Annotated in this window: 694 protein-coding genes, 10 tRNA genes, 1 other RNA gene and 2 pseudogenes (1 of these 707 running past the window's edge); 339 read left to right on the top strand and 368 right to left on the bottom strand. The window is 69.1% G+C overall.

The genetic code is table 11. From position 1 onward, the window contains the following. From AC3WRV_RS09610 to AC3WRV_RS09625, 4 genes are all read left to right on the top strand, one after another. Positions 1-194: the 3' end of a D-amino-acid transaminase gene (locus AC3WRV_RS09610; protein WP_492313061.1), read on the top strand. The gene continues 670 nt to the left of window position 1, outside the view; the window shows 194 of its 864 coding nt (coding positions 671-864); the start codon falls outside the window, past its left edge; its stop codon occupies positions 192-194. A 104-nt stretch (positions 195-298) separates the two neighbouring features. Next, positions 299-544, top strand: coding sequence for an RNA chaperone Hfq (hfq, locus tag AC3WRV_RS09615; RefSeq protein ID WP_013269198.1), 246 nt, complete (start codon positions 299-301; stop codon positions 542-544). A 266-nt stretch (positions 545-810) separates the two neighbouring features. Further along, positions 811-2,127, top strand: a complete 1,317-nt coding sequence (gene hflX / locus AC3WRV_RS09620; protein WP_492313599.1) for a GTPase HflX — start codon at positions 811-813, stop codon at positions 2,125-2,127. Between the two features lie 166 nt (positions 2,128-2,293). After that, positions 2,294-3,931 (top strand): Na+/H+ antiporter, encoded by a 1,638-nt coding sequence (locus AC3WRV_RS09625; RefSeq protein ID WP_492313062.1) that lies wholly within the window; start codon positions 2,294-2,296, stop codon positions 3,929-3,931. Here the strand turns inward: AC3WRV_RS09625 and AC3WRV_RS09630 are convergent. The 3 genes from AC3WRV_RS09630 to AC3WRV_RS09640 are packed head-to-tail and all read right to left on the bottom strand — an operon-like array spanning position 3,928 to position 6,616. Further along, the gene (locus AC3WRV_RS09630) at positions 3,928-4,479 is read right to left on the bottom strand and encodes a DUF1643 domain-containing protein (RefSeq protein ID WP_492313063.1); all 552 of its coding nucleotides are present in this window, start codon (positions 4,477-4,479) and stop codon (positions 3,928-3,930) included. The two genes, AC3WRV_RS09625 and AC3WRV_RS09630, sit on opposite strands and share 4 nt — an antisense overlap. Beyond that, complete coding sequence (gene mazG, locus AC3WRV_RS09635; protein WP_492313064.1) at positions 4,476-5,261, bottom strand: nucleoside triphosphate pyrophosphohydrolase; 786 nt, start codon at positions 5,259-5,261, stop codon at positions 4,476-4,478. The genes AC3WRV_RS09630 and mazG overlap by 4 nt, the downstream gene beginning before the upstream one ends. Beyond that, entirely contained in the window at positions 5,258-6,616 is a 1,359-nt protein-coding gene (locus tag AC3WRV_RS09640; RefSeq protein ID WP_291834737.1) for an MFS transporter, read from the bottom strand. Before AC3WRV_RS09640 ends, mazG begins: the two co-directional genes overlap by 4 nt. A gap of 121 nt (positions 6,617-6,737) precedes the next feature. On the opposite strand from AC3WRV_RS09640, the gene AC3WRV_RS09645 reads away from it, so the two are divergent. Next, positions 6,738-7,643, top strand: coding sequence for a D-alanyl-D-alanine carboxypeptidase family protein (locus AC3WRV_RS09645; RefSeq protein WP_492313065.1), 906 nt, complete (start codon positions 6,738-6,740; stop codon positions 7,641-7,643). Then, positions 7,643-8,098, top strand: coding sequence for a hypothetical protein (locus AC3WRV_RS09650; RefSeq protein ID WP_492313066.1), 456 nt, complete (start codon positions 7,643-7,645; stop codon positions 8,096-8,098). Before AC3WRV_RS09645 ends, AC3WRV_RS09650 begins: the two co-directional genes overlap by 1 nt. Here the strand turns inward: AC3WRV_RS09650 and AC3WRV_RS09655 are convergent. Further along, positions 8,095-8,472, bottom strand: a complete 378-nt coding sequence (locus tag AC3WRV_RS09655) for a VOC family protein (protein WP_492313067.1) — start codon at positions 8,470-8,472, stop codon at positions 8,095-8,097. The two genes, AC3WRV_RS09650 and AC3WRV_RS09655, sit on opposite strands and share 4 nt — an antisense overlap. Before the next feature lie 147 nt (positions 8,473-8,619). On the opposite strand from AC3WRV_RS09655, the gene wrbA reads away from it, so the two are divergent. After that, positions 8,620-9,222, top strand: coding sequence for an NAD(P)H:quinone oxidoreductase (wrbA, locus tag AC3WRV_RS09660; RefSeq protein ID WP_291834726.1), 603 nt, complete (start codon positions 8,620-8,622; stop codon positions 9,220-9,222). Between the two features lie 2 nt (positions 9,223-9,224). After that, on the top strand, positions 9,225-9,980 hold the full coding sequence (gene ygiD / locus AC3WRV_RS09665) for a 4,5-DOPA-extradiol-dioxygenase (protein WP_492313068.1): 756 nt from the start codon (positions 9,225-9,227) through the stop codon (positions 9,978-9,980). Here the strand turns inward: ygiD and AC3WRV_RS09670 are convergent, their stop codons facing one another. Then, entirely contained in the window at positions 9,981-10,376 is a 396-nt protein-coding gene (locus AC3WRV_RS09670; RefSeq protein ID WP_492313069.1) for a DoxX family protein, read from the bottom strand. Positions 10,377-10,463: 87 nt separating this feature from the next. After that, the gene (locus AC3WRV_RS09675) at positions 10,464-12,017 is read right to left on the bottom strand and encodes an AMP-binding protein (RefSeq protein ID WP_291834718.1); all 1,554 of its coding nucleotides are present in this window, start codon (positions 12,015-12,017) and stop codon (positions 10,464-10,466) included. A 173-nt stretch (positions 12,018-12,190) separates the two neighbouring features. Here AC3WRV_RS09675 and lipA point away from each other — a divergent pair, with 173 nt between their 5' ends. From lipA to AC3WRV_RS09705, 6 genes are all read left to right on the top strand, one after another. Next, positions 12,191-13,153, top strand: coding sequence for a lipoyl synthase (lipA, locus tag AC3WRV_RS09680; protein WP_291834715.1), 963 nt, complete (start codon positions 12,191-12,193; stop codon positions 13,151-13,153). 7 nt (positions 13,154-13,160) lie between these two features. Then, positions 13,161-13,616 carry a type II toxin-antitoxin system RatA family toxin gene (locus AC3WRV_RS09685; RefSeq protein ID WP_492313070.1) on the top strand — a complete coding sequence of 152 codons (456 nt, stop codon included), beginning with the start codon at positions 13,161-13,163 and terminating at the stop codon, positions 13,614-13,616. After that, positions 13,613-14,737, top strand: coding sequence for an NAD(P)/FAD-dependent oxidoreductase (locus AC3WRV_RS09690; protein ID WP_492313071.1), 1,125 nt, complete (start codon positions 13,613-13,615; stop codon positions 14,735-14,737). Before AC3WRV_RS09685 ends, AC3WRV_RS09690 begins: the two co-directional genes overlap by 4 nt. Further along, positions 14,730-15,260 carry a GNAT family N-acetyltransferase gene (locus AC3WRV_RS09695; protein ID WP_492313072.1) on the top strand — a complete coding sequence of 177 codons (531 nt, stop codon included), beginning with the start codon at positions 14,730-14,732 and terminating at the stop codon, positions 15,258-15,260. The genes AC3WRV_RS09690 and AC3WRV_RS09695 overlap by 8 nt, the downstream gene beginning before the upstream one ends. Before the next feature lie 131 nt (positions 15,261-15,391). Further along, positions 15,392-15,574, top strand: a complete 183-nt coding sequence (gene rpmF / locus AC3WRV_RS09700) for a 50S ribosomal protein L32 (protein ID WP_332653200.1) — start codon at positions 15,392-15,394, stop codon at positions 15,572-15,574. A 109-nt stretch (positions 15,575-15,683) separates the two neighbouring features. Next, positions 15,684-16,286, top strand: coding sequence for a hypothetical protein (locus AC3WRV_RS09705; RefSeq protein ID WP_492313073.1), 603 nt, complete (start codon positions 15,684-15,686; stop codon positions 16,284-16,286). Here AC3WRV_RS09705 and AC3WRV_RS09710 read toward each other — a convergent pair. Then, on the bottom strand, positions 16,283-16,696 hold the full coding sequence (locus AC3WRV_RS09710; RefSeq protein WP_492313074.1) for a VOC family protein: 414 nt from the start codon (positions 16,694-16,696) through the stop codon (positions 16,283-16,285). The two genes, AC3WRV_RS09705 and AC3WRV_RS09710, sit on opposite strands and share 4 nt — an antisense overlap. A 114-nt stretch (positions 16,697-16,810) precedes the next feature. Between AC3WRV_RS09710 and eno the strand changes: the two genes are divergently transcribed. The 9 genes from eno (at position 16,811) to AC3WRV_RS09755 (ending at position 25,149) form a co-directional block, all read left to right on the top strand. Beyond that, positions 16,811-18,088: a phosphopyruvate hydratase gene (eno, locus tag AC3WRV_RS09715; RefSeq protein ID WP_492313075.1), complete on the top strand. Its 1,278-nt coding sequence runs from the start codon at positions 16,811-16,813 to the stop codon at positions 18,086-18,088. A 268-nt stretch (positions 18,089-18,356) separates the two neighbouring features. Then, positions 18,357-18,674, top strand: coding sequence for an FtsB family cell division protein (locus tag AC3WRV_RS09720; protein ID WP_492313600.1), 318 nt, complete (start codon positions 18,357-18,359; stop codon positions 18,672-18,674). 114 nt (positions 18,675-18,788) lie between these two features. After that, entirely contained in the window at positions 18,789-19,808 is a 1,020-nt protein-coding gene (gene pdhA / locus AC3WRV_RS09725; RefSeq protein ID WP_291840412.1) for a pyruvate dehydrogenase (acetyl-transferring) E1 component subunit alpha, read from the top strand. A 2-nt stretch (positions 19,809-19,810) separates the two neighbouring features. Then, positions 19,811-21,187 (top strand): pyruvate dehydrogenase complex E1 component subunit beta, encoded by a 1,377-nt coding sequence (locus AC3WRV_RS09730; RefSeq protein ID WP_492313076.1) that lies wholly within the window; start codon positions 19,811-19,813, stop codon positions 21,185-21,187. Then, positions 21,184-21,501 (top strand): DUF5076 domain-containing protein, encoded by a 318-nt coding sequence (locus AC3WRV_RS09735; RefSeq protein ID WP_492313077.1) that lies wholly within the window; start codon positions 21,184-21,186, stop codon positions 21,499-21,501. Before AC3WRV_RS09730 ends, AC3WRV_RS09735 begins: the two co-directional genes overlap by 4 nt. Continuing rightward, complete coding sequence (locus AC3WRV_RS09740; RefSeq protein ID WP_492313078.1) at positions 21,498-22,784, top strand: pyruvate dehydrogenase complex dihydrolipoamide acetyltransferase; 1,287 nt, start codon at positions 21,498-21,500, stop codon at positions 22,782-22,784. The genes AC3WRV_RS09735 and AC3WRV_RS09740 overlap by 4 nt, the downstream gene beginning before the upstream one ends. A gap of 15 nt (positions 22,785-22,799) precedes the next feature. Continuing rightward, positions 22,800-23,279 carry a glutathione peroxidase gene (locus tag AC3WRV_RS09745; RefSeq protein ID WP_291840837.1) on the top strand — a complete coding sequence of 160 codons (480 nt, stop codon included), beginning with the start codon at positions 22,800-22,802 and terminating at the stop codon, positions 23,277-23,279. Between the two features lie 2 nt (positions 23,280-23,281). Beyond that, positions 23,282-24,688 (top strand): dihydrolipoyl dehydrogenase, encoded by a 1,407-nt coding sequence (gene lpdA / locus AC3WRV_RS09750; RefSeq protein ID WP_492313079.1) that lies wholly within the window; start codon positions 23,282-23,284, stop codon positions 24,686-24,688. Beyond that, the gene (locus AC3WRV_RS09755) at positions 24,688-25,149 is read left to right on the top strand and encodes a YcxB family protein (RefSeq protein WP_291840831.1); all 462 of its coding nucleotides are present in this window, start codon (positions 24,688-24,690) and stop codon (positions 25,147-25,149) included. Before lpdA ends, AC3WRV_RS09755 begins: the two co-directional genes overlap by 1 nt. Here the strand turns inward: AC3WRV_RS09755 and AC3WRV_RS09760 are convergent. The 10 genes from AC3WRV_RS09760 to AC3WRV_RS09805 form a co-directional block, all read right to left on the bottom strand. Beyond that, entirely contained in the window at positions 25,146-25,328 is a 183-nt protein-coding gene (locus tag AC3WRV_RS09760) for a DUF3606 domain-containing protein (RefSeq protein ID WP_047413801.1), read from the bottom strand. The two genes, AC3WRV_RS09755 and AC3WRV_RS09760, sit on opposite strands and share 4 nt — an antisense overlap. Positions 25,329-25,373: 45 nt before the next feature. Continuing rightward, positions 25,374-26,261, bottom strand: a complete 888-nt coding sequence (locus AC3WRV_RS09765) for a sigma-70 family RNA polymerase sigma factor (RefSeq protein ID WP_492313080.1) — start codon at positions 26,259-26,261, stop codon at positions 25,374-25,376. A 26-nt stretch (positions 26,262-26,287) separates the two neighbouring features. Further along, complete coding sequence (locus tag AC3WRV_RS09770; protein WP_492313081.1) at positions 26,288-26,872, bottom strand: glutathione S-transferase C-terminal domain-containing protein; 585 nt, start codon at positions 26,870-26,872, stop codon at positions 26,288-26,290. Positions 26,873-26,883: 11 nt separating this feature from the next. Beyond that, a complete protein-coding gene (locus tag AC3WRV_RS09775) occupies positions 26,884-27,639 on the bottom strand; it encodes an SDR family oxidoreductase (RefSeq protein ID WP_492313082.1) in 756 nt (251 codons plus the stop codon). A gap of 105 nt (positions 27,640-27,744) precedes the next feature. Then, positions 27,745-28,158 carry a DUF1801 domain-containing protein gene (locus tag AC3WRV_RS09780; RefSeq protein ID WP_492313083.1) on the bottom strand — a complete coding sequence of 138 codons (414 nt, stop codon included), beginning with the start codon at positions 28,156-28,158 and terminating at the stop codon, positions 27,745-27,747. 14 nt (positions 28,159-28,172) lie between these two features. Next, entirely contained in the window at positions 28,173-28,583 is a 411-nt protein-coding gene (locus AC3WRV_RS09785) for a DUF1801 domain-containing protein (RefSeq protein ID WP_492313084.1), read from the bottom strand. After that, positions 28,580-29,008, bottom strand: coding sequence for an SRPBCC family protein (locus AC3WRV_RS09790; RefSeq protein WP_492313085.1), 429 nt, complete (start codon positions 29,006-29,008; stop codon positions 28,580-28,582). The genes AC3WRV_RS09785 and AC3WRV_RS09790 overlap by 4 nt, the downstream gene beginning before the upstream one ends. Beyond that, complete coding sequence (locus AC3WRV_RS09795; protein ID WP_492313086.1) at positions 29,005-29,328, bottom strand: ArsR/SmtB family transcription factor; 324 nt, start codon at positions 29,326-29,328, stop codon at positions 29,005-29,007. The genes AC3WRV_RS09790 and AC3WRV_RS09795 overlap by 4 nt, the downstream gene beginning before the upstream one ends. Before the next feature lie 98 nt (positions 29,329-29,426). Further along, a complete protein-coding gene (locus AC3WRV_RS09800) occupies positions 29,427-30,539 on the bottom strand; it encodes a glycoside hydrolase family 5 protein (RefSeq protein ID WP_492313087.1) in 1,113 nt (370 codons plus the stop codon). A gap of 89 nt (positions 30,540-30,628) precedes the next feature. Further along, positions 30,629-31,864 carry an MFS transporter gene (locus tag AC3WRV_RS09805; RefSeq protein ID WP_492313088.1) on the bottom strand — a complete coding sequence of 412 codons (1,236 nt, stop codon included), beginning with the start codon at positions 31,862-31,864 and terminating at the stop codon, positions 30,629-30,631. 127 nt (positions 31,865-31,991) lie between these two features. On the opposite strand from AC3WRV_RS09805, the gene AC3WRV_RS09810 reads away from it, so the two are divergent. From AC3WRV_RS09810 to AC3WRV_RS09860, 11 genes are all read left to right on the top strand, one after another. Then, positions 31,992-33,026: a LacI family DNA-binding transcriptional regulator gene (locus AC3WRV_RS09810; protein WP_492313089.1), complete on the top strand. Its 1,035-nt coding sequence runs from the start codon at positions 31,992-31,994 to the stop codon at positions 33,024-33,026. A 142-nt stretch (positions 33,027-33,168) separates the two neighbouring features. Continuing rightward, complete coding sequence (locus tag AC3WRV_RS09815) at positions 33,169-35,886, top strand: TonB-dependent receptor (protein ID WP_492313090.1); 2,718 nt, start codon at positions 33,169-33,171, stop codon at positions 35,884-35,886. A gap of 76 nt (positions 35,887-35,962) precedes the next feature. Continuing rightward, entirely contained in the window at positions 35,963-38,467 is a 2,505-nt protein-coding gene (locus AC3WRV_RS09820) for a glycoside hydrolase family 3 protein (RefSeq protein ID WP_492313091.1), read from the top strand. A 731-nt stretch (positions 38,468-39,198) separates the two neighbouring features. Next, positions 39,199-42,009, top strand: a complete 2,811-nt coding sequence (locus AC3WRV_RS09825; protein ID WP_492313092.1) for a TonB-dependent receptor — start codon at positions 39,199-39,201, stop codon at positions 42,007-42,009. 58 nt (positions 42,010-42,067) lie between these two features. Then, complete coding sequence (locus AC3WRV_RS09830; RefSeq protein WP_291832401.1) at positions 42,068-42,805, top strand: FadR/GntR family transcriptional regulator; 738 nt, start codon at positions 42,068-42,070, stop codon at positions 42,803-42,805. 150 nt (positions 42,806-42,955) lie between these two features. Further along, on the top strand, positions 42,956-45,163 hold the full coding sequence (locus AC3WRV_RS09835) for a polysaccharide lyase 6 family protein (RefSeq protein WP_492313093.1): 2,208 nt from the start codon (positions 42,956-42,958) through the stop codon (positions 45,161-45,163). Continuing rightward, a complete protein-coding gene (locus AC3WRV_RS09840; protein ID WP_492313094.1) occupies positions 45,163-47,379 on the top strand; it encodes an alginate lyase family protein in 2,217 nt (738 codons plus the stop codon). The genes AC3WRV_RS09835 and AC3WRV_RS09840 overlap by 1 nt, the downstream gene beginning before the upstream one ends. A 47-nt stretch (positions 47,380-47,426) precedes the next feature. Continuing rightward, positions 47,427-48,737, top strand: a complete 1,311-nt coding sequence (locus AC3WRV_RS09845; protein ID WP_492313095.1) for an MFS transporter — start codon at positions 47,427-47,429, stop codon at positions 48,735-48,737. A gap of 41 nt (positions 48,738-48,778) precedes the next feature. Continuing rightward, positions 48,779-49,531: an SDR family NAD(P)-dependent oxidoreductase gene (locus AC3WRV_RS09850; protein WP_291832393.1), complete on the top strand. Its 753-nt coding sequence runs from the start codon at positions 48,779-48,781 to the stop codon at positions 49,529-49,531. Between the two features lie 25 nt (positions 49,532-49,556). After that, positions 49,557-50,750 (top strand): SGNH/GDSL hydrolase family protein, encoded by a 1,194-nt coding sequence (locus tag AC3WRV_RS09855; protein WP_492313096.1) that lies wholly within the window; start codon positions 49,557-49,559, stop codon positions 50,748-50,750. 8 nt (positions 50,751-50,758) lie between these two features. Next, positions 50,759-51,859 carry a sugar kinase gene (locus AC3WRV_RS09860; protein WP_492313097.1) on the top strand — a complete coding sequence of 367 codons (1,101 nt, stop codon included), beginning with the start codon at positions 50,759-50,761 and terminating at the stop codon, positions 51,857-51,859. Positions 51,860-52,043: 184 nt separating this feature from the next. Here AC3WRV_RS09860 and AC3WRV_RS09865 read toward each other — a convergent pair whose 3' ends face one another. Beyond that, a complete protein-coding gene (locus AC3WRV_RS09865) occupies positions 52,044-52,274 on the bottom strand; it encodes a hypothetical protein (protein WP_492313601.1) in 231 nt (76 codons plus the stop codon). 368 nt (positions 52,275-52,642) lie between these two features. Between AC3WRV_RS09865 and AC3WRV_RS09870 the strand changes: the two genes are divergently transcribed. From AC3WRV_RS09870 to AC3WRV_RS09905, 8 genes are all read left to right on the top strand, one after another. Next, entirely contained in the window at positions 52,643-53,320 is a 678-nt protein-coding gene (locus AC3WRV_RS09870) for an MvdC/MvdD family ATP grasp protein (protein ID WP_492313098.1), read from the top strand. Between the two features lie 2 nt (positions 53,321-53,322). Continuing rightward, complete coding sequence (locus AC3WRV_RS09875) at positions 53,323-53,961, top strand: hypothetical protein (RefSeq protein ID WP_492313099.1); 639 nt, start codon at positions 53,323-53,325, stop codon at positions 53,959-53,961. Positions 53,962-54,905: 944 nt separating this feature from the next. Then, positions 54,906-56,774 (top strand): ATP-binding cassette domain-containing protein, encoded by a 1,869-nt coding sequence (locus AC3WRV_RS09880; protein WP_492313100.1) that lies wholly within the window; start codon positions 54,906-54,908, stop codon positions 56,772-56,774. Next, positions 56,764-58,161: an ATP-binding protein gene (locus tag AC3WRV_RS09885; protein ID WP_492313101.1), complete on the top strand. Its 1,398-nt coding sequence runs from the start codon at positions 56,764-56,766 to the stop codon at positions 58,159-58,161. The genes AC3WRV_RS09880 and AC3WRV_RS09885 overlap by 11 nt, the downstream gene beginning before the upstream one ends. Continuing rightward, a complete protein-coding gene (locus AC3WRV_RS09890) occupies positions 58,139-59,308 on the top strand; it encodes a hypothetical protein (RefSeq protein WP_492313102.1) in 1,170 nt (389 codons plus the stop codon). The genes AC3WRV_RS09885 and AC3WRV_RS09890 overlap by 23 nt, the downstream gene beginning before the upstream one ends. A gap of 3 nt (positions 59,309-59,311) precedes the next feature. Then, a complete protein-coding gene (locus tag AC3WRV_RS09895; RefSeq protein WP_492313103.1) occupies positions 59,312-60,184 on the top strand; it encodes a hypothetical protein in 873 nt (290 codons plus the stop codon). A 12-nt stretch (positions 60,185-60,196) separates the two neighbouring features. After that, positions 60,197-61,357 carry a hypothetical protein gene (locus AC3WRV_RS09900; protein ID WP_492313104.1) on the top strand — a complete coding sequence of 387 codons (1,161 nt, stop codon included), beginning with the start codon at positions 60,197-60,199 and terminating at the stop codon, positions 61,355-61,357. A 36-nt stretch (positions 61,358-61,393) separates the two neighbouring features. Continuing rightward, a complete protein-coding gene (locus AC3WRV_RS09905; RefSeq protein WP_492313105.1) occupies positions 61,394-62,170 on the top strand; it encodes a DUF2971 domain-containing protein in 777 nt (258 codons plus the stop codon). 93 nt (positions 62,171-62,263) lie between these two features. On the opposite strand, the pseudogene AC3WRV_RS09910 reads toward AC3WRV_RS09905, so the two are convergent. The 3 genes and pseudogenes from AC3WRV_RS09910 to AC3WRV_RS09920 form a co-directional block, all read right to left on the bottom strand. Further along, a pseudogene (locus AC3WRV_RS09910) lies at positions 62,264-62,488 on the bottom strand (nucleotidyltransferase family protein); the annotation flags it as partial. Between the two features lie 360 nt (positions 62,489-62,848). Beyond that, positions 62,849-63,712 (bottom strand): NAD(P)-dependent oxidoreductase, encoded by an 864-nt coding sequence (locus AC3WRV_RS09915; RefSeq protein ID WP_492313106.1) that lies wholly within the window; start codon positions 63,710-63,712, stop codon positions 62,849-62,851. After that, positions 63,709-64,212, bottom strand: a complete 504-nt coding sequence (locus tag AC3WRV_RS09920; RefSeq protein WP_492313107.1) for a flavin reductase family protein — start codon at positions 64,210-64,212, stop codon at positions 63,709-63,711. The genes AC3WRV_RS09915 and AC3WRV_RS09920 overlap by 4 nt, the downstream gene beginning before the upstream one ends. 127 nt (positions 64,213-64,339) lie before the next feature. Between AC3WRV_RS09920 and AC3WRV_RS09925 the strand changes: the two genes are divergently transcribed. After that, positions 64,340-65,242: a flagellar motor protein MotB gene (locus AC3WRV_RS09925; RefSeq protein ID WP_492313108.1), complete on the top strand. Its 903-nt coding sequence runs from the start codon at positions 64,340-64,342 to the stop codon at positions 65,240-65,242. Between the two features lie 127 nt (positions 65,243-65,369). Further along, positions 65,370-66,155 (top strand): arginyltransferase, encoded by a 786-nt coding sequence (locus tag AC3WRV_RS09930; protein WP_492313109.1) that lies wholly within the window; start codon positions 65,370-65,372, stop codon positions 66,153-66,155. Here AC3WRV_RS09930 and AC3WRV_RS09935 read toward each other — a convergent pair. From AC3WRV_RS09935 to recO, 7 genes are all read right to left on the bottom strand, one after another. Beyond that, positions 66,112-66,405, bottom strand: coding sequence for a DUF6958 family protein (locus AC3WRV_RS09935; protein WP_492313110.1), 294 nt, complete (start codon positions 66,403-66,405; stop codon positions 66,112-66,114). The two genes, AC3WRV_RS09930 and AC3WRV_RS09935, sit on opposite strands and share 44 nt — an antisense overlap. A 13-nt stretch (positions 66,406-66,418) precedes the next feature. Continuing rightward, positions 66,419-67,453, bottom strand: coding sequence for a M48 family metallopeptidase (locus AC3WRV_RS09940; RefSeq protein ID WP_492313111.1), 1,035 nt, complete (start codon positions 67,451-67,453; stop codon positions 66,419-66,421). Between the two features lie 9 nt (positions 67,454-67,462). Continuing rightward, positions 67,463-68,032 (bottom strand): LemA family protein, encoded by a 570-nt coding sequence (locus tag AC3WRV_RS09945; RefSeq protein WP_492313112.1) that lies wholly within the window; start codon positions 68,030-68,032, stop codon positions 67,463-67,465. 90 nt (positions 68,033-68,122) lie between these two features. After that, on the bottom strand, positions 68,123-68,491 hold the full coding sequence (locus AC3WRV_RS09950) for a putative immunity protein (protein ID WP_492313113.1): 369 nt from the start codon (positions 68,489-68,491) through the stop codon (positions 68,123-68,125). Beyond that, a complete protein-coding gene (gene parC / locus AC3WRV_RS09955) occupies positions 68,488-70,689 on the bottom strand; it encodes a DNA topoisomerase IV subunit A (RefSeq protein ID WP_492313114.1) in 2,202 nt (733 codons plus the stop codon). Before parC ends, AC3WRV_RS09950 begins: the two co-directional genes overlap by 4 nt. Before the next feature lie 136 nt (positions 70,690-70,825). Beyond that, complete coding sequence (locus tag AC3WRV_RS09960) at positions 70,826-73,171, bottom strand: TonB-dependent receptor (RefSeq protein ID WP_492313115.1); 2,346 nt, start codon at positions 73,169-73,171, stop codon at positions 70,826-70,828. 182 nt (positions 73,172-73,353) lie between these two features. Continuing rightward, positions 73,354-74,085 carry a DNA repair protein RecO gene (gene recO, locus AC3WRV_RS09965; RefSeq protein WP_492313116.1) on the bottom strand — a complete coding sequence of 244 codons (732 nt, stop codon included), beginning with the start codon at positions 74,083-74,085 and terminating at the stop codon, positions 73,354-73,356. Between the two features lie 124 nt (positions 74,086-74,209). On the opposite strand from recO, the gene AC3WRV_RS09970 reads away from it, so the two are divergent. Further along, entirely contained in the window at positions 74,210-75,118 is a 909-nt protein-coding gene (locus AC3WRV_RS09970) for a hypothetical protein (RefSeq protein WP_492313117.1), read from the top strand. Here the strand turns inward: AC3WRV_RS09970 and AC3WRV_RS09975 are convergent. Beyond that, complete coding sequence (locus tag AC3WRV_RS09975; protein ID WP_492313118.1) at positions 75,115-75,594, bottom strand: nuclear transport factor 2 family protein; 480 nt, start codon at positions 75,592-75,594, stop codon at positions 75,115-75,117. The two genes, AC3WRV_RS09970 and AC3WRV_RS09975, sit on opposite strands and share 4 nt — an antisense overlap. Before the next feature lie 113 nt (positions 75,595-75,707). Here AC3WRV_RS09975 and AC3WRV_RS09980 point away from each other — a divergent pair, with 113 nt between their 5' ends. Genes AC3WRV_RS09980 through AC3WRV_RS10010 form a run of 7 tightly spaced genes read left to right on the top strand, consistent with a single transcriptional unit; the run spans position 75,708 to position 78,846 of the window. Then, positions 75,708-76,058: an ArsR/SmtB family transcription factor gene (locus AC3WRV_RS09980; protein ID WP_492313119.1), complete on the top strand. Its 351-nt coding sequence runs from the start codon at positions 75,708-75,710 to the stop codon at positions 76,056-76,058. After that, complete coding sequence (locus tag AC3WRV_RS09985; RefSeq protein ID WP_291833748.1) at positions 76,042-76,545, top strand: SRPBCC family protein; 504 nt, start codon at positions 76,042-76,044, stop codon at positions 76,543-76,545. The genes AC3WRV_RS09980 and AC3WRV_RS09985 overlap by 17 nt, the downstream gene beginning before the upstream one ends. Before the next feature lie 22 nt (positions 76,546-76,567). Then, positions 76,568-77,041 (top strand): SRPBCC family protein, encoded by a 474-nt coding sequence (locus AC3WRV_RS09990; protein ID WP_492313120.1) that lies wholly within the window; start codon positions 76,568-76,570, stop codon positions 77,039-77,041. A 16-nt stretch (positions 77,042-77,057) separates the two neighbouring features. Next, positions 77,058-77,501, top strand: a complete 444-nt coding sequence (locus AC3WRV_RS09995; protein WP_492313121.1) for a VOC family protein — start codon at positions 77,058-77,060, stop codon at positions 77,499-77,501. A gap of 57 nt (positions 77,502-77,558) precedes the next feature. Beyond that, the gene (locus tag AC3WRV_RS10000) at positions 77,559-77,951 is read left to right on the top strand and encodes a DoxX family protein (protein ID WP_492313122.1); all 393 of its coding nucleotides are present in this window, start codon (positions 77,559-77,561) and stop codon (positions 77,949-77,951) included. A gap of 10 nt (positions 77,952-77,961) precedes the next feature. Further along, a complete protein-coding gene (locus AC3WRV_RS10005; protein WP_492313123.1) occupies positions 77,962-78,447 on the top strand; it encodes an SRPBCC family protein in 486 nt (161 codons plus the stop codon). Between the two features lie 3 nt (positions 78,448-78,450). After that, positions 78,451-78,846, top strand: coding sequence for a DUF1801 domain-containing protein (locus AC3WRV_RS10010; RefSeq protein ID WP_291833734.1), 396 nt, complete (start codon positions 78,451-78,453; stop codon positions 78,844-78,846). Between the two features lies 1 nt (position 78,847). Here AC3WRV_RS10010 and AC3WRV_RS10015 read toward each other — a convergent pair whose 3' ends face one another. From AC3WRV_RS10015 to folK, 12 genes are all read right to left on the bottom strand, one after another. Then, positions 78,848-80,074, bottom strand: a complete 1,227-nt coding sequence (locus AC3WRV_RS10015; protein ID WP_492313124.1) for a serine hydrolase domain-containing protein — start codon at positions 80,072-80,074, stop codon at positions 78,848-78,850. Positions 80,075-80,087: 13 nt separating this feature from the next. Further along, on the bottom strand, positions 80,088-81,035 hold the full coding sequence (gene era / locus AC3WRV_RS10020; protein WP_291833728.1) for a GTPase Era: 948 nt from the start codon (positions 81,033-81,035) through the stop codon (positions 80,088-80,090). Next, positions 81,032-81,748, bottom strand: coding sequence for a ribonuclease III (gene rnc / locus AC3WRV_RS10025; RefSeq protein WP_492313125.1), 717 nt, complete (start codon positions 81,746-81,748; stop codon positions 81,032-81,034). Before rnc ends, era begins: the two co-directional genes overlap by 4 nt. Beyond that, positions 81,748-82,656 (bottom strand): signal peptidase I, encoded by a 909-nt coding sequence (lepB, locus tag AC3WRV_RS10030; RefSeq protein WP_492313602.1) that lies wholly within the window; start codon positions 82,654-82,656, stop codon positions 81,748-81,750. Before lepB ends, rnc begins: the two co-directional genes overlap by 1 nt. A gap of 433 nt (positions 82,657-83,089) precedes the next feature. Continuing rightward, on the bottom strand, positions 83,090-83,491 hold the full coding sequence (gene acpS, locus AC3WRV_RS10035; protein WP_291833722.1) for a holo-ACP synthase: 402 nt from the start codon (positions 83,489-83,491) through the stop codon (positions 83,090-83,092). Further along, positions 83,488-84,225 carry a pyridoxine 5'-phosphate synthase gene (locus AC3WRV_RS10040; RefSeq protein WP_492313126.1) on the bottom strand — a complete coding sequence of 246 codons (738 nt, stop codon included), beginning with the start codon at positions 84,223-84,225 and terminating at the stop codon, positions 83,488-83,490. The genes acpS and AC3WRV_RS10040 overlap by 4 nt, the downstream gene beginning before the upstream one ends. A gap of 10 nt (positions 84,226-84,235) precedes the next feature. Next, complete coding sequence (gene pyrE / locus AC3WRV_RS10045; RefSeq protein WP_492313127.1) at positions 84,236-84,820, bottom strand: orotate phosphoribosyltransferase; 585 nt, start codon at positions 84,818-84,820, stop codon at positions 84,236-84,238. 10 nt (positions 84,821-84,830) lie between these two features. Beyond that, a complete protein-coding gene (locus AC3WRV_RS10050; protein WP_492313603.1) occupies positions 84,831-85,616 on the bottom strand; it encodes an LOG family protein in 786 nt (261 codons plus the stop codon). A 29-nt stretch (positions 85,617-85,645) separates the two neighbouring features. Further along, entirely contained in the window at positions 85,646-87,712 is a 2,067-nt protein-coding gene (locus tag AC3WRV_RS10055; RefSeq protein WP_492313604.1) for a RelA/SpoT family protein, read from the bottom strand. 221 nt (positions 87,713-87,933) lie between these two features. Then, entirely contained in the window at positions 87,934-88,293 is a 360-nt protein-coding gene (gene rpoZ, locus AC3WRV_RS10060; protein ID WP_291833710.1) for a DNA-directed RNA polymerase subunit omega, read from the bottom strand. Between the two features lie 86 nt (positions 88,294-88,379). Then, positions 88,380-88,721 (bottom strand): hypothetical protein, encoded by a 342-nt coding sequence (locus AC3WRV_RS10065; RefSeq protein ID WP_492313128.1) that lies wholly within the window; start codon positions 88,719-88,721, stop codon positions 88,380-88,382. A 66-nt stretch (positions 88,722-88,787) separates the two neighbouring features. Next, entirely contained in the window at positions 88,788-89,345 is a 558-nt protein-coding gene (gene folK, locus AC3WRV_RS10070) for a 2-amino-4-hydroxy-6-hydroxymethyldihydropteridine diphosphokinase (RefSeq protein WP_492313129.1), read from the bottom strand. Between folK and AC3WRV_RS10075 the strand changes: the two genes are divergently transcribed. Together AC3WRV_RS10075 and AC3WRV_RS10080 are read left to right on the top strand one after the other, a co-directional pair. Further along, the gene (locus AC3WRV_RS10075) at positions 89,344-89,910 is read left to right on the top strand and encodes a LabA-like NYN domain-containing protein (RefSeq protein WP_492313130.1); all 567 of its coding nucleotides are present in this window, start codon (positions 89,344-89,346) and stop codon (positions 89,908-89,910) included. The genes folK and AC3WRV_RS10075 overlap by 2 nt on opposite strands. A gap of 122 nt (positions 89,911-90,032) precedes the next feature. Continuing rightward, positions 90,033-90,230 (top strand): hypothetical protein, encoded by a 198-nt coding sequence (locus AC3WRV_RS10080; RefSeq protein WP_291833696.1) that lies wholly within the window; start codon positions 90,033-90,035, stop codon positions 90,228-90,230. A 7-nt stretch (positions 90,231-90,237) separates the two neighbouring features. Here the strand turns inward: AC3WRV_RS10080 and smpB are convergent, their stop codons facing one another. Both smpB and dapA read right to left on the bottom strand, forming a co-directional pair. After that, positions 90,238-90,708 (bottom strand): SsrA-binding protein SmpB, encoded by a 471-nt coding sequence (smpB, locus tag AC3WRV_RS10085; RefSeq protein WP_291833694.1) that lies wholly within the window; start codon positions 90,706-90,708, stop codon positions 90,238-90,240. 12 nt (positions 90,709-90,720) lie between these two features. Next, on the bottom strand, positions 90,721-91,605 hold the full coding sequence (gene dapA / locus AC3WRV_RS10090; protein WP_291833691.1) for a 4-hydroxy-tetrahydrodipicolinate synthase: 885 nt from the start codon (positions 91,603-91,605) through the stop codon (positions 90,721-90,723). Between the two features lie 112 nt (positions 91,606-91,717). On the opposite strand from dapA, the gene AC3WRV_RS10095 reads away from it, so the two are divergent. Further along, a complete protein-coding gene (locus tag AC3WRV_RS10095) occupies positions 91,718-93,811 on the top strand; it encodes a lytic transglycosylase domain-containing protein (RefSeq protein WP_492313131.1) in 2,094 nt (697 codons plus the stop codon). On the opposite strand, the gene AC3WRV_RS10100 is transcribed toward AC3WRV_RS10095, so the two are convergent. Genes AC3WRV_RS10100 through AC3WRV_RS10115 form a run of 4 tightly spaced genes read right to left on the bottom strand, consistent with a single transcriptional unit; the run spans position 93,751 to position 96,963 of the window. Further along, positions 93,751-94,560, bottom strand: coding sequence for an ABC transporter ATP-binding protein (locus AC3WRV_RS10100; protein WP_492313132.1), 810 nt, complete (start codon positions 94,558-94,560; stop codon positions 93,751-93,753). The two genes, AC3WRV_RS10095 and AC3WRV_RS10100, sit on opposite strands and share 61 nt — an antisense overlap. After that, the gene (locus AC3WRV_RS10105) at positions 94,557-95,540 is read right to left on the bottom strand and encodes a FecCD family ABC transporter permease (protein WP_492313133.1); all 984 of its coding nucleotides are present in this window, start codon (positions 95,538-95,540) and stop codon (positions 94,557-94,559) included. The genes AC3WRV_RS10100 and AC3WRV_RS10105 overlap by 4 nt, the downstream gene beginning before the upstream one ends. After that, positions 95,537-96,337 (bottom strand): ABC transporter substrate-binding protein, encoded by an 801-nt coding sequence (locus tag AC3WRV_RS10110; protein ID WP_492313134.1) that lies wholly within the window; start codon positions 96,335-96,337, stop codon positions 95,537-95,539. The genes AC3WRV_RS10105 and AC3WRV_RS10110 overlap by 4 nt, the downstream gene beginning before the upstream one ends. Continuing rightward, complete coding sequence (locus AC3WRV_RS10115; RefSeq protein WP_492313135.1) at positions 96,334-96,963, bottom strand: TetR/AcrR family transcriptional regulator; 630 nt, start codon at positions 96,961-96,963, stop codon at positions 96,334-96,336. Before AC3WRV_RS10115 ends, AC3WRV_RS10110 begins: the two co-directional genes overlap by 4 nt. Before the next feature lie 207 nt (positions 96,964-97,170). Between AC3WRV_RS10115 and AC3WRV_RS10120 the strand changes: the two genes are divergently transcribed. Genes AC3WRV_RS10120 through AC3WRV_RS10140 form a run of 5 tightly spaced genes read left to right on the top strand, consistent with a single transcriptional unit; the run spans position 97,171 to position 101,844 of the window. Next, a complete protein-coding gene (locus AC3WRV_RS10120) occupies positions 97,171-98,532 on the top strand; it encodes a glycosyltransferase family 2 protein (RefSeq protein ID WP_492313136.1) in 1,362 nt (453 codons plus the stop codon). After that, on the top strand, positions 98,504-99,442 hold the full coding sequence (locus AC3WRV_RS10125; protein WP_492313137.1) for an RsmD family RNA methyltransferase: 939 nt from the start codon (positions 98,504-98,506) through the stop codon (positions 99,440-99,442). Before AC3WRV_RS10120 ends, AC3WRV_RS10125 begins: the two co-directional genes overlap by 29 nt. Continuing rightward, on the top strand, positions 99,439-100,236 hold the full coding sequence (locus tag AC3WRV_RS10130) for a TrmH family RNA methyltransferase (protein ID WP_492313138.1): 798 nt from the start codon (positions 99,439-99,441) through the stop codon (positions 100,234-100,236). The genes AC3WRV_RS10125 and AC3WRV_RS10130 overlap by 4 nt, the downstream gene beginning before the upstream one ends. Before the next feature lie 25 nt (positions 100,237-100,261). Next, positions 100,262-101,452, top strand: coding sequence for a PDZ domain-containing protein (locus AC3WRV_RS10135; RefSeq protein ID WP_492313139.1), 1,191 nt, complete (start codon positions 100,262-100,264; stop codon positions 101,450-101,452). Positions 101,453-101,472: 20 nt separating this feature from the next. Further along, positions 101,473-101,844: a hypothetical protein gene (locus AC3WRV_RS10140; RefSeq protein WP_492313140.1), complete on the top strand. Its 372-nt coding sequence runs from the start codon at positions 101,473-101,475 to the stop codon at positions 101,842-101,844. Position 101,845: 1 nt separating this feature from the next. Here AC3WRV_RS10140 and AC3WRV_RS10145 read toward each other — a convergent pair whose 3' ends face one another. The 3 genes from AC3WRV_RS10145 to AC3WRV_RS10155 form a co-directional block, all read right to left on the bottom strand. Then, a complete protein-coding gene (locus tag AC3WRV_RS10145; protein WP_291838262.1) occupies positions 101,846-102,205 on the bottom strand; it encodes a GFA family protein in 360 nt (119 codons plus the stop codon). Then, positions 102,205-105,678: a DNA polymerase III subunit alpha gene (gene dnaE, locus AC3WRV_RS10150; protein WP_492313141.1), complete on the bottom strand. Its 3,474-nt coding sequence runs from the start codon at positions 105,676-105,678 to the stop codon at positions 102,205-102,207. Before dnaE ends, AC3WRV_RS10145 begins: the two co-directional genes overlap by 1 nt. A 413-nt stretch (positions 105,679-106,091) precedes the next feature. Continuing rightward, positions 106,092-106,754, bottom strand: coding sequence for a response regulator transcription factor (locus tag AC3WRV_RS10155; protein ID WP_492313142.1), 663 nt, complete (start codon positions 106,752-106,754; stop codon positions 106,092-106,094). Between the two features lie 220 nt (positions 106,755-106,974). On the opposite strand from AC3WRV_RS10155, the gene AC3WRV_RS10160 reads away from it, so the two are divergent. Together AC3WRV_RS10160 and AC3WRV_RS10165 are read left to right on the top strand one after the other, a co-directional pair. Then, positions 106,975-107,418, top strand: a complete 444-nt coding sequence (locus tag AC3WRV_RS10160) for a hypothetical protein (RefSeq protein ID WP_492313143.1) — start codon at positions 106,975-106,977, stop codon at positions 107,416-107,418. A gap of 106 nt (positions 107,419-107,524) precedes the next feature. Beyond that, a complete protein-coding gene (locus tag AC3WRV_RS10165; protein WP_291837049.1) occupies positions 107,525-107,641 on the top strand; it encodes a hypothetical protein in 117 nt (38 codons plus the stop codon). Positions 107,642-107,711: 70 nt separating this feature from the next. Here AC3WRV_RS10165 and AC3WRV_RS10170 read toward each other — a convergent pair whose 3' ends face one another. The 11 genes from AC3WRV_RS10170 to rpsB form a co-directional block, all read right to left on the bottom strand. After that, positions 107,712-108,422, bottom strand: coding sequence for an ABC transporter ATP-binding protein (locus AC3WRV_RS10170; protein WP_492313144.1), 711 nt, complete (start codon positions 108,420-108,422; stop codon positions 107,712-107,714). Next, positions 108,415-109,719 carry a lipoprotein-releasing ABC transporter permease subunit gene (locus tag AC3WRV_RS10175; protein ID WP_291837053.1) on the bottom strand — a complete coding sequence of 435 codons (1,305 nt, stop codon included), beginning with the start codon at positions 109,717-109,719 and terminating at the stop codon, positions 108,415-108,417. The genes AC3WRV_RS10170 and AC3WRV_RS10175 overlap by 8 nt, the downstream gene beginning before the upstream one ends. Beyond that, positions 109,716-111,032 (bottom strand): proline--tRNA ligase, encoded by a 1,317-nt coding sequence (gene proS / locus AC3WRV_RS10180; RefSeq protein WP_291837055.1) that lies wholly within the window; start codon positions 111,030-111,032, stop codon positions 109,716-109,718. The genes AC3WRV_RS10175 and proS overlap by 4 nt, the downstream gene beginning before the upstream one ends. Before the next feature lie 61 nt (positions 111,033-111,093). Beyond that, entirely contained in the window at positions 111,094-112,104 is a 1,011-nt protein-coding gene (locus AC3WRV_RS10185) for an acyltransferase family protein (protein WP_492313145.1), read from the bottom strand. A gap of 95 nt (positions 112,105-112,199) precedes the next feature. After that, positions 112,200-112,538, bottom strand: a complete 339-nt coding sequence (locus AC3WRV_RS10190; RefSeq protein WP_291837059.1) for a DUF3088 family protein — start codon at positions 112,536-112,538, stop codon at positions 112,200-112,202. 9 nt (positions 112,539-112,547) lie between these two features. After that, entirely contained in the window at positions 112,548-112,808 is a 261-nt protein-coding gene (locus tag AC3WRV_RS10195) for a DUF1467 family protein (RefSeq protein WP_492313146.1), read from the bottom strand. Beyond that, a complete protein-coding gene (gene mce, locus AC3WRV_RS10200; protein WP_492313147.1) occupies positions 112,808-113,233 on the bottom strand; it encodes a methylmalonyl-CoA epimerase in 426 nt (141 codons plus the stop codon). The genes AC3WRV_RS10195 and mce overlap by 1 nt, the downstream gene beginning before the upstream one ends. A gap of 92 nt (positions 113,234-113,325) precedes the next feature. Then, entirely contained in the window at positions 113,326-114,942 is a 1,617-nt protein-coding gene (locus tag AC3WRV_RS10205; RefSeq protein WP_492313148.1) for a M20/M25/M40 family metallo-hydrolase, read from the bottom strand. Positions 114,943-115,023: 81 nt separating this feature from the next. Beyond that, positions 115,024-115,428, bottom strand: a complete 405-nt coding sequence (locus AC3WRV_RS10210) for a hypothetical protein (RefSeq protein ID WP_291840885.1) — start codon at positions 115,426-115,428, stop codon at positions 115,024-115,026. 97 nt (positions 115,429-115,525) lie between these two features. Further along, on the bottom strand, positions 115,526-116,467 hold the full coding sequence (tsf, locus tag AC3WRV_RS10215) for a translation elongation factor Ts (RefSeq protein WP_492313149.1): 942 nt from the start codon (positions 116,465-116,467) through the stop codon (positions 115,526-115,528). 101 nt (positions 116,468-116,568) lie between these two features. Further along, a complete protein-coding gene (gene rpsB / locus AC3WRV_RS10220) occupies positions 116,569-117,480 on the bottom strand; it encodes a 30S ribosomal protein S2 (RefSeq protein ID WP_492313150.1) in 912 nt (303 codons plus the stop codon). A 216-nt stretch (positions 117,481-117,696) separates the two neighbouring features. Between rpsB and AC3WRV_RS10225 the strand changes: the two genes are divergently transcribed. After that, a complete protein-coding gene (locus tag AC3WRV_RS10225; RefSeq protein ID WP_492313151.1) occupies positions 117,697-118,188 on the top strand; it encodes a hypothetical protein in 492 nt (163 codons plus the stop codon). On the opposite strand, the gene AC3WRV_RS10230 is transcribed toward AC3WRV_RS10225, so the two are convergent. The 3 genes from AC3WRV_RS10230 to hrpB all read right to left on the bottom strand — a co-directional run bounded on the left by AC3WRV_RS10230 (position 118,185) and on the right by hrpB (position 122,275). After that, positions 118,185-118,844 carry a dioxygenase family protein gene (locus AC3WRV_RS10230; RefSeq protein ID WP_492313152.1) on the bottom strand — a complete coding sequence of 220 codons (660 nt, stop codon included), beginning with the start codon at positions 118,842-118,844 and terminating at the stop codon, positions 118,185-118,187. The genes AC3WRV_RS10225 and AC3WRV_RS10230 overlap by 4 nt on opposite strands. A 112-nt stretch (positions 118,845-118,956) precedes the next feature. Beyond that, positions 118,957-119,793, bottom strand: a complete 837-nt coding sequence (locus tag AC3WRV_RS10235) for a hypothetical protein (RefSeq protein WP_492313153.1) — start codon at positions 119,791-119,793, stop codon at positions 118,957-118,959. 43 nt (positions 119,794-119,836) lie between these two features. Next, a complete protein-coding gene (gene hrpB, locus AC3WRV_RS10240; protein WP_492313154.1) occupies positions 119,837-122,275 on the bottom strand; it encodes an ATP-dependent helicase HrpB in 2,439 nt (812 codons plus the stop codon). A gap of 187 nt (positions 122,276-122,462) precedes the next feature. Between hrpB and AC3WRV_RS10245 the strand changes: the two genes are divergently transcribed. Beyond that, positions 122,463-124,037 (top strand): amino acid permease, encoded by a 1,575-nt coding sequence (locus tag AC3WRV_RS10245; protein WP_492313155.1) that lies wholly within the window; start codon positions 122,463-122,465, stop codon positions 124,035-124,037. A gap of 92 nt (positions 124,038-124,129) precedes the next feature. Continuing rightward, a tRNA-Leu gene (locus AC3WRV_RS10250) sits at positions 124,130-124,214 on the top strand. Positions 124,215-124,314: 100 nt separating this feature from the next. Here AC3WRV_RS10250 and AC3WRV_RS10255 read toward each other — a convergent pair. After that, the gene (locus tag AC3WRV_RS10255; RefSeq protein WP_492313156.1) at positions 124,315-124,773 is read right to left on the bottom strand and encodes a hypothetical protein; all 459 of its coding nucleotides are present in this window, start codon (positions 124,771-124,773) and stop codon (positions 124,315-124,317) included. 252 nt (positions 124,774-125,025) lie between these two features. Here AC3WRV_RS10255 and AC3WRV_RS10260 point away from each other — a divergent pair, with 252 nt between their 5' ends. Then, positions 125,026-126,099 (top strand): PA0069 family radical SAM protein, encoded by a 1,074-nt coding sequence (locus AC3WRV_RS10260; protein ID WP_492313157.1) that lies wholly within the window; start codon positions 125,026-125,028, stop codon positions 126,097-126,099. 30 nt (positions 126,100-126,129) lie between these two features. On the opposite strand, the gene AC3WRV_RS10265 is transcribed toward AC3WRV_RS10260, so the two are convergent. Then, positions 126,130-126,933, bottom strand: coding sequence for a LytTR family DNA-binding domain-containing protein (locus tag AC3WRV_RS10265; RefSeq protein ID WP_492313158.1), 804 nt, complete (start codon positions 126,931-126,933; stop codon positions 126,130-126,132). Positions 126,934-127,187: 254 nt separating this feature from the next. Between AC3WRV_RS10265 and AC3WRV_RS10270 the strand changes: the two genes are divergently transcribed. Together AC3WRV_RS10270 and AC3WRV_RS10275 are read left to right on the top strand one after the other, a co-directional pair. Further along, on the top strand, positions 127,188-127,955 hold the full coding sequence (locus AC3WRV_RS10270) for a MipA/OmpV family protein (protein ID WP_492313159.1): 768 nt from the start codon (positions 127,188-127,190) through the stop codon (positions 127,953-127,955). Then, entirely contained in the window at positions 127,955-128,638 is a 684-nt protein-coding gene (locus tag AC3WRV_RS10275) for a DUF2306 domain-containing protein (protein WP_492313160.1), read from the top strand. The genes AC3WRV_RS10270 and AC3WRV_RS10275 overlap by 1 nt, the downstream gene beginning before the upstream one ends. On the opposite strand, the gene AC3WRV_RS10280 is transcribed toward AC3WRV_RS10275, so the two are convergent. Then, a complete protein-coding gene (locus AC3WRV_RS10280; protein ID WP_492313161.1) occupies positions 128,574-129,818 on the bottom strand; it encodes a class I SAM-dependent RNA methyltransferase in 1,245 nt (414 codons plus the stop codon). The genes AC3WRV_RS10275 and AC3WRV_RS10280 overlap by 65 nt on opposite strands. A gap of 158 nt (positions 129,819-129,976) precedes the next feature. On the opposite strand from AC3WRV_RS10280, the gene AC3WRV_RS10285 reads away from it, so the two are divergent. Beyond that, the gene (locus AC3WRV_RS10285; RefSeq protein ID WP_492313162.1) at positions 129,977-130,630 is read left to right on the top strand and encodes a glycine zipper 2TM domain-containing protein; all 654 of its coding nucleotides are present in this window, start codon (positions 129,977-129,979) and stop codon (positions 130,628-130,630) included. Between the two features lie 214 nt (positions 130,631-130,844). Here AC3WRV_RS10285 and AC3WRV_RS10290 read toward each other — a convergent pair whose 3' ends face one another. The 5 genes from AC3WRV_RS10290 to AC3WRV_RS10310 all read right to left on the bottom strand — a co-directional run bounded on the left by AC3WRV_RS10290 (position 130,845) and on the right by AC3WRV_RS10310 (position 137,591). Continuing rightward, positions 130,845-131,579, bottom strand: a complete 735-nt coding sequence (locus tag AC3WRV_RS10290) for a TlyA family RNA methyltransferase (RefSeq protein ID WP_492313163.1) — start codon at positions 131,577-131,579, stop codon at positions 130,845-130,847. After that, a complete protein-coding gene (locus AC3WRV_RS10295) occupies positions 131,576-134,305 on the bottom strand; it encodes a valine--tRNA ligase (protein ID WP_492313605.1) in 2,730 nt (909 codons plus the stop codon). Before AC3WRV_RS10295 ends, AC3WRV_RS10290 begins: the two co-directional genes overlap by 4 nt. Positions 134,306-134,440: 135 nt before the next feature. Further along, positions 134,441-135,088, bottom strand: a complete 648-nt coding sequence (locus AC3WRV_RS10300; RefSeq protein WP_291838347.1) for a DUF2497 domain-containing protein — start codon at positions 135,086-135,088, stop codon at positions 134,441-134,443. Positions 135,089-135,347: 259 nt separating this feature from the next. Further along, the gene (locus AC3WRV_RS10305; protein ID WP_492313164.1) at positions 135,348-136,832 is read right to left on the bottom strand and encodes a TolC family outer membrane protein; all 1,485 of its coding nucleotides are present in this window, start codon (positions 136,830-136,832) and stop codon (positions 135,348-135,350) included. 129 nt (positions 136,833-136,961) lie between these two features. Further along, a complete protein-coding gene (locus AC3WRV_RS10310) occupies positions 136,962-137,591 on the bottom strand; it encodes a protein-L-isoaspartate O-methyltransferase family protein (RefSeq protein ID WP_291838353.1) in 630 nt (209 codons plus the stop codon). A gap of 115 nt (positions 137,592-137,706) precedes the next feature. Between AC3WRV_RS10310 and AC3WRV_RS10315 the strand changes: the two genes are divergently transcribed. Then, a tRNA-Cys gene (locus tag AC3WRV_RS10315) sits at positions 137,707-137,780 on the top strand. Between the two features lie 11 nt (positions 137,781-137,791). Here AC3WRV_RS10315 and AC3WRV_RS10320 read toward each other — a convergent pair. Both AC3WRV_RS10320 and AC3WRV_RS10325 read right to left on the bottom strand, forming a co-directional pair. Next, the gene (locus AC3WRV_RS10320) at positions 137,792-138,442 is read right to left on the bottom strand and encodes a hypothetical protein (RefSeq protein WP_492313165.1); all 651 of its coding nucleotides are present in this window, start codon (positions 138,440-138,442) and stop codon (positions 137,792-137,794) included. Between the two features lie 282 nt (positions 138,443-138,724). After that, positions 138,725-139,528, bottom strand: coding sequence for a TrmH family RNA methyltransferase (locus tag AC3WRV_RS10325; protein ID WP_492313166.1), 804 nt, complete (start codon positions 139,526-139,528; stop codon positions 138,725-138,727). Positions 139,529-139,599: 71 nt separating this feature from the next. On the opposite strand from AC3WRV_RS10325, the gene AC3WRV_RS10330 reads away from it, so the two are divergent. Next, a tRNA-Asn gene (locus AC3WRV_RS10330) sits at positions 139,600-139,674 on the top strand. Between the two features lie 151 nt (positions 139,675-139,825). Continuing rightward, entirely contained in the window at positions 139,826-140,989 is a 1,164-nt protein-coding gene (locus AC3WRV_RS10335; protein WP_492313167.1) for a glycosyltransferase family 4 protein, read from the top strand. 110 nt (positions 140,990-141,099) lie between these two features. Here AC3WRV_RS10335 and AC3WRV_RS10340 read toward each other — a convergent pair whose 3' ends face one another. Then, positions 141,100-141,852 carry a hypothetical protein gene (locus AC3WRV_RS10340; protein ID WP_492313168.1) on the bottom strand — a complete coding sequence of 251 codons (753 nt, stop codon included), beginning with the start codon at positions 141,850-141,852 and terminating at the stop codon, positions 141,100-141,102. 77 nt (positions 141,853-141,929) lie between these two features. Here AC3WRV_RS10340 and AC3WRV_RS10345 point away from each other — a divergent pair, with 77 nt between their 5' ends. Further along, positions 141,930-142,526, top strand: a complete 597-nt coding sequence (locus AC3WRV_RS10345; RefSeq protein ID WP_492313169.1) for an LOG family protein — start codon at positions 141,930-141,932, stop codon at positions 142,524-142,526. Positions 142,527-142,654: 128 nt separating this feature from the next. Then, positions 142,655-142,945, top strand: coding sequence for a DUF8200 family protein (locus AC3WRV_RS10350; RefSeq protein WP_492313170.1), 291 nt, complete (start codon positions 142,655-142,657; stop codon positions 142,943-142,945). A 78-nt stretch (positions 142,946-143,023) separates the two neighbouring features. On the opposite strand, the gene gltX is transcribed toward AC3WRV_RS10350, so the two are convergent. The 3 genes from gltX to AC3WRV_RS10365 form a co-directional block, all read right to left on the bottom strand. Next, positions 143,024-144,358, bottom strand: coding sequence for a glutamate--tRNA ligase (gltX, locus tag AC3WRV_RS10355; protein WP_492313171.1), 1,335 nt, complete (start codon positions 144,356-144,358; stop codon positions 143,024-143,026). 84 nt (positions 144,359-144,442) lie between these two features. After that, positions 144,443-144,871 (bottom strand): RNA polymerase-binding protein DksA, encoded by a 429-nt coding sequence (gene dksA / locus AC3WRV_RS10360; protein ID WP_291841099.1) that lies wholly within the window; start codon positions 144,869-144,871, stop codon positions 144,443-144,445. Positions 144,872-145,053: 182 nt separating this feature from the next. Further along, on the bottom strand, positions 145,054-145,479 hold the full coding sequence (locus AC3WRV_RS10365) for a flagellar assembly protein FliX (RefSeq protein WP_291841101.1): 426 nt from the start codon (positions 145,477-145,479) through the stop codon (positions 145,054-145,056). A gap of 183 nt (positions 145,480-145,662) precedes the next feature. On the opposite strand from AC3WRV_RS10365, the gene AC3WRV_RS10370 reads away from it, so the two are divergent. Genes AC3WRV_RS10370 through AC3WRV_RS10385 form a run of 4 tightly spaced genes read left to right on the top strand, consistent with a single transcriptional unit; the run spans position 145,663 to position 149,139 of the window. Beyond that, a complete protein-coding gene (locus AC3WRV_RS10370) occupies positions 145,663-146,769 on the top strand; it encodes a flagellar basal body P-ring protein FlgI (protein WP_492313172.1) in 1,107 nt (368 codons plus the stop codon). 2 nt (positions 146,770-146,771) lie between these two features. Next, positions 146,772-147,068, top strand: a complete 297-nt coding sequence (locus AC3WRV_RS10375; protein WP_492313173.1) for a rod-binding protein — start codon at positions 146,772-146,774, stop codon at positions 147,066-147,068. Beyond that, positions 147,065-147,508 carry a flagellar basal-body protein FlbY gene (locus tag AC3WRV_RS10380; RefSeq protein ID WP_291838922.1) on the top strand — a complete coding sequence of 148 codons (444 nt, stop codon included), beginning with the start codon at positions 147,065-147,067 and terminating at the stop codon, positions 147,506-147,508. The genes AC3WRV_RS10375 and AC3WRV_RS10380 overlap by 4 nt, the downstream gene beginning before the upstream one ends. 53 nt (positions 147,509-147,561) lie before the next feature. Further along, a complete protein-coding gene (locus AC3WRV_RS10385; RefSeq protein ID WP_492313174.1) occupies positions 147,562-149,139 on the top strand; it encodes an EAL domain-containing protein in 1,578 nt (525 codons plus the stop codon). On the opposite strand, the gene AC3WRV_RS10390 is transcribed toward AC3WRV_RS10385, so the two are convergent. Together AC3WRV_RS10390 and AC3WRV_RS10395 are read right to left on the bottom strand one after the other, a co-directional pair. Further along, complete coding sequence (locus AC3WRV_RS10390) at positions 149,136-150,704, bottom strand: ATP-binding cassette domain-containing protein (RefSeq protein WP_492313175.1); 1,569 nt, start codon at positions 150,702-150,704, stop codon at positions 149,136-149,138. The genes AC3WRV_RS10385 and AC3WRV_RS10390 overlap by 4 nt on opposite strands. Next, complete coding sequence (locus tag AC3WRV_RS10395; RefSeq protein WP_492313176.1) at positions 150,670-150,807, bottom strand: hypothetical protein; 138 nt, start codon at positions 150,805-150,807, stop codon at positions 150,670-150,672. The genes AC3WRV_RS10390 and AC3WRV_RS10395 overlap by 35 nt, the downstream gene beginning before the upstream one ends. A 128-nt stretch (positions 150,808-150,935) precedes the next feature. Here AC3WRV_RS10395 and AC3WRV_RS10400 point away from each other — a divergent pair, with 128 nt between their 5' ends. The 3 genes from AC3WRV_RS10400 to uvrA all read left to right on the top strand — a co-directional run bounded on the left by AC3WRV_RS10400 (position 150,936) and on the right by uvrA (position 154,995). Then, entirely contained in the window at positions 150,936-151,379 is a 444-nt protein-coding gene (locus tag AC3WRV_RS10400; RefSeq protein ID WP_492313177.1) for a hypothetical protein, read from the top strand. Positions 151,380-151,423: 44 nt separating this feature from the next. Next, a complete protein-coding gene (locus AC3WRV_RS10405; protein WP_492313178.1) occupies positions 151,424-151,912 on the top strand; it encodes a group III truncated hemoglobin in 489 nt (162 codons plus the stop codon). Positions 151,913-152,055: 143 nt separating this feature from the next. Beyond that, positions 152,056-154,995: an excinuclease ABC subunit UvrA gene (gene uvrA / locus AC3WRV_RS10410; RefSeq protein WP_492313179.1), complete on the top strand. Its 2,940-nt coding sequence runs from the start codon at positions 152,056-152,058 to the stop codon at positions 154,993-154,995. A 7-nt stretch (positions 154,996-155,002) separates the two neighbouring features. On the opposite strand, the gene AC3WRV_RS10415 is transcribed toward uvrA, so the two are convergent. Continuing rightward, on the bottom strand, positions 155,003-155,827 hold the full coding sequence (locus tag AC3WRV_RS10415; RefSeq protein WP_291836786.1) for a hypothetical protein: 825 nt from the start codon (positions 155,825-155,827) through the stop codon (positions 155,003-155,005). A 132-nt stretch (positions 155,828-155,959) separates the two neighbouring features. On the opposite strand from AC3WRV_RS10415, the gene trmFO reads away from it, so the two are divergent. Together trmFO and AC3WRV_RS10425 are read left to right on the top strand one after the other, a co-directional pair. Next, positions 155,960-157,357, top strand: a complete 1,398-nt coding sequence (gene trmFO, locus AC3WRV_RS10420) for a methylenetetrahydrofolate--tRNA-(uracil(54)-C(5))-methyltransferase (FADH(2)-oxidizing) TrmFO (protein WP_492313180.1) — start codon at positions 155,960-155,962, stop codon at positions 157,355-157,357. Next, entirely contained in the window at positions 157,357-157,563 is a 207-nt protein-coding gene (locus AC3WRV_RS10425) for a hypothetical protein (protein WP_291836782.1), read from the top strand. The genes trmFO and AC3WRV_RS10425 overlap by 1 nt, the downstream gene beginning before the upstream one ends. 14 nt (positions 157,564-157,577) lie before the next feature. On the opposite strand, the gene AC3WRV_RS10430 is transcribed toward AC3WRV_RS10425, so the two are convergent. Further along, positions 157,578-158,309 carry a hypothetical protein gene (locus tag AC3WRV_RS10430; RefSeq protein ID WP_492313181.1) on the bottom strand — a complete coding sequence of 244 codons (732 nt, stop codon included), beginning with the start codon at positions 158,307-158,309 and terminating at the stop codon, positions 157,578-157,580. Positions 158,310-158,413: 104 nt separating this feature from the next. Between AC3WRV_RS10430 and AC3WRV_RS10435 the strand changes: the two genes are divergently transcribed. Both AC3WRV_RS10435 and AC3WRV_RS10440 read left to right on the top strand, forming a co-directional pair. After that, positions 158,414-159,304: an oxygenase MpaB family protein gene (locus AC3WRV_RS10435; RefSeq protein ID WP_492313182.1), complete on the top strand. Its 891-nt coding sequence runs from the start codon at positions 158,414-158,416 to the stop codon at positions 159,302-159,304. Positions 159,305-159,412: 108 nt separating this feature from the next. After that, positions 159,413-159,868, top strand: coding sequence for a carboxymuconolactone decarboxylase family protein (locus AC3WRV_RS10440; RefSeq protein ID WP_291836776.1), 456 nt, complete (start codon positions 159,413-159,415; stop codon positions 159,866-159,868). Between the two features lie 31 nt (positions 159,869-159,899). On the opposite strand, the gene AC3WRV_RS10445 is transcribed toward AC3WRV_RS10440, so the two are convergent. From AC3WRV_RS10445 to AC3WRV_RS10505, 13 genes are all read right to left on the bottom strand, one after another. After that, a complete protein-coding gene (locus AC3WRV_RS10445; protein ID WP_492313183.1) occupies positions 159,900-160,523 on the bottom strand; it encodes a squalene/phytoene synthase family protein in 624 nt (207 codons plus the stop codon). Positions 160,524-160,593: 70 nt separating this feature from the next. Beyond that, positions 160,594-161,214, bottom strand: a complete 621-nt coding sequence (locus tag AC3WRV_RS10450) for a hypothetical protein (RefSeq protein ID WP_291836773.1) — start codon at positions 161,212-161,214, stop codon at positions 160,594-160,596. A 182-nt stretch (positions 161,215-161,396) separates the two neighbouring features. Beyond that, positions 161,397-162,386 (bottom strand): protein translocase subunit SecF, encoded by a 990-nt coding sequence (gene secF, locus AC3WRV_RS10455; RefSeq protein WP_492313184.1) that lies wholly within the window; start codon positions 162,384-162,386, stop codon positions 161,397-161,399. After that, positions 162,386-163,981 (bottom strand): protein translocase subunit SecD, encoded by a 1,596-nt coding sequence (secD, locus tag AC3WRV_RS10460; protein WP_291836769.1) that lies wholly within the window; start codon positions 163,979-163,981, stop codon positions 162,386-162,388. Before secD ends, secF begins: the two co-directional genes overlap by 1 nt. A gap of 31 nt (positions 163,982-164,012) precedes the next feature. Continuing rightward, positions 164,013-164,318: a preprotein translocase subunit YajC gene (gene yajC / locus AC3WRV_RS10465; protein ID WP_492313185.1), complete on the bottom strand. Its 306-nt coding sequence runs from the start codon at positions 164,316-164,318 to the stop codon at positions 164,013-164,015. A 119-nt stretch (positions 164,319-164,437) separates the two neighbouring features. Beyond that, positions 164,438-165,571: a peptidoglycan DD-metalloendopeptidase family protein gene (locus AC3WRV_RS10470; RefSeq protein WP_492313186.1), complete on the bottom strand. Its 1,134-nt coding sequence runs from the start codon at positions 165,569-165,571 to the stop codon at positions 164,438-164,440. A 101-nt stretch (positions 165,572-165,672) separates the two neighbouring features. Next, positions 165,673-166,317 (bottom strand): protein-L-isoaspartate(D-aspartate) O-methyltransferase, encoded by a 645-nt coding sequence (locus AC3WRV_RS10475; protein ID WP_291838529.1) that lies wholly within the window; start codon positions 166,315-166,317, stop codon positions 165,673-165,675. After that, the gene (gene surE / locus AC3WRV_RS10480; protein ID WP_492313187.1) at positions 166,314-167,108 is read right to left on the bottom strand and encodes a 5'/3'-nucleotidase SurE; all 795 of its coding nucleotides are present in this window, start codon (positions 167,106-167,108) and stop codon (positions 166,314-166,316) included. The genes AC3WRV_RS10475 and surE overlap by 4 nt, the downstream gene beginning before the upstream one ends. 210 nt (positions 167,109-167,318) lie before the next feature. Then, the gene (locus tag AC3WRV_RS10485; protein ID WP_492313188.1) at positions 167,319-167,570 is read right to left on the bottom strand and encodes a hypothetical protein; all 252 of its coding nucleotides are present in this window, start codon (positions 167,568-167,570) and stop codon (positions 167,319-167,321) included. A 146-nt stretch (positions 167,571-167,716) separates the two neighbouring features. After that, positions 167,717-169,222, bottom strand: a complete 1,506-nt coding sequence (gene serS, locus AC3WRV_RS10490; RefSeq protein WP_492313189.1) for a serine--tRNA ligase — start codon at positions 169,220-169,222, stop codon at positions 167,717-167,719. A 161-nt stretch (positions 169,223-169,383) separates the two neighbouring features. Continuing rightward, positions 169,384-169,638 (bottom strand): hypothetical protein, encoded by a 255-nt coding sequence (locus AC3WRV_RS10495; protein WP_492313190.1) that lies wholly within the window; start codon positions 169,636-169,638, stop codon positions 169,384-169,386. 327 nt (positions 169,639-169,965) lie between these two features. After that, complete coding sequence (locus AC3WRV_RS10500) at positions 169,966-170,769, bottom strand: thiazole synthase (protein WP_492313191.1); 804 nt, start codon at positions 170,767-170,769, stop codon at positions 169,966-169,968. 38 nt (positions 170,770-170,807) lie between these two features. After that, positions 170,808-173,225 (bottom strand): membrane-bound PQQ-dependent dehydrogenase, glucose/quinate/shikimate family, encoded by a 2,418-nt coding sequence (locus tag AC3WRV_RS10505; protein ID WP_492313192.1) that lies wholly within the window; start codon positions 173,223-173,225, stop codon positions 170,808-170,810. Between the two features lie 199 nt (positions 173,226-173,424). Between AC3WRV_RS10505 and AC3WRV_RS10510 the strand changes: the two genes are divergently transcribed. Next, positions 173,425-174,822, top strand: coding sequence for a vWA domain-containing protein (locus AC3WRV_RS10510; RefSeq protein WP_492313193.1), 1,398 nt, complete (start codon positions 173,425-173,427; stop codon positions 174,820-174,822). 6 nt (positions 174,823-174,828) lie between these two features. Here AC3WRV_RS10510 and thiS read toward each other — a convergent pair whose 3' ends face one another. Continuing rightward, complete coding sequence (gene thiS, locus AC3WRV_RS10515) at positions 174,829-175,026, bottom strand: sulfur carrier protein ThiS (RefSeq protein ID WP_492313194.1); 198 nt, start codon at positions 175,024-175,026, stop codon at positions 174,829-174,831. A 99-nt stretch (positions 175,027-175,125) separates the two neighbouring features. Between thiS and AC3WRV_RS10520 the strand changes: the two genes are divergently transcribed. The 4 genes from AC3WRV_RS10520 to aat are packed head-to-tail and all read left to right on the top strand — an operon-like array spanning position 175,126 to position 178,180. Further along, a complete protein-coding gene (locus tag AC3WRV_RS10520) occupies positions 175,126-175,593 on the top strand; it encodes a type II 3-dehydroquinate dehydratase (protein ID WP_492313195.1) in 468 nt (155 codons plus the stop codon). Positions 175,594-175,612: 19 nt separating this feature from the next. Further along, complete coding sequence (accB, locus tag AC3WRV_RS10525; protein WP_492313196.1) at positions 175,613-176,122, top strand: acetyl-CoA carboxylase biotin carboxyl carrier protein; 510 nt, start codon at positions 175,613-175,615, stop codon at positions 176,120-176,122. A 3-nt stretch (positions 176,123-176,125) separates the two neighbouring features. Beyond that, on the top strand, positions 176,126-177,478 hold the full coding sequence (gene accC, locus AC3WRV_RS10530; protein WP_492313197.1) for an acetyl-CoA carboxylase biotin carboxylase subunit: 1,353 nt from the start codon (positions 176,126-176,128) through the stop codon (positions 177,476-177,478). Positions 177,479-177,484: 6 nt separating this feature from the next. Next, positions 177,485-178,180, top strand: coding sequence for a leucyl/phenylalanyl-tRNA--protein transferase (gene aat, locus AC3WRV_RS10535; RefSeq protein WP_492313198.1), 696 nt, complete (start codon positions 177,485-177,487; stop codon positions 178,178-178,180). Here the strand turns inward: aat and AC3WRV_RS10540 are convergent. Together AC3WRV_RS10540 and AC3WRV_RS10545 are read right to left on the bottom strand one after the other, a co-directional pair. Continuing rightward, positions 178,147-178,806: a DUF2155 domain-containing protein gene (locus AC3WRV_RS10540; RefSeq protein ID WP_492313199.1), complete on the bottom strand. Its 660-nt coding sequence runs from the start codon at positions 178,804-178,806 to the stop codon at positions 178,147-178,149. The genes aat and AC3WRV_RS10540 overlap by 34 nt on opposite strands. Then, positions 178,803-179,195, bottom strand: coding sequence for an NADH:ubiquinone oxidoreductase subunit NDUFA12 (locus tag AC3WRV_RS10545; protein WP_492313200.1), 393 nt, complete (start codon positions 179,193-179,195; stop codon positions 178,803-178,805). The genes AC3WRV_RS10540 and AC3WRV_RS10545 overlap by 4 nt, the downstream gene beginning before the upstream one ends. 205 nt (positions 179,196-179,400) lie before the next feature. On the opposite strand from AC3WRV_RS10545, the gene AC3WRV_RS10550 reads away from it, so the two are divergent. The 3 genes from AC3WRV_RS10550 (at position 179,401) to AC3WRV_RS10560 (ending at position 183,332) form a co-directional block, all read left to right on the top strand. Continuing rightward, positions 179,401-181,812 (top strand): TSCPD domain-containing protein, encoded by a 2,412-nt coding sequence (locus tag AC3WRV_RS10550; RefSeq protein ID WP_492313201.1) that lies wholly within the window; start codon positions 179,401-179,403, stop codon positions 181,810-181,812. Between the two features lie 53 nt (positions 181,813-181,865). Then, the gene (locus AC3WRV_RS10555) at positions 181,866-182,351 is read left to right on the top strand and encodes a pentapeptide repeat-containing protein (RefSeq protein WP_492313202.1); all 486 of its coding nucleotides are present in this window, start codon (positions 181,866-181,868) and stop codon (positions 182,349-182,351) included. A gap of 63 nt (positions 182,352-182,414) precedes the next feature. Continuing rightward, on the top strand, positions 182,415-183,332 hold the full coding sequence (locus tag AC3WRV_RS10560; protein WP_492313203.1) for a pentapeptide repeat-containing protein: 918 nt from the start codon (positions 182,415-182,417) through the stop codon (positions 183,330-183,332). Positions 183,333-183,383: 51 nt separating this feature from the next. Here the strand turns inward: AC3WRV_RS10560 and aspS are convergent, their stop codons facing one another. Beyond that, positions 183,384-185,216: an aspartate--tRNA ligase gene (aspS, locus tag AC3WRV_RS10565; protein WP_492313204.1), complete on the bottom strand. Its 1,833-nt coding sequence runs from the start codon at positions 185,214-185,216 to the stop codon at positions 183,384-183,386. 361 nt (positions 185,217-185,577) lie between these two features. Between aspS and AC3WRV_RS10570 the strand changes: the two genes are divergently transcribed. Next, positions 185,578-186,261 carry a P-loop NTPase family protein gene (locus AC3WRV_RS10570; RefSeq protein ID WP_291836278.1) on the top strand — a complete coding sequence of 228 codons (684 nt, stop codon included), beginning with the start codon at positions 185,578-185,580 and terminating at the stop codon, positions 186,259-186,261. Between the two features lie 49 nt (positions 186,262-186,310). On the opposite strand, the gene AC3WRV_RS10575 is transcribed toward AC3WRV_RS10570, so the two are convergent. Then, positions 186,311-187,594, bottom strand: coding sequence for a hypothetical protein (locus AC3WRV_RS10575; protein ID WP_492313205.1), 1,284 nt, complete (start codon positions 187,592-187,594; stop codon positions 186,311-186,313). Positions 187,595-187,786: 192 nt separating this feature from the next. Between AC3WRV_RS10575 and AC3WRV_RS10580 the strand changes: the two genes are divergently transcribed. Continuing rightward, positions 187,787-188,197: an RcnB family protein gene (locus tag AC3WRV_RS10580; RefSeq protein WP_291836284.1), complete on the top strand. Its 411-nt coding sequence runs from the start codon at positions 187,787-187,789 to the stop codon at positions 188,195-188,197. 61 nt (positions 188,198-188,258) lie between these two features. Here AC3WRV_RS10580 and AC3WRV_RS10585 read toward each other — a convergent pair whose 3' ends face one another. Both AC3WRV_RS10585 and AC3WRV_RS10590 read right to left on the bottom strand, forming a co-directional pair. Next, the gene (locus tag AC3WRV_RS10585; protein WP_291836287.1) at positions 188,259-188,951 is read right to left on the bottom strand and encodes a TetR/AcrR family transcriptional regulator; all 693 of its coding nucleotides are present in this window, start codon (positions 188,949-188,951) and stop codon (positions 188,259-188,261) included. Beyond that, positions 188,951-190,471, bottom strand: coding sequence for a carboxylesterase/lipase family protein (locus tag AC3WRV_RS10590; RefSeq protein WP_492313206.1), 1,521 nt, complete (start codon positions 190,469-190,471; stop codon positions 188,951-188,953). The genes AC3WRV_RS10585 and AC3WRV_RS10590 overlap by 1 nt, the downstream gene beginning before the upstream one ends. A gap of 200 nt (positions 190,472-190,671) precedes the next feature. Between AC3WRV_RS10590 and AC3WRV_RS10595 the strand changes: the two genes are divergently transcribed. Beyond that, positions 190,672-192,909, top strand: a complete 2,238-nt coding sequence (locus AC3WRV_RS10595) for a TonB-dependent receptor (RefSeq protein WP_492313207.1) — start codon at positions 190,672-190,674, stop codon at positions 192,907-192,909. A gap of 55 nt (positions 192,910-192,964) precedes the next feature. Here the strand turns inward: AC3WRV_RS10595 and gatB are convergent, their stop codons facing one another. Then, positions 192,965-194,467 carry an Asp-tRNA(Asn)/Glu-tRNA(Gln) amidotransferase subunit GatB gene (gatB, locus tag AC3WRV_RS10600; protein WP_492313208.1) on the bottom strand — a complete coding sequence of 501 codons (1,503 nt, stop codon included), beginning with the start codon at positions 194,465-194,467 and terminating at the stop codon, positions 192,965-192,967. A 131-nt stretch (positions 194,468-194,598) separates the two neighbouring features. Between gatB and AC3WRV_RS10605 the strand changes: the two genes are divergently transcribed. Together AC3WRV_RS10605 and AC3WRV_RS10610 are read left to right on the top strand one after the other, a co-directional pair. After that, complete coding sequence (locus AC3WRV_RS10605) at positions 194,599-196,074, top strand: DUF1800 domain-containing protein (protein WP_492313209.1); 1,476 nt, start codon at positions 194,599-194,601, stop codon at positions 196,072-196,074. Next, positions 196,071-197,234: a DUF1501 domain-containing protein gene (locus AC3WRV_RS10610; protein ID WP_492313210.1), complete on the top strand. Its 1,164-nt coding sequence runs from the start codon at positions 196,071-196,073 to the stop codon at positions 197,232-197,234. The genes AC3WRV_RS10605 and AC3WRV_RS10610 overlap by 4 nt, the downstream gene beginning before the upstream one ends. Here the strand turns inward: AC3WRV_RS10610 and AC3WRV_RS10615 are convergent. Then, positions 197,231-197,404 carry a hypothetical protein gene (locus AC3WRV_RS10615; RefSeq protein ID WP_492313211.1) on the bottom strand — a complete coding sequence of 58 codons (174 nt, stop codon included), beginning with the start codon at positions 197,402-197,404 and terminating at the stop codon, positions 197,231-197,233. The genes AC3WRV_RS10610 and AC3WRV_RS10615 overlap by 4 nt on opposite strands. On the opposite strand from AC3WRV_RS10615, the gene AC3WRV_RS10620 reads away from it, so the two are divergent. Then, on the top strand, positions 197,403-198,140 hold the full coding sequence (locus AC3WRV_RS10620; protein ID WP_291840315.1) for a LytTR family DNA-binding domain-containing protein: 738 nt from the start codon (positions 197,403-197,405) through the stop codon (positions 198,138-198,140). The two genes, AC3WRV_RS10615 and AC3WRV_RS10620, sit on opposite strands and share 2 nt — an antisense overlap. A 76-nt stretch (positions 198,141-198,216) precedes the next feature. Beyond that, complete coding sequence (locus tag AC3WRV_RS10625; RefSeq protein WP_291840306.1) at positions 198,217-198,969, top strand: hypothetical protein; 753 nt, start codon at positions 198,217-198,219, stop codon at positions 198,967-198,969. 4 nt (positions 198,970-198,973) lie between these two features. On the opposite strand, the gene gatA is transcribed toward AC3WRV_RS10625, so the two are convergent. From gatA to AC3WRV_RS10650, 5 genes are all read right to left on the bottom strand, one after another. Further along, positions 198,974-200,452, bottom strand: a complete 1,479-nt coding sequence (gatA, locus tag AC3WRV_RS10630; RefSeq protein WP_492313212.1) for an Asp-tRNA(Asn)/Glu-tRNA(Gln) amidotransferase subunit GatA — start codon at positions 200,450-200,452, stop codon at positions 198,974-198,976. A 3-nt stretch (positions 200,453-200,455) separates the two neighbouring features. Beyond that, complete coding sequence (gene gatC, locus AC3WRV_RS10635) at positions 200,456-200,743, bottom strand: Asp-tRNA(Asn)/Glu-tRNA(Gln) amidotransferase subunit GatC (protein ID WP_492313213.1); 288 nt, start codon at positions 200,741-200,743, stop codon at positions 200,456-200,458. 79 nt (positions 200,744-200,822) lie between these two features. Further along, positions 200,823-201,656, bottom strand: a complete 834-nt coding sequence (locus AC3WRV_RS10640) for a flagellin (RefSeq protein ID WP_492313214.1) — start codon at positions 201,654-201,656, stop codon at positions 200,823-200,825. A 94-nt stretch (positions 201,657-201,750) separates the two neighbouring features. Beyond that, complete coding sequence (locus tag AC3WRV_RS10645; protein WP_492313215.1) at positions 201,751-202,392, bottom strand: class I SAM-dependent methyltransferase; 642 nt, start codon at positions 202,390-202,392, stop codon at positions 201,751-201,753. Beyond that, complete coding sequence (locus tag AC3WRV_RS10650) at positions 202,389-202,925, bottom strand: hypothetical protein (RefSeq protein ID WP_492313216.1); 537 nt, start codon at positions 202,923-202,925, stop codon at positions 202,389-202,391. The genes AC3WRV_RS10645 and AC3WRV_RS10650 overlap by 4 nt, the downstream gene beginning before the upstream one ends. A 74-nt stretch (positions 202,926-202,999) precedes the next feature. Between AC3WRV_RS10650 and ruvX the strand changes: the two genes are divergently transcribed. From ruvX to topA, 7 genes are all read left to right on the top strand, one after another. Continuing rightward, a complete protein-coding gene (gene ruvX / locus AC3WRV_RS10655; protein WP_492313606.1) occupies positions 203,000-203,464 on the top strand; it encodes a Holliday junction resolvase RuvX in 465 nt (154 codons plus the stop codon). Next, positions 203,464-204,387 carry an AEC family transporter gene (locus AC3WRV_RS10660; protein ID WP_492313217.1) on the top strand — a complete coding sequence of 308 codons (924 nt, stop codon included), beginning with the start codon at positions 203,464-203,466 and terminating at the stop codon, positions 204,385-204,387. The genes ruvX and AC3WRV_RS10660 overlap by 1 nt, the downstream gene beginning before the upstream one ends. Positions 204,388-204,410: 23 nt before the next feature. Beyond that, positions 204,411-205,391 carry an aspartate carbamoyltransferase catalytic subunit gene (locus AC3WRV_RS10665; protein ID WP_492313218.1) on the top strand — a complete coding sequence of 327 codons (981 nt, stop codon included), beginning with the start codon at positions 204,411-204,413 and terminating at the stop codon, positions 205,389-205,391. Then, positions 205,388-206,671 (top strand): dihydroorotase, encoded by a 1,284-nt coding sequence (gene pyrC, locus AC3WRV_RS10670; RefSeq protein ID WP_492313219.1) that lies wholly within the window; start codon positions 205,388-205,390, stop codon positions 206,669-206,671. Before AC3WRV_RS10665 ends, pyrC begins: the two co-directional genes overlap by 4 nt. A gap of 108 nt (positions 206,672-206,779) precedes the next feature. Beyond that, entirely contained in the window at positions 206,780-207,418 is a 639-nt protein-coding gene (gene plsY / locus AC3WRV_RS10675) for a glycerol-3-phosphate 1-O-acyltransferase PlsY (protein ID WP_492313220.1), read from the top strand. After that, a complete protein-coding gene (gene dprA / locus AC3WRV_RS10680; protein ID WP_492313221.1) occupies positions 207,415-208,494 on the top strand; it encodes a DNA-processing protein DprA in 1,080 nt (359 codons plus the stop codon). The genes plsY and dprA overlap by 4 nt, the downstream gene beginning before the upstream one ends. Before the next feature lie 78 nt (positions 208,495-208,572). Next, positions 208,573-211,197, top strand: a complete 2,625-nt coding sequence (topA, locus tag AC3WRV_RS10685) for a type I DNA topoisomerase (protein WP_492313222.1) — start codon at positions 208,573-208,575, stop codon at positions 211,195-211,197. 13 nt (positions 211,198-211,210) lie between these two features. Here the strand turns inward: topA and AC3WRV_RS10690 are convergent, their stop codons facing one another. The 4 genes from AC3WRV_RS10690 to AC3WRV_RS10705 all read right to left on the bottom strand — a co-directional run bounded on the left by AC3WRV_RS10690 (position 211,211) and on the right by AC3WRV_RS10705 (position 213,584). Beyond that, on the bottom strand, positions 211,211-211,630 hold the full coding sequence (locus AC3WRV_RS10690; RefSeq protein WP_492313223.1) for a J domain-containing protein: 420 nt from the start codon (positions 211,628-211,630) through the stop codon (positions 211,211-211,213). After that, the gene (locus tag AC3WRV_RS10695; protein WP_291840336.1) at positions 211,627-212,466 is read right to left on the bottom strand and encodes a division plane positioning ATPase MipZ; all 840 of its coding nucleotides are present in this window, start codon (positions 212,464-212,466) and stop codon (positions 211,627-211,629) included. The genes AC3WRV_RS10690 and AC3WRV_RS10695 overlap by 4 nt, the downstream gene beginning before the upstream one ends. Positions 212,467-212,556: 90 nt before the next feature. Next, positions 212,557-212,925 (bottom strand): hypothetical protein, encoded by a 369-nt coding sequence (locus AC3WRV_RS10700; protein WP_291840333.1) that lies wholly within the window; start codon positions 212,923-212,925, stop codon positions 212,557-212,559. Then, positions 212,907-213,584: an SPOR domain-containing protein gene (locus tag AC3WRV_RS10705; protein WP_492313224.1), complete on the bottom strand. Its 678-nt coding sequence runs from the start codon at positions 213,582-213,584 to the stop codon at positions 212,907-212,909. The genes AC3WRV_RS10700 and AC3WRV_RS10705 overlap by 19 nt, the downstream gene beginning before the upstream one ends. Positions 213,585-213,659: 75 nt before the next feature. Here AC3WRV_RS10705 and panC point away from each other — a divergent pair, with 75 nt between their 5' ends. Next, positions 213,660-214,526, top strand: a complete 867-nt coding sequence (panC, locus tag AC3WRV_RS10710; RefSeq protein ID WP_492313225.1) for a pantoate--beta-alanine ligase — start codon at positions 213,660-213,662, stop codon at positions 214,524-214,526. A 2-nt stretch (positions 214,527-214,528) separates the two neighbouring features. Beyond that, positions 214,529-215,362, top strand: a complete 834-nt coding sequence (locus AC3WRV_RS10715; protein ID WP_492313226.1) for an aminoglycoside phosphotransferase family protein — start codon at positions 214,529-214,531, stop codon at positions 215,360-215,362. 6 nt (positions 215,363-215,368) lie between these two features. Here AC3WRV_RS10715 and AC3WRV_RS10720 read toward each other — a convergent pair whose 3' ends face one another. The 6 genes from AC3WRV_RS10720 to glmU form a co-directional block, all read right to left on the bottom strand. Continuing rightward, positions 215,369-216,145 (bottom strand): chorismate mutase, encoded by a 777-nt coding sequence (locus tag AC3WRV_RS10720; protein ID WP_492313227.1) that lies wholly within the window; start codon positions 216,143-216,145, stop codon positions 215,369-215,371. A gap of 227 nt (positions 216,146-216,372) precedes the next feature. Further along, positions 216,373-216,954 (bottom strand): prephenate dehydratase domain-containing protein, encoded by a 582-nt coding sequence (locus tag AC3WRV_RS10725; RefSeq protein WP_291839251.1) that lies wholly within the window; start codon positions 216,952-216,954, stop codon positions 216,373-216,375. Then, positions 216,955-218,328 (bottom strand): class II 3-deoxy-7-phosphoheptulonate synthase, encoded by a 1,374-nt coding sequence (locus AC3WRV_RS10730; protein WP_492313228.1) that lies wholly within the window; start codon positions 218,326-218,328, stop codon positions 216,955-216,957. It lies immediately after the preceding gene. A 58-nt stretch (positions 218,329-218,386) separates the two neighbouring features. Then, positions 218,387-219,784, bottom strand: a complete 1,398-nt coding sequence (gene gor, locus AC3WRV_RS10735; protein ID WP_492313229.1) for a glutathione-disulfide reductase — start codon at positions 219,782-219,784, stop codon at positions 218,387-218,389. Positions 219,785-219,934: 150 nt separating this feature from the next. Then, positions 219,935-220,618 (bottom strand): ribose-5-phosphate isomerase RpiA, encoded by a 684-nt coding sequence (gene rpiA / locus AC3WRV_RS10740; RefSeq protein WP_492313230.1) that lies wholly within the window; start codon positions 220,616-220,618, stop codon positions 219,935-219,937. A gap of 78 nt (positions 220,619-220,696) precedes the next feature. Continuing rightward, on the bottom strand, positions 220,697-222,061 hold the full coding sequence (glmU, locus tag AC3WRV_RS10745) for a bifunctional UDP-N-acetylglucosamine diphosphorylase/glucosamine-1-phosphate N-acetyltransferase GlmU (RefSeq protein WP_492313231.1): 1,365 nt from the start codon (positions 222,059-222,061) through the stop codon (positions 220,697-220,699). 65 nt (positions 222,062-222,126) lie between these two features. Here glmU and AC3WRV_RS10750 point away from each other — a divergent pair, with 65 nt between their 5' ends. The 3 genes from AC3WRV_RS10750 (at position 222,127) to AC3WRV_RS10760 (ending at position 224,323) form a co-directional block, all read left to right on the top strand. Beyond that, positions 222,127-222,810 carry an HAD-IA family hydrolase gene (locus tag AC3WRV_RS10750; protein WP_492313232.1) on the top strand — a complete coding sequence of 228 codons (684 nt, stop codon included), beginning with the start codon at positions 222,127-222,129 and terminating at the stop codon, positions 222,808-222,810. 76 nt (positions 222,811-222,886) lie between these two features. Next, on the top strand, positions 222,887-224,176 hold the full coding sequence (locus AC3WRV_RS10755) for a dicarboxylate/amino acid:cation symporter (protein ID WP_291838731.1): 1,290 nt from the start codon (positions 222,887-222,889) through the stop codon (positions 224,174-224,176). A 72-nt stretch (positions 224,177-224,248) separates the two neighbouring features. Next, positions 224,249-224,323: transfer RNA gene (locus AC3WRV_RS10760), tRNA-Val, on the top strand. A 16-nt stretch (positions 224,324-224,339) separates the two neighbouring features. On the opposite strand, the gene AC3WRV_RS10765 is transcribed toward AC3WRV_RS10760, so the two are convergent. Both AC3WRV_RS10765 and AC3WRV_RS10770 read right to left on the bottom strand, forming a co-directional pair. Continuing rightward, the gene (locus tag AC3WRV_RS10765; RefSeq protein ID WP_492313233.1) at positions 224,340-224,882 is read right to left on the bottom strand and encodes a hypothetical protein; all 543 of its coding nucleotides are present in this window, start codon (positions 224,880-224,882) and stop codon (positions 224,340-224,342) included. A gap of 15 nt (positions 224,883-224,897) precedes the next feature. Further along, positions 224,898-226,916, bottom strand: coding sequence for a pre-peptidase C-terminal domain-containing protein (locus tag AC3WRV_RS10770; RefSeq protein ID WP_492313234.1), 2,019 nt, complete (start codon positions 226,914-226,916; stop codon positions 224,898-224,900). Positions 226,917-227,106: 190 nt separating this feature from the next. On the opposite strand from AC3WRV_RS10770, the gene AC3WRV_RS10775 reads away from it, so the two are divergent. The 4 genes from AC3WRV_RS10775 to alr all read left to right on the top strand — a co-directional run bounded on the left by AC3WRV_RS10775 (position 227,107) and on the right by alr (position 231,950). Continuing rightward, a complete protein-coding gene (locus AC3WRV_RS10775; protein WP_492313235.1) occupies positions 227,107-229,248 on the top strand; it encodes a DEAD/DEAH box helicase in 2,142 nt (713 codons plus the stop codon). A gap of 123 nt (positions 229,249-229,371) precedes the next feature. Next, positions 229,372-230,454, top strand: coding sequence for an ABC transporter ATP-binding protein (locus AC3WRV_RS10780; RefSeq protein ID WP_492313236.1), 1,083 nt, complete (start codon positions 229,372-229,374; stop codon positions 230,452-230,454). Positions 230,455-230,557: 103 nt separating this feature from the next. Beyond that, positions 230,558-230,797 carry a hypothetical protein gene (locus AC3WRV_RS10785; protein WP_492313237.1) on the top strand — a complete coding sequence of 80 codons (240 nt, stop codon included), beginning with the start codon at positions 230,558-230,560 and terminating at the stop codon, positions 230,795-230,797. A gap of 115 nt (positions 230,798-230,912) precedes the next feature. Beyond that, entirely contained in the window at positions 230,913-231,950 is a 1,038-nt protein-coding gene (gene alr, locus AC3WRV_RS10790; RefSeq protein ID WP_492313238.1) for an alanine racemase, read from the top strand. Here alr and AC3WRV_RS10795 read toward each other — a convergent pair. Next, the gene (locus tag AC3WRV_RS10795; protein ID WP_492313239.1) at positions 231,947-232,468 is read right to left on the bottom strand and encodes an RICIN domain-containing protein; all 522 of its coding nucleotides are present in this window, start codon (positions 232,466-232,468) and stop codon (positions 231,947-231,949) included. The genes alr and AC3WRV_RS10795 overlap by 4 nt on opposite strands. A gap of 10 nt (positions 232,469-232,478) precedes the next feature. Continuing rightward, on the bottom strand, positions 232,479-233,069 hold the full coding sequence (locus AC3WRV_RS10800) for an RICIN domain-containing protein (protein WP_492313240.1): 591 nt from the start codon (positions 233,067-233,069) through the stop codon (positions 232,479-232,481). 155 nt (positions 233,070-233,224) lie between these two features. Here AC3WRV_RS10800 and radA point away from each other — a divergent pair, with 155 nt between their 5' ends. From radA to AC3WRV_RS10840, 8 genes are all read left to right on the top strand, one after another. After that, positions 233,225-234,601: a DNA repair protein RadA gene (gene radA, locus AC3WRV_RS10805; RefSeq protein WP_492313241.1), complete on the top strand. Its 1,377-nt coding sequence runs from the start codon at positions 233,225-233,227 to the stop codon at positions 234,599-234,601. A 65-nt stretch (positions 234,602-234,666) separates the two neighbouring features. Continuing rightward, positions 234,667-235,308: a hypothetical protein gene (locus AC3WRV_RS10810; protein WP_291836722.1), complete on the top strand. Its 642-nt coding sequence runs from the start codon at positions 234,667-234,669 to the stop codon at positions 235,306-235,308. A 100-nt stretch (positions 235,309-235,408) separates the two neighbouring features. Continuing rightward, positions 235,409-236,005, top strand: a complete 597-nt coding sequence (locus tag AC3WRV_RS10815; RefSeq protein ID WP_291836721.1) for a CvpA family protein — start codon at positions 235,409-235,411, stop codon at positions 236,003-236,005. Positions 236,006-236,033: 28 nt separating this feature from the next. Further along, positions 236,034-237,548, top strand: a complete 1,515-nt coding sequence (gene purF, locus AC3WRV_RS10820) for an amidophosphoribosyltransferase (protein ID WP_291836720.1) — start codon at positions 236,034-236,036, stop codon at positions 237,546-237,548. Between the two features lie 6 nt (positions 237,549-237,554). Beyond that, positions 237,555-237,899, top strand: a complete 345-nt coding sequence (locus AC3WRV_RS10825; RefSeq protein WP_492313242.1) for a VOC family protein — start codon at positions 237,555-237,557, stop codon at positions 237,897-237,899. Between the two features lie 48 nt (positions 237,900-237,947). After that, complete coding sequence (locus tag AC3WRV_RS10830; protein WP_492313243.1) at positions 237,948-238,700, top strand: SDR family NAD(P)-dependent oxidoreductase; 753 nt, start codon at positions 237,948-237,950, stop codon at positions 238,698-238,700. A gap of 7 nt (positions 238,701-238,707) precedes the next feature. After that, on the top strand, positions 238,708-239,514 hold the full coding sequence (locus AC3WRV_RS10835) for an AraC family transcriptional regulator (protein ID WP_492313244.1): 807 nt from the start codon (positions 238,708-238,710) through the stop codon (positions 239,512-239,514). A 31-nt stretch (positions 239,515-239,545) separates the two neighbouring features. Continuing rightward, positions 239,546-240,667 (top strand): serine hydrolase domain-containing protein, encoded by a 1,122-nt coding sequence (locus AC3WRV_RS10840; RefSeq protein WP_492313245.1) that lies wholly within the window; start codon positions 239,546-239,548, stop codon positions 240,665-240,667. A gap of 6 nt (positions 240,668-240,673) precedes the next feature. Here the strand turns inward: AC3WRV_RS10840 and AC3WRV_RS10845 are convergent, their stop codons facing one another. Next, positions 240,674-241,033 (bottom strand): hypothetical protein, encoded by a 360-nt coding sequence (locus tag AC3WRV_RS10845; protein ID WP_492313246.1) that lies wholly within the window; start codon positions 241,031-241,033, stop codon positions 240,674-240,676. A gap of 132 nt (positions 241,034-241,165) precedes the next feature. Between AC3WRV_RS10845 and AC3WRV_RS10850 the strand changes: the two genes are divergently transcribed. Beyond that, entirely contained in the window at positions 241,166-241,837 is a 672-nt protein-coding gene (locus AC3WRV_RS10850; protein ID WP_492313247.1) for a DUF2306 domain-containing protein, read from the top strand. Then, entirely contained in the window at positions 241,816-242,772 is a 957-nt protein-coding gene (locus AC3WRV_RS10855; RefSeq protein WP_492313248.1) for a LytR/AlgR family response regulator transcription factor, read from the top strand. The genes AC3WRV_RS10850 and AC3WRV_RS10855 overlap by 22 nt, the downstream gene beginning before the upstream one ends. 32 nt (positions 242,773-242,804) lie before the next feature. Here the strand turns inward: AC3WRV_RS10855 and AC3WRV_RS10860 are convergent. The 8 genes and pseudogenes from AC3WRV_RS10860 to AC3WRV_RS10895 all read right to left on the bottom strand — a co-directional run. Beyond that, positions 242,805-243,197, bottom strand: a pseudogene (locus AC3WRV_RS10860) (lysozyme inhibitor LprI family protein); the annotation flags it as partial. Between the two features lie 55 nt (positions 243,198-243,252). Further along, entirely contained in the window at positions 243,253-244,875 is a 1,623-nt protein-coding gene (gene der / locus AC3WRV_RS10865) for a ribosome biogenesis GTPase Der (protein WP_492313249.1), read from the bottom strand. A gap of 32 nt (positions 244,876-244,907) precedes the next feature. Then, positions 244,908-246,323: a PQQ-like beta-propeller repeat protein gene (locus tag AC3WRV_RS10870; RefSeq protein WP_492313250.1), complete on the bottom strand. Its 1,416-nt coding sequence runs from the start codon at positions 246,321-246,323 to the stop codon at positions 244,908-244,910. Positions 246,324-246,346: 23 nt separating this feature from the next. Beyond that, complete coding sequence (locus tag AC3WRV_RS10875; protein ID WP_492313251.1) at positions 246,347-247,129, bottom strand: tetratricopeptide repeat protein; 783 nt, start codon at positions 247,127-247,129, stop codon at positions 246,347-246,349. A gap of 93 nt (positions 247,130-247,222) precedes the next feature. Further along, on the bottom strand, positions 247,223-248,059 hold the full coding sequence (gene panB, locus AC3WRV_RS10880; protein WP_291838154.1) for a 3-methyl-2-oxobutanoate hydroxymethyltransferase: 837 nt from the start codon (positions 248,057-248,059) through the stop codon (positions 247,223-247,225). A 57-nt stretch (positions 248,060-248,116) separates the two neighbouring features. Continuing rightward, on the bottom strand, positions 248,117-248,530 hold the full coding sequence (locus tag AC3WRV_RS10885) for a hypothetical protein (RefSeq protein WP_291838152.1): 414 nt from the start codon (positions 248,528-248,530) through the stop codon (positions 248,117-248,119). Beyond that, positions 248,520-249,074: an RNA polymerase sigma factor gene (locus AC3WRV_RS10890; protein WP_291838149.1), complete on the bottom strand. Its 555-nt coding sequence runs from the start codon at positions 249,072-249,074 to the stop codon at positions 248,520-248,522. Before AC3WRV_RS10890 ends, AC3WRV_RS10885 begins: the two co-directional genes overlap by 11 nt. Positions 249,075-249,099: 25 nt before the next feature. Next, positions 249,100-249,504, bottom strand: coding sequence for a DUF6249 domain-containing protein (locus AC3WRV_RS10895; RefSeq protein WP_492313252.1), 405 nt, complete (start codon positions 249,502-249,504; stop codon positions 249,100-249,102). Positions 249,505-249,661: 157 nt separating this feature from the next. On the opposite strand from AC3WRV_RS10895, the gene AC3WRV_RS10900 reads away from it, so the two are divergent. Then, positions 249,662-250,483, top strand: a complete 822-nt coding sequence (locus AC3WRV_RS10900) for an endonuclease/exonuclease/phosphatase family protein (RefSeq protein WP_492313253.1) — start codon at positions 249,662-249,664, stop codon at positions 250,481-250,483. On the opposite strand, the gene AC3WRV_RS10905 is transcribed toward AC3WRV_RS10900, so the two are convergent. From AC3WRV_RS10905 to AC3WRV_RS10915, 3 genes are read right to left on the bottom strand one after another with little or no spacing between them, the layout of a single operon-like run. Beyond that, positions 250,447-250,770, bottom strand: a complete 324-nt coding sequence (locus AC3WRV_RS10905; RefSeq protein WP_291838142.1) for a hypothetical protein — start codon at positions 250,768-250,770, stop codon at positions 250,447-250,449. The two genes, AC3WRV_RS10900 and AC3WRV_RS10905, sit on opposite strands and share 37 nt — an antisense overlap. Then, positions 250,760-251,287 (bottom strand): RNA polymerase sigma factor, encoded by a 528-nt coding sequence (locus AC3WRV_RS10910; protein WP_291838158.1) that lies wholly within the window; start codon positions 251,285-251,287, stop codon positions 250,760-250,762. The genes AC3WRV_RS10905 and AC3WRV_RS10910 overlap by 11 nt, the downstream gene beginning before the upstream one ends. Before the next feature lie 39 nt (positions 251,288-251,326). Then, positions 251,327-251,731, bottom strand: a complete 405-nt coding sequence (locus AC3WRV_RS10915) for a hypothetical protein (RefSeq protein WP_291838139.1) — start codon at positions 251,729-251,731, stop codon at positions 251,327-251,329. Between the two features lie 243 nt (positions 251,732-251,974). Here AC3WRV_RS10915 and AC3WRV_RS10920 point away from each other — a divergent pair, with 243 nt between their 5' ends. Then, entirely contained in the window at positions 251,975-252,214 is a 240-nt protein-coding gene (locus AC3WRV_RS10920) for a DUF2188 domain-containing protein (RefSeq protein WP_291838136.1), read from the top strand. 232 nt (positions 252,215-252,446) lie between these two features. After that, positions 252,447-254,582, top strand: a complete 2,136-nt coding sequence (locus AC3WRV_RS10925; RefSeq protein ID WP_492313254.1) for a glycoside hydrolase family 3 N-terminal domain-containing protein — start codon at positions 252,447-252,449, stop codon at positions 254,580-254,582. Here AC3WRV_RS10925 and AC3WRV_RS10930 read toward each other — a convergent pair. From AC3WRV_RS10930 to AC3WRV_RS10940, 3 genes are all read right to left on the bottom strand, one after another. Further along, entirely contained in the window at positions 254,579-254,926 is a 348-nt protein-coding gene (locus AC3WRV_RS10930; protein ID WP_492313255.1) for an arsenate reductase, read from the bottom strand. The genes AC3WRV_RS10925 and AC3WRV_RS10930 overlap by 4 nt on opposite strands. Positions 254,927-255,012: 86 nt before the next feature. After that, positions 255,013-255,936: a patatin-like phospholipase family protein gene (locus AC3WRV_RS10935; protein ID WP_492313256.1), complete on the bottom strand. Its 924-nt coding sequence runs from the start codon at positions 255,934-255,936 to the stop codon at positions 255,013-255,015. A gap of 584 nt (positions 255,937-256,520) precedes the next feature. Further along, the gene (locus tag AC3WRV_RS10940) at positions 256,521-257,441 is read right to left on the bottom strand and encodes a LysR substrate-binding domain-containing protein (protein WP_492313257.1); all 921 of its coding nucleotides are present in this window, start codon (positions 257,439-257,441) and stop codon (positions 256,521-256,523) included. A gap of 116 nt (positions 257,442-257,557) precedes the next feature. Between AC3WRV_RS10940 and AC3WRV_RS10945 the strand changes: the two genes are divergently transcribed. The 3 genes from AC3WRV_RS10945 to AC3WRV_RS10955 are packed head-to-tail and all read left to right on the top strand — an operon-like array spanning position 257,558 to position 259,801. Further along, positions 257,558-258,430, top strand: coding sequence for a pirin family protein (locus AC3WRV_RS10945; RefSeq protein ID WP_492313258.1), 873 nt, complete (start codon positions 257,558-257,560; stop codon positions 258,428-258,430). 59 nt (positions 258,431-258,489) lie between these two features. Beyond that, positions 258,490-259,386, top strand: coding sequence for a pirin family protein (locus AC3WRV_RS10950; protein ID WP_492313259.1), 897 nt, complete (start codon positions 258,490-258,492; stop codon positions 259,384-259,386). A gap of 13 nt (positions 259,387-259,399) precedes the next feature. Next, the gene (locus AC3WRV_RS10955) at positions 259,400-259,801 is read left to right on the top strand and encodes an OsmC family protein (protein ID WP_492313260.1); all 402 of its coding nucleotides are present in this window, start codon (positions 259,400-259,402) and stop codon (positions 259,799-259,801) included. A gap of 13 nt (positions 259,802-259,814) precedes the next feature. On the opposite strand, the gene cysC is transcribed toward AC3WRV_RS10955, so the two are convergent. From cysC to gcvA, 4 genes are all read right to left on the bottom strand, one after another. After that, on the bottom strand, positions 259,815-261,689 hold the full coding sequence (gene cysC, locus AC3WRV_RS10960) for an adenylyl-sulfate kinase (protein WP_492313261.1): 1,875 nt from the start codon (positions 261,687-261,689) through the stop codon (positions 259,815-259,817). Next, entirely contained in the window at positions 261,689-262,654 is a 966-nt protein-coding gene (gene cysD, locus AC3WRV_RS10965) for a sulfate adenylyltransferase subunit CysD (protein WP_492313262.1), read from the bottom strand. Before cysD ends, cysC begins: the two co-directional genes overlap by 1 nt. Positions 262,655-262,745: 91 nt before the next feature. Then, complete coding sequence (locus AC3WRV_RS10970; protein ID WP_492313263.1) at positions 262,746-263,567, bottom strand: ferredoxin--NADP reductase; 822 nt, start codon at positions 263,565-263,567, stop codon at positions 262,746-262,748. A 97-nt stretch (positions 263,568-263,664) separates the two neighbouring features. Next, positions 263,665-264,594, bottom strand: coding sequence for a transcriptional regulator GcvA (gene gcvA, locus AC3WRV_RS10975; RefSeq protein ID WP_291836575.1), 930 nt, complete (start codon positions 264,592-264,594; stop codon positions 263,665-263,667). Positions 264,595-264,706: 112 nt separating this feature from the next. Between gcvA and cysG the strand changes: the two genes are divergently transcribed. Genes cysG through AC3WRV_RS11005 form a run of 6 tightly spaced genes read left to right on the top strand, consistent with a single transcriptional unit; the run spans position 264,707 to position 270,892 of the window. After that, on the top strand, positions 264,707-266,068 hold the full coding sequence (gene cysG / locus AC3WRV_RS10980; RefSeq protein WP_492313264.1) for a siroheme synthase CysG: 1,362 nt from the start codon (positions 264,707-264,709) through the stop codon (positions 266,066-266,068). After that, entirely contained in the window at positions 266,065-266,334 is a 270-nt protein-coding gene (locus AC3WRV_RS10985) for a DUF2849 domain-containing protein (protein ID WP_492313265.1), read from the top strand. Before cysG ends, AC3WRV_RS10985 begins: the two co-directional genes overlap by 4 nt. After that, positions 266,334-268,001: a nitrite/sulfite reductase gene (locus AC3WRV_RS10990; protein WP_492313266.1), complete on the top strand. Its 1,668-nt coding sequence runs from the start codon at positions 266,334-266,336 to the stop codon at positions 267,999-268,001. The genes AC3WRV_RS10985 and AC3WRV_RS10990 overlap by 1 nt, the downstream gene beginning before the upstream one ends. Next, positions 267,988-269,061 carry a phosphoadenylyl-sulfate reductase gene (locus AC3WRV_RS10995; protein WP_492313267.1) on the top strand — a complete coding sequence of 358 codons (1,074 nt, stop codon included), beginning with the start codon at positions 267,988-267,990 and terminating at the stop codon, positions 269,059-269,061. The genes AC3WRV_RS10990 and AC3WRV_RS10995 overlap by 14 nt, the downstream gene beginning before the upstream one ends. A gap of 35 nt (positions 269,062-269,096) precedes the next feature. Beyond that, positions 269,097-270,116: a cysteine synthase A gene (locus AC3WRV_RS11000; protein WP_492313268.1), complete on the top strand. Its 1,020-nt coding sequence runs from the start codon at positions 269,097-269,099 to the stop codon at positions 270,114-270,116. Continuing rightward, positions 270,116-270,892 carry a sulfite exporter TauE/SafE family protein gene (locus AC3WRV_RS11005; protein WP_492313269.1) on the top strand — a complete coding sequence of 259 codons (777 nt, stop codon included), beginning with the start codon at positions 270,116-270,118 and terminating at the stop codon, positions 270,890-270,892. The genes AC3WRV_RS11000 and AC3WRV_RS11005 overlap by 1 nt, the downstream gene beginning before the upstream one ends. 11 nt (positions 270,893-270,903) lie before the next feature. On the opposite strand, the gene nagE is transcribed toward AC3WRV_RS11005, so the two are convergent. From nagE to AC3WRV_RS11025, 4 genes are all read right to left on the bottom strand, one after another. After that, positions 270,904-272,589: an N-acetylglucosamine-specific PTS transporter subunit IIBC gene (gene nagE / locus AC3WRV_RS11010; protein ID WP_492313270.1), complete on the bottom strand. Its 1,686-nt coding sequence runs from the start codon at positions 272,587-272,589 to the stop codon at positions 270,904-270,906. Then, positions 272,586-275,126 carry a phosphoenolpyruvate--protein phosphotransferase gene (gene ptsP, locus AC3WRV_RS11015; RefSeq protein WP_492313271.1) on the bottom strand — a complete coding sequence of 847 codons (2,541 nt, stop codon included), beginning with the start codon at positions 275,124-275,126 and terminating at the stop codon, positions 272,586-272,588. Before ptsP ends, nagE begins: the two co-directional genes overlap by 4 nt. Next, a complete protein-coding gene (locus AC3WRV_RS11020) occupies positions 275,126-277,252 on the bottom strand; it encodes a family 20 glycosylhydrolase (RefSeq protein ID WP_492313272.1) in 2,127 nt (708 codons plus the stop codon). The genes ptsP and AC3WRV_RS11020 overlap by 1 nt, the downstream gene beginning before the upstream one ends. 128 nt (positions 277,253-277,380) lie before the next feature. Beyond that, positions 277,381-280,134, bottom strand: a complete 2,754-nt coding sequence (locus AC3WRV_RS11025) for a TonB-dependent receptor (protein WP_492313273.1) — start codon at positions 280,132-280,134, stop codon at positions 277,381-277,383. Positions 280,135-280,389: 255 nt separating this feature from the next. Here AC3WRV_RS11025 and AC3WRV_RS11030 point away from each other — a divergent pair, with 255 nt between their 5' ends. From AC3WRV_RS11030 to nagA, 3 genes are read left to right on the top strand one after another with little or no spacing between them, the layout of a single operon-like run. Continuing rightward, complete coding sequence (locus tag AC3WRV_RS11030; protein ID WP_492313274.1) at positions 280,390-281,130, top strand: GntR family transcriptional regulator; 741 nt, start codon at positions 280,390-280,392, stop codon at positions 281,128-281,130. Continuing rightward, a complete protein-coding gene (locus AC3WRV_RS11035) occupies positions 281,130-282,161 on the top strand; it encodes an SIS domain-containing protein (RefSeq protein ID WP_492313275.1) in 1,032 nt (343 codons plus the stop codon). Before AC3WRV_RS11030 ends, AC3WRV_RS11035 begins: the two co-directional genes overlap by 1 nt. Further along, positions 282,161-283,315, top strand: coding sequence for an N-acetylglucosamine-6-phosphate deacetylase (gene nagA, locus AC3WRV_RS11040; RefSeq protein ID WP_492313276.1), 1,155 nt, complete (start codon positions 282,161-282,163; stop codon positions 283,313-283,315). The genes AC3WRV_RS11035 and nagA overlap by 1 nt, the downstream gene beginning before the upstream one ends. Positions 283,316-283,342: 27 nt before the next feature. Here nagA and lldD read toward each other — a convergent pair whose 3' ends face one another. The 3 genes from lldD to AC3WRV_RS11055 are packed head-to-tail and all read right to left on the bottom strand — an operon-like array spanning position 283,343 to position 286,085. Beyond that, on the bottom strand, positions 283,343-284,485 hold the full coding sequence (gene lldD, locus AC3WRV_RS11045) for an FMN-dependent L-lactate dehydrogenase LldD (protein ID WP_291835843.1): 1,143 nt from the start codon (positions 284,483-284,485) through the stop codon (positions 283,343-283,345). A gap of 10 nt (positions 284,486-284,495) precedes the next feature. Further along, positions 284,496-285,272 (bottom strand): L-rhamnose 1-dehydrogenase Lra1, encoded by a 777-nt coding sequence (gene lra1, locus AC3WRV_RS11050; RefSeq protein ID WP_492313277.1) that lies wholly within the window; start codon positions 285,270-285,272, stop codon positions 284,496-284,498. Positions 285,273-285,290: 18 nt separating this feature from the next. After that, a complete protein-coding gene (locus AC3WRV_RS11055; RefSeq protein WP_492313607.1) occupies positions 285,291-286,085 on the bottom strand; it encodes an IclR family transcriptional regulator in 795 nt (264 codons plus the stop codon). 133 nt (positions 286,086-286,218) lie between these two features. Here AC3WRV_RS11055 and rhmD point away from each other — a divergent pair, with 133 nt between their 5' ends. The 5 genes from rhmD to AC3WRV_RS11080 are packed head-to-tail and all read left to right on the top strand — an operon-like array spanning position 286,219 to position 291,258. Then, a complete protein-coding gene (gene rhmD / locus AC3WRV_RS11060) occupies positions 286,219-287,409 on the top strand; it encodes an L-rhamnonate dehydratase (RefSeq protein WP_492313278.1) in 1,191 nt (396 codons plus the stop codon). Then, positions 287,409-288,278 carry a 2,4-didehydro-3-deoxy-L-rhamnonate hydrolase gene (locus AC3WRV_RS11065; RefSeq protein ID WP_492313279.1) on the top strand — a complete coding sequence of 290 codons (870 nt, stop codon included), beginning with the start codon at positions 287,409-287,411 and terminating at the stop codon, positions 288,276-288,278. Before rhmD ends, AC3WRV_RS11065 begins: the two co-directional genes overlap by 1 nt. Beyond that, positions 288,279-289,028, top strand: a complete 750-nt coding sequence (locus AC3WRV_RS11070; protein ID WP_492313280.1) for an SDR family NAD(P)-dependent oxidoreductase — start codon at positions 288,279-288,281, stop codon at positions 289,026-289,028. Positions 289,029-289,032: 4 nt separating this feature from the next. After that, positions 289,033-289,944 carry an amidohydrolase family protein gene (locus AC3WRV_RS11075; protein ID WP_492313281.1) on the top strand — a complete coding sequence of 304 codons (912 nt, stop codon included), beginning with the start codon at positions 289,033-289,035 and terminating at the stop codon, positions 289,942-289,944. Between the two features lie 48 nt (positions 289,945-289,992). Further along, complete coding sequence (locus tag AC3WRV_RS11080) at positions 289,993-291,258, top strand: MFS transporter (protein ID WP_492313282.1); 1,266 nt, start codon at positions 289,993-289,995, stop codon at positions 291,256-291,258. A gap of 28 nt (positions 291,259-291,286) precedes the next feature. On the opposite strand, the gene bglX is transcribed toward AC3WRV_RS11080, so the two are convergent. Together bglX and AC3WRV_RS11090 are read right to left on the bottom strand one after the other, a co-directional pair. Beyond that, entirely contained in the window at positions 291,287-293,551 is a 2,265-nt protein-coding gene (gene bglX / locus AC3WRV_RS11085) for a beta-glucosidase BglX (protein WP_492313283.1), read from the bottom strand. Positions 293,552-293,688: 137 nt separating this feature from the next. Then, on the bottom strand, positions 293,689-296,355 hold the full coding sequence (locus AC3WRV_RS11090) for a TonB-dependent receptor (protein WP_492313608.1): 2,667 nt from the start codon (positions 296,353-296,355) through the stop codon (positions 293,689-293,691). Positions 296,356-296,623: 268 nt separating this feature from the next. Between AC3WRV_RS11090 and AC3WRV_RS11095 the strand changes: the two genes are divergently transcribed. Beyond that, positions 296,624-297,559 (top strand): alpha/beta hydrolase, encoded by a 936-nt coding sequence (locus AC3WRV_RS11095; RefSeq protein ID WP_492313284.1) that lies wholly within the window; start codon positions 296,624-296,626, stop codon positions 297,557-297,559. Between the two features lie 6 nt (positions 297,560-297,565). Here the strand turns inward: AC3WRV_RS11095 and AC3WRV_RS11100 are convergent, their stop codons facing one another. The 4 genes from AC3WRV_RS11100 to AC3WRV_RS11115 all read right to left on the bottom strand — a co-directional run bounded on the left by AC3WRV_RS11100 (position 297,566) and on the right by AC3WRV_RS11115 (position 303,457). Then, on the bottom strand, positions 297,566-299,080 hold the full coding sequence (locus AC3WRV_RS11100; protein WP_492313285.1) for a class I adenylate-forming enzyme family protein: 1,515 nt from the start codon (positions 299,078-299,080) through the stop codon (positions 297,566-297,568). Positions 299,081-299,092: 12 nt separating this feature from the next. Continuing rightward, entirely contained in the window at positions 299,093-302,365 is a 3,273-nt protein-coding gene (locus tag AC3WRV_RS11105; RefSeq protein WP_492313286.1) for a family 78 glycoside hydrolase catalytic domain, read from the bottom strand. A gap of 74 nt (positions 302,366-302,439) precedes the next feature. Further along, positions 302,440-302,808 (bottom strand): hypothetical protein, encoded by a 369-nt coding sequence (locus tag AC3WRV_RS11110; RefSeq protein WP_492313287.1) that lies wholly within the window; start codon positions 302,806-302,808, stop codon positions 302,440-302,442. A gap of 37 nt (positions 302,809-302,845) precedes the next feature. Next, entirely contained in the window at positions 302,846-303,457 is a 612-nt protein-coding gene (locus tag AC3WRV_RS11115) for a TetR/AcrR family transcriptional regulator (RefSeq protein ID WP_291833561.1), read from the bottom strand. A 201-nt stretch (positions 303,458-303,658) separates the two neighbouring features. Between AC3WRV_RS11115 and AC3WRV_RS11120 the strand changes: the two genes are divergently transcribed. Next, positions 303,659-305,263, top strand: a complete 1,605-nt coding sequence (locus AC3WRV_RS11120) for a carboxylesterase/lipase family protein (protein ID WP_492313288.1) — start codon at positions 303,659-303,661, stop codon at positions 305,261-305,263. 11 nt (positions 305,264-305,274) lie between these two features. Here AC3WRV_RS11120 and AC3WRV_RS11125 read toward each other — a convergent pair whose 3' ends face one another. Further along, positions 305,275-307,212 carry a cellulase family glycosylhydrolase gene (locus tag AC3WRV_RS11125; RefSeq protein WP_492313289.1) on the bottom strand — a complete coding sequence of 646 codons (1,938 nt, stop codon included), beginning with the start codon at positions 307,210-307,212 and terminating at the stop codon, positions 305,275-305,277. Positions 307,213-307,339: 127 nt separating this feature from the next. Here AC3WRV_RS11125 and AC3WRV_RS11130 point away from each other — a divergent pair, with 127 nt between their 5' ends. The 3 genes from AC3WRV_RS11130 to AC3WRV_RS11140 are packed head-to-tail and all read left to right on the top strand — an operon-like array spanning position 307,340 to position 312,023. Beyond that, on the top strand, positions 307,340-308,722 hold the full coding sequence (locus AC3WRV_RS11130; protein WP_492313290.1) for an MFS transporter: 1,383 nt from the start codon (positions 307,340-307,342) through the stop codon (positions 308,720-308,722). Between the two features lie 8 nt (positions 308,723-308,730). Next, positions 308,731-310,344 carry a tannase/feruloyl esterase family alpha/beta hydrolase gene (locus tag AC3WRV_RS11135; RefSeq protein WP_492313291.1) on the top strand — a complete coding sequence of 538 codons (1,614 nt, stop codon included), beginning with the start codon at positions 308,731-308,733 and terminating at the stop codon, positions 310,342-310,344. Positions 310,345-310,352: 8 nt separating this feature from the next. Further along, positions 310,353-312,023 carry an AMP-binding protein gene (locus AC3WRV_RS11140; protein WP_492313292.1) on the top strand — a complete coding sequence of 557 codons (1,671 nt, stop codon included), beginning with the start codon at positions 310,353-310,355 and terminating at the stop codon, positions 312,021-312,023. A gap of 68 nt (positions 312,024-312,091) precedes the next feature. Here AC3WRV_RS11140 and AC3WRV_RS11145 read toward each other — a convergent pair whose 3' ends face one another. The 5 genes from AC3WRV_RS11145 to AC3WRV_RS11165 are packed head-to-tail and all read right to left on the bottom strand — an operon-like array spanning position 312,092 to position 316,881. Then, positions 312,092-314,059 carry an alpha/beta hydrolase family protein gene (locus AC3WRV_RS11145; RefSeq protein ID WP_492313293.1) on the bottom strand — a complete coding sequence of 656 codons (1,968 nt, stop codon included), beginning with the start codon at positions 314,057-314,059 and terminating at the stop codon, positions 312,092-312,094. Positions 314,060-314,109: 50 nt separating this feature from the next. Further along, the gene (locus tag AC3WRV_RS11150) at positions 314,110-314,751 is read right to left on the bottom strand and encodes a DedA family protein (RefSeq protein WP_492313294.1); all 642 of its coding nucleotides are present in this window, start codon (positions 314,749-314,751) and stop codon (positions 314,110-314,112) included. Beyond that, positions 314,751-315,542, bottom strand: a complete 792-nt coding sequence (locus tag AC3WRV_RS11155) for a hypothetical protein (protein WP_492313295.1) — start codon at positions 315,540-315,542, stop codon at positions 314,751-314,753. The genes AC3WRV_RS11150 and AC3WRV_RS11155 overlap by 1 nt, the downstream gene beginning before the upstream one ends. Then, positions 315,539-316,492, bottom strand: a complete 954-nt coding sequence (locus AC3WRV_RS11160; protein WP_492313296.1) for an ABC transporter ATP-binding protein — start codon at positions 316,490-316,492, stop codon at positions 315,539-315,541. Before AC3WRV_RS11160 ends, AC3WRV_RS11155 begins: the two co-directional genes overlap by 4 nt. Continuing rightward, positions 316,489-316,881, bottom strand: a complete 393-nt coding sequence (locus AC3WRV_RS11165) for a GntR family transcriptional regulator (RefSeq protein ID WP_492313297.1) — start codon at positions 316,879-316,881, stop codon at positions 316,489-316,491. The genes AC3WRV_RS11160 and AC3WRV_RS11165 overlap by 4 nt, the downstream gene beginning before the upstream one ends. A gap of 150 nt (positions 316,882-317,031) precedes the next feature. On the opposite strand from AC3WRV_RS11165, the gene AC3WRV_RS11170 reads away from it, so the two are divergent. Next, complete coding sequence (locus tag AC3WRV_RS11170) at positions 317,032-318,531, top strand: S41 family peptidase (protein WP_492313298.1); 1,500 nt, start codon at positions 317,032-317,034, stop codon at positions 318,529-318,531. On the opposite strand, the gene AC3WRV_RS11175 is transcribed toward AC3WRV_RS11170, so the two are convergent. The 5 genes from AC3WRV_RS11175 to AC3WRV_RS11195 all read right to left on the bottom strand — a co-directional run bounded on the left by AC3WRV_RS11175 (position 318,528) and on the right by AC3WRV_RS11195 (position 337,294). Beyond that, on the bottom strand, positions 318,528-319,292 hold the full coding sequence (locus tag AC3WRV_RS11175; RefSeq protein WP_492313299.1) for an NRDE family protein: 765 nt from the start codon (positions 319,290-319,292) through the stop codon (positions 318,528-318,530). The two genes, AC3WRV_RS11170 and AC3WRV_RS11175, sit on opposite strands and share 4 nt — an antisense overlap. A 97-nt stretch (positions 319,293-319,389) precedes the next feature. After that, positions 319,390-319,593 carry a hypothetical protein gene (locus AC3WRV_RS11180; protein WP_492313300.1) on the bottom strand — a complete coding sequence of 68 codons (204 nt, stop codon included), beginning with the start codon at positions 319,591-319,593 and terminating at the stop codon, positions 319,390-319,392. Positions 319,594-319,733: 140 nt separating this feature from the next. Next, positions 319,734-320,561 carry a SapC family protein gene (locus tag AC3WRV_RS11185; protein WP_492313301.1) on the bottom strand — a complete coding sequence of 276 codons (828 nt, stop codon included), beginning with the start codon at positions 320,559-320,561 and terminating at the stop codon, positions 319,734-319,736. Between the two features lie 181 nt (positions 320,562-320,742). Next, positions 320,743-335,448, bottom strand: coding sequence for a beta strand repeat-containing protein (locus AC3WRV_RS11190; protein ID WP_492313302.1), 14,706 nt, complete (start codon positions 335,446-335,448; stop codon positions 320,743-320,745). Between the two features lie 31 nt (positions 335,449-335,479). Further along, complete coding sequence (locus tag AC3WRV_RS11195) at positions 335,480-337,294, bottom strand: ShlB/FhaC/HecB family hemolysin secretion/activation protein (RefSeq protein WP_492313303.1); 1,815 nt, start codon at positions 337,292-337,294, stop codon at positions 335,480-335,482. Positions 337,295-337,499: 205 nt separating this feature from the next. Here AC3WRV_RS11195 and AC3WRV_RS11200 point away from each other — a divergent pair, with 205 nt between their 5' ends. Continuing rightward, positions 337,500-339,194: a winged helix-turn-helix domain-containing tetratricopeptide repeat protein gene (locus tag AC3WRV_RS11200; RefSeq protein ID WP_492313304.1), complete on the top strand. Its 1,695-nt coding sequence runs from the start codon at positions 337,500-337,502 to the stop codon at positions 339,192-339,194. Positions 339,195-339,293: 99 nt separating this feature from the next. Here the strand turns inward: AC3WRV_RS11200 and AC3WRV_RS11205 are convergent, their stop codons facing one another. The 6 genes from AC3WRV_RS11205 to AC3WRV_RS11230 all read right to left on the bottom strand — a co-directional run bounded on the left by AC3WRV_RS11205 (position 339,294) and on the right by AC3WRV_RS11230 (position 354,241). Continuing rightward, positions 339,294-348,278 carry a calcium-binding protein gene (locus tag AC3WRV_RS11205; protein ID WP_492313305.1) on the bottom strand — a complete coding sequence of 2,995 codons (8,985 nt, stop codon included), beginning with the start codon at positions 348,276-348,278 and terminating at the stop codon, positions 339,294-339,296. A 641-nt stretch (positions 348,279-348,919) separates the two neighbouring features. Continuing rightward, positions 348,920-349,345 carry a hypothetical protein gene (locus AC3WRV_RS11210; RefSeq protein WP_492313306.1) on the bottom strand — a complete coding sequence of 142 codons (426 nt, stop codon included), beginning with the start codon at positions 349,343-349,345 and terminating at the stop codon, positions 348,920-348,922. Positions 349,346-350,360: 1,015 nt separating this feature from the next. Beyond that, positions 350,361-350,993 carry a methyltransferase family protein gene (locus AC3WRV_RS11215; protein WP_492313307.1) on the bottom strand — a complete coding sequence of 211 codons (633 nt, stop codon included), beginning with the start codon at positions 350,991-350,993 and terminating at the stop codon, positions 350,361-350,363. Positions 350,994-351,072: 79 nt separating this feature from the next. Next, entirely contained in the window at positions 351,073-351,774 is a 702-nt protein-coding gene (locus AC3WRV_RS11220) for a VIT1/CCC1 transporter family protein (RefSeq protein WP_492313308.1), read from the bottom strand. Positions 351,775-351,892: 118 nt separating this feature from the next. Next, the gene (locus tag AC3WRV_RS11225; protein ID WP_492313309.1) at positions 351,893-352,927 is read right to left on the bottom strand and encodes a zinc-dependent alcohol dehydrogenase; all 1,035 of its coding nucleotides are present in this window, start codon (positions 352,925-352,927) and stop codon (positions 351,893-351,895) included. Between the two features lie 72 nt (positions 352,928-352,999). Continuing rightward, entirely contained in the window at positions 353,000-354,241 is a 1,242-nt protein-coding gene (locus AC3WRV_RS11230) for a patatin-like phospholipase family protein (RefSeq protein WP_492313310.1), read from the bottom strand. Positions 354,242-354,655: 414 nt separating this feature from the next. On the opposite strand from AC3WRV_RS11230, the gene AC3WRV_RS11235 reads away from it, so the two are divergent. From AC3WRV_RS11235 to AC3WRV_RS11250, 4 genes are all read left to right on the top strand, one after another. After that, positions 354,656-355,300 (top strand): helix-turn-helix domain-containing protein, encoded by a 645-nt coding sequence (locus AC3WRV_RS11235; RefSeq protein WP_492313311.1) that lies wholly within the window; start codon positions 354,656-354,658, stop codon positions 355,298-355,300. Positions 355,301-355,375: 75 nt separating this feature from the next. Continuing rightward, positions 355,376-356,833, top strand: a complete 1,458-nt coding sequence (locus tag AC3WRV_RS11240) for a PAS domain S-box protein (protein ID WP_492313312.1) — start codon at positions 355,376-355,378, stop codon at positions 356,831-356,833. After that, positions 356,826-357,425 carry a response regulator FixJ gene (fixJ, locus tag AC3WRV_RS11245; RefSeq protein ID WP_492313313.1) on the top strand — a complete coding sequence of 200 codons (600 nt, stop codon included), beginning with the start codon at positions 356,826-356,828 and terminating at the stop codon, positions 357,423-357,425. The genes AC3WRV_RS11240 and fixJ overlap by 8 nt, the downstream gene beginning before the upstream one ends. A gap of 82 nt (positions 357,426-357,507) precedes the next feature. Then, on the top strand, positions 357,508-357,894 hold the full coding sequence (locus tag AC3WRV_RS11250) for a response regulator (protein ID WP_492313314.1): 387 nt from the start codon (positions 357,508-357,510) through the stop codon (positions 357,892-357,894). A 22-nt stretch (positions 357,895-357,916) separates the two neighbouring features. Here the strand turns inward: AC3WRV_RS11250 and AC3WRV_RS11255 are convergent, their stop codons facing one another. Then, positions 357,917-358,540 (bottom strand): NAD(P)H-dependent oxidoreductase, encoded by a 624-nt coding sequence (locus AC3WRV_RS11255; RefSeq protein WP_492313315.1) that lies wholly within the window; start codon positions 358,538-358,540, stop codon positions 357,917-357,919. Between the two features lie 98 nt (positions 358,541-358,638). On the opposite strand from AC3WRV_RS11255, the gene AC3WRV_RS11260 reads away from it, so the two are divergent. Genes AC3WRV_RS11260 through AC3WRV_RS11270 form a run of 3 tightly spaced genes read left to right on the top strand, consistent with a single transcriptional unit; the run spans position 358,639 to position 359,864 of the window. Then, positions 358,639-358,857, top strand: a complete 219-nt coding sequence (locus AC3WRV_RS11260; RefSeq protein WP_492313316.1) for a histidine kinase dimerization/phosphoacceptor domain -containing protein — start codon at positions 358,639-358,641, stop codon at positions 358,855-358,857. 30 nt (positions 358,858-358,887) lie between these two features. Next, positions 358,888-359,274 (top strand): ATP-binding protein, encoded by a 387-nt coding sequence (locus AC3WRV_RS11265; RefSeq protein WP_492313317.1) that lies wholly within the window; start codon positions 358,888-358,890, stop codon positions 359,272-359,274. After that, complete coding sequence (locus tag AC3WRV_RS11270) at positions 359,265-359,864, top strand: hypothetical protein (protein ID WP_492313318.1); 600 nt, start codon at positions 359,265-359,267, stop codon at positions 359,862-359,864. The genes AC3WRV_RS11265 and AC3WRV_RS11270 overlap by 10 nt, the downstream gene beginning before the upstream one ends. A gap of 67 nt (positions 359,865-359,931) precedes the next feature. Here the strand turns inward: AC3WRV_RS11270 and AC3WRV_RS11275 are convergent, their stop codons facing one another. The 6 genes from AC3WRV_RS11275 to AC3WRV_RS11300 all read right to left on the bottom strand — a co-directional run bounded on the left by AC3WRV_RS11275 (position 359,932) and on the right by AC3WRV_RS11300 (position 364,757). Next, positions 359,932-361,506, bottom strand: coding sequence for an MBL fold metallo-hydrolase (locus tag AC3WRV_RS11275; protein WP_492313319.1), 1,575 nt, complete (start codon positions 361,504-361,506; stop codon positions 359,932-359,934). Continuing rightward, positions 361,503-362,138 (bottom strand): LysE family translocator, encoded by a 636-nt coding sequence (locus tag AC3WRV_RS11280; RefSeq protein ID WP_492313320.1) that lies wholly within the window; start codon positions 362,136-362,138, stop codon positions 361,503-361,505. Before AC3WRV_RS11280 ends, AC3WRV_RS11275 begins: the two co-directional genes overlap by 4 nt. Further along, positions 362,138-362,950, bottom strand: a complete 813-nt coding sequence (locus AC3WRV_RS11285) for a universal stress protein (RefSeq protein WP_492313321.1) — start codon at positions 362,948-362,950, stop codon at positions 362,138-362,140. The genes AC3WRV_RS11280 and AC3WRV_RS11285 overlap by 1 nt, the downstream gene beginning before the upstream one ends. 1 nt (position 362,951) lies before the next feature. Beyond that, the gene (locus AC3WRV_RS11290; RefSeq protein WP_492313322.1) at positions 362,952-363,812 is read right to left on the bottom strand and encodes a hypothetical protein; all 861 of its coding nucleotides are present in this window, start codon (positions 363,810-363,812) and stop codon (positions 362,952-362,954) included. 67 nt (positions 363,813-363,879) lie between these two features. Continuing rightward, positions 363,880-364,383 carry a pyridoxamine 5'-phosphate oxidase family protein gene (locus AC3WRV_RS11295; protein WP_492313323.1) on the bottom strand — a complete coding sequence of 168 codons (504 nt, stop codon included), beginning with the start codon at positions 364,381-364,383 and terminating at the stop codon, positions 363,880-363,882. Beyond that, a complete protein-coding gene (locus AC3WRV_RS11300) occupies positions 364,380-364,757 on the bottom strand; it encodes a c-type cytochrome (protein ID WP_492313324.1) in 378 nt (125 codons plus the stop codon). The genes AC3WRV_RS11295 and AC3WRV_RS11300 overlap by 4 nt, the downstream gene beginning before the upstream one ends. Positions 364,758-364,871: 114 nt before the next feature. On the opposite strand from AC3WRV_RS11300, the gene AC3WRV_RS11305 reads away from it, so the two are divergent. The 3 genes from AC3WRV_RS11305 to AC3WRV_RS11315 are packed head-to-tail and all read left to right on the top strand — an operon-like array spanning position 364,872 to position 366,667. Next, complete coding sequence (locus tag AC3WRV_RS11305; protein WP_492313325.1) at positions 364,872-365,702, top strand: universal stress protein; 831 nt, start codon at positions 364,872-364,874, stop codon at positions 365,700-365,702. An 8-nt stretch (positions 365,703-365,710) separates the two neighbouring features. Then, positions 365,711-366,082, top strand: a complete 372-nt coding sequence (locus AC3WRV_RS11310) for a hypothetical protein (protein WP_492313326.1) — start codon at positions 365,711-365,713, stop codon at positions 366,080-366,082. A 3-nt stretch (positions 366,083-366,085) separates the two neighbouring features. Next, positions 366,086-366,667, top strand: coding sequence for an NAD(P)H-dependent oxidoreductase (locus AC3WRV_RS11315; RefSeq protein ID WP_492313327.1), 582 nt, complete (start codon positions 366,086-366,088; stop codon positions 366,665-366,667). Here the strand turns inward: AC3WRV_RS11315 and AC3WRV_RS11320 are convergent. The 5 genes from AC3WRV_RS11320 to cydD form a co-directional block, all read right to left on the bottom strand. Beyond that, positions 366,664-367,035, bottom strand: coding sequence for a hypothetical protein (locus tag AC3WRV_RS11320; protein ID WP_492313328.1), 372 nt, complete (start codon positions 367,033-367,035; stop codon positions 366,664-366,666). The two genes, AC3WRV_RS11315 and AC3WRV_RS11320, sit on opposite strands and share 4 nt — an antisense overlap. Before the next feature lie 16 nt (positions 367,036-367,051). Then, complete coding sequence (locus AC3WRV_RS11325; RefSeq protein ID WP_492313329.1) at positions 367,052-367,480, bottom strand: DUF1003 domain-containing protein; 429 nt, start codon at positions 367,478-367,480, stop codon at positions 367,052-367,054. A gap of 128 nt (positions 367,481-367,608) precedes the next feature. Then, a complete protein-coding gene (locus tag AC3WRV_RS11330; protein WP_492313330.1) occupies positions 367,609-367,743 on the bottom strand; it encodes a hypothetical protein in 135 nt (44 codons plus the stop codon). Positions 367,744-367,805: 62 nt separating this feature from the next. Next, positions 367,806-369,470 carry an ATP-binding cassette domain-containing protein gene (locus AC3WRV_RS11335; protein ID WP_492313331.1) on the bottom strand — a complete coding sequence of 555 codons (1,665 nt, stop codon included), beginning with the start codon at positions 369,468-369,470 and terminating at the stop codon, positions 367,806-367,808. Next, entirely contained in the window at positions 369,467-371,083 is a 1,617-nt protein-coding gene (gene cydD, locus AC3WRV_RS11340; RefSeq protein WP_492313332.1) for a thiol reductant ABC exporter subunit CydD, read from the bottom strand. The genes AC3WRV_RS11335 and cydD overlap by 4 nt, the downstream gene beginning before the upstream one ends. A 122-nt stretch (positions 371,084-371,205) precedes the next feature. On the opposite strand from cydD, the gene AC3WRV_RS11345 reads away from it, so the two are divergent. The 5 genes from AC3WRV_RS11345 to AC3WRV_RS11365 all read left to right on the top strand — a co-directional run bounded on the left by AC3WRV_RS11345 (position 371,206) and on the right by AC3WRV_RS11365 (position 376,249). Beyond that, positions 371,206-372,783, top strand: a complete 1,578-nt coding sequence (locus tag AC3WRV_RS11345; RefSeq protein WP_492313609.1) for a cytochrome ubiquinol oxidase subunit I — start codon at positions 371,206-371,208, stop codon at positions 372,781-372,783. A gap of 19 nt (positions 372,784-372,802) precedes the next feature. After that, positions 372,803-373,951 (top strand): cytochrome d ubiquinol oxidase subunit II, encoded by a 1,149-nt coding sequence (cydB, locus tag AC3WRV_RS11350; RefSeq protein WP_492313333.1) that lies wholly within the window; start codon positions 372,803-372,805, stop codon positions 373,949-373,951. Between the two features lie 21 nt (positions 373,952-373,972). Next, complete coding sequence (gene cydX, locus AC3WRV_RS11355) at positions 373,973-374,110, top strand: cytochrome bd-I oxidase subunit CydX (RefSeq protein WP_492313334.1); 138 nt, start codon at positions 373,973-373,975, stop codon at positions 374,108-374,110. After that, positions 374,100-375,476, top strand: coding sequence for an oxygen-independent coproporphyrinogen III oxidase (gene hemN, locus AC3WRV_RS11360; RefSeq protein WP_492313335.1), 1,377 nt, complete (start codon positions 374,100-374,102; stop codon positions 375,474-375,476). The genes cydX and hemN overlap by 11 nt, the downstream gene beginning before the upstream one ends. 122 nt (positions 375,477-375,598) lie before the next feature. Continuing rightward, positions 375,599-376,249 (top strand): OmpW/AlkL family protein, encoded by a 651-nt coding sequence (locus tag AC3WRV_RS11365; RefSeq protein ID WP_492313336.1) that lies wholly within the window; start codon positions 375,599-375,601, stop codon positions 376,247-376,249. 48 nt (positions 376,250-376,297) lie between these two features. On the opposite strand, the gene AC3WRV_RS11370 is transcribed toward AC3WRV_RS11365, so the two are convergent. The 7 genes from AC3WRV_RS11370 to guaB form a co-directional block, all read right to left on the bottom strand. After that, the gene (locus tag AC3WRV_RS11370; protein ID WP_492313337.1) at positions 376,298-376,939 is read right to left on the bottom strand and encodes a YoaK family protein; all 642 of its coding nucleotides are present in this window, start codon (positions 376,937-376,939) and stop codon (positions 376,298-376,300) included. Between the two features lie 28 nt (positions 376,940-376,967). Beyond that, positions 376,968-378,506 (bottom strand): succinyl-CoA:acetate CoA-transferase ScpC, encoded by a 1,539-nt coding sequence (gene scpC / locus AC3WRV_RS11375; RefSeq protein ID WP_492313338.1) that lies wholly within the window; start codon positions 378,504-378,506, stop codon positions 376,968-376,970. A gap of 110 nt (positions 378,507-378,616) precedes the next feature. Further along, a complete protein-coding gene (gene guaA, locus AC3WRV_RS11380; protein WP_492313339.1) occupies positions 378,617-380,179 on the bottom strand; it encodes a glutamine-hydrolyzing GMP synthase in 1,563 nt (520 codons plus the stop codon). After that, positions 380,176-380,889 carry a 5'-methylthioadenosine/S-adenosylhomocysteine nucleosidase gene (locus tag AC3WRV_RS11385; protein WP_492313340.1) on the bottom strand — a complete coding sequence of 238 codons (714 nt, stop codon included), beginning with the start codon at positions 380,887-380,889 and terminating at the stop codon, positions 380,176-380,178. Before AC3WRV_RS11385 ends, guaA begins: the two co-directional genes overlap by 4 nt. Next, a complete protein-coding gene (locus AC3WRV_RS11390; protein ID WP_492313341.1) occupies positions 380,886-382,190 on the bottom strand; it encodes an RsmB/NOP family class I SAM-dependent RNA methyltransferase in 1,305 nt (434 codons plus the stop codon). The genes AC3WRV_RS11385 and AC3WRV_RS11390 overlap by 4 nt, the downstream gene beginning before the upstream one ends. A gap of 10 nt (positions 382,191-382,200) precedes the next feature. Beyond that, positions 382,201-382,602: an MAPEG family protein gene (locus AC3WRV_RS11395; protein WP_492313342.1), complete on the bottom strand. Its 402-nt coding sequence runs from the start codon at positions 382,600-382,602 to the stop codon at positions 382,201-382,203. A 17-nt stretch (positions 382,603-382,619) separates the two neighbouring features. Beyond that, entirely contained in the window at positions 382,620-384,077 is a 1,458-nt protein-coding gene (gene guaB / locus AC3WRV_RS11400; protein ID WP_492313343.1) for an IMP dehydrogenase, read from the bottom strand. 130 nt (positions 384,078-384,207) lie between these two features. On the opposite strand from guaB, the gene AC3WRV_RS11405 reads away from it, so the two are divergent. Together AC3WRV_RS11405 and AC3WRV_RS11410 are read left to right on the top strand one after the other, a co-directional pair. Beyond that, on the top strand, positions 384,208-384,771 hold the full coding sequence (locus tag AC3WRV_RS11405; RefSeq protein WP_291840895.1) for a DUF2061 domain-containing protein: 564 nt from the start codon (positions 384,208-384,210) through the stop codon (positions 384,769-384,771). A gap of 46 nt (positions 384,772-384,817) precedes the next feature. Further along, a complete protein-coding gene (locus tag AC3WRV_RS11410; protein ID WP_492313344.1) occupies positions 384,818-386,365 on the top strand; it encodes a cation:proton antiporter in 1,548 nt (515 codons plus the stop codon). Between the two features lie 4 nt (positions 386,366-386,369). On the opposite strand, the gene AC3WRV_RS11415 is transcribed toward AC3WRV_RS11410, so the two are convergent. The 3 genes from AC3WRV_RS11415 to AC3WRV_RS11425 all read right to left on the bottom strand — a co-directional run bounded on the left by AC3WRV_RS11415 (position 386,370) and on the right by AC3WRV_RS11425 (position 388,910). Then, positions 386,370-387,095, bottom strand: coding sequence for a hypothetical protein (locus tag AC3WRV_RS11415; protein ID WP_492313345.1), 726 nt, complete (start codon positions 387,093-387,095; stop codon positions 386,370-386,372). Between the two features lie 109 nt (positions 387,096-387,204). Next, positions 387,205-388,203 (bottom strand): hypothetical protein, encoded by a 999-nt coding sequence (locus tag AC3WRV_RS11420; protein ID WP_492313346.1) that lies wholly within the window; start codon positions 388,201-388,203, stop codon positions 387,205-387,207. Further along, positions 388,200-388,910 (bottom strand): RlmE family RNA methyltransferase, encoded by a 711-nt coding sequence (locus AC3WRV_RS11425; protein WP_291840597.1) that lies wholly within the window; start codon positions 388,908-388,910, stop codon positions 388,200-388,202. Before AC3WRV_RS11425 ends, AC3WRV_RS11420 begins: the two co-directional genes overlap by 4 nt. Positions 388,911-388,989: 79 nt before the next feature. Between AC3WRV_RS11425 and AC3WRV_RS11430 the strand changes: the two genes are divergently transcribed. The 3 genes from AC3WRV_RS11430 to AC3WRV_RS11440 all read left to right on the top strand — a co-directional run bounded on the left by AC3WRV_RS11430 (position 388,990) and on the right by AC3WRV_RS11440 (position 390,746). Continuing rightward, entirely contained in the window at positions 388,990-389,244 is a 255-nt protein-coding gene (locus tag AC3WRV_RS11430; protein ID WP_291840599.1) for a type II toxin-antitoxin system Phd/YefM family antitoxin, read from the top strand. Next, positions 389,241-390,221, top strand: a complete 981-nt coding sequence (locus AC3WRV_RS11435) for a PIN domain-containing protein (RefSeq protein ID WP_492313347.1) — start codon at positions 389,241-389,243, stop codon at positions 390,219-390,221. The genes AC3WRV_RS11430 and AC3WRV_RS11435 overlap by 4 nt, the downstream gene beginning before the upstream one ends. Before the next feature lie 63 nt (positions 390,222-390,284). Continuing rightward, the gene (locus AC3WRV_RS11440) at positions 390,285-390,746 is read left to right on the top strand and encodes a peptidylprolyl isomerase (protein ID WP_291840604.1); all 462 of its coding nucleotides are present in this window, start codon (positions 390,285-390,287) and stop codon (positions 390,744-390,746) included. Positions 390,747-390,783: 37 nt separating this feature from the next. Here AC3WRV_RS11440 and rnd read toward each other — a convergent pair whose 3' ends face one another. Next, positions 390,784-391,932 (bottom strand): ribonuclease D, encoded by a 1,149-nt coding sequence (gene rnd, locus AC3WRV_RS11445; RefSeq protein ID WP_492313348.1) that lies wholly within the window; start codon positions 391,930-391,932, stop codon positions 390,784-390,786. 80 nt (positions 391,933-392,012) lie between these two features. Between rnd and purM the strand changes: the two genes are divergently transcribed. After that, positions 392,013-393,050, top strand: a complete 1,038-nt coding sequence (gene purM / locus AC3WRV_RS11450; RefSeq protein ID WP_492313349.1) for a phosphoribosylformylglycinamidine cyclo-ligase — start codon at positions 392,013-392,015, stop codon at positions 393,048-393,050. On the opposite strand, the gene AC3WRV_RS11455 is transcribed toward purM, so the two are convergent. Next, positions 393,047-393,514 (bottom strand): hypothetical protein, encoded by a 468-nt coding sequence (locus tag AC3WRV_RS11455; RefSeq protein ID WP_492313350.1) that lies wholly within the window; start codon positions 393,512-393,514, stop codon positions 393,047-393,049. The two genes, purM and AC3WRV_RS11455, sit on opposite strands and share 4 nt — an antisense overlap. Before the next feature lie 137 nt (positions 393,515-393,651). Here AC3WRV_RS11455 and purN point away from each other — a divergent pair, with 137 nt between their 5' ends. Both purN and AC3WRV_RS11465 read left to right on the top strand, forming a co-directional pair. Continuing rightward, on the top strand, positions 393,652-394,248 hold the full coding sequence (gene purN, locus AC3WRV_RS11460; RefSeq protein ID WP_291840294.1) for a phosphoribosylglycinamide formyltransferase: 597 nt from the start codon (positions 393,652-393,654) through the stop codon (positions 394,246-394,248). 82 nt (positions 394,249-394,330) lie between these two features. Beyond that, entirely contained in the window at positions 394,331-396,391 is a 2,061-nt protein-coding gene (locus tag AC3WRV_RS11465; protein ID WP_291840288.1) for a M13 family metallopeptidase, read from the top strand. Between the two features lie 72 nt (positions 396,392-396,463). On the opposite strand, the gene AC3WRV_RS11470 is transcribed toward AC3WRV_RS11465, so the two are convergent. Both AC3WRV_RS11470 and ndk read right to left on the bottom strand, forming a co-directional pair. Beyond that, positions 396,464-396,673 (bottom strand): YMGG-like glycine zipper-containing protein, encoded by a 210-nt coding sequence (locus AC3WRV_RS11470; protein WP_291840218.1) that lies wholly within the window; start codon positions 396,671-396,673, stop codon positions 396,464-396,466. A 106-nt stretch (positions 396,674-396,779) separates the two neighbouring features. Next, positions 396,780-397,199 carry a nucleoside-diphosphate kinase gene (gene ndk, locus AC3WRV_RS11475; protein ID WP_291840215.1) on the bottom strand — a complete coding sequence of 140 codons (420 nt, stop codon included), beginning with the start codon at positions 397,197-397,199 and terminating at the stop codon, positions 396,780-396,782. Between the two features lie 147 nt (positions 397,200-397,346). Between ndk and AC3WRV_RS11480 the strand changes: the two genes are divergently transcribed. Together AC3WRV_RS11480 and AC3WRV_RS11485 are read left to right on the top strand one after the other, a co-directional pair. Continuing rightward, positions 397,347-399,233, top strand: coding sequence for an ABC-F family ATP-binding cassette domain-containing protein (locus AC3WRV_RS11480; RefSeq protein ID WP_492313351.1), 1,887 nt, complete (start codon positions 397,347-397,349; stop codon positions 399,231-399,233). Further along, a complete protein-coding gene (locus AC3WRV_RS11485) occupies positions 399,230-399,472 on the top strand; it encodes a DUF2164 domain-containing protein (RefSeq protein WP_492313352.1) in 243 nt (80 codons plus the stop codon). The genes AC3WRV_RS11480 and AC3WRV_RS11485 overlap by 4 nt, the downstream gene beginning before the upstream one ends. Positions 399,473-399,526: 54 nt before the next feature. Here AC3WRV_RS11485 and AC3WRV_RS11490 read toward each other — a convergent pair whose 3' ends face one another. Then, positions 399,527-400,225 (bottom strand): AIM24 family protein, encoded by a 699-nt coding sequence (locus tag AC3WRV_RS11490; RefSeq protein ID WP_291840207.1) that lies wholly within the window; start codon positions 400,223-400,225, stop codon positions 399,527-399,529. 128 nt (positions 400,226-400,353) lie between these two features. Here AC3WRV_RS11490 and AC3WRV_RS11495 point away from each other — a divergent pair, with 128 nt between their 5' ends. The 3 genes from AC3WRV_RS11495 to AC3WRV_RS11505 all read left to right on the top strand — a co-directional run bounded on the left by AC3WRV_RS11495 (position 400,354) and on the right by AC3WRV_RS11505 (position 403,848). Beyond that, on the top strand, positions 400,354-401,160 hold the full coding sequence (locus tag AC3WRV_RS11495) for a DUF4198 domain-containing protein (protein WP_291840204.1): 807 nt from the start codon (positions 400,354-400,356) through the stop codon (positions 401,158-401,160). A 193-nt stretch (positions 401,161-401,353) separates the two neighbouring features. Continuing rightward, the gene (gene mutL / locus AC3WRV_RS11500) at positions 401,354-403,207 is read left to right on the top strand and encodes a DNA mismatch repair endonuclease MutL (protein ID WP_492313353.1); all 1,854 of its coding nucleotides are present in this window, start codon (positions 401,354-401,356) and stop codon (positions 403,205-403,207) included. A 122-nt stretch (positions 403,208-403,329) separates the two neighbouring features. Further along, positions 403,330-403,848: a thioredoxin family protein gene (locus AC3WRV_RS11505; protein WP_492313354.1), complete on the top strand. Its 519-nt coding sequence runs from the start codon at positions 403,330-403,332 to the stop codon at positions 403,846-403,848. Between the two features lie 16 nt (positions 403,849-403,864). Here AC3WRV_RS11505 and AC3WRV_RS11510 read toward each other — a convergent pair whose 3' ends face one another. After that, positions 403,865-405,037, bottom strand: a complete 1,173-nt coding sequence (locus AC3WRV_RS11510; RefSeq protein ID WP_492313355.1) for an MFS transporter — start codon at positions 405,035-405,037, stop codon at positions 403,865-403,867. A gap of 102 nt (positions 405,038-405,139) precedes the next feature. Here AC3WRV_RS11510 and AC3WRV_RS11515 point away from each other — a divergent pair, with 102 nt between their 5' ends. After that, entirely contained in the window at positions 405,140-405,967 is an 828-nt protein-coding gene (locus AC3WRV_RS11515) for an AraC family transcriptional regulator (RefSeq protein ID WP_492313356.1), read from the top strand. A 256-nt stretch (positions 405,968-406,223) separates the two neighbouring features. On the opposite strand, the gene AC3WRV_RS11520 is transcribed toward AC3WRV_RS11515, so the two are convergent. From AC3WRV_RS11520 to AC3WRV_RS11530, 3 genes are read right to left on the bottom strand one after another with little or no spacing between them, the layout of a single operon-like run. After that, positions 406,224-407,390, bottom strand: a complete 1,167-nt coding sequence (locus AC3WRV_RS11520) for a hypothetical protein (protein ID WP_492313357.1) — start codon at positions 407,388-407,390, stop codon at positions 406,224-406,226. Positions 407,391-407,446: 56 nt separating this feature from the next. After that, positions 407,447-408,487, bottom strand: coding sequence for a hypothetical protein (locus AC3WRV_RS11525; RefSeq protein WP_291832142.1), 1,041 nt, complete (start codon positions 408,485-408,487; stop codon positions 407,447-407,449). A 4-nt stretch (positions 408,488-408,491) separates the two neighbouring features. Next, the gene (locus tag AC3WRV_RS11530; protein WP_492313358.1) at positions 408,492-409,694 is read right to left on the bottom strand and encodes a hypothetical protein; all 1,203 of its coding nucleotides are present in this window, start codon (positions 409,692-409,694) and stop codon (positions 408,492-408,494) included. 246 nt (positions 409,695-409,940) lie between these two features. Here AC3WRV_RS11530 and AC3WRV_RS11535 point away from each other — a divergent pair, with 246 nt between their 5' ends. Continuing rightward, positions 409,941-412,775, top strand: coding sequence for a M16 family metallopeptidase (locus AC3WRV_RS11535; RefSeq protein WP_492313359.1), 2,835 nt, complete (start codon positions 409,941-409,943; stop codon positions 412,773-412,775). 61 nt (positions 412,776-412,836) lie between these two features. Here the strand turns inward: AC3WRV_RS11535 and AC3WRV_RS11540 are convergent, their stop codons facing one another. Then, complete coding sequence (locus tag AC3WRV_RS11540) at positions 412,837-413,598, bottom strand: AraC family transcriptional regulator (protein ID WP_492313360.1); 762 nt, start codon at positions 413,596-413,598, stop codon at positions 412,837-412,839. 328 nt (positions 413,599-413,926) lie between these two features. On the opposite strand from AC3WRV_RS11540, the gene AC3WRV_RS11545 reads away from it, so the two are divergent. Together AC3WRV_RS11545 and AC3WRV_RS11550 are read left to right on the top strand one after the other, a co-directional pair. Further along, positions 413,927-414,613 (top strand): siderophore-interacting protein, encoded by a 687-nt coding sequence (locus AC3WRV_RS11545; protein ID WP_492313361.1) that lies wholly within the window; start codon positions 413,927-413,929, stop codon positions 414,611-414,613. 31 nt (positions 414,614-414,644) lie between these two features. Further along, entirely contained in the window at positions 414,645-415,109 is a 465-nt protein-coding gene (locus AC3WRV_RS11550; RefSeq protein ID WP_492313362.1) for a low molecular weight protein-tyrosine-phosphatase, read from the top strand. Here AC3WRV_RS11550 and AC3WRV_RS11555 read toward each other — a convergent pair. Beyond that, positions 415,093-415,383: a hypothetical protein gene (locus AC3WRV_RS11555; RefSeq protein WP_492313363.1), complete on the bottom strand. Its 291-nt coding sequence runs from the start codon at positions 415,381-415,383 to the stop codon at positions 415,093-415,095. The two genes, AC3WRV_RS11550 and AC3WRV_RS11555, sit on opposite strands and share 17 nt — an antisense overlap. 111 nt (positions 415,384-415,494) lie before the next feature. On the opposite strand from AC3WRV_RS11555, the gene AC3WRV_RS11560 reads away from it, so the two are divergent. Together AC3WRV_RS11560 and AC3WRV_RS11565 are read left to right on the top strand one after the other, a co-directional pair. Beyond that, positions 415,495-415,998, top strand: a complete 504-nt coding sequence (locus AC3WRV_RS11560; RefSeq protein ID WP_492313364.1) for an RNA polymerase sigma factor — start codon at positions 415,495-415,497, stop codon at positions 415,996-415,998. After that, entirely contained in the window at positions 415,995-416,567 is a 573-nt protein-coding gene (locus tag AC3WRV_RS11565) for a hypothetical protein (protein WP_492313365.1), read from the top strand. The genes AC3WRV_RS11560 and AC3WRV_RS11565 overlap by 4 nt, the downstream gene beginning before the upstream one ends. A gap of 145 nt (positions 416,568-416,712) precedes the next feature. On the opposite strand, the gene AC3WRV_RS11570 is transcribed toward AC3WRV_RS11565, so the two are convergent. Then, positions 416,713-417,759 (bottom strand): Kelch repeat-containing protein, encoded by a 1,047-nt coding sequence (locus AC3WRV_RS11570; protein ID WP_492313366.1) that lies wholly within the window; start codon positions 417,757-417,759, stop codon positions 416,713-416,715. A gap of 186 nt (positions 417,760-417,945) precedes the next feature. Between AC3WRV_RS11570 and AC3WRV_RS11575 the strand changes: the two genes are divergently transcribed. Together AC3WRV_RS11575 and AC3WRV_RS11580 are read left to right on the top strand one after the other, a co-directional pair. Beyond that, complete coding sequence (locus AC3WRV_RS11575) at positions 417,946-418,218, top strand: YjhX family toxin (protein ID WP_492313367.1); 273 nt, start codon at positions 417,946-417,948, stop codon at positions 418,216-418,218. A gap of 93 nt (positions 418,219-418,311) precedes the next feature. Then, a complete protein-coding gene (locus AC3WRV_RS11580; protein ID WP_492313368.1) occupies positions 418,312-418,887 on the top strand; it encodes a hypothetical protein in 576 nt (191 codons plus the stop codon). Here AC3WRV_RS11580 and rsmD read toward each other — a convergent pair. The 3 genes from rsmD to AC3WRV_RS11595 are packed head-to-tail and all read right to left on the bottom strand — an operon-like array spanning position 418,862 to position 421,399. After that, positions 418,862-419,437, bottom strand: a complete 576-nt coding sequence (gene rsmD, locus AC3WRV_RS11585; RefSeq protein ID WP_492313369.1) for a 16S rRNA (guanine(966)-N(2))-methyltransferase RsmD — start codon at positions 419,435-419,437, stop codon at positions 418,862-418,864. The two genes, AC3WRV_RS11580 and rsmD, sit on opposite strands and share 26 nt — an antisense overlap. Further along, the gene (locus AC3WRV_RS11590; protein ID WP_492313370.1) at positions 419,438-419,851 is read right to left on the bottom strand and encodes a GFA family protein; all 414 of its coding nucleotides are present in this window, start codon (positions 419,849-419,851) and stop codon (positions 419,438-419,440) included. It lies immediately after the preceding gene. An 18-nt stretch (positions 419,852-419,869) separates the two neighbouring features. Further along, positions 419,870-421,399, bottom strand: a complete 1,530-nt coding sequence (locus AC3WRV_RS11595) for a pseudouridine synthase (RefSeq protein ID WP_492313371.1) — start codon at positions 421,397-421,399, stop codon at positions 419,870-419,872. Between AC3WRV_RS11595 and tadA the strand changes: the two genes are divergently transcribed. Together tadA and AC3WRV_RS11605 are read left to right on the top strand one after the other, a co-directional pair. Then, complete coding sequence (tadA, locus tag AC3WRV_RS11600) at positions 421,388-421,873, top strand: tRNA adenosine(34) deaminase TadA (RefSeq protein ID WP_291839590.1); 486 nt, start codon at positions 421,388-421,390, stop codon at positions 421,871-421,873. The genes AC3WRV_RS11595 and tadA overlap by 12 nt on opposite strands. Before the next feature lie 34 nt (positions 421,874-421,907). Continuing rightward, positions 421,908-422,315: an MliC family protein gene (locus AC3WRV_RS11605; RefSeq protein ID WP_291839588.1), complete on the top strand. Its 408-nt coding sequence runs from the start codon at positions 421,908-421,910 to the stop codon at positions 422,313-422,315. Here the strand turns inward: AC3WRV_RS11605 and AC3WRV_RS11610 are convergent. Genes AC3WRV_RS11610 through AC3WRV_RS11620 form a run of 3 tightly spaced genes read right to left on the bottom strand, consistent with a single transcriptional unit; the run spans position 422,312 to position 424,565 of the window. Next, a complete protein-coding gene (locus AC3WRV_RS11610; protein WP_492313610.1) occupies positions 422,312-422,899 on the bottom strand; it encodes a GNAT family N-acetyltransferase in 588 nt (195 codons plus the stop codon). The genes AC3WRV_RS11605 and AC3WRV_RS11610 overlap by 4 nt on opposite strands. Before the next feature lie 5 nt (positions 422,900-422,904). Next, entirely contained in the window at positions 422,905-424,011 is a 1,107-nt protein-coding gene (gene aroB, locus AC3WRV_RS11615) for a 3-dehydroquinate synthase (protein WP_492313372.1), read from the bottom strand. Continuing rightward, positions 424,008-424,565, bottom strand: coding sequence for a shikimate kinase (locus tag AC3WRV_RS11620; protein ID WP_291839584.1), 558 nt, complete (start codon positions 424,563-424,565; stop codon positions 424,008-424,010). The genes aroB and AC3WRV_RS11620 overlap by 4 nt, the downstream gene beginning before the upstream one ends. 110 nt (positions 424,566-424,675) lie before the next feature. Between AC3WRV_RS11620 and AC3WRV_RS11625 the strand changes: the two genes are divergently transcribed. The 4 genes from AC3WRV_RS11625 to AC3WRV_RS11640 all read left to right on the top strand — a co-directional run bounded on the left by AC3WRV_RS11625 (position 424,676) and on the right by AC3WRV_RS11640 (position 427,747). Beyond that, positions 424,676-425,575 carry a tyrosine recombinase gene (locus tag AC3WRV_RS11625; protein ID WP_492313373.1) on the top strand — a complete coding sequence of 300 codons (900 nt, stop codon included), beginning with the start codon at positions 424,676-424,678 and terminating at the stop codon, positions 425,573-425,575. A gap of 85 nt (positions 425,576-425,660) precedes the next feature. Beyond that, a complete protein-coding gene (locus AC3WRV_RS11630; RefSeq protein ID WP_492313374.1) occupies positions 425,661-426,611 on the top strand; it encodes an acetyl-CoA carboxylase carboxyltransferase subunit alpha in 951 nt (316 codons plus the stop codon). A 90-nt stretch (positions 426,612-426,701) separates the two neighbouring features. Continuing rightward, the gene (locus AC3WRV_RS11635) at positions 426,702-427,280 is read left to right on the top strand and encodes a response regulator (protein ID WP_291837640.1); all 579 of its coding nucleotides are present in this window, start codon (positions 426,702-426,704) and stop codon (positions 427,278-427,280) included. After that, positions 427,277-427,747 carry a chemotaxis protein CheE gene (locus AC3WRV_RS11640; protein ID WP_492313375.1) on the top strand — a complete coding sequence of 157 codons (471 nt, stop codon included), beginning with the start codon at positions 427,277-427,279 and terminating at the stop codon, positions 427,745-427,747. The genes AC3WRV_RS11635 and AC3WRV_RS11640 overlap by 4 nt, the downstream gene beginning before the upstream one ends. Here AC3WRV_RS11640 and AC3WRV_RS11645 read toward each other — a convergent pair. The 5 genes from AC3WRV_RS11645 to bla form a co-directional block, all read right to left on the bottom strand. Continuing rightward, positions 427,744-429,627 carry an ABCB family ABC transporter ATP-binding protein/permease gene (locus AC3WRV_RS11645; protein ID WP_492313611.1) on the bottom strand — a complete coding sequence of 628 codons (1,884 nt, stop codon included), beginning with the start codon at positions 429,625-429,627 and terminating at the stop codon, positions 427,744-427,746. The two genes, AC3WRV_RS11640 and AC3WRV_RS11645, sit on opposite strands and share 4 nt — an antisense overlap. 55 nt (positions 429,628-429,682) lie before the next feature. Next, positions 429,683-430,891 carry an acyl-CoA dehydrogenase family protein gene (locus AC3WRV_RS11650; RefSeq protein ID WP_291837633.1) on the bottom strand — a complete coding sequence of 403 codons (1,209 nt, stop codon included), beginning with the start codon at positions 430,889-430,891 and terminating at the stop codon, positions 429,683-429,685. A gap of 77 nt (positions 430,892-430,968) precedes the next feature. Further along, entirely contained in the window at positions 430,969-431,274 is a 306-nt protein-coding gene (locus tag AC3WRV_RS11655) for an SCP2 sterol-binding domain-containing protein (RefSeq protein WP_291837630.1), read from the bottom strand. Positions 431,275-431,376: 102 nt separating this feature from the next. After that, positions 431,377-431,937 (bottom strand): hypothetical protein, encoded by a 561-nt coding sequence (locus tag AC3WRV_RS11660; RefSeq protein ID WP_492313376.1) that lies wholly within the window; start codon positions 431,935-431,937, stop codon positions 431,377-431,379. 59 nt (positions 431,938-431,996) lie between these two features. Then, entirely contained in the window at positions 431,997-432,950 is a 954-nt protein-coding gene (bla, locus tag AC3WRV_RS11665; protein WP_492313377.1) for a subclass B3 metallo-beta-lactamase, read from the bottom strand. Between the two features lie 104 nt (positions 432,951-433,054). On the opposite strand from bla, the gene AC3WRV_RS11670 reads away from it, so the two are divergent. Both AC3WRV_RS11670 and AC3WRV_RS11675 read left to right on the top strand, forming a co-directional pair. After that, positions 433,055-433,969, top strand: a complete 915-nt coding sequence (locus tag AC3WRV_RS11670) for a LysR family transcriptional regulator (protein ID WP_492313378.1) — start codon at positions 433,055-433,057, stop codon at positions 433,967-433,969. A gap of 105 nt (positions 433,970-434,074) precedes the next feature. Next, on the top strand, positions 434,075-434,302 hold the full coding sequence (locus tag AC3WRV_RS11675) for a hypothetical protein (protein WP_291837617.1): 228 nt from the start codon (positions 434,075-434,077) through the stop codon (positions 434,300-434,302). A 53-nt stretch (positions 434,303-434,355) separates the two neighbouring features. Here AC3WRV_RS11675 and AC3WRV_RS11680 read toward each other — a convergent pair whose 3' ends face one another. The 3 genes from AC3WRV_RS11680 to AC3WRV_RS11690 all read right to left on the bottom strand — a co-directional run bounded on the left by AC3WRV_RS11680 (position 434,356) and on the right by AC3WRV_RS11690 (position 436,627). Further along, complete coding sequence (locus AC3WRV_RS11680) at positions 434,356-435,108, bottom strand: hypothetical protein (RefSeq protein WP_492313379.1); 753 nt, start codon at positions 435,106-435,108, stop codon at positions 434,356-434,358. Between the two features lie 45 nt (positions 435,109-435,153). Continuing rightward, entirely contained in the window at positions 435,154-436,020 is an 867-nt protein-coding gene (locus tag AC3WRV_RS11685; RefSeq protein WP_492313380.1) for a DUF2306 domain-containing protein, read from the bottom strand. Positions 436,021-436,162: 142 nt separating this feature from the next. Then, the gene (locus tag AC3WRV_RS11690) at positions 436,163-436,627 is read right to left on the bottom strand and encodes a DUF6640 family protein (protein ID WP_492313381.1); all 465 of its coding nucleotides are present in this window, start codon (positions 436,625-436,627) and stop codon (positions 436,163-436,165) included. Between the two features lie 72 nt (positions 436,628-436,699). Here AC3WRV_RS11690 and AC3WRV_RS11695 point away from each other — a divergent pair, with 72 nt between their 5' ends. After that, positions 436,700-437,632 (top strand): LysR family transcriptional regulator, encoded by a 933-nt coding sequence (locus tag AC3WRV_RS11695; protein WP_291836357.1) that lies wholly within the window; start codon positions 436,700-436,702, stop codon positions 437,630-437,632. A gap of 44 nt (positions 437,633-437,676) precedes the next feature. On the opposite strand, the gene AC3WRV_RS11700 is transcribed toward AC3WRV_RS11695, so the two are convergent. After that, a tRNA-Ser gene (locus AC3WRV_RS11700) sits at positions 437,677-437,768 on the bottom strand. A gap of 119 nt (positions 437,769-437,887) precedes the next feature. On the opposite strand from AC3WRV_RS11700, the gene AC3WRV_RS11705 reads away from it, so the two are divergent. The 4 genes from AC3WRV_RS11705 to AC3WRV_RS11720 are packed head-to-tail and all read left to right on the top strand — an operon-like array spanning position 437,888 to position 442,822. Continuing rightward, positions 437,888-439,453 (top strand): exopolysaccharide biosynthesis polyprenyl glycosylphosphotransferase, encoded by a 1,566-nt coding sequence (locus AC3WRV_RS11705; protein ID WP_492313382.1) that lies wholly within the window; start codon positions 437,888-437,890, stop codon positions 439,451-439,453. Positions 439,454-439,461: 8 nt separating this feature from the next. Continuing rightward, positions 439,462-440,910 (top strand): lipopolysaccharide biosynthesis protein, encoded by a 1,449-nt coding sequence (locus tag AC3WRV_RS11710; RefSeq protein ID WP_492313383.1) that lies wholly within the window; start codon positions 439,462-439,464, stop codon positions 440,908-440,910. Then, positions 440,907-441,884 carry a glycosyltransferase family 2 protein gene (locus AC3WRV_RS11715; RefSeq protein WP_492313384.1) on the top strand — a complete coding sequence of 326 codons (978 nt, stop codon included), beginning with the start codon at positions 440,907-440,909 and terminating at the stop codon, positions 441,882-441,884. The genes AC3WRV_RS11710 and AC3WRV_RS11715 overlap by 4 nt, the downstream gene beginning before the upstream one ends. Further along, positions 441,884-442,822: a glycosyltransferase family 2 protein gene (locus AC3WRV_RS11720; RefSeq protein WP_492313385.1), complete on the top strand. Its 939-nt coding sequence runs from the start codon at positions 441,884-441,886 to the stop codon at positions 442,820-442,822. Before AC3WRV_RS11715 ends, AC3WRV_RS11720 begins: the two co-directional genes overlap by 1 nt. On the opposite strand, the gene AC3WRV_RS11725 is transcribed toward AC3WRV_RS11720, so the two are convergent. The 3 genes from AC3WRV_RS11725 to AC3WRV_RS11735 all read right to left on the bottom strand — a co-directional run bounded on the left by AC3WRV_RS11725 (position 442,819) and on the right by AC3WRV_RS11735 (position 445,852). Next, positions 442,819-443,520 carry a P-loop NTPase family protein gene (locus tag AC3WRV_RS11725; protein WP_492313386.1) on the bottom strand — a complete coding sequence of 234 codons (702 nt, stop codon included), beginning with the start codon at positions 443,518-443,520 and terminating at the stop codon, positions 442,819-442,821. The two genes, AC3WRV_RS11720 and AC3WRV_RS11725, sit on opposite strands and share 4 nt — an antisense overlap. Before the next feature lie 54 nt (positions 443,521-443,574). Then, complete coding sequence (locus AC3WRV_RS11730) at positions 443,575-445,020, bottom strand: GumC family protein (protein WP_492313387.1); 1,446 nt, start codon at positions 445,018-445,020, stop codon at positions 443,575-443,577. Between the two features lie 118 nt (positions 445,021-445,138). Further along, positions 445,139-445,852 carry a hypothetical protein gene (locus tag AC3WRV_RS11735; protein WP_492313388.1) on the bottom strand — a complete coding sequence of 238 codons (714 nt, stop codon included), beginning with the start codon at positions 445,850-445,852 and terminating at the stop codon, positions 445,139-445,141. 97 nt (positions 445,853-445,949) lie between these two features. Here AC3WRV_RS11735 and AC3WRV_RS11740 point away from each other — a divergent pair, with 97 nt between their 5' ends. Continuing rightward, positions 445,950-446,717, top strand: a complete 768-nt coding sequence (locus AC3WRV_RS11740; RefSeq protein ID WP_492313389.1) for a polysaccharide biosynthesis/export family protein — start codon at positions 445,950-445,952, stop codon at positions 446,715-446,717. Positions 446,718-446,874: 157 nt separating this feature from the next. Here AC3WRV_RS11740 and AC3WRV_RS11745 read toward each other — a convergent pair whose 3' ends face one another. Both AC3WRV_RS11745 and AC3WRV_RS11750 read right to left on the bottom strand, forming a co-directional pair. Next, the gene (locus tag AC3WRV_RS11745; RefSeq protein WP_492313390.1) at positions 446,875-447,174 is read right to left on the bottom strand and encodes a sel1 repeat family protein; all 300 of its coding nucleotides are present in this window, start codon (positions 447,172-447,174) and stop codon (positions 446,875-446,877) included. Between the two features lie 212 nt (positions 447,175-447,386). After that, entirely contained in the window at positions 447,387-448,106 is a 720-nt protein-coding gene (locus AC3WRV_RS11750) for a glutathione S-transferase family protein (RefSeq protein ID WP_291836384.1), read from the bottom strand. A 160-nt stretch (positions 448,107-448,266) separates the two neighbouring features. Between AC3WRV_RS11750 and AC3WRV_RS11755 the strand changes: the two genes are divergently transcribed. From AC3WRV_RS11755 to AC3WRV_RS11770, 4 genes are all read left to right on the top strand, one after another. After that, positions 448,267-448,878, top strand: a complete 612-nt coding sequence (locus AC3WRV_RS11755; RefSeq protein WP_492313391.1) for an RcnB family protein — start codon at positions 448,267-448,269, stop codon at positions 448,876-448,878. Between the two features lie 168 nt (positions 448,879-449,046). Then, positions 449,047-450,102 carry an RcnB family protein gene (locus tag AC3WRV_RS11760; RefSeq protein WP_492313392.1) on the top strand — a complete coding sequence of 352 codons (1,056 nt, stop codon included), beginning with the start codon at positions 449,047-449,049 and terminating at the stop codon, positions 450,100-450,102. A gap of 232 nt (positions 450,103-450,334) precedes the next feature. Continuing rightward, entirely contained in the window at positions 450,335-452,560 is a 2,226-nt protein-coding gene (locus AC3WRV_RS11765) for an RNA degradosome polyphosphate kinase (protein ID WP_492313393.1), read from the top strand. Continuing rightward, positions 452,560-454,068: a Ppx/GppA phosphatase family protein gene (locus AC3WRV_RS11770; RefSeq protein ID WP_492313394.1), complete on the top strand. Its 1,509-nt coding sequence runs from the start codon at positions 452,560-452,562 to the stop codon at positions 454,066-454,068. The genes AC3WRV_RS11765 and AC3WRV_RS11770 overlap by 1 nt, the downstream gene beginning before the upstream one ends. A gap of 1 nt (position 454,069) precedes the next feature. On the opposite strand, the gene AC3WRV_RS11775 is transcribed toward AC3WRV_RS11770, so the two are convergent. The 3 genes from AC3WRV_RS11775 to AC3WRV_RS11785 form a co-directional block, all read right to left on the bottom strand. Further along, positions 454,070-454,618 carry a hypothetical protein gene (locus AC3WRV_RS11775; protein WP_492313395.1) on the bottom strand — a complete coding sequence of 183 codons (549 nt, stop codon included), beginning with the start codon at positions 454,616-454,618 and terminating at the stop codon, positions 454,070-454,072. 10 nt (positions 454,619-454,628) lie between these two features. Beyond that, entirely contained in the window at positions 454,629-455,249 is a 621-nt protein-coding gene (locus AC3WRV_RS11780) for a methyltransferase family protein (protein WP_492313396.1), read from the bottom strand. 79 nt (positions 455,250-455,328) lie between these two features. After that, positions 455,329-456,291 carry a M28 family peptidase gene (locus tag AC3WRV_RS11785; protein ID WP_492313397.1) on the bottom strand — a complete coding sequence of 321 codons (963 nt, stop codon included), beginning with the start codon at positions 456,289-456,291 and terminating at the stop codon, positions 455,329-455,331. 126 nt (positions 456,292-456,417) lie between these two features. Here AC3WRV_RS11785 and ligA point away from each other — a divergent pair, with 126 nt between their 5' ends. Both ligA and AC3WRV_RS11795 read left to right on the top strand, forming a co-directional pair. Continuing rightward, the gene (gene ligA, locus AC3WRV_RS11790; RefSeq protein WP_492313398.1) at positions 456,418-458,739 is read left to right on the top strand and encodes an NAD-dependent DNA ligase LigA; all 2,322 of its coding nucleotides are present in this window, start codon (positions 456,418-456,420) and stop codon (positions 458,737-458,739) included. A 20-nt stretch (positions 458,740-458,759) separates the two neighbouring features. After that, a complete protein-coding gene (locus AC3WRV_RS11795) occupies positions 458,760-459,182 on the top strand; it encodes a DUF2147 domain-containing protein (RefSeq protein ID WP_492313399.1) in 423 nt (140 codons plus the stop codon). Here the strand turns inward: AC3WRV_RS11795 and AC3WRV_RS11800 are convergent. From AC3WRV_RS11800 to AC3WRV_RS11825, 6 genes are all read right to left on the bottom strand, one after another. Beyond that, complete coding sequence (locus tag AC3WRV_RS11800; RefSeq protein WP_492313400.1) at positions 459,176-459,490, bottom strand: NIPSNAP family protein; 315 nt, start codon at positions 459,488-459,490, stop codon at positions 459,176-459,178. The genes AC3WRV_RS11795 and AC3WRV_RS11800 overlap by 7 nt on opposite strands. Positions 459,491-459,503: 13 nt before the next feature. Next, positions 459,504-460,493, bottom strand: a complete 990-nt coding sequence (locus AC3WRV_RS11805; protein ID WP_492313401.1) for an aldo/keto reductase — start codon at positions 460,491-460,493, stop codon at positions 459,504-459,506. Between the two features lie 73 nt (positions 460,494-460,566). After that, on the bottom strand, positions 460,567-460,983 hold the full coding sequence (locus AC3WRV_RS11810) for a hypothetical protein (protein WP_492313402.1): 417 nt from the start codon (positions 460,981-460,983) through the stop codon (positions 460,567-460,569). Positions 460,984-460,991: 8 nt separating this feature from the next. After that, a complete protein-coding gene (locus AC3WRV_RS11815; protein ID WP_492313403.1) occupies positions 460,992-462,803 on the bottom strand; it encodes an aminopeptidase P family protein in 1,812 nt (603 codons plus the stop codon). A gap of 186 nt (positions 462,804-462,989) precedes the next feature. After that, positions 462,990-463,436, bottom strand: a complete 447-nt coding sequence (locus tag AC3WRV_RS11820; protein ID WP_492313404.1) for a hypothetical protein — start codon at positions 463,434-463,436, stop codon at positions 462,990-462,992. Positions 463,437-463,492: 56 nt separating this feature from the next. Then, the gene (locus AC3WRV_RS11825; RefSeq protein WP_492313405.1) at positions 463,493-464,362 is read right to left on the bottom strand and encodes a 50S ribosomal protein L11 methyltransferase; all 870 of its coding nucleotides are present in this window, start codon (positions 464,360-464,362) and stop codon (positions 463,493-463,495) included. A 91-nt stretch (positions 464,363-464,453) separates the two neighbouring features. Here AC3WRV_RS11825 and AC3WRV_RS11830 point away from each other — a divergent pair, with 91 nt between their 5' ends. Then, the gene (locus tag AC3WRV_RS11830) at positions 464,454-465,035 is read left to right on the top strand and encodes a hypothetical protein (RefSeq protein ID WP_492313406.1); all 582 of its coding nucleotides are present in this window, start codon (positions 464,454-464,456) and stop codon (positions 465,033-465,035) included. 69 nt (positions 465,036-465,104) lie between these two features. Here the strand turns inward: AC3WRV_RS11830 and AC3WRV_RS11835 are convergent, their stop codons facing one another. The 3 genes from AC3WRV_RS11835 to AC3WRV_RS11845 form a co-directional block, all read right to left on the bottom strand. Next, positions 465,105-465,314 (bottom strand): DUF3126 family protein, encoded by a 210-nt coding sequence (locus AC3WRV_RS11835; protein WP_439471403.1) that lies wholly within the window; start codon positions 465,312-465,314, stop codon positions 465,105-465,107. Between the two features lie 65 nt (positions 465,315-465,379). After that, positions 465,380-466,201, bottom strand: coding sequence for a serine O-acetyltransferase (gene cysE, locus AC3WRV_RS11840; RefSeq protein WP_492313407.1), 822 nt, complete (start codon positions 466,199-466,201; stop codon positions 465,380-465,382). 22 nt (positions 466,202-466,223) lie between these two features. After that, complete coding sequence (locus tag AC3WRV_RS11845; RefSeq protein WP_492313408.1) at positions 466,224-466,874, bottom strand: NUDIX domain-containing protein; 651 nt, start codon at positions 466,872-466,874, stop codon at positions 466,224-466,226. 45 nt (positions 466,875-466,919) lie between these two features. On the opposite strand from AC3WRV_RS11845, the gene AC3WRV_RS11850 reads away from it, so the two are divergent. Then, positions 466,920-467,522, top strand: a complete 603-nt coding sequence (locus AC3WRV_RS11850) for a nitroreductase family protein (protein ID WP_492313409.1) — start codon at positions 466,920-466,922, stop codon at positions 467,520-467,522. 136 nt (positions 467,523-467,658) lie between these two features. On the opposite strand, the gene hutI is transcribed toward AC3WRV_RS11850, so the two are convergent. From hutI to AC3WRV_RS11865, 3 genes are read right to left on the bottom strand one after another with little or no spacing between them, the layout of a single operon-like run. Further along, positions 467,659-468,852 (bottom strand): imidazolonepropionase, encoded by a 1,194-nt coding sequence (gene hutI / locus AC3WRV_RS11855; protein ID WP_492313410.1) that lies wholly within the window; start codon positions 468,850-468,852, stop codon positions 467,659-467,661. Beyond that, the gene (gene hutC / locus AC3WRV_RS11860) at positions 468,849-469,550 is read right to left on the bottom strand and encodes a histidine utilization transcriptional repressor HutC (RefSeq protein WP_492313411.1); all 702 of its coding nucleotides are present in this window, start codon (positions 469,548-469,550) and stop codon (positions 468,849-468,851) included. The genes hutI and hutC overlap by 4 nt, the downstream gene beginning before the upstream one ends. Beyond that, positions 469,547-470,935 (bottom strand): formimidoylglutamate deiminase, encoded by a 1,389-nt coding sequence (locus AC3WRV_RS11865; RefSeq protein ID WP_492313412.1) that lies wholly within the window; start codon positions 470,933-470,935, stop codon positions 469,547-469,549. Before AC3WRV_RS11865 ends, hutC begins: the two co-directional genes overlap by 4 nt. Before the next feature lie 49 nt (positions 470,936-470,984). On the opposite strand from AC3WRV_RS11865, the gene hutG reads away from it, so the two are divergent. Genes hutG through hutH form a run of 3 tightly spaced genes read left to right on the top strand, consistent with a single transcriptional unit; the run spans position 470,985 to position 475,003 of the window. After that, complete coding sequence (hutG, locus tag AC3WRV_RS11870; RefSeq protein WP_492313413.1) at positions 470,985-471,803, top strand: N-formylglutamate deformylase; 819 nt, start codon at positions 470,985-470,987, stop codon at positions 471,801-471,803. A 3-nt stretch (positions 471,804-471,806) separates the two neighbouring features. Further along, positions 471,807-473,471 (top strand): urocanate hydratase, encoded by a 1,665-nt coding sequence (hutU, locus tag AC3WRV_RS11875; protein ID WP_492313414.1) that lies wholly within the window; start codon positions 471,807-471,809, stop codon positions 473,469-473,471. Positions 473,472-473,473: 2 nt separating this feature from the next. Beyond that, positions 473,474-475,003, top strand: coding sequence for a histidine ammonia-lyase (hutH, locus tag AC3WRV_RS11880; protein WP_492313415.1), 1,530 nt, complete (start codon positions 473,474-473,476; stop codon positions 475,001-475,003). Positions 475,004-475,335: 332 nt separating this feature from the next. Here the strand turns inward: hutH and fni are convergent, their stop codons facing one another. Together fni and AC3WRV_RS11890 are read right to left on the bottom strand one after the other, a co-directional pair. Continuing rightward, complete coding sequence (gene fni / locus AC3WRV_RS11885; protein WP_492313416.1) at positions 475,336-476,355, bottom strand: type 2 isopentenyl-diphosphate Delta-isomerase; 1,020 nt, start codon at positions 476,353-476,355, stop codon at positions 475,336-475,338. Between the two features lie 24 nt (positions 476,356-476,379). Then, entirely contained in the window at positions 476,380-478,221 is a 1,842-nt protein-coding gene (locus tag AC3WRV_RS11890) for a PPC domain-containing protein (protein WP_492313417.1), read from the bottom strand. A 98-nt stretch (positions 478,222-478,319) separates the two neighbouring features. Between AC3WRV_RS11890 and folD the strand changes: the two genes are divergently transcribed. The 5 genes from folD (at position 478,320) to AC3WRV_RS11915 (ending at position 482,383) form a co-directional block, all read left to right on the top strand. Continuing rightward, on the top strand, positions 478,320-479,243 hold the full coding sequence (folD, locus tag AC3WRV_RS11895) for a bifunctional methylenetetrahydrofolate dehydrogenase/methenyltetrahydrofolate cyclohydrolase FolD (protein ID WP_492313418.1): 924 nt from the start codon (positions 478,320-478,322) through the stop codon (positions 479,241-479,243). 54 nt (positions 479,244-479,297) lie between these two features. Further along, complete coding sequence (locus AC3WRV_RS11900; RefSeq protein ID WP_492313419.1) at positions 479,298-479,969, top strand: LemA family protein; 672 nt, start codon at positions 479,298-479,300, stop codon at positions 479,967-479,969. After that, positions 479,966-480,772: a TPM domain-containing protein gene (locus tag AC3WRV_RS11905; RefSeq protein WP_492313420.1), complete on the top strand. Its 807-nt coding sequence runs from the start codon at positions 479,966-479,968 to the stop codon at positions 480,770-480,772. Before AC3WRV_RS11900 ends, AC3WRV_RS11905 begins: the two co-directional genes overlap by 4 nt. Then, on the top strand, positions 480,772-481,458 hold the full coding sequence (locus AC3WRV_RS11910) for a TPM domain-containing protein (RefSeq protein ID WP_291833994.1): 687 nt from the start codon (positions 480,772-480,774) through the stop codon (positions 481,456-481,458). The genes AC3WRV_RS11905 and AC3WRV_RS11910 overlap by 1 nt, the downstream gene beginning before the upstream one ends. A 187-nt stretch (positions 481,459-481,645) precedes the next feature. Next, positions 481,646-482,383 carry an endonuclease/exonuclease/phosphatase family protein gene (locus tag AC3WRV_RS11915; RefSeq protein WP_492313421.1) on the top strand — a complete coding sequence of 246 codons (738 nt, stop codon included), beginning with the start codon at positions 481,646-481,648 and terminating at the stop codon, positions 482,381-482,383. Here the strand turns inward: AC3WRV_RS11915 and AC3WRV_RS11920 are convergent. Then, positions 482,370-483,818, bottom strand: coding sequence for a phospholipase D-like domain-containing protein (locus AC3WRV_RS11920; RefSeq protein ID WP_291833989.1), 1,449 nt, complete (start codon positions 483,816-483,818; stop codon positions 482,370-482,372). The two genes, AC3WRV_RS11915 and AC3WRV_RS11920, sit on opposite strands and share 14 nt — an antisense overlap. Positions 483,819-484,009: 191 nt before the next feature. Between AC3WRV_RS11920 and AC3WRV_RS11925 the strand changes: the two genes are divergently transcribed. From AC3WRV_RS11925 to AC3WRV_RS11935, 3 genes are all read left to right on the top strand, one after another. Next, positions 484,010-484,201: a hypothetical protein gene (locus AC3WRV_RS11925; RefSeq protein WP_291833986.1), complete on the top strand. Its 192-nt coding sequence runs from the start codon at positions 484,010-484,012 to the stop codon at positions 484,199-484,201. A gap of 113 nt (positions 484,202-484,314) precedes the next feature. Continuing rightward, on the top strand, positions 484,315-486,861 hold the full coding sequence (locus AC3WRV_RS11930; protein WP_492313422.1) for a tipN: 2,547 nt from the start codon (positions 484,315-484,317) through the stop codon (positions 486,859-486,861). Positions 486,862-486,993: 132 nt separating this feature from the next. Further along, positions 486,994-487,590: a C15 family peptidase gene (locus AC3WRV_RS11935; protein WP_492313423.1), complete on the top strand. Its 597-nt coding sequence runs from the start codon at positions 486,994-486,996 to the stop codon at positions 487,588-487,590. An 18-nt stretch (positions 487,591-487,608) separates the two neighbouring features. Here the strand turns inward: AC3WRV_RS11935 and AC3WRV_RS11940 are convergent, their stop codons facing one another. After that, the gene (locus AC3WRV_RS11940; RefSeq protein ID WP_492313424.1) at positions 487,609-488,763 is read right to left on the bottom strand and encodes an MFS transporter; all 1,155 of its coding nucleotides are present in this window, start codon (positions 488,761-488,763) and stop codon (positions 487,609-487,611) included. A 48-nt stretch (positions 488,764-488,811) separates the two neighbouring features. On the opposite strand from AC3WRV_RS11940, the gene AC3WRV_RS11945 reads away from it, so the two are divergent. After that, the gene (locus AC3WRV_RS11945; RefSeq protein ID WP_492313425.1) at positions 488,812-489,183 is read left to right on the top strand and encodes a DUF423 domain-containing protein; all 372 of its coding nucleotides are present in this window, start codon (positions 488,812-488,814) and stop codon (positions 489,181-489,183) included. A gap of 30 nt (positions 489,184-489,213) precedes the next feature. Further along, on the top strand, positions 489,214-490,188 hold the full coding sequence (gene pip, locus AC3WRV_RS11950; protein WP_492313426.1) for a prolyl aminopeptidase: 975 nt from the start codon (positions 489,214-489,216) through the stop codon (positions 490,186-490,188). 85 nt (positions 490,189-490,273) lie between these two features. Here pip and AC3WRV_RS11955 read toward each other — a convergent pair whose 3' ends face one another. From AC3WRV_RS11955 to AC3WRV_RS12005, 11 genes are all read right to left on the bottom strand, one after another. Further along, on the bottom strand, positions 490,274-490,759 hold the full coding sequence (locus tag AC3WRV_RS11955) for a DUF6173 family protein (RefSeq protein ID WP_291840201.1): 486 nt from the start codon (positions 490,757-490,759) through the stop codon (positions 490,274-490,276). 27 nt (positions 490,760-490,786) lie between these two features. Continuing rightward, positions 490,787-491,944, bottom strand: a complete 1,158-nt coding sequence (gene rodA, locus AC3WRV_RS11960; protein WP_291840198.1) for a rod shape-determining protein RodA — start codon at positions 491,942-491,944, stop codon at positions 490,787-490,789. Beyond that, a complete protein-coding gene (mrdA, locus tag AC3WRV_RS11965; protein ID WP_492313427.1) occupies positions 491,941-493,980 on the bottom strand; it encodes a penicillin-binding protein 2 in 2,040 nt (679 codons plus the stop codon). Before mrdA ends, rodA begins: the two co-directional genes overlap by 4 nt. After that, positions 493,977-494,501 (bottom strand): hypothetical protein, encoded by a 525-nt coding sequence (locus AC3WRV_RS11970; RefSeq protein WP_291840191.1) that lies wholly within the window; start codon positions 494,499-494,501, stop codon positions 493,977-493,979. The genes mrdA and AC3WRV_RS11970 overlap by 4 nt, the downstream gene beginning before the upstream one ends. Beyond that, positions 494,498-495,616 carry a rod shape-determining protein MreC gene (gene mreC / locus AC3WRV_RS11975; protein WP_492313428.1) on the bottom strand — a complete coding sequence of 373 codons (1,119 nt, stop codon included), beginning with the start codon at positions 495,614-495,616 and terminating at the stop codon, positions 494,498-494,500. The genes AC3WRV_RS11970 and mreC overlap by 4 nt, the downstream gene beginning before the upstream one ends. 138 nt (positions 495,617-495,754) lie before the next feature. Beyond that, positions 495,755-496,795 (bottom strand): rod shape-determining protein, encoded by a 1,041-nt coding sequence (locus AC3WRV_RS11980; protein ID WP_291841037.1) that lies wholly within the window; start codon positions 496,793-496,795, stop codon positions 495,755-495,757. A 238-nt stretch (positions 496,796-497,033) separates the two neighbouring features. Continuing rightward, complete coding sequence (locus AC3WRV_RS11985; RefSeq protein WP_492313429.1) at positions 497,034-497,651, bottom strand: glutathione S-transferase family protein; 618 nt, start codon at positions 497,649-497,651, stop codon at positions 497,034-497,036. A gap of 66 nt (positions 497,652-497,717) precedes the next feature. Then, on the bottom strand, positions 497,718-498,440 hold the full coding sequence (locus AC3WRV_RS11990) for a TVP38/TMEM64 family protein (RefSeq protein WP_492313430.1): 723 nt from the start codon (positions 498,438-498,440) through the stop codon (positions 497,718-497,720). A gap of 75 nt (positions 498,441-498,515) precedes the next feature. Then, positions 498,516-500,126 carry a cisplatin damage response ATP-dependent DNA ligase gene (locus AC3WRV_RS11995; protein WP_492313431.1) on the bottom strand — a complete coding sequence of 537 codons (1,611 nt, stop codon included), beginning with the start codon at positions 500,124-500,126 and terminating at the stop codon, positions 498,516-498,518. Next, complete coding sequence (locus AC3WRV_RS12000; protein ID WP_492313432.1) at positions 500,126-501,160, bottom strand: ligase-associated DNA damage response exonuclease; 1,035 nt, start codon at positions 501,158-501,160, stop codon at positions 500,126-500,128. The genes AC3WRV_RS11995 and AC3WRV_RS12000 overlap by 1 nt, the downstream gene beginning before the upstream one ends. A gap of 73 nt (positions 501,161-501,233) precedes the next feature. Beyond that, the gene (locus tag AC3WRV_RS12005; protein ID WP_492313433.1) at positions 501,234-503,678 is read right to left on the bottom strand and encodes a GH92 family glycosyl hydrolase; all 2,445 of its coding nucleotides are present in this window, start codon (positions 503,676-503,678) and stop codon (positions 501,234-501,236) included. 144 nt (positions 503,679-503,822) lie between these two features. Between AC3WRV_RS12005 and AC3WRV_RS12010 the strand changes: the two genes are divergently transcribed. Next, the gene (locus AC3WRV_RS12010; RefSeq protein WP_492313434.1) at positions 503,823-505,028 is read left to right on the top strand and encodes a pyridoxal phosphate-dependent aminotransferase; all 1,206 of its coding nucleotides are present in this window, start codon (positions 503,823-503,825) and stop codon (positions 505,026-505,028) included. 159 nt (positions 505,029-505,187) lie between these two features. Here the strand turns inward: AC3WRV_RS12010 and fabG are convergent, their stop codons facing one another. Continuing rightward, entirely contained in the window at positions 505,188-505,928 is a 741-nt protein-coding gene (fabG, locus tag AC3WRV_RS12015; RefSeq protein WP_291838631.1) for a 3-oxoacyl-[acyl-carrier-protein] reductase, read from the bottom strand. Positions 505,929-505,997: 69 nt separating this feature from the next. Between fabG and AC3WRV_RS12020 the strand changes: the two genes are divergently transcribed. After that, positions 505,998-507,278 (top strand): serine hydrolase domain-containing protein, encoded by a 1,281-nt coding sequence (locus AC3WRV_RS12020; protein WP_492313435.1) that lies wholly within the window; start codon positions 505,998-506,000, stop codon positions 507,276-507,278. Here AC3WRV_RS12020 and AC3WRV_RS12025 read toward each other — a convergent pair. The 5 genes from AC3WRV_RS12025 to AC3WRV_RS12045 form a co-directional block, all read right to left on the bottom strand. Continuing rightward, a complete protein-coding gene (locus AC3WRV_RS12025) occupies positions 507,275-507,553 on the bottom strand; it encodes a hypothetical protein (protein WP_492313436.1) in 279 nt (92 codons plus the stop codon). The genes AC3WRV_RS12020 and AC3WRV_RS12025 overlap by 4 nt on opposite strands. A 370-nt stretch (positions 507,554-507,923) precedes the next feature. Then, positions 507,924-508,871 carry an ACP S-malonyltransferase gene (gene fabD, locus AC3WRV_RS12030; protein WP_492313437.1) on the bottom strand — a complete coding sequence of 316 codons (948 nt, stop codon included), beginning with the start codon at positions 508,869-508,871 and terminating at the stop codon, positions 507,924-507,926. Between the two features lie 78 nt (positions 508,872-508,949). Next, complete coding sequence (locus AC3WRV_RS12035; RefSeq protein ID WP_492313438.1) at positions 508,950-509,198, bottom strand: hypothetical protein; 249 nt, start codon at positions 509,196-509,198, stop codon at positions 508,950-508,952. 118 nt (positions 509,199-509,316) lie between these two features. Next, positions 509,317-510,723, bottom strand: a complete 1,407-nt coding sequence (locus AC3WRV_RS12040; RefSeq protein WP_492313439.1) for an FAD-binding oxidoreductase — start codon at positions 510,721-510,723, stop codon at positions 509,317-509,319. A 56-nt stretch (positions 510,724-510,779) separates the two neighbouring features. Next, positions 510,780-511,556, bottom strand: a complete 777-nt coding sequence (locus AC3WRV_RS12045) for a LytTR family DNA-binding domain-containing protein (protein WP_492313440.1) — start codon at positions 511,554-511,556, stop codon at positions 510,780-510,782. A gap of 111 nt (positions 511,557-511,667) precedes the next feature. Here AC3WRV_RS12045 and AC3WRV_RS12050 point away from each other — a divergent pair, with 111 nt between their 5' ends. Beyond that, positions 511,668-513,032, top strand: coding sequence for an alpha/beta hydrolase family protein (locus AC3WRV_RS12050; RefSeq protein ID WP_492313441.1), 1,365 nt, complete (start codon positions 511,668-511,670; stop codon positions 513,030-513,032). A gap of 34 nt (positions 513,033-513,066) precedes the next feature. Here AC3WRV_RS12050 and AC3WRV_RS12055 read toward each other — a convergent pair whose 3' ends face one another. Further along, the gene (locus AC3WRV_RS12055; protein WP_492313442.1) at positions 513,067-514,926 is read right to left on the bottom strand and encodes an SEC-C metal-binding domain-containing protein; all 1,860 of its coding nucleotides are present in this window, start codon (positions 514,924-514,926) and stop codon (positions 513,067-513,069) included. A 55-nt stretch (positions 514,927-514,981) separates the two neighbouring features. Here AC3WRV_RS12055 and AC3WRV_RS12060 point away from each other — a divergent pair, with 55 nt between their 5' ends. From AC3WRV_RS12060 to AC3WRV_RS12070, 3 genes are all read left to right on the top strand, one after another. Beyond that, on the top strand, positions 514,982-515,386 hold the full coding sequence (locus AC3WRV_RS12060) for an NUDIX hydrolase (protein WP_492313443.1): 405 nt from the start codon (positions 514,982-514,984) through the stop codon (positions 515,384-515,386). 94 nt (positions 515,387-515,480) lie between these two features. After that, positions 515,481-516,485: an SPFH domain-containing protein gene (locus tag AC3WRV_RS12065; protein ID WP_291835950.1), complete on the top strand. Its 1,005-nt coding sequence runs from the start codon at positions 515,481-515,483 to the stop codon at positions 516,483-516,485. A 3-nt stretch (positions 516,486-516,488) separates the two neighbouring features. Next, a complete protein-coding gene (locus AC3WRV_RS12070) occupies positions 516,489-516,947 on the top strand; it encodes an NfeD family protein (RefSeq protein ID WP_291835947.1) in 459 nt (152 codons plus the stop codon). Between the two features lie 50 nt (positions 516,948-516,997). Here AC3WRV_RS12070 and rnhA read toward each other — a convergent pair whose 3' ends face one another. After that, positions 516,998-517,441, bottom strand: coding sequence for a ribonuclease HI (gene rnhA, locus AC3WRV_RS12075; RefSeq protein WP_492313444.1), 444 nt, complete (start codon positions 517,439-517,441; stop codon positions 516,998-517,000). A gap of 105 nt (positions 517,442-517,546) precedes the next feature. On the opposite strand from rnhA, the gene AC3WRV_RS12080 reads away from it, so the two are divergent. The 5 genes from AC3WRV_RS12080 to AC3WRV_RS12100 all read left to right on the top strand — a co-directional run bounded on the left by AC3WRV_RS12080 (position 517,547) and on the right by AC3WRV_RS12100 (position 520,895). Beyond that, entirely contained in the window at positions 517,547-517,765 is a 219-nt protein-coding gene (locus AC3WRV_RS12080; RefSeq protein ID WP_291835935.1) for a twin-arginine translocase TatA/TatE family subunit, read from the top strand. Positions 517,766-517,794: 29 nt separating this feature from the next. Further along, entirely contained in the window at positions 517,795-518,343 is a 549-nt protein-coding gene (gene tatB, locus AC3WRV_RS12085) for a Sec-independent protein translocase protein TatB (protein ID WP_492313445.1), read from the top strand. Then, positions 518,340-519,233, top strand: a complete 894-nt coding sequence (tatC, locus tag AC3WRV_RS12090) for a twin-arginine translocase subunit TatC (RefSeq protein ID WP_492313446.1) — start codon at positions 518,340-518,342, stop codon at positions 519,231-519,233. Before tatB ends, tatC begins: the two co-directional genes overlap by 4 nt. Positions 519,234-519,296: 63 nt before the next feature. Further along, on the top strand, positions 519,297-520,286 hold the full coding sequence (locus AC3WRV_RS12095; RefSeq protein ID WP_492313447.1) for a hypothetical protein: 990 nt from the start codon (positions 519,297-519,299) through the stop codon (positions 520,284-520,286). Between the two features lie 33 nt (positions 520,287-520,319). Then, positions 520,320-520,895 carry a hypothetical protein gene (locus tag AC3WRV_RS12100; protein ID WP_492313448.1) on the top strand — a complete coding sequence of 192 codons (576 nt, stop codon included), beginning with the start codon at positions 520,320-520,322 and terminating at the stop codon, positions 520,893-520,895. Positions 520,896-520,950: 55 nt separating this feature from the next. Here AC3WRV_RS12100 and glnA read toward each other — a convergent pair whose 3' ends face one another. Both glnA and AC3WRV_RS12110 read right to left on the bottom strand, forming a co-directional pair. Then, positions 520,951-522,360: a type I glutamate--ammonia ligase gene (glnA, locus tag AC3WRV_RS12105; RefSeq protein ID WP_291835918.1), complete on the bottom strand. Its 1,410-nt coding sequence runs from the start codon at positions 522,358-522,360 to the stop codon at positions 520,951-520,953. A gap of 75 nt (positions 522,361-522,435) precedes the next feature. After that, positions 522,436-522,774: a P-II family nitrogen regulator gene (locus tag AC3WRV_RS12110; protein WP_291835915.1), complete on the bottom strand. Its 339-nt coding sequence runs from the start codon at positions 522,772-522,774 to the stop codon at positions 522,436-522,438. A 134-nt stretch (positions 522,775-522,908) separates the two neighbouring features. On the opposite strand from AC3WRV_RS12110, the gene AC3WRV_RS12115 reads away from it, so the two are divergent. The 5 genes from AC3WRV_RS12115 to AC3WRV_RS12135 all read left to right on the top strand — a co-directional run bounded on the left by AC3WRV_RS12115 (position 522,909) and on the right by AC3WRV_RS12135 (position 527,048). Then, positions 522,909-523,427 carry a hypothetical protein gene (locus tag AC3WRV_RS12115; RefSeq protein WP_492313449.1) on the top strand — a complete coding sequence of 173 codons (519 nt, stop codon included), beginning with the start codon at positions 522,909-522,911 and terminating at the stop codon, positions 523,425-523,427. Between the two features lie 4 nt (positions 523,428-523,431). Continuing rightward, positions 523,432-524,250 (top strand): NAD(P)H-hydrate dehydratase, encoded by an 819-nt coding sequence (locus AC3WRV_RS12120; protein WP_492313450.1) that lies wholly within the window; start codon positions 523,432-523,434, stop codon positions 524,248-524,250. A 54-nt stretch (positions 524,251-524,304) separates the two neighbouring features. Beyond that, positions 524,305-525,075, top strand: coding sequence for a peroxide stress protein YaaA (yaaA, locus tag AC3WRV_RS12125; protein WP_291835903.1), 771 nt, complete (start codon positions 524,305-524,307; stop codon positions 525,073-525,075). Positions 525,076-525,156: 81 nt separating this feature from the next. Next, positions 525,157-526,005, top strand: a complete 849-nt coding sequence (locus AC3WRV_RS12130) for a 3-hydroxybutyrate dehydrogenase (RefSeq protein ID WP_291835900.1) — start codon at positions 525,157-525,159, stop codon at positions 526,003-526,005. A gap of 2 nt (positions 526,006-526,007) precedes the next feature. Further along, positions 526,008-527,048: a patatin-like phospholipase family protein gene (locus AC3WRV_RS12135; RefSeq protein ID WP_492313451.1), complete on the top strand. Its 1,041-nt coding sequence runs from the start codon at positions 526,008-526,010 to the stop codon at positions 527,046-527,048. Between the two features lie 42 nt (positions 527,049-527,090). Here AC3WRV_RS12135 and AC3WRV_RS12140 read toward each other — a convergent pair whose 3' ends face one another. The 5 genes from AC3WRV_RS12140 to AC3WRV_RS12160 all read right to left on the bottom strand — a co-directional run bounded on the left by AC3WRV_RS12140 (position 527,091) and on the right by AC3WRV_RS12160 (position 531,670). Next, a complete protein-coding gene (locus AC3WRV_RS12140; RefSeq protein ID WP_492313452.1) occupies positions 527,091-528,323 on the bottom strand; it encodes a HEPN-associated N-terminal domain-containing protein in 1,233 nt (410 codons plus the stop codon). Between the two features lie 377 nt (positions 528,324-528,700). Continuing rightward, entirely contained in the window at positions 528,701-529,000 is a 300-nt protein-coding gene (locus AC3WRV_RS12145) for a hypothetical protein (RefSeq protein WP_492313453.1), read from the bottom strand. Between the two features lie 53 nt (positions 529,001-529,053). Further along, entirely contained in the window at positions 529,054-530,013 is a 960-nt protein-coding gene (locus tag AC3WRV_RS12150; protein WP_492313454.1) for an L-threonylcarbamoyladenylate synthase, read from the bottom strand. A gap of 77 nt (positions 530,014-530,090) precedes the next feature. Continuing rightward, positions 530,091-530,642 (bottom strand): cytochrome b, encoded by a 552-nt coding sequence (locus AC3WRV_RS12155; RefSeq protein WP_492313455.1) that lies wholly within the window; start codon positions 530,640-530,642, stop codon positions 530,091-530,093. Positions 530,643-530,656: 14 nt separating this feature from the next. Further along, a complete protein-coding gene (locus AC3WRV_RS12160) occupies positions 530,657-531,670 on the bottom strand; it encodes a serine hydrolase domain-containing protein (RefSeq protein WP_492313456.1) in 1,014 nt (337 codons plus the stop codon). A 133-nt stretch (positions 531,671-531,803) separates the two neighbouring features. Here AC3WRV_RS12160 and AC3WRV_RS12165 point away from each other — a divergent pair, with 133 nt between their 5' ends. Further along, complete coding sequence (locus AC3WRV_RS12165; protein ID WP_492313457.1) at positions 531,804-533,588, top strand: acyl-CoA dehydrogenase; 1,785 nt, start codon at positions 531,804-531,806, stop codon at positions 533,586-533,588. A gap of 8 nt (positions 533,589-533,596) precedes the next feature. Further along, positions 533,597-533,965 (top strand): hypothetical protein, encoded by a 369-nt coding sequence (locus tag AC3WRV_RS12170; protein WP_492313458.1) that lies wholly within the window; start codon positions 533,597-533,599, stop codon positions 533,963-533,965. A 12-nt stretch (positions 533,966-533,977) separates the two neighbouring features. On the opposite strand, the gene AC3WRV_RS12175 is transcribed toward AC3WRV_RS12170, so the two are convergent. The 4 genes from AC3WRV_RS12175 to AC3WRV_RS12190 all read right to left on the bottom strand — a co-directional run bounded on the left by AC3WRV_RS12175 (position 533,978) and on the right by AC3WRV_RS12190 (position 537,522). Next, positions 533,978-534,859: an AraC family transcriptional regulator gene (locus AC3WRV_RS12175; protein ID WP_492313459.1), complete on the bottom strand. Its 882-nt coding sequence runs from the start codon at positions 534,857-534,859 to the stop codon at positions 533,978-533,980. An 82-nt stretch (positions 534,860-534,941) separates the two neighbouring features. After that, positions 534,942-536,036 (bottom strand): dipeptidase, encoded by a 1,095-nt coding sequence (locus AC3WRV_RS12180; RefSeq protein WP_492313460.1) that lies wholly within the window; start codon positions 536,034-536,036, stop codon positions 534,942-534,944. Positions 536,037-536,133: 97 nt separating this feature from the next. Beyond that, a complete protein-coding gene (locus tag AC3WRV_RS12185) occupies positions 536,134-536,370 on the bottom strand; it encodes a hypothetical protein (RefSeq protein WP_492313461.1) in 237 nt (78 codons plus the stop codon). Positions 536,371-536,697: 327 nt separating this feature from the next. Continuing rightward, a complete protein-coding gene (locus tag AC3WRV_RS12190; protein WP_492313462.1) occupies positions 536,698-537,522 on the bottom strand; it encodes a trypsin-like serine peptidase in 825 nt (274 codons plus the stop codon). An 88-nt stretch (positions 537,523-537,610) separates the two neighbouring features. Between AC3WRV_RS12190 and AC3WRV_RS12195 the strand changes: the two genes are divergently transcribed. Next, positions 537,611-539,797, top strand: coding sequence for a S9 family peptidase (locus AC3WRV_RS12195; RefSeq protein WP_492313463.1), 2,187 nt, complete (start codon positions 537,611-537,613; stop codon positions 539,795-539,797). 17 nt (positions 539,798-539,814) lie between these two features. Beyond that, positions 539,815-540,354 carry a GNAT family N-acetyltransferase gene (locus AC3WRV_RS12200; protein ID WP_492313464.1) on the top strand — a complete coding sequence of 180 codons (540 nt, stop codon included), beginning with the start codon at positions 539,815-539,817 and terminating at the stop codon, positions 540,352-540,354. Between the two features lie 10 nt (positions 540,355-540,364). Here the strand turns inward: AC3WRV_RS12200 and AC3WRV_RS12205 are convergent, their stop codons facing one another. Next, positions 540,365-540,793 (bottom strand): response regulator, encoded by a 429-nt coding sequence (locus tag AC3WRV_RS12205; RefSeq protein ID WP_291833608.1) that lies wholly within the window; start codon positions 540,791-540,793, stop codon positions 540,365-540,367. Positions 540,794-541,029: 236 nt separating this feature from the next. On the opposite strand from AC3WRV_RS12205, the gene AC3WRV_RS12210 reads away from it, so the two are divergent. Next, entirely contained in the window at positions 541,030-541,554 is a 525-nt protein-coding gene (locus AC3WRV_RS12210) for a sensor histidine kinase (protein ID WP_492313465.1), read from the top strand. On the opposite strand, the gene AC3WRV_RS12215 is transcribed toward AC3WRV_RS12210, so the two are convergent. Both AC3WRV_RS12215 and AC3WRV_RS12220 read right to left on the bottom strand, forming a co-directional pair. Beyond that, positions 541,551-541,739, bottom strand: a complete 189-nt coding sequence (locus AC3WRV_RS12215) for a hypothetical protein (protein WP_291833602.1) — start codon at positions 541,737-541,739, stop codon at positions 541,551-541,553. The genes AC3WRV_RS12210 and AC3WRV_RS12215 overlap by 4 nt on opposite strands. A 226-nt stretch (positions 541,740-541,965) precedes the next feature. After that, positions 541,966-542,039: transfer RNA gene (locus AC3WRV_RS12220), tRNA-Gln, on the bottom strand. Positions 542,040-542,226: 187 nt separating this feature from the next. Between AC3WRV_RS12220 and AC3WRV_RS12225 the strand changes: the two genes are divergently transcribed. Next, positions 542,227-542,303: transfer RNA gene (locus AC3WRV_RS12225), tRNA-Pro, on the top strand. Between the two features lie 69 nt (positions 542,304-542,372). On the opposite strand, the gene ilvC is transcribed toward AC3WRV_RS12225, so the two are convergent. Next, positions 542,373-543,389: a ketol-acid reductoisomerase gene (gene ilvC, locus AC3WRV_RS12230; protein ID WP_492313466.1), complete on the bottom strand. Its 1,017-nt coding sequence runs from the start codon at positions 543,387-543,389 to the stop codon at positions 542,373-542,375. Between ilvC and AC3WRV_RS12235 the strand changes: the two genes are divergently transcribed. Next, positions 543,388-543,930: a DUF924 family protein gene (locus AC3WRV_RS12235; protein ID WP_492313467.1), complete on the top strand. Its 543-nt coding sequence runs from the start codon at positions 543,388-543,390 to the stop codon at positions 543,928-543,930. The two genes, ilvC and AC3WRV_RS12235, sit on opposite strands and share 2 nt — an antisense overlap. 5 nt (positions 543,931-543,935) lie before the next feature. On the opposite strand, the gene AC3WRV_RS12240 is transcribed toward AC3WRV_RS12235, so the two are convergent. Further along, a complete protein-coding gene (locus AC3WRV_RS12240; protein WP_291833594.1) occupies positions 543,936-544,268 on the bottom strand; it encodes a ribosomal L7/L12 family protein in 333 nt (110 codons plus the stop codon). 87 nt (positions 544,269-544,355) lie between these two features. On the opposite strand from AC3WRV_RS12240, the gene AC3WRV_RS12245 reads away from it, so the two are divergent. Together AC3WRV_RS12245 and AC3WRV_RS12250 are read left to right on the top strand one after the other, a co-directional pair. Continuing rightward, the gene (locus tag AC3WRV_RS12245; RefSeq protein WP_492313468.1) at positions 544,356-545,213 is read left to right on the top strand and encodes a thymidylate synthase; all 858 of its coding nucleotides are present in this window, start codon (positions 544,356-544,358) and stop codon (positions 545,211-545,213) included. After that, positions 545,213-545,539 carry a phosphoribosyl-ATP pyrophosphohydrolase gene (locus AC3WRV_RS12250; protein WP_492313469.1) on the top strand — a complete coding sequence of 109 codons (327 nt, stop codon included), beginning with the start codon at positions 545,213-545,215 and terminating at the stop codon, positions 545,537-545,539. Before AC3WRV_RS12245 ends, AC3WRV_RS12250 begins: the two co-directional genes overlap by 1 nt. A gap of 4 nt (positions 545,540-545,543) precedes the next feature. Here the strand turns inward: AC3WRV_RS12250 and AC3WRV_RS12255 are convergent, their stop codons facing one another. Further along, on the bottom strand, positions 545,544-546,116 hold the full coding sequence (locus AC3WRV_RS12255; RefSeq protein ID WP_492313470.1) for a hypothetical protein: 573 nt from the start codon (positions 546,114-546,116) through the stop codon (positions 545,544-545,546). Positions 546,117-546,318: 202 nt separating this feature from the next. On the opposite strand from AC3WRV_RS12255, the gene AC3WRV_RS12260 reads away from it, so the two are divergent. The 3 genes from AC3WRV_RS12260 to AC3WRV_RS12270 are packed head-to-tail and all read left to right on the top strand — an operon-like array spanning position 546,319 to position 547,898. Continuing rightward, the gene (locus AC3WRV_RS12260; protein WP_492313471.1) at positions 546,319-546,990 is read left to right on the top strand and encodes an aquaporin; all 672 of its coding nucleotides are present in this window, start codon (positions 546,319-546,321) and stop codon (positions 546,988-546,990) included. A gap of 57 nt (positions 546,991-547,047) precedes the next feature. Next, the gene (locus AC3WRV_RS12265) at positions 547,048-547,575 is read left to right on the top strand and encodes a dihydrofolate reductase (RefSeq protein ID WP_291833583.1); all 528 of its coding nucleotides are present in this window, start codon (positions 547,048-547,050) and stop codon (positions 547,573-547,575) included. 2 nt (positions 547,576-547,577) lie between these two features. Then, positions 547,578-547,898: a YbjQ family protein gene (locus tag AC3WRV_RS12270; protein WP_291833581.1), complete on the top strand. Its 321-nt coding sequence runs from the start codon at positions 547,578-547,580 to the stop codon at positions 547,896-547,898. A gap of 6 nt (positions 547,899-547,904) precedes the next feature. Here AC3WRV_RS12270 and AC3WRV_RS12275 read toward each other — a convergent pair whose 3' ends face one another. Beyond that, the gene (locus tag AC3WRV_RS12275) at positions 547,905-549,002 is read right to left on the bottom strand and encodes an NADH:flavin oxidoreductase (RefSeq protein WP_492313472.1); all 1,098 of its coding nucleotides are present in this window, start codon (positions 549,000-549,002) and stop codon (positions 547,905-547,907) included. Between the two features lie 63 nt (positions 549,003-549,065). Continuing rightward, positions 549,066-550,136 carry an Mrp/NBP35 family ATP-binding protein gene (locus AC3WRV_RS12280; protein WP_492313473.1) on the bottom strand — a complete coding sequence of 357 codons (1,071 nt, stop codon included), beginning with the start codon at positions 550,134-550,136 and terminating at the stop codon, positions 549,066-549,068. Positions 550,137-550,210: 74 nt separating this feature from the next. On the opposite strand from AC3WRV_RS12280, the gene miaA reads away from it, so the two are divergent. Next, positions 550,211-551,080: a tRNA (adenosine(37)-N6)-dimethylallyltransferase MiaA gene (gene miaA / locus AC3WRV_RS12285; protein ID WP_492313474.1), complete on the top strand. Its 870-nt coding sequence runs from the start codon at positions 550,211-550,213 to the stop codon at positions 551,078-551,080. Here miaA and AC3WRV_RS12290 read toward each other — a convergent pair. Continuing rightward, positions 551,046-551,888 (bottom strand): hypothetical protein, encoded by an 843-nt coding sequence (locus tag AC3WRV_RS12290; protein ID WP_492313475.1) that lies wholly within the window; start codon positions 551,886-551,888, stop codon positions 551,046-551,048. The two genes, miaA and AC3WRV_RS12290, sit on opposite strands and share 35 nt — an antisense overlap. A gap of 79 nt (positions 551,889-551,967) precedes the next feature. On the opposite strand from AC3WRV_RS12290, the gene ssrA reads away from it, so the two are divergent. The 3 genes from ssrA (at position 551,968) to AC3WRV_RS12305 (ending at position 554,074) form a co-directional block, all read left to right on the top strand. Then, positions 551,968-552,329: a transfer-messenger RNA gene (ssrA, locus tag AC3WRV_RS12295) on the top strand. 336 nt (positions 552,330-552,665) lie between these two features. Beyond that, positions 552,666-553,160: an SspB family protein gene (locus AC3WRV_RS12300; RefSeq protein ID WP_291833572.1), complete on the top strand. Its 495-nt coding sequence runs from the start codon at positions 552,666-552,668 to the stop codon at positions 553,158-553,160. 173 nt (positions 553,161-553,333) lie between these two features. Continuing rightward, positions 553,334-554,074 carry a C13 family peptidase gene (locus AC3WRV_RS12305; protein ID WP_291837878.1) on the top strand — a complete coding sequence of 247 codons (741 nt, stop codon included), beginning with the start codon at positions 553,334-553,336 and terminating at the stop codon, positions 554,072-554,074. A gap of 195 nt (positions 554,075-554,269) precedes the next feature. On the opposite strand, the gene AC3WRV_RS12310 is transcribed toward AC3WRV_RS12305, so the two are convergent. Together AC3WRV_RS12310 and AC3WRV_RS12315 are read right to left on the bottom strand one after the other, a co-directional pair. Next, positions 554,270-554,623: a RusA family crossover junction endodeoxyribonuclease gene (locus AC3WRV_RS12310; protein WP_291837881.1), complete on the bottom strand. Its 354-nt coding sequence runs from the start codon at positions 554,621-554,623 to the stop codon at positions 554,270-554,272. Further along, complete coding sequence (locus AC3WRV_RS12315; RefSeq protein WP_492313476.1) at positions 554,620-555,234, bottom strand: peptidylprolyl isomerase; 615 nt, start codon at positions 555,232-555,234, stop codon at positions 554,620-554,622. Before AC3WRV_RS12315 ends, AC3WRV_RS12310 begins: the two co-directional genes overlap by 4 nt. A gap of 85 nt (positions 555,235-555,319) precedes the next feature. Between AC3WRV_RS12315 and fumC the strand changes: the two genes are divergently transcribed. Next, positions 555,320-556,708 carry a class II fumarate hydratase gene (gene fumC / locus AC3WRV_RS12320; protein WP_291837872.1) on the top strand — a complete coding sequence of 463 codons (1,389 nt, stop codon included), beginning with the start codon at positions 555,320-555,322 and terminating at the stop codon, positions 556,706-556,708. Between the two features lie 28 nt (positions 556,709-556,736). Here fumC and AC3WRV_RS12325 read toward each other — a convergent pair whose 3' ends face one another. From AC3WRV_RS12325 to AC3WRV_RS12335, 3 genes are all read right to left on the bottom strand, one after another. Beyond that, positions 556,737-557,750 (bottom strand): trypsin-like serine peptidase, encoded by a 1,014-nt coding sequence (locus AC3WRV_RS12325; protein ID WP_492313477.1) that lies wholly within the window; start codon positions 557,748-557,750, stop codon positions 556,737-556,739. A gap of 93 nt (positions 557,751-557,843) precedes the next feature. Then, complete coding sequence (locus AC3WRV_RS12330; RefSeq protein WP_492313478.1) at positions 557,844-558,233, bottom strand: YccF domain-containing protein; 390 nt, start codon at positions 558,231-558,233, stop codon at positions 557,844-557,846. A 71-nt stretch (positions 558,234-558,304) separates the two neighbouring features. Then, positions 558,305-558,541, bottom strand: coding sequence for a DUF2171 domain-containing protein (locus tag AC3WRV_RS12335; RefSeq protein WP_291837863.1), 237 nt, complete (start codon positions 558,539-558,541; stop codon positions 558,305-558,307). A gap of 71 nt (positions 558,542-558,612) precedes the next feature. Here AC3WRV_RS12335 and AC3WRV_RS12340 point away from each other — a divergent pair, with 71 nt between their 5' ends. Both AC3WRV_RS12340 and AC3WRV_RS12345 read left to right on the top strand, forming a co-directional pair. Next, on the top strand, positions 558,613-558,789 hold the full coding sequence (locus AC3WRV_RS12340) for a DUF4169 family protein (RefSeq protein WP_291837860.1): 177 nt from the start codon (positions 558,613-558,615) through the stop codon (positions 558,787-558,789). Position 558,790: 1 nt separating this feature from the next. Then, positions 558,791-558,967, top strand: coding sequence for a hypothetical protein (locus AC3WRV_RS12345; protein ID WP_492313479.1), 177 nt, complete (start codon positions 558,791-558,793; stop codon positions 558,965-558,967). On the opposite strand, the gene AC3WRV_RS12350 is transcribed toward AC3WRV_RS12345, so the two are convergent. Together AC3WRV_RS12350 and AC3WRV_RS12355 are read right to left on the bottom strand one after the other, a co-directional pair. After that, positions 558,964-559,896 (bottom strand): DMT family transporter, encoded by a 933-nt coding sequence (locus AC3WRV_RS12350; protein ID WP_492313480.1) that lies wholly within the window; start codon positions 559,894-559,896, stop codon positions 558,964-558,966. The genes AC3WRV_RS12345 and AC3WRV_RS12350 overlap by 4 nt on opposite strands. 89 nt (positions 559,897-559,985) lie before the next feature. Further along, a complete protein-coding gene (locus tag AC3WRV_RS12355) occupies positions 559,986-560,732 on the bottom strand; it encodes a Coq4 family protein (RefSeq protein WP_492313481.1) in 747 nt (248 codons plus the stop codon). 123 nt (positions 560,733-560,855) lie between these two features. On the opposite strand from AC3WRV_RS12355, the gene AC3WRV_RS12360 reads away from it, so the two are divergent. Genes AC3WRV_RS12360 through AC3WRV_RS12370 form a run of 3 tightly spaced genes read left to right on the top strand, consistent with a single transcriptional unit; the run spans position 560,856 to position 562,305 of the window. Continuing rightward, positions 560,856-561,278, top strand: coding sequence for a YbaY family lipoprotein (locus tag AC3WRV_RS12360; protein WP_492313482.1), 423 nt, complete (start codon positions 560,856-560,858; stop codon positions 561,276-561,278). 18 nt (positions 561,279-561,296) lie between these two features. Next, the gene (locus AC3WRV_RS12365; protein ID WP_291837846.1) at positions 561,297-561,533 is read left to right on the top strand and encodes a ribbon-helix-helix domain-containing protein; all 237 of its coding nucleotides are present in this window, start codon (positions 561,297-561,299) and stop codon (positions 561,531-561,533) included. Positions 561,534-561,582: 49 nt separating this feature from the next. Beyond that, on the top strand, positions 561,583-562,305 hold the full coding sequence (locus tag AC3WRV_RS12370; RefSeq protein ID WP_492313483.1) for an SIMPL domain-containing protein: 723 nt from the start codon (positions 561,583-561,585) through the stop codon (positions 562,303-562,305). Here the strand turns inward: AC3WRV_RS12370 and AC3WRV_RS12375 are convergent, their stop codons facing one another. Further along, the gene (locus tag AC3WRV_RS12375; protein ID WP_492313484.1) at positions 562,306-562,629 is read right to left on the bottom strand and encodes a hypothetical protein; all 324 of its coding nucleotides are present in this window, start codon (positions 562,627-562,629) and stop codon (positions 562,306-562,308) included. 2 nt (positions 562,630-562,631) lie between these two features. Continuing rightward, positions 562,632-562,832 (bottom strand): hypothetical protein, encoded by a 201-nt coding sequence (locus AC3WRV_RS12380; RefSeq protein ID WP_492313485.1) that lies wholly within the window; start codon positions 562,830-562,832, stop codon positions 562,632-562,634. A gap of 128 nt (positions 562,833-562,960) precedes the next feature. Here AC3WRV_RS12380 and AC3WRV_RS12385 point away from each other — a divergent pair, with 128 nt between their 5' ends. After that, the gene (locus tag AC3WRV_RS12385) at positions 562,961-565,294 is read left to right on the top strand and encodes an ATP-dependent helicase (protein WP_492313486.1); all 2,334 of its coding nucleotides are present in this window, start codon (positions 562,961-562,963) and stop codon (positions 565,292-565,294) included. A 10-nt stretch (positions 565,295-565,304) separates the two neighbouring features. Further along, on the top strand, positions 565,305-566,615 hold the full coding sequence (locus AC3WRV_RS12390) for a glycoside hydrolase 5 family protein (RefSeq protein ID WP_492313487.1): 1,311 nt from the start codon (positions 565,305-565,307) through the stop codon (positions 566,613-566,615). On the opposite strand, the gene AC3WRV_RS12395 is transcribed toward AC3WRV_RS12390, so the two are convergent. Together AC3WRV_RS12395 and AC3WRV_RS12400 are read right to left on the bottom strand one after the other, a co-directional pair. Beyond that, a complete protein-coding gene (locus AC3WRV_RS12395) occupies positions 566,612-567,166 on the bottom strand; it encodes a DUF2059 domain-containing protein (protein ID WP_492313488.1) in 555 nt (184 codons plus the stop codon). The two genes, AC3WRV_RS12390 and AC3WRV_RS12395, sit on opposite strands and share 4 nt — an antisense overlap. Positions 567,167-567,193: 27 nt before the next feature. Next, a complete protein-coding gene (locus tag AC3WRV_RS12400; RefSeq protein ID WP_492313489.1) occupies positions 567,194-568,354 on the bottom strand; it encodes a low temperature requirement protein A in 1,161 nt (386 codons plus the stop codon). A gap of 98 nt (positions 568,355-568,452) precedes the next feature. Between AC3WRV_RS12400 and AC3WRV_RS12405 the strand changes: the two genes are divergently transcribed. Together AC3WRV_RS12405 and AC3WRV_RS12410 are read left to right on the top strand one after the other, a co-directional pair. After that, positions 568,453-569,751 (top strand): O-antigen ligase family protein, encoded by a 1,299-nt coding sequence (locus AC3WRV_RS12405; protein ID WP_492313490.1) that lies wholly within the window; start codon positions 568,453-568,455, stop codon positions 569,749-569,751. Further along, positions 569,714-571,831, top strand: a complete 2,118-nt coding sequence (locus tag AC3WRV_RS12410; protein WP_291835609.1) for a DNA topoisomerase IV subunit B — start codon at positions 569,714-569,716, stop codon at positions 571,829-571,831. The genes AC3WRV_RS12405 and AC3WRV_RS12410 overlap by 38 nt, the downstream gene beginning before the upstream one ends. Here the strand turns inward: AC3WRV_RS12410 and AC3WRV_RS12415 are convergent, their stop codons facing one another. The 5 genes from AC3WRV_RS12415 to AC3WRV_RS12435 all read right to left on the bottom strand — a co-directional run bounded on the left by AC3WRV_RS12415 (position 571,832) and on the right by AC3WRV_RS12435 (position 576,443). Next, positions 571,832-573,226: an MATE family efflux transporter gene (locus AC3WRV_RS12415; protein ID WP_492313491.1), complete on the bottom strand. Its 1,395-nt coding sequence runs from the start codon at positions 573,224-573,226 to the stop codon at positions 571,832-571,834. Positions 573,227-573,302: 76 nt separating this feature from the next. After that, on the bottom strand, positions 573,303-573,815 hold the full coding sequence (locus AC3WRV_RS12420; protein WP_492313492.1) for a histidine phosphatase family protein: 513 nt from the start codon (positions 573,813-573,815) through the stop codon (positions 573,303-573,305). Between the two features lie 165 nt (positions 573,816-573,980). Beyond that, complete coding sequence (locus AC3WRV_RS12425; protein ID WP_291835599.1) at positions 573,981-575,318, bottom strand: glycosyltransferase; 1,338 nt, start codon at positions 575,316-575,318, stop codon at positions 573,981-573,983. Between the two features lie 46 nt (positions 575,319-575,364). Further along, positions 575,365-575,550: a type II toxin-antitoxin system antitoxin gene (locus tag AC3WRV_RS12430; RefSeq protein WP_492313493.1), complete on the bottom strand. Its 186-nt coding sequence runs from the start codon at positions 575,548-575,550 to the stop codon at positions 575,365-575,367. 2 nt (positions 575,551-575,552) lie between these two features. After that, the gene (locus AC3WRV_RS12435; protein WP_492313494.1) at positions 575,553-576,443 is read right to left on the bottom strand and encodes an SPFH domain-containing protein; all 891 of its coding nucleotides are present in this window, start codon (positions 576,441-576,443) and stop codon (positions 575,553-575,555) included. A gap of 200 nt (positions 576,444-576,643) precedes the next feature. Here AC3WRV_RS12435 and AC3WRV_RS12440 point away from each other — a divergent pair, with 200 nt between their 5' ends. The 3 genes from AC3WRV_RS12440 to AC3WRV_RS12450 all read left to right on the top strand — a co-directional run bounded on the left by AC3WRV_RS12440 (position 576,644) and on the right by AC3WRV_RS12450 (position 580,340). Next, complete coding sequence (locus tag AC3WRV_RS12440; protein ID WP_492313495.1) at positions 576,644-579,820, top strand: autotransporter outer membrane beta-barrel domain-containing protein; 3,177 nt, start codon at positions 576,644-576,646, stop codon at positions 579,818-579,820. A 101-nt stretch (positions 579,821-579,921) separates the two neighbouring features. Continuing rightward, positions 579,922-579,998, top strand: a tRNA-Val gene (locus tag AC3WRV_RS12445). 84 nt (positions 579,999-580,082) lie between these two features. Next, on the top strand, positions 580,083-580,340 hold the full coding sequence (locus AC3WRV_RS12450) for a hypothetical protein (RefSeq protein ID WP_291840855.1): 258 nt from the start codon (positions 580,083-580,085) through the stop codon (positions 580,338-580,340). A gap of 11 nt (positions 580,341-580,351) precedes the next feature. On the opposite strand, the gene AC3WRV_RS12455 is transcribed toward AC3WRV_RS12450, so the two are convergent. The 3 genes from AC3WRV_RS12455 to queC are packed head-to-tail and all read right to left on the bottom strand — an operon-like array spanning position 580,352 to position 582,080. Beyond that, positions 580,352-580,720 carry a 6-pyruvoyl trahydropterin synthase family protein gene (locus AC3WRV_RS12455; protein ID WP_291840853.1) on the bottom strand — a complete coding sequence of 123 codons (369 nt, stop codon included), beginning with the start codon at positions 580,718-580,720 and terminating at the stop codon, positions 580,352-580,354. Beyond that, a complete protein-coding gene (queE, locus tag AC3WRV_RS12460; RefSeq protein WP_291840850.1) occupies positions 580,720-581,355 on the bottom strand; it encodes a 7-carboxy-7-deazaguanine synthase in 636 nt (211 codons plus the stop codon). The genes AC3WRV_RS12455 and queE overlap by 1 nt, the downstream gene beginning before the upstream one ends. Beyond that, positions 581,352-582,080 (bottom strand): 7-cyano-7-deazaguanine synthase QueC, encoded by a 729-nt coding sequence (gene queC, locus AC3WRV_RS12465; RefSeq protein ID WP_492313496.1) that lies wholly within the window; start codon positions 582,078-582,080, stop codon positions 581,352-581,354. The genes queE and queC overlap by 4 nt, the downstream gene beginning before the upstream one ends. Before the next feature lie 190 nt (positions 582,081-582,270). Here queC and AC3WRV_RS12470 point away from each other — a divergent pair, with 190 nt between their 5' ends. From AC3WRV_RS12470 to AC3WRV_RS12505, 8 genes are all read left to right on the top strand, one after another. Beyond that, positions 582,271-583,902: a response regulator gene (locus AC3WRV_RS12470; RefSeq protein ID WP_492313497.1), complete on the top strand. Its 1,632-nt coding sequence runs from the start codon at positions 582,271-582,273 to the stop codon at positions 583,900-583,902. A 73-nt stretch (positions 583,903-583,975) separates the two neighbouring features. Further along, positions 583,976-584,452 (top strand): PaaI family thioesterase, encoded by a 477-nt coding sequence (locus AC3WRV_RS12475; RefSeq protein ID WP_291832309.1) that lies wholly within the window; start codon positions 583,976-583,978, stop codon positions 584,450-584,452. After that, positions 584,449-584,847 (top strand): PaaI family thioesterase, encoded by a 399-nt coding sequence (locus AC3WRV_RS12480; protein WP_492313498.1) that lies wholly within the window; start codon positions 584,449-584,451, stop codon positions 584,845-584,847. The genes AC3WRV_RS12475 and AC3WRV_RS12480 overlap by 4 nt, the downstream gene beginning before the upstream one ends. 65 nt (positions 584,848-584,912) lie before the next feature. Beyond that, positions 584,913-585,341, top strand: coding sequence for a hypothetical protein (locus AC3WRV_RS12485; RefSeq protein ID WP_291832306.1), 429 nt, complete (start codon positions 584,913-584,915; stop codon positions 585,339-585,341). Between the two features lie 37 nt (positions 585,342-585,378). Continuing rightward, on the top strand, positions 585,379-585,720 hold the full coding sequence (locus AC3WRV_RS12490; RefSeq protein ID WP_291832304.1) for a hypothetical protein: 342 nt from the start codon (positions 585,379-585,381) through the stop codon (positions 585,718-585,720). Between the two features lie 88 nt (positions 585,721-585,808). After that, the gene (locus AC3WRV_RS12495) at positions 585,809-586,237 is read left to right on the top strand and encodes a hypothetical protein (RefSeq protein WP_291832303.1); all 429 of its coding nucleotides are present in this window, start codon (positions 585,809-585,811) and stop codon (positions 586,235-586,237) included. 19 nt (positions 586,238-586,256) lie between these two features. Continuing rightward, positions 586,257-586,523, top strand: coding sequence for a hypothetical protein (locus AC3WRV_RS12500; RefSeq protein ID WP_291832302.1), 267 nt, complete (start codon positions 586,257-586,259; stop codon positions 586,521-586,523). Positions 586,524-586,645: 122 nt separating this feature from the next. Then, entirely contained in the window at positions 586,646-587,281 is a 636-nt protein-coding gene (locus AC3WRV_RS12505) for a S24 family peptidase (protein WP_291832314.1), read from the top strand. Positions 587,282-587,384: 103 nt separating this feature from the next. Here AC3WRV_RS12505 and AC3WRV_RS12510 read toward each other — a convergent pair whose 3' ends face one another. From AC3WRV_RS12510 to AC3WRV_RS12530, 5 genes are all read right to left on the bottom strand, one after another. Beyond that, entirely contained in the window at positions 587,385-587,867 is a 483-nt protein-coding gene (locus AC3WRV_RS12510) for an SH3 domain-containing protein (protein ID WP_291832301.1), read from the bottom strand. A 78-nt stretch (positions 587,868-587,945) separates the two neighbouring features. Then, positions 587,946-588,323, bottom strand: a complete 378-nt coding sequence (locus AC3WRV_RS12515) for a hypothetical protein (protein ID WP_492313499.1) — start codon at positions 588,321-588,323, stop codon at positions 587,946-587,948. Between the two features lie 71 nt (positions 588,324-588,394). After that, positions 588,395-590,068, bottom strand: a complete 1,674-nt coding sequence (locus AC3WRV_RS12520; RefSeq protein ID WP_492313500.1) for a lysine--tRNA ligase — start codon at positions 590,066-590,068, stop codon at positions 588,395-588,397. A gap of 50 nt (positions 590,069-590,118) precedes the next feature. Further along, positions 590,119-590,565: a hypothetical protein gene (locus AC3WRV_RS12525; protein ID WP_492313501.1), complete on the bottom strand. Its 447-nt coding sequence runs from the start codon at positions 590,563-590,565 to the stop codon at positions 590,119-590,121. Between the two features lie 96 nt (positions 590,566-590,661). Then, complete coding sequence (locus AC3WRV_RS12530) at positions 590,662-591,063, bottom strand: hypothetical protein (RefSeq protein ID WP_291832297.1); 402 nt, start codon at positions 591,061-591,063, stop codon at positions 590,662-590,664. Here AC3WRV_RS12530 and AC3WRV_RS12535 point away from each other — a divergent pair. Both AC3WRV_RS12535 and AC3WRV_RS12540 read left to right on the top strand, forming a co-directional pair. After that, positions 591,062-591,259 carry a hypothetical protein gene (locus AC3WRV_RS12535; RefSeq protein ID WP_492313502.1) on the top strand — a complete coding sequence of 66 codons (198 nt, stop codon included), beginning with the start codon at positions 591,062-591,064 and terminating at the stop codon, positions 591,257-591,259. The two genes, AC3WRV_RS12530 and AC3WRV_RS12535, sit on opposite strands and share 2 nt — an antisense overlap. Before the next feature lie 67 nt (positions 591,260-591,326). Further along, positions 591,327-592,121 (top strand): phytanoyl-CoA dioxygenase family protein, encoded by a 795-nt coding sequence (locus AC3WRV_RS12540; RefSeq protein WP_492313503.1) that lies wholly within the window; start codon positions 591,327-591,329, stop codon positions 592,119-592,121. A gap of 6 nt (positions 592,122-592,127) precedes the next feature. Here AC3WRV_RS12540 and AC3WRV_RS12545 read toward each other — a convergent pair whose 3' ends face one another. Beyond that, on the bottom strand, positions 592,128-592,547 hold the full coding sequence (locus AC3WRV_RS12545; RefSeq protein WP_492313504.1) for a hypothetical protein: 420 nt from the start codon (positions 592,545-592,547) through the stop codon (positions 592,128-592,130). Between the two features lie 123 nt (positions 592,548-592,670). On the opposite strand from AC3WRV_RS12545, the gene queA reads away from it, so the two are divergent. Genes queA through AC3WRV_RS12565 form a run of 4 tightly spaced genes read left to right on the top strand, consistent with a single transcriptional unit; the run spans position 592,671 to position 595,672 of the window. Then, positions 592,671-593,780: a tRNA preQ1(34) S-adenosylmethionine ribosyltransferase-isomerase QueA gene (gene queA / locus AC3WRV_RS12550; protein WP_492313505.1), complete on the top strand. Its 1,110-nt coding sequence runs from the start codon at positions 592,671-592,673 to the stop codon at positions 593,778-593,780. Continuing rightward, positions 593,777-594,250: a nucleotidyltransferase family protein gene (locus AC3WRV_RS12555; protein ID WP_492313506.1), complete on the top strand. Its 474-nt coding sequence runs from the start codon at positions 593,777-593,779 to the stop codon at positions 594,248-594,250. The genes queA and AC3WRV_RS12555 overlap by 4 nt, the downstream gene beginning before the upstream one ends. Then, on the top strand, positions 594,247-595,362 hold the full coding sequence (tgt, locus tag AC3WRV_RS12560; RefSeq protein WP_492313612.1) for a tRNA guanosine(34) transglycosylase Tgt: 1,116 nt from the start codon (positions 594,247-594,249) through the stop codon (positions 595,360-595,362). The genes AC3WRV_RS12555 and tgt overlap by 4 nt, the downstream gene beginning before the upstream one ends. A gap of 13 nt (positions 595,363-595,375) precedes the next feature. Beyond that, on the top strand, positions 595,376-595,672 hold the full coding sequence (locus tag AC3WRV_RS12565) for a hypothetical protein (protein WP_291832290.1): 297 nt from the start codon (positions 595,376-595,378) through the stop codon (positions 595,670-595,672). 3 nt (positions 595,673-595,675) lie between these two features. On the opposite strand, the gene AC3WRV_RS12570 is transcribed toward AC3WRV_RS12565, so the two are convergent. Both AC3WRV_RS12570 and AC3WRV_RS12575 read right to left on the bottom strand, forming a co-directional pair. Then, on the bottom strand, positions 595,676-596,227 hold the full coding sequence (locus AC3WRV_RS12570; protein WP_492313507.1) for a hypothetical protein: 552 nt from the start codon (positions 596,225-596,227) through the stop codon (positions 595,676-595,678). A gap of 59 nt (positions 596,228-596,286) precedes the next feature. Continuing rightward, positions 596,287-596,363: transfer RNA gene (locus AC3WRV_RS12575), tRNA-Lys, on the bottom strand. 111 nt (positions 596,364-596,474) lie between these two features. On the opposite strand from AC3WRV_RS12575, the gene AC3WRV_RS12580 reads away from it, so the two are divergent. Next, complete coding sequence (locus AC3WRV_RS12580; protein WP_492313508.1) at positions 596,475-597,566, top strand: CaiB/BaiF CoA transferase family protein; 1,092 nt, start codon at positions 596,475-596,477, stop codon at positions 597,564-597,566. Positions 597,567-597,569: 3 nt separating this feature from the next. Here the strand turns inward: AC3WRV_RS12580 and AC3WRV_RS12585 are convergent, their stop codons facing one another. After that, the gene (locus AC3WRV_RS12585) at positions 597,570-599,303 is read right to left on the bottom strand and encodes an ATP-binding protein (RefSeq protein ID WP_492313509.1); all 1,734 of its coding nucleotides are present in this window, start codon (positions 599,301-599,303) and stop codon (positions 597,570-597,572) included. A 201-nt stretch (positions 599,304-599,504) separates the two neighbouring features. Here AC3WRV_RS12585 and AC3WRV_RS12590 point away from each other — a divergent pair, with 201 nt between their 5' ends. From AC3WRV_RS12590 to AC3WRV_RS12600, 3 genes are all read left to right on the top strand, one after another. Further along, entirely contained in the window at positions 599,505-599,765 is a 261-nt protein-coding gene (locus AC3WRV_RS12590; RefSeq protein ID WP_291832286.1) for a hypothetical protein, read from the top strand. Positions 599,766-599,856: 91 nt separating this feature from the next. Then, positions 599,857-601,644: an autotransporter assembly complex protein TamA gene (locus AC3WRV_RS12595; protein WP_492313510.1), complete on the top strand. Its 1,788-nt coding sequence runs from the start codon at positions 599,857-599,859 to the stop codon at positions 601,642-601,644. Then, positions 601,641-605,876, top strand: coding sequence for a translocation/assembly module TamB domain-containing protein (locus tag AC3WRV_RS12600; RefSeq protein WP_492313511.1), 4,236 nt, complete (start codon positions 601,641-601,643; stop codon positions 605,874-605,876). The genes AC3WRV_RS12595 and AC3WRV_RS12600 overlap by 4 nt, the downstream gene beginning before the upstream one ends. 2 nt (positions 605,877-605,878) lie before the next feature. Here AC3WRV_RS12600 and AC3WRV_RS12605 read toward each other — a convergent pair whose 3' ends face one another. Further along, on the bottom strand, positions 605,879-606,397 hold the full coding sequence (locus tag AC3WRV_RS12605; protein ID WP_291832283.1) for a hypothetical protein: 519 nt from the start codon (positions 606,395-606,397) through the stop codon (positions 605,879-605,881). Between the two features lie 105 nt (positions 606,398-606,502). On the opposite strand from AC3WRV_RS12605, the gene AC3WRV_RS12610 reads away from it, so the two are divergent. The 8 genes from AC3WRV_RS12610 to copD all read left to right on the top strand — a co-directional run bounded on the left by AC3WRV_RS12610 (position 606,503) and on the right by copD (position 614,667). Next, entirely contained in the window at positions 606,503-607,753 is a 1,251-nt protein-coding gene (locus AC3WRV_RS12610) for a hydrolase (RefSeq protein ID WP_492313512.1), read from the top strand. Positions 607,754-607,758: 5 nt separating this feature from the next. After that, a complete protein-coding gene (locus AC3WRV_RS12615; RefSeq protein WP_291832281.1) occupies positions 607,759-608,766 on the top strand; it encodes an arginine N-succinyltransferase in 1,008 nt (335 codons plus the stop codon). Between the two features lie 8 nt (positions 608,767-608,774). Then, on the top strand, positions 608,775-610,193 hold the full coding sequence (astD, locus tag AC3WRV_RS12620; protein ID WP_492313513.1) for a succinylglutamate-semialdehyde dehydrogenase: 1,419 nt from the start codon (positions 608,775-608,777) through the stop codon (positions 610,191-610,193). Further along, on the top strand, positions 610,190-611,527 hold the full coding sequence (gene astB, locus AC3WRV_RS12625) for an N-succinylarginine dihydrolase (RefSeq protein WP_492313514.1): 1,338 nt from the start codon (positions 610,190-610,192) through the stop codon (positions 611,525-611,527). Before astD ends, astB begins: the two co-directional genes overlap by 4 nt. A 5-nt stretch (positions 611,528-611,532) precedes the next feature. Next, positions 611,533-611,970, top strand: coding sequence for a hypothetical protein (locus tag AC3WRV_RS12630; RefSeq protein ID WP_492313515.1), 438 nt, complete (start codon positions 611,533-611,535; stop codon positions 611,968-611,970). Positions 611,971-611,998: 28 nt separating this feature from the next. Continuing rightward, positions 611,999-613,303 carry an MFS transporter gene (locus tag AC3WRV_RS12635; RefSeq protein WP_492313516.1) on the top strand — a complete coding sequence of 435 codons (1,305 nt, stop codon included), beginning with the start codon at positions 611,999-612,001 and terminating at the stop codon, positions 613,301-613,303. Positions 613,304-613,386: 83 nt separating this feature from the next. Beyond that, positions 613,387-613,749: a copper homeostasis periplasmic binding protein CopC gene (copC, locus tag AC3WRV_RS12640; RefSeq protein ID WP_492313517.1), complete on the top strand. Its 363-nt coding sequence runs from the start codon at positions 613,387-613,389 to the stop codon at positions 613,747-613,749. Between the two features lie 3 nt (positions 613,750-613,752). Next, the gene (gene copD, locus AC3WRV_RS12645) at positions 613,753-614,667 is read left to right on the top strand and encodes a copper homeostasis membrane protein CopD (RefSeq protein ID WP_492313518.1); all 915 of its coding nucleotides are present in this window, start codon (positions 613,753-613,755) and stop codon (positions 614,665-614,667) included. 140 nt (positions 614,668-614,807) lie between these two features. On the opposite strand, the gene AC3WRV_RS12650 is transcribed toward copD, so the two are convergent. Both AC3WRV_RS12650 and AC3WRV_RS12655 read right to left on the bottom strand, forming a co-directional pair. After that, positions 614,808-615,299 (bottom strand): nuclear transport factor 2 family protein, encoded by a 492-nt coding sequence (locus AC3WRV_RS12650; RefSeq protein WP_492313519.1) that lies wholly within the window; start codon positions 615,297-615,299, stop codon positions 614,808-614,810. A gap of 34 nt (positions 615,300-615,333) precedes the next feature. Further along, a complete protein-coding gene (locus AC3WRV_RS12655; protein ID WP_492313520.1) occupies positions 615,334-615,810 on the bottom strand; it encodes a DUF411 domain-containing protein in 477 nt (158 codons plus the stop codon). A gap of 135 nt (positions 615,811-615,945) precedes the next feature. On the opposite strand from AC3WRV_RS12655, the gene AC3WRV_RS12660 reads away from it, so the two are divergent. The 5 genes from AC3WRV_RS12660 (at position 615,946) to AC3WRV_RS12680 (ending at position 620,255) form a co-directional block, all read left to right on the top strand. After that, on the top strand, positions 615,946-616,203 hold the full coding sequence (locus tag AC3WRV_RS12660) for a hypothetical protein (RefSeq protein WP_492313521.1): 258 nt from the start codon (positions 615,946-615,948) through the stop codon (positions 616,201-616,203). Further along, entirely contained in the window at positions 616,200-616,640 is a 441-nt protein-coding gene (locus AC3WRV_RS12665; RefSeq protein WP_492313522.1) for a Spy/CpxP family protein refolding chaperone, read from the top strand. The genes AC3WRV_RS12660 and AC3WRV_RS12665 overlap by 4 nt, the downstream gene beginning before the upstream one ends. 8 nt (positions 616,641-616,648) lie before the next feature. Continuing rightward, a complete protein-coding gene (locus AC3WRV_RS12670) occupies positions 616,649-617,218 on the top strand; it encodes an RNA polymerase sigma factor (RefSeq protein ID WP_492313523.1) in 570 nt (189 codons plus the stop codon). Positions 617,219-617,313: 95 nt separating this feature from the next. Continuing rightward, the gene (locus tag AC3WRV_RS12675) at positions 617,314-619,083 is read left to right on the top strand and encodes a copper resistance system multicopper oxidase (protein WP_492313524.1); all 1,770 of its coding nucleotides are present in this window, start codon (positions 617,314-617,316) and stop codon (positions 619,081-619,083) included. After that, complete coding sequence (locus tag AC3WRV_RS12680; RefSeq protein ID WP_492313525.1) at positions 619,080-620,255, top strand: copper resistance protein B; 1,176 nt, start codon at positions 619,080-619,082, stop codon at positions 620,253-620,255. The genes AC3WRV_RS12675 and AC3WRV_RS12680 overlap by 4 nt, the downstream gene beginning before the upstream one ends. Here the strand turns inward: AC3WRV_RS12680 and phhA are convergent, their stop codons facing one another. Further along, on the bottom strand, positions 620,256-621,131 hold the full coding sequence (gene phhA / locus AC3WRV_RS12685; protein ID WP_492313526.1) for a phenylalanine 4-monooxygenase: 876 nt from the start codon (positions 621,129-621,131) through the stop codon (positions 620,256-620,258). It abuts the gene before it with no gap. Positions 621,132-621,208: 77 nt separating this feature from the next. Further along, positions 621,209-621,523 (bottom strand): heat shock protein HspQ, encoded by a 315-nt coding sequence (gene hspQ, locus AC3WRV_RS12690; protein WP_291833041.1) that lies wholly within the window; start codon positions 621,521-621,523, stop codon positions 621,209-621,211. 148 nt (positions 621,524-621,671) lie between these two features. On the opposite strand from hspQ, the gene AC3WRV_RS12695 reads away from it, so the two are divergent. Further along, the gene (locus AC3WRV_RS12695; protein ID WP_492313527.1) at positions 621,672-622,802 is read left to right on the top strand and encodes a Ppx/GppA phosphatase family protein; all 1,131 of its coding nucleotides are present in this window, start codon (positions 621,672-621,674) and stop codon (positions 622,800-622,802) included. Here AC3WRV_RS12695 and AC3WRV_RS12700 read toward each other — a convergent pair. The 5 genes from AC3WRV_RS12700 to gyrA form a co-directional block, all read right to left on the bottom strand. Continuing rightward, the gene (locus AC3WRV_RS12700; protein ID WP_492313528.1) at positions 622,784-623,692 is read right to left on the bottom strand and encodes a peptidylprolyl isomerase; all 909 of its coding nucleotides are present in this window, start codon (positions 623,690-623,692) and stop codon (positions 622,784-622,786) included. The two genes, AC3WRV_RS12695 and AC3WRV_RS12700, sit on opposite strands and share 19 nt — an antisense overlap. 23 nt (positions 623,693-623,715) lie before the next feature. Continuing rightward, positions 623,716-624,588 carry a peptidylprolyl isomerase gene (locus tag AC3WRV_RS12705; RefSeq protein ID WP_492313529.1) on the bottom strand — a complete coding sequence of 291 codons (873 nt, stop codon included), beginning with the start codon at positions 624,586-624,588 and terminating at the stop codon, positions 623,716-623,718. Position 624,589: 1 nt separating this feature from the next. Next, positions 624,590-625,072, bottom strand: coding sequence for a pantetheine-phosphate adenylyltransferase (gene coaD, locus AC3WRV_RS12710; RefSeq protein ID WP_291833027.1), 483 nt, complete (start codon positions 625,070-625,072; stop codon positions 624,590-624,592). Between the two features lie 50 nt (positions 625,073-625,122). Continuing rightward, positions 625,123-625,920, bottom strand: a complete 798-nt coding sequence (locus AC3WRV_RS12715) for an aminotransferase class IV (RefSeq protein WP_492313530.1) — start codon at positions 625,918-625,920, stop codon at positions 625,123-625,125. Between the two features lie 147 nt (positions 625,921-626,067). Beyond that, positions 626,068-628,845, bottom strand: coding sequence for a DNA gyrase subunit A (gyrA, locus tag AC3WRV_RS12720; RefSeq protein ID WP_492313531.1), 2,778 nt, complete (start codon positions 628,843-628,845; stop codon positions 626,068-626,070). A gap of 123 nt (positions 628,846-628,968) precedes the next feature. Here gyrA and AC3WRV_RS12725 point away from each other — a divergent pair, with 123 nt between their 5' ends. Both AC3WRV_RS12725 and AC3WRV_RS12730 read left to right on the top strand, forming a co-directional pair. Continuing rightward, a complete protein-coding gene (locus AC3WRV_RS12725; RefSeq protein WP_492313532.1) occupies positions 628,969-629,547 on the top strand; it encodes a superoxide dismutase family protein in 579 nt (192 codons plus the stop codon). A 46-nt stretch (positions 629,548-629,593) separates the two neighbouring features. Next, on the top strand, positions 629,594-630,637 hold the full coding sequence (locus AC3WRV_RS12730) for a 2OG-Fe(II) oxygenase family protein (RefSeq protein WP_492313533.1): 1,044 nt from the start codon (positions 629,594-629,596) through the stop codon (positions 630,635-630,637). Between the two features lie 21 nt (positions 630,638-630,658). Here AC3WRV_RS12730 and AC3WRV_RS12735 read toward each other — a convergent pair whose 3' ends face one another. Next, on the bottom strand, positions 630,659-631,729 hold the full coding sequence (locus AC3WRV_RS12735; protein WP_492313534.1) for a sensor histidine kinase: 1,071 nt from the start codon (positions 631,727-631,729) through the stop codon (positions 630,659-630,661). 259 nt (positions 631,730-631,988) lie between these two features. Here AC3WRV_RS12735 and AC3WRV_RS12740 point away from each other — a divergent pair, with 259 nt between their 5' ends. Beyond that, entirely contained in the window at positions 631,989-633,266 is a 1,278-nt protein-coding gene (locus AC3WRV_RS12740) for a S41 family peptidase (protein WP_492313535.1), read from the top strand. A 15-nt stretch (positions 633,267-633,281) separates the two neighbouring features. After that, on the top strand, positions 633,282-633,737 hold the full coding sequence (locus tag AC3WRV_RS12745) for a MarR family transcriptional regulator (RefSeq protein ID WP_492313536.1): 456 nt from the start codon (positions 633,282-633,284) through the stop codon (positions 633,735-633,737). 214 nt (positions 633,738-633,951) lie between these two features. On the opposite strand, the gene AC3WRV_RS12750 is transcribed toward AC3WRV_RS12745, so the two are convergent. Further along, entirely contained in the window at positions 633,952-635,802 is a 1,851-nt protein-coding gene (locus AC3WRV_RS12750) for an ABC transporter transmembrane domain-containing protein (protein WP_492313537.1), read from the bottom strand. A gap of 134 nt (positions 635,803-635,936) precedes the next feature. Here AC3WRV_RS12750 and rpmE point away from each other — a divergent pair, with 134 nt between their 5' ends. After that, positions 635,937-636,161, top strand: a complete 225-nt coding sequence (rpmE, locus tag AC3WRV_RS12755; RefSeq protein WP_291833002.1) for a 50S ribosomal protein L31 — start codon at positions 635,937-635,939, stop codon at positions 636,159-636,161. A gap of 172 nt (positions 636,162-636,333) precedes the next feature. Beyond that, positions 636,334-637,896 carry a L,D-transpeptidase family protein gene (locus tag AC3WRV_RS12760; protein WP_492313538.1) on the top strand — a complete coding sequence of 521 codons (1,563 nt, stop codon included), beginning with the start codon at positions 636,334-636,336 and terminating at the stop codon, positions 637,894-637,896. A gap of 4 nt (positions 637,897-637,900) precedes the next feature. Here AC3WRV_RS12760 and AC3WRV_RS12765 read toward each other — a convergent pair whose 3' ends face one another. From AC3WRV_RS12765 to AC3WRV_RS12775, 3 genes are all read right to left on the bottom strand, one after another. Then, on the bottom strand, positions 637,901-638,269 hold the full coding sequence (locus tag AC3WRV_RS12765) for a hypothetical protein (protein ID WP_492313539.1): 369 nt from the start codon (positions 638,267-638,269) through the stop codon (positions 637,901-637,903). Beyond that, a complete protein-coding gene (gene rcdA / locus AC3WRV_RS12770) occupies positions 638,266-638,784 on the bottom strand; it encodes a protease adaptor protein RcdA (RefSeq protein WP_291833047.1) in 519 nt (172 codons plus the stop codon). Before rcdA ends, AC3WRV_RS12765 begins: the two co-directional genes overlap by 4 nt. Before the next feature lie 112 nt (positions 638,785-638,896). Further along, complete coding sequence (locus AC3WRV_RS12775; protein WP_492313540.1) at positions 638,897-639,100, bottom strand: DUF1192 domain-containing protein; 204 nt, start codon at positions 639,098-639,100, stop codon at positions 638,897-638,899. Positions 639,101-639,183: 83 nt separating this feature from the next. Between AC3WRV_RS12775 and AC3WRV_RS12780 the strand changes: the two genes are divergently transcribed. Then, on the top strand, positions 639,184-640,155 hold the full coding sequence (locus AC3WRV_RS12780; protein WP_492313541.1) for an NAD(P)H-quinone oxidoreductase: 972 nt from the start codon (positions 639,184-639,186) through the stop codon (positions 640,153-640,155). A 26-nt stretch (positions 640,156-640,181) separates the two neighbouring features. Here AC3WRV_RS12780 and AC3WRV_RS12785 read toward each other — a convergent pair whose 3' ends face one another. Beyond that, complete coding sequence (locus AC3WRV_RS12785; protein ID WP_492313542.1) at positions 640,182-641,219, bottom strand: CVNH domain-containing protein; 1,038 nt, start codon at positions 641,217-641,219, stop codon at positions 640,182-640,184. Between the two features lie 222 nt (positions 641,220-641,441). On the opposite strand from AC3WRV_RS12785, the gene AC3WRV_RS12790 reads away from it, so the two are divergent. Next, complete coding sequence (locus AC3WRV_RS12790) at positions 641,442-642,113, top strand: DUF1013 domain-containing protein (RefSeq protein ID WP_492313543.1); 672 nt, start codon at positions 641,442-641,444, stop codon at positions 642,111-642,113. 81 nt (positions 642,114-642,194) lie between these two features. On the opposite strand, the gene AC3WRV_RS12795 is transcribed toward AC3WRV_RS12790, so the two are convergent. Beyond that, positions 642,195-642,368, bottom strand: a complete 174-nt coding sequence (locus tag AC3WRV_RS12795; RefSeq protein ID WP_291832982.1) for a YdcH family protein — start codon at positions 642,366-642,368, stop codon at positions 642,195-642,197. 128 nt (positions 642,369-642,496) lie between these two features. Here AC3WRV_RS12795 and AC3WRV_RS12800 point away from each other — a divergent pair, with 128 nt between their 5' ends. From AC3WRV_RS12800 to AC3WRV_RS12810, 3 genes are read left to right on the top strand one after another with little or no spacing between them, the layout of a single operon-like run. Further along, positions 642,497-643,099 carry a UbiX family flavin prenyltransferase gene (locus tag AC3WRV_RS12800; protein ID WP_492313613.1) on the top strand — a complete coding sequence of 201 codons (603 nt, stop codon included), beginning with the start codon at positions 642,497-642,499 and terminating at the stop codon, positions 643,097-643,099. Beyond that, on the top strand, positions 643,096-643,560 hold the full coding sequence (locus tag AC3WRV_RS12805; protein ID WP_492313544.1) for a TIGR02444 family protein: 465 nt from the start codon (positions 643,096-643,098) through the stop codon (positions 643,558-643,560). The genes AC3WRV_RS12800 and AC3WRV_RS12805 overlap by 4 nt, the downstream gene beginning before the upstream one ends. A gap of 39 nt (positions 643,561-643,599) precedes the next feature. After that, positions 643,600-643,824, top strand: coding sequence for a YdcH family protein (locus AC3WRV_RS12810; protein ID WP_291841054.1), 225 nt, complete (start codon positions 643,600-643,602; stop codon positions 643,822-643,824). A 7-nt stretch (positions 643,825-643,831) separates the two neighbouring features. On the opposite strand, the gene AC3WRV_RS12815 is transcribed toward AC3WRV_RS12810, so the two are convergent. Then, a complete protein-coding gene (locus AC3WRV_RS12815) occupies positions 643,832-644,395 on the bottom strand; it encodes a GGDEF domain-containing protein (protein ID WP_492313545.1) in 564 nt (187 codons plus the stop codon). A 238-nt stretch (positions 644,396-644,633) separates the two neighbouring features. On the opposite strand from AC3WRV_RS12815, the gene purE reads away from it, so the two are divergent. Beyond that, positions 644,634-645,125 carry a 5-(carboxyamino)imidazole ribonucleotide mutase gene (purE, locus tag AC3WRV_RS12820; protein WP_291841058.1) on the top strand — a complete coding sequence of 164 codons (492 nt, stop codon included), beginning with the start codon at positions 644,634-644,636 and terminating at the stop codon, positions 645,123-645,125. Next, a complete protein-coding gene (locus AC3WRV_RS12825) occupies positions 645,126-646,205 on the top strand; it encodes a 5-(carboxyamino)imidazole ribonucleotide synthase (RefSeq protein ID WP_492313546.1) in 1,080 nt (359 codons plus the stop codon). A gap of 28 nt (positions 646,206-646,233) precedes the next feature. Here the strand turns inward: AC3WRV_RS12825 and AC3WRV_RS12830 are convergent, their stop codons facing one another. Further along, the gene (locus tag AC3WRV_RS12830) at positions 646,234-646,926 is read right to left on the bottom strand and encodes a COQ9 family protein (RefSeq protein ID WP_492313547.1); all 693 of its coding nucleotides are present in this window, start codon (positions 646,924-646,926) and stop codon (positions 646,234-646,236) included. A 187-nt stretch (positions 646,927-647,113) separates the two neighbouring features. Here AC3WRV_RS12830 and rpsU point away from each other — a divergent pair, with 187 nt between their 5' ends. Next, the gene (rpsU, locus tag AC3WRV_RS12835; protein WP_291840936.1) at positions 647,114-647,365 is read left to right on the top strand and encodes a 30S ribosomal protein S21; all 252 of its coding nucleotides are present in this window, start codon (positions 647,114-647,116) and stop codon (positions 647,363-647,365) included. Positions 647,366-647,482: 117 nt separating this feature from the next. Here the strand turns inward: rpsU and AC3WRV_RS12840 are convergent, their stop codons facing one another. Beyond that, positions 647,483-648,946 (bottom strand): ABC transporter permease, encoded by a 1,464-nt coding sequence (locus AC3WRV_RS12840; RefSeq protein WP_492313548.1) that lies wholly within the window; start codon positions 648,944-648,946, stop codon positions 647,483-647,485. Next, a complete protein-coding gene (locus AC3WRV_RS12845) occupies positions 648,943-649,905 on the bottom strand; it encodes an ABC transporter ATP-binding protein (protein WP_291840932.1) in 963 nt (320 codons plus the stop codon). The genes AC3WRV_RS12840 and AC3WRV_RS12845 overlap by 4 nt, the downstream gene beginning before the upstream one ends. Before the next feature lie 151 nt (positions 649,906-650,056). Here AC3WRV_RS12845 and AC3WRV_RS12850 point away from each other — a divergent pair, with 151 nt between their 5' ends. The 6 genes from AC3WRV_RS12850 to phoB all read left to right on the top strand — a co-directional run bounded on the left by AC3WRV_RS12850 (position 650,057) and on the right by phoB (position 656,642). After that, positions 650,057-651,472 carry a sensor histidine kinase gene (locus tag AC3WRV_RS12850; RefSeq protein WP_492313549.1) on the top strand — a complete coding sequence of 472 codons (1,416 nt, stop codon included), beginning with the start codon at positions 650,057-650,059 and terminating at the stop codon, positions 651,470-651,472. Between the two features lie 138 nt (positions 651,473-651,610). Next, positions 651,611-653,041, top strand: a complete 1,431-nt coding sequence (pstC, locus tag AC3WRV_RS12855) for a phosphate ABC transporter permease subunit PstC (protein ID WP_492313550.1) — start codon at positions 651,611-651,613, stop codon at positions 653,039-653,041. Continuing rightward, positions 653,034-654,350, top strand: coding sequence for a phosphate ABC transporter permease PstA (gene pstA, locus AC3WRV_RS12860; RefSeq protein ID WP_492313551.1), 1,317 nt, complete (start codon positions 653,034-653,036; stop codon positions 654,348-654,350). Before pstC ends, pstA begins: the two co-directional genes overlap by 8 nt. A 5-nt stretch (positions 654,351-654,355) precedes the next feature. After that, complete coding sequence (gene pstB / locus AC3WRV_RS12865; RefSeq protein WP_492313552.1) at positions 654,356-655,219, top strand: phosphate ABC transporter ATP-binding protein PstB; 864 nt, start codon at positions 654,356-654,358, stop codon at positions 655,217-655,219. Beyond that, positions 655,219-655,929 carry a phosphate signaling complex protein PhoU gene (gene phoU / locus AC3WRV_RS12870; protein WP_291835803.1) on the top strand — a complete coding sequence of 237 codons (711 nt, stop codon included), beginning with the start codon at positions 655,219-655,221 and terminating at the stop codon, positions 655,927-655,929. Before pstB ends, phoU begins: the two co-directional genes overlap by 1 nt. A 23-nt stretch (positions 655,930-655,952) precedes the next feature. Beyond that, positions 655,953-656,642 carry a phosphate regulon transcriptional regulator PhoB gene (gene phoB, locus AC3WRV_RS12875; RefSeq protein ID WP_291835800.1) on the top strand — a complete coding sequence of 230 codons (690 nt, stop codon included), beginning with the start codon at positions 655,953-655,955 and terminating at the stop codon, positions 656,640-656,642. Positions 656,643-656,649: 7 nt separating this feature from the next. On the opposite strand, the gene AC3WRV_RS12880 is transcribed toward phoB, so the two are convergent. The 3 genes from AC3WRV_RS12880 to AC3WRV_RS12890 all read right to left on the bottom strand — a co-directional run bounded on the left by AC3WRV_RS12880 (position 656,650) and on the right by AC3WRV_RS12890 (position 659,848). Next, a complete protein-coding gene (locus tag AC3WRV_RS12880) occupies positions 656,650-658,092 on the bottom strand; it encodes a hypothetical protein (RefSeq protein WP_492313553.1) in 1,443 nt (480 codons plus the stop codon). Positions 658,093-658,187: 95 nt separating this feature from the next. Then, positions 658,188-659,288 (bottom strand): dipeptidase, encoded by a 1,101-nt coding sequence (locus tag AC3WRV_RS12885; protein ID WP_492313554.1) that lies wholly within the window; start codon positions 659,286-659,288, stop codon positions 658,188-658,190. 53 nt (positions 659,289-659,341) lie between these two features. Further along, positions 659,342-659,848, bottom strand: a complete 507-nt coding sequence (locus tag AC3WRV_RS12890) for a MarR family winged helix-turn-helix transcriptional regulator (RefSeq protein WP_291835794.1) — start codon at positions 659,846-659,848, stop codon at positions 659,342-659,344. A gap of 155 nt (positions 659,849-660,003) precedes the next feature. Between AC3WRV_RS12890 and AC3WRV_RS12895 the strand changes: the two genes are divergently transcribed. The 4 genes from AC3WRV_RS12895 to AC3WRV_RS12910 all read left to right on the top strand — a co-directional run bounded on the left by AC3WRV_RS12895 (position 660,004) and on the right by AC3WRV_RS12910 (position 663,960). Then, on the top strand, positions 660,004-661,833 hold the full coding sequence (locus AC3WRV_RS12895) for a gamma-glutamyltransferase family protein (RefSeq protein ID WP_492313555.1): 1,830 nt from the start codon (positions 660,004-660,006) through the stop codon (positions 661,831-661,833). Continuing rightward, complete coding sequence (locus AC3WRV_RS12900) at positions 661,833-662,249, top strand: hypothetical protein (protein WP_492313556.1); 417 nt, start codon at positions 661,833-661,835, stop codon at positions 662,247-662,249. Before AC3WRV_RS12895 ends, AC3WRV_RS12900 begins: the two co-directional genes overlap by 1 nt. An 86-nt stretch (positions 662,250-662,335) precedes the next feature. After that, positions 662,336-663,049 (top strand): CPBP family intramembrane glutamic endopeptidase, BDIM_20840 family, encoded by a 714-nt coding sequence (locus AC3WRV_RS12905; protein ID WP_291835788.1) that lies wholly within the window; start codon positions 662,336-662,338, stop codon positions 663,047-663,049. Between the two features lie 83 nt (positions 663,050-663,132). Next, positions 663,133-663,960, top strand: coding sequence for a hypothetical protein (locus AC3WRV_RS12910; protein WP_492313557.1), 828 nt, complete (start codon positions 663,133-663,135; stop codon positions 663,958-663,960). Here AC3WRV_RS12910 and AC3WRV_RS12915 read toward each other — a convergent pair. Beyond that, on the bottom strand, positions 663,921-664,844 hold the full coding sequence (locus tag AC3WRV_RS12915) for an Hsp33 family molecular chaperone (protein WP_492313558.1): 924 nt from the start codon (positions 664,842-664,844) through the stop codon (positions 663,921-663,923). The genes AC3WRV_RS12910 and AC3WRV_RS12915 overlap by 40 nt on opposite strands. Positions 664,845-664,967: 123 nt before the next feature. Between AC3WRV_RS12915 and AC3WRV_RS12920 the strand changes: the two genes are divergently transcribed. Continuing rightward, positions 664,968-666,374 carry an SDR family oxidoreductase gene (locus AC3WRV_RS12920; protein WP_492313559.1) on the top strand — a complete coding sequence of 469 codons (1,407 nt, stop codon included), beginning with the start codon at positions 664,968-664,970 and terminating at the stop codon, positions 666,372-666,374. A 191-nt stretch (positions 666,375-666,565) separates the two neighbouring features. Here the strand turns inward: AC3WRV_RS12920 and AC3WRV_RS12925 are convergent, their stop codons facing one another. Continuing rightward, positions 666,566-666,895: a hypothetical protein gene (locus AC3WRV_RS12925; RefSeq protein WP_492313560.1), complete on the bottom strand. Its 330-nt coding sequence runs from the start codon at positions 666,893-666,895 to the stop codon at positions 666,566-666,568. A gap of 159 nt (positions 666,896-667,054) precedes the next feature. Between AC3WRV_RS12925 and serA the strand changes: the two genes are divergently transcribed. From serA to AC3WRV_RS12945, 4 genes are all read left to right on the top strand, one after another. Beyond that, the gene (gene serA / locus AC3WRV_RS12930) at positions 667,055-668,944 is read left to right on the top strand and encodes a phosphoglycerate dehydrogenase (RefSeq protein WP_492313561.1); all 1,890 of its coding nucleotides are present in this window, start codon (positions 667,055-667,057) and stop codon (positions 668,942-668,944) included. A gap of 89 nt (positions 668,945-669,033) precedes the next feature. Continuing rightward, on the top strand, positions 669,034-670,854 hold the full coding sequence (locus tag AC3WRV_RS12935; RefSeq protein ID WP_492313562.1) for an SGNH/GDSL hydrolase family protein: 1,821 nt from the start codon (positions 669,034-669,036) through the stop codon (positions 670,852-670,854). 222 nt (positions 670,855-671,076) lie between these two features. After that, on the top strand, positions 671,077-671,691 hold the full coding sequence (locus AC3WRV_RS12940; RefSeq protein ID WP_492313563.1) for a M23 family metallopeptidase: 615 nt from the start codon (positions 671,077-671,079) through the stop codon (positions 671,689-671,691). Positions 671,692-671,765: 74 nt separating this feature from the next. After that, on the top strand, positions 671,766-674,051 hold the full coding sequence (locus AC3WRV_RS12945; RefSeq protein WP_291837269.1) for an ATP-binding protein: 2,286 nt from the start codon (positions 671,766-671,768) through the stop codon (positions 674,049-674,051). A gap of 27 nt (positions 674,052-674,078) precedes the next feature. Here the strand turns inward: AC3WRV_RS12945 and AC3WRV_RS12950 are convergent, their stop codons facing one another. Together AC3WRV_RS12950 and aceA are read right to left on the bottom strand one after the other, a co-directional pair. Then, positions 674,079-674,288 (bottom strand): hypothetical protein, encoded by a 210-nt coding sequence (locus AC3WRV_RS12950; RefSeq protein WP_291837271.1) that lies wholly within the window; start codon positions 674,286-674,288, stop codon positions 674,079-674,081. Positions 674,289-674,302: 14 nt separating this feature from the next. Further along, complete coding sequence (gene aceA / locus AC3WRV_RS12955; protein ID WP_492313564.1) at positions 674,303-675,583, bottom strand: isocitrate lyase; 1,281 nt, start codon at positions 675,581-675,583, stop codon at positions 674,303-674,305. A 155-nt stretch (positions 675,584-675,738) separates the two neighbouring features. On the opposite strand from aceA, the gene AC3WRV_RS12960 reads away from it, so the two are divergent. Then, positions 675,739-677,163 carry a helix-turn-helix domain-containing protein gene (locus AC3WRV_RS12960; protein ID WP_492313565.1) on the top strand — a complete coding sequence of 475 codons (1,425 nt, stop codon included), beginning with the start codon at positions 675,739-675,741 and terminating at the stop codon, positions 677,161-677,163. A 104-nt stretch (positions 677,164-677,267) separates the two neighbouring features. Then, positions 677,268-679,625, top strand: a complete 2,358-nt coding sequence (locus AC3WRV_RS12965; RefSeq protein WP_492313566.1) for a TonB-dependent receptor — start codon at positions 677,268-677,270, stop codon at positions 679,623-679,625. Here the strand turns inward: AC3WRV_RS12965 and AC3WRV_RS12970 are convergent. Together AC3WRV_RS12970 and AC3WRV_RS12975 are read right to left on the bottom strand one after the other, a co-directional pair. Beyond that, positions 679,619-681,052, bottom strand: a complete 1,434-nt coding sequence (locus AC3WRV_RS12970; protein WP_492313567.1) for a hypothetical protein — start codon at positions 681,050-681,052, stop codon at positions 679,619-679,621. The genes AC3WRV_RS12965 and AC3WRV_RS12970 overlap by 7 nt on opposite strands. A 65-nt stretch (positions 681,053-681,117) precedes the next feature. Then, positions 681,118-682,107 (bottom strand): helix-turn-helix transcriptional regulator, encoded by a 990-nt coding sequence (locus AC3WRV_RS12975; protein WP_492313568.1) that lies wholly within the window; start codon positions 682,105-682,107, stop codon positions 681,118-681,120. A gap of 88 nt (positions 682,108-682,195) precedes the next feature. On the opposite strand from AC3WRV_RS12975, the gene AC3WRV_RS12980 reads away from it, so the two are divergent. After that, complete coding sequence (locus tag AC3WRV_RS12980; protein WP_291840617.1) at positions 682,196-682,420, top strand: hypothetical protein; 225 nt, start codon at positions 682,196-682,198, stop codon at positions 682,418-682,420. A gap of 7 nt (positions 682,421-682,427) precedes the next feature. Here AC3WRV_RS12980 and AC3WRV_RS12985 read toward each other — a convergent pair whose 3' ends face one another. From AC3WRV_RS12985 to AC3WRV_RS12995, 3 genes are read right to left on the bottom strand one after another with little or no spacing between them, the layout of a single operon-like run. Beyond that, on the bottom strand, positions 682,428-683,537 hold the full coding sequence (locus AC3WRV_RS12985; protein ID WP_492313569.1) for an acyltransferase family protein: 1,110 nt from the start codon (positions 683,535-683,537) through the stop codon (positions 682,428-682,430). Positions 683,538-683,580: 43 nt separating this feature from the next. Then, positions 683,581-684,000, bottom strand: coding sequence for a DUF1801 domain-containing protein (locus AC3WRV_RS12990; RefSeq protein WP_492313570.1), 420 nt, complete (start codon positions 683,998-684,000; stop codon positions 683,581-683,583). 23 nt (positions 684,001-684,023) lie between these two features. Further along, positions 684,024-684,452 carry a hypothetical protein gene (locus AC3WRV_RS12995; protein ID WP_492313571.1) on the bottom strand — a complete coding sequence of 143 codons (429 nt, stop codon included), beginning with the start codon at positions 684,450-684,452 and terminating at the stop codon, positions 684,024-684,026. Between the two features lie 72 nt (positions 684,453-684,524). On the opposite strand from AC3WRV_RS12995, the gene AC3WRV_RS13000 reads away from it, so the two are divergent. Beyond that, positions 684,525-685,103, top strand: a complete 579-nt coding sequence (locus AC3WRV_RS13000; protein ID WP_492313572.1) for a TetR/AcrR family transcriptional regulator — start codon at positions 684,525-684,527, stop codon at positions 685,101-685,103. A 7-nt stretch (positions 685,104-685,110) separates the two neighbouring features. On the opposite strand, the gene AC3WRV_RS13005 is transcribed toward AC3WRV_RS13000, so the two are convergent. Genes AC3WRV_RS13005 through AC3WRV_RS13030 form a run of 6 tightly spaced genes read right to left on the bottom strand, consistent with a single transcriptional unit; the run spans position 685,111 to position 688,905 of the window. Continuing rightward, positions 685,111-686,529, bottom strand: coding sequence for an NAD(P)(+) transhydrogenase (Re/Si-specific) subunit beta (locus AC3WRV_RS13005; RefSeq protein ID WP_291840900.1), 1,419 nt, complete (start codon positions 686,527-686,529; stop codon positions 685,111-685,113). A 19-nt stretch (positions 686,530-686,548) separates the two neighbouring features. Then, positions 686,549-686,929: a hypothetical protein gene (locus tag AC3WRV_RS13010; RefSeq protein WP_492313573.1), complete on the bottom strand. Its 381-nt coding sequence runs from the start codon at positions 686,927-686,929 to the stop codon at positions 686,549-686,551. Beyond that, positions 686,926-687,216, bottom strand: a complete 291-nt coding sequence (locus AC3WRV_RS13015) for a hypothetical protein (protein ID WP_492313574.1) — start codon at positions 687,214-687,216, stop codon at positions 686,926-686,928. Before AC3WRV_RS13015 ends, AC3WRV_RS13010 begins: the two co-directional genes overlap by 4 nt. Continuing rightward, on the bottom strand, positions 687,213-687,542 hold the full coding sequence (locus AC3WRV_RS13020) for an NAD(P) transhydrogenase subunit alpha part 2 (RefSeq protein ID WP_492313575.1): 330 nt from the start codon (positions 687,540-687,542) through the stop codon (positions 687,213-687,215). Before AC3WRV_RS13020 ends, AC3WRV_RS13015 begins: the two co-directional genes overlap by 4 nt. Beyond that, entirely contained in the window at positions 687,542-687,775 is a 234-nt protein-coding gene (locus AC3WRV_RS13025; RefSeq protein ID WP_492313576.1) for a hypothetical protein, read from the bottom strand. The genes AC3WRV_RS13020 and AC3WRV_RS13025 overlap by 1 nt, the downstream gene beginning before the upstream one ends. Further along, positions 687,772-688,905: a Re/Si-specific NAD(P)(+) transhydrogenase subunit alpha gene (locus tag AC3WRV_RS13030; protein ID WP_492313577.1), complete on the bottom strand. Its 1,134-nt coding sequence runs from the start codon at positions 688,903-688,905 to the stop codon at positions 687,772-687,774. Before AC3WRV_RS13030 ends, AC3WRV_RS13025 begins: the two co-directional genes overlap by 4 nt. A 135-nt stretch (positions 688,906-689,040) precedes the next feature. Between AC3WRV_RS13030 and AC3WRV_RS13035 the strand changes: the two genes are divergently transcribed. Both AC3WRV_RS13035 and mdoH read left to right on the top strand, forming a co-directional pair. Continuing rightward, entirely contained in the window at positions 689,041-690,783 is a 1,743-nt protein-coding gene (locus AC3WRV_RS13035; RefSeq protein ID WP_492313578.1) for an acyltransferase family protein, read from the top strand. Positions 690,784-690,960: 177 nt separating this feature from the next. Further along, positions 690,961-692,865: a glucans biosynthesis glucosyltransferase MdoH gene (gene mdoH / locus AC3WRV_RS13040; RefSeq protein ID WP_291834941.1), complete on the top strand. Its 1,905-nt coding sequence runs from the start codon at positions 690,961-690,963 to the stop codon at positions 692,863-692,865. A 314-nt stretch (positions 692,866-693,179) separates the two neighbouring features. Here mdoH and AC3WRV_RS13045 read toward each other — a convergent pair whose 3' ends face one another. The 3 genes from AC3WRV_RS13045 to AC3WRV_RS13055 all read right to left on the bottom strand — a co-directional run bounded on the left by AC3WRV_RS13045 (position 693,180) and on the right by AC3WRV_RS13055 (position 696,695). Beyond that, the gene (locus AC3WRV_RS13045; RefSeq protein WP_291834945.1) at positions 693,180-693,419 is read right to left on the bottom strand and encodes an aa3-type cytochrome c oxidase subunit IV; all 240 of its coding nucleotides are present in this window, start codon (positions 693,417-693,419) and stop codon (positions 693,180-693,182) included. 86 nt (positions 693,420-693,505) lie between these two features. After that, complete coding sequence (locus AC3WRV_RS13050) at positions 693,506-694,855, bottom strand: serine hydrolase domain-containing protein (RefSeq protein WP_492313579.1); 1,350 nt, start codon at positions 694,853-694,855, stop codon at positions 693,506-693,508. A 37-nt stretch (positions 694,856-694,892) separates the two neighbouring features. Then, positions 694,893-696,695: a M3 family oligoendopeptidase gene (locus AC3WRV_RS13055; RefSeq protein ID WP_492313580.1), complete on the bottom strand. Its 1,803-nt coding sequence runs from the start codon at positions 696,693-696,695 to the stop codon at positions 694,893-694,895. 86 nt (positions 696,696-696,781) lie between these two features. On the opposite strand from AC3WRV_RS13055, the gene AC3WRV_RS13060 reads away from it, so the two are divergent. Continuing rightward, a complete protein-coding gene (locus AC3WRV_RS13060; RefSeq protein WP_291834953.1) occupies positions 696,782-697,252 on the top strand; it encodes a DUF1203 domain-containing protein in 471 nt (156 codons plus the stop codon). Between the two features lie 6 nt (positions 697,253-697,258). Here the strand turns inward: AC3WRV_RS13060 and AC3WRV_RS13065 are convergent, their stop codons facing one another. From AC3WRV_RS13065 to AC3WRV_RS13085, 5 genes are all read right to left on the bottom strand, one after another. Further along, the gene (locus AC3WRV_RS13065; RefSeq protein WP_492313581.1) at positions 697,259-697,834 is read right to left on the bottom strand and encodes a DUF2059 domain-containing protein; all 576 of its coding nucleotides are present in this window, start codon (positions 697,832-697,834) and stop codon (positions 697,259-697,261) included. 57 nt (positions 697,835-697,891) lie between these two features. Continuing rightward, on the bottom strand, positions 697,892-698,323 hold the full coding sequence (locus AC3WRV_RS13070; RefSeq protein ID WP_291834960.1) for an NUDIX hydrolase: 432 nt from the start codon (positions 698,321-698,323) through the stop codon (positions 697,892-697,894). Continuing rightward, the gene (locus AC3WRV_RS13075; protein ID WP_291834963.1) at positions 698,323-699,324 is read right to left on the bottom strand and encodes an inorganic phosphate transporter; all 1,002 of its coding nucleotides are present in this window, start codon (positions 699,322-699,324) and stop codon (positions 698,323-698,325) included. Before AC3WRV_RS13075 ends, AC3WRV_RS13070 begins: the two co-directional genes overlap by 1 nt. A gap of 11 nt (positions 699,325-699,335) precedes the next feature. Then, positions 699,336-699,980, bottom strand: coding sequence for a DUF47 domain-containing protein (locus AC3WRV_RS13080; RefSeq protein WP_492313582.1), 645 nt, complete (start codon positions 699,978-699,980; stop codon positions 699,336-699,338). Between the two features lie 140 nt (positions 699,981-700,120). Further along, positions 700,121-700,525, bottom strand: a complete 405-nt coding sequence (locus AC3WRV_RS13085) for a winged helix-turn-helix transcriptional regulator (protein WP_492313583.1) — start codon at positions 700,523-700,525, stop codon at positions 700,121-700,123. 56 nt (positions 700,526-700,581) lie between these two features. On the opposite strand from AC3WRV_RS13085, the gene AC3WRV_RS13090 reads away from it, so the two are divergent. Both AC3WRV_RS13090 and AC3WRV_RS13095 read left to right on the top strand, forming a co-directional pair. After that, positions 700,582-701,190: an NAD(P)-dependent oxidoreductase gene (locus AC3WRV_RS13090; RefSeq protein WP_492313584.1), complete on the top strand. Its 609-nt coding sequence runs from the start codon at positions 700,582-700,584 to the stop codon at positions 701,188-701,190. A 12-nt stretch (positions 701,191-701,202) separates the two neighbouring features. Next, on the top strand, positions 701,203-701,709 hold the full coding sequence (locus AC3WRV_RS13095) for a nuclear transport factor 2 family protein (protein ID WP_492313585.1): 507 nt from the start codon (positions 701,203-701,205) through the stop codon (positions 701,707-701,709). Between the two features lie 143 nt (positions 701,710-701,852). On the opposite strand, the gene rplA is transcribed toward AC3WRV_RS13095, so the two are convergent. The 9 genes from rplA to AC3WRV_RS13140 all read right to left on the bottom strand — a co-directional run bounded on the left by rplA (position 701,853) and on the right by AC3WRV_RS13140 (position 707,973). Further along, the gene (gene rplA / locus AC3WRV_RS13100; protein ID WP_492313586.1) at positions 701,853-702,542 is read right to left on the bottom strand and encodes a 50S ribosomal protein L1; all 690 of its coding nucleotides are present in this window, start codon (positions 702,540-702,542) and stop codon (positions 701,853-701,855) included. 4 nt (positions 702,543-702,546) lie between these two features. Then, a complete protein-coding gene (gene rplK / locus AC3WRV_RS13105; RefSeq protein WP_492313587.1) occupies positions 702,547-702,978 on the bottom strand; it encodes a 50S ribosomal protein L11 in 432 nt (143 codons plus the stop codon). Between the two features lie 169 nt (positions 702,979-703,147). Next, complete coding sequence (locus AC3WRV_RS13110) at positions 703,148-704,047, bottom strand: hypothetical protein (protein WP_492313588.1); 900 nt, start codon at positions 704,045-704,047, stop codon at positions 703,148-703,150. A gap of 134 nt (positions 704,048-704,181) precedes the next feature. After that, positions 704,182-704,889 carry a CmcI family methyltransferase gene (locus AC3WRV_RS13115; RefSeq protein WP_492313589.1) on the bottom strand — a complete coding sequence of 236 codons (708 nt, stop codon included), beginning with the start codon at positions 704,887-704,889 and terminating at the stop codon, positions 704,182-704,184. A 360-nt stretch (positions 704,890-705,249) separates the two neighbouring features. Beyond that, entirely contained in the window at positions 705,250-705,819 is a 570-nt protein-coding gene (gene nusG / locus AC3WRV_RS13120) for a transcription termination/antitermination protein NusG (RefSeq protein WP_291840182.1), read from the bottom strand. A 17-nt stretch (positions 705,820-705,836) separates the two neighbouring features. Beyond that, entirely contained in the window at positions 705,837-706,127 is a 291-nt protein-coding gene (secE, locus tag AC3WRV_RS13125; RefSeq protein WP_291840179.1) for a preprotein translocase subunit SecE, read from the bottom strand. 73 nt (positions 706,128-706,200) lie between these two features. Further along, a tRNA-Trp gene (locus AC3WRV_RS13130) sits at positions 706,201-706,276 on the bottom strand. Positions 706,277-706,412: 136 nt separating this feature from the next. Beyond that, a complete protein-coding gene (locus tag AC3WRV_RS13135) occupies positions 706,413-707,747 on the bottom strand; it encodes a hemolysin family protein (protein WP_492313590.1) in 1,335 nt (444 codons plus the stop codon). Between the two features lie 94 nt (positions 707,748-707,841). Continuing rightward, positions 707,842-707,973: a hypothetical protein gene (locus AC3WRV_RS13140; RefSeq protein WP_291840175.1), complete on the bottom strand. Its 132-nt coding sequence runs from the start codon at positions 707,971-707,973 to the stop codon at positions 707,842-707,844. Positions 707,974-708,222: the final 249 nt, after the last annotated feature.

Raw genomic sequence — 708,222 nt, forward strand, 5'->3', positions numbered from 1 at the left:
TCGAGCTGGAGGAACGCGGCTTCACCGTGGAAGAGGCCCAGCGCGCCAAGGAGGCCTTCTTCACCGCCGCCGGCGCCTTCGTCATGCCCGCCGTCTCCATCGACGGGGTGAAGATCGGCAACGGCAAACCCGGGCCGGTCGCGACCCGTCTGCGCGAACTTTATATCGAACGCGGGACCCGCGACGCCATCTAGGGCGTTGCGGGAGGCGCGGGGGCGGGTAAGGTGGCGGTCGCCGGCATCGACCGGTCCCGCGCCGCTCCCCGGCCGGAGAACAACAAGACCAGGGATAACCTGCCATGTCTCAAGACAAGCGTCAGAACCTTCAGGACACCTTCCTCAACTCGGTCCGCAAGACCAAGACGCCGCTGACCATCTTCCTGGTCAACGGGGTCAAGCTGCAGGGCATCGTGACCTGGTTCGACAACTTCTGTGTGCTGCTGCGTCGCGACGGCCAGTCCCAGCTCGTCTACAAGCACGCCATCTCGACCATCATGCCCTCGGCGCCCGTGCAGCTGTACGAGCCGGAAGCCGACGAGGACTAGGTTCCTTCATTGCTATCGTCATCCCGGCGAAAGCCGGGACCCAGCGCCGCCGCGACGGCGGCGAAATGCCGGTGCTCCCGACAGGGTCACGCTCACGCGCGCCGCTGGGTCCCGGGGTTCGCTTCGCGCCCCCGGGATGACGATAGCAAGGAGGTACGGCGCGGGATGGTCCAATGGCCCGTGAGTTCCTATCTAGGAGCCTTGCACCACAACATCCGCACCTCGGGTCCAGCCCGAGGACGACGCCCATCAGAAAGCCCCCAGACCTGACCACCAAGCATATCGACCATTCCGTCCCTCTGATCCGGGCGGTCGTCATCCACCCCGACGGACGTTCGGAAAGCTCCCGCCTCGCCGAGGAACGCCTCGAGGAAGCCGTGGGCCTGGCCCGCGCGCTGGACCTCGACGTGCGCGCCGAAGAGATCGTGCGCGTGCGCAAGGTCACGCCCGCCACCCTGTTCGGTTCCGGCAAGGTCGATGAGCTGGCCGCCCTGGTCCGCGCCGCCGAGGCCGAAGCCGTGGTCGTCGACGACGACCTGTCCCCGGTGCAGCAGCGCAATCTGGAGAAGGCCTGGGAGTGCAAGGTCATCGACCGCACCGGCCTGATCCTCGAGATCTTCGGTCGCCGCGCCCGCACCAAGGAAGGCCGGCTGCAGGTGGAACTGGCCCGGCTGGACTATGAGCGCTCGCGCCTGGTCCGCACCTGGACCCACCTGGAACGCCAGCGGGGCGGCACCGGCTCTACCGGCGGTCCCGGCGAAACCCAGATCGAGCTCGACCGCCGCCTGATCGCCGACCGCATCGTCAAGCTGAAGGCCGAGCTGGAAGAGGTGCGCCGCACCCGCGGCCTGCACCGCAAGGCCCGCCAGAAGGTCCCGTTCCCGACCGTGGCCCTGGTCGGCTACACAAACGCCGGCAAGTCGACCCTGTTCAACCGGCTGACGGGATCGGAGGTCTTCGCCAAGGACCTGCTGTTCGCCACCCTGGACACCACCCAGCGCACCATCCGCTTGCCGCAGGGCCGTCCGGCCATCGTGGCGGACACTGTCGGCTTCATCTCGGACCTGCCGCACGAACTCGTCGAAAGCTTCCGCGCCACCCTGGAAGAGGTCGGCGAGGCCGACCTGATCCTGCACGTCCGCGACATCGCCTCCGCCGACAGCGAAGCCCAGGCCAAGGACGTCGAGGCGGTGCTGAAACAGATCCCCATGGTCGAGGGCGCCAACGGCGAACCCAAGCCACGCCGCATCCTTGAGGTCTGGAACAAGATCGACCTGCTCGACGCCGAGGCCCGCGAGGCCGTGCTCGGCCAGGCCGAACGCCTGCGCGCCCAGGGTCAGGCCGTGGCCGTCTCCGCCTGGACCGGGGAGGGGATCGATCCCCTGCGCGAGACCATCGCGGGCCTGATCGACGACGATCCCGAGAGCGCGCTGGTGCTGGCCCCCCATCAGGGCGAGGCCCTGGCCTGGCTCTATGAGAACGGCCGGGTCACCGGCCGCGAGACCGACGACGAAGGCCGCACCCACGTCACCGTGCGCCTGCACCCCGCGGCGCTGGGCCGGTTCGAGCGGCAGTTCGGCTGACAGGCGTCCGTTTTCGCCGCATCGCCGTGCCATACTGCGGCGCAGGATGATTCAGGCGCGGAACACGACGAACAGTGCGATTCTCGACTCGTGACATAACAGGGACTTACGGGCAGGTTTCGCACTGTTCGCACCCCGTTTTTTCCGTCGTGCGAAAGAGCGCGCGATGCACCTGATCGAGACCACCCTCCTGCTGCTCCTGGCCGTGGTGGTGTCGGGCTCGGTCGCCCGCATCACCCGCATCGCCCTGCCGCTGGTCCAGATCGCCCTGGGGGCGGGGGTGGTGCTGGTCACCGGCGAGGCGGTGGATCTGGAGCCGGATATCTTCTTCCTGCTCTTCCTGCCGCCCCTGCTGTTCCTCGACGGCTGGCGCATTCCCAATGAGGCCCTGTTCCGCGACCGGGCGGTGATCCTCGAGCTGGCGCTGGGGCTGGTGGTCTTCACCGTCGTCGGTCTCGGCTTCCTCCTCTGGTGGATGATCCCGGAGATGCCGCTGGCCGTGGCCTTCGCCCTGGCCGCCATCCTGTCGCCGACCGATCCCATCGCGGTCCAGGCCATCGCCGCCCGCGCCCCGATCCCCAAGCGGCTGATGCATATTCTCGAAGGGGAGTCGCTGCTCAACGACGCCACCGGCCTGACCTGCATGCGGCTGGCCATCGTGGCGGCCTCCACCGGGACCTTCGTCCTGAGCCATGCGGTGGCCAGCTTCGCTTGGCTGGCGCTGGCCGGTGTCGCCGCGGGGGTCGGCGTGACTCTGCTCATCAGCCTGGCCAAGGCCTGGGTCAGCCGCCGGTGGGGCGAGGATGTCGGCGCCCAGATCCTGATCAGCCTGCTGATCCCCTTCGCCGCCTATCTGGTCGCCGAGAAGGTGCACGCCTCCGGCATCCTGGCCGCCGTCGCGGCCGGCGTGACCATGAGCTTCACCGAGCGGGGCGGGGCCAAGGGCCAGGCGCTGGCCGTCACCCGCGTCCGTCGCGGCGCCGTCTGGGACACGGTCCAGTTCGCCGCCAACGGCATCATCTTCGTCATCCTGGGCGAGCAGATGCCCTCGATCCTGTCGCGCGCCGCCGAGGTGGTCGCGGGCACCAGCCGGCCCGAGGTCTGGTGGCTGGCGATCTATGTCTTCGTCACCTTCGCCGCGCTCGCGGCCCTGCGCTTCATCTGGGTGTGGACTTCCCTGCGCCTGACCCTGTTCCGCAAGCGGCAGAAGGGTCCGCCGCCCAAGGTCGGCCTGCGCCTGACCGCGGTCATGTCGCTGGCGGGGGTGCGCGGGGCCATCACCCTGGCGGGCATCCTGACCGTGCCCTTCACCCTCGACGACGGCTCGCCCATGCCGTCGCGGACCATGGCCATCTTCCTGGCCGCCGCGGTGATCATCGTCTCGCTGATCGTGGCGACCATCGCCCTGCCCAGGCTGCTGAAGGGCGTCGAACTGCCGCCCGAGCCCTCGCACCAGCGTGAGGAGGACCACGGTCGGGTCGCCGCGGCGATGGCGGCCCTGCGCGCCATCGAGGACGCCTCCCACACCATGGCCGAGGGGCGACCCAATCCGGACCTCTATTCCGACATCGCCAGCCGGCTCATGGAGATCTACCGCCGCCGCATCGAAAACCGCACCCGCACCGACGAGGACGATCTCGAGGCCGCCCGCCAGGCCGATGTCGTCGAACGCGAACTGCGTCTGGTGGGGCTCGCCGCCGAACGCATCGAACTCAGCAAACTGGCGCGCTCGAAATTGATCGACGAGACCACGGCGAAACGGCTGATGCGCGAGATCGACCTGCAGGAGCTGCGGTACAGCTAGCTGGCGTCGAACGGCCTCAGCGGCGTGTCTCCGCGCAGGTAGAGCGGATGCTTCGGACTCCCGTCTGCGTTGGTCCCGAAGCACCATAGGGGCACCCCGTCCCGCCGCAGCGCCTCGACCAGGGCCTTGCCCGCTGGGGCCAGCGCCTTGTTCAGCTTGCCGTGGCACAGGACCACCAGCCCGGCTCCGGCGGCGGCCTTGCGGATGGCCGGCAGGTTCGCGGGCGACGAGGCCTCGACCCCGGGCTCCAGCAGCATCTTCGGATGGGTCGCCCGATAGTCCCCGACATTGGCCTTGACCATGGCGTCGAACCCCTCGCGCTGGCTGAAGGTCCACTCCCGCGCGCAGGTCGGGTCGTTGACGCTGGCGTCCGCCGTCGAAGGGTTCATGCCGATGAACAGGACGTAGCGCTCGGGGAACTCGGGTCCCAGCCAGCGCCGCATCAGTTGGCGATAGCGTCCGTCCGGGCTGAAGGTCGCGTCGCCGTTCACGCCCGGCATCAGGGCCAGGCGGACCTTGCCGCCGGGATCGTGCTGATCAGCGCTCATGCCCGCTCCGCCGCCTTGGCCGCGTCCCACAGACCGTCCATCTCCGCCAGGTCCGACTGCTCCGGCGTCTTGCCCGCCTTGGCCAGCTCCGCCTCGATGAAGCCGAAGCGGCGCACGAACTTGGCGTTGGACCCGCGCAGCGCGTCCTCCGGCTCGACCCCCAGCTTGCGCGCCAGGTTGGCCACCACGAACAGCAGGTCGCCGACCTCGCCCTTGGCCTTGTCGAGGTCCCCGGCGGCGATCTCGGCGCGGAGCTCGGCGACCTCCTCGTGCAGCTTGTCGAAGACCTCGTCGGTCGAGGGCCAGTCGAAGCCGACGCGGGCGGCGCGCTTGGTCAGCTTGGCGGCGCGGGCCAGGGCGGGCAGGCCTACCGGCACGTCATCCAGCACCCCGTCCTGGGCCTTGGCCTTGCGCTCGGCGGCCTTGATGTCCTCCCAGCGGGCCTTCTGCGCCACGCCGTCGGCCTTGGCCGCCTCGTCGCCGAAGACGTGGGGGTGGCGGCGCTCCAGCTTGTCGGCGATGGCGTCGGCCACGTCGTCGAACACGAACAGGCCCTGCTCCTCGGCCATGCGGGCGTGGAAGACGACCTGGAACAGCAGGTCGCCCAGCTCGGACTTCAGGTCGTCCATGTCGCCGCGCTCGATGGCGTCGGCGACCTCATAGGCCTCCTCCAGCGTGTAGGGGGCGATGGTCTCGAAGGTCTGCTCCACGTCCCAGGGGCAGCCGCCCACGGGCGCGCGTAGCCGGGCCATGATGGCGTTCAGGCGGTCGATAGGCGTCATGCGGCGTCGCGTGCTTCAAGCGCCAGGCGGATCTCGTCGTGCCGGGCGGGCGTCAGCGGATAGTTCTTCAGCACCAGCGCCGCCGCCGCCAGCAGCAGGCCGGGCAGCAGGATGAAGAGGACCTGCAGGGTCAGCAGCGACATCTCGCTGTTGCCCCCCGCCGGCGCGATGGCCTTAAAGCCCACCCACTGCAGGATCAGGTAGGGGATCAGGGCGACCACGTGGCCGATCTTGGTCGTGGCCGACAGGATGGAGAACATCAGGCCGGTGCGGTCCACGCCGGTCTCCAGCCGGACCTCATCGCCCACATCGGCCATCATGGCCCGCAGCAGGAACAGGCCCGCCGCATAGGGCAGGCCGGCCAGGAACATGACCGCCGCCGTCAGGGTGAAGTTGCCGCCCGGGACCAGGGTCGCGCCGATGTAGAGGCCGGCGAAGCTCAGGCTGGCGATGGCCAGGGCCTTGTCCTTGCCCACCCGCGTGGCCAGCCAGGCCCAGAAGGGCGCGCCCACCAGGCCGGCGACGAAGTACAGCAGCATGAACAGCGAGGCCTCGGTATGCCCATAGCCCTTGATCTGGCCGAAGAAGAAGAACAGCAGCGAGCCGGTGATGCCCGGCGCCACGCCCAGAAGTACGTCCGCGAACAGCAGCTTCCGGACCGCCTTGCGCTTGAACAGGGCGAGATAGGCCTTGGGCCCGCCGTGCGGCGCGGCGCCGGCGTTGACCGGCTCGGGCACCACGAACAGCGTCAGGCCGATGGTGACGGGCAGGGCGATCAGGATGGCCCAGCCCATGATGCGCACGCCGTCGGCGTAGGTGCCGATGCCCAGCTGGATGACCACGGTCGGCAGGATCAGGATCAGGATCACGCCGATGATGTTGAACACCTGCCACCAGCCGTAGACCCGGCTGCGCTGGTCGTATTCCGGCGCCAGCACCGAGGCCCAGCCCAGCTGGCCCAGGGTGGCGATCGAGAAGCCGAGGTAGAGCACCAGCAGCCAGGCGAAGAGATAGGCCGCCCCGGCGCCCGGCTGAACCAGCACGAACATCATCAGGGCCGAAAGCATCAGGACCGGGGTCGAGGCCACCATCCACGGGCGGTAGCGGCCGAACCGGGTCTTGGTCCGGTCCATGGCCCAACCGATGAAGGGGTCGAAGGTGATGTCGATCAGGCGCACGGCCATGAACACCGTCGCCACCACGCCCAACTCCAGGCCGACGAAGGTGGCGTAGAACTCCGGCAGGGTGACCGGCAGGGCCACGCCGAAGGCCGCCAGCGGCAGGCAGACGGTCGAGAAGGCGGCGAGCACGGCGTTGGAGCGGCGAGCCGGGGCGGGCGGTGCGGCGTCGGTCATGGACAGGTCCGGTGCGACGGTCCCGAGTCGCCGTCCGCGCCACCATGCCGCCTTTGCCGTCCGCGCGCGAGGGTCGCGAAGGGCCTTGCCGCCGACATGATCTCCGGGCCACCATCCCTCCATGATCCGGGGCGTCCTCCTGTCGAAACTCGCGGCCAGCGCGGCCCTGCTGGCGGGCCTGTGCCTGGCCGGCGCCGCCTCGGCCCAGGAACGTGGGGAGGGGCGCGGCGGCTGCGAGGCCGATCCGGTCGAATGGGGCGGCCCGGCCTTCGCCAACGCCGTCTCCTTCCAGCGCATGGAATGGGCGCCCTTCAGCGCGACCGAGTTCGGCTGGGAGACCTATCTGCCGCTGATCCAGAAGGAGATCGGCACGGACTGCGCGCCCGCGTCGCCGCGCTTCTCCCGGGCGCTGGCCGAGTTCCAGTACAGCCACGGCCTGCCGCCGACCGGCTGGTTCGACGCGGCGACATTCCAGGTGTTCCGCGGCGTCTGGCAGGAGCGGCGGCCCTTCATCATGGCCCGAGTGCGCGAGCAGCCCTGTCCCGACCCGCCGCCGCTGTACCAGCTCGGCTATCTGGTCGAGTCCGAGGAGCACGCCGACCGCCTGACCCGGCTGCTGCGCCGCGACGTGCTGGACGCCTATCGCGAGCTGGTCGCCGCCGCCCGCGCCGAGGTGCCCGAGGTGGCCAACGATCCCGAGCTGCTGCAGATCTTCTCCGGCTTCCGGGATCCCGAGGCGGACGCCGCCCGCTGCGCCCAGCAGGGCAATTGCGACGGCCTGCGCCGCGCCGCCTGTTCGCCGCACCGGACCGGAACGGCCGTGGACCTCTACGTCGGCCAGATCGCCGGGCTGGGGGTGGACAACACCTCGGCGTTGAGCCGCCTGCACATGACGCGCGGCCCGACCTATCGCTGGCTGGTCCGGAACGCGGGGCGGTTCGGCTTCGTCCCCTATGTCTATGAACCCTGGCACTGGGAGTGGGTCAGCCCGACCGGCGGCTACGTCGGCGCGCCCCCGGCGCCCTGATGCGTCCGCTGACGCCGGGCGAGACCGAGCTGGCCCGCGAGGCCTTCGGGGACAGCCTGGAGTGCGAGACCATCCGATTCCTGCCGGCCCCATGGCCGTTCGACCGGGCCTTCGTGCCCGGCCGCTGGTTCTGGCGGGACTGGATCGTCTGGCCCAAGAGGTCGCTGCCGGCCGATCTGTCGACCGCGCCGCTGGGCCGCCAGTCGACCTTCATCCATGAGCTGACCCACGTCTGGCAGGCGCAGCACGGCGTGAACCTGCTGACCGCCAAGCTGGGGGCAGGGGACAGCCTGGCCAGCTACGCCTATCCCCTGGCCGCCGATTGCGACTGGGACCATCTGAACATCGAGCAGCAAGCGATGGTGGTGGAGCACCGCTTCCGGCTGTCGCGCGGAATGACCGTCCCCGCGGACCAGGCCTTCTACGACCGGGTGTGTCCGATCAACCGGGCCTAGTGCATGGGACCGGCTACGATCTCCAGCTTGTTGCCGTCCGGATCCAGCAGCACGGCGCCGTAGTAATCCGAGGCGATGTCCGGGTGGGCTCCGGCCGGGCGGACGATGGTCGCGCCCAGGGCCACGGCGGCGTCGAAGGCCTCGTGCACGGCGGCGCGGCCGGGGGCCGAGAAGGCGATGTGGCTGCCTAGGCCGGCGACGCGTTCGCCTGACACCGGATAGACGAAGAACTGACGCACCAGACCGCCGGGGCCGAAGGCGAGCTCCGAGTCCGAGGCCGCAGCCTCGCCGTGGCCCAAGGGCGAGAAGAAGGCGGCGTAGAAGCGCCGGGCCGCGTCGAGATCGCGAACGCCGACGGAAAGATGATCGAACATGAGGGCTGCTCCCGGCCTATTTGGATGGACGTGGGAAACCGGAACGGTCTTCGCAACATTCCTGCGGCGGGCTCTTGCGCCTGACCGGCCGACCGCTCAAATGGGCACTGATACTGTTGCTGTATCTAAACCCTCAGGAGATGCCCTATGGCCCGCGTTCTGGTTCTCTATCACTCCACCTACGGCCACATCGAAACCATGGCCGAGGCGGTCGCGGAGGGCGCGCGCTCGATCGAGGGCGTGACGGTCGATATCAAGCGCGTGCCGGAACTGGTGCCGGAAGAGCTGGCCAGGGAGAGCGGCTACAAGCTGGATCAGAGCGCGCCGATCGCGACCGCGGCCGATCTGGAGAATTATGACGCCGTCATCGTGGGCGCGGGCACCCGCTACGGCACCGCCGCCTCGCAGATGCGCAACTTCTGGGACCAGACCGGCGGCGTCTGGATGAAGGGCGCGCTGGTCGGCAAGGTCGGCGCGGCCTTCACCTCGACCGCGACCCAGCACGGCGGTCAGGAAACCACCCTGATCGGCCTGATCCAGACCCTGCTGCACCACGGTATGCTGATCGCGGGCCTGCCCTACGCCTGGAGCGGCCAGCAGACGATGGACGAGATCACCGGCGGCTCGCCCTACGGCGCCTCGACGATCACGGGCGGGACCGGCGCCCGCATGCCCAGTGACAACGAGCTGGACGGCGCCCGTTTCCAGGGCCGCTACGTCGCCGAGACGGCGAAGAAGCTGTTCGGCTGATCATGCGGCAACCGGCGATCTTCTTCGGTCACGGTTCCCCGATGAACGCGCTGGGCGGTCCGTTCGCGGACGCCTGGCGCGCGCTGGGCGAGGCCGTGGGCAAGCCGAAGGGCGTGGTCATGGTCTCGGCCCACTGGGAAACCGGCGGGCTGGGTGTGACGGCGCAGACGCATCCTGAAACTATCCACGATTTCGGTGGTTTCCCCGCGGAACTGCATGCGATGCAATATCCCGCGCCGGGGTCGCCGGAGCTGGCCGCGCGGGTGTCCGAGCTGACCGGCGCCGTCCAGACGGAACAGTGGGGTCTGGACCATGGGACCTGGTCGGTGCTGGCCCACGTCTGGCCCGAGGCCGATGTGCCGATCGTCCAGCTGTCGCTAAACCGCCAGTTGGACGCGCGCGGTCACTATGAACTGGCTCGACGCCTGGCGCCGCTGCGGAACGAGGGGATCATCATCGCCGGTTCGGGCGACTTCGTGCACAACCTGCGCGCCTGGAAGCGCGCGGGCGGCGAGCCGTATGACTGGGCGGTGCATTTCAACGAGGCGGTGAAATCCGCCTTCGTGCGCGGCGACGACGACGCCCTGGTCGACTGGGTCGGCCTGGCCGAGGACGCCCAGCTGAGCGTGCCGACCGACGAACACTATCTGCCGCTGCTCTACGTCGCCGCCCAGCGGATGCCGGGCGACGACGTGAGCTTCTTCAACGACGTCATCGAGGGTGGATCGATCTCGATGACGGGCGTCAGGATCGGCTGATCAGCCGCCCTTCTTCATGGCGCTGTCGACCGACCACGGGCCAGGGCCCGCGGCGACGAAATACAGGAAGACGAAACAGTACAGGGCGATGGTCTCGCCGCCGTTGACGATCGGGAACGCGCCCATCTTGGCGTGGACCATCCAGTAGCCGACGGCGCAGAAGCCGGAGGCCAAGAAGGCGACCGGACGGGTGAACAGGCCGATCAGGAACAGGGCGCCCAGCACCAGCTCCAGCGGACCCGACAGGCCGGCCAGGCTGAGGCCCGGGGGCGGCACGCCGTCGACGGCCGGGAAGCCCAGCACCTTGGCCGTGCCGTGGCTGATGAACAGAAGACCCGTGACAATCCGCAGGACGCTGAGCAGCTGCGGCTGATAGGCGGAGAACTTGTTGAACATGGAACCCTCCCTCTCGTTTCAGAGAACGGCACTCTGAGCCGAGTCGGGCGGGGGACAAGTCAGACCGGCCTGATCAGGCGGCCCAGGTCACGCGGCCTTGTCGACCTCGGCCATCTGCTGGATGGCGACGTAGTCCGTCTTACCCGTGCCCAGGACGGGCACCTCGCCGACGCGCATGATCTTCTTGGGCACCGCTAGCTCGGGTGCACCGTGCTCGCGGGCCCATTCGGCCAGGCGGGCGACATCGGCGTCCTTGCGGTCTGTGACCAGCACCAGCTTCTCGCCCTTGCGGCTGTCGGGGATGGAGACCACGGCGTGGCGCGATTCCGGCCAGACGGCGCTGGCCAGGCCCTCGACGGCGGTCAGGGAGACCATCTCGCCGCCGATCTTGGCGAAGCGCTTCACCCGACCGAGGATCTCGATATAGCCCTCGTCGTCGATGGCGACGATGTCGCCGGTGTCATGCCAGCCGTCCTTGAGCGGCTCGATGGCGCGGGGGTCGTCGGCGGACAGATAGCCTTCCATGACGTTGGGGCCGCGCAGGTACAGCCGGCCGCCCTCGGCGATGCCGGGCACCTCTTCCAGCTTCCAGTCCATGCCGGGCAGGATCTGGCCGACCGAGCCGGGGCGGTTGCGGTCCGGATGGTTCACGGCCACGACCGGCGCCGCTTCGGTGGCGCCGTAGCCTTCCAGCAGCTTCAGGCCGTGGAAGCGGGTGTTGAACAAGTGGTGGGTCTCGTCGCGCACCCGTTCGGCGCCGGCGACCACGAACTGGAGCGTGGAGAAGTCGTCCGGCCCGGCGACGCGGGCGTACTGGTTCAGGAAGGTGTCGGTCGCGAACAGGATCGAGGCCTTCACCTGCGGCAACAGCTCGACGATCTGCTTGGCGTGCAGCGGTGAGGGGTACTGGAAGGCTTTCATGCCCTGCAGCAGGGGCAGCAGCACGCCGCCGGTCAGGCCAAAGCAGTGGAAAGTCGGCAGCGGGTTGAACATCACCCACTCCGGCTTCAGATGGATGTGCTGGGCGACCTGGCGGCAGTTGGCGACCAGGTTCCACTGGCTCAGCACCACGCCCTTGGGCGCGCCGAAGCTGCCGGAGGTGAACAGCACCACGCCGGGCGACGACGGGTCGGCCTTCACGGCGAAGCGCTTGGGCATCATGCCGGCCATCAGGCCGTACAGCTTGTCCTGCAGGCCGATGGAGGCGCGCACGTCGTCCAGCCAGACGATCTCGGCCACGGTCTCAATGTCGGCGATCAGCTCGTCCAGCTTGGCCTGCTGGATGAAGCGGCGGGCGGTCAGGACCTTCTTCACGCCCGCGGCGGCCAGCGCCGCCTTGATGTTCCGCTCGCCTGCCGTGAAGTTGATCATCACCGGCACGCGGCCGTGCGCGTGCAGACCGTAGAAGGTCACCACCACGCCCATGCTGGACGGCAGCAGGATGCCGACGCGTTCTTCCAGTTCGGTTACCGCGGCGATCTTGCGACCCAGGACGAAGGCGGCGCGGATCAGGCCGGTATAGGTCAGGGGCTTGCGATCCTGGTCCTCCAGGATCTCCTTGTCGCCATAGGTCTCACGCGCGGCGATCAGGGCGTCGAATATGGTTTCTTCGCCGACCTTGGCTTCCAGCGGTACGCGCAAAACTCATCCTCCGTCGGCGCGTTGTCCCGCGCCCGTGCTTTAGAGCGGGGAAACTAGTGCGCGGCGTTCACCTTGAAAAGATGCGTTACCTTGCGTGAGGTTCCGCCGCGCCTTGCCTTCGCCGCAGGGAAAGACGACATACCGCCTTCAAGCCTTCGGAGCCCGAGCCCGCCTTGGTCACCCTGATCGACACGTTGAAGAAGACGCCGTCCGAACTGCGTCACCCGGAAAAGCAGAACCGCCCGGAGACAGCGGTGCTGAAAAAGCCGGACTGGCTGCGCGTCAAGGCGCCCGGATCGGGCCAGTACAACGCCACCAAGGAGATCGTCCGCTCCAAGGGGCTGGTGACCGTCTGCGAAGAAGCGGCCTGCCCGAACATCGGCGAGTGCTGGAGCCAGAAGCACGCCACCCTGATGATCATGGGCGACACCTGCACGCGGGCCTGCGCCTTCTGCAACGTCAAGACAGGCCTGCCCCAGCCGCTGGATCCGGAAGAGCCGGCCAAGGTCGGGCTGGCCGTCGCCCAGATGGGCCTGAACCACGTCGTGATCACCTCGGTGGACCGCGATGACGTGTCCGACGGCGGCGCGGCCCACTTCGCCGAGGTGGTGCGCCAGATACGCCTGCAGGCGCCCAACACCACCATCGAAATCCTGACGCCCGACTTCCTGCGCAAGGACGGGGCGGCCGAGGTGATGATCGACGCCACGCCCGACGTCTTCAACCACAACCTCGAGACGGTTCCGCGCCTCTATTTGAAGATCCGGCCCGGCGCCCGCTACTTCCACTCGTTGCGCCTGCTGCAGATGGTCAAGGAGCGTGACCCGAACCAGTTCACCAAGTCCGGCATCATGGTCGGCCTGGGCGAGACCAAGGAAGAGGTCATGCAGGTGATGGACGATATGCGCTCCGCCGGCGTCGACTTCATCACCATCGGCCAGTACCTGCAGCCGACCCGCAAGCACGCGGCGATCGAGCGCTTCGTCACGCCGGAAGAGTTCAAGGCCTATGAGGCGATCGCCCGCGCCAAGGGCTTCCTGATGGTGTCGGCCAGCCCGCTGACCCGCAGCTCGCACCACGCCGGCGACGACTTCGCCCGGCTGAAGGCGGCGCGCCTGGCCCAGACCGGTCGCTGAGCCGCGCTTGGCCGTTCATCGCGTCACGAAAATCCTGCCCTATCAACCGGATCAGCTGGCCGAGCTGGTGGCGGACGTGAAGGCCTATCCCCACTTCGTGAAGTGGGTGACGGGCATGCGGACCTGGAACCGGCGCGAGGAGCGCCCGGGCGTCTGCGTCGAGGACGCCGAGGCCTCGGTAGGCTTCTCCTTCCTGACCGAGAAATTCTCGACCTGGGTGCGGCATGACCAAAACCGGCCGATGGTCGAGGTCGGCCTGCTGCGCGGGCCGTTCCGGCACCTGAAGAACCGCTGGGAGTTCTTCCCCGATCCCAAGGGAACCCGGGTGGAATTCATGATCGACTTCGCCTTCCGCTCGCCGCTTCTGAACGGGATGCTGCAGGCCAATTTCGACCGGGCGGTCTCGGCCCTGATGTCCAGCTTCGAGGCCGAGGCGGCGCGGCGCTACGGGCCGAAGGCATGAGCTTCGATTTCGACGCGACGGTGGTGGGCGCCGGCGCGGTCGGGCTGGCCTGTGGCCGGGCGCTGTCCAGGCGCGGACTGACGGTGCTGGTGCTGGAGGCGGCGCCGCACATCGGCCAGGGCGTGTCCTCTCGCAACAGCGAGGTCATCCATGGCGGCCTCTACTATCCGACCGGTTCGCTGAAGGCCCGATTCTGTGTCGAGGGGCGGCGGCTGCTCTACGGTTTCCTGGACAGCCACAAGGTCGACTACCGCAAATGCGGCAAGCTGGTCGTGGCGACCGAGGAAACCGAGGTCGAACGCATCGAGGCCATCTTCGACCAGGCCGCGGCCAACGGCGTCGAGGGGCTGGAGCACCTGACCGGAGCCCAGGCGCGGACCCTGGAGCCGGGTCTGAACGCCCACGCGGCCATCCTGTCGCCCGAGAGCGGCCTGTTCGCCAGCCACGACTACATGCTGGCTCTGCAGGGCGAGATCGAGGACGCGGGCGGCTCCGTGGTCGTATCCACCCCCTTCGAACGCGCCGCTCCCCGGCCGGGCGGCGGCTTCACGATCACGGCGGGCGGGCCAGATTCGGGGGAGGGCGGCGCGACGCTGACGACCGGCCTGCTGGTCACCGCGCCGGGTCTGCAGGCGCAGGATGTCGCCGCGCGGATCGAGGGCTATCCGGCCGACCGCATCCCCAAGGGGCGTCTGGGCAAGGGCGTCTACTTCCGTCTGACCGGCAAGGCGCCGTTCGAGCGGCTGGTCTATCCGCCGCCCATCCCCGGCGCGCTGGGCACCCATTACCGGAAGGATCTGGGCGGGCAGGGGGTGTTCGGGCCGGACCTCGCCTATGTCGAGACCGAGGACTATTCGGTCGATCCCGCCAAGGCGGCGGAGTTCGAGCACTACATCCGCCGCTTCTGGCCCGGCCTGCCGGACGGCGCGCTGACGCCCGACTACGCCGGCATCCGGCCCAAGCTGCATGGCCCGAGCGAGCCGCAGCCGGACTTCCAGCTCAGGGACCGGTCCGAGCACGGGCTGGACGGGCTGGTGGCCCTGTTCGGCATCGAGAGCCCTGGCCTGACCAGCTCCCTTGCCATCGGCGAACGGGTCGCCGACATGTTGGCGCATGACTGACCTGACGATCCGGGACGCGACCCCGGCTGATATTCCCGCCCTGCACGCCCTGGTCGAAAGCGCCTATCGCGGCGAGGCGTCGCGCGCGGGCTGGACGACCGAAGCCGACCTGCTCGATGGTCAGAGGACGGATGCCGAGGACCTGGCTTCGATCCTGGCCGATCCGGAGCAGGGTCTTCTGACGGCGTGGCGTGACGACGTCCTGGTCGGCTGCATCCTGATCGCGCGGCGCGGCGAGGGGATCGGCTATTTCGGTATGCTGTCGGTCAGCCCGACGCTTCAGGGCGGTGGGCTGGGCCGGAGGCTGGTCGGCGCCGCCGAGGCGGCCATGGCCGACCGATTCGCCGCGCACCGCGTGCGCATCTCGGTCATTCCCCAGCGCGAGACCCTGATCGGCTGGTACGAGCGGTTGGGTTACGCGGCGACCGGCGAAACCCTGCCATTCCCTTATGGGGACGAGCGTTTCGGCCAGCCGCTGCGCGACGATCTGAGCTTCATCGTCATGGAAAAGGCGATCGGCTAGGTCTGTCGCCGCAACTGCCTTGAAATCGCCGGCGGGTTCATGCATAAGCCCGCGCTCGCTGGCGGCTCGTTCGGGCCGCCGCTGTTGTTTTCGCGCCCTTACCGGCGCCCGACCAGAAGATTGAGACGGAAATGGCCGTTCCGAAGCGCAAAGTATCGCCCTCGCGTCGCAACATGCGCCGCGCTCACGACTCGCTGGGCGCCAACGCCTACGTCGAGGACAAGGACACGGGCGAGCTGAAGCGCCCGCACCACATCGACCTGAAGACCGGCACCTATCGCGGTCGCCAGGTTCTGACCCCGAAGGAAGACTAGTCTTCTGAAGGACCCGGCTTCGGCCGGACGAAAGATTTTAACGGCGCGCGATGACCTCGCGCGCCGTTTTCGTGCGTTTATGACTCCAGACAATCTTCTGGAGCGCCCCATGATCCGTCGTATCCTGCTGACCACCGCCGTCATCGGCTCCATCGGGGCCCTGGCCGCCTGCAACTCGCCCGAGCCCGCCGCGCCAGCCGAGCCCGCGCCGGCCCCGGCGCCCGAGACCCCGGCCCCAGCGCCGTCCAACGTTCTGACCGCCAACGGCTTCGGTCCGCTGCGAATCGGCATGACGACCGCCGAAATCGAGGCGGCGCTGGGAGCGGACTCCAATCCGAACGCCGTCGGCGGCGCCGATCCGGCCAGTTGCGACATGTTCCATCCGGCCCGCGCGCCCGAGGGCCTGCTGGTCATGACCAACGGCGGCGCCCTGGCCAGCATCTGGCTGACCCGCGCCTCGACCGTGCCCACGGATCGCGGCTTCAAGATCGGCGACGAGGCCGCGGCGGTGAAGGCCGCCTACGGCGCGTCCGCCGTGGTGGTTCCGCACAAGTACGAGGCCGCGCCCGCCGAATACATCACCGTCTGGGCCACCGCCGACCACGCCGGACCTGCCGCGCGCGGCGTCAAGTACGAGATCGGTCAGGACGGCAAGGTGAAGTCGATCGCCGGCGGCGGGCCGTCCATCGAATACGTCGAGGGTTGTTCCTAACCCTTCGGCATCTCGAAGGTGAGCGTCACGGCGTCGGCGGAGCGATCCGCCGGCCCGTGATAGACCGCCTCGATGTTGTTGCCGTCGGGATCGAACAGGAAGGCGGCGTAGTAGCCGGGGTGGTAGATCGTCCGCTCGCCGGGCGGTCCGTTGTCCCGGCCTCCAGCCTTCAGGCCCGCGTCGTGGAAGCGGCGCACCGTCTCCTGATCCGCCGCCTGGAAGGCGAGATGGACGTGGGTGGGCTGATCGCCCGCGTCGATCCAGAACTCGTCCGCCCAGAGGTGGGTGTCCTCCTCGGTGAAGGGGATGCCGAGCGCGTCGAACACCGCCTTGTAGAAGGTCTTCGCGGCCTTCAGGTTGAGCGAGCGGAGGTGCACATGGTCGATCAGCCGGCCGCGTTTCAGTTCCATGAGAGGGCTCCTTTGAAGAGCTAACGCATGACGGGTTGAGCCGGGTTCCTTGCCGTGCCGGGGCAGGGCGGGCTAAACGCGGCGTCTGATCGCCTCGCACAGCAGAGTCCTCCCATGACCGACATCGCCGAAATCGTTGCCCGCCAGATCCTCGACAGCCGGGGCAATCCGACGGTGGAAGTGGATGTGATCCTGGACGACGGCTCGTTCGGCCGCGCCGCCGTGCCCTCGGGCGCCTCGACCGGCGCGCACGAAGCCGTCGAACTTCGCGACGGCGACAAGGACCTGTGGGGCGGCAAGGGCGTCCAGAAGGCCGTCGACGCCGTCAACGGCGAGATCTTCGACGCCCTGTCCGGCATGGATGCGGAAGACCAGCGGCGCATCGACGAGTCGCTGATCGGCCTGGACGGCACGGCCAACAAGGGCCGCCTGGGCGCCAACGCCATCCTGGGCGTTTCGCTGGCCTGCGCCAAGGCCAGCGCCGTCAGCTCGAACCTGCCGCTGTATCGCTATCTGGGCGGCGTCTCGGCCCGCGTGCTGCCGACCCCGATGATGAACATCATCAACGGCGGCGCCCACGCCGACAATCCGATCGACATCCAGGAGTTCATGATCCTGCCGACCGGCGCGGAGACCTTCTCGGAAGGCCTGCGCATGGGCGCCGAGATCTTCCACTCTCTGAAGAAGGCCCTGAAGGACGCGGGTCACAACACCAACGTCGGCGACGAGGGCGGCTTCGCCCCCAACCTGCTGTCGGCGGAAGCGGCGCTGGAGTTCATCACCAAGGCCGGTCAGGCCGCCGGCTACCTGGCGGGCGAGGACTTCCACCTGGGCCTGGACGTGGCCGCCACCGAGTTCTTCAAGGACGGCAAGTACGTCATGGCCGGCGAGGGCAAGACCTTCGACGCCGACGGCATGGTCGGCTACCTGGCCGACCTGTGCGAACGCTTCCCGATCGTCTCGATCGAGGACGGCTGCGCCGAGGACGATTTCGACGGCTGGCGTCTGCTGACCGAACGCCTGGGCGACCGCGTCCAGATCGTCGGCGACGACCTGTTCGTGACCAACCCGGCCCGTCTGGCCGCCGGCATCGGCGAAGGCTTGGCCAACTCGATCCTGATCAAGGTCAACCAGATCGGCACCCTGTCGGAGACGCTGGATGCGGTCGATATGGCCCACCGCGCCGGCTACACCGCCGTGATGAGCCACCGTTCGGGCGAGACCGAGGACTCGACCATCGCCGACCTGGCGGTCGCCACCAACTGCGGTCAGATCAAGACGGGCTCGCTGGCCCGCTCGGACCGGACGGCCAAGTACAACCAGCTGCTGCGCATCGAGGAACTGCTCGGCGACCAGGGCATGTACTACGGCGACGGCATGCTGCTGAAATAGGCGGAGCGCCGGAACTCATTCTTCCGGGCCGAGAATTCAGAAGACTGCAGCCTCAACATGAACCGGCGCCCCGGGTGGGGCGTCGGGGGATGCGGCTGTCAAAGACCGGAGCGCCGTCTGGCGCGCTGGTGCGCCAAAAATGGATGAGTCAGCGGGGCTGGCGCCGACGCCAGATTCTACGGCCAAGCTACGGTTCGTTAGGGCTTTTCGGTCATCACTCGTCAATCACGAGTCCACGCTCAGAAGGAGCGTCCGAGTGCCCGATCGTATGAAGCCTTACGTCCCCTCCTGCGTCCTCCTGCTGCTGATCGCCTATCTGGGCGTCCAGGCCCTGACGGGCGAACGGGGATTGCTGAGCGGCGGAGAGCGTGACGCGCTTCTGCAAAGGCGTGAAAGCCAACTGGCGGATATTCTTGAACAAAAACAGGATCTGGAAGTGCGCGTGCGCTACCTCCGGACCGACAGCCTGTCGCGTGATCTGCTTGAAGAGCGGGCCCGCGCCGTGTTGGGCTTCGCCGACCCTCGCGACTATGTGATCCGGGTCGCGCACCCCGTCGAACAGGGCGCCGCGCCGCGCCGTTCGTGAACTTTAGTTACAGCTTGGCCGGGGCGCTTTGCGTTTCGGGAACGAAGGCTGCTAAAGCCCCTTTCCGTAACGACAAGAGACCCTGCAGAGTGGGGTCCAACCGGGAGATGACGGATGGCGAAAGCCCCCGCCGCCAAGACTGATTCAAAGAAGATTCCCAATACGCCGACGGCCTCCAAGGAGGACCTGCTGCGATTCTACCGTGAGATGGTGCTGATCCGCCGTTTCGAGGAGCGCGCGGGCCAGCTGTACGGCATGGGCCTGATCGGCGGCTTCTGCCACCTGTACATCGGCCAGGAGGCCGTGGCGGTGGGCGTTCAGGAGAGCGTCAAGCAGGGCCACGACAAGATCATCACGGGCTATCGTGACCACGGTCACATGCTGGCCGCGGGCATGGACCCGAAAGAGGTGATGGCCGAGCTGACGGGCCGCATCGGCGGCTCGTCCAAGGGCAAGGGCGGCTCGATGCACATGTTCGACGTGCCGACCGGCTTCTACGGCGGTCACGGCATCGTCGGCGCCCAGGTGGCGCTGGGCACCGGCCTGGCCTTCGCCGGCAAGTACCGCGGCGATGACTCGGTGGCCTTCGTCTACTTCGGCGACGGCGCGTCGAACCAGGGTCAGGTCTACGAGAGCTTCAACATGGCCCAGCTGTGGAAGCTGCCGGCCATCTACATCATCGAGAACAACCAGTACGCCATGGGCACGAGCATCGAGCGCTCGTCGTCCACGACCGAACTCTACATGCGCGGCGCCAGCTTCGGCATCCCGGGCGAGCAGGTCGACGGCATGGACGTGCTGGCGGTCCGCGACGCCACGGCCCGCGCCGTGAAGCGCGCCCGTGAAGGCGGCGGCCCCTACATTCTGGAAGTGAAGACCTACCGCTATCGCGGTCACTCCATGTCGGATCCGGCCAAATACCGGTCCAAGGAAGAGGTCGACGAGGTCAAGAAGACCCGTGACCCGATCGATCACGTGAAGATGCTGCTCGAACAGGCCAAGGCCACCGAGGACGAGCTGAAAGTCATCGACAACGAGATCAAGGCCATCGTCGCCGAGGCCGTTCAGTTCGCTCAAGAGAGCCCGGAGCCCGATCCGTCCGAGCTCTATACCGACGTCTACGTGGAGGCCTGATCGTGACGGACATTTTGATGCCGGCGCTGTCCCCCACGATGGAAGAGGGCACGCTGACCAAATGGCACATCAAGGCCGGGGACGTCGTGTCCGCGGGCCAGGTGATCGCCGAGATCGAAACCGACAAGGCGACGATGGAAGTCGAGGCAGTGGATGAGGGCGAAGTGCTCGAAATCCTGGTTCCCGAAGGTTCGGAGAACGTGAAGGTCAACACGCCCATCGCCCGTCTGGCGGGCGAGAACGGCGCCGCCGCGCCGGCGCCCAAGGCTGACGCGCCCAAGGCCGAGGCTGCTCCGGCGGTCGCGACCTCCGGTTCCGGCGAGAAGGAAGAGAAGACCGACGACACCGCCGCCGGTCCGAAGGTCGAACTGCGCGACCCGGAAGTCCCGGCCGACGCCAAGCTGGTCAAGACGACCATCCGCGACGCCCTGCGCGACGCCATGGCCGAGGAAATGCGCCGCGATGACCGGGTCTTCCTGATCGGCGAGGAAGTCGCCCAGTACCAGGGCGCCTACAAGGTCAGCCGCGAGCTGCTGCAGGAGTTCGGCGACCAGCGCGTCGTTGACACCCCGATCACCGAGCACGGCTTCGCCGGCCTGGGCGTCGGCGCCGCCATGGCGGGCCTGAAGCCGATCGTCGAGTTCATGACGTTCAACTTCGCCATGCAGGCGATCGACCACATCATCAACTCCGCCGCCAAGACGCTGTACATGTCGGGCGGTCAGATCCGCGCGCCGATCGTGTTCCGCGGCCCCAACGGCGCGGCCAGCCGCGTTGGAGCCCAGCACAGCCAGGACTATTCGGCCTGGTACGCCCAGATCCCGGGCCTGAAGGTCGTCGCGCCCTATGATGCGGCCGACGCCAAGGGCCTGATGAAGGCGGCGATCCGCGATCCCAACCCCGTCGTCTTCCTCGAGCACGAGATGATGTACGGGCTGGAGTTCGACGTGCCGGAGATCGAGGACTGGGTCGTGCCGATCGGCAAGGCCAAGGTCCGCCGCGAAGGCACGGACGTCACCATCACCGCGCACAGCCGCATGGTCGGCTTCGCCCTGCAGGCCGCCGAACAGCTGGCCGGCGAAGGCATCAGCGTCGAGGTCGTAGACCTGCGCACCCTGCGTCCGCTGGACACCGAGACCATCGTCGAGAGCGTCAAGAAGACCAGCCGTCTGGTCTCGGCCGAAGAAGGCTGGGGTCCGATGGGTGTCGGCGCCGAGGTCGTGGCCCGGGTGATCGAGCATGCCTTCGACTACCTGGACGCTCCGCCGCTGCGGGTGCACCAGGAAGACGTGCCGCTGCCCTACGCCGCCAACCTGGAAGCCCTGTCGCTGCCGGGCGTGGACAAGATCATCAAGGCCGTGAAGCAGGTGATGGCATGAGCGAGCCCAGCGATTTCCAGCTGACGACGCCCGAGAGCATCGCCGCCGATCCGGAAGCCATCGAGATCATCCGCATGTGGTGGTCGAAGAATCAGCCGGTGATGTCGGTGAAGCCCGCCTTCAACAACCCGGCCCAGTTCGGCGAGCTGCTGGCCATCGCCGCGCGCCACATGGCCTACGGCTACGCCGTGCGTCACGGCCACAATGAGAAGGAGGCGTACAACCGCATCCTTCAGGGGCTGAGCGAGGCGATCAAGGCCGACAACGTCCAGACGGTCGCGGAGCCGACCGCGCCCTCCGGGAGCGTGCAATGACCGACATCCTGATGCCCGCCCTGTCTCCGACCATGGAGGAGGGCGTCCTGAGCAAGTGGCACGTCAAGGCGGGCGACGTGGTCAAGGCCGGCGACGTGATCGCCGAGATCGAAACCGACAAGGCCACGATGGAAGTCGAGGCCGTCGACGAAGGCGAGATCACCGAGATCCTCGTGGCCGAAGGGACCGAGGGCGTGAAGGTGAACACCCCCATCGCGCGTCTGAAGGATGAAGGCGGCGCGACCGCTCCGGCGCCGAAGGCCGACGCGCCCAAGGCCGCTGAAGCGGCGAAGGCGGAAACCGCGGCGCCGGTCGCCGCCGAGGCCCCCAAGGCGGCTCCGGCTCCGGCCGTCGCTCCCGCCTCGGTGAAGACCGCCGACGGCGGACGCCTGTTCGCCTCGCCCCTGGCGCGCCGTCTGGCCGCCCAGGCCGGCGTCGACCTGGCCTCGATCAAGGGCACCGGTCCGCACGGCCGCATCGTCAAGCGCGACATCGAGGCCGCGGGCAAGGGCGGCGCCAAGCCAGCTTCGGCCGCTGCTTCGGGCATCGCCTCGCGTCCGGTGCAGTCGCTGGCCCAGATGGGCATCCCGGACGGCAGCTACGACCTGATCCCGCTGGACGGCATGAAGAAGGCCATCGCCCGGCGCATGGTCGAGGCGGTCCAGCAGGTGCCGCACTTCCCGCTGTTCATCGACGTCGAGATCGACGCGCTGCTGGCCGCGCGCGCCAAGGTCAACGCCCTGCTTGAGAAGAGCGGTGTGAAGGTCTCGGTCAACGACTTCGTCATCAAGGCCGCCGCCATGGCCCTGAAGGCCGTGCCGGAAGCCAACGCCAGCTACACGCCGGAAGGCATCGCCATGCACCACAACGCCGACGTGGCGATGGCGGTGGCGATCGACGGCGGCCTGATCACCCCGATCATCCGCAAGGCCGAGCTGAAGTCGCTCTCGCAGATCGCCACCGAGTCCAAGGACCTGGCCAAGCGCGCCCGCGACCGCAAGCTGAAGCCGGAAGAGTTCCAGGGCGGCACCTTCTCTGTGTCCAACCTGGGCATGTTCGGCATCAAGTCGTTCTCGTCGATCATCAACGAGCCGCAGGGCGCGATCATGAGCGTCGGCGCGGGCGAACAGCGCCCTGTCGTCAAGAACGGCCAACTGGCCGTCGCCACGGTGATGACGGTCACGATGACCTGCGATCACCGCGTCGTCGACGGCGCGACCGGCGCCCGCTTCCTGCAGGCGTTCAAGCCGCTGATCGAAGATCCCGTGACGATGCTGGCGTAAGACGAAAGGCAGGGCATGACCTCGGTCTATGACTTCACCGCCACCGGCATCGACGGGACCGAGGTCCCGCTGTCCCGGTTCGAGGGGAAGGCCCTGCTGATCGTCAATGTCGCCTCGCGCTGTGGCTTCACGCCCCAGTACGAGGGGCTGGAGACCCTGCATCGAGAGCTGGCGGACCAGCCGTTCGAGGTGCTGGGCTTCCCCTGCAACCAGTTCGGGGCGCAGGAGCCGGGCAAGGCGGACGAGATCGCCAGCTTCTGCTCCACGACCTACGGCGTCGACTTTCCCATGTTCGACAAGATCGAGGTCAACGGCCCGAAACGGCATCCGCTCTACGACTGGCTGACCAGCCAGAAGAAGGGCTTTCTGGGCAGCCGTGACGTGAAGTGGAACTTCACCAAATTCCTGACCGACCGGGAGGGCAGGGTGATCGCCCGCTACGCGCCCCAGGTCGAACCCCGGGCCATCAAGGCCGACATTGAGAAGTTGATCTGACCATGGCTGCTGAATTCGATCTCGTCATCATCGGTTCGGGCCCGGGCGGCTATGTCGCCGCCATTCGCGCCTCGCAGCTGGGCCAGAAGGTCGCCATTGTGGAGCGCGAGGCGCTGGGCGGCATCTGCCTGAACTGGGGCTGTATCCCGACCAAGGCCCTGCTGAAGTCGGGCGAGAAGTACGAGAGTCTGAGCCATCTGAAGGACTACGGCCTGTCGGCGACCGGCGCGTCGTTCGACTTCGACGCCATCATCCAGCGGTCGCGCGGCGTCGCGTCCACGATGAACAAGGGCGTCACCTTCCTGATGAAGAAGCACAAGGTCGAGGTGATCGAGGGCGAGGCGAAGCTGGAGAAAGGCTCCACGGCTCCCAAGGTCGTCGTCGCCCTGAAGGCCGGCGGCAGCCGCTCGGTCGAGGCCAAGGCGGTCATGCTGGCCGTCGGCGCCCGCGCCCGCGCCCTGCCGCAGATCGGCCTGGAAGCCGACGGCGACAAGATCTGGGCTTACCGCGACGCCCTGGCCCCCAAAAAGCTGCCCAAGACCTTCGTGGTCATCGGCTCCGGCGCCATCGGCCTGGAATTCGCTAGTTTCTACCGGGCCTTGGGTGCGGAAATTACCGTGGTGGAAGCGGTTGATCGCATCATGCCGGTCGAGGACGAAGAGGTCTCCAAGGCCGCTCAGAAGGCCTTCGAGAAGCGCGGCATCAAGTTCCGCGTCGGCGCCAAGGTGACCAAGGTGTCCAAGACCGCCGCGGGCGTGAAGGTCGACGTCGAGATCGGCGGCAAGGCCGAGGCGCTGGAGGCCGAGGTCTGTATCTCGGCCGTGGGCATCACCGCCAACACCGACGGCATCGGCCTGGAGGCGCTGGGCGTCGAACTGGACCGCGGCCACATCAAGATCGACAGCCACTGCCAGACCAATGTGAAGGGGCTGTTCGCCATCGGCGATTGCGCCGGCGCCCCGTGGCTGGCCCACAAGGCCTCGCACGAAGGCATTCACGCCGCCGAGTTCATCGCCGGCTTCAAGACCCCGAACGTCAACTCGCCCATCGCCGGCTGCACCTACACCCAGCCGCAGGTCGCCTCGGTCGGGATCACCGAACAGGCCGCCCGCGAGGCCAAGCGCGAGGTCAAGGTCGGCCGCTTCCCCTTCAAGGTGAACGGCAAGGCCGTCGCCGCCGGCGAGACCGAGGGCTTCGTGAAGACCATCTTCGACGCGAAGACCGGCGCCCTGATCGGCGCCCACATGATCGGCCACGAGGTCACCGAGATGATCCAGGGCTACGTCACCGCCATGACCATGGAAGCGACGGAAGAAGACATGTTCGGCATCGTCTATCCGCACCCGACCATGTCGGAGGCGATGCACGAGGCCCAGCTCGACGCCTATGGCCGCGTGCTGCACATTTGATGCTGACGGTCCGCTACGCCCTGACCCGCGAGGAGCTGCGGGCCTGGTACAAGGTCACATGGCTGCGCAAGCTGTGGATGTTCCACCTGGCCATCGTCGTCCTGCTGTGCGGGAGCTTCGCGCTCGGTCAGGTCGGCGGATCGACCCTGTCCGGGCTTCAGCTCGGCGTGGCGGCCAGCGTGCTGATGATCCTCTTCATGGTCGTCTGGCCGCAACTGCGCTACCGACCGGAAGAACGCGCCCTGACCTTCGACGCCGAGGGGTTGTCGTACGTGCGTGGCCCGCAGACCGGACGCATGCCGTGGGCCCAGATCGGCTCGGTCGCCGACGCCGAGGGCGGCATCATCGTGACCGGTCGAAATCATAACGCCTTCATCGTTCCGACGCGGGCGTTCGGCGGCGAGGCGGAAAAGATCGAGGCGTTCGCCATGATCAGCGGCCTGTATCGGCAGGCGCTCTAGCGCTTCTTGCCCAGCTCGGCGGCGATGTCCTTGGTCATCCGGCCGACCTTGCGGTGGGCGGCGGTGATCTGGTCGCGGGTCACGCCCCAGCGCTTCATCCAGTACTCGACGGCCTGACGTTCCGACAAATCCAGCCGGTCCTTGTCGATGAAGCCGCGCTTGTCCTTCAGACCCGCCATGTTCGCACCTTTCGTGAACGGACAGGCCTACGCCGATGCGGGCGTTCAGTGAAGCTCCGTGCTGGATCCCGGCAGGCCCAGCCGGGCCAGCTTGTCGGGATTGCGGGTGATATAGACGGCGACGATCCGGCCGTTCTCGACCTCCAGGGCCGTGGTCTGCAGCGTGCCGTCGCGTTCGTAGCTGATGTAGCCGGGCAGGCCGTCGATGCGGGTCCAGCGCACCAGGATCGCCGGCAGGGTCAGCTTGCGGTGCAGACCGCTGAACAGGCGCACGAGACGGTCCATGCCGACGATGGGGTGCAGCCAGGCGTTGGCCTTGCCGCCGCCGTCGGAGGTCAGGATGACGCTGTCGGCCAACAGCGCGCGCAGGCTCGTCACGTCGCCGTTGTTGGTGGCGTGGAAGAAGGCCTTGGCGATCCGCTCGCCTTCCTCCGGCGCCACCGGGTAGCGAGGGCGGGCGTCCTGAATGTGTTTCCGGGCGCGGACGGCGAGCTGGCGCACGGCCGCGGGGTCACGACCCAGGGCGGCGGCGATCTCGTCCATGGGCGCCGAGAAGACGTCATGCAGCAGGAAGGCCGCGCGCTCGAGCGGCGACAACCGCTCCAGCGCCATCATCAGCGTCAGGGTCAGTTCATCCTCGGCCGGGGTTTCCTCATCCGGCTCGAACACCGGCTCGGGCAGCCAGTTGCCGACATAGGCCTCGCGGCGGGCGCGGGCGGACTTCATGACGTCGAGGGACAGGCGTGTGACGGTGCGGACCAGAAAGGCCGCCGGCTGGCGGACCTCGTTCAGGTCCACGCCCTGCCAGCGGATCCACGCCTCCTGCACCACATCCTCGGCCTCCGCGAAGGAGCCGAGCATGCGGTAGGCGATGCGGACCAGACGGGTCCGGTTCGCCTCGAAGAGGTCGGTGGCGCTCTGATCCCCGGTCATGCGTCCATTCGCACCCGCCGCGGATTTCAAAGCAAGCCCTCGGCGGTCATGGACGCGCGCACCGCCGGTCGGGCGCGAAGCCGGTCGCGCAGCGCGGTGAGCCGGTCGGGCGTCTCCACCCCGAACCGCTCGGCCCAGAGCAGCATCACGAACAGATAGAAGTCCGCCACCGACGGCGTGGCCCCGAACAGGAAGTCGTCCGTCAGGGACGCCTCCAGCGGCGCCATCAGCGTCTGGATCGTGGCGGCGGCCGCGGCCTTGTCGGCGGCCGTGCCGGCGTGCCACATCGGCTTGAAGGCCCGGTGGATCTCGGTCGTGATGTAAGTCAGGGCCTCCAGCACCCGGGTCCGGCCCAGCGGACCGGGGTGCGTCAGGGTGGGGGACTGGCCGGCGATCCAATCCAGCAGGGCGACGTTCTCGGTGATCATCTGGCCGTCGTCGAGGATCAGCGCCGGGACGTAGCCCTTGGCGCTGACGGTGTGGAAATCCACGCCGGTCTCCGTGCGGTGGGTGCGCAGGTCGACCCGTTCCAGATCGAACGTGAACCCGGCTTCGCGCAGGGCGATGTGGTCCGCGAGGCTGCAGGCGAGGGGAGAGTAGTAGAGCTTCATGGTGCTTTCCCTCAGTCCGCGCTGATCGACTGGCGCAGCCAGTCTTCGAGCGTATCCTTGCCCAGCAGCGGGTTCGGTCCCGGCGTCAGGGTGTCGTCCCGCAGGGCCGCGCCGAAATACAGGGTGGTCGGGTCGGCGATCACCGGGCGGCGATCCTCCACCGTGCTCAGATATTCCTCGGCGAAGTCGGTCAGGCGAATGGCTTCGGGGCCGGCGATCTCCACCGTGCCGTTGATCGGCGCGCCCAGGGCCAGGTCGACGAGCGCCGCCGCCACGTCGTCGGCCGAGACCGGCTGGATCAGGGCGGCGGGCAGACGCACTTCGTCGCCCACGGCGCCGGACTGGATGATGCCGGTGATGAAGGGGAAGAACTGGGTCGAGCGCAGGATGGTCCAGGGCGTCGGCGACGTCCTGATCAGCTCTTCCTGCACCAGCTTGGCGCGGAAATAGCCGCTGGCCTGCAGCCGCTCGGTCCCGACGACGGATAGGGCGATGTGGTGGCCAACTCCCGCGGTGGCCTCGGCGGCCAGCAGGTTGGTCCCGGCGGTGCGGAAGAAGTCCATCGCCGCCTCATCCGTGAACGACGGCGAGTTGGCCACGTCGATCACGACCTGGGCGCCCTGCAGCGCCTCGGCCAGGCCTTCGCCGGTGAGGGTGTTGACGCCGGTGTTGGGCGATGCGGCCAGCACCTCATGGCCTTGCCGGCGCAGCCCTTCCACGACGCGCGAGCCGATCAGGCCGGTGCCTCCGATGACGACGATCTTCATCCTGCTTCTCCCTGCGTGCGCCAGCCGTTTGGCCGGGCTCATGCCAGCAAGGACGAAGCGCGGACGCGGAAGGTGACATGGCCGACGCAGAATTCGCTGCGGCGGTCAGCGGGTCTTTGTTTTCTTTCGGCTATTCAGTTCGATCGCGGCCCGGATCAGGGCCTTGAAGGCGGTCGGGTCAAGCGCCGCGCCCTCTGGAAGGTCGATGGCGCGGCGGGTTCCGCCGTCCAGGCCGGCGTTGAACAGGCCGGTCGGGTCCGGCAGGGCGGCGCCCTTGGCGAAGGTCAGCTTGACCGCGGCCTTGTAGGTCTCACCAGTGCACAGGATGCCCGCGTGCTCCCACACGGGCACGCCGCGCCATTTCCAGGTCTCGACCACCTCGGGATCAGCCTCGTGGATCAGGGCGCGGACGCGGGCCAGGGTCTCGCCGCGCCAGTCGTCCAGCGTTGCGATGCGGTCATCGATCAGGGCAGAGGCGGATGGGCCGACGTCGTCGGACACGGTGGAGGTCATTGTCATGGTCGTCGCGCCTTTCACATCTTTTCGCCGGGCAACCGGCCGGCCTGTTTCACCCAATCGACGAACCGGGCCTCGTCGAGCGTGTCCGCCTCGTGAATGTCGAGGTAACGCACCAGCTTCTGTTTGGACGGTCCGGGCGGCGGCGGTTCCAACTCGGCGCCTCTGAAGAAGCTGACCTTCACGTAGCCGGTGAAGCCGTGCATCCCGAGGAACCAGCAGCCGTCCTCGACGCCATAGAGCGGCGAGTTCCACTTCACGGCCTTGCGGACGCCGGGGACCGCCTCGACGATCAGGGCGTCGAGGCGGCGGGCGAGAGGGCTCTTCCAGCCGGGAATGGCGTCGATCCACGCCTGCACCGGGGCGTCGCCATAGCCCTTGGCGATCTGCGGGTTGTCGCCGGACAGCAGGACGGGCTTCCCGGTCACTCGGCGCCCCGCACCAGCAGTTGATCCAGATTGTCGAGGAACTGCCGCCAGCCGTGGGTGGCGCCGCCGAGCGCCTGTTTCTGGTCGGGTCGGAAGCCGGCCTGCTCCATGCGAAGGTGCGTGCCGTCCGCTGTCGGGGTCAGGGTGAAGGTCACCACGCTGGACAGGTTGTAGGCCGGGTCGTCGTGGGCGAAGTCCCAGGTGTAGGCCAGGGTCCGGTTGGGCTCGACGGTCAGGACCTCGCCGTTCAGCACGCCGCCCCATTCGCCGCGAAGGTTGAATTTGCGGCCCACGACGGGTTCGAAATCGGTCTTCATCAGCCATTCCTCCATCAGATGGGGCTGTGTCAGGGCGCGCCACAGCTTTTCGGGCGGGAAGGCGAACTCCCGCTCGATGATGACGGAGCGGGTTTCGGTCGAGGTCATTGGTCCATCCTTGTGAGCAGGTTTTCGAGGTGGTCGAAGCGGTTTTCCCAGAAGCCGTTCATTCGGCCGGTCCAGTCCGCCAACGGCGCCAGGGCCTCCAGCTGCGCGCTGTAGTGGGTCTGACGGCCCTCAGGCCGGTCGCGCACCAGTCCGGCCTGTTTCAGCACCCCCAGGTGTTTGGACACCGCAGGCTGGGACACGCCAGCGCGCGCCGTCAGGGCCGCGACCGTCTGCTCCCCGTCGCGGCACAGCCGCTCGAAGATGGCGCGCCGCGTCGGATCGGCGAGCGTGCGGAACAGGATGTCATGGGCTTCGGTCAAAACGTATAACTCTGTGGCTATGAGTTGTCTCATAACTCGAGAGATATGAATGTGTCAAATGCCCGATGGGTGTTTCCGGGCGCCGTCCAGCGGCCTGCCTAGAGGCAGTCTTCGTTGAACCGGCTGACGCCGGCCCACCTGCAGGCGCCGTCGATGCAGTCGATGAGATTGCTGGAGAAGGCGTTGGCGTCGTGGTCGAAAATCTGGAACCAGCCGCCGTCGTCCCAGACGGCGGTGGGCATGCCCATCGCCTTGGCGTGGACCGCGTCGAAACGCGCGTACCAAAGCCGGATGTTGTTGCAGTTCATGGTCGCGTGGCGGCTTTTCCAGCCGACGCCCCATTCGCCGATGAAGACCGGCATGCCTCCGCCGGTCGTCGCGGCCCAGTTCGCCATCACCCGCATCGGGCCGGCCATGTCCTCTTCGGTCCAGGGGTCGGCGTAGTCGCCCTGGTTGTCGCCGGCGAAGGTCCAGGGATTGTAGTGGTGGAAGGTCGCCATGACGTAGGGGTCGGCGCCGCCGCCCACCGCGTCGAGGTTCGGCCATGTCGTGGCCATTTCGTGCGCGCCGAACCACTGGTTGCCGCCTATGACCACGATGCGCTCAGGATCGGTCCGCCGGATGCGCGCATAGGCCTGTCCGGTCATGGCCCGCAGGGTTTCGGGCGGCATGGGGTCGTGATTGCTCAAGTGGGGCTCATTGAGGATCTCGAAGATCAGCCGTCCGTCCCGGTTGTGGAAGGTCGTGCTGATATCGGCCCACAACTGCGCCAGGACATCGCCGCGCCCGTGATCCTTCAGTCTGCTCTCATGGTGGGCGTTGATCACCACGTGGAGGCCGGGGCGGGAGAGGGCGTAATCGATCACCGCCTCCAGCTGGGCGAGGCGGGGCGAGGCTCGGTCCAGGCGACCGGTATCGGGATCGGCCAGGGTCGCGCCATCGACAGCCTCGGTCCAGGTGACCGGAATCCGGACCACGCGAAAGCCGCGCGCGTAGTAGGCGTCGATCTTCGGTCGCGCGGTTTCAAGCGTGGCCGGATGCTGACTGTTGTCGAACATCTGGCCCAGGTTGAAGCCCTTGCCCATCGCCTCCGCCGCCTGATGGGCGGTCGGCCGATCCGCGGCGGACGCTGGGAACGACGCAGCGATGCACAGCAGCAGGACCGTCGACAGGAGCAGCAGGGCGCGTGGCCGAATGGAACGGTGAAACATCGCGGCTCCCGAGAGATGACGGGGGAGGGCAACAGGGCGATCCCGCCGCCGTCAAGGCTGCTCGGTCCCACCGGCGGACAACTCTCGTATCAGCGCACCCGCCGAACCCCCAGCACGGCGGCTCCGCCGAGAAGGGCTATCACGGCGATCAGGCTCATCAGTTGCGGCCAGGACTGACGGTCCGCACCGAGGGCGACGAGGACCAGCCCGGGCGCCAGCACGGTAGGCAGGGTGTTGGTCAGGTTCATGATCCCGAGGTCGCGGGCCGCGTCCCGGCGGGACGGCAGAACCTGCGCCACCAGGGCGGCGTCGACCGTCGTATAGAGGCCGAACCCGACGCCATAGAGGCCGTAGCCGATGAGCGGGCCTGGCCATCCGGGCCAGCCGGCGAACACCATCAGGCCCGCGGCCATCAGGCCGGCGGCGAGCAGGATGAAGCCCTTGCGCCGGTTGCATCGGTCCGAAGCCAGACCGCCCAGGAAGCCGGAGACCACGACAAGGACCGTGGACAGGGCGATCAGTCTGGCCAGGCCGCTCTCGACGGTCGATCCCGGAAACTGCTCGGCGTAGCGGGCGTGATCGGCGAGATAGAACAGCATGTAGGCGTTCACGACGCTGGCTGCGATCTGAAGGCAGAAACGCGAGGTCCAGGCGAAGCCGAAATCACGCGAAAGCCGGGGAATGGACCAGGACCGCCGTTCCGGAACCCCCGCCGCCGGCGCTTCGCGATAGGTCAGCAGGAAGGGTAGGAGGCAGCCGACGACCAGTAGGCCGAGCAGGGTCATCCGTGGCCCGGTGTCGGCGAAGAGCGGCGCGGTGATCAGCACGCCGCTGGCGGCCCCCAGCGGCGCACCGAGGCCCAGGAAGGCGGCGACGCGGCCCTTCTGTCCATCGGGAACACGGTCCGCCAGGACGGCGGTCAACGGCGCGAACATCATGTTGAAGGCCAGCTGGAACAGCATCACGCCGGCGACGAGGACGAGCGGGCTCCGCGCCACCGCGATGAGCGCATAGGCGAGGAGCACGCCCGCCAGGCCGACCATGATCCACGGGCGGCGCCGCCCCAGCCGGTGCCGGGTCCGGTCGCTGGCCCAGCCCACGGCCATGTTGGCGACGCTGGCGACCAGCGCGCCCCAAAGGGTGACGAGACTGAGGAGGCCGATCTTGTCGGCCGGGGCCAGGCTCTGGGCCTGCAGCGGAACCAGCAGGGAGAGCAGGGGGACAAAGGCGATGAACGCCCCGACATAGGCCAGGGTCAGGACGGCGATGAAGCCTGCTCGGACGGGGGTCGCGGGACCGCCCTCAAGGTCTTGGACAGCCTTCATGGTGCGCGGACAGTGGCCAATGTCGATTTATGGAGCGAGCGAAATCTTGCGTGATGCGCGGCGAAGACCGCATATCAGTCCCGCTGACGGACCACTGGACACCGTCACCGGGGAGACTGCCGCCACGATGACCGCGACGATCTACGATGTCGCCGCCCTTGCGGGCGTCTCCATAAAATCCGTGTCTCGCGTGCTGAACCGTGGACCGAATGTCAGCGCCAAGCTCGAGGCCAAGGTGCTGGCCGCCGTCGAGAGCCTCGACTACCGGCCCAATCTGTCGGCCCGCGCCCTGGCGGGCGCGTCGTCCTATCTGATCGCCGCCTTCGTGGACGCCGAGTTGACGCTGGAGCACTGGCGCAGCGGACGCGGCAACGACTACCTCAGTCGTCTCGAATACGGCGCGCTCGTCGAATGCCGCAAGGCCGGCTACCACCTGATGGTCGAACTGGTGGACTACGGATCGCCGAGCCTGGAGTCCTGGCTCCTGGCCCTGCTGCGGTCGCTGAAACCCGACGGCGTGCTGCTGACGCCGCCGAACTCGGACGATCCCCGTGTGCTCGAGATTCTTGAGCGCAACGGCACGCCCTTCGTGCGGCTGGGCGCGGAGGTCGACCTCGACCGCGGCATGCGGGTGTTCATGGACGACCGGCAGGCCGCGGAGGACATGACCGCCCACCTGATCGCGCTGGGACACCGCCGTATCGGTTTCATCACCGGACCGGGCAGTTATGCGGCGAGCCGCAAGCGCCGCGAAGGCTTTGAGGCGGCGATGGAGCGGCATGGTCTGGAGATCGACCGCAGCCTGATCGTTGAAGGCGACTTCACCTTCGATTCGGGACGGCGGGCGGGAACCGCCATCCTGAGCCAGGCGGAGCGCCCGACCGCCATCTTCGCCAGCAATGACGACATGGCTCTCGGCGTGCTCAACGCCGCGGCCGCGCTCGGCGTGGCGACGCCGGCCGCCCTGGCGGTCTGCGGTTTCGACGACACTCCCAGCGCCATGCTGAGCACGCCGCCCCTGACCACTATTCGCCAGCCGGTGGCCGAGATGGCGGCGGCGGCCACCCGGCTGCTGCTTCCCTCGTCCGCCGGGCGACCGGGCCATGCGGAACGGGTGGACTATACTTTGGTCGACCGGTTCTCGACCCATCCGGCAGGTTGATGGGAGGTTCCGTGACAGCGCTGTCAAATTGGATTGACAGCGCTGTCAAATCTGAACAGTGTAACCTGAGGAAACGGACGGGCCTGTGAGCGCGTCGGTATGATGGAATCCTGGTGAACAGGGTCCACGGGGAGGGAAGACCATGACCACGTTCAAGCGTTCGCTTCTGCTCGGCTGCGCGTCTCTGGCCATAACCGCCGGTGCAGCCCAGGCGCAGACGGCTCCGGCTGCCGCTGCGGCGGAAAGGCAGGACGAAGCCACTGACATCGGAGAGGTGGTCGTCACCGCCGAACGGCGCGAGCAGACGCTCCAGAACTACGCCGGGGTGGCCCAGGTCATCACCGGCGAAGACCTCCGGGCCGTTGGCATCGATCAGATCGAGGACCTCCAGTCCGCCATCCCGGGCCTGTCCATCTCGAACCAGGAAGGCAACGTCCAGATCTACATCCGCGGCGTGGGCACGGCCAACAACACCGAGCTGGGCGATCCTTCGGCGGCGACCCACCTGAACGGCGTCTATCTTCCGCGTCCCCGAGGTCTCGGCGGACTGTTCTTCGACCTCGCGCGGGTGGAGGTGGCCAAGGGGCCGCAAGGCACCCTGCGCGGTCGCAACGCCGTGGCCGGCACGCTGAACATCATTCCGAACATGCCGCGTCTGGGTGTGTTCGAAGGATTCGCCCAAGGGGAAGTCGGCACGCTGGAGACGGCCGGATACGAAGCCGCCGCCAACATGCCGATCGGCGAGAACCAGGCCCTGCGCCTGGCCGTGTACGGCGTGGATCGCGGCACCGCCTATGAGAACGTGGGCAACGACCAGAGCCTGGATCCGACCGGCGAGCAGCAGCTGTTCTCGGCGCGCGCGACCTACCTCTACCAGCCCAACGAGCGCTTCCGCCTGACCTTCATGGGCGACTTCGAATCCGAGCGCGGCACCGGCTATCCCGCAACCAACATCCGCAACGGCCTGGTCAACGGCGGCACGCCCGATCAGCTGGAGCTGCGCGAGGTCCTGTATCGCGGCCCGCAGGGCCTGGTCGAGAACGACAACTGGGGCCTGGCGCTGAATGCGTCCTACGACTTCGGTCCCGCGGTGCTGGAATACACCGGCAGCCGCCGCAACGTGGACTACTACCAGGTCAACGCGTCCAACGAGGGCGTGGTGCGTCCGGGCTATGGAGCGGCCAACGTCGACTACGACAATTTCGGCACGCAGTACTGGCTGACCCTGTCGGAATCCGACGTCCATGAGCTGCGGCTGTCGTCCGCGCCCGGCGCCGAGACGGTCTGGTCGACCGGGCTGTTCTACTTCAAGGAAAGCCAGCAGGTCGGCTTCCTGTCCGTGGTCGACAAGGGCCAGTTCTACTCGGGTACGGAATTCACCTTCCCGGACGTCCAGTCCGATTCCTTCGCGGCTTATTTCGACGTCACCTATCCGGTCACCGACCAGCTGCGCCTGAAGGCCGGCTATCGCTACACCGAGGAGAACAAGTCCCGGCGCGGCATCGGCGGCAACTGGGTGCTGGGTCTCGGCTCGGACGGCTTCGGCTGCTGCTTCACCACGCGCCTCGGCACCGAGGGTTTCCGGCCTAACTTCACCGGTCGAGCGAGCTATGCTCCGCCGACGCCGGGCAACAATCAGGAGGCCGCGCGCTACTTCCTGGGCGCCTTCACCCCTGGCGCGCGCGACACCTTCCTGGACCAGATCGCCGGCGTGGCCGACGGCTCCCGGCCGAACGGAACCTGCGTCAATCGCCCCGACACCCAGCCGGGCGGCGGCGGACAGGTCTGCCCTCCCAACGGCCAGCACAGCTTCTTCCAGATCTCGGCCCCGGGAGAGCAGGTTGGATCGTATGAGGACTCGTTCAGCGATTACCGCGTCGGCTTCGAGTACGACCTGACGACCGACAACCTGTTCTACGGAGCCATTTCGACGGGCCACAAGTCCGGCGGCTTCAACGACACCATCGTCATCAACGGCGTGTCGACGGCGCCGACCTTCGCGCCGGAATCCGTGACCCTGTTCGAACTGGGGACGAAGAACACCTTCCGCCCCGCCAGCGGCCGGATCGACGTCAACGCCAACATCTTCCTGTACGACTATGCCGACCAGGTGTTCCAGACGCTGGTGTCTCTCGGCAGCGGTCCCGGCGGCGCCAGCGCCGGCTTCTCGCAGCAGAACATCAACGTCGCCCAGTCGACCATCCAGGGCTTCGAAATCGAAACCCGTTTCGACCTGCCGTTCGGCATGCGTCTGGACCTCATCGGCTCCTATATCGACGCCCAGGCGGACGAGGGCGCGCTGACCGACACCCGCGGTACGGACTACGGGGACGGCACGCCGAACTTCAACGTCGATATCGGCGGCAACGACCTGCCGAACGTGTCCAAGGTGAACCTGAACGCCCATCTGCAGCAGACCATCGACCTGTTCGGGGGGAGGGCGGACTTCCACCTGCTGGCCAACTATCGCTCGTCCTACTACCTCAACATCTACAACGAGCTGCCGGTGATCCAATTCACCGCGCGGCCGGCGGATCCGGCGGGGCAGGCGGCCTATGACGCCTTCAAGGCGTCGGTCGCCGGGACCACCATCAACCCGAACGCCCCCCTCTCGAGCCCGTACCTGCGTAGCACCGACGCGCGCGCGGGCGGTTTCTGGGCGCGCCAGGAGGGCTATGTCACCGTCAACATCGGCGCCGGCTGGGAGCCGTCGAGCGGCCGCTACCGGATCGAGGGCTATGTGAACAACCTGTTCGATGAGACCGTCGTCGAAAAGCAGCTGGTCTCCGATCAGGTCGTCAACGTCCTGTTCCTGAACCAGCCGCGGACCGCCGGCCTGCGCCTGCGCGCCAACTTCTAATCTCCTGAACTGGGGCGACGCGGTCCTTTGGACGCGTCGCCGCTTTTTTCAGTATCGCGTCGTCTCGAGGTTCAGCATGTCCGTGTCCCGCCGAACGCTTCTGTGCGCTGCCGCCCTGGCGGCCGTTCTTTCGGGTTGCGCGCCTCTGACAGCCCAGGCTCAGAAGATCGGGAGTGCCACGGCCGATCCCGCCGTATGGCCCGCGGCGGCCAGCCCGGCGGCGATCACGGACGCGCGCACGGAGGCCATGATCGACGGCCTGCTGGCCCGCATGACGATCGAGGAGAAGGTCGGCCAGCTGATCCAGGCCGACATCGGCTCCGTGACGCCGGCCGATCTGGCGACCTATCCGATCGGATCGATCCTCGCGGGCGGAAACTCGGCCCCGGGCGGCAACGAACGGGCGCCGCTGGCGGACTGGGTCGCCCTGTCCCGCGCCTTCCGCGCGGCGGCGGCGAACCGTCCCGGCGCGGCCATTCCGCTGATGTTCGGCATCGACGCCGTCCACGGCCATAACAACATCGTCGGCGCGACCCTGTTTCCCCACAATATCGGCCTGGGCGCGGCGCGTGACCCGGGCCTGATCGAGCGGATCGGCGCGGCCACCGCCCAGGAAGTCGCCGCCTCGGGGGCGGACTGGACGTTCGGCCCGACCCTCGCGGTGCCGCGCAACGACCGCTGGGGCCGCTCGTACGAGGGCTACGGAGAGAACCCGGAGATCGTCTCCAGCTACGCGGGACCGATGACGCGCGGCCTGCAGGGCGAACTGGTGGCGGGCCGGTCTCTCTCGCGCGATCACATCGCCGGATCGGCCAAGCATTTCCTCGCGGACGGCGGCACGACGGACGGCGTCGACCAGGGCGATGCGGTGATCCCGGAGGCCGAACTCATCGCCCTCCACGCCCAGGGCTATGTGCCGGCCATCGACACCGGCGTCCTGACGGTCATGGCCTCTTTCTCGAGCTGGAACGGCGTGAAGATCACGGGCAACCACTCGCTGCTGACGGATGTCCTGAAGGGGCGGATGGGCTTCGAGGGCTTTGTCGTGGGGGACTGGAACGCCCACGGCCAGATTCCCGGCTGCAGCAACGAAAGCTGCCCCGAAGCCATCAACGCCGGGCTGGACATGTTCATGGCGCCGGACAGCTGGCGCAACCTCTACGTAAACACCTTGGCGCAGGCACGGGCAGGGGAGATCCCGGCCGCTCGCCTCGATGACGCCGTGCGGCGCATCCTCAGGGTCAAGATCAAGCTCGGGGTCTTCGATCGCGATCGGTCGCTTGAAGGGCGCACCGACATCCTCGGTTCAGCGGAGCACCGCGCCCTGGCGCGCGAGGCGGTCCGGAAATCCCTGGTCCTGCTCAAGAACGAAGGCGTGCTGCCGATCCGGCCCGGCGCGCGCGTCCTCGTCGCGGGCGACGCCGCGGATTCCATCGGACAGGCGTCCGGCGGCTGGACGGTGACTTGGCAGGGCGCCGACACGACCAACGCCGACTTCCCCGGCGGCGTCTCGATCTGGGCGGGGCTCGAGGCCGCGGTGAAGGCGAGCGGCGGCGCCGCCGAACTGAGTGCGGACGGATCATGGGCCGCCCGGCCGGATGTCGCCATCGTCGTGTTCGGCGAAACGCCCTACGCGGAATTCCAGGGCGATATCGAAACCCTCGACTTCGAACCCGAGGGGCCGCTGGCCTTGCTGCGCCGCTACAAGGCGGCCGGCATTCCGACGGTCTCGATCTTCCTTAGCGGACGCCCGCTGTGGACGAACCCGGAGATCAACGCCTCGGACGCCTTCGTCGCGGCCTGGCTGCCCGGCACGGAAGGAGCCGGCGTGGCCGATGTGCTGGTCGCGGGTCCCGACGGCCGGGCGCCGTTCGACTTCACGGGCCGTCTGTCCTTCTCCTGGCCGCGAGACGCGGGCCAGGACGTCCTGAACGTGGGCGAGCCGGGCTATGCGCCGCAGTTCGCCTATGGCTACGGCCTCAGCTATGCGGCGCCGGCCCGCACCGGCGCGCTGTCCGAGGATCCCGGCGTGACCGTCAGCCGAAGCAATGTCGATCGCTACTTCACCGACGGCCGCGTCCAGTCGCCCTGGTCGTTGATGCTGCGGGACGAGGGCGGCGACAGCCGGGCGGGCGCCATTCTGGCCGCGACCAGCCCGCGCGGCGCCTTGCAGGTTCGATCGACGGACGGCGCGGCGCAGGAAAGCGCGATGAGCCTGACGTTCAGCGGGCCGGCCGAAGCCCTGATCACGGGACCGCCCGTCGATCTGTCCCGACAACGTAACGGCGACATGGTGCTGGGATTCTCGATCCGTCTCGACGGGCCGCTTTCCGGACCGTTGGAGCTCGGTTTCGGGCGGGCGCGCACCGACATCGCGCCGCTATTGCGCGACGCCCGTCCGGGCGTCTGGCGCTCGATCCGGATTCCGCTGGCCTGTTTCGACGGGGACGGTTCGGGCGTGGCGGCTCTGGAAACGCCGTTCCTGCTTCGATCAGGGCAAAACCAGCGCGTGTCGGTCGCGGAGATCGGCCTGATCAGCAACGAAGGCGGGCTGGGTTGCCCGGCGGTGGGGCCGCGCTAGCGGCCGGCATGGGCTGAGGCGGAGATCTGGAGCCGGAAAAGCCGACACGCGGTTGTCGGTTTCTCCGGCTTTCGCGATTCCGGTCCATTGAAATCAATGTCAAATCGACAGGCCGCCGTTTCCTCGTGAGCTGAGCTTGCTGCGGGCGGCCGAGACATGGTCGAAGGGCATGGGCTTCAGCCGTGTCGCGCTGGGTGTTTTCGCGAGCAACGATTGCGGGCGGCGCTTCTGCGAGACCGCTGGATTTCGGCCCGAAACTTCCGCGTGGTGAAGCGACGCTAGCAAGGCGACTTGAGTAGAAGCGGCCCGTTGGGGGCTGCGGCGCCGAGGTCCGCTCCATGGCGCAATCGCGCCGTCATTTTACGCTCTAGGTCACGGCGTTGCTTTGGTGGGGGGATGGCCGCCGGCGTGTTGGGAGGGTGAGGGGCGTCGCCAGCCGTCCCCCGGCATCGACCTTGCGCCATGAGCGGCGCCCGACGGACGCGCCTACCGTGGCTGTCCTGCAACGCTCGCTTGAACCGGTCCCCGCAAAGCGCCTTTCGGCGTATCGATGCGCAGAAAGCGAACCAATTGGTATATTATAAATTCTGAAAGACCGGTCCAACTGGCTTGACTTAGTGGTCCGCCCAAGGAAGCTTCGGGCCAACAAAACAAAAGGCTCAAGGGAGGGCCGCATGCAGGTTTGCTTTGGCGCGCGGAGGCCGCGCGCAGTCGCGCGTGGTCGGTCGATCTTGCTGGCGGGTGCGTCGGCGATCTGTTGGGCGGCCGCCGCGCCGACTTTCGCCCAGGACGCCCCGGTCGTCACCGAGGACGCCACCCTCGACGAGGTCGTCGTCACCGGCACCCGCCGCACGATGCAGACCTCCATAGAAACCAAGCGCCAGGAAGCCACCATTGTGGACGCCCTGACGGCCGATGAAATCGGTGATCTGCCGGCCCTGTCGGTGGGGGAGGCGATCGAGACCATCACCGGCGCGGCGTCCCACCGCGAGAAGGGCGGCGCATCTGAAATCGCCATTCGCGGCATGGGGCCGTTCCTGGGCGCCTCCACCTTCAACGGTCGCGAGGCCTCCAACGGCAGCGGCGACCGATCGGTCAACTTCAACCAGTTCCCCTCCGAACTGATCAACCAGATCAAGGTCTACAAGACCCAGCAGGCCAATCTGATCGAGGGCGGCGTGTCCGGCCTGGTGGAACTCGGCACCCTGCGGCCGCTGGATTTCAACCGACGTCGCATCCAGATCGAGGGAAAGATCAACTACAATCCTTATGAGGATCGGCTGCTGAACGAGCCCTCCCCGGGCTATCGGGGGACCCTCAGCTTCGTGGACCAGTTCGATCTGGGCGGTCTGGGCAAGCTCGGCCTGTCGCTGGGCTTCCAGCGCAACGACGTCACCAATCCGGAAGAGGTCTACAACGCCAGCTCGACCTGGGTGGCCTGTAACGCCAGCACCACCCAGACCGGCAACTGCGCCGAGGTGTCACGCGCCCAGGCCGCGGCCGGCACGCCCTTCTATCTGGTTCCGAACAGCTACATCTTCCGTCAGATCGAGGAAGACGACACCCGCGACGCCTGGTTCGGCGCGATCCAGTGGCGGCCGAACGACCGCCTGAACATCAACCTCGATTATCAGTACTCCGATCGCTCCTACAATGAGCGGCGCAACGAGCTGGGCATTTCGGAAGGCCGCTATGGCCTGACCAATCGGGTCGTTGACGAGAACCACGTGCTGCTGGCCGTGACCGGCAACAGCTCCATCGAGACCAACTCGACCTTCAAGAACCGTTCCGAGACCTATGAGGGCGCGGGTCTGAACGTCGAGTATTTCGTGAACGAGTCCCTGACCCTGAGGGGCGACGTGTCCTGGTCGCACACCTTGCGCAACGAGACCGACCGCAATGTTCGCCTGCGCTCGGATCCGCTGGACATCTACGGCGTCCGCACCCCGATGAACAATCAGCGGGTGCCCTACACCATGGATCTGCGCAACGGTCCGGTCCCGACCTTCACCATCGATCCACGTTTCGACATCACCAACCACGATCTGTTCAGCGACGACGCCCGCATCCGCCGCGACCAGAGCCAGCGCGATCACGAGATCTTCGCAAGCCGGTTTGACGCCACCTATGAGCCTTCGGACGGGTTCTTCACCGCCTTTGACGCCGGCGTCCGCTACTCGACGATGACGTTCAAGGACTTCGACAATCGGGTCGAGTTCACCCAGGACGATCGCGCGGTGGACCGCGCCGCCAACCTGTTGTGTCGTACGGCCTTCCCGCAGACCGACTTCCTGGACAGCTCGTCGTCGAACAGCATCAAACGATGGGCGACCTTCGACGCCGTCTGTCTGTTCGAAGCCTATTCGGGGGTGCCGGACACCGGCCTGCCGCTCGACATCCGCGCCGTTGAGAACCGCGACGTCTCGGAAGACGTCTGGGCCGGCTACGGCATGGCCAGCTTCGCCGGCATGGCCGGCGACCTGCCGTTCCGCGGCAATGTCGGTCTGCGTGTCGTGGACACGCAGGTCGCCTCCAAGGGCCTGCGCGCCGATCTGAACGTGGTGGACAACGGCGACGGCACGATCAGCCTGGTCCCGACCGGCGAGTTCGATGAAACGGTCATCGAGCACGGCACCACGCGCTGGCTGCCCAGTCTGAACCTGACCTTCGAGCTGAAGGACGACCTGCTGCTGCGTGGCGGTCTCTTCCGCGCCATGTCGCGTCCGGCGCCGAGCGCCCTGGGCGCGGGGCGGATCATCACCGTCGACAGCGGCGCGGACTATTCGAACGTGGCCGAGGCCCTGCGCAACATCACCGCCAACGGCAGCCCGCGCCTCGAGCCGCTGATGTCGTGGAACGCGGACCTGTCGCTGGAATACTACGCCAACCGCGACTCGATGTTCGCCTTGGCGGTATACGCCAAGCAGTTCACCGGGGGCTTCCGGCCCGTCGCCTATGACGAGACCTTCGTCATCGATGGCCAATCGGTCACCGTGCCGGTCGTCCAGACCGAGAACAGCGACGACGAAAGCACCCTGCTGGGTTTCGAGGTCACGGGAGCCTACCGCTTCTCCAGCCTGCCGGCGCCGTTCGACGGCTTGGGGATCAAGGTCAGCTACAGCTACGCCGACCTGGACTTCGAGAATGAGGATGTCCGCCTGGGCGATGTCATCGACGCCGCGACGGGGGCGGTGACCGAGGGCATGATCCCGCCCGCCGGTCTTTCGGGTCTGTCCAAGGACGTTCTGTCGGCCCAGATCTACTACCAGATCGGCGACCTGGATCTGCAGGCGATCTATAAGTACCGCTCCGACTATTATCAGGACTTCGTCGGCGGCAATTCGCAGCTGCGCTACGTCCATGGGGCGGGGACGGTGGACTTGCGGGCCAGCTACCAGTTCGGCCGCGACACCCGACTGCAGTTCGAGGCGATCAACATCACCGATGAACCGCGCATCGAGGATATGCCGGTGTGGGGATCGACCCGCGGCTACTACGCCTACGGGAGCAAATATTACGTCTCGATGCGGCGCAGGTTCTGATCGAGTGAGGGGTGTCGGACCGATTGGCCCGACGCCCCGGTTCGGCTAGGCTGCACGTATGAGTCAGAAGCGCCTTTTCCATACCGTATCCGAACAGATCCTGCAGTTGATCGCGGATGAGGGCTACGGCCCTGGCGCGAAGCTGCCGGGCGAGCGCGAGTTGGCGGAGCAGTTCGGCGTCAGCCGCGTCACGGTGCGTGAAGCCGAGGTGGCGCTGCAGGCCCAGGGCAAGCTGGTCATCAAGACGGGTTCCGGCGTCTTCGTTTGCGGCGTCGCGGCCCCCCACGCCCTGCCGACCGTCAGTCCCTTTGAGGTGACGGAGGCCCGCTCCCTATTCGAATCCGAAGCGGCCGCTTTGGCCGCCTCGGTGATCACGCCGGAGGCGCTGGAGCGTCTTGAGTATCTTGTCCGGTCGATGGACGGGAGCAATCCCGACCTGGACGCCGACGCCGCCGACCGGGAGTTTCACCGGGTCATCGCGGCGTCCGCCAACAATGTCGCCGTTTTGCACACCATTGAAACCCTGTGGCGCATGCGGACCGAGCAGCCGCAGGTGATGGCCGCTCATAAGGCGATCTGCGAGATCGACGACTCCTCCCGGGTCGAGGAGCACATGGCCATTCTCCATGCTCTTCAGGCGCGCGATCCGTCGGGCGCCCGGCGCGCCATGCGCGCCCACTTCAACCGCCTTCTATCGGCCATGCTAGACGCCAGCGCGGCCCAGGCGCAGCAGGAGCTGGAACGCCAGACGGCGGCCAGCCGCGAACGGTTCCTGATCAGCACCCGAGCAGTCTAGCGACAATCGACCGGACCAATTGGTCTGTAATCTATACCGGTTTTTCAGAACCAAGTGGTTGGCGCGGCCGGTTCTTACTGTTAGCGTCCCCCTGTCGGCCGCAGAGCCGTCAGCGAGTCCGCGTCAAGCCGGACCGAATGGGAGGCGAGAATGTTTGCCAGATGGGCGGCCGCCGCGGCCGTATTGCTTTGGGCGGGAGCCGCCACAGCCCAGACCTCTACCGTGGTCAACGATCCGCAGGCGTATCAGCGGGCCGTTCGCGCCGCGAAACCGGGCGACACCATCGTCCTGGCGGACGGCGTATGGACCGACTTCCAGATCTTGTTCGACGCCGAGGGGCAGCCGGGCCGCCCCATCACCCTGACGGCCCAGACCCCGGGGCGGGTCATTCTGTCGGGGCAATCCAATTTGCGCATGGCCGGTCGGCAGCTGGTGGTGTCGAACCTGGTCTTTCGTGACGGCTACTCACCGACCGGCGAGGTGATCTCGTTCCGCCGTTCGCGGGATCGTCGCGCGGTGGAGAGCCGCGTCACCGGCGTGGTCATCGACGGCTTCAACAAGCCGGATCGCGGGACCTCGGACAACTGGGTGGCCCTGTACGGCTCGCACAATCGCTTCGACCACAACCATCTGACGGGCAAAACCAATCTGGGCACCACCCTGGTCATCGTCCGCGACGAGCAGCAGGGGCTCGATAACCGGCACCGCATCGACCACAACTATTTCGGCCCGCGCCCGAACCTGGGCTCGAATGGCGGCGAGACGATCCGCGTCGGCTCCAGCGCCGACTCCCTGTCGGCATCGAACACCGTGGTCGAGAACAACTGGTTCGAGGGCTGCGACGGCGAGGTGGAGATCGTCTCCAACAAGTCGGGCGGCAACACCTACCGCGGCAATGTCTTCTTCCAGTCGCGCGGGGCCCTGGTGCTGCGTCACGGCGCCGGAAATCTGGTCGAGTCCAACGTCTTCATCGGCGGAAACAAGCCGCACACCGGCGGCATACGCATCATCAACGGAAACCAGACCGTCCGGAACAACTACATGGAAGGCCTGGCGGGCGACGGCTTCGGCTCGGCCTTCAGCATCATGTACGGCGTGCCGGACTCGCCGATCAACCGCTACCATCAGGTGGACAATGCGGTGATCGAGAACAACACCATCATCGGCGCGCGCAGCATCTTCCTGGGCGCCGGCATGGATGAGGAGCGGTCGGCCGCGCCGATCAACAGCCGCTTCGCCAACAACCTGATCGTCGCCGCGGACGGCCGCCGCGATCCAGTACGTGTTCTGGGCGATCTGTCCGGCATCGCCTTCGCGGGAAACATCCAGAGCCCGGCGGTATCGGACAGCCTGACCCGGGGCTTCGAGGGCCGCGCGGTCACCCTGACCCGCGGACCCGGCGGGCTTCTGGTCCCGAACGGGCTTGACGGCGTCGGCGCCTCGCGGGACCTGCGCATCGTGGCCCGAGGCGGCACGGGGGTGGACTGGTATCCCAAGCACGGCCAGCAACCCCGTCTGGACACCGGCGGGGAGGTGGCGGTGCCGCCCGGCGAGGGCGCTCTGGCCGATGCGGCCGAAGCCGCCGCGCCCGGCGCTGTACTGACCCTGGCCGCGGGACGCTATTCGGTCGATCGCACCATCCTCGTCGACGCCCCGCTGACGGTGCGAGGACCCGCCGAGGGTGAGGCCGAGATCTCCTTCTCCCGTCCGGCGCTGTTCCAACTCCAACGGGGCGGCTCGCTGAAGCTGTCGCGCGTGGCCGTCACCGGGCGCGACGCGCCCGACGAGGTCGGCAATGCGGTGATCAGAGTCGCGGCCGGTTCGAACGCCGCCAATTTCGAGATCATCGTCGAGGACAGCCGGGTCTCGGATCTGATCGTCAATCGAGGGTTCGATGTCATCGCCCTGGGCAAGGGCAGCATGGCGGATCGGGTGCTGCTCAAGGGCGTCACGGTGGACAACGTCAGCGGCGCGGTCGTTTCAGCCGCCGCCGAAACCGACGACCGTGGGACCTACAACGTCGAGACGATCCGGATAGAAGGCGGGACCTTTCGCCGGGTCGGCGGGCCGGTTGTCGACCTGTATCGCGGCGGTACGGACGAGAGCACCTTTGGGCCGCGCCTGTCGGTGACCGACGCGGTCTTCGACAAGGCGGGGTCCGTCACCACCCCCGCCTTGTTGATGCGCGGGGTCCAGTTCGCCGAGGTTACGGGCAACCGGCTGACCGACAGCGGCGCCATTCGCTTCAGCCATCGTGTCGGTGAACCCGTACTGGTCGTTCGCGACAACCAGTTGGTGCGCACGCCGCCGCTTGAGTCCGACGTCGCCTCGGTGGCGGTCCTGCCGGAGACTTTGTGATGATCCTCAGGCTTTCCCTGTCGGCCCTGCTGCTGGCCGGAGCGGTGACAGGCGCGACGCCTGCCGCAGCCGCTGCGGTCCCGTCCGCCGTGGTCCAGGCCCGGACGGCGACGACGCCCGTATTGACCAGTCCCGACGACTGGCGGCGCATGGCCGAGGCCGGCGGTCAGTATCCCATGTTCGCCGCCGAGCAGGCGCGGGTCGAACGGATGGTGCGCGCCGCCATGGGTCGCGAGATCGACGTGCCGGTCCCGCGCGATCCGGGCGGCGGCTATACCCATGAACAGCACAAGCGGAACTATCAGGCGATCTATAACGCCGGGGCCTTGTACCGCCTGACCGGCGATCGCGCCTACGCCGACTTCGCGCGCGACCTGCTGCTGAAGTACGCCGATCTGTATCCGACCCTGGGCGCCCACCCGGCCGGACGCGGCCAGATTCCGGGCCGCATCTTCTGGCAGACGCTGAACGACTCCGTCTGGCTGGTCTATTCGATCCAGGGCTATGACGCGATCCGCGAGACGCTGAGCGCCGAGGACCGTGAGAAGATCGACGGCCAGGTCTTCCGCCGCATGGCGCGTTTCCTGTCGGACGAGACGCCGAACAATTTCGAGCGCATCCACAACCACGCCACCTGGGCCGTCGCCGCCGTCGGCATGACCGGCTACGTCCTGCGCGACGCCGAGATGTCCGAGAAGGCCTTGATGGGTCTAAAAAGGGATGGCTCGGCCGGCTTCATCGCCCAGATCAATCAACTGTTCTCGCCGGACGGCTACTACGAGGAAGGGCCGTACTATCAGCGCTATGCGTTGGCGCCCTTTATCATTTTCGCGCGGACGATCGAACAGAACGACCCGGAACGCGGCATCTTCAACCACCGTGACGGCGTGCTGTTGAAGGCCGTCGACGCGGTGATCCAGTCCAGCTACGGCGGCTACTTCATCCCCATCAACGACGCGATCCTGGACAAGGGGCTGGACACCGAGGAACTGGTGACCGGCGTGGCCGTCGCCTATGCGCGATCGCAGGACTCCGGCCTGCTGTCCATCGCTGAGCGGCAAGGGCGCACCCTGCTGTCGCCGGACGGCCTGCGCGTGGCCCAGGGCGTGGCGGAAGGCCGGGCGCGTCCGTTCGACTTCCGCTCGATTCTGTTGCGCGACGGCGCCGACGGCGCGCACGGCGGCCTGGGCATCCTGCGCGAGAACGGCGAGGACGGTCAGGCCCTCGTGTTCAAGGCCACGGCCATGGGCATGGGCCACGGCCATTTCGACAAGCTGAACTGGCTCTTCTACGACAACGGCCAGCGGGTGGTGACCGACTACGGCGCCGCGCGATTCCTGAACATCGAGGCCAAGGCGGGCGGCATCTATCTGCCGGAGAACAACAGCTGGGCCAAGGCGACCGTCGCGCACAACACCCTGGTGGTGAACGAACGCAACCAGTTCGGCGGCGACTGGCGCATCGGCGAGGATCGGGCGCCTGAAGTGCTGTTCTTCGAAACGGGGGAGGGGACCCAGATCGTTTCCGCCCGCCAGACAGGGGCCTATGACGGCGTGGTCTTCACCCGCACCCAGGCGCTGGTCGAGCATCCGGATCTGGGCCTGCCGATCGTCATCGACCTGTTGCGGGCCACCAGTTCGACGGCGGCGCGGTTCGACCTGCCGCTGCACTACAACGGCCACATCATGAACGTCGGCTTCGAAGCTCAACGGGCCGTGGCCGAGCGGCCGGTGCTCGGCCGCGCCGACGGCTATCAGCACCTGTGGGTCGACGCCTCCACGGCGGCGGCGGAGCAGACCCGAAGCCTGACTTGGTTACTGGACGGCCGCTTCTACACCTGGCGCTTCGGAGCCAGCGCGCCGTCGCGCGCCATCCTCGCCGAAAGCGGCGCCAACGACCCCAGCTTCAACCTGCGTCGCGAGCCGCTGTTGATCCAGCGTGTCGACGGCCAGTCCGAGGTGTCCTTCTTCGGCGTGCTCGAGCCGCACGGTCGCTACGACGGCACGGCCGAGACGGTGACCGGCGCCGACAGCCGCATTCAGGACGTCAAACGGGTGCGCGGCGACGGGGCGGAGGTGATCGTCCTGACACTGGCCTCGGGCAAGACCCTGGCCCTGGGCATAGCCGACGATGTGACGGCGGGCGTGGCCCATTCGGTCTCGGCCGACGGGCAGACCTGGCGCTGGAGCGGCCCCTGGGCCCGACTGGATCGATAGAGAGGCCGGCGCGCAGGCGACCGACCCGTGACGGGAGTGCGAGAGTGATGCAGAAACGATCCGCAGTGCGGTGGCTGATCATCGGCCTCATCGCCGTGGCCACGGTGATCAACTACATCGACCGCAACGCCCTGGCGGTGATGTGGCCGGAGATCGCCGACGACATCGGCGCGACCAAGGAGGACTACGCCCTTCTGGTCACCGTGTTCATGCTGTTCTACGCGGCCGGCCAGTTCGTCTTCGGCCGGTTGTTCGACAAGATCGGCACCCGGATGGGCTTCGCCCTGTCGATCGGGGTCTGGTCGATCTCGATCGCCCTGCACGCCGTCGCCAACTCGATCACCTCTTTTGGCGTCTTCCGCGCCGTGCTGGGCGTCAGCGAGGCCGGCGCCTGGCCGGGCGCGGTCAAGGCGAACGCAGAGTGGTTCCCCCCCAGGGAACGCGCCTTCGCCCAAGGCATCTTTAACGCCGGCGCCTCGATCGGCGCCATCATCTCGGCGCCGCTGATCGCCTTGCTGTTCATGTGGTTGGGCTGGAAGGGCACCTTCATCCTTGTCGGCGCCCTGGGCTTCATCTGGTTGCTGCCCTGGCTGGTTATCTACCGCGCGGGTCCGGACAAGCATCCTTGGGTCAGCGAGGCCGAACGGGTCCTGATCCTGGACGCCCCGGCCGACGCCGGCGGCCCGGTCGGTCCGATCTACACCCCGACGCTGAAGCAGATGATGTCCCATCGCCAGAGCTGGGGCCTAGTCCTCTCGCGCTTCTTCCTGGACCCGATCTGGTGGCTCTTCGTGTCCTGGCTGCCGATCTATCTGGCCGAGACCTTCAACTTCGACATCAAGCAGATCGGCATCTTCGCCTGGGTGCCCTTTGTCGGCGCGATGATCGGCAGCCTGTCCGGCGGCTGGCTGTCGGGCAAGCTGATCGCGTCGGGCTGGAGCGCCGACCGCGCCCGCAAGTGGGTCATCACCCTGGGCTGCGTCATCATGGCGCCGGCGCTGCTGGGGGCCGTCCTGGCGACCGACCCGACCCTGGCGGTGCTGACCATCGCGGTGGTTCTGTTCGGCTTCCAGGTCGCCATCGGCAACATCCAGACCATTCCGGGCGACCTGTTCCACGGCAAGTCCGTGGGGTCGCTGGCCGGCGTCGGCGGCATGGCGGCCGTGGCCGGGACCCTGATCACCACCTGGCTGGTGCCGACGATGACCAAGGTCTCCTACGCCCCGATCTTCATCCTGGTGGCGTCGCTCATCCCGCTGAGCCTGATCGCGATCTGGTGGATCACCGGACCGGTCCGGAAGCTGGACGCTCCAGACAGCGAGACGTCCGGCGCCCGGGCTCCGGGCGACCAGGCCTGACAGCGTTTCCAATCCCTTCTTCCCTTAGGACCACGACAGACATGACGTTCAAGAACAAGGTGGCCATCGTCACCGGTGGCGGCCGCGACATCGGCCGGGCCGTTTCACTTCAACTGGCGGCTGAGGGGGCGAAGGTCTGCATCAACTTCGCCAATGACGAAGCCAGCGCGCAGGAAACTCTGCGCCTGATTCAGGAGGCCGGCGGCGAAGCGATCCTGCACCGCGCCGACGTCACGGACGCCGCGGCCGTGGACGGGCTGGTCGCCGCGACCCAGGCGGCTTTCGGCCGCAAGATCGACGTGCTGGTCAACACGGCCGGCGGCATGGTGGCGCGCAAGCCGCTGGCCGAGATCGACGAAGGCTTCTTCCACACGGTCATGGACCTGAACCTGAAGTCGGTCTTCCTGACCACAAAGGCCGTGGTTCCGCACATGGAGGCGGGCGCCGCCATCGTGAACTTCGCCTCGCTGGCCGGCCGTGACGGCGGCGGTCCCGGCGCGGCGATCTACGCCACGTCGAAGGCCGCTGTGATGACCTTCACCCGCTCGATGGCCAAGGAACTGGGCCCCAGGGGCATTCGTGTGAACGCCCTGTGCTGCGGCATGATCTCGACCCGTTTCCATGACGACTTCACCAAGCCCGAAGTCCGCCAGGCCGTGGCGAACGGCACGCCGCTGCGTCGCGAAGGGCGTCCTGAGGAAGCCGCCGCGACGGCGGTGTTCCTGGCGTCCGACGCGGCCGGCTTCATGACCGGCGCCAACGTCGACGTGAACGGCGGAACCTTCTTCTCTTGATCCTGAACGCCGAGGGGTGCTGACGATGCGTGGTATGATGACGGCCGTGGCGTGCGCCGCCGCCCTGGTCCTTGCGGCCGGCCCGGTCCGAGCCCAGGCCGCTTCCGGCGAGCCGGTCTGGGTCGCGGCCTGGACCGCTTCGGCGGCCCCGGACCGCAAGGATGGAACGCCCGAGGCGCCGGTGCTGTTCAACGCACAGACCGTGCGTCAGGATATGCGGATGGGGACTTCGGCGACCGCCCTTCGGTTCCGTGTCACCAACGAATTGGGCGTCGCCCCCCTGCACCTCGATGACCTGTCCGCGCGCCTGACGAACGGGCAAGGCGCCGTCGTGCCCGTCACCTTCGGCGGCCGAAGCGAGGTGGTCATCCCGGTCGGGGCGGCCTGGATCAGCGATCCGGTCGCGCTGACGGTGCCGGCGTTCGGCGACGTATCACTGAGCATCCACTTCCCGGAGGCGACCCAGCCGGCCGTGCGTCGCACGCCGGTGCGGATCGTCGAGGGGCGTGGCGACGTGCCGGACGGCGCCCGCGTCGTCCGCCGTCAGAACGTCATCTCAGCCGTCTACGCCCAGCGTGACAGCGCCCCGACCGTGGTGGTCGCCTTGGGCGATTCCATCACCGAGGGGGCGACGGCGACGCTGGACGCGCACCGGGAGTGGACCAGCCTTCTGGCGCGCCGCTTCGAGGCGACCTGCCCGGGCCAAATCGTCGTGCTGAACCAGGGCATCAGCGGCAACCGGCTGATGGACCACGGCCGCAGCCATTCCGCCCTCGCGCGGTTGGACCGTGACATCATGGCCCTGCCGCAGGTCGACTATGTGATCCTGCTCGAGGGCATCAACGATATCCGTCACAACGGCGATCCGGCCCGCCCGGGACGAAACGCGGCGGACATGATCCTCGGCTACCGTCAGGTGGTCAGTCGGTTGCATGACCGGAATATCCGCGTCATGGGCGGCACCTTGACGCCCTTCGAGGGCTCCGAGCGCTATGAGCCGGTGTCCGAGGGCACGCGGCAGGCGCTGAACCGCTTCATCCGCGAGGACGGGGTGTTCGACGGGGTGATCGACTTCGACGCCGCTGTCCGCGACCCGGCCAAACCGGAGGGCTTCCGCGAGGGGACCAGCCGCGACGACCGCCTTCATCCGAGCGATGAAGGTTATCGTCTGATGGCCGAGAGCATCGATCTGGCCCTGTTCGGCTGCCGCCCGGCATGAAGGATCCGATGACCGGCTGGGCGGTCCCGGCCGCCGAAGGCCGGGCCTGGGACTGTGTCGCTCTGGGCGAAGTCATGCTGCGCCTCGATCCAGGCGAGGACCGGGTGCGTAGCGCCCGTGCCTTCAACGTCTGGGAAGGCGGCGGCGAGTACAATGTCGCGCGCGGCCTGAGCCGCACCTTCCGCCGTCCGACCGCGGTGCTGACAGCCCTGCCGCGCAATGAACTGGGCGTGTTGACCGAGTCCCTGATCGCCTCGGCGCGGGTCGATGTCCGTCATGTCCTGTGGCGCGAGTGGGACGGCATCGGACGGAACACCCGCGTGGGGCTGAACTTCACCGAGCGGGGGTTTGGCGTCCGGGCGCCCCTGGGCGTGTCGGACCGGGCCAACTCCGCCGCCTCGGCCCTGACGCCCGAGGATTTCGACTGGGATGCCCTGTTCGGCTCCGGCGGCGCGCGTTGGCTGCACACCGGCGGCATCTTCGCGGCTCTGTCGGAGAGCACGGCGCGCACCGCCGTCGCGGCGGTGAAGGCGGCGCGTCGGCATGGGGTGCCGGTCTCCTACGACCTGAACCATCGCGCCAGCCTGTGGAACAGCCATCCCGATCCATCGGCGGCGCGCGAGGTGAACCGCTGCATCATCGCCGAGGCCGACCTGCTGTTCGGCGATGACCATGGACTGCGCGCCTGTCTGGGGCTGGCCGACGATTGGGCCGGTCGCCGCGGCTGGCCGACGGATCCCGCGCCCCCGGCTAGGGCGGCCACTCTGGCTTTCGGCATGTTCCCGAACCTGAAGGGCGTCGCCTATACGCTGCGCGATCCGCGCAGCGCTTCGGCGAACAGCTGGCAGGGCGTCTTCCATGACCGGATCGATCGGCACGTCTCGGTGCTGCGATCCGATCTGGAAATCCTAGATCGGGTGGGCGGCGGCGACGCCTTCGCCTCGGGCGTCATCCACGCCCTGCTGAACGGCGAGGACGGACGGCGCGCCGCCGAACTCGGTGCAGCCCACGGCGCCCTGGCCATGACCACGCCCGGCGACAACGCCAATGTCGGTGAGGACGAGGTCGAGGCCCTGGTCCGCGGCGACAAGGCCGCCGCCCGGCGCTGAGTGGAGGCGGAGAGGTTCGGAGCAAGAGGCCCGAAGCCATCCGGCGCGCCCGAACGGCCGGCGTTGGTCACGGGCCGGCCGAGCCCTTCCAGCTCCGCCTGGAGCCGGACCGGAAGGGCCGCCCCCGGGGCGCAGGCCGTAGCCGGCGGTCAGGGAGTCGCCGAGCAGGGTCAGCCGGGACGGCTCAAGCGGCCAAGGTTCGCAGCTCGAGCGGCTCCGAGCAGAAGCCAAAGGCGGGATTGGCCAACACCGAGACCGCGCGTTCGCCGTCATAAAGGGCGATGGTCTCGAACGCCGGCCAGAGCTCGGCCAGCCGGGCGAGTTCCGCGCGCGCCGCCTCGTCGTCCGCCGCGCCGAGAGCCGCGATCTCGCGGACCGGCGCGCCTGGCAGGTTGACGATGCAATAGTAGGACATCACGCCACTCTCTTTCACGACGGCGCCGGAAACGGCGGACCCCGTCCAAGGTTCCCTGCCGAGTGAAAGCGGGCAGGGCGACAACGGGCGCGGGTCGCACGCCGCCGACAGCGCTAAGGGCTCCGCCCCCTCGCGCCAGCCAGGGCGAAGCGGCTGCGCCGTCGGACCGGCGGGTCCGACGGGCCCTAGCTATCCTGGTCTCGCCGACGGGCAGGGTTTCAGGCGCGGTTCGTGTGCCTGAAACCATGTAGTCATAGAGAGCCGACGGCCGTAAGCGGCTCAGGTCGCCCGCTCACGGGGCAGGCGGTCAGCATGTTGAAGGCGTCGATCGAGATGGTCATCTCCCGGCGGAGCCAGGTGGTGAAAGCGTGCTCCGCGGCGCTCTGAACCTGGCGGCGTACCTCCGGCTCGACCCGCTATGGCTGAACTCGCCCAACGCCATCGGCCTTGCTGAAGACAAGCCGCGACAGCTGCGCGCGGCGCAGCGGCTCGGGTTCCAGATTCCCCACGGCATGGTCACCAATGATCCCAATCGGCTCGCCGCCTTCGTGGAGAGCGGTGCCAGCATCGCCAAGCCCCTACGTGAAGCGCTTCTCGACGGTGCCGAGGAAGCGGTGATGTTTACCTCGCGGCTGGATCGGGCGGAAGCGCGTGACGCAGGCAGCATTCGCGCTGCGCCGTTGATCCTGCAGCGTGAGATTACCAAGACGACGGACCTTCGCGTGACCGTGGTGGGCGAGCGCGTCTTCGCCGCCGCCATCGACTCTCAAGACCAGCCCGAGGCCGTCGTAGATTGGCGTCGCGGGGCCTCACGCGATCTGCCGCACAAAGCGATCAGCTTGCCGCCAGACGTGGTCGCCAAATGCATTGAGCTCGTCGCCGAGCTTGGCCTGACCTATGGCGCGATCGATCTCGTTGAAGACCGAAGTGGTGACTACTGGTTTCTCGAGTGCAATCCCAACGGACAGTGGGCCTGGATCGAGACCCGTACCGGCCTTCCGATCGCATCCGCGATCGTCGATCATCTAGCGAGCCGCGTAGCATGAACTTGCGCGAGTTCTTCTGGCCCATCCTCGAAGCGGACGGTGAAGCCGAGGACGCTGAGCGGCTTCGGATTGATCTCGATCGAATCGAGACCGATCCCATTGAGGACGACCTCGACACCCTTATCGAAGAGGCGCGCCTTCTGGCGGCCTCAGAATTAGAGCGACGGCGCACAGTGGAAGCCCGCGCCAACACCTATCTAGCGATCGCGGGGGTACTGACACCTGTTCTCGCAGCGGTCACGCCGGCGACTTTAGGCCGGGACGGCGACCTCGTTCGAACATTGGTCACGCTAATACTGTTCGTCGCGGCTGGGGCCTATCTGTTCCAGAGCGGGCGATGGGCATTTCGATGCCTTGAGGTCGGCATCGCATCGCGACTGGATGCGGTGGATCTCCTGTCCCGGTGGGCGGGTCCCGACCGCAAGGCCGCCCTCATCCGCGGCAAGTTCACCAGCGTCCGCCGGGATCGTGCCCGCATCAACTTCAAGGTCACGTGTGTGAAGATGGCCCATGTGTTCGCGGTGCGCGCCTTCGCCGTCTTCTTGATCGCCATCGGCTGCCGCTATGCTTGGGAACCGATGATGGCCATCGTTTCTGAGCGACCTGTCCCGACTGTGACGGCGGACAAGACTAGCTTCTGACCGGGTTAGTGCAGCCGTGCTGCGGACATGGTGGATCTGCCAAACGAATGTCCGCCTTTCGGCGGCGGTCCGATGTCTGAAACTGACTCATAGCGGCCGTCGCGCAGGTCCGCTTATGGCGACACCGAGAGCCCTCCAACGATTTTGGCTCTTGTCGCGGTCGAAATCATCAACTGAAGTGTAGCGCTTTGAGGACGGCCCGCGCCCATCGCGCGTCCGGACGTGACTCTGGCCTCCTTGCAGACCGTCCTTTGCAACGCGCTCACGGCCCGGGTCCAGTCAAGGTTCAATCTGGAGCAATTGACCCGGCACCGGTTCCGCCAATCCGAGGCTTCGAGCAGTGCCTGTTCGCCGACCGATTGGCCCTTGTCACCTCTCACGTCGCGGTCTTCGATCCCGACCGCTATTGGCCCGACAGCGCCCGGCGATACGTGGGCCGGACGGTCTTCACCAAACATCTGCATTCGGGGCGGATCGGAGCCTTCGACAGCAGTGCGCGGTCGCGATCGACATTCATCCGAAGGTCAAACGATGGGTTCGCAACCTCGTGCGTCGGTCTTATGCGTTCCGACTGGCGACATCGAAAGACTGATTCTATCCGGACTTCGTCGCTGGGCTGACGGACAGGGTCCTCGTCGTCGAATACAAGGACGCCATGCTGGCCGACGCGGGCGACACCCACTAGACGCGGTTGATCGGTGAGCGTTGGGCGCGCGCTTCGGGAGATCAGTGTCTCTTCGTCATGGTCGAGGATCGCGAGTACGGCGCGATCGACCGAACAATGCGGCGACGATCACAGGTCGTGGGTGACCTCGCTCGCCCTTTCTCCTACGGTCGTATCCACGGGCGTGGTCCGGCAGGCGCGGAGGTCGACGAGTTGGCTTTTCGGTCGCCCGCCCGCTGTTCCCGGCGGTGCGGTGTTTTCTAATGACGGTGTGTAAGACGTGGCGGACGGCCAGCTGACCAATCCAGTGATGTCGGAGGAGAAGACGCCGGGCTTCGTGGTCCGGTCGACGACGCCGCGAGGCGCAATCAAGCGCGTGTCGCTTACAGCGCGTGATGGCTCGACCTTTCAGATCGACCTGCATCGGTTCGCCATGGTCGGCCCCGGCGACGTCATTGAGGTGAGGCAGGGCGTTGAGCGGCTGATCGCCTGTCGGGCCGAGAGCGGCGCGAAAAGCATCGTGCTGACGCCCGTCTTCGAGGCCACCGAGACGATCGATTTCGCCGGCGACAAGGTTGAGGCGCGCGTCTCTGAAATCACGACCGCCGCGGAGATGGCTGATTTCGCCTATCTTGAGGGCTTCCATTACCGCGGCACAAACCTCTCCGGCGGTCCTGGAGCGCCGAAGAAGAAGGGGCTCGGCGGGCGGCGCGCGGTTCTAATGCTGCAATTGAAGCTCGGATCAGACTGGCGAACCGTCGGCTACATCGAGCTGCAGATGCCGTTGATGATGGCCAAGCCGCGGCACCGCGCCTTCTCGAGCCAGTTCGATCACCCGACCTTGGATGTTTCCTGGGAGACCTGGAAAAAAGGCGGGCAGTCGCTCGTCAACCGCATCGCGAGAATCGCGCGCGTCGTAGTGCACCCCGAGTATCGAGGCGCCGCTCTCGCCGGTCCGCTCGTTCGGAACGCGATCCGATTCGCGCGAGACCGCTGGCACATCGCCGGTCAGAAATGTCTGTTCCTCGAGATCTCCGCGGAGATGTTGAAGCACATCGATTTCGTGTCCTCTTCAGGGTTCACCTACCTCGGCGAGACTGAGGGCAATCGCGCGCGGCTGGCCAAAGATCTGACCAGCATGGAAAACGGAGCGTCGGGTGTTTCAGGGATTATGAGCCTACAGCGGAAGTACCACAGCCTCTTCAATAAATATCGCGCGGGTTCGGGTGAGGATCCAGTCTCCCTCATCGCCAAGATCGGCTATGTGGTGAAGTCGGACGATTCATGGGCCAGCATGGATGTGTCGGAATGGCTGGCGCTCAGGCCGATCGTGCGGTCCCCGATCCCCTATTACATGATCGGCCTCGATGAATATTCCAACGCCTATGTGAAGAAGGCCCGCATCGACCTCCCGAACCGTGCTCAGTCCAAGCCCAATGTTGCTCGCGTCGATCTGCAGGTACGGGCTCTGGAGGTCTGGTCGAACTATCAGGTCCCCATCACTCCCCAGACCCGGATGATCATGGACGGCTTCGGCATCGTCGATGACACCGTGTCCCTAAAGCTCATCGGTCCAATCGATTTCAGCGCCGCGCCCGGCTCTGTCACCTTCGTCGCCGGCGCCAGCGGCTGCGGCAAGAGCATGCTGCTAAGCGCGCTCGACCCAGCCTGGCGGCAGGACACCGCCAAGGTGACGGGAGAGGTTACGCCGAAGGATTACCGCGCGGGATGGTTGCGCCCTCTCCCCGAAGATCGGCCGATCTTCGAGGTCTTGGCCGAGCCTTTCGGGCCGGAGCGTACCTTCCACGCCCTTGCGCGAGTGGGGTTGAGCGAAGCCCTATTGTTCTTGAAACCCTATTGGATGCTGAGCCGAGGTCAGCGATACCGCGCCATGTTGGCGAACCTCATGCTGCAGGACGATCCGGTCTGGCTGATCGACGAGTTCTGCTCTGACCTTGATCCCATTTCGGCGCGGATCGTCGCCCAGCGCCTGCGTGAAATCGTCAAGAAGGAAGGCCGGATCGCCATTGTGGCGGCCGCAAACCATGGTCATTTTCTCAAGGCGTTGAAGCCGTCCCAAGTGATCCATCTGTCGACCAGCGGCAGTGGAACCCGCAGGACATGGCGGGAGCAGCTGGATGCCATTTAGCACTAAGATTTCAGAGGCGTTCGGGCTGACGATTGATACGAGCCCCTATGTCACGCTCGATCCGCTGGTAAAGCAGACCTATGTCTCCAAGGGGCGAAACATCATCTTCGGACGCCAGAGCGTCAACGCTGAGGCGAGCGATCTCCTATACCTCGGCAAGGTGCTCGAGTCCGGGACGGGAACCAGCTATCTCGGATCCGACGCCTGGCTCGACACCAGCTTTCCGCACGTGGTCTACATCACCGGCACGCGGGGAAGCGGCAAGAGCGTCGACCTAGGCATCCTGATCGAGGGCCTGTCCAAGCTGAAGGCCGCCTCGCCCGTGCAGCGAGACGTCACGCCGATCGCGTCTTTTCTGATCGATACCCAAAGCCAGTTCTGGACCCTGCGCTTTTCGCCGAAAGACGACCTGCCCATCCATGCCGCCCAAAAGGCGGCCTTGGATGAGTGGAACCTTTCGCCATCTGAACTCGCAGACGTGAAGTTCTACGTCCCGCCCGGAGCCACCCGGTTTCTCGGTGATGAAGAGCCGCTGCAGATCCGCCCGAAGGATGTTCTCCACGAAGAGTGGTGCAGCCTCTTGGGCCAAGAGATCTATGGCCCGCAGGGGCATGTCCTCGCCAAGACCCTCGAGAGGTTCGCCGGCTCAAACTATTCCGTTGAGGAGATGATCACCTACATCGCTTCGGCCGCCAACTGGCCGGGGGTCGCAGAGGCGTCCAGGAACGTCCTTCAATATCGGCTCGAGGATTACCAGCGGACCGGCCTGTTTTCGAAAGACGGGCTCGACATTTCAGAGCTTCTCGTCGGAGGGCGCTGCAATGTCTTCATGCTCAGGGAACTGAGGGATGAGGACAAGGCGCTGGTGACCGCCATCCTGGCGCGCCAGTTGTTCACGACCATGGGGCGCTTCCATCAACGGCGCCGGGTCGATGAGTTCTTCTCGACCGGCGAGCAGGCTGAGAACTTCCCGAGCCGCGTGTGGCTGTTGATCGACGAAGCCCATGTCGTCTGCCCAAGCCAGGGCTCGTCTCCCGGGCGCGCGGCGCTTGTCGAATATGTGAAGCGCGGGCGAGATGCTGGTCTGTCGTTGGTCTTGGCCACTCAGCAACCCTCGGCCGTGGACGATCGTGTCCTTAGCCAAGTCAACATCTCGCTTGCGCACAGACTGAGTTTCTCCAGCGACATCGCGGCCTCCATCAGTCGCATCCCGACCAAGACACTCTCAGCCATGCGGGTCAGCGCCACCAAGCTCACAGATTTCGGGGACATGGTGCGGTTGCTCGACGCCGGTCAGTGCTTCATCGGCGATCAAGGCACGAGCCGCGTGGTGTTGCTTCAAATGCGTCCGAGGATCACGGCCCATGCTGGCTACAGCCCCCTCTAGCGACTTCACGCCCTTCATACGCAAGATCGGTTATTCGGTCGGGCTGGAGTTTTTACTCGATCGCGTGAGAGCCTTCGGCGTCGCCTATGGCGACGCCGAGGTCTTCGGCTACGGGGATGTCGTGCGTCTGGTCCAACAGGACTGGCGTCTGAAGACCCTCAATGTGCTCGACGTCCTTCGAAGCCTCGGCGTCGTCTCGGTGAAGAATGGAGAGGTCGCCGTTCTTGAAATGGGCGATGCGCTTGGGGTGACCTGGCGCGATAGGGACAATATTGATTACGAAAGCGCTTCGGCCTTCTACCTCACCCACGCGATCGTCTCGGCCGATGGCGACATCTTCCTGAACGCCTTGGCGTCCGGTTTCGATGAAGAGGGATTCCGTCAAAGCATTGAACGGATGATCGAGCACAAGTGGAGCATCCTCGAGGAGCGCTTCTCTACGGCGGATCTTCGCAGGAGGTTTTACAAAGCTGTGAACATCGAGCTTCAGTCCAACAACAGCGGCAGCCGCGGCGGTCAGGGCCGCGGTCTTGGGTTGCCGCCCGTGGGCTCACCACTCGGTCAGGGGCTACTGTCTGGCACCGTCTCCCGTCCGGCCATTCACCTCAGCGCCGACTATCTCAGGAAGACGCTCGTCACTCGTCGCGCCTGGGCGCTCGCCCTAGGCCTCGCGGACGCGACGGGCAGTCCGACGGCCCGGGGCCGCCAGTTGTTGGATGTGGTGAGCGACGCCGGCTTCGGCGGACCCTCTTGCATCGCAATGTGGCCTCTAGACCATGAGGTCGATCCGACCGGGATCGGCTCAGGAAACTACTATCCAAGGTTGGATTCCTGGTCATTCATGGTAGTGATTGCGCGGGGCCTGGACCTGATCGGCGAACCCGTGCCGTGGGGGGCAGGCGTGCATGAGCGGGCGATCAATGACGTCGAGCGTTGGTTCTCCCTCTACTGGTCGATTAATCAATCCAAACGGATGATTCGCAATCAGATGCTGGGGCGGGTATTGTACCGACTTGAGATCGCCAAAAGCCTAGGCCAAGCGCCCCTGCCTTTACCGGCGGTGTTTGACAAAGAGATGCAATCCGACAGCCCTCGGTTAACCGCGCGTCGGTCCAGAGAAGCTGAACTCGCGATCGCACTTCGCTAATCAATGACGCTGTTCATCTGCCGCGAATTCCTGGCTGATCTGATCTCTCATCCTGAGCCGTCTTTCGCCAAGCGTGCGCTGAAGAAGTTGGTCGACCGAAAGGGCGATTTCCTGCCCATCATGGATGACGATCATCGGCATGATGGCGTGGACGACGCGTGGATTCGATACATCAGCACAGGCAATAGCGCCTATCGGCTGATCTTCTTACGCAAGGATGACGACATCTACGCCTACCGCGCGGGCGAACATAAGATCTCCGATCACCTCAAGACGCCGAAAAATCTCTCCGAGGCGACGAAGGTCGTTGCGGCGCCGGACACCGAGATCGATCTCGGCGATCCTCGCCTCGGAGATACGCGCTTCTTAGGCTCGCTTCACCCGCGAAAGCTGGCTCAGGTCTATGCCGAAAGGGCCCTGGTCCCGCATCGCAGTCTGATCCTCGTCTCGCCCTCGATATCGAGCACTCTGTTGAGCCCCACGGGCCTCGTGGGCGAGTTGATCGACCGGGTGTTGTGGCGAGACGGGGCGGTCACCCTGCTGACGCGGCCGCCAGAGAAGAACCAGCTCTGGGAGTTCGAAGAACTGGCTCGCCGGAAGATCGATGTGCGGTTCCATTCGTCCATCAATGCGCGCCTGAGTTTGATGGAGGTCGATCCCGACCTCGTCCTGGAGGAGGGGAGTTCCGCCGCTAACGCCGCGATCATAGGATCGGCTGAACTGTTGGAACCCGCATTTGCGCTCGGTAGTCACGGGACCACGGACGAATTGTGCTACGAGGTGCCGAGTTCAGACTACGATGACGCCTTTGAGTATTGTCTACGGCTCGTGGACGAGGCCACCGATATCGTCACCTACCGCCGTTTGCATTCTTAGATGGAGCCTTCGATGATCGACCACGCGACCTTCTATGCGAAGTGCAATCTATTGGACAATCCGTTCCGGTCGAACGCCACCTTCGATGACGATCCCCGTCTGTCCATTTGGGCCGGCTATGAGAAGGAGCGCGGCCTGCTCGAGCGGTTCCTCGCGCGGTCTCGGGCGGAGCAGGTCGGCAATACCAATTTCCTGCTTTTGTACGGCGACTTCGGTACCGGGAAATCCCATGCCCTTCTGTGGGCCGCGCAGTGGCTGAGGAACTATAGCCAGGACCTGAAGTCCGCTGCCTACCTCATTCCCACGCTGAAAAAAGATCGCGGGCGTCTGACCTTCGCGGGGGCCTTCAAAGACGACCTGTTGGCTAAGACGACGCTCGCAGACGACGTCATCGCCTACCAGCAGTTTCTGATGCGATGCATTTCCCAATACATCGACGAGCACGCTCTCGGCGCTGACGCTAACAATGAAGACGTTATCGAGAAGCTCCTACCGTCTGTAGAGCTGTATAATTTTGCCAAGAAACTATACGCGTGCAAAGGCAAGTCCGAAGTGCTTGCGCTCTTGGCACCCAAGGATCTTTCAGACTACCAAGCCATGACGGCGTTCACGCGCATCGTGAATCTGTTTGTTCACGAGATGCGCTTCAAGAATGAGACGAAGCGGTTCCGGCAATCGGTTCATCTGCTGATCGACGAAGTCGATGTCCTGAGAGCGGCACCGTCCAAGGAGGTCTTGGACGTCAACGATCTCCTGCGCCACATCTACGATGGCTGCCCAAACTGCTTCGGTCTGGTGGTCGCCATGTCTGTGGTGCAAGAGGTCGTGCCGATGATCCTGACGGAATACGTCCTCGGCCGGGTCAATCGTCAGATCGAGTTCGCGGTGCTCGACAAGGCCGCCGCAACCAGTTTTGCGATCAAGATCATGGACGAATGGCGTGTCGATTCCACCCTCATGGATCAGACCGGCGCATTCCCGTTCACGCCCGAAGCGATCGACGGCTTGGTGGGGCAGATCTCCTTCCGCACGCCTCGGAAGGTCGTGAACTCGATGCAGCAGGCCATCGAAGAAGCGCGGCTCGTCGATCTCGATCCGAGTGTGAAGCCGATCACCATTCAGGATCTGGACGATAACGGGATCGTCGACAGCATCTTCGGCGACAACCGCTGACAAGAACGGTTCTGCCCGCAAGCGCGGCCTCCATCCTTGCGGGCTATCAGCGGCAATGATTTGGACATTTTTTCCCAGATCGGATCATCATCAAGCATGGCTTCAATCCGAATCTACAGTCAGCCCAGTCGGCTGTACCGATACCGCCCGCTCAATGATCAGAAGATTGAACGCGAGATTCGTTCAATCATTGACGGGTACATCTACTGTCCGCTGCACAAGCAGCTCAACGACCCGATGGAAGGAGCGCATTCCGAAAGCGCGCTCCTGCAGAAGGCCGAGTCCTATCAGGTCTCTAAAGCTGAAGTCGAAGGCGCGTTGAACCAGCTAGGGATTGCCTCATTCTCTGAGACTAATATCAGCGAGCCGATGTGGGCCCATTATGCCGACGAGTTTCGCGGAATCTGCATCGCGTACAATTTTCGGAAATTGTTAGCGGAGCTCAGTGATGACCATCAGTTTGTTAAGATGGCATACAATGAAAAGCCTCCGGTTTTGCTGAAGGATAGGAAGACGGCGGACGAGCGAGCTCGGATGGTGCTTTCAACGAAAGCGCTTCGATGGGCACCGGAGCGAGAATGGCGGCTTATCCGCTCAGCGTCTGGACGGGCCGGCTATCGCAGCCAAAATTGCATCTCCGCGATTTATATGGGCTCCCGCATCGACAAGGCGCATGTGCAAGCCATCCGCGGAGCAATCAGCAGGACGAAAATCCCACTCTACTCGATGAAAATCGACCAGTACGAAATCGCCTACACGACGAACTTAGTCATCCGCCGAATGACCAAAGATGCCAGGGACAAACACGCTTGAGCCGCAAGCGCACGCCCCGGCAGCATGTCCGCTCTCCGGCCTCCTTTGAGTGTCCGCTCCTGGCGCGTTGCGGACATTGGGCGGGGAGGGGGCTTAGAATATCAGGATCATGTCTCGTTCTGCACGATGAGAAACCTGTGGGCGAATATATGCTCTCTCGATCAAATCGACTTTGGTGCCAAGCGCTTCGACGAGTTGGCGTTGAATGCGCGACTGATCGATCAGAGAGAAATGCTCAATAGCGCTTGGCGCAAGGTCAAACGCCAAGTCGACGTCCGAGAAGTCGTCCTGGGTCTCCCGTGCGACGGATCCAAAAAAGACAGATCGCTGAGACGCCTTGCCCTCTAAGCGAAAGCTCCAGCTGCTTCACTATGACGATGACGTCGGCTCTGCGCATTCGTCAGCATCCCACGAAGCAAACAGCAGCGACACCACCCATACGGGCGCGCTAATTGTGAGCCATCTGAGACAGAAACAACGGGCAGAACGGGGACAAGAATGGGTTTGCCCAACAATTATGGCTCGGCACAGGAGAAGCCGACACGCGGTCGCGCATATCTTTTATCGCCTAAGATATATTATGCGAAATAAGGGTTGGAATTTGAGATCGATTTGAGGCATTCCGTGGATTTCACAAGGCTCTAGCTGAAAATTTGCAGAAACCGTCTCAGCGGATTCTTACCGCGCGCGAGCCTGCAGGCGGGCTGCGAGGCTCGAGGTGTCCCAGCGGGCGCCGCCCAGGGCCTGAACTTCGGAATAGAATTGATCGACCAGCGCGGTCAGCGCCAGGTGGCTGCCGTTGGCGCGGGCTTCGTCCAGGACCAGGCCCAGATCCTTGCGCATCCAGTCGACGGCGAAGCCGAACTCGAACTCGCCCCTGGCCATGGTCTTCCAGCGGTTGTCCATCTGCCAGGACTGCGCTGCGCCCTTGGATACGGCGTCATAGACGGCGTCGGTGTCGAGGCCCGCGCGCTCGGCGAAATGCACCGCCTCGGCCAGGCCCTGGACGACGCCGGCGATGCAGATCTGGTTGACCATCTTGGTTAATTGGCCCGCGCCGGACGGCCCCATGTGCTTGACCGCCTTCGAATAGGCCATCAGCGCCGGCTCGACCCGCGACAGGGCCCCGGCGTCGCCGCCCGCCATGACGCTGAGCTGGCCGTTCTCGGCGCCCGCCTGGCCGCCGGATACCGGGGCGTCGATGAAGAAGGCCCCCTGCCCCGCCGCCAGGTCCGACATCTCGCGCGCCACCTTCGCCGAGGTCGTGGTGTGGTCGACGATCACCGCGCCCCTGGCCAGATGCGGCAGGGCTTCCGTCACGACCTGGCGCACGTCGTCGTCGTTGCCGACACACAGCACGAACAGTTCAGCGCCGACCGCGGCCTCCGCCACCGTGGCGGCGAAGGCGCCGCCATGGGCGTCCGCCCAGGTCCGGGCCTTGTCCGGGGAACGGTTGTAGCCCGCCACCGCATGGCCCGCGGCGACCAGATGGCGCGCCATCGGTCCGCCCATGACGCCCAGGCCTGCGAAACCGGTCTTCATTCGTCCACTCCAAGGGATCCGTAGCGACCGCGCCAGAAGGTCAGGGCGTCGCCGTCCGAGGCGGAAAAGGCCTCGACCCGGCCGATGACGACCATGTGGTCGCCCATCTGGATGCGGTCATGCACGGTGCATTCGAACCGGGCCAGCGCCTCGGGCAGGCACGGCGGGCCGTCCAGGCGGCGTTCGAACTCGCCGGGCTCCAGCAGGGCCACGCCCCGGGCGAAGCGCGCGGCCGTCTCGCGGTCCGTGGCGGGCAGGATGTGAACGGCGAATCGCTCGGCGGCGGCGAATACCGGCCAGCGTTCCGACCGCTCGTCGATGCACCACAGCAGCAGGCGCGGCTCCAGCGACACCGAGGTGAAGGAATTGATGGTCAGGCCCAGCGGCCCTTGGGGGCTGTCGGCGGTGACCACGCAGACGCCGGTGGCGAACGCGCCCAGCGCCCGGCGATAGGCCAGGGTCTCGTCGGTCGGGTGTTCCGGAGGCGGTTCAAGCGTCACGTCCCCGACCTAGGGGGCCGCGCCCGGCAAAACAAGCGCCGTCTGAGCAAGGCGCCGTATGGGAAACGTCGCCTTAACCCTGTTGCTTCAAACCTCGATCAGTTTCGCCGGTTGAGGCCCGTATTCCATGTCCATGAGCGATCGTCCGATCCTCATCAAGAAGATCAAGAAGGGTGGCCACGGCGGCCACCACGGCGGCGCGTGGAAAGTCGCCTACGCCGACTTCGTGACCGCGATGATGGCCTTCTTCCTGCTGATGTGGCTGATCAATACGACCGATCCGGAGCAGAAGCGCGGCATCGCCGAATACTTCGCCCCCGCCAGCGTGTCGGCGACGACCTCGGGCTCGGGCGGCATCCTGGGAGGAACCTCGCTGGGCGACGACGGCGCCAAGTCGTCGGGGTCCAACTCGGTCATCACCCAGCTGGCGCCGGAAGCGCCGCAGGATCCGGCCGAACAGGCGGGGCAAAGCTCGGATCTGACGGGCGCCAGCGAGGCGCAGCTGCGCGAGGAGATCGCCCGCCGAGAGGCCGCCGACTTCGCCTCGGCCGCCGAATCCCTGCGTCAGGCCATGCAGTCGATGCCGGAGCTGGCCGAGCTGTCGAAACAGCTGATCATCGACCAGACGCCGGAGGGCCTGCGCATCCAGCTGGTCGATCAGGAAGGCCGCTCAATGTTCGAGCAGAACTCCTCGCGCCCGAACGCCCGCGCCCAGGTCTTGCTGCGCGCCATCGCCCGGGTCATCAACCAGCTGCCCAACCGGATCTCCATCACCGGCCACACCTCGGCGGCGCCGGGGTCGAACCGGGCGACCGGCCCGAACGACTGGACCCTGTCGGCCGAGCGGGCCAACGCCTCGCGGCTGGTGCTGCAGGCGGCGGGCGTCGATCCGGACCGCGTCTACCAGGTCTCGGGCAAGGCGGGTTCGGACCCCCTCTATCCCGACGATCCGACCCTGGCGGGCAACCGCCGGATCGCCATCGTGCTGCTGCGCGAGGCGCCGGTCCTGCCCACGGACACCAGCCTGTGACCGCCCGCCCGTCACGACCGGTTCGGGTGACGGGCGAACGGGCTTGCGCTGCGCTGCAACACGGGGCCAAATCCCGTCATGGACAGGTCGCCCGAATTCGGACCGGATTGGATGCGGACCTAGACGCGTGACCCGGTTCGTTCCCCAGCGCCAGCTTCGCTTCTACATGACCTCGGTCGCGCCGTGCCCCTATCTGCCGGGCCAGACCGAGCGGAAGGTGTTCGCCAACCTGCCGTTCAGCGAGGGCGCCCACGTCAATGACGAGCTGACCCAGGCCGGTTTCCGCCGCAGCCAGAACATCGCCTACCGCCCCGCCTGTGAGACCTGCGACGCCTGTGTCTCCGTGCGCGTGCCGGTCGCCGAGTTCGCCTTCTCCCGCTCGCAGCGGCGGGTGCTGAAACGCAACGAGAGCCTGTCGCGCGATCTCGTCGAGGCCGAGGCCACGGCCGAACAGTTCGATCTGCTGCGCCGCTACCTCGCCGCCCGCCATTCCGAGGGCGGCATGAACGGCATGGGCTGGGCCGACTATGTGGCCATGGTCGAGGATACGGCCGTGCGCACCCATGTGATCGAATACCGGGCGCCCTCCTCCGACGGCGGGCCGGGCGATCTGGTCGGCGTCTGCCTGACCGACCTGCTCTCCGACGGCTTGTCGATGGTCTACAGCTTCTTCGATCCGATGCTGGAGGACCGTAGTCCGGGCCGGTTCGCCATCCTGGATCACATCCGGCAGGCGGCGTCCGTGGGCCTGCCGTACGTCTATCTCGGCTACTGGGTCCGCGGGTCGCAGAAGATGGACTACAAGGCCGGCTTCCGGCCGATGGAACAGCTGACCCGGCTGGGTTGGGAACGGCTGACCGACGAAGCGGTCAGGCCTTCCGAAGGCGGACCGGGGAACGATCACCCCGCCTGATGACGCCCTTGGCTTCCAGGTCCAGCTGAACGCATTTCGCCCACCAGCCCGCCGTGGCCCCGCCGGGGAACAAATCCTGCGGCAGGTCGCCCTTCAGCGCGGAAAGGATCTCCGCCGGCGTCGCCCCGGGTTCGCTGGGCGGCACGGCTTTCAGATAGGCGGCCCGCATCGCCTCGTACTTGTCGGCGTCCACGGACTGGACCGAGCCGGGGCTGGTGAAATTCTCGACCTCGATCTTCCGCTTCGCCATCGGCGGTTCCAGTTCAGGTTATGGGGACCGAGGTGCTTGCGGAGAAGGATGAGCCATAGGCCTCCTCGCCCGTCCAAGGACCGGGGTCGCGCCCTCCTCCGAACCGGATCAGGGCGTCTATACGCTTCTGGATCGGCGGATGGCTGGCGAACATGCCTTCCAGCCCGACGCCGTCCGGCTGGTTGTCCAGGAACAGCTGCTGCAGCTCGTCCGGCCCCTTCAGGCTGGAGCGGCCCTCGACCTTGCGCAGTGCCGAGATCATGGCGTCGGGGTTTTTGGTCAATTCGACCGCGCCGGCGTCGGCCACATACTCGCGGGTCCTCGACAGCATCATGCGGATGACGATGGCCAGGACGAAGCCGACCACGGCGAACGCGATGCCGATCAGGATCAACGGCATGGCGTTCTTGTTGTCCTCGCGCCGCCGTCCGCCGCCGGAATAGAGCAAGGCCCGGAACACCAGCTCGGCCAGCACGCTGATAATCCCCGCGAAGATCGAGGCGATCACCATGGTCCGCACGTCCTTGTTGATGACGTGGGTCAGTTCGTGAGCCAGCACGGCCTCCAGCTCGTCGCGGGTCAGGCTCTGCACCAGTCCGCGCGTGACGGTGATGCTGTACTGCCCCTCGTGCAGACCGGTGGCGAAGGCGTTCAGGCTGTCGTTGTCGATGACCCGCAGCGTCGGCGTGCGCAGGCCGCGCGAAATCGAAAGATTCTCAAGCAGATTATAGAGTTCCGGCTCGGTCCTGCGTTCGACTTTCCGCGCGCCGGTCAGCATGTCGACCATGGTCTGGCTGCCGAAATAGGCGATGGCGAACCAGACGGCGGCGACGACGAGGGCGAGCGGAATGGTCGCCCCCAGCCAGGAGGCGGCCAGGGCCATGTCGTCGCCCAACGCCTTGCCGGAGCCCGGCAGGACACCCAGCCCCATGAGAATGAGCTGGATGCCGTAGATGATGCCGATCAGCAGGATGGGGAAGGTCACCAGCAGGATGACCGACCGCGTGTTGTTCGCCCAGATGTGGGTCTGGAGCCCGACGGCGCCCATGATCGGTTCTTAGAACTTCACCTGCGGCGGGGCGGCGTTCATGGCGGCGCGGTCGCCCTCGCCCACGTCGAAGAAGGGCTTGTCCGAAGCGAAGCCGAACAGGCCGGCGAACAGGACGGTCGGGAACTGGCGGCGCACGGCGTTGAACTCGCCGACCGCATTGTTGAAGAAGCGGCGGGCCGCGGCCAGCTTGTTCTCGATGTCCGACAGTTCAGCCGACAGCTGCTGGAAATTGGTGTTGGCCTTCAGGTCCGGATAGGCCTCCGACACGGCGAACAGGCGGCCCAGGGCGCCGGTCAGCATGTTTTCGGCCTGCACCTTGTCGTTGACCGAAGTGGCCCCGGCGGCGGCGGCGCGCGCCTGGGTCACGGCGTCCAGGGTGCCGCGCTCGTGGGTGGCGTAGCCCTTCACCGTCTCGACCAGGTTCGGGATCAGGTCCTGACGCTGCTTCAGCTGCACGTCGATGTCGGCGAACGACTGGTCCGCGCGCTGGTCCAGGGCGACGAGCTTGTTGTAGCCGCCGACGACGACAAACAGCAGCACCAGAACGACGACGCCGATGATGATCCAGGTGATCATTGCATTCTCCAACCGGGCCAGATCTCCGGCCCCTTCCGGACAGTATGAGGCCGAGGCCTTGGGCCGAATAGTGAAATCGGCGTCATCGGCTTACGCCTTCGTTGCGTCCGCCGCGGCGAGGGCCTTGGCGACATAGCCGGGCACGGCCTCCGCATGGGCGGGGACGTGCCAGGTCGCGACCGCCTGCCCCGCCGCACGGGCCGCGAACCGGGCGACGTCGGTCGCGGCGGAGCGGGCGGCGGCGTGCGAGGCCAGCGATAGACGTCGAACCTCGGCCAGGTCGAGCGCCCGACGGCCTTCGGCCCAGGCGCGGATCGCTTCGACGGCCGCCCGAGGGCGCCCGTCATCGGGATGTTCGCGCTCGAACAGGGCGAGCACGGACTCGGCCTGGCGGGCGGCCTCAAGGGCCAGGGCGCGATGGGCGGCGGTTTCCCGCTGGACCCGCGCCCCGGTCGTCACCGGAACTTCCGCATGCCCCGCGGCCCCTGACGGCCCGCCTGGGCGCGCTTGCCCAGCCAGTCCTTCCAGTCGGGCCAGTTGCGGCGGCGGCCGCCGCCGTCGGCCCACTCCGGCCCCTGTTCGGCGTTGAAGGTGGCGACGTCCACAAGGCCGCCCTGCTTGAAGCTTTGCAGCTTCACGCCCTTGCCGCGGCCCATCTCGGGCAGTTCGGCGACGGGGAAGATCAGCGCCTTGATGTTCTCGCCGATGGTGGCGACGTGGTCGCCGGTGACGCGCAGCGCCGCCAGCAGCTCGCCGTTCAGCACCTGCTTGCCGCCGCGCTTCTGGGCCAGAAGTTCATCTTCGGGGGCCACGAAGCCGTAGCCGGCCTTGGACGCGATCAGCAGCTTGCCGCCCGGCTGATGGGCCAGCAGGTTGATGATCTCGGCCTTCTCGTCCAGTTCGATCATCAGGCGCAGCGGCTCGCCGTGGCCGCGGCCCGAGGCCAGCTTGTCGGCGCCGACGGTGAAGATACGCCCATCCGAGGCGGCGACCAGCAGCTTGTCGGTCGTATAGGTCGGAACCAGGAAGGCGAGGCTGTCGCCCTCCTTGAACTTCAGCTCCGAGGGATCGTCCACCTTGCCCTTGGCGGCGCGGATCCAGCCCCGTTCGGACAGGATGACGGTGATCGCCTCGCGCGGAATGAAGGCCTCGACCGGCGCGAAGGCCGAGCTGTCGACGGCTTCGGCGATGGTGGTGCGTCGCGGCGAGATCAGCGCCTTGCGCACAGCCTCCAGATCCTTGCCGACCTGTTTCCACTGCTTCGCCGGCGAGGACGAAAGCGATTGCAGGTTGGCAAGTTCGTTCGACAATTCCTTGTATTCGTTCTCGATCGCCATTTCCTCGATCCGCGCCAGCTGACGCAGGCGGGTGTCAAGGATGTAGTCGGCCTGCATTTCGGACAGGCCGAAGCGCGCGATCAGGACCGCCTTGGGCTGCTCCTCCTCGCGGACGATGCGGATGACTTCGTCGAGGTTGAGGAAGACGATCCGCAGGCCTTCCAACAGGTGCAGCCGCTTCTCGACGCGTTCGATGCGCCACTGGGCGCGGCGGACCAGCACCTCGCGGCGGTGATCCAGGAAGGCCTGCAGGCAGGCCTTCAGGCCCATGACGCGCGGCGTGTTGGTGGCGTCCAGCACGTTCATGTTGATCGGGAAGCGGACTTCCAGATCGGAAAGCTTGAACAGGCTTTCCATAAGAACTTCAGGTTCTACCGTCCGGGACTTCGGCTCAATGATGAGGCGAATGTCCTCTGCCGACTCGTCGCGCACGTCGGCCAGCAGCGGGGCCTTCTTGTTCTCGATCAGGTCGGCGAGGTCAGCGATCAGCTTCGACTTCTGCACCTGATAGGGCATCTCGGTGACGACGATGCGCCAGACGCCGCGGCCCAGGTCCTCGGTCTCCCAGCGGGCGCGCAGGCGAACGCCTCCTCGCCCGGTCTCATAGGCGTCCAGGATGGAGGCGTGACCTTCCACGGCCACGCCGCCGGTCGGGAAGTCCGGCCCGGGCACGATCTGCACCAGTTCTTCGGTCGTCGCGTCCGGCCGTTCCAGCAGCAGGTGGCAGGCGTCGATCAGTTCGCCGACGTTGTGCGGCGGGATCGAGGTGGCCATGCCGACGGCGATGCCCGACGAGCCGTTGGCCAGCAGGTTGGGGAAGCCGGCGGGCAGGACGACCGGCTCCTCGTCCTGGTCGTCGTAGGTGGGGCGGAAATCGACCGAGTTCTGGTCGATGCCGTCCATCAGCAGCACGGCGGCGGCGGTCAGCTTGCACTCGGTGTAGCGCATGGCCGCGGCGTTATCGCCGTCGATGTTGCCGAAATTGCCCTGTCCGTCGACCAGAGGATAGCGCTGGGCGAAATCCTGGGCCAGGCGCACCAGGGCGTCATAGATCGAGGCGTCGCCGTGCGGGTGATAGGTGCCCATCACCTCCCCGACGACCTTGGCGCACTTCCGCGCCGCGGCCTGCGGGTTCAGGCGCATTTGGTGCATGGCGTACATGATGCGCCGGTGCACCGGCTTGAAGCCGTCGCGAACGTCCGGGAGGGCCCGGTTGGTGATGGTCGACAGGGCGTAGGCCAGATAGCGCTTGGACAGCGCCTCGCTCATCGGCTCATCGACGATGCGACCGCCTTCCGGCGGGGGGGTATGAACGGTCATGGGTTCCGAATCGGACGATTTGAACCGCCAGTCTAGCCCCTGAACCGCCCGCTCTGTGGATGGAAGATCGGGCCGTCAGATCGGCGGTCCGGATAGCGGATGGGGCGCGACTTCACGCCCCATCCGCTGGACCCGATCAGAAGTGGCGGCGCAGCGAGATGAACGCCTGACGCGGTGCGCCCGGCAGGAAGGTCTGGCGACCCGCGCCGTTCTGGAACCCGCCCGAACCAACCGTCGAAATATAGTCCTCGTCGAGCAGGTTGGTCACGTTCAGCTGGATCTCCGTGCCGTTCAACCAGGAGGCGCCGTCGGTGAAGCGGTAGCCGGCGGTCAGTTCGACCAGGGTGAAGGCGTCCGCCGACTCGTCGTTGAGGTAGCTGGAGTACCGTTCGCCGGTGAAGGCGCCGGCCAACGTGCCGAACAGGTTGCCGTCGTCATAGGCGACTTCGGCCCGGGCCAGGGTCTCGGGGGTGTTGACCACGGTCTTGCCGGCGGTGGCCGCGACCAGCGCGCCCACGCCGTCACGGACGTCGTCCTCGTAGGTCGAGTCGTTGTAGCTGAACGAACCGAACGCCGACCAGTTGTCCGCGAACGACCAGACCGCCGCCGCCTCGAAGCCGCGGCTGCGGACCGACCCGACGTTCTGGATGCCGTTGCCGAGACCCAGGATCGGCGCGCCCAGGGCGACGCTCAGCAGACGGTCTTCGAACTCGACATGATAGGCTGCGACCGATCCCTGGATCTGGTCGAAGCGGAAGCGCCAGCCGGCCTCCAGCGTCTTGGAGCTTTCCGGGCGCAGATTGTCGCGAAGCGCGGCGAACCCGGCCGCCGTCGCCGAGAACGGGCCGCCGGTGTTCGAAGACTCGAACGCCCGGATGTTCTCGGCGTACGAGGCGAACAGCTGGTGATCCCCGTTGAGGTCATAGGCCACGCCGATCTGGGGCAGGAAGTTGTCTTCGGCCTTGATCGTGCCGGTCTTGTTCTCGCCGACCAGAGTGGTGGCCGAGTTCTCGACGCTGAGGGATTTGAAGCCGGCGTTGACGGTCAGGCCGTCCATCACGGTCCAGGTGTCCTGCACGTAGAACTGCCGGGTCTCTGTATCGAAGTCATAGGCCCACTGGGTGGAGAACGGGTTCTCCAGGAAGTCCAGGGAGTTGCGCGTGTTGGCCGCGCGGGTGAGGCCGTAGAACCGCCGGGCGTGGTTGAAGTCGTTGTTCTCCAGCCAGAAGCCGCCTTCGATCTCGTGAGCGCCAAGGCGAAGGTTGGCCGAGCCGATCACGCCGCGGCGTTCGATATCGTACTCGGTCGTGCGGACCGAGATCGGGCTGGGGGCGGTGATCGCTGCCCCGGACTGGTCCGGAGCGCCGACCGGCGTCGCCAGATAGGGGGTCCACCACAGGCCCTGCCCCTTGTTGTCATGGCCGTAGCCGGTCAGCGACACGTCCAGGGCGTCGGTGATCGGATACGAGAAGGTCAGGGCCGCCAGGGTGTCATCGCGCAGGCCCGCCGCGTTGAAATAGGCGTCATCGACGCATCCCACGCCGCCCGGGTAGTTGTTGGCGCCCGTTCCGCCGCCCAACTGCGGGCAGTCGCCACCTGGGTTGGCCTGGTAGATGTCGGCGATACGCACCGCCAGGGCGTAGTCGCCCGAGATGTTGTCCCAGTCGCGTCCCAGGCGACCGATCTGCTCCAGCGACATGTCCTGATAGTCGTTTTCGCGACGCTCGGAGTGATTGACGAACCCGTACAGCTGGCCGCGGCCGATCGGCAGCACGGCGTTGAAATTGATCTGCTGCTGCTTCTGCTCGCCGACGCCCTTCCACTTGTCGCCCTGCTGGTTGACGTAGGAAAGCGAGGCCCGCAGCGAGTCGGGGCCGAACAGCTCACCTGTGTCCAGGCGGATCAAGCCGCGCATGGTGCTTTCGTCGCCGTAGGTCCCGGCGACGTCGACGCCGAACGCTTCGGCCGGCCGACGGCTGAGGAATTGGATCGTGCCGCCCAGATTGCTGCTGGAGGCCGTGCCCAGCGCGCCCGAACCCTGGGCCACGTCAACGCGGCTGACGTTCTCGGAAATGATGGCGCGCGAGATGTGCAGGCCGTTGTGATTGCCGTAGCTCATGTCGCCCAACGGCACGCCGTCCAGTGTGAAGCCCAGTTGGTTCTGGTTGAAGCTGCGCAGGGTGACGCGCGCCGACCATTCGTAGTTCCCGAAGGCGTCGGCCGACTGGAAGCTGACGCCCGGCAGGCGTTCGATGGCCTTCAGCGGGCTGGTGCCCGGCGCTTCGACGGCGATGGCGGCCTCGGTGATCGACGCTTGCTGGCGGGTTTGGCCGCGTCCGAAGACAACGACCTCATCAAGCGCAGTCGCCGGATCGGGGTTCGCGACGACGGTCTGGGCCAGGGCCTGCCCCGGCGACAAAAGCGCTCCGCCGAAAACGAGCGCGAGCGTGGAAGCGCCTGCCAGAAGGCGATGAATGGTCATGGTTGTCCCCGAGAAACGTTGTCGTGCGAATGCACGTCTCGCGGCCTTAGGCGTGGCCGGCGACGGCTCGGCGAAGTCTCGGCGGCGGTTCCATGACGGAGGTCTGTTCAGTTGGGTTTGCCCGCCGCCGTGGCCGAACGGCTACCCTTGGTCCGTGGGCGTCCTATCCATGGGCGGCGGGTTCACAGCCGCCCGGCTTCCCGCAGCTTGTCGATCATCCAGACCCGCGCGGGCGGTAGGGGACGGTCCATGGGATGGAAGACGAACTGCTCGAGGAAGTGCCCGGTCAGGTCAAAGCCGGCGCCGATATCGCCTTCGCCCAGCCCGGCCTGCGCGCCCAGCATGAAGGGCGGCAGGCGCAGCAGCTTGTCGGCATACGGCGCGCCCGCCTCGCGGCTGACGGCGCGGCCGGTGCGGGGGCTGACCCAGATCAGGTCGTCCATGGCGCCGGTGACGGCGCAGCGGCTCAGGTCCAGGCCGAACCCCAGATCCTCCAGCAGCCCCGCCTCGAAGCGCACGAAGACGGCGGGCCAGACGTCCGGCATCATGAAGGCCGACATCAGGGCCTCGAAGGCCAGGAAGGCGCCGGGGTGCGGCTCCCGTTCCGGCAGCGCGCCTTGCGCCACCGCGGCGGCGGCGGCCAGCCCCGTCAGCGCCAGCGGATCGTCGAACAGGGCGCTGGGCCCCTCCCCCACCGGCTCCAGTCGGGCCGAGCCGAGATGATCCGAGGTCCGCGCCCGCACCTCGGCGACCACCCGGGCGCCCGGCTGCAGGAAGGGCTTCATCCGCCGCGAGGCCCCGCCGGCGACATAGGCCGCGCGGCGTCCCTGCCCTTCGGTCAGCAGGTCGACCACCACTCCGGTGTCGCCGTGGGCGCGGGCGGAAAGGACGAAGGCGTCTTCGGTGAAGTCCATGGCTTCAACTAGCCCGGAGAACGTCCCGGGAACAACCGTGTGATTTCCTGGACGACGCCGGCTTGTGGCGGGGCGATGCGGCGGGCTAGCGTGACGCTTGCAGAAGTTCGCGGGGGCGCGTGCGATGACCGATTTTCCAACCTCGAATTCCCGCCGGGCGAAGCCGCGAAAGCCGGGCGCCGCCGGGCCGGTGATCGGCTCCATCCTGGTTTTCCTGTGGGCCTTCGTCTTTTCCGTCTCCCAGAGCTTCACGACGGTCAACGGCACGGCGAACATGCCGCTGGACCTGGCCGCGGGTATCGGCGTCGGCCTGCTGGGCGGTCTGGCGGGCGCGATCGTCGTCTGGCTGATCCTCTACTTCATCCTGGGCGGCCGCCGCTCGCCCAAGGGCGCGATGGTGCTGGCCCTGTTGGCCGGGGTGGCGATCGTCGGCGCCGTGCCCGCCTCCGGCCTTCGCACGCTCGGCGCCGGAATGAACGCGGAGGACGAGGCGGCCGCGGCGGTGCGCGCGCGGGTCGACGCCCGTCGCGACGCCGAGGCTGAGCGGATCGTCGCCGAGCGCGACGCCATCGTCAGTCAAGACTTCTTCGAGCCTCGGGCGTTGGGCGCGCCCGGCGGATTGGCCCGCGCCCGCAACAAGCTGAAGGCCCTGCGCGAGCTGTCGGCCCGAGCCGAGGCCGGCGATGACCGGCTTCGGGATCAGGCGCGCGCGGAACTGGCCCGGGTGCCGGTCTCCGCCGCTCGTCGCCAGGCGATTTTGCGCGACTTCGACGCCGCGGTCGCCCGCGAATACGAACAGGCCGGGATCGGCGCCGAGCTCAGTCAAATGCTGTTCACCGAGATGGACGCCCAGCTCGACATCCTGTCCCGCACTCGCTGGAGCGTGGAGAGCGGCCAGATCATGTTCACGACGGACCGGGACATGAACGCCTTCAACGTCCGGGCTGGCCGGGTCGACGAGATCCAGCGGGAGCTGCAGAAGATGGAGCAGGCGCGGCAAACGCGCCTGAACGCCGCCCGCCAGGTTCGCTAGTTCGCGGCCTTGATCGCCTCGACCACGGCCCGGGCGCGGTCGTTCGGCACGGTGAAGCTGAGCACATACTGCTCGATCTTCCAGCCGTCTTCGGTGAGGCGCAGCACGCCCGAGCCGCGCGTCACGCCATAGCTGTCGTTATCCAGCACCTCGTCGAACCAGGCGAGGCAGCGGCAGTCGATAGGTGCGATGGTGATGACCCGGTTCCGCGGCGTGTAGGTCCAGCCCTGCCCCCGGGCGAAGTAGGGTTCCACATAGGCGCGGAACTCCGGCAGGGACCAGCGTTCGGTCGCATCGGTGCCGATGAAGCGGGCGTCCGGCGTGAACAGGTCGAAATAGACGGTCGTGTCCGCCGCGGTCGAGGCGACGTTCAACTGATCCAGCACGTGGCTGATCTCGACTTCGGCGGACGGCGCCGGCGAGGGGGCGGCTTGCGGCGCGGCGGTCAGCATCAGGGCGGCGATCAAGGGCGTCATGGCGGGCTCCGTCTGGGTCTGCATTGGTAGGTCGGATTTTTAATTTAACCGAATGGTTGACAACGCCTCGGCCGGGGCGCATTTAACCTATCAGTTAGATACGAAGCGCCCCGATGGAAACCGATCCCCTCTCCGCCAAGTTCGCCGCCCTGGCCGACCCGACCCGTCGGGCCATCCTGGCGCGGCTGACCGAGGGCGAAGCCAGCGTCAACCAACTGGCCGAACCGTTCGACATGAGCCTTCCGGCGGTGTCGAAACACCTGAAGGTGCTGGAGAAGGCCGGGCTGATCAGCCGGGGCAAGGAGGCGCAATGGCGCCCTGCCCGCCTCGAACCCATGGCGCTGAAGAGCGTCGCCGACTGGCTGGAACACTACCGCCGGTACTGGGACGCCAGCTTCAACCGCCTCGATGCCTACCTGAAGAAAATCCAGAAAGGAGACCCTGACAATGGCCCAAGAAACTGACACCAATCCTTGCAACACCGACGGCGTGGCGCACGAACATTCGCTGACCCTGCGCCGGACCATCGATGCGACGCCCGAGCAAATCTGGAAGGCGTGGATGACCCCGGAGATCCTGCAGCAATGGTTCGTGCCGCGCCCGTGGACCCTGTCGGACGTCCGGATCGATCCGCGTCCCGGCGGCGTGTTCAACTTCGTCATGCACGGCCCCGACGGCGAGACCATGCCCAACAGCGGCATCTTCCTGCATGTCGAGCCGGGCAAGCGCTGGATCACCACCGACGCCCTGACGCCGGACTGGAAACCGGCCGGTCAGCCGTTCATGGTGGCCACCGTCGAGCTGACGCCGACGGCGGACGGCAAGACGGAATACGTGGCCACGGCCCGTCACTGGAACGCCGAGACCATGAAACAGCATGAGGCCATGGGCTTCCATGAAGGTTGGGGGACCTGCGCCGACCAGCTGGCCGAACTGCTGAAGACCCACTGATCCGTCCCGCCGAGCGCCCCGCATGACCCTCGCTGAAGACCTAACCCCACGCCCGACCCTGAACATGCAGCGCGTCTTCGATGCGCCGCGGCCCCTGGTCTGGCGGGCGTGGACCAATCCCGAGGCGATGGTCATGTGGCTGGGGCCGGTCGAATGGCCCGCGGTCAGCGTCAAACAGGACCTGCGGGTCGGCGGCGAATGGCGGGCTTGTCTGCGGTCGCCCGAGACCGGCCAGGACCTTTGGCAGGGCGGCGTCTATCGCGAGATCGTCCCGCCCGAGCGACTCGTCTTCACCTTCAAGTGGGACGAGTCCCACGAGGACGGCCCGCCGGTGGAGACGCTGGTGACCCTGGTCCTGACAGAAACCGAAGACGGGCAGACGCGTATGGATTTCACCCATGAGGGCCTGAAGTCCGAACAGAGCCTGACCGGCCACAAGTACGGCTGGAACAGCACCGCGGACCGGCTGGAGACCTGGCTGGCCGCCAACAAATAGAACCCGAGGAAACGCCATGCAGATCGTGACCAGCCTCAGCTTCCGGGGCCAGTGCAAGGAAGCGTTCGAATTCTACGCCAAGGTCTTGGGCGGCGAGATCACCGCCGCCTTCCCCTACGGCGAAGGCCCGCCCGACATGCCCGTCGGCCCGCAATACAAGGACTGGCTGATGCACGCCTGGCTGCAGGTGGGCGATCAGGCGATCATGGGCGCCGACATGGACGTCGACTGGGCGCCCAATATCAACAAGCCCAAGAACGGCTTCGACGTCACCCTGCACACCCAGGACGGGGCTGAGGCCCGTCGTTGGTTCGACGCCCTGTCCGAAGGCGGCAAGGTGATCATGGACTTTTCCGAGACTTTCTGGTCGCCGGGCTACGGCAACTTCATCGACAAGTTCGGCGTGCCGTGGATGGTCAACACCATTCCGTCGGCCGACTGGAAGCCCGCTCAGGGCTGACGGCTTTCCGGGGCGGCCGTATCGCGCCGCCCCCTTCCCCCATTTCCGGAGATTCCCATGAAGGCCACCCCCATGGTCTGGACCGGTCGCGTGCTGACCGGACTGTTCGCCTTGTTCATCCTCGGCGCCTCGGTCTTCCCCAAACTCAGCGGCATGCCGGTGGCCGAGGAAACCATGGCCCAGCTCGGCTGGCCGCACGGCTACGCCTTCGCCATCGGCCTGATCGAGCTGGGCTGCCTGATCCTGTATCTGATCCCGCGCACCAGCGTGCTGGGGGCGGTGCTGTTCATGGGACTGCTCGGCGGGGCCATGGCGACCCAGATCCGCGCTGGCGCCCCACTGTTCAGCCACCAGCTGTTCAGCCTCTATCTGGGCCTGGTCATGTGGGGCGGATTGTGGCTGCGTGACGCCTCCCTGCGCGCCCTCTTCCCCTTCCGCCACGTCGCCTGAGGAGAGCCGCATGTCCGTCGCCGCGACCATTCCCGAGGCCCTGACCCGTCTCAACATCGTGCGCACCTTCGACGCGCCTCGCGCCCTGGTGTGGAAGATGTGGACCGACCCGGCCCACGTGGCCGTCTGGTGGGCGCCTGAACATTTCACCACGCCCGTGGTGAAGATGGACGTCCGGCCCGGCGGCGCGATCCACATGGTCATGCGCGGCCCTGACGGGAGCGACTATCCGTTCGACGGCCGCTTCATCATCTTGGACGAGCCTGAGCGTCTGGTGATGCGGACCTGGGTGAATGCCGCCGACGGGGATATCTGGTTCGAGGTCGAGCAGACCATCCGCTTCGACGAGGAGGGGGATCAAACCATCATGCGCTTCGAGGCCGTCGTGCAGCAGGCCAAGGCCGACGCGGTCGGCCCACTTAGCGGCATGGAGGCCGGCTGGACCGGCAGCCTAAACAAACTGGAGCGTCACATCCGAACGCTTTGGGAGGCCTGAGCCGTGCAAAAGGTCCCGCCTCCCGCCTCTCCCGACGCCTATGTCGCCGGCATGGCCGGCTGGCAGGCCGACCTCGTCACGCGACTGCGCACGGCGGCCCTGTCGGTCGGCGGCCTGGACGAGGTGATCAAGTGGGGCCACCTCGTCTATCTTTCGAACGGTCCAGCCTTGCTGATCCGGGCCGAGGGCCAGCGCGTTCTGCTGGGCTACTGGCGCGGTCAGCGGCTGCAGGACATCGAGCCTCGCCTGAAGTCCGGCGGACAGTTCGAGATGGCCAGCATCGGCTTCGCTGAAGGCGAGACCATCGATGCGGAGGTTGTCGTTCGCCTGACCCGGGCGGCGATCACCCTCAATACCGAACTCGGCGACCCCACCAAGGCGGCGAAGAAGATCGTCTGATTCAACGCGCCACGCTGGTGGGGAAGCTGCGGCCCAGCGCCTCGGCCATGCCCTGCTGGGACAACAGGAAGACCGCATCGCGCTGGTGATAGTTGTTCGAGAGCACGATCACCGTCACGTCCGCGTCCGGCTGGTAGGTGACCAGGTTACGGAAGCCGGACCAGCTTCCGGTGTGGAAGATCTGGTTGTCGGTGAAGTCCGGCCGGACCTGGCGGCCCAGTTCCTTGTCGTAGACGCCATAGCCCCATAGCCGGCGCGGGTTGCCCCTTTCGTCCGGCGTGCCGTCCGGCGCGTGGTCGGTGATCATCTGGGCGTAGCTGTGCGGCGACAGGATGTGGCCTCGGTGCAGGGCGCGCTGCCAGACCAGCAGGTCGTCCAGCGTTGAATACAGCGCGCCTGCGCCGAAGATGATGCTGACGTTGGCGTCCGGCTGGGGCGTCGGGCCGCCGGCCAGGTTGGCGTAGCCCATGACCACGTCGGAGGCGCCGTCGTCATAGCCGGTGTCGGCCATGCCCAGCGGCTTGAAGAAGGCGGTCCGCAGATAGGCGTGCAGGCCCATGCCGCTGACCTTTTCGACCACGGCGCCCAGCAGGTTATAGCCGGCGTTGTCGTAACGGACCTTTGTCCCGGGTGGGAATTGAAGTCCATAACGCATGGAATCAGCAGTCAATTCTTCCGGCGTTGCTGGCGTGACGCGGCGCAGCCCCCAGCCCGGACGGGCCATCAGGTCGGGAATGCCCGAGGTGTGCGACAGGAGGTGATGCAGCCGGATCGGCTCCCAGGCGGCGGGGCAAGGCTGGATGTATTTGCAGACCGGGTCCCAGACCGACAGCTTGCCCTCGTCCTGCAGGCGCAGGATGGCGGCGGCGGTGAACTGCTTGCTGACGGAGGCCAGGCGGAAGCGGGAGTTGAGCTCCAGCGGCTTCATCAGGCTGCGGTCGGCCCAGCCGTGGACCTGACGGTACAGGACCTGATCGCCCTTGGCGACCAGCACCCCGCCCGTAAACTGGCCCGAGGCGCTCCAGCGGTCCATCTGCGCCTTGAGATCCGGCAGGCGCTCGACCACCTCGAGCGGCGGGCGCGGCGGCAGGGGATCGGGCGTCACGCGCACGGTCGGCCTGTGGACCGTGGCCCAGGCGATCAGGCCGGCGGCGACGATGACGAGAACGACCAGAAAGCCGAAGGTCAGCCGGGGATGGTTTCCGGCGCGACGGGGAACATGAAACACGGAACGCGGGCTCTTAGACGTCGTAGTCCAGCCCGAACTGGGCATAGAGGGCGCGGCTGTCCTGCCACTTCGGATCGACCTTGACCGTCAGGAACAGGTGAACCTGGCGGTCCAGCAGCTCGGTCAGCTCCTCACGCGACTTCTGGCCGATCCATTTGAGGGTCTGCCCCCCCTTGCCCAGCACGATCGGGCGCTGGCTCTCGCGCTCGACATAGATGGTCTGCTCGATGCGGACCGAGCCGTCGGCGCGGTCCTCGAACGCGGTGGTCTCCACCGCCGCCGAATAGGGGAGTTCCTCGTGGACGCGCAGATAGACCTTCTCGCGGGTGATCTCGGCGGCCAGCACGCGCATGGGCACGTCGGCGGACTGATCTTCCGGATAGAGCCAGGGACCGGCGGGCATGGCGGCGGCCAGCCGCTGGCCCAGATCGTCCACGCCGTCGCCGCTGAGGGCCGAGATCATGAAGACCTCGCTGTAGACGCCCGTCTCGAACAGGGCGTGCGACAGCGCCAGCAGGGTGTCGCGGCGCATGCCGTCGATCTTGTTCAGCGCCAGAATGACCTGTTTGCCGGCGGCCTTCAGCGCGGCGATGATCGTCTCGGTGTCTTCGGCCGAGCGGCGGTCGGCGGCCTGACCTTCCTTGCCCTCGGCGGCGATGTGCGAGGCGGCGTCGATCAGGTGCACGACGATGTCGGCGTCATCGGCTCCGCCCCAGGCCGAGGCGACCATGGCGCGGTCCAGACGGCGGCGCGGGCTGAAGATGCCGGGGGTGTCGACCAGCACGATCTGGGCGTCGCCGTAGATGGCGATGCCGCGCACGGGGAAGCGGGTGGTCTGCACCTTCTGGGTGACGATCGAGACCTTGGTCCCGGTCAGCCGGTTGACCAGCGTGGACTTGCCCGCGTTGGGAGCGCCGATGATGGCGGCGAAGCCGGCACGCTGGTTTTGAGGTTCGGTCAAATCACGCCTTCACGTTGAAGAAGGGCCGTTGCGGCCGCTTTCTCCGCGTCCTGACGTGATCGCCCCTGCGCGGTCAAGGGCGGATATCCGGCTACGCTTGCTTCAACGGTGAATGTCGGGGCGTGATCCGAGCCCGTTCGCTCCACGATCCGGTAGGTCGGAAGCGCCCTGCCCTGTCCCAGCGCCCATTCCTGAAGCGCCGATTTGGGGTTGGTCAGCGCCTTCTTTGGATTGGCCGCGAACTCCGCCCGCCACGCCTTGTCGAAGACCTTGCGGGCCGCCTCGATGCCGCCGTCCAGCCAGACCGCGGCGAGGATGGCTTCCATGGCGTCGCCCAGAACGCCTTCCCGGCGTCGCCCGCCCTGCTTGGCCTCGCCGGGCGATAGTCGCATGGCCGGTCCGACCTGCAACCGGTCGGCGACCCGGGCGCAGGCGGCCTTGTCGACCAGGGCGTGAAGGCGCGCGGACATGTCGCCCTCGTCGGCCTCGGGGAAGTCGCGCATCAGGGTGTCGGCGACCAGCAGGCCCAGCACGCGGTCACCGAGGAACTCAAGCCGCTGGTTGTCCAGAAAGGGCCGTCCGCGCGCATCGCGCTCGGCGCCCTCGCCCACGCTGGCGTGGGTCAGGGCCTGCTCGAGCAGGCCCGCATCCCGGAAATCGTGGCCGAGGTTGCGCGTCAGCGCATGGATGGCCTCGGCCCGACGATCCGCCATCAGTCGAGAACGTTGAACCAGCGGCTCAGGCGGACCTTGGTGAACCAGCTGACCGGATTCCACAGCGAGGCGCCCTCGTTCCACGAGAACAGAATGATCTCGGCCTTGCCGATCAGGTTCTCGGCCGGGACCAGGCCGACGCCGTTCTGCGACTGGTCGACACGGCTGTCGATCGAGTTGTCGCGGTTGTCACCCATCATGAAGTAGTGGCCCGACGGAACCTCGAACACAGGGGTGTTGTCCAGATCGTTGCCCGGCCCGAAGTCCTGGATGCGGAAGGTCTTGGAGCCGTCCGGGAAGGTCTCTTCGGCCTGGATGATCGGCATGCCGTACATGTTGGTGACATCGGCGTCCGACACGACCACGTCGCGGACGGGCGCGTTGTTGATGTGCAGCACGTTGTTGATCATCTGGATCCGGTCGCCCGGCAGGCCGATCAGGCGCTTGATGTAGTCGGTCTTGTTGTCGCGCGGCAGCTTGAAGACGACGATGTCGCCCCGCTGGGGTGCATGGCTGACCACCGGCAGGGAGACCCGGCCGTTGAAGACCGGCGGGCTGAACGGGATCGAGTGCTTGGAATAGCCGTACGACCACTTGGACACGACGATGTAGTCGCCCTGGTAGAGGTTGGGCTCCATCGAGGCCGACGGGATGGTGAAGGGCTGGAACAGCAGGACGCGCAGGACCAGCGCGATCAGCAGGGCGAAGAAGATCGTCTTGAGGACTTCCCAGCCCTCGTTGGCGCTTCCGCCCGAGGTCTTCTTGCTCTTCTTGGTGCGGGCGTAGACCGGGGTGGCGTCGACATCCTCGAACGGGGCGTCGCCGGCGTCGCTCCAGACGGGGCGCTTCTCCGGTTGAGGGGCGGCGACCGCCACACCGGCCGCGGCGGCGACCGCGGCGGCCTCCACGGGCGTCGGGTGGGTTTCGGCGGCGGGTTCGTCGTGCGCGGCCTCTACGGGCGCGGCGTGATCGTCATGAACTGCGGGGCCGTGATCGTCATGGACTGCCTCGGCCGGCGCGTGGTGTTCGGCCTCCGCGGCAGGGGCGTGATCGTCGTGAACGGGCGCGGGGTGGGCGTCATGATCGGCCTCGACGGCGGCGGGCGCATGGTCGTCGTGCGCGGCGGCCGGCTCTTCGTGCCCATGCGCCTCGACTTCGGTCTCGTCATGAGCGGCAGTCGCATGATCGTCATGGCCATGCGCGGGCGCGGCGGGTTCGTCGTGGCCGTGACCGGCGTCCGGCCCATGGCCGTGGTCGTCGTGCGGCTTGTTCTCGTCGCTCATGACTCTATCCCCCAGCCGCTGTGCGCGGTCTTTCAGCGGCGAAATCGGTATAACGTGATTAAGCGACGGGCAAGGCTTCGATCACCACGAAGGCGAGTGCGTACGGATGCTCGTCGCTGAGGGTGAGATGTATACGGACTTCATGTCCCGCGGGCGTCATGCGGGCCAGACGTTCCGCCGCCGGACCGGTCAGCGCCATGGTCGGCTGACCCGACCTTAGGTTCACCACCCCCATGTCCCGCCAGTAGACATCGGCGCGCATGCCCGTGCCGAGGGCCTTTGCGCAGGCCTCCTTGGCCGCGAACCGCTTGGCGTAGCTCCAGGCGGGGTCCGGCTTGCGGTCCGAACGGGTGCGCTCGAGCTCGGTGAAACAGCGTGTCTTGAAGCGTTCGCCGAAGCGATCCAGCGACGTCTGGATGCGCCGGATGTCCGACAGGTCCGCGCCGACGCCGAGGATCATAATTTTGCGTCCATGGCGGCGCGCATGCGCTGGATCGCCGTCGCCAGCCCGACGAAGACGGCCTCGCCGATCAGGAAATGGCCGATGTTCAGCTCGCGCACCTCGGGGATGGCCAGCATGTCGGCGGCGGTGTCGTAGTCCAGGCCATGGCCCGCATGGACTTCCAGCCCGAGGTCGGCGGCGCGGGTCGCGGCGGCCTGCAGCCGTTCGAACTCGATCGCCCGGTCGTCGCCCGACAGGTGGCAGTAGCGGCCGGTGTGAAACTCCACGACCTGGGCGCCGACGGCGGCGGCGGCCTCGACCTGGGCGATCGATGGCTCGATGAACAGGGAGACGCGGACGCCCGCGTCGGCCAGGGCCTTCACCACGGGCGCGATGCGGGCCTCGTGGCCGGCCACGGCCAGGCCGCCCTCAGTCGTCACCTCCTCGCGCCGCTCGGGCACCAGGCAGGCGGCGTAGGGCCGGTGACGCAGGGCGATGGCCAGCATCTCCTCCGTCACCGCCATTTCGAGGTTCAGCGGCTTGCCCGCCGTAGCGCACAGATCACTGAGCGCCGCGATGTCGGCGTCGGTGATGTGGCGGCGATCCTCTCGCAGGTGGGCGGTGATGCCGTCGGCGCCGACCGCCAGGGCCTCCCGGGCCGCGCGGACCGGATCGGGGTGCACGCCGCCGCGAGCGTTACGCACGGTGGCGACGTGGTCGATATTGACGCCCAGACGGACAAGACCGGCCATTGGCGCGTCCCTATTTCGACAGCCGGCGGCTGCCCGGATCCTCGACCGGGATGGCGGCCAGTTCCGGCGGCAGGGCGTCGGCGGGGTATGCGGGCACGTCCAGGGTCGCCAGGGCGATCAGGGGCACGCCCACGTCGGCGCGGCCGCCCGAGCGGTCCACGATGCAGGCCGCGGCGATCACCTCGCCTCCGGCGGCGTTGATGGCGGCGATGCACTCGCGCGAGCTCAGGCCCGTGGTGACGATGTCCTCGACCATCACGACCTTCTGGCCGGGATCGACGTGGAAGCCCCGGCGCAGCTTGAACTCACCGTCCACGCGCTCGACGTACATCGAAGGAACCTTGAGCCAGCGGGCGGTCTCATAGCCGGGGATGATGCCTCCCACGGCTGGGGAGATGGCCACGTCGACCGGGCCGACGGCGGCCACGATCTTCTCGGCCAGCGCCTTGCACAGCCGCCCGCAGCGCTCGGCGTCCATGAAAACCAGGTTCTTCTGCAGGAAGGTCGGGCTGTGCAGGCCCGACGACAGGACGAAATGGCCTTCGCGCAGGGCGCCGGCGTCGCGGAATTCGTTGAGTACGTCTTCGGAGGTCATGACCCCTCCCCTAACCCGTGACGGGCTCGCTTTGAAGGGCCGGTTGCGCCGGATCGGTGCTGTTTTCAGCGCCCGGGTTCAGGCCGCGCGCCAGAAGTTCGGCCCAGGCGGTCTCGGCGTCCTCGGCGAAGCTGATCAGATCCAGGTCCGCCGCCTTGACCATGCCGTGCTCGACCAGGGCGTCGAAGCCGACGACCGAGGTCCAGTAGGCCTTGTCGACGAGTACGATGGGGATGGCCCGCTCCTTGCCGGTCTGGCGCAGGGTGAGGATCTCGAACAGTTCGTCGAAGGTGCCGAAGCCGCCGGGAAAGACGACCAGCGCATTGGCGCGCATGGCGAAATGCATCTTGCGCATGGCGAAGTAGTGAAAGCGGAAGGTCAGCTCCGGCGTCGACCAGGGGTTCGGCTCCTGCTCGTGCGGCAGGGTGATGTTGAAACCGATTGACGGGGCCCCGACGTCGTGCGCGCCCCGGTTGGCCGCGCCCATGATGCCCGGTCCGCCGCCCGTGGCGATGACGTTGTCGCGCGGTTGGCCGATCTCGCCCCGCATGGCCCCGCCCCGTTCGGAGGCGATACGGCCGAACTCGCGGGCCTGAGCGTACCAGCGGGCGTGATTGGGGCTGGTCTCCTCCCCCACCCGCGCGCTGCCGAAGACGACGATGGTGGAGCGCACGCCCCAGGCCCGCAGCGCCTCCTCGGCCTTCTCGTACTCCATCAGGAAGCGCACGCCGCGCATGCCCTCGCTGAGCAGGAAGTCCTGGTCGAGGGCCGCCAGCCGATAGGACGGCGACGCCATCTGGGCGGCGTTCAGGGGGCGATCGTCGCTCACCCGCGCGCGCGCTCGACCGTGTCGACCGACGGATTGGCGCGCAGAGCGGCCATGATCATGGTGGCGTGGCGCGCGTCCTCGACCTCGACGTCGATGTCCACGTCGAAGAAGTCCTGCTGCCGGTGGCTCATGGACAGGTTGATGATGTTGCCGCCCGCCTCGCCGATGATGGTGGTGACCTGACCCAGCACGCCGGGGGCGTTCTTGATCGTGGCGCGCAGACGGGCGGCGGCGACCGCGCCCTGCTCGGCCTGCGGCGTCCACTGCAGGTCCTGCCAGACCGAATCGTCATCGGCGAACTCGGCCAGCTTCTGGCAGTCGATGGTGTGGACGGTCAGGCCGGCCTCGGGCTCTAGAATGCCGACGATGCGGTCGCCGGGCACGGGCGAGCAGCAGTGGCCGAAGTGGACGCTGACGCCGGGGGTCAGGCCCCCGCCGCGCACGAACAGGCGGGCCTGATCGTCGGCGATGCGCTTGCGGTCCGGCCCGGCCTTGAGGCGGCCCTTGAGCGCGGGGAACAGGGTCTCGCCGACCTTGGCGGCCGACAGTCGGCCCCGGCCGATGGCTTCGAACAGGTCCTCGTCGGTCTCGACGGCCAGGGTTTCCAGCGCCGGCTTCAGCGACACCTCTTCCAGCGCCTTGCCGGCGCGGGCCAGGGTCTGTTCCAGGGTGGCGCGGCCCAGCTTCTGGAACTCGCCGCGCTCGGAGGTGCGGATGTGGCGGCGAATCGCCGACCGCGCCCGTCCGGTGACGGTCAGGGATCGCCAGTCGGCGGGGATTTCGCGTTTGGCCCCGCGGATGATCTCGACCACGTCGCCGTTCTGCAGCTGGGTGCGCATCGGCTTCAGCTCGCCGTTGACCTTCACCCCGACGGCGGAGTCGCCCACCCCGGTGTGGACCGCGTAGGCGAAGTCCAGCGGCATGCCGCCGCGCGGCAGGGTGATCAGGGCGCCCTTTGGCGTGAAGACAAAGACCTGGTCCAGGTACATCTCGAGCTTGGCGTGCTCGACCCAGTCCTCACCGCCCTCTCCGTGCTCGATGACCTGCACGAGGTGGCGCAGGTTCTGCAGCGGATCGCGCCCGCCGTCCTTCTCCATGGCCTCCTTGTCGAAGCCATAGGACTTGTTCTTGTAGGACCAGTGCGCGGCCACCCCGTCCTCGGCCACCCGGTCCATGGCCTCGGTACGGATCTGCATCTCGATGCGCAGGCCCGAGGGACCGACGACCGTGGTGTGCAGCGAGCGGTAGTTGTTCGACTTGGGCGTCGAGATGAAGTCCTTGAACCGCTCCGGCACCATCGGCCAGGCGCGATGGATCACGCCCAGTGCGCGATAGCAGTCGTCCTCGGCCTCGACGATGACCCGGAAGCCATAGATGTCGGACAGGGACGAGAAGCCGACCGACTTCCTCTGGAGTTTTCGCCAGATGGAGTACGGGGTCTTCTGGCGGCCGGCGACGCGGGCGCGGACCCCGGCCTCCTGCAGCACCCGTTCGACCTCGCTGGACACCCCGCCGATGGCGCGGCCGTGTTCCAGCTTCAGCGCTTCCAGGCGGCGCTCGATGGCGGTCTTGGCGGTCGGGTTCAGATAGGTGAAGGCCAGCTCTTCCAGCTCGGACGCGATCGAGTGGATGCCGATCGACCGGCCCAGCGGGGCATAGACTTCCAGCGTCTCGCGGCTGATGCGCTCGCGCTTCTCGGGCTTCACATACTGGAGCGTCCGCATGTTGTGCAGGCGGTCGGCCAGCTTGACCAGCAGGACGCGGACGTCGCGGCTGATAGCCAGGATGAATTTGCGCAGGTTCTCGGCCTGGCGCGTGTGCTCGGCCTGCAGCTCCAGCCGCGACAGCTTGGTCACGCCCTCGACCAGGACGGCGATCTCCTCGCCGAACATGCGGGCGATGTCGTCGCGGGTGGCCGAGGTGTCCTCGACCACGTCATGCAGCAGGGCGGTGACGATGGTGGCCGTGTCGAGCCGGTAGTCGGTCAGGATGCCGGCGACCTGGATCGGATGGGCGAAATAGGGATCGCCCGAGGCCCGCAGCTGCGAGCCGTGCATCTTCATCGCATAGACGTAGGCGCGATTGAGCAGGTTCTCGTCGGCGGTCGGGTCATAGGCCCGGACCGCCTCGACCAGCTCGAACTGACGCAGCACCTTGCTGCGCTGCGGCTCCAGGTCCTTGACCGGAGCCGCGCTGTCGGCGGGATCGTTCAGATTGGCAGCTTCAGGGGTCGGCGCGGACTGCCGCGCCGGCAGGATGGTGATACCGTTGGCGGGTTCGGCCGTCAGTACCGCTCCTCCTGGCCGCCGTCGCGGTCGCTTTGCAGCGCGCGGATCAGCTCGGCCTCGGCCATGTTCATGTGCTGCGGTTCGGCCAGCAGGGCGACGACTTCGGCTTCGTCCTCGGCTTCGGTGCGCTCATCGACGCGTTGCAGCGTCACGATGATGTTCTCCAGCAGTTCGGCCGGCACGACGGTGTCGTCGGCCAGTTCGCGCAGGGCGACGACCGGGTTCTTGTCGTTGTCGCGGTCGATCGTCAGGGCGGCGCCGTTGGCGATGTTGCGGGCGCGGTGACCGGCCAGCAGAACCAGACCAAAGCGGTTCGGCACCTTCTCGATGCAGTCTTCGACAGTGACGCGGGCCATGAATTTCCTCGGACGCGGGAGAGAACCGCGCAAAATATAGATGTGGACCGCTTTGTGCAACGCCACATGGGCGTATTTTGGGCGTTCTAGCCGCCCGTCGTCGCCATCAACCCGCCCAGGACGAGTCCGACCACCGGGACGATAAAGGCCCAGTAGCGTGTCGGGACGAAGAAGAAACTGCCCGCCGTGGGCTTGAGCAGGACCCGCTCTCCCGTCTTCTCATCCAGCAGCACCCGGCCCTCGCGGCCGTCCAGGGCGCGGGCCGTGAAGAAGATGGCCGCGCCCGCCAGCAGGCCTGTCAGGGTGAAACCGATCGCGGGACCCCACGGATCCGGAGCGCCTGTCGCCGTGACGCCGACGATGCTCACGCCGAAGGCGACGATGACATACAGCGGGACCAGCAGGCCCCAGCCCGACCAGATGATCATGGCGTCCCTTTCGGATGTCCGCGGCCACAGTCTTCCGGTCCAGGCGTCCGGGTCAACCTGTGCCGACTACGCGATCGGCGCTGCGTCCAGCCCGACGGACGCCGTCTGCGCCAGCCGGGCGGCCGTTTCGCCGCCCGGATGCCGCCAATCCGGGGCGATCTCGGCCAGCGGCCCCATGACGAACAGGCGCTCGGCCGCGCGGGGGTGCGGCAGGATCAGACCGTCGAAATTTCCGGTGATGCGGCCATAGGCGATCAGGTCCAGGTCCAGGGTTCGGGGGGCGTTGCGGACGTCGCGCTGGCGCCCGAAGGCCTCCTCGATCCGTCCCAGGGCCGCCATCAGGGCATGCGGATCATGGGCGGTGCGGACCAGGACGACCCCGTTCAGGAACGGCGGGTCCTCGCGGTTCGGCCAGGCGTCCGAACGCCACCAGGACGACCGGGCCAGCACGTCGATCCCTTCGCAACGGAACCGCGCCAGCGCCGCCTCCAGCGCCTCGCGGCAATCGGCCCAGACCCCCTTGTCATTGCAGCCCAGCGCGACGATGACGGCGGAGTCCGGATCGGGCTCGCCGTCTATTTCGACGGAGGGTGGGACGCCCATTTCTGCGGAGACCTTTTCCATGACGCCCAATCCGGCCGATCGCACGGCCCTGTTCATCGACGGGGCCAATCTTTACGCCGCCGCGAAGGCGCTGAACACCGATCTCGATTTCCGCAAGCTGGTGGAGATGTATCGCACTCGGGGCGATCTGGTTCGCGCCCTCTATTACACCGCCGTGGTCGAGGGCGAGGAATTCTCTCCCATCAAGCCGCTGGTGGACTGGCTGGACTACAACGGCTTCACCGTGGTGACCAAGCCGGTCAAGCGCTTCACCGACGCCCAGGGTCACACCCGCACCAAGGGCAATATGGACATCGAGATCGCCGTCGACATGCTCGAACTGGCGCCTCGGCTGGACCACGTCGTGCTGTTCTCCGGCGACGGCGACTTCCGTCGGCTGCTGCAGGCGGTTCAGGCCAAGGGGGTGAAGGTCACCGTGGTCTCGACCGTGAAGACCCAGCCGCCTCACATCGCTGACGACCTGCGTCGGCAGGCGGACCTGTTTGTCGACCTCAACGACCTGCTGGCCGAGATCGGGCGCCCCCGCGTCAACGGCGCCCCCCCGCTGCGGGACGACCGAGCCTAGCCGTGCCCCGCCGGCCGGGTGTGGCTCTCGCGCAACGCGAATCACACCACGAAGAACCGTGATCCGCAGCCTGGGAACAGCGCCCTCTTCGCAACGTTTCACGGACAGCTTTGGAGGCTGTCATGGGCAGGAGAAACGGGGTGTTCACCCCGCGCGAACGTAGAACGGCGCTGATCGCGCTACTGGCCGCCGTCGCGGTCGCGGCCGGGGGAATGGCGATCCAGCCGCTGATCAAGCCGTCGCTGGGGCCGGGCGGAGCCGACGCCTATCTTTCGGCGCCGACGCCGGGCGTCCTGGACGCAACGCCCCTGGTCGGCTGATCGCCGCCTAGCCGCGTTCCTTCATCAGCCGCGCCTTGTCGCGCTGCCAGTCGCGGTCGGCGCTGGCCTGGCGCTTGTCGTGCAGCTTCTTGCCCTTGGCGAGCGCGATCTCGATCTTCGCCTTGCCCGCCTCGTTCAGATACAGCCGCACCGGGATGATGGTCTGGCCGTCGCGCTGGACCGCGCCGATGAATTTGTCGATCTGCTTGCGATGCAGCAGCAGCTTCCGGTGCCGCCGCGGCTCGTGGTTGAAGCGGTTGGCCTGTTTGTAGGGCGGGATGTCGGCGTTCACGAGCACGATCTCGCGCCCCTCCACCGCCGCGTAGGATTCGGCGATGTTGGCCCGGCCGTCCCGCAGCGCCTTGATCTCGGTTCCGAGCAGGGCGATGCCCGCCTCGGTGTAGTCCTCGAGGAAATAGTCGAACTTGGCCCGGCGGTTCTCGGCCAGCACCTTCATCTTCGGTTTGTCGGAGGCCATGCGCCCTTGATCCTATCCCAACCCGGCGTCGGCCATCGCACGGTCGATCGCGGGCTTCACGGCGTCGGCGGTCGGGGCGAGCGGGAGGCGGACCTCCTCGGTGCAGAACTGCAGACGCGACAGGGCGTATTTGGTGGGCGACGGCGAATTGTCGAGGAACAGACCCTTGTGCAGGCCGATCAGGCGGTCCTGCCACTCGCGCGCGGCGGCGTAGTCCCCGGCCTGCGCCGCCTCGTGCAGGGCGACCATGCCCTCGGGCGCGACGTTCGAGGTGACCGAGATTACTCCCACCCCGCCGTGGGCATGGTAGCCGAGATAGCTGGGATCGTCGCCCGAGATCAGGTCGAACTGGCCGCCGATGTTGGCGCGCATCCAGCTGACGCGGGCCAGGTCGCCGGTGGCGTCCTTGATGCCGACGATGTTCGGATGCGCCGCCAGCCGGGCGACCGTCTCATTGGCCAGGTCCACGCCCGTCCGGCCCGGGACGTTGTAGAGCACGATGGGCAGCTGGACGGCCTCGGCGATGGCCTCGAAGTGGGCGGCCAGGCCGGTCTGCGACGGACGATTGTAGTAGGGCGTGACCACCAGCGCCCCGTCAGCGCCGACGGCCTTGGCGTGGCGAACCAGGTCGATGGCCTTGTCCGTCGAGGACGAGCCGGCGCCGGCGATGACGCGGACGCGTCCGGCGGCGACCTGCACGCACAATTCGACGACCCGCTGATGCTCTTCCGGATGCAGGGAAGCGCTCTCTCCGGTCGTGCCCATCGGCACGACGCCGTGAACTCCGGCGGCGATCTGGCGTTCGAGCAACCGCGTGAAGGCGGCTTCGTCCACCTTTCCGTCACGAAGTGGTGTGATCAGGGCGGTGATCACGCCCTTGAACAAGGGGGCGGTCATTGAAACGATGGTCCTGCGTGGAATTGGGCGACACTCGCCCGGAAGCGAAGCGCCGGAGGGTAGGTTGCCGGTTCACGGACCGCAACCACGACGAATGGGGATAGGACACGGAATGATCGGAACTAGCCTCGCGGCCGCCCTGGCCCTTCTCGCCCCCGCGCCCGAGAGCGTCCTGCCGCAGGAAGTCCCCTACTACGCCTCCGCCCCCGCCGGTCCGGTCAGCAACCAGCCGCGCACCCTGAGCGATCAGGACACCGCCCTCTTCCGCCAGGGGCTGGCCGCCGCCCGCGCCCGCGATGTGACCGGCGCCCGCTCCGCCATGGCCCAGATCAGCGATCCGGCCGCCCGCAAGCTGGTCGAATGGGCCCTGCTGGACACCGCCGCCGACCAGATGTCGTGGGGCGAGTTGGCTGACGCGCCGACCCGTTTCGCCGGCTGGCCGCGGGCCGACAGCCGCCGTCAGGCGGTCGAGCGCGCGCTGGACCGTTCCTACGCCGGTCCCGACGCGGCCCTGGCCCTGTTCGAGCGCGACGCCCCGACGACGGTGCAGGGCGCTATCGCCCTGGCCGACGCCCTGGAGCAGCGCGGCCGCCGCGACGAGGCGCGCCGCCTGATCAAGGACTGGTGGCGGACCCGCAGCTTCGAGGCCGACCAGCAGTCGCGCATCCTGACCCGCTGGGATTCGGCCCTGACGCGGGATGACCACGAGACGCGGCTGAACATGCTGCTGCTGGGGCCGCACGGCCCGGCCACGCGCGCCATGATTCCGCTGGTCTCGCCCGAACGGCAGGCCGTGGCCAACGCCGTGGTCGCGCTGCGCACCGCCTACAGCCCCGACGCCATCGTGGCCGGCCTGTCGCCGTCGCAGGCCATCGAGCCCGCCGTGGTGCTGGAGCGGGTGCGGATCCTGCGTTCGCAGAACCGCCAGTCAGAAGCCTTCCCGATCCTGCGCTACCTGCCGGCCGCGCCGTCCTCGACCGACGCCCAGAGCACGCTGTGGAGCGAGCGCCGCAACTACTTCCTGGACGCCCTGCAGGCCCGCAACTGGCAGGCCGCCTACGACGCCTTCGCCGGCCACGGCTTCCCGTCCGGCGACCGCAAGGTGGACGCCGAGTTCTTCGCCGGCTGGGTCGCGCTGGTGAAGCTGAACGATGCAGCGCTCGCGACGCGGCATTTCGAGACCCTGCGCCAGTCCTCGACCACCCCGATCACCCAGGGCCGCGCCCTCTACTGGCTGGGGCGCGCCGCCGAGGCGCAGGGCAGCGTTCCGGCCGCCGTGAACTACTACCAGGCCGGGTCGCGCCACTTCCAGACCTTCTACGGCCAGCTGGCCGCCGAGAAGGCCGGACAAACTTCGATCACCCTGCCCGCCGACCCCGAGCCGTCCAACGCCGACCGCGCCGCCTTCGAGCGGAACGAGGTCGTGCGCGCCTGGCGCGTCCTGGGCGAGACCGGCGAGGCCAGCCTGTTCCGCGTCTTCGCCTATCAGCTGGACGACGATGTCCCGACGGTCGAGCAACTGGCCCTGATGATGGATACGTCGCGCGGCTACGGCGAGGGCTTCACCGCCATGATGATCGGTCGCGCCGCCAGCCAGCGCGGCTATCTGCTGCCCGAGCGTCAGTACCCCATCCGCATGCCGCCGAGCGTGCCGGGCGCCGCGCCGCTGGAGTTCACCCTGGCCATCACGCGGCAGGAATCCAGCTTCGACCCGCGCGCCCGTTCGCACGCCAACGCCCGGGGCATGATGCAATTCCTGCCCGCCACCGGCCGCGGCGTGGCGCGACAGCTGGGCCTGCCGTTCTCGGACGAGCGTCTCTACGATCCCGACTTCAACATGACGCTGGGCAGCTTCCACCTCGGCGACCTGATGAACAATTTCGGCGGCTCGATGCTGCTGACGACGGTGGCCTACAACGCCGGTCCGGCCCGTCCGCCGCAGTGGGTGGCGCGCTGCGGCGATCCGCGCGCGGGGACCGTGGACCCGATCGACTTCATCGAGTGCGCGCCCTTCACCGAGACGCGCAACTACATGATGCGGGTCATGGAGAACATGTCGATCTACAAGGCCCGGCTGAACGGCGGGACCGCGCCGCTGAGCCTGTCGCAGGACATCCGCCGCGGCGTGCCGCGTGGACCCCAGCCCTATGCGACGGTGTCGGGTGAGGAGCCGCTGCGCACCCCGGACCCCGAACCGGGCGAGTAGCGCAGACCGGACAGCAGCGGGCCGTCCGGGGTCTCGACCCAGCGGGCGGACAGGCCGAAGACGCGCGCCATGATGTCGGGTGTCAGGGCGTCCAATGGCGCGCCGTCGGCGACGGCCCATCCCTCGTGCAGCACCGCCACCCGGTCCGCATAGCGGGCGGCCAGTGTCAGGTCGTGCAGGCTGACCAGCACCGCCTGCCCGGCCCTCGCCCGCGCCTTCAGCCGTTCCAGCACCAACAGCTGGGCGTCGGGGTCCAGGCCGGCGATCGGCTCATCGACTAGCAGGGCCTTCGCCGGAGCCGCCAAGGCTCGTGCCAGCAGCACCCGTGCCCGTTCTCCGCCCGACATCTCGGCCACGCCCCGGTCCGCCAGATGTTCAGCCTCGACCTCGTCCAGCGCGGCTTGAGCGGCCTCTCGCGCCGCGCCGCCGGACAGGAAGGGCGCGCCCAGGGCGGCGATCTCGATGGCGGGCAGGTTCCAGGCGATGCGCCGTTCCTGCGGCAGGTAGGCGACTCGCTCGGCGCGCTGCCGGGCGGACAGGGTCCGGACGTCGTCCCCCTGCAGGCGGGCGACCCCGCCGGTCAGGGGCAGAAGGCCCGCGAAGGCCCGGATCAGGCTGGACTTGCCGGCCCCGTTCGGACCGACGACGGCCACCAGCTCGCCCGCGTGAACCTGCAGGTCGGCGCCGTCCAGCACCTGACGCCCGCCGAGCCAGGCGTCGGCGTCCCACATCGTCAGCGATGCGATCATAGCCGCCACTCCTTCGCGGCCCGCCAGGCGATCATGGCGAACAGGGGCGCGCCGACCAGGGCGGTGAACACGCCCAGCTTCAGTTCCTGGTCCGTTGGCGTGATCCGCGCCAGCAGGTCCGCGCCGACCAGCATCAGCCCGCCCGCCAGCGCCGCCGGCGCCAGCAGCCGGGCCGGATCGCCCCGCACCGCCGCCCGCACCAGATGCGGCGCCGCCAGACCGACGAAACCGATGACGCCGGACACGGCCACCGCCGCGCCCGTCGCCAGCGCCGCCGCCAGCAGGGCCAGCAGGCGCAGGCGGGCCATCGGCAGGCCCGAGGTCCTCGCCGTCTCCTCGCCCAGGCTCAGCATCTTCAGGCCGGGAGCGGCCAGGGCGGCCAGACCGGCGGACAGCGCGACGGCGGGGGTGACCCACAGCACGTCGATCCAGCTGCGGTTCTGCACCGAACCCAGCAGCCAGCTCATCACCTCGGCCGAGGCGATGGGCGACGGCGACAGGTTGAAGATCAGGGCGGTCAGGGCGCCGGCGAAGCTGGAGATCGCCACCCCGAACAGGATCAGGGCCTCCGGCGCCCGCACCCGGGCCGAGAACAGGACCAGCAGGCCGCCGGCGAGGCCCGCGCCCGCCAGGGCCGAGACCTCGACCGCCCCAGGCACGCTCGCCGCGCCCAGCACGATGGCGCTCGCCGCGCCCAGCGCAGCCACGGCGGACACGCCCAGCACGCCGGGATCGGCCAGCGGATTGCGCAGCAGTCCCTGCATGACCGCTCCGGCCAGACCGAGGGCGGCGCCGACCATCAGGGCGGTCATGGCGCGGGGCGCCCGCACGGCCCACAGCACCTCGCCGGGACCCGAGGTCGGGTCGCGCAAGGCCTCGCCGAACTGGGCCAGGGTCAACGGGCTCTCGCCGAACAGCACGGCCAGGGCCAGCGCGGCGGCGATGGCCAGCGACAGAATGAGGATCAGGCGTCCGCTCACGATCCGCCCTCCGCCAGCATCGCGGCGGCGTCGGCGGCGAACCAGGCCGGACAGGTCAGGGCGGCGGCGGGCAGCCGCGCGGCCACCCTGCCCTGCGCCGCCTTGCGCACGACCGGATGTCGTCCCGGACCGCGCCAGTCGCCGCGCGCCTGGTCGAAGAAGCCGAGCACGAAGCGGACGGGCGGAAACAGGGCGACGCGCTCGACGCTGACCGGGTTGAAATAGGGCTTGTCGGCGGCGTTGCGGAAGCCGGCGGCGCTGAAGATGGCGTCCACCAACGTCTCCTTGCCCGCCGTGAAGCCGCCGGGCGTCAGATACAGGGCCGTGGGCCGCGCGGCGGTCTTGGGCGCCGCCTGCAACAGCCGCGCGTCCATCCGCTCGATCAGGGCCTCGCCGCGGTCATGCGCGTCCAGCGCCTGCGCCACGCTGCGAATATTGGCGCGTATGCCATTGAAATCCGTGGCGTCGCTGATGATCGCCGTCGGCGTGCCCCGCGCGTCCAGTCGCGCCAGAAGCCGGGGCTCGCCGCCCCAGTAGCGAACGACCACATCGGGCCGGAAGGTCACCGCGGCCTCCAGTGTCGGGCGGATGCGCGCCCTGCCCCGGGCCGCCTCGCGCAGCCAGGCGTCGGGATCGTCGGCGCGCGGCGACAGGGCCAGCTCTGCATCGGGTCTCAGGGCCAACACATACTGGTCGGCGCACTGATCCAGCGACAGAATCCTCGTCGGTCGGGCCTGCGCGGTCCCGGCCCCAAGGATCAGCAGCCCCCCGGCGGCGACGGCCGCCAGCCGTCTCAAGGTTTAAGCAGGCCTGTGAACAGCCCCTCCAGCAGGGTCGTCACCAACTGGTCGCGGTCGACCCAGTCGAAATAGGGCTTGGAGATCATCAGCGAGACCGCGCCGTGCCCCCCCGCCCAGACGGCCTGAGCCGTGGTCTTGGCGTCGTAGCGCAGCCGCCCGGCGGCCTCCAGCTCATCGATCACGTCCTCGAAGGTGCGGAACAGCTCCACTCCCATCTCGCGCGCCGCGGACTGGGCGCCCTCCCGCAATTCGATCGGGCGGGTCATGTAGACCAGCCGGTAGGCGTTGGGGTTGGCGAAGCCGAACTCGACATAGGCGCGCATCATCTCGCGCATCCGCTGTTCGGGCGAACGGGTCTCGGCGATGATGACCTGGTTGGCCTCCATCAGGGCTTCGAAGGCTTGCCGGCAGATCTCCTGCAGGATTTCGCCCTTCTCGGAAAAATGCATGTAGAGGGCGGTCGAGGACAGCCCGACCTCGTCGGCGATCTTGCGGATCGTGGCGCCCTCGTAGCCGTGCTCGACGAAGATCCGTTCCGCCGCGGCCAGGATTTCGGCGCGCCGCTCGTGGCCCTCGCCCTTGGGCTTGCGCGCGGATCGGGAACTGACGGGGATGGCGGTCACACGCGGCTCCGAATACGTCTGTCCCCTGAATAGCGGTAATCGGGCGGCAGCGCCAAGCGGTTGCGAGGGGCGATGTTTCTGCGTTAACCATTACGTGTGAGGGCGAATACAGACAGCGAAAACGGGAATTCGGACCTGGTTCGGTCCGCCGCGTTGCCGCCTGCGCTGAGCGCGGCGCGCCGAGGCCTGTCGCCGGGACAGTGGATCATGGTCCTCGTCCTGATCGCGGGCGCGGCCTGGCTGATCGGGCGCGATCCGGCCGGAGCCCTCGTGGCGCTGGAGGTGTCGGCGGGCGCCGCCTTCCTGTTCGTGGCGGTCTGGCGGTGCCTGCTGATCCTGGTTCGCCCTGCGCCCGCGGTGGAGACGCCGCCGCCGGACCTGTGGCCCCGTTACACCGTCCTGGCCGCCCTGCATGACGAGGCCGAGGTGGTGGATCAGTTGATCACCCGTCTGGCGGCCATCGACTATCCGCCGGATCGGCTGCAGGGCATGCTGGTGCTGGAGGCGCATGACGTGGCGACCCTGGCCGCCGCCCTGGCGGCGCCTCGTCCCGACTGGCTGGAGATCTTCATCGCGCCGCCGGGGCGGCCAGGCACCAAGCCGCGCGCCCTCAACTGCGCCCTGCCCTACGCCACCGGCGACCTGCTGACGGTCTACGACGCCGAGGACCGGCCCGATCCCGGCCAGCTGAAGGAGGCGGCGGGCCGGTTCCTGGCGGACGCCGGCGGGCGGCTGGCCTGCCTGCAGGCGCCGCTGCGCATTCGCCCCGTGCCGGGGTCGCGCTCGTCCTTTCTCGATCGGCAGTTCGCGGCGGAATACGCCAACCTGTTTGAGGTCGTCCTGCCCGGCCTGACCCGGCTGGGCCTGCCGTTCCCGCTGGGCGGGACCAGCAATCATTTCCGGATCGATGTGCTGCGCGGCCTCGGCGGCTGGGACTCGTGGAATGTGACCGAGGATGCGGACCTGGGCTTTCGCCTGTGGCGCGGCGGCTGGCGGATCGGGGTGATCACCCGGCCCACCTGGGAGACGCCGCCCGGCCCCCTGCACGATTGGCTGCCCCAGCGCACCCGTTGGCTGAAGGGCTATCTGCAGACCTGGGGCGTGCACACCCGCAATCCCGGCGCTCTGGGCCCGCGCGGACTGTTCGCTCTGATCATGACGCTGGGGGTCGGTCTCGCCTCGGCGGCGCTCTATGGGCCGACCCTGTGCTGGGTGCTGGCCTCGGTGCTGGTGTCGACGGTGTCGGGCCTGTCGCCCGAGACGCCGCGCCTGGCCTTGAGCGTGCTGGTCCTGGGCGCGGCGTCGGCCTGGCTCTCGTGCGCGCTGGGCGCACGGCGTGCGGGCGTTCCCTACGGACCGCGGGACATGATCGCCGCGCCCGCCTACTGGAGCCTGCTCAGCCTGGCCTTCACCCAGGCCCTGTGGCGCCTGGTGTTCGAGCCCTTCGCCTGGGACAAGACGCGGCATCGGCGCGACATCCCGGCGGTCCGCGCTGACGCCGCGCTGGACGAGGCGGGGTCGCACCGCCTATCAGCGACCCATGCCGCCACGCCTGAACCCGTCGCCTGAAACGCTCTTCACCCGAGGCTGGGAAGACTACGCCCTGCTGGACAGCGGTCACGGCCGCAAGCTGGAGCGCTATGGGCGCTTCACCGTCGTGCGGCCCGAGCCCCAGTGCTTCTGGGCGCCGCGCGATCCCGCCGCCTTCGACAAGGCCGACGCCGTGTTCGATCCGCAGGCGCAGGATGACGATGACGACGGCCGCTGGCGTTTCTCCGGCCGCCCGGTCGAGACCTTCCCGCTCGCCTGGCGCGACGTGCGCTTCACCGGCCGCTTCACCCCCTTCCGCCACCTGGCCTTCTTCCCGGAGCAGGCTGCGAACTGGGAATGGCTGGATGCGCGGGTGCGCACTCTCTCGCGCTCAAGTCGCCCGAAGGGCGATGGCGCAGCGAAGAACGCGCCCAAGGTCCTCAACCTGTTCGGCTATACCGGTGTCGCCAGCCTGGCCTGTTCGGCGGCGGGTGCCGAGGTGACCCACGTCGACGCCTCCAAGAAGTCCGTCGCCTACGCCCGCGAGAACGCCGAGCAGTCGGGCCTGGCCGACCGGCCGATCCGCTGGATCGTCGAGGACTGCCGCAAGTATGTCGCCCGAGAGGTCCGGCGCGGCGTGAAGTACGACGGCATCATCTTGGATCCGCCGAAGTACGGGCGCGGGCCGACGGGCGAGGTCTGGCGGCTGTTCGAGGATCTGCCCGGCCTGCTGAAGGACTGCGCCGCCCTGCTGTCGGACGACGCCTCCTTCCTGCTGCTCAACGCCTATGCCGCGCGCATCTCGGGCCTGTCGCTGGCCCATCTGATGGCGGAAGCCACGGCGGACCGCGGCGGCGTCATCGACTGGGGCGAGCTGGCGCTGGCCGAGCATGGGCCGGACGGTCGAGCCATCGGCCTGAGCTTCTTCGCCAGGTGGAGCGGGCAATGACCGATCGCCTGATCACCTCCCTGACCAACGACACGGTCAAGAATGTCCGCGCGCTCAACATGCGCAAGGAGCGCGAGAGCACGGGCCGCTTCCTGGCCGAGGGACTGAAGTTCATCGGCGAGGCGCTGGATCAGGGCCGCACGCCCAAGCTGCTGCTGGTCGGCATGGAGGCGCGCGAGCATCCGCTGTTGGACCGCGCCAAGGCCGAGACCCGCGCCGCCGGCGGCGAGGTCGTCATCGTCACCCATCCGATTCTCGAGAAGATCAGCCGCCGCGACAATCCGCAGACGGTCCTGGGCGTGTTCGAGCAGGTCTATACGCCCCTGTCGGCCATCCAGCCGAACAGCGCCCCCTGCTGGGTGGCGCTGGAGCAGGTGCGCGACCCGGGCAACCTGGGCACCATAATCCGCACTGCCGATGCGGCGGGCTGTGGCGGGGTGATCCTGATCGACGACTGCGTCGACCCCTATTCCACCGAAGCCGTGCGGGCGACCATGGGTTCGGTCTTCGCCGTAGCCATCGCAAGGGCCACCTCGGCGGAGTTCATCGCCTGGCGCCAGTCGTGGCCAGGCAGCGTCATCGGCACCCGACTGGACGCGACCCACGGCTATCGCGACGCGGCCGTCCAGCATCCGGCCCTGGTCCTGATGGGCAATGAGCAGGCCGGGCTGACTGACACGCTTGCCGCCGCCTGTGACGTCAACGTCAAGATCCCGATGCGCGGCCGTGCCGACAGCCTGAACCTGGCCATCGCCACGGGCGTGATGGTCTATGCGGTGACCGACGCGGCCTGACGCCTGCGCCTGTCCGTAGTTTAACTTGCCGGACGGAGGCCTGCGGCACAGCTTCACCGCCATGCGTATCCTGCTGATCCTCGCCGCCCTGCTTCCCTTCGCCGGACCCGTCCACGCCCAGACGCCTGACCTGCCGCCCGCGGCCTTTCGCGCCGACGCCCTGTCGATCGAGGGGCTGATCAACGGTCAGTACGCCTATCTGGACCGCTTCCCCGGCGGCGTCATGCCGATGAGCGACGTCCTGCGGGCCGAGGCGTCGGCGGTGCATGACCGGTCGTCGCTTCTGCTCTACGCCGAGCACGCGATCACGGCGCTGGCGGACCACCACGCCATCACCGGCAGCTCCTTCAGCGACAGCCGGGCGCTCGTCCCCAGCTATGCCGATCTGTGGATCGAGAAGCAGGGGCGGGCCTGGCGCATCACGGCCGTACGCGAAGGCTCTCCGGCCGAGACGGCGGGGGTGCGTCCGGGGCAGGCGCTGGAGGCCGTGGGCGGCGTGGCGACCGGCGACGCGGTGCGCGCCTTCTGGAGCGAGTTGGGGCTGGAGCCCGGCGGTGACCGGGACGGCTACGCGGCCCGGGTGCTGGTGGCGGGCCGACGGGACCGGGAACGGGACCTGACGATCTCGGGACGTCGACTGACCCTGCCGAACCTCTATGCGACCGGCGGCGCGGATCGGCCGCCCCTCGCCGTCAATGAGATCGGCGGTCGGCGGGTCATCCGGTTCAACGACTCGCTGGGCGACAACGACACCGTCGCGGCCTTCGACGCCGCCATGGCCGGCGCCCGGCCCGGGCAGCCGATCCTGATCGACCTCACCGACACCGCCAGCGGCGGCAACACGGTCGTGGCCCGTGCGGTGATGGGCTGGTTCGTGACCGAGGCCCGCCCCTACCAGATCCACAACCTGCCCTCGGAAGAACGCGAGACCGGCGTGCCGCGCCAGTGGATCGAGCAGGTCCTGCCCCGCCCCGGCAAGCATCACGACGGCCCGGTCACGGTCCGCGTCGGGCGCTGGACCGGCAGCATGGGCGAAGGCCTGGCCATCGGCTTCGACGCCCTGGGCGCGCGGGTCGAGGGCGGCCGCATGGCGGGCCTGCTGGGCGCCGTCTACGACCTGCGGCTGGAGAACTCCGGCCTGACGATCAAGATCCCGGCCGAGCGGCTCTACGCCGTCGACGGGACGCCGCGCGAAGCCTTTGAGCCGCGCCGATGACGGCGACCGGGGATGAGCGCTTGAGGCGGACGCTGCTGGTGATCCTGCTGGCCGTTCTGGCCCTGCCGGTGATCGCCTTCGCGGCGCTGTGGATCTGGGTCGCGTCAACCCAGGGGAAGCCGCCGGCGATGTTTGCGGATGTCCCGCAGGACTTCACAGACGACCAGCTGTGGGTCGCGCGGATGAACGTGACCTTCCCGACCGGGACGCCGGAAGCCGTGCTCGTGCAGCGGCTTCGCAGCGAGGGCTTCGAGGTCGATCCCCTATCCCGCGAGGGCAGATACGAGTGGGGCAACGGAATCCCCTGCAACCATACGGTGGAGGTGGGGTGGTCCGCCGACTCCGGCCGGATCACGGCCGGCCGCGCCCGCTACATGAACGCCTGCTGGTAGCCTAGAAGCTGCGGCCGTCCACCCGTTGGGCGGTCCAGCTGAAGGGCTCGAGGTCGGTCAGGGTGCGGATGTTGATCGCCACCATGGGATCGCCCTTGGGCGTCTTGCCCTCGGCGAACGGCTGGACCCCGCACGTGTCGCAGAAGCGGTGCTGGATGTTGTGGGTGTTGAAGGTGTGGGTGCTCATCGCCCCCTCGCCCGCCTTCAGGCGGAAGGCGTCGGGGCTGACGAAGGTCAGGACCAGCCCCTTGGGGTAGCAGTGCGAGCAGTTGCACTCGATCAGGCCCTGCAGGTCGGTGTCGACCTCATAGGCCACGGCGCCGCAGTGGCAGGAACCCTGGTGAGTTTTCGGTTCGCTCATCACGCATCCTCCAGATAGCTGACGCCCGGGGCCGACTTCAGGGCGCCGCGCAGGGCGCCGTCGAGGCGGTAGCGGCCGGGCAATTTCATCTCGACCTCGCGGCGGCCGTCCAGGGCTGCGACGAGGAAGACCTCTCCGCCCTTGCCGCCCTCGGCGGCGGCGCGCTCCAGCCGGGTGCGCAGGGCCGCGGCGTCGGTGGCGCGGGCCGAGACGTGGATCCGCAGGCCCATGCGCCCGTCGTCGATCAGCGTGTCCAGCCGGCTGGCGTCGTCGCCGAAGAAGCGCACCTCGCCGTCGGCGCTCTTGGCCCGCACCTTGACCATGACCGAGGCGCCGGTCTCCAGCACCTCGCGGCATTTGCGCAGCTGTTCGGGCGGGAACAGGCATTCGAACTCGCCGGTCGGGTCCGAGAAGGTGACGAAGGCGAACTTCTCGCCGGTCCGGGCGCTGGCCCGCTCCTGGCGGCGGCGGACGACGCCGGCCATCATGAAGGCCTCGTGGCCGCTCTCGGCCAGGGCCGTGGCCTCGGCGACGAAGGTGACGCGCTTGCGCTTGAGGGCCGGCGCCATGTCCTCCAGCGGGTGGCCGGACAGGTAGAAGCCGACGGCGGCCAGTTCCTGGTCCAGCTTTTCGGGTCCGACCCAGGGCTCGACGGGCGTGAGGCGCGGGCGGCCCGCGGCGACCTGATCGCCGCCGAACAGCGAGACCTGCGACGAGGCGCGCTCGGCGGCCACGCTCTGGCAATAGGCGATCAGCTTGTCGGCCTGTTCGACCAGCTGGCGGCGGTTGGTGTGGAAGCCGTCGAAGGCGCCGGCGCGGGCGAGGTTCTCCAGCGCCCGCTTGTTGACGAATTTCGGATCGACCCGCTCCAGGAAGTCGAAGATGTCGGTGAAGCGGCCGCCGGTCTCGCGCACCTCGACCAGGTGCTTCATGGCCTCCAGCCCGACGTTGCGGATGGCGCCCAGGGCGTAGAGGACGCTGCCGGTCTTCTCGCCCTCGGCCCCCTCCTCCCAGGCGACATCGAAGTCGGCCGAGGAACGGTTCACGTCCGGGGCCTTGACCGGCACCTCGAAGCGACGGCAATCCTGATAGAAAACAGCCAGTTTATCGGTGTTGCTGAGATCGAGAGACATGGACGCGGCCATGAATTCGACCGGGTGGTTGGCCTTCAGCCAGCCCGTCTGGAAGGAGATCAGCGCATAGGCGGCGGCGTGCGACTTGTTGAAGCCGTAGCCCGCGAACTTGGCCACCAGATCGAAGATGCCGCCCGACTGCTGCTCCGAGACGCCCTTCTCGGACGCGCCCTTGATGAAGCGGGCGCGCTGGAAGTCCATCTCCTCCTTCTTCTTCTTGCCCATGGCGCGGCGCAGAAGGTCGGCTTCGCCGAGGGAATAGCCGGCCAGGATCTGGGCGATCTTCATCACCTGTTCCTGGTAGATGATGACGCCGTAGGTCTCCGACAGGGTCTCCTGCAGCGAGGCGTGCAGGTAATCGACTTCCTGGCGGCCGAACTTCCGGTCGATGTAGGTGTCGATCATCTCCATCGGGCCCGGCCGATAGAGGGAGATCAGGGCGGTGATCTCCTCGATGGAGCCGCAGCGCATCTTGCGCAGCGTGTCGCGCATGCCCTGGGATTCCAGCTGGAACACCCCGACGGTCTGGCCCGAGGCCATCAGCTCATAGGTCGGCTTGTCGTCCAGCGGCAGCTGGTTCCATTCGGGCGCGGCGCCGCGGCGCTTCAGATAGCCGTGGGCGCGATCCAGCACCGTCAGGGTCTTCAGGCCCAGGAAGTCGAACTTCACCAGGCCCGCCGGCTCGACCCACTTCATGTTGAACTGGGTGGCCGGGATGTCCGAGCGCGGGTCCTGATACAGGGGCACCAGCTCGGTCAGCGGGCGGTCGCCGATGACGATGCCGGCGGCGTGGGTCGAGGCGTTGCGGTACAGCCCCTCCAGCTCCAGCGCCGTATCCAGCAGGGTGCGCACCGAGGCCTCGCTGTCGCGGGCCTCCTTCAGGCGCGGCTCCAGCTCGATGGCCTGGGCCAGGGTGACCGGGTTGGCCGGGTTGGCCGGCACCATCTTGGCGAGGCGGTCGACCTGGCCCAGCGGCATCTGCAGCACCCGGCCGACGTCGCGCAGCACGGCGCGGGCCTGAAGGGTGCCGAAGGTGATGATCTGGGCGACCCGGTCCTTGCCATAGTGCTCCTGCACATAGGTGATGACCTCCTCGCGCCGCTCCTGACAGAAGTCGATGTCGAAGTCGGGCATGGAGACGCGTTCCGGATTGAGGAAGCGCTCGAACAGCAGGCCGAACCGCAGGGGGTCCAGATCCGTGATGGTCAGGGACCAGGCGACCAGCGAGCCGGCGCCGGAACCCCGGCCCGGCCCCACGGGAATGCCGTGGGTCTTGGCCCATTTGATGAAGTCCGCCACGATCAGGAAGTAGCCGGGGAAGCCCATCTGGGTGATGATCCCGACCTCCCACTCCAGCCGGGTCCAGTACTCCTCCTCGGGGAAGGCGGGCGTGACCTCGGTCAGGCGCTGCTTCAGCCCCTCGCGGGCCTGGTGCAGCAGTTCGTCCGGCTCGGAGCGGCCCGCGCCGGTGTCGAAGCGGGGCAGGATCGGCGCCCGGGTGGTGACCAGGAAGGCGCAGCGGCGGGCGATATCGAGCGTGGTGTCGCAGGCCTCGGGCAGGTCGGCGAACAGCTCGCGCATGGCGGCGGCGGTCTTGAACCAGTGCTCGCCGGTGATGCGGCGGCGGTCTTCCTGGCCGGTGAAGGCGCCGTCGGCGATGCACAGCAGGGCGTCGTGGCTCTTGGCCTGGGAGGCCTTGGCGTAGTGGACGTCGTTGGTGGCGACCAGCGGCACGTCGTTCTCATAGGCCCAGGCGACCAGGCCCCGCTCGCCCTGGGCCTCGCTGGCCAGGCCGTGGCGCTGCAGCTCGACGTACATGCGGTCGCCGAAGGTGGCGAACATCTCGTTGAGGGCGGCGTTCCCCTCCCCCGCCTTGCCCTGGACGAACAGGGGATCGACGGGGCCGTCGGGGCCGCCGGTCAGCAGGAGCAGGCCGTCGGAATGCTCAACCACCTTGTTCCACGGCACGCCCGGGTCATCCATCGACCCGGCGTCGAGGAAGGCCGAGGATGACAGCTGGCACAGGTTCAGCCAGCCGGTCTCGTTCTGGACGATCAGGACCACGGTCGGGACCTTGGCCCAGCGTTCGGCGACCTGGCCGCCGATGCCGGTGACCGGCAGGGCGCAGGCCACGATGGGCTGGACGCCCGCGTCCTTGGCCGCCTGGCTGAACTCCAGCGCGCCGAACAGATTGACCCGGTCGGCCACGGCCACGGCCGGCATGCCCGCGTCGGCGGCCATCTTGGGAACCTTGCCCGCCTTGATCGCGCCTTCCAGCAGCGAATAGGCCGAGCGGACCCGCAGGTGGACGAAGCCCTGACTGTTCAACGCTTCGCTCACCGCGTCTTCGCTCCGCTCTTCAGACTGTCCGTCATCCTGAACCGAGTCTCACATCCGACCCGCCGGAAACACCGGAAAGCGACCTGAGCCGAAGCCTCGCCGGGGAGCATTTGTGGACAGGTCCGACCCGGCGTCGGAGACCTGCGTTTCGCGCCCAAAAAAATACAGTGCGAAGAGTGCGAAACCTGAGCTCAAACCATTGAAAATGCTGAACCGGAGAATCGCACTGTTCGCACTCCGGCTCAGGCGGCCGGCACCATCAGCGCGACCTGCCAGACGATCCAGACGAAGCCGGCGCACGAGGCCAGCGACAACGATTCCCTCACCCAACGCGCCATGACAGTCTCCGGATTGATGTTCCGGGTGTGTTCTATGTTCTCGTTGCGTTCACGTCAACCCGGTCGCCCAAGCTCTCACCCCGGAGGGTGGAAGCCGAGCAGGGTCAGCGTCGAGGCCAGGGCGGCGGAGTTGGTGGACTGGGTCTTGCGCAGCAGGCTGCCGCGGAAGAACTCGACCGTCCGGGGGCTGAGGGACAGGGTCTGGGCGATCTGTTTGGTGGTGCGGCCGGCGACGATCAGTTCCGCCACCTGGCGCTCGCGCCGGGTCAGCGTCATCAGCTCCTGCCGGGGCGCCGTCTTCAGCACCTCCAGGCCGCGCTTCACCGCCGCGATGAGGACGTCGGGATTGGTCGGCTTCTGGATGACGTTGTCGACCCCCAGGCGCATGGCGTCGACCGTGGTCGTCACGTCCACGAAGGCGCTGATCAGCACCACGGCGTGGCGGCCCAGCGCGCAGAAGGCGGCGACCAGATCCAGGCCCTCGACGCCCGGCAGCTTCAGGTCGACCACGATACAGGTCGGGTCGGCGTCCGACGCCCACATCAGGGCGTCCAGGGGATCGGAGAAACCGACCGGGTCGTAGCCCGACTCCCGGAACAGGAGCAGCAGGGTCTGCAGGATCGCGGGGTCGTCATCGATGACCAGGATTTCCCTGGTGACCGCCGCGTCCGTCTGGCGCGACCGGTTGGCGGCGGGGGGAACGGGCTCGCCGCGATCAGGTTTGCCGCCGGGGAACAAAGTATCGGGAATCCTGTCGCACCTTCTACTGGCTGCCCGAAAAGGGAGGCTTGGGTCGCTGCTCATCGACCGCCGCCCAGACTAGAGGGCCGTGTCCGCTGCCGTAACCTCGTAGTCTCACGCAATTGCTCGCTGTGGGGGCGGTCTGTATCGCCCGATCGTTCGGAATCGGACTGGAAGGCGTCGGAAATCCCGCTCAATGTCTGCCCTTGAACGACTGATGTACAGGTGGCGGATCCGCCGGGACGCCGAGGGCGAACGCCTGCTGGACCTCAAGATCGAAGCGACGCGGCTGTTCAGCCTGACGGGGACGACCGCCGCGTCCGAGACCTGGGGCCTGCATCTGGTCGAGGGGGCCACGCCCTGCATCGACGCCATGCTGCTGGTGCTGGATTGCTGCCACAGACCCGGCGAGCATTGGGTGATCGAGCGCCGCGCGATCGTCGCCCGGGAGTTCGCGGGCCCGACCGCCTCGCGCGTGCGGCTGATGCCCGTGGAGGGCCAGTGGCTCGACCGGGAGCTGGCGCGCACGAGCCCCGATCAGGTGCGGTTGCGGGGCCTGCTCAGCTGGTCCGCCTTTCGGCAGGCCGAAACGGCCGCCTCCTGCCAGGGGGAGCTGGCGTGGCGCTCGGAGACCGAATTCCCCGACCTGCGCCTGAACTGAGGCCTGGCCCGATTGTACGGGTGGTCGGCGCCGAACGGCTGTAGACTCGGTCGAGACGCCGCCAGTCATCCGCCTTTTCGGCGGCAGGCGTCCCGGGAACGCCGCCATGGCCAAAGGTCAAGCACGCAGCAACAAGGAAGTTCGCAAACCGAAGGCCGAGAAGCCGAAGCCGCCGATCTCGGTGGGCAGCTCGCCGTTCACCCAGCCGCCAGGGAAGAAGTGAGAGCAGGCAGTAGGCAGTAGGCAGTAGGCAGTAGGGGCAGAGCGCCCGAAGGCTGCCTACCCCCTCGACCCTAGTACTCGTGGCTCTCGGCCGGGCGCTCTTCCAGGTGCCCGTCCTTGATGGCGAAGACGCGGTCCATATGGCCGGCCAGCTCCATGTTGTGGGTGGCGATCAGGGCGGCGACGCCGGTCTGCTTGACCACGTCGTGCAGAGCCTCGAACACCGTCTGGCTGGTGGCCGGGTCCAGGTTGCCGGTCGGCTCGTCGGCCAGCAGCAGGCGCGGACGGTTGGCCAGGGCGCGGGCCACGGCGACGCGCTGACGCTCGCCGCCCGACAGCTGGGACGGCTGGTGCGTCAGGCGCTCGGACAGGCCCAGGGCGACCAGAAGCTCCTCGGCGCGGGCGCGGGCGACGGCCAGCTTGTGCCCGGCGATACGCAGCGGCAGGGCCACGTTGTCCCGGGCGTCGAACTCGGGCAGCAGGTGGTGGAACTGGTAGACGAAGCCGATGCGGTCCAGCCGGATGCGGGTGCGGTCGTGGTCGCTGAGGTCGGCGACGGCCTCCCCGTCGATGCGGACCTCGCCCTCGGTCGGATGCTCCAGCAGGCCGGCGGCGTGCAGCAGCGACGACTTGCCCGAGCCCGAGGGCCCGATCAGGCCGACAATCTCGCCCGGCATGATGTCCAGATCCACGCCGCGCAGCACGGTCAGGCCGCCGGTGGCGGTGTCATAGGTGCGGGTCAGGCCGCGGACAGAAAGGACGGGAGCCGCAACCTTACTCATAGCGAAGCGCCTCGACCGGATCGAGCTTGGCGGCCTGCCAGGACGGGATCAGGCCCGCCACGCAGCTCATGAAGAAGGACCAGACGGTGACCCAGAAGACATCGACCGGGTCGACGAGGGCGGGCACGGCGTCCAGCATGTAGACGTCGGCGTTGAACAGCTGGGTCTGGAACACCCATTCCAGGAAATGCTGGATGGCGCCGATGTTCAGGCAGAACAGCAGGCCCAGCAGAAGGCCGGTCAGGGTGCCCGCCACGCCGATCATGGCGCCGGCGACGAAGAAGATCCGCAGCATGGACGACTGGCTGGCGCCCACGGTGCGCAGGATGGCGATGTCGCGCGTCTTGTTCTTCACCAGCATGACGATGCCGGAGATGATGTTCAGCGCGGCGATGGCGACGACGAGGCCCAGGATGATGCTCATCGCCACCCGTTCGACCTTCAGCGCGCCCCAGAAAGCGGCCAGGCGGTCGCGCCAGTCGGTGACCATGGCGCGGGGGCCGGCGGCGCGTTGCACAGGGATGCGCATGGCCTCGACCCGGTCGGGCTTGTCGATCTTGAGCTCGATCACGTCCCAGCGGCCTTCCTTGCCGTAGAAGATCTGAGCCTGTTCGAGCGGCATGAAGATGAAGGCCTGGTCGAAATCGGCGGTGCCCGAGCTGAACACGCCGCCGACGCGATAGGTCTTCTCCAGTCCGCCCAGGCTGCCGAAGGCGCTCGAGGCGCCGGTCGGGGAATAAAGGGTGATGGGGTCGCCGACGCGCAGGCCCAGCCCTTCGGCCAGGGCCTTGCCGATCAGGACGTTGTCGCCGCCGTAGGCGCCGACGCCGAAGGTCTGTTTCGCGCGGTCGTCAAGGCTGGAGTTGACGTACTCCATCGACGCCAGATCGCCCTTGGAGATGCCGCGGACGATGGCGCCCGTGGTCGCCCCGCCGGCGCGGACGATGCTCTGGTCGTTGGTCATGGGGGTGACGTAGGTCACGCCAGGCACGGTCTTCAGCCGCGTCACGGCGGCGTCGCGGTCGGGCGACTGCAGGATGTCGCCGGTGACGTACATATGGCCGTTGAAGGACAGCATCCGGTCCAGCAACTCGGCGCGGAAGCCGGCCATGATGCTCATCACCACGATCAGGGCCATGACCGCCAGGGCGATGGCGACGTAGGAGATGATCGCGATCAGGGCGATGCCGCCCTCCTTGCGCTTGGCCCGCAGGTAGCGCGCCGCCAGCCCCAGCTCCCAGGCGGAGAAGGGACCGGCGGGCTTCGTCGGCTTCACTGCCGGCGCGGCGTTCGTCATCCGACAAGCCTCGCGATCGCTTCGTCCAGCGGCACGGAGATCTTCTCGCCGGTCGCGCGGCGCTTCAGCTCGACCACGCCATCGGCCAGGCCCTTGGGCCCGATGGTCAGCTGCCACGGCACGCCGATCAGGTCCGCGGTGGCGAACTTGCCGCCCGGGCGCTCGTCGGTGTCGTCGTAGAGGACGTCCTTGCCCAGGCCTTCCAGCCTGGCCACGGCCTCTTCGCAGGCGGCCGAGACGGCTTCATCGCCGGCGCGCAGGTTGATCACCATCACGTCGAACGGCGCGACCGAGTCCGGCCAGATGATGCCGCCGGCGTCGTGGCTGGCCTCGATGATGGCGCCCAGCAGACGCGACACGCCGACGCCGTAGCTGCCCATGTGGACCTCGGTGTCCTGGCCGTCCGGGCCGGCGACCTTGGCCTTCATCGGGGCCGAGTATTTGGTGCCGAAGTAGAAGATGTGGCCGACCTCGATACCCCGCGCCGACAGGCGGTCGCCCTCGGCGGTCTGGGCCTCGAACGCGGCGGCGTCGTGCATTTCCTCGGTCGCGGCGTACAGGGCCGTGCGGGCGTCGAAGACGCCTTCCAGCTGCTCGACGCTGAGGTTGTGGCCCGGCGCATCCATCTCGACCAGCTTGCGGTCGCAGAAGACCTCGCTCTCGCCGGTGTCGGCCAGGACGATGAACTCGTGGCTCAGGTCGCCGCCGATGGGGCCGGTGTCGGCGCGCATCGGCACCGCCTTCAGGCCCAGACGCGAGAAGGTGTTCAGATAGGCGGCGAACATCCGCTTGTAGGCGATGCGGGCCGAGGCCTCGTCCAGGTCGAAGGAATAGGCGTCCTTCATCAGGAACTCGCGGCCGCGCATCACGCCGAAGCGCGGACGGCGCTCGTCGCGGAACTTCCACTGGATGTGGAAGAGGTTCAGCGGCAGCGCCTTGTAGCTCTTCACGAAGCTGCGGAAGATGTCGGTGACCATCTCCTCGTTGGTCGGTCCGTACAGCAGCTCGCGCTCATGACGGTCGGTGATGCGCAGCATCTCCGGACCGTAGGCGTCGTACCGCCCCGATTCGCGCCACAGGTCAGCCAGTTGCAGCGTCGGCATCAGCAGTTCGACGGCCCCTGCCCGCTCCTGCTCCTCGCGGACGATCTGCTCGATCTTGCGCAGCACCCGCAGGCCGAGCGGCAGCCAGGCGTAGATGCCCGCCGCTTCCTGTTTGATCAGGCCGGCGCGCAGCATCAGCTGGTGGGAGACGATCTGGGCGTCCGAAGGCGCCTCTTTCAGCGTGGGCAGGAAGTAGCGCGACAGGCGCATGGGGAGAATCCGGCAAGACGGGCGTGGGACAGGAGCTTTAGCCGGGTCAGAGGGGCGAAAGCTAGGCGGTCGTGGTCGCGGCCTGTCTTTGCGTCAACACCCGCGCCAACAACCGGCGCGCCGGTCCGTCGAACCAGCGCGCCGCGACAAATGCGGCGACCAGGCTGACGGTTCCCCCGAGCGCCGAGGCCAGCGGCCTCTCACCCAGCATCTGGCCGAAGCCCATCACGATCGGCCCGTGCAGGATGTAGAGCGGATAGGACATCAGGGCGAGGACGGCGGCGGCCCGGCTCGCGCGCGGCGACAGGCGGGCGGTGATCGCCGCAACGGTGACCAGGGGCAGGACCAGCAGGACGGCGGCGGCGTCGATCAGGCCGTTCCAGCCGGCCACGTCCGGCAGCAGCATGACCGCCACGAACAGGCCGAACGCCGCGGCGGCGGGCCAGTGCAGCGTCAGCCGCCCGGCCGCCCACATCCGGTGCAGCAGGACCCCCAGCGGGAAGGCGAACAGGATGCGCGCCGCGCCTCCGGCCATGGACGCGCCATGATGACCCAGCGAGCCGCTGTCGGCGGACAGGAAGGTCGTGGCCACGGCGATGGCGCCCAGAGCGACCAGCATGGTCAGGATGCGGTCGCTGAGCCGCCGGGCGAAGATCGCATAGAGGATGTTGGCGACCATCTCGAAGAACAGCGACCAGGCGGGCCGGTTCAGGTTGAAGATCTGCACGTCGGCGCCCAGCGGCAACGGGATCATCAGGATCGCGGCGGCGAGGAGCACGGCCAGGGCGGCGAAGCCGTCGAGGCCGGTGGCGACGCTGGCGAACACCGCCGCGCCGATCGCCGTGCCCAGCAGGTACAGCGGCCAGAGCCGGACGATCCGCGTGCGAATGAAGGCGCCGACGCTCCAGCCGTCCAGCAGCCGACGCTCATAGGCGTGGGCCACGACGAAGCCGGACATGATGAAGAACAGATCGACCGCCAGATAGGCGTGAGGGACCAGCCGGTCGAGCGGCGGCAGGTGCAGGGCCAGGACGGCGAAGGCCGCGACGCCGCGCAGGCCGTCCAGGGCCATGAAATGGCTCTTGGGCGCCTCCGCCCGTGTGATCTGATCCGCCCCCATCGGCGACGGATGTAACCCGCAAGGGTTAAAGCGCGGTGCAGGGCAATCTAGGGGTGCGGCAGGCCGATGCCGTAACGCGCCGCCAGATAGGGGATGATGGCCTCGTCCTGCAGGAAGCGGCGGCCGGTGGCCGCGCTGGTGTTCGCCTCGGGCCAGTCGAAGGTCTGGTCCAGCACCAGCAGCGGACAGGACTGGTGGTCCTCCCCGACCTCGGCGATCACGGCCGGACGCGGGCGCGGGTGGTCCAGGTATCTGATTTCCAGCTGCTCGCGCAGGGCCGGATAGAAGGACAGCACGCCCTCGACGATCGCGCCCGCCGGGCAGTACCAGGGGCCGCCGGCGTCGTCATGCCAGCCGGGATTCAATAGGTAGAGGCGGTCGGTCATTCCCGGCCTCTAGACCGGCGGCGCCAGGTTTGGCAGGGGCATCCAGCCGATGAAGACCAGCAGCAGGATGACCAGCCAGACGATGGCCGCGACCCAGGTGGTGGTGATGAATTTCTTCTTCAGGTGCGGATTGGCCGGCGCGCCCCACTGGCTGCCGTCGGTCGGCTTCTCCTGGGCCTGCTGGTTCATGCCGATCGGCAGGACGGCGAACAGCACGGTCCACCAGCAGACGAAGTAGATGGCGACGATGGTGAAGGGTCCGATAGGCATCAGTGATCTCCGTCCTTCGAAGTTTCCATCAGTTCGACCAGCACGCCGCCCATGTCTTTCGGGTGGACGAAGATGATCGGAGTGCCGTGCGCGCCGATGCGCGGTTCGCCGGTGCCGAGGATGGTCGCGCCCTTGGCCCTGAGGGCGTCGCGGGCGGCGAGGATGTCCTCGACCTCGAAACAGACATGGTGCTGGCCGCCCTTGGGGTTCTTGGCCAGAAAGCCGTGGATGGGGCTGTCCTCGCCGAGCGGCTCGATCAGCTCGATCTGGCTGTTGGGCAGGTCGACGAAACAGACACGGACGCCCTGCGCCGGCAGGTCGAACGGCTCATGGGCCTTCGAGGCGCCGAGCAGGTCGCGATACAGGGCGACGCTGGCCTCGATGGAGGGCGTGGCGACGCCGACGTGGTTCAGTCTACCGATCATCCGGCTGCTTTAGCGGGTGTCCTCGCCCGCTCAAAGAGAAAGGGCGTCGCAGCCGTCGCCGCGACGCCCTCCTTTTCACTCTCCGACCGTCCCTACTGCTGCAGCGGGAACGGGTCCGTCGGCGTGGGCCGGGTCGGGACCGGCATGCGCGGCAGGGGCTCGTCGCTGTTGGCGGCGTTCAGCAGGAAGGTCGCCAGGATGACGGCGGCCTGGCGCAGGTCGTCGGCCCGCATGTGGTCATAGCTGTCGATCGAGGTGTGGTGCAGGCGCGCGCCGTAGTCGAGCGGGTCCTGGATGAACTGGAAGCCCGGGACGCCGACGGTTTGCATGTAGACGTGGTCAGTGCTGCCCGAGGTGCGCATCGACACCGTCGTGGCGCCCATGGCGTTGAACGGCCGCAGCCATTCCTGGAAGATCGGCGCGGCGGCGACATTGCCCTCGGCGTTGATGCCGCGGATCTTGCCCGAGCCGTTGTCCAGGTTGAAGTAGGCGACAAGGTCGCCGTGGCCGGCGCGCGGCTGGATCGGCCAGCGCTGGCGCCAGGTGCGGTTGTTGGGCAGGGCGTCCAGCTGGGCGTCGCCCAGCGGAGCGCGGGTGGCGACGTATTTGTCGACATAGGCCAGCGAGCCGAGAATGCCCTGCTCTTCCCCGCTCCACAGGGCGAAGCGGATGGTGCGCTTGGGCCGCACGTTCATGGCCCGCAGGATACGCGCGGCCTCCATGACGACAGCGCTGCCGGCGGCGTTATCGACGGCCCCGTCCGAGGCGGCCCAGCTGTCCAGGTGGGCGCCGGCCATGACGTATTCGCCCGAACGGCCCGTGCCCGGAATGTCGGCCAGGATGTTGTAGGCGTTGGTGTCTTCCTCGTGGAAGCGGACCTCGCTCATCAGTTCGAGGCGCGGCTTGGCGTCCTCGGTCAGGGCCAGGCGGGCCAGACGGCGATAGTCCTCGGCCGCCAGTTCCATGCCCGGCGTCTTGCGCTGGTCGTCCATGCGGTAGCCCGAGCCGTTGCCGTGCAGCAGACCGCCGTCGCGGGCGGACATACGGACCCAGGCCATGGCACCCTCTTCCTGCAGGAAGGCGTCCATCTGCCGGGCGAACTCCAGCTCGCGCAGCGCGCCGGTCGACGGCGCCGAATGGTTGGGCAGGTTGTAGGTGTTGGCGTTGCGCAGGTCGTCTTCGGTCAGGCGACGGAAGGCCGGATCGGTCGGCTCGGACCCGGCGGTGGGGCGCGAGACCAGCACGATCTTGCCCGCAAGCTTGCCGCGCCACTTCGCGAAGTCGCCGGCGGAGGTCATCGGGGCGACGACCACGTCGCCGCTGATCACGCCGTTGGTGCCGGGCGTCCAGGCGATCGGGATAGCGCGCAGGTCGAGCGGGCGCGGCGCAGTCATGCGCGCGCTGGAGCGGACGACCGACCAGCCGCGGCCGAAGTCGAACGGATCGGCGCGGACGTTGGACAGGCCCCAGTCGCGGAACTGCTGCTGGGTCCAGGTCTCGGCCTGGCGCATCTGCGGCGAGTTGGTCATCCGCCCGCCGATCCGGTCGGTCAGCCAGGCGGCGGTCTGCATGACTTGGCTGTGGTTCAGCCCCTGGTCGATGATGCCGTTGACGGCGACGAGATCCGGCGACTGGGCGGCGGCGGACGTGGCGAACGGAACGGCCGTCAACGCCAGGGCGGTGGCGGACAACAAGGCGGCAAGACGCATGGAAACTCCCCTGAATCACTGAACGGCGGCGATAGGACCCCAAGCCTGACCGTTGTGCAAAGGAAGAACGTCGCTGACGTGTCAGTCCGTCGCGTCGTCCACGTCGATCGCCTCGGCCACCAGCCGGCGCCAGACCGGATCGGCAGCATCGACCAGATCGCAGTCCTCCAGCAGGGCCACCGCCGCGCCGCCGTCGGGCAGGATCAGGCCCAGCACGTCCATCTCGTCGCCGTCGGGTCCGATATGGCTTTCAGCCTGGACGGCGACCGCCGCCTGCTCGCCGTCGGCCTCCCACCAGATCAGCGGCTGGGGCAGGTCCATGTCGATGACGCGAGGGTCCTCGGTGTCGCCCAGGGCGAAGACGGCCTTCTTGGCCTGCACGTCGTCCAGGGTCGCGACCCGGCCCGTGAAGGGGATCAGGCGGGTCCAGTCGTCGGCGTCGTAGCCGCCGCCATCCTCGCCGAAGTCGATCTGGTCGTCGCTCATCGTTCGCTCCCGCTGCTCGCGTACGAAAAAGGCCGACGGTCGAAACCGTCGGCCTTCGTCATTTTATCAGCTCCGTCCGAAGACGGAACGGACGGGCTTAGTTACCGCCCATCATGGAGGCGACTTCGGCGGCGAAGTCCGGGCCTTCGACCTTCTCGACGCCTTCACCCAGAGCCAGGCGGACGAAGCCGGCCAGGTGCAGGCCGGGGGCGCCCAGTTCCTTGCCCGCGTCGGCGACCAGCTGTTCGATGGTCACGTCGGGGTTCATGACGAACGGTTGCTTGGTCAGCACCACGTCCTTCTGGAACTTGTTGATCTGGCCTTCCACGATCTTGGCGATCATGGCTTCCGGACGGCCTTCTTCCTTGGCCTTCTCGGTCAGGACCTGACGTTCCTTCTCGATCGCGGCCGGGTCCAGATCGTCGGTGTTCAGCGACAGCGGGGCGGTCGCGGCCACGTGCATGGCGATCTTGCGGCCCAGTTCGCGCAGGGCGGTCTTGTCGCCGCCGCCGTGCAGGGCGACGAGCACGCCGATGCGGCCCAGGTTCGGAGCCACGGCGTTGTGGACGTAGGAGGCGACGACGCCTTCATCGACCGACAGGCGAGCGGCGCGACGCAGCTGCATGTTCTCGCCGATGGTCGCGATCATGTTGGTGACCTCGGCCTCGACGGTGTTGCCGTTTTCCAGCTCGGCGCCGTGCAGGGCTTCGACGCTGTGGTGCTCCAGGCCCTTCAGGGCGAAGGCCTTAGCGGCGTTCTGGAACAGCTCGTTGCGGGCGACGAAGTCCGTTTCCGAGTTGAACTCGATCGCGGCGCCGATTTCGCCCTTGCCGTCTTCCTTCGACGCGACAGCCACCAGGCCCTCGGCGGCGACGCGGTCGGCCTTCTTGGCGGCCTTGGACAGGCCCTTGGCGCGCAGCCAGTCGATCGCGGCGTTGATGTCGCCGTCGGTCTCTTGCAGCGCCTTCTTGCAGTCCATCATGCCGACGCCGGACTTGGCGCGCAGTTCCATGACGAGGGCGGCGGTGATCTCGGCCATTGTATAGCTCCTTGGGGTATTCGAATGCGGTAACGGCCGGGAGTTACCCCGGCCGTATGTCAGTTAGACGTACGGCCTTCATACGAAGGCCGGTGCGATCCTCAGACCGCGGCCTTGTCGGTTTCGACGGCGTCGAGCGCTTCGGTCGTCGCTTCCTGGGCGGCTTCGTCAGCGACGGCCGGTTCGGCAGCGGCGGCTTCCAGCTCGGCGGCGACGGCTTCCGTGCCGGCCGGAGCGGCGTCAGCGGCGACCGGGGCCGAGGCCTCGCGCAGCATCGGCTCTTCCGGGTTCACGGCGGCGCCCAGGTCCACGCCCGAGGCCGACTGGCCGGCGGCCAGGCCGTCCAGGACGGCGTCGGCGACCAGGTCGCAGTAGGTCTGGATGGCGCGGGCGGCGTCGTCGTTGCCCGGGACCGGATAGGTGATGCCGTCCGGATCCGAGTTGGTGTCCAGGATGGCGACGATCGGGATGTTCAGCTTGCGGGCTTCCTGGATCGCGATCGCTTCCTTGTTGGTGTCGATCACGAACATGATGTCGGGGATGCCGCCCATGTCCTTGATGCCGCCCAGCGAGGCGTCCAGCTTGTCACGCTCGCGCTGCAGGCTCAGCAGCTCGCGCTTGACGCGGCCTTCGCCGCCGGATTCCAGCAGGCTGTCCAGCTCGCGCAGGCGGGCGATCGAACCCGAAACGGTCTTCCAGTTGGTCAGCGTGCCGCCGAGCCAACGGTTGTTCATGTAGTACTGGGCGCAACGCTTGGCGGCTTCGGCCACCGGGTCCGACGCCTGGCGCTTGGTGCCGACGAACAGGACGCGACCGCCCTTGGCGGCGACGTTGCGGATCTCGACCAGCGCCTGGTGCAGCAGCGGCATGGTCTGCGACAGGTCGATGATGTGGATGTTCGAGCGGGCGCCGAAGATGTAGCGGTCCATCTTCGGGTTCCAGCGGTGCGTCTGGTGACCGAAGTGAGCGCCGGCTTCGAGCAGCGAACGCATGGAGAATTCAGGCAGAGCCATGATCGGGTGTTCCTTTTTCCGATAGACGTTGCGTGGGCGTTTTAAAGATCCGGACGGACCCTCGGAATGGAGCGGTCGGGGATGTCTCCCCCGGCTGCGCCACGCCCACGTGCGAAGTGCGCGGGCCAAATAGGCGGGATGGGCCGAAATAGCAAGCATGGACGGCGTCCGGAGGTTCGATCATCCTGCCCATTCGCTTTCCGAGGGGCCTGTAGAATGCGAAATCCGATCATCGCGGCGGTCGCCGCCGTCCTGCTGTTCGCGTCGCCGGCCGTCGCGCAGAGCGACCTGGAGGCGCGCCGCGCCGCCGCCCATGCGCTGATCGACGCCTCGCTTGCGAGCTTCCTCAATGACAGTGCTCCGAACCAGCGGGCCCAGCTGGCGGCGCTGCCCGGAATCAAACCGAGCGAGCGGGCGGCCCTGAACAAGGCGTTCGACGAGGGTTTCCCCGCCATGGTCCGCGAAGCCCAGGATTTCGCCGCCAACGCCGTGGCGGACGAATGGCCGCTGGAGCAGTTGCAGGATCCGTCCAATGTGGACGGGGCGCGGCTTGACGCCCTGATCGCGCGCATGGAGCCGACGATGACGGCCGTGGGAGAGCGTTTCGCCTTCAAGGTCGTCCAGACCGGCTGCTCGGCCGACGCCGAACCCTCGGTCGCCTGCAGCCGGATACTGACGGCAATTCGCGGGAGGGAAGCTGCGCGCTAGCCCGGGTGGCGCTCCAGCCGGATGTCGCGGACCGCGGTCCAGGTTCCGTCCGGCGTCCGGTCCAGCCGCACGATCCCCGATCCGCCCCGCCCCTCCTGCCGGGCGCGATAGGCGGCGTCGACGCCGAACTCGCCGTCGAAGACCACGTCATCGATGTAATAGGGCCGCCGCCCCGGTTCCCGCAGGAACAGGTGCACATGGGCAGGCATGGTCATGTCCGGATAGGGCGCGGGCTTGATGGTGTCGAAGGCGTACCGTCCCTGGGCGTCGGAGCGCACCCAGCCGCGCAGGCGGCCGTGACGCCGGCTCCAGGTCGTTTCCGTCGTCCCGTTCGCATAGAGGCCGGCGGCGTTGGTGTGGTGGGCGTAGATGACCACGCCTTCGACGGGGGCAGCACCGTCGGCGGCCAGGACCCGGCCGGTCAGCCGCATCCGTTCGCCCGGCTCGTTAGGGCCGGCCAGGCGGAGGCTTGGCGGCAGGCCGGAAGGCTCGCGCTCCGACACCGCCTCGCAGCCTTCGCAGGCGTAGAGGTTGGGGCGGACCTGGGCATTCCCGGACGGCGGTTCTTCGGCCCGGGTCTCGGCCGAGCGACTGCCGCAGGCGCAGACGACGAGCGCCCCGCCGAACAGGCTGAGACCGAACGCGCGTCTGTCCATGGCTCTGTCTCCACCGCTCCGGCGGCGACGATACGCCCGAAGCGCGATCCGGGAAAACGGCGTTTCGCCGCATGGACGGCTGCTGAAAGGCCGCCCAGGCCGGTTCCTTCGCCTAGCCGTCATCCTCTACGGGATAGTACTCGAGGCCGTTTCCGACCTGTTCGATGGTCAGGAGCGGGCCGGCCGGCAGGGTGGACCAGACCGCCGGCGGATCCTTGTCCACGTCGATGGTCGACCGCACCGTGCTGACACGCCGCGTCAGGAAGTTGACGCTGCGGTCCAGGGTGGCGCCGGTGTTGCGGCTGACCTCGGCGTAGTCGTGTCCGATCAGGCGCAGGGCGCCGTCTCGCCAGCGGAAGCGCGAGACCGAATTCCACATGGTCCAGCCGCCGGCCGACGCGAAGTCGTGCAGCGGGATCGACAGCGTCCCGTTGCGGATCTCCGGAGCGCTTTCCAGCACGTCGTCCAGCGCCGGTTCGAGGGGACGCGGGATGAAGGTGTGGTTCCGCACCACGAGGTCATAGCCGCCGTCCCGGGCCAGGGCCACGATCAGGAGGCGGGGGTTGGTATCCAGCGTATCCGCTCCGAAGCCGTCATTCCGGACCCGGTTGGCCGGGTCGTGCTGCTTCAGGACAAGGACCACGTCCGCGGCGCCGTCGCCGTTCAGGTCGCCCGCGACGCGATGTTCGATCCGCCAGCCCTCCGGCGCCAGGGCGGCCGGATCGCTGAAGCGGGACGGCAGGGGCGGATAGACGGCGGGCGGGACGCCGAGGGGGTTGTCGTCACCGACGGGCACGACCGCGCCCGCCAAGACTTGCGGCGGCGTCGGCGAGGCGGGAGCCTGGGGGGCGGACGGCGGAACCGGCGCGCGCGGAGCATCGGGCGCATCGGTCGGCTGTCCGCAGGCCGCGAGGAGCAGGCAGGCGGCTGTCGCAAGACTCGGTTTCATGAGGGGCCCCTTTCGGCCACCCTGCAGCACTTCCGGGCCGCCGTCACGTCCCGCGCGGCTTGACCCGGTTGGTCGGCGCGGCGACGGACGGGTCTTCCGGCCAGGGGTGGCGCGGATAGCGGCCGCGCATGTCGGCGCGCACGTCCTTCCATGAGCCGGCCCAGAAGCCCGGCAGGTCCTTGGTCATCTGGATCGGCCGTCGCGCGGGCGACAGCAGAGCCAGGGTCAGCGGCGTGCCGCGCCCCACGGTCGGGTGGACCTTGACCCCGAACAGCTCCTGCACCCGGATATCGACGCGCGGACCGCCTTCGGCGGCGTAGTCGATGGACGCCGAGCCCAGCGGCGTCTCCAGCCGTTCGGGCGCGAGATCGTTCAGGGCGCGCTGGCGATCCCACGGGATGAGGGTGCGCAGGCCGTCGGCCAGGGCGCCGTCCGGGATGGCCGCCAGCGACTGGACACTGTCCAGCAGGGGCCAGAGCCAGGTCTCGCGCTGATCATGCAGCCCTTCGTCCGACACGTCCGGCCAGCCGTCGTCGAAGGTGCGCAGGAAGGCGAGGCGCGCGCGCAGGGCCAAGGCGCGCTCGCCCCAGCGGATCGCCTTGAGCCCGTCGGTCTCGGCCTCGGTCTTCAGGGCGGCGGTGACGGCCTTGCGGTCGGGCGCGCCCATCAGCTTCTCATCGACCACGATGGCCCCGATCCGGCGGATGCGCTTCAGCACCATCCGGCCGGAGGGTTCGCGGGTCAGCCGGTCCTCGACCTCAAGGCGATGATCCAGCGCGGCGGGATCGACCGGGGCGGCCAGGCGGATGCGGTCGCGGGCGTCCCCTCCCCCGAGTTCGGCCACCGCCAGCCAGGCTTCGCGGGCCATGACGTCGGTGGGGTCTAGGAACGCGCCGCGGCCGGAGGCCAACAGGAATTCGCCGGGCTTGCCCCGCGCCTTGGCCACCCGCTCGGGGAAGGCCTCGGCCAGCAGGGCCCCGGGATCGGCGTCGCCGCCCTTCCCGCCTCCCGCCGCCTTCGCCCAGCGCTCGACCAGCTTCATGGCGTCGCGGGCGCGCGGCGAGCGATCGCGTTCCAGCCCCTTCAGCCGCTCGGACAGGTCGACGCCATTTCCGCCCAGACCCGGTTCGCTGAGCACGGCGGCGATGCGGGCGCCCAGGTCGGCGTCTTCCTGATCGCTGGCTACGGCGACCATGTGCGCCAGCCGGGGCGACAGGGGGATGCGGGTCAGGCGCCGCCCGTGCGCGGTCAGGCCGCCGTCGGGGTCCAGCGCGTCCAGCCGCTGCAGCACCTTGCGCGCCTCGGCGAAGGCGCCGGCGGGGGGCGGGTCCAGCAAGGCCAGCCCCTCCGGCGAGCGCGCGCCCCAGCGGGCCAGATCCAGCGCGAACGCGGTCAGGTCAGCCTCGAGGATTTCCGGCCGCTGGTGCGCCACCAGTGCCCGCGTCTGTTCCTCGTCCCAAAGGCGGTAGCAGACGCCCGGCTCGACCCGGCCCGCGCGGCCCCTGCGCTGTTCGGCGGAAGACCGGCTGACCTTGACGGTCGCCAGCCGGGTCAGGCCGCTGGAGGGTTCGAAGCGGGGCACGCGGGACAGGCCGCCGTCGATGACCACGCGCACGCCCTCGATGGTCAGGCTGGTCTCGGCGACCGAGGTGGCCAGCACGATCTTGCGGCGTCCGGCGACGGCCGGTTCGATGGCGCGGTCCTGCTCGCCCTTGTCCAGCGCGCCGTACAGGGGGACGACGTCGGCGTTGGCGGGCAGGCGCTCGCCCAGCGCTCGGGCGACCCGATGGATCTCACCCTGTCCCGGCAGGAAGACCAGGATGGAGCCGGTCTCCTCTGCCAGCGCCTGGCGCACGGCGCGGGCGACGGCGTCCTCGAACCGTTCAGCGGCGCTGCGGCCCAGATAGCGGGTCTCGACCGGGAACACCCGGCCCTCGGCCTCGATCACCGGCGCCCATTCCCCCAAAGAATTGGCCAGAAGCTTCGACACCCCGGCGATGTCCAGCGTCGCCGACATGACCAGCAGCCGCAGGTCCTCGCGCAGCAGGCCCTGCGCCTCCCGCGCCAGCGCCAGGCCGAGGTCGGCGTCCAGGCTGCGTTCGTGGAATTCGTCGAACAGCACCGCGCCGACCCCGTCCAGCGCCGGGTCGTCCAGAATCATGCGGGTGAAGACGCCCTCGGTGATGACCTCGATGCGGGTCTTCGGCCCGATGCGACTCTGCAGACGGGTGCGGTAGCCGACGATTCCGCCCGCCTGTTCGCCCAGCGAGGCGGCCATGCGGTCGGCGGCGGCGCGTGCGGCGAGGCGTCGCGGTTCCAAGACCAGCACCCGCCCCTCGCCCAGCCACGGCTGATCCAGCAGGGTCAGAGGCACGACCGTGGTCTTGCCCGCGCCCGGCGGGGCGGCCAGCACGGCGGCGTTGCTCTGCGCCAGCGCGGCCTTCAGCGGCTCAAGAACGGCGTGGATGGGAAGCGTCGTCATGCGGCTCAGTAGCGCAATGCGCGAGGAGCGCGCCAAGAAAGCTGCGGTCTAGCGGCAACGAGGCAGGTCATCAAAGCGTCGCGACAGGTTCACGCTTCGGAAACCGCGTTGCCACTGGCCCTTCACCCCGCTAGCGTCCGCGCCAAAGCAGCGAGAGGGCTGCTAAATAAGTCGGAGGGGTAATCTTATGTGGCGCGTTAAATCGCTCGACGCGATTCTGGCCACGGCCGAGAAGAAGTCGCTTCATCGGTCGCTCGGCCCGGTTCAACTGACCCTGTTGGGGGTCGGCGCGATCATCGGCACCGGGATCTTCGTACTCACCGCGGCCGCCTCGCAGAAGGCCGGCCCGGGCATGATGTACAGCTTCATCATCGCCGGCGCCGTCTGCGCCGTCGCCGCGCTCTGTTACTCGGAACTGGCCGCCATGGCCCCGGTTTCGGGCTCGGCCTACACCTATACCTACGCCGTGATGGGCGAACTGCTGGCCTGGACGGTCGGCTGGGCGCTGATCCTGGAGTATGCGGTGGCCGCATCCGCCGTGTCGGTCGGGTGGTCCGGCTATGTGCTGGGGTTGATCGAGAACGCGCTCCACTTCGACTGGCCTGACAAACTTCAGGCCGGTCCCGTCTGGACGATGAACGGCTTCATCCCGACGCCGGACTTCTCGGCGGGGCTCATCAACGTGCCGGCGATCGTCGTCGCCCTGGCCGTGACCCTGCTGCTGATGATCGGCACCACGGAAAGCGCCCGCGTCAACGCCATCCTGGTGGCCATCAAGGTCGCCGCCCTGACCGCCTTCATCGTGCTGACCCTGCCGGTCATCAAATCCGGCAACTTCCAGCCCTTCGCGCCGAACGGCTGGTTCGGACCGGCAGGCACCACGGGCATGGGCATCGTCGGCGCCGCGGCGTCGATCTTCTTCGCCTACGTCGGCTTCGACGCGGTCTCGACCGCCGCCGAAGAGACCAAGAACCCGCAGCGCAACGTGCCCATCGGCCTGATCGGCTCGCTGGCCATCTGCACCATCTTCTATCTGCTGGTCGCGGCCGGCGCGGTCGGCGCCATCGGCGCCCAACCGGTGCTCGGCGCCGACGGTCATGCCGTCCAGCCGGGCTCGCCCGCCTTCACCGCCGCCTGCGCCCTGGCCCAGAACTCCAGCCAGCTGGTCTGCTCGAACGAGGCCCTGGCCCACGTCCTGCGCGAGATCAACTTCCCGGCCGTCGGCAACGCCCTGGGCATCGCCGCCATGCTGGCCCTGCCTTCGGTCATCCTGATGATGATCTACGGCCAGACCCGCATCTTCTTCGTGATGGCGCGCGACGGCCTGCTGCCGGAGAGCTTCGCCAAGGTTCACCCGAAGTGGAAGACGCCCTACATCGTCACCCTGTTCACCGGTATCGCGGTCGCCATCGCCGGCGCCCTGTTCCCGGTCGGCCAGCTGGCGGACATCTCGAACTCGGGCACCCTGTTCGCCTTCTTCATGGTGTCGCTGGCGGTGCTGATCCTGCGCGTGAAGGAGCCGAACCGTCACCGTCCGTTCAAAACGCCGCTGGTGTGGATCATCGCGCCGATCTCGGCCGCCGGCTGCGCCTTCCTGTTCTGGAACCTGCCGCACGACGCCAAGATGGTGCTGCCGATCTGGGGCGGCATCGGCCTGGTGATCTACTTCCTGTACGGCATCCGCAAGAGCCACATGCGCAAGGGCCATACCGAGGTCCACGAGCAGGACGCCGATATCCCGCCGCCGCCGGGCACGACCTGATCGCCGGCGGAAGACCACAAGACGAAGGCCCGGGAGCGATCCCGGGCCTTTTCCTTTGCGGCGGTCTCGCCTAGAGGCTTCAGCCTACCTATGCGGATGTGGCGGAACTGGTAGACGCACCAGATTTAGGTTCTGGCGCCGAGAGGCGTGGAGGTTCGAGTCCTCTCATCCGCACCATCCTTGTCGGCCTAACGCTCGGGACGCGGTCCCTCGCTGCTTGAGGCCGATATTCCTGGCCTATCGCTCGGCACGCGGTCCCTCGCTGCTTCAGGCCGGCTCAGTCCCAGTTCGGCCAGGTGCTCTCGCCCGTGGGCGCGGGCTGGACGCTGCCGTTGCCGAAGATCAGGTTGATCAGGGTTCCGATCTCCGTCCGCTGCGAGAGCCGCCAGCGCGCGTTGGACACCACCACCAGATCCCAATGGTCCGAGAGCCATCGGCTGTTGCCGAACTGATGCCAGTTCTCATGCTTGCCGGCGTCCAGTTCGCCGTTCTGGACGAGCGCGAAGGTCAGGTTGTCGGGGCTGGCCTGGGTGAGGCTGACCGACAGGCTGTAGACGTCGCCCAGGAGGGTCCCGCTGTCGTCGGCCCGGCCGTCCCAGACGTATTCTCCATTGCTGTGAACCGTCAGGGTCGAGGAGATCGCGACGTCGTTCAGGTCCATGTCGCTGCGGAAGGTCAGGGTCTCCGGACTGAGGACGTCCATCAGGGCCCGGAGCGACTTCGGATAGGTGGTCATTCCCGCCGTCTGGAAACGCTCTTCCACGCTCCCCGCCGACGTCCCGAACCGCAAGGCTGTGCGCACGCTGTCTTCCATAGCCGCGTCTCTCCTGCCGGCGTCGCCGACCGTGATCCGGTCGCCCTCAATGCGGGCTCGCCAACCGGCGAGCGGCATCATCACCCAAGGTTGCGATACGCACAACATTGTTAGGCCAGTCGGCTGATTTCATATTGTTCTTGATTTGTTCTTATTCTGCGGTACCGTCCGTCCATGGTCGAGATTGCGAAGGGGCGAGGTGCGAGGTCGAACGCGACCGGGCGCTACGAACCGGAAACGGTCGAGGCCTTCGATGACGGATGGACCGATCAGGACGCGGAGGCGGCGCCGCTGCGCACCACCCTGACGCCCGAGACGGCCCGGACGATCATCGCGCGCAACACCAGTCCGGACGTCGGTTTCGACCGGTCCATCAACCCCTACAAGGGCTGCGAACATGGCTGTATCTACTGCTACGCCCGTCCGTCCCATGCCTGGATGGGCCTATCCCCGGGCCTGGATTTCGAGAGCCGGCTCTTCTTCAAGCCCGGCGCAGCGGACCTGCTGGAACAGGAGCTCTGCAAGCCGCGATACGTCTGCAGGCGCATCCACATAGGCGGTAACACCGACCCCTATCAGCCCGTCGAGCGCGAGCTGAAGTCGACGCGGTCGATTCTCGAGGTCCTGCAGAGGTTCAGGCATCCGTTCAGCATTATCACCAAGTCGGTGCTGATCACGCGCGACGTGGACATCCTGGGGCCGATGGGGCGCGACGGGCTGGCTTCGGCCTTCGTCTCCATCACCACGCTTGACCGCAAGCTGGCGCGCGCGATGGAGCCGCGCGCCTCAACCCCTGCCAAACGGCTGGAGGCCGTCTCGCGGCTCGCCGAGGCGGGCGTGCCGGTGGGCGTCGGCTTCGCCCCGGTGATCCCGGGGCTCAACGACCACGAGCTTGAATCCATCCTGGAAGCGGCGGCCAAGGCCGGGGCGACCAGCGCCATGTATGTGACCCTGCGCCTGCCGCTGGAGATCAAGGATCTGTTCCGCGAATGGCTGGCGGACGCCCGGCCGGACCGGGCGGCGCGGGTCATGTCTCTGGTCCGCCAGACCCGGGGCGGCAGGGACTATGACCCCGACTGGTCGCAGCGCATGAAGGGCTCGGGTCCGGTGGCCGAACTGATCGGGACCCGCTTCCGCGCGGCTGTCAAACGCTACGGCCTGGACGGCCCGCGTCCGCTGCTGGACGAAAGCCGTTTCCGTGTTCCCGCCAGCGCCCGCAAGCAGGGCGACCTGTTCGACGCGGCCTGATCCAGCACGCTCACAGAGCGGTGGCCCGCCTCAGCCGAACACGAATCCTTCCACCTGCCCGCGATGGGTGGACGAGACCGGCGCCCGCGTTCCGTTCTTCAGAACCACCTCCAGCCGGCGCCCGCTGCGCGCCAGGCGGACGACCGCATCGGCGGCGACCCACCAGGAGCGGTGCACCTGGAGGCCCGGATAGTCCTTCAGTTCGCCGAGCGCGTCGCGCATCCGCATCAGGATCAGGGCCTCGCCGTTGCGCGTGGTGACGCGCAGATAGTGGTCCTCCATGCGGATGCAGACCAACTCGCCCGCGACGCCGGCCGGCAGACGCGAGAGGAAGCGCACGCCCGGTTCGGCCACGGCCTTCACCGGTTCCGCCCGGCGGCTGGCGGCCAGCTGCAGCAGGCTGATCCCGCCGACGATCAGGGCCGTCACCAGGCAGACGGAGACATAGGTCGCCGTCAGGGTGAGAAACCCGCCGACGAAGGGCGCCTCGGCCACGTCGGAGCGTCCGAACAGCGGGGCGATGACGGCGGCCAGGACCCAGTCCAGTCCTTCGACCAGCGCCCATAGCGGAAGGGCCGCCACGGCGCAGGCGGCGCCGAGGATGACGAGCGCCGAAACCGCGTGGGCCCGCGCCAGCCGCCGGACCAGCCGGACCGCCAGCGGAAAGGCCAGACCGAGCGCGCCGAGCAGGACGGTCCAGTAGGCCAACCGCAGGGCGAACGGCAGGCCGCCGCTGTCGAACGGCTCCAGCAGCGTCAGGATGAGGATGGGGGCGGCCAGGAAGGCGAGACTCCGCACCAGCGTCCGCCGGTCGTCGGCCGCCCAGAAGGTCACGATATCCAGATCCCGTCCCCGCAATCCGCCCTCCCCTCCGCAGCCCGCCGCTCCGGGTTAGCGCCGGTCCGGGCGACGGACAAGGCGAAGGGGCGGCGGTTTCACGAAGCGCGAATGCGTCGGCGGCGGTTTCACGACACGGCGGGCCGTCTTCACGAAACCGCTGTTGTCCCGTGGCGAGGCCTGGACCCAAAGGCCGGACCCGGAGCCGAGACGCCCGACGCGATGGTCGGGGCGGGCTCCTGGAGATCGCCATGCCTTCCGTACACCGCCTTGCCGCCGCCGCCCTGGTCGCGGCGTTCAGCCTGTCCCCCGCCCTCGCCCTCGCCCACGCCTCTGACGAAGATCGGCTGGTGCTCGGCGCCGGCGCCCTGGCCTACCGCTCCCCATTCGAGGGGGAAGGCGTCTCGGTCTTCCCGATCCCGATCCTCGTGGCCCGGCGCGGCGCCTTCTATGTCGATGGGCTGGAGGCGGGCGCGACCTGGAGGCCTGGGTCTGACGGCGATCACGGGTTCTCGGTCGACGCCTTCGTCGCCGCGCGCGCCCTGCCGGGCGAGAATCGCGAGCAGGTCACAGCCGACGTCGGCGTCCGCGCCTCGTTCGCCGGCGCCGCCGGAACCGTCTCCATCGACTACCGCCGGGACATCACCGGCGAGTTCGAGGGCGGCGAGGCGACGGCGCGCTACGAGGTCACCATTCCTGTCGGCGGGGTGACGCTGACGCCGGGGATTCAGTTCGCCTGGCAGGACCGGGCCACCGCCAACCACATGTACGGCGTCAGCGCCGAGCAGCGCCGCGAGATGATCGAGGACGGCGTCACGACGCCGCTGCCGGTGTTCGAGGTTCGGGAGGGCGGCGTGAATGTCGGCGCCGACCTGACGATCCTGTGGCCGGTGACGGACCGCATCGTCGTCATCGCCCAGGTCAGCGGCGCCTATCTGGGCGAGTCCGCGCGCGAGAACCCCGGCCTGCGTGACGACTTCGAGGTCCAGACGCTGATCGGCTTCGGCTACAGCTTCTGATGACCGGGATCGTTCGAGGTGCGTTGAAATGGAGCGTCCGCGCTCTGGCAGGCGGCCTGCTTCTGCTGACGGCGAGCGCCTCCGTGGTCTACTTCCTTGGCCCGGACGCCTATGACGGCTTCTTCGGCGAGCGGGATCCGGAACGGCGCCGGCTGACGGCGACCCTGCTGCACGCCGGCGCGGCGGCGGTCGCCCTGCTGGCCGGCGCGCTGCAGTTCAGCCTGGTCGGCCGTGTTCGCTCGCTGTTGCACCGGCTGCTGGGCGGCGTCTATGTCGTCGCCGTGGTCCTGTCCGCGACCGGCGCCGCCCTGATCCTGCCCTTCGCCCTGGGCGGGCCCGTCGGCATCGCCGGGTTCCTGCTGCTGACCCTGTTCTGGCTGTCGTGCACGACGATGGGGGGGCTGGCCGCGATCAGCGGGAACAGGGCCGAGCACCGGACCTGGATGATGCGCAGCTACGCCCTGACCCTGGCGGGCGTCAGCCTGCGCCTTCAATTGCTGGTCCTGACCGGCCTGGCCGACATCCCGTTCGACGTCGCCTATGTCGTCACGGCCTGGAGTTCGTGGGCGCCCAATCTGGTGGTCTGCGAAATCCTGATCCTGGCGGCGGCGATGCGCGTTAGCGCCGGAACACCGCCACCAGCTCCACATGCGCCGACCACAGGAACTGGTCCACCGGGGTGACCGTCTCCAGCCGGAACCCGGCGTCGATCAGGACACGGGCGTCGCGGGCGAAGGTGACCGGATTGCATGAGACGTAGACGACGGTCGCCGCCTTGGTCTGGGCGATCTGCTGGGTCTGCTCCAGCGCCCCGGCGCGCGGCGGATCCAGCACGATGGCGTCGCAGCCGCGCAGATCATAGGGGGCCATGGGGCGGCGGAACAGGTCGCGGGCCTGCGCCTCGATCGGCTTGATGCCCTTGGCGGTCTTGAAACCGGCCTTGAGCGCGGCGATGCCGGGCGCGGAGCCGTCGGCGGCCAGCACCGGGGCGACCTTGGCCAGGGGGAAGGTGAAGGTCCCGGCCCCGCAGAAAAGGTCGGCGATCTTCTTGGCGCCCTTCACGGCGGCGACGGCGCGCTCGACCATGGCGACCTCGGCGGGCGGTGCAGCCTGCAGGAAGCCGCCCGCCGGCACGGGCACGGTGGCCGGGCCGAACTGGACATGGGGCTGGCGCGCCATGACCAGGGTTTCGCCCGCGAGGCTGAGACGGGCAAGGTCGGCGGCGTTCGACGCCGCGATGGCTCGCATCTGGGCGTCGCGTGACAGTCCGCCCGAACGGCGCTCGACCCCCGTCACGTCTACGTCCAGCCCGTCCAGCGTCAGGGTGACGTGCAGGGTCGGCGCGGACTTGGGATGTTCCAGGAAGGCGTCGGCGACCCGCGCCAGCGCCGGCAGGGCCGCGACCAGCCGGGGATCGGCCACCGGGCAGGCGGCGATCTCGACCAGCCGCCAGCTCTTGCGCGCCTTGAAACCGAGTATGGCCTGTCCGTCCGGTCCGCGCCGGGCGTGCAGGGCCAGTCTGCGGCGCGTGCCGGGGGCGATGGCCACCGTCGGCTCAACCGCGATCTCGATCCGCTCGCGGGCCAAGGCCAGCCGGACCTGCTCGCGTTTCCAGTCCAGATAGGGTTCCGCCGCCCAGTGCTGCAGCGAACAGCCGCCGCAGTCGCCGTACTGCGGCGAGACCGGGGCGATCCGGTCGGGGCTCGGGGCGACGATCTCGACCTCTTCCAGCCGCCCCTCGCGGACCACGCCGCGCACGGTCTCGCCCGGCAGGGTCAGAGGGGCGAAAACGGGCCCGGCCGCCGTCTCGGCGATCCCGTCCCCCTGCCCGCCCACGCGCGCGATAGTCAGTGTTTCCGTCATCGGACGCTTCTAGAGGGAACGCCCCCCGAGCGAAACATGAACGAAGATGAACGCCGCGATCAAAGGCCGTTCAGCTTCGAAGCTTCATAACCGATGCAACAGACAGGGAGCCGATCCGTTCGGCATTCAGGTTTGAACCGTCATTCAGGATGAAGCCGATGTTCGCATCTTTCACCAGCAAGGCCGCCAGCGCCGCCGTTATCGCCGCGACCGCCGGTCTGCTGCTGGCCCCCGCCACGGCGTCGGCCCAGGCCTACAGCTATCAGGGCGCCGACCGTTACGGCTCGTACGGCGGCTACGGCCAGCAGTACGACCGTTACAACGACAGCTATTACGGCCAGCCGGACCGCTATTCGTCGCGCTACGACAGCGCCGAATACTGCCGCAGCGACCGCAACCAGCGCCGCGGCGCGGGCGCCACCATCGGCGCGGGCGTCGGCGCGGTGGCCGGTTCGCAACTGGCCGCGCGGGGCCGCCGCACCGAGGGCAGCATCCTGGGCGGCGTGCTTGGGGCGGTCGTCGGCGGCGCGATCGGCAACGACTCCGCGCGTGACTGCGACCGATACCAGGACAGCCGCGGATACTCGTACGGCGACGACGGCTACGGCCGTTACGACAGCCGGTACGACAACCGCTATCAGGACCGGTACGACGACCGCCGCTATGATGACCGGTACGACGACCGCTACCGCTATGACGACCGGTCGGACTACCGCAGCGACCGTTACGGCTGCCGCACCGTGTCGACCCAGAGCCGCGACTGGAATGGTCGCCTGGTGACCCGGTACGAAGAGGTCTGCAACGGCTACTGACGAGATCGCGTCGCCGGTTACTTATCAGCCCCCCTGTCGATCGGCGATGTGACGGAGGCCCCCGGTGGAGAAATCCACCGGGGGCTTTTCCATTTCTGGAGGGCCGCGGACCGTCGGCCCTGCGGGACCCGACCCGACGCGGCCTGGCTTCGCGCAGACTTGCGCTCAAGCAGCGAGCGACCGCGTCGCGAGCGATAGCGCTCGAAACGCTTCGCTAGATGCGTTTCGCCCAAAGAAGATATTCCACGTTGCCGTCGCCGCCTGTGATGGGGCTTTCGGCGGTGGCTTGAACCGTCCAGCCGCGGGTTTCCACCCAACCGGAGACGCGTTCCAGAGCGGCCTGACGGGCCTCCGCGTCCTTGACGACGCCGCCCCGGCCGATGTCGGCGCGGCTGTCCATTTCGAACTGGGGCTTCACCAGGGTGACCAGGTCGGCGCCCGGCGCGGCGAGAGCCAGGGCGACGGGCAGAACCTTGGCCAGGCCGATGAAGCTGGCGTCGCAGACGATCAGGCCGGGCGCATGGGGGATCAGATCCGGCGTCAGGTCGCGCGCGTCGGTCTTCTCCAGATCGATCACGCGCGGGTCGGCGGCGAGGCGTGGGTGCAACTGCCCCTGCCCCACATCGACGGCGTAGACCCGCGTCGCGCCGCGTTCGAGGCAGACTTCGGTGAAGCCGCCGGTCGAGGCGCCCACGTCCAGCACCGTCCGCCCTTCGACGGTCACCGGCCACAGGGTCAGGGCGTGATCCAGCTTCAGCGCGGCCCGGCCGACGAAACGATGGGCCTCCATGAAGGTGAGCTCAGCGTCGTCCGACACCGTCTGCGAGGCGGCCCGGGCGGGCCGACCGTCGATCGTGACGCCGCCGGCTTCGATGGCCGCCTTCGCCCGCGCCCGGCTTTCGGCCAGGCCGCGGGCGACGAGGAGCTGATCGAGCCTGACCTTGCTCACCCCACCCCGTCCAGACGCGCCAGGGCGGCGGCCTGCTTGGCCCGACCGGCCTCGGCCTCGGCCAGCTTCTCGCGCTGTTCCTCGACGACTTCCGGCGCGGCGCGGGCGATGAAGTTGGGGTTGCCCAGCTTCTTGTTCACATGCCCGATGTCGCTCTCGAAGGCGGCGATCTCCTTGGTCAGGCGCGCGCGCTCGGCGTCCAGGTCCACCAATCCCTTGAGGGGCATGAAGGCGGAGGCGCCGCCGACCAGCAGGGTGATGGAGCCAGGCGGCTGTTCGCCGACCTGCTCGATGGCCTCCAGGCGGGCCAGCGACTGGATCAGTTCGCCGTGCTTGTCGAACAGCGCCTTGATGTCGGCGGTCGGGTTGTAGAGCGCCAGCGTCAGCCTGGCCCCCGGCGGCACGCCGATCTCGGCGCGGCTGGAGCGGATCTCCGAGACCGTGCGGATGAGCCAGCTGATGTCGGCGCTGGCCTCCATGTCGAGATAGCTGTCGGGCAACGCCGGCCAGGCGGCGCCGATCAGGGTCGGTTCGCTACGGGGCGCGCCTTCCTCAGCCAGCTTGTCCCACAGTTCTTCGGTGATGAAGGGCGTGACCGGGTGCATGAGCTTGAGGGTCTGGTCCAGGGTCCAGGCCGTCATGGCGCGGGTCTCGGCCTTGGCCGCGTCGTCGGAGCCCTGGAAGACCGGCTTGGCCAGCTCCAGATACCAGTCGCAGAAGACGTTCCAGACGAAGCGGTACAGGGCCGAGGCGGCGTCGTCGAAACGGCCCGCCTCGATGGCGCTGGAGATTTGGCGCTCGGCCTTGGTCAACTCGTCCCGGACCCAGAGGTTTATGGTCTGCTCGACGCTCGCCGGGTCGAAGCCCGCGACGCGACGCGCCTCGTTCATCTGGGCGAAGCGGGCGGCGTTCCACAGTTTGGTGCCGAAGTTCCGATAGCCTTCAATGCGTTGCTTCGACAACTTGATGTCGCGTGTGCCCGACAGAATGGCCATGGTGAAGCGCAGCGGGTCGGCGCCCAGCTCGTCGATGATGCCGAGGGGGTCGATGACGTTCCCCTTCGACTTGCTCATCTTCTGGCCCTTCTCGTCGCGGACCAGGCCATTGATGATGACCCGCTTGAACGGAACTTCATCCATGAAGTGAAGTCCCATCATCATCATCCTGGCGACCCAGAAGAAAATGATGTCGGCGGCGGTGACGAGGTCGCTGGTCGGATAGAAGCGCTCGAGGTCCTCGGTCTTCTCGGGCCAGCCCATGGTCGAGAAGGGCCACAGGGCCGAGGAGAACCAGGTGTCCAGAACGTCCTCGTCCTGGGTCAGCGGCTTGCCGCCGGCCTGGGCGATGGCGTCTTCCTCGGTCTCGGCGACATAGATATTGCCGTCGGCGTCGTACCAGGCCGGGATGCGGTGGCCCCACCAGAGCTGGCGCGAGATGCACCACGGCTCGATGTTGCGCAGCCATTCAAAGTAGATTTTCTCGTAGCTCTTTGGCTCGAACACCGTCGCACCGGTCTCGACGGCCTTGATGGCCGGCTGGGCCAGGGTGTGGGCGTCGACGTACCACTGGTCCGTCAGCCAAGGCTCGATGACGACGCCGGACCGGTCCCCGTGCGGGACCATGTGCCTGGTCTTCTCGATCTCCTTGAGCCAGCCCTCTTCCTCGGCGCGGGCGACGATGGCCTTGCGCGCGGCGAAGCGGTCCATGCCATCGTATTCGGCGGGGACGTCCGGTGTGTCGGCGGCGGTGACGCGGGCGTAGGCGTCCAGGATGTTCAGCGACGGCAGGCCCGCCCGCTTGCCGACCTGGAAGTCGTTGAAGTCGTGCGCCGGGGTGATCTTCACCGCGCCCGAGCCCTTGGTCGGGTCGGCATACTCATCAGCGACGATGGGAATGCGGCGGCCGACGATGGGCAGGGTCACGACCTTGCCGACCAGACCGGCGTAGCGCTCGTCCTTTGGGTGCACGGCGACGCCGGTGTCGCCCAGCATGGTCTCCGGCCGGGTCGTGGCGACGACGATGTAGTCGCGGGTCTCGTACTCCGTCGCCTTGCCGTCCTCGTCGAAGGCGATCGGATGCTCGTAGGTGACACCGTCCGCCAGCGGATAGGCGAAATGCCAGTAGGCGCCGTCGACCTCCTTCTGCTCGACCTCGAGGTCGGAGATGGCGGTCTGGAAATGCGGATCCCAGTTCACCAGCCGCTTGTCGCGATAGATCAGGCCGTCCTTGTGCAGCTGGACGAAGACCTTGCGGACGGCGGCGTTCAGGCCCTCATCCAGGGTGAAGCGCTCGCGCGACCAGTCGCAGCTGGCGCCCAGACGGCGTAGCTGGCCGACGATGGTCCCGCCCGACTCGGCCTTCCATTCCCAGACCTTGTCGACGAAGGCCTCGCGGCCCATCTCGCGGCGCCCGACGTTGCCGGCTGCGGCCAGCTGGCGCTCGACCACCATCTGGGTGGCGATGCCCGCGTGGTCGGTGCCGGGCAGCCACAGGACGGCCTTGCCCTGCATCCGGTGATAGCGGGCCAGGATGTCCTGCAGGGTGTTGTTCAGCGCGTGGCCGATGTGCAGCGACCCCGTCACGTTCGGCGGCGGAATGACGATCGAATAGGCGTCGGCCGCGCCGTCGGTGGCGGTGGCGGCGCGGGGCGCGAACAGGCCGCTGTCCTCCCACATCGCATACAGGCGGGGTTCGGCGGATTTCGGGTCGAAGGTCTTGTCGAGCATGGGGGAGGTCATTCTTTTGCCCTACCGCGACACGCGCGGCGTGTCGCTATTCAAGGGCGGAGCGGAAACGGAAAAGGGCGGCTCCGCCGGGAGCCGCCCTGTCGTGATCTAGTGAAGATCGGTGCGCAGGTGAAGCTAGCCGGCCGAGCGGGCGATGCGTTCGACTTCCTTGCGTACCTGTTCCTCCACGATGCCCGGCAGGTTGGCGTCGAGCCAGTCCTTGAGCAGCGGGCGCAGCATCTCGGCGACCATGGCCTCGACGGTCGAGCCGCTGGCGAAGGTCAGGTCCGGGCCCGAGGCGGCCGGAGCGGCGGCCGGCTTCTGGAAGCTGGCGGCCAGGCCGGCGAAGGCCGAGGCGGCGCTGGCGGCGGCGCTGTCGCCGACGAGGGAGTCGTAGTTGTTGGTCGGCACGGAAGGTTGCTCCGGCGTGTGAACTTCGGCGGGCGGGGCGAAGACCGACTCGCTGACCGGCTCGGCCGGGAAGGGTTCGGGCTCGGCGGGCGACAGGTCCAGGTCGCCGATGCTCTCGGCGGCCGGGGCTTCGTAGGTGTCGGTCAGCTCCAGCACGTCTTCTTCCGACGCCTCGGGCTCCTGCACCGACGGGGTCTCATCCATCAGGGCGGGCGACGGCGCGGGTTCCGGTTCGGGCTCGGGAGCCGGTTCAGGCTCCGGCGCGGCGGCGACCGGCGCGGTTTCAGCCGGCGCGTCGTCCTCGGAGATGATCCGGCGGATCGACGCCAGGATTTCCTCCATCGTCGGTTCCTGGGCGGTCTGGTCGGTCATGGCGAAATCCCGGACGCCCACTCAGGCGGGCGGACTGATCGAAATGGCTGGGCCTGCGGAGCGGTTTCCCCCTCCGCAGGGCTGTCGTCGCATCTACGCCCGTCGGAATCAACGGGCGTTTTTCCCCTGCGGCGCGAGCTCCGGAGCGAAATCGGCCGAGCTGGACGCCCTAGGGCTCAGCTCAGATTTCGCGCCAGTCGATGCGGGACCATTTTTTGGCTTCGGGTCGGGACGACCTGAAACAAAAATGGTCTGAGGATCAGTTGCGCGGCGCGGTCCGAACGACCTCGGACTTCAGCTGGGTGTCAATCGGCGCGTCCTCGGCGTCCGTGGCCGGAACGATCGCCGGGGCGGCCAGGCGGTCGAAGCTTTCGATCGCCGCATCCCACGGCAGGGCGCCGCGGTTGCGCACGCGCTGATAGTTGGCGGCCGGGTCGTAGACCGTGATTGTCGGATCCAGGTCCTGGCCCTCCAGGCGGCCCATGGCGGCCAGCAGATTGGCCTGGGCCACGTATTCATTGCGGCGCGAGCTGGCCAGAGTCACCTCGGCGTTGCGCAGCTCCAGCTCCTGGTTCAGCACGTCCAGGGTGGTGCGCAGGCCGACCTGGGCCTCTTGGCGCACGCCCTCGGCGGCCACCGTGGCGGCGCGGACGGCTTCCTGACCGGCCTGCAGGGTGGCGCGGGCAGAGATCGACTGGGCGTAGGCCGAGCTGACCGATTGCAGGGTGCTGCGGCCCTCGCCCTCGACGGCGATCTGGGCGGCGTTGGCGCGTTCCAGCGCCTGGGCGACGCGCGACGAGTTCAGGCCGCCGGTGAACAGCGGCACCGACAGGGTCGCGCCGGCGGTCAGGCGGGTGTTGTCGGCGATGTCGCCGAAGCGGTCGAAGTCGTTGTTCGACCCGCCATAGCTGGCGGTGGCGCGCAGCGACGGCAGGTATTCGGCCTTGGCGGCGGCGACGTTGGCTTCGGCGGCGCGCAGCGAATACGTGGCCGCGCGGATGCCCGGATTGTCGACCAGGGCCACGTCCAGGGCGTTGTCGAAGTCGGTCGGAACGCCCGGCAGGACCGGCATGGGGGCCAGATCGCCCGGCGACTGGCCGACGACGGCGGCGTAGGCGGCGCGCGACACCGACAGCTGGGCGCGGGCGTTGGCCAGATCGGCCTCCGACTGGGCCAAGCGGGCTTCGGATTGGGCGACGTCGGTGCGGGTGATCTCACCGACCTCGAAGCGGGCGCTGGCTTCTTCCAGTTGGCGCTGGAGGACGTTCAGGTTGGCTTCGCGGATGGCGAGGATCTCGGTGTCGCGGATCACGTCGGCGTAGGACTGGATGACCAGCGCCAGGACATTCTGTTCGATGTCGCGCAGGTTTTCGCGGCCGGCCAGGATGTTGGCTTCGGCGGCGGTGATGCCGTGGCCGATGCGGCCGGCGCTCCACAGGGTCTGGCCGACGCCGATGCTGGCCGAGGCGCTGTCGCTGTCCGGATTGACCAGGGGGCCGTCGCCGTAGTCGCGCGTGTAGTTGGCGCCGATGGTCACATCCAGGGTCGGGCGCAGGCCGGCCCGGGCCTGGACGATCGATTCGTCGAGCGCCCGCTGATTGGCCCGCTGGGCCAGCAGTTGCGGATTGGTGCGATAGGCCAGCGCAATCGCTTCCTGCAGGGTCTCGGCCCAGGCGGGAGCGCCCATGCCGGTGATCACAGCGATGACGGCGACCGAGGCGAGCGCACGCGAACGTTTCAGCATGATGGTTCCTGCCTGGCGCGGGGGATGCGCGCCCTTCGTATCCCAAGGCCTGATGCGGGACGGTTTAGTCCCGCGCCAGTTAAGTTTTTTTCACGCGCAAAGCCCAGCCCCTCCGTCGGAGGGGAAGGATCAGAGCGCGAAAGTGGGTTCGGGCGTCAATTCCGCAAGCACCGGCGGCGCCGCATCGAACAGTTCCCGGCGCGATATGCCCTGTTCGCCACGCATGTAGAGCACGGCCTTGCCGCCCGGCCCCGTGCGCTCGACCACGGCCAGACGCCCGCCGACGGACAGGGCTTTCAGCCAGGCCTCGGGGCGACCGGGCACGGCGGCCTCGGACACGATGACGTCGTAACCCTCGCCCGCCGGGGCCGACAGGGGCGCGACGACGGCGGCGACGCCCTCGTCAGCCAGGGCCGAGCCGACCACGTCGAACACGGCGGCGTCCGATTCCTGGGCCGTGGCGTTCAGGCCCATCCGGGCCAGCACGGCGGCGGCGTAGGGGCCCGCGATGCTGAGGGCGCGCTCGCCCTCCTTGCCGCCCAGGGCCATCAGCAGCTTGGACAGGTCCCGCGCCAACATCAGGCGGCGGCCGCCCGCGATTTCCGGCTCGATCTCCGCATAGGCGGAGAAGGCGCGGTCGGCGGGCACGAAGCGCTCGCGCGGGACGGCCAGAAGCGCCGCCTGCAGGGCGCGGTCGGTGACATCGTTCACCCGGACCTGGCTGTCGACCATGACCTTGCGTGCGGCGGCGAAATCCATCTTGGGGGAATCCTGCTGAAATCTGGCGCGCTTATAGGTCTGTGCGTTGCGGCGGACAATCCGATCTGATAGCGAACCCGCCTCGCGATGGATGGCTTGGTCACCAAGGCTCTACGGCCTGATGGCGGAGTGGTTACGCAGCGGACTGCAAATCCGTGTACGCCGGTTCGATTCCGGCTCAGGCCTCCATCGCGAGTTTTTCAGCCTTCCGACGCCATCGCCCGCCACGTTCGCGCGGCCAGGTCGCCGAGGCCGTAGCTCACCAGATCCCTGTCCGGACACCACCACGAACCGTGTCCGCGATCCGTATAGCGGAACCGGCCGGGCCGTCCGGGTTCGGAAATCAGGTGGGTGGTCTCGTGCACCAGGGTGTTCACCAGCGCCGCCCGCCGCTCGGGATCGCCGCTGAGCCAGCCTTCGAATCGTTCCGGACGGATCCGCATGCGCTGGGCCCCCACGCTGGTGGACGCCACGGCTCCCGGATTTTCATAGACCAGCTGAAAGCGCGCGCCCGCGTCCGCCATCGCGTCCCTGACCGAGGCGCCGCTCACCCAGCGCCGGTTCGGCAACGGAAGGATCGAGCAACCCGGCAGCCAGTCCCGCGCGGCCGCTCCGGCGGCGAAGGCCTGCGATCGGCGGACGGCGCAGGCGGCCTCCAGCGCGGCCCTGGCGGCCCCGGCCGCATCGGACGGGAAGTTGACCAGTTCGACGGTCGAGCACGGCGTGACGTGGATCTCCGGCGGAGCCAGCGACGCCTTCCGGCTCGCGTCATGATCCACGCCGTCAGCCAATGAGCCGCAGCCCGAAAGCAGCATGAGCCCCGCGAGGCCCGCAATTGCGGTTGAACGCATCTCACCCCTCCATCTTGACGAGTGCGATGCGTAGCATGGGGCGCCGCGCGGGAATACCTGCGTTACGCGAGCCCTAGACGGGCGCAGTCATCCAGCCGATGGCCGTGGCCGCGCCCACCGCCGCCGCCGCGATGGCGACCACGATGCCGACCCGCGCGTTGCGATGCACGAAGACGAAGATTCCGCCCAACATTTTTCCACTCCCCCGGACCCGGCCACAGCGACACAGCTCGGACGGTTCATCAAGGTGTACAAAGCGTTAATCGCGATTTGGTGATCATTTTACGTGTGTCGCGCGAAATGATGCAGGGCGATGCCCCCAGCGACGGCGACATTCAGGGAATCGAAGCCGCCCGACATGCGAATCCCCACCGGTTCGCAGCGCGCGATCACCGTCTCGTCCAGTCCAGGCCCCTCCTGCCCCAGAACGATCGCGACCCGTCCCCCGACCGGGGCGACGTCCAGCGTTGTCGTCGCGGCGGGGGTCATGGCCAGCACGCGGAAGCCGGCGGCTTTCAGCGCCTCGACCGCCGCGACGGGATCCTGCCCCGTGGCCATCGGCGTGCGCAGGACCGCCCCGACCGAGACCCGGATGGCCTTGCGGTAGAAGGGATCGCAGCAGCGGGCGTCCAGCAGTACCGCATCGGCGCCGAAGGCCGCTGCGTTGCGGAAGATCCCGCCCATGTTGTCGTGGTTGCCGATCCCGGAGGCCAGCACGACCAGCGCGTCCGGCCCCATGGCCTCCAGCAGACTGTCCAGCGCGGCGGTGGGCGGCTTCTCGCCCAGGGCCAGGATGCCCCGGTGCAGGGGGAAGCCCGCGATGGCGTCCAGCACCCCCTGCCCGACCGAATAGACCGGCACGCCGTCCGCCAGGCCGGCCAGGGCGTCGGCCAGTCCCTCGACCCGCGTCTCGGCCAGCAGCACCGCGTGGGGGCGGCACAGGGCATGGGCCGAGGTCAGGACGCGCAGCACCACCTCCCCCTCCGCAACGAACAGGCCCTGACGCCCGGTCAGGTCCCGTTCGCGGATGTCGCGGAAGCCCGCGATGCGGGGGTCTTCAGGGTTATCGATGCGGATGATTTCCAAGTTCCGACTTTTCCCGTTGCGTTGATGAGATTCCCGCTGCTATAGCGCCCGCCTTCCCGAGCGATACCTCTTCCGCGGTAGCTCAGTGGTAGAGCAGCCGACTGTTAATCGGCTGGTCGTAGGTTCGAATCCTACCCGCGGAGCCATCGCCCTACGTTTGCCCCCGCCCGGGGCGTGAACGGGACCCCCTCGCCCTCAGCGTCATCCGCCGTTTCTTCGACGCAGCGCAAGGCAAACAGCCGCCCATGGCGTCCACGATCCGAGAGCCGCCAAGCGGCGCCGTCCCGGATCCCATCCATGATTTCGTCCAGCCTGGCAGCCCGCCCGCAAATCCTGCGGCCGAGGCAGGCGCCCGCCGTCATCGAACTGCGTCCCCGCGTCCGCACCGCGATCCTGCTGCCTTCCGGCAGCCGATTCTCCGCTGGGGCGCCGAACTCCATGGAAACCGTGGTCCGGACCCTGGCCGGGCCGCTGAGCGACCAGGACGTGCGAATCTTCTGCTGCGCGGGCGCGCATGACCATGAGTCTCCCGGGGTCGAGACGCTGCCGTCGTCCGGGCCCAGCCGTCTGCGCGTCCTGCTGGACCGGCTTCGCGCCTTCAAGCCGGACGTCATCGAGCACCATCAGCAGGTCAAGCAGGCCACCCAGGTCTCGCGGGCCATGCCCGAGGCGGCCCACCTGCTCTATCGCCACAACGCCCTGAAGACCGGCCGGCACTGGATCGACACCTGGCGCTACAACGCCCGCTACGGGCGGATGGACGGACTGGTCTTCGTCAGCGCGGCGGAACGCGATCTCTTCGCCCGCGACTATCCCGACCTGGCGCAGAAGGCCTGGGCGGTTCCCAATCCGATCGACACGGCCCCGTGGCTGGCCCCCCCGGAGCATCGCGAGCCCGTCATCGCCTTCGCGGCGCGGGCGATGGCCGAGAAGGGCCTGGCCGAGGTCTGCGCCGCCCTGCCCGCCGTGCTGGATCGGCAACCGGCGTGGCGCGCCGTGCTGATGCTCAACGACTGGGACGAACACGGGCGCTGGGCCCAGCCGCATGTGGCGCCCCTGGAGCGATACGGTGCGCGGGTGACCGTGCTTCGGTCCGCGCCCCTGCCGGAGGTGCGCAAGCAGATGAAGTCCGCGGCCATCGCCCTGACGCCCTCGCTCTGGGCCGAGCCGTTCGGCCTGACCGCCGTCGAGGCGCATGCGGCGGGGGCGGCGCTCATCTCCTCGGGCCGCGGCGGCCTGCGAGAGGCCAGCGGCCCCTACGCCGTCTACCTGGATCACATCACGCCGCAGACCCTCGCCGACGCGATCGACCGGCTGATCGAGCATCCGCAGGAGCGAATCGCGATGGCGCAGGCGGCCCAGCGGTATGTGATGGAGGCGCACAGTCCTGAGGGACGCGCCGCCGAACTGCTGCGCGTCCGGCAGGCCGTCAGGCTTCAGCGGCGCGCCCGGGCGGCGTAAGAAAAAAGCCCGACGCGAGCGCCGGGCTGAGAAGTTCGGTGATGGTGGGTGTCCTCGAAGAAGATGAAGACAGTCCCTCCGTGGGACTGAATTGGTTAACCGCAAGTAAATCATGCCGCCGGGATGGCGTCCGGCAGCCAGGTCCACTGGCGCGCGCCGCGCGGGCCGGTCCAGCCGACCCGCCATCCTGCGCCGGCCCGTTCGACCTTCAGGTCCGGGGTGTCGGCGCCGGGGCCGGGCCAGACGAAGGTCTGGCCGCCGACCGTGACCACGCTGTTCGGGGCGACGGTGTCCAGCAGCACGCTCCACAGCCCGGCCTGGCCGGATTCGACCTCCAGGGCGTTCCTGCCGGCGGAAACGTCCACGGCCTGGCCCGCCGTTCCCGTGCGGCCCGAGGCCAGCATGGACTGGGCGTCGCTGTCGATCGCGCCCAGCGCGGGGGCGGGATCCAGCCGTCGGGTCGGGCCGCCCGACCGCAGGATGGCGATGGGCCCGCGCCCGCCGGCGATGATCAGCAGCCGGTCGGGCGACGCCGCCGCATCCTGGCCGACCTGGGTTTCCGGCCGCAGCAGCAGCAGGTCCGAAGGCGCGGCCATGCGAATCTCGAATCGCCCGTCGGGATCGGCGGCCGCCGCATAGGCCGCGCCCTCGTCGTTGCGCAGCACCACCCGCGCGCCCGGTTCGGCCTGGCCGGAGAAGATCAGGCTGGCCTGGGCCCGGCGCACGGCCAGGATCTGAGGCGGCTGGGTCCAGCCCGTGGCGTTTCCGGCGGCGTCGCGCTCCGGCTGTTGGGGGGCGGGCATGCAGCCCGCGAGGGCGGCGAAGGCCGCGGCGGCGGCGGCGACACCGATGGCCCGTTTCATCCCGTCTCTCCGGCGGTTAAGTAGGCCCATCGGATAGCGCGGCGAGGCCGCCGCTGTCTCCCTATCATCGAGGCTCCATGACCATCACCATCCAGCCGTTCGACGGCAAGTCCGTCTGCCTGTTCTGCGGCTCGTCCGACCTGTCCGATCCGGCCTACACCGTCGCGGCGCGCCAGTTCGGCGCGCAGACGGCGCAGGCGGGCTGGCGGCTGGTCTACGGCGGCGGCGGCGTGGGCCTGATGGGCGCCTCGGCCCGGGCCGCGCACGAGGCCGGCGGTCGGGTGCTGGGCGTCATGCCGGGCTTCCTGCGCAGCCGCGAGCGCCTGTTCGACGAGGTCGAGACCCTGGTCGTCACCTCGATGCACGAACGCAAGACCATCATGTACGACCAGTCGGACGCCTTCGTGGTCGCTCCGGGCGGCGTCGGCACGCTGGAAGAGGTTATCGAGGTGCTGTCGTGGAAGCGGCTGGACCTGCACCACAAGCCGGTGATCTTCCTGAATCTGAACGGTTTCTGGGACACCCTGCTGGCAGCGATCGAGCACGGCATCACCCAGAAGATGACGCCCGAAACCTTCCGCGAGGGCTATAGCGTGGTCAACACGGTCGAGGAGGCTGTCGCCCTGATGCAGGCGGCGGACGATATGCCTCACTTGCAACATGATCGGCGTTAAGTAATCGTCGATCAGTTCGCGCGTCGCTGCGTTTCGTTTGGCAACGCGCCCTTGACAGTTTTGAATAACAACGCACACTGAAGCGGCGGGCTCGACTGCGAGACCCGGCCCCATTCGGAGATCTCCCCATGCGCGCCTTCATCGTCGCCGCGGCCCTGTTCGCCGCCGCCCCCGCCTTCGCCCAAGCCCCCGCCACCAGCGCCGTCCTGGCCGACGCCGCCCGCGCCCCGGCCGGCCGCACCATCATCGACGGCGCCAACTGGCGTTGTGAAGGCGCGACCTGCACCGCCAGCGGCGGCGCCAACCAGCCGGCCGCCCGCGCCTGCCGCCGCGTCGCCGCCCGCTTCGGCGCCGTCTCGGCTTTCACCTACAAGGGCGTGACCCTGTCGAACGAAGAAATCGCCGCCTGCAACGCCTGATCGGCGCGCACGGCTGAAAAGAAGAAGGCCGCCCCTCACAGGGCGGCCTTTTTGCTGTCCGGCGTCAGGGAAGACGGTTCAGGCCGTCTCGCCCTGGAGCCGCTTCACGATGCGCTCGCGGCCGATCATGGGGGCGATGGCCGCCATGTCCGGGCCGTGCGGCTGGCCGGTCAGGATCAGGCGCAGCGGCATGAACAGGGTCTTGCCCTTGGCGCCCGTCGCCTCCTTCACCGCATTGGTCCAGGTCGGCCACAGAGTGTCGTCGACCGTCTCCGGCAGCACCGCCAGGGCGGCGGCGGCGAAGGCCGGGTCCTCGATCACCGGCGTGACCGGACCACGCACGATGGCCGCCATTTCAACGACATCGGCGAATTTCTGAAGGTTCGGTCGCACTGCGTTCCAGAAGCCCTCGCCCAGATCGGCGTCCAGTCCGGCCAGGCGCGGCTGCGCCACGGCGTAGTCCATGGCGTGCAGGGCCTGGGCGTTGAGGCGGTCCAGATCGGCGGTGTCGTAGCGCGCCGGCGAACGCCCCATCTTGGAGAAGGCGAAGCTGTCGCCCAGCGCCTGCACCGAGGTTCCGACCTCCAGCGGGTCCGAGGTGCCGATGCGGCCCAGGTGGCTGGTGATGGCGATCGGCTCGTAGCCCAGGTCGCGCATCTCCGAGATCGAGAGCGAGCCCAGGCGCTTGGACAGGGCCGCGCCGTCGGCGCCGACCAGCAGCGGCATGTGGGCGAACGCGGGGACCGGGCCGCCCAGCGCCTCGAAGATCTCGATCTGGGCGCCGGTGTTGGTGACGTGGTCTTCACCGCGGATGACGTGGGTGATGGCCATGTCGATGTCGTCGACGACCGAGGGCAGGGTGTAGAGGAACAGGCCGTCCTCGCGGATCAGCACCGGGTCCGACATCGACGCGGTGTCGACCTCGGCATGGCCGCGCGCCAGGTCTTCCCAGGCGACGCGCTTGCCTTCCAGCTTGAATCGCCAGTGCGGACGGCGGCCCTCGGCCTCATAGGCGGCCTTTTCGGCGTCGGTCAGGTCCAGAGCGGCGCGGTCGTAGATCGGCGGCAGGCCGCGCGACAGCTGCACCTTGCGGCGGCGATCCAGCTCTTCGGAGGTTTCGTAGCAGGCATAGAGGCGGCCCGAGGCCTTCAGGCGGTCGGCGGCCTCCTCGTAGCGGTCGAACCGCTTGGACTGGTTGTGGCGCTCATCCCAGAGCATGCCCAGCCAGGTCAGGTCGTCCTCAATGCCCTGTTCGAACTCGGGCGTGGAGCGGGCCAGGTCGGTGTCGTCGATGCGCAGCACGAAGCTGCCGCCCTGCCCTTTGGCGAACATCCAGTTCACCAGGGCGGTGCGCACGTTCCCGACGTGCAGCTTACCCGTCGGAGACGGGGCGAAACGGACCTTGACGGACATTGAGACGACCTTGAAACGCGAGGCGCGCTAGGTCGCGCCCGCAGCCCCTCAAGTCAAGGCCGACGGCCCGTCGGGCCGCCGGAATCAGTCGTCGCGGTGAACCCGTTCGCGGCGCTCGTGCCGTTCCTGGGCTTCCACCGACAGCGTCGCCGTCGGGCGGGCCTCAAGACGGCCCAGGCTGATGGGCTCGCCGGTTTCCTCGCAGTAGCCGTACGATCCGTCCTCGATCCGGCGCAGGGCCTCGTCGATCTTGGAGATCAGCTTGCGCTGACGATCCCGCGTACGCAGTTCCAGCGCACGATCAGATTCGGAAGACGCCCGGTCGACGAGATCCGGATGGTTCTCCGTCTCGGCCTTCAGATTGGTCACGGTACCCTTCGACTCGCGAAGGATATCGTCCTTCCAGTCCATGAGCTTGCCCTTGAAATAGGCCAGCTGCCGTTCGTTCATGAACGGCTCATCGTCAGACGGCCTGTAGGCGGCCGGCTCGATCACAGACGCCAATGCGTTCATCGCACTCACGCTCTAAGCAGCGCCCCCCTGTGGCGCACCGCTGCGTATAGGGATGACGAAGAGTCGCGGCAACAGGCTTGCGGGAGCGCGCGACCTGTGAAGGTTCAACGATCACTGTGACCGTGACATTTCTTCCTCACCTGACACGCGTGGCGGGTGATTTCGGGGACGATTATGCCGTTTTACGCTGCGTTGCGGCGAAGATCGGCCTTGGCCAGTTCAACCGCGGCGCGCAGATCGATCTGATCCAGCAGGCTGGTCAGAGCCGGGTCGGCGTCTTCCGGGCGGTCTTCGCGCAGGGTGCGGCTCAGGCGCTCCAGCGCGCCCTCCCCGGCTTCGCCCGACAGCAGGGCCAGCTTCAGCTCGTCCAGCCGGTCCAGAAGCCCGCTTCCCCGCCGAACGGCCCGGCGGCGGCGCTCGGTGGCGTCCTCGACCCCCTGCAGGGCCATGAGGGCGTTCATGCCGGCGACGCCCGAGACCGAAGCCGCGGTCGCCGGCGCGCTGGCCGGGGCGGCGGACGAACCGCCGGACACGGAAAAGCCGCCCGCAGCCCTGGCGGGACGCGAACCCTGGGAGGCCGAGGGGCCGGTGGCGCCGGTGACCTTCATGCGGTGCGACTCCAGAACATGCCGGACCATCAGGCGGCGCAGGTCACCGTTTGGTTAACGGCCCGGCAGAAACTGCCGCCGGCGCCGGGCTCCAGACTCACGCTGTCTTTGATTTCACTGACGTTTTCATCTGGCACGCCGCTGGCATCACGAGGCGCACAACTGTTCGCGGACCTCCGACCGATGCAGAAACTGCTCGCCTCCCTCCTGACCGCCGCCGCTTTGGCCGGATTCGCCGCGCCGGCGACGGCCCAGTCGCGGATCAAGGACATCGCCGCCATCGAGGGCGTTCGGTCCAACCAGCTGGTCGGCTACGGACTGGTGGTCGGCCTGGCCGGCACCGGCGACTCGCTGCGCAACTGCCCCTTCACCCGGCAGTCGCTGGAAGGAATGAGCGAGCGGCTGGGCAACAACATCCGCGGCTCGACGGCGAACACCAAGAACATGGCCGCGGTCATGGTCACCGCCGACCTGCCCGCCTTCTCCACCCCGGGGGCGCGCATCGATGTGAACGTCTCCTCCATGTGCGACGCCAAGAGCCTGCTGGGCGGAGCGCTGATCGTCACCGGCCTGCAGGGCGCGGACGGTCAGGTCTATGCGGTGGCCCAGGGCTCGATCCAGACCGGCTCGGTCTCGGCCTCGGGCGCTTCGGGCTCGTCGGTCACGCGCGGCGTGCCGACCGCCGGACGCATCGCCTCGGGCGCCACGGTCGAGCGCGAGACCGGCTTCGAACTGGCCAATATGAACGAGGTGCGGCTGACGCTGCGCAATCCCGACTTCACCACGGCCCAGCGGGTCGCCGCCGCGATTAACCAGTCCTATCCGAACACGGCCCTGGCCGAGAACGGCTCCGTGGTCGCTCTGCGCGCCCCGACCGGCTTCGGCATGGCCGGCTTCATCAGCCGGGTCGAGAACCTGCCGGTCCAGGTCGACGCCCCGGCCAAGGTCATCATCGACGAGGTCAACGGCGTCATCGTCATGGGCGAGGCCGTGCGGGTCTCCACCGTGGCCATCGCCCAGGGCAATCTGACCGTCTCCGTGCAGGAGAACCCGCAAGTCAGCCAGCCCGAGCCCTTCAGCCGCGGCGGCCAGACCGTGGTCGTGCCCCAGTCGGACGTCTCCGTCGAGGAAGAGCGCGGCGTGCAGATGCGCATGCTGGGCGGCGGAACCTCGCTCTCCAGCCTGGTCAACGGCCTGAACGCCCTGGGGGTCAGCCCGCGCGACATGATCAGCATCCTGCAGGCCATCAAGGCCGCCGGCGCGCTGCAAGCCGACATCGAGGTGATGTGAGCATGACCGATCTGACCGCCTCCTCCGCCCTGCCCACGACCGCCGCGGCCGCGCCGCGGGTCACCGCCCGGATGCGCGAGACCGCCGAACAGTTCGAGGCGTCCTTCCTGTCGCAGATGCTCAAGCCGATGTTCGAGGGCCTGAAGACCGACGGGATCGGCGGCGGCGGCGAGGCCGAGGGCCAGTGGCGCAGCTTCATGATCGACGCCATGGCCCAACAGACCGTCAAGGCGGGCGGCATCGGCCTGGCCGATCAGGTCGTCGCGCAGATGCTGAAGATGCAGGAACAGGGACAATGACCGAATCTCAAGTCGTGAACGCCACCGCCCGGGTTCGGCAGATGACCGACCTGACCGAGCGGCTGACCGCCTGCCTCATCGAGGAATCGAAGGCCTTCGAGGCGCGCCGGCCGCAGGACGCCGCCGCCACGGTCGCCGCGACCCAGGAACTGGCCAACGCTTACCGCCGCGAGTCGGCCCAGCTGAAGGCCAATCCGACCGCCATCGCCGCCGCGCCCGCCCCGCTCCGTGACGCCCTGATCAAGGCGACCCGGCTGTTCGAGGCCGTGCTGTCGCGCCACGCCCACGCCGTCGAGGCCGCCCGGGTCATCTCCGAAGGCCTGGTCAAGACGATCGCCGCCGAGGTCGCCAGCCAGCGCGGCTCCCCTTCCGCCTATAGCGCGTCGGGTCACGCGAACGCGGGCGACGGCCGCGCCGTGGCGCTGAACCGGACGGCCTGAAAACGGCGTTCGTGCAAAGGCGGCTTTAACGTCGTGCGCGTTAGATCTCCGGAATGACGATCAAATCGCGCCTTCTCGGCATGGCCTTCGCCTCCTCCGACGTGCTCTTTGAGCTTGATCGGGACAAGATCACCTTCGCCATCGGCGTGGGTCCGGTCGCGGGCGTCGATCCGGCCGCCGCATGGACCGGCCAGGGGCTGAGCGCCCTGCTCGGCAAGTCCTGCCTTGAGCACGTGAACGCCGCCCTGGCCGCCCTGAAGCCAGGCGTGCGCTCCGCGCCGATCGAGGTCGAGGTCCTGGCCGGCGAGGATCGGGTCCGCCGCGCCGTCCTGCGCGCCTTCCTGCTGCCCGACCTCGCTCCCTTCGTCTCCTGCGCCATGGCCTGGCAGGGAGCGGCCTATCAGGCCGTCGCGCCGAAGACCGAGCCGCTGCTGGACGCGCGGGGGTTGCTGAAGCGGCTCGGCGCCCTGCTGGCCGTCGGCGGCACCGGTCCGGAACTGTCCGTCGACTTCCTTGAGATCCCTGGACTGGGCGCGCTGGACGAGCCGCACCGCAAGGCCGGCGCGCGGATCGAGGCGCGGCTGCAGCTGGCCTCAGTCGGCGGCGTCAGCGCGGCCCGCCTGGCCCCCGACCGCTTCGCCCTGATGCGCGACTCCGCCGACATCGTCGATTTGGCCGAGGAAATCCGCGCCATGGGCCTGGCCGAGGGGGTGAACCTGTCGCCGGTCGCCACTCGCGCCGAGATCGGTCGGGCCGAGGCCGCCGTCGCCGTGCGCACCCTGCGCTTCGCGCTGGAGGACTGCCTGAAGGACGGCGCGGCCGCCGGCGACCGGTTCAGCGCCCGCCTGCAGCGCACGGTGCAGGACGCCGACCGCTTCCGCGCCATCGTGCGCAGCCGCGACTTCAGCCTCGTCTGGCAGCCCATCGTCGCTCTGGACAGCCGGGCGGTGCACCATTTCGAGGCCCTGAGCCGCTTCGGCGGCGCGGCCTCCGCCCCGACCGGTCCGATCGCCATGGCCGAGGAACTGGGCCTGATCGACGATTTCGATCTGGCGGTGGCGGAGAAAGCCCTGACCCAGCTACGCCGCCCCGGCTTCGGCCTGGTCAAGGCGGCGATCAACGTCTCGGGCGCCTCCCTGGCTGACGGCCGCTATGTCGAGGGCCTGCTGCGCATGACCGCCGCGGCCCCGGACATCCGCAAGCGGCTGATGGTCGAGATCACGGAGACGGCCGACGTGGTCGATCTGGACGGCGCCAACCAGCGCCTGGCCGGCCTGCGCGAGGCGGGCATCAAGGTCTGCCTGGACGACTACGGCGTCGGCGCGGCCTCTCTGACCTATCTGCACAAGCTCTCGATCGACATCCTGAAGCTGGACGGCGGCTTCGTGCGCGAGATCGAGACCGACGCCAAGGTCCGTACCCTGGCCACCCATCTGGCCAGCCTGTGCCGCGACCTGAAGATCGCCACCGTGGCAGAGATGGTCGAGACCGAGGGGCAGGCGGCGGCGATAAAGTCGCTCGGCGTCGACTTCGGCCAGGGCTGGCTGTTCGGCCGTCCGACCGAGACTCCGGTCGCCGCCGCGCCCGCGACGCCCGCCCGCCGCAAGGGCGAGGTCGCCGGCTGGGGCTAAAGCGCCAGCGTCCGCTCGATCCCGACGGCGTCCAGGAAGTCCGGATCGTGGCTGACCACGACCAGGGCGCCGTCATAGCCGCGCAGGGCGGCCTCCACCGCCGCGACCGAGTCCAGATCGAGGTGGTTGGTCGGTTCGTCGAGGATCAACAGCTGCGCGGGACGGACGCCGCCGGTGACGCAGGCCAGCGCCGCCCTCAGCCGCTCGCCGCCTGACAGCGTTCCCGCCGTCCGTTGCGCCGCCGTGTTACGGAACAGGAACCGCGCCAGCGCCGCATGGGCGTCGTTGGCCGTCGCCTCCGGATTGATCCGGCGATAGGCCTCCACCAGCGTCTCGTCCGGGTGCAGGAGCGCCGCCTCCTGATCCAGCAGGGCCGCGGTCACCGGCCGCGCGATCCGGCCCAAGGTCGGTTCCAGCGTCCCCGCGATCAGCTTCAGCAGGGTCGACTTGCCCGCGCCGTTCGCGCCGGTCACCGCCACCCGCTCAGGCCCCGTCAGCTTCAACGAAACCGGCCCCACGATCCGCCGTCCGCCCGGCGCGTCCCAGGCGACGGCGTCCAGCTCCAGCACCGTCCGTCCCGCCGCCAGCCTCGTCGGCGGCATCGGAATATCCAGCGCCCGTACCCGCTCCACCTTCTCGCGCGCGGCGGCCAGGTCCGCCTCCGCGGCCTCGGCCCGGCGTTCGGCCAGCCGGTTTTCGCGCGCGCCGGAATTCTCCGCGCGCTCGGCCATGGCCCCCAGCAGGATCTTCGGCTCGGACTTCTTCATCGCGAAGGCGCGGCCGGCCCGATCGCGGCGGGCCTTCTTCTCGACGGCCTTCTGACCTTCGCGGGCGATGCGGGCCGCCTCGCGCCCGGCCGCGTCCAGATCCCGCTCGGCGGCGGCCCGCTCGGCGGCCTTGCGTTCGGCGTAGAGGTCGTAGCCGCCGCCGTAGACCGCGGCCCCGACGCTCGACAGCTCGACGATGCGGTCCATCCGGCGCAGCAGGGCCCGGTCATGGCTCACCACCAGAACGCCGCCGGGCCAGCGGCCCAGAACCTCGGCGATGCGCTCGCGTCCGTCACGGTCCAGGTGATTGGTCGGCTCGTCCAGCAGCAGCAGGTCCGGCGGATCCAGCAGCAGGGCGGCCAGCCGCAGCCGGGTCTGCTCGCCGCCACTCAGCGAGGCCGTCTCGGGCGACAAATCCAGCGCCTGCAGCCCGACCTCCGCCAGGACCTCGCCGATGCGGCTCTCCAGCGTCCAGTCGGCGGCGTCGAGATCGTCCGCCGTCCCCTCGCCCGCCAGAATGCGCGCCAGCACGGCCAGCGCGGCGGCCGCGCCGAGCGTCTCCGCCGCCGTCTCGCCGGGCGCGGGCTCGCCGCGCTGCTCCAGCCAGGCGACGGTTCCGACGCGGCTGACCGCGCCCTCGGCGGGGGCGGACAGGCCGGCGATCAGGCGCAGCAGCGTGGTCTTGCCCGAGCCGTTGCGGCCGACAAGTCCGGTGCGCTCCCGCCCGAAGACGAGGCTCAGATCAGAAAATAGGGTGGTTCCGTCAGGCGTTCGGGCCGCGACGCGATCGAGCGTCACGAGTGCGGATGCGGACGGGTTTCGGCTTGGGAGCGAGGGCATAGGCGAGCACGAGCAGCAGAGGAGCGGAAAGGGCGAAACCGATTTCCAGCGTGCTGATCATGATCGTCGGGCCTCCAGTGAACTCACTCGAAGCTATCAGGATGGGCGCCGGGAGCTCCGTGTGCAACCCCTTTCGCTTCTGGCGGCGCTGACGAGACCGTGAAAGGCTGGGCGTCTGGAGGATTTTTCATGCGTCTTTTCGCCCGCTACGCGGCCGCCGCGACCCTGCTCTCCGTCGCCGCCTGCGCCCACGCGACCCCGGATGCCGCCTCTCCGGCCGCGCCCGACTACGCCCCCCTGGCCGAGCAGTCCACCGGTCCCCACGCCCGCCTCTACGCCGAGTGCATTCGCCAGGCGGCGGGCTCAGGCGCCTACCGCCAGGTGATCGACGGCGGCGAGGAACTGCTGCTGTTCACCTGCACCGGCCCGCTCGCCCAGAGCTTCTACGAGGCGCTGGGACCGCACAGCGCGGCCATGGGCACGGGCTTCACCCAGGACGGCCGCAGCGCCCGTTCGACCGCCCGGGTCCAGAAGAACCTGGTCGGGGTCGACTACTGCTCGGTCGATGCGTCCGGCGGCGATCCGCGCTGCGTCCTGACGTTCAACGCCGGCGACTTCCTGATCGCCGACTGACGCACGGTCTGGCCGGGCCGGCTCGGGCGGCCTAGTGGATCGCCATGACCCACGCCGACACCGCTGAAGCCTTCGCCGCCCGCCGCAAGGCCGCGACGGATCGCATCCGCGCCGAGACCGGCATCGACGAGGCCATGATCGACCGGCTGGTGGAGACCTTCTACGGCAAGGTCCGCGACGACGCCCTGATCGGCCCGGTCTTCGCCGCGCGGGTCGAGGACTGGGGCCCGCACCTGGCGCAGATGAAGCTGTTCTGGTCGTCGGTAGCGCTGTCGACCGGCGTCTATCAGGGCCGCCCGATGCCGAAGCACCTGCCCCTGCCCATCGATGCGACGCATTTTGACCGCTGGCTGGCCCTGTTCGAGGCGACGACCCGCGAGATCTGCCCGCCGGTCGCCGCCGTCCACTTCATGGACCGCGCCCGCCGCATCGCGGAAAGCCTCGAACTGAGCCTGGCCCATGCCGACAACATCCTGCTGGGGCCTGGCGAGCGATATGTGCGCAAGGCGGAGGCGTGGTCGCCGTCCGAATAGGCGTCCTGCTGCCATCTGCTGTCAGCAGTCTGGCGCCGGCGGCCGCCAGTTCCTATAATGTTCTTGCTGATCTCAGCGAAACATTCCCCATATAGCGTTGTCGCGCCGGACCCTGCCCGGCCCTCTCCGCGTTCCCGGATTCCATGACCGAAAAGCATAACTTCATCCGCGTGCGCGGCGCGCGCGAACACAATCTCAAGGGCGTCGATCTCGACATTCCGCGCGAGAAGCTGGTGGTCATGACAGGCCTGTCCGGCTCGGGCAAAAGCTCGCTCGCCTTCGACACCATCTACGCCGAGGGTCAGCGCCGCTACGTCGAGTCGCTCAGCGCCTACGCCCGCCAGTTCCTGGAGCTGATGGGCAAGCCCGACGTGGACCTGATCGAGGGCCTGTCGCCGGCCATCTCCATTGAGCAGAAGACGACCTCCAAGAACCCGCGCTCGACGGTCGGCACGGTGACCGAGATCCACGACTACATGCGCCTGCTGTGGGCGCGGGTGGGCGTGCCCTATTCGCCCGCCACCGGCCTGCCGATCGAGAGCCAGACCATCTCCATGATGGTCGACAAGCTGACGGCGCTGGCCGATGGCGAGCGCATCCTGCTGCTGGCTCCGGTCGTTCGTGGCCGCAAGGGCGAGTACAAGAAGGAGATGGCCGAGTGGCAGCGCTCGGGCTTCCAGCGCGTGAAGATCGACGGCGAGTTCTACGCCATCGAGGACGCCCCGGCGCTGGACAAGAAGTTCAAGCACGACATCGACATCGTCGTGGACCGCATCGTCACCAAACAGGGGCTTGAGAGCCGCTACGCCGACAGCCTGCAGACCGCGCTGGGCCTGGCCGAAGGCATCGCCGTGGCCGAATGGGCCAACACCATGGAAGGCGAGACCGGCCCGCGGCGCATCACCTTCTCCGAGAAGTTCGCCTGCCCGGTCTCGGGCTTCACCATCAGCGAGATCGAGCCGCGGCTGTTCTCGTTCAATAATCCCTTCGGCGCTTGCCCGGTCTGCGACGGCCTGGGCGTCAAGCTGGCCTTCGACGCCGACATGGTGGTGCCGGACAAGGACAAGACCCTGCACGGCGGGGCCGTCGCCCCCTGGTCGCGCGGTCCCTCGCCCCTCTACACCCAGACGCTGCAGTCGCTGTCGACCCACTACGGCTTCTCGATGGACAAGCCGTGGCGCGAGCTGCCAGGCAAGGCCCAGACCGTCATCCTGCACGGCTCGGGCGGCGAGAAGATCAAGTTCACCTACGACGACAACGCCCGGAAGTACGAGACCTCCAAGGCCTTCGAAGGCGTTCTGCCGAACCTGGAGCGCCGCTGGCGCGAGACGGACTCGGCCTGGGTGCGCGAGGAACTGGGCCGGTTCCAGTCCGAGACCCCGTGCGAGGCCTGCGGCGGCAAGCGCCTGAAGCCCGAGGCCCTGGCGGTCAAGGTCGCCGGCGAGGACATCGCCGAGGTGTCGTGGCTGTCGATCAAGAAGGCCTACGAGTGGGTCAGCGCCCTGCCCGACCAGCTGACCGAAAAGCAGCTGGAGATCGGCCGCCGCATCCTGAAGGAAATCTCGGACCGCCTCCGGTTCCTGAACAACGTCGGCCTGGACTACCTCAGCCTCTCGCGGGCCTCGGGCACCCTGTCCGGCGGCGAGAGCCAGCGCATCCGCCTGGCCTCGCAGATCGGTTCGGGCCTGACCGGCGTCCTCTACGTGCTGGACGAACCCTCCATCGGCCTGCACCAGCGCGACAACACCCGCCTGCTGGAAAGCCTCAGGGGGCTTCGCGACCTGGGCAATTCGGTCCTGGTGGTCGAGCATGACGAAGAGGCGATCCTGACCGCCGACTACGTCATCGACATGGGCCCCGCGGCCGGCGTCCATGGCGGCCAGGTCTGCGCCGAGGGCACACCCGCCGACGTCATGGCCAATCCGAACTCCCTGACCGGCAAATACCTGACCGGCGAGCGCGAGATCGAGCTGCCGGCCGACGGCCGCCGTCCGGTCGACCGCAAGAAGATGCTGAAGATCAGCGGCGCCACCGGCAACAATCTGAAGAACGTCACCGGTGAGATCCCCGGCGGCCTGTTCACCTGCGTCACCGGCGTGTCCGGCGGCGGCAAGTCGACCTTCACGATCGAGACCCTGTACAAGGCCGCCGCGCGCCGCCTGCACAATGCGTCCGACGCCCCGGCGCCTTTCGACCGGATCGAGGGGCTTGAGCTGTTCGACAAGGTCATCGACATCGACCAGTCGCCCATCGGCCGCACCCCGCGCTCGAACCCGGCCACCTACACCGGCGCCTTCGGCCCCATCCGCGACTGGTACGCCGGCCTGCCGGAGTCCAAGGCCCGCGGCTACGGGCCGGGCCGGTTCAGCTTCAATGTGAAGGGCGGCCGCTGCGAAGCCTGTCAGGGCGACGGCCTGATCAAGATCGAGATGCACTTCCTGCCGGACGTCTACGTCACCTGCGATGTGTGTCACGGCAAGCGCTACAACCGCGAGACGCTGGAGATCGTGTTCAAGGGCAAGTCCATCTCGGATGTGCTGGACATGACGGTCGAGGAAGCCGCCCGCTTCTTCACCGCCGTGCCCTCTATCCGCGACAAGATGCTGACGCTGGAGCGGGTCGGCCTGGGCTACGTCAAGGTCGGCCAGTCGGCGACCACCCTGTCCGGCGGCGAGGCCCAGCGGGTCAAGCTGTCCAAGGAGCTCAGCAAGCGGGCCACCGGCAAGACGCTCTACATCCTCGACGAGCCCACCACGGGCCTGCATTTCGAGGACACCCGCAAGCTGCTGGAGGTGCTTCAGGAACTGGTCGAGAACGGCAACACCATCGTCGTGATCGAGCACAACCTGGATGTCATCAAGGTCGCCGACTGGCTGCTGGACTTCGGGCCGGAGGGGGGCGACGGCGGTGGCGAAATCGTCGCGGTCGGCACCCCCGAACAGGTCGCGGCCAATCCCGCCAGCTGGACCGGCAAATACCTCAAGGAGGTGCTGGACCGGCACGAACAGCGCCGCAAGGCGCGCGTGGCGGGCCTTGTCTCGACGGCGGAGAAGAAGCCGGCTCGGGCGAAGGCGCGGGCCTGATCCCCGGTCAGTCCCGCGGCGGCAGGTTCCGGCACATGGCCGCATAGGGCGCCCACAGGATCGTGGTCACCAATGTGGCGCCCAGCGGGATCAGCAGCAGCAGGAGCAGGAAGCTGATCGTGGACAGCGGGGTGACCGCGCTCGCCCCGCCGGTGACGGCCTGTTGCAACGGCAGGCCGATCATCAGCAGCAGGATGACCACGATGGCCGCCATCGTCATCGACAGCACGGTGATGCCCAGAAGCGGCCAGAACCAGCGGGCGGACACGTGCCAGCCCTCGACGAACGAGATCTTGCCGCGCAGCAGGGTGATCGGCGCCACCAGCGACAGCCGCACGGTGATCGCGATCGAGGTGGCGAACACGGCCATCGACACGACCAGGGCGCCGACCGCGCCCATCGTCTGGGCGGCGGCGGTCTCAAGCCCGGAACTGATCAGATTGAGCAGCACGGACACGGCCCCGAGGCCGAGGGCGACCAGGAACATGCGCAGTTCGTCGGACCCGAACCGGAGGTAGCCGAAGCCTTTGGGCTCCGGACGCAGCACCGCCCGGTACAACGCCGGCATCAGCACGGTCTGGATCAGCAGCACGACCGGCAGGACGGCGTAGCCGGCGTTGCTGATCGCCGCCAAGGCGGGCGCGGACAGTTTGGATATGTCGCCGTTCGCTGTCGTCATCTCCGGCGCCCAGGGAGACAGCATCGGGAAGGTCGCGACCGCCGCGGCGATCAGACCGACCAGCCAGACCGCAGCCCAGATCAGGATCACACCCGGATTGTGACGCGTCACGCGGAAGCCTTCGAAGGTCGCCTCGGTGGCTGAAACGGTCATGGGGCGACTCCGCTCGGTGCTCATGCCCGCTTCATGCGTCCAGCCGCCCCTCCGGCGCAAGGCTCCCGGCGAAATCCCCGCCGCGGCCATAAAGCACTGGCGTACCCGGCGGGGCGGGCTAGAACCCCGCTCATGAGCTCCACCTCCCCCTCTCCCTCTCCCGTCCACGTCATCGGCGGCGGCCTCGCCGGTTCGGAAGCCGCCTGGCAGATCGCCAACGCGGGCGTGCCCGTCATCCTGCATGAGATGCGCGGCGTCCCCGGCGTGAAGACCGACGCCCACCACACCGACGGCCTGGCCGAGCTGGTCTGCTCCAACTCCTTCCGTTCGGACGATTGGGAGTTCAACGCCGTCGGCCTGCTGCACGCCGAGATGCGGGCGCTGGATTCGATCATCATGAGCTGCGGCGACGCCCATCAGGTGCCCGCCGGCGGCGCCCTGGCGGTCGATCGCGACGGCTTTTCCCAGGCCGTGACCGCGAAGCTGCAGGCCCATCCGCTGGTCACCGTCGTGCGCGAGGAGATCGCCGGCCTGCCGCCGGAGGCGTGGGACAATGTCATCGTCGCCACCGGCCCCCTGACCTCGCCCGCCCTGGCTGACGCCATCCTGAAGGCCACCGGCGAGGAGAGCCTCAGCTTCTTCGACGCCATCGCGCCCATCATCCACGCCGACTCGATCGACTTCGACATCGCCTGGCGTCAGTCGCGCTATGACAAGGAAGGCCCGGGCGGCGACGCCGCCGCCTACGTAAACTGCCCGATGGACAAGGCTCAGTACGACGCCTTCATCGACGCCCTGCTGGACGGACCCAAGGCCGAGTTCAAGGAATGGGAGAACGTCCCCTATTTCGACGGCTGCCTGCCCATCGAAGTCATGGCCGAGCGTGGCCGCGAGACCCTTCGCCACGGCCCGATGAAGCCCGTCGGCCTGACCAATCCGCGCAACCCGACCGTCAAGGCCCACGCCATCGTCCAGCTGCGCCAGGACAACGCGCTGGGCACCCTGTTCAACATGGTCGGCTTCCAGACCAAGCTGAAGCACGGCGCCCAGGCCGAGACCTTCCGCATGATCCCGGGCCTGCAGAACGCCCAGTTCGCGCGTCTGGGCGGCCTGCACCGCAACACCTACCTCAACAGCCCGCAGCTTCTGGACAAGCAGCTGCGCCTGAAATCCATGCCGCGCCTGCGCTTCGCCGGCCAGGTGACGGGTGTCGAGGGCTATGTCGAGAGCGCTGCCATGGGTCTGCTCACCGGCCGCCTCGCCGCCGCTCAGGCGCTCGGCCGCGACCTGTCGGCCCCGCCACCGGAAACGGCGATGGGGGCCCTGGTCGAACACATCACCGGCGGCCACTTGGAAGGCTCCAAGTTCCAGCCGATGAACATCAACTATGGACTGCTGCCCCCGCTGGAGGCGCCCAAGGTCGATGAAGACGGCAAGCGCATCCATCCCAAGGAGCGCGGGCGGGCCAAGAAGCGGCTGATGAGCATCCGCGGGCTGGAGGCCCTCAAGGCCTGGCGGGACGCGGGCTGATGTCGGACCCGACCGAGCTCGAACGCCTGACCGACCGCCGGGTCACCCTGATCTACCGCCTCGACCTGATCGCCCAGGGCGCGCAGCTGAAATATGAAGACGGCTCGCCCGTCGACATGGCGTCCGAACAGGCCCGCCTGGAGGACGAGGTCGCCCGCCTGGACAAGAAGATCGCCCTGCTGGGACCGGCCGCCGGTCAGGCCTGACGGCGCGTCGCGGGTCAGCGTCCGATCCGGGCGCCCGTAAGGACGAAGTCGAACCGTCTGCCCTCCGCGGCCGCCCGATCGCTGACCTGCACCCGCGTTCCGTCGGCGCTGCGGGCCGTAGAGGTTCCGGCCCTCCGATTCAGCGGTCGCTGGCGCTCCGAAAGACACCCGGTCAGCCGACCGTTTCTGATCAGACAGCTCACGTACACCGTCTGCGCGCCCCCATCCTCCCGCATGGCGGCCTCCGGCATCTCGACCTCAGGAGGCGCAAGCACGAGACCTGCGGCGTCCAGCAGCCGGTCCCGGTCGCGGGTCAGGGGCGCGTTGCACGCGTTCAGCACCTGATCCACCGCGGCGCCCGATGCGGGAAGGGCGAAAGCCATCCTGAACGGCGCGGGATCGCCCTCCATCGATTCCAGGATCACCGGACCACCCATCCGGAGGAAGCGCGGGATGCGGGGGTCCTGACTGACGGCGGAGCCGCTCTCGGCCGAGAGGTCCCATTCGGTGTTCGGGGAAAATACGTCCCCCCTCGTGAGAATGGCGCGACGCGACGCGGCGTTTGACAGCGGCGTGCCCGCGATCCCGGTGATCAGGACGCCCGCCTGGCACTGCACGAGAATGGCCGCGCCAGAAGCGTATTCGACGCTGGCGCTGACGGTGTCATTCGCGGCGTCGACGAAAATGTCCCAGCCATCGGCGTCCTGCGCCTGAGCCGGGGCGGAGGCTGCCAGGGCGGCGGCCATCAACGTGGCCAGTCTTGCAGATGCTTTCATTTCCTCCCCCTTGGACCGTCGCGAAGCGATGACATCACGTTTACCCTGCACCAACTCGACACCCCCGGACAGGCATGACTCCCCAAGCTCGCTCATCTTTCGACTCGGTTCGCCGCGCCATCCGCCAGAAGATCACCGATGTCTTCAACGACGCCGAAAAGGGCGAGCGACCGGTGCTGCGCCGGGCCGACGCCCTGTTCCCGCCGGACTGCGTGGCGGCCCGGGTCAACGGCGACGTGGTGACCATGATGATCGGCGGCGTCTCGGGCCTGCTGCTGCAGATGCTGCACCCGGCGGTGCTGGCCGGGGTCTGGGACCATTCCGACTTCCGCGCCGACATGCACGGCCGCCTGAGGCGGACGGCCAAATTCATCGCCACCACCACCTATGACCATGCCGAGCGGGGCCAGGCCGCCATCGACAAGGTCAACCGCATCCACGCCAAGCTGGCGGGCGTCCTGCCCGACGGCACGCCCTATCGCGTCTCCGACCCGGCCCTGCTGGCCTGGGTCCATGTCACCGAGACCATCAGCTTCCTCGACGCCTGGATCCGCTACGCCGAGCCGGACATGTCGATCGAGGATCAGGACGCCTATTTCGCCGAGACCGCGCGGATCGCCGAGGCGCTGCACGCAGACCCCATTCCCCGCAGCCGCGCCGAGGCCGAAGCCCTGATCCGCAGCTATCGCCCCCAGCTGCGCGCCGACGCCCGCACGCGCGAGGTGGCGCGGATGGTGATGCGTCAGCGGGTCGGCTCCCCCGCCGTCGACGCCGCTGCGGGCGTGATCATGCAGGCGGGTCTCGACCTTCTGCCGGACTGGGCCCAGGCCATGCACGAGCGCCCCTTCGGCCCGCCCCGGCTCCTGACCCGCGCGAGCGCCCTGTCCACCGCCCGCTTCATCCGCTGGGCCTTCCGCGGTTCGCCCAACACCCGGGTCCATCCGCCGGAGGTGACCGCCTACTGAAATTCGTCGCGCCCGATGTCACATCCGGCGGGCCCGTCTCGTCTCCCTGATGACGGACGGATCTGACGCCATGAGGGCGCCGGCGGGCCGTCCTCATGGAGCCCCGACATGCGCCTTTCCCGTACCCTGCTCGCCATGCTGCCCGACGCCCAGAAGGCCGTGCAGACCCTCTACGCCTCGGCCCATCAGTCGGGCGCCCCGGTCACCGTTCTGCACCTGGTCCATCTGCGCGCCAGCCAGATCAATGGTTGCTCCGCCTGCGTCGCCTCCGGCGCGAAGGAGATGCGCAAGGCCGGCGAGACCGACGAGCGGCTCGACACCGTCTCGGCCTGGCGCGAGACTCCCTACTTCACCGACGCCGAGCGCGCGGCCCTGGCCCTGGCCGAAGCCGCCACCCGGCTGGCCGACAATTCCGTCGGCGTGCCGGACGACGTCTGGGACGCGGCCAAGGCCCATTTCGACGAGCCGGCACTGGCGGGCATCGTCCTGTGGATCGCCACGACCAACTTCTTCAACCGCCTGAACGCCACCCTGCATCATCCGGCGGGCGCGCCCTGGTTCTGATCCCGGGCCAGCTCCCTGTCGCCTGCGCGGCCTAGATCCGGCCTCTCAGCGCGGCCCAGACCAGCCTCAACCGCTTCGCCGCCTCGGGCGCCTCAGGGTCGGCCAGAGCGGCGGGCGCGACCGCCGGGAAGGCGGCCACGGGCAGGCCTTTCAGGGCCCGGTTGGCGGCGGTCTTCAGCGCTCCGGCCTCATCGCGGCGCCCTGTCTGGCTCAGGCCGCGCACGCGGCCGGCGTCCGCCACCGCCTCGTCCAGACCCGGTCCGGCCAGCATCCGCGCCGCCAGCTGCATCGGGCCGACGTAGAAGGCGTCCAGATCGTGGGGCTCGCCGTGCACCCGGCCGATATGCGCCTCGATCAGGCCGTCGAACGGGGCGCGCGGCAGGTCGTGACGGGCGACCATGTCGGTCAGGGCCTCCAGCACCGGATGGCCCTTGCGGGCGGTTCCGGCGAAGACCCCGTCCATCTGCTCGCGCCACCAGGCGTAGCGCATCTCGGCCAGCAGCGGCTGGGTGACCCGGGTGGGGATGGCCATCAGCTCGGCCTCGAAAGCGTACAGCACGATCAGGTCGGCGCGGGCCTGCGCATCGGCCACGAACCGGCTGGACAGCCAGCGGTCGGTGTCGGCGTCGCGGACCTGGGCTTCGAGGACAGTCATCGGCTCCCCATAACGCGGAAGGCCGGGAAGGTCGCCCTCCCCGGCCCCGCATTGCGATCGGTTCGGCGGATCAGCCGAACAGGGTCTGGTACATGGCCATCGCCGTCAGCATCGGCAGCGACAGAAGCAGGTTGGTGCGGCTGCCCAGCATGGCGATGCGGGCGGCCTTGGCCTTGGCGGCGTCATCGACCACGACGATGCCCAGGGCGCGCTTCTGGTTCGGCCAGATCACGCCCCAGACGTTCAGGAACATGACGATGGCCAGCCAGACGCCGACGCCCATCAGGGTGAAGCCCTTCTGGTCTTCCGTCAGGCCGCCGGCGAAGCCGAAGCTCAGAACTTCCATGGCGTAGGCGTGGCCGCGGGTGAACATCACCGCCAGGCCGAAGACGACCGTCGCCAGCGCCGCCCAGCGGAACCAGAACAGGGCCTCGGGCGCGATATGCTTGCCGATGGCCGGCTTCAGCTCCGCCGGGATCGCCGGCATGACCCGGATCTGGACGAAGTTGAAATAGTACAGCAGGCCGATCCACAGGATGCCCGACGCCAGGTGCGCCCAGCGGAACGTGGCCTGCCAGAAGCCGAGATCGAAGCCGCCCGGCGCGGTGCGACCGAAGGCGAAGATCATGACCGCCGCCAGCGCGAGGCTCAGCAGGATGGTGGTGCGGAAGTTGGAAAGCAGCTTGCCCATGTCGTCGCCCCTCCCCGGGCGAGAATCGTTGAAGCGGCACCGTACCCCTCCCTCCCCTTCATGGGGAGGGATGTCGGCGCGTCAGCGACGACGGGGTGGGGTCCGCATCCGAGCGCTCGGTTCCCCCACCCGTCCCGCTACGCGGTCCACCCTCCCCACGAGGGGAGGGAGAACCTTCCGGATTACGGGCGCGAGGCCATGCCCAGCTTGATCGGCTTGGCGTCGTCGGCGGCGCCGCCGCGCTTCACGCCCCACAGCAGGATGATCGGCGCGCCGACATAGATCGACGAATAGGTGCCGATGATGATCCCGAACATCAGGGCGATGGAGAAGCCGAACAGGGCTTCGCCGCCAAAGACCGCTAGGGCCGCGAGCACCATGACCGCGGTCACGCCGGTGATGATCGTCCGCGACAGGGTCTCGTTCAGCGACAGGTCGATCACGTCGCGCAGCGGCATGGTCTTGTACTTGCGCAGGTTCTCGCGAAGACGGTCGAACACGACGACGGTGTCGTTCATCGAATAGCCGATGACGGTCAGGATCGCGGCCACCATGGTCAGGCTGAATTCCAGCTTGAACACCACGATCAGGCCGAAGGTCAGGACCACGTCGTGCAGCAGGCCGGCGACCGCGCCGAAGCCGAACTGCGGCTCGAAGCGGAACCAGATGTACAGGAACATCAGGACGATAGCGGAACCCAGCGCCAGCAGGCCGGACTGGAACAGTTCGCCCGACACCTTGGAGCCGACGACGCTGACGCCCGAATAGGTGACCTCGCCGGTCGCCTGGGTGATGGCGGCCTCGACCTGGTTCACCACGACGGTCTGGTCGCGGCCGTCCGGCACCTGGAAGCGCACGATGGCGGTGGAGCCGTCGTCGATGTTGTTGTCGCGCCGGGCGATGCCCTGCACGCCGACGTCACCGAGGTCCAGGCCGCTGACCGCGCCGCGAACCTCTTCTAGGTTGACCACCTGACCGGCCGGCTTGGACACTTCCAGCGAGGCGCCGCCCCGGAAGTCGATGCCCATGTTCAGGCCCGGAACGAAGCAGGCGACGATCGAGGCGACGCACAGGATCACGGAGACGATGGCCGCATAGCGGGCGTACTTCACGAAGTGGAAGTTCGTCTTCTGCGGCAGCAGTTTGATGAGGGGCCATCCACGCATCGCCATCACTCCGCGATCGGCAGTTTTTTGGGCTTGGCCGTCTTCAGCCAGAACGCCAGCAGCACCTGCGCCACCAGCACGGACGACAGGACCGAGGTGAACACCCCGATGCCCAGCGTCCAGGCGAAGCCGCGAACCGGGCCGGCGCCGAAGACGAACATGATCGCCGCGGCCACCAGGGTGGTGACGTTGGCGTCTATGATGGTGGCCATGGCCTTGGAGAAGCCGGCGTCCATCGAGGCGATGACGCTGCGGCCCGCCCGGGCCTCGTCGCGCATCCGCTCATAGATCAGCACGTTGGCGTCGACGGCCACGGCGAAGGTCAGGATCAGGCCCGCGATGCCCGGCAGGGTCAGGGCGGCGCCGACAAGACTCATACACGCCACGATCAGCAGGCCGTTCAGCACCAGGCCGATGACCGAGATGCCGCCGAACAGCATTCCGTAGGCCAGGATCATGAACAGCACGATGATGCCGAAGCCGATGGCCGTCGACAGGGCGCCCGCCGACACGGCGTCCTCGCCCAGTTCGGCCGACACGGTCCGGCGCTCCTCGACCTTCAGCGGAGCCGGCAGGGCGCCGCCGTTCAGCAGGTTGACCATCTCGGAGGCTTCCTGGATCGAATAGTTGCCTTCGATGACGCCGGAGCCGCCGGTGATGGCGCTGCGGATCGACGGCGCCGAAATGACCTTGCCGTCCAGGATGATGGCAAAGGGCTTGCCGATGTTGGCCGCGGTCGCCTCGCCGAAGCGACGGGCGCCGGCGCCGTCGAAGCGGAAGCCGATGGCGGTGCGCTGGTTCTGGTCCTGCGTGACCTCGGCCTTGGTCAGGTTCTCGCCCGAGACCAGGATGCGGCGCTTCACAAGGTAGAAGGCGGGCCCGCGCGGGTCAGCGCCAGGGAGAACTTCGGAATCCGGCGGCACCGAACCGTTCAGCGCCTCCTGGATCGAGTTCTCGACGTCGACCATCTGGAAGGTCAGTTGGGCGGTCTGGCCGATCAGGCGTTCCAGCTCGGCCGGGTCGCTCTGGCCCGGAGCCTGGACCACGATGCGGTCCGCGCCCTGGCGGGTGATGGAGATTTCCTTGGTGCCGGTGCTGTCCAGACGGCGGCGCACGACTTCGATCGACTGGGTCACGGCGTCGGACGCCATGGAGTTCATCGTCGCTTCGGTGAAGGCGTAGCGAAGACGGTCGGAGCCTTGACGCTGGACCAGGCGGTCCGTGCCGGTCGGGCTGTTGACGACCAGGGCGCGCATGGCCGCCTGCGCCTGTTCCATCTGCGACGGATCCGCTAGGGTGACGATGACGCCGTCGCTCTGGCGGGAGATGGTGCTGACGCCGATGCTGGCTTCGGCCAGCACGGTGCGGGCGTCCTCGGCCAGGTTGTTCAGCCGCGCGGCGCGCATGGCCGGCACATCGACTTCCAGCAGCAGGTACGAACCGCCCTGCAGGTCGAGACCCAGGTTCAGGATGCTCTTCGGCAGCCAGCCCGGCAGCGCGTCACGCTGGGCCGGGCTCAGCATGTTGGGCGCCGCGAACAGCAGGCCGAAGACGACGGACAGGGCGAGAAGGATGACCTTCCAGCGCGACAGATGGATCATGCGGGCTGTCCCGAACCTTTCAGGAGACCGATCAGGCCTTGGCGTCGTTGGCGGCGACCGCGGTGCGGTTGCGCACGTCGGCGATCATGGACTTGATCACGCGGACGTTCACGCCCTGGGCGATCTCGACCATGGCTTCGTCGTTCTCGACGCGCGTGACCTTGCCGATCATGCCGTTCGACAGGGTGACGGTGTCGCCGCGCTTGACCGCCTCGATCATCGCCTTGTGCCGCTTCATCTGTTGCTGCTGCGGGCGGATCATCAGGAAGTAGAACAGCACGATCATCGGAACGATGAAGACGAACGTTCCGGCGGGGCCGGCCAGGATTTCCTGCACTTTGTTCTCCGAGAAGCGCCGGGCGCGCCCTTGGCGCAGCCCCTGAAAATGAGGCGCGGAACCTAGGGCGCGTCGTCACACTTTGCAACGCGGCGCGAGCGCGCGCCGCATAGGTTGGGTTATCGCGGCAACACGGTAAGCGGGTCGACGGCCGTGGGCTGGTCGCCGCGAACCCGCCAGGTCTCGAAATGGATCGAGGGACGGCCGTCGCCGGCGGTCGTGCCGACCGTGCCGATCTGCTGTCCGGCGGTGACCTCGTCGCCGTCGCGGACCACGGCCGAGCCCAGGTGGCCGTAGACCGTGCGCCAGCCGTCGCGGTGGACGATCAGAACCGTCAGCCCCTGCCCGACCAGGTCGTCGCCGACATAGCCGACCCGTCCGGCGGCCGAGGCGCGGACCTCGGTTCCCGCCGCGGCGCCGATGTTCACTCCGTTGTTGCGCTCGCCCATGCCCACCGGTCCGAAGCGGCGCAGCACGTCGCCGCGCACCGGCCAGTCGAGGCCCGCGTTCCCGGCGGGCGCCGCGGCGGCCGGGGGCGCGGTCGCCGCGGGCTGGCGCGGCGGCGGCAGGGTCGAGGACGGCGGAGGCGGCGGGGGCGGCGGAGGCGCGGTCTCCTCCGGAACGGTGACGCCGAAGGGCGACGGACCGGTCGCATAGGGGTCGCCGCCGATGTCCACGGCCCCGGCGGGCAGGATGATGCGCTGGCCCGGCGTAATGGCGGCGCGCGGCCCCAGGCCGTTCAGGTCGATCAGCGACTGCACCGGGGTCTGGAAGCGGCGGCCGATGCCGGAGATGGTGTCGCCGGGCTGGATCTCGTAGGCGGCGCCGGCCGTGGGCGCGCCCCGGGCGGGCGGCGGCGGGCTGGCGAAGCCTTCCGAAGCTGGGCCGGCCGCGGGGCGCGAGCCGTTGGGGGTCGCCTCCGGGACCCCGGTATAGGGCCGGGTCGGCGCGTCATAGGGCCGGGGGCCGGTCGCCGTCGGCGCATCCAGGGCGCCGCCCTCGATGGCCTCGACGGGCGCGCCGCGCGGCGGCGGCGCCTCGCGGGCCGGATCGGTCGGGCCGCGCACGCCCTCCCCGGTCGGCTGCGGCCGGGTCGGATAGACAGGGCCCGACGGCGGCGGCGCGGGCGGGCCGTTCGGCTGGTCGGCGTAGATCGAATAGCGCGGTTCGGCGGGATAGCTGGAACAGGCCGCCAGCAGGCTCATCGCCCCCAGCGCCATCAGGATGCGGAATCCGCCGCCCATTCGATTCATTCGCCCGCTCCGCTTCTGCGCCCAGCCTGTCATCCGAACAGACCCGGAAAACCGCGCCAAAGTTGGGCGGGAAGGTTAACCAAAGCTTGCCGGAGCCGTAATCACCCCTCCTTGGCCGTCCCCTCGACCAGCGGCACGAACCGCACTTCGGTCAGGCTTTCGCGACGGAAGCTGCCGTCGGGCTGGCCGACGTAGCGGTGCAGCATCTGCACCGAACTGCGGCCCACGGGGCAGACCAGGATGCCGCCGGGCTTCAGCTGCTTCAGCAGTTCGGTCGGCTCGCCGGGGGCCGCGGCCGTGACCATGATCCGGTCGAAGGGCGCCTGTTCGGGCCAGCCCAGGCCGCCGTCGCCGTGGCGGGTGATGACGTTGTCGATGTCCAGCGTCCGCAGCCGCGCCTCGGCCTCGGTCAGCAGGCTGCGATAACGCTCGACCGAATAGACATAGCGCGCCAGCCGGCTCAGCACCGCGGCCTGGTAGCCGCTGCCGGTGCCGATCTCCAGCACCCGGTGCCGCAGCTGCACGTCCAGCGCCTGGGTCATCAGACCGACGATGAAGGGCTGGCTGATGGTCTGGGCGCAGTCGATCGGCAGGGCCTGGTCCTCCCAGGCCTGGTCGAGGAACTTCTCGTGCACGAAGACGGCCCGGTCGATGGACTCCATCGCCTGCAGCACGCGCGGCTCCGTCACCCCCTGCTGTCGCAGACCGAGGATCAGGCGTCCGGCGCGGTCGTCCTTCAGGTTCATTCGGCCGCCACGACCGTCTTGGGCGGAACCCCGCCCAGTACGCCCTTCAGGTCGTGCAGGCTGGCCATGTGGGTCAGGTCGATGTGCAGGGGCGTGACCGAGATCTTGCCCTCGTCCATGGCCTTCAGGTCGGTGCCGTCCGGATGATCGTGCTTCGTGCCCCGGAAGCTCATCCAGTAGTAGTCGCGGCCGCGCAGGTCGGTGCGGCGCACCGCATGCATCTCGCCGATGTCGCGGAAGCCCTGGCGGGTGACCTCGATCTCGGCCACGGCCTCGGGCGCGCGGGCCGGGAAGTTGAGGTTCATCACCACCCCGGCCTGCCACGGCTGGGCCAGCAGGCGGCTGATGATGGCGGGGGCGTAGGCCTCGGCCGTCTCCCAGTGGGCGGTGACCTCGTCGTGGAAGCGCTCCAGCGACTGGGACAGGGCGATGGAGCGGATGCCGAAGGCCATGCCCTGCAGCGCCCCGGCGACCGTGCCCGAATAGGAGCAGTCCTCGCCGACGTTGTGGCCGCGGTTGACGCCCGACAGCACCAGGTCTGGCTTCTCCGGCATCAGGTCGTTGACCGCCAGGACGACGCAGTCTGTCGGGGTGCCGGTGACGGCGAAGCGCTGCGGGCCCAGCCTGTTGACCCGCAGCGGCTCGGTCAGGGTGATGCCCCGCCCCTTGCCCGACTGCTCGACGGCGGGCGCGCACACCCAGATGTCATCGGACAGGGTCCGCGCGATCCGTTCCAGGCATTCGAGGCCCTCGGCCTCGATTCCGTCGTCGTTGGTCAGCAGGATTCTCATGATCGGTCTGACCTAATGCGAAGACCCGACCGGCGCACTCGAAAAATCCGGCGGGGTCCCGCTACTGGATGACTTCCACGCGGTCGGCCTGGATGACCGTGTCGCGGCGGCAGTTGTTGACGAGGCGCGAACCCTGCCACTGCATCGTCTGGGCGCCGTCGCGGCCGGCCCAGGCGGCCGTGCGGCCGAACAGCCGGACCTTGGCCCCGTTCAGGTCGGCGGCCGCGCGCTGGGCGTTGCGCGGCAGGACGGCGCTGACGCAGTCGGTGGGAAGCCCTGGGTCAGGTCGCGTTCCCGGGCGTAGAGCCGGATCTCGCCGTCGGCGACGCGGGCCCAGCCCTCGAACTGGGTGGCCGAGGCGTCGAAGCCGGCGGGCGGCGGGGTGACGTCGGCGGGGGTCGAGGCGCAGGCCCCCAAGGCCAGAATCAGGGCGGCGGGGGCCAGGAGGGAGAGGGTTCGCATCGGTTCGTTCCTGTGGCGCGTCTCCGGGGACGGAGACCGGACAATGGACCGGAGCCGCGCGACGTCCTGATGACGCCGCCGCTCCGTTCCCTGCGCAATGCCTGACGCCGCCGGGGGCTCCCCGCCTTACCGGATCGGCAGGGTGTTCAGGCCCCGCCGACCTGCGTGAGCCCGCCCATGTAGGGGACCAGAACGTCGGGGACCCGGATCGAGCCGTCGGCCTGCTGGTAGTTCTCCATGATCGCCACCAGGGTGCGGCCGACCGCCAGGCCCGAGCCGTTCAGGGTGTGGACGAACTCGGTCTTCTTCTCGCCGTCGCGCTTGAAGCGGGCGTCCATGCGCCGGGCCTGGAAGTCGCCGCAGTTCGAGCAGGAGCTGATCTCGCGGTACATGCCCTGCGACGGCAGCCAGACCTCCAGATCGTAGGTCTTGCGGGCCGAGAAGCCCATGTCGCCCTTGCACAGCAGCATCTTGCGGTACGGCAGCTCCAGCGCCTGCAGGATCGCCTCGGCGCAGCCCACCATCCGCTCGTGCTCGGCGTCGGAGTCCTCGGGCCGGGTGATGGAGACCAGCTCGACCTTGTGGAACTGGTGCTGACGGATCAGGCCGCGGGTGTCGCGCCCGGCGGATCCGGCCTCGGCGCGGAAGCAGGGCGTCAGGGCGGTCATGCGGATGGGGGTGGCCAGCTCGCTTTCGGGCAGGATCTGCTCGCGGACGAGGTTGGTCAGGGAGACTTCGGCGGTGGGGATGAGGAAGTAAGAGCGCTCCACAGACAGCTTGGTGTTCTTCTGGCTGTAGTTGTGCCCGAATCGGCGACCGGAGAATTTCCATTCGCCATGCTCAAGAGCCTGGTCGAACTGCTTCTGCCGTTCAGCGTCGTTGAACCGCCACCGCACCGACCCATCGCTGGTATCGAGTTTGTGTTCCTCGTCTTCAGCTTCAAAGAATTTCACGTCTGCTTTGAAGAGGTCCTCAGCAAACTTCGGCAGTTGGCCGGTGCCGAACATCGCCTCGTCGCGAACCAGATACGGCGGGTTCACTTCCAGATAGCCGTTCTTGTCCGTCTGGGTGTCCAGCATGAACTGGCCCACGGCCCGTTCCAGCCGCGCCAACTGCCCCTTCAGCACGGCGAAGCGCGAACCGCTCATCCTGGCGGCGGCCTCGAAGTCGAGCAGGCCCATTTCCTCGCCGAGGTCGGCATGGTCCTTGGCGGAGTTGGAGATCACCGGCTGCGGCGAGCCTTCGCGGGCCGAGGCCCACGGCGTCCCGACCAGCTTGTTGTCGTTCTCGTCCTCACCGTCCGGGACATCGTCGGCTGCCAGGTTCTTCTGTTCGGACAGCAGTTTGCGCAGTTCGGCCCCGACAGAGCGTTCAAGCTCCTCGGCGGCGGCGATGTCGGCCTTCAGGGCCTCGACCTCGGCCTTCAGGCGGTCGGCCTCGGCCATGTCCTTCTTCGCCATGGCGGCGCCGATCAGCTTGGAGGCGGCGTTGCGTTTGGTCAGCCCCTCCTGCGCCGTCGTCTGGGCGGCGCGCAGCTCGCCGTCGAGGCGTAGCAGGTCGGCCACCAGCCCGTCGGCCTCCTCGACCCCGCGCGACGACCAGCCGCTCACGAAGGCGGCGGGATTGTCACGGATGGCGCGGATGTCGTGCATGGCTCTGAACTCTAGGGAGGAAGAGCGATGCTCTAGCGGGCGGCGGGGATTCCGCCAACTCCCCGACGCCATCGTCATCCCGGGCGCGCGGAAGCCGCGCATCGACTGATGCGCGGGGCCGGAATGACGATGGCGATCACTATGACGGTTCAAACGCCGCTTCATCGTCGCCTTCGCCCCTCGCGGAAGGTCCGACGGCGGTCAGGATGGGGCGCGGAGGCCGGAACGAGCGTCTCCCGAATTTTTTCCGGCGCATCGGAAAAAAGCGGGTGCGAAGAGGGCGGATCGTCGTGCACCCGTCCGGCCTCGATGCGGGCGGCGAAGCGCAGGGCGCGCAGGGCTTTGACGGCGAGGCGGCGCCACAGACGGATCGTGCGGGCGTCGCCCTGACGGCGAGCCGTGGCGGTCCTGCTCATGGCGAAACGATGGATCGCCCGGATGTCGGGAGGGCCGTCTTTCGGGATCAGAACTTCGCGGGCCATGTCTGAAAGGATGACACGACCATGCGTCAGGATTGGACGTGGGGACGCGGCAGTCGCTTCCCTCTCCCGATGGGAGAGGGCTTGAGCGCACGGCGCGCAGCGTCGTTCTTGCGCGAAAGGGTGAGGGCCGACCGCCAGCATCCGGCGATGAGCCGCACCGCTGTTCCGGGCGGCCGGCTTGGGCCGGACTGCACCAGTCGACCCTCATCCGACGGGGCTCCGCCCCGCCACCTTCTCCCACCGGGAGAAGGAAGACCGATCCTAGATCAACCCGCTGAGCGGCGAGCTGGCGCTGGCGTACATACGCCGGGGCATGCGGCCGGCGAGATAGCCCTGACGGCCGGCGATGACGGCGTGCTTCATGGCCGACGCCATCAGGATCGGATCATTGGCGCCGGCGATGGCGGTATTCATCAGCACGGCGTCGCAGCCGAGCTCCATGGCCAGCACTGCGTCCGAGGGCGTGCCCACGCCCGCGTCGACCAGCACCGGCACCTTGGCCTGTTCCACGATCAGGCGGACGTTGACCCGGTTCTGGATGCCCAATCCCGAGCCGATCGGGGCGGCGGCGGGCATGATGGCGGCGGCGCCCGCCTCCTCCAGCCGCCGGGCCATGACCACGTCGTCGGTGCAGTAGACCATGACCTGGAAGCCGTCCTTCACCAGCAGGTCCAGCGCCCGCAGGGTCTCGATCATGTCCGGATACAGGTGGGCGGTGTCGCTCAGCACCTCCAGCTTGACCAGATCCCAGCCACCCGCCTCGCGCGCCAGGCGCAGGGTCCGCACCGCGTCCTCGCCGGTGAAGCAGCCGGCGGTGTTGGGCAGGAAGGTGAAGCGGTCGGGCTTCACATAGTCGACCAGCATCGGCTGGTTCGGATCGGTCAGGTTCACCCGGCGCACCGCCACGGTGACGATCTCGGCGCCCGCGGCCTCGGCGGCGTCGGCGTTCTCCTGATAGGTCTTGTACTTGCCGGTGCCGACGATCAGGCGGCTGTTGAAGGTCCGGCCGGCGACGGTCCAGCTGTCGGTCGCGGCGGATGCGGAAACGGGGACATGAGCGTTCATGTCCCCGTCCCTACGCCCTCGGGCGCGTCGTTTGAACCCTACGCGCCCCTCGGCAGTGCGTAGGCGATCACTTCATCTGACACCGGGGTCTCCATGAAGTGGTGGCCGCCCGGTGCGATGACCAGGAACTGGCGGCCGCCGACCTCATAGACCATCGGCCCCGCCTGACCGCCGCCCGGCAGCTTGTCGGTCCACAGGGTCTTGCCCGTCTTCAGGTCGATGGCGCGGATCAGGTCGTCCGTCGCCGCCGCCACGAAGATGACGCCGCCCGCCGTGACGACCGCGCCGCCGTTGTTGGGGGTGCCGATCTCGATGGGCAGCATGGACGGGATGCCGAACGGCCCGTTCTTGGTCGCCTGGCCGAGCGGACGGTCCCAGATGGTCCGGCCCGTGCGCAGGTCGATGGCGCGGATGCCGCCATACGGGGGCTCCTTGCACAGCAGGCCGGTGAAGGGCATCCGCCAGCCGGCGTTGACGCTGATCGCATAGGGGGCGCCCGCCTGGGGGTCGCCCGCGCCCTCGGCCCCACCCTTGCGGGCGTTGGGTTCGCCGCGCGGGACCCAGCCGCGACGGTCCGCCTCGGCACGGGGCACCAGCCGGTTGTAGTTGGGCATGTCGTTGTAGTTGGCGACGATCACGCCGCGGGCCGGATCGACGGCGACGCCGCCCCAGTCCGAGCCGCCGTTGTAGCCCGGATACTGGATGTAGCGCCGGTCGGCCGTCGGCGGGGTGTAGAAGCCCTCATAGGCGGCGCTGCGGAACTGGATGCGGCAGATCATCTGGTCGATCGGCGACATGCCCCACATCTGGCGCTCGTTCAGGTCGTGCTCACGGCGCAGGGTGTGATAGCCGCTGGTCCGCTGGGTCGGGGTCCGCATCTGCGGCTCCACGCCGCCACGGGGCACGGTGATGTTGTTCACCGGCGTGAGCGGCTGGCCGGTGGCCCGGTTCAGCACATAGATGTCGCCCTGCTTGGACGGCAGCACGACCGCCGGGACCGCGCCCGCCGCCGTGGGGAAGTCCACCAGCGTCGCCTGCGAGCCCAGGTCGTAGTCCCAGACGTCGTGGTGCACGGTCTGGAAATGCCAGCGCGGCTTGCCGGTCGTCACGTCCAGCGCGACCAGCGAGGTGGCGTAGTCCAGCTGCGGTCCGGTGCGGTCGGCGCTGACATAGTCGGCGGCGGTCGAGCCCAGCGGCAGATAGACCAGCCCCAGCCGCTCGTCGCCCGAGGCCGTGGTCCACATGTTGGGCGTGCCCAGGGTGTAAATCTGGCCTTCCGGCGGGGTGGTGGCGATGTCCGGTCGCATCATGTCCCAGGCCCAGCGCAGCTGGCCGGTGACGGCGTCGAAGCCCTTGATCACGCCAGACGGCGCCTGGCGGTACTGGCCGTCCAGGATCTGGTGCCCGGTCACGACGACGCCGCGCACGATGGTCGGGGCCGAGGTGATCGAGACCATGCCCGGGATCAGCTTGCCCATATGCTCGGACGTATCGACCTGGCCGTTCCGGCCGAAGCCGGCGCAGCGTTGGCCGGTGCGGGCGTCCACGGCGATCAGGCGGGCGTCCAGCGTGCCCCAGATGATCCGCGTCGCGCAGGGATCGGCCGGGGCCGCGTTCGGCACGACGTAGTAGCTCACGCCCCGGCAGGCCGCCGTATAGGGGATGTTGTCGTCGCTGACCTGCGGGTCGTGCTTCCAGATGTTGCGTCCGGTCGCGGCGTCCACGGCCAGCACCATGTTCTTGCCGGTGCAGATGTAGAGGGTGTTCCCGACCTTCAGCGGCGTGTTCTCGGAGGCGTACTTGTTCTGCGCGCCGGGCCGGTCGCCGGGCAGGTCGCCGGTGTGCAGGCTCCACACCCGCTCCAGCCGCCCGACGTTCTCGGGCGTGATCTGGGTGAGGGGCGAATAGCGCTGGGCGTGGTAGCTGCCGCCGAAGGCCGGCCAGTCGGCGCCCACCGGGATGGCGTCCGGATCGCTGGAGGCGACGGCCCGCGCGGCGGGAAGCTCGGACTGCACATTGATCTTCGCCGCATTGGCCGAGGCGACGCCGCCGATCATCAGCAGGGCCACCAGGCCGACCGCGCCGCCGGCGGCCCAGACCTTGCCCCGTCCGGGCCACAGGGCCGGAAGCGCCGCCAGCACGAGGGCCAGCAGCACGGCGGGGGCGATCACCCGCGGCACCAGGCCCCAGCCGTCGATCCCGACCTCCCACAGCGCCCAGAGCACCGTCAGCACGAAGACGCCGATATAGATGAAGGCGCCCAGCCTGCTCCGCCGGATCAGCAGGACCCCGCTGGCCAGCAGTCCCAGTCCCGCGAGCAGATAGTACCAGGAGCCGCCCAGTCCGATCAGCCAGCCGCCGCCGATGGTCAGGGTCAGGCCGATGAGGGCGAAAATGACCCCGAGGGCCGTGATCAGGCCTCCGGCGAGGCCTCCCGGTTTGCGCTCGACGGACATGAAAACACTCCAGCGTGGCAAGGGATTCGGGAGCGCAACACCTCGCCCGTCGTACGGTTCCGGACAAAACCGTGCGCGCGGGATGGACGCCGATCACATTCCGTCGCACGCATCAGGTCCCGGCGCCTTTCGTCAGTTTTCATCGCGCCGCGGGCATGTGTGACTGGGCTCACGTGTTGTTCTGTGAAGGAGTGTCGTCATGCGCATCAGGTCCATCGTCGCCAGGAGCGCCGTCGCGATCCTGCTGGCGTCCACGGCGATCACCGTCATCGGCTGCAGCACCGCCGGCGGGCCGGCCATGGCGCCGCCGCCTGCGGTCGCTCCTCCGCCTCCCCCGCCTCCGCCGCCCGCGCCGTCACGCCCCGCCGTGGTCGGCGAGGAAGCGACCTCGGTCGACGACGTCGTGGTGTCCGGCAGCCGGATCCGCCGCGAGGGCGAGGCCGGCGCCGGGGACGACGCCCGGATCGCCGCCCCCACGCCCGTCGCCCTGCCCGACCGCGGCACCCGCCCGGCCCAGCCGCGCCCCCCGCAGGCCGGCCTGCTGACCGCCGGCGACTATGACGACCTGCTGAACCCCACCTGGTACGCCGACTATGTCGGCCGCTACCTGCAGGATCAGGGCGGCGTGAGCCTGCCCTGGGTGGACACCCGCGAGGCCATCACCATCGCGGTCAGCGACGCCGAGGGCCGTCCGGCGCCCTTCGTCGAGGTCTCGGTGTCCCGGCCGCAGGGCGAGCCGCTGCGGCTGCGCACCCTGGCGGACGGGACCGTGGTCCTGTTCCCCGGTCTGGACCGGCTGGGCCGCACGGCGAACGTCACCGTCGACGGCGCGACCCGCCGGCTGACCGTCGGACCGGATCGCCGGCTGGAGATCCGCACCGCCGCCCGCGCCGCCCAGGTGCGCGCCTTCGACCTGCTGCTGGTCATCGACGCCACGGGCAGCATGGGCGACGAGATGGAGTATCTGAAGCGCGAGCTGGCCTCGATCATGGCCTCGCTGGCCGAGCGCCACCCGCGCGTGGACACCCGCATCGGCCTGATCGTCTATCGCGACAACGGCGACCAGTATGTGGTCCGCGACTTCCCCTTCACCGGCAATGTCGATGGACTGGTGCGCCAGCTGGAGGCCCAGCGGGCCGACGGCGGCGGCGACTATCCGGAGGCCATGGACCAGGCCCTGACGCGGGCGCTGGACTATCCGTGGCGCGACGACGCCGTGCGCTCGGTCGTGCTGGTCGCCGACGCCCCGCCGCATGACGACCGCATCTCCGCCACCTGGGAGCAGGTGCAGGAGGCCCGCGCCCGCCGCATCCAGATCACGCCCGTCGCCGCCAGCGGCGTAGGCCACCGGGCCGAGTTCGTCCTGCGCGCCGCCGCCGCCGCGACCCAGAGCCGCTATCTGTTCCTCACCGACGACAGCGGCGTGGGCAATCCGCACGCGACGCCCGAGGTCAAATGCTACGTCGTGAGCCGCCTGGACAGCCTGCTGCGCCGGGTGCTGGACAGCCAGATCTCGGGCCGCCGCATCGAACCGACGGAAAACGAGGTCATCCGCACCGTCGGCCCCTACGACGCCGGGGTCTGCGCGCCGAAATAGGCCGACTCAGCCGCCGCCGACGAACTGGACGACCTCGATCCGGTCGCCGGCGGCCAGGGCCGTGACGCCGTGACGCGAGCGGGGCACGATCTCCAGATTGCGCTCCACGGCCACCTTGCGGATATCCAGCCCCAGCTCCTCCACGAGGGCCAGGATGGTGTCCGCATGGACCTCGCGAAGCTCGCCGTTGACCTGGATTTGCATGACCTTGCGTCACTCTCTTGCGGCGCGCGGCTTGCTTGCGGCCACGCCTGAGCTAAAAGGCCGGTCCGATTCCGGTCGGAACGTCACCTTCGCGAGCGAATGCCCGACAGTCCTGTCCTCTACGTCCTGAACGGCCCGAACCTCAACCTGCTTGGGGTCCGAGAGCCTGAAATCTACGGGCGCGAGACGCTCGCGGACGTCCAGGCGCTGTGCGAACGGACCGCCCAGGGCGCGACCGTGGTGTTCCGCCAGACCAATCACGAGGGCGAGCTGATCGACTGGGTCCAGGAGGCCCGCGAGAAGGCTGACGCCCTTGTGATCAACCCCGCCGGCTACGGGCACACCTCGGTGGCCCTGCTGGACGCCCTGAAAACGCTGACGGTTCCGATCGTCGAATGTCATCTGTCGAATCCGGCGGCGCGCGAGCGCTTCCGGCATCGCACCTATGTGTCGGCGATCGCCGCCGGCGTGGTTTCGGGTTTCGGCCCGATGAGTTACGAACTGGCGGTCAAGGCCGCCCTCGGACTGGCGCAGGAACGCCGCCGGTCCGCCGACCGTTCGGTTTAAAGGACAACAAGAGGCTCCCATGGCCGATCCGAAGACGACTGCACCCAAGCTCAAGAACGAAGCCGAGATCGACACCATCCTGGTGCGGCAGCTGGCGGACATCCTGAATGACACCTCGCTGACCGAGATCGAGGTCGAGCGGGGCGAACTGCGCATCCGCGTGGCGCGTGAAGCCGCCCCGGTGATGCAGTACGCCGCCGCGCCGGCCCAGGCCGCCCCGGTCGCCGCCGCCGCGCCCGCCGCCGCCCCGGCCTCCATGCCGTCGGACCCGGCCACCATCGTCGCCAAGTCGGGCGAAGAGGTGAAGTCGCCCATGGTCGGCACCGCCTATCTGCAGGCCTCGCCGGAAGCCCCGCCGTTCGTCCAGCCGGGCGACAAGGTGAAGAAGGGCCAGACCCTGCTGATCGTCGAGGCCATGAAGACGATGAACCCGATCCAGGCTCCCCGCGACGGCGTCGTGAGGGAAGTGCTGGTCGGCGACGCTCAGCCCGTCGAGTTCGGCGAACCCCTCGTCCTGCTCGAGGCGTAAGCCATGTTCACGAAGGTCCTGATCGCGAACCGCGGTGAAATCGCCCTGCGGATCCACCGCGCGTGCAAGGAGATGGGCATCTCCACCGTCGCCGTGCACTCCGAGGCCGACCGCGGAGCCATGTGGGTGCGCCTGGCCGACGAGAGCGTCTGCATCGGCCCGGCGCCGGCGGCCAAGTCGTATCTGAACATCCCCTCGATCATCGCGGCGGCCGAGATCACCGGCGCCCAGGCGATCCACCCCGGCTACGGCTTCCTGTCCGAGAACGCCCGCTTCGCCGAGATCGTCGAAGCCCACGGCATGACCTTCATCGGTCCCAAGCCCGAGCATATCCGGGTCATGGGCGACAAGATCAGCGCCAAGCAGACGGTTCTGGCGGCCGGCATTCCCTGCGTTCCCGGCTCGGCCGGCGAGGTCGAGACCATCGAGGCCGCCATCGAGGCGTCCAAGACCATCGGCTTCCCCCTGATCGTCAAGGCGGCGGCGGGCGGCGGCGGACGCGGCATGAAGGTGGCCCTGACCGCCGACGACCTGGTCGAGGCCGTCCAGACCGCCCAGTCCGAGGCCCTGGCCGCCTTCGGCAACGGCGCGGTCTACATGGAGCGCTACCTCCAGAAGCCGCGCCACATCGAGATCCAAGTCATCGCCGACAGCCACGGCAACGTCGTGCACCTGGGCGAACGCGACTGTTCGCTGCAGCGCCGCCACCAGAAGGTGCTGGAAGAAGCCCCCTCGCCCGCCCTCTCGGCCGAGGGCCGCAAGGCCATCGGCGAGACGGTCAACAAGGCCATCGCCGCCATCGGCTACCTGGGCGTCGGCACCATCGAATTCCTGTGGGAAGACGGCGAGTTCTTCTTCATCGAGATGAACACCCGCCTGCAAGTCGAGCATCCGGTTACGGAAATGATCACGGGCGTCGACCTGGTGCGCGAACAGATCCGTATCGCCGCCGGCCTGCCGCTGTCGTTCACCCAGGACGACATCCACTTTGAAGGCCACGCCATCGAGGTGCGGATCAACGCCGAGAACGCCGAGACCTTCACCCCGTCGCCGGGCACCATCACGGACTTCCACGCCCCGGGCGGCCTGGGCGTGCGGCTGGATAGCGCCATCTACGCCGGCTATTCGATCCCGCCCTATTACGACAGCCTGATCGGCAAGCTGATCGTCCACGGACGTGACCGCGAGGAGTGCATCGCGCGCCTGAAACGGTCCCTGGGCGAGATGGTCATCGGCGGCATCGACACCACCATTCCCCTGTTCCAGAAGCTGCTGCAGGAGCCGGACATCCTGTCGGGCGACTACGACATCCACTGGCTGGAGAACTGGGCCAAGCGCCAGAAGGGCGAAGCCTAGCCCCCGGTGGAGGAACCCGGCTTCAGCGCCTCATCCCCCTTCGGCGGCTTCGGGCCGGACGAACTGCTGAACTGCTACGCCACCGGCGTCTTTCCCATGGGCGAGGCGCGCGATGACCCGCGCGTCTTCCTGGTCGAGCCGGACCAGCGCGGCGTCATCCCGCTGGACGGCTTCCACATTCCCACACGGCTAAGGAAGACCGTGCGATCCACGCCGGTCGAGGTGCGGGTCGACACCGCTTTCAGCGCCGTGCTGGACGCCTGCGCCGCCTCCATGCCGGGCCGCGAGGACACCTGGATCAACGCGCCGATCCGGCGGCTCTACATCGCGCTTCAGGCCCGCGGCCACGCCCATTCCGTCGAGGTCTGGCGCGACGAGCGGTTGGTCGGGGGGCTGTACGGCGTGACCCTGGGCGGGGCCTTCTTCGGCGAGAGCATGTTCAGCCGCGAGCGCGACGCCTCGAAGGTCGCGCTGGTGCATCTGGTAGGGCGGCTGAAGCGCGGCGGCTGGCGGCTGCTGGACGCCCAGTTCCTGACCGAGCACCTCAGCCAGTTCGGAGCGGTCGAGACGCCGCAGGCGGCCTATCTGCGGCAGTTGAAGGCGGCGCTGCGCGCGCGGCCCCAGGTCCGTTCGCTGTTCGAGCCGATGACGGGCGCCGAAGCGGTCTTCTACGCCCTGCAGCCGACGACCCAGGCGTCGTAGATCGGGTGCTGCAGGCCGTTCACGGCCGGCGCGGACGCGAACATCCATCCCCGGAAGATCTGGCGCGGCGCGGCGGTCTGGACGACGCCGCGCGGCTGGAGGCTGACTTCCAGATAGGCGATGGAGTCGCCGACCTGTTCGTCCGAGGCCGAAACCTCGCAGGCGCGGGCGGTGAAGATCAGGGTGCGCTGGAAGCGGACGGGACGACCGCCCACCTCGACCTCGAAGCGCATGCGTTCGGCGGTGATCTTGTCGACGGCCTCGACGATGGCGACGCGGCGGCGCTGACGGCGGCCCGGCGTGGTCGAGGGCTCGCCCCGGACTTCGGCCTTCTCATCGGCCTTTTCCTCGTCCGCCTTCTCGGTGTCGGTCTCTTCGGCGACAGGGGCGACGACGACCGGTCCGGGCGGGGTGATGGCGATGGGGGCGGCGGGCGCGGGCGCGGCCTCGGGGGCCGGCTCGGCGGGCGGGGTCGTCTGCGGCGTCGGCTGGCGGTTCAGCTCAGCCGTGGGATCCACGGGACGGGCGTCCTGGGGCATGTCGTTCAGCGCGGACGCCACGACGCCGCCGGCGACGAGGATCGCCGCGGCGGTCACGCCCGCGAGGATGAGCCCGCGACGCTTCATTCCGGACGCCAGGCCTCATAGTCGCCGGTCGCGGCCGGGCGCTGGCCCTCGGCGGCCAGCGAGCCCTGCGGCCGCCACGCCATCGGCGTGCCGGTCAGGTTGGGCAGGTGGTCCTTTTCCCACGACCGGCGCGGCAGCGGCTCCACGGTCGGCGGCTCGTCATAGGTGTAGTGCATCCAGCCGTGCCACTCGGGCGGCACCTTCGAGGCGTCGGCGTAGCCGTTGTAGATCACCCAGCGGCGCTTGCGGCCGTCATAGCTGACGTTGTCGCGCGACTGGTAATAGGTGTTCCCGAATTCGTCGGTGCCGATCTTCTCGCCACGCTTGGCGATGGTGAAGAAGGTGCCGATGGTGGCGCCGCTGGTCCAACCGAAGATTCTGCCTAGCACGTCGGGAATTCCACTCGTCTCGCGCCGCCCGGAACACCCCGGCGACAGCGACGCTGATCATAGAAACCGCGAAGGCTTCCGTCCAGCGGAACGCGGCGACGGCGAAACTCAACATCTTGGGGGTAACCCTGATGCGACACGCCAGATTTATTGCGGCGGACCGGTTTCAACCGGTAGCATCGGCAAAAGCCGCCTCGAGACCCGCATGCGTCCCCAGCCTCGCTTCGCCGTCCTCGCCTCCGCCGTTCGCCGCTCCGTGCGCGAGATCGAGCGTGGCGGTCGGCTGGTCGAGGTCGTGGCGCCCGAGGACTGGTCCGACGCCCGGGCCGAGGCCTGGCTGGACTGGGCCGCCGCGGAAGGCCTGCCGCTGGACGGCGAGGACCTGATCGTCGAGGCCGCGAACGCCTTCGCCGCCCGTCAGGCGCCCGACGAGACCCTGGCCGCCGAACTGGCCGCCACCTTGCGCCTGGGCCTGGCCACGCCGGCCCGGCCGCAGGCGGTCGCCGCCGGGGACGCCCTGATCCTGTCCGATCCCGCCGCCGCCCGCCTGCTGGCCGCCGAAACCGCCCGCCGGCGCGCCCTGCGCCTCGCGGCCGGAGCCATCGACGCCGTGGCCGCGGCCCTGGCCGCCGTCAGCGAGGCCGTCAGCCGCTGCGAGGGACCGCGCGGCGACTGCGCCGATCCGGCCATCAACCCGGCGCTGGCCCGGGCCGCGATGACCGCGCGCCGGGCCGGAGCCTCGGACGCCGACATCCTGCGGGCGGTCGCGGGCGAATCATTCGAGGCCGCGCCCCTGCCCGCCCGCCCCGCGGCGCCGTGGACGGCCGTCGCCGACCGCGGCCTGATCGCCTCGGGCGCGCCGGAGGCCGTGCTGGCCGCCGAGGGCGCGCTGGACGGGGACCTGATCCTGGCCTTCGACCCCGAGACGGCGGAACTGGCCGCGGAGGCCGCGCGCGGCGCCGGGGTGCTGATCTCGCTGAGCGCCCTGCGCGCCCTGACCGGCGACGGCTTCGAGGCGGCGCTGGGCGACCTGGCCGGGCTGTGGGTCACGGCCCTGTCGGACGGCGGTTCGGTTCCGGTCAGCGTCGGACTGGCGGACCTGGCGGACCTGGTGCTGGTCGAGGGCGCGGCGGATCCGCTGGCCCGCGCCGCCGAGCTGGCCGCGGTGATCGCCGAAGCGGGCGCATCCGGCCTGTTCATCGACGACCGCGAGGCCATGCTGCGTCTGGGCGCCTCGCCGCTGACCGCGCTGGACCGGTTCGAGACCGCCGACGGCGAGGCCGCCCCCCGCCTGAGGCCCGCCCTCGCCCGGGCGATCGAAGACCAAGGCGGCGAGGTCGAGGACGCCGAACGGCATCTGCTGGGCCGCCGCACGCTGGCGGGCGCGCCGGGCGTCGACCACGCGGCCCTGCGCGCCCACGGCTTCACCGATGTGGAGCTGGAGGGCGTCGAACTGGCCCTGGCCCAGGTCGAGCGGCTTGAGGACGCGTTCCGCGCCCCGGTGCTGGACGCCGGCTTCCTGCGCGACGTGCTGGGGATCGAGGACGCCGCCGAGGACGATCTGCTGACCCGTCTCGGCTTCACCGACGACGACATCGCCGCCGCCGGCGGCTGGGCCTTCGGTCACGGCGACCTGGAGGGCTGGACGGGCGCGCCCGAGGCCCTGTCGGCGGTCCTGGCCGACCCGGCGGGCTTCGAGACCGGCCTGCGGACGGCGCTGGACCCGTTCAGCGGCGCGCCGGACCTGTCGCCGGTCGCGCTGGACTGGAACGCCACCCCGGCCCAGGCGGCTCGCGTCCTGGCGGACGCCGCCCGCGACGGGCGCCGCACCGTCCGCCTGCGCCGCGCCGCGCCGCCCGCCGGCCCGCTGCTGGACCTGCCGGAGAGCGCCGGCCAGGAGCGCGAGCGCCGCCGCGAACCCGAGGTCCGCAATGTCGAGCGGGTGATCGAGAAGGTCATCGAGCGCGACCGCACCCGCCGCAAGCTGCCCGACCGCCGCAAGGGCTATATCCAGAAGGCTGCCGTGGGCGGCCACAAGGTCTACATCCACACCGGCGAGTACGAGGACGGCGAGCTGGGCGAGATCTTCATCGACATGCACAAGGAAGGCGCCGCCTTCCGCTCGCTGATGAACAATTTCGCCATCGCGATCTCGATCGGCCTGCAATACGGCGTGCCGCTGGACGAGTTCGTGGACGCCTTCGTCTTCACCCGGTTCGAGCCGGCCGGACGGGTCACGGGCAACGATTCGATCAAGTCGGCGACCTCAATCCTGGACTACATCTTCCGCGAGCTGGGCGTGTCCTATCTGGACCGGCAGGCGCTGGCCAATGCGGACGCCGGGCCGGGCGACGGCCTGGGCGGCGCCGAGGGCGAGGTCGCCGAGACGGTGCCGGCGGCCCGCTTCATCTCCAAGGGCTTCGCCCGCGGCGCGGCGCCCGACAACCTGGTGGTCCTGCCCTTCGGCCAGAAGAAGGAGGCCGCGGCCGCGCCCACAGCCCCGGTCGTCTCGGGCGAGGCCACAGCCTGCCCCGCCTGCGGCGACCTGGCGCTGCAGGAACGCGGCGCGGGCTGGATCTGCGACACCTGCGGGGCCGCGCCCTCGATGCAGGGTTAAATCAACGATTTCATGCGAGGCTGCCCAAGCTCGATCGAGCGCCGGAGCCTGAGATGAAGCTGTTCCTGACCGCCGCGGCCCTCGCCGCCGCCCTCGCCTCGCCCGCCGCGGCCCAGAACGCCGGCCAGATCGCCAGCGTGCGCGGCGGCGCCAGCTGTTCCGGCTGCAACCTGTTCCAGGCGGCCCTGTCGGGGCTGGAGCGCAACGGCCTGAACCTGTCGCGGGCGCGCCTGCGCCAGGCGGATCTCAGCCTGTCGGTGATGAACCGCACCCGCTTCTCCAACGCCGATCTGCGCGACGTGGAGGCCTACGGCGGGGTCTTCTCCGGCTCGAATTTCTCGGGCGCCGACCTGACCAACGCCAGCTTCGTGGGCGCCTATCTGGAGGGCGCGAACTTCACCGGGGCCACCCTGACGGGGGCCAATTTCTCCGGCGCCTCGCTGGTTCGGGCGACGGGGCTGAGCCAGTCGCGGCTGAACCAGGCCTGCGGCGACGAGGCCACGCGGCTGCCGGCGGGCCTGTCCATTTCGCGCTGCTGAACGGCCACCGACGTTACGGCGATTTAAGTAGGGTTCTTCGGGGTTTGGCCTCATGAAGGTGGCGTGAAACAGATTGCCGACTCCTTCTTCCGTCGCGTCATGGTCACCGGTGTCTCCGGCGCGGCCTTCGCCGCCGCCCTGTGCGCCGCGGCTCCAGCGGCGGCCGAGATCCAGCTGCAGTTCCAGGATCGCGACGTGGCCCGCATGGTCTCGCTGGGCGGGTCCTGCAACCGCTGCGAACTGTCGGGCCGTGACCTGACCGGCGCGGCCTTCACCGGCGCCAGCTTCACCAACGCCACCCTCGTGGGCGCCGTGATGCGCGGCGCCGAGCTGGTGGGCTCCAACTTCTCGGGCAGCGACTTCAGCCGGGCCGATCTGACGGGCGCCGAACTGGTCGGGGCCAACTTCACCGGCGCCAACTTCACCAGCGCGAACATGACCGGCGTCTCGGCCATGGGCGCGACCATGGTGCGGGTCCGCATGGACCGGGTCAACGCCACCGGCGCCGAGCTGAACGGCGCCAATATGAACGGCGCGGTCATGGGCAACGCCAACTTCACCGGCGCCGAGATCAACGCCGCCACCCTGGCCAATGTCAGCGCCCGGGGCGCCAATTTCGGCGGCGCCGAGATCGGCATGTCGAACCTGTCGAACGGCGACTTCCGCGGAGCCTCCTTCCAGAGCAGCGAGCTGAACGGCGCGCGGCTGACGGGCGGCAATTTCGCGGGCGCTAACTTCAGCGACGCCGAGATGAACCGGGCCGACATCCGCGGCGCGGACCTGTCGGCGGCGCACGGCCTGACGCAGGAACAGGTCGGCCGGGCCTGCGGCGACGCCAACACCCGCCTGCCGGGCCGCCTGACCGCCCGGACCTGCCGCGGTATCTCCGGGGTCCGCGTCGCGCCGCCCGCGCCTCCGGTCCCGGCGGCGCCCCCAGCTCCGCCCCGGGTCAGGAATTTCGTGGTCGCCAGCGGCCGCTGACAAAAAAGGCCCCCGTCTCGGACGAGGGCCTTTTCCTTTATCCCAGGCCCATCAGACCTTGATCGGCACGGCGGTGCGGATGTGCACGTCCTTGAGCTGGCGCTCGCCCGCCTCGGTCGGGGCGTTCATCAGCAGATCCTCGCCCTGCTGGTTCAGCGGGAAGGCGATGACCTCGCGGATGGCGGTCTCGCCGGCCAGCAGCATGACGATGCGGTCGATGCCGGGGGCCAGGCCGCCGTGCGGCGGCGCGCCGTAGCGGAAGGCGTTCAGCATGCCGCCGAACTGCTCCTCGACGACCGAGGCGTCGTAGCCGGCGATGCCGAAGGCCTTGAGCATGATCTCGGCCTTGTGGTTCCGGATCGCGCCCGAGCACAGCTCATAGCCGTTGCAGACGATGTCGTACTGATAGGCCCGGATGGTCAGCGGGTCCTGGGTCTCCAGGGCCTCCAGACCGCCCTGCGGCATCGAGAACGGGTTGTGGCTGAAGTCGACCTTCTTCTCTTCTTCCGACCATTCGAACATCGGGAAGTCGACGATCCAGCAGAATTTGAACTGGGCCTCGTCGATCAGCTTCAGCTCCGCGCCCACGCGGGTGCGGGCCAGGCCGGCGAACTTGGCGAAGACGCCGGGATTGCCGGCGACGAAGAAGGCGGCGTCGCCCTTGCCGAGGCCGAGCGCGGTCATCAGGGCCTCGGTCGGTTCCTGACCCAGGTTCTTGGCGATCGGGCCGCCCCAGGCGTTCTGGTCGTCGGACCAGAAGATGTAGCCGAGGCCCGGCTGGCCCTCGCCCTGGGCCCAGGAGTTCATGCGGTCGCAGAAGGCGCGCGAGCCGCCGGTAGGGGCCGGGATGGCCCAGACGGCGTTCTTTTCGTCGGCGCCGAGGATCTTGTTGAACAGGCCGAAGCCGCCGTCGCGGAAGTGGTCCGAGACGTCCTGCATCTTGATCGGGTTGCGGGTGTCCGGCTTGTCGGTGCCGTACCAGGCGATCGACTGGGCGTAGGTCAGGCGCTGGAAGCCGCCGTGCTCGAACTGCTCGCCGAAGTCGTTGGTGAAGGTATGGGTCCCGTTGATGGGCGAAACCGGCAGGCCTTCCGAGAACTCCTCGAACACGCCGTGCATGACGGGCTCGATGGCGGCGAAGACATCCTCCTGCGTGACGAAGCTCATCTCGACGTCGAGCTGGTAGAATTCCAGCGAGCGGTCGGCGCGCAGGTCCTCGTCGCGGAAGCAGGGCGCGATCTGGAAATAGCGGTCGAAGCCCGAGACCATGAGCAGTTGCTTGAACTGCTGCGGGGCCTGCGGCAGGGCGTAGAACTTGCCCGGATGCAGGCGCGACGGGACCAGGAAGTCGCGGGCCCCTTCGGGCGAGGACGCGGTCAGGATCGGGGTCTGGTACTCGAGGAAACCCTGTCCGACCATGCGCTGGCGGATCGAGGAGATGACCTTGGAGCGCAGGACGATGTTCTTGTGCAGACGCTCGCGGCGCAGGTCGAGGAAGCGGTTGGCGAGGCGGATTTCCTCCGGATACTCCTGATCGCCGAAGACCGGCATCGGCAGTTCGGCGGCTTCCGACAGGACCTCGAGGCCCTGGACGCGGACTTCCACTTCACCGGTCGGCAGCAGGGCGTTGACGGTGCTGGCGTCGCGCATGACGGCCTCACCGTCGATGCGGATGACGCTTTCGGCGCGCAGGCGCTCGACGATCTCGAAGCCCGGCGTCGACGGGTGCAGCACCAACTGGGTGATGCCGTAGTGGTCGCGCAGATCGACGAACAGCAGGCCGCCGAGGTCGCGCTTGCGGTGCACCCAGCCCGACAGGCGGACATTGGCGCCGGCGTCGGTCGAACGGAGGGCGCCGCAGGTGTGGGAGCGGTAGGCGTGCATGGTCGGTTCGTCTTGGATTCGGGCCCGCGAGGGGCGGAATTCGGGAGGCCGGAAGGGCGCATCATCGCCTGCGAAAGTCAAGGCCGACGGCGATTTCGGGCCGCGCCGCGCACCGCGAAACCATGGTGCGAAGCGTGTGAACCGTGCGAACGCGCCGGACCGCGGAAAACACCGTCCGAAGCGTCCGATGCGTCCGGAGGGTTCGCTTCCCGGCCTTGCTGTTCGATCCGCGCCATGAGCCCAGTCTACCGGGCAGACACGTCAGGATCGGACGCAGGCGGTCCACAGGCGGCGGCGTTCCGTCCACGGACGAAGCGTCCGGATGGATGGCGAAGGCGGCGCATCTGCTATGGTGAACGCAATGACCGCCCGCCCCGCCCCGCCCGACCAGATGCGCCTGCCCCTGCAGAGCGACCTGCCCGAGGGGCCCGACGGCTTCGTGGTCTCGGACTGCAATCGCGCGGCGGTCGAGGCGCTGGCGGACTGGCCCAACCTGATCGGCGGCGTCATGGCCATCTGCGGCCCGGCGGGCAGCGGCAAGAGCCGCCTGGGCCAGATCTGGGCCGAACGGGTCGGCGCGGTCGCCTTCCACGGCGGCGAGGCGGCCCTGGTCGATCCGCTGGAGATCGAGGGCCGTCCCGTCCTGCTGGACCGGGCCATGGACGCCGACGACGAGACCCTGTTCCACCTGATCAATCTGGCCCAGGCCCCGGGCGGGGCCATGCTGATGATCTCGCGCCCCGCCCCCTCGGCCTGGGCCGTCACCCTGCCGGACCTGCGGTCGCGGCTGGACGCGGTGATCAGCGTGCCGGTCGAGGCGCCGGACGACGCCGTGCTGGCCGCCATGCTGGAGGCCCGCTTCGCCGAGCGCGGCATCCGCCCGGCCAAGGACGTCATCCCCTATCTGCTGCGCCGCATCGACCGCTCGGCGGCGGCGGCCGAGGCCGTGGTGGAGCGGCTGGACGCCCTGCACCGCCCCGTGACGCGGGCGCTGGCGCGCGAGGCCCTGGAAGGGGCGGATGAGAGCGACGAACCGTTCGAGTAAGGCGATGCGCGAGACGGCGCCCGCCCGAGCCAGGCTTGAAGGCCTGACGTCAGTGCGCCGCAGCGTCTTCCAGGCCGAGCAGGCTGGTTGCACTGAACGTCGGGGCCAGGATGGCGATATCATAGCCCAGCGCCAGATCCCGCCATTCCGGCGGTGCGGACGCCAGACCCTCGGCCCTGAGCGCCCGGAGATCGACCAGCATCCATGATCCCGGCGCGGCGTCAGCCGGCTGGGCGAGGACGACATCCTTGCGCCAGTCCGGCCCCTCGTCGTCGGCCATGTCGAAGGCCTGTATGGCGGCGGGCCGCCCGACGCCGGCATAGCCGGCCGTAGACCCCTTGGCGCCCACCACCATGATATGAAGGGCCGTGACGCCTTCACCCTCGGCGCGCTCGGCCACATAGGCGCCGAGGTCGCGCTGATCGAGCGGATTGAGCGACTTGTAGAAATGCCAGGCGCCGAATTTCAGCAGGACCCTCGCGCCGGGATTTTCGGCGAGGTGGGCGGCGAGCGTGCGCTTCATCAGCCGCGCGCGGCGTCCGTTGGGATCGCCCTGGCGCGCCTGCGACGCCAGATAGATGGCGCGGGTTTCAGTCAGCAGGCCGAACAGATACTGGGCGCGCGCCCCGCCGTCCTGCGCGATCGCGGCGGCGGCCTGATCGAGGTCGCCCTGCGTGACGGTGAGCAAGAAGAGATCGCCGGGCGAGCCTGAGGCGAGCGCGGCGGCGGTCGCTTCCTGATCCTGCGCGGCCAGACCAGTCAGCGCGGTCCGGGCGAGCGGACCCGGGTTGGCGGCCAGCATTTCCTGAAGCAGATGGCCGCTGGAACCGAGGAACTCCTGATCCAGTCCCCAGAGCTCGAAATCCGGACCCGCCGCGGCGGCGCAGTCCCCCGCCGTCCGGACTTCATCACGCCCCCTGTAGAAGGCGATGCCGTCCGGATGGGCGCCCAGGAAGTCGGCCATCCGGGCTTCCCGGTCGTCTGATCGAATGACGGAATCGACAACGCGGGCCGCTTCCGGGCCGGTCTCGATGGCCATGGCGGTCAGGCCGGAGGGCGCCATCATGCGGCAGATCTGGGTCGTGAAGGCCGGGATCTCGCGGGTCATGTGGCTTTCGCCGATCAGGACGTAGCGGCTGGCCGCGACCGCGTCGGACAGAATGCGCGCGCCCGCGCCTGACAGACCGTCCGGATTGACGTCCAGAGGGGCGATGGCCCGGGCGAGGCGCGATGGGAAGAGCGAGGGCGACGCCTCCTCGGCGACCGAGCCGGTCGCAAAGGCGCCGAGGCCGGCCAGAAGGACCGCCGACAGACCCCAATGAATTCTACGCACGCGCCCCTCCGAAAACGACTCAACGAGGTGTCGTCTAGCAAGGCCCGGAGGGAGCGGCCAATGGACTCCGAACCGTCTTAACCCTGACGGCCCCGTTCAGCGGGGGTTCATGGCGGGGGGCCGAAACTTCTCCTCAGTTGGTTCATCCGCTGTCGTCCTTCGGGTCGGCGGCGACCTGCAAGGAGACGCATGATGAAGACGAACAAAGCCCTGATCGCCGGGTTCGCGGCCCTCGCCGTGGTCGCCACCCCCATGGCCGCCGCCGCCCAGTCGTGGCGCGACCATGATCGCCACGACCGCTATGAGCGGCGCTACGACCGTGACGGCCGCTATGACCGGTATGACCGTCATGATCGCCGCGACTATCGCCGCTGGGAGCGTGACCAGCGCCGCTGGGAACGTGATCAGCGTCGCGAGTATCGTCGCTGGGCCCGCGGCCAGGCCATTCCGCGCGAATACCGCAGCCGCTGGTACGTGAACGACTACCGCCGCTACGGCTACGCCCCGCCCCCGCGCGGCTACGGCTACTACCGCACCGACACCGGCGATGTGGTGCTGGCCGCCATCGCCACCGGCGTGATCATCTCGCTGCTGTCGAATTAAGACCGCCGGAATGAAAGAGCCCGCCCGGAGCGATCCGGGCGGGCTTCTTCGTGCGCAAACGTCAGCGGCGGATGGCCTCGAACCCGCCGGTGAAGACCGCCTCCATGGCGTCGCAGATGGCGACCATCTCGGAGGATTTGCACAGGCCGTCGGACAGGACGTCGATCCGGCCCGTCTGGGCCAGCGACAGGGTCAGGGCGCCGGACAGCAGGTGGTAGAACCAGAACAGCTGGCGCTCGGGCGTGTCGGGCGAGACGCGGCGCAGCAGGCCGATGAAGCGGTGGATCACCGGGTCGAAATGCTGGTGCATGGTGTCGCCGCCCCAGACCGGGGTGTTGTTCACCTGGGCCACCAGGGCGGCGTAGTTCAGCCAGGCCGGATCGCCCTCGTTGAGCAGCAGGAACAGGGGCCTGAGGAAGGCGTCCAGGACGCCGCGCACCGTCATGGCGTCGCCGTGCTCGGCCTCGTAGCGGTCCAGGCTTTCCAGCCGCATCTGGTTCACCACCTCGGCGCGACGACCGAAGGTCGAGGTGAACAGCCGGGCCTTGTCCTCGAAATAGTAGTGGACCAGGGCCGTATCGACGCCCGCCTCGGCGGCCACGGCCCGGAGCGTCACGCCGTGCAGGCCGTCGCGGGCGAACAGGCGCTCGGCCGCGTCCAGGATGCGCGTGGTGGTCTCCTCGCGGCGCTGGGCCTTGGGCTTGAGCGGCACCCGGGGTCGGGTGGATTTTGGCCGGGCGGCGGTGTCGGTCATCACCCTCTTGTACCCGAGAACACCGGTCTCAGGCGATCCCGCGCGCGTAGCAGCAGGATCAGCAGCTTGGCCTTGCGCGTATGATGATCCAGGGCCGCCCGCCACCAGCCGCGCCGCACCCGGCCGCCGGGCGTGGCGTCGAACACCATCCAGTCGTCGCCGCGGGGGTCGTAGGCGGGCCAGTCCTCGCCCGGCGAGCCGTCCCGGGCGAAGGCGATCCAGCGGGCGTGCATCCCGGCGCTGACGGCGCGGTCGGCTTCGGTGGCGGCCGGGGCGCCGTCCGGGCGGCGGTCCAGCGTCTCGAAGACATGGAAGATCTCGGCGGCGTGGTTGGCGCGCGGCATGGTCTCGCGCCGAGCTTCTTCAACATAGTCAAAGGCGTAGAGCCAGGCCTTCGACCGTCGCGGACGGCCGGCGATCCAGCGGGCCGGACCGGCGAAGCCGAAGTCCCGGAAGCCCAGGCGGACCAGTTGCTCCTCGTCGCCGTCGGCCTCCGGATAGAGACGGGCCAGGGCGGCGTTCGGCTTGATCATCTGTCCGAACCGCTTCAGGCCGCCGCCGTAGTTGAGCAGCGAGTCCTCGCCGCTGTTGGCGCCGATCATCAGGGGCACGTCGGCGAAATCCCCTCTCGCGAAGGCGCCGATCGGGTCGCGGGTCAGGAGCCGGCCGTCGATCACCGGCCCGAAGGCGGACTCGACCGCGACCAGCCGGTCCGCCGGAACAGCGCGCAGGGCGGCGGCGTCGGGATCGGCCAGGCCCAGCGCCGTCGCGGCGGCCACGCCCTTGGCCTCAGCCGCCTTCAGGGGCGCGGCAGGCAGCCAGCCGCCGCCGGACTGGACGACCGCCTTGTGGAACAGCCCCCTCGCCCGCCGGGCCGTCATCAGGGCCAGGATGTCCAGCCCGCCCGCCGATTCCCCGAACAGGGTGACGTTGGCCGGGTCGCCCCCGAAGGCGGCGATGCTGTCGCGCACCCATTCCAGGGCCGCGATCTGATCCAGCAGGCCCGGCGCGCCGAGCGGCTCGTCCGCCGGAGCTTCGGCGGTCAGGGCGGGATGGGCGAAGAAGCCGAGCTGGCCCAGCCGGTAATTGACCGTGACCAGCACTACTCCGTCCCGGGCGAAGGCCGCGCCGTCGTAGAAGGGCAGCGATCCGGCCCCCATCCGGTTCGAGCCGCCGTGCAGCCAGACCATCACCGGCGCCGGGGTCGTGGCCTCGGCCGGGGCCCAGACATTCAGGGTCAGGCAGTCTTCCGAGGTCGGTTCGGGCGCGCCGCCGATGCTGACAATGTCGGCGACATCGGAGGGCCCGGCCTGGGGCGGGGCGAAGCCGAAGGCCGCGGCGTCACGCTGCCCCTCCCAGCGCGGATGCGGCTGGGGCGGCCGCCAGCGCAGGTCGCCGACCGGCGGCGCGGCATAGGGGATCCCGCGCCAGACATGGGCCGCGCCCTCGCGCCGTCCGCGCAGGGCGCCGGCCTGTGTATGCGCGACGGGACCGGGCGCGCCGGTGTTGATCTGAGCCATCTGTTTCCATCCCGGCGCGATCTGCGTCGCGCTCAAGTCCTCGAATGTGGACGCTCACCTTGGCCCGGTCGAGCGGCTTCGGCAAACATCATTCATGAGAAAATGAAGAATGTTGACAGCGTGGCCGTTCGTGGCTCACCGTCCGGCCCAATCCAGATCAGCGGCGATCAACGCCGGCGCGTGGATGAGGAAACGGACCGATGCGGAAGACAGGACAACTGCGCCTGGCGCTGATGAGCAGCGTCTTTTTGACGGCCCCGCTGTTTGCGGCGCCCGCCCTGGCCCAGGAGGCGCCGGCCGGCGAGGAACAGGCCGCCGACCTGGGCGAGGTGGTGGTCACCGCCCGCCGGCGCGAGGAGTCGCTGAAGGATGTGCCGGTGGCCGTCACCGCCGTCAGCAGCGAGCGGCTGGAACAGACCGGCGCGCTGGACATCACCGCCCTGCAGCAGCAGACGCCGAACGCCACGGTGCAGATCGCGCGCGGCACCAACTCGACCCTGACCACCTTCATCCGCGGCGTCGGCCAGCAGGATCCGCTGTGGGGCTTCGAGCCCGGCGTGGGCCTGTATGTGGACGACGTCTACATCGCCCGGCCGCAGGGCGCTGTGCTGGACATCTTCGACATCCAGCGCCTGGAGGTCCTGCGCGGTCCGCAAGGCACGCTGTACGGCCGCAACACCATCGGCGGCGCGATCAAATACGTGACCAAGCGTCTGAGCCAGGAGCCGGAGCTGACCCTGCGCGGCGCCTACGGCAGCTACAACCAGGTCGACCTGATCGCCTCGGGCTCGACCCCGCTGACCGACACCCTGCGCATCGGCGGGGCCATCGCCCGCTACACCCGCGACGGCTATGGCGAGAACCTGACCACGGGCGCCGAGCACTACAACAAGGACGTCACCGCGAGCCGCGTCAGCCTGGAGTGGACGCCGTCCGAGGACCTGTTCTTCCGCCTGTCGGGCGACATCACCGAGGATGAGTCCAACGCCCGCCACGGCTATCGCATCGTCGCGCCGTCGCCGGACAGCGTCTATGACACCCGCGCCGGCATCGGCGACGACGGCTATGTGCGCACGCGGGGCCTGTCCTTCACCGGCGAATGGGCGGCGAGCGACAGCCTGACCTTCAAGTCCGTGACCGCCTGGCGGGACGGCGACACCAAGGGCGACGGCATCGATTTCGACGGCCTGCCGCAGCCGATCCTCGACATCCCCGGCTACTACGCCGACAGCCAGTTCACCCAGGAATTCCAGCTGCTGTTCCAGGGCGAGCGCTGGCAGGGCGTGGCGGGCATCTTCTACATGGACGCTTCGGCCGAGGGGGCGTTCGACACGGTGATCGGCCTGTATCCCAGCATGGGGCCGGGCCTGCCCGCGGGCCTGACCACCTACACCGGCGGCAAGGTGGACACCGAAAGCTTCGCCGTCTTCGCCGACTTCAGCTACGACCTGACCGACCAGCTGTCGATCTCGCTGGGCGGCCGCTGGACGCGGGACGAGAAGAGCGTCACCCAGCTGCGCCAGAACTACCTGGGCGTCCGCAGCCCGTTCTTCGGCAACGCCGGCGCCATTCCGGCGGGCGCGCCGTCGACCAAATACAGCGCCTCGGACACCTATTCGGAGTTCACGCCGCGGGTCAGCGCCAGCTACAAATTCACCCCCGAGCTGACCGGCTACGTCTCCTTCGGGCGCGGCTTCAAGTCGGGCGGGTTCGACATGCGCGGCGACGCCTCCCTCTATCCGGACACGGTGAAGGGCTATCAGCCGGAGTTGGTCGACACCTATGAGATCGGCCTGAAGGGCTCGCTGCTGGACCGCCGCGTCAACTTCGCCACGGCCCTGTTCAAGTCGGACTACACCGACCAGCAGATCACCTCGCAGTTCTTCATCCCGCCCGCCTCGGTCGTCAGCTTCGTCGACAACGCCGGGTCCAGCGAGATCTGGGGCTGGGAGCTGGAGGCCAGCGCGCGGATCACGGACAGCTTCATCCCGCGCCTGACGCTGGGTTACCTGGATGCGCAGTTCAACGACTTCGTCACCTTCAACCCGCTGACCGGCCTGCGCGAGAACATGGCCGACCAGCGCAAATTCCAGAACACGCCCGACTGGACCGCCTCGGTCGCCCTGCCCTACAGCCTGGACCTGGGCGACAAGGGTTCGGTGATCTTCACGCCGACCGCCTCGTACCGCGGCGCGACCCAGATGTTCGAGACGGCCATTCCGCTGCTCGATCAGGGCTCCTACTGGCTCTATGACGCGACCCTGATGTGGACCGCCCCGGACGGCGGCTACCGCGTCAGCCTGGCCGGCCGGAACCTGGGCGACGAGCGCTATCGCGCGGGCGGCTACAACTTCCCGGGCGCGATCACCGGGGATTCGGTCATCGGCTTCTACGGCGCGCCGCGCACGGTCACGCTGAGCGTCACCGCGTCTTTCTAGGAGCAGGTGGAGACAAGCGATCGGGGCCGCGGCGAACGCGGCCCCGATTTGCGTTTCAGAGGCCCAGCTTGGTCTTGAGGATGTCGTTCACCGCGGCCGGATTGGCCTTGCCGCCGGTGGCCTTCATGACCTGGCCGACGAACCAGCCGAGGGCCTGGGGCTTCTCGGCGACGGCGGCGGCCTTGTCGGGGTTGGCGGCGATGATGTCGTCGACGGCCTTCTCGATGGCGCCGGTGTCGGTGACCTGTTTGAGGCCGTGCTTCTCGACGACCTCAGCCGGACTGCCCTCGCCGTTCCAGACGTGGTCGAAGACTTCCTTGGCGATCTTGGACGAGATCACATTGGTCTCGATCAGCTCGACCAGTTGGGCCACATGGGCGGCCGGCAGGGTGTTCTCGCTGAAGTCCTTGCCGTCGGCGGCCAGACGGGCGGAGACCTCGTTGGTGACCCAGTTGGACACCAGCTTGGCGTCGCGGCCCTTCGCGGCCTGCTCGAAATAGTCGGCCTTGGCCTGATCCGAGATCAGGACCACGGCGTCGTATTGCGACAGGCCGTACTGGCTCATCAGGCGACGGCGCTTCTCGTCCGGGAGTTCCGGCAGGCCGGCCTTGATCTCGTCGATCCAGGCCTGCTCCAGCTCGAGCGGCAGCAGGTCGGGGTCGGGGAAGTAGCGATAGTCCATCGCCTCTTCCTTGGACCGCATGGAACGGGTTTCGCCGGCCGTGGGGTCGTAGAGGCGGGTCTCCTGGTCGATCTTGCCGCCGTCCTCGAGGATCTCGATCTGGCGGCGCGCCTCGTACTGGATGGCTTGGGAGATGAAGCGGAACGAGTTGACGTTCTTGATCTCGCAGCGCGTGCCCAGGTGGCTGAAGTCGCCGGTGGCCTTGAACTTCTCGTACTGGCCGGGGCGGCAGACCGAGACGTTGACGTCGGCGCGCAGGTTGCCCTTCTCCATGTCCCCGTCGCAGGTGCCCAGGTACATCAGGATGGTGCGGATCTTCTTGACGTAGGCGACCGCCTCATCCGGCGAACGGATGTCGGGGCGCGAGACGATCTCCATCAGGGCCGTGCCCGCGCGGTTCAGGTCAACGAAGCTTTCGGTCGGCGACAGGTCGTGGATCAGCTTGCCCGCGTCCTGTTCCAGGTGCAGGCGCTCGATGCCGACGTTGAAGAAGGAGCCGTCCTCGGCCTCGACCTCGACGACGCCTTCGCCGACGATCGGATAGAAGAGCTGGCTGATCTGATAGCCGGTGGGCAGGTCGGGATAGAAGTAGTTCTTGCGGTCGAACTGGCTGCGCAGATTGATCTGCGCCTTCAGGCCGAGGCCCGATTTCACCGCCTGTTCGACGCAGTGTTTGTTCAGCGTCGGCAGCATGCCGGGGAAGCCCGCGTCGACCAGCGACACCTGCTCGTTCGGACCCGCGCCGAAGCCGACGGCGGCGCCCGAGAAGAGCTTGGCCTTCGACGCCACCTGGGCGTGGATTTCCAGCCCCATGACGAGTTCCCACGGGCCGGTGCGGCCCTGGATGGTCTTGGTGTTCGAAACGGTGTCGGTCATGGGGTCCAGATGGCCTACCGGCCCGGCGGGGTCAAGAAATCGGGGGTTGGAAATCGGCTTCCCATCGATGCGGCGACGGATCAGGGTTCGCGGGCCGTTCATTCCCTATCGCGCACCGAACCGAGGCCTTGATGACCCGCACCGGACCGCTGGACGCCGCCGTCGCCCTGACCCGCTTCGGGATGGGCGCGCGACCGGGCGAGATCGCGACGGTCGCGGCGGATCCGAGGGGCTGGCTGGAGGCCCAGGCGCGGCCCGGCGGCGCGCCGATCCCGGCGGGCGCGTTCGAGACCTCCGAACAGCGGCTGGAGGCCTATCAGGATTATCAGGAGGAAGCGGCGCGGGCCCGGCGGATGCGCGAGGCCCCGGCCGCTGCCGGAACCGCCGCGATGGCGGCGGACGTCCCGCCCTCCGCCGCGCAGGAGGCCGCCGACGCCCGCCGCGACAGCCGCCGCAACCTGGTTCAGGACACGGCGCGGGAGTTCCTGGCCCGGGCCCAGCTGGGGGCCGAAACCGAGGCGGGCTTCGCCGAGCGCTGGGCCCTGTTCTGGGCCAACGCCTTCACCGCCTCGGCGAGCAAATTCCAGTCCGCCGTCTTCGTGGGCCAGTACGAGCGCGAGGCCATCCGCCCGCACGTCTTCGGCCGGTTCGAGGATCTGGCGCTGGCGGCCGAGAGCCATCCGGCCATGCTGCTGTATCTGGACCAGGCCCAGTCGGTCGGGCCGAACAGTCCGGCGGGGGAGCGTCGGCAGGCCGGGCTGAACGAGAACCTGGCGCGGGAGATCCTGGAGCTGCACACGGTCGGGGCCGACGGCGGCTACACCCAGGCGGACGTGACCGAGTTCGCCCGCGCCCTGACCGGATGGTCGACGGCGGCGCGGCGGCGGCAGGAGGAAGGCCGGGGCCAGGGCCGCCGCCGCGCGGCGATGCTGGCCGGGGAGCCGGGCGAGAACGGCTTCACCTTCCGCGCCGTGGTGCATGAGCCGGGCGAGCGGACGGTGATGGGCCGCCGCTATCCGGCGGGCGGCGCCGAACAGGGCCGGGCCATCCTGAAGGACCTGTCCAACCGGCCCGAGACGGCCCGGCGGCTGGCGCGGAAGATCGCGGTCCACTTCGTCGCCGACGAGCCGCCGCCCGCGCTGGTCAACGCGCTGGAACGGGCCTGGATCGGGTCCGGCGGCGATCTGGCCGTGGTCGCCAGGGCGCTGATCGCCGCGCCCGAAAGCTGGGCGCCCGAGGCCCGTAAGGTGAAGACGCCCTATGAGTTCGTGATCTCTTCGCACCGCGCCATGGGCACGCGGCCGCAGCGGGTGCAGCCGCTCCAGCAGGCCCTGGTGCAGATGGGGCAGCCGGCCTTCGCCGCCCCCTCCCCCGAAGGCTGGCCGGACACGGCGGAAGACTGGGCCGGGCCGGACGCCCTGGTCAAGCGGCTGAACTGGGCCAAGGCCGCGGGCGACCTGGCCGCCGAGCGCGACGCCGTGGCGATGGCGCAAGGCGCCTTGGGCGAACGGCTGAGCGACCGCAGCCGCCAGTTCATCGCCCGCGCCGAAAGCCGGGCCGAGGCCGTCACCCTGTTCCTGATGTCGCCGGAGTTCCAGCGCCGATGACCGATCTGACGATGAACCGCCGCCTGCTTCTGGGCGGCTCCATGGCCGGGATCGGCCTCGCCTTCGCCGGACAGGCGGGCGCGCAGGCGCGCGGCCCCAGGCCGAAGCTGGTGGTGGTGGTCGCGCGCGGCGCCATGGACGGGCTGTCGGTCACCGTGCCGTACGGCGATCCGAACTACGCGGCCCTGCGCGGCGGGTTGGCGGTGGAGGGCGCGTTGGCGATGCGCGACGGCTTCGGCCTGCATCCGTCCCTGCCCGGCCTGAAGACGATGTACGACGCGGGCCAGCTGCGCTTCGCCCCGGCGGCGGCCATACCGGTACGGGTGCGCTCCCATTTCGACGCCCAGGACGTGCTGGAGAACGGCGGCGAGGGCCTGAGGGAGCAGAACGACGGCTGGCTGAACCGCGCGCTGGCGGCGGCGGGCGGCGGCGGCTTGAAAGGGCTGTCGGTCGGGGCGCAGACGCCGCTGATCCTGAGGGGCGCGGCGGAGACGTCCAGCTGGGCGCCCGGCGGTCAGGTGAAGGGCGAGGACCGGATCGCGGCCCTGCTGCAGGACCTCTACGTCGACGACCCGTTGCTGCAGGGCAATCTGGCGCGCGGGCTGGAGACCGAGGCCATGGCCATGGCGGCGGGGGATGGAAGCACGCTGCGCCGCAACGACGTGAACGGACTGGGACAGGCGGTGGCGCGGCTGATGACCGGCGACAACGGGGCCGATGTGGTCGCCCTGTCCGTCGACGGCTGGGACACCCATGCGCGCCAGAACGGCCAGCTTCAGACGCGGCTGACCGGGCTGGATCAGGTGATCGGCGGCCTGCACGACGGGCTGGGGGAGCAGTGGGCCAATACGGTCGTTGTGGTGGCCACCGAGTTCGGCCGCACGGCGCGGGCCAACGGGACCCAGGGCACCGATCACGGCACGGGCTCGTCCCTGCTGGTGGCGGGAGGGGCGCTGAAGCCCGGCGGCCTGATCGGCGACTGGCCGACCCTGGCCGACAACCGCCTGTTCGAGGGCCGCGACCTGGCGCCGACCATCGACGTGCGGGCGGTGTTCAAGGGCGTGCTGCGCGATCACCTGGGGGTGGACCGCGCCGCGCTGGACAGCCGGGTGTTCCCCGGCAGCGCGGCGGAGGCGCCGACGCTGGACGGGCTGGTCTAGCCTGCCGGGATGATTTTGCCGGCGAGGATGGTAGTCGTGTCGGGCAAGGGCATGTCCGGGACGAGGAAATCGATGAGCGTGGCCAGTGACCGGGGGGACTCACCGGGGACGTCGGGCGAGATCTTCCTTCCGTTTTCCAGGCCGGTGCGGACGGCGCTGGTGATCGTCATGGCCTGGATCGGCGTGGCGGCGGTTCTGGCGCTGCAAGGCTACCTCACCAGCCTTTCCAGCGGGTCGCCCCAGCCGTGGGGAGCCTCGTTCCGCTACAGCCTGGCGATCGCCTCCGTCTGGGCGGTCCTGACCCCGTTCATCCTCGAGGCCGTCCAGAACGCCCGCTGGAGCGGGAGCCTGCGGCGCCGTTTCTCCATCCTGCTGCTGGGGTATGTGGCCGCATGCGTGGCGCATGTCGCCCTGTTCAGCCTGGCGTACTGGCCGCTCTACGGCGTCGGACAGCACGAGACGCTGTGGGGCATGGGGCGGCACATGCTGGTGCGGAACATCGGCCTGAACGCGCTGTTCTACGTCGGCCTTGTCGCGGCCGGATGGCGGCGCAAGCCCACGCCCCCGGCGGCGACGCCGCCCACATTCCTCAAGGTCCGCCGCAAAGGCGTGATCCATTTCCTGCCGCTGGACACGGTGCGGTGGCTTCGCGCCGCGGGAAACTACGCCGAAGCCATGACCGACAAGGGCCCCCTGCTGGTGGACGAGCCGCTGGCCGACCTGGAGAAACGCCTTCCCGCGGACCGGTATGCGCGGGTGCACCGGGCCGCCATCGTCAGGCTGGATCTCATCGGGGAGGTGCGCAGCCGGGGTCACGGCGACGCCGATCTGGTGCTGCGCTCCGGCGACGTCGTCCGGATGAGCCGCCGATACCGCAAGAATCTGGCGTCCGTGTCCGCCGCCTGACCCGCCGGTCCACTCCCGGGTCCCGCTTGTCCCGCCGCCATGGCCGGCGCGGTGGGCGCGGGTGCATTCCGGCGACATGACCAGCCCCCTCCTCCGCCTCATCCTCGCCCTGGCGCTTTGCGTCACAGCCGGCGCCGCTTCCGCGCAGACCCGGGACGGGCTCGCGCCCGACGCCGTGGTCATCCTGGCGCCGCTGCACGGCCTGCACGAACGGGAGCCGAGCTTCTCCTACGACGACCTGCGCACGATCCTGGACGCCGCTGAGCCGGACGTTCTGCTGGTCGAAACCCGGCCTGACGAGTTGTCCGGCCGTACCGAGACGCCCGGCCGTCCCGAATATCCGGCGGTGATCTGGCCATGGCTGGACGGGCGAACCCTCTTGGTCGAGGCGATGGAGCCGGGTGGCGAGGTCTTCGCCGCGATGACCGGGGCGGCCGGCGCGAAATACGCCCGCTTCAATACGGAGCAGCCGACCGCCGCCGCACGGGCGGACGCCCTGCGCCGCTCCATGACCCTGGCGCTGCTGCAGCACTGGCGGCATCCCGCCGACGCGCACGACGCGCTGACGCGCGACCTGATGCAGGCGTCGGTCCTGAGCGAGCGAGCGCTGGGCGGCCCCGGCGACGACGAGGGCCAGGCGGCGTGGGACGGCTATATGATCGCCCGCGCCCGGGAGACGATCGCTCGAAACCCGGGACGCCGCGTCGTCATCCTGGCGAGCTATCGCAACCTGCGCGCCTTCCAGGACGGGCTGGCGGGCGAAAGCCGGCTCACCGACGCCGAGCCGTGGCTGCGGACCCTGCCCTTCCCGAACGCGGAAGGGCGCTAGGCCCTCACCACCACTTGCTCGGACGGGCCGTGAAGCCGGCGGCCTGTTCCAGCACGTCGGCGACCTGGAAGACGGTCGCCTCGTCCAGCGCCTTGCCGATGACCTGAAGGCCCAGCGGCAGGCCGCCGGAATCGACGCCCGCGGGCACCGAGATGCCCGGCAGGCCGGCGAGGTTGGCGGTGACCGTGAAGACGTCGTTCAGGTACATCGTCACCGGGTCGATCTGCTTGTCGCCCAGGGCGAAGGCGGCTGACGGCGTGGACGGCGTCAGGATGGCGTCGACCTGGCCCCAGACGTCGTCGAAGTCCTGGGCGATGCGGCGGCGGACCTTGAGCGCCCGGACATAGTAGGCGTCATAGAAGCCGGCCGAGAGGACGTAGGCCCCGATGGTCAGGCGGCGCTGGACCTCCTTGCCGAAGCCCTCGGCGCGCGAGGTCTCGTAGAGGTCGGTCAACGACTTCGCGTCCGTCGCGCGGTGGCCGAAGCGCATGCCGTCGTAGCGCGCCAGGTTCGAGGAAGCCTCGGCCGGAGCGACGATATAGTAGGTCGGCAGGGCGTATTTGGTGTGCGGCAGGCTGATCTCGACGATCTCGGCGCCGGCGGCCTTCAGCCACTGGACGCCCTGGTCCCACAGAGCCTGGATCTCGGCGGGCATGCCGTCGACGACGTATTCCTTGGGCACGCCGATGCGCAGGCCCTTCACGCCCTTGCCCAGGCTCGCGGTCCAGTCCGGCGTCACGACGTCCAGGCTGGTGGAATCCTTGACGTCGAACGAGCACATCGAACGCAGCAGGATGGCGGCGTCCTCGACCGTCTTGGTGATCGGCCCGGCCTGATCCAGCGACGAGGCGAAGGCGACCATGCCGAAGCGGCTGGCGCGGCCGTAGGTGGGCTTGATGCCGACGGTGCCGGTGAAGGCCGCGGGCTGGCGGATCGAGCCGCCGGTGTCCGACGCCGTGGCGGCCAGGCAGAGGTCGCCGGCGACGGCCGAGGCCGAGCCGCCCGACGAGCCGCCGGGGGTCAGCTCGGCGTTGGAGGTCGAGGACTTCCACGGGTTGACGACCGGACCATAGGCCGAGGTCTCGTTGGACGAGCCCATGGCGAACTCGTCCATGTTCAGCTTGCCCAGCATGACCGCGCCGTCCGCCCACAGGTTGGCGGTGACGGTCGACTCATAGGGGGGCACGAAGCCGCGCAGCATGTTGGAGCCGGCGGTCGTCTGGACGCCGTCGGTGCAGAACAGGTCCTTGATGCCCAGCGGCGCGCCTTCCAGCGCCCCGCCCTCGCCCTTGGCCAGACGGGCGTCGGAGGCCCGGGCCATGTCCAGCGCCTTGTCCGTCGTCTGGACGACATAGGCGTTCAGCTTGGGATTGGCGGCGTCGATGTTGGCGACGAAGGCGCGGGTGATCTCCTCCGACGAGAAGTCGCGGGCCTTGAGGCCGTCGAGGGCGGCCTTGAGGGTCAGTTTGGTCAGGTCGGTCATGGCTTACTCGACCACCTTGGGCACGACGAAGAAGCCGTCGGCGGACTTGGGCGCATTGGACAGGACCGCATCGACCTTGGCGCCGTCGGTGACGACGTCGTCGCGCAGGCGCAGCGGCTGGGCCACGTTCGAGGTCATGGGCTCGACGCCCGCGACGTCGACCTCGTTCAGCTGTTCGATCCACGCCAGGATGCCGTTCAGCTCCTGGGCCAGCGGCTCGAGCCGCTCTTCGGGGGTCTTGATGCGAGCGAGGTGCGCCACCTTGCGCACGGTCGCGACGTCGACGGCCATGCGGCCCTCCAAATGCGAAACCTGAGCCGGCGGGATTAGCGGTCCGGGCCCGGATTCACAAGGATTCCGATGGGCGCAATCAGTTGCGGAAGAGCTGGAGTAGCAATGACGGCGCCTGGCTGGCGATGGACAACGCCTTGATCGCCAGCTGCTGCTGCACCTGCAGGCTTTGCAGGCGGGCGCTTTCCTTGGCCATGTCGGCGTCGACCAGGCGGCCGACGGAGGCGTCGATGGTGTCCTGCATCTTGCGGACGAAGGTCAGGTGGGTGTCGAGCTTCCTGGAGCCCGTGCCGAGATTGCCCAGCGCCTGGCCGACCTTGTCGATGGCGGCGGCGATGTTGGGCAGATCGACCGCGTTGTTCAGGCTCATCAGATCGGCGGGCAGGCCTGACAGGATCGCGCCGGAGGTCAACAGGTCGATGGCGTCGACGTCGATACTGGTCCCGCCGCGCGTGTCGGCCAGCGCCTTCACGCCCCGGGCGGAGGCGGCCGGGCCGACGAGGTTCAGACCGCTGAAGCCGGCGTTGCCGACGACGATGTCGATCTGGCTGCGCAGCGCCTTGTAGTCCTCGTTCAGCGCCTGCCGGTTGGCCGTGGTCAGGGACGTGTCGGACGCCGCCGTCATCTTCTCGCGCATCTGGGACAGCAGGTCCGAGACGGTCTCGCCCGCGGCCAGGCCCACATCGACGGCGGACTGCCCGCGCTGCAGCGAGGCGATGACGGCGTTGTAGGCTTTGGACTCCGCGCGCTGTCCCTGTGCGATGGCCCAGATGGCGCCGTCGTCCTTGGGGCTGGAGATCTTCAGGCCGGTGGAAATGCGGTTCTGGGTCGTCAGCAGCTCGCGGTTGATCACCGCGAGGTTCTGCAGGGCGATCATGGCGCCCACGTTCGTATTGACGCTGAACAGCGACATCGACGTACGTCCAGTTTTCCGGAGCGGACGCGGGGCGCGGCCGCGGGACGTTTTGTCCCGCGCTTACCTTGGCCGATGAGGCGTTAGCCGGAGCTTAACCGTCGCCGATCGGGCGGGCATCCTCCGTTCGGCGCGCGATCACCGTGATCCACTGCCCTTCCCGGCCCTCGAACACCCAGCGGCGGTCGATCAACAGCCCATGACGCGACAGGAGCGCCGCCATGGCCGCCTCGGCCCACTGGACCACCTGATAGACGCCTTCCGGCGCCTCCGAGAGCCGCTCGCCGTCACCGGCCTGAAACGACATCAGGAGCGTTCCGCCCGGATGGAGCGCCGCCGCGATCCGGGCGACCACGCCCTCGACCAGGTCTCGCCCGATGTGCTGGATGACGTAGAGCGCGACGATCCCGTCCCATGGCCCGCCAAGGTCGCCTGTGATCAGGTCCAGAGACTCGACGACGCGCCCGCGATCGCGCTGGAAGGCGATAAAGCCGTCCGACAGATCGGTGCGCCGGACCTGCACGCCCATGGCCTCGAGCCGGTCGGCGTCCCAGCCGGGGCCGGACGCGACCTCAAGCACCCGACCGCCCGGCCCGACCCCGGCGACCAGACGCTCCAGGGCCTCGACATGCTCCGATGTCGGCGCGTGATCCGTTTCCGCCGCATAGCTCTCGGCGGAGGCGTCATAGCCCGCCACCGTCGCGCGGTTGCGCGCCAGATCGTCGGACCCGCTCACCGGGCCGGCGTGACGGTGATGGTCGCGGGCGGCGCCTCGTCCGCGCCCGGCGTCCAGGCGACGATCAGACGACGCTCGCGACGGCCGATCTGGCCGGTCGCCTCGTCCATGACGCTCTCCGAGCTCTGCAGATCGACGCGTCCCGGGGCCTCGGACAGGACGCGGTAGTCGAGGAAGTCGCCGATACGGAACACGGCCCAGCCCTCGGACGACGGCCGGAAGAAGGCGATGTCGGTGTAGAGGCCGTTCATGGCCGGGTCGCCGCCGGCCGTGCCGAACAGCTTGACCGTCGGCCCGCCCTGCTTCGTCAGCGTATCCAGCTGCACGACCGAGGCGGCCCACTGGATGTTCATGTCGGTCGAGGGCTGGACCGTGGCGGCCGGGCCGGCGGCGACCAGCGGCGTGACCGCAGCCTGCTCGGCGGCGGCTGGCGGGGCCTCGACGGTCGGGACGACGTCCTTGCGGCTCTCCGTACCGGAATCGCAGGCTGCGAGAACGACGAGGGCGGATACGAACAGGAGCGGATGCTTCATCGGATGCTTCCCCATATCAGCGATAGGTCTGTTTGCACTTTGACACAGCCGACCGCCAGTCCTACCGCGACGGTGTGACAGTCCTGACCCTTGAAGAACTGGCCGAACAGACCCCCCCGGGCACGCCGTGGCTGGGACTGGATCTGGGCGAGAAGACCATCGGCGTGGCCGCGTCCGACGCCACCCGGATCATCGCCAGCCCGCTGCAGCTGATCCGCAAGACCAAATTCACAGACGACGCGAACGCCGTGCTGAAGCTGATGGATGGACGCCGGGCCTCGGGACTGGTGATCGGCCTGCCGCTGAACATGGACGGCAGTGAGGGGCCGCGCGCCCAGTCCTGCCGCGCCTTCGCCCGCAATCTGCAACGCATCCGCGCGGTGCCCTGCGCCTTCCAGGACGAGCGGCTGTCGACCAGCGCCGTCGAGCGCTTCCTGATCGAGGAACTGGACCTGAACCGCAAGCGCCGGGCCAATGTGGTGGACCGCACCGCCGCCGCCTGGATCCTGCAGGGCGCGCTGGACCGGCTGCGTCCCTGATGGCGGCGCTGCTGGCCGGGGTCCTGCCCGTCTTCGTGCTGATCGCCATCGGCTACGGCCTGCGCAAGTCCGACTTCCTGCCCGACGCGGCCTGGCGGCCGATCGAGAAGCTGTCGATCCACATCCTGTACCCGGGCTTCCTGATCCCGGCGATCTGGAACGCCGACATCTCGGGCGGCGGCGCCGGCGCGGCGGGGGCGGCCTCAGTCACCTCGGTGCTGATCATCGCGACCCTGACGCTGGCCCTCAAGCCGCTGATGAAGATCGACGGCCCGGCCTACACCAGCGTCTTCCAGGGCGCGATCCGGTGGAACAGCTTTGTCTTCCTGCCGGTCATCCTGTCGGTCTACGGCCCCGACGGACTGGCGCTGGCGGCGGTGGTGATCGCGGCCATGATTCCGGTGACAAACATCCTGTGCGTGATCGTGCTGGTGAAATGGGGCGCCGACCAGCGGTCGATGTCGCCGTGGGCGCTGACGAAGGCGATCCTGTCCAACCCCATCCTGCTGGCCTGCCTGATCGGGCTGGCGCTGAACCTGGGCGGCGTGCCGCGCCTGCCGGGGATTTCCGACACCCTGGAACTGCTGGGCGGGGCGGCCCTGCCGCTGGGCCTGATCGTGGCGGGCGCGGGCCTGAGCTTCGCCGAGGTGGCGCGCCGCAGGCTGACCATCGGGGCGGTGTCGTTCGTGAAGCTGGTAATCACCCCGCCGCTGATGTGGGGCCTGTGCGTCCTGTACGGCGGCGACGAGACGGCGCAGGGCATCGCCCTGCTGTGCGGCGCGGCGCCCGGCGCCGCCGCCAGCTACATCCTGGCGCGGCAGATGGGCGGCGACGCCCCGCTGATGGCCGGGATCGTGGCGTTGACCACAGTCGGCAGCGCACTGAGCATTCCGATCCTGCTGGCGCTGTTCCATTTGGCGTAGCGACCGCCTATAGGCGGGCCTCGATGACCCAGCCTGATGTCACCGACCTGATTCACGAACGGCTGGCGCCGTTTCCCCGCGACCATTTCCTGTCCGCAGGCGATCTGAACGCCGCGACCGTCCCGCCCCTGCTGGACCTGGCCGACGCCTTCGTCGACTTCAACCGGCAGAGCGCGAAGTCCCTGGACATCATGCGCGGCCGGACGGTGATGAACCTGTTCTTCGAGAGCTCGACCCGGACCAGCGCTTCGTTCGAGATCGCGGCCAAGCGGCTGGGCGCCGATGTGACGGCGCTGTCGCCCCGGACGTCCTCCGTCACCAAGGGCGAGACCCTGATCGACACGGCGGCGACGCTGAACGCCATGAAGCCCGACGTGCTGGTGGTGCGCCACGGGGCCTCGGGCGCGGCGGCCCTGCTGTCGCAGAAGGTCGGCTGCGCGGTGGTGAACGCCGGCGACGGACGCCATGAGCACCCGACCCAGGCTCTGCTGGACCTGCTGAGCCTGCGCCGGGCGTTCGGCGACGTGGGCGGACTGACGATCGCCATCTGCGGCGACATCGCCCACAGCCGGGTGGCGCGCTCCAATGTCGCCCTGCTGTCGATGATGGGCGCACGCGTGCGGCTGATCGGGCCGCCGACCCTGGTGCCCGGCGACGCCGACCGCTGGGGTTGCGAGGTCTTCCACGACATGAAGGACGGCCTGCAAGGCGTTGATGTCGTGATGATGCTGCGTCTTCAGCTGGAGCGGATGGAAGGTGCGCTGGTGCCCTCGACCCGCGAGTATTTCCGCTTCTGGGGCCTGGACCGCGAAAAGCTGTCCTGGGCCCGGCCCGGTGCGAAGGTGATGCACCCGGGACCGATGAACCGGGGCGTGGAGATCGATTCCGAAGTGGCCGACGACCTGACCGTGTCGCTGATCCAGGACCAGGTGGAGATGGGGGTCGCCGCGCGCATGGCCGTGCTGGCCGCCCTGTCCGCGCGCCGCGAAGGAGCCGCCCAATGAGCGCCCTCGCCATCCTGAACGCCCGCCTGCTGGATCCGGCCACGGACTATGACGGCCCCGGCGCGGTCCTGATCGTCGACGGGGTCATCACCGAGGTGATCCACGGCGCCCATGCCCAGGCGCCGGACGGGGTCGAGGCGATCGACGCGGGCGGCCTGTGCCTGGCGCCCGGCCTGATCGACATCCGGGTCAAGACCGGCGAGCCGGGAGCCGAGCCGAAGGAGACGCTGAAGTCCGCCAGCCTGTCGGCGGCGGCGGGCGGCGTCACCACCATCGTCGTGCAGCCCGACACCGACCCGGCCATCGACGACCCGGCGATGATCGACCACATCCAGCGGCGCGGCGCGGCGCTGAACCTGGTCAACGTCCGCGCGGCGGGCGCGGCGACCAAGGGGCGCGACGGCCAGCGCATGGCCGAGATCGGCCTGATGGACGAGGCCGGGGCCCTGTATTTCACCGACGGCGACCATGTGATCGCCAACACCCGCACCCTGCAGCGGGTGATGAGCTACGCCGCCGCCTTCAACGCCCTGATCGCCTGCCGTCCGGCCGACCCGTGGCTGAGCGAAGGCGCGGTGGCAACCAGCGGCGAGTTGGCGACGCGGCTGGGCCTGTCCTCCGTTCCGGCCATCGCCGAACGCATCCAGCTGGAGCGCGATCTGGCGCTGGTGGAGCAGACCGGGGCCCGGTTCCTGGTGGACCAGATCTCGACCGAGGGCGCGCTGGAGACCCTGGCGCGGGCGCGGAGCAAGGGGCTGGAGGTCGCCGCTTCGGTGTCGATCAACCACCTGTGCTTCAACGAGATCGACATCGGCGACTACCGCACCTTCTACCGGCTGGATCCGCCGCTGCGTCCCGAAAGCGACCGGCAGGCGCTGATCGAGGCGGTGCGCGAGGGCCTGATCGACGCCATCACCTCCGCCCACGCCCCGGCCCCGGCCGAGGACAAGCGCCGTCCGTTCGCCGAGGCGGCGCCGGGCGCGATCGGGCTGGAGACCCTGCTGCCCGCCGCCCTGACCCTGCATCACGAGGACGGCCTGGACCTGCTGGACGTGCTGCGGCCGCTGACCTCGGGCCCCGCGGGCCTGCTGGGGCTGGACGCGGGCGTGCTGAAGGCGGGGGCGCCGGCTGATCTGGTGCTGTTCGATCCGGGGGCGCCCGTGGTCATCGACGCCGAGGCGCTGAAGTCCAAATCCAAGAACTCGCCGTTCGACGGACGCCGGCTACAGGGCAAGGTGATCGGAACCTTCGTCGGCGGGCGCCGCGTTTATCAGGCCTGATCCGGACAGGCCGACGCGCCATCACGGAGTGGCGCCGAATCAGCGGAAACTGTGGCTTCAAGACGCGTGAAGTCATGATACACACGCATTGGCTGTATGGGGGTTGAAGTGCAGGATCTGGTCGGACCCGCAATCGGGACGCTCGCCCTTGTGGCGGTCGGCGGCTACCTGCTGGGCTCCATTCCGTTCGGCGTGATCCTGACCCGCGCGGCGGGCGCCGGCGACGTGCGCCAGATCGGATCGGGCAATATCGGCGCGACCAATGTGCTGCGCACCGGCCGCAAGGACCTGGCCCTGGCCACCCTGCTGCTCGACGCGGGCAAGGGCGCGGCCGCCCTGCTGATCGCCCGCCACCTGTTCGGCAGCGAGATCGCCGGCGCCGTCGCGGGCGGCGCGGCCTTCCTGGGCCACCTGTTCCCGGTCTGGCTGGGCTTCAAGGGCGGCAAGGGGGTGGCCACCTTCTTCGGCCTGCTGCTGGCCGCCGCCTGGCCGCTGGGCCTGCTGGCCGGAGCGACCTGGATCCTGAGCGCCGCGATCTTCCGCATTTCGTCCTTGGCGGCGCTGGTCGCCTCGGCGGCGGCGCCCGTCTACGCTCTTCTGCCCCTGGCGGCGTTCGGCCTGCCCGCGCCCGGCACGATCCTGCTGCTGGCGGCCTTCACCGCCGTGCTGATCTGGATCCGCCACGCCGAGAACATCGGCCGGCTGCTCAAGGGGGCCGAACCCCGGATCGGCGCGAAGAAGGCGTGAGCCTGCCGCAGGCCGAGCGTTTCGCCCGCCTGCGGCTCGCCCGCACCGAACGCATCGGCCCCGTGACCTTCCGGCAGTTGCTGGACCGCTTCAAGACCGCCGAGCGCGCCGTCGAGGCCCTGCCCGACCTGATCCGCAAGAGCGGCGCGGGGCACGCCCTGCCCCCGACCGACAGTATCGAGGCCGAACTGGCCGCCGGGGATCGGATCGGGGCGCGGCTGATCGTGCTGGGCGACGCCGGCTATCCGGAGATGCTGGCCGCGGTCGATCCGCCGCCGCCGGTGCTGTGGACCCTCGGCGACGCCGCCCTGATGGCCCGGCCCTGCATCGCCGTGGTCGGGGCGCGGATCGCCTCGGCGGGCGGGCAGCGGATCGCGCGCGGACTGGCGCAGCAGTTGGGACAGGCCGGGCATGTGGTGGTGTCGGGACTGGCGCGCGGCATTGACGGCGCGGCCCACGCCGGAGCCCTGTCGACCGGCACGGTGGCCGTGCTGGGCGGCGGCGTGGACGACGTCTACCCGCCCGACAACGCCGGCCTCTACGCCCAGATCGTCGAACAGGGCTGCATCGTCTCCGAAAGCCCTGTCGGCCACCGGGCCCAGGCGAAGGACTTCCCGCGCCGAAACCGCATCATCTCGGGCCTGTCGCGCGGAGTCATCGTGGTGGAGGCGGAGATCAAGTCCGGCTCCCTGATCACCGCCCGCCTGGCCAATGAGCAGGGCCGCGACGTCTTCGCCGTGCCGGGATCGCCGCTGGACCCGCGCTCCAAGGGGCCGAACGAGCTGCTGCGGCAGGGGGCCATACTGTGCGAGGGGCTGGAGGATGTGGAGCGGGAGTTCGGGCGGCTCAGGGCCGTGCGCGAACCGGCGCCCGACAATCCGTTCGACGGCGCGCCGGACCAGGTGGACAACGCCCTGATCGAGCGGGTGGCCGCCCTGCTCTCGCCCACCCCGACGCCGCGCGACGAACTGGCGCGAGCGGCCGGGGCGCCGATCGGAGCGGTCGCGGCGGCGCTGCTGGAGCTCAGCCTGGCGGGGCGGGCGACGCTTCTTTCCGGCGGAATGGCGTCGCTCTGACACCATAGATTCCCTGGCCGATTGACAGCGAGGCTTCGGCCAACCACGTTCCCGCCCCTTCGAAAGGCCCCTCCCCTTATGAATCTCGTCGTCGTCGAAAGCCCCGCGAAGGCCAAGACCATCAACAAGTACCTCGGTCCGGACTACACCGTCCTGGCCTCCTACGGCCACGTCCGAGACCTGCCGTCCAAGGACGGCTCGGTCCTGCCCGACGACGATTTCGCCATGAGCTGGGAGATCGACGCCAAGGCCTCCAAGCGCCTGAGCGAGATCGCCGAGGTCGCCAAGAAGTCCGACCGCGTCATCCTGGCCACCGACCCGGATCGCGAGGGTGAGGCGATCAGCTGGCACGTGCTGGAGATCCTGCAGAAGAAGAAGGTGCTGAAGGACACGGTCGTTCAGCGGGTCACCTTCAACGCCATCACCAAGTCCGCCGTGCTGGAGGCCATGGCGGCCCCGCGCGACGTGGACATGGAGCTGGTCGAGGCCTATCTGGCCCGCCGCGCGCTGGACTATCTGGTGGGCTTCACCCTGTCGCCGGTGCTGTGGCGCAAGCTGCCGGGCGCCCGTTCGGCCGGCCGGGTGCAGTCGGTCGCCCTGCGCATCGTCGTCGATCGCGAGATGGAGATCGAGAAGTTCCGGGCCCAGGAATACTGGTCCGTCGAAGCCGACCTGGCCGCCGACAGCCCGCCCTTCGTCGCCCGCCTGGTCAAGCACGCCGGCAAGCGGGTGCAGCGCCTGGACATCATCTCGGAAGCCATGGCGAGCGCCGCGCGCGACGCCATCAACGCCGGGACCTTCACGATCAACTCGGTCGAGAAGAAGCCGGTCAAGCGCGCGCCCAGCCCGCCGTTCATGACGTCGACCCTGCAGCAGGAAGCGTCGCGCAAGCTGGGCTTCACCGCCCAGCGGACCATGCAGGCGGCGCAGAAGCTGTATGAGGGCGTGGACGACCAGGGCGGCCTGATCACCTATATGCGGACCGACGGCCTGTACGTCAGCCCGGAGGGGATCGCCCAGGCGCGGGAAGTCATCGGCCAGCGATTCGGTCCGGCCTACGTTCCGGAACAACCTCGCTATTACAAGACGAAAGCCAAGAACGCTCAGGAAGCGCACGAAGCCATTCGTCCGACGAACATGGCCCGCGCGCCCGAGACCCTGCGTCTGGAAAGCGACCTGCAGCGCCTCTACGAACTGATCTGGAAGCGGACCATCGCCAGCCAGATGGAGTCCGCGCGCCTGGACCGCACCACGGTCGAGATCGAGGAGCCGACCGGCCAGACGGGCCTGCGCGCCACCGGCCAGGTGGTCGCCTTCGACGGCTTCATGGCCGTCTATGAAGAAGGCCGCGACGAGAAGCAGAAGGGCGCAGAGGACGATGAGGACGACACCACCCGCCTGCCCGCGCTGAAGGAAGGCTCGACCGCCAAGGTCGAGGCGATCCGCACCGAGCAGCACTTCACCGAGCCGCCCCCGCGCTTCTCGGAAGCGACGCTGGTGAAGAAGCTGGAAGAGCTGGGCATCGGCCGTCCCTCGACCTACGCCTCGATCCTGACGACCCTGCGCGACCGTGAATACGTCCGCATGGACAAGAACCGCTTCTATCCCGAGGACAAGGGACGGCTGGTGACGGCCTTCCTGGAGCAGTTCTTCCGCAAATGGGTGGAGTACGACTTCACCGCGGCGCTGGAGACCCGTCTCGACGAAGTGTCGGCGGGCGAGCTGAACTGGAAGGTGCTGCTGCGCGACTTCTGGACCGACTTCCATGCGGCCACGAGCGCCGCGGGTGAGCTGCGCACCACGGCCATCCTGGACGCGCTGAACGAGTCGCTGGGGCCGCACATCTTCCCGCAGAAGGAAGACGGATCGGATCCGCGCGAATGCCCGCTGTGCCATCAGGGTCAGCTGAGCCTGAAGACCAGCCGCTTCGGCGCCTTCGTCGGATGCTCGCGCTATCCGGACTGCAAATACACCCGCCCGGTCGCGGCGCCCGACGCCGAGGGCGGCGGGGCGGACGGCGGCGACCGCACCCTGGGCAATGACCCGGCGACGGGCCAGCCGGTCGAGCTGAAGATCGGCCGCTTCGGCCCCTATGTGGAGACCATGCCGCTGGACGCGGACAAGCCGAAACGCTCGTCCCTGCCCAAGGGCTGGTCGCCGGCGTCGCTGTCGCTGGAACAGGCCCTGCGCCTGCTGGCCCTGCCGCGCGAGGTGGGCGTCCACCCGGAAGACGGCAAGATGATCACCGCCGGCCTGGGCCGCTACGGACCCTTCGTGCTTCACGCGGGGACTTACGCGAATGTCTCTGACATCGAAGAAGTTTTCGAGGTCGGCCTGAACCGCGCCGTGGCCTTGCTGGCCGAGAAGCGCGCCGGACGTCCGGGCCGCGGCTCGGCGGTCGCGCCGCTGAAGGAGCTGGGCGAACACCCCGAGGACAAGGCTCCCGTGCAGGTCATGGCCGGCCGCTTCGGCCCCTATGTGAAGTGGGGCAAGGTCAACGCCACGATCCCGAAGGGCACCGCGCCCGAGGACATGACGCTGGAGGCGGCGATCCCGCTGCTGGCCGAACGCGCGGCCAAGGCTCCGGCGGCGAAGACGAAGAAGGCGCCCGCCAAGAAGGCCGCGCCGAAGAAGGCGGCGGCGAAGAAGCCCGCCGCCAAGAAGGCTCCGGCCAAGAAGAAGGCCGCGGCGGCGGAGGAGTAATCCTCCGCCTCGCCTATCGCTTCAGCAGATGATCCCGCGCCGCGTTCAGGCGCGCGGCCAGGCCCTGCGTCCCGCCCTGATCGGGGTGGGCGCGGGCCATCAGCCGCTTCCAGGCGGCGTTGATCTCGGCTTTCGTGGCGTCGGCGGAGACGCCGAGGAGCGAGCGAGCCTCACTGTCCGTCATGCCCTCGGCGCGCGGCGCGACGGCCCGTTGGCGCGAGGCGATGGTCAGCCACAGGCCGGCGCCGATCAGTCCGGCGCCGAACAGCCATGAGCCCCGGCTGACCGCCAGCACGCCGCCGCCGATCATCACGGCGCTGAACAGGGTGGCGGTGATGCGCCAGTGTCCCCGCCCCGCCCGCTCGCCCTGACGGCCGAGACGGACCAGGGCCCAGACCGCGATCGCCGCCAGAACCAGCCAGAGCGGGCTCAAGCCGCGGCATCGAGCGGATTGTCGAGCGTGCCGCCCTCGAGGCCCAGCGACTGCATCAGGTTGCGCAGCTCCTGCCGCGCGGCGACGTGGGCCAGCGACACGGCGACGGGACGCACGTCGTTGGACAGGTCGGCGACCGTGAGACCGAACGGGAAGAGTTCGCGGTAGATGACCCGATCGCGCAGGCCCGGGCCCATGCGGAAGCCGACGCGCTTGGCCAGCTTCTGCATCCGCTCTTCCAGGCGGCGGCGGTTGCGGGCCTCGGCCACGGCGAGGCGGTTGGTGACCACGATCCAGTCGATCTGGGCATGACGGCCCTGGGTGATCGCCCGATGCTTGCGGGCCTCCCAGACGCTCTCGGAATAGATCGAGGGCTTGAGCAGTTCGAGGGTGACCGGATCGACCTGACCCAGCAGGTCGAAGTCGACGAAGCTGTCGTTCATCGGGGTGACGATCTGGTCCGCCAGGCCGTGGGCCGTGCGCGACAGGACGGTGTCGCCCCCGGGCGTGTCGATCAGGATGACCTCGGCCCTGTTCCGGGCCTCGGCGAAGGCGGCCTCGAACCGGGTCAGCTGTTCGGCCTCGTCGGCTTTCGCGAGGGCCTTGCCGTCGCCCAGGTCGGGCTCGATCGGCATGGGCAGGGTCTGGCCGTTGCCGGCCATCCAGGCCGCGCGGTTGGCGAAGAAGCGGGCCATGGAACGCTGGCGCAGATCCAGGTCGATGATGGCCACGCGCTTGCCGGCGTGGAGCAGGCCGGTGACGATGTGGATGGCGAGCGTGGACTTGCCCGCCCCGCCCTTTTCGTTGCCGACGACGATGACCGTGGGGTCAGCCATGGGGGTTCAATCCTCAGCGCCGCCGACTCACATGCGGCCTGTTCGAGCGCCAGAATCGTCGGCGCGGGCGCGCCCGTCAACGAACGCGTGTCAGCTGTCTGTGGACTGGCCGGTCGGGTCGAGCGGCGCGCGGACGGCGCTGTCCAGGTCGCCGCGAACCGCAAGGCGGCGCGACAGGGTGGCTTCACCCCGGATCGCCATCGGACGGACCCACATCACATAGACGGCCGCGGCGGCGCTGAAGACGAAGATGAGGAGGTGGATGCCGAACACCGCGCCGAAGCCGCCGGGGTCGGCCCCCTGATCGTAGACATGTCCGTGTTTGCCCTCGATCTGGCCGGTCCCGAGCGCCATGACCAGCACCCAGCCGGCATAGATCGCCGTCAGGCCGGCGCAGGCGGCCCAGAAGAGGAAGGTCAGGCCGGTGCGGCGCTCGGGTCTCATACGGCCCGGCGGCACCAGGGATCGTCCACTCCGGCGGCGGCGCACAGGGCGGCAGCGCCAGCGGCGGGCGCGCGAACCTTCAGGCGCACGAGGTCGCGGCCGTTGACCGAGACGGCCTCGAAGGTCGGCGAAAGCCCTTCCAGCGCCCAGCCGGCGGCGCCGCTCTTGAGCCGGGACCAAGCGGCGCGGGCGGCCTGTTCGCTGGAGAAGGCGCCCAGTTGCACCAGGCCGCCCGGCGCGCGGGGCGCGGCGGCGGGACGGTCGGCGGGCAGCGCGGGACGCAGGGGCGTACGCTCGACGGCGTGCTGGATGCGGGCGCGGGTCTCGGCGACGGCGGCCTCGACCACCACGGGCGCGGCGGCCCGGGCGGCGCTGGCGGCGGCGTCTTCCATGACCCCGTAGCGGGCGTCCCAGAGCGCCGTCGGCTCCATGACCTCGACCTTCAGCGCCGGGCGCAGGCCCAGCTCGGCGACGCGGAGGGGCGCGGCGGCGGGCGCGGCCGGAAGGGAGGCCCGCTCACGCGGCGCGGGTTCGGAACCGTCCAACGGCACCGAAGCGATGCGCTCGGCGAGGGACTCGAAGCGGTGCGGGTCGCTTTCGACCATGCCGCAGGCGCTGACGCCCGCGGTCAGGAGGAGGGCCAGCACTGGACGGATCAGGAGGCTCGGCGTCATAAGCCACCCCTACCCCGGCAGGTTTTGCCGCACAGTGCACAAGCACGACTAACGCAGAAGGTTAATCCATTCACCATGGCCGCCGACCCTGTCACGCCTGCCCTGCCCATCGTCCGCACCATCGCGGACCTGCGCGAGACCGTAAGCGGCTGGCGGCGTCAGGGGTTCACCGTTGGATTCGTTCCGACCATGGGCGCGTTGCATGACGGCCACTTGTCGCTGGTGCGCGAAGCCGGACAGCAGGCGGACAAGGTGGTGGCCAGCGTCTTCGTCAATCCGACCCAGTTCGCCCCCACCGAGGATCTGGACGCCTATCCCCGGCAGGAAGGGCGCGACGCCGAACTGCTGGCCGGCGCCGGCTGCGATCTGCTGTACGCCCCGGCGGTGGCCGAGATGTATCCGGACGGCGTGACCACCACCATCAATGTCGGCGCGCCCGCCGAGGGGCTGGAAGGCGCGTTCCGCCCGCAGATGTTCGGCGGCGTGGCGCTGGTGGTGTCCAAGCTGCTGCACCAGGTCCAGCCGGACGTGGCCGTGTTCGGCGAGAAGGACTGGCAGCAGTTGATGGTGGTGCGCCGGATGGTGCGCGACCTGGACATGCCGGTCCGGATCGTGGGCCTGGCCACCGCCCGCGACGGCCATGGCCTGGCCCTGTCTTCGCGCAACGCCTACCTGTCCCAGACCGAGCTGGAGACGGCGCGCAAGCTGAACGGCGTGCTGGCCGAGGCCGGGGCGAAGGCGTCGCGGGGCGAGCCGGTCGCGCAGGCCGAACAGTGGGCCGAACAGGCGCTGAAGGCCGCCGGTTTCGACAGCGTCGACTATGTCGCCATCCGCCGGGCCGAGGATCTGTCGGTCTTCGACGGGGCTCTGGACGGCCCCGCCCGCATCCTCGCCGCCGCGAAGATCGGCCGGACCCGGCTGATCGACAATATGGCGGTCTGACCATGCTCGACCGTGCGGCCTTCGAGCCCTGGATGAGCGACTGGGCGCTGGAGGCGGACGGGGCGCCGATCCTGACTCCGACGGGCCGCTTGCTGCCGGTGCGGCAGGGCGGCGAGCCCGCCATGCTGAAGATCGCGACCGAGCCGGAGGAGCGGCTGGGCTGGACCCTGCTGGACTGGTGGGACGGCGAAGGCGCGGCGCGGGTGCTGGCGATCCGGGGCGACGGCCTGCTGATGGAGCGGGCGACGGGGACCAAGACGCCCTTGGCGGACATGGCGCGATACGGCGACGACGCGGCCGCGACGGCCATCCTGTGCGACGCCATCGCCGAACTGCATCGCCCGCGCGACAAGGCCCCGCCGCAAGGTCTGGCGACCCTCGAGGACTGGTTCCGGGACCTGTGGCCGGCGGCGGCCGAGGGCCTGGTCCCGCCGGTGATGGCCGAGACCGCGCGGAGTCTGCTGGACGACCAGCGCGAGGTGCGGCCGCTGCATGGCGACCTGCACCACGAGAACGTGCTGGACTTCGGTCCCCGCGGCTGGCTGGCGATCGACCCCAAGCGGCTGATCGGGGACCGGGCGTTCGACTACACCACCCTGTTCTGCGATCCGGACCTGTCGGACCTCGACCCGCCAACGGCGGTGCGGGCTCAGATCTTCAGCCGGCGGGTGGAGGTCGTGCTGGCCCGCTCCGGACTGGAGCGCGCCCGGCTGCTGGACTGGATCGTGGCGTGGTGCGGGCTGTCGACGGCCTGGTTCCTCCAGGACGACGACCATGAGAACGCGGCGGTCAACCTGCGGGTGGCCGAGATGGCTCTGGCCGCCCGCGAGGAGTGATGTGGCCTAGCCGACCGCGCCGACGCAGCCCTCGGCGCCGCCGACGCTGAGCGGGGCGTCGGTCAGGGACAGGGTCCAGCCGTGGTGGGTGGCCAGGCCCTGGCGGCGGATGCCGCCGCCGTCGCCCGCATCGCCGCCCACGTCGACGATGACGCGGCGGCCGTTCGGCAGGGCGGCGGGATCGATCTTGCCGACGGCCAGGGCGGTCGGGATGGCGGCGCCGCCGAAGCCGTCGAAGACGCTGAGACCCGTCCATTCGCGGCGCAGGCCGGTCCACCAGGCGTCTTCGGTGTTGATGGCCAGGACGGCGACGCCGTGGCCCTCGGCGGCCCACTTCAGCGCGGCCTGGGGGTCACGGACCGCGCGCATGTCGGCGGCGGCGCCGAAGCGCAGACGGGCGCCGTCGAAGGCGCGGGTCGGTTCGATGGGCGACCAGACCTGGACCTGCATCCGGCCCTGGCGGGCCAAACCCCAGCCGACGATCTGGCGCCAGAGGCTTTCCACCGCCTCGCGGTTGTCGGGGGCGGCGTGGGAGATCAGGCGGTCCAGCACCGCCTTCTCGCGGTCGGGGCGCAGCTTCACGTGCGGACCGGCAGGGGCGTCCTTGGCCTGACCGACGCGGGCGGCGATGGCGAGGCGGCGCTCGAACAGGGCCAGGAGCTCGTCGTCGAGCAGATCAATCTCATGGCGCAGCGCGGCCAGGGCCATGTGTTCGGGCGACAGATCAGCGGGGTTGGTCATGGAATGCGGCCAGACCTGCTGCAGGGTGTTGGATTGGGGCACGGGGGCAAGACTTTCGATTTCGATACGGCATGGAGCTTTTGCGAGCCGCCGCCCCTAGCGGGGCGGTCGCCGGCGAGGCCGTCAGGACGCGATGCCCGACGCCTCAGCCGGCGTATCGAAAGCCGTAGAAATACAGGTCCGCGGCCGCGGCGAAGCGGGCGGAGAAAGTCGCAGCGATGGCTTGCGAGCGGACCATGGGCTTCAAAAGCCGCAAGGATCGTGCGCGGTCAAGCGATTCCGGCGCTCAACAGGACGAACCGCGTGCGGTTGTCGCTGGAATCCTGGATGTCGTTGCGCAAAATCGACAGGTCGTAGACCTCGGCCGCCCGCGCGGGAGCGACGGCGGCGCGGCTGGGATCGCCAGCCTCGGCGACATCGCGCGCGGCCCCGGCGGTGTCGAAGGCCTCGACCGCCGTGACGCCCAGCGCGCCGAGGGAAGCCGGGCATTGGCGCAGGGCGATGGGGTGGCTTTCGGCCGTCTTCACCGTGCGCAGCGAGGCGCCGTGCGGAGCCATCAGGGCCAACCGGATCGGGCGCCAGACCTCGGAGACAATGGTCAGGCCGGACTGCTCGACCAGGGTCGCGGCGGGCTCCACCCGGCCGATGGTGGAATTCTCGACCGGGATCAGGGCGGCGCCGATCCGGCCCGCCTTCAGCGCGTCGATGACCTCGGCGAAGGTGTCGAAGGCAACGGGGTCGTCCCACGGACGCAGGTCGACGCAGGCCTCATGGCTGAACGCGCCGGGCGCGCCCTGATAGCCGCAGCGGCCGCCGGTGCTGTCGCCTTCCGGTCGGCCGACGCCCTGCATCTAGGCCGCTTTCGACCGAGCCTGCCGGCCGGCCTTGAGCCGTTCGGCGACGAGGAAGGCCAGCTCCAGCGCCTGATCGGCGTTGAGGCGTGGGTCGCAGTGGGTGTGGTAACGGCTCGACAGATCGTCCTCGGTCAGGGCCTGCGCCCCGCCCAGGCATTCGGTGACGTTCTGGCCGGTCATCTCCAGGTGCACGCCGCCGGGGTGGACGCCCTCGGCCTCGGCCACGTCGATGAAGCCCCGGACCTCGCCCAGGATGCGTTCGAACGGACGGGTCTTGTAGCCATTGCCGGCCTTCAGCGTGTTGCCGTGCATCGGGTCGATCGACCAGATGACGCGCTTGCCGTGCTCCTTGGCCGCCTGCATCAGGCGCGGCAGGCGGTCGCCGACCTTGTCCACGCCGAAACGGCCGATCAACGTCAGGCGCCCGGGCGTGTTGTCCGGATTGAGCGCGTCGATCAGCGGCAGCAGGTCGTCCGGCTCCATGGTCGGGCCGCACTTCACGCCGATGGGGTTCTTCACGCCGCGCATGAACTCGACGTGGGCGCCGTCCAGCTGACGCGTGCGCTCCCCGATCCACAGCATGTGGGCCGAGGTGTCGAACCATTCGCCGGACGCGCCGTCCAGACGGGTCAGGGCGCTCTCGACGTTCAGCAGCAGGGCTTCGTGCGAGGTGAAGACCTCGACCCGGCTGAGGTCCGGATGGGTCTCGGGCGTGACCCCAACCGCTTCCATGAAGGCCAGGGCCTCGGTGATCTTGTCGGCCAGCTCGCGGTACTGGGCGCCGGCAGAGCTGTCGGCCGCGAAGCCCATCGTCCAGCGATGGATGTTGTAGAGGTCGGCGTAACCGCCGCCGGCGAAGGCGCGCAGCAGGTTCAGCGTCGAGGCGGACTGGTTGTAGGCCTTGAGCAGGCGCTGGGGATCCGGGACCCGTTCCTCGGGCGTGAAGGCCATGCCGTTGATGATGTCGCCGCGGTAGCTGGGCAGCTCGACGCCGTCGATGGCCTCGACGCCCGACGAGCGCGGCTTGGCGAACTGGCCGGCGATGCGGCCGACCTTCACGACCGGCTTGCGGCCCGCGAAAGTCAGGACCACGGCCATCTGCAGGATCAGGCGGAAGGTGTCGCGGATGTTGTCGGTCGAGAACTCCTTGAAGCTCTCGGCGCAGTCGCCGCCCTGCAGCAGGAAGGCGTTGCCCGCCTCGACCTCGGCCAGCTTGGACGTCAGCCGACGCGCCTCGCCCGCGAAGACGAGGGGCGGCATGGCCCGCAGCTCATCCTCGACACGGTGCAGCGCAGCCATGTCGGGATAGTCCGTCGGCATCTGCACGACGGGTTTCTGTCTCCAGCTCTCGGGCGTCCAACGGGTACTCATGGCGCCAAGATAGGCCGGAGAGCCGTCGGGGACAATGAACGCGGTGTCGCGTTTTTCCTCAGCCCGCCGACATGTTGCCCGCGTGCTGCTTCTCGCGCAGCGTGACCAGCTCCTCGGCCATGGTCGGATGGACCGCGCAGGTGGCGTCCCACTGGGCCTTGGTGAGGCCGGCCTTCACGGCGATGGCGGCCAGCTGAATCATCTCCGGCGCCTCGGGGCCGACGATGTGGACGCCGACGACCTTCTGGCTCTGGGCGTCGACGACCAGCTTCATCAGGACGCGCTCGTCCGAGCCGGTGAAGGCGTATTTCATGGGGCGGAAGCGGGTCAGGTAGACATCGACCTCGCCCGGACAGGAATGACGCGCCTCGCTTTCGCTCAGGCCGACCACGCCGACGGGCGGCTGGCTGAACACGGCGGTGGCGACGGCCTCGTAGTCGAAGGCCTGCGGATTGTCCCTGAAGACGGTCTGGTGGAAGGCGACCGCCTCGCGGATGGCGACGGGGGTCAGGTTCATGCGGTCGGTGACGTCGCCGATGGCCCAGATGTTGTCCGCGGTCGTCTTGGAGAAGCCGTCGACCTTGATGGCCCCCTGCTCCGTCAGCTCGACGCCCGCCTTCTCAAGACCCAGCCCCTTCACATAGGGCATGCGTCCGGTGGCGAACATGACCACGTCGCTCTCGATCGTCATGCCGTTGGCGAGGTGGTTCACCAGGCCGGTCTCGGTCTTCTCGATGGACTCGTGCTGGCAGCCGAGGATGACCTTGATGCCGCGCTTCTCGATCTCGCCGGCCAGGTGGGCGCGCACGTCGTCGTCGAAGCCGCGCAGGATGTTCGGGCCGCGATAGATCAGGGTCGTCTCGACGCCCAGACCGGCGAAGATGCCGGCGAACTCCACCGCGATATAGCCGCCGCCCGCGATCAGGATGCGCTTGGGCAGTTCCGGCAGGTGGAAGGCCTCTTCCGAGGTGATGGCGTGCTCGATCCCCGGCATGTCCTCGGGCGACCAGGGCCTGCCGCCGGTGGCGATTAGGATCTTGTCGGCGGTGATCTCCCGGTCGATGGAGCCGTCCTTCTTGAGGATCTGGACGGTGTGGTTGTCCTTCAGGATCGCGCGCCCATGGACCAGATCGACGCCCGCCTTGCCCAGGTTGGCGGCGTAGATGCCCGACAGGCGGGCGATCTCGACATCCTTGGCCTGGATGAATTTCGGCCAGTCGAAGCTGGCCTCGACGGTCCAGCCATACCCCTCGGCGGTCTCGAACTGATGGGCAAAGTCACTGGCCATGACCATGAATTTCTTGGGCACGCAGCCACGGATGACGCAGGTGCCGCCGACCCGGAACTCTTCCGCGATGGCCACCCGCTTGCCGCCCAGCGCCGTCAGCCGCGCCGCCCGCACCCCGCCGGAACCGGCGCCGATGACGAAGAGGTCGTAGTCGTGGGTCTCTGACATTCTCTATCCGCTCATCCCGGCGAAAGCCGGGACCCAGTGCTGTCCAGCATGACGCCGGCGCTTCCGGACCTTCATCCGCGCCGACCGGAAAGAGTGCTCACCCAAAGGTCTGGGTCCCGGCTTTCGCCGGGATGAGCGGAGTAATTGGTATCAGGGCAGCAGCACCTCAACCCCGTCGTCCGTGCCGATGATCGCCTCGTCCGCCAGGTCGAGGAACAGACCGTGCTCGACCACGCCGGTGATCAGCTTCAGGTCGTCGGCGAGACGGGCCGGGTCGTGGATCGCGCCGCAGGCTGCGTCATAGATCAGATTGCCGCCGTCGGTGCGGACCAGGCCGCGCTCGGCCATGCGGACGCGGGCGGGCATGGCGATGTCGTGGTCCGTCAGGACGTCGGCGATGCGGTTGCCGGTCGTCTTGTGCCCGAAGGCGACGACCTCGATCGGCAGGGCGAACTTGCCTAGGACCGGCACGACCTTGGCCTTGTCGGCGATGCAGATGCAGCGGGTCGAGGCTTCCCACACCAGCTTTTCGCGCAGCAGGGCCGCGCCGCCGCCCTTGATCAGGGCCAGTCCCGGCCCGACCTCGTCGGCGCCGTCGACGGTCAGGTCGATGCGCGGGCTGTCCTCCAGCGTCGATAGCGTCAGCCCCAGTTCCCGGGCCAGTTCGGCGGTCGCCTCCGAGGTCGGCACGCAGCGCAGGCCGGTGAGGTTGCGAGCGGCCAGCGCCTTGACGAACCAGGCGGCGGTCGAACCGGTGCCCAGGCCGACGACCATCCCGGCCTCGACCCGGAGGGCGGCGGCCTCGCCGGCGTTCTTCTTTTGAATATCGGACATGGTCAGCTCGCTTGCGGGAAGGAATCGCACGGACAGGCGGGCTTTATCCGGCCATGGAGACGCGGGGAAGCGTGGTGATCAGCCCCTCGCCTTCTTCGCCCGCATCATCTCCATGAATCTGGCCGCCCAGCCGGCCTTGGCCGTCTGGGGCGCGCGGGCTAGGCCGAGATCGCCGGGAGCGACGTCGGACGTGATCACGGAGCCCGAACCGACCATGGCGCCGGCGCCGATGGTGACCGGAGCCACCAGCGAGGTGTTGGAGCCGACGAAAGCGCCCTCGCCGACCGTGGTGCGATGTTTGAAGAAGCCGTCGTAGTTACAGAAGATGGTCCCGGCGCCGATGTTGGCCTTGGCCCCCACCTCGCCGTCGCCGAGATAGGCCAGGTGGTTGGCCTTGGCCCCGGCGGCCATGGAGACATTTTTCACCTCGACGAAATTGCCGACCTTCACGCCCTCGGCCAGTTTGGCGCCGGGGCGCAGGCGGGCGTAGGGGCCGACCTCGGCGCCGCCGGCGACCGTCGCGCCCTCGATGTGGCTGAAGCTGCGGATGCGCGCGCCCGGGGCGATCTTCGCGCCGGGGCCGAAGACGACATAGGGCTCGATCGTCGTGCCGCCGCCGACCTCGGTGTCCCACGAGAAGTGGACGGTGTCAGGCGCGGCCATGGTGACCCCGGCGGCGAGGAAGGTCTCGCGCTGCACCTTCTGGAACAGGGCCTCCGCGACGGCCAGTTCGCCCTGGGCGTTGACGCCCATGACGGCGTCCTCGTCGGCCATGACGGCGCGGGTCGGAGCGCCGCGTCCGCGGGCCAGCTCGACCACGTCGGTCAGATAGTATTCGCCCTTGGCGTTCTCGTTCTTCACCTCGGCCAGCAGTTCGAACAGCAGGCCGATCGGCGCGGCCATGACGCCCGAGTTGCAGGCGGTGATGGCCAGGACCTCGGCCGACGCCTCCTTGGCCTCGGTGATGGCGGTCAGGGTCTCGCCGTCCATGACCAGGCGGCCGTAGGCGCCGGGATCGCGGGCCTCGAAGCCGATGACGCGCACGCCCTCGGTCTGGGCGAAGACCGGCTCGATGTCGGCGGCGCGCAGCAGGGGCACGTCGCCGTAGGTGATCACCACCTGGCCGACAAAGTCGCCGAGCACGGCCTCCGCGGCGCGGACGGCGTGGCCGGTGCCCAGCGGCGGGTCCTGCACGGCGATGGCGTCCTCGCCCAGCCGCGCGACGACGTGCGCGCGCACCTCCGGCGAGTGGGAGCCGACGACGACCACGATGCGCTCGCAGCCCAGGGCCTCGGCGGCGTCGATGGCGTGATCCAGCATGGCGCGGCCGCCGACCGGGTGCAGCACCTTGGGCAGCGGCGATTTCATCCGCGTCCCCTGCCCGGCGGCGAGGATGATGGCGGCCCTGGCTTCAGAAGATCTGGGTTCGGCGTGGGTGGTCATGAATCGGTCCGGCGGATAGTCACCGGTCCGGTCTAGCCCATCGGGGCCGCTGACGGGAGAGACGGGTGACGCAGCGGGATCTCGACGGCTGGACCATCGCCTTCGACCTGGACGGGACGCTGGTGGAGACCCACGTCGATCTGGTGGGGACGCTGAACCGGATGCTGGTCGCGCGCGGCCTGCCGGCGGCGCCGATGGACAGCGCCGCCTCCCTGATCGGCGGCGGCGCGCGAGCCATGCTGCAGCACGGCTTCGAGCGGGCGGGCGCGACCTGGGACGAGGCGGATGCGCCGGCCCTGTTCGAGGCCTTCCTGGCTGACTACGTCCTGCACATCGCCGACCATTCGCGGCCCTATCCGGACGTGGTCGAGACGCTGGAGCGGCTGGCGGCGCGCGGGGCGATCCTGTGCGTGGCGACCAACAAGCGCACCGACCTGTCCATGCTGCTGCTGGAAAAACTGGACCTGACCCGGCATTTCGCGGCCATCGCCGGGCCGGACAAGGTCAGCGCGCGCAAGCCCTCGGGCGCCCATCTGATCGAGGCGGTGCGGATGGCCGGCGGCGATCCGGCGCGGGCGATCATGGTCGGGGACGCCCCGCCGGACGTCGGCGCGGCGAAGAACGCCGGCCTGGCCTGCATCGTCGTCACCTACGGCTACACCCCCATAGCGCCCGCCGAACTGGGCGGAGACGTGCTGATCGACGCCTTCGCGCAGCTGGAAACGGCGATTGACCGGCTGGTCGGCTAAAAACCGCGCCTCGGGCGGTTGCGGTTTGCTGCACCTGCTAACATCTGCAAGGGCTGGCCACTCGAAAGACCCGTCCATGATCCGTCGCTTCTTCGCGATCCCGCTGTGGATTCGGACATTCGCCGGCTTCGGCCTCGGCATCCTCGCCGGCCTGATCCTGCGGGATAAGGCGGAGGTCTGGCTGCAGCCGATCGGCGACGTCTATCTGAACCTGATCCGGATGGTGGTGGCGCCGCTGGTGCTGTTCACCATCGCCAGTTCGATCGCCAAGCTGGGCGAAGGCGCCGGGGCGGTACGGCTGGGCGTGCGGACCCTGGTCTGGTTCGCCATCACCTCCCTGCTGGCCGTGCTGGTCGGTTTCGCCTTCGGCCACCTGATCAATCCGGGCATGGGGCTGAGCAACCTGCCGCTGGGCGAAGTGCGTGAGCGGGTGATCCCGACGCCCCTGGAGGTGCTGATCGGCATCGTCCCGACCAATCCCTTCGCCGCCCTGAGCGACGGCAAGGTGCTGCAGATCATCTTCTTCTCGGCCCTGGTCGGCGGAGCGCTGGTGGCGCTGGGCGACCGGGCCCAGACGGCGCGCCGGCTGGTCGATGAGGGCGCGGCGATCGTCTTCCGCATCACCCGCTGGGTCATCCAGTTGACCCCCTTCGGCGTGTTCGGCCTGATCGGCTCGGTCGTCGGCGGCTACGGCTGGGAGGCCCTGCTGCCGCTGGGCAAGTTCATCTTCGCCATCTACGCGGCCTGCCTGTTCCACATCCTGATCGTCTATTCGGGCCTGCTGAAGCTGCACGGGCTGAAGGTCCGCAGCTTCTTCCGCGGCGCCTTCGCGGCCCAGCAGACGGCCTTCGCCACCTCCTCGTCGCTGGGCACCCTTCCGATCACCCTGCGCCAGACGGTGGAGCGGCTGGGCGTGCCCCAGGCCTACGCCGCCTTCGCCGTGCCCCTGGGCGCCAGCGTCAAGATGGACGGCTGCGGCGCCATCTATCCGGCCATCGCCTCGATCTTCATCGCCCAGTATTTCAACATTGATCTGTCGCTGACCCAGTACGTCCTGATCGGCCTGACCGCCGTGCTGGGCTCGCTGGGCACCGCCGGCGTGCCCGGCACCTCGATCGTCATGCTGACCCTGACCCTGTCGACGGCGGGCCTGCCGCTGGAAGGCATCGGCTACATCGTGGCCATCGACCGGATCATCGACATGATGCGCACGGCGACCAATGTCACGGGCCAGATGCTGGTCCCCGTGCTGGTCGCCAAGGAGGAGAAGATCCTCAACGAGGACATCTACAACGGCCACGTGGCCTGGCTTCCGGGCGACCCGGAGGCTGAAACGCCGGACGCCGTGAAAGCATCGGGCATCTAGGCTTGCGCCATCGGGGAGGTCGGGCTATGTCCGCGCCCTCCCCGACAGGCACATGGCTGCGGGGCCCGAGATGGATGTGTAGCTCAGCGGGAGAGCACCTCGTTCACACCGAGGGGGTCACAGGTTCAATCCCTGTCACATCCACCATTTCCTTCCTGCTCCTTCAGACTCCGTAGCCTTCGTCGGCGCAGACGACCGGCTCGCGGATTGCGGTCAATCCGCCGTCGGCGGACACGTCCCATGCCGCTTCGGCGCGCAGCAGGCCGAAGTCGCCGTTGTCGACCGCATATTCGGCGCCCACCAGAGCGATGACGCCAGGCTCCGGCGTCGAGTCCTTCAGCCCCCGGCTCGCCCGCTTGCATTCATAGGCGACGTAGCTCTCGGCGGTGCGTCCTGACGCCCGAACCGTGTCCACGCCTCGCCACAGGGCATGATCTCCAGCGCGACCGATTTCGATCTTGGAGACGAAGATCCAGTCGCGTGGGTTCGAAAGCGAGCGGTGAACGCCGATCGCAACCGGCGCACGCACGAAGGAGCCGCCATAGTTTTCATAACCGGCGATTCCCCGCTCTTCGCCACCCGACCAGGTCGCCCCCACCAGGGCGCGTTCCGGACCGCGAGCCTGGGTCTGCGCGGCGGTTCCGCATGCGGCCGCCAGGCTCGCCAGGATCACAAAACCGCCCAGGATCGACCCCGATGCTTTCATCACTTCATCCTCTCGCTATTCGGCGACCGGCAGGCGCACGATCACGTCGTCGACCTGCACGCCGCCCCGGTCGATGACCAGGTTCTGGTAGTTGCGCTGGCCGTCCTGGGTTTCCGATTCGACGTCCTCGACCTCGGTGCGGAACTGACGGCGCAGATAGGTGGCCAGTTCGCCCGCGGTGACCAGGCGGTCGCCGTCCATGTCGGCCTCGCCGGACATACCCTCGCGCAGGAAGTGGGACAGGTAGCCGCCGGCGCGAAACTTGTCGGCCACGGCGCTGGTCAGGTCCTCTTCCGAACTGAACAAGCCCATGACGCCGGGGCGGTCGACGACGTTGCGCGCGAAGCCGCCCGAGTAGCAGGCGTCGATCACCAGCAGCGACAGGCGGGTGCGCAGCGTCCCGAACAGGCGGCCCATCTCGGCGTCGCTGATCTCGCCGTCGCGCAGGACGATGGACTCGCTCTTGCCGTCCGGCTCGACGCCGCTGACCGCGACCTCGTTCTGGTCGCCGTGGCCGGAGAAGAAGAACAGGAACATGTCGTCCGGCCCGGCCTGGGCCGCGACGCGTTCGAAGGCCGAGCGCACGCCCGCCACCGTGGCCTCGGCGTTGGTCAGGACGACGCTGGCGTCGTTCAGCGAGCCTTCGCGCTGCAGCGCCTCGGCCAGCTTGCGGGCGTCCTCGTCGGTGAAGGCCAGGTCGTTCTGGGCGCCGCCGTAGTCCGAAACCCCGACCATGACCGCGAACACCCGCGCGCCGCCGGGCGCCGCCGCCTGACGCGAGGATTCCTGACCGGGCTCGACGGTGAAGCGATACGAGCCCGTCTCGCCCGGACGATAGGAGGTGACCTGGACCTCGTACCGGCCGTCTTCCGGCAGGGTGATCTGCTGGCGGCTGTTGGTGCCGTCGTCGCCGTCGTCGTTGTCGAACTGCTCGCCCGAGGGGGAGCGCACGATGGTGTAGGCGTCGAAGGCCGAGGAGGTCAGCTCGACCGCCACGCGCTCGCCGCGCCGGCCGTTGAAGGTGTAGCGGTCGAAATACTCGCCGCTGTCGAGGGTTTCGTCCCCGCTGGACAGGGCCCCGCCGATGGCCTGGCCGATCTGGATCTCCCCGCCGGGCGAGGCCTGTTCGGACGCTCGCACCGCGGCCGCGGGCGGCTTCTCGGCGCCGGCGCCTTCCAGCACCGACAACTGGTAGGCCCCCCGCTCTCCGGCGGCGTAGCTGGTGGCGGTGATGGTGTAGGCCCCGTCGGCCGGCAGGGTGACCAGCAGGCGGCTGTCGCGCGAATCCGCTGCGGAGGCGTCGTCGTCGTTGAACTCGGAGAAGCCGTCGGGACCGGAGATGGCGACATAGGGATCGAAGGCCTGTGAGGTCAGGCGGATGTCCAGCTGCTGCCCCCGGCGACCGGCCAGGGTCCAGCTGTCGGTGTACTCGCCGCTGCTGAGCGTCGCGTCGCCGTCCCGCAGTTCACCCGAGACCGGCCGGCCCAGGCGAATCACGCCTGTTGGCGCGGCGGCGGCCGGCGCATCGGCCCCGCCGCCCACGGCGGTCAGCCGCAGGGTGTAGGCTCCCGTCTCGCCCGCCCCATAGCTGGTCGCGCCGATGGTCACGACGCCATCCGCCGGGACGGTGAACCGGATCCGGCTGTCGCGCGAGCCGCGCGCGGCGGGATCATCGTCGTTGTCCTCGCTGAGACCGCCCGGACCGCGCACCAGCAGGTAGGGATCGAAGCCCCGGCCGGACAGGGTCGCCTCATAGGTCCGACCGCGCCGCAGGGGCACGGTGTAGCGGTCGATGTATTCGCCGCTGTCGAGGGTGGCGTCGCCGCCCGCCAGCTGGTTGCGAACGGTTTCGCCGACCGCCAGGCCAGGCTCGATCCGGCCGGTCGGCCTGACCTGGACGGGCGACGTATCCGGCGTGGCGCGCGTGCCCGAGGCTCCGACGGCGGGCGTGTCCTGTCCCGGACGGACCTGGGCGAAGACGGGTGCGGCCAGGACGGTAAGGGCGGTCGTGGCGGCGAGAACGGTTCGAAGCATGAAATCCCCCAGTCGGCGCAGCTTGCCCTGACACGCCCAGCTTGTCAGCGGGAACCGCCCCCCGCGTCAGGAAATGGCGGAACAGCGCTCCCGGGGCCGCGGTTCCGCCTTGATTGCGGCGCACATGCCCCGCCCTTCGCTTGCCGGAATGGCTGGCGCGCGCCGCGTCGGCGCCCTACGGACCCTGCCCATGCCCTTCCCCGCCAGCCATCCCGCGCTTGACCGCGCGCTTTCCGAACGCGGCTATGCCGAGCCCACCCCCGTCCAGGCCGCCGTCCTGGAGGCCGAACAAGGCCGCGACCTGCTGGTCTCGGCCCAGACCGGCTCGGGCAAGACGGTGGCCTTCGGCCTGGCCCTGGCTCCCACCCTGCTGGGCGAAGCCGAGAAATTCGCCGAGTTCGGCGCCCCCGTCGCCCTGGTGATCGCGCCGACGCGCGAACTGGCGCTGCAGGTGTCGAACGAACTGCAGTGGCTCTACGCCCAGACCGGCGCGCGAATCGTCTCGTGCGTCGGCGGCATGGATCCCAAGACCGAGCGCCGTCAGCTGGATCGCGGCTGCCATATCGTCGTGGGCACCCCGGGCCGCCTGCGCGATCACGTCGAGCGCGGCGCGCTGGACCTGTCGACGCTGCAGGCCGTCGTGCTGGATGAAGCCGACGAGATGCTGGACATGGGCTTCCAGGAAGACCTGACCTTCATCCTCGACGCCGCCCCGGCCGAGCGCCGCACCCTGCTGTTCTCGGCGACGCTGGCGCGCGACATCGTGCAGCTCGCCAAGACCTATCAGAAGGACGCGCTGCGGATCGACACGGTCGCCGGCGCCGGCTCGCACGCCGACATCGAGTACAAGGCCATCCGCGTCGCCCCGAACGAGGTCGAGCTCGCGGTCGTCAACGTGCTGCGCTATTTCGAGGCGCCCGGCGCCCTGGTGTTCGCCAACACGCGCGAGCGGGTGAAGCATCTGACCTCGTCCCTGCGCGAGCGCGGCTTCTCGGTCGTCGGCCTGTCCGGCGAGCTGACCCAGAGCCAGCGGTCCGAAGCGCTGCAGGCCCTGCGTGACGGTCACGCCCGCGTCTGCGTCGCCACCGACGTGGCCGCCCGCGGTCTGGATCTGCCCGACCTGGGCCTGGTCATCCACGCCGAGATCCCGGTCAACAAGGCCGGCCTGCTGCACCGTTCGGGCCGTACGGGCCGGGCGGGCAAGAAGGGCGTGTCTGTCCTGCTGGTCAGCTATACGCGCCGCCGCAAGGTCGAGCTGATGCTGGGCTCCGCCGGCATCAAAGCCGAATGGTCGGGGCCTCCGAGCGCCGACGAGATCCGCGCCAAGGACCAGCAGCGCATGCTGACCGACCCCGTCCTGACCGCTCCGGTCGAGGACGAGGACATGCTGGCCATGGGCCGACAGCTTCTGGAGAAGAGCACGCCCGAGCAAATCGCCGCCGCCCTGATCCGGTTGTACCGCGAGAAGCTGCCGCCGCCCGAGGACGTCTATGACGACGACCGGATGAAGCGTCAGCAGGAGAGCGGCAAGAACGACAAGGGCCAGCCGGACGTCCCGTACACGGACTTCGCCCGCGGCGGGGACATGGCCTGGTTCCGCATCAATATCGGCCGCGACAAGAACGCCGACCCGAAGTGGCTGATGCCGACCATCTGCCGTCTGGGTCACGTGACCAAGCGCGACATCGGCGCGATCAAGATCTTCGACCGCGAGACCAAGTTCGAGATCACCGAGGAGATGAAGGCCAAGTTCGAGGCCGCCATCGCCCAGGGTCTGGAAGACGGCGTGAAGATCGAACCGGCGGTCAAGCCAGGACCGTCCGAGAAGCCCGTCAGCCGCTGGGACAAGAAGCCCGCCGGCGGCGGGGATCGTCCCGACAAGAAGCCCTGGAAGGCGCGCGGAGAGGGCGGCGACAAGCCCGCCTGGAAGCCCCGGGAAGACCGTCCCGAGGGCGCCAAGAAGCCTTGGGTCAAGCGCGAGGACGGCGACAAGCCGGCCTGGAAACCGCGTGAGGACCGCCCGCAGGGTGAAAAGAAGCCCTGGGTGAAGCGCGATGACGCCGCGGCTCCGGCCGCCGAGGGCAAGAAGCCCTGGGTCAAGCGGACCGCCGCCGATCCGACCCCTCCCGGCAAGAAGCCGTGGGTGAAGAAGCCCGCCGCCGAGGGCAAGACGCCCTGGACGCCGCGATCGGACGCCGAGGCCGCTCCGGCCGCCGCCGGCGACAAGCCGTGGAAGGGCAAGCCCAAGGGCGGCGACCGTCCGTGGGCGGCCAAGGACGCGCGCGGCAAGCCGGCCGCGAGCAAGCCTTTCAAGCCCAAGGGTCCCCGGTAACTCCGGGGCCCACGCCGCCCTGCGTCGCCTTGCGCCGCGACTGTAACCGTTTACGGTGACATCGAAATCGGCTCGAACGGCGGCCAACGCCGCGAGTCGGGCGACAAGAAACGGGCAGGAAACATGGCGGACGTCCGGCTGACCGGCGTGACGAAGCGGTTCGGGACGACCGAGGTGCTGAAGGGAATCGATCTCCAGATCGAGGACGGCGAGTTCGTGGTCTTCGTCGGCCCCTCGGGCTGCGGCAAATCCACCCTGCTGCGCACTATCGCGGGTCTGGAAGAGGCCTCGGGCGGCGAGATCGCCATCGGCGGACGCAAGGTCAACGACCTGTCCCCGTCAGACCGCGGCATCGCCATGGTGTTCCAGTCCTACGCGCTCTATCCGCACATGAGCGTGTATGAAAACATGGCCTTCGGGCTGAAACTTGCGAAGGCGGACAAGGCGGAGATCGACCGCCGGGTGCGCGCCGCCGCTGAAACGCTGAACATCACCGACTATCTGGAGCGCAAGCCCAAGGCCCTGTCTGGCGGGCAGCGCCAGCGCGTCGCCATCGGCCGGGCCATCGTGCGCGAGCCGCAGGTCTTCCTGTTCGACGAACCCCTGTCCAACCTCGACGCCGCCCTGCGGGTGCGCATGCGCTACGAGTTCGCCGGGCTGCATGAGCGGCTGAAGACGACCATGATCTACGTCACCCACGACCAGGTCGAGGCCATGACGCTGGCCGACCGGATCGTGGTGCTGAACGCGGGCGTGATCGAACAGGTCGGCGCCCCGATGGAGCTGTACGAACGGCCCCGCAACCTGTTCGTCGCCGAGTTCATCGGCAGCCCGAAGATGAACCTGATCCCGGCCGAGATCGTCACCGCGACGGCGAAGGCTGCGACCGTGAAGACGGCCGCGGGCGATACGCTGAAGGTGTTGGTGGACGCCTCGACCGCCAAGGCGGGCGACAAGGTCACCCTTGGGATCCGTCCCGAACACCTAGCCCTAGGCGGGTCCAGCGGCGGGATCATGACGCAGGTGACCTTCGCCGAGACTCTGGGTCACGCCACCTATGCGTATGCGACCTACGGCGAGACGGCCCTTACGGTGCAACTGCCGGGCGACGTGCGGCCCCAGACGGGCAAGGCCCTGGCGCTGGCGGTTCCGTCGGAGCAGGCGCACCTGTTCGACACCGGCGGGATCGCGTTCCCGCGCAGCTGACGAACCGCCCGGGATACCCCCTGTGACAACACCTGCAGGTTGAGGCTCTTCTCAATCTGTGATGGTATTGACGCGGGCGCTTTCGCCCTTAGGGAGGTTACCGATGAAGACCATCGCCAAACTCGCCTTCGCCGCCGCCATCGCCTTGGCGGCCGCCTCCGGAACCGCGACCGCATCCCCGCCGCCCGCCGCGACTTCGGGACCCTGGGCCAGCGTCGCCTATCTTTCGGGCGGTCAGCTGGTGGGCGGCGCGCAAATCTATTGCGACACCGATCCTGTGACCTGGGGCAACACCACGACCTACGATTCCGAGGTGTGGACCTACTATTACATGTGTCCCTGATTTTGACCGGCGGCGCCCCTTCGGGGGCGCCGTCCTTGCTGCGGAGATCGCCTTTTCCGCACTTGCCGCGACCACTCGTGTTGCATCGCACAAGGGGAGGCTTCTAGATGGCGGGATGCCCTCTCCGGCCACGCTGACCATCGACCTCAACGCGCTCGCCGCGAACTTCCACACCCTGCAGGCGGTGGGCGGCGCCCCCGTGCACCCCGTGGTCAAGGCCGACAGCTACGGCCTGGGCGCCGCGGCGTGCGCGACCCGGCTGGCGGCCGAGGGGGCGCGGACCTTCTTCGTTTCCCGCAGCGCCGAGGGCGAGGCCCTGCGCCAGGCGCTGGGCGGCGGCCCCGTGATCTATGTGCTGGACGGCTGCCTGACCGGCCACGCTGGGCGACTGGCGGCGGCGGACCTGCGACCGGTGCTGAACACCGCGGCGCAGCTGGCGGAATGGCGCGCCGCGAACGGTGGTCCCTCCGGCCTGCAGATCGACACCGGCATGAACCGGCTGGGCTTCCGCGTGGAAGATGCGCCCGAGCCGTTCGAGGGGCTTGAGCTGGTGCTGAGCCACCTGGCCTGCGCCGACGCCCCGGACGAGCCGATGAACGCCCGCCAGCGCGACGCCTTCGCGACGGCGGCGCTGCGTTATCCGGGGACGGTGCGGTCGTTCGCCAACTCGGGCGGCGCCTTCCTGGGTCCCGACTACGCCTTCGACGCCCTGCGCCCGGGCATCTGCCTGTACGGCGGCGGGCCGGAAGGCCGCCCCGATCCCCGTATCCGCGCCGTCGCGACGGTGGAGGCCGAGGTGCTGCAGGTGCGCGACGTGCCCGCGGGCGAAAGCGTCGGCTACTCCCGGGGCTTCCGCGCCGACGCCCCGGTCCGCATCGCCACCTGCGCGGCGGGCTACGCCGACGGCCTGCTGCGCAGCTACAGCCCCCGAGGCGAGGTCTTCGTCGGGGGCGAACTGCGCCCGATCCTGGGCCGCGTCTCGATGGATGTCTGCGCCGTCGATGTCAGCGGGCTGGACGTCTCCGTCGGCGACCGCGTCGAACTGTACGGCCCGAACCGGATGATCGACGACGCGGCGACGGCGGCGGGGACGATCAGCTATGAACTGCTGACCTCGATCACCACCCGCGTGCCGCGCCTCTACGTCGGCTAGACCGCCTCGGCGCGCCAGATCTGGTTGGAGCCGCCGTTCCACGACCACGGGATGATCGGCGTGCGCTCGTCCGTGTGTTCGCCCGCGATATCCGCGACCCGGTCATGATCCGGATTGTTGAGCGCGAACCAGCAGCCGTCGACGAAATCGATCGTGAAGCGGGTCGAGGGATCGCCCGACATGTCATCCATAGGAACGCGGTCGTTCGACAGGCTGAAGCCCCCGTCTCCCCAGATCAGCAGACATCCGGGATCGGCGCCCCAACCGAGCGTGAACGTGCCGCCCGGCGCGGCCTCGGCGACGAGGACGGTCGCGCCGTCATCCCCCAGCGACATTCGCCGCACGCCGATGAAGTACTCCAGCGCCAGGGTCTCGACCTCGCCCATGAAACCGCTCCCGCCGGACGGCCGCGCGGCGTGGAGCCCGAAAGCGATGTCGGGATCCATGTAGGAGATCAGCCGGAGGCGTCGTCCGTTCGCGAACTCCGACAGGTCGGTCAGATTGCCGTAGGCGTCCATGGGGGTTTCCTCAGCCGGGCTTGCTGGATTTGACGGGATCCGGCGCAGCCGAGGCCGCCGGGGTGTCGGCGTTGGCCAGCGCGCCGCCGGTCGGCGGGACGAAATCCACGTCCTGGGCGCGCCAGGTCTGGTTGCCGCCGCCGTTGGCCTGGAAGGCGATGATCGGATTGTTCTCGTCCGTGCCGGACTCGCTGATGTCCACGACCTGGCTGGAGCCGAAGGCGCTGAGCACGAACCAGGGACCATTCTGCCACTGGGCCTGGAACTCCGGGTAATAGGTGGGGTCGCCGTCGATGGACTGGGAGATCGGCTCCAGCGTCAGACGGCCGGTGGAGTCCCCCTCCATGGACAGGGCCTGGTTCGGGTCGCTGCCCCAGGCGAGGTAGAACATCCGGGATTTGCTGCCCGCCGCGACCCCGGCGATGAAGATCGTCTCGTTCGGACTGCCGTTCGACAACCGGTGCACGCCGACGCCGGACCAGCCGGTATCGGTGTCGCCCGTCACTCCCATGGCCACATCGGGATCAAGATAAGAGATCAAGCGGATGCGCCGGCCGGTGAGGAACTCGTCGTCCGTCGTCAGATTACCGTAGGCGTCCATGACCCGCGCTCCCTTGAGCGAACAACGATACACCGATGCAACGGCAAAGCTAGTCGCTGGGTATCCAGCGTGCGCCGCGGGCGGTACGTCAGAATTGGTCGTAGGCCTGTAGGCGCCCCCTGCCCCGCCTTCGCCGACTCCTGTAAGCCAGCGGCATGGCGAGAGACGGCGCGATCTATGTTTGTCAGTCCTGCGGGGCGGTCCACGGCAAGTGGTCCGGCCAGTGCAGCGCGTGCGGGCAGTGGAACTCCATCGTGGAGGAAAGCCGTTCGGCCCCGCCCGGCGCGCTGAAGCCGGCGGCGGCCAGCCGGACGCGCGGCCTGCAGTTCGAGACCCTCCAGTCCGACACGCCCGAGCCGCCGCGCATCATCACCGGCGTGGCCGAGTTCGACCGGGTGTGCGGCGGCGGCGTAGTGCCCGGCTCGGCTATCCTGCTGAGCGGCGATCCCGGCGTCGGCAAGTCGACCCTGCTGCTGGACGTGGCCGGACGGGCGGCGCTGGCGGGCAAGCGGGTGGCCTATATCTCGGGGGAGGAGGCGGTGGAGCAGATCCGCTCGCGCGCCCGCCGCATGGGGCTGGAGAAGGCGCCGGTCGAGCTGGCCTCGGCCACGGCGCTGCGCGAGATCCTCGGGACGCTGAAGCGCGAGAAATTCGACATCGTCATCGTCGATTCCATCCAGACCCTGTGGTCCGACGCCCATGAAGCCGGACCCGGCTCGGTGACCCAGGTCCGCGCCTGCGCCAGCGAGATGGTGCGGCTGGCCAAGTCGGGCGGGCCCGCCGTCATCCTGGTCGGCCACGTGACCAAGGACGGCCAGGTCGCCGGACCGCGCGTGGTCGAGCATATGGTCGACGCCGTGCTGAGCTTCGAGGGCGAGCGCGGCTATCCCTTCCGCATCCTGCGCGCGGGCAAGAACCGCTTCGGCGCCACCGACGAGATCGGGGTGTTCGAGATGGGCGACGGCGGCCTGCGCGAGGTCAGCAACCCGTCGGCCCTGTTCCTCGGCGAGGGCACCGACCGCGCGCCCGGCGTGGCGGTCTTCGCCGGCATCGAGGGCTCGCGCCCCGTGCTGGTCGAGATGCAGGCCCTGGTGTCGAAGTCCGCCTACGGCACGCCGCGCCGGGCCGTGGTCGGCTGGGACACCGGGCGCCTGGCCATGGTGCTGGCGGTGCTGGAGGCGCGTTGCGGCATCGGCTTCGGCGATCAGGACGTCTATCTGAACGTGGCGGGCGGACTGCGCATCAATGAGCCGGCGGCCGATCTGGCGGCGGCGGCGGCCCTGATCAGTTCGGCCATGGACATGCCCCTGCCGCAGGGCTGCGTCGTCTTCGGCGAGATCAGCCTGTCGGGCGAACTGCGGGCGGTGGGCCGAGCTGAGGCCCGCCTGCGCGAGGCCCGCAAACTGGGGTTCGACATGGCCCTTTCGCCCCCGCTGACGGTCAAGGACCGGGGCGTGAAGGCCGCCCCCGTCAGCCGCCTGTCGGAGGCGGTCGATAGAATCTCGCAAAACCGCTACGGTGAGACCCGATAGGCGCCCTCCCCGCGTCCGGCGCCCGGCGATCAGTTCCAACCCTTCCTGATGGAGCGACTGGCGTAATGGTATCCAAGCATTTCGCAATCCCCGCCCTGGCGGTGATCCTGCTGGCCGGTTGCGGCCAGAACGCGGACAAGGCCGAGAGCGCCGCGCCCGCCGAGGCCGCGGCTCCCGCGGCCGCCGCACCGACCGCCACCGCCCCAGGCGCGGCTTTCGACATCACCAAGATTCCGGTTTCGACCGCGCCGCTGGGCGTCTTCCCCTACATCACCCTGCCCGCCGGATACGTGGACGGCGGCGGGAAGACCCTGGACCTGGCCCGCTTCCCGTTCTGGACCGGAACCGCGTTCGAATTCGTCGAGGGCAAGGTCTATCAGGCCGGCATCCGGCCCGACGAGGGCAAGACCTTCTCCAAGCTTGAGCTCCAGCGCGGCATCGAGCGCCAAGTTCTGGCCGCGGGCGGCGTGAAGGTCACCGAAAGCCGGATCCCGAGCTCGGCGTCCGACGCGCTGACCGACGATGTGAAGGTCGGCATGATCGACGGGCTGGGCGACATCTACAACGACGCGACCACGACCTATGTGATCCGCAGGGCGGACCGGAGCATCTGGGTGCATGTCGTGCCGAGCATGTACGGCGGCGCCTGGACCATCGCCGAGACCGAACCCGCGCCGGCTCCGCCCGCCGCGGCCCCCGCCGCCTGATCCGGAGAGCGCGCCGGCGGACCGCACGGCGGCGCGCGCCGGAAAACATCGAACGAATCCCGCGGAGGGGCTATGCTGGCCCCTCTCTTGCCGAGCGCCCATGACCGGTTTCGACGTCTTCGCCATACTGGTCATCCTCGCCTCGGCCGGCGCCGGCTGGGTGCGCGGCGCCACGCGCGAGATCATCACCCTGCTCAGCTTCGTGCTGGCGGCCTTCATCGCCCTGATCGCCCTGCCGCTGACGGCGCCGATCGGGCGGGGCCTGGTCGATCCGGACTGGGCCGGCACGATCCTGTCCGCCGTCGGATCCTTCCTGCTGATCTATTTCGGCATCCGCATCTTCGGATCCTTCCTGTCGAAGCGGGCGCAGGCCCATCCGCAACTGGGCGGCGTGGACCGGTTCCTGGGCGTCTTCGTCGGCTCGGCCCGCGCCCTGGTGCTGCTGGGGGCGATCCATCTGGTGATCGTGGCGGCCATGCCGGGCGAGAAGACGCCGCGCTGGCTGAGCGAAGCGGCCCTGCGGCCGGCGACGGCGGGCGCCGCGCGGCTGATCCAGATCATTCTTCCCGGCATCGGACGCGGCGCTGACGCGTTGTCGCCCGTAGTCAGTTCGTCCGTGAGCAAAGGGTTTTCGGACGATGAAGCCTTGCCCTCGCCCCAAACAAGCAATACTTCGCCGCCGTCCGCCCAACGCTAGCGTTCCCCTGCTTCATCGGAGCCCCACGATGAGCCGCCTCGACCATTCCATCGCCGCCCCGGTCGTCCACCGGGAGCACCATCGCGACGCCGACGACGACCGTCCGCGTCTGGAATGCGGGGTCTGCGGGGTCTGGGGCGCGGACCAGGACGAAGCCTCCGCCGTCGTCGCCCTGGGCCTGCACGCCCTGCAGCATCGCGGCCAGGAAGCCTGCGGCATCGCCAGCGTCCACGACGCCCGCTTCTACACCGAACGGCACATGGGCCTGGTCGGCGAGGCCTTCGGCGGGACCAATCTGGCCGAGCGGATGCCGGGCTCGGCGGCCGTGGGCCACACGCGCTACTCCACCGCCGGCGGTTCGTTCCTGCGCAACATCCAGCCGATGTTCGCCGACCTGGATCAGGGCGGCATCGCCGTGGCTCACAACGGCAACCTGACCAATTTCAAATACCTGCATAGCCAACTTGTCTCGGAAGGCGCGATCTTCCAGTCGACGTCGGACTCCGAGGTCATCCTTCACCTGATCGCCCGCAGCCGTAAGGCCAAGATCGTCGACCGCTTCATCGACGCGATAGGCCGGATCGAGGGCGGCTACGCCCTGGTCTGCCAGACCCGCTCCAAGATGATCGGCGCGCGCGACCCCCTGGGCATCCGCCCGCTGGTGCTGGGCCGCCTGGGCGACGCCTGGGTGCTGGCCTCCGAGACCTGCGCGCTGGACACCATCGGCGCGACCTTCGAGCGCGACGTGGAGCACGGCGAGGTCATCGTGATCGATCACGAGGGCCTGCGCTCGCTGAAGCCCTTCCCGACCAAGGCGGCGCGCCCCTGCCTGTTCGAATACGTCTACTTCGCCCGCCCCGACAGCGTCGTGAACGGCAAGTCGGTCTATGAGGTGCGCAAGCGCATGGGCCGCGGCTTGGCGCGCGAGCATGCGGTCGAGGCCGACGTGGTCGTGCCGGTGCCGGACTCCGGCGTCCCGGCCGCCCTGGGCTATGCGCAGGAAAGCGGCATCCCCTACGAAATGGGCATCATCCGCAGCCACTATCTGGGCCGCACCTTCATCCAGCCCAGCCAGGGCGCCCGGCAGAAGGGCGTGCGCATGAAGCACAGCCCCAACCGCGAGGTCCTGGCCGGCAAGCGCGTGGTGCTGATCGACGATTCGATCGTGCGCGGCACCACCTCGGTGAAGCTGGTGCGCGCCGTGCGCGCCGCAGGGGCCACCGAGGTCCATCTGCGCTCGGCCTCGCCGCCGATCCTGTACCCGGACTTCTACGGCATCGACATGCCGGAGCGGGACCAGCTGATCGCCGCCAACAAGACGCTGGAAGAGATGCGGGCCTATCTGGAGGTCGACTCGCTCGGCTTCCTGTCGGTCGACGGCCTGTACGGCGCCATGGAGGCCGGGAAGCGCGACGACCGCAACCCGCAGTTCACGGACCACTACTTCACCGGCGACTATCCGACCCGCCTGCTGGACCGGGAGATCGAGGAAGGCGGCCGCGAGGACAACACGCGGCAACTTTCCCTGCTGGTGAGCGCTTAGGGACCTATGGTCCAGCTCGGCTATTTCACGCTCGACACCCTCGATATCGAGAAGGCCCGAGCCTTCTACGGCGCCCTGTTCGGTTGGCGGTTCGACGAGGCCGCCTCAGGTCCGACCTACGCCCATGTCGCCGACAGCGAGCCGGCCTTCGGCTTCACCAAGGTCGAGCGCGCCCGGGACTTCGCTCACCTGTATTTCCGCGTCGATGACGTGGACGCCCTATGCAAGCGGGTGACCGAGCTAGGCGGCAAGGCGGCGGTCCCTTCGGACAGCGCCTCCGGCCGCAGCGTTGTGGTGTCAGACGATCAGGGCGTCAGCTTCAGCCTGTGGCGTCCCGCCGCCGGGTTCTGACGCCGGTTTCGCTTCCGGTCCGCCCAAGGCCGCGCTATCAGGCGCGCCATGACCGACCTTCCCCTGAAAGACCGCATCGCCCTCGTCGTCGGGGCCTCGCGCGGCATCGGCTATGAGAGCGCGCTGGCTCTGGCCAAGGCCGGGGCGCATGTGATCGCCACCGCCCGCACCCAGGGCGGGCTGGAGGATCTGGACGACGCCATCTATGCGGCCACCGGGCAGCACGCGACCCTGATCCCGTTCGACCTGGTGGACGGCGGCGGCATCGATCGCATGGGCGGCGCCCTGTATGAGCGTTTCGGCAAACTGGACATCTGGGTGCAGGCCGCCGCCACCATGGGCGCCGAGGGCCTGACGCCGGTGTCGAACGCCGACCCGCGCGGCTTCGCCAAGGTCGAGAAGACCAATTTCACCGCCGTCTATCGCCTGATCCGCTCGCTGGAGCCGCTGCTGAAGGCGTCAGACGCCGGGCGCGTGATCCACCTGACCACCAGCGTCGCCGCCGCCCCGCGCGCCTTCTGGGGCGCCTACGCCGCGACAAAGGCGGGCGCCGAGGCGCTGATGAAATGCTGGGCCGACGAGATCGAGTCCATGCCGATCCGCGTCTCCGTCGTCGATCCGGGCCGGATGCGCACCCAGCTGCGCGCCCAGGCCTATCCGGGCGAGGATCCGGAACAGAACATCCATCCCTCCGCCATCGGCCCGCTGGTGGTCGAGCTGGCGCGCGGCGACCTGACCCCGCCCCTGACCGTCAGCTTCAAGGAATGGAACGCGGCGCCGGGGGCGTCGGCGCTGGTCTAGACCGCGCATGCGCCCTCTCCCGCACGGGCAATTCCTCGGTGACCTGAACCGGTCGGTCCAGGCGGGCGGGTTCAGCGTCGATCTGCGGGTGGCCACACTGCCCCCGGAGGCGGTGACTGAACATTCGCATGACACTGCGCATTTCATCCTGCCGCTGGCGGACGGATACCGCAGTCTCGCGCGCGATCCGCTGGCCCCGGTCCGAACGCTCTTCGGCGCCGGCAGCGCGATCTACAATCCGCCCGGCGTCGTGCATCGCGACTGTTTCGATGTCGCCGGAGGTCTGTTTCTGTCCGTCAGCGCGCCGGCGGACCTTCCGGCGGGGCTGTCCCACCCCGCCCTGCTTCGCGGCGACGCCGAAACAGCGATGCGATGGCTGGTCGGCATGAGCATGCGCGGCGCGCCGGGCGATGAACTGGCCATCGAACAGGCTTCGCTCACGCTGGCCGATGCGGTCGTCCTGTCTATGGACGCCTCTCGCCACGCGCCGGACTGGCTCATCAGGGCCGCGGAGATGGTCGAAGACCTGGCCTGCGCGCCGGGTCTGGAGATCCGCGCCATCGCCGACGAGGCCGGTGTTCATCCGGTCCATCTGACCCGGAGCTGGCGACGGCATCTGGGATGCTCCCCGACCCGTGCGATCCGCCACCGCCGCGCCGATCATGCGACCCAGAGCCTTATCCGCAACATAGACCTGGCCGAGGCGGCGGCCGGGGCCGGCTATGCGGACCAGAGCCACATGACCCGCGAGTATGCGCGGATCTTCGGCATTACGCCGGGGGCGTTCCGCGCCGTGATCTCCGGACAGGTTTGATCTGTTCAAGACAGGCCGTCCGGACCGTGGGATGCGGCGTCTCCAACCCAAGGAGTTCCTCGTGCGCGCCATCATCCTCGCCGTCTCGGCCCTGCTGCTGACCGTCTCGCCCGCCGAGGCGCAGACCGACGGCTGGAGGACGGCGCCGCCCGCAGCCGAACGCGCCTCCGCCGCCGGCCTGACCGCCATGGATGCGGCGGTGCGGAACGGCGACTTCCACCAGATCACCAGCGTCCTGATCAGCCGCAACGGCCGCCTGATTCATGAGGTCTATTTCGATGACGGCGGCGCGGAGGCCCGGCGCAACACGCGATCGGCGACCAAGACCGTCACCGCGATGCTGGCGGGCGCGGCGGTCGCCCGCGGCGACCTGTCGGTCTCCACGCCGGTCATGCCGCTGATCTCGTCCTGGGGCCCGTTCGATAATCCGGACCCACGCAAGGCGCAGATCACGGTCGAAGACCTGCTGACCATGAGCTCCTTGCTGGAATGCGACGACGACAATCAGTTCTCACGCGGCAACGAAGAGCGGATGTATCTGATTGAGAACTGGGTGAAATTCGCTTTCGACCTGCCGGTGCGAGGCTTCCCCGCCTGGGCGCCCAAGCCCGAGAACTCACCCTACGGCCGCGCGTTCAGCTACTGCACGGCCGGCACGACGACGCTGGGGGCCGCGATCCAGTCGGCGACGGGCCGGCCGCTCCAGACCTTCGCCCATGACGTCCTGTTCGCCCCCCTGCAGATCGAGGGCGAGGAATGGCAGTTCTCGCCCATGGGCCTGGCGCAGGGCGGTGGCGGCCTGGGCCTGCGCAGCCGCGACCTTCTCAAACTGGGCCAGCTGTTGCTCGACGGCGGGAGGTGGAACGGGACCCAGGTCCTGCCCGAGGCGTGGACCCAGGCGATGACCACTCCGCATGCGAGCGTCGATCCCCAGCGCGGCGACTACGGCTATCTGACCTGGCTGCCGACCTACACGGTCGCCGGCAGGCCCCTGAAGGCCTTCGCCATGGCGGGGACCGGAGGCAACAAGGTCGTGGTCGTGCCGGAGCTCAACGCCGTCGTCGTCGTCACCACCACCAACTATGACGTCCGCAATCCGCACGGCCTGGCGGACGCCCTGATCGCAAACCACGCCCTGGCGGCGCTGCTCTGATCCCCCTCAGCCCGTGATGATCGTGCTCGGCATGACGATGCGGCGTTCGCATTCGGCGTAGTCGACGGCGTCGCGGGTGTAGGTCTCAAGCCGGCGCAAATAGGCGTTGATCTGGTCCACGTGGGTCGAGAACTGACCCTGGTAGCGGATCATGGCCGCCTCGTACTCGCGCAGGACGTTGTTGCGGCAGGTATGCGTTCCGCGCGCCTCGTTGACGCAGCCCGGCACGGGCGGGCGGCTCGGCTTGACCGGGCGCTCGATGGCCGGCAGCGTCGGCGCGGTGCAGACCGCGGGCGCGGCCTCCTGGGCGACAGCCGCGCCGGCGACAAGGAAGGCGACCGACAGGCCGAGGACGGACTTGAACATGCTGGATCCCCCGAATCTGGAGGCCAGCTTCGCATCCACGGCAGGGAGATCAAACACCGCCGTTCGTCCCTTCGGACCGTATTCCGTCCCTCCGCCGTTGAACCCGAGGCCGGCGCCCGCCGTGATGACGGCATGTCCGTCTATCCCGCCCTCCTCGCCGTCCACATCACCACAGGCCTCGGCACGGTCCTGATCGGGGCCGCGCCCATCCTGACGCGAAAGGGCTCGCGCCTTCACCGTCAGACGGGGCGAGTCTTCGCCGTCCTGATGGCGATCCTGCTGGTTTGCGCCTGGGCGATGACCGCTCTGAAGATGAATACCTATCTGTTGGCGCTGTCAGCCTCGGCGACCCTGACCCTGTTCTCCGGCCTGCGGGTGCTGGGGCGCAAACGCCCGGACCTGCGGCGCACGGACCGGGCGACAGCGCTGGACTGGATCGTGACCCTGGCGCTGGCGAGCGTGGGGCTGATCATTCTGGCCCTGGTCCTGACGGGCCGAAGCAGTGGCCCGACGGCCGTCTCCATCGCCTCGGTCTATGGGGCGCTCAGCATGGGCGGCTGGGACGCGTGGCGCTTCCTGCGCCCGACCGACTGGCCCTTCAGTCCCGAGTTGTGGCGGTATGAGCATCTGTGGAAGATGCTTGGCGCATACTCGGCGGTGCTGAGCGCCTTCTCGGGAAATTTCCTGAGGTTCCTGCCCCCGCCCTGGAGCGCCCTTTGGCCGACGCTGCTGTTCCAGACCCTGACCGTGATCTGGATCGCCGGGTTGGTCCTGCAGCGCCGATGCCGGCCGGCAGCCGCCTGATGCGCGGCCTGCGCCGCATCCCGTTCGGGGTCGGACTGGGCCTTTTCGCGGCCTACAGCTATGCGGCGACCACGGCGTCGGCGGCGTGGTTCGTGCGCCGGGACCATGGCGCCGACCTGCCGACGTCGCTGCTCTGGGCGGGACTGCTGTATGCTCCGAACGTCGTGACGGGGCTGCTGGTCTGGGCCGTGCTGCGGCGGTTCGGGGCCGAGTGGCGGGCGATGGGCGTACTGACCGCCCTGGCGCCGCCCGCGGTCGTCTCGGCGGCCCTGGCGATGACCGGCGCGGATGGAGCCATGCGCGGCGCGGGCTGGTCCGTCGCCGAGATCATGGCGCGGAGCATCGACCGGCTGCCGGTCGCCATCCTGCTGTACACCGCCATCGGCGCGGCTGGCCTGGCGGCGGCGCACTGGCGCCGGGCGATCCGGCAGCGGGCCGAGATGGAAGCGCTGTCGGCGGCCCTGGTCGAGGCCCGGCGCGCCCAGTCCGATCCCGCCGCCCCGCCGTCGGAGCGGCTGATGGTCGGGGTAGGCCGGGGCCGGGTTCCGGTGGCGGTCCCGGAGATCGAATGGATCGCCTCGGCGGGCAACTACGCCGTGGTCCACTGGCGTGATCGCGAAGGCTTGCTGCGCGAGACCCTGCAGGCGCTGGAAACCCGTTTGGCCCCGCACGGCTTCGCCCGCAGCCATCGCTCAACGCTGGTCAATCTTGCGAGGGTGCGTGAGTTGAAGCCGCTGGCCGACGGCGCCTGGCGGGTCACGCTGGACAGCGGCGCGGAGCTGGTGGTCAGCCGATCTTACAGAGACGGGTTCCTGGCGCGACTGGGAGGTTCGGCGGCGGTAGAGGTTTCGCCCTCGGAACCTTCCGCCGTTCGGTCTTCACTGATCGGGCGAACGGGTTCGGGTAGGACCGGCGGCGTCGTTTCAGACATATAGGTCAGATAGTCGCCCCAGATGTCGCGGGTCCGTCGCCACGTCGCGTCCGTCAGACACGTCGCGTAGAACAGCCCGCCGATCGTGCCGCCGCTGCCGTCCGGAAGCCAGACGGCGCAGTGGCTTTCAGCATAGGCTTTCCAATCCCGCTGGGACTTCGTCAGCCAGTGCACCTGACGGGTTCTCGGGCCGTACTTGACCGACTCCGCGTCATTGTCCCGCGCCCGCTTCATCGCGGCCGCGAAATACCGCTGCATGCGGGCTTCTTCCTGGGCCAGATCATCGCCGGCGCAGGCCTTGATCGACGGCATCGAGCCGCTCCGATCACACTCATGAGACGGCCCCTCGGCCGGCCGCACGCTTTCTGAATCACAGGCGGACAGGCCGACGCAGAGCAAGCCCGCGGCGATCAAAACAACGGGCTTCATGGCGGAGGTTCCGGTTGGATGGCTCAGCCTATCCCAAGCCTTGAAACCGTCCAGCCTACTTCTTCGGCGCGTGCTTCTGGCCTGTCCGGATCCGACCCGAACGCGACACCTGACGCGCTCCGCCGCGCGCGCCCTTCTGGACGGCGATGGACGAGCCGGCCTTCTTGGACGAGCTGGCCTTCACGCCCGAGACGACCTTGGGCTGGTGCTTGCGGGTCTTCTTCTGCTCCAGCGCCTTGCCGGGCAGATTGGACAGCATCTCGGCCTTCTCGGCCTTCTTGATCACCCGGCGCGGCGCGGTCTTGGCGTCGCCCTTGTAGCGTTCCGGACCCGACTTGGAACCGCCCTCGGCATAGGGGTTGTCGCCGCTGGACTTGACGATCAGGCGGATCGGCGTGCCCGGCAGGTCGAAGCTCTCGCGGATCGAGTTGACCAGGTAGCGCTTGTACTGTTCCGGCATCGACTCGGCGCGGCTGGCCATCAGCACGAAGGTGGGCGGACGGGCCTTGGTCTGGGCGATGTATTTGGGCTTGATGCGCTTGCCGTCGACGGCGGGCGGCGGGTGCCGCTGGGTGGCCATGGACAGCCAGGTGTTCAGGTCCTTGGTCTTCACCTTCACCGACCAGGTGTCATAGGCCTGGATCACGGCGGGCATCAGGCGCTCGACGCCCCGGCCCGAATGGGACGACAGAACGACGAACGGCGTGCCCTTCAGCTGGGGCAGCTTGTCCTCGGCCATGCTCTTCAGCTTGGCCATGCGCGCCTGGGGCTCTTCCTCGAGGTCCCACTTGGACGCGACGTAGATCAGCGCCCGGCCCTCGCGCTCGACCAGATCGGCCAGCTGCAGGTCCTGGATGTCGAAGGCGTTGTCCTTGTCCATCATCAGGATGACCACCTCGGCGAAGGTGATGGCCCGGATGGTGTCGGCGACCGACAGCTTCTCCAGCTTCTCCTGCACCCGCGCCTTGCGGCGCATGCCGGCGGTGTCGACGAAGCGGATCGGACGGCCTTCCCACTCCCAGTCGACCGAGATGGAGTCGCGGGTGATGCCGGCTTCCGGCCCGACCAGCAGGCGGTCCTCGCCCAGCAGGCGGTTCACCAGCGTCGACTTGCCCGCGTTCGGGCGACCGATCACGGCGATGCGGATCGGCTTGTCGGCCTCCTCGACCTCTTCGATGAAGATGTCGGCCGAAGCGGCCAGAATGGCCTGGAACAGATCCGCCATGCCCTCGCCGTGCTCGGCGGAGATAGCGACCGGTTCGCCGAAGCCCAGGGCGTGGGCCTCGCCGACGCCGCCGCCGCTCTCGCGGCTCTCGGCCTTGTTGGCCAGCAGGATGATCGGCTTGTGCACCTTACGCAGCCGGTCGGCGAAGATGCGGTCCAGCGAGGTCACGCCCTCACGGGCGTCCATCATGAACAGGATCAGCTCGGCGTCCTCGATGGCCGCTTCCGTCTGCTCGCGCATCCGGGCCTCGAGGCTGTCGTCGGTGACGTCCTCATAGCCGGCGGTGTCGATCAGCGTCAGATCCATGTCGCCGATGTTGCCGTCCGCATAGCGGCGGTCGCGGGTCACGCCCGGGCGATCGTCCACAAGCGCCAGGCGCTTGCCGACGAGGCGGTTGAATAGTGTCGACTTGCCCACGTTGGGGCGGCCGACGATGGCGACTTTGAGAGCCATGTCGGCCTTCTAACGCAGTTTGGGGGTTTCCGTCAGCGAATGCTGACGACGTCGCCCCGGTCGGTGAGCACATAGACCGAGCCGTTGTAGGCGGCCGGAGCGATGAAGGCGGCGCCGCCGAGCTTGAGCGTCGCGGTCTGCAGGCCCGTCTTCGGATCCAGGGCGACCAGTTCGCCCTCGGAATTGACCAACAGCAGGCGGTTGGACGCCAGCAGCGGGCCCGACCACGCCGGAGTCACGGTCCGATCCCAGAAGCCGAGGAAGCCGCCTTCCTGGTGGACGCGGCCCTCGTTGAGGTTGCGGGTCCAGTAGACCTGGCCGCTGTCGCGGTTGACCACGGTCAGTTCGCCGGTCTTGGACACGATATAGACCACGTCGCCGACCGGCAGTGGCGCATTGACGCCCGCGATCGGCAGTTGCCACTTCGGCTGACCCGAGCGGATGTCCATGGCCGACAGCACGCCGGAGTGGGCGACGGCGTAGACGATGCCGCGGCTGATCACGGGGCGGCCGGCGATGTCGCGGATTTCCGACAGGGCGCTGGTGCGGCTGGTGCGCGACAGGGTCTGGGTCCAGAGCGACTGGCCGGTAGAGGCGCGCAGGGCGCTGACTTCGCCCGAGGAGAAGGGCGCGATCACCGTGTCGCCGGTCACCGCCGGGCTGGAGGCGCGCATGATGCGGGCCGGCTCGGGGATGCCGCGGTAGGCCCAGTTCTGGTGGCCCGTGGCCGCGTCAAACGCCAGCATCTGGTTTTCGACATCGACGACGAAGACGCGGTTGCCCGCCACCGTCGGCGCGCCGTGGATCGGCACGTCGACCGGAGTGGTCCACAGCACGGCGCCCGACGCCTGATCCAGCGCGGTGATGGTGCGATAGCCCGAGGCGACAAAGACCTTGCCGCCGCCCACGGCGACGCCGCCGCCGAAACCGCCGCCGGTCGAGGACCCGCCGATACCGAAGAAGCCGCGACGGCCCTCGCGCTCGTCAGGCTTGATGTTGGCCTTCCACGCGACCGCGCCGGTGGCGGCGTCCAGCGCCGACACCGTGGCTTCGCCGTCCAGGACGAAGATGCGGCCGCTGTCGGCCACGATCGGCGCCATGACCTGACGGGTGCGTCCAGAACCCGCGCCGATGCCCCGGCGCCAGGCGACGGTGAAATCGACGGCGCCGATCACGTGTTCGACCGAATTGTCGGCCGACCCGCCCGGCTGGGTCCAGGCGACCGCGGCCTGCGGACCCGGGATGAAGAAGTCACGGCCCGACAGCGCGGCCGAGGGAGCCAGCTGTTGCTCGAACTCCAGCACCGAGATGCGCTGGCCTTCCGTGGCGGTGGCGCCGGGGGCCTCCTTGCCGCCGAGGCCGAACGGCAGCGAACGACGCACGGTGCCGCACGAGGCGACGGTCAGGGCGAGCCCGCACAGCAGGGCGACTTTAAGCACACGATTCATGGCGAACGTCCTGGAGGCCGGGATCACGGGCGGGCCGGAGCGGCGGGCTGTGGGGTTGCAGGCTGCGGCGCGGCCGGAGCAGCGGCGGCGGCGGGACCGGCGGCGGCCGCGGCGGCCTGGGCGGTCGCCATCTGGCGGACGATCGCCTGGATGTTGGCGGCTCCACCCGATTCGATCGCGTCGAGGGCGAGCTGGGCTCGGCGGCTGACCACCTGAGGGGTGTCGAGGTCGTTCTTCAGGATCGCCAGCGCGTCCTTGGCCTCATTGACCTTGCCGTGCTGCAGCAGGGCCAGGGCCTCGGCTTCCTGGGCGAAGGCGCGGAACGGGCGCTTCTCGCCGGTCAGCGCCTTGGCGCGGGCCTGGATCTGTTCCAGCGTCTCGGTGTCCATGGCCAGCAGCAGCGCCTTGAAGGCGGCGGCGTCGGCGATCAGCGGATCACGCGAGGCCTTGGCGGCCTCGTCCATGAGGGTCAGGGCCTCGGCGTCGCGGCCGGCGTCCAGGGCGATGCCCGCCCGGTGCTGCAGGGCCAGGCCCTTGTAGGCTCCATTGCCCTCCTTCGCCGCCTGGGCGAAGGCGGCGTCGGCGCCGACCGGGTTGTTGGCCTGCATGGCTTCGAGGCCGCGCTCATAGGCGACCGAGGCCTTGTCGGCCTTGGACGTTTCCATCGACTGCCAGCCCCACCAGGACAGGGCGGCGATCAGGGCGACCAGAAGAACGCCGCCCACGACGGGCAGCCAGGTGCGGGCGAGACGCTTGTAGCGTTCGGAGCGAAGCTCCTCCTCGACCTGCTCGAAGACATCAGACACGGAACAATCGCCCCCAGAAAACGGCGATCAGAGCCGTTGAATTTCAATCCGGCCGGACCCTAGAGGGTCAGCACGGCCCCCGCAACGCAGCCTTCACTGCGAAACCGGCTTTTTCGAGAAGTAGGTCTCGACTTCGGCAGGAAAACGGCGGGTCCGGACGTCCTTCGCATAGGCCTCGACGGCGCGGTCGATCTCGCCGCGCAGATCGGCGTAGCGGCGGACGAATTTCGGCGTCCAGTCGAACAGGCCAAGCATGTCGGGCACGACGAGGATCTGACCGTCGCAGGCCGCCGAGGCGCCGATCCCGATGGTGGGCTTGTCGATGGCTTCGGTGATGTCGCGGGCCAGCCCTTCGGCCACGCCCTCGATGACCACGGCGAAGGCCCCGGCGTCGGCGGTGGCCTCGGCCTCGGCGATCACCCGCAGGCGCTCCTCCTCGGTCTTGCCCTTGGCCTTGAAGGCGCCGTCGGTCAGCACGGCCTGGGGCCGCAGGCCGACGTGGCCCATCACCGGAATGCCGCGTTGGACCAGATAGGCGATGGTCTCCGCCACCGTGGGTCCGCTTTCCAGCTTCACGCCCTGGGCGCCCGTTTCCTTCATGACGCGGGCGCAGTTCTCGTAGGCCTGCTCCTTGGCGCCCTCATAGCTGCCGAACGGCATGTCGATGACGACCATGGCCCGCTTCGAGCCGCGCATGACCGCCTGGCCGTGCAGGATCATCATCTCCAGCGTGACGCCGACGGTGTTGGGCATGCCGTGGACCACCATGCCGACGCTGTCGCCGACCAGCAGGACGTCGCAGTGGGCGTCGAGGATTTCCGCGGTCGGGGCGTCGTATGCGGTCAGGCAGACCAGCGGCTCGCCGCCCTTGCGGGCCCGGATGTCCGGCGCGGCGAGGCGGCGGACGTTTTCCTGCTTCTGGCTGGACATGGGAGAGGCTCCGGTTCGGGGAGCCCCTAGATAGGCTCCCCGAGCGGAACCGTCACGTCACACTTCCTGCGACAGACGAACCACGCCCGCGGCGGCCGCGGCGATCAGGGCCCCGGCGGCGATCCAGAACATCTGCATGCCGCTCATGGAGCCGAACGCCAGATTGCCGAGGCCGGCCTGGTCGAGGCCGGACTGGATCGCCGTCTGGGCGTTGAAGGAGACCGCCTCGAGTCCCTGCATGCCGGTCGCCGCCGAGCCGCCGCCTTCGCCCAGATTGACGTTGACCGAGACCACTTCGCGAACGGCCACCACGGCGCCGACCAGGCCGGCCAGGCCCAGGACGACGACCCGCAGGCGCGAGCCCTTCTGCATCCGTTGTTCCACCTGGGCCGTGAACAGAGCGGCGTCAGGCATCGTCGGCGTCCGGGCGAACAGACGCTCGATCGCGGGATCGAACTCATCAGCCGACATGCTGTGTTCTCCCCAGGGTTTGAGCGGGTTGGAGCCGCGCGCGGAGTTTATCCAGACCACGTTTGACATGAGACTTCACCGTACCGAGTGGCAAATTCAGGGCCGTCGCGATCTCCGGATGGGCCATTCCCGCGCCGTGGCACAGGGAGACGCACAACCGTTCCGGCTCGCTCAGGGTCTTGAGGGCTTCGTCGAGGTCCATCAGGCCTCCCGGATCGGGCGCAGTGACGGTCTCTTCCGTTTCAAGTTCAGCGACATACCGGGCTTCCTTGGCGACACGCTTGAGGTAGAGGCGCGCCGCGATCCGCTTCACCCAGGCGGCGAAGGTGCCGTCGCCGCGAAACTCCGAACAGCGTTCGAAGGCCTGAATGAAGGCGTCCTGCGCCACGTCGTCCGCCAGCGAGGGCTGAGCCCCCATCCGGCGCAGCAGGGCGCGGACGGCGGAGCCGTGCCGGCGAACGAGTTCGCCGAACTCCTGACGCCCGCCCGCCGCCGCGAGGGCGGCGAGCTCGACGTCATGTCGGTCGACCAGGGCTTGGGCCATGTGTTTTCCCCCGTCCCGAGCCGGATCAGTCCCTGTTCTTGTTGAAGAAGCTCAGGGCGATGAAGGCCAGGCCGATGGTGATCGGGATGGCGGAGATGCCCAGCATGCCCGTATCAAAGTTATTGCCGTCCCAGTCGTCGCCGAAGCCGCCTCCAGTGATCGCGCCGAAGGCGGCGATGCCGATGCCGACGGCCAGCCAGATGATGCCGCGGCGAATGTCCTTGGTGCGCGACGGCAGGTTCTTCGAGACGTCCTTGGTCATCGCCTCGATGACTTCGGCCGGCATGTCCTGCCCCTTGTCGATCGCGTGGCGCAGGGTCTCCTGCATCTCGCGACGCTCACGGCTCCTGAGCCAGGTCGGACCCACGACGATGGCGGTCAGCGTGCCGAAGACGGCGAAGATCGCGAAGATCGGAATGAAGTCTTCCATCGAATATCCCCTTTAATCCTTGTGGACCGAAGCGTGACGTTTCGGCCTTCTGAGAACAAGAGGCGCCGGGAGGCTCCTACAGATGCGAAGTTTCGGGTGAAACTTTCGTAAGGCTCATGAAACCGGTTACAAGGCCGCAAAAGGGAGAGGATTCGCCATGATCGACCGTCGCACCCTGCTGGCCGGACTGGCCGCCGTCCCTGCCGCGGCGGCCGTCACGGGCTGCGCCACCCTGCCCGCCCCCGGCGCATCGCGCCCGCTGAAGCTGGTCACCTTCAACATCTGGCACAATCAGGGCGACTGGGCCGCCCGGCAGCCCCTGCTGATCGAGGCCATCCGCGCCGCCGACCCTGACGTTATCGCCCTGCAGGAGGTGCTGGAGGACGCCAACGTCGGCCTGCCCAACCAGGCTCGGACGTTGGCCGACGCCCTGGGCGGCTACGAAATGCATTTCGTATCCACCGACGCGGAAGGCGCCCCGCGTCGCTACGGCAACGCCATCCTCAGCCGCCTGCCGGTGCTGGCGCATGATACGCGGAAGCTGGAACCGCTGGACGACTACCGCACCGCCCTGCGGGTGCGGGTCGATCTGGACGGCAAGACCATCGACATCGTCGACACCCATCTGGCCTGGCAGGCAGACGCCCAGGCAGTCCGGGCGCGCCAGATCGGCGACCTGCTGGGCTGGCTGCCGCACGACGGGACGCCGCTGATCGTCATGGGCGACTTCAACGCCGTGCAGGAGGACGCCGGGCTGAACGTGCTGACCGGCGACCGCTTCTTCAGCGCCCTGCCCCGCGGCGTGGTCCCGACGACCCTCAATCCGGCCAAGGGCCATCCGAACCGGGTGATCGACCACATCTTCGTCGAGGCGGCGCATTTCGCGCCCGGCGCATGGTCAGTGTTGGGGAATACGCCGGTGAACGGAGAGTATCCGTCCGATCACTTCGGCGTGGCGGCGACCGTCACCGTGCGCTGAAGCGCGCCGGTCAACCACAGGCCGACGCTCCCGGCGACCACGGCGCCGGCGAGGATGAAGGCCACCGGCTGGATCAGCGGGACCAGTTCCCACGATACGGTCTCCAGCAACGGATGCAGGACCCATAGGACGAGGCCGGTCACGACGGCCCACGGCAACAGGGCCGCGACCGTCATCCAGGCGCGGCGCCGTGCGATCCGCCCCGCCACCTCGACCTCGAACGCATAGTCGCGCCGGGGTGGAGCCTCGGCGGCGAACAGGGTTGCGAGTTTCTGTTCAGGCGTCATCGGGACCTCCGAGCGCTTTCAGCAGGCGCGCCCGTCCGCGCGCAACATGGGACTTCACCGTGCCCAGAGGCAAGCCCAGCGCCTCCGAGGCCTCGCCATGCGACCAGCCGTCGCCCAGACACAGGGCCACGCAGGCGCGCACGTCCGCCGGCAGTTCGGCCATGGCGGCCTGGAGGGCCATCTTCTCCTCCGCCGATATGCCCGCCGGCGTCTCGACCGCCTCCAGCCAGCCCGAGTCGCGCGCCGCGCCGCGCCGGGCGCTGCGGATCCGGTCCTGCGCCTTGCGCCAGGCGATCCCGCAGAGCCAGGATCGTACGCCCGCCGGGTCCTTGAGGCTGCGCAACGACGCCCAGCCGGCGACAAAGGCCTCCTGGGCCACATCGTCCGCCTCGGCCCAGCCGCTGCCCAGGAAGCGGCGCAGGAAGGCCCGCACCGCCGCCTGATGCCGCTCGACAAGCCGCGAGAAGGCCGCGTCCGAACCGGCGAGCGCGCGGCTCACCAGTTCGGCGTCGGTCATGGCGTGCTGCACGGTTCAATGTCCCCCCGGCTCGCCCCCTCAACGATTCCGGCGACAGGTCAGAGCGCTGATCAGAGCCCAGATCGCCACCGCGCCCATGACGAAGGACACCACCGTGAAGGCGCCGCTGTCGCCATCCATATTGGTCAGATAGGAGGCCCCGAAGAAGCCGATGCTCAGGGCCGTGAACAGGCCGAACAGCGACCAGTAGTTGGTCGGCTGGCGATTGCCGGGCGATTTGCCGTCCCAGCCGTCCTCGTCCAGCGGACGCTGCAGCACCTTCAGCAGCGCCTCCGGCGGCTCCTGCCCCTTTTCGGCATAGGTCTTGAGCAGGTTCAGCGCGTCGCGCTGACGCCGGTAGCCGAGCAGGCTGTTGAACGCCCCCGCCAGCATGAAGCCGATCGGGAAGAGCAGCCACCAGAACTGGTAGAAGAAGTTTTCCATCGTCGTCATCCCCACTGGCGAAGGCCGTCCTCCGCGCTATTCATTCCGTAGTCGGCGCCGTTCCGCGTTGCGGATGCGCACGTCCGAAAATTACTTCATCCACAGCCGCAGGCTCGACACCGGCGCGTCTGCGGTCAAGGTAGGCGACCCACGTGCGCCAACGTACGTTCCCGCAACCGCATCGTTACGGCCGCGTTGGCTGTCGCGACGTCAGACATCCCTCCCCCTGCCCGGAGTCCCGCCATGGTCCAGATCACCTATCGCATCGTCGAACACGACGGAGGCTGGGCCTACAAACTTGGGGACACCTATTCCGAGACCTACCCCGACCACGACTCGGCCCGCGCCGCCGCCGTGGCCGTGTCGCGCGAGCAAAAGGTGTCGGATGAGGACGCCTTCATCGAGTATGAAGACACCAACGGGCGCTGGATCACCGAACGGGCGGACGGGCACGACCGTCCTGACGCCGACGTCGAGGGCTGATCGGCCGCAACCGGTTGTGATCACTTCGGGGTAGGCGCGGCCCAGCATGGCCGTTAAGTCCTGCGCGAAATTTGATGGAACCGGTTACATGCATCACCGACTCGGCTCAGCACCGTCCCGTCGATGGCTTCTCGCCGGAGGCGCTCTTATGGCTGGAATGATGATGGCTCCCCGTATCGCTGCCGCTCAGGCGCAGGCAAATCTCTCCCGTGTCGACGCCCTGATCGCTCGCATGACGATCGAGGAAAAGGCCGGCCAACTGAACCTGATGAACGACCCGTTCCGCTGGCGGCCGGAGGGGGTCAACCCCGGCGACGCCCTAGACACGGACCAGTCCCAGACGGCCGCCGACATCCGCGCGGGCCGTATCGGCGCCCTGTTCAACGGCGTCGGCGCCGCGAGCACCCGCTATGTGCAGGACATGGCCGTGCGCGAGAGCCGGCTGGGCATCCCCCTGCTGTTCGCGGCCGACATCATCCATGGCCTGAAGACCACCTTCCCCGTGCCGCTGGGCGAGGCCGCCAGCTGGGACATGGACCTGGCCGAGCGCACCGCCCGCGCCGCGGCGGTCGAAGGCGGCGCTGCGGGCGTGCACCAGACCTACGCCCCCATGGTCGACGTGGCCCGCGACCAGCGCTGGGGCCGGGTCGTCGAGGGCGCCGGCGAGGACGTGCTGCTCAACAACATGTTCGCCGTGGCGCGGACCAAGGGCTTCCAGGGCGACGACCTGACCGCCTGGTCCTCGCTGCTGGCCACGCCCAAGCATTTTGCGGCCTACGGCGCCGCCGAAGCGGGCATGGACTACAACTCCACCGACATGAGCGAGCTGGCGCTGCGCTCCATCTACCTGCCGCCGTTCAAGGCCTCGCTCGATGCGGGCGCCCTGTCAGTGATGAGCGCCTTCAACGACCTGAACGGCGTGCCGACGAGCGGCAACAAATGGCTGTTGACCGACATTCTGCACGGCGAGTGGGGCTTCGCGGGCTTCGTGGTCTCCGACTACACCTCCGAGCAGGAGCTGGTGGCCCACGGCTACGCCGCCGACGGTCGCGACGCAGCGCGCCTGGCCCTGATGGCCGGCGTCGACATGTCGATGAAGAGCGGCCTGTTCCTCAAACACATCCCAGAACTGGTCCAGTCTGGCGACGTGCCGATCGAGCGCGTCGACCAGGCCGTGCGCCGGGTGCTGATGACCAAGGCCGCCCTGGGCCTGTTCGACGACCCCTATCGCGGCTCGGACGTGCGCACCGAGCGCCGCGTCACCGGCAGCCCGGAGCATCTGGCCCTCGCCCGTGAGGCCGGGCGCAAGTCGATCGTCATGCTGAAGAACGACGGCGGCGTCCTGCCCCTGCCCAAGACGGGCAAGCGCATCGCCCTGATCGGGCCGTTCGGGGCGGACAAGGCCGACATCTTCGGTCCGTGGTCGGTATTCAAGGACACCCGCCTGGCCGTGTCGCTGGAGGACGGCGTGCGCGCCGCTCTCGGCGAGGACGCGACCCTGACGGTGGTGAAGGGCTCGGATGTCGAGGCCCCGATCCCCGGCGGCATCGAGGCGGCGGTCACCGTCGCATCCGAGGCCGATGTGATCCTTCTGGCCGTCGGCGAGTCGAGCGAGATGTCGGCGGAATCCAAGTCGCGCGTCGACATCGGCATTCCCGCCGCCCAGCTGGCCCTGGCCGAGGCCGTCGCCGCCACGGGCAAGCCGGTGGTGGTCCTGCTGCGCAACGGGCGCGGCATGGAGCTGTCTGGCGCGATCCGCGACGCGCAGGCGATCCTGGTCACCTGGTTCCTGGGTTCTGAGACCGGCCACGCCGTCGCCGACGTGCTGTTCGGCGACCATGCCCCGGTCGGCCGCCTGCCGGTCAGCTTCCCCTACGCCTCGGGCCAGTCGCCCTTCTACTACGCCCACAAGTCGACCGGCCGCCCGTCGCGCCCGACCGACCGCGAGTTCACCTCGAAATTCCGCGAGGTCCCGCACGCGGCCCTCTATCCGTTCGGTCACGGCCTGAGCTACTCGCCGGTCAGCTATTCGCCGGTGAGCCTGTCGTCGCCGTCCGTGACCCGGGACGGGTCGGTCACAGCCTCGGTCACCCTGACCAACGGCGGCCGGCATGACGCCTCGGAAGTGGTGCAGCTCTACATCCGCGACCGCGTGGCCTCGATCACCCAGCCGGTGCGCCTGCTCAAGGCCTTCGAGCGGGTCACGGTCCCGGCGGGCGGCAGCGTGCAGGTTTCGATCCCCCTGCCCGCCTCGGACCTGTCATTCCTCGGCGCGGATCTGCGCCCGACCCTGGAGCCCGGCCTGTTCGACGTCTGGCTGGCCTCCAGCGCCCAGACGGGCGAGCCGGCGCAGCTCACGCTCGTCTAGCCGAATACGGCCGCATAGATCTCGGGCTTGAACCCCACGGTCGTGCGGCCGTCGACATCCAGCACCGGGCGTTTGATCATCGACGGATTGGCCAGCATCAGGCCGATGGCCTTGTCGGCGGTCAGGTCCGCCTTGTCCTCCGGCGGCAGAGCGCGGAAGGTCGTACCGGCGCGGTTCAGCACGATCTCCCAGCCGTGCGTCTCGACCCAGCCGCTCAACGTCTCACGGTCAATCCCGGCCTTCTTGTAGTCGTGGAAGGCGTAGGCGACGCCGTGCTGGTCCAGCCAGACGCGCGCCTTCTTGACCGTGTCGCAGTTGGGAATGCCGTAGAGCGTCGGGATCATGGTCTGGCCTCAAGCGTTTCAGCCGGGTCTGCCGCAGCCCGCCCTGGCCCGCAAGGCCCAGCCAAGCTGGAGGCAGCGGCCAGGGGCTAGCCGCCCGGCGGGGACGTGACCGCCGGGGCCGGCGGCGGCTCGTCGGTCAGCTCGGCGGCGGGCGTGACCCAGGCCTCTCCGGCCGCGGCGCGCGACCGGCCCAGTTCGAAGGTGCGGGTCATCGAGGCGTGATCGAATTTCAGGCTGGAGGCCTCCGCGTCGGCCGGGATGGACGCCACCCGGAAGGTCACACCATTGCGGGCCGCGAAGGCCGCGTTGGCCGCCAGGTGGGTGCGGGTGCTGGCCTTGCTCATGCTCTCGTAGGCGCGCGCCAGGATGGCCGACAGACGGCCGCGCACCACCTGGTTCGTACGACCGGTCTGGCCGTTGATCAGCACATAGATCGACGCCCGATCCGCGCCCGGCACCCGCTGGGCGCCCACCAGCAGGGTCTCGGGCACGCCCAGGAAGGGCATGTTGATGCCGCCGTCGGCGTGCATCTCCTCGACGATCTGGTCGCCCTGCAGGCCGGCGATCATCACCGGCGGAAACACGCCCGGGATGCTGGCCGACGCGATCAGCACCTCGCGGAACAGCACCAGGGCCTGCTCGTCTCCCTGGGTCGCCAGCTGTCCCATGTCCCAGACGATCGATTCCTGGCTGTCCAGATTGGTGGTCACGACCAGCAGGCGCCGTCCCTTGGCGTGCTCGGCGGCGATCTGGCGCAACAGCTCCGGCGTGACGTTCTGGTCGACCAGCCGCCGCAAAGGGGCGGCGCTGAACAGGCTCGGCCCCGTCAGCCCGGCCAGGGCGCGCGGGCTCAGCAGGCCGTCGGCGCCGCCATCGGTGTAGGCCGCGCGCAGCTCGTCGTCCCAGCCGGAGCCGAGGAAGGCGAAGGGCGCGGCCAGGGCGCCGGTGCTGATGCCGGTGACGATATCGAATTGCGGGCGAGTTCCCGTCTCGCTCCAGCCGACCAGCACGCCGCACCGAAGGCCCCGTTGGCCCCGCCTCCGGACAGGGCGAGCACGGCTCCGGTGGCGTGGGGCGAGGCCAGCCGCTGGGTGAACAGGGCGATGAGTTCGTTGACCCGGACCTGATCCCCGGGCCGGATGCGCGGGTCGACGGTGTACGACAGCGGCGCATTGAGCGTCCGCACCGGCAGGGGCTCAAGCCGCGCCACGGCGCCGCAACCCGACAGCAGGAACGCCCCCATCAGCGCGCCCGCCAGGGCTGGGCGCCACGCGGATGTCCGCCGCGGATCAACAGGGTCCTGGTTCATCTCTCTCTCCGCCACGCCCGATATTCGCCAACACAATCCGCAACCGCCACGGTTGTTGCGTGAAACCGAAAGGAACCGGCGCCCCGCGGCAGCCTCCACAGTGTTCAGGTGCGCGTCAGACCACTTTGGAGAACAGTCCGTCTTCAGGACCAGTCACGTCAATCTGATCGCTGGCTACTGGAGGGAACGAGGCGTCCATGACCCTGATCCTTCCCCCGTCCAGCCGCCCGCAACCTGTTGGCGGGCGCAGACGACCTACAAGGAAGGCCGCGAGGTGTGGCGCCGCTAAGGAAGACCTTCGTCGTGGAGGCGCTGGGCGGCGCACCCCTCGGCGAGGAAGTCCAACAGCAGGCGCACCGACGGCAACAGACCCCGCCGCGAGGGGAAGACCGCGTGGACGATCCAGCGCTTGGGCCGCCAGTCGGGGAAGAGGTCGATCAACCGCCCTTCCTCCAGGTCCCGCCCCACGGTGACAGTCGGCAGCAGGACGACGCCCAACCCCTGCAAGGCGCCCTCGTGCAGCATGTGCAGGTCGTCCGTCACCAGACGCGGCGCGTGGCGCACAGAGGCGGTCATTCCGTCCCTGTGGTGCAGGGCCCAGGTGTGATCGCGATTGGCCGGACCGAAGTCCAGACTGGGCCAGTCGGCTAGGTCCGCCGGACCGGACGGCGGCGGGAACCGCGCCATCAGTGTGGGCGAGGCCACCAGACGGTGCACGCTCTCATCCAGCTTGCGCATGACCAGGTCCGTCACCTCCAGCGGCGGCTCGCGCACGCGGATGGCCAGGTCGAAGCCCTCGCCGATGACGTCCACCCGACGGCTGGTGCTGTGCAGATGCACCTCGACCTCGGGATAGAGGGCCATGAAGCCGGCGATCAGTGCGCCCATCTGATAGGTCAGCAGCCCCGGCACGCACGCTACGCGGATCACCCCGCGCGGCTGCGCCGTGACGTTGTCGATCACCGCCTGGGCCGCCTCGGCCTCAACCAGCATGGCCAGGCAGTGCTGATAATAGGCCTGACCGATCTCGGTGACCGAGAATTTGCGGGATGAGCGGTGGATCAGCCGCGCCCCCAGCTGGTCCTCCAGCGCGGCGATGCGCCGGCTCAGCTTGGACTTCTGCATTCCCAAGGCCCGCGCTGCCGGGGCGAAGCCGCCGTGGTCCACCACCTGGACGAAGTAATAGAGGTCGTTGAGGTCTCGCATCGTTCTATTGATAGGACGCTTCGACGCGATTTCGCAATCTATCGCGGTCGGCGTTCCCGGATCATATCGGTCTCAACGCGGTCGGCCCGGTCCGATCGCTCCAAAGGAGACACGTCATGAAGAAGGTTCTGGGACGATACGGCAACGACCGCGGCCACTGGGTCGGCGACGGCTTTCCCGTGCGCTCACTGTTTTCCTATGACGCCGCGGGCAAGCAGGTCAGCCCCTTCCTGCTGCTCGACTACGCCGGTCCTCATAATTTCGAGCCGACCGACCAACGGCGCGGCGTCGGCCAACATCCCCACCGCGGCTTCGAGACCGTGACCATCGTCTATGACGGCGAGGTCGAGCACCGCGACTCCACGGGTCAGGGCGGCGTCATCGGCCCCGGCGACGTGCAGTGGATGACGGCGGGCGGCGGCATCCTGCACGAGGAGTTCCACTCGCCCGCCTTCGCGCGGACGGGCGGGCCGTTCCGCATGGTGCAGTTGTGGGTCAACCTGCCGGCCAGGGACAAGATGACCCGGCCCGGCTACCAGTCGATCCTGAACGCCGACATTCCGACCGTCGCCCTGCCTGAGGGCGCGGGCACGGCCCGGATCATCGCCGGCGCCATGGACGCGGCCAAAGGCCCGGCCAGCACCTTCACCCCCATCAATGTCTGGGACGTGAGGCTGAACCGGGACGCCGAGACGACGCTGGAACTGCCGGAAGGCCATACCGCCATCGTCGTGGTCCTGTCGGGTCACGTCACGGTCAACGGCGACCAGCCGACCGGCGCCGCCGAGGCCCTGCTGCTGGATCGCAAGGGCGACAGCGTCACCCTGAGCGCCGACGCGGACACCGTTCTGCTGGTCCTGACCGGCGAGCCGATCGATGAACCCATCGTCGGCTACGGCCCGTTCGTGATGAACAGCGAGCAGGAAATCCGCCAGGCGATCACGGACTTCAACAGCGGCCGCTTCGGGGCCATTCCCGCCATCGCCTGATCCCACCCTTGGCCCGGCTTCGGACCGGGCCGCACCGTCCCAACAGAGAAGGGTCTCCGATGATTGAGATGATAATCGACCAGCGCCGCAAGGATCTCGGCGGGTTCGAGGTGGGCCGCGTCCTGCCCTATGCGAAGCGCCGCGCGGTCGGCCCCTTCGTCTTCTTCGACCATATGGGTCCGGTCGACATGCCCGCCGGCGTGCCCAAGACTGTGGACGTGCGCCCCCACCCTCACATCGGCATCTCGACCCTGACCTACCTCTTCTCCGGCGAGATCACCCACCGCGACAGCCTGGGCGTCCAGCAGGACATCCGTCCGGCCGAGGTCAACTGGATGACCGCCGGCAGCGGCGTGACCCACTCCGAACGCTTCGAGCGCGCCCGCCGCGAAGGCGCCCTGCTGGAAGGCATCCAGGCCTGGGTCGCCCTGCCCGACGGTCAGGAAGAGATCGACCCCTCGTTCCAGCACGTGCCCACCGCGGACCTGCCGACCTGGCGCGAGAATGGGGTCAAGGGTCGCTTGGCGGCAGGCGAGACCATGGGCATGAAGGCCGGAGTCAGCACCTTCTCGCCCCTGCACTATCTGCATCTTGAGCTGGAGCCCGGCGCGCGCTTCCAGACCCCGACCGACCATTCCGAAAGCGCCGTCTATGTCGTCTCGGGCCTGATCGAGGTGGATGACGGCCGCCCGCTCGGCCATGGCCAGATGGCGGTGCTGGAGAAGGGCGTGGCCTCGGTTCTCTGCGCGCTGGAACCCTCGACCGTCATGGTGCTGGGAGGCGAGCCGGTCGGCGAACGCTTCATCGACTGGAATTTCGTCTCGTCGTCCAAGGACCGTATCGAACAGGCCAAGGCCGACTGGCGCGCCGGACGGATGAAGCTGCCCGACATGGACGACCAGGAGTTCATCCCCCTGCCGCCCGAACCGGCGCCTCCCGCCAACCCCATGTCCTGATCGGAACCGTCCCATGGCCATCGCCCACGCCCGTATCGGAACCGCCCGCTACCTGACCTCGATCAGGACAGGCGGCGACCTGAAGCACGCCCTGACCGCCGACGAGCCCGACCGTCTGGGCGGCGCGGACGCCGGTCCCGCCCCGTTCGACCTGCTGGTCTCGGCGCTCGGCGCTTGCACCGCCATTACCCTGACCATGTATGCCGAGAAGAAGGGCTGGCCGCTGGAGGGACTGGACGTCCGTCTGGAATATCTGGGCGGCGAGACCCCGCCGCGCATCGAGCGGATACTGGTTCCCGCCGGTCCGCTGGACGACGCCCAGCGCGCGCGCCTCGCTGACGTGGCCGAACGCACCCCGGTGACGCTGGCGATCAAGAACGGCGTGCCGGTGCACACCACCCTGCGATCCGGCTGAAAAGCCGCAGGCGTCAGGCGGTCGGGATCCACCGGCGATCTTCGAGCAGCCCCAGGATCCGGTCGGCGGCCGCTTCGGGTGTGAGCGCGAGTGTGTCGACGACCAGGTCCGGATCGGACGGCGGTTCGTAGGACGAGCCGACGCCGGTCAGGTCGACGATAACGCCCGCGTCGGCCCGGGCATACAGGCCCTTGGGGTCGCGCGCGCGGCAAGCGTCCAGAGGCGCGTCGACGAAGATTTCGAGGAAACCGTTCGTGGGCAGACGGTCACGAACGGCCCGGCGCGCGGTGATGCTGGGCGAAACGAAGGCGCACAGACTGATGACGCCGCCCTCGGCGAACAGGCGCGCCACCTCCCCGGCGCGGCGGACGTTCTCGGCTCGATCCTCCGGTGAGAAGCCGAGATCCCGGTTCAGGCCGTGGCGCAGATTGTCTCCGTCCAGCAGGACCGTCCGTATGCCCCGCCCATGCAGCTTGCGCTCCAGGGCCGTGGCGATGGTCGACTTGCCCGAGCCGGGCAGCCCGGTCAGCCAGATCGCGCCGCCTTCGTGGCCGTTCAGCCGCGACCGGTCGCGCCGCGAGACGGCCTCGGCGGTGGGATAGATGTGTCCGGCCTGGCCCAGCGCGACCCGGGCCACCCCGGCCGCCGCGACGGCGCCGGTCTCCCGGTCGATCAGGACGAAGGCCCCCATGGCGGGATCGTCCGCAAACGGATCGAAAGCGATCGGCGACGACAGCGTCAGTTCCGCGGCGGCGATCTCGTTCAGGTTCAGCCCCGCATTGTCGCCCGCTTCGGCCTCGGCCAGCACGACCTTGACCGGCGAGATCCGGCCTCCGATGCGGATCCTGTAGGCGCGATCGGACGCAAAGGGCCGGTCGCCCATCCACAGCAGGCTGGCCGAGAACCGGTCCACCGAGGTCGGCCGAGCGTGCGGCAGCGCCAGGACATCGCCGCGGGCCACGTCGACCTCTTCCTTCAGCACCACGGTCACCGCGTCCCCGGCCTCGGCAGAGGTCCGGTCGCCTTCCCAGGTCACGATGCGCGCCACGGTCGCCGTCTTGCCTGACGGACTGACCACGATCTGGTCGCCGGCGCGGACCCGCCCGGAGGCCACCGTTCCCGCATAGCCGCGGAAGGTGTGGTCGGGGCGATTGACGTACTGCACCAGGAAGCGGAGCGGCCGCGACACGCGGTTGTCCTCGACCGGCAGACCTTCAAGCGTCTCGATCAGCGTCGGCCCGTCGAACCACGACAGTTCAGGCGAGCGCCGGACGACATTGTCGCCCTGCCGCGCGCTGATCGGCACGGCGGCGACCGACCGGAAGGCCAGGCCCGCCGCGAAGGCGGCGTAGTCGGAGGCGATGGCTTCGAAAACCGAGCGGTCGTAGTCGACCAGATCGATCTTGTTCACCGCCAGGATGACGTGCCGGATTCCGAACAGGGAGACGATGCGGCTGTGGCGCTCGGTCTGGGCCGTGACGCCCCGGGTCGCATCGACCAGAATGACGGCCGCGTCGCAGCCGGACGCGCCAGTCGCCATGTTGCGGGTGTACTGCTCATGACCGGGGGTGTCGGCGACGATGAAGTTGCGGCGCGCCGTCGAGAAATAGCGGTGGGCCACGTCGATGGTGATGCCCTGTTCGCGTTCCGCCTCAAGGCCGTCCAGCAGCAGTGCGAAATCCAGGGCGTCGCCCGCCGTGCCGAAGCGGCGGCTGTCGCGCTCAAGCGCGGCGAGCTGGTCGTCCGCGACCTGGCCGGTGTCATGCAGCAGGCGGCCGATCAGGGTGGACTTGCCATCATCGACCGAGCCGCAGGTCAGGAACCGCAGATGGTCGCGGGCCGCGGGATCGGGAACGGTCCCGGACAGGGGCACGATTTCACCGTCCATCAGAAATAGCCCTCGCGCTTCTTGCGCTCCATCGAGGCGGTCTCGTCCGCGTCGATCAGCCGGCCCTGACGCTCGGAGGCGCGGCTGGACCGCAGTTCCGCGATGACGGAATCGATATCGTCGGCGTCCGACTCGACAGCCGCCGAGAGCGGGTAGCAGCCGAGCGAACGGAAGCGCACGCGGCGCAGGCGCGGAACCTCGCCGGCCCGCAACGGCAGGCGTTCATCGTCGCGCACGATCAGCGCGCCGTCGCGCTCGACGACCGGCCGTAGGGCGGAAAAATAGAGCGGCACGACCGGGATGGCCTCGATCCGCGTGTATTCCCAGACGTCGAGCTCGGTCCAGTTCGACAGGGGGAAGACCCGCAGGGATTCGCCGGGCTGGAGGGCTGAGTTCCACAGCTTCCAAAGCTCGGGTTTCTGACGACGCGGATCCCAGGTGTGGTCGGGGCCGCGCACCGAGAAGATGCGTTCCTTGGCGCGACTCTTCTCCTCGTCGCGCCGGGCGCCGCCGAAGGCCACGTCGAAGCCGTGCTGGTCCAGCGCCTGCTTGAGGGCGTCGGTCTTCATGACCTGAGTGTGCAGCGACGAGCCCGAGGCGACGGGACTGACGCCGCGCTTCACGCCGTCCTGGTTGATGTGGACGATCAGGCGGGCGCCGTAGGTTTCGGCGACCGTATCGCGATGCCGGATCATGTCGCGGAACTTCCAGGTCGTATCGACGTGGAGCAGCGGGAACGGCGGCGGAGCCGGATAGAAGGCCTTGGCGGCGAGGTGCAGCAGCACGCCGGAGTCCTTTCCGATCGAATACAGCATCACCGGATTGCGCGCGGTGGCGGCGACCTCCCGGAAGATCTCGATGGCTTCCGCTTCCAGACGCCGCAGGTGGGGCGACAGCCGCCCGATCGGCGCCACGGGCGCGGTCGGCGTGTTGGAAGGACGGACGAGTGGTGCGGCAAGGGTCATGGAAGCCTCGTGGATGCCCTACCCAAACTCCACCCGCGCGGCTCAGGTCGAACGATTTGATCTGGGTGAAGTCGATAGATTTTCTTACAGGTCACCCGACGAAGGCCCGCTCCAAGACATAGTCGCCGGGGGCCGCGTTCGAACCTTCCGTGAAACCCGCCCGCTCCAGCAGGGTCGCCACGTCGCGGATCATGGTCGTCGATCCGCACAGCATCGCGCGGTCGGTCGCGGGGTCGAATCCGGAGCCGAGATCCAGATCGGAGAACAGGGCGCCGTCCTCGATCCGACGGGTGATCCGTCCTGGCCGATCGAACGGTTCGCGCGTGACGGTGGGGTAGTAGAGCAGCCGTCCCAGGGCGAGGTCGCCGATCAGAGGATCTTCGAAGACATCGCGTGTCAGGAAGGTCCGATAGGCCAGGTCCTGCACCTGCCGGACGGTGTGGGTCACGACGACCTGGTCGAACCGCGCCCAGGTCTCCGGATCGCGCAGTACGCTCAACCAGGGGGCCAGTCCGGTCCCGCTGGCGATCAGGAACAGTCGCCGACCGGGGGTCAGGGCGTCCAGCACCAGGGTGCCCGTGGGCTTCTTGCCCAGCAGGACGCCATCTCCAGCGGCCAGCCGGCCGAGCCGCGACGTCAGCGGGCCGTCCGGAACCTGGATGGAGAAGAACTCAAGCTCGTCCGACCAGCCCGGACTGGCGATCGAATAGGCCCGGAGCGTCGGCTTGCCCGCGCCGTCTTCTGCCGGGAGCCCCAGCATGGCGAACTCGCCCGAGCGGAACCGGAAACTCTCGGGCCGCTCGACGGCGAAGCTGAACAACCGGTCGGTCCAGCGCCGCGTCCACAGGATGCGGGGCTCGTGCCAGGCGGAGGCCTGGGCGGCGGGACGGACGGGCGCAAGGGTTTCGGTCATGGCGATCCTTCAGGCGGGACCTCGCCCATAGGAGACTGCGCCGCCGCAGCGCGAACGACTTCTTCTGCCGCCATCGGGCAGAAAAACTGCGACCGCCCTAGAGCTGATCCAGGCCGGTGTCGTGGAACGCCGCCTGCTTCTTCAGCCAATCCGTGAAGGCCTTGGCGCTCGGGGACAACGGCCGATCCTTCGGATGCACCACGTGATAGGCGAAGCCGACGACAGCGCCGCCGTCGTGGAAAGGCGCGATCAGGCGTCCGGCCGCCAGGTCCGCCTGGGCCAGGGTGCGCTTGGCCAGGGCGACGCCACGGCCCGCGACCGCCGCCTCGATCAGCATGGCGGATTGGTTGAACCGGGAGCCCCGCCGCGCGTCGCCGTGGCGAACCCCGCGCGCCATCAGCCACATCGGCCAGTCCGGCCGGCCGGGATCCCCGTCGCCCGACATGTCGTGCAGCAGCACATGGTGGGCCAGGTCCGCCGGCGTCCGGATCGCGTTCGGCCGCTGCATCAGCGACGGCGCGCAGACCGGAAGGACGCTCTCGATCAGCAGCCGTTCGGCCACGTGGCCCGGGTAATCTCCAGGGCCGTAGCGGATCGCCAGGTCGATCTGCCCTTGGTCGAACGCGACCGGCTCCATATCCGCCGACACCCACACCTCGATCTCGGGATGAAGCGCGTGGAAGTCGTCCATGCGGGGCATCAGCCATTTGGAGGCGAACGAAGGCGCGACGCTGATCGAGACCTGGCGGCGGCGCGGCGGCTCCCGCATCAGGGCCGAGGCGTCGCGCAGCCGGTCCAGCCCCTCGGCCACCAGCGGCGCCGACGAGCGGCCCAGATCGGTCAGTTGCAATCCCTTGGCTTCGCGCTTGAACAGCGGAGCGCGAATGATCTCCTCGAGCTGCCGGATCTGCTGGCTGACGGCGCCGGGGGTGACCGCCAGCTCCTCAGCCGCGCGCGAGAAGCTCAGGTGCCGGGCGGCGCTTTCGAAGACGCGCAGGGCGTTCAGGGGTAACAGGGTTCGGGCCATCACTGATAGAAAACCTAATAGATCGACAAAGACAATCTCGTTTGTTGCGCATCACCGCCGGACCTAGGGCTGGGGTGGAAGCTCGGCCGTCAGAGAGCCGTGAAATGATCCGATGCGCGTATTCCTCGCCTCCATTCCCCTGCCGGGGACCTCGATCGTCCTGATTGGCGCGGGCGACGCCGCCGCCGCCAAGGCGCGGCTGTTTGACGGCTCCGGGGCGAAGCTGCGCTGGTTCGCGGGACCGACCGCGGAGCCTGACGAGGCGTGGATCGCGCGCTGGCCGGAGGCGGCGGACCTGTCCGGCGCCAGACTGATCTTCATCGCCGTCGCCGACCCGGCGCAGTCGCGCGCCCTCGCCGAGCTGGCGCGGGCGTCCGGCGCCCAGGTCAATGTCGTGGATCAGCCCGGATTGAGCGACTTCCACACCCCCGCCCTGATCGACCGGGACGGGGTGGTGGTCGGGATCGCCACCGGCGGTGCGGCGCCGGTCCTGGCCCGCGAAGTGCGCGCCCGCGTCGAAGCGGCCCTGCCCCCGGGCCTGGATCGTCTGGCCCGCCTGGCCGAAGGCCTGCGCGAAACAGTGATGGCGACCCTGCCGGACTTCATGGCCCGCCGCCGGTTCTGGGAGACCGCCTTCCGCGGCGCGCCCCGGGACCTGGCGCTGGCCGGCCGGACCGCTGAGGCGCGCCGCGAGATGCTACGCCTGCTGAACCGCCCAGAACAGCCGCAGGGGGTCGTGCATCTGGTCGGCGCCGGACCGGGCGATCCCGAGTTGTTGACGCTCAAGGCGCTGCGCGCGCTGCAGGACGCCGACATCGTCATCCACGACCGTCTGGCGCCGCCCGCTGTTCTGGACCGCGCGCGCCGCGATGCGCGCCGGATCTACGTCGGCAAGAGACGCGGCGAGCATTCCGTGCCGCAGGAACAGATCGCGGCGCTGATGATCGCTGAAGCGAAAGCCGGGCACCGCGTGGTGCGGCTGAAGGGTGGCGATCCGTTCGTATTCGGCCGCGGCGGCGAGGAGCTGGAGGCCGTGCGGGCCGCGGGGATCGAGGTCGTCGTCGTGCCGGGAATCACCGCCGCCCTGGGGTGCGCGGCGGCCGCGGGCATTCCGCTGACGCATCGCGACCAGGCGCAGGCCGTCAGCTTCGTGACCGCCGAGACCCGACCCGGCGGCGCCGGGCCCGACTGGACCGCCCTCGCCACCCCCAACCACACGCTCGCCGTCTATATGGGCGTAGCCGGAGCGGCGGCGGTGCAGGCCGGCCTGATCCAAGCCGGCCGGGCGCCGGACACGCCGGTCGCGGTGATCGAGAACGGGTCCCGGCCCGATCAGCGCGTCGTCACGGGCCGGCTCGACGACCTCGCCCGCCTGGTGGCCCGCGAGAAAGTCGTCAGCCCTGCCCTCCTGATCGTCGGTGAAGTCGCAGCCTGGGCACGTTCCGGCGCGACGGCGCGGGAGGTCGCGGCATGAAGATCGTGACCGCCAACCGCCTCTCCGACGGGCGGGTGATCTACGCCGATGCGTCGGGAGAACCCGTCGGGGCGCTCGACCAGGCCGGCCGGTTCGACGGCGAAGCCGCCGACCTCGCCCTGTCGCAGGCGGCGCTCCAGCCCGCGATCTACGTCAATCCCTATCTGGTCGAAGTCGATGACGGTCGCCCCTCAGGCCGCGACCGGTTCAAGGAGCTGATCCGCTCGAAGGGTCCCACCGTGGGCCACAGTCTGGAGCAGCTCTGATGTACCGCTACGACGAATTCGACACCGCCATTGTTCGCGAACGGATCGAAGAGTTCCGGGACCAGGTCTCGCGCCGGGTCTCGGGAGGTCTGACCGAGGACGAGTTCAAGCCCCTGCGCCTGATGAACGGCGTCTACCTGCAGCTGCACGCCTACATGCTGCGCGTCGCGGTGCCATACGGGACGATGAACAGCGGCCAGCTGCGTCGCCTGGCCCGCATCGCGCGGGTCTATGACAAGGGCTACGGCCATTTCACGACCCGCACCAACATCCAGTACAACTGGCCGGCGCTCAGCGACATTCCTGCGATCCTGTCGGAGCTGGCCGAGGTCGAGATGCACGCCATCCAGACTTCGGGGAACTGCATCCGCAACGTGACCACCGACGTCTTCGCCGGCTGCGCGGACGACGAGATCGAGGATCCCCGCCCGTGGTGCGAGATTCTGCGCCAGTGGTCGACCATCCATCCCGAATTCTCGTTCCTGCCGCGCAAGTTCAAGATCGCGGTGATCGCGGCCCCGAAGGATCGGGCCGCCATGCGCACTCACGACGTCGGCCTTCAGCTGATCCGGGGCGAGGACGGACAGGCGGCCTTCCGGGTGTTCGTGGGCGGCGGCCAGGGCCGGATCCCGCATATCGCGCAAGAGATCGCGCCGGCGGTGCCGGGCCGGGACCTGCTGGCCTATCTCACGGCCATTCTCCGCGCCTGGAACCTGCTGGGCCGCCGCGACAACATCCACAAGGCGCGGATCAAGATCCTGGTGGCCTCCCTCGGCATCGACACCTTCCGCGAGGAGGTCGAGCGGCATTTCGCCACCCTGCGCCGCGAGGATCTGCGGGTGCCGGAAGAAGAGGTCGCCCGCATCCGCGCCTATTTCGCGCCGCCGCCGTTCGCAGACCTGCCGAGGACCAGCGGAGCCTTCGACCGGGCGAGCCTGGCGGATCCCGACTTCGCCCGTTTCGCGCGCAACAACATCCGGCGCCACCGGAAGCCGGGCTATGCGACCCTTATCGTCTCGCTGAAACCGCAGGGCGGCGTTCCAGGCGACATCACCGCCGACCAGATGGATCTGGTCGCGGACCTCGCCGAACGCTTCTCCTTCGACGAGGTGCGCGCCGCCTATGAGCAGAACCTGGTCCTGCCCCATGTCCGCCTGGACGACACGCCGGAAATCTGGCGGCGGCTGACCGGCGCCGGACTGGCGACTCCGAACGCGGACCTGGTGACGGACATCATCGCCTGCCCCGGCCTGGACTACTGCAGCCTGGCCAACGCCCGGTCGATCCCTGTCGCCCAGGCCCTGTCCGAACAGCTCGCCGATCTCGACTACCAGGAACGGCTGGGGCCGGTCCGGGTCAATATGAGCGGCTGCATCAACGCCTGCGGCCACCACCACGTCGGCCACATCGGCGTGCTGGGCGTCGATCGGAAGGGCGAGGAGTACTACCAGATCACCGTCGGCGGTTCGGCGGATGAGCAGGCCGCGCTGGGCGAAATCGTCGGCCGCAGCCTGGCCGCCGACGACGTCGCGCCGGCGCTCAAGCGGGCTCTGGACCGCTATCTCGAGGTCCGCCGCGAGGGCGAGACCTTCCTGGACGCCGTTCGCCGCCTGGGCGCCGATCCGTTCCGCGACGCCATCTATGGAACGCTCGATGCAGTGGCTTGATACAGCTCCCGAGGGCGTGCGGCTGCCCGTGACGACGCCCCTTGAACAAGTCGAGGCGGCGGCGCGGGACGCCGAAGTCCTCATCCTGGAATTCGACGCCTTTCGCGATGGGCGAGGCTTCTCCCTGGCCGCGGTCCTGCGTGAGCGCGGCTATCGCGGGCGGTTGATCGCGGAAGGCCGCGTCATTCCCGACCAGGCCCGTCACCTGCGCCGCTCCGGCTTCGACGGCGTGGTCCTGGGGCCCGGCGCGGACCTCGACGCCTGGAGGCGGATGGACGCCGCGTTCAGCGCGACCTACCAGCCCGTGGAAGACAGCGCGGTCCCGATCTGGCGACGCCGGAAACCCGCATCGCAGGACCTCGAAGCTCTTGTCGGGACACTCGACCGCGCAACGCGCAAGGGCGGCGCCGAACACGTTCTTCAGGCGGCGTTGGCCCCGTCCCTCGGGTTGAAGCCCGCCGTCCTGTCGTCGTTCGGCGCCGAGGCCGGAGTGCTGCTGTCGCTGGTCGCGCGGATCGACCTGTCGATCCCTGTGATCTTCCTCGATACCGGGATGCATTTCCTCCAGACCCTGGCCTACCGAAAGGCCCTGTCGGAGCGCCTCGGCCTGACCGATGTCCGGCTGGTGACGCCCGACGCGGGCGAGCGCGCCGACCGCGATCCCCGCGACGACCTGTGGCGCGCCGATCCCGACGCCTGCTGCGACCTGCGCAAGGTGGCCCCGCTGGAGCGGGCGCTGGCCGGCGTCGACATCCTGATCACCGGCCGCAAGGCGTTTCAGACCCCGGATCGGCGGGGCCTGCGCCCCTTCGAGCTGTTCGAAGGCCGCATCCGGGTCAACCCGCTGCACGACTGGTCGGAGGAGCGGCTCGCGGCGTGGCTCGACGCCCAGGACCTGCCGAGGCATCCGCTCAGCGCCCACGGCTACCGGTCGATCGGCTGTTGGCCCTGCACCCAAGCCGTCGAGGCCGGCGAGGACGGTCGTCTCGGCCGCTGGGCCGGAGCCGCAAAGACCGAATGCGGTATACATCTGGGTCGCCGCGCGCTCCCGGTCGGCTGATTTCCCCGCCTCCTCCCGTTTCCAGAGATATCGCCTTGACGCTCCGACGTTCCGTGATCGACCTGATCGGTCAGACTCCCCTTCTTCGACTGAACCGCCTGTCGGATGCGACGGGGTGCGAAATCCTGGGCAAGGCGGAGTTCATGAACCCTGGCCAGTCGATCAAGGACCGCGCCGCCCTGTCGATCGTCCAGCGCGCCCGGGCGTCGGGCGAACTGCGTCCGGGCGGAACCATCGTGGAAGGCACCGCCGGCAACACCGGGATCGGTCTGAGCCTGGTGGGCGCCGCCCTCGGCCACCCGGTCGTGGTCGTCATGCCCCGCACCCAGTCGGAAGAGAAGAAGCTGGCGCTGCGGGCGCTCGGAGCCCGGCTGGTCGAGGTGGACGCGGCGCCCTTCTCGAGCCCCAGCCATTTCGTCCACCATTCAGCCCGCCTGGCGCGAGAACTCGACGCCGAACTTGCGAACGGCGCCTTCTGGGCCAACCAGTTCGATAACCTGTCCAACCGCCTGTCCCACTACGAAGGGACCGGACCGGAGGTCTGGGAGCAGACCCAGGGCCGCGTTGACGGCTTCGTCAGCGTCGTCGGGTCCGGCGGCACCCTGGCGGGGATCGGGAGCTTCCTGAAGGAACGCAATCCGTCGATACAGACCGCCCTCGCCGACCCGGCCGGGGCCTCGCTCTACAGCTGGTTCACCCGCGGCGAGATGAAGTCAGAAGGCTCCTCGATCACCGAGGGCATCGGGGTGGGCCGGATCACCGGAAACCTCGAAGGCTTCACGCCGGATCACGCCTTCCGGATCGAGGACGCGGAATTCCTGCCGATCCTCTTCGACCTGATCCAGGAAGAGGGCCTCTCCCTGGGGGGATCGAGCGGCGTCAACCTGGTCGGCGCCGTGCGGCTGGCCCGGGAGCTCGGCCCCGGGAAGACCATCGTCACCCTGCTGTGCGACCCCGGCATCCGCTACGCCTCCCGGCTGTTCAATGTGGAGTATCTGTCGGCGCGGGGCCTGCCCGTCCCGAACTGGCTGAACCCGGATCGGGCGCCCGGCTGATGGAAGAGTTCCTGCTGTTCGCCGCCGTCGGCTTCGCCGCCCAGATCGTCGATGGGGCGCTGGGCATGGCGTTCGGGGTCATCTCCTCGACCCTGCTGCTCAGCCTGGGCACGCCGCCGGCCGTCGCCTCGGCCAGCGTCCACGCAGCCAAGGTGTTCACCGGAACCGCGTCCGGCCTGTCCCACCTCGCCCACGGCAACGTCCGCTGGTCGCTGTTCTGGCCCCTCGCCGTCGGCGGCGTGATCGGCGGCGTGATCGGCGGCGTCTTCCTGACCTCCATCGACGGCGCCCTGATCAAGCCCTGGGTGCTGGGGTGGCTGGCGCTGATGGGGGTGATCATCCTCGTCCGCGCCACCCGCGAGATCCGGCTCCGACATGCGCCGATCAAGGGCGCCGCCCCGCTCGGCGTGGTGGGCGGCTTTCTCGATGCGCTGGGCGGCGGAGGCTGGGGTCCGACGGTGACGACCACCCTGGTGAGCGTCGGGGAACCGCCGCGTCAGGCCGTCGGCACCGGCAACGCCGCTGAGGCCGTCGTCGCGGCGGCCGTCTCGACCACCTTCATCGTCGCCCTGGTCACGGGCCACTGGGAGGAGGTCGACGGGCTAAAGCAGTATGGGACCTCGGTCGCGGGTCTGATCGTCGGCGGCGTCATCGCCTCGCCCCTGGCCGCCTTCATCTCCCGCATCCTTCCGGTGCGGCCATTCGCCTGGCTGATCGGGGTGCTGATCCTGGCGCTCGCGGGCTTCCAGCTCCTGGGACCGCTGCTCGGGCGCTGACCCGCCCGTTCTCAGTCGGGCGCGAGCAGGATCTGGAGGGTATCGGAACCGGTGCGAACGAAGCCGCGGGGCAGAAGGGCGGTCAACCGCGCCGGATCAATATCGGCCTGGTTCAGGCGAACGCAAAGGCGCCCCGCCTTGCGCTGGACGCTCTCGACATTGCCGGCACCGCCCAGGGCCGCCAGGACGTCCGGCGCCAGGTCCGGCGTTCCTTCCGCGACGGCGGTACGCGGGTCCTGCGGACGTGGAGCATCCCCTGCGCCAATGACCGCCTTGATCTCGTCCGCAACGGCGTCGGCGATCGGCCCCAGCACGACCTGAAGCTGGTCCGGGGCCGGCGCGATGACGCCGCGCGCGCCCAGCCGCTTCAGCGCCGCCTCGTCCACCGCCTCGCGCGACCGGATATGCAGCCGCAGGCGGGTGGTGCAGGCGGCGACGGAGGTCAGATTGCCCGCGCCGCCCAGGGCCGCGACGAAGCGCTCGGCCCGACTGCCCGCCACATCCGAGATCGGCGCAGCCGCGACGGGCTCGTCCTCCCGTCCGGGCGTCTTCAGGTTGAAGATCGAAATGGCGCCCCGGAACAGGCCGTAATAGAGGCCGCCGTAGACCAGTCCGACCGGCAGCAGCATCCAGGGCCGCGTCGCGCGGCCATAGTTCAGCACATAGTCGAACAGGCCCGCCGAGAAGGTGAAGCCCAGCCGCGATCCCAACAGGTCCATCGCCACCATCGACACCCCGGTCAGCACCGCGTGGATGGCGTAGAGGACCGGCGCCAGGAACATGAAGGTGAACTCGATCGGCTCGGTCACCCCGGTCAGGAAGGCGGTCAGCGCCAGGGAGAACAGCATGCCCCCGACCTCCTTTCGTCGGTCCGGGCGGGCGGCGTGGTACATGGCCAGGCAGGCGGCGGGCAGGCCGAACATCATGACGGGGAAGAAGCCGCTCATGAAGACGCCCGCGCTCGGGTCGCCAGCGAAGAAGCGGTTCAGGTCGCCGGTCGCCCCGTTGTAGTCGCCGACGATGAACCAGGCGACGTTGTTCAGGATGTGGTGAAGGCCGGTGACGATCAGCAGCCGGTTCAGGAAGCCGTAGACGAACAGGCCGATCTCGCCTGACCCGACCACGGCGCGGCTGAAGACGTCGATGGCGTGGTCGATGCCCGCGAAGGTCAGCCCGACGGCGGCGGCCACCACCAGGCCGGCCACGCCCGCGACGATGGGCACGAAGCGGCGACCGGCGAAGAAGCCCAGATAGTCCGGCAATTTGAACGTCGAGAAGCGGTTGTAGCAGGCCCCGGCGATCAGGCCGGCGACAATGCCGATGGGTACGCCCAGCCGCGACAAGGCCTGGTCCTTGAAGACCTTTGACGCCGCATCGACGGCGTCGCCGGTGAGACCCGCGACCGCTTCGGGCGGCACGCTCAGCAGGACCTTGGACGCCTCGACCGAGATCAGGAAGCAGACCACGCCCGCCAGGCCGGCGGCGCCGTTGTTGTCCTTGGCCAGGCCGACGGCCACGCCGACCGCGAACAGCAGACCCAGATTGGCGAAGATCGCCTGCCCCGCCGCCGAGATGAAGGCGATGTCCATGAGGTCCGGCTGGCCCAGACGCAGCAGCAGACCCGCGACCGGCAGGACGGCGATGGGCAGCATCAGGGCCCGGCCGAGCGGCTGCAGGCTGGACAGTCCGATCTTCATGCGACCGCTCCGACGACATGGGATTTGAGCAGGGCCGCCAGACGCTCGTCGGCCAGGGCGCGCACGGCCTCGGCGTTGTCCAGCGTCAGCGCCTGGGCCGCCAATGCGCGGCAGTCGGCCAAGGTCATGGACCGCACCACGGCCTTGATCTCGGCCACCATCGACGGCGTGGCCGACAGCTCGGTGACGCCGAGCCCGATCAGGATGGGCGCGGCCAGAACATCGGAGGCCAGTCCGCCGCAGACGCCGATCCAGCGGGTGTCTGCGGCCCCCGCCGCGGTCTGCGCGATCAAGCGCAGGACCGCCGGGTGCAGGCTGTCGAGCTGGGCCGCCAGATGGGCGTTCTGGCGATCCATGGCCAAGGCGTACTGGGTCAGGTCATTGGTGCCGACCGAGACGAAGTCGATGTGGGGCGCCAGCAGGTCAGCGGTCATGGCCGCCGCCGGCGTCTCGATCATCACCCCCAGCAGCGGCGTCTGACCGCCGGTCTCGTTCGCGGCGATATCCAGCAGGGCACGGACCTGACGCACCTCGGACGCAGAAGCGATCATCGGCAGCATGACGGCGACCGTTCCGGCCGAGCGCACCCGGCAGACGGCGCGCAGCTGGGTCAGCAGCAGGTCGGGCCGGTGCAAGCCCGCCCGGACGCCCCGCAGGCCCAGAGCCGGATTGTCCTCCTGCGGCATGGGCAGATAGGGCATGGGCTTGTCGCCCCCCGCATCGAGGGTGCGGATGACCAGCGGTCGTCCGTCCAAGGCGTCGGCGATGGCCTGATACTGGACCAGTTGCTCGTCTTCCGTCGGGGCGCTCTGGCGTTCGAGGAAGAGGAATTCGGTCCGCAGCAGGCCGCAACCCTCGGCGCCCCCGGCCACGGCGGGCGCGGCCTCGGTCACGGCGCCCAGATTGGCGAAGACTTCGATACGGACGCCGTCGGCGGTGCGGCAGTCTTCGGAGGCCAGGGCGTGCGCCTCGGCCCGCCGGCGGTCGCGGGCGGCGGCCCCGCTCTGGGCGCGCGCCTGACGGGCGGCGGAGGGGTTGGCGACCAGTCGCCGGCCGTCGGCGTCCAGCACCACCAGGGCGCCGTCCGCGACCCGGTCCAGACCAGGTCCCACGGCGACCAGGGCGGGCACGCCCATGGCCGCGGCCAGGATGGCGACGTGCGAGGTCGGTCCGCCGCGGGCGGTGCACAGCCCCGCCACCTTGACCGCGTCCAGCGCGATCAGTTGAGACGGCAGCAGGTCGTCGGCCAGGATGACCGATCCGGTCCCCAGCACCACCGGCGCCGGCGCGGCCTCGCCCGACAGTTCGATCAGGACCTGACGTTCCAGATCCATCAGATCGTCGGCGCGCTCAGCCGTGCGGGCGTCGCCCAGCGACCGGAACAGCGCCACCCCGCCCTGCGTCGCCTTGCGCCAGGCGAAACCGGCGCCGGCGCCCGCGTCGATGGCCTCCTGCGCCGCGGCGATCAGGCCGGGGTCATCAAGGAAGGCCAGATGGGCCGCCAGAATGGCGCGACGATGCGCACCGCCGCCGGCCACAGAAGCCTCGATGCGGCCACGCACCGCGCTCAGCGCCTGTTGCAGGGCGGCCTGCTCCAGTTCGACGCCGCGCCCCTGTTCCGGCGTTTCAATCTCGGCCTGACGCAGACGCACGGCGCGGCCGATCGCCAGACCCGGCGCCGCCATGACGCCCGAGAAGATCAGTTCGCCGTCCTCGCCCGCGGCCGGACCGGCTGGAGCCTCAGGCGTTTCGGCGGCGTGGACGACAGGCGCGCTCTCGCCGCCCTCACCCAGACCGGACAGGATCAGGGTGGCGATCGCCTCCAGCGCCGCCTCGGCCTGCGGACCGCTGGCGCTCAGGATCAGGTCGTCGCCATCCTTGAGCCCCAGGGTCATCATGGCCGTCAGGCTGGCGGCGTCAGCGCTGCGGTCGCCCAGGATCAGCCGGACCCGGGCATCGAAACCCTTGGCGGCGGCGGCGATGAGCGAGGCCGGGCGGGCGTGCAGGCCATGCGGCAGCGGCGCACGCACCGCTCGGGTCAGCGCCGCCTGTTCGTCGCCCGCCATCGCACCGAAGGCGGCCGCTGGACGCACCGCCATGATCGGCTCACCCGCCATCACGAGACGGTTCAGGGGCAACAGGCGGACCTCGCCCTCATTAGCCAGCAGAACCGGCGAGATCAGGCTCTTCGCGCCTCCCACCACGACGTCCATGTCCAGCGACAGCAGGAGATCGCCGGTGCGCACCCGCGCGCCCTCCGCGACATGGGCGGTGAAGCCCGCGCCGTTCAGAGAGACCGTCTCCAGTCCCAGATGGATCAGGATTTCCGGCCCGTCGTCCGAACGCACGCTGACGGCGTGGCCGGTGCGGGCCAGGCTCGAGACTACGCCGTCGAAGGGCGCGCGGACCGTCAGGCCGGTCGGGTCGATGGCCAGTCCCTCGCCGACCATGCGCGCGGCGAAGGCGGTGTCCGGGACCTCGTCCAGTGAACAGACCCAGCCGTCGATCGGCGCGTGGACGATCAGTTCCGGCGTCATCATTCGTCCTCGGGCTTGGTCGGATCGGACAGGCGCACCCAGTCGACGCCCCACATCGGATCCAAGTCTTTCTGCGTGAAGCGCAGGCACAGGTCGTGCGCGCCCGAGCGAACGGGCAGGAGTCCGGAGAGCGTGGTGATCCCGTCGTTCCCGGCGGCCGAGGCCAGGGGAATGATCAGCGCGGGTTCGCCCTCGCAGCCGTCGATGCGGACCTCCAGCTCGCCCTCCGGCGTGCGCGGGGTCCCCAGGTGGATCTTGTCGCGGTCAGCGCCGATCTGGAAGTTGAAGGGAACCTGGCCGACGGCGGCCTCGAAGCGCACGACATGGCGGAGGTCCGCCGACTGATAGATCCAGCAGGGATTGAGGATGTCCATCAGCAGGGCCGCGCGCTCGCCCTCCAGCGGGGCGTCATCGATCAGCGACAGCGGCAGGGCCGCACTGCACAGCTTCATCTGATGGTCGTAGCGGCGCTGGCCGTCGGCGGGCGGAACGGCGGCGACCTCGGTCAGGCCGCTGGTCGCATAGTCGATGCCGAGCGTGCGATAGCGCGCCAGCTGCGGATCCAGCCGCGCGCGGAAGTCGGCGAAGTCCAGCCGTTCATGCGGGGTCCAGGCCATTTCGGCCAGGGCCGATAGACGCGGGAAGGCCTGGTATTCGACCCGCTCCTCATCGCGCATATGTTCGGTGAACAGGTTGGCCTGCACCCCGAGGACGCGGCGCGCCTGCTCCGGGGTCAGTTCGTCCGGTGTCGGATCAAAGGAATAGACGTCGCGCAGGGACGAGGTGAAGCCGCGGCCCGGCGCCCCGTCGTCGGCGCTCTGGCGGTTGTCCAGATAGAGGACCGGCGCTGGAGACATCACCGTGTCATGGCCCAGGCGCGCCGCCTCGATGGCGCCCTCGACGCCGCGCCAGGACATGACGCTGGCGTTCGGATTGATGCCGCCCTCGAGGATTTCGTCCCAGCCGATCATGCGCCGGCCGTGGTCGTTCAGTCGCTTTTCCAGACGGGCGACGAACCAGCTCTGCAGCTTCTCCTCGTCCGTCAGCCCGAGTTCCCGCATCCGCTCCTGAACGCGGGCCGAGGCCTTCCACTGATCCTTGACCGCCTCGTCGCCGCCGATGTGGACGTACTCGCCGGGGAACAGATCGACGACCTCGTCCATCACGTTCTCGAGGAAGACCAGCGTCGGCTCCTCGACGTTGAACAGGGTCGGATAGACGCCCCAGTCAGCGGGCACGACCGGTACGGAGCCGCCGGGGACGTCGGTCACACCCAGCTCGGGATAGGCGGCGACCGCCGCGCTGGCATGGCCGGGCACGTCGATCTCGGGCACCACTACGATGTTACGGGCCGCCGCATAGGCGACGATGTCGCGTACCTGATCCTGGGTGTAGACGCCGCCGTAGAGGCGCGGGCGGCCAGTGGCCGGGTCGATGTCCTTCTGCGCCGCCGCGCCCGCATGGACGCGCCAGCCGCCGACCTCGGTCAGCCTGGGATAGCGTCTGATCTCCAGCCGCCAGGCCTGGTCGTCGGTCAGGTGCCAGTGGAAGACGTTGAGCTTGTGCAACGCCATCCAGTCGATGAATTCCTTGATGAACTCCGGCGACTGATAGTGGCGGGCGGAATCCAGCATGACGCCGCGCCAGCCGAAGCGAGGGGCGTCCTGGATGGCGACGGCGGGAATGGCCACCGCCCCCTGCCCCGCCTCGGCGGTAGCCAGCTGCCACAGGCTGACCGCGCCATACAGAAGGCCGCCGAAGTCGCCGGCGGTGATCACCGCGCCCTGCGGAGTCACGTCCAGGCGATAGGCGTCAGCGGTCGATCCGGCGTCATGGCGGAAGACGACGGTGCCGGGCGCGGCCTCGCCTTCGCGCACCGTCAGGGTCAGGCCACGCGTGCGCTGCATGAGTTCCGCGAAATGCGCCGCCGCCCGGGCGGCCTCGGCGTCGCCACGCGGCGTCAGGATCGCCGTTCCCGCGGTGATCCGGAATGCGCCGGGTATCGCCGTCACTGACTGGGGCCTGGGAATGATCGAGCCCGTCGTCGTCTGCGCCAATGCCGGCGCCGCCGCCGCCAGAGTGCAGATCAGGGCGAACGCCGTCGCCGATCGCGCGATCAGGGTCATCGCAGTCTCGCAGCTGGAGAAAGGGCGCGCGGGACGTGGGACGCCCCGCGCCAGTCTGGCCTCAGGAGGAGACCTTGGCGACAGGCTTTTGCGAGGACGACGGATCATCGCCCTCGCAAAACCGGGTCCTAGAACTCGATCGCCAGCGTCGCCATCAGCTTGCGGCCCGTACGATAGACGCCGCGCGGCAGGTCCACCGTATTGGCGTAGGCGTAGTACTCGCTGTCGAGCAGGTTCTGGCCGGACACGGTCAGGCTGACGCGGTCATTGAAGGCATAGCCCGCCGTGGCGTCCAGGGTGTCGACGTCACGCACATACATGGCGTCGCCGCGGTCCAGGCCGGTGAAGTACCGCGACCGCCACGTGTAGGTCACACGGGCCGAGAAGGCGCCGTTCTCATAGAAGGGGCTGAGATTGACCTGGTGCTTGGAGTTGAACGGCAGATCCTGGCCGTTGTCCGCCTCGCCGTCGACCAGGGTGTAGTTGGCCAGCAGGCCGAAGCCGTAGGCGTAGTTCTGCTGATAGGCGAGCGACAGCCCCTTCAGTTCGGCCGAGCCGGCATTGGTCGGACGGCTGATCTGGTAGGTGGTGACGGCGTTCTGGGCCTGGTTGAAGTGCTGCTCAGGCGCGGTTTTCTGCAGGATGTAGTTGGAGATGTCCTTGACGAAGACTTCACCCGACAGGATGGCGTTCTCGCCGAAATACCATTCGGCCGCGACGTTCAGGTTGGTCGACTCGTACGGATCCAGGTCCGGATTGCCGCCGCCGCCGTTCAGGATCTGGTCCGACAGCCAGAAGTAGTTGGACATGTCGGCGTAGTTCGGACGGGCGATGACCCTGGACGCCGTCGCACGGATGAGCAGATCGTCCGAGACGGTGAACACCAGGTTCAGGCTGGGCAGGAAGTCGTCGTACTCCTTGGTCGTCACGCTCCAGGCCCAGTCGGCGGCGGTCGTGCCGCAGCCGGTGGCCGTCTGGTTGACGCAGATGTAGCCGCCACTGTCCGATTCCGTCCGGACGTAGCGCAGGCCGATGTTGCCCCGCACCAAGTCGTTTTCGAAGTTCGCCTGACCGTAGACGGCGTGGATCGTCTCCTGGACGTTCCAGTTCTGGGCCGTGAACTCGGCGTTGCCGAACACGGTCGGCGTCGGCGCGGCCTGCCACGGACGCAGGTAGCCGCCGGACTGGATGTAGTCCGCCAGGGCGCTGCCATCGATGCGGAAGCGGCCGGTCATCTGGCCGTTCACGCCGTCGAAGCCGTCCAGATAGTTGCCCGGCACCTGGCGCGGGTTGAACATCGCCGCGCTGTCCGGCGCGCCGAAGATCTGGACCGTCACGCCCGACATGCGCTGGTCGGTTTCGTGCTTGCGGTATTTGTAGCCGAACTGCAGGCGGTCGAAGAAGCCGTCGCGGTCCAGACCGAAATCGACCTGGCCGTAGGTCTCCTTGTCCGTGGTCGGCTTGGAAACGATGTTGCCGCCCCAGCCGGCGTTGTAGCCGGTCGGGCCGACGGACGGATCGCCCGCGCCCCAGCCGCCGTCGAACGAGAATTTCGAGGCGTTGGACAGCACGTCGTTGTTGGCCGGATTGGTATAGGTCAGGACGCCCGGCGAACCCGGCGCGCCCCGGAAATCAACGCTGTAATCGGCCCAGTTCAGGAACTCTCCAAACAGCTGGCGCTGGGTGCCGCCGTCGGCCTTGCTGTAGCCGATGTCGCCGGACAGATCCCAGCCCTCGCCCTGCCACTTGCCGTCCAGGTGATAGGAGTCCGTCGTCAGGGCGGCCTCGCGGTACTGGACGTCCAGCACGCTCAGCGCGTTCTTGAAGGCGGCGTATTTGATGACGCCGTCCTCGATCTGGATGTCGGTGAGCGCGCCCAGGCTGTTCCAGGTGTTGCCCTGGAAGGCGAACAGCGACTGGTTGGTGTTGTTGTAGGTCGCCTCGACGTGCAGCCAGTCGAAATTCAGGTCCAGTTGCTCGACCGGTCGCCATTGCAGGGCGACGGTATAGCTGTCGCGCTCACGGTCCTGCTCGAAGAAGTGGGTGCCGAACGAGTTCAGACCGCGGGCGTTCGGATTGGCCAGCAGGGTCGAGGCGCAGGTCCCGGCGCAGTTGCCGTTGGTGATGGAGTTGGCGCCCGGGTTCTCCGGGTTGCCGCCGGCGTAGTAGTTGGCCGGGATGGTGCCGTAGGCTTCCAGACCGTCGCGGCGCAGGCCGTCCTTGGCGTGCTGATAGGAGACCAGGACGCCGAAGTTGCGGTCCTCGTTCCGCCAACCGGCCAGCAGCGAATACTGGGGATCGGACTCTTCGGACCGGTCATTGTAAAGCCAGGTCGCGGCGCCCGAGAGGGTCAGGCCGTTGCCCAGGTCCAGCGGACGGCGGGTCAGGACGTCGACCGTGCCGCCGATGCTGCCTTCGTCGATGCGGGCTTCCGACGACTTGAAGACCTCGACCCGGCCGACGATCTGCGGCGCCAGCAAGGCATAGTTGAAAGTCCGTCCCGGCTGATCGAGGATGAACCAGTCCGCCGAAGCGACCGTCTGGCCGTTCAGCAGGGTGCGGTTCAGGGCCGGGTCGGTGCCCAGGATCGAAACCTTCTCACCCTGGCCGAAGGCGCGGTCGATGGTGACGCCCGGAATGATGGTGATAGCTTCCGCCACGTTCGAGCTGGGGAATTTGCCGACGTCTTCGGCGGTGACGACATCGATGATGGCGTCCGCGTTGCGTTTGGTCTGCAGCGATTGCTGCAGCGAGGCGCGAATACCGGTGACGATCACATCGTCGATGACGGCGGGTTCCCCCGCGTCCTGTGCGGCGGCGGCGCCGGCGACCAGCGCCAGAGCGCTTACGGTTCCGGCCAGCAAGGCATAACGAAGACTCATGACGCCTATTCTCCCCTGATTGGACCTACCCCCGCAGGTCCAGAAAAGCCCAATTTAAGACCAATATGGTCCATTCCCCGACCGCGAATGCTGAATTGCGCCGCCGTTGACACGAGACTTTCATCAAACAATCACGGCGCGCAAGACCAAAATGATAATTGGGCCTATTCTTTTATTATATTGGTACTTGATTGGTCGCATGACTTGCGTTCAGATGGGCGTATCAAACGGGCTGTTTGAATTGGACGGGGCGTAATGTCGTTTCTCGAAGCCATAGGCCCGCTGGACGCCCAGCGTCCGGCGCCGCTGTACCAGCAGCTGCAGCACGCCGTGCGCGAGGCGATCGAGCGTCACGCCCTGAAACCCGACGAGGCCCTGCCGCCCGAACGCGACCTCGCCTCGGGCCTGGCGGTGTCGCGCATCACGGTGCGCAAGGCGTTCGACGGCCTGGTCGCCGAGGGCCTGCTGACCCGCCGCCAGGGCGCCGGCACCTTCGTCGCCGCCCGGGTGGAGAAGAGCTTCTCCAAGCTGACGTCCTTCTCGGAAGACATGGCCGCGCGTGGCCGCAAGGCGACAAGTTCCTGGCTGAACCGCAGCGAAGGCGCCGTGACGCCCGAGGAATCGCTGACGTTGGGGCTCAGCCCCGGCACGCCGGTCTATCGCTTCAGCCGCATCCGCTACGCCGACGGCCTGCCGATGGCGCTGGAGTATTCGACCATCCCCGCGGCCTGCCTGCCCGGCCTCGATGCGGTCGGCGCCTCGCTGTACCGCGCCCTGGCCGACACCGGCTACCGCCCCAATCGCGCGCTTCAGCGCTTGCGGGCCATCCTGTTCAACGACGAGCAGGCCGAACTGCTGGGCACGACCGCCGGGGCGGCCGGGCTGCTGATCGAGCGCCGCGCCTTCCACGCTGGTCAGGCGGTCGAGGTCACCCAGTCCTACTATCGCGGCGACGCCTATGACTTCGTCGCCGAACTGAACGACGGCCCCGCCTGATGCGCGCCGAAGGCACGAAGATGTTCGCCGAGGCCGCCGAGGCCCCGGCCGTGGTCGCCGCCCAGCTGCGTGACAACGCCGGGATCGTCGCCCGCGCCGCCGCCTATCTGCGCGCGCACCCGCCCACCGCCGCCCTGATCTGCGGCCGGGGCAGTTCGGACAACGCCGGGGTCTTCGCCCGCTATCTGATCGAAGCCGAGACCGGCGTCCTGACCAGTCCCACCCCTCTGGCTCTCAGCTCGGTCTACGGGCTCACGCCGCGCATTCCCGGCGGCGTCTGCTTCGCCGTCTCGCAGTCGGGCAAGAGCCCGGACCTGGTCGCCGCCGCCGCCGCCGCCAAGGCGGGCGGCGCCTTCGTCATCGCCCTGGTCAATGTTGAGGGCTCGCCCCTGTCGGACGTGGCCGACCTGACCGTTCCGCTGCGCGCGGGCCCGGAGCTGTCGGTGGCCGCGACCAAGAGCTTCATCGCCAGCCTCAGCGCCATCGCCCATCTGGTCGCGGAATGGAGCGGCGACCCCGACCTGTCCGCCGGACTGAAGGATCTGCCGCGACAGCTGGACGCCGCCTGGAAACAGGACTGGTCCGCCGCCCTGCCCGCCCTGACCGATGCAACCAGCCTCTATGTCGTCGGCCGCGGCGTCGGCTTCGGCGTGGCCCGCGAGGCGGCGCTGAAGCTGAAGGAGACCTGCGGCCTGCACGCCGAGGCGTTCAGCACCGCCGAGGTCCGTCACGGCCCGATGGCTCTGGTCAAGACCGGCTTCCCCGTCCTGCTGCTGCCCCAGTCGGACGCGACGCGCGACGACGCCGAGGATCTGGCCGCCGACTTCGCCCGGCGGGGCGCCCGGGTCTTCTTCGCCGGAGCCACGACCGCGCCCGGCGTCGTCGCCCTGCCCACCGTGCACAGCCATCCGTGGCTTGAGCCGATCCTGCTGATCCAGAGCTTCTATCGGCTGGCGGCGACGCTCTCGACGGCGCGCGGCTTCGATCCCGACCGACCGCCCTATCTCAACAAGGTGACCGAGACCGTTTGATGCCCATCCTGCTGTATAACGGGCGGATTCTGGCCGAGGACGCCTTTCACGAAGGCCTCGCCGTGGTCATTGACGGCGACCGCATCGCCGCCGTCGGACCGGAAGCCGCCGTGCGCGCCGCCTTCCCGGAGGCGACGGATCACGACCTGAACGGCGACCGGCTGGTTCCCGGCTACATCGACACCCAGGTCAACGGCGGCGGCGGCGTCCTGTTCAACGACGCCCCCACGGTCGAGACCATCGCCCGCATCGGCGCGGCCCACCGGCGCTTCGGCACCACCGGCTTCCTGCCGACCCTGATCAGCGACGACCTGTCGGTCATCGACCGGGCCATCGACGCGGTCGAACAGGCCATGGCCGAGGGCGTGCCCGGGGTGCTGGGCATCCACGTCGAGGGCCCGTTCCTGAACGTCGCCCGCAAGGGCATCCACGACCCCAACAAGTTCCGTACCCTGGACGCCGAAGCCGTACGCCTGCTGACCCGGATGAAGACGGGCCGGACCCTGATCACCCTGGCCCCGGAAATGACCTCGCCCGACATGATCGCGGCCCTGGTCGCGGACGGCGCCGTGGTCGCCGCCGGCCATACGGACGCCGACCATGCGACGACCCGAACGGCGCTGGACGCCGGCGTGACCGGCTTCACCCACCTGTTCAACGCCATGTCGCCGCTGACCAGCCGCGAGCCCGGCGTGGTCGGGGCGGCGCTGGAGAACACTACCGCCTGGTGCGGGATCATCATCGACGGCCACCACGTCGATCCGGTGGTGTTGAAGCTGGCGCTGCGCTGCCGTCCCGCCGACCGCTTCATGCTGGTCACCGACGCCATGCCCAGCGTCAATGCGGGCAGTGACCACTTCTACCTTCAGGGCCGCCGCATCTCGGTGAAGGACGGCGCCTGTCTGGACGAGCGCGGCGTGCTGGCGGGCTCCGACCTCGACATGGCCGCCGCCGTGCGCAACGCCCGCGACCTGCTGGACCTCGACCTGCCGACCGCCGTCATGATGGCCTCGGCCGCTCCGGCCGCCTTCCTGGGCCTGGAGCGCGAACGCGGCCACATCGCGCCGGGGTTCGCCGCGGACCTTCTGATCCTCAACAAGGACCTGTCCGTCGCACAGAGCTGGATCGACGGCGCCCCGGTCCGTCACGTCTGACGCCGACGTCGGGCGACGCCCTTCGGTTCAACGCGCCAGCATGGTTCCGGAGATCGCATCGACCGAGGTCACCCCGGACAGGGCCATGGCGACGGTCATCTCGGCGGCCAGAAGCTCCAGGACGTGCGTCACGCCGGCTTCACCCCGCGCCGCCAGCGCATAGGCCCAGGCCCGTCCGATGAGGACGCCGTCGGCGCCGAGCGCGAGCATCCGCACCACATCCAGCCCGCTGCGCACGCCGCCGTCCGCCAGGACCGTGACCTTCCCCTGAACCGCCTCCGCGATCGCCGGCAGCGCGCGCGCGGACGACAGGGCGCCGTCCAGCTGGCGGCCGCCGTGGTTGGACACCACAAGGCCATCGGCGCCCAGGTCCACCGCCGCCCGGGCGTCCTCGGGGTCGAGCAGCCCCTTGATGATCAGGGGTCCCTTCCACTGATCCCGCACCCATTCCAGATCGCTCCAGGTCACGGAGGGATCGAAATTGTTCCGCATCCAGGCGAAGAAGTCCTCCAGGCCGGAGCCGTCGCCCAAGACCGGGGCCACATTGCCCAGGGCGTGCGGGCGTCCGTTGATCCCCACTTCCCACGCCCAGGCCGGCCGCTGCACCGCCTGCCAGATCCGCCTCACATCGCCCGCAAGCCCCGGCGCGCCGGCCAGGCCGGACCGGAGGTCGCGATAGCGCGATCCCGGCACCGGCATGTCGACCGTGAAGACCAGGGCGGGACATCCCGCCTCGGCCGCCCGCGTCAGAAGGTCCTTCATGAAGGCGCGGTCGCGGATCATGTAGAGCTGGAACCAGAACGGCGCCGGCGATCCTTTCGCGACCTCCCCGATCGGACAGGCCGAGACCGTCGACAGGGTGAAGGGCACGCCGAAGGCGGCCGCCGCCCGGGCCGCCTGAACCTCGCCGCGCCGGGCGTTCATCCCGGCCAGCCCGATCGGCGCCAGGGCGACCGGCAGGGCGCTCTTCTGGCCGAACAGGGTGGTCGACAGGTCGATGTTCGACACGTCGCGCAGCACGCGCTGGCGCAGTGCGATGTCCTGCAGGTCCGACACATTGCGGCGCAGGGTCGTCTCCGAATAGGAGCCGCCGTCGATGTACTCGAACAGGAAGCGCGGCAGTCGCCGCCGGGCGAGCTCGCGGTAGTCGCCGATGGATGCAGCCTTCATCGCCCGCGCCCTACTGGAAGTTCGCCAGGGCGCCGCCATCAACCAGCAAGGCCGCGCCGGACATGTAGGACGCCATGTCCGAGGCCAGGAAGGCGACGACGCCGGCGATGTCCTCAGGCCGGCCCAGCCGGCCCAGGGGAATGCGGCCTTCCATGTAACGGCGCTTGTCCGGATCGGCGAGATCGTCCTTGTTGATGTCGGTCGCGACCGTTCCCGGCAGGACGGAGTTGCACCGGATGCCATGCCGGCCCAGGGCGACGGCGCAGGACTGCATCAGGCTGTGCACCCCGGCCTTGGTCGGCGTGTAGTGAGTCTGCATCTCGCCGCCCACCAAGGCGGAGATCGAGCTGATGGCGACGATGGAGCCGCCCCGGCCCTCGGCGTCCCTGCCCTGCCTGACCATCTGGTTGGCCGCCGCCTGGACCATGAAATAGGCCCCGTGCAGGTTGACCTCCATCGTCCGGCGCAGGGTCTCGACCGGCATGTCGAGGAAGGCGTGGAACGGGCAGATGCCGGCGTTGGAGACGAAGACGTCCACCCGCCCGAACGCCTCGACCGCCGCCGCCACGAAGGCCGGCGCGCTCTCGGGCAGGGCCACGTCGCCGTCGACCGCGATCGCCCGCCGCCCCAGAGCCTCGACCGCCGAGAGCACGGCGGTGGCTTCTTCGGCGTCGTTGAAGGTGTTGATGGCGACGTCCGCACCCTGCCGCGCCGCTTCGATCGCGGTCGCCCGGCCGATCCCGCGCGAGGCGCCGGTGACCAGCACCACCTTGTTTTCAAGCAGCATGCGGACTCCGGTGAGGGTTCAGGGTTTGGGCGACCAGCCGAGATCAAGGCTGATGGCGTTGGCGGCGTCCATGACCGTCACGGTCAGTTCGGCCATGCGGGCGTCGCTCATGTACTGGGCGGCGCTGGAGACGCTGATGGCGGCGATCACCTGGCCGTCCACCCCGCGCACGGGGGCTGCGACGCAGCGGATCTGGTCCTCGTTCTCCTCGAGGTCGAAGGCGTAGCCCTTGGCCGCGTAGCCGCGCATCCGTTCCAGCCAGACGGCGCGGGCGGCGGAATCGAACGGCTGCCCCTCCGGCGAATAGAAGTCCGTCCACTCCGCCTCGGTCTTGTCCAGGATCAAGGCCTTGCCCAGGCCCGTCGATGCGATCGGATGCCGCTCGCCCAGACGCGATCCGATGTTGATGCGCCGACGCCCGCCGACCTTGTCCAGGTAGAGGGCGTGGCGTCCGTCCAGCACGCCCAGATGCACGGTGTCCTCGGTGGCCGCCGACAGTTGCTCCAGCCATGGGCGGGCGATGCGCGGCAGATGCATCTGCTGGCTGGCCGCATGGCCGAGCTCCAGCAGCTTGGGGCCCAGGGTGTAGCCCTCGCGCGGGCGGAACGAGAGCAGGCGCCGATCCACCAACGCCGACGCCAGGCGGTGGGTGGTGCTGCGCGTCAGCTGCAGGTGTTCCGAAAGTTCGGCCAGCGACAGCGGGCCGTCGATCAGGGCGTCGATGACGTCCAGACCGCGCAGCAGCGTCTGGCTGCCGGAAGCCTTGGCGGCCTCCTCGGGCTCGCCCGTCTCGATTGACGCAGTTTGTCCCATCACGTAAGCACCTGTTTCAGAATGTAGCAAAACACGCAAGCAAAGCGGCGATTGACAGCCAGTTTGACGTGGAGCACGGAGAAGCGCCAGTGCCATCCCGAAATATGGGAAACGATCACCGGAACCGCACCGCGTGAGCCGGCTGTCCAGGATCAAGGCCGTGCGCGCCTTCGTGGTGCGGGGCGGCGGCGCCGACTATCACGACCAGTCGGACGGCCACTGGATCGATGACCACATCGCCACGCCGATGTCGAAATATCCCGAGTATCGGCAGAGCCGCCGCAGCTTCGGCATCAATGTGCTGGGCACCCTGGTGGTCGAGATCGAGGCCGAGAACGGCGTCGTCGGCTTCGCGGTGACGACCGGCGGCCAACCGGCCGCCTATATCGTCGAGAAGCATCTGGCCCGCTTCCTTGAAGGCCGCGATCCCTCCGACGTCGAGACCATCTGGGACCAGATGTATCTCTCGACCCAGTACTATGGCCGCAAGGGTCTGGTCGTGAACGCCATCTCAGGCGTCGATCTGGCGCTGTGGGACCTGCTGGGCCGCCTGCGTCAGGAGCCGGTGTTCGCCATGCTGGGCGGACCGGTGCGCGACGAGCTGACTTTCTACGCCACCGGCGCCCGCCCCGACCTAGCCAAGCAGATGGGCTTCATCGGCGGCAAGATGCCCCTGCACCACGGCCCGGCCGAGGGCGACGAGGGGTTCGCGAAGAACATCGCCGAGCTGGCCGAGATGCGGTCGCGCTGCGGGGACGACTTCTGGCTGATGTTCGACTGCTGGATGGCGCTGGACCTGGACTATGCGACCCGCCTCGCCCACGCGGCGAACGACCACGGCCTGAAGTGGATCGAGGAGGCGCTGAGCCCCGACGACTACTGGGGCTATCAGGCGCTGAAGAAGGCCGCCCCTCCCGGCATGCTGGTCACCACGGGCGAGCACGAGGCCACCCGTTGGGGCTTCCGCATGCTGCTGGAGATGGAGTGCTGCGACATCATCCAGCCGGACGTGGGCTGGTGCGGCGGCCTGACCGAGCTGATCAAGATCGCCGACATGGCCGACGCCCGGAAGGTGTTGACGATCCCGCACGGATCGTCCGTCTACAGCTACCATTTCGTGGTGACGCGCCATGACAGCCCGTTCGCCGAGTTCCTGATGATGGCGCCCAAGGCCGACGAGGTCGTGCCGATGTTCCATCCGCAGCTGATCGGCGAGCCCGTGCCCGTGAACGGCAAGCTCAAGGTTCCCGACCTCCCCGGGTTCGGCGTCGAGCTGAACCGGGACATCGCCCTTCACCGCCCCTACCCCCGCCAGGCGTCCTGATGAAATTGTTGCGTTACGGCCCCAAAGGCCTTGAGAAACCTGGCCTTCTGGACGGTGAAGGCCGCATCCGCGACCTGTCCGGCCTCGTCCCCGACATCACGCCGGACCTGCTGCACGGCGAAGGTCTGGCGAGGCTGAAGGCCGTCGATCCTGAAAGCCTTCCGCTCGTCGAGGGCGAGCCCCGTCTGGGAACGCCGGTGAACGGCAGCCGGAAATTCATCGCCATCGGCCTGAATTTCGCCGACCACGCCGCCGAGTCCGGTCTGCCCGAACCGACCGAGCCGGTCGTGTTCATGAAGGCCATCACCTGCCTGACCGGTCCGAACGACGAGGTCATGATCCCGCGCGGCTCCGAAAAGACCGACTGGGAGGTCGAGCTGGGCATCGTCATCGGCAGGGCCGCTTCGTACGTCGAGCAGGCGCAGGCCCTGGATCACGTCGCCGGCTATGTGCTGATCAACGACGTCTCCGAGCGCGCCTTCCAGACGGAGCGCGGCGGCACCTGGGACAAGGGCAAGGGCTGCGACACCTTCGGCCCCGTCGGCCCATGGGTCGTCACTGCTGACGAGGTCGGCGATCCGCAAGACCTGGACATGTGGCTGGACCTGAACGGCAAGCGCATGCAGACCGGCAACACCCGCACCATGATCTTCGGCGTGGCCGAGATCGTGTCCTACGTCAGCCAGTTCATGACGCTGGAGCCCGGCGACCTGATCACCACGGGCACGCCTCCCGGCGTCGGCCTGGGCCAGAAGCCGGAGCCCTTCTACCTGAAGCCCGGCGACGTCATGACTCTGGGCATCGAGAAACTGGGCCAGCAACGGCAGACTGTCGTCGCCTGGCGCGCCGCCACCGAAGAGGCCGCCTGAATGTCCGTGTTTGAAGGCCGCTTTTCCGGTCGCCGCGCCATCGTCACCGGCGGCGCGTCGGGCCTGGGCAAGGCCGCCGCCGCCCGCATCGTCGCCGAAGGCGGCCAGGTCTCGCTCTGGGACCTGAACGCCGAAACCCTGTCCGCCGCCGCCGACGGGATCGGCGCGGCCCATACGGTCGCACTGGATGTCTCTGACCCCGACGCGGTGGCTGACGCCGCCCGCGCCGCCAAAGAGGCACTGGGCGGCCTCGATATCCTGATCGCCTCGGCCGGGATCACGGGCGCAACCGTGCCGGTGAAGGACTTCCCGATCGACAGCTGGCGGCGGGTCATCGACATCAATCTGAACGGCGTCTTCTACTGCTGCCGCGCGGTCGTGCCCTATCTGCTCGAGAACGGCTACGGACGGATCGTCAACGTGGCCTCCGTCGCGGGCAAGGAGGGCAACCCCAACGCCTCCGCCTATTCCGCCTCCAAGGCCGGGGTGATCGGCCTGACCAAGTCGCTGGGCAAGGAGTTGGCCACCTCGGGCGTGATCGTCAACAGTCTGACGCCCGCCACCTTCGAGAGCCCCATCCTGGCCCAGATGCCGCAAAGCCAGGTCGATTACATGCGCTCCAAGATCCCCATGGGGCGACTGGGCGAGGTCGATGAGAGCGCCGCCATGGTCTGTTTCATGGCGTCCGAGGAATGCAGCTTCACGACCGCCTCGACCTTCGACACCTCCGGCGGCCGGACGACCTACTAGGGGCATGCAGCAGGTGGGCAGGGACATCCGCATCGTCGATCCGCATGTCCACCTGTGGGACCTGTCGCGCGCACACTATGCCTGGCTTCAGGACGAGCCGCTGCCCCACAATCCGGCCGGCGACATGAGCCCGATCGCCCACCGCGACTACGGCCTGGCCGACTACCGTGCCGACACCGCCGGCTGGACAGTCGACAAGATCATCCATGTGGAATGCGGTCTGCCGCGCGGCGCGCAGCTGGCCGAGACGGACTGGCTGCAAACCCTCGCCGACGACAGCGGCTTCCCGCAGGGGATCGTCGCCGGCGCGGACCTGCTGGACCCCGATCTCGACGCCCTGCTGGAGGCGCACGCCGCCAGGCGCAATGTGCGCGGCGTCCGTCAGATCGTCTGCTGGCACGCTGATCCGGCCAAGACCTATACCGCCCGCGACCTGCTGCTGGACCCCGCGTGGGAGGCCGGCTTCGCCCGGTTGGCGCGGTACGGCCTGTCATTCGACCTTCAGCTCTATCCGTCGCAGATGGCCGCGGCGGCGGCGCTGGCCGACCGCCATCCGGACATTCCCCTCATCGTCAATCACGCCGGCCTGCCGACCGATCGCGACCCGGCGGGGATAGCGGCCTGGCGCGACGGCCTGCGCGGGCTCGCCGCCCGGCCGCAGGTCTCGATCAAGATCTCCGGCCTGGGCATCACCGACCGCGCCTGGACGACAGAGTCGATCCGGCCCGTGGCGCTGGAATGCATCGAGGCCTTCGGCGCCGGGCGCGCCATGTTCGCCAGCGACTTCCCGGTCGACAAGGTCCACGGCAGTTTCGACGCCGTATTCTCGGCCTTCGACGCCATCACCGCCGGCTTCAGCGATGACGAGCGGGAGCGGCTGTTCGCCGCCAACGCCGAGGCGACCTACCGCATCTGAAAAGCACACCAAGCCGCCGCGAAAGACGGGGCCGAGAGGGAGGATTTCATGGTCATCGAAACGGACGCGGCCCACACGCCGGGCGGGCTGGCCCGACCGGGGGGAAGCCTGCGCGGCCCCCTGGCCTTCGCCATCGCCTGCTTCCTGATCTGGGGGCTGGCCTACGGCCTGCTGGACGTCCTGAACAAGCATTTCCAGGAGACCCTGAGCATCAGCCAGGCCGACAGCTCCTGGCTGCAGATCGCCTATTTCGGCGCCTATCTGCTGATCAGCTTCCCGGCCGGAATGCTGCTGCACGCCCGAGGCTACAAGGTCGGCATCGTCTCGGGCCTGGCGGTGACCGCGTTCGGGGCGCTGCTGTTCATCCCGGCCGCGGCGGCCGGCGCCTTCCTGCCGTTCGTCGGATCGATGTTCGTCCTGGCCGCCGGCCTGTGCATCCTCGAGACCTCGGCCGACACCTACGTCAATGTGCTGGGAGACCCGGCCAAGGCGTCGCAGCGGCTCAACCTGGCCCAGTCCTTCAACGCCCTGGGCGTCTTCTTCGGCCCGCTGATCGGCGGGGCGGTCTTCTTCAGCCCCAGCACCACGGCAGCCCTGGGCGGCGCGACCCGTTCGATCCAGACCGTGTATGGCCTGATCGCGGTGGCGGTGCTGGTCTTCGCCGTCGCCGTCTGGCGCGCCCGGCTGCCCGAGACGGGCCTGTCGGATCACGGCGACGCGGCCGCGGGCGACGCCCCTGCCCGCTCCCTCGCTCAACAGCCGCACTTCATCGCCGGCGTCGTCACCCAGGCCCTCTACATCGGCGCCCAGGTCGGCATCGGCGCCTATTTCATCAATCTGGTCACCCACACCTGGACGGGCCTGACGTCGCAGCAGGGCGCCTTCATGCTGTCGCTGGCCGCCATCGGCTATCTGGTCGGGCGGTTCGCCGCGACGGCGCTGCTGCTGCGGGTCAAACCGCGCACCCTTCTGACCACCTACGGCCTGGTCAACGTGGCGCTGACCCTGGTGGTCGCGGCCGGGATCGAGCGGATCTCGCCCATCGCCCTGATCGCGGTCTTCTTCTTCATGTCGACCATGTTCGCGACCATCTTCGCCCTGGGCACGACCGGACTGGGAAGCGGGACCAAGAAGGCCTCGTCGCTGATGGTCATGGCGATCGGCGGCGGCGTGCTGCTGCCCTGGCCCATGGGACGGATCGCCGACCTGTATGGCGCCAACGTCGCCTTCCTGCTGCCCGCGGCCTGTTTCGCCGTGGTGGCCTGGTACGGCTGGAAGGGCGCAGGACTGGGCCGGGGGGCGGCCGCCGCCTGACCCTTGCCGCCGGCCTTCGGGGTTCGCGTCAGCGAACCTCGAAGGTGGTGTGCAGTTCGGCCCGGGAATCCCCGCCAATCCAGACGTCGAAGGCGCCGGGATCCATCACCCAGCCGCGTTCCGCCGCGCTCCAGTAGCGGAGCTCGGCTTCGCCCAGGGTGAAGGTCACGGTGCGGCTTTCGCCGGGAGCCAGGGTGACGCGCTGGAAGCCCTTCAGCTCGCGAACGGGGCGCGTCGCCCGGCCCGCCTGCTGATGGATGTAGAGCTGAACGGTCTCGTCGCCCGTGCGGTCGCCGGTGTTGGTGACGACTGCCGAAACGGTGATGCGTCCGTCCCGCGCCACGACAGGCCGATCGATGGCGATGTCGGAGAAGCCGAACGTCGTATAGCTGAGCCCATAGCCGAACGGGTACAGCGGCGTGGACGCCTCATCCCAGTATCGGGTGGCGACGCCCGCGGGCTCCTTGGTCGCGTTGTGCGCGTAGTAGAGCGGGATCTGACCCGCTTCGCGCGGCCAGGTCACAGGCAGCTTACCGCCGGGGTTCACGTCCCCGAACAGGACGTTGGCCACCGCCGCGCCGCCTTCGGACCCGGGATGCCATGCTTCCAGGATCGCGGGGACCTTGGCCTGGGCGTCGCGGATATCGAGCGGCCGACCGTTCATCATCACCATGACCACGGGCTTGCCCAGGGCGGCGACGGCGTCGATCAACGCCTGCTGGCGTCCCGGCAGGGACAGGGACACGCGCGAGGCCTGCTCGCCGCTCATGTAGAAGTCCTCGCCGACCACCAGCACGATCAGATCAGACCGACCGGCCAGTTCAACCGCCCGCGCGAACTCCTCGTCGGCCTGGGCTTCGGTCCAGCGTCGCGGCTGCGGCCTCAGGGCGGCGAACATCGACGCCGTCCCGCGCCGCAGCTGGACGCCAGGCGCGGTTTCGACCTCGGCCGCCCCGTTCAGCTCGGCCTTCACGCCCTCATAGAGGGTCACGGTCTCGTCCGGTTTGTCGGCGAAAGACCAAGGACCGACGGTGTCGATGGGCGAGTCCGCCATCGGCCCGATCACGGCCACGCGCCGGTGCGCGCCGCGCTCGAGCGGCAGCAGGCCGCCGGTGTTCTGCAGCAGCACCATCGACCGTTCCGCCGCCACCCGCGCCAGATCGCGATGCGCGGGCGCCGACAGCACACCCTCCGTCAGCGCGGGGTCGGTATAGGGCTGTTCGAACAGGCCCATCCGGAACTTGGCGACCAGCACCCGGCGCACGGCGCGATCAATGATCGCCTCCTCGAGCCGCCCCTGCCGGACCGCGTCGACCAGCTGGCCGAAGGCGCCGGTCCCCAGCGACATCTCCATGTCATTCCCTGCCCTGACCGACCGCACCGCGGCGTCCACCGGGTCCAGGGAGAAGTCCTGCGGGATCAGGCTGCGCACGGCGTTGGCGTCCGAGACCACGAAGCCTTCGAAGCCCAGTTCGCCGCGCAACAGGTCGTTCAACAGCCAGTCGTTGGCCACCGCAGGCACGTCGTTCAGCTCCATATAGGCGCTCATGACATTGCCCGCGCCCGCCTCGATGGCGGCGACGAAGGGCGGCAGATAGACGTTGTACAGCTGGTTGTCGGACAGGTTGACGCTATCGTAGTCCCGCCCGCCTTCGGACGCGCCGTAGCCGATGAAATGCTTGGGGCCGGCGATGACCCGGCCGGGCCCTCCGATGGTCTCGCCTTGGAAGCCCCGAACCTGAGCGCGCGCCAGAACGGAGCCGAGGTAGGGGTCCTCGCCTGGGCCTTCGACGATACGGCCCCAGCGCGGGTCGCGCGTGATGTCCAGCATAGGGGCGAAGGTCCAGTGGATGCCCGTCGCGCGCGCCTCGGCGGCGGCGACCGCCTGCGACTGCTCGACCAGATCGGGGTCCCACGTCGCGGCCATGCCCAGCGGCACCGGGAAGATGGTCCGGAAGCCGTGCACGACATCGTAGCCGAACAGCAGCGGGATCCCGAGCCGGGTCTCCTCCACCGCCATGTGCTGCAGACGGTTGATGACGACGGGATCGCGCACGAACAACAGGGACCCCAGCCCGCCCGCCCGCACCCGCGCCTCGACCGGCGCGGCGCTGCCCAGCACGAACTGCTGGCTGATCTGACCGACCTTCTCTTCCAGCGTCATGCGCGCGATCAGGGCGTCGGCCCGCGCCTCGGGAGACGCCAGGGGGGCAGCGGCGCCGGGCGCGGACGCCGGGACGGCCGAGGGATGCGGCCCGGTCTGGGCCAGGACGCCGGTCCCGCTCCAGCTCACGATCGCGGCGCCGAGAAGAAGACGTTGGAGAAGTCGCGACCGCATCAGACACACACCAAAAAAATGGGCCGACGCGGAGGCTGATCCACGTCGGCCAGTCAAGTCGTCGCGGCCCGGGAGACCGCTCCGGCTCAGGATCAGAACGTCTTGCGAATGCCCACCGAGATCATCCGCCCCAGGGTCGCGCCGTTCGCCGTGCCGCCGGCCGCATTGTAATACGGCGGCGTTTCGTCGAGCAGGTTGTCGAGATTGACGGTCAGCGTCGTGTCGCTCAGGACCCCGCCGAACGACAGGTCATAGGCGGCGAACAGATTGACCGTGGTGAAGCTGTCGATCTCGGTCTGGCCGACGATGCCCTGCACATCCGCCGCGGCGTTGTGATTGACCGTCAGTTCGACGGCGAACGCATCGATCGACACGCCCGCGGATCCCACCAGGGAATAGGGGCTGGATCCGTTGTTGAACTCGTCGGTCACCGGACCGCCGGCGATGGGGCGGCTGTCGCGGGTCAGGTTATAGGTGCCGGCCAGGCCGACGTGCCAGGCCCCGAAATCGGCGGGGCGGAAATACTGCAGATTGAAGTCGATGCCGTCGACATCGAGCGTGCCCAGATTGGTGCGGCGCGCGTCGATCAGGACGGCCGGCGTCAGGAAGCCGGTGTACAGGGCCGCGATGCTGGGCGCCCCCTCGACCCGCATTCCGGAAGTGGCCGCAAGCGCCTGGGCCTGGGTCGGATTGCGGATGAAGTAGGAGGCATAGGCGGGGTTGGCGAAGAAGGGCGCGCCGCTCAGGAACGGCGCCAGGCCGATCGCATCGGTGAAGGCGACGTTGAAATAGGTCACGCTGGCGCTAAAGCCGTCCAGCGCGCCCTCGGGCTTCCAGTCGAAGCCCAGCGACCAGGTGTCGGCCTCTTCCGGCTTCAGGTTGGGGTTGCCCCCCGCCAGAAGGATGGTGGGGCGGAACAGGTCGGTGAAGGGACTGCCGGCCGGAAGGAACGGACTGACGCTCAGGACCTGGGCGCGCGTATCGACCGCCTGGCCCATGTCCGCCAGGCTCGGCGCGTGGAACGAGGTCCCCCAGTTGCCGCGCACGGTCAGCGACGGAATGGGGCGGTAGTTGAACCCGATCTTGGGATTGGTCGTGTCGCCGACGTCGCTATAGGAATCGTAGCGCACCGAAGCGGACAGATCGAACGATCCCAGCGAGACGCTGTCGAACACCGGAACCAGCACTTCGCCGAAGACCGATTTGACGTCCCGCTTGGCGGAGGCCTCGCCCAGAACCAGAGCGGACGGCGGACCGGCTCCCTGCTCGGCGTCGATCGTCTCCTCGTGATACTCGGCGCCCAGGGCCACCTTCACCTCCCCGGCGGGCAGGCTCCACAGCACGCCGTCGGCGACGGCGCGGACTTCGCGGATTTCCTGGACCGAGTGGCCATAGCTCTGGAAATTGATGATCCCGTCCAGCACCGCCCGGTTGGTGGCGCCGACATTGTAGGGATTGAGCGCGGTCGCGGTCGTCGTTCCCGCCAGCGCCGCGGCTTCCGCGGCGGTGTTGATCTGCCAGGTCCGCACCAGGTTGGTGCTCCGGCCCCAGTTCAGTGAACCGCGCAGGCGCCAATCGTCGGTCAGCTGATAGGTCAGCGAGGGCGTCAAGCCGGCGGAGGTGAAGCGGCTGGTGTTCTCGGGCGCATCGACGCCCCAGGCCGCCGAATAGTTGAAGGCGACGGAGTGGCCGAGCTCGCCCGCGACGGACTGGAAATAGGGGTTCGCCGCCGTGATTGTGCCGCTGCCCCGGATGCCGGTGCCTTCGGTGGCCGACATGCCCCGACGGGTGGTCTCGCGCTGGGCGTAATAACCGGTCGCTTCGAACACCAGACGGTCGCTCAGGTTATGAGTGACCGCGGCGAACAGGCTGTGACGCTCTTCTTCCGGATAGAAGTCGATGACATCGGCTTCGTCGCACAGGTTCGTCCCCGGCGTCCGGCTCGGCAGGGTGTAGTTCACGCCCGGCAGGAGCGGAGAGAAGGGATTGGGGGTCGTGATCGTGCCCGGCGAACAGGCGTTCGACCGCAGATCCGAGCCGCCCCGGCTGCGCAGGTCCTGGGTGAAATAGTCCCGGTCGGCGCCGATGATGTTGCTGTGCCGGGCGTAGGCGTAGGAGATGATGGCCGAACCGCCGGTCCAGTCGTGACCCGCCGTCAGGTTCAGGTCGGACTGGTCGTAGCCGTCGGCGACGCCGTAGCGGCCGGTCAGCTCGACGCCGTCGAAGCGCTTGCGGGTGATGAAGTTGACCACGCCGCCGATGGCGTCGGAGCCATAGATGGACGACCCGCCGTCAGGGATGACCTCGACGCGTTCGATCATGCCCGGCGGGATGATGCTCGGGTCCGGCGAGGTCTGCAGGACCCCGGCGCCGACCAGACGGTTCCCGTTCAGCAGGACCAGCGTCGTCGAGCCGCCCGAGGCGCCAAGGTTACGGATGTTGGGCCGGTTGATCGGCAGGGCGATCGTGCCGCCGGGCTGGGGCGCGCCGTTGAACGAGTTCGAAATCTGCGGGATCCGCGCCAGCAGATCGTTGGAAGACGCCACGCCGGTCCGGGTGATGTCCTCGCGATCGACGCTGACCACATTGGTGCCCGTCGGCGCGACGCCGCGCAGCAGAGTGCCGGTCACCACGACATCATCGATCGCGACCGGCTCGTCCTCGGGCGCGCTCGACGGAGCGGGCGCGACCTGCGCCGCCGCGGCTCCGGCCGCACTGACGCCGAGAAAGACGAGAGCGGTCGTCGCCAGCAGTCTCATGGTCAAGGTCGCATTTCGCATATGTCATCCCCCCAGGCCTCGTGGACCTGTCCGCCTCGGCGGTTGTTTCCGGACATCGGCGCGACCGAGAAACGGGGGGCCGATTAATCACTCCCAGCGACAGTTGAACCTGTCGTCCCAGATTGTGAGCGGAGGTTCCGTTATTTCAAAAGTGTCGTCAACAATTATTTGAGCGATTGCATAACCAAACCGCGCGGGGCTAGCTATCCCGTGTCGCCGTCCGCACACGGACGCTCCGAAGGGCGAGATGATCGCCGCCGTCGCCGCCCAGGAGGTCTGTCCCATGTCGTCCCCGATCACCCGTCTCGGACTCATGTTGGCCGCCTGCCTGGCCCTCGCCCTCCCCGCCCGGGCCCAGTCGCCCGCGTTCGACGTCTGGCCGGGCGCGGCCCCGGGATCGGAACATGCGACTCAGGTCGAGGCGGTCAGCCCCTTCCCCACCGGCGCCTTCCAGGTGGTGCGCAACGTCACCCGGCCGACCTTGCAGGTCTTCCAACCCGCGCCCGGGACCGCGACCGGCGCCGCCGTCATCGTCGCGCCGGGCGGCGGCTTCCGCTTTCTGACCATGCAGGCCGAGGGCGTGGACGTCGCCCGGGCGCTGACCGCTCACGGCGTCACGGTCTTCGTGCTGAAGTACCGGACCATCGAGACGCCGGTCGACGACCGCCAGCTCTGGCGCGAATTCTTCGTCTTCATGGCCCAGGCGAGCGCGCGCGGCGGCGAGTTGAACCTGGACGACGCCGCTGCACCCGGCGTCGAGGACGGCCTCCAGGCCCTGGCCCTGGTGCGCAGCCGCGCGGCGGACTGGGGCGTCGATCCGGCCAAGGTCGGTATGATCGGCTTCTCGGCCGGAGCGAGAGTGACCGCCGGCGCCCTGCTGGCCCCGGACGCGGCCGCCCGTCCCGCCTTCGCCGGCCTGATCTACGGCGCCGCGTTCAACGACGCGCCCGTGCCCACGGACCTGCCTCCGGTGTTCCTGGCCGTCGCCGGTGACGACAAACTGGCCGCCCCGACGGTCCTGCGCTTTTACCAGGCCGCCTCGCGCGGGACCCGGCAGCCCGAACTGCACGTCTACGCCAAGGGCGGGCACGGCTTCGGCATGAACCATCAGGGAACCAGCAGCGACTTCTGGATCGACGACCTGCTCAACTGGCTGACGGTCCAGGACCTCGCCAGGCCCTGACGGGACTCAGCGGGCCGCCAAGTCGGCCAGCGCGGTCTTCAACACCTTGCCCAGGGCGTTGCGCGGCAGTTCGTCCAGGCGGATGACGGCGGACAGGCGCTGAACCGGCCCAAGCCGCTCATTGGCCCAGGCCCGGACGGCCTCAACATCAACATCCGACGCGCCGACCACGAACCCCACCGGGGTTTCACCCCATTTCTCGTCCGGCACGCCCACGACGGCGGACTCGGCCACCGCCGGATGCTGATCCAGCTGCTTCTCAAGATCGACCGGGTAGATATTGAATCCGCCCGAGATAATCATGTCCTTCTTGCGCCCGACGATCTCCAGGAAGCCGTCTTCGTCGAACCGCCCCAGATCGCCGGTGCGGATGAAGGCCCGGCCGTCCGCGGACTCCCAGCGCCCGGCCGCGGTCGCCTCGGGACGATTGTGATAGCCGGCCATCATCATCTGCTCGGAGTAGCTGACGATCTCGCCGACCTCCCCGACCGCCCGTTCGAGGCCGGCGTCGTCGATGATCCGCATGTCGGCGCCCGGTGCGGGCATGCCGACGGTGTGGAGCTTGTGCGGGAACAGATGGGCAGGCAGCAGGCAGACGCCGCCGCCCTCGGTCATGCCGAACAGCTCCAGAAGGCCGCCGGGCCAGCGCCGCAGCACCTCGGACTTCAGCTCGACCGAGAACGGCGCGCTGGTGCATAGCTTCAGCAGGAACGCCGACAGGTCCGCGCCGTCGAACAGGGGGCTCGCCATCAGCCGCTGGTACTGCACCGGAACCAGCATGGTGTGGGTCGCCGCGTGCTGTTCGGCCAGGCGCAGGAATTCGCCCACATCGAATTTGCGCATCAGGACGACCGTGCCGCCCGACAGCAGGGCCGGCAGCAGGGTGACCAGCGTCGTGTTCGAATACATCGGCGTCGTCAGCAGGGTGACGGCCTGGGAACCGAACAGGCCGGCCAAGGCGCCCATCTGCCGCTCGCGCATGGCGTGGGAGTGGATGATGCCCTTGGGGACCCCCGTGGTGCCCGATGAATAGATCAGGTTGAACGCCGCGCCCGGCGCGATCTCGACGGCGGTCGGCGCCGCGCCGGACGTCGCCAGCCAGGCCGGCCAGGCCCCTTCGTCCTCGCCCTCGCCGTCGAGGATGACGACCAGGGGACCGCCTTCGGATGTCTCGATCCGGCCGAACTGGGCGCTGTCAGCGAACACCAGCGCGGGCCGGGCGTCGCCCAGCATGGCGGCCAGCACTTCGGCCGTGACGCCGGTCGCCAGCGGAACGGGCGTCATCCCGGCCCGCACGGCGCCGAGGAAGGCGACGGCGTAGGCCAGTCCCGGCTCACCCAGCAGGGCGACGCGATCCCCGACCGACAGCCCGTCCCGTTGCAGCGCGGCGGCGGTCCGGTCCATCAGCTGATCCAGGACGGCGTAGCTCAGGACCGTCCCGCCTTGGATCAGCGCTGCACGGTCGCCCGCTTCCCCGGCGTGATGGGTGATGGCCCCGGAAAGGGACGATGGTGCTGACATGTCCGGCGCGTCTCAGTTCGGCGTGAAGGTGAAGGTCGTAGCCCCGGAGCCCACCGCATAGACCGCGTGGCCGTCCTGGACCCGCAGGTAGCGCGCGCCGCGGGGCTGGCGAGCCAGGCGCTCGCCGCCGTTGGGTAGCCATATCTCCGCCCGGGTCGCTCCGGGGACGACCACGTCGAGCACGGCCTGGGTCCCGTCACGGCGCCAAGCCGACCGGATCTGTCCACGCGGCGCGTCGATCGTGGCGGCGGCGTGATCCAGCCCCGACGGCAAGGCCGGGCGAATGACCAGATCGGCATAGCCGGGCGACGCGGACCGGATGCCGGCGAGCCCCTCGTAGAACCAGTCGCTGATCGACGCGAAATAGTGGTGGTTCCAGGATCGGGAGGTCAGTCCCCACCCCTCCAGCATCGAGTTGATGTCGTTCTCCAGCCAGAAGCCCCAGCTGGGCTGGGTCGTGCGCGTGGCCGTCCGGTAGACGGTGTCCGCATGGCCGTGGTCGGTCAGCAGGGTCATGGCGTAGCGCAGCGGGTAGACGCCCATGGTCAGGGTCAGGTCGTTCGCTTCCAGATCGGCGGCCACCGCATCGGCGACGGCCTGCGCCTCACCGTCCGGAACCAGGCCGAACGCCAGCGGCAGGATGTTCTGGGTCTGGCTGAACGGCGGCGTCGGACCGTTCGCGATCGGCGGCGTCAGATAGCGCCGGGCCGCCGCATTCCAGTATTTCCGATTGTAGGCCTCGCGAACGCGCCCAGCGAGCTCGCCGTACCGCGCCGCGTCCTCCGCCTTGCCCAGCGCCGCCGCGTTGCGCGCCAGCATCGACACCATGTGGAAATAATAGGCCGAGGACGTCGCATCGACCGGACCGAAGGGCCCCTTCCCGGCATAGTCGCCCAAGCCTCGGGCATAGGTGAAGTCGGGCGCGGTGATGAGCGTGCCGGTGTAGTCGACCAGCCGCTTCTGGGCCTCGTACATCGCCGCCAGGATGGTCTCGTCGCCGTAGTGGCGCACCAGCTCGTCCGGGATCACGAACATCGCCGCGTCCCAGGCGGGCGTCGGTCCCCAGATGAAGGACCAGCCCGGCGTCTGCTCGAAGCCGTAGAATGAGGTCGAGGGCACGATCTCGGGCAGCTCCCCGCTGGACGCCTGGGCGTCGCGGAAGTCGGCCAGCCATTTGGTCCAGACCCGCGCCATCCCGAAATTCACCCCGGCGGCGGCCGACGACGCCTGGGCGTCTCCGGTCCAGCCGTTCTTCTCCAGGCTGGGCGTGTCGGTCATCAGCCCGTGCATGTTGTTCAGCAGGGCGTTCTGCGACGCCTGCTGGATTCGGTTCAGCAAGGAATTGCCGCTCTCGAAGGCGCCGATCCGGGGCACGTCGGAATGGATGATCTCGGCGACCACGAAGTCGTCGGCCGGCGGCGCGTCCAGGCCCTCGACCTGGATATAGCGGAACCCGGCATAGCTGAAACGCGGAGCCCAACGTTCCGTCCCTGCACCGGAGAAGGTGTAGCGCAGCGTCTGCAGCTGGGCGTCGATCAGGCCGCTGGCCACCAGAGCGGTTCCGTCCTCGGCCTTCTTCTCGGTCAGGACAAGGCTGACCGTCCGTCCGTTCGCTCCCGACATCGTCAGGCGGGGCCGCCCGGTCAGGATGCGTCCGAAATCGAACACCCAGACGCCCGGACGGACCTCGGTGCGTGCGACCGGGCGCAGGTCCTCGATCGGACGGATCGGCTCGGCCGCGGCGGCGACGAGGGCGCCGCGCGGGCCTGCCGCTTCCATCGCCGGCGTCCAGTCGTTCGCAGCGAACGCGGCGGTCCTCCAGCCCTGCGGCTCCAGCCGGGCGTCATAGCGTTCGCCGGCGTAGATGGAGTCGTGGCGGGTCGGCCCGTCGGCGGTCTTCCAGTTCCGGTCGGAGGCGATCACCTGACGGCGTCCGTCGGCGAAGACGATCTCCAGCTGCGCGCGCAGGGCCGGTTCGGCATGCCATGCCGCCTGATGGAAATACCATTCATTGGGCTCGGTGACGCCGTACCAGCCCCGCCCCAGTTCGGCCGCCAGCACGTTCCGCCCTCGCGCCAGCAGCGGCGCGACATCATAGGCCTGATACAGGACCCGATGATCGTAGTCGGTCCACCCCGGCGCCATCGGCAGTTCCGACAGGGGCGTGCCGTTCACCGTCATATCGGCCCAGCCGCCGACGGCGACATACAGCCGGGCGGAAGCGATCTCGCCCGCTTCCAGATCGAAGTCCCGCCGCAGCAGGGGCGCGGGATTGGACAGGGGCAGAACGATGTCCTTGGTCGGCACCCCCGAGGGCAGCAGCAGGCCGTCCGGGCCGACGCTCCCGCCGCTCAGGGGATTCTCGCCCCGCTCGAACCGGGTCTCGAAGGCCGGGCCGTCGGAGGCCGACGCCGGCGCGATCGAAAGGCCGTGGATCACGGCCGCATCGGCGGCTGGGGCCAGGAAGCCGACTGTACCCCGCGTCTGGCTGGCGTCGCGGAGCGCGTCGACCTGACGTCCGTCCAGGCGGGTGACGATCCGGTCGCCCACAGCCTCGATGCTCAGGACATGGCGTCCCTGGCGCAGCGCCTCCGCCGAAAGGCCCAGCGGCACGGTCTTCAGGGCAGTCTGATTGACCATCGAGCGGCTGCCGCCCGGATAATCGCGGACCTGGGCGATCAGGACGGCGGCGCCGCCCTCGTCCTCGGAGATGCGCCAGGCATAGGCCTCGCCATAGGTCTTGCCGACCGGGCTGGCCCGGAAGAGCACATCGAACATGCGCCCCCGCAGCGTGAAGTCGACGGTGATGACCGCGTCGGACCAGCCGGTCGGGGCCGTCGCGTTGCGCTGGATCCAGCGCCCCTGCCAATCGCCCGGCTGGAGCAGCCCGGCCTCCCAGGACGCCGGCGTGCTCCAGGGCGTGGCGCGGCCACGTTCATCCCACAAGCGGACCTGCCACACGCGCCGTTCCCGGGACGCCGCCACGGGGCCGTCATAGGTCGCGGCGGCGGCGGTCGGCGACGCCGTCCGCCCGCTGTCCCACAGCAGCCGTCCCTCGCCCAGGTCGCGTTCAGACGCCGCGACGCGCACCTGCCAAGCGGTCTGCCCGCGAACCGGCGGCCGCCATGACAACCGGGGCCGGGGCGTATCCACGCCGATCGGATCGACGGCCCCGTTGGTTCTCAAGGCGACGGGCCGGTCCGTCGGTTCCCCCTCGGCGCGAACGGCGCCGACCGACAACAGAAGGCAGGCCAGGGCCGCCATGACCAGCTTGAGCATCGACATGGCGCAATTCTCCCTCGCCGCCGCGACGGGCGGTTGCTGACGACGGTCTGGCCGCCCCTTCGGTCTGCTGTGGCTTACTGGGTCGGCGGGGTCGCCGGGATGGCGGCCAGCGCGGCGTCCAGCTCAGCCAGGGCCGCGTCGTCCAGATTGGCCTGCGGGAACTCAGCCAGCTGGCGCGGCGTCAGGCCGGCGATCATCTCGCTGATGCTGGCGGTTTCTTCCGGCGTCATCGGCGGCTGGCCGGCGGCGATCCGGCGCCGTTCGAAGAAGGCGCCGACCACCACCCGCGCCTGGGGGTCGGCGGTCAGGTCGGCCATGGTCATGTCGATCGAGAATTTCGGCTTGGCCGGCGCTTCGGCGGCGGGCGCCGGAGCGGTTTGGGCCAGGGCCGGCGCGGCTCCGGCGAGGGACAGGGCGGCGACGAAGGCGATGCGGCGGATCATGGGAGTGTTCCTGTTCTGGATCATGTGAGCGTCCGGACTATCGGACAAGAACCTGTGTCAGCGCCTCGATATGCGCCTCGATGACGTCCGGGTCGGACGGGTCGATATTCCACACGCGGCGAACCTCGGGCGCCAGGGTGTAGAAGGTCTGGGCGGCGCCGACGAAGATGTAGACCAGCGCCGGCGTGGAAACGTTCGGCAGTATGCCTTCCCGTTTGCACATTTCGATGAACCGGGCCGAGACCTTGCTGATGTCGGCGATGAAGCTGTCGGTGGCCCAGTGCAGGCGCTCGCTGTCGCGCATGCTCTCCTGCATCATCAGCCGGGCGTGTTCGGGATGCTTGGCCGAATAGACGACGACGGCGCGGATAACCGCCTTGGCATAGGCCCGGAAATCGGCGTGGACAGGATCGTCCGGCCTCGGCAGCGCCAGCTCCTTGGCCTGCCGTTCGAACAGGAAGGCGACCGCGGCTCGCCAGAGGGCGTCCTTGCTGGAGAAGTGGTATTTGATCAGGGCGTTGTGCGCGCCGGCCAGGGCCGCGATCTCTCGCGTCGAGGCGCCGTCGAAGCCCTTTTCGGAGAAGACCTCCAGCGCCGCCTGAAGCAGGCTCGCCTGGGTCGCTTCTCTTTGCTGGACTCTGAGGTTCACCCGCGTTTCCAAGACAACTCGCCCGAAATCCTTCGTTTCCTGAGTGCCGTCCTTGCCGGCGAAGCGTTCGACTCTGTGTTCGAAATCCGCGCCGCCGAAGGTCACTCGACATTCGTTATGCATCTGCATAGCGTGATGCGCAAGTGATCTGGCTTAAGGGGCGGAACTGTACTCCGTCGGCCGATCCGGGAGAAATCTCAGATGGATCAGACACGTCGATCGCGGAGCGTGCGCGCCGCATGGACCGCCGCCTGCCTGGGCCTGACGCTGGCGGCCGGCTCGGCCTGCGCCCAGACGCCGCCGTCCACGACGCCGGGGACCCCGGTCACCGCCCAGATCCCGCAAGGCGCGCTGGTCGGGGTGGACGAAGGCGACGTCCGGTCGTTCAAGGGCATTCCCTACGCCGCCCCGCCGGTCGGCGACCTGCGCTGGCGGGCGCCCCGGCCCGCAGCCGCCTGGACGGGCGTGCGCGACGCCTCGGCCTTCGGCGCCGACTGCATCCAGCCCCGCCCCGGCTGGGACGACACCCAGTCGAAACAGCCGACCAGCGAGGACTGCCTGACCCTGAACGTCTGGGCCCCGGAGACACGGACGGCGGAGCCCCTCCCCGTCATCGTCTGGATCCACGGCGGCGGCTTCATCATGGGCTCCGGCAGCCAACCGCTCTTCGACGGCGCCCGGCTGGCTTCGCGCGGCGTCGTGGTGGTGACCTTCAACTACCGGCTCGGCCGTTTCGGCTTCTTCGCCCATCCCGCCCTGACGGCGGAAGCGGGCGACGCGCCGACGGCCAACTACGGCCTGATGGACCAGGTCGCGGCGCTGCGCTGGGTGCACGACAACATCAACGCCCTGGGCGGCGACCCCGAGCGGGTCACCATCATGGGCCAGTCGGCCGGCGGCGGCTCGGTCCTGCAGTTGATGACCATGGCCGAGGCCCGGGGTCTGTTCCGGGGGGCCGTCGTCCAGTCCGGCGGCGGCCGCGACCACCTGCCGCCCCTCACGGCGCCGGCCGGCCAGCGATCGGGCGAAAGCGTCGGCGAGGCCTTCGCCGCCTCGGTCAACCTCAGGAGCGCCACGGCGGCTGACCTCCGGGCCCTTCCGGCCGAGCGGGTGCGCGGGCGGTTGGACCTGTTGAACCCTGAGCGGAACACATTCACCGGCCCGATCATCGACGGGCGGCTGGTCACCACCCAGACCCTCGACGCCTTCACGCGCGGGGAGCAGGCTCCCGTACCCCTGATCATCGGCGCCACCAATTTCGAGCTCGGCTCGATCCCGTCCTTCCTGCGCGGAATGGTCGCCGACCGCACGCTGGAGGACGTCGAGGTCTCCAAGCCGGACCTGATGACCATCTACGGAACCTCCGACACCCTCAACCGGGCCATGCCGTCCGAGCTCACCTTCGTCGAACCGGCCCGGCGGCTGGCCGCACTCGACGCGGCCGCGGGCCATCCGGTCTGGCTTTACAGCTTCGGCTATGTCGCCGAGAGCAAGCGACGCGAATGGTCGGGAGCGCCGCACGCCTCGGACCTCGGCTACGGCTTCGACACCCTGGGCCGGCTGAAGGGCGACTATTCCGAGGCCGACCAGCGCATCGCCACGGCCATGGCCGACTACTGGGCGGCGTTCGCGCGGGATGGTCGGCCGGACGCCGCGGGCCAGCCCGAATGGCCCCGGTACAACCCGGACAGCGACCGGGCTCTGCTGGTCGGCGAGACCGGCGTCTCCGTCGGCCCGTCGCCCGAGGCCGCCCGCCTCGACGCCCTGGGCCGGTTGCGCGACGCCGCCCGGGCTGTCTCGCCCTAGCTCAAGGGCCTTTATTCCCGGGGCGTTAGCACGATCTGCAGAGCCCCCGCGCCGGACGCCGTGACGCGGACGACCTGTGCGGTCCGATCATGCTCCCAGACGGCGTCCGCGCCGGAAAGAGCGGCTTCCACGCCCTCAGGGAAGCGCCAGGTCGGCACAAAGATTTCCGTCGGGGCGCCGACCGCGGGATCGGCCTCGACGGTCACCGTGAAGCGGCGCGCGTCGGCCTCGAAGGCCATGGCCGTGATCACGCCCTGCGCGCTCCGGGCATAGGGTCGCGAGAAGCCGGCCAGCCCGCGGGCGCCCGACGCCGGATCGTCCTCGGCGGTCGCCTGGTCGACGGAATAGATCGACAGGTCCTCCTGGTTCCACCCGTCCCCGACCCGCAGGTCGTTGCGGTTGGTCGCCGTATAGTTCCACTGGGTTGAGGACAGCAGAAGCGTGTCGAGAGTGTCGTACATCAGCCCCAGCGCGGTCGCATGGGCGCTCCAGACCTCGTCGCCGCGCTCGCCCGACGCCCAGCGGTCGAAAGCCTCGCCATGGTTGAGGTCGTAGGGAATGCCGAATTCGCCGACCAGGGTCGGCGCGCCCCCTTCCCTCATCGTCAGCCCCATCGCCCGGATATAGCTCAGCTGGAACGCATAGCGCTGGCGGCGGGCGTCCAGATCGGACTGCGGGTCGAACAGTTTTGAGCCCAGGATCTCGACGTCATACCAATGGCTGGCGTTCACCGTCCGGGCCGGCATAGGGCTGGGGAAGGTCTTTCCCTGCAGCATGAGATAGGGGCACATCTCGCCGAACAGCAGCCAGTCCGGGCGGACGTCGCGGATCGCCGCGGCCACCCTGCCGAAGAACGGCCGCATGAAGTCTCGCTCGTGATCCAGCTTCTCGCCGTCCCGGACACGGAAGAAGTCCTCGTCCACGACCACCGCGGCGTCGCCGTGAAGCGCCCACGCCCCGGCCGTCTCGAAGGGGTCGGGTCCGTCGTCCAGCCAAATCGATGCGCGGTCGGGGTTGACCACCGTCTCGCCGACCTCGGCCATCTCGAATCCCTGACGGCGCTCGAGCACCGGCAGGCGAACGACCTGTCCCCGGGCGGCCTTCAGGCTGTCCAGCGGCGTCCACGACGGTCCCGGCCACAGCGGCGTGGCGTTGTCCGCATCCGGTCCGGTCCGGCGCTGCGACACCTTCTGCCCGACCCAGCCCTGACCGGGCTCGTTCAAGCTGTCGAAGCCGATCACATTGTTCAGGGACTTCACCCGGTCCGCGACCGCCCGCATCGCGCCCAGATAGGCGCCCTGAAGGAAGTCCTGCACATTGACGCCGCCGACCTTCCAGTCGGGTGTCAGGGTCGCCCCGGCGAAGAAGGCGGTCCACATGATCCCGTTGACCGGCATCTGGTAGTTTCGCGGCCAGCTCATCATCGGATAGCGATCTTCCTGCCGCGCATCCGGAGAGGCGTAGTCGTAGCGCTGCTGCATCACGTGGACGGCGTCGGCGGCGTCGAACGCCGCCAGGTTCAGCCCGACCGCCTCGAACACCCATCCGGGCGCGCCGTCGCCGCCGCTCATCCGGCTCCAGACGTCCTGGTGGAAGTCGATGAACACCGCCAGCCCATGCTCGCCGGCCTTGGCGCAGACCGCCGCGAGATAGTCGAGATAGGCCTCGTCATACTGGCCGTGCCCGGCATGCTCGACCGCTTCCCAGCAGGTCAGCAGCCGCAGGACGTTGAAACCCCAGCCCCGGATGCGGCCCAGATGCTCGTCCGCCTCCTCCAGCGGGAAGGGCCGCCCGATGAAGCTGACGCTGCGGTGATCGGCGAAATCGCGCGGCGGAACGGGACCGGCGTGGGACAGCGGGATCTTGCTGTCTCCCCCCAAATTGACGCCCCTCAGAATGGCGTGCCGCCCCTGCGTATCGACGAACCGGGGGCCGTCGATGTCAAACATCAGTTGCTGCATTCGCCCTATCGACCTCACACGAAACTCGTTATACAGTTGGACAATAAGAATAGGTCTGGGCCCAGTCCAGCCGGAAAAACATGGGGCGGAGAACGTGGCTAAGGACCAGGCGGCCGTGTCCGGACGCATATCGCCGTTGCGCAAGCTGGCGATCGGCGTGGGCGATTTCGGGTGCAATCTGTATTGGCAGACGACCCAGCTCTATCTGCTGTTCTTCTACACCGACGTGGTCGACCTCCCGGCCAGCACCGCCGGCCTGATCTATATGGCGGCCCTGATCTGGGACGCGGCCATGGACCCGATCGTCGGCCTGATCGCCGACCGCACCCGCAGCCGCTGGGGACGGTATCGCCCCTATCTGGTGATCGGCGGGCCGCTGCTGGCCCCGGCCTTCGTGGTCCTGTTCGTCGGCCCGGGCAGCCATGTCGCGGGGGCGGTCGCCTTCGCCCTGATCAGCCAGCTGCTGTTCCGCACCCTCTACGCCCTGGTCGCCATTCCCTACGCCTCCTTGTTCGCCCGGGTGACCAGTGACAGCGCCCAGCGTGGCGACCTGGCCGGGTTCCGCATGGTCTTCGGCGCCCTGGCCGCCATCCTCGTCGCGGCCCTGACCCTGCCCTCCGCCTCGGCCCTCGGCGGCGAGGCCGGCGGGCGTCAGGGCTGGATCATCATCGGCGTCGCCTACGGCGTGATCGCCACCGGCTGCCTGATGTTGACGGCCTGGGGCAGCCGTGGACTGGATACGCCCAATGCGGCGGCGGAACCGCGTCGTCCCCCGGCCGCCGTCTGGCGCAGCCTGGCGTCGAACCGCGCCCTGCACCTGCTGCTGGGCGCCATCGTGATCACTTCATTCTCGACCACGATGTTCTCCAAGAACCTGCTGTATTATTTCAAATATGTCGTCGGCGATGCCGACATGGGCAGCCTCGGCCTGGGCGCCATCGCTCTGACTGTGGTGGTCACGACGCCGCTCTGGGCCATCGCGCTGCGCGTGATCGGCAAGCGCAACACCTGGCTGGTCGGCGCCGTGCCCAGCGTGCTGGGGCTGACGCTGTGGCATTTCGCCGACGGCCAGACCCTGGGCGTCCTGTTCGCCGCCCTGGTGCTTCAGGGCGTGGGCATAGCCGCCGGGGTCGTCTGCTTCTGGTCCATGTTGCCGGACACGGTCGAGTACGGCGAATGGCGCAGCGGCGTGCGCACTGAATCCCTCGTCTTCGGCCTGACCGTGCTGGGTCAGAAGGTGGCCCTCGGCCTCGGCGCCGGCGCGCTCGGCATAGCCCTGACCCAGTTCGGCTATGTCCCCAATGTCGCGCAGTCCCCGCAGACCTTGGCCGACATCAAGGGGCTGATGTTCTGGGCGCCGCTGGCGGGAACGCTCGCCGCCGCCGCCCTGATCTGTTTCTACCCGATCAACCGGCGGACCCACGCCGCGATGGTCGAGGAGATCGCGGCCCGGACCGGAGCCGCGGACGCCGCCCCCCCCCCGCCCCAAGCCAGCTGAGTGACCGCATGATCCTTCGATCCAGCCTCGCCGCCGCCGTCGCTTTCGGAGCACTTGCCGCCGCGTCCTCCGCCCACGCCCAGTCGGCCGATCCCGCCTGCGACGGCCTGACCGCGCTGCGTCTGGCCAATACCCGGATCGACGCCGCCGTCGCGGTGAAGTCCGGCGACCGCCAGCCGATCGAGGCCTTCGGCCTGCCGTCGCTGACCGCCAGCGCCGCATACTGCCGGGTCTCGGTGACCCTGACCCCGGTCCCCGGCTCGGAGATCCACTCCGAGATCTGGCTGCCGGCGCCGGCCGCCTGGAACGGCAAGTTCGCGGCCATGGGCAACGCCGGCTTCGGCGGCGCCCTGGGACCGCCCCGGTTGTCCATGCGGCCCGCCCTGAGCCGCGGCTACGCCGTCGCCGGGACTGACATGGGTCACACCGAGGCCGGCGCCGACGGCAAGAACGCCAGTTGGGCGCTGAACCAGCCCGAGCGGATCATCGACTTCGGCCACCGCGCGAACCACGTCACGGCGGTCGCCGCCAAGGCGCTGGTCGAAGCCTATTACGGCCGGCGGCCCGACCGCTCTTACTTCCAGGGCTGCTCCGACGGCGGTCGCGAGGCGCTGATGGCGGCGCAGCGCTATCCCGACGATTTCGACGGAATCATCGCCGGCGCCCCTGCCAATGCCTGGACCCATCTGATGGCCTCCTTCGCCTGGTCCTGGAAGGCCGCGCACCAGTCTGCGGACAGCATGCTGAAGGCGCCCAACCTGGCGCGCATCCAGGCCGCCACCCTGGCCGCCTGCGACGACCTGGACGGCGTCAGGGACGGGGTCATCGAGGATCCGCGCATCTGCCGCTTCGATCCGGCGACGATCCGCTGCGATGTCGATGCGACCGACGGCTGCCTGACCGCGCCCCAGCTCGACGCGCTCAAGGCCCTCTACGCCGGCCCCCGGCGCGGCGTGACGGGCGCCTCCCTGTTCCCCGGCTTCTCGCCCGGCGGAGAGGCGGTCCGCAACGGCTGGGACCTGTGGATCACCGACGCGGCGGCGCAGCAGCCGGACTTCGCCCGCTCCTTCTTCGCCAACTTCGTCTTCAATGACGCGGACTGGCGGCTGGACCAGTTCGACTTCGACAAGGACTTCGACCGGGCCCAAGCCGCGATGGCGGGCATCCTCGATTCCGACAATCCCGACATGTCCGCCTTCAGGGCGTCGGGCGGCAAGCTGCTGATGTACCACGGCTGGAGCGATGCGGCCCTGCCGGCCGAGGGCACGATCCGCTATTTCGAGGCCGTGCGCGGCGCCATGGGCGCCGAGGCGGTGGACGACTTCGCCCGCCTGTTCATGGTGCCCGCCATGGGTCACTGCTTCGGCGGCCCCGCTCCCAACACCTTCGACATGCTGGGCGAACTGGACGCCTGGGTAGAGGGCGCCCCGGCGCCGGAGCGGATCGTGGCCAGCAAATACGCCAACGACCTGGCCCAGTTGCTGAACATGCCGGCGGGTCAGCCGCAGAGCACCCGTCCGCTCTGCGCCTATCCCAAGGTGGCGCGCTGGAAGGGCGAAGGCGCGACGACCGACGAGGCCAATTTCGAATGCGTCGTCCAGACGCCGCGCGCGAACGACTGAGCCCGACCATGGACAGCCACGTTCAAGGCCCGACCGAGCCGCCGCTGCTGACCCACACCATCGGCGCGGCGCTGGCGCAGGCGGCGCGGCTCTGGGGCGAGCGCGAGGCGGTCGTCTTCCCCGCGCAGGGCGTCCGCCTGACCTGGGCGGAGCTGCATCGCCGGGCCGGCGATTTCGCGGCCGGTCTGCTGGCCCACGGCCTTCTGCCCGGGGACCGGATCGGGATCTGGTCGTTGAACCGGGTCGAATGGATCATCACCCAGTTCGCCGCGGCCCGCGCCGGCCTGATCCTGACCACGGTCAACCCGGCCTATCGTCTCGACGAGCTGGAGTTCGCGCTCAACAAGGTCGGCTGCAGGGCGCTGATCCTGTCGCCGCCGTTCAAGACCAGCGACTATCCGGCGCTGATCCGCGCCCTGGCGCCGGAACTGGATCAGGCGGTCGTCGGCGACCTGACCGCGGCCCGCTTGCCCCATCTGAAACTGGTCATCCAGATGGAGGCCCCGACCCTGGCCGGGGCGGCCGGTTTCGCCGCGGTCGAAGCCGCCGGCCGGACCGCGGGCCCGGACGCCCTGCATGCGGTCGAAACCGGCCTGTCCTGCGACGACGCGATCAACATCCAGTTCACCAGCGGCACGACCGGACGGCCCAAGGGCGTCACCCTGAGCCACCGCAACATCCTGAACAACGGCTACATGGCCGGGATGACCATGGCCGTCACGCCGGACGATCGCATCTGCATTCCCGTGCCCCTGTACCACTGCTTCGGCATGGTGCTCGGGGTCATGGTCGGCGTGGCGCACGGCTCCGCCATGGTCTTCCCCGGCGAGGGCTTCGATCCCCTGGTCACGCTTCAGGCCGCCGCGGCCGAGCGCTGCACGGCGCTCTACGGCGTACCGACCATGTTCATCGCCGAGCTGGAGCACCCGCGCTTCGCCGAGTTCGACCTGTCGTCGCTGCGCACCGGCATCATGGCCGGATCGCCCTGCCCCATCGAGATCATGCGCAAGGTGATCGACCGCATGCACATGCGCGACATCACCATCGGCTACGGCATGACCGAGACCAGCCCGCTCAGCTTCCAGAGCGCGCTGGACGATCCGCTGGAGCAGCGGGTCTCGACGGTCGGCCGCATCCACCCCCACGTCGAATGCAAGATCATCGACGCCGACGGCGCCGTCGTGCCTACCGGCGTTCCGGGCGAGCTCTGCACCCGGGGCTATTCCGTGATGATCGGCTATTGGGACGAGCCCGAACAGACGGCCGACGCCAAGGACGCTGAAGGCTGGATGCACAGCGGCGATCTCGCGACCTTCGACGACGCCGGCTACTGCCGGATCGTCGGGCGGCTGAAGGACATGATCATCCGGGGCGGAGAGAACCTCTACCCGCGCGAGATCGAGGAATATCTCTATCGCCACCCGAAGATTCAGGACGTGCAGGTCTTCGGCGTCCCGGACGCGCGTTATGGCGAACAGGTCTGCGCCTGGGTGGTGCTGACCGACGGCAAGACCATGGACGAGGCCGAACTGCTGGCCTTCTGCCACGGCGAAATCGCGCACCAGAAGCTGCCGCGCCACGTCCGCTTCGTTCGCGAATTCCCGCTCACCGTCACCGGCAAGATTCAGAAATTCGTCATGCGCGACATGATGATGCGCGAACTCGGCATCCAGGACTGACCGCGCCTCGCCGCCGCAGGTTGGCCGGCTGACCCGCCGGCCCTGGCTGTCCGGCGCGCATTAGGCAATCATTGACCGCGCGCCTGACCGGCGGATCGCCGGACATAGGTGTCAAGGAACCGGAGATAGGCTTCCTGGGCCGCGATCCGATTGTCGCGCTTGCGGAACCCATGCCCCTCATCCGGGAAGACGATGTACTCGACCGGCACATTGTTGGCGCGGACGGCGGCGACCATTTCATCGCTTTCGACCTGAAGCACGCGCGGGTCGTTGGCCCCCTGCACGACCAGCAGGGGCCGCACGATCCTCTCCGCATGGAAGAGGGGCGAAATGCGACGATGGCGCTCGGCGTCGGTCGCCGGATCACCCATCTCATCGAACAGGGACGCGCGTTGCGCCCCCCACCAGGCGGGGACCGATTCCAGCGTCCGCACCCAGTTGGTGACGCCGAAGATGTCGATGCCCGCTTCGAAGGCCTCGGGGTGGAAGGCCAGGGCCGCGACGGTCAGATAGCCGCCATAGGAGCCGCCCATGACCGCGACCTGGTCGTCGGCGATCCAGTCTTGAGCGCGCAGCCAGTCGCCCCCGGCGACGATGTCGCGCAGGTCCGCCTCGCCGTGACGCCGGTCGTCCATGTGCAGGAAGGTCTTGCCGTAGCCTGAGCTGCCCCGATTGTTGGCGGCCAGCACGGCGTAGCCGTGGTTCACCAGGTGCTGGACCATGGCGGAATAGCCGCGACGGCTCTGCCCGCCCGGCCCCCCGTGCACCAGCACGACCGCCGGAGCGGGGTTCGCGGCGGAGGCGCCGTGCGGGCGGTACAGGACGGCGGGGATCATCACGCCTCCCTCCCCGCGGTACCGGACGACCGTGGCCTCGACCAGGTCGTCTTCCCGCATCGCCGGGTTCAGGGCGGTCGTCAGCCGACGGGCCTGACCCGTGGTCAGATCGGCGACGAAGATGTCGTTGGGCGAGGTGTCGGACGCGACGGTGAAGGCCATGCGCCGCTCATCATCGCTGAACCGCACCGTGCCGATGTCGCCCTCCGGAACGCCGGCCAGCGCCACGGCCCGTCCGGTGGCCGTGTCCAGCACGGTCAGCTCGGTTCGCGCATCGACGTTGAAGGCCGAGATCCGATAACGGCCTGACGGCGAATAGCTCAACGCCGTGAGATCCCAATCACCCTTCAGGTCGTCGGTCGTCTCGCCGCTCGCCAGATCATGGCGATAGCCCCGACCGAACTCCCCGACGGCGTCGCTGCCGAACAGCAGGGCTCGGGAATCCGGTGTGAAGTCGAACACCCGATACTTCACCGATCCGGTGTGCGGCGTGATCAGCCGCGGCTCTCCACCGACCCGCAGATCGACGAGATAGAGATTGCCGTCGCCGCTGCCGAGCTGCTCCTCCAGCACGACCCAACGCCCGTCCGCGGAGATGGCCCCCAGCGTCATCCCCGGGTTCTCGAACAGCAGCCGGCTGTCATAGGTGGCGGGATTGATCGCGACGATGTCGAACACCTTCGGATCGCGGGCGTTGGAGGCGACCCAGATCTCCGACCGGTCGCCCTTCCACCCGATCAGATTGGCCTTCACGGCGTCGCCGGGCGTCAGGTCCCGCAACGTACCGTCCCGCTCGCGCACATAGACGTGGCTGCGCTCGTTGCCGCCGCCGTCCGCGGCGACCAGGATCCGGTCGTCGTTGGGGAAGTAGCTTTCCGCATAGGTCGCATTGGTGGTCGAGGCGGTCAGGGGCACGGCCGTCCCGCCGGCCACGGGCAGGGCGTAGGCGTTGAAGACGCCCGAGGCGTCGCTGGACACCAGCACCGACGCGCCGTCCGGCGAGAAGGCCAGCCCGGACCCGCTGGCCAGGCCGAAGCTGGTGGTCTGGAAGAATTCCGCGGCGCTGTACGTCCGGGTCATGCTCCGGGTCTGCTGGGTCGATCGGTGCTGCTGGGCGTGGGCGGTCAGCGGCGCGGCCGCCGCCATCAGGGCGATCGCCGAAACGAGGCCGGCGCGGGTCAGCTTGAAGGTGTGTGACATGCTCAAGGGTTCCAGGCGTTCGAAAGGACAGGGAGCTATGAAGGGGCGCGCTACGCCGGTCGGCGGGCGCTGAACACGAGGTCCTGAAGCCGCTCCTTCAGAAGCGGCTCCAGGGTCAGGACGATGCCGATCAGGAGGACGGCGACGGCGGCCAGGACGTGCAGCATCTCCGGCGACAGCCCCGCCAGGCCGCCGCCGGCGAGATATCCGGGCGCCAGCATGACCGGAACCCAGACCAGGGCCGACGCGACATTGGCGACCTGGAACCGGAGGCGCGTCATGCGGGTGATGCCGGCGACAAGCGGAACGAAGGCCTGGATCGGGCCCATGAACCGGCCGGCGAAGATGGCGACGACGCCGTAGCGGCTGAAGTACAGCCGGGCCCGGGCGATCGACCGGCGATGGCGACGCAGGACCGGCGCACGAACGAACGACCATCCGGCCCGCCGTCCGAGGCCATACGACGCCGCCTCGCCAAGGACCGCGCCCGCAACGCACCAGGCCAGAACGGCCCAGAGCGGAAGAACCCCGGCCGCCACCAATCCTCCGGCCATCAGCATCAGGACCGTGGCCGGCACGAAGGCGCCCACGACCGCGAGGGATTCGCCGAAGGTCAGCACCCCCAGCAAGGGACCGGCCCAGATGGCGTTTCGCGCGATGAAGGCGGCGGTGTCCTGAGTGAAGCCTTCCATCAGTTCCGCTCCCGGTGCCGGGCGGAGGCCAGGCCCAGCAGGGTCAGGCCCAGGCCGATCCAGAACAGCAGGGCCAGCGCCCAACGACCGACCGCGGGCGGATCGACCACCGTCGCCGGACCGGCGCTTTCGACCTGTTCGCGCCACATCCCGACGCCGCCGGTCAGGGCCGTGTCCAGACCCAGTGCGCCTTCGCCGAGCACTTCCGTGACGGCCGAGACCAGGCGGTCCGGTCCCATGTCGGCCCCGATGAAGAACACCAGCGCCAGGACCACGAACCAACGCACCGGATAGCGAAGGCCGACCACCAGCACCGATCCCGCCAGATAGGCCACCAGCGCCGCGCCGAAGGGCACGAGATAGAACCAGATCCCCCCCACGCCCCACCCGACAGCCAATCCGCCCGAAACCGCCGCCAGGACGCTGAACCACGCCACCACCAGACCGGTCAGGCCCAGGACCCAGACGGCGCCCGCCGCGCCCCGGATCAGCACGTGCTTCTGTCGCTCGACCGGCAGGGTCCAGAAATCGCTGCGGTCGAACAGGCGCTGCGTCGACCACAGCCTGAGCGGCAGGACAAAAGCGGTAAGCGGAACCAGCATCATCAGCTCATGCGGGTAGTCCACGGCGTCGCCCTGAAGGATGACGAAGCTGAGCCCCATGAAGGTCACGAGCCCCAGCACCACGGCCAGCGCGATGAACTCGGGGCGTAGCGCGCGCCCGATGAACCGCACCTGGGCGCGCAGGACGGCGCTCACATCGGGGGTTGCTGCAATACGGGCCTCGGTCATGCCGGATCCTTTCCACGCATCAGGGTGACGACGGCGTCATGGAGATTGAGCGGAGCCACGTTGCGAACCTGTCCGCCGGACGCGGCGATGCGCGCCACGATGTCGGCCTCCTCGCCCTGGACGGTCCACTGGATGTCCCGACCGAACCGCCCCTTGTGGAGCACGCCCGCCAGATCCGGCGGCCCGGCCCAGCCGTCCGGCCCTCCCGCGGAATAGACCTTCAAGGTCCGGTGCAACGTCTCGCGTGAGCCCTGGAACGTCAGGCGGCCCGCCGCCAGCACGCCGACATGATCGGTCAGGCCGTCGATTTCGTGAATCTGGTGCGACGAGACCAGGACCGTACAGCCGGTGTCGGCCAGGTGATCGGACACCAGGCCCAGGAAGGCGTCCTTCGCCACCGGATCCAGTCCATCGATGGGCTCGTCGAGCACCAGCAGGGCCGGCCGATGGGCCAGCGCCGCCGCGAGCTGCACACGCCGGGCCTGCCCCTTGGACAGTTGACCCAGCTTCCGGCCGCGATCGATCTCAAGCCGCCGGCACAGGGCGTCCAGATAGCCGGCGTCCCAGGCCGGATAGTAGGCGGAGCGCTGCTCCAGCCACAGGCCCGCGCTCATCCAGCCGGGTCCGGTGTCGAAGCGATCCGGGACATAGCCCAGCTGCGCGCGCACGGCCGGACCCTCACGTCGGGAGTCCAGCCCTCCGACGCGGATCTCGCCGCTGTCGGCGCGTTCCAGGTTCAGGAGGATCCGCAACAGGGTCGTCTTGCCGGCCCCGTTCGCCCCCGCAAGCATGTAGACCGCGCCCGCCGGCGCCGTCAGAGCGACGTCCGTGAGCGCGGCTTCGCGCCGGTAGGTCTTCGAGAGCCGTCGCGTCGTGATGGACAGGCCGCCCCGCGTTTCGGGCGCAGCCCCGTCGAGATCGGGCGTCGGGATGAGGTCTGGGATTGTCATTCTGATGAAGTCCTCGTCGGGGCGGCGCCCGCGGCGGTGTCCCGGATCGCGTCGATGAATTCGTCCACTCCCAGGCCGTGACGGTGCGCTTCGATCAGGGCTCGCTGCGCGACCTCGGCCAGAAGGGCGCGGCGGTCATCCTCAAGCGGCCGGGCCGAACCGACGAACGTCCCCTGCCCCCGCTGGACGTAGACCAGGCCGTCCCGCTCCATCTCGCGATAGGCCTGGGACACAGTGTTCGGATTGACGCGCAGATCGCCGGCCAGCTGGCGGACCGACGGCAGCGGATCGTCCGGCGCGAAGGCGCCGACGACGATGGCGCGCCGGATCTCGTCCATGATCTGGACGTAGATCGGTCGGCTGTCTGAAGGATCGATCGTAAAGGGCAAAGGGGCTCGCCTCTGGTGTACTAGTTCACTAATACACCTAAAGCACGGACGTCAAGCGGCGGTGTCGCGGGCGATCACGGATCGCTCAAACAACCGTTGCTTTTTGCCTCGCGGAATCTAGCTTCCGGCGCTCAATTCGGGGGGTATCGAATGCGTCTGCGGCAGTGGGGATTGTGTACGGCGGTGATGGCGCTTCTGGCGCCGCCGGTCTGGGCGCAGCAGGCGCAGCCGGAATGGATGACCTCTCCCCGCGACTGGTCCGCGACGCTGAAGAGCGATGTCGACGCCCTGGGCCGCATCATCGAAGAGACCCACCCCGGCCTGTATGACGACCGCAATCCGGCCTTCCGCCAACGGGTCGAGGCGGGCCTGGCCGAGGCGCGTCAACGGGCGGAAACGACGACGGACGCCGGCGGCTGGTGGTGGGCCATGCGCGGCCTGATCGCCGGGTTCGAGGACGGCCACGTGGACATCGGCCTGACCAACCAGGGCGGCTTCCCGACGCGTTGGCCGGGCTTCCTGACCGTCTATCAGGGCGCCGACCAGGTGGTCGCCAGCCGGGACGAGGCCGACCGCGACAGCCCTCCCCTGGGCGCCAGGCTGATCGCCTGCGACGGCGTGGACGCCGCGCCCCTGGCCGAGCGCCGCGTCGGCGCCTTCCGCGGACGCTGGGTCCTTGAAGCGCAGAAGGTCCAGTTCGGCGACTGGGTCTTCATGAGTCCGAGCAATCCGTGGATCCCGGAGATGTCGGAGTGTCGCTTCGAGACCCAGGGCGTCGCGCGATCCTACCGCCTGAACTGGCGCGCGATCGAAGCCCAGGACCTCGGCGCCCGCCGCACCGCCCTCGCCCAACGGGTTTCACCCGGCTTCGGCATGAAGACGCTGGACGACGGCGGCTTGTGGCTATCGATGCCCTCCTTCAACGGCGACCCCGCGTCCGAAGCCTATGCCGCCCTCACGACCCTGCTGACGCAGGCGACGGAAAACCAGGCCCGTCTGCGCGCCGCCCCCTATGTGGTTCTGGACGTCCGCGACAACGGCGGCGGGTCTTCGCACTGGAGCGCGCGTCTGGCGCTGACCCTCTGGGGCGGAGACTGGGCCACGACCCATCCCCTAGCCCCGATCGAAAGCGTCGACTGGCGGGCGTCCGAAGCCAATATCGCGGGTCTCAAGGCGTTCCGCGATCAGCTGACCGCGGCCAATGGCGACCCCCAGATGATCGCCTGGGCGGACAACGCCATCGCGGGAATGCAGAACGCGATAGCCGTCGGCGAACCGTTGTGGCGGGATCAGAACACGCCGGAGACCCCGCCCACCTACCCCGTTCCGCCGGAAAATCCGATGAAGGGGACCGTTTACGTCCTGACCGACTTCCGTTGCGGCTCGGCCTGCCTGGACGCCGTCGATCTGTGGAAGACGCTGGGCGCCGTACAGATCGGTCGGGAGACCAATGCCGACACCGTATATATGGAGCTGCGCGAAGCCGCCCTACCCAGCGGCCTGGCCAGGGTGTGGATCCCGATGAAGGTCTATCGCGGCCGGGCCCGGGGCAACAACGAACCGCAGATTCCGGCGCACGCCTATGCCGGAAACATGGCCGACGAGCAGGCGCTCCAGGCCTGGGTGCGGGAACTGCAGGCGGCGGACTAGGCCCCCGAAAATGAGAAGGCCAGATCGGTCTCGCCCGTGATCTGGCCGCCCGCGTCAAAGCGGCGTTCCAGGATGCGTCCCCGCCCCTCGGCGTCGATCGCCACCACCGTCCCGCAGCGGGTGCCGTAGACCGGCCCGCGGATGAAGACGGACGAGTTGCGCGGCTCGAATGGAACGTCGGACGGCTGCGCGGGGATCGAACCGTCCACGCCCAGTCGTTCGTCCTGAAGGCCGTCGAGCAGCATCTCGGGGTGGTCCGCCGCGCCCTCCAGCCAGTCCGCCAGGGTCGCCTTGAGGCGAAGGGTCTTCGGCCAGGGTTCATCCAGCTCGCCGTTGGAAAGACCATAGAGGCCCGGCGTCAGCGGGCGGCGAACCGGCGCGGGTTGATTGGTCCAGAAGACCGCCTCGTCGTTCTCGACGCGGATCAGGTTGAACGGGCTGAAGGTCTCCAGCACGGCGTCGGACGGGTTCTGGAAGTCGCCCCCGCCCCGCAACATGTCGCTGAGCAACCGACCACGGGACGGAGCGTCGGTCTTCGGTCCCCCGAAACCTCGCAGGTTGGTCACCACGGCAAGCCGGCCCTCATCGGACACGCCCAGCCAGGTTCCGCCCGAAAGCCGGTCACGCCCCGCCAGGACGTGATCCGCGCCCGGCCATCTCGCCAACGGATCGGCGGGCCGCGTATGCAGTTCGTCGCGATTGCCGGCGAGAACGAGGCGCCAGCGAGGATGGGCGCGCCAGGCGAAGGCTAGAACGCACATGCGAGCTCCTGTTCGAGGCTGGCCGACATCCCGCTGGCTTAGGCGAGGCCCGACCGCACGTCACCCCCGATGTTGGAGACGCGCCCTGTGCGCGGCGCTACGCCCCGTAATAGGCGTCCCCGGCCTGGACGGCGTTCCACCGGCGTTGCGAGACGGCGTTGACCTTGTCGGGCCACGAGCGTCGTCCCGGCTTCAGCTCCGATGCGCGAACTACGACCGCGGGCCAGGCCGCCTGGCCGCCTTCGTCTCGAAGTTTGAGCCGCACCGTGGGATCCTCGGCGGTGAGATCGAAGTCGACCACGCCGAAATTCACGCCCGCGGAGAAGGCCTGACGGACGCGCAGAACCGGCCGAACAACCCCGGTATGTCGGCCGGACGACAGTTTCACATCAAGAGCGGGCGGCGCTCCCCTCGGGGAAACAAGCCACGCCCGAGCCGGACCTAGGTGTCCGCAGGGGCGGACTCCGCGCGCGCCTTGGCCGGCTTCTTCGAGGCCTTGGCCGGCGCCGGAGCGGCGGCCCGCGCGGTCTGCAGGGTCAGGAGCGCGGAGAACCGGTCAAGCGACGACAGATGGAAATGCACCAGCGCGAGCCATCCCCTGCGATGCCAATCCAGCACGACGTCGTCGGCCAGCCCCGCGAACTTCCCGGCGTCGACGATCTGGAAGCCTTCGAGGCCCAGCTTGCGGCCGTCCGGCAACGTTGCGTCGGCGCGGCGATCAATCAGCAGGTCCTGCGCCTTCAAGGCTTCGACGAACGCCGTGGTCGCCGCGACTTCCGACTGGAAGACCTCGCAGAACGACAGGGCCTGCCGGGTCGTTGCGCTGGGTTTGACGTCCTCGTCGAACAGCGCGACGCCGTCTCCCCCCGTCCGCACGACCCGGTCCGAGGCCCCGTCGATCGCCAGCGCGAACCGCTCCGGGTTGGCCGTGGCGATGAAGCCGAACGGATAACGACGGACATAGGCCGGAAGATAGGCGTCCTGGGCCCAGGCCCCGTTGGTGACGAACAGATTGGCCCGTTCGAGACCCAGCACCGCGATCGGCTGGGCGTTGCCGGCCGCGAAGACGATCGGATAGGACCGCGCGGAGGCCGCCAGTTCGCCGACGACGATCGGCACGAAAGGCGTGTCCGCGGCGAACGACACGTCGCCGTCCTTCAGCCGCCAGGCGCCGTGGACGGCCGCCGAGAGCGGCTCCGGCGCGCGATAGAACAGCGGAAGGCCGGACAGGGGCGCGGGCGCGCCCGGGGCCTTGGGTTCGGAAGACATGCATCTACTCCTTGGAGGGGATAGCGGCGCGGACGCCGGTCGTGGTTGCGGGTCCTGCATGCTCTCGCCGAAGCCCGGGCCTGATCGTCGCCGCCAAGACCTTCAGACCTCCGGCGAGCCGCCGCTCGCGACCCGCCGGAAGGACAGAGAACCGCCTGAGCGCTGGATCAGGCAAGAGCACTCAATGGGACCGGCGCTCCTCCGGATTCTGCCCCTGCCCGGCGTCGGACACGATCAGATCGGCTGACGGGTCCTGGTCAAGCGCGAAGACCGGGGTTTCGCCGATGGCGCGCAGCATCTGCAGGCTCTGGATCCCGCCCGCGGGCGGGATCTGGATGACGAACTCGCCCGGCGTGAAGGTCACGACGTAGTTGGACGACGCCGCCAGATCACCCTGCTGGATGACGTAGGCGCCGGCGATCTCACCGGCGGTGCGCGCCAGGCCGCCCGTCAGAACGTCGCCCTGGACGAGGCCGCTCCCGCCGACGACATAGGTCAGGGTGGGATCCACCTCGCCGAAGCGCTTGGTCTGGTTGTTCGCCGTGACGCTGATCGCCCGGCGCAGGATGTCTGCGATCCCGCTCGCGACGCCGGTCAGGGTGTAGTTGCCTGCGTCAGCCCCGGACAGGCTGGCGTTGGTGGCGTTCACCGTCCGGCCGACGCCGGCGTTGCGATTGTCAAACGTCAGCGTTCCGCTGGCCCCGACGGTGTCGCCCGCGATGACGCCGGTCAGGTTGATCGACCCGGTGGCCCCGGTGGTTCCGTCGTAGACCCTGTTGTCCGCGACGACCGTTCCGCCGATCGAGCGGCGCAGGATGTCCGCCACGCCGGATATCGGCCCCAGATCATAGTTGCCCGCGTCGGCCCCGGACAGGACCAGGCCGCTGGCGGTGACCACCTTGCCCACGCCCGCGTTCCTGTCCGCGAAGTTGAAGGTCCCGCTGGCGGTGACCGTATCGCCGGCCACGACCCCCGTCAGGCCGATGGAGCCTGTGGTGGTCGTCGTCCCGTCGTAGACCTTGTTGTTCGCCGTCAGCACGCCGGTCAGGCTGCGCCGCAGGATGTCGGCGATCCCGCTCGTGACGCCGGCCAGCGTGTAGTTGCCGGCGTCAGCCCCGGACAGGGTGGCGTTGGTGGCGTTCACGGTCCGGCCGAGGCCGGCGTTGCGGTTGTCGAACGTCAGCGTCCCGCTGGCCCCGACGTTATCGCCCGCAACCACGCCCGTCAGACCGATGGAGCCCGTGGCACCGGTGGTTCCGTCATAAACCCTGTTGTCGGCGATGACCCTTCCGGTCAGGGCTCTGGGGTCGATGATCAGCGTGCCGGAGCCGAACGAGAAGGCGTAGTTCATGTCCGACAGCAACGAGCCGAGCGAGGCGGACAGCCCGTAGGTCCCGGCGTTCCGGCTGGTGGCCCCCGAAAGCAGCGGGGCGCCGGACCAGGCGTCCGCCGCCAGATCGCCATTGATGAGTCCGGAGATGAGCGCGCTCAACGTCGGGATCTGGCCATTGTAGGTGACCCGCTGATTGATCGGCGTCACCGTAAGCGTGGGCTGATAGGCGTAGACGAACCTGTTGCCCGCATTGGGCGCGCCGCTGAAGGCGCCGGAGCCGAAGTCGTAGGCCGAGCCGTAGTAGCTTCTGCCCCCCAGACCGCCGAAATTGTTTCCCGAAGTGGACCCGCCGGGATTCCCAGCGGCCTGGCTGTAGATCAGCCAGCGGCCGTTCGCCGCCTGCACCCCGTCAGCGCCGCTGTCGTTGGTGAAGACGCCGTTCGAGGCCAGGACGACCGCATCTCCCGAACCGGCGGAACGGATCGTGCCGGTGGAGGCGATGGTCATCGGTCCCGATTGGATCCGGAGCGCGGCGGCGCTGTCCACCGTGCCGACGATACTCAGCGCCCCGTCGACGTTCAGGAAGAAGCCCCCGCCGGTCGCGGCGAAGTCGCCCAGCTGGTCGATCCGGTTGGCCGCGCCCAGACTGGCTCCGCCGTCGGCGGATCCGGTCAACCGCCCGGCGACGATGATCCCCGCGCCCGATTGGGTCAGAGGGCCGTTCTCCGCGCGCAGGTCCACCGTCTGGCCGGCGGCGTTGATCGCCCCGACGATCTCGACTCCGCCCACGCGAACGCTGCGATAGGCGAAGCCGCCGCTCGCGACGTCGACCGCGCGGAGGGTCGCGATGTCGTTGAGACCGAGCAGGCTGACGGCGTCACCGGCGTCGACGGTCAGGCTGGCGGCCGTGAAGCTGGCGTCGCTGGCCTGCGAGATGCTCCCGCCGGCGCTCAGCGAGGCGTCGCCGGCGGCGGCGATCCGGCCCGCTCCCAGGAAGCGGATGTCGCCGCTGGCGTCCACGATCAGGTCTTCGCCGACGGCGCCGGACGTGAGGGTGATGTCGGCGCCGACGATCTGGGCGCCCAACGCGGCGTTCAGGGCGCCGATCGTGAGTTCGCCCGTCGGTCCTTCGACGTCGACACGGCCGCCGACGGCCATGACCGACCCGAGGGTGAAGTCGCCGTTGCGGACGACGACGCCGACATTCCGGCTCGCGAAGACCGAACTCACGGCGTCCGCCCTGTCCAGGTGGACGAAGGCGTCGCCGCCGGTGCTGGAGATGTCGGCCGTCGTTGTCGATCCCGCGGAGCTGAACCGGTTCGCGGCCGTGACGCCGCCCGCCAGGACGCTGCCGAACACCGCGTTCCCCGATCCGCCGTCCACGTGCACGCGGAGCTGGTTGGCGCCCGCGCCGAGCAGCGCGGCGGCCCCGAGAACGGCGTCGCCGCTGGAGCTGTAGATGTAGATCGAATCCCTGGCCGTGGCCGAGGCGACCGTGACGCCGGCGGCGCCGTAGCCGTAGGCGTCGACCGTGCCGTTCGCGGCCGACAGCGCGCCGCTGTCGATACCCACGCCGCCCTGGATCAGGATGTCGCCGTTGTCGCTGGTGACGTCGCCGCCGACCACAAGCCCGACCGACTGGATGTTGATGTCGCCGCCGTAGCGAAGAGTCGCGCCGGAATAGTCCAGGTCGCCGAAGGTGTCGGTGATGTTCAGGTCGCCGGTCCTGGCCCCCAGGGGGCTCAGGGCGGCGGTCGAGAAGTCCCGGCCGACAAGCGTATAATTCCTGCCGACCGTGACCCGGGTCGCGACGTTTACGGCTCCCGCGCTCGCATCCAGATCGAGGTCGCGACCGGCGGTGATGACGTCAGCCTGGATCGCCCCCGCAGTGACGGTCACGTCGCCGTCGGCCGCCAGCTGGGCGTCGCCGGTCAACGCGCCCGCGCCGCGGACCTCGATCCGGATATCGCCCTGGGCCGCGATGTTGACGCCCGTCATGTCCAGTCCGCCGAGCGTATCGACGATGGTGTAGTTCCGCAGCGTCGACGGGACGCCGAACTCGTCCTGCAGAAGCGGGTTGAGGACGTCGCCGAGGAAGTCCTGGGCCGTGATGCTGTAGCTGCCCCCGGTGACGTTGGCGCCGATGGGCGAGCCCCCCGCCCCGGTCTCGATGGAGCCGGCGGAGACCTCGACGGTGATGTTGCGGCCCGACAGCTCGCCGATGGTCAGATTGCCGTGCAGGAGGTTGACGTTGACGTTGCCCGTGATGGCGCTGATCGCCGCGAAATCGCCGAAGACGCTGTCGAGGTTGACGTTGACGTCGCCGGACATCGAGGCGACCACGATGCCGCCGCAGCCGCAGGCGCCGATCACGCCCCGGTTGTCGGCGGTGATCAGGGCCTTGGTGTCGGCTCCGAAAGTGGCGGTACGGGCCGCGAACACGCCGATGCCGTCGCCGGCTTCCGCACCGCGAAGGGTGGCGTTCCCCGAGATGGAGCCGACCTGCAGCAGGCCGCCCGCGTTCGCGAACTCGACGTAGGCGTCGCCGTGCGTGGCCGCGACAGTGATATCCCCGTCGGCCGAGATCGCGTTCAGCAGCACATCGCCGCCGGACAGGTTCAGATCGCCGCCCGTCGTGATCGACACGGCCTGGCTGCCGTCCAGGAGGCCGTCGGTCTGCGCGATGACCTCGGACGCGCCGAAGACGCTGCCGAGCAGGGTCAGGCCGCCGCCCGCCGCATAGAGCGAGACCCCGCCATTGGCGGCGGTGGCGTCTCCGATCGTGAGGGCGCCGTCCAGGGTCTCGACATAGACGTCGCCGTTCAGCGCGGTGAGCGTGTCGAACGCCGCGGAGCCCGAGGCGATCGTGACATCGACGTTGGCGCCCTGGAGCAGGTTCAGGGCGGTGTTGGTGGTGTCGAGATAGACCCGCGCATCGCCGTTCGCGGCGGTGACCGTGACGCTTCCCGTGCCGCCGGCGGAGCGGGTCAGAACGTTGTCCGTACTGATGCTGGTATGGTCGACGGCCCCCAGGGTCGCGTCGCCGTCGGTCGCCGAGACGAGCAGGTCGCCCGTCAGGCCGGTGAGGGAGGCGGCGCCGAGGCGGGCCGAACCGTTCGTCGCCAGCACGGTGATGTCGCCCCCAGCCGTGGCCGCGCCGATGTCCGCCGCGCCGTTGGTGGCCGTCACCAGGACATTTCCGGACGCGTCGGCGTAGCCCGCGACGGTCACCGAGGCGCCGGTCAGGTTGATGCTTCCGCCGTAAGCCGTCGCGGAGCCCGCGGTCAGGGCCCCGGCCGAGGTGACGGTAACATCGTGGGCGGCGTACAGGCCGTCGATGTCGATGTCGGCGGGACCGCCGATCCGCACCGATCCGAGGATCGACTGCACGAGGCCGCCGGTGATGACATCCGCGGCGTTGATCTCGATGTCGCCGTTGTAGGTCAGCGTCAGGCCGGTGAAGTCGAACCCGCCGGTGTCGGTCAGCGTCCAGGTTCCGGCCATCGCGCCGATGGGGCTCAGCGCGCCGGCGGAGAAGGATCCGCCGCTCAGCCTGTAGTCGTTCATCACGACCAGCGTGCCGACGTCGATATGACCCGACCCGGCGTCCAGGGTGACGTCGCCGTCGGCGCCGATGGCGCTGGCGACGATGCCGGTGGCCAGGATGCTCAGGTTCCCCTGTCCCGCCGCGTCCGCCCCGGCGACCAGCGCCCGGCCGCCGAGGACATCGCCGACGGCGTTGATCGTCAGGTGGCGCTGCGCCGTCATATCGGCGTTCAGGGTCAGAGCCCCGGCGGTGTCGGTGATCGAGATATCGCGCGCCGTGCCGGTGAACCCGAATGCGCCCGACAGGAAGTCCCGGCCGGTCAGGGTGTAGTCGCCGCCGCCGATGCTGACGGCGTCCGGGTCGACGTCGCCGTCGGCGGCCTTCAGCACGACGTTGTGCCCGGTCACCGTCCCGGCGCGGATGTCGCCGGTGCTCGCGACGATCGTGGCCGTGCCGGTCGCGCCGCCCGCGGTGAGCGTATCGATCCTTGAGCCGATGGAGGTCAGGAAGACCCCGGCGTCCCCGCCGCTCGAGACGACGCTGATGGTTCCCGCGCCGCCGGTGCGGCTCAGATCGCTGGCGTACAGGCCGATGCCGGCCTCGTCCCGGGCGCCCAGGAAGGCGTCGCCCGAAGCCGAGATCAAGACATTCTGCCCCGTGCCTTCGCCGTCGCTGGCGCCGGTCAGGATCAGGTTCCAGAGCTGCGCGCCGCCGTCGGCGGCGATCACTGTGACGTCGTCGCCGGCGATGATGTTCCGGATCTCGATGTCGCCCGCGGATGCAGACACATCGACGTCGCCGTCCGTGGTGAGCGTGCCGCCGGAGAAGACGCCGCCGGCGCCGGCCAGGCGGATCAGCCCGCCGGTGGTGACGTCGTTCAGGGTCAGGAGGCCGGTGCTGGTGCTGATGGTCACGTCGCCCGTGCTCGTCGCACCCAGCACGGTCAGCGCTCGGGCGTTGGAGAAGACGACCGCGCCGGTCGCGCCGTTGGCGATGGTCACCTTGTCGACCATGTTGGCGCCGCTGAGGTCCAGGCCGGTCGCGGCGTCGAGATTCAGATCGTGCGCGGTGATGACGCCGCCGGTCTGGGTGATCGCGCCGCCGTTCGACCGCAGCCCGACATGGCCGCCGATGCTGCTGATGGTGATGTCGCCGGTCAGGGCGAAATCGTTGTCGTCAGCGAAGGTGAAGTTGGACCCGGTGCCGACCACGCCCAGACGATCGATGTCGTTGCCCTGGGCCCCGTCCAGGGCGATCCCGGTCACGGCGCTCAGGTTCAGGGTTCCGGTCTCGATACGGCCGATGCCGTGCCAGATGCCGCCGCCGCTGCTCAGCAGGCTGACGCTGTTGGCGCGCCCCGTCTGCAGAAGGCCGAACAGGGTGATGTCGCCGACGTTGCTGATGTCGATATCGCCGGCGGAGCTGGCGATATTGCCGAGAGCGCCGGTGAAGCTGGTCAGCGTGAAGTCCCCGGCCGCGGAGCCGTGCACCACATAGGCGTCGATCTCACCGGCGATCTGATTGACCGCGCCGCTGTTGGACGTCAGCGAAAGCGCGCCCAGGGGGCCCGTCACCGAGATGTCGCCCGTGATGTCCAGGTCGCCGTCATTGACGACGGTGAACGCCGAGCCGCCGGACGACGAGGCGCCCAGCACGTCGATCCGGTTCAGCTCACCCAGAACGATGTCGCCGCCCGCGCTGACGATCAGGGTCCCGGCGCGCAGTCCGGCACCGGTCTGGCTGATGCCGCCGGTAGAGCCGGCCCTCAGGGTCATCGTCCCCGTGGTCCAGATGTCGCCGTAGACCGTGGGATCGAACGAGAAGCCGTCGATGTCGCTGTAGCTGATGTCGCCGAACTGCGAGTACAGCAGGGTCACAGAATCCAGGTCGTTGTCCTGATCCAGGATGATGTCGCCGTTGGCCTGGGCGCGCAGGGTCGTCCCGGTGATGGCGGCGCCGATCGACTGGGTGATGCCGGTGTCGGCCTTCAGCTCCACGCCGTTGGTCGCGGTCAGGGCGCCGGCCAGGTTCAGGCCGCCGCTGCTGACGAAGGCGATCCGGTCCGCCGTGATCGGGCCGAGCTGCCCGACATTGTTGGCCAGGTCGCCGAGCGCGAAGGCTCCGCCGGCTGAGCCCTGGACGCGGCTGGCGCTGATCAGGCCGGTTCCCGACTGGGTCAGGTCGCCGCCGACATCAAAGGTCGCGACGCCGGTCATCGACACCGGGCCGCTGAGGCTGACCGAGTCGACATCCCGATAGGTGAAGCCCCCGTTGCGGACCGAGACGAGGTTGAGCGTATCGACGTCGTTTCCGGCCTGCCCAAGGATGACGTCAAGCTCCGCGTCTACAGCCAGCGCGCCGGCGGTGATCGCGCCGCCGGTCTGGGTGACGCCGCCGTCTTGGGACGTCAGCACGATCTGATCGCTGATGAGGTTTCCGGCGATCGAGAAGCCGTCGGCGTTGCTGAAGAAAATCCGGTCGCCGGCCGACAGATTCCCGAGCGTCGTCACCGCGTTGGCGCGGGTGAAGTTGAGCTCGCCCGTCGCGCTGGCGTTGAGGGTCCCGGCCGTGATGACGCCGGCGTTCTGGTTGATGTTCCCCGCACCGGCCGACAGCGTCATCACGCCGCCCGCGAAGATGTTGCCGTCCAGCGAGAAATCGGTGACGTCCACGAAGCGGAAGTCGGTCCCGGCGAAGCCGGCGGCCAGGCTGCCGATGTCGTTGCCCGGTCCGCCGAGATCGATCCGGCCGTTGGCGAACAGGCTCAGCGCGCCCGTGACGATCGAACCGCTGCTCTGGGTGATGTCGCCGCCCGCCTGGAGCATGACGGCGCTGCCCGAGGTGACAAGCCCCCCGATGTCGATGGAGTCGACGTCGCGGAAGTTGAAATCGCCCGCGCCCGAGTCGACGGCGCCGAGGGTGTCGACGTCGTTCATGCGGGTCAGGGTGATGCCCTGCGCCGCGCTTCCGGAGAAGGCGGCGGCGGTGATCGCGCCGCCGAACTGCTGGATCGACCCTGTGTCGGAGTTCAGCATCAATCCGCCGCCGGCGGTTACGTTGTCCTGCAGGGTGAAGCTTCCGGCGCCGCGGTAGCGGATGTCGCCGCCGGCGGTGAGGGAGCCGAGTTGGCCGACCCCGTTGGCGCTGTTGAACAGCAGATCGCCTGCCGAGGTCCCCTGCAGACGGTTGGCGGTGATCACACCGCTCGTCTGGACGATGTCGTTCCCGTCCGCGCCCGCGCCGTCGGAGACCAGTTCGACGGTCTGGCCCGCCGCGTTGATGTCGCCGGTGATCTCGAAGCCGCCCATATCGCGGTAGGTGACCCCGCCGCTGGTGCTGCTGAGGCCCGCCAGGACCCGGATGTCGTTCTGACCGCCGAAGAACTCCAGCCCCGTGGCCGCCGAGGCGGTCAGACTGTCGGCGACGACCCGGCCGGTCAGGGCGGTCTGGGTGATCCTGCCGGTGGTGGACGTCAGGCTGACGGCGCCGGGCGAGGTGATCACGTTGGCCGCGAAGCCGCCGGCGCTGGTGTAGGTGACGCTCGCGCCGCTCAGATTGACGGTGTCGACGGCGTTGGAGGTTCCCATGGTGAGGCTGCCGCCCGCCGAGAAGCTGCCCGTGGTCGCATCGACGCTACCGCCGGTCTGGGTCAGGGCGCCGGTCGTGCCCAGCAACACCGTCTGGGCGATGATGTTGTTGGAAAGGTCGAGCGGGCCGTTGTTGCCCGTGATCGAGAAGGTGTCCCCGACCTCGATGTAGCCGATCTCGTCGATGTCGATATTGGAACCGGTCAGGATGAAGCTGCCGGCGGTCGCCGTGCCGGTGAGCCGGGCCGCGGTGATGGTCGGCGCGGCGGTCGAGCTGACCGAACCGCCGGCGGAGACGACCGTCAGCGTGCCGCCGGCGTCGATGTTTCCGAGCACGACGTCACCGCCGCCCCTCAGCTCCATGTCCGCCCCGGAGCTGATCGAGCCGGCGGAGGTCATGGTGACGCCACTGCTGAGCGAGCTGATGTAGACGGTTCGGCCGCTGGCGGCGGCGGACACCTCGCCGTCGATTTCCAATGCGCTCGACGCATTGTTGATGATGGCGATGTCGCCGTTGGTCGAGGTGACGTCGCCTAGGACGTCGATGGCGTTGCCGCCCAGGTTGATGGCGACGCCGCCGCCGGCGTCGATCTCCAGCCGCCCGACGTCGAGACCGCCGCCCTGCTGGGTGATGGCCCCGCCGGCCGCCAGAGCGAGGGTCCCGCCGACGGTCTGGGTACCGTCCAGCAGGAAGTCGTTGACGTCCGAGAAGCTCATGTCCCCGGTGACGTCGACATCGCCGAGAACGATGATGTTGTTCGCGCCGTCCAGCGCGACGGACGCCGCCGTCAGCGACAGCGTGCCGACGTTCAGATTGCCGGAGCTCTGAGTGATGGCGCCGCCGGCGGTCAGGTCCGCTGTCTGTGCATTGAGCACGCTGGTGATGTCGAAGTCGTCGATATCGTTGAAGACGAAGGACGAGCCGGCGACGACCAGCCCCAGCGCGTCGACATCGTTGTCGCCGCCCAGCGTCACGCCGCCGGAGAAGGCGCTTACACCCAGGACCTGGGCGGTGATCGTCCCGCCGGCCTGCTGCGTGATCCCGCCGTTCATCGAGGTCAGGTTAACGAACTGGCTTCCCCCGGCGGTGATCGCGCCGGTCAGGTCGAAGCCGCCGGCGTTGGTGAAGCTGATCTGGCCGTTGGTGGTGTTGCTTACGGTCCCGAGGGCGTCGATGTCGTTGCCCGCGTCGTTGAGCGTGATCCCGGTAACCGCCGCAACATTCAGCGTCCCGCCGGTGATCGCGCCGACCTGGGTGACGGCGCCCGTGTTCGAGCGGAGGCTGATCGAGCCGCCCGCCGACACCCCGCCTATGCGGAGCGAGCCGGCGTTGCGGTAGACGGCGTCGCCGCCGGCCGTCAGGGTGACGTTGCCGCTGACGGCGTTGGCGCGATCCAGGTCCAGGGCGCCCGTCGCGTTGGCGTTGAGGCTGGTGGCGGTGAGGACGCCGCCGGTCTGGACGATCGAGCCGTTCCGGGCGGTCAGCACCGCCGCGCCGGAATTGATGTTTCCGCTCAGGTTGAAGCCGTCGACGTCGTTGAAGGTGAAGTCGCCGCCGGCCGAGACGACGCCGAGATTGTCGACGTCGTTGTCGCGGTGGAGCGTGATCGCGCCGCCGGCCGAGAGGTTGAGCGTGCCCGCTTCTATCTGCGGGAAGAAGATGTTGTTGGTCTCGGAGATGCCGCCGGCAACCGAAGTCAGGCTGACCGTCTGGTTCAGCGCCCGGATGGTGCCGTCGATGAGGATGCCGTTGGTCTGGCCATAGGCGATGCCGCCGCTGCCCAGGTTGAACAGGCCGAGGATCCTGGTGGCGTTATTGCCTGCGTTGGTCAGGTTGATGCCGGTCTCGGCCCAAACGTTGAGCCCGCCGGCGGTGATGTCGCTTCCCGCCGTCTGGGTGACGCCGCCCGTCGCCGAGGTCAGCATGACGTTCAGGGCCGAGGTGATGTCGCCGTCGATCAGCAGGTCGCCCAGGGTGCGGAAGCTAAAATTGTGGGCCCCGACATTGATGACGCCCAGTTCCGCGACCTGGTTCATCTCACCGATGATCGCACCTTGCGTCGTCGTCACGCTGAGCCGTCTGGCGTTGATGTTGCTGCCGCCGTTCTGGATGATTCCGCCGTTGGCGACGTTCAGCGTCACCCCCTGCCCCACCGCGCTGATGGCGCCGCTCAGGTTCAACCAGCTGCTGTTGGTCAGGCTGATCCCGCCGCTGGTGGTGTTGGTCAGATTTCCGAAATTGACGAAGTTCAGCCCGCCGGCGCCCTGCGAGATGCCGTTGACCGCATGGATGTTCAGCGTGTCGCCGGTCGAGACGCCGCCGCCGTCGATGACGACCGCGCCGGTCGAGGTGATCGTGGCGGATCCCGTGGTGTTGACCCGGATGTTCAGGTCGCCGACCGCGTTGAAGGTGGCGTCCTGCGCGGCCAACGAGGTGTAGCCGCTGATACTGTTCGCGCCGGTCAGCGTCAGGACGCCGTCGGTGTCGAGGAATAGGTTGGCGGCGGTGATGGCGCCGCCGGTCTGGGTGATGGCGCCGTGATTCACCAGCACCATCGACCCGCCGACCGTGATGTCGTCGGTCAGTTCCAGTGCGCCGGAGGACAGGCCGAGGCCTTGCACGGCGCTGAAACTCCCGCCGGCGTCGATCCGGCCCAGCCTGGAGACGAAGTTCTCGCCCAGGGTGATGTCGCCGCCGGCGCCGAGCGTCAGGGTGTCGGCGGTGATCGTCCCGGTCTGGCTGATGTCGCCCGTGGTCGAGTAGAGGCTGACCGTGCCGGCTGCGCTGATCGTGGGAACGGAGAGATCGCCGACCTGCCGGTACAGCAGGTTCTGGCTGGCGCTCAGGCCGCCGATGGAAGCGATCTGGTTGAGGCCGCCCAGGGTCAGGTCGCCGCCGGCGTTGGCGGTGACGCTGCCGGTGGTGATGATCCCGCCGGTCTGGCTGATCGAGCCGCCGTTCAGGGCGGTCAGCGCGACGCTGGTCGTGGCGGTGACGTTTCCGGTCAGATTGAAGCCGAAGCCGTTCAGGAACGTGAAGGCGCCTCCAGAACTGATAACGCCCAGGTTGGCGATGCTGTTGTTGGTCTGGTCGAACGTCAGATTCCCGGCTGCGCTGGCGCTCAACGTGCCGGCGTTGATGCTCCATCCGGCGTTCTGCGTGATGGAGCCGGCCAGCGAGGTCAGGTTCACGGCCTGGCCGCTCATGAGGACGGCGCTGACGCTGAAACCGTTCGTCTGGCTGAAGGCCGCGCCCCCGCTGTTGCTCTGCAGCCAGGCCAGTTCGCCGATGTTGTTGCCGGCGTTTGTCAGGGTTACGCCGGTCGCGGCGATTGCCTGAAGATACTGCGAGACGATGTCGCTGCCGGCGGTCTGGGTGACCGAGCCGCTGTTCGACCTCAGCGTCACGTCGAAGCCGCTGGCGGTGATGTCGTCGCCGACGACGGTGTTTCCATCGTTCCGGAACAGGACGTGGCCGCCGGCGATCACGCGCCCGAGGCTGGCCACCGCGTTGGCGTTGTTGACCCAGATGCGCCCCCCGGCCGTGAGGTTCAGGAGATTGGCGGTGATGATCCCGCCGGCGGTCTGTTCGATCTGGCCGCTGTTCGCCGTCAGCGAGACGGTCTGGCCGGCGGCGTTGATATTGCCGGTCAGGTAGAGTTGCCCGGTGTTGACGAAGCTGAAGCCGCCCCCGGAAGAAACGGGGCCAAGGCTGGTGATGCTGTTGTTCCGCGTCGCATTGATCCCGCCGGTCGCCGACAGCGACAGCGTGTCGGCGGTGATGGTCCCGCCGCTCTGGACGATGCCCCCCGCGACGTCGGTGATCGACACCGACTGACCCGCCGCGGTGATGTTGCCGGTCAGTCCAGTGTTCGAGCCGCTGTAGTTGGCGATGACGATGCCGCCGCTCGTCGTGTTAGTGATCGTCCCCAGGTTCTGGACGCTGTTGACGAAGATCGGCCCGACGTTCGGCAGGCTGATGCCGGTGACGGCGCTCAGGTTCAGGGTGTTCGCGACGACGTAGCCCGCGCCGTCCTGATAGATTCGGCCGCCGGACGCCAGCGACAGGGCCTGACCGGCCGTGACCGGCTGCCCGATCGCGAGATCTGTGGTGGTGCTGATCGAGACGCTGCCCGCGCCCGAACTGGTCGCGACGAGGCGGCGGATCTGGTTGTTGGCGCCGTTGATCGTGATCGAGCCGTTGGAGTTCGCGCCGAAGAAGCCGACGTCGATGATCCCGGACGTCTGGGTGATCGTGGCGCCGGCGCCGACGGTGCGCAGCACCACGCCCGCGCTGGACCCGGTGCTGATGTCGCCCTGGATGTCGAAGCTGTTGGCGTCGCGATAGAGAATGGAGCCGCCGGTGCTGGCCAGGCCGCCGATCGTCGCGACGTCGTTGGTGGCGGTATTGAGCTGGATGTCCGCCGCGGCGCGCGCGGTCAGCCGGTTGGCCGTGATCGCGCCGCTGCTCTGGGTGATGGCGCCCGACGTGGAATACAGGTTCACATTGTCGCCGGCCGCAATGATGTCGTCGGTCAGGACCAGGGCGCCAGCGTTGCGGAAGGTGATGTCGCCCGTTCCACCGACCAGCAGACGCCCCAGTTGGGCGACCTGGTTTTCACCGCCCAAATTCATGCCGGCGTCGGCTGTGGCGCCGAAAGTGTTGGCGGTGATGACGCCGCTGTTCTGGGTGATCGCCCCGCTGAAGACCAGGAACGACACTATCCCGCTGCCGGTTACATTCCCGGCGAGCGACAGGTCGCCGTTGCTGATCAGGATGATGTCGCCGGAGGTGGTCGACAGGCCAGTGATCTCGTCGATCTGGTTGCTGACCCTGTTGAGGTTGATCCCGGTCTCGGCATGGACGGACAGTTGGCCGACGTTCAGGGGGGCGCCGGTCTGGGTGATCGCGCCGGTGTCCGAGCGCAAGGTGAGGCTGGCCGCCGTGACGGCGCCATTAAGGTTGAAGTTCGTGCCGCCGCGATAGCTGATGGCGCCGCCCGCCGTCAGGGTTCCGAGCGTAGCGAGATGGTTGGTGAGGGTTCCCAGGGCAATGTCGCCGGTGGCGTTGGCGTTCAGGGTTCCGGCCCAGATACGACCCATGCCGCTCTGGGTGATCGAACCGTTAAGAGCAGTCAGGTTGACCGTGCCGGCGGTAACCCAGTTGTCGATCCCGCCGGTGATCTCGAAACCGTCGGCGTCAGTGAGGCTGACCGTGCCCGCGCCGTTGTTGTCGAGGCGGCTGATGGTGTCGAAGTCGTTGCCGACGTCGGTCAGGTCGATGCCCGCCCCCGCCTCGGCCCGCAGCGACGATGCCGTGATCGCACCGACCTGGCTGATCCCGGCCCACGCCGAGTCGAGCCAGACCTGGCCCGTGGCGTTGATCGGGCCGGCGACGATGGCATCCGCCGCGCGCATCGTCACGTTGGCGGCGGTCAGGGTCGAGCCGGCGTTCTGGGTGATGCTGCCGTCGAACCCGCCCCCGGGGTTGAGCGGCGTTCCGTTGACGAAGCCCGATCCGGCCGAAAGCACGATGTCGCCGTTCTCGCCCGAGGCGGCGGTCGCCGTGATGTCGCCGCCCAGCAGGATGCTGGCGGCCACGCCGCTCTTGGACACGATGGCCGCGAACACCTGGTTGGCGTTGGTCGTCCCGTTCAGGGTCAGGCCCGGCGTCCCGCCGGCGCCGTCGGCCCTCGACGGCACCTCGAAGGTGATCAGATCCAGGTCGTCGGCGCCGGTCGGCGCGAAGGTGACATTGTAGTTCTCGGCCGAGCCGTAGACGACGTCGCCCCCGTTGGTCGCGGTGACGGTCGAACCCGCCGCGGTCGAGACGATCGGCGCGATCAGCGCCAGCGATCCGCCGTTGGTGTTCAGCGAGGCCCCGCCGGCGACGCTGATCGTGCTGTTCGCCGGGGCCCCGGTGAAGGCGAAATTCATGTCGCCGTCGAGGATGTCGCTGTCGGTCAGGCCGCCGGTCGAGGCCAGGAAGCCGCCGGTGTTGATCTGGGCGTTGGCTCCGATCAGGACGCCGCCAGACGACAGGATCCAGATGTTGCCGCCGTTGACGCCGCAGGTGGACATGCAGCCGTTCAGGACGCCGTCGATCGACGCCGCTCCCGCCACGCGGTTCACCACGATGTCGCTGCGGTTGTTGAAGTAGAAGTTCAGGGCCTCCGTCGGCGTGACGGTGAGGTTGTTCCAGTTGATGATCGAGCGGCCGGCGTTGGTGGTGATGTTCGTCACGCCGCCGCCCGAGGCGACGCCGACGGCTCCGCCGTTGCTGTTGGTCGAGCCGATCGTGCCCACGCCCGTGACCTGGGCCATGGCGGAACTCGCGCCGATCGTCATGGCGGCGAGGACGCCGCACAGGGCCGAGCGCGCCAGAAGTTGGGCTCTACGGGAAGCGATCTGGTTTTTCATGGCGGTCTCTCCGGCGCGTGGCGCCTGAAGTTCAGAACAGTGTGGTCGAGAGCGAGATCAGCAGGCGCGAGGCCGGGCGATCGCCGCCCGGGCCGTAAAGGCTGTCGAACGGACGCGCCCAGCCCACGTCGATATCCATCCTCGGCGTCAGCTGGACCCGCACGCCCAGTCCGCCCGAGGACAGTTCAAGCCTGCCGGCGTCGGGCGCCAGGTTCGTCAGCTCGGCCGTCTCGAAGAAGGCGTAGGGTCGCCAGGCCATGCCCCAGGGCGACGCGAGCGGCGTGGTGGTGAATTCCACCGACGTCGCGAAGGCCCGGTCGCCCGACGCGGCCGACGGATCATAACCGCGGCCGACGGTCAGGTTTCCGACCGAGAATTCCTCATAGGACAACAGCGGGTCGTCCGTGTGCTGCCATGACAGCGTCAATGTGCCGACGATCGGCCCCGTGAGGCGCGCGCCGACCTGCAGCTCCCCGCGATAGACCAGGGCGTCCGGCACGCCGAGGTAACGCGACGCCTCGATGTCTCCGTAATCGCTGGCGCCCAGCGCCGTCGTCCCGTGCCGCACCTCGAGATAGCCCGTCATGGCCGCCGAGTGATCCGCCAGCGCGCCCGGCGCCCAGTGACCGTCCAGCCGTGCGAAGAACACCCGCAGGTGATCCTCCGTCAGGGTCGCCAGTCCGCCGCCGAACTCGACTTTCTGGTCCAGGATTTCGAGCCCGGTCGACAGGTTCAGGTTCCGGCGGCGATGGCGCACGATCGGCCAGGCCAGCTTCGCCACCCCGGAGAAGCTCTCGCCTTCCAGTTCGAGCGGCGTCAGCTCCTCGCCCGGCTTGGTCCATGCCCACGACCCCGAAACCTCGGCGGTCAGCCCGCTGCCGCCCAGCCGGACCTGTTCGACCAGCTGAATGACCCGCTGTTCCTCCAGGTCACCCGACACATAGGCGATCAGGGACGTCCGCTCGCCCAGCGGCGTCAGGCTGTTGAGGTCGAGCCGGGCCAGACCCAGCTCGCGCCCCACCGTGCGCGATCCGAAATTGTGCGCCCGCAGTGAGGCGTCGATCGGATCGTGCGAAACGGCGATGTCGAGCGCCACCGCCCCGCGTTCGCCGGCGGGTCGCATGGTGGTGCGGATCTGGACGCCCGGGATGTCGGAGGCGAGCAGCAGATAGCGTTGCGCCAGGTTCAGGTCGAACGGCGCCATGCCCTTCAACTGATCCAGATAGCGGGCCACCTGCGCCTGGGCCGGGCCGGCGTCCCCGCTGTAGGTGACGGATGTGACGCGGGCCTCCACGACCTCGAGGACCAGCCGCCCGGTGTTGATCCGCTGCTCCGGGATCGTCACGGCGGCCAGGATCCCTCGTCTCAGATAGAGCGCCGCCAGACGGTCCCGGATTTCACAGATCCTGGAGACGGAAATCTCCTGACCCAGGTGATTTGCCCACGCCGTCGACAACTCCGCCTCGGACAGCGCCAGGCGCTCCTGGCCGGAAGAGCGGACCTCCACGCTCTGCAGGGAGAACTTCAGATCGCTGTCTCTGAAGGGACAGGGCCCCGCCTCGACGCCGGCGAACAGCTCGCCCTGCGGCGCGGCCGCGAGCGGCGCCAGTTGCGAGGGATTGAGCGCCTGGCGGTCCGGCAGGGCGTCCTGCGCGGACGCGGATCCGGCGAACGCCACGAGCGCGACCGCCCCGCCGACGCCGGCCGCCCATCCCCGCCAGGCCTTGCCCACGTCCCTCCCCCGGGGCGCGAAGGCGAGAGCCGCCGCGCCCGGCGCGGTCGAACGGAGCAACGCGTCGCGCCGCCGCATGCGGGCCGGCGCGGAATCCGGAAGATAAGTCGCCATTGTCGTTGAAGCTCTCCCCCGTGCCCCCAAGGCGCAGTTCGCCCCTCGGCGGCATCCCCTTTGCCGTTGTCATTCCATCCCATTAAGCTTGACCGGCGTCCTGACGGCGCGATGCTGGCGTTCTGATATTTTTCTGATATCTGAGCGAGCTGGCCGCCACGGATGACGCCTGACAATCGTCCGGTCGGCATTGGGGGGGCGCACGGTGTATCGTTTCGCCGGTTTCGAACTGGATCAGCGCAGGGCCGAACTCCGCGGGCCTGATGGCGAGTCCATCAAGCTTCGCCCGAAAACCTTCTCCCTCCTGCTGTTGCTGCTGGAAAACAACGGACGGGTCGTCGGCAAGCAGGAGGTGATCGACGCGCTATGGCCGAACGTCCACGTGGGGGAGGACGGCCTGTTCCAGTGCGTGCGCGAAGTCCGCGTCGCTCTCGGCGACCACCGGCGCGAAATGCTCAAGCTGGTCCCCGGGCACGGCTACATCCTGAATGTCGATGTGACGGACACCCCGACCGTCCGCCCGCAGGACGTCGCCCCGGTCACGGCCGACATCGCCCCCGCAACGCCCCGAATGGACGAGCCGGTCGCTCCCCGCCACGGCGGACGCGGACGCATGATCGCCCTGGTGGTGATCGGGCTGTGCGTGATCGTCGGCCTGGGAATCGGCGCGTCCGTGTTCGGCCTCGACACCGTCTTCGGCCGCCGGCCGCCGGCGATCGTGGTGATCCCGATCGTCGATGCGAGCGCCGATCCGGAAGGGGCGGAGATGGCGGAGGCCGTAACCGCCCGTCTGATCGACGGTCTGGCCCGGATCGACACGGTCCGCGTCGTCATCGCGCAACCGGAACAGGCCGCGTCGCTGCCCCGGGAGAACACGGATTTCGTCATCCGGGGCGAGCTGCGGCGCGAGGGGCGATCATGGACCCTGCAGGCGCGCATGATCCGCACGGCCACGGGCGAGGTCCTGGCCGTGGCCGGCGCCTCGGCCGACGGAAGCGAAGAGGATCTCGAACTTCAGCAATCCCGGCTGGCGGCGGGGGCCGGACATCTGTTGGCGCAACGTCTGAACGATCTGATGGAGAGCGGCGGCGCCCAGGACTCCACGGCGGACTCCTCCGCCGGAGCCGCCCGGTTCGTGATCGATCAGGCCAGCGCCTCCATCAATCAAACCTCTCGCGAGCGGTTCCATGTCGCCGAGGCGATGCTGCAGGACGCGCTCGCCGCCGAGCCGGACAACATCGACCTGGCCGTCGCCCTGGCCGGGCTTCAGCTCCGTGGGGTCCAGATGGCCTGGTACACTCCCCAGGAGGTCGCCGCCATCCAGGCCCAGAGCCAGGCGACGCTTGAACGCGCCCGGCGCGTGAAGCCCAGCTCCATCGCGGTCGCCGAGACCTACTGCCGCTTTCTCAGCGCGACCAACCGTTTTGTCGAGAGCCTGGTGGAGTGCTCCAGGACCTTGAGCCTGGATCCCTGGGACGGCCTCGCCCTGTATCACGTCGGCCTCGGTCAGGTTCATCTCGGGCGTTTCGACGATGCGCTGGCGACATTCCAGCAGGCCGACCGGATCGACACCCCTCCGGTGTCGCGCTGGACCTGGCTCCTCGGCGCCGGGTGGGCCAATCTTCTGCTGGGCCGCCCCGAAGCCGCGCTTCCGTGGCTCCATCGATCCATCGCCATCACCCCGGCGTCCGGACGGTCCCACATGCTGCTGGCCGTGGCCTATCAGCAGACGGGCCGCATCGACGACGCCAAGGCCGCCATGCGCGAGGGGCTCAGGCTGCGGCCCGGCTCGACCGCCCTCAACATCGCCCCGCCCTACGCCAACGCCAGCCCGGCCTATGTTCAGGCGTCCGAGCGACTCATCAAGGTGATGGTCCAGGCGGGTTTGCCGGAGCGCTGATCCGTTAAGAGCCCCTCGGTCGTTGACAGCGGGGGCGCGCGCATCCGATGCGCTCCCCCGCTCCCTACGCCCGCTTGACCGTCACTGGCCGCGCCCGGCTCAGAGCAGCCAGTCGTCCATGTCGTGCGGCGACAGCACCGTGGAACTCGCGCCCGCGCCCTCTTCTATCGTCAACAGGGTTTGCCAGCCGCGGCTGGTGTCCCAGACGACCCGCGTATCGAATTCGAAGGGGTGTTCCGTCGGTCGAACCAGCGGCCCGGTATCCGTGGGCTTGAGCACGAAGTGGTCGTTCGGATCCGTCCAGCAGATGATCGGGCCTTCCGCGCCCTTCGGGGACGGCAGGTCTGAAACGCCGGGCAGGACCAGCGGCCCGCCCGCCTTCCCGTTCGTCTCGACCAGAACCGGTCGAACCTCGGGGTTGACCTCCGCCATCGGCGCCGCCTTCGAGACCGCCTGATCCGGCCCGATCGTGATCTGGGCCTGACGCGTGGCCGCGCCGCCGACAGCGTCTTCGACCGACATCCAGGTCTCGTCGCCGGCGAACCAGAGGGCTTCGACCCCGTCCAGGATATCGACCCCTTCATCGCCGACCAGGTCCGTCACCGTCACGGTGCCGTCCAGGTTCAGGACAAAGCTGAAATCGGTCGAGGATCCGAAGTAGTTGGCCTGGTCGTAACCGTCGCCTCCGAAGAGGCGGTCGTTCCCGCCACGGCCGACGATCGAATCGTCCCCGGCCAGCGCATAGACGTCGTCGTCGCCTTCGGTGCCCTCCACCCAACCGTCATTGCCGGAGGTTCCGTAGCCGGCGACCAGGTAGTCAAGTTCGAGCCACGTCTGGTTCCCGTCGAACCACAGGGCCTCGACCCCGACCAGGGTGTCTTCCCCTTCCAGACCCGTGGTGTCTTTCACCTTGATCGACCCATCGGCCGCCCGGCGGAAGGTGAAGCTGCCGGACGCCCCCGCATAGTTCGCCTGGTCATAGCCGGCGCCGCCGTCCAGATAGTCGTTGCCACCGCGTCCGATCAGTTGATCGTCTCCATCCCTGCCGAAGATGTTGTCTGCGCCTGCGGTGCCCGGCAGCCAGCTGTCGTTGCCATTGGTGCCGTAGGCGGCCACCGCCTGGTTGAGCGCCACATACAGTTCGTCACCTTCGAACCAGGCGCCTTCCATGTCGCGCAGCACATCGACCTCGCCGGTGGCATCGTTGATCGCCTGGATCGATCCGTCCGCCTGCCTGACCCACCTGATGTCCGTGCTGTCGCCGGCGTAGATCGCGACGTCCTCGCCGGCTCCACCGAACATCTGGTCGTTGCCCGCGCCGCCCCGGAGTTCATCGTCCCCGTCACCGCCGTACATCAGATCGTTTCCGTCGCCCCCGCTCAGGGCGTCGGCGCCGCCTTCCCCGCGAAGTTCATCGTTGCCCCCGGCGCCGGCGATGACGTCGTCCGAGGCGAAGCCGTTGATGACGTCCGCCCCCGCTGTCCCCGCCTGGGCGAGAAGAGCCGCGTCCATCTGGGCGGCCGTCCAGACCACCCCGCCGGCGAACTCGAAGATCTCGACCCGGGTCGCGCCCTGAACCGAAGATGAGTTCTGCCCCATCAGCTGGTAGCGGATCACCAACCGGTCGCTGCCGACATCGATCACCAGGTCCAGTCCAACACGGGACAGGATCAGGTCCTCCGGCGCGATCCCGGTGCGGAAGACGACACGATCCGCGAGATCGCCGTAGGTCTCCTCCGTTTCGATGATGGTGTCGACGCCGTAGCCGCGACCAAAGACGTAGGTGTCGTTTCCCGCGCCGCCGGTGAGCACGTCATTTCCGGCGCCGGCGTCGATCACATCCGCGGTCGCATAGCCGATCACCGTGTCCGCGCCCGGCGTCTGGTGCGCCAGAAGGGTCAACTGATCGATCTGGGCCGCCGAAAGCTCCGTGCCGTCCGCGAAGATGAACCGCTCCACCCGCCCGAAGCCCAGAACGCCGCCCGAATCCTGGGACCAGAACTGGTTGCGGATGGTCAGGCTGTCGTTCGCGCCCACGATCCGGATGACCAGGTCGCGGCCCACGCGGCTGAAGGACAGATCACTCTGCGAGATGAGCGCCCCGAAGAGCACCGCGTCATTGGGCGCGCCGTAGGTCTGGTCGGTTTCCCGGATTGTATCGTGGTCATAGCCCCGGCCGAACACATAGGTGTCCGCGCCGTCGCCACCGGTCAGGGTGTCGTTCCCCGCGCCGCCGTCCAGCCGGTCCTCGGTCGCGTAGCCCAGGATCAGATCGTTTCCAGCGGTCTGCTGGGACAGCAGCACCAAGGCGTCGACCTGCGGCGCCGACAGCTCCGAGCCGTCCGCGAACTGGAACCGTTCGATGCGCCCGGTGCCCAGCACGCTGCCCGAATCCAGCGACCAGAACTGGTTGCGGATCGTGATCTGATCGGACGTCCCAATGATCTTGATGATCAGATTCAGACCGTCACGCGTCCAGGACAGGTCGTCCATCTCGACGCCCGCCTTGAAGGACAGGATGTCGTCGGCGTCGCCGTAGGTCGCGTCCGTCTCCGAAATCACATCGACGCCGTCGCCACGCCCGAAGCGATAGGTATCGTTGCCGAGGCCGCCCCTCATGAAGTCATTGCCGGCGCCGCCGTTCAGAACGTCGGCGGTGTCAAAGGCGTAGATCTGGTCATTGCCGGAGGTCTGCTGCGCGGCGAGCAGCCGATCCTGCACATCCGCCGCGCTGAGCGCGCTGCCGTCGGCGAAGATGAACCGCTCCACCCGGTCCGTCCCGTAGATGCCCGCCGAATTGCTCGAGCGAAGCTGGCCGACCAGGGTCAGCTGGTCGGTGGCCCCGGCGATCCTGACAATCAGATTGTCGCCCTGCCGCGAGAACTGGAGATCAGCCGCCACGATATCCGGCCCGAAGCGGACCACATCGTCGGCATCGCCCCAGGTGGCGTCGCTTTCGTTGATCGTGTCGCTCCCCGATCCCCGTCCGAAAAGGTAGGTGTCGTTGCCGAGGCCGCCCTGCAGCCAGTCATTGCCGGCGCCGCCGTCCAGGACGTCCCCCGTGTCGAAAGCGATGATCGTATCGTTCCCGGCGGTCTGCATCGCCTGCAGCAACCGCAGGTCCATTTCCGCGGCGGTCCATTCGCTCCCGTCGCCGAAGACGAACCTCTCGATCCTCTGGTTTCCGGCCAGACTGCCGGAGTTCGCGCTGCGCAGCTGGTACTGAACGGTCAGGGTATCCGATGATCCAACAAGGCCGATGACCAGGTGATCGCCGTTTCGGCTGAGGATCAGATCCTCCGGCCGCACATCGGCCGTGAACGCCAGGACGTCGCCGCTGTCGCCCCAGGTCGCCGTGGTCTCAAGCACGGTGTCCTGTCCATAGCCCCGACCGAACCGGTAGGTATCGTTGCCGGCGTTGCCCTGCAGGAAGTCCGTACCGGCGCCGCCGTCGATCAGATCATTCGCCGCCGTGCCCAGAACGTTGTCGTTCCCGGACGTGGACGAGCCGGCCACGGCGTTCGCCTCGGCCTGCGCCGCCGACAGGGTGACGCCGCTCGCGAAGCGGAAGAACTCCACCCGCCCTTGTCGCGTGGGTGTGAAGTGATCCGAAATCGTCAACGTGTCGGCGACACCGGCGATGGTGATGACCAGATCGTCGCCCGTTCGCGTGAAGGTCACCTCGGAGCGCAGCACATTGCTGCCGAACTCCACCGTGTCGGGATGGTCCTCATAGAGGGTGTCGAAGCTCTCCTCGATGACGTCCTGCCCGCTGCCCTTGCCGAACTTGTAGGTGTCGCCGCCGCCGGCGCCGCGCAGGACGTCGTTGCCGCCGCCTCCGTCCAGGATGTCCGCGGTGTAGAATCCGTCGATCACGTCATTGCCGGCGGTCCTCGCCTCGACCAGCAGCCGCTCACGGATCTGCACGTCCGTCAGCACCACACCGTCTCCGAACGTGAAGGTCTCGACGTCCCGCCAGCCGGAGAACCAGCCGGCGTGGTGGAACTGACCGGAGACCGTAAGCTGGTCGGCCAGGCCGTCGAAGGAGATCACCAGATCGTCGCCGGAGCGGGTGAAGACCGCCTTGTCGGAATCGTAGCCCGCCGCGAAGACCACGGTATCCACGTCCTCGTAGGCGACGTTGTCGACGTGCTCCTCGATGACGTCCGACCCGAACCCCGGGCCGAACACATAGGTGTCGCTGCCGTCCCCTCCGCGCAGGACATCATCGCCCTGGCCGCCGTTGATGGTGTCGTCGGTCTGGAATCCGGCGACCAGATCGTCGCCCGAGGTCGAGGCGGCCGCGATCAACCGAAGCCGCAGATCGTTCGCCGTCCAGACCTCGCCGGTGTGGAAGCGGACGGACTCCATCTCGTTGCTGCGCAGGTTCAGCGTCGAATAGAGGAAATGGTTCTGCACGGTGATCCGGTCGGTCGTACCGGTGATGCTCAGGATCAGGTCGTCGCCGACCCGCGAGAGCACGATGTCGCTCGGCGCGATCCCCGCCCCGAACTGGATCCGGTCGTCGTTGCCCGTGAACAGATTGTCGTTGAAGTCGACGATCACATCCGCGCCGTCGCCCCGGTTGAAGACATAGACGTCGGATCCGTTGCCCCCTTTCATGAGGTCGTTTCCGGTCCCGCCCACGATCACGTCGTCGAAATGCCAGCCCCGGATCGTGTCGTCGCCCGCCGTGCTCGAGGCCGCGATCAGGTCCGCGACGATCGTGCTGAAACTCTTCACGGTGCCGTCGGCCCAGCGGAACTGCTCCACCTGGTTCATGGCGATCGTGCCGAACACCCCGGTCTCGGTCACCACGAACTGGTTCTTGATGCGGACTTGATCGGTCGTGCCGGCGATGGAAACGATCAGATCGTCACTGGCGGGATCCCGCGAGAAGATCACATCCCCGACCGCGACGCCCGCCTTGAAGACCAGCTGGTCAGGTTCGGGGCCGATCACGAATCCGGGCGTATCCTCGATGACGTCCTGGCCGTCGCCACGCCCGAACAGATAGGTGTCCCCCTCGTCGCCCCCGTTCATGTAGTCGTTGCCGGCGCCCCCGTTCAGGGTGTCGGCGTAGAAGTCGCCCGCCAGCCAGTCGTCGCCGTCTCCTCCGGTCGTGACGATCGCGAGGATGGTCTCCCAGTCGATCCGGCTTCCGTCGGCGAAGACGAAGTTCTCGACCCGGTCGAACCACTGCACGCCGAAGAAGCCGAACAGGTCCATCATCCGACCGTCGAACTGGTTCTTGATCAGCAGACTGTCCTGCGTCCCGTTGATGCTGATCAGCAGGTCCTTGGTGCCTTCGACGCGGGTGAACTGAAGATCGGCCAGGCTCACGCCCCCGCCGAAGATCACCGAATCCGTGCCCAGAAGGGTCAGGTAGATCGCTTGGTCGTGGATGGTGTCACGGCCCGAGCCACGGCCGAATTCATAGACGTCTCCCCCGTCATACCCATGGAAGACATCGTCGCCGGCGCTGGCGAGGAAGCGGTCTCCGGTGCCGAAGCCATGGACCGTATCGGCGCCCGCCGTCGTCGCCTGCTGGATCAGCAGGGCCTGGATGGCCTGCCAGGTCAGGGACCCGCCCGCCTTGAACAGGATGGCCTCGATACGGCTGTCCAGGGCGAGGTTGCCGCCCCCGATGAAGGGATTGTCGAGCAGGCCGCCGATGACGCCGCCGGGCGCGATGCCGCCGCGAATGCCCAGCGAACTGTACCAGAACTGATCCTTGATCAGGATGGAGTCCCCGGTGGAGAAGGTCAGCAGCAGGTCCGTGCTCGCGCCGTCGCGCGAGAAGGTCGTGTCATTCATCGACAGACCGTTTTCCACGACGATCATGTCGGCGGTCTGGTTCGCCGGCGTGCTCTGGATGTCGTGGATGGTGTCGTGACCGTGTCCGGCCGAGAAGTAGTAGGTGTCCCCCCCGTCTCCGCCCCGCATCAGATCGGCGCCCGCGAGACCTTCCAGTTGGTCCTCCTGGGTCGAACCGTTGACGGTCTCGCTCGCCGACGTCCCGCGACCGACCACTTCGGCGATCGCGCGAACATCCATCAGAACGCCGTCCGCGAACTGAATCTCTTCCACGCCGAAATCGACGCCCATCAGGCCGCTGCTGAAGTGATTGCGGACGGTGACGGTGTCGTTCGTGCCGATCACCGAGATCACCAGGTCGGTCCCGACGCGGGCGAAGGTCACATCCTCCCGGCTCAGCAGGGCGAAGCGAATCCGGTCCCCTTGTTCCCCCATGTCCTGGTCGATGATGGTGTCCCGCCCGAAGCCGGTTCCGAACACATAGACGCCCTGCCCCCCGCTGCCGGTCAGGGTGTCGTCGCCGGCGCCGCCCACGAAGACGAAACTGCCTGAACCGGAACGGGTCAGGGCGTCCGCCCCGGCGGCGCCCAGGCGCACGTTCTCAAGCGCAAGACCGTCCACGAGCTGCGCCAGCGTCAAAGGCTGGGTCACGCCCGCCATCGCCCGGACAAGGCTGGCGACCACGAAATCATCGCGCAGCAGGTTGCCGTCATGGCGCGCGCCGCCTTCCACGAACGCCTGCAGCAGCGGCGCCCAGGTTCCCGACCAGGCGGAGGCCGCGGTCGCCGGATCGGCGGGCAAGCCGTCCAGGATACGGTGTATGGCGTCCGCGAGCGCCGTCGGCAGTTCCGCCTCCAGGCGGTCTGTCTCCACCGAATAGCCAACGTCCTGGAAGATGGCCGCAAGGGGTCCCTGGACAGCGAGCCGCACCGTCGCGGCGTCCACGACCGCATCCCAGGCCGCCCTCAGTTCCGAGGCGTTGGCCGCCGAGGGCGCGCCGCCCGCATTGCGCGGCGTCAGCTCCACCCCGAACCACTTCTCGAGGAAGGCGAGTTTGCGCAGGTCGAAGTCGGGCCCGAGCGCACCGGGCGCCACGCCGTCGACGCCGGCCCAGCGCAGGATGATCGCTTCCGCCCCGGCGCGCAGATCCGCCCACGAGGTGCTGGTCGGCAGCTCGGAGAAATCGTCCACGAGCGTCAGCAGCGCGGGGTCGTCGGTCATCTGGATGCGCAGATCGACCACGGTCCCGAAGCCCTTGAGTTCAGCCTCGGCGGCGGCGGCGACGGAGATCGTCCGGTCGCCCAGCCAGATGGTGTCGGTCGGGCTGGAGCCCAGCAGGACGTCCGCGATGCGACGTTCCTGTCCGTTGATGGTGAAGGTGGCGTCCGCCCGCACCGTATTGCCGCGCACCGAAGCGCCCGCGCCGGTGGGGGCGCCGGCGTTCACCCCGATGGAGGTGATGCCGAGTTCGCTGAGCGTCTTCAACTCACCGGCGTCGGTCACGCCGTCTCCGTCCGCGTCCACCCACACCCGCAGGGTGGCGAAGCCCGCATCGGCGGCGGTGACGGCCCCGTCGGCATTGCTGTCCAGCGCGGAGAGCATCTGGAAGCCCGAGGTGTCCGCATTCCCGAACATCTCGCCGATATCGTCGATCCGGCCGTTGCCGTTCAGGTCCCGGACCAGGAAGCCGTCGCCCCCGCGCGTCCACGCGCTCTTCTCGGCGAAGCCGTCGGCGTTCAGGTCGAAATAGGTCGAGGGTCCGCTCGTCAGCTCCAGACCATCCCCGTCCAGGTCGAGGATCAGGGGGTCCGTGCCGATCACACACACGCCGAAGCCGGCGCGCAGGGCCAGGTTCATGTACTGTTCGAAGCGTTCCAGCGAAGCGCCTGCGGCCTGGAAGGTCTGGCGGAAGACCACGACGTTGCCGGTGGCTTCACCCGTTTCGATGTCGAGGTTGTAGTTCTGGATGACGATCTGACCGGCGCGCCCCCCGGCGACGTTGATCAGCAATTGGTTCGTGGTGGTCAGCCCGAACTGGAACATGCTCATCGCGACGCCGTCGATGAACATCGCGGCCAGACCGAACAGCAGGTTCCCCGTCATGACCGGAGCGGCGCCGAGGACGGGCGTGAGCGGCGCCCACGCGGCCCAGTCGCCCTCCATCCACCACTGCTGAACCCCGCCGAAGATCGGGAACCCGCCGGCGAGTCCGCCGAAGGCGAGCTGATCGTCCAGGTCGGCGTCATGGATGATGGATTGGCCGCCGCCGACGACGAAAACATCCCTGTCCCCATCCCGGGTCGGACCGCCCGGCAGAACGCCGTCCTTGCCGAACAGGTGCACGACACCCGAGTCGGGTCCCCCGCCCAGGGTGACGTTCAGGACGTCGCTCCCGCCGCCGCCGTAGGCGACGGTTCCGTTGGCGTTCGCCGTCAGGACATCACGACCGCCCCCCAGCCGGATCGTCGTATGCCCTTCATCCTGGATGACCTCATCGGCGCCGTCGCCGAATTTGAGATGGTCGAACTCCCGGAACACCAGCCGCCCGTCGAAGGTGAAGGGGCTTCCATCAGTGACGTGGCCTCGGGTGTACTTCACGCCGCCGCTGAGTTGAGTCAGGTCAAGAACATCGACAACACCCTGCTTCTCGCCCGCCGATATCCTCAGGTCTGAGCCGAAGCCTGGAACATTCGTAAGGACCAGCGTATCCGAATACTCTTGGGATAGCTGAAGCGTCTCTATGTCGATCAGAGACAGGGGCGCCTCCCAGTCGGCGACGCCGATCATGAAGGCGGGTTTGTCGGTGCTGCCGCTATAGGACTCGATCCAGGTGACCTGTGAGTTCAGAGCGAATTCCAGCTCGACGACGTCGAGTCCGTCGCCACCGATGATCGTCTCAATGTCGTAAAGCCGGTCGCCTTCCGCATGACCCCCATGACCGGTGGCATACCCCGCTTCCGCGAAGAAGATCCGGATCGCCTCAGAATCTTCGTATGACGAGATGTCTCGCCCCACGCCGCCGTCGAGAATATCGGCGCCTTCGCCCCCGTAGAACCGATCATTGCCCGCCAGGCCGTAGGCGACATCCTCCCCCGCGCCGAGGCGGATGGTGTCCGACCCGCCCCCCAGAAAAACGAGCTGCCTTTCGGGAGCTCCGCTGGGCAGGAAGCGTCCTTCCAGATCTCCGTAGAACCCGGCGGTTGAGTTAAGGGGAGCCCTGATGACGACGTCGATCCGTTGCCCATTGGTGAAGCTGTTTCCGGCCACTCCCAATGGATCTTCACTTCCGAACGTGGCGCTGTAATTCGGGCGATACGCAAGTCCGAGTTCTTGCGAGACCTTGATCTCTTGCCTCACGACGTAACCGACAAGGTCGTAATTATCCACCCACGATTCATCGCCCAGCCAGCTCAGGTGCGGATCTTGCCACCAATAGTTGGGTTCGCCCGTATACTGAACGTTATACTGATCATCCTCGTTCTTGTCGCCATACATGAGATGCATCATCTCATGCCACACCACGGCCTCTACGGTTGGATTGAATACGGACCCATTATTGTCGATGAAATTCATCTCGGATATTTGAGACAAATTTATAAGAACAGCGCGCACGTCGATATTGATCGACGGATCGTGCGTGCCATTGACACCGGATGTGCTTTGGATTTTTACCGGATGGGATCGATTCGCCACCCAACTGTTCATAATAGACTGTGCTGACGGCGATTCCCAGTACAACCTTTTTAGGGCGTTCCAGATTACAGATGAGTCTGAAAACCCTGTTACTTGTATCTTATCAAGAACGTTTTGAGGAAGATCCGCAAGTTCACTGTAATCGTACGACACGGCACCTCATCTCCCGACAAATGGACCGGGCGCCCGATCCACGAACAAGAAAATATGTAGAACTACCTGCAGATTCCGGATCGCTTCTCGATCACCCGATCCAAGGCGAACCGGAAGAGCCTCTCCCTTTCCTCGGCCATCAGACGAGGGCGTCGCACCAGGTTGAAGTGTTCATCGATCAGCCCGACCGGCCCCTCGGCGGCCGCCGCCTGCGCGCTGGTGATCGTGACCAGGTCCGCACAGCGCCGCAGGGCTTCCTCCGCCGCATAGTTCGCAGACTTCGAGGACCTGGCTTCGCGATAGGCCGCGCGCCGCAGACAACCCTGCGCGCGGCCGAGGGATGTTGAGGGTTCATCGACAGGGCTGGAGGCGACGCCGGCGCTCGCGCCATCATGCCCAGACGCAAGCTGGCATATAGTCGAATCCGATTGTCCACATCCCGCCAGAAGGAGAGCCACAGCCGCCATCCGCAGAACCGCAATCATCATTCGGACGCCCCAGAACTGGAGGCATCCTTCCTTCGAACCCCTCGCTTCGCAAGCGATAGATTCGCGTCGAACGCGTAAGGACCGCGCGGTCCACGGACGGTTTCGCTACCGGGGTCTTGTGCACACAACGCCCCCGCTGGACGAAGCGCGCGCAGTCAAGCTTGGCCGAAACCCCGTCGGGCATTGAATGCAGCCGGCCCTACTTCGGCCAGTCAACCAGACAGTCGGAGGCGCCCAGCGTCATCAGACTCGCGCTTTGGTCGCGCTTGCCGGATGTTGCGACAGGTCGCCGCAGGCTCCGCTTGATAGCCTCGCAACGCCTTGCCTAGCCCAAGCGAAAGCGGCTTCCAGTCCGCATGCGGCGGCCCATCGCACCGGTATCGCCAGAGTCGTGCGTAGTGGATTGTGAGACCTAAGCTCTCCATGCGATCGACTTCTAGATCTGCTTGGAAAGTCCCGGCCTCATGGGTTGAGAGAAGTGGTTCCTCTTTCAGTATCCAACGGCACATTGAAACCATTGAAGTTTTGGGTTCCCGCATGCTCAAAGAGTCGCTTCTCCCGCTTGTCATCATCGCGCTTGTTTGTACCGGCTGTACGCCCGACGCGGACCCTGAAAGCGCTGCAGCCGGCTACCGTCCCACCGCCGCCGAGCTACGGCCAGCTTCAGAACGCGAGCTGCGCCGGTATCTTTTGGAGGGAAGCAGGCGTCCGGTTTCTTACTACCCAAACGGGAGGTGGCAGATTTCAGCTACAGCCCCGGTCCGCGGCAGCTATCAGCTGACCGGTAACACCGTTTGCGTGAAAACAGACGGTCACCTTGAGAAACGCTGCGCCAGCCTTTCAATCGGACCCTATGGGCCCGTCATGTCCGCGTGGATTGACGCGCCCACTTAGAGAGTCGCCGAGTATATGGACCAACACAGAATACCACGCATGTCGTCTGATGCGACAAACCCCTGGCCTCTACATGCTCAGGATGCAGACGCGGAGCCCAGGTGATCGCCCCGTTCTCTTGCTAGGGAAGGTGAGCCGCCACGCCGAGCCAATGCACCGCCTGACCCGCATCGATTAGCTCGAACAGCGGGATGGCCAGCAGAAACACCAGCCCGTCGCGGATCGTGAGCAAGAACAGGGACGGGCGGACGCTTAGTTCGTCCGCATCGCGCCAGAGCGAGAATCGCGGCCAGAATCGGGGTGTACGAGCGAAATACCGAGCGTGGCCCTCACCGAATTCCCGCAGAAGGAAAGCCTCCTCCCGGCGAACCGTAAGATGGAACACCAGGACCGCCGCCGCCACGAATGCGGCGCCGATGACAAGGCTCCCGCTTTGCGCGCCGATACCGAACGCCCCGATAAAGCTGAACAGGTAAAGCGGATTTCGGCTGACCGAGTAGGGTCCCCGATCGACGACCTCCGCCTTCTTTCGTCCGCCGATATAGAGGGTGCACCAGGCGCGGCCGACGATGGCGAAGACGATCGCCCCAAGACCGACAGCTTCCACCGACTCATGCCAGGGGCCGTCGACGCCGCCTATGGACTGGCTGACCACCGACAGGGCGATCAGTCCCAGGAGGGCGACGCCGACGGCGACCTTTCGCAGCTTCTGAACAGTACCAAGATCCAGGGCGGGCGCCGGCGTCGGGGTCATATCAGGTCTCCAGTGAACGAAAGAAACTGCGGAACTGTGACGGTTTCGAGCCCGGATCCCGCAGGTCGGGCCGCCGGCACTAGACGATCGTCCCGAAAAGCCGGCCGATGCCAACGGTGGCGCTCATCGCGAGCACGCCCCAGAAGGCAACCCGCAGAACCGACCGACCGATATCCGCTCCGCCCGCCAGAGCGCCCAGGGCGCCCAGTCCCATCAATCCCGCCAACGCCGCACCACCGACCCAGAGGATCACGCCCTGCAGCGGCGCCAACATGACAAGCAGCAGGGGTGGAAGAGCCCCGCACGCGAACGTCAGGGCGGAGGTCAGCGCCGCCTGAACCGGACGCGCCGTGGTGATCTCCGAAATACCGAGTTCGTCCCGCGCGTGGGCGCCGAGCGCATCCTTGGCCATGAGTTGCAGCGCCACCTGCCGAGACAGGTCCGACTCGACGCCGCGCGCCGCATAGATGCCCGCCAGTTCCGCGACTTCCGCCTCACGGTCGCCGGTCAGCTCCGCCGTCTCTCGAGCAAGGTCGGCTTTCTCGGTATCGGACTGGGAGCTGACAGAGACATACTCTCCGGCCGCCATGGACATCGCCCCGGCGACAAGGCCCGCGACGCCGGCGATCACGATCCCTTCGCGCGTCACCTCGGCGGCCGCTACGCCCATCACGAGACTGGCGGTCGATACAAGCCCGTCGTTAGCCCCGAGAACCGCAGCTCGCAACCAGCCGATGCGGGCGACACGGTGACGCTCTGGATGCAAGGCGAGACGGCTCACGCGAGCACTCCAGGCCAGTGGCGCAATCTACGCCGAAGGAATGAGATCGTCTCCATCAGAGAAGACTTGGCATTGGGAGGCGCCCTTGGCGTTGATCCAACGCAAACCGCTGAGCGCCCTAGAGTGTCAGGTCGAGCACGACCCGGCCTTCCACCGTCCCGTCCCGCAATCGATCGAAGATTTCATTGATGTCTTCCAGCCGCGCCGTCGTGATGCTCGCCTTCACCTTGTGAGCGGCTGCGAAATCCAGCGCCTCCTGCAGATCAAGGCGCGTGCCGACGATCGAACCGCGGATCGTCAATCCGTTGAGCACGGTGTCGAAGATGGAGATTGGGAAGTCGCCAGGCGGCAGGCCGTTAAGCGCCACCGTCCCGCCTCGCGCCGCCATGCCGAGCGCCTGTTCGAACGCCTTGGGCGAAACCGCGGTCACCAGCACCCCCTGCGCCCCGCCGCCCGTCTGACGGCGGATTTCGGCAGCCGGATCCGCCTCGGCGGCGGCGTTGACCGTGACGGCCGCGCCCAGCCGGCGCGCCATGGCCAGCTTGGCCTCGTCGACATCTACCGCAGCGACGTTGAGGCCCATGGCGAGCGCGTATTGCACGGCCATGTGCCCGAGGCCGCCCACGCCGGAGATGACCACCCAGTCGCCGGGCTTCGTGTCCGTCACCTTCAGCCCCTTGTAGACGGTCACCCCCGCGCACAGCACGGGCGCGATCTCATTGAATCCGATACCGTCGGGGAGATGCCCGACGAAGTCGGAATCCGCGACCACGTACTCAGCGAAGCCGCCATTGACCGAGTAGCCCGTGTTTTGCTGATCGTGGCACAGCGTCTCCCAGCCCCCGAGGCAGTGACGGCAGTGGCCGCAGGCGGTGTAGAGCCAGGGCACCCCGACCCGATCCCCCTCCTTCACATGGGTCACGCCGGCGCCGACTGCCGAGACGTGGCCGACGCCCTCGTGGCCGGGAATGAACGGCAGGGACGGCTTGACCGGCCAGTCCCCTTGGGCGGCGTGAAGATCGGTATGGCAGACGCCCGAGGCGGCGATCTTCACCTGGATCTGGCCTGGCCCCGGAAGCGGCACCGGAACCTCCTCGATGGTGAGCGGCTGGCCAAAGGCGCGAACGACGGCGGCTTTCATGGTGGCGGGCATGGGCGTCTCTCCTGTCCTTCGGAGTCTAGGCCTCGCGCCGCGGCGATCCTTGACCTGGATCACGTCGAAGACTCACCCGCGTCGCGCCAATCCGCGCCACGCCCGGTCCCACAGCGCCAGGCCGGCCGGCGGATCCGGCGAGTGGTCCGCAAACGCCCACGGTTCCGGACCGGACCCCCGCGCGAGGCCGGCGGCGAACATCTCACGCATGTTGGCCGTATCGAAACTGACGAGGTTGAGAGCATCGCCGTCGCCGGACATGGACGCGACTCCCAGCGGCAGGTTCGCGCCCGCACAGAAGGCCTGTGTCGCGCCGACCGCCTGAAGGTAGGAATACCGCAGGATCGTTTCGAAGCTGCGGACCAGGATGGCGGGGATGTTTCCGGGCGTCGCCCGGGGAGCGGCGTCGAGCGCGGTGTTGATGAGCAGGTGCGCCCGCACGCCGCTCAGTCGTCCTCTCACCCCGGGCCAACTCATGAGCGCATCCGGCAGGAGGAAGAGCGGCGCGGCCAGCCCGCCGTCCGCATGCATCTCCTGATAGGATCGCCCAACCGACTCGCAGTTTATGAGCCGCGGCGGAAACATGCCGGGAAGGCTGGCGGACGCGGCCAGCACCGTGCGGAACAGCAATAGCGCCGCGTCGAGATCTCCGTCCTCTCCGAGACGCGCGATAAGCCCCATGTCCCACAAGCAGGCCTGCTGGCGGTCGAGATCGGTCGTGGCGACGAAGAGGCGGCGGCCTTCGGCGTGAGCAGCGGCGACCGCCCGAAGCAGATCGGCATCGACGAAGGGCGCGATCAAGGCGTCCAGGGCGCGGGCCCGGAACAGGCCGGCCTCCAGGCCCGGAAGGGCCTTCCGCACGTCGAAGAGGGCCGCCGCGTGACCGCCGGTGTAGGCCTCGACCAGCCGATTGTCCCAGGCGGAACCGAGGAAGGCGAATGGCGCGATCAGGGCGCCGGTGCTGACGCCGGTCACGAGCTCGAAGGATGGTCGGCGGCCGGTCCGGCTCAAGCCGGCGAGCAGGCCCGCGCCGAACGCGCCGCCCGCCGCGCCGCCGGAGACGGCCAGGATGTCGAATGGTTTGCGGCTCAGAGGTGCTCGGGACGGGAAGATTCGATCCGCTAGGGCTGCGGCCGCGCCGGCGAGCCTCACCCCCGGAAACCCGCTCGCCTCCCCCGCCTCCTCGGGGATCCTCCGGCCCGTGCGGCGGCCCCAGAGGCTGGAGCCGCCCGACGGCCGGGGCCGGGGGTCGTCCGGGGGTTCGACGGCGTCTGATCGCGGCTCCGGCTCGCGTCGTTTGTTGTGGTCTGACATGGCGGCTCCTCAAGGGCGCCGGTATCGACCCGTGCCGACGCGGGCCTTGACCGACGTCAAGAGCCGGAGACCACCGGAAGGAGGCGAGTCCGCCGCCCCGCGCCTTGCGTTCGACCCGCACCGCGCCTGTTCTGCGCGATCTGCGCGGTCCTGACGGCGATCCTTCTGGCGGCCCTCTATGTCCCGGGCGCCGCCGGCCTGTTCCACTTCGCCGCCCCCTCCCCGGCCCTCCTGGCCGCTGGACTGGGCGTCGGCGTCGCGGCCGGCGGCTGGAGCGGCGTTCTCCGCGCCCTCGGACGCCGCCGCGTCCGCCTCCGTAGCGACCCTTAGGGGCCGGTGCTTAGGGAGCGCTCCTGAATAACGCGCGTCGGCGCTCCGCCCTATCCCCGAGCTCAAGCCCAGGAGGTTCCGACCATGACGCCAGCCCTGCAAACGCCCTTCGCCCAGTCCTTCCTGCCGAACGAGGCCGACGAGTGGGCGGGCGCCGCCCGCCTCACCTTCCGGGCCGGCGAGGAGATCTACGCCCAGGACGAGGACGCCGAGCTGATCTATCGGCTCGTTCGAGGCGCGGTCCGGACCAGCCATCTGCTGGCGGATGGCCGGCGCCAGATCGGCGACTTCTATTACGAGGGCGACGTGCTGGGCGTCGAGATCGGCTCCACCCATCGCTTCTCGGCCGAAGCCCTCGGAGACTGCGAAATTCTCGCCGTTCGCCGCGCGGGCTCGGCCGCCTACGATCCGGGGCGCCTCGAGCGTGTGATCTGGCAGGCGACCGCCGCCGAACTGGGCCGCGCCCAGTCTCACATGCTGCTGCTCGGACGCGCCACGGCCTGCGAGAAGGTCGCCCGCTTCCTGCTCGACATCGCCGAGCGCTTCCGGGGCGAACTCGTCGCTCTGCCGATGAGCCGCCAGGACATGGCGGACTACCTGGGACTGACCATCGAGACCATCTCCCGCATGCTCGGTCGCTTGCAGGCGGACGGCCTCGTGGAGTTCGTCGGCGCCCGCAAATATCGCATCCGCCGTTTCGGCGCCTTGTCGGATATGGCGGCCGCCTGACCTAGGGGCGGAACGGCGGTCGGCATGCTAGGCTGGATGGACAGCCGCGCTGCGCGGCGCCGTTCAAATCCGCCAATGCCGATCCGAACCGCCATCACCCGATCCCAATCGCGCCGATACGGCTACATGGCCGCGATCGGCGGCGCGGTGATCGCGCTCGCCATCCGGCAGGCCTTAAGCGGCGCCTTCGAGGATCGCACCTCCTTCGTCCTTTATGTGCCGGTGGTTCTGGTAGCCGCGGCGCTGGGCGGACGGGGACCGGCGCTGACGGCGACCGCGCTCTGCCTGGCCGCCAGCACCGCCGTCCTGCGCGATGCGCTCTGGACCGATCCGGCCAACCTGATCGACGCCCTCGGCTTCGCCCTCCTGGGGCCGTTCGTGGCGATAGCCGGCGAACGACTGTGGCGGCGCAGCCACGAGGCGGCGAGCCGCCAGGCGCACCTTCAATCGATCCTCGAGACAATTCCGGAAGCGATGATCGTCATAGACGCCAGCGGCGTCATGCAGTCGTTCAGCACCGCCGCCGTGCGCCTGTTCGGCTGGACGCCGGAAGAGGCTATCGGGCGCAATGTGAGCCTCCTGATGCCCGACCCTTACCGATCCGAACACGACGGCTATCTCGACCGTTACATGGGCACCGGGGAACGGCGGATCATCGGCATCGGCCGCATCGTGGTCGGCCAACGCAAGGACGGCTCGACCTTTCCAATGGAGCTGGCCGTCGGCGAAGCCCGGGTCGGCGGGAGCCGCTTCTTCACCGGATTCGTTCGCGATCTGACTGAGCGGCGCGATCAGGAAAGGCGGCTGCAGGAGCTGCAGTCCGAACTCGTGCATGTCTCTCGCCTGACCGCCATGGGCGAGATGGCCTCCTCGCTGGCCCACGAGCTGAACCAGCCGCTATCCGCGATCGCCAGCTACATGAATGGCTCGGTGACGCTTCTCGAAGCCCCGGACCCCGACCTCGACAAGCTGCGGGGCGCGCTGAGACGGGCGGGCGAGCAGGCGCTGCGGGCCGGCGACATCATCAAGCGCCTCCGCGAGTTCGTAGCGAAGGGGGAAACCGAACACACGCTTGAGGATCCAGCCAAGATGATGGAGGAGGCCAGCGCCCTGGCGCTGGTCGGGGTCAAGGACCAGGACGTGCGCGTTGATCTGCGTCTGGCCCGCGACATCGGACGGGTGATCGTCGACAAGATCCAGATCCAGCAGGTGGCGCTCAACCTGATCCGCAACGCCATTGACGCCATGGCGGACGCACCGCGCCGCCAGCTCGAAATCCGCGTCCGCGCCGATGACGAGCGCACCATCCGGATCAGCGTCGCCGACACCGGCCCAGGTCTGGACCCCGAGGTCCGTGAGCGTCTATTCCAACCCTTCGTGACCACCAAGAGCACTGGCATGGGCGTGGGCCTGTCGATCTGCCGCACCATCATCGAGGCCCATGGCGGACGCATCTGGACCGAGGACAACAAAGGCGGCGGCGCGATATTCTCCTTCACCCTGCCCCGCGCCGAGGAGAACGGCCGTGGCTGATCTGGTGCATGTGATCGACGACGACGACGGCCTGCGCGAGGCGCTCGCCTTCCTGCTGGACGTCAACGGCATCGAGGCCCGCTTCTACGCTTCGGCGAACGCCTTTCTCGACGCCTTGCCCGTCGCGGACGGCTGCGTGCTCACCGACGTCCGAATGCCCGGGCTGACCGGGTTGGAATTGGTGCGTGAGCTCCGAGCACGGGGCGCGACGTTTCCGGTGATCGTGATGACCGGGCATGGAGACATTCCGTTGGCCGTGGAGGCGATGAAGGCGGGCGTTCTCGACTTCATCGAAAAGCCGTTCGAGGACGAGCATCTGATCGGATCGCTCCGTAACGCCCTGTCCGCCCTGCAGACGACCGAAGCGTCGGATGCGGGGCGTCGCGCCGCCGAGCAGCGGCTCTCGGAGCTGTCGCCGCGCGAACGGGACGTGTTGGCCGGTGTCGTCGAGGGAAAGCTCAACAAGCAGATCGCATTCGAACTCGAGATCAGCCCGCGAACGGTCGAGATCTATCGGGCCAATCTAATGACCAAAACCGGGGCCCGAAACGTCGCGGAGCTGATGCGGATCGCCCTCGCCGCCGGGCTTTGACTTGCTCTAGGTCAATGCGCGCCCGCCCGGCGCGCGCCATGGTCCGCGCGTCGGCGCCTGTCGGCGCCGAGCCAGATTCTCCTTGCCCAGCCCTGATTTCGATCGCCGGCCCGTCCTCCTGATCGTCGATGATGATCCCGAGGTGTTGAAGGCCCTGGCCTTCATGACCGGCGCCCACGGCTTTCGCGTCGAGCGCTGCAGGACCGCAAGGGAAGCGATCGCGCTCGCCGACCCGAAAACGCGTTTCGCCTGTCTGGTCATCGACCAGAGGCTCCCCGACCACCAGGGCATCGACCTTCTCACAATGCTGCAGAGCCGCGGCGTGGCCGCGCCCGCCATCCTGATCACGACAGGGCCCTCCACGGACCTCCGGCGGAAGGCCGCCGCCGCGGGGGCGCCGATCGTCGAGAAGCCGCTGCTCGACGATGCGCTGTTCACCCAAATTCGCCGCCTCATGGCGCGCGATTAACCTCGGTCAAGGCGCTTCCCGCCTAGTCTTCGCGGCGATAGACCGACGCGATCTTGCGGGCGCGGGTCGCGACGTCCTCGCGATGGCGATCGACGACGTCGCGGCGCATGCCGCCGCCGACCCCGCCGATGTTGTGATGGCCGATGATCTCCATACCCGTCATGGCCGCGAAGTGGGCGTCGAAATGCGCCTGCATCGAGGCCCAGGCGCCCGTACGCTCGACCCACTCCTGGGGCGCGCCCGATGACGTGAAGGTCACCATCTTGCGCCCGCCAAGGAGCGGCTGGTTGCCGCCGTGCCGACGGGCGGTGTAGCCGAAGTCCATGCCGAACACGCGGTCGACATAGCCCTTCATCATCGCCGGCGTGGCGTTGAACCACAGCGGATAGAAGAAGGCGAAGATGTCGGCGCCGGCGATCGCCTCGCGCTCCCGGGCCACATCGGGCCGGACAGCCGCGCCCAGACGGTCCGGCATTTCCTCCGCGCGCAGCTGCGGGTCGAACCGGAGGCGGTAGAGATCGCGCTCCACCACCTCGGCGCCGGCGGCGCGCGCCGCTTCGGCGAAGGCCTCGGCCATGGCGACGGTGAAGCTCCGCCGGCGCGGATGGGCGACGATCAGGGCGATCCGGGGGGCCAGGTTTCTCATGCACGCATTCTCAGCGCTCGCCCGCCACGGCGCCTTGATCTGGCTCAAGGTCCTCCATCGCGCTCATCCGTAGCCTGGACGGGTCGAAGGAGACCTTCATGCCCCAACTTGCTGGCCATTCACCCGGTGGGACGCCTGACGCGGTCCGAGCCGCGCACCACCAGATCGGAAACAGCCTTCAGTCGGTGATCGGTCTCCTGGCGCTCGAGAGCCGAGCCGCGCCTCCGGAAGCCGCGACCGTTCTCAGCGAAGCGGGGCGCCGGGTGCGGGTCATCATGCGACTTCATCAGCGCCTGCAGGAGAGCGACGGCGACTAGGTCCGGCTCGACGACCTGCTCGGAGACGTCGTGCGCGACGTCGCCGAACTCGACACCGTCGATCGCGACGCCGAGATCGACGTCGATTTCCATCCCCTCTGCGCTCGCCCGGCCACGGCCTCCGCCCTGGCGTTGATCACTGCGGAGTGGGTGGGCAACGCGCTGGAGCACGGGCTCGCGCACCGGGCCGGCCAGGTCACGGTGACGCTGGAGCCGTGCAGGGCCGGCGTCCGCCTGATCGTCATGGATACCGGCGCGGGCGTCTCCCAGGGCGAATGGATCCCCGGTTTCGGCCTGTCGCTGATCTCGCGCCTCGCCGGTCAGTTGCGGGGTCGCATCACCCGCGCCACGAGCGCGCGCGGCACGCGTCTCGAGCTCGTCTGCCCCGGCGTGTGGAGCGATGCGGAATGTCCCTGAGCGACCGCACCCTGTTCACGGCCGAACCGATCGAGATCAAGCGCGACGAAGCCCTGCGCGCCCTCAATGGCGCGGTGGCGCGGCTCAGGCCGGCCGATCTGGCCGACCCGGCCCTGCCGGCGAAGCTCGTCGAACGCCTGCTTCCGCGACCGCCCCGCCTGGGCGCCCGGGTGCGCTACCGGCTGTTCGAGGTCGAGACGGGCGGCCGGGACGACGACCCCGGTCCCGGCCGCTGGGGCGCCGGCCTCAAGGCCACGCTTCGTTTCTATGGCGCGGCGGACTATTTCGGCCTGCGCGCCGGGACGCAGCCGCTGCACCCGCCGGTCGGGGCGATCCGCGGTCGGCGTCTGACGCTGACCGTCATCGACACGGACGGGTCCGACGATCTGGTCGAGCGCATGGACGCCCAGCTCGAGACCGTGCGTCGCGAACTGGAAGAACAGCGGCGTCGGTGCGCAGGCATGCGGGAGGCGCTTGAGGCGGCGGCGGAGCGGCTGGTGTCGGACAGACGAAAACGTATCGCCGTGCTCGCCGGGGCGGCGGGCGTCCTTTCCGCGCGGGGCTGGCTGGCCGAAGGCCGAAAGGCCTGAAGGCGCGACTGGGCCGGAGTCCAGGCTCCGGCCCGCCACTTACGCGCTGATGACGACGTGGTCTTCGTCAGCGCTCCAGGGCGGCTTCGAGCCCGGCCAGCAGACGGGCGCGCTCCGCGTCGCCCGGCAGGGCCTGCAGCCGTTCGTTCAGCGCCACGAGGAAGGCCGCGCGCTCGTTATGCCAGTCCGGGCGGGTCGCCTGGCCGGGGGCCAGACGCGCGCCGCCTCGCGGGGCCGCCTCCGCTGTCGTCCGGGTGAGGATCCAGGTCTGGTCCAGCTCGGCGGTGACCGGCCTGAAGCCCTCGCCCGCGAGGCGGGCCGCCAAGGCGGCGATAGCGCCAGGCTCGCCATGATCCAGCAGAACGGCGCCGCCCACCGGGGTCCGCGCCTTCAACCAGGCGACCAGATCGGTGGCGTCCCCGTGGCCGGAGTAGCAGTCGAGGTTGCCGATGCGGGCGCCGACCCGGATGTCCTCCCCCTGGATGCGCACGGCCGCGCGCCCCTCGACCAGCAGCCGGCCCAGGGTGCCGGCGGCCTGGAAGCCGGTCATCAGCACCGTCACCTCCTTGCGCCACAGCAGCCGCTTGAGGTGGCGGCGGATGCGGCCGGCGTCGCACATGCCGCTGCCGGCAAGGATGACGTGCCAGCCGCTCAGCCGCTCGAGCCGGTCGCTCTCCTGGGGGTGCATGAAATGGTGCAGCCGGGTCGCGTGCCGCAGCGGCTCGAAGGGATTCTCAGACGCGTCCGGATTCCATCCCCGCCGCAGGAAGACGTCAGTCGCCTCGATGGCGAGCGGGGAATCGAGAAAGACGTCGCAGGCCAGATCGGGCTCGGCGTCCATGATCGCCAGGAGGTCCAGGATCAGCTCCTGGGCGCGGCCCACGGCGAAGGTGGGGAGAAGCAACGGGCCGCCGGCGGCGCGGGCCGCCCGCAGTTCCCCGGCAAGGGCGTGGCGCCGCGCGGCCAGCTCCAGATCGATGCGTTCGCGATCGCCGTAGGTGCTCTCTAGGATGACGTGGTCGACGCCCGCGGGCCCGTCCGGATGGGGCAGGAAGGGCTGACGACCGGATCCGATGTCGCCCGAGAAGAGCAGGTTGAGACGGTCGTCCCCCGCCCCCGCCTCGATCTGGATCGACGCCGCCCCGGGGAGGTGGCCGGCCGGCCACCAGGTCGCCTGCAGCTCATGGCCCAGGGGCATGGCCTCGCCGAAGCGGACGCGCCCGAACAGACGCAGGGTCGGATCGACGTCGCTGGAGGTGTAGATCGGCTCCACGGGCCGCAGGCCGCGCTGGGCGTTGCGCCGGTTCAGATGCCGGACCTCGCTTTCCTGGATGCCGGCGGAGTCGGCCAGCATCACCTCGCAAAGGTCCCGTGTGGCCCGGGTCGCGAAGATCGGCCCGCGGTACCCGGCCCGCACCAGCTTGGGAAGCAAGCCCGAATGGTCGATGTGGGCGTGGGTGAGCAGGACGGCGTCGATGGAAGCCGCATCGAAGGGAAAGGGCTCGTAGTTGAGCGCCTTGAGCGTCTTCGGTCCCTGGAACATGCCGCAGTCGATCAGCAAGCGCTTGCCGGCCGTCTCCAGCAGCATGCAGGAGCCGGTGACGCATTCCGCGGCGCCGTGAAAGGTCAGTTGAGCGGTCATGTGGCCGGTCCCGGGGACAGAGGAATGGACAGCAGCCAGAGCGTGGTGGCCAGGAGGCCGGCCGCGAGGAGGAGACGCAGGGCCAAGGCCCAGCGCGGCGGCAGCCTCGAGGCTGCTTCCGCCGCGCCGAGGACGACGGCGGTGTGGACCGCCACGCTGATGGCGATGTGGAGACCGCCCAGGATGAGGATCTGCACCGGGACCGGACCGGCCCACGGTTTGATGAAGGCGGGCAGCAGAGCCAGGTAGAAGATCGCCGCCTTGGGATTGAGCAGGTTGGCGGCCAGACCGCGGATGAACGGCCGGTCGCGGTCCGGGCTGGACCCGACGCCGGGGCGCGGCGTCAGGGCCTCCCAGGCGAGCCAGAGCATGTAGGCGGCGCCGACCCAGCGCAGGACTTCCAGCCCCGCTTCGGAAAACAGCGGCGTTCGGGACAGGCCGAACAGGGTCGCCAGAAGCCAGGCGGAGAGCCCGACGGTGATCCCGGCGATCGCCCGCATCGCCGCCGCCCGTCCGCGTGAGGCGGCGAGCAGGGCCAGCCAGGCCAGGTTGGGGCCGGGGGTCAGCTCGATCAGCGCCATCGCCAGGGCGAAGGCCGGCAGCACCTGGGGGTCGACGCCGAGATGCGGCATCAGTGGACCATCAGGCACGGCAGCCGCGCCTCCGTCAGCAGCGTCCGGGTGACGCCGCCGAATACCAGTTCGCGGGTCCGGCTGTGGCCGTAGGCGCCGGTCACCAGGAGGTCCGAGCCCTCCTCCCCCGCGAGTGCGAGCAGCGTCCGGCCCGCGTCCCGGTCGGCCGCATTCTCGATTGCGGTGGTCTCAGCGCGCACGCCGTGGCCATGGAGAAAAGCCGCGGCGTCGCGAAGGTCCCCGGCGGCGGCCGGCCCGACGGAGGCGATCAGGACCCGCCGCGCCCGGTCCAGCAGCGGAAGGGCGGCGGCCAAGGCCGCCCGGCCCTCTCGGGTCGCCTTGAAGCCGATGAGCACACGGTCGAAGCGCAGCTTCGGCGCCAGCCGCGGCGCCACCAGCACCGGCCGTCCGGCGGCCAGAATGGCGGCGCCGACATCGACGGGGGCCAAGGGGAGACCCTCGACCTGCGGGCTGGACATCACGATCAGATCCGACCGTACGCCCCATCGGGCAAGCAGGGTCTGCGCCAGGGGCGAGACCGCGCCGCGCCATTCGATCGGCGTGTCGGGCGCGGCTGCCCGCGCCCGGGTCTCCATCCGGTCGATCAGATCGAGCAGGTCCCGCTCCTGCGCCTTGAGCAGGCCGTAGGGCAGGCTGACGGGGCGGATCGGCACCGGAACCTCCGCCAGGGCGGCCAGCGTGAGGCCGGGCGCACCCAGGTCGCGCGCCAGTTGCACGGCCGCCGGAACCAGCGAACCCACGGTCTCGGGCGCGTCGAGGTGGACGAGAATGTCGCGAATGGCGGCGGTCATATCAGTGCGCCATCAGGAGGCTGGGCCCGTCAGGCCGGCGCAGGAAGCTGCGTGTGGCCCCGCCAAAGACAGTCTCACGCAGCCGCGAGCGCCCCCAGGCGCCGGCCACGAACAGCCCCGCCTGCTTACCTTCCGCCGCGGCGAGCAGGGCCGCGCCCTCGTCTTCTCCTTCGACCAGGGTCGCTTCGCCGACGCCGACGCCGTGCAGCCTCAGATAGGCGTTGAGCGCGTCGATGTCCGGATCGCCGGACTGCCGATCGAGGCCGGTCACGCACTGCAGCACGTGAATGGCGCTGGCCATGGCCAGCAGCGGCAGGGCCGCCCGGACCGCCCGCCCCGCCTGCGGACTGCCGTCCCAGGCGATTGCGGCCGGCCCGGCGAGCCGCTCCGGATCGCCCCGGGCCACCAGGACCGGGGCCCGGTCCGCGAGCAGCGCCTGCCCGAGCAGCTCCCGCGAGAGGCCCTCGTCGAGACTCTTCTGGGCGACCACCACCAGATCGGCCAGGGCCGCCTGACGCGACAAGGCCAGGGCCGGCCGCAGGCCGCGGGCCGACACCGCCAGCCGGGGCGCGCCCTCGCCGGCCCCATAGACCACGTCGGCCTCGTTCGCCGCCCGGCGCGCCACGTCCTCTACGCGATCCTGCAGGGCGCGCTCGGCCGCAGCCAGCTCCTCGACCGCTTCGCGCGAAAGCGACGCGCCCAAGGTCATGCCGAGCGCGACCATGTCTGCGGCCGAGTCCGGATAGACCGGCAGAACCTCGGCGACGCCGTCATGCTGGCCCGCCAGCGAGGCGGCGAAGGCCAGGGCCGGGGCGTCTCCGGCGCCGCCCGAGGCGAGGACGAGAATGTGTTTCAGGCTCATGATGGTTCTCCGGTTTGGAGACACACTGGCGGCGTCGGCGGACACGCGCCTTGATCGGCGTCAAACCTCAGAACAGGTGCGAGACGCTGCCCGGCTCCGGCTCGCCGAAAGTGAAGGTCTCCGCGTCGCTACGGCCTTGGACCACGCCGACAGCGGAGACGATGTGGGGCCGGAAACGCAGCACCGCGACCGAGCTGCCCGACGGGCAGTAAACGTGCACCTGCGGGTATCGCTCGACCACGAGGCGATTGATGCGCTCGACCGTCTCCGGTTCGGCGACTTCCACGACGCGGCCGGCCATGGAGAGGCCCACGCCGTTCCCCTGTCCGCCGCTCTCGCACCGGATCGCCACCGAGGCGCGGGGATCGGCCTGCAGATTGGCGAATTTCTGGCTTGTCCGGGCGACGATGAAATAGAGGTTCAGGCCCTCGTTCAGATAGCCGACCGTGGTCGCGTGCGGCCAGCCGTCAGGGCGATTGCACGCCAGGGTCATCAGGCGCTCCCGGTCGAGCACCTCGACCACGGCGGTCACGGCCCGGCCATGAATGGGCTGCGGGTCCCTGGGGCTCATGGTTCGGCCTTCACGGTTTCGAGGTAGGCGATCAGGTCGTCGATCTCGCTGGCGCGGAACACAAAGGCCGGCATGGCCGGATGGCCGGTGACCAGGCCTTCTGCAAAGCCCTCCTCCAGCTGATCCAGCGGATACCGATGCACGATCTCGCGGAACGGCGTCGCCTCGGCCATCGGGCTGACGCCGACGGAACCGATCGCATGGCAGCTGGCGCAGCCCCGGGCGGCGAATTGCCGACCCCGCATGGCCGCCGCCGCGGGCGTGTCCCGCTGCGTTGCAACCGAGGCGGTCGGCGGCTCCGGACGGGCGCAGGCGCCGCAGGCCAGGGCGAGAGCTAGGCAGAGGGTCGCGGCGGCGAGACGATGGACGGACATGGCGGATCTCCAGTGCGCCGCATCCTCACGCGAGACCGGGCCCGCGGCGTTGATCCTGATCAAGGCGGCGAACCGCCAGGCGCGGTCTCCTCACCGCGAACCGGAGACCCCGCCATGACCTATGCCAGCCTGCTCGTCGCCGTCGACGACGGCCCCGAAAGCGACAGCCGCCTCGAGCTCGCCTGCGACCTCGCCAACGCCTTCGACGCCGGACTCACCGGCCTGTGCGTGGGCTCGATCGCGCCGCCGCTGTATGATCCGATGAGCGGAGGGGCCATGGTCGGCGAGCTGTTCACCCTCTATCGCGACATGGCGGAAGCCGAGGTCGCGAGCGCCCGTTCACGGTTCGAAGCGATCGTCCGGGCGCGAGACATCACAGCGGACTGGCGCGGCCACATCGGATTTCCGGGCGAGGCCTGTTCCCGCGCCGCACGGGCGGCCGACCTGGTCATCCTGGGCGGGCGCAATTCCCGCGCCCCCTATCATGCGCCGGACGTCGCGGATGTGCTGATGGGTTGCGGCCGGCCTGTGCTGGTGACGCCGCCGACTCGCCTGCGCAACCCCGTCGGCGAACCCGCCCTGATCGCCTGGAAGGATTGCCGCGAGGCGCGCCTCGCGCTGGCCGCGGCGATCCCCTTCCTGCAACGGGCGCGGGGCGTCACCCTCTATTCCATCTGTCCGGCCGAAGAGGTCGAGACGGTGAGGGCCGAACAGGCCGACGTGATCGGCTACCTCGCCCGCCACGAAATTTCCGCCGAAGCGGTGACCGCGCTCAAGATTGAGGCCCCGGCGAGCCGCCAGATCCTGGACGAGGCGCTCGCCCGCCAGGCCGGGCTGATCGTCGCCGGCGGCTACGGCCACGCCCGTCTGCGCGAATGGGCGCTCGGCGGCGTCACGCGCGACCTGATCAACGATAGCCCCCTCTGCCTATGCCTGGCGCACTAGGAACCTCCATGACCGCTCATCCCCGCCATATCCGCCTCGAACTCGCCCGCGAACCGGGCCATCCGCACGGAGACGCCCGAACCGGCTACGACATCGTCGCCTTTCTCGACGACGAAGGCCGGCTCGATCTCGACAGCTGCCGCGCCGAAGCCGATCGCTGCCGCGTGCGGCGCTTCGTCCAGGACGCCACCATCGCCACGGGCCATCTTCGCCATACGACCGGCGACCGCTGGGTGCTGGACTTCCCGAGCGGCGCGCGCGAGGACGCGACGGGCTTCCGTCTAGGCGACGAACGGTTCGTGCCCGGCGAGTACGTCTCCATCACCGCCGGCGACGGCGCGACGCACACTTATTGCGTCGAGCGCGTCGCGGACGTCTGACGCGTGGGCCGCCGCCGCATCCTGATCCTCGACGGTCACCCCGATCCCGACCCCGGGCGCTACTGCCACGCCCTGGCGGCCGCCTACGCCCGGGGCGCCGCCGGGGCGGGCCATGTGATCCACCGCGTCAACCTGGCCGAGATGGAGTTTCCGGTGCTGGCCAGCCGCCACGACTGGGAGTCCGAAATGCCCTGCGCCACGATCCTCGCCCTCCAGGACGAGCTCGCCTGGGCGGAGCATCTCGTGATCCTCTATCCGCTGTGGCTCGGCTCCATGCCGGCCCGGCTCAAAGCGCTGCTCGAGCAGGCGTTCCGGCCCGCCTTCGCCTTCGGCGGCGAGGCCCCTACCCCCGGCGCGGGACGCCTCAAGGGGCGCTCCACCCGCATCGTCGTCACCATGGGCATGCCGGCCCTGATCTATCGGACCGTCTTCTTCGGCCATTCGCTGAAGGCGCTGAAGCGCGGCGTCCTCGCCCTCGTCGGCTTCGGTCCGATCCGGGACACCGTCCTGGGGAGCATCGAGACCCGCCGCGATCGCGAAGGGCTGCTGAAGCGCATGGCCGCCCTGGGCGCCCGGGCGGGCTAGGCTTCGGGCTTCAGCCGGCCGTCGCTGGCGAAGCGCGCGGCGCACTGGCGCACGAGGGCGGCCAGCTCCGGACGCAGGTCCGGCTCCACGCTGCGGAAGTTGAAGCAGGACTTTCCCTGCATGCGCCGCCGCAGGGCCGGGCTCACGCCGTCCAAAAGGTCCGGGTGGACATAGAGCGGCATGAGGTGGACCGAGACATAGCGCTTGCCGATCGCGACGCCGCCGAACGCCGTCCGGTAGCCGTCGCGGGCCCGCACCTCATGGGTGTCGAGATGATAGCGGGTCGGCGTGTCCGAGACGAGCTCCGCCCACGCCTGGAAAGGCGTGAACAGATCCCGCAGATCTTCAAACACCGTTTCGAGGGTCATGGCGCCCGCCCATCGATCACCGCCGCGCCGCATCGTCGTCTGCGGGCGGGTCCGGCGCAAGCGGGGGAAGGACCGTCACCGCGGCGGCGATCCGCTCCAGCTGTCGTTCGGAGAGCTGGAGCCGGTCGTGTAGCCGCATAATCTCGAGCTCGGCCCTCAGGTTGACCCGATAGTCGTGCTCCGCCGCGAGGCGGTCGCGAGCCGCCTGGCGGTTCTGGCTCATCAGGATCACCGGGGCCTGGACCGCCGCCAGGGTGGAGAGGACCAGGTTGAGGAAGATGAAGGGATAGGGATCGAAGGCGCGGTTCCAGCCGGCGAGGATCAGGTTGGTCCCCATCCACAGCGCCATCGCCAGGGCGAAGCCGCCGAGGAAGTTCCAGGATCCGCCGACCACGGCCACGCGGTCGGCGAGCCGGTCCCAGCCGCTGCGGCCGTCGGCCAGCACGGGGGTCAGGCCGGTCGGCGCCTCGGGATCGCCGCCAGGGTCCGGCGGCCGATCACCGCGAAGACGGACAGCGAGGCAGCGGCGGCGACCATCGCGATCAGGGCGTCGGCGAAGAATCCGATCATGGCTCAAACCTCCGCGTCCGGATCGCCGGTCCCGCGCGACGGCAGGCCGCTCCAGATCGAGACCCCGCCGACCACGACGATGAACACGGCGAAGGCGGCGACGATCGCCACGATGAACGGAATGGCGGACGGGGGCATGGGCGCTCTCCTTTGCAGAGACCGACCCTCGCCGCGATCCGCCGCCTCCGCCTTGATCGCGGTCAAACGCCGGCAGACTCCGTCGCGGGCTGGGATCCCGGCCGGACCGTCACTTGGCCGGCCGGGGTCATGCCTCCCACGGTCAGGACACGTTCGCAGATTGTGATCGGCGCCCGGCGATGGCTGATCAGGATCAGCCCCTGGCGGCGATCCCGCAGGCGTCGTTCCAGGCGCCGCAGGACCTGCGCTTCGGCAGCGGCGTCGAGGCCTTCCGTCGGCTCGTCCAGGACCAGCCAGGGCGCCGGTCGCAGATAGGCGCGCGCGAGGCCCAGCCGACGGCGCTCGCCGCCGGAAAGGTTCGCGCCGTTGGCCCCCGCCGCCATGTCCAGCCCTTCGGGCGCGGCCCGGACGCGGTCGGCGAGCGCGGCGTCCTCCAGGGCGGCCCACAACATATCGTCCGATGCGTCCGGCGCGGCCAGGGTCAGGTTGTCGCGCACGCTCGCGTCCAGCAGCCGGACGTCCTGCGCCGCGTAGGCGAACAGAGGCCGCGCCGCCCCAGGGACCAGGTCCGCGAGATCCTCGCCGCCCACGCGCCAGTCTCCCGCCGCCACCTCGCGCAGACCGAGCAGTCGCTCGACCAGGGTCGTCTTGCCGCTGCCGGAGGGCCCGCTCAGCGCCAGTCGGGCCGGCGGCCGCAGGACGTCGCCCGTCGCTCCTATTTCCAGGCCGGTGTCGCGCGGCCGGCCGCCCACGGCGGCCGCGGGCCGCGGAGTCAGCGCCTCCAGACGTTCGACCGCCGCGCGCGCGGCCCCACCCTGCCGGAAGGCGGCGGCGAGCGCCCCGGCCGCCTCGACCCCCGTCACGGCGGACAGCGCCGCCAGCGCGACCAGGGGCGTCGAGGCGTCCCGCGCCGCCGCGACCGCGGCGACGAGGGCGAGTCCCGTGATTCCGGCCTGGGCGGCGTTCATCCATCCGCCGGCCGCGTTCAGCCGGGCCGTCACCCGGTCCATCGGCGCCGCCGCGGCGTCGACCTCGGCGACCGCCCATCCCGCCAGACCGTAGGCCTTGAGTTCCGGCGCCGCGGCTTCGAGCGCCGCGAGCCGGGCCCTGAAGGCGCCGCCGGCGCGCTGGACCTCGACGCCCGCGGGCGCGGCGAGGCGCGCGGCGAGCCATCCCTGGGCTCCGACGGCCGCCGCCATCGCCGCCAGGATGGCCGCGCCGGCCAGGGGGTGGGCCAGGGCGCCGAGGGCCGCCGCCGCGGCCGCGCCGGCCCCGGCCGCCCAAGGGCCCGAGAGCCGGATGAAGAGGGTCTGCAGGGCATCGACGTCCTGCACGAGCCGCGACGAGGCCTCCCCGGCGGAAACCTTGAGGACGGCGCCGGGACGCCCGGCGGCGAAGCGGGCGAAGATCTCCGGCCGCAGCCGGGCCAAGCCATGGAGGGCGGCGTCGTGCCCGCTGACCCGCTCGACGTAGCGGGCGCCGGTGCGCAAGATCGCCAGCAGGCGGATGACCGCGCTGGGGGTCAGATAGTTGAAGCCGTGCGCCGTCGCGGCGCCCATGCCGCCGGCCAGGGCGGCTCCGGCGATGAACCAGCCCGACAGGCCTAGCAGCGACACCGTGGCGATGCTCACCGTCGCCCCGGCGACGGCGGCCAGGATCAGCCGTCGTCCCTGCGCCCGGCGCTGCGCGGCCAGCAGCGCCGCCACGCTCCCCGAGGAATCGCTCACAGCGTCACCACGCGATCGGCCATGGCCATGACCGCGGCGGAGTGGGTCGCCACCAGGGTGGTCCGGCCGCGGGCGGCTTCGCGGATCAGGGCGATCATGGCCTGCTCGGCCTGCGCGTCGAGGTTGGCGGTCGGTTCGTCGAGCAACAGGAGCGGCGCGTCCTTGACCAGCGCCCGGGCCAGGGCCAGACGGCGGCGTTCGCCGCCCGACAGGCCGCCGCCCCGCTCGTCGAGCGGCCGGTCCAGATCGGCGGTCAATCCCGCCCGCCGCGCGGCTTCGGCGATCCGGGCGGGTGACGCCGAGCGGTCGGCGAGACGGATGTTGTCGCCGAGCGTGCCGGGCACGATCATGGGCGACTGGCTGGCCCAGGCGACGCTTCCGGCGAAGTCGCCGCAGGCGGACAGGCGCTCTCCGCCGACCCGGACCTCGCCGGATGTCAGGGGCGCCAGGCCGAGCAGCAGGTGCAGCAGGCTGCTCTTGCCGGCGCCGCTGCCGCCGGCCAGGGCCACCAGCTGACCCGGCCGCACCTCCAGGTCAAAGGCGGCCACGGCCGGCGCCCCGCCGCCATAGGCGATCGTCACCTGATCGAAGCGGACGGCCGGGGCCCGGCGGCCGCGTGCAAGACGCGCGGCGCCCCCAAGGGGCTCCGGCGCGGCCGCAACGAGGTCGGGCACGGCCGCCTCGGCCGCCTGGCGATCATGATAGGCCGCGGCCAGCCGACGCATGGGGGCGTAGACCTCGGGCGCGAGGGCCAGGACGAAGAAGGCCCGGCCCAGGTCCAGCTGCTCGGGCGCGGGAAAGGGCAACAGCCGCAGCAGATTGAAGCCGCAGTAGACGGCCACCAGGGCCACCGAAAGGGCCGAGAAGAACTCCAGCACGCCCGACGACAGGAAGGCCAGACGCAGCACCCGGCTGGTCCGACGGGCGAGAACCTCGGAAGCGCCGGCCACCTCGCGCGTCGCGGCGGCCTCGGCCTCGAACGCCAGGATGGCCGGGAGCGCCCGGACCCGGTCGAGAAACAGGCCGGACAGCCGCGTCATGGCCAGGAACTGCCGACGGCTTTCGTCGGCCGCCGCCATGCCGGCCAGCGCCATGCCGGCGGCGAAAGGCAGGAGGGTGAACAGAAGGATCCCTGCCGCCATCGGGCTGGCCAGGGCCGTGATGGCGATGGCGACAAGCGGCGAGATAGCCGCCGACGCCTTCGCGGGCGCAAAGCGCGTGAAATACCCGTCCAGGGCGTCCACCCCCTCGACGACCGCGACGCGCGCCTGGGCGCCCACGCGCCGCCCTGCGAACAGGTCCGCCGCCGCCCGGCGCCGCACCTCGGCCTTGATCGCCCGGGCGGCCCGCGCCGCAGCGGTCGTGGCCAGCTGGCCGAGCAGTCCCCGGCCCGCCAAGCAGGCTGCGGCCAGTCCCAGCCACGGGGCGGCCGAGAGGGGCGAGGCGGAGACGGTCGACACCGCCATCGCCAGCCCGGCGGCGAACCCCGCGGCCGGAACGATGTCCAGCACGGTCAGCAAGGCCGCGAGCCCGTTCAGGCGCCGCCACGGCCGCCCGACCTCCCGCAGCCAGCGGGCGGGTCGGACTGGCGGGGAGAGGACTGCGACGCTCATGACCCGCTTGGACCGCAGCGGCGAGGAGGCCGCTTTGATCGAGATCAAGGCGACCGGCGGTCCACGGCCTAGGTGGAGGCGAACGCGGTCGTCGGGACCGCCGGTTCCGGAGCCGCATCATGATCGACCTGGCGGTCGTCGACCTCTCCCGTCTGCAGTTCGCGCTGACGGCCCTCTACCACTTCCTGTTCGTGCCGCTGACGCTGGGCCTCTCCTTCATGCTGGTCATCATGGAGAGCATCTATGTGATGACCCGCCGGCCGATCTGGCGGACCATCACCCGTTTCTGGGGCGTGCTGTTCGGCATCAATTTCGCGCTCGGCGTCGCCACCGGCATCACCATGGAATTCCAGTTCGGCATGAACTGGAGCTACTACAGCCACTATGTGGGGGACATCTTCGGCGCCCCCCTCGCGATCGAGGGCCTGATGGCCTTCTTCCTCGAGGCCACCTTCGTCGGGCTGATGTTCTTCGGCTGGGACAAGCTGAAGCCGGTCGCGCACCTCCTGGTCACCTTCCTGGTGGCGCTCGGCACCAATCTCTCGGCGCTGTGGATCCTGATCGCCAACGGCTGGATGCAGAATCCCGTCGGGGCCCGCTTCAATCCGGACACCATGCGCATGGAGGTCACCGACTTCATGGCGGTGCTGTTCAACCCGGTGGCCCAGGCCAAGTTCGTGCACACGGTCAGCGCCGGCTATGTCATCGCCGCCGTCTTCGTGCTCGGCGTCTCCGCCTTCTACCTGCTCAAGGGTCGTCACAAGGGCTTCGCCAAACGGTCGATGACCGTCGCCGCCGCCTTCGGCCTGGCCGCCTCGCTGTCGGTGGTCGTGCTGGGCGATGAGAGCGGCTACGCCCTGACCGACAACCAGAAAATGAAGCTCGCCGCCATCGAGGCGATGTGGAACACCGAACCCGCCCCTGCGGGCCTCAGCGTGTTCGGCATGCCCGACATGAAGCGGCGCGAGACCCGCTACGACGTGAAGGTCCCCTGGGTGCTCGGCCTGATCTCGACCCGCAGCCTCGACGGCAGCGTGGAAGGCATTCTGCAACTGGTCTCGGTGGCCGAAACCCGGATCGAGTCGGGCGTGATCGCCTATGACGCGCTGGAGAAGATCAAGGCCGACCCCGCAGACGTCGCCGCCCGCGCCCAGTTCGAACTGCACCGCAACGACCTCGGCTACGGGCTGATGCTGAAACGGCATGTGGCGGATCCCCGCACCGCCACGCCTGAGCAGATCGCCGCCACGGCCTGGGACACCGTTCCCAATGTGCCGGTGATGTTCTGGACCTTCCGCTTCATGGCCGCGATCGGCTTCGCCATGATCGCCCTGTTCGCCACCGCCTTCGTGCTGTGCACCCTGCGCAGGCACGAGACGCGCTGGTTCCTGTGGCTCGCGGTCGTCGCCATGCCCCTGCCCTGGATCGCGGCCGAACTCGGCTGGGTCGTGGCGGAATTCGGACGTCAGCCCTGGGCGGTCGAAGGGGTCTTGCCGACCTTCCTGGGCGCCTCGAGCCTGACCGTGCCCCAGCTGTGGACCACGATCATCGGCTTCACCCTCTTCTACGGCGCCCTGGCGGTGGTCGAGGTCGGCCTGATCCTGCGCGCCATCAGGAAGGGGCCGTTCGCCGAACAGGAGGAGTTCGCCCCCTCCCCCGCCCATCCGCCGGTCGCCGAACCCGCTCCCGCCGTCGCCTGAGACCTGAGGAAACACTGAGATGGAACTGCCTCTCGACTATGAAACGCTGCGCTTGATCTGGTGGGGCCTGCTCGGGGTGCTGCTGATCGGCTTCGCCCTGACCGACGGCTTCGACCTCGGCGTCGGCGCCCTGCTGCCCTTCGTCGCCCGTACGGACGAGGAGCGCCGGATGGTGATCAACACCGTGGGCGCGACCTGGGAGGGCAACCAGGTGTGGTTCGTCCTCGGCGGGGGCGCAATCTTCGCCGCCTGGCCGTTCGTCTACGCCGTCAGCTTCTCCGGCTTCTACCTGGCAATGTTCCTGGTGCTGGCGGCGCTGATCCTCAGGCCCGTCGCCTTCAAATACCGCTCCAAGCGGCCCTCCAAGACCTGGCGGACCTTCTGGGATTGGGCCCTGTTCACCGGCGGCTTTGTCCCAGCGCTGGTCTTCGGCGTCGCCGTCGGCAACGTCCTGCTGGGCGCGCCCTTCCGCCTCGACGGCGATCTGCGGTCCTTCTACGAGGGCACGCTGCTGGGACTGTTCACGCCGTTCAGCCTGATCTGCGGCCTGCTGTCGGTGACCATGCTGGTGCTCCACGGCGCCGCCTGGCTGGGGGTCAAGGCCGAGCGCGGTCCGATCCAGGCGCGGGCGCGGGCCATCGGCGTGATCGCCGCCGTCCTCAGCCTGCTCCTCTTCACCGCCGGCGGCCTCTATGTGGCCTACGGGCCGCTCGGCTTCGCCATCGCCGGCGTCGTCGATCCGGCGGGGGCGTCCAACCCGCTGCGCACCCTGGTCGAGGCCCGGCCCGGCGCCTGGCTGGCCAACTACGCCCTCTATCCCTGGATGATCGCGGCGCCGATCCTCGGCTTCGTCGGCGCCCTGGCCGCCATCCTCGGCCTGCTGCGCCGTTCTGAACCGCTCTCTCTTGTCGGGTCCTCGCTCTCGACCGTCGGCATCATATCGACGGTAGGGCTGTCGATGTTCCCCTTCATCCTGCCCAGCTCGATCGACCCGCAGTCGAGCCTGACCGTCTGGAACGCGTCCTCCAGCCACACGACCCTGTTCATCATGCTGGTGGTCACGATCATCTTCCTGCCGATGATCCTGGCCTACACCGCCTGGGTCTACCGCGTGCTGTGGGGCCGCTCGACCACCGCCGCCCTGCGCACCAATCCCGACCTCTACTGACCGGACCGAGGAGCAACGACCATGTGGTATTTCGCCTGGATCCTGGGCCTTGGCCTGGCCGTCCTGTTCGGCGTCCTCAACGGCGTCTGGCACGAGTTCCAGCTGTTCGACGAAGGGGACGACGGCGCCTCGGTTTCGGCCCCCGCCGATGCGGACTGAGCCGGCCGCCGCATCCGACCCGGCGGCCGCCCTGCTGGCCCGCTACGACGTCAATGCGCCGCGCTACACCAGCTACCCCACTGCGGCGCAGTTCACCCCGGCCGTGGGCGGGCGTGAGCGCGCCCGGTGGCTGGCGGCCCTGCCCGACGCGCCCGTGTCGCTCTACCTGCACATCCCCTTCTGCAAGCGGCTGTGCTGGTACTGCGGCTGCAACACCCGGGCGATGAACCGGCCGGCGCTGATCTCCAGCTATGTGGATCTCCTGCTGGTCGAGGCGGGCCGGGTGGCCCGGGCCGCCGGCCGGCGCCTGGCGGTCCGCTTCCTCCACCTCGGCGGCGGCACGCCCAACATGCTGGCGCCGGCCGACCTGGAGCGGCTCATGGCCGGCCTGTCGACGGCCTTCGATCTCGGCCCCGTCGAGGAGATCGCCGCCGAGCTCGATCCCGAGGTCCTGACACCGGACTGGATCGCCGCCGCCGGCCGCATTGGGCTGACGCGCGCCAGCCTGGGCGTCCAGGACCTGTCTGCGCAGGTGCAGGCGGCGGTCAACCGTCCGGAATCGTTCGCCACCATCGAGGCCGCGGCCGCCGGCCTGCGGGCCGTCGGCGTGCGCTCGCTAAACCTGGACCTGATGTACGGCCTGCCGCGCCAGGGCGTCGCCGAGGTGATGGCGACGCTGGAACAGGTCACCGCCCTGCGGCCGGACCGCATCGCCCTGTTCGGCTACGCCCACGTGCCGTGGATGAAGCCCCACCAGAGACTGATCGACGACACCGAACTTCCGGACGGGCCGCTCCGCTTCGCCCAGAGCCGCGCCGCCGAGCGCTTCCTCGTCGACCGCGGCTGGCGGGCGATCGGTCTGGACCATTTCGCCCTGCCCCACGACGCCCTCGCCCGCGCCGCGGCGGAGGGCCGCCTGCGCCGCAACTTCCAGGGCTACACCACCGACCAGGCGGACACCCTCGTCGGTCTGGGCGTGTCCTCGATCAGCCGCTTCCGCGAGGGCTATGTGCAGAACCCCTCGGGGGAGCGCGACTGGCGCGCGGCCGTCGAGGCCGGCGACCTCCCCGGCGCCCGCGGCGTCGCCGTCACCGCCGGCGACGCTTTTCTCGCGGCGATCATCGAGCGCGTGATGTGCGACGGGGCCGTGGACGTCGCCGCCGTCGCCGCCCGGTCCGGCGCCGACCTGCGCGACACCGCCTTCGCCTGGCCCGCTCTCGACCGCCTGGAGGCCGACGGGCTGATCATTCAGAACGGCGCGACGGTGCGCCTGACCGCCGTCGGCCGGCCGTTCGCCCGCGTCGTCTGCGCCGTCTGGGATCCGACGGCGCGACCCGCCGAGGGCCGGCACGCCCGCGCCGTCTGACGGATTGTCGCAGCGCCCGCGCGATTGCGCTGGATCAAAGCTCCCGACCAAGCGGGACCGCAGAACCGTCTCGACGCCGCGCCGACCGAATCCGCGGCCGGAAGGCGTCGGGGATCTACATCATGACTCTCAAGACCGTTTCGATGGCCGCTCTCGGCCTCCTCGCCCTGTCGAGCGCCGCTCAGGCCCAGGACGCCTGGCACGCCCCGCGCGCCGGCGACTGGCTGATCACCGGCCGCGTCACCGACGTCGCCCCGACCACGGACGCCGCCATCGTCACCTCGGCGGGAGCCGCCACGGGGCTTGAGGTCGATGTCGGCGATAGCCTCATGCCGACCCTCGGCTTCACCTACTTCCTGACCGACCACTGGGCCGTCGAGGCCATCCTCGGCACGACCCGCCACGAGGTCCGCGCCCAGGGCGGCGCCACGGACGTCGCCGTCCACGAAACCTGGGTCCTGCCGCCGGTGGTGACGCTCCAGTACCGCCCGCTGACGGAAGGCCGCTTCAGCCCCTATGTCGGCGCGGGCGTCAACGCCATGCTGTTCTACGGCGGCGACGACCGCAACGGCTTCACGGTCGATCTGGACAACGGCTTCGGCTATGCGGCCCAGGTCGGCGCCGACATCGGCCTGCAGGGCCCCTGGAGCCTCAACGTCGATGTCAAGAAGGTCTGGTTCGACACGGACGCGGAGATCAACGGCGGCGCGCTGCGCAGCGAGGTGGATCTCGACCCGTGGGTCGTCTCGGTCGGCCTGGGCCGGACGTTCTGATCCGCCGGCTGGCCGATCACGGCGGGGGCGGCCGGCCGGCCGCCCCTGTCACCGCGTCCGGGGCTCCAGCAGGATCGCCGCGCCGGTGAGCGCGGCGGCGGCGGCGGCGGCCAGCCAGATGGCGCCGAGGCCCAGGACCGCATGCGCGGCCGCCCCGAGACCGGCGCCGCCGACCAGCCCCGCCCACAGCAAGGCCCAGGGCGACCACGCCCAGGCCGGCCCGCCCCGGGCCGCCGCGGCCAGCCTCTGTCCGACCTTGACGAGGGCGCCGGTCATATAGGTCAGCCCCACCCGGGTCTCGCCGTCCTCCTCGAAGACGGCGTTCTCGGCGCCCATGGCCACGGCCAGCAGCGCCATGGGAAGCCAGGATCCGGCCCGGGCGCCGGCGACGGCGGCGAGGACGAGCAGCAGGGTCACCAGGCCGAGAACCACCGGCCGCTGCCGGGCTCCGGCCGCCCGGCCGGCCAGGGATCCCAAGACCACCCCGCCGACGAAGGCCGCGATCAGGGCCCCGGCGATGCCCGCGGCCTGCAGGTCCCGGGCCAGGCCGACCCCCAGACGGGTCGAGTTGCCGCTCATGAAGGAGACGAAGAAGCCGCCGGTCCCGACGAAGGCGACGGCGTCAACGAAGCCGGCGAGCGCCGAGAGCGAAGCGGCGAGCAGCCGCAGGCGGCGCGGAAAGCTCAGCATCGGCCCGGACTCCCGCCCGGCCGGATCGTCATTGGGACTTCATCGAGCCGGTGCGGACGTAGCGGTCGTGCCAGGACAGGGCTTCCTGCAGCAGCATGGGAGACTGCTGACCATACGACTCCCTCAGCGCCCGCGCATAGTAGTCCTCCAGCGCCGGCCGGTAGTCCGGGTGCGCGCAGTTGCCGATCACCACCGCCGCCCGCTGTTTGGGCGACAGGCCCCGGAGATCGGCCAGGCCCTGTTCGGTGACGATCACCTGCACGTCCTGCGGAATGTGATCCACGTGGGAGGCGTGGGGCACGATGGTGGAGATGCGCCCGCCCTTGGCGGTGGAGGCCGACATGAAGATCGAGATATAGGCGTTGCGGGCGAAGTCTCCCGAGCCGCCGATGCCGTTCTGGATGCGCGACCCCATGATGTGGGTCGAGTTGACGCTGCCGAAGATATCCGCCTCGATCATCCCGTTCATGGCGATGCAGCCGAGCCGGCGGATCAGCTCGGGGTGATTGCTGATCTCCTGCGGCCTGAGCACGATACGGTCCCGGAACTCGGACATCCGGGCGTTGAGGTCCCCCGCCGCCTCCGGGCTGAGGGAGAAGGCGGTGGCCGAGGCGCACCGCAGCCGCCCCGTCTCCAGCAGTTGCAGCATGCCGTCGTGGATCACCTCGGTGAAGGCGGTCATGCCCTCGAAGGGCCCCTCCCCCAGTCCCGTCAGCACGGCGTTGGCCGTATTGCCGACGCCGGACTGCAGGGGCAGCAGGGACGGCGGCAGCCGCCCTCTCGCCACCTCGTGCCTGAGAAACTCCACCAGGTGGCCGGCGATGGCGAGATCGTCGGCGCCGGGCGGCGAGAACGGCGCATTGCGGTCCGGGGCGTCGGTCTCGACGATGGCGACGATCTTGTCGGGGTCGCAGCGGAAGCCCGTCTCTCCGATGCGGTCGTCCGCCCTCAGCAGGGGGATGGGACGCCGGTCCGGCGGCAGGGCCGTGCCGTAGTAGATGTCGTGCATCCCCTCCAGCGCCGGGTTCTGCCACCGGTTCACCTCCAGGATCACCTGCGAGGCGCGGTCTAGCCAGGTCTTGTTGTTGCCGACCGACGAGGACGGGACCAGCGTGCCGTCGTCGCGAACGCCCGACACCTCGACCACCGCCGTGTCCAAGGGCCCCAGGATCCCCTGCCAGGCGGCGGGCGCGACCTGGCTCAGGTGCATGTCGAAATATTCCATCTCGCCGCGGTTGATCTTCTCGCGCGCGACGGGATCGGAGTTATAGGGCAGCCGGAACTCGATCCCGTCGGCCTCGGCCAGGGCCCCGTCCAGTTCGGGACCGGTGGACGCCCCGGTCCAGACGCGGACCTGGAAGGGATCGCCCCGCCCGTGCGCCCGCTGGATGCGCGCCGCCAGGGCGGCCGGCACGCTCTTGGGATAGCCGGCTCCGGTGAAGCCGCTGAGGCCGATCGTCGTGCCCGGAGCGATCAGGTCCGCCGCCACTTCGGCGCTGACCACCTTGCGCCGATGCGTCTCTGAATTGATCCGGGTCATGCTGACGGCTCCGCTCCCCCGTCCCATGAAAGGTCGCGGGTCCCACGACCTTGATCCGGATCAACCGGCGACGTCCCACGGTAGGTCTACGGGTTCATCGAAACGCTCATCCGGGTAATTTGGCGGCGGCTGCGCCCTCACTCCCACTCGATCGTGCCGGGGGGCTTGGACGTCACGTCGTAGACCACCCGGTTGACGCCGCGGACCTCGTTGATGATGCGCGTGGCGGTCTTGCCCAGGACGTCCCAGGGGAATTGGTAGAAGTCGGCGGTCATGCCGTCTGTGGAGCTCACCGCGCGCAGGGCCAGAACCTTCTCGTAGGTGCGGGCGTCGCCCATGACGCCGACCGTCTTCACCGGCAGCAGCACGGCGAAGGCCTGCCAGATGTCGTCGTACAGGCCCGCCTTGCGGATCTCGTCCAGATAGATGGCGTCGGCCTGTTGCAGGGTCTCGACGGCCTCCGGCGTGATCTCGCCGGGGATGCGGATGGCCAGGCCCGGTCCCGGGAAGGGATGGCGGCCGACGAAGGCGTCGCTCAGGCCCAGTTCGCGACCCAGGGCGCGGACCTCGTCCTTGAACAGTTCGCGCAGCGGCTCGACCAGCTTCAGTTTCATATAGTCCGGCAGGCCGCCGACGTTGTGGTGGCTCTTGATGACGTGGGCCTTGCCGCTAGACGACGAGACGCTCTCGATCACGTCCGGATAGAGGGTCCCCTGGGCGAGGAAGGCGGCGCCCTCGATCTTGGCGGACTCGCGGTCGAAGATCTCGATGAAGACCCGGCCGATGGTCTTGCGCTTGGTCTCCGGGTCCGACTGGCCGGCCAGCTCGCCCAGGAATTCCTTCGACGCATCAACGTGGATCAGCGGAATATTGTAGTGCTCGCGGAACAGGGTGGTGACCTGCTTGGCCTCATCCTTGCGCAGCAGTCCGGTGTCCACGAACACGCAGGTCAGCTGGTCGCCGATGGCCTCGTGGATCAGCACGGCCGCGACCGAGGAGTCCACGCCGCCCGACAGGCCGCAGATCACCTTGGCGTCGCCGACCTGTTCGCGGATCTGGGCGATCTTCTCGTCGCGATAGGCCGCCATGGTCCAGTCGCCCTTCAGGCCCGCGATGCCGTGGGTGAAGTTCTTCAGCATCTGGTGGCCGCGCGGGGTGTGCATCACCTCCGGGTGGAACTGCACGCCGTAGAAGCGACGGGTCTCGTCGGCGATCACCGCGTAGGGCGAACCCGACGACGACGCGACGACGTCGAAGCCCTCGGGGATGGCGACGATCTTGTCGCCGTGGCTCATCCAGACCGTCTCTTCCTCGCCGACGGGAGCCAGGCCCTCCAGTAGGGGCGAGCTCTTCTCGACGGTGATCTCGGCGCGGCCGAACTCGCGGGTGTGGCCGCCCTCGACCTTGCCGCCCAGCTGCTCGCACATGGTCATCTCGCCGTAGCAGATGCCCAGCACCGGCACGCCCGCCTCGAACACCGCCTGCGGGGCGCGGGGGCTGCCCTCCTCGTGCACGCTCTCGGGTCCGCCGGACAGGATGATCGCCGCCGGGCTCATCGCCGCCATCGCGGCCTCGGCCTTGGCGTAGGGATGGATCTCGCAATAGACGCTGGCCTCGCGCAGTCGCCGGGCGATCAGCTGTGTCACCTGACTGCCGAAGTCGACGATCAGGACTTTCTGGTGCGAGGCGGTCGTGGTCATGGCGTGAGCGATTCCGGGGAGGGCGTGGAATGGGCGGGGTCTTGGCCGCCTGAAGCGGCAATGGCAAGGGCGGCGAGGCCGTCGGCCTCCAGCACGCCGGTCAGCCGGTCCAGGGCGGCGGCCAGGGCCTCGTCGACGTGGTGAAGGGTCGAGGTCCAGTCCTCCAGCGCCTTCAGCTCGGCGCGGCCGTCCGACACCCCGCGCAGCGCGACCAGCGGCACGCCGAAGGTCTGGGCCGAACGCAGCAGGGCGAAGGTCTCCATGTCCACCATCTCGGCCTCGATGGCCTCATAGGCCGCGCCGCTGATCACCCCCGCGCCGGTGGACAGGGTGGCGGTCGGCACGCCCGGGATCGGACAGGGCAACGGCAGGACGGCGGGCAGGTCCAGCAGCGGCGTCCGGCCCTTTTCGAACCCCAACGCGCTGGCGTCCATGTCGCGATAGCCGACCGAGGCCGCCTGATAGACCGCCGCATGCTCCAGCGTCGGCGACCCGCACGAGCCCAGCGAGACGATCAGGTCGGGCAGGTCGCCCTTCGCCTCCAGCCGCGCCAGCGTCGCGGTCAGGGCCACCGCCGCCTCGACCGGGCCGACACCCGTCATCAAGGGCCGGATGCGGGCCTGCAGATGGGCGCCGTACTCCGCCGGGGCCGCCATGACGCAGAGGACCGAGACGTCGCCGTACCGCTCCATGCGCCAGTCGCCGCTCATGCGGCGCGCTCGTACAGGGCGACGAAGAAACCGTCGGTCTGGGTCGAGGCCGGGGACATTCGCAGGCGGTGTCCGTCGGCCTTCGCCGCCAGGGTCTCGGCCGCGGCGGGGGTCAGGCCCGCGTCCGACAGGGCCGTGGCGACCGGCAGCGGCGCGAACGCCGGATGGGCCGCTTCGAACGCGGCGATTGAAGCCTCGTTCTCGCGGCTCAGCATCGAACAGGTGACATAGACCAGACGCCCGCCCGGCTTCACCAGTTGCGAGGCCTGCGACAGGATGCGGACCTGCAGGGCGTGCAGGCGCTCGACCTCGTCCGGGGTCAGCCGCCAGGCGTCCTCGGGACGGCGCCGCCAGGTGCCCGAGCCGCTGCAGGGCGCATCGACGAAGACCAGGTCGGCCTGGCCGTTCAGGTCCTCGACGCCGCCGCCGTTCTGGCCCAGCAGGCAGAGATCAGCCGCCACGCCGGCGCGGGTCAGGCGGGGGCGGATGTTGTCGAGCCGCTTCTGCACCACGTCGCACGCGACGAGGGTGCCCTGCGCCTGCATGGCTTGCGCCAGCGCCAGGGTCTTGCCGCCGCCGCCGGCGCAATAATCGACCACGGTCATGCCGGGCTGGGCGCCCGCCAGCCACGAGACGATCTGGCTGCCCTCGTCCTGGATCTCGATATGGCCGGCCTTGAAGGCGTCCTGCGCCTGCACATTGGGCGGCGGCTCGCTGGGCAGGCGCAGGCCGAAGGCCGAGAACGGCGTCGGCTCCGGGGTCAGCCCGGCGGCGCGCAGTTCGGCTTCCACATCCGACACCGTAGCCAGCAGGCCGTTGACGCGCAGGTCGATCGGCGCGCGCGGGGCCATCAGCTCGCGGGCCTCCTCGGCCCAGCGGTCGCCGAAGGTCGCCTTGAAGTCCTCGACCGCGAACTCGGGCAGGCCCGAGGCCACCCAGCCGGGCAATTCCCCCTCCCCGGCCGCCGTCAGGCGCGCGCGCTCCTGTTTCGACAGCGGACGCGGGCCATAGCCGTCGCCGGCGTGCAGGGCCTCGATCTCGTCCAGCGGCAGGGCGTCGATCAGGCTCAGGGAGCCGATCACCAGCGCCCGGCCGTCCTCGCGGCCGCCCATGGCCCAGACCAGCCGTCCGCGGGCGCGCAGCACCTTGTAGACGCGGTCGGCGATGGCCTTGCGGTCCTTGGACCCGGCGTAACGGTTCGCGGTCCCCCAGGTCTTGAGAACGGCTTCCGCCGGCTGACGGCCCTGGGCGATGCTATCCAGGATCGAGGCGGCGGCGGCGAGGCGGGCGGCTGGGGTCAATTCAGGTCTTTCAGACGAACAGGGCGACGATCACCATCACCAGCCCGACGGTTGCGGTGACCCACATCAGCGAGCGAACGACGGGGACGCCGAAGGCGTAGAGCGGCACGTAGAGCAGCCGCCCGAAGAAATAGAGATGCGTGCCGATGAAGGTGACGGTGGTCCCGTCCTTACCGGCGATATGCGCCATGATCACGGCGGCGATGAACAGCGGCAGGGTCTCGAACAGATTGGCCTGGGCCCGCATCAGGCGCCCGGCCAGCTTGCCCGGCGGCGGATTGTCTCCGTCGCGCGGGCCCGCGTTCCATTTGACGCCCAGTTCGACGGTGCGGGCGATCGCCGCCGCGCCGATCTGGACCAGGGCCAGGATGAGCGTGAAGGCCAGGAGGATGAATTCAGGCGTCATATCCATGGCTTGCACTCTCCTGTTTAGCCCTGCCGATAGTTCGGAGCCTCTCGCGTGATCATCACGTCATGGACGTGGCTTTCCCGCAGACCCGCCCCGGTGATGCGCACGAAGCGCGCCTTCTCCTGGAAGTCGGCGATGGTGGCGGCGCCGACATAACCCATGGCCGCCCGCAGGCCGCCGACCATCTGGTGCAGCACCGGCGCGATCGGACCCTTGTACGGGGTCTGGCCCTCGATGCCCTCGGGCACCAGCTTCTGGGTCTCCACTTCCTTCTGGAAGTAGCGGTCCGCCGAACCGGCGCCCATGGCCCCGACCGAGCCCATGCCGCGGTACGACTTGTAGGACCGGCCCTGGTACAGGAAGACCTCGCCCGGGCTCTCGTCCGTGCCCGCGAACATCGAGCCCATCATGGCCACGCTGGCGCCGGCCGCGATGGCCTTGGCCAGGTCGCCCGAATACTTGATGCCGCCGTCGGCGATGACCGGCGTGCCGCTTTCCCGGGCGGCGCGGACGGCCTCCAGGATGGCGGTCAGCTGGGGCACGCCCACGCCCGCGACGATGCGGGTGGTGCAGATGCTGCCCGGGCCGATACCGACCTTCACCGCATCGGCGCCCGCGTCGATCAGGGCCCGCGCGGCGTCGTAGGTCGCGATGTTGCCGGCGATGATCTGCAGGCGGTTGTTCTCGCGCTTGATGCGCTCGACGACCCGCGCGACCTGGGCCGAGTGGCCGTGGGCGGTGTCGATCACCACCACGTCCGCGCCGGCCTCGGCCAGGGCCATGGCCCGTTCATAGCCGTTGTCGCCGACGGTCGAGGCCGCGCCGACCAGCAGGCGGCCCTGCTCGTCCTTGGCCGCGTTCGGGAAGGCGTGGGCCTTCTCGATGTCCTTCATCGTGATCAGGCCGGTCGCCCGGTAGTCCTCGTCGACGACGATGACGCGTTCGATCTTGCGGGTGCGGAGCAGCTCGCGCGCTTCGTCCCGCCCGGCGCCTTCACGGACCGTGACCAGGTCGCCCGTGGTCATCAGCTGCGCGGCGGTGTGGTTCGGATCGGTGTCGAAGCGCATGTCGCGGTTGGTCAGGATGCCGACCAGCTTGCCCGACTTGGGATCCACGACCGGGAAGCCCGAGATCTTCTTGCGGGCCACGATCGCGCGGACCTCGCCCAGCGTCGTGTCGGGGTTGATGGTCACCGGATTGATGACCATGCCGCTTTCGTAGCGCTTCACTTCGCGCACCTGGTCGGCCTGTTCCTCGACCGTCAGATTGCGGTGCAGGACGCCCAGACCGCCGGCCTGGGCCATGGCGATCGCCAGCCGGCTTTCGGTGACCGTGTCCATGGCGGACGAGGTCAGGGGGATGTTCAGTCGGATGTCCCGCGTCAGCTTCGTCGAGACATCCGCGTCAGCGGGCATGATCTCGGACGGGCCGGGTTCGAGCAAAACATCGTCGAAGGTGAGCCCTTCGCGTATCTCCATGAGGAGTCTCCGTTTTGCGGGCCGCGTATAACCGTGTCGGCCCCTGAACCGCAAGGCCTCAACGCGTGCTATGGTGACGATAGGAACAATTGGCTTGCGCTGCGGCGCTCGCGCTCCGATGTAGGTGAGAATGGTTCGCACCTTGATCAGCACCGCCCGCCGCCTCGCGCTCAAGATCGCGAGCTACGGCGTCATGCACCTGGTCGTGGCCATCCTGGTGGCCTTCGCCATCACCCGGGACTGGCGGCTGGCGCTGGCGGTCGGGGTGGTCGAGCCCTTCTTCCAGACCATCGCCTATTCGATCCACGACCGCGTCTGGCACCGCATCGAGCGCCGCCGCATGCTGTCCGGCGTCGAGGAGGCGTCCGAGGCCGTCACCGCCCGCCTGGGCCTGATGACGCCGGAAGAGCAGACCCGGGCGCACGGGCATCACGGTCACGGCCATCATGGCCACAGCCACGCCCTGCCCCGCTCGTTCAAGCAGATCGCGCTCAAGTCGGTCACCTACGGCCTGATGCATTTCACCGTCGCGGTGCTGGTCGCCTTCGCCCTGACGCGCGACATCCGCATCGCCCTGACCATCGGCATCGTCGAGCCGCTGGTGCAGACGGTCTTCTTCACCGTGCATGACCGCGTCTGGAGCCGGATCGAGGCCCGCAAGGCCAAGCGGGCCGAGGAACTGGCCCAGGCCTGACGCCGGAGTGACGCCGGGCCGCACAATGGTCTAGCCTGTCCGCCTGATGCACGGCTTCGAAGCGATCCTGATCGTGATGGCGGCGGCGGTGGCGATGTCGCTGCTGGCCCAGAAGCTCAACGCCCCCTTCCCGCCCTTCGTCGCCCTGGCCGGCGCGGGCGCGGCCTTCCTGCCCTTCGCGCCAGAGATCACCCTAGACCCCCAGCTGGTGCTGGCCCTGTTCGTCGCGCCCGTGCTGCTGGACGCGGCCTTCGACAGCTCCCTGCGCGACCTGCGCCGCAACGTCGTCCCCATCGCCTTCCTCAGTCTCGCCGCCGTGGCGGTCACCACCCTGGCCGTGGCGTTCACCGCCAAGGCGCTGATCCCCGCCCTTCCGTGGGCCGCCGCGGTCGCCCTGGGCGCCATCGTCGCCCCGCCCGACGCGGCGGCGGCCACCGCCGTGCTGCGCATCATCCCGGCCCCCTTCCGCATCCGCACCGTGCTGGAGGGCGAAAGCCTGTTCAACGACGCCAGCGCCCTGCTGACCTACCGCATCGCCGTGGCCGCGGTCCTGACCACCATGCCCGGCGGCTGGCAGCTGGCCGGCTCCGTCGCCCTGGCCACCGTGGGCAGCGTCCTCTTCGGCCTGGTCGCGGCCTGGACGCAGGCGCGCCTCACCCGACTGCTGACAGAGGCGCCCCCCTCCATCGTTCTGCAGTTCATCGGCAGTTTCGGCGTGTGGATCGCGGCCGAGCGGCTGGGCCTGTCGGCCATCGTCACCATCGTCGTCTTCGCCCTCACCCTGGCCCGGCTGGCGGCCCGCAGCCCGGCGGTGATCCGCGTTCCGGCCTATGCGGTGTGGGAGACCACGGTCTTCGCCCTGAACGTGCTGGCCTTCATGCTGGTGGGCCTGCAGATCGCCCCCATCTGGCGCGACCTGCAGCCGGTGCAGCGCGAGGAGTACGCCGCCTTCGCCCTGATCATCCTGCTGGTCTGCGTCGTCGTCCGATTGGCCTGGGTGATGGGCTACAACAGCGTCGTGCAGGTGAAGAACCGGCTGTTCGGGGTCCATCTTCCGGCCGGAGCCTCGCCGCCGACCTTCGCCTCGGGCCTGGTCGTCGGCTGGGCCGGGATGCGCGGCGTGGTCAGCCTGGCCGCCGCCTACGCCCTGCCCGCCGACTTCCCGTTCCGCGACGTGATCCTGCTGGCCGTGTTCGCGGTGGTGATGGGCACCCTCGTGGTCCAGGGCCTGACGCTGGGGCCGTTGATCCGCCTGCTGGGTCTGGGCAACGACGGCGTGCTGGACGGCGAGATCCGCAAGGCCCGCGCCGCCGTCACCGACGCCGCCATCGACCATGTCTCGGGCCGGAACGACGCGCCCGCCAAGCGCCTGAAGGCCGAGTATCACGAGCGCCGCGAGGCCCTGAAGACCGCCGGCGAAGGCGACGGCCGCGTCACCCTGCCCGTCGACGACCTCGCCGAGGATGTCCTGCGCAGCAAGCGCGAACGGCTGCTGGCCATGCGGCTGAACGGCGAGATCAGCGACGCCGCCTACTATCAGATCGAGGAAGAACTGGACCGGCGCGAGCTGGCCCTGACGCCCGTGGTGCGCTGAGGTTCTATTTGGACGTCGCCCAGACATCCTTGACCATCGCCAGGGCGATCGCCGGGGGAATCATGGCGATGCGATCCACCGATCGAACCGACATGTGGGCCTTGAACATCTCCGGAGAGATTCGACGCATATACACCCGGAAAGAGGCCGTCGGGTCGGTGGCGGGGATATCCACGACGACGCCGCTGGCCCTGCACTTTTGAAATCCTCGGACAAGCGACAGCTGACAGAACTGCGTCTGCTTCATGTGGCTTTCAGAACCGCTGCTCAACATCGCGGCGTCGCATTCTCCCCACAGCCCGTCGAAGAACCACTCGCGTCGGAGGGGTTCGAAGACGATGCTGCGGACCTTCCATTCGGCCCAGACTTCACCCGTCAATGTGAAGGCGAACCCCCGATAGGTCCAAACTCTCAGCTCGGAATCGTAGTAGATTTTCGCGATCGAGTACGGGCGTTCGGGGATGTCGGTTCTTTGCGCCCAGTAGCCCTCGTATCCGGCCGGCGCGCTCCAGATCCATCTTCGCAACGGGCCGATCCTGCGGATCTGGCTTCTGGAAACCTGAAGGATCAGGATCACGAGCGCGCTCGCGCAGGCGATGGCCGCCGCGGTGATCAGCCACGGCAATTTGAGCGGGGTAAGCACGGCCGCCGCCGCGCTGAACACAAAGACCGCCAAGGCATTCGCGATACTCTCGGCGAATTTCACTTTTACGAATTCGGTGTCAGCCAAAGCTCCGCCCTCCAAGCGTAGCTTTGTTATGCATGGTTGTGCGAACCCCACAACTTGTTCGGCGCCAGCGGGCCGATCTCGACCCTGACGCCCGTGGCGGGCTAAGGCCTCAGAGCTTCAGATTGCCGTAGGCGGTGCAGCCGGGCCGGTCATCGCTCGGCCTGTTCTCCGCGTCCCGGCACACCAGCGGCCCCAGCCCCTGCTGCCCGGCCTCGCGCCGGACCTCCCACACCACCCGGTCGTCGCGCACGCCCAACAGGCCCATGTCCGGGATGTTGTCCGCGCCGTCGCCCAGCTTGACCGCGATCACCGCGAAGCCCGGATCGACGGCGTCGCGATAGACCCGCACCCCGCGCCGCCGCCTCACGAAGGCTTCGACCCCGCCGGGCAGCACCGATCCCGGCTCGACCGAGTCCAGCAGGGCCCCGCCCTCCCGGTCCGCCCGCGATTCCTCCGCCATCTGGAAGGGCACGAAGGGCAGCACGGTCAGACCGACCATGCCCCAGATCACATCCATGCCGATGTCGCGCTGCGGCGCGCCCTGATGGACGATCGGCGCGCACAGGCTGGTCACGGACAGGTCGGCGGGCGGCGCGGGCAGCCGCCCCAGCACCGCGAGGCCGTCTGACAGCGGCAGGCGTCCCATCGCGACCGTCATCGGCGAGTACGGCTTGGGCGCGAACACCAGCGCCTCCACCCCTTCACGGGTCGCGGGCTGGTTCCCGCCGGTCCGGCGCGGGACGGGCGCCTCAGGATGCACGGCGACCAGCGCCCCGTCCTCGAACACGAACCAGCCCCGGCTGCGCCTCATCAGCTCGGCGCGCGGATTGGCGTCAGGCTCCCCCGCCAGCGGGACTTCGGGAAAGCCGGTCACGCAGACGCCGCCCTCCGGCCAGGCGCGGTGGAAGCGTTTGGCGGGATAGATGTCGACCGACCGCCCGTCCTCGACGATGCGCACGGCCTCGGATGGGTCGACCGCGGCGGGCGCACCGAGGATCACCGCCACATCGCCCGGCGTATGGCCCAGCAGATCCGATACCGCCACGCGGGTGGTCGTCGGCTCCTGGGCCTGGATCACGCCGATCAGGGCCAGGGCGACGAGACTCATTTCTTGTTCAACGCCACCAGGAAGACCTCGGCGCTGTCCTTCCGGCTGGAAGCCGGCTTGACGTATTTCACCGTCTCGAATTCCTCGCGCAGCCGGGCCAGCACCCCGCCGGCGTCGCCGCCCTGGAAATTCTTGGATACGAAATGCCCGCCCGGCCTGAGCGTCCGGATGGCGAAGTCGGCGGCGATCTCGATCAGGGCGATGATCTTCAGGTGGTCCGTCTGCCGGTGCCCGACGGTATTGTGGGCCATGTCCGACAGCACCAGGTCGGGCGCCCCGCCCAGCAGGTCCATCATCTGCTGATCGACGCCCGGATGGGTGAAGTCGGCCTGGATCATGATCGCGCCCGGCACCGGCTCGACCGGCAGCAGGTCGACCCCGACCACCGAAGTCGCGCCGCGCTTGACCGCCACCTGCGCCCAGCCCCCCGGGGCCGCGCCCAGGTCGATCACCCGGCTGCCCTGACGGATCAGGCGGAACCGGTCGTCGATCTCGATCAGCTTGAAGGCCGCCCGGCTGCGCCAGCCCTCGGCCCGCGCCTTCTCGGACCATTTGTCCGACAGCTGGCGCTTGATCCACTGCTGGCTGGACATCGACTTGGTGTCCGCCGTCTTCATCTTGGTGCCCATGCCGCGCCCGGCCGCGGTCCCGCCCGAGGGCGGCTTCACCATGCGGCGGCGTTCAGGCTTGGGCTCTTCGTCGGACATGACAGGGCTATGCCCGTCTGGCCGGCGGTTGGAAACAGACCAACAATAGTCCATATTCCATCCACGCAAGGAGGCGTGGATGGATATCTCTGTGAGCGACGCGAAAGGTCAGCTGACGGAACTCGTGCGACTCGCCGAGGAGGGCGAGGAAGTTATTCTGACCCGCCACGGCAAGCCCGTCGCTCGAGTCGAAGCCATTAGCGCGCCTCGCGCGAAGGATCGGCGCGCCGTCATGGAAGCCGTCAGGCGGCAGGCTCCGCCCAAGGGACTGAACGACGTCAGCGCGGCGCGAAGTCAGGACTTCCTCTACGACGAGGACGGTCTACCGCGGTGATTGTCGTCGATACGTCTGCGTTGATCGCCATCTTGCTGGACGAGGAACAAGCGACCGCGTGTATGGAGGCTATCGATCAGGCGCCGCGCGTCGTCATTTCCGCAGGAACTCTGGCGGAGACCTTGATCGTCGCCTCTGGCCGAGGGTTTCGGGATCGCATGGCGCGAATGATTGAGGATCTCGACCTCGAGATCGCCCCCGTGACGGCGGCGGCGGCCCAACGCGCCAGCGCCGCCTATGAGGTCTTCGGCAAGGGCTATCACCGCGCACGACTGAACTTCGGCGACTGCTTCGCCTATGAGGCGGCCAAGACGCGCGGATGGCCGCTGCTCTTTGTCGGCAATGATTTCGCCTACACCGATATTCGCTCCGCCCTGCCCTCAACCCCGACAGGTGTCATGTCCGGTGATCTTTTTGGACGGGACGAACTGCCTCGCCAGATCGAGCGTCTCTTTTTTGGCCTCATGCTGCCCGACCCGGCGGCGAGATCGGCGATCGAAGTTCTGGCGGAATCGCGGGACGAACACAGCCTGCGCGGACGCCCCATCCGCGAGGACCGCTTGCACGTCACGCTGATCCACGTTGGAGACTACCAGGGCATGCCGCCGCAGTCGGTCATCGACGCCTTGCGCCAGGCCGCCGACGCGCTGTCGCCCCCCGCGTTCGATGTCGCCTTCGACCGGGTCTCCAGCTTCTCCGGCGCTCCGGAACGGCATCCTCATGTCCTGCTTGGGGACAGAGGCATCGAAGCGCTCAGGGCCTTCCGCAACGACCTCCTGACCGCAGTCATCCGCCACGGCGTTAAGCCCCTCTCCCGGCAGGACTTCAACCCGCACGTCACCCTGTCCTACGCCGACCGCCGCCTGCCCGAGCGGCCCATCCGCCCGATCTCGTGGCGGCCCGACGAGTTCCTGCTGATCCACAGCGAGGTCGGGCGGTCGATCTATCACGCGCTCGGGCGCTGGCCGCTGCGTTGACGCTTTGCCTGCGGGCCTCGCCGCCTATATGAGCAGGCGAAACTCTAACTGGAGCGCGCCCGAATGGCCGAAACCCTCACCCTCACTCTCGACAACGGCGATGGCGCCGGCGGCGACGTGGTCATCAAGCTGCGCTCGGACCTGGCCCCCAACCACGTCAAGCAGATCACCGAACTGGCCGAAGAAGGCTTCTACGACGGCGTCGTCTTCCACCGCGTGATCCCGGGCTTCATGGCCCAGGGCGGCGATCCGACCGGCACCGGCACCTCGGGCTCCAAGAAGCCGAACCTGAAGCAGGAGTTCTCGGCCGAGCCGCACGTCCGCGGCGCCGTCTCCATGGCCCGCACCTCCGACCCGAACAGCGCCAACTCGCAGTTCTTCATCGTCTTCGACGACGCGACCTTCCTGGACAAGCAGTACACCGTCTGGGGCAATGTCATCGAGGGCATGGAACACGTCGACGCCCTGCCCAAGGGCGAGCCGCCGCGCTCGCCGGGCAAGATCGTCAAGGCCACGGTGGCCTGATCAAACAAAAGGGCCGCTCGAAAGAGCGGCCCTTTTTCTACTCGATCTCCACGACCTCGACCCGCGGCCCGTTCAGGACCAGGGCGATCTCGCCGCGCTTCAGCTTCAGCGCATCCTCGCCGAACAGCTGGCGGCGCCAGCCCTTCAGGGCGTCGACGTCGGCGTCGTCGCTCAGGGCGATCTTCTCCAGATCGGCGACGTTGGCGATCAGCTTGGTGGCCACGCCCGCATTGTCGCTCTTGGCCTTCAGCAGCACCTTCAGCAGTTCGACCACCGACGGCGGAGCCGGCTGGTTGTGCGCCGGACGCTCCAGCTTCGGCGCATGCGCCTCCGGATCGGCCATGACCCGCTTCAGCTCGGCGCTGAGCTCCTGCCCCAGCCGCGAGGCGCCGAAGCCCTTCGGCACCGAGCGCAGGCGGTTGAAGGCGTCCGGATCGGTCGGGGCCTGGGCGGCGATCTCGTCGATCGCCTCGTCCTTCAGGATGCGGCCGCGCGGCTGGTCGCGCTCCTGCGCCGCCCGCTCGCGCCACACGGCGGCGGCGACGAAGGGGGCCAGGTATTTGGCAGAGAATTTCTTCGGCTTCAGGCGTTTCCACGCCTTCTCCGGATCGGTGTCGTACAGGGCCGGGTCGGTCAGGTCGCCCATCTCGGCCATCACCCAGTCCAGACGGCCGTCCTTCTGCAGACGGTCGCGCAGCTTGGGATACAGGGCCGCCAGATGGGTCACGTCGCCCAGGGCGTAGACCAGCTGCGCGTCGGACAGGGGCCGGCGGGCCCAGTCGGTGAAGCGGCTGCCCTTGTCGACTTCCTGGCGCAGCATCTGGCGGACCAGGGCCTCATAGGAGACCTGATCGCCGAAACCGGCGGCCATGGCGGCGACCTGGGTGTCGAACATCGGCTTGGGCATGGCGCCCAGCTTCACGAAGATCTCCACATCCTGCCGGGCGGCGTGGAAGACCTTGAGAATCGATTCGTCGCGCATCAGGGCCAGGAACGGCTCCAGATCGAGCCCCTCGGCCAGCGGATCGATGATCGCGGCGTCGGTCGGCGAAGCGGCCTGGATCAGGCACAGCTTGGGCCAGTACGTCGTCTCCCGCATGAACTCGGTGTCGACGGTGATAAACGGCTGGTCGGCCAGGCGCGCGCAGAATTCTTGCAGCGCCTCGGTGGTGGTGATCGGCGTCATTCGGATGCTATAGCCCCGCGCGCGCCCGTTGTGGCAAGAGCCCCAACATAATTCCGCCCACTGATTCAGGCCCGTGACCGATGAGCGACACCCCCGAGAGCCTTCGTAACGGCCTCACCTACGCCGATGCGGGGGTCGATATCGACGCCGGCGAGATGCTGGTGCAGCACATCAAGCCCTTGGCCAAATCCACGGCCCGCCCGGGTTCCGAGCCCTCGCTGGGCGGATTCGGGGCCCTGTTCGACCTCAAGGCCGCCGGCTTCGAGGACCCGCTGATCGTCGCTACCACCGACGGCGTCGGCACCAAGCTGAAGATCGCCATCGAAACCGGCCGCCACGACGGCGTCGGCGTCGATCTGGTCGCCATGTGCGTCAACGACCTGCTGGCCCAGGGCGCCGAGCCCCTGCTGTTCCTCGACTACTACGCCACCGGCAAGCTGGAGATCGACGCCGCCCGCCGCGTCGTCGCCGGCATCGCCGAGGGCTGTCGCCAGGCCGGTTGCGCCCTCGTGGGCGGCGAGACCGCCGAAATGCCCGGCATGTATTCGGGCGGCGACTACGACCTGGCCGGCTTCTCGCTGGGCGCGGTCGAGCGCGGCCACGCCCTGCCCTACTTCGATCGTCAGCAGGCCGGCGACCTGATCATCGGCATCGGCTCGTCCGGTCCGCACTCCAACGGCTATTCGCTGATCCGCAAGGTGGTCGAGAAGTCCGGGCTCGGCTGGGCCGATGACGCCCCCTTCGCCAAGGACCGCTCGCTGGCCCAGGCCCTGATGGAGCCGACCCGCATCTATGTGAAACCGGTCCTGCCGCTGATGAAGGCCGGCCTGGTCAAGGGCGCGGCCCACATCACCGGCGGCGGCCTGATCGAGAACCCGCCGCGCTGCATCGCGGAGGGCCTGCAGGCCGGCTTCGACTGGGACGCCTGGCCGATGCCGCACGTCTTCCAGTGGCTGGGCGAAGTCGGCGGCATTTCGGATCACGAACTGCGCCGCACCTTCAACTGCGGCATCGGCTTCATCCTGATCGTCAGCCCCGAGAACGCCGAGCCGGTCCTGGAAGCCTTGCTGAACGCGGGCGAGGTCGCCTTCGTCTGCGGCCAGCTGGAAGCGGCCTAGCCGCCGGCTTCAAGGCTGGAATAGCTGACACGCACCACGGTGGCCCGGCCCTCGCTCTGGCGCACCGAAACGGTGACGCCCTGGCGCGTCCAGATCAGGCGGTTGGCGGCCTCGACGGGTTCGGCCGTGAAACCGGCCTGTTCCAGCGGCTGCCGGATCGCGCGCTTCACCGTGTCCAGCGCCGCGCCCCGCGCCTGCAGGGTGCAGGTGCGCCGGACCTCGCCGTCCTCGGCGTCGTCGTCGCCGGCCAGGCGCAGCAGATAGGCCTGCCGCTCGTCGGAACTGACCATGTCGACGACCGCCCCGTCCTCGCTCGCCACGGTGAAGCCCAGGAACTCGACCGCGGCCCGGTCGCTGTCCCCGTTCACGAACGGCAGGCAGACATCGACCAGCACATTGCGCGTGATGTCGTCGGGCGGAAGCGGCGCGGACACGAGGGCGGCGGCGAAAACGGCGGCGAGCATGGTGGACCTTCCCCGAACAATCGGCCGCACTGTTTCCGAGCCCGACGCCCGACGCAAGCGCCCCTTCGGCGTGCCCGGACGTTGACCCGCCCCGGGCGGGGCGGCAAAGGTCGCCCCTCTCCCCGAGGCCTCCGCCCATGACCGCTTCCCCGCCCCGGCGCACCCGCGTCGCCATCCTGATTTCCGGCGCCGGATCCAACATGGCCGCCCTGATTGATGCGGCGCGCAAGCCGACCGCCCCGTTCGAGATCGCCCTGGTCCTGTCCAACCGCCCCACCGCCGGCGGGCTGGCGGTCGCGGCGGCGCAGGGGGTGCCCACCGTCGTGGTCAACCACCGCCTCTTCGGCCAGGACCGCGAGGCGCACGAACGCGCCATCGACGCGGCCCTGATGGAGCATGACATCGAGGTCGTGGCCCTGGCCGGCTACATGCGGCTGCTGACGCCCTGGCTGGTGCGGCTGTGGGCGGCGCGGATGATCAACATCCACCCCAGCCTGCTGCCCAGATATCCGGGCCTGGACACCCACGCCCGCGCCATCGAGGCGGGCGATACCGAGGCGGGCTGCACGGTCCACCTGGTCACCGAGGGCGTCGACGAGGGGCCGATCCTGGATCAGGAAGCGGTGCCGGTCCTGCCCATGGATACGCCCGAAAGCCTGTCCCAGCGTGTCCTCACCGCCGAACACAAGCTCTACCCCCGCGCCCTCACCGCCTTCTGCCGGGCGCTGCATTAGCTTTTCGTAATCTGACATTTTTCCCGGCGACAGCGACCGGGGATGGGCTCAGGTTGCCGCGGATTTTCCAACAGGGGCTCCCATGCTCAGACTCCGCCTCATGGCCTGCGCCGCCGGCGCCGTGCTCACCCTCGCCGCGACGACCGCCACGGCCCAGACCGCCCCGCCCATCGTCGAGATCCCGGCCAGCACCACGCCGCAGATCGGAACCTTCGGTCTCGACACCGCGGGCATGGACACCACGGTCAAGCCCGGCGACGACTTCAACCGCTACGCCGGCGGGACCTATCTGCGAAACACGCCGATCCCGGGCGACAAGACGTCCTACGGCGCCTTCGACATGCTCTTCGACAACTCGCAGGAGGCCCTGCGCGGCCTGATCGAGGACAGCGCCTCCAACCCGTCCACGCCGGAAGCGCGCCAGGTCGGCGCCTTCTACGCCAGCTTCATGGACGAGGCGACGGTCAACCGGCTGGGCGCAAGCCCGCTGCAGGCCGACCTGGCCGAGGTCCGCGCCGCCGACACCTATCCCAAGATCGCCGCCCTGATGGGCCGCACCCAGGGCGGCTTCGGCTCCAGCCTGTTCGGCGTCTACATCGCCGAGGACCTGAAGGACCCGAACCAGAACAGCGCCTACATGGTCCAGGGCGGCATCGGCCTGCCCGACCGCGACTACTATCTGGAAGACGGCTTCGCGACCCAGCGCGCCGCCTATCTGGTCTATGTGACCAAGGCCCTGACGCTGGCCGGCTGGCCCAACCCGGATCAGTCCGCCGCCGACATCATCGCCTTCGAAACCCGCATCGCCCAGCAGCACTGGACCCAGGTCCAGAGCCGCGACATCGAGAAGGGCTATTCGCCGACCACCCTGGCCGACCTGGCCCGCAACGCCCCCGGTTTCGACTGGAACGCCTGGGCCACGGCCGCCGGCATCCAGGACGCCCCGCGCCTGATCCAGTCGCAGGACAGCGCCTATCCAGGCATGGCCCGCGTCTTCTCCGAGACGCCGATCGCCACCCTGCAGGCGTGGCAGGCCTTCCACATCGTCGATCAGGCCGCGCCCTATCTGTCGCAGCCCTTCGTCGACGCCCGCTTCGACTTCTACGGCAAGGCCCTCAGCGGCCAGCCCGAGAACCGTCCCCGCTGGAAGCGCGGCGTGTCCCTGGTCAACGGCTCGCTCGGCGAGGCCCTGGGCCGCGAGTACGTGGCCCACTACTTCCCGGCCGAGTCCAAGGCCCAGATGGAGGCTCTGGTCGCCAACCTGCGCGCCGCCATGACCGAGCGCCTCCAGCACCTGGACTGGATGAGCGACGCCACCCGCCAGCAGGCGCTCTACAAGATGAGCCGCTTCGGGGTGAAGATCGGCTATCCGGAGCAATGGCGCAGCTATGACGGCCTGCGGCTGGTCCCCGGCGACCTCTACGGCAACGTCGAGCGCTCCTCGGCCTTCGAATGGGCCTGGAACCTCGGCAAGCTGACCCGCCCGGTCGATCCGCTGGAGTGGGGCATGACGCCCCAGACGGTGAACGCCTACTACAACCCGCCGCGCAACGAGATCGTCTTCCCGGCGGCCATCCTGCAGCCGCCCTTCTTCGATCCGAACGCCGATCCGGCGGTCAACTACGGCGGCATCGGCGCGGTCATCGGCCACGAGATCACCCACGGCTTCGACGACCAGGGCCGCAAGGTCGACGGCGACGGCGTGCTGCGCGACTGGTGGACCGCCGAGGACGCCGCCAAGTTCGAACAGCGCGCCGCGGTGCTGGGGGCCCAGTATTCGGCCCTCTCCCCCCTGGAGGGCTCGAACGTCAACGGCGACCTGACCATGGGCGAGAACATCGCCGACCTGGGCGGGCTGCTGCTGGCGCTGGACGCCTACCACCGCTCGCTCAACGGCCAGCCCGCGCCGGTGATCAACGGCCTCACCGGCGATCAGCGCGTCTTCCTCGGCTGGGCCCAGGTCTGGCGTGAGAACATCCGCGATGACGCCCTGCGTCAGCAGGTCACCGTGGATCCGCACTCCCCGGCCCAGTACCGCGCCGCCGTGCCGCCGCGGAACATCGACGCCTGGTACGACGCCTTCGGGGTCAAGCCCGGCGACGAGCAGTACCTGGCTCCGGACGCCCGCGCCCGCATCTGGTAGGACGCGCGCTCCAGACATGACGACGGCCCCGGAGAGCGATCTCCGGGGCCGTTTTCATTGCGCCTTGAGGCGTTAGTTCGGGCGACGCGGAGTGGTCGCCGCGCCCGCCGCCGCGCCGATCGCGGCGCCCGCGACGGTCGCGCCGGTGTTGCCGCCGATCGCCTGTCCGGCGACCGCGCCGCCGATGGCGCCGGTGGCGGCGCGCTGTTCCATGGTCGTGCCGCACGCCGCCAGCAGGGCGAGAGCGCCGATGGCCGGTGTCAGTTTCAGGATCGTTTTCATTGTTCTGGTTCCTTGGGGAGAAAGACCCGGTGAAAACGAGAGCGGCCCGCGTCCGGTTCCGGACACGGGCCGCTCAAACGGTCAAGCCTCTGAAGGCCTTATCGTTTTAGCCGACGATTTGGTCGTCGGTGAAGAACTGGGCGATCTCGATGCCGGCGTTTTCCAGCGAGTCCGAACCGTGGACCGAGTTCTCGCCGATCGACAGGGCGAACTGCTTGCGGATCGTGCCGTCGGCGGCCTGTTCCGGATTGGTCGCGCCCATGACTTCACGGTAGGCGGCGACGGCGTTCGGGCCTTCCAGCACCTGAACGACGACCGGCTCGGCGGTCATTTGCTCGACCAGCTCGCCGTAGAACGGGCGCTCGCTGTGCACGGCGTAGAATTTCTGGGCCTGTTCGGTCGACAGCTTGACGCGGCGTTGGCCGACGATGCGCAGGCCGGCGCCCTCGATCACGGCGTTGATGGCGCCGGTCAGGTTGCGGCGCGTGGCGTCGGGCTTGATGATCGAGAAGGTGCGTTCGGTCATGACGGTGACTTCTTGTTTGGGAGATTGAAGGTCGCGGGCTTATAGACGCGCCCTCCCCGGTTTCCAACCGCCTCACAATTTTGCCTCTATCGCCCGGCGCATCGCGCCACGCGGGCGCAGGGGCGTATCGAGATTTCGACCGCCGCCATGCTCCAGATCACCGACCTGACCTTCAACGCATGGGGCCGCAAATTCCTCGAGGACGCCTCCGTCAGCCTGCCGCCCGGCGCCAAGGTCGGCCTGGTCGGCCGCAACGGCATCGGCAAGTCGACCCTGTTCAAGCTGATCCTGGGCGAACTGGCCGCGGGCGGCGACGAGATCAGCCTGCCCAAGACCGCCCGCGTCGCCTCCGTCGACCAGGAACACCCTGCCACGCCCGTCAGCGTGCTGGAGACGATTCTGGAAGCCGACGTCGAGCGCCACGACCTGCTCACCCGTCTGGAGACGGCCGAGCCCGAGGAGATGGGCGAGATCTGGACCCGCCTGATCGAGATCGACGCCGACGCCGCCCCGGCCCGCGCCGCCGAAATCCTGGTCGGCCTGGGCTTCAGCCAGGAGAACCAGCAGCGGCCGATGTCGGAATACTCCGGCGGCTGGCGCATGCGCGTCGCCCTGGCGGCGGCCCTGTTCGCCGAGCCGGACATGCTGCTGCTCGACGAACCGACCAACTACCTCGACCTGGAAGGCGCCCTGTGGCTTGAGGCCCGCCTCAAGAAATACCCGCACACCGCCCTGATCATCTCCCACGACCGCGAGATGCTGAACGAGGTCTGCACCCACATCCTGCACCTCGCGAACCACACGCTCACGCTCTACACGGGCAACTACGACGCCTTCGAAAAGGCTCGCGCCGAGAAGGCCCGCCTGCAGCTGTCGGCCAAGGCCAAGCAGGACGCCGAGCGCGCCCACCTCCAGGCCTTCGTCGACCGCTTCAAGGCTAAGGCCTCCAAGGCCGCCCAGGCCCAGTCGCGCATGAAGCGCCTGGCCAAGATGGAGCCGGTCTCCACCACCATCGAGGAGCGGGTCGCCCCCTTCATCCTGCCGTCGCCGCCGCGCCCGCTGGCCCCGCCGCTGATCCGGCTGGAGCGCGCCAACGTCGGCTACGAGACCGGCAAGCCGATCCTGCGCAATCTCAACCTGCGCATGGACCTGGACGACCGCATCGGCCTGCTGGGCGTCAACGGCGCGGGCAAGTCGACCTTCGCCAAGATGATCGCCGGCGCGCTCAACGTCTCCGAGGGCGAACTGCACCGCGACAAGAAGATGCGCGTGGGCTGGTTCCACCAGCACCAGATCGAGGCCATGGACCCGACGGACACGCCGCTGGAGATCATCCGCCGCGCCATGCCCGAGGCCTCCGAGAGCAGCCGCCGCTCCAAGCTGGCCCAGTGGGGTTTGGGCTACGAGAAGCAGGAGACCACGGTCGCCTCCCTGTCCGGCGGCGAGCGCGCCCGCCTGTTGCTCAATCAGGTGGCGATGGACGCGCCGCACATCCTGATCCTCGACGAACCGACCAACCACCTGGACATCGACAGCCGCCGCGCCCTGCTGGACGCGCTGAACGACTACTCCGGCGCCGTCATCCTGATCACCCACGACCGGTCGCTGATGGAGATGGTCGCCGACCGCCTCTGGCTGGCCGCCGACGGCACGGTGAAGCCCTATGACGGCGACATGGACGACTACGCTAAATTCGTCCTGGACCGCGCCAAGATGGCCGCCGTGAAGCCCAGCCAGATCAAGGAAGAGGCCAAGGCCGCCGAGGCGCAGCCCAACAAGGGCAAGAAGGCCGAGAAGCGCTCGGGTCCCTCCCCCTCGACCCTGCGCCACGCGGTCAAGAAGGCCGAGGAGCGGATGGCCCAGCTGACCGCCGAGATCGCCCGCATCGACGACGACATGGCCAACGCCTCGATCAGCAATCCCAAGGCGCTGGAAGGCCTGACCCGCGCCCGCGCCAAGACCCAGTCCGACCTCGACGCCGCCGAGGCCGCCTGGATCGAGGCCGAGGAGACGCTGGCGGAAGCCACCGCATGACCCCGATCAAGTTCAGCCGCGAGGAGATCGTCGCCATCGCCGGCAAGCTGCGTCCCTATTTCCGGGACGAGTTCGAGGTCGAGCTGCGCGACCTCCCGGCCGAGATGCTGGTCGACTTCCTCGCCCGCGAGATCGGCCCCTTCTTCTACAACCGCGCCCTCTACGACGCCCAGGCCGTCGTCACGAAGAAGGCCGAAGACATCGCCGAAGCCATCGCCGGGCTGGAACGGGCGGAGTGACGCGTGTCTCCTCCCCGTTCGCGTTGCGAATGGGGAGGAGATCGCGCCTTCGGATCAGCCCTGTGCGGCCTGCATGTAGGTTTCCTCGTACGGCTGGACCACGACCCAGCCCTCGCCCTCGAACTTCATCTGGATGCTCTCGCCCGAGCCCCGGCCGACGAAGGTCTTGAACGAGATATCCGTCGCGATCTCCGGCGACAGCCCGCCCGACCAGGCCACCGTCGCGTTCGGGTCGGTGAAGATCGGCCCGGTCTCGCGGCTGACCTTCAGGATCAGCGGATCATAGTGGCTGGTGATCGCCACGATGCCGCTGCCGCTCAGCTTCACATTGAACAGGCCGCCGGACATCATCCCGGCCACTCGCTTCATCATGGTGATCTGGTTGCTGATGCTCGTTTCCAGCGCCAGCACGTCGTTGCCGTTGGCGAAGATCGTCTCGTTGTCCAGCCGCAGCAGGGTGATCTTCTTGCCGGTGTCGGCCAGGTAGACGCGGCCCTGCCCCTCCACCTTCATCAGCACCATGCCCTCGCCGCTGACGGCCTTCTTCAGCAGGTTGCCGAGGCCTTGCTCCATGAGGCCCTGACGGGTGAATTTCACCTGACCGGTGCGCGCCACCATGGCGCCTGCCTTGGCCCAGATCGAGCCGTTCAGCTTCACCTCCAGCAGATACTGGTTCTCCAGCTCGAAGGCGTCGGGGCTGACATCCTTCTCCTTATAGGCGGCGACGAACTCGGCGACGGTCTTCACGGGCATGGGAACCTCAAAAACGGGAACTTCAGGGAGGCGCAGGCTGACCGGAGACTTCCGGCCGGCGCAAGCCTTGTTCGTTGCAAACGCCTCGCAATCTTATAGTTTCCCACCGAACATTCGGGACCCCGACCATGACGAAGACCAAGTTGACCGCCGCCTTCCTCGCCGGGGTGATGCTGGCCCTCAACGGCGGCGGCGCGGCCCTGGCCCACCAGCCCTATCTGCGGCCCAACGTCTTCGACGCCACCGGCCGTGACCACGTCACCGTCGAAGCCTCCTTCACCGAGGAGGTCTTCGCCTCCGAGGTCGTGATGCGGTCGGACTTCTTCCACGTCGTCGGTCCCAACGGCGACACGCCGATCACCGCCGTCACCTACCTGCGCGACATCGCCGTGTTCGAGGCCGCCGTTCCCCAGGACGGCACCTACCGTCTGTCCTCCGGACCGCGTCAGGGCCGCACCGCCAAGATGTACCAGTCCGCGGACGGCGTCTGGAGAATGGTCGGCGAGGAAGACGGCCCGCCCCCACCCGGCGCCGAGCTGGTCGATGTCCAGAGCATCACCGTCGCGGACGTCTACGTCACCCGCGGCGCCCCCTCGACCGAGGCGCTGCAGACGACCGGTCAGGGCCTCGAGCTCAAGCCCGTCACCCACCCCAACGACATCATCGCCGGCGAGGACGCCGTGTTCGAGCTGCTGCTGAATGGCCGGCCGCTGGCGAACGCTCCCGTCACCGTCTTCCGTGAGGCGGGCCGCTGGGACGGCCGCAAGGTCGAGGCTGACCTCTACACCGGCCCCGACGGCCGCTTCACGCTGAAAATGTCCGGCCCCGGCGCCTACATGACCCTGATCCGCCACCGCATGGCCGCCCCGGCGGGATCACCGGTGCCCTATGTCAGCTACAGCCACACCCTGACATTCGTGGCCGAGGCGGGGTGAGGAAATCTCCCTCCCCTTCTGGGGAGGGTGGACCGCGAAGCGGGACGGGTGGGCGACGGCCGCACGGTCCAGCAATCTCTGACGCGCCCCACCCTGTCGTCGCTTCGCGCCGACATCCCTCCCCACAAGGGGGAGGGAGAAGCTCCCCCCGCCCTTCTTCCCTTCCCCGGATCACGCCATACTTGCGAATCCCATGCCCATCCGTCGCCTCCCCCCCGAGACCGTCAACCGCATCGCCGCCGGCGAGGTGGTCGAACGCCCGGCCAGCGCCATCAAGGAGCTGGTCGAGAACGCCCTCGACGCCGGGGCCAGCCGGATCGAGGTCCAGGCCGACGGCGGGGGCCTGACCCGCATCCTCATCGCCGACGACGGGCACGGCATGGCCGCCGACCAGCTGGCCCTGGCGGTCGAGCGGCACGCCACCTCCAAGCTGGAGCCGGACGACGCGGGCGACGTCGATCTGCTGCGCATCCACACCCTCGGCTTCCGCGGCGAGGCCCTGCCCTCCATCGGCTCGGTCGCCCGCCTCACCATCACCAGCCGTTCGCGCGACGGCGGCGACGCCCACCAGATCACCGTCGAGGGCGGCGACCAGAAGGCCGTGGCCCCCGCCGGCTTCCCCGGCCCGCACGGTGCCCGCGTCGAGGTCCGCGACCTCTTCTACGCCACCCCCGCGCGCCTGAAGTTCATGAAGTCCGAGCGCTCGGAGGCCATGGCCATCTCGGAAGAGATCAAGCGCCAGGCCATGGCCCATGAAGGCGTCGCCTTCACCCTGGACCTCGACGGCAAGACCACCCTGCGCCTGCCCGCCGAGCATCCGGGCGATCACGGCCGGCTCAAGCGCCTCGCCGCCCTGCTGGGCCGCGACTTCGAGGCCAACGCCCTGCTGATCGATCAGGAGCGGGACAACGTCCGCCTCAGCGGCTACGCGGGCCTGCCGACCTACTCCAGAGGCAACGCCGCCCACCAGTATCTGTTCGTCAACGGCCGCCCGGTGAAGGACCGCCTGCTGCAAGGCGCCCTGCGCGGCGCCTACGCCGACTTCCTGGCCCGCGACCGCCACCCGGCCGCCGTCCTCTTCCTCGACATCGATCCGCTCTATGTCGATGTGAACGTCCACCCGGCGAAAGCGGAAGTCCGCTTCCGCGACCCGGCCTTGGTGCGCGGCCTGATCGTCGGCGCCCTGCGTCACGCCCTCGCCGCCGCCGGCCACCGCGCCTCGACCACCGTCGCCGCCGACGCCCTCAGCGGCTTCCGCCCGCACAGCGGAGTGGCGCCGGCCTACAGCCCGTCCTCGCCCTCCGCCCAGGGCTGGAGCGGCTGGCAGCAGTGGGCCGCCCCCGCCACGCAAACCGCCCAGCTCATCCCCGGCCTCAACGAGCGCTCGGCCCGGGTCGAGAGCTTCGACACCGTCCCGGACTTCGCACCGGCGCCACAGAGCAGCGCCCAGGTCTTTGATCCGCTGGACTATCCGCTCGGCGCCGCCCGCGCCCAGCTGCACGGAACCTATATCGTCGCCCAGACCCGCGACGGCCTCGTCGTCGTCGACCAGCACGCCGCCCACGAACGCCTCGTCTATGAGCGGATGAAGACCCAGATGGCCGAGGGCGCGGTCACTCGCCAGGCCCTGCTGGCCCCCGAGGTGGTCGAGCTGGATCCCGCCGAGGCCGAACGCGTCTCCAGCCGCGCCGACGAACTGGCCGAGCTGGGCCTGATCGTCGAAGCCTTCGGCGCCGGCGCCGTCCTCGTCCGCGAGACCCCGGCCCTGCTGGGCGACACCGATGTGCAGGGGCTGATCCGCGACATCGCCGACGACCTGGCCGAACACGGCGCCGCCCTCAGCCTCAAGGAGCGCATGGCCGAGGTCTGCGGCACCATGGCCTGCCACGGCTCCGTCCGCGCGGGCCGCGTCCTCAGCGCGCCCGAGATGAACGCCCTGCTGCGCCAGATGGAGGCCACGCCCCACAGCGGCCAGTGCAACCACGGCCGCCCGACCTACGTCGAACTGAAGCTGGGCGACCTGGAAAAGCTGTTCGGGCGGCGGTGAGGCGGCGCCCGGCGCGCGGCCGAAGCGTCACCGATCATCGAATCGTGGTGAAGCAGGGCTCCGGCGCGGCGGCGCCGCATGACGGATCACCGCCGACTGCACCGTCCATGGGAGACTGCCCGATGAAATACGTCACGCTGATCGTCTCGGCGGCGCTGGCCATGGCGGCTTGCGCTTGCGCGTCCGCGCCGGCGCCGGCGCCGACGCCGGCATCGCCCCCCAAGCCGGAGGCCCGCTCCTATCTCGTGAGCGACGACGCGTCGGCCGACGTGGACGCTGCTTTGGCGCGGGCCCGGCAGTCGGGCAAACGCGTCCTGTTGGTGATGGGAGCCAACTGGTGCAGCGACAGCCGCGCCCTGGCCGGTTGGCTGGCGACCGATCGCTTCGCTGAACTCATCGACCGCAAATACGAACTGGTGTTCGTGAACATCGGGATGCCCAGAACCGGTGACGGACACAATCTGGGCATCGCCCGTCGTTTCGGCCTTCAGGAGCTGCCGGGCTTGCCGAATGTGCTGGTGCTGACCGGTGACGGCGTTCTGGTGAACCCCACGACGGCCACCAGCTGGCGGAACGCGGAAAGCCGGACAGGCGACGCGATCTACGATGAGTTGGCGACCTTGGCCGATCAGGGAGTCTGACGCGGCGCTTACCCTTTCAGTCCGCCAGCTGGGCGTTCCTTCCGGCGCTCAGCCCCAGCCCCGCCAGCACCAGGCACAACAGGCAGCAGGTGATCAGCGACGCCGACCAGCCGCCGGTCCTGTCGTGCAGGGCCCCGACCACCAGCGGCCCCATCGCCGACAGCATATAGCCCAGCGACTGGGTCATTCCCGATAGCCGCGCGGTCTGGGGCGCCGTGGTCGTCCGCAGACCCACGAAGGCCAGCGCCAGGATGAATACCCCGCCGTTGGCGAAGCCGAACAGGGCGGCCCAGATCATGGCCAGCTTCGGCGCCAGGAACAGGCCCAGGATCGCCGTCAGCGCCATCAGGGCCAGGCCGGCGGCCAGGCCGCGCTGGTCCTTCATCCGCCTGACCAGCGGCGCCAGCACCAGTCCGGGGAAGGCCGTCGCCAGCTGCATCACCCCGTGCAGCCCGCCCGCCGCCTCGGGCGCGAAGCCCGCCGCCACCAGCACCGACGGCAGGGACGAGACCATCGCGTAATAGAGGAACGAATTGACCCCGAAGAAGGCGGTGATCTGCCAGGCCAGCGGGGAGCGCCAGATCGCCCGCCCCTCGCCCGCCTCGGCCGTCTCCGCCGCCGGATCGGTCCGCCGCCGCAGCTGGGGCAGCCACAGCAGGGCGCCGGCCAGCGGCAGGACGATGAAGGCGCCCAGCGACACCTGCCAGTCGAACGCCTGGGTCAGCGGCACGACGACGGCCGAGCCCACGCCCGAGGCCAGCCCCATGGTCAGCGCATAGACGGCCGTCAGCTTGGCGATCTGATCGGGAAAGTCGCGCTTCAGCAGGCTGGGCAGCAGGGTGTTGCCGATGGCGATCCCCGCCCCCAGCACCGCCGTCCCCGCGTACAGCAGGCCGATCGGCCCGACCGACCGGGCCAGGATGCCGCCGCCGATCAGGACCAGCGCCAGGAACAGGGCCCGCTCCAGCCCCAGCCGGCGCGCCAGCCCCGCCGCGAACGGCGACACCAGGCAGAAGGTCAGCAGCGGCAGGGTGATCAGCGCCCCGGCCGCGCCGGCCCCGATCCCGAACGCCTTCTGGATCACGTCCAGCACCGGACCGACCGCCGTGAACGGTCCGCGCAGATTGGCCGCGAACAGCAGGATGCCCGCGATGATCCACACGGGGGCGAGGCGACGGGTCGAGGGCATGACACAGGAATCCGGGGGGAGGATTAAGCCTCATCCTAGCGCTGGCGGCGCCTTCCGGATTTCGCTATCCAGCCAGAAAGTATCTGAAAACGGCCAACCGCCATGGACCCCCTCAGCGCCAGCCTCGCCGCCTTCGATCCGGACATCCATGCCGGGCCGGCGTTCGCCATCGCCGTCAGCGTCAAGGACCACAAGGTCGAGGTGCCGACCCACGCCCACAGCAGGGGCCAGCTGGTCGTCGCGCTGCAGGGCGCGGTGACCTGTAGGGCCGAGGGCGGCCTGTGGATGGCCCCCATCGGCAGCGGCGTGTGGATTCCCGGCGGGGTCCCTCACAGCAATCACGTGACCGTCAACGGCGCCATCTGCATGCTGTTCGTCGATCCTGCCGTGCCGGACCTGCCGGAGCGGTGCTGCACCCTGCCCCTGTCCCCGATGGTGATCGAACTGATCCGGCACCTGGCGGCGACCGCCCCGCCGGGCCGGCCCGCCGACGGTCAGACGGACCGCATCACCCAGGTCGTCCTGGAGGAGCTTCGCCGTATCGAGACCACCGGCTTCCACCTGCCGATCACTGACGACCCCACCCTTCGCCTGATCGCCGACGCCCTGATGCAGAGCCCGGACGACCGCGCCTCGGTCGCCGCCTGGGCCGCCCGCGTGGCGATGAGCGAACGCGCCCTGGCCCGGCTGGTGGTGCGCGAGACGGCGCTGAGCTTCGGCCGCTGGCGCCAGCAGTTCCACATCGTCACGGCCCTGCAGAAGCTCTCCGCCGGCGCCTCCGTCCAGGCCGTCGCCCTGGACCTCGGCTACGGCTCGGTCAGCGCCTTCATCGCCATGTTCAAGGCCGCCCTCGGCGTCTCCCCCGCCCGCTACATCGCCCGCATGACCCGCCCGCACGCCGTGACCTCGTCCGCCGGGTGGGGCGGGTGACGCCGGGATCCTCTGGACTATCCCCTCGGCGCCGCTCTCAGCCTCAAGGAGCGCATGGCTGAGGTCTTCGGCGCCATGGCTGCTGGAGAAGCTGTTCGGGCAGCGGTAGAGGCGCGTTCGGACGAGTGCGGGTCGGCCTTATGACGCGGCGGACATTCGCCAGCCCATATCGGAGCAGGTCCAAGCCGAAGACGGAAAGGAATGGGATCGGGGCGCCTTCGTCAGGCGGAATGAACTCCGCCAAACACGTCAGGCCTCATTCGATCCCGAGTGCGTCCCTCAGATCTCCGGCGCGTCGCCGATGCGAGTCGATCTCCTGCTCCCGGCACTCAAGCTCTTCCCGCATCTTGTCTAGACCCGTCCCCGTTCGATCGGTGGTGTCCGCCCAAAGACATCGGGCGTCTTGTACAGCCGTGCTATGCTGGAAGACCTCGTCCGGAGCAGGCTCCGGCTCCGGGGCGAAGAGACGTTCGGCGAAAAATATCCAAAGGACGCCGAGGACACCGGCCGCGACGATGGCCGCGATCGCCGTACCTAGGAGCCACTCACCGCGCTTCGGCTCATTCGGTTCTGAAAACGGCCCGGGTTTGGGCGCCCCGTTCTCAAGACGACTTAGGCGGCGCTCATGATCGTCGAGGCGGCGGGTGGTCCAGCCATCCCCGGGATTATCCGGGAAGGAACCGGCTTGGGAGGCGTCGCCTTGCGCGTAAGAATGGCCTCTGGTTCTGGAACCCGCGGCGCCCCGCTGAACAGGCGCAACGGCGGGTATGGCCGGCTCGGTTGCGTTGCTATTGGGATCCATGATGCGGTGAGATCCGGAAGCCGTCACCGACTGCCTGAGCGCCGAAGTCGTACCGACAAGGACTTCCGAAGCAATCGAGTACGCCGATTGGACCTCGGCCGCTTCCAGAACCGTTGGCAGACGTCGTGTTAGCTCGGACTCGCTCAGCCCGTTCATGTCGATATAGAGCCGTTCGAAACTGCCCTCAGTCAGCCCGCCATGACGTGGAACTTGGGGATCGAATAGCGGTCGCATGCGATCCCGCACGACTGCCGCGAACTCAGCCGCCGTGTATTGGACCTCGCCGTTCTCGAACATGGCGTGGGTAAGTTGCCGCAGATACTGCAGCGTCTCGGCCATCGGCGCACTGCAATTGCACGTCAGGATTCCCACACCGACATAGGTGTTGGCCCTTGAGTTACGCGGCAGCCTGGCCCCGATATAAAAGCCGAGCCAGGTGATCGTCCGGCCTTCGAGAGCGTAGCGTGAAAGCTTGAAGACGACATCCTGCTGCGTCCGCGGCACGGCTCCGCTGGGCAGCACGCACCATTTATCGAGGCGGTTGGATATCTCTCGCCCGATGGGTCCTGTCGGCGGATCGGCGGATCTCAGCTCCGCAAGCCGCGCGCCGATCCCGACCATCTCGTGCGGAGATCCAATGACCACCACATCCAGCCAGGGCGATGGGACGCTTTTCATCAGCGCGCGGTGAGCACGGCGTTCAGCGCGTCGATCAGGGAGCGGCGGGGCGGGCCGTTGGCCACCGTCACATCAGGGAACAAGGACCGCCGCAGCCCGTCCGTCTCGGAGACCGCCCTCCGCGCCTGGGCCGCATTGCCGTAGAGCCAGTTCATGATGGTGCGCGGGTAGCGTTGGAAGGTCGCCTTGAACGCGTGAGGCGGCTCACGATACTGGCCGTCTTTGAAGTATCCCGATGAGTACTGCATGAAGGCGCGCCGTTCGCGCGCCTCGCCTTCCAGAGCCATGCCCTGGAAGGTGCCCCACGCGTTCGGGTATCGGTCGCACAGGACCCGATCCACATCGTCCGCGCCCGCCTGACTGAAAAGCGGACGCGCATCCATCGGCGAAGCGAACTGATCCCACTTCGTCAGCAGGAACAGGTGGTGGTCCTGACGCCGGCGCTCCCGAAGCTCCTCGTATCCCCGCATGGCGCCCAGAAGGCCGAAATTGCTGCCAGGGGTGTCTCGGTCGTGGCCGTCGCTGATCGAATACGGCGCCACATAGATGACGGAGATGCCATGGGGATAGTTGCTCAGCACGTCGACGATTTCGGGCTGCAGCGCCTTGAACAGGTCAGCGTTGCGATCTTCGTTCGGCTGATAGTCCTCGCCTCGCCCATCCAGGAACGCGAACTTCACCGGATCCAGCCGGCTGTTCCGCGGCTTCACATCGACCGGAATGAAGAACGGATCCCCAATCGTCATGCCCACGGGTTTGCCCGTCGCCAACTCATATGCCGCGCGGTCGTAGGTGTCCTTGGCTTGCTGATGAAAAGCCCTCGACCGCGAGTCCGACGGATCGAGGATCGGCTCCCCCAGCGAGACGCTGATATCCCGCATCGTCTGGAGTCCCAGGATCAAGGACAGGATCAAGGACGACTTTCCAGCCTGCGAGGAGCCGAAGATCAAGACAGGGTGGCGATCCGTGCGGTCGAGGTTTTCGGCGATGCTGATGCTGGGCGAGAGCCGCCGCGGCGGGGTCAGGGGGAGATCGTCCATGCGCTCAGTTCCTCTTGATCGACCGTTGCGACCACAGGAAGCGCGGGTCCGTATAGAAGCGCGGATCGACGACGACGGCCTTCGCGCGAGCGGCGCTCCCAAACCGCACATTCAGCTCGGTCAGCAGCCCGATCAGGGCCAGGTCCAGGCCGATCGCGATAAGCAGGTAGACCCAGGTCGCGATGTGCAGGAGCCGCTTGCGGAACAGGTTCAGGGTCGAGGCGTAGGAGTTCACCTCATCGATCTGCAGACTGGTGATTTCCGGAGTATCGGCGGTCGTTTGTCCGCCCAGGCTGGCGAAGGTCTGTCGGTCGGCGTTGTAGTCGTCACGCGCCCGGTACAGAGGCTGGATGTCGATGCTGTCGACCCCTCCGATGCCGATGGCGGCCGCCTCTACCGTCTCCAGGCCGCGGTCCATTTCATCGTAATTGGCGCGGAGCTCATCGAGGAAGTTCAGACGGACCGGGCCCGAGGCGCCGATCAGGCCGATGTCCCCCCGAACCATTCTCTGAGCCATTTGAGCGTAGGACTGGTACACGCGCTCGGCTTGGGCGACGTCGCACGGCTGGATCGCGCCGGAGCCGTTCAGCTCTCGAAAACCGGGTATCTCGGCGCGCAGGTCCGCGATGATCGATCGCGCGGCGGGACCGACGCCGCAGTACGCTCCGCGGTTGGGGTTGACGATCTCCTCGTGAAGATTTTCCAGCAGCGCCGCCACCCGGGCCTGCTTCTCATTGTAGCCAACTGGCGTCAGCTGCACCTGGCCCGCGTCCCTGAGGGCGCCGTAACGGCTCCGCACCTCCGAGATGTCGGTCCTCAGGATGGCGCGGCTTTCAAACATGATGAAAGCCGCGTTGAGCGTGCCCAGAGCGCTGATGATCGCCAGGAAGATGTAGAATTTCCAACCGTGGTGCCACGCCGGTCGTTCCCCGCGTTCCCGAGCGGCGGCGCGATACTGGCCGACCTGGCGCGCGCAGATCACCGCGAGCAGGGTGATGAGCGCCGCGACGATGACCGCCCCCGGTCTGCTCTCCAGGATGGGAACGAACAGGTAGTACCAGCCGGTGAAAACCAGCGCGCAGAAGATCAGCAGCACCACCCAGGTGAAGATGGTCGCGACCGTGCGATTGCCCAAGAAAGCGCCCACGTCTCCCCCCGAGAAGCGGCTAAAAATCGGCGATTTTACCGACCCATGTTCGAAGAACATTGGATACTGCAATCATTTGGTCAAGGGGAAAAGACGACCATTGGCTGCACGGCGCCGCTGACGGAAACGATCCTGGGTTGATCTAGGAGGGCGCCCCCGCGACCGGCATGAACCGCCTCCCTGCAGCGGACCTTCTCAACGGCTGCAGCGAATCAACAGGCGGCCCCAGCCGCCTCTCACCTTCCCGATTGCGCCCCCAAATGGCTCCGCTAAGGTCCCCCCGCATCACAACAGGACCGTAACCTCATGCGTCTTCGCTCGATCTCGCTCGCCGCCCTTCTGGCGGTGATGGCTCCCGTCACGCCCGTGCTGGCCCAGACCTCCATCGCGCCGACCGCCGCCGCGCCCCAGGCCGCCGAGCTGCGCGCCGCGCCGGTGTCGCAGCTGGTCAGCGAGGTCAACATTCCGTGGAAGCGCTTCACGCTCGACAACGGCCTCACGGTGATCGTGCATGAAGACCGCAAGGCCCCCGTCGTCGCCGTGTCCGTCTGGTACAACGTCGGCTCCAAGGACGAGCCGGCCGGCTCGACCGGCTTCGCCCACCTGTTCGAACACCTGATGTTCGGTGGGTCCGAGAACGCGCCGGGCAGCTACCTCGGCCGCATGCGGAACCTGGGGCCGTCGAACCTGAACGGCACCACCTGGTTCGACCGCACCAACTATTTCGAGACCGTCCCGACCCCGGCGCTGGAAACGGCCCTGTATCTGGAAAGCGACCGCATGGGCTATCTGCTCGGCGAGGTCGGACAGGACGTGCTCGATCTGCAGCGCGGCGTCGTCCAGAACGAAAAGCGCCAGGGCGACAACGAGCCCTACGGCCTGTTCGAATACGCCCAGCTGGAAGCCCTCTTCCCCGAAGGCCACCCCTACCGCCACTCCACCATCGGCTCGATGGCCGACCTGGACGCCGCCAGCCTGGAGACGGTGCGCAACTGGTTCCGCGAGAACTACGGCCCGAACAACGCCATCGTCGTCCTGTCGGGCGACATCGACGAGGCCACCGCCCGCACCCTGATGCAGCGCTATTTCGGCGCCATCCCGCGCGGCCCGGTCAACACCCCGGCCCAGGCCGACGTGCCGACCCTCGCGGCGCCGATCGTGGCTGTCATGCATGACCGGGTGGCCAACACCCGCCTGACCCGCAGCTGGGCCGTGCCCGGCCTGCTCAGCGACGACGCCGTGCCGCTGGCCGTGGCGGCCCAGGTGCTGGGCGGCCTCGCCTCCTCGCGCCTCGACAACCAGCTGGTCCGCGACGAACAGACCGCCGTCTCGGCCTCCTCGTCGCTGTCGGACTTCCACCGCGTCGGCATGTTCGACATCTCGGTCGACGTGAAGCCGGGCCAGGACGCCGCCGCCGTCGGCCGCCGCCTGGACGCCATCATCGCCGACTTCATCGCCCACGGCCCGACCGAGGAAGAGGTCTCCCGCGTCGCCACCCAGTACGTCGCGCGCCGCATCCAGGCCCTGGAGCAGGTCAACGGCAAGGCCAATGTGCTCGCCGAAGGCCAGCTCTATGCGGGCGATCCGGACCACTACAAGAAGGAGCTGGCCGAATACGCCTCGGTCACCCCGGCCCAGGTCACCGCCGCCATGCAGCGCTGGCTGACCCGTCCGGTCTACGACCTGACCATCGCCCCGGGCGAACGCGAAGCCTATGAGGAGGCCGCCGCCGCCCCGTCGGGCGCGACCCCGGTCCCGGCCGCAGAGATCCAGCGCGTCGCCCGCGAGCCCATGCCCGAGATCGGCCAGGTGCCGGACCTGCGCTTCCCGGCCGTCGAGCGCGCCGCCCTGTCGAACGGAATCAAGGTCGTCTACGCCCGGGTCGCCACCGTGCCGGTGACCCGCGTCTCGGTCGAGTTCGACGCCGGCTACGCCGCCGACCGCGCCGACCGCCTCGGCGCCCAGGCCATGATGCTGGACCTGCTGGACGAGGGCACCACCACCCGCGACGCCAACCAGCTGGCCCAGGAAGAAGAGCGGCTGGGCGCCTCGGTCAACGTCGGCGCCACCATGGACCGCACCTCGGCCGACCTGTCGACCGTGACCGCCAACCTGGCGCCGGGCCTGACGCTGCTGGCCGACGTGGTGCGCAACCCGGCCTTCGCCCCGTCCGAGATCGAGCGCATCCGCGCCACCCGCCTGGCGGGCCTGGCCAGCGAGCGCACCAACCCCGGCGCCATCGCCGCCCGCGCCCTGCCGCCGCTGATCTACGGCGAAGGCAGCCCCTACGGCCGCTCCTTCACCGGCTCGGGCGACACGGCCACCATCACGGCCCTCAGCCGCGCCGACCTGGTCGCCACCCATGACGCCTGGATCCGTCCGGACAACGCCACCGTCTTCATCGTCTCCGACCAGCCCCTGTCCGCGGTCCTGCCCCAGCTGGAAGCCGCCTTCGGCGACTGGCGCGCGCCCGCGACGGCCAAGGGGACCAAGGACTTCACCGCCGCCGTTCCGGCCACCACCAGCCGCATCGTCCTGATCGACCGCCCGCAGTCGCCGCAGTCGCTGATCTACGGCGGCGCCGTCCTGCCGGTCTCGGGCACCGACGACCTGCTGGCCCTGAACGCCGCCAACGTCACCCTGGGCTCGGACTTCCTGTCGCGGATCAACTCGGACCTGCGCGAGACCAAGGGCTGGTCCTACGGCGTGCGCGGCGGGGTCAACGCCCTGCAGCACCGCGTGCCCTACATCGTCAACGCCCCGGTCCAGGCCAACCGCACCGGCGACTCGCTCGCCGCCCTGATCGCCCAGTACGACCGCTTCCTGCAGACCGACGGCGTCACGCCGACCGAGCTGGAGCGCACGATCAACGGCAACACCCGGTCGCTGGCCGGCGGCTTCGAGACCTCGGGCCAGATCCTCGGCGCCCTGCGCTCCAACGCCCTGTACGGCCGTCCGGACGACTACCAGACCACCCTGGCCAGCCGCACCCGCGCCCTGACGGCGGCCCAGATGGACGCCGCCGCCCGCCAGGTCATCCACCCCGACCAGTTCGTCTGGGTCGTGGTCGGCGACGCGTCGGTGGTGAGGCCGCAGCTGGAGGCCCTCGGCCTGCCGGTCGAGGTGCGCGAGACGCGGTAAGAACCCGGTCACCCTCCATCCCCGGGCCGCTCCGGGGATGGAGGCGGCGGCCCGGACCGCCTCAGGCGTGCCGGCTGTGGTGCCGCTCGGCCATGTACCGACCCGGAGACGTGCCCAGCGTCTTGCGGAACATCGTCACGAAGCTGGGCATACTCTCGTAGCCCAGGTCGGTGGCCACCTGCTGGATCGACGCCCCGTCGGCAAGCCATTGGACCGCCAGAATGATCCCGAGCTGCTGTCGCCAGCGCCCGAAGCTCATGCCCGTCTCGCGGCTGATCAGGCGCACCAGCGTACGCTCGCTCAACCCCACCCGCCTCGCCCATCCTTCCAGCGTGCCGCGCTCGGACGGCGTCGCCATCATCAGTTCGGCCATGGCGCGCAGCCGCGGGTCGGTCGGCATGGGCAGGTGCAGGTCCTCGACCCGGGCCCCCGCGATCTCATCCAGCAGCACCGCGACCATCCGCGAGGCCGCGCCGCCTTCCTCATAGAGCAGCGGCAGATGCGCCGCCCGGACCAGGAGTTCACGCAGCAGGGGCGTCACCGACACGGTGCAGCAGGCCTGCGGCAGCCGCACCTCCACGTCCGACGCGACGAAGGCGGTGCAGCCCTCCAGCACGCCGGTCGCCTTGATGGCGTGCAGCGCGTCGCCGGGAATCCAGACGGCGCTGCCCGGCGGCACGATCCACAGGCCGCCCTCGATCTCGACGCTGAGCGCCCCGCGCTGCACCAGAAGCATCTGGCCCTTGGCGTGGCGATGCATGTCCAGTTCGAACTCGCCCATTCCCTTTGACGAGACGCCGTAGACGACGACGGGCCGCGGCACCTCGTCAGGCTCCACCCAATCCGTTTCAGGGGATGCGTCCGTCAGAATGGGAATGGCGACGCCCTCCACGGGTTTGGCGCAAACGAATAACAATCAGTCCAGACGTGTGAATGACGCCACGCCAACCTCCCGGTACCCCTTCGCCATTGATCCGTCGAGGTCGCTCGGCCTCATCATTAGAGAAGGACGTCTCGTGGACGCTTTCAGCACCGGTCGCGTAGCCGAAACCTTGGGCGACGATCATCAGGACGCCGAACCGGCTGGCCGCGCGGGTCCCGGCCCAGTCCCTCTGGCTCCGAAGCCGCGCCCGGAAGGCCGTCTCAGCGGCATGCTGCGCCGCCTCCTCATGCGCCGCGCCACTGTCACGGCCTGCGAGCCGGTCGCCGAAGGTTTCCGCCTGATCACCCTGGAGAGCCCGGATTTCCGAAGCCTCGAATGGACCCCGGGCGACAAGCTCCAGATCGCGATGGGGTCCGTCTTCGTCGCCCGAACCTATACGCCGATCGAGTGGGACGCTGAGGCGGGCCGCGCCCGCATCCTCGCCTACGCCCACGGGGCCGGGCCGGGCAGCGACTGGATCCGCGACCTGAAGGCGGGCGACGCCTGCGACGTCTTCGGCCCTCGCGCCTCGCTGGACGTCAGCTGGATTCCCGGCCCCGTCTTCCTGTTCGGGGACGAGACCTCCTTCGGCCTCGCCGCGGCTATGCGTCGGCAGGGCTATGCCGACAAGGTCGAATTCGTATTCGAGGTCAATGACATGGCCCAGACCCGCCGCGTTCTCGGCGCCCTGGATTTCCGGGCCTTCAGGCCGGTCGAGCGTCAGCCCGACGACGGCCACCTCATGGAGATCGAGACCCGCCTACCCGCGCTGGCCGCCTCCGGCGTCACCTTCGTCCTCACCGGCCGGTCGGTCGCGATCCAGCGCATGCGGCGCGTGCTGAAACGGCTGGAGCTTCCGGCGGAGCGGTTGATGACCAAGGCCTACTGGGCGCCCGGCAAGGCCGGCCTCGACTGACGGAACGCTCCCGCTGGGCTACAAGCGCCCCATGCCCTCCGTCCTCTTCGTCTGCCTCGGCAACATCTGTCGCTCGCCGCTGGCCGAAGGCGCCCTGCGCGCCGAGGCCGCGCGGCTCCGCCTCGACCTGATCGTCGACTCCGCCGGCACCGGGAACTGGCACGCGGGCGAGCCGCCGGACGAGCGGGCCCAGCGGACGGCGCTCAAGCACGGCGTCGACATCTCGGCCCTGCGCGCCCGTCAGGTGCGCTCCGCCGACTTCCGCCGCTTCACCCACGTCATCGCGCTCGACCACGAGAACCTGGCCAACCTCAGGAAGCTCGCCCCCGCCGACGCCACCGCCCACCTCAGCCTCCTCCTCGACCACGTCCCCGGCCGCGAGGGCCAGGCCGTGGCCGATCCGTGGTTCGGCGACGAGGCGGGCTTTGACGTGACCTGGGAGGACGTGACCGCCGCCGCCCGCGCCCTGGCCGCCGGCCTCAGCCGCGGCCGGTGATCCTGCGCCAGATCCGCTTGCGCGCCTCGAACACCGAGACGCCCAGGGCGGCGGCGCTGATCCAGAAGGTCGCCTCGGTCGCCACGGCGGCGACCACCGCCAGGATCAGCCGGGTCGTCTTGCCGACCTCGAGGTACAGCCCGACCCCCAGCGCGACCCAGCCGCAGACGGCGCACACGCCCAGCAGGGCGGCCAGGGTCCAGAGGAATTTGCGCCCCTTGCGAACCCCGGACGGGGCGGCGGCGACGGTCTCGGGGATGGGATCGGCGGACATGGACGGCGGCTCCTTCAAAAAACTCGGTCCTGATCCGAAAGTCCCGACCGCTTTCGGAGTCTTTCAGACCGAGGGCGGTTTTTCGGAACGCCGCCGATGAGGGACGCGGGATTGGGCAGGGATCAGGGGTTCGAGGCGCTGGCCGCCGAGCACGGCCCGATGCTGCGCCGCATCGCCGGCAGCTATGAAGCTGATCCGGAGGTCCGGCGCGAGTTGGAGCAGGACATCCTGCTGGCCGTCTGGCGCGCCCTGCCCCGCTTCCGGGGCGAGGCGCCGGTGCGCGCCTTCCTGGCCCGCGTCGCGCACAACCGCGCCGTCACCCACGTCTCGCGCGAGGCCTCGGCGCCGCGCCGGTCGCCGCTGGACGAGGCCCTGCCCTCGGCCGATCCCACGCCTCACGACCGGGTCGAGGCCGACGACCTGCGCGAGCGGCTGGCCGACGCCGTGCGCGCCCTGCCCCTGTCGCTGCGCCAGCCCGCCAGCCTGACGCTGGAAGGCTTCAGCCCCGCCGAGATCGGCCAGATGCTGGGCCTGAACGCCAACACCGTCTCCATCCGCCTGACCCGCGCCCGCGCCGACCTGCGCGCCGCCCTCAATCCGGAGGCCTCGCGATGACCCGACCCGACGCCAAGCCCGACGACTGGAGCGACCTGTCGCAGGTGTGGACGGCGCCCGAGGCCGCGTCCCCCGCCTTCATCCCCGCCGACCTGGAGCGGCAGGTGCGCCGCCGCGCCCTGCTGGCCACCGTCAACTTCCACGTCGAGGCCTGGGGCGCGGTCCTCGCCGGCGCCGTCAGCGGCTGGGTCGCGTTCCGGCATGACGCGCCGCTGCTGGGCTCCGCCGGCCTGGTCTTCGCGGTCTTCGCCCTGGTCGCGACCGTCTGGGCCCGGCGCGGCGCCGTTCCGGGAGAGGCCGAGACCCCCGCCGCCGCCCTCGCCGCCGCCATTCGCCAGGCCCGCTCCGGCCTGCGCTGGGCGCGCGCGGGTCAGGCGATCTGCGTCGCCGCCCTGCTCTTCCTCGCCGCCGTCGGCGTGACCTATCCGAACGCCGCCCTGCCGATGATCTATCTGGGAAGCTTCGTCTTCCTGGGCGCCATGGCCGTCTTCTACGAGCGGCACGCGCGGCGCTGCCGGCGCCGCATCGCGATCCATCAGGCGGCGCTGGAGGAACTGGAAACGGTCTGACCCAATATTCCGCTCATCCCCGCGAAGGCGGGGACCCGGTTCTGCCCAGCGGGACGCCGGCGTTTCAGGACTGGCGGACGGCTTTGAACCTCGCCGGTCCATCACTCAAGGCACGAGGTCCCCGCCTTCGCGGTGATGAGCGGATCTAAACGGTCCATCGCTCCACGATCCCCGTCGCCCGGCCGCCCGAGACCACCGCCCCGCCCGCGATGGCGTAGACCGTGTCTTCGACCCCGATGCCGACCAGGCCGTGCCGCGGCGTGCGCATGTCGGGGCCGCGCGTCCAGGCGTCGTCCGCCAGGGTGTAGACCCAGGTCTCGCGAAACACCCCGCCCCCGCCGCCTTCGCTCCGGGGCCGGAACCATTCGCCGCCGAAGGCCACCAGACGGCCCGAAACCGCCGCCAGGGCCAGCCCGCCGCCGACCTGCTGGCCCGAGGCTTCCGACATCGGGATCGGCGCCAGGGTGTCCCAGCGGTCCTCGGACGGGTTGTAGCGGTCCAGCCGCCCCGTGCCGCCGCCGCTGACCGTACGCCCGCCCGCGACCCAGATGGCCCCGTCCAGCGCCGCGGCGGCCGCGCTGTTGCGCGCCATCGGACAGGGCCGCCCCACCTCCCAGCGGTCGTCGCCGACGCGGTAGATCAGGTGCCGGTCGGTGTCCGCCTGATCGTTCCAGCTCCCGTTCGCCGCGCCCGCCGGGGTCCGGCCGGTGATCAGGTGCAGGGTCTCGCCCCAGCCCACGCCCACGGCCTCGGCCTGGGGCGACGGCAGGGGCGCGATGGGCTTCCACGCCCCCTCGGCCAGGACCCAGACGGTCGTCGTATTGGTCCACTCCCCCGCCTCGCTCCGGGCATAGCCGCCCATGACGTACAGGTCGGCGTCGCCCGCGATCAGCATCGGATGGTGCCGGGGCGCCGGCAGGCTGGGCCCCTGCCGCCACCGGCCGGTCCCGGGCTCCAGGATCGCCACCCGGTCCTCGATGTGCAGCGGCTCGCCCGGCCGCGCCATCAGGCCGCCCGCGACATAGATGTCTCCCGCGTGTTGGGCCGCATAGATCTCCTGGACCGGCCAGGGCATGTCCGGCCCGGCGGTCCACTCGCCCTCCCGCGCTCGCGCGGAGGCGGGGGCCAGGGTCGCGGCCCCGGCGACGGCGCCCGCGCCGGCCAGGAAGATTCGACGATCAATCCCGCTCATGCCCAACCCCTTTTCCCGCCCTGTTTCGAAGCTATACTGCCGCCGTCCAGCCCCTCCGGGAAGCCTATGTCCGAGATTGTGCGAAAGGCCTGAGGCCTCGCAGCATCGCCTGTGAAGAGCCTCTGAACCGCACGTCGGCGTGATTGCGCCGGCGCGTCTCTTCACGCCTTTCCGGACATTTTCGAAATGAACATCTCCCGTGCGGAGCAACGCACGCTGCACGCCCTGGCCCAGGGCGGCGGCATCGTGCTCGAACGCGACGACAGCGGCCGCATCCTGCGCGCCGACTGCTTCACCCGTGACGGCTTCCTGCTGACCGACTGCACCCTGTCGGTGTGGAAGAAGCTGAAGACCAAGGGGCTGATCCACTCGCTGGGCGGCGGCCCCTACCGGGTCAACCGCGACGGCCTGGCGCGCATGCGCAGCCAGCTCGACAACCGGGTCTCGGCCCGTCGCTGACTGGGCCTGAGAAGGACGCGCGCGGCCTACGGGTCCCGCGCGTCCACGCCCTACGTCCGGATTTGACGCATCCGCCCCCTACAGTGCCGCGTCATGACCGAGACCTATCGCATCCGATCCGCCCAGACCTGGGTCCAGGCCCGCGACGACTATCTGGCCGGCATGGACGCCGAGACCGTGTGCCGCCGCCATGACCTGGGCCTGTCGGCCTTCCGCCGCCGCGCCCGCAAATACGGCTGGCGGCGCGTGGATCAGGACGACGCCGCACCCGGCGATCCGGACCTGTCCATCTACGCCGACATCACGCCGGACGATCAGGTCGAGACGGCGCGGCTGCGCTTCGTCCAGGCCCTCAGCCAGGGCAAGGCCACGGAGGCCGTGCGCTGGCGCCGGCTGTGGCTGGAGCTGCGCGACGCGGTCGACGCCATGGACGCCGAGATGTTCCCGGGCATGAGCCGCGCCCAGATCAATGCGATCCTGGCCGCCGACCAGCGCGAAGACGACGAGACCGAGGAGGAGGCCCGCCTGCTCGCCATGCCCTCGCGCGAAGGCTCCGCAGCTCACCCCGTCTCAGTTGAAAAAGTGCACGATGTGCACTCCATTTTTTCCGGCGGCGGACGCACGGTCCCCGTCCCGCCCGGATTCAGCCCGCCGTCGGCAGGGCCCTGAGGAAAAGCACCCGCGCCGCGCCGTAGTCGCGGGCGTCCAGCCGTTCATATCCCGGCGTCTCGATCTCCGGCTCGTCCGAGCCGCGCTCGAACACGACCGTCGCGCCGGGTTTCAGCCAGTTGCCTTCCAGCAGCCGCGCCAGCGTCTGTTCGCCCAGGCCCTTGCGGTAGGGCGGGTCCAGGAAGGCGATGTCGAAGGCCTCGCCCGCCGAGCCGGGGCGCACGCCCAGGTCGGTGGCGCTGCGCCGGTGCACCCGCGTGCGGCCCATCAGGCCCCAGGCGTCGGCGTTCTCGCGGATGGCCCCGCGCGCCTCGTCCTCGATCTCGACGAACAGGGCGAAGGTCGCCCCCCGGCTGATCGCCTCATAGCCCAGCGCGCCCGAGCCGGCGTACAGGTCGATGACCCGCGCCCCGTCCAGCGGCTCGGCCCAGGCGGCGTGTTCCAGCACGTTGAAGATGGCCTGCCGCGCCCGGTCCGAGGTCGGGCGGGTGTTCTGCCCGTCCGGCGCGGTGATGGCGCGCCCCTTCAGGGTGCCGGCGACGATCCGCATTCAGCCCTCGCCCGCCAACAGGGCCTCGACCTCCGCCCCCGTCAGGCGCGGGCGCTCCCCGGCGAAGGCGTAGTTGCCCGGTTTGGAGTCGATATAGATTTCATTCTCGAAGGCGAACGCGCCCGGATCGTCGAACGCCTGGATCGACACCATGGTCATCCCGCCGGCCTTCAGCCGCCAGAACAGGCCCGCGCCGCAGGTCGGGCAGAACTGCCGCTCGGCCCATTCCGACGAGTCATAGGTCGACAGCGGCCCGGAGACCTCGACGCTGTCCCCGCAGTCGGCGCTCAGGGACACGCCGCCGGACACGCGGCGGCAGTTCTCGCAATGGCAGGCGTGCATGCCGCCCTGCGGAACCGCGGTGAAGGTCACGGCGCCGCACAGGCACCGGCCGGACAGGCGGGCGTCGCTCATCGTCTCTCCTCCAGGACCCTAGCGGGAGCCGCCGCGCGGGCCCGAGCGCGGACCCGAGGGGCGCGAGCCGCCGGGACGCGCCGCGCCGCCGCCGGCCGGCTTGCCGAAGCTGCGCCCGCCCGCGGGCTTGCCGCCCGGCTTGGCGCCGAACGCGGGCTTGGCCCCGAAGGCCGGCTTGGCGCCCGGCTTGCCCGCCGAGCTGCGAGGCCCGCCGGCGCCGCGCGGCTTGTCGATGAACTGGTCCGCGCGCGGAGTGAAGGCGCGCTTCGGCCGCTCGCCCCGGTCGCCGTCCTCGGGCTTGGCGGCGGCGGTGCGTTCGCGGGGCTTGAAGGTCTTGCTGTGCTCGAACTTGGGCTTGGCCTTGGCCCAACCCTCGCCCTTGGGCGCCCGGCGGCCGGTCTCGCCGCCTTCGCCCGAAGCGGCCTCGGCTGCGCGGGTGCGGCTGGGCTTGCGCGAGGGGTCGGACATGGCCGAGCCGGACGCGCCCTTGACGATCGGCGCCGAGGTCCGGCGGCCCGGGATGGGCGCGGGCGTCGACACCGTGTTGCCGGTGGGCAGGTTCTCGGGGCGGATGTGCTCGGCCAGCATCTCGCGGATCACCCGCGGGCCGACCTCCTCGACCGAGCCGATCGGCAGGGTGCCCAGCTGGAACGGACCATAGGCCAGGCGGATCAGGCGGTTCACGGTCAGGCCCAGATGCTCCAGCACCTTGCGGACTTCCCGGTTCTTGCCCTCGGTGATCGAGACGCTGATCCACAGGTTGGCGGGGCCGCGGCCCTCGCTGTCGCTCTTCTCGACGGCCTTCTCCAGCCGGGCCTCGATCGGGCCGTAGCGGACGCCGTCCACGGTCACGCCGTCCTTCAGCGAATCAAGCTGCAGCTGGGTCACCCGACCCCGGGCGCGGGCGCGGTACTGACGCACCAGCTCGGTCTGCGGCAGCTCCAGCGCGCGGCTCAGCTCGCCGTCGTTGGTCAGGATCAGCAGGCCCTCGGTGTTCAGGTCCAGGCGGCCGACCGAGATCACCCGCGGCAGGTTGCTGGGCAGGGCGTCGAACACCGTCGGGCGGTCCTGCGGGTCGTTGTGCGAGGTCACCAGGCCGGCGGGCTTGTGATAGCGCCAGACGCGGGTCGCCTGGGCGGCGCCGATCGGCTTGCCGTTGACCGTGATCACGTCGTCGCGGGTCACCAGGGTCGCGGGCGTGTCCAGAATCTTGCCGTTCACCGCCACCTTGCCCAGGCCGATCAGGCGCTCGACCTCGCGGCGCGAGGCGATGCCCGCCCGGGCCATGGCCTTGGCGATGCGCTCGCTGCGCTTGGGCGCCTCGTCGGCGGCGGGCTTGCCGCCCGGCTTGGAGCCGAACTTGCCCGCGGGCTTGTCGCCGCCCGGCCCGTCCTTGGGGGGGCCCTTGGCGAAGGGTTTGCCCTTGGCGGGGCCGCGCGCGTCCTCCGCGCCTTCGACGCGTTTGACGTAGGGTTTGCGGGGGCCGTCGCGGCTGTCGTCTTGACGCGGGCGCGGCTTCTTGTCGTTGTCTCGGGGATGGAAGGCCATGATGAGCGGTTCATGCACATGGCCTTGGCCTGTGCGCAAGCGGCGGCGGACGCGGGCGAGACCCCCGTGGGCTGCGTCATCGTCGACGAATCCACCGGCGAAGTGGTCGCGGAAGGCCGAAACGGCCCCATCGGCGCCCACGATCCGACCGCCCACGCCGAGATCGTGGCGATGCGCGCGGCGGCTCAAAAGCTGGGCAACTACAGGCTCACCGGCCTGACCCTCTATGTGACGCTCGAGCCCTGCGCCATGTGCGCCGGGGCCATCAGCCACGCCCGCATCGGCCGCGTGGTCTGGGGGGCGGACGATCCCAAGGGCGGCGCCGTGGCCCACGGCCCACGCTTCTTCGACCAGCCCACCTGCCACTGGCGGCCCGCCGTCCAGGGCGGCCTTCTGGCGGCCGAGGGCGGCGACCTGCTGCGGTCCTTCTTCCGCGCCCGGCGCAAAGGAACGGCGTCCGACACGGCGCGTTGATCCGCCGACCCTGTAACGGCAAGGCTTGCTCCGCATGAAGATCCTGATCGCCCCGGCCCTCGTCGTCCTGATGGCGGCGGCGGCCTGCGGACCGAAGCCCTCCGAGGCTCCGAGCGACGGCGATTCGGTGCGCGAGCGGGCGCAGGAGGCCCAGACCGCGCGCCGCCGCACCGGAGCCGAGGTCCAGGACCGCGCCCTGAACCGCGTCATCCGCACCGTCTACCTGTGCGCCAACAGCGAACGCCTCTCGGTCGATTTCGACAATCCGCGCCAGATGGCCACCGTGCGCAACTCCGGCGGCGAGGCGGTCGACCTGTTCCAGGAACGCTCGGCGGACGGCATCTGGTACCGCGCCTCCGGCTATGAACTGCGCGGCAAGGGCATCCTGGCCACCTGGACCGCCGACGGCCAGCCGCCCACCGACTGCCGCGCGGTGGACTAGCCGAAGGCCGCCAGCCGCGCGTCCAGCTTCGCCCGCACCTCGGGCCAGTCCTCATCCAGGATCGCGAACTGGGCCGTGTCGCGGATGCGGCCGGTGAAGGTGATCTTGTGCTTGCGCAACACCCCTTCGTCCCGAGCGCCCAGCTTGCGGATCGCCGCGCCGCTGGCGGGGTTCAGGGCGTCGGTGATGATCTCGACCCGCACCGCGCCCGCGTCGAAGGCGTGGCCCAGCAGCAGGCGCTTGCAGGCCGGATTGACCGCCCCGCCCCGCGCCTCGGGCCGGTAGAAGGTCGAGCCCAGCTCACACCGACGATAGTCGGGCTTGATCTCGTACAGGCTGGTCGTGCCGACCAGGGCGCCGTCCGCCTTGCGCCGCACGGCCCAGGCGATCCGGCTCCCCGCCGCCATGGCGGACAGGGCCGACGCCCACCAGGCCTCGAAATGCGGCCCATAGGCGGCGCTGACCATGATGTCCCAAGCCGCCGGATCGCAGTCCAGCGCCGCCCGGACCTCGTCCTTCAGAGCCTCCGTGAACGGCTCCAGCCGCACGAAGCGGTCCTGCAGGACTTCGGTCCGCAGGATCATCCGGCTCACGCCGCGCCCTCGGCCTTCAGGAAGGCGGCCAGGGCCGCGCGGTCGACGTTCTTGTCCACGAAGCTGTCGCCGATGGCGCGGGCCAGGATCAGGGTCAGGCGTCCGCCCTCGGCCTTCTTGTCGCCCGCCATCCGCTGGATCAGGGCCTCCGCCTTGAAGGCTCCGGCCTCGGCCAGCCGCACGGGCAGGCCCGCCGCCGCCGTCACCGCCTCGACCCGGTCGGCGTCGGCCTGGGCGCAGACCCCGGTCGCGACCGAGAAGCGGAAGGCCATGGCGCAGCCCAGCGCCACCGCCTCGCCGTGGGTCAGCAGATGCTCGTCGAAGCCCAGCTCGGCCTCGATCGCGTGGCCGAAGGTGTGGCCCAGGTTCAGCAGGGCGCGCCTGCCCGCCTCCTTCTCGTCCTCGCCGACCACGGCGCTCTTGATCTCGACCGAGCGGACGACGGCCCGCTCCAGCGCCGCCGCATCGCCCTTGGCTCCCGCCGCGCCGTCCCCGGCCAGCCAGTCGAAGAAGGCCGCGTCGCAGATCAGGCCGTGCTTCAGCACCTCGGCCCAGCCCGAGCGCAGCTGCCGTTCCGGCAGGGTGGCCAGCACATCGATGTCGGCCAGCACCAGCCGCGGCTGGTGGAAGGCGCCGATCAGGTTCTTGCCGCGCGGGGTGTCGATGGCCGTCTTGCCGCCGACCGAGCTGTCGACCTGCGCCAGCAAGGTCGTCGGGACCTGCACGAAGTCGATCCCGCGCATGTAGAGGGCCGCCGCCAGCCCGGCCAGGTCGCCGACCACGCCGCCGCCCAGCGCCACCACCACGTCGCTGCGGTCCAGGCCGAAGGCCAGCATCCGGTCCAGCACCCGCTCCAGCTCGGCGAAGGATTTGGAGCCCTCCCCCGCCGGAACGGCCAGCAGCCGGGCGCGGACGCCCGCGTCCTCCAGCGCCTTCAGGACGGCCGGGCCGTGGATGGTCGCCACCGTCTCGTCGGTCACCACCACGGTGCGGCCCCTGGCCAGCGGGGCGACCCGCGCGCCGAGCTCGCGCAGGAGGCCACGTCCCACGACGACGTCATAGGGGCGGAAGTCCCCGCCCGAGACCGGAACCGTCGTCGTCACGTCTTCGCCTCCACCGCCCCATGGGCCTTGAGCGCCTGCACGATGGCCTCGACCGCCTGCGCATGCGCGCCGCCGGCCACGTCGACCGTCACATCGGCCTCGCCGTAGACTGGATAGCGCGCCTCGGCCAGCGTCCGCAGGGTCTCCAGCGGGTCCTTGCCGCGCAGCAGCGGCCGGGTGTCCCGCCGCGCCACCCGCTGGGCGATGGTCTCCAGGTCGGCCCGCATCCACACCGTCATGGCGTTGGTCTTCATCAGGGCGCGGGTCTCGGCGTTCAGCATCGCCCCGCCGCCGGTGGCCAGCACCAGCCGGGGGCCTTCCAGCAGGCGGCGCATGACCCGCGCCTCTCCGGCCCGGAAGTCGCCCTCGCCCAGGCTGGCGAAGATGTCGGACACGGTCATCCCCGCCGCGGCCTCGATCTCGATGTCGCCGTCCGCGAACGGCAGCCCCAGCCGCCGCGCCAGCCGCCGGCCGACCGTCGATTTCCCCACCCCCATCAGCCCGACCAGGGCTATGGTGCGCTGATGCAGCGGAATCGCTTCGGAATCGGTCATCGCCGGCCTCGCATGTGCGGGCGGCGGGCGAACGGCGGGGAGGAAGGGCGCAGGCACGTCATGGTTCCCGTCACCTCTACACGAAGCGACGCTCCGGCGAAGGGGGCGTGGTGAGCAGCCCCCAGATCGAAGCCTTCCTGGAGATGATGGCGGTCGAGCGCGACGCCTCGCCCCACACCCTGTCCGCCTACGGCCGCGACCTGGCCGACGCCGAGGGCGGGGTCGACGGCGGGCTGATGGCTGCGGACGAGACGGCGGTCGAGGCCTGGTACGCCGGTCTGGCGGCGCGGGGCCTGTCCCCGGCCACCCAGTCGCGCCGCCGCGCCTCGTTGCGCCAGTTCTACCGCTTCGCCCTGGGCGAGGGCTGGCGGGCGGACGATCCCTCGCGCCGTCTGGACGCCCCGAAACAGGGCCGGTCCCTGCCCCACACCCTGAGCCGCGAGGAGATCGAGCGCCTGTTGGCCGCCTCCGCCGCCCGTGACGGGGCCGCCGGGATCCGGCTGGTGGCGCTGGTCGAGCTGGCCTACGCCTCGGGCCTGCGGGTGTCGGAGCTGCTGGCCCTGAAGGTCGAGGCCGTGCGCCGCGATCCCGCCTGGCTGATCGTGCGCGGCAAGGGCGGCAAGGAACGGCTGGCCCCGCTCAACGCGTCGGCCCGCGAGGCGGTGAAGGCCTGGCTGACCGTCCGCGACGCCGCCCGCAAGCCGGAGACGCCGGATAGCCCATGGCTGTTCCCCTCTCCCGTCGGCAAGAACGCCCTGACGCCCCGCCGCTTCGCCCAGTTGCTGGATCAGGCGGCCATCGACGCCGGGATCGATCCGGCCCGCGTCAGCCCCCACGTCCTGCGCCATGCCTTCGCCACCCACCTGCTGGAAGGCGGCGCCGACCTGCGCATCGTCCAGACCCTGCTGGGCCACGCCGACATCGCCACCACCCAGATCTACACCCACGTCGCCACCGACCGGCTCAGCCAGATGGTGCGGTCAAAACACCCGCTGGCGAGGGATGACTGAACCGCCGCTTGCTCACCGGCGTTGACCTGACTAGGTTCCGCCGCCTTCCGATGCGCCGCATGGCGCGCCAGTTCCGGACGCCTTGATGGCCACGCACTACCTCGAGTTCGAAAAGCCGATCGCCGACCTCGAGGCGAAGATCGAGGAGCTGTCGCTGCTCGCCTCGACCGCCGGCTCGTTCGATTCCGAGATCGACGGCCTGAAGAAGAAGGCCGACCAGCTGCGCAAGAAGATCTACGGCGGGCTCGATCCCTGGATGAAGACCCAGGTCGCGCGTCACCCGCAGCGGCCCCACTTCGTCGACTACGTCGAGGGCCTGCTGACCGACTTCGTCGAGCTGAAGGGCGACCGGCAGTTCGGCGACGACCAGGCCATCCTGGGCGGCCTGGCCCGCCTGCGCGGTCGTCCGGTCGTGGTCATGGGCCACGAGAAGGGTCACGACACCCAGACCCGCATCACCCATAATTTCGGCATGGCCCGGCCCGAGGGCTACCGCAAGGCGGTCCGCCTGATGGACCTGGCCGAGCAATACGGCCTGCCGGTGCTGACCTTCGTCGACACCGCCGGCGCCTATCCGGGCCTCGGCGCCGAGGAGCGCGGCCAGGCCGAGGCCATCGCCCGCTCGACCGAGCGCGGCCTGACCCTGGGCGTCCCCTCCATCGCCACCATCACCGGTGAAGGCGGTTCGGGCGGCGCCATCGCCATCGCCGCGGCCAGCCGCGTGCTGATGCTGGAGCACTCGATCTATTCGGTCATCTCGCCGGAAGGCGCCGCCGGCATCCTGTGGCGCGACGGGACCCGGGCCAAGGACGCGGCCATGGCCATGAAGATCACCGCCCCGGACCTGATGGAGCTGAAGATCGTGGACCGGGTGATCGGCGAACCGGTCGGCGGCGCCCATTCGGACCGCGACGCCGCCATCCAGGCGGTCGGCGATGTGCTGATCGAGGAACTGGACGCCATGGCGGGCCTGTCGCCCGACCAGCTGCGCAAGGCCCGGGCGGACCGCTTCTATGCGATCGGTCGCCTCAGCTAGGCTTGGCCGTTAACCTTCTGAACACCGCCTGCTGCGAAGCATTCTCACGCTTCGCGGGATTGAGTCGCACCCGCCATTGTGGAGTACGGCATGAGTGCGCTGGAGGGGTTGCGCGAAAGCGCGGTGATCAATCTGACCGGCGCCGTGACCATGATCGTCGACGATTCGCCGTTCGGTCTGGACATCACGGCCAGCGCCCTGCTCGGCTTCGGCATCAAGACCCGCTACGCCTGCCACAGCGCCGCCGAAGCCATTGAGATCCTGAAGGACCATCCGGTCGACCTGCTGGTCGTCGATACCGAGATGCCGGACATGGACGGCTATGAGCTGGTCCGCTGGCTGCGCCGCTCGGGACTGGATCCCAACGCCTTCGCCCCGGTGATCATGACGGCCACCCACGTGCGCCGCTCGCGCGTGACCGAGGCGCGGGACTGCGGCGCCAACTTCGTCATCACCAAGCCGTTCAGCGCCGCCGGCCTGCTGGAACGGATCGTCTTCGTCGCCCGCGACACCCGGCCCTTCCTCGAGGTCGGCGACTATTTCGGCCCCGACCGCCGCTTCCGGGAAGGCAATGCGCCGGGCGAGGAACGTCGGGCCGACGTTCTGCGCAAACTGAGGCACGCCGCCGACAAGGCCGCCGCTGCCGCCCTCACGGAGCAGGGCGAATGACCGTCATCACCCACAACCGGCGCCGATCGCGTCTCTCCAAGATCATCGACGAGGCCGGCGGCTTCAGCGTCGGCACGGCCCTGGCCAACGCCAAGGCCAATCTGGACGCGCTGCAGCCGCGCTGCGCGGCCGAGGTGGCCGACAGGGTCGCCGAACTGGCCGCGATCGTCCCGCCGGAGACGCCGGAGCAGGCGACGGCCGCGCTGGGCGTCGCCTACCGGACGGCCAACGGCGTCATCGACAGCGTCGGCCCGTTCGGCATGGACGATATCCGCGCCGTCGCCCTGGGCCTGTGCGACCTGATCGACGCGGTGACGCCCGAGCGCCCCTTCGACTGGCGCGTCCTGCCCGTCTACGCCCAGTCGCTGCAGCTGCTGCTGGCCCTGCCCGACGACGCGGAGGCGCGCCGTCAGGTGCGCGAAAGCCTCGACAAGATGGTCGACCGGAAGCTGGGTCAGCCGGGCTAGACCGCAACCCCGGTCCGCGCCCCGCGCGTCTGCTTGCGCCACAGGGCCGCATACTCGCCGCCCTGACGCGCCACCAGCTGGTGGTGGGCGCCGCGCTCGACGATCCGCCCGGCCTTGAGCACCAGGATCTGGTCGGCGTCGGCGATGGTCGACAGGCGGTGGGCGACCACCAGGGTCGTGCGCCCCGTCCGGGCCTTGCGCAGGGTCTTCTGGATCGCCGCCTCGGTACGGCTGTCCAGCGCGCTGGTGGCCTCGTCCAGGATCAGGATGCAGGGATCGGCCAGCAGGGCGCGGGCGATGCCGACACGCTGGCGTTCGCCCCCCGACAGCTTCAGGCCGCGCTCGCCCACGACGGTGTCCATCCCGTCGGGCAGTTGGCCGATGAACACCGCCAGCTCCGCCGCCTCCGCCGCCGCCCAGATGGCCGCCTCGTCCGCGTCAGGGCGGGCGAAGCCGATGTTGGCGCGCAGGGTGTCGTTGAACAGGGCCACGTCCTGCGGCACCAGGGCGACGGCCGCGCGCAGGCTCTCCTGGGTCACGTCGCGCACGTCCACGCCGTCGATCAGCACCTGCCCTTCCTGCGGGTCCAGCAGGCGCAGGGCCAACTTCACGATCGTGGACTTGCCCGAGCCGGAGGGCCCGACCAGCGCCGTCGTCGTGCCCGGCTCGGCATGGAAGCTGACGTCCTCCAGCCCGCTGGCGCGGGCGTCGTGGCGGAAGCCGACGTGCTCGAAGGTCAGGGCCGCGCCGTTGACGCCGGTGGCGCGGGTCAGGGGCCGGGCGTCCGGCGCATCGGCCACCTGCGGCGTCTGGCGCGTGACCTTCAGCATCTCCTCCATGTCGATGAAGGACTGGCGGATTTCGCGATAGGCGAAACCCAGGATGTTCAGGGGCGCATAGAGACTGATCATGATCAGCACCGCCGCGGTCACGTCGCCCGGCCCCATCCGGCCCGCCGCGGCCTCGAACCCGGCCATGACCGCCATGACGCCAAGGCCGACGTTCATGATCACCGCCTGGATGACATTCAGCAGGGCCAGCGAGCTGTTCGCCTTCAGCGCCGCCCGGGTGTAATCGCCCAGCGCGGCGTCATAGCTGCGCGCCGCCCGCGCCTCGGCCCCGAAGGACTTGACCGTCTCATAGTTCAGCAGGGCGTCGACCGAGACGCCCGCCGCCTGGGTGTCGGCGGCGTTCATGATCCGGCGGTGCTCGATCCGCCAGTTGGACAGGGCGAAGGTCGAGACGGCGTAGATGGCCACCACGGCCACCGCCACGGCCCCGAAGCGCCAGTCGTACTTGCCCGCCAGCACCCCCGCCGCCAGCACCAGCTCCACGCCGGTCGGAACCAGGTTGAAGGCGAGGATGCGCAGCAGGAAGTCCACGGCCCGGGAGCCGCGGTCCATGGTCCGCGACAGCGAACCGGACCGCTTGGTCTGGTGGAAGTCCAATGACAGGCTCAGCGCATGGGCGAAGGTCTCGGTCGCCGCCGTGCGCTGCGCCGCCGAGCGGACCGGCGCGAAGACCACGTCCGAGGCGTTGGGCGCGATGGCCGACAGCAGGCGGACCGCAGCCCAGCCCAGCGCGAAGGCCGCGAAGCCCAGGCCGATGGCGACCTCGGCCCCCTGCCCGGCCGCCAGATGGTTGACCGCCGCGCCCAGCACCAGCGGCGCCAGCACGCCCAACCCCTTGCCGGCCAGGGTCATGCCGATGGCCGCGACCAGGCGCAGTTTCAGCTGCGGGGCATTGGAGCGGCCGACCAGACGCAGCAGGTCACCCAGCGCCTGCAGGGTCGGCGGGCCGTCGACCGGCGCGGTCACGCCGGCCTGGGCCGCCTTCGCTTCAGGACCTTGCCGTCGCCCGGCCCCGCGTTCGCCTCTCATCGCCATGCCCGGCATATGGCCCTGTTGGCCGCCGGGCGGAAGGGCGAACGGACGGTCAGCCGCCGCGGCCGCCGTGCTTGGCGTACTCCAGCCGCGCGATGGTGCGGTTGTGGACCTCGTCCGGACCGTCGGCCAGACGCAGGGTGCGGACCCCGGCGTACAGCTCGGCCAGCGGGGTGTCCCCCGACACGCCGGCGCCGCCGAAGGCCTGGATGGCGTCGTCGATGATCTGCAGAGCCATGCGCGGCGCGGCGACCTTGATCTGGGCGATCTCGGACTTGGCGTTCTTGGCGCCGGCCTGGTCGATCATCCACGCGGCCTTCAGCACCGACAGGCGGCACATCTCGATGTTGATGCGGGCGTCGGCGACGCGCTGTTCCCACACCGAGTGCTCGGCGATCTTCTTCTTGAAGGCCGTGCGGCTCAGCAGGCGTTCGACCATCAGGTCCAGCGCATGCTCGGCCGCGCCGATGGTGCGCATGCAGTGGTGGATGCGGCCCGGCCCGAGGCGCCCTTGCGCGATTTCGAAGCCCCGGCCCTCGCCGGCGATCAGGTTCTCGACGGGAACGCGGACGTTGTCGAGCACGACTTCGGCGTGGCCGATCGGGCGCTCGTCATAGCCGAACACCGACAGCATGCGCTCGACGCGGAAGCCGGGCGTGTCGGTCGGCACCAGGATCTGCGACTGCTGCTGGTGGGTGGCCGCGCCCGTGTCCGTCTTGCCCATCACGATGGTGATGGCGACGTTCGGGTGGCCCATGTTGGTCGACCACCATTTACGGCCGTTGATGACGTAGTGGTCGCCGTCGCGGACGATGCTGGTCTCGATATTGGTCGCGTCGGACGAGGCCACCGCCGGTTCGGTCATCAGGAAGGCCGAGCGGATGTCGCCGGCCATCAGCGGCTTGAGCCACTTCGCCTGCTGCTCGGGGTTCCCGTACATGTGCAACACTTCCATGTTGCCGGTGTCCGGGGCGTTGCAGTTGAACACCTCGGCCGTCCACAGGTGGCGCCCCATGATCTCGGCCAGCGGGGCGTATTCGAGGTTGGTCAGGCCGGCGCCGTGGTCGCCCGGCAGGAACATGTTCCAGAGGCCGGCGTCCTTCGCCTGGGCCTTCATCTCTTCCATGGTCCTGGGCTGGACGGTGTGGTCGGCCCGGACCTCGGCCCAGTAGTCCGCCGAGCGGGGCAGGACCTTCTCGTCCATGAAGCGCTGCACGCGTTCCTGCCAGTGCAGGCCCTTGTCGCTGTGACGGAAATCCATGGTCGTCCTCCGGTACAAGAACGGCGCGGCCCTCTTCAGGGACCGCGCCGCAAAAAATCAGATCGTGGTCTTCAAGCTCAGCGCTTCAGCAGCGCCGGCAGCTTCTGGGCGATCATCATGTCGCCGGCGATCTTCAGCTTGCCCTGCATGAAGGCCATCATGCCGTCCAGCTTGCCTTCCGACAGGGCGATGAAGTCGTCCCAGCTCATCGACACGGTGGCGTCGGCGGGCTTGTCGTCGTTGGTGACGGTGTTCGGCGACGAAGCGCCGTCGATGAAGATCTTGCCGGCGTCGCCGAGGTCGATCTTCACGGTCTTGCCCAGACCTGAATTATCGCCGACGGCGCCGCGGATGTGTTCGGTGACTTGAGCCAGATCGACCATGAGCGTCTCTCCCTAGGGACGGTTGAGCTTCCGACCTAGACCTCCCGGCAGCGGCTGCCAAGATCACGCCGGGTCAAGTTCACGCCATCGCTTGCAAAGATGTCAGTAGAAGGCGTTGTCCCGGTCCAGTCCGGGCGTGGTTGCGGGGCCGTCCGCCCTGACCCGCGCGGCCTGTTCGGCCTGGATGCGATCCAGCCGCTCCTGCCGCGCGCGGCGCTCCGCCGCATAGTCGGGACCGGGCGTATCGAAGCCAAACTGGCCGCCCTGCGCCTGCGGCTGGGCCTGGGTCGGCTGCACCACAGCCTCGCCGCTCGCCCACACGGCCGGCTCCGGCGTGCGCAGGGGCGGCAGGGGTTCGACCCATGCGGTCTGGTGGCCGGGGTCGTAGACATCCTCCCCCACGGCCTGCGGCTGGATGGCGACGTGGGTGTAGCCGTCGACCAGGTCGCCGACCTCCATGGTTCCGCCGGGCTGGACCTCGCGTTCGACCGGCGCAACGACCTCGACCGCCATGCGGCCGCCGCCGACCGGCGCGGCGCCGGGCAAGGGCATGCGCAGGGCCAGCACGCCCACAGCCGCCACGGCGACGGCGGCCAGCGGGACGACCGCCATCCACGGACGGAAGCCCGGACGGCGGCGCGAGACGGCGGGATCGATGGACATAGGGCGGCTCCGCCAAGGAAAGGCGCGAACCGGCGTTTGGTTCGCGCCCTGCCCGTCTATCAGTTCACGCGGGCCCGCTCACGCTCCAGCCGCCGCTCCAGCAGGACCTCGTACTTGTCGGCATAGGCCCGGCAGGCGGTCGGGTCGATGAAGGGGTTCGGCGTCGCCCCCTGCCGCAGCTGCGCCAGGCGCGTGTCGCCGTCCGACTGTCCCGGGTGGGCGGTCAGAAGGATGTCGCAGGGCATGGCGCGCAGGCTGGCGAAGGTGGAGCGGAAGGCATCGACCAAGGCCCGGTTGGCGGGATCGGTGAAGCGGTAACCGTCCGCCGAGACGGGATTCAGGCTGGAGCCGAACACCACCGTCTTGCACGTTCCGGCTTCACAGGACCGCCAGCTCCAGCTCATGCTGCCCGGCGTATGGCCCGGCGTGGCGCGGGCCGTGATGGCCACATCACCCAAATTCAGAATTTCCCCGTCTCGCAGGACCCGGATGCGTTCGACCGGCGGCATCGGCTCCAGGATCGCCGCCTGGGGGTCATCGGCGCCGCTGCGTCCCCGACGAAGAACGGCCGCCGCCGCAGGACTGGCGACCACGGTCGCCCCGGTGTCGCGGGCCAGGGCGGCCAGACCGCCCGCGTGATCGTAGTGCGGCTCGGTGCTGAGAATGTACTTCACATCCTCGATCCGGAAGCCGAGCTGGCGGATGTTGTCCTCTATGGCCGGAACAGCCTGCGGCAGGGCGCCGTCGACCAGCACCAGCCCCTCGGACGTCGAGATCAGGACCACCGTCAGCCCACCGAAGCCCACAAAGAAGGTATTGCCATAGATGCGTGTCGGGATCTCCACGCCCAGCCATTGGCGGGCGTACTCCGGCGCGATCGGTTGCAGCAGGGGATCGCGGGCGGGATCGGGACGCGCCTGCGACGCGGGCGGTCGCTGCTTGGGTTCAGCCTGGGCGCAGCCCGCGGCAAGGGCCAGAAGGCCCGCGGTCAGGGCGACGGAAATGCGTCTCATCACTCACTCCTTGATGGGGGAACCCGGCAAGGATGCGGAGCCCGCCTCCGCCGCACAAAGCATCATATCTGGACAGAAGCATGAACTGACCTCATGCCTGAGCGATGGACCGCGCCCAACTTCCCCTGAACGCCCTACGCGCATTCGAGGCGGCCGCCCGGCACCTGAACTTCACCCGCGCCGCCATCGAGCTGTGCGTCAGCCAGGGCGCCGTCAGCCATCAGGTCGCCCAGCTGGAACGGCGGCTGGGCGTCACCCTGTTCCGCCGCCTGCCGCGCGGCCTGGCCCTGACTGACGAGGGACAGGCGCTGGTGCCGGTGCTGGCCGACGCCTTCGACCGGGTGGGGGCGACGCTGGACCGCTACGCCGGCGGACGGTTGCAGGAGGTGCTGACCGTCGGCGTGGTCAGCGCCTTCGCCGGCGGCTGGCTGCTGCCGCGCATGGACGCCTTCGCCCGCGCCCACCCGCACATCGACCTGCGGATCATGACCAACAACAACCGGGTCGACCTGGCCGGCGAGGGCCTGGACCTGGCCGTCCGCTACGGCGACGGGGCCTGGCACGGAACCCATGCGGAGCCGATCCTGAGCGCGCCGCTGACGCCGCTGTGCGCGCCCTCGGTCGCCGCGCGCCTGAAGGGTCCCGCGTCGCTGGCCGGCGAGACCCTGCTGCGCTCGTATCGGGCCGACGAATGGACCCGCTGGTTCGAGGCGGCGCACGCGCCCTGCCCGCCCCTGCGCGGCCCGGTCTTCGACAGTTCGGTGCTGATGACGGCGGCGGCGGCCTCGGGCCTCGGCGTGGCCCTGGCCCCCGCGGCCATGTTCGCGCGCGACCTGTCCGCCGAGCGGCTGGTCCGCCCCTTCGACATCGAGGTCCACCTCGGCGGCTACTGGCTGACCCGGCTGAACTCCCGTCCCGACAGCCCCGCCATGGCGGTCTTCCGGGCGTGGATGCAAGCCGAGACGGTCCCGGAGGCCGGCACGGTCCATCCACGCGGCCCGGACCGCATAGGGTCGTGACGGACTTCACACAATCTTGAGGGGAACATAATCCCTCGGAGGTTGCGCAAGCGGCGGAATGCTGCGCTCTTTTCCACGGAAGACTGACACTTCAGGAGAAGACAGATGCGTTTCCTTCGTAAGGCTTCGACCCGCTGCGCCGCCGCCGCGTTCGTCTTCGCGGCCTCGGCCCTGTCGACGAGCACGGCCATGGCCGCGCCCGGCGACTACTGCCTGCATGCGGACGGCACGGTGTACTGCGGCGTCGAGGAGAACATCGTCGAGGGCGATCCGGGCCTGCGCGCCTGCATCGACCGCTGGGAGCGCGCGATCCGCGACTGCCCGCCCGAATAGGTCCGGGCGACTATCCGGCAGGTCGGCTCACCACCGCGCATGAACCGGCGAGATCACCGCTCGCGCAGACAGTTCCGCAGTTCCGCCGCGGCCTGCAGGCCATTCTTCCACGACATGCGGAACACCTCCCTGCCGCCCATGGACAAGGCGAACTCCTGCTCGTCGGCCATGCCCGCGAGCGCAGCGTCCATGGCCGGCACGGCGATGACCAGTGTGCCGAGCGTGTTCATGCGGGGATCGCGGGCACGATTGTAAGCCCGGATCGTCACCGGCGGTTCGCCCGTCTGAGTCAGCCTGACCGTCACCTCGCCAAAGCGCCGCGGCTTGGGGATATCGTCGCCGGTGAACATGAGCAGCGCGCCGTCCCAGCTCTTGTCGACGCCGCTCAGCGCGATCATGCCCTGGGGACCCTGGAACATGGCGGCGCAGAATTCGCCTGGTTCGGCCGGTTCCCGACTCTGGAAGAACCGCCAACTCCCCTCGAGCCAACGCTGGTACTCCGCATCTCTCTCGGCGTTCCTCTCCCGGATCGCCGCGTCAAGAGCGTTGGCCTCTTCCAGTGTCAGGCCCGGCGGCGGCGGCCCGCCGGAGTTTCCCTCGTCGGCGTCGTATCTGCGACTGAACTGCTCGTGCAGGCTCGCGGCGTACTGCTGCTGGGAAGCGAACGCGCCTTGGGCTTCCAGCGCGCCAAACATGTCCTGCGCATTGACGGGAGCGGCGGTGAGGCCGCCGGCGATGAGAAGCGCGCCTCCCAGATAGGGAATGAGCGCGCGGGCCAGAGCGGGGCGGCGGATGCGTTCAGACATGGGACGTCTCTCCGTTTCGGTGCTGATCGTCGCCGACCGCCCCGGTCAGACATGAGGAAGCCAGAACACCATGACCGCCATGCCGATGCCGCCGGCCATGAGCAGGGTGAACGCCGCGATGGTCCCGGCCATCGCCCACTTCGGCACGACCGACCGTTGGCGCCGACTGGCGAAGTAGAACTCGAGGATGATCAGGGGAACGAGGTAGCAGGCGAATTTGAGGAAGGTGCCGACAGGCCCTTCAAGTCGACCTCCGAGCCCCTCGGTTCCCATCGTCAGGATCCACATCATGACGCCGACCCGAAGAAACCAGACGCCGCTCATGGCGAGGAACAGCCGCAAGGCCCAGCGCCGGTGAATGTCGATCCGGCGCGCCATGGCGTTCTTCAACGTCATCCAGGCGAAAACCATGATCAGAAGGGCGTTCAGCGTCAGGGGCGACGACCCCAGGAGGGTATCGTCCGCGTCGCGATACCCCCAGATCAGGTAGAGACCGCCCAGGCTGATGACGAACGCCAGACTCACATAGACCCGCCCGGTCCAGCGATGGAGCCCCGGCAGGCGCGCCCGAAGGGCGGGGATCAGTTGCAGCGGACCGGCGGCGGTGACGACGAACGCCAGCGCGACATGGGCCGCCATGGCGAGAAAGCCGACCCCATCACCGGCGACCACGCGGCCCGGGACGACCTCGTTCCAGGCCTGGACATCCCCTCGAAGCGACGTGCCGCCATAGAACAGGGCGATGTAGATCGCGAAGAACGCCTGCCCCGCCGCCGCGACGACGAACCAGAAGATCGTGGAGGCCGTCAGCGCCTTGTCGGCAAGCGGTGCGCGATGCCGTCCCCGCTCAGACCGGGTCGCGGCGGAAAGGCCTTCGCCCGCGGTCTGATCTCGGTTGTCGATCATGTTCATACTCAGTCTGATGTTGCTCGGCGGCGCCCGATCTGCCGCCGCGCGCAAGGCGACCCGGCGGCGGCCCCGGTCGCGGCGGGCGGAGTTGAGCTCTAGCGTGTCACGACGCCGACGAAACCGCCCCGAAACGGAATACAGCCATTCACAAATGAATGGGTTCACGCTTCCCAGGCCAGACCGCCGCCAGCAACGCCACCGCCAGCGCCGACATGATCAGCACGGGCAAGCTCAATCCGAGCGGCTGAAGGTCGTCACCCCCCGGGCGTGTGATGGCGCCGCCGTACAAGCCTCCGAAGGCACAGGCGAGGATCAGAGACCCCACGACAATAAGGACGAGCCCCGCCGCCAGGCGCTCGCGTCCGCGCGCCAGGGCCAGCCATAGGGCCGTCGCCGCCAGGCCCGCGTTCGTCAGCAGTTGCCAGGCCTCATGGAACCGGGCGTGGGCGGGCCAGTCGGGACTGAAGAGGTGGGTGTCGTTCACCTCCAGCACGGGGATCAGCACGACCAGAACAATCGCCGACAGCGTCACAGCCCCGGAGCGCCAACTCCGCCTGCGCCGTGCGGCGGCCCCGTGCGTCGGGTGAGACATGCGCGCGAAGATCGACATGGTTGCGGCTCCCTGCCCTGACGATGCCCTCGTCCCGCTTGCTTTCACCAGCGCCGTGCGTGAATTGGACCTATGCAAGAACGTATCGATTGGCGATCCCTGCGCTTTGACTGGAACTACGCGCGGGCGTTCCTCGCGACGGCCGAGCTCGGCTCGCTTTCGCGCGCCGCCGTCGCCCTGGAACTCAGTCAGCCCACCCTGAGCCGACAGGTCGAGGCCCTGCAACAGACCCTCGGCGTCGTGCTGTTCGAGCGCGCCGGCCGGGGCCTTGTCCTGACCCACGCCGGCCTCGAGCTGCTGGATCATGTCCGGGGCATGGGCGAGGCCGCCGCGCGCACGAGCCTGGCGGCCGACGGTCGCACACAAACCCTCCAGGGTTCGGTGGCGGTCGCGGCCAGCGATGTCTACGCCACCACCCTGTTACCCGATGTCGTGGCCGACATTACGAAGCGGCATCCCGGCCTGACGATCGAGATCGTGGTCGCCAATGATCGAACGGACCTGAGGCGTCGCGAAGCCGACATCGCCGTACGCAGCTATCCTACGGAGCATCCGGATTTGATCGTGAAGCGGCTCGGGTCGGATGAGGGGGGTTTCTTCGCCTCGGCCGACTGGCTTTCCCGCCACCCCACGCCCGTCACGCCGGCGGATATGGAGGGCGTCGATATGATCGGCTACCCGGGCCAGAACTGGCTTCTGAAGGGCCTGCGCGACCTCGGCTTTCCGGTCTCGGAGCAGAACATGCGGATCGTCTCTGATTCCCATCTGGCTCAGTGGGCCATGGTCAGGGCCGGAGCAGGCGTCGGGATCATGACCCTTCGTGTCGGCGAATCCGATCCCACGGTGCAACGCCTGCTGCCGGACCTTCCCCCGCTCACCTTCCCTGTCTGGCTCGTCACCCACCGCGATCTTCGCACGAGTTTGAAAGTGCGCACCGTGTTCGATCAGCTTGCCGTCAGACTGGCCATGGCTCTCCAATCACAAGCGCCCGGCCGCCTCGGCTAGGGGGCGGCGCCATGCGCAGTAATTCAATGATGGCGGGAAGGTTCTGGCGGAGACGGAGGGATTCGAACCCTCGGTACCCCTTACAGGGTACGACGATTTAGCAAACCGTTGCCTTCAGCCACTCGGCCACGTCTCCGGCAGGCGGCGTGCTTAGCCGAGCATTTCGGACGGCGCAACGGGTCAGACGCACGCGAGCGTTAACGGGACAGTCAGTCGGGTTGTGCATGATGCGTGAGAACTCTTCGTCCGAGCATGATGACCGACGCCGCGAGCCGCCTCTCCAGCCCTGACGCCCCGTCGCCGCGCGCGCGGGCCGCAGGGCCGTCGGCGACGCGGGCGACGGCGCCGACTCCGTTCGAGGACGCCGGCGCCGCCCGGCGCGGTCCGTTCCGGCCAGAGGTCTGGCTGAACGCGCGCCAGCGGCACGCCTCCCGTCTGGCCGCCCACTATTTCCGCGCCTTCGACGTGCTGGCCGTGGTCGGCATCACCCTGCTGTGCGCCTGGGCCGCCTCGCCCGGCGTGCTGGTGCATGCCGAGGTCTCGCGCATCGCCCCGTTCGCCCTGGGCGCCGGGACCATCCTGGCCCTGCTGCGCTCGCTGGGCCGCTACCGGTTCTCGCGCGGCCAGAGGACCGCGACCCACCTGCTGTCGGTCGCCGCCATCTGCGCGGTCGGCGCCGCCGTCGCCTTCGCCTCGGGCGCCCTGCTGCGTCCGGGCGCCGGGGCCCAGTGGACCGCCTGGACCGTCTGGGCCGGACTGACCTTCGCCGCCCTGATCGCCCTGCATATGGTGTGGAGCGGGCTGGTCTCGCGCTGGCGCGCCACGGGCGCCCTGACCCCGAACATCGTGCTGGTCGGCGCCACCCGTCACGCCGAGGACCTGATCCGCGAGGCCCTGAAACGCCGCGACCTGAACGTGCTGGGCATCTTCGACGACCGGCTGGCGCGCAGCCCCCGGGCCATCGAAGGCGTGCCGGTGCTGGGCGCCGCCGACGACCTGCTGACCCACAAGATGACGCCCTATGTCGACCGCGTGGTGCTGGCCATCGACCCGAAGGCCGAGGCCCGGGTGCGCGACCTGACCGCGCGGCTGGGCGCCCTGCCCAATGAAGTCACCCTGCTGGTCGAGCCGAACGGCGCGCAGGAGATGACCTCGGCGCTGGACCGCCTGGCCGCGGCGCCCCTGGCCGACATCCAGGGCTCGGTCGACGCCGACCGCCGCGCCTTCAACAAACGTCTGCAGGACCTGATCGTCGGCCTGATCGCCTTCATCCCCCTGGCCCCGGTCATGGCCCTGATCGCGGTGGCCGTCCGGCTGGACAGCCCCGGCCCGATCCTGTTCCGCCAGCGCCGCCACGGCTTCAATCAGGAAGAGATCGTGGTCTGGAAATTCCGCTCCATGCGCCAGGAGACGGCCGACGCCACCGCCAGCCGCCAGGTCACCCATGACGACGACCGGGTCACCAAGGTCGGGAAATTCATCCGCAAGACCAGCCTGGATGAACTGCCGCAGCTGGTGAACGTGATCACCGGCGAGATGTCGCTGGTCGGGCCGCGGCCCCACGCCATCGGTATGAAGACCGGCCACGTCGAGAGCGCCCGTCTGGTCGCCGAATACGCCCACCGCCACCGCATCAAGCCCGGCATGACCGGCTGGGCCGCCGTCAACGGCTCGCGCGGTCCGCTGCACACCGCCCAGGACGTGCGCCGCCGGGTGCAGCTGGATATCGACTATGTCGAGCGCCAGAGCCTGTGGATGGATCTGTGGATCATGGCCGTCACCATTCCCGTCCTGCTGGGCGACCGTTCGGCGATCCGGTGAGCCGCTAGATGTTCTGGAAAGGCGTCTGGGGCTACCTGCCGGCCAATATCGTGCAGGGCGTGGTCGGCTTCCTGACCATCGTCCTCTTCACCCGTCTGCTCAGCCCCGAGGACTTCGGGCGCTACGCCCTGGCCTTCTCGGTCATGACGCTGGCCCATGTGGCCGTGTTCAGCTGGCTGGAAGCCTCGATGGCGCGGTTCTGGGCCGCCGAGAGCGGGGCCTCGCTGCAGGGCCATTTCGCCAGCCTGTACCGCACTGCCTTCGCGCTCAGCGTCGTGTTCCTGGTGGTCATAGGCGTGGGCCTGTGGCTGTGGCCGACGGACCTGCTGTTCAAGACCGCCCTGGCCGTCGGCCTGGCCGGCGCCCCCGCCCGCTGCCTGATGAAGCTGGGCCAGGAGCGGTTCCGCGCCGCCGGAGAGGTGCGCAAGGCCGCCGGCTTCGACATGGCGGTGTCCATCGGCGGGCTGGTCATCGGCGTCGGCTTCGCCCTGGCGGGCGCGGGCGGCGCGGCGCCCCTGCTGGGCCTCGGCCTGGCCCCGCTGGCGGCCCTGCCCTTCGTCCTGCCGGGTGAATTGAAGGAAGCGCGCGGCGGCCGGTTCGAGCCCGAGCGGATGCGGAACTATGCGCTGTACGGCTACCCCATCGCCATGTCGCTGGCGCTGACGGTGGTGCTGTCCTCGACCGACCGCTTCCTGCTGGCCGCCTTCATGGACGAGGCCGCGGTGGGCGCCTATCACGCCGGCTATTCGATCGCGAACCGCACCCTCGACGTCCTGTTCCTGTGGCTCGGTTCGGCGGGTCAGCCCGCGCTGGTCATGGCGCTGGAGCGCGGCGGGGCGGACCGGCTGAAGATCGCCGCCCGCGAACAGCTGTCCACCTTCCTGCTGGTCGGCCTTCCCGCCGCCGCCGGGGTGGCCCTGGTCGCCCGCCCGCTGGCCGAGGTGCTGATCGGTCAGGACCTGCGCGCCGCCGCGGCCTCGATCACCCCGTGGATCGCCCTGTCGGCCCTGCTGTACGGCCTGACGGCCTACTATTTCGGCCAGGCCTTCACCCTGGGCCGCAAGACCAAGCACCTGCTGATGGCCATGGCCATTCCGGCGGGGGCCAATGTCCTTCTCAACCTGATCCTCGTGCCCCGCTTCGGCGTCATGGGCGCGGCGTGGGCCACCGCGGCCAGCTTCGGCCTGGGCCTGCTGGCCACCATGGCCCTGGGCCGCCGGGTCCTGCCGCTGCCGGTGCCGTGGGAGGCGCTGGTCCGCTGCGGCGTCGCCGCCGCCGTCATGGCCGCCGCCGTCTCGGTCCTGCCCCCCATCGGCGGCGTGTTCGAGCTGGCGCTGGACGCCACGATCGGCGCGGTCGTCTACGCCGCCGTCGCCCTGACCATCAACGCCGCCGGGGTCCGCGATGTGGCCCTGCGCCTGATCGCGCGCCGCCGCGCCGGAAAGGTCGCCGCATGAAGACCCCCGCCCCCAAGGCCTCCGCCTCCAAGGCCTCCGCCTCCAAGGCGAAGATAACCGACAACGCCGCGCGCAAGGCGGCCCGTCCGGCGGTCTCGGTGCTGATCCCCTTCCTGCGCGACGATCCGTCCGAGCTGCTGCAGCTGCTCGACGAGGAGGCCGCCTCGGTCGACGGGGCCGTCGAAATCGTCGTGCTGGACGACGGCACCGCCGACGCCGATCTGACCGCCCGGCTGGTGGCGCAGGTGAAGGCCATGGCCCTGCCGGCGCGGCTGATCACCCTGCCCGCCAACGAGGGCCGCGCCATTGGGCGCAACCGGCTGGCTTCGGCGGCGCGCGGCGGCAGCCTGCTGTTCCTCGACAGCGACATGCGGCCCGACCATCGCCGCTTCCTGCGCGACTGGGCCGATCTGGTCTCGCGCGAGGATCCGGCCGTCGCCTTCGGCGGCTTCTCCCTGCTGCAGGCCCCGACCGACGCGAAATTCCAGGTCCACCGGGCCATGGCCGCCAAGTCCGAATGCGTGCCCTACACCGAGCGGGCGAAGCAGCCTGAGAAATACGTCTACACCTCCAACCTGCTGGTCCGCCGCGACGTGTTCGAGGCCGAGGCCTTCGACCCGGGCTTCACCGGCTGGGGCTGGGAGGATGTGGAGTGGGCCATGCGCGTGTCGCGCCGCTTCCGCGTTGTTCACCTGGACAACCCGGCCACCCATATGGGCCTGGACACCGTCCAGGCGCTGGCGGGCAAGTATGAGCAGTCGGCCCCGAACTTCGCCCGCATGGCCGCCCGCCATCCCGAGATCGTCGCCGCCTATCCCAGCTACAAGGCCGCGAAACTGCTGAAGACCCTGCCCGCCCTGCCCCGCCTGCGCGCCCTGATGCGCCGGGTCGCCGGGATGGAGCGCCTGCCGGTCGCCGCCCGCGCCTTCTCCCTGCGCCTGTACCGCGCGGCCCTGTACGCGGACGCGGTGTGATGGGCGACGTCGCCGTCATCGTCCCGACCCTGCGCCGGCCCGAGAGCCTGGAGCGCGCCCTGCGGTCCCTGTTCGCCCAGACCGGCGTCGAACGGCGAATCTCGGCCATCGTGGTGGTCGACAATGACCCGACCGCCTCCGCCGCGCCCCTGATCGAGGCCCTGAAGCCGCAGAGCCCCTGGGCGCTGGTCTATGTGTCCGAGCCGACGCCCGGCGTCGCCCGCGCCCGCAACGCCGGGCTGGCCGCCACCGACGCCCCCCTGATCGCCTTCCTCGACGACGACGAGGCCGCCTCGCCCGGCTGGCTGGCCGCCCTGCTGGCCGCGCAGGTCCAGACCGGCGCCGACGCCGTCTTCGGCCCCATCACCGGCCGCGCGCCCGAGGCCCAAGAGTGGCTGAAGCCGTATCTGGAGCGCTTCTTCGGGCGTGAAGGCCCGGCGACGACCGGCCTGGTCGATCACCCGTGGGGCTGCGGCAACTCCCTGCTGGTGCGGACCACGGCCCTGCCCGGCGATGCGCCGTTCAGCGCTTCGGCGGACCATACGGGCGGCGAGGACGACGTGCTGTTCGCGGCGCTGGCGGCCCGGGGCGGCCGGTTCGGCTGGGCCGCCGACGCCTGGGTCGAGGAGTTCGCCCCGGCCCACCGCGCCACCCTGACCTACGCCCTGACCCGCGCCTTCGCCTATGGCCAGGGACCCAGCCAGACCGCCGCCGCCGCGCGCGACTGGCCCGGCGTCCTGCGCTGGATGGCGATCGGCGCGGCGCAGACCGTCGTCTGGGGCGGGGCCTCGCTGGCCCTGACCCTGATCACCAGCCCGAAGCGCGCCGAGATGTACGACCGCACGGCGCGCGGGATCGGCAAACTGTTCTGGATGAAGGGCTTCGAGCCCCAGTTCTACGGAACCGCCGAGGTCGCCCGGCTGGACCGAACGGCCTAGCCCGTCAGGCGCCGCAGGAAGGCCGGCGGATTGTAGGTCGAGCGGTTGACCACCACCCCGGCGATCTTGCCGCCCACGGCCTCGATCTCGTCGCGCAGGATCAGCGGATCGCCCGCCGAAGTGCTGCCCGCCGCCACCACCAGCACCGTCGCGTCGACGAAGGGCGCCAGGGTGATGGCCGTGTCGCTGCGGTCGGCGGCGGGGGAATCGATCACCACGGTGTCGGCATGGCGGCGCAGGGCGTCCCAGTAGCGGGCGTCGCCCAGCACCTCGGCCCGCTGGCCCGATCGCAGGTGTTCACCCGCGAACCGCGTGCCCCACAGCCGCCCGCCCAGGAAGGGCCGCGCCGTGACCAGCCGGGCGGGGTGCACCGGCTTGCCCTCGCGGTCGGTCACGCGCGGGGTGATGGCGAAGAAGATGGAGCCGTCGGGCGTGGCCATGGCGGCCTTGCCGGCGCGGCCGAAGCGGTCGGGTTCGGCGGCCATGGCCTCGACCTGCGCCTGCTGGGCTAGGTCGGCGTCGACCAGCCAGACCGGACGGCGGGCCCGGACGGCGGCCAGGCGGGCGTACTCGCGCGCGACGGTGGAGACGCCCTCGCCGGTGTTGGCGGCGGCGATCTGGATCACGCGGCCGCGATGGCCCGGCGCCGGACCCAGCGCCGCCCAGAGAGCCGCCATTTCGGACGTCAGATCGACCATCGAATCGTTACGCGCCTGTCCTCAGCCTGAACGCTACCACGGCTCCCGCCCGCCTCATCGGGCCTTCACCGGGGCGACGGCCAGAACCGGCATGTCCAGCGTGCGGCCGGTCGACGCGGGGGTGACGTAGCCCCGGCGCATGAACACCCGCAGCAGGCCGACGCACAGGGCGGTGAAGCCGGCGAACAGGAAGACGGCGGCCAGCAGCGGAACCTTCAGGCTCTTGCCCTTGGTCGGGGCCTCGGCGCGGGCGATGACGGTGACGTTGTCGGCGCCGGCGGCCACCAGGGCGCTGTCGGCGCGGGCCTCGGTCTCGCGCTGCTGGAACTCGCGCACCTTGGCGGTCAGCACTTCCCGGCTGCCGGCCAGGGTCGAGTTGGTCGATTCCAGCTGGGTCAGGTGGGACTGACGTTCGCGCAGGGTGTTCAGCTGACCCTCCAGCACCGACAGGCGGGCGGCCAGGGCGTCGCGGTCGGCGGCGGCGTTGATCCGGGCGGTCTCGATCTCGGTGAAGATGGTGCTGGGGCCGGTGCGGACCTCCTTGGCCCCCACCGTCGTGCCCGTGGCCACATAGGCCTGCAACTGGGCGATGCGCTGGTCGATGTCGCGGACCGGCTGGGCGTCCTCGGTGTAGCGCGCCAGCAGGTTCTCGCGCTCGGTGCGCAGCGTCAGGATCTGGTCCTGGGCCGAGATGTTCAGGTCCTGCTGCAGCACCACCTCGGCGGGCTGCTGGGCCAGCTGGGCCTCCAGCGTCCGCAGCCGCTGCGAGGCCTGGTTCAGCTGGGCGCGGACCGACAGGGTCTCGGCGAAGGTGGTCTGGTAGGTCGCCGCCAGGGTGACCTTGGCCGTCGCGAAGTCGCCGATGTCGTTGGACTGCAGGAAGGCCTCATAGGCGTTGTCGGCCTCGCCCAGCTCGTTCTCGAAGACCTCGCGCTGGGCGGTGAAGGCCGGGCTGGCGCGGTCGCGGAACACGGCGCGGCGCTGGATCAGATACTGGTCGATCACCGCGTTCAGCACCCGCGCGGCCCGATCGGGATCGCCCGCTTCATAGGAGACCGAGATGATGGCGCTGGCCGGGGTGGTGCCGACGCCCAGTCCGCCGTCCAGCGCCTTCAGCGCGGCGGTTTCCTTCTGGGCCGGCGTTCCCTTGGCGTCCGGCCCCAGGATGGCGTCGGCGCCCAGCACTTCAACGGTGCGTCGCTTGACCTCCAGACTGCCGAGGATCCGCGCCTCGGCCTGGGCCACGGCGGAGGCTTCCAGCGGCTGGCCGGTGCGGTCGCTCAAGCCGACGCGCGGCTGGTACACATATTCCTGCCCCGCGCCCGCATAGACCGTCGAGGTGGCCGTATAGGTCTTCTTGAGCGTCAGCACCGCCGCCGTGCCCAGCGCGAACACGGCCAGGAAGATCACGATTATCAGCAGCAGTTCGCGGAACAGCAGGCCGACGATGTCAGCGAAGCCGTAGCGCGGCCGGACTGTCGTGTAGGCCGTCGTGCGCATTCGGGCGGACTGATTCCATCAAACGGGACTGTGAGTCTCAGACTTCGCCTACCCGCGTTAACCATGGGTTACCCATAGGCTGGAGGTCGATCGCTCGCCTCTCTTATGAGAGCGCCCTTCAGGTCGGGTCGCGCCTAGCAATCAGATTTGGCCAGACGTCCGGCACCCATACGCCACCTTCCGGAACATCATCTTTTCTATCCAGCCTGAAAACCTTAGAAGTTTGCCTTCTCTCATCAGATCCTGGGATATAGTAGAAAACAACAACAGCAAAACTCCAAGATCGTCCGACCTCCCCATCTAAACTATAAAGCCAGATGTTACGGGAAGACCTTTCTTCCTCGTTTGGAAATATCGTACGCCCCGCTTTTTGCTGCCAATCCAAATGCTCATCAGTAAGTTGGTCTACAAGAGAACAATCATTCTTGTAAGATTCAGATTTCTGAACGACCCAAACACCTACTGCTGGAGTTTTTCCTATATTCTTTATGCAAACATCGACATTTATACAATATCCATCTTTTCGCTTTATGATTCGACAGTTTTTTCGATTAACGTCGAGGCTCATCCACGGACGAGTTGTTTGAGCTGCCGTATCTGCAGCAACCACTGCAGCGTCCGCACTTCGAGCGGCATCTTTGAGCGCGCGCTCGTTGATCCGAAGTTGACGCCAAACCAGATATAGGCCGACGCCATTTATGGGCAACGCAATGAGAGCTGCCCAAGCCGCAACAGCCGACACTCCCGCCCAATAAGCCGCATCCCTCTGCGCCATCAGAGCATCAAACGCGGTGCCATCCATCAATACCCCCATCACCATCCCGAGTTGCATACAGGCCGGTCCCTGCGAAGGCGACACCCGCGTTAACCATGAGTTACCCATAAGCCTCCACCTTGCCGCCAACACCGCTTTCGGGAGCGATTCCGCCATGTCCATTGACCGCCGCCTGATGCTCCTCGGCCTTCTCGGCGCGAGCGGCGCTCTGGCGGGCTGCGGAGGATTGTCGATTGGCGATGATTCGCGCCTGCCCCTGCCCGCTGCATCCGGCGCCGGCGGCGGTCGGGTCGAGCGGGTCAGCCGCACCTCCTTCCCCGAGATCGGCTTCTCCGACTGGACGGACGACGAGCCGGAATACGTCCTGTATCCGGGCGACGAGATCGAGATCGCGACGCCGACCGCCGTCGAGCTGACCCGCACCCAGCGCATCGGACCGGACGGCCGGGTCTCCCTGCCGCTGGTCGGCCAGCTGATGGCCGCGGACCGCACCATCGCCGAACTGGAGGCCGACGCCTCGACCGCCTACGCCAGCCAGCTGCGCCGCCCGACGGTCGAGGTGACGCTGAAGACGGCGGGGCCGATCCGCGTCTGGGTCGGGGGCGAGGTCCGCACCCCGGGCATGATCGAGATGACCGGCGATCTGGACGCCTATCAGGCCGTGATCCAGGCCGGCGACTTCCTGCCCGGCGCGAAACAGGACCAGGTCGCCCTGATCCGTCGCGGCCGTGGCGGCACGCGCATGTTGCGGGCTGTGGACCTGCGGCCCCGTCGCGGCGAGGTCGTAGCCCTGCGCCGCGGCGACATCATCTACGTGCCCCGCACCGAACTGGCCGAGGTCGCCAACTGGGTCACCCAGTTCCGCAACGCGCTCCCGATCGGATTCACCTATGCCATCGGCGGGCAGTACCAGAACTTTTAAGGGGCGCTAGCGCTCGCGACGCGGTCGCTCGCTGCTTGAGCGCGGATCGGCTTACTTCGGTCGCGTGATCGGCCATGCGCGAAGCGCCAGGCCGCGTCGTGTCGGGAGGTCCCGAAGGGCCGACGGTCCGCGGCCCACCAAGAAAGGCGAGCCGCCGTCAGGCGGCGAGCCGCACCACGCCGGCGTCGATGTAGCGGCGCGCGGCCTTCTGGGCTTCGCTGATCTCTTCCTGCTCCATCTCCTGGCTCATCTCGCGGCGGTAGACGCGCGCTTCGACGGAGCCCTTCATGGCGGCGAGGTTGAAGATCATGTGGGCCGAGACGCGGTCCATGGGACAGCCGTTCTGGCCCGTGGAATACATCATGCCCAGCCGGAACAGGTCGTCCCCGTTCATGTCGGCGGTCGGCAGGGGCAGAGCCTCTTCGACCATTTCAGGCGCCGTTTCTTGCGCGTTCATCACCGTGTCTCCGGTTCGCAGGCCGTTCTGGCCTCGTCCTGTGACCCGAGTGAAAGACCCGCGGTTTGAATACAGAGTTAACAACGCGCGCCTGAAGCGCCTTTTCAGACGAATCCGTCGAACTTTCTGCGCCCCGTAAAGACCTCTGAAATCTCTCGATAATCTCTGATTCAGAGGCCCTAACGAGACGTGACTCGCGTCCTTACAGAGGGTTACCGCGCGCGCTGCCCGAACAGCACCTTGCGGGCGTCCTCGGCCGCCTTTCCGGACGCCGCCAGGTTCCTGCGCAGCTCTTCGCCGAGCGCGCGGCCCTTCTGCACCGCGGGCCGATCGCCCACTCGCGCCAGCCAGGCCTTCAGGTTCGGGAACTCGTCGACGTTCTGGCCCTGCAGCTCGGGCAGGATCCACGGCCAGGCCGCCATGTCGGCGATGGAGTACTCGCCCGCGAGGTAGGCCCGGTCCGCCAGCCGGCGGTCCAGCACGCCATACAGGCGGTGGGTCTCGTCGGTGTAGCGGCGCACGCCGTAGGCGATCTGGCGCTGGTCCTGGACGATCGCGGGCGCGTACTGGCGGAAGTGATGCGTCTGGCCCGCCATCGGTCCCAGTCCGCCGACCTGCCAGAACAGCCACTGGTCGACCTCGGCCTTGCCGCGCAGGTCGTGCGGATAGAATTTGCCCGACTTGGCGCCGAGGTACTGCAGGATGGCCCCGGACTCGAAGATGGCCAGCGGCATGCCGTCCGGGCCGTCCGGATCGACGATGGCGGGCATGCGGCCGTTGGGGCTGATCTTCTGGAAGGCGGGCGCGAACTGCTCGCCCGTCCCGATATTCACCGGCTTCAGCGTGTAGGGCAGCCCCATCTCCTCCAGCGCAATGGACACCTTCCAGCCGTTCGGCGTGGGCCAGTACCAGAGTTCGATCGGGCGGGTCATGACGGCTCCTGTGACGGTTACGGTCGAGGTGGGCGCCGCCCCTCCCGCGCGCAACCGGCAAGCTGACAGCGATGTTCAGCGGCAGTTCATCGGCCCGGGCCGAACCTCGCTCCATGCTTAACGGACGGGCCCCCGCCCCGCTCCGACAGGGAGAAGAAGGATGAACCGTTTCACCAAGGCCGCCGTGATCGGTCTGGCGCTGGCGACGACGGCCGCGCCCTTGGCCGCCGAGGCCCAGAGCCGTGGCGACCGCCAGGAGCGCCGCGACGACCGTCGCGACTATCGCCAGGATCGCCGCGATGACCGCCAGGACTTCCGCCGCGAACGTCGCGATGACCGCCGCGACTGGCGTCAGGGCGACTATGACAACCGTCAGGACTACCGCCAGGACCGCCGGGACGACCGTCGCGACTACCGAGCCGAGCGCCGCGACGACCGGCGGGATTACCGCCAGGACCGCCGCTGGGACCGCAACAACCGCGACTGGTGGCGGGGCCGCGACGACTTCCGCGACTATCGCGGGGCGCGCAGCGGCTACTGGTATGCGCCGAGCTACGGCTACTACCGGGTCGAGCCGCGCTATCACGGCTATCGCTGGCAGCGCGGCGGCTACCTGCCGTCGGCCTACCGCGGCTACTATGTGCGCGACCCGTACGTCTACGGCCTGCGCCCGGCCCCGCGCGGCTATCGCTACGTCTACGCCAACAACGACATCGTCATGATCGCCATCGCCTCCGGACTGATCGCCAGCGTGATGTACGACGTCTTCTAGAACGCCCGCGCCTCGCGCGATGACCGACGCCCCGTGGATCCGTCCACGGGGCGTTTTTCATGACCGAAGCTTAACGTGACGACGCCGTTCGTTCAGTCACCGTTCAGCATGAAAGCACGACCGTGAGGACAAGCCGCCTGACAGGGGCGTGCGGAGAAGCAAACGAGAATGAAACGCTCACTTATGGTCGCCGTGACCCTCACGGCTCTGATGGCGCCGCTGGTCGCGCCCGTCGTGGCGGCGGCGCAGGATCACGGACGCGGCGGCCGCGACGGCGGCGAACTCCGTACGTCCGAGGGGGAGTCCGGCAACCGGGCGGAACGACCGATCTCGGAGCCGCGACCCGACCGCCCGGATCGACCGGAGCGCCCCCCGCAGCCCGACCGTCCGCAGCAACCGCGCCCTGACCGCCCGGACAGGCCCGACCGTCCGGATCGGCCGGATCGACCGGACCAACCCCGCCCGGACCGTCCCGACAGACCGGACCGTCCGGATCGCCCTGACCGGCCGCAACAGCCGCGCCCCGACCGTCCGGATCGTCCGGACAGGCCCGACCGGCCTCAGCAGCCCCGTCCCGACCGCCCGGACCGTCCCGGCTGGCCGGATCGTCCGGGGCAACCCGGCAGGCCCGACCGTCCGGACAGGCCTGATCGTCCGGATCGTCCCGGTCGTCCGGATTGGCCCGGCCAGCCTGGCCGTCCTGATCGGCCGGACCGGCCCGACAGACCCGACAGGCCCGATAGGCCCGACCGGCCTGGACGCCCGGATCGCCCGGATCGGCCCGGACGTCCGGATCGCCCGGACCGTCCCGACCGCCCCAACGGCGGCTGGAACCAGGGCCGGGACCGCGACCGGGACCGCGACGACTTCCGTCGCCGCTTCAACGGCGACCAGTGGCGCCGGGACTGGAACCGGAACCACGGGCGTGACTGGTGGCGGAACGACCGTCGCTGGCGCGACTATCGCGGCGTCCGCTTCGGCTTCTATTTCGCGCCGGGCTACGGCTACTATAACGTGCCCCGCTCGTACTGGAACCAGCGCTGGCATGTCGGCGACTTCCTGCCGTCGATCTTCTGGCGCTACCAGCTGAACGACTGGCGCACCTACGGCCTGGGCTATCCGCCCGCGGGCACGCGCTGGGTGCTGGTCGACAACACCATCTACCTGATCGACGAGTTCGACGGGTACATCATCGACGTCATCTACGACGCCTGGGCCTGGTAAGGGCCCGTGCACGGCGGCGCCGGTTGCTCCTGAGCGGCCGGCGTCCGCGCGTGGCAAGTGGTTAGTGGCTAGTGATTAGTGCGCAGCTTCGTCGTTAGCGGAAGGGCGGCGCGGCCGCACCCCGTCGGCCAGCCACTAATCACTAGCCACTAACCACCCGTCTCCCCGCTCCAAGTCCAAGTGTCATCCCACGAAGGTTGCAGCAAGCCGCGCGGCGCGTCAGAACCGGCGCATGACCGATCCGGCGATCAGCGACAGCACCTCCGGCGAGGAAGTCCCTTCCTCCCGCGCCCCGCAGTTGCACCTGTCGGAAGAGCTGATGGCCTCGCCCGCCCGGTTCTTCAATCGCGAGACGTCCTGGCTGGCCTTCAACGGCCGCGTTCTGGAAGAGGCGGCCAACCCGGCCCACCCGCTGCTGGAACGCCTGCGCTTCCTGTCGATCTCGGCCAACAACCTGGATGAGTTCTTCATGACCCGCGTGGCGGGCCTGAAGGGCCAGGTGCGCGAACGCGTCCGGGTCGTCTCCCCCGACGGCCTGACCCCGGCCGAGGCGCTGGAGCAGGTCAATGTCGCCGCGGGCGGGCTGATGGCCGAGCAGCAGCGCCGCTGGCGCAAGCTGCGCCGCGAGCTGGCGGTCGCCGGGATCGAGGTGGTCGACGCCGCCCGCATCACCAAGACCGAGCGCGACCGGCTGGAGCCGGAGTTCCTGAACCAGCTGTTCGCCGTGCTGACGCCGATGGCGATCGACCCGGCCCACCCCTTCCCCTTCCTGCCCAACCTCGGCTTCTCGCTGGCGTTGAAGCTGAAGCGGCGCTCGGACCGCCGCACCCTGTACGCCCTGGTGCCGGTGCCGACCCAGGTGAAGCGCTTCTGGCCGCTGGCCACCGACGGCCGCTCCACCCCGGGCCGCAGGCGGTTCGTGACGCTGGAGAGCCTGCTGATGCTCTTCATCGACCACCTGTTCCCCGGCTGCGACGTGCTGGAGCGCGGCGTCTTCCGCCTGATCCGCGACAGCGACATCGAGATCGAGGAAGAGGCCGAGGACCTGGTCATGGAGTTCGAGGAGGCGCTGAAGCAACGCCGCCTGGGCTCGGTCGTGCGCATCAAGATCGAGGCGTCTATGCCGGACGACCTGCGCACCTTCATCACCGACGAACTGGACGCCGCGCCGCAGGACACGGTCCTGGTCGACGGCATGCTGGGCCTGGCCCAGCTGTCCGAACTGATCCCGGCCGGCCATCCGGACCTGAAGTTCCCCGGCTATGAACCGCGCTACCCCGAACGGGTCCGCGACAACGGCGGCGACATCTTCGCGGCCGTGCGCGAGAAGGACATGCTGATCCACCACCCGTTCGAGAGCTTCGACGTGGTGGTCCAGTTCCTGCGTCAGGCCGCGCGCGACCCCAACGTGCTGGCGATCAAGCAGACCCTGTATCGCACCTCCAAGGACAGCCCCATCGTGGCGGCCCTGATCGAGGCGGCCGAGAACGGCAAGAACGTCACCGCCCTGGTCGAAATCAAGGCCCGCTTCGACGAAGAGGCGAACCTGAAATGGGCCCGCGCCATGGAGCGCGCCGGGGTCCACGTGGTCTTCGGCTTCGTCGAGTGGAAGACCCACGCCAAGCTCAGCGTCGTCGTCCGGCGCGAGGGCGACGGGCTGAAGACCTACTGCCACTTCGGCACCGGCAACTACCATCCGGTCACCGCCAAGGTTTACACCGACCTGAGCCTGTTCAGCTGCGATCCGGTGATGGCCCGAGACGCCTCGCGGGTGTTCAACTACATCACCGGCTATGCGCCGCCGGACGAGCTGGAGGCGCTGGTCGTCTCGCCCCTGAACATGAAGAAGACGCTGATCGACCTGATCTCGAAAGAGATGTCGGCGGCGGCCCAGGGCAAGCCGGCGGCCATCTGGGCCAAGATGAACGCGCTCGTGGATCCGGAGATCATCGACGCCCTGTACCGCGCCAGCCAGTGGGGCGTGCGCATCGAACTGGTCATCCGCGGCGTCTGCTGCCTGCGTCCCGGCGTCGAGGGGCTGAGCGAGAACATCCGGGTCAAGTCGATCGTCGGCCGCTTCCTCGAGCACAGCCGCATCGTCGCCTTCGCCAACGGCCGCGACCTGCCCAATGACAAGGCGAAGGTCTTCATCTCCTCGGCCGACTGGATGCCGCGCAACCTCGACCGCCGGGTCGAGCTGATGACCCCGGTCCGCAACGCCACCGTCCACGACCAGGTGCTAGACCAGATCATGGTCGCCAATCTGAAGGACGACGCCCAGAGCTGGGTTCTGACCTCCGACGGCGGCTACACCCGGGTGACGCCCGCCGATCCGGAGCGACCGTTCTCGGCCCACCGCTACTTCATGACCAACCCCAGCCTGTCGGGCCGGGGCCGCAAGGTGAAGACCCTGCCCGGCCACCTCAGCTACGTCCGCCCCGAGCGGAAGAAGCGCTGATGCCCAAGGCCCTGCAGGAGGCTATCGGCGCACCCCGGGACGTCGCCGCGATCGATATCGGCTCCAACTCGGTGCGTCTGGTGCTGTACCGGCTCGAAGGCCGGGCCATCTGGACCGTGTTCAACGAGAAGGTGCTGGCCGGCCTCGGCCGCGACCTGTCCGCCACCGGCAAGCTGTCCGTCGAGGGCGCGGCCCAGGCCCTGACCGCGCTGAAGCGCTTCGCCGCCGTCATCGACGGGGTGAAGCCCGCCCACACCTTCGTCGCGGCCACGGCCGCCGTGCGCGAAGCCGCCGACGGCCAGGCCTTCTGCGACACCGTCGCCGCCGAGACAGGGCTGAAGATCCGCGTCCTGTCGGGCGAAGAGGAAGCGCGGTATGCGGCCCTGGGCGTGCTGGCGGGCATTCCGGACGCCGACGGCGTCGCCGGCGACCTGGGCGGCTCCAGCCTCGAGCTGGTCCGGCTGGGCCAGGGCAAGGTCGAGCGCGGCGTCACCCTGCCGCTGGGCCCCTTCGCCCTGATCGATCCGAAGGGTTTCGATCCCGACCGCCACCGCGCCGCCATCGCCAAGCGGCTGAAGCCCGCGCAGGATTTCGCCACCGACACCCTCTACGCCGTGGGCGGCGCCTGGCGGACCCTGGCCCAGGTGCACATGGACATCAGCGGCTACCCGCTGCACGTGGTCCACCAGTACCGGTTCAGCGCCGCCGACGCCCAGGACACCGCCCGCCTGATCGCCCGCCAGTCGAAGGCCTCGCTGGAGAAATGGCCCGGCCTGTCCCGCAAGCGCGCCGAGACCCTGCCCCACGCCGCCCTGGTGCTGGAGGGGCTGATCGACCGGCTCGGCCTGAAGTCCATCGTCCTGTCCGCCTGGGGCGTGCGCGAGGGCCTGCTCTACGAGGCGCTGGACGCCGAGACCGCCGCCGCCGACCCGCTGCTGGCGGGCTCATCGGCCCTGGGCGCGCGTCAGGGCATTTCGCCCACCCTGCCCGCCGCCCTGCGCGCCTGGATCGAACCGGTTCTGGCCGCCCTGCCGCCGTCCTTCGAACGCGGGCGCGACGCGGTGCTGGCCGACGCCGCCTGCCGGCTGGCCGACCTCGGCGCCCGCCTGCATCCCGATCACCGGGTCGAACTGGCCTTCGACCAGGTGCTGCGCGCGCCGGTGCCGGGCCAGACCCATGCCGAGCGCGCCTGGCTGGCCTGCGCCGTCAACGCCCGCTACGGCGGCCCTTCGGCCACGCCCGAGCCCGCCACGGTCTCTCGCCTGCTGACCGAGGAACAGCGCCTGGGCGCCCGCGCGGTCGGCCTGGCCATCCGGCTGGCCTGCGACCTGTCCGGCCGCTCGCCCCAGTTGCTGGTCAACGCCCGCGCGATGGTGAAGGACGGCGCCCTGCTGCTGACCGCCGCCCAGGGCTATGCCGACGTCCTGCTGGGCGAGCAGACGCGCCGCCGGGGCAAGGCGCTCTCCGAGGCCATGGGGCTGAAACTGCAGATCGACGGCAGGGACTAGGTCAGTCGCCCATCCACCAGCGCAGGCGCACGGCCTGCGCCGGGGCGTCGCCGACCTTCAGCGATCCGGTCAGCACGGCGCCCTCGTCGCCGAGGTTGCGCCGCGCCGTGGCCAGCGCGCCCTGGTCCAGCCGGCCGCTGAACTGGACGACGCCCAGCTCGGGCGAACGGCCCTCGAAGCGGATCTCGGCGTCATTGACGCTGTAGGAGGTCGGCAGCACCCGGGCGGTGACGCTGCGCGCCTCGCCGATCTCGGTGGCGACCATGGGGCTGGTCGTGTCGTCGAACTGCAGCATCACCGGCGCGAACGCCCCCTCGCGCTGCCCGGCCTTCCAGCTTTCGAACTCGGCGGCCTGACCGACGAAGACGTGGTCAAGCGACCACTTGCCGACCCGCGCCTCGTCCATCGGCATGTAGAAGCCGGACAGGTCGCCCGACGCCGTGTTGGTGAAGACCGGAGCCGCCGGCGCGGCCGGACCCGATCCGCCCCCGCTGTCGCACGAGGCCAGGGTCAGGCCCGCGAGGGCCGCGGCGATCAGAAGACGGCGCATAGGGGAAACCTCAGGGCAGATGGAAGATCGGAGCCAGCCAGCCGATGGTCTGCAGCTTCTCCACGGATTCGAACAGCGGCACGGCCAGAATGAACACCAGGCCGTCCCTCAGGGTGGTCAGGAAGAAGCGGGGCCGGATCTCCAGCGTGCCCTCGTCGCGCCACTTCGAGAAGTCGGGACCGAAGCGCGGGGTGCGGGCGACATAGTCAGCGTAGGTCTGACCGAACGCCTCGGCCAGCCAGGCCTCCTCGCGCTTCACGGTGAACCAGAAGACCGCGACGGTCAGGGCCAGGAAGAGCACGGCCAGCGAAATGCTGCCAGTCTGCGCCCCGACGCCGAACGCGCCGATGAAGCTGAACACATAGAGCGGGTTGCGGCTGACCGAATACGGGCCGCGGTTGACGATCTCGTCCTTCTTGCGGCCGCCGATGTAGAGCGAACACCAGGCCCGACCGACGATGCAGATCGCGATCAGCGCCAGGCCGAAGGCTTCCAGCCCCTCATGGAAGCCGGTCTCGCCGCCCAGCGACTGGGTCAGCACCGCCACCGCGACCACGGCCAGGATGCCGAGGCCCATGACCAACTTGCGGATTCTCTGCACCCGACCGAGGTCGAAGCTCGCCGTCGCCATCACGCCCACTCCGTTCGAAACCGCATGCTTCGATGCGTCGGCGGAGTCTTGCAACGGCAATCTTGGCGAAATGACGCCGTCAGCGGTCCAGCGCGCGGTCCAGCGCCCGGAACGAGGCGATCGACAGCGTCGTCGCGCTGGTGAACACCGCCGGCGTGATGCGCTCGAAATCGTCCGACGGGCGGTGATAGTCGGGGTGGTAGTTGACGCCCAGGTACAGGAACGGCACCTGCGCCCGGAAGAAGGCGCCGTGGTCCGAAGCCTCGACCCAGTTGTCCTCGCCCTTGTCCTCCGGGGTGTCCTTGCCGAAGGCCAGCGCCACCGAACCGTCCGCCGGAATGGCTTCCAGGATCGGGCGGAACGACGGGTTCTGATAGGTGCCCGTGACCCACAGCTTACCGTCGGTCTCGGCGCGCGCGGTCATGTCGAAATTCAGGTTCATGGTGATCGAGCTCAGCGGCACCGGCGGAGCCTCGACGAAATGCTTTGCCCCCAGCAGCCCGCGTTCCTCGCCGTCCAGGGCGACGATGATGACGCTGTGCTCGGGCGCCTGGCGCTTCAGTTCAGCGGCCAGGGCCAGCATGGTGGCCACCCCCGAGGCGTTGTCGTCGGCGCCGTTGAAGATCTGGCCGTCGTTGGCGCCGACGTGGTCGTAGTGGGCGGTGACGACGATGTATTTGTCCGGCACCCGCGTGCCCGGGATCACGCCGATGACATTGACGCCGTTATAGGTCTTGGGACCCGCGCGGGTGCGGCCCGTGGCCTCCCACGGCTGCAGGCGGCCCATGGCCGGCGCGGCGACGCCCAGCGCCTCCAGACGGCCGACGATATAGGTTCGGGCCAGCTCGCCCCCGGCCGAACCGGTGTCGCGGCCCGCCATTTCGTCCGAGGCCAGGATGCGCACATCCTCCAGCAGCTGCGCCTGGAAGGCCGGGACCGCCGGCGTGACCGGCGCCGGGGGCGCGATCACGGTGGGCGCGCAGGCGGCGAGCAGCAGGCTCGCGGCGGCGCACGACAGGAACAGACGGTTGAAGCGGGCCAAGGGATTCTCCTGAGGAACGATCGACGCTAGCGGTCCGCGGACGCGGCGTCAGATTAACTTCCTGTCATGGCGGGGCGACGGACGCCGCCGGAATGCTAGAACGGCGCATCGATTCCGGAGCGACCCATGTCTGACCTGCCCGTCGACCAGCTGAGCGAAAGCGACGCCCGCGCCGAGCTGGATCGTCTGAGCGCGGAACTGGCCCGGCACGACGCCCTGTATCACGGCGGCGACGCGCCCGAGATCAGCGACGGCGAGTACGACGCCCTCAAACGACGCGCGCTGGAGATCGAGGACGCCTTCCCCGACCTGACCTCGGCCAGTTCGCCCTCGCAGGTGGTCGGCGGTCCGATCTCCAGCCAGTTCGCCGAGGTCCGCCACGGCGTGCCCATGCTGTCGCTGGACAACGCCTTCTCGCCCGAGGAGGTGACGGACTTCGACGCCCGCATCCGCCGTTTCCTCAAGCTGTCGGCGGAAGAGCACATCGCCTTCGTCGCCGAGCCCAAGATCGACGGCCTCAGCGCCAGCCTGCGCTACGAGCACGGCAGGCTGGTGCGCGGCGCGACGCGCGGCGACGGCAAGACCGGCGAGGACGTGACCGCCAACCTTCTGACCCTCGACGACATTCCGCAGACCCTGTCCGGCTCCGGCTGGCCCGAGGTCATCGAGGTGCGCGGCGAGGTCTATGCGCCCAACGACGAATTCGACGCCTTCAACGCCGCCGCCGAAGCCGTCGGCCAGCGCACCTACGCCAACCCCCGCAATTTCGCCGCCGGCTCGCTGCGCCAGAAGGACCCGGCCGTCACGGCGACGCGCCCCCTGCGCTTCTTCGCCTATGCCTGGGGCGAGATCTCCGCGCCGTTCGCCGACACCCAGGCCCATGCGCTGGACGCGCTCAGGTCCTGGGGCTTCAAGGTCAACGGCCGCTCGCAGCGGGTCGAGGACGCCGCCGGGCTGATCGCCCTCTACGACGGCCTCCAGACCGACCGGGCGACCCTCGGCTATGACATCGACGGCGTGGTCTACAAGGTCGACCGGCTGGACTGGCAATCGCGGCTCGGCTTCGTCTCGCGCACGCCGCGCTGGGCCATCGCCCACAAATTCCCGGCCCAGCAGGCCCAGACCATCCTCGAAGGCATCGACATCCAGGTCGGCCGCACCGGCTCCCTGACCCCCGTCGCCCGCCTGCATCCGGTCACGGTCGGCGGGGTCGTGGTCCGCAACGCCACCCTGCACAACGAGGACGAGATCGCCCGCAAGGACGTGCGCATCGGCGACACCGTGATCCTGCAGCGCGCCGGCGACGTCATCCCGCAGATCCTCGGCGTGGTGCAGGAGAAGCGCCCTGCCGACGCCGTCCCCTATGTCTTCCCGACCCACTGCCCGGTCTGCGGCTCGGAGGCCGTGCGTGAGGGCGACGAGGTGCGCCGCCGCTGCACCGGCGGCCTGATCTGCGACGCGCAACTGGTCGAACGGCTCAAGCATTTCGTCGGCCGCCGCGCCTTCGACATCGAGGGCCTGGGCGAGAAGCAGCTGGTCGCCTTCCATGAGCGCGGCTGGCTGCATGAGCCCGCCGACATCTTCCGCCTCGCCCGCGACGAGGCCCGGCTGGAGGAACTGCGCAACGAGGACGGTTATGGCGAGACCAGCGTCCGCAATCTGATCACGGGCATCGACGCCCGCCGCGTCATCGCGCTGGACCGGCTGATCTTCGCGCTCGGCATCCGCGACATCGGCGAACAGACCTCCATCCTGCTGGCCCGCCACTTTGGATCGTGGAGCGCCTTCCACGCGGCCTGCCTCGATGCGGCCGAAGGCATTCCGTCGGCCGAATGGACCCAGCTCAGCGAAGGCCACGGCGTCTCCGAGCGCACCCTGTCCGTCCTCGCCGCCGCCACGCCGCCCGCCGACGATCCCTGGCCCGAGGCGCCCCTGGACCAGAAGCTGTCCCTCGCCTTCCCCGGCGTCGCCTCCCCGGCCCGCCGCGCCCTGGCCCTGCTGGCCCCCGACTGGCCCGCCATCGTGCGCCTTGCCCAGATCGCGCGCGAGGAAGGCCCCTCGATGACGCTGGGCGAGATCGCGGGCATCGCCGGCGTCGGCCCCGTCGCGGCGCGGGCCCTGGCCCAGTTCTTCCACGAGCCGCACAACCGCGCCGTGGTCGACGCCCTGATCGCGCAGCTCGACACGGTCGAGGACGCCGAGAGGCCGAAGACCGACACCGCCGTCGCCGGCAAGACCGTGGTCTTCACCGGCGCGCTGGAGCGCTTCACCCGCGACGAGGCCAAGGCCCGGGCCGAGGGCCTCGGCGCCAAGGTCTCGGGATCGGTGTCGAAGAAGACCGACTACCTCGTCGCCGGTCCGGGCGCGGGGTCTAAGCTGGCCGAGGCGCAAAAGCACGGCGTTGTGATTTTGACCGAAGACGAATGGCTGGCCCTGATCGGCGGCTGAAACCTGTTCCGGAGTTCCCCATGCGCCTCGCCCTCCTCGCCGCCGTCCTGACCGCCTCCGCCGCCCTCGCCGCCCCCGCCCTGGCGAGCGATCCGACCGGCCTGTGGCAGACCCCCACCAACGGCGGACAGGTCCGCATCAGCCGCTGCGGTCAGGCCCTGTGCGGCGTGCTGGTGACCTCGGACCACATCCGCGCCGAACCCGGCGCACTGGACGAGAACAATTCGGACCGGTCGCTGCGCACCCGCCCCCTGCGCAACCTGCCCATGCTGCGCGGCTTCACCGGCGGCCCGACCGAATGGACGGGCGGCAGCGTCTACAACCCCGCCGACGGCCGCACCTATCGCGGGACCATCACCATGCAGGGCGACAACACCCTGCGCCTGCGCGGCTGCGTCGTCGCCCCCCTGTGCCGCAACCAGACCTGGACGCGGGTTCAGTAATCGCCGGGCGCCAGCGGCCGCATGAAGGTCCGGTCGTATCGGATCACGCAGCCGCTCTCGTCACGGATGCGGTCGGCCGCGATGAAATCGGGATCGCGCCCGAACAGCGCCCGATAGGCTTCATAAGCTGCGAGGCTCGGAAAGCTGAACAGGGCCAGCGCACGATCGCTGGCCCCCTCGCCCGGCAGGAAGTAGCCGTGATGCTGTCCGCCATGGCGGTTCACCAGTTCAATCCATCGCGCGCCGAAGCGCTCGAACGCCTCGATCTTTGATGGATCGATCACATAGTCGATGACGCACGTGATCACGGGACCGACCTCCTCAGCGGTTCAACGCCGCCCGGCCCGCCGGCGCATAGCGTTCGCCCTGCGCCGCGCCCTTGGGGAAGACCGCTTCGATGCGGCTCAGGTCTTCCGGCGTCAGCACGACCTCCGCCGCGGCGATGTTGTCCTCCAGCGTCGCGATGCGCCGGGTGCCGGGGATCGGGACCAGGTGCTCGCCTTGCGCCAGCACCCAGGCCAGCGCCAGTTGCGCCGCCGTCACGCCCTTGTCGGCGGCGACGCCCTTCACGGCCTCCACCAGGTCGAGGTTCTTCTGGAAATTCTCGCCCATGAAGCGCGGGTTGGAACGGCGGAAGTCGTCGGCGGCCAGATCGTCGATCGACCGGATGTCGCCCGACAGGAAGCCCCGGCCCAGCGGGCTGTAGGGCACGAAGCCGACGCCCAGTTCCTCGCAGGTCGCCAGGATCTCGTCCTCGGGCTCGCGGCTCCACAGCGAGTATTCCGTCTGCAGGGCGGTGATCGGGTGCGCCGCATGGCCCCGACGCAGGGTCTCCGGCGCGGCCTCGGACAGGCCCAGGAAGCGCACCTTGCCCTCCTTCACCAGCTCGCCCATCGCGCCGACGGTCTCCTCGATCGGCGTGTTGGGGTCGACGCGGTGCAGGTAGTAGAGATCGACGTGGTCCATCCCCAGGCGCTTCAGGCTGCCCTCGATGGCGCGGCGTACATTGGCCGGCGAGCCGTCCACGGTCAGGGCGGTGCGGTCGGCGTTGTAGCCGATGCCGAACTTGGTCGCGACGAAGGCCTTGTCGCGCCGGTCGGCCAGCGCCTTGCCGACCTGGATCTCATTGGTGTGCGGGCCGTACATCTCGGCCGTGTCGAGGAAGGTCAGGCCCAGATCGAGCGCGCGGTGGATGACCGCCGTCGCCTGCGCCTCGTCCGACGCCTGCCCGTAGAATGCGGCCATGCCCATGCAGCCCAGGCCGATGGCCGAAACCTCGGGGCCCGAACGGCCCAGCGTGCGCGTCTTCATCACCGCGTCTCCTGAAATGTGAGGAAGCCGGCGGCCACGCCGCCGGCCCTCAGGAGATGGGCGCCGAATGGCCTTATTTCAAGGGCGCGATCCGCCAGTCATCCGCCACGCACTCGAAGGTTTCGTCCCTGAGGTAGAACAGGAAGTGCCGACCAGCGCTCGTGTCCGCCCCGATGATCTGCCAGTCCTCCGGAGCGTTTCGTTCGGGATCATCTCCGATGATCTCGTAAAATTCACCCCATCGCGGGGCCACATCCGAATACCGGCACTGACCTTCAAACCAGCCTTGATCGTTGGTCACGCCCAACCGCCAACGGGTGCAGCCGGCAAAGGTGAGAACCGCCTCATCGCCCTTGCTGACGCCCTCGTAGGCGAAGGGATTGAGTTCAAAACGGAAGGTCAGAGTGTCGCCGACACGCGCGACAACAGACTCCGAACCGTTCGGATACGCGTTCCATCCCTGATTGAGCTGCTCGAACACTAGCGTCATGGCTTGCCTCAAAGCGGCGCGCAGGCCGTCTCCAGCCACGCCTTGGCCTCGCCCTCCATCAGCGGCCCGACCTTGGCCCAGACCTCGGCGTGGTAGGCGTCGACATAGGCGCGCTCGTCCGGGGTCAGCAGGGCCGTATCGATCAGCTTACGGTCCAGCGGGGCCAGCGTCAGTTGCTCGAAGCCGTGCATCGGCCGCTCGCCGCCGGGGATCGGCTCCGGCGCCGTGACCACCTGCAGGGTCTCGATGCGGATGCCCCAGTGGCCCTCGCGGTAGTAGCCGGGCTCGTTGGACAGGATCATGCCGGTCAGCAGCGGCTGGCTGTTGATCGCCTTGGCGATCCGCTGCGGCCCCTCGTGGACGCCCAGATAGCTGCCGACGCCGTGGCCGGTTCCGTGGTCGTAGTCGAAGCCCTGCATCCACAGTGGCAGGCGGGCCAAGGCGTCCAGCTGATGCCCCGTCGTCCCGGCCGGGAAGCGCACGGTGGCCATGGCGATGTGGCCCTTCAGCACGAGGGTGAACATCCGGCGTTGATCCGCCGTCGGCTCGCCCACGGCCATGGTCCGGGTCACGTCGGTCGTGCCGTCCAGATACTGGCCGCCGCCGTCCACCAGCAGCAGGGAGCCCTTCTCGATCCGGCGGATGGTGCGGGTCACCGGCTTGTAGTGCGGCAGGGCGCCGTTGGGCCCGGCGCCCGCGATGGTGTCGAAGCTCAGGTCCTTGAGCGCGCCGGTCTCCTCGCGGAAGCGCTCCAGCGTCTCGGCCACCTCGCGCTCGTCCGGCAAGGTCTGCTGGGCGACCGTGTCGACCCAGTGCAGGAAGCGGCTCAGGGCCGCGCCGTCGCGGATGTGGGCCTGACGCGTTCCCTCGATCTCAACCGGGTTCTTCTGCGCGCGCGGCAGGGTGCAGGGATCCATCCCGCGCACCACGGTCGCGCCCGCATCGGTCAGCCGGTCGAAATACCAGGCCGAGGACTGGCCCGGATCGACCAGCACCTTCTGGCCCGCCAGCGCGTCCAGCGCCCCGTCAAGCGCCTCGGGCGCCTCCAGCGTCACCGCGTCGCCCAGCCAGGCGGGCAATGCGTTGGTCACCTTGCGCGGATCGAGGAACAGCCGCGCCGTCCCGTCGGTCTTCACGACGGCCTGCGACAGCGGCAGCGGCGTGCGGATCACGTCGCCGCCGCGGATGTTGAACAGCCAGGCGATCGAGGCCGGGGCCGTCAGCACCGTCGCGTCCGCCCCCGCCTTGGCCACGGCCTCGCCGATGCGGGCGCGCTTGGAGGCGCTGCTTTCGCCGGCGTATTTGTCCTCATGCGGCACGACCGGCGCCATCGGCTGTTCCGGGCGCTCCTCGGCCCAGGCCTGATCCACCGGATTGACCGCCACCGGCGTCAGCTCGGCCCCGGCCTTGGCCGCCGCCCGCTTCAGCACCGCCAGCGCGTCCGGGCTGTGCAGCCGCGGGTCGTAACCGATCACCGCCCCCTTGGGCGCGCGCTCCAGATAGGCGGGCACCCCGCCCTCGACGAGGTCCAGGATTTCGAACTGTCCGGCGTCGACCTGGGCCCTCACCTGCACGGTGTAGCGGCCGTCGGCGAACACCGCCGCCTTGTCCTTCAGAACCACGCCGGCCCCGGCCGAGCCGGTGAAGCCGCTCACCCAGGCCAGCCGGTCGTTGGCGGCGGGCAGGTATTCGTTCTGGTGCTCGTCCTCATGCGGGACCAGCATCCCGTCGAGGCCCTGTTCGGCCATCTTGGCCCGCACGCGGGGGAGATGCTTGGCCCCGAAGGACGGATCGGTCGTTTCATCATAGGTCTGGCGCATGGCCGGAGGCATAGCACCGCCCCAGAGGCAGGCTCAACGCTTCTCCCTCCCCTCATGGGGAGGGTGGCCGAGCGAAGCGAGGACGGGTGGGGAGCGGCCGCGCGGACGCGCCGCCGCAAAGCGCCCCCACCCTGTCGCCGCTAACCCGCCGACATCCCTCCCCACTTCGGGGAGGGAGAATGCGGCCTAGTTCTGCGGCGCCGTCGGGCTGACCACCGCCGGAGCCGTGGGAACCGTCGGGGCCGGCACGGTCCGTTCGATCACCACCGGTTCCGCCGCCTGCGCCTCCGCCGTGCGCGCTTCAGCGGCGGCGCGCGCCGCATCGGCCCGGGCGATATCGACGCTGGCCTGGGCGCCCGCGACCTGGCCGGCGACGGCGGCGCGATCGGCCTGGGCCTGGGCGGCGACCGCGTCCGCCTGGGCTTCCAGCAGGGCGTCCTCCGTGGCCGGGGCCGGCGCGCGCGAGAACAGGATCCACAGCACGGCGATCAGCACGAGGCCGCCGAGGATGCCGGCGATCCACCAGCCGGTGTTCGACTCCCTGACCACGACCGTCTCCACGGTTTCGATCACGGGGCCGCGCGTCACGACGGTTTCGCGGACGGGGTCTAGGTCAGGGTCGTGCTGGGTCACAGGGGCATCCTCCGGTTATGTGACCGGAACACCCCCGCCGGGCGGCTGTTCCGCCGTTAACCCACCCGTCTCAACACCAGCGCGCTCCACGCATCGCGGTGGATGCGGCGCTCCAGCACGAAGCCGCGCGACAGATAGGCCGCCGTCACCCGGCGTTCCTGCGTCCGCAGCAGGCCGGACAGGATGGCCACCCCGCCCAGCTTCAGCGCCTCCTTGATGTCCTGCGACAGGCTGACCAGAGGCGGGGCCAGGATGTTGGCGAAGACCAGGTCGTACGGCCCCTGCCCGCGCACCTTGCGGTCGTTCAGGCCGAAGGCGTGCACGAAGCGGGCGTCGGCCTGGTTCAGCTTGGCGTTCTCATTGGCGATGCGGACGGAGGGCGCGTCGATATCGGTGCCCACCGCGACCTTCGATCCGGCCCGGGCCGCCGCGATGGCCAGCACGCCGGTGCCGCAGCCGACATCCAGCACCCGTTCGAAGCTTTCCTTCTTCAGCAGCTCGTCGAAGGCCAGAAGGCAGCCGACGGTCGTGCCGTGGTGACCCGTGCCGAAGGCGGCGCCCGCATCGATCTTCAGATTGATCTTGTTGACCGGCACGCGGCCCTGATCGTGGGCGCCGTAGACGAAGAAGCGCCCGGCCTCGACCGGCGGCAGGCCCGACAGGGACATGGCCAGCCAGTCGGCGTCGGCCAGCTTCTCGACCACGACGGTCAGCCCGTCATGCGCCGACAGCGTCTTCTCAATGCCTTCGGCTTCCTCGTCGGTGGTCGGGAAGGCGTCGATGCGCCAGACGCCCTTGTCCTCGTCCTCTTCCAGGATCGAGTAGGTGGCGCCCTCCAGCAGGGGGTCGGCATCCAGCGCCAGGGCGGCGGTTTCAGCGATGACGCGGGGGCCGCGCGCGATTATCTGAACAGCGGACTCGGACATTTCTCAAACGCCGCTATGATCACGAATCGAGACACGCGCTGGCGTGCTCTCCATCGCCAGCAATCGCAACATCCGAGGGGTCGGGGAATTCATGGCCAAAGCACCATCCAAGTCGAGTACCGCCAAACCGGCGACGTCCGCAGCTTCCAAGCCGAAACCGGCCGCGAAGTCGAGCGCCGTTAAGCCCGCGGCCGCAAAACCCGCCGCCAAGGCCGCCGCTCCCAAGCCGGCCGCCAAGGCTCCGGCCAAGCCCGCCGTGAAGGTTTCGGCCCCGGCCAAGGCCGCCGCGCCGAAGGCCGTCGCCGCCAAGAAGCCGGCCGCCAAACCCGCTGCGAAGCCGGCTGCCAAGCCCGCCGCCGCCAAGGCCGCTGCGCCCAAGGCCGCCGCCAAGCCCGCCGTGAAGGCTGCGACCAAGGTCGCTCCGAAGGCTGCGCCGAAGCCCGCCGCCAAGCCGGTCGCCGCCAAGAAGCCGGCCGCCGCTCCGAAGGCCGCCGCTCCGGCCGCCAAGCCCGCCGCCGCCCCGGTCGCCGCCGCTCCGAAGCCGACTCCGGCTCCTGCCGCCGTCGCCCCGGCTGCTGCGCCCGCCGCCGCCGCTCCGGCCGCCGCGCCGAAGCCCGCCGAGAAGACGGGCTTCTTCGCCTCGCTGAGCCGACTGATTTTCGGCAAGAGCTGATCGCGCTGAAATGACGAAGGCCCCGGGGATCGCTCCCCGGGGCCTTTTTCACGTCCGCTGTTCGGCGGCCTATTCCGGCAGGTCTTCCGCCAGGATGGCCATCTCGAACATGAAGCTGCCCGCCTCGTCCTCGTCCTCGAAGACCACGCCGATGAACTCGTCGCCGACATAGACCTCGGCCGAGTCCGCCGGCTTGCCGCGCGGCTTCACGATGATGCCGCCCGTGTTGAAGGTGCGCTTCAGGTGCGTCTCGACGCGCTTCATGTCGTGGGCGTTCATGGGGAAGTCCTCGGTCCGTCTGGAATTGGCGCGGACCCTAGAGAATGGCTCGGCTGAGGGAAACCCTAGATCACGAAGTCATAGACGATGTCGGCCAGCGTATGGTCCATGGTCCGCGCCGGGGTCGCCTCGGTCGGGCAGTTGACCAGCCGCGCCGGCACGCCCGCCACGGTGCAGCCCGCGGGCACGGCCTTCAACACCACCGATCCGGACGCCACCTTGGCGTAGTCCCCGACGGTGATGTTGCCCAGCACCTTGGCCCCGGCGCCCAGCAGGACACCCTTGCCGATCTTGGGATGACGATCACCGCGGTCCGCGCCCGTGCCGCCCAGCGTCACGCCGTGCAGCATCGAGACCTCGTCGCCGACCACCGCCGTCTCGCCGATGACGATGCCGGTGCCGTGGTCGAGGAACAGGCCCGAGCCGAGCTTCGCCGCCGGATGGATGTCGATCTGGAACAGCTCGGACATCCGGCTCTGCAGGTGGAAGGCCAGGGTGTCGCGCCCCTCGGTCCACAGCCAGTGGGCCACGCGGTGCGCCTGCAGGGCCTGGAAGCCCTTGAAGTAGAGGAAGGGCTGCAGCAGCGAGCGGATCGCCGGATCGCGCTCGGCGACGGCCAGAAGGTCGGCCTCGGCGGCGGCGACGATCTCCGGATCAGCCTCGAAGGCGTCGCGGCACACCTCGCGGATCGACATGGCGCCCAGTTCGGCGTCGCCCATCTTGCGCGCGATCTGGAAGCTCAGGGCCGAGGCCAGGTCGCCGTGCGACAGGATCACGGCGTTCATCTGCGACGCGAGGTGCGGCTCGTCCCGGGCCGCGGCTCCGGCGGCGGCGCGCAGCAGGGTCCAGGCGTCCGGTTCGGCGATGACGACTTCAAGCTTGGGCATCACGGGCTCCATCAGGCGGCCATCATACGCTGGCCAGCATGGCCTTCGCCAGTTCCGGCGGCAGTTCGCCTTCGCGCGCCATATGGTAGGCGCGCAGGACGGTCGCGAGAGTAAACATATCCCGGATCGATCCGCGCCCGATCTCGCGCAGAAGATCGCCGAACGGCACGCGGGCGACGCGGATGATCTCGGTCTCGTCGGGTGCGATCGGAACCTCGGTGAAATCCCACGCCAGCCAGGCCATGGCCCGCTCGTCGGTGATGGAGTTGGTCATCTCGGCCCGATAGGCCAGCCGCCACTGCGCCGCCGCCAGCCCGGCCTCCTCGGCCAGTTCGCGCTTTGCGCCCTCCAGCGGGTCCTCGTCGAACGGCGCGCCGCCTTCCGGCATCTCCCAGGACCAGTTCATCAGGGCGAAGCGCTGCTGGCCGACAAGGGTCACCGTGCCGTCCGCGTGCAGCGGCAGCACCCCCACCGACATGTTCCGCGGCCGCATGACGACATAGTCCGCCTTGTGCCCCGTCGGCGCCGTGGCGTCGTGGCGGGTCAGCCGCATCCACGGGTTCTCGAACAGGATCGTCGCGCCCGCGTCCCGCCAAGGCGGCGGACGGTCGCGTCCGTCATCCCAGATCGGCAGCGGGCGGTCGGCGTCGAAAATATCGCGGGAGTCGGTCATGATCCGGGTATGGCGCAGAGCCGGCTGCGCGCCTAGCTAGGCCCCATGACCGACACCGATCTGGGCGCCGCCCTCCCCCTCCCCGTCGCTTCCGAAGATTTCGCCGACCGCCTCGCCCGCCGCCGTTCCGCCCCGGCCCAGAGCCTGACCGGCCCCGGCCCCTCGCGGCAGGAGATCGAGCGCATCCTGACGCTGGGCGCCCGCAGCCCCGACCACGGCAAGCTGTTCCCGTGGCGCTTCGTGGTCATGGGCCCGCAAGGCCGCGCCGATCTGGCCAACAAGCTGCTGCCGCTGGCCGAACGCCAACCCGGCGCGGACAAGGCCCGCAAGGTGCTGATGAAGCTGACCGCCGCGCCCCTGACCATCCTGGTCGTCTCCGTCCCGGTCGACAGCCAGAAGGTGCCGGTCTGGGAGCAGCAGCTCTCGGCGGGCGCGGTCTGCATGAACATCGAGCACGCGGCCAACGCCCTGGGCTATTCGGCCAGCTGGATCACCGACTGGTACAGCTACGACGCCGAGGCCGTGGCCCTCTATGGCGTCAAGGACGGCGAACAGGTGGCGGGCTTCATCCACATCGGCACGTTGGCCGAGGCCCCGCTGGAGCGGCCGCGCCCCGATGTGGCGGCGATCACCGAATGGCGTGATTAGCGAATACGCCCGCGACCTGCAGGCTGACGCACAGGCCATACAGGATCGTTGTCGCGATGGTGGCGACGACCAGTCCGAACTCGACCAGATCGCGTTTCATCCGCGGATTGTGCGGGGATTCGCCTTAACAAACTACCTATGCGCGCTCGCCTGACACGTACCGCGCGTGCAGCAGCGGCTTGCCCAGCCAATAGCAGAGCTCGGCCGGGCGGCTGATGTCCCACACCGCCAGATCGGCCGTCTTGCCGGCCTCGATGGTCCCGACATCGGTCAGGCCCAGCGCCTTGGCCGCCACCCGCGTCGCCCCCGCCAGCGCCTCTTCCGGCGTCAGGCGGAACTGCACGCAGGCCAGGTTCAGCGCCGCCGTCATCGACGCCACCGGCGAGGTGCCGGGATTGCAGTCCGTCGCCACCGCCATCCGCACGCCATGCTGTCGGAACAGCGCGATGGGCGGGGGCGTGGTCTCGCGCAGCATCAGGAAGGCCCCCGGCAGCAGCACGGCGACCACCCCCGCCTTCGCCATCGCCGTCACGCCCGCCTCGGTCGTGTGCTCCACATGGTCCGCCGACAAAGCGCCGTATCTCGCCGCCAGCGCCGCGCCGCCGCCGTCCGACAGCTGGTCGGCGTGCAGCTTGACCGGCAGGCCCAGCGCCCTGGCCTTCTCGAACAGGCGGCTGACCTCGTCGGTCGTGAAGGCGATGGGCTCGCAATAGGCGTCCACCATGTCGACCAGCCCCTCGGCGTGGGCGTCCGGCAGGATCCGGTCGATGGCCAGGTCGACATAGGCGCCCCGGTCCGCCTTAAGCTCCGGCGACACGGCGTGCAGGCCCAGATAGCTGGTGCGCACCCGCACCCCCGCCTCGCGCCCGATCCGCCGCGCCACGCGCAGCATGGCCAGCTCACTGTCCCGGTCCAGCCCGTAGCCGGACTTGATCTCCACGGTCGTCACGCCCGTGGCCTTCAGACCGTCCAGCCGGGTCAGGGCCGAGGCGTAGAGCTCATCCTCGCTCGCCGCACGGGTCGCCTTCACCGAGGAGACGATGCCGCCCCCGGCGCGCGCGATCTCCTCATAGGTGGCGCCGCCGAGCCGCTGCTCGAACTCGCCCGAGCGGTCGCCGCCGAACACCAGATGCGTATGGCAGTCGATCAGCCCCGGCGTGACCCAGCGCCCGTCCAGCCGCTCCACGACATCGGCCGCCGGCGCCTCGGCCCGCGGCCCGACCCAGGCGATCCGGTCGTCCTCGATCAGGATCGCCGCGTCCTCGATGGCGCCATAGGCGGTCTCGCCCACCATCGTCGCCACATGGCAGTCGGTCAGCAGGCGGGTCATCGGGCCTCCGGTCGGGCGGGAGAGAAGCGGGCGACCAGATCATAGGCCTGCCCCGGGAAGGTCTGCCACGCCCAGGTCACGCCCAGGCCGTCGGCCCAGGTGCGGCGCTCCAGCTTCAGGCAGGCCTCGCCGGGCGCCAGGTCCAGCCGCAGGGCGGTTTCCCGGTCCGCCGCCACCGCCGCGATCCGGTGCTCGGCCTCGGTCCATGGTGCCCGCTTCAGCAGCCAGCCGCCCGGGGAGACCGTCTCGAAACGCTCGTCCGCCGCCTCGGGCGTGGCCTGAAGGCCGATCAGCCGCCGTTCCAGCGCGAAGGGCGCGCCGTCGGCGCGATGCAGGCAGGCCAGGGCCACGACCCGTGCGCCCAGCCACGCCTCCTCATCCGTCGCCGCCCGTTCGGACCGCTCCAGCAGTTCATAGCCATAGGCCATGCCGCGCGCCTCGATCTCGGCGGCGATGTCGGGAATGTCCAGCACGGCGGAATGCACCGGCGGCCGCGCCACCACCGACCCGGCCCGGCGCCGGCGCAGGATCAGCCCGCGCGCCGACAGGTCGGTCAGGGCCTTGGACACGGTCATCCGCGCGCAGCCGTATTCCGCCTGAAGCTCGGCCTCGGTCGGCACCCGCGCGCCGGGCGGCCACTCGCCCGACAGGATCCGCCGCTCGATGTCCGCGCCGATGCGGCGATGCAGGGCGCTCATCCGCCCAGCACGGCGTCCAGCGCCCGGCGATAACGGGCCTCGATGGCGTCCCGGCCCACATGGCGGCCGTTCTCGACCACCACCCGGCCCCGCCGCCAGACGGTACGGATCGCCCGTTTCGGTCCGGCGAAGACCAGGCTGTCCAGCAGGGCGTCGTCCGTCCGCCCCGCATAGGCCAGGTCGTCGGTCTCCAGCGTCACGAAGTCCGCCGCCTGGCCGATCGCGATCCCGGTCGTCCCGCTGGTCGCCTGCGCTCCGCCCGCCAGCGCGCGCCGGTACAGGGTTCCGCCGGTCGAGGCTTCCTTGTCCGCCAGCACCGCCCGGCCGCGCCGGGTCAGCCGCTGGCTGTACTCCAGCGCCCGCAGCTCTCCCGCGGCGTCGATCAGCACATTGGAGTCCGTTCCCAAGCCGAAGGCCCCGCCCTGGGCCAGGAACTCCACCGCCGGGAAGACGCCGTCGCCCAGGTTGGCCTCGGTCACAGGGCACAGGCCCGCCACCGCCCCGCTCTTCGCCATTCGCGTCGTCTCGTCGGCGGTCAGATGGGTCGCGTGGATCAGGCACCAGCGCCGGTCCAGCCCGACATTGTCCAGCAGCCACTGCACCGGCCGCGCGCCGGACCAGGCCAGGCAGTCGTCGACTTCCTTGGTCTGCTCGGCCGCATGGATGTGCACGGGCCCGTCGCCGGCCATCGGAACCACGGCCGCGATCTCCTCCGGCGTCACGGCCCGCAGGCTGTGCGGGGCCACCCCGACGACCGCGTCCGGCAGGGCCGAGACGATCCGTCGGCTCTCATCCATCAGCTTCGCGAAGTCGTCGATGTCATTGATAAAGCGGCGCTGTCCGTGCGCGGGCGGCGTCCCGCCGAAGCCGGCATGGGCGTAGAAAACCGGCAGTAGGGTCAGGCCGATCCCGGTCCCGTCCGCCGCCGCCGCGATCCGCCCCGCCAGTTCGCCCCGGTCGGCGTACGTCCGACCGTCGGGGTCGTTGTGCAGATAGTGGAACTCCCCCACCCGGGTGAAGCCGCCCTCCAGCATCTCGGCGAAGGCCAGCGCCGTGATCGCCTCGATCTCCTCGGGCCCGCCCCGGTCGAGGAAGCGGTACATCAGCGCCCGCCAGGACCAGAAGTCATCGCCCTCGTTCGGTCCGCGCTCTTCGGTCAGCCCGGCCATGGCGCGCTGGAAGGCGTGGCTGTGCACGTTCGACAGGCCCGGCAGGACGACGCCCAGATCGGCTTCGCCCGCGCCCTGCACGGCGTCCGTCTCTACCCCCGCGACCGCCCCGTCCGTGACGGCGATCCTCACATTCGCCGTCCAGCCCTGCGGCAGCAGGGCGCGGCGGAAGAACAGGCTGTGGGCGGCTTGATCCGGCACTGGACAACTCTCCATCGTCGCGAATATGTCTATACATAATCGAGAAACTGGCAAGGAGGCGGAGATGACGGACTGGCTGACGGTGGCGCCCGGCGACGCCCCCCTGATCATCGCCTTCCCCCACACCGGAACCGACATCCCGGCGGCCATCGAGGCGCGCATGGCCGACCCCTGGCGGGCTCGCAAGGACGCCGACTGGTGGATCGACCGCCTCTACGCCTTCGCGACCGAACTGGGCGCGACCACGGTCCGCACCGCCATCTCGCGCAGCGTCATCGACATGAACCGCGACCCGTCGGGCCAGTCCCTCTATCCGGGCATGACCACCACGGGCCTGTGCCCCACCGAGACCTTCGACGGCGAGCCCCTCTACAAGCCCGGCCAGGAGCCCGACGCGGCCGAGATCGAGGCCCGCCGCGCCGAATTCTTCGATCCCTACCACGCCGCCCTGACCGCCCAGATCGCGCGGCTGTCGGCCGACGGCCCCGTCGTCCTGTACGACGCCCATTCGATCCGCTCGCACGTGCCGCGCCTGTTCGACGGCGAGCTGCCGCAGTTCAACATCGGCGACAACAGCGGCGTCACCTGCGATCCCGCCCTGACCGCGGCGGTCGAGGCCGCCTGCATCGCCTCCGGCGACAGCCATGTCGTCAACGGCCGCTTCAAGGGCGGCTGGACCACCCGCCACTACGGCCAGCCGACCCGGGGCGTGCACGCCATCCAGATGGAGCTGGCCTGCCGCGGCTATATCGACGAGCCCGCCGTCATGGACGCCTCGACCTGGCCCACCCCCTTCGACGCGGCCCGCGCCGCGCCCATCACGCGCACCCTGCGCGCCGTCCTCACCGCCGCCCGCGACTTCGCGATCAGCCAGCGAGCCTGACCCATGACCAACAGCAACGCCCGCATCGTCCGCTCTCCGCGCGGACCCGAGATGACCGCCAAGACCTGGGCCGCCGAGGCGGCCCTGCGCATGCTCATGAACAACCTCGATCCCGAGGTGGCCGAGCGTCCGGAAGACCTCGTCGTCTACGGCGGCATCGGCAAGGCGGCCCGCAACTGGCAGGCCTTCGACCGCATCGTCGAGGAGCTGCGCAACCTCGAGGCGGACCAGACCCTGCTGGTCCAGTCGGGCAAGCCGGTCGGCGTCTTCCGCACCCACGCCGACGCCCCGCGCGTGCTGATCGCCAACTCCAACCTGGTGCCCAAATGGGCGACCTGGGAGCATTTCAACGAGCTCGATCGCAAGGGCCTCATGATGTACGGCCAGATGACGGCCGGGTCTTGGATCTACATCGGCACCCAGGGCATCGTTCAGGGCACCTATGAGACCTTCATGGAGGCCGGTCGCCAGCACTACGGCGGCGACTGGTCGGGCAAGTGGATCCTGACCGCGGGCCTCGGCGGCATGGGCGGCGCCCAGACCCTGGCGGCCACCATGGCCGGTGCCTCCTGCCTCGCCGTCGAGTGTCAGCGCAGCCGTATCGAGATGCGCCTGAAGACCCGCTACCTCGACGTCATGGCCGAGACGCTGGACGAGGCCCTGGCCCTGATCGAAGACGCCAGGACGACCGGAAAACCCATTTCCGTCGGGCTGTTGGGCAATGCGGCGGATGTTCTGCCTGAACTGGTCAAGCGCGGCGTCCGGCCCGATCTGGTCACCGACCAGACCAGCGCCCACGACCTCGTCAACGGCTACCTGCCCAAGGGCTGGACCGTCGCCGAATGGGAGACGAAGCGCCAGTCCGATCCCGACGCCGTCGTCGCCGGGGCCCGCGCCTCGATCGTCGACCACGTCAACGCCATGCTCGCCTTCGAGAAGATGGGCGTCCCGACCACCGACTACGGCAACAACATCCGCCAGGTCGCCTTCGACGCGGGCGTGGCCAACGCCTTCGACTTCCCCGGCTTCGTCCCGGCCTACATCCGCCCCCTGTTCTGCCGCGGCGTCGGCCCGTTCCGCTGGGCCTCTCTGACCGGCGATCCGGAGGACATCCGCAAGACCGACGCGGCGATGAAGAAGCTCTTCCCCGACAACGCGGGCCTGCACCGCTGGCTCGACATGGCGGGCGAGCGCATCGCCTTCCAGGGCCTGCCCGCCCGCATCTGCTGGATCGGCCTGGGCGACCGCCACCGCGCCGGCCTGATGTTCAACGACATGATCGCCTCGGGCGAGCTCTCGGGCCCCATCGTCATCGGCCGCGACCACCTGGACAGCGGCTCCGTCGCCAGCCCCAACCGCGAGACGGAATCGATGATGGACGGCTCGGACGCCGTCTCCGACTGGCCCCTGCTCAACGCCCTGCTCAACACCGCCTCGGGCGCCAGCTGGGTGTCGCTGCACCACGGCGGCGGGGTCGGCATGGGCTACAGCCAGCATTCCGGCGTGGTCATCGTCGCCGACGGCACGCCGGAAGCCGCCGCTCGCCTCGAACGCGTCCTGTGGAACGACCCCGCCACCGGCGTCATGCGCCACGCCGACGCGGGCTATGAGATCGCCAAGCAAGCCGCCCGAGACCATGGGCTCAACCTCCCGAGCCTGAAGGCTTGACCATGACCACCATCACCATCGGCTCCGCCCCCCTTTCCCTCGCGCAGCTCCGCACGGTCCTCGACGGCCCCGTCACCGTCAGCCTGACCCCCGCCGCCTGGGCCGACGTCGAGAAGAGCGCGGCCGTCGTCGCCGCCATCCTCGCCGAGGGGCGCACCGTGTACGGCATCAACACCGGCTTCGGCCTGCTGGCCAACACCAGCATCGCGCCGGAAGACCTTGAAACCCTTCAGAAGAACCTCGTCCTCAGCCATGCCTGCGGCGTCGGCGCCCTGCTGCCGGACGCGGTCACCCGCCTGCTGATGGTGCTGAAGATCGCCAGCCTCTCCAAGGGCGCCTCGGGCGTCCGGCGCGGCACGCTGGAGGCCCTGATCGCCCTGGTGAACGCCGACGTCCTGCCCTGCATCCCGTCCAAGGGCTCGGTCGGCGCCTCGGGCGACCTGGCCCCGCTGGCCCATATGTCCTGCGTCCTGATCGGCGTCGGCGAGGCCCGCCACAACGGCGAAACCCTCTCCGCCGAAGCCGCCATGGCCAAGGTCGGGCTCAAGCCCGTCGTGCTCGGCCCCAAGGAAGGCCTGGCCCTGCTGAACGGCACCCAGTGCTCCACCGCCCTGGCCCTGGCCGGCCTGTTCGCGACCGAGGCCGTCTTCGCCGCCGGGATCGCCGCCGGCGCCCTGTCGGTCGACGCGCTCAAGGGGTCGGACGCGCCGTTCGATCCGCGCATCCACTCCCTGCGCGGTCAGCCCGGCCAGATCGACGTCGCCGCCCGCCTGCGCGCCCTGATCAGCGGCTCGGCCATCCGCGACAGCCATCGCCACGACTGCGCCAAGGTGCAGGACCCCTACTCCCTGCGCTGCCAGCCGCAGGTGATGGGCGCGACCCTGGATGTGCTGCGCAACGCCGCCGCCATGCTGGAGCGCGAAGCCAACGCCGTGACCGATAACCCGCTGGTCTTCATCGAGGACGGCGACGTCATCTCGGGCGGAAACTTCCACGCCGAGCCCGTCGCCTACGCCGCCGACCAGATCGCCATGGTGCTTTGCGAAATCGGCAATATCTCCGAGCGCCGCACCTCCATCCTGGTCGATCCCAAGATGAGCGAGCTGCCGGCCTTCCTGGTCAAGGAAAGCGGCCTGAACTCCGGCTTCATGATCGCCCAGGTCACCGCCGCCGCCTTGGTGGCCGAGAACCGCATGGTCGCCCACCCCTGCGTCATCGACACCGTGCCGACCAGCGCCAACCAAGAAGACCACGTCTCCATGGCCACCCACGGCGCCCGTCGCCTGCTGGAGATGGCCGAGAACACCGCCACCGTCGTCGGCATCGAACTGCTGGCCGCCGCGCAAGGCCTGGAGTTCCACCGCCCCCTGACCAGCTCGCCCGATCTGGAACAGGTCTGGGGCATCGTCCGCGAAGCCGCCGAGCCCTACGTCTCGGACAAATACTTCGCCCCGGACATCGAACGCGCCACCGACGGCGTCCGTGCCGGCCGGTATCGGGCGTTCGCCGGAGACCTGCTGCCGTCGGCTTAGTTCCGTCCCTCTCCCGATGGAGAGGGCTTGAGCCTCCAAGAGCGCAGCGATTGGTCAGGCGAAAGGGTAAGGGTCGCCCTTCGGCATTCGGCGATGAGGGGCGGCGGCTAAGGCCGACTGAACCCGCCGACCCTCATCCGACGGGGCTCCGCCCCGCCACCTTCTCCCATCGGGAGAAGGGAGCAGAACCCACGCCCAAATCTGACGCCTCGACCTGCTAGGGTTGCTCCCCTCAAGTCTTTGACAATCTACCGGTGGAACCTCGCCCCGCAGCCCCCGCCTCACGGGAAAAAGTGCACGATGTGCACTCCATTTTTTCCGAGTGCGCTTTTTCAGTCCTGCAGCGGCGCCCGCGCCAGCGCCGTCAGATTGGCCGAGCCGGTGCAGAAGCAGACGGTCTTCAGCTGGCGGATCACGGTCTGGAAATGGGCCACGACGGCCTCGGTCGAGACCGTCGCCGCGGCCAGGACGCCTGCCGCCTGACCGACCATGTCGGCGCCCAGCCGGATCGCCCTGGCCGCATCGACGCCGTCGCGGATCCCGCCTGAGCCGATGATCAGGGTCCGGGGACAGGCCGCCCGCGCCTCGGTGATCGCCCGCGCCGTGGGGATGCCCCAGTCGCCGAAGGCGGCGGCATGGGCCTTGTCCGCCGGGCTTTCCGCCCGTTCGCCCTCGACCAGGGCCCAGTTCGAGCCACCCGCCCCGGCCACGTCCAGCGCCGCCACCCCCATGGCCGCCAGCCGTTTGCACGTCGCCGCCGACAGGCCCGCGCCGGTCTCCTTGACCACCACCGGGAAGTCCACCGTCCGGATCAGGGCCTCCAGGGCCGCGCCCACGCCCCACCAGTCCCGGTCGCCCTCGGGCTGGCAGGCCTCCTGCAGCGGGTTCAGGTGCACGATGAGGGCGTCGGCGGCGACCATGTCCACGATCCGGCGCGCCTCGTCAGGCCCCACGCCCCGCGTCAGCTGGGCCGCGCCGATATTGGCCAGGATCGGGGTGTCGGGCGCCTTCAGCCGCAAGGCCATGTCCAGCCCCGGCGCCCCGCCCGCCTCCAGCGCCGCGCGCTGCGAGCCGACGGCCAGGGCGATGCCCAGGTGCTGCGCGGCCTCGGCCAGCCGGGCGTTGATCGCCTCGGCCCGCGCCGGCCCGCCGGTCATCGAACTGATCAGCAGCGGCGCCTTCAGCCGCCGCCCCAGGAAGTCCGCGCCCAGGTCGATCTTGCCGTAGTCCAGATCGGGCAGCGCCTCATGCACGAAGCGCACGGCGTCCAGGCCGCCGTCACGCCCATGCCGCCCGCGGCCGGACAGGATCACGTCCAGATGCTGGTCCTTGCGGTTGACGATGTCGGACATGCCGGACCGCTCCGCTGCGGGGCCCTAGGGCTTCTTCTCGACGATCAGGGCATAGGACCCGGTCTGGCCCTGCTGGAAGGTGCCGGCCCGGATCTCGTAGGTGCCGTCCTCGGGCGCCGTCCATTCCAGCTTGGCGTGGGTGTCCGACAGGCTGTCGTCGTCCGAGGCCAGGCCCTCGAAGGTCCCGCCCTCGTTCTCGCGCCCGACGACCAGATAGCTGTCGACCTCGTTGGAGACCATGATGATGACCAGCTTCTCGTCGGCCTTCACCGTCACCCGATAGGCGTCATAGAAGCTGTTGTCGTCGGCGGTGGCGTCGCTTTCGGTCAGGACGCCGTGGGCGCTCGTGCCGATCAGCAGGCTGCCCGGTTGCGGCTGCGGACCGCGGTCCTGCAGTTCCAGCGAATACAGGCCCTTGCCGTCCGACCCCAGCGGCGAGGCGCGCAGCACATAGCGGCCGTCCTCCGGCAGGGTGAAGCTCAGCCGCGAATCCGTGCCCTCGCCCAGGCCGTCGTCGTCCTGCGCCAGCGGGGTGAACTCGCCTTCGGCGTTGCCGATCTGCAGATAGGTGTCGAAGTCGCCCGAGCGCATGATCGCCCGCACGCGCTGGCCCTTGTGGCCGTCGAAGACAAAGGCGTCGTAACCCCGGTCGTCGTTGTCCCGGGAATCGGTCTCGCCGATCTCGCCTTCAAGCTTCGCGCCGAAGGCCAGCGGCTGCGGCGGCTTGTCGGGCTCGACCTCCGAGATCGCCAGGCTGTAGCGCCCGCGCGCGTCGGAGAAGGCCCGCGCCTCGATCACATAGGAGCCGTCGCGCGGCAGGGTGAAGATCAGCCGCGAATTGGTGCCCTCGGGCCCGCCGTCGTCGTCCGTCGCCAGGCTGACCTGGTTCTCGTCGAACAGTTCCAGGTAGGTGTCGAAGGCCGTCGAGGTCATATCGATGCGGATCCGCTGCCCCTCCTTCCCGCTGAACCGGTAGGCGTCGGCGTGCTCCTCGTTGGCGCTCAGGCCGTCGTCATCGGTCAGCTCGCCGCGAACGGTGTCGCCGATACGGATGGCGGTGGCCTGGATCGGCGCCGGGCCTTCGGACAGCGTCAGGCTGTAGGCCCCGGTCGAGCCGGCGCTGAGCGGCGTGGCGCGGATCACATAGGTCCCCGCTTCCGGCAGGGTGAAGACCAGGCGCGAGTTCAGGCCGGCGTCCCCGCCGTCGTCGTTCATGCCCAGCTCGGTGAACACGCCGTCCGCGATCCGGCCCACGCGAACCACCGGATCGAAGGCCTCGCTGTCCAGGCCGATCTGGACGCGGTCGCCCTGGCGGCCGGTGAAGGCCCAGTCCTCATAGGCGGCGCCGGCGTCGGTCTCGGCGTCGTCGTCGCTCAGCTCGCCCTGCACGGTCGCGCCCAGGGCGATCTGGCCCGGCTCCGGCGCGGGCTTGGCGGGCGGGCGCTCTGTCAGGCTCAGGGTGTAGGCGCCGCCCTCCGTCCCCGACAGGGTCCGGGCGCGCAGGACATAGACCCCGTCCTCCGGCGCGGCGAAGCGCAGGCGCGAGTTGGTGCCTTCACCCAGACCGTCGTCGTCGCTGGCCAGCGGCTCGTCGTCCCCGGCCTCGCCCTGCGGCTGGACCTGCAGGAAGGTGTCGAAGCCCTCGGCGCGCATCACCGCCTCGAACCGCTGACCGGCGGTCGCGGTGATGGCGTAGCTGTCATAGCGGTAGGCGTTGTCGGGACCATTGGAATCGCCGTCGGCGATCTCGCCCTCGACCTGGTCTCCGGGCGCGAGCGGCCGGGCGTCCTGGGCGAAGGCGGGCCCCGCCAGGGCGGCGGCGAGCGCCAGGCTGCTGACGGCGGCGAAAATGGTCTGACGGCGCATGCGTATCCCCTGGGAGTCGACAGTGATCATAGACGCCGAACGCGCCCCTCTGTAAATCGCGCGGACCGCACGATTCCTGACGACCGGAGCCGAAACCCATGACGGCCGAACCCACCCGCGCGACCCTGATCGACGGCAAGGCCTTCGCGGCCGGCCTGGTGGACCGCGTCGCCGCGGCCTCGGCCCGGCTGGAAAGCGCCCATGGCGTGAAGCCCGGACTGGCCGTCGTCATCGTCGGCGAGGACCCCGCCAGCCAGATCTATGTGCGCAACAAGGGCGAGACGACCCGGCGCGCGGGCATGCGTTCCGACACCCACCGCCTGCCCGACACGACGACACAGGCCGACCTGCTGGCCCTGATCGCCGATCTGAACGCCGATGCCGGCATCCACGGCATCCTGGTCCAGCTGCCCCTGCCCGGCCACATCGACAGCGCCGCCGTGCTGGACGCCATCGACCCGGACAAGGACGTGGACGGCTTCCACGTCGTCAACGCGGGCCGTCTGGCCGTCGGCCTGCCGGGGCTGGTCCCCTGCACGCCGCTGGGCTGCATCATGATGCTGCGCGCCGAACTGGGCGACCTGACCGGGCTCAACGCCGTGGTCGTCGGCCGCTCCAACATCGTCGGCAAGCCGATGGCCCAGCTGCTGCTGGCCGAGAGCTGCACCGTCACCATCGCCCACTCACGCACTCGCGACCTGCCCGCCCTGTGCCGCACCGCCGACATCGTCGTGGCCGCCGTCGGCCGTCCGGAGATGGTGCGCGGCGACTGGATCAAGCCCGGGGCCACGGTGATCGACGTGGGCATCAACCGCGTGCCCTCCAGGGATCCGGTCAAGGCCGCCGAGGGCAAGACCCGGGTGGTCGGCGACGTCGCCTTCGAGGAGGCCGCCGCGGTCGCCGGACGCATCACCCCGGTCCCCGGCGGCGTGGGTCCGATGACCATCGCCTGCCTGCTGGCCAACACCTATTCGGCCGCCTGCCGCGCCGCGGGTGTGGACGCCGAGTCGCTGGACGCTTGAACCTGGGCCGCTCCGGCCCAATAGTCCTTCTCAACGCAGTCTGAGGAGACGACCATGATCCGGATCCCCCCCCGCCTTGCGGCCGTCGCCGCCGTGGTCGTTCTCGCCCCCGCCGTGGCCAGTTGCGGCATCAACAGCATTCCGACCAAGGAAGAGGCGGCCAAGGCCCGCTGGGCCGACGTCCAGTCGCAGTACCAGCGCCGCGCCGACCTGGTGCCCAACCTGGTGGCCACCGTTCAGGGCGCGGCGGTGCAGGAACGCACCACCCTGACCCAGGTGATCGAGGCCCGCTCCCGCGCCACCGCCGTCCAGGTGACGCCCGAGACCCTGAACGACCCGCAGGCCTTCCAGCGCTTCCAGGCCGCCCAGGGCGAGCTGTCCCAGGCCCTGTCCCGCCTGCTGATGGTGACGGAAAACTATCCCCAGCTTCAGTCGAACCAGAACTTCCTGGCCCTGCAGTCGCAGCTGGAAGGCACCGAGAACCGCATCGCGGTCGCCCGCCGCGACTACAATGAGGCCGTGCGCGACTACAACACCTCGCTGCGCACCTTCCCGACGGTGATCTGGGCCAAGACCATCCACGGCGGTTCGCAGCCGATGCAGGCCTTCAGCGCCACCGAGGCCGCCCAGTCCGCGCCCGGCGTCAATTTCGACGCCCTGAACCCCGCCGCTCCCGCGCCTTCGGCGGCGCCGGGCTCCGCACCGCCGGCCGCGCCCGCCCGGTGATCCCGCGAGGTCTTGAGGGACTGACCACCCGCGCGGCCGCGTTCGTCGCGGTCCTGCTGGCCGCCGTCTGGCTGGCGGCGAGCCCCGCCTCGGCGCAGAACGGCCCGCGGTTCCCGTCCCTGACCGGGCGGGTCGTCGACGGGGCCGACCTGATCTCGCCCGCCACCGAGGCCGCGCTGACGACGAAGCTGGAGGCGCTGGAGCGCGACACCACCGATCAGGTGGTGGTCGTCACCGTGCCGGACCTCCAGGACTATCCCATCGAGGACTACGGCTATCAGCTGGGCCGCGCCTGGGGGATCGGCCAGGCGGGCAAGAACAACGGCGTCCTGCTGATCATCGCCCGCGATGAGCGCAAGGTCCGGATCGAGGTCGGCTACGGTCTCGAGCCGGTGCTGACCGACGCCCTTTCGGCCCTGATCATCCACAACGACATCCTGCCGCCCCTGCGCGAGGGCTCCTATGACCGGGGCGTCACCGCGGGCGTGGACGCCATCGACGCGCAGCTGCGGCTCGACCCGGCCGAGGCGCAGGCGCGCGCGGCGGTCGCCGAGCGGCCCAGGTCCAGCCTGCCGATCGGCCCGGCCGTGCTGATCGCCGTGGTCTTCCTCTTCCTGCTGCTCGGCCTGCTGGGCGGCGCGTCCGGCCGGGGCCGGCGACGCAGCAGCGGCCTGGGCCCGATCCTGATCTGGGCCGCCAGCGAAGCCATGCGCAACAGCGGGCGCGGCGGCGGCGGAGGCTGGGGCGGTGGAGGCGGTGGAGGCGGCGGCTTCGGCGGTGGAGGGGCCTCGGGCGGATGGTGATGCAAGCGACCTCCGAAGCCCACGCCCGCATCGCCGCGGCCATCGCGGCGGCCGAGCAGACCACCTCGGGCGAAATCTTCTGCGTCCTGGCCCGGCGCGTCTCGTCCTATCGCGACGTTTCCTTCGGCTGGGCCGCGGCGGCGGCCCTGCTGCTGCCGCTCGGGCTGATCCCGCTGGGGTTCGAGCCAGATTGGATTCCGGGCCTGACCGACAGCTGGGAGGCCGCCCACCTGGCCGCCCGCGAGACCACCATCGGTCATGCGCTGACCGCCTACGCCCTGATCCAGTCGGCGATCTTCCTGGCCGTCTTCCTGCTGACCTCCCTGCCCGTCGTGCGCCGCTGGGTCACTCCGCGCAGCGTGCGCCGCGCCCGGGTGCACAAGGCGGCGATGCAGCAGTTCCTCGCCCACGGCCTGCACGTGACCGAGGCGCGCACCGGCGTGCTGCTGTTCGCCTCGCTGGCGGACCATCAGGTCGAGGTCATCGCCGACGAGGGCATTCACTCGAAGGTCGACCAGACCGTCTGGGCCGACGCCGTCGAGGCTCTGGCCCGGGGCCTGAAGCGCCGTGATCCGGCGGCCGGGTTCGAAGCCGCCGTCGGCCTGTGCGGCGCCGTGCTGGCCGAACATTTCCCGCCGTCGCCCCGCGACCGCAACGAAATCGAGGACAAGCTGGTCATTATCTGAGCGGGCGGCGCCCCTTTGGAGTCGCATTCAGGGCGGAAATGCCCTTGACCATTTTCGCTTCAGGTCGGCTCGACCTGAATCCAACCAATGGTCCAACATCAAACTCGAGCGAAATCTGAGCCGGGTTGGACGCCGTCCAACTCAACCGGTTTCGCTCTAGCCCGCCCGCGAAGCCGACCGAACCGTCATGCCCCGCCTGATGACCTACAATGTACACCGCTGCGTCGGTGTGGACCGCAAGCTGGATGTCGGCCGCATCGCGGGCGTCATCGCCGAGCATGAGCCGGACATCGTCTGCCTGCAGGAGCTGGACGTGGGCCGCGCCCGCACCGGCTTCGTGGACCAGGCCCGCTCGATCGCTGACCAGTTGGCCATGAGCTACCACTTCCATCCGGCCATGCGGGTCGAGGCCGAGCTGTACGGCGACGCCATCCTGACCCACCTGCCCGAGCGGCTGATGCGCTCAGGCCCGCTGCCCTCGGTGCGCGGCGTGCCGGGGCTGGAGCCGCGCGGCGCCCTGTGGGTCGCCATCGAGATCGACGGCGTGGCCCTGAACGTCTTCAACACCCATCTGGGCCTGGTCCCGCGCGAGCAGCGCCTGCAGGCGGCGGCCCTGGTCGGCGAGCAGTGGGTGGGGCATCCGGACTGCGTGGGCCCGACGCTGCTGACCGGCGATTTCAACGCTACCTCGGTCACCCGCCCCTACCAGACGCTGGCGCGCCGGCTGGCCGACTGCCAGCGCTCGCTCGGGCTGAAGCCGTCGGTGAAGACCTTCCCGTCCAGCTTCCCGGCCATCCGCATCGACCACTGCTTCACCAGCCCGGAGATCGTGGTCACGGCGGTCAAGGCGCCCTTCTCGCCGCTGGCGCGGATGGCCTCGGACCACCTGCCGCTGATCGTCGACTTCGAGATCAGGCGTCCGTAATCGCCCGCCGGCGGTGCGAGGTCGCCCGCCGCCGCCACGGACGGAAGGCGTCGCGGACCGAGGTCGGATCGCCCAGCTGGAACTCGGCGATGATCTGTTCGACGCTGGACGGCGGCGTGGCGCCCAGCAGACGCATCCGGCCGTTGCCGAACTGCTGCACCGCCGTTCCGACCGACTCCGCCAGAGCCTCCGCGGCGGCGAAGACCTCCCCCTCGACGCCGATCCAGTGGCCCAGCGTCCGGTGCCGGAAGGCGCGGATGGTTTCCCGCCCCGCCGCCGTCCCAGGCTCCACGGCCACGTCGCACTCGGTGTCGAAGCCCAGCGAGCGGTTGTTCAGGTTCGTCGACCCGATGCGCAGGACCTCGTCGTCATAGATCGACATCTTGGCGTGCACGATGATCCGCTCCCCCTGGGCCGTGTGCGGGGCGAAGGCGAAGAAGCGGTTGTTGCGATCCGCCTGCTCGAGCCGGAACAGCACCTCGGACCGGGCCGTGTCCATGGTCATCTTGTCGAACCAGCTCGGGCTGCCGCCGGTCGAGACCAAGACCACCTCCGGTCCGTCCCATTCGGCCAGCCGCTCGGCCAGGGCTGCGGCGATGACCGGCGAGGTGAAATACTGGTTCTCCAGATAGATCAGCTTCTTGGCCCTGCGAATGGCGTCCAGGTGCAGGGCCTCGTTCTCACGCACCTCGGTGCGCTGACCCCAGCCGGGCTCGGTGCGGGCGATGGCGAAGGGCGTGTCCGTGAGGTCCGGCTCCACCCCGTCCGGCCAGGGATCGCCGGGGGCCTCGTCGACGATGGTCTGTTCGTCCGTCGCCAGCCGCCAGCGCTCGCGGGCCAGGTCGCCCAGGGCGCGCGCGGCCGGGCCATCGACCACGCACATCACCTCGTGCCGGGGTGATGCGATCAGGCCCGAGGGCATGCAGCGGCGCGGATCGTCGTCCAGGTGCTCACAGGAATCCCAGCGGTCGACCGAGATGTCCCCGCCGCCGCAGAAGGCCACCGCGTCGTCGATGATCACCACCTTCTGGTGATGGCAGGCGCCGGGCGCGGGCGGCGGATCCAGCCGGAACTCGACCATCCGCTTGCGGAACCACTGCTGGGCCCGTTGCGGGAAGAACCCCTGGGAGGCGGCGATGACCAGCGGCGACTTCCAGATGAGCAGCCGCACGTCCAATTCGGGGCGCGTCTTCACCAGCATGCGTAGAAGATGGCCGATCTCATCCAGCGGACCGGCGTCCGCGATGTCCGGATGCAGCCGGGTGCGCGGGTCAAACTGCCAGCCCAGCACCACGACGGACCGCTGCGCCTTGTCCAGCGCCGAGCGCAGCGCAGCGAAATAGGCGGCGTTCTCCATCAGGACGGCGAAGCGGTTCGCCGTCTCCACGCGCCAGCAGTTCCGGCCGGGCGCAAACAGTCTGTCGTGCTCTTCCATGCCGCTACGCCTGACCGATTCGCATGACGGCGGCATGCGCCTCCCCCATCAGGAGACGCGCGCCACGCCTTTCCGTTCCCACGCGAAGACGGGAACGGTCAATGGTGACGCTTTGTTCATGTGCGCCGCATTGTTTCAGACGAGATTTCGGCGCATAACAGCGTCCGTCATTCGGACAAGGGGGATCGGCGATGCAAGCGCTGATCGAGATGATCGCCAGCTTCGTCGCCATGCTCGCCGCTGCGGCTCTGTCGCAGTTCGGCCTGGATCTCAGCGCCCCGCAGAAGCCCGAACGCGAAATCCACCGCGTCCGCGACTGTGGCGGCTCCAACACCCCCTCCACCGTCATCACCGTCTCGGGCGACCGCAAGCACGAGTGCTGAAGCTCGCCGGAATCGTCCGGGCTCGCCTTTGCTCTGCGCCTTTGAGTCGCTAGGGTTCTGTCGTCCCCCAGCGGGCGTCCCCACGACGCCGTTCGAGACGAGATCACCGCCTGATGAAGCCTCCCCGCCAACGGTCGCCGCTTAATCTGTCCGATCCCGTGTCGGAACCCGCGACCGAGTCCGCCGTCGAGACCCCCGCCGTGGCGGAGGACGCCCCCGCGCCCGCCGGCCGTTCGGCCGAGCGCCCCATGTCCGAACGTCGCCGCCGCCGCCTGGCCGAGGAACAGCGCCTGGCCGCCGAGCGCGCCGCCGCCGGCAGCGAAGTCGCGCCCGAGCCCGCGCCGATCGCCGCCCCCGAACCCGCCGCCTTCGAGATCCGCGCCCTGGCCGAAAGCGCCGAGGCGCCGCCGGCCGCCTATGATCCGCCGCCCGCTCCGGCGTCGACCCTCGCCCTGCGCCGCCGCGAGACTCCGCAGCCGTCGGGCCGTCACGCCTATCTGGTCGCCGGCGTCGCCGCGGCCCTGTGGATCGGCGGCGTCGCCGCCTGGGCCGCCTTCGAGATCGGCTCGGGCGCGGTCGACCTGGAGCCGCTGCGCCTCGCTGTCTACGCCCTGATCGCCCTGGCCCCGGCCGGACTGGCGATCATGCTGGCCCACGCCGTCCGCCAAGGCGCCGGACTGGCCGCCGAGACCAAGCGCGCCCGCGACCTGTCGGAGGCCCTGATCGCGCCCACCGCGCTGGCCGCCCAGCAGACCGGCGAGGTCCTGCAGAGCCTGCGCATGGATATCGACCAGGCCTCGCTGGCCGCCGAGCGCGCCCGCAACGATATGGCCCTGCTGCGCGAGGCGCTGGCGCAGGAGACCACCCGCCTGAACGAGGCGGCCGAGGTGGCCGGGCGCACGGCCCGCCGTCTGGTCGAGCAACTGGGCGGCGAACGCGACCAGATGCAGACCCTGGGCGACAAGCTGGACAGCCAGGCGACCGGCGTCCTCGACGCTGTCGAACGGCAGTCGCGCATGGTCGTGGACGCCTCGGACCTGGCCCAGACCCAGCTTCGGGAAGCGGAAGCGGCCCTGGCCGCCCGCGCCGCGGACCTGGCCGCCGCCGCCGGCGAAGCCCAGGACGCCGCCCGCGTCGCCGCCGACGACCTGGCCCGCCAGACCCTGCGGCTGGAGAACGCCGGCTCCGGCGTCGCCGAACAGATCCAGTCGGTCGAGGAAGGCCTGGGCCAGCAGCGCGCCGCCCTGGTGACCGCCGCCTACGCCCTGCGCACCGATCAGGAGGACTTCTCCGCCCAGGTCGAGAGCCAGCGCGCCCAGCTCAGCGAACAACTGTCGGCCGCCCGCACCGCCGCCGGCGAACTGGGCGAGACCTCGACCCGCACGACCGAGACGGTCAAGGATCTGGTCGAGGCCGCCACCGACCAGTTCAAGGCCCTGGTGGAAATGTCCCAGCGCGAGGCCGACGGCTTCGACGCCGCCACCAAGGTGGCGCTGGACCGCTTCGAGGCCTTGGCCGCCGAGGCCCGCGACGCCCTGGTCGAGGAAACCCGGCGGGCGCTGGCCGCCCTGCAGGCCACCGCCGAGGACTCGCGCATCGCCGCCAGCGAGGCCGCCGATCAGGCCCAGCTGCGCGCCGACCGGCTGGGCGAGGCCCTGTTCGAGGCCGCGCAGAAGGCCGACGCCGCCGCCGACTCCCGGGTCGACAGCGCCCGCCGCATCGTCGCCGAGACCGGCAATCTGGTCGATCAGGCCGGCGACCGGGCGATCGAGAAGCTGGAGCTCACGGTCGAGCGCATGGACGCCGCCCTGGCCCGCATCGACGAGGCCATCGGCGACCTGGACGACCGCGCCGGACGGCTGCCCGAAGAGGCCCGCAAGCGGGTCGAAGAGGTGCGCAACACCGTCGAGGAAGGCCTCGCCGCCCTGTCCGCCGCCTCGCAGAAGGCCGCCGCCGACACCGAGGCCCTGGACGCCGGTTTCCAGGAACGGGTGCGCCGCAACTACGACATGCTGACCGAGGCCGTGCGCCTGATGGGCGTCGTGTCCGGCGAGACCCCGACCACCCGCCGCCGCGAGGCCGCCGCCGGCGCTCCGCCCCCGCCCGAACCGCCCCGCGCCGCGCCGAAGGCCGACGAGGGCAAGGGCTTCGGCTTGCGCGGCCGCCTCAAACTGGAGCCGACGCCGGGGACCGCCTCGCCCACCAGCCCGCTGGACTGGGCCGATCTGGTCGACGACGGCCCCGGCGAGACCCCGCTGGACCTCGACACCCCGGTCATGCCCACGGGCGGCGGCGAAGCCGGCCTGGAAGCCCTCGGCCAACGGGTCGTCGCCGCCATCCGCCGCATGGGGGTCGATCCCAATGCGCTCCTGCCCCGTTCGCGGGTCGAGGAAGCCGCCCTGGCCGTCACCGAACGAGACCCCGACCGGGCCCGCCAGATCGTGCGCCGGGTCGCCCCGGCCGCCGTGCGCAGCGTCTCGCGCCGTGTGCTGACGGATCCGGACCTGCGCGCCGACGCCGAGTCCTATGTCCGCGCCTTCGGTCGCGAACTGGCGAACCACGCGGCGAGCGGCGACGGTCCCGCGGTGCTGGGACGGCTGACCTCGGACGGCGGACGGGCCTTCATGCTGCTGGACGCCGCCATCGGCGATCTGGCCTGATCCAAGGGTTCGCGTGGCCGTTGAATCTGCCTCCCGCCAAGCTTGGAAAGGGTGTTTTCGCCTTGACGGCAGGGGCGCGATAACGACACCGTTCGCTCTCGTCACGTAATTGTCACGCAATAGTCCGGGTTCATGACCGACATCGATCAGACGCTGACGGACACCCGCCCCGGGATCGTCATCTGCGCATGGGACGCCGGAGAATCCGGTTGGGACCCGATCGAAGACCTGTCCGGAGAGCCGTGGAGCCCCTCGGGCGCGCGCACCGTGCCGGTGCCCTCCGCCGATCCCGACACCCTGGCCGCCACCCTTTCCGCCCATCTGACCGATCGCCGCTGCCGCGCCCTTCTGCTGGTGGGCCGGACCCGCGGCCACGAGGGCTTCCGCCTGCAGATGCGGGCCGAGAACCGGGCGCTGGACGGCGCCCAGCGTCCGGACGGCGTCGGTCCCAGCGTGGCCCGGGCGACGGCCCCGGTCGCTGAGATGGTCCGTGCACTGAAAGAGGCCGGCCTGGCCGCCGACGCGACCTCGGAAGCCGAGGACGACGCGGGCAGCTATCTGCTCTATCGCGTGCTCGCCAACCTGCCGGACGGATCGGACACCCCCGCCGTGGGCCTGCTGCGGGCGCCCGAGAACGAGACCCACGACGCCGTGCAACGCGCCGTGAAGACCGCCGCCCAGGCCATGGCGCGGCATCTGTCGCCCCTGCCCCGCTCGCGCGCGGTCTGAGGCTTCAGGCCCGGAACGTCAGGCCAGCCGTCGCCGCAGCGGCAGGGCGGCCAGCAGACCCACCGCCGACATCACCGCCATCGCCACATAGCCACCCGCGCCGAACCGGTCGTACAGCGGCCCGGACAGGGCCGTGGCGACCCCGATCAGAACGCCGGCCGACAACACCGAACTGAGCGTCTGCGCCGCCGTCTGGCTGTCGCGCGGGGCCAGCTTCTCGACGATCTGGACCCCGGCCAGGAAGGTGGCGGCGAAGGTCAGGGCGTGCAGCGCCTGTAGCGGCCACAGCAGCCACAGCGGCGGGGCGAAGGCCATGGCGGTCCAGCGCAGGACGGCGGCGACCGCGCCGATGACCAGCAGCGCCCAGGGCCCCACGCCCGCGCGCCGCCGCCACGGCTCGACCAGCCACATCAGGGCGATCTCCACCACGACGCCGAAGGCCCAGAGCTGGCCGGTGACGGCCGCGCTGATCCCCTGCGCCTTCCACAGCAGGGCCGAGAAGCCGTACTGGAAGGCGTGCGCCGCCTGCACCGCGCCGACGGCGAAGATGGCGGTCATGAACACCGGATCGGCCAGCAGCCGGCCCAGCCCCCGGAACCGCTCGCGCCCGCGCAGCGGAGCCCCGTCGCCGACGGGTTCGCTGGGCAGGACCAGGGCGGCGACGGCGGCGATGGCTAGGCCCATGCCGGTGATCCAGATCACGATCACATCGACCGGCGCGTTCAGAAGCGCCGCGCCCATGCCGATGTTGACCGCCACGAAGGCGGCCGAACCACAGCCGCGCGGCAGGGCGAAGGTGAAGCCGTCGCGCGCCGCCAGCCGCAGGGTCAGCACGTCGCTGAGCGGGATCAGGGCCGCCGCCGCCGTGGCTCCGACGAACCAGCCCAGCGCCTGGAGCGCGAACACCTCGGTCAGCCCCGCCCCGCCGTACCCCAGCGCCATGACCAGCCCCAGCAGGGCGATCGGCGCGCGTCGGGTGCGGAAGCCGTCGGCCCAGACCGCCAGCAGCGGCCCGGTCGCCACCCGGCCCAGCATCGGCGCCGCCAGCAGCACGCCGATCTGCGCCCCGGTCAGGCCCTGGGCCCGAAACCACAGGCTGGCGAACGGCAGGCTCACGCCACTGGCGCCGAAGAGCAACACGTACTGCAGGCCCATGCGCGCGGCGGAATTCATGTCAGGCAGATAGCAGACGGCGGGGTTTCTGTCGGCTAGCCTCGGAGCATGACGGTGAATCGTAATCTGGCGGCCTTCGCGGCTGTGAACGGCGCGGTGGCGGTGGCTCTGGGAGCCTTCGCCGCGCATGGGGCCGGGCCGCAGATCAAGACCCTGCTGACCACCGGCGCCCAGTACCAGCTGACACACGCCCTGCTCGGCCTCGCCTGCGCCCTGTGGCCGGCGCGGACCGGGCTGCTGAACCTGGCCGGCTGGCTGGCGACCGTCGGTGGACTGATCTTCTCACTGTCTCTGGCCCTGCTGGGCCTGCTCAGCCTCCCGGCCCTCGGCGCGATTACCCCGATAGGGGGAGTGCTGATGATCCTGGCTTGGCTTTTGCTCATGCTTGCCGCATTGCGAATCAACCCCTCCAACGCCTGATACGGGCGAGCAGAAAGACCGGATTACTGTATGGCCTTCCCCCTGCCCGAAACCCCGCGCCGTGACCTCTTCCCCGAGATCGAGGCCTACGCCTCCGGCTATATGAAGACCGATAGCGTGCACGAGGTCTGGTATGAGGAGTGCGGCAATCCGCAGGGCCTGCCGGTCATCGTGCTGCACGGCGGTCCTGGCGGCGCGGTCAATCCGGGCATGCGGCGCTATTTCGATCCGGCCAAATACCGGATCGTCCTGTTCGACCAGCGCGGCTGCGGCAACAGCCGTCCGAACGCCTCACTGGAAGACAACACCACCTGGACCCTGATCGAGGACATCGAGCGCCTGCGCGAGCTGCTGGGCATCGACAAATGGGCGGTGTTCGGCGGCAGCTGGGGGTCGACCCTGGCGCTGGCCTACGCCATCACCCACCCGGAGCGGTGCACGGCCCTGCTGCTGCGCGGCATCTTCCTGCTGACCAAGCCGGAACTGCACTGGTTCTATCAGGACGGCGCCTCGCAGATCTTCCCGGACGCCTGGGAACGCTTCCTGGCTCCGATCCCCGAGAATGAGCGCCACGACCTGATGGCCGCCTACTACAAGCGGCTGATCGGCGACGATCAGGCCGAGCGCGAACGCTGCGCCATCGCCTGGTCCAGCTGGGAAGGCGACACCGTCAGCGTGCAGGGCCCCGCCGCCCGCCCGGACAAGTTCGCCGAGCCCGATTTCGCGGTCGCCTTCGCCCGCATCGAGAACTGGTACTTCACCAACGGCGGCTTCTTCCCCGAGGAAGGCTGGCTGCTGAAAAACGTCCACCGCATCCGCCACATCCCGTGCTGGATCGCGCAGGGCCGGTTCGACGTGGTGACGCCGATGACCAGCGCTTGGGCCCTGCACCGCGCCTGGCCCGAGGCCAAGCTCGACGTCATCGGCGATTCCGGCCACGCTTCCAGCGAACCGGGCATCATCGACAGCCTGGTCCGCGCGACGGATTGGGCCGCTTCGCTCTGAAGGCAGTAGGGAATAGGCAGTAGGGCGACGGAGAACGCCTCCGGGACCGCTTCCCTACTGCCTACTGCCTATTGCCTATTTTCACTCACTTCGGGTTCGTCTTCTCCACCAGCTCCGACAGCTGGAAGCCGATGCGGCGCGCCTCGCGCTCCTCCGGCTTGCGGCGGGCGTCGAGCAGGACGTTGATCTGGGCGTAGTGCTGGATCAGGCGAACCGGGCGGCCCTCGCTGTTGCGCCCCAGGAACAGGATGAAGTCCGGCCCCCAGAAGCCGACGTCCTCGATCTGCATGACGCCGTCGCCGGGCAGGCCGACGACGCGCGCGGCCACCTCCTCGTCCTTGTCGAGCCCCTTCTCATAGTCCTCGATCAGCTTGGAGAGGCGCACGAAGGCCCATTCGGCGGGGTTTTCGCGCATCCGCACGCCGTCGGTCAGCGCGGCGGCCTGCTCCGGCGTGGCGCTGGGCAGGACGGGCTCGGGACAGGGCTTGTCGCCGCAATCCGAGAACATCGAGGGCGGAGCGACGACAGGAGCGTCGGGAGCGGCGGCGTCAGGAGCGGGCGTGTCGGGCATGCCCCCAATCTAGGGAGTTCGAGCGCCCTAGAACAGGCTGTGGCCCTTCGGCAGTTCGGCGTAGCGGTTCACGCGGGTCGCCAGCACCAGGCCGAAGCCGATCATCACCGTCAGCATCACCGTGCCGCCGTAGGACAGCAGCGGCATGGGCACGCCCACGACCGGCGCCAGACCCATCACCATGGCCCCGTTGATCAGGACGTAGAGGGCGAAGGTCGCCGTCACCCCCGCCGCGCCCAGACGGCCGTAGTGGCTGTGCGACAGGGAGGCGATGCGCAGCGCGATCAGGATGATGGCGATGTAGCAGGCGATCACGGTGAAGGAGCCGAGGAAGCCGAACTCCTCCGACAGGGCCGCGAAGATGAAGTCGGTGTGCTTCTCGGGCAGGAACTCCAGCTGGCTCTGGCTGCCCAGGCCATAGCCCTTGCCCAGCAGACCGCCCGAACCCATCGCGATCTTCGACTGGGTGATGTGATAGCCGGTGCCCGTCGGATCGCCTTCCGGGTTGAGGAAGGTCAGCACGCGGTGGCGCTGATAGTCGTGCATGCCGAACATCACATAGAAGGGCACGGCGACCAGGGTGGGGACCGTGACCCCCGCGATGATCTTCCAGCTCAGGCCGGCCATGAACATGATCGCCGCGCCGGTCAGGCCCAGCAGCATGGCCGAGCCCAGGTCGGGCTGGTGCGCCACCAGCAGGAACGGCAAGCCGATCATGGCGGCCGGAACGATCAGCTTCCAGTGGAAGCTGGCCTCCTTGGCGGAGGCGCTGTGGTACCAGCGGGCCAGGGCCAGCACGAGGCCGATCTTCATGATCTCGGACGGCTGGATGCGGGTGACGCCGACGTCCAGCCAGCGGGTCGCGCCCATCGCGGTGTAGCCCAGGCCCGGCACCTCGATCGCCGCCAGCATCAGCAGGGCGACGCCGTAGATCGGATAGGACAGGCGGAACCACCACTTCAGGTGAACCATCGACAGCGCCAGCATCACCACCAGCAGGACGCCGAAGCGGATCAGATGGCGGGCCGCCCAGGGCTCCCAAGAGCCGCCGGCGACCGAATACAGCATCATCGCGCCGATGCCGGCGATCACGCACAGCAGGCTGGTGAAGCGCCAGTCGATCTGGCCGATCTTGACGACCAGCCGCTCGCGCTCGCCGGGACGGGTCAGGGCCGAGGCGGTCATTGCGAAGCGTCCGGATTGTAGGGGCGCGGACCGGAGGTCGCGCTGGGCGCCGCGGCGCGCGGAGCCTGGGGTTCGGGCGACGCGGGGATGTCCGGCTCCGGCGCGGCGCCGATGTCGCCCTCGTCGATCTGGGGCCCGGTGGGCTCGGGCGGCAGCGGCCGGGTGATGCGGTCGCGCATCTCCGGGTCCTTCAGCAGCGCCGTACGCATCACCTCGCGGGCGCGCGGCGCGCCGGCGGTGCCCCCGCCGCGGCCGCCGTGCTCGATGATCACGGCCACGGCGTAGCGCGGCGCGTCGATCGGGGCGAAGGCGATGAACAGATTGTGGTCTTTCTCAGCCCAGACGTTCGACTTGCGCGACTGGCCGGGACGGTAGTCGCGCGACTGCGCCGTGCCGGTCTTGCCCGCCATCTGGATGTCGCCCAGGCCCAGCTGGCTCTGGCGATAGGCGGTGCCCGAGGTGTCGTTGGCCACCGCGATCATGCCCTGGCGCACGATCTCCAGGTGTTCGCGCGAGAACTCCAGATCCGGCACGTCGCCGCCGCTCGGCCGCTCCACGCCGCCGACCGACTTGATAAGCCGGGGCTGGATCGCCTTGCGTCCGTTGGCCAGGCGCGAGGTGTAGACCGCCAGTTGCAGCGCATTGACCAGCACCGCGCCCTGGCCGATCGCCACCGAGGTCGTCTCGCCCGGATGCCAGACCGGGTCGCGGGGGAAGGTCCTGCGCTTCCACGCCGTGGACGGCAGCAGGCCCTTGCGCTGGTTGCCGACGCCGATGTCGAACTCGTGCTCGAAGCCCAGCTTCAGCGCCGCGTCGCGGATGCCGTCCACGCCCGCGCGGTTGCACATGGAGTAGAAGTAGACGTCGCACGAGTTCTTGATGGCGTTGTGCATGTCCTGCGAACCGTGCACGCCCCAGCAGCGCTGCGTCCGGTTGCCGTTCCGGAAGCTGCCGGTGCACACCACCCGCTGGGCGGGATTGACCCCCGCCGCCAGCAGCGCCAGCGCGGTGGCCGGCTTGAACGTCGATCCCGGCGGGAAGGTGCCGTTGATCGCCTTGTCCAGCAGCGGCTTGCGCTCATAGTCGGCGAGCGCCCGATAGATCGAGGTCGGCACGCCGCCGACGAACAGATTGGGATCGAACGACGGCGACGAGGTCATGCACAGGATGTCGCCGTTGCGCACATCCATCACGACGCAGCTGCCGCTCTCGTCGTCGAACACCTCCAGCGCACGGTTCTGCACGTCGGCGTCCAGCGTCAGGACCACGTCCTTGCCCGGCACCGCCGGGCGCGAGCCGCCGATGTCCTCGGCCACCACCCGCCCGCGCGCGTCGACCTCGACCCGGGTGCCGCCGGCCTCGCCGCGCAGGTCCTTGTCGAGCGACTTCTCCAGGCCCTGCCGCCCGATCCGGAAGCCCGGGTTGTAGAGGATCTGGGGCGGTTCTTCCCCCTTGTCGCGGATCGCCTTGATGTCGCGGTCCGAGACCTTGGCGACATAGCCGATGACGTGGGCGAAGGCGCCGCCGAACGGATAGAAGCGCGCCTCGTTCATGTCGGCCATCACGCCGGGCAGCTCGTTGGCGTACAGGTTGACCCGGGCGAACTCCTCCCAGGTCAGGTCGCTCTTGACCGGCACCGGCGAGAAGCGCGGCGCGGCGTTGACGTCGCGGATGATCGTGCGGCGGCGGTCCAGGGTGTCGGGCAGCAGCCGGCCCAGCAGGTCCAGGGTCTGGTCCAGGTCCTTGGTCTCGTCGCGCACGACAAGCACGCGGAAGCTGGGACGGTTGCCGGCGATGACCACGCCGTTGCGGTCCAGCACCCGCCCGCGCGGCGGCGGCACCAGGCGGAAGTTGAACTGGTTCTGGCTGGCCAGGGTCGAATATTCGTGCGCCTGGAACACCTGCAGCTGGGCCAGACGGCCGGTCAGGGCCAGCCCCCCAAGCGTCGTCAGGCCGCCCAGCACGAAGGTGCGGCGCAGGAACGAGCCCTGACGCTCGTTCGGATCCGAGAAGATGATGGACGGTTCCGAGCTCATCGGAACCTCACGTCGCCGTCGTCGAACCGCTCGATCATGGTGTTCGCGAACGGGAACAGCAGCAGCGTCGGCACGACCTGGCCCAGGAGGGCCAGGATGCTGGGCATGTTGCCGATCTTGAACGACGCGATCGCGTAGCAGATCGAGAAGGCCAGGCCGCAGCACGAAGCGTACCAGATGAACAGGACCGCCGTGTCCTGGCCGATCAGGAACGACCGGGCGCCCAGCACCACGGCGTAGACGGCCAGCAGGGCCAGGGCCCACATGCCCAGCAGCCCCTGCCCGCCCCAGAAGATGTCCAGGAACAGGCCCACCCCCATCAGCACCATCGGCGCGACCCAGGACGGACGGATCAACGGCCAGGCGAAGGCCAGCACCAGCGGGATGACCGGCTCAGGCAGGCTGAAGCCGAACAGCTTGACCGGCGTGGCCAGGATCATGGTCACCGCGACCGTGATGAGGGCCGGATAGACGATCCACTGCACCGGCCCGACGACGCGGACCGCGACGGGCCGTCTCATTCGGTCCCTCCCGAGGGCGTCTCTTGCGGCGCCGGCTGAACCGGTTGCGGCGCGGGCCGGGCGGGCGGCGGCGCGGTCTGCTGGCGCGGCGCGACGGGCGCGGGCGTCGGAACCGGCGGCGCGGCGTTGGCGGCGCGGATGCGTTCGGCCTGGGCCGCGGCCGCGGCGCGACGACGGGCGGCGGCGTCATCGATGGCGGCGGACTGGGCGCCGGTCGCTTCCGGCAGGGTGTCCAGCGCCGCCAGCGGCGGGGCGTTCAGGTCATTGGAGCCGACCAGCTGGCCGAAGTCCTCGAACAGCAGGATCTTCACATAGTCGATGGCCCCGCGGTCGCTGAACAGCTTGACCCGCCATGAACCGTCGATGCCCTTGGCCGCGACGCCGATCGGCACGCCGCGCGGGAAGCCGCCGCCGTCGCCCGAGGTCAGGATCCGGTCGCCGGCCTGGACCGAGCCCACGCCGCGCACGAACTCCAGGCGCGGATTGCCCGAGCCGTCGCCGGTCAGGATCGCGCGGGCGTCGGTGCGGTCGACCAGGACCGGCGTGCGGCTGGCCACGTCGGTGAGCAGCACCATGCGGCTGACGTTGTCGGACGCCCCGACGATGCGGCCGATCAGACCGTGCTCGTTGATTACCGGATTGCCGACCTTCACGCCGCGGCCCGAACCGATGTCCAGCAGGCGGGCGTTGGAGAAGGGGCCGCGCGAGTCGGAAACGGAGCGGGCCGTACGCATCGGCACGTCAGGCTCGGGCCGCAGGCCCAGCATGGCCTCGTAGCGGCCGTTGATGTTCTTCAGGGCGATCGCCTGGTCGCGCCACGGCTCGAGTTCGGCCAGTTCGCGCTTCAGGCGGCGGTTCTCGGAGACGGCGAAGAAATAGCCGCCGATGTAGTCGCTGGCCTGGCCGAACCAGCGGACCGGGGCGGCGAAGACGCCGCCGACCGGACCGGCCACGGTCTCCACCCCGGCGCGAGCAGGCTGGTAGGGCGAGGCCTGCGCCCGTCCGTCGCTGACCAGCAGCAGGCCGGCGCAGATCGCCGCGGCCGCGACAGCGACCGCCGCGGTCGCAACCAGCGGCACCTTGATGTTCTCGAACGGTCCGTCGCGAAACGCCACGGCGCGCCTTCCTCAAAAAAGGGAATCAGCGGGACTCCCCCAGCCGATGTGCCGAGCCTATCGCAAAATCCGGGCCAGTTGGGAACCGGCGTAATCCCTGTGATGACAGGGATTTGAGGCATTCTCTGGAACTTGGCCTTAGAGGGCCGAGTCGAGCACGCCCTTCATCCACCGGGGATGCTCCAGAACGCGACCGCAGCCGATGGCCACGCACGACAGCGGATCGTCGGCGACCGAGACCGGCAGGCCCGTGTGGTCGCGGATTTCAGCGTCCAGGCCGCGCAGCAGGGCGCCGCCGCCGGTCAGCATGATGCCCTTGTCGGCGATGTCGGCGGCCAGTTCCGGCGGGGTGGCTTCCAGGGCGACCTTCACGGCCTCCACGATCTGCGACACCGGCTCGGCCAGCGCTTCGGCGGCCTGGCGTTCCGAGATGCGGACTTCGCGCGGCACGCCCTGCATCAGGTCGCGGCCCTTCACATCGATCGACAGGCCTTCGCCGTCGGCCGGGATGCGGGCGGTGCCGATGTCCTTCTTGATGCGCTCGGCGGTGGTCTCGCCGATCAGCAGGTTATGGTTGCGGCGCATGTACGAGATGATCGCCTCGTCCATCTTGTCGCCGCCGACACGGACCGAACGCGAATAGACGATGCCCGACAGCGACAGCACGGCCACCTCGGTGGTGCCGCCGCCGATGTCGACGACCATCGAGCCGGTCGGCTCGTGGATCGGCAGGCCGGCGCCGATGGCGGCGGCCATCGGCTCGTCGATCAGGCCCACGCGGCGGGCGCCGGCGTTCAGGCAGGAATCGTTGATGGCGCGACGCTCGACGGCCGTGGCGCCCGACGGCACGCAGACGATGATCTTCGGGTTCACGAAGCCGCGGCGGTTATGAACCTTGCGGATGAAGTGCTTGATCATCTCTTCGGCGACTTCGAAGTCGGCGATGACGCCGTCGCGCATGGGGCGGATCGCCTCCATGTGACCGGGGGTGCGGCCCAGCATCTGCTTGGCCTCGATGCCCACGGCGTGGACGATCTTCCGTCCACCGACATTCCGCAGCGCGACGACCGATGGCTCGTTCAGAACGATGCCCTTGCCCTTCATGTAGATCAGGGTGTTGGCGGTGCCGAGATCGATGGCGATGTCGTTCGAAATCGTGCCGAATACGTGGGAGAACATGGGCCTGGGATACCGTTCGTTCGGGCCTTAAGGGCGTGCGTCTGACTTGATCCGTTTCGGCGACGCCCCGGCTTCGCATATCCCCATACGCGCCGCCTCCTGATCGTCTTCGCCGGACCGACCGAGGGCTCGTTTGCCCGTGTGCGGAGGCGAATACAAGCCCCGTGAACGCTGCATGGTCCCGGAAGGGGGACAGGCCGTTCACGATAGTGTCAGGCAAGGTCGGCGCGCCGTCCGCTCAGGCCGGGTGCAACCCCTCCATATGCAGCACCTTCGCCACCGCCGGACGCGCCTGCACCAGGTTCAGATGGGCGTTCAGCTTGGGGAAACGCTCCTTGTCCAGAAGGTCGTTCAGCCTCAGCCAGCGGGTGAACACCGACAGATAGCCGTCGGCCACCGTATAGGCCTCGCCCATCGCCCACGGCCCCTTCAGCAGATGGTGTTCGACCAGGTCGTAGCGGGCCAGCGCCTTCTCCAGCGCCGCCGCCCTCGCCTCGCCCTCCAGCGGCGGGTGGGCGAACAGCACCGGGCCGATGGCCGGATGAAGGGAGGACGCCAGGAAACCGTTAAAGGACTGCATCTGGCCGAACTCGAACGGCGAGTCGTTGGGGGCCAGCTTCGCCTCCGGATGGGTCTGGGCGACATAGCCCATGATGACCAGGTTCTCGGTCAGCACGCCCGCGTCCGCGACCAGGGCCGGCGTCACGCCCGCGGGGTTCACGGCCAGATACTCCGGCGTCTTCTGCTCGCCCCTGCGCAGGTCGATCTTCACCAGCTCATAGTCGGCCCCGGCCTCCTCCAGCGCGATATGCGAGGCCATGGCGCAGGCGCCGGGCGAGTAATAGAGCTTCAGCATGGGGGTCTCTCCTGCGGGGATGGACAGCAGGGAAACGCGCGGAGCCCCGTCCCTTTCCCTCAGCCCTCAGTCTTCGGCGACGCCCGCCGCCTTCTCGCGCCGCTTCACGAACTCGCGCACCGCCAGCATCAGGCCCAGCCAGACCACCGCGACCGCCGCCAGGATCAGCGAGGTCCAGATCCCGTCGCCTGACACCGCCGACACCACCGCCCCGCCGAAGAAGGCGACCAGCACCGTCTTGGGCAAGACGCCGAGCGCGCATCCGGCCAGGAAGCCCCAGAAGTTCGCTCGCGTCGCCCCAAAGGCCATGTTGACCACGATGAAGGGCGCCGAGGGCACGTTGCGGATCATGAAGCTGGCGTAGAAGGCGTTGTCGCCGACGAACCGCTTCAGCCGGTCGGCGGTGCGCCCCCCGAACCGCTCCAGCGCCCGCGCCGTCGGCCCTCGCCCCAGCCAGTAGGTCGCGCCCGCCGAAACGATGGTGGCGACCCAGCTGTAGAGGAAGCCGAACCACGGCCCGAACGCCACCACGCAGGCGGCGATCAGCAGGAACTGCGGAAGGCCCAGGAAGGCGGCGACGGTGAACACGAAAATGGCGACGAACACGCCCCACGGCCCCGTCCGGAACCCGCTCATCCACGCCTCGAGCTGACCTTCAGCGCCGAGCTCGAGCTGGTGCTTGCCGACCAGGAACAGGGCGACGACCCCGGCCAGCAGCAGCGCGGTCGCCAGCAGGGCCCGCCACCGGCGGCCCTCCATGTTCAGGATGAAGTCGAGGATGCGGCGCAAGGGGCGGTTCCGGCTCATTCAGCGAATGCGCCGCCATTTGCACGGACTCCGGCCGATCCGTAAACCGCCTCGGGCTCAACTCGGGTCCAGCATCCGCTCCAGCGTCGCCAGGTCATCCGCCTCTCCCGCCGGCTTGTCCCAGCGGATGCGGTGGATGCGGGGAAAGCGCATGGCGACCCCGGACTTGTGCCGCTTGGAGCGTTGCAGTCCCTCGAACGCCACCTCCAGCACCAGGCCGAAATCCCGGCTCGCCTTGACCGACCGCACCGGCCCGAACCGCTCGACGGTGTTGTCGCGCACGAATTTGTCGAGCTGTTTCAGCTCCTCGTCGGTGAAGCCGAAATAGGCCTTGCCCACGGGGGTCAGCACGTGGCTCCCATCGACGTCCTCGGTCCAGACGCCGAAGGTGTAGTCGGAATAGAAGCTGGAGCGCTTCCCGTGCCCGCGCTGGGCGTACATCAGCACCGCGTCGATCAGGTGCGGGTCGCGCTTCCACTTGAACCAGGGCCCCTTGGGCCGTCCGGCCTCATAGACGCTGTCCAGCCGCTTCAGCATCAGCCCCTCGGCGGACTGCGGATCGCCCGGCGGCGGTTCGGCCCGCTGCGCCGCCAGCGCCTCCCAGCTGTCGAAGGCCACCAGGGGCGACAGGTCCAACCGGCCGGAGCCCGCCGCCGCCACGAAGGCCTCCAGCCGCGCCCGGCGCTCGGCGAAGGGCAATCCGCGCAGGTCCTCGCCCCCGGCCGCCAGCAGGTCGTAGGCGCGAATGCCCGCCGGATGCGCCGCCGCCAGCTTGGCGTCCGCCGTCTTGCGGTTCAGCCGCTGCTGCAGGTCGCCGAACGACCCCGCCCGTCCCTCGCGCAGGACCAGCAGCTCGCCGTCGATCACGCCGTCATAGGTCAGGGCGGCCAGCACGTCGGGAAAGGCGGGCGACACATCCTCGCCGGTGCGGCTGTACAGCCGCTTCACCCCGCCCTCGCTGACGGCCTGCACGCGGATGCCGTCCCATTTCCATTCCGCCGCATAGGCCGCCGGGTCCAGTCGGGCGAAATCCACGGCCTCGTCGATCGGCTGGGCCAGCATGACCGGGCGGAACCGCCCGTGCGCCTCAGCCGAGGGCCGCTCCGCCCTGCCGTCCAGCCAGGCCAGAAGGTCGGCGTAGGGCGGGCTCTGGGCGTGCCAGACCTCCTGGATGTCCGCGACCTCCACCCCGCCGAAATCCGCCGCCGCCTGCCACGCCAGCCGCGCCGACACCCCGACCCTCAGGCCGCCCGTCACCAGCTTCAGCAGCGCCCAGCGGCCGTCGGCGTCCAGGGCGTCCAGCCAGCCTTCGAGAAGGCCCTGCACCTCTCCGCGCTTCGCCTGGCCCAGGGCGTCGACGACCTCCGACAGCTCCGGCTCCCGGTTCGCGCCGTGGCGGGCCGGCCAGATCAGGGCCACGGTCTCGGCCAGGTCGCCCACATAGTCGTAGGACAGGCGGAAAAGCTCGGCGTCCACCCGGGCCTCGACCGCCGACCGGATCATCCCCGGCTTGGCCGCATTGAATGACAGCGCCCCGGTCAGCGCCGCCAGGGCCCAGCCTCGGTCCGGATCCGGCGCATCGGCCAGATGGTCGCGGATCAGCCGGAGCTTGGCGTTGCGCGACGCCGTCAGGGACAGCCGGTCCAGCAGGGCGGCGAAGGCGCGCATCAGTCGTCGTCCTCGTCCTCATAGCCGACCAGATGCAGGGCGCGCGCCTTCAACCCGTTCAGTTCCGCCCACCGGCGCAGGGCGTCGTCCCGGCCATGGGTGATCCAGGTCTCGTCCGGCGACAGCTCGGTCAGGGTCGCGGTCAGTTCGTCCCAGTCCGCGTGGTCCGACAGCACCAGGGGCAGTTCCACACCCCGCTGCCGCGCCCTCGCCCGCACGCTCATCCAGCCCGAGGCGAAGGCGGTGACCGGGTCGGGGAACCGGCGGCTCCACCGGTCCGCGATGGCCGACGGCGGCGCGATGATGATCCGTCCGGCGAAGTCCGCCTTCGACCCCGTCGCGGGCGCCAGCGGTCCCAGATCGACGCCGAAATGCTCATACAGCCGGTTCAGCCGCTCCAGCGCGCCGTGGACATAGATCGTCTCGTCATAACCCGCCTCGCGCAGCAGCCGGATCACCCGCTGCGCCTTGCCCAGCGCATAGGCGCCGACCAGATGCGCCCGCTCGGGAAACTGGACCACCGACCGCAGCAGGCGGGCGATCTCCTGGCTGTCCGGCGGGTGGCGGAAGACCGGCAGGCCAAAGGTCGCCTCGGTGATGAACACATCGCTGCGCACCGGCTCGAACGCGGCGCAGGTCGGGTCGCGGCGGCGCTTGTAGTCGCCCGACGCCGTGATGGTCAGCCCGCCCCGCCGCACCGTCGCCTGCGCCGAGCCCAGCACATGGCCCGCCGGGGCCAGCGACACCTCGACGCCGCCGACCGTCACCCGCTCGCCGTAGGCCAGCCGCTGGGTCGAGCCCGCGAAGTCCTGGCCGTACCGCTCCGCCATGATGGCCAGCGTCTCCGGCGTGGCCAGCACCGCGCCGTGACCCGCCCGCGCATGGTCGGCGTGTCCATGGGTGATGACCGCCCGATCCACCGGCGCCGGCGGATCGATGAAGAAGCCGCCTTCCGGGCACCACAGCCCCTGCGGCGTCGGGCGCAGCACGGCCTCCGGCAGCAGCGGCGCATCAGAGTTCTGGATCGGTCGCATGCGTCTCCGACGGCAAGGGTCGAGAGCTGAACGCGGCGGACGGCAAAGGTGTCCGTCCGCCGCCGATTTCAGCTCAGGCGGCGGCGCACGCTCCCACAGGCGCGGCGCCCAGCTCCCGCCCCCAGTTGGTCGCCTCCGCCCGGTCCGTCAGGGTCAGGTCCAGACGGCCGCCCCGCTTCAGACGGTCCCAGCCCAGCCAGACCTGGTCGACCGCCTGCCCGTCCCAGCGCACGCCCGCGATGTACTGCGCCCGCGCCCCGCCGGCGCCCGGCGCCTTGATGCGCAGCGTCCGCCCCTCGCCCAGGTCGATCTCCACCGCCTCGAACCGCGGCGCGCCGACCAGCAGTTGCCCCGTCCCCGGCATCCCGGGGTACAGGCCCATCGCCCCGAACAGATACCAGGCGGACATGGTCCCCAGGTCGTCGTTGCCGGTGACGCCGTTGGGAGCGTTGGTGAACAGGGTCTGGGCGGCGCGGACCACCTCGGCCGTCCGGTCGGGCCGGCCCAGCAGGGTGTAGATCCACGGCGTGTGCATGGTCGGCTCGTTGTTCGGGTTGTAGCGGTGCTGGCCGTAATAGGCGTACGGCCCCGCCACCCACTCCGCCCGCGCGGCCTGTGGGTCGGCGGCGACCTTGTCGATGGCGAAGAAGCGGTCCAGCCGCGCCAGGGTGCGGTCCCTTCCGCCCATGGCCTCGCTCATCCCCGCCACATCCTGCGGGACCAGCCACTGGTACTGCCAGGCCGTGCCTTCGTGGAAGCCGTAGTGGGAGGTCGGATCATAGGCGCCGGTCGGGGGCGTGAACCAGTCGCCGTCCTCCATGCGCGGGCGCGGGAAGCCGGTGAAGTCGCTCTGCGGATCCGCGACGCTCGCGTCCCAGACCCTGCGCCAGTTCCCGCCCCGCCGGCGCAGCGCCGCCGCGTCCGCCGTCCGGCCCAGCGCCTCGCCCATCAGCGCCAGCGAACAGTCGGCCAGCGCATATTCCATCGTCGCTGAGCCGCCGTGGTGCGGATCCGTGTCCATGCCCTTGGCCGGATAGGCGCGGTCGAACTGGACATAGCCGTTCGCCAGATAGCTGGGGTTGCCCGGCCGGCCGCCGTGGCGCGAGTTCAGCGGCGGCGTCTCGAAGGCGTTGCGGCGCAGCGCCGTCCACGCCTGTCGCTCGCGCCCCTCCAGCGCCCCGAAGCGCCACAGGTCGACCAGGAAGGGCGTCACCGGGTCGCCGGTCATGACATTGGTCTCGAAGCTGGCGTAGCCCCAGCGCGGCAGCCAGCCGCCCTGTTCGTCGATGGCCAGCACCGACCGGGCGATGTCGCGGGCCCGATCCGGCTTCAGCATGGCCAGCAGCTGGTTCTGGGACCGGTAGGTGTCCCACAGCGAAAAATACTCGTGATAGGTCCAGCCGTCGGCCACGCGGATCTGGTCGTCGTAGCCGCGATAGCGCCCGTCGGCGTCGCTGCCGGTCATGGGCTGCAGCAGGGCGTGGTACAGGGCGGTGTAGAAGACCGCGCGGGCGTCGTGATCGCCGCCGGCGACCCGCACGGCCCCCAGCTCGCGGTTCCAGGCGCCCTGGGCCGCGTCGCGCATGGCGTCGAAGCCGATCAGCCGCCCGTCGGCACGCCCCTCGGCCTCCAGATTGTTGCGCGCGCCCTCCTGATCGACATGCGAGATGGCGCTGACCGCCGTCACCGCCCGACCGCCGGACAGATCGAACGTCACCCAGGCGCCGTTCCGGGGATCGTGCTCGCTCTCCATGCCGAAGCGCGCGCCCGGCGTTCCGCCCGCCTGCCCCCAGACGCCGAAGCCGCTGAACGGCCGGTCGAACTCGATGCGGAACCAGGTCGCGTACTGATGGCCGCCGCAGAAGCTCGAGGTCGTCACCTTGCCCTCGATGGCGCGGTCGCCGACGACGCGGACCTGGCTGCCGACGACGCGGTGGCGCTCATTGGCCTGGCTGACGTTGATCAGGACGTGACCCTGCGTCTGGCCCGCCGCGAAGGTGTAGCGCTCGGCCGCCGCCCGGGTCAGGGCCGTGGCCTCCACGTCGATGCCGCCGTAGTCGGTCAGCCGCACCTTGTAATAGCCCGCCTGCCCCACCTCGCCCTCGTGGGTGTAGCGGGACGCATAGGCCTTGTGGTCGAAGCTGGCGGCCTTGGCCGTGTCGAAGGCGCCGCCCGGGGCGATGGAGCCGGTCACCGGCAGCACGGACACCTGCCCGCCCTGCTCCCAGCAGCCGGCGCCCGAGACGAACGAGCGTCCAAAGCCCCGGATGGTCTCGTCGTCATAGCGCCAGCCCGCATAGTGCGAACCGATCGGACTGACCTGGATCAGGCCGAAGGGGGCCGAGGCGCCGGGGAAGGTGTTCCCCTCGTCCCGCGTGCCGATGAAGGTGTTCACCGCAGCCGAGGCACCGGGCGAACCCGGACCCGGCCGGGCCAGAACCGGGGCGGCCTGCGTCAGACTCAGGGCGACGACCGCCGCCATCGCCCGTCCGATCCGGGCGATCGTCTTCCCCGTCATGGCTTCCTCCCCGAAGCGCTGTTTTGTGGTCGCGAACCTAGGGGGATGAGGGGCGGCTGTGAACCGGCAAGGAAGCGTAGCGTCTCGTCATTTGATCCCTCCTTCGCAACTGCGTAATGAGGACCGCCGTCCTCGGGAGTCGCCATGTCCAGCCTGCAGTCCTCCGCCCTCGCCCGCGTCAAGCCTTCGGCCACCCTCGCGGTGACCGCTCAGGCGCGGCAGCTGAAAGCGGAAGGCCGCGACGTGATCGGCCTGGGCGCCGGCGAACCGGACTTCGACACCCCCGAGAACATCAAACAGGCCGCCATCGACGCCATCACGCGCGGTGAGACGAAGTACACCGACGCCGACGGCATGCCCCAGCTGAAAGCCGCCATCTCGGCCAAGTTCAAGCGCGAGAACGGCCTGGACTACAGCCCGGCCCAGATCCACGTCGCTCCCGGCGGCAAGCCGGTCATCTTCAACGCCCTGGTCGCCACCCTGAACTCCGGCGATGAGGTGATCGTGCCCGCCCCCTACTGGGTCTCCTATCCGGACATGGTCCTGCTGGCCGGCGGCGAGCCCGTCACCGTGGTCGGCGAGGAGAAGGACGGCTTCAAGCTGCTGCCCGCCGTGCTCGAGGCGGCGATCACCCCCAGGACCCGCTGGCTGATCCTGAACAGCCCGTCCAACCCCACCGGCGCCGCCTATACCCGCGCCGAGCTGGAAGGTCTGGCCGAGGTGCTGCGTCGCCACCCGCACGTCTGGGTGCTGACCGACGACATGTACGAGCACCTCGTCTACGGCGACTTCGAATACACCACCATCGCCCAGGTGGCGCCGGACCTGATCGACCGCACCCTGACGGTCAATGGCGTCAGCAAGGCCTACGCCATGACCGGCTGGCGCATCGGCTACGCGGGCGGGCCCAAGCCGCTGATCGACCTGATGCGCAAGGTGGCCAGCCAGACGACCTCCAACCCCGCCAGCATCAGCCAGTGGGCGGCGGTCGAGGCCCTGAACGGCCCGCAGGACTTCATGGCCGAACGCCGCGCCGCCTTCGAGAAGCGTCGCGATCTGGTCGTCTCCATGCTGAACCAGACGGCGGGCGTCACCTGCGCCACGCCCGAGGGCGCCTTCTACGTCTATCCGTCCATCGCCGGCCTGATCGGCAAGACGACGGAGACGGGCGTGGTCATCGACAGCGACGGGACCTTCGCCGCCGAACTGCTCAACGCCGAGGGCGTGGCCGTCGTGCAAGGCGAAGCCTTTGGCCTCAGCCCCTATTTCCGCATCAGCTACGCGACGTCGGAAGACGTGCTGGAAGCCGCCTGCGAGCGGATCCAGCGCTTCTGCGCCAGCCTCAAGTAAGCCCTTCTCCCCTCGGGGGAGAAGGCGGGCGGTGGAGCCGCCCGGATGAGCGGGCTGTCAGCTCCAGAAACGGAAAGAGGGGGAGCCGTCCACGGCATCCCCCTCATCCGTCTCGCTTCGTGATCCACCGTCTCCCCCGGAGGAGAGAAGGTTCAATGATCAGATCATCGCCATGCCGCCGTTCACGTGCAGCGTCTGCCCCGTGACATAGGCGGCCTCGTCCGACGACAGATAGACGGCCGCCGCGGCGATCTCGTCGCCCGTGCCCAGGCGGCCGGCGGGGATGTTCTTCAGGATGGTCTCGCGCTGCTGGTCGTTCAGCACGTCGGTCATCGGCGAGGCGATGAAGCCCGGGGCGATGCAGTTCACGGTGATCCCGCGCGAGCCGACTTCCTGGGCCAGCGACTTGGAGAAGCCGATCATGCCGGCCTTGGACGCCGCATAGTTGGTCTGGCCAGGGTTGCCGGTGACGCCGACCACCGAGGTCACGCCGATGATGCGGCCCGAGCGGCGCTTCATCATCCCCTTCATCGCCGCGCGCGACAGGCGGAAATAGCTTTCCAGGTTGATCTTGATGACCTGCTCGAAGTCCTCGTCCTTCATCCGCATCAGCAGGCCGTCCTTCGTGATCCCCGCATTGGCGACCAGGATGTCCAGCGGCGAACCGGCGGCTTCCTCCGCGCGAGCGACAAGGCCGTCGACCGATTCGGCGTCCGACAGGTTGGCGGCGGCGGCGAAGGCGCGCTCCCCCAGCTCCTTGGCCAGGTCCTGAAGCACCGCTTCGCGCGTGCCGGACAGGACCACCGTCGCGCCTTGCGCGTGCAGGGCGCGGGCCACCGCGCCGCCGATGCCGCCGGTCGCGCCGGTCACCAGGGCCGTCTTGCCAGTGAGGTTGAACATTTTCAAAGCTCCGCCATTTCGTGGGTGGGGTCTAACCGAGCCCGCGCCAGATCGCCAGAGGAACGCCCGATGGACCGAAACCGCCTCATCGCCGACCGCCGCGCCCTCCTGCTCGGCGCCGGCGCGTTCGGCCTGTCCGGTTGCGCCACGTTCGGCGGCGGCGCGGCCGCGCCGGAGGTCCGCGGTCTGGAGCGCCTGCCCCTGAGCCAGAGCGTGCTCAACCGCTTCGTGGCCGAGCGCCGCCTGCCCGGCGCCTCGGTCGGGGTGCGAGCCCCGGACGGCAGCGACATCTTCATCCGGGCCGGAACGCTGGACTTCAACGTCTTCGACCGCGTCGGCCCCGACAGCCTGTTCCGCATCTTCTCCATGACCAAGCTGGTCACCGGCGCGGCGGCGGCCGTGCTGATGGAGGACGGCAGGCTGACGCTGGATGCGCCGGTCGCCGAGATCATTCCCGAGTTCGCCGCCCTGAAGGTCGCCACCAACCCCGCGCAGGGTTTGGCCGCCCGCCCGGCGCGCAACACCATGACCATCCGCCACCTGCTGACCCACACCAGCGGCCTGACCTATTCCATCGCCGGAGACGGCCCGGTCCAGCGCGCCTATCGCGAGGCCGGCATCACCCCCGGCGCGCCCCGCGGAGACGACCCCCAGGTCCGCGACCTCGACGAACTGGTCGCCAGGCTGGCCGACATCCCCCTGATCGCAGAACCGGGCACAGCCTATAACTACAGTGTCTCGCTGGACGTGCTGGGCCTGGTGATCCAGCGCGCATCCGGCGTGGCCTTCCCCGATTTCGTCCAGCGGCGCATCCTCAATCCGGTCGGCATGGACGACACCGTCTGGCGGCTGCGCGAAGGCGACGCCGCGCGGCTGATGCAGGTCTACGCCTATGGCCGCGACCGCGCCGCGCCGCCGACCGCCGTGGCGGCCCTGTCGGCCGAGGCCTACGCCCGGCCCGTGACCCTCTATTCGGGCGGCGGCGGCCTGATCTCCTCGACCCGCGACTACCTCGGCTTCCTGTCCATGCTGCTGAACGACGGCCGCGCCGGACGCGTGCGGGTGATGAAGCCGGAGACCGCGCACCTGATCCGCACCGACATCCTGCCCGAGGGCCTGACCGCGGAAGGCGGCGGCTTCGGCTTCGGCGGCTGGGTCGCCCGGCCCGGCCACAGGCGTCAAGGCGAGTTCGGCTGGAGCGGCGCGGCCGGCACCCAGGGCTGGATCGATCCGGAGCGGAATTTCGCCGCCACTTTGATGATCCAGGCCATGCCCTACCGCGCGGTCGACATCCTCAGCGAACTGCGCCCCGCGCTGGACGCCGATCTGGGGATCGTGCGGGCGAGCTAGGCGCCCGCGCCCAGCCATCCCCACAGGACCGTCAGCACCAGCGGCGCCCAGGCCAGGGCCAGCAAAATCCAGCCCTCCCGGACGTCGCCCTTCAGCAGCTTGAACGCCCCGGCCCCGACCGCCGCCAGCATGACCAGGGCGGTGGCGATCCCCATGCCGTCCAGCCCAGCGCCGCCGAACGACAGCACCAGCGTCAGCCCCGCATAGAGCACCGGCGGGATCGCCAGCGCCGCCCAACTCGCGATCGCCAGATACCGGACGGCCTGCGCCTTCACGACCGCGGCCTTGCGTCAAACAGGCCATGCCGCCGCAGGTCCAGCCCGCAGCGCGAACAAGCGTCGCTCGGCCTCCAGACCCGCCGTCGCAGGCGTGAGAACAGGTACTGGCCCGGCATTGGACGCCAGTGCTCCCTGATCTCCAGAAAGATATTCAATCCGCATCGCGGGCAGGCCGGGACGGTTAGGTACAATCCGATGTTCAGCCCGATCCACACCAGGATCGCAACCGGCCATCGCCAGTTGTCCGACAGGGGTAGAAAAGCGGAAAGCCAGAGCAGCAACAGCAGGCTCGCGACCCCAACGAGGAAGCCGAGCCCCCAGAGCCACATCATCCCGAAGAGATAGACGCTCGGCCCCCGCACGGCACCTAGCCCAGCGACTTGGCGAACGCTTCCAGCTCTTCCGGCGTGTTGAGCGACAGGCTTTCGGCGTCCGGCGCGATGCGCTTGGCCATGCCGGTCAGCACCTTGCCCGAGCCGATCTCGGCGAAGCGGGTCACGCCGCCTTCCGTCGCCATCCACTCCATCGACTCGCGCCAGCGCACCCGGCCCGTGACCTGTTCGACCAGAAGGCGGCGCAGGACTTCCGGATCGGTTTCCGGACGGGCGGTGACATTGGCCACCACCGGCGCGACCGGGGCCACGATGGTCGCGGCGGCCAGGGCGGCGGCCATCTCGTCGGCGGCGGGCTGCATCAGCGGGCAGTGGAAGGGCGCCGAGACGTTCAGAGGGATCGCCCGCGCGCCCAGTTCCTTGGCCTTCTCGATGGCGCGATCCACGGCGGCCTTGTCGCCCGAGATGACGATGTTGCCGGCGTTGTTGTCGTTGGCGACCACGCAGACGCCGACTTCCGAGCCCGCCTTCGCGGCTTCCTCGGCCAGGGCCAGGTCCGTCTTCGGTCCGATCAGCGAGGCCATGGCGCCCTTGCCCACCGGCACGGCGCGCTGCATCGCCTGGCCGCGCAGCTTCAGCAGGCGGGCGGTGTCGGCCAGCGAGATCGAACCGGCGGCGCACAGGGCCGAATATTCGCCCAGCGAGTGGCCGGCCACGAAGGCGGCGCGGCTCACGTCCACGCCGAACTCGACCTTCAGCACGCGGGCGGCGGCGGCCGACACGGCCATCAGGGCCGGCTGGGCGTTCTCGGTCAGGGTCAGCTGGTCCTCGGGCCCTTCGCGCATCAGCACGGACAGCTTCTGGCCCAGCGCCTCATCCACCTCGGTGAAGACGTCGCGGGCCGAGGCGAAGGCGTCGGCCAGCGCCGCCCCCATGCCGACCGACTGGCTGCCTTGTCCGGGGAACAGAAGGGCGAGGGTCATGGGTGGGCTCCGAAGCCGTGAATCAAGGCGGCAGCGATAGGCCGGGCGTGACGCAGGGGCAAGTCGTGCGGCTTCAGATCACGCCCAGAGGTGGATCGCGTCGGCCGCCGGCTGGACCTCAACCGGGGCCGTCTCCCCCGCATAGCTGATGCGGCTCTCGCGCCCGCCGCAGACGCAGCGGAAGCGTTGCGAGCGCCCGGCCGTCGGCCAGTCGCGGGCCGGACCGAACAGGACCTTCGCCTCCAGCAGGGCGACGTGGACGCAGCCCGGCGACAGGCAGCGCACGATCATCCGCCCGCGCGGCATATCCATTTGAGATTCGGCCATGAGTCCTCCCGGACCCGGACGCTAGCCGGGCTCGCCTGTGAGTCTCAAGGCCAATTCGTTCTACTTTTGTTCTATATCCACAGCGATGATCGAACCGGCGTGATCTGAACCAGGATCCCTAGAACAGCACCGCCGGGTTCATGATCCTGAGCGGATCGATGGCCGCGCGCACCGCCTGCATGGTGGCGACCTCCAGCGGCGTCTTGTAGCGCCGCGCCTCTTCCGTCTTCAGCCGGCCCAGGCCGTGCTCGGCCGAGATGGAGCCGTCGTAGCGGGCGACGATGTCGTGCACGATCTCCGACCCGGCCATCCAGCGGCCGATAAAGGCGGCGTGGTCCACGCCCGGCGGGCACAGCACGTCGTAGTGCATGTTGCCGTCGCCGACGTGGCCGAAAGCGCTGATCCGCGCGCCCGGCTCGAACTTTTCGACCGCCACGGCGGCCTCGTCCAGGAAGTCGGCGATGCGCGAGACGGGCACCGACACGTCGTGCTTCCAGCCGCCGCCCTCGGGCTTCTGGGCCGCCGACTGCTCTTCCCGCACCTTCCAGAAGGCGGCGCGCTGGCCGTCGTTCTGGGCGATGGCGGCGTCCACGATCAGCCCGGCCTCGAAGGCGTCCGACAGCAGCCGTTCCAGCGCAGCGTCCGCCGCCCCCGGCTCGCCCGAGGCCAGTTCGATCAGCACATACCAGTTCGGCGTCGACTCCAGCGGCTCGCGCGTATCGGGGATGTGCTTCAGCACGAACTCCATGCCGATCCGCTTCATCAGCTCGAAGGCCTCGACCCCGCCGCCGGTCTCGGCCTTGGCCCGCGCCAGTAGTTCGATGGCCGCATGGGCGGTCTCCAGCCCCACCATGGCGGTGGCCCGCGAGCGCATGATCGGGAACAGCTTCAGCGTCGCCGCCGTCACCACCCCCAGCGTCCCCTCGGCCCCGATCAGCAGTTGCTTGAGATCATAGCCGGTGTTGTCCTTCCTCAGCCGCTTGAGGCCGTGGAACACCCGCCCGTCCGGCATCACCGCCTCGATGCCCAGGACCAGGTCGCGCATCATGCCGTAGCGCACCACCTGGGTGCCGCCCGCATTGGTCGAGATGACCCCGCCGATGGTGGCCGAGCCCTCGGACGCCAGGCTCAGCGGAAACCGCCGCCCCGCCGCCGTCGCCGCCTGCTGCGCCTCCAGCAAGGTGACCCCCGCCTCCACCGTCATGGCGTCGTCCAGCGGGGTCACATCGCGCACCGCCCTCAGCTTGCGCGTCGACAGCAGCACCTCGCCGTAAGGGATCTGCCCTCCGACCAGGCCGGTGTTCCCCCCCTGCGGCACGACGGCCACCCGATGCGCGGCGCAGATCGTCACCAGCCGCGCCACCTCCTCAGTCGAGCGCGGCGTCAGCATCAGGGGCGTGTTCCCGCTCCAGCGGTTCCGCCACTCCGTCAGCCACGGCGCGATATCGGACGGATCCTCGGTCCAGCCGCCATGACCGGCGGCGGCCTTGAGGGCGGCGAGAGCTTCAGGCGACGGGGAGGTCATGGGGATTTGTGGCAAGGCGCGGGCGATTGCGCCAGATCAAACGTCCGCTGACGGGGCTAAAACCACCCCGCCTCTTTCATTACCGACCGATAGGTCCGGCTCACCGGCGCCGTCAGCCCGCCGGCAAGGCGGATTTCCCCCGCGCCGCGCCGCCACTGAACCCCCTCCACCGCGCCGGCCGCCACCCACCACGAGCGGTGCACGCGCCAGCCGTGGGCCAGGGCCAGTTCGTCCAGCGCATCAGCGAAGCGCAGGGTGATCAGCTCCGCGCCGGCGTCGGTATGGACCTTCAGATAATGGTCATGCGCCTCGATCGCGATCAGCCGCGCCCCGCGACGCTTCGCCGACAGCCGCCGCCGGAAGGCCGCCTCGGCCTCGGGCAGCGGCGGGGCGATGACGGTCCGGGTCTCGACGCGCACGGGCGGGCGCCGCCAGACCAGGGCCCGCACCGCCATCACCGCCAGCATGATCGGCCACACCTGCCACAGCAGCCATCCGTAGGCCGCCCCGGTGATCGGCTGGTCCACGAGCAGAGACTGAGTGATCAGCACCAGCAGCGTCACCGGCGGCGTCATCAGCACCGAGACCGCCGCCACCCGCCGCCAGGGTCTGGTGATGCGCCGGCCCAGCCGTTCGTCCGCCGCGACCCCGATCAGCCCGCCCCCGACGATGCAGATCATCCAGTAGACATAGCGCTCTGTCGCGGGGGCGCTGTCCGAGTCGAAAGGCCCGAGGAACCCCATCAGCAGGCCGATCGCGGCCAGCAGGACGAGGTCGATCGCCCAGCGCCCCGCCCTCGCCGTCCCGATCCGCCGTTCCGCCCTGTCGCCCATGCCGTCCCGTTCGCGCAGTCCCGGCGCCGTTCGCGCAATCGGGCCTAGCGAGCCGCCGCGTCACCGGCAAGGACGGTCGCGAAACCGCAACCCTGCTGGATCGGAAAACCTGTGTCTCACTCCCGGCTCGCTGTCGCCGCCCTCGCCCTCGCCGCATCGATCGTCGCCTCTCCCGCGCTGGCCCAGCTTCCGGGCGCCGATGTCGACGCCCGGCCCGATCCGGCCACGGCCTGCCACATCGGCCTCTATCGGCTGGACGACGGGAGCTGGGTGGATGTCGCGCCGCTGGTGAGCCGGGGGCTCCGCTGGCGTCGGCTCGACGGGGCCACCGCGAAGATGACCCTGGGCGCCGACGGCCGTTGGGTCAGCACCCTGGGCTCGACCACCCGCGTCGAAGGTCCGCAGCCCCAACTCGGCGGTTGCGACGAAGGCCGGATCGTCTTCGAAGGCCAGCCCGGCGCCCGCGAGACGCTGGATGAGCGGGACACCACCTTCATCGGCCAGGGCGGCGCCCGCCTCCACGGGCGGCTGATCCTGCCGCCCGGCGACGGTCCCGTCCCCGTCATGGTCGAGGTGCACGGGTCGGAAGGGGCCAACGCCCTCGACTTCAACGCCTTCCAGCGCTTCGCCCCGGCCTCGGGGGTCGGCGTCTTCGTCTACGCCAAGCGCGGCTCCGGCGGATCGGAGGGCCGCTACACCCAGGACTTCCACATCCTCGCCGAGGACGCCGCCGCGGCGGTCGTCGAGGCCCGCCGCCTCGCCGGTGCCCGCGCGGGCCGGGTCGGCCTGCACGGCGCCAGCCAGGGCGGTTGGGTCGCGCCGCTCGCCGCCAGTCTGACGCCGGTCGATTTCGTCATCGTCGGCTTCGGCCTGGCCTACGGACCCCTCTCCGAAGACAGCGACCAGGTCGCCCAGGATCTGAAGGCCAGGGGATGGGGCCCCGAGGTTCTGGACCAGGCGCGCCGGATCACCGACGTCACCGGCGCCTTCGTCGCCTCCAAAGGCGCCGTCGGCTTCGAGGGGCTGGAGGCTGTCCGCGCCCGCTACCGCGTCGAGCCCTGGTTCGCGGACATCAAGGGCGAGTTCACCGGCCTGCTGCTGAACGCGCCCAACGAGCAGATCATCGCCATGGCCCCGCAGCTCGAGAACGGACCGTCGTGGGACTACGATCCCCTGCCCGTGCTCAACCGCCTGGACGCGCCCATGCTGTGGATCCAGGCCCGGGACGACATCGGCGCCCCGCCGGAGGCCACCCGGGCGCGGCTGATCGACCTGTCCGCCCAGGGCCGGCCGATCACCCTGCTGGAATATCCGGCCACCGACCACGGCATCGTCCGCTACGAGACCGCCCTGGACGGCCGCCGCACCTCGCTCGGCTACGCGCCCGGCTACTATCAGGCCGTGCTGGACTGGGCGCGGACGGGCCGGCTGGACGGAGACTACGGCGACGGGCGTCTTCTGGCGCGGGGACGTTGAGGGGCGGCGTCCCCATCTCCATCGTCGACGCCGATCAGGCCGCCCCGCGAGACTCGTCCGACGGCGAGGACGCCGGCTCCCCGGCGGCGATCCTTGTCGCCATGTATCCGGTCCTGAAGTGGCTCACCAGGGCGCGCGCCGTGGACACCGCCCAACGACCGAAGGAGGGCGTCAGCAGGCGCATCGGCCAACTATGTGGAATGGCTCGAATGCTGATCTCGGCGGGCAATCCCCGTAGCTGATGGGGCGGCAGCTTTTCGGTGGGCGCGACCCGGACAAAACCTTCAGCCTTGAAGTGCACCAGTTCGTTGCGGATCTGGACCAACTGGGTGAACGCCCGCCAGAGCGCCGGAGGTGGCGGCCACGTCAGACCACACATCGCTTTGCCCAGTTCATCCCATTTCAGGGTCAGTTCCGTGAAGCGCTGATACTTCGCGGCGTCCTCGACCAGCCCCGCGGGAAGGTCAAGTGGTCGGCTGTCCGACGCCTCCCTCGCGAAATAGATCGTGGAGTTGATGAAGGCCTCCAGCCCGCTCACGGCCAGCATGGCGCAGGCCAGCGGTTCATCCACCGACTCCGGCTGGGCGTTCTGGATCAGCGCTTCGGCGGCGTTCAAGTGGATGTTGGCCATGTCAGGCAGTTCAAGCACTTCGAACCAGCCGTCATGGCCGCGCATCTCCGACCAGGAGACCCTCCGCCGGGCCTCGTCCGTTTCCCGCATGGCGAAATCGAGAGGACCCGGCTCCAGGCCCAGCCGCCGAAGGTCCCCGGCGAGGGGTTGGACATCTTCCGACTCGCCGCCGACCGGCATTCTCAATGCGAGCGGCTCATGGTCCGCGCGCCCGCAGCAGGCCTCGTAGGTCTTCCCGGATTCGCACGCGCAGGGCGCGATGGGCCCCAGCGGTATTCCGGCTATGCCGGCGGCCTTTCCCTGGGCCTCGATCATTCGGGTGATGCCTTCGGTCTTGGCCATAATCTCCGGATTCTGCAGACGCTGACCGATCTCCAGGGCCTCGGCGTTGTGCTTTCGGGCCTGAGTGAGCTGCCGAAGCTCCACATACATCACCGCCAGGTTTCCCAGGGTGGCCGCAAGCCCCCGTTCGTCTCCCTGAACCCGCGCCAGCATCAGATCCTTGCGGCCGTAGGCGATCGCCCGTTCGAACCGCTTCAAGCGGAAGCAGTGCATGCTGAGCTGGGAGAAGTTGTTGGCCGCGCCCTCGATATCTCCGATCCCGATCTTGACGTCACACATCTCTTCGAGAAGCGCCTCACCCTGCGCCACCTCGTCGCTATCCTCGGAGTAAAGCATGAACCCGCCGAGATTGGAGCGGGCCCGGGTGAGATGCTCCAGCTCGTCCTGGGCCTCGAACAGCCTCACGGCTTCACGGGTGACGGTGATGGCGTCCGCCGTTCGACCCGCCAGCCTGTAGGTCCGGCCGGCCTCCAGACACCACCAGGGCCGGAAGACATCGTGCCCGTCCTCCTTCAGAAGCTTGTCGAAAATCCGGGCGCCGGCCGGAGCGTCGCCCAGATGGGTGAGGGACGTTGCTCGCAACTGTTTCATGTTCTGGCGCACGGCGGAGGATACGCGCCCCGACATCGCGTCAAGCCGATCCAGAGCGCCCTGGTGGTCGCCACGTCTTTGAGCGACCGTGACAAGCGACAGGTCGATCTCGGAAGCAGTATGGGCCGCCAGCCCCGGCGCTTGGCGAAAGCGAAGAAGGCGGCTTTCCGCTTCGTCCCTCACGCTGCGATCATGTTCCAGCGTCAACATCCGGGCCGCCATGATCTCGTCAGTGAGAGGGGCCGCGCCGCCCGTATCCTGCCCCATGCAGCACCGCTTGTACTTCTTGCCGCTTCCGCAGCTACAAGGCGTATTCCGTCCCGACCCCATGAAGCTCTCGTTCCCTTTCTTTTTTCCGCCCTACCAGACACGCCGAAGATGCGCGATGCATGAACTTCCCGTCCCCGCCGTCGGCGTCGTCTGCCTGCGCGGCGACGAGGTCCTGCTGATCCGCCGGGGCAAGCCGCCGCGCATGGGCGAATGGAGCCTGCCCGGCGGACGCATCGAACCCGGCGAGCGCGCCGTCGACGCCGCCCTGCGCGAACTGCTGGAAGAGACCGGCGTCGCGGCCCGCATCACCGGCCTGCTTGACGTCGTGGACGGGATCTTCCCCGAGGCGGGGCGGCACTACGTCCTGATCGACTACGCCGCCGAATGGCTGTCCGGCGAGCCCGTGGCGGGCGACGACGCCCTGGAGGCGCGGTTCGCGCCCCTGGATCAGGTCGAGGCCCTGATCGACTGGTCGGAGACGCGGCGGATCATCGCCCTGGCGGTCGCCCGGCGACGCTGAACGGCCAAGATTACGGGGATGTCATCGGCCGCCGTCCGGTTTCTGTGGCGCGCGGGCCACAGCCTGATACCGTGACGGGAATAGGGAGGCTTTGATGGACTTTTCCGTACTCTTCTTCGTGGCCCTGGTCGTTCTGGCCTTCGTCCTGTTGTTCAGCGTCGTGAAGATCGTGCCGCAAGGGCGTGAATTCACGGTCGAACGCTTCGGCAAATACACCCGCACCCTGCCCCCGGGCATCAGCCTGCTGACCCCCTTCGTCGAGAAGGTCGGTCGCCGTATGAACATGATGGAGCAGGTCCTGGACGTCCCGACCCAGGAGGTCATCACCAAGGACAACGCCGTGGTGAAGGTCGACGGCATCGTCTTCATCCAGGTCATGGACGCCGCCCGCGCCGCCTATCGCGTGGACGACCTGCCCTACGCCATTTCGCAGCTCTGCATGACCAACCTGCGCACCGTGGTCGGCTCGATGGAACTGGACGAAGTCCTCAGCCAGCGCGACGCCATCAACACCCGCCTGCTGCACGTCATCGACGCGGCGACCGAGCCGTGGGGCGTCAAGGCCAACCGGATCGAGATCAAGGACCTGACCCCGCCGACCGACATCACCAACGCCATGGCGCGTCAGATGAAGGCCGAGCGCGAACGCCGCGCCGTGGTCACCGAGGCGGACGGCGAAAAGCAGGCCGCCATCACCCGCGCCGAGGGCGCCAAACAGGCCGCTATCCTGGAGGCCGAGGGCCGCCGCGAAGCCGCCTTCCGCGACGCCGAGGCCCGTGAACGCGAAGCCGAGGCCGAGGCCCGCGCCACCGAGATGGTGTCCAACGCCATCGCCGCCGGCGACGTCAACGCCATCAACTACTTCGTCGCCCAGAAGTATGTGGAGGCCTTCGCCGAACTGGCCCGCAGCCCGCAGCAGAAGACGGTCATCGTCCCCGCCGAGATGGGCGCGCTGGTCGGCACCATCGCCGGCGTGGGCCAGCTCGTCAGCCTGGCTCAGGATCAGCAGCAGAGCCGCCCCGCCCCGGCGCCGATCCCCGCCGCGCCGCGCCCGCCCGCTCCGCCGCGCCCGCCGCGTCCCACCGTTCCGAGGACCTGATCCATGGACGCCCTGATCGAGTTCCACAGCAATCAGCCGTTCTGGATCTGGCTGGCGCTGGGCGTGATCCTGCTGGCCGTCGAGGCCGCCTTCTCGACGGAATGGCTGCTGTGGCCCGCCGTCGCGTCCGGAGTGGTGGCGGTCATCACCGCCATCGGCGTGCCGCTAGGCTTCTGGGGCGAAGTCGCCCTGTTCGCCGGCCTGACGGTGGCCGCGACCCTGCTCTCGCGTCGCCTGATCCAGCGGGTGAACCCGTCGGATTCGCCCGACATCAACGCCCGTGAGGGCCGTCTGATCGGTCAGCGCGCCCAGGTGGTCCAGGCCTTCGTCGACGGCCGCGGCCGGGTCTTCGTCTCGGGCGCCGAATGGCCCGCCGAGATCGAGGGCGTCGCCCCCCTGGCCGGCGAAAGCGTCATCGTCGAAGGCGTCGACGGACCGAAGCTCAAGGTCCGGGCGGCCTGACTTCAACGTCACCGCTCCATTCGCGTGGGCGAATGGAGCGGTGAGCCCGGTCAGCCCTTCCGCATATCCTCGATCCCGCGGTTGGCCAGGCCGTCGGCCCGCTCGTTCAGCTCATGCCCGGCGTGGCCCTTCACCCAGTGCCACTTCACCTCGTGGCGGGCCCGGGCGGCGTCGAGCCGTTTCCACAGGTCCTCGTTCTTGACCGGCTTCTTGTCGGCGGTCTTCCAGCCGCGCGCCTTCCAGCCGCGGATCCATTCGGTGATCCCGGTCATGACGTATTTGCTGTCGGTGTGCAGATCGACGCGGCACGGACGGGTCAGGGCCTCCAGCGCCATGATCGCCCCCATCAGCTCCATGCGGTTGTTGGTCGTCAGCGGCTCGCCGCCCCACAATTCCTTCTCGTGACCGCCGCCCGTCTGCAGGATCGCGCCCCAGCCGCCAGGGCCCGGATTGCCCTTGCAGGCGCCGTCGGTGTGGATGATCACGTGACTCATCCGCGCGCTGTATCAGGTTCACTTGGCGTCGCGCCACCGAACGGCCTATATGCGGCGTGAAACTGTGAACGGGCCGCGCATCGGTCCGACGAAGGAGATGTCGCCGTGGGTTCTCTCAGCATCTGGCACTGGGCTATTGTCGCCGTCATCGTGCTCCTGCTGTTCGGCGGACGCGGCAAGCTGTCTGGCCTCATGGGCGACGCCGCCAAGGGCGTGAAGGCTTTCCGCGACGGCCTGAAGGACACCGACGAGACCAAGCCGAAGGACGACCGCGCCGGCGCCCTGCCGCGCACCGACGCGGAAAAAGAAGACCTGAAGTCGTAATCGCGCGTTCGCGCCGGAGAGACTGACGGATGGGTGGTCTGGGCCCCGGCATCGGGGGCATGGAATATATCGTGATCGCGGTCGTGGCCCTGCTTGTCGTGGGGCCCGAACGGCTGCCCGCCATGCTGCGCAAGCTCGGTCAGCTGGTCGCCAAGGCCCGCAACATGGCCAACGAGTTCCGGCACAGCTTCGACGAGATGGCGCGCCAGTCCGAGCTGGACGACCTGCGCAAGGAGGTCGAGGCCCTGCGTCAGGGCCAGACCAACATGATGCCCCTGGGCGCCGACGCCGAGGCCACCTTCCGCGGCATCCGCGACGACCTGAACCGCCCCCTCGACGCCCCCGCGCCCGCCCCGGCCCTGACGGGTCCCGAGGAATGGCCCGACAGCCCGCCGGTGATGGCGCCGCTGGAGCCTGAAACGGCGCCCAAGCCCCGCGCCCCGCGCAAGGCCGCCGCTCCCAAGGCGGCCGCGAAAAAGGCCGCCGCCAAGCCCCCGGTCGCCGCGAAGACGCCCGCCGCGAAGCCGTCCGTGGCGAAGAAGACCCCGCCCTCCCGCAGGAAGGCGGTTGAACTGTGAGCCAGATCGACCGGGACGAAGCCGAGATCGAGGCGTCGCGCGCGCCGCTGATGTCTCACCTGATCGAGCTGCGCGGGCGGCTGGTGGTCTGCGTGGTCGCCTTCGCCGTCGCCTTCATCGGCTGCTTCTACTTCGCCGCCGACATCCAGATCTTCCTGATCAAGCCCTTCCAGGCCGCCTATGCCCTGCACGCCGCGGCCAAGGCCGCCGGCCAGCACGGCGGCAATCCGTTCGAGCTGATCGCCGTCACCGCCGGCCTGCATCACCTGCCGCCGGGCGCCCCGACCAACCTGGCCCTGCAGGCCACAGGCCCGCTGGAGCAGCTCTTCACCAAGATGAAGGTGGCCGGCTTCGGCGCCGTGGTCGTGGTCTTCCCGGTGCTGGCCTGGCAGCTCTACAAATTCGTCGCCCCGGGCCTGTACCGCAACGAGAAGGGCGCCTTCCTGCCCTTCCTGTTCGTGGCCCCGATCCTGTTCCTGATCGGCGCGGCCCTGGTCTATTTCGTCATGCTGCCCTTCGTGATGTGGTTCTCGCTGAGCCAGCAGATCACGGCGGACGGCATCACGGTCGAACTGAACACCAAGATCTCCGAATACCTCAGCCTCGTCACCTCGCTGATCCTCGCCTTCGGCCTGTGCTTCCAGCTGCCGGTCGTCACCACCCTGCTGGGCATGGCCGGGATCGTCTCGTCCAAGATGATGGTCGAGGTCCGCCGCTACGCCATCGTCGCCGTGGTGGTGGTCGCCGCCGTCGTCACCCCGCCCGACCCCATCAGCCAGCTGATGCTCGCGGTGCCGCTGGTGCTGCTCTACGAGATCTCGATCTGGTGCGTCCGCCTGATCGAGATGCGCCGCAAGAAGGCCGACGTCGCCGACGGCCTGGCCGCCTGATCCAGCGTTAGCCCGTCCGTAACGCCCCGCGGGGCAACTTTGCGGGAAACCGGGAGCGTGGACATGGGCCTGATCGACCTTTCGAACGACATCATCGCGCGCGGCGAGGTGACGAGCGCCGACATCCTGTCCCTGCGCCAGGACATCTTCGGCGAGGTCACCGTCACCCGCGACGAGGCCGAGGCCCTGTTCCGCATCGATGAGGGCACGGAACGCCGCGTCGCCGAATGGCGCATGCTCTTCCTGGAAGCCCTTACCGACTGGCTGGTCCGCCAGCAGGAGCCTCCGGGCTATGTCACCGACGCCCAGGCCGACTGGCTGATCGCCCGCATCGAGGCCGACAGGCGGGCCCGCGACGGCACCGAGATCGAACTGGTGGTGCGGGTGCTGGAACAGGCCGACAGCGCCCCGGCCGCGCTCGCGGCCTTCGGCCTCAGCCTGGTCAGCCGCTCCGTGGTCGAGAACGACGGCGTGATCAGCGCGACCGAGGTCCAGCGCATGCGCCGGCTGATGTTCGCCCCCTCCGGCCCCGGCCGTCTCGCCATCTCGCGCGAGGAGGCCGAGGTGCTGTTCGACCTCAACGACGCCACGCGCGGCGCGGCCAACGATCCGTCCTGGACCGACTTCTTCATGCGCGCCGTGGCCAACGCCGTCACCGCCGCCGCCGGATGGGCCCCGCCCGGCCGCGAGGAGGCCCTGCGCCGCGAGCGCTGGCTGGCCGACCCCGACGCCGGCATCATGAGCGGCATCGTCAAGGAGTTCGGCCAGACCGCCGTCCACAACATCGGCTGGCATGCCCCCGCCCTGCTGATCCGCGGTCTGTTCGAGCCCGACGCCGCCGAAGCCCTGTTCAGGGAGCGCGAACAGACCCGACAGCAGGCCGCCTCGACCGCCGCGCCGGTGAACGCCGAGGAGGCGCGCTGGCTGGTCGACCGCATCGGCCGCGACGGCGAGTTCGACGCCAACGAACGCGCCTTGATCGGCTTCCTGAAGGACCTTGCTCCGTATACGGACGAAGCGCTCCAGCCGCTCATCGAACAGCTGGCGGCCTAGGTCGCCGGGCCGGCTGTTCGGCGGTACTTGCACATGACCTCGGTTCTTTCCTTTCGCATTCTCCCCTCCCCTTCCAGCAACGATCATGAGGCGCGGCCGCTCGTGGACGGCGCCGACTGGCTGGCAGAGGACTGCCTGGGCCTCGACCCGCCTGAACTTGTCCTTGAGTTCGCCAGGGACCCTGCGCGCCTCCTGATCGGACGATGCGGTTGCGGCGTGGTGGGCTGCGGCGACGTGACGGTCGAGGTGGAGAGGACGGAGAGCACGGTCGAATGGCGGCTGTACGACGGCTCGCCGATCACTTTCGATCGCCGTCGCTACGACGCCGAGATCGCCCGCTTCAGCACCGACCACTCGTGGGAGCCCCTTGAACGGCGGGTGGAGCGCGAAGTCGGCCAAGTGTTCGCCGGGTCCTCCACCAAGGCGGGCCCGACCTTCGACTGGGCCTCAACCCGCATTCGCCAAGGCCTGATCTGCCTGTCCTATTCGCGCCAGGGCGTGGGCCAGAGCCTGCTGGAGTTCGGCTGGGACGGCCAGAACCTGGACGACGCGCTGACCAGTGCGCGGCGGTTCCATGCCGAACATTTCGACGACAGCTCACCCAAATGAAAAGGGCGCCGGCGGTTTCCCGCCGGCGCCCTCCTCGATCAGCCCCCGCTGTCGATCAGCAGCTGTAGTACATGTCGAATTCGACGGGGTGCGGGTGCAGTTGCAGACGCATCACCTCTTCCATCTTCAGCTCGATGTAGCTGTCGATGAAGTCGTCATCCATGACGCCGCCCTTCTTGAGGAAGGCGCGATCCTTGTCGAGGCTCTCCAGGGCTTCGCGCAGCGAGCCGCAGACCTCGGGGATGTTGCCGCGCTCTTCCGGCGGCAGGTCGTACAGGTTCTTGTCGGCGGGCGCGCCCGGATCGATGCGGTTCTCGATCCCGTCCAGGCCGGCCATCAGCAGGGCCACGAAGGTCAGGTAGGGGTTGCCCATCGGATCCGGGAAGCGGGCTTCAATGCGCTTGGCCTTGGGCGAGTTGACCCACGGGATGCGGATCGAGGCCGAGCGGTTGCGGGCCGAGTACGCCAGCTTGACCGGGGCTTCATAGCCCGGGACCAGGCGCTTGTAGGAGTTGGTGGTCGAGTTCGCGAAGGCGTTGATGGCCTTGGCGTGCTTGATGATGCCGCCGATGTACCAAAGACAGAGGTCCGACAGGCCGGCGTATTTGTCGCCCGCGAACAGCGGCTTGCCGTCGCGCCAGATCGACTGGTGCACGTGCATGCCCGAGCCGTTGTCCCCGAAGGTCGGCTTGGCCATGAAGGTGGCCGACTTGCCGTAGGCGGCGGCCACGTTGTGGATCACGTACTTATACATCTGGGTGCGGTCGGCCATGGTCAGCAGGTCGCTGAACTTCAGGCCCAGCTCGTGCTGCGCCGGGGCCACCTCGTGGTGGTGCTTCTCGGGCTGCATGCCCAGGTCGCGCATCACGCCCAGCATCTCGCCGCGCAGGTCCTGGGCGCTGTCGGTCGGATTGACCGGGAAGTAGCCGCCCTTGGGCCCCGGGCGGTGGCCCATGTTGCCTTCGGAGTATTCAGCGCCGGTGTTGGCCGGCAGCTCGATCGAATCGTAGGTGTAGCCGGTGTCGTGCGGGGCGGTGGACCAGCGCACGTCGTCGAAGATGAAGAACTCGGCTTCCGGGCCGAAATAGACGGTGTCGCCCACGCCCGAGGACTGGACGTACGCCAGCGCCTTCTTGGCCATCGAGCGGCTGTCGCGGTTGTAGGGCTCGCCCGTGTCCGGGTTCAGCACGTCGCAGAACAGGAACAGCGTCGTCTGCTGGTAGAAGGGGTCGATCCAGAAGTTTGCAAGGTCCGGCTTCAGCAGCATGTCGGACTCGTTGATGGCCTTCCAGCCGGCGATCGACGAGCCGTCGAACATCGTGCCCTCTTCGAGGAATTCCTCGTCGACAAGGTCGATGTCGAAGGTCACGTGCTGCATCCGACCCTTTGTGTCGGTGAAGCGGAGATCGACGTAGCGAACGTCTTTCTCCTTGATCTCTTTAAGGATCTTGCCCGCGTCGCTCATTCTTCGAGGTCCTGTTTCTTATGGGGAGGTTTCGTTGACGACCGCGCCCGGGGACGCGGCCGGTGGGCTGAGCGATCAGACGGCTTGTGCGCCCGTTTCGCCAGTGCGGATGCGAATGACGTCCAGGACGTCAGACACGAAAATCTTGCCGTCGCCGATCTTGCCGGTGCGGGCTGCGGTCTGGATGGCCTCGATCACCGACGGGGCCAGGTCGTCGGAAACCACGACCTCGATCTTGATCTTGGGCAGGAAGTCGATGACGTACTCGGCGCCCCTGTAGAGTTCCGAATGGCCCTTCTGACGCCCATAGCCCTTGGCTTCGAGCACCGTCATCCCCTGGACTCCCGCGTCCTGCAGGGCCTCTTTCACTTCATCCAGCTTGAAAGGCTTGATGACGGCTTCAATCTTTTTCATCGGCGTTCCCGGCGGGCTCTGGAATGCCGCGCGCTCGGGCAGCAAAGGGACATTGCATTGCACAATAAGGCAAGTGTTTTTCGCATGCGCGGCGAACCGTAAGCGGACGAAAACGTATCGGCATGGAGGCTGGAATGGCGAGCATCAGGTTCAAACAGACCGACAGGCGGGTAGGACTGGCCGTCGCCCTGGGATTCCTGGCGGTCGCGTTCGGCGGACTCTTCTTCGTTTTCGGCTTCGGCGGACTGGCGGATTTCGTGAACGCCTTCCCGTCGGTGAAGCTGATGGGGATCATCGCCGCGCTGGTGTTTCTCCCGCTTCCGATCCTGATGGTGCGGCGGCTGTACAAGGCCACCGACGTGGACTTCGGCGGCGACGCCATAACTGTCCGCACCGCCGGACGGCCTGAGACGACCCGCATCCGCTATGCGGAGATCCAGACCGCCGATCTCCACAAGTCGACGCCCGGCGCCCTGTCCCTCTTCTCCCGCGACGGACGCCTGCTGCATCGGTTCGCGCCCTACAACGACAGTACCAGCCTGGACGCCCTGGTCGCGGGACTGATCGGGACCGGGCAGTTCCGGATCGAGGACCGACCGGTCAAGGTCTTCGGCGGCGCGATGAGCGGCCGCGTGTTCACGCGAAAGGCCTAGGACCATGGTCGTCGAAGACTGGCACGCCAAACTGCCCTGGCCCGGCGTCGATGCACACAAGCATGCGCGCGGGCGGCTGGGCGTGGTCTCGGGCAAGGCGACCCAGACCGGGGCCGCCCGGCTGGCGGCGCGCGCCGGCCTGCGCATCGGCGCCGGGGTGGTGCGCATCCTGTGCCCGCCCGACGCGGCGGCGGTCATCGCCCCGGCCATCGAGGCGATCATGCTGACTCCCTTCGCCTCCGATGAGGCGCTGAAGGCGGCGGCCCAGGGCATGGACGCCGTGGTGGTGGGACCGGCGGCGGGCGTCAACGACGCCACCTCGGCCAACGTCCGCGCCCTGGCCGAGACCGGCGCGGCCCTGATCGTGGACGCCGACGGCCTGACGGTGTTCGAAGCCTGGCCCGGTGAACTGTTCGGCCTGCTGGACCGCGACGACGTCCTGACCCCGCATGAGGGTGAGTTCAAACGCCTCTTCCCCGGCCTGCTGGCCAAGGGCCGCGAGACGGCGGCGCGCGAGGCGGCCGAGCGGGCGGGCGCCGTGGTCGTGCTCAAGGGGCCGGAGACGGTGATCGCCGCCCCCGACGGCCGCCTCGCCCTGAACCACAACGGCGTGCCCTGGCTGGCCACCGCGGGCTCCGGCGACGTGCTGGCGGGCATGATCGGCGGCCTGGTGGCCCAGCGCATGGACAGTTTCGACGCCGCCCGCGCGGCCGTCTGGATGCACGCCGAGGCCGCCCGCGCCTTCGGTCCCGGCCTGATCGCCGAGGACCTGCCCGAACGCCTGCCCGCCGTTCTGGCCCTCCTCTATGCACAGGGCGGCTGAGCCGCGACCCCGGGTCCGGTTCAAATCGTCACCGAAGCGGCCTAACAGGACCGCATGCTGATCGTCCTGTCCCCGGCCAAGCGTCTCGACTTCACCGAAGCCGACCCCGCCGTCCCCGCCTCGGAGCGCCGCTTCCTCGAGGACACGGCCTCCCTGTCCAAGACCGCCCGCGCCCGCACCGTGGCCGAGCTGCGCCGTCTGATGGGCATTTCCGACGATCTGGCCCGGCTGAACCGCGAGCGCTTCCAGGCCTTCGCGCCCGATTCCACCGATGGGGTCCAGGCCGCTTTCGCCTTCGCCGGCGACGTCTACGAGGGCCTGCGCGCCCGCGAGTTGGACCCGGCGGGCCTGGCCTTCGCCCAGGCGCACCTGCGCATCCTGTCCGGCCTCTATGGCCTGCTGCGCCCGCTGGACCGGATTCAGCCCTACCGCCTCGAGATGGGCACGCGGCTGAAGACCCGGCGCGGCTCCAGCCTCTACGACTTCTGGGGCGACCGCATCTCGAAATGCCTCAACGCCGACGCCGAGGGCCAGAGCGATCCGACCCTCGTGAACCTGGCCAGCCAGGAGTATTTCGGCGCCGTCGACGCCAAGGCCCTGAAGCTGCCGGTGGTCACGCCGAACTTCTACGAGGACAAGGCCGGCGACCGCCGCATCATCTCCTTCTTCGCCAAGCGGGCGCGCGGGACCATGGCCCGCTTCGCCATCGACGAACGCATCGACCGGGCGGAGGATTTGAAGGCCTTCGACCGCGACGGCTACCGCTTCGACAAGTCCGCGTCCTCGGACACGGAGTGGATATTCATCAGGTCGGGAAATACTTGAGCCCGACAGTCGCCATGACGTATGCCTGACGCTAGAGTCGCGCCGAGGCCAGAGTCGAAAAGTCCTCCGAGGAAAGACAACATGTTCCAGTGGCCCAAGCGTGGTGAAGGCGCCTCCAGCGAGAGCGAACCGTTCCGCGACGTCGGCGACCTCAAGGGCCAGGTGGCGGTGATCTCGGGTTCGACCTCGGGCATCGGACTGGCGCTGGCCAAGGCCGTGGCCAGCCGGGGCGGCGACGTGGTCCTGAACGGCCTGGGCGACCCGGCCGAGATCGAACGCACCCGCGCCGGGATCGAGGCCAGCTGCGGCGTCCGCGTCCGCTACCACGCCGCCAACATGATGCGCGGCGACGAGGTCGCCGACATGGTCGCCTTCGGCAAGCACGAGCTGGGCCGTGTCGATATCCTGGTCAACAACGCCGGCATCCAGCACGTCGAGGCGGTCGAGAAATTCCCCGCCGACAAGTGGGAGCAGATCATCGCCATCAACCTGTCGTCGACCTTCTATGCGACGCGGGCGGCCATCCCGATCATGAAGGCCCAGGGCCGCGGCCGGATCGTCAACATCGCCTCGGCCCACGGCCTGGTCGCCAGCCCGTTCAAGTCGGCCTATGTCGCCGCCAAGCACGGCGTCCTCGGCTTCACCAAGACCGTCGCCCTGGAAGTGGCGCAGGACAACATCACCTGCAACGCCATCTGCCCCGGCTTCGTCGAGACCCCCATCGTCGAAAAGCAGATCGCCGACCAGGCCCGCACCCGCGGCATGTCCAAGGAGCAGGTGCTCAAGGACGTCATCCTGGGCTCCCAGCCGACCAAGAAATTCGTCACCACCGACCAGCTGGCCGGGATGTTCCTCTACCTCGTCTCCGACCTCGGCGCCTCGGCCAACGGGGCCAGCTTCTCCATCGACGGCGGCTGGACGGCGCAATAGCCATGGCCAAGCCGGCGGCCCCCAAGCGTCGTCCGGTCTGCCTCGCCCTTCAGGGCGGCGGCTCCCACGGCGCCTTCCAGTGGGGCGTGCTCGACCGCCTGCTCGAGGACGACCGCCTGGACGTCCGCGCCGTCACCGCCGCCTCCGCCGGAGCCATGAACGCCGCGGCCCTGGTCAGCGGCCTGGAGACCGGCGGCCCCGACGGCGCCCGCAGGCAGCTGGATCTGCTGTGGCGCGAGGTCAACCAGTCCGGCGGCCGCAACGTCTTCGGCGATTCCTCGATCTGGAGCGCGGCCCTGACGCCCGGCTGGCTGAAGGACACCGGCCTGTGGCGCACCGGCGAGAACATCGCCCTGTCGATGAGCCCCTATCAGTTCAACCCCTTCAACCTGAACCCGCTCCGGCGGGTCCTCGACACGGCCATCGATTTCGAGGCCGTGCGCGCCTCGTCCATCTCCGTCTTCGTCTCGGCCACGGCGGTGAAACAGGGCCGCGCCCGCGTCTTCAGGACCGCCGAGATCACGCCCGAGGTCCTGCTCGCCTCCTCGTGCCTGCCGCACCTCTTCCAGGCGGTGGAGATCGACGGCGAAAGCTATTGGGACGGCGGCTATCTGGCCAATCCGGCGCTGTGGCCCCTGATCCATCCGGACACGCCCGACGACGTCCTGATCCTGCCGCTGAACCCCTTCGTGCGCGAGGACACGCCCCACGCCGCCGGCGAGATCATGGACCGCCTCAACGAGATCGTCTTCAACGCCCCCCTGGTCTCCGAGCTGCGCGCCTTCGCCCTGCTCCAGTCCCTGATCGCCGACGGTCAGCTCCAGACCGGAAACCGCCACCGCGCCCAGGCGATCCGCATGCACGCCATCGACAGCGACCGCTGGCTCGCGCCGCTTTCACTGGGGTCCAAGTTCGACACCGAATGGACCTTCCTCAACCGGCTGAAGGGCCATGGCCGCGAGGCGGCGGAGGACTGGCTGACGACCTGTTTCGACGACGTGGGCGAACGCTCCAGCGTGGATATCAGGGCGCGGTTTCTCTAGGATCAGGTGGTCGACGCTGACACCGGATCGACAAAGGCCTGATCAGGAAGCGGCGCTCCACCGCGAAACCCGCCCGCTGCGAAACCGTACCTGGAGCCGACGAACCGATCGCGGTCGAAACCGCAGCAGCGGCTCGCGTCCATATCGCGCGCCCGAGTCTTTGATCTCCCCAGCAGTGACGAACAGCGCCGCGCAAACGCCCTCCGGGTTCTTGGTGCTGGGATAGAGAACGCCGTCGAGGCGCTCGCCGGCCGAGGTTCGATACACCCGGCGTATGAACTCGGTGACGATTTGAGACGGGACATATTCAATATGCTCGCGACCGTCCCGGGCAACCGGCCGAGCGATCTCGTTCCGGAACGCTCTTACGAACTGGGGCATTCCCCGCTCGACGCTCGAGGCCTTCTCGAAGATGCTGCGGTAAGGCACGGGACGGTCCCCCCGCAGGTCAAGCAGACGCAGCGCGCGCATCGGCGAGAAGGCGGCCATGGACGCCCGACCTGAGCCAGACATCGTCTCTTCCAGGGCGGTTTTTTCGTCCAGCGCCACATAGAGCAACGGGATGCCGGCCGGGCTCATACGGCTGGCCGGCGGTCCCGTTGGCGAAGACGGTGGCGGTCCGAGGTCTTCCGGGGTTGTGAACCAGCCACTGTCGCTCACCGACCTCACCCGGTACAGGCGCGTTCGGGCTCCAAGCGTGTGGATCAGGTTGCATGCCTCGATCGCTTCTCCGAACAGATCCAGCATTTCAGTCGAACGCACCAGCGTGTCGTCCTGCTCGTCGGAGAACCGACGGCCGCTTTCATCCGGGCGCAGGAACATGAAGCGCGACCTGTGTTTGACGTAGTCGCAGAAGATCTCCCAACTCACCCGCAGGTGCTCCTCGGGCATGAACAGGGCGGGATCTGCTTCGCACCATTCGAAATCGGGATTGAAGCAGGCGATGATCGCTTCCATCACCGGCCAGTCGGCGGCGACCGTCTCTTCAATCAGTTCCGAATTGCTCCAGACATTCCCCGCCCAGCCGCTTTCGCTTTCCCGGTCGTAGAACAGCACGTTTTCCGGATGGTCGTAGTTCCGTCGCAGGCAACCTTCGACGAACCGCGCCACCGTCTCGAGCGGCGCAGCGCGGTCTTTCCTGAAGCGCCTGCCGCAGAAGTCGCAGACTCGCGCGTTCGCTGCATGACGAACGTAGCGCCGTAGGCCCGCGTCCTGAAAGCAATGATGACAGACACTGCGGGGATCGCATTCGTGGCTGCAGGCACGATCGGCCATCCCGTCGGCCCACTCGGCATACTCGGGGGTGTCGACAACGCGACCGAGTTCGCACTCCGATTCGTCGGCATCGCTCTCCGGGTCGATCTTTGCGGTACTTCGGCCGCGCCTAGCCCTCGCCATCCCCTCCTCCCAAACCGCGGCGGTATCGCCGCGACGGCCGATCTTGAGTCGGGCTTCGGCGTATCCCGAACGCCGGCGTCCAACAATGCAGATGAGGCCGAGAGCGTGATGCTCGAATTTCTGAGGGGCGCGCGGGGCGCACCTTGATCTTCCCGCTGGACTCCAGCCGCCGGAACAGCTCGCGCGCCGCCAGGTGGGCGCGGCCGCGCTTCCCCGGACGAACCAGTGAAATCCCCGTCACCTTTGCGGTGGGATCAGCCGATCGCCGTCGCTTGCGGATGAATGGGTCGCCCCTGTTCATCATAAGGCAGAGGCGGCACGAGCGGCCCGATTGCCATTGCAAGGATCGGCAACGACAGGGTGCATGCGGCCAGCACCAGAATCATCACGCCCCACCGTCTCTTTTCCAGCATCCAGTAGGCCACCCCGGTCCCCGCCAATGCGCCCAGACCTACAAGCCCGAAGACGGCGCCCAAGGCGAATATGGACCACGAAGAGCCCAAAGCCGGCAGCAAGTTACCAGCGATCTGCAGCGCCCCCCATGCGGTCAGCAATGCACCCGCCGAGCCCACGGCGAACACCCCCCACTGAGCGCCCCGAGCGAATGTCACCCGATATGCCCCGCCGCGCGCCGCAGCCGGTCGTTGATCGCCTCGCCCAGGCCGTCCAGCGGCACGGGCGCCACGGCGATGCCCGACGGCTTCTCGCGGTCGGCCTCGCGGAACCGCCGGAACAGGTTGGCCGCCGCCTCGCGCAGGTCCCCCGTCGGGCTCAGGCTCCAGCGCGGATCGCCCACGCCGGGGCCGAAGCCCAGCAGCAGTTCGCCCTTGTGCAGGCTCGTCGCATTGATCCGCACCGGCGCGTCCGGCGCATAGTGCAGGGTCAGGCGGCCGGGCGAACGATGTCCCTCCCCGCCCCCGTCCGGCGCCCCGTCCAGCGGTCCGACCACCGCCTCCAGCTCGTCGCGGGTCACGGCGCCGGGGCGCAGCAGGCTGACCACCCCGTTCAGCACCGACACCACCGTGCTCTCCACCCCCACGGCGCAGGGGCCGCCGTCCACGCCCTCGGCGGCGGCGAAGCCGGTCTCCTCCATGGCGTCGGCGAAGGTCGTCGGGCTGGGCCGGCCCGAGCGGTTGGCCGAGGGGGCGACCACCGGCCCGCCGAAGGCGCCGATCACCTCGCGGGCGCGGGCGTGGCCGGGCACGCGCACCGCCACGCTGTCCAGCCCGGCCCGGGCCAGGTCACACACCGCCTCGCGGTTCCTCACCGGGGCCACGATGGTCAGGGGGCCGGGCCAGAAAGCCTCGGCCAGGCGCCGCGCGCGGTCGTCGAACACCGCGACGGCCTCGGCGCCGGCGGCGTCGGCCACATGGGCGATCAGGGGATTGAAGCGCGGCCGCCCCTTGGCCTCGAAGATGGCGGCCACGGCGCGGGCGTCGGACGCGTCGGCCGCCAGGCCGTAGACGGTCTCGGTCGGCAGGACGATCAGCTTGCCGTCCGCCAGCGCCCGGACGGCGGCTTCCTCGGCCCCCGCGTCCCGACCCGTCGTCAGATCCAGCCGTTCCACGCGTCTCAAATCCTCATGCCGTCGTCGCCGGTCATGTGCGCCCTCGCCCTACCCCGGCGCAACCCCCGCCTCCGGTCTCAGGGCCGACGCGGAATCAGCGGGATCATCCGGTGCAGGATGTTGTCCCGGTCGATGAAGTGGTGCTTCAGCGCCGCCGCCACATGCAGGGCCAGCAGGACGTAGAGCGCCTTCACCGCGATCCCGTGCGCCTCCATCAGGGCCCGCCCCGCCTCGCGCCCGCCCCCGATCGGCAGCAGGGGCCAGTCGAACAGGCCGAAGAACGGGATGTCCCGCCCGCCCGTCGAACTGGCCGCCCATCCGGTCAGCGGCAGGGCGATCAGGGCGACGTAGAACAGCACATGCGTCACGCGGGCGAACCGCCTCTCCCACGGCTTCATATGGCCGGGCAGAGGAATGGCCGGATGGGCGATCCGCCAGCCGATCCGCGCCAGGGTCAGCAGCAGGATCGTCAGGCCCACCGACTTGTGGATCTGTATGAACTCTCGCGACAGCGGCCCCTCTGTCGCCTCATGGGCGGTGATCAGCAGAATCTGGACCAGGATCAGCACCGCGATCAGCCAGTGCAGCACCAGCGAGGTCACGGAGTATCGGTTGCGCGGTTCGGCCATCACATCCCTCCCGGTCAGCCGGCCGCCAGAAGCGCGGTCAGGATCGCCTGGGACCGGCGCTGGCCATAGCCCCGGCCATAGGCGCTCGACGTGACGGCCACGACCATGTTCCGGGCCGGAACGACATAGATCTTGTTGCCGCCGTTGCCCGAAGCGAACCGGATGTCGACGGTCCTGTCCCCCACCGGCAGGGCCTTGGCGTACCAGAAATAGCCGTAGCCGTCGGCGTACGGATCCACCGCGCCGATCGCCACCTTCGGGCTCAGGCTCTCCTCGATCCATCCGCGGCTGATCACCTGACGACCGCCGGTCGATCCGCCATCCAGCGCCATCTGGCCGATCAGGGCCATGTCGTGCGTCGCCAGCGACAGGTTCCCCTGCCCCTTCAGCCGGCCCGCCGCGTCGACGGCCCAGTCGAAACGCGTGATCCCCAGCGGGTCGAACAGCGCCTCGCGCGCGAAGTCCCGCCCCTGCCGGCCCGTGGCCTTCTCGACCACCAGCCCGGCCACATAGGCGGTCAGGGAGTTGTAGAGATAGGTCGATCCCGGCGGCGCGGCGCGGGGCGTCTCCAGAACGAAGGCCACGGGATCGGGCGCCGCATCCAGCCGGTCCTCGTTGCCCGGCGATTCGGACCGGTCGTCGTCGGCCGCCAGTCCCGACCGCATGGTGAGGATATCCGACAGGGTCACGTCGCCGATCGCGCTGCCCGCCGCCTCCGGCCAGTAGCGCCGGACCGGATCGGCCAGGCTGTCGATCAGTCCCCGATCGCGGGCCGCGCCCACCAGCAGCGAGGTCACGCTCTTGCCGGCGGACCGCATGTCGTGAAGCGTGTTCGCCGGCTGGCCGTTGTAGTGGCGCTCGGCCGCGACCTGCCCGTCCACGCGCACGACCACGCCCCTGAGATCCGGATGCTCGTCGGCGTCGAACCCCCTCAGCACGACGTCCAGGCCGCGGGCGTCAGGGGCGCGCGCCGCGACCAGACCGCCGGCCGCCAGCATCCCGCCGATCATCAGCTCCCTGCGCCGCATGGTCTTCTCCGCCTCCGACTGTCGCGAGTATGTAGGGCCGCCGCTCCCGATGTCGATGCGTCGATGCGGCGCCCGCACTTGCCTGCCGTGGCGTCACGAGGGCAAAGCTGACGTGACGTTCCAAGGACTCTCCATGACCTACCGCGCCCCGATCCGTGATCTCGCCTTCACCCTGCAGGCAGTGGCCGGCATCGACCAGGTCGCCGCCACCGGCGCCTTCCCCGACTATGACGCCGACCTGATGGGCGCGGTGCTGGAGGCGGCGGGCCAGTTCTCCGAGGGCGTCCTGGCCCCGCTGAACCGCATCGGCGACCAGAAGGGCTCGATCTGCAAGGACGGGAACGTCACCGCCGCCCCGGGCTTCGCCGACGCCTACCGCCAGTTCGCCGAGGGCGGCTGGACCGGCCTGACCGCCCAGGCCCACTCCGGCGGGCAGCAACTGCCCAAGGCGCTGGAGCTGGCCGCCTATGAGACGGTGCACGCCGCCAACATGGCCTTCGGCCTGTGTCCCATGCTGTCGCTGGCCTCCATCGAGGCGCTGGAGGCCCAGGGCACCGACGCGCAGAAAGAAACCTATCTGACGAAGCTGGTCTCCGGCGAATGGACCGGCGCCATGGTGCTGACCGAGCCGCAGGCCGGCTCGGACCTCGGCGCCCTGACCGCCACCGCCGTCCCCCAGGCCGACGGGACCTACCGGCTCTCGGGCCAGAAGATCTTCATCACCTGGGGCGACCACGACGCCACGGACAACATCGTCCACCTGGTGCTGGCCCGCCTGCCCGACGCCCCCGCCGGGCCCAAGGGCATCAGCCTGTTCCTGGCGTCCAAGTATCTGGTGAACCCGGACGGCTCGCTGGGCGCGCGCAACAGCTTCCATCCCGTCAGCGTCGAGCACAAGCTGGGCATCCACGGCTCGCCCACCTGCGTCATGGCCTATGAGGACGCCGTCGCCGAACTGGTCGGCACGCCCAACGAGGGCCTGGCCCACATGTTCATCATGATGAACGCCGCCCGCCTCGCCGTCGGCGTCGAGGGCGTCGGCATCGCCGAGCGCGCCTACCAGCACGCCCTCGAATACGCCCGCGAGCGCAAGCAGGGCCGCAGCGTCTGGACCGGCGCCGCCAACAGCCCCATCGTCGATCACCCGGACGTGCGCCGCACCCTGTCGGTGATGAAGGCCAGGATCGCCGCCGCCCGCGCCATCTGCCTGTCCACCGGCGTCGCCGCCGACCTGGCCCGCCACGCCGCCACCGAGGATGAGCGCCGCCAGTGGAAGGGCCGCGAGGACCTGTTCACCCCCATCGCTAAGGCCTGGTCCACCGACGTCGGCTGCGAGGTCGCCTCCCAGGGCGTCCAGGTCCACGGCGGCATGGGCTTCATCGAGGAGACCGGCGCGGCCCAGTACTACCGCGACGCCCGCATCACCCCGATCTACGAGGGCACCAACGGGATCCAGGCCATGGACCTGGTCGGCCGCAAGCTGTCCCAGGACGGCGGCCAGTCCGCCCGCGACCTGATCGCCGACTTCAAGATCACCCTGGCCCAGCTGCACAAGCTCTACACCGGCAAGCCGGTCGAGCGCTTCGCCAACGCCGTCGAGGCCGTCGAGGACGCCACCCTCTGGCTGCTGGACGCCAAGAGCGACAAGGACCGCGCCGCCGACGTCCTGGCCGCCGCCGACGCCTATCTGAAGCTGCTGGGCGACGTCACGGGCGGCTGGATGCTGGCCAAGGGCGCCCTGTGGGCCCGCGCCGAGCTGGACGCCGAACGGGGCGATCCGGTCTGGCTGGAAGGCAAGATCGCGCTCTACGAAGTCTACGCCGCCAACGTCCTGGGCCACGTCTCCAGCCGCCTCGCCGCCGTCGGCCAGGGCGGCGCCCTGCTGGAACGGATGAGCGTGGACGTGCTGGCCGGCTGAGCTCACCGATGTTCACCCTCGCCCTGTTCAGCCCCATCCTGACGCCTTTCGGGCTGGGCTTGGCGTTCTGGGCCTATCCGTGGCGCATGCATCCCGTACGGCCCTACCTCTGGGTCGTCCTCCTCCTGCTCGCGCCGCTGCTGTGCATCATCGCGCTGCAGACGGCGTTCGGCCTCCCGGCGGTGTCGTGCGTGGAGCGGTCGCTGAACGATGTCCCGATGATCCTCGCGCTGATCAGCATCATCGGAGGCGTCGTCCTCACCCTCTTCGCCAAGGGCTATCGGCGGTTCGTCGCGGGCGTGGCCCTCGCCGTCTGTCCGATAACCCTGGCTTGGTCGATGATCGCCGTCATGTCCCTGGCCGGCTGCTGGATCTGACGGCTCAGCCCTCTACTTCAGCGGCAGGTGCAGCTCCGCCGCCGCCCCCTGCTCCGGATCACCCAGCACGAAGCGCTGGCAGTAGATGGGGAAGTCCCGCATCTCCTCGCCGCTCGCCGGCAGCCAGTCGCGGTACAGGTACAGGGCCGCGGGCTCCAGGTTGTGGGTGTCCCCGGTCACCCGCAGCACGGCGCAGCGGCCGCCGGGGATCTCGCCTTCCCGGACCCCCTCGCCCCGATCGATGATCGGCTGGTCGGGGCTCAGCCCGACGCACAGGTCCATGCGGTAGTCCGCGGGGTTCGCGGGCCGCCGCTCGGAATACCAGATGTTGAAGGTCGGGCTGGTCTGGGGCGACAGCCCGGCGGCCTTCCGCCAGGCGATGAAGCGCTGGATGGTGACGTCCAGGGTCTCCGGGTCGCCCCGGTGTTCGAACATCGCCACGCGGGTCGGGGCCACCTCGCGAATGGTGATCTGGTCGGGGGTGAAGGTCGTCGGCATGAGCTTGCTCCTGGCTGCGTTGAAAGGCCCGAAGGCCCGGAGCCACGGCTCCCAGTCGGGAGACTTCCGGAAACTGGACGGCGACTGCCTCAACCTCTGCCGAAAGGCGCGGGCGAAGGCGTCGGGCGTCTCGTAGCCGGCGTCCAGGGCGATGTCGGTCACGCTGGCCCCCTGCCCGTCGGCCAGCCGTTTCGAGGCCTGCCTGAGGCGGGCCAGCTGGACGTAGCGATGCAGGGACACCCCGAAGGTCGCCTTGAACTGCCGATGGAAGTGGAATTTGGAAAACGCCGCGACGCCGCTCACCGTCTCCAGGTCCAGATCGCCGTCCAGATGCCGGTCGACATGATCCAGCACCCTCCGCATCCGGGCATGATAGTGGTCCAGCGCCGCCGTCATCGTCCTCATCCGTTGTGGCGATCCGGGTTTGACGCGTCGGCCCGTCGCGCGCTCGACCGATCTTGCGGTTCTGCGCTCCGCCCTAGGATCCGGCCGTAGCGTCGCTGAACACCCTCACGAAATTGCCGCCCACGATCTTGTCGACGTCCGAGGCGCCGTAGCCTCTCCGCGCCAGGGCCCCGGCCAGCACCATCATCCGGTCCGGGCCGTCCATGTCCGCACAGGTCACGTGGCCGTGCAGCGGCTCTGCCCCGGCCCGTCCCAGGTTCCGGGCCTGATAGTCGGCTAGCCGGGCGACCTTGGCGGCCTGGGGACTGGGGTCGCCCATCGCCGGCTGGTCGCTGCCGAACCCCGCGACCTCGACGCCGCCGATCTTCACCACATGGTCGATGTGATCCACGACGTCCTCGACCGAGGAGGTGTCGCGGTCCGTCAGCCAGCGGCTCATCATGAAGACGCCGAAGAAGCCGCCCTTGTCCGCCAGCGCCCGGATCGCCTCGTCCGTCTTGTTGCGCAGGCTGGGGTGCAAGGCGCGGCAGCCGGCGTGGGTGACGGCGATCGGTCCGGCGGACAGGCGGATGGCCTCGATGGTCGTCCGCTCGCTGCAATGGGACAGGTCGATCAGGCCGCCCAGCCGGCCCATCTCCTCCACGACCCGGGCGCCCAGCAACGACAGGCCGCCGTCCTGGGGCTCCATGAAGCCGTCGCCCGCGCCGGTCCTCTCGTTGTGAGTCAGCTGGAGGATTCTCAGCCCCGCGGCGTGCATGGCTCTCAGAGCCTCCAGGTTCCGGTCGGAATAGGAAATGACCGACGGTCCCAGGATCGACGCGTCCTGGCACGCGATGACCACGCCCAGCTTGCCGGCGTCCCGGGCGGCCTGGAAATCAGCCCCCTTGCGGATGAGGCTCAACGCCGCGCCGTCCTCCGCCACGCGGGTGTTCCACGCCGACAGGGCCGCCGTCGCCTCCCCCTGCGCGCGCGGGAAGATGGTCATGTCCAGGACCAACGCATCCATTCCGGCGGCCAGGACTTCCGGACCGTCCACCGATCCCGCCCCGCCGATCGCCAGCGCATCCACCATGAAGCGTCGAGGCGTCCGGCCCTGCGCCTGCACGGGCCCGAGGCCGACCAGGGCCGCGCCCCCGAGAGAGCCCGCCAGCAATTCACGTCGGTTCATGTGCGCTCTCCCAAGCCTGGAGCTTGGCGGCGGTTGTCCGGGAACCACGAGTTAAATCGCCGTAACGTCGCCGGCGTCTTCACACCGGCTCACCTCCCTACGTCCAATCCCGACGCATGGCCGTGTCATCCTGTCGGGCATGATCAGCCCATTCCTCCTCGACGACGGCTCTGCGGACATGCGGGCGATCCATCGCTTCGCCGTGGAGCAACGGACCGCCGCCCGCCGTCAGCGCCGCGCCCGCGCCGCCCGCGACTGGGGCCGTCTCGTCATGAAAGCCCTGCGCGCACTGCGCTTCGCCGCCCGCGTGAAGGCCGGACGGCTGCACGGCCATCCGCACTCTTCGCACTCGCTTTTTTCCGAAACGCCGAAAAAAGTTTCCGACCCGGTCATTCCGGGGCTCGCGCCCAATTCCGACCGCCGCCGGACCTTCCGCGAGAGACGAAGGCGACGAAGAGGCCGCCGAAAACCCCCGCCACACCCACGTTTTTCATCTCCGCTCATCCCGGCGAACGCCGGGACCCGGCGCCTTGGGCGATGAGCGGCGCCGGGCTGACCTCACGCCGTCAATCCAGGGGCTCGTGTCACGCTGGACAGGACGGGGTCCCGGCGTTCGCCGGGATGAGCGGTGTGGGAGAGCGAGCCGGAATGACGATCGCGATCAGCGCGAAACCGCCACCCCATCCATCACCGCGATCGCCTCGCGCACATAGTCCGCATGGGCCACGATCCCGATGCCCACCGTCTCGCCGCCGACCCGCATCTCCTGCACCAGCACCCCGGCGATGAAGGGGTGCTCGGGCTGGGCCGTGCCCGGCAGCTTGCGCGCCGACGGGGTCCAGAACACCGGCCCGCCCGAGTTGCCGGGAAAGACGTTGAAATCCAGCAGGAAGGTCGGGAAGGCCCGGATCGGGGTCAGCGGCCAGGACGCCACCCGCCCGGTCCGCAGGATCGGGAAGCCCGCCGTATTGGCCGAATACCCATGCGGATAGCCCAGGGTCATCAGCTCGTCGCCCGGCCCCACCTGCCAGGCGTCCAGCGCATAGGCGTTGGCCAGCCAGCCCAGCGGGATGGCCGCCTCGGCGAACTCGGACGGGGCGGTGATGGCCATGACCGCGATGTCGCGCTCGGGGTGCTTGGTCCACAGCGGATCGCCGTCGTCCTCGCGGATGCGCAGGGGCTGCGGCGCGAACCGCCAGCCGCCGTCCGGGGTCTCGACCCGCCAGCCGATCCGCGCCTGCGCCGACGGCATGCCGTCCAGCACATGGGCGGCGGTGACCAGCACCGTGCGCGGCTTCCCGTCCGGGGTGGGGGCGTTGATCAGGAAGGCCGTGCCCACCTTGCGCTCGGTCGCATTGATCGGCTGGTCCAGCTGCACCGTCGCCTTGATCAGGCCGACGGTCAGGTCCCAGACGGGCGCGGCCTGCACCACCTCGGCGACAGGCGGATCCTGGACGGGTTCGGGCGGGACCTGAAGATCGAACATCGGCATACCGGGGCCACGGGCGTTTGTTCATTTGACGGCGCGGGGCCGGGACGCACAAGGTCCGCCGTCCATCCGGGGGAGACTTGAGATGAATCGCCGCGACCTGCTGACCACCGCCTCCGCCGCGCTCGCCGCGACCGCCCTCCCCGCCATGGCCCACGCCAAGTCCCCTACCGGAGCCTCGATGCCCAACGCGCCCGTCCCGCCCGTCGCCAAGAAGATCCCCGTCACCATCGAACAGCTGGGCCGCACCCGGACCGACGACTATCAGTGGATGAAGGACGACAACTGGCAGCAGGTCCTGCGCGACCCATCGCTCATCAAGGCCGACGTCAAGGAACACCTGACCGCCGAGAACGCCTATCGCGAGGCCATGATGCGCTCGACCGAGCCGCTCCAGCAGGAGCTGTTCGAGGAGATGAAGGGCCGCATCAAGGAGGACGACAGCTCCGTCCCCCTGCCCGACGGTCCGTGGGAGTATTACACCCGCTTCGAGGCCGGCCAGCAGCACCCGCTCTACTGCCGCCGTCCCAAGGGCCGGACCGACGGCGAGGTCGTCCTGCTGGACGCCAACGCGCTGGCCGAGGGCAAGGCCTATTCCTCGGTCGGCGAGACCGAACACAGCCGCGACCACCGCCTGTTCGCCTATGCCGAGGACGCGCAGGGCTCCGAGGTCTACCGCATCTTCATCAAGGACGTGGCCTCGGGCCAGTCCGTCGGCGCGCCGATCGAAAGCGCCATGGGCGGCCTTGCCTTCTCGGCGGACGGCGACTGGATCTTCTGGATCAACCGCGACGACAACGGCCGCTCGGACAAGATCCTCAAGCGCCGGGTGACCGGCGGCGACATCACCACCGTCTATGAAGAGCCGGACGACGGCATGTACATGGGGCTGGGCCGCAGCGCCGACGACAAATACATCCTCATCACCTCGGCCAACGGCGAACAGTCGGAATGGCGCTACGTCCCCGCCGACCAGCCGGATGCGGCGCCGGTCCTGATCGAGCCGCGCCGCGAGGCCCTGCGCTATGACGCCGATCACTGGGGCGACCGCTGGGTCATCCGCACCGACGCCGACGGCGCCGTGGACTTCAAGATCGTCACCGCCCCCACCGACGCCCCGGGCCGCGCCAACTGGACCGATCTGGTGCCGTTCACCGCCGGTCGTCTGATCGAATCGGTCGCCGCCTTCTCGGGCCATCTGGCCCGGGTCGAGCGCCACGAGGCCAACACCCGCATCGTCATCCGCACCCGCGCGGGCGAGGAGCACGCCATCGCCGTGGACGAGCCCGCCTATGTCCTGGGTCTGGGCGGGACCTATGAATACGACTCGCCGATGACGCGGTACGTCTACACCTCGCCGTCCACGCCCGCGCAGACCTTCGACTACAACATGGCCACCCGCGAGCGGACCCTGCGCAAGACGCAGGAGGTCCCGTCGGGCCACAACATCGCCGACTATGTGGTCGAGCGGCTGAACGCCCCCGCCTCGGACGGCGAGCTGGTCCCGGTCACCATCCTGCGCCGCAAGTCGACCCCGGTGGACGGCTCGGCGCCGGTCCTGCTCTACGGCTACGGATCCTATGGCATCCCGATGGGCGCCGGGTTCAACACCAACCGCCTGTCGCTGGTCGACCGCGGCTTCATCTACGCCATCGCCCACATCCGGGGCGGCTCGGACAAGGGCTGGGGCTGGTTCCTGGCCGCGCGCCGGATGACCAAGAAGAACACCTTCACCGACTTCATCGCCGCCGCCGAACACCTGATCGACAAGAACTACGCCCGCGCCGGCAACATCGTCACCCACGGCGGCTCGGCCGGCGGCCTGCTGATGGGGGCGATCAACAACATGCGCCCCGACCTCTGGGCTGGGGTCATCGGCGACGTGCCCTTCGTCGACGTCATCAACACCATGTCGGACGTCAGCCTGCCGCTGACGCCCGGCGAATGGCCCGAGTGGGGCGATCCGATCACCGATCCCGCCGCCTACGACTACATGCTCAGCTACAGCCCCTACGACCAGGTCGAGGCCAAGGCCTATCCGGCCGTGCTGGCCACCGGCGGCCTGTCGGACCCACGCGTCACCTACTGGGAGCCCGAGAAGTGGGTCGCCAAGCTGCGGCCCGCCACGACCTCGGGCAAGCCGGTCCTGCTCAAGATCAACATGACCGCCGGCCACTTCAGCTCGTCGGGCCGGTTCGACTATCTGAAGGACATCGCCGTGGTCTACGCCTTCGCCATCTGGTCGATCCAGAAGGGCTGGGAACAGGCCTGAGCCCCGCGAGCGAACCGATGAGCCCCATCCTGCGCGACACCGTCGCCGCCGACCTGCCGGCGATCACCGCCATCTATGCGGACGAGGTCCTGCACGGTACGGCGACGTTCGAACTGGTCCCGCCGGACGAGGCCGAGATGGCGTCGCGCCTGGCCGGGGTCCGGGCGCTGGACCTGCCCTGGCTGACGGCCGAGCTGGACGGCGCGGTCGTCGGCTACGCCTATCTGTCCCCGTTCCGGCTCCGCCCCGCCTACCGCTACTGCGTCGAGCTGTCGGTCTACCTCGCCCCCGAAGCGCGGGGACGGGGGATCGGCCGGACCCTGATGCAGGCCCTGATCGACCGGGCGCGCGTCATGGGCCTGCGCCATCTCATCGGGGCCATCGGCGACAGCGCCAACACGGCCTCCATCGCCCTGCACAAGGCCGCCGGCTTCCGCGAGGCCGGGGTGTGGCGCGAGACCGGCTGGAAGTTCGACCGCTGGATCGACGTCGTTCTGATGCAGCTGGACCTGACGCCCGACGGCCGCCCGCCAGAGGGCGAGGGCCTGCGGCTCTGACGGCTCGCCCTCAGTGCGGGGCGATGTCGTCCGGCGGGGTGGTCAGCCACGGCGCCAGGCGGAACCGGCGCGGGGGCTCGCCGACCGTCCGGTGCAGGATGAACTGGCGGGCGAAGTTCACCACGGCGCGGATGGTGTGCTCGTCGAACGGCTTGGACACCGCGCCCAGGGCGCCGGCGAAGCCTTCCGGGATCTGTTCGGGGTTGGCGGTCAGGAACACCACGGCCGTGCCGTACTCGCCGACGATTCGCTGGGCGATCTGCGGGCCGGTGATGCCGTCCAGCAGGTTCACGTCGATCAGGGCCAGGTCCGGCCGTTCGCGCTCGGCGATCGCGAACGCGCCCGCCTTGTCCATGGCGCAGCCCACGACATCGCAGTCGGACTCGCCCAGCACGAGTTCGAGCTCCATCGCCAGCAACGCCTGGTCTTCGACAATCATGACCCGAAGGTCAGGCAGGTCGGACAACTCCACACCCCCAACGCTAACCAGACCTCTTTACCATTACTGTGTCCGCTAGCGGACGGTCGAACGCGTGATTGGCTATTTGGTTCGGCGTGGGGTAAGAATTTCCGGCCTTTTCAATCGTTGGGGGAACGATGGCCGCGGTAGCGGAAGACCGAATTGTCGAGCTCGAGCGACGCTTGCTCGGCGGCTACCAGCTCCTGCAGACGTTGGTGGGGATTCGCCTGCGCAGCGTCAGGGATCCGGAGAGCATCCGCCACCTGACCTGGCTCAGCGACGTCACCGCCGCCATGCAGCTGATCAGCCGCCGTATGACCGCCGAAGGGCCGCTGGACTTCGCCGGCTATCTCGACGACGTCGCCGCCTTCTGGAGCCGGGCCTGCGAAGGCCGCCCCGTGCGGCTGGACGTGCGCGGCCAGGCCACCCTGCTGCCGGACAGCCATCTGCTGCCTATGGCCATCATCACTCACGAGCTGATCTCCAACGCCTGTCGTCACGCCTTCCCCGACGATCGGCGCGGCTCCATCGCCGTCGCCTTCTCGCGCGCGGTCGGCGGGGTCAGCCTGGTGGTGCGCGATTCGGGCGTCGGTGCCGACGTCATCGAGCCCGGCGAAGGCCTGGCCCTGGTCCACGGTCTGGTCGAGCACCTGGGCGGCTCCATCGCCATCGAGACGGCGCCGGGCGCCGGCGTGGGCGTGCGCATCCGCCTGCCGCTTGAGACGGCGCCGACGCACTAGGCCTCGCGGTCCGCGGTCCTGTCCCGGCGCTCGCGGGCGAGGACCGCGCGGTTGGCGGTCGTCCACTCCCGGCGCGTCCGGCCCATGCGGGCGGCGGCCATGTCCGGCGCGGTCGGCACCCGGCGCTTCACCGTCGGCTTGATCCGGCCGTAGCGCCGCCGCGAATAGGCCCGGGCGCAGTCCATGCAGTGGCGATAGTTCCGGGCCGCATAGGACGCATGCCAATTGCGTCCCTCCTGAAGGATGACCTCGCACTCCCGACATCTGAACATCGCCGCACACGCCCGCACCTCGGGCGTCGACCGCCCCGTTTCCGCAACTGGAGAGCCGCACACGCGGCGAGCCGGTCAGAGGAACGCGCCGCGCTGTCGCGAGCGGTTCGTGGGAGGGCCTGTCAGAGGACGAGGCGGATGGCTGGGGAACTAGGACTCGAACCTAGAATGACGGTACCAAAAACCGTAGTGTTACCATTACACCATTCCCCAGCAGGTCCGGCGCAGCCCCGCCCGGAAGCGAGGAGGCGGTCGGATACGCCAAGGCCGCGCCGGACGCAATAGGTCTTTTCGAGCAATGGCGTTGTGAGGCTTTCGGGGCCGTCCAGACTATTTTCGGGAAGGCCGTTTCGGCGCTTGCGGGGGGGAAAACCCGTCGCTATAAGCCCCCTCCTCAAGTCGGAGTGTGGCTCAGCCTGGTAGAGCACTGCGTTCGGGACGCAGGGGTCGGAGGTTCGAATCCTCTCACTCCGACCATTCTTTCAAGGGGTTCCCGAAGCCCCTGGAAGCGAGCGAATGAGCGCCCCACGGGGCGCTCTTTTCGTTTCAGCCCCCCGCCCTGGACGCCACATCCGCCAGATGCGCCCCGACGCGCTCGATGGTGCGCTCGCCCAGGGCCTTGCGGCGGGCCAGCAGCTCCGGCGAGCCGGCGTCGTAGTCGGTCATCAGCTTGCGTACGAAGGCGCCCGACCGGACCTCGGACAGCACCTCGTCCATGGCGGCCTTCGAGGCCTCGCCGATGATGCGCGGCCCGGTCAGATAGGCGCCGTACTCGGCCGTGTTGGAGATTCGCCCGAAGGCGCCGGCGACGCCCTTCTCGAACATCAGGTCGGTGACCAGCTTCAGTTCGTAGAAGCATTCGAACCACGCCACCTCGGGCGGATAGCCGGCGTTCACCAGCTTCATGAAGGCGCCGTCGACCAGTTCGGCCACGCCGCCGCACAGGACCACCTGCTCGCCGAACAGGTCGCTCTCGCACTCCGCTGCGAAGGTGGTCTCCAGAATGCCCTTGCGGCCGCAGCCCAGAGCCGCGGCGTAGGACAGGCCCAGGGCGTGCGCCCCGCCCGAGGCGTCCTGATGCACCCCGAACAGGCAGAAGACCCCCTCCCCGGCCTCGTACAGGTCGCGGATGCGCGGCCCGATCCCCTTGGGCGAGGCCAGGATGACGTCCAGGTCGGCGCGCGGCGCCACCAGCCCGAACCGCACCGACAGGCCATGGGCGAAGATCAGCGCCGCGCCGGGCTGGATGTTGGGCTCCAGTTCGTCGCGCCACAGGTCACGGTGCGCCTCGTCCGAGACCATGACGGCGACCACGTCCGCGTCCGCCGCCGCCTCACCCGCCGTCAGGACGGGGAAGCCGTCGGCCTGGGCCTTCGCCCGGGTCGCCGACGACGCCTTCAGGCCGATGACGATGTCGGCGACGCCCGAGTCGCGCAGGTTCAGCGCATGGGTCCGGCCCTGGCTGCCGTAACCGATCACGGCGACGCGCCTGCCCTGAATTATGGACAGATCGCAGTCCCGGTCATGGAACGCGGGCAGAGGCGTGGCTATGTGCTGGGTCATGAGCAACGATCTAACGCCTTCCGACGTCGTCGGCTTCTGGAAAGAGGCCGGACCCGACAAGTGGTACAAGAAGGACGAGGCGTTCGACGCCCTGTTCCGCCATAGGCTCAAGGCCGGGCACTGGGACGCGGCGGCCCGCCGGCATGACGACTGGATGGAGACGCCGGAAGGCGCTCTGGCCCTGATGATCCTGCTGGACCAATACCCCCGCAACAGCTTCCGCGGCTCGGCGCACCAGTTCGCCACCGATCCCCTGGCGCTGGCGTTCGCCAAGGCGGCGATCGCGCGCGGCTATCTGTCGGCCTTCGCCCCCGACCTGCGCCAGTTCCTGGTGATGCCGCTGATGCATTCCGAGGTTCTGGAGGATCAGGACGCGCTTCTGCCCCTGTGCGGCGACATGCCCGAGACGCTGAAGTACGCCCACGTCCACCGGGACATCATCGTCCGCTTCGGCCGCTTCCCGCACCGCAACGCCTGCCTTGGGCGGACGACGACGGCGGAGGAGCAGGCGTTCCTGGACGGCGGCGGCTTCGGGGGCTGACCGCGTCAGGTCAGGCCGTTGCGCCGGGCGTAGGCCTCGACCGTATCCTTGGCCTGCTTCAACCCCATCCCCGGGTTGGCGTCCTTCAGCGCCTTGATGGCGTTGATCAGCGCGCCGTTCTGCAGGTGGTGATGCACCTCGGGCGGCACGGTGAGCGGTTCGGAAGCCGGCGGGGGCGCCGCTGATAGGGTCGAGGCCAGCGACGCCCGTGCCCCGGCTTGGCGGCGCAGGCGGCTGACGTCGCTGGGATCGCCCCGCCGGCCCGCGGTGAAGCGGCCCAGGCCGAAGCCGACGGCCAAGGCGACGAGGGCGATCAGCAGCACGGCGACATCAGACATGGCGATTCCCGGCGTCCCTGGGGACTGTCCTGTGCAAAGGCGAATCATGGAGGCGCGGTTCCCGCTCGAATCAGGCAACCTGTGTGGATGACCGCCCAGTTCCTCGCTGCAGACATTCAGGCCCGCACGGGAGCCATCCCGGCGGATCACCCTGAGTGGCAGTACCTGAACCTGCTGCGCGACATCCTGCAGAACGGGGCGCAGCGCGACGACCGGACCGGCACCGGGACGCTGGGCGTGTTCGGCCGCCAGATGCGCTTCGACCTGTCCAAGGGCTTCCCGGTCCTGACGACCAAGAAGCTGCACCTGCGCTCGATCATCGTCGAGCTGCTGTGGTTCCTGCGCGGCGAGACCAATATCGGCTGGCTGAAGGAAAACGGCGTCAGCATCTGGGACGAATGGGCCAACGCCGAGGGCGAACTGGGGCCGGTCTACGGCAAGCAGTGGCGCTCGTGGTCCGCCCCGGACGGCCGCGTGATCGACCAGATCGAGAAGCTGGTCCACGGCCTGAAGACCAATCCGAACGGCCGCCGCCATATCGTTTCGGCCTGGAACCCGGCCGACGTGGACGACATGGCCCTGCCGCCCTGCCACTGCCTGTTCCAGTTCTTCGTGGCCGACGGCAAGCTGAGCTGCCAGCTGTACCAGCGCAGCGCCGACGTCTTCCTGGGCGTGCCGTTCAACATCGCCAGCTACGCCCTGCTGACGATCATGATGGCGCAGGTGACGGGACTGGAGCCCGGCGAGTTCGTGCACACCTTCGGCGACGCCCACCTGTACCTGAACCACATCGAGCAGGCCGAGCTGCAGCTGAGCCGTCAGCCCCTGCCCCTGCCGACGATGACCATCACGCCGAGGGACGACCTGTTCGCCTACCGGCTGGAGGACTTCGTGCTGGAGGGCTACCAGCCCTGGCCGCACATCAAGGCGCCGGTCGCGGTCTAATGTCCCTCGATATCAAGGGTCTGCAGGACTCCGTCCTGCGCATCTCCGACATCTACGCCCGGGAGCACGGCATAGACCGCGGCAAGGCGGCGTCCGGCGACTGGGCCCTGCTGAAGGTGCAGGAGGAGCTGGGCGAACTGGTCGCCGAGCATCTGCGCGTCACGGGCCGGGCGCGCGGCGCGGCGGATCACGACAAGCTGGGCGATGAGGCCGCCGACGTGCTGGGCATGCTGCTCATCTACTGCCGGGCCGCGGACATCGACATCGAGGCGGCTATGCAGCGGAAGTGGCTGCACTGGCTTGAGACGGCGCCGGCGCAACCCTGATCGATCAGGCCGTCGCCGGCGCGACCATCTTCATCCGCCGCAGGTCGTCGGCCAGGGTCCCGACGTCATCGTCGCGCTCGACCTTGATGGTGTTCTTGCCCATGCCCATCGAGATGGTGGCGCGGTAGGCGACCACCTGACCCTCGGCCACCGTGACCTGGACGATTTCGCGCTTGTTCTGGGCGGCGGCCAGGCCGACGAAGCCGACGCTGAGCGTGTGGGCGCCGGGATCGACCTCCACGGCCGTGAACTGGGGCGACTTGAGCTGACCCAGCACGCGGTCGTCCAGCGCCACCTCCATGCCCGCCGCCTTGCCGACGAAGCCCTGCCGATGGACGATGATCAGGGCCTTGCCCGGCGAGGGGCGAAACGCCAGCACCGCCGCCTTCTGCTCTTCCGAAGCGGCGGGCCCCGCCTTCGTCCCCTGCAGATTGGCCATGATGTAGCCGGTGAACAGGCCCGCGATGAGCGGGACATACCAGGCGGCGAAACCACGGAAGCCGATCAGGCCCAGGAGAAAGCCGACCACCACCGTGACGACGACGCCGGTGACGATGGCGGGAAGGTATTTGCGCATGCGGATCTCGCACTGAGGGGGACGTGGGCCCCTTGAAGCGGATGAGAACCTTGACCGTTCCCGGCGGCGGACATCGACATCGGGCCGTCGCGCCGGCCCGGTCGAAGACCGGCGTTCCTGCAACCTAGCGTCACCTTGAGACTCGGCGCACCGTCGCGATCGACCCCGCGCGAGGCGGGGCCGTAGCAACGGGGAGGTTGCCGTGGTGAAGACGTTTTCGGCCGAGTTCGTCGGCACGATGGTTCTGGTGCTGTTCGGGTGCGGGGCGGCGGTTCTGGGCGGGTTCGACCATGTCGGCCAGCTGGGCATCGCCCTGGCCTTCGGGTTCGCGATCGTGGCCATGGCCTATGGTATCGGACCGGTGTCGGGCTGCCATGTGAACCCCGCGGTCAGCCTGGCCGCCTTCGTGGCCGGGCGGATGTCGCTGAAGGACATGGGCCTGTACTGGGTCGCGCAATTCCTGGGCGCGGTCGCCGGCGCGGCGATCATCGGGCTGATCGCCAAGACCGGCTTCACCAGCCTGGGGGCCAACGGCTTCGACGCCGGGTCGCCGGGCGGCTACGGCCTGCATGCGGCGCTGGTCTTCGAGGTCGTGGCCACGGCCATCTTCGTGGTGGTGATCCTGGGCGTCACCGGCGACAAGGGCCACGGCGCCTTCGCCGGTCTGGCCATCGGCCTGACCCTGGCGGTGATCCACATCGTCGGCATCCAGGTGACGGGAGTTTCGGTCAATCCGGCGCGCAGCTTCGGCCCCGCTCTGCTGCAGGGCGGCGAGGCCCTGACCCAGGTCTGGGCCTTCTTCGTCGCCCCGGCCGCCGGCGCGGTGATCGGCGCCCTGCTGTTCCGCTTCAAGGTGCTGGAACCGGCCGCCTGATGGCGTAAGAACAGGCGGCGGCCGCACGGGCCGCCGCCTGTTTCGTTCGAGGTCCGCTTGCCCCTGCCCATCATCGCCCTTGTCGTCGCCCGGGGTTCGAACGGCGTGATCGGGCGCGACGGCGACCTGCCGTGGCGGCTGCGCAGCGACCTGCAGCGGTTCAAGGCCATCACCATCGGCAAGCCCTGCATCATGGGCCGCAAGACCTGGGAGAGCCTGCCGCTACGGCCCCTGCCCGGCCGGCTGAACGTGATCCTGACCCGCGACGAGGGCTGGGGCGACGACGGCCAGGCCAAGGGCGCGCTGGTCTGCCGGACGCTGGACGAGGCCATCGAGATCGCCCGAGAGACGGCCCAGGACGATGGCGTCGACGAGCTGTGCGTGATCGGCGGCGCGGGCCTGTTCGAAGCCGCCCTGCCCCGCGCCAAACGGCTCTACATCACCGAGGTCGACGCGGCGCCCGAGGGCGACGTCCTGTTTCCGGCCTTCGACGAGAGCCAGTGGACGGAAGTCACATCCGAAGCGCATCCTGCGGGCGAGAAGGACGACCACGCGTTCGTCTTCCGCACCCTTGAAAGGCGCTGACCATGCTGATCGTGACCACCAACGACGCCCCGGGCTATCGGATCGTGAAGACCATCGGCGCCGTGCGCGGCATCACCGTGCGCTCGCGCAACGCCGTCAGCGACATGGTCGGCGGCCTGCAGTCGATGCTGGGCGGCCGCGTCGGCGCCTATGTGAAACTGGCCGAGACCTCGCGGGCCGAGGCCCTGTCCGAACTGATCCAGCACGCCGAGCAGATGGGCGCCAACGGCATCCTGGCCATGCGCTACGACGCCAACGAGATCATGCCCGGCATCACCGAAGTGCTGGCCTACGGCACCGCCGTGGTGATCGAACCGGAGTGAAGCGGCCTAGCTGAGCGTCAGCATCGCCTGACGTTCGAAATCCATCAGCTCGTCATGACGGCCCTCGCGGATCTTCTCGACCCAGCGGGGATCGGCCAGCAGGGCGCGGCCGACGGCGACGAGGTCGAACTCCTCGCGCTCCAGCCGTTCGATCAGCCCGTCCAGCGAGGCCGGCTTTGAGCCCGCGCCGCCGAAGGCCGCGATGAACTCCCCGTCCAGCCCGACCGAGCCGACGGTGATGGTCGGCAGGCCGGTGACCTTCTTGGTCCAGCCGGCGAAATTCAGGTCCGACCCCTCGAACTCCGGCTCCCAGAAGCGACGCTGCGAACAGTGGAAGACGTCCACGCCGGCCTCGGCCAGCGGCGTCAGCCACTGCTCCAGCTCCGCCGGATCGTGGGCGTTCTTGGCGTCATAGGCGCCGCCCTTCCACTGCGACAGGCGCAGGATCAGGGGCAGGTCGGGGCCAACGCCTTCCCGGACGGCGCGCACCACCTCGGCGCCGAAGCGCGAGCGCTCGCCGATGGTCGAGCCGCCCCACTGGTCAGTGCGAACGTTCAGGACGTTCCAGAAGAACTGGTCGATCAGATAGCTGTGGGCGCCGTGGATCTCGACCGCGTCGAAGCCGAGCTCCCGTGCGGCGCGGGCCGAGCGGCCGAAGGCGGCGATGGTGTCGGCGATGTCCTCGTCGGTCATGGCCTCGTATTTCGGCTTGCCTAGGCCGACCAGGCCCGAGGGGCTGTCGACCTTGCCCAGCGGCTCCCACTCGGCGCCCTGGCCCCGCGCGGCGCCGACGTGCCAGATCTGGGGCGCGATCAGACCGCCCGCGGCGTGGACCTCATCCACGACCTTCTTCCATTCCGGCAGCGCCTCGCCGTGGAAGACCGGGACGGCGGCGTCGTTGCGGGCCGCGGGACGCTCCACCACCGTGCCCTCGGTGACGATCAGGCCCACCCCGCCCTCGGCGCGGCGGCGATAGTAGCCGGGCACGCCCTCCGACGGGATGCCGTTGGGCGAGAAGGACCGGGTCATCGGCGCCATGACGATGCGGTTGGGCAGCGTCAGTCCCTTGATGGTGAAGGGACGGAACAGGGCGTCGATGGACATGGATCGGCTCTCAAGGAAGACTGGAACCGGCAAGGTGGCGAATAAAGTTTCTTTTGGAAACCCTCAGAGGCCGAGTTTTTCGCTGACCGCTTTCGCGAAGCCCGCGAACCGCAAGGCCACGGCGCCGTTCGGATCGGCCAGCACCACCGGCGCCCCGGCGTCGCCGCCCGTGCGCACAGCGGCGTCCAGCGGCACGTCGCCGAGGAAGGATACGCCGAGGCGACCGGCCTCGGCCTCGCCTCCGCCCCGCCCGAAGACATCGCCGCTCATGTTCTCGATCAGGCCCAGAGTCGGGACGTTGACCTTCTGGAACAGGGCGTGGGCGCGGCGGGCGTCGGCCAGCGCCACCTCCTGCGGGGTGGTGACGATGACGGCGCCGTCCAGCGGCGTCTTCTGGATCAGGGTCAGCTGGATGTCGCCGGTGCCGGGCGGCAGGTCGACGACGAGGATGTCGAGCGGCGCGTCCTCCGTGCCCCAGCGGGTCTGGGTCAGCATCTGGGTCAGGGCCTGCGAGGCCATGGGGCCGCGCCAGACCATGGCGTCCTCGGCCCGGGTCAGCAGACCGACCGACATGGCCTTGAGCCCCCGGGTCAGGTGCGGCTGCATCATGCCGTCGACGTATTCCGGCTTGCCCGAGAGGCCGAGCATGGTCGGGATCGACGGCCCGTGGACGTCGGCGTCCAGCAGGCCGACGGAGAGGCCGCGTGCGGCCAGGGCGGCGGCCAGATTGACCGAAACCGTGGACTTTCCGACCCCGCCCTTGCCCGAGGCGACGGCCAGGACGCGGCGGACGTGGGCGGGTCGATCCGTAGGCACCGGAGCCTTGGCGCGGGTCTGGTCGACGGCCTGGGGCGAGAGGGAGGCGGTTCGCACGGGCCGCGTCGCGGCGACGGCCTCGGCGGTCAGGACGACCGAGACGCGGGCCATGCCGGGCAGCGCCTTCAAGGCGGCCTCGGCGGCGTCGCGAACCGGAGCGTACAGCCGGGTGTCGCCCGCCGGGACCTCAATGACGAAGCCTGCGCGGTCGTCCGCGACGGTCAGGCCCTGCACCAGGCCGGCGGCCATCAGCCCCTGCCCGGACTTCGGGTCGAGGATAGCGTCGAGGGCGGCGATGACGGCGGCTTTGTCGGGCAAGGCGAAAGGTCCAGCGGGTTGCGGCTGCGGGGCCTGCGTTCTATCGCCGGACGACCCGCCCCGCGAGCCTCGAATTGTCCCACCCCTCCATCACGCTCATCGCCGGCCCCACCGCCTCGGGCAAGTCCCGGCTGGCGCTGGAGACGGCCGCACGGACCGGGGCCGTGATCGTCAACGCCGACAGCCAGCAGCTCTACGCCGACCTGCGGGTGCTGAGCGCCCGTCCGTCGGAGGCCGACGAGGCGCAGGCCGAGCACCGGCTGTACGGCGTGGCCGACGCCGCCGAGGCCTGGTCCGTCGGGCGCTGGAGCCGCGCGGTCCTGCCAGTGCTGGCGGAGCTGGCCCAGGCCGGCCGCCCGGCCCTGCTGGTCGGCGGCACGGGTCTGTATTTCACGGCCCTGACCAAGGGGTTGGCGGATATTCCCAACATCCCGCTGGAGGCGCGCGACGCCGCCGGAGCCGCCTTCGACGCCGAGGGCGAGACGGCCTTCCGCCGCCGGCTAGCCAGCCAGGACCCGCAGGCCGAGGCCCGCATCGAGAGCGGCGACCGCCAGCGCCTGACCCGCGCCATGGCGGTGGCCGAGCACACCGGCCGGGCGCTCAGCGACTGGACCGCCGACACCACGCCCCTGCTGGCGCCCGGATCCTGGACGGGAATGGTGGTCGAGCCGGACCGCGCCGCCCTCTACGCCCACTGCGATCTGCGGGTCGGGCAGATGGTCGAACAGGGGGCGCTGGAGGAGGTGCGGGCGTTGGTCGCGCGCGGCCTGTCGCCGGACCTGCCCGCGATGAAGGCCGTCGGCGTACGCGAGTTCGCCGCCCACCTGGCGGGCGAGACCACCCTGGACCAGGCCATCGACGCCACCCGTCAGGCGACGCGCAACTACGCCAAGCGGCAACTGACCTGGTTCAGGAACCAGACGCCGGGATGGGCGCGGATCTGAGACGCGCCGCCAACAGGCCGACGCCCAGCCAGAAGCCGAGGATCGGGCTCATCCCCACGCCCAGCAGCGGCACGGGGAAGGCGCCCAGGACGGTCGTGGCGGCGGCGGCCAGCATATAGGCCGAAAGCGCCAGGCCCGCGTCGCCGGCGGGTGTTCCCCGCGCGGCCAGAGCGGGCGCCGCGGAAGCCCCGGCGATGAGCGTGACGGCCAGGACGGCGAGGACGGGCGAAACCGCACTGGCCAGGGCGATGATCTCCTCGACCTCGGCGACAGCTTCCAGGGGATCAGGCCGGAACCAGCTCACCAGGGCCAGGCCGGACGCCAGCAGGACCAGGCCGATCCGCCACGGCCGAGGCGCGGGCGCGACGACGGCGAGGACGGCGAGCCCTGCTCCGAAGGCCGTGGCCTGCGAAGCGTCGGGCTGGACGACCAGCACGGCCTGCCCGGCGAAGGCCAGAGCCCAGCTCCACCAGTGTCGGAGCGTCCACGACAGGGCGACCACCACCAGCGGCAGAACGACGAAGGCGACGTTGATGTGCAGCGGCCCGGCGTCCAGCCAGCGGCGCACTCCGTCCTGGGGAATTCCGGCCAGACTGGATCCGAGGATCACGACGCCGACGACGAGCAGGATGGTGGCCGCCCTTTCCCGCGCCAGGGCGGCCAACGCTCCGGCCAGCAGCAGGCCGATGGGCCAGACCGCCACGTTCCGCAGCCATGAACCCGCCGGCACCCCGGACAGGGCGCAGACCCATCCTCCCAGCGCCACCGCCGCGAGCGACAGCAGGCCATAGAGAACGAGCAGACGCATCGGCGAAGGGATCGCGGGCATGTGAGGAATGGATCGCTCGTGGATAGAGTCGGGACCGCCACTTAAGACCGGTCCGACGGCGCTTGGAAGTGGGCCGTCTTGCGCCTATATTCCCCCTGTTCGGTTTCGGCCGGACTATGGCGATAAACGTGCCTGTAATAAGCGGACCGGACCCGGGTGCGATTCCCGGCGGCTCCACCATTCTCTCCCGGTTATCAGCGGGTTAGTGCGGGGCCGACTAGCATCGACGGACGTGTAAAGAGGATTGCTTTCGCTCGTCCTGACCCACCGTATCGGGTCATTTTCTAACTGCGAACGATAACTTCGCTGGGGAATACGCCGTCGCCGCGTAATGCGGTTCCGGTAATTCCGAACTAAGTCCTCAGGGTTCAGATCCTGGGGCGGGGCCCGGAGGGCGCCTGGCAACAGAAGCCCTCCACTTTCCACATCTCGAGGCGCCCTCCTCTTCCCAAGCAAGAATGGGCGGGCGCCTGGCAACAGAAGCCCTCCACTTTCCACATCCCGAGGCGCCCTCCTCTTCCCAAGCAAGAATGGGCGGGAGCCTGGCAACAGAAGCCCTCCACTTTCCACATCCGAGGCGCCCTCCTCTTCCCAAGCAAGAATGGGCGGGAGCCTGGCAACAGAGTCCCGGCGCTTTCCTCATCAAAACCGCCCGCAATCGTCACCTTGTGAACAGGGCCGTCGCTTAACCCAGATTCCGGCTTTCGTCCGTGCTCCGGCGCGGTTAAACCCGGTGCCGAACAGCTGAGGCGCCCGATGGCCGAAGAGACGCCCCCCGTCGACGACATGCACTACGAGCAACTCGCGCAGGACGCCCTGCGCGGCGTGATCCGCTCTGCGCTCGAGCGCGCGGCGGAACCGGACGGCATTCCCGGCGCCCACCACTTCTACATCACCTTCAAGACCCGGGCGCCCGGCGTCAGCGTGCCGCCCGACATCCTCGCCAAATATCCGGACGAGATGACGGTCGTGCTGCAGCACCAGTACTGGGACCTGAAGGTCGAGCCGACGAAATTCTCGGTCATGCTGAAGTTCGGCGGCATGCCCAAGGTGCTGGCCATGCCCTATGTGGCGGTCACCCGCTTCTACGACCCGTCGGTCCAGTTCCTGCTGCAGTTCGAGCCCCCCGCGACGATCGAGGAGATCGCCGCCGAGGTAGCCGCCGCGCAGGTCGACGACACGCCGGTGCCGCCCCTGGGCGGCGACGATGCGCCCAAGGTCGTTTCGCTGGATCAATTCCGCAAGAAGTGACCCCTTCCCCTCTCCGCAGCATGGACTAGAGCGAAATCGGTCGAGTTGAACGCAGTTCAACTCGGCTCAGATTTCGCTCCAGTTTGATGCTGGACCATTTTTTGGATTCAGGTCGTTCCGACCTGAAGCAAAAATGGTCTAACTTGAGCGGACTGGAACAGCGGGGGTTGCGCATGCTTCGGGGTTTGATCGTTCTGCTGGCCGGGCTGCTGACGCTCGCCGGACCGGCGGCCGCGCAGGCGCCCAGCCGCTTTGAGGGGTGGACCTCGGCGATCATCCAGGCCGACTGGCGCGACAGCCGCGGACAGCCGATCCAGGCCTTCGACAACGCCCGGCGCGACCTGATCCGGGGCTTCCTCGACGCCGGCTTCAGCCGCACCGACATGGTCGATTATTCCCTGCGCACCGACAGCCCGGCGACGGTGCTGGCCGGCGTGCGCGCGGCCGCGGCGAAGACCACGCGCGGCTGCCTGATCTATTTCACCTCGCACGGCGCGCCCGACGGCATGGTCTTCGGCGATGCGCCGCGCATGGCGCCGGACCTCATGTCCAACATGGTGCGCAACAGCTGTGGCGCGCGCCCGACCGTGGTGATCATCTCGGCCTGCTATTCCGGCATCTTCGTCAACGCCCTGCAGGCGCCGAACAGGATGGTCCTGACCGCGGCGCGGCGCGACCGGCCCTCGTTCGGCTGCGGTGCTGACGAGCACTATCCGTGGTTCGACGGCTGTGTGCTGGAAAGCCTGCCGACCGCCACCGACTTCCTCTCCCTGGCCGCCACCACCCGCGCCTGCGTCAGCCGCAAGGAGCAGGAGGCGGAGGTCGATCACCCTTCCGAGCCGCAGCTGTTCGTCGGGGCCGACATGCAGATGCGCCTGCCGACGCTGCGCTTTCAGCGCAGCGATTCACGTTAGGCCGCGCTCAGAAGGCTCCGCCTTCTCGACCCGACGCGGCCGGCGGTTCAATCAAAGGGCGCCGTAGCTGTCCCTCCCCTCCTGGGGAGGGAGGACCGCGCAGCGAGACGGGTGGGGAGCCGAGCGCTCGGATACGAACCCCACCCCGTCGCCGCCGACGCGCCGACATCCCTCCCCACAAGGGGGAGGGAGAATTCAGTTTCGCGGAAACACCCGGATCGTGATGCGCTCGCGCTCGCCCTCGTGGCGTTCGACCAGCAGGCGGGCGACCTGGCTGTCGTCGTGGAACAGATAGCCCTTGATGGCGTCCAGCAAGGCCTTGGCCAGGTTGTCCAGGTCCATCCAGGGCGGATCGCCGACGTGCTCCATGACGATCTCGACGACGTAGTCGCCCCAGGACGGACGCGAGGTCCATTCCTTGCGCATGAACTCATAGACCAGCGGCTTGTAGTATTTGGCCTGGGTGGTCAGCCCCTCGACGGTGATCTCGACCACGCCGTCCAGTTCGCGCGCCCGAACCTTGCCGGTCCCGATCCAGCCGGCGGTCATGGTCGGCACTGGGCCGGGACCTCACCCACGATGCGGGCCGAGCGGAGGACGACCGGCGGAGTCAGTTGCTCCTGGCCGTTCGCCGGAGACATCTGGATGCGGCGCGCCACATCCAGCCCCTCGACCAGATGACCGAAGGCGGCGAAGCCCTGGCCGTCCGGATTGCGCCCTCCGCCGAAGTCGAGCACGGGCGTGTCCTGGGTCACGATGAAGAAGCTGGAGGTGGCGGTGTCCGGCCCGTCGCGGGCCATGGAGACGGCGCCGGCGACGTGGCGCAGGCCGGTGTCGCGGGTGCGCTCCAGCGGGATGGGCGGGCGCGAATCGTCGTCCGAACCGCGCGGCGTGGCGGCCTGGATGACATCGATCGGATGGGGATTGGCGTTGGTTTGGCGCACCACGGTGCGGAAGAAGCTTCCCCCGTCGTAATCGCCGTCGGTGACGTAGGCGAGGAAGTTGCAGGTCGACAGCGGCGCCCTGTCGAGGTCGAGCGCGAGCACCATCCGCCCGGCGTCGGTCTCGAGCACGACCCGCGGCTGTTCCGCGGCGGTCGCCGTGGTCGCGCAGGCCGCGAGCGCCAATGCGCCCATGACCGTCGCCGTCCTGATCCGCATCACCGACCTCCTCCGCCTTGTCCGCGCGCGTGCTCGTGCTACACCGCCGCGCATCCTCCCGCCACGCCTGAAGAGCCTCTCCGCCATGACCCACCGCATCGAAACCGACACCTTCGGCCCGATCGAGGTTCAGTCCGACCGGTATTGGGGGGCGCAGGCCGAGCGGTCGCTGGGCAACTTCAAGATCGGCTGGGAGAAGCAGCCGCTGCCGATCGTCCGCGCCCTGGGCATCGTCAAGCGCGCCGCCGCCGAGACCAATATGGCGCTGGGCAAGCTGGACCCTGCCATCGGCAAGGCCATCGTCGACGCCGCCAACGAAGTAATCGAGGGCAAGCTCAACGACCACTTCCCGCTGGTCGTCTGGCAGACGGGCTCGGGCACCCAGTCGAACATGAACGCCAACGAGGTGATCTCGAACCGCGCCATCGAGATGCTGGGCGGCGAGATGGGGTCCAAAAAGCCGGTCCATCCCAACGACCACGTCAATATGAGCCAGTCGTCGAACGACACCTATCCCACGGCGATGCACGTCGCCTGCGCGGAACAGGTGGTGCGCGACCTGCTGCCCGCCCTCAAGCACCTGCACGCCGCGCTGAAGGCCAAGTCGGACGCCTGGCAGGGCATCATCAAGATCGGCCGCACCCACACCCAGGACGCCACCCCGCTGACCCTGGGCCAGGAGTTCGGCGGCTACGCTCAGCAGGTCGCCAACGGCATCGAGCGGATCGAGCAGACCCTGCCCAAGCTGATGGAGCTGGCCCAGGGCGGCACCGCGGTCGGCACCGGCCTGAACGCCCCCGTGGGCTTCGCCGAGAAGGTCGCCGAGCAGATCGCCGGCATCACCGGCCTGCCCTTCGTCACGGCCCCGAACAAGTTCGAAGCCCTGGCCGCCCACGACGCCATGGTCTTCAGCCACGGCGCGATCAACACGGTCGCCGCGTCGCTGTTCAAGATCGCCAACGACATCCGCTTCCTGGGCTCCGGCCCGCGATCGGGCCTGGGCGAACTGGCCCTGCCCGAGAACGAGCCGGGCTCCTCGATCATGCCGGGCAAGGTCAATCCGACCCAGTGCGAAGCCCTGACGCAGGTGTGCGTGCAGGTGTTCGGCAACCAGGCCGCCGTGACCTTCGCCGGCAGCCAAGGGCATTTCGAGCTGAACGTCTTCAACCCAGTGATGGCTTACAACTTCCTGCAGTCGGTGCGCCTGATGGCCGACGCGGCGATCAGCTTCACCGACAACTGCGTCGTCGGGATCGAGCCGCGCGAGGACAACATCAAGCGCGGCCTTGAAAACTCGCTGATGCTGGTCACGGCCCTGAACGGCAAGCTGGGCTATGACATCTGCGCCAAGATCGCCAAGACGGCGCACAAGAACGGCACCACCCTGCGCGAGGAAACGGTCGGCGGCGGCTATCTGACGAACGAGGAGTTCGACCAGTACGTCCGTCCCGAGAAGATGATCTCGCCGGGCTGAAGCGGTCCCGGCGAGGTCACGCTGAAGGCTAGGGGAAGGTCTTGAGCGCGTAGTCGATCATGTTGACGAGATAGGAGCCGCCGGAGGCGCTTTGGCCGATGTCCATCGCCTGGCCCGGCGCCGGCTTGCCACGACGGCCGTTCATGATCGCCGCGACCCGCGGCGCGGCCTCGTTGCCGAACCAGGAAAAGATCGGACCGCCCGAATGCCCGCCTTCGATGTCGAAGGTGTTGATCATGTTGGTGGCCTTGATGACGCTTCCGTTCGGCATGCGGAAATCCTTGGTCCGCAACTCGACGATGGCGGGCAGGCTGTCCGGTCCCTGGTAGGTGGGCCTTCCGTAAAGCAGCTCGGGCGGCGCCTGGTCCGACAATTGCGGATAGCCGATGTGGCTCCACATCGCCTTGCCGTTCCAGTCCTTGTTCCAGCCAGTGAAGCCGAACCAGCCGACCGCGTTGCCGATGGGCTCAGCGAGGATCAGAACGGCCAGATCCAGCGCCCGGGTGCTGACGGAGCCGCCCGTGGCCGCATCCACGATGCCCGGCGGCACGAAGGGCGACGGCAGGTAAGGCACGGCGGTCACGACCTTGACGACCGGCACGTCTCCGAAGGGCGTCACCGGACCCTGATCCGCACGGTAGCCGGCGGCGAACAGGACCGGATGGTTGTGGGCGTCGTAGCGCAGGTCCGGCTTATTGGGATCGGAGCTGACATTCACCCAGTTCACCGCATGCGACACCGTCAGCACATGCCGGGGACCGACGAGGACGCCCGTGGCGAAGTCCGGATCGCCGGGTCTGCGCAGACGACCGACGGCGGCCCACGGGAAACGCCTGTCCAGCAGGAAGCGACGATTGTCGGGACCGACGTTCCCTTCCCAGTTCACGTGTTTGGGCGACCCGCCCAGCGTCGGCGTCTTGCTGACCGGCGCGTTCGGCGGGACATAGCCGGGGCGCAACACCGGCTCGGCCAGGGTCTCGAACTCAGGCGCCCAGACGACGGTGTCGTCATCCCGACTTTGTAGTTCAATGCTGTCAGTCATCATGTCCTCCCTTTGGATGTCCGGACAGCATCCGGATATGGGAGAACGACGTTACTTACGAAACCTGACGTTGTGGCGCGCCGCCAGCCGTGATCAAGGCTTGTCGCGGATCGTCCGACCGACCGGGGCCAGGGCCAGCTTGGCCAGCTCCAGGTCCTTCAGCGCGAACGGGATGCCGATGATGGTGATGAACTCGGCCACCGCGATCAGCAGGTGCGACAGGGCGATGTACCAGCCCGCCACAAGGAACCAGATCACGTTCAGCACGACCCCGAGGCCGCCGGCGACGGGGTTCACGTTCTCTTGCCAGACCACTTCACGGCCGAACGGCCAGAAGCTGTAGCTGGCCATCCGCCACGCCGCGAAGGTCCACGGCAGGCCGACGATGGTCAGGGCCAGGACGGCGCCGCCGAACAGCCAGAGCAGGCCGGACAGCCAGCCGCCGAAGATGAACCAGAGGATGTTGAGGAGCAGACGGATCATGCCCCCAACATAAGCCAACGGCCCGCCGGTAACAGCGGGCCGCAGGTGAATTCGGGGTAACCTGGGAAAGGCTAGTGGGGCTTCTCGGTCCAGCGGGACTTGGCCTCGTCCTTCGTCACATTCAGGTGGACGTGCTCATCGACATGGTCGACCCAGCTGACCGGAATCATGTGGTGTTTGAAGCCGCCGGCGAGATCCAGCTTGGCCAGTTCGATCTGGTCGCCGACGACGTGATCGACGCGGCCGACGTGTTCGCCGTCGGAACCGACGACTTCGAGGTGTTCGCGGATTTGCGATGCATCTACCATGAGTTCTCTCCTCAGACGGTTGGGTCTGGGAAACCGCCCGATACGCATCGGGTTGCATCACGGAGGTCGTCATGGGCGAGGTCGTGAACCTGAACCGGGTCCGCAAGGACCGGGCGAAGGCCGAGGCGAAAACCGCCGCCGCCGCCAATCGCGCCGCCCACGGGCGCTCGAAGGCGGACAAGACCAAGGCGCAAAAGGAACGGACGCGCGCCGAACGGCTTCTGGATGGATCCAAGCTGGAGGACTGAGATGGGCGGCTACGCCCCGCACACCCGCGCCGGCCTGATCGCCCTGATCGCCATGCGCCGGATCACGGCTGAGAAGATCCGGCGCGAAAAGCTGGCGAAGGCCAAAGATCCCGCCGAGGCCGCCCCTCTGGTCGAGGCCGACCGGCGACAGAAGAAGGCGGGCTGGTTCCGCCGCTAGACCTTCTTCGGCGCGCGGATCAGCAGCGCCTGACCCGACAGCACCAGCAGCAGGCCGGCCAGGGCGGTCCAGCCGAAGCGGGCGCCCTCGAAGGTGACCGACACCAGCATGGCGATGGGCGGGGTCAGGGCCGAGATGTAGCTGGCCATGGCGTAGCCGAGGGTGCGGGCGATGGTGAAATACAGGCCGAAGGCGATCACCGATCCGAACAGCGACAGATACAGCAGCGAGCCGATGTAGGTCGGGTTGAGATCGATGGTGAACTTCACCCCGGTCGCCAGGCCGAAGAGCACCAGCAGGCCGGTGCCGTAGGCCATGGCCCAGGCGGTCGAGGGAATGGCCGCCGAACCATGCTGCTGCCCCTTCCAGGCGAAGAAATTACCGAAGGCCGAGGCCGTGGTGGCGACCAGGGCCAGGCCCACGCCCACCGCCGCCCGACGGTCGAAGCCGGCGCCCAGCACCTCTCCACCCGACAGCACCGCCACCCCGATCAGGCCGAGGATCGCCCCGCCCCACGAGGCGGCCGCCGCCTTCTGACGGGCGATCAGGCGGAACAGCACCAGGTTGATGAAGGTCAGGGAAGCGAAGGTCACCGCCACGATGGCCGAGGCGACGTGGGTCTCGGACGCGTAGGTGAAGCTGTAGCTGACCGAGAAGGCGAACGCCCCCTGCCCCAGCGCGGCCAGATGCTGGGCGCGGGTCAGCTTCAGGTTCTGGCGGAAGATCAGGCAGCCGACGAACAGCACCGCCGAGGCCAGGCCGAAGCGCCACACGATCGAGGCCAGCAGCGCCGTCGAGCCCATCTGCAGGGTGATGGCGTACCAGGTCGTGCCCCAGATCATCGCGCAGATGATGACCCCGCCGATCCCCAGCAGGGTGGTCCGGGACAGGCGCGGACGCGAGACGGGGGCTTCGGTCGGAGCGGTCATGGCTTGCAGATGAACCGCGCCGGGGTCCGGGCACAAGCCGGGTTATCGGTGGCCCGACATAAGGCGTGCTTGTCCGTGCGGACGCGGGCTCAGGCGCGCAGCTTCAGCGCCTGCCGCGCCTCGACCGGGACGGCGTGATAGGCGCTGGCCGGACGGATGCCCAGATGGGCCCGAGCCTCGTCCAGCGGGCGGGCGAACAGGACCTCATAGTCCAGCCCCGGCAGCCAGCGCGCGGCGCGGCCGTTGCGGTAGGCCTGCCAGACCGCGCGGCGGGCCGGGATGAAGCGGTTCTCGCGCTGGATCTCGCGCGCCGCGCCCCAGCCGATGAAGGCGAAGCCGAGGTTGTGGGTCTGGGCGTAGGAGAAGGCCACCACGCAGGCCTCGCCCAGCGCGTCGGTCTCATAGCCCGTCAGCACGTGCCAGATGTCATGCACGTCGCGCAGGCGGCGCGAATACCAGATGACCGGATGCTCGGCGTCGGCCAGGGGGGCGACCTTGCGCGCTTCGTCGGCCAGCCCTTCGGCCGTGAAGCCCCGCGCCTCGCGGAACTCGCGGTAGGCGGCGCCGACCGTGCCGGGACCGAAGCGGACCAGCCATTCGGGGTCGTCCAGCCGGTGCGCCAGCTCCTCGCGCAGGAAGGCCTGGCGACCGCCCTCCATGGTCTTGAGCATGCGGTTGTAGCCATGGCCGATCGAACCGCCCGAAAGGGCGCGCATGATCTCGAACACCTGGGCGGTGTCCTCCTTGTTGCGGATCAGACGACGGAAGGCCCGCAAGGCCGTCAGCGGCTCCAGCCGTTGCGGCTTGAATTCATCGAAGTCGGCGGCGGCGGTCATGGCGCGTTCCGGTGGAGGACAGCGGCACCATACCGCGATCCGGTCCCCGGGTGAACGACGTTACGGTCGCAGCCCGAACGCTCCACATGTGTTAGGTTGTCTGAACCTGACGGAGGACCCTTCATGCAACGCGCCATCCTGATGACCCTTCTGCCGCTGGCCCTGGCGGCCTGTGCGCCCTCGGCGGCGCCGGATCCGCAGATCGGACACGGCATGACCACCGTGAACGTCACCGCCACCTATCGCGAGCGCATCCTGCTGCCGCCGGGCCATGTGTTTAAGGTGCGCGTCGAGGACGTCAGCCTGGCGGACGCCCCCGCCCGGGTGCTGGCCGAACATAGCGAGACCCTGGACGGACGGGGACCGCCGTACCGGGCGACGCTCGGCCTCCCCTCCAGCCAGATCGATCCACGGCACACCTACGCCGTCCGGGCCGAGATCCGTGATCCCTCGGGCGCCCTGCGGTTCACCACCGACACGCGTCACGCGGTGCTGACCAACGGCGCGCCCGCCAGCGCCGATATCGTGCTGGTCGGCGTGCGCTGAGCGTCCTACTGAGACCGGATGCTGAAGAAGCGCTCCGTCTCCCTGTCCGGCCACGCCACCTCGGTGGCGCTGGAGGCTGAATTCTGGACCGTGCTGGACGGCGTCGGCGCGGCGTTGGGGCTGTCGCATGCGGGCCTGATGAAGCGGATCGACGAGACCCGCGGGCGCACGCCTCTGGCCTCCGCCTGCCGCCTTCTGGCCCTGGCCTGGGCGGGGGGCGACCGATCTTTCGCGGGTCAGGTTTCGACCGATTGACAACCACCGTGGCGAGCGCATCGTCGGCGCTTCTTCAGGGAGCCCCGCCGTGGCCGTTCAGTTCGACAAAAACCTGCTGCCGCCCGCCATCTTCGGGGGTCTGATCGCCATGGGACTGATCGGCGCGGGAGCCTTCATCGGCTCAGGCGTGGTCAACGCCCAGGTCGGCAATCGGCAGGTGACCGTGCGCGGCGTGGCCGAGCGGAACGTGGTCGCCGACCTCGCCGTCCTGACCCTCAGCTTCAAGTCCGCCAACGACGACCTGCCGACCGCCCAGGCCCAGATCGACCGTGACCTGGCCGTGGTGCGCACCTTCCTGCGCACGCAGGGCTATCCCGACGCGGCGGTGTCTATCGGCCGAATGCAGGTCACCGACACCAAGGCGCGCGAATACGGATCGTCCGAGAACCTGGTCCGCTACATCGTCTCCCAGAGCGTGACGGTGCGAACCAATGACGTGCAGCGGGTGGCGACCACCGAGCGGGCGCTCAACGACCTGGTGCGCCAAGGCGTGCAGCTGGACTTCGCCGCGCCGAACTACGTCTTCACCAAGCTGAACGACGTGCGGCCCTCGATGATCGCCGAAGCCACCGCCTCGGCCCGGTCGGGCGCCGAGCAGTTCGCCAAGGATTCCGGCGCGCCGCTGGGGCCGATCCGTCAGGCCACCCAGGGCTCGTTCGAAATCCTGGCCCGCGAGGACATCGACAATGAATCGACCTCGCTGGACAAGCGGGTGCGCGTCGTCGCGACGGTGACCTACCAGCTGCGCTGATCAGCCGACCGGCGCGGGCGCGGGTTGCGGATTTGGGACGGACGGCGGTTCGACCGGCGGCGGGGCCGGCAGGTCCGGCAGCCTCGGCGCGTCAGGCAGCGTCGGACGCGGCACATCAACGTTGATCTCGACATCGGTTCCGTTGGGCGTCTCGACGCCGCCGCCCCGCGTCAGCAGGACGACCCCGATGATGATCACCACCACGACCAAGCCGCCGACCAGGAAGCCGATGAAGCCGGCTCCCCCGCTGCGCGGCGCGGGAGTGTTGACGGTCGTGTGATGCACGACCGGCCGCTCGGGCGGCGGAACATTGGGATCGGTCATGGTCAGTTCCCGGTCGAGGGCGCCGCCGGAGCCGAAACCTCGGGCACGTTGATGTCGACATCGACCTTCTTCGTCTCACCGCCGGGCAGACCGCCGCGGGTGAAAAGGAAGATGGCGATGACGGCGACCACGACGACCAGGCCGCCGACGATGAAGGCGAGGCCCGAATTGCCGCCGCCGCTGCTGTTGGTGTTCTCGGCCATGCGATGACCCTCCTGTTGTTGACCCTGTCCCGGGGCAAGGAACGGAGGCGTGGCCGTTACGGTTCCGGACGCTTCTGATCGCGACGGCTGACAAGCGTCTCCGGTCTCCTTATGTTCTCCCGGTTCCCATGACCGATTCCGCTCCCCCCCGTATTTCCGACCTCGCCCGCGCGCACGGCCCCGGCGGCCTCGCGGCCTCGGCCGCGCCCGATTATCTGAAGGGGCTGAACCCCGAGCAGCGCGACGCGGTCGAGACCACCGAGGGACCGGTGCTGGTCCTGGCCGGCGCGGGCACGGGCAAGACGCGGGTGCTGACCACCCGGCTGGCGCACATCCTGGCCACGGGCAGGGCCAGGCCGTGGGAACTGCTGGTCGTCACCTTCACCAACAAGGCCGCGCGCGAGATGCGCGAACGGATCACCCACCTGATCGGCCCCTCGGCCGAGGGCCTGCGCTGGCTGGGCACCTTCCACTCGGTCGCCGCCCAGATCCTGCGCCGGCACGCGGAGCTGGTCGGGCTGAAGTCCAGCTTCACCATCCTGGACACCGACGATCAGGAACGGGTCTGCAAACAGCTGCTTGAGGCGGCCAACCTCGACACCAAGCGCTGGACGCCCAAGTCGCTGAACAACCTGATCGACCACTGGAAGAACCGCGGCTGGACGCCCGACAAGCTGCCGCCCAGCGAGGACTTCGCCAACGGCAAGGGCCATGCGCTGTACGCCGCCTATCAGGCCCGGCTGGTCAGCCTGAACGCCTGCGACTTCGGCGACCTGCTGCTTCACAACCTCACGATCCTGTCGAAACACGCGGATATCGCTGAGGAATACCGCCGCCGCTTCCGCTACATCCTGGTCGACGAATATCAGGACACCAACGTGGCCCAGTACCTCTGGCTGCGCCTGCTGACCTCCTCGACCGGCAACGTCTGCTGCGTCGGGGACGACGACCAGTCGATCTACGGCTGGCGCGGGGCCGAGGTGGACAACATCCTGCGCTTCGAGCGGGACTTCCCGGGCGCCAAGGTGATCCGGCTGGAGCGCAACTACCGCTCGACCCACCACATCCTGGGCGCGGCCTCGGGCCTGATCGCCGCCAACCGCAGCCGGCTCGGCAAGACGCTGTGGACCGAGGACAAGACCGGTGACAAGGTCCGGGTGCGCGGCGTCTGGGACGGCGAAGCCGAGGCCCGGCTGATCGCCGACGAGATCGAGACCGCCCGCAAACAGGGCATGGCCTACAAGGACATGGCGGTGCTGGTGCGCGCCTCGTTCCAGATGCGGGCGTTCGAAGAGCGCTTCGTCATGCTGGCCGTGCCCTACACCGTCATTGGCGGGCCGCGCTTCTTCGAACGGGCCGAGATCCGCGACGCCCACGCCTACCTGCGCCTGATCCTGTCCGAGGATGACGACCTGGCCTTCGAGCGGATCGTCAATGTGCCCAAGCGAGGGCTGGGCGACACCAGCGTGCAGAAGGTGCTGCAGATCGCCCGCGAAAATGGCGTCCCGGCCCTGACGGCGGTGCGCGCCCTGATCGGTTCCGACGAGCTTCAGGCGCGCACGCGCACGGCCTTCTCCAACTTCATCCGCGACATCGACTGCTGGCGGGCCCTGGCCCAGACCACCAGCCACTGGGAGCTGACCGAGGCCGTTCTGGAAGAGAGCGGCTACACCGACATGCAGAAGGCCGACCGGGCGACCGGCCAGACCCGGCTCGACAACCTGAAAGAGCTGACGCAGTCGATGCAGCAGTTCGACGGCCTGACCGCCTATCTGGAACACGTCTCCCTGGTCATGGACCTGGACCGGGGTGAGAGCGCGGATTCGGTGCAGATCATGACCCTGCACGGGGCCAAGGGGCTGGAGTTCCCGCTGGTCTTCCTGCCGGGCTGGGAGGAAGGCGTCTTCCCCAGCCAGCGCAGTATCGACGAGAAGGGCGAGAAGGGCCTCGAGGAGGAACGCCGCCTGGCCTATGTCGGCGTCACCCGGGCCAAGTCGGACGCCCGCATTTCGTTCGCCGCCAACCGGCTGGTCTACGGCCGCTGGACCTCGCAGCTGCCCAGCCGCTTCGTCGACGAACTGCCCCTCGACCACGTCGATCCACAGTCGGACACCGGCTACTACGGCGCCTCTGGCGGGATGAAGGAGGCCAAGTCCCGCTGGGACGAGATGCCCACCTTCGGCAGCGGCTATTCCTCCCCCGGCTGGAAACGGGCCCAGTCGTTCACGGCCGCGCGCGCGCCGGCGGCCAAGCCCGCCCGCCACACCCTGATTGAGGGCGACGGCCGCCTGATCGCCACCGCCGACCCCAAGGCCGGCTCCGGCTGGAGCAAGGGCGACCGCGTCTTCCATCAGAAGTTCGGCTACGGCGCCGTCACCGGAATTGAGGGCAACAAGCTGCTCGTGGCCTTCGAGAAGGCCGGCGAGAAGAAGGTGATCGACACGTTCGTGGAGAAGGCCTGAGTCCCCGCGCATGATCACCCGTCGCACGGTCCTCGCCGCCTCGATCGCCACCGCCGCGGCGCCGGCCCTGCCCGCCTTGGGGCAGACGTCGGCCGCCGGCTTCGTGCGGCGCGACGGGCCCCGGCTGATGCTGGACGGGAAGCCCTATCGCTTCGTCGGGGCGAACCTGTGGTACGCCGCCTGGATCGGACATGAGGACCGGCTGGCGCGGGAGCTGGATGCCCTGGCGTCGGACGGGGTGAGCAACCTGCGCATCACCGCCTCGGCCGAGTTGTCGCCGCTGAAGAACTCGGTGCGCCCCGCCTTCCATGACCCGGACGGCCGGTATGACGAGACGCTGCTGACGGGCCTGGATCACGCCCTGGCGGCGATCGGCGCGCGCGGCATGAAGGCGGTGCTGTACCTGACCAATTTCTGGGAATGGTCGGGCGGGATGGCCGCCTATCTGCAGTGGACCAACGGCGGCCATTACATCGACGCCAACGACCCGGCGCATCCGTGGCCCGAATTCCCGGACTTCGTCTCCGGCTTCTATCGCAGCCCGGAGGCCGTCGCCCGCTATCACGCCCACGTCCGCCGCATCGTCGGGCGGGTGAACACGGTGACCGGCACGCCCTATGCCGAGGACCCGGCCGTCATGGCCTGGCAGCTGGCCAATGAGCCGCGTCCGGGCGGATCCGGGGCCGTGGTCGACGGCGCTCTGCCCGACTTCCACGGCTGGATCGCCTCGACCGCCCGCCTGATCAAGACGCTGGCGCCGAACCATCTGGTCTCCACCGGAAGCGAAGGGCTGATGGGCTCGATGGAGCGGCCCGCACTCGTGCTGTCGTCACAGGCGGACGACGCCGTCGACTACCACACCGCCCACGTCTGGCCCGCCAACTGGAACTGGCTGGACCGCGCCGATATGGCCGGCACCCACGACCGCGCCCTGTCGCTGGCCTCGGACTACGTCGCCAGACACATCGCGCTGGCGCAGCAGGCCCGCAAGCCGCTGGTGGTCGAGGAGTTCGGCTATCCGCGCAACGGCGACGTCTATGGCCTGGATGTCTCGACCGGCATGCGGGACGACCTCTACGCCCTGATTCAGGACGCGGTGATCGCCAGCGCGCGAGAGGGAGGCCCCCTGGTCGGCTCCAACTTCTGGGCGTGGAACGGCGAAGGCCGGGCCCGGCATGCCGACTTCCGCTTCCGGAGCGGAGACACGGCCTTCCTGGGCGATCCGCCGCACGAACCGCAGGGCTGGTACGGCGTGTTCGACGATGACCGTTCGACCCGCGCGGTCATCCGCTCGCGGGCGGCGGCGCTGGCGGCGGTCTAGGGCTTCGCCCGTGCGCCGGCGGAGGGAGCGACGACGACCGGCGGGGCCGCCGGGCACTCGATCCGCGCGCACAGCTGACGCCGCATCTCTTCCTGCATGATCGGCTGGAAGCGCTGGATCATCTCGCCCGACTGCCGGGACAGAACGACCGTCTTGGCCATCAACGAGCGACCGACCGGGCTTTCGTAGAAGGCGACCAGCTGTTCGAGTTCCTCCAGCGTGAACGCCTGTGCATAGATCTCGATGTTCGCCTCGACCATCTGCGGCAAGACGTTCCCAAACGCCTCCAGCGCCGCTTCGCGCAGGACCGGAATCTTGTCCTCCGGGATCCGGCCGTTCTCCATCATCGACGCCATCATGGATTCCATCATGACGTTCATCAGCTTGTCGAACTGGATGGCGTCGAAATACCGCCGGACCAGCGCGGCCTTGGCCTGCTGTTCGGCGCCCTGGGCCGCGGCCGGAACCTGCGGGGCGGTCTGGGCGGCGACGGGCGCCGCCGCGCCGAGGACGGCGATCGCCGCGAGGCAGGCGAGAGCGGATTTCGACATCATGGTTCCCCTGTTGACCCTGCCTTCCTAGCCGGGCCGCTTGTGTGAGGGAACCAGCGTCTCCCACGCCCCGACCGCCATCAGAACCACTGTCGAGGCGGCGGTCAGCAGCAGCGGCGTCAGCAGGGGCGCGGCCGCCGCCAGCGCGCCCAGCGCCGCGAGCCCGACCAGGCGCGAGCGCGGCCAGTGGCCCCAGACGGCGAAGATGGCCACGGCCGTGCCCGCCAGGAACAGGGCCGGCCCGCCCACCAGCACCCAGATCGCCGCGGCTTCCATGTGCCCGGACGGATGCATCAGCACCATCTCGTCGCCGACGGCGGTGACGACGATGCCCGCCACCACCGGAAGGGGGGCGTAGGTATAGGCGGCGCGGGCGATGGCGCCGGCGTTCTCGGCGCGCGCGATCACCTCCGACGCCGCGTCGTGCTTGGCGCTGAAGAACAGCCACCACATGGCGATCGTGCCGAGGAAGGCGCTGACGAAGGCCAGCACCGTCGTCGCGGTCCACGGCAGCTCGGCGAAGGTCGCGCCGGTGATGATGATCGACTCGCCCAGGCAGATGATGACGAACAGGCCCACCCGCTCGGCCAGGTGGGCGCCCTCGACGTTCCATTCGGTGGCCCGGCTGTGACCCAGCCCTGGGCACCAGAAGGCGGTCATCGGCCCGAGGAATTCCAGTGACAGGGCCAGCAACCAGAGCAGCAGCCGGGTCTGGCCGTCCGCCAGGCCGCCCGATATCCAGATCGCCCCGCCGACCGAAGCCCAGATCACGATGCGCTGGAAATTGGCCCGCTGGACGGGGTCGCCGCGCACCGCCCACAGGGTGAACAGGCCCCGACCGATCTGCAGCGAGGCGAAGGCGATCGCGAAGACCAGCCCCTTCTCGCCGAAGGCCTCGGGCAGGGAGGTGGACAGCACCAGCCCCGCCCCCATCAGGCCGAACAGCATGACCCGCACCAGAGGGCGCTCGGGATCCAGCCAGTTGGTGATCCAGCTGGTGTCGATCCACACCCACCAGACCGCGCCCAGCATGATCGCCGCCTGCAGGGCGCCCAGCCATGTCAGGTGAGCCAGCAGGGTATGGCTGATCTGGGTGATGGCGAAGACGAAGACGAGGTCGAAGAACAGTTCGACGAAGCCGACGCGCGCATGATGTCCATCACGGCGCCTGAGCAGCCCACCCGTCATTTCCCAACCCTTCCTTAAGCCTGAACGCCGACCCTGCATCGGTGCGCGAGTCCCGTCCAGAAACACTCTCGACCGATCCGGAACCCACCTGGTGGGAGATGGCGCTGTGCGTCGGGCTGATCGCCATGCTGACGGGGGCCCTGATCGGTCCGGTGTTCGCCCCGCTGCAGGAGGAGACGCCGCTGCTGCGCCTCGTCTGGCTGCCGGCCTATGCCGCCATCGCGGGCCTGATCCTGTACCGGCTGGACCGGGTCTGGCGCGCCTGGCCGGCGGCGCTGTGCCTGGCGATGCTGGTGGGGCTGTGCTTCGCCTCGAAATACTGGTCGATCGACTTCCACACCACCAGCCGCCGGGTGATCGCCCTGGCCATCAGCGGGGTGTTCGCCCTCTATCTGGGGGCCGCCTTCCGGGGGCCGCACCTGCCGCGCCTGCTGATGCTGTCCTGCCTGATCATGGCGGTCGGCAGCCTGGTGATGGTCTTCGCCTTCCCGGCCATCGGCGTGCACCAAGACGTCAACGCCGGCCTTTGGCGCGGCCTGTGGTACGAGAAGAACCAGATGGGCGCGGTCATGGTGATCGGCGCCACCGCCTCCGCCGCCTGCCTGGCGTCGCCCGATCCGCGCCGCCTCGCGCCCGCCGTCGCCCTGGCCCTGTCCAGCGGACTGGTGCTGGCCACCCAGTCCAAGACCTCACTGCTCTGCCTGATGCTGGGCGTCGGGGTGGTGGCCGGCTTCTGGACCCTGCGTCGGGGCGGGGCCGCCTTCGCCGTGGTGGCGATCTGGACCGCCGTGGTGCTGTCCGCCCTGGGCCTTTGGATCTGGGAGACCCACTCGGTCGCGGTGCTGGAGGCGCTGGGCAAGGACCCGTCGCTGACCGGCCGAACCGACATCTGGGCCAGCCTGATGCGCCGCGTCGCCGAGCGGCCGTGGACCGGATACGGCTACGGCGCCTTCTGGGGCCGGATGGGCGAATCCCCGCCGGCCGACTGGGTGCGCAAGGAGACCGGCTGGATCGTGCCCTCGGCGCACAACGGCTGGATCGACCTGCTGGTCCAGCTGGGCTGGCCGGGCGCGATCCTGGTCGGCGCCCAGCTGCTCCTGACCTTCGTCATCACCCTGTTCCGCAGCGCCGGATCCGGGTTGCGCGAGGGCTGGTGGGCGCTGGGATTCCTGGTCTCCTTCTTCATGCTCAGCCTGTCGGAATCGATCCTGCTGACCCACCAGAGCCTGCCGTTCGTGCTGTTCCTGGCCGTCATGACCCGCGCCATGCTGCCGTCGTCCACAGCCCAGGCGGCGACGCTTGCTCCAAAGCCCCGTCGGGCCTACCAGACCGGTCCCCGAATCGCCGCACAATCGCTGAATGGCCAACTCCGCCGACCTCCTTTCGCTGTTCGATGACGAGCCGACGCAGCCGCGTCCGGCCGAGCCCGCTCCCGCGCCTCAAGTCGCTCCCGCCCCGACACCGGAGGCCGTCGCGCCCGTGACGCCCCCGCCCGCCGTCCCCAAGCCCGCGGATGCGCCCTCCCCGGCCGCCATGACCGCCGCATCCACCGGCTATTCGGCGTCCTCGATCGAGGTACTGGAAGGGCTGGAGCCGGTCCGCAAACGCCCCGGCATGTACATCGGCGGCACCGACGAGCGGGCCCTGCACCACCTGTTCGCCGAAGTCCTGGACAACGCGATGGACGAGGCTGTGGCCCGCCACGCCAAGCTGATCACGGTCGATCTGGACGCCGACGGCTTCCTGTCGGTCAAGGACGACGGTCGCGGCATCCCCGTGGACCCGCACCCCAAGCATCCCGGCAAGTCGGCGCTGGAAGTCGTGATGACCGTCCTGCACTCGGGCGGGAAATTCTCGGGCAAGGCCTATGAGACCTCCGGCGGCCTGCACGGCGTCGGCGTCTCGGTCGTCAACGCCCTGTCGGATCATCTGGACGTCACCGTCTGGCGCGACGGCTTCGAATGGAAGCAGTCTTTCAGCCGCGGCCTGCCGCAGGGCTCCATCGCCCAGGTCGGTCCGTCGAAGAAGCGCGGCACCCTGATCCGCTTCCACCCGGACGCGGAGATCTTCGGCGTCGGCGCGGCCTTCAAGCCCGCCCGCCTGTTCCGCATGGCCCGCTCCAAGGCCTATCTGTTCCGCGGCGTCGAGATCAAATGGACCTGCGCGCCCGAGCGGATCACGGATGCGACCCCGGCCAGCGCCCTGCTGCACTTCCCCGGCGGCCTGGCCGACGCCCTGTCCGAACGGATCGGCGAGATCGAGACCGTCACCCCCGCCTTCGCGGGCCGGGTCGAGCGCAAGGGCGAGGCCGGCGCGGTGGAATGGGCCGTCACCTGGTCGCCCATCGGCTTCGGCGAGGCCGACGGCTTCGTCAGCTCGTACTGCAACACCGTCTCGACGCCGGACGGCGGCACGCATGAGGCCGGCTTCCGCGCCGCCCTGGTCAAGGGCCTCAAGGCCTATGGCGAGCTGACGGGCGAGAAGCGCGCCACCCTGATCACGGCTGAGGACGTCATCGCCAACGCCGGGGCCATGATCTCGGTCTTCATCCGCAATCCCGAGTTCCAGGGCCAGACCAAGGACCGCCTGTCGTCGCCGGAAGGCACGCGCCTGGTGGAACAGCTGCTGCGCGACCCGCTGGACCACTGGCTGACCGAAAGCCCCAAACAGGCCAACACTCTGCTGGGCTTCATCATCGAGCGGGCCGAAGACCGGCTGCGCCGCCGCAAGGACAAGGAGGTCGCCCGCGCCTCCGCCACCCGCAAGCTGCGCCTCCCCGGCAAGCTGTCCGACTGCACCCGCCAGGGCGCCCACGGCACCGAACTGTTCATCGTCGAGGGCGACTCGGCCGGCGGCTCGGCCAAGCAGGCGCGCGACCGCACCACCCAGGCCATCCTGCCCCTGCGCGGCAAGATCCTGAACGTCGCCTCGGCCACGATCGACAAGCTGCGCCAGAACGTCGAACTGTCCGACCTGGCGCTGGCGCTGGGCGTGCAGCCGGGCAACCGGTTCAACATCGACGACCTGCGCTACGAGCGCATCGTCATCATGACCGACGCCGACGTGGACGGGGCGCACATCGCCGCGCTGCTGATCACCTTCTTCTACCGCGTCATGCCCGAGACCATCCGTCAGGGCCGGGTCTTCATGGCCCTGCCGCCGCTGTACAGGATCCAGGCCGGGGCGCTGTCCGAGTACGCCCGCGACGACGCTCACCGCGACGAGCTTCTGGCCACCGTGTTCAAGGGCAAGAAGACCGAGATCGGCCGGTTCAAGGGCCTGGGCGAGATGATGGCCTCCCAGCTCAAGGAGACCACCATGGATCCGAAGAAGCGCACGCTGGCGCGGGTCGAACTGCCCTCGGACGAGGCCGAGATCGAGGATCTGGTCGAGCGTCTGATGGGCAAGAAGGCCGAGGCCCGCTACCAGTTCATCCAGGACAACGCCCGCTTCGCGGTGGCCGACCTGGACGTTTGATCAGACCCCTGCCGTCGTCGCCGGTGCTTCCAGCCCCGCCAGCTTCACCTTCAGCTGATGGCGCAGGAACAGCAGGGCCACGACGGCGTGGATCAGGGCCGAGATGGCCGACATCCACCAGATGTGCTCCAGCCTGGCCCACGGCTGAGCCGAGATCCACACCGCGCCGGTGACGAAGACGACCAGCCGCAGCAGGCCGCCCGCCAGCGCCGGCCGGGTGTCGCCCAGCGCCTGGAAGGTCCCGGACGCGGTGAAGATCAGGCCGGTGGCGATGAAGTTCAGCGAGACGATGCGCAGATAGGTCGAGGCGACCTCGGCCACCGCCGGATCGGGAGTGAAGGGTGCCACCAGCCAGCGCGCCTCGAACAGGCACAGCGCCGTCAGCACCGCCATCATGACCGAGCTCATGACGGCCGCGTCGCGCACCGTGCGCCGCACCCGGTCCGGCAGGCTCGCGCCGAAATTCTGGCCCGCGACCGGGGCGACGGCGAAGGACACGGCCATGGCCGGCAGGAAGACCGCCTGCATGACCCGCGAGCCGACCCCGAACCCGGCCTGGGCCTCGGCGCCGAAGTCGCGGATCAGGACGTAGATCACGCTCATGGTCATGAACATCAGCAGGAATTCGACCGCTGACGGCAGGCCGATGCCGACGATGCGGCCAATGACGGGGCCGTCGGGCCGCGCCAGCCGCAGCGGCGCCTGGATCAGGGTCTGGACCCGGCCGAACAGCCACACGGCGGCGACGAAGCTGACCAGGGCGGCCATGGAGCTGGCCAGTCCGGCTCCGAAGGCGCCCAGCGGCAGGCCCGAGCCCCAGCCCGCGATCAGGATGGGCGCGAGGATGGCGTTCAGCAGCACCGAGCCGCTCTGCACCAACATGGTGGGCCGCACCACGCCCGCGGCGCGCAGGGCCGAGGACAGGGCGCCGGTCGGGAACATCAGGGCCAGGGCGGGCAGGAAGCCGTACAGATAGGCGGTCCCCTGCTCCGCCGTGCCCGGGTCGGCGGCGACGGCCCGGATCGCCATGCCGCCGAACCCATAGCCGACCGCCAGCGTCAGCGCCGACAGGCCCAGCGACAGCAGCATCGACTGGCGATAGACGCCATCGATCTGGGCGAAATCCTTGGCGCCGATGGCGCGGGCGATCAGCGACAGCGCGCCGACGCCGACCATCTGGGCCGCCGCCATGGCCAGGAAGAAGACGATCCCCGCCAGCCCGACGCCCGCCAGCGCATCCGGGCCGATCCCTGCCACGAAATACAGGTCCACCAGATAGTAGAGCGTCTGGAACAGCAGCCCCATGCCGATGAAGGCGGCCATGCCGATCAGCTTTCGGCTGATGGAGCCCTGGGTCAGGTCGTGCTGCATGGTCGTGCGTTCCGCGCCGCGCATGGCCTATCCCATGCCGGACGGCGGCGATTTACCCGGACAATAATGCGCCCGTCAATATTACCCGGTATTTATTATATCAGCAGGTCGAGGCCGCGCCGTAGCGGCTGACCTGGCCATGAGCGCGCTCGCCCATCAGGTGCAGCAGGGTCAGGCGATCGTATTCGCAGTCCGGCATGTCGGCCGCCTCGGCATAGCCCAGCGCCCGGGCGATCAGCGGCACGGTGTTGCTGTGGCCGACGATCAGGACGACGGCGTCGGCGGGCTGGGCGCGGACCCGGGCGACGACGGCGGCGACATGGCCCTGGGTCCCGCCGTCCAGCGGCACGACGACCGGCGTCGCGCCGTGATGCGAGGCGGTCGGAGCGGCGGTCAGGGCGGTGCGCTGCAGGGGCGTGACCAGAATCAGGTCCGGATGGGCGTCGGCGAGCGCGGCGGCCAGCGCGCCGGCCCGTTCCGTCCCCGCCGCCGACAGCACCGGATCGGCGCTCTGGTCGGCCTTCTCGGCGTGGCGGACAAGATAGACCGTCTGGGCCATGGCCGAAGTGGCGGTCAGCAGCGATAGCGCGGCGGCGAGCAGCAGGCGTTTCATGGAGTTTCCCCGTTTTGCGGGGAGACTGCTCGCGCCCGTAGCCGCTGTCGAGCCTAGAGCGAAATCGATTCAGATGCGATCGCACCTGAACTTAGATTTCGCTCAACGTATTGATGCTGGGCCATTATCTGAGTTCGGATTGAGTCAATCCGAACCGATAATGGCCTAGTGCTCGGCCCAGTCGCCGGCCGGTTCGATGAAGGCGCGCTTCCCGCTGACGTCAGCGTAGGTCATGCACAGGTCCTCGAACACCCGGTTCCAGGCGAAGCGTTCGACGGCCCTCTGGCGGGCGGCGGCGCCCAGGGCTTCGATATCGCGCGCGAACAGGGCCTCGATGGCCTCGGCGTAGACGCCGGGTTCGGCGGCCTTGGCCAGCTGACCGACCGAGTTGTCGACCGTCTCCTTGACCCCGCCGGCGTTGACCCCGACCACCGGACGGCCGCAGGCCATGGCCTCCAGCACGATCAGGCCGAAGGGCTCCTTGTCATTGGCGTGCACGAAGGCGTCGCAGGAGGCGATGATCTTGGCCACCGCCTTGGGATTGGCCTCGTACGGCAGGGAGATGACCCGATCCTCGGCGGGCAGCCCCTGCCCCGCGCCGACCAGCACCAGGTGGTAGGGATCGCCCAGCTTCTGGACGGCCTCGATCAGCACGTCGATGTTCTTCTCGCGCGCCGGACGACCGGCGAAACACAGCAGACGGGCCGAGGCCGGCAGGTTCAGCTTCTTCAGCAGCCAGTCGCGGTCGCGGCGGTCCGGGCGGAAGGTGTCGATCTCGACGCCCAAGGGCTGGATAACGATGTCGCGGATGCCCGCTTCTTCCAGACGGCGGGCGATGTAGCGGCTGGGCGAGACGACGCGGTCGAACTGGCCGAACAGACGGGCCCAGCGCTTCTCGACCGGCTTCTTGGCCCATTCGCCGAAGTGCAGCGCGGCCAGGCCGGCGGGATCCGAGTGGCAGAAGCCCACGACCGGACAGCCGGCGCGCTGGCCGGCCTCCAGGGCGCCCTGCCCCGGCGTATAGGGATCGCCCGCCTCGATGAGCGAGGGGTTCAGCGACGCGACCCAGGCCGCCCAGCGGCGCACCGAGGTCGGCCAGCGGTAGCCGTCGCCGAACGGCAGCTTGGTGGCGTGAAGCTGGATGATTCCGTCGTCTCCGGCCTTATGGTGCGCGCCCGGCACGACCAGCGAGTGGGCGACGCCGGGACGGTTGGTCTCCAGCCAGGCCTTCTTGGACAGCAGGTAGCGTTTCACCCCGCCCGACTTGGGCGCGTACAGCATGGTGGTGTCGACGAAGCGCGGACGCTCGTCCTCGCCCGCCAGCTTGGTGGCCTTCAGGGTGTCGGAGACTTCCTCGTCCCAGCCCGGAATCAGGCGCAATTCGCCTTCCTGGACCTCCAGACCCGCCAGACTCATCAGCTCCTGCTCCGCCGCGCTTACATTGGATGCACCAACGCGCTTGACCCGTTTCTGGATGCGGCGGGCCTTGCGGACCCGGGACATATGCGACTTCACCATGACGGGGCCGTAGCGCCGGTCGCGATCAAGCTCAAGCGCCGTCGTCAGAAGAGCGATCGTCCGCGGTCGGAACACCTCGTCTGGCGAGAGCTTCGCGCAACAGCACCTCGACCTGGGCGTTGACGGAACGCAGTTCGGCGGCGGCCAATTTCTCGACCGCCGCCATCACCCCCGGAGAGGCGCGCATCAGGAAGGGTTTCCTGGGCTTGCCGGCCATGATCAGCCGTAAAGCGTGCCGGTGTTGACCACGGGCTGCGCCTCGCGGTCAGCGCACAGCACGACCAGCAGGTTCGAGACCATCGCCGCCTTGCGGTCCTCGTCCAGATCGACCACGCCGCGTTCGCCCAGGTCGGTCAGGGCGGCCTCGACCATGCCCACGGCGCCCTTCACGATCAGGCGGCGCGCGGCCAGGACGGCCTCGGCCTGCTGACGCTTCAGCATGGCCCCGGCGATCTCCGGCGCATACGCCAGGTGGGCCAGCCGCGCCTCGTCGATGGCGACGCCCGCCACCTTGACCCGTTCGACCAGTTCGTCGCGCAGGCGGGCGGCCACGTCCTCGGCGTCCGAGCGCAGGGTCATCTCCGGCGCCGCATCCTCTTCGCCGTGGTCGTAGGCGTAGTGCGAGGTGATGTCGCGCAGGGCGGTGTCGACCTGGATGTTCACGAAGGCCTGGTAGTCATCGACATCGAACAGCGCCTGGGCCGAATCCTCGACGCGCCAGACGACGTTGGCGGCGATCTCGATCGGGCTGCCGCGCTTGTCATTCACCTTCAGCTTGTCGCTGGTCAGGTTTCGGACGCGCAGGCTGACCTTCTTGCGGCTGTACCAGGGCAGGACCCAGCGCAGGCCGGTCTTGCGGTCGGTGCCGCGATATTCGCCGAACAGCAGGATCGCCACGCCCTCGTTCGGCTGCAGCGAATAAAGGCCGCAGAGCAGCAGCAGGCCGAGGACGGCCGCCAGGACGCCGCTGACCACCAGCGCGATATTGTCCGGGTCCAGCGCGATGCTCACGGGCCCGGCGATCATCATCGCCAGGCCGATCAGCAACATCAGCACGCCGTTGGCCGTGGACGCGGGGCGTTCCGTGGACTTCGAATGGGTGGTGGTCATAAGGCCCTCTCCTGAATCAATATAAAAGTGATATCACTTTGATCTCAGAAATAGCAATAGCCCCGCTTCCAAAGCGGAGCGCCGTCGAGGCTTCGGCCTTGCATTCGCCTCAAATTCGAGAAACTTGAGGCAGGCTGGCACGGTCCCTGTTAGAGGATCGCTGGCGTCTCTGGCGTGTCGTCCACAGGGGTTTCTCTCGAATGCGTATTCTACTCGCGACCGCGGTGGCGATCGCTCCCCTGCTGGTGGCTTCGGAGGCCATGGCCAACGTGGTGATCAACACCGCGCGGACCACGCCGATCCGGACCTCGACCGCGACAGGCACGACCGCCGACAACATCGAGATCGCCTCGGGCGGGGCGATCAACGTCGCCACCGGCACGGCCGTGACGATCGATTCGAACCACAATTTCCTGGTCGCCACCGGCGGCGGGGTCAACATGGGGAACTCCGCCGACGGCTCGACGGGCGTTCTCGTCGGCCCCGGCGTCACCTCCAACGTCACGGTCAGCGGCCAGATCGTCCTCACGGATTCGATCAACGACTATCCGGACACCGATTCCGACGGCGATCTTGACGGTCCGTGGGCGACCGGGACCAACCGTTTCGGCATTCGCTACGCGGCCGGCGCGCCGGTCACGGGCGACCTGCTGGTGAACTCGGGCGGCGTCGTCTCGGTCGAAGGCAACAACTCCTACGGCATCTCGATCGAGTCCAACCTGATCGGAAAGCTGCAAAGCTTCGGCAGCGTCACCATAACCGGCGACAACTCGGTTGCGGTGCGCACCACCGGAAACATCAGCGGCGCGGTCAATCTGCTGGGCAACGTCTCGGCCACCGGCGCGAACTCCTCGGCGGTGTCCATCGGCGGAGATGTCGGCGGCCGCGTCAGCCTCCAGGGCAGCATCGCCGCCTCCGGCTACCGGTACACGACGCGAGGCTCCGATGCGTTCGTCGGGAAACTCGACGCGGACGACCTGCTGCAAGGCGGCCCGGCGGTGCTTATCGCCGGCAACGTCGCCGCCGGCGTCCTGATCGACCGGGCGCCGGTCGATACCGATCCGACCAGCAACGACGATGACGCCGACGGGATTCCGGACGCCTCGGAAACCACCGGCTCGGTCACCAGCTACGGCAAGGCCGCCGCCGTCCAGATCGGTTCGGCCTCGAGCTCGATCACGCTCGGCGTCGCCGGCGTGGGCGACAACGCCTATGGTTTCATCAACCGCGGCAGCCTTTCCGGCCAGGGCGTCTATGACGGCGTTACGGCCACGGCGCTGAGCATCGGCGGCAACGCCGGCCAGACGGTCACCATCAACGGCGGCGTCCGCAACGAATCCGCCATATCCGCGCTGGCCTTCGACGCCAACGCCACGGCCGTGCACCTCCAGGCCGGCGCCCAGACCCCGATGCTCTTCAACAGCGGGACGATCACCTCGGGCGTTTCCAGCAAGGTGGCCGCCACCGGCACCAGCGTCCTGATCGACGTCGGCGCGAACGTGCCGGTCTTCAACAACAGCGGCACCATCCTGTCGACCGCCGGCGGCGCGACCGTGAACACCTACGGCGTGCGCGACCTCAGCGGCACGCTGACCTCGATCACCAACACCGGCCAGGTGCAGACCAATATCTCGCCGATCAACGCCGGCGACACGGTGACCGGCCAACGCGTGGCTATCGACGTCTCCGCCAACACCACCGGCGTGACCCTGGTCCAGAACGGGACCCTCAGCACGCCGACGAGCGCGGATCCGGATACGGACGGCGACGGCGTTCCGAACAGCAAGGAACCCCAGATCTACGGGGACATCCGGTTCGGCTCGGGCGCGGACGTCATGGACATCCGAAACGGCATCGTCCGGGGCGACATGTCCTTCGGAGCCGGTGCCGACAGCCTGCTGGTGTCCGGCGGCGCCGACGTGCGCGGCGCCATTTCGGACACCGACGGCAATCTGGCGATCTCGGTCTCCAAGGGCGTCCTGGAAACCACCCAGACCAACACCCAGACGATTTCGAGCCTGAACGTCGGCACGGAAGGCAAGCTGGTCCTCACGGTCGATCCGCAGGCCAGCTCCAACGGCGGCCTCAATGTGACCGGAGGCGCGACCCTGAGCGCCGGCTCGCAGCTGGGTGTGCGCTTCAACTCCCTGCTGGCCGCGCCCACCCGGTTCAACCTGATCACCGCCGGTTCGCTGAACGCCGGCGGGGTCAATCTGGGCTCGCTGCAGGAAAACGCGCCCTACCTGTATGTGGTCGAAGGCGGCATCAATTCGGCCACCAACACCATCTACGCGGACGCCCGACAGCGCACGACGCAGGAAGCGGGCCTAATCTCGGTCGAGGCGTCCATGTACGACGCCTTCTACAGCTCGCTGAGCCGTGACACCGACATGCGCAACGCCTTCCTGGCCCAGCTGTCGCGCGACGACTTCATCAACCTGTACGAACAGCTGCTGCCGGATCACTCGGGCGGCCCGCTGGTGTCCCTGGCCTCGGGCGTGGACGCCGTGACCCGCGCCCTGACCGGCCGCAACGCCTCGGCCGCGCCGGGCGAAACCAGCGCCTGGGTGCAGGAGATCAACTTCTACGCCGACAAGGAAAAGACCGACTCCTACGGCTTCCGCTCGGAAGGCTTCGGCGTCGCCGGCGGCGTCGAGCGCGGCACGGGTCTCGGCGCGGTCGGCCTGTCGGTCGCCTTCACCTCGTCGGACCTCGAGGACCCCGAGTCCGAGGCCGAGGAAGTCCTGTCGGCCAACCTGCTGGAGCTGGGCCTCTACTGGCGCGCCCAGGGCCAGTACTGGACGACCTGGGCTCGCGCGGCCGCCGGCTACGCGACCTTCGAGTCCGAGCGCCGCTTCGTCGGCGCCGGCCTGAACCTAACCAACACCTCCGACTGGAACGGCCTGACGCTGTCCGCCGCCGGCGGCGCTTCCTATGAGCGCAGCTTCGGCCGCTTCAGCATCCGTCCGGAAGTCTACGCCGAGTACTTCTCGCTCAGCGAGGACGGCCACGTCGAAAGCGGCGGCGGCGACGGCTTCGATCTCGAGATCGACGACCGTGACGGCCACCTGTTCTCGGCCACCGCCGCGATCAACGTCGCCATGTCGATGGGCCAGAACAGCTGGCTGAAGCCGGAACTGCGTCTCGGCTGGCGTCAGAACATCTCGGTCGATCCGGGCGAGACCATCGCCCGCTTCCGCTCAGGCGGTCCGGACTTCCGCCTGTCGCCGGACACCATCGAGGGCGGCGGCCCGATCGTCGGCTTCCGCCTGAACGTCGGCAACGAACTGGGCATGCTGTCGGTCAGCGCCGATGCCGAAATGCTCGACAACTACGTGCGCTACATGCTGTTCCTGCGGGCCAGCTTCCGGTTCTAGGATCGGTAGACGACACACGACAAAAGGCCCGCCGGGATCACCGGCGGGCCTTTTTCTTTTCCGCGGTCCGGCCTACAAGGCCCACCTCGCTTCACGCGACCGGGCGGCTAGCTCAGCTGGTCAGAGCACCTCGTTTACACCGAGGGGGTCGGGGGTTCGAACCCCTCGCCGCCCACCACTCCCGCCCCATTTCAAGCCGCACTCTGCGTCAGAGTGTATTCACCAATCCCGAGTTAACCCTGCCGGGTCGGGAGAATTCGCCATGAAGATCGTCAAACGCGCCGCCGCCCTGTCCGCCGTCCTCGCGGGATCGCTGATGCTGCAGGGCTGCCTGGTCGGAGCCGCCGTCGGCGCGGGCGCGGCGGTCGTCGGCGCCGGGGCCTCCGTGGTCGGCGCGGGCGTGGACGCCGTCACCACCTCGGATGAGGAATCCCGGGCCAGGCGCGAGCGCGAACAGCGCCAGTGGGAACGCGAACAGCGCCGCTGCGAGCGCCGCCAGCAGCAGGGCAAGACCTGCTAGCGCGGGCTTCTCTACAGGCTCAGGACGCAGCGCTCGTTGATGGTCGGGCGCGCCACCTGGATGCGGCACAAGCCCGGCCAGTCCGGCTTCAACTGGCCGACGAACCACAGGCACAGGTTCTCCAGCGACGGCAATTCCAGCCCCTCATGCTCGTTGAGCATGCCGTGATCCAGCTTCTCGGCGGCGGCCTTCAGGGCGCGGTCCAGGGCGCCCAGGTCCGCGACCCAGCCGTGTTCGGCGTCCAGCACCTCGGAGCGGACCGTAGCCTCGACCGTGAACGAATGGCCGTGGACGCGACGATAGATGCTGCCCTCGGGTTCGTTGGGGAAGTGATGGGCCGCGTCGAAGGTGGCCTGTTTGGTGATCTCGAAGACGGGCATTAGCGGACGCCGATGTATTTGTGGGTCTGGACGCTGAGCCGCCATTTGGGGTGCGTCAGGCAGTATTCGATGGCCGCCGCCGTGTTGGCGGCCTGGTCGGGGCCGTCCATGGGCTGCAGCCAGAAGCGCTCGAAATCGAGCCCCTCGAAGCGGTCGGGCATGGCCTTGGCCTGGGGGAAGACCAGTTTCAGCTCCTGGCCGGCGGTCTGAACCACGGGCGCGTCGGCCTTGGGGCTGACGCAGATCCAGTCGATCCCGGCGGGCGCCGCCAGGGTGCCGTTGCTCTCGATGGCGATCTCAAAGCCGCGCGCATGCAGGGCCTCGATCAGGGGGGCGTCCAACTGCAGCAGGGGCTCGCCGCCTGTGCAGACGACCAGCCGGGGATCCCCCTCGCGGCCCCGCCACATCGACGCGACATGATCGGCCAGCAGATCGGCCGTGGCGAACTTGCCTCCGCCGTCGCCGTCCGTCCCCACGAAGTCGGTGTCGCAGAAGGTGCAGACGGCCGCCGCGCGGTCGCGCTCCAGCCCATTCCACAGATTGCAGCCGGCGAAGCGCAGGAAGACCGCCGGGCGGCCGGCCTGGCCGCCCTCCCCCTGCACCGTCAGGAAGATTTCCTTGGCCGCGTAGGTCACGACGCGATCCACGCCTTGTAGCCCGCGCCGCGCAGTTCGCAGGCCGGACAGTCGCCGCAGCCGTAGCCCCAGTCATGCCTATGCTCGCGGTCGCCGCGGTAGCAGGTGTGCGAGGCTTCGACGATCAGCTCGACCAGCGCCGCGCCGCCGATCCGGTCGGCCAAGGCCCAGGTCTCCGCCTTGGTCAGGGCCATCAGCGGGGTGTCGATCACCACCGGCTTGTCCAGCCCCAGGCTGAGCGCCCGCGCCATCGCCTCGATGGTGTCGCGGCGGCAGTCTGGATAGCCCGAGAAGTCGGTCTCGCACATGCCGCCGACCAGCACCTCCAGCCCGCGCCGGTCCGCCAGAGCCGCCGCGCAGGTCAGAAAGACCAGGTTGCGGCCCGGCACGAAGGTGGTCGGCAGGCCGCGCGCGTCCATCTCGATGGCCCGCTCGGCGGTCAGGGCGCTTTCGGCGATCTTGCCGTAGCCCGTCAGGTCGACGACGTGGTCGGGCCCCAGCCGGTCAGCCCACTGCGGCAGCACCTTGATCATGCCGTCGCGCACGTTCAGGCGCGCGTCCATCTCCACCGCGTGCCGCTGGCCGTAGTCGAAGCCCACCGTCTCGACCCGGTCGAACCGCTCCAGCGCCCAAGCCAGGCAGGTGGCGCTGTCCTGCCCCCCGGAGAAGAGAACAAGGGCAGACTTTTCGGCGTGCTTTTCAGCGTCTTGGGACAATTCGCTCATGACAAACCTGCGGTCGGCCGGTCGGCCGCGCGCATGGACAAGGGGATGGGGCCTGAATTCGGCGGACGGGCCTTCTACACCAGCCCCGGCGGCGGGGCAAAAAAGGCGATAAGACGGCAGGTTCCATCTTAACCCTTCCGAAAACGGTTCCGCTGCATTGTCCACCGGTCGCAGTGGAGTGCCGGCCAGTATGCCGACAATCGAAACCCTTACCGAACGCGCAGAAGCCATCGGGCCTCAGACGCCGGGCAGCGACGTCTTCGCGCGCTTTGAGCGCGAACCGGACACCCTGGTCATTCCCGTCGTCGAGGGCGATCGCCCCGTCGGCCTGATCGAGCGCAACGCCTTCCTGCTGAAGATCGCCGGCGCCTTCGGCCATGCCCTGTACGCCAAGCGGCCGGTCATCCACGTGATGGATCCCGAGCCCGCCGTGGTCGAGGCCGGCGTCAGCATCGACGCCTTCTGCGACACCCTGCTGAAGGGCGGCCCCGGCGCGCTGATGCGCGGCTTCATCGTCACCCGCAACGGCCGTTACCACGGCGTCGGCACCGCGGTCTCCCTGCTGCAGGCGGTGAACGACCGCCAGCGCGAGGTGAATCTGGAGCTGGCCGACCAGGCCCGCATCCTGACCGACACCAAGACCCAGGCGCTGATGTCCGCCCGCGCCAAGAGCCAGTTCCTGGCCATCATGAGCCACGAACTGCGCACGCCGATGAACGGCGTCCTGGCCGTGGCCGAGCTACTGCGCCGTCAACCGCTGAACGCCCAGGCCCAGGCCCACGTCTCCACCATCGTGGAATCGTCCGAGACCCTGCTGCGCATCCTCCAGGACGCGCTGGACCTGTCGCGCGCCGAGGCCGGCGAGCTGGAACTGAACGCCGAGGCCACCCCGCTGCGGGCCCTGATGGACGACGTCGAGGCCATGTGGGCGCCGCGCGCCTCGCAGGACAACGTCACCCTGATGGTCAGCTACGAGGGCGACACCGAGCTGGCCGCCGTCATCGACGCCATGCGCATGAAACAGGTGTTCAACAACCTGATCGGCAACGCCCTGAAATTCGCCCGCAACGGCGTCGTCGAGGCCGGGCTGAAGGCGACGGCGCAGGGCGACCGCATCCACATGGAAGCCCGCGTGCGCGACGACGGTCCGGGCGTGGACGCCGACCGCGTGGACCTCATCTTCGAACCCTTCGTGCACGGCTCCGGCCCCGACGGCGCCGGTCTGGGCCTGTCGATCTGCCGCCAGATCGTCGACCGCATGGACGGCCGCATCTGGGCCGAGAACAATCCGGGCCGCGGCGCCACCTTCGCCTTCGACCTGAACGTCGAACGGGCCGAGCTGGAGACCGCGCGGACCTCGAACGTCGAAAACCTCACCGATCTGGACCTGCAGGACAGCCCGCACGTGCTGATCGTCGACGACAACGCCACCAACCGCGTCGTCGCCCAAGCCCTGTGCGAGATGTTCGGCTGCACCTCCGAGACCGCCGAGGACGGCGTCGAGGCGGTCGAGGCCGTGCAGGAGCGCCGGTTCGACCTGGTGCTGATGGACATCAAGATGCCGCGCATGGACGGCGTCCAGGCGACCCAGGCCATCCGCGCGCTCGACGGCCCCGTCAGCCAGATCCCGATCGTGGCCCTGACCGCCAACGCCGACCCGGAGGACGCGCGCCGCTACCTCTCCATCGGCATGGCCGCCGTGGTCGAAAAGCCGATCAAGCCGGAACGCCTGCGCATGGCCATGAACGCCGCGCTGGAACAGGCGGCCGAGATCGCCATGGCCGGGGCCGCCCCCGCCGCCGGAGCCCGCTCGGTCGCCTGATCCGGCGGCCTGAACGCACCAGATCCACGCACCGCGCTTGCGCTCGACCGCCGAAGCCGCAGATAGCTGGATCATGTCCGCTTCGCCCCTCGCCGCCATCCTGCCGCAGCTCGCCTCAGCGTCCGCCCACACCCATGCGCTCGGCTTCGCCTATGACGGCGTTGTCGGCGACCGGGTCCGCCTCAAGGCGCCGTGGCGCGAAGACCTGGTCGGCGATCCGCACACCGAGGTTCTGTCCGGAGGCCTGGTCACCGCCCTGCTGGACCATGCCGGCGGCATGGCGGTCTGGGTCGCCCTGAACCGGTTTGAGCCGATCGCCACCCTCGACCTGCGCGTCGACTACATGCGCGCGGCCCGGGCGCGCACCGGCCTGATCGCCGAGGCCCGCTGCTTCCGCCTGACCCGATCCATCGCCTTCGTCCGCGCCTGGGCCTTCGAGGACGATCCCGAGGATCCCGTGGCGGCGGCGCAATCGGCCTACATCCTGACCGCCGGCGACGCCCGCGGGGCCGGAGCCAATCTGAAGCCGCGGCGGGAGGCCGGCGCATGAGCGACCTGCTGACCACCCTGCCCTACGCCCGCTTCCTCGGCCTGCTCACGCTGCGCGAGGGCGACCTGCTGACCGTCACCATGCCCTTCGCGGACAAGCTGATCGGCAACCCCGTCCTGCCCGCCCTGCATGGCGGATCGACCGCCGCGATGCTGGAACTGACCGCCGTGGCCCAGGTCGCGGTGCTGTATCCCCGCCTCGAACTGCCCCGGCCGATCAACGTCAGCGTCACCTACCTGCGCTCGGGACGCCCCCAGGACGTCCACGCCCGCGCCCGCATCAGCAAGGCGGGCCGCCGGGTGGCCCACGTCCAGGCCGAAGCCTGGCAGGACGACGAGACCCAGCCCATCGCCTCGCTGAGCGCACACTTTCTGGTGGCGCAGCACGACCTTTAGTTGTCATGGTTAACATCTTATGATTGATTCGCCCTCGTGACATGCGGTCACGGAGAGAATCAATCATGTCCAGACAATCCATCGGCGAAGCCCTTGCTGTCCGCCTCTATGCGGCTGAAACCGCGATCGATCAGGCGCTTACGGAAACCGCCTTCCTGGCGGCGGCTCTGCCGTCCGCCCGGGCCGAGGCCTATCTTTCGGCGGTGACCGGTCAGCGCGTCTTCGACGGCGCCGCGGCCAGCATCAGCGCCCTCGCGGAAGCGCGCTCCCACCTCATCCAGACCCACACGGCCCTCGCCGCCTTGGCCCGCAAGCTCGGGCTGGACACGCTCGCGATCGGCCCGCTGGACAAGCCGGGCGACCAGCCTCCGATCGGCGGCGGCCCCGGCAAGGACGGCGATACCGGCGGCACGCCGCTGGCCCGATCAGAAGTAAACAAACCCCTGACAAACAAGGACAACAAAGTACTACCGAATACCGCCGCTCCGTGTTAATATCCCGGTTACTGTGTTTTTTGTTTCGGAGGGTTTTATGGATAGGGCTGAAGTTATCGCCAGCGTCGCCGGCGATCTGAATGCGACCGAACAGGCGGTCGACGCCGCCATCGCCAAGGCGACCACTCTCGTCCAAGCGATGATCGGTGCTCGCACCGCCCTCAGCCTGTCCCCGGTGGCCGCCGCCGAGGCTCAGTCCAAGGCCATGGAAGCGATCGCCGCCCTCGGCGCCGCGCGTTCGGCCATCGTGGCTAGCCACGAAGAGCTCGCCAAGGACCACCGCCGCCTCGGTTGGGGCACCTACGCCATCGGCATTCTGGACAAACCGGCTGAAACCGGTCCGGAGCAGAAGCCGGTCGGTCGCCTCCGCGCGGTTTAATTCGGCGTAATGTCCGCCGCCGGTCATTCCGGTTTGTGCAGACTCGATGCAAAGTCGCCCTCATGCCGTTCGGCATGGGGGCGATTTCATGTTTGACACCCTCGCATCGCAGATCGGCTTCGCAATCGCGGTGCTGGTGACGGCGTTTGCGTTCCTGAAGGGCGACGAGCCCGAACGCGTCGGCGCGGGCGCCTATATGCTCGGCCTGTTCGCGTCCCAGCTCGTCCAGGACAAGGGGGCGCTGTACGGCACCCAATGGGGTCTGATGGCCATCGACGCCGTCTTCCTGGCGGTCTGCGTCGGCCTCGCCTGGAAGAGCCGCCGGGCCTGGCCCGTCTGGGCCTGCGCGCTGCAGTCGCTGATCGTCATGAGCCACCTTCTGACCCTGGTCGATCTGCGACCGTCCCTGACCGCCTTCTTCGCGGTCATCAATATCGCCAGCGCCGGCGTGCTCGTCTCCATCGCTGTCGGGACCTTCTGGGCCTGGCAGGAGCGGCGGGCGGCCGGGCTGGAATAACCCTCCGGAACCCCTCCCCATGGCCGAAATCCGTGATCAGACCCTGACCGGCGCGCAGACGCTCGACGGCAACACCTACATCAACTGCCAGTTCAGCAACGCGCGCCTGACCTTCCAGGGCGGCCAACCGCCCGGGTTCGTCAACTGCACGTTCGAGGACACCGAGTTCGTCTTCGACGGCGCGGCGGGCCGGACCATGGCCTTCCTCAAGGCCATGGCCCCTGCGAGCACCAACATGCGCCACATCGTGCTGGGCCTGCTGCCCGAACTGGGCGTGAACGGCTGAAGCGGCGGCTCTCGGCGCCCTGCCCGGAAACTCCCGGGCCGGACCGGTGATCATCGCCGACCGGCGTTGACCTCGGCGTCGCATAGGCGGATATTCCTAACCTCGAATCACCGAGGTCCGCCCTGCCCCTCTCTCACAACCAGATATGGACCGCCATCGACCGCCTCGCCCGGCGCGAGGGGTTGAGCGCGTCCGCGCTGGCGCGGCGCGCGGGCCTGGACGCCACCAGCTTCAACCCGTCCAAGCGCTTCGGCCCGGGCGAGCCGCCCCGCCCGCGCTGGCCCTCGACCGAAAGCCTGACCCGCATCCTGGAGGTCACAGGCGTGTCGCTCGGCGACTTCGCGACCCTGGCCCATGACGCGCCGGAGCGCCTGGCCACCATCCCCCTGCTGGGCATGGCCCAGGCGGGTCAGGACGGCTTCTTCGACGATGCGGGCCTGCCCATTGGCGAAGGCTGGGAGCAGACCGAGCTGCCGCGCCCGTCCGACAGCCTGCTGAGCCTGCGCATCAACGGCGATTCCATGGCTCCGCTGTATCGCGAGGGTGATCGGGTGATCGTGGACCGCGAGGCGTCCGACGTCCGCCGCGGCGACCGTGTCGTGGTCCGCACCGTCGGCGGCGAGACCCTGGCCAAGGAGGTGTCCTCCCTGACCGCCAAGGCGGTGACCCTGTCCTCGGTCAATCCGGCCTATCCGCCGCGCGCCGTTCCCCGCGCCGACATCGTGTGGATGGGCCGCATCCTCTGGGTCAGCCAATAACGCGCTCAAGCCGTGAGCCGCCGCGCGGCGAGCGATAGCGCGCAAACGAAAAGAGCCGCCCCTTTCGGAGCGGCCCTCATCGTCATCAGGGAAGGTGACGCTTTTAGTAGGCGGTGACGTAGCGGGCGTTCACCCAGCCGCCGCCGGCGATCTGAACCCATTCGCCTTCCGAGCCGGTCGCCGTGAAGGGCTGGCCGGCCGACAGGGTGCCGACCTGACGGTAGCCGGTGCCCGGACCCGAGCGGATGCGCAGGTTGGACGAGGCGCGGTACTGGGCGCCGCTGCTGGCGTTGGCGTCAGCGCGGGCGCGCTGCTGGTTGCAGCCGATGTACGAGCCGGCCGCCGCACCGGCGGCGGCGCCGCCCACGGCGCCCAGGGCGCGTTCATTGCTGGAGATCTGGCTGCCGGCCAGACCGCCGACCACGGCGCCGATCAGGGCGCCGGCGCGCTGGCGGCCGCCCGGGGCGTCGCAGTTGGTGACGCCGTTCGCCTGCTGGGCGACGGCGACGGTGGGGAGGGCCATCGGGCCCAGACCGCCCAGCATGGCGGCGGCGGCGATAGCGGCGGTGAAGGTCTTGTTCGACATGGCTCTGCTCCTGTCATCGAGTTGGTCGATGAAGGCTAGAATGCCCCAACCAACCTGAAGGCTCCCACAGCGTTGCCGTTATATTCGGTTCATCTTCGTTGCGCGGCGACGGCCGATCAGCTGCACGGCGGCGCCGGCGCTGGACACGACCAGATGCTGGCGGCCGGGGAACTGGAAATCCATGACCCGCGCCCACAGGTGCAGGAAGCGATCGTCGGTGGCGAAGGCCGTAATGGCCGACCGCGCGGGTCTCTGGAACATCTCCGCCAGCCGGGCGATCTGGTCGACGGAGGCGTCCGTCGGCACCACCCGGGTATCGACGATCCAGTCCCAGCTCCACAGTTCCGGATGGGCCTCGAGCACCGGAATCACCTGCTCCAGCGCCCGCGCGGCGGTGACGCCGCTGTTCAGGTCCAGATGCAGTATTCGCTCGGCGGCGTAGAACCGGTGGCGCAAGGTCGGGCTCCCGTGACCCGACCACCGTTACGGGCCGCCCCCTTAAAGACTCCCGGATGGCGCGATAGGGACTATTCCTTGGTCAGGGCCCCGTTCGCGCCCGCCTCGATCAGCGAAATGGTCTGCGGCAGGCCGTAGATGGCGGCGAACGAGCCGAAGCGCGGGCCCTGCGAGGCGCCGAGCAGGACTTCGTACAGCGCCCCGAACCAGGCGCGCAGCGGCTCGAAGGCGTGCGCCTTGCCCACCGCATAGACCTCGTTCTGGATCGTCTCGCCGTCGGTCGTGTCGGCCGGCAGGGCCTTCAGCCGTTCCGCCAGGTCCAGCAGCGCCGTCTTCTCCTGCTCGGTCGGCAGGCGATAGGACTTCGTCGGCTTCACGAAGTCTTCGTAGTAGTTCAGCGCATGGCCCATCAGCCGGTCGAGCGTGGGCTCGCTCGAGGGCGTCGCCTCCGGCAGATACTTGGCGAAATAGGCCCAGAGCTGGTCCTTCGACGAGGCGTTGGCCACGCCGACCAGGTTCAGCAGCAGGCTGAACGAAACCGGGCTGGCGACCTTGGGCGGGTTCCCAGCGTGGATCGACCAGACGGCGTTGTCGATCCGCTTGGCCGGCTCCTGCGCCTGGAACTGGTCGATGAAGCTCAGATAGTCGTCGATAGCGCGCGGAATGACGTTGAAGTGCAGCGACTTGGCCGACTTCGGCGACTGGAACATGTACCAGCTCAGGCTCTCGGGCGTGCCGTAACGCAGCCACTCGTCCATGGTCAGGCCGTTGCCCTTTGACTTGGAGATCTTCTTGCCCTCGATGTCGAGGAAGAGCTCGTAGTTGAAGCCCTCGGGCGGCACGCCGCCCAGGGCGCGGCAGACCTTGGAGCTCTCGCGCACGCTCTCGATCAGGTCCTTGCCCGACATCTCGTAATCGACGTCCAGCGCGGTCCAGCGCATGGCCCAGTCGGGCTTCCACTGCAGCTTCACATGGCCGCCGGTGACCGGGACCTCGGTGCGCCCGCCGGCGGGGTCGTCGAAGACGATGGTCCCCTTCTCGACGTTCCGCTCCAGCGTCGGGACCTGCAGCACATGGCCGGTGATCGGGCTGATCGGCAGGAAGGGCGAATAGGTGGCGCGGCGTTCCTCGCCCAGGGTCGGCAGCATGATGGCCTGCACGGCGTCGAACCGCTCCAGCAGGCGCAGCAGCACCTCGTCGAACCGGCCCGAACGGTACTGCTCGGTCGAGGACAGGAACTCGTACTCGAAGCCGAAGCTGTCCAGGAAGGCGCGCAGGCGGGCGTTGTTGTGCGCGCCGAAGCTGTCGTGCGTGCCGAACGGGTCGCGCACCACCGTCAGCGGCTTGTGCAGGTCCTCGGCCAGCATCTCGGGGTTCGGGATGCCCTCGGGCACCTTGCGCAGGCCGTCCATGTCGTCGCTGAAGGCTATCAGCCGCGTTTGCCAGTGGTCGCCGGTCAGGGCGCGGAAGGCGTTGCGCACCATGGTCGTGCGCGCCACCTCGCCGAAGGTGCCCATGTGCGGCAGGCCCGACGGGCCGTAGCCGGTCTCCAGGATCACTGGCCGCTGCAGCGCCTCAAACGTCGCCAGCGCCTCGTCCGCCTTGCCGGCGTCGATCAGCAGCTTGGCCGCGTCGCGCTCGGCGTCGGACAGCCGCTTCTTCAGAACATGGTTCAGAAGATTGCGGGCCTGTTCAAACGGCCACGACTTGGCGTCGCGCGCGAGGAGTTCGATGTTCTGCAGCATGGTACGGGCTTTGCCGCCTCACGGGCGTGCGGTCAACGACAGACCCGATCTCAGCGCCGATACAGGCCCATGACCCATCCGCCGACCGCCGCCGGCCAGACGGCGACATACAGGGCGAAGATCGGATTGATCGATCCGCCGGCGAGGGTCATCGCCAGGTAGAAGGCGAACACCACCGCTGCGCAGACGAGCGCGTAGACCCACGGCGTGCGCCAGCCCAGCCCGCGCAGGGCGAAATCGACCAGCAGGGTGATCACGGCGGCGACGGCGACCACGTTCAGGATCGCGATCCCGCCCACCACGATCAGCGTCTCGATCCGGGCGCCGTTCAGCTTGAACTGCGAGATGAACGGCATGACGGCCATCGTCAGGATCGCCACCGCCGCATTCGCCAGCAGGCCGAGCCAGTATCCGCCGCGCCGCGTTCTGGGCGCCTCCGCCACCGGCCTTGATGCGACGACACCTGCCGGCGCCGTGGTCCGCCTGCCGAAACTCATGCTCGCCTCCCCGTCGCCTCACCGACCCTAGAGGCTATGGGTAAAGACGATCTTCAGTCGGCGCGGCGCCGCCGCAATCTTTGAATGCGGGGCCCTTCAGCGCCGTCGCCGCACCGTCCCGGCCACCACCGCCAGCCCCGAAGCCACGACCAGCGCATCCTCGATCAACCCGCTCCTCGTCTGGCCGATCCGACGCATCGCCGTCTTGCGGCCCGCCAGAGTCAGATAGGCCAAAGGCACGGCCGTCAGCACGGCGACAATCGCCCCCGCCCGCTCCCGTCCCCTCGGCGCCAGGGCTGAGCCCGCGATGCCGGCGCTCATCACCCGGGCCAACAGGCCCAGGAAGACGGTGCGGTCCGGCGCCGACTTCATCTTGTCCCCGAACAGCTCGCCCACGCCCATGGCCAAGGCGCCCGCCGTGAAGAGCGGATGGGTCAACAGCCGCAGCCTGCCTGGCGTCCTGCGGTGCGCCAGATGGGCCCCGGCGAGGGCGGCCATGGGCGTCATCGACCGGGCGCTGGCGACGGCGCCGATCAGGGCGGAAGGCAGGAGTTCGGTGGTTTTCATCCCGCCCCAACACCGTCCGGACGCCTACGGTTCACGGTCGCGCTTGCGCCATCGCGCCGGGCGCCTCAGTTTTCCGGCCATGACGATGTTCATTCACGCGACCGCGTTCGGCTTCCCGCTGGCCTGAGGGCCGCCGCCGAACCTCTGTTTCGCCCCTGGCCACGCCGGGGCGATGTCTGTTGCGAAAGATGATCATGACTCCTCCCGCCTCCCCGCGCGCCCTGACGCGTGCTCAGATCGATCAATTCATCACCGACGGCGTCGTCCGTATCGATGACGCCTTCCCCACCGATGTCGCCGAACAGGCGCGCGCCGTCCTGTGGCGCGACCTCGGCCTTGAGCCCGACAGACCCGACACCTGGACGCATCCGGTCATGCGCCTGGGCATGTACAGCCAGCCGCCCTTCATCGAGGCCGCCAATACGCCGGTGCTCCACGCCGCCTTCGATCAATTGGTCGGACCGGGCCGCTGGCGCCCCTGCCGGGCCATGGGGACCTTCCCGGTCCGTTTCCCGTCGCCGAAAGACCCTGGCGACGCGGGCTGGCACATCGACGTCAGCTTCGGGACCGATGACCCGAACTTCCTGAACTGGCGGGCGAACATCCGGTCCAGGGGCCGGGCGCTGCTGATGCTATTCCTGTTCTCCGATGTCGGCGAAGCCGACGCCCCGACCCGCATCCGCCCCGGCTCGCACCGCCGGGTCGCCAGACTGCTCGCTCCTGCCGGGGAAGCGGGACTGACGCTGGGCGAACTGGCGGCCCGGGACTTCGGCGGCCCGGGCGACGGATCGGAGATGTCGGCCGCCGGCCCCGCCGGTACGGTTTACCTGTGCCACCCGTTTCTGGCGCACTCGGCCCAACCGCACCGCGGGACGGCGCCCCGCTTCATGGCCCAGCCGCCGCTGCCGCCGTCAGACTGGCCCGACGGAGGCGTCGATCCTCACGCGCCGGTCGGCCAGGCGATCGCCGACGCCTTGATGGACGGCTAGGGAGCTTCAGCCCTCGGCGCCGGCTTCTCCCTCGCCGGAGCGGCCGGCGCCGGGAATGGCGATGCAGCGCTGGCGCGTTCCGCCGCCGGGCGCGGCCTCGACGCGCGGGGCGATGGAGCTGACCGTGGTCCCGTCCGCCGCATAGGTGCCCAGGAACTGGCAGCCCGTCTGCAGGTCGGTTAGCACATAGATCCCCGGCTGGTCCGTCGCGGTCTTCGACAGGGTCGCGCCGATGGTGGCCCGCAGCGCCGCCGCCGGATCGTCAAGGATCTGCTGCGCCTGGGCCGAGCGGGTGTTGATCTCTTCCGCCGTCGCCTGGGCCTGGGCGGCCCGGTCCTGGACCTCCTGCAGGGCGGAGGTGTCGATGTCACAGGCGGCGACGGCGAAGCCGAGGGCGGTGACGGCGAGGCTGGTCAGGATTTTCATGCCCCGATCATGCCCGACCGCCCGCGCCGGGTCTGCCGGACAGATGGTCTCAGCCAGACGCCGCCCGCAGGCGGGGACCACCGCCTTGACCCCGCCGCAGACGCGTGGCCTTTGCGCCGCCTGATGAAGACCGCTGATTTCGACTTCGACCTGCCCGACGACCACATCGCGCTTCGCCCCGCGGAGCCGCGCGATTCCGCGCGCCTGCTGGTGGTGCGCGGCGGCGGGCTGGAGGACCGGATCATCCGTGACCTGCCGGAATTCCTGCGCCCCGGCGACGCCCTGGTGTTCAACGACACCCGGGTGATCCCGGCGCGGCTGTCGGGCGTGCGCCAGCGTCCAAACCCCGTGATAGGGGGACCGGACGGCGAGACCCTGACCGTCGAGGTCGAGGCCACGCTGCACCATCGCGACGCGCCGGATGTCTGGTCCGCCTTCATGAAGCCGGGCAAGCGGATCAAGGCGGGCGACCGCATCCGCTTCGGCCAGGTCCACGACGGCGCCTGCGAACTGGGCCGCCTCGACGCCACCGTCGCCGACAAGGGCGAGGACGGGCTGGTGGTGCTGAAGTTCGACCTGTCCGGCCCGGCGCTGGACGACGCCATCCGCGATGTCGGGGTCATGCCCCTGCCGCCCTATATCGCCGCCAAGCGGGCGGAGGACGACCGCGACCGTTCGGACTATCAGACCGTCTTCGCCGAGCATGACGGCTCGGTCGCCGCGCCGACGGCGGGCCTGCACTTCACCCCCGCCCTGCTCGACGCGATCCGGGCGAAGGGCGTCTCGACCCATGCCGTGACCCTGCACGTCGGCGCCGGCACCTTCCTGCCGGTCAAGGCCGACGACACCGCCGACCACAAGATGCACTCGGAGTGGGGAGAGGTCTCGGCCGGGACCGCCGAGGCCCTGAACGCCGTACATGCCTCCGGCGGGCGCATCGTCTGCATCGGCACCACCTCCCTGCGCCTGCTGGAAAGCGCGACGGATCAGGACGGCGTCGTGAAGCCGTTCCACGGCGACACCGCCATCTTCATCACCCCCGGCTACCGCTTCCGCGCGGTGGACGTGCTGATGACCAATTTCCACCTGCCGAAGTCGACCCTGTTCATGCTGGTCAGCGCCTTCGCCGGGTTGGACACCATGAAGGCCGCCTACGCCCACGCCATCAACACCGGCTACCGCTTCTATTCCTACGGCGACGGCAGTCTGCTGATCCGCGAGACCGCCTCATGACCGCCCTCCCCCGTCCCCTGATCCAGAGTCTCGAAATGCTGGCCGCCACGGCCGAGGCGCTGGAGCTCCGCAACGACTGGATCGTCTTCGGCGGCGCGGCCATGGCCCTGTCCGGCCTGCCCGACTGGCCCGTCCCCGACATCGACGTGCTGGCCTCCGAAGAGACCGCCAACGACCTGATCGACGCCTTCGGCGGCCGGATCATCACCCCGGCGGGCCAGGACCGTTTCCGCTCCCGCCTGCTGGCCCGGATCGACGGCACGCCCGTACCGATCGAGATCATGGTCGGGCTGGAGGTCAGGACCGACGACGGCTGGACCCCCGTCGCCTTCCGGACCCGCGTTGACCGCCCGGTGCTGGATCGCCACATCCCCACCGCCCGAACTTCCGAGCAGGCTCAGATGGCGCGCCGCTTCGGCCGCCCCAAGGACCTGCAGCGCGCCGAGGCGCTGGACAAGCTGACTGACTGATGACCTTCCCGTTTGAGATTTCGAAGACCGACGGCCGCGCCCGCACCGGCGTGCTGAAGACCCCGCGCGGCGACATCCGCACCCCCGCCTTCATGCCCGTCGGCACCGCCGCCACGGTCAAGGCGCTGACCGTCGACCAGGTGAAGCAAACAGGCGCGGACATCCTGCTGGGCAACACCTATCACCTGATGCTGCGCCCCGGCCCGGAGCGGATGGAGCGCCTCGGCGGACTTCACAAATTCATGGGCTGGGACAAGCCGATCCTGACCGACAGCGGCGGTTTCCAGGTCATGTCCCTGTCGGGCATCTCCAAGCTGACCGAGGAGGCCGTGACCTTCTCCAGCCATATCGACGGCTCCAAGCACGTCCTGACGCCCGAGCGGTCCATCGAGATCCAGGCCGACCGCATCGGCTCGGATATCGTCATGCAGCTGGACGAGTGTGTCGCCTGGCCCGCCGAGGAGAAGCGCGCCCGCGAGGGCATGGAGCTGTCCGCGCGCTGGGCCCAGCGCTCCAAGACCGCCTTCGGGACGCGCGACACGCAGGCCCTGTTCGGCATCCAGCAGGGCTCGACCTTCCAGAACCTGCGCAAGGAGTCGTCCGAACGGCTGCGCGAGATCGGCTTCGACGGCTACGCCATCGGCGGCCTGGCCGTCGGCGAGGGCCATGAGGCCATGTGCGAGGTGCTGGACTATGCGCCCGAGATGCTGCCCGCCGACAGCCCCCGCTATCTGATGGGCGTCGGCAAGCCGGTCGACCTGGTCGAGGCGGTGTGGCGCGGCGTCGACATGTTCGACTGCGTCCTGCCCACCCGCGCGGGCCGCCACGGCCAGGCCTGGACCTGGAACGGCCCGATCAACCTGAAGAACGCCCGCTTCGCCGAGGACCAGGCCCCGCTGGACCCCGAGGTCCCCTGCCCGGCCTCGCAGGACTATTCAAAAGCCTATCTGCACCACCTGATCCGGGCCGACGAGATCCTCGGCAAGATCCTGCTCAGCTGGCACAACATCGCCTTCTTCCAGGCGCTGACCGCCGCCATGCGCGCCGCCATCGCCGAGGGCCGCTTCGACCAGTTCCGCAAGGACTTCCACGCCCGGCACACGTCGAACTAGCGGAGCGCCCGACATGAGGATCGAGAAGTCCGGCTTCCACGCCTACAACACCTATCTGGAAGAGCCGCCCCGCCCAGAGGGCAACGAGCGCGCGCTGCACCGGCACGTGATCATCATCGGCGGCGACAAATATTCGTTCTTCGCCCACTGGTCCGGCAAGTTCGCGCACAAGGGCGAACTCATCTCCTTCGACTGGGACTGGGACCGGACCGGCGAATTCCGGAACATCGACAAGCCGTCCTTCGAGGCCTTCACCAAGGACGGTCGGGTCGAAATCCGGGGGGACCGCAGCGACAAGCCCCGACGCTGACGCCTACCGCCGGCTGCCGCCCCGCGGCCGGAACCAGCTGGGCGCCGCGGGCGGGGCGCAGTTCCGCTGCATGCCGATCCCCTTCAGGAAGGCCCGGCGCATCCGCCCGGCCTGCACCGCCGACTGGACGTGCAGCCGATGCCGCTCGGCCCCGCTGAGGCGGCGGATCCACGCCCGCCCGGGAATGAAGTCGGTCGTCGCGTCGCGGATCGCATCCAGCGCGCCCTTGGACGCCGCATCCGCCGCCCGCTCGCTGAGATAGGGATTGTCCGGCGCCGGCGGCTCGTCCGTGTCCGCCCCCAGCGCCTCGTTCAGCCGCGCGATCTCGGCCCCGATGGTGCTGCACTGATTGAGATTGCGCAGGTCATAGGGATTGGCCTCGGCCTGTAGCAGGACGGTCGGGATATACTCCCGGCGCAGGTTGAAATCGTCCAGCGGCGCGGTCGCCGCCGCCCCCAGCCCGGAGCCGAAATCGCGCATGGCCTGCCCGCCTCCGCAGGCGGCCAAAGCTGGGAAGAGAGCGAGGACGGGGAGAAGCAGGACGAGACGGCGCATGCGTCCTTCAATCACGCCCGGAGACCTGACGAAAGCACCGCGATGTCGGGAAAAGATGATGGTACGTCCTCTCGGGCTCGAACCGAGGACCCTCTGATTAAAAGTCAGATGCTCTAACCAACTGAGCTAAGGACGCACATCGTCTCCGGCCGCGTCTGCGAATCCGGAGGCGCGGCTTTTCCAACATAGCGGCCTCCGGGTCAAGCGTGCCTCGACAGGTTCGTCGCGGACCGGCTAGGCAAGGGCCATGACAACCCCTGCAAAACCGCTCGCCGGCGTGCGCATCCTCGAATTCGACGGCCTCGGACCCGTGACCTTCGCGGGCATGGTCCTGGCCGACATGGGGGCGGAAGTGCTGCGCCTGACCCGCAGCGCCTCGGCGGGCGCCGCCGTGTTCAGCGACGTCGGCGGCGAGGTGCTGCACCGGGGCCGGGCGGCGGTGGGCGTCAATCTCAAGGACCCGGCGGACCACGCCCGCGTCCTCGACCTGATCGACGGCGCCGACGCCCTGATTGAGGGGTTCCGCCCCGGGGTGATGGAGCGGCTGGGCTTCGGACCCGACGCGGTGGCGGCGCGCAATCCCCGGCTGGTGTTCGGACGGGTGACCGGCTGGGGCCAGAGCGGACCGATGGCGGACAGGGTCGGCCACGACATCAACTACATCGCGCTGTCGGGCGCCCTGCACCCGATGGGCGAGCCGGATCGCCCGCCCCGCGCGCCGCTGAACCTGGTCGGCGACTACGGCGGCGGGGCCATGTTCCTCGTCGCCGGGGTGCTGGCGGCCCTGCTGGAGGCGAAGACGACCGGCAGGGGCCGGGTGGTCGACGCCGCCATGACCGACGGCTCGGCGCTGCTGACCGGCCTGTTCCACGCCTTCCGCCCGCGCGGCCTGTGGAGCGACGCGCGCGGGGCCAACCTGCTGGACGGCGGCGCGCCCTTCTATCGCTGCTTCACCTGCAGGGACGGGAAGTTCGTCGCCGTCGGCGCGCTGGAGCCGCAGTTCTACGCCGCCCTGATCGCCGGCCTGGGCCTGACGGCGGACGAGGCGCCGCAATTCGACATGGCGAACTGGCCCGCCCTGCACGCCCGGTTCGAGGCCCTGTTCGCCGCGCGCGACCGCGACGACTGGGCCGCCCATTTCGAGGGTACGGACGCCTGCGTCACCCCGGTGCTGACCCTGGGCGAGGCGCCCGCCCATCCGCACAACGCCGCGCGCGGGACCTTCATCGATCAGGGCGTCATCCAGCCCGCGCCCGCGCCCCGGTTCGACGGTCAGGCGACGCCGGAAGCCCAGCCCCCGGCCCTGTCGCTGGACGAGGCCCTGTCGCGCTGGGCCTAAGGCTCAGGCGACCTCGGCCCGGGCCTCGGCCGAGACGATGCAGGCCGCCGCAAGGGTCCGGGCCAGGACGACGGGGTCGATCGGCTTGGTCAGGAAGGCGTGGACGCCCGCCGCTTCCCACGCCTGGCGGTGCACATCCAGCGCATTGGCGGTCAGGGCGATGATCGGGGTCCCGGCGTTGGCGGCGCTGGTCAGGCGGATGCGCCGCGTGGCCTCCAGCCCGTCCATCACCGGCATCTGCATGTCCATCAGGATGGCGTCAAACCGTTCCACGGACGCGGTCTCCAGCGCCTCGGCGCCGTTCTCGACCAGCGTCAGGCGACAGCCGTGCGGCTCCAGCAACAGCTTGAGGATGCGACGGTTCACCTCGTGGTCGTCGGCGGCCAGGATCGAACGTCCCTCCAGCGAGCCCGTCTCCTCGGTCTCGATGAGCGCCGCCGCCGGCCGCGACGCGGAGACCTCGACCGGCAGATGCAGGGTGAAGGTCGAGCCCTGCCCCACCGTGCTCTGCACCGTCAGTTCGCCGCCCATGATCTCGGCCAGCCGGCGGCTGATCGACAGGCCCAGGCCGGTGCCGCCGTAGCGGCGGGTGGTGCCGGCGTCGGCCTGTTCGAAACTGTTGAACACATGCGCCAGCCGGTCCGAGGGAATGCCGCAACCGCTGTCGGCCACCGACACGATCAGTCGGCCGTTCATCCATTCGGCGGTGACGGTGATCTGGCCCTGATCGGTGAACTTCACCGCGTTCGAGATCAGGTTGAACAGGATCTGCTGGAAGCGCAGCGGATCGGTGCGCACGCAGTCCGGCACCGTGTCGGCGATCCGGACGATCAGGGCGACGCCCGCCGCGGCGGCGCGGGGCTCCCACAGCCGGGTCAGCGAGGCCAGACGCGCATGGACCTCCATGTCGTCGACCTCCAGCACCATCTTGCCGGCCTCGATCTTGGACACGTCGAGCACGTCGTTCAGCAGGCCCATCAGCACGTCGCCGGCGTCTGTCAACATTGACACATGCTCGGCCTGCCGCGCGTCCAGATCGGTCCGGCGCAGCAGGTTGGCGGCAGAGATCACCGCGTTCATGGGCGTGCGGATCTCGTGACTGATGACCGCGAGGAAGTCGGACTTGGCCGCGCTGGCCTCCTCGGCCCGGTGACGCGCCTCCTGCGCCTGATCGCGGGCCGCCTGCAGCAGGCCGGTGGTGGTCGAGCTCTGGCGGACCGCCACGACCAGATGGCTCATGTACAGGACACAGCCGAAGGCGATCAGCAGGGGCTGCCAGCTGCCGGTCAGGATGGCGGTCACCACCGGCAGGCCCATGAAGTAGACGCCGTGCGGAGCGACGGCGGACACCAGGATGGCGCGGGCGTGGTGCATGTGCAGGCTGACGTGCAGCAGGCCGCCGGCCACCTGCACCATGGCGAAGATCCGCCCGATCTCGCCGCCCGCGAACCACAGATAGGCGGCGATGGACGAATAGACGGCCACGCCGAACGCGGTGACCGCGCACGACAGGATCAGGTAGGCCCGGTCGGGCTCCCACTCCGGATGACGGCGGTAGCGGCTGAAGGTGAGCCAATCGACGCCCTGGCTGACCAGGACGGCGGCGAACCACACGATCGGCCATATCCCCGGCGCGACGAACCAGGCCGTGGTTCCGATCACGGCGGCCAGGGCGATACGGGTGGTGAGCTCCCTGTACCGCACTTGCGACACGAGGGCGTAGGCGGTGGCTTGCATTGGCCGGTCTCCCCAACCTTCAGGTTGCACCGAAATGTGAAATTATTGGTTGCCGGACATGATGACCGGCGCTCGCAAGGCGGCTACACGGCTCAAGCGTGGCTGGAGACGCCCAAAGGTGTGCTTTGGCCCGAAACACTTTATGGAACAGGCGATACGGCCCGCGCGTTGGAAGGCCGAATCCCGGGGGAGACTTCGACCATGAAACGCCTTGCCGCCCTTCTGGCCCTGACCGGCGCCTTCGCCGTCGCCGCGTGCGACGATCCGCGCTCGTCCGAGGAGGATAGCCTGGCCGACAAGGCCGCTGAACAGCCGCTGGCTCCGGCCGCCGAGGACGTGGGCGTCCCGGCCGAGGCTGTCGCCCCGACTGCTCCGCCGCCCACGGACACCAACGCCATCCCGCCCGAGAAGCGGACGTCGGAAGAATCGGTCAAGCCGGAAAGCGAAACCCTCTTCTATTGAGGCGCGGTGAAGCCGCCTCCGCGCGGTCAGGACGACGACGGGAGTGCGCCGTCTGTTTATGGGCCGACCGGCCCTCAATGAAGGTTCGAGTTTGACGCCAAGGCCCGCCCTCTTCCTTGTCAGCCTGGCGGGCATGGCCTTCGCGTCCGCCGCCGCCGCGGATCCCCGCGCGCACATTCGCGGCGACATGGACGGAACCCTGCGAGAGCAGCTGGTCCGCGCCGTGGGCGAGGTCGATGGTCCGCCAGCCAACCGCTTCGAGGCCCGCCGACGCGCCCGCGGGGCCATGGAGGCGGCCCAGGCCCTGCTCCGCTCCGAGGGCTACTACCAGCCGACCCTGGAAGACGTCGTCGAGGGCGAAGAGACCCCGATCGCCATCGTCAGCGTCATCCCCGGCCCACGCTTCGTGCTGGCCGACCCCGCCGTTCATTGGGTCGCGCCTGAACCGCAGGCCGAGGCGGCGCAGGCCGCCGTGAACGATATCGGGCTGAAGGCGGGCGAGGCGGGCCGCGCCGTGGACGTCATCGCCGCCGAGGGCCGGATCGTCTCGGGCCTGGTCCGCAACGGCTACGCCGACGCGCGGCCCGAACCCCGCCGCGTGGTCGTCGACCATGCCGCCTTCACCGTCCAGCCCACCTACAACATCGCCGCGGGCCAGCTGGTGCGCCTGGACGGCGTCCGGCTGGAGACGCGCGGCCCGACCAATCCGGATTGGGTCGCGGGCCTCGCGCCCTGGTCCGAAGGCGACGTCTACGATCCCGAAGACGTGGCGGAACTGGAACGCCGCCTGCTCGAGACCGGGGTCTACGACGGCGTCGGCGTGGCCCTGGCGCCGGCGGACCAGACCAATGCGGCGGGCAACCGGCCCATCGTCGTCACCCTGACCGACCGTCCGCGCCGCATCCTCGAGGCGGGCGCCACCTTCTCGACCGCCGAAGGCTCCGGCGTCGATCTGCGCTGGACGTGGCACAACCGCTTCAAGCGCGCCGACACCCTGGTCTGGGAAGCCCGCGCCGCCAACGTCGATAGCCGGCTGGGCGTGGATCTCAGCCTGCCGCACTGGCGCAATCCGGGACTGACGCTGAAACTGTCGGCCGCGGTGGTGAACGAGGATACCGACGCCTACGAACGCACCGCCGCCACCTTCGCCGCCGACCTGCAGCAGCGCCTGGGCAAGACCTCCTGGGTCAGTTACGGCGTCGGCCTCGACATCGGCCACTACAACGAGAACCGCTTCGATCCGCTCACCGCGCTGCCGGTGAATTTCAACCGCGACCTCTACATCCTGACCGGGCGCGGCAGCTTCTATCTGGATCATTCCAACGATCCGCTTGATCCGACCACGGGCTGGCGCCTGACCGTCTCGGCCCAGCCGACCGCGGTGGGGGGCGAGGAGTCGGTGCTGTTCCTGCGCGCCGAGTCCCAGGCCACCGCCTACCTGCCTCTGCAGGACAACGCCAAGACGGTGCTGGCCGGGCGGGTCAGGCTGGGCTCGATCCTGGGCGGCGGCGAGCTGACGGTGCCGTCGGACCGCCTGTTCTATTCCGGCGGCGGCGGATCGGTGCGCGGCTATGAATACCAGGGCGTCGGCCCGCGCCTGCCCGACAACACCCCGCGCGGCGGGCTGAGCCTGTTCGAGACCTCGCTGGAAATCCGCCGCGACGTGTGGCGCAGCTTCCAGGCCGTGGCCTTCGTCGACGCCGGCGCCGTCGGCTTCCAGGAAACGCCCAACTTCAGCAACCTGCGCTACGGCGCGGGTCTGGGCGTGCGCTACAAGCTGCCGTTCGGCCCGATCCGCGCCGATATCGCCTTCCCGCTGTCGGCGCGTGAAGGCGACGCCAAATTCCAGATCTACGTCAGCATCGGGCAGGCGTTTTGACCGACGCCCCGCCGCCCGAACCGACCCCGGCCGAAGCGCCTGACACGCCCGCGAAGAAGGCCCGGCGCAAGCGCACGCGCCTGCAGGCCCTCGCCTTCTTCAGCGGCATGGCCCTGGCCGCCCTGGCCGCCCTGCTGGTCGTCGTGCTGGTCGGCGGGCGGATGTACCTGGTCAGCGGCCCGGGCCGCGAACTGGTCACCAGCTTCGTCGCGGGCAAGAAGATCGGCCGCTACGGCCGGATCAACGTCGAAGGGGTCAAGGGCGACATCTTCAACGACTTCACCATCGACCATGTCACCGTCACCGATGCGAAGGGCGTCTGGCTGGAAGCGCGCGCCGTCCGGGTCGACTGGGACTGGCTGCCGCTGATCACCCGCCGGTTCCACGCCACCAACATCGAGGCCGGCGTCATCCGCCTGATCCGCCGCCCGCTGGTCGAGCCCTCGACCACGCCGCCGGGTCCGCAGGCGCTGGGCATCGACATCGACCGCTTCGCCGCCAACGTCGAACTGCTGGAAGGCTTCAGCAAGGAGTACGGCCGCTGGAACCTGTCCGGCGAGGCCAATGTGCCGCGCCAGGGCGCCAAGTCCGCCGTCGTCAACGCCAACAGCCTGAGCCGTCCGGGCGACCACCTGCGCCTCAACGCCGTCTTCGGCGGCGATCTGGCCGAGACCCGGCTGAACCTGCGGGCGGTCGAGGCGCGCGGCGGCCCGATCGCGGGCGCCCTGGGCTACTCGCCGGACCAGCCCTTCCTCGCCAGCGCCATCGTCAACGGCCAGGTGGTCGACGCCGTCGTCCGCTCCGGCGACTTCGTCCCGCTGACCGTCAAGGGCCGCTACGGCAAGGACAACACCCGGATCAGCGGCTTCTTCGACTTCTCCGGCTCGGACCTCCTGGCCCCCTTCATCGCGCGCCTCGGCCGCACCGCGAAATTCGGCTTCGCCACCTCCCCCGACACCGACGGCGACGGCCAGCAGGGCGTCGCCTGGCGGCTGATCACCGAGAACCTCACCTCCGACGCCAGCGGCCAGATCAGCATCAAGGATCGCCGCAGCCGGGACGGCGTCCGGCTGGACATCGCCACGCCGTCGCTGAACCGCCTCATCGGCCACCCGTCCGCCGGCCCCGCCTCCTACGTCGGGGTCTTCAAGGGCGACGCCGCGAACTGGACCCTGGCCGGCGCGGTCGATCTGGTCGGGGTGCAGGCCTCCAGCTACCGCGCCGCCCGCTTGCGCGGCCCGCTGAACGTGCAGGTCAAGTCGGGCCGCATGGATCTGGACGGCGACATCCAGGCCGACGGCGGGTCGACGGCGGGCATCATCGGCGGCCTGCTGGGCCCTCGCCCGCGCATCGTCTTCGAGGCCGCGCGCCTGGCCGACGGCGCCATCCTGCTGGAGAAGATCAACGCCAGGGGACAGGCGCTGGAACTGACCGGCTCGGGCGGCCGCGACCTGACCGGCGGTCTCGGCTTCCGCGGCGAGGCCCGGATCACCGACGCCTCGAAGATCCACCGCGACGCCCGCGGCGCCTTCGGCGGCCCCATCAGCGCCGCCATGGCCCGGAACGGCGCCCCCTGGCGGCTGACCTTCGACGGCCGCGGACGCGGCCTGGCCACGGGACAAGCCGAACTGGACCGCCTGCTGGGCGGCACGCCCCGCCTGCAGCTGACCGGCGCCCTGAACGGCGGACGCATCGAGGTCGAGCGGGCCGCCCTGACCGGAGCGCAAGGCTCGGCGGGCGCGCGCGGCCTGATCGAGGGCGACGGCCGCCTGCGGCTGGCCCTGAACTGGAACGCGCGCGGCCCGTTCGGCGTCGGCCCGGTCGAGATCGATGGAGCCATGACCGGCGACGGCGCCCTGACCGGCACCCTGGCCCAGCCCCGCGCCGACCTCCGCGCCGCCTTCGGCCAGGTCAGCGCCGGGGCGCTGAAACTGACCGACGCCAACCTGATCCTCAGCTTCCGCAAGGGCGCCGACGCCTCGGACGGCCGCATCGCCGTGACCGCAGGCTCGAACTACGGCCCCGCGCGGGCCAGCGGCAACTTCTACCTCGGCGGGTCGCGTATCCGCCTGACCGATGTGGACCTCGACGCCGGCGGCGTGGCGGCCCAGGGCGCGATCGCCCTGTCCAACCGCATCCCGTCCAGCGCCGACCTGACCTTCACCGCCCGTCCCGGCGCCTTCCTGGCTTCCGGGGAGGCCAATGGCCGCGTTCGCCTGACCGAGGGAGACGGGGCCGAGACGGCCATCCTCGACGTCAGCGGCCGCAATGTGCGTCTGGCCGGTTCGCCCTATGTAATCCGCACCCTCGACCTGGACGGGCGCGGGACCCTGGACCGGCTGCCCTTCAACCTGAAGGCCGACGTGGGCGGGCCGACGCCGCTGTCGTTCAACGGCACGGGCGTCTACGCCCGCGAGGGCAAGGCCCAGTCCGTGGTGTTGGAAGGCGCGGGCTCGGTGCGCGAGATCGACTTCACCACCCGTTCTCCCGCCGTGGTCGCCCTGTCCGGCGACGGCCGCGTCGCCCGGATCGACCTGTCGGTCGGCGGCGGCGTCCTGAGCGGCGAACTGCGCCAGGATTCCCGCGCCGCCATCATCGAGGCCAATCTGACCAGCGTCGAGCTGGGCTCCATCGCCCCGGACGTGCGCGGCCGGGTCACGGGCCGCCTGTCCCTGCGCGGCGCCGGCGACGACCTGTCCGGCTCGGCCAACATCAGCCTGGAGAACCTGCGCAGCATCGACGCGCCGCGCGGCCTGTCGGTGGACGGCACGCTCAGCGCCATGCTGGTCGACAACACCCTTCGCCTGGAAGCCCGCGCCACCGACGAGAACGCGGTGGAGGCCAGCGCCGACCTGACCCTGCCGGTGGAAGCCTCCGCGGCCCCGCTGCGGCTCGCCATCGCCCGCACCCGGCCGATGGAGGGCAAGATCAACATGCGCGGTCAGATCCAGCCGATCTGGGACCTGTTCCTCGGCGGCGACCGCTCTTTGTCGGGCCAGGTGACCGCCAACGCCACCCTGGGCGGCACCCTGAACGAACCGCGCATCAACGGCCGTCTCGACCTGCAGCAGGGGGCGTTCCGCGACAACGCCGTCGGCCTGCGGCTGGAAGGCGTCACCCTGAGCAGCCGGTTCGACGACACCACCGCCCTGATCGAGACCTTCACCGCCAACGACGGCTCGGGCGGCACGGTCAACGGCGACGGCCGCATCGGCCTGCGCCAGGGCTCGGGCTCCAGCTTCGAACTGGCCCTGACCCGCTTCCGCATCATCGACAACGACATCGCCGAGGCCCGGGCCTCCGGCCCTCTGACCGTGGTCCGGGGCGAGGACGGCAACATCCAGCTGGCTGGTCAGATCGACATCGACGACGCCCGGATCGAAGCCAACCCGCCGGGCTCCAACGGCATCGTCCGCATGGATGTGGTCGAGATCAACCGCCCCGGCGGCGACGTCCCCGAAGAGGCCCAGAACCGCCCGCGCGGCCCGCAGATCGGCATGGACATCGCCATCCGTTCGCCCGGCGGCGACGTGCATGTGGTCGGGCGCGGCCTGAATGTGGAGATGGGCGTCAATGCGCGCGTCACCGGCACCATCGGCCGCCCGATCCTGAGCGGAACCGCGCGGGTCATCCGCGGCGACTATGATTTCGCGGGCAAGCGGTTCGTCTTCGACGACACCGGCTCGGTCACCCTGTCGACCCGGCCCGACCAGATCCGGCTAAACCTGTCGGCCACGCGCGAGGATCCGGCCCTGACGGCCACCATCCGCGTGACCGGCACGGCGGTGCGGCCCGAGATCGCCCTGACCTCGACCCCGGCCCTGCCCCAGGATGAGATCCTGTCCCAGGTGCTGTTCGGACGGTCCGCGTCCCAGCTGTCGCCCTTCGAGGCGGCCCAGCTGGCGGCGGGCGTGGCCGCTCTGGCGGGCGGCGGCGGCTTCGATGTGATCGGGAACCTGCGCCAGCTGGCCGGACTGGACCGCCTGTCCTTCGGGGGCGAGGCGTCCAGCATCACCGTGGCGGGCGGACGCTACATCACCGACAATGTCTATCTGGAGATCATCGGCGGCGGCGAGGACGGGGCCGAGGTCAACGTCGAGTGGCAGGTGCGCCGCAATCTGACGGTCAGCTCCAAATTCGGCGGACAGGGCGACGCCAGCCTGTCCATCCGTTGGCGCCGGCAAAGCCGGCAGCCGGGCGGCGGATCCGAAGACCGCCGCCCGAACCGGTAGGCTTAGTAGGTTTCGGCGGCGCGCGTCCGGATCTTGTCCAGGGCGCTGGCGCCGCGGATGCCGGCGATGTGGGTCACGGCCGCAATCAGCATCAGGACCAGGATCGCGATGGTCAGCCACAGCGGCTGGGCCGCGCCGAACGCCGGCACGACCAGGGCCAGCAGGGACCCGCCCAGAGCCCAGATCACCAGCACCAGGAACAGGATCGGCAGCACGATGTTCGGCTTGCGCCACTGAACGAAGGCCAGGATCAGCTGCAGGACGATGAAGCCGCCCGCGATCATGATGCCGAACTGCGACTGCTGCGCGATCTGGGCCGGATCGGCCGTCTGTCCGGTCAGGTCATGAACCATGCGCGCCGCCGCTTCCTGCGCGGCCGGCGTTGAGGAGTACCAGCCGCCGATCGCCGTGTTGACCGCGCCCACCACCATGCCGACGGCGCTGACCTTGGCGGCGCCCAGCGCGGCTTCCTCGGTCGCCAACGGCGCGGTCGGGTTCATTGCCTTGAAGATATCAGTCATCCGTTTCCTCCTCTGGATGGAGCTTGACCCTAACGCGCCGCCGGAGGGAGTCGATAGCCGTCCCCGCCTTCACCTTTCTTCCGAGGGCGTCTAGGGTCCCGGCGCATGCGGATTCTGCCTTCTGATCAGACCGTGCTCGACCATGTCGCGGCGCGCGAAACCGTCATCATCGGACGCGCCGTGACGTGGGCGAACGTCAACTCCGGCAGCCGCAACGCCGAGGGGCTGAACGCTGTCCTGACGCTGCTGGAGGCCGAGGCGCGCCATCTGCCCGTCGCCGTCGAGCGCATCCCCACCCAGGGCTCCACCACCGTCGCCGACGACGGCTCGGTGCGGGCCGAGGCCCACGCCGACGCCCTGAAGATCACCTGCCGCCCGGACGCGCCCCTGCAGGTCGTGCTGACCGGCCACTACGACACCGTCTTCCCGGCCGAGAGCGGCTTCCAGACCGTCGTGACCCGCGCTGACGGAGCCCTGAACGGCCCGGGCGTCGCTGACATGAAGGGCGGCATCTCGGTGCTTCTGGCCGCGCTGGAAGCCTTCGAGACCCATCCGGACCGCGAGCGCGTGGGATGGACCGTCCTGCTGAGCCCGGACGAGGAGATCGGCTCTCCCGCCTCCGCTCCCCTGCTGGCCGAGCTCGGCGCGCGCGGCCATGTCGGCATGACCTATGAGCCCGCCCTCTCCGACGGCACGTTGGCGGGCGAACGCAAGGGCAGCGGCAACTACCACCTGATCGTGACAGGCAAGGCCGCCCACGCGGGCCGCGCCTTCCACGAGGGCGCCAACGCCGTCGCCGGCGCCGCCATGATCGCGGCCCGCCTGCACGGCCTGAACGGTCAGCGCGAGGGCGTCACCGTCAATGTCGCCAAGATCAGCGGCGGCGGGGCTCTGAACGTCGTCGCCGACAACGCCGTGGTCCGCTTCAACGTCCGCGTCCCCGACGCCCAGGCCTCGGCCTGGATCTCCGAGACCGTGCGCCAGATCGCGGCTGAGCCGCCCTTCCCCGGCCTGACGCTGGACCTGCACGGCGGCATGACCCGCGCGCCCAAACCGATGGACGCCTCCCAGACCGCGCTTTTCAACGCCGTGCGTGATGCCGGCGCCCTTCTGGGCCAGACCATCGCCTGGAAGCCGTCGGGCGGCGTCTGCGAAGGCAACAACCTGCACGCCGCCGGCCTGCCCAATATCGACACCCTCGGCGTGCTGGGCGGCGATATCCATTCGGATAAGGAGTTCGCCTGGCCCGCCAGCTTCGTCGAACGCGCCCAGCTCAGCGCCCTGATCCTGTGCAAGATCGCGTCGGGCGAGATCGACGCCGTGAAACTGAAGTCCCTGCGTCTGGAGACGATGTAACCCCCATGCTCGTCGTCCGCCCCGCCGGCCCCGCCGATCTCGACTTCCTGCTGGAGCTGGCCATCCTCAGCGGCCCGGGCTTCACCAGCCTGCCCGAGGATCCGGACCAGCTGTCCGAACGCCTCGACCTCAGCCGCGACAGCTTCCACGGCAAGATGGAGCCGCAGGAGCGCTGGTACACCCTGATGCTGGAGGAGTCGGAGACCGGCGACGTCGACGGTATCGGCTCGGTCAAGGCGGCCGTCGGCCTCAAGCGCCCCTTCTTCAGCTTCCGGGTCGTCAACAACGCCCAGTCGTCGCCTTCGCTGGGCATAAAGCTGGAACAGAAGACCCTGGTGCTGGTCAACGAGTGCACCGGCTGGACCGAGGTCGGCTCGCTGTTCCTCAAGGCCGACCGGCGCAAGGGCGGCGCGGGCCGCCTGCTCAGCCAGTCGCGCTACATGCTGATCGGCGCCGAGCCCGAACTGTTCAATGACAACGTCCTGGCCGAGCTGCGCGGGGTCTTCACCCCCGACGGCGCCTGCCCCTTCTGGGACCACGTCGCCCACAAATTCTTCCCGATGGAGTTCGACGAGGCCGACCGCATGACCGGCTCGACGGACAAGCAGTTCATCCTCGACCTGGCTCCACGCCACCCGATTTACATCGACCTGCTGCCCGAGCCCGCCCGCGCCGTGATCGGCAAGGTCCACCCGCAGGGCGTGCCCGCCATGGCCCTGCTGGAAAGCGAGGGCTTCCGGCCCAACGGCCTGATCGACATCTTCGACGCCGGACCGACCGTCTCGTGCCAGCGTGACAACATCCGCACCGTTCGTGACGCCCGCCCCCTGACCGTCGCCGTCGCCGACGAAGTCGAGGCCGAGCTGCCCGCCCTGATCTCCACCAACAGCGTCGGCGCCTTCCGCGCCGTGCGCCAGCGCGCCCATATCGAGGGCGACGTCGCCACCCTGAATCGCGAGACCGCCGATGCGCTGAAGGTGCGCGCCGGAGATACGGTCCGCGTGAAGACCTGAGTGATCCCATGACCGTATTCCAGTCCATCGACCCCGCCACCGGCGAAACCGTCTGGGAAAGCCCCGCCGCCTCCCCCGCCGAGGTGCAGGCCGCCGCCGACCGCGCCCGGGCCGCCTTCCCCGATTGGGCCGACCGCCCGCGTCAGGACCGGATCGACGCCGTGAAGCGCTATCAGGCCGTCCTGAAAGAGCGCGCGCCGCATATCGCCGAGGCCATCAGCCGCGAAACCGGCAAGGCCCTGTGGGAGACCACCACCGAGCTTCAGGCCATGCAGGGCAAGGTCGACATCTCGATCCGCGCCTATGACGAGCGCACGGGCGAGCGAACGGCCCAGACCGCCTTCGGCTCGGCGACCCTGCGTCACCGCCCGCACGGCGTCGCCGCCGTGCTCGGCCCGTTCAACTTCCCCGGCCACCTGCCCAACGGCCACATCGTTCCGGCCCTGCTGGCCGGCGACACCGTCGTCTTCAAGCCGTCGGAAGAGACCCCGCTCACCGGCCAGCTGATGGCCGAGGCCTTCGAGGCCGCCGAACTGCCGACCGGCGTCGTCAACGTCGTCCAGGGCGGCCGCGACACGGGCGCGGCCCTGCTGGATAGCGGCATCGACGCCCTGATGTTCACCGGCTCCGGCGCCGCCGGCGCTCACTTCCGCCGCAAGTTCGCGGACGATCCGCACGTGATCCTCGCGCTCGAGCTGGGCGGCAACAATCCGCTGGTCGTCTGGGACGCCGCCGACGCCGAAGCCATCGCCGGCATCGTGGTCCAGTCGGCCTTCATCACCACCGGCCAGCGCTGCTCCTGCGCCCGTCGCTTGATCGTACCGGAGGGGCCGCAGGGCGACGCCGTCATCGAGGCCGTCGCCGCCCTCAGCGACCGCCTGCTCTTCGCCCCCTGGAACAGCGCGACGGAGCCCTACGCCGGTCCGCTGATCTCGGAGCGCGCGGCCCAGGCGGCCCTGCAGGCCCTGCAGCAGCGCATCGACCTGGGGGCCAAGGTGGTCCGCGCCTCCGGCCCGGTCGGCAACCTGCCCGGCGCCTTCGTCCGCCCCGCGATCATCGACGTGACCGGCCTGAACGTGCTGGATGAGGAGATGTTCGCCCCCTTCCTGCAGGTGATCCGGGTTCCGACCTTCGAGGCGGCCATCGCGGCGGCCAACGCCACCCGCTACGGCCTGTCCGCCGGTCTGGTCAGCGACAATCCGGCCAACTGGGACCGCTTCATCCGCCGCATCCGCGCGGGCGTCGTCAACTTCAACCGCCCGACCACCGGCGCTGCCGGCGACATGCCCTTCGGCGGCCTCGGCGCCAGCGGCAACCACCGCCCGAGCGCCTACTACGCCGCCGACTATTGCGCCTATCCGGTCGCCAGTTTCGAGGCCGAGGCGGTCAAGAACATCGAAAGCGAGATCAAGGGGTTGTCGGCGTGACCGTCCCCGCCGTCGAAGCCAACGCCGACGGCCTGATCGGCCCCACCCACTCCTATGCGGGCCTGTCGCCGGGCAACCTCGCCTCCAGCCTGAACGAGGGCCAGGAGTCCAACCCGCGCGCCGCCGTCCTGCAGGGCCTCGACAAGATGAAGCGGCTGGCCGACCTCGGCCTGCCCCAGTTCGTCCTGCCGCCGCACGAGCGGCCCAACCTGCCCTTCCTGCGCAGCCTCGGCTTCTCCGGCACGGACGCCCAGGTGGTGGAGCGGGCGTGGAAGGAGGCCCCGACCTTCGCCGCCGCCGCCAGCTCGGCCTCGCCCATGTGGGCGGCCAACGCCGCCACCGTGACGCCCAGCGCCGACAGCGCCGACGGCCGGGTCCACTTCAGCCCCGCCAACCTCGTCACCAACCTGCACCGCTCGCTCGAGCACGCCCAGACGAAGCGGGCGCTGGACGCCCTCTTCCCCGACCCCGCGCGCTTCGCCGTGCACGACGCCCTGCCCTCGGTCGCCCACCTGGCCGACGAGGGGGCCGCCAACCACGTCCGCCTGTGCGCCGACCACGGAGAGCCCGGCGTCAATCTTCTGGTCTGGGGCCGCGAGGCCTATGAGCCGTGGACCGGCGCCTATCCCGCCCGCCAGACGCGCGAAGCCTCCGAGGCCCTGGCCCGCCGCCATGGCGCATCCGGCGCCGTCTTCGCCCGCCAGTCGAAGGCCGCCATCGCCGGCGGCACCTTCCACAATGACGTGGTCTGCGTCGGCGCGCTGGAGACCCTGTTCCATCACGACCTGGCCTTCGAGGACACCGCCGGAACCCACGCCGCCATCCGCGCGGCCGCGCAGGGGTTCGAACCGATCTTCGTCGAGGTCTCGTCCGCCGACCTGCCGCTGGCCGACGCCATCTCCAGCTATCTGTTCAACTCCATGCTGGTGCGGATCCCGGGCGAGGATCGCCTGACCCTGATCTGCCCGACCGAGACCCGCGACAACGCCCGCAGCCATGCGGTCGCGCAAGCCGTGGCCTCGTCCAACGGCCCCATCGGCAAGGTCGAGTACGTCGATGTGCGCCAGTCGATGCGCAACGGCGGCGGCCCCGCCTGCCTCCGTCTCAGGGTGGTTCTGAACGACGCCGAACTGGCCGCGACCAATCCCGCCATGCGCCTGACCGAGGGCCTGCACGGCGCGCTCAGCGTCTGGGGCGCGACCTGGTACCGCGACCGCCTCGGCGTCGCCGACCTGGCCGATCCGGCCCTGCTGGACGAAAGCCGGGGCGCGCTGGACGAGCTGACCTCCATCCTCGGCCTCGGCTCCGGCTTCTATCCGTTCCAGAGGGATTGACCGCCATGATGACCAATCCGGCCCTGATCGCGGGTGGCGTTCTCAGCGCCGGAGCCTCCCTTCTGCACCTCGCCGCCATCGTGGGCGGGGCATCCTGGTACCGGACCCTCGGCGCCGGCGAGCGGATGGCGCGGCAGGTCGAGCAGGGCTCATGGACCCCGCACCTCATCACCCTCGGGATCGCGGGCGTGCTCGCCGTCTGGGCCGCCTACGCCTTCTCCGGCGCCGGACTGATCCCGCGCCTGCCGCTGATCCGCACCGCCCTTGTGTTGATCACCGCCGTCTATCTTCTGCGCGGACTGGTGCTCGTCCCGGCGTTCGTCCTGAACCCCGGCGGCGTCACGCCCTTCGTTCTGTGGAGTTCCCTGATCGTCCTGGCCTATGGCGTCGCCTACGCCATCGGAACCTGGACCGCCTGGCCCGCCCTCTCCGGCCGTCCCTGACCTTGAGCGAGACCGAAAGGCCGATCCGATGACCGAAGCCGCCCCGACCGAAGCCATGTCGCCCGCCCGGCGCCTGCGCAACATCATCGGCGGCTCGGCGGGCAATCTGGTCGAGTGGTTCGACTGGTACGCCTATGCGGCCTTCACCCTCTATTTCGCTCCCGTCTTCTTCCCCAAGGGCGAGCCCACCGCCCAGTTGCTGTCGAGCGCCGCCATCTTCGCCGTCGGCTTCCTGATGCGGCCGGTCGGGGCGTGGATCATGGGCGTCTACGCCGACCGCAAGGGCCGCAAGGCCGGGCTGACCCTGTCCGTCACCCTGATGTGCACCGGCAGCCTGATCATCGCCTGCACGCCCGGCTACGCCACCATCGGCCTGGCCGCCCCCGCCCTGCTGCTGCTCGCCCGCCTGATGCAGGGCCTCAGCGTCGGCGGCGAGTACGGCTCCTCGGCCACCTACCTGTCCGAGATGGCCACGAAGAACCATCGCGGCTTCTGGTCCAGCTTCCAGTACGTGACCCTGATCTCGGGCCAGCTCCTGGCCCTGCTGCTGCTGATCCTGCTGCAGAACACCCTCAGCGAGGACGCGCTGGCGTCCTGGGGCTGGCGCATTCCCTTCTTCGTCGGCGCGGCGCTGGCGGTGATTGTCTTCTGGCTGCGGCGTCGCCTCGATGAGACCCGCGCCTTCGTGGCCTCCGACGCCAAGGCGCCGCCGAAATCCAGCGCCCTGCTGCTGATCCTCAAGCATCCCAAGGAGGCCCTGCTGGTCATGGGCCTGACCGCCGGGGGGACTCTCGCCTTCTACGCCTACACCACCTACCTGCAGAAATTCCTCGTCAACACGACCGGCTTCACCAAGGACGTGGCGACCGAGATCAGCGCCGCCGCCCTGTTCCTGTTCATGTGCCTGCAGCCCGCCGTGGGCGCCCTGTCCGACCGCATCGGGCGCAAGCCGGTGATGATCGCCTTCGGGGTCACCGGCGTCCTGTTCACCGTGCCGATCATGTCGGCCCTGGCCACGGCCGACAGCCCCTTCGTCGCCTTCCTGCTGGCGCTCTCGGCGCTGGTGATCGTCAGCGGCTACACCTCCATCAACGCCGTGGTGAAGGCCGAGCTCTTCCCCGCCCACATCCGCGCCCTGGGCGTCGCCCTGCCCTACGCGATCGCCAACGCGGCCTTCGGCGGCACGGCGGAATATGTGGCGCTGTGGCTCAAGGGCGCCGGGATCGAGAGCGCCTTCTTCTGGTACGTCACCGCCATGATCGGCGTCTCGCTGCTGGTCTATCTCTTCATGCGCGACACCAAGCATCAGAGCCTGATCGCCCACGAGGACTGAGCCCTCCCCGCCGTCATGAGGGGCGCTCTCGCCCGGCGCGTAGAGATGCACAGGGCCGGATCGGCCCCGTCAGGAGACCGAGCATGCGCCGTTTCAGCCCCGCCCCCTTCATCGCCCTGGCGGCGATGACCGCCTTCGCCGCCGGCCCGGCGGCGGCCCACGCCCGGCTGGTCACGGCGACCCCCGCGCCGAACGCGACCGTGGCGGCGCCCTCGACCATCAGCCTGACCTTCAGCGAGCGCATGGCGCCCGCCTTCTCCGCCTTCGACCTCGTCAACGCCGCGGGCGAAAAGGTCCCGGTGCGGATCGCGGTCGGCGAGGACGGCAAGACCCTGACCGGTACCCTGGCGCGCCCCGCCCCCGCCGGGGTCTACCGCGTCGACTGGCGCATCGCCTCGGGCGACGGCCACCGCATGACCGGCTCCTACACCTTCACGGTGCGCTGACGCATGCTGGAAGGCGCGGTCATCGCGCTCCGCTGGCTTCAATACGGCGGAGCGGTCGTCCTGCTCGGGACCCCGTTGTTCCTGCTCTACAGCTTCAGGGGGACAGACGGCCCGAACCTCGCCTGGGCGCGGCCCACGCTGATCGGGTCGGCCCTCGTCGTCGCGCTCGGTTCGCTCGCCGCCCTGGTCGCCCAGACCGCCGTCATGGCCGGCGCGTTGAGCGAAGCCCTCAAGCCCGCCTCCCTGTCCTTCATGGTCACCGGCACGACCCTGGGCATGGCCATGGTCGTTCGCGGCGCCTTGGCGTTGCTGAGCCTCGCCGCCGTCGTCGTCTTCAGACCGGGCCGCGGCCTGTGGGCCTTCCTGGTCGCGGCGGGGCTGATCATCGCCGCCAGCTTCGCCTGGACCGGCCACGGCGCGGCGACGGAAGGCCCCGGCGGACCTGTCCATCTGGCGGCCGACATCGTGCACATGGCCGCCGCCGCCCTGTGGCTCGGCGCCCTGGCGGCCCTGACCGCCCTGCTCGTGCGCCGGACCGCTTCGGATGATCCGGCGATCCATCGCGCCCTGCACGGCTTCGCCGGCCTGGGGACGCTCGCGGTCGTCCTGCTGGTGCTGACCGGCCTTGTGAACAGCGGGTTCCTGGTCGGGCCCGCCCGGGTCGGCGCGTTGGGCGCCGGCCTCTACGGCCAGCTGCTGATCGCCAAGCTCGCACTGTTCGCACTGATGCTCGCCATGGCGGCGCAGAACCGCTTCCGCCTGACGCCCACGCTCGGCGTCGTCCTGGAGAGCGGCGACGATCCCCGACCGGCGCTTCAGCGGCTCCGGTGCAGCATCGTCGCCGAAACCGCGGTCGGCGCCCTGCTGCTCGCCGTCGTCGCGGTCATGGGCACGCTGGCCCCGCCCTCGGCCCTGTGACCGCCTAGAGCCTGATCCGTTGAGGAGGAATCGCTTCGCGATTCCGCCGATGCGGTGAATCAGGCTCCAGATTTAAAGCGAGAGCCTGATTCACGCTTCAGCCGGAACCGCGAAGCGGTTCCGTCTAAAACGATCAGGCTCTAGCGCGGCGACCGTGACGACCAGTGGATGTGATGGATGCGCCAGCCGTCGGCGTGCCGCTTCAGCACCATGGTCTCGGCCGTCAGCCGGTCCACGGCGCGGCCGTTGAACTGACCCGTCGTGCGGCCCTCGCTGGTGATCCAGGCCACGTCGCCGTCGGCCCATCCCGACCGGCGCGACACCGTCGCCTCCGAGGCCGCGGCGAAGGCGGCGTCCGAGCCGAGGTGGTGAGAGGCGTATTCGTCCCGCGACCGCTCCGCCCCGCCCTCCTCGAAGATCATCACCTCCGGCGCCAGCAGGGCCAGGGCGGCGGCGGTGTTCCCGGCCTTCAGCGCGGCGTGGAAGGCGTCGACCACCGTGGCCGCGTCCGCCGCCTCGGCGGCGACGGCGCCGGCGGCTGTGCTGTGGTCGTGGGCGTGATCCTGGGCGAAGGCGGGCGCCGCGCACAGCATGGCGGCCGAAAAGGTCAGGGCGAGGCGGGTTCGGGACATGGTCGGCTCCGGTGCGTCAGGTTCGGGGGTGGATTCAGGCGGCCGGCTGGTTGTGGCGGGCGAACACGCGCGGGGCGCCCGATCTGAGCACCAGCAGGGTGTCATAGGGATCCTTGTGGCCCTGCGGCGTCTCCATGCCCGGCGAGCCCAGCGGCATGGCCGGCACGGCCAGGCCCACGGCGGTCGGTCGGTCGGCCAGCAGACGGACGACATCTTCGGCCGGCACATGGCCCTCGATCAGATAGCCGCCGACCAGACCGGTGTGACAGGACGCCAGCGCGTCGGGAAAGCCCCGGCTGCGCCGCACCGGCTGAAGGTCGTCGACCACGACGACGGTGGCGGTGAAACCCGCGCGGCGCATGTGCGCGACCCATCCGTCGCAGCACGGGCAGGTCGGGGTCTTGTAGACCGTCAGGGCGCGCGACGGCGGGGTCTGGGCGCAGGCGGCGCCCCCCATGCCCACGGCGAGGCCCGCGCCGAGCAACAGGCGGCGGTTCAGTGTCGATCGCATCAGATGTGTTCTCCGCGGGGCGTTCATCTCTATACGGGAGATGGCGTCGCCCCCCTCATGAGGGTTATCGCCGGTGCGTGCGTATGCTGGACGGGGCATGGAGGCAGGTGTGCAATGACGGATGACCTCAGAACAATGATCGCCGCCGCCGGACCGGTGGACGAGGCAGGGCTGGCCGGTCTGGAAGACGGCGTCTGGATCCGCGTCGATCAGCGCCGCGCCCAGATGCGGATGGGGCAGGTGCGGCTCGCCGCCGTCGCCATGGCCCTGGTCATCGGCGGGGTGAACGGGGGCCTGATGCTGGCGGCGTCCCGGTCCGCGCCGTCCGAGATGCAGGTGTTCGCCGTCTCGGCCGACGCCTCGCCCCTCACGCGCCTGGACGCCCGCGGATGAAGACCGCCTGGACCTCCATCCTGATCACGGCGGTGCTGGCCGCCCTGGCCAGCGGCGCGGCGACCTGGGTCAGCGCGACCTGGATCCTGCGCGACCGCCAGCCCCCCAGCCTGCACAGCGTCGTCCATGAGAAGCTCGACCTGAACGCCGAACAGGACCGCCGCCTCGACGCCATCGAGGCCCGCTTCGCCCCGCGCCGCACCGCCCTGGAGACCGAGGTCCGGGCCGCCAACCGCGAACTGGCCGCCGCCATCGCCGTCAACCGGGGGGACACGCCCGAGGTCCAGGCGGCGGTCGATCACTTCCACACGGCCATGGGCGACCTGCAGAAGGCGACCCTGGCCCATATCTTCGAGATGCGATCCGTTCTGACCCCGGCCCAGGCCGAGGTGTTCGACGCGGCGGTCGCCGACGCCCTGCGCCGCGACGCCGGTTAAGCGCGGGCGTGGAGGGCGAGGCGAACATCGAAGCCCGCGCGGCGCGCGGGGACCGGGCCGCCTTCACCGCCCTGATGGCCGCCACCAAGCGGGACCTCCACCGCTTCATCCGCCGCTATGTCGGCGACGAGGACGAGGCGCACGACCTGCTGCAGGAGACCTATGTCGCCGCCTGGCTCGCCATACGGCGCTATGACCCGGCGCGGCCGTTCGATGTCTGGCTGCGCGCCATCGCCGTGAACAAATGCCGCGACTGGGGCCGGCGGCGCGCGGTCCGGCGCGTGGTGCGCGGGGTCATGGGCCTGGACGCGCCCGAGGCGGCGGCGGTGGGCGACGATGCGCCCGCGCCCGAGGCCCGCCTGGACGACCGGCGCCGGGCCGAGGCCCTTCAGCGCGCGCTGTTGGACCTGCCGGACGCCCTGAAGGCGCCCCTGCTCCTCGCCACCCTGGAAGGGCGGTCGCAGGCCGAGATCGCCGCCATCCTGGGCGTCACGGTCAAGGCCGTGGAGACCCGGATCGCGCGCGCCCGCAAGGCGTTGACGGAACGGATGGCGGCGTCCTCCGCCACCGGGACCTGATCCGAAGCCGGCCTGTGGCGACCCGCCGCAGGGGGAAGCCGGTTCCGCTGCGTATCTGAACGAACAGCCGAATTCGCCCGAGGACCGCCCGCCCCATGCCGACGCCCCGCCTTGATCGCCGAGCCCTTCTGCGCGGAGCCGCCGCGGGCGGCGGACTGCTGGGCCTGCAAGGCCTGATGCCCGCCTGGGCGCAGACGGGTTCGCCGGGACTGCGCGCCGATCTGCCGACGCTGACGGGGCCGAACATCGACCTGACCGTGGGCCATTCGGACTTCACCGTCGGCGGCCGCACCGGCCACGCCTTCACCGTCAACGGCCTGCTCCCCGCGCCTCTGCTGCGGATGCGCGAAGGCCAGAACGTGCGCCTGTCGGTGACCAACACCCTGGACGAGGACACCTCGATCCACTGGCACGGCCTCTTGCTGCCCTTCCAGATGGACGGCGTGCCGGGCGTCAGCTTCCCCGGCATCAAGCCGCGCGAGACCTTCGTCTACGAGTTCCCGATCCGGCAGTCCGGCACCTACTGGTACCACAGCCATTCGGGGCTGCAGGAGGCCATGGGCCACTATGGCCCCATCGTCATCGACCCGGCCGGCGCCGATCCGGTCGGCTATGACCGCGAGCACGTTCTGGTCCTGTCGGACTGGAGCTTCATGCATCCGCACGAAATCCTGGCCAAGCTGAAGAAGAGCCCCGGCTACTTCAACCACCAGCGCACCACCCTGTCCGGCCTGATCTCGGGCGAGGACCGGATGAGCCTGGAGGAACGCCGCATGTGGGGATCGATGCGGATGGATCCGCGGGACATCCTGGACGTCAGCGGCTCGACCTACACCTATCTGATCAACGGCCACGGCCCGCAGGAGAACTGGACCGGACTGTTCCGCCCCGGCGAGCGGGTGCGGCTGCGCATCATCAACGCCTCGGCCATGTCGATCTTCAACGTCCGCATCCCCGGCCTGGCCATGACCGTGGTCCAGGCCGACGGCGAGCACGTCCGTCCGGTCGAGGTGGACGAGTTCCAGATCTCGGTCGCCGAGACCTATGACGTCATCGTCCGGCCGACCGAGGACCGCGCCTACACCATCGTGTCCGAGGCCATCGACCGCTCGGGCATGGGCCGCGCCACCCTGGCCCCGCGCCTGGGCATGACGGCCGAGGTTCCGCCGCTGCGCGAAGTTCCCAACCTGACCATGACCGACATGGGCATGGGTGGCGGCATGGCGGGCATGGATCACGGCTCCATGGCCGGGATGGATCACTCGGCCCATGGCGAAGCCGCCGCACCCATGGATCACGGCGCCATGAGCATGCGCGACCCGAACAACGCCCCCGCCGACATGGCGGTCGGCGTCGGGGTGGACGCCGTCGCGCCCGCGCCCGCGAACCGCCTGGGCGAGCGTCCGCAGGGCCTGCAGGACGTCGATCACCGGGTGCTGGTCTACACCGACCTGCGCGCCCTCGAGCCGAACCGCGACACGCGCCCGCCGTCACGTTCGATGGAAATCCACCTGACCGGAAACATGGAACGGTTCATGTGGGGCTTCGACGGCCGCAAATTCTCGGAGCTGGTCGAGCCGATCCGGTTCGAGCTGAACGAGCGGGTCCGCGTCACCCTGGTCAACGACACCATGATGGCCCACCCGATCCACCTGCACGGCCACTTCTTCCAGCTGGTCAACGGGCATGACGGGCATCAGCCGCTGAAGCACACGGTCAATGTGGCGCCGGGCTCAAAGGTGACCTTCGACCTGACCGCCGACGCGCCCGGCGACTGGGCCTTCCACTGCCACCTGCTGATGCACATGCACGCCGGGATGTTCAACGTCGTCACGGTCCGGCCGATGCAAGGAGCGGCCCGATGAACCGCGCCCTGCTCGCCGCCGCCGCGGTCCTGCCGCTGGTCCTGGCCGCCGGTTCCGCCGCCGCCCAGTCGCACGCCGGGCACGCCATGCCCGCCCAGACCCCGCCCCCGGCTGATCCCCACGCCGCCCACAGGCCCGCGCCTCCGCCCCCCGCGACGGCCGCAGATCCGCACGCTGGGCATGACATGAGCGGCATGCAGGCGGCTCCAGCCACGCCGCCCGCCGCCGATCCGCACGCCGGCCACGACATGAGCGGGATGCGGACGGCTCCGGCCCCGGCGCCCGCCGCCGATCCTCACGCGGGCCACACCATGAGCCCCGTCCCGGCGGCGGCCGATCCTCATGCCGGGCACGACAGGGGCGGCATGACCGCCGGCCCGCCCAATATTCCGACCAGCGTGGACGCCGTCGGCGGCCGCATGGTCGAGACCCCGCCCCCGCCCTCCGCCCGCGCCGCGCCCGCCCACGCGGCGGACCTGCTGTTCGATCCGGCCGCCATGGCGGCGGCGCGCAGGCAACTGCTGGTCGAGAACGGCGACGTCCGCACCACGGCGGTTCTGATCGACAGGCTCGAGGCCCGCTTCGGCGACGGCGAGGACGGCTACGGCTGGGAGGCCCAGGGCTGGACCGGCGGCGACATCAATCGCTTCTGGTGGAAGACCGAGGGCGAAGGCGACTTCGGCGGCAAGCTGCACGACGCCGAGATTCAGGCCCTCTATAGCCGCGCCGTCGCCCCCTTCTGGGACGTTCAGGCGGGCGTGCGCCAGGATGTCCGCCCGGACGGCCCGGACACGACCCACCTGACCGTCGGCGTGCAGGGCGTCGCCCCCTACTGGTTCGAGATGGGCGCCGCCGCCTTCCTGTCGACCGACGGGGACCTGACGGCCCGCGTCGAGGCGGAATACGACCAGCGTGTCACCCAGCGCTGGATCCTGCAGCCCGCGCTTGAGCTGAACCTGTCGGCCCAGGATGTCCCGGAACTGGAGATCGGCTCGGGCCTGACCTCGGTCACGGCGGGCCTTCGCCTGCGCTACGAAATCCGCAGGGAGTTCGCCCCCTATGTCGGTGTCGAATGGAGCCGATCGTTCGGAGACACGGCCGACGACATCGAGGCCCGGGGCGGCGAAGCGGACGACACCCGCCTCGTCGTCGGCCTCAAGGCCTGGTTCTGATCAGGCCGCGAACCGCCCGCCCTTGGCCGCATAGGCCTGGGTGCCTTCGGTGAAGACCTCGTCGGTGGGCAGGACGGTCTCGATTGGGATGGCGTCCGCGCCCTTCAGCCGGTCGTAGATCGGGCCGAAATCCTTCAGCGTCTCGCCCTTCAGCGCCTCGATGCTGTCGATGACGAAATAGACCTGCTGGAAGTCGTCGATCCGGTACAGGGTCTTCATCACCCGCTCCAGGTCGAAGCCCAGCCGGTTCGGCGACGGGTCCTCGATGGCGAACACGCTCTCGGTCGCCGAGGAGACGATGCCGGCCCCGTAGATGCGCAGGCCGCCGGTGTCCTGCATCAGGCCGAACTCGACCGTGTACCAGTACAGGCGCGCCAGATTGGGCAGCATGCCCAGCGAGGCGGCCCGCTGCCCGCCCTTGCCGTAGGCTTCCATATAGGCGGCGAAGGCCGGGTCGGTCAGCATCGGCACATGGCCGAACACGTCGTGGAAGATGTCCGGCTCCTGCAGGTAGTCCAGCTGGTCCGGCTTGCGGATGAACTGGCCCGAGGGGAAGCGACGGTTGGCCAGGTGGTCGAAGAAGACCTCGTCCGGCACCAGACCCGGCACGCACACCACCGTCCAGCCGGTCAGGGCCTGCAGCTTGGGGTTCATCAGCGAGAAGTCGGGAATGCCGCCGGTGTTCAGGTCCAGCGCCTTCAGCCCCTTGAAGAAGACGTCGGCGGCGCGACCGGGCAGGATCTTCATCTGCCGGGCGTACAGGGTGTCCCAGGTCTTGTGCTCGGTCTCGGTATAGGCGCGCCAGTCCTGCGGAATCGTCCAGTCTTCGGCCGCGCCCGCGGGCGGCTTGTCGAAGACGTGCTCGAAATCGGACATGACGGTGCTCCTGCATCCGGGCTCTGGCGGCCCCTTGCCGACAATCTAGAACCCGGCGCGGGCGCGCGCCAGCAGTGTCAGTGGATCGCCTGCTCGCGGGGCGCGTGCCGGCCACGGGCGTCGACGGTGAAGTAGCGCTCCTCCGCATCCCGGGTCAGCATCGACAGCTCGGGGTCGTGCTCCAGCGAATCCTCGGACGCATAGGCCATGAAGCCGCCGTCGGCCCCCAGGGCCAGCACCTGGTAGAAGGGCTGGTCCGGCGAGATCGCGCCGGTCGCGCCGGGCTGCCCCGCGAAGACGGGATCCACGTCGATCACCACGCCGCGAAATCCCGCGGAACGATGCCGGACGATCTGGCCGAGGCCGAAGCGGGCTGAGACGGGATGGGTCATGCCGCCACGGTTACGCTCCCGAACCTGAGCAGGATCATGTGACCGCCGTTCATTTTCGCGACAGACACGCTTGGCGCGGACGAGTTTCGCGGTCTAGGCTGTCCGGGACGGGCGCCGTTCCGGACCGCCCACCTTGAAAGATTCGGCCATGCCGGAGACCGAAGGCGCGTCCTCGCGCCGCCGGTCCCAGCCCCGTCGATCCGACGGAGAGCGCGCCCGCGGCGGCGCGCCCGCCGGACCGGGGGCGTCAGGTCGCGACGCGCCGCTCTACGGCGCCCTCGATCTGGGGACCAACAACTGCCGTCTGCTGATCGCCCGCGCGGCGAAGGACGGCTTCCGCGTCGTCGATTCGTTCAGCCGCATCGTCCGCCTCGGCGAAGGCCTGTCACGCACCGGCCGGCTGGACGACGCGGCCATGGAGCGGGCCTATGAGGCCCTCATGCTGTGCGGCGAGCGGGTCGCCAAGCGCGGGATCGACCCCTCGCGCCTTATGGCCGTGGCCACCCAGGCCTGCCGCCAGGCCGAGAACGGCGCCGCCTTCATCGAACGGGTCCGGCAGGGCACGGGCCTGAAGCTGCGCATCATCGACCCCGCCGAAGAGGCCCGCCTGGCCGTCCAGGGCTGCCTCAACCTGTTCGATCCCAACGCCGAGGCCATTCTGGTCGTAGATGTCGGCGGCGGCTCGACCGAGCTCAGTTGGCTGCGCCGCAACGGCTCGGGCTTCGCGCTGGAGGGCTGGATTTCGGCCCCCATCGGCGTCGTCACCCTGGCCGAGCGCCACCCCGAACCGATCGGCGGCGACCTGACCCCCTGGTACGAAGCCATGGTGGCCGACATGGGCGCCGCCATCGCCGACACGCCGATCGATCCGGCCCTGCGCGATGTCTTCGTCCAGGGCCGCGCCCATCTGGTCGGCACCTCGGGCGCCATCACCAGTCTGGCGGGCATCCACCTGGGCCTGCCCCGCTACCAGCGCAATCTGGTCGACGGCCTGTGGATGACGCGCGGCGACTGCGAGGCGGCGGCCGAACGGCTGAAGGCGCTGGGGCCCGAGGGTCGGGCGGCGGAATCCTGCATCGGCCCGGACCGCGCCGACCTGGTCCTGGCCGGCGCCGCCATCATGGAAGCCGTGCAGCGCGCCTGGCCGTCAGAGCGCGTGCGCGTCGCCGACCGCGGCCTGCGCGAAGGCCTGCTGCTCCAGCGCATGCGCGAGGACCGCAAGCCGCCCCGCCGCAAACGCCGGCGCGGACGCGGCCGCGCTCAGCCCCCCGCCACCTGAACCGGCAGGGTCACGTCGCACACCGAGAAGTCGGCGCCGCGCGCCGCGCGGGCCTCGGTCACCAGGGTGCGGAAGCGCTCGGAGCCGGTGGCCAGCACCTGCACCGTCGGCCGCTCGGCGGCGGGGATGTCGGCGGCCACGCGCACGCGGGTCATGCGGTCCGGCTGGACCGAGGCCATCATGCCGTTCTCGCCGTCCCCGACCTGCAGCGACCGGACCACGTCCAGCCCCGACACCGTCACGCCCCAGATGGTGTAGCGCTTGTCCAGCGCCGGATAGGCCTGACGCATGATGAAGAACTGGCTGTTGGCGGTGTCGTTGCCCTCGTCGCGGGCCATGCCGACCACGCCCGGGCAGTACAGGCCCCAGCCGTGCACCTTGCCGTCGCCGGTCTGGGCGAAGGCGGCGTCGGGCTGGGTCTGGACCGGCAGGGCGCCGAGGAAGCCGACCCGCGCGCCGGCGGGCTCGGCCACGGCGGCGAACGGCATGGCCGGGTCGCGGCGGAAGGTGAACTCGGCCTTCAGGTCGGGATAGGCGCTCTGGCCCTCGCCGCTGCCGAGCGGGTCGCCCGTCTGGGCCATGAACCAGTCGATCACCCGGTGCCACAGCAGGCCGTCGAAGAAGCCGTTGTGCGCCAGCAGGCGGATGCGCTCGACATGCAGGGGCGCGATCTGCGGAGTCAGCTCGACCAGGATGCGGCCCTTGGTCGTGTCGATGACCAGCAGGTTCTCGGGCGCGACGGCGCGCCAGTCATTCTCGGCGATCGTGGTCTGCGGCGTGGGCGCCGGGGGCGGAGGCGGCGGGCCGCCCGCGTCCTGGGCCAGGGCGGCCCCCGTGGACAGGGCCGCCACGGCGGCCACAACGAGCGATCTTGCGAGCGTCAGTCTCATGGTCCCCTCCCCTTGCGTCCGGCTCAGCCGCCGGTGACTTCGGCCGGCGGCTGCACATCACAGACGGTGAAGCGATCGCCCAGTGCGGTGCGGGCTTCGGCGATCCGGGCGGCGAAGGCCGGGCCGGCCGAGACCATGACCCGCGCGGTGGGCCGCTGCCCCGCCGGCAGGGCCGCCGCGGTCCGCACCCGGGTCATGACGTCGGGATCGGTCACCCGGCCGTTCTCGGCGCGCACGCCGGGCTTCAGCGCCTTGACCGCGTCCAGTCCGGCCAGCACCCGGCCGAAGGGCGTATAGGTCCCGTTCAGGGACGCGTTGGGGCCGGTCATGATGTAGAATTGGCTGTTGGCGCTGTTCGGATCGTTGGCGCGGGCCATGCCCACGACGCCGGGGCAGAACAGGCCGATGGCCGCGACCTTGAAGTCGGCGGTGACCATCATCTGGGCGTCCGGCTGGGTCTCGACGGGCATGGAGCCCATCAGCCCCATCTGGGCGCTGCCGCTATTGCCCGGTCCGATGGCGGCGAAGCCGTCGGCGCGGCCCCGCCGGAACGAGAACTCACCGGGCACGTCGGGCAGTTCGCTGCTGCCCTCGCCGGTGCCCAGGGGATCGCCGGTCTGGGCCATGAAGCCCTCGATCACCCGGTGGAATTTCAGTCCGTCATAGAAGCCGCGGTCGGCCAGGGTGCGCACCCGTTCGACCGACTGGGGCGCCACGCGCGGATCCAGTTCGATCACGATCCGCCCCTTGGCGGTGTCGATGATCAGCAGGTTTTCCGGCGCGATCGTGCGCCACTCCGCGGCGGGCGCCGCTGTCTGCGACAGGGCCGCCGGGGCGGTCGCGCCGGTCAGGAGGGCGGCCGACACGGCCGCCGCGAGCATCGTCTTGGTACGCATTCTAGTCCTTGACCCTGTCCAGCACCTGGGCCGCGACGGCCGGGCTGACGAAACTTCCGATATCCCCGCCCAGTCGGGCGATTTCCTTGACCAGCCGCGAGGCGATCGCCTGATGCCGCGGGTCGGCCATCAGGAAGACGGTCTCGATGTCGGCATTGAGGCGCTGGTTCATCGCGGTCATCTGGAATTCGTATTCAAAGTCGGCGACGGCGCGCAGGCCGCGCACGATCACCGTCGCGTCCAGCTCTTCGGCGAAATGCATCAGCAGGCTGGAGAAGGGCCGAACCTCGACCTTGTCGCCGAACTTCACCACCTCGGCCCGGACCATCTCGACCCGTTCGGCGGTCGAGAACAGCGGGCCCTTGTCGTCGTTCTGGGCGACGCCGATGACCAGCCGATCGACCAGCTTCACCGCCCGGCCGATGATGTCCATATGCCCGTTGGTGATCGGGTCGAACGTGCCCGGATACAGGCCTATGCGCATCGAAGTCCTCCCCGACTTTGGTCCGGTTTAGCAGGTGCGAAACCGACGGCCTAGATCGCCTGCGGCGCGTTCGACGCCCATGCGGCCTGAAGCCGGTCGATCAGCGCCGGATCCACGTCCAGGGACCGCCCATCGATGTTTCCGACCGGGCAGGCGGGCGTGGCGCTGTTGCAGATGAAGGCCTGCCGGAAGCCCGCCAGCGCGGTCCGGTCTATCGGCCGGATCTCGCTGTCCAGCCCGACGAGATCGAGCCCGTTCTCCAGCAGCGCCTGCCCCGTCCCGCGCAGCATCGGCGCCCGGGGCCAGACGATGCGCCCGTCCTCGACGAAGCCGATGTTCCAGATCGTTCCTTCCGACACCAGGCCGTCCGGCCCGACGAAAAGCGCGTCGTCGAAACTCGCCGCCTTCGCCGCCCGTCGCGCCCGCGTCAGGCCGAAGGTGCCGTTGTGCTTCAGCTCCGGCGCTTCGCGGGCATAGTCCTGCGTCTGCAATCTCAGCGGATCGCACAGCGCGTTGGCCGGATCGGACACGACGGTCAGCACACTCGGCTCGCCCATGGCGTCGGGCATGCGCAGGGTGACGGTCTCCAGGAACAGCTGAACCCGCAGGCTGCGCCGTCCCTCCTGTCCCGCCAGCGCCGCCCGCATCCGCTCGCGCAGCCTCGCCTCGGGCACGGCCACGCCGAACAGCGTCAGCGCCTCATGCTCCAGCCGGTCCAGATGCAGGTCCAGGCCCCGCACGGCGCCGTCCTCGACCTGCATCGAGGTGAAGGCGCCGTAGTTCGACATCAGCACGGGAGCCAGCGCCTCGACGCTGGCCGGTTCGCCGTCGATCCGGAACAGATTCATGAGGTCCGCTCATCCCGGCGAAAGCCAGGACCCAGTGTTTTGGATGATCGGTTCAACCGAAGCTTCCTCCCTTTCGGTCCCCTTCGACGGCGTTTCCACGAAAGGACTGTGTCCCGGCTTTCGCCGGGATGAGCGGAAAGAGAAAACTCAGCCCTCGCCGCCCTCGATCTCGCCGCCTTCTCCCTCGATGACGTCGTCATCAGCGCCGCCGCCGGAGTCCGGCAGGCGTTCGACCGAGACGACCTTCTCGCCGTCGGCGGTCTTGAAGATGGTGACGCCCTGGCTCGAGCGGCTGACGATGCGGACCTGCTCCATCGGCGTGCGGATCATCTGCCCGCCCGAGGTGACCATCAGCAGGTCGTCGCTTTCCTCGACCGGGAAGGACGCCGCTAGGCGCGTGCCCGCGCGGCCGCCCAGGCCGTGCGCCGTCAGCCCCTGCCCGCCGCGACCCGTGCGGCGATACTCATAGGCCGAGGAGCGCTTGCCGAAGCCGGTCTCGGTGACCGTCAGGATGAACTGCTCGGCAGCGCCCAGTTCGGCGATCCGCTCGACGCTCAGCACGGCCTCGCCGACCGCTTCATCGTCGGCCTCGACCGCCGGAGCCTCGTCCTCGCCGTCGGCGCCGGCCAGCGCCTTGCGCATGGCGTTCGCATGCTTGACGTAGGCGGCGCGCTCTTCCGGCGTGGCGTCCACGCGGCCCAGCACGGCCATGGAGATGACCTCGTCCCCGGCCTGCAGGCGCACGCCGCGCACGCCGGTCGAATCCCGGCCCTTGAAGACGCGCACGTCGTCGGCCTTGAAGCGGATCGCCCGGCCCAGGGCCGTCGTCAGCATGACGTCGTCCTCGGCGGTGCACAGGGCCACGCCGACCATCCGGTCGCCGTCTTCCAGCTTCATCGCGATCTTGCCCGCGCGGTTCACCGTGGCGAAGTCCGACAGCTTGTTGCGGCGCACGTCGCCCGAGCTGGTGGCGAACATGATGTCGTACTCGCCCCACTCCGCCTCGTTCTCGGGCAGGGGCAGCACGTTCATGATGCTGTCGCCCGGCTCGATCGGCAGCAGGTTGACGAACGCCTTGCCGCGCGACTGCGGATTGCCCAGCGGCAGGCGCCAGGTCTTCAGCTTGTAGGCCTTGCCGTTGGTGGCGAAGAACAGCACCGGCGTGTGGGTCGAGGCCGAGAACACGCCGACGACGGCGTCGTCCTCCTTCATCGCCACGCCCGAACGGCCCTTGCCGCCGCGATGCTGGGTCCGATAGGCGTTCAGCGCCACCCGCTTGACGTAGCCGCCGTGGGTGACCGTCACGACCATGTCCTCGCGCGGGATCAGGTCCTCGTCCTCCATCTCGCCGTCGCCTTCCCCGATCAGGGTGCGGCGCGGCACGGCGAACTCGTCCTTCACGGCGATCAGGTCGGCGCGGATCACGGCCAGGATGTTGGCGCGGTCCGACAGCAGGGTCAGGTGCTCCTGGATCGTCTCGGCCAGGGCGCGGGCCTCGGCGAAGATGTCGTCACGCCCCAGGCCGGTCAGGCGGCTCAGGGTCAGCGACAGGATGGCCCGGGCCTGTTCGTCGGTCAGGTTCAGTTTGTCGCCATCGACCAGCATCGAGCGCGGGTCGGCGATCAGCTCGACCAGGGCGATCATGTCGCCCACCGGCCAGGACTTGGCCTGCAGACGCTCGCGCGCCTCGGTCGGATCGGCCGACGAGCGGATGATGTGGATGACCTCGTCGATATTGGCCACGGCCACGGCCAGACCGACCAGCACGTGGCCGCGGTCGCGGGCCTTGGCCAGTTCGTACTTGGTGCGGCGGACGACCACCTCTTCGCGGAAGTCCAGGAAGATCTGCAGCAGGTCGCGCAGGCCCATCTGCTCGGGACGGCCGTGGTTCAGGGCCAGCATGTTGACGCCGAACGACGACTGCATGGCGGTGAAGCGCCACAGCTGGTTCAGCACCACATCGCCCGAGGCGTCGCGCTTCAGCTCGATGACCATGCGCATGCCGTCGCGGTCGGACTCGTCGCGCACGTCGGCGATGCCCTCGATGCGCTTCTCGCGCACCAGTTCGACAATCCGCTCGATCAGGGTCTGCTTGTTGACCTGGAACGGCAGCTCGGTGACCACGATGGCCTCGCGGTCCTTGCGGATCGTCTCGATCGAGGCCTTGCCGCGCACGATGACCGAGCCGCGGCCGTCGCGCAGGGCGTTGCGGGGCGCGGTGCGGCCCATGATCTCGCCGCCGGTCGGGAAGTCCGGACCGGGCACGATGTCCAGCAGGGCGTCGTCGCTGATGTTGGCGTCGTCCAGCAGCGCCACCGCCGCCTCGACCACTTCGCCCAGGTTATGCGGCGGGATGTTGGTGGCCATGCCGACGGCGATGCCGCCCGCGCCGTTGACCAGCAGGTTCGGGATCCGGCTCGGCAGGACGACCGGCTCCAGCTCCTTCTCGTCGTAGTTCGGCTGGAAATCGACGGTGTCCTTGTCGATGTCGGCCAGCAGCGCCACGGCGGCCGGGGCCATCTTGGCCTCGGTGTATCGCATCGAGGCGGGCATATCGCCGTCGACCGAGCCGAAATTGCCCTGGCCGTCGACCAGCATCAGACCCATCGAGAACGGCTGGGCCATGCGCACCAGCGCCATGTAGACCGAGGCGTCGCCGTGCGGGTGGAAGCGGCCCAGCACGTCGCCGACCACGCGGGCGCACTTGGAGTACGACTTCTCGGGCGACATCTTCAGGTCGTGCATCGAGTACAGGATGCGGCGGTGCACGGGCTTCAGCCCGTCGCGCGCGTCCGGCAGCGCCCGGCTCACGATCACGCTCATGGCGTAGTCGAGATACGAGCGGCGCAGCTCGTCTTCGATGGTGATGGTGGAGATGTCGCCGCCCGCCGGGGCTGCGGCGTTTTCGTAGGTGTCGTCGGTCAAGGAAATCAGGCTTTAAATGGCCGGAATCGGAACGTGATCCGCTATCCGGTTTTCTAGCATCCAGGGTCTCCTTAAGCAAAAGGATCGCCCCGGTTTCCGGCTTGTACACAGGGATTTTCGACCATGCGCCAGCGCCTCCTCGCCGCCCTCATCGCCACACCCCTGCTCGTGGGCGCCGCCGGGGCCCTGGCCCAGACGGCGGCCCCCGCCCCCGCGCCCGCGCCTGCCCCCCCGCCCCAACCCGTCGTGACCGCCGCGCTGAAGGCCGCCGACGGCTCCGACGCCGGCACGGTGACCGGCTATGAAGGTCCCATGGGGATGATCTTCCGGGTCGAGGGCAAGGGCTGGCCGGCCGGCTGGCACGCCGTCCACCTGCACGCCGTCGGGACCTGCGAAACCCCGGCCTTCACCTCGGCCGGCGGCCACGTGAACCACGCGGAGGGCGCCCGCCCCCATGGCCTGCTGAACAAGGCCGGCGGACCGGACCTGGGCGACCTGCAGAACATCCACGCCAACGCCGACGGAACCGCCAACGCCGACGTCTACCTGGCCTGGGACGGGCTCGACGCCCATGAGGAGAACTATGTCGATGGCGACGGCCTGTCGTTCGTCGTCCACGCCAACCCGGACGACTACGTCAGCCAGCCGATCGGCGGCGCCGGCCCTCGCATCGCCTGCGGCGTGTTCCAGCCCGCCTCCTGATCCATCGGGGTTGATATCGCAGGGCTATTTCGCGCATCGTCGCGCGATGGCCCTGCTGCTCGGCGATCCCGCCCCGACCTTCTCGACCCAAGGCGTCAGCAATCCGCGCTACGTCTTCGACACCGCCGCGGGCCGTTACCTGCTGCTCGCCATCGTCCCCGCGGGACCGGCGGTCGAGCGGGCGACGGCGCTGGTGGAGGCCCGTCGCGCGGCCTTCGACGACCTGCACGCCAGCGCCTTCATCCTGATCGTGGGCCCGGATGAGGCCCGCGCCGCCCGGCAGGACAGCCTGCCCGGGCGCCGCTTCCTGTTCGACGAGGCCGGCGAGGCCGCCGCCCTGTACGGCGCCCAGGACGCCGAGCGGTGGGTCCTGATCGATCCGGCCCTGCACGTCATGGGCATGGTCGGGGCCGAGGCGGCCGAGGCGCTGCTCGACCGCGTCGCCGCCCTGCCCCCGCCGAACCGTCACGGCGGCTTCTCCGGCATGGCCCCCGTCCTGGTCGTCCCCCGCATCTTCGAGCCCGGCTTCTGCGAACAGCTGATCGCCCTGTATCGCCGGACCGGCGGCGAACCCTCGGGCTTCATGCGCGAGATCGACGGCGTCACCACCCTGATGATGAACGACCAGCACAAGCGCCGCTCGGACGTCCTCGTCGAGGAGGACGCCCTGCAGAGGCAGGTCGTGGCGCGGCTGAACCGCCGCCTGATCCCGCAGATCGAAAAGGCCTTCAACTTCAAGCCGACCCGGATCGAACGCTATCTGGTCGCCCGTTACGACGGCGAGACCGGCGGCTTCTTCCGCCCGCACCGCGACAACACCACCAAGGGCACGGCCCACCGGCGGTTCGCGGTCTCGATCAACCTGAACGGCGACTACGACGGCGGCGATCTCCGCTTCCCCGAGTTCGGCGACCGCACCTACCGCCCGCCCCCCGGCGGCGCCTGCGTCTTCTCCTGCTCGATCCTGCACGAGGCGACGCCGGTCACCCGCGGCGAACGCTTCGCCTTCCTGCCCTTCCTCTACGACGAGGCGGCCGCGAAGGTGCGGGAAGAGAACCTGAAGTATCTGGACCCGGCGCTGACGGCCTAGCGCCCGTCTTCTCGCGCGAGGTCAGACGGCCCGCAGCTCGGGCTTTGCGGACTCTTTCAGCAAGTCGAACGGCTTGCGATGAACCACGGACACGCCCGTTCCGGGTTTGAGCGCGGTCACGGTGATCGTCGCGGACAATTGGGCGGCCAGCGCTTGGACGATCGCGGTGCCGAGGCCGGCTTTCGCATCGTCCGGGGAGGCGGGCATGCCGATCCCGTCATCGCAGACGGATAGAGCCCACCCCTCGTGTTCCGAGTGGTAATCCACGGTCACCACGCCGGCGCGCCCGGCTGGGAAGGCGTGCTTCAACGCATTGATGACCAGTTCGGTCACGATGAGGCCCAGGCTGACGGAGACCTCGCCGGTCGTGGCGCTGCCGTCGCCATCGACCTGGATGGACACCAGATCATGATCCTCGATCATGGAGGCGCCAATGCTTTGACAGAGCTGAGTCAGATACGGTTTCAGCACCACATCGCTGATGCTCGAGGCCGCCAATTGGCGTTGGATCGCGGCCACCGACATCACCCGATGGTGCGCATCACGCAGGTGAATGCGGCTCTCCTCGGAGCCGACCTTCTTCGCGTTCTGAAGCAGCACGCTCGCGATGATCTGCAGACTGTTGGCGACCCGGTGCTGGATCTCCTGAAGCAGAATGTCCTTGTCGCGGATAAGGTCGCTCTTCAGCTTCTCGGCGGCCTTGGCTTCAGTGGCGTCGACGATAGTCAGCATGATGCGGACGGACGGCCCCTCGGTGAACTCCAGTCGCTGAGCCGCGAGGATGAGGCTCCGGTGCGGCTGATGCGCTTCGCTCCAGTCCAGTTCATAGGCGTCGACAAGGGCGTCGCCGGACCCGACCGCGGAGAGCAGCGAACGCAGCCGGGGCAGATCCCACTCCCCGGCTCCCAGCGAGAACAGGGATCGACCCCGAACCGCGCCGGATGCGTAGCCGAACGACCTCATGAATGAATCGCTCGCGGCGATGACGTGCGCGTTTCCATCGAGCAGCAGCAAGGGCGCCTGCGATGCACTGATCACGGCGAGCGCCAGGGAGGAGCCCAGGTCGGGAGAAAGAGGCGGAGCAGGAGCCATATCGGCCCTTCCCGGCTGAAAAGGCTCGCGAAGCGAAAGCCCAATCTCAACCATTCGGAAACGTCGCCGAAGCCCTGATTGTAACAGGAAGGCGGCGGTATGGATACGCGCGCCCTACGTCCGTCTTTGACGTGGCTTCCGTCGGAACACGTCCCCTTGGGAGGGCGGTCCAGCGATTGACGGCAAAAAATATTACAATATATTGTACAATATATTTCATTATGGATTGACCATGTTCTCTCGGCTTTGTGCTTGCCTGTTGGCCGCCGCTACGCTGTGTCCCGCGCCGGTCCTCGCCCAGACCGTGGCCCAGACCCTCGATCGCGACGGCCAGCGACAGGTGATCGCCCGCCTTGAGACGGCGCTGCGTGAAAACTACGTCTTCCCCGACCGCATCCCGGCCATCGCCGCCGAACTGGATCGACGGGTTCAGTCCACTCCCGTCGGCAGCGAACAGTTCGCCGAAAGCCTCGCCCAGGGCTTGGTCAAGGCGAGCGACGATCTCCACTTCTCGGTCGCGTTCGATCCGGATGAGGTCGCCGCGAACAGGCGGGCGAAAGCAGAGGGCGAGACGACCACCCAGGCGCAGCGCGATGGCGAGCGGGCGGCCAATTTCGGCTTCCGGGACGCCCGGCGGCTGGACGGAGGGCTGGCCTATGTCCGGTTCGATTTCTTCGCCGATCCGCAATACGCCCAGGAGGTCGCCGCCGGGGCCATGCGCTTCGCCGACGGCGCCCAGGGGCTGATCATCGATCTCCGCTACAACAACGGCGGCGTTCTGGAGATGGCCCAGTTCCTGATGAGCTACCTCTACCCGGCGGGCAAGGAACAGAAATTCTTCGACTATTTCTACAACGAGAACGGCGCGCGGGTGCAGCGCAGCCAGTGGAGCCTGGCCGCCGTGCCCGGAAGCCGGTCGGCGACCATCCCGGTCGTGGTGCTGACCGGGTCGACCTCCTTCTCCTCCGCCGAATGGATGGCGTTCTCGCTGCAGAAGCTCGGCCGCGCGACTCTCATCGGTGAACAGACCGCCGGCGGCGCGCACCCCGTCACCCGCGTGCCCATCGACGACCGGTTCATGCTGCAGGTGCCGTTCGGTCAGATCCATGACCCGGTCAACGGGCAGGATTTCGAGGGCGTCGGCGTCACCCCCGACATCGCCGTAGAGGCCTCGGACGCTCTTCTGGCCGCGCAGAGATTCCTGCTGAAAAGCCGGGCGGAAGCGGGCGACGCCGAGGCCCGGTGGGCCCTGCCCCCGGTCGAGTTCGCCCTCTCCGGCGAACCGGTGAGCCCGTCGGACCTGGATGAGGCGGCCGGAACCTATGAAGGCCGCGCGCTCGTCCGCACCGCGACCGGCCTGGCCTACCACTGGCGCGAGCGCTTCGTTCTGGCGCTTGATCCGATCGGAAAGGATCTGTTTGCGGTCGAGGGAACGGATGACTACCGATTCCGCCTGGTTCGCGAAAACGGACGTGTGAGCGGCCTTGAGCGCGTGTGGAAGTCGGGCGAGACGGCCGGCTATCGCCGCCTGGATTAAGGAGCTGTCGGGCGAATGATCGAGTTGAACCGCACCTTCCTGGGCCGCCTCAGCGAACAGTTGAGCGAACTGATCGAGCAGCAGTCGGCCGAGGTGTTCGAGCGGGCCGGCCTCGTCATTCCGGTCAAGTCTTCGTCCCTGATGGGCGCCATTGCGACGCTCGGCCCGGTCTCCGTCGCCGACCTCGTGCGCGCCCTGAACCGGTCGCACCAGCTCATCCAGCAGAAGATGCCCAAGCTGCTGAAACTGGGCCTGGTCAGCCGCCGGCCCGATCCCGACGACCAGCGCGTCGTCCTGATCGAGCTGACCGACAAGGGCCGCGAACAACTGGCCCTGCTCGACAGTCTGGATGCGGAGTTCGAACGCGCCTACGCCGAAATGGAGGAAGACGCCGGCCCGGTGTTCGACTCGATCAGCCGCGCCATCGCCTCGCTCAAGGCCCGTCCCCTGATCGACCGCATGATCGTCTGACGGTCAGGATAAGGAAATCGGCCCTTACGACCAACTCTGACACATCGGCCCGCTAGGCTTCGCGGCCTTGGGTCTTTGACAATCAAGCAGCGCAGCTCGGGTTGAGCCCCGCGCACCATCCCCCGTCACACGCGAATTTGTGCACAATGTGCACTCATTTTTTTCGAGTGCGCATTTCCGCCCCCGACCATGCCGGAGGTTCGGGATGACCGCCTCAGTCCGCCCGGAACTGCAGTTCCGCCAGCCGCGCATACAGGCCGCCCTTGGCGATCAGGGCGGCGTGCGTCCCCTCTTCGACCACCTTGCCGTCCTCCATCACCACGATGCGATCGGCGCGCAGCACGGTCGCCAGGCGGTGGGCGATGACGATGGTCGTGCGGTCCTCCATGGCCTGGTCCAGCGCCGTCTGCACCAGCCGCTCGTTCTCGGCGTCCAGCGCCGAGGTCGCCTCGTCCAGCAGCAGGATCGGCGCCTCGCGGACCAGGGCCCGGGCGATGGCCAGACGCTGCCGCTGTCCGCCCGACAGGCTCTTGCCGCGCTCGCCCAGGGGCGTGTCGAACTGCTCGGGCAGGGCCTCGATGAAGCCCAGCGCCTGCGCCTTCCCGGCGGCCGCGCGGACCTCGTCCTCGCTCGCCGCTTCCCGCCCGAAGCGAATGTTTTCACTGGCGGAACCGGAGAACAGCGGCGCCTCCTGCGAGACCCAGGCGAAGCGGTCGCGCACCGCCACCGGATCGGCCTCGCGCACGTCCACCCCGTCCACCGACACCACCCCGCCCTGCGGATCGTAGAAGCGCAGCAGCAGGCGGAAGACGGTCGACTTGCCCGCGCCCGACGGCCCGACCAGGGCCACGGTCTCGCCGGGCCGCACGGTCAGGCTGAAGCCCTTCAGCGCCGGCAGGTCGGGCCGCCCCGGGTAGGCGAATTGCACCGCCGACATCGACACCTCGCCGACCGGCGGCTCCGGCAGGGCGATGGGCCGTTCCGGCGCGGCGATGGCGGTCTGGGCCCGCATCAGCTCGTCGATCCGCTCCATGGCCCCGGCGGCCTTCTGCACGTCGCCCCAGCTCTCGCCCAGGGCGCCCACGGCCCCGGCCGCGAAGACGGACAGCAGCACGAACTGCAGCAGCGCCCCCGGGCTCATCCGCCCGGCGATCACGTCCTGCGCGCCCAGCCACAGCACCAGGGTCACGCCGCCGAACATCACGACGATGATCATGGCCGTCATCAGGGCCCGCGCCCGCATGCGCACCAGCGACGAGTTGAAGGCGTCCTCGACCGCCGCGCCGAACCGGGCGACCGCGCTGGCGACGCGCCCGAAGGCCTGCACCGTCTCGATGGCGTCCACGCTCTCGCCGGCGAAGCCGACCGCATTGGCGAACCGGTCCTGGGTGGCCACGGTCAGTTTGCGCACCCGGCGCCCGAACAGGAAGATCGGCCCCAGCAGCAGCGGCACCACCAGCAGCACCAGCCCGGTCAGCTTGGGGCTGACCACGAACAGCAGGACGGTCCCGCCCACCAGGGTCAGGAAGTTGCGCAGGGCGAACGACACCGAGGTCGTCATCAGGGTCTCGACCAGGGCGATGTCCGTCGTCAGGCGGCTCAGCACCTCCCCGGTCCGGATCTTGGCGTAGAAGGCCGGGTCCAGCGTCAGGATGCGGTCGAACAGCCCCTTGCGCAGGTCGGCCACGACGCGCTCGCCGGTCTTGGTCACGTAGAAATAGCGCACCGCCGTGGCGACGCCCAGGAACAGGGCGTTGGCGCCCAGCATCAGGAACCACAGGTTCAGCCCGGCCCCGCCGTTCTCGAACCCATGGTCGATGGCCCCGCGCGCCGCCGCCGTCAGGCTCAACGAGGTGGCCGTCGACACGATCAGCCAGAAGGCCGCCATCGCCAGATGGCCCTTGTGGCGCAGGGCGTAGGGCAGCAGCCGGGCCAGCGGACGGATGTCGCGGCGCTTCTCGCGGCGGTCGCCCGCCTCGGCCATCTGCTCGGCCAGGACCGCGCCGGCGCCCGGCCGTCCGCGAAGGTCAGGGGCGTCGGTGATCGGTGCGGAGGTTTCGGTCATGGCCGCGCCTCTTGCCCCGGAACGCCCCCCGGTGTAAACGCCGCCGCTCATTCCCGCCGCCTAGCGTGGCGGGTTTCTCATTTTACGCGCACAGACGGTCGGCATCGTCACCGCGCAGAGACCGGACGACGACCATGAAGGCGGACACGCACCCCGACTACCACTTCATCACCGTGGTGATGACGGACGGCACCAGCTACCAGACCCGTTCGACCTACGGGAAAGAGGGCGCGACCCTGAACCTGGACATCGATCCGTCGACCCACCCGGCCTGGACCGGCGGCAACCAGCACATGCTGGACCGCGGCGGTCGCGTGTCGCGCTTCAACAACAAGTTCGCCGGCTTCATCAAGAAGTAAGCCGCTTCCGGTCTGGCTTTCCAGCCACACCGCAGGTGCAAGACGACAAGAAGGCGTCGGTCCCCGGACCGGCGCCTTTCTGTTTGGCCGGAACGCCGATAATGTCGTCCGCGTTGGGCTTTCGGGGCGTGGGCGTTGGGTCCGTGCGACGGAACGGACGAAGAGCGACGTGATGAATCGAAGGCAACTGGGTCTGGGCGCGGCGGTTTCGGCGCTGGCGTCCTCGTTCGGCGCGAGCGCGCTGGCGCAGACCCGTGATCCGGGCGCCGTCGCCTTCTACGACAGCTTCAACGATCAGCTGGCCCGCCTGCCCGCCACCCTCCAGCCCGACGTGCGCGCCTTCTACGAGCTGAACGGCTGGCGTCCGGTGTGGACCGCCGACCGCCTGCGCGCCCTGCAAACCGCCGCCGCCCGCGCCGAACGCCACGGCCTGTCGCAGTCCGACTTCTTCGATTTCACCGCCCTGGCCGCCGACCGCGACGCCGCGGAGATGAAGACCACCGCCGCGGCCATGACCTACGCCCGCGTCCTCGCCGAGGGCCGCGTCCGCCCCGAGGCGGTCGAGGACCTGTGGGAGATGCAAAAGAACCGCGTCGACCTGCCCGCCGGGCTGAATGACGCGCTCGCAACCAACCGCCTGCTCGACTGGTTCGAGGGGCTGGCCCCCACCGACATCGGCTACTCCAACCTGTCGGCAGGCTATGTCCGCTACCGCCGCCTGATCCGCGACAACGGCGGTTGGCCCGCATTCCGCGTCGGCGCGAACATCGAGCCGGGCGGCAGCGACCCGCGCATCCCGATCATCGTCCAGCGCCTGGTGGCCGAGGGCGACCTCTCGGCCGCCGACGGCGCCCGCATCGCGGCCATGGGCCCGGTCTACGGCCCCGACCTGGAAGCCGGCATGCGCAGCTTCCAGACCCGTCACGGCCTCGTCGCCGACGGCCGCATCGGCACGGGCAGCCAGCGCTCGCTCTCGGCCTCGGCCGAGGATCGCGCCCGCCAGATCGCCCTCAACCTGGAACGCCGCCGCTGGCTCAAGCGCGAGGTCAATCCCGAGCGTATCGAGGTCAACACCGCCGCCGCCATCATGGTCTACTGGAAGGACGGCCGTCCGGTGCACTCCAACCGCGTCGTCTGCGGTTCGCCCAGCAACCAGACGCCCAGCCTGGAGAAGCCGTTCGCCTCGGTCGTGGCCAATCCGCCCTGGTATGTGCCGGCTTCGATCGCCCGCAACGAGATCCTGCCGCGCGGCCCCGGCTATCTGGCCAGCCAGAACATGTACGTCCAGAACGGCACGGTCATCCAGCGCGCCGGCCCGACGGCCGCGCTCGGCTATGTGAAGTTCGAGCTGCGCGACAGCTACGCCATCTTCCTGCACGACACCCCGTCCAAGGCGGCCTTCAACCTGGCCATGCGCCAGCGCAGCCACGGCTGCGTGCGGGTCCAGAACGCGGTCGACTTCGCCCGCCTGCTGCTGTCGCCCGATCCGGCCCTGCTGGCCCAGTTCGACACAGCCCAGGACACGCGCGAGACCAAGCGCATCCAGACGGGCCGCGAGATCGGCGTGCGCCTGCTCTACTGGACCGCCTTCGTCGACGGCCAGGGCCGCGTCGCCTTCCGCGAGGATGTCTACGAACGGGACGCCAAGCTGGCCGACGCCCTCGGCATCGGCGTCAGCCTGCCCAAGCCGGTGGACGACGGCCGCGGCCGCGACGCCAACGACGTCGGACCTTAAAGCTTCAGGGGATCGTCCGCACGTCGATCTGGATCGCGGCGCAGCTGCCCGCGACGATGTCGACCCGCTGCGGACGCCCCGGGGCGACATGGCCGCCCCTCGTCCGGTTGATGCCGCTCTCGTCGCGGCACGTGACGACGAAGCTGTGGTCCGGGACACGGGCGGCCTTCAGCACCCGCCTGCGGGGCGCCACCTCGCCCTTCCAGGAGAAGGCGCCCGCATCGACCGTCTCGACCGACAGGGTCAGCGGCGCCGTGCTCCGGTTCTCGATGATGATCAGCGAGCGCTCGCTCACCATCCAGGCGGTCGCCAGACCGGCCACGATCAGGGCCGCCACGCCCAGGGCGATCAGCAGCCGCGGGCCGCGCTTCATTGCCGGAACGCCGCCGCCAGCCGGTCCAGTTGGCTCTGCACCGGGTTGATCGCCTCTTCCTCGGGCGCGTCCAGGTACATCTTGCGGTCCAGGTGCACGACGCGGTCGTACAGCCGCTCGGAGCGCACCAGGTATTCGACCAGGGCGATGGGCAGTTCGCCGTGGGTCGGCTCGGTCTCGACCTTGCGCTCGGTCAGGCGATAGCGGGGCTCGCAGGCGGCCAGGGCGCTCATGTCCCCTTCCCGCACGGCCCGCTGCACCAGCAGCCACGAGGCGATCTGCATCAGCCGGGTGGTCAGCTTCATGCTCTCGCCCGCATAGGCCAGGGCGGCGGCGCGCGACAGCAGCTTGGATTCCCGCCGTCCGTCCCCGTCCAGATAGGCGGCGGTCTCCTCGACCAGCTCCATCCCCTCGCGGAAGGTGCGGTCGAACAGCTCCGAGCGCGCGAAATCGTCCACCACCGCTTCGCGGCTGCGGCCCGAAGGCGTCAGAAGGGTGGTGTCGTCGGTGGACATAAACTCAACCAGGCTCATGGAGTGCAGGCATCCGTATCATGGCCGGCACGGTTGCGCGCGGTCGGACAGCCGACTGCAACGCCTGTGCCATACCCGTAACGGGGGAAAACCCTCAGCTGCGGAAATTGAACAACGCATCCGCGGCGTTACGTTGCGAGGACTTGCCGTCGATGGCCGCCTGCGAACGGGCGATCTCCGCCTCCAGCGCGGCGATCCGCTCCTTCAGGTCCTCGACGGAATAGCCGTCCAGGTCTTCCCGGGTCAGAGCGATCAGGGGGGCGCCGCGCGCCGGGCGTGGCTCAAGATCCTCGAACACTGCCGCCTCCTTCGTGGCCATCAGGGACGTAACCCCCTATCTGAACGCCCGGACACGGACGATTGCAAGGACGGGAACAGCGGATGCGGGTGATCGAAATCGCGGGCGGAGCCGGTCCGGCAGAGGCCCTGACCCTGTCCGAACGGCCCGATCCGGTCGCCGGGCCCGGCCAGATCCGCATTCGGGTGCGCGCCGCCGGGGTGAATCGTCCCGATCTGCTCCAGCGCAACGGCCTGTACCCGCCGCCGCCCGGCGCGCCCGATCTCCTGGGGCTGGAGGTCGCGGGCGAGGTGGATCAGGTCGGTCCCGGCGCGGGACGCTGGGCCGTCGGCGACCGCGTCTGCGCTCTTCTGGGCGGCGGGGGCTACGCCGAATACGCCGTGGTCGACGCCCGCCACGCCCTGCCCGTCCCGGAGGGTCTCGATTTCGTCCAGGCCGCCGCCCTGCCCGAGACGGTCTGCACCGTCTTCGCCAATGTCTTCGAGGCCGGCGCGCTCAAGGCGGGCGAGACCCTGCTGATCCATGGCGCGACCAGCGGCATCGGCGTCACCGCCATCCAGATGGCCAGGGCGGCGGGCGCGACGGTCATCGCCACCTCGCGCGGCGCGGCCAAGGCGGAGGCCGCCCGGGCGCTGGGCGCGGAGCTCAGCCTCGACGCCACGACCGGCGACATGGCCGAGGCCATCCGCGACTTCGGCGGCGTCGATGTGGTGCTGGACATGCTGGGCGCCGACTACGCCGAACTCAATCAGGCGGTGCTGAAGCCGTTCGGGCGCTGGGTCGTCATCTCCACCCTGACCGGCGCGGCGGCGCAGGTCGACCTGCTCAAGCTGATGATGAAGCGGATCGTGCTGACCGGTTCGACGCTGCGCGCCCGTCCGGCGGACGAGAAGGCGCGGCTGATCGCGGCGGTCGAGGCCGGGGCCTGGCCCTGGGCCGCCTCGGGCGCCCTGCGGCCGCCGGTCGAGGCGGTCTTCCCACTCGAACAGGCGTCGGCCGCCCACCTCAGGCTTGAGGCGGGCGGCCACGTCGGCAAGGTCGTGCTGACGCTTTAGACGCTCCAGACTCGGCCGATTTCGCTCTAGCGGCGCACGGGACGCAGCGACGAGATGCTGTCGTTCATGGCCAGCAGCACCAGGTTCCGGATGTCGCCGCGGACGGTCTGGCAGCGGCCGCGGAAGTAGGCGTCCGAGCAGACCTCCCACTCGCCCTCGACCTGAACCGAGCTGATCTGGTCGTTGAAGCCGGTGCTGCCCAGGTTCGCCATCTCGCCGTCATAGCGCGTCGAGGCGCCGCGGAAGTTGGAGTCCTGGTAGACGGTGATCGACTGACGGCCCCAGCCGGGCCCGCCGCCACCGTTCTCGTCCTCATACTGGCCGCGCCACGAACCGCAGACCAGCAGGCCGTTGTCGTTGCGGATGTCCTCGCCGCGGCAGCGGCTCAGTTCGATCGACGACCGGCGGGTCTGATTGCTGCGCGAGCGGCAGCTGGCGTACAGTCGGTCGCGGCGGACGTCGGCGCCGCTGCAGCTGTTCTGATAGTCGCCGCGCGGAGGCTGGTTGGGGTTCCAGCCGCCGCCACCGCCGCCGCCCTGATCCTCGAACTGGCCGCGCCACGAGCCGCACACCAGCAGGCCGTTGTCATTGCGGATTTCGTCGTTGCGGCAGCGGCTCAGCTCGATCGACGAGGTCCGGAAGCCGGGGCTGCGCGTGCGGCAATCGGCATACAGCCGGCCCCGCTCCACCCGCGTCCCGCCGCAGCTGCTCTGATAGTCGCCGCGCGGCGGTTGGTTGGGGTTCCAGCCCCCGCCGCCGCCGCCACCGCCACCGCCGTTGTCGTCCTCGTACTCGCCCCGGTTCGGCCCGCACACCAGCAGGCCGTTGTCGTTGCGAATTTCATAGTCGCTACAGCGGTTCAGCTCGATCGAGGTGCCGCGGATCTGATTGTTGCGCGCGCGACAGTCCGCATACAGGCGTCCTCGGTTCGTATAGGCGCCGCTGCAACTGTCGCGATAGTCGCCACGGGGCGCGGCCCGCTCCTGGCCTCCGCCGCCCATGGCCGCCATCTCCTGGCCGCCTCCCAACAGAACCGCCACGGCGGCGAGAGTCTGGATAAACATAGGTCCCTCCCATTGCTCAGCTGGACGCACAACGCGCCATTGCGGCCAATGTTCACGACGGAGATGAACCTTGGCTGTACGGTGGATCGGCAGTCGTTTCCTTTTCCACCGAATAGGCCTATATCCGTATCATCAGCGCCCGGCCGAAAGGTCGGGCGCCGTCGTATCCGGAACCCGCCGACCCCCGGTCTGGGCGGGTCAAATCAAGAAGCGAAGACGCCTATGACCGACATTCTGATGCCCAAGGCCACCGCGGTCTGGATGGTCGACAACACCTCGCTGACGTTCGAGCAGATCGCCGACTTCTGCGGCCTGCACCCGCTGGAAGTGCGCGGCATCGCCGACGGCGACGTGGCCCGCGACATCCGCGGCGTCGATCCCATCACCGGCGGCCAGCTGACCCGCGAGGAGCTGGACAAGGCCCAGGATAACCCCGACTACCGCATGAAGGCCGTGGTCAGCCGCCACGCCGAACTGATGAAGTCGGCCAAGCCGGCCCCGAAATACACCCCGGTCTCGCGCCGCCAGGACCGTCCCGACGCCATCGCCTGGTTCGTCCGCAATCACCCGGAAGTGACCGACGCGCAGATCTCCAAGCTGCTGGGCACGACCAAGGCCACCATCGAAAGCGTGCGCAACCGCACCCACTGGAACTCGGCCAACATCAAGCCGGTCGATCCGGTGACCCTGGGTCTCGTCGGCCAGCTGGCGCTGGACGACCTGGTCAAGAAGGCCGCCGACAAGAAGGCCCGGGACGACGCCAAGAAGGGCGGCGCCACCCTGCAGGCCGTCGACGCCCCGGTCGAACCGGTCGAGCCGGAGTTCGTCCCCGAGGAACGCGAGCGCCGCGGCGCCGAGCCGACCGCCGCGTCCGTCTTCGGCACCAAGAACTAGGACCCTTCCTCCCCTCGGGGATGAAAAACGGCCCCGGAGATCGCTCTCCGGGGCCGTCGTCGTTTCGGGAGGTCTGGACCGTTAGTGCGCCCGGGCCTCCAGACTGGTGATCTCTTCCTTCAATCGCAGCTTTTGCTGCTTCAGCTCCCTGACGTGAAGCGAGTCCGAGGCCGGGCTGCGGGTCTCGCGCTGGATGGTCTCATCCAGGCTGCGATGACGGTTTCCCAGTTCGCGGATACGAGCTTCGATGGTCATGGCTTGCGCCTCCATGTCTAAGGGACCACTAGAGTGAGCGCCCGGCTTGACCGCCTGTGGAATCACATTCCGGTGAGGCTGGCGGCCTTCCGGACGCGAGTACCCTGGAGCCCGAATTGGCCGAAGATGTGAACGGAGCCGCAGGAACCCCGCCGCGGCGTCTCGTTGTTGGAATTTCCGGAGCGTCCGGCGTGACTTACGGTGTCCGCGCCCTCGACGCCCTGCGCGAACTGGGGGTCGAGAGCCACCTCGTCGTGACCCGCGCCGCCCTGCTCACTTTGTCGCAGGAGACCGATCTGTCGGCGGACGATCTGCTGGGCCGCGCCGATGTCGTGCACAAGCTCAACGACGTGGGCGCCAGCATCGCCTCCGGCTCTTTCCGGACCATGGGCATGCTCGTGGCTCCCTGTTCGGTGCGGACCATGGGGGAGATCGCCACCGGCGTGACCTCCACCCTGCTGACCCGCGCCGCCGACGTTGCGCTGAAGGAACGGCGGCCGCTGGTGCTGATGGTGCGCGAGACGCCCCTGCATCTGGGCCATCTGCGCACCATGACCGCCCTGGCCGAGATGGGCGCGGTCATCGCCCCGCCCCTGCCCGCCTTCTACGCCAGGCCCGCCACCATCGCCGAAATGGTCGATCAGTCGGTCGGGCGGGCGCTGGACGTCTTCGGCCTCGACTGGTCGGCGGTGAAGCGCTGGGACGGGCTCAAGGGCCCGGCGTCCGAATGAGCCTGTGGGATTGGTCGGTCCGCGCCTGGGCCGTGGAGGGCGTGCAGAACGCGGGTCTCGACCTGCAGGACGCCCAGGGCCAGAACCTGCCGCTGCTGCTGTGGGCCGCCTGGTGCGCCCGGACGGGCCGCGCGCCCGACGCCGACGACATCGAGGCCGCCTGCGACACCGCCCGTGTCTGGCAGGAGACCACCGTGGCCCCGCTGCGCGCCATCCGCCGCACGTTGAAGACCCGCACGCCCGACCTCGACGACGAGGACCGCGAGGCGGTGAGGGCCCAGGTAAAGACCATCGAACTGGACGCTGAACGGCGGCTGCTGGCGGCGCTCGAAGCCCTCGCCCCCGAGCCTGCGGGCGCGGCCAGGCCGGTCCTGCCCGCCCTGATCGCCGTGGCCCGGGAATGGGCGCCGATCACGCCGCGCCGCTCGCTCGAACTCCTCGCCGACCGCCTTCCGGCCTGACCGGCGGCGCGCTATAACCGCCCGGTCCGGGACCCCATCATGAACGACGACGAACCATTTCTCACCGAGGAAGAGCTGGCGCTGCACGCCCGGCTCAAGGAACTCCAGCAGGAGCACGCCGACCTCGACGCCTCGATCGAGGCGCTCGGCCACATGCCGATCCCCGACCAGCTGATGATCGCGCGCCTGAAGCGCAAGAAGCTGATCCTGCGCGACGAGATCGTGAAGATCGAGAACCGGATCCTGCCGGACATCATCGCCTAGTCGAGGCTCAACGCCCCTTCTTGCGGACCCACATGGCGGCGTCGGCCTCGGCCAGCCAGATTTCCGGATCGGCCTGGCCCGCATAGGCGCGCACGCCGAACGAGCCGCCCAGTCCGGCGCTGCGGCCGTCCCATTCGAACGGCTCGGTTTCCAGGGTGGCGGCGAGGCGGCGAGCCTTCTCGCGGCCTTCCTCCAGGCCGGCGTTGAGCATCAGCAGGCCGAACTCGTCGCCGCCCAGCCGGCCCAGGGCGTCCGACTCGCGCAGATTGGCGCGCATCATCTCGGCCACATGCACCAGGGCGGCGTCGCCGGCGGCGTGGCCCAGCTGGTCGTTGACGCCTTTGAAGCCGTCCAGGTCGAGGTAGAGCAGCACCGCCGGCACGTCGTGGCGCTGGCAATAGGCCATGGCGCTCTTCATCTGGGCGACGAAGCCGCGCCGGTTCAGCGCGGGGGTCAGCACGTCGTGATCAGCGGCCGCCTCCGCCGCCTCGGCGCGCAGGCGCAGGGCCTCAAGCTCGGCGCGCAGGCGCTCGATCTCGGCATACGGGTCGATAGTGGCCGCGTCGGTCACGGAAGCTCCCCAGACCATTTTCGCTTCAGGTCGGGACGACCTGAATCCAGAAAATGGTCCAGCATAATTCGAGAGCATGATTCACGCTCTCGATGGAACCGCGAAGCGGTTCGCATCTCGAACGATCATGCTCGAGCCGGCGACTCAACACGTCCGGCCAGTGCGGAGCCTAACGCCGTCGGTTGCGGGCGCAACGCGAGTCCTGTATCGCGCCGCTTTCCGCGAGAAGGTGCGTGTAATGGCGACCGAGACCCCGCCGGTGGCGATCATCATGGGCAGCCGTTCGGACTGGCCGACGATGAAGCACGCCGCCGACGCCCTGGACCGGCTCGGCGTGGCCTGGGACGCCAAGGTCGTCAGCGCCCACCGCACCCCCCAACGCCTGGTCGAGTTCTCCACCGGCGCCCGCGCCGCGGGTTACAAGGTCATCATCGCCGGGGCCGGCGGCGCCGCCCACCTGCCGGGCATGGCCGCCTCCATGACCGAGCTGCCCGTGCTGGGCGTGCCGGTGCAGTCCAAGGCGCTCAAGGGCCTCGACAGCCTGCTCTCCATTGTCCAGATGCCCGGCGGCGTGCCGGTCGCGACCCTGGCCATCGGCGAGGCGGGCGCCAAGAACGCGGGCATCCTCGCCGCGCAGATCCTGGCCCTCAACGATCCGGTGCTGATGGGACGGCTGAGCGCCTTCCGCGAAGCCCAGACCGAAGCCGTGCACGAGTCGGTCGAGGACTGAGTGAGCGTCTCCCCCCTCTCCCCCGGCTCGACCATCGGCATTCTCGGCGGCGGACAACTGGGCCGGATGCTCAGCCAGGCCGCCTCCCGCCTCGGCTTCAACGTCGTCATCCTCGATCCGGAAGAGAACAGCCCGGCGGGCCGTGTCTCCCAGGGGCAGATCGTCGCCGCCTATGACGATCCCACCGCCCTGACCGTGCTGGGCCGGGTGGCGCAGGCGGTGACCTTCGAATTCGAGAACGTCCCGGCCTCCTCGGTCGCGACCCTGGCCGAGAGCGGCGCCCTGGTCGCCCCCGGCCCCCGCGCCCTGGCCGTCGCCCAGGACCGGGTCGAGGAGAAGACCTTCCTGAACGGCGTCGGCGCGACCACGGTGGACTTCGCCGCCGTCGACAGCCTCGACGACCTGCTGGCCGGGCTGGAGCGTCTCGGAACGCCCGCCCTGCTCAAGACCCGCCGCGACGGCTACGACGGCAAGGGCCAGGTCTGGGTGCGGTCGGCCAAGGAAGCCGCCGACGCCTGGCACGCCATCGGCGAACGCCCGGCTATCCTGGAAGCCAAGGCCGCCTTCACCCGCGAACTGTCGATCATCGCCGCGCGCGGCCGCGACGGCGCGGTGGCCGTCTATCCGCTGGGCGAGAACATCCACAAGGGCGGGGTCCTGAAGACCACCCTCGCCCCCGCCGCCGTCGATGCGAAGACCGAGAAGCGCGCCAAGGCCATCGCCGCCGCCGTCCTCAACGGCCTCGACTACGTCGGCGTGCTGGGCGTGGAGCTGTTCGACCTCGGGAACGGCCGGCTGCTGGTCAACGAGATCGCGCCGCGCGTCCACAACACCGGCCACTGGACCCAGGACGGCTGCGTCTGCGACCAGTTCGAACAGCACATCCGCGCCATCGCCGGCTGGCCGCTGGGCCCCACCACGGCCCATTTCCGCGTCGAGATGACCAATCTGCTCGGCGACGAGGTCGAGCAGTGGACGAAGGCTTCCGCCCGCGCGGACGTGCGCATCCACCTGTACGGCAAGGCAGAGGCTCGCCCGGGCCGCAAGATGGGCCATCTGAACCGGGTCAAGCCGCTCTGACCTCTTCCCTCCCGATGGGAGAGGGCCCCTACTCCGTCTTCGCTCCGTACCGCAGCCGGCTCAGCGCATCCGCGACCTTCCTCAGCGGGGCGTCGAAATCCTTGCCCGCCTTCCACTTCTCGAAGGTCATGACGTTCTCGATGCGGGCGGCGACGAAGGCCTCGGCGGCCTCGCGTCCGTCGAACAGGCGCATCGTCAGCGCCGGGATCAGGATGCCCGACAGGATCGCCCGCTTGGAATAGTGGTTCCAGTCGGTCGCGGTGTCCCCGGCCCAGTTCCACAGCAGGTCGGCGCTCTCCCACGCCAGCTTCAGCCCCAGGTCGGCGTTGACCGGCAGGGCCAGGAAGGCGGCGCATTTCTTCGAAGCGTCCAGGTCGGCGGCCGCGGCCTCCAGCCGTTCCGACACGGCGCGGGCGATTCGCTCGCGCATCTTCAGCGACGACGCCTCGACCTGTCCCAGCGCGGCCATGGCCCGATCATCGTGGCGGCGCGACAGCAGGGCGGCCAGATCCCGGGGGCCGTTGGGCAGCAGCAGTTCCTCGTCGCCCAGCGACAGCCCGTTGTCCGTGCAGGCGGCGCGCACCAGCCGCGCGTTCCAGCCCAGGGCGGGCGCACGGGCCACGGCGGCGTCCAGCACGGACTGTTCCATCCGGTCGGCCCAGTCGGCTTTGAGAGCCTCTCCCTCGGGCTGCGCGTTCGACAGGTGCGGTGCGTCGGTCATGAACACACCATAAGCCCGTCCGGCGGGGGTTTCGAGCCTCCAGAAGTGATCGCGACCATATGGACAGCGTGGGTCGGCTCGTGTATCAGCCCGCCTTCATCCGCGGACCCTGTTCGCCGGAAGACGATTTTATTTGTTCGCCCGTCTCCCTCACAGGACGCGGCGGGCGGCCAAAGGAGAGTTCAACCTGGTACAGATTTTCGTTCGCGATAATAACGTCGATCAAGCGCTGAAAGCCCTGAAGAAGAAGATGCAGCGCGAAGGCAGCTTCCGTGAAATGAAGCGCCACGTTCATTACGAAAAGCCGTCGGAAAAGCGCGCCCGTCAAAAGGCCGAGGCTGTCCGTCGCGCCCGCAAGCTGGCCCGCAAGCGCGCCCAGCGCGAAGGCCTGCTGCCGGCTCCGAAGCCCCGCGTGCCGGGCGGCGCCGGTCGCAGCTAAGCGACGGCCCTACGGCTGAAAGATCAAAGGGCCGCTCCGGGAACGGAGCGGCCCTTTTTCTTTGGCTTCACCTCCCCCATCGCCCCTTCGAGGCGATGGGGGAGGACGGGGTCAGACCTAGTTCCCCCCGCCCCGGATCGCCGCGCCGAAGCTCTTCCAGCTCAGCTTCACGTCCGACAGAGCGCCCGCCCGGAAGGCGCGGCCCGAGATCCAGACCATCAGCAGGGCGAAGGCGAACATCCCGGCCATGGCGCCGATAACCTCCCACAGGGGCGGATCGGACGGCAGACGGGCGATCATCAGGAACGGGGTGAAGAACGGCACCCACGACAGGACCTGCACCACCGGAGAATCTGGCTGACGCAGCGCCAGTTGCATGACGACCAGCGGCACCACCAGCACCATCATGATCGGTCCCATCAGCGTCTGGGCGTCCCGCGGCGTGTCGCAGAAGGCGCCGATCGCCGCGAACAGCACGGCGTACATCAGATAGCCGCCGATCATGAAGGCCGCGAACCAGCCCAGCATCCCGCCGTGCAGCAGGATTTCACCGGTCCAGGCGGCGTATTTCGGCGCCACGGTGATCAAGGCCCCGCTGCCCAGTACGCCCCAAGCCAGCGAAACCGTCAGGGTCAGCAGCGCCACCCCCAGCACCTTGCCCGACAGGATTTCGGTGGTGGAGGCCGACGACAGCAGCACCTCTAGGATCTTGTTCGACTTCTCCTCCATCACGCTGTTCAGCAGGATCGAGGCGCCGGTCAGGATCAGCGACCACAGCATGAAGCCGGAGATGAAGCCGATCAGTTGAGGCAGACGATCCCGGAACGACACCTCGGCGCCGGTCGAGGCCTTGGGCGAATAGGCGGTCACGTGCGGGCGGAATTGTTCGGAGCTGACGATAACCTGTGGCGAAACACCCGACGCGCCGAATACCTCGCGCCGGTTCGCGGATTTCAGGGCCTCGCGCACGAAATCATCGACCGCGTCCTCATTGGTGCGGGCGGTCCAGACCCGGGCCGCCGGCTTGCCGTCCTCCCGCGTCAGGAAAACGATGGCGCTGAGTGAACGATCGCTCTTGTCCGCGGCCAGATAGGCCTTGGCGGCGTCGTCGCGCGCCTTCCCCGGCGCCGCGGCGACGACCTGGGCGGGCGCGGGCGCCAGGGTGACGGGCGTCTTCGGCTCGCGCCATGCTGCTGCGGCCATGGGCGCGACCCGGCGTAGTTCCGCCATGCCTGCGTCGAAGCCCTGCGTCTCGGCGATCTCCCGAACCCGATCCGCCGCCCCGGTCCCGGCGTCAGGCGTGGTCTGCGTCTCGGCCAGCGCCGCGGCGCGAAGGCTACTGGCGCGCCGGCGGTCGTTCTCGACCTTCAGATGGTCCTGCACGGCCGTAGCGAGGCCGGCGGCGCCGGCTCCGTCCTCGACGACGGCCACCGCCGGAATGGTCTCTCCGGTGCGGACCAAATAGGACACGCCGCCGCCGATCACCGCGAACAGCGGGAAGGCCAGCAGCGACAGCCAGAAGCCCACGGTCATGGCGTAGGCGGCGTATTCGCGCCGCGCGATCAGGAACATCCGGTTCATCGGGCGGCCTCCACGCCGGTCGGCTTCACGCTCTGGTCGACGTCGGGGCGGTCCCCGGTCAGGTCGATGAAGGCGTCGTGCAGGCTGGGCTCGCGCAGTTCGAAACGGCGCACGTCCAGGCCGGTCAGGAAGGCCGCCTTGAGCGCCTCCTGCCCCTGTGCGCCCTGGGCCAGCGCGGCCTTCAGCACCCGGACTTCGCCGTCATCGGAGACGACCTCGACCCCGGCCACGCCGGGCAGGCGTTCGGCCTGGTCCGGCGCGATGGCGCCCTCCAGCTCCAGGAACCGGCGCGAGGTCGCGCGGGCCTCGGCCACCGTGCCCTCGAACGCCTTGCGGCCCCGGGCCAGCAGCACGACCTTGTCGCACAGCCGCTCGGCGTGCTGCATCACATGGGTCGAGAACAGGACGGTGGCGCCGTCGGCGGCCAGCCCCCGGATCATCTGCTCCAACCCTTGCTGGTTGACCGGATCGAGGCCCGAGAACGGCTCGTCCAGGATCACGAACTCGGGCCGGTGCACCACCGACGAGATCAGCTGGACCTTCTGGGCCATCCCCTTGGACAGCTCCTTCATCTTCTTGCGCTTGGAGGCGCCCAGCCCCTGGGCGTCCAGCATTTCCCTGGCCCGCTTGCGGCCCTCGCCCAGCGGCAGGCCCTTCAGCGAGCCGAAGAAGGCGATGGCGTCCACCGGCGTCATCTTCTTGTAGAGACCGCGCTCTTCCGGAAGGAAGCCGATGCGGTCGCGCACCCGGCGGCCGTCGTCGGCGCCGAGGATCTCGATCCGGCCCGAGGTCGCGGGCTGCAGACCCAGGATCATGCGGATGGTCGAGGTCTTGCCCGCCCCGTTCGGCCCCAGGAAGCCGCAGATCGAGCCCTTGGGCACCTCGAAGCTGAGATCGCGCACGGCCTGGAATTCGCCGTATCGCTTGCTCACGCCCTCAAGCGTCAAAGCCGCCGTCATAAGCCCCTCCTTGCAACAGAATAGAAGCCTAGGGATGTAAAGGACGTTTGACAACCCGGAGCGGGACGCTTCCCGGATCGATTGTCATGAATTCCGTGTCATGTTCGGCGGATAGCGAGTCGCCCCGCGCGCACGCTCCAGTGGAAGCGCAATGCCCTACGAAGCCGCTCAGTCCCCCGTCGCCCCGTCCGCGGCCTCGCGCCTGTGGACCGTGGGCGCCAGCGCGGGCGTTTCGGTGGTCGTGCTGCTGACGCTGGCGGTCTTCTATCCCGCCCTGGCCCAGTGGCTGATCGGCGGCGCCGTGCTGGTGGGCGTCTCCACCTGGGCCGTGAACCGCCGCCCGCGTTCCGCGCCGAGCGCCGAAACCGCCGAAGCGGCCGCGCCGCCGTCGATCCCCGCCGCCGACCAGCGTCTGCTGGACAGCGCCTTCGAGGCCCTGGCCGATCCGGTGCTGGTGGTCTCGGGCGGCGAGGCTGACGACATCGCCGGACGCCGCGTGGTGCTGGCCAACGGGGCCGCGCGCGACCTGTTCCGCATCCAGCGCGAGGGCGCCCTGCTGGTCTCCGCCGTGCGCGAACCGACGGTGCTCGAGGCGGTCGACGAGGCCCTGTTCGGCGGCATCGCCCGCACCACCGACTATTCCGGCGTCGGCGCCCAGACCCGCCACTGGCGGGCCCTGACCCGCCCCCTGCCCGCCCCGCCCGGCGACGGCGCCACCCTGGCCCTGCTGGTGCTGCGCGACGAGACCGACGTGCGGCGCATGGAGCTGATGCGCGTCGACTTCCTGGCCAACGCCAGCCACGAACTGAAGACGCCGCTGGCCTCGCTGGCCGGCTTCATCGAGACGCTCAAGGGCCACGCCCGCGACGACCCCAAGGCGCGCGACCGCTTCCTCGACATCATGGCCGTGCAGGCCGACCGCATGAGCCGGCTGGTCGCCGACCTGCTGTCGCTGAGCCGGATCGAACTGAACGAGCACGTCCCCCCCTCGGGCCGGGTCGACCTGGCGCGGGCGGCGGTGGACGTCATGGACGCCGTCAGCGTGCTGTCGGCCGAACGCGACGTCAGCATCGTCATGCAGGACCGCGAACTGTCCGCCCCGGTCCACGGCGACCGCGACGAGATCGTCCAGGTGGTCCAGAACCTGGTCGACAACGCCATCAAATATTCCCCGTCGGGCGACACGGTCGATATCGTCATCCGCCCCGACGTGACGCTGGACGAGGCCGCCGCCCCCTGGTCGGGCGGCAATCGCGAGGGCGGGGTCACCCGCCTGCCCCTGGTCACGCCGGACCGCGAACCGGGCAACCGCTACGCCGCCATCACCGTGCGCGACCACGGCCCCGGCATGGCCCGCGAACACCTGCCCCGCCTGACCGAGCGCTTCTACCGGGTCGAGGGCCAGAAGAGCGGCGAGCGCCAGGGCACGGGCCTGGGCCTGGCCATCGTCAAACACATCGTCAACCGCCATCGCGGCGGGCTGACGGTCGAAAGCGCGCCGGGCCAGGGCGCCGTCTTCACCGCCTATTTCCCCATCGCGCTGAAGGCGGAAAAGACCAAGACGTGACGCGCCTGCGACAACAGGCCCGACGGCGTAACAGAACTGTCATGCGCCCGTCTTAATCCGCTGACCATTCCCGGGCAGTTTCCGCCCCGGGGCGAACCGGGCGACCGGGACCGCTCCGATTCTTCCTCCCGGATCCTCATGACCTGGCTTTTCCTGCCGATCCTGATCGCCGCAGCCGTCGCCGCCTATTTCGGCGCGCGCCGACTGGCGAGCCGACGTGCGCGGGGGGCCAAGGCCCATTCGCGGCCCGCCCAGCACGGGGCCTACGCCCTGATCTGGACCGCGCTTCCGGCCCTGGCCGTGCTGCTGGCCGCCTCCGTCTTCTCGGGCCCGGTCCAGCACCAGCTGATGGCCTCCGGCGCGCCTGAGGCCGTCCAGCAGCTGGAGCCCTTCCGCCGCCAGGCCTTCTACGCCGACGCCCACGCCGTCGGCGCCGGGCAGCAGACCATGCAGATCTGGCCCGCGCCCTACGCCGAGCTCCTGCCCGCCGAGGGCCGCCGCGCCGCCCGCATCGAGCTGATGCTGAGCCTGGCCGGGATCGCCGGCGCCGCCCTGGCCGCCCTGCTGGGCGCCCTGTTCGTGTTCAGCCAGATCCGCCCCGACATGCGCGCCCGCAACCGGGTCGAGGGCTGGATCGTCGGCGCCCTGTTCGCCTGTTCCGCCGTCGCGGTCCTGACCACCGTCGGCATCGTCGCCTCGCTGGTCTACGATTCGATCCGCTTCTTCAGCTCGGTGCCCGTCACGGAGTTCCTGTTCGGAACCCAGTGGAGCCCCCAGACCGCCATCCGCGCCGACCAGGTCGGATCGTCCGGCGCCTTCGGGGCCCTGCCGCTGTTCGCCGGCACCTTCCTGATCATGATCATCGCCATGTGCGTGGCGGCCCCGGTCGGCCTGTTCTCGGCCATCTACCTGTCGGAGTACGCCGGCCCGGTGTTCCGCGCGACGGTGAAGCCGATCCTCGAAATCCTCGCGGGCGTCCCGACCGTGGTCTACGGCTTCTTCGCCGCCCTGACCGTCGGCCCGGCCATGCGCGTCTTCTTCCACACCATCGGCAGCTGGTTCGTCGGCGGGCCGCTGGACGGCCTGGGCCAGTATCTGATGCTGGTCCAGAACCAGATGGCCCTCGTCGCCGGCGGCGTCATGGGCATCATGCTGATCCCCTTCGTCAGCTCCCTGTCGGACGACATCATCAACGCCGTGCCGCAGTCGCTGCGCGACGGCTCCTACGCCATGGGCGCGACAAAGTCCGAGACGGTCAAGCGGGTCCTGCTGCCCGCCGCCCTGCCCGGCGTCGCCGGCGCCATGCTGCTGGCCATGTCGCGGGCCATCGGCGAGACCATGATCGTGACCATGGCCGCCGGCCTCGCCGCCCGCCTGACGCTGAACCCGCTCGAGACCGTGACCACCGTCACCGTCCAGATCGTCACCCTTCTGACCGGCGACCAGGAGTTCAACAGCCCCAAGACGCTGTCGGCCTTCGGTCTCGGCCTGACCCTGTTCCTCGTGACCCTGCTGCTGAACATCGTGGCCCAGCGCATCGTCCAGACCTACCGGCAGCAATATGACTGACGCAGCCGACAACGCCCCCGTCTCTGGACCCGTCTCCGGGGTCGACGCCGCCCGCGTCGACCGCCTGCGCTCGGGCCTGAAGAAGCGCTACGCCCGCGAGAACCGCTTCCGCCTGTACGGCCTGCTGGCCATCGGCGTGGCGGTCGGCTTCCTGCTGCTGCTGCTGGGCCGGATCATCGATCAGGGCCACACGGCCTTCTACGCCCACACGGTGACCCTGCCGGTCTACATGGACCCGGCCCGCGTCGACCGCGCCTATCCGCAGGGCACCAATTTCGAACAGCTGGTCGCCGAACAGCAGCTGCGCCGCATGGGCGAGCAGGACGACGCCTCGGGCGCCAAGGCCACCGCCATGCGCGGCCTGTTCTCCTCGGAGCTGAAGTTCACCGCCGCCGAGCGCGTCCAGAAGCAGCCGGGCCTCATCGGCCAGACGGTGATGATCGCCGCCCCCGCCTCGGACGACGCCGACCTCTATTTCAAGGGCGAGATCTCGCGGTCCACGCCCGCCGACCAGCGCCGCCTGTCGGACCAGCAGATCGACTGGCTGGACCGGATGAAGGCCGACGGCCACGTCTCGGCCCACTTCAACACCGCCCTGTTCACCAAGGGCGACTCGACCGAGCCGGAGCTGGCCGGGGTGCTGGGCGCCGTCATCGGCTCGGCCTTGATGCTGCTGGTCACCGCCCTGATCGCCATCCCGCTGGGCGTCGGCGCGGCCCTCTACCTCGAAGAGTTCGCGCCCAAGAACCGGCTGACGGACATCATCGAGGTCAACATCAACAACCTCGCGGCCGTGCCGTCGATCATCTACGGCCTGCTGGGCCTGGCCCTGTTCATCAACTGGCTGCACCTGCCCCGCGCCAGCCCGCTGGTCGGCGGCCTGGTGCTGGCCCTGATGGCCCTGCCGACCATCATCATCGCCACCCGCTCCTCGCTGAAGGCGGTGCCGCCGTCGATCCGCGAGGCCGCGCTGGCCATGGGCGCCTCCAAGACCCAGACGGTCTTCCAGCACACCCTGCCCCTGGCCATGCCCGGCGTGATGACCGGCGCCATCATCTCGATGGCCCACGCGCTCGGCGAGACCGCCCCCCTGCTGCTGATCGGCATGGTCAGCTTCGTGCCGGGCATCCCCCACAGCGTCGTCGAGCCGACGGGCGCCCTGCCCTCGCTCGTCTACATCTGGGAGAACGCGTCCGAACGCGCCTTCCACGAGCGGACCGCCGCCGCGATCCTGGTCCTGCTCGCCTTCATGATCGTCATGAACGCCGCCGCCATCCTGCTGCGCCGGCGCTTCGAACGCCGGTGGTAAGCCCCATGTTCTCGAAAATCTTCCGCGCCGCGGACGGCGTTGAGGGCGGCACGCCCGCCGAAACCCCGGTCATCGCCGCTCCGGCCGTGACCCACGGCGGCGGCCCCGTCGGCCCGACCAAGATCGCCGCGCGCGACGTGTCGGTCTTCTACGGCGGCAAACAGGCCCTGTACGACGTCTCGCTGGACATCCCGGACAAGACCGTCACGGCCCTGATCGGCCCGTCGGGCTGCGGCAAGTCGACCTTCCTGCGGACCATGAACCGCATGAACGACACCATCAGCCACGCCAAGGTCACCGGCCGCATCGAGATGGACGGCGAGGACGTCAACGCCCGCTCCGTCGACCCGGTGCTGCTGCGCGCCCGCGTCGGCATGGTGTTCCAGAAGCCGAACCCCTTCCCCAAGTCGATCTACGAGAACGTCGCCTACGGCCCGCGCATCCACGGCCTGGCCACCGGCAAGGCCGACCTGGACGTCATCGTCGAGGCCTCGCTCAAGCGCGCCGGCCTGTGGGAAGAGGTCGCCGACCGCCTGCACTCGCCGGGCACCGGCCTGTCCGGCGGCCAGCAGCAGCGTCTGGTCATCGCCCGCGCCATCGCGGTCGAGCCTGAAGTCATCCTGATGGACGAGCCCTGCTCGGCGCTGGACCCGATCGCGACCGCCAAGATCGAGGAACTGATCGACGAACTGCGCGAGCGCTACTGCATCGTCATCGTCACCCACTCGATGGCCCAGGCCGCCCGCGTCTCGCAACGCACCGCCTTCTTCCACCTCGGCCGTCTGGTCGAGACCGGTCCGACCGAGGAAATCTTCACGAATCCCCGCGAGCGGCGCACCCTCGACTACATCACGGGGCGCTTCGGCTGATGAACCAGCACACCGTCAAGGCCTACGGCGACGAACTGAACCAGCTGACCGCCGAAGTCGCCCGCATGGGCGGCCTCGCGGAGGCCCAGGTCGCCGACGCCGTCGAGTCCGTCGCCCGCCGCGACGTGGCTTTGGCGAAAGCCGTGGTCGAGCGGGATGTCCGCCTGGACGCCATGCACCGCGACATCGAGAAGAAGGCCATCCGCCTGATCGCCCTGCGCCAGCCGGTCGCCTCGGACCTGCGCAAGACCCTGTCGGCCATGAAGCTGGCGGTGGACCTGGAACGCACCGGCGACCTGGCCAAGAACATCGCCAAGCGCGCCCTGATCCTGGCCGAGGGCGAACCGATGCAGCCCCTGACCCGTTCGATCGAGCGCATGGGCAAGCTGGTCTCCATGCGGCTGCGCGACGTGCTGGACGCCTATGCGGTCGGCGAAGTCGACCGCGCCATCGCCGTCTGGAACACCGACGACGAGGTCGACGAACACTACAACAGCCTGTTCCGCGAGCTGCTGACCTACATGATGGGCGACCCGCGCACGATCAGCGCCTGCACCCACCTGCTGTTCATGGCCAAGAACCTGGAACGCATCGGCGACCACGCGACCAACATCGCCGAGACGATCCACTACGAGATCACCGGTCTGGAATTCACGGGCGAGCGCCCGCGCTGGAATCCCGAGCCGGACGCTGATCTGCCCGCCGCCTGAGACTGAAGACCGGAGAGCCTGAAGTGCAGCCTTATATCCTGGTGATGGAAGACGAGGACGCGCTGGCCACGCTGCTGTCCTACAATCTCGAAAAAGAGGGCTACAAGGTCGTCGTCGCCTCCGACGGCGAGGAAGGCATGCTCCAGATCGACGAGCGCCTGCCCGATCTGGTCCTGCTCGACTGGATGCTGCCCAAGCTGTCTGGCATCGAGGTCTGCCGGCGCATCCGCGGCCGGTCCGAGACCCGCAACCTGCCGATCATCATGCTGACCGCCCGCGGCGAGGAATCCGACCGCGTGCGCGGCCTGGACACCGGCGCCGACGACTATCTGACCAAGCCCTTCTCGATGACCGAGCTGACGGCCCGCATCCGCGCCGTCCTGCGCCGCATCCGTCCGGGCCTGGCCGACGACCGCATCAACCACGGCGACATCGTCATTGACCGCGTCGCCCACCGCGTCCGCCGCGCCGGCCTGGAGATCCACCTGGGCCCGACCGAGTTCCGCCTGCTCGACCACTTCATGCAGCACCCGGGCCGGGTGTTCAGCCGCGAACAGCTGCTGGACGCCGTCTGGGGCTCGGACGTCTACGTCGAGGCCCGCACCGTCGACGTCCACGTCGGTCGCCTGCGCAAGGCCCTGAACGTCGAAGGCACCGTCAACCCGATCCGCACCGTCCGCTCGGCCGGCTATTCGCTGGATCTGGGGGGCTGAGCCACCCTCAGCCCAGCGCGATCTTGCCGTCCACCACCCGATAGGCGACGCCCGTCCGGTCGAACAGCCGCGCGATGACCGCCGCCGGGTCGGCCGCGCCCGCCGTCAGCAGGGTCTCGATGTCCGTCCGCAGCGTCGGGTCCCCCGACACCTCGGTCAGGCGGCTCAGCCACGCCTCGCGGGTCAGGACGCCGTCCGCCCGCCCGGCGTCGATCAGCGGCTTCAGGAAGTCGAACCAGTCCCCGCCCGTGGCCTTCTTCTGCGCCGCCTCGGCGGCCAGGGCGAAGACCGCGCCGCAGGAGTACCAGGACCGGTGCTCGCCGCGCTGGCCGGCCTCGATCACCGGACGCACGGCCAGGCGGGCGCAGTCGTCCACCTCGGCCTGCAGCACGGATCGTTCGTCGAAGCCCGGGTCAAGCGCCTTCATCGCCCGCACTGCCATCAGGTCTGCGCCGCCCTCGGTCATCCAGGACTCCCGCGCCCGCTCGGCCCGCACCGTCTGGCCCAGCCAGAAATGCGCGCTCTCGTGGCCGATGAACCAGCGGTTCTCGGCCAGCACCGCGTCGCTGGAGGCCAGCAGCTCCTTGCCTTCGAAGGTCATGACGATCAGGCCCGGCAGGACGCTGCCGCCGTAGTTGGTCGTGCCGGCGGTCGGCCCATACCAGGTGGCCATGATGGTCGGCCGATCCGTCTGCCCCGCCCCCAGGCGCGTGGCGTAATAGTCGGCGACGCGCGGTGCGAAGCCCTCGATGGAGGCCGCGATCCAGGAGGGCAGCTCGGGATCCACGACCGTCACCAGCCGCTCCGCCGCCTTCACCTCGGTCTGGCCGAACAGGACATAGGTGCGGCCGTCGTCGCCCTCGGCCTGCGCCTGCCGGCGGCCGTGATGCAGCACCGGCCCCGCCGCGTCCCGCCAGGTGATCCACGCATTGCCCACCGAGCGCCTGTAGGCGCCGCGCTCATCATCGGAAAGCTGGACCGCCTCCAGCGACGGCAAAGGAAATACATCGAACGCCCCGGTCGGCATGGCCACCGACCCATCGGTGAACATCAGCACCGGATAGTCGGCTTCCAGGTTCTCGCCGCTCGGCGTCAGCCTCAGGCTCACCTCGCGGGGCACGGGTCCGCCGTCCACGGTCCTCAGCACGTCAAGGTCGCCGACCCGCTCCAGCACTACGCCGGGCGTGACCACCCGCCAGTCCCGCGGCCGCCACGGTTCACGCGTCCCGTTCGTCACCGTCGAGCGATAGAAGGCCCAGACCGGCGCGTCCTGCGACAGCACATAGTCGGCTGTCCATCGGTCGCCGTCTCGCGTCACCGTGATCCGCGCGCCCGGCGCGGTCTCCTCGGCCTGCCGGACCAGAGCCGACGGAGCCGTCGCCGCGAAGGCGGGCGCCCCGCCGGCGGACAGGGCGGCCAGCAGGCACGTCAAAGCGATCCGGTTACGCATCTCACTCTCCCAAACTGGAGGGGAGCCTAGCGTGGCCGTTCGACGCCGCGCCCGTTACAACCGGTTCACCAAAGTGGCCATTTCCGGCCACGGGGTCACCCCGTCCACGTATCCGCGAAGACGCGCTGAAAATTGCCGCCCAGGATCTTGTCGACGACCCGCGCGCCGTAACCGCGTCGCCGCAGCTCGTCCGCGATCACCGTGAAGCGATCCGCCCGGTTCAGCCCGGTGACGAAGGGCGGCGGCCCCTCGCCCGGCGCGGCGACGCCCGCGGCCTTGCGCTGCTCCAGGCTCGCGTTCCACTCCGCCATGCTCTCGGGCGAGGTGTCGAAGGGCCACAACAGGGCGTCGCTGCCGATGCCGACGTGGTCTTCCCCACCGATGTTCAGCGCGTGGGTCAGGTGGGCGAAATAGACCTCCAGCGAGGGCTGGGCCGGAGCCGTGGTCAGATAGCTGAGTTCATAGATCCCCATCACCCCGCCGCGCTCGGCCAGGGCGCGGATCAGGCGGTCGGACTTGTTGCGGGGGTGGGCGTGAACGGCGGCGCAGCCGGCGTGGGTGATCAGCACCGGCTTGTGCGACGCCGCCACGGCGCCCAGGCTGGACATCTCGTCGCTGTGGCTGACGTCGACCGTCACGCCCCGGGCGTTCATGCGTTCGACGGCTTGCCGTCCCAGCGCGGTCAGGCCGGTGGACGGCGACGACATCGTGCCAGAGGCGAAGGGCGTCGTGCGATTGTAGCTGAGCCCCATCACCAGAACCCCGGCGGCGCGGAACGGGTCGATCGCATCGACATCGCCCTCCAGCATCTCGCCGGCCTCGAACGAATAGATGACGCCCAGCCGGCCCGTCGCCCTGGCGCGCGCCAGATCGGCCGTCCCCAGGACCTTCAGATAGACGTCGGGGTTCAGGGCCACGGCCTTGTCGATGTCGGCGATGGACTGCGTCGTCTCGGCCCGGGACTGGTTGCCGGAGCCGCCGATGGTCAGCTTGGCCGCCGTCAGGCCCGAAGCCCGGATCAGGTCGCGCGCCTCCTGGTCGAGGGGCGTCTCCGGATCGATCGGCAGGACCAGATTGCCGTTGATCAGGACCGGTTCGCGCGCCCCTCGACGGGCGGAAGCGCCGGGACCGGCGGCGCAGGCCGTCAGGGTGGAGGCGGCGACGGCGCCCAGGAAGATGCGGCGATTGGCGGTCATGGGCTCGCGGTCTCCAGCTTTATCCGGAGAATATGTAGGCACCTACCTATATGTCAATCGGCGGACGCGTCCCCCGACACCCGGGCCATGATCCGGTCGAACATCGACCGCCGCTCCAGCGCGTCGTCCAGGCGGTCCAGCAGGCGGACCAGGTCCCCGGCCTCGTCGTTCAGCTCCTGCGCGGCGGCGTTGAAGGCCTCCCACAGCGGGGTGAGCCGGGTCGCCAGGGCCTGCCCGCTCTCGGTCAGCTGCAACAGCCGGCGCCGGCCGTCCTCGGCGGAGGGCGACGAGGCGATGAACCCGGCCTTCTCCATGGACCGGCTGGCTTCGCTGACCGAGACGTGGGTGATGCGAAGGATCGCGGCGATCTCGCCCACCGCCATGGGGCGGCCATGCTCGACCAGCTGACGAAGGATGCCGTACCAGCGCTGTTCGAACCGGATGTCCTGGGCCGCATAGACACGGGTCCCGTCGCGGTCCAGCCGCTCCGACGCCCGGCGCAGGCGGGCGCCCAGGGCCGCGCCGCCGAAGCTGCGGCTGTAGTCATGAGGATCGGACATGGCGAAATCCGGCGAGCGGGAAGGCGAACCTCCCTTCTGAGCCCATTCGCCCGGACTGCAAAACCGGGAGCCATGGTCAGCGAGAGACCGACGGACAGGCTTCACAGTCGCGTTAGACCGGCTAGGGTCCCCCGCACATTTCGTGGAGTCTGCCGATGCGTCGCCGCACCTTCCTGTCCTCCCTGCCCGCCGGGGCGTTGCTGGCGGGGGGCGGGATCGCTCACGCGCAGACGCCGCAGCCGCAGGCCGCCCCGCCCCGGCCCGCGCCGCGCCCCGATCCCTATGTCGGCATCGGCATGGGCGACCGGATCACGGGGCCGAAATTCGTCGGCCGCTCGACCGTCTGGGGGGCCAACGGGGCCGCCGCCACGGCCCATCCGCGCGCCACCCTGATCGGCATCGACACGCTTCGTAGAGGCGGCTCGGCCATCGATGCGGCCATCGCCATCAATGCGGCGCTGGGCTTCCTGGAGCCCGTCGCCAACGGCATCGGCGGCGACGCCTTCTGCATGTTGTGGGACCCGGCCCAGCGCAAGGTCGTCGGCTTCAACGGCTCGGGGAACAGCCCCCGCGGCCTGTCGCTGGAGACCGCGCGGTCCAAGGCGAAGGCCGACGGCCACCTGCCTTCGTACGGTGCGGTCACGGTCAATGTGCCCGGCACGGTCGACGCCTGGTGGAGCGCCCACCAGCGCTACGGCAAGCTGCCGTGGAAGGACGTCCTGCTGCCTGTCGCCGAGCTGTGCGAGGAGGGCGTGCCGATGCCGCAGGTCATCGCCTACTACCTCGAGCGCAACATGGCCGGCTTCGACCGCTCGGCGTCGATCATCGAGGAGAACGACAACCGCAGGAAGGTCTACGCCCCCGGCGGCGAGACCCCCAAGGTCGGCCAGATGTTCGCCAACCCCGACCTGGGCCGCACCCTGCGCCTGATCGCCGAGCATGGCCGCGACGCCTTCTATGACGGCCCCATCGCCGATGCGATCGCCGCCTATTTCCGCCGCATCGGCGGCTGGATGACCCGCGCCGACCTGGCCGCCCACCGCACCGAATGGGTCGAGCCGATCCGCACCGACTATCGCGGCGTCCAGGTCTACGGCCTGGGCCCCAACACCCAGGGCCTGTCGACCAACCAGATCCTCAACGTCTGCGAACAGTTCGACCTCAGGAGCATGGGCTTCCAGTCCGCCGCCTCGATCCACCACCAGGCGGAGGCCAAGCGCCTCGCCTTCGAGGACCGGGCCAAGTGGTTCGCCGACGACCGCTTCAGCCGCACCCCGGTCGAGTGGCTGAACTCCAAGGACTACGCCCGCCAGCGCGCCGCCCTGATCCGGCCCGACCGGGTCATGGACCGCGTCTTCCCCGGCGACGCCCCGACCCAGGGCGACACGACCTATTTCAGCGTCGCCGACAAGGACGGCATGATGGTCAGCTGGATCCAGTCCAACTACCGCGGCATGGGCTCGGGCCTGGTGTCCGACGACGGCGCCGGAAACACCCTGGGCTTCATGTTCCAGGACCGGGGCGAGCTGTTCGCCCTGACCGACGGCCACCCCAACGTCTACGCCCCGGGCAAGCGGCCCTTCCACACCATCATCCCCGGCTTCGCGGTCAAGGACGGCAAGCCCTGGATGGCCATGGGCGTCATGGGCGGCGGCATGCAGCCCCAGGGCCAGGCCCAGATCATCATCAACATGGTCGACTACGGCCTCGACCCCCAGGAGGCCGGCGACGCCCCGCGCTGGCAGCACGAGGGCTCGTCCGAACCGACCGGCGAACCGGCCGAGGGCGTCGGCCTGCTGTATCTGGAGACCGGCGTCCCGGCGGCGTCCAAGGCCCAGCTTGAGGCCATGGGCTGGGTCCTGCGCGGCCCCAACGGCGGCTTCGGCGGCTATCAGAACGTGGTCATGCAGCAGAACCCCGGCGGACGCTGGACCTACGGCGCGGCCACGGAGATGCGCAAGGACGGCATCGCCCTGGCCTACTGATGGCCGGGACGGTCGATCTGACGGGCCGGTGGACGGGGGTCTATTTCTACCCCCACGATCCGGCCTGGAACGCCAACGACAACATGCCCGCGACGCCCTTCACGGCCGAGCTGACGGACACGGCCGGGACGGTCATCGGCAAGACGATCGAGCCCGACCTGCTGTTCGCCGACGGGGCGGATGTCCGGGCCGTGCTGGAGGGGCGCCACGACGGTCTGCGCCTGACCTTCACCAAGACGCCGGACGGCCGCGACCGCGATCACGTGATCCTCTACGACGGCGAGATCTCGCCCGATGGAGACGCGGTCTCCGGCCGCTGGACCATTCCCGGCAGCTGGTCCGGCGACTTCCGCATGCAGCGCCGCACCGTCTCCGAGGCGGCGTCCGAGGAAAGGGGCGCCCAGGCCCGGTCCTGATCGGCGGCTGATCGCGATTTCACCGCCTCGCCTGCATCCATGGCGCGGCGTCGCGGCCTCCTGTCGGAACAGGGATGGAGGGCGGGATGCCGGATGCGATCATGGCGTTGGCGGGATGGATCGGCGCGACGGCGGCCCTGGGGCTGGTCGCGGCCCTGTTCCTGCGCGGCAAGGTGAAGTGGGGCTGGTTCGGCGCCGCCCTGCTGCTGATGGCCGCCTATGACGCCCTGCTGACGCGCGGTTACGGCCATATCCCGCTGCATTTCTGGCCCTCCGACTGGAACTGGGAGGGCAAGGCGATGGCGCTGGCCCTGTCGCTGGCGGTCGCCCTGGCCCTCGGCGCGCGCCGGGTCGGCCTGACGCTGCAGCAGGACCGCAAGGGCCTGCCCGGCGCTCTGGTCCTGTCGGCGGCGCTGGTCGCCGTCTTCCTCGGCCTGGCCCTGTATTTCCCCGGTCAGGGGACCGACGCCGACACCCTCGCCTTCCAGCTGACCATGCCCGGCCTGGACGAGGAGCTCTTCTATCGCGGCGTCCTGCTGCTGATGCTGAACGAGGCCTTCGCCCGCCCGCTGAGCATCCTCGGCGCCCCCATGGGCTGGGGCGCGCTGATCTCCTCCGTCGCCTTCGGCCTGGCCCACGCCCTGGGCTACAGCGAGGGCGGCTTCACCTTCGACGCCCTGACCATGGCCCTGACCGGCGGCCCGGCCCTGCTGCTGGTCTGGCTGCGCGAGAAGACGGGCAGCCTGCTGCTCCCCGTGCTCCTGCACAATTTCGCCAACAGCATTTCCCTGCTGGTCTGAACCCTCGGGCCACAGCCTCGCCTTATTGAATGACGAGCGTCGGGACACGCGCCGGTCGGGGGTGCGTGTAACCGGGGGTTTCCATGCTCGAACTGCTCGCCGCCGCCCTGCTGTCGGCCCAGCCCGCCTGCGCCGCGCCCGCCAATACGGCGGCGCTCCTGGCCCGCCCCGAACGCATCCTCGTCGTCGGCGACTGGCACGGCACGGCGGAGATACCGGCGGCCTTCCTCGGCATCGTCTGCGAGGCCGCGAAACAGGGCCCCGTGACCGTCGCGCTGGAGATGCCCGAGACCGAGAGAACCCTGTTCAGGAACGCGCTGGCCGCGCCGACCGAGCAGGCCGCCCGCGACACCTTCCTGTACGGCGACTTCGGCAACCCCCGCAGCACCGACGGCCGCAACAGCGTGGCCATGCTGGACATGATGGTGGGATTCTGGCGGCTGAAGGCCGCCGGATACGACGTGGCGATCCACCCCTTCATGGCGGTGGACTCAAGAATCACAGGCCGCGATCAGGCGTGGTGGGAATTGGAGATGGCCTATGGCATGAGCCGCGCCCTCGTGGCCCGTCCTGACGCCCGGGTCGTGGTCTTCGTCGGCGACCTGCACGCCCGCAAGAAGGGCTACGCCCGCTTCCCCGACATCGGCGTGCCCGCCGCCGGCCACCTGCACGCCTCCGACACCTTCACCCTGCACACCGCCCAACAGGGCGGCGAGAGCTGGAGCTGTCAGCCGACCTGCGGCGTCCAGACCAGCCGGGGCCGACACGACGCCGCCGCCGACGCGCGGGGGATCATCCTCGGCCCGGTCGAGGACGGGGCCTATGACGGCGTGCTGGCGGTGGGTCCGACCACCGCCTCGCCGCCGGCGGCTCAGTCGGCCGCCGCGATCTCTTCCGGCGCCAGCTCGTAGACCGTCGCGCAGTATTCGCACGTCACGCGGATCCTGCCGTCGTCCTCGACCATGTCGGCCCGCTCCTGCGGGCTGAACGAGGCCAGCACGGCGCCGATCCGGTCCTTCGAGCAGCGGCACTGCGCCGACAGCGCGCGGGCGTCCTCCAGCCGCACGCCGTCCTCGTGGAACAGGCGGAACAGCAGGGTCTCCGGCGTGATGGTCGGATCGATCAGTTCGTCGTCGGCCAGGGTCTGGAACAGGGCGCGCGAGCGGTCCCACACCTCCTCGGTCGATCCGCGCGCGTCGTCCGCCGCGATCAGCTGGATCAGCGCCCCGCCGGCGCGCCATTGCGAGCCCTCGGCGGTCTCCACCGAGCCGACGGCCAGACGTACCTTGGTCGGGATCTGCTCCGACTGCTGGAAATAGTGTTCGGCGGCCAGCGACAGGCTCTCGCCCTCGATCGGGGTGATGCCCTGGGTGCGCTCGAAGTCCGGCCCGCGGTCCAGCGTCATGACGAAGACGCCTTCGCCCAGCAGCGTCCGGGCGCCGGGACGGGCGAAGCCTTGCGACGCGGCCGCGACCTCGTCGGCGTCGAACCGGCAGTAGCCGCGCAGGTGTCCGTCGGTGCCGTAGTCGGCCACGACATAGCGAACCGGCCCATTGCCCTGCGCCTGCACGATCAGGCGGCCCTCGAACTTCAGGCTGGAGCCGATCAGGGCCGCCAGCGCGCAGGCTTCGCCCAGCAGCGCCGCGACGGGCTCCGGATAGGCGTGCGCCGACAGGATGGCGTCGATCGTCTCGCCCAGCCGCACCAGACGGCCGCGCACGGGCCAGCCCTCGATCTGGAAGGCGGCCGCCAGGTCGTCGGAAGGCGTCGAATGGGTGTGCGCGTGATCGGTCACGGGCGGTCCTCGGTCATAAATGCGAAGGCGGCTAGATAGGGGGCCTGAAGGGCGATGATAAGGCCCCCTCCCCTCCCCGGCGTCAGGCGGTATAGTCCATGCTCAACCTCAGCCGGCGGTTTCATGACCAAAGCGCACCTCAAGCCCTTGAACAAGCAGGCGATCGTCATCACCGGCGCCACCTCGGGAATCGGGCTGGCGGTGGCGCGGCGAGCGGCGAAGGCGGGGGCTAACGTCTTCCTGATCGCGCGCGGCGAAAAGGACCTGCGCGCCCTGTGCGAAGAGCTTCAGGCCACCGGCGCCCGCGCCGCCTGGGCCATCGCAGACGTGGCCGACTTCGACGCCCTGTCCGAGGCCGCGGACAAGTGCCAGCGCCTGTTCGGCGGCTTCGACACCTGGGTGAACAACGCGGGCGTCTCCATTTTCGGCCCGATCCGCGAGACCACCCTGGAGGACCAGCGGCGGCTGTTCGAAACCAACTACTGGGGCGTGGTCAACGGCTCCCTCGTCGCCGCCGAACGGCTGCGCACGCGGCCCTGGGGCGGGGCCATCATCAATGTCGGCTCCATCCTGTCCGACGCCCCCATGCCGGTGCAGGGCGTCTATTCGGCGTCCAAGCACGCGGTGAAAGGCTTCACCAACGCCCTGCGCATGGAGATCATGCGCGACCAGGCCCCGATCAGCCTGTCGCTGGTCAAGCCGGCGGCGCTGGACACGCCCTACAGCCGGCATGCACGAAACCTGACCGGCTACGCCGTGCACAATCCCCAGCCGGTCTATGCGACCCACGTCGCCGCCGACACGGTGCTGTACTGCGCCGTCCACCCGATCCGCGAGATCACCGTGGGCGGCGGCGGGCGTCTGATCGCCAGTCTTTACAACGCCTTGCCCGGTGTCGCGGAACCTCTTCTCGCCCGGTTCGCTCCTTCATTGATGCGGGACAAGGGTTCCGCCTATGCGCCGGACGACGACGGGCTCTACGACCCGACCGAAGACGGCCTCGATGAAGAGGTTCACTATCCGATGGTTCGCCAGTTCTCCGCCCTCGCCGAAGTCCGCAAACATCCCGGCATCGCCGCCGGCGTCCTGGCGGTGCTGGCCGGCGTCGGCCTCGCCACCCTCCTGCTGAACCAGCGCACCGGCCCGACGCGGTATGAAAGCCTGCGCGGCCGCCTCAATCCGCGCGGCTGGGTCGACGCCGACGGCCTGCGCGGCCGGTTCGAGGATCTGGCCGAAAGCGTGCGTCGCGGCGTGGCCGAAGCCGGCGACCGCGCCCATGACCTCACCGACGACGCCCGCGACCGCGGCGGGCGCTGGCTGAAGCAGACGCAGAAATCCTCGCGCAAGGCGCTGAAGAAGCACGGCCGCACCGCCCGCCGCTATGCCGAGGACGCCGGCGACTACGCCAAGACCCACGCCAGGGAAGGCGGCGCCCTGATCGCCCTGGCCACCATCGCCGCCGCCATCGGCGCCGCGGCCCTGGACGCGCGCCGCCCCGACAGCCGCCTGCGCAACATCGGCCGGTTCTAGGCTGGCGCTACAAGCGGTTGGGCCGGAGCCCAGCCGGTGATTAGTGGTTAGTGATCAGTGGGTGGCCGCCGAACGGCCTGCATCAGGATGACACCCGCCCGTGGCGGCATCGAACCACTAATCACTAACCACTAATCACTTCCCAGCCGCCGTCAGGGCCGGCTGGCCGCTACCGTAACGGCAGCCGCCCCCTACGTCCGATCCTGACGCATCGGTATGCGATCCTGTCGGACATGGACCGCGATCTTCTCATCCCCAGGGATGGCCCTCCCGACATTGGGGCGATCCGTCGCTTCGCTCTGGCCGAACGGACCGCCGCCCGTCTTCAGGGCCGCACCCGCCACGCCCGCCTGTTCCACCGCCTCGTCCAGAAATGCCTGCGCGCCCTGCGCTTCGCCGCCCGCATCGAGGCAGGGCGGGCGCACGCTCATCCGCACTCTTCGCACCCGCTTTTTTCTGACGCGCCCGAAAAAGTTCGCGGCACGGCCGCGCCCGCCGTCCCGCCCGATCCTGACCGCCATCGCACCGTCCGCGAAGGGCGACGACGACGGTGAAGCGGGGTCTGAACCGTCATTTTGATGCCTATCGTCGCCCCCGGTGCGCGCATCAACCGATGTGCGCCCTTCGCGCGCGCACTGTCCCCCGTTGCTGCAACTGCGAAGGTGAGCCAAGGTCTCGGCATGGCAGACGCGACCTATGTCTTCGACTTCGATTCGACCCTCGTGCGCGTGGAGACGCTTGAGGTCCTGGCCGACATCGCGCTCGAGGGCTCGCCCGACGCCGCCAACGTCCGCGCCGAGATCGCCCGCCTCACCGATCAGGCCATGGCGGGGGAACTGCCCTTCGGCGAGGCCCTGCGCCGCCGCCTGGCCCTGCTGCCCCTGACCCGGGCCCATGTGCAGGCCCTGGCCGACCGCATCCTCGACGAGGGCACGCCGTCGGTGCGCAAGAACCTGGCCTTCTTCCGGGGCGCGGCCGATCACATCATCATCCTGTCGGGCGGCTTCCGCGAGATCATCGCCCCCATCGCCGAGCGGCTGGGCGTCGCGCCGGAACGGGTGCTGTGCAACGACCTGACCTATGACGCCGACGGGCGCGTCACCGGCGTCGACGACGCCAACCCCCTGTCCCATGCCGGTGGAAAGCCGCAGGTTATCAAGGCGCTGGGCCTGTCCGCCCCTGTGGTCATGGTCGGCGACGGCTGGACCGACGCAGAGGTCAAGCAGGCCGGGGCCGCCGACCGCTTCTACGCCTATACCGAGATCGTCCGCCGCCCGACGGTCGTGGCCGCCGCCGACGCCGAGGTCGCATCCATGGACGAGCTGCTGCACGCCGAGGGGCTGACTGGCCGCTGGTCCTACCCGCGCAGCCGCATGCGCATCCTGCTGCTGGAGACGATCCACCCCGCCGCCGTCGCGCGGCTGGAGGACGCCGGCTACACCGTCGAGACGGTCAAGGGCGCGCTGGGCGAGGATGAGCTGATCGCGCGCATCAAGGGCGTCCACGTCCTGGGCATCCGCTCCAAGACCCAGGTCACGGAGCGGGTCCTGGCCGCCGCCGACCGGCTGATGGCCGTCGCCGCCTTCTGCATCGGCACCAACCAGATCGATCTGGCCGCGGCCTCCGATCACGGCGTGGCGGTGTTCAACGCCCCCTACTCCAACACCCGCTCGGTCGTGGAACTGGCCGTCGGCGTCATGATCACCCTCATGCGCGACGTGCCGGACAAGTCCGCCGCCATGCACCGGGGCGAATGGAACAAGTCCGCCACCGGCTCGCGCGAGCTGCGCGGCAAGACCCTGGGCATCGTCGGCTACGGCGCCATCGGCAGCCAGCTGTCGGTCCTGGCCGAGGGGCTGGGCATGCGGGTCATCTTCCACGACCTGACCGAGCGGCTGGCGCTGGGCAACGCCCGGCGCATGCCCTCGCTGGACGCCCTGCTGGCCGAAAGCGACGTGGTCAGCCTTCACGTCGACGGGCGCGCCGACAACGCCGACGTCATGGGCGCGGCCCAGTTCGCGAAGATGAAGCCCGGCGCCCTGCTGCTGAACCTCTCGCGCGGCCACATCGTCGATGTCGGGGCCCTGGCCCAGGCGCTCGGCTCGGGCCGCGTCGGCGGCGCGGCGGTGGATGTCTTCCCCGAAGAGCCGGCCACCAACGCCGACCCGTTCGACAGCCCCCTTCGCGGTCTGAAGAACGTCATCCTGACGCCCCACATCGGCGGCTCCACCGAGGAGGCCCAGGAGGCCATCGGCGAGTTCGCCGCCGAACGCCTGCTGGCCTATCTCAACCGGGGCGACACCACCTTCTGCGTCAACCTGCCGAACGTGCAGCTGGCTGAGGTCTCGGGCGCCCACCGCATCCTGCACATCCACCGCAACCAGCCCGGCGTCCTGGCCGAGCTGAACCGCGCCGTGGCGGAGGCCGGTCTGAACATCCTGGGACAACATCTGAAGACGGACGAACGCACCGGCTACGTCATCACCGACGTGGACCGCGACTATGATCCGGACGCGGTGCAAACCCTGCGGGGTGTGGCCGGGACGCTGCGCTTCCGCATGCTCTACTGAAAGCTTCCCCAGCGGCATCTTGCGTACCCGGAAAACGGGCGCAGAGTGCGGTCAACGGTCGCACCCTGACGGCCGAGGGAGGAAAACCAATGTCTCGTTTCCTGCGTAGCGCGGCCGTCGCCGCGTTGGCGGTCGCCGCCATGGGCGCGGCCTCGGCGGCCAGCGCCCAGACCTACAACCGCCTCGTCGTCTTCGGCGACAGCCTGAGCGACAACGGCAACCTGTACGCCGTCAGCGGCGGCACGCAGCCGCTGTCCCCGCCCTATTTCCAGGGCCGCTTCTCGAACGGGCCGGTCTTCACCGAGCTGCTGGGCTTCAACGCCGGGCGCTTCACCGCCGGCGCGCCGGTGACCGGCAGCGTCAACTACGCCTTCGGCGGGGCCCGCACCGACTCGGCCGCCTCGCCCCCCGGCATGCGCAACCAGCTGCTGGCCTACACCGGCGCCGGCGGCACCTTCGGACGCAATGACCTGGTCAGCGTCCTGGGCGGCGCCAACAACATCTTCCAGGCCTTCCCCGGCGCCGCGGCCAGCCCCTCCACGGCCCAGAGCGTCATGCAGTCGGTCGCCACCTCGGCCGCCACCGACATCAACTTCATCGTCAACAGCATCGCCACCGCCGGCGCCGGCACCATCCTGGTGACCAACCTGCCGCGCCTCGGCATCACGCCGCAGTTCTCGGCGACCGGGCCCAGCGGCGCGGCCCTGGCCGACTATTCGGGAACCACGTTCAACAGCGCCCTGCTGAGCCGCCTGATGGTGACCGCGGCCGCGCAGCCGAACACCAACATCATCCTGATGGACCTGTACAAGATCAGCGATCCGCTGGCCGCCAACCCGGGCCGCTTCGGCCTGACGAACGCCACCAACAGCTGCCTCAACGGCGTGACGGTCTGCGCCAACCCGGACGGCTACCTGTACTGGGACGGCGTCCACCCGACGGCCGCCGGCCATCGCCTGATCGCCCGCCTGGCCAATGACTACCTGTACTACGGCGATCTCGGCTCCCAGGCCGCCGTGCAGGCCGAGACCGCCTTCCGCCAGCGCGAGGATCTGCTGGACCTGTCCACCGAGGCCTTCGCCGGCCGCGGCGCGTGGGAACCGGGCACCCACATGTCCTTCGGCGTCGTCGCCGACAGCGTCGAGAGCGACGCCCGCGGCTCCGTGGCCTCATCCAAGGCCACCGGCTGGGGCGGCCGCGTCGCCATCAATCACGTGGCCTCCGAAAGCCTGCGCTTCGGCATCGCCGGAACCTTCCGGACCGCCGACGTCGAGGCCGGCGCCATGGGCTTTGACGTCGAGACCTACGCCTTCGACGCCTGGGCCGGCTGGCGGTCGGGCAACATGTTCCTCGGCGCCGCCGCGGGCGGGTCGATCGACAACTATGACGACATCACCCGCCAGACCTCGCTGGCCCCGATCGTCCACACGGGCGAGACCAACGGCGGCAGCGTCGGCGCCCGCGTCCAGGGCGGCCTGTGGTTCGACATGGGCGGCATCGCCCTGTCGCCCCGCGCGGCCGTCAGCTGGGGTTCGACCGACGTGAACGCCTATAGCGAAGAGGGCGTCGCGGCCCAGTACGCCTATCAGGACCGCACGGTCCAGGCCGCCGCGGCCGAGGTCTCGCTGCGCGCCGAAGGCGGCGGCGAGGGCCTGGGCTTCTACATCGAGGGCGGCTACCGCGACTCGTTCGGCGACAGCAGCGACGGCGTCCGCGTCGGCATCCTGGGCAACCCCGCCCAGATCCTGGAGCGTGAGGTCGAGGATCCGTTCGGCGGCTCGATCCTGGCCTCGGCCGGCGTCGAGGCCGACATGGGCCCGGGCAAGCTGACCTTCGGCTACCGCGGCCGCTTCGGCGACCACGCCGACAGCCATGTGGGCGCGCTGACCTACCGCATCTCGCTGCAGTAGGCCTCCCAGGGATCGACAGAGGGGCGCGCGGCGAAGGCTGCGCGCCCTTTTCGTTGCACGCCTGCGACGACCTGCCGCCCCCCGCCGCCCCAAAGTCGCCCGGCCCCCTGCCTATCTGTCCGTCTTCCCGAGGCGCAGACGCCCGGTCGCGCTGCGGACATGGCGCGCCCGCTGCGCCCTTCTCCCCGCTCATCCGAGCCGAAGACGGAGCCGACGCCGCCCATGCGACGCCTGTTGCCGACCGCCCGGTCGTTCCTTCTCCATTCCGGTCAGGCCGCCGCCCTCGGCGCCGTGGCCGTCCTCGCCATGGCCGCCGCGCCGCTGACCCCGACGCCCGCGTCGGACGAGGCCTTCGCCGTGCCCGAGCTTCCCCCGGTCACCGCCGTGGCGTCTCCGGCGGGGCCCGTGACCCGCGTCATCGCCTTCGGCGAACCCCTGCGCGGCTTCGCCGTCAACTCGGCCTTCGGCATGCGTCGCCTTCCCGGCCAGCAGGCCCGCCGTCACGAGGGCGTCGACATCGCCGCCCCGACCGGCACCAGCGTCAGCGTCGCCGCCGAGGGCCGCGTCCTGCGCACCGGCTATGACGCCGACGGCTACGGCCGCTTCATCGAGGTCCGGCATCCCAACGGCATGAGCAGCCTTTACGGCCACCTGAGCCGGATCGACGTCGCCAGCGGCGACGTGGTCGCTCCGGGCCAGCGCATCGGCCTGGTCGGCTCGACCGGCCGCTCGACCGGCCCCCACCTGCATTTCGAGGTCCGCCGCGGCGACCGTCAGGTCAATCCGGTCAAGGTTATGGGCCAGGCGTTCGAAATGACGGTGTCCGCCCCGGCCTGACGGTCGTTCACCGTACATATGCCCACGCTTTCTTCACCCCTTTCCAGGATAGTCCCCGACCGAAAGGGGCCGCCTTGGACCGCATACTCTACTGCATCGCCTTCCAGCACGACTGGCGCTGGACGCTGGCCGCCGGTCTGATCTGCGTCTTCGGCGTGGGCACGGCGTACCAGCTGCTGGGCCGCGCCCGCGAAGCGGTCGGCCCGCGCCGCCGCAACACCGCCCTGCTGGCGGCCTTCACCGGCGGCCTGGCGGTCTTCTCGACCCACTTCCTGGCGATGCAGGGCTATGACGCGGGCGGCGAGGTCCGCTACGCCGTCTGGTCCACCATCAGCTCGTTCTTCATGGCCTTCGCCAGCATCGGTCTGGCCTGCATGGTCGCGCTCTATCGGCCCGGCCCGGTGTACCGCGCGCTCGGCGCCGCGCTGGCGATCTCGGGCGTCGCCGCCATGCACTTCCTCGGCGTCGCCGCCATGCAGCTGCCCGGCCTGATCCTGTGGAGCCCGGACCTGGTAGGCGCCTCCATCGCCGCCGCCATCGCCCTGGCCGCCGGCAGCGCCGCCTTCCTGCACGGACGCCCCGCCTGGCTCCGCTTCGCCGCCGGCGCCTGCGGCGCGATCTCGGTCGTCATCCTGCATTTCGGCTCCATGAGCGCCATGACCCTGGAGCCGCACTTCGCGGTCGACAACACCGCCTGGTCGCTGTCCGGCGGGATCATGATCAGCGTCATCGCCGCGATGGTGCTGGGCATCGCCTCCATCGCCGGCGCCGCCGTCTGGATGTGGTGGCTGTCCCGGGCCAGCGCCCTGGGCCAACTGCGCCAGGCCATCGAAGCCATGCCCGACGGCCTGGCCTTCTATGACGCCAACGACCGTCTGGTCCTGTGGAACACCCGCTACGCCGAGGTGAACCCCGGGCTGGCGACGACGCTGCAGAAGGGCATGACCTTCCGCGAGATCGTCCAGATCGGTCTGGACGAAGGTCTCTACGCCAACGCCCTGGGCCGTGAAGACGCGTGGATCGCGGAGCGGATGGCCACCCGCGCGGCCCTGTCGACCACGATGGAGCAGCACATCTCGGGCGACAACTGGCTGCGCGTTTCCGACCGCCGCACCGTGGCGGGCGGCACCGTCACCATCTGCACCGACATCACCGAGCTGAAGCGCGACGCCCGCGCCCTGTCGGACGCCCGCGACGCGGCCGAACAGGCCAACGGCGCCAAGAGCCAGTTCCTGGCCAATATGAGCCACGAGATCCGCACGCCCCTGAACGGCGTCATCGGCGTGGCCCAGGCGCTGGCCAACACCGACCTGTCGGCCCAGCAGCGCGAGATGCTGGACCTGATCCAGTCGTCGGGCCAGACGCTGCAGGTCCTGCTGAGCGACATCCTCGACCTGGCCCGCGTCGAATCCGGCCGCCTGGAGCTGTCCGAGGAGGCCTTCGACCTGGGCCGCGCCGTACGCGAAGCCGCCCAGCTGTACGAGACCTCGGCCCGCGAGAAGGGGCTGCAGTTCTTCGTCGAGATCGACCCCGAGGTGGATTGCTGGGTCGCCGGCGACGTGGTGCGCCTGAAGCAGATCCTGACCAACCTGGTCTCCAACTCGGTCAAGTTCACCGGCGAGGGCTTCGTCTGCCTGACCGCCGCCCCCGGCCCCGTGCGCGCCGGCCAGCCGACCCTGCGCTTCTCGATCGAGGACACGGGCATCGGCTTCGACAGCGAGACCCGCACCCGCCTGTTCAGCCGCTTCGAGCAGGCCGACGGCGCCATTACCCGCAAGTTCGGCGGTTCGGGCCTGGGCCTGGCCATCTCGCGTCAGCTGGCCGAGATGATGGGCGGCGAGCTGGACTGTGAGAGCGAGCCCGGCGGCGGCTCGTCCTTCATGCTGACCATTCCGATGCACAAGGCCGAAGCGCCCGCCACGGTCGCGGCCTCCGGCTCGGCCCTGGCCGCCGGCGACGACCGCCGCCTGCGCGTGCTGCTGGCCGACGACCACCCGGTGAACCGCAAGGTCGTGGAGATGATCCTGGCCCAGGCCGACATCGACCTGACCTCGGTCGAAGACGGCTCGCTGGCGCTGAACGCGGTGCGGGACGGCGACTACGACCTGATCCTGATGGACATGCAGATGCCGGTCATGGACGGGCTGACCGCGACCCGCGAGATCCGCCTGCACGAGGCCGCGATGGGCCTGCCGCGCACGCCGGTGATCATGCTGACCGCCAACGCCCTGCCCGAGCATATCGCCTCGGCGGAAGGCGCCGGCGCGGACCGGCACCTGGCCAAGCCCTTCGACGCCGGCGAACTGCTGGAGCTGGTCATCTCCCTGCCCCGCGCCGCCCAGGCCGCGATCGCCGCCTGATCCGGCGGCGACCGCTTTCGCCCGGGGCTATTCGTAGCCGTGGGCGGCTTCGTTGATCACCTGCGAGGGCATCGTCGAGAAGTCGACGGCGACCGGCTGGGCGATCTTGGACCGGAAGGTCTTGAGCACATGCTCCAGCCGGCGCCGGACCTCGCGCTCGGCCTCGGTCTGGGTGTCCAGGGTCAGCGGGGCCAAGCAGAAGTCGATGATGGCCGAGGTGGTTTTCAGCGGTTCCATGGGGTCTCTCCTGGTTATTCGGCCGCGACGAACTGCGCGGTTTCGGTGGAGTCCTTCAGCGCCGTGGTCGACGACTGGCCGTTCGAGATGACGGTGGCCACCTGGTCGAAGTAGCCGGTGCCGACCTCGCGCTGGTGACGGGTGGCGGTGTAGCCGCGGGCCTCGTTGGCGAACTCGCGCTGCTGCAGCTCGGAATAGGCCGCCATGCCGCGGTCGCGGTAGCCGTCCGCCAGCTCGAACATGCCGTTGTTCAGGCTGTGGAAGCCCGCCAGGGTCACGAACTGGAACTTGTAGCCCATGGCCCCCAGCTCGCGCTGGAACTTGGCGATCGTGGCGTCGTCCAGCTTGGCCTTCCAATTGAAGGAGGGCGAGCAGTTGTAGGCCATCAGCTTGTTCGGATGCTCCTTCTGGATCGCCTCGGCGAACCGCTTGGCGTCGTCCAGATCGGGGTGGGAGGTCTCCCACCACAGCACGTCGGCGATCTTGGCGTAGCTGAGGCCGCGCGCGATGCAGTGATCCAGTCCCGTCCCCTCCTTCAGTCGGAAGAAGCCCTCGGGCGTGCGGTTGTCGCGGTCGACGAAGGGCTGGTCGCGCTCGTCGATGTCCGAGGTGATCAGCTGGGCGCTTTCGGCGTCGGTGCGGGCGACCGTGATCGTGGGCGTGCCCATGACGTCGGCGGCCAGGCGGGCGGCGACCAGGTTGCGCTCATGCGCCTGGGTCGGGATCAGGACCTTGCCGCCCAGGTGGCCGCACTTCTTCTCGGACGCCAGCTGGTCCTCGAAGTGGACGCCGGCGGCGCCGGCCTCGATGAAGGCCTTCATGATCTCGAAGCTGTTCAGCGGCCCGCCGAAACCGGCTTCGGCGTCGGCGACGATGGGCACGAACCAGTCGCGCTTGGCCCCGCCCTCGGCGTGTTCGATCTGGTCGGCGCGCTGCAGGGTGCGGTTGATGCGGCGGCACAGCTCGGGCGCGGCGTTGGCCGGGTACAGCGACTGGTCCGGATACATGGCCCCGGCGGTGTTGGCGTCGGCGGCGACCTGCCAGCCCGACAGATAGATGGCCTTCAGCCCCGCGCGGACCATTTGCATGGCCTGGTTGCCGGTGACGGCGCCCAGGGCGTTGATGAAGGGCTCGGTGTGCAGCAGCTCCCACAGGCGGTTGGCGCCGCGCTCGGCCAGCGTATGGGTGATCGGCACCGAGCCGCGCAGGCGCAGGACGTCCTCCGGCGTATAGGGGCGTTCGATGCCGTCGAAGCGGCCGGAGGGCGAAGGAACCAGATCGGCGAAGGTGGTCATGGTCGGTCTCTGTCCAGTGGGCCGTCGATGCGCGGCGGGTCACGGGCAGAGGAACACGCGTCAGTCACAAACGATACACGCCAAGGCGGACATATCGCGTCATTGAGTCACGATATGACACTTGATGTTAAGTCATTTTGTGACATCGTGCGGTCATGGACACCGCCGACCGCAAGCTGTTCCTGGGCGGCCGCCTCAAGCGGCTGCGGCGGGATCTGGGCCTGACCCAGACGGCCATGGCCGGCGATCTGGGCGTCTCGCCCAGCTATCTGAACCACATCGAACGCAACCAGCGCCCCGTCTCGGCCCAGCTGCTGCTGCGTCTGGCCGAGACCTATGACGTGGACCTGCGGGCGCTGGGGCAGTCCGGCGGGCCGGCGTCCGAGGCGACCCTGTCTGAGGCCTTCGCCGATCCGGTCTTCAACGGACTGGCTGTGCCCCGGCACGAGATCGTCCAGCTGGCCGAGGACCAGCCCGCCGTGGCCGACGCCGTGCTGCGCCTGTACCGCGCCTTCAGCGACCGCCGCGCCCGCGACCGGGCCGAGGCCGACATCGGCGGCGGTGGAGGCGACGAGACTCCCGCCGACCGGGTGCGCGACTATGTGCAGGCGCGCCAGAACCACTTTCCCGACCTGGACGCCCTGGGCGAGGCGCTGGCCGCCGCGCTGGAGGCCGACAGCCCCGGCGAGACCTTCGAGACCCGCGCCCGCGCCCGGCTGATGGCGCGCCACGGCCTGACCGTGCGCACCCTGCCCGACGATGTGATGGTGGAGTGGACCCGCCGCTACGACCCGCACCGCAAGCGGCTGCACCTGTCCGAGACCCTGGGCCCCTCCTCGCGCGCCTTCGCCGTCGCCTTCCAGCTGGCCCTGGCCGAGCATGACGCCGAACTGACCGCGCTGGCGGCGTCCACCGACATGCCCGACGAGGCCACCCGGCGGGTGCTGAAGGTCGCCCTGACCAACACCCTGGCCGCCGCCATCCTGATGCCCTACGCCGCCTTCCACGCGGCGGCGGAGGCCAACGGCTACGACATCGCCCGGCTGGAGGCGCGCTTCGGGGTCAGCTTCGAACAGGCGGCGCACCGGCTGACCACCCTGTCCCGCCCGTCCGCGCGCGGCGTGCCCTTCTTCCTGATGCGGGTCGATCAGGCGGGCAACATCTCCAAGCGCTTCGCCTCGGGCGCCTTCCCCTTTTCGCGCTTCGGCGGGGCCTGCCCGCGCTGGCGGCTGCACTCGGCCTTCCGCACCCCGGGCCGGATCGTCACCCAGATCATCGAGACGCCCGACGGCCAGCGCTGGTTCACCCTGGCCCGCACCGTCGAGCGCCAGGGCCGCGACGCCTTCACCGAGGGGCACGACCTGGCCATCGGCCTGGGCTGCGAGCTGAAGCACGCGCGGCGCCTGATCCATGCCCGCGGCCTTGATCTGGCGGCGCCGGAGGTGACGCCGATCGGCCCCGCCTGCCGCCTGTGCCACCGCCACCCCTGCGCCGAACGGGCCGCCCCGCCGGTCGATCGCGCGCCGGCGGTGGACGACTGGTCGAAGTCGGTCAGCCCGTGGCCGTTCGTGACGGCCTGATCGGCATAGCGTAGAAAATCTAACGCCAGACCACAGGAAATCCCGTTTGGCGCTGATCAATGCATCCATCAGCTTGCAGTTAATCTGCACGGCTGGGGATAGTCATGACCAAACAACGATTGCTGCGAACCGGCGCGCTGGCGCTCGTCCTCGGCTGCGGCGCCACCGCGGTCCAGGCGGAGGACCCGGCCGGCGCGCCACAGACCCAGACCCCCAGCGTCGCCCAGCTCGGCGACCTCGTCGTCACGGCCCGGCGGCGCGAGGAACGCGCCCAAGAGGTTCCGATCGCCCTGACCGTCATCGGCGGCGAACAGCTGGACGACACCAACACCTACAATATCGGCCAGCTGACCCAGCAGGCGCCCAGCGTTCAGCTGCTGTCGTCAAACCCGCGCAATACCGCCATCACCATCCGCGGCATCGGGGCCAGCTACGGCCTGGCCAATGACGGTCTGGAACAGGGCGTCGGCATCTATGTCGATCAGGTCTATTACGCCCGCCCGGCCACCGCGACGCTCGACTTCGTCGATCTGGAGCAGATCGAGATCCTGCGCGGCCCCCAGGGCACCCTGTTCGGCAAGAACACCACCGCCGGCGCCCTGAACATCACCACCCGCGACGCCGCCTTCACGCCCAGCGGCACGGCCGAGGTCACGGTCGGAAACCTCAGCTTCGTCCAGGCCAAGGCCTCGATCACCGGACCCATCATCGACGAGGTCCTGGCCGGACGCCTGTCGATCGTCTCGACCCGCCGCGACGGCGCCTTGCAGAACGTCCGCGTCGGCCGCGATCAGAACGACCAGAACAGTTTCGCCGTGCGCGGCCAGCTTCTGTGGATGCCGACGCCGCAGCTGACCGTGCGCGCCTATGGCGACTGGAACCGCCAGCTCCTGGAGTGCTGCACCCAGGTGTACGTCGGCGTCGGCACGACCCTGAAGCCCGCCGGGTCGCAATACCCGGCGCTGGCCGGCGGCCGCGGCTACACGCCCCCCAGCACCAATCCCTACGATCGGCTGGTCGACATCGACGACGACATTCAGGCCGACCAGTGGCAGGCGGGCGGGTCCGTGATCGTCGACTATGATTTCGGCGACGTGCTGCTGACCTCGATCAGCGCCTATCGCGAGTGGGATTGGGAGCCCGCGAACGACCGCGACTACACCGGTCTCGACATCCTCAGGAAGTCCAACAATCCGTCGCACCAGGACCAGACCAGCCAGGAATTCCGCCTGTCTTCGGTGGGCGAGAACACGATCGACTGGGTCGGGGGCCTTTATTACTTCAACCAGACCGTCACGACCAACGGCATCACCCAGTACGGCAGCGACGCCTCCTACTGGCTGCTGGCCGCGGGTACCCCGGCCGCCTTGCTGGAGGGCTACACCGCGATCAACGTCTCGGCGATCGAGACCACCAGCTACGCCGCCTTCGGCCAGCTGACCTGGAACGTCAACGACCGGCTCAGGATCACGCCCGGCCTGCGCTACACCCGGGAAGACAAGTCCGGCGTCTATGATCTGTCCGTCTCTGGCGGGCTGGTCACGGCCGACCCCACCCTGATCTCCCGCCGCCTCGGCATCCAGCGCCCGCAGAACTACTCAGCCGAGATTTCGGAAGGCAGCTGGTCGGGGCAGTTGGCGATCTCCTACGAGGTCACGCCCGACATCCTGCCCTATTTGAGCTACGCGAAAGGCTTCAAGTCGGGCGGCATCAACATGTCCGGCCTTCCCACGACGGCCGCCGGCCTGCCCGCCCTGACCGCCGCCGAGGTCCGGCCCGAAGAGGTCACCACCTGGGAGCTGGGCCTGAAGACCCAGGCCTTCGACCGGCGCCTGACCGCCAACCTCGCCGCCTACTACACCGACATCACGGACTTCCAGGCCAATGTTGTTGACGCCGGCCCCGGCGCATTGCGCGGCTATCTGGCCAATGTCGAGAAGGTCGAGATTCGGGGCGTCGAACTGGACCTGACCGCCCATCCCAACGAATTCCTCGATCTCTACGCCAATGTGGCCTGGACCGACGGGGAGTACACGTCATTCAGGAACGGGCCCTGCCCGCTGGAGCTGATCGGGGCCTCCACCGCCGCCTGCGATCTCAGCGGCAAGGAACTGCCCGGCGTCTCGCCGTGGGCGCTGGCCTTCGGCGGCGAACTGCATGGACCCGGCTCGGTCCTGGGTCTGTCGGGCGAGGTCTTCGCCGGCACCGACGCCAGCTATCGCTCGACCTATAACTCGGACGCCGCCGTATCCCGCTACACCGAGATCGAGGGCTACGGCCTGCTGAACCTGCGCGCCGGCTTCCGGTCCGACAACGGCTGGGAGGCGTCCGTCTTCGTCAAGAACGCCCTGGACGAGGAGTATCTCCAGTTCGTCAGCGTCCAGACCGGCAACTCGGGCCTCGTCATCGGCAATCCGGGCGACGAGCGCACGATCGGCGTCACCGTCAGGGCGCGCTACTGAAGCAGGACGATGCGCCCGGCCTCCATCCGGTAGGTCACGCCCGTTCGGTCGAACAGGCGGGCGATCAGGATCGAGGGGTCAGGCGCGCCGGTATCCAGCAGCGCGTCGATCTCGCGCCGGACGTCCGGATCGCCGGAGACCTGCACCAGGGCGTTCAGCCACTCTTCCCGGGTCAGGACGCCGTCCTCGCGGTTGGCGTCGATCAGGGGCTTGAGGAAGTCGAACCAGTCGCCGCCGGTCGCCTGCTTCTGCGCGCCCTCGGCGGCCATCGCGAACACGGCCCCGCAGGCGTAGTTGGCGCGGTGCTCGCCCCGCTGAGCGGCCGACACGACCGGCTCGTCGGCGAGCTGGGCGCAGTCGTCGACCTCCTTCTGCAGCTCCCGCATCGTGTCGAAGGTCGGATCGAGGGCCGCGGAGGCGCGGATGGCGCTCAGGTCCGCCCCGCCTTCCGTGATCCAGGCGTCGCGCCGGGCCTCGTAGCGCACGGTCTGACCCAGCCAGAAATGCGCGCTCTCATGACCGATGAACCAGCGGGCGCGGTCGCTCATCGGCTTGGTCGGCTCCATCACGCCCGTGCCCTGGAAGGCCATGATGATCAGGCCGGGCAGGACGCTGCCGCCCATGCTGGTCATGCCGGGCGTCGGGCCGTCCCAGCCGACCATGATGGTGGGCTTGTCGGTCTGGCCTGGTCCCAGGCGCCGGGCGTAGTACTCGGCCATGCGGGGGGCGAAGCCGGCGATCTCGGCGCTGATCCAGCCGGGAAGCTGCGGATCGATCACGGTGGCCAGGCGCGGGCTGTCGACCAGCGCCATCTGACCGAACAGGACATAGGTCCCCTGGCCGCTTGAGGTCGCCTCGGCCCGCCGCTCACCGTTGATCAGCACCGGTCCAGCCCTGTCGCGCCAGCGGATGACGGCGTCCTGGCTCTCGAACTCCGCCTCGTTGAGGTCCTCCGGCAGGGCGCGGGCCGCTTCAACGGAGGCCAGGGGGAAGACGTCGAAATGGCCGCTGTAGAGCGCCGCCGAGCCGTCGGTGAAGACGATGGCCGGGTTGTAGTCGGCCTGCAGGTTCTGCGAGGCCGGACGCATCACGATCCGGATGCGGCGCGGCACGGCGCCGCCGCCCGTGGCGCGCAAGATGTCGAGATGGCCCTGCCGCTCCAGGATCACGCCCGGCGTCTCGATGGTCCACTGGACCGGCCGCCACGACCCGCGGCCGTCGATGTCCAGCGCCGAGCGGATGAAGGCCCAGACCGGGGCGTCGGACGGCAGGACGTAGTCGGCGGTCCAGCGGTCGCCGTCGCGGGTCACGGTCACCTGCGGCGCGGCGGCTTCGGCGACAGCGGAGGCGGGCGCGCCGCCGGCGGTGGCGCAGGCGGTCAGGCCGAAGGTCAGCGCCGCGATGGCGGCCATGGTGGTCAGACGCATTCGGCGTTCCCCTGTTCAAGCGCACCCTGCCCCGTCGCCGCGGCAAGCGTCAGCTTAAGTTTTGGTCACGCTTGGGACCGTGAAAGGGCGCGCTGGGCCGAGGCCAGCTCCCCGGCCATCACGGCCTTCAGCCGGGCCGGCTGGATGATCTCCACCTGCTCGCCCCAGGTGAACAGGTGCCAGGCCAGTTCGCGCATGCCCGAGGCGCGGAAGCGGACCACGACCGAGCCGTCCGGCTGGTCCTCGACGTCCTGGGTCGGGTGCCAGCGCCAGCCCCGGGCCTCCGGCGCCCCTTCCGGCGTGATCTTCAGCACCACGTCCTCGATCGCGTCCTGATAGATGCCGAAGGATTGGCCCGCGAAGACCTGCAGGTCGAAGTCGGCGGGGGGCGTGGCCACGCCCGGCTCGGCCTTGACCGCGCTCATCCGGTCCAGACGGAAGGTCTTGATGGCCCCGCCGTCCGGCTCGGCGGCGACCAAGTAGTTGGCGCGACCGAACATCAGGCCGCAGGGGGTCATGACGCGGCGCCGCGCCTCGGCGCCCGGACGGCTGTAGATGAAACCCAGGGGCTGGCCGGCCAGCACGGCCCGCCGCACCTCCGCCAGCACCACCTCGTCGGCCGAGGCGCGCGGCCCGGCCTGCACGGCCAGGGTCTCGGCCCGCACCAGCGCCTCGAGATCCGGGGCCAGCCGGTTCAGGGTGGTCGAGCGCACCGCCGACTTCAGCTTGCGTTCCAGCCCTTCCAGCGAATTGGCCCGGGACGGTTCGCCGGTGGCGCGCAGCCCCTGCGCCGCCTTGCTGAGCTCGACCAGTTCCTCGGCCGTCGGGGCCTGTTCGAAGGCCGACAGGCCGCCGCGGATGCGCCAGCGCTTGTAGGGCGGGTCCGAGACCTCCTCGGTCTGGGGAAACAGCACCAGCACGGCGTCGCGCAGCCGCTCGGCGGTCCGCCGGGCGCTGTCGGTCTCACGCATCATGTCCTCAAGCGTCAGGCCTTCGGCGCTGGCCGCCATCCGCCGCGCGAGGTCCAGAACCATGGCCGCCTTGTCGAATCTCATGAGCGCCAGAAACCATACGTCCAAAAATGACGCAACGCTGTCTTACGACACAATCATCGACAGCGACACCGCTTCACGGAGTTTCCAAATGGCCCGCGCCTTCGCCCCCGCCGCCCAGATCGCCGCCAGCCGCTACCTGATCGTTCCGTGCGAGGCCGAAGCCGGCCTGGCCGTCATCTGGGACCGTCTGGAAGAACAGGTGATCGACGTGATCGACGCCCGCTCGTCGGCCCGCTACGCCGACGAGGACGCGCTGTGGGACGAGGCCCGCCCGGTCTTCGATCCCGCCGCCGACTTCCGCATGGCCGCCTGAGGACGGCTCAGGCCGCCTTCGGCTTGGTCCAGCGGTCGATCAGACGTTGGGCCGGCGCTTCCACCAGGCGATGCGCCAGCACGGCCAGGACCACGATCAGGCCGAACAGGGCGATGGCGAACAGGTCGTTCAGCCACGGCGAGCCGAAGTCGATGCGTCGTCCGCCGGGCAGCCAGTCCAGCTTGCGGCCGATGATCAGTATGACCACCAGCACGAACATGTGCACCATGTAGATGGCGAAGGACCACCGCCCGAGGGTGACCAGAGGCTTGGCGTCCAGCAGGCGCGACAGGGCGCCCTCCTCGCCCGCGAAGACCCAGACCGCGAACACGAACAGCAGGGTCACCAGCACCGTCACCGGCCCCGTGGCGAAGCCGATGAAGGCGCAGACCGCCAGCACGGTCGCGATCTCCAGCGCCGTCGCCGCCCCGCCCTTCAGGCGCGGGATCCGGGTCCAGGCTCCCTGCAGCAGGCACCCCAGGAAGAAGCCGTACACCGCCCTCGGGAAGGCCAGGTCGTGGGTGGTGTTCATCCAGCGCGGAGCCAGGGTCAGCACCATGATCCCGCCGATCACCGCCAGCACCGCCCCGACCCAGCGCCAGCCGCGCGGGAGGGCCAGCACCAGGGCGGCGAAGACGACATAGCAGCCGACCTCGACGCTCAGCGTCCAGGCCGGGCCGTTCCAGGTCAGGAAGCCATGCAGGTTGTAGGCCTGGACCAGCAGCAGGTTGGTGAAGATCGACTCGACCGAGCGGTCGCGCGCGAACGGGGTCACGCTGTCGAAATGGGTCCACAGCCGCAGCAGCTCCAGCCCGATGAAGGCCGCCAGCATGAGGACATGCAGGGGCCAGACCCGGCCCAGCCGCCGCACCATGAACCGCCCGGCGTCCCGCGTCGTCTTCAGCCGCGCGGCATAGGCATGGGCGATGACGAAGCCCGACAGGACGAAGAAATAGTCGACGAACAGATAGCCGTGCTGGATCAGGCCCCAGTCGCGCCAATGACTGGCCACCGGCATGTGGAACATGACGACCAGGATGGCGCAGACCCCGCGCAGGGAATCCAGCGCCTCGAAGCGGTGGTGGGCGGCGTTGGCGGGTTGAGCAGGCGTGTTCACGGGCGCGTGTTAGCGCCGCCCGCTGGCGCGCGATAGGGGCTTGTCAGCAGCCCCCGGCGCCGGGGGCTTTGGCCCGCATCCACGCCACCGACCGCTGCACCAGTTCGCGCAACACCGCCGGGTCCAGATCATCCAGCCGGTTCACATACAGGCAGCCCACGCTGGCCTTGTGCTTGCCCAGCCGCGCCAGCACGTCGTCCACTCCATCGAAGTCCCGCGCGACATAGAGGACCAGGTTCGCCTTGCGCGGCGAGAAGCCGATGATCGGCCAGTCGCCGGTCGCGCCGCGATAGCTGCCGTAGCCGATGATCGACGGCCCCCACATCACGGCGGGCTCGCCCGAGGCCTCGGCCATCAACGCCTGCACCACCTCGGCGTCGGCCCGACGACGCGGGTTTTCGACGGCGGCGATGAAGTCGGCGACAGGGACGTCGGTGGGGCGGGTCTTGGGTTCGCTGGCCATGAGACATCCCTCCGGTTGCGAGCCTACCTCCGGACGGCGCTTCCCGCTACAGGCCACCGCGTCCCGCCCTGCCTTGCGAAAATCAGTGCGGCGATCACCGCCAGCGCGAACGGAAAACCGCTGGGCGGCATCAGGGCCGAGCAGACCAGCAACCATACTCCCAGGCCGATGAACACCCCGCGCGGCACAAGCACGCCGCGTCGATCAAGATCGACCAGAAGCGCTCCCAGTCCCATGACCGGGACCGCGAAACTGCCGATCGTGGACCAGAACGCGAAGCCGCCGGCGACCAACTCCGGGCGCTGCCCAGCCAGCGGTCCCCAGTGCTCCCAGGACCACAACCGGCCCCTCGCCAGATCTCCCGCATAGCTGAACGCATCCAGACCAAGCACACCGAGATGAAGGAGGCCCAGCCCGATCAGGCCGAAGCAACCCAGCCGATAAAGTGTCATGCCTTCACCTCCATACACTTCTGTATGGTCGCCCGGTTGGCAGCTGTCAATACAGTGGTGTATGGTTGGCGAATGACAGCCCCCCAGATCTCCCTGACCCGAACAGATTGGACACTGGCGGGGCTCGGTGCGTTGGCGGAAGGCGGCGTGGACGCGGTGAAGATCGACCGGCTGGCGAAGAGTCTCCGGGTCAGCCGGGGATCGTTCTACTGGCACTTCAAGGACCGTCACGACCTGCTCGCCGATCTGCTGACCCTGTGGGAGACGGATCTCACCGATCAGCTGATCGCCAACGCCTGGGATATCCCGGACGCCGCCGATCGCCTCCGCAATGTCGCCCTGCAGGCGATGGACCGACTGGTGCACGGCGTCGATGCGGCGAAAGCTGAAAACGCCCTGCGGGCCTGGGCCGCCGTCGATGACTCGGCGCGAGTCACCATGCGGCGCGTTGACGCCAGCCGCATCGCCTACATCGCCGCGGAACTTGAACGGCTAGGCCGCCCGGCCGACGTCGCCGACGTCGCCGCGCGGGGGCTCTACATGACGCTTCTGGGGCTCTTCGTCGCCCGAACCTATAATCCCGAACTGGCGGATGACCGCGCCTGGATGGCCATCGTCAACGTGGTTCTGGGTTCCGACGGCGCGGAATGAGCAGGGCCTAGAGGCTCTTCACGATCCCTTCGACCATCTTCTTGGCGTCGGCGAACAGCATCATGGTGTTGTCGCGGAAGAAGAGTTCGTTCTCGACACCGGCATAGCCGGCCGCCATGCCGCGCTTGATGAACAGCACGGTGCCGGCCTTCTCCACGTCCAGGATCGGCATGCCGTAGATGGCGCTGGTCGGGTCGGTCTTGGCCGCCGGATTGGTGACGTCGTTGGCGCCGATGACGAAGGCCACGTCGCAGCTGCCGAACTCGGAGTTGATGTCCTCCAGCTCGAACACCTCGTCATAGGGGACGTTGGCCTCGGCCAGCAGGACGTTCATGTGACCGGGCATGCGGCCGGCGACGGGGTGGATGGCGTATTTCACCTCGACCCCCTCCTCCTTCAGCTTGTCGGCCATCTCGCGCAGGGCGTGCTGGGCTTGGGCCACCGCCATGCCGTAGCCGGGCACGATGATGACCTTGGAGGCGTTCTTCATGATGAAGGCCGCGTCCTCGGCCGAGCCCTGCTTGACCGGCCGCGTCTCGACCGCGCCGCCCGGGCCCGCCGCCGCGTCCCCGCCGCCGAAGCCGCCCAGGATGACGCTGATGAAGCTGCGGTTCATGCCCTTGCACATGATGTAGCTGAGGATGGCGCCCGAGCTTCCGACCAGCGCCCCGGTGATGATCAGGGCGATGTTCTCCAGCGTGAAGCCCAGCGCCGCCGCGGCCCAGCCGGAGTAGGAGTTGAGCATCGACACCACCACCGGCATGTCCGCGCCGCCGATGGGGATGATCAGGGTCGCGCCCAGGATCAGGGCGATGGCGAACACGCCCCAGAAGGCCCAGGTCGCCGTGCCGCCCGAGCCGATCATGACGCCGATCAGCAGGACCAGGCCCAGGGCCAGGGCGATGTTGATCAGGTGCCGGGCGGGCAGGATGATCGGCGCGCCGCTCATGTTGCCGTTCAGCTTGGCGAAGGCGATCACCGAACCGGTGAAGGTGACGGCGCCGATGGCGACGCCGAGGCTCAGCTCGATGATCGACAGGGTCTTGATGCCGCCCGCCGCCGTGGCGATGCCGAAGCTGTCCGGGGCGTAGACCGCGCCCACCGCGACCAGACAGGCGGCCATGCCGACCAGGCTGTGGAAGGCGGCCACCAGCTGGGGCATCTGGGTCATCTGGACCCGGCCCGCGATCAGGGCGCCCGCGCCGCCGCCGATGACCACGCCGCCCGCGATCAGGCCCAGGGTCAGCGGATCCATGGCCTTGCTGGCCCACAGCGTCAGCAGGGTCACGCCGACGGCCAGCGCCATGCCGATCATGCCGAAGGTATTGCCACGCCGGCTGGTCTCGGGACTCGAAAGCCCGCGCAGCGACAGGATGAACAGGACCCCGGAGACCAAATAGGCCAGGGCCGCGATGGATGCGTTCATTCCGTTCCCCCACTCGTCATCAGAACAGTCCCGCCGTCGCCGATTCTCCGACGGCGCGCGCGACGGCGGTCTCGACCTTGCCCGGACGGCCGACGGCGATGGCCACCGGCCCCTCGCCGCCCGTCTTGGTCACCCGGCAATGCCCGGTGTCCAGCGGCATGCGACCCCGGGACGGCCCGGAGCCCTCGTCGGTCAGCTGGTTGATCCAGGCTTCCCGGTCATAGTTGTTGCGGTAATAGGTCACCGGCGGGAAGCGGCAATTCAGCCGCCACGACGCCCCTCCGGGCGCCGAGACCGACCAATGCAGCCCGCCCTCGATATTCTCGCCGACATAGGTCTGCGCCGCGGCGGGCGCGGCCAGGGCGATGGCGGCCACGGCGATCAGCGTCAGCGCCCTCATCGGCCCGCTCCCGACGGCGGGCAGGCCGTGCGCGACAGCCGCCACAGCGCCGCCGCCACGAACAGGGGCGAGATCAGGGCCAGCGCCCATTCGATGATGCCCAGCGGCTTCGTCTGGCCGACGAAGCGCAGCAGAATGGATGAGAAGACCAGCACCGTGCCGCAGTCCACTTGGCGCAGGCGGCGCAGCGGCGTCTTCTCGAAGATCGAACGCACCCACAGGCCCACCCCGACCGCCAGTCCGACTAGCGAGATTCCAAAGGCGAGCGTGTGGGCGTCGAAGGTCACGAGGCGGCGGGCTCCGCGGCCTTGGGCTTTTCCTTCTTGCGGTACATGGCCAGCATGCGCCGCGTGACCATGAAGCCGCCGAAGATGTTGACGCTGGCCAGGGTCACGGCGGCCACACCGGCGCCCTTGGCGATCCAGCCGTCGCCGCTGGACGCCGCCGCCGCCGCGATCAGGCCACCGACGACGATCACCGAGGAGATGGCGTTGGTCACGGCCATCAGCGGCGTATGCAGCGCCGGCGTCACCGACCAGACGACGTAGTAGCCGACGAAGATCGCCAGCACGAAGATGGCCAGCCGGAAGATGGTGGGATCGACATGTTCCATCAGCCTTGCTCCTTCTCGCTGCGAGCTCTCAAGAGCATCAGCATCACCCATCCGACGATCGTCAGTGGCACGCCGCTCTGCAACAATCCGTCTGGAACACGCAAAAGCGGTCCTCCGACGAACTCGACCCCCGCCAACACCCACTTGATAACGATCAGGATTACACCGATCGCCATCGCAGCCGCCGCGAAACCAGTCAGGATGCGGGTCGCGCTGACAGTCTTTCCGCTCATCCCTTCACCCCCTCATGCACAACGGCCCCGCCGTTGGTGACCACCGAGGCCTTGAGGATCTCGTCCTCCAGGTCGATCGCCAGGACGCCGTCCTTGATCATCAGGCCGACGAAGGCGACCAGGTTGCGGGCGTAGAGGGCCGAGGCGTCCGCGGCGATGCGGCCCGGCAGGTTGGACCAGCCGACGATCTGGACGCCGTTCGACGTGGTGACGACCTCGCCCAGCTTGGCGCCCTCGACGTTGCCGCCGTTGTCGATGGCCAGGTCGACGATGACCGAGCCCGGCTTCATCGAGGCCACGTGCGCCGCCGTGACCAGCCGCGGCGCGGGGCGGCCGGGGATCAGGGCGGTGGTGATGACGATGTCCTGCTTGACGATGTGCGAGGCCGTCAGTTCGGCCTGCTTGGCCTGATACTCCGGCGACATCGGCTTGGCGTAGCCGGCGGCGGTCTCGGCGGCCTTGAACTCCTCGTCCTCGACGGCGACGAACTTGGCCCCGAGGCTCTCGACCTGTTCCTTGGACGCCGGGCGCACGTCGGTGGCGGTGACCACCGCGCCCAGACGCCGGGCGGTGGCGACGGCCTGCAGACCCGCGACGCCCGCGCCCATGATGAAGACCTTGGCCGCGGCGACCGTGCCCGCCGCCGTCATCATCATTGGGAAACCCTTGCCGTAGGCGTAGGCCGCCTCGATCACGGCGCGATAACCGGCCAGGTTGGCCTGGGACGACAGCACGTCCATCACCTGAGCCCGGGTGATGCGCGGCACGAACTCCATGGCGAAGGCCGTCACGCCCGCCTGGGCCAGCGCCTGCACCGTGTCCTTCTCGCGATAGGCGTCCAGCATGGCGGCGACGACCGCGCCGGGCTTCAGGGCGCTGGTCTCCTGCGCCGTCGGCCCGCGCACCTTCAGCACCAGATCGGCGCCGGACAGCACGGCCTTGGTGTCCTTGGCCACGACGGCGCCGGCGGCTTCGTAGTCCGCGTCGGGAATGGAGGAGCCGGCGCCCGTACCGGCTTCGACGGTCACGGTCGCGCCCAGCGCGATCAGCTTCCTGACCGTTTCCGGAGTGACGGCGCAACGCGTCTCGCCTTCACGGCGCTCGCGGGTCACGGCGATGGCGACAGCCAAGCGAATCCCTCCCTCACTGGTTTATTGAGCGACGTTAGGCTCTTCCGGAGCGACGCGTCAAAAGCGCGCCCGTCATGGACAGGGGCCTCGCCCTCGACCATAGACGCCCGCGTGTCAGACAGCCCTTCCCCGAGCATGCGCCGCAACGACCTGGACTGGATCCGGGTCAGCGCCTTCGGCCTGCTGATCCTGTACCATGTGGCCCTGGTCTATGCGCCGTACGACTGGCACATCCACAGCGCCCACACCTTCCCCTGGCTGCATGAAGCGCTGCTGCTGACCAATCCGTGGCGGCTGACGCTGCTGTTCCTGGTGTCCGGCGCGGCGCTGCGTTTCATGACCGCGCGGCGGACGGCGGCCCAGACCCTGAAGGCGCGGGCCGAGCGGCTGATTCCGCCCCTGCTGTTCGGCGCCCTGGTGCTGGTGCCGATCCAGTCCTGGGTCGAGGCCTTGGACAAGGGCGGCTTCACCGGAAACTTCGCCGACTGGCTGTGGCACGAGTTCGGCCCGGCCGGCCTGGCCGACGGCGTGCCGGTCAACCACCTGTGGTTCATCGTCTATATCGCGGTCTACAGCCTGGTCGCCGTGGCCCTGATGACCCGCCCGGCCCTGATGGCCCGGGCCGAGGCCTGGCTGGTCCGCAACACAGCGGGCTGGCGCATCCTGGTCGTGCCGCTGGTCTATCTGATCGTGATCCGCATCGTGCTGTTCCCGATCTTCGGCATCACCAACAAGCTGACGTGGGACTTCTACAATCACTTCCTGTCGCTGGGGGCCTTCCTGTTCGGCTTCCTGATCGTCGGGCATCAGGGCGTCTGGGCCGAGCTGGAGCGCCGCCGGCACCTGTCGCTGATCGTGGCCCTGATCGCCCTGCCGATCATGATGTGGCAGGCGGCCCACCCCGGCGGCGGGACCTGGTTCGGCGTGCCGCGCGCGGTCGTCTTCGCCATCGACCAGTGGGCGGTGATCACCGCCATCCTCGGCTACGGCAGCCGCTATCTGCGCAAGACGCCCGGCCCCGCCCTGCCCTATCTGGTGGACGCCACCTTTCCCCTCTATCTCGCGCACCAGACGGTGCTGGTCGTGGCGGTCTGGTTTATCCGCCCCGCGAACCTGCCCGCCCCGCTCGAGGCCGCTTGCCTGGTCGGCGTCACCTTCGGAGTCAGCCTGCTGATCTACGAGGTCGTGCGCCGCATTCCCCTGATCCGGCCGCTGTGGGGTCTCAAGCCCTTCCCCGCCCCCGTCGGACGCCCCCGCTACCATCGCCGCCGCCGGCTGCTGATGATCGGCATGGGCGCGCCGGTGCTGGCCCTGACTGCGGTCCTGATCGGCGTGGCGACCTGGCCGGGCTTCGATCACGCGCGCCAGTATCTCAGCGAGCTGGGCGGCGCCTCGGCTCCCATGCCTCTGATCTTCAACGGCGGCGTCTTCATCGCCGGCGCGATGTGCATCGCCGCGGGGGTCGGCTTCGGCCTGGCCATCCACGCCCTGACCGAGCGCTGGTTCGTCGCGGGCCTGACCGCCGTGGTCTTCACCCTGGCGGGCATCGGCCTGGCCGCCTCCAGCCTCTATCCGTGGCCCGACCCCCGGCACATGGCCATCAACCTGGGCCTCGGCATCCAGCTGGCGCCCCTGCTGCTGCTCTGGGGCCTATGGAGCCATGTCGACATGAAGCGGCTGAAGATCTTCCTGGCCGTGGTCTTCGTGGCCATGGCCGTCCTGACCGCCTTCACCTACCATCTGGTGCTGCCCGGAACGGTCAACGACGCCAATGTCGGCTGGTGGGAGCGGGGCTATGCGATTATCCTTGTCGGCTGGGTCGGGATCGCAGCTTTCGTGATCGAACGCCGCCTGAAGGCCCACGCCGGCCGCGACTGAAGGCCCCCGCGGGCCGCCAAAGCCCCGGAAAACCGGCCTCATTCAATTTTTCTTCGCCATTCACCATTCCGTGATTGAAAATCGCACGGAAGTGATCGACATTGCAGGCGTGTTGCAATGCAGCAAATTCCACCCGGCGCCCCGGCCGGTTGCGGGATCAAAGGCCTGGACTGACTTATGAGCAACCAAGCGATCCGGATCGACGCCGCAAACGCTGCGTCGGCCCAGACTGACCGCCCGGCTTGGACCTGGCTGCCGGACGAAGCGCCGATGGCCATGCCGCGTCAGTCGCTCAACAGCTGGGACGCGACGCCGGAAGTCCCCACGCCCGCCACCTCGCCGGTGAACGTCGGCGGCCGCCGTCTCGCGCTCGCCGTCCTGACCGCGATTGTTACAGCCCTGGCCCTGATCGCGCCGGTGGCGCTGTTCGCGCGCAACGGCTTCGACGCCCTGGAAGTGGCCTCCCTGGTCATCTTCGGGGTGCTGATCACCGCCATCGGCTGCTGGTTCTCCAGCGCCGCCATCGGCTTCTGGGTGCTGCTGACCGGCCGCGAACAGGACGACCTGGCCTTCGCCCCGCATCCGGCCGAGCCGACCCAGCGCACGGCCCTGCTGATGCCGCTGTACAATGAGGACGCCCGCGCGGCCTTCGCGCGCCTGGCCGTGATCGACAATTCGCTGGCCCGCCTCGGCGTTTCGGACGCCTTCGACATCTTTGTCCTGAGCGACTCGACCAAGCCGGAAGCGGCCGACCAGGAGCATCAGGCTTATCTGGGCTTCCGCGCCCACGCCCACAGCCGCGTCTTCTACCGCCGTCGCGAGAAGAACATCGAGCGCAAGTGCGGCAACCTGTCGGAATGGACCCAGCGCTTCGGCGGCGCCTATCCGTTCATGCTGGTGCTGGATGCCGACTCGACCATGGCCGGCGAGACCATCCTGCGCATGGTCGACGCCATGGAGCGCAACCCGGGCATCGGCCTGCTGCAGACCACGCCGACCATCATCAAGGGCCAGACCCTGTTCGCCCGCGTGTCGCAGTTCAGCGTGCGCCTGTACGGCCGCGTCGCCGCCGCCGGCCTGGCCTGGTGGGCCGGCTCGGAAGCCAGCTACTGGGGCCACAACGCCATCCTGCGCACCGAAGCCTTCGCCTCGACCGCCCATCTGCCGATCCTGGCGGGCCGCGAGCCCTTCGGCGGCGCGATCCTGAGCCACGACACGGTCGAGGCCGCCCTGCTGCGCCGTGCCGGCTGGGCGGTGCACGTCACCGCCGCCCTGGACGGCAGCTGTGAAGAGACCCCGGCCACCATGCTGGACTTCATCCGCCGCGATCACCGCTGGTGCCAGGGCAACATGCAGCACCTGGGCCTTCTGAAGACCCGCAGCATGACCGTGATGAACCGCGTCCAGATGGCCATGGGCTTCATGGCCTACTTCTCGTCGCCCCTGTGGCTGGCCTCGCTGATCGCCGGCATGGTGATCCAGCTGCAGTACCCGACCGACTGGGCGTCGTTCGGCTATCTGCTGAAGCCCGAATTCTCGCCCTTCATGCTGGCCACCCTGCTGTCGGGCGTGCTCCTGATCGGTCCGAAGGTCATGGGCGGCCTGCTGGTCATGAGCCGCCCGCGCGAGCGTCGCGCCTTCGGCGGCGGCAAGCGCATCTTCAAGGGCATGGCCATGGAGATCTTCCTGTCGGCCCTGATCGCCCCGATCATGATGGTCGCCAACACCAAGGCCATCATCCAGATCGCCGCCGGTCACGACGCCGGCTGGCACGCCCAGGACCGCGACGCCGACGGCGTCAGCTGGAAGGACGCCTTCCGCTCGATGCGCTGGCAGATGGCCACGGGCCTGCTGTTCTGCGTCGGTCTGGGCTTCCGCCCGGATCTGGTCACCTGGTTCGCCCCGGTGGTCCTGCCGCTGCTGTTCGCCGCCCCGCTGGTGGTCCTGACCTCGCGCCGCCGCCTGGGCGACGCGGCGGCCAAAGCCGGCTATCTGGCGGTTCCGGATGAGGCGGGCGTCAGTGTCAGCACCATCCCCAGCACGCAGCAGGTTTCGGCGCTGCGGGCCGTCGCCGGGGCCTGATCGTTCCGGCGGCCTCGCCGCCATGGTGCATCCGCGCAACACCGTTCCGCATTATGCTGCGGCGCAGCATAAATTCGACCCCGTCTACTGGCGCAAGCTCGGGCCGCTGATAGGCTGATCGGGCTTTCAGAAGGCGGGAAACGGCCCAACGGCCTCGATTTCATCCTCGGATGGGTCAGAGAGTTGGGCCGTGGACCCGCTTCGCAGCCGCCCCCGCTTTACGCAGACGCGAAAAAGCCGGACTGCCTGAACAGCCCGGCCCTTCCTCAATCTCATGGATCAGAAGACCGCCGCGCCGTCAGCGCGGCCGGGCCTCAGTGCGCCGAAGGCGAACGCAGGAACCACACGCCCGCGGCCATCATCACGACCGCCACGCCGACGCCGGCGAAGAAGTTGCCGTTCGGCATGAACCAGATCGTCAGCAGGGCCAGCAGGGCCGCGATGGCCAGCGAGCCGTATTTGGCCATGCCCATGAACAGGTGGAACGTCGACGTCTGCTCGCTGATTTCCATCGAGCCTTTAACGTAGTCGTCGTGGGCGTGGGGGTCGGCCATGGGTCGGGTCCGGATTCGGGAAAAGAAAGTTCGCCGCCCTTATACCGGGGCCGCGCTCAGGCTCAAGCGGGGCGCGCCATTTCAGCTCAGTCCAGCGCCGCCAGAACGTCGCGGGTGAAGGCGATCGGATCGAAGCGCTTGCCGGTCGGGTCCTCGCCGCGGCGGACGATGACGATGTTCCGGCTGGGCACGATGATCACATACTGGCCCCGGTTGCCGTTGGCGGAGATGGTGTCCGGCGGAACCCCCTCGGACGTGTTCATCAGCCAGAAGGTCGCGCCGTAGCCCTGCTCGCCCATCGGCTGGGGCCCCGAGGGACGTGAGACGTACTCAAGCCAGCCCTCCGGCAGGATGCGCTCGCCGTTCAGGACACCGTCGTGGGCGTACAGCTGGCCGAAACGCGCCAGGTCGCGCGCCGTCGACCAGACCTGGCTGGAGAGGACGTAGTTGCCGCGCCAGTCGGTCTCGGCCCAGGTCCGGTGCATCCCCAGCCTCTGAAACAGCTCCGCCGGCGGGTGAGACTCGAACGTCGGCGCGATCGCCAGCGTGGCCAGCAGGCTGTCGTTGTTGGCGTAGCGGTACCGCGTTCCCGGCCGCGCGATCAGCGGCCAGGTCGTGACCTGCTCGTCCACGCCCACGCCGCCGAAATAGAGGGCGTCGGTGCGGTTCCCCGCCGTGTCGCTGGTCAGGCCCGAGGACATCCGCATCAGCTGATCCAGGGTGATGGCCGCGCGGGGGTCGCCGGGCCGGTTCCAATCCGGGATAGCGGCGGGCGCATTCACGTCGATCTCTCTGCGGTGGGCCGCCGCACCGATCAGCGTGCCCGCGATGGACTTGGCCACCGACCACGTGCGCTGGGGCGTCTCAGGCCCGAAGCCGGGCGCATATCGTTCGCCGACGATCTGGTCGTTCTGGAGCACCACGACCGCTGTCGTGTTCACCCCCTCGCCGTAACCGGCGCCGAACGCTTTTCCGACGACAGCCTCGAGCGCCTGGGCGTCGGCCGGCCGACCGGTCCGGAAGCCCCGGTCGGGTGTCCGGGTGGACCACACCCACAGGTCGCCGGCCTCACCCTGCCAACCGATAGGCAGGATCGTGCAGCCCGCGTTCGGCCTCCAGACGGCCGTCCGGGGCGGCAGGGTCTCGTCCCAGGCCACCGACACGGAATAGTCGTCGATCTGAGCCGGCATCTCGCGCACCAGCGCGTCCAGCTCGGGATAGACGCCGACCAGTTCGTTCCTCTCGACGCTCTCAAGCGTGCGCGACGCGCCCGCCATCGCGCCGTTCTTGACCGCGCTGCACACGGTCAGGGCCTTGTACCCCGCCGCCATGGCGCGGACGCTCGCGGAGGGTCCGGACGGCGGCGTCTGGACGGGTGTCTGGGCCGCCGCGGGCAGGGCGAAGGCGGCGACCGCCGCGAGGATCAGGATGCGCATGGCGCGGACGGTCGCCCGCCCCTGCCCGACCGTCAACTCAGACCATGGCCTCGAACTGGTCGATCAGCCGTTCCAGCCGCTTCGTGCCGATGGTCCAGAAGGCCGGGTCGCGCGGGTTCAGGCCGAACGGCGCCAGCGCCTCGACGTAGCCCCTGGACCCGCCCCCCGCGAGCAGGTCGCGGTACAGGGGCGTGAAGCCCTCCGGGTCCTTGGCCCGCGTCTCCATCAGCGCCGCCACCAGCAGGTCGCCGAAGGCGTAGGCGTAGACGTAGAAGGGCGAGTGCACGAAGTGGCTGACATAGCTCCACCAGTGCTCATAGCCGGGGTTCAGCGTCACCGCCGGGCCCAGCGACGCGCCCATCTCCTCCAGCCAGATCTCGCCGATCCGCTCGACCGGGACCTCGCCCGCCGCGCGCTCGTCATGGAACCGGGTCTCGAACCGGTGGAAGGCGATCTGGCGCACCACGGTGTTCAGTCCGTCCTCGATGCGGCCGGCCAGCAGGCCGCGCTGCTCGGCCTTGGGCGCCGTCTTCAGCAGGCGGTCGAAGGTCAGCCCCTCGGCGAAGATGGAGGCCGTCTCGGCCAGGGTCAGGGGCGTATCGGCGAGCAGGGACCCCTGCCCCGCCGCCAGCGTCTGATGCACGCCGTGGCCCAGCTCATGCGCCAGGGTCAGCACGTCCCGCCGCTCGCCCATCCAGTTCAGGAAGACATAGGGGTGCTTGTCCGACGTCACCGGGTGGGCGTAGGCGCCGGACTGCTTGCCCGCCCGCGCCTTGCCGTCGATCCACGGCCTGTCGAAGAAGCCCTGCGCCCGCTCGGCGAAGTCCCCGCCCAGGTCGCCGAAGCTCTCCAGCACCAGCGCCTTGCCGGCCGACCAGTCATAGCCGCGCGGGGCCGTGGTCTCGAGCGGGGCGTTGCGGTCCCACTGGTCCAGCTTGGGCTTGCCCAGCACCTTGGCCTTCAGGGCGTAGTAGCGGTGCGACAGGCGCGGATAGGCGGCGGCCACGGCTTCGGCCATGGCGTCCACGGACTCGCCGTCCACCTCATTGGACAGGTGACGCCCATCGGCGGGGCGTTTGAAGCCGCGCCAGCGGTCCTCCAGCGCCTTGTCGGCGGCGACGGTGTTCAGCACCAGCGCCATGGTCGAGGCGCGCGCGCCCAAGGCCTCGTCCAGCCCCTCGGCCGCCGCCTTGCGCTTGGCGCCCTTGGGGTCGGACAGGCGGTTCAGGGCCTCGGCCAGGGTCAGCTCGTCCTTGCCGGCCTTCACCTTCATCGCCGCCAGGGTTTCGTCGAACAGGCGCGGCCACTGGGCGCTGATGGGGCCGCGCTCGGCCAGGAAGGTCTCCAGCTCCTGGGACAGCTCATGCGGCTTCATCGCCCGCGTCCGGCGCAGCCATGGAGTCCAGCGGGCGGCGGCGGGATGGGCCTTCAGCGCCGCCTCGACGGCGGCGTCATCCAGCTGGTTGATCTCCAGCGTGACCCAGATAGTCGGGGTGGCGATGGCGGTCAGCTTCTCGCGCACCGTGGCCTCGAAGCCCTGTGCGCCCGCGTCGTTGCGGTTGGTCGAGGCGGCGAGGAAGGCGTAGGCCCCCAGCGCGCCCAGCACGTCCGAGGCCTGCTCGTACAGCGCGACGGCCCGGTCCAGCCGCTGTCCCAACGTCGCCGGATCGTCCTTGGCCGCGATCAGCTGGCCCTGCAGCCCGTTCAGTTCGCCGACCAGGGCGCGGGTGCGCTCCAGATCGGCCTCGATGCGGGCGTCCTCGCGAGAGGCGTAGAGGTCGGACAGGTCCCAGACGGGGGCGTCCAGCGGATCGGCGGCGGTCTTGAAGGGGGCGTTCATGCCCTCCGTTGTGGGGATGCGCGCGGCCCGGCGCAACAGCCGAAAGACGCCAGACGCCGGGTCGGGACGGCGCGATCATCCGCTCCATGAGCTTCCTGATCCATCCCCTGCCGCTGGCCCCCTTCCGTCCGCTGTTCGCGCTGGACGACGCCGGGCTGGAGGCCATGGGCGCGCGCCGAATGATCGCCGACGCGCCGAACAGCGCGCCCTGCCGGGTCAGCCTGGCCGACGCCGCGCCGGGCGAGGCGCTGATCCTGCTCACCCACCGCCATCTTGATGCGCCCGCCAGTCCCTACCGCTCGGACGGGCCGATCTTCGTGCGCGAGACCGCCTCGGAAGCGGCGCTGGGGCCGGACGAGGTCCCCGACATGCTGGGCCGTCGCCTGCTGTCGGTTCGGGCCTATGACTCCGGGGCGATGATGATCGACGCCGATGTGGTCGACGGCGCCGATCTGGCGGTTCGGCTGAACCTCTGGTTCTCCGACCCGGTGATCGACCGAATCCAGATGCACACCGCCCGACGCGGCTGCTTCATGGCCGAAGCCCGGCGCGCCTGATCGGATCTACTTCCGGCGCGCGCCCTGATCCACCTCGGCGCCTTCGCGCATGTCCTGCCGGAGCTGCTCCAGCTCGGCGGGGGTGCAGCTGTAGTGCTGGCACATCCGCATCGCCATCTTCTCCATCATCTGCGGGACCAGCGCCATGACCGCGCGATCGGCCGCGGGCATCACCTGCACGCTCTTTTCCGCGATCGAGCGGCCCAGGGGGGTGTCATAGAAGGCGACCAGGGCGACCAACTCCTCCTCGGTGAAGACGCCGGCGTAGACCGGGACCATTTCCGCGATCATCTGCGGGACCATGTCCGCCGTCAGCTCGGCGGTCAGGCTGAGGATGAAGCGGCGGTCGGCCTCCGGAAGGGTCTGCATCTGCTCGTCATTGGCCATCTCGGCGCCGAGCATCTGATGGATCACGCCCTCGAACTGGTCCGTCATCAACAGGTTCAGGTACCGGCGCGTCAGCTCCAGCTGCCGCTCGGACGGCGCGGTCGCCGCCGAAGAGGCCTGGGCCGCCCGGGCCGTATCGGCCGGCAAGGCCGTGCTGAGCAGCGCCGCGGCCGCGCACGCGATCATGAAACGCATCGTTATCCCCCCGTTCGCCCCATCTTTCCGCGTGTACGGCGCATGCACAACCGCCGATCAGCGGAAGCGGCGAATTATCTCAGCCAGATCCGGTTCGCCGACGCAGGCCGCCGCCTGTTCGACCGACATCCAAAGCCGGTCACGCTCGCCCTGCTCCTTCCACACAGGACGCACGGTGACGACCTCCAGCGGATAGACGGAGACCACGCACCAGCGGGGCGCGCGCCGCCGCAGCATCTTCAGATAGCGGAACGTCCCCAGCGGCTCGTCTCCGACCCGGCCTTCGACCCCGGCCTCTTCCAGCGCCTCGATGGCCGCGGCCTCGGCGTCCGTCAGGCCGGGCATGCGGCCGCCCTTGGGCGTGACCCAGCGCCGCGTCTCGCGCGAGGTGACCAGCAGGATTTCCAGCCCGTCGGGGCCGCGTCGCCAGGGCAGCGCCGCCACCTGACGCCGCTCGGCCCGTTCGGTGCGGATGACCTCGCCGGTCATCAGGTCAGGAAGATTCCGCCGACCCAGAAGAAGGCCGCGCCGATCGCCGCCGCCGCGGGCATGGTGATGAACCAGGCCGTGACGATGCTGCGGGCCACGCCCCAGCGCACCGCGCTGGCCCGCCGGGCCGCGCCGACGCCGACGATGGCGCCGGTGATGGTGTGGGTGGTCGAAACCGGAATGCCCAGGCCGGTGGCCATGAACAGGGTGATGGCCCCGCCCGTCTCGGCGCAGAAGCCCTGCTGCGGGCTCAGGCGAGTGATCCGCGACCCCATCGTGTGAACGATGCGCCAGCCGCCGAACAGGGTGCCCAGGGCGATCGCCGCCTGACAGGTGATCACCACCCAGAAGGGCACGTGAAACTCGGTCCCCGCCGGCGCGCGGGACAGCAGCAGCACCGCGATGATGCCCATGGTCTTCTGCGCGTCATTGCCCCCATGCCCCAGCGAATAGGCCGAGGCCGAGACGAACTGCAGCTTGCGGAAGATCTTGTCCGCGGACGACGGATTGGCCTTCACGAAGATCCACGACACCAGGAAGACCAGCAGCAGCGCCAGGGCGAAGCCGACCGCGGGCGACAGGAAGATGGCCGCGACGGTCTTGGTCACTCCGCCGATGACGACGGCGCCGGTCCCGGCCTTGGCCACGCCCGCGCCCAGCAGGCCGCCGATCAGGGCGTGCGAACTGGACGACGGAATGCCCGCCAGCCAGGTGATGACGTTCCAGCTGATGGCCCCCATCAGGGCCCCGAAGATCACCTGGTCCGAGATGATGGACGGATCGATGATCCCCTTCCCGATCGTATTGGCGACGTGCAGACCGAAGAACAGGAAGGCGATGAAGTTGAAGAAGGCCGCCCAGCCGACCGCGAAGACCGGCGGCAGGACGCGCGTCGCCACGATGGTGGCGATCGAGTTGGCGGCGTCGTGCAGGCCGTTCAGGAAGTCGAACAGCAGGGCGACGGCGATCAGGAAGACGAGGATCAGCAGGGCGTGGTCCATCCGGGCCGCTCCTACAGGTGTTCGACCAGAACGCCGTTGATCCGGTTGGCCACGTCCTCGAACCGGTCGATCACCTTCTCCAGGTGGTCATAGACCTCGGCCCCGGTGATGAAGGCCATGGCGTCGCCGGTCTTGTGCGCCTCATACAGCGCCTTCATGCCGTGATCGTACAGGGTGTCGGAGTCGCTCTCCAACCGGGCGATCTTCTCGGTCAGCTCGTTCAGGCGGCCGTGGTTCTTGCGCATGGCCGGCAGCAGGGACACCGCCTCCACCGTCAGCGTCGCCGCCTCCACCGCGATATCGCCCAGCTGGCGCATGTGCGGGGCGAACTCGCGCATCTCGTACAGGGTGATGACCTTGGCGGTCTTCTGCATCTGGTCGATCGAGTCATCCAGCGAGTTGGTCAGGCCGCGGATGTCCGAACGGTCGAACGGGGTGACGAAGCTGCGGCGCACCGCGAACAGCACCTCGCGCGCCACGGCGTCGGCCTCATGCTCATGATCGATGATGCGCTGGCACCAGCGCGGCACCTCGTCGCCGCCCTCCAGCACCTTGCGCAGGGCGTCGGCGCCCTGGATCAGGGTCGCCGCATGGGCGTCGAACAGCCGGAAGAAATTGTCTTCCTTGGGCAGCAGCGCCTGAAACCAGCCCAGCATCGACGAATCTCCCGAAATCGCGGTCGCGATCATGCGCGCTCACTCCCGCGCGGCAGGCCCTACGTCAACCCTCCGGTGACGGACGGTTCTTCACAAACGTCGGATTCCCGGCCAGATCACAGGCCGCTCCGTCGGAGGGTTCAGACCACGCGGGCGTCATAGGCGCGGCGCGCCGCCTCGACCTGGTCCATCCGGGTCTCGGCCCAGTCGATCATCGGCCGAAGCGCCTCGACCAGGGTTCGGCCCAGAGGCGTGATCTCATAGGTGACGCTGACCGGCACGGTCGCCTCGACATGGCGCAGCACCAGCCCGTCGCGCTCCATCTGCCTCAAGCTCTGACTGAGCATCTTCTGGGACACCCCGCCGATCCGCCGCTTGAGCGCGTTGAAGCGCATGGGCCCGTCATCGAGCGTGGTCAGCAGCAGGGTCGTCCACTTGTCGGCGATCCGGTCCAGCAGCAGCCGGGTCGGACAGTCCTGCGCGCGCACGTCACCCCGGGCGGTTTCCCGCGGGTGACCAGATGAGGTTTCGGTGCCTTCTTGCATGGATGATTTCTTTATCTCACTTGGTACCCATTGGAAACCACCAAGGACACCCTCCCATGAAGATCGTCGTACTGGGCGCCAGCGGCCACATCGGCTCGGAAATCACCAAGGAGCTCGCCGGGCGGGGCCATGCGGTCACCGCCGTGGCCCGCAAGCCGGAGGCGATCCCGACCGCCGACCGCGTCACGCCGGTCGCCGGCGACGCCTCTGACGCGAACGCTCTCGCCGACCTGCTGCGCGGCGCCGACGCGGTGATCAGCGCCCTGCACTTCGACGTGCCGGCCGAGACCCTGCTGACCGCCGTGCGCGAGGCCGGCGTGCCGCGCCTGCTGGTCACCGGCGGCGCCGCCAGCCTGGAGGTCGCGCCCGGCGTCCGCCTGATCGACACGCCGCAGTTTCCCGAGGAATGGAAGCCGTTCGCCACCGGCGGCATCACCTTCCTGGACCATCTGCGCGGGATCAGCGACGTGGACTGGACCTTCCTCTCGCCCGCCGCCCTGATCGAGGCCGGGCCGCGCCTGGGCCGCTACCGCACCGGCAACGACCAGCTGCTGACCGACGACAAGGGCGAAAGCCGCATCAGCTACGCCGACTACGCCCTGGCCATGGTCGATGAGCTGGAGCAACCGAAGCACAGCCGCGCCCGTTTCACCGCCGCCTACTGAGGAGGGGTCGAGATGAAGTTCCCGCTCGCCGCCGCACTGATGACGCTGGCGATATGGGCCGGATCCGTCCACGCCGAGCCCGTCGCCGCGCCTCATCCGCCCTCCTCGAGCGACCGCACCGCCACCGAGGCCGAGAACGCCCGGATCGTCACCGCCTTCTACGAACTGGCGTTCAACCAGCACCGGCCGACCGAGGCGGCCCGGCTGTACATCGGCGACCGCTACATCCAGCACAATCCGAACGTCCCGAACGGAGCCGAGGCCTTCTATGGCTATTTCGAGGGCTTCTTCCGCGAGCATCCGCAGTCGCGCGTGACCATCCATCGCGTCATCGCCGACGGCGACCTGGTCGCCCTGCACCTGCATTCGCAGGAAAGTCCCGATGATCCCGGCCGCGCCATCGTGGACATCTTCCGGGTCGAGAACGGCAAGATCGTCGAGCATTTCGACGTCATCCAGTCCGTCCCCGCCACGACCGCCAACGGCAACACCATGTTCCAGGGCGACAAGGCCGATTGAGCGCCCCACCCCGGCCTCAAGCAGTCCGAAGGGCGGTAGTCCCAGCCGCCTGGGCCTCAAGTAGCCGATAGGCGATAGGCCAAAAAAGGAAGGCCCCGGAATCGCTCTTCCGGGGCCTTCGTCATTTCAGCGGCGTGGGCCTATCAGGCGCCCAGCGAAGCCGGGTCGATCTTGAAGCCCGGGCCCATCGTCGACGACAGGCTGATCTTCTTGACGTAGGTGCCCTTGGCGCCCGACGGCTTCGAACGGACCAGAGCGTCCACGAAAGCCTTCACGTTGGCTTCCAGGGCTTCCTGGGTGAACGAGGCCTTGCCGATGCCGCCGTGGGCGATACCGGCCTTCTCGACGCGGAACTCGACGGCGCCGCCCTTGGCGTCCTTGACGGCCTGGGCGACGTTCGGGGTCACGGTGCCGACCTTCGGGTTCGGCATCAGGCCGCGCGGGCCCAGCACCTTACCCAGACGGCCGACCAGGGCCATCATGTCCGGCGAGGCGATGACGCGATCGAAGTCCATCAGGCCGCCGTTGATCTGCTCGTACAGATCCTCGGCGCCGACGTATTCGGCGCCGGCCGCGCGGGCCTCGTCAGCCTTGGCGTCCTTGGCGAAGACGGCGACGCGAACGTCACGGCCCGTGCCCGACGGCAGGTTGACCACGCCGCGGACCTGCTGGTCAGCGTGACGGGGATCGACGCCCAGGTTGACGGCGATCTCGATCGACTCGTCGAACTTGGCCTTGGCGTTGTCCTTGACGGCCTTGATGGCGTCGGCGAACGCCATCGGCGTTTCGCGGTCGCCCGACCAGGCTTGAATGCGCTTGGCTTGCTTAGCCATGGTCTTAGCCCTCCACCACGTTGAGGCCCATCGCGCGAGCGGAGCCTTCGATGATCTTGGCGGCCTGATCGAGATCGTTGGCGTTCAGATCTTTCATCTTCTTCTCGGCGATCTCGCGTAGCTGGGCGCGGGTGATCTTGCCGACCGTTTCGCGGCCCGTGAGCTTGGCGCCCGACTTCAGGCCGGTGGCCTGCTTCAGGTACCAGGTCGCCGGCGGCGTCTTGGTGATGAAGGTGAACGACTTGTCCTGATAGACGGTGATCACGGTCGGAAGCGGGGTGCCCTTGGCTTCCTTCTCGGTGCGCGCGTTGAACTCCTTGCAGAAGCCCATGATGTTGACGCCGCGCTGGCCGAGCGCCGGCCCGATCGGGGGCGAAGGCGTGGCGGAGCCCGCGGGCACCTGCAGCTTGATGTAGCCGAGAATCTTCTTGGCCATTGGTCTCTCCTATTCGGTAGCCCGGAACTCAATCCGGACCGGTGAGCCGTGGTGCGGCATGGCTGCCTCCCACGGATTTATGCGAGCGAACTCGCACCGCCCTGTTCAGAGCGAGGCGCGCGTATAGCGGAAGAGGGTCTGAAAGGCAAACGGCCGCGCAGCGCGGGGCTCAGTCGGCCGCCGCGCCGCGCATGCGCTCCGCCAGCGCCGCCGCCTGCTCCTCCGCGTCCAGGCGCTCGGACTTTCCTGCGTAGAGGGCCTGGAGATAGTTCAGGTCCCAGTCCGTCAGGCCGTCGACGCTCCCCGGATGCTCAATGACGTTCAGCACCGTGTTGAACGGCGTGAAGTCCGTCCGCGGATCGACCTGGGCCAGGGTCAGCACCGCCAGATAGTCGCCCAGCTGGTTAAAACTCATCTCCGGAAGAGTCGTGAGGTCGACGATGATCAGCGAGCGGACCAGCCGGTCGGTGACCTGATCACAGTAGCGTTCGCCCCACCGCCGCCGGCAGGGCCACGGGGCGGGGCCTTTGCCCGGCAGCCGGATGGCTACTTGGTTGGTCCCGGCGATGTAGGGCAGGCTGATGTGCCACCAACGGACGGCGGCATCCGAGGTCTGGAACTCCTGCAAGGCCCGGGAACCCCGGTTGGAGCGGGTGTAGCCATATCGAAATTGCCGACGATTCTGACCGACCAGCGCTGATGCGAGCTCCCGGCCGTCTTCCGTGCCCACGATCACGACGTTGGGCTCACAGCCGGGTTCGCCCAGCTCCACGCCGATCTCCTGCGCGACATCCGAGATATGGCCGATCAGCTGGTGCGCCATCTCCGGCCGGAAGTTCACGGCGCCGAGGCAGATCTTGGTTTCCCACCGCGCCAGCCCCCTGTCCCGCGCGGGCGCGGCGAGCCCCTCCACGAAGGTCTGCGCCAGCCGTTCAAGGTCGTCGCCGCTCACCACGACGTCAGGAAGGGTGGTGGGTTGGTCCTGAGCCTCCGGAACGGGCGGCGTCTGCGCGACGGCCTGGGAACAGAAGGTCATCGCCAGGGCGACGGCGGCGGACCTGACAAGCATCGGCTGTCCTCCCCGAACCCGGTGAAGGATAGTCGCGCCTCAGGGCATTTCAACCGAAAGAACGGCGTTGTGAAACGCAACCCGTCTGAAGAGTATCCGGCGGAAGACCCGTCTCGCCTGGGCGGCGGCGGCCCTCACACCCGCTTGAGGATGCCGTTGATCGCGCTGGTGCAGTTCACGCCGAAGAAGTCCGTGTAGTGGGTGTCGATCACATACGGCCGCCCCTGCAGGGCCCGGGCCAGTTGCATCTGCTTGGGAATGGCGTCCTCGATCACGAGGTAGTCGCCGGGGCGGAGGAAGTCGTCCAACGCCTGCATCGTCTGGCCCAGATCCCCATGGAAATCCTCGATCACCAGCACCGGGGAGCCGAAATCGTCGCGATTCGCCGACGCCGCCGTCACCCAGGCGATGCAGTCGCCTCGCCAGGTCCGGATCGCGCCCTCGATCCCGTCCTCGACCTTCAGATCCACGGCGTGAACGACCGCGTCCAGATCGTGGGCGACGCACATGTCCGCGAACCACGCCGCCGAGCCGCCGACGCCCGCGCCAAGCTCGATGATGCTGTGCGGCCGGATCTCGGCCAGCATCATCGGATAGAGGGCCAGTTCGTAGATCGTCTTGAAGCAATCCAGCCCGCGCCACTGGAAGGCGCGGCCGGCCCCCTGGCTGTACAGCATCGCGCGAAAGTCCAGTTCGCTGTCGGCGTTGAATTGCGACAGCTGGGCCTCGCGCTGCGCCCAGGTCCGGTATCGGGGTCCCTTGTCCGACAGACGACGGAGATAGTGGCGCACCAGGTTGGCGTCCCCCTCCCCCACGGGCGCGCCGCGCAAGATTTCGATCACGCGATTATCGAGGTAGGTCGGGATGTTCCCGCGCTCCCGAATAACGTTGGTTACCTGAGAAATAGTCGCGCCGACGTCGGATACCCCCGCCTCTGCAAAAACATCGCGCAAACTCATATCTGTACTCAGAATTGATTACTCATAGGCGCATGCCCCATGGCCTATTCATCGATGGCGAGAACAGCGTGGAATCGTGTCGGCATTCCGGCGCTCAGATGACACCTGATTAATGCAGAAGGCGGAGCGCCCCGGAAACCGGACGACGCAACAGGACCCCGGACATGCAAAACCGCGCCCGACTGGCGGGCGCGGCTTGGCGGTGCGGATCCCGGCCTGCGCCGGGGATGACAGGAAGACGCCTTAGGCGGCGACCTTCTCCACCTGATTGTACTCCAGGTCCACCGGGGTCGGGCGGCCGAAGATCGACACGGCGACGCGCAGGCGGGCGTGTTCCTCGTCGACGCTCTCGACCTGGCCGTCGAAGCTGGCGAACGGACCGTCGATGACCTTGACGGTCTCGCCGATGTCGAAGCGGATGGTGGGCTTGGGACGCTCGACGCCCTCTTCCACCTGGCCGACGATCTGCTGGACCTCACGCTCCGAGACCGGCAGCGGCTTGGTGCCGCCCGCGGCGCCCAGGAAGCCGGTGACCTTCGGGGTGTTCTTGACCAGGTGATAGGCCTGGTCCGTCATCTCCATCTTCACCAGCACGTAGCCGGGGAAGAATTTGCGTTCCGAGTTGACCTTGCGGCCGCGGCGGATCTCCACGACCTCTTCGGTCGGGACGAGGATTTCGGAGAAATTGTCCTCCAGGCCCTGCTGCTTGGCCTGATCGCGCAGTTGCTCGGCCACCTTCTTCTCGAAGTTCGAGTAGGCGTGGACGATGTACCACTTGTGGCGCGGATTGGCGGGCTTGGCGACGTCGGTCATTTGGGGGGCGGTCTCTCTTACTGGCCGAGCGCGAGGACGAACTGGGACAGTCGGGTCAGGCCAAAGTCTACAATAGCGAAGAAGACGGTCGCGATCAGGACCATCAGGAAGACCATCACCGAGGTGATCCAGGTCTCCTTGCGGCTCGGCCAGACGATCTTGCGGCCCTCGGCGCGAACCTGGCTGGCGAACTGCGGGATCGACGTGCGCTTCTTCGGGGCCGGGGCGTCAGCCGCGACAGCGCTGCCGGCGATGGCCGGTTGAGCGGTCTGGGGGCGGCGTCCCGAAGGAGTCTTGGCCTTGGCCATGCGGCGTCTCTTCAAACAATCAAACCTGTCGCCACCAGATGGGGTGTCCCATCCGGCGGCGACAGGGGGAAAATGGCAGGAGTTGGGGGACTCGAACCCACGACCCCCGGTTTTGGAGACCGGTGCTCTACCAGCTGAGCTAAACTCCTGGAGCAAAAAGCCGTACGCGGCGGGTATTCCCGAGACGCACGCTTTCGCCAGACGCGGGGCTATGCCCGACCACGGCGGGGTTTTCAAGCGCCGTTACGGCCTTGCGGCCATATCCGCGCAAGAACGGCCTTAAGGTCAGTCGTCCAGGTGGGCGGCGACGGCCTGGGCCTCGTCTTCCTTGTTCACCACCTGGCGGAACAGCAGCTTGTCGATACGGCGGTCGTCCATGTCGATGACCTCGACCTCGAAACGGCCCAGCTGCAGCACCTCGCCCTCGTCCGGCACGCGCGACAGCTGGTGCAGGACCAGGCCCGCCACGGTGTGGAAGCCTTCCGCCTCGCCGAAATCCTCGCCCAGTTCGTCGGACAGCTCCTCCAGGTCCGTCTGGCCGTCGACCAGCCAGCTGCCGTCCTCGCGCTGGCGAATCCAGGCCTCGGCCTCGTCGTGGCTCTCGTCGAAATCGCCGGCGATCATCTCCAGCAGATCAGTGGCGGTCACCACGCCCTCGAAGGCGCCGAACTCGTCCACCAGGAAGGCCATGTGGACCTTGGACGTCTTGAGGATCTCGAGCGCCTTCAGCACCGAGGTCGACTGCGGGATGAAGGCCGGGGTCTGCACCAGGGATTCGACGTCGAACTTGCCGTCGGTCAGCAGGCTGTCCAGCAGATCCTTCTTGTGGACCACGCCCAGCGGGTTATCGACGTCGTTCTCGCGCGCCACCACGATCCGCGAATAGGGACAGGTGCGGATCTCCTCGCGCAGCTGTTCGTCGGTATCGTCCAGCGCGATCCAGAAGACCTCGTGGCGCGGCGTCATCGCCACCCGGATGGGGCGGTCGCCGAGCGTCAGTATCTCCTCGATCATGGTCTGCTCTTCGGGCTCGATCAGACCGGCCGAGGTGCCCTCGGCGATCATGGTCTCGACCTCTTCCTGGGTGACGTCCGAGCCGTCGCGGTCCTTGACCCCCATCACCTTCAGGATGGCCGAGGTCGAGGCCGTCAGCAGCACGACGAAGGGCTTCAGCACGATGGCCAGGGTAGAGATCGGCGCGGCCATCTGGGACGCGATCGCCTCGGGGAAGATCAGCGCCAGCCGCTTGGGCACCAGCTCGCCGACGATCACGGAAATATAGGTGATCAGCACGACCACGACGCCGGTCGAGATCGCCGACGACCAGTGGGCCAGCGCCGGGATGCCGGTCTCGATCATGCGGTTCAGCTCACCGCCGATGGCGGCCTGACCGTAGGCGCCCGCCAGAATGCCGATCAGGGTGATGCCGACCTGGACCGCCGACAGGAAATGCGTGGGCTCCTCCGCCAGCTTCAGGGCCGCGCGAGCGCCCCGGTCTCCCCGCTCGGCCCGGCTCTGGAGCTTGGACTTGCGCGAAGAGACGACCGCCAGTTCGGTCATGGCGAATACGCCGTTGAGCACCACAAGGAGCAGAACGACGACGATGGCGATGGCTAACATCTAGGGGAGGAGAACCGGCGCGGCGCGACAAACGGCGTCCGCGGGGACAATGATAAGGGCGTTTCGCCCGAACCGCCACGGATTTCCGGGCGGCTCAGCCCCGGCGACCGATCTCGACCGATCCATAGGCGCCCCGCGATGCGCCGTCATCGCCCTTGACGGTCGCGCAGGCGCACATCCCGATCAGGGTGCCGATGAACAGGCCGATGTGGATCGCGCGACGCATGAAGTTACCAGAACCTTAACAACCTTCGCCACACAAGGGCGCAGGATTCGGGTTCCCGGCAAGGCTCCGCCCCCGTCGGTTGCGGGCTTAACCACGCCGCACGTCCTCACAGGCGAGTCACGGTGTCGCGCAAAAGAAAAGCCCCGCCGGATCGCTCCGGCGGGGCTCTTCGGTTCAGATCGTCAGACCGTCGATTACTCGATGATCTTGGCGACGACGCCGGCGCCGACGGTGCGGCCGCCTTCACGG

This window comes from Brevundimonas sp. EU05-FHT14B11, from assembly GCF_058790835.1.

Coding starts and splice junctions, on each gene's coding strand:
- hfq (WP_013269198.1), top strand. CDS start 299: ATGTCTCAAGACAAGCGTCAGAACCTTCAGGACACCTTCCTCAACTCG.
- AC3WRV_RS09625 (WP_492313062.1), top strand. CDS start 2,294: ATGCACCTGATCGAGACCACCCTCCTGCTGCTCCTGGCCGTGGTGGTG.
- AC3WRV_RS09630 (WP_492313063.1), bottom strand. CDS start 4,479: ATGAGCGCTGATCAGCACGATCCCGGCGGCAAGGTCCGCCTGGCCCTG.
- mazG (WP_492313064.1), bottom strand. CDS start 5,261: ATGACGCCTATCGACCGCCTGAACGCCATCATGGCCCGGCTACGCGCG.
- AC3WRV_RS09640 (WP_291834737.1), bottom strand. CDS start 6,616: ATGACCGACGCCGCACCGCCCGCCCCGGCTCGCCGCTCCAACGCCGTG.
- AC3WRV_RS09645 (WP_492313065.1), top strand. CDS start 6,738: ATGATCCGGGGCGTCCTCCTGTCGAAACTCGCGGCCAGCGCGGCCCTG.
- AC3WRV_RS09650 (WP_492313066.1), top strand. CDS start 7,643: ATGCGTCCGCTGACGCCGGGCGAGACCGAGCTGGCCCGCGAGGCCTTC.
- AC3WRV_RS09655 (WP_492313067.1), bottom strand. CDS start 8,472: ATGTTCGATCATCTTTCCGTCGGCGTTCGCGATCTCGACGCGGCCCGG.
- wrbA (WP_291834726.1), top strand. CDS start 8,620: ATGGCCCGCGTTCTGGTTCTCTATCACTCCACCTACGGCCACATCGAA.
- ygiD (WP_492313068.1), top strand. CDS start 9,225: ATGCGGCAACCGGCGATCTTCTTCGGTCACGGTTCCCCGATGAACGCG.
- AC3WRV_RS09670 (WP_492313069.1), bottom strand. CDS start 10,376: ATGTTCAACAAGTTCTCCGCCTATCAGCCGCAGCTGCTCAGCGTCCTG.
- AC3WRV_RS09690 (WP_492313071.1), top strand. CDS start 13,613: ATGAGCTTCGATTTCGACGCGACGGTGGTGGGCGCCGGCGCGGTCGGG.
- AC3WRV_RS09695 (WP_492313072.1), top strand. CDS start 14,730: ATGACTGACCTGACGATCCGGGACGCGACCCCGGCTGATATTCCCGCC.
- rpmF (WP_332653200.1), top strand. CDS start 15,392: ATGGCCGTTCCGAAGCGCAAAGTATCGCCCTCGCGTCGCAACATGCGC.
- AC3WRV_RS09705 (WP_492313073.1), top strand. CDS start 15,684: ATGATCCGTCGTATCCTGCTGACCACCGCCGTCATCGGCTCCATCGGG.
- AC3WRV_RS09710 (WP_492313074.1), bottom strand. CDS start 16,696: ATGGAACTGAAACGCGGCCGGCTGATCGACCATGTGCACCTCCGCTCG.
- eno (WP_492313075.1), top strand. CDS start 16,811: ATGACCGACATCGCCGAAATCGTTGCCCGCCAGATCCTCGACAGCCGG.
- AC3WRV_RS09720 (WP_492313600.1), top strand. CDS start 18,357: ATGAAGCCTTACGTCCCCTCCTGCGTCCTCCTGCTGCTGATCGCCTAT.
- pdhA (WP_291840412.1), top strand. CDS start 18,789: ATGGCGAAAGCCCCCGCCGCCAAGACTGATTCAAAGAAGATTCCCAAT.
- AC3WRV_RS09735 (WP_492313077.1), top strand. CDS start 21,184: ATGAGCGAGCCCAGCGATTTCCAGCTGACGACGCCCGAGAGCATCGCC.
- AC3WRV_RS09740 (WP_492313078.1), top strand. CDS start 21,498: ATGACCGACATCCTGATGCCCGCCCTGTCTCCGACCATGGAGGAGGGC.
- AC3WRV_RS09745 (WP_291840837.1), top strand. CDS start 22,800: ATGACCTCGGTCTATGACTTCACCGCCACCGGCATCGACGGGACCGAG.
- lpdA (WP_492313079.1), top strand. CDS start 23,282: ATGGCTGCTGAATTCGATCTCGTCATCATCGGTTCGGGCCCGGGCGGC.
- AC3WRV_RS09755 (WP_291840831.1), top strand. CDS start 24,688: ATGCTGACGGTCCGCTACGCCCTGACCCGCGAGGAGCTGCGGGCCTGG.
- AC3WRV_RS09760 (WP_047413801.1), bottom strand. CDS start 25,328: ATGGCGGGTCTGAAGGACAAGCGCGGCTTCATCGACAAGGACCGGCTG.
- AC3WRV_RS09765 (WP_492313080.1), bottom strand. CDS start 26,261: ATGACCGGGGATCAGAGCGCCACCGACCTCTTCGAGGCGAACCGGACC.
- AC3WRV_RS09770 (WP_492313081.1), bottom strand. CDS start 26,872: ATGAAGCTCTACTACTCTCCCCTCGCCTGCAGCCTCGCGGACCACATC.
- AC3WRV_RS09775 (WP_492313082.1), bottom strand. CDS start 27,639: ATGAAGATCGTCGTCATCGGAGGCACCGGCCTGATCGGCTCGCGCGTC.
- AC3WRV_RS09780 (WP_492313083.1), bottom strand. CDS start 28,158: ATGACAATGACCTCCACCGTGTCCGACGACGTCGGCCCATCCGCCTCT.
- AC3WRV_RS09790 (WP_492313085.1), bottom strand. CDS start 29,008: ATGACCTCGACCGAAACCCGCTCCGTCATCATCGAGCGGGAGTTCGCC.
- AC3WRV_RS09800 (WP_492313087.1), bottom strand. CDS start 30,539: ATGTTTCACCGTTCCATTCGGCCACGCGCCCTGCTGCTCCTGTCGACG.
- AC3WRV_RS09805 (WP_492313088.1), bottom strand. CDS start 31,864: ATGAAGGCTGTCCAAGACCTTGAGGGCGGTCCCGCGACCCCCGTCCGA.
- AC3WRV_RS09810 (WP_492313089.1), top strand. CDS start 31,992: ATGACCGCGACGATCTACGATGTCGCCGCCCTTGCGGGCGTCTCCATA.
- AC3WRV_RS09815 (WP_492313090.1), top strand. CDS start 33,169: ATGACCACGTTCAAGCGTTCGCTTCTGCTCGGCTGCGCGTCTCTGGCC.
- AC3WRV_RS09820 (WP_492313091.1), top strand. CDS start 35,963: ATGTCCGTGTCCCGCCGAACGCTTCTGTGCGCTGCCGCCCTGGCGGCC.
- AC3WRV_RS09830 (WP_291832401.1), top strand. CDS start 42,068: ATGAGTCAGAAGCGCCTTTTCCATACCGTATCCGAACAGATCCTGCAG.
- AC3WRV_RS09835 (WP_492313093.1), top strand. CDS start 42,956: ATGTTTGCCAGATGGGCGGCCGCCGCGGCCGTATTGCTTTGGGCGGGA.
- AC3WRV_RS09840 (WP_492313094.1), top strand. CDS start 45,163: ATGATCCTCAGGCTTTCCCTGTCGGCCCTGCTGCTGGCCGGAGCGGTG.
- AC3WRV_RS09845 (WP_492313095.1), top strand. CDS start 47,427: ATGCAGAAACGATCCGCAGTGCGGTGGCTGATCATCGGCCTCATCGCC.
- AC3WRV_RS09850 (WP_291832393.1), top strand. CDS start 48,779: ATGACGTTCAAGAACAAGGTGGCCATCGTCACCGGTGGCGGCCGCGAC.
- AC3WRV_RS09855 (WP_492313096.1), top strand. CDS start 49,557: ATGCGTGGTATGATGACGGCCGTGGCGTGCGCCGCCGCCCTGGTCCTT.
- AC3WRV_RS09860 (WP_492313097.1), top strand. CDS start 50,759: ATGACCGGCTGGGCGGTCCCGGCCGCCGAAGGCCGGGCCTGGGACTGT.
- AC3WRV_RS09865 (WP_492313601.1), bottom strand. CDS start 52,274: ATGTCCTACTATTGCATCGTCAACCTGCCAGGCGCGCCGGTCCGCGAG.
- AC3WRV_RS09885 (WP_492313101.1), top strand. CDS start 56,764: ATGCCATTTAGCACTAAGATTTCAGAGGCGTTCGGGCTGACGATTGAT.
- AC3WRV_RS09890 (WP_492313102.1), top strand. CDS start 58,139: ATGCTGGCTACAGCCCCCTCTAGCGACTTCACGCCCTTCATACGCAAG.
- AC3WRV_RS09895 (WP_492313103.1), top strand. CDS start 59,312: ATGACGCTGTTCATCTGCCGCGAATTCCTGGCTGATCTGATCTCTCAT.
- AC3WRV_RS09900 (WP_492313104.1), top strand. CDS start 60,197: ATGATCGACCACGCGACCTTCTATGCGAAGTGCAATCTATTGGACAAT.
- AC3WRV_RS09915 (WP_492313106.1), bottom strand. CDS start 63,712: ATGAAGACCGGTTTCGCAGGCCTGGGCGTCATGGGCGGACCGATGGCG.
- AC3WRV_RS09925 (WP_492313108.1), top strand. CDS start 64,340: ATGTCCATGAGCGATCGTCCGATCCTCATCAAGAAGATCAAGAAGGGT.
- AC3WRV_RS09935 (WP_492313110.1), bottom strand. CDS start 66,405: ATGGCGAAGCGGAAGATCGAGGTCGAGAATTTCACCAGCCCCGGCTCG.
- AC3WRV_RS09940 (WP_492313111.1), bottom strand. CDS start 67,453: ATGGGCGCCGTCGGGCTCCAGACCCACATCTGGGCGAACAACACGCGG.
- AC3WRV_RS09945 (WP_492313112.1), bottom strand. CDS start 68,032: ATGATCACCTGGATCATCATCGGCGTCGTCGTTCTGGTGCTGCTGTTT.
- parC (WP_492313114.1), bottom strand. CDS start 70,689: ATGACCGTTCATACCCCCCCGCCGGAAGGCGGTCGCATCGTCGATGAG.
- AC3WRV_RS09960 (WP_492313115.1), bottom strand. CDS start 73,171: ATGACCATTCATCGCCTTCTGGCAGGCGCTTCCACGCTCGCGCTCGTT.
- recO (WP_492313116.1), bottom strand. CDS start 74,085: ATGGACTTCACCGAAGACGCCTTCGTCCTTTCCGCCCGCGCCCACGGC.
- AC3WRV_RS09970 (WP_492313117.1), top strand. CDS start 74,210: ATGACCGATTTTCCAACCTCGAATTCCCGCCGGGCGAAGCCGCGAAAG.
- AC3WRV_RS09975 (WP_492313118.1), bottom strand. CDS start 75,594: ATGACGCCCTTGATCGCCGCCCTGATGCTGACCGCCGCGCCGCAAGCC.
- AC3WRV_RS09980 (WP_492313119.1), top strand. CDS start 75,708: ATGGAAACCGATCCCCTCTCCGCCAAGTTCGCCGCCCTGGCCGACCCG.
- AC3WRV_RS09985 (WP_291833748.1), top strand. CDS start 76,042: ATGGCCCAAGAAACTGACACCAATCCTTGCAACACCGACGGCGTGGCG.
- AC3WRV_RS09990 (WP_492313120.1), top strand. CDS start 76,568: ATGACCCTCGCTGAAGACCTAACCCCACGCCCGACCCTGAACATGCAG.
- AC3WRV_RS09995 (WP_492313121.1), top strand. CDS start 77,058: ATGCAGATCGTGACCAGCCTCAGCTTCCGGGGCCAGTGCAAGGAAGCG.
- AC3WRV_RS10000 (WP_492313122.1), top strand. CDS start 77,559: ATGAAGGCCACCCCCATGGTCTGGACCGGTCGCGTGCTGACCGGACTG.
- AC3WRV_RS10005 (WP_492313123.1), top strand. CDS start 77,962: ATGTCCGTCGCCGCGACCATTCCCGAGGCCCTGACCCGTCTCAACATC.
- rnc (WP_492313125.1), bottom strand. CDS start 81,748: ATGGCGGATCGTCGGGCCGAGGCCATCCATGCGCTGACGCGCAACCTC.
- acpS (WP_291833722.1), bottom strand. CDS start 83,491: ATGATCCTCGGCGTCGGCGCGGACCTGTCGGACATCCGGCGCATCCAG.
- AC3WRV_RS10040 (WP_492313126.1), bottom strand. CDS start 84,225: ATGGCCGGTCTTGTCCGTCTGGGCGTCAATATCGACCACGTCGCCACC.
- pyrE (WP_492313127.1), bottom strand. CDS start 84,820: ATGACCTCCGAAGACGTACTCAACGAATTCCGCGACGCCGGCGCCCTG.
- AC3WRV_RS10050 (WP_492313603.1), bottom strand. CDS start 85,616: ATGGCGTCGCCGTCCTATCGGCTGGCGGCCCTCGACCAGGACTTCCTG.
- AC3WRV_RS10055 (WP_492313604.1), bottom strand. CDS start 87,712: ATGAAGATGCACGGCTCGCAGCTGCGGGCCTCGGGCGATCCCTATTTC.
- rpoZ (WP_291833710.1), bottom strand. CDS start 88,293: ATGGCCCGCGTCACTGTCGAAGACTGCATCGAGAAGGTGCCGAACCGC.
- AC3WRV_RS10065 (WP_492313128.1), bottom strand. CDS start 88,721: ATGATCATCTGGTCGGGCTGGGGCCTGCTGGTCCCGCTGTATGTCATC.
- AC3WRV_RS10075 (WP_492313130.1), top strand. CDS start 89,344: ATGACGCCCAATCCGGCCGATCGCACGGCCCTGTTCATCGACGGGGCC.
- folK (WP_492313129.1), bottom strand. CDS start 89,345: ATGGAAAAGGTCTCCGCAGAAATGGGCGTCCCACCCTCCGTCGAAATA.
- AC3WRV_RS10080 (WP_291833696.1), top strand. CDS start 90,033: ATGGGCAGGAGAAACGGGGTGTTCACCCCGCGCGAACGTAGAACGGCG.
- smpB (WP_291833694.1), bottom strand. CDS start 90,708: ATGGCCTCCGACAAACCGAAGATGAAGGTGCTGGCCGAGAACCGCCGG.
- dapA (WP_291833691.1), bottom strand. CDS start 91,605: ATGACCGCCCCCTTGTTCAAGGGCGTGATCACCGCCCTGATCACACCA.
- AC3WRV_RS10095 (WP_492313131.1), top strand. CDS start 91,718: ATGATCGGAACTAGCCTCGCGGCCGCCCTGGCCCTTCTCGCCCCCGCG.
- AC3WRV_RS10100 (WP_492313132.1), bottom strand. CDS start 94,560: ATGATCGCATCGCTGACGATGTGGGACGCCGACGCCTGGCTCGGCGGG.
- AC3WRV_RS10120 (WP_492313136.1), top strand. CDS start 97,171: ATGGTCCTCGTCCTGATCGCGGGCGCGGCCTGGCTGATCGGGCGCGAT.
- AC3WRV_RS10125 (WP_492313137.1), top strand. CDS start 98,504: ATGCCGCCACGCCTGAACCCGTCGCCTGAAACGCTCTTCACCCGAGGC.
- AC3WRV_RS10130 (WP_492313138.1), top strand. CDS start 99,439: ATGACCGATCGCCTGATCACCTCCCTGACCAACGACACGGTCAAGAAT.
- AC3WRV_RS10145 (WP_291838262.1), bottom strand. CDS start 102,205: ATGAGCGAACCGAAAACTCACCAGGGTTCCTGCCACTGCGGCGCCGTG.
- AC3WRV_RS10160 (WP_492313143.1), top strand. CDS start 106,975: ATGTACAGGTGGCGGATCCGCCGGGACGCCGAGGGCGAACGCCTGCTG.
- AC3WRV_RS10165 (WP_291837049.1), top strand. CDS start 107,525: ATGGCCAAAGGTCAAGCACGCAGCAACAAGGAAGTTCGCAAACCGAAG.
- AC3WRV_RS10170 (WP_492313144.1), bottom strand. CDS start 108,422: ATGAGTAAGGTTGCGGCTCCCGTCCTTTCTGTCCGCGGCCTGACCCGC.
- AC3WRV_RS10175 (WP_291837053.1), bottom strand. CDS start 109,719: ATGACGAACGCCGCGCCGGCAGTGAAGCCGACGAAGCCCGCCGGTCCC.
- proS (WP_291837055.1), bottom strand. CDS start 111,032: ATGCGCCTGTCGCGCTACTTCCTGCCCACGCTGAAAGAGGCGCCTTCG.
- AC3WRV_RS10185 (WP_492313145.1), bottom strand. CDS start 112,104: ATGGCCCTGGACGGCCTGCGCGGCGTCGCGGCCTTCGCCGTCCTGGCC.
- AC3WRV_RS10190 (WP_291837059.1), bottom strand. CDS start 112,538: ATGACCGACCGCCTCTACCTATTGAATCCCGGCTGGCATGACGACGCC.
- AC3WRV_RS10195 (WP_492313146.1), bottom strand. CDS start 112,808: ATGCCTATCGGACCCTTCACCATCGTCGCCATCTACTTCGTCTGCTGG.
- mce (WP_492313147.1), bottom strand. CDS start 113,233: ATGATCGGTAGACTGAACCACGTCGGCGTCGCCACGCCCTCCATCGAG.
- AC3WRV_RS10205 (WP_492313148.1), bottom strand. CDS start 114,942: ATGCGTCTTGCCGCCTTGTTGTCCGCCACCGCCCTGGCGTTGACGGCC.
- AC3WRV_RS10210 (WP_291840885.1), bottom strand. CDS start 115,428: ATGAGCGACGACCAGATCGACTTCGGCGAGGATGGCGGCGGCTACGAC.
- tsf (WP_492313149.1), bottom strand. CDS start 116,467: ATGGCCGAGATCACCGCCGCCCTCGTCATGGAACTGCGCGCCAAGTCC.
- rpsB (WP_492313150.1), bottom strand. CDS start 117,480: ATGGCTCTGCCTGAATTCTCCATGCGTTCGCTGCTCGAAGCCGGCGCT.
- AC3WRV_RS10225 (WP_492313151.1), top strand. CDS start 117,697: ATGCGAAATCCGATCATCGCGGCGGTCGCCGCCGTCCTGCTGTTCGCG.
- AC3WRV_RS10230 (WP_492313152.1), bottom strand. CDS start 118,844: ATGGACAGACGCGCGTTCGGTCTCAGCCTGTTCGGCGGGGCGCTCGTC.
- AC3WRV_RS10235 (WP_492313153.1), bottom strand. CDS start 119,793: ATGAAACCGAGTCTTGCGACAGCCGCCTGCCTGCTCCTCGCGGCCTGC.
- hrpB (WP_492313154.1), bottom strand. CDS start 122,275: ATGACGACGCTTCCCATCCACGCCGTTCTTGAGCCGCTGAAGGCCGCG.
- AC3WRV_RS10245 (WP_492313155.1), top strand. CDS start 122,463: ATGTGGCGCGTTAAATCGCTCGACGCGATTCTGGCCACGGCCGAGAAG.
- AC3WRV_RS10255 (WP_492313156.1), bottom strand. CDS start 124,773: ATGACCACCTATCCGAAGTCGCTCCGGGCCCTGATGGACGTCCTCAGT.
- AC3WRV_RS10260 (WP_492313157.1), top strand. CDS start 125,026: ATGGTCGAGATTGCGAAGGGGCGAGGTGCGAGGTCGAACGCGACCGGG.
- AC3WRV_RS10270 (WP_492313159.1), top strand. CDS start 127,188: ATGCCTTCCGTACACCGCCTTGCCGCCGCCGCCCTGGTCGCGGCGTTC.
- AC3WRV_RS10275 (WP_492313160.1), top strand. CDS start 127,955: ATGACCGGGATCGTTCGAGGTGCGTTGAAATGGAGCGTCCGCGCTCTG.
- AC3WRV_RS10280 (WP_492313161.1), bottom strand. CDS start 129,818: ATGACGGAAACACTGACTATCGCGCGCGTGGGCGGGCAGGGGGACGGG.
- AC3WRV_RS10285 (WP_492313162.1), top strand. CDS start 129,977: ATGTTCGCATCTTTCACCAGCAAGGCCGCCAGCGCCGCCGTTATCGCC.
- AC3WRV_RS10295 (WP_492313605.1), bottom strand. CDS start 134,305: ATGCTCGACAAGACCTTCGACCCGAAATCCGCCGAACCCCGCCTGTAT.
- AC3WRV_RS10300 (WP_291838347.1), bottom strand. CDS start 135,088: ATGACCGACCAGACCGCCCAGGAACCGACGATGGAGGAAATCCTGGCG.
- AC3WRV_RS10305 (WP_492313164.1), bottom strand. CDS start 136,832: ATGCTGAAACGTTCGCGTGCGCTCGCCTCGGTCGCCGTCATCGCTGTG.
- AC3WRV_RS10310 (WP_291838353.1), bottom strand. CDS start 137,591: ATGGATTTCGCCGCCGCACGCAAGGTCATGGTCGACAGCCAGGTCCGG.
- AC3WRV_RS10320 (WP_492313165.1), bottom strand. CDS start 138,442: ATGCGTTCAACCGCAATTGCGGGCCTCGCGGGGCTCATGCTGCTTTCG.
- AC3WRV_RS10335 (WP_492313167.1), top strand. CDS start 139,826: ATGATTTCGTCCAGCCTGGCAGCCCGCCCGCAAATCCTGCGGCCGAGG.
- AC3WRV_RS10340 (WP_492313168.1), bottom strand. CDS start 141,852: ATGAAACGGGCCATCGGTGTCGCCGCCGCCGCCGCGGCCTTCGCCGCC.
- AC3WRV_RS10345 (WP_492313169.1), top strand. CDS start 141,930: ATGACCATCACCATCCAGCCGTTCGACGGCAAGTCCGTCTGCCTGTTC.
- AC3WRV_RS10350 (WP_492313170.1), top strand. CDS start 142,655: ATGCGCGCCTTCATCGTCGCCGCGGCCCTGTTCGCCGCCGCCCCCGCC.
- gltX (WP_492313171.1), bottom strand. CDS start 144,358: ATGTCCGTCAAGGTCCGTTTCGCCCCGTCTCCGACGGGTAAGCTGCAC.
- dksA (WP_291841099.1), bottom strand. CDS start 144,871: ATGAACGCATTGGCGTCTGTGATCGAGCCGGCCGCCTACAGGCCGTCT.
- AC3WRV_RS10365 (WP_291841101.1), bottom strand. CDS start 145,479: ATGAAGGTCACCGGCGCCACCGGCCCCTCGGCCTCCCAGGGTTCGCGT.
- AC3WRV_RS10370 (WP_492313172.1), top strand. CDS start 145,663: ATGCAGAAACTGCTCGCCTCCCTCCTGACCGCCGCCGCTTTGGCCGGA.
- AC3WRV_RS10375 (WP_492313173.1), top strand. CDS start 146,772: ATGACCGATCTGACCGCCTCCTCCGCCCTGCCCACGACCGCCGCGGCC.
- AC3WRV_RS10380 (WP_291838922.1), top strand. CDS start 147,065: ATGACCGAATCTCAAGTCGTGAACGCCACCGCCCGGGTTCGGCAGATG.
- AC3WRV_RS10385 (WP_492313174.1), top strand. CDS start 147,562: ATGACGATCAAATCGCGCCTTCTCGGCATGGCCTTCGCCTCCTCCGAC.
- AC3WRV_RS10395 (WP_492313176.1), bottom strand. CDS start 150,807: ATGATCAGCACGCTGGAAATCGGTTTCGCCCTTTCCGCTCCTCTGCTG.
- AC3WRV_RS10400 (WP_492313177.1), top strand. CDS start 150,936: ATGCGTCTTTTCGCCCGCTACGCGGCCGCCGCGACCCTGCTCTCCGTC.
- AC3WRV_RS10405 (WP_492313178.1), top strand. CDS start 151,424: ATGACCCACGCCGACACCGCTGAAGCCTTCGCCGCCCGCCGCAAGGCC.
- uvrA (WP_492313179.1), top strand. CDS start 152,056: ATGACCGAAAAGCATAACTTCATCCGCGTGCGCGGCGCGCGCGAACAC.
- AC3WRV_RS10415 (WP_291836786.1), bottom strand. CDS start 155,827: ATGACCGTTTCAGCCACCGAGGCGACCTTCGAAGGCTTCCGCGTGACG.
- trmFO (WP_492313180.1), top strand. CDS start 155,960: ATGAGCTCCACCTCCCCCTCTCCCTCTCCCGTCCACGTCATCGGCGGC.
- AC3WRV_RS10425 (WP_291836782.1), top strand. CDS start 157,357: ATGTCGGACCCGACCGAGCTCGAACGCCTGACCGACCGCCGGGTCACC.
- AC3WRV_RS10430 (WP_492313181.1), bottom strand. CDS start 158,309: ATGGCCGCCGCCCTGGCAGCCTCCGCCCCGGCTCAGGCGCAGGACGCC.
- AC3WRV_RS10435 (WP_492313182.1), top strand. CDS start 158,414: ATGACTCCCCAAGCTCGCTCATCTTTCGACTCGGTTCGCCGCGCCATC.
- AC3WRV_RS10440 (WP_291836776.1), top strand. CDS start 159,413: ATGCGCCTTTCCCGTACCCTGCTCGCCATGCTGCCCGACGCCCAGAAG.
- AC3WRV_RS10445 (WP_492313183.1), bottom strand. CDS start 160,523: ATGACTGTCCTCGAAGCCCAGGTCCGCGACGCCGACACCGACCGCTGG.
- AC3WRV_RS10450 (WP_291836773.1), bottom strand. CDS start 161,214: ATGGGCAAGCTGCTTTCCAACTTCCGCACCACCATCCTGCTGAGCCTC.
- secF (WP_492313184.1), bottom strand. CDS start 162,386: ATGGCGATGCGTGGATGGCCCCTCATCAAACTGCTGCCGCAGAAGACG.
- secD (WP_291836769.1), bottom strand. CDS start 163,981: ATGATCCATCTGTCGCGCTGGAAGGTCATCCTTCTCGCCCTGTCCGTC.
- AC3WRV_RS10470 (WP_492313186.1), bottom strand. CDS start 165,571: ATGAATCGAATGGGCGGCGGATTCCGCATCCTGATGGCGCTGGGGGCG.
- AC3WRV_RS10475 (WP_291838529.1), bottom strand. CDS start 166,317: ATGAACCTGAAGGACGACCGCGCCGGACGCCTGATCCTCGGTCTGCGA.
- surE (WP_492313187.1), bottom strand. CDS start 167,108: ATGAGAATCCTGCTGACCAACGACGACGGAATCGAGGCCGAGGGCCTC.
- AC3WRV_RS10485 (WP_492313188.1), bottom strand. CDS start 167,570: ATGCGAACCCTCTCCCTCCTGGCCCCCGCCGCCCTGATTCTGGCCTTG.
- serS (WP_492313189.1), bottom strand. CDS start 169,222: ATGCACGACATCCGCGCCATCCGTGACAATCCCGCCGCCTTCGTGAGC.
- AC3WRV_RS10495 (WP_492313190.1), bottom strand. CDS start 169,638: ATGAGCAGGACCGCCACGGCTCGCCGTCAGGGCGACGCCCGCACGATC.
- AC3WRV_RS10500 (WP_492313191.1), bottom strand. CDS start 170,769: ATGAACGCTCATGTCCCCGTTTCCGCATCCGCCGCGACCGACAGCTGG.
- AC3WRV_RS10505 (WP_492313192.1), bottom strand. CDS start 173,225: ATGTCCGTCGAGCGCAAACCGGGAGGCCTCGCCGGAGGCCTGATCACG.
- AC3WRV_RS10510 (WP_492313193.1), top strand. CDS start 173,425: ATGCGCATCAGGTCCATCGTCGCCAGGAGCGCCGTCGCGATCCTGCTG.
- thiS (WP_492313194.1), bottom strand. CDS start 175,026: ATGCAAATCCAGGTCAACGGCGAGCTTCGCGAGGTCCATGCGGACACC.
- AC3WRV_RS10520 (WP_492313195.1), top strand. CDS start 175,126: ATGCCCGACAGTCCTGTCCTCTACGTCCTGAACGGCCCGAACCTCAAC.
- accB (WP_492313196.1), top strand. CDS start 175,613: ATGGCCGATCCGAAGACGACTGCACCCAAGCTCAAGAACGAAGCCGAG.
- accC (WP_492313197.1), top strand. CDS start 176,126: ATGTTCACGAAGGTCCTGATCGCGAACCGCGGTGAAATCGCCCTGCGG.
- AC3WRV_RS10540 (WP_492313199.1), bottom strand. CDS start 178,806: ATGAAGCGTCGCGGGCTCATCCTCGCGGGCGTGACCGCCGCGGCGATC.
- AC3WRV_RS10550 (WP_492313201.1), top strand. CDS start 179,401: ATGCGTCCCCAGCCTCGCTTCGCCGTCCTCGCCTCCGCCGTTCGCCGC.
- AC3WRV_RS10555 (WP_492313202.1), top strand. CDS start 181,866: ATGAAGCTGTTCCTGACCGCCGCGGCCCTCGCCGCCGCCCTCGCCTCG.
- aspS (WP_492313204.1), bottom strand. CDS start 185,216: ATGCACGCCTACCGCTCCCACACCTGCGGCGCCCTCCGTTCGACCGAC.
- AC3WRV_RS10570 (WP_291836278.1), top strand. CDS start 185,578: ATGACCGCCCGCCCCGCCCCGCCCGACCAGATGCGCCTGCCCCTGCAG.
- AC3WRV_RS10580 (WP_291836284.1), top strand. CDS start 187,787: ATGAAGACGAACAAAGCCCTGATCGCCGGGTTCGCGGCCCTCGCCGTG.
- AC3WRV_RS10585 (WP_291836287.1), bottom strand. CDS start 188,951: ATGACCGACACCGCCGCCCGGCCAAAATCCACCCGACCCCGGGTGCCG.
- AC3WRV_RS10590 (WP_492313206.1), bottom strand. CDS start 190,471: ATGGCTCAGATCAACACCGGCGCGCCCGGTCCCGTCGCGCATACACAG.
- AC3WRV_RS10595 (WP_492313207.1), top strand. CDS start 190,672: ATGCGGAAGACAGGACAACTGCGCCTGGCGCTGATGAGCAGCGTCTTT.
- gatB (WP_492313208.1), bottom strand. CDS start 194,467: ATGACCGACACCGTTTCGAACACCAAGACCATCCAGGGCCGCACCGGC.
- AC3WRV_RS10605 (WP_492313209.1), top strand. CDS start 194,599: ATGACCCGCACCGGACCGCTGGACGCCGCCGTCGCCCTGACCCGCTTC.
- AC3WRV_RS10610 (WP_492313210.1), top strand. CDS start 196,071: ATGACCGATCTGACGATGAACCGCCGCCTGCTTCTGGGCGGCTCCATG.
- AC3WRV_RS10620 (WP_291840315.1), top strand. CDS start 197,403: ATGGCCTGGATCGGCGTGGCGGCGGTTCTGGCGCTGCAAGGCTACCTC.
- AC3WRV_RS10615 (WP_492313211.1), bottom strand. CDS start 197,404: ATGACGATCACCAGCGCCGTCCGCACCGGCCTGGAAAACGGAAGGAAG.
- AC3WRV_RS10625 (WP_291840306.1), top strand. CDS start 198,217: ATGACCAGCCCCCTCCTCCGCCTCATCCTCGCCCTGGCGCTTTGCGTC.
- gatA (WP_492313212.1), bottom strand. CDS start 200,452: ATGACCGACCTGACCAAACTGACCCTCAAGGCCGCCCTCGACGGCCTC.
- gatC (WP_492313213.1), bottom strand. CDS start 200,743: ATGGCCGTCGACGTCGCGACCGTGCGCAAGGTGGCGCACCTCGCTCGC.
- AC3WRV_RS10640 (WP_492313214.1), bottom strand. CDS start 201,656: ATGTCGCTGTTCAGCGTCAATACGAACGTGGGCGCCATGATCGCCCTG.
- AC3WRV_RS10650 (WP_492313216.1), bottom strand. CDS start 202,925: ATGAAGCATCCGCTCCTGTTCGTATCCGCCCTCGTCGTTCTCGCAGCC.
- AC3WRV_RS10660 (WP_492313217.1), top strand. CDS start 203,464: ATGGCGGCGCTGCTGGCCGGGGTCCTGCCCGTCTTCGTGCTGATCGCC.
- AC3WRV_RS10665 (WP_492313218.1), top strand. CDS start 204,411: ATGACCCAGCCTGATGTCACCGACCTGATTCACGAACGGCTGGCGCCG.
- pyrC (WP_492313219.1), top strand. CDS start 205,388: ATGAGCGCCCTCGCCATCCTGAACGCCCGCCTGCTGGATCCGGCCACG.
- topA (WP_492313222.1), top strand. CDS start 208,573: ATGAATCTCGTCGTCGTCGAAAGCCCCGCGAAGGCCAAGACCATCAAC.
- AC3WRV_RS10695 (WP_291840336.1), bottom strand. CDS start 212,466: ATGGCTGACCCCACGGTCATCGTCGTCGGCAACGAAAAGGGCGGGGCG.
- AC3WRV_RS10705 (WP_492313224.1), bottom strand. CDS start 213,584: ATGACGCCGAGCCTCCTGATCCGTCCAGTGCTGGCCCTCCTCCTGACC.
- panC (WP_492313225.1), top strand. CDS start 213,660: ATGGCCGCCGACCCTGTCACGCCTGCCCTGCCCATCGTCCGCACCATC.
- AC3WRV_RS10715 (WP_492313226.1), top strand. CDS start 214,529: ATGCTCGACCGTGCGGCCTTCGAGCCCTGGATGAGCGACTGGGCGCTG.
- AC3WRV_RS10725 (WP_291839251.1), bottom strand. CDS start 216,954: ATGCAGGGCGTCGGCCGACCGGAAGGCGACAGCACCGGCGGCCGCTGC.
- AC3WRV_RS10730 (WP_492313228.1), bottom strand. CDS start 218,328: ATGAGTACCCGTTGGACGCCCGAGAGCTGGAGACAGAAACCCGTCGTG.
- gor (WP_492313229.1), bottom strand. CDS start 219,784: ATGTCAGAGACCCACGACTACGACCTCTTCGTCATCGGCGCCGGTTCC.
- rpiA (WP_492313230.1), bottom strand. CDS start 220,618: ATGTCCGATATTCAAAAGAAGAACGCCGGCGAGGCCGCCGCCCTCCGG.
- glmU (WP_492313231.1), bottom strand. CDS start 222,061: ATGACCACCCACGCCGAACCCAGATCTTCTGAAGCCAGGGCCGCCATC.
- AC3WRV_RS10755 (WP_291838731.1), top strand. CDS start 222,887: ATGATCCGTCGCTTCTTCGCGATCCCGCTGTGGATTCGGACATTCGCC.
- AC3WRV_RS10765 (WP_492313233.1), bottom strand. CDS start 224,882: ATGAAAGCATCGGGGTCGATCCTGGGCGGTTTTGTGATCCTGGCGAGC.
- AC3WRV_RS10770 (WP_492313234.1), bottom strand. CDS start 226,916: ATGCTTCGAACCGTTCTCGCCGCCACGACCGCCCTTACCGTCCTGGCC.
- AC3WRV_RS10775 (WP_492313235.1), top strand. CDS start 227,107: ATGCCCTTCCCCGCCAGCCATCCCGCGCTTGACCGCGCGCTTTCCGAA.
- AC3WRV_RS10780 (WP_492313236.1), top strand. CDS start 229,372: ATGGCGGACGTCCGGCTGACCGGCGTGACGAAGCGGTTCGGGACGACC.
- AC3WRV_RS10785 (WP_492313237.1), top strand. CDS start 230,558: ATGAAGACCATCGCCAAACTCGCCTTCGCCGCCGCCATCGCCTTGGCG.
- alr (WP_492313238.1), top strand. CDS start 230,913: ATGCCCTCTCCGGCCACGCTGACCATCGACCTCAACGCGCTCGCCGCG.
- AC3WRV_RS10795 (WP_492313239.1), bottom strand. CDS start 232,468: ATGGACGCCTACGGCAATCTGACCGACCTGTCGGAGTTCGCGAACGGA.
- AC3WRV_RS10800 (WP_492313240.1), bottom strand. CDS start 233,069: ATGGACGCCTACGGTAATCTGACGACGGACGACGAGTTCCTCACCGGC.
- radA (WP_492313241.1), top strand. CDS start 233,225: ATGGCGAGAGACGGCGCGATCTATGTTTGTCAGTCCTGCGGGGCGGTC.
- AC3WRV_RS10810 (WP_291836722.1), top strand. CDS start 234,667: ATGGTATCCAAGCATTTCGCAATCCCCGCCCTGGCGGTGATCCTGCTG.
- AC3WRV_RS10815 (WP_291836721.1), top strand. CDS start 235,409: ATGACCGGTTTCGACGTCTTCGCCATACTGGTCATCCTCGCCTCGGCC.
- purF (WP_291836720.1), top strand. CDS start 236,034: ATGAGCCGCCTCGACCATTCCATCGCCGCCCCGGTCGTCCACCGGGAG.
- AC3WRV_RS10825 (WP_492313242.1), top strand. CDS start 237,555: ATGGTCCAGCTCGGCTATTTCACGCTCGACACCCTCGATATCGAGAAG.
- AC3WRV_RS10830 (WP_492313243.1), top strand. CDS start 237,948: ATGACCGACCTTCCCCTGAAAGACCGCATCGCCCTCGTCGTCGGGGCC.
- AC3WRV_RS10835 (WP_492313244.1), top strand. CDS start 238,708: ATGCGCCCTCTCCCGCACGGGCAATTCCTCGGTGACCTGAACCGGTCG.
- AC3WRV_RS10840 (WP_492313245.1), top strand. CDS start 239,546: ATGCGGCGTCTCCAACCCAAGGAGTTCCTCGTGCGCGCCATCATCCTC.
- AC3WRV_RS10845 (WP_492313246.1), bottom strand. CDS start 241,033: ATGTTCAAGTCCGTCCTCGGCCTGTCGGTCGCCTTCCTTGTCGCCGGC.
- AC3WRV_RS10850 (WP_492313247.1), top strand. CDS start 241,166: ATGTCCGTCTATCCCGCCCTCCTCGCCGTCCACATCACCACAGGCCTC.
- AC3WRV_RS10855 (WP_492313248.1), top strand. CDS start 241,816: ATGCCGGCCGGCAGCCGCCTGATGCGCGGCCTGCGCCGCATCCCGTTC.
- der (WP_492313249.1), bottom strand. CDS start 244,875: ATGGCTCTCAAAGTCGCCATCGTCGGCCGCCCCAACGTGGGCAAGTCG.
- AC3WRV_RS10870 (WP_492313250.1), bottom strand. CDS start 246,323: ATGAATCGTGTGCTTAAAGTCGCCCTGCTGTGCGGGCTCGCCCTGACC.
- panB (WP_291838154.1), bottom strand. CDS start 248,059: ATGTCCAGCCAGAAGCAGGAAAACGTCCGCCGCCTCGCCGCGCCGGAC.
- AC3WRV_RS10885 (WP_291838152.1), bottom strand. CDS start 248,530: ATGTCGGCTGATGAGTTCGATCCCGCGATCGAGCGTCTGTTCGCCCGG.
- AC3WRV_RS10890 (WP_291838149.1), bottom strand. CDS start 249,074: ATGGCCCAAGCCCTGGTCGACCGACATGACGTCGAGCTCGCCGCCCTC.
- AC3WRV_RS10895 (WP_492313252.1), bottom strand. CDS start 249,504: ATGGAAGACTTCATTCCGATCTTCGCGATCTTCGCCGTCTTCGGCACG.
- AC3WRV_RS10900 (WP_492313253.1), top strand. CDS start 249,662: ATGATCGACCGTCGCACCCTGCTGGCCGGACTGGCCGCCGTCCCTGCC.
- AC3WRV_RS10905 (WP_291838142.1), bottom strand. CDS start 250,770: ATGACGCCTGAACAGAAACTCGCAACCCTGTTCGCCGCCGAGGCTCCA.
- AC3WRV_RS10910 (WP_291838158.1), bottom strand. CDS start 251,287: ATGACCGACGCCGAACTGGTGAGCCGCGCGCTCGCCGGTTCGGACGCG.
- AC3WRV_RS10915 (WP_291838139.1), bottom strand. CDS start 251,731: ATGGAAAACTTCTTCTACCAGTTCTGGTGGCTGCTCTTCCCGATCGGC.
- AC3WRV_RS10920 (WP_291838136.1), top strand. CDS start 251,975: ATGGTCCAGATCACCTATCGCATCGTCGAACACGACGGAGGCTGGGCC.
- AC3WRV_RS10925 (WP_492313254.1), top strand. CDS start 252,447: ATGACGATCGAGGAAAAGGCCGGCCAACTGAACCTGATGAACGACCCG.
- AC3WRV_RS10930 (WP_492313255.1), bottom strand. CDS start 254,926: ATGATCCCGACGCTCTACGGCATTCCCAACTGCGACACGGTCAAGAAG.
- AC3WRV_RS10940 (WP_492313257.1), bottom strand. CDS start 257,441: ATGCGAGACCTCAACGACCTCTATTACTTCGTCCAGGTGGTGGACCAC.
- AC3WRV_RS10945 (WP_492313258.1), top strand. CDS start 257,558: ATGAAGAAGGTTCTGGGACGATACGGCAACGACCGCGGCCACTGGGTC.
- AC3WRV_RS10950 (WP_492313259.1), top strand. CDS start 258,490: ATGATTGAGATGATAATCGACCAGCGCCGCAAGGATCTCGGCGGGTTC.
- AC3WRV_RS10955 (WP_492313260.1), top strand. CDS start 259,400: ATGGCCATCGCCCACGCCCGTATCGGAACCGCCCGCTACCTGACCTCG.
- cysC (WP_492313261.1), bottom strand. CDS start 261,689: ATGGACGGTGAAATCGTGCCCCTGTCCGGGACCGTTCCCGATCCCGCG.
- cysD (WP_492313262.1), bottom strand. CDS start 262,654: ATGACCCTTGCCGCACCACTCGTCCGTCCTTCCAACACGCCGACCGCG.
- AC3WRV_RS10970 (WP_492313263.1), bottom strand. CDS start 263,567: ATGACCGAAACCCTTGCGCCCGTCCGTCCCGCCGCCCAGGCCTCCGCC.
- gcvA (WP_291836575.1), bottom strand. CDS start 264,594: ATGGCCCGAACCCTGTTACCCCTGAACGCCCTGCGCGTCTTCGAAAGC.
- cysG (WP_492313264.1), top strand. CDS start 264,707: ATGCGCGTATTCCTCGCCTCCATTCCCCTGCCGGGGACCTCGATCGTC.
- AC3WRV_RS10985 (WP_492313265.1), top strand. CDS start 266,065: ATGAAGATCGTGACCGCCAACCGCCTCTCCGACGGGCGGGTGATCTAC.
- AC3WRV_RS10990 (WP_492313266.1), top strand. CDS start 266,334: ATGTACCGCTACGACGAATTCGACACCGCCATTGTTCGCGAACGGATC.
- AC3WRV_RS10995 (WP_492313267.1), top strand. CDS start 267,988: ATGCAGTGGCTTGATACAGCTCCCGAGGGCGTGCGGCTGCCCGTGACG.
- AC3WRV_RS11005 (WP_492313269.1), top strand. CDS start 270,116: ATGGAAGAGTTCCTGCTGTTCGCCGCCGTCGGCTTCGCCGCCCAGATC.
- nagE (WP_492313270.1), bottom strand. CDS start 272,589: ATGAAGATCGGACTGTCCAGCCTGCAGCCGCTCGGCCGGGCCCTGATG.
- ptsP (WP_492313271.1), bottom strand. CDS start 275,126: ATGACGCCGGAACTGATCGTCCACGCGCCGATCGACGGCTGGGTCTGT.
- AC3WRV_RS11020 (WP_492313272.1), bottom strand. CDS start 277,252: ATGACCCTGATCGCGCGATCGGCGACGGCGTTCGCCCTGATCTGCACT.
- AC3WRV_RS11025 (WP_492313273.1), bottom strand. CDS start 280,134: ATGAGTCTTCGTTATGCCTTGCTGGCCGGAACCGTAAGCGCTCTGGCG.
- AC3WRV_RS11030 (WP_492313274.1), top strand. CDS start 280,390: ATGTCGTTTCTCGAAGCCATAGGCCCGCTGGACGCCCAGCGTCCGGCG.
- AC3WRV_RS11035 (WP_492313275.1), top strand. CDS start 281,130: ATGCGCGCCGAAGGCACGAAGATGTTCGCCGAGGCCGCCGAGGCCCCG.
- nagA (WP_492313276.1), top strand. CDS start 282,161: ATGCCCATCCTGCTGTATAACGGGCGGATTCTGGCCGAGGACGCCTTT.
- lldD (WP_291835843.1), bottom strand. CDS start 284,485: ATGAAGGCTGCATCCATCGGCGACTACCGCGAGCTCGCCCGGCGGCGA.
- lra1 (WP_492313277.1), bottom strand. CDS start 285,272: ATGCTGCTTGAAAACAAGGTGGTGCTGGTCACCGGCGCCTCGCGCGGG.
- AC3WRV_RS11055 (WP_492313607.1), bottom strand. CDS start 286,085: ATGGGACAAACTGCGTCAATCGAGACGGGCGAGCCCGAGGAGGCCGCC.
- AC3WRV_RS11065 (WP_492313279.1), top strand. CDS start 287,409: ATGAAATTGTTGCGTTACGGCCCCAAAGGCCTTGAGAAACCTGGCCTT.
- AC3WRV_RS11070 (WP_492313280.1), top strand. CDS start 288,279: ATGTCCGTGTTTGAAGGCCGCTTTTCCGGTCGCCGCGCCATCGTCACC.
- AC3WRV_RS11075 (WP_492313281.1), top strand. CDS start 289,033: ATGCAGCAGGTGGGCAGGGACATCCGCATCGTCGATCCGCATGTCCAC.
- AC3WRV_RS11080 (WP_492313282.1), top strand. CDS start 289,993: ATGGTCATCGAAACGGACGCGGCCCACACGCCGGGCGGGCTGGCCCGA.
- AC3WRV_RS11090 (WP_492313608.1), bottom strand. CDS start 296,355: ATGAGACTGCTGGCGACGACCGCTCTCGTCTTTCTCGGCGTCAGTGCG.
- AC3WRV_RS11095 (WP_492313284.1), top strand. CDS start 296,624: ATGATCGCCGCCGTCGCCGCCCAGGAGGTCTGTCCCATGTCGTCCCCG.
- AC3WRV_RS11100 (WP_492313285.1), bottom strand. CDS start 299,080: ATGTCAGCACCATCGTCCCTTTCCGGGGCCATCACCCATCACGCCGGG.
- AC3WRV_RS11105 (WP_492313286.1), bottom strand. CDS start 302,365: ATGTCGATGCTCAAGCTGGTCATGGCGGCCCTGGCCTGCCTTCTGTTG.
- AC3WRV_RS11110 (WP_492313287.1), bottom strand. CDS start 302,808: ATGATCCGCCGCATCGCCTTCGTCGCCGCCCTGTCCCTCGCCGGAGCC.
- AC3WRV_RS11120 (WP_492313288.1), top strand. CDS start 303,659: ATGGATCAGACACGTCGATCGCGGAGCGTGCGCGCCGCATGGACCGCC.
- AC3WRV_RS11125 (WP_492313289.1), bottom strand. CDS start 307,212: ATGTTTGACATCGACGGCCCCCGGTTCGTCGATACGCAGGGGCGGCAC.
- AC3WRV_RS11135 (WP_492313291.1), top strand. CDS start 308,731: ATGATCCTTCGATCCAGCCTCGCCGCCGCCGTCGCTTTCGGAGCACTT.
- AC3WRV_RS11140 (WP_492313292.1), top strand. CDS start 310,353: ATGGACAGCCACGTTCAAGGCCCGACCGAGCCGCCGCTGCTGACCCAC.
- AC3WRV_RS11145 (WP_492313293.1), bottom strand. CDS start 314,059: ATGTCACACACCTTCAAGCTGACCCGCGCCGGCCTCGTTTCGGCGATC.
- AC3WRV_RS11150 (WP_492313294.1), bottom strand. CDS start 314,751: ATGGAAGGCTTCACTCAGGACACCGCCGCCTTCATCGCGCGAAACGCC.
- AC3WRV_RS11155 (WP_492313295.1), bottom strand. CDS start 315,542: ATGACCGAGGCCCGTATTGCAGCAACCCCCGATGTGAGCGCCGTCCTG.
- AC3WRV_RS11160 (WP_492313296.1), bottom strand. CDS start 316,492: ATGACAATCCCAGACCTCATCCCGACGCCCGATCTCGACGGGGCTGCG.
- AC3WRV_RS11170 (WP_492313298.1), top strand. CDS start 317,032: ATGCGTCTGCGGCAGTGGGGATTGTGTACGGCGGTGATGGCGCTTCTG.
- AC3WRV_RS11175 (WP_492313299.1), bottom strand. CDS start 319,292: ATGTGCGTTCTAGCCTTCGCCTGGCGCGCCCATCCTCGCTGGCGCCTC.
- AC3WRV_RS11185 (WP_492313301.1), bottom strand. CDS start 320,561: ATGTCTTCCGAACCCAAGGCCCCGGGCGCGCCCGCGCCCCTGTCCGGC.
- AC3WRV_RS11190 (WP_492313302.1), bottom strand. CDS start 335,448: ATGAAAAACCAGATCGCTTCCCGTAGAGCCCAACTTCTGGCGCGCTCG.
- AC3WRV_RS11195 (WP_492313303.1), bottom strand. CDS start 337,294: ATGGCGACTTATCTTCCGGATTCCGCGCCGGCCCGCATGCGGCGGCGC.
- AC3WRV_RS11210 (WP_492313306.1), bottom strand. CDS start 349,345: ATGATGATTGCGGTTCTGCGGATGGCGGCTGTGGCTCTCCTTCTGGCG.
- AC3WRV_RS11215 (WP_492313307.1), bottom strand. CDS start 350,993: ATGACCCCGACGCCGGCGCCCGCCCTGGATCTTGGTACTGTTCAGAAG.
- AC3WRV_RS11225 (WP_492313309.1), bottom strand. CDS start 352,927: ATGCCCGCCACCATGAAAGCCGCCGTCGTTCGCGCCTTTGGCCAGCCG.
- AC3WRV_RS11230 (WP_492313310.1), bottom strand. CDS start 354,241: ATGTCAGACCACAACAAACGACGCGAGCCGGAGCCGCGATCAGACGCC.
- AC3WRV_RS11235 (WP_492313311.1), top strand. CDS start 354,656: ATGACGCCAGCCCTGCAAACGCCCTTCGCCCAGTCCTTCCTGCCGAAC.
- AC3WRV_RS11240 (WP_492313312.1), top strand. CDS start 355,376: ATGCCGATCCGAACCGCCATCACCCGATCCCAATCGCGCCGATACGGC.
- AC3WRV_RS11255 (WP_492313315.1), bottom strand. CDS start 358,540: ATGAGAAACCTGGCCCCCCGGATCGCCCTGATCGTCGCCCATCCGCGC.
- AC3WRV_RS11260 (WP_492313316.1), top strand. CDS start 358,639: ATGCCCCAACTTGCTGGCCATTCACCCGGTGGGACGCCTGACGCGGTC.
- AC3WRV_RS11270 (WP_492313318.1), top strand. CDS start 359,265: ATGTCCCTGAGCGACCGCACCCTGTTCACGGCCGAACCGATCGAGATC.
- AC3WRV_RS11275 (WP_492313319.1), bottom strand. CDS start 361,506: ATGACCGCTCAACTGACCTTTCACGGCGCCGCGGAATGCGTCACCGGC.
- AC3WRV_RS11280 (WP_492313320.1), bottom strand. CDS start 362,138: ATGCCGCATCTCGGCGTCGACCCCCAGGTGCTGCCGGCCTTCGCCCTG.
- AC3WRV_RS11285 (WP_492313321.1), bottom strand. CDS start 362,950: ATGACCGCCGCCATTCGCGACATTCTCGTCCACCTCGACGCGCCCGAG.
- AC3WRV_RS11290 (WP_492313322.1), bottom strand. CDS start 363,812: ATGAGCCTGAAACACATTCTCGTCCTCGCCTCGGGCGGCGCCGGAGAC.
- AC3WRV_RS11295 (WP_492313323.1), bottom strand. CDS start 364,383: ATGAGCCCCAGGGACCCGCAGCCCATTCATGGCCGGGCCGTGACCGCC.
- AC3WRV_RS11300 (WP_492313324.1), bottom strand. CDS start 364,757: ATGTCCGTCCATCGTCTCGCCGCCGCGACCCTCTGCCTAGCTCTCGCC.
- AC3WRV_RS11305 (WP_492313325.1), top strand. CDS start 364,872: ATGACCTATGCCAGCCTGCTCGTCGCCGTCGACGACGGCCCCGAAAGC.
- AC3WRV_RS11310 (WP_492313326.1), top strand. CDS start 365,711: ATGACCGCTCATCCCCGCCATATCCGCCTCGAACTCGCCCGCGAACCG.
- AC3WRV_RS11320 (WP_492313328.1), bottom strand. CDS start 367,035: ATGACCCTCGAAACGGTGTTTGAAGATCTGCGGGATCTGTTCACGCCT.
- AC3WRV_RS11330 (WP_492313330.1), bottom strand. CDS start 367,743: ATGCCCCCGTCCGCCATTCCGTTCATCGTGGCGATCGTCGCCGCCTTC.
- cydD (WP_492313332.1), bottom strand. CDS start 371,083: ATGAGCGTCGCAGTCCTCTCCCCGCCAGTCCGACCCGCCCGCTGGCTG.
- cydB (WP_492313333.1), top strand. CDS start 372,803: ATGGAACTGCCTCTCGACTATGAAACGCTGCGCTTGATCTGGTGGGGC.
- cydX (WP_492313334.1), top strand. CDS start 373,973: ATGTGGTATTTCGCCTGGATCCTGGGCCTTGGCCTGGCCGTCCTGTTC.
- hemN (WP_492313335.1), top strand. CDS start 374,100: ATGCGGACTGAGCCGGCCGCCGCATCCGACCCGGCGGCCGCCCTGCTG.
- AC3WRV_RS11365 (WP_492313336.1), top strand. CDS start 375,599: ATGACTCTCAAGACCGTTTCGATGGCCGCTCTCGGCCTCCTCGCCCTG.
- AC3WRV_RS11370 (WP_492313337.1), bottom strand. CDS start 376,939: ATGCTGAGCTTTCCGCGCCGCCTGCGGCTGCTCGCCGCTTCGCTCTCG.
- scpC (WP_492313338.1), bottom strand. CDS start 378,506: ATGGGACGGGGGAGCGGAGCCGTCAGCATGACCCGGATCAATTCAGAG.
- guaA (WP_492313339.1), bottom strand. CDS start 380,179: ATGACCACGACCGCCTCGCACCAGAAAGTCCTGATCGTCGACTTCGGC.
- AC3WRV_RS11385 (WP_492313340.1), bottom strand. CDS start 380,889: ATGAGCGGCGACTGGCGCATGGAGCGGTACGGCGACGTCTCGGTCCTC.
- AC3WRV_RS11395 (WP_492313342.1), bottom strand. CDS start 382,602: ATGGATATGACGCCTGAATTCATCCTCCTGGCCTTCACGCTCATCCTG.
- guaB (WP_492313343.1), bottom strand. CDS start 384,077: ATGGAGATACGCGAAGGGCTCACCTTCGACGATGTTTTGCTCGAACCC.
- AC3WRV_RS11405 (WP_291840895.1), top strand. CDS start 384,208: ATGGTTCGCACCTTGATCAGCACCGCCCGCCGCCTCGCGCTCAAGATC.
- AC3WRV_RS11410 (WP_492313344.1), top strand. CDS start 384,818: ATGCACGGCTTCGAAGCGATCCTGATCGTGATGGCGGCGGCGGTGGCG.
- AC3WRV_RS11420 (WP_492313346.1), bottom strand. CDS start 388,203: ATGAGTCTCGTCGCCCTGGCCCTGATCGGCGTGATCCAGGCCCAGGAG.
- AC3WRV_RS11425 (WP_291840597.1), bottom strand. CDS start 388,910: ATGTCCGACGAAGAGCCCAAGCCTGAACGCCGCCGCATGGTGAAGCCG.
- AC3WRV_RS11430 (WP_291840599.1), top strand. CDS start 388,990: ATGGATATCTCTGTGAGCGACGCGAAAGGTCAGCTGACGGAACTCGTG.
- AC3WRV_RS11440 (WP_291840604.1), top strand. CDS start 390,285: ATGGCCGAAACCCTCACCCTCACTCTCGACAACGGCGATGGCGCCGGC.
- rnd (WP_492313348.1), bottom strand. CDS start 391,932: ATGACGCCGATCACCACCACCGAGGCGCTGCAAGAATTCTGCGCGCGC.
- purM (WP_492313349.1), top strand. CDS start 392,013: ATGAGCGACACCCCCGAGAGCCTTCGTAACGGCCTCACCTACGCCGAT.
- AC3WRV_RS11455 (WP_492313350.1), bottom strand. CDS start 393,514: ATGCTCGCCGCCGTTTTCGCCGCCGCCCTCGTGTCCGCGCCGCTTCCG.
- purN (WP_291840294.1), top strand. CDS start 393,652: ATGACCGCTTCCCCGCCCCGGCGCACCCGCGTCGCCATCCTGATTTCC.
- AC3WRV_RS11465 (WP_291840288.1), top strand. CDS start 394,331: ATGCTCAGACTCCGCCTCATGGCCTGCGCCGCCGGCGCCGTGCTCACC.
- AC3WRV_RS11470 (WP_291840218.1), bottom strand. CDS start 396,673: ATGAAAACGATCCTGAAACTGACACCGGCCATCGGCGCTCTCGCCCTG.
- ndk (WP_291840215.1), bottom strand. CDS start 397,199: ATGACCGAACGCACCTTCTCGATCATCAAGCCCGACGCCACGCGCCGC.
- AC3WRV_RS11480 (WP_492313351.1), top strand. CDS start 397,347: ATGCTCCAGATCACCGACCTGACCTTCAACGCATGGGGCCGCAAATTC.
- AC3WRV_RS11485 (WP_492313352.1), top strand. CDS start 399,230: ATGACCCCGATCAAGTTCAGCCGCGAGGAGATCGTCGCCATCGCCGGC.
- AC3WRV_RS11490 (WP_291840207.1), bottom strand. CDS start 400,225: ATGCCCGTGAAGACCGTCGCCGAGTTCGTCGCCGCCTATAAGGAGAAG.
- AC3WRV_RS11495 (WP_291840204.1), top strand. CDS start 400,354: ATGACGAAGACCAAGTTGACCGCCGCCTTCCTCGCCGGGGTGATGCTG.
- mutL (WP_492313353.1), top strand. CDS start 401,354: ATGCCCATCCGTCGCCTCCCCCCCGAGACCGTCAACCGCATCGCCGCC.
- AC3WRV_RS11505 (WP_492313354.1), top strand. CDS start 403,330: ATGAAATACGTCACGCTGATCGTCTCGGCGGCGCTGGCCATGGCGGCT.
- AC3WRV_RS11510 (WP_492313355.1), bottom strand. CDS start 405,037: ATGCCCTCGACCCGTCGCCTCGCCCCCGTGTGGATCATCGCGGGCATC.
- AC3WRV_RS11515 (WP_492313356.1), top strand. CDS start 405,140: ATGGACCCCCTCAGCGCCAGCCTCGCCGCCTTCGATCCGGACATCCAT.
- AC3WRV_RS11520 (WP_492313357.1), bottom strand. CDS start 407,390: ATGGTCGGGATCGGCGCGCGGCTTGCGGAGCTGAGATCCGCCGATCCG.
- AC3WRV_RS11525 (WP_291832142.1), bottom strand. CDS start 408,487: ATGGACGATCTCCCCCTGACCCCGCCGCGGCGGCTCTCGCCCAGCATC.
- AC3WRV_RS11530 (WP_492313358.1), bottom strand. CDS start 409,694: ATGTTCTTCGAACATGGGTCGGTAAAATCGCCGATTTTTAGCCGCTTC.
- AC3WRV_RS11535 (WP_492313359.1), top strand. CDS start 409,941: ATGCGTCTTCGCTCGATCTCGCTCGCCGCCCTTCTGGCGGTGATGGCT.
- AC3WRV_RS11545 (WP_492313361.1), top strand. CDS start 413,927: ATGCTGCGCCGCCTCCTCATGCGCCGCGCCACTGTCACGGCCTGCGAG.
- AC3WRV_RS11550 (WP_492313362.1), top strand. CDS start 414,645: ATGCCCTCCGTCCTCTTCGTCTGCCTCGGCAACATCTGTCGCTCGCCG.
- AC3WRV_RS11555 (WP_492313363.1), bottom strand. CDS start 415,383: ATGTCCGCCGATCCCATCCCCGAGACCGTCGCCGCCGCCCCGTCCGGG.
- AC3WRV_RS11565 (WP_492313365.1), top strand. CDS start 415,995: ATGACCCGACCCGACGCCAAGCCCGACGACTGGAGCGACCTGTCGCAG.
- AC3WRV_RS11570 (WP_492313366.1), bottom strand. CDS start 417,759: ATGAGCGGGATTGATCGTCGAATCTTCCTGGCCGGCGCGGGCGCCGTC.
- AC3WRV_RS11575 (WP_492313367.1), top strand. CDS start 417,946: ATGAACATCTCCCGTGCGGAGCAACGCACGCTGCACGCCCTGGCCCAG.
- AC3WRV_RS11580 (WP_492313368.1), top strand. CDS start 418,312: ATGACCGAGACCTATCGCATCCGATCCGCCCAGACCTGGGTCCAGGCC.
- rsmD (WP_492313369.1), bottom strand. CDS start 419,437: ATGCGGATCGTCGCCGGCACCCTGAAGGGGCGCGCCATCACCGCGCCG.
- AC3WRV_RS11590 (WP_492313370.1), bottom strand. CDS start 419,851: ATGAGCGACGCCCGCCTGTCCGGCCGGTGCCTGTGCGGCGCCGTGACC.
- tadA (WP_291839590.1), top strand. CDS start 421,388: ATGGAAGGCCATGATGAGCGGTTCATGCACATGGCCTTGGCCTGTGCG.
- AC3WRV_RS11595 (WP_492313371.1), bottom strand. CDS start 421,399: ATGGCCTTCCATCCCCGAGACAACGACAAGAAGCCGCGCCCGCGTCAA.
- AC3WRV_RS11605 (WP_291839588.1), top strand. CDS start 421,908: ATGAAGATCCTGATCGCCCCGGCCCTCGTCGTCCTGATGGCGGCGGCG.
- AC3WRV_RS11610 (WP_492313610.1), bottom strand. CDS start 422,899: ATGATCCTGCGGACCGAAGTCCTGCAGGACCGCTTCGTGCGGCTGGAG.
- AC3WRV_RS11620 (WP_291839584.1), bottom strand. CDS start 424,565: ATGACCGATTCCGAAGCGATTCCGCTGCATCAGCGCACCATAGCCCTG.
- AC3WRV_RS11630 (WP_492313374.1), top strand. CDS start 425,661: ATGGCCACGCACTACCTCGAGTTCGAAAAGCCGATCGCCGACCTCGAG.
- AC3WRV_RS11635 (WP_291837640.1), top strand. CDS start 426,702: ATGAGTGCGCTGGAGGGGTTGCGCGAAAGCGCGGTGATCAATCTGACC.
- AC3WRV_RS11640 (WP_492313375.1), top strand. CDS start 427,277: ATGACCGTCATCACCCACAACCGGCGCCGATCGCGTCTCTCCAAGATC.
- AC3WRV_RS11645 (WP_492313611.1), bottom strand. CDS start 429,627: ATGAGAGGCGAACGCGGGGCCGGGCGACGGCAAGGTCCTGAAGCGAAG.
- AC3WRV_RS11650 (WP_291837633.1), bottom strand. CDS start 430,891: ATGGATTTCCGTCACAGCGACAAGGGCCTGCACTGGCAGGAACGCGTG.
- AC3WRV_RS11655 (WP_291837630.1), bottom strand. CDS start 431,274: ATGGTCGATCTGGCTCAAGTCACCGAACACATCCGCGGCGCCGTCGGC.
- AC3WRV_RS11660 (WP_492313376.1), bottom strand. CDS start 431,937: ATGTCCATCGATCCCGCCGTCTCGCGCCGCCGTCCGGGCTTCCGTCCG.
- bla (WP_492313377.1), bottom strand. CDS start 432,950: ATGAGACGCATTTCCGTCGCCCTGACCGCGGGCCTTCTGGCCCTTGCC.
- AC3WRV_RS11670 (WP_492313378.1), top strand. CDS start 433,055: ATGGACCGCGCCCAACTTCCCCTGAACGCCCTACGCGCATTCGAGGCG.
- AC3WRV_RS11675 (WP_291837617.1), top strand. CDS start 434,075: ATGCGTTTCCTTCGTAAGGCTTCGACCCGCTGCGCCGCCGCCGCGTTC.
- AC3WRV_RS11680 (WP_492313379.1), bottom strand. CDS start 435,108: ATGTCTGAACGCATCCGCCGCCCCGCTCTGGCCCGCGCGCTCATTCCC.
- AC3WRV_RS11685 (WP_492313380.1), bottom strand. CDS start 436,020: ATGAACATGATCGACAACCGAGATCAGACCGCGGGCGAAGGCCTTTCC.
- AC3WRV_RS11690 (WP_492313381.1), bottom strand. CDS start 436,627: ATGTCGATCTTCGCGCGCATGTCTCACCCGACGCACGGGGCCGCCGCA.
- AC3WRV_RS11695 (WP_291836357.1), top strand. CDS start 436,700: ATGCAAGAACGTATCGATTGGCGATCCCTGCGCTTTGACTGGAACTAC.
- AC3WRV_RS11705 (WP_492313382.1), top strand. CDS start 437,888: ATGACCGACGCCGCGAGCCGCCTCTCCAGCCCTGACGCCCCGTCGCCG.
- AC3WRV_RS11710 (WP_492313383.1), top strand. CDS start 439,462: ATGTTCTGGAAAGGCGTCTGGGGCTACCTGCCGGCCAATATCGTGCAG.
- AC3WRV_RS11715 (WP_492313384.1), top strand. CDS start 440,907: ATGAAGACCCCCGCCCCCAAGGCCTCCGCCTCCAAGGCCTCCGCCTCC.
- AC3WRV_RS11720 (WP_492313385.1), top strand. CDS start 441,884: ATGGGCGACGTCGCCGTCATCGTCCCGACCCTGCGCCGGCCCGAGAGC.
- AC3WRV_RS11725 (WP_492313386.1), bottom strand. CDS start 443,520: ATGGTCGATCTGACGTCCGAAATGGCGGCTCTCTGGGCGGCGCTGGGT.
- AC3WRV_RS11730 (WP_492313387.1), bottom strand. CDS start 445,020: ATGCGCACGACGGCCTACACGACAGTCCGGCCGCGCTACGGCTTCGCT.
- AC3WRV_RS11735 (WP_492313388.1), bottom strand. CDS start 445,852: ATGCAACTCGGGATGGTGATGGGGGTATTGATGGATGGCACCGCGTTT.
- AC3WRV_RS11740 (WP_492313389.1), top strand. CDS start 445,950: ATGTCCATTGACCGCCGCCTGATGCTCCTCGGCCTTCTCGGCGCGAGC.
- AC3WRV_RS11745 (WP_492313390.1), bottom strand. CDS start 447,174: ATGAACGCGCAAGAAACGGCGCCTGAAATGGTCGAAGAGGCTCTGCCC.
- AC3WRV_RS11750 (WP_291836384.1), bottom strand. CDS start 448,106: ATGACCCGCCCGATCGAACTCTGGTACTGGCCCACGCCGAACGGCTGG.
- AC3WRV_RS11755 (WP_492313391.1), top strand. CDS start 448,267: ATGAACCGTTTCACCAAGGCCGCCGTGATCGGTCTGGCGCTGGCGACG.
- AC3WRV_RS11760 (WP_492313392.1), top strand. CDS start 449,047: ATGAAACGCTCACTTATGGTCGCCGTGACCCTCACGGCTCTGATGGCG.
- AC3WRV_RS11765 (WP_492313393.1), top strand. CDS start 450,335: ATGACCGATCCGGCGATCAGCGACAGCACCTCCGGCGAGGAAGTCCCT.
- AC3WRV_RS11770 (WP_492313394.1), top strand. CDS start 452,560: ATGCCCAAGGCCCTGCAGGAGGCTATCGGCGCACCCCGGGACGTCGCC.
- AC3WRV_RS11775 (WP_492313395.1), bottom strand. CDS start 454,618: ATGCGCCGTCTTCTGATCGCCGCGGCCCTCGCGGGCCTGACCCTGGCC.
- AC3WRV_RS11780 (WP_492313396.1), bottom strand. CDS start 455,249: ATGGCGACGGCGAGCTTCGACCTCGGTCGGGTGCAGAGAATCCGCAAG.
- ligA (WP_492313398.1), top strand. CDS start 456,418: ATGTCTGACCTGCCCGTCGACCAGCTGAGCGAAAGCGACGCCCGCGCC.
- AC3WRV_RS11795 (WP_492313399.1), top strand. CDS start 458,760: ATGCGCCTCGCCCTCCTCGCCGCCGTCCTGACCGCCTCCGCCGCCCTC.
- AC3WRV_RS11805 (WP_492313401.1), bottom strand. CDS start 460,493: ATGAAGACGCGCACGCTGGGCCGTTCGGGCCCCGAGGTTTCGGCCATC.
- AC3WRV_RS11810 (WP_492313402.1), bottom strand. CDS start 460,983: ATGACGCTAGTGTTCGAGCAGCTCAATCAGGGATGGAACGCGTATCCG.
- AC3WRV_RS11815 (WP_492313403.1), bottom strand. CDS start 462,803: ATGCGCCAGACCTATGATGAAACGACCGATCCGTCCTTCGGGGCCAAG.
- AC3WRV_RS11825 (WP_492313405.1), bottom strand. CDS start 464,362: ATGTCCGAGTCCGCTGTTCAGATAATCGCGCGCGGCCCCCGCGTCATC.
- AC3WRV_RS11830 (WP_492313406.1), top strand. CDS start 464,454: ATGGCCAAAGCACCATCCAAGTCGAGTACCGCCAAACCGGCGACGTCC.
- AC3WRV_RS11835 (WP_439471403.1), bottom strand. CDS start 465,314: ATGAACGCCCACGACATGAAGCGCGTCGAGACGCACCTGAAGCGCACC.
- cysE (WP_492313407.1), bottom strand. CDS start 466,201: ATGCCCAAGCTTGAAGTCGTCATCGCCGAACCGGACGCCTGGACCCTG.
- AC3WRV_RS11845 (WP_492313408.1), bottom strand. CDS start 466,874: ATGACCGACTCCCGCGATATTTTCGACGCCGACCGCCCGCTGCCGATC.
- AC3WRV_RS11850 (WP_492313409.1), top strand. CDS start 466,920: ATGACCGACACCGATCTGGGCGCCGCCCTCCCCCTCCCCGTCGCTTCC.
- hutI (WP_492313410.1), bottom strand. CDS start 468,852: ATGACCCGCCTGCTGACCGACTGCCATGTGGCGACGATGGTGGGCGAG.
- hutC (WP_492313411.1), bottom strand. CDS start 469,550: ATGAGCGCCCTGCATCGCCGCATCGGCGCGGACATCGAGCGGCGGATC.
- AC3WRV_RS11865 (WP_492313412.1), bottom strand. CDS start 470,935: ATGGAGAGTTGTCCAGTGCCGGATCAAGCCGCCCACAGCCTGTTCTTC.
- hutG (WP_492313413.1), top strand. CDS start 470,985: ATGACGGACTGGCTGACGGTGGCGCCCGGCGACGCCCCCCTGATCATC.
- hutU (WP_492313414.1), top strand. CDS start 471,807: ATGACCAACAGCAACGCCCGCATCGTCCGCTCTCCGCGCGGACCCGAG.
- hutH (WP_492313415.1), top strand. CDS start 473,474: ATGACCACCATCACCATCGGCTCCGCCCCCCTTTCCCTCGCGCAGCTC.
- fni (WP_492313416.1), bottom strand. CDS start 476,355: ATGTCCGACATCGTCAACCGCAAGGACCAGCATCTGGACGTGATCCTG.
- AC3WRV_RS11890 (WP_492313417.1), bottom strand. CDS start 478,221: ATGCGCCGTCAGACCATTTTCGCCGCCGTCAGCAGCCTGGCGCTCGCC.
- folD (WP_492313418.1), top strand. CDS start 478,320: ATGACGGCCGAACCCACCCGCGCGACCCTGATCGACGGCAAGGCCTTC.
- AC3WRV_RS11900 (WP_492313419.1), top strand. CDS start 479,298: ATGATCCGGATCCCCCCCCGCCTTGCGGCCGTCGCCGCCGTGGTCGTT.
- AC3WRV_RS11910 (WP_291833994.1), top strand. CDS start 480,772: ATGCAAGCGACCTCCGAAGCCCACGCCCGCATCGCCGCGGCCATCGCG.
- AC3WRV_RS11915 (WP_492313421.1), top strand. CDS start 481,646: ATGCCCCGCCTGATGACCTACAATGTACACCGCTGCGTCGGTGTGGAC.
- AC3WRV_RS11920 (WP_291833989.1), bottom strand. CDS start 483,818: ATGGAAGAGCACGACAGACTGTTTGCGCCCGGCCGGAACTGCTGGCGC.
- AC3WRV_RS11925 (WP_291833986.1), top strand. CDS start 484,010: ATGCAAGCGCTGATCGAGATGATCGCCAGCTTCGTCGCCATGCTCGCC.
- AC3WRV_RS11930 (WP_492313422.1), top strand. CDS start 484,315: ATGAAGCCTCCCCGCCAACGGTCGCCGCTTAATCTGTCCGATCCCGTG.
- AC3WRV_RS11935 (WP_492313423.1), top strand. CDS start 486,994: ATGACCGACATCGATCAGACGCTGACGGACACCCGCCCCGGGATCGTC.
- AC3WRV_RS11940 (WP_492313424.1), bottom strand. CDS start 488,763: ATGAATTCCGCCGCGCGCATGGGCCTGCAGTACGTGTTGCTCTTCGGC.
- AC3WRV_RS11945 (WP_492313425.1), top strand. CDS start 488,812: ATGACGGTGAATCGTAATCTGGCGGCCTTCGCGGCTGTGAACGGCGCG.
- pip (WP_492313426.1), top strand. CDS start 489,214: ATGGCCTTCCCCCTGCCCGAAACCCCGCGCCGTGACCTCTTCCCCGAG.
- AC3WRV_RS11955 (WP_291840201.1), bottom strand. CDS start 490,759: ATGCCCGACACGCCCGCTCCTGACGCCGCCGCTCCCGACGCTCCTGTC.
- rodA (WP_291840198.1), bottom strand. CDS start 491,944: ATGACCGCCTCGGCCCTGACCCGTCCCGGCGAGCGCGAGCGGCTGGTC.
- mrdA (WP_492313427.1), bottom strand. CDS start 493,980: ATGAGCTCGGAACCGTCCATCATCTTCTCGGATCCGAACGAGCGTCAG.
- AC3WRV_RS11970 (WP_291840191.1), bottom strand. CDS start 494,501: ATGAGACGGCCCGTCGCGGTCCGCGTCGTCGGGCCGGTGCAGTGGATC.
- AC3WRV_RS11980 (WP_291841037.1), bottom strand. CDS start 496,795: ATGTTCTCCCACGTATTCGGCACGATTTCGAACGACATCGCCATCGAT.
- AC3WRV_RS11985 (WP_492313429.1), bottom strand. CDS start 497,651: ATGCTGAAGCTCTATTACTCGCCCGGCGCCTGCGCCATGGCCTCGCAT.
- AC3WRV_RS11995 (WP_492313431.1), bottom strand. CDS start 500,126: ATGCGCGCCTTCGCCGCCCTGCTGGACCGGCTGTCCCTGACGGCGTCG.
- AC3WRV_RS12000 (WP_492313432.1), bottom strand. CDS start 501,160: ATGCGACCGATCCAGAACTCTGATGCGCCGCTGCTGCCGGAGGCCGTG.
- AC3WRV_RS12005 (WP_492313433.1), bottom strand. CDS start 503,678: ATGACGGGGAAGACGATCGCCCGGATCGGACGGGCGATGGCGGCGGTC.
- AC3WRV_RS12010 (WP_492313434.1), top strand. CDS start 503,823: ATGTCCAGCCTGCAGTCCTCCGCCCTCGCCCGCGTCAAGCCTTCGGCC.
- fabG (WP_291838631.1), bottom strand. CDS start 505,928: ATGTTCAACCTCACTGGCAAGACGGCCCTGGTGACCGGCGCGACCGGC.
- AC3WRV_RS12020 (WP_492313435.1), top strand. CDS start 505,998: ATGGACCGAAACCGCCTCATCGCCGACCGCCGCGCCCTCCTGCTCGGC.
- fabD (WP_492313437.1), bottom strand. CDS start 508,871: ATGACCCTCGCCCTTCTGTTCCCCGGACAAGGCAGCCAGTCGGTCGGC.
- AC3WRV_RS12035 (WP_492313438.1), bottom strand. CDS start 509,198: ATGGCCGAATCTCAAATGGATATGCCGCGCGGGCGGATGATCGTGCGC.
- AC3WRV_RS12040 (WP_492313439.1), bottom strand. CDS start 510,723: ATGACCTCCCCGTCGCCTGAAGCTCTCGCCGCCCTCAAGGCCGCCGCC.
- AC3WRV_RS12045 (WP_492313440.1), bottom strand. CDS start 511,556: ATGGGCGACAGGGCGGAACGGCGGATCGGGACGGCGAGGGCGGGGCGC.
- AC3WRV_RS12055 (WP_492313442.1), bottom strand. CDS start 514,926: ATGGGGTCGGGACGGAATACGCCTTGTAGCTGCGGAAGCGGCAAGAAG.
- AC3WRV_RS12060 (WP_492313443.1), top strand. CDS start 514,982: ATGCATGAACTTCCCGTCCCCGCCGTCGGCGTCGTCTGCCTGCGCGGC.
- AC3WRV_RS12065 (WP_291835950.1), top strand. CDS start 515,481: ATGGACTTTTCCGTACTCTTCTTCGTGGCCCTGGTCGTTCTGGCCTTC.
- AC3WRV_RS12070 (WP_291835947.1), top strand. CDS start 516,489: ATGGACGCCCTGATCGAGTTCCACAGCAATCAGCCGTTCTGGATCTGG.
- rnhA (WP_492313444.1), bottom strand. CDS start 517,441: ATGAGTCACGTGATCATCCACACCGACGGCGCCTGCAAGGGCAATCCG.
- tatB (WP_492313445.1), top strand. CDS start 517,795: ATGGGTGGTCTGGGCCCCGGCATCGGGGGCATGGAATATATCGTGATC.
- AC3WRV_RS12095 (WP_492313447.1), top strand. CDS start 519,297: ATGGGCCTGATCGACCTTTCGAACGACATCATCGCGCGCGGCGAGGTG.
- AC3WRV_RS12100 (WP_492313448.1), top strand. CDS start 520,320: ATGACCTCGGTTCTTTCCTTTCGCATTCTCCCCTCCCCTTCCAGCAAC.
- glnA (WP_291835918.1), bottom strand. CDS start 522,360: ATGAGCGACGCGGGCAAGATCCTTAAAGAGATCAAGGAGAAAGACGTT.
- AC3WRV_RS12110 (WP_291835915.1), bottom strand. CDS start 522,774: ATGAAAAAGATTGAAGCCGTCATCAAGCCTTTCAAGCTGGATGAAGTG.
- AC3WRV_RS12115 (WP_492313449.1), top strand. CDS start 522,909: ATGGCGAGCATCAGGTTCAAACAGACCGACAGGCGGGTAGGACTGGCC.
- AC3WRV_RS12120 (WP_492313450.1), top strand. CDS start 523,432: ATGGTCGTCGAAGACTGGCACGCCAAACTGCCCTGGCCCGGCGTCGAT.
- yaaA (WP_291835903.1), top strand. CDS start 524,305: ATGCTGATCGTCCTGTCCCCGGCCAAGCGTCTCGACTTCACCGAAGCC.
- AC3WRV_RS12130 (WP_291835900.1), top strand. CDS start 525,157: ATGTTCCAGTGGCCCAAGCGTGGTGAAGGCGCCTCCAGCGAGAGCGAA.
- AC3WRV_RS12135 (WP_492313451.1), top strand. CDS start 526,008: ATGGCCAAGCCGGCGGCCCCCAAGCGTCGTCCGGTCTGCCTCGCCCTT.
- AC3WRV_RS12140 (WP_492313452.1), bottom strand. CDS start 528,323: ATGGCCGATCGTGCCTGCAGCCACGAATGCGATCCCCGCAGTGTCTGT.
- AC3WRV_RS12155 (WP_492313455.1), bottom strand. CDS start 530,642: ATGGCCGAACCGCGCAACCGATACTCCGTGACCTCGCTGGTGCTGCAC.
- AC3WRV_RS12160 (WP_492313456.1), bottom strand. CDS start 531,670: ATGCGGCGCAGGGAGCTGATGATCGGCGGGATGCTGGCGGCCGGCGGT.
- AC3WRV_RS12165 (WP_492313457.1), top strand. CDS start 531,804: ATGACCTACCGCGCCCCGATCCGTGATCTCGCCTTCACCCTGCAGGCA.
- AC3WRV_RS12170 (WP_492313458.1), top strand. CDS start 533,597: ATGTTCACCCTCGCCCTGTTCAGCCCCATCCTGACGCCTTTCGGGCTG.
- AC3WRV_RS12175 (WP_492313459.1), bottom strand. CDS start 534,859: ATGACGGCGGCGCTGGACCACTATCATGCCCGGATGCGGAGGGTGCTG.
- AC3WRV_RS12180 (WP_492313460.1), bottom strand. CDS start 536,036: ATGAACCGACGTGAATTGCTGGCGGGCTCTCTCGGGGGCGCGGCCCTG.
- AC3WRV_RS12185 (WP_492313461.1), bottom strand. CDS start 536,370: ATGGCCGTGCAGCCGTCCGGCCTTCACGCGGGCGGCGAAGCGCAGTGC.
- AC3WRV_RS12190 (WP_492313462.1), bottom strand. CDS start 537,522: ATGTTCGATCTTCAGGTCCCGCCCGAACCCGTCCAGGATCCGCCTGTC.
- AC3WRV_RS12195 (WP_492313463.1), top strand. CDS start 537,611: ATGAATCGCCGCGACCTGCTGACCACCGCCTCCGCCGCGCTCGCCGCG.
- AC3WRV_RS12200 (WP_492313464.1), top strand. CDS start 539,815: ATGAGCCCCATCCTGCGCGACACCGTCGCCGCCGACCTGCCGGCGATC.
- AC3WRV_RS12205 (WP_291833608.1), bottom strand. CDS start 540,793: ATGATTGTCGAAGACCAGGCGTTGCTGGCGATGGAGCTCGAACTCGTG.
- AC3WRV_RS12215 (WP_291833602.1), bottom strand. CDS start 541,739: ATGGACTGCGCCCGGGCCTATTCGCGGCGGCGCTACGGCCGGATCAAG.
- AC3WRV_RS12235 (WP_492313467.1), top strand. CDS start 543,388: ATGAGCAACGATCTAACGCCTTCCGACGTCGTCGGCTTCTGGAAAGAG.
- ilvC (WP_492313466.1), bottom strand. CDS start 543,389: ATGACCCAGCACATAGCCACGCCTCTGCCCGCGTTCCATGACCGGGAC.
- AC3WRV_RS12240 (WP_291833594.1), bottom strand. CDS start 544,268: ATGTCTGATGTCGCCGTGCTGCTGATCGCCCTCGTCGCCTTGGCCGTC.
- AC3WRV_RS12245 (WP_492313468.1), top strand. CDS start 544,356: ATGACCGCCCAGTTCCTCGCTGCAGACATTCAGGCCCGCACGGGAGCC.
- AC3WRV_RS12250 (WP_492313469.1), top strand. CDS start 545,213: ATGTCCCTCGATATCAAGGGTCTGCAGGACTCCGTCCTGCGCATCTCC.
- AC3WRV_RS12255 (WP_492313470.1), bottom strand. CDS start 546,116: ATGCGCAAATACCTTCCCGCCATCGTCACCGGCGTCGTCGTCACGGTG.
- AC3WRV_RS12270 (WP_291833581.1), top strand. CDS start 547,578: ATGCTGATCGTGACCACCAACGACGCCCCGGGCTATCGGATCGTGAAG.
- AC3WRV_RS12275 (WP_492313472.1), bottom strand. CDS start 549,002: ATGTCCATCGACGCCCTGTTCCGTCCCTTCACCATCAAGGGACTGACG.
- AC3WRV_RS12290 (WP_492313475.1), bottom strand. CDS start 551,888: ATGCGTCTGCTCGTTCTCTATGGCCTGCTGTCGCTCGCGGCGGTGGCG.
- AC3WRV_RS12300 (WP_291833572.1), top strand. CDS start 552,666: ATGGCCGAAGAGACGCCCCCCGTCGACGACATGCACTACGAGCAACTC.
- AC3WRV_RS12305 (WP_291837878.1), top strand. CDS start 553,334: ATGCTTCGGGGTTTGATCGTTCTGCTGGCCGGGCTGCTGACGCTCGCC.
- AC3WRV_RS12310 (WP_291837881.1), bottom strand. CDS start 554,623: ATGACCGCCGGCTGGATCGGGACCGGCAAGGTTCGGGCGCGCGAACTG.
- AC3WRV_RS12315 (WP_492313476.1), bottom strand. CDS start 555,234: ATGCGGATCAGGACGGCGACGGTCATGGGCGCATTGGCGCTCGCGGCC.
- fumC (WP_291837872.1), top strand. CDS start 555,320: ATGACCCACCGCATCGAAACCGACACCTTCGGCCCGATCGAGGTTCAG.
- AC3WRV_RS12325 (WP_492313477.1), bottom strand. CDS start 557,750: ATGACTGACAGCATTGAACTACAAAGTCGGGATGACGACACCGTCGTC.
- AC3WRV_RS12330 (WP_492313478.1), bottom strand. CDS start 558,233: ATGATCCGTCTGCTCCTCAACATCCTCTGGTTCATCTTCGGCGGCTGG.
- AC3WRV_RS12335 (WP_291837863.1), bottom strand. CDS start 558,541: ATGGTAGATGCATCGCAAATCCGCGAACACCTCGAAGTCGTCGGTTCC.
- AC3WRV_RS12340 (WP_291837860.1), top strand. CDS start 558,613: ATGGGCGAGGTCGTGAACCTGAACCGGGTCCGCAAGGACCGGGCGAAG.
- AC3WRV_RS12345 (WP_492313479.1), top strand. CDS start 558,791: ATGGGCGGCTACGCCCCGCACACCCGCGCCGGCCTGATCGCCCTGATC.
- AC3WRV_RS12350 (WP_492313480.1), bottom strand. CDS start 559,896: ATGACCGCTCCGACCGAAGCCCCCGTCTCGCGTCCGCGCCTGTCCCGG.
- AC3WRV_RS12355 (WP_492313481.1), bottom strand. CDS start 560,732: ATGACCGCCGCCGCCGACTTCGATGAATTCAAGCCGCAACGGCTGGAG.
- AC3WRV_RS12360 (WP_492313482.1), top strand. CDS start 560,856: ATGCAACGCGCCATCCTGATGACCCTTCTGCCGCTGGCCCTGGCGGCC.
- AC3WRV_RS12365 (WP_291837846.1), top strand. CDS start 561,297: ATGCTGAAGAAGCGCTCCGTCTCCCTGTCCGGCCACGCCACCTCGGTG.
- AC3WRV_RS12375 (WP_492313484.1), bottom strand. CDS start 562,629: ATGACCGATCCCAATGTTCCGCCGCCCGAGCGGCCGGTCGTGCATCAC.
- AC3WRV_RS12380 (WP_492313485.1), bottom strand. CDS start 562,832: ATGGCCGAGAACACCAACAGCAGCGGCGGCGGCAATTCGGGCCTCGCC.
- AC3WRV_RS12385 (WP_492313486.1), top strand. CDS start 562,961: ATGACCGATTCCGCTCCCCCCCGTATTTCCGACCTCGCCCGCGCGCAC.
- AC3WRV_RS12390 (WP_492313487.1), top strand. CDS start 565,305: ATGATCACCCGTCGCACGGTCCTCGCCGCCTCGATCGCCACCGCCGCG.
- AC3WRV_RS12395 (WP_492313488.1), bottom strand. CDS start 567,166: ATGTCGAAATCCGCTCTCGCCTGCCTCGCGGCGATCGCCGTCCTCGGC.
- AC3WRV_RS12400 (WP_492313489.1), bottom strand. CDS start 568,354: ATGACGGGTGGGCTGCTCAGGCGCCGTGATGGACATCATGCGCGCGTC.
- AC3WRV_RS12405 (WP_492313490.1), top strand. CDS start 568,453: ATGGCGCTGTGCGTCGGGCTGATCGCCATGCTGACGGGGGCCCTGATC.
- AC3WRV_RS12410 (WP_291835609.1), top strand. CDS start 569,714: ATGGCCAACTCCGCCGACCTCCTTTCGCTGTTCGATGACGAGCCGACG.
- AC3WRV_RS12415 (WP_492313491.1), bottom strand. CDS start 573,226: ATGCGCGGCGCGGAACGCACGACCATGCAGCACGACCTGACCCAGGGC.
- AC3WRV_RS12420 (WP_492313492.1), bottom strand. CDS start 573,815: ATGAAACGCCTGCTGCTCGCCGCCGCGCTATCGCTGCTGACCGCCACT.
- AC3WRV_RS12425 (WP_291835599.1), bottom strand. CDS start 575,318: ATGTCCCGGGTCCGCAAGGCCCGCCGCATCCAGAAACGGGTCAAGCGC.
- AC3WRV_RS12430 (WP_492313493.1), bottom strand. CDS start 575,550: ATGGCCGGCAAGCCCAGGAAACCCTTCCTGATGCGCGCCTCTCCGGGG.
- AC3WRV_RS12435 (WP_492313494.1), bottom strand. CDS start 576,443: ATGACCACCACCCATTCGAAGTCCACGGAACGCCCCGCGTCCACGGCC.
- AC3WRV_RS12440 (WP_492313495.1), top strand. CDS start 576,644: ATGCGTATTCTACTCGCGACCGCGGTGGCGATCGCTCCCCTGCTGGTG.
- AC3WRV_RS12450 (WP_291840855.1), top strand. CDS start 580,083: ATGAAGATCGTCAAACGCGCCGCCGCCCTGTCCGCCGTCCTCGCGGGA.
- AC3WRV_RS12455 (WP_291840853.1), bottom strand. CDS start 580,720: ATGCCCGTCTTCGAGATCACCAAACAGGCCACCTTCGACGCGGCCCAT.
- queC (WP_492313496.1), bottom strand. CDS start 582,080: ATGAGCGAATTGTCCCAAGACGCTGAAAAGCACGCCGAAAAGTCTGCC.
- AC3WRV_RS12470 (WP_492313497.1), top strand. CDS start 582,271: ATGCCGACAATCGAAACCCTTACCGAACGCGCAGAAGCCATCGGGCCT.
- AC3WRV_RS12475 (WP_291832309.1), top strand. CDS start 583,976: ATGTCCGCTTCGCCCCTCGCCGCCATCCTGCCGCAGCTCGCCTCAGCG.
- AC3WRV_RS12480 (WP_492313498.1), top strand. CDS start 584,449: ATGAGCGACCTGCTGACCACCCTGCCCTACGCCCGCTTCCTCGGCCTG.
- AC3WRV_RS12485 (WP_291832306.1), top strand. CDS start 584,913: ATGTCCAGACAATCCATCGGCGAAGCCCTTGCTGTCCGCCTCTATGCG.
- AC3WRV_RS12490 (WP_291832304.1), top strand. CDS start 585,379: ATGGATAGGGCTGAAGTTATCGCCAGCGTCGCCGGCGATCTGAATGCG.
- AC3WRV_RS12495 (WP_291832303.1), top strand. CDS start 585,809: ATGTTTGACACCCTCGCATCGCAGATCGGCTTCGCAATCGCGGTGCTG.
- AC3WRV_RS12500 (WP_291832302.1), top strand. CDS start 586,257: ATGGCCGAAATCCGTGATCAGACCCTGACCGGCGCGCAGACGCTCGAC.
- AC3WRV_RS12510 (WP_291832301.1), bottom strand. CDS start 587,867: ATGTCGAACAAGACCTTCACCGCCGCTATCGCCGCCGCCGCCATGCTG.
- AC3WRV_RS12520 (WP_492313500.1), bottom strand. CDS start 590,068: ATGCTGCAGAACATCGAACTCCTCGCGCGCGACGCCAAGTCGTGGCCG.
- AC3WRV_RS12525 (WP_492313501.1), bottom strand. CDS start 590,565: ATGAGTTTCGGCAGGCGGACCACGGCGCCGGCAGGTGTCGTCGCATCA.
- AC3WRV_RS12535 (WP_492313502.1), top strand. CDS start 591,062: ATGGGCGTCATCGACCGGGCGCTGGCGACGGCGCCGATCAGGGCGGAA.
- AC3WRV_RS12530 (WP_291832297.1), bottom strand. CDS start 591,063: ATGGCCGCCCTCGCCGGGGCCCATCTGGCGCACCGCAGGACGCCAGGC.
- AC3WRV_RS12540 (WP_492313503.1), top strand. CDS start 591,327: ATGACTCCTCCCGCCTCCCCGCGCGCCCTGACGCGTGCTCAGATCGAT.
- AC3WRV_RS12545 (WP_492313504.1), bottom strand. CDS start 592,547: ATGAAAATCCTGACCAGCCTCGCCGTCACCGCCCTCGGCTTCGCCGTC.
- queA (WP_492313505.1), top strand. CDS start 592,671: ATGAAGACCGCTGATTTCGACTTCGACCTGCCCGACGACCACATCGCG.
- AC3WRV_RS12555 (WP_492313506.1), top strand. CDS start 593,777: ATGACCGCCCTCCCCCGTCCCCTGATCCAGAGTCTCGAAATGCTGGCC.
- AC3WRV_RS12565 (WP_291832290.1), top strand. CDS start 595,376: ATGAGGATCGAGAAGTCCGGCTTCCACGCCTACAACACCTATCTGGAA.
- AC3WRV_RS12570 (WP_492313507.1), bottom strand. CDS start 596,227: ATGCGCCGTCTCGTCCTGCTTCTCCCCGTCCTCGCTCTCTTCCCAGCT.
- AC3WRV_RS12580 (WP_492313508.1), top strand. CDS start 596,475: ATGACAACCCCTGCAAAACCGCTCGCCGGCGTGCGCATCCTCGAATTC.
- AC3WRV_RS12585 (WP_492313509.1), bottom strand. CDS start 599,303: ATGCAAGCCACCGCCTACGCCCTCGTGTCGCAAGTGCGGTACAGGGAG.
- AC3WRV_RS12590 (WP_291832286.1), top strand. CDS start 599,505: ATGAAACGCCTTGCCGCCCTTCTGGCCCTGACCGGCGCCTTCGCCGTC.
- AC3WRV_RS12605 (WP_291832283.1), bottom strand. CDS start 606,397: ATGACTGATATCTTCAAGGCAATGAACCCGACCGCGCCGTTGGCGACC.
- AC3WRV_RS12610 (WP_492313512.1), top strand. CDS start 606,503: ATGCGGATTCTGCCTTCTGATCAGACCGTGCTCGACCATGTCGCGGCG.
- AC3WRV_RS12615 (WP_291832281.1), top strand. CDS start 607,759: ATGCTCGTCGTCCGCCCCGCCGGCCCCGCCGATCTCGACTTCCTGCTG.
- astD (WP_492313513.1), top strand. CDS start 608,775: ATGACCGTATTCCAGTCCATCGACCCCGCCACCGGCGAAACCGTCTGG.
- AC3WRV_RS12630 (WP_492313515.1), top strand. CDS start 611,533: ATGATGACCAATCCGGCCCTGATCGCGGGTGGCGTTCTCAGCGCCGGA.
- AC3WRV_RS12635 (WP_492313516.1), top strand. CDS start 611,999: ATGACCGAAGCCGCCCCGACCGAAGCCATGTCGCCCGCCCGGCGCCTG.
- copC (WP_492313517.1), top strand. CDS start 613,387: ATGCGCCGTTTCAGCCCCGCCCCCTTCATCGCCCTGGCGGCGATGACC.
- copD (WP_492313518.1), top strand. CDS start 613,753: ATGCTGGAAGGCGCGGTCATCGCGCTCCGCTGGCTTCAATACGGCGGA.
- AC3WRV_RS12650 (WP_492313519.1), bottom strand. CDS start 615,299: ATGTCCCGAACCCGCCTCGCCCTGACCTTTTCGGCCGCCATGCTGTGC.
- AC3WRV_RS12655 (WP_492313520.1), bottom strand. CDS start 615,810: ATGCGATCGACACTGAACCGCCGCCTGTTGCTCGGCGCGGGCCTCGCC.
- AC3WRV_RS12660 (WP_492313521.1), top strand. CDS start 615,946: ATGATCGCCGCCGCCGGACCGGTGGACGAGGCAGGGCTGGCCGGTCTG.
- AC3WRV_RS12665 (WP_492313522.1), top strand. CDS start 616,200: ATGAAGACCGCCTGGACCTCCATCCTGATCACGGCGGTGCTGGCCGCC.
- AC3WRV_RS12675 (WP_492313524.1), top strand. CDS start 617,314: ATGCCGACGCCCCGCCTTGATCGCCGAGCCCTTCTGCGCGGAGCCGCC.
- AC3WRV_RS12680 (WP_492313525.1), top strand. CDS start 619,080: ATGAACCGCGCCCTGCTCGCCGCCGCCGCGGTCCTGCCGCTGGTCCTG.
- phhA (WP_492313526.1), bottom strand. CDS start 621,131: ATGTCCGATTTCGAGCACGTCTTCGACAAGCCGCCCGCGGGCGCGGCC.
- hspQ (WP_291833041.1), bottom strand. CDS start 621,523: ATGACCCATCCCGTCTCAGCCCGCTTCGGCCTCGGCCAGATCGTCCGG.
- AC3WRV_RS12695 (WP_492313527.1), top strand. CDS start 621,672: ATGCCGGAGACCGAAGGCGCGTCCTCGCGCCGCCGGTCCCAGCCCCGT.
- AC3WRV_RS12700 (WP_492313528.1), bottom strand. CDS start 623,692: ATGAGACTGACGCTCGCAAGATCGCTCGTTGTGGCCGCCGTGGCGGCC.
- AC3WRV_RS12705 (WP_492313529.1), bottom strand. CDS start 624,588: ATGCGTACCAAGACGATGCTCGCGGCGGCCGTGTCGGCCGCCCTCCTG.
- coaD (WP_291833027.1), bottom strand. CDS start 625,072: ATGCGCATAGGCCTGTATCCGGGCACGTTCGACCCGATCACCAACGGG.
- AC3WRV_RS12715 (WP_492313530.1), bottom strand. CDS start 625,920: ATGAATCTGTTCCGGATCGACGGCGAACCGGCCAGCGTCGAGGCGCTG.
- AC3WRV_RS12725 (WP_492313532.1), top strand. CDS start 628,969: ATGCGCCAGCGCCTCCTCGCCGCCCTCATCGCCACACCCCTGCTCGTG.
- AC3WRV_RS12730 (WP_492313533.1), top strand. CDS start 629,594: ATGGCCCTGCTGCTCGGCGATCCCGCCCCGACCTTCTCGACCCAAGGC.
- AC3WRV_RS12735 (WP_492313534.1), bottom strand. CDS start 631,729: ATGGCTCCTGCTCCGCCTCTTTCTCCCGACCTGGGCTCCTCCCTGGCG.
- AC3WRV_RS12745 (WP_492313536.1), top strand. CDS start 633,282: ATGATCGAGTTGAACCGCACCTTCCTGGGCCGCCTCAGCGAACAGTTG.
- AC3WRV_RS12750 (WP_492313537.1), bottom strand. CDS start 635,802: ATGACCGAAACCTCCGCACCGATCACCGACGCCCCTGACCTTCGCGGA.
- rpmE (WP_291833002.1), top strand. CDS start 635,937: ATGAAGGCGGACACGCACCCCGACTACCACTTCATCACCGTGGTGATG.
- AC3WRV_RS12760 (WP_492313538.1), top strand. CDS start 636,334: ATGAATCGAAGGCAACTGGGTCTGGGCGCGGCGGTTTCGGCGCTGGCG.
- AC3WRV_RS12765 (WP_492313539.1), bottom strand. CDS start 638,269: ATGAAGCGCGGCCCGCGGCTGCTGATCGCCCTGGGCGTGGCGGCCCTG.
- rcdA (WP_291833047.1), bottom strand. CDS start 638,784: ATGTCCACCGACGACACCACCCTTCTGACGCCTTCGGGCCGCAGCCGC.
- AC3WRV_RS12780 (WP_492313541.1), top strand. CDS start 639,184: ATGCGGGTGATCGAAATCGCGGGCGGAGCCGGTCCGGCAGAGGCCCTG.
- AC3WRV_RS12785 (WP_492313542.1), bottom strand. CDS start 641,219: ATGTTTATCCAGACTCTCGCCGCCGTGGCGGTTCTGTTGGGAGGCGGC.
- AC3WRV_RS12790 (WP_492313543.1), top strand. CDS start 641,442: ATGACCGACATTCTGATGCCCAAGGCCACCGCGGTCTGGATGGTCGAC.
- AC3WRV_RS12795 (WP_291832982.1), bottom strand. CDS start 642,368: ATGACCATCGAAGCTCGTATCCGCGAACTGGGAAACCGTCATCGCAGC.
- AC3WRV_RS12805 (WP_492313544.1), top strand. CDS start 643,096: ATGAGCCTGTGGGATTGGTCGGTCCGCGCCTGGGCCGTGGAGGGCGTG.
- AC3WRV_RS12810 (WP_291841054.1), top strand. CDS start 643,600: ATGAACGACGACGAACCATTTCTCACCGAGGAAGAGCTGGCGCTGCAC.
- purE (WP_291841058.1), top strand. CDS start 644,634: ATGGCGACCGAGACCCCGCCGGTGGCGATCATCATGGGCAGCCGTTCG.
- AC3WRV_RS12830 (WP_492313547.1), bottom strand. CDS start 646,926: ATGACCGACGCACCGCACCTGTCGAACGCGCAGCCCGAGGGAGAGGCT.
- AC3WRV_RS12840 (WP_492313548.1), bottom strand. CDS start 648,946: ATGAACCGGATGTTCCTGATCGCGCGGCGCGAATACGCCGCCTACGCC.
- AC3WRV_RS12845 (WP_291840932.1), bottom strand. CDS start 649,905: ATGACGGCGGCTTTGACGCTTGAGGGCGTGAGCAAGCGATACGGCGAA.
- AC3WRV_RS12850 (WP_492313549.1), top strand. CDS start 650,057: ATGCCCTACGAAGCCGCTCAGTCCCCCGTCGCCCCGTCCGCGGCCTCG.
- pstC (WP_492313550.1), top strand. CDS start 651,611: ATGACCTGGCTTTTCCTGCCGATCCTGATCGCCGCAGCCGTCGCCGCC.
- pstA (WP_492313551.1), top strand. CDS start 653,034: ATGACTGACGCAGCCGACAACGCCCCCGTCTCTGGACCCGTCTCCGGG.
- pstB (WP_492313552.1), top strand. CDS start 654,356: ATGTTCTCGAAAATCTTCCGCGCCGCGGACGGCGTTGAGGGCGGCACG.
- phoU (WP_291835803.1), top strand. CDS start 655,219: ATGAACCAGCACACCGTCAAGGCCTACGGCGACGAACTGAACCAGCTG.
- AC3WRV_RS12880 (WP_492313553.1), bottom strand. CDS start 658,092: ATGCGTAACCGGATCGCTTTGACGTGCCTGCTGGCCGCCCTGTCCGCC.
- AC3WRV_RS12885 (WP_492313554.1), bottom strand. CDS start 659,288: ATGACCGCCAATCGCCGCATCTTCCTGGGCGCCGTCGCCGCCTCCACC.
- AC3WRV_RS12890 (WP_291835794.1), bottom strand. CDS start 659,848: ATGTCCGATCCTCATGACTACAGCCGCAGCTTCGGCGGCGCGGCCCTG.
- AC3WRV_RS12895 (WP_492313555.1), top strand. CDS start 660,004: ATGCGTCGCCGCACCTTCCTGTCCTCCCTGCCCGCCGGGGCGTTGCTG.
- AC3WRV_RS12900 (WP_492313556.1), top strand. CDS start 661,833: ATGGCCGGGACGGTCGATCTGACGGGCCGGTGGACGGGGGTCTATTTC.
- AC3WRV_RS12905 (WP_291835788.1), top strand. CDS start 662,336: ATGCCGGATGCGATCATGGCGTTGGCGGGATGGATCGGCGCGACGGCG.
- AC3WRV_RS12910 (WP_492313557.1), top strand. CDS start 663,133: ATGCTCGAACTGCTCGCCGCCGCCCTGCTGTCGGCCCAGCCCGCCTGC.
- AC3WRV_RS12920 (WP_492313559.1), top strand. CDS start 664,968: ATGACCAAAGCGCACCTCAAGCCCTTGAACAAGCAGGCGATCGTCATC.
- AC3WRV_RS12925 (WP_492313560.1), bottom strand. CDS start 666,895: ATGGCGGTCAGGATCGGGCGGGACGGCGGGCGCGGCCGTGCCGCGAAC.
- serA (WP_492313561.1), top strand. CDS start 667,055: ATGGCAGACGCGACCTATGTCTTCGACTTCGATTCGACCCTCGTGCGC.
- AC3WRV_RS12935 (WP_492313562.1), top strand. CDS start 669,034: ATGTCTCGTTTCCTGCGTAGCGCGGCCGTCGCCGCGTTGGCGGTCGCC.
- AC3WRV_RS12940 (WP_492313563.1), top strand. CDS start 671,077: ATGCGACGCCTGTTGCCGACCGCCCGGTCGTTCCTTCTCCATTCCGGT.
- AC3WRV_RS12950 (WP_291837271.1), bottom strand. CDS start 674,288: ATGGAACCGCTGAAAACCACCTCGGCCATCATCGACTTCTGCTTGGCC.
- aceA (WP_492313564.1), bottom strand. CDS start 675,583: ATGACCACCTTCGCCGATCTGGTTCCTTCGCCCTCCGGCCGCTTCGAC.
- AC3WRV_RS12960 (WP_492313565.1), top strand. CDS start 675,739: ATGGACACCGCCGACCGCAAGCTGTTCCTGGGCGGCCGCCTCAAGCGG.
- AC3WRV_RS12965 (WP_492313566.1), top strand. CDS start 677,268: ATGACCAAACAACGATTGCTGCGAACCGGCGCGCTGGCGCTCGTCCTC.
- AC3WRV_RS12970 (WP_492313567.1), bottom strand. CDS start 681,052: ATGCGTCTGACCACCATGGCCGCCATCGCGGCGCTGACCTTCGGCCTG.
- AC3WRV_RS12975 (WP_492313568.1), bottom strand. CDS start 682,107: ATGAGATTCGACAAGGCGGCCATGGTTCTGGACCTCGCGCGGCGGATG.
- AC3WRV_RS12980 (WP_291840617.1), top strand. CDS start 682,196: ATGGCCCGCGCCTTCGCCCCCGCCGCCCAGATCGCCGCCAGCCGCTAC.
- AC3WRV_RS12990 (WP_492313570.1), bottom strand. CDS start 684,000: ATGGCCAGCGAACCCAAGACCCGCCCCACCGACGTCCCTGTCGCCGAC.
- AC3WRV_RS12995 (WP_492313571.1), bottom strand. CDS start 684,452: ATGACACTTTATCGGCTGGGTTGCTTCGGCCTGATCGGGCTGGGCCTC.
- AC3WRV_RS13000 (WP_492313572.1), top strand. CDS start 684,525: ATGACAGCCCCCCAGATCTCCCTGACCCGAACAGATTGGACACTGGCG.
- AC3WRV_RS13005 (WP_291840900.1), bottom strand. CDS start 686,529: ATGAACGCATCCATCGCGGCCCTGGCCTATTTGGTCTCCGGGGTCCTG.
- AC3WRV_RS13010 (WP_492313573.1), bottom strand. CDS start 686,929: ATGAGGGCGCTGACGCTGATCGCCGTGGCCGCCATCGCCCTGGCCGCG.
- AC3WRV_RS13020 (WP_492313575.1), bottom strand. CDS start 687,542: ATGGAACATGTCGATCCCACCATCTTCCGGCTGGCCATCTTCGTGCTG.
- AC3WRV_RS13025 (WP_492313576.1), bottom strand. CDS start 687,775: ATGAGCGGAAAGACTGTCAGCGCGACCCGCATCCTGACTGGTTTCGCG.
- AC3WRV_RS13035 (WP_492313578.1), top strand. CDS start 689,041: ATGCGCCGCAACGACCTGGACTGGATCCGGGTCAGCGCCTTCGGCCTG.
- mdoH (WP_291834941.1), top strand. CDS start 690,961: ATGAGCAACCAAGCGATCCGGATCGACGCCGCAAACGCTGCGTCGGCC.
- AC3WRV_RS13045 (WP_291834945.1), bottom strand. CDS start 693,419: ATGGCCGACCCCCACGCCCACGACGACTACGTTAAAGGCTCGATGGAA.
- AC3WRV_RS13050 (WP_492313579.1), bottom strand. CDS start 694,855: ATGCGCATCCTGATCCTCGCGGCGGTCGCCGCCTTCGCCCTGCCCGCG.
- AC3WRV_RS13055 (WP_492313580.1), bottom strand. CDS start 696,695: ATGAACGCCCCCTTCAAGACCGCCGCCGATCCGCTGGACGCCCCCGTC.
- AC3WRV_RS13060 (WP_291834953.1), top strand. CDS start 696,782: ATGAGCTTCCTGATCCATCCCCTGCCGCTGGCCCCCTTCCGTCCGCTG.
- AC3WRV_RS13065 (WP_492313581.1), bottom strand. CDS start 697,834: ATGCGTTTCATGATCGCGTGCGCGGCCGCGGCGCTGCTCAGCACGGCC.
- AC3WRV_RS13070 (WP_291834960.1), bottom strand. CDS start 698,323: ATGACCGGCGAGGTCATCCGCACCGAACGGGCCGAGCGGCGTCAGGTG.
- AC3WRV_RS13075 (WP_291834963.1), bottom strand. CDS start 699,324: ATGGACCACGCCCTGCTGATCCTCGTCTTCCTGATCGCCGTCGCCCTG.
- AC3WRV_RS13080 (WP_492313582.1), bottom strand. CDS start 699,980: ATGCTGGGCTGGTTTCAGGCGCTGCTGCCCAAGGAAGACAATTTCTTC.
- AC3WRV_RS13085 (WP_492313583.1), bottom strand. CDS start 700,525: ATGCAAGAAGGCACCGAAACCTCATCTGGTCACCCGCGGGAAACCGCC.
- AC3WRV_RS13090 (WP_492313584.1), top strand. CDS start 700,582: ATGAAGATCGTCGTACTGGGCGCCAGCGGCCACATCGGCTCGGAAATC.
- AC3WRV_RS13095 (WP_492313585.1), top strand. CDS start 701,203: ATGAAGTTCCCGCTCGCCGCCGCACTGATGACGCTGGCGATATGGGCC.
- rplA (WP_492313586.1), bottom strand. CDS start 702,542: ATGGCTAAGCAAGCCAAGCGCATTCAAGCCTGGTCGGGCGACCGCGAA.
- rplK (WP_492313587.1), bottom strand. CDS start 702,978: ATGGCCAAGAAGATTCTCGGCTACATCAAGCTGCAGGTGCCCGCGGGC.
- AC3WRV_RS13110 (WP_492313588.1), bottom strand. CDS start 704,047: ATGCTTGTCAGGTCCGCCGCCGTCGCCCTGGCGATGACCTTCTGTTCC.
- nusG (WP_291840182.1), bottom strand. CDS start 705,819: ATGACCGACGTCGCCAAGCCCGCCAATCCGCGCCACAAGTGGTACATC.
- secE (WP_291840179.1), bottom strand. CDS start 706,127: ATGGCCAAGGCCAAGACTCCTTCGGGACGCCGCCCCCAGACCGCTCAA.
- AC3WRV_RS13135 (WP_492313590.1), bottom strand. CDS start 707,747: ATGTTAGCCATCGCCATCGTCGTCGTTCTGCTCCTTGTGGTGCTCAAC.
- AC3WRV_RS13140 (WP_291840175.1), bottom strand. CDS start 707,973: ATGCGTCGCGCGATCCACATCGGCCTGTTCATCGGCACCCTGATCGGG.